Below are 922746 nucleotides of genomic sequence, written 5' to 3'. Positions count from 1 at the left end.
AAATGTTTAAAGACATTAAAGATATAATAGATAGTAGTAAAAAAATTGCTATAACATATCATGTTTCTCCAGATGGAGATGCCTTAGGTAGTGCTCTTGCACTACTTCAAGGCATCAGAATTTATGGAAAAGAAGCTTATGTTATCTCTAAAGATATAATTGGAGATAACCTAGGCTTTCTGCCGTATAGTTCAGAAATAACTGGAGAAATAACAAAACCGGTAGAAAAAACAGATTGTGTTATAGTGGTAGATTGTGGTAATTATGAAAGAATATCTGCTGATTTAGAAAGTTTTAAAGGTAATATCATTAATATAGACCATCATTTATCTAATGATAGATATGGAAACATAAATTTTATAAATGTAAAGGCAGCGGCTACAGCAGAAATAATATATGAATTTTTATTAAGTTTGAATGTAGAAATAAATAATGACATAGCTACATGCATATATACAGCTCTTATGACTGATACTGGATCTTATAGATACTCAAACACAACAAAGGTTACTCATTATATAGCTGGTGATTTAATAGAAAATGGATTAAATCATGAAGAAATTCATAAAAAGGTTTTTGATAATAAATCCTACGAAAAATTAAAGCTAATAGGATTAGTTTTAAATAAAATGGAGCTTGTATGTAATTCTAAAATAGCATTAATGCAAGTTACAGAAGAAATGATTGAAGAATCTAAAGTAAATATTAAAGATTCATCAGATATAATTTCTATGGGAAATCAAATAAAAGGAATAGAGGGTAGTGTTCTTTTAAAAGAGTCAGATATAGGAATAAAGGTAAGTTTAAGATCTAAAAATGATTTAGATGTAAGAAAAATTGCAGAGTCTTTAGGTGGAGGAGGTCATACAAAGGCATCTGGTGCCTTGATAAAAGATAAAACTATTAAAGAGGCTAAAGAAATAATAGTTAGACTTTTAGAGAAAGAGCTGATATAAAAATGAACGGTGTAATAAATATTATAAAAAATACAGGGATGACTTCATTTGACGTTGTAGCAAGGGTTAGAAAAATTACAAAAGAAAAAAAGGTTGGACATACTGGAACATTAGATCCAGAAGCATCTGGAGTTCTTCCAATATGTCTTGGAAAAGCTACAAAAATAATAGATTATATGATGGAGAATGAAAAGGCTTATAGGGTATCTTTTAAACTTGGAATAGTGACAGATACTTATGATTTAGAGGGTAAAATAATAAGAGAGAAAGATGCATCTAATGTAGATAAAGAAGAAATAATAAGAGTTATTTCAAATTTTATTGGTAATATAAAGCAAGTTCCTCCTATGTATTCAGCCTTAAAACAAAATGGAGTAAAGCTTTATGAATTAGCAAGAAAAGGGATAGAGGTAAAAAGAGAAGCAAGAGATATAACAATATATAAGATTGAAAATATAGATATACAAGATGAAATATGTATGGATGTCTATTGTTCTAAAGGGACATATATTAGAAGTCTTTGTTTTGATATTGGTGAAGAATTAGGTGTCGGTGCTACAATGACAAAGCTATGTCGTATAAAAAATGGGAACTTTACATTACAAAATGGATTAAATATAGACGATCTTAATGAGGAGAATGTAAAAGAAAGAATTATATCAATTGAAGAAGCTTTATGTAGATTCGATAAAATAGTTGTAAATAATAAATTTACTAAACTTTTAGTAAATGGAGTGCGAGTTTATGATAAAAGATTATGTAAAGACATTATAAAAAACAATAAATTATATAGAGTTTATGATGATTTAAATACATTTATAGGTCTTGGAAGAAAAGATGATAGTGGATTTAAAATAGAAAAGCTACTTATAGAAAAAAACAATTGAAGGAGAGACCTATGATTTTAATTGATGATAAATTAAATGAAAAAATTTCTGAAAATATATATGTTGCTCTAGGTAGTTTTGATGGAATGCATAAGGGACATTTACTTCTTATAGATAAAATTATTAATTTAGCTAACAAAAATAATGGAAAGAGTATGGTATATACGTTTAAAAATCATCCATTAACTATTATTAATAAAGATAAGGCTCCTAAGATATTACTTGATAATAAAAGAAAAGAAGAAGTTTTGGGAAATTTAGGAGTAGATATTTTATGTTTGAAAGAATTTGATGAGAAGTTAATGAAATTAAGTCCTGAAGCTTTTATAGAAAATCTAGTGCATGAATTTAATATAAAAGGTATAGTAGTTGGTTTTAATTATAGATTTGGATATAAGAATAAGGGAGATTTAGAACTTTTAAAAACTCTTAGTAAAAAGTTTGATTTTGAATTATATATAAAAGAAGCTTATACGATTGAAAATGAAATCGTGAGTTCAACAAGAATAAGAGAACTAATATCTTTAGGGGAAATTAAAAAAGCAAATGAAATGCTTGGAAGAGAATATGTTTTAAGAGGAGAAGTAGTAGGGGGGAGAAGACTAGGTAGAACTATAGGGTTTCCAACAGCTAATTTAAAACCTTTAACAAATATATTAATTCCTAAAATAGGTGTTTATTATACAAACGTAGAAGTTGAAGGAAAGATATATAAAGGAATTACATCAGTTGGAAATAATCCCACAGTAAATGGAAAAAATATTACAATAGAGACTAATATATTAGATTTTAATAAAGATATTTATAATAATAATATAAAGGTTTATTTTTTAGATAGAATAAGAGATGAAAAGAAATTTTCAAGTTTAGATGAACTTAAAATACAACTTGAAAAGGATAAGAAATTTGCTAAAAATCAAAGTGAAAAGATAATTTTATAAAACTTAGTTTACAACTAAAATCACTTTTGATATAATCATATAGAACCTAAATCTAAGATATGAGGGTGCCGGCTTATTTCTTGGATATAGGGGTTAAATTTTAGGAGGTATTAAAATGGATAAAACTAAAAAACAAGAGATTATAGCTAAATATGGAAGACATGAAGGAGATACTGGTTCTCCAGAAGTTCAAATAGCATTATTAACAGAGAGAATAAACTCTTTAACAGATCATTTAAGATTTCACAAAAAAGATCACCATTCAAGAAGAGGTCTTTTAATGATGGTTGGTCAAAGAAGAGGCTTATTAAATTATCTTTCTGACCAAGATATAGAAAGATATAGAGCTATAATCAAAGAATTAGGATTAAGAAGATAATTTATTAGAGCGGTTATGCCGCTCTATTATTTTAGAAATATTAATAAATGAAAAAACTTGTTAAATATCGAAAGGAGGTATTTAAATGAATAATGTACATGAAGTCAACATAGCTGGAAGAAATATGAAAGTTGAATTTGGAAAATTGGGTATGCTATCAAATGCATCTATATTAATGAGCTATGGAGATACTGTAATATTAACAAATGCCAATGCATCAGAGAACCCAAGAGAAGGAATAGATTTTTTCCCTTTATCTGTTGAGTATGAAGAAAGATTGTACTCTGTAGGAAAAATACCTGGAGGGTTTATAAAAAGGGAAGGTAGACCAACAGATAAAGCTATACTAAATGGAAGAGCTGTAGATAGACCAATAAGACCGTTATTTCCAAAGGGATATAGGAATGATGTTCAGGTTGTATGTACAGTAGTATCTGTGGAAAAGGATAATTTGCCAGAAATTTTAGCAATAAATGCGGCATCTATGGCACTTTGCTTGTCATCAATACCATTTACAACACCGGTTGCAGCAGTTCAAGTAGGATTAATAGATGGAAAATTTATATTAAATCCGACATCTAAAGAGAGAGAAGAAAGCACTATGCAATTAACTGTGTGTGCTACAAAAGAAAGAGTCATGATGATTGAGGCTGGTGGACATGAAATACCAGAACAAACAATGATAGATGCTATAGCTTTTGGTATGGAAAAATGTCAAGACATAGTTAAATTTCAAGAAGAAGCTATGAAGATGTTTGGAAAGGAAAAAGATGTTCCAGAATTATATAAGGTAGATGAAGTTATAGAAGAAGAAGTGAAATCTTTTGCATTTGATATGATAAAAGAAGCTATGAATATAACTGATAGAGACACAAGAAATGAAAGAATGGATGAAGTTAAAGTTAAGATAATGGATGAATTTTCTGAAAAATATCCAGAAAACATTTCTGATATAGGTGAAGTAGTATACACTCTTCAAAAGAAAATAGTAAGAAATATGCTTCTTAAGGAAAAGAAAAGAGTAGATGGAAGAGCGTTTGATGAGGTTAGAAATATATCTTGTGAAGTAGACATTCTTCCAAGGACTCATGGAACGGGGCTTTTTACTAGAGGACTTACACAAGTTATGACTGTGGCAACTTTAGGAGCTATTGGTGAAATACAAATTTTAGATGGTATAGGTGAAGAAGAATCCAAGGGATATATGCATCATTATAACTTCCCAGCATATTCAGTAGGAGAAGTTAAATCGCTTAGAGGACCAGGAAGAAGAGAGATAGGTCATGGTGCTTTAGCTGAAAGAGCGTTAGAGCCATTAATACCATCACAAGATGAATTCCCATATACTATAAGGCTTGTTTCAGAAGTTTTAAGTTCAAATGGATCAACTTCGCAAGCATCAGTATGTGGTAGTACATTAGCTTTATTAGATGCTGGTGTTCCTATAAAAAGACCAGCAGCAGGTATTGCGATGGGGCTTGTAACTTCAGAAGACTTAAGTGAAGAAGAAGTTCTAACAGATATACAAGGTTTAGAAGACTTCTTTGGGGATATGGATTTTAAAGTTGCAGGAACAGTTGAGGGTATTACATCTATTCAAGTTGATACAAAAATTGCTGGACTTTCACCAAAGGTTATAAGAGACGCTATAATGGGAGCTAGAAAAGCAAGACTTATGATTTTAGATAAAATAAAAGATTGTATACCAGAAGCTAGAAAAGAAGTTTCAAAATATGCTCCTAAAACATCAGTTATGCAAATAGATCCAGAAAAAATAAGGGATGTAATTGGTGCTGGAGGAAAAACAATAAATAAAATAATTGAAGACACTGGAGTTAAGATTGACATAAAAGAAGATGGGAAAGTTTTTGTATCTTCTTCGGAAGCTCAAGGTGTTAAGGATGCTATTAAGATAATAGAAGGATTAACTAAGGAAGTTAAGGTTGGAGAAGTATACTTAGGAAAAGTAGTAAAAATAACTACTTTCGGTGCTTTTGTTGAAATATTACCAGGTAAAGAAGGATTGGTTCATATTTCTAAATTAGATACATCAAGGGTGAACAAAGTTGAAGATGTTGTATCTGTAGGAGATGAAATTTTAACTAAGGTTGTAGAAATAGACGCTCAAGGAAGAATAAATCTTTCAAGAAAAGATGTTTTAGAAGCGGCTAATACTGAAAAAAAAGATAATTAAAATTAAAAAGCTAGATAATTTTAAGGCAATTTTTATTGCCTTTTTATTTTGTTAGTGAGTAATAAAATATCATTTATCATACAATATACTTTTTTTAAATATATTATAAAGATGATAGGGGGTATTTTGTATGGCAAATGTTAAGTATTTAAGTGAAATAGAAAAATATGAAATAATAAACATTAATGATGGAGAAAAATATAGTTCACTCTCTAATAATGATATAATAGTTGATGAAAATGGGGGGCTACGTTACTTAATAATTAATTTAGGTAGTGGTAAATTTAGTTTGTTTTCTCAAGGTGATGAGTATTTAGAAATTGCGTGGGAAAAAGTGAAAAGGATAGGTGCTAAAACTATAATATTAGACGTTGAACAAGATGAAATAAAGAAAACAAAATTATAGGAGCGTGAATTTTGTGAAGATAATTATACAAAAGTTTGGAGGAACTTCAGTATCTACAAAAGATAAAAGAGAAATGGTAGTTTCAAAGGTTAAAAAAGCGATAAGTGATGGATATTTTCCTGTGTTAGTTGTATCAGCTATGGGAAGACGTGGAGAGAGTTATGCAACTGATACATTGTTGTCACTTATAAGCGATAATTTTAAAGAAAACAATAAGCAAGGAACAGATTTGCTTATGAGTTGTGGAGAAATTATAAGCACTGTTGTCATGAGTGATTGTTTGTTTGAGCATGGGATAGATGCAGTACCTTTAACAGGGGGGCAAGCTGGAATTTTAACTGATAATAATTATTCAAAAGCTGATTTTTTAGATGTAACTCCCAAAAAAGTTTTGGAAATATTAAATAAAGGAAAGGTTCCTGTAGTTGCAGGATTTCAAGGTAGAGATATTGAAGGGTATTTTACAACTTTAGGAAGAGGTGGTAGTGATACATCAGCTGCTGCTTTGGGTGTTGCTCTTAAAGCTTGTGAAGTTGATATATATACAGATGTTGATGGTATAATGACGGCAGATCCAAGAATTGTATCAACTGCTGAGCTTATAGATAAAATAAGTTATAATGAAGTGTTTCAATTAGCAGATCATGGAGCAAAAGTAATTCACCCAAGAGCGGTTGAAGTTGCAATGCGTGGTAATGTTCCACTTGTAATTAAAAATACTATGTCTTCTAGCGAGGGAACAGTAATAGATAGTGTTGGGGATACTGAAGATACAAGATTTTTAACTGGAGTAACGCACACTTCAGGTAGAATACAAATTTCAATAAAGCTTAAAGATAACTTAAATAATGAAAAATATAAGAGTATTTTAGAAATATTAGCTCAAAATAAAATAAGTTTAGATTTAATAAATATTTTTCCGAAAGAAAAAGTCTTTACGATAAGTGAAGAAGTTCGAGATACATTTAGAAAAATAATGAAAGAAAATAAATTAAAGTATACTTATATAGATGAATTAAGTACAATAGCAGTTGTAGGTTCAAAAATGAAGGGTATTCCAGGAGTTATGGCTAAAATAATAAGTACTTTAGATAAATATAACATAGAAGTTTTGCAAACAGCAGATTCTCATATGACAATATGGTGTTTAGTAGAAACTAAAAATGTACGAGATGCTATTAATGCACTTCATAAAGTTTTTATTGAAAAATAGAATAAAAGGCAAATCTTTCGTATAAACTAAATGTAGTTTTAGGAGGAAATGCTAAATGAAAAATGAGAGTAAAGAAATAAAAAATGAAAATTTAGAAGAAATAAAAGAATTAGGTACAACTGTTCCAAAAGAAGACAATCATTCAAATATACAAGTTGTAACAATAATTGGTCAAATAGAAGGACATAATGTTCAACCACCACAAAATAAAACCACTAAATATGAACATATGATACCTGAAATAATTAATTTAGAACAAAATGACAATGTGGAAGGGATACTTTTTGTTTTAAATACAGTAGGTGGAGATGTAGAGGCAGGTCTTGCTATAGCTGAAATGATTAGAAGTTTGAGTAAGCCTACTGTATCTCTTGTAATTGGAGGGGGACATTCTATAGGGGTTCCATTGGCAACATCATCAGATTATTCGTTTATATGTCCATCTGCAACTATGATAATTCATCCTATCAGAATGAATGGCTTAATTATAGGTGTGCCTCAAACATTTGAATATTTTAATAAAATGCAAGAGCGAATAAATGATTTTGTAGTTAGGACATCAAATATAAAAAAAGAAAAATTAAATGAATTGATGTTACAGACAGATGCGCTTTTAAACGATATGGGAACTATATTAATAGGGGAAGAAGCTGTAAAGTGTGGCTTAATTAATGAAGTAGGTGGCGTAAAAGATGCATTAAATAAGCTAAATGAATTAATAGCAGATTCTAAAGAACAATTAAGACCATAGGATTTCCTATGGTTAAGTTTTTGCATATAAAAGGTTTTATGTATGTATCATAGAATTTATATAAAGTAAAACAAGTAAGAGGTGATAGGGTGGCTACAAAAAAGAAAAAAAGCAAGAAAAATGTTAGTATAATAGATAAGTATTTAAAAGAAATATACGGTGTTATTTGGATAGGGATAAGTATTATTTTAATGTTTAGCCTTTATACGAATTGGGCTGGATATTTAAGTGTAATATCTAAAGATATCTTTGTGAATCTTCTAGGGGTAGGAGCTTTTACATTACCTATATATATGATATATGTGATAATTAAATTAAATTTTCTAAAGGAAAAAAAAATACTAAATGCTAAGTTTGTGGGAGTTACGATAGTTGTTATAACTACAATGTTATTAATTCAATTGTTGGATATGAAAAGTATAGATACAAATAATTTTATGAATGCAATATCTAACATAATCAATTCTCAAAATGAGATAACTGGAGGAATAATAGGCTTTATAATAGTGTTTCCTATATATAAATTAGTTGGAAGTATAGGACTTTACATAATATTTATAATTGCATATTTTATTGCGTCAGTTCTTATTTTTGATTATAGTATAAATGATTTGAAAAAATTATTTAAGTTACTAATTAACAATAAAACTAATGTTAGAAATAGTGTTTCTAAAAAAGGTAGAAGTGATTCTAAAAAAATAAAAATTAAAGTAAATAATGAAGAGAGTGAAAAAGAAGAGTTTCTAAAAAATATAGAGAGTAAAATAAAAATACTAGATTTTATGAAGAATACTCCTAAAAGTTCTATTGAATTAGAAGAAAAAAGTGAGATAAAAATAAACACTGATTCTAGAGAAAATGCAGATATTAAAGTGCAACATCATAAATTAGATGATAAATTTAAAACTCAAAAAATAAAAAAAATAGAAGGAAATTCACCAATAAGAGGAAATGAAGATGTAATAAGTAAAACGCAAGAAATTCAAAGTAAAACGTATCAAAATAAGAAATATGTTAGACCAAATGCGGACCTTTTAAATATAAACACTAATTTAAAGCTAGATAAAAATGAAAAAAAAGAGCTTTTGGAAAATGCTGATAAATTAGAAAAAACTTTATTAAGCTTTGGAGTAGAGGCTAAAATTCTAGAGGTTACAAAAGGACCGTCAGTGACTAGATTTGAACTTCAACCTAAAGCTGGTATAAAGGTTAGTAAAATAGTTAACTTGTCAGATGATATAGCCCTTGGGCTTGCTGCTAAAGGAGTTAGAATAGAAGCTCCAATTCCAGGTAAATCAGCCATAGGAATAGAAGTTCCAAATAAAGAACAGACTCCGGTATTTTTTAGAGAAATCTTAGAATCTAATGAATTTAAAAACAATAATTATAAAGTTGCTTGTGCACTTGGAAAAGATATTACTGGTAAATGTATAGTAACAGATATTAGCAAGATGCCTCATGTTTTAATTGCAGGGGCGACAGGTTCAGGTAAAAGTGTTTGTATAAATACACTTATTGTAAGTATATTATATAAATATTCGCCAGAAGATGTTAAGCTTTTAATGGTAGATCCAAAGGTTGTTGAACTTAATGTATATAATGGAATTCCACATCTTTTAATTCCAGTAGTAACAGATCCTAAAAAGGCGGCTGCAGCTTTAAATTGGGCAGTAAATGAAATGACAAGGAGATATAAGCTTTTTGCAGATAATGGAGTTAGAAATGTAGATTCTTACAATGAATTGGTTAAAAAAGGAGTTGTAGAAGAAAAACTTCCTTATATAGTGATAATAATAGATGAACTTGCTGATCTTATGATGGCATGTCCAAGGGATGTAGAAGATTATATATGTAGGTTGGCTCAAATGGCAAGGGCAGCTGGTATGCATCTTGTAATTGCAACACAAAGACCATCAGTTGATGTTATAACAGGTCTTATAAAGGCAAATGTACCATCTAGAATATCATTTGCAGTATCTAGTCAAGTAGATTCAAGAACTATACTAGATTCAACAGGGGCAGAAAAACTTTTAGGTAAAGGGGATATGTTATTTTATCCAGTTGGAGAATCAAAACCTAAGAGAGTTCAAGGAGCATTTATATCAGAGGAAGAGGTTGAAAATGTTGTATCTTTTATAAAGGATATAAAATCTGATAGTAAATGTGAAAGTGAGATATTAGAGTATATAAATTTTGCTAGTGATACATCTATTAAGAGTAATGAAGATTGTGATGAACTTTTAGATGAGGCTATAAAAATAGTAGTAGAAACAGGACAAGTTTCAACATCATATCTTCAAAGGCGACTTAGAATAGGATTCAATAGGGCGGCAAGAATAGTAGAGGAACTTGAAAAAAATAGAATAATATCTGCTAGAGATGGAAATAAACCAAGACAGGTACTTATGTCTAAAGAGGAATTTGAAAATATAAAATAAGTTCTTGTTTAAATTATAAAAGAACTTTAAAATATAGAATGTATATTGAAACTTAGGAGGAGAGAGAGTTGACAAAATATAAAGTTGGAATGGTTAGCCTAGGCTGCGATAAAAATAGAGTTGATTCAGAAATTATGCTAGGGCAAGTAGAAAGGGAATATGAATTAACTAATAATCCTAAAGAGGCAGATATAATTATAGTAAACACTTGTGGATTTATAGAAAAGGCTAAACAAGAATCCATAAATACTATATTAGATATGGCAAAATATAAAATAAAATATAAATGTAAGCTTTTAATAGCTACAGGATGTTTAACTCAAAGATATGGAAAAGAGCTTTTAGATCTTATGCCAGAGCTTGATATAGTCTTAGGAGTTAATGATTATGAAAAAATAAATAAGGCTATTGAAGGATTTATAAAAGAGAATAAAAAGATTTCTTCAACAAACTTTACTAATGAAGGAATAAATGAAGGCAAAAGAATAATAACAACTAATAAGAGTAGTGCTTATTTAAGAATAGCAGAGGGTTGTAATAATTTTTGTACTTATTGTATAATTCCCAAAATAAGAGGAAAATTTAGGAGTAGAAAAATTGAAAATATAATAGAAGAAGGGAAAATTCTTGCAAATGCAGGTGTTAAAGAAATAATACTAATAGCACAAGATACAACCAATTATGGTATAGATTTATATAATGAGAAAAGGCTTCATATAGTTTTAAGAGAATTAAGTAAAATAGAAGGAATTGAATTTATAAGAGTTATGTATTGTTATCCTGAGGCTATTTATGGTGAATTAATAGAAGAGATAAGTAAAAATGATAAAGTGTGTAAATATTTAGATCTTCCAATTCAACATATAAGTAATGATATATTAAAGAGAATGGGTAGAAAGACAAGTAAAGAAGAAATTATAGATAAGATAAAAACATTGAGAGAGAATGTTTCTAATATTGTATTAAGAACATCATTAATAGTTGGATTTCCAGGGGAAACAGAGAAAGATTTTAATGAATTAAAAGAATTTTTAAAAGAAATGAAGTTAGATAAAGTAGGAGTATTTACATATTCACAAGAAGAAGATACACCAGCTGCACTAATGGAAAATCAAATAGATGAAAAAATTAAGCAACAAAGGGAAAAAGAGCTTATGGAGGTTCAAAAAGAAATATCTAAAGCAATCAATAAAAGTAAGGTCGGAAGAACTTACAAAGTATTAGTAGAAAGTGAAAATAGTGATTATTTTATAGGAAGAAGTTATGAAATGGCTCCAGATATTGATGGATTAATTTATATAAAAGAGAAAAATTTAAAAGCTAACAAATTCTATGATGTAAAGATAAAAGAAGCATTAGAGTATGATTTAATAGGGGTGGTTTTAAATGAATCTTGCAAATAAGCTTACACTTTTAAGAATATTTTTAGTACCAGTATTTTTAATATTTTTCTTAGTAGAAGGAATAGATTATGGAACAATAGTTGCAACCATAGTGTTTATTGTTGCTTCTATAACAGATCAATTAGATGGTCATATAGCAAGGTCTAGAAATCAAATAACAACGTTTGGAAAATTTATGGACCCATTAGCAGATAAACTTTTAGTTACAGCAGTCTTTGTATGTTTAGTTCAAATAGGTATGATTCCTGCTTGGGCAGTTATAATAATATTATCTAGAGAGTTTGCAGTATCAGGTTTAAGAAGTATTGCTGCTTCAAATGGATTAGTTATTGCAGCTAGTTGGTGGGGAAAAATAAAAACAGTAACTCAAATGCTAGCTATATTATTATTTTTATTAACTGTTAATATAATGACTATTGGAAATACTAATTTATTAGTTAATTTTTTCCCGGGTTTTCTTGTTGCATCTAATATAGTCTTTTATATATGTGTTGTAATAACAATAATATCAGGAATAGATTATTTTATAAAGAATAGAAAAGTTATAACTTTTGACAAATAATGGTTTATAAATAAAAAATATGGGAATAATAAAATATAAAGTGTTAATTATTTAATGCTTTATATTTTCTTTTATATTGACATTTTTAGGGGTATACTCTATAATCAATATAGAACTTATGTTCGTAGTAGGAGGATTTTATGGCTAAAATAGATGAAAATAAATTAAAAGCTATTGAGATGGCAATGGGTCAAATCGAAAAACAATTTGGAAAAGGTTCAGTTATGAAACTTGGGGAAGATGCTACAGCAAATATAGATGCAGTATCTACCGGGTGTTTAGATTTAGATATAGCTCTTGGAATCGGAGGAGTTCCAAGGGGAAGAATAATAGAAATTTATGGACCAGAAAGTTCTGGTAAAACAACTATTGCATTGCATGTTGTTGCAGAAGCTCAGAAATTAGGTGGAGCAGCAGCTTATATTGATGCAGAACATGCATTAGATCCAGGATATGCATCAAAGCTTGGTGTAGATATAGATAATTTAGTAGTATCACAGCCAGATACTGGAGAACAAGGTTTAGAAATTGCAGAAGCTTTAGTTAGATCAGGGGCTATAGATGTTTTAGTTGTAGATTCAGTGGCGGCTCTTGTTCCAAGAGCTGAAATAGAAGGTGAGATGGGAGACTCTCATGTAGGTCTTCAGGCAAGACTTATGTCGCAAGCTCTTAGAAAATTAGCAGGTAGTATAAATCAAACTAAATGTGTTGCAATATTTATAAATCAGTTAAGAGAAAAAGTTGGAATAATGTTTGGAAACCCTGAAGTTACGCCAGGTGGAAGAGCTTTAAAATTTTATGCATCAGTTAGAATGGATATTAGAAGAATAGATTCAATAAAGCAAGGCGATGCTATAATGGGAAATAGAACTAGGGTTAAAGTAATAAAAAATAAAGTTGCACCTCCGTTTAGACAAGCTGAATTTGATATAATGTATAATGAAGGAATATCTAAGACAGGAAATTTAGTAGATGTAGGTGTAAAAGAAGAAATAATTCAAAAGAGTGGAGCTTGGTTCTCTTATGGAGATATAAGACTTGGTCAAGGTAGAGAAAATGCAAAGCAGTACTTAAAAGACAATGAAGAGATAGCTTTAGAAATTGAAAGAAAAATAAGAGAAAAGCATAATCTTCCAATGTTAGAAGTAGCAGTTTCTAAAGAAGAAAAATAATTTTAAATGAATACGTGCTATATCAAAGTTTTCAAATAATAATGTAAAATATGTTAAATACAACATAATTATTTACATAAAGATTTCTTTGATATAGTTTTTTTATTTTATAAGATATTAATTTTTTAAGAAGATAGAATAAAAAGATAAAAAAGATTTATAATATAAGTAAAAATATACTAAACATAATATAAAGCTAGTTATGTAGCACCTTGACACAAAGATAAATTTACTATACAATAATAACAAATACTGGTTTATCATGTTCAATAAGAATTACAGTGAGAATATATTATGACACCTTTCTATAAATATTTAGTTTATAATATTAACAAGGAGGTGTTCATATGGATGATATAATTATAGCGATAATTATAGCAATTATTATATTAATAGTTATAGGATTTATTCAACGCGCTATGATAAATAAGGCTTCAAAAAATAGAATTGAAAGTTTACAAAAAGAAGCTGAAGGAGTCTTAGAAGATGCGAAGAAGGAGTCTGAAGCATTAAAAAAAGAGGTAATATTAGAGGCAAAAGAAGAAGCTCATAAATTAAGAAATGATTTGGAAAAAGAATCTAGAGAGAGAAGAAGTGAACTTCAAAGGTTAGAAAGAAGATTATTACAAAGGGAAGAATCTTTAGATAAAAAAAGTGATTTATTAGAAAAAAAAGAAGAAGGTCTTAATGATAGAGTTATTGAGATAGAGAATATTGAAAATGGTGTAAAATCTCTTTATGAAGAGCAAAGAAGCGAACTTGAAAGAATTTCAAATCTTACCACAGAAGAGGCTAGAAAAATTTTATTAGATCAAGTTAATAGAGAAGTAAAACACGAAGCAGCAATAATGATAAAGGATGTTGAATCTAAAGCAAAAGAAGAATCTGATAAAAGAGCTAGAGAAATAATAACAAACGCTATTCAAAGATGTGCAGCAGATCATGTATCAGAATCTACAGTGTATGTAGTAGCACTTCCTAACGATGAAATGAAGGGTAGAATAATAGGAAGAGAAGGTAGAAATATAAGAACTTTAGAAACGTTAACAGGAGTTGATCTTATAATAGATGATACGCCTGAAGCTGTTATTTTATCAAGTTTTGATCCTATAAGGAGAGAAGTTGCAAGAATAGCATTAGAAAAATTAATTGTAGATGGAAGAATACATCCAGCTAGAATTGAAGAAATGGTAGAGAGAGCTATGAAGGATGTAGAAAATGATATCAAAGAAGAGGGAGAACAAGCAACCTTTGAAACTGGTGTTCATGGTTTACATCCAGAGGTAATAAAACTTTTAGGAAGATTAAAATACAGAACTAGTTATGGACAAAATGTATTGAAACATTCTATTGAGGTTGCATATTTAGCAGGATTAATGGCATCAGAGTTAGGATTAGATGTTAATCTAGCTAGAAGAGCAGGACTTTTACATGATATTGGTAAAGGGGTTGACCAAGAATATGAAGGACCACATGCTTTAATAGGAGGAGATCTTGCAAAAAAGTATCATGAGTCTCCAGCAGTAGTAAATGCTATTTCGGCTCATCATGGTGATGTAGAAATGCAAACTTTAGAGGCCGTTCTTGTTCAAGCGGCAGATGCTATATCAGCAGCTAGACCAGGGGCTAGAAGAGAAACATTAGAAGCTTATATAAAAAGATTAGAGAAATTAGAAGAAATAGCTACTTCATATGAAGGTGTAGAAAAGTCATATGCAATTCAAGCTGGAAGAGAGATTAGAATTATGGTTAAACCAGATCAAGTTGATGATGCAGGTGCTGTTGAAATGGCAAGAAATATTGTTAAAAATATAGAAGAGCAATTGGAGTATCCTGGACAAATAAAGATAAATGTTATAAGAGAAACTCGTGCAGTAGATTATGCAAAATAGTTTATTATATTTTAAAATACATCTTTTATAAAGAGATGTATTTTTTATAATAATAAAAAATAAAGAAGGATTTTTCAATCTTTTGTAGAATATGTATGGTATACGTTTTATAAAATTTTTTGAAAACGTATGCTATAAAGAGTTAGCAGGAGGAAAATAAATGGAAGTATTAAAAGTATCAACGAAGTCAAATCCTAATTCGGTAGCGGGAGCTTTAGCTGCTATAATTAAGGAGAAGAACGTTGTTGAAATTCAAGCAGTAGGTGCAGGAGCAATTAATCAAGCTGTAAAAGCAATAGCAATAGCTAGAGGTTTTGTTGCACCTAGTGGAAAAGATATAGTTTGCATACCAGCTTTCACAGATATACAAATAGATGGTGAAAGTAGAACGGCAATAAAATTAATAGTTCAGCCTAGATGATTTGTAAATGTTTAAATGAGTGCCTCATGGATGATTTTTAAATTAATTTCATGAGGTAATTTATATTTTATTTATAAATATATAATTTACTTTAAAAATTAAAAGTGCTATATTAAATATTAGTTAAGTGAATTAAATAATTACTATTTAATTTACATTTATATTAATATTAAGTAGTAAAAGGGGGATTATTCTTATGAATTTATCTAAAAAGGCAATGAATATGGAACCATCTATGACATTAGCGCTTACTGCTAAAGCTGGGGAACTTAAAGCACAGGGGGTTGATGTTATAAGTTTTGGTGTGGGAGAGCCGGATTTTAATACTCCTCAAAATATAATAGATGCAGCTATTTTGGCTATGAATCAAGGAAAAACTAAATATACAGCTGTATCTGGAATAACAGAGCTTAAGGAAGCGATAGTTAAAAAATTTTATAATGATAATGGATTAAAGTATAAGAGTGAAAATGTTATTGTTTCAACTGGAGGAAAACAGTGTTTATTTAATGTATTTGCAGCTATTTTAAATGTGGGGGATGAAGTTTTGATACCTAAACCTTATTGGGTAAGTTATCCTGAACTTGTAAAGTTAAATGATGGTATTCCTGTTTTCGTAGAAACAAATGAACAAGATGATTTTAAAATAAATTTTAAAAATTTAGAAAAAAGTATAACTAATAAAACTAAGGCGATAGTTGTAAATTCACCTAATAATCCTACAGGGTCAATTTATAGTAAAAAAGAGTTAATGGAAATTGCTGATTTTGCTAAAAAGTATGATTTATATATAATATCTGATGAAATGTATGAGAAACTTACATACGGAGATAATAAGCATATAAGTATTGCAAGTTTAAATGAAGATGCATTTAATAGAACAATAGTTGTTAACGGCTTATCTAAAGCTTATGCTATGACAGGATGGAGAGTAGGTTATGCAGCTGGTAAAAAGGAAATAATAAAGCTTATGAATAATATTCAAAGTCATACAACATCTAATGTAAATTCAATAGCACAGTATGCATCTTTAGAAGCTTTAACAGGACAACAAGAAGAAATGAAAATTATGCAAAATGAATTTGATAGAAGAAGAAAAGTTATGATGAAATTATTAGATGATATTTCTGATGTATCATATATAGAGCCAAAAGGTGCTTTCTATATTTTAGTTAATATAGAGAAAATTCTTAAAAAGTTTAAAATAAGTGGGTCAAGTGAGTTTTGCGAAAAATTATTGGATAGAGAGAACGTAGTCGCTATCCCTGGAATAGCGTTTGGAGAAGATAATTATATAAGATTATCGTATGCAACTTCAATGGATAATATAGAAAGAGGTTTAAATAGAATTTCAAACTTTATTAAAAATTTAAATATTTCGACAATTTATTAAAAATTATTGAATTCCATGGAAAAAATGATATAATATTATGTATAGGAATCAATTACAATATATTATTTATTAAAAAAGTAAAGAATTTCTAATATAATAATTCCTAATTGTGTAAGAATATAATAAATATGAAAGTATGAGGTGTATTTAATGATATCTAAGGAAGTTTTAGTTAAAAATTCAACAGGTTTACACGCTAGACCAGCTACATTATTAGTAAAGAAGGCTTCTTCTTTTAAATCTGATATAAGTTTGGAATTCAATGGTAAAAAGGCTAACGTTAAAAGTTTAATAGGCGTTTTATCATTAGGAGTTTCAAAGGATGCAACTGTAAAGGTTACTGCTAGCGGAGATGATGAAACTTTAGCAGCAGAAGAAATAGCTAAATTAATAGAAACTTTAGAAGACTAATTTAATTTGCTAAAATAAAAAAAGGTTCTAATTATATACTTATAGTTAGAGCCTTTTTTATTGTTTGTAATTTTGGTGAAGTTTATTAATATTATTTTAAAAGTTAAAAAAATATGTTATAATACGAATTATAATTAAAAAAAATAAATATTTGTACGTTGGAGGTTATTTGATATATGAATAATTTATATAAAACACCGTTAAATTCTAGATATGCTTCAAAAGAAATGTCATATATATTTTCGGATGATATGAAATTTTCTACTTGGAGAAAATTATGGGTTGCTTTAGCAGAGAGTGAAAAGGAATTAGGATTAGATATAACAACTGAACAAATAAACGAATTGAAGAAAAATATTTATAATATAAATTATGATGACGCAATAAAAAAAGAAAAAGAGGTAAGACATGATGTAATGAGTCATGTTTATGCTTATGGTCTGTTATGTCCTGAAGCTAAAGGAATAATACATTTAGGAGCAACTAGTTGTTATGTTGGAGATAATACAGATATAATAATTATGAGAGACGCTCTTATATTAATAAAGAAAAAAATAGTTACAGTTTTGAATCATTTAAAAGAATTCGCTCTTAAATATAAAGATATGCCAACTTTAGGATTTACGCATTATCAACCAGCTCAGTTAACTACTGTTGGTAAAAGGGCTACTCTTTGGATGCAAGATTTAACAATGGATATAGAAAACATTGATTATTTATTAAGTAATTTTAAGTTAAGAGGTGCTAAAGGTACAACAGGAACACAAGCAAGTTTTATGGAACTTTTTAATGGAGATGAGGAAAAGGTAAAAACTTTAGATAAAATGATTGCAAATAAAATGGGCTTTAAAGCAAGTTTTGCAGTTACTGGTCAAACTTATCCAAGAAAATTTGATTCTATAGTATTAAACACTTTATCAGAGGTTGCACAAAGTGCTTATAAGTTTTCAAATGATTTAAGATTACTTCAAAGTATGAAAGAGATGGAAGAGCCTTTTGAGAAGAATCAAATAGGATCATCTGCCATGGCGTACAAAAGAAATCCTATGAGAAGTGAAAGAATAAGCGCTTTGTCTAGGTATGTTATAGTAGACTCTTTAAATCCAGCTATAACTGCTGCTACTCAATGGTTTGAAAGAACTTTAGATGATTCAGCTAATAAAAGAATAGCAGTTGCAGAAGCTTTTCTAGCTTTAGATGGTGTTCTTAATATATATATAAATGTAGTTGAAAATATGGTAGTGTATGATAAAGTAATTAAATCTCATGTAGAAAATGAATTGCCATTTATGGCTACTGAAAACATTCTTATGAAAGCTGTAAAAAAAGGAGGAGATAGGCAAGAACTTCATGAACGCATTAGAATTCATTCAATGGCTGCAGCTCAAAGAGTAAAGGGAGAAGGACTAAATAATGATCTTATCGAAAGGATAATAAATGATAGTTCGTTTGGACTTTCAAAAGAGGAGATATTAGAAGCAATAAATCCTTTGAAGTTTGTTGGAAGGGCTCCGGGACAAGTGTTAGAGTTTATAGAAGAGTGTGTAGAACCAATTTTAAGAGAAAATATTGATGCTTTAGATATAAAAGGTGAAGTTAATGTTTAGGAAGATAAGAAGTAATAAAAACCATAGAGTAAATCTATGGTTTTTATCTATTTAGATAACATATTTGAAAAGTAATTTCTTTTTATGTGACCTTGTTTGATTCCTTCGGTTACTGCTAAATATGCAGCAGCAGTATCAAATCGAGCATCATGATAATTTCCACTACCCATAAATAACTTATTAGCAGTTTCAGTAATTTTTTCTTTAGATACATTTAAAAAGTTAATGACTTCTTCAAGTTTAGGATTTTTAAAATCACCAGAAGATTTTAGGAGTTTACAGATATCTTTATAGTATTGCATAGTACAGAAGATATGCTGAGGAAAAAATTCTTCACCAATACCTAATAGTTCATGCTTTAAAAATTTAATATCAAATTGTACATTATGTCCTATTATAAAGTCAGCTTCTATAAAATCATTTAAAAATTCTTCAAAAGAATCCTCAAAGTACATTCCATTACTTAATTCATATAATTTTTCTAAAGAAAAACCATGTATTTTTTCAGCCTCTTCATTCATTTCATCAACAGCGAAGAAAAAATTTTTACCCATAGTAGTTTGAGGTTTAGTAGAAGTATCAATTAAAATATAGCTAAGTTGGCATATGCTACCTGGCTTTATTCCAGTTGTTTCAGTATCAAAGAATAATAATTTCATTAATAAATTCCTCCAAATTTTATGTATAAATATATAATAATATAAAAGTTAAACTCTAGCAATAAAGTTTAGTTTATATAATAGTAAATTAATGTATATTTTAGGAATTATAAAGATTGATTAAAAATATTATATATAAAGATTAAAAAATATAAATAATATGCATTCTAAAGGAGTGATTTTAATTTGAAGAAAACATATGTACTAGACACGAATGTATTACTATACTCACCAGGTGCTATTTTTACTTTTGATAATAGTAATATAGTAATTCCAGAGGTTGTATTAGAAGAGTTAGATAATTTTAAAAAAGTTAATAGCGACTTAGGAATGAATGCTAGAAATGTGGCTAGAATATTAGATAAATTAAGATTAAAGGGTAAATTAAGTCAAGGTGTGGATTTAGATAATAATTCAAATTTAAGAGTAGTATCGGCTTTTTATAATACTAAAATACCAGAATCTTGGAGTATAGAAAAAGCAGATAATAGAATAATTCAAGTTTGTAAAGCTTTAATAGAGCAAGGGGAAGACGTATGTTTAATTACAAAAGATATATTTGAAAGAATAAAAGCAGATACGGTAGATATACAAACAAAAGATTACTATGAAGAGGAAGTTCCAACTATGGAAGATCAGTATATGGGAAGGCGTGATGTATATGCATCTTCTTTAGATATAGATATGTTTTTTAAAAATAAATTTATTGAAGTTGATGTTTTAACTGAATATAACAAAAAATTAGGAACTTACAATAAACCAGACCTTGTAATAAATGAATTTTTAATAATTCATGCAAATAATAATGAGAGGCAAACAGCACTAGGGAGATATGATGGGAAGAGGGTAGTCCCACTTTTATATAAAAATAATACTAATATAATGGGAATAAGTCCAAGAAATGTAGGTCAAAAATTTATGCTTGAATGTTTATCAATAGATGCAGATAAAGCCCCTTTAGTAATAATAAAAGGTCCAGCTGGCACTGCAAAAACGTTATTTTCTTTAGCTGTAGGGTTAAAAAAAATATTAGATAGTGAAGATAAGGAATATAGACGTATCTTAGTTTGTAGACCAAATGTAACTATGGATGAGGATATAGGGCATTTACCAGGCACAGAGCAAGATAAAATAGCTCCATTTATGAGACCTATTTTTGATAATTTAGAAATATTAATAGATTCTAATGATGGTGGAAAATACTCTAATGAGAAAGAGTTAAATGATAAAATAGAGGAACTATTTGAGAAAAAGATAATAACTACAGAAGCTGTTGGGTTTTTAAGAGGTAGAAGTATAGTGAAGAATTGGATAGTAATAGATGAAGCTCAAAACCTTACACCAAAGCAAGTAAAAGCTATAGTAACAAGAGCTGGGGAAGGTTCTAAAATAATATTAATAGGAGATCCTGAACAAATAGATCAAGCATTTTTAGATTTAAGGAGTAATGGTCTTTGTTATGCATCAGAAAAAATGAAAGGAAGTCCTCTTTGTTATCAAGTATCTCTTTTATATGATGAATGTGAGAGAAGTAAACTTGCTTTTGAAGGTGCAAAAAGATTATAGATATAAAGTCATTTAGGTTATTTTAGTATAGTGTAAATTTTAATATTTAGACTATATTAATGATAGCCTTTTTAAGTTTTAATTAATGAAAATTAAAACTTACTATGATATAATGATTTAATAAAATATAGGAGGAAACTTAATGGCAGATAAACTTTTAGAAATTTTTCTAACCATACCAGCACTTTTAATAGCATTTAGCATTAAAGAATATGCTCGTGCAAGAGTTGCTGATATGTTAGGAGATAAGACCCCAAGATTACAAGGACGCTTGACATTAGATCCTTTTGCGCATATAGATATAATGGGGCTTATTTTTATGTTATTTCTTAGTTTTGGATGGAGTAAGGCTGTAGAAATAAATAGAAATGCTTTTAAAAATCCAAGACGTGATGCACTTAAAGTAAATTTTGCAGCTCTTTTTTCAAATTTATTTGTAGCATTTATTGCTTCATTATTTTATGTATTATTGATTGTATTATTTGGAGAGAGAAGTGATACAATGCAAATAATAAGTTTGGTTTTGTATTACATAATAATGATTAATGTTAATTTGTTTGTATTTAATATACTTCCTCTTCCGGGATTGGATGGATTTAGAATACTTGCAGATTTATTTCCAAGTTTATTTCATAAAATTGCAGGGACTATTTATAGATATTATGTAATTATTTTAATAGCTGTTTTGTTAATAGGTTCAAATTTATTAATATATCCATGTAGCTATATAATAAATGCTTTTATAAATATGTGGGCTATCATACTTTAAAGTTAAATTCATTTTGGTTATGAAAGATAGAAGTTTAGTTTTTCTATCTTTTATTTTTTTATTGTAGAAATGTTATGTGATAAAATCAAATATTTTAACATAATATTTATATTTATGTTAAAATATGTTAAAATATTATAAAAAGTAAAAAGGAGAATATTATGAGAGGAAAAAATAGAGTAGTTATTTTACTTTTTATTTCTATGGTAATCTTTATGATTAATATATTTGTAGAATATAATAAAAAAAATAATGTGATTGAAGCTTTAAATATAGATAATAAGAAAACTGTAAATGTAGTAGCTGTTGGAAATATATTAGTACATTATGATCAAATAATATCTGCATATAATAATGAAAGTTATGATTATGAATTTGATGAGAATTTTAAGTATATAAAAAAATATATTGAAGAAGCGGATTTGGCTTATTGTACAATAGAAGGATCTTTTGGAGGTAAGGAACTTGGTTACTCTGGGTATCCAAGATTTAATACTCCTGAAGCTATGTTAAATGCTTTAAAAAATACTGGATTTGATATAATAAATGCTGCAAATGATAATATTTTAGATTCATTAAATGTTGGATATTTTAATACTATAGAGAATTTAAAGAAATCAAACTTAAAATATACTGGTATAAGGCAAAAAAAAGATGATAAGACGTATGTGATAGAGAAAATAAAAGGAATAAAGATTGGATTTACGTCTTATACTTTTAGTGATTGTTTTGAAGGTAATGATGAGGATATTTTGGAGTTAATAAATAGCTATAGTTATGATGATTTAGATAATGATCTTTTAAAAATAGAAAAAGAGATAGAGGATATGAAAAATGACGGGGCAAAATTTATAGTTGTTGGAATGCATTGGGGAGATGAATATAGTACAGAGATAAATGAGAAACAAAAATATATTGCGCAAAAATTAAATTCTTATGATGTAGATGTAATTTTAGGTTCACACCCAAATGTTATAGAACCTATAGAAACTATAATTAGTAATGAAAATGGAAATTCTACTTTGGTGGTTTATTCGATGGGAAATTTTATTTCTAATCAGAGAAAAGAAACCATGGGAAATAAGTTATGCGAAGATAGTATTATTTTGAATTTAGAGTTACAAAAAAAGTTTAATGGGGATGTAAATTTAGTATCTTTTAATTATATACCAACTTGGACATTAAAGTATAAAACTGAAGATGGAGATAGCAAGTATTATATATTAGATAGTAATAATGTACTAGGTTATAAAAATAAAGAAGAAATTCCACAGAGTATATTAGATTCTTTAGAAGATTCAGTACAATCAATTAAAAGTATATTAAATGATTAGCTTGTTTCAAAAAATGTGTTTTTATATGTCTTGACAATATTCATAAACAATATATAATAAAACATATGTTAAATTTAAAATATAAATAAAATCATTGAAGAGGAGAGTAGTGTATTTTCATTTTCAAAGCGAGTGGGAGTATGGTGTAAGTTCCAAAAAATAAAATAGATGAAAAGAACCTTAGAGATGCTGCCAGAATCTTTGTATTTAAAGTAGTAGGGTATGATGCCGCAAAAGTTAATGCGTTAAAATAAAAAGTGGGTTTAAAGCCAATTAGAGTGGTACCGCGGAATACATCCGTCTCTTGAGTTTAAGAGACGGATTTTTTATTTTATTAATAAATTATTTTGGAGGAAAATAAGTATGGATTACAAAAAAATAGTAGCTACAAGATTAAAAGAAAATATCGATTTAGATTTAGACAAAATAGAAAGTCTTATAGAAATACCACCTAAAAGTGATATGGGTGATTTTGCATTTCCTTGTTTTCAATTAGCTAAGGTTATGAAAAAAGCCCCTAACATGATAGCTAAAGATATAGCGGATGTTATAAATAAGGATGGATTTGAAAAAGTTGAAAGTTTAGGACCTTATATTAACTTTTTTATGGATAAGGTTAAATTTAGTGAAAGTATAGTAAATGAAATATTGTCTGAAAAAGATTCTTATGGTTCTTCAAAAATTGGGGATGGAAAAAGATATTTAGTTGAATACTCTTCACCAAACATTGCAAAGCCATTTCATGTTGGGCATCTTTTTACAACAGCTATAGGAAATGCGTTATATAAAATGCTAAAATTTGAAGGTTATGATACTGTAAGAATAAACCATTTAGGTGATTGGGGTACTCAGTTTGGTAAACTTATTTCAGCATATAAAAGATGGGGAAATGAAGAGGCAATAGAAAAAAGCCCTATAACAGAACTTTTAAGAATATATGTAAAATTCCATGATGAGGCTGAAAAAAATCCTAGTTTAGAAGATGAAGGAAGGATGTATTTTAAAAAGCTAGAAGATGGAGATAACGAAGCAGTTGAGCTTTGGAAAAGATTTAAGGATTTATCATTAAAAGAATTTAATAATATATATAGCATATTAGGTGTTGATTTTGACTCATGGGCAGGGGAAAGTTTCTATAATGACAAGATGGATATAGTTGTTAAAGAACTTGAAGAGAAAAATGTGTTGACAGATAGTAATGGAGCGAAAGTTGTTATGCTTGATGAATACAACATGCCACCTTGTATAGTTGTAAAATCAGATGGAGCATCAATATATGCAACAAGAGATTTAGCTGCTGCAATGTATAGAAAAAAACATTACAACTTTGATAAATGTATTTATGTAGTTGGAAAAGATCAAATTTTACACTTTAAACAAGTGTTTAAGACATTAGAACTTGCAGGACATACTTGGGCGAAGGATTGTGTTCATATACCTTTTGGTCTTGTAAAATTTGCGGATAGAAAGCTTTCAACTAGAAAAGGAAATGTAGTTTTACTTGAAGAGTTATTAAAGGAAGCAGTTGCTAAAACTTTAGAAACAATAAATGTTAAAAATCCAGAACTTAAAGAAAAAGAGATTGTGGCTAAGGAAATTGGTATAGGTGCAGTTTTATTTACGTATTTAAAAAATTCAAGAGAAAAGGATATTGTATTTGATTGGGATGAGATGTTAAGCTTTGAAGGAGAAACAGGTCCATATGTTCAATATTCTTATGCAAGGGCAAAAAGTATATTAAGAAAATCAGAAGGAATAAATGGGGATGCTGATTTTTCTAAATTAACTTCTAAAGAGGAGTTTGAACTTACAAAAGTTTTAGAAGGATTTAATAAAGCAATACTTCTTGCTATAGATAGATTAGAGCCGTCTGTTGTAACAAGATATACAATAGAAGTAGCAAAAGCGTTTAATAAGTTCTATAATGCTCATAGTGTATTAAATTTAGAAGATACTGGTTTAAAAGTAGCAAGATTAAAGCTTATAGAAGCAACAGCTCAAGTTATAAAGAATTCTTTAAACTTAATAGGAATAAATGTTGTAGAGGAAATGTAATTAAAAACCACCTAATTTTTAGGTGGTTTTTTTTCTTGATTTTTATATTTAGAACATTTAGTTGAACAATTTGAACAATTGCATTTTCCATTAGATGAATTTTTAAAATTTTTATATAGTATATATAAAACTAAACTAAAGATTAAAATAGTTATTAAAATCTCCATAAAATTTTCCTCTAGATTATATAAAAAAAGATCCTATATTAAATATTAAAAATGCTCCTATCCAAGCTACTGTCAGTTGCATAAGTACTGAAAATATAGTAAATTTTCCTCCAAATTCTTTCTTTATAGTACCTATAGCACTCATACAAGGCGTATATAAAAGGACAAATACCATAAATGCAAAAGCAGAAAGTACAGTAAAATGGTATGGTAAAATAGATGCCAAATCTCCAGCATATATAACTTCCATTGTAGATATAACAGTTTCTTTTGCCATTATTCCTGTTAAAATAGAAACAGAGGCTTCCCAGCTTCCAAAACCTAAAGGTTTAAAGATTGGAGCTATAAATGAACCTATATTAAATAAAAAGCTATCCTCTATGTCAGAAACAAGACCAGTAAAATTAAAGTTTTGTAGAAACCAAATAAGTACGCTCATGGCAAATATTATAGTACCAGCTTTCTTTAAAAAACCTAATGTTTTTGAAGATAGTTCCTTAAATACTGATTTAGCATCAGGAATTTTATATTCAGGAAGTTCCATTATAAAAGGTTCTTCATCCTTTTTAAATAATGTATTTTTAAATATTAAACCAATTAAAAATGCCATTAAGATTCCTAAAATATAAAGAGATGCTATAACAAATGTCGCGTTATTTGGGAAAAATACTGCTGCAAAAATAACATAAACAGGAAGCTTAGCATTACATGACATAAAAGGAATTAATAGGGCAGTAAGTTTTCTATCTTTTTCACTTTCTAATGTTCTAGCAGCCATTATTCCTGGGACAGAGCATCCGAATCCTGTTATCATTGGTATAAAGGCTTTTCCTGATAATCCTATTTTTCTCATAAATGTATCCATTATAAATGCAACACGGGCCATATAACCACTATCTTCTAATATATTTAAACAGAAAAATAATGCAATAATTACAGGAAGTAATACCAAAATTCCACCGACCCCTGAGATTATTCCATCAACTATTAAAGATTGGAACCAAGGTGCTGTATTGCTTAAAAGATTAGATACAAAAGGCATTAAAGTATCTGCTACAAATCCATCTAAAAGGTCAGAAAGTGGTTGTCCAACCCAAGCAAAGGTAAATTGAAACATAAGTAACATTATTCCTATAAAAATTGGATAAGCAAAATATGGATTTAATACAACCTTATCTATTTTTTGTGATGTATTTAACTTGTCATTATTTTCATTTATTTTCATGCATTTTTTTAGCTTATTTCCTATGTAGTTATAAGCTTCTTTTTCATCGCTAAATGAATATTTTTCAGTGTCTAAAAAATCACTATAATCTTTTTTATCTAAAAACTGAAAAATACCATCTAATCCTTTTTCCTTAGAAGCTATTATAGGTATTACTTTAGCTTTAAATGATTTTTCTAGTGCGTTATAATCTATGTTAACCCCTTTTTTAGTAGCTACATCTATCATATTAACTAATATAACCATTGGCTTTTTAAATTCTTTAAGTTGCATGGTTAAATATAGATTTCTTTCAAGATTAGAACCATCCACTATGTTAACTATTAAATCAACTTCTTCTGTTTTAAGAAAGTTTTTTGAAATTTTTTCTTCGTTAGAAAATGTATCCATAGCATAAATTCCAGGCAAATCAACAATTTTTATATCATTGTAAGAACCTTCTTTTCTATCAACAGTAACTCCAGGCCAATTTCCAATTTTTTGGTTAGAACCAGTTAATGAATTGAAAAGTGTTGTTTTGCCTACATTTGGATTGCCAAGTAAGGCTATTGTTGTCATATATAGTCCCCCTATAGTAATTATTTTAATTCATTAAAAAAATATTTTTAGCATCTTTTTTGCGTATAGCCAGATCAAAACCTCTAAAGTTTATTATTAAAGGATCTCCTAAAGGCGCAACTCCTTTTACAGTAACTTCAGTTCCTTCAATACAACCTAGGGCTAATAACCTTTTTGCAAGTTTAGAATTACCAGTGACTTTTTGTATAATTCCACTTTGTCCAATTTTTAAATCATATAGACTTGTTAGAGTTTCTTTAGTGTTTTTAAACTTTTTATGTTTTTCTAATCTTAAGTCAAATAAACTCATAATACTTATACCTCCTAATGAAAATCATTATCAATTAATTTATATTACCATATTATTAATTAATACTAAAAAAGTCAACAGTAAAAGTAAAATTAACAAAAAATTAACAAAAAATATTTAAATATGGAAATTTATATGGTAAATTATAAATGGTTAATGTATACCTATCATTTGATATAATGATATAATATATATTGTTTAATAAAGTTTAACGGAAAAGAGTGATAAAGTGATAATAAAGGAGCATGAAATATCTATTTTTGATTTAGATGATAGTTTTGCCCTTTCTTTTGTAGAAGGTGATGAATTATATAAGCACTCAGTATATTTTGATTTAGAACATTATGTATATAAAAAGCCTAAGTGCATAGGAGTTTTTGGTGCAGGATATTTTAACTATGAGAAAAATAAATTTATAGTAACTCAATATATGATAGAGCATAAAGGTGAAGTTAAGGATATATTATATTTAGCTAAAAAATATTTTATAGATATATCGTCCAATAAAAAGAAAAAATACATAGTTACTTTTTCGGGGAATAATGACTTTACAGTTATAAATTATCTTTTTAATAAATATGGGATTAATTTTGAATTTGGAAATTATTTTAGATCTATAGATATACAAAAGGTTTATGAACATACTTTTAAACAAAGTATAGGACTTAAAACTTTAGAAAAAAAGTTTAATATAGAAAGAGAAGGTGAAGTTATGTCTGGGTCTAACCTAGCTAAAACATTCCATAAAGTTTTAAAGGATAGAGAATATTTTGAAAGAATGCCAAAGGAAAAAATTGAAAAGATTTTAGTTTATAATGAACAAGATGTTGTAAATTTATTTCATATTTTAGTTAAATGGAATTTAATCGTAGAAGCTAATGAAGAGAGTAAAGAGAATGAAGATAATTGAGTTAAAGTAAACAAACAGAAAAATAATATTTACAATAAAACTTTATGTAGTTATAATAAACCTATAAAAATAAAATATAATTTAGCTGTGAAGAAGAAGAGTATATAGAAATTTAGTTTTAAAGAGAGTTAAATATTTTGCTGAGAATTTAACATACTAAACTATAGAAGGAAGCTTTTGAGCTATAAGTTTAGCCTAAAACTAGGGCAAAAACTATGGGTTCTCCCATTAAAGAGAAAATAAGTGGATTAATTAGTTTTAATCAATTTAGGTGGTAACGCGGAATATAGTCTTTCGTCCTAAAGTTTATAGGATGGGGGACTTTTTAATTTTTTATAAAGGAGATGTGTAAAAAAATGAATTTTGAAAAACAATTAGAACTTGCAGATTTAATATTTCCAAATGTTAATGAAAGCATAGAAGATTATTTGACAAAATATCCAAAGAGAGATTTAAAGGACGGGGCAAAGGTTACAAGATATGCTCCAAGTCCTACTGGGTTTCAACATATAGGTGGGATATTTACAGCGTTAATAAATGAAAGATTAGCAAATCAAAGTGAAGGTGTTTTTTATTTAAGAATAGAGGATACAGATCAAAAGAGAGAAGTAGAAGGTGCTATAAGCCTTATAATAGATAGTATTAATAAATATGGAATGAACTTTTCAGAAGGAGTAACAGGAGAAGATTCTGAAAAAGGGAATTATGGTCCATATAAACAAAGCGAAAGAAAGAAAATATATAATGTATTTGCTAAAGATTTAATAAAAAAAGGATTAGCTTATCCATGTTTTGCAACACCAGAGGAATTAGCTGCTTTAAGAGAAAAACAAATAGCTGAGAAAATAACTCCAGGATATTACGGTGAATATGCAACATATAGAAATTTAGATGTGGAAGAGGCTATAAAAAAAATAAAATCAGGTGAAAATTATATATTGAGATTAAAGTCACCTGGAAATCCAGAAAAAAGAATAAAGTTTCATGATTTGATAAAGGGGGATGTATCATTCCCAGAAAATAATCAAGATATTGTTATTATAAAGGGTGATGGTCTTCCAACATATCATTTCGCACATATTGTAGATGACTCTTTAATGAGAACAACTCACGTTATAAGAGGAGAAGAATGGCTATCATCTCTTCCAATACATCTTCAATTATTTGATGTTTTAGGACTTGAAACTCCAAATTATGCCCATGTTCCAACCATAATGAAACTAGACGGAAATTCAAAGAGAAAACTATCAAAGAGAAAAGATGTTGAAAGTGCGGTAACTTATTATGATGAACAAGGATATCCAATAGAATCTGTTATAGAGTATCTTTTAAATATAATAAACTCTGCTTTTGAAGAATGGAGAATAGAAAATAAAGATGCAGATTATCATGATTATGTTGTAGAATTAGAAAAAATGAGTAAAAGTGGAGCACTATTTGATATAGTTAAGTTAGGGGACGTAAGTAAAGAGGTTATATGCAAAATGAATGCAGAAAAGGTATATAACCTTTATGAAAAGTGGTCAAATGAGTATAATAAAGAAATTCATGAACTTTTAGTTGCTAATGAAGATATGATAAAAAAAGTATTTAATATAGAGAAAAATGGTCCAAAGCCAAGAAAAGACTTTGCTAAATGGAATGAAGTAGAAGGAAAGATATTCTATTATTTTGATGAGTTATTTGCTAAAGAAACAATAAATGATGTAGAACTTCCAAAGACTTTAAACATAGAAGATGCAAAAGAAATAATAAAAAAATATAAAGAGGTTTATAACTTTAATACAGATAATTCAGTTTGGTTTGATGAATTAAAAGCATTAGCAGCATCTTTAGGATATGCAACAGATAGAAAAGCCTATAAGAAAAATCCAGAAAATTTTAAAGGAATGGTATCTGATGTGGCAGGAGCTGTTAGGGCAGCTATTACTCATAGAAGTAATACTCCAGATCTTTATACTATTATGCAAATAATGGGTGAAAATAAAGTTAGACAAAGATTTGAGGATTTTATAAATTTATAATAGAAAGATAACTTAATTTTAAACATAGGTATAATAAATACCTATGTTTATTTTTATTATAAAATTTTAATTAATATAAAGACTGTTTCCATCAGATTTAATAATAATTGTACCATCTTCATCAGTTCTGTAATATCTTATATTATATTTATCTAAAAGGTTTAATGTTTTAGTGCTAGGATGCTTATAGCTATTATTAATACCAACTGAGATTATTGAAAGCTTCGGGGATACAGCTGTTAAAAATTTTTCGCTTGTTGATGTAGAACTACCATGATGCCCAATTTTTAATACATCAGAAGAAAGATTTACATTAGAATTTAAAACTTCTTTTTCTAAATCATCTTCAGCATCACCAGTAAATAAAAAGGAAGTATTTTTATAAACTATTTTCATAATGGGAGAATAATTATTCAAATTATCATAGGTTTCTTTAATTGGTGAGAAAACTTCAACCGATGTGTTATTACCTAAGTCAATTGAAGAACCCATACCTTGTTTTAATACATTTATCTTTAATGATTTTTTATTAAGTTCATAAAGCATATCTAAAAAACTTTCGGTGTTATGAGAAACTTTTGGTGCAAAAAAATTTAATACATTAAATGATTTTATAATGGTTGCCATAGATCCTATATGATCTTCATGAGGATGGGTTGCGATTATATAGTCTAAAGTTTTTATATTTAAACTTTTTAAATAGTTAACAAGAGTATCTTTTGAATCATAAGGACCTGAATCTATTAAAATATTTTTGTTATTAACTTGTATAAGAGAGGCATCTCCTTGTCCTACATCTATATAATGAACTTTAAAAAAATTATTTTGTGTACTTTTAGGATAGTTTTTTATGAAAACAAACAGAAAGAAAAATATGATTGGAAATATAATAAATAGTTGTTTTTTTATTTTGATAAAATCATCTCCTAAATAGAATGTAATAAATATTAACTTAGATTAATATATTTTAAAAAGTTTTTATAAAATTTTAACTACAACAAAATAAATAGCTTATATAAATATTTATGAAATAATTAGTTATATTTAATTATTTACTAATATTATTAAATTTAAACTCTATATTTATAAAAAGGATGGTTGTATGAAAAGTGAATTTTATTTAAATAATGATAAAGTAACTATTGATTTTACTAAAAAATATTGTAATAGTTTTGAGACAATTTTAGATAGTTATGGATTTAGAAATTTAATAGAAGAATATTTAAAAAAATCTAAAAATAGAAATACAAATAATTTTAAATTTTTGGAAGCTTCTTTGAAAAGTAGCGATATAAAATATATAGTAGATAATATTACCAGTATATTTAAACTTTTAATTATGATGAATGTAGATGAAGCTATAAGTTATAATAATAATTTTAGGGATATTTTGAAAGATAATAAGTTATTTTTTAATGTTATAGAAGATATATATTCTTTTTGGAGAAAACTTGAAAGATATACATTAATTCATAATAATAAAATAAAAGACGGCATAGCTGCAGTTAGTTTTACTGATGCAAATGATAAATTTTCAAAGCTTATTTTAAAGTTTTATAGAAGGATTGAAAAAAATCTTTTAGGAGATACACCAAATGTATATAGACAGTTAGCAGCAGGTGGAAATGCATGTTTAATGCTTAGTAATGTTATATGGCCTATTCCTAATGAATATGAGGCTTTAGATGATATTTGTTTTATAGATAGTGTATCATTAGAAGCTCCATTTATAACTTATCCAAAGAAAAATAAAAGAGATGGAGTATTTAAAGAAATCTTTTATAATCCAATAAAAGAACTAAGTTTAAATAAAGATGAATGGTTTTGCTATCCTGCAAAGGTTGGAGAACTTTTGGCTTATGTATACTTTCATAGAGATTTTTTAAATCATGGGATAAGCCTTTGCAATTTGTTTGAACTAGCTAGAATAGATGAATGTAGAGGAAAAAGACCAGATATAATATATTTGTTTGGTGTTGAAGATGGAGAAACTGATTTAGAAACTTATTTTTATGATGATAAAAAAAATAATATTATGTTAGGTTATATAAATTATTGTGATAAAATGGATTATTTTGGTTATATGAAAAAAATGATCTTGACTCTTCATAATGTGATAATGATAAAAAATGGGTATTTACCTATTCATGGTGCCATGGTAAAGGTTGTATTAAAAGATGGAAAAGAAGCAAATATAGTTATAGTAGGGGATAGTGGAGTTGGAAAATCAGAAAGTTTAGAGGCTTTTAGATCTTTAGCTGAAGAGCATATAAGTGATATGACTATAGTTTTTGATGATATGGGAGTTTTAAAATTAGATGAGAATAATAATATTTTAGGATATGGTACGGAAATTGGAGCTTTTGTTAGACTGGATGATTTAGATCAAGGTTATGCATTTAAAGAAATAGATAGAAGTATATTTATGAATCCGGATAAAACAAATGCAAGATTAGTTATGCCAGTTAGTAATTATTTACAAATTATAAAAGGATATAAAGTAGATATTTTGTTGTATGCAAATAATTATTCTAAAATAGATGAAAATGGAAAAAATATAACGTATTTTAATAAATATATGGATGCTATTAAGGTATTTAAAGATGGATGTAGAATAGCCAAAGGAACAACCACAGAATTAGGTCTTGTAAAATCTTACTTTGCAAATCCTTTTGGACCAGAGCAAAGAAAAGAGAAAACTAATATACTAATAGAAAAATACTTTAGAATAGCATTTCAAAATAAAATAAAAGTTGGAGAAATAAAGACATGCTTAGCTATAGACGGATTGGAAAAAGAGGGACCAAGAAGGGCAGCACTTGAACTTTTTAAGGTAATTGAGCAATTATAAAACAGGCTCACTAAATACTTGGTAAGCCTATTTAATTTTCTTTTAGTCAATGTGCCTGTATCTGTCCTTAGCAAAGAAAGATATTGCATATAATCCACAAATTCCAACGATAGCATATATTATTCTAGAGAATACAGTGCCTACTCCAAATATTGTATCAATTAAATTAAATTGAAAAAATCCAATGAGTCCCCAATTTATAGCACCTATAATAACTAATAATAGAGTAATTATATTTAATGATCTCATATTTAACACTCCCTTTCTTTTCTTTGCAGTAATTATTTTTACCTTTAAGCAATATAATTATGCAAAAAAATAGTAGAATATTTTCTACTATCTCATGGGAGTTTAAAATTGAATATTTCTATCAACTGGTTGAGTTAATGATATAAAGGTATCTGTTTTGTTTACACCTTCAATAGTATTAACTTTATTCATTAATAAATCTTGTAAATCAGAAATGTTTCTGCATATGACCTTAGCGAAAATAGAATATCCACCTGTTATTAGGTGAAGTTCTACAACTTCTTTTATTTTTGATAATTCTTCAAAAACATGATTATAAGATTTAGTTCCAGCTACATGTATGCCAACAAAACATAAAACATCATATCCAAGTTTAGGTAAATCAAGTAAAATTCTTGTACCTTTAATAATCCCTAAATCCTCCATTTTTTTCATCCTAACATGAATAGTTCCGCCTGAAACATGACATATTCGAGCGATTTCTAAATAAGGAGTTCTACAATCTTTAATAAGTATATCTAAAATTTGAAGATCAAGCTCGTCCAACTGTAATTGAAAGTTTGATAGAGCCATAAAATCACCCTCTCCATATTTAATCTAATATTATATGTATTATTTTATCAAAGAAATAATAAAAATTCTATATAAATATTATAAAATATAAAATAAAACAAGAAATTTGTTATTTTACTTTAAGGATAAATTCAATATTTTCAAATAAATGAAATTAAGTGCACATTTCTAAAAAATTATTGAAAATATATTAAATTTAAATTAATATATTATTAGGGAAAATATTAATTATGGAGGAAGAAAAATGTCAAGTATTTTCAGCTTTCTTGGTTATACAATAGGAGCCATAGTTTTTGTTATTGTAGTGTTCATAACATTTTCTTTATTGGGTAGATATGTATTTAATAAGACTCGTGTGAATAAATGGATAATATTAGCTGCGGCAATAATAACATTCGCAGCAACTTTCTTTATTCCAGATTTTAATCCTATAGGTAGTATCGCAATACAAGCAGTATTGATGTATATATGTGTAATATCTATTCTTTGGTTTATAGATATTAATAAGAATGGATATCCTAGAATAAAGAAGGAAAAGAAAATAGTAATAAAATCCAAAGCTAAACCAAATAGAGCAAAAAAAAATAATTAACAAAAGGCCTCATTTTTATGAAGCCTTTTTATTTTACAAAAATAGGTGAACTTATTGCTGTTAAATTAGAATCAAGAAATACCTTTATAACATACCAAGTTTCTTTTGAAGAAAAATTTTTTTTGAATATATATTGAACTTTGTTTAAATTTATATTGTCTATTTTTTTTATTATAGTACCATTATTGCTTAGTATATAAATTTTATTTATTTTATGCTTGTAATCATGTAGATATACATATATATTTAAATCAGCAGATAAGTTTTTTTCAATAGATGATCCCATAAATATATCGTTTATAGCAAATAAGAGTTTTAATGTTTTAGATTCTGTAAAAAAGCAATGTTTCTTATTTAATGCAGAGATTAGATTTTTATTGTCTAACTTAGGAGAAATGATACATGTTAGTTTACTAAAATTGCTATAAGGAGGATATTTATAATTTTTTTGACCTACTGCACCTACTTTAAAATTGTTGTCTAAAAGTGAAAAATAATATTTTTCTTTATTAGAATAGATGCTTTTATCGCTTCTAACGTTTATGTCAAGGCTTGGAGATATTTCATTTAAAAACTCCTTGTATGGAAAATTTTCTACAGTTTTATTAGACGAATTTATAGTTATATGGAAATCTGTATTTTGAAGTAGCCATATAGCAAAATATTTAAAATTATTTACATCTCCTTTAAAAAAACTTTTAGTATTTAAAACACTTACTTTACCTAGAGATTTAATAAAAGCTTCAAATTCTAATAATACTAAAAAGTTATCATTCTTTTTGTTAAATCTATGAATAATTTTAGATAAATATTGCCAAGTTGATAAAGTAGTATTTTTTTTATTAAAAGTGTAATCTAAATCCTTATTTTCATGGCTTATTATGGCATAATCTAATCCTAAATCTTTAATTTCATTTAGAATAGTAAATTGTTCATCTCTTTTAAAAGAAGTTAGGCAGTCAGAGGATACGCCATAATAAAAATTTAAGTCTTTAAAATCTTGTTCCTTATACATAGTAACAGTTTCTTTTTCGGGCATAAAGTCACCTCTATATATTAATATTAAATATATATTAATTTTACGTGCTATTAATGTTATAAAGTTTGATATTAATAAGGTGAATTATATGGTACAATTATGATTGTTTCTTACAACAAAGCAAATCACAGTGAAATTTTATTAAAAAAATGAGATTAAAGTTTTACTTTTAATCTAAAAATGGAGGAATTATATGTTAAATATAGGTGATTTTAATGAATTAAAGGTAGTTAGAAAGGCTAGTTTTGGATATTATTTAGACAGAGGAACTAAAAAAAGTTCAGATGATATATTACTTCCAAATGCTAATACAGAAGGTAAGGAGATAAATATTGGAGATGTAGTTAATGCATTTATATATAGAGATTCAAGAGATCGTTTAATTGCTACATTAAAAACCCCTTTGGCTATTTTAGGGGATGTTGCGTATCTTGAAGTAACTCAAATAACTAATTTTGGAGCTTTTGTAAATTTTGGATTAGAAAGAGATATATTAATTCCACTTAGAGAACAAAAATATAAACTTGAAGAAGGTAGAAAATATTTAGTATATATATATTTAGATAAAACAGGAAGGCTTGCAGCAACAACAGATGTTGATAAATATTTAGATGAAATGGAAGATGTTAAATTAATGAGTGATGTAGAGGGAGTGGTTTATGGCTACCAAACAAATGGCTCATTAAGAGTTGCGGTAGATAATAAATATAGAGCAGTTGTGTTAAAAAATGAATATTTCACAAAGATATTTCCAGGGGATATTGTAAAAGGTAAAATAAAAAGGGTGTACGAAGATGGAATAATAGGACTTTCTTTAAGACAATATAAGCTTAAAGAAAAAGATGATTTAGAAAAGAGGATATTAGAATATTTAAAAGAAAATGGAGGTGAAATGATTTATAATGATAAGTCATCTCCAGATGATATAAAAAGACAATTTAAGACATCTAAAAATTATTTTAAAATGGCTTTAGGTGGACTTATGAAGAAAAATCTTATAGAACAAGGGAGCTTTGGAACGAAGTTAAAAGAATAGAAATAAGCTATGCCAAATATTGGTGTAGCTTATCTTTTTACTATTTAATATATATATAGTTCATGAAGTTTGATAAGTATATATATGAATTTAAATCTAAAGTGGATATATATTTAAGTCCTTTTGATGTAAATCTAATTTTACTACTTTTTTCTTTAACACAATCTATAAAATTATTTAAATCTTTTACTTGTATTTTTTTATTAAATATAAGAAGAATATTAAAATGAAGTAATTTGCAATAAATATATTTATTGTTGCTGTAATTAATAAAATTATCTAAATTGTCTGTGATAAAGTTTATATGATTTTCTATAGCGTTAAATATTTCATTTAATTTATCTCTATATATAAATGTAATAGAATTAATATCTAAGAAGCTTGTACAAATAACATTTAATAAGTCAGTTTTGATTTCTTCAACTTCTGCTTTTGAAAATTTGAGATATAAATTCAGATAAATAGGTCTATTAGAAAAAATATCTTCTAAATAATTTATAAAGTTTTTAAAATCTCCTGTATCATTTAAAGGTTCTATTTCAAAAAGTATTTTAAAAAATAAATTCCAATGAAAATCAGTGTTTATAGTTTGAGCTAACTTATTACCTATAATACTAGAAAAATCAGAATGAAATTTTAAATTTTCTTCAAGGCATATTTTTTCTTTAAACGATATAGGATTTTTAAGTATCTCATTTAGTCTTATGGAAGTATCTATAAATGTTTTATAATATTCTTCAGAAGATATGCAGTTATTTTTTTTAATTATATAATCTATTATTATGTCACAAGCATTTCTAAAATCTATAGAAACTCCAAGTTCATTTTTTACTTTATAAGAATAAATATCAAATATCATCTTTGATAATAATATCTCTAAGCCTTGCTTATTAACATTTGGTTGTGCAAGTTGTAAATTGTTAGAGGCTATATGATTATAAATAGTTAGAAGTTGATTGTCAATTAAGCAAAGATTACTTTTTATAGAATTTAATATGTTTTTATAAAAGGTATCTCCAAGAACCATATTATAATTTTTATAAATAACTTTATGTTCTATTTCGCCCCAAAATATGTTGACCATAGATTTTATTTGAAGTTCAAAATTAAATTTGTGATTTTCAGATATAATATATCCATCTATTCTGTATAGTTTAAATCCATTTTTCTGTTTCAAGGGTTGTTCATCTCTTAAATCTAAAAATATATTTTTATTAGATTTGTGAAAATAAAACCCTTCACAATTTTTGTTACAAAAAGATGATTTTAAAAATTTAAAAATTTTATCTTCATCTTCTATAAATCTACATTCAATTCTAATACCTATAAGGTCAGATAAATTATAGAAAAGTTCTTCTGGGGTTTTATATTTTAAATAATAGTTATTACGTATAATTTTTTCTTTAAGGCTAGACGATGACTTTACTCTAGTTGAAATATTAAAAAAACCATCACATGAATTGTTTAATAGATTAAAAAAGAAATCATCTAAAAAATCTGAAGCATGATTTAAATTGCTTTTTAACTTTTGTAAAATAAATAATGATTCATTAGTAAATTTAAATACCTCTAATTCCAAGCTGTTCTCCTCCTTTTAAGTTTAATCATGGGTATAAAATTTGTAAAAAATAATTATAATATATAGGTAATATAATTAATATGATATCAATTAATTTAAATAATAACAATGAGTATATGTATTTAAATAATTTAATTCAAGATAATTGAAAAAAAGATAAAAATATTTAATAAGATATTAACATTTTAGTTCTTTTATGTTAAAATATCTTCAATATAATTTTTAGATAGAGAGGATGATATTTGTGAATGCTGATAAAATGACACTAAGGGTTCAACAAAGTTTAAATGATGCATATGAAATAGCAGTAAAATATAATAATCAACAGCTAGATATAATACATTTATTCTCGGCTCTTATAAATCAAGAAGATGGATTAATTCCTAATATATTCGAGAAAATGGGAGTTGATATTAAATCACTTGAGAGAGAAACTAACTTAAAAATAGATAGTCTTCCAAAAGTTTTAGGAGAAGCTGCTAAATCAACAGGAGTTACAGCAACTAGGAGAATAAATGAAGTTCTTATAAAAGCTGAGCAACTATCTAAAGAATTTGGAGATTCTTATGTTAGCGTAGAGCATGTTATGTTAGCAATTATGGATATTGATTCAAAGGGCGTAGGGCTTATTTTAGATAAATTTTCTATTAGTAAAAAAGAATTTTTAGAAGTATTAAATAAAATTAGAGGAAGTCAAAAGGTAGATACACAAGATCCAGAAGGCACTTATGATGCTTTATCTAAATATGGTACAAATCTTATTGATTTGGCTAAAAAGCATAAATTAGATCCTGTGATTGGAAGAGATGAAGAAATAAGAAGAGCGGTTAGAATTCTATCAAGGAGAACAAAAAATAATCCTATACTTATAGGTGAACCTGGAGTTGGTAAAACCGCAATAGTTGAAGGTTTGGCAAATAGAATAGTAAAGGGAGATGTTCCTGAAGGATTAAAAAATAAAACGATATTCTCTTTAGATATGGGAGCATTAATTGCAGGAGCTAAGTATAGAGGTGAGTTTGAAGAAAGATTAAAAGCTGTTTTAAAAGAAGTTCAAAACTCAGATGGAAATATAATTTTATTTATAGATGAAATTCATACAATAGTTGGTGCTGGTAAAACAGATGGAGCTATGGATGCTGGTAATTTAATAAAACCGCTATTAGCAAGAGGGGAATTACACTGCATAGGTGCTACAACTTTTGATGAATATAGACAATATATAGAAAAAGATAAGGCCTTAGAGAGAAGATTCCAACCAGTTATAGTTAACGAACCGACAGTTGAAGATGCTATATCTATATTAAGGGGATTAAAAGAAAGGTTTGAAATTCATCATGGTATAAGAATTCATGATTCTGCAATAGTTGCAGCAGCAACACTTTCAGATAGATATATTCAAGATAGGTATCTACCAGATAAAGCGATAGATTTAATTGATGAAGCTGGTGCTATGGTAAGATCAGAAATAGATTCACTACCTACAGAACTTGATAGAATAAGAAGAAAACTTTTGACACTTGAAACAGAAAAAGAAGCATTGTCCATGGAAGATGATGAAGTTTCTAAGATTAAATTAGAGGATTTAGAGAAAGAGTTAGCAGTTCTTAAAGAAAAAAATAACGAGATGACTGCTAAATATGAAAAGGAAAAATCTCAAATAACTGAAATTAAAAATTTAAAATCTGAGCTTGACACTTTAAGAGGTATGGCAGAAGAATATGAAAGACAATATGATTTAAATAAGGTAGCAGAGATTAAATATGGTAGAATTCCAGAAATTGAAGCTAAAATAAAAGAAAAAGAAGCTGATATGGAACAAAATCACGATACTTCCATGCTTAAAGAAGAAATAACAGAAGAAGAAATTTCTCAAATAGTTTCTAAATGGACTGGAATTCCTGTAACTAGACTAGTTGAAGGTGAAAGAGAGAAACTTTTAAGACTTGAAGAAGAATTAAAAATGAGAGTAATAGGTCAAGAAGAGGCAACAGAAGCTGTAGCTAATGCTGTTATAAGGGCAAGGGCTGGACTTAAAGATGAAAATAAACCAATAGGTTCTTTTATATTCTTAGGACCTACAGGAGTTGGTAAAACAGAACTTGCCAAAACTTTAGCTAGAAATCTTTTTGATAGTGAGGATAATATAATAAGAATAGATATGTCAGAATATATGGAAAAACATGCTGTATCTAGACTTGTTGGACCTCCTCCAGGATATATTGGATATGAAGAAGGTGGTCAATTAACTGAAGCAGTTAGAAGACAACCATATTCTGTTATATTGTTTGATGAAATAGAAAAAGCTCATGAAGATGTATTTAATATGTTTTTACAAATATTAGATGATGGAAGACTTACTGATAATAAAGGTAAAACCGTGGATTTTAAAAATACAATAATAATTATGACATCAAATATTGGTAGTAACTATCTTCTAGAAAACAATGAAAATGGTGAAATATCTAAAGAGGCAAGAGATGCTGTAATGAATGAAATGAAATTAAGGTTTAAGCCTGAATTTTTAAATAGGGTTGATGACATTATAATGTTTAAGCCATTAAATCTTGAAGGAATTAAAAAGATAATTGATATATTCTTAAAAGATGTTAAAAAACGATTAAAACATAGAAATATTGACATGAATGTAACAGATTCTGCTAAAGAAATTTTAGCTAAGCAAGGGTATGACCCAGTTTATGGAGCAAGACCACTTAAAAGGTTTATAGGAAATGTTTTAGAAACAGATATTGCAAAAAAAATAATAGCTGGAGAGATAAAAGATAACTCTGTTATAATAGTAGATACAGATGGAAACAATATTGTTATAAAAAATAATTAAAAAATAATTAGGCACTTTAATGGTTTGAAATTAAATTAAGATATATTAAAGTGTCTTTTTAAAGAAATTTTATTTTATGAAAACGTAAATATTTTTTTGCTAAAATTTAATAAAACTTATTGAAAACATATAAATACTGTGCTAAAATAACAATAAAATAAATAAAGATTTTAATTAATTAATGAATTTCTCCATTTTAGAGAGTTTGTTAATAGTTATTTATCTTTCTAATTGGAGGAATAGAAAATGGCAGATAAAACAATCGTATGCAAAGACTGTGGAAAAGAATTTATATTCACAGAGGGAGAACAAGCATTTTACAAAGAAAAAGGATTTGATAATGATCCAGTAAGATGTCCAGAATGCAGAAGAGCAAGAAAGCAACAAAATAGAAGATAATTTGTTTTAACATATAAGAGCTATAATTTTTTATAGCTCTTATTTTTGTATAATGCAAAATAAACAAGATATATTTAATATTTTATCAAAAATATTAAATCAACTATAATTACTCTCCTTTATTTGGGAGTTTGCTTCGTATGATATGTTCAACTGTTTCTGGTAATTTTGTAATTTCTTCTTTAGAAAGTTTGTCTGTGTATATAGGCTTGTGAACATAGAAGTTTATATTACTAGGTTTAATTAGTATTTTGTTAGCTTCCATAACTCTATAAGTCCCATCAATTGTAAGAGGAACTATAGGAACTTTAGATTTAGTTGCTAATTTAAAGCTTCCAGATTTAAATTCCCCCATTTTATCGCCACGACTTCTAGTACCTTCAGGAAAAACTACTAGAGAGTGTCCATTTTTTAAAGTTTTAATACCTTCTAATATTCCTTCCATAGACTTTCTAGGGTTTTCTCTGTCTAAGTATATAGAACCTGCTAGGGTTATCCATTTATTTATTAAAGGTAATTTTTTTAATTCTTTTTTAGCAATAAAACCTTTAGGTTTGTCTATAAATCCACAAATTATAGCAATATCCATATTGCTTTGGTGATTAGAGACAAATAAGACAGGACCTTCAGGAATATTTTCAAGCCCATGAACATTTACAGTTGAATCGGAAAGTTTTATTAGTTTTTGTGATATAGTTCTTGTGCCTAGACAAACTATATTATTCATCTCATCTATTTTCCCTTCAGCAAGTAGTTTTTGAGCTTCCTTTTCTTTAGGAATAAAAGCAACTAACGTTCCTACGTATCCTAGTATATACCATTTAAATGATCTAAACATTATTAATCCGTTTTAAATCATATAAACTTTATTTTAAGTTTATATATTAACGGATTCACCTCCTTATAAGTAATATAATATTAAAATTTATAATAATTTAGATAATGACAATATAATTATAGCATATTATAAATGTCATGAAACAACAACTATATTAACTATTAAAAGTTCTATTTAATAAAGTTTTAGCATATAAATATAAATAAACTTATTTAAATTTTTTTAAAATTTAACAATTAAAGAATGATAAATAAAAATCAATTTAATATACTTATCAAGAGTGGTGGAGGGACTGGCCCTATGAAGCCCAGCAACCAATTTTATGGTGCTAAATCCTGCAGTTTTTACTGAAAGATAAGAGATATTTTATGTATATACTGTATTTGTATAAACGTCTAGGATATTTCTCTTAGGCGTTTTTATTTTAGGGGGGATTAGTAATTGAGAATTAGTGAAATTTTTAATAAAAAAGAGGTCGTAATATCTTTTGAAATATTTCCACCAAAACCTAATGGTGATGTGAACAAAATATATAATACATTAGATGAGTTAAAAATTTTAAATCCAGATTATATAAGTGTAACCTATGGTGCTGGAGGATCGTTTATTAATAATAAAACAATAGATTTAGCTAGTAAAGTAAAGAATGAGTATAATATAGAATCAGTTGCACATTTAACATGTATAAAATCAACTAAAAAAGATATAGATAAGATTTTAAAATTATTAAAAAATAACAATATTGAAAATATATTAGCTCTTAGGGGAGATGTTACAGGAAATTGTACTTGTGGTGATTTTAAATATGCAAGTGATTTAATTTCTTATGTGAAAATGTATAATGATTTTAATATTGCAGGTGCTTGTTATCCAGAAGGACATCCAGCGTGTATTACTTTAGATGAAGATATAAGAAATTTGAAATTGAAAGTTGATTGTGGAGTTAATAATTTAGTATCGCAATTATTTTTTGATAATAATATATTTTATAATTTTTTAGACAAGGTTTATAGTGCGAATATAGATGTTCCTATACAATCTGGTGTTATGCCTGTTGTAAATAAAAAACAGATAGAGAGGATAATTTCTTTATGTGGTGCTACTTTTCCTAAAAAATTTATGAAAATAGTAGATAAATATGAATATGATGCTATAGCATTAAGAGATGCTGGAATAGCCTATTCAGTGGAACAAATAATAGATTTAGTGTCTTCAGGAGTTAAAGGAGTTCATATATATACTATGAACAATCCAATAGTTGCTAAAAGTATAATAAAGAATATATCATCAATAGTAAGTTGCATAAATAAAAGGAGTATAGATGAATTTGGAAGAAATTAAAATAAATACAATTGAGATTTTAAGATATTTAGGATATGGTGGACAAATATTAGATGAACAAATAAAGGATGATATTAAGACAATAAAACAATTAGTAAAGAATTATATACATTTAAGATATGTAATTAAAAGATATAAAATAGTAAGGGTAGAAGAAGGAATATTATTAAAAGGGACGAATTTTATTTTAATGGGAAAAGACATAGAGAAACATTTAAGATTATGTGATGAATGTTTTTTAATAGCAACAACATTAGGAAATGATTTTGAAAAATTATTTAGACTTTATGAAAAGAAGTCTTTATCACAATCAATTATTATAGATTGTTGTGGAACAACTGCTATTGAAGAAGTTTGTGATTCATTAGAAGAAGCAATAAAAAATGATATGAAAAGAGAAAATAGATTTATAACAACAAGGTATAGTCCAGGTTATGGAGATTTACCAATAGAGATTCAAAGTAATTTTATAAATCTTTTAAATTGCCCAAAAGAAATAGGGCTTACATGTTCAGAAAATAATATTTTAATACCCAGAAAATCAGTTACAGCAATAATTGGGATATCAAAAGAGAATATAGAAAAACAAATACAAAAATGTGCTGTTTGCTTAAAAAATAAAGATTGTTTATACAAGAGAAAGGGTGATATCTGTGGAAATAATACTATTTGATGGTGCAATGGGAACTATGATTCAAAAAAAAGGTTTAAGCCTTGAAAATGGAGTAGAGTGCTTTAATATAAGTGAAAAAGATATAATTTGTGATATTCATAAAGAATATATAAATGCAGGGGCTAATATTATAACAACCAATACTTTTGGAGCAAATGAGCTTAAACTTAAAAAATATGGATACACAGTAGAGGAAATAATAGATAGTGCTGTAAATATTGCTAAAGAAGCGGTTGCAGACAGAAATGTAAAAATTGCATTAGATATAGGACCTATAGGGCAACTTTTAGAACCAATGGGAACATTAAGTTTTGATAGAGCATATGAGATATTTAAAAGGCAAATACTTCAAGGTGTGAAATCTGGTGCAGATATTATATTAATAGAAACCATGACGGATTTATATGAAGCAAAAGCGGCTGTTTTAGCAGCAAAAGAAAATAGTAATCTTCCCGTATTTTGTACAATGAGCTTTGAAGAAAACGAAAGGACATTTACAGGGTGTACTCCTGAGAGTATGGTTATAACTTTAGAAGGCTTAGGAGTAGATGCAATTGGTGTAAATTGTTCCTTAGGACCAAAAGAAATAAAGCCTATAATACAGAGAATATTAAAGGTTGCGAATAAAAAAGTTATAGTGCAGCCAAATGCTGGTCTTCCAAAAATGAATAGAGAGGTAGCAATTTATGATATAGATAAAAATGAATTTTCAAATTATATGGTTGAATTTTTAAGTTTAGGTGCGGATATTTTAGGAGGATGCTGTGGAACTACTCCAGAATATATTGCAACCGTTAGAGAAAAAATACAAGAGAAAAATATTAAAAAAAGAGAGAAAAGAAATATATGTGCTGTATGTACTCCTTCTAAATTTGTGGAAATAGATGGTGTTAAAGTAGTTGGTGAGAGAATAAATCCAACAGGTAAAAAATTGTTTAAGGAAGCTTTGAAAAACAATGATTTAAATTATATATTAAAACAAGCTATAGAACAAGTTGAGGGAGGGGCAGATATTTTAGATATCAATGTTGGGTTGCCTAATATAGATGAAGAAAAAGTTATGAAAAATGTTATTTTAGGTATACAAGAAATTCTAGATGTGCCTCTTCAGATAGATTCAACAGATAAAAATGTTATAGAGATGGCATTAAGATACTATAATGGAAAAGCTATAGTGAATTCTATAAATGGTGAAGATAAAGTATTAGATAATATATTGCCTATAGTTAAAAAGTATGGCGCATGTGTAGTTGGGCTTACTTTAGATGAAAAAGGGATACCAAGCACTTGTGAAGAAAGATTTAAAATAGCAAGAAAGATAATAAACAGGGCTCAAGAATATGGAATATGTAAAGAAAATATATTTATAGATTGTTTAGTTTTAACAGCTTCAGCTCAACAAAAAGAAGTTTTTGAAACATTAAAATCCATAACAATGATAAAAGAAAAGCTTGGAGTTAAAACCATTTTAGGAGTTTCAAATATATCTTTTGGTCTTCCAAACAGATTTCTTATAAATGAAACATTTTTAAGTTTAGCTTTAGGAAGAGGACTAGATTTACCTATTATGAATCCAAATTCTAAAGGGATGATGGATGTTATACGGGCATTTAATGTTTTAAGTAATTATGATAAAAATTCTAGTGAGTTTATAAAATATTATAATTTTAATAAAGACAGAAAAAATATAGAGGTAATTGAAGAATCTAAGAAGGATTTAAAATATATGATTATAAAAGGTTTAAAGGATGAAGTCAAAAATGAAACCATAAATCTTTTAAAAAAAAAGGAAGAATCAGATATAGTTAATGAATATTTAGTTCCAGCTCTAGATGAAGTTGGACTTTCTTTTGAAAAGGAAGAAATATTTTTGCCACAGCTTATAAATTCTGCAGAGGTTGTTCAAAAGGCTTTTGAAGTTTTAAAAGAGAGTTTATTAAAAAATGGTAAAGAGAAAATTAATGCAGGAAAAATAGTCTTGGCAACAGTCAAAGGCGATATTCATGACATAGGTAAAAATATTGTGAAAATAATGCTTGAAAATTATGGTTATGAAGTTATAGATTTAGGAAAAGATGTTGAAATAGAAAAAATAATAGAAGCATTAAAAGTATATAAAGTTAAATTAATAGGTTTAAGTGCACTTATGACAACAACATTAAAAAGTATGGAGGATACTATAAAGGAAATCAGAAGAAACAATATAGATGCAAAAGTTTTTGTTGGAGGTGCTGTATTAACTAAAGAATATGCTAAAAAAATTGGAGCTGATTTTTATGCAAAAGATGCAAAACAATCAGTAGAGATTGCTAAACAGGTATTGTGTTAACAAATAAAAAAAATGTATTTTGTAGAAAAACACTTGTATTTTATCGGGATACATGATATAGTGTATATAGAAATTTGGGGATTAAATAATAAAAAACATTAGATTTAAAAAAACAGCAATAAGCAATTAGGGGTTTTAATGTTATATATAATATATTATAATCTAATGTAGATAAAATTAAGTTATAAAGTCTTTATCTATTCATAATAGGTAAAGATTTTATAGCTTTTTTACAATACATAGAGGTGATAAATATATGAGTGAAAATTTATTAATAATAGATAAAAAAGTATTACCTGATGTTTTTGAAAAGGTTATAAATGTAAAAAAAATATTAAAAGAAGGAAAAGTAAAGGAAATAACAGAAGCTACTAAAATAGCTGGAATAAGCAGAAGTGTATATTATAAATATAAAGATTTTGTATTTGAATTTTCTGATATGGCGTCAAAGGGAACTAAAGTTATATTTAATATGTTAGTTATTCATCAAAAAGGAGTTTTATCTTCTATTTTAACTTTTCTTTCAGAAGCGGGAGGAAATATATTGATTATAAATCAAGGTATACCAATAAACGGTATAGCACACGTAACTGTAACTATAGACATTTCATCTATGCAAGATAATTTTAACAATGTATTAAAAGATATTAAAAAACTTTATGGTGTTAAGGAAGTAGAGCTTATTGCTATGGAGAAATAGGTGTGTTATGAAGGTTTATTCATAGATACCTATTTTCTTTTTGTGTTATATAAGTTAAAATAATAAACAGAATAAAATTAAGAAAGGATGGGAAGTATGGATATTTACTTTGACAATAGTGCAACTACTAAACCTTTAGATGAAGTTGTAGAGGTAATGAAAGATGCTATGATAAATTATTATGGCAATCCATCTTCTTTACATAGCTTAGGTTTAAAGTGTCATAATAAGCTTATGGAAGCTAAACAAGATATTGCTAGAAAAATAGGTGCAGTAAAAGAAGAGATTTTCTTTACGTCAGGTGGAAGTGAAAGTAATAATATGATTCTGAAAAATTTTGAAAAAGAGGGTAATCATATTATAACAACTAAATTTGAACATGCTAGTGTTTTGAATACTTTAAAATATTTAGAAACAAAAGGTGTTGAAGTCACTTATTTAAATGTTGATAAATTTGGATTTATTGATTTAGATGAATTAAAAAATTCTATAAAGAAAAATACTGTGCTTATATCTATAATGCAAGTTAATAATGAGATAGGTTCAATTCAAAACTTAGAAAAAATAGGGAATATAATAAAGAATACTAGTAATCGTGCAAGATTTCATGTTGATGGGGTTCAAGGATACGGAAAAATAAAAATAGATGTTAAAAAATGTAATATAGATTTTTATACTGCTTCAGCACATAAGATACATGGACCAAAGGGAATTGGTTTTTGTTATATAAGAAAAAGTCTTAATTTAAATCCTTTGATAGAAGGTGGCGGACAAGAATTTGGCGTGAGATCTGGAACAGAAAATTTACCAGGAATTTTATCTTTTGTTAAGGCTAGTGATGTAGCATTTGAATGTATGGATAAAAATTATGAAAAGATTTTAGAATTAAAAAAATATTTTATAAAAAAATTAGAAGAAATAAATGATGTAAAAATAAACAGCCCAATTGATAAAAATATAATACCATATATATTAAATGTATCATTTTTAGGCGTTAGAGCTGAAGTTCTTTTACATATGTTAGAAGAAAAAGGGATTTTTGTTTCAACTGGTTCAGCGTGTTCTTCAAAATCAGTACAAGCTAAAGGAAGTCATGTATTAAATGCTATAGGACTTACTAAAGAGTATATACAAGGAGCTATAAGATTTAGTTTTTCAAGGTACAACACTAAAGAGGAAATAGATTATACAATAGATAATTTAAAGGAATCACTAAAATTTTTAAGGAGAATAAAAATATGAATAAATTAGTATTAGTTAAATATGCACCTGAAATATTTTTAAAGGGATTAAATAGAAACAAATTTGAAAAAAAATTAAAAAATAATATAACTAAAAAATTAAAAGATGTAGAACATCAAATAGTATTAGATCAAGGAAGATGGTTTATAAAATCTAATGATTTGGATGAAGTTGTAGATAGAGTGAGGAGAGTTTTTGGTGTTCAAGAAGTTTCAATAGTTACAGAAATTGAAGGAACATTAGATAATATAAAAGAAGAGGCTTTAAGAAGAGTTAAAGAAAGTAATGCTAAAACTTTTAAAATAGAAACAAATAGAGCAAATAAAAATTTCCCTAAAAACTCTATGGAAATTTCAAGAGAAGTTGGTGGATATGTTTTAAGTAATTTAGGAGATAACGTATCTGTTGATATTCATAAGCCAGAATGCAAGGTTCAAGTTGAAATAAGAGAAGGAAGCACTTATGTGTTTACAAATGATGATAGAGTAAAAGGTGTTGGTGGTCTTCCATATGGAATGAATGGTAGTACGATGCTTATGTTATCTGGAGGGATAGATTCTCCAGTTGCTGGATATTTAATGGCAAAAAGAGGAGTAGAACTTAACTGCATATATTATCATTCTCATCCATATACTTCAGAAAGAGCTAAAGATAAGGTTAAGGATTTAGCTAAAATACTTGCTAAATACACAGAAAAGGTAAATTTATTTGTTGTTCCATTTACAGAAATACAGATGGAAATAATAGAAAAATGTAGAGAAGATGAGTTAACTATAATAATGAGAAGATTTATGATGAGGTGTGCGTGTTACCTTTCAGAAAAAAGAGGGATTCAATCAGTATCCACAGGAGAGAGTATAGGTCAGGTTGCATCTCAAACTATGGAGGGATTAGTAGTTAGTTCAGATGTTGCTGATAGACCAGTTTTTAGACCTTTAATATCTATGGATAAAGAAGATATTATAGATATAGCAAAAGATATAGATACTTTTGAAACATCAATACTTCCATATGAAGATTGTTGTACTATATTTGTGCCAAAACATCCAAAAACAAAGCCAAGAGTTTTAGAAATTAGAAAATCAGAAGAAGCTTTAGATATAGATACACTTGTTGAAAAGGCAATAAATGAAATGGAAGTTTATAAATTTTAAAATAGACATTGTGGTATAGCTTAAAAAATTTGCTATACCATTTATATTATAAAGGAGAATTTATGGAATTTTTAATAAAACATTTTAATGATTTAAATACAAATGAACTTTATGAAATTGTAAAATCGAGATTTGAAGTCTTTGTTATGGAGCAAAAGATAGTAGATGAACAGGATTTTGATGATAAAGATAAGCTTTGTTATCACGGATTTTTTGAAGATAATGGAAGGATTATAGCCTATGGAAGAATAGTTTTAAAAGGATTAAGTTATGATGAGTGTTCAATTGGTAGAGTTTTAGTATTAAAAAATTATAGAAAACAAGGATTGGCTAAAAAACTTTTAGAAAATTTAATAAAATATATACAAGAAGAACTTAAAGAAGAGCACATAACAATTTCCGCACAAGAATATGTTAAAGAGTTATATAAAAGTGTAGGCTTTAAAGAATTTGGAGATGTATATTATGAAGTTAATATACCACATATAAAGATGAAAATTTAAGGAGAATATAAATTATGATAGATTTAGAAAAGTCAAAAGGAAAGATATTTAGACATTTTAAAGGAGATTTATATTTAGTTGAGGATATAGTAATTCATTCAGAAACACAAGAAAAATTAGTTTTATATAGAGCTTTATATGGAGATTGTGGTAGATTTGTAAGACCATATAATATGTTTTTAGAAGAAGTGCCTAAAAATAAAAAAAACCCAACAGGACAGATTTATAGATTTGAAGAATATGAGGTTAAAAGTTTAAATAATCATTAAAAATTAAATGATAATTATAATATTTCTTTAATATAATTGTATAAAAGTATAAATTGGTAATTATTAAACATTATGGATTACAAGCTAGGAGGCACTATGGAATTTGATATAAAAAGTACAAAAAAGAATAAAATAAAAATAGAAAAACCTAAAAATTTCAAGGTACTTATGTATAATGATGATTTTACAACAATGGAGTTTGTGGTAGAGATTTTATCTACTATATTTAATAAAAGTATAGAAGATGCAAATAAAATAATGTTAGAGGTTCACAATAAAGGCATAGGAATAGCTGGAATATATCCTTATGATATAGCTTTAACAAAACTTACTGTAGCTATGAAAATGGCTTCTGAAAGTGGATTTCCTTTCAAACTTACAGTAGAGGAGGAATAAAATTTGAAAATAACTAAAACCGTGAATGATATTTTGGTAGAAGCTTATAAAATTGCAAATAATAAAAGGCATGAATATGTTACTCCAGAGCATTTGTTATTAGCTAGTTTAAAAAATAAAAGATTTTTAGAGGCTATAAAAGGTTGCGGGGGTGACGCTCAAAAGTTAACAGATAATTTAAATGATTATTTAGATAAATATGTTAGTAAAGTGGAAGGAAAAGATGCTAAGGAAAGCTTTGGGATGGAGAATATATTGTTTATAGCAACTCAACAGGCTGTATTTAGTGGCAAAAATAAAATAGATTTAGAACATATAATTTCTGCACTTTATGAGCTTGAAAATAGTTACGCTGTGTATTATCTAAATGAACAAGGAATAAATAAAAGAGATTTATTATTTGATCTTTGTCATAGAGAAAGTGAAATAATGTTTGAAAATTCAAATGATGAAATATTTCTAGACAATAATTTAAATGATGAATATGATGATGCAGAAAAGTTAGATAAGGAAACGATAATAAAAAAATATGCTAAAAATTTAACTCAAGAGGTTAATCAAATAAATAAAGATCCGTTAATTGGAAGGCAAGATATTTTAGATAGAACTATTCAAATACTTTGTAGAAGAACAAAAAATAATCCTATACATGTTGGTGAAGTTGGAGTTGGAAAAACAGCTATAACCTTAGGCCTTGCAAAACTTATAGTAGAGAAAAAGGTACCAGAAAAACTTAAAAATGCTGAAATATTTTCACTAGATGTAGGTTCTCTTCTTGCAGGAACTAGATATAGAGGCGACTTTGAAGAGCGAATGAAGGTTTTATTAGATGAAATTATGACAAGGGAAAATCCAATCGTATATATAGATGAGATTCACACTATTGTAGGGTCAGGTGCGTTAGAAGGTGGTTCTTTAGATGGAGCTAGTTTGATAAAAAGTTACCTTTTAGAAGGAAAAATAAAATTTATAGGTGCAACAACTTATGATGAATATAAAAAGTATTTTGAAAAAGATAAGGGATTGAGTAGAAGATTTCAAATAATTGATGTTAAGGAGCCATCGAAAGATGAAGCAGTTAAGATATTAGAGGGATTAAAGAAGAATTTTGAAGATTACCATAATGTTAAATATACAAATAGAGCGCTTGTAAGTGCTGTTAATTTAAGTTCAAAATATATAAATGATAGATATCTTCCAGATAAAGCTATAGATATAATAGATGAAGCTGGAGCGTATATGTCAATGGTTAGAAAAGATAGACGAACTAAAAAGATAGACGAGGGTATCATTGAAAAAATAATAGCTAAGATGTGTAATATTCCTAAAGAAACAGTAGAAGGAAATGAGGTTCAATCTTTAAAAAACTTAGAAGCAACAATGAAAAAAAATATTTTTGGTCAAGATACAGCTATAGAAAATGTTGTTAGATGTATAAAAATGTCAAGAGCAGGGCTTAATGATGAAAATAAGCCGGTAGCTTCTATGTTATTTGTTGGACCAACTGGCGTTGGTAAAACAGAGATTGCAAAGGTATTAGCCAATAGTTTAGGGATAGAATTTGTAAGATTTGATATGAGCGAATATGGAGAAAAGCATGCAGCTTCAAAACTTATAGGCTCTCCTCCAGGGTATGTAGGTTATGAAGAAGGTGGTCTTTTAACAGATACAATTAGAAAAAAGCCAAATTGTGTTCTTTTACTAGATGAGGTTGAAAAAGCACATAGAGATATATTAAATGTTCTTCTTCAAATAATGGATTATGCAACTCTTACAGATAATAAGGGAAGAAAGGCAGATTTTAAAAATGTAATTATTATAATGACATCAAATGCAGGTGCTAGGTATGTTGGTAAAAATCTTGTTGGATTTTTAGATAGAGAAGTTAAAAAGGATGTAATAAATGAAGAGGTTAAAAAATTTTTTAGCCCAGAGTTTAGAAATAGATTAGATAAAATTATAGTTTTTAATGATATAGATAAAGATATGTCAATAAATATAGTTAAAAAGCAATTGGCTATATTTAATGAAAGATTAAAAAATAAAAATATAAATGTAACATTTAGAGAAAGTGTCATAGAATATATAGCAGATACGGGAACTTCTAAAGAGTTTGGAGCTCGTGAAATTTTAAGAGTTATAAATACACAGTTAAAGCCGTTATTAGTTGATAAGATTCTTTTTGATGATTTAAGAGATGGTTTAAGATATGATATTGATTATGATATGGGCAAATTTAAGCTTAATAAAATAGAAAATGAATAGTAACAAAATTAACTTGAAATTAATAATATATTATTAAAAAAAATCTTAAAAACTCTTGAACAAATATTTAAGGTGTGATATTATTACTTTGTAATAAATGACTAATATTTCAAAGGTGAAATATTATAATATTCGTGTGATTTATAAATGAGGTAAGTTTATTTAAAAGAAAGCAACGGCGTTTTCTATATGTTGGCTTCTAAATTATAGGAGCTAATATATTAGAGGACGCTTTTTATATGTTTAAAAATTAGGAGGCAATGTTCATGGATAAATTAGGTGAAATATACGGATCAAACGTATTTAATGATAAGATTATGAGGGAAAGACTTCCAAAAGCTACTTATAAAGCTTTAAAAAATACAATAAATGAAAGAACACCATTAGATTCGGCGGTTGCTAACGTTGTTGCAAACGCTATGAAGGATTGGGCAATAGAAAAAGGTGCTACTCATTTTACTCATTGGTTTCAACCATTAACTGGAATAACAGCAGAAAAGCATGATGCTTTTATAAGCCCAACAGATGATGGTGGAGTTATCCTTGAGTTTTCAGGAAAAGAACTTATAAAGGGAGAACCAGATGCATCTTCTTTCCCATCAGGAGGGTTAAGAGCTACTTTTGAAGCAAGAGGTTATACAGCGTGGGATTGTACTTCACCTGCTTTTATAAAAGATAAAACTTTATGTATTCCAACAGCTTTTTGCTCATATAATGGTGAAGCATTAGATAAAAAAACACCACTTCTTCGCTCAATGGAAAGTATATCTAATGAAGCTATGAGAGTTTTAAGAGCACTTGGTAATACAACAGCTAGAAAAGTAATAACAACAGTAGGCGGAGAACAAGAATATTTTATAGTTGATAAAAAACTGTATGATAAACGTAAGGATCTTATATTAACAGGAAGAACATTATTTGGTGCAATGGCTCCAAAGGGACAAGAAATGGATGATCATTATTTTGGAACTATAAAAGAAAGAATAGCAAAGTATATGGCAGAAGTTGATTTAGAACTTTGGAAGCTTGGAGTATCAGCTAAAACTGAGCACAATGAAGTAGCTCCTGGACAACATGAATTAGCCCCTATATTTGCTACAACTAATATAGCTACAGATCATAATCAATTAGTTATGGAAATAATGAAAAAAGTAGCCTTAAGACATGATTTAGTTTGCCTTTTACATGAAAAACCTTTTGCTGGTGTAAATGGATCTGGAAAACACAACAACTGGTCTATGGCAACTGATGATGGACAAAATCTTTTAGAGCCTGGAAAAGAACCAGAGAAGAATAAACAATTTTTATTATTTTTAAGTGCTGTTATAGAAGCGGTTGATGAGTATCCAGAACTTTTAAGAGAATCAGCTGCAAATCCAGGAAATGATCATAGATTAGGTGCAAATGAAGCTCCACCTGCTATAATTTCTATGTTCTTAGGTGAGCAATTAACTGAAATATTAAAACAAATAGAAATTGGCGGAAAAGATAAGGTTAAAGGCATAACTAATATGTCAATAGGTGTATCTACACTTCCTATACTATTTAAAGATGCGACAGATAGAAATAGAACATCACCATTTGCTTTCACAGGAAATAAATTTGAGTTTAGAATGCCACCTTCATCAGGCTCAATTGCAGGACCAAATTTTATTATAAATACAATGGTTGCAGATGTATTAAGAAATTATGCAGATAGATTAGAAAAGGCTGAAAATGTAGATGAAGAAGTAAATACTATAATAGCTGATGTTGTTAAAAACCATGGAAAAATAATATTCAATGGAAATGGATATTCGGATGCTTGGGTTGAAGAGGCAAAAAGACGTGGTCTTCCTAATATTAAAACAACAGTAGAAGCTATAGAAGCATTAAATGCAGAAAAAAATAAAGCTCTCATGGAAAGACATCATGTTTTAAGTAGAGAAGAAATGGAAGCTCGTTATGAAATTTCTTTGGAAAACTATAGTAAAACTATAAATATAGAAGCATTAACTGCTATGGAAATAGTTAAAAAACAAATATTGCCTGCTAGTATTAAGTTTTCAACAAAAATAGCTGAATCTATAAATGCTATAAATGCTACTGGGCTTGGAATAGACATTTCTGCTCAAGGAAATCTATTAAAAGAAGTATCAAATTTGATATCTTCTATAGATGCTAAGGTTAAAATTCTTGAAGAGTCGGTTATAAAGGCAGAAAAAATGAATGATTCATATAATCAAGCACATAGTTATAGGTTTGATGTATTTGAGAATATGAATTCTTTAAGAGAAGACGTAGATAGTTTAGAGATGATTGTAGATGAAGATATATGGCCTCTACCAAGTTATACAGAACTATTGTTTAATATTTAAAAAATAATTAAGATTTTAAGAAGTGTTTACATTGATTTGTAAGCACTTCTATTTTATAATGTTAATAATTTATTGAAAATTAAAGTATATAGTATGTAGGAGGATAAAATGGGAAAGATTGCGGCTTTTTTTGATATAGATGGAACAATTTATAGAGAAGGTCTTATTACAGAAGTGTTTAAAAAAATTATAAAATATGAATTAGTAGATGAAGAAAAGTGGCAAAATGATGTAAGACCAGCTTATTTGAAATGGGACAGAAGACAAGGATTATATGATACATATTTATTGAAGATGGTTGACATATATATGGATGCTATACGTGGGTTAGATCAATATCATATAAATTATATAGCTAAAAAAGTTATAGAGCAAAAGGGAGATAGAGTTTATACATTCTCAAGAGATAGAATAAAGTGGCATAAGGAACAAGGTCATATAGTTATAGCTATTTCTGGATCACCTGAAGAACTTGTTAGAGAAATGTCTAAAAAATATAACATGGATGACTATAGGGGAACAATATATAAGTTAGATAATAATAATAAGTATAATGGTGAAATAGTTCCTATGTGGGATGGAGAAAGCAAACAAAAAGCTATAGAAGAGTTGAAAAATATATATGATATTGATTTAGACAAGAGTTATGCATATGGTGATACATCTGGAGATTATACTATGTTTAAAGCGGTAAGAAATCCTTTTGCAATAAATCCAACAAAAGAACTTATAACTAAAATATTAAATGATGAAAAAATTATGGATAAAATAAGAGTAATCGTTGAAAGAAAAGATGTGACATATAACTTAGATAAACATTCATTAAATATTTATATGGATTAAAAAAATAGCTATAGAAAAATTTATTTTAAATTTTTCTATAGCTATTTTTATGCAATTTTTATATTTTCTTTATGAAATACTAATTTTAAAAGAATAGGGGAGATTATCGTTGTTATAACAACCATAATTACTACAGGACCAAAAAATATAGAACTCATAAGTCCAAGGGCATTGCCTTTATTAGCCATGATTAAAGCAACCTCTCCTCTAGAAACCATACCAGTTCCTATTTGTAAAGCTTCTGAATTTGTATATTTGCAAAGTTTAGCACCAAGTCCACAACCTATTATTTTAGAAATTACTGCAATTATTATAAGTAATATTGAAAAAATAATTATTTCTTTAGACATTTTAGGAATTTCCACTTTGATCCCTATACTTGCGAAAAAGATAGGAGATAAAAGCATGTATGAACTGGTTTCAAACCTAGATAAAATATAGTGTTTGCGTTCAGTTCCAGATAATATAAGACCAGCTATGAAAGCTCCTGTAATATCTGCTACTCCAAAAAATTCTTCAGCTACATATGATAATAACAAGCAAAAGACAAAGGAAAATATAACAAAGCGTCTTAAGTCAGTATTATGAGTTTTCATTTCTTTATTCATAAGCCTAAAGACAACAATTCCAACCATAATAGATAATATAAAGAATAATAATATTTTGCCTATAACAATCCAAATATTTGTTGATGTATCGGAAGAAGCACAACTTGAAATAATAGTTAGGGCTATGATACCTAAAATATCATCTATTATCGCTGCTCCTAAAATTGCATTACCAGCATTTGAATTTAATTTGCCAAGTTCTCTTAAAGTTTCAACTGTAATACTAACAGATGTTGCGGTTAATATTACACCTATAAACATATGTTGTAAAAATAAACTGGAATCTAAAGAATTATTAGTGTTAAAAAAATTAGCAAGGATAAATCCTAAAATGAGAGGGACTATCATTCCTAAAATAGCAATTACAACTGAAGCTACACCACTTTTTTTTAATTCTTTAATATCGGTTTCTAATCCAGCAGTAAACATTAAAACTATAACTCCAAGTTCTGCAAGTTGTTGTATAAAATCAGTTTCATGCAATATATTTAAAACTGCTGGGCCAAGAACAAGACCAGCTAAAAGAGCACCAACTACTTGAGGGAGTTTAAATCGCTTAGTAACAAGTCCTAATGCTTTAGTACTAAGCAAAATAACTGCAATATCGAATAAAAATTTATAAGATAACATAAATCCTCCTAAAAATATATAATTTAGAAAATAATGTAATTAATAATAATTAATATTATATCAAAAATTAAAATATTATCAAATCAAAATATAAATATTTGAGATAATTTGTTTAATAAAAGATACTAAAAAATACACCTTAAAATATATAAGGTGTATTTGTTTTATTACATTAAATTTTTATCTTTCAATCTAGAATTAACTATTTTAGAGAGTATTGTATAAAATATTCCAAACAAAGGTATTCCAATAATCATTCCTAAAATTCCAAAAAGGTCAGCACCGATTAACATGGAAATTATTATCCAAATCCCACTAATTCCTAAAGAACCGCCTACAACTTTAGGATAAATAACATTTCCTTCTATTTGTTGTATTACTATTATAAGAATTATAAAATAAAATGCTGTAGCTGGACTTACAGTAAGTAAAATGAATATTGCAGGAACTATGCCGATAAATGCTCCAAAAATAGGTATAAGTGCTGTTACGCTTATTATAATACTTATAAGTATTGCGTAAGGCATAGAAAAAATAGTCATGCCTACAAAACACATAACTCCAATTATAATAGCTTCTATAAATTGACCTGTTATAAAAGCTGAAAACATTTTATCTGAGATATGAATAACTCGTAATATTTTATTAGCATATTTTAATGGTATAAAAGCATAAATTAATTTTTTGCATTGATGAAGAAGCTTTTCTTTACTGGCTAGCATATAAATTGATAAAATAAAAGCCATGAAAAAATTAATTATTGTTGTGGTTATGCCTATTGTTAAATTAACTATATTAGTAATTGCACTACCTGTTATACTAGTTATGGCAGTTAAAGTTTCATTCCAAATATTTGCAAAAGATGGCCATATTTTATTAAATAAATCAGTTGAATGTAATGAACTAGATAACGATTTTTCAATAGATGTTATGGATGATGGAAGGATATTTATAAGTGTTGATATACTATGAGATAGTTGTGGTACAACGAAAAAAAACAAGGTTAATATTATTCCAAATACCATAACCAATGTAATTAATATAGCAAGTGGTCTTTTTAAATTTCTGATGAATATTCTTTTGTTATTATCCAAAGATTTTAATACTTTCTTTTCAAAGAAGCTCATAGGAATATTGAGAATAAATGCTAGTGCTATACCTATCAATATCGGACTTAGTATAGAAAATATGTAAGTAAAGACAGTATATATATTTGAAATATTTAGCAATATATAAGCTAAAACAACAACATAAGTTGCTAATAAAAAATAATGTTTAATTTTAGGATTTTCTTTCAAAGTTTTAACTCCTTTTACTATAAAGTTATAAATTATGTAAATAAAACTATACTTACAAATTAATTTTATACTGAATTACTTTATAAGTATAGTATTAGTTTTACAATTAACTATATTTTTAAAATGAAACCAATAATTGCACCTAAAAAAATATATATAATTGGATGTTTTTTGTATTTTTTAATAAGAATAAATAGTATAAAAAAAACTATCAAAGATTTTATTTTTAAATATCCATCAGAAAGAAATGAATCCTTCATTAAAGTTATACAAGGAATTAAAATTAGAGATATTACCGCAGGTTTAATTCCATAAAATATTGATTTTATATAAAAATTTTCATTGAATTTTTTTAAAAACTTAGAAATTAAGATAATTATAATAAAAGCAGGAAGTACAAGAGAGAGAGAGGCAATTATTGCTCCTAAAATTCCATATACTTTAAAACCACAATAGGTTGCCATATTTATTCCAATAGGACCTGGAGTTGATTCAGATACAGCTATCATATTTGAAATTGTTGTTGAATCAATCCAATGGTATTTATCTGCAAGTGAATATAAAAAGGGTAGAGTAGCTAGTCCACCTCCGATTGAAAAGAGACCTATTTTAAAAAATTCTATAAACAATAAAAAAAGTATCATTTTTTTTCTCCTATAAGCTTAATTACTAATCCTAATAATGCAGCTATTATAACTCCAATTGTTGGAGATAAATTAAATAGCAATGATAAAATAATAATAACCAAAAATATACAAAAAGATATTATGTCCTTTATACTGCTTTTCCATATGTTTATAATTGCATTTAAAACGAGTGCAAGTACAACTAATTGAATACCATTAAATATATGAATAATTGCAGGATTTTCAGTTATATTGTCCAAAATTGAAGCTATAATGGTAATTATAATAAGAGATGGAGTAATGAGACCTAGAGTAGAAAAGATAGCACCTAAAACACCATAAAGTTTATATCCTATGAATGTAGAGACATTTACAGCAATAATTCCAGGGGTACATTGCCCTATGGCATAATAATCTAAAATCTCATCATTAGTCGCCCAGTTATTTTTTTCAACAATTTCTCTCTCTAGCATAGGAAGCATAGCATACCCTCCACCAAAGGTGCATATTCCTATTTTAAAAAATGTGTAGAAAAGTTTAATCATATTACCTCCATTACAAAATAAAGAAAAAATAAATTATATTACTATAATAGTATAATTATTTTTTTATTTCAATAAAAAAGAATCTAAGTAACGGGGGAGTATTAACTTAGATTCTATTAGAATTAAAAATATTATATATTATATAGTATTTTTAAATAATAAAAATGTTCATATAAAAAAATATAAATATTTAAAAATGAATAAAAAAATGATAAAATATGTTATTATAATAAACAATAACAAAATATAGGAGAAATGCTATTAATTATGAATTTGGAGAAAAATAAAAAAACGTATGACGAGAAAACTAAAAATCTAATTAAGTACATGTTTGTATTTACAATTATAATTTTAGTAACCTTATATATTTGCGGAAAATATATAGTAGTTTTAAATAGAATACAGGAGTTTAAGTTTTCTAGGTATATAGACGGGGCTAATTGCATATTAGCTTTAATATCCGTTCCTTGTTGTTTTTTATATTATAGAATATATAAAAATGAAGAATTTTTTATATTAATTTTAAGTTATGTTAGTATATTTATAGAATATATATTTATTAATTTATATTTTAAAGCAGATAATTTTTTGTATTATAGTATGGCAGCACCTTTTCTATTTAGGTGTCTATGTTTATTTTTAGCTATGAAAAACAAGAGTAAATTAAGCAAAATCATAGTAAAAGGAAGGTATATATCAATAATTATAGCTTTATTAGTTAATATAATAGGTCTTTATTGTGAATTTTGCTTAAGAAGTATATTAGGTATTTATTTTATTAGCAAATACTTTCCGATCTTTAATGCTATAATAATAATATTTTATTTTGTTTTACTTACGCTTTTATTTAGAAGATGTATGGCTAAAAATGAATTTATCTATATGGTATTTATAATAAGTATAAGTATTTTTACATTAAGAAGATTATTTTTTCAATATAATTATAGTATTTTATTTATAAAAAGTATGTATTATAATAAAATTTTATCTTTTTTAGGTTTTTTGGTTTTATTAGTTGGGCTTTATGTAGAAGTATTAAGGAGAATTGAAATAACAGAGAAATTAGATACGGAAGTTAAAAAAAATAAAAGAATGATAGAAAGTATTACTGAAAATATAGAAGATCTTATTTTTGCTACTGATTCTAGAGGGAAAATAATTTATGTAAGTAAATCAGTTATAGAGAAATTAGGATTTAAAAAAGAAGAGATAATAGGAATAAATTACAAGACTATAATAAAAGATGAATTTATAGAGGTTAAAGAAATTATAGATAAAAGTAGCGGAGAAAATATCGAATTTAGTAATTATCAATGGAAATGTAAGAGTGGACAAGTATTAAAAACAGAGGCTATAATGACAAGTATATTAGATGAAAGTAACAACATTTTAGGAAAAGTTATAGTCGCTAGAGATGATAATCTTATGAAAAAGATAGATAAAATTAATAGGAAATACAATGCAATAATAGAAACTGAAAATTTACGAAATCAATTTTTTGCTAATATATCTCATGAATTTAAAACACCTATAAATATACTGTATTCTTGTGTTCAATTACTAGATGTAAAGAAAGAAGAAGGTGCATTAGTTTTACTGGAATCTTATAATAAATATAGAAAAAATATAAAACAAAATTGTCATAGGATGTTAAGATTAATCAATAATTTAGTAGATATTACTAAGATAGATTCAGGATATATGAATTTAGAATTTTCTAATTACAATATAGTAGAATTAGTTGAAAATATAGTATTATCTGTTGTTCCATGCGTGGATAATAATAATATAAATATAATATTTGACACATATATAGAAGAACTTGAGATAAAATGTGATGCTGATAGTATAGAAAGAATAATTCTAAATCTTTTATCAAATGCTATAAAATTTACAGAAAATAATGGTGATATATTAGTTGAAATGGATAGTGATGATAAATGGGTAACTATAAAGGTTAGAGATAATGGTATTGGAATACCAGATAAATTTAAAGATTTAGTTTTTGATAGATTTGTACAAGGCGATAAGTCATTAAATAGAAAAAAAGAAGGAAGTGGGATAGGTCTTGCTCTTGTTAAATCATTAATAGAATTCCATAATGGAAGTATAGAAATAAATAAAGAATACAAGGATGGAACAGAATTTATATTAAAATTACCTAATATTAAAATTGAAGAAAAAGATTTAAAAATAAATAATGATATAGATGTTGATGATAAAAAAATAATTGAAAAAATAAATATTGAATTTTCGGATATATATGAGCTTAGAAATTAAAAAATAAAGATGCCTTATTTTTAGGTATCTTTATTTTTCTCTATACAGTTGTATTTTTGATTATTTAAATTAAGGTGTATTATTTATTAGATGATTTTTTTGTACTTGTAGTTAGCTTATTAAAATTATTAGTGTAAATTTTATATTTGTTCTTTAGAACTTTATTTTTCACAACTGAAAAACCGAATTTTCCAATAGCATTTTTGGACATAGGAAAGTATTCTCCATGGCAATAACACATAAGATTAGCTTTATCAAAATGGATTTTTCCCAATTTATCAATAATTGAATCGTCTATATGTGAACATAGAACTTCAGATATAAAAAGGTCATGGGTACCAAGTTCTATTATTTGTTTAACCTTGCATTCAAGAGATATTAAACATTCGTTTATGTAAGGTGCATTTATATTGGAACTATTTTTCATAGTAAAATTCATTTCTTTTATTTTGTCTACATCTCTTCCAGATTTGACTCCACAAAAGTCTGTTTCTTTTACTAGAGAATAGCTAGGAATATTTAAAGTAAATTCTTTAGTTTCATTTATATATTCATAAGATAGGCGATTTTTTCTAATAGATATAGATATCATAGGTGGATTTGTGCAAATGGTTCCGGTCCATGCAACGGTAAAGACATTACATAAACCACAAGCATTTTTAGAAGCTATTAATACAACAGGAACTGGGTTTAACATAGCACTTCCTTTAAATGTAGTTTTACTCATAAATAATTTTCCTTTCAATAATATATTATAAGTTTAAAGTATAGCATAAAAAGTAATAGATATAAATAACCTATAATAATAATTATAATATGAAAACATATTTTCATTTAAGAAAAGAATTAATTATGATAAAATTTATTGTAGTAATAAATAGAAATAATTAATTTATTTAAAAATGAGAATAATTTAAAGTATATTGATAAAATTGATTTTAGGGAGTGTGAAATATGGAGTTTAAAGAAAATAATAAATATAATGGGTTTAAGCTTTTAACAATAAAAAATATAAAAGATATAAATGCAGTAGCTTTGATATTTGAACATGAAAAAACTTGTGCAAAACTTATAAAGTTAGTTAATGATGACGATAATAAGGTGTTTTCAATAGGATTTAGGACTCCGCCTAAAAATAGCACAGGTGTTCCTCATATTTTAGAGCATTCAGTACTTTGTGGATCAAGAAAATTTGATACAAAAGAGCCATTTGTAGAACTTTTAAAGGGTTCATTAAATACATTTTTAAATGCTATGACATATCCAGATAAAACAGTATATCCAGTAGCTTCAAGAAACGAAAAAGATTTTTTTAATTTAATGGATGTTTATTTAGATGCTGTTTTATATCCTAATATATATAAATATAAAGAAATTTTTATGCAAGAAGGATGGCACTATGAAATTGATGAAGATGATAAAAAGATAAAAATAAATGGTGTTGTTTATAATGAAATGAAGGGCGCGTATTCCTCACCAGATTCTGTTCTTTTTAGAAAGATTCCAAATGTATTATATCCAGATACTTGTTATAGTTTGTCATCAGGAGGAGATCCTAATGAAATTCCAAATTTAACATATGAAGAGTTTTTAGATTTTCATAAAACATATTATCATCCTTCAAATTCATATATCTTTTTGTATGGAAATGGAGATACTGAAAAAGAATTAGAATTTATAAATAACTATTTAAAAAATTTCGACAAAAAGGATATAAATTCATCTATAAATGTACAAAAGCCTTTTGATGCTATGAAGGAAGAAAAAATAAGTTATGGTATAGCAAATAATGAGTCATTAGATAATAAAACATATTATAGTTTAAATTTTGCGATAGGAAGTGAACCAAATTTAGAAAATTATTTTGTTTTTGAAGTTTTATCATATCTTCTAGTAGGAAGTACAGCAGCCCCTATAAAAAAAGCATTAATAGAAAATAACATAGGAAAGGCAGTATCAGGAGATTTTTCATCAAGTATGAAGCAACCTATTTTTACTATATTAGTTAAAAATGCTAAGGAAGGTTTAGAAGAAAAATTTAAAGAAATAGTATTTAATATTTTAAAATCTTTAGTTGAAAATAAAATAGACAAAGAACTTATAGAGGCTGCAATAAATAGAGTAGAATTTGAGCTTAGGGAAGGTGACTATGGTTCATATCCAGAAGGGCTTATCCATTATTTAAAAATAATGGATAGTTGGCTTTATGATGGTGACCCTTTATTATATTTAGAATATGAAGGCATACTAGAAAAAATAAAGACTGCATTAACCACAGATTATTTTGAAAAAATAATACAAAAATATCTTTTAGATAATAGTCATAAAGCTTTAGTTTCGTTAAATCCAGTTAAAGGATTAAACGAAAAGAGAGAAGAGGAGAATTTAAACAAATTAAATGATTTAAGAAACAATCTTAGTGATAAAGAGCTTCACAATATAGCAGATGCAAGTAAAAGATTAAAGGAAAGACAAAATACACCAGATACTAAAGAGTCCTTAAAGTGTATACCAAGTTTATCATTGAGTGATATAAATAAAAATGTTGAAAAACTACCTCTAGAAGAAAAAGAAATTCAAGGGATAAAAACTCTTCATCATGAATTTCACACAAATAAAATAGCTTACGTTAGTATTTTATTTAATACAAAGGGTGTAGATAAGGAACTTATTCCATATATTGCACTTTTAGCTGATATAATAGGTAAGTGTAATACAAAAAACTATGATTATGGTAAACTTTCAAATAAAATAAATATAAATACTGGGGGAATAAGTTTTACTCCTTTAACAGTATCAAATGTAGAGGATATAAATAATTATAGTTGCTTTATGGAAGTTGGTTTTAAAGCTCTAGTAAGTAAGAGTAAGGAAGCATTATTCTTAATAAAAGAAATGATTTTAAATACTGACTTTAATAATGAAAATAGAATAAAACAAATAATATCAGAAAAGAAAGCTCGACTAGAAAATGCAATAATACAAAATGGGCATAGAATAGCTATAAAGAAAATTTTATCTTATTCTTATAGTAGAGGATTCTATGATGAGTTAATTTCAGGTTTAAGTTATTATGAATTTATTTCGAATTTAGAAAATAATTACGATATAAATGAAGTGAGAGAAAATCTTAAAAAAGTTAGAGATTTAATTTTTAACAAGAATAATATGATAATAAGTTATTCAGGTACACTAGAAGATTATAAAATATTTGAAAATAATATAAATGAGTTAGTAGATTATTTACCTTCAAATAATATTAAATTAAATCAATATTGTTTCGATATGTGTCAAAAAAATGAGGGAATACTAACTCAAAGTGACGTTCAATATGTTGCAAAGGGAGGAAATTATAAATTAAATGGATATGAGCATAGGGGAAGCATGTCTCTTTTAGAAACTATTTTGGGATTTGATTATTTGTGGAATAATGTAAGAGTAAAAGGTGGAGCTTATGGTGTATTTTCAAGTTTTAGAAGAGATGGTGGAACTTATATAGTATCTTATAGAGATCCTAATATAAAGGATACCATTAATGTTTATGATAATATTCCAAATTATTTAGCAAATTTTGAAGCTGATGATAAGGAAATGACTAAATATATAATAGGAACAATAAGAAATCAAGATCAGCCTTTAACAAATAGTACAAAAGGGTATATTGCAACATCTTATTATTTATCAGGATTGACTTATGATAAACTACAACAAGAAAGAGAAGATATTTTAAATTCAGATAAGTATACTATACGCTCCTTTGCAAATATGATTTCTGATGTTTTAAAACAAGATTGTGTTTGTGTTTTAGGGAATGAAAATAAAATAAAGGAACAAAAATGTATATTTAATAAATTAATAAAAATATCTAAGTAATGTGAATAAAAACATAATAATGTGGTAAATATAATAATGTAGTTAAGATATATATATTATTTCTTAACTAAAACCGTAGAAACTGCGGGGATAGCTTGGTAAATTTATTTTAAGTTAGTAAAATATTACCCAAGAATTTATAAGATTATAAAAGTTTCATTCAAGTATAATAATATAAGTTAACTTAAGTTTGCTATTTAAATATTTGTGCGTGACAACACTAAAGCATTTTAAGGATGATTACAAAATATCATACACCTATAAAAAGGATAGTTACAAAATACTATTAACCTAATTGTTAAGATGCTAAATTTAAAATTTATTTTTTAAGATTTAAATATGGTACCTTAATATAAATTTAAATTTTTTAAAATATAATAAATGATATTTATAGCAAAAAAACTATTATACAAAACAAACAAAAAGGATTATATCAATATATTGATATAATCCTTTTTAGCTTTATTTTATAAATAATATAAAATGTTTTACTTTAAGTGAGAAAATAGGTAAAATATTATTAAAAATTAACCTAAGGAGAAATGTTTTAATGGAAAAATTATTTACAATAAATAAAATTGATTTTTATAGAGAAGAGTTTTTAGACGATATAAATGAATTTAAAGATATAATAGATATAATACAAGATTTTCAAGAAAGTTTAAAAATAGAAAAAATTAATTGCGTAGAAATTAATGATTGTTGTAACCAAACAACTGAAAATTATATATCAGAACTTATAGGAGTATTAACAGAAGATGATGAATTTTATGCTTTAAATGAGGTAAGAAGTAGGCAAAAAGAATTTGAAAATCAAAGATTAGACCCATTTGGTATACAAATATATAAATGTACTAAATGCAATAAATGGATTATTAATATATTAGAATAAACAACTAGGGGGTAAAATGTTGAATTCTTTTAAAAATCTTTTTGAAAGTATTTCAAAAGAAAAAGAAAAATGTTTAAGCTATATAAATAATCAAAAGATAAAAAATATTATAGAAAAGTTTAAAAGTTTCATAATAAGTATTAAAAATAATAAATATATAAAGTTTTTGAATAAAAAAGTAATTATTGTTCCTGTAATTATGATGTTTGTATTTTTTTTAGGAAGTATTGTTGCAGATGTAACTCATAAAGAGGATGTTTTTATAAAAAAAGTAGAAAGGGCATTAGAAAAGGGAAGCACTACATCTATGTTAAACCTTATAAAAGTGGAGAAGGATATTCAATTAACTAAAAATGATATAAAACCATTAATTGAATTTTATAAGGAAGATACATCAAGAATAAAAGTTTTAATAGAATCTTTGAGAAAAGGGAGAACGATGAATTCTTTGACTTTATGTAAAAATGATAAAAATAGTAATTATTATTTGAATCTTGAGTTAAATGATATAGAAATAATATCTAATTTTCAAGGAAGTAGTGTATATATTAATGGTTTAAATAAGGGGCAGACAGATGAAGATGGAAAACTTAAAGTTAAAGATTTAGTTCCAGGTGTGTATGATATAGAGGTGGAAAAAAAATCTGATTATGGAAGTGTAAAAGAAAATGTGAATGTAGTATTAGTTGATAATAGCAATATAAATATACCATTAGATGCTAATTTTATTACTATAAATAGTAAGTTCCAAGATGGGTTAGTCTATATAAATGGAAAAAATTCTAATATAAAGGTTAAAGATTTCATAAATATTGGGCCTTTTAATAAAGATGAAACAACAACTCTTATGATAAAAGCACAAACACCTTGGGGGATTTTAAGCAGTAGCGAATGTGCCATAGGTGAACATCCAACAATAGAATTAAATATAGATTTAAAGGATAGTAAGGTTTTAGATGGAGTCAATGATGCAATAAATAGATTTTATTTTAGCGTGTTTAAAGCATTAAATTCTGAAGATAAAGACGATATAGTAAATGCAAGGGATGAAGTTAAAAATGATGTATATGCTATTTTAAATAGAAGGTATTTTTGGCTTAAAAATAGTTATGAGGTAAGCGACTTAGATATTAAGATAAAAAATAGTGAGATAGATTATAATGGGGATGATTATATAGGGAATATAGTTGTAACAATTAGTTATAAGATAAAAAAACAAATATTTGGAATAAATATAAAAAGTGAAGAATATAAAGAAAATTTCTTTACACAAATTAAATATGAAAATGATCAGTGGATAGTGTGTGATATCAATAATTTTTCGTTAGAAGGATTGGATAACGTTCAATAAATTTGAAAATATAAATATATATTGAAACTTATAAAATTAGGTATGTATATTTTTATATACATACCTAATAAATTAAAGTTGTATAGCAGTATCTAAAGCTACTTCCATCATCTTAGTAAATGTATTTTGACGTTCTTGAGCAGTTGTTTCTTCAGCACTAATTAAGTGATCACTAATAGTTAATAAAGTTAATGCATTAACTTTATACTTAGCAGCAAGTGTGTAAAGTGCTGCAGTTTCCATTTCAATAGCTAAAGCACCAAAGCTTGCCCATAATTTCCAGTGCTCTTTGTCATCATTATAAAAACTATCAGAAGTTAGTACACTTCCAACTTTTGGTTCAAAACCTTTTTCACACGCTACATTATAAGCTGTTTTTAAAAGGTTAAATGATGCTGTAGGAGCAAAATCTTTACCATTAAATCTTATTTTATTTATAGATGAATCTGTATGACAGCTCATAGCTATAACCAAATCTCTAACTTTTACATTTTCTTGGATACCACCTGCTGTCCCAACTCTTATAAGATTTTTAACACCATATTCATTTATAAGCTCATTTACATATATTGATATAGATGGAATTCCCATTCCTGTTCCTTGCACAGAAATTCTTTTACCTTTGTAAGTACCTGTAAAACCAAGCATTCCTCTTACATTATTGTAACAAATTACATCATCCAAAAATGTTTCAGCTATAAATTTAGCTCTTAAAGGATCTCCAGGAAGTAAAATGGTTTCAGCTATTTGTCCTTGTTTAGCTTCTATATGCACGCTCATGTAATTCCTCCTTAAATTTCAAATAGAACATAATAAAACAAATTTGAATTATGTCTATAAAATAGTATAATTATATTATATATAAAATAAAAGATTTTTAAATAACTTTATATAAATATTTGAAATTTCTTTAAACAAATTGTAACAATTAAATATATTAAGGAGAACAAATATGAGTTTTTACAAAATACTTAGTAAGTATTACGATGAAGTGTTTAAGTTACAGCAAGCGACGGTACATTTTTTAAGTGAAGAATTAAATGAAAAAGATGTTGTTTTAGATATGGCATGTAGTACATTTTCTTATGGATTAGAACTTACTAAAAAAGGAATAGAAGTTTTAGGAATAGATTTAAATAATCATATGATAGAAGAAGCAGAGCAAAAAAGTAAAAAATATAATGTGGAACTTTTTAATGAAGACATAAGGAATATTAATGTAATATTTAAAGATTTGAGATTTAAAGAAATATTTTGTATAGGAAATTCATTAGTTCATTTACCTTTTAAATCAGAAATTGAAGATGTTATAAAAAAGAGTTATAAAATACTTCAAAATGGTGGAGTTTTTATAATAAGCATAATAAATTATGATAGAATTATTGAAAAAAATATAAAAGAATTTCCTGAAATAATAAGCGAAGATGGGAAAATAGTGCTTAAGAGAAGTTATGAATACATAGAAAATTTTGAATATATAAATTTTAATCGAGAATTAATTATTAAAGATAGGGAAAATAGTGTAACTTATAATAAGAGTGTAAAATTATTACCTATTTTAAAAGATGAACTTGTAAAAATGTTTAAAAACATTGGATTTTCTAATATTGAAATATTTGGAGATTTTAAAAAAAGTGAATGGAGTAAAGAATCTTATAATACAGTTATAAAAGCTTGGAAATAAAATTAATGATGTAGGGGATTAAAATGAATAAAGATATAGAATATGAAAGTTTTGGGAAAAATATTTTTCCACTGGAATATTTAAGTGAAGACGAAAAAAAAGAACTTGGTATTTTAGAAGAGAGATGTTGTAGAAATACTAAAGTGTCTTGCTTAAGTTGTTCAAAAAATAAAGATAAAGGAAATAGATGTGACACTTGTTCAAAATATAGTGCATGCTGTAAAAAGAAATAGCAATTAGTTAGTAATTGCTATTTCTTTTATATTATCTTTTTCTTTTTTTCTTTTTATTTGCAACTTCAATGTTTACTTTTCTTCTATTTAATCTTTGACCAATACACCTTTTCATAACAACATTAAGTATTTCAGAATCAAGATTTATAAATGAAAAGTTTTCTTTTATATCAATATCTCCAATTTGTTTTGGATTAACTTTCGCTGTATTTTTTATAAAATTAACTAATGTTTTAGGAGTTACTCCATCACGTCTACCAACAGAAGCAAAAACTCTAGTCTCTTCCATAGAAGGAGATTCTATTTCATTGTTCTCATAATCAAAAGGAGCTTCCTTATCAAATAATAATTTCATTAGAGCAGCAGCTACATCAACTGGATTGTAATTTTCATCAAGTTGAGTTGCAAGTGGTAAAAATTTAGAAAAATTATTTTCCTCAACTGTATTTTTTACATCCTCAACTATTGAATTAAATTTAGTTTCAAGTATTTCATCAGCAGTTGGAACAGATTTTTTGTGTATTGTACTTTTAGTGTTTCTTTGTATTTGTTTAAGCATCATGTATTCTTTTGGAGTAACTAGAGAATAAGCAATACCTTCTCTATTGGCTCTTCCAGTTCTTCCTATTCTATGCACATAGCTTTCGCTGTCTTGTGGAAGATCATAGTTTATAACATGAGTTACACTTTCAACATCTATCCCTCTAGCTGCAACATCTGTAGCCACTAAAAAGTCTAAATTTCCTTCTTTAAATTTTTTTAAAGTTTGCATTCTAAAGTTTTGGCTCATATCTCCGTGCATACCTTCTACCATATAACCCCTAGATTGCATACCTTCTACAACTTCATCAACACCTTTTTTTGTTTTACAAAAAATTATAGCTGCATTTGGATTGTCAAAATCTATAACTCTACAAAGTGTTTCAAATCTATCTTTATGTTTTATTTCGAAATAATATTGTTCTATTTTTGAAACTGTTAAAGAATTTTTCTTTATAGATATGTGTTTAACATCAGGTTTCATATAGTTTTTAGCTAGACGTCTAATTTGATCAGGCATTGTTGCAGAAAATAAAAGAGTTTGTCTTTCGGACTTAAGAGATTTAACTATTTCTTCTAAATCATCAATAAATCCCATATTAAGCATTTCATCAGCTTCATCTAAAACTAAGAATTCTATATCATTTAATTTTAAGTGCCCTCTTCTCATAAGGTCTAAAATCCTTCCAGGAGTACCAACTACAACATCAACTCCACGCTTTAAAGCATGCATTTGTCTATCTATAGGTTGCCCACCGTAGATAGGTAATAAAACTGTATTGTTATATTTTGCAAGTCTTACAAGTTCATCATTAACCTGTATTGCAAGTTCACGAGTAGGTGCTAAAACAAGAGCTTTAGGTAATTTCTTTTTGTCAGAAATTTGTATTCTACTAAGAAGTGAGCAACCAAAGGCAGCAGTTTTTCCAGTACCAGTTTGCGCTTGCCCTATTATATCAAAGCCTTGTAAGGCTGTAGGAATGCTTTCTGCTTGAATTTGAGAAGGTTCCTCAAATCCCATATCCTTTATAGCTTTTAAAACAGTGTCTTTTAAAGCTAAATTTTCAAATTTTAAATTGTTCATTCTTTATCCTCTTTCTTTATATAAATTTAAACATCTCATATTTATAACAAAGGTAATAATAACATAGTATTAATATATTAGCAAACTTTACGCTATGTATATGTTCAATAGAATATGTAACCAAAAACAAAAATTATTTATTTCTTATTTAATGATTATTTACAAGAAATATTTGATAAAAAAAGATGTCATGTGGTATAATAGCTTAGTTAGTATAGTTATATAGTTATAATTTATAGTTTTAGTAAGTTATAATAGTTTTAGACACTTTTTAGGAGGAGTATATAACATGGAAGTTAAGATGAACAAAATAGAAAATAATGTTGTAGAATTAGAAGTTAAAGTTGAAAGCAAAAAATTTGATGCAGCTTTAAACAAGGCTTATAAGAAAAATGTTAATAAGTTTAATGTACAAGGATTTAGAAAAGGTAAAGTGCCAATGGCAATAGTTAAAAAATTCTATGGAGTTGAAGTATTATTTGATGATGCAATAAACTTCTGCATAGATGAAGCTTATCCAGTTGCATTAAATGAAAATAACGTAAAACCAGTTGATTATCCACAAATAGACGTAATTGAAGTTGGAGAAGGAAAAGATTTAGTATTCAAAGCTAAAGTTACAACTTATCCAGAAGTTAAACTTGGGGAATATAAAGGAGTAGAAGTTAGCTACACAAAACCTGAAGTTACAGATGAACAAATAGAAAACCAATTAAAAGATATTCAAGCTAAAAATGCTAGAATCGAAACAAAAACAGAAGGTAAAGTTGAAGATAAAAATATAGCTGTTATAGATTTTAAAGGATTCATAGATGAAACTCCATTTGAAGGGGGAGAAGGACATGACTATGATCTTGAAATAGGATCTGGTTCATTTATAGGAGACTTTGAACAACAATTAATAGGATTAGAAAAAGGTCAAAGCAAAGATGTAAATGTAACTTTCCCTGAGAATTATGGAAGAGAAGAATTAAATGGAAAAGAAGCTAAATTTGAAGTTACAGTTAAAGATATAAAGGTTAAAGAATTACCAGCATTAGATGATGAATTTGCTAAAGAAGTTTCTGAATTTGATACAATTGCAGAATATAAAGCAGATTTAAAAGTAAAAGCTGAAAAAGCTAATGAAGAGAGAGCTACAAGAGAACTTCAAGAAAAAGTTATAGGTCAAGTAGTTGATAATGCAACAATAGATCTTCCACAAGTTATGGTAGATAGAGAAGTTCAAAATATGATAAAAGATTTAGAACAAAGATTATCATATCAAGGATTAAGTCTTGATCAATATTTCCAATTCACTGGAAGCTCAGAAGAGCAAATGAAAGATTACATGAAAGAAAATGCTGAAAGAAAAGTTAGAACTGATTTAGTTTTAAATGCTATAACAGACAAGGAAAATTTAGAAGCAACTGAAGAAGAATTAAAAGCTAAGGCTGAAGAAGTTGTAAAAATGTATCAATCTAAGGATGTAGATCAAATGGTTGATATATTATTAAAATCTCAAGCAGAAGCTTTAAAAGCTGATGTAGTTAGAGAAAAAATAGTTAACATGCTAGTTGATAGTGCTAAAGTTAATAAATAATATTAACATTTAAAATTACATTTAAAAATTAATATGCTAAAAAATTGTTGCCAGAAATTATTTCTGGCAATTGTTTTAAATTTTTATTAACAAAACAAAAAAAATTATATATAATTAAATATAACAGTACTATTAATTAAATATTTTGGCAAAATTATAATTATTAGAATTTAGTTTTAGGAGGGAATTTAATGAGTAATTTAGTACCAATGGTCGTTGAACAAACAAGCAGAGGCGAAAGAAGTTACGATATATTTTCAAGATTATTAAAAGATAGAATAATTATGTTAAATGGAGAAGTAAATGATGCTAGTGCAAGTTTAATTGTAGCACAATTATTATTTTTAGAAAGTGAAGATCCAGATAAAGATATATATCTTTACATAAATTCGCCAGGAGGATCAATAACATCTGGTATGGCAATTTATGATACAATGAATTATATAAAACCAGACGTAGCAACAATATGTATGGGTATGGCAGCTTCTATGGGTTCATTTTTGTTATCTTCAGGAGCGAAGGGAAAAAGATATGCTCTTCCAAATGCAGAAATAATGATACATCAACCATTAGGTGGCTTCCAAGGTCAAGCAACTGATTTTGATATTCATGCTAAAAGAATTTTAAAAATAAAGGAAAATTTAAATAAAATATTGAGTAAAAATACTGGTAAGCCTTTAGATGAAATAAAGAAAGATGTTGAGAGAGATAATTTTATGGAAGCTAAAGAAGCATGCGAATATGGTTTAGTTGACAAGGTTATAGAAAGAAATCAACTAGATAAATAAAAATTAAATAGAAATAGAGGTGTAGTGCATGGCAAAATATGAAGACAAAAAGCAACTTAGATGTTCCTTTTGTGGCAAAAGTCAAGAGCAAGTAAAAAGACTTATAGCAGGTCCTGGTGTATATATTTGTGATGAATGTATAGAACTTTGCTCTGAAATAATAGAAGATGAATTTGAAGAAACCTCTACTGCTATGGAATCTCTAAATCTTCCAAGACCAGATGAGATAAAGGCATATTTAGATCAATATGTTGTAGGTCAAGATAAGGCTAAAAGATCTTTAGCGGTTGCTGTTTATAATCATTATAAAAGAATAAATGCAAATAAGTCAGAAGGAGATATTGAACTTCAAAAGAGTAATATATTATTGCTTGGGCCTACTGGTTCTGGTAAGACATTACTTGCCCAAACTCTTGCAAAGCAATTAAATGTTCCATTTGCAATTGCTGATGCTACAACTTTAACTGAAGCTGGATATGTTGGGGAAGATGTAGAAAATATCTTATTAAAACTTATCCAAAATGCAGATTATGATGTAGAACGAGCAGAAAAAGGAATAATATATATAGATGAAATAGATAAGATAGCGAGAAAGTCTGAAAATCCGTCTATTACAAGAGATGTATCTGGTGAAGGGGTGCAACAAGCTCTTTTAAAGATATTAGAAGGAACAGTAGCATCTGTACCTCCTCAAGGAGGAAGAAAACACCCACATCAAGAATTCATTCAATTAAATACATCTAACATATTATTTATATGTGGTGGAGCATTTGATGGGATTGATAAAATAATAGAACAAAGAGGACGTAAAAGCTCTATGGGATTTGGAGCTCAGATAGAATCAAAAACACAAAAAGATATAGGTAAGCTTCTAAAAGAAATAATGCCAGGAGATCTTTTAAAATTTGGATTAATTCCAGAGTTTGTTGGAAGGCTTCCTGTTTTAGTTACATTAGAATCTTTAGATACTGATGCTTTAGTTAGCATATTGAAAGAACCTAAAAATGCTATTGTTAAGCAATATAGAAGATTATTTGAGTTAGATAATGTTGAACTAGAATTTAAAGAAGATGCTTTAAAAGCAATAGCTGATGAGGCTATAAAGAGAAAAACTGGGGCTAGAGGATTAAGAGCCATAGTAGAAGAAACTATGATGGATATAATGTTTGAAATACCTTCAAGAGAAGATATAGTTAAAGTTATAATAACTAAAGATACTATAGAGAAAAAAGAGAAGCCAGAGATGGTTCTTTTAGAGGAAGGTGAAACAAGACCAGTTTTAAAGGCTAATAAAAAGATTAAAACTAAAAAATCTAGTATAGAAACTGCTTAAACAATAAAGAAGACTATCCTAAAATTTCAATATCTTTAGGATAGTCTTTGTGTTTTAATTTATGTAAAATATTTCTAAAAGCAAGTTAAATTATAAGAGTAGTTGAAAAAAACATATATTATGTTGTATACTTGTTTAAGACTGTAACTTTTTATAATGGATTGGAGGGAGAAAAGTTATGAAAGAAGATAAAGGTAGACTTCCTTTTATTCCTTTAAGGGGTATGACTATATTTCCTAATATGGTAATATATTTTGATGTAGGTAGAGAAAAATCAAGAAAAGCTCTTGAAAAAGCTATGATAGATGATCAGATTATTTTTTTATCTACTCAAAAAGATTCAGCAATTGAAGAACCAAAAGAAAATGATGTTAATGATATAGGAGTAATTTGTAAAGTAAAACAAATATTAAAACTTCCTAAAGATAATGTAAGAGTTCTTATAGAAGGTATGGATAGAGCTAAAATAATTAATTTTTTAGATAATGAAGAATTTTTAGAAGTTGAAGTTGAAAAAATAGATATAGATTATGATAAAGATGATATTGAGATTGAATCGCTTCTAAGGATGGTAAAAGATGAATTTTTAGAATTTTTAGATATGACATCTAATAATGGAGAGGAACTTTTTTATAATTTAGATGAAATGGATGATGCTGTTAAGGTTTGTGATATTATAACACCATATGTATTAGCTAAGGAATCAGATAAGCAAAAAGTTTTTGAAATATTAGATATCAAGGAAAAGCTTGAAAAACTTTTACTTTATATAAAAAAGGAAAGTGAAATTGCAAAGATTGAAAAGAAAATAAGTGGTAAAGTTAAAAAGAAGATGGATAAAAATCAAAAAGATTATTATCTAAGAGAGCAGATTAAAGTAATTCAAGAAGAACTAGGGGAAGATGACGAAAATAAAAAAGCTGTACGTGAATACGAAAAAAAAATAGCTGCTATAAAGTTTCCTAAGGATGTTAAAGAAAAAGCTTTATATGAAGTATCAAGGCTTAAAAATGCTCAATCATATTCTCAAGAAGGAGGATATATTAGAGCTTATTTAGATACTCTTTTAGATATACCTTGGAATGCTTATACTAAGGATGAAATAGATATAAAAAAGGCTTCTGCTCTTTTAAAGAAAGAACATTATGGGTTGAAAGATGTTAAGGAAAGAATTGTAGAATATCTAGCAGTTAAAAAAATGAATAATTCATTAAAAGGCGATATTTTATGTTTAGTTGGACCTCCTGGTGTTGGAAAAACGTCTATAGGTAAAAGTATAGCAGAGGCTTTAAATAGAAATTTTGTTAGAATGTCTTTAGGTGGAATAAGAGATGAAGCAGATATAAGAGGACATAGAAGAACTTATGTTGGAGCAATACCAGGAAGAATAGCAAATGGTTTAAAGCAAGCAAAATCATTAAATCCAGTATTTTTATTAGATGAAATTGATAAGCTTGGAACAGATATCAAAGGTAGCCCTGCAGATGCTCTTTTAGAAGTTTTAGATCCAGAGCAAAATAAAAACTTTAGAGATCATTACCTAGAAGTGCCTTTAGACTTATCTAAAGTTATGTTTATAACTACTGCTAATTCTTTAGATACAATACCAAGACCGCTTTTAGATAGGATGGAAATAATAGAAGTATCAGGATATACCTCAGAAGAAAAATTAAATATAGCTAAAAAATATTTAGTGCCTAAAAAAATAAATGAGTATAATGTGAAAAATAAAATAACTATCTCAGATAGTGTTTTAAAAGAAATTATAGAAGGATATACTAGGGAATCAGGAGTTAGAGGACTTGAAAGGGTTATATCTTCTGTTATAAGAAAAGGAATAAAAGAGTTAATAGAAAAGGATAAAGAAAAGATAGCTATAACAACAACAACTCTTACTAAATATTTAGGAAGCAAGATATTTACTTATGAAACAGTGGATAAGGAAGATAAAATAGGTGTTGTGACAGGAATGGCGTGGACAGCCTATGGTGGAGATACACTTCCAGTTGAAGTAGTTGTTATGGAAGGACGAGGAAAGTTAGAACTTACAGGGAAACTTGGAGATGTAATGCAAGAATCTGCAAAAGCAGCATACTCTTATGTAAGAGCTAATAGAGAAAAATTGGGCATTAAGACAGAGTTTTTCAAAGATAAGGATATCCATATTCATGTTCCAGAGGGGGCTGTGCCAAAGGATGGTCCATCAGCTGGTGTTACAATGATAACTGCATTAGTTTCAGCACTTGCAGAGAAAAGAGTTAGACATAATGTAGCAATGACAGGAGAAATAACTCTTACAGGAAATGTTTTGCCAATAGGTGGGCTTAAAGAAAAATGTTTAGCAGCGTATAGAGTAGGTATAGACACAGTTATAATACCTAAGGATAATGAAAAAGATTTGAAAAAGATACAAAAAGTAATAAATAATAAATTAAAGGTAGTTTTAGCAGAAAAAATAGATACTGTTCTAGAAAATGCTTTAGTTTAGAGAGGATAAAAAATGAGAATAAAGACTTCAGAATTTATAATATCTGCTGTAAAAAGAGAACAATATCCAAATGATGGATTTCCTGAAATAGCTTTTGTAGGAAGATCTAATGTTGGAAAGTCATCTATAATAAATTCATTAACTAACAGAAATAAATTAGCTAAAGTTAGTCAGACGCCGGGAAAAACAAGGCTTATAAATTTTTTCTTATTAAATAGTGAATTTTATCTAGTTGATCTTCCTGGATATGGTTATGCTAAGGTATCTAAAAAAGAAAAGGAAAGTTGGGGAACTTTTATTGAAAGATATCTGACAAATAGAGAACCTTTGAAAAAAGTAGTGCTTTTAGTGGATTGTAGACATAAGCCTACAGCAGATGATGTTCAAATGTATAATTGGATAAAACATTATGGTTATAATATTGTTGTTATAGCTACTAAAAGTGATAAAATTTCAAATAATGAACTTGCAAAGAGTAAAAAATTGATACGAGAAACTCTAGGATTAAAAAAAGAAGAACCATTATATTATTTTTCATCATTAAATAAAAAAGGTAGAGATGAACTTGTAGATATATTATTTGAAGATTTAAATGAAATATAAAGAATAAAAACATAGATTCAAGTGTGAATCTATGTTTTTTTGTTATTAGTATAAATATATTAATAAATATAGAAAAATATTACTAAAAATGTGTCAATTCTTAAGCAGAAGAATAATATATAGTATATCAGTTAACTGATGAAAAAACATTAAGGAGGAAACTTTAATGAATATAAACGATGTTCCTGGATGTGGAATTCCAGGTTGTGGAACTAATGATTGTGGATGCGGATATGGATCTTGTGGTGGATTTGGTTCTGGCTCAGCTATGGGCAATTGCAATTCAGGCTTTGGCGGAGGATGCTTTGGTGGAGGATTCTCTTTTATATGGATACTATTCTTATTGATTATATGGGGTGGTAATGGCTCTGGATTTGGCGGAGGATTCTGTGGATCAAATAACTGCTGTTGCTGCGATAGATGCACATGTAGATGCAAGAGACGTAGTAATGATTGTTGCTGCAATAATGGAAATGGCTGTAACATGATTATATGGATAATAATATTAGCTGTATTATGTGGCAATGGATTTGGTGGAAATGGTTGTGGATGTGGAGGAAACAACTACAATAATTGCTCACAATCAAATGGAAATTCATGCAAATGTTAAATCATTGAGTAGAGGTGAAAAAAATGAGTAGAAAACATCATAGAAAAGATAATTGTTGTTGTCAAAGTAGATATTCAGGATTTAACCCATGTTCAACACTACCAACACTATTAATATTATGTCAATCAGGTTTATTATGTAATGATAGAGCATATATATTAGTATTATTATTCTTAGCATGTGGTGGAATAGGAAATAATGGTTGTGGATGTGGATCTTCAAGCAACTGTTGTTGCTAAAATGTAGTATAAAAATACTATAATAAATTTTTATTCTTAAATTTAAAATACTAAAATTTTATATGATTGGTATTTATTTAAGGTAATCTTTTGGAGGGCTTTGAACCCTCCAAAAAATTAAAAATATTATATGATTATACATAAAAGAAATTTAAGGAGGTAAAGCTTTGTCAAAACATAGAAGTAAATCAAGAGAGGATAATAATACTTCAAATAATAATAATTTTATGGGTTTAAACCCGCAAATGTTACAGATGTTAGGTATAAACCCTAATGATGTTGAAAGAATAAGTAATATCATGAATTCAATGAATAGAGATGGATTTGATATAAATTCTTTAGGAAATCTTTTAAATCAAAATTCTAATCCTCAAGTTGCTCAAAATGATTTTAGCAATGTTACAAATAATATGAACAATAATTCAAATGAAAACAATATGGATTTTTCATATTTTTTAAATATGTTGAACAATATGAATAATGCCCAAAATTATAATAACAATGCACAAAATTGTAACAGTCAAACTTTCAACAACACAAATAATACAACAGACAATTTCACAAGTTCAAATGGTTTTAATAATAATTATCAAAATCAAGATGTCGAGTATGATGATATAGATGTTGAAATAATAGAACCAGAACTTGATGGAGATCCCAATTTATCAATGTTAAAAGCTGTTAGAAGTTTAGTGAATGATGATAGAAAAAGGTTTTTAAAACGAGTTATAGAAATGTATAAAAACGGAGAAATAATTTATTAGGATGAGCAATAATAATAAAAATATAAAGTTAGTTTTATGGTCGCATAAGCGACCTTTTATTTTATTGAAGTTATTAATAGTGTATCGTTGATTTTATCAATGCCAATATTTAATATAAACTTGTTATTTTCATATTCGTTATATTTTTTAAATGTTAAGGTATATAGTGAAGAATAAGAAGATGTAGATTCTAAAAAACAATTTTCAAGAAGATAAGAGTAGCCATCTGTTTTTAAATTTTGTAATAAAGAAATTTCTAAACTAGAGATATTATTGCTAAAAAGGTTTGAGATATTATCGTAAGTATTTTCACTAGATTCAATAAAAGAAATAATATTATTTATAATATTTAGGCTTTGCAATGATAAATTATTCATAGATATATTTTTTAGCATATTATTATCTAAAATGTAAGTGTTTAAGTTTTCAGATAGAGTATTTAATGATGATGAAATTAAAATGGGGGAAGCATAATTAGAAGAATTTAAAATTCCTAAAAAATTGTTTGTAGAACAAAAGATTTCTTTAAATTCATTATTATGAAGCATAAATATATGAGTAATAGATGTAGAGTTTAAAGAACTTTCTGTTATAATTTCTGGAATGTTATCATTGTTTAAATCTATCAATTTAACAGATAAAGGGTAAGATATATTATAAGTTCCTAAAGTATTTGGATTTTTAGTATTAAAAAAATATGTTTTATTGTTTATATGTGCTTCCATATAATAGATGTTATCTTTAGAACTTATATATATTAAATCATCTTTATTGTCTCCATTTAAATCACACTTTAAATATTCTTCAGCTTGGGGTTTAGTGGCGGTTGGGATACTAGTGAGATTATTTTGATAAAGTTTATTTGATAGTAAAAAACTAAATAAAATAATGATAGATAGACAGAATATAAAAATTAAAGATTTAATTTTTATAAAAATTACATTAAATTTCATTAAATCACCTCAATAAAATTATATGGTCATATTTATATATTTATTTATAAATAGACATAATAAGCATATAAAATAAAAAAAGAGAAAATAGGTGAGTTATTAGTGTATAAAAAAAGAATTTTTAATAATATAATTATTAGTTTCATTATTGTTTTTGTTTTAATTGCAATGCAGGGATGCCAAAATATAAATTCTACTCCTCAAAATAATAGTAAGAGTTTGAATATAGTTGTAGAGGCAAAAGATTTAGAAGGTTTTGAGTACATAGAAATGCTTCTAGAGAATTTCAAAAATACTCATAAAGATTATCAAGTAAATATATTTAATAGTAATGATTTAAAAAATATTAAAGATAATATAATTAATCAAAAATATGATGTAATTATATCATCTAGAGAAACCTTTTTAACGTTAAATGAGTATGGACTTATAAAAGACTTAACTAGTTACTTTAATCAAAATAAATCACAAAGTAAGTTTTATGATATAGTTTTTGCATATGGAAAGGTAGGAAATAAAAATTTAGGTATGGGCCTTCTACCAAGTAGTATAGAAATTTTATACAACAAAAATAAATTAAATAATCAATTTGCAGAAAATGATAAGATAGATTTTATAAAATCAATGATTAAAAATAAAGATTTAAAAATTCCATACGTACTACCTAAGGATTTGAATATAAATTTAGCTATAAGTTCTATAGTTTCTAATAGTATCATAAAAGAAAATAATTTAGTTAGTATATATAATGGGGATAAAAACAAATATTTAGATGTAGTTGATATACCTAATATGTTTAAAGAATTAAGTGAATTAAATAATAGTTATAAAATAAATGAAAAAAAATTCATACAATCTAATTTGGATGTATTAAATGATTTAAATGAAGGGGAAATTCCACTGGTAATAACAACTAGTGATGTTGCAAAAAATTTATCCTACGAAAATATAGAGTCTTTATCAAATTTAGGTATAAATAATTATAAGGCAACTCCGCCAATACTGTCTAGATATACAGTATATGCTACATCAAGTTCACAAAATATTACAGGAATAAATAGGTTTTTTGATTATTTGATAAGTGATAGTACTTATAATGATATAGCTCAAAAAGGAATTTTAACAGGAAATAAAAAAGCTGATTCCAATTTAATTGGATTAAATAAAGTATTTTTAACATCTATTGCAGAAGGAAATGAAAACAATATACCTTATTTTTTAAATCTTCCTAAAAAATTTATGAAACCCTTGAATGATAAGCTTATAGAAATTTTAGATTATGATAGATATAGCTCTAATTATTGGAAAGAAATTGTAGGGCAGGTATTTAAATAATTTTAGATTTTAATAAATAAAAAACCAAGCATTTAACTTGGTTTTTTATTTATTAAAACTTTCTCCTTGGCAATCCTCACATATTCCATAGAAGTATATCCTGTTTGAAACAATTTTATATTTTGAATTAATTTCTGCTTTTTCATTTAAACTCTTAGAATCCATTTCTTCTAAATCGTCAACTCTTCCGCAATGCAGACATTGTATGTGACAATGTTCACTTGAATTTCCATCATATCTGAAATTTCCTTCTCCTACGTTGATTTCTTGTATTAAATTAACCTCTACTAATGTCTTTAAAGCTTTATAAACAGTTGCTAAACTCATAGTAGGATAATCTTTTTGAAGAGCTTTATAGATAATTTCAGCTGATGGATGCTCCTTTGTTCCCATTAAATACTTGTAAACAGCAATTCGTTGAGGAGTAAGTTTTAATTTTTTTTCTCTAAATATAGAAGTTATATTATCCATACACATCATCCTTACAATCAAGATAGTATATATTATATAATAACAATTATTATATGTCAAATATTATTTGAAAATAAGGATTGGTAATTAATATATTTGTTGATAATATAAAAACTATTGTAAAATTAACATTAATATGGTAGAATTAAAATAATTATTAATATGTTAACAATTATTTTAATCTATGTTCATTTCATCTTAAGTTATTTATATTTATTTTTAGAACAGAAATACTGTTCTTTTTTATTTTGTAAGGATTTGCAAATACACTTATACTAGTATAACAAAAATAAATAGTTAATACAGTAAGATAATAAATAATAAACAAAAATTAACAACTGAAATAAAAATAAATATGTAAATAAATTCATTTATTATAAAAAACTTTATTTTTTTATAATAATAGTATATAATTATAAAGGGGTATGAAAATTTTACAGTTGGGGGGAGAAGAATGAGCATTTGTCCATTTTGGTCAAGCGGTAATAGAAAGTTTGAATGTTACTCTAAATGTCCAATGCATAAAGAAAATACTAATGAAGACTGTATTTTTTCTTTGTATTTGTCACAAGAGCATAAAAATAAAGGGAAAAAAGCTATAAATATAGACGATATAGATTCTTATATAGATTTTAAGGGGATTGAAGAGGAGATTTTAACTGATATTATATATATAAAGAAATACTAATTAATTAAAGCTATTAAAATAAAAATCTATTTTAATAGCTTTAATATTATTTATATATGTTAGAATATTTATGAAGTAGATTATGTTTTAAATTCCAAAGCCCATCTGATAAGTCTACATAATAAGTATGAGGATTTTCAAATCTTAAAGTTTCAGACCAAAGTTTTGTACTTTCTTCTAGTGCAAACTTTCTAATATCCATAACAGAAGGAGAGTTATACACAAGATTACCTTTATCAAATACTTGAATTAAAAGCTCTCTAGCATAATAATTTTTTATAGTTTTTCTTTTCCATACATGAATAGGATCAAACACTTCTAAATCTTCATTTAAATTGATATCTTCATCGGATAATGCTATTAAATCAACTAAAGCAGCATGTGAGTCTTTATCGAATAATCTATAAACTTTTTTAAAACCAGGATTAGTTATTTTTTCTTCATTTTCACTTATCTTAATTCTAGGAATTATATCTCCGCTGTTATCCTCAACAGCTACTAACTTATAAACTCCTCCAAATACAGGTTCAGATTTGGCAGTTATAAGTCTTTCACCAACACCGAAAGAATCTATTTCAGCACCTTGATTTAATACATCACGTATTATATATTCATCTAAAGAGTTTGAAACCAGTATTTTACAATCACAATATCCAGCTTCATCTAAAAGTTTTCTACATTTTTTGCTTAAGTACGTTATATCACCGCTATCTATTCTAATAGCAGTAGGTCTTATACCCTGAGGTTTTAATACTTCATTAAAGACTTTTATAGCATTTGGAACACCTGATTTTAAAACATTATAGGTATCAACTAAGAATGTGCAATTATTAGGGTATGCTTTTGCCCAAGCTTTAAATGCTTCATATTCATTTCCAAATAATTGTATCCAACTATGAGCCATTGTTCCAACAGCTGGAACATTAAATAGTTGTTCAGCTATAGTACAAGCAGTCGATGAACATCCGCCTATAATAGCTGCTCTAGCACCGTAAATTGCCCCATCATACCCTTGAGCACGTCTAGAACCAAATTCCATAACAGGTCGTCCATTAGCGGCTCTACAAATTCTATTTGCTTTTGTTGCAATTAATGTTTGGTGATTTATTGATAAAAGTATCATAGTTTCTATAAATTGGGCTTGAATAACAGGGCCTCTTACAGTCACTAGGGGTTCATTTGGAAAAACAGGAGTTCCTTCAGGAACTGCAAAAACATCACAACTAAATTTAAAATCTTTTAAAAAGTTTATAAATTCATCAGAAAATAAATTTTTAGATTTTAAATATTCTATATCTTCTTCATCGAATTTTAAATTTGATAAATAATCAATTAATTGGTCAAGGCCTGCCATTATACAATAACCTCCACCATCTGGAACTCTTCTAAAATACATATCAAAGTAAGCTATTTTATTTTCTAAACCGTTTTTAAAATAACCATTTCCCATAGTAAGTTCATAAAAATCAACTAACATGGTAAGGTTTCTAGCGTTTTTTACGTCAAAATTTTTCATAAATAAAGAATCTCCTTAATTTAATGTTATAATAAATATTTTAACCATAAGATTAATTTATTACAATATATTTAGAATTATTATTTGAAAAATGAATAAAATTGTAAAAATTATGGATATTTTATACTATATAAGTCTATAATTATTTTTAAAAAGATTAAATTAATTGTTTATTAAGGAGTAGATAATGAAATTAGATAAGTTTCAATCAATAGCAGTTAAAAAAGAAGGAAAGAGTATTTTAGTTGTTGCACCTCCAGGGTCTGGAAAAACAAGTGTTATTTTAAATAAGGTTAATCATTGTATTTCTAAAGAGGGGATAAATTACAAAAATATTATAGTTATAACATTTACTAAGGCTGCTGCTAAAAGTATGGAAAATAGATATAAGAAGAATTATTCAGACGAAAATATACCGTTTTTTGGAACATTTCACGGGCTTTTTTATAAAATTTTAGTAAGAATTTATAAAAATATATCCATAATAAATAGTAATACTGCATTTTTTATAATAAAGAAACAACTTGAAAGTTTTAATGAAGATATAAGTGATAATAAAGTAAAAGAAATGTTAAATTTAATATGTTTAAAAAAATCTAATATAGAATTAGATTTTTCAAATACTTCTGAAGATATATTTAATAGATGTTATGAAGCTTATGAGAAGTATAAAAGGAAAAATAATCTCTTAGATTTTAATGATCTTCAAAATATAACGTATAATATTTTAAAGAAAAACAAAAATACATTAAATTACTATAAAAGGAAATTTAAATATATTTTGGTTGATGAATTTCAAGATTGCGATATAACGCAAATAAATTTTTTAAAGCTTATAAATACAAATATATTCTGTGTTGGAGATGAAGATCAGTGTATCTATTCTTTTCGTGGATCATCACCCACATACATGGTGAATTTTGATAAAGAATTTGCAGACGCAAAAAAGATTTATTTAAAATATAATTATAGAAGTTCAAAAAGTGTAGTAGATTTATCTAAAAGTGTTATAAGAAGGAATAAAGAAAGAAATGATAAGGATGTTATAAATCATAAAGAAAATTTGGGGAAAACAAGTTTTTTTAGAATTGCAAATGAGAGGGAACAGGGAAAAAATATTGTTAAAATTATTGTTAGCAATAAAGATAAGAATTTTTTTAAGGATAATGCAGTGCTTTATAGGACTAATATTGAATCTAGAGCAATTATAGATAGTTTTATAAAATCAAAAATACCATTTAAAGTATTAGATTCAGAGTATAACTTTTATAATCATTTTATATGTAAAGATTTATTAAGTTATTTAAAACTTTCTATAAATATATGTGATAAAGAATCGTTTTTTAATATAGCAAATAAACCTTTTAGATATATATCTAAGAATCATCTTCAAAAAATTTCAAATAGTAAAGAAAGTGCAGATGTTTTTGATTTGTTAATTGATAATTGTGATATTCATCCATTTCAAGTAAAGAATCTTATGAATATTAGAAAAAATATAGTGGCTTTAAATAAAAAGACACCAGAGAGAGCTATAATTAGTATATTAAACGACCTGGATTATAAAGATTATATAAAATATTATTGCGATAGGTATAAGCAAGATGAGGAAGAAATTTTGAGTATAGTTGAAGAATTTAAAGATGGAGCTTTAGAGTTTGAAAATATTAAAGATTTTTTAAGCCATGTATATAGTGTAGAAGAGAGTTTAAAAGTAAATAGCCAAAAAGATGAAGATTGTGTAGTTTTAAGTACAATACATGGGGTTAAGGGAATGGAATTTAAAAATGTTTTTTTAATAAATGCAGTTGATGATTATATTCCTCATAAAAATTCAAATAATTTAGAAGAGGAGAGGAGAATTTTTTATGTTGGAATTACAAGAGCAATAGATAATTTATATATTTATAGTCCTAAATTTATTAATAAAATTTCTAAAAATACTACACCTTTTGTAGATGACTTATCTGTTTGAGAATTATTTATGTAAGGATTTTATGAAATGAAATAAGATTAATGGATAAATTATGTTCTAGAGGTAATTATGTATTTTAATAATTATAATAAACTAGTATAATATTATGAGTAGTTAAATTATACAAGTGAAAAATAAAATGGAGGAAAGACATAAAAAATGGCGGAAAAATCTTTAGACATAAAAACAATGGAAATAGTAAAAGAATTATCAGACAGAGGAGTTAGCAATGCTGATATTGGAAATATTTTAGGAGTAAGCGATAACGTAATAAACGACATAGCAGAGGGTAAATATGATGTTAAATTAAGAGAAATTAAAGAAGATTATGTAGAATTAAAATCTGATTATGAATCTTTAAAAATTTTATATGAAAGATTAGGGGAAAAGTTAAATTTAGTAGCTAATGAAGCTATGGAGAGTAAGAAGGCGTTAGTAGATAAGGAAAGGGAGTATTCAGAACTTCAAAGAGAAGTTTTATTTATGAGACAAGACAAAAAAAGAATAGAGTTTTATTGTAGTAAAGCAACTGATGAATCTAAAGAATTAAAAAATAAGGTTGATATATTAAACAAAGAAATTATAGAAGCAGTTAATACAAGCACTATTTTAGAAAACCAAGTATTTAATTTAGAAAGAGATAAAGTTGACTTAAAGCAAGAAGAAGTACAAAAATATAACAAGTTAAGAGATGAAAAAAGAGAATTAGAAAAAGAAATAATAGATATAAAAAGTGAGTTAAACATAAAAGACAACAAGATATTAGATGTTGAAAAAGAAAATATCAGATTAAATAGTAAAATTAAATCTCAATTAGAAGAATTAGAAATGAAAGATGAGAGAATAAAAGATTTAGAAGATGAATTAGAGGAAAGTAACGAGAATATTGCTGAAATAGAAGAACAAAACATAATGCTAGAGAAGCATATAAAGAAGATAAATGAGAAAAAGTTTATGGGTTTATTTAAAAAAAGAGAAAGAGATAAAGAGGAATAATATTTAAATTTAATTGGTTTAGTAAAAGTTAATTTTAATTAACTTTTAAATTATTTTCAAATGAGTTATTATAAATATGGTGTAGATACTTAGTAGCTATACCATATTTATTTTTATATATAAAATACAGAGGAGAAAGATTTTATGAATAAAGTTATGAATAGGAGTATTTTAACACCTATTTTAATTGCTTTACCTAGTTTGGGACTTGGGTTATCATGGAATATGAAAAGTACTGTTTTGACACTTTTAGTTAAATCAATTACTTCATCAGATTTCAAATTAGGCATTATAAGTGCAATAGGACCGGTAACTGGAATGATATTTCCTTATTTATCTGGGGTAATAAGTGATAGAAGTAATTTTAAAATAGGAAAACGAAAGCCATGGGTATTATTCGGAGGAATTTTAGGTTCAGTATTTTTACTTTTGTTTGGATTTTCTTCTAATTACATAGTATTATTTTTATTAACATTTGGTATATATGGAGCTTTAAATTTTTTACAAGGTTCATATTATTCATGGATGCCAGAAGCGGTGAAGAAAAATCAAATAGGTACAGTTAATGGACTTGGGAAACTTTTTTATTCATTAGGGGGAACTATATTGTTTCTTGTAGGGGTATATCTTTTTTATATAAATAAAGAATTACCATTCATACTAATTTTATGTTGTGTTATGATACCCGTTTTAATTGCATGTATTTTTGTTAGGGAAGATAATGCACACGTAAAACAAAAATCGAAATTGAGTTTTGACTTTATAAAAAATAAAAAAGCAATGAGAGTTTTTATGACTGCATTTTTCTTTTATATAGCTTATGGGCTTATCACTCCATTTTGGATTCCATATTATGCAACAGCTAATCACTTTACAGGTAGTGAAATAAGCCTAGCTTTAACATCATTTACGGTGATAGGATTGATTTTATCATTATTTGTAGGTATATGGTGTGATAAATGGAATAAACAGTACATATTTTTTATAGCATGCATTATATATATAGCAGGTTTTATAATAGGGTGGAATGTATCAAACCTTTATACACTTTGGATATTTGCTATACTTTTTGGGATTGGATTTGTAATAATGCAGGTGGTATTTTATGCGTTAATACCTGAAGTTGCACCTAAAGAAAAAATTGGAGAATATATGGGGATAAATAATATATTTTTATGTATCCCACAGATAATAGGTAGTATTTTAGGTGGTTATCTATTACAGGTAGGATATGGAGAATTGTTATTTCCAATATCTATAGCAGCACTTATTATTGCATGTGTGATAATAGGATATGGAAAATTAGAAGAAAATAAAAAATTAGCTTAGTTTATAAGATTACTGTATTAAAATAAGTTTTATTATTTTAATACAGTTTTTTATATTTAGTTTAATTTTATAAAAAGTGAATTAAATATAAAAATAAATATTATATTTAGTTTTATAAATAATAAAAAGTTCTATATAATATTATTATAATAGCATTAGGAGGATATATTATGAAAATTAATTTTAAGGATGAGGCTTTATTAATAAATAATGAACTTGTAAAGATGAGAAGAGACTTTCATGAACATCCAGAATTGGGGTTTGAGGAATATAGAACATCAAAAATAATAAAAGATTTCTTAAAAAATGAGAATATACCTTATTTAGAGGTAGCTAAGACAGGAGTTTGTGCAATTATAAAAGGAATGAAAAAGGAAGAGGATAAAGAAGAAAAGTGCATAGCTTTAAGAGCAGATATAGATGGGTTGCCTATGGTGGACAAGAAGGTTTGTTCATATTCATCTAAAGAAAAGGGAAAGATGCATGGTTGTGGACATGATGCTCATACAACAATTCTTTTAGGCGTTGCTAAAATTTTGAATAAACACAAGGATTCATTTAGTGGATGTGTTAAATTGTTTTTTGAACCAGCAGAAGAAACTACAGGTGGTGCACCACTTATGATTAATGAGGGGGTATTAGAAAATCCAAAAGTTGATAAAATAGTAGGGCTTCATGTAGAAGAAACGTTAGATGTAGGTAAGATAATGGTTAAAGAAGGGGTTGTAAATGCTGCATCAAATCCATTTTTTATAACAATAAAGGGAAGAGGAGGTCATGGTGCATATCCTCATATGGCAATAGATCCAGTGGTTATTTCATCTCATGTTGTTTTAGCCCTTCAAACAATAGTAAGTAGAGAAATAAAACCTGTAAATCCAGCAGTAGTTACAGTATCTACTATAAATGGAGGAACTGCTGAAAATATTATTCCAGATGAAGTGAAATTAAGTGGAACTATAAGAACTATGACCTTAGAAGATAGGGCTTATGCTGTTAAGAGAGTAAAAGAGATAGTATCATCAATATGTAGCGCTATGAGAGGTGATTATGAAATTAACATAAAGGAAAGTTATCCTTGTCTTTATAATGATAATGAAACAGTTAATTTAGTTAGAGAAAGTGCTAAGACTATCTTAGGAGAAGAAAATATTTTAGAGCAAGAAGCACCAAAGCTTGGGGTTGAGAGCTTTGCGTATTTTGCTCTTGAAAAACCGTCAGCTTTTTATTTTCTAGGAGTTAGAAATGAAGCAAAAAATATAATACATTCAGCGCACAATAGTCTTTTTGATATAGATGAGAGTGCTTTAGCTTTAGGAGTTGCACTTCAAAGTGAAATTGCTTTTAATTATTTGACAAATAGATAAAATAATAATAATCTATACTGTGAGTTAAATGAATAATTTTTAATAAAATTATTCATTTAACATTATTTTTCAAAAAAATTTAGGAGTGAGATAATATTGAAAATAGAAATAGGTTCTAATGAGGCAGGACAAAGATTAGACAAATTTTTAAGAAAATATTTAAAAGATGTACCTTTAAGTGCAATATTTAAAGCGCTTAGAAAAGGAGATATAAGAATAAACGGGGCAAAACAAAAGGAAAAATATATTTTAAATGAAGGAGATTTAATAGAGATAAAGTATTTACAAAGTAACATACAAAAAGAAAAGAAAAAGTTAAATTTTCAACAAGTAAATGCTAATTCTCTTCAAATAGCATATGAGGATGAAAATATATTATTAGTAGAGAAGTGGCCAGGAGTTTTGGTTCACTCTGATAGGAAAAATGGGCAGTTAACATTAAATGATTATGTATTATCATATCTAAATGCAAAAGGTGATTATATGCCAGAAAATGAAATTACATTTACTCCAGCACCATGCAATAGATTAGATAGAAATACTTCAGGGCTTGTATTTTTTGGGAAAAATTTTGAATCTTTAAAGATTTTAAATGAACTTATAAGGGATAGGAAGATTAGAAAATATTATTGTGCTTTAGTAAAAGGAAAAATAAATGAAGGTAGATACGAAGCATTTATCACAAAAGATGAAGAAAATAATGTATCTAAAGTATTTTATGATATGAAGCCAAATACTAAGAAGATAGCTATGGATGTTAAAATTATACAAACAAATGGAGCATACTCACTTTTGGAAATTGAACTTATAACTGGAAGAAGTCATCAATTAAGAGCACATTTAGCTTTTTTAGGAAATCCAATTATAGGAGATTTTAAATATGGAAATAAAGAATTAAATTCATTTTTTGATAATAAATATGGTTTAAATTATCAATTTCTTTATGCATATAAAGTAAACTTTAAGGAAGTGCCAGAGAAGTTTAATTATTTAAAAAACAAAACAATAGCTGAGGGCCTTCCACCTATATTTAAAAGAATAAAAAAGGATGTATTTAAATTTACAATTTAAAGACAGGAGAACTTAAGATGAAACGTGATTCAATGGGAAGAGGTTTTGCCATACTATCTATTGCAAGTATAGTATCTAAAGTATTATCTGTAATATATGTACCTATACTTACAAGAATAATTGGTGATTATGGTATGGGGATATATGGTAAAACATATGAAATATTTGTATTTGTATACGCACTTACTAATGTAGGGATACAGGTTGCAATATCAAAACATGTAGCAGAACTTGAAGCTGTAGGTAACTATAAGGACTCTATAAAAACATTTAAAATGAGTAGAACTATATTTCTTGTTATAGGAACTGTATTTACATTAGCATTAATGTTTGGTTCTCATTTTTTAGCCGAAATTAGTGGATCATCAGATCTTGTTTATCCATTGATATTTTTATCACCTACAGTACTAATAACTACAGTATTAGTTACATATAGGGGATATTTTCAAGGTAGAAATCAAGCAAAACCATTGGCTGTAACAACTGTTATAGAACAGGTTATAAATGTTGTTTTAAGTCTTGCATGTGCTTATGTTTTAATGAGATTTGGAGCAGTTTTTGGAGCAGCAGGAGGAACAATAGGTACATCTGTTGGAGCTTTAATTGCTTTAATTTATTTAGTTTACATATACAATATTTATGGTGGCGAAAGAGAAGCAAGAGATAAACAAAATCCAGATATTGAAAGGCAAAGCAATAAAGAAATATTTAGAACATTATTAAAATATGCAATACCAATTACATTATGTACTGGTCTTCAAAATCTAGGGAGTATAATAGATATGCTAGTTGTAAGTAATAGGCTTATTGTGGCAGGTTTTAGCCATAAGGAAGCAACAATTCTTTTTGGATTCTTATCAACTAGATATAAAAGCCTTTACAATGTACCAATGGTATTTATAACCTCTTTAGGATATATGGCTATGCCGACTATAGCTAGAGGATTTGCTTTAAAGGACAAAAAGCTAGTTAAAGATAAGATAAATTTTGCATTAAGAATGGCATACATAGTTTCAGTACCAGCAGCTTTTGGACTTGCTATCTTAGCACCAGATCTTTATAAATATTTATATGCCCAAACAGATGGTTCAGGACTTATGATGGTAGGATCAGCTATAATACCTTTAATGGGAATAGTTTTGATACAAGATGTAATACTTCAAAGTGTAAATCAATTTTATTATGTACTTATAGCTCTTGCAATTGGAGTGGGAGTCAAATTTTTATGTGATATGTATCTTGTAGCTATTCCAGCAATAAACATATATGGCGCAGTAATAGGTGGAGTTTTAGCCTTTTTAACTATTTTAATTTTGAATCATTTCAGAATGCAAAAAAGTTTAAAAATTAAAATTTCAATAATTAAGCTCTTAGCTAGACCACTTTTAGCTTCTATTTGCATGAGCATATTAATTATAGCTATAAAACAAGGACTAGGTCTTTTTGTTAACCTAGAGAGTTTAGATGCATTAATAGGTCTTGTACTTTTAATAGTAATAGTTGTCATTGCAAGCTTTGTTTACCTTTGTGTACTTGTATATACAGGTGGACTTAGAAGAGGAGATTTAGAAGATATTTCTCCTAAAATTGTAAGAAAACTTCCAGGATTTTTAAAGAGACGTTTAAGATAAAAATAAAAAAACCATGTAAATTCTGCATGGTTTTATTTTTTTGCATATTTATTTTTAGGAATTCTTTTTATCTTATTATCAAAAATTAAAAAAGAAAAAATTATAAAAAATATAACAAATGCAACAATTACTTCGATTCTATAATCTAAAGTTAAAAAATTTAATATAAAATTTTTAACAATAAGACAGGATAAAATAGATATTAATATATATATTAGCAACTTTCCTATTGATATTTCAAGATTTATATTCTTGTATACTTCATGAATATTTATAGATAAAGATACGATAGATGAAATAAGCATAGTAAGTATATACCCATATATATTTATTGATGGTATTCCTGTAAATATAAATAAGCAAATTATTTCTAAGATAGATATAAAAATATTATTTCTAAGAATTATGCTTTGTTTATCTAATCCATTTAATATACCATACATAGTAGATGATACGAAAGCAAGTGGCATAATAAGTGCTGATAGTCGTATCATTTTACCTAAATCATCTCTTCCGAAAAACATAATGCCTAAGGAGTCAGAAACACATTGAGAAAGTACAGCTGTAAACAATCCAATTAAAAATGAAATTTTTAATACCTGTTTAATTCTTAAAGTGGCTCCAGTATAATCTTTTTTGCTTAAAGTTTGGGATAAATTAGGAATAAGTAAAGTATTTATAGAATTTACTATAATCATGGGAAAGGTGATTATAGAAAGTGCCATACCACCAAATTTGCCAATAAGGGCTAAAGCTTGAGAATAACTAAGTCCTGTACTTATAAGACGTCTTGGAACCATTATAGTTGATATAGTGCTAAATATGTTAAGTAGAAATCCGTTTAGGCATAAAGGAAATGATATTATAAGCACATTAAATAAAAGTTGAAGACTATTCTCTTTTTTTACTATGTTTTTAGGATATTTTCTAATCGTAATTTTAAAATATCCAAATAAAAGTATAAGGCTTTGAAGCTCACCAAGACATAATGATACATAAGCTAATGTAACCAATCCCTCTAATGTTGTTACTTTAAACATAAAAATTAAGATGGCTAAAATAAAAACTCTTAAGGATTTTTCTAAAATATCAATAAATGATGGCATAATTATTTTAGAATCTCCATAAAAAAATCCTTTAAGGATATTTGAAAGGGCAATAAAAATCATAGCAGGACATGTAACCATTATAGCTTTTACAGTTCTAGGATCTTTAATCCAAAAATTGGCTATAGTGGGAGATAGAAAAAACACTAAAATTCCTATAAATAAGCACCATATAAAATTAAATATCGCTACAACTTTCATAGTTTGTATAATATCATGATAATTATTTTTGGAAGAGTAAACAGCTGTAATTTTAGATATAGCAGCTACTATTCCAGCAGTCATTATAGAAATAAAGAGATTATATATTGGCATAACAAGCCCATAAAGCCCCATTCCTTCCGGACCTAAAATTTTTGAAAGATATATAGAAAATATAAAACCCAAAACTCCTGTAGCAAGATTAGATAAAGTTAAAAGAAAGGAGTTTTTATAAAAATTATCTTTAACCATTTAAATAATACACCACCTTATAATGTTTATTTAATATTATTCTGTAAAGCTTAGATTTATGTTAGAAGTTTTAAATGCGTAAAATTTAAATTTTATTATGGAAAAAAATGTAAAAATATTATATAATTAAGTTAACGGTAAGGGGGGATACTATGAGTAACTTGGTTATAAATATGAAAGATGTGAAATTTGGTGGAAATACATTAGATGTTGGCAATGATAATTATGGAGTGATATATAATATATTAAAAGGAGAAGAGGACGAAATAAGTGTTGATTATTATTCAGAGGACTTAAGTAACCAATATAAAAATTTTTATGACAATGGGGTTACTTTTTTTTCATTAAGTCAACTGGCAACTAAAGGAGAGCGTGATATGGTATTAAAAGAAATCTGGCAAAATTTAAAGGTAGGCGGTAATTTATATATTTGGGATAGAGAAAAAAGGGTGAAAGAAATTATAAAAGATAATATAAATGTGTTAATGCCAGATGGCACAACAAAGGAGTTTAAATTTTCTAATATAAATCCATTAGCTGAATTTGGCTTTTTTAATTTTCAAAAAACTTTAGAAAAATATTTTGAAATACAAGAGGGAAGAATTTGTGATAAAATAATATACATTAAGGCTAAAAAGAGAGGAATTATAAATAATGAAGATACTATTAACGGGGATAAATTCAAAGTACATCCACAGCAATCTAGCAGTGAGATATTTAAGAGCATACACAAAGGATTTAAATTTTCAAGGAAAGATAAAAGAGTTTACGATAAATGATAGATTAGAGAACATATTAGAAGGAATTATGGAGGAGAAGCCAGATGTTGTGGCCTTCTCTTGTTACATATGGAACATGGAGTATGTAAAAAGGTTAGCTGAACATATAAAAATTATAGATGAAAACATAGAAATACTTTATGGAGGACCAGAAGTTTCCTATGAAGCACAAGTATTTTTAAAAGATAGTTTTTGCGATTATGTTATAGTTGGAGAGGGTGAGGCTACATTTAGAGATTTTGTTAAGTATAAATTAGGTGAGAAAGAGCTAAAAGATATAGAAGGATTGTATTATAAAAAAAATGATGATATTTTCTTTAATGGATTTAGAAAAGAATTAAATATGAATGATTTAGTATTTCCATATGATAAAGATGATGATTTAGATAATAAAATAGTTTATTATGAAGCGTCAAGAGGATGTCCGTTTAAATGCAAATATTGCTTGTCTTCTGTTATGAATGGAGTTAGGTTCTTAGATGTAGAAAGAGTAAAAAAAGAACTTAAGTTTTTTATAGATAAGGGTGTTGAACTTGTTAAATTTGTAGATAGAACTTTTAATTGCAATAAAAATTATAGTATAGAAATATGGGAATTTTTAAGTAAACAAGATACAAAAACTAGATTTCATTTTGAGGTTGCAGCTGATCTTTTAAGTGATGAAGAAATAGAGGTTTTAAATAAAGCGCCAAAGAATAGGTTTCAATTGGAGGTAGGCGTTCAGACAAGTAATCATAAAGTTTTAAAAAATATAAATAGAATAATTACTTTTGAAAATGTAGCAGAAAAAGTGTTGAAAGTAGCAAAAAATAAAAATGTTATTCAACATTTAGACTTAATTGCAGGGCTTCCACAAGAGGATTATAATTCTTTTAAGAAATCATTTAATGATGTTCATTCGTTAAATCCTAATGAAATACAGCTTGGTTTTTTAAAGCTTTTAAAAGGTTCTGCGATGAGAGATGAGGCAGAAAAATGGGGAATTGTATATTCACCTTATGCACCATATGAAATTCTTAAAAATAATGATTTATCTTATAATGATTTGTTGGAGCTTAAAAAGGTTGAAAAAATTGTTGATAAATATTATAATTCAGGGAAATTCAATAATGTATTACGTTTTTTCTTAAATGGATATGAAACCCCTTTTGAATTTTATTTTGAAATGGCAATGTACTTTGAAAAAATAGGGCATTTTAAAAGGAGTTTAGGAAATGTGGAATATTATAAAGTTCTTTTAGACTTTAATATAGAAAGATTTAATAGAGAAAATGAGAATGTGTTAAAAGAAATAATAAAGTATGATTATCTTTGTTTTAATAAGAAAAAATGGCTTCCTGATTTTTTAATAAGAGATATCTCTAAAGAAGAAGAAAGAAATATACGTTTAGAGCTTAAAAAGAAAGCGCCATATAATAAATCTCATATAGAAAAGTTTAATTTAGATATTTTAAATTATTTAGACAAAGGCGAAGTTGTATGGACAGATAATTATTTAATATTCAACGAAGAAGAATTTGGATATGAAAATAATATAAAATTTATTTAAGAGAACAAGTGAATCGGTATAAGTTATTTAATAACTTATACCGATTATTTTTTATAAATAGAAAATAAATATTGTTGAATTAGTAATATAAAAAATATATAATAAACCAATAAAATCAAAAATATACTATATTTTTAAAAGATAAAAATGGAATAATATAAAAAAATAAATAAATATATTAAAAATTTCAATGAAAACTATAAAACGTATTGTAATTTTTTGAGTTTTGTGTATAATTAAAGTATATTAAGTGTTAATTAATACTATATAAAGTATTAATATATATTATTATTTCTTTAATAAAGGTGGTGAAACTTTGGCACTAAAAGCAATAAATGAAATAAAAAAGGTCGAAGAGCAAGCTGAAGAGATGATTAAACAAGCTCATCATCAAAGCAAAGAGATAATTTCTAAAGCTACGCTACAAGCAGATGAAGAATACAAAAAAATTGTGGATGAGGGTAAAAAGAAAGCTTTTGAAATTATAAATGATGCCGTATTATCTGGTGAGAAAGAGGCTGCTATTTTATTGAAGGATGGAGTAAAAAAATGTGAAAATATTTATAATCTATCTGATGATAAAATCGATAAGGCCATTAAATTAGTGATTGAGAGGGTTGTGAATACAGATGGCAATAGTTAAAATGAATAAATTTACTTTGCTATCTTTTGAATCACAAAAAGAAAAGCTTATAGAAAGCATTCAAAGTTTTTCTCAAGTAGAATTTATAAATTTACAAGATGAAAATTTTCTAGAGAAAAATCAAGAATTTGAAAGCTTAGAAAGGGAAAAAAGTGATTCAAATCTTGCAAAGTGTGAGGAAAATTTATCAAAAGCTAAATCAGCTTTAGACTTTATTGAAACTTACTTACCAAAAAAATCAGGACTTCAATCATTAAAAAATCAAAAAGAAAGTTTAACTTTAAAAGCTCTTGAAAATAAAGTTAAAAGTAGTTCTTGGGAAAATTCTTATAAAATAATTAAAGAAAAAGAAGACAAGCTTTTAGCTTTAGAAACAAAAAAATCTTCAATAAAAGAGGAAATTGATGTTTTAACTCCTTGGAAAGACTTTGATGCATCTTTTAAAGAAGTTGAAAATTTAAAAAAAGTTAGTGTGTTTTTAGGAACAGTTCCAAAACAATATGAAGAAGTAATATTGGGACTGGAAAATGAGTTTAAACTAACAAATGTTGAAGTTATAAGTTCAAATAATCAAGAAATTTATATTTTTTCAATAAGTCATGAAGATGAAAAAGATGTTTTTTTAGAAAAATTAAAGGAATGTGGATTTAGTGCTTTTAATTCAAATTATGAAAAAATGCCTAAAGTTATATTAGAAGATTTTCAAAAAGAAATTTTATCTTTAGATAATAATATAAGTAACATAAGAGAAGAATTAAAAAATCTTACAACTGAAGAAAATGAACTTAAAATGGCATATGAATATTATGGAAATTTAAAAGAAAGATTAACAGTTACTAAAAATTTTTTAAAAACTAAAAAAACTGTAGTTATGCAAGGTTGGATTCCAGTAGATAAAAATGAAAAATTTAATGACGTTATAAAAAGTGCCATAAATGATGATTTTTATTTAACATTTGAAGAAGCTAAGGAAGAGGAATATGATAAAGTTCCTGTAAAACTTAAAAATGGTAAAATAGCTAAAGTTTTTGAATCTATAACTAATATGTATAGTGTTCCGAAATATGGAGATATAGATCCAACACCAGTAATGATGCCTTTTTATCTTTTATTTTTTGGAATGATGATAGCAGATGTAGGGTATGGATTAGTAATGTTAATAGCTTCATTGATTGCTATAAAATTTCTTGAAAATAATCAAAAGAGTACAGATTTTGCAAAGTTTTTTGCATATTTAAGTATTCCTAGTATATTGTTTGGTTTTGTATATGGAGCATTTTTTAATGATGCAATACCACTTCCTGTATTTATAAGTACAACAAAAGATGTTACAACAATTCTTATAATGTCAATTGGTTTTGGTGTTTTTCAAATATTCGTTGGGCTTGGAATAAAAGCTTATATGATGATTAAAAAAGGTGATATATTAGGTGCTTTTTATGATGTAGGTGCTTGGTATATGATTTTAATAGGGCTTGGTGTTATGTTAGGTGGGGGAATGATAGGTTTACCATCTATTACTAAAACCATAGCAACAATTGTAGTTATAATAGCTGCAATAATAATAATTTTAACAGGTGGTAGAGCTGAAAAGTCAGTAGGAGCAAAACTTGGACAAGGTGCTTATTCTTTATATAATATAACAGGTTATATTGGAGATTTAGTTTCTTATACAAGACTTATGGCAATAGGTCTTGCAGGAGGATCTATCGCAGGAGCATTAAATCTTCTTATAGGAATGCTTCCAGGGGGAATTATAGGAATAATAGTTGGAGCAGTAGCCTTTATAGCAGCACATACATTTAATTTAGCATTATCACTTTTAAGTGCATATGTTCATACAGCTAGATTACAATATGTTGAATATTTTTCAAAGTTTTACGATGGTGGTGGCAAGGAATTTGCACCTTTTAAAACTTTAAATAAATATGTAAATTTAATAGATTAATAAAATTTAGGGGGAATTATACAATGACAATTATGGATTTTTTATCAAATGCTACTAGTTATAGTGGATTTATATTTGGAGCTTTAGGAATAGCACTTGCTGTTGGATTATCAGGAATAGGATCAGCAAAGGGTGTTGGGATAGTTGGAGAAGCTGCAGCAGGCTTAGTTACTGAGGAACCTGAAAAATTTGGTAAGGCATTAGTTTTGGAACTTTTACCAGGTACACAAGGTCTTTATGGATTCGTTATAGGTTTCTTAATACTAAATAATTTAAGTACAACAACTACTTTATCACAAGGTTTATATTTATTTGCAGCAGCATTACCAATTGCTATAACAGGTTTATTATCAGCAATAGCACAAGGTAAGGTTGCAGCGTCTGGTATTCAAATATTAGCTAAAAACCCAGATCACAATACAAAAGGTATAATCCTTTCTGCAATGGTTGAAACTTATGCTTTATTAGGATTCGTTATATCATTCTTATTAGTTAACAATTTATTCTAAGAAAGATTGGATGTGGAAGCTGATGTCAAATTTAAACAACATAACTTCTAAAATTATAAAGGATGCAGAAGAAAAAAGAGATGAAATTTTAAATGCTGCACAAGTTGAAAGTGATAGTATAATAGCAAAGGAAACTAAAAAGGCTAAAAATTTAGAAGTTGAGTTAATAGAAAAAGCAAAGATAGAAGCTAAAGCAAGAGAAAATAGAGTTATATCAAATGCTAGGTTAAAGGTTAGAAATAATGAACTTAAGGCAAAGCAAGACATGATAAGCAAAGTATTTGAAAAAGCAGTTGAGAGGCTAAATAGCCTTTCAACTTTAGAATATAAAGAATATATTTTAAGAGCTTTAGATTCTCTTGATTTAGAAGGAACAGAAATTTTAATAATAAATAAAAAAGATGAAGATGTAATAAACAATAAATTTTTATTAGATTTAAATAATAAATTAATAAGTTTAGGGAAAAAAGGTAAAATCTCTATTTTAACTAATGGTAATTTTGATAGAGGGTTTATTTTAGATAGAAATGGAATACAAATAAATAATACTTTTGAATCTTTAGTTAAATCACTAAGAAGTGAATTAGAATTAGAGGTAACTAAGGTATTATTTAATTAAGGAGGGAGGAAGTAGATGGATTCAATGCAATTTCTCCAATTAATTCCTAGAATTAGAGTGTATGAAAAAAGACTTCTTGATAAATCAAAGATAGAAAGAATGATAGATGCAAATACATCAGAGGATGTGCTTAAAGTTTTACAAGAAACTGATTATGCAGCATTTATGAATGATATAAAAAGACCAGAAGAATATGAAGTACTTCTATCTAAGGAGTTAGTTAGGTTATATGAAACTATGTATAAGGCTTCTCCTGTAAAAGGTCTTATTGATGTTATGGCAATAAAATATGATTATCATAATATAAAGGTTTTAATAAAAGGAAAAATCTTAAAACAAGATTTTTCCAATATGTTAATACCAGTTGGAATGATAGATTCTTCTATTTTAAAAAATGCTATTTTAGGAGATTCTCTAAGAGGTTTACCTAAACATATAGAAAAATGTATTGAGGAGATAAATAATAGGTTTGAAGAAAATAAGGATCCTCAAATTATAGATATAATAGCAGATAAATATTTATACGCTCACATAAATGATATAAGAAAATCTAAAGAGTTAAATGATAAATATTTAGATAAATATATAAATAGTATTATAGATTTAAATAATATAAAGACTCTTTTAAGAGTTAAGAAGCAACAAAAGAATGTTAACTTTTTATTAGATAGTTTAGTTCCTGGAGGAACTATTGATGAGAAAAAATATAGAGCAATGTTTTTAGAAAATACAGAAAATATACCAAATCACGTATTAGGGCAATATAATTCAATTGTTAAAGAAGGAGTTATAAGTTTTATAAATACAGGTTCTGTTAGTTTATTTGAAAAGCTAATAGACAATTATTTAATGAAATTTATAAAAGAAGCCAAACTTATAACAAAAGGATTAGAGCCAGTTTTAGCTTATATGTACGCTAAAGAAAGTGAGATTAAACAGGTTAGAACTATTATGGTTGGAAAACTAAATAACATTAGCAAGGAAGTTATAAGAGAAAGGTTGCGTGATGGTTATGTATAAAAAAGTTGCTGTAGTTGGAGATAAAGATTCTATTTTAGCTTTTAAAGCTTTAGGAATAGAGGTATTTCCAGTTGTAGAAAGTGCTGAAGCAAAAAAAATCATTGATAAACTTGCACATAAAGATTATGCAATTATTTTTGTAACAGAGCATGTAGCTAAAGATATTGAAGAAACAATAGAGAGATACTCAAAACAAATCCTTCCTGCAATAATACTTATTCCAAGTAATCAAGGAAGTTTAAATATAGGAAAACAAAGAATTTCGGATAATGTTGAAAAAGCTGTAGGCGTTAATATATTATAGAAAGTAGGATGATAAGTTTGAAAACCGGAAGAATTGTAAAAGTTTCAGGACCATTAGTTGTAGCAGATTCTATGGATGAAGCTAATGTATTTGATGTTGTTAAAGTTGGGGAAAAGAAGCTTATTGGAGAAATAATTGAAATGAGAGGTGATAAGGCTTCAATTCAGGTTTATGAAGAAACATCTGGTATAGGACCTGGAGATCCAGTTATAACAACTGGAGAGCCTCTTTCAGTAGAACTTGGACCAGGACTTATGGAAGCTATGTTTGATGGAATACAAAGACCTCTTGACGCTTTTATGAAGGCTGCAAATAGTTCGTTTTTAACTAAGGGAGTTGAAGTTAAATCTTTAAATAGAGGAAAAAAATGGGATTTTAAACCCGTTGTTAAAATTGGAGATAAAGTAAGTGAAGGAGATGTAATTGGAACAGTTCAAGAAACTCCAGTTGTACTTCATAAGATAATGGTTCCATATAAAGTATCAGGAATAGTTAAAGAAATAAAATCAGGAAGTTTTACAGTAGAAGAGATAGTTTGTATTTTAGAAACTGAAGATGGATTGAAAGAATTAACAATGATGCAAAAGTGGCCTGTAAGAAAAGGTAGACCATATGCTAGAAAATTAAACCCAGTAGAACCAATGACTACAGGGCAAAGAGTAATAGATACATTCTTCCCAGTTGCAAAGGGAGGAGCTGCAGCAGTTCCAGGACCATTTGGTGCTGGGAAAACAGTTGTTCAACATCAAGTTGCTAAGTGGGGAGATACAGAAATAGTTGTTTATGTTGGATGTGGAGAACGTGGTAATGAGATGACTGACGTTTTAAATGAGTTCCCAGAACTTATTGACCCTAAAACTGGTGAAAGTTTAATGAAGAGAACAGTTTTAATAGCTAATACTTCAAATATGCCAGTTGCAGCGAGAGAGGCATCCATATATACAGGAATTACAATAGCAGAGTATTTTAGAGATATGGGATATTCTGTGGCTATAATGGCAGATTCAACTTCAAGATGGGCAGAGGCACTTAGAGAAATGTCAGGAAGGCTTGAAGAAATGCCAGGAGATGAAGGTTATCCAGCATATTTAGGTTCAAGACTTGCAGAATATTATGAAAGAGCAGGTAAGGTTGTAACTTTAGGAAAAGAGGAGAGAGAAGGGGCAATTACAGCAATTGGGGCAGTTTCTCCTCCGGGTGGAGATATATCAGAACCAGTAACTCAATCAACTTTAAGAATAGTTAAAGTTTTTTGGGGCTTAGATGCACAATTAGCTTATAGGAGACATTTCCCATCAATAAACTGGTTATCTTCATATTCATTATATTTAGATAAAATGGGAATGTGGATGGATGAAAATGTATCTTCTGATTGGTCAAGTCTTAGAACAGAAGCTATGGCGCTTCTTCAAGAAGAATCAAAACTTGAAGAAATAGTAAGACTAGTTGGTATTGATGCATTATCAGAAGGAGATCAATTAAAACTTGAAGTAGCAAAATCTATAAGAGAAGATTATTTACAACAAAATGCTTTCCATGAGGTTGATACGTATTCATCTCTTAAGAAGCAATATAAAATGTTAAAACTTGTACTTGCATTTATGCATGAGGGACAAAGAGCATTAGATGCAGGTGTTTATTTAGATAAAATATTAGAACTTGAAGTTAGAGATAGAATTGCTAGAAGTAAATATATTCCTGAAGAAGAATTAGTTAAAATGGATGATATATTAGTTGAGTTAAAAGAATCAATAGATAAATTAATTAACGAAGGAGGGGTTATATAGTGCTTAAAGAATATAAAACAGTGACAGAAGTTGTAGGACCTTTAATGGCTGTTGAAGGCGTGGAAGGTGTAAAATACGATGAGTTAGTTGAAATTGAAATGCAAACTGGTGAAATGAGACGTGGTAAGGTTTTAGAAGTTAACGGAGATAAAGCTATGGTTCAGCTTTTTGAAGGTTCTTCTGGAATAAATCTTAAAGATACAAAGGTTAGATTTTTAGGAAAACCATTGGAACTTGGTGTATCTGAAGATATGTTAGGTAGAGTATTTGATGGAATGGGAAGACCAAAAGATAATGGTCCAGAAATAATTCCAGATAAGAGAGTTGATATAAATGGTGAGGCTATAAATCCAGTTGCTAGAAATTTCCCATCAGAATTTATTCAAACAGGAATTTCTGCAATAGATCACTTAAATACTTTAGTTAGAGGACAAAAGCTTCCGGTATTCTCAGCAGCAGGTCTTCCTCATGCAGAACTTGCAGCACAGATAGCAAGACAAGCTAAAGTTTTAAATTCCGATTCAAAATTCGCTGTTGTATTTGCTGCAATTGGTATAACATTTGAAGAAGCAGAGTTTTTCGTTGAAGAATTTAATAGTACAGGTGCAATTGACAGATCTGTTTTATTTATGAATTTAGCATCAGACCCAGCGGTCGAAAGAATTGCAACTCCTAGAATGGCGCTTACTGCAGCTGAATATTTAGCTTATGAAAAGGGAATGCATGTTTTAGTTATAATGACAGATATAACAAACTATGCAGAAGCTTTAAGAGAAGTGTCAGCAGCTAGAAAAGAAGTTCCTGGAAGAAGGGGATATCCAGGATATTTATATACTGACCTTTCAACACTTTATGAAAGAGCAGGAAGAATAATCGGAAAAGAAGGTTCAATAACTCAAATTCCAATTCTTACAATGCCTGAGGAGGATAAAACTCATCCAATTCCTGACCTTACAGGATATATAACAGAAGGGCAAATAATGCTTTCAAGAGAGCTTTATAAAAAAGGAATTATGCCTCCAATAGATGTCCTACCATCTCTTTCAAGACTTAAAGATAAGGGAATTGGTAAAGGAAAAACTAGAGAAGATCATGCAGATACAATGAATCAATTATTCTCAGCTTATGCACAAGGTAAACAAGCTAAAGAACTTGCTGCAATTTTAGGTGAATCTGCACTATCAAATGCTGATAAAGCTTATGCTAAATTTGCTGAAGCTTTTGAAAAAGAATATGTTTCACAAGGATTTACAACAAATAGAAGTATAGAAGAAACATTAAAGCTTGGATGGAAACTACTTAAGATACTTCCAAAAACAGAGCTTAAGAGAATTAGAGATGAATACTTAGAAAAGTATATGCCAGGAGATGATGAGTAGAATATGGCTCAAAAATTAAACGTAAATCCTACAAGAATGGAACTATCAAAGCTAAAGAAAAGATTAGTTACATCTAAAAGAAGTCATAAGCTTTTAAAAGATAAACAAGATGAGCTTATGAGACAATTTATAAATCTTATTAAATATAATAATAAGATTAGAGCAGAGGTTGAAAAAGAACTTGGAGATTCTTTAAAAGATTTTGTTATGGCAAGAGCTGTTATGAGTTCAGAATTTTTAGAAGAAGCTATAGCTTATCCAAAAGAAAATATAAAGGTTGAGGTTGGAACTAAAAATGTAATGAGCGTTAATGTTCCTATAATGAACTTTAAAAGAGAATTAGAAGGAGATGAGGGAAGTATTTACCCTTATGGATTTATGAATACCTCAGCAGAATTAGATGATGCTATAGGAAAACTTTACAGAGTGCTTCCAAAGCTTTTAGAACTTGCAGAGGTTGAAAAATCAGGTCAACTTATGGCAGATGAGATAGAGAAAACAAGAAGAAGGGTTAATGCTCTTGAATATATGACAATTCCTCAATTAGAAGAAACTATAAAATATATAAGAATGAAGCTTGATGAAAATGAAAGAGGAGCTTTGACAAGACTTATGAAAGTTAAATCTATGATAGATCAAAGGGGATAAAAAATAGGTTTAGGGATAACTTCCTTAAACCTGTTTTTTTATAATAAAGAATAATATAAAACACAATAAATTCAAAAAAACAACATATATTAAATTATTTTACAAAATATAGTATAATGTTTTATTTAATAGGGGTGAGTTAATATACAACAAATTATTAAATTAATTATAATAGATGAAATAAAAGCTTATTTAGATCCATAGAAAATAGAGATAAAGAAGATTTCAACAGTAATTTAAACTTTGATGAAGTATATTTAAGAAAAGAAGAATTTTTAGTATTAAATAGTGAAATAAAAAACATAATAAGTAAGTATAAAGAAAAGAGAGAAAAAACAGATATATATCATATGTTTTCTATTTGTGCTAAAGGAAAAATAAAATAGCTTTAAAGAAACATATGTAACTTAAGGGTGAATTTTATGTTAACTTACTTGTTTATATTAATAAGTTCATTTTTAATAGTATGTATTTTAATGTTGCCTTTAATAAAACTATCTAATAAATATGGATTTACAGATAAACCTACCGGGAGAAAGAAGCATGATAATCCAATATCTTTAATAGGAGGAGTTCCTATGTTTATCTCATTTTTTTGCGTTTATCTGATTTTCATAAATAAGCTTGCAGATATAAAGGAATCTATAATAATTTTAATAGCCTCGACTATGGTTTTTATAATAGGATTATTAGATGATTATAATAAAACAAAATCTTTAGAATTTCATATAACACCTAGGCTAATTATTCAAATAATAGCAGCTATATTTATATATAAGTCAGGAATAGTTTTTATAGGTTTTGCAAATTCTTTTACAGGAAATTACATAATACTACATAAATTTTCACAATTAATACTTACAGTAATGTGGATATTTGGAGTAACAACAGTTATAAATTGGATAGACGGGATAGACGGGCTTGCTGGATCAATTGTATCAATTTCAGCTACTTCAATGTTTATAATTGCTTTGATTAAAGGAGAAAATGTTTCAGCATCAATATCTATAGCTTTAGTTGGGATGACTTTAGGTTTTTTAATATTTAATAAATATCCTGCTAAAGTTTTTATGGGAGATTCCGGAACGAATTTTTTAGGCTTTATTTTAGCTATTATTACGCTAGAAGGTGCTTTTAAACAAACAACAGCTCTTTCGATGTTAATACCAATACTTATTTTAGGTATACCAATTTTTGATAATGTATTTGTAATATTAAAAAGAATAAAAAGGAAAAAGCCAATATATAAGGCAGATAGAAGTCAAGTTCATTATAGGCTTTTAGAAAAAGGATTAAGTATTAATCAAACAGTTACATATTTGTGTGTTTTAAGTATATTTTTAAGTTTAATTTCAATATTAATATTTTTATTTAAATTATAACTAAAATATTTTTTATGATGAAAAAGTATGAAATTTGTGCTTTAATATATTTAAAGAGGTTAAGAAAAGGAGAAATTTAATATGTCAGTTAAAGAGATAGTTCAATTGGGTGCACCTTGCTTAAGGAAGGTATGTGATCCTATTTTAAATATAGAAGAGGCAAAATCTATTATAAATGATTTAAAGGATACATTAGCTACGGTAGATGGAATTGGTTTAGCTGCTCCGCAAATAGGAGTAACTAAGAGAGTTATTTATATAAATTTTGGTGATGGAGAAAATGAATATGTTCTTATAAATCCTAAAATTTTAGCAGTTTCTAAAGAGGTTCATGAAGATTATGAAGGATGTTTAAGTTATGTAATGCATGAAGGGTTAGTTGAAAGACCAATTGCAGTTAAAATAGAAACTCTAGATGAACATGGAGAGAAAAAAATATACGAAGCTCAAGATCTTTTAGCAAGATGTTTTATGCATGAAATAGATCATTTAGATGGGATAATGTATGTAGATAGGGCTAGTGAGATGTATGAATTAGTTGAAGAAGAATAGAAGATAATTTTAAAATTCTAAGGTAAATTAAATTTATCTTAGAATTTTTTATTTATTAATGATAATTATATTGACATAAATGGATATAAAATGTAATATAATAACATATAAAAATCATAGGTTTAATATGATAATGGGGGACGAAATGGGAAGTAATAAATTTTTATCAGAATTTCTTATGATAACAAACGTAAAAACAATATTATTTATTGGAATATTATTAGGTTTGTTTTATTTAATGAGAATGTTAGAAAAAAAGAAAATAAAATTTTCAAAAAGGATGTTTTTAGCGATACTGTTAGGATTCGTTATGGCATTTATTATACAATTAATTTCAGGATTTCCCAATAATCCGACAGAAATTACTTGGATAAATGAAACAACTGCATGGTTTGGTTTATTTGGTTATGGATTTATGGACTTATTAAAGATGATAACTGTGCCATTAATATTTTTCTCAATAATAAAAGTAATAATTGGAATGGAAGATGATGATAAATTAAGTAAAATCGTTACGACATCTATAGTAATGTTATTATTGACTACGTTATTAGCAAGTGTTGTAGCTATAATTGTAGGTAATTTATTTAGTTTAGGTATTAATACTCAAAGTGTTTTATCAGATACAACAGCAAGAGAGGTTACATCTGTTATATCTACTTTAAGAGAATTGCTTCCTAGTAATCCTTTTAAAGCAATGGTAGATGGAAATATAGTTGGAGTTGTTATATTTTCTAGTTTTATTGGTCTTGCTATGAGAAGACTTAAAAGAAAAGATATAAAAGTAATGGAGAGCATAGAAAATGTAGTTATAGGAAGCTATAAAATAACAATTAGTATAACAATGAGTGTTATAAAATTTATGCCTTATGCTGTAATTGCTCTTTTGGCTAATACTATTTCACAAAAAGGGATAACTGCAATAGCTAGTGTTTTTGATTTTATAATCGCTATATATTTGAGTATATTTATAATGTTTATTATTCATTTATTTATAATCTCTTTAAACGGGTTAAATCCTATAAAATATTTAAAAAATGTTATGGAACCTTTAATTTTAGCTTTTACTTCAAGGTCAAGTTTAAGTACTCTTCCAGTAACTATTGAAACATTAAGTAAGAATGTAGGAGTAGATGAGGGGATAGCAAGCTTTGTTGGAAGTTTAGGATCTAATGCAGGAATGAATGGATGCGCGGCAATATATCCAACCCTTATAGCTATCACTTTAGGAAACATGGCTGGAATAACAATGGACTTTAGCTTTTATGCTATGCTTTTAGTAATAGTTGTTATAAGTTCGCTTGGAATTGCAGGAGTTCCAGGTACTGCGACTATAGCAGTATCTGTTGTTATAAGCGGTATGGGAATGGGGGAATATTTACCTTTAGTAGGTGCTATAATTGCGATAGATCCAATTTTGGATATGGGAAGAACTATGTTAAATGTAAGTGGTACTATGGTAGTGACAGTTAGTGTAGCTAAAAGATTCAATAAAATAAAAAAGATAATAGATGGAGATAAGAAAGAAAAAGTTATTTTAGAATAAAAAAGAATTAAATATAATACAAAAAGATTATCTTTTTAAAAAGATAATCTTTTTGTATGTATTGACATTAAAAAATAAAGGTATATAATACATGTATACCACCCCACGGGGGAGTAGAGAATAAGGAGTTGATATTATGTGTTATGGATTTGGAGGTTCAGGAGGCTTTGGTTTTGGTTTTTTAGGCTTTTTAATCACTATAATTGTTATATGTGCTATAGTTTATTTTGCTTATAAAATTTTTAGAAATAACAATAATGAAAATAAATTTAATCTTTCTAATAAGTTAAATCTTTCTAAAAGCGATAATTTAAATAATAAGGCTTTAGAGATATTAAATGAAAGATATTCTAAAGGTGAGATTTCAGATGAGGAATATAATTTTAAAAAAAATCAAATACTAAGATAAATTTATTTTAAAATTTTAGTGTAATATTTTATTTTTATATTATATTAAATATTGACAAATATAAATAAAGGTATATAATAAAAATAAATCACCCCCCAAGGGTGGGGAGTATATGTAAAAGGAGAGATAATTATGAAAAAAATAATGATAGATGGAATGAGTTGTCAACATTGTGTTGCACATGTAAAAGAAGCTTTAGAAGAATTAGGAGCTACTTCAATTGAAGTAAATTTAGATGGAAAATATGCAAAGGCTGAAACTTCAAAGAATAATCAAGAAATAATTGATGCTATAGATGAAGCAGGATATGATGTTATAAATATTGAAGAAATATAATAAATACATATTTACATAGAAAAGATAAAAGAAACCACTAAGGACTTAAATAAAGTCTTTGGTGGTTCTTTCTTTTAATAAGATTTTTAATATAATAATAATAGAGATTAAGATACGTAATTTAAAAGGTAGGTAAATAGAAAATGAATAAAATGATAAGACCTGTATGGGCAGAAATTGATTTAGATGCAATAAAATATAATATAGATAGTATAAAAAGAAGAGTTGATACAAAAGAATTAATAGCAGTAGTTAAGGCAGATGCTTATGGTCATGGAGCTTTAGATGTGTCTAAAACATTAGTAGAAAATGGGGCTACAAAACTTGCAGTAGCAGTTATAACAGAGGCTATGGAACTTAGGCATGGAAATATTAATACCCCTATTATGATACTTGGATATACTCCTTTAGAATTTGCGGCCGATTTAATAAACTATGATATTGAGCAAACAATCTTTGATTTAGAGTATGCTAAAAAATTATCAGAAATAGCATTAAATTTAGGAAAAAAAGCTAAAGTTCATGTAGCGTTAGATACAGGAATGGGAAGAATAGGTTTTTTAATAAATGATAATAGTTTAAATGAAATTTTGAAAATTTCTTCTTTAAAAGGTTTAGAAGTGGTTGGAATATTTACTCATTTTGCTACCGCAGATGAAAGTGATAAAAATTATTCAAATAAGCAATATAAAAAATTTACTGATTTTAATGAAAAACTAATAAGTAAAGGAGTCAATATACCTTTAAAGCATGTATCAAATAGCGGTGCTATAATAGATATGCCTAATACGTACTTAGATGGAGTAAGAGCTGGAATAGTTCTTTATGGTTATTATCCATCAGAAGATGTATTAAAACAAAATTTAGATTTAAAAAAGGCTATAACTATAAAGACACAGGTGGCTCATGTTAAAATTTTGGATAAGGATGAGTATGTAAGTTATGGAAGGAAGTTTAAAACAGAAAGAAAGAGTATTATAGCAACACTTCCTATTGGATATGCAGATGGATATTCTAGGGCTTTAACTGGAAAGGCTAAAGTTATAATAAATGGAAAATTTGCTCCGGTAGTTGGAACTATATGTATGGATCAATGTATGATTGATGTAACTGATGTAGGGGATGTTCATGTAGGAGATGAAGTTATAGTTCTAGGTAAGGATAAAGATTTAAAATTTGATGCAGATGATATGGCTAAAGCTATGGGAACAATAAATTATGAGGTTTTATGTATGATAAAGCAAAGAATTCCAAGAGTTTATATAGAAGATGGAAAAGTTAAAAGTATACGTAACTATATTTAATTGCTTTTTTATATTATAATTAGGGAAGAATAAAGAATAAGTAGGTGAGATTTTGATTTTTTCATCCTTAAATATAAATAAAGAAGAAAAGATACACATTCAGATACAAAACCATATAAAAAAAGAGATAGATAAGGGTATATTAAAAAAGGGAAGTAAACTTCCATCAACTAGAGAAGTTAGTAAAGTTTTAGGTATTAGTAGGAATTCTGTAATATTAGCTTATGAAAATTTAGAAAACGAGGGAATTATAGAAACTTTTAGAGGAAAAGGAACTTTTGTAGCTATTGAAAAAGAGATAAAAAGTGATGATTTTAAAGTTAAATGGAATAATTTTACAGAGGATTACGGTAGACTATGTGAAGAGTTAGATGTGGTCAAAACGGAATTGCCGTGGAAGAGAGGAATGATTTCCTTTAAAAGTATAGCACCAGATGAGAGCTTTTTTGACTTAGAAGAGTTTAAAAGGGCTTTTTTAAATGTTTTTTCTATGGAGGGAGATAAACTTTTAAATTATGGATATGCAAAGGGATATAAACCATTAATAGAATATATAAAGGAATATATGAGGAAAAAAGGTGTACTTACAGATGGAAAGGATATTCTAATAACAAATGGCTTTACTGAAGCTTTTGATATACTTCTTAGTACTCTTACAAAACCAAATGATGTGATTGCTTGTGAGAATCCAACACATAATACTGCTATAAAAATAATGAAAGCTCATAAATTGAATATAAAACCCATAAAGATGGATGATGATGGAATAAACTTAGATAGTTTAGAAGAAACCTTAAAAAAGTATACTCCTAAGATTATATATTTGATTCCATCATACCATAATCCAACAGGTATAGTAATGGATGGTGAGAAGAGGCAAAATGTATATAATATCTGTAAAAAGTATAAAGTACCTATAATAGAGGATGGATTTAATGAAGAATTAGTATATTCAAGTTCCCATGTAGCGCCTCTTATAGCGTTAAGTAATATGGGAAATGGTGTTATTTATGCTGGGAGCTTTTCTAAAATATTATTTCCAGGGATAAGAATTGGTTGGATTTTTGCAGATGAAAAACTTATAAATGTTTTAGAGAGTGTAAAACGTGCTAGAAATATACACACATCTTTTATAGATCAAGGTATTTTTCACAAGTATATGGAAAGTGGTTCTTTTAAGAGGTATGTAAAAAAAATAAGAAAATATTATAAAGATAGATACGATTTCACTATAAAGACGATAGAAAAGTATATACCATATGATGAAGTTTTAGGTAATGGTGGACTTTATATATTTGTAAAAATTAATGGGCTAAATACTAGAGATATTTTAAGAGAATGTTATAAAAGGAATGTAGTATTTATGCCAGGGGATATATTTTTTATAAATAAAGAAGAAAAGAATTGGATGAGAATAGGATTTTCTAGGACTAGTGAAGAGGAAATTGAAGAAGGAATAAAAATAATTGGAGAAGTTATTTTTAGTTTGAAATCTAAAAATAACTAACACTTTAGATTGTAAATTTAATATTAATTATTTTAAGGATTAGTTTTTTTTATGGTTAGTAATATCTTATAATAGTTGAGTAACTGTATTTTAAGAGTTATAATAAATCGTACTGAATTTTAAGAAAGGAGTGTAAACTTTGGGTAATAAAACATCTAAAGTCTATGAAACTTTAAAAGGGTTAAAACTTAGGGTTATTCTAGAAAGTATCATAATAGGTGTAGGTGCTGGATTTGTAATATCATTATATAGACTTATATTAGATTATTTAGATGGATATACAAAAGCGGCATATGCATTTATGGATGCCAACAAAATATATATAATTCTAGGTATAATAGTTTTAGCAATAATGGGCTATATTGTTGGTAGACTTGTTGAAAATGATGGAATGATAAGTGGTAGCGGTATACCACAAGTTGAAGGTATACTTACAGGGTATTTTGAAGTTTCACCAGTTAGAATATTAATAACTAAATTTATAGGTGGAGTTATAGCTATTGGAGGAGGATTATCTCTTGGAATAGAAGGGCCTTCAATTCAATTAGGTGCAAGTGTTGGACAAATAATAAGTAAGTTGTTTAAAAGAATAAAATTAGAGGAGAGATTTCTTTTAACAAGTGGAGCAGGAGCAGGTCTTTCAGCAGCGTTTAATGCACCTTTAGCAGGTGCTATGTTTGCGATGGAAGAAGTACATAAAAATTTTTCTCCTATAATTTTATTATCTGCGATAGCAGCTGCTGTTAGTTCAGATTTAGTTACTTGGATATTTTTTGGATCTAAACCTATCCTAGATACCCATGCACTTTCAGTAATTCCTTTTGAAGATTATGCATTACTTATAGCTTTAGGAATTATATTAGGATTTGCAGGTGCATTTTATAATGTAGTACTGCTAAAAACTCAAGACCTTTATAAAAAAATAAAAGCTAAACTTAGATATAGAATGATGATTCCATTTATGTTTGCTTTAGTTTTTGGTTTGACTATGCCACAAATATTAGGTGGGGGAAATGATCTTATAAATAATATACTAGTTAATGGCATGGCAATTAAAGTAGCAATAATGCTTTTAGTATTTAAGTTTATATTTTCAATGATAAGTTTCTCATCTGATTCTCCAGGTGGAATATTGTTTCCACTTTTAACATTAGGGGCATTAGTTGGAGTTGCATTTGGAGATATATCAGTTACTTATTTTGGTCTTAGTCAAGGTTTATTAATGAATTTTATATTAATTGCAATGGCAGGAATGTTTTCATCAATAGTTAGAGCACCTTTAACAGGGCTTATATTAGTTTGTGAAATGAGTGGAAACTTCTCACAATTAGGTGCAGTTGCCGTAGTTTGTGGTGTAGCTTTTTTAGTTGCAGACTTAATCGGAAGTAAACCAATTTATGAATCATTATTAGAGAGAAGAATAAAAGCTAATACTGGTATGATAGTTGGTGATGGTTCAGAAAAAGTTTTAGTAAAATATATAGTTCATTTAGGAACACCAATAGTTGGAAAAAAATTAAAAGATATAAAACTTCCAGATGGTGCCTTAATGGTATCAGTTGAGAGAAGTGGTAGCGATATAATACCAAATGGAAATACAATGATTCGTGCAGGAGATTATGTGGTTGCAATAGTTTCTGAAGATAAAGAAGCAAATCTTAGAACCTATTTAGAAAAACTTTGTGAAAAAGAAGATGTAGATTAATTATATATATTTTTAAGGCTTAAAGGATACTCTTTAAGCCTTATTTAATTAATTCAAAGATAATTTTCTTTTTAACGAATTTTTTATACATTTTAATATATATCTTATGTTTTGAATTAAATTAAATTTAAAAATCGAGTTAGTTTTTTTGAAAATTAGTTCTTCTTCTATATCAATATCTTTAGATAGAACACCAAGTTTTAAAAGGTTACATTTTTCTATTGCATTTCCAACAGGTATTTTATTAAAATCACTATGAGAACATGTTATCAATTTATCTAAAGCATTATTTAATTTTTTGTTTTCAATATCTATTAAAGCATCATTATATAAATTCTTTAACTCTTTATAATTTTTTAAATTATCTAGACAAAATTTAGCAGATGTATTATTGTTTTCTGAAAAATTGCTCTCCCAGCAAACAATACTTTCTTCTAAATAACCATTTATATAAAAAATATAAGCTTTTACTTCTAAAATTTCTTCAAAATATGGATATCTGTTTAGTATTTTATCGCATATATTTAATGCTTCTTGGTAATTAAAATTATCATAATAAGACCATATTTTATTAATTTCTTTATCTATATTCATATATTCACCCCTATTTAATTTTAACATAATTTTACAAAAATGTAAAATTAAATATAAAAAATTTATAAGTAATAAAATATTGTATTTTTTTATATATTAGTGAAGAAGAATAAAATCATTTATCAAAATTAATAGTAATTTAGTCTGTATATTGCAAATTATCTAAAATGTTTTAAAATATAAAGTAGAGAAACTAAAGAAGAGGGGAATTTTCTATGGAACGTAAGTTATTTACAGAGTGGGCTATGGATATTGCAGAAGATAGCAAATTAAGAAGCACTTGTTTAAGTAGACAGGTTGGAGCTGTTATTATAAAAGATAGGCAAATAATTGCAACAGGATACAATGGTGCACCAACTGGAACTGTACATTGTTCTGATATTGGATATTGTGAAAGAAGAAAGAGAAATATTCCATCAGGACTTGGATTAGAGCTTTGTAGAGCGGGTCATGCAGAAGCTAATGCAATAAATCAATGTGCAAAACATGGAATTAGTTGCAATGGAGCAACGCTTTATGTAACAACTCAGCCGTGTGTATTTTGTTGCATTAACATTATACAATCAGGAATAAAGAAGGTTATTTTTAAAGGTGAGTACCCAACAGGGTTAGGATTACAACTTTTAAAAGAGGCAGAAATCGAATATGAAAAATATGAAACTGCTTTAAACAAAGAAAGAGAAGAGTATAAGATAAAACATATTAGAGAAATAGAAAGAGCAAAAAAGCTTTTAAAAGAAGTTGAATTATATTAAATGGAGGAAATAATTATGGATTTTAATGAAAAATTAAATTTATCTATGGAATATTTACACAAACAAGGCGCGTTTTTAACAGCTAAAGTTGATGATAAAGTGAATACTATGACTATAAGTTGGGGTTCTGTTGGATTTATGTGGGGAAAGCCAGTATTTATGGCTCTTATAAGACCGCAAAGATATACTAATGAATTTATAGAAAAGAGTAATTCTTTTACAGTAAGCATTCCTTTTAGCAGTGATTTAAAGCAAGCATTAGGTGTTTGCGGAAGCAAATCTGGAAGAAATGTGGATAAAGAAAACGAAGCAAAGATAAATTTTATAAGTGGTAAAGACGAAATGTTTGCAATTGTGGATAAGTGTGATGTTTATTATGAATGTAAAGTTTTATATAGCAATAAATTGAAGACAGAAGAGCTTCCTAATGATATAAAAGATAGTTTTTATAGTGCTGGAGATACTCATATTTTATATTTTGCAGAAATAGTTAATTGCTATAATGGAAAAGATATTTAGAGTAAATTGTTAGTACTAATTTTACGAATATGCTTCGATTATCGAAATATATTATAATAAAAATTTGTTTGTAAATTGAGGTATTAAGATTTCATTCTTTATCTAATATTTATTAAAACAAGATAAAAAAGTAAGAATTTGAGAGAACAAAAGAGAGGAATGAATGTATGACAGATAATAGGGGTGTGTTAAATAATCTTTTAGTTAAATTATTTAATGATATTTTAAGAATAGAAGAAAAATCTTTAAAAAAAAGCGAGGAATTATCAGATTTATCAGTAACTGAAATCCATACAATAGAGGCAATTGGTGAGAAGGAAGAGAGAACAATGTCAGAGATTGCAAATGATCTAAGTATAACCGTTGGCACACTTACAACTGCTATTAATAAACTTATAAAAAAGGGATATGTGGAAAGACGTAGGATAGAAGAAGATAGAAGAATAGTTTTGGTGAAATTAACTGAAAAAGGGAAAAACGCTAGCTATCTTCATAAGAAGTTTCATGATGAGATGATAAAAGCTACTATAGAGAAGTTGAATAAACAAGAAGAGGATGTTTTAATTAGTTCTTTAGAAAGTTTATCAAAGTTTTTTCATGACAAATATGAAAAATAAAATATTAATAAAAATAGACAATCTACTTTTTGATTGTCTATTTTTATTAGCTTTATTATAATATATAAATGTTATGTTAAAACGGATTTTAGAAAGGAATTTAATATTATGAATAGAGATAAAGATGTTTTAAATGAAGAAAAAGAAAAATTAGTTGAAATTAGAAAATGGATACATAATGAGATAAGTAGAATAAAGATAGATGAAAAAAACTTAAAGGATAAAATAAGTGATCTTGAAAAGGGGGCTAAGGGTGCGTATAATGAGGAACTTTTTATAAATAAAAAGCTTTTTAATATAGTTGAAAAAAATTTAGAAGTATATGAGGAGTCAAATTTAAAACCATATTTTGCAAGGATAGATTTTAGAGAGTTTAGAAAGGATATTGAGAGTTTCTACATAGGAAAAAATAGCTTAGGAGATGTTAGGGAGGGGGAGGAGAAAGTAATTGATTGGAGGGCACCAATTGCGGATTTATATTATAGTGGAACTCAAGGGGAGGCATATTATAAGGCACCAGCTGGAGTAATAAATGGGGAACTTAAATTAAAAAGAAAATTTTTATATGAAGATAATGAAATTGTAAAATGTTTTGATGAGGGATTAAATGAAATAATATTAAAAGCTAATCTAAATAATGAGGAAGGTGAAGCTTTAATTGATGAATTTCTTAGAATAAATTTAGAGAACGGGACAGGAAATAAATTAAAAGAAGTTGTTGCTACTATACAAAAAGAACAAAATGAAGTGATTAGAGCTGATAAAAATTTTCCTCTTATAATACAGGGGTCAGCAGGTTCTGGTAAGACAACCGTAGCGCTTCATAGGTTAGCATATCTTTTGTATAGATATAAAGAAGTTTTAGAGGCTAAAGATATTTTAGTTATCGCTCCTAATAAATTATTTTTAGACTATATATCAGAAGTGTTACCTGATTTAGGGGTTAATCATGTTAAGCAAAAAACTTTTGAGGATATAGCAAGTGAATTTTTGAATATAAAATCGAAAAGTAAAATAATAACAAAAGATAAGAAGTTTATAAGTTTTTTAGAGGACAAAAATGATGAAAAAATTAAGTTTCTTTTAAAGGAAAGTAGATTTAAGGGTTCTTGGCAATTTAAGAAAATATTAGATATTTATTTAAAAGTTTTAGAAACTAAAGATTCTAATATAGAGAATATAGTTATTAAGGGGTATACTCTTTTTGATAAAAAGGAGATAAAAAGGCTTTTTACAAAAGATTTAATAAAATACCCTATAAATAAGAGAAAAGATGAAATAAAAAGATACTTTTCTTTAAAGATTAAAGAAAAAGTATTAACAGTATTAGATAAGATAGATTTTAATTATGAATATAAAATAGCTAGACTAAAAAAACAAATGGAAGATTCTAAAGAAAGACGTGAAAGACTTATACTGTTATATGATGAAAGAGATAATTTTAAAAGAGAATTTCAGGGGGTTTTGAAGAAGGAGTTTAATGATTATTTTGAAAAATGGAAGGGATTAAACACATCTAGTATATATTTAGATATGTTTAAAGATCAAGAATTTTTTGAAAAAGTAATATGCAATGTAATACCGAAAGATTTAGGAGAATATATAAAAAATTCATTAGAAGAAAATTTGAAAAATGATATAGTGGATTCAGATGATTTAGCAGCTATGTTATATATTAAATTTAAGATAGAAGGTATTACAGAACATAACTTAGTAAAACATATAGTCGTAGATGAGGCACAGGATTATTCAATGTTACAAATGAAAGCTATATCTATGATGATACAAGGCAATTCATTAACTATTGTAGGAGATTTAGGGCAAGGAATATATTATTATAAGGGAATAAAGTCGTGGTCTGATGTAGTAGATAATATATTTGATGGAAAAAGCATATATAAAGTTTTAAAACAAAGTTATAGAAGCACAGTTGAAATTATAGAATTTGCAAATAAAGTTTTGCAAAAGCAAAAAAATTATGAAATTTCTGCAAAACCAATACTAAGACACGGAGATAAACCTGAAATTATAAAGTTTAATAATAATAAAGAGTTTTGTGAAATGGTAGATAAAATAGTTAAAAAAATAATAGAGGCTGGTAGAACTTCTATAGCCATAATAGGAAAAAATAAAAAAGAATGTAAAAAAATAAAAGATGCGATTAGAAAATACTCAAAATACCAGTTTACTTTAGTTAAAGAAGATAACAAAGAATTAAATTTAGATAAAATAATAATACCGTCGTATTTAACTAAAGGACTAGAGTTTGATTGTTCTATAGTTTATAATTTAGATGATGATGTGTATGCAGATAATGAAATGGATAAAAAATTATTATATGTTGTTTTAACTAGAGCTCTTCATTATGAATATGTGTTTTTTAAAAATAATATATCAGAGCTTGTGCAGTAAACAGGAAAGGAAGTTAATATGGAAGAAAATAAAGTAATGGCTTTTAGAGATGAAGATGGAAATAAAATAGAATTTGAAGTTGTAGCAAAAATATTTTTAAATGAGGATACAAAATATGAAAAGGAATATATAATATTATCGCCTCTTGAGGGAGAAAAAAATGAAGATGATGCATTTATATTTAGAGTAGATACTGTTTTAGAGAAAATAGAATATAACCTTGTAGAGGATGATAATGAATTTAATGAGGTTAGAAAAAAATATAAGGAACTATTATATAATGAATAAAAGTTAGGGAGATAATATTTATGGATAAAATAAAGATTTTAAATTATTTAAAAGATTCAGAATTAGAAATTATTAAAAATGTGAATTATGAAAATGCCTTAGTTGTTAAAGTAATTTATAAATTTGATGATGTGGAAATAAATGCAGCTAAATGTTATGCAAATGAAGAAACGGATTTTGAAGAAGATAGTATAGGATGGATTAATGAGGGCGTAATTCCTTATTTAAATGATATTGCACAAGACTCAGTAGAGGAAATAATGGAAGATTTGGTTTCAGATTTAGATGTGGAAGTTGAATTTGTTGCAAGAGAAATAGATGAAGACAATTATGGATATAGGGAGTTTTTATTAGCCATAGCTTGCGAGGATGATGATTTAGATATTGATAAAATAATGTATGATTTAAATATATAAAATTTATAAAAAAATTAAAAATTTATTGATTTTAAATTATATTGTGCTATAATTAAGTCATAAATTAATTATCCTAAGATGTACGCGAAGCCTATATTTTTAACCTACATTATATTTTCGGGATTTGCAAAAAATTCAAGCTAATAGGACTTCAACCTTTTGGTATTATCTTTTAGATAACAGAAGATTATTAGTAAAAGTTGAGTAAAACCCACCTGCGAGACGCAGGTATAAAGCTATAGGTGTGACGGCATAATGGGAGATTTGATATTTTGGTTTTAATAGACCTAGTTTTTACTAGGTCTATTTTTGTAAGGTTTTATGGCATAATTTTTATGTATAATATTAAATATAAGCATGAATAAATGTTTAATAATTATTGTTAAAAAGATGTATTTTTATAAATTATTTTAAAAGGAGATAAAATAAATGAATATAGATGAATTGGTAAGCAGAATCAATGAATTAAGTAAAAAAAGTAAGGAAATTGGTTTAACAGATGAAGAAAAAAAGGAACAGCAAGTTTTAAGAAGAGATTATATAGACAGATTTAAAAATAATTTAAGAGCTCAATTAGAGACAATAAAAATAAATAATAAAAAAGACAGTATTATAATCAAAAAATAACATTAGTTTAAAGGGTGATAAAATTGAGCGTAACTATAGAAAAGCTTATCAAAGATTTTAACTTAGAGGTTTTAATAAAAGGACAAGAGAATGTGCCTATTAGTGTAAATGATATAAATAGACCAGGACTTCAACTTGCTGGATTTTATAATTATTTTGCTCCAGAAAGAATTCAAGTAATTGGAAAAGCTGAATGGAGTTTTATAGAAGATATGGGTCAAGATATTAGAAAGAAAAGACTAAATAAGTTTTTTTCTTTTGATATATCATGTATGATAGTGACTAGGGATTTAGAAATACAAGAAGAAGTTTTAAAAGCTGTTAAAAAAAATAAAACATGGATTTTAAGAACAGATATGATAACTACTAAGTTTATAAGTAAGTTAACTATGTATTTAGCAGATCAAATGGCACCAGAAACTAGGCTTCATGGCGTTTTAGTTGATGTATATGGTATAGGTATGTTGATAACTGGGGAAAGTGGAATAGGGAAAAGTGAAACTGCTTTGGAACTTATAAAAAGGGGACATAGACTTGTTTCAGATGATGCGGTAGATATTAAAGAATTAGATGGAGAGCTTATGGGGACATCTCCTAGGATAACTTTTGGAATGTTAGAAGTTAGAGGTATGGGAATAATAGATGTAGCAGCTCTTTATGGTTTGAGTTCTATACTTGCTACTAAAGAAATTAAAATAGTAATACATTTCGAACATTGGAAAGATGATGGAGATTATGATAGATTAGGAATAAATAATGAATATCTAGAAATATTAGGTGTCAATATTAAAAAACTGAGAGTTCCAGTAAGACCAGGAAGAAACATAGCTGTTATTATAGAGGCAGCAGCTGCAAATTATAGATACAATTTAATGTCTAATACAACTCCTGTAGAAATTATAGAAAAAAGAATGATGGAACTTGAGGAAGAATAAAATTTGTTTAATATGAAAAAAATATGACCATATCAGAAGTTAGGTGATAAGATATGGTTATATTTAATATCGATGATGGATTTAAGATAGAAAATAATTGGAAAAAAAATACTTTTAAATGTTGGATTGTTGCAGAATCAGCAGAAATAAAAAATATTCCATATTCATTTAGTACAGAATGCATTAAAGAATGTTTAGATTATAATCAACAACAAAGAATAGATTATTATAATAATTATATATTTATATTAATAGGAATATTAGAACAACAAAATAGACAAATAAAATCAAAAGAGATGAATATATTTTTAGGAAAAGATTTTATAATAACAGTTTATAAAAGCCCTATAAAAATTTTAGAAGAGCTTATAAGAGATATAAAAGAGGATAAGAATTGTCATCTGTTAAAAGAAATAAGGGAGCCTTCTATAATACTTTACTATATTTTAGATAGAATTATAGTAAAAAATTATAATATAATATCAGAACTTGAAACTAGAGGGGATAAAATAGAACTTGATATTTTAAAAGAACCTCACAAGGAACAATTAAATGCATTGTTGTTTATTAGAAGGGAAACATATAAGCTTCGAAAACTTTTAAAACCATTAAGATATATAGGTGATGTTATTTTGCTTAATGAAAACGGTGTTATAAGCGAAGAAACAATAATATTTTTTAGAGTTATAAGCAAAAAATTAGAGAAGCTTATGATATCTTTAGATAATTTATCTCAAGAATTAGCTTTAGTTAGAGAGGCTTATGAATCTGAAATAGCTAATAAAACAAATGAACTTATGAAGGTCTTTACCATAATTACAGCAATATTTCTACCACTTGAGCTTATAACAGCTATTTTTTCTATGAATTTTAGTTATATGCCGTTTAAGGAATATGTAGCTGGGTTTTATGCAATAATATTATTGTTAACATGTGTAACAATAATATTATTAGTTATATTTAAGCATAAAAGAATACTTTGACAATATGATAGTTCTATTATAAAATTAATTTAATTAATACTGGGGAGGCTAAATGCATGTTAAAAGAAATAGAAAAAAGAATAGTTTGTGCATGGGAAAAATATTCAGATGCAGATAAAAAAGAAGTATTTGATTTTTCAAATAGATATAAAGATTTTATATCAAAAGCTAAAACAGAAAGAGAATGCGTTGTAAAACTTATAGAAATAGCTAAGTCTAATGGGTATAAAGATTTAGATGAAATAATAAAAAAAGGTGAAAAAATAAAAGTTGGAGATAGATTATATTCAACCAATAAAGGAAAAAGTCTAGCTATGTTTATAATAGGAAATGAACCTTTAGAAAATGGATTAAGGATAGTTGGATCACATATTGATGCTCCTAGAATAGATTTGAAAGCGAATCCATTATATGAAGATTCAAATCTTGCGATGATGGAAACTCATTATTATGGAGGTATTAAAAAATACCAATGGGTGGCTCTTCCACTAGCAATTCATGGAGTTATAATTAAAAAAGATGGTTCTTTAATAAATATCTCTATAGGAGAAGATGATGAAGATCCAGTTGTTGGAATATCAGACCTTTTAATTCACTTATCATCTGATCAATTAGGTAAAAAAGCTTCAGTAGTTATAGAAGGAGAAGATTTAAATCTTTTAGTTGGAAGTATTCCAGTTGATGATGAAGGTGCTAAAGAAAAGGTAAAGGAAAATATTTTAGCTCTTTTAAAAGAAAAATATGATATAGAGGAAGAGGATTTTGTATCATCAGAACTTGAAATAGTGCCAGCTGGAAAAGCTAGAGATTATGGTTTAGACAGAAGCATGGTTATGGGATATGGTCATGATGATAGAATATGTGCGTATACTTCTTTTGAAGCAATGCTAAGCGTTAAAAATACTAATAAGACTTGTGTAGGATTATTTGTAGATAAAGAAGAAATTGGTAGCGTAGGAGCTACTGGTATGACTTCAAGATATTTTGAAAATATTTTAGCGGAAGTTATGGATAGATTAGGAGATTATTCAGAACTTAAGCTAAGAAGAGCATTAGCTAATTCTAAATTTTTATCAGCTGATGTAACTGTTGCATATGATCCCAATTTCCCATCAGTAGTTGAAAAGAAAAATACTGCTTTTTTAGGAAATGGTGTTGTGTTTAGTAAATATACAGGAGCGAGAGGAAAGTCAGGATGCAATGACGCTAATCCAGAATTTATAGCACATTTAAGAAATATTATGGATAAAAATAATGTAACTTGGCAAACCGGAGAACTTGGAAAAGTTGATCAAGGAGGCGGTGGAACTATCGCTTACATCTTAGCTCAATATAATATGGAAGTTATAGATTGTGGTGTAGCTCTTCAAAATATGCATGCTCCATATGAAGTTGCTTCAAAAGCTGATATATATGAAACTATGAGATGTTATAAAGTATTTTATGAAGAAGCTTAAAAATAAAGAGTATTATCTTTTGATAATACTCTTTATTTTTGTTATAAAAGTAAAAAAATCATAAAAAAATAAATAAAAATATTAATATATTAATAATAAAAAATTAAAATAATGATAAAATATAAACTTAATAAATTTCTTATTGATTGTAAAATGATTTAGGTATAAGATAATATGTGAGTAAAAGGAGGGGATTTTATGAAATTTAAACCATCAGGAGTCTGTGCAAAAGAAATGAGTTTTGATATAATTGATAACAAGATTAAAAACTTGAATTTTATAAATGGATGTCCAGGAAATTTAATTGGTTTATCAAAGCTCATAGATGGCATGGACATAGATGAAGTAATTGAAAAATTAAGAGGCGTTGATTGTAGAGGAAAGGGAACATCCTGTCCAGATCAGTTGAGTAAAGCATTAGAAGAATGGAAAAAGGCTAACCTTTAGTAGTAAATGGTAAGTAATCAAAAGATTAAGTGCTATATGTTGGTTGTAAAATTACATTACAAATATATTTTATTATTAAGTAATAAAATAGTTTAAATAATATATAGAATATATTATTTAAATAATGTAAAATAAAGTAGAGTTAAGGGGGTGAGTTTAAATATAGCATTAAAATGAAAAAATAATAATAAATAGGGAAGGTTGAAAAAATGATATATTTTATTATAGCTGTTGTGCTTCTTTTAGTAAGTTTTGTATTAGCAAAAATAAAACCGGAATATAGAAGATTACTAATAATAATAAGTAGCGTAATAACTATTACTTATATAGTTTGGAGATTTACAACAGTTCCATCAAATTCAGTGTTAAATTTTGCATTGGGAGCGATATTATTAATTTCTGAGCTTATAGGTGTATCACAATTTTTTATATTTGAATACTTATTTACTAAAAATTACAAATTAAAACAAAGAACCTTATCTGATTTTGCAGAGGATAAGATTCCAGAAGTGGATGTTCTTATATGTACATATAATGAACCATTAAAATTAGTTGAAAAAACAATGTTAGCAGCTACTCAAATGAACTATGTTAAGGGTAAGCTTAATGTATATGTTTGTGATGATGGTAAACGAGATGAATTAAAAAGATTATGTGGTAAATATAACATAGGCTATATAACAAGAGAAGGTAATGAAGGTGCTAAGGCAGGAAATATCAATAATGCTTTAAAAGTTATAAAGGGTGATTTATTTGCAGTATTAGATGCAGATATGATTCCAACAAAGAATTTCTTAGAGAGAACTATTGGATATTTCTCAGAAGAAGATGTAGCATTTGTACAAACTCCTCAAGTTTATTATAACCAAGATATGTATCAATATAATCTTAAGAAAAAAGTTCCAAATGAACAAGATTTCTTTATGAGAGATATACAGTCTGCAAGAGCGTCTATAAATGCTGTTTTACATATAGGAACTAATGCAGTATTTAGAAAAAAATATGTTGATGAAATAGGGGGATATCCTACAACATCAATAACAGAAGATATGGCTGTTGGTATGCTTTTGCAAGATAGAGGGTACAAAACAGTATTTATAAATGAAGAACTTGTTTATGGATTAAGTGCTACAACTTTCGAGGATTTGGTAAAACAAAGAGATCGTTGGTGTAGAGGAAATCTTCAAGTAATGAAAGGTTTTAACCCTTTAGTTAGAAAAGGTCTTACAGCATCACAAAAATTAGCTTATTGGGATGGAGTTTTATACTGGTTCTCTAGTTTGCAAAAAATGGTATATATTATAGCTCCGATTTTATATTTGACTTTTGGAGTTTTAATTTTAAATACCACTTTAGAAACCTTATTGGAAATGTTTATTCCGTTTTTCCTTGGTCAAATATTAGTTTTTGCTGCATTATCTCCAAGAACAAGGAGTTTAAAATGGTCTCATATATATGAGGTATCAATGGCACCGCATATATCATTATCAGTAATTAGAGAAATGCTTAAGTTTAAAATAGGATTTAATGTTACACCAAAGGATGGTTTGAGCAAAAAACCATATTTTCAACTTGGAGTAGCTATGCCACATATAGTACTTGCAATATTATCAGTGATCTCTTGGTCAATTGGAACTTATTGTTTAGTAGAGAGATATATTGGAATAGGTCCTTACTTAATAAATATGGCTTGGAGTTTATATAATTTTATGGCTATTATAACTTGTATAAAGGTTGCTTATCAAAAGCCAATATTTAGAGTTTCAGAAAGAATAGCATTGAAAACACCTATGAAGACTGAATTTGGAATAAATGGTTGTGAACTTGGTCAATGTGAAGTTATAAATATATCAGATGAAGGCGTTGGCATAAGTCTAGCAACAAACAAATTAGTTAAAAAAGATAAAGTTAGTCTAAGAAAAACAAAATTAGAAATTGGACAAGATATATTTGTAAATTTACATGACGCTAACAATAAAGATTCTTTTGTAAAAGGTGTAATAACTAGAATAGATAAAGATTTAGTAGGTGTTAAATTTAAAGAATTAACATGTGATGAAAGAAAAAATATAGTAAGTATTTATGCAGATAATTTAAAAGCATATCATGATACTAGAAAAGTTCAAAAATATATAATAGAAAAGAAAACTATAGATATTCCTGAAATTGGGACAACTATATCTAAAGGATAAAAAATAAAAATTGCATTATAATAGTTTAATTCAATTATAAATAAAATATTTTATTTAAAAATGTTGGAATAAATTATTATAAATGCAGTTTTTTTTATGCGCATAATTGAAAAATAAAGCTACTATCATATTGTAATAGGGCTATAATCCTATTATAATATTAATTAAGCAATTAATATAATTGTTAAATATAAAGAAAGGAGAAATATCTAAATTAGAGGGGGAAATAAATGATATACTTTATTATATACTTTATTATTGCTATGTGTATCTTAACAGTAAGTTTCATATTAGCAAAAGTAAAACCTGACTTTAAAAAGGTGCTACTAATAGTCAGTATTATAGTATGCGTAACTTATATAGTTTGGAGATTTACAACTGTTCCTAATAATTCTATTTTAAGTTTTGTTTTAGGAATTATATTAATTATTGCAGAGATTATTGGAATGCTTCAATTTTTCAATTTCCAATATCTTTTCACTAAAAAATATGTTGTTGAAAGAAAAACATTGGCAGACTTTAAAGAAGGTGAAATACCAAATGTTGATGTTCTTATATGTACGTATAATGAACCTTTAAAATTAGTAGAAAAAACATTAATAGCAGCATTAAAAATGAACTATGTAAAAGGAAAATTAAAAGTTTATGTTTGTGATGATGGTAAGCGTGATAGTATGAAAGCGCTATGCCAAAGATATGGTGCTGGATATATTACAAGAGAAGGTAATGAAGGAGCTAAAGCTGGTAATATAAACAATGCTTTAAAAATAATAAAAGGTGATTTATTTGCAGTATTAGATGCAGATATGATTCCTAAGAAAAACTTCCTAGAGAGAACAGTTGGATATTTTTCAAAGGAAAAATTAGCTTTTGTTCAAATACCTCAGGTTTATTATAATCAAGATATGTATCAATATAACTTAGACAAGCATATACCAAATGAACAAGATTTCTTCATGAGGGATATACAAGCAGCAAGAGCTTCAATAAATGCAGTTTTACATATAGGAACTAATGCTATATTTAGAAAAAAATATGTAGACCAAATTGGAGGATATCCAACATGTTCTATAACTGAAGATATGGCTGTAGGAATGATGCTTCAAGAGGAAGGGTATGAAACCTTGTTTATAAATGAAGAACTTGTTTATGGATTAAGCGCTACAACATATGCAGATCTTGTAAAGCAAAGAGATCGTTGGTGCAGAGGAAATCTTCAAGTAATAAGAGAATTTAATCCGTTATTTAGAAAGAAATTAACTTTGCCTCAAAAAATAGCTTACATAGATGGAGTCATATATTGGTTTTCAAGTATTCAAAAAATGGTATATATGCTTTGGCCTATGGCGTATCTTATGTTTGGTGTACTTGTTTTAAGAGCGACTGTATTAAATCTTTTAACAGTATTTATTCCATTTTATTTAGGTCAGATATTAGTTTTTAAAATACTATCTCCTGGAAATAGAAGTATAAGATGGTCTCATATATATGAAGTTGCAATGGCACCTCATATATCATTATCTGTTATAAGAGAATTGTTTGGATTAAAAACTAAATTTAATGTAACTCCTAAAGATATATCAAATGATAAGGCATACTATCAATTAAAAGTTGCATTACCTCACATAGTACTTGTAATTCTTTCTGTTTTATCATGGTGTATAGGAACATATTACATACTACATGGTATGATAAACATCGAAGGATATGTTATAAATATTGCGTGGGGAATATATAATGTTTATGGTCTTTTAGTATGTATAAGAGTAGCATATCAAAAACCTGTATATAGAGCTACAGAACGTGTTGATTTAAAAGTACCTATGAAGTCAAGATTTAAAATACAAAATGATGGTTTTGTTGCATGTAGGATATTAAATATATCTGATGAAGGAGTTGGAATAGACCTTTATAAAGAAGATAATGCAAAAAACAAAACTATAGAAAAAGTAACAAATAGTATACTAAAAGTAGGCGAAAAATTAGAAATGAATATATCAGAATTTGGACATGATGTATTTATTAAAGGAACTGTTGCTCGAATAAAAAATGGAATAATTGGTGTAAAATTTGATGATTTAACACCAGAGGAGAAAATAAATATAATGAAAATTTATGTCGAAAATTTAAAGGCTTATCATACAGTTAATAGAAGACAAGCATATACTGATAAATTAACAGACACAGAAGCAGATGTTTTTATATACGGAGCTTAATATAATTTAATTATATTTATTTCTTAAATAAGAACCACTAAAGATAAAAAAAATTATAATAGTGGTTCTTATTTTTTTTTATTATATTAATTATAATCTTAATATATAAAAAATGTATTGTAATATCAAAACATATTTATTTAATTTTTTATGCTAATAATTGTATTTTATTGGAGGAATAGAAATGGAGAATTTAACAATTAGTAGCAATACTAAGATTATAATAGGGCGAGAGAGTGAACTTTTAGTTGGTGAAAAAATAAAAAAGTATAGTAATAAAATTCTTTTGCATTATGGCGGAGGAAGCATTAAAAAAATAGGACTTTATGAAAAAGTAGTAAAATCTTTAAAAATGAATAATATAGAGTTTATAGAGTTATCTGGAGTTATGCCTAATCCTAGGGTATCATTAGTTAGAGAAGGCATAAAAATATGTAAGGAGAATGATATAAGTTTTATTTTAGCAATAGGTGGAGGAAGTGTAATAGATTCAGCTAAAGCAATAGCGATAGGTGTAAATAATGATGAAGATATATGGGATATATTTAGAAATGGTAAAATAAAAAGAGATGGATTGCCTCTTGGAGTAATTTTAACAATTGCAGGTTCAGGGAGCGAAACGAGTGAAGCTCTTGTAATTAACAATGAAGAAAATAAGGAAAAGAGACTTCTTCGTCATAAATCAATAGCACCAAAGTTTTCTATTTTAAATCCAGAATTGACATTTACAGTACCAATGTATCAGACACAATGCGGTGTAGCTGATTTAATAGCTCATATATTAGAGATTTATTTTACTCCAAATGCACGAGCTGATCTTGCGGACAGGCTTTGTGAAAGCACAATAAAATCTCTTATAGATAATGGTGAAAAATTATTAGATGATAAAGAAAATTATGATGCTAGATTGGAGATTTTACTAGGAGGTATTGCAGCTCATAGTGAACTTTTAAGTGTAGGAAGAAAAGGAGATTTTGCTACACATACTATAGAACATGAGTTAAGTGGGCTGTATGATATAACCCATGGCGCAGGTATTAGCATAATGCTTCCAGCTTGGATGAAATATGTTTATAAAGCTGATATAAATAGATTTGTTCAATTAGGTAATAGGGTTTGGAATATAGATATAAATTACGACAATTTAGAAGAAACTGCATTAAGAGGAATAGAAGCATTAAAAGATTTTTATAAAAAAATTGGTCTTCCAACAAGTTTAAAAGAAGTTTATATAGATAGTTCTAACTTTGAATATATGGCAAAAAGAGCAACGAAGAATGGGTTATGTGGTAATTTTGTAAAATTAAATAAAAATGATATAATAAACATATATAATCTTGCATTATAAAAAAGCTATGAAAAATATTTTTCATAGCTTTTTTATTTATTTCTAAGATAATATTGTTTTTAATATTATGTAAATTTTAATTTCAATTTAGTAGGTAAAAATTATTAAATATAGTAAAAATTCATTAAAAATAAAAATTTACAAAATATTAATAAAAAAATAAAAACTAAATTTATTAATAAATTATGAATGCTTGAAACATAGATATAAAGGCGAAAGAGGGATATTATATTATGAAAAGGAAAAGTAAAAAATAGGTATTTTTTTATAAAAAAATATAAAAAAACATAAATTTATGGTGCGGATTATTTTACAAAAAAGAATTAAGATGGTAAAATTTATATATAATAAGTATTTAAGGAGGAAAATAAATGAAAAAAGGAATATTATGTAAGGTAGTTTTATCAGGGCTTCTGATAGGTCAAATGAACTTATTTAATACACAAGTTGCGTTTGCCTCGGAAGATACTACTAGTGAGATTGAAAGTACAAATAGTAATTCAAGATCAGTAACGGTGGCATATATAAAGACAAATGGTGCTAACTTAAATGTAAGAAAGAGTGCAAGTACTAATTCTAGTATATTAGGAAACTTGAAAAATGGGTCACAAGTTACAATAGTTGAAACATTAAATGGATGGTATAAAATAAATTATGGATCAAGTTATGGATATATAAGCAGTAGTTATGTGAGCTTTAATGGACAATCATCAGTTACAGTGGGCTATGTAAAAACAAGTGGCTCAAATTTAAATGTAAGAAAAAATGCAACAACTAATTCGGGTATTTTAGGAACATTATTAAATGGAGCACAAGTAGAGATTGTAGAGACACTAAGTGGATGGTATAAAATTAAATATGGTAATAGTTATGGATACGTAAGTAGTTCCTATATATCAATGACTCAAAGTTCTGGAAATAATGGTGTGATAGGCAATCAAACAGCATATATAAAAACAAATGGATCAAGTTTAAATGTAAGAAAAAGTGCGAGTACAAGTTCAACTATTTTAGGAAGTTTATCAAACGGATCTGAGATAAGCGTAGTAGAGACATTGAGTGGATGGTATAAAATTAAATATGGAAGTGGATATGGATATGTGAGTAGCTCTTATGTGACATTTACAAAACCTACAACATCGTCTGCAGACATTAATACATCAAAAGTTGGATATGTTTTAGCTGATTTTACACATAGTGCATATTATAATAATGGTAGTAGTTGGGGGCAATGCGTGTGGTATGTTAAAGGACGAGCCAAAGAAAAATTAGGACATAGCGTATGGTCAATAGCAGGAAATGCGAATCAATGGTATAGTGCAGCAGTAAGAAAAGGTGCCCCTACAAGTAGTAATGTAAACGATGTTAGAAGTAATTCTATACTTTGTAGAAATGGTGGAAGTACAGGATATGGACATTTAGTTTATATAGAACATGTAGATAATAGTTCACCAGAAAAATGGATTTATTATACTGAATCTAATGTAGGTGGAACAAATGGAGCACTTAAAAAATTATCCTTTAATGATTTTAAGAGCAAAGTTGCCACAGGAAATTTTCAAGGATATATATATTTACAATAATTACCCAAAAAGACTTTACAATAAAATTGTAAAGTCTTTTTTAGTGCCATATATTTGTCATGGAATTAAATTAAAATAATATATACGCAATAAAGTTTAAATTTATGAAAGGAAAATCTCGTTATGGGAAAAAAAGAAAAACCAAGGAATTTAAGGGTGGATAAAAAAATACAGAAAAATAATAAATTATTGTATATTATAGGTTTGATAATTGTTTGTATAGCATTGTTTTTTAGTGTAAATTATTATCTATCTAGAAATTATGTATATAATATTCCTTTTACCAATTTAGATGTTAATGGAAATAATCCTATAATAAATGCTAATTTAAATAATGTAGGAAATGTATACTATGTAAATAATAATAAGTTAGAAAAAATAGATGATAATAACAAGATAGAGGCTTTAAAAAATTCTATTACAGCACAATGTACTAGAGAGTATATATCATTATCTGGCGGATATCCTAGAATAGTTAGGAACTATATAATATATCCTTATAAATCCACGCAAAATAGTAATTTAACTAAAAACTCAAATGAAGATAGTTCAAATAATAATACGTCTGTAGTTTATAGTTTGGAAGGAAATGTGAATAACAATTCTTTTAAAGGAGAAGTTACGACATTAAATTCAAATACTGGGGAAGGACAAATAGAATATACCATATCACAAAATAATCAAAAAGATAATTATATAAATGTTTATATAAATAATAATGATATAACTTTAACTCCGTCAAATATTAAAGAGAGCAATGCTTCATTTAATGTTAATTTATCTCAAGGAACTTATAAAATAGATTATAATTTTGGCAATGTTGAAAATGCGGAGAAAGTATTAAATGGCATATATAATTATGTGATTTATGGTAATTTAAATAATCAATAAAATAATAGGAAGTAAATATTATTTACTTCCTTAAATATATTTAGTTTAACTGTATAGTTTTTTGATGAAGCGTTGAATTGTATAAATATAATTACCTATGTCATATTCCTAAAAACTTTTATCATATCTAAAATACCAAAGCCCCATTGGGGGTTTGGATAAACATCACCAGAACGTTTTCTAGTTCCTCCTGTCAAATAGTATTTTATACTTTGAGAATATATATTTGGGTCGTTTCCATTTATTATTCCCCATTCAAGCAAAAGTGCACAGGCACCAGCTACAACAGCTGCAGAAACACTCGTTCCATTTACTGTAGATATAGTAGTGCTATTAGCTCCTATGGTTTGAACATTAACTCCGCCGGCTGCTAAATCTAGTACGTTTATTATATTGTTTAATGAAGAAGTACCAGAACTTATTACAATATTATCATTATTTTGATTATAACAAGCCACTGTAATTATATATTTTGATGTGCCAGGGCTTGTAACTGTATTATAAGGAATTGGAGACAGAAATTGCGTGTTTCCTACAGTAATCCCTTCTTGTGGAATCCATGCGTTGAAAACTCCATTTAATGTATAATCAGCATTTAATTTAAAAGTCCATGTACCAGATTGAATATTATCTAAAAATACAGTGATAAGTTCATCGCCGCTTAATTGCTCTGGAATAGAATAGCTTATTTTAGCAGTGGTTTGTTCAAAGATAAATGTGTTAGTATCTTGGCTATTTAAAGTACTAGGAATAACTCCAGTGCTTTCGCCAGATGGAGAAAGAATACTTAAAGATAATTTATGGGGTTCGCTAATCCAAAATTCCAATAATAGATTTTTTTGTTCAGGAGAAATATATAGTTGAACATTATTAAAATCACCAGAATTAGATAGCATTCCTGATGTGTGATAACCTTTGTTAGCTTGATTTCCAGAACCTGTAACCATGACTATACCTCTATTTATAGATAAAGTATCAATAATATCTTCTAATATTCCTTCACCATTATGATTCCCTAAATTAGAACCTAGAGGAATATATACAACCATAGGAGTATTAATATTTAATGCATAATTAACTAGGTATGTTATTGCTGAGGATATAGATGTTAAGTCAAAAATAGGGAGATTTTCTCTTGTTTTCAAGGGAGGGTTTATATAAGGTGCAAGTTTAACTACTGCAAATTCACAATTAGGTGCAGCACCTTGTAAGTTTGGATTTACTCCAGTTGCGCCAATAACACCAGCCATGGATGTGCCATGTCCTATTGTATCTTTACTATTTACTATATCATAAGGATTTCCACCAGATTTACTAGCGTTTATAGCATCAGTTATTTGCTCTTTGGTATATTCTACTCCAAAAGGTACGTTCTGATTAGTTCTATCTGTTGGAAGTGTTTGATCCCATATTCTATGAATTCTTGTTTCACCATTTTTAAACATAAATTCAGGATTTAAATAATCAATGCCTGTGTCAACTAAGCCGACTAAAACTCCATTTCCAAATAAAGATAATGGATTGTCAAGGTGTAAAAGATTAATGTTAGCAGCAGTCATAACAGTGATAGTTTCGAGAGTGTAGATATAGCCTCTTTTTATAAAAACAATTGCAGGGAGATCTTTTTGTATAGTATCTATAGAATTATTAACGGGAATTGAAACTATAGCATATTTATCATCAATAATGGTTGCATAAATATAGGGATTTTTTATTGATTGCGAAATTATATCTCCTTGATATTGTGCAACATAGTGTTTATACAGAGGATTTATAAATAAATCGTTTGGTGCAGAAGGATCAGCTTTCATAAATATCATCTCCTAATTCTTTTGGAATTCTTATAAATAAATTTTTATTAAAATATTCTATATAATCAGAAAAGACAGCATATCCTCTGTTCCCACTTATAAAATTGAAAGTGCCTTCTAAATCGAGTTTTCCCCAACCCCATTCTTTATTAGGATAAGAATCTATGCTTCTTTTAGATGTTCCGTATAATAAATAACATTTAGCTTTAATAGCATTCATTGATATATCATTTTTATCAACTATTCCCCATTGGAAGAGTAGGGCTATAGATCCTGCAACAACAGCAGCAGCACAACTAGAACCAGATACAAAAACTGTTTTACCATCAGGAGATGTAGCTTTAAGATTAATTCCTGGTGCTGTTAAATCTGGTTTTATAATATTTTCTAGAGTAAAACCTTTTCCACTTTCAGAAACGATAGCATTTAAGGTTTGGTCATAATAAGATGTTGCTAAAGCATTTCTACTAGCTGAGGGAATGGTAAAAGTAACATAAGGATCTGGATTTAAAAACTGTGTTCCATCTGGTAAAGTTTCTTTTGGTGGTAACCATATATCATATCTAAAAGAGTCATCATGTTGTGATTTTAATTGAATTGTCCATATGCCAGGTTTTATATCAGAAAACTCTAATACTATCATTTGATTACCAGTAACAGCTTCTGGTGTAAAAATTGAAACATCTAAAGTAGTGTTTTCTTTTACGTATTTGATAGCCCTATATGCACGAATTTTAGGCATTATAAATTGTGAATTTTGACCAGATGGAGAAATAATGTTTATAGCAGCTTTACCGGGTTTACGACACCATACTCTAAACGTTAAGTGTTTCATTTCTCGAGGAATTGAAAGTTCAGAGGACTTGGTTTCTCCCATATTGTTTAAAATAGCAGAAGCATGTCCATTAGCTGAACCTTGATTTCCAAATCCACAGATAATAGCAGTCGACCTACTAGAAGCAAGAGTATTTAGATACCTTGTAAAGATAATATTGCCATCATGGCTTTCTTCAGTGCTACCAGTAGATATTATTATAACAACTGGTTTATTTTTAGAAATAGCTGTTCTTGATATAAACTCTATTCCAGCCATTATTTCTGATGGAGTGTATGTTAGTACGTTACTTATTCCATTTTCTAAATTTGTCTTAGTAAAATTAGGAGATGGGAATAATTTAACAATTACAAATTCACAGTCATTTGCTACACCTTCAATAGATTTGTCATAGCCTCTAGCACCAGCAATTGATGCTACATAAGTTCCATGACCAGTTTCATCTTTACTAGGAACAATAGAGTATGGGTCTCCTCCTTGTTTAGAAAGAACTATCGCTTTATTTATATCATCATTTGTATAAGTTGTACCAAGATATACACCTTTTTCAGGATCAGTAGGTAAAGTTTGATCCCAAATGGCTACAATTCTAGTTGTATCATCTTCTTTTATAAATTCCTTATTTAAATAATCAATACCAGTATCAACTATTCCAATTAAAACATCACGCCCTGTTAAAGAAAGATAAGGATTTATCTTTATATTAGATATATTTGAAGCATCTAAATAGGAAATTTGTTGCAAAACATGCATAGTTCTAAAATTTATAGATACTATAGCAGGGATATCTTTTCTAGCTCTTTCTAAATCAGATGGCTTAATTGCGATGATGGCATATTGTCTATTTAAAATAGCAGCACAAAGATATTCATATTTAGATACTTGTTCTAAAATATTTCCCCTATATTCAACCACAAAATGTTGATAATCAGGATTTTTATACATACTTGTACAATTTTTCTTTGGTATATCCTGGGTTGGAGACAACGGCACAGTAGATGGTATTTGTGTAGATAGTTCAGAGGTTTGGTGTGGTATTTTGGGAGAATCTTGTGTAATTTCGGACATAAAAAAACTCCTTTTAGTAATTCATATTTAATAATATGATAAAAGGAGTAAAGATATTTGATATTAATTAATATAGTTATTGTTAGATGGAATTATAAGAACTTAAAAATTTTTGAAAATCATCATATTCTAGAGTCATTGAGCCTAGGATTCCATGTTTTTTATCGTTAAAGCTGTGAAAATCTGATCCACAAGATATTAAAAGATTTTTGTATCTTGCGTAAGATACAAATTTATCGGTTTCATATTTAAAATTTTGAGAATAGATAGCTTCGATTCCATCAAAAGGAAATTTCAAAACATCATTAATTAAATTTTGCTTAATAAGTTTTGGATGTGCTAAAAAAACTAAAGCGTTATGTTTTTTTAAAAATTCTATACCAAAACTTAAGGATATTAATTTATTAGGTATATAAGCTGGACTAGAATCATTTAAAAATTTTTTAAATATATCATCTATTGTATAGTTATATCCGGAGTCGATAATAGCTTTTGCAATATGTGGTCTAGCAATAATACCTTTATTAGATGATAAAATTTTATTATAATCTATGGATATATTAAAATATTTTTCTAAATTAAATATAATTTGTTTTGCTCGTTGTATTCTGTGTTCCTTTAAATTTTTTAAAAAGTTTTGAAAATCTAAATTTTTATAAGATTGATCTTTAAAATACCCCAAAATATGTATACTAGAACCTCTATAGTTACAGCTAAGTTCGATTCCAGGAATAAATTTTAGGTTGATTTCTTTAGCGGCTTTACAAGCCTCTTCTATACCGTCAGTTGTATCGTGGTCAGTTAAACAAAGGAGTTCTAGATTTTTATTTTTAGCATTTAAAACAATATTTTGTGGTGAAAGAATTCCATCAGATGCTGTTGAGTGACAATGCATTTCTATATTTATATTAATAATAACCACTTCCTTTTTATAAATTTTTTATAAATATTTTATCATATAAATTGAACTTTTAAATTTTTTTAACAAATATTTATTAGATTTAATAATCTATATGTATACAAATTTTAAAAGGAATTAAATGTATGGATTATGGTTTTATGGTTATTTATATTTTAGATTTTAACACAGAAATGCCTATAAAAAGTGGAGAAATAACAGTATATGAACATAAAAGTTCCAATATAGTTTTTTACAAAATGATAGATAAAAATTTTTCTGGTAAAACTGATAGGATAAAGCTTAAAGCTCCTAGTAAACTTTTATCACAGTATCCTATACAAAACGCAATATTACCGTATAGTCTTTATGATATTAAGGTAAAAGCTAAGGGGTATGTTGATGATTTAATATTAGGAGTGCAAGTATTTCCTTATGAAATAGCAATTCAAAAAATTTTAATGATAAAACTTCCAATTGGGAGTAAACAAGGTGAAATAACTAATGTTATAATAATTCCACCTAATACGTTAGTTCAATAGGATATAATAATATACAAATATAAATAAAAATTTTGATAATAATATCTGTTTTTTTGTTATAATACTTATAATATAAAAAATAGAGGTGAATTAGTTGTTTTTAATAATTGATAATTATGATTCTTTTGTGTATAACCTAGTTAGATATTTAGAAGAACTTGATGAAGATGTCTTAATTAAGAGAAATGATAAAATAACTTTAGAAGAAATAGAAAATTTAAATTTAGATGGAATAATAATATCCCCAGGTCCAAAAGCACCTAAAGATGTACCATTTTGTCTTGAAGTAATAGAGAGATTTAAGGGTAAGATTCCAATATTGGGAATATGTCTGGGACACCAATGTATAGGATATTATTTTAAGTGTTCTATAGTAAGGGCAGAGTATCCTGTTCATGGGAAAATACATGAAATAGTTCATGATAATTTAGGAATTTTTAAAAATATAAAAAATCCATTAAATGTAACAAGATATCATTCTCTTAAAATAGATGAAAAAAGTATTCCTAAAGATATTGTAGTTACAGCTAGAACAAAGGAGGGAGTAATTATGGGGATAAGGCATAGATTTTATAATATAGAAGGAATTCAATTTCATCCAGAAGCTCATCTTACTGAATGTGGTCATGCTATGTTTAAGAATTTCATAAAAAAATGCAAAAAGGGTGATAAAGTTGAATTTTAAAATAAAAGAGATAAAAACAAATGTGAGTAGTTTAAATATTTATGAGGTGTTTAGTAATAAAAAGGAAACAATATTTTTAGATAGTTCTAAGGAAGATAGTAAATTTTCTAAATACTCTTTTATAGGAATAAATCCATTCATAAAATTTACAGCATATAAAAACGATATAGCTATATTAGATTATAAAAATAAAACAAAAAAATTTATAAAAGGAGATCCTTTTTTAGAACTTGAAAAACTTATATTAAAATATAAAGTAAATTATCCAAGTAAAATACCATTAGTTTCTGGAGCATTAGGATATTTTTCTTATGATATAGGCAGAGTAGTTGAAAATATTTTAGATACTGCTATAAATGATGTTAAAGTTCCTGATGCGTATTTTTTGTTTTATGATAATATAATAATATTTGATTTAGAGGAAAAAAGAACATATGTGACTTCTTTAGGCGTTTTGGATTCAGAAAGTGAGTCGATAGAAAAAATAGAAAGTTTAATAAAAGAAAAAGCTAAAACAGAACAAAAATATTTTAATGTAGATATAGAATCAAAAAATATATTTTATTCAAATTTTGAAAAGAGTACTTATATAGATGGCGTAAAGAAAGTTAAAGATTATATATTATCAGGTGATGTATATATAACAAATTTTACACAAAGAATGTGGTGCTATTCTAATGAAGATGCTTTTAGAATTTATTCAAAACTTAGACAAATAAATAAGGCACCTTTTTCAGCATTTTTGAATCTAGATGATTTTGAAATAATAAGTTCATCTCCAGAGAGATTTTTAAATACTGTAGATAAAATTGTTACAACAAGACCAATAAAAGGTACAAGACCTAGAGGTAAAGATAAATTAGAAGATGAAAAAAATAAATTAGAACTTTTAAATAGTGAAAAAGATAAAGCTGAACTTTTAATGGTTGTGGACTTAGAAAGAAATGATTTAAGCAAGGTTTGTGAAAAAAACACTGTAAAGGTAACAGAACTTTTTACATTAGAGAGTTATGCAACAGTTTTTCATTTAGTATCTGAGGTAACAGGAAAATTAAAGGAAAATATAACTTCTATAAAATGTATGAGAGAGTGTTTTCCAGGAGGCTCTATAACGGGAACTCCTAAAATACGTTCAATGGAAGTTATTGAGGAAATAGAAGGGATAAGAAGAAATATATATACAGGTAGTATTGGATATTTTGATTTTCGTGGAAATTGTGATTTTAATATAATTATAAGAACGATTTTAAAAAAAGGTAATAAGGCTTACTTTGGAGTAGGTGGTGGAATAACAATAGAGTCAGAAGAAGTAGCAGAATATGAAGAAAGCTTAGATAAAGCAAAAGCGCTTATGAGGGTTTTATAATGGATTATATAGATGGCAAAGAAGATAGAATAAAATTAGATAAGGGATTGTTTTTTGGAAAGGGTCTTTTTGAAACAATATTAGTTAAGGAAAGAGCTATTTTTTTAGAAGAACATATAAATAGAATAAATAACTCTTGTAAAATTTTAAATATAGAAAAATATGTAGAATATAATGATGTTTTAAATTTTATAGAAAAAAATAATATAAAAAACAAAGCTTTAAAAATAACTATAACAGATAAAAACATTATATATTCAACTAGAGATATTCAATATAAGAGTGAGGATTATAAAAGAGGTTTTTCCATTTGCTTAAGCTCTGTATTGAGAAATTCAACTTCTATGTTAGTTTATGTAAAATCTACTTGCTACATAGAGAATATTATGGAGAAAAATAAAGGAAAAAATTTAGGGTTTGATGAAATTATATTTTTAAATGAAAAAGGATATATAGCAGAGGGTGCAACCTCTAATATATTTTTTATAAAAAATAATAAAATTTTCACACCAAAAGTTAAGTGTGGAATATTAAACGGCATAGTTAGACAGTGGGTTGTAGATAATTTTATTGTGGAAGAGGGAGAGTATAAAATAGAGGATTTATTAATGTCAGATGCTATATTTATAACAAATAGTATAGTTGGGATTATGAAAGTTTGTGAGATTGAGGGAAAAAAATTTAATAGCCATGATAAAATAGAAGAAATAATAAATTGTTATAAAACGTATATAAAATAGATTTCTTAATTTATGTATGATTTAAAGATTGGGGATTTTAAATAAAATGGACAGGGTAAATAAAATACTTAACAATGAAAAATATAAAGATTATTTAAAGAAAAATAATTTTTATGAGAAAAATAGAGAGTTTTGTAAACATGATATGGAACATTTTTTAGCTGTGGCAAGAATAAGTTATATACTTTGCTTGGAAAAGGGATTAAATGTAAATAAAGATATTATATATGCAGTAGGACTTTTACATGATATAGGAAGATGGCTTCAATATGAAAAAAACATTCCACATAATATATCATCGGTTAATATTAGTGAAGAAATTTTAAAAGAATGTGACTTTTCGCAAGATGAAATAAAAATAATACTGGATGCTATATTAAATCATAGAAATAAGCAGTGTAGAGATTTAAATAAAATATTTTATAGGGCAGATAAATTGTCTAGACAATGTTTTGTTTGCAGTGCTAGTGATAAATGTTATTGGGGAGAAGATAAAAAAAATAAAGACATAATATACTAAAGGAGATTTTTATGAAGATAGGTGTAAAAAATTTTGATTTAGGAAAAAGAACAATAATAATGGGGATATTAAATTTAACCCCAGATTCATTTTCTGATGGAGGAGAATTTAATTCTATAGAAAACGCTTTAAGACAAGTTGAAAAATTAATAAAAGAAGGAGCAGATATAATAGATATTGGGGGGGAGTCTACAAGACCTAATCATACGCCTGTAATAGAAGAGGAAGAAATAAGAAGGGTAATTCCTATAATAAAGGCAATAAGGGAAAAATATGATATACCTTTATCTATTGATACTTATAAAGGGAAAGTAGCTGAAGAAGCAATAAAGGCTGGAGTTAATCTTATAAATGATGTTTGGGGTTTGAAAAAAGATTCATATATGGCAAAAGTTGCAGGGAAATATAATATTCCATGTTGTATAATGCATAATAGAGAAGATTCAAACTATAATGATGACATAATAAATGTTATGAAAAAAGATTTGAGGCAAAGTATAGATTTGGCTATTGAAAATGGTTTATCTAAAGAAAATATAATTTTAGATCCTGGAATTGGTTTTGCAAAAAGTTATGAAGATAATTTAGATGTTTTGAACAGATTAGAAGGACTTAGAGATTTAGGATATCCTATTTTGCTTGGAACATCTAGAAAATCTGTTATTGGAAATACATTAAATCTTCCACCAAAGGAAAGGTTAGAGGGAACATTAGCTACAACGGCTTTAGGAATAGTTAAGGGTTGTGATTTTATAAGGGTTCATGATGTTTTAGAAAATAAAAGAGTTGCAATTATGACAGATGCAATCGTAAGAAGGTAGGGATTTTTTTGAGTAATGACAAAATAGTTATAAGAGATTTAGAGATTTTTGCGTTTCATGGAGTTTTTGAAGGAGAAAAAAGTGTTGGACAAAAATTTTTAGTTTCTTTAGAACTTAGTTTAGATTTAAGCTTGGCTAGTAGAAATAATGATTTAACAAAAAGCGTTCATTATGGAGAGCTTTGTGAGAAGATAGAAGCAGAATTTAAGAAAGAAAGTTATGATTTAATAGAAACAGCGTGTGAAAAACTCTGTGAATTTGTACTGCTAGAGTATGATATAGTTAATGAGGTTAAGGTTATTGTAAAAAAACCATGGGCTCCTATTCATAAAAGTTTAGATACAGTATTTATAGAGATGACAAGGAGATGGAGTAAAGCTTATTTATCTTATGGGTCGAATATGGGGGATAAACGTGAGTATATAGAAAGAGCGTTAAAAATCTTGGATGATTCCAAATTTATAAAGTTGATAAAAAAATCAACCCTTATAGACACTAAACCTTGGGGATATACTGAACAAGATGATTTTTTAAATGGCGCTTGTATAATAAAAACAATTTTAAATCCTACATCTCTTATGGAATTTTTATTAGACGTTGAGAAAAAACTAGATAGAGAGAGAAAGATAAAATGGGGACCAAGAACAATAGATTTAGATATTATATTTTATGATGATTTAGTGACAGGTGATGATTTTATAACTCTTCCACATCCAAGAGCACATTTAAGGGAGTTTGTTTTAGAGCCTATAAATGAAATAGCTCCAAATAAAATACATCCACTCTATAGAAAAAGAGTATTTGAACTTTTAAATGAAATAAAATAAAAGCAAAAAGCCAATATATTATTGGCTTTTTGCTTTTTCAAAGATATATTCACAAAATTGTTCCATTTTAAAAGCATTGGGTATATCTTTAAGACTTAAATAATCCTTTTCGTATTTTCCATCCCAAGGGTATATTGAAATTAAATCATCTCCATAGACATCTAAAATCATCTTGTCTTTTTCAGTAGTTATAAAAAGTGTATAAATAGGCTTACTAGGTAAATCATTTGGTGTTTCTAAGAGATAGTTGCTATCTTTTATATTTTTTAAAAGGTCATCTAATATGGAAAGATCTTCATTAGTAACGTTAATATTTCTATATACATTTCTATCTAAAATATGGATTTCAAAAGAATTATCGGATATTAGATTGGATAATTCATAGGTATAGTAATTTGAATTTGGTTTTTCTCTATTAAAAATATTTTCTAAAGTGCAACCAGAAAGCAATGTTACTAAAATAATTAAAGTAAACATTTTGATATATCTAATCATGTAAGTATCACCTCACAATAATTTATGTAAATATTCTCTTTAATAGAACCTTTTAAGAAATGTATGAATAATATATAGTACAAAATTATGCATAATAAGATAAAATTAGGGGGGATATTTAATTGAAATATGCTATTGATATAGAAAATGAGGAGATTAAAAAGAATGTAATTAAAAATTTACAAAATAAAGGACATAATATTGTAGATTGTATACAAGATAAAAGTTTAAATATTGGAGAAAGTCATTATAAGAAAGCTCTGTTAACTAATATTACAAAGCCTGAAATATTTTTAAGATTTATATATGTAAAAAATAATGATGAAAGGTTAGAGATTTTTGCGGATGAAAATGTATTATCTAAGGTCATGTCCTTTAATTTTGAAGCTTTATTAGAAGAGTTTAATTTAAAACAGTTATTTATGAAAAATGGTAGAGAATTATACTTGATAAAGAATATAGAATGTGCGTCGATTATAATTAGAATGACAACAAGTAATATATATAATGAAGAAAAAATAGCTAAGTTTTTATGTGATTTACTAGAAATCATTTCTATTAAATCACATAAAATATAAGATTTGTATTTTGCTAAAATACTTTAGGGTGTTTTAGCAATTATTTTATGTGAAATTATAATATTAGAAACGTTAGTTGAATAGTATTTAGTATAAATAATTAATAAAGGGGAAGTTATGAATATAATAGCTACAATTGGGCCTAGAAATTGTAAGCCTTATGCAATAGATCAAATAATAAAGGGTGGATGTAATTTTGTAAGAATAAATCTTTCACATGGTAATTATGATGATATAGAAAATACAGTTTTATACATAAGGAAAAATTATAAAGATGTCAAAATTATTATGGATTTACAAGGAAATAAAATAAGAGTATCAAAATGTTTAAAAGATGTATTTAAAATAACGTTAGGAGAAATAGTTTATTTTTGTAGTGAAGATGATTATGAATGTGTTTTGAAAGAAAAAAGAACAAGTAATATTATACCTCTTAATATAAAAAAGCAAATGATTTTAGATAATAAAGGATATAAAAAAATTTATATGAAAGATGGAACTATGGAATTTGATGTGCTAGAGGTCTCAAAAAATTATATAAAAGCTATGACTAAAATAGGGGGAATTGTAAGGGCTGAAAAAGGGTGTAATCTTCCAGGAATAAATAGGACAAGTTGGAGTATGACTAAAAAAGATATACATGATATAAGTTTTGCATTGAGTAATGAAGCAGATGTAATATGTTATTCTTATTGTTCTTATTATAATCAATGTGTTGAGTTTAAAGAGGCGGTTTTTAAAAGTATAAAACAGTTTGGGAAAATACCTAAACTTTGGGGTAAAATAGAAACTAAAGAAGGTATAGAAAATATAAGACAAATAGCAAATGAATTAGATGGTATAGTAATAGCAAGAGGTGATTTGGTCCCAGAAACAGGACTTTTTAATATTCCTTTAATACAGGAAAAGATTATTTATACTCTAAAAAATACTAAAAAAGAAATAATAGTAGCAACTAGTGTATTAAGTTCCATGAAATATTCAGTAAGACCTACAATAAGTGAATTAACTGCTATTTATAACTTACTTAAGAGCGGTATAACAGGATTCATGTTAACAGGTGAAACGACTGTTGGAAAAAATAGCAGTGAAGTTGTAAAAACGTTAAGTGCTTCTATAAAATATTATGAAAGAATATTAAATAAGGGAACAAAGAAAACAAAAAGATTGTAAATTTTAATTTACAATCTTTTACTATGTCTTTTTACACTTAATGAGTTTTTGTGTTTAATAAACTTTAAATATAAGATTTTAGTTATTAAAAAACTAAAATATCCTAAGAAAATTCCGCATATAACATCGCTAGGATAATGAACTAATAGGTAAATTCTTGAAAATGATATAATAAAGGCTAATGAATAGAAATACCATTTGTATTTTTTGAAAAAATAACCAAACATAAACGCACAAGCAAATGCAGAAGATGTGTGTCCTGATGGAAAAGAAAAACTGCTTGGTTTTTCTATTATTATGTTAAGATTGGTTAATGTAATGAAAGGTCTGGGTCTTTGTATTAAATGTTTTAAAAGTATTTCACCAAAAAGAGTGTTTATAAATAAAACAGATAAAACTAAAAAACCGATTTTTCTATACTTACTTTTCATTATTAATATAATAGATATTAAAATCCATATGAAACCTGAATTGCCTAGTTTGGTAAAAAAAATAATAATAGGATTTACAAAATCATTTTGTACATGATTTTGTATAAAAAAAAGCGTATTATAATCTAAATATTTAATAAAATTCATAAAATATCCTTTCTAAACAATTAAAACAATAATATTATTAATTATTTTAACAGTTTAACAAAAAAATGTATATAGAAAATAAAGAAGAATTAGCATATACTGTATTAATATAAAAGTAAATGGGAAGTTTTATCATGAAGATTAAAACTAAAAGTGGAATAACCGAAAAATTAGATTTTGAACGTATAGTTAATCAACTTCAACAAATGGCTTTGGAAAAAGATTATTATTTCACAGAATTAGATATCAATTATTTGATTAAAAATATAAAAAATGAGATAGATAATTTTGTGAAAGATGGGGAAATACTATCAGTTTATGATTTACAGCATATAATAAGATTGGTTTTAATTAAAAGTAAGTTTAAATGGATATGTAGTGAATTTTATGTATAATGTAAGTTAACTTTAAAACTATGTTTTAATACGCCTTTGAATATATTTAGTTTTGAGAAAAAACGATATTTATTCATAAATCGCGTATAAAACATAGTTTTTTTATTAGAAAATTTGCTAAAAATATATGTCTAAAAGGAAGGAAAGTTGTTATTAAAGGAATTTAGAAATTATTAAAATGTAGATAAATATAAAAATTATTAAAATGTAATATTTATAATTAAATTAATGATATAAAATAAAATTATTATATAAATAAACTTGTTATATAAAATATTTATTAATTAAGGAGACTTTGAAATGACAAAACCATCAGAATACCATAGATTAGGTTACACATGTTCAGAAGCTATAATAAAATCATATAATGATGAATTTAAGACTGATATGCCAATATCATTAGCAAGTGGTATGGGTACAGGCTTTGCATCTGGGAGTTTATGTGGTGCTCTTGGAGGTGCAACCATAGTAATTGGATACTTAAGGGGTAGAAAAAGTAATGATGAAATTAATGAGGCAAGAGCTCTTACAAAAGAATTAATGGAGAAAATACAAATACAATATAATACAGAAATTTGTAAGGAATTAAAACAAAAAAGAATAAGTTGTGGTGAAATAATAGACTATACTTATGAGGTATTAAAGCAAATACTTAGATGTTAAATAAAATAAATTTATATTACCTATAGTAGATGATAATAAATCTATTATAGGTTTTTTTATAAAATTATTATTAAAGTATTTAAATTGATAAAATAATAAAATTATAAAAATATATTAATATTTTAGGAAAAATAAAAATAAAATCTATAAAATATAAAAAATGTTCAAAAAAATATTGATAAATATATTAAAATAATATATCATATAATAAAGATTTGTATGGTAAAAAAAAATAATTAATAAATAAAATGGATAAGGAGGAATTTAAATGGAGCAAGAAAGAGAGCAATGGGGAAGCAAAATGGGATTCATAATAGCAGCAGTTGGCTCGGCAGTTGGATTAGGAAATATATGGAGATTTCCATATTTGGTTTATTCAAATGGTGGAGGCGCATTTTTAATTCCGTATTTTTTTGCAATATTTACAGCAGGAATACCTCTTTTAATATTAGAATATGGAGTTGGTCATAAGTTTAGAGGCTCAACACCATTATCAATTGCAAAAGGAAATAAGAAATGGGAGTGGCTTGGGTGGTGGCCTAGCATAAATGCATTTATAATTCTTTGTTATTATTCTATGATTTTAAGTTGGGCAATAAATTATCTTAGATTTAGTTTTTTTAAATCTTGGGGAAGTGATCCTAATGGATTCTTTTATAATAATTTCTTAAATTTATCATCATCTCCTTTTCAACTTGGAGGAATTGTATTTGTAATACTATTTGGAATAGCATTACTTTGGGGAGTAAATTGGTTTATATGTTTTAGAGGTATAAAGTCTGGTATAGAAAAGGTTAATAAAGTGCTTTTACCAGTTCTAATATCAATAATGATTTTTATAGTAATAAAATCAGTTAACTTAGAAGGTGCTTCACTTGGATTAAACACATTATTTACGCCAGATTGGTCAATGGTTTTGAAACCAAAAGTTTGGGTTGCAGCTTATGGACAAGTATTTTTTTCGCTTAGTATAGCAATGGGGATAATGATGACTTATTCAAGTTATCTTCCAAAGAAAACCGACATAAACAATAGTGCTTTTATGACCGCCTTTGCTAATTGTGGATTTGAGTTTTTATGCTCTATTGGAGTTTTTAGTATTTTAGGGTATATGGCAACAATTCAAAATGTTTCAGTTGGAGAGGTTGCAACAAGTGGTATTGGTCTTGCATTTATAGTATTTCCACAAATATTTAGCACTATGGGGGTTATTGGAAATGTTATAGGAGCATTATTCTTCTTATGTTTAATATTTGCAGGAATAACATCTAGTGTGTCATTAACTGAAGCTGCAGCTGCTGCAATTATAGATAAGTTTGGATTTGAGCGTAAAAAAGTAATAACAATTATATGTATTGTAGGTTTTCTATTAAGTTCAATATTTGCTACTGGAGCAGGACTATATTTCTTAGATATAATAGATAATTTTATAAATAATTATGGAATAGTTGTAGTAGGATTATTAGAGGCTATATTTATAGGATATATAATAAAGCCGAAAACTATTAGAAAACATACAAATTCTATATCATATTTTAAAATAGGAAAATGGTGGGATTTAGCTATAAAATATATAACACCAGGAATGCTTTTATTTATGTTGATTCAAAGCTTTTTAACTGAACTTAAATCTCCATATGAAGGATATTCAGTTTGGGCACTGATATTATATGGATGGGGAGTAGTCGGATTTGGCATACTTGTTTCAATATTAATAAGTAAAAAACCTTGGGAAAAAAATAAATTAAGTAGCGAGGTATTAGATGCTTAAAAAAGAAAGGAGAGATATTTTATGACAGGGACAGCAATTGGATTTTTTATATTTGGTGCAACAGTTCTTTGGGGAGGGTTTGCATCGACTTTAGGAATAGCAATTAAAAATGAAAAAAATAATTAGTTATTAAAGAAGGTGGATTTTTATTTAAATCCACCTTCTTTTTTAGAAATTAGATATTGCTATTATTTTTAATAAATTTTATAATTTATTAAAAGATAAATTGATTGTTTAAATAACAATAATTGTAATATATAAGTTTTAGGAGGAGAATACTTTGAAATCATTTATAGATTTACACTGTCATACGATATCAAGTGGTCATGCATATAGTACTATATCGGAAAATATAGAGGAAGCTGTTAAATGTAAGTTGAAGTTTTTAGGTATGTCAGATCATGCGCCTAACATGCCAGGGGCTAGTCATTTATTTCACTTTTATAATTTAAAAGCTATACCAAAGGAAATAGAAAGTGTTAAAATTTTAAAAGGTGTAGAAGCAAATATTGTAGATTATGATGGAAATATTGACATTCCAGATGATTTAGGAGAAAAGCTAGATTATGTGATAGCAAGTATGCATCCACCTTGTGTAGCATTTGGTAGTATAGAAGAAAATACAAGGGCTGTTATAAAAGCTATGAATAATAAATATGTTAAAATAATTGGTCATCCTGATGACTCTAGATATCCTTTAGATTACGAAAAAATAGTAAAATATGCAAAAGAAAAAAATGTTTTATTAGAAGTAAATAATTCATCTTTAAATTCAGATGGATATAGAGCTGGAGCATTAGACAATTATAAAATAATGCTAAATTTGTGTAAAAAGTATAAGGTTAAAGTTATACTAGGAAGTGATGCACATATATCTTATGCAGTTGGGAAATTTCCTAATTGTGAAAAATTATTAAAAGAAATTAATTTTCCAGATGAGTTAGTTATAAATTACGATGAAGCATATATAATAGAATTTTTTAATATATAAATTAAGTTTTGAAAAATTTTATGTTAGTATGAAATAAAAAAGAAGGATTTAATTTAAATCCTTCTTTTTTTATATAATTATACAGATATATTATGCTTTTTAGTTGATTTTTTCCTTAGAATTTTAATTATTACAAACAAAAAGATAAATAAAATAATCGATAAACATATTAAATATATAACAATATTTTTCTTTATTAAATCTTTAGTAGTTATATTTGTATATATATTGAAAGTTTTAGTTGCATTTCTTTCTTGAATAGTAAGAGTACCTATTACAGAATCTTTAGATAAATTCCAAATATTAACATCAGCATTAAGGGATATTTTACTCTCTAAAGTATTTATATCATTAAAGTATTGATATACATCTTCTTTAAGTATAAATGGTATATTGTAAGTGATTTTAGGTCCAAAAAATTTAAAGAGTTTAAATTCTAAGTCTTCTGTATCTACAGTCTCACCATTTTTGTAAAGTATAGAGGGTTTTACTTCATAACTATAATCAATTATTTTTTCCATATCATTAAAGTAATCATCAGACGTGGAACCTAATATTACTCCTAAAATTTGTCTGCCATTTCTCTCATAAAGCGCTACTAAACATCTACCGGCTTTTGTGGTGAAACCAGTTTTTCCTGCTAAGCAACCATTTTTATTTAGATTTTTATTTCCATTAGTTAAAGTTATAGAGTTTTCATCATTTATATCTAGATTAGCAGTAGTAGTTGATGCAGCATTTAAAACCCAAGCATTTGAAAATGCATACTGTCCTAGAAGAGATAAATCATAAGCTGTTGTATAGTGCTGTTTTCCGTTTAAGGCCTCTTCGGTATCTAAACCACTAGGAGTTGAAAAATGTGTATTATGCATATTGAGTTCTATAGCTTTTTCATTCATAAGATTTGCAAAGTTATCTACATTTCCAGAAATAGCTTCAGCTATAATAGTTGCCATATCATTTCCAGAATGTAATAAAAGACCTTTCATAACATTATTGGCGGATATTAAATCTCCTGAGGAGAGATTTAAAGAATAATCCTTGTAAACAGAACTAGATGGTTGATTTAAGGCAGTATTTGTTATAGATAGCATATCTGATGAATTTTTATTTAAAGAAAGTAACGCTGCCGTCATAAGTTTTGTAGTAGATGCGGGTTGAGCTTTTTCATCAGCATTTTTAGCGTAAATTATTTCATTAGTTTGAATATCTATTGTAATTGCTTTATCAGCTGTTATTTCTATATTATTTAAATCTTGAGCGAAAGCATATCCTGTATTTAAATCACTTAAGATAAAAAAAATAATTAAAGTAAAAGTTAAGTAGCTAAATATTTTTTTCATAATTCTAATTCCCCTTTAATATAAGTTGAGTTTTGATTGTTTTTTTGTAATAAAAAATATAAAATTACATGGTATAATAATTTTAAAATAATAATGTTAATCTCTTTAAGTAAATTATAAATGATATTAAATAAAAAATGTATATAAAATGTAAAAAATAAATAAATTTTACTAATGTTAATTATAGTATTAGATTGGAAATATAAATTTATTAAAATTAAATTTGTTTTATTGAGAAAAATTATGTTTTTAAACTTAGTTTTAATAAAACATACTACTAATTTCCATAAATAGATTGACATTTAAAAAAAATAGTATTATTATTCTAATTAACTTTGACAATCAAAAATTTTGAATGAATATTGGGAAAATAAAAATTATTTTTAATATATTTTAACTAAATATTAGAGATTTTAAATTATTTAATACAGTTTATCATTATAAACTAGTTTTAATATTCTTATACATAAAATTAATCAATAGATTTGTCAGTAAGTTTTTTAAAATGAGAATTTATTAATAAACGTATAGATAAGGAGAAGAATTATGTCAGGAGCAAAAATTTTGGGATATGGAAGTTACTATCCAGAAAATATTGTAGATAATAATTATTTAGCAAAAATTGTAGATACATCTGATGAATGGATAACAAAACGTACAGGTATAAAAGAAAGAAGAATTTCATCTGGTGAAACTGTAGCACAAATGGCAGCAAAAGCTTGTCAAGAGGCTATGCAAAAGGCAAAATGTAAGCCAGAAGAAATAGATTTAATAATAGTTGCAACAATAACACCAGATAGTGTATGTCCATCAACTGCATGTATTGTTCAAGATATGTTAGGATGTAAAAATGCTACATGCTTTGACATTTCAGCTGCTTGTTCTGGATTTGTTTTTTCATTAATAACTGCTAATGCTCTTATAAAATCTGGAGAATATAAAAAAGCATTAGTTATAGGTGGAGAAGTTTTATCAAGAATTATGGATTGGCAAGATAGAAATACTTGTGTCTTATTTGGAGATGGAACAGGTGCTTGTGTTTTAGGGCTTTCAGAAGAAAACGGTGTTTTAGCAACATATACTGGTTCTGATGGAACGTTAGGTATTAAGAGTTTAACAGCTGGAAAAGTTGTACCATCTTCTAAAATATGCACTACCATAGAAGAAGTTAAAGTCGATCATATATGGATGGATGGACGAGGAGTATTTAAGTTTAGTGTTAGAATGTTGCCACAAGTGGTTTTAAAGCTTCTTGAAAAATCTGGATTATGTATAGATGATATAAAATATATTGTGCCACATCAAGCTAATTTAAGAATAGTTGAGGAAGCGGCAAGAAGATTAGAGTGTCCAATCGATAAATTCTTCACTAATTTAGACAAGGTTGGAAATACATCAGGAGGAAGCATTCCAATAGCACTTGCGGATATGGATAATAGAAATCTTTTGAAAAGAGGAGATAAAATTATAATAGTAGGATTTGGTGCTGGTTTAACTTGGGGTGGCGCTTTAATAGAGATGTAGAAAAAAATTTCTAAATACACTATAATTATAGAGGTGTTTAATTTTATTTTATGAATATGGAGTGGTGATTATGAAAGAGGACATATGTAAATTATTGAATATAAAATATCCAATACTGCAAGGTGCTATGGCTTGGATTTCAGATAGTTCTTTAGCAGCAGCTGTGTCTAACGCTGGAGGAATAGGTATAATAGCTGGGGGTAATGCACCAGCTGAATATATAAGAGAAGAAATAAAAAAATGCAAGAAGTTAACGGATAAACCTTTTGGACTTAACATAATGCTTTTATCAGAAGATGCACCTAAGCTTGCTAAGATAGCTGTGGAAGAAGGCGTTGAAGTTATAACAACAGGAGCGGGAAATCCAGGGAAGTATATGGATATGTGGAAAGAAGCAGGAATAAAAGTTATTCCGGTAGTTCCATCTGTAGCTTTGGCAAAAAGAATGGAAAGATTAGGTGCTGATGCTATTATAGCAGAGGGTTGTGAATCAGGAGGACATATAGGTAAATTAACAACAATGGCATTAGTTCCACAAATTGTTGATGCGGTTAATATACCAGTTTTAGCGGCAGGTGGTATTGCAGATAAAAGAGGTGTTGCTGCGGCATTTATGCTTGGTGCTAACGGGATACAGGTAGGAACGAGATTTTTAGTTTCTCATGAATGTACTATACATGAAAATTACAAAGAAGCAGTAATTAAAGCTAATGATATAGATACGGTAGTTACAGGAAGATCAACAGGACATCCAGTTCAAGTAATAAAAAATAAATTAGCTAGACAATTTATGAATTTAGAATCTAATAATGCACCAGTAGAAGAATTAGAGAAATTAGGAAGGGGAGCACTTCCTAAAGCTGCGAGAGATGGAGATGTAGAACTAGGTTCGGTTATGGCAGGACAAATTTCAGGACTTGTAAATAAGAGAGAAAGTGTTAAAGAAATAATAGAGGACTTATTCCAAGAGTATGATAAAGTAAAAAATTATTTTAATTAATAATTAATTTTAGGAGGAAGCATGAAAACAGCGTTTATATTTTCAGGGCAAGGTGCTCAATATATAGGTATGGGAAAAGAACTCTGTGAAAACATAGATGAATGTAGAGAAATTTTTAATAAGGCTAATAATGCATTAGGTTTTGATATAACAAACATGATATTAGAAGGTAATGCAGACGAACTTAATATAACAGAAAATACTCAACCAGCTATTTTAACAACATCGATAGCTATACTTAAAGCTTTAGAAAAAAATAATATAGCGCCTGATGTAGTTGCAGGACTTAGTTTAGGCGAATATTCAGCTTTAGTTTCAGCGGGAGCTATAGATTTTTTAGATGCTGTTTCTTTAGTTAAAAAAAGAGGTAAGTTTATGCAAGAAGCAGTTCCACTAGGTGTTGGAGCTATGGTAGCTGTTATAGGACTTTCAAGAGAAAAGGTTCAAGAAGCAGTAGAAAAAGCTAAGGAAAAAGGTATAGTTGAAATTGCAAATTACAATACGTCTAAACAAATTGTTATAGGTGGAGAACTTAAAGCAGTAGAGTATGCTAAGGAAATAGTTTTAGAATTAGGTGCAAGGAGAGCGATATCTTTAAAAGTTTCAGGACCATTTCATACATCAATGCTTCATGAGGCTGCATTAAAACTTGAAAAAGAACTTAAAAAAGTTGAATTTAAAGAATTAAATGTTCCACTAGTGTGCAATGTTGAGGGAAAGTTTGTACAAGATAAATCAGAAATTATTCCACTTCTTGTAAGACAAATAGAATCTTCAGTAAGATGGGAAGACTCTATAAAGTTAATGTTAGAAAATGGAGTAGATACGTTTATAGAAGTTGGACCTGGAAGAGTTTTAAGTGGTTTTGTTAGAGATATAAGTAAAACTTTAGAAAAAAGGGTTAATATATTTAATGTGGAAGATTTAAAGAGTTTGGAGAAAACTTTAGAAGGGATGAAAAGCATATGTTAAAAGGGAAAAATGCAATAATTACAGGAGCATCAAGAGGAATAGGACGTGAAATTGCATTAACTTTAGCTGAAAATGGTGCTAATATTGTTATAAATTATAGAAATTATAACAACGAAATAGAAGCTTTAGTTAAAGACATAGAAGCAAAAGGTGTAAAGATTGTTACTGTAAAATGTGATGTTAGTAATTTTGAAGAGGTTGAAAATTTAATATCAGAGGCAAAAGAAAAATTAGGGTCTATAGATATTTTAGTGAATAATGCTGGAATAACTAAAGATGGTCTTTTAATGAGAATGAAACAAGAAGATTTTGAAAGTGTTTTAGATGTTAATCTAAAAGGTGTGTTTAATACAACTAAACTTATTACACCTATAATGATGAAACAAAGAGCAGGTAAAATAATAAATATATCTTCTGTAGTTGGATTAGTTGGAAATGCAGGTCAATGTAATTATGCAGCATCTAAAGCTGGAGTTATAGGTTTTTCAAAATCTATAGCAAGAGAACTTGCACCAAGAGGAGTTAATATAAATGTTGTTGCACCAGGTTATATTGATACAGATATGACAAATGGATTGTCAGACAAGGTAAAAGAAAGTATACTTCAAACAATACCTATGAAAAAAATGGGGTCAACTAAGGATGTAGCAAATTTAGTTTTATTTTTATCATCAAGTTTATCAGATTATATAACAGGTCAAGTTATAAATGTTGATGGTGGAATGGTTATGATATAAAGGAGGATTTTAAAATATGACAAGAAGAGTTGTTATAACTGGATTGGGAGTAATATCTCCAGTTGGATGTGGAGTAGAGAAGTTTTGGAATTCATTAAAGGAAGGACAAAATGGAATAGACTTTATAACTCATTTTGATATAAGTGAATATAAAGCAAAACTTGCGGCTGAAGTTAAAGATTTTGAAGTTGAAAAATATATGGAAAAGAAAAAAGCTAAAAGATTAGATATGTATTCACAGTTTGCAATAGCTTCAACAAAAGAAGCTATTGAGGATAGCGGTCTTGATTTAGATAACATAGATAGAGAAAGAGTAGGAGTTATATTTGGAACTGGTGTCGGAGGTATTGGAACTGCTAAACAACAAGTTGAAACTTTAGCTTTTAAAGGACCTAGAAGAATATCTCCTTTTGCAGTGCCAATGTTAATTTGTAATATGGCAGCAGGAAATATAGCCATAGAATTTGGATTGAAAGGAAACTGCATAAGTATAGTAACAGCTTGTGCTACATCAACTAATTGTATAGGTGAAGCTTATAGATCAATAAAGCATGGTTATTCTGATATTGTGGTAGCAGGAGGATCAGAAAGTTCAATTGATGGATTCTCAATAGCTGGATTCCAATCATTAACAGCACTTAGCACGTCAGAGGATAAAAATAGAGCTTCTATACCATTTGATAGTGATAGAAGTGGGTTTGTTATGGGAGAAGGTTCAGGAACTGTTATATTAGAAGAACTTGAAAGTGCTTTAAAAAGAGGAGCAAAAATTTATGGAGAAGTAGTAGGATATGGAACAACTTGTGATGCATATCATATAACATCACCATCTCCAGATGGAGAAGGGGCTGCAAAGGCTATGAAAATGGCAATGGATGAGGCAGGAATAGATAAAAATGCATCTTTATATATAAATGCTCACGGAACTTCTACAAAAATAAATGATAAAATGGAAACATTAGCAATAAAAACTGTATTTGCTGAAAATGCTAAAAATATACCGGTAAGTTCTACAAAATCTATGACAGGACATCTTTTAGGAGCAGCTGGTGCAATTGAAGCAATAGCAGCAATAAAAGCCATGAAAGAGGGATTTTTGCCTCCAACTATAAATTTAAAAAATAAAGATGAAGATTGTGATTTAGATTACATCCCAAATGTAGGAAGAGAACAAGAAGTTGAATATGCAATGTCAAATTCATTTGGGTTTGGTGGCCATAATGGAAGTATTATTTTCAAAAAGTGGAGAGAGTAAAAGATATGTTAAATTACAATGAAATTAAAGAATTAATAGATATAATAGATAAATCATCTTTAAGATGTTTTGAACTTGAAGGTCAAGATATTAAAATTAAAATGAATAAAAATCTAGAGTTTTCTCAAAATTTTGAAGATGAAACTATAGTAAAAAATGTTGAGAATAGAAAGTCTAATAATGAAGTTTCAAAAACTGAATTATCTAATAGTACAGTTAGTAATAAAATTAAAGAAGAAGTTAAAGATGAAGCAAATGAAGAAGATGGCAATTTCAAAATAGTTAAATCACCTTTAGTTGGAACATTCTATTCTGCATCATCACCAGGAGAAGAACCTTATGCTAAAGTCGGAGATAGGGTGAAAAAGGGAGATGTTTTGTGCATTATTGAGGCTATGAAAATAATGAATGAGATAACATCAGAATATGATGGTGAAATAGTTGAGGTAATGTGTAAAGATGATGATATAATAGAATATGGGTTGCCACTATTTAAAATAAAATAGATAAGAATAAGGAAGAATTTGTTATGGATATTAAAGAAATAATGGAAATAATACCTCATAGATACCCATTTTTGTTGATAGATAAGGTTGAAAGTATTGAAGGAAATAAAATAGTTGCAAAAAAAAATGTTACAATGAATGAAAATTTTTTTCAAGGACATTTTCCTCAAGAACCTGTTATGCCAGGAGTTTTAATAATAGAGGCTTTAGCTCAAGCAGGGGCAGTATCTTTATTAGCTAAAGATGAATTTAAAGGTAAAATAGCATATTTTGGAGGTATAGATAAAGCTAAGTTTAGAAGAAAAGTTGTACCTGGAGATACATTAACTTTAGAAGTAGAGTTAATAAAAATGAGAAGTAAAGTTGGGGTTGCTAAAGGAGTTGCTTACGTGGAAGGCAAAAAAGCAGCAGAGGCTGAACTTACCTTTATAGTTGGATAAAGAGGTGATTTTTTATGATTAGAAAAATTCTAATAGCCAATAGAGGGGAAATAGCGGTTAGGATTATAAGAGCTTGCAAGGAACTTGGAATATCAACCGTTGCTGTTTATTCAGAGCAAGATAAAGATGCTATGCATACACAACTTGCAGATGAAGCTATTTGCATAGGAAGTGGAAAATCTAAAGAATCTTATCTAAATTCCACTAATATATTAAGTGCTGCTGTAGCTACTAAAAGTAACGCTATACACCCAGGTTTTGGATTTTTATCAGAAAATGCGACTTTTGCAGCTATGTGTGAGGCTTGTAACATAAAGTTTATAGGTCCTAGATCAGAAACCATAGATTTATTAGGAAATAAATCTATGGCTAGAGAAGTTATGACTAGGGCAAAAGTACCAGTTATACCTGGAAGTAAAGGAATAATTGAAACATTTGAGAAAGCTAAAAGTGAAGCTAAAAGAATTGGATACCCTATAATGATAAAGGCTTCATCAGGTGGAGGCGGAAAAGGTATAAGGCTTGTAAGAAAAGAAGATGAGCTTGAAAATGCTTTTTATACTGCTAAAAGTGAGGGATCTACAAATTTTGGGGATGATTCTGTATATATGGAGAAATTTATAGAGAATCCTAGACACATAGAATTTCAAATAATAGCAGATAATTATGGAAATGTTATACATTTAGGTGAAAGAGATTGTTCTATACAAAGACGTAATCAAAAAGTTTTGGAAGAAGCACCAGCTAAGGTTTTAACTGAAGAGCTTAGAGAAAAGATGGGTATTGCTGCTATAAATGGAGCTAAAGCAGCAGGATATGTTAATGCTGGAACAATGGAATTTCTTCTAGATAAGCATGGAAATTTTTATTTTATGGAAATGAACACTAGAATTCAAGTAGAGCATCCGGTAACTGAAATGATAACTTCTGTAGATATTGTAAAGGAACAAATAAATATTGCAAATAATAATAAATTATCATTTTCTCAAGATGATGTAGTGTTAAGAGGTCATGCAATAGAATGTAGAATAAATGCAGAGATGCCAGATAAAAATTTTGCTCCATGCCCTGGGAAAATAACATTTTTAAATATACCAGGAGGAAATGGTGTAAGGGTTGATACTGCAGTTTATTCAGGATATACTATTCCACCTCTTTACGATTCAATGATAGCAAAACTTATAGTCCATGGAAAAAATAGAGATGAAGCTATACATAAGATGATAAGGGCACTAGAAGAATTTGTGATAGAGGGAATAGAAAGCAATATAGATTTCCAATTTGATATATTAAATAATGATGTATTTAAATCAGGAAATTTTGATACTAGCTTTATAAATCAGGAATTTAATATGTGATGGTGATTTTATATGGGAATATTTAAAAAAAGGCAATATGCGACTGTTAATGTTGCCCAAAATGAAACAAATAGTCCAAATGTTCCAGATGGGTGTTGGACAAAATGTAATAAATGTGGGAAAATATTATATTCTAAAATATTAGAAGAAAATAATGGAATATGCTATCATTGTCATGGTTATTTTAGGTTAGGTGCTTATGAAAGAATAGATTCTATATGTGATTTAGATACATTTGAAGAATTTAATCAAGAAATTAAATCAAACAATATAAGAAACTTTCCAAATTATGATAAAAAGTTAAAAGATAGTAAAGAAAAAAGTGGCTTAAATGAAGGTGTTGTAACTGGATATTCAAAAATTGGTGGAATAAAAAACGTAATTTGCGTAATGGATTCAAACTTTATGATGGGAAGTATGGGAGCTGGAGTTGGAGAAAAAATAACTTTAGCTGTTGAAATAGCAACTAAAGAAAACTTACCTATTATAATATTTACAACATCTGGTGGTGCTAGAATGCAAGAAGGAATAATTTCACTTATGCAAATGGCAAAAATCAGTTCAGCTTTAGCTAGACATAATGAAAAGGGATTGTTATATATAACTGTTTTAACTGATCCAACAACAGGTGGAGTTACAGCAAGCTTTGCTATGTTAGGGGATATTATTTTATCAGAACCAAAAGCTCTTATTGGTTTTGCTGGCAGAAGAGTTATTGAAGGAACAATAAAAGAAAGTTTACCTGAAGATTTTCAAAGCGCTGAATTCCTTTTAGAAAAAGGTTTTGTAGATGCTATAGTTGAAAGAAAAGATTTAAGAATGACTCTTATAAGAATATTAAATATTCATTGTTCTAAGGAGGCATTAAGGTATGATAAATAAGAAGTTAACAGCATGGGAAAGATTATCTATAGCTAGAAGCCCTCAAAGACCAACATCACTAGATTATATAAAATTAATTTTTAAAGATTTTTTTGAGCTTCACGGTGACAGGAATTTTAGAGATGATAAGGCTTTAATTGGTGGTATTGCATTTTTAGGAGAAATGCCTGTTACTGTTATTGGCATACAAAAAGGAAAAAATTTAAAAGAAAATTTAGAAACCAATTTTGGTTCATTGCATCCAGAAGGGTATAGAAAAGCTCTTAGGCTTATGAAACAAGCAGAGAAGTTTAAAAGACCTGTAATTTGTTTTATAAATACTGCTGGTGCATATTGCGGCGTTGGAGCTGAAGAAAGAGGTCAAGGAGAAGCTATTGCTAAAAATCTTATAGAAATGTCTATGCTTAAAGTTCCTATAATTTCTATAATAATAGGAGAAGGAGGTAGTGGCGGAGCTATAGGTCTTGCAAATTCAGATAGGGTTTGGATGCTTGAAAACTCTGTTTATTCAGTGTTATCACCTGAAGGATTTGCATCAATATTATTTAAAGATCCATCAAAGTCAAAAGAGGTAGCGGAACTTATGGAAATAACTTCTTTTGACCTATTAGAAAAAGGTGTTATAGAGAAGATAATACCAGAGCCAAAGGGTGGAGCTGAAAAAGATGTAGTATCAGTTGCTAACAATATAAAAAAGGAACTTGTAGAAGAATTAAACATTCTTTTAAATATGAATATTGATGAGCTTTTAAATGCTAGGTATGCTAGATTTAGAAAGTTTGGTAAACTTGAAATAAGTTGAAAAAGAAAGTAGATAATTTTATCTACTTTCTTTTAGTTTAAATTATATTCTTAATGAAATTTCAGCAGAAGATATTTTTTTTATTATACCATTTAAATCTTTAACTAATATGAAACCATTTAAATCAAAATCTAATACTTGCACAACTTCTACAGTATTATTTTTTACTATATTAACTGTTTTATTTAGTATATATGAATTTTCTTTATAAATTTTAAAATATTCCAATGATGAATTATTTATCATTTGATTGTAGAATTTTTCTAAATAATTTAAAAATATTGCTAGAACATAACATCTATCAATTTCTTTATTTGCTTCTATTTTAAGGGATGTTGCTTTAGGTTTTAAATCATCATTAAAATCATCGTAAGATACATTTACATTTATGCCTACTCCAAGAATTATATAATTTACTACGTTTTCTTTGATGTTAGCTTCTGTTAAGATACCACAAACCTTTTTATTGTTTATAAGCATATCATTAGGCCATTTTATTTGCGAATTAATACCTAGTTTTTTGAAAGTTTCATAAAGAGCACAGGAAGTTATAAGGGTTATTTTAGATATATCAGTTGTAGTTATTTTAGGTTTTAATAAAATTGATATCCAAAGCCCAGAGCCTCTAGGGGAAGACCAAATTCTACCTTTAGTACCTCTGCCTTTTGTCTGTTCTTCTGAAATAACAATTGTACCTTCTGGATGATTTTTTTCTGCAAGGAATTTGCAGTATGTATTTGTAGAATCAAGTGTCGTAAAATATTTAAAATGACGGCCGATAGTTGTTGTTTTTAAGTGAGGTAAAATTTTATTTAAACTTATTTCTCTAAAGTCATTATTTAAGCTTGTTGTTTTCATTATTGATATCCTTTCATATAAGTTATTTTAACATATATTTTTTTTTATTAATTAAAGTTTACAAAATATTAATTTATATAAAAAATGAGTATATAAATTAAATAATCATTTATTTTATTAATAATTATAATCTAATAGTATTAAAAAATAAAATAATAATAATATTTAAAAGTAGATAATTTAAGAAAAAGGGAGAAAAAAAGAGTATATATTTAATATACAAGATTAATTTTTTAAAATAAAGAAAGTTTTACAATATTTTTTCATTTATATATCATAAAATTTATTGAAAAAAATTTAAATTTAAATTATATTATAAGAATGAATAATAATTTAACAAAAACCAAAGAAAATAATAAAAATCATTTTAAACTTTATTTACTACTAAGTTTTGTAATTCCTTTTATAATACTATTTTTAGCTTATACTTTAAACGGTATAGGTTTTTTAGGGAATAAAAGTGTTCTTGTTGGAGATTTAAGAGACCAATATGTAAATTTTTATTCTCAGTATCAAACTATATTAAGAAGCGGAGATTTCTCAAAACTTTTATATTCATGGAGTTTAGGTTTTGGTGGAAATTTTTTAGGACTATTTACTTATTATTTAGCAAGTCCTGTATCGCTTTTAGTATTATTATTTCCAAAAGATCAGCTTGCAGCAGCTATGGAATTTATGATACTTGTAAAAGTTTCATTAGCTTCTTTAACATTTTTTATTTACATAAAATATGTGTATAAAAGAGTAAGTTTAATGTCCGTACTATTTAGTACTATGTATGGTCTTATGAGTTATGCAGTAGTATTTTCTTTAGACCTTATGTGGTTAGATGGAATAATTTTTCTTCCTTTAATTTTGATAGGTGTTAGAAGGTTAGTTTTCCAACATAAAATAGGGATATTTATATTATTTTTGGCTATGATGTTCGTGGCTAACTATTACATAGCTTATCCTGTTGGCATATTTACTTTTTTATATTTTACAGCTATTTATTTTACAGAAAATAGTATAAAAGATATAAGAGGATACATAAAAAAATTTTTAATATTTGTATTAGGAGGAGTTATAGCAGCGGCATGTGCAGCGGTTATAATTATACCTACATATTTTTCATTAAAAAATGGAGGTGCAACTACTTTAGATAGTCAATTGTTAGTTAGCTCTACCTTTGGATCTACTATTGAAAAATTTTTTATGGGCACATTTAATTCTGTTTCTTATGGTTCACCTAATATATACTGTGGGCTATTACCATTACTGCTTATAGTTCCATACTTTTTCAATAAAAAAATTAGAGCTAAAGAAAAAATAATTGACTTAATATTTATAGCAATATTATTAGTAAGTTTTGCTTCGCCTTTTTTAACATGGGCATGGCAAGATTTTAATATACCTATATGGTATATGTTTAGATATTCTTTTGTATTTTCTTTTTTAGTCCTTATAATAGCATATAAGACTATAGAGAACTTAGATGATACCCCTATTATAGGAATAATAGTATCGGTGTTATTTTTAGGTTCTGGAATATATTATATTTTAGCGTATGGTATTGGAGAGAGTGTAAACAGAGCAGTATCTCCAACTCTTATAGAACATATAAATTTACTACCAGTAAATCGTATCCTTCTTTATGCTAATTTGATTTTTATAATTATTTATGCAGTTCTTATTATTATGTTAAGGCTTAAAGTAAAAAAGAAAAAATTCATAATGGGTGTAATATTTGTATTAATTTTTGGAGAAATGCTATTTGCAGCAACAACATATTTAAACAATGTGTATTCTCAGATAGGATACTTATCTAAGGGTGCATTTACTGATGTATTATCTGTTGAACCAGATGTGAAAGCAGTTCAAAGTAGTGATAAAAGTTTTTATAGGATGGAGCAATTAAATACAGTTGAAAGATTCAATGAAGGAATAGCTTTAAACTATAATAGCATATCAACATTTACGTCTTTAAATTATAGAAGTTTAGACAGTTTCCTAACTAACACATTTGGTGTTCAAGATGGTGGAACAGGAATTGCTTTATCTCTTCAATACAAAAGTACAACTGAGGTCTTAGATTCATTATTTGATATAAAATATATTCTATCTAAAGAACCTTTAGGAGGTTTTTATACTAATAATATTGAGGGAGTAAATAGATATATAAATAAAAATAAATATGCTCTACCAATAGGATATGTTGTAAATAATTATGCATTATCAAAAAATATAAAATATACAAATTCAGATTATTTTGCAAACACTAACATATTGTTAAATTCATTCTTAGGATATGCTAAAGATGGAAATGGGTATAAAGAATATTTAAAACCTATAGATTATACAACAACCCTTCAAAATATATCTGTATTAAAACAAACATCAGATTATGCTAAGCTAGCGCTTACAGATCCTGATTATTCAGGAATTGTTAGACTACATTTTACAAGTAATTCAAATCAACAAGTTTATTTAGATTTGAATAATGGAGACAGTAATCAATGTACAGTTTATGTAAATGGTAAGGAAATAGGAATTTATAGTGCATGGGATGAACCAGCTGTTATGGATTTAGGATATTTTACAGAAGGTGAAAGTGCAACTGTATCAATTAAATTTACAAATGAAAATGCAGAGCTTGGTGTTGTACAATTATACGGATTAAATCAAAATGAATTTAGTAGAGCTTATGAAACTTTAAATTCACAAAGCATGCAAAATATAAAGGTAACTAACACAAAAATATCTGGAACAGCATATGGAACTGAAAATAATAATGTTCTTTTCTTATCTGTACCTTATGATAAGGGATGGCATGCTTATATAAATGGTAAAAAAGTTTCAATAGAAAACTTTAATGGTTTTATGGCTATTAAGTTAAATCAAGGACAACAAACTGTAATGCTTAAGTTTAGCCCGCAAGGTTTTGATATAGGTGTTATTATATCAATTGTAAGTATTATACTTTTAGTTTATATATTTATTAGGGAAAGACGATATTAATAATTTAAGATATTAAAATAAAAAGTCATACTTTATGTATGGCTTTTTGTTTTAATATATGTTTTGTATTAAAGATATTATAATGTTATAATCATTAAATGAATTAGATATTAATTTTTATATAATAAATTAGCAAGAGATGAGAGTGATATTAAAAATGAGTGAGAATAAATTTTTACCTATTTGTAAAAAAGATATGGAGGAGAGAGGATGGGAAGTCTGTGATTTTATAATAGTTACAGGGGACGCGTATATTGACCACCATAGTTTTGGTACTGCTGTAATATCAAGAGTTTTAGAAAATGCGGGATATAAAGTTGGAATAATTTCTCAACCAAATTGGAATAACATAGATGATTTTAAAAAGTTAGGAAGACCAAGGTTGGCTTTTTTAGTTAATGCTGGTAATATGGACTCTATGGTAAATCACTATACTGTTAGCAAAAGAATTAGAGAAAAGGACTATTATTCTCCTGGTGGAAAGATGGGGTTAAGACCAGATAGAGCAACTATAGTTTATTGTAATAAAGTTCGTGAAGCCTTTAAAGATGTGGATATATTAATTGGAGGAGTAGAAGCTAGTCTTAGAAGGTTTGCTCATTATGATTATTGGAGTGATAAGGTTAGGCAGTCTATTTTAATAGATAGTGGGGCAGATCTTTTGGTTTATGGCATGAGTGAGAAACAAATAGTAGAGGTTGCAAATTATTTAAATGATGGTTTCCCAGCTAAGTATATAAGAAGTGTAGCGGGAACGTGTTACACAGTTGATAGTTTAGATGAACTTTATGAAGAGTATATAGAAATTCCAACATTCAAAGAGGTGGCAAGTGATATTGAAAAATATTGTGAAGCTTTTAGAATTCAATATGAAGAGCAAGATCCTTTTAGAGGTCATACTTTAGTTCAAAGAAATTTAGATAAGTATGTAGTTATAAATAAGCCTGAGAGACCTTTGGTTAGGGAAGAACTCGATATTGTTTATGGACTTCCATATCAAAAAGATTACCATCCGATATATGAAGAGCAAGGAGGAGTCCCTGCTATTGAGGAAATAAAATTTAGTATAGTAAGTTCTAGAGGATGTTCTGGTAACTGTTCATTTTGTGCTATTACATTTCATCAAGGAAGAATTGTTACAAGTAGAAGTCAAGATTCCATAGTTAAAGAAGCTAAGGATATAACAGAGTTTAAAGATTTTAAAGGCTATATTCATGATGTAGGAGGTCCTACTGCAAACTTTAGAAAGGCTTCTTGTGAGAAACAACTTATTTATGGTGCATGTAAGAAAAAACAATGTATGTCCCCGAGTATATGCAAAAATATGGAGGTAGATCATAGCGAATACCTAGAGCTTTTAAGAAAAGTTAGAAGTGTCAAAGGGGTAAAAAAGGTATTCGTTCGTTCAGGACTTAGATATGATTATATAATGGCAGATAAGAAGAGAGATAAATTTATAAAAGAACTTTCAGAATATCATGTAAGTGGTCAGTTAAAGGTTGCGCCTGAACATATATCAGAAAATGTTCTAAAATATATGGGAAAACCAGCTGGAAAAGTTTATGATGAATTTAGAGAAAAATTTTTTAGAATAAATAAAGAACTTGGAAAGAAGCAATATATAATTCCCTATCTTATGTCAAGCCATCCAGGAAGCACTTTAAAAGATGCCATAATTTTAGCAGAATATTTAAGAGATATAAAATATCAACCAGAACAAGTGCAAGATTTTTATCCAACGCCAGGAACACTATCTACAACAATGTTTTATACAGGACTTGATCCATTTACAATGAAGAAAGTGTATGTACCAAAAACGAAAGAAGAGAAGGCTATGCAAAGGGCTCTTTTACAGTTTAGTAAACCTAAAAACTATAATATAGTTTATGATGCTTTAATTAAGGCTGGAAGAGAAGATTTAATAGGAAATGGACCTAAATGTCTTATAAAATCTAAAGAACAAAGATATAAAGAAACGCATGGGTTAACTAGAAGAAAAAGTGATAAATTTGTAAAATCAAATAATAAAAAGAGTAGAAAAAGTGAAATGCATTTTAATCCAGGAAAAGATAAAATGAAGGATAAAAGAGGTAATAGCTTGAGAGGCAAAGGAATTAAAGTTTCTAGTAAGAGAAGATAATTTCTACAATATGTTAAAATTAAATAAACTCCTAAATAAAGTTTATATTATTTAGGAGTTTATTTTTATGTAGTTTTTTTCCATTCAGAAACAAAATCATTTAAAATCTTTTTAAGAGCTATACCAATTTCAATATAAGCCTCATCTTTAAGATTAGCCAAAGAAATTCTGATAGACCATTCAGGGGCTGAAAAACCACCACCACTTAATAATACGATAGAGGATTCTTTTGCAAGTCTGAATAAAACATCTACGGTTTTAAAATTAGATTTTAAGTAATTTGAGAATTCATTTCCATAATTTAAATTTGCCCATTCTAATAAATCAAATTCACAGTAATAGCAGGCATCAAGCTTATTCATTTTTAAAGGAAGTCCAAGACTTTGAAATAAAAGTTTTTTACGAACATGGCAAATTTCCATAGTAAGTTTTTTATAATTATTATTCTTATCTAAAATAGAAAATATAGAAAAGAATGCCATTTGAACCTGCTGTGGAGTAGAAAGCCCTGCAGTATGATTTAGAGCAACTTGTCTGCTATCTGCCACTAATCTGTCAATAAATTTAATATCTTCAGGTGTTGTTGATAAACCTTCATATCTTCTGTGTAATTCTTTCTTTTCATAAAAAGGAAGTTTTTTTAGTAAGTTATCAAATACATTGTTTTCGTGAATTGCCATAGTTCCAAGACGCCATCCTGTAACGCCAAAATACTTAGAATATGAATAAACACCTATGGTATTGTAAGGAAGCTTAGACATAAGTGATTGAAAACCATCAACAAATGTTCCATATACATCATCAGATATTATCATTATATCTTTATTATAATTTTTAATTATATTAACAAGTTCTTCAGTGCATTTAGGGCTTAAAGCGATAGAAGCAGGATTGCTTGGATTGACTATAAAAAGAGCTTTAACAGAAGGATCTTTTAACTTTTCAAGTTCAGATTTTGGATATTGCCAAGTATGTGCACCTTCTGGGGTTAATTCATTGGCAATTATAGGAACTATTTCTAAATCATAATTAGGAAGTATTGGTATCTCTAAGTATGGTGTAAAAATAGGTGTCATTAATGCTATTTTGTCACCTTTATGCAAAAGTTTATTTGCACTTAAAGAATTAAATAAATAACACATAGCTGAGGTAGCACCTTCTACAGCAAAAATATTGAATTTTCCATCTGGTTCATTATTAGAGCATAATTCTTGTATAAGGTAATCATGAACTACAACTTCAATTTTAGACAGCATTCTTTCAGGGAGTGGATAATCACATCCTATTATTCCGTTTACAAGTTCAAATACCCATTCATCTGGATTGAATTTTTTATCATTAATTCCATAATTAATAATATCTTTTAGAAGCTTAGTTCCTGGATAATTATGATTTTTTTCGATGTATTCAAAAAACCTATTTGCTATTCCATATTTTTGAGGAATTCCAGCTAAATCTTCATGACACCAAGATTGTTTAGCTTCTTGGGTCGCAAAATGACCAAAAGTAAAAAAAGCATCTCTAGGGGTAGAGGCAATCCAGTTTGGATTTCCACGTCCAGCATCTAAAAGCGCTCTTGTGCTTTTTTTTTGAGATGTTTCTGCCAAATCTATTAACTGATTTTTAAATTCAAAGGGACTTATTTTCCCATAAATTTTTTCTAGTTCTTTGCGTTCTAAATTAATATCCATGTAATTTTAGTACTCCTGTTGTATTTTATTAAAATTGATATGCTTTATATATTTGTTAGATTTTAAATTATAACATGAAGCTTAAAATTAATCCATTATCAATCAGATATAAATAAAATATTTAATAATAAGAACAATATAAAGATAATATTATTATGAAATTAATCAATATAGATTATTAAAAATAAATTTGTATTATATAATAATATGTAGTATAATAATTGAAGTTGATGTTTTTAATAATTTATTTTTAAATATTCAAGTAAGATATATATTTAATTAAATAAAATTATTTTGCGATTTTAGGAGGAATTATTAATGAAAAATGATTTACTAGAAAAAGGAGCAATAGTTCAAAGAGATAGAGAAAATTATGCTATTGCACCTCATTTAGTTGGTGGATTAGTTACACCAGATCAATTAAGAAAATTAGCAGATGTTGCTGAAAAATATAATGCACAAGCTGTAAAAGTAACTGCTGCACAACGTATTGCATTAGTTGGAATTGCAGAAGAAAATATAGATAACGCATGGGCTGATTTAGGAATGAAAGCAGGTGCAGCTGTTGGTCTTTGTGTAAGAAGTGTAAAAATTTGTCCAGGAACTAGTTTCTGTAAAAGAGGTCTTCAAGATTCAGTAGGAATTGGAGCTCAATTAGATGAATTATTCCATGGAAAATCTTTACCTAATAAACTAAAAATGGGTGTTAGTGGATGTCCAAATTCTTGCGGTGATAGCCATACTAGAGATATAGGAATCATAGGTGGCGGAAAAGGCTGGATGGTAGTCGTTGGAGGAAAAGGTGGAGCTAAGCCAAGACTTGGTGATAGAATTGCCTTATCAGTACCAAATGATAAAATCATATCATTTGTTGAAAAAATAGTAGATGTATATGAAAATAATGCAGAAAAGAAAGAAAGATTAGGGGATTACATAGATAGAGTAGGTCTTGAAGAATTTAAAACTCTAGTTAATGTTGAAGCATATCTTTAAAAATAATAAAAAAGCAAAGTTTTAACTTTGCTTTTTTATTAAATAAAATGTATATTTTATTTGAACATTATAATCAAATTTGATATAATTATTTAAGACAATAAAATATAAATTGTATTTTAGGAGGATAAGTCAAATGAGTGCTTTTTTAGGCCCTATACATTATTGGGTATATAATAAAATTTTAGTTGGAGAAAATATTCAAAAAGAGGTTTTAGAGTTTGCTAAAAACAGAGGAATTAATGTAGATTCAATAAAATCTAAAGCTTATGAAAAATATGGAGAACCAGATTATAGTAACTTAGAAGATGTAATTGATGAAGGAAATATTCATGGATGGTTACAAGGAAGAATAGATAGTTTAGAGTATAGATTAGCTTCAATCGTAACTGATATTTTAAAAGAAAATATCAAAATAGAAGAGATAAAAGAAGTATTTAAATCAAACGGAAAAGAAGTTTTTGAAAACATAGAAGATAAAAGTTTATCAGCTGATGGATTATTTAAGGTTATTTTTGATAATTTAGTTGAAGGAATGCCTTGTGATAGAGTAAATCTTGTAGAAGAGGAATCAGATGAGAAAGTGGTTTGGATTACTACAACTTGTGTACATAAAAGATTTTGGGATGCTGTAGGTGGAGATGTAAATAATTATTACATACTAAAAGATGGATGGATAGAAGGATTTGTATCTTCTTCACCTAAAAACTTTGTTTATGAAAGAGAAGATAATAAGAATTATATAAAAAAAGCGTAAAAAATAAAAAAACTACTAATTATAAAAAAGTTAGTAGTTTTTTTATTTTTTAAATTTATGTTAATAATACTTTAATCTTTGGGTATTAAAATAAATATAAGGTATTTATTTTTAGGAGGAATCATGGATGTAATAAATAATTTATTAATACAATATGGTTATATAATATTATTTATAGCTCCAATGCTTGAAACATTAGCTCTTCCAATTCCCGGAGAATTATTAATGATTTATTGTGGAGCATTAATTTATGCAGGAAAATTAAATTTATTTTTGAGTATATTTTTTGGTTTTTCAGGTGTTGCATTAGGGCTTAGTATCTCTTATATTATAGGTCATTTTATAGGATTAAAATTTTTAATGAAGTATGGAATATATTTTGGAATAAATGATAAAAAAGTAGAAAAAGTATCAAAATGGTTTAATAAATATGGTAGTAAAATTCTTTTAATTTCATGCTTTATACCAGGAGTTAGACATGTTACTGGATATTTCTCTGGAATAATTAAAATTAATTATAAAAAATTTATATTAAATTCATATATGGGAGCATTTTTTTGGATTTTAACATTCATATGTCTTGGAGATTTTCTGGGAGGAGATGTTAAAAATATAGAAAGATATCTAAGTAGATACATAATGATTATAATTTTTGTTATAGCATTTAGTATTATTGTGTATTGGATAATAAAAAAATATATAAAATATTTTATTTATAAGAAAATATCTAAAAATTCTAATTCTAAGATTATTATATTGGCAATAATATCTTGTTTATTATGTTTTGGAATTTTAATTTTAATCATTAATATTTTTTAAAATTTAGGCATTGCTAATTTTGATAAATTAAATATAAAGGGTTTGTATTTATCATGTTATATTGCAAATAGTGAAAGTATATGTTAATATTAAGTGTAAAATTTAATAAGACAGTTCGTAACCATCCTGTCTATAAATAAAACTAGGAGAAATATACATATACTTATATTAATTAAAAATTTTTTATTTAATAATAGGTTTACTTTTTGTGTTGTTTATCTCTAGTTTTTTTATTTATAAGGGCAGAAATGCTCTTTTTTTATTGTTTAAAATTTAAATACTTAATATTCAAAGATAGATTTTTAAAGCTAAGGAGAGGTAAGGAATGAGTTATTTTTTAGAAGGCGAGGAAAGTTTTGATTCTAGTCATTTTTTAATAGGACATAGTGGGAAATGTAAAAATTTACATGGCCATAGGTGGAAAATACAATATGGATTAAAGGCTGATGAGTTAATAGAGTCTGGAAGCTCAAAAGGAATGATTATAGATTTTACAGATATAAAAAATATAATAAAAAATTATTTTGACAAATATGACCATGCTTTGTTATTAACTGTCGATAGTCATGAAGTTTCAAGTGAAGAAAAATCATTTATAGATGCTTGTAATGCTATGAATTTTAAAATAATAAATCTTCCGTGTAGAACAACAGCTGAAAATATGTCTAAATTATTTTTTTATGAAATAAGTGCTTTGTTAGATGAAAAAGTAAAAAGTAATAATTTTTCACTTTGTTATATAACAGTATATGAAACACCTAATAATAAAGCAACTTATAAGGAGGATTAGGCTAATGAAGGTTGTTGAAATTTTTCAAAGTATAGACGGTGAAGCATTTAATGCAGGTAAAATAACCAATTTTATAAGACTTTCAGGGTGTAATTTAAGATGTAATTATTGTGATACTATTTATGGACAAAACTTATCAGATGGAGAGGAGATGTCCATAGACGACATCTTAAAGAAATTAGATAAGGGAATAAAAAACATTACTTTAACAGGTGGAGAACCTCTTTTAAATAAAGAGAATGCGTATAGTCTTTTAAACGCTTTAGTAAAAGAAAAGTACAATGTAAGTGTTGAGACAAATGGTTCAATCGATATGAAAGACTTTGTTAAAGATTTTCCAACAGTAGCTTTTATAGTTGACTACAAAAGTCCGTCAAGTGAAATGCAGGAAAAAATGTTAATAAACAATTTCAATATTTTAAGACCTATTGATTGTGTAAAGTTTGTAGTTGGAGATATATTAGATCTTAAAACAATGGAAAAAGTTTATAAAGAAACTGAACTTGTTAAGGGAAAGACTCCTATATTTGTAAGCCCAGTGTTTGGAAAAATAGAATTAGTTGAAATAGTTGAGTTTTTAAAAACAAGAAAATTAAATGATATAAGAATGCAAATACAGATGCATAAAATAATATGGAGTCCAGAAACTAAGGGGGTATAATATATGAATATTTGGGAATCAAGAGAAAAAGAAGAAAGAGCTATATCTTTAGTTAAAGAGTTTATAGAGCTTTTAGGAGAAGACCCAAACAGAGAAGGACTTAAAGATACACCTAAAAGATGTGTAAATATGATTAAGGAAGTTTTAGAGGGTGTAAGGTATACAAATGAAGAAATAGCTAAAATGTTTGATAAGTGTTTTACTGAGGATTATGAAAGTAAGGCAAGTGAAGGCATGGTTATAATGAGGGATATTCCGATATTTAGTTTTTGTGAACATCATTTAGCCCTTATGTATAATATGAATGTTACAGTAGCTTATATTCCAAGAAAAAAGGTTATAGGTCTTAGCAAAATAGCAAGAATTGCTGATATGGTAGGAAGAAGACTTCAACTTCAAGAGAAAATAGGAAATGATATAGCTGAAATCATGTGCATGATAACTGATAGTGAAGATGTTGCTGTTGTTATAGAAGGGGAGCATGCTTGTATGACAACTAGAGGAATAAAGAAAAATGGTTCAAAAACTAGAACAACAACTTTTAAAGGTGTATTTAAAGAGGATTCATCTTTAAGACAAGAGCTATTAATGAGCATATAAATATTTTTTTATATATTAATAATTTTTAAGAGGTGATTTTTTTGAATAAAGAAAAAGCAGTAGTAGTTTTTAGTGGTGGTCAAGATAGTACAACTTGTCTTTTTTGGGCTAAAAAAAGATACAAGGAAGTTATAGCTGTTTCTTTTGATTATGGACAAAAACATAGTTTAGAACTTGAATGTGCTAAGGACATATGTAAAAAATATGATGTAGAGCATCATATAATGGATTTAAATCTTTTAAATCAATTAGCTCCAAACTCATTAACTAGAGTTGACATAAAGGTTGATAAAAAAAAGGAAGAGGATAAACTTCCAAATAGCTTTGTTGATGGAAGAAATATGTTATTTTTAACTTTTGTTGCAGTATTTGCAAAGCAAAGAGGGATAAATACTATAATAACAGGAGTTTCTCAAAGTGATTTTAGTGGATATCCAGATTGTAGAGATGTGTTTATAAAATCATTAAATGTAACTTTAAATTTAGCTATGGATTATCAATTTGAAGTTTTAACTCCACTTATGTGGATTGATAAAGCTGAAACTTGGAAATTAGCGGACGATTTAGGTGTGTTAGATATAGTTAAAAATGAAACTCTAACTTGTTATAATGGTATAAAGGGCAATGGATGTGGTGAATGTCCAGCATGTACACTTAGAAAAAATGGATATTTAAAATTTAAGGAGCAATTTAAAAAGTAAGAAGTGAGGTAAGATTTATGGCATCAGGAAGACAAGGGAAAGAACTAGAGGGATTAAGCCTTTTAGGAAATCAAGGAACTAAGTATGATTATGCATATAAACCAGAAATATTAGAAAGATTTGTTAATAAACATCAAGGGAATGATTATTTTGTAAAATTTAATTGTCCAGAATTTACAAGTCTTTGTCCTATTACAGGACAACCAGATTTTGCAACTATATATATATCATATGTGCCAGATACATATATGGTAGAGAGTAAATCATTAAAACTGTATTTGTTTAGCTTTAGAAATCAAGGGGATTTTCATGAAGATTGTATGAACATAATAATGAAGGATTTAATTAAACTTATGGATCCTAAATATATTGAAGTTTGGGGCAAATTCACTCCAAGAGGAGGAATATCAATAGATCCTTATTGTAATTACGGAAAAAAAGGAACTAAGTGGGAAGAGGTTGCATTTAACAGACTAGTTAATCATGACTTATATCCAGAAAAAGTTGATAATAGATAAAACAGGTGTAAAAATTATAAAGAAAATCTAGTTTCAAAACATAGAAAACATATTTTTGTTTTCTATGTTTTTATTTTTAAGAAAAAATATCTTTTAAAAGATTTATAAGAAGTTTATTATCATTATGCTTTAAAACACATACTCTAAAGAAATAGTTATTTAAGCTATTAAAAGAAGAACAGTCTCTAATAATTACGTTGCTTTTTATAAGAGTTTCATATAAAGAAGAACTTGTTAGTTTTTTAGATGTAATTTCACATAAAATAAAATTACTGGAGCTTGGATAAACTTTTAAATCATCTATAGAGTTAAGTTCTTTCATGAGATATGAATGTTCATTTTGAATTTTTTCTAATGAAGAATATATATATTCTAAATCATTAAACATTACTTCACCCATTAAACTTGCAAAAATATTTATATTCCATAAATCTAAATTATCATTCATTTTTTTTAAGACTTCTTTATCTGAAGTTAAAGCATAGCCAAGCCTTATACCAGGGGCTGAAAAGAATTTAGATGTACTTCTTATAATAAATAAGTTAGAAAATCTATCAATTAAAGGAGTGGATGAAAATACATTAGTATCTATAAATTCTACATAAGTTTCATCAAGCATAATATAGGTACTACAATATTTTAAAATTTCTTTAATTTCTTCTTGAGTAAAAGCAAATCCAGTGGGATTATTAGGATTACATATAACAACCAAATCGTAAAGATCATCATTTATAGTGTGTATTAAATCCTCTACATCAATTTTAAAATCATCTTCTTTTTTGGCAAAATAGTAACTAATGTTGCAAGATGATTTTTTTAATTCCCTTTCGTATTCTGAATAGGTTGGAGATATAATAAGTGCATTTTTAGGCTTTATTATCTCTATAAATGTTGATATAAGTTCTGTTGAGCCAGACCCTAAAAGTATATGTTCAGTTTTGCATCTGCAATAATTAGAAATTGATGTTTTTAGTGATAAATAGTTTACATCAGGATAAATTGATACTTTATCTATATTTGAAATAACCGCTTCCTTAGCGTTAGGACAAGCTCCGAAAGGGTTTATATTAGAACTAAAATCTAAAAATTCATCTTCGTTAACATTAAGTTTATTAGATAAATCAAATAAATTTGCACCATGATTTATAACCATAAAAAAAGAACCTCCTAAATTTATAATATATATTACAATGTAATTATATACATAATAATACATAAAGTAAATTTAATTAATATATAATTTTATATAAGTAAATTTACTTAGCCTATATTATAAATTCAATAAAAGGTTCATTAATAATATATATGTAATTTTATAAATACAGAGTTATGGATAACAAATAATAAAAATTAGTTTATTGAACTTAAAGATAAGTTACTTTTTTGGAATACAGGCGATAAAACTTTTTGAGCATCTAAGTAACCTTGTCTAAATAGCTTAAGTTTAGCTTTTTCTTTGAAGTTAAGAACCCCACCTATAGTACCTTCATTAATTTCTTTTGGAATAATTTCTATTATTTTACTATTTGGATAAAGACTTTTGTCAATTGATATACCTTTATTTAAGTATACAACAATAATATAATCACACCCTTCCTTATAGGCAGGTTCAATTGGAGTGTTATCAACTAATCCACCATCTACATACTTTTTACCGTTAAATTCTGTGCTTTTAAAAATTGTAGGTAAAGTAGCTGAAGCCATTATTATTTTTGTTATTTCTTCTGGAGTATAGTCGTTAAGTTTAAAATATGTAGCTTTACATTCAGGCATTTCCGTACATGTTGCATAACATTTTATTTTTGAATTAATTATTTTTTCATAATCTAAGTATTTGTTTAAAACGGCCAATAATCCTTCAGTGGGGGCTTTGCCAGAGTCCCAGTATTTGTTTAAAAACCAGTCGCCTATTTTATCAAATTTAGACACTATTTTAGCACCAATTGAAAGTTGTATGCTCATAGAAAGTATTTTAAATTTTGATATAGGCATAACTATATCTGCAGATAAATCATTCCATAAGGCTGTTGATTTTGAAGGTTCATTTTGAGCAAAAAGGAGAGAGTTAAATGCTCCGATAGATGTTCCTGAAAAAACATGAACATGTTTGCTTAAACCCAACTCTCTCATATATCTCCAAACTCCAACTTCATAAGCTCCATTAGCTCCTCCGCCAGAAAGAACAAGTCCTATTTTCATAATATCTTCCTTTCTATAGTATAAATTAAGTAATATATTTTATATTTATTATAATACATTATTCGACAAAAAAACAATATTATATTTTTAATTTTGTTATTTATATGACAAAATATAATAAAAGTATATATGGTGTTAAGAAATAAAGAGATAAAAAGGAAATTTGTATTATTAAATACTTTTAAATTATACATAGAAATATTATTTGATATTATGTAAAGTTTATAAATGTTAATTCTTAGGTATATTTAAAATGTAGTTATTTTAGTTTTATTATTATATAGAAATTTATTATAAAGTTTTAAATTTTAATAAATAAATTTCTTAAAGATAGATATACTAAGCTTAATTATATATGTTATAGTTAAGTGTAAAATAGAAAAACATATAGAAATATTCATAAAAGTTATAAATAGAGCATCAAACTTATAAATAAAAAACATATGATTATAAATATTTATATTTAAAATATAAAAAACTATATTTAACAAAAACAAACATATAAAGATAGTTTTTATGCCTTTAACGCTAGATTTTAAATCAGCTATACTTAATGCTGTATGAGAGGAAATACTTATAGCTAGTAATAAAAATATCCAAAAGGTAATATTTTTAAAGTTTTGTAATGTAAATAAGCTTTTAAAAAGTGAAAAAGATAAAAATAGTTGATTTTGAAAAAAACGCAAGCTAAAGACATTATCATAAGATAAAATAACATTTAGTTGAGTTTGCACATTGTTAAAAGTATTAGGTAAAAATATTATAATGCATAGAACGAGTCCTAATATACCTCCTAAAATAGGAGCAAAACCAACAAAAAATAATCCTATTTTATGTAAAATATTTTTAGGATTATATGAATAATTAACATAACCTAAAACTCCATCCTTAGCTCCTTGCACTGGTCTAAAAAATTTAACATCTTTTATCTTAAATCCAAATAATTTAGCCATTAATAAATGACTTGTCTCATGTAAGCATACGCCTAAGCCTGTGATTAAAATACCTATATACCCAATTGAAGAATAGATGTTTTTCATAGATAATTTTTCAAGGTAGCCAATTATAAGTCCTTGAATAATTAAAAATCCTATGATTAAAAAAAATAAAATAAGGGTATTTAATGAGATATTGAAAATAATATTTAAAATTTCAATGAATAAGTTCATTAATTTTACTTCCTTTATATTTATATATAATTTAATATAATAATATAACAATAATGTTATGTAAATAAAAAAATGAAATAAAATTAATAATAATTTTATTAATAAATTATAGTTTGCATATTTAATAAACTTTATTATATAATAAAGAAGTTTTAGGAGGTGTTTTTCTTGTCTTTTGTAAAACTAGATAATAAAAATATAGATAACAATGAAAGAAGTTGTGTAATAGTATATAACTTTAATGATAAAGATAGAAAAATTATCAAAAATTATGGGAATATTTTTGGTGTACGGGATCAGATAAATATTTCATGGAAAAATGGAGAAACAGTAATTAGTGATTTAATAGATAATAGGTTAGATGAAAATTGTGAGGTTTCAAATAAAAAAAGAGCAATTATATTTAATAATGTGCCTAATGTTAAAGTGAATCTTTTTATAGATAGTTTAAAGAAGAGTAGAATGAATGATGTACTTTTCGCTATTGTAACTGAAACATCTAAAAATTGGACTGTTAATGTTTTAATTGAAAATTTAGTTCTCGAAAGAATTTCTATGAAAAAAGGAAAAGAGTTAAAACACTAAATTAAAAAAGTTTTTAGGGTAATTTACTCTAAAAACTTTTTTATTTTAGTAATTAAATGTTATTATAAATCAATATATAATTGATAAAAAGATAAAGGAAAGTGAGTATTGTTATGATTAAAATAGTAGTTGATAGCACTTGTGATTTAGATGATAGTTTTATTAAAAAATATAATATAGAAGTTTTACCGCTTAGGATATCAGTAAATAACGAGGAATTTTTAGATAAGGTAAATGTTAGCGTAGATTACATATATGAAAAAATGAGAGAAGGGATTGTTCCTAAAACATCCCAAGTAAATCCAATGGATGCTTATAGCGTCTTTGAAAAATTGTGCAATAATAATGATAATTTTATTTATTTATCATTTTCATCTCGTCTCTCTGGAACTTATAATGTATGCAAAAATATTTTAGATGAGTTTAAAGAAAAGCATAAAGATTTAAAGATTGAAATAATAGATTGTAAAACTGGTGCAGCTGCAATAGGGCTTATGGCAATGCAAGCTGCAAAAATGATTGAAGAGGGTTATAGTTTTGATAATATCATAGAAAGTATAAATGATATGGTTGAGAAAACGTGCTATATATTTAGCATAAGTGATTTAAAATGGCTTATAAAAGGAGGAAGGATAAGTAAGTTTAAAGGAACTATAGGTGGAATTTTAGATATTAAACCAATTTTACATGTTAATGAGGGGTACATGGAAGTTATAAAAATGGTAAGAGGACGAAAAAAGACATTAAGAACTGTTGTAGATTTAGTATGTGCTGAATCTAAAAGGTTTAGAGGACAGATAATTGGAATAAGTCATGCGGACGATATAGAAACAGCTGAAGAAATAATGAAAATGATAGATGAAAAAATAGGGAAACAGCAATATATGGTAAGTAAAATAGGGAGTGTACTTGGAACGCATTTAGGTATAGGAGGAGTTGGAATTACATTTTTTAAAGAAAAAATTAAGAATTATATAGAATAAAATTTAAGGGGCTAAAATTTTTTAGCTCCTTAAATTAATGGAGAAATATATGGCTTAAACTCATAACAATAATTCCTAAAAGAATTGAAAATAAATAAATGTTTTGAAATCCTAAATTAATAGCATTTGGTATAAGTTCATTAAAAGCTATATAAATCATAACACCACAAACAATGGCAAAGACTATTCCAAGGAGTAATTCGTTTATAAATGGTTGTAAAAATAGAAATGTAATTATAGCTCCTAAAGGTTCTGCTAATGCTGATAAAAATGTATATTTAAAAGCTTTTAATTTACTGTTGGTGGATGAATATATAGGAATAGCAATTGATATACCTTCAGGAATATTATGAAGCATTATGGCTAAAGTTATATATAAACCTAAAGAAGGATCCTCATAGCTAGAAATGAATGTCGCCATACCTTCAGGAAAATTATGTATCATAATAGCTAAGCAAGAAAATAAGCCGAGTTTATAAAGCTTGTTATCTTTTTTTTTATTTTTATCATATAAAGTATTGTTTTCTGGAATTAATTTATCTATAAAAAATGTTATAAAAAAACCTAATGATATAAATATTAAGGTATAGACAGTTGAAAAAGTCATATTATAGTGCTTTGAAAGAGAAGTTAAGGCATTTGGAAGAAGATCAGTAAAAGAAACTGTAATCATCACGCTAGATGAAAATCCTAAAGCAAATGTAATTATTTTTTTATTATCGGATTTAGAAAAAAAGACTATAAAGGCACCTAAAATTGTAGAAAAACCAGCTATGGAGCATAGAATAAAAGCTATCAAAGTATTACCATTCATAAAATTAACCTCATTTAATATTTTTATTAAATATATATTAATGTATATTCTAGAGTATGAATATTAAAAGAAATTATGTAAAAAATAAAAACCACATATTATTGTGGTTTTACTTTATAATACAAGTTTCTTTTTTGAATGAATTAAAATCCAATTATTAATATCTTCTAGAGAATGTAATATTTCATTGAGATGATAATTGTAAACAGAAGATAATTCTAAATTATTAGAAGGTGCATCTTCTAATGCCTTAAAGTTATTTGTAATTTCAGGTCCCAAAATTGAATTTAAATAATGTAAATTTTCTTTAGAAATAGTAAAATTACCTTTAAGTTTCTCTAAGCAATAAAGGTGTATTTTTATTTCCTTAAATTCCATGATTATTTTTTCAAATTCGAAATACTCCCCAATATTTTTGTCACTATAAAATTCTGCATCATGTTTATTAATAATTGAAATTAAGCTAGATAGTTTGTTTTCATAATCATCTAAATCTATATTTTTAGATAAAAGACTATTTCTAACTAAGTGAAAACTTAAATCTCTAAGGCGTTCTATATTAGATAAAATATCATTTAAAAGATTAGGCTTATAGATTGTGTAGTTTATTAAAACTCCTATAACGACACCCAGAGTTGTATCTAATGTTCTATGAAAAGAGTAACTAAATGGATTTTGCGTACTTATGGTGTAAGCAATAGAAGAATAGGTAATAGCACACACTAATATTGATGATTGTAATTTTAATATATTACACACATATATAGCAAGAACCAATCCAATAGAAGCTATTAAAATATTGTGGTCAAATATATAAACCATCAGAAATCCAAAGATACCTCCAAGTATAGTACCTTTTATTCTATTAAAACCAGCGTCATAAGAATCTTTTATAGTATTTTGCATAGAAACTACACAAGCACCTATTGCAAAAAAGGAATTATTTATAATTCCTGTATAACCTATTAGTGCACATATAAAAGCAGCAATGCCAGTTTTTATTGTCCTCATTCCTATTTTGGGTAAATTCAACAGTTTTAACCTCCTAAATATAAATAACTTAACATATTATAATTTTACATGAAAGTTATTATCTAAGCAAAAGGAAAAAGAATATTTTAATTTGCATTTTAAATATGTTGATAGAAACTAAGTAACTCTGTATAATAATTATGAAATACAAGATACGGAGTGGATAAAGTTATGAGACTTAGAAAAAAACCATGGGCAAGACCAGAACTTGAGGCATGTAATTTTTTTGTTCAAAACCCAAAAGAATATAAAGGAAAATGGAGTAGTTCATTTAAAAATGAAGGAATAATGTATTTAGAACTTGGATGTGGAAAGGGAAATTTTGTATCGGTTCATGGTGCTAGAAATAAAGATAAAAATTATATAGCGATAGATATAAAAGATGAAGTTTTAGTCTTGGCTAAAAGAAATATAGAAAGAGTTTATAAGGAAAATAATGAAATTTTAGATAATGTTAAACTTATGGCGCAAGAAATAGGCCTTATAAATGATATTTTAGGAGAAGAAGATAAAATAGATAGAATATATATAAATTTTTGTAATCCTTGGCCTAAGGAAAAGCATAAAAAGAGAAGGTTAACTCATACAAGACAACTTGAAAATTATAAGAAATTTTTAGTTAATAATGGTGAGATATGGTTTAAAACTGATGATGATAATCTTTTTGAAGAGTCTTTAGAATATTTTAAAGAAAGTGGATTTGATGTAATTTATAAAACATATGATTTACATAACAGTGAATATGACAAAGATAATATAAGAACTGAGCATGAAAATATGTTTACAGAAAAGGGAATAAAAATAAAATTTTTAATAGCTAAAAGAAAATAAAAATAAAGCTGTACCAAAAATATAATTAGATTTTGGTACAGCTTTATTTTTTAAGCTCTTTTGGCGAAAAAGTAGCTAGCTACAACAACTATTATAACTGATAGGATTATAGATATAAGTACAACAGTGTATGTAATACTACCACTTAAAAATAAAGAACTAATACATATAAGCAATCCAGTTAAAATGAATAAAATTCTACCTAATTTATGAGTTTTCTTCCAAGAAGTTTCTGAACTTAAAGTCCAAGGAGTTTTTATACCATAAAAGAAGTTACTTTTAGATTTTGGCATGTAGTTTCCTATAACTATAATAAGTATTCCCAGTGCAAATGGAATAATTGTATTTACAGGAACATTAAGTCCAAGGGAAACTAAAATAATTATTATTTGTAAAACAAAGAAAAATGTTAGTATAAGGCATAAAATTAAACCATAGCTTCTTGCAAATTTAGCATAGTGTGATTTTCTAGGGTCTATCTTAGGAAGATATAACATTCCAATCCAAATAAGTGCCATGATTAAAGGAAGAAAGAATGCTCCTATAGGTTTATTCATATAATTAGTGACGGTTCCTGTTGACATACTAAATTGGCAGGGGATAGCATAGGGAAGTTTACTATACAAAATTATAGGAATTAAAAATGCTATAATAGTTAAAATTAAATTATAAATATTACTTTTCTTTTTCATTATCAAAATCCTCTTTCTTATTTAGATGTTTTTCGAATTAACTAAATTGTAATTACAGTATACTACTTTTTCAATGGGTTATTAAAATAATTTTTAAATTGAACATTTGTAGAAAATATAGTAAAATTAATATAAAATGTAATAAAATAGGATAAATTAAGTTAAAAGGGGAATGTAGTGAAAGTAGTTTGTTGTAAAGATGTTAAAAAAAATTTTAAAGTAGGAAATGAGAAAGTAGAGATTTTAAAGGGAATAACGTTAGACATAAAAGAGGGTGAATTTGTTGCAATAATTGGAGAATCAGGTTCTGGAAAATCTACTTTTTTAAATATCTTAGGGGGACTTATGCCGTGTGAATGCGGAGAGATAACAATTAATGAAAATAGAATAGACAAGCTAAACGAAAACAAACTAGCTCTTTTTAGAAGGCATAATGTAGGATTTATATTTCAAGCATATAATCTTATGCCACAATTGAGTGCTATTGAAAATGTGGAAATGCCTCTAATATTTTCGGGAGTTTCTAAAAATAAGAGAAGAAAAAGGGCATTAGATATGTTAAAAAAAGTAGGGCTTGAAGATAGGGTAAATCATAAGCCGAGTGAATTGTCTGGTGGACAGCAACAAAGAGTATCAATTGCAAGAGCTTTAATGAATAATCCAAAAGTTATTTTAGCCGATGAACCAACGGGTAATTTAGATAGTAAAACAAGCGTCGAAATATTAGAACTTTTAAAAGAATTAAACGAAAAATATAAAACCACTTTTGTAGTTGTTACTCATTCAAAAGTAGTTTATAAATATGCAACTAGAATTATAAAGATGAAAGATGGATTATTAGTAAGTAATGGGGAGGAAATTTTATTATGAAGAAAAAAGGATTAGTAATATTAGTTACAGCTTTAGCACTTAGTAGTGTAAGTTTAGTAGGGAGAGAAAATTTAGTTTTAGCTACAAATATAAATGCCGATGTTTTAGATAACTTAGATAAAAATGAAAAAGGTAATGTTGGAGAGACTGAAAGTAAAAATAATATAGACACCCAAGTTAATAATATTCAACCTAAAAAAATATTAATAGAAAGTGTTAAGATTGATAAGGATAAGATAGAGCCAGGCGATGAATTTATACTGACGTATACACTAGTTAATAATACAAATGCTAAACTTCATAATACATCTTTAAAAATAGTAAGTATTGAGGGAAAGGGAACATTAGAAGGATTTGTTCCAATGGGAACTACAAATGAAATTTATTTAGGAACTATAAACGCAGGAAGTAAAAAGGAGGTATCAATAAGACTTTATAGTGATAAGAGTTTGAAGGCGGGGGCTTATAATTTTATAACTAGTGTAACATATAATGAAGATAGTAAAGAGCAAGAAGAGATAACTAAATTATCTGGAATAGTGTTAAAATCTAAGGCACAATTAGAACTTTCAGATGTTGATGTTTATGAAAATGGAGATGGATACAAACTTACAGGGAGTTTAACAAATGCTGGTGATACAAAAATCAAAAATGTAGATGTTAGGGTTAATCTAAATGGTAATGTTTATTCTTATCAAGCATCAAATATAAAAATGGAAGAAGAGGAAATGTTTGAAATAGACCTTCCAAATGTTTTAGAAGACACTGTGGCTTCAATATCTGTAAATTATGAGGATGATTCTAAAAACACATATGTAGCAGAAAGTAATTGTACAGTAAAGGCATTAGCAACAGAGAGTGTATCAGATGCAATAGAGAATGATACTAAAGAGAGTAGAGGGTTTTGGGGATTTATAAAAAATCTTTTTGGTTTTGGAGCATAGCAAATGAGATTTAAAGATTTAATAGGAATAATATGGAGAAATATGTGGAAGAGAAAAGCAAGAACTATATTCACAATGAGTGGAGTTATAATTGGATGTCTTGCAGTATTTATTATAGTATCTATAACAAATGGCTTTGAAAAATATTTAAATGAAAGCATGAATGGGCTTATGGATACATCTGTTATAACGGTACAACCTTTTTGGGCAGAAACAAATGAAGATAAAAATACAAAAACTATATTGGATGATAAATGTGTAGAGGAAATTAAAAAATTAGATTTTGTAGAAAATGTAACACCTAAAAGAATGACTTCAGCAGAGTTTAATATAGCAAATGCAATGAATTATTCAAGTATTATATCTAAAGATAGTTATGATGATATAGAAGCAGACTTAGTTGTAGGTAGAGTCCCAAGAAAAGATAGCAAAGAAATAGTTTTAGGAGTGGAAGTTGCCAATTCATTTTTAGGATATGACTGGGGAGAAAAGGTAGAGGATTTATCAGAATACAATGAATTAATTGGTAAAAAGGTTAAAATTGGGGGAGATAGTTATGTAGATGAAAATGGACAAGAAACTACATCTAAAGTTATATCGGGGAAAGTTGTTGGGATTGTTAATGGTTCAGGAGAGTATAAATATTCTAGTTTAGTAACTGGAAGATTGTATGATAATATAGTCCAATCTCAAATTTATTATGGAAAAGATGAAATTAATAGGCTTCTTAAAGAATATAATGAAATAGCAGTTAAGGTTTATAACAAAAATAATTTAGAAGAATATGAGAATATTTTGAAAGAAATGGGATATCAAACTTACTCTTTTAGAGAATTTGAAGAGGATACTAAAAAAATACTTATGGGAGTAAATATTATATTAGGTTCTTTAGCTGGAGTATCACTTTTAGTTGCAGCACTTGGAATAACTAATACAATGGATATGGCGATTTATGAAAGAAACAAAGAGATAGGTGTCATAAAGGTTATAGGTGGTGATCTTAATGATGTTAGAAAAATATTTGTTGGAGAAGCTTGTGTAATATCAGGTATAGGCGGGATTATATCAATTATTTTAGGGTTGTTAATAAGTGGTGTAATAAATTTGGTTGCGGAAAATATTACGCAGACACTAATTGACCAACCAATAAAATCTATTGCGATACCAAGTATATCACTTGTTTTAGGTATTTTAGTATTCTGTCTAATTATAGGGTTTATATCAGGCATACTTCCAGCTAATAAAGCAGCTAAAACAGATGTTATAACAGCTATAAGATAACTGAATAGATATTATGATTGTAAAAAATAATGTTATATATTTTTTTACTTTATAAGATAATAATATGAAAATCAAAATAAATTGAGGTAAAAAATGATATGGTTAAATGGATTTGAATTTATGTATATACTTGTGTTTTTAATTATTGTTGTGTCGATTATATCCCCAATTATTAGAGGAGTTGGTCAGTGGAATAAAAATAATCAATCTCCACGATTAACTGTTGATGCAACTATTATATATATAAATTTTCATAAATGTTTTGAATAGTATATTTATTAGAGAAATTATGGGAGAAAAAATTATGTGTAAAAAAGGAGATTTTCATATACATTCAACAGCATCTGATGGAAATTTATGCCCTTTAGAAATAATAAAATTAGCAAAGAAAAAGGGGCTAGATATAATATCTATTACAGATCATAATACTATGGGTTCGGTTTATGAGGCTATGAAGATTGGAAAAAAACTAGGTGTATGTGTAATTCCGGGAGTGGAAATATCATCTATGTATAATGGGGAACATATTCATATTCTATGTTATTTTAGGGATGATATAGTTAATAATAGGTTATTTTATGAGATTCTAAATCTTATTAAAAAAAAAGAAATAAAAGATATAAGAAAGTTTTTAAATTCTAATATAGATAGAAAGAAAGATAAATTTTTAACTCCTATGGAGGTTATAACGCTAATAAGTAGATTTGATGGGATTTGCGTGCTTGCGCATCCTGTTAGGATTAAAAGAAAAATTTTTGATATCATAAAGGATTTTGATTTCAAAGGAATAGAAGCTAAGTATATAGAAAATAAAAAAAGTGATGAGGAATTTTTTTTAAAGTTTGCAAAAGAAAAAGGCATTATATATACAGCTGGTTCAGATTTTCATACTTTTAGAAAAAAATACAATTCCTTAGGTGAAATAACATTAAATAGCGATGAAATAAAGAGTTTTTTAAATGTTTTATACGCATGAAATAAAAATATTGAAATATTAAATTAAAAACGCAAATTTATTTGCGTTTTTTTGCTGTTTAAGGTTAAAATAATAAAAGTATTATATTTATAAATTGGTAAAATATTTTTCTTAAAAAATGAGTCTATATTATTGACAAAGTTTCAAAGAAAGATATAATTAAAATATAAACACCCCCATGGGGTGGGGAGGTAGAAAAATGAATGAAGAAAAAAAGAAAGCATTACAATCTTTAAAGACTGCAAGAGGTCAAATAGAAGGAATAATAAAGATGATAGAAGATGAAAGATATTGCATTGATATATCAAATCAAATAACTGCATCACAATCTTTATTAAAAAGAGCTAATCTTCTTATTTTAAAACAGCATATACATCATTGTGTAAAAGAAGCTTGTAATGAAAATAAAGCAGATGAAAAAATGGAGGAAATAATTCAAGTATTGGAAAAAATAATGTCTAAATAAAACAACATGGATTGTTTCTTAAAAGTATAATATTAAACAAAAGAAGGTGGAATTAATGGAGAGTAAATCATTTAAAATTGATGGGATGACTTGCGCTGCATGCGCAAATAGAGTTGAAAGATTTACTAAAAAAGTAGATGGAGTGGAAAGTGCTACCGTAAATTTTGCCACAGAAACATTAACTGTAGAGTATGATAAAGAAAAAGTAAATTCAGATATTATTGAACAAACTGTTGATAAAGCTGGATATAAGGTTAGAAAAAATATTCAAAGTTATAATTTAAAGGTTGAAGGAATGACATGTGCTGCATGTTCTAGTAGAGTTGAGAGAGTTACAAGAAAGTTACCGGGAGTTATAGAATCTACCGTAAATCTTGCAACAGAAAGGCTTGCAATAACAATTAATGCAGATGAAGTAACTTATGGACAAATAAAAGCTGCGGTAGAAAAGTCAGGTTATAAGCTTGTTAAAGAAGAGGAGAAAAAGGAACAAACAAAATCTGTAGATAAAAGTAAGGTTATGTTTTATAGGTTTATATGGTCTTGTGTATTTACAGTGCCACTTTTTATAATAGCAATGGGGCACGATTTTGGAATGCCACTTCCAAGTATAATAAATCCGTCATTAAATCCTTTAAATTTTGCTATATTAGAATTAGTGTTAACAGTACCTGTTATGATAATAGGTTCTAAGTTTTATAAAGTTGGGCTTAAAAATTTATTTCACTTAAGTCCTAATATGGATTCTTTGATATCAGTTAGTACATTAGCAGCATTTATATATGGATTGTTTTGTATTGGAGAAATAATAGCTGGAAATGTTTCTTTTGTTGAACATCTTTATTTTGATTCAGCAGCTACAATATTAACACTTATAACTTTAGGTAAATATTTAGAAACTATTTCAAAAGGAAAAACATCACAAGCAATAAATAAACTTATGGGTTTAGCACCAAAAACAGCTACAGTAATTAGAAATAATACTGAGATAGTAATACCAATAGATGAGGTTATAGTAAATGATATAATAGTTGTAAAGCCAGGTGAAAAATTACCAGTTGATGGCGAGGTTATAGAGGGAATGACATCAACAGATGAATCTATGCTTACAGGAGAAAGTATTCCAGTTGAAAAAACAGTTGGTAGCATGGTAATAGGAGCTAGTATAAATAAAACGGGACTTATAAAATATAAAGCAACAAAGGTTGGAAAAGATACTGCTCTATCTCAAATAGTAAAACTTGTAGAGGATGCTCAAGGATCTAAAGCACCTATTGCAAGGCTTGCTGATGTTGTATCTGGTTATTTTGTGCCAGTTGTAATGTGTTTAGCACTTTTTGCAGGAATAGCATGGTATATATCAGGACAAGATTTAGTATTTGCGCTTACTATATTTATAGCAGTACTTGTAATTGCATGCCCATGTGCTCTAGGTTTAGCAACTCCAACAGCTATAATGGTAGGTACTGGAAAGGGCGCAGAAAATGGAGTTTTAATAAAAGGTGGAGAGGCATTAGAAAATACATATAAAGTAGATACAGTGGTATTTGATAAAACAGGTACTATAACAGAAGGAAAACCAAGAGTTACCGATATAATAACAGATTCTATGAGTGAAGATGAAATTTTAGTATTAGCTGCTAGTTGTGAAAAAGGTTCAGAGCATCCTTTAGGTGAAGCAATAGTAAATGGAGCTAAAGATAAAGGTTTAGAATTAAAACAAATAGAAAAATTTAATGCAATTCCAGGGCATGGTATTGAGGTGCTAATAGAGAATAAGACTATTTTACTTGGAAATAAAAAACTTATGGAAAGTAAAACTGTTAAGATAAATGATGCTATATTTAATAAGGCAGAAGGCTTAGCTGAAAAAGGAAAAACTCCTATGTATATGGCAATAGATGGAATGCTTCAAGGGGTTATCGCTGTTGCAGACACAGTTAAACCAAGTAGCAAGAAAGCTATAGAAACATTACACAGCATGGGAATAAATGTTGCAATGATAACAGGAGATAATAAGAAGACAGCAAAGGCCATAGCTGATGAAATAGGTATAGATATAGTTTTGGCAGAAGTTTTACCAGAAGATAAAGCTAATGAAGTTAAAAAGCTTCAAGGAGAAAATAGAAAGGTGGCTTTTGTTGGAGATGGTATAAATGATGCTCCTGCGCTTGTTCAAGCAGATATAGGAATAGCTATAGGTTCAGGAACAGATGTTGCTATAGAATCAGCTAGTATTGTATTAATGAGAAGCGACTTAATGGATGTTATAACAGCAATTAAATTAAGTAAAGCTACAATAAATAATATAAAATTGAGTTTGTTTTGGGCATTTGCATATAATGTTGTTGGTATTCCAATAGCTATGGGGCTTTTATACATATTTGGAGGTCCACTTTTAAATCCAATGATTGGTGCAGCAGCTATGAGTTGTAGTTCGGTATCAGTACTTTTAAATGCATTAAGGCTTAAAAAATTTAAAGCTTAGTTAAAATAAATATTTAATATAAGAAATCATAGAATTAAAAATTAAATTCTATGATTTCTTTTTTAAAATAATTATTGTATAAACATTTCAAAAAAGTTAATAATCAAAAAATATAAAAATAAAATCAAGAAACTAATTAAAAGTTAGGAATATAATATAATTAAAATAAAATTAAAAATATTTATAAAGAAATATGTGTATTAAGGGGTAATTTATATGAAAATAGGTTTAGTTTTAGCAGGCGGAGGCGGAAAAGGAGCATACGAACTTGGAGTTTGGAAGGCTTTAAAGGAATTGTCTATAGATAAATATATTGATGTTTTTTCTGGGACTTCTATAGGTGCTTTTAATGCTGCATTATTTGCACAAGATGATTTAGAAAAAGCAGTAGAACTTTGGGATAAGGTTACTATGGATTCTTTAGTGCCTATAAGCAAATTCAATTTAGTTAAAAAGGGGATTGCTTTATCAGTTGGAGCTAAAAATATGAATTTTGTAAAAAAGTATATGGTTAGTTCTTTAGAAAACGGAGCTGTTTCAAAAGATGGATTGGTGCAAATAATGGATAATTACATAAATATAAACAAAATAAAAAAGAGAAAAAAAATATGTTATGCAACATGTACTCAAATTCCTGATTTTAAAGTAAAGTATTTTAAGTTAAATGATTATAATGTAGCGGAGGCTAAAGAAATAATAATGGCATCAGCCTCATTGCCATTAATATATGAAAGTGCTCAGATAGAAGGGAAAAGATATCTAGATGGAGGACTTGTTGATAATCTTCCCATACAACCTGTATATGGAGAGGGTTGTGATACAATAATAGTTGTTTTACTATCAAAAGATGTAAAAGTTGATAGAAGTCTTTATCCTAACGCTCAAATAATAGAAATATACCCTAAGGAATTAGAGGAAAATGTAATAAATGGGGTTTTAAATTTAGATATTAATGCAAAGAAAAATAGAATTAATCATGGATATAATGATGCTAAAAATCTTCTAGAACCTATTATAAATTTAGGTATCAATATTTTAGAAAGTGAAAGAAAAAAAGAGGAACTTTCAACTAAGGATAAAATATCTTTTATTTTTAAGAAGAAAAAAGAGAAAAATAATAACTGTGATGCTGAGTGATAAAATATTTAATTATAAAACATAAAGGGAATAAAATATATATTTTTATTCCTTTTTATCATTTACGATTAAAGGCGATATAAAAAAATTAAGTAGACAAATTATATAAAATGATATAAGATGAATTTTGTGATATAAATAATTTTAATTTAAAATTAATGTTAATAGTTTAGATGTAATGTATAATTAAATATATAAATTGTAAAAAACTAAGGAGAAAAGAAAATATGTCACTAATATCTAGTTTTAACGATAATATCTTATTCTTTATTCAAGCTCATATTCAAAATCCTTTTTTAACTCCTATAATGAGTTTTTTTACCACTGTAGGGAAAGATGGGGCTATATGGCTTGTGATAGGAATTATACTTCTTATAACGAAGAAATATAGAAAGGTTGGTTTTCTAATTTATTTCGGATCTATAATAAATTATATAATAACAGAGGTAATAAAAAATACTGTAAAGGAACCAAGACCGTTTGATACTTTACATAGTTTACATTTACTTATTTCAACGCCTCCTGGATACTCATTTCCTTCAGGACATACGTCAGCAGCTTTTGTAGCAGCATTTATAATAGCTATTTATATAAGAAAAATGGCAGCACCATCGATTATAGGGGCTATATTAATAGCATGTTCTAGGTTATACTTTACCGTTCATTATCCAACAGATGTTCTAATGGGAGTAGTTATAGGCTTTATATCTTGTTTAATAGCTATTTTTCTTTATAATCGTTTTGTTTATAAAATTGCAAATCCCATACTTAGGATACCAATTAAGAAAAATAGAAGAAATGCAGCGTAAAAGATGAGGATTCAAATACTTTGAATCCTCATTTAAATTTAATTATTTAAATTTTCAATTCTTATTATATTCTCTAATTTATTAAGATTTTTATAGTTATTTATTTTTTCTTTAAAATTCTTTATTGATTTTTCTTTGCATTTTTGAGTTAAAAATATTAAATCAACTTGATGTTTTGTTTGTATATCTTGAGTAACTAAGGATATACTTATATTATTTTCTCCAAGAAGTGTTCCAATATCACCAATTATGCCAGGCTTATCTTTGACATTAAGCCTTATATAGTATTCACTTTCAATTTCATCACTAGGTAAAATATCGTATTTATTATTTAAATTTCTAGCTTGATTTATCCCACAATAGTTTAGGTTGTTTCTTAATATTGAAAGAAGATCAGACACTATTGCACTACCAGTTGGTAAATCACCAGCTCCTTTCCCATAGATTGTTAAATCACCAACAGCATTTCCTTTTAAGTAAACAGCATTAAATGAATCTTTAACACTTGCAAATGGATGATTTTTGGGAACAAACGCCGGATGCACTCTAACTTCAATAGAATTATTTTTAAGTGTTCCAATGGCTAAAAGTTTTATAACGTAGCCAAATTTTTTAGCATAATTTATATCTTTAATCCTTATATTACTTATTCCTTCTCTTAAAATATTATTTGGATGAACTGGTGCTTCAAAAGATAAAGAAGACATAATGGATAGTTTGTAAGCAGCATCAAAACCTTCTATATCGTCAGTTGGATCAAATTCGGCAAATCCATTTTCTTTAGCTAAACACAGTGCTTTATCGAAAGACATATTAGATTCAGTCATATTACTTAAAATATAATTTGTAGTTCCATTTACTATACCAACTATTTTTTCAATTTTATTTGCAGTAAGGCTTTCATTTATTTGTTTAATAATTGGAATTCCACCACCAACACTTGCTTCATAATATAAAAATACTTTTTCCTTTAAAGCAGTCTCAAACAATCTATCACCATGAAGAGCTATGCAAAGTTTATTAGCTGTAACTATATGTTTTTTCTTTTTCATAGCTTCTATCATATAGTCAAGGGCTGGGTATGCGCCCCCCATAACTTCTATTACAATTTCAATAGAGTCATCATTTAAAATGTCACAAAAATTATTTGTTAAAATACCATCTGGAATATCTAGATATCTTTTTTTATTTATATCATTAACTAAAATTTTTTTAATTTCTATTTCAAAACCGCAATGTTTAAATATTTCGGATTTGTTAAAATTTAATATTTTCCAAACTCCAGATCCAACGTTGCCAAGTCCTAAAAGTGCAATTTTAACTTGTTTCATAAAATCCCTCTTTCCTTTTTAATCAATATATTGTAGTGCCATTAGTACAAATAGATAACTCTTTGATTGTCCAATCATTTTCTAAGCTTTCAAAAAAAGAGTCCATAGAATTTTTAAAATCCAAATTATCTTGAGAAGTTATAGCCATAATAGTAGGCCCAGCACCGCTTAAATAAACTCCTAAAGCATTTAGTTCTAAAGCTTTATTTTTTATTTCTAAAAAATTTGGAATTAAATTTTCTCTAAAAGTTTCATGAATAACGTTTTTCATAGCGTGTTTTATATTCTTTAAATTATTATTAGCAATAGATGCAACTAAAAATGAACTAGCAGCTATATTTGACATAGCAAATTTAAAATCTAATTGTTTAGGTAAAACATTTCTTGATTTTTTAGTAGATAAATTAAAGTTTGGATACATGGCAAAAAATTTAATTTTAGATTCAAAAGGAATTTTTTCATAATAAGTTTTTTCACCATCAAAAAAAGAAACAATGAATCCACCTAAAAAACAAGGAATAACATTATCAGGGTGACCTTCCATTTTAGTTGCTAAGTTTATAAGGTCTTCTTTAGATAGCTTATTTCCAGATAAGTAATTTGCAGCAACCATGCCACCTATGATACAACTTGAGCTACTCCCTAGTCCTTTTGAAATTGGAATATCAGATTCGATTAAAATTTTTATTCCTGAAGGAGTATAATTTACTTTTTTAAATACAATTTCCATAGCTTTATATACTATATTATCTGCTGTTTGAAATTCTAAGGGACAACCATCTATTACAAGACCACTCTCTATTTCACATATTGAAAAAGTATTGTAAAGATTTAATGCAACACCAATAGAATCAAATCCAGGTCCAAAATTTGCAGATGAGCAGGGAACTTTAACTTTAATCAAGTAAATCACCTCCTATATGTGCAAAGTTTTCTATGGCTTGTAAAACTTTGTCTTTTGGACAAATATTATTATGAATAATCGGCTTTTTATCTAAATTTTTCAATGATGTTGGGATAGGCAAAGTAGTTTTTTTAGATAAAATATTAAGAGCTTCTATATCATTAATGTTTGAAGTATTAACATTTAATCCTTGTAAAATTGTTTTTGGAAATTTAAAAGGACTAGCAGTTGAGGCTATTATAGTTTGCGTTTTATCTTTAGTTTTTTCTTTATATTTTTCATAAACTGAATAAGCAACGGCAGTGTGTGGGTCTATAAGATAATTAAAGTTTTTATAAACCTTATTTATTGCATTTATTGATTCTTTTTCTGTAGCAAAATCACTATAAAAAATTTCATTTAATTTTTCTTTTAATGATTTAGGAATCTCATAAAAGCCTTGAGTTTCTAAGGAATTCATAAGATTTTTTATAAGAATTGAATCTTCATTGCTTAAATCATATAAAAGCCTTTCAAGGTTGCTAGATATTAAAATATCCATAGAAGGGGAATTAGTAACTTTTAGAATTCTTCGTCTATCATAAATCCCTGTATTTATAAAATCAAATAAAACATTATTTTCATTAGAAGCACAAATAAGTTTATTAATAGGAAGACCTAATTTTTTTGCATAGTAAGCAGAAAGAATATTTCCAAAATTCCCAGTTGGAACAACTATATTTATTTTTTCATTATGTTTTATAATATTTTTATTTAGAAGATTTCCATAAGCATAGAAGTAATAAACTATTTGAGGAAAAAGTCTACCAATATTTATAGAATTAGCTGATGATAATATAAAGCCATTATCATTAAATTCTTTTTTTATCTTAGAATCATTCAATATATTTTTTATGCAATTTTGTGCATCATCAAAATTTCCATTTAGGGAAATTACTAAAGAATTGTTACTTCTGTGGGTTATCATTTGAAGTTTTTGTATTAAACTTGTACCATCTTTAGGATAAAGAACTGCAATTTTTATTCTAGGAATATCAGAAAAACCCTCTAAAGCAGCTTTGCCTGTGTCACCTGATGTTGCAGTTAAAATAAGAATATTTTCCTTTTGTTTATTATTTATTAAAGCTTTGTTTAATAAATAAGGAAAAAGACATAGTGCCACGTCTTTAAATGCTAGAGTGGGACCATGATAAAGTTCTAAAAAGTGAGTATTTGAAATAGATTTTATTTGTAATATTTTATTATCTTCAAATTTTTTATCGTAGGCCTTGTAGATGCAATCTCTAAGATCATCATCACAAAAATCATCTAAAAACTCTTTAAGAATGCAAAAAGCTAATTCTTCATAAGGAAGTCCTGCTAAATACTCTAAAGAATTTTTTAATTTATGTATTTTAAAGGGAACATAAAGACCCTTATCTTCTGCAAGACCATTTATTATGGCATAGCTAGAACTTACTAGCTTTTCATAACCTCTAGTACTTTTATACAAAACAATCACTCCTTGAAAATGAATTAAATAATAGTAAACTTTTTAAATCATAATAAACTATATGATTATTAATTTATTAGTATACTAATAGAAATTTGGGATAAATAATTCAAATTTTTAATTAGGGGTTTTATAAGTTATTTAAATATTAGGGATTAATTTAAAATAACTTAATGATGTTTTATATTAAGATGTAATAAATTATAATCTGTATTTGATATTTTATCAATATTTTTTTGTAAGATATTATTAAAATTTTAAGAAGATTTTATGTTCTTTTCAAAGATATAGTTCTGCTATATAATAATTTAAGGTATAAAAATTGTTATTTATAAATTAAAGAAAAATTTATTCGGAAATTAGTGTTTTTAAACTGATATTTGACTAATTATATTAATTGTAAATAATTATTAATTAAAATTGTTTATAACAAATGAAAGGAATTGATTTTAAGTGTCATACAAATTTATTTTTAAAGGAAAAGAATATGAATTAAATGAAGAAAAAGCTATAGGATTTTTTAATGATGAAGAAAAACCTATAAAGGATATGGATATAAAAAAAATAATAAATATTTTTGAAAATAGCGATGAAGATGAAGTTGATTTTGATAAAGAATATTATGATGTTCGTTGTGAAAAATGTAAGGTAAATAAAGAAGATAAGGATTATTATGAGTATTTAGAATTTAATTTTTATATGTTTACAAAAGATTCCAAGTATATCATAAGTAATATATCAAAGGAATATGAAGGAGTAACATTTAACAAACTTTTAAGAGAAGGTATAGTAGATGATAGCTATATAGTAACAATTATAGTTTGTAAAAATTGTGGAGTATATTCAGTTGTGATTGAAGAGTTTGAAATATAAAAAATTTATTTCTATTATGAGATACTTCTATATGATAACCTAAAAAATATTGATATAAATAAATTTTATAAGTTTATTAGAATATTTATATTTAATATTAAAAAATTAAAAATATATATAAGTATAATTATTTAAATTTGAGGAGTGTTTTTATGGCTATAAAAATAGTTACAGATAGTACATCATATATACCTAAAAAGTATTTAGAAAAATATGATATTAGCGTTGTATCTTTAAATATATTATTGAAAAATACAAACAGAAGGGAAACTTCAATAAGTAATCAGACATTTTATAAGGAAATGGAAGAGGCGAAAGAGTTTGCGGTATCTTCTCAACCAACCCCAGAAGAATTTTATGATGTTTTTGATAAAATAGCTAAAAATGGTGATGACATAATTGGAATATTCATATCTTCAGAAATGAGTGGAACATATTCTACTGCTAATTTAGTTAAAAATATGATATTAGAAAAATATGATATAAATATAGAGATAATAGATTCAAGAACTAATTGTATGCAAATGGGTTTTATTGTTTTAGAAGCTGCAAAATATGCTAAGCTTGGAAAATCAATGAATGAGATTTTAGATATTACTAAGAATACTATAAAGAATAGTAGGTTTGTATTTTCTCCTAGTGTATTAGATTACTTAAAAAAAGGTGGAAGAATCGGGAGTGCTTCTGCATTGATTGGAAATTTATTTCAAATAAAACCTATATTAACTGTTAATAATGGAAAAACGGATGTATTGGCTAAAGTTAGGACTAAGAAAAAAGCTGTATCAACTATGATAGATATTTTGATGAACGATTTAAAAGAAAAAGAGCTAGGTGGTGTTATAGTACATCATATAAATTGTGAAGAAGATGGATTGACTCTAGCTAAGACTTTAGAAGAAAAATTAAATATGAAAGTAGATATTCAAGATATAGGTCCTGTAATAGGTTCTCATGTTGGACCTGGAAGTATTGGAATAGCTTATTTTTGGAAGTAGTTTTAAGTATTTAATTTGTGAATTTGAACAAACTATATATAGTATACAATATATATAGGGAGTGATTAAGTTATGGGGAAAAATTCAAAAAAACTCAAAATAAATGGGAAAATAATAGAAGATATTGCTAAAAATATTTCGAATGTTATAGTAAAAATGATAAAGAAATAAATAAAAAGGTATGAAAAATATTTTTCATACCTTTTTATTTATCTAGTCAAAAAGTTCTGAAGCTCTTTTGGTGATTATTGGAGTTTTTATTTTGTTATCTTTATTTGGGTCTTTATTAGAATTTGAAGTATTTGGATCATTATAATTATTTGGATTATTGTAATTGTTAGGATTTACAGAAACAGAATTACCCCAAAAAGGATTCATATAATTGTTTGGAATGTATGCATTATTATATCCATTGTTTGTTTGTTTTTGGTCTATGTTTGATAATGGTGTAAAAGGAATGGTATTTGAATTTACCATTGGAGGAAAGGGATACATTTCTAGTCCCATTCCACTCACAGGGTATCCCATTTGCCAAGGTCCATAATTTACATTTGACATTGATTGAGTTGAAACAGCCTGTGAATTATTAGCTGGCTGAATAATCAAAGGTCCAGGTCCACCTTGAGGTAACATAGGTGGAAGCGTCATAAATGGAGCCATATTTGGTGGATATGGCATAGGCATACATGTTACAGGAAAATTCATATAATTTTGACATATAGAAATTACATAAACAAGCGGAACCATAAGAGTATTACCATGGCATTTATGGCAATATACATATTCCCTTTTTTCTGGTTTCATAAGTACTACACAATGGCATTTAGGACATACTAGTAAGTCTTCTAATCTCATACATTCTAAATTTGAGTTACATTTGTTATGCTTATTATCATGTCTATATCTGTCGTCAGGATAAAATTCCATAAAATATCCTCCTAAAAATTTATCATTTCAAAATATTCTATGATTAATAATAGATAAAAATTACAAAAAATATATTTAAATATAAATTATTTATTATATTGTTAAAATACAAATGAATAATTTATATTTGTTTAATATATTATTAATAAAATAATTAAAAAATAGTAATTTAAACAAGAAATATAAAATTATAGTGAAAAAAACATAAATTTTTTTTATCTATTTTAAAATAGGAAAAAATTTGATATTCTTTTATAGGCATAAAAATATATGAAACAAGGAGAATAAATTGAAAAAAATGTTGTTAAAGAAAGAATTTATATTAGAATATTTAAAGGTTACAATAGGTGTTGCTTTTATAGCTTTTGGGCTTGAGAGTTTTTATATACCAAATGGTATTGCAGCTGGAGGACTTTCGGGTTTTGCTCTTGTATTAAATCATTATCTTTCGTTTTTATCCATTTCTAGCATTACTTTATTGTTTAATATAGGACTTTTAATTGGGGCTTTTAAAATAATAGATAAAGATTTTGGATTTAAAACTCTTTATGCAAGTATCATATTAAGTGTATTTATGAATTATTTTGATTGTTTATATAAAGGAATAGGGCTTACGAACAATCTAGTTTTATCAGTTATTTTGGGTGCTTTTGTTATGGCAATAGGTCTTTTTATATTAATAAAACATAATGCATCTACTGGTGGAACGGAAATATTAGCTAGAATTTTATCTAAGTTTTCAAACATGAATATACCTATAGCACTTTTATGTATAGATTTTTTTGTAACTTTGTTAGGTGGAATAACATTTGGGTTAGATAAAGGTATATTTGCAATATTAGCTGTATTATCGGTTGGGATGTTATTAAATTTGTTTATGAAAATAAAATCTATAATTTTGAATAAAAAATATCAAGGAGCTATGTGAAGAAAAGATAAAAGCTATATAAAAATATACATTTAAATATATTTTTATATAGTTTTTTATTTTATATAGAGATAAAAATTTTATTGTTTGAAGTAAAAAAATAAAATTATTCAAAAATGAAAAAATATACCTTATAATATTAGGTAGAATTAACTTCACATAATATAAGAATTTTTAGGGGGAAAATAAATGAAAAGAATAAATAAATTAAAGGCGTTAATGGGAATAATAATATGTTTTTCATTATTTAGTGTATCGTTGCTAGGGTGTTCAGGTGTGTCTGAGACGGGGAATTCTAATATTGCTGATAATGAGAAGGAGGTTAATAGGGCAATGGAATTGTCTGATGAAGATTTACCTATAGCGACAATAAATATTAAGGGATATGGCAGTATTAAGGCTGAACTATATCCTAATATTGCAGAAAATACAGTTAGAAATTTTATTTCTTTAGCAAATTCAGGATTTTATGATGGATTAACATTTCATAGAATTATAGATAATTTTATGATTCAAGGGGGAGATCCAAACGGAGATGGTACTGGTGGTACTGATTATTGCATAAAAGGTGAATTTAAAGCAAATGGAATTGAAAATACGTTAAAGCATGAAGACGGGGTATTATCTATGGCGAGAAGCAATTCATATAATAGTGCAGGAAGTCAATTTTTCATAATGAATAGTACAGCAACATATTTAGATGGCAATTATGCGGCATTTGGAAAGGTAATAGAGGGAATGGATATAGTATATAAAATATCAAAGGTAAGTACAGATGCTAATGATAAACCATTAGAAGATGTTATTATAGAATCAATAACGATAGATACTAAAGGTATAGAGTATGACGAACCTATTAAAATAAATTAATTTTAATAAATAATTTATATTGCATATTGTAACAAAAACATCATATAATATTAAGTAGTAAAAAGGCGTTTATGAATGAGTTAATAGCTTATTATATTTCGTCTTTTTTTTATGAGGTGAAGGGAGTAAAAATATGGGAAAATATTCTAAAGAAGATATTATAAGATTGGTTGAGGAAAACGATATAAAATTTATAAGACTTCAGTTTAGTGATATTTTTGGAAGTCTAAAAAATGTGTCTATAACGGATAGGCAATTAAATAGAATTTTAGAAAATGGTTGTATGTTTGATGGATCATCTATAGAAGGTTTTGTAAGAATTGAAGAATCAGATATGATTTTAAAACCTCAATTAGATAGCTTTAACATATTTCCATGGAGACCTCAACAAGGAAAAGTTGCTAGATTAATTTGTGATGTTTATAGACCTGATAATATTCCATTTGAGGGTGATCCAAGAAATGTTTTAAAAAAAGTGATAGATGAGGCAAAGAGTTTAGGGTATACAATGAATGTGGGACCAGAGTGTGAATTTTTCCTATTTCATACGGATGACAAAGGACAACCAACTACAATAGCTCAAGATAATGGTGGATATTTTGACTTAGCTCCAACTGACATGGGAGAAAATGCAAGGCGTGATATGACATTAGTTTTAGAGCAAATGGGTTTTGAAATTGAGACATCACATCATGAAGTAGCCCCAGGACAAAATGAAATAGATTTTAAATATGCAGATGCTTTAACTACCGCAGATAATATAATGACATTTAAGCTTATAGTTAAAACAATAGCTCAAAGACATGGTCTTTATGCAACATTTATGCCAAAACCTACATTTGCTGTTAGTGGTTCTGGTATGCATATAAATATATCTCTTTTTAAAGATGGAAAAAATGCTTTTGTAGATGAAAAAGATAAAAATGGCTTGAGTAAAATAGCATATAATTTTATAGGTGGAATAATGGAGAATATTTTAGGGATGATAGCTATTACTAACCCTTTAGTAAATTCTTATAAAAGATTAGTTTCAGGATATGAAGCACCTGTATACATAGCTTGGTCTAATAAAAATAGGAGTCCACTTATAAGAGTTCCAGCATCAAAAAATTATGAAAAAAGAATAGAGGTTAGATGTCCAGACCCAAGCGCAAATCCGTATCTTGTCTTAGCATGTCTTCTAAAGGCAGGTCTTAAAGGGATTAAAGAGAATATAGAAGCTCCCAAAAGTATAGAAAAGAATATTTTTGATATGTCTGCTAAAGATAGAGAACAAGAAAATATTAAGTGTCTTCCAAAGGATTTGAGAGAAGCTATTTCAGAAATGAAAAAGAGCAGTTTGGTTAGAGATGTGTTAGGTGAGCATATATTTAATAAATATATTGAAGCTAAGACTTTAGAATGGAATGAATATGTAAAACAGGTACACCAATGGGAAATAGATAAGTATTTGAAAAAATATTAGATTTAAGAAAAAAGGTGTATTAAAATGGAGATGCAAGGCGGAGTGATAGTAGCTACGGGAAAGGTTGAAGCTAGTGAAAAGATAAAAAGTATACTTATAGAAGGTGGATATGATGTTTTAGGTGTTTGTAAATCTGGAAATGAATTGATAATGAAAACAATTCAGTGTTCACCAGAGCTGGTTATATTAAGTTATAAACTACCAGATACTACGGTTATGGAAGTTTATGATGCTTTAGTTGGAGTATGCGATTTTTTAGTTTTAACAAATGAATCATATTTGTCCATAGTAAGTGAAAATATGGATGTTTATTATCTTCCCCATCCTTTTTCAAGGAGTGTGCTTTTAAATTCTGTAAGCATGATATTTCAAGGCAGAAAGCAAATGGCAAAGCTTCAAAAAAAGGTGAAGAATTTAGAAAATAAGATGGAAGAGAGAAAACTTATAGAAAAAGCTAAGAAAATTCTAATAAAAAATAAAGGAATAACAGAAAATGAAGCTTTTAGATTTATCCAAAAAAAAAGCATGAATACAGGTGAAAAAATGATAAAGATTGCTAAAGATATAATAAGCAAGCAAGAGTGAGTTAGCTTAAAAAGGTAAAATTAGAGAGATGTATGAGGAGATATAGAATAAAAAATTCTATATCTTTATTTTTGGATTAAAGATACAAGAAATAAATTAATATATACAATATAAAAATATGATATTGATAATAATGGGCTAAAGTATTATAATTTTATTAACAATTTGTTTACAAATGAGGAGGCAAAAAATAGTGGATAAACGAATGAAAGGAATTATCTTAATAATATTAGCCGCATTTAGTTGTGCTTGTATGAATGCATTTATTAAAGGTGCTAGTGGAATTCCTCTTGGAGAAAAGGTCTTTTATAGAAATATAATGCTTTTTGTAGTTTCACTTATAATGATTGCAAAAAATAAATCTTCATTATTTGGGCATAAAGGAAATAGAATAGCTTTAATAGGAAGAGGAGCCTTTGGAACCATAGGAATATTGTTAGGATATTACGCACTGTCTCATATGTTATTACCAAATGAAACAGTATTATCAGATTTAAATATCTTTTTTATAATAATATTCTCTTTTATATTCTTAAAAGAAAAAGTAAATATTATTCAAATAATAGCCATAGTAATTGCATTTATAGGTATATTATTTATTGTTCACCCAGGTGGAAGCGTTCCTATTATACCTGCAATAGTTACTATAATATCAGCAGCATTATCTGGTGGAGCCTATACTATAATAAGAGGTTTAAGAGCTAAAGAAAGTCCAGAAACAATTGTGTTTTTCTTAGCATTAGTATCACTAGCCTTTACCGTGCCATCTATGATATTTAATTATGTTACTCCAAACTTTCATCAAATGTTATGTTTGCTTGGAGCAGGATGTGGTATAGCTGGATTTGAAGTGTGTGGAACTATTGCGTATAAATATGCAGCTGGAAAAGAAATATCTATATTTGGATATACAGAAGTGTTATTTGCAGCAATTATATCACTTGCGGTGTGGGGAGAACTTCCACAAGTTGTAGCGTACATAGGATATGCTCTTATAATTGTTGGAGCGATTATAGTATTTTTATATGATAGATCATTATATAGAAAGAAAAAAACTACATAAAATTTATTTTAATAAAAAGATAAACTTTATATTATTTAAGGTTTATCTTTTTAATTTATTTTGTAAATAGTTGAATAAATTAAGAAGATAAAAGAAAAATAAATATTAAATAATACTAATCAGTATAAAAGTATTATAGAAAAAATACGAAATTTGAAGAAAATTAAAGGATAATTAATGTATATTGAAAAATACACCTATATTATTAAAAATATATTTTTTTATTTATGATATAAATATATGAGTACATAAATTATAAGGAGTGATAAAATGGCAAAAGGACTGTTTTTAATATTTCCAGGGCATGGACATGTTAACCCTACCATTGGATTGGTAACAGAATTAATAAATAAGGGTGATCAAATTACATATATAACAGCAGAAGAATTTAGAGATAAATTAGAAAAACTTGGTGTTGAATTTAAAGGATATGATGAAGAATATAGTGTAGATCCAAATAATAAAGAGGGTATGATAGCAGTTGTAAGAAAAGCTATTGGCATATATAGGAATTTAATAGAGCTTGCACTTAAGCAAGAGGGTACATTTGATTATTTAGTGTGCGACTCAATTGTAAATCCAGGTAAAAAATTGATTAGAAAATTAGGAATAAAAAAGACAATATCTTTATCAACAACTTTTGGGTTGAACGAGAAAGTAATAGAGGAGTCAAGAAAAACTAATAATTTTTCAGAACTTGAAAAATATAAAGATAAGTTGAAAGAGTTAGAAAAAGATATAAAAGACTTAGAAAAAGATTTTGAAATGGAAATTCCAGATGTAACAAAGATTTTTTTAGGCGCAAAGATGGATTTAAATTTAGTATTTACATCTAAATATTATCAACCTCTTGCAGAAACTTTTGATGAAAGTTATAAATTTATAGGGCCATCAATAGCTGATAGAAAGGAATTACAGGATTTTAAAATAGAAAATCCGCAAAATAAAAAAATTGTATTTATATCATTGGGAACTGTTGCAAATAAAAATTTAAGTTTCTATAAAAATTGTTTTGAAGCTTTAGGCTCAAGAGATGATTTAATAATTATAATGTCTATTGGAAAAAGAATAAATATAAAAGATTTAGGAGAAATACCTGAAAACTTTAAATTATACAATTATGTTCCACAACTTGAAGTGTTAAAACAAGTTGATCTTTTTATAACTCATGGTGGAATGAATAGTTCTAGTGAGGGATTATATAATAATATACCTTTAATTGTGGTTCCTCAATTTGGAGACCAGTTTATGGTTGCAGCTAGAGTAGTTCAATTAAGTGCAGGAGTATCTTTAATAAAGGATGTAGATTCAGATTCTATAAAGGAAGCTGTAAATAAAATATTAGAAAATGACTCATATAAAGAAAATGCAAGAAAAATAGGTGAATCTTTAAAAGAAGCAGGTGGATATAAAAGAGGGGCCAACTTATTGCATGAAATTCTATAAAAGTGGATTCAATTTTGAATCCACTTTTTTATAATTGAATTTAATTAAACAGATAGTATTTCATCTTGAAGTTCATTCATAAGTTCTTGAACAGAAACTAATTTGTTTACTTTGTAAGCATTGGAACCGCAAAATAAAAGTCCTTCATCAAGATTTCCTTGTACAGCGTTTATAAGAGCTTTGCTTATGCAATAAGGAGTATCTTTAGGATTGCAAGGTGTTAAGCAATTATAACAGTATGTTACAGGGATTTTTCCTGTTTTTGATGTTTTAGCAAATTTATTTAAAATAGCTCTCCCAGGCATACCAACAGGACTGCTAACTATGGCGATATCTTCTTCTTGACAGTTTATGTAGGAATTTTTGTATTCATCGCTAGCATCACATTCAAAAGTGCCTACAAATCGTGTTGCCATTTGAACTCCAGAGGCACCAAGCTTTAGATATTTAGCAATATCGAATCCATCGAAGACCCCTCCTGCTACGACAACTGGAATTTTTTTGTTGTATTTTTCTTCATATATTTTGACTTCATTAAGTATTTCAGGGATAGTGTTATCGAAATTTTTTATGTCATCTTCTAATTTATCTTTAGAAAAGCCTAAATGGCCTCCTGCTTTAGGACCTTCTATTACAAGCATATCAGGAGTTACATTATTATGTCTATCCCAAAGTTTTAATAAAACTTTAGCACCTTTTAAAGATGATATTATAGGTGCTAGTTTTACGTTAGAATCTTTAGCTTTAGCTATTTTAGGTAAAGAAGTTGGCATTCCGGCACCAGATATTATAATATCTGCACCACCTTCAATGGCAGCCTCAACATATTTATTATAATTAGTTAATGCAACCATTATATTAACTCCTATAATACCTCCTTTAGCTTTTTCTTTAGCAATTTTTATATGCTTCTTTAAAGCTCTTATATTGGCTTCTACAGTATTAGTTAAGAAGTCTTCTTCTAAAAACCCTATTTGTGCTGAAGAGATAACTCCAATGCCACCTGCAGCAGCTACGGCACCTGCTAAGTTAGATAAAGATACTCCAACCCCCATTCCACCTTGAACAATGGGTAATTTAGCAACCAGGTTGCCAATAACAAGCGGTTTAATGTTCATTACATATAACATCCTTTCATTATGTATTAATATTATAATTTATCTTAAAAAAAATTATCATTTTGTTTATTAAATGATGAAATCATATTCAAGTTAAGTTTAAATTAACTTATAAGTATTATTGTTTAATATAAGTTAAGTTTAACTTTATAGAAATATGACTATATTATAAATTAAATTTTAAAATCTAACAAGACAAAAATTTAAAAATTCCATTATTAGGGTTATATTGATAAATATTTAGCCAATAATTACTAATAATATTATCTTAAAGATGATTTTTTTATAAAATATATAATATAAATAAAAATGTAGAAAAAATAGTATTATTAGTATATAATGTTGTTATTTAAAAAATAATTTAATAATAATTGAATTAAGGGGGAATTTTAAAGAGTGAACAAAAATAAAATGCGAATAAATAAAGAAAAATCAAGCAAATTAAAACCAAACATATTAAATGTATTAATATGGATTATAGGTTCTTTTTTTATAGTTTTTTTAGGAGAAGCGCTTCAAAGAGGGAGTGTAAATGAAGCGATTAAATTTATAGTAAGTAGAAATATAGTGTTTTTTTCAAATTATATGATAGTTTTAGCAATTACATCTTTATCATTTTTGTTTAGAAGAATGAAATCGTCTTATATAGTTATATCAATATTGGTTATGAGTTTTTACATTGGAAATTATTTTATAGAAAAATTAAGAGGTACGCCTATCATGTGGGCTGATGTTTATTCTATAAAAGATGGAGCATCAATAGCTAATAATTATATAAATAAGAAAACTATAATCATTTCAGCAATAATAATTTTAGTAATTTTTACATTATTATTTTTTATAAGAAAAATAGAAAAGCCACAATATAGTAGGGGAAAATCGTTTATAAGAGGGGTTATTATAGTTATACCTACAGTTATTTTAACAAGTGGAGTATTATATTGTACAGACAATATAATGGGCAGATTTTATAGGTACAGATGGGATATGCCAAGCACCTATAAAAACAATGGCTATTTATTTTCATTTATAGATAGTGCAACTGGTTTTAAAGTGGAAAAGCCTCATTCTTATAGTAAAAATTTGTTAAATGAAATACAAAACAATATAGAATCAAATGAGGAAGTAAAGGATGTTTTTAGTGAAGTTAACACTTTAGAAAAGAAAGAAAATACAACTCCAAATATAATAGTAGTTCAATTAGAATCTTTTTTTGATATGAATTTAATTGATGGAATAAAACTTTTAAAAGATCCTATCCCAAACTTCAGAAATTTATATGAAAATTTTAGTAGTGGACTTGTAAAAGTTCCTACATTTGGTGGGGGAACTGTAAGAAGTGAATTTGAAATGTTGACAGGTCTTTCTATGGGATTTTTCCCTGTTGGTGAAATACCTAATAACAATGTGTTGAAAAGAATGCCAGTAGAAAGTTTAGCGTATATATTAAAGGATATTGGATACACAACAAGTGCTGTTCACAATCATACTGGGAATTTTTATAATAGAGATTTAATATATAAAAATTTAGGTTTTGAAAATTATGTGTCTAAAGAATATATGACAAAATTTAAAAACGATACAACTTATGCGCCAGATATATTAAATTTAGATACTATTAAAACATTGTTAGAAAGTGATGAACCACAGTTTATATATAATGTAACTGTTGAGAGTCATAGCCCATATAATCATGATTATACAAGAGATAATAGAATAGTTTCAGGGGATTTCTCAGAAGAAACTTTAAATCAATTAGAACATTATGCAAGTAAAGTAGAAGGGGTTGATGAATATATTGGCTCATTAATAGATTATTTAAGTTCAATAGATGAACCAACAATTGTATTAATGTTTAGTGATCATCTTCCACAATTAGATGCAATAACTGATGAAGATGAGGATTTTGTGGGAGATAATAAATACAATACTCAATATTTTATATGGGATAATATGGGGCTTGATGTGACAAAGGAAAATATGAATGCATATCAATTGGGTAGTGCAATGCTTAGTAAAATTAATATGGCATCTTTAGGGGTTATAACTTCTTTTCATGAAAATTGTAAAGGTAATGAAGATTATGAAGAAAAATTTGAAAACCTTCAATATGATATATTATTTGGAGATAAATATATATATAATGGAAAGAACCCATATAGCACGGTAAACACTAATATGGGAATTGAAGATATTGTTATAGATAATGTAATTATAGATAATGAAAAGATAACAATAGAGGGTGAAAATTTTACAAGGTTTAGCAAAGTATTTATTAATAATAAAGAAGTAGATACAGTTTTTGTTAGTAATAATGAGTTGGAAGTTTACAATATTCCTAAGAACATTGTAGATGTAAAAATTGGTCAAATTGGTTTATATAATAAAGCACTAAGCTATTCTAATGTATACAATATAAGTAAATTATATAACTAATCAGTCACTGCAATGTATTAATTATTTTGTTTAAAATACAAAATTTTAATAATACTTTACCCTCAATAGATGTCTTGTCAATAAGTCCGAAATATCGAGAATCACAACTAACATCTCTATTATCCCCTAAAACAAAATATTTGTTTTCGGGGATAATTACTTTTAAGTTAAAATACGAACTAGATAAGTTTTTAATATAAGGTTCTTCCAGTAATGTGCCATTTAAAAAAATTTGATTATTAATAATTTCTAGAATATCTCCAGGAACGCCTATAATTCTTTTAACTATAAATTTTTCTTCATTATTATCAACGTATTTTATGTTTACAATATCACTATAACTTGGGGTTTTATTATTATAAGAATTTAATGATACCAATAAAACATCGTCTGAATGAATAGTGTTTTCCATAGAAGTTCCGTATACTTTATACAATTTAAAATTAGAGGAAAAAATGTATAAAATAGTTACAGATATAACTATGGATAGTATTAAAGTTTTGTAATCATTTTTTGTTATATTTAAATTTTTAAAAACTTTCATATAAGATACCTCAAAATAATATATATATTTTTAAAATTCAAAAAATGTCTTAAAAAATAGTATAATAATAAATTATTGCCCAACATTAATAATTTATTACATTGAAACTGAAAGTAGAAGTGTATAAATAAAAGGAAACATTTATAGGTATTTAGAGTAAATTAATAGGGAGAAGTTATAAATCTTAGGATGTGAGCTTTATGGGGAATTTAATAAATTACTATGGAATGGGAAATACAGCTAAGGGAAGTGTGGATTTTTATCAATCAATATTCCAAGGTTTAAATACTATCTATGGTTTAAAAGGAGGGACAAGTTCTTTTAAGACTCAATTATTAAAAAAAATTTCTAATAACTATAGCAAACTTTATAAAGTGGATGTAATAAATAGTTCAATAGATATAAATAAAATAGAAGGTATCATAATAAATGAATTAAAATTTGCTATCGTAGATTTAACACCTATTCATGGGAAAAAGCCTGTAAATAGTGAGGTTGATTTAATAGAAATAGATTTAACAGAGGCTGAAAATAAGAACATACTAAAAATAAATAACTTAAATTTAAATGCTTTAAAAAAATCGTTTAGCGAAAATATAAAAAAAGCAACAAAAGAATATGAAAAAGCACTAGAAATACATGATATATGGGAAACATTTTATATAAGTAATATGGATTTTAAAAGAGCTAATAATCTTTCAAATGAAATAATAGATAAAATAGTGCCTAAGAAGAAAATAAATGAAAGCTTAGGGGTTATTTATGATAGGTATTTAGGAGCCGCAACACCTGTAGGTTCTAAAGATTATATAATAAATTTAACAGATGGATTAAAAAGATATTTTTTAAAGGGAAGACCTGGGACAGGTAAATCAACAATACTTAAAAAGATAGCAAACAAATTAATAGAGAAAGGGTACAATATAGAAGTATATCATTGTGGTTTTGATCCTAATAGCTTAGATATGGTTATTTGTAGAAATTTAAATTTAGCTATATTTGATAGCACATCTCCACATGAATATTTTCCTGATAAAGAGGATGATGAAGTTATAGATGTTTATAAAGAATGTGTAAAAGCAGGGACTGATGAAAAGTATAGTAAGGAATTAAATCAAATAATTAAAAGATATAAAGAAAAAGTAAAATTAGGAACAAGATATTTGGGCTTGGCAAAGGTCATATCAGATAAAATAGAAGCAGTTTATGCTAAAGCTTTTAAAGATGAAGAAGCACAACAAATAGTAGAAAAATATTTAAAGTTTTCTTAGATAACAAAGGAACTAAAAAGAATTTTATCTTTTTAGTCCCTTTATTTATGTATAAAATTAAATATGTTTTAAAGAAAAACAATCATTTATTATAGAATTTTTTATAGTATGTCTAATTTTATTTCTATAATGTATAGTCCAAAGAATAGTAAGACCTATAACTACATATGTTACAAGATTTGAAACAACTAAAAATACAGAAACTGATGTGTAAAAAACAAGAATAGTTTTTAGTGTTGCGTCAGTTAACATGGCTAATCCCCAAACTAAATTTATAAATTTTATAGAAAATCTAAAATAGTTTGTTTGCCAAAGTTGCTCAATTGTATTTTCATTAAATGTTTCTTTATCAGGTTCAAATTTAAGTATAAAATAATATACAAGAGGTTTTTTAAAAGTAGAGTAATTAAAAAAGTAAAGCCTAAAATATACGTTACAAAAGATTCTTTAAGCAATAAAAATTTCTCACTTCCACCTAAAAATACGCATCCAATTTCCATAGCAAAACTAGCTAACATAAGTATTCCAAACGCATCTACTTTTTTTTCTTTTAAAACTTCATAGATATTGTAAAAAATAGGAGCTGTAATTGCTATTATGAGTGAATTTAAACTTGAAAAATAAATCATAAAAAAATGATAAAGAACCAAAGGAAGAATTGAGTTTATTAAAACACTAGGTAAAACAAGTTTGATTAATGATTTAATAATCTCTTTTTTACTTTCCATATTGTCACCTTCATTACTAAGTAATTTAATATTTTTAATTATAATTATATAAAAAAATATTATATAGGTCTAATAATAAAAAAGAAAATATACAAAATAAAGGATATAAAAAAACTATATTAAAAGAATTAACGAAAATTTAATAATAAAAGGTAAAAAATAAGGGATAAAAGATATTATCCTTCTATCCCTATGATAAAATTATTTAATTTTATAAATCCATCCTTCAGGAGCTTTGACATCTCCAAATTGTATTCCAACCAAAGTATCATAAAGTTTTTTGGTTATAGGACCAACTTCTGTTTCACTATAAAATACATGAAGTGTGTTTTTATATTCGATTCCACCAATTGGAGTTATAACAGCTGCTGTTCCACAAGCCCCTGCTTCTTTAAAGATATCTAGATTATCTATATATACATCACCTTCAGATACCTTTAAACCAAGATATTCCTTAGCTATATGCATTAACGAATATTTTGTTATACTAGGTAGAATAGATGGTGAAAGAGGGGTGATGAATTCATCATTTTTAGTTATACCAAAAAAGTTTGCAGCTCCTACTTCCTCTATTTTTGTATTAGTTGCAGGGTCTAGATATATACAATCTGCAAATCCTCTTTTTAAAGCTATTTCATGAGCTTGCATACTAGCTGCATAATTTCCACCAACCTTTGCAGAGCCAGTTCCACGAGGGGCAGCTCTATCATAATCAGAAATCATAAAGTTTACAGGTTTTAACCCTTCTTTAAAATAAGCTCCAACTGGTACACAAAATATTCCAAATAAGTATTCAGGTGCTGGTTTTACACCTATATTATGACCAACTCCAATTACAAATGGTCTAAGATAAAGAGTAGCTCCAGTTCCATATGGAGGTACAAAACGTTCATTAGCTTTAACAACATCAATGCATGCATTGATGAACTTTTCCTCGGGAATTTCAGGCATTAAAAGTTTTTTTAGAGAATTGTTTATTCTTTTTGAATTTTCATTTGGTCTAAATAACTGAATAGAACCATCCTTAGTTCTATATGCTTTTAATCCCTCGAAGCATTGTTGTCCATAGTGAAGTGCAGTTGATGCTTCGCTTATTGAGAGCATATTATCTTCTGTAAGATGACCTTCGTCCCAAGCCCCATTTTTCCAAGTGGAAATATAACGAAAATCAGTTTTTATGTAGTTAAATCCAAGATTATTCCAATCAATATTTGTTTCTTGTTTCAAAAAAATCGCCCCTATCAAAAATAATTTACTAATTTTAAATCTTGAGTATTTAAACCCTTTAATATTTTATCATTAAATAGTTAACTGATAAAGAGGGATAATGAACAAAATGTAAATTTATTCAAAATTATTTGTGTAAACTATATGATTTAAAAACTGGATTAATAGTATAAAATATTATATAGTTATACGGTAACTAAGAGAAAAATTAAAATTTAAGGAGATAATATGGAAAATAAATTTAGAGATTTTAAACTGGATATAAATATACTAAAGGCAATAGAAAATTTAGGTTATGAAAAGCCTTCAAGTGTTCAAAAAGAAGTTATACCGAATCTTTTAGATAAACAAGATGTTATAGTTAAATCTAAAACAGGTAGTGGAAAAACTGCAAGTTTTGGTCTTCCTTTATGTCAAAGTATAGATGTGGAGAACAATAAGGTTCAAGCAATAATATTAGCTCCTACAAGAGAATTGGTTCTTCAAATAAAAGAGGATTTATCTAACATAGGAAGAATTAAAAAAGTTAGATGTGAAGCCATTTTTGGGAAACAATCAATGGAAGGGCAAATAAAAAAATTAAAACAAAGAACTCATATGGTGGCAGGAACACCAGGGAGAATTATAGATCATTTAGAGAAAAAAACATTAGATCTTAGTAGTGTAGAGTTTGTGATATTAGATGAAGCTGACAAGATGCTTAGTATGGGATTCATAGAGCAAATAGAAGATATATTAAAAAAAGTAAATAAAAATGCAACGGTAGGGCTTTTTTCAGCAACACTTCCAGAAAAAATAGAATATCTTTGCAAAGTTTATATGAAAAAACCTAAATTTATTGAGGTAAAGACTTTAGATTTAGAAAAAAAAATACAAGAAAATTATATAGCTTTAGATGTAAAAGAAAAGAAAAGAGCCTTATGGCAATTTTTATATGCAAAACATCCGAATCAATCTATAGTTTTTTGTAATACCAAAGACAGGGTTAATGAGGTTTTAAAGGAATTAAAATATGAAAATATTTTAGCTAAGAGTATTCACGGTGGTATGGAACAAAGAGATAGATTATCTGTTATGGAAAAATTTAAAAATAAGGAATTTAAGGTTTTAGTAGCTACTGATGTAGCGTCTAGAGGGATTCATATACATGATTTAAGTCTTGTAATAAATTATGAAGTTCCTATGGAAAATGAAAGTTATGTTCATAGAATAGGTAGAACGGGGAGAAATGGTAAAGAAGGAGTAGCTATATCTTTTGTGGCTGAATATGAAAAAAGATTTTTACAATCAATTAAAGAATATACTAAAAAAGATATAAAAGAGATTTTTTATCCAAGTAAAGAGGAGATATTAGACGGGAAAAAAATATTCAAAAAAGATCAAAGTGAAATATTAAAAAATTCAAAAGTAAAGGTAGCAAAAAAAGAAATTCATAAGGATATAATAAAAATTCATATAAATGCAGGTAAAAAGAAAAAAATAAGGGCTTTAGATATTTTAGGGTGTTTTAGTAATTTAAATGGATTAACTGGAGAAGATATAGGAATTATAGATATTTTAGATAATATATCATATGTCGATATTTTAAATGGAAAAGGAAATATAGTATTAAAGAATAACACAGTTAAAATAAAAGGAAAAAATGTAAAAATAGAAAAAGCTAGAAAATAATCACATATTAATACAAAATATTTCTAAAATAAAAGTTTTATGGTATAATTTATTCAGTCAAAAATCAAGTATAAAAGGGATATGAGATATTGTTAAAATATTTAGAAATTATTAAATTTTATTGTTTTTAATATTAAGGATAATTAAAATATGATTTATGAATATAATATAGATTAGTATTATGGAGATACCAATAAATGAAACAAAGTATGCTTTTGAAATTTTTAGGGATAATATTTGTTTTGCTATATTTTCCTAAAGGGGAAATGGTTGTGGCAACTGATTATACAGATGTACTTATAATTGAAAATAGTGCAGAAAATTATATTGTTACTGAAGCAATAAAAAATGTATTAGGAGTATATGGGGCAAAAGAAAGATGTATAAAAGATGTTGAATATAATTATGGAGAGTTATTTAATTATGATAAGGTTATAATTATTTCTAATGTTAATAATATATCAAATTCAGAATTAATACTTGATTTAGAAAACTTTAGCGGAGATATATTTTGGGTAGGGTCTGGAGTATCACAAATACTAAAAGATAATGTTAATGAAGAACACGGTACAGTGTGGAAGATGAATAATGTATGGAATATGGTTATAATTCCAAATGAATTTGAATCTTTTTTGACTCTAACAGAAGCATTTAATTTATTTTTTGAGAAAGAAAATGACGAATATTTAAGAATGTTTTTAAAGATAACAAATGTTAATACGTTATCAGATAGCACTAAGTTAAAGGAAATAGCAGATTATTTACATAGTGAAGGAGTACCTTTTATAATAGTGTTAGATGAAATACTAGATATAAAAAATTTAAGTATTAATGAAAATGATATAATTTATTATAATGTTAAAGAATTTTTTTCTACCATAAGATATATGATTGATAAAGGTGGTAGCGTAGTAATAAAAAATAATTTTATACATAAAGATTATTTAGCAAATGAAAATGATGAAAAAAATATATTAGAAAAATTTATTATAGAGTGTGTAAAAAATAATATTTATCCATTAGGGATAGAAATAACTAGTGAAAAAGATTTTGAAAAGTTAAAAAATAGTTTTAATACGTTTATGTATAGTGGTGAATTAAATAATGTTTTTAAATATCCCTTTATAATAACTGATTTTCAAAATAGTTACAATATAATAACGAATAATGTGGGAAAGATTGATAGTAATAATAAGAATTGGCTTCAAAATATAGAATATAATATAAAAAAATTATCAAAGGTAAGGGGAAGTGTAGGTACGGTATCTTACAATTCAATTTTAGACATAGAATATTTAAAGCAAATTGTGAAAAATTTGAATAAAGAAAATATAAAATACTTTGATTTAAGTTATATGAAAAACAAAATTGAATTAAATAAAATAGAAATAAGTTCATCTAATGGAGATATAAATTGTATCATAAAATCATATGATGATGAGAATATTTTAAATACGCAAAATGAAAACGCTGATTTAAAAAAGAATTTTTTTCATACCAAATTAAATTTTATATTCTTAGGAAGTATAGTGATATTAAGTATATTATTCATATTAATATACAATTATTGTAAAAATAACAATAACAAAATAGCATAAATGTTAAATGAATAATAAATAATAGATAAAAATATTAAATTATTAAAAAATACTTCTATCATTGAAAAAAATATAGTATAATATGTATAAAGTTAAAAATTTATATGTTGAAGGGGGAGTTTTCAAATGGACGCAAAAGTTTATGTAGAAAATCTATTATGTAGTTTAGAACAAAATAATAAAGGTGAAAAAGAATTCCTAGATGCTGCAACAGAAGTTTTAACATCTATTGTACCAGTTTTAGAAAAAGATAAAAGATATATAGAAGAAGGAGTTTTAGAAAGATTGGTAGAACCTGAAAGGGTTATTATGTTTAGAGTTCCTTGGATTGATGATAATGGAAATGTTAGAGTTAATAGAGGATATAGAGTTCAATTTAATAGTGCTATTGGACCTTATAAAGGTGGTTTAAGATTTCATCCTTCAGTAAATTTAAGTATTATAAAATTTTTAGGATTTGAACAAATATTTAAAAATTCTTTAACTTCACTTCCAATAGGAGGTGGAAAAGGAGGATCAAATTTTGATCCTAAAGGAAAATCAGATAGAGAAATAATGAGATTTTGTCAAAGTTTTATGACAGAGCTTTATAGACATATAGGAGAAAATGTGGATGTTCCAGCTGGAGATATTGGAGTTGGTGGTCGTGAAATTGGTTATATGTATGGTCAATATAAAAGAATAAGAGATTCTTTTGATGGAGTTTTAACTGGTAAAGGACTAAGCTATGGTGGTAGTTTAGCAAGAACTGAAGCTACAGGTTATGGACTTGTTTATTTAGTTGATGAAATGCTAAGAGATAATGGGAAAGACTTTAAAGATAAGACTGTTGTAATATCAGGATCAGGAAATGTTGCAATATATGCTACTGAAAAGGTTCAAGCATTGGGCGGAAAAGTTGTAGCACTTTCAGATTCATCTGGATATATTTATGATAAAGATGGAATAAATCTAGATGTAGTAAAGGAAATTAAGGAAGTTAAAAGAGGCAGAATAAAAGAGTATTTAAATTATAAAAAAGATGCAGTATATACAGAGGGTTGCAAAGGTATATGGAGCATAAAATGTGATATAGCCCTTCCTTGTGCGACTCAAAATGAAGTTGATGCTAAATCAGCTAAACTTTTAGTGTCAAATGGAGTTTTTGCACTTGGAGAAGGAGCTAATATGCCATTAACTTTAGAGGCACAAAAGGTGTTATTAGATAATAATGTTTTATTTGCACCAGCAAAGGCTGCAAATGCAGGTGGAGTTTTAACATCTGCATTAGAGATGAGCCAAAATAGCCAAAGACTTTCTTGGACATTTGAAGAAGTTGATAAGAAACTTAAGGAACTTATGGTTAATATATATTATAATGCGAAAAATGCTGCAAAAGAATATGGATATGAAGGAAATCTTGTAGTTGGAGCAAATATTGCAGGATTTTTGAAAGTTGCAGATGCGATGTTAGCTCAAGGCATAGTTTAAAAGTAATTCATAAAATAAAAAGTGGGATAAGAATTTTCTTATTCCTCTTTTTTTATTGTTTAATTATTATTAAATAATAATTTTTATTGCTAGATAATATTAATAATATTATAATAAATATAAATAATATTATTTGATATAATTAAACATACTAATAAATAAGAAAAGAGGTGTTTCTTAATTGATTAATACAAATGAAAAATTTATAGATATAAAAAAGAGTTTAAATAATAGATTAATAGGTCAAGATAAATTTATAGAAAAACTTTGTACATATTTTCAAAAAAAAATTGAAAGTGACCAAAGAGGAATAATTTTTATTAATGGAGAAAAAGATACAGGTAAAAAATTAAGCATAAAATGTCTTTTTGAAAAATTAAAAGAAAAAAATTTAATTAAAGTAGGAGTAGTAGAACAAATTGATTTAGGCTCATATAACTTTAATTATGGATATAATGCTTTTTTAACTGATATTTATGAAAAATTAAAAAGTGATTCAGAATGTTTAATTTTTAGAAATATAGAAAATGCAACAAAAGATATTTTAAAAACATTGTCTAAAATATCACCAAATAGTTGTATAAAGTTAAAGGATAATTATGTAATAAAAAATCAAATATTAGTCGAATCTAGTGAAAAAAGTTATGAAAACATAAAAGAGATTACATGTAATAACAAATTTTTGGTTTTTGTATCAGATGAAAAGAAAATAGATTTAAATAAATATTTTCCTAAAGATTATTCTAAGATGGTAGATGCAATTTTTTATACTAAATCTTTGGATGAGAATGAAAGAAGAAGTGTAGTTCATAGAGAAGTATTAAAAACAATAGAGAAAATAAAAAATGATTTAAAATTAGATGTTATATATGACATAAATGAAAATGATAATTTAGAAAAACAATATGGTATGTGCCATTATCTTCAAGAAACTTATGTGAAAAATGATAATTTTGGAATATCAGATTATGTTAAGTCAAGATTATATGATCCAATTAAAAATTTAATGATAAATGAACATATAGGGATTGAAGAAAGAGCATTAATATATGTAGAAAACAATACTATTTTATGTAAAACAGATAAAGAGGTATATGATTTAAACAATTATTCAATGCCAACATTAGAAGAGGTTAAATATAAATTAAACTCTATAATAGGAATGTCAAATTTAAAAGAATTTATAAATAGTATAGATAATAATTTTAAAGTGCAAAGAATAAGGAAAAGACTTGGTCTTAAAAATTCAAATATATCTTTAAATATGATATTTGAAGGTAATGCAGGGGTTGGAAAAACTAATGCTGCAAGAATAACTTATGAATATTTAAATGCTCTTGGAATATTGTCAACTGGAATATTTATAGAAGCTAGTAAGGCTGATTTTGTAACTGAAAATTTAAATGATACAGCTAAGAAGACTATGGAAGTTGTAAATTCTGCCTTAGGAGGAGTATTATTTATTGATGAGGCATATTCTTTGTGTGAGAGTGAAGATGATAAAATAGGAAAAGAGATAATAGAGGCATTACTTAAAGGGATTGAAGATAATAAAAATGATTTAATAGTTATTTTAGCTGGTTATGAAAGAGATATGGAAAATTTCTTATCTATTAACCAAGGGTTAAAATCAAGATTCCCAAATACTATTGCTTTTGAGGATTATAATCCTGTGGAAATGTATGAAATAGCTGTAAATATAGCAAAGTCAAAAGGATATAGAATAGACAAATCTGCTAAAGAAGGATTAATAGATTTGTTTACAAAAAATCAATTGATAGGTAAAAGTGATTTAGGAAATGCTAGATTTGTAAGAAATGTTGTAGAAAATGCTATAATGGATGCTTCTAAAAAATATTTAACTGATAATAAAAAGCAAATTGACCTTTTAGAAAAAGATAATTTCAATTTTAAAGTAAATGCAAAATTTAATTTAGAAGAAAAATTAAAAAGTATAATAGGATTAGATGAAGTTAAAACTCTTATAAGAAATCAATATAAACTTATAGCGGCGCATGAAAAGAGAAAAGCAGCTGGTGTTGAAACAAAACTTGAGCAAAATTTAAACATGGTTTTTGCTGGAAATCCTGGAACTGGAAAAACAAGTGTGGCAAGGCTTGTAGCTGAAATGTTAAATAGTATGGGACTTTTAAAAATAGGTCAACTTATAGAAACAGACAGATCAGGCTTTGTTGCAAATACTACAGAAGAAACTGCAAAAAAAACAGAGGATAAATTTAAAGAAGCAATTGGCGGAATATTATTTATAGATGAAGCTTATACTTTAGCTAATGATAAATTAGGTAGAGATGCGATAGAGGTTTTATTAAAACTTATTGAAGATTATTCAAATGAGGTTATAGTTATTTTAGCTGGATATGAAAAAGAAATGGAAAATTTCTTTGATGTAAATATAGGATTAAGGTCAAGATTTCCACTTTGGACGACATTCCAAGACTATAATCCTGATGAACTTTTACAAATGGCTATAAAACTTATAGAGAAAAATGGATTTAAATTATCAAAAAATGCATATATTTCTTTAAAAAATAGTTTGATAGATGTTTATGAAAACTCAGATGCACAATCTGGAAATGGTAGAATGGTTCGAAATTATGTTGAAAATCTTATAAGAAATCAAAGTATAAGAATTGCTGAAAATGATATAAGTGTGTATGAGATGAATCTTATAACAACAAGAGATATTGAAAAAATAAATGAGGCAGAACATATAAATACTTATGATTTAGAACAAAAGCTAAATGAAGTTATTATTGCTGAGAATTCAAAACAATTTATAAGAAATCAATATAATCTAACAAGGGTTAATAAAAAGAGACAACGTCTAGGGATGAGAACAGAAGTTAATAGGCTTATGAATATGGTATTTATAGGGGAAGATGGAACCGGTAAAAAAACAGCGTTAAAAATATTAAGTGAGATGTATTATAACTTAGGTATGGTTAAATCAAAGAATTTAATGGAATTGGCTGCAAGAGATATATTACTTATGCTAAAAGACGGAAATAAATTAAAAGATATTTTAGGAGAATCTTTAGGAAGAGTCTTATATATAAATGACTTTAATCTTTTAATGGAAGAGGATAATAATGAATATATTTTAGATGCATTATTAAAGTTTATAGATGAAAATAAAACAAAGGTTATAGTGGCATTGAGTGGAGATGGAGATAAACTAAGATGTCTTTATGCAGGTAACTCTGATTTTAGTGGAAGATTTCCACTTTGGTTGAATTTTTCACCGTATAATTTAGAACAGCTTATAGGGGTTGCAAGATATTCTTTAAAAGAAAAAGGATTTGTGCTTAGCAAAGGTACAGATGAGCTACTAAAAAGTATTATGGATGAGTTTTCAAACAATAAAAAATTATCAATAAAAAACGGAATAATGGTTAAAAAATTTATAGATACTTTAATTAGAGTTCAGAGCATAAGAGTTAGTACAGGTTCTTTATCAGCAAAAGAAATAAATACTATAATAGATAAAGATATTTTATTAACTAAAGAAAGATTTATTGAAAGAAATATTTTTGCATGTGAACTATGTAAAGATGGTGCTGGACTTGGAATTTTATGTAGAAGAAAGAATAATGATAGAATAATTGCAAATAGGAGAAATGTAAGGGCATTTACAATTGAAGATAAGAAAGATATTAAACCTTTGTTTGTAGAAGATATAGAAAAACACGAACTAACAGAAGAAAAAAGAATGAAAAAGAGTGAAGTGGAAAAAGAAAGAGAAATAATTGAACCACAAACTAAATTAAATTCTGAATTATTAAAGGAAGAACTTCTAAATATTAAAAATCTTTTTGATTTAAATGTTATAGACGAAAGTGAATTTAAAGTTCTAAAAGCAAAAATAATAAGTAAATATTAAAAGAATATATTAATATAAGTATTGACAATATGTTTTTAAAAATTTAATATAAAAGTGTAAGTTAATTTAAATTATTATTTTCATTATAATGAGATGTTCTTATTTTAATGTAATAGCAGTTAAAGTTTATTGTCTAACAGAAAAGAAATGCTAATCTGGAAGACTAACACATAATTATTTATAAAGTTTATTAATGCTAATGAAGGTTATAAATTATGTTTAGCCTATGTGAATAAATATAAACCTAGTTTTCTGTTTGAGAAAGCTAGGTTTATTGTTTTTTAGAGGAGGAGTTTTTATGGAAAAAATAGCTGTTATAAGTGCTATTTTAGAAGATCCTATAAAGAGTCAGGAAGAGTTTAATGATATCCTTATTAATTTTAGAGGCAAAATTAAAGGGAGAATGGGAATACCAATAAGAGAGGATATAACAGTTATATCTATAATACTTACAGGTAAGTTGGATGAAATAAATAGTCTTACAGGAAAGTTAGGAAAAATTCAAGGAGTAAGTATAAAAACTGCTATAGGTAAAAAAGAAATTTAAGGAGATGGGAATGAATACAATAAATATTATTGATAAGTTGTATAAAGAGAATATTGCAACTAGAGAAGAACTTTTATATCTTTTAGATAATATAGATAAGGATTCAATAAATTATTTAACTGAAAAAGCTAATGAAGTTAGAATGAAAACATATAAAGATAAGGTTTATATGAGAGGGCTTATAGAGTTTACAAACTACTGTGTAAGAGATTGTAAGTATTGTGGTATAAGGAAAAGTAATAAGGATGCAGATAGGTATAGATTAACTGTAGAGCAGATAGTAAATTGTGCTGTTTTAGGAGATAAATTAGGATATAAAACAGTTGTTTTACAAGGGGGAGAGGATCCTTTCTTTACAGATGAGATTATGGTTGAAATTATAACGAAGATAAAATCTATACTTCCTAATAACGCGATTACCTTATCAATAGGCGAAAGATCTTATGAAAGCTATAAAAAAATGTTTAAAGCAGGTGCTGATAGATATCTTTTGAGACATGAAACAGCAAACAAAACTCTTTATGAAAAGCTTCATCCAAACGCTAGTTTTGAAAATAGAAGAAAATGTTTAGAAGATTTAAGAGAGATAGGATATCAAATAGGCTCTGGGTTTATGATAGGGCTTCCTGAACAAGATAATAATAGTTTGGTAGATGATTTGATTTATACAAAACAATTAAAACCTCATATGTGTGGTATAGGACCTTTTATACCTCATAAAGATACTCCTTTAAATAATGAGGAAGGTGGAACATTAGAAAAAACAATTATAATGATTGCTATTTTAAGACTTCTTCTTCCAGACACATTGCTTCCGGCAACAACATCATTAGGGACTATAGACCCAACTGGTAGAGAAAAAGGAATAAAAGCAGGTGCAAATGTTGTTATGCCTAATTTATCACCAACTGATGTGCGTGAAAAATATTCTCTTTATGATGGAAAGATATGTACAGGAGATGAAGCTGCGGAGTGTAGAATGTGTATAGAGAGAAGAATGAATAATATAGGCTTTCAGATTGATATATCTAGAGGAGACAGTATTCTTTGGGAAAAAGAAAGTAAATAGAATTTATTTTAAGTTTTAATAAAACGTTAGGAGAATGTAAAATGGAAAATTTTATAAATCATGAATATATATATAAACTTTTAGAAGATGGGAAAAAGGCAACCAAAGAAGATATAATACAAATTTTAGAAAAAGCAAAGAATAAACAAGGGGTAAGCCACGAGGATGTTGCAGCACTTATACAGGTTGAAGATAAGGAACTACTAAAAAGGATATTTGAAGTTGCAGGGGAAATAAAAGAATCTATATATGGAAATAGGGTTGTTGTTTTTGCTCCTTTATATATAAGTGATTATTGTGTGAATAATTGTGTGTATTGTGGATATCATAAGTGTCATGATTTTAAGAGAAGAAGATTAACTCAAGAAGAAATTGCAGAAGAAGTAAAACTTTTAGAAAAAATGGGGCATAAAAGATTAGCTTTAGAAGTTGGAGAAGATCCAGTTCATGCACCAATTGAATATGTAATTGATAGTTTAAAAACTATATATAATACTCAAAATGAAAATGGAACTATAAGAAGGGTTAATGTAAATATAGCAGCAACAACTGTTGAAAATTATAAGAAATTAAAGGAGGCAAATATTGGGACTTATATATTATTCCAAGAATCATATCATAAACCAACTTATGAAAAGATGCATCCAAATTGTTTAAAAGGAGATTATAATTATCATTTAACAGCATTGCATAGAGCAATGGAGGGTGGAATAGATGATGTAGGAGCTGGAGTTTTATTTGGACTTGCAGATCCTAAATTTGAAGTTTTAGGACTTATGATTCATAATGAAGAAATGGAAAAGAAATTTGGTGTAGGATTCCACACAATATCAGTTCCAAGACTTAGACCATCAGGTGGAATAAATTTAGAAAAATTCCCGAATATAGTTGATGATGAGATGTTTAAAAAATTAGTTGCAGTAATAAGAATAGCTGTACCATTTACAGGAATAATAATGTCAACAAGAGAAACACCAGAGATGAGAAGGGATGCATTAAAATTTGGTGTAACCCAAGTAAGTTCAGGTTCAAGTACTGGTGTTGGTGGATATAAAGAAAGAGAAGAAAAAGGTAGTGGAGAGGCTCAATTTAAAACTTCAGATGAAAGGACACCATTAGAGGTTTTGAATAGTCTTTTAGATGATGGATATATTCCAAGCTATTGTACTGCTTGTTATAGAATGGGTAGAACTGGTGAGAAGTTTATGAAGCTTGCAAAAAGTGGTGAAATACAAAATATGTGTGAACCAAATGCAATGCTTACTCTTATGGAATATGTGTTAGATTATGGTGATGCAGAAACTTGTAAAAAAGCAGAAAAAGTAATCAAAGAAAGAACTGAAAAATTAAAATCAGAAAAAGTTAAAGAATTTATAATGGAAAGTTTAGAAAAACTTAAAGAAGGTGGAAGGGATTATTACATTTAAGGAGGAGTTTTATGAACAGTACACCAAATGCTAATAGAAAACATATAACAGTGTATGGAAAAACTAATACTGGAAAATCCTCATTAATAAATAAGATATTAAACCAAGAAGTATCTTTAGTATCAGATATTGCAGGAACTACGACAGATCCAGTTTTAAAAGCTATGGAACTCATTCCAGTGGGGCCTGTAGTATTTATAGATACAGCAGGTATTGATGATAAAAGCGAACTTGGAGATTTGAGGATTAAAAAAACTTTAGATGTATTAAAAAGAACTGATATAGCTCTTTATGTTATGGATGCAAATAATGTTGATAGAGATGAACTTGAAAAAGCTAAGATAAACTTTAAGAAATATAATATACCTTATTTGATTATAGTAAATAAAATAGATCAAGTATCAGAAGAAGTTTTAAGTAAATTAAAAAATGAATTTAAAAATGGTATTTTTATATCAGTTTTAAAAGATATAGGAGTGGCAAAAGTTAAAGATGCTCTTATAAAAAGTTTACAAAAAGAAGAGGAAGATGGACCAATACTTGGAGATTTAGTTCGTTATAATGGAACAGTTGTTTTGGTTGTACCAGTAGATTCAGAAGCTCCAAAAGGAAGGATAATTCTTCCGCAAGTTCAGTGTATAAGAGATTGTTTAGATCATGGAATAAAGAGTTATGTAGTTCGAGATACTGAACTTGAAAGTGCTTTAAAAGATTTAAAAAATGTTGATTTAGTGGTAACAGATTCTCAAGCTTTTAAAAAAGTTTCCAAAATAGTTTCAGAAGATACACCTTTAACTAGTTTTTCAATTCTTTTTGCAAGGCATAAGGGAGAGATTAGTGATTTTATAAAAGGAGCTAATGCTGTAAAAAATTTAAAAGAGGGATCAAAGATTTTAATATTAGAGAGTTGTACTCACAATGTGTCTCATGAAGATATAGGAAGAGTGAAAATTCCTAAACTTTTAACTAAATATGTAGGACAAAAATTAAATTTTGAATACAGAGTAGGACATGATTTTCCAGATAACATAAAAGAATATGATTTAATAATTCATTGTGGTGCTTGTATGATAAATAGAAAAACTGTAGTGAATCGAATAAATTACTGTAAAGGAGAGAATGTTCCTATAACTAATTATGGAATAATTTTAGCTTTCTTAAATGATATTTTAGATAGAAGTGTAAAATGCTTTAAAGATAACATTTAAGTGTAGAGCATGAGTTAATAGTAGATAATAAATTTATCTACTATTAATATTACTTTTGTATTTTTTAGTATAATAAAATAAAGATATTATTTTTTAATGGAGGTTGTAAAATGAAGTATACAAAGAGAGAAAATATTTATGTTGTTAGACTTGAGAAAGATGAAAACATAGTGGAAAGTTTAAAAAAATTTGCTAAAGAAAACAATATAAAAGCAGCTATGGTAAATGGAATAGGCGCAGTAACTGATACAAAGATAGGGATTTATGATATAGAAAGCAAAAAATATAATGAAACAATATTTAATGATAATTATGAGATAACAAGTCTTACAGGAAATATTACAACAAAAGATAATGAACCATATATGCATTTACATATAAATTTTAGTGGACAAGATTGTATATGTTATGGAGGGCATTTTATAGAGGGGAAAGTTACTATAACTGCTGAAATAATAGTAACAGAAATAGAGGGAAATTTAAATAGATATTTAGATGAAGTTGGAATAAATCTTATAGATGTATAATTTGCTATTTACAATAAAAAAATATAGGTATATAATAAAGGTAAAGTTAATATAATAAATTGTTGCTAGGGGTGCCAAATAATTGGCTGAGAGGAAAATCCAACCCTATGAACCTGATATGGTTAATACCAGCGTAGGAAAGCAAGTAAATTTAGCGATTTTTGTTTGTGAAGATATAATACAATTACAAATAAAGTTATAGATTTTTAAGACTTGCTATTTAAGCAAGTCTTTTTATTTTCTAAATAATTTATAAATATATAAAAATATTAAATAATTTTTAGGAGTGTATAGTAATGATAATAAACGGAAAAAAGTATGAATTTACAGAAAATTCAACTATTTCTGAAATATTAAAAAAATTAAATGTTAATGAAGAAAGAGTTGTTGTAGAAGTTAATTTAAACATAATACATAAGGAGGAATATGATAGTTTTATTGTTAAGGAAAATGATTCTTTAGAAGTTTTAAGTTTTGTGGGAGGTGGTTAAGATAAATATATACCTAAACGAATTAAAGATTAATATTAATAAAAATGCCTATATTTCCGATGTTAAAAAAAAATATAAAAATGATGCAGATGTCGTTATTTTAAATGGATTTCCTATTAATAGCAATATTAAATTGAATGAGAATGATAAAGTTACTTTGATAAAAAAAGGTGAGATACCTAAAGAAGATGAACTTGAATTTCTTATGATGGCAAGACATACTCCGGGTGTTTTTGAAAGATTAAAAAAAGCAAAAGTAGCAATAGTTGGATGTGGAGGTCTTGGCTCTAATATAGCAATATCTTTAGCTAGAGTTGGGATTGGGGATATTGTGATATGTGATTTTGATATAGTAGAGCCATCTAATTTAAATAGACAACAGTATTTTGTAAAAGATATTGGAAAATTTAAAGTAGATGCTTTGAAGGAGATTTTACTTAAAATAAATCCATTTATAAATGTTAAAACTAACAATGCATTTATAGATAAAGACAATATTGAATATTTGTTTAAAGATAGAGATATAATAATTGAAGCTTTTGATAAAGCTGAAAGTAAGGCTATTTTAGCTAATGTTGTTTTAACAAAAATGCCAGATAAATACTTAATAATGGGATCTGGTATGGCTGGATATTTTGATTCTAATATTATAAGAACGAGAAAGATAAATGAAAAATTTTTTGTTTGCGGTGATTTTATAAATGAAGCTAAGATGGGCTCAGGGCTTATGGCGCCTAGAGTAGGAATTGTAGCGAATCATATGGCAAACGAAGCTGTTAGAATTTTGTGCAAAACTATTTAATTATTTAAAGTTATAAAGTGAAAATTAGGAGGAAAAATACATGGATGATTTAATAATTGGAGGAATTAAATTAAGTTCAAGATTATTTGTAGGGACAGGTAAATATAGTTCAAATGAGTTAATTCCAGAGGTTTTAAAAGAAAGTGGTTCTAAAGTCATAACTTTAGCTGTAAGACGTATTGATTTTGATAATAAGGAAGAAAATCCACTAGAATATATTCCGAAGGATACTATACTTCTTCCAAATACATCAGGAGCGAGAAATGCTAGTGAAGCTATACGACTTGCAAGACTTGCAAGAGCTATGGGGTGTGGGAATTGGATTAAAATAGAGGTTATCTCTGACAATAAATATCTTATGCCAAATAATTTGGAAACTTTAAAGGCAACCGAGGCATTGGCTAATGAGGGTTTTGTAGTACTTCCTTATATGAGCCCTGATATATATTTTGGACATGCTATGAAGGAAGCGGGTGCTGCTGCTATTATGCCTTTAGCATCACCAATAGGAAGCAATAAGGGATTAAAAACTAAGGAACTTATAAGAATGATGATAGAAGAAATCGATGTGCCGATAGTGGTAGATGCTGGAATAGGGAGACCATCTCATGCAATGGAAGCAATGGAACTTGGAGCTTCAGCTTGCCTTGTAAACACTGCTATAGCTTCATCAAAGGACCCTAAAGTAATGGCTAGAGCATTTAAATTGGCTGTTGAGGGTGGAAGGCTTGGATATCTTGCAAAATTTGGTGAGATTTCAAGAAGAGCTAATGCATCATCACCACTTACTGGGTTTTTAAGATAGGGGATGGAGAATATGAGTTTTTATAAAGTTATAGAAAAATATAAAGATTTTGATTTTAACAACTATTTTAGGAATACTACTATACAAGATGTGAAAAAAAGCATACATAAAGAAAGATTAGACAGTGAAGATTTATTAAATCTTTTATCACCTAAAGCTATGGAATGTTTAGAAGAGATGGCTCAAAGGGCTAATGAATTATCAATTCAGTACTTTGGAAAAGTAGTAAATTTATACACTCCTTTATATCTTGCAAATTACTGTGAAAATCATTGCGCTTATTGTGGATATAATGTAGTTAATAAAATTCATAGGAAAAAGCTTACATTAGAAGAAGTTAAATTGGAAGGGGAAGCTATAAGTAAACAAGGTTTTAAACATCTTTTAATATTAACAGGGGAGAGTAAAACTAAAACACCAGTATCATATATAGCAGAGTGTGTTAGAGTGTTAAAACCAATGTTTCCATCTATTGGGATAGAAGTTTATGCTTTGACTGAAAATGAGTATAAGATTTTAGTAGATGCTGGAGTTGATGGGCTTACTATATATCAAGAAACTTACAATGAAGAAATTTATGATAAAGTTCACATAAGTGGTCCTAAGAAAGATTATATATTTAGATTAGATGCACCAGAGAGAGGAGCAAAATCTGGAATGAGAGATATTGGTCTTGGAGCGCTTTTAGGTCTTAGTGATTTTAGAGTGGACGCATTCTTTACAGCTCTTCATGGAGAATATATTGCTAAAAAATACAGAGAAGTAAATATTGCTTATGCACTTCCAAGGATAAGACCTCATGAAGGAGAATTTGATGATATAAATAAGGTAAATGATAAAAATTTTGTTCAAATGCTTTTGGCTTTTAAAATATTTAATCCTACAGCTTCAATTAATATATCTACAAGAGAGAGACCAGTGTTTAGAGAAAATTTAATTCCGCTTGGTGCTAATAAAATAAGTGCTGGGGTATCAACAAATGTAGGTGGACATGCTATAGAGGATGTTGGAGAAGAACAATTTGTAATAAATGATACAAGGAGTGCTAAAGAAATGAAGAATGTTATAAAATCGTTAGGATATCAAGCTATATTTAAAGATTGGGAGAGAATATAAAATGCTTTATTTGATAACAAATAGACATTTAGTAGACGCTGAAAAATATTACGAAGTTATAAAAACTTTATCTACCTTAGGATTAAAAAGAATAATTTTAAGGGAAAAGGACTTATCTTCAAATGAATTAGAAGATATTTATGTAAATATAAAAAATATAATTGAGGATGATACAAAAATAATAATAAATTCAGATATTTCCTTGGCAAGGCGTGTTAAAGCTTATGGGCTTCACCTCTCATTTAATGATTTTTTAAAATACAAAAAACAAAATTTGAATGATTCTTTTGTATTAGGTGTTTCTGTTCATTCTTTGGATGAAGCAATTTTAGTAGAAAAGCTAGGAGCAGATTATATTTTAGCTTCAAATATATATGAGACTAAATGTAAAGAAGGATTAAAAGGCAAAGGTGTAGTTTTTTTAAGAGAGATAAAGGAAAAGACAAGTATAAAAGTTATAGCACTAGGGGGAATAACCTCTAAAAATATAAATGAAGTTTTAGAGGAAAAAGTTGATGGTGTAGCTATTATGAGTGCTTTTATGGAGAGTCAAAATATTTATGAAGACTTTAAAAATTTTCAATCTATTATAGATGAATATAGCAAATAATTAAATATAAGAAAAAATTTATAGTTTTTAATGGAGGATTTTTTATGGATTATACAACTCAAATGGATGCAGCTAAAAAGGGAATTATAACAAAAGAAATGGAGACAGTAGCTTTAAAAGAGGGTATGACTTCTGAGGAAATAAGAAGAAAACTTGCAAAGGGAGTAATTGCAATCCCTGCTAACAAAAATCATAAATCGTTAAACGCAGAAGGGATAGGGGAAGGATTAAGAACAAAAATAAATGTTAATCTTGGAATATCTAAAGATTGTTATGATTATGAAAAGGAATTAGAAAAGGTAAGAGTAGCTTTAGATATGGGAGCCGAATCTATAATGGATTTATCGAATTATGGGAAAACAGAAGAAATGAGAAAAAGAATAATAGAAATGTCAAGTGCAATGGTTGGAACTGTTCCTATGTATGATGCCTTAGGGTTTCATGATAAAGATTTAAAGGATATTATAGTTGATGAATTTTTTGAAGTTGTTGAAAGACATGGACAAGATGGAGTTGATTTCATAACAGTTCATGCGGGATTAAATAGGGAGGCAGTAGAAACTGTAAAGAGAAATAAAAGACTTACAAATATAGCATCTAGGGGAGGTTCTCTTTTATTTGCTTGGATGGAACTTAATAATTGTGAAAATCCATTTTTTGAATATTATGATAGGCTTTTAGAAATATGTGCAAAGTATGATATGACTCTTTCTTTAGGAGATGCATTAAGACCAGGTTCAATTAGTGATGCAACAGATGCATCTCAAATAAAAGAACTTATAACATTAGGTGAACTTACAAAAAGAGCATGGGACAAAAATGTACAAGTTATAATTGAAGGACCTGGACATATGGCGATAAATGAAATTAAGTCCAATATGTTATTAGAAAAAAAGTTATGTCATGGAGCACCATTTTATGTTTTAGGACCATTAGTTACTGATATTGCTCCAGGATATGACCACATAACATCATCAATAGGAGGAGCTATTGCAGCAAGTTCTGGAGCTGATTTCTTATGTTATGTAACTCCAGCTGAACATTTAAGACTTCCAGATTTAAATGATATGAAAGAAGGCATTATAGCTTGTAAAATAGCAGCACACGCAGGAGATATATCTAAAAATGTAAAAGGCGCAAAAGAGTGGGATAAGAAAATGAGTATGGCAAGAGCTGATATTGATTGGGAAAAAATGTTTAATTTAGCAATAGACAGTAGTAAAGCTAGAGAATATAGAGAAAGTTCTAAGCCTCATGATGAAGAGAGTTGTACAATGTGCGGAAAAATGTGTTCCATGAGAACTATGAAAAAGATATTAAATGGAGAATATTTAGAGATAAATAATTAAAATAACTTATATAAAAAATTTAAATAATATGTTTTAGTAAGAATAATAAAATAGATAATTTAAAAGGAGAAAGTTATGATTAATGGACTTACAATTGCAGGATCAGATAGTTGTGGAGGGGCAGGTATTCAAGCTGATATTAAGACTATGTCTGCTAATGGAGTTTTTGCAATGAGTGTAATAACAGCAGTAACAGCACAAAGTACTCAAGGAGTTTTTAGTATAGAGGATATAAGCTCAAATATGATAAAAAAACAAATTAATGTTATTTTTGATGATATAGATGTAAATGTAATTAAAATAGGGATGGTTTCAAAAAAAGAATCAATAAATGCGATAGTTGAAAGTTTAAGAGAAATTAGAAATTTGCCACCTATTGTTATAGATCCTGTTATGGTGTCTAAAAATGGATTTAATCTTTTGTCAAAAGATGCAAAAGATGCTTTAATTACTAATCTAATACCTTTTGCAACGTTAATAACGCCTAATATATTAGAAGCTGAAGAAATAACAAATGAAAGAATTTTAACGTTAGATGATATGAAAAAAGCAGTAGAAGCTATTTTAAACCTTGGACCTAAAGCTGTTTTAATAAAAGGTGGACATTTAAAGGGTGATGCTATCGATGTTTTATATGATGGAATAGAATTTACTATTTTTGAAAAAGAAAGAATAGAAAATGATAATACTCATGGGACGGGCTGTACGTTATCTTCAGCAATAGCTGCTAATATGGCTAAGGGAATGTCCTTAAAGGAAAGTGTTGCTTTGGCAAAAGAATATGTCACAAATGCAATAAAGCATGGATTTACTCTAGGTAAAGGGATAGGACCAACACATCATTTTTATAAATTTTATAATAATCAAGGGGAATTTATTGTAAAAAAAGAAAAAAATAAATTTTATGATTTAATCGAAAATCATAAAAATAAAGATGAATTTGATTTAAAATCAAAAAAAATATACCTTATAACAGATTATAGATTAGATTTTGATATATTAGTTGAAAAAGTTAGAATAGCTTTAGAATGTGGAATAAAAATAGTTCAGTATAGGGCTAAAGAAAAATCAACAAAGGATATGTGTGCAGAAGCTAGAGTGCTAAAGCAACTTTGTCATGAGTATAATGCAATATTTATTGTAAATGATAGAGTGGATATAGCCCTTGTAGTTGATGCTCATGGAGTGCATTTAGGAAGGGAAGATATGAAAATAAGTGAAGCAAAAAAGATATTAGGAGAAGGAAAAATAATAGGGGCAACTGCACATAATGAAAAGGAAGCACTTGAGGCTATAAGTGAAGGAGCTACGTATTTAGGAGTAGGTGCTTTATATAAAAGCAAAAGTAAAAGCAATACTGTCAATTTATCTATAAAAACTCTTCAAAAAATAAAAAAAATCACGGATAATCCTATTTTTGGAATTGGAGGAATAACAGAAAATAATATAAATAGCTCTTTGAGAGAAAACATAGATGGAGTAGCTGTGATTTCTGCTATTTTTCAAACTAATAATATAAAAAATACTATAAAAGAGATTAATGAAAATTTAAAATAAAAGATTGATAAAAAATTAACTATAAAAATATATTCTTATAGTTAATAATAAAAAAATGTAAAATTTAGTGATTTGTATTAATGTATTTTTAAATGTATTTTTAAATGTATTTTTAAATATCATTAGAGTTTAAAAAAATACTAAGATATAAAAGTATTAAAAAATATAATTAAATTACATAAAAAATTACATTTTTTTTACCTTAATAATCCAAAACTTGCTTTTAAAAAAAATATAGTGTATAATGTATACAAAACGAGGGATATTATGACAAAAAATAAGGATAAAAATACATAAAAAATAAATTAATAAATAAAAACATAATATTCAAATAAGACGCAAATTTTTTATATTTATATAATTAGGGAAATTTATTTAGTACGATTTTTCTATGCAGAAAATTGTAGATTGTTAAAGGTAAGATTAATTTTATAAAAATGCCTAAATGTCGAATTTTAAACATAGCTAGATTGTTAAAAAAGTACTTAAAAAATTAAATTTAAAATTAAAGTTGAATTTTTAGATGGAATTTGTTAAAAAATTTTATTTACTAAGAATTATGAACCCAGTGTTAACTATTTCTGCGATAAATATAAGAAATTCTAAGCAAGTAGGAGGAATTTATAAGTGAAAAGTAATAAAATAAAAAATATGTTAGTGGTAGCATCAGTGGTAATAAGTACTACTCTTGTAGGAAGTACCTCAGCTTTTGCAGCTACACTACCATTAAGCAGTTCCGCATCTTTAAACTCTTCGTCGAAACAGAGTTTACAAAAAACTACAACTAAAAACCAATCAAAAACAACGGATAATAACGGTGAAAAAGCACTAACGGATAATACTAAAAACGAAAATATTTCAACGGTTTCTAATAAAGCATTTAATAGTATAAAAACTTCAGAAGTTTCAACTGCATCAAAAGATACAACTTTATGTGGTGAGATTCGATATGGTGAAGTTTCTAATCTTGGGAATGGTTACACATCATTAAATCTAAGACAAGGCCCTGGCACTAGTTATAATATAATCGGGGAACTTTCAAGTGGTACTAATGTTCAAATAATATCTCAATGTAATAGTAATTGGTATAAAGTACAATATAATGGAACAACAGGATATGTTTATGCACCATGTATATCTATTGTTAGCGGTAATTTAAGTAGTAGTTCAAAAACAGGAACAGTTATAAATCTTAGTGGAGATATACAATTAAATTTCAGATTAGGTCCAAGCACTAATGATACTGTAATAGGTGGCTTGTCAGAAGGTACAACGTTTACTATATTATCAGAAAGTAACGGATGGTACAAAATAAACTATGATGGAACAATTGGATATGTTTACGGTTACTATGTATCTGTAGGAAATAATTCATCAAGTTTATCAAATTCATCAAGTAATACTTCAAAATCTGGAGTTGTTAGTAATCTAAATAGCGGAGTGGATTTGAATTTTAGATCAGGTCCGAATACTGATTATAGCATAATAGGAGAATTATCAGAAGGGACAAGCGTTACTATATTATCAGAAAATAATGGATGGTATAAAATAAATCATGATGGAACGGTTGGATATGTTTATTCAAACTATATATCAACAGGAAACGCTTCATCAAATAATTCAACAAATGCTTTAAATAATTCAACTGCAACTGTTTCAAAAACAAGTGTTTCAAAAAGTAATTCATCAAAAAAATTAGGTGATTCAAATGTTTCTAATAATGAAACTACTAATTCATCAAATAATAATGTTGTAGGAACCAATTATGCAAATAAGGTTTCATATACAGCACCATCTGATTTAGTTGATTTTACAGCATCATATGAAGGATTTTCAGCAACACCTTATTGGAGCGGTGGTTGGACAGTAGGATTTGGACAAAATTACGGAAATACGTATCCAGACAATGTGACTTATCAAGAGGCTTTAAATACATTACAAGGTAGTTTAACTACATACATGAGTCAAGTTAAGAGCTTAACACAAGGATGTAATTTAAATCAAAATCAAATAAATGCTTTAACAGATTTTGCTTATAATTTAGGAATAGGTTCTTTAGAAAATAGTCAACTTCTTCAAGATGTAAAAAATGGAAATACAAATGCATCAACTATAATGACAGATTTTCAATCTTGGAGTTATATGGGAGGTTCATTCTCATCAGGACTATATGCAAGAAGAACAGCAGAGGCTCAAATGTTCCTTTATGGACAATATAATGATCATCAATAAGAGCATAAAAATATTTTAAATAATTTTTTAGATTGAAGTATAAAAAAGGCAATGGTAATTTATCATTGTCTTTTATTTTTGAAATTTAGTGTTTACGTATAAACACTTTTGATGTACAATATAAATGGTGTTTATATGTAAACATAATAAAATTTAAAGGAGAAAAATATGGGAAGTATATTAAAAAAAAATCAAATGTCTTCTGAGGAAATACATAAAAACAGATGGATAATACTTGCAATAGTTGTTTTATTGCCTCTTATGTCTTCTTTAGATAGCAACATTGTAAATATAGCTCTTCCGACAATTGAAGCAGATTTAAAGATAAATATGGCTTCAGCTGAGTGGGTTGTTAGTGCTTATCTTATAATAATATCAGCTACAATACTATTATTTGGTAGAATAGGAGATATGAAAAGTAAGGGATTAGTATTTATAAATGGTATTATAGTATTTACATTAGGATCGCTTCTTTGTGGAGTATCTATAAATATTTATTTTTTAGTCGCATCTAGAGTAGTACAAGCAATAGGAGCAGGACTTGTGATGTCAACAAATCAAGGAATAATAACTGCGGTTTTTCCCGTAACTGAAAGAGGAAAAGCACTTGGAATAACTGGTTCAGCTGTTGCACTTGGTGCTCTTATAGGACCTGCTCTTGGAGGAATTATAGTAACATATTTAACATGGCATTACATATTTTTAATAAATGTTCCAATAGGGATAGTTGCATATATTTTAGCTAGAAAATTTATACCAGTTAATATGTCAACAAAGAATGAAAAAATGGACGGAAAAGGTGCATCAACATTTTTTATTGCAATAGTATTTATATTTTCAGCTATAATGGTAGGTCAGCAAATAGGATTTAATGATATTTATATAATTTGTGCATTTATAGTTGGATTTATAGCTTTAGTTATATTTATATTTGTTGAGAGAAAAGAAAAAGCACCAATGCTTGATTTGTCGCTTTTTAGAAATTCTACCTTTTCAACAAATTTAATATGTGCATGTATATCTTTTATATCAATAAATACAATAAGTATAATAGAACCATTTTATCTTCAAGATGCATTAGGGTATAGTGCTTTTACATCAGCTATGATTATGATGTCTTATCCTATTGTTATGTTAGTTGTAGCACCTTTAAGTGGTCATATATCAGATAAGATAGGCAATGGAAAGTTAAATACAATTGGAATTTTAATAACAGGCATATCAATTATAATGTTATCTACATTGAATGTAGATTCTAGTATATTAAAAATAGTATTATTTTTATGTGTATTAGGTCTTGCAAATGGACTTTTCCAATCGCCAAATACAAGTGCTATAATGTCATCTGTCCCTAAAAATAAATTAGGAATAGCAGGCGGAACTAATGCACTTATAAGAAATGTTGGACTAGCTATTGGTGTTTCAGTATCAACAACTATTCTTTATGCAGACATGAGTAGACTTGCAGGACACAAAGTTTTAGGATATATACCAGGAAAACCAGATATATTTGTGTCAGCAATGAAAGATGTTTATTTAATGGTATCTGTTCTTTGTTTTATAGCTTTTGTACTTTTTATAATCAATATGATAAGGACAAAGGCAAAGAAAAAAGTTTTACTTTAATATAAAAAATTTAAATACAAGTATAAAAAAAAGATAATGATAAATAATATATCATTATCTTTTTTAGTTTTATTTTGATAAATGGGATTATATTAATAAGTAAAAAGGAGAAAGTATATGTTTAAAAGAAAACAAATGTCTTCTGAAGAAATACATAAAAACAGATGGATAATACTTGCAATAGTTGTTTTACTACCTTTTATGGCGTCCTTAGATAGTAATATTGTAAATATAGCTCTTCCAACAATTGAAACAGAATTAAGGATAAATATGGCTTCTGCGGAGTGGATTGTTAGCATCTACCTTATAATAATATCAGCAACCATATTGTTGTTTGGTAGAATAGGAGATATGAAGAGTAAGACTTTAGTATTTATAAATGGAATTTTAGTGTTTACAATAGGATCATTTCTTTGTGGGATATCAGGGAATATTTATCTATTAGTTGCCTCAAGGGTAGTTCAAGCAATAGGTGCAGCACTTGTAATGTCAACAAATCAAGGGATAATAACAGCTATTTTTTCTGCTGAAGAAAGAGGAAAAGCACTTGGAGTAACGGGAGCTGCTGTTGCACTTGGTGCTCTTATAGGTCCAGGGCTTGGAGGAATTATAATAACATATTTAACATGGCATTATATATTTTTGATAAATGTTCCGATAGGAGTAGTTGCATATATTTTAGCTAGAAAATATATACCAGTTGAAGTATTAAAAACTACTGAGAAAATAGATGGAAAAGGTGTTCTAACTTTTTTTATTTCGATAGTTTTTATATTTTCAGCGATGATGATAGGACAACAAATAGGATTTTCTGATATATACATAGTATGTGGATTTATAATTGGATTTTTTGCTTTTGCAGTATTTGTTTATATTGAAAAAAAAGCAAAATCACCAATGCTTGATTTATCTCTTTTTAAAAATTTAACTTTTACAATAAACTTAATAGGGGCATGTATATCATTTATAGCAATAAATACGGTTAGTATAATAGAGCCTTTTTATCTTCAAGATGCTTTGGGGTTTAGTGCTTTTTATACATCTATAATTATGATGTCTTCACCAATTATAATGCTTATAGTGGCGCCATTGAGTGGTCATTTATCAGATAAAATAGGAAATGAAATATTAAATATATTAGGAATTTTTATAATTGGAATAGCGCTGATACTATTATCCACATTAAATATTGAATCTAGTGTAGTAAGTATAGTATTATTTTTATCTACATTAGGTTTTGCAAATGGTTTATTTAAATCTCCAAATACAAATGCTATAATGTCATCTGTCCCTAAAAATAAATTAGGAATAGCAGGCGGAACAAATGCGCTTATAAGAAATGTAGGTCTTGCAATTGGTGTTTCGGTATCCACAACATTTCTTTATAAATATATGAGTAAGCTTGCAGGATATAAGGTTTTAGGTTTTATACCTGGAAAGCCACATATATTTATATTTGCAATGAGGGATGTTTATTTAATGGTATCTATACTTTGTTTTATAGCTTTTATACTTTTTATAATAAATATGATAAAAGTAAAGATAACAAGAAAAAAGGAGTTATAAATATAAAAGTTTTAATAATAGCTTATTTAGGGTATAATAAAATAAAAAAAGCTTATCATATTTTTCTATGGTAAGCTTTTAAATATTTAAATGAAATTTATTTAAGGAGAATTATATGACAACATTTAAAAGTTTAGGTCTTAGAGAAGATATAGTAAATTCATTAAAAAATTTAGAAATAGACAAACCAACTGAAATACAGGAAAAAGCAATTCCTATCGTATTAAATGAAAAAAATTTAATAGCTCAATCTGAAACTGGGACAGGAAAGACTTTAGCTTATATTTTGCCAATAATAGAAAAGATAGATGACACTAAAAAAGACATGCAATGTATAGTTGTGGCGCCCACATACGAACTTGCTATTCAAATAAATAATACTTTAAATGATTTAAAGAGAGGTATGAATAGAAAAATAACATCCTTAAGTCTAGTTGGAAGTGGAAATATTTCAAGACAAATTGAAAAACTTAAAGGAAAACCTCATATATTAGTAGGATCTAGTGGAAGAATATTGGAACTTATAAAAAAAAGAAAGATTTCAGCTCACACAATAAATTTTATAGTCATGGATGAAGGAGATAAACTTTTAGATTTTAATTATATAGAGGAAGTAAATGCTATAATAAAACCGTGTAAAAGAGATGTTCAAAAGCTTCTATTTTCAGCTACTCTAACGGAAAAAACTTTAGAAGTTGGAAAAAAAATTTTAAAAGATTGTGAAGTTTTAAGTATTAGAGGAAAAAATCAAGTAAATGAAAATATAATTCATGGATATTTTTTAGTTGAAGAAAGAGATAAAGTAGATTACTTAAGAAGAATAATTCATGCCACAAAAGCAGAAAAATTAATAGCATTTATAAATAATAATTATGATATAAATATAATGTTAGAAAAGTTAAGGTATCATAAGATAAAAGTAGAGTCATTACACGGAAATAATAAAAATAGACAAAGACAAGAGGCTTTGGAAAAATTTAGAAAAGGAGAAGTGCAAGTTTTAATAGCGTCAGATGTAGCTTCTAGAGGACTTGATATAAAAGGAGTCAGTCATATAGTAAATTTAGATATACCAAGAGATTATAAAGATTATCTTCATAGAGTAGGTAGAGTTGGGAGATGTGGAAATAAGGGAATAGCGTATTCTTTAGCAAACTATAAAGAAGAAAAGACTGTTTTATCATATGAAAAAAAATTAAAGATAAAAATTCCTAGGCTATATATATATGATGGACAAATATCAGATGTTAAGGTTGTGAAGCCCAAATTTAAGAAAAAAACTACTAAATTAAAGGTTAAAAGAAAAAACTAATTAAAAAATGATTGGATTTGAGGAGATTCATTATGAGAAATGAAGATTATTTAAACAGATATTCAAAAGAAGAGGAGTTAAAAGTTATAGAAAATGCTAGAAAGAAAAAGGGATTAACTTATGAGGAACTTGCAAGGAGAATAAATGTGAATAAGGTATGGCTTGCTAGTGCTTTTAAAGGTCAACAATGGGTTCCGGAGGAATACATTAAGCTATTAGAAAAAGAATTAGAATTAAATACAGAGATTTTTAATGTTCTTAGGGAACATCCATATAAGGCAGATACTGATCCTATTCTTTATAGATTGCATGAGGCATTAGATACATATGGACCTGCAATAAAAGAAATAATTCATGAGAAATCAGGGAATGCTATAATGAGTGCTATTGATTTTGGAATAGATGTTGAAATAGAAAAAGACTCTAAGGGAGATAGAGTTATTATAACAATGAATGGAAAATTATTACCATATAGTAAACAAGGAAAATATCCTTGGTAAAATAAAAAGGCTGTCTAGGAATTAGGCAGTCTTTTTGTGTGCTTAAATTACAATTTATCAGTAAAAAGCATAAAAATTATGTAAATTATTATTTTTTCTTTAAAACTTTTCTAGCAAATACTGCAAGAGATATTATAACTGCTATAGAAAAGCAAAAAGCAAATATAACTAGTATTTTAACTGCTAAAGGCATAAAAAGCACCTCCTAAAATAAACAATAATAAAATTTTACTCTAATTAAATAAACTTTTCAATAATTTAGATATTTATAATTTAATGGAATAAAATATGAAAATTTATAATATATATTTTACATAATATTTTAGGAGGGAATTTATGGAGAATAAAGTGGGTAAGAAGGCTAATTTAACTATAATATTTTTAGCGATATTAATTTTTTCAGTAACTATTTATTGTGCAAAGACAATAAATGAAGAAAATATAATAATATTATTAAGTTTGATATGTGTTGCTACATGGGTTTGTATAGGACTTAATTTTAGAAAAGGCAATATAAAATCTCGTGAAGTGTTAGGACGAGATATTAAAGAAAATTATATCATGGAGGGCACTTTGAAAAATGAAGACAATGTACTACAATCTATTTTTCAAGAGGATGAGTGTAGAGTCACTATGCTTAAGAAAGCTATGGAAGCTACTGTAATGCTACTTGATAAAGAAAATAGTATATTAGGTACTGCGGTGTTTATAAATAATGAAGGAAATCTTTTAGCAAATGGATATAAATTAAATAAAGATGGTAATTTAGTTCAATTTGAATGTGGAGATAGGTTATATTGTAAGTTTTATAATTCAGATAAAACAATAGAGGGGATAGTAGAAAAAGTTTTCAAAGATAAAGAAGGAAATTTATTTTCAATGATTTCTATAAGTTTAAATGATTATACAAAGTATTTATCCCTTGGTGATTCAAATGATTTAGGGATTGGAAATAAAGTATATGCAGTATGCCCTTTTGAAGAAAACAGAAATATAAATGTAGTGGAAGGGATAGTAGCTCAAATAAATCAAGAATATAAAATTGATTCTAATAATATATTTAAAAGCAACAATTGTATTTTATATAATGGTATATCAACTAAAGCATCACTTGGGGGTCCTCTTTTAAATGTGAGAGGAGAGATTGTTGGATTATTGCTTGGAAAATGCGAAGATTATGAGAGGTTAAGCTTTGCAATTTCAATAAATAATATAAAGGATATTATTAATAATGAAACTTCTGCTAGTGTTATAGATGAAGTTGCATTAGATAAAAGCATTGTATAAAGAGTTAATAATTAAGTTTTTAAAGGGGATAGATATATGGTAGATAAGAAAGAAAAATATATAAGTGATTTAACTAAAAAGCTTATAAATCAAGGCGTTCAAGTAATGGATGGAGTGTCTGGGAAAATGGGTAAAAGAGGATCTGGAGTTATAGTTGATAATGACGGACATATATTTACAACTTATGAGTTAGTAGGAGAATTAGAGAATTTAAGTCCTATAGTTACGTTAAATACAGGAGAAGAAATAATAGGGAAGGTAGTATATAAAAATAAAAATAATAATTTAGCAATAATAAAAATTAATAGAATTTTTGATGAAAGTTTAGTTGCAAATTTTGGAAATGAAAATGAAGCTTTCATAGGTAGTCACGTTATTGTAGTCAGACAAATATATAAAAAGGATGAAAACATAATAACTTTAGGCAATATTATAAATAGTATGAGGCAATATAAAACTTTAGATATACGTTATAATGCGAAAGTAAATGGTTATATAGAAGAAGAAAGCAAAACAGTTACTCCAAAAGGATTAATAGAAATTTTAGCAGAAACAGATAAGTATGCTTGTGGTGCAGGGGTTTTTGATGTAAAAGGAAATCTTATAGGTATGATTTCAAAACAATTAATAGATAAATGTACTAATAAGGAGTCAAATGTTATGTCTTTAGCAACTCCAGTTAGTATAATGAAAGAAATTTTTTCAGATTATAAAATTGAAAATTTGATGATAAACAATATGAGTATAAATGAGTATTTATAAACTTATTTTTCCTTTTGTAACTAAAAGGACATAAAAAAGTGATATAATATATCATATAAAGTAGATTATTATATGATTAATATAGAGTTAAGGTAGGGAGAAGGTTATGGAAGGAAAAATTTTTGAGTTAAAGTGCGGAACTATTGTAAATATAACTAGTAATAAAATAATAATAGAGAGAAAAAGTGCTAAAAGTAAGTTTAAAGGAATATATGCAAGTGAAGGCAAAGAGCAGGTAATGATAAAGTTATCAGCAATATCTAATATAATATTTGATGTTGATTTTTTGATACTTTGCGGTCTAGGTCTTCCGGTTCCTAGTGATTTTAGAGATTATAATAAACCTGATATAAAACAATATCCAAATTGTATTGTTGGAACATATGATGAATTAAAGCCAATTTATGATTATTTATTAAGCTTAACTTAAAAGCAAAAGAGACAAAATGATTATTTTGTCTCTTTTGCTTTTAAGAATTAAAGGAAGGTATACTATGGAATATAAATATAGAAGAACATCAAAAGAATAACCAAAATAACAATTATATGATATAATTATTAATAATTATTTCTTATTAATAATGTATATTAAATTTAGAGAATACTAAAGAAATGAAAGAGTTCTTATTTTATGATATAATATTCTTTATGTATTAAAGGATTAGGGGGTATAATGTGATATTACTTTTAGGAATTAAAAAAAACACGAGTTTAGATGTAAGAGCAGAATTTGCAATAGCACCTAGTAGACAAAAGATATTAGTAAAGAGATTAAAAGAAGATTTTAAAGAAGCTGTAATACTATCCACTTGCAATAGAACAGAGATATATATAAATGCAGATGATTCTTTAGAAGATAATTATATAGTACATAAAATATTTGAAGATTTGCAATGGGATTATAAAAAGTTATCACCTTTTGTATTTTTATTAAAACAAGATAATGCAGTATATCATCTTATGGAAGTTGTATGTGGTTTTCATTCAAGAATTTTAGGTGAAGATCAAATCTTAGGGCAAATAAAAGATAGCTATATATTAGCTAAAGAAGAAGGGGTTTTAGGTTACGAACTTCAAAAACTTTTTGAAGAAGCTTTATCATGTGGTAAAAAGTTTAGAACTGAATGTAAGATATTTGAAGTTCCAGTATCATCAGTTTCAATATCTATAACTAAAGCTCTTAGTATTAATGCAAAAAAGTTTATGGTATTAGGCTATGGTGAAATGGGAAAGCTTGCAGCTAAGTATATTTTAGGGCATAATATCGATAAGCTATATATAGTTGTAAGAAATAAGGATGTTGTTAATGATATAGAAGATGATAGATTATCTGTTATATCATTTGCGGAAAAAAATAAATTTTTAAATCAAGTTGATGCAGTTATAAGTTGCACTGCTGCAACACATACATTAATAAATAAAGAGGATATAGATGTAGAGGGAGATAGTATATGTATTTTTGACCTTGCTGTTCCGCGTGATGTAGATTCAAAGGTTTCTCAAATAGATAGGGTTAGGCTTTATGATTTAGATTACATAAGCTCTATAGATGATAGAAATAAAGCAGTTAGAAAAGAAAGAATGGAGAGTTACAGATATATAATAGATGAAAAAATAGGGGAATATAATGTTTGGCTAAATACTAGAAAACTAGGCCCTATAATAAAAATGCTTAAAATGTCTGGAGATGAAACTTATCTACAAAGAGCTAAAACTTTCGCAAATAAGAGCAAGGGTAAAGAAGATTTAAAGCTTGCTAAAACTCTTATAAAAAGCGCATCTCATACATATATAAATAAAGCCATAGATGTATTAAAGGAAGAATCTTTAAAGGGAAGGCAAAAGGAATGTTTAGATATAATAAGCAAAATATTTTTACAAGATTAAGAGAGAGGGATACATATGAGTATAGTAATTGCAACTAGAAAAAGTAAGTTAGCACAAGTGCAAACTGAAATAGTTATGAAAATTTTAAATGATAAGTTAAATTTAGATAGTGAAAAATTATTAATAGTTACAGAAGGAGACAAGAGGCTTGATGTAGCTTTGGATAAAATAGGGGGTAAAGGTCTTTTTGTAAAAGATATAGAACGTGCACTTTTAGAAGGTAGAGCACACTGTGCAGTTCATAGCATGAAAGATGTGCCATATCAATTAGAAGACAGTTTTTCTTTGATTTCTATGCCAGATAGAGATGATATAAGAGATGTTTTTGTATCTTCAAATGGGGTTCATTTTGCTGAACTAAGAAAGGGTGCCAAAATAGGAACAAGTAGTATAAGACGAGAAGCTCAAATAAAACTTCTAAGACCTGATTTAGAAATTGTCCCAATAAGAGGGAATGTTCAAACTAGACTTAAAAAGATGAAAGAAGAAGGAATGGATGGAATAATATTAGCAGCTGCAGGTCTTAAAAGGATGAATATGGAAAATATAATAACTGATTATTTTGATCCTAAAATGCTAATACCAGCTATTGGTCAAGGTGCAATTGGAATAGAAGTAGCTAAAACGTGTAAATATAATGAATATTTTAAGGAATTAGATAATAAACAAGTAAGAATTACTGTAGATGCTGAGAGAAGCTTTATGAAAGCTTTAAATGGAGATTGTCATAGTTTTATAGGGTGTTATACTAAAATAGAAGGATTAGACCTTTATATGATGGGAACTTTTATGGTAAATAATAAAATAATAAAAAAAGATATTTTAGGAAATAAAGAAGATAATATTTTACTTGGAGAAAAATTAGCTAAAAAAATATTAAGTGTGTAAATTTAAGAGGTGAAAAATATGGATAATAAAGTTTATATAATAGGAACAGGCCCAGGGGATGAAGAACTTTTAACATTAAAGGCAGTAAAGGCATTAAAAAAATGTACAGCTGTTTTGTATGATAGATTAGTTAGTAATAATGTTTTAAATTATTTAAGTGATGATTGCGAAATATATTATTGTGGAAAAGAACCAGGATGTCATTACAAAACTCAAGAAGAAATAAATTCTATGATAGTGTCATTAGCAAAAAAAGGTCATACTGTAGGTAGAATTAAAGGAGGCGACCCGTATGTATTTGGTCGTGGAGGAGAAGAAGTTCTAGCGTGTGTAGATGAAAATATTAAATTTGAAGTTGTGCCTGGTGTAACATCACCTATATCAGTTTTAAATTATGCAGGAATTCCTATAACTCAAAGAGCTATGGCTCAAGATTTTCATATAGTTACAGGAATGTCAGCTGGTACTTCTAAAATGAATTGGGAGGCTTTATCTAAAGAAAATGGAACGTTAGTATTTATGATGGGGCTTAATAATTTAGAACTTATTGTAAAAAATCTGATTCAAAATGGAAAAGACATAAGTACTCCATGTGCTGTTGTTATGCGTGGAACGTCTTCAAAACAGAAAAAAGTTATAGGGACTTTAGAAAATATAAAAATAATGGTAGAAGAAGCTAAGCTTAAATCTCCTTGTATTATAGTAATTGGAGAAGTTGTAACATTAAATGAAAAATTAGCTTGGTATGAGCATACTCCTTTATTTGGAAAAAATATTTGTGTCACAAGATCAAGAAATCAATCATCTAATTTAAAATCAAAATTAAGAGATTTAGGAGCTGAGGTTACAGAAATAAACTCTATAAAGATAGTAAAAACACCTAAAAACTTAGATAATTATTTAGAAAAAATAAGTTTTTATGATTATATAGTTTTGACATCAGTAAATGCTGTTGAAACATTTTTTGATTATATAGTTGATAAACAAATAGATGTAAGAAGTATAAAAGCAAAATTTGCTGTTATAGGAAAAGAAACTAAAAAATCTCTTATGAGACGTGGAATAATACCATTTGCAATGGCTAGAGAATTTTATGGAGAAAGTTTATTTGAAGCTTTAAAACCGCATTTAAATAAAGGAGACAAAGTATTAATGCCTTGTTCGTCATTAAGTAGAGATTATTTAAATGAGGAAATTTCAAAAGTTGGAGCAATAGTTGATAGAGTTCATATATATGACAACGTATGTGGAGAGGCTAAAAATCCCAAGGCTTTTGATGAAGTTGATGTAGTTTTGTATACAAGTCCAAGTACGTTTAATAATATGGTTGATATAGTTGGGTTAGATAAAATAAAAGAAAAGATAAACATAGCTATAGGACCTCAAACATTTAAAGCATTAAAGCAAAAAGAAGTTGATGGATTTATGTGCAAAGTTCATACAGAAGATGGGCTTTTAAAAGAAATACAAGATATATTAAGATAAATTTTTTAAAATAATTTCAATGCAAAGGAGATAAAAATGTTTAAAAGAGGTAGAAGATTAAGAATAAATAATGAAATTAGAGATTTAGTTAGAGAAAATACTTTATCTGCTAGTGATTTTATATATCCTTTATTTGTAGTTGAAGGAGAAAATATAAAAAATGAGATATCATCTCTTCCAGGAAACTATCATGTATCCATTGATAGATTAGATGAAGTGGTAAAAGAAATTTTAGAGGCTAAAGTAAAAGGAGTAATACTTTTTGGTATACCAGCACACAAGGATGCTTGTGGAACAGAAGCTTCAACAGAAGATGGAATAGTTCAAAAAGCTGTTAGAAAAATTAGAGAGCTAACAGATAAATTATTAGTTATAACAGATGTTTGTATGTGTGAATATACAGATCATGGACATTGTGGAATATTAAATGATAAAGATGTAGATAATGATAAAACATTAAAGCGTTTAGGAGAAATAGCATTATCACACGCAAAGGCAGGGGCACATGTTGTGGCTCCATCTGATATGATGGATGGAAGAGTTGAATATATTAGAGAAGTATTAGATAAAAATGGCTTCGAATATGTTTCTATAATGGGATATTCAGCTAAGTATTGTTCAGCTTTTTATGGGCCATTTAGAGAAGCGGCTGATTCAACTCCAAGTTTTGGAGATAGAAGAACATATCAAATGGATCCTGCAAACACTAGAGAGGCTTTAAAAGAAGTTCAATGGGATGTAGAAGAAGGGGTTGATATGGTTATTGTGAAACCAGCACTTTCTTATTTAGATATAATGCACCAAGTGAGAAGTAATTTTAATGTACCAGTTGTAGCATATAGTGTAAGTGGAGAATTTGCTATGGTGAAGGCTGCAGCTAAAATGGGATGGATAGATGAAAAGAAAATAGCGTTAGAAATGTTGTTATCTATGAAGAGAGCTGGAGCAGATATGATAATAACATATTATGCTTTAGAGGCTTCTAAGTGGCTAAAAGAAAATTAAAATAAAGTCAAATAAATGCTATATCTAGTTTGATATAGCATTTTTGTTTGATTTTGCTTTTATTAAATTCTTAGATATCATAGAATATAAAAACTGTCCATAAAATTTTTTAAACATATTAATTTTGCTATTTGGATAAAAATAAAGTTCATTCCAATTATTTTCTATCCAAAAGGCCTTGTCCAAAGAAAAAATATTCATGGCTAAAGCTTTTTGTACACTAAAGTAAGAAACATCTTTAAATGAAGGTGTATACTCAGTTTTATTACAAACGATGTTCATAAAAGTAGATAATTCATCAGAAGTTAGAGGTTTAGAATGTATCTTACTACCAATTCTAAGGGCATGGCCACAAGAAAATACTCCCCATTGTCTTAAAGATTCCTCAATAGATTTTAATGTGTTTTTGGCACCAGAACCTTGAGTGTTTATAATTAAAAAACTAGGTTTTCCAGCTATATCACTTCTATGAAACCATACACATGTTCTGTCAATAAAGGCTTTTAAAATTCCACTCATGTTATTTAAATATACTGGAGTGCCTATTATAAAGCCGTCACATTTCTTTAGTTTTTCCATTAAAATATTAACATCATCATTTAAAATACAATATCCTTTTAAAATACAACATTCACATCCAATACAAAAATTTATTTTATAATCATGCAAATTTATTATTTCTGTACTAAAATCATGTGTTTTTAAATTTTCTTGTGCTTGAAGCAAAAGATTATACGTATTTTTTTTGCGTTTGCTACAATTTATAAGTAAAATATTTTTCATTAAAATTGCTCCTTATTTCATTAAAATTAATTAACTATATTATACACTATTTATAATAATAATGTAATTTAAAATAGAGGATAGATAGAGCTATCTACAAACTCTATTTATCCTCTAAAGAATTATTTATAGTAATTTCTACTTTAACAATACGTTTCTTATTAACTTCTTTTATTTTAAATATTATATCCTTGTAATTAACAATACAGTCATCATCTTTTTTAGGAATATATCCTATAAGTTTTATTATAAATCCGCCTAAGGTATCATAATCATCAGACTCTGAGTCTAAATTTATATGAAGTTTTTCATTGAGTTCATTAATGGATATAAGACCGCTAGCTAAAAATGTATTTTTGTTTATATTCTTTAATAGGATTTCTTCATCATCAAATTCATCACCAATATCACCCATTACTTCTTCGATTAAATCTTCAATAGTTACAATTCCAGAAAAACCACCATATTCATCAATTAAAATAGCCATATGTTTTCTTGAAATTTGAAGTTCTTTAAATAATTCATCAATGTTTTTCATTTCAGGTACAAAGTAAGGTGCATGTAATATGTTTCTTAAGTTTACGTTATCAAAACCTACTTTGTATGCCTCACACAAAAAATCTTTCATATATAAAATCCCTATTATATTATCAATATTTCCTTGGAATATTGGAATTCTAGAATATTTTTCATTTAACAGACTATTTAAATAAGTATTAGCACAATCGTCAATATTAATCATATAGACATTGGTTCTAGGAGTCATGACTTCTTTTGCAAGCTTATCATCAAATTCAAATATGCTGTTTATCATATCTTTTTCTGTTTCATTTATAACTCCATGTTCCTGCCCAACATCAACTAAAGACTTAATCTCTTCTTTTGAAACCTTTTCTTCTAAATTGCTACTATTTACATTAAATAGTCTTATTAAAAAATTAGTTGAGATTGATAAAAGTTTTACAAAAGGTATTGTAATTTTTGATATAAGCATAATTGGTTTAACAGCATACATAGCTATTTTTTGAGAATTTTGAAGAGCCAATCTTTTAGGGAGCAGTTCTCCAAAAACCAAAGTAATATAAGATAAAATTACGGTAATTACAATTAAAGAAATTTCGTGAGCGTAAGGTATATTTAATGTTTCTAAAAAATTTCCAAATACATTTGATATGCCAGTTGCTGCTGATGCACTTGAAAAAAAACTAGCTAAGGTTATTCCAACTTGTACAGTAGATAAAAATTTAGTTGGTTCTTGCAAGAGCCTTTCTATAAGTATGGCATTTTTGTTTCCTTCCTCTGCTAAAACTTTTATTTTATTTTTATTTAAAGATACAATAGCCATTTCACTTGCGGAAAAAAAGGCGTTTATCAAAGTCAATATTAATATTAAAATAAATTGAAAAATAAGAGAATTAGCCTTAAAAGAACTATTCATAGGTATTCCTCCTAAAAGTGTAATTTAAGAATAATTATAGAATACCCAATATTTTTATTTATTAAACAGAGAAATATCTAATAAGATAAATAACATTTATGATAAAAATAACGAAAAACGTAGAAAAAGCTAGATATATTAAATTTTATTAATAAAAATAAAATAAATTAACTATATATTAAATACAATATATATTGACTGTATTTGTTGGTAGTATTACAATGAATACATAACAAAAGAAAAACTAATTTAATTAGGTGATATCCTTGGATAGATATGAGTTAGAATTGCAAGAGAAAATAAGAAAATTTGCAATAAAGGTTGTAAAATGCTATAAAGGCAAAGGACCTGATAATGTTAAAGTTAAAATTAATGGTGGCACTATAACTATAGAAGTTAGAGGAATATTATCTAAATTGTCTGATATCCTTGTAAAACAGGGAGCAAGAGATGTAGTTATGGATTATTGGAAGTATATTAAGCCGCATTTAGAAAAAGAATTTTTGCAAGAAGCCTGTGATATTATAGGTGGAGGATTTGACTACAGTTGGGAAGTTAAAAACTTGGAATTAGAAGATAATGAAAGAATTGTAATTATAGAAGTAAATAAACATTGATTGGATTAAAAAGAAAGATTATATCTTAGCTTTTAGATAAGTCAGTGCAAAACATTAAATCATTAAAAGTTTGTAAAAATAATTTTAATTTTTATAAGTTTATTTTTGATTTTATAGTATGTTTTTGTGCTGACTTTTTAATTTATATATGAAATACATAAAAAAATAATACTAAGGAGAGATGTGAAATGAGAACAAAAGTGTTAGAAACATGTCCATACTGTGCTAGTGGATGTCAATTATATCTAATAGTTGAAGATGGAAAAGTAATAAAAGCAGAACCAGCAGATGGTAGAACAAATGAAAAAACATTATGTCTTAAAGGACATTATGGATGGGATTACTTAAATGATCCTCAAATATTAACAAGGAGATTACAATCTCCAATGATAAGAAAAAATGGTGTATTAGAACCAGTATCTTGGGAAGAAGCTATAAAATATGTAGCTGATAATCTTTCAGCTATAAAGGAAAAGTATGGACCTGATTCAATTATGATGACAGGATGTGCAAGAGGCTCAGGGAATGAAGCCAATTATATAATGCAAAAATTTGCAAGAGCAACAATTGGAACTAATAATATAGACCACTGTGCAAGAGTGTGCCATGGTCCTACATTACCAGGTCTTGTTTATTGTTTAGGTGATGGTGCGATGTCAAACTCAATAGAAGAAATAGAAAATACTGATTTAATATTTGTTTTTGGATATAATGGTGCAGATAGTCATCCAATAGTTGCAAGAAGAATAGCTAAAGCTAAAGAAAAAGGAGCTAAAATAATAGTAGTTGATCCAAGACAAACTGAAACTTCAAAGTTTGCGGATCTTCAATTATATATAAAGGGTGCAACTAACATGGCTCTTGTTAATGCATTTGCACATGTTTTAATAGAAGAAAAATTATATAAAGAAGATTATGTTAAAAACTTTACAGAAGGATTTGAAGAATATAAGAAAATGGTAGAAAAGTATACTCCAGAGTATGCTGAAGCTATAACAGGAATTAAGGCGGATGAAATAAGACAAGCTATAAGAGAATATGCAAAAGCTAAGAATGCTACAATTCTTTATGGAATGGGTGTTTGTCAATTCTCACAAGCAGTTGATGTTGTACGTGGATTAGCTTCTTTAGGTCTTTTAACAGGAAATTATGGTAGAGCAAATGTTGGTATAGGACCTGTTCGTGGTCAAAATAATGTTCAAGGTGCTTGCGATATGGGAGCACTTCCAAGCTATCTTCCAGGTTATCAAAAATTTACTGATAAAAAGATAAGAGAAAAATTCGAAAAAGCTTGGGGAGTAAAAATTCCAACTGAAAAGGGTGAATCCTTAACTGAAGTACCAAAACTTGTTTTAAAGGATAAAAAGCTAAAGGCTTATTACATAATGGGTGAAGATCCAGTACAAAGTGATCCAAATGCTGCAGAAGTTAGAGAAGCTTTAGATGAATTAGAGTTTGTTATAGTTCAAGATATATTTATGAATAAAACAGCTCTTCATGCAGATGTTATATTACCTGCAACAGCTTGGGGAGAACATGATGGTGTGTACACATCAGCTGATAGAGGATTCCAAAGAATAAGAAAAGCTGTAGAGGCAAAAGGTGATGTAAAAACTGATTGGGAAATTATCTGTGAAATATCAACTGCTATGGGATATAAAATGGCTTACAAAAATACAGAAGAAATCTGGAATGAACTTATAGATCTTTGTCCTACATTCACTGGTGCAACTTATGAAAAGATGGAGAAATTAGGAGGAGTTCAATGGCCTTGTACAGATAAATCAGATGCTGACAAAGGAACTTCATATCTTTATAAGGATAATAAGTTCACAACTCCAAGTGGAAAAGGTGTATTATTTGCATGTGAGTGGAGAAAACCAGGTGAGGAAGTAGATGATGAATATCCTCTTAGCCTTTCAACTGTAAGAGAAGTTGGACATTATTCAGTTAGAACAATGACTGGTAATTGTAGAGCATTAAGAGCTTTAGAGGATGAACCAGGACGTATACAAATGAGTATAGAAGATACTAAAGAACTTGGAGTAAAAGATGGAGAATTAGTTAGAGTAACATCTAGAAGAGGTTCAGTTATAACTAGAGCATCAGTTTCAGAGAGAATAAGAAAGGGCTCAACATTTATGACATATCAATGGTGGGTTGGAGCTTGTAATGAATTAACAAATGATGCATTAGATCCAATTTCTAAAACACCAGAATTTAAGTATTGTGCTGTAAAAGTAGAAAAAATGGAAAATCAAGAAGAAGCCGAAAAAGAAGTAGAAAAAGAATATAACGAAATAAGAAGAAAAATGGGAATAAAAATAAGATAAGATTAATACTATATTTAACATTTTAGGAGGATTACAGATGGATAAAGTTTTAGAGTGTAAAGTTATAAAAATAGAGAATGAAAAAATTTTAAAAGATTTTAAGGAAGTTATAGTTAGGGAATATCCATTAACTATAATTTTAAATGGTAAGAAATTAGCAACACTTTTGTGTAGTCCTAAAAAGTTAAAAGAACTAGCTGTTGGGTTTTTAAGAACTGAAAGACTTATAGAGGATTTAAAGGATATAAAGACTATAAATCTTGACGAGGACTTAGGTGTTATTTATGTTGAAACCTTAAATAAAAACTTAAAGAGAGAGAGTTTTTATTCTAAAAAGATAGATTTAAATAGTATAGAGGATTTTGAAGATACATCTCTTGCAGCAAGTAATTTCTTAACTAGCGTAAATTGTGAAAGTGTAAGAAGTGACTTAAAGTTAAATATAAATAAAATATTTCAATTTATGAAAAAAAATCTTGATTATTCTAGTGTATTTAAAGAAACTGGAGGAGTGCATTGTGTAGCTCTTTGTGATAGAGAAAATATATTAGTTATAAATGAAGATGTTGCAAGACATAATGCTTTAGATAAGGTAATAGGTGAATCTTTAGAAAAGGAAATATATTTAAAGGATAAGATAGTAATTTTAAGTGGAAGAGTTTCTTTAGAAATGATTTTAAAATGTGCGAAACTTAATATTCCTATAATAATATCTAAGTCAGCTCCAACTAGTTTATCTGTAGCTTTAGCTAAAATGTTAAATATAACTTTAGTAGGATTTGTTCGTGGAAATAAAATGAACATATATTCAGGTGATGAAAGAATTGATTATTAATAAGGGGAAAAGATATGAAAAATAAAGTAAACTCATTTGTTATAGCAGATCATAATAAATGTGTAGGATGCAAATTATGTGAAGTTGCATGTTCGAATGTACACAGTAAAAATGAAGAAGCTAGAAAAACTATAAGTGCAAGAAAAGGTCCAATCATTCCAAGAATATTTGTGACTAAAATAGGAAAAGTAAAGATGCCAATTCAATGTAGACATTGTGAAGACATGCCTTGTGGAAAAGTATGTCCTGTAAATGCTATAAAGAAGGTTGATAATAAGGTGATTTTAGATGAAAGTATATGCATAGGATGTAAAACTTGTGCGGTTGCGTGTCCTTTTGGAGCTATTGAAATGACAACAATAGATAAGGATACCGAAAATGAAAGAACTATTGCGTTAAAATGTGATTTATGTGCAAATTCTGATAGTCCGGCTTGTGTTAAAGTTTGTCCTAAAAAAGCTTTGAGGCTTGTAAATCCTAAAGAAGAGGAAAATAGAAAAAGGGAAGAAGTTGTTAAAACTCTTAGAAACGTTGTACAAGGACTTTAAAATTTAATATAGATCTAGAAAGAAGGAAACTTAGTAATGGAAACAAGTGGAATAATTAATATTGATAAAGAATTGTGTGAAGGGTGTGGCAGATGTAAGGAAGTGTGTCCTGTTGATGCTATTTATGGAGAAGAGGGAGAAGCTTATACAATAGATCAAGATAAATGTGTTATGTGTGGACAATGCGTTCAAATTTGTAGTGCCTATGATACAGAATTTAATAAAGATATGAAAAAAGGCAGTAAAAGATTTAAAGAGCGTGGGATGATAGACGAGATTACAGAACCAATATTTGCAGCTTACAATAAGGGCACTATAAGGGAACTTAGAGAAGCTTTGAAAGATCCTAATTTATTTACAGTTGTTCAGTGTGCTCCTGCAATTAGAGTATCACTTGGAGAAGATTTTGGCTTAGATTATGGAACATTAGTTGTTGATAAGATACCAACAGCTCTTAGAAAACTTGGTTTTGATAGAGTTTATGATACTAACTTTGGTGCTGATGTAACTATTATGGAAGAGGGTACAGAGCTTATAGAAAGATTAAAAGAACATAAAAATCTTCCAATGTTTACGTCATGTTGTCCAGCTTGGGTTAAATTTATAGAACAGGATTATCCAGATCTTTTAAATCATTTATCAAGTTGTAAGTCACCTCAACAAATGGCAGGAGCTTTATTTAAAAGTTATGGGGCAAAAATAAGCGATATAGATCCTAAAAAAATATTTAGTGTTGCTATAATGCCTTGTACTTGTAAGCAATATGAAGCTGATAGAGAAGAAATGCAAAATAATGGTTATAAAGATGTTGACTTAGTTGTTACAACAAGACAACTTGCGGTACTTTTAAAAGCAGAAGGAATAGATTTAAAAGATTTAGAGCCACAAGGGTTTGATGTTCCACTTGGTGGATATTGTGGTGCAGGAGCAATATTTGGAGTTACAGGTGGAGTAATGGAAGCTGCCATAAGAACAGGATATGAGTTAGCTTCTAAAAAGCCTCTTGATAATTTTGAACTTAAATTTTTAAGAGGTGGAGAAGGAATAAGAGAAGCTAAGGTAGATTTAGGTGGACAAACTCTAAATGTTGCTATGGTAGCTGGTCTTAAAAATGTTAGAAGTGTTTTAGATAGTGTAAGGCAAGGAACATGTAATTATGATTTTGTAGAAGTTATGGCATGTCCAAATGGATGTATAAGTGGAGGAGGACAACCAAAGCTTGTACTACAATGGAAAAGAGAAGAAGCTTATAGCAAGAGAAGAGCTTCTATATATGCTCATGATAAATCAATGGAATTTAGAAAATCTCATGAAAATCCTAATGTTAAAAAGGTATATGAGGAATTTTTAGGAAATCCTTTAGGAGAAAAATCTCACCACTTGTTACATACTAAGTATAAAGATAGAAGCAAAAATTTTAATAAAGGAGAAAAATAATAATGAATAGTTTTGTAATAGCAAATCCTAATAAATGTTTAGGTTGTAGAACTTGTGAAATTGCATGTGTTGATGCTCATACTGAAAAGAATATATTTATAGGTGATAAAGATATAGAAAATTTTAATCCTCGTTTAACAGTTATAAAAATAGCAGGAATAAGTGCTCCAGTTCAATGTAGGCAATGTGAAGATGCAGCTTGTTTAAAGGCATGTCCAAATGGTTCTATAACTATGGAAGATGGATTAGTAAAAATAAATAGAACAACTTGTATTGGTTGTAAAACATGTGTAGTTGCGTGTCCATTTGGAGCAATGACTATGGCTGAAGAGGTTGTTAATAAAAAAGTAAAAATAGTGGCGAATAAATGTGATTTGTGTTTTGGAAGAGATGCAGGTCCAGCGTGTGTTGAAATTTGTCCAACAAAGACATTAACTTTTGTTAAAAGTGAAAGATTTCAAGAATCAGTAACTTCTAAAAGAGAAGAAAGTCTTAAACAATTGATGGATTTAAATTATTAATTATAAGCCACTTAATCTTTTGAGATTAAGTGGTGTTTTAAAATAATTTTAGATTGTTTAACTAAAAAATCATATGTATAAGATTTAAAATTATGTTACAATTAAAAATAAAGATTAGAAGTGGAGGTGTAAAGATATGTTAGATTCTTATGGAAGAAGCATAAATTATCTTAGAATATCCATAACAGATCTTTGCAATTTGCGATGTAGATATTGTATGACAGATAAAGGTGTTATAAAAAAAGAATTTGAAGAGATTTTAACTTTAGAAGAAATAGAAAAGATAACAAAAGAATTTGTAAAGCTTGGAATTAATAAAATAAGGATAACTGGAGGAGAACCTTTAGTAAGAAAGGGAATATTAAAACTTATAAGGGAAATAGGTTCTTTAAAAGAAGTTAAAGATTTTGCAATGACAACTAATGGAACAATGCTAAAGAAATATGCAAAAGAACTTAAAAATGCAGGATTAAATAGAGTTAATATAAGTTTAGATACATTAAATCCTAAGAAATACAGCCATATAACTCGAGGTGGAGATATAAAGGATGTTTTAGAAGGTATAGAAGAAGCAAAAAAGGTAGGACTTACACCTATAAAGCTTAATGTGGTTTTAATAAAAGGATTTAATGAAGATGAAATAGAAGATTTTGTGAATTTAACAAGAGATGAGAATATAGATGTAAGATTTATAGAACTTATGCCAATTGGGCAAGTTTGTCAATGGTCATTAAATAGATATTTGTCTAATAATACTGTTTTAGAAAAATGCAGTTATTTAGAAAGAATAGAATCTACAGATAAATCATCTCCTGCTGTTTATTATAAATTAAAGAATGGTAAAGGAAGAGTAGGGCTTATAAATCCAATATCATGCAAATTCTGCTCAAATTGCAATAGGATGAGACTTACAGCTGATGGGAAAATTAAGGCATGTTTGCATTCTGATGAAGAGATAGATATTATGAAATATTTAAGACAAGATATAGATATATCAGGAATTTTGAAAAATATTATAAAGGACAAGCCAAAAGAACATAATTTAGAAGATGGAAGTTACATAAAACGAAATATGATGGCCATAGGCGGTTAAAAAGGAGAATAATAATGGAAGGTAAAGTTATATCAGTTAACATAAGCGAAACAAAAGGGGTTGTAAAAAATCCAATAGAATCAGGTGAATTTAAAGAAAATCATGGTCTTGTAGGTGATGCTCATAGTGGAAATTGGCATAGACAAGTTAGTCTTTTAGCTTTAGAGAGCATAGAAAAGATGAATAAAGCAGGTGCTAAAGATTTAACTCCAGGAAAATTTGCAGAAAATTTAACAACAGAGGGGATTGTTTTATATGAATTACCTGTAGGCACTAAAGTGCAAATAGGAGAAACACTTCATGAAGTGACACAAATAGGAAAGGAATGTCATAAGGGGTGTGCTATAAAACAATTAGTTGGAGATTGTGTTATGCCAAGAGAAGGTATTTTTACTAAAGTTTTAAAAGGTGGAATTATAAAAGTTGGAGATAAAATTACGGTTCTTTAAAATGTATAGTTTTTTTAGCAGAAGCTTACAATAATCTTAGGAGATTATTGTAAGCTTTATTTGTTTTTATAATAAAATTATAAATTTTTTAATTTAAACTATATATGGAAAAATAAATTTAATAAATATATAATTATTATAATTAAAGAAGGTATATGTAAAATAGAATTATTTGTTTTTACTATATAATTTATAGAGTTAATTTGATTTTAAGAGAGGAAGATAAGTATATGTATAAACTTGTATGTATAGATATGGATGGGACATTATTAAATAAACGACATGAGGTTAGTTTAGAAAATAAGAAAGCTTTAAAAGAAGCTTTAGATAAAGGAGTAAGAATTGCAATATCAACAGGGCGTGTTTATCCAACTATTGAGATATATTCTAAGCTTTTAGGAATAAATGTTGATGTAATTTGTTCTAATGGTGCCTACATAAAAGAGAGAGATAGTGGAGATGTAGTTTTTCAGTCTACATTGAGTGAAAAATTATTTAATAAAATTTATGAATTAATAAAGAAGTATAATTTTTTAGCGTATTTTGATACTCTTGAAGGAATAATATCAGAAACTAAAATTCCTAGTAATGATAGCTATAGGCTTATGAATAGTTGGGTTAATGAAGAGAAAATAAAACTTTATGAAGTTTCTGATTTTAGAGAAGCTTTTAAAGATAAAAAGCATAGTATATTAAAAGTTATTTTAATACAAACACTAACAAGCAAGAGTTTTGAAGAGGCTAAAGATGATTTAATTGAAATTTCATGTACAGGAGATATAGTTCATTCTTGGAATGGAGCATTAGAGATTATGGAAAAAGGAACTACTAAAGGGAATGCTGTAAGAATGCTAGCTAAAAAACTTAACATAAAAAAAGAAGAGATAATGTGTATTGGAGATAGTGGAAATGATTTATCGATGTTAAATGAGGCAGGACTTGCAGTTGTTATGGGAAATGCTGAAGATGATATAAAAAAATATGCTGATTTTATAACTGATAGTAATGAAAATAGTGGTGTTGCAATGGCTATAAATAAGTTTATCTTAAATAAATAAGAGTTTTAAAATTGCATACACATTACTTTTTAAATATAGTGTAATGTTGTATAATAAATTTTGAGGTATTCCTTATACATAAAAATGAATGAAGTTAATTTGATTTATATATGATGAAAAATGTCTATAGAAAAATAAAACATATAATCAAAAATGTAGTAATATTATCACAAAATAAATTATTTTTATGTATAAGGAGGAAATATGGAAAATTTAATAGGGAACATAATAGGTTCGTTTATAAAACAAGGAGTAATAGGTTGGATTATTATTTTTATTATATTAATATTAGCTATTTTATCGTATAAATTTAGTAACATTTCTAAGAATAGTTATGAAAATTTATTAGATGGTTTTAATAATGCCTTGGAAATAGAAACCAGTATAGGTGAACACAAAAACCTGATGTTAAAAGTATTTAAACAAGATATATTAAAAAACATAGATGAGGAATTTAAAAAAAGTGCACAATTAGGAACAGACAATATAAATACAGAAGCTATTATTCAAAAAAATTTAGATAGAGAGATTTTAGGTAAAGAAGCTTTAGCAATGGTAATTCCAACATCTTGTATAGCTTTAGGACTTATAGGAACATTTCTAGGGCTTACAACTGCTATAACGAGTACCACAAGAGCTCTTTCTCTGGGAACTCAAAGTATAGCTGATTTTGCTAAAAGTATGGAAGAACTTTTATCTAGTATGTCTAGTGCTTTTTGGACAAGTATTTTTGGCGTGTTATCTTCTCTGGTATTAAACTTAGCTAATGTAAAAATGAAGGGCTCTAAAGAAAAATTATATGATGTTTTTGAAAGTTATTTAGATAATAAGGTTTTTGCACTTTATGCTAAAAATTCTAATAGCGAGTTTTGTGAATTTAATAAAATTATAAGAGAATCTATGATTTCATTAACAGATGAGATGAAAAATCTTTTTAAATATGGTGTAGATGAATTAGTTAAAAGGTAATAAAAATGATTTACACCTTCAAATACAAAATCTAAATTCAAGTTATATTACGTTTAAGGAAGGAATGAATGATTTTACATCTAGTTTAGATATCATACAAAGAGAAATTTCAAATGGAATTTCTAAAAGTTTTAAAATAGGAATGGATAATGTAGCTGACAAAAGAGAGTTACTTTATGATAAGATAGAGATGAAACTTAATAAAAATAATTTTGATGAAAGTATAATAAATTTTAATAGAGAAAAAGGGAAAATAGAAATAAATACAGAGACTTTTTTTGATAGTGGTGTGTCAATGTTGAAAGAAGATGGAATAGAAATGGCTAGTATTTTAAGTAAAATATTTTATGAGCTTTTATTAGAAGAAGATATAGCAAATGAAATACAATATATAGAAATAGTTGGTCATACTGATTTTGAAGGTAGCACAATAACAGGTAGAACATTATCCACTAATAGGGCTGTGGCTTTTTTAAATGAAATGGTAAAGGAAGATAGTATTTTAGAGAATAAATTTGGAGAAAAATTTAAGGCATCTGGTATGTCTGAATTTGAAAATTATAGTACAAAGGAAGAAAGAGATAGGGGATTAGATGAATATGATGTAGAGGCAACTAAAAATGATAGAAGAATTGAGGTTAGGATGGTATTTAACAATACCGATTTGGAAGAGGCTTTAATAGAAAGAGCTAATAATAAAAGTGATGAATAGGTGTGACATTTATGCAAGAAATAATCCATGAGTTATTTACCGAAGAAGAGTTAAAGATATTTGATGAAGAGAGGATAAATTTAAGTCTTAAGAAAATTATAGGAGATCTTGAGAATAGAAAAATAAATTTCTATTCTCTTGGAAATGATCAGCTTTATAGAGAGATATTGCCTAGATATTTTAAGTGGCAAGGATATGGATATTTAAGTAGTAGTAGTCTACATATATTAAAAGATTATATGTTAAAGGATAGAGATTTAGCGGATATAAATTTAGCGATTCTTCTTTTGGATACAGGAATAATTGATGAAATTCCAGTATCTGAAAAAAATCCTTTAGATACAGATAATGTTATAAAGTATAAAAGAAGTAAGGGACTTAAAGAAAAAATAACTATAAGTTATGATGTATTAGATAGATTTCCCTTTTATATAAAAGAAGTCCAATGTGGTCATAAAAATGTAATAAGTATTCAAGTTGATAACGAGGGAAGCAAGAAAAAAGTAACGTTAGATATAGATATACCTGCTAATGATCATGTGACTTATAATTTTACTGAAAGTTTAATAATATATACAGATTTTGAAATTAAAACGATAGATTTTTCTATTGTTTGTGACACTACATTGCCTAGTAATGTTACAAAATCGATAGATGATTTTGATAGTTTTTTAAAGCTTGTAAAAATAAATAGAAAATCTGCAAGAAGTATTTTTAGTAATGAAGATGGATTTAATGCATTTTTAGAGCAAAGTGGTGATATAGAACAAATTTTAAATTATAGAGATTGTAAGCAAATAAGCAAGGAAATAGAAATGTATCCTTTTTCACTTTTTTGTGATATAAATGAGATAAACAAGGATTTACTATTTAAAGAAACTTTTAATTCTAAGAAAATATTAGCTTTGCAACCTGATAATATTGAAGAGAAAAATATAGCTAAAGAGGAAGCTAATAAAGAGAAAGTTGTACAAGAGATAATTATATCAAATAAAACTAAGGTAAAAGAAAAAAATGAGGATTTAATCGTACAACAATCTAGTAATTCTAACGTGGAAAAAAATACAGATTCTAGTGCTAATAAAGAACAAAATATAAAAAAAGATATTATTAAAAATGATCTTATTAAAGAAAAAAATATAGAAGAGATTAAAGAGGAATTATCTGTTAATAAAAAAAATAAAAAAGATGATTCTTTGATAAAAGATAAATGTGTGTCTAAAGAGGATAAAGAAGAATCTTTAAATGAAGAATCAAATCAAATGTATATTCAAAAAGAAGATAGTAGAACTATTTCTTTAGAATATACAGGAAAAGTAGGAAGTGTTAAAGAAAATAAAATAAAATATAATAAAGAATTATTAGATAAATCTAAGAATAAAAAAGAAGAAAAAAGCAATATTGTGGATTATAATCAAATAAAAAATAAAAAAGAAGAAAAAAAATTAGTTGATTTTAATGATAAGTCTGAGTCTTTGGAAGATAGAAAAGAAAATGACTTAAATAAAGAAAATATTAAAAATCAAGTTAAAATAAAAAAAGCGGATGATAAACATTTAGAAAATGAAAGTTTAGAAGAGTTTAAGGTAAAGGAGCTTCAAAGGGATAGTAAATATAGGATAACAAGGAAAGAGGAGAAAGATGAAAATAAAAAAGATATGAATATTATATGGAAAATAAAACAAATGTTAAAAGGCTTTAAAAGAAGCTAGGAGGTGACTAGACGTTTTGGAAATTATTAAACTTCTTCAGAAGATACATGAGAATTTAGAATACAAGGATATTTTTTCAGACGATTATATAAATCTTAAGGAACGAAGTATTAAAAAATTAAAAATAGGAGAGCCTTTAGTAAGCTTTGATCAAAGGGGACGATATGAAGAAGATAATAGATGGTTTGCAATGGTAAATACGCTTATAGAAAATAACACATGTCTTCCTTTAGAGGCGTATCTTTTAATAGCTATAGAACTTAGATATGAATATTTAAGTGATATAAAAAGAAAATTTACTGTTAAAAAAAGAATTTATACTTATATTGAAAATCTTATTTTTGATGATATTCATTATAATATGGATGGTGGTACTTTAAGTAGTATAATAGATTCTTTAGAAAAAGAATATATTCATGAAAATAAATTAAAGCTTATAAAACTTAAGTTTGACAATTTAGATAAGATTTATATAGGCAAAGGAAAAACTTTATTTAAAAATGGAATAATAGGTTTTATTTTTGAAAAAACATCTAAAATAGAAATTAGTAATTATTACTTTAATTTAGACAACTATTATTTTATTCCAAGAGATAATGGATTAATATTAGACATTAAAAATTTAAAGGTTTTAAGTCAATTTTATAAGGATAAGCTTTTAGATTTTAAGGGTACAGCTTATGATTATTTAAATAACTATATAATAAAAGATGGAGAATTTAGCATCTATAATAAATATCTAAGAATATTATCTTATATAATTGTAGATGAAATAGCTAAGGGAAAACTTACGGCTGTAAATGAGAAAATAATTAAGATATTATCTAAGTCTGATAAATTATATAATGCTGAGGAAATGAAAGAAGTATATTCTTTTATAAAAAATACAAATTTAGATAGGTTGCTTAAGGAATTTAAGGAAAAACCAAATAAAACAATGTTTAATAAAGCACTAGGCAAAATACAAACTAGTGATGATTTGTATAGTTTTGTAAAATCAGCCCCTAAATTTATGGATGAACCCATAGATATTGAAACTTATATAGATATTGTGAAAATGTGTGCGAGTAGGCAAGAGTTTAATTTGAAAATTGCAATGCTTTGTGAGGAGATAATAAAAAAGAATCCAATAATTTTAGATGATATTTTAATATATTTAAAAAAGATGTATGAAAATAATATATTTACGAGAAATTCAAAACAAATTTTAGAATATATAAAACTTACTACAAAAGATGATGTTAGAGTTAATTATATGCTATTATCCTTAAAATCTGATGAAGGAAATTTTGATTTAGAATTTATGGATGATTTTTTAAAACTTTATAGTTTATCAGAGGATAAAGGTGATTTTGATAATATAATAAATAAAATAGTTAATAAATGTAAATATATATCTAAAAAGGAGCTTGTAGATATAATATATGATTTTTATTTAAGAAATAATGATATAAATTCTTTGAAAATATTAGTGAGAAATATTAATAATAAAGGCTTAGAGAGAATAAAAGAAATCTTTAAAAAAGAGGATGTATTAAAACTTTTTGAATTTTACAATAGAAAGATAACGATAGATGAATATATAGAAGGATTAGATCTTTTTCAAAATTATAAAGATGATTTAGAAATAATTCCTTTTGGAGTTAGTATTTTAGAGAAGCTATATAATAAAGCGAATACTAATGTTTTAAAGCAAATAAACAGAAAATATTTTAATATTATTAAAGAACTATCAAATAAAAGTATTATAATACTTTCAAATTATATAGATATAATTTTGCAAAATCTTCTTGATGGAAAGAATTTGAATGATGATGAATTAGAACTTTTAGATAAGGCAACATTAAAAAATGGTATATTGAGTGACTTTAATCAAAGGCTTAAGATATTAAAATCTCTTATGACGTATTATAGTGAATCAGATTATACTAAATTTAAGGTTTTAACTTCTAGATATATTAAGGATTTTAGTTTCGAAGATGAGAATAAAGTTTTTGTGGAATTTATTAAATTAAGTAAAGGCATACTAAAATCAATAGAACAAATAATGTTTCACGAGGATTATAATGATGAAAACACACAAGTTCTTTTTGATATATTAACTGAAAAAATATTAAAAGAAAATTATACAGATCTTTTACTGGATTTGATAAATTATTATACAAATCTAAATGTCTATAAGGAAAAATTAAGTCTTTTGATAGAGTATGTAAATAGAGAAGAAACAATAACTGAAAATGTATATAATAAAACTATATTTAAAATATTTGATAAATTAGATGATGTATATAAAGAGGAACTTTATAAAGAGTTAGTAAAAAGATACGATTTACCTCTTATGTTTAGAGAGGAGAATTTTGATTTATTACCTAGTGAACAGAATGAAAATTACTTAATAGAAGGATTTTTGGATAAAAGAATTCAAACAACATTTACAAAAGAATTAAGTGCAGAGAAATACTATGAAGATGATGAAACATTCTTATATGTAATAAACTTAGGAAGTAGTAATAAGCATACTATAAATTTAGTTTATAATAAAGTTAAAGAGAACTTTTTAGAGAACAAAGAATATTGTTTAAAACTTATAGATTCAGAAAAAGCTAATGATATAAGATTATTATATATAAAAGAATGTTTAGAACTTTATTTTGATACTAAATACTCAACAGATGATAGACAAATATTAGGCGAATATCGAGTAAAATCTTTTAGAGAAGGTACTGTATGCAGATTAGGTAAACTTATAAATATATTTAATGTAAAAGATATGGTAGATGCTGTTATATTTAAAAATTATGATGTTGGCAATGTTTTTCTAAGATATTTTTATGATATGGAAATAGATTTTAGAGAAATAGATAGAAATTGTTATGTGTTAAATCAACAAAGTAATGTTACAAATTTTTTAGAGGGAGATCTTAGGAATTTACTTTTAGAATTTAGAAAATTTACTACATTTTTAGATAGTTTATTGAATATGAATGTAGGTTTAGAAGGATATGATGAAAAATATCTTATATTAAATGAAGGTGTAATTCTTCCTAAAAACTTTGAAAGTATAAAATATGTAGATAATACAGAAAATCAGAAAATTGATATAACTAATAAAATAAAGATACTTATAAAATCATTTATAGACAAAAGAAGTGTATCTAAAGATGAAGAAGATTCTATACAAAGGGTAAAGAACTTAACCAATAAAGAAATATTTGAAAATGAATCAATTGATAACTTAGAGAAGTTAAGTCAAAGTTTAAATAACGTAGTTGAGGATTTGTCAAAAGAATTAAAAGAGATAAGTTTAAGAAGAATGCTTTTAAATTTTCATGATTTGCCTAAAGAAAAGCAAGCAGAGGTTATAGAAGAGGTTATAGAGAGCAAAAACACAATGGTTCTTGCTAAAGCTAGACTTTTAGCGTGGACAGAAGGAGTCTATAATAAGCAAGGGTATTTAAACTATATGTTAGAATGTTTTAATCACTCAAGAAGTGCTTTAGTTCGTGGAGATTTTAGAAAAATGTATGAAGAAGTTTTAAACCTCTTAAAAGAGAGAAATATGTTGCATCTTTATGTTGATAACTATGCTATAGAAGAGATGTTTATAAATGCTGTTTGGCTTACAGGTATGAGTAAGTATGAGATAGTAAATGATTTGGAAAAATTAAATTTCTTTAATAAAGAAGATTTGGATAGAGTTAAGAATTCCATAGAAAGATATAATAGCTAATAAAAATAAATCGTATTAAATAATTTAATACGATTTATTTTTATTGATTATTTAAATTCTCTATGAAGAATTTCTCCTTTTTGTGGATTATTGAAATCATCAATAGAATTAATACCTAGTGATTCAAGGATTTTTTCTGTTGTATCGCTATGAAGAGGCATCTTTATAGCAGAATCAAAAGCACAATTATCTACAAAGACTTTGCCTTGGTTTGCTGGAATTAAAGCTTTAGGACCTCCAACACATCCTCCAACACAACCCATGCCTTCTAAAAAGTTTGCATCCAATTTACCTTCTAAAGCATCTTGCAGAATTTTTTTACAATCTTTAATTCCATGAACTTGGGCAGTTTTTAAAAATTTAAATTTTTCTGGATATACTTCTTCAATAATATCTGAAATAGCCTTGGAAACACCACCAGTTCGTGCATAGAGTCTACCACCTCTAGATACATAATCTTTAGATGGAATTCCATTTAAAGTTTCTGGATGAATGTCTAAAGATTTAAATATTGTATTTAATTCTTCAAAAGTTAGTACGAAATCGACATCACCTATCAAGTCTTTTTCTTTAGCTTCAGCTTTTTTAGCAATGCATGGACCAATAAAAACGATTTTTGCATCCTTATTGATATTTTTTATTATTCTAGCAGCTGCTATCATAGGAGAAACAGATGGAGATAAATGTTTAACTAAGTCATGATAAACTTTCTTTAGCATTCCAACCCATATAGGACAACAACATGATGTTATCATTAAGTCGTGTTCAGGATCATTTACATGCTTATTAAATTCAAAAGCTTCTTTTATAGTTAAAATATCAGCGGCAAAAGCAACTTCAACCATGTCTGTAAAACCAATTTTTATAAAGGCCTCTCTTAACATATCTAATGTTACAGTAGGACCAAATTGCCCGATAATTGCAGGAGCTACGCATGCAATAACAGTTTTGTTGTTTTTTAAAAGATCAATGATTGGAAGTATTTCAACTTTATCAAGATATTTACCATCTTTACAAGCATCAATACATTTTCCGCAACTTTCACAAAGTGAGTCATTAATTTTTGTTATTTTTTCATTATTGTCATAAAAAATTGCATCAAAAGGGCAACAAATTTGACATTGAAATTTACCATTTTCGTCAGTTAAACAATCATCAGAGCATTTACTTTTTAGTTTTTCTACAATTTTTTTATTGGCTGTATATCTTGTTATAGCTTTTTTTAAGTTGTACTTATAATTATTATCAAATGGCACCGTAACACCACAAAGAGATGTTATTATCTCAAAAGTTTCTTGTGGAGATTTTTCATGACAAGTTATAAGATTATCTAAAGTTTTATCAAAAGTATCATTATAATAAGCCTTTATTAGGGTATTTAATAAATCGCTATATTTACTATTCATAATTTAATCCTCTCATATTTTTAATCTTATTTTTAATATGCAACAAAACAATAATTATTATACTGTTTTTTTAATTATAGGAAATCGATAATGTGAATATTTTTAAATAAAAGAAATTAATAGAAATAATTATAAAAAACAAATTACTCTAGATAATTTATCTAGAGTAATTTATTTTATTCATGTTCTATAGTATAGTTTTTCTTAACAACAAAGAAAGCTATAATTAAAGCTATTAAAGTAAAGATACCTGCAATAAAGAATGATGTATTCATACCATGAATTGTTGCATTTATAGGGTTTTTAATACCACTATGACTTGCAGAGAATGTCATAACAGCAACTAAAACAGCTGTTCCTATTGATGATATTATTTGTCTTAAAGTATTACTCACTGCAGCACCATGAGAGTACATACTTTTCTTTAATACATTTAAACTCATAGTTGTAAGCGGCATCATAAACATACCTATACCAAATAATCTTAAAGTGTACATTATAGTTACAAAGTATAATGGTGTAGTTGAAGTTAAAGTTGCAAGAGCAAATGTTCCAGCTGTTGTACAGATTAAACCAATTAGTGTTAATCCTCTACCACCATATTTATCAAATAACTTACCTGTGATAGGACTCATTATAGCAATTATTATAGCACCAGGCATAAGAGTAAGACCTGAATCAAAAGCAGAATATCCTCTAGCTTCTTGAATATATAAAGGTAAAATAGTTTCACTGGCTATAAATCCTATAAACACAATAAGAACTATTATAGTTGTTAAAGTAAATGTCTTATTTTTTAATACTGATAAATTTAAAAATGGCACTTCTGCTTTTAATTGTTTTATAGTAAAGTATATAAGTGCTATAGCTCCTATTAATAAAGGCACATAAACTTGCATATTAGTAATGCTATAAGTTCCGATATTACCAAATCCATATAAAAGACCACCAAATCCAATAGCAGATGTTATAGCTGATATTATATCAAGTTTAGCCTTTTGAGGACCTTTAACATTTTCAAGGATAAAAATTGCAAGTATTAAGTCTAAAATAGCTATTGGTAAAGATAAAAAGAAAATATCTCTCCATGCATAGTGAGCCACTATCCAACCTGCTAATGTTGGACCTATAGCTGGGGCAAATGAAATTACTATTCCTAAAATACCCATAGCAGAACCTCTCTCTTCAGGTTCAAATACATATAAAAGAACAACTTGTGTAAGTGGCATCATAATTCCTGCACCGATTGCTTGAATTACCCTAGCTAATAAAAGCATATTGAAGTTTATAGAAAAGGCTCCTACTATAGTTCCTATAGTAAAGCAACCCATTGCTATAAAGAAAAGCTGTCTAGTTGAAAACCTATCTATTAAAAATGCTGTCATAGGTATCATTATTCCAGATACTAGCATAAAGGATGTTGTTAGCCATTGTCCTTTATCTGCACTTATATGTAAGTCACGCATTATTGTTGCTAGTGCTGTAGTTAATGCTGTTTCGTTTAAAAAGGCTATTATTGACCCTAGTAAAAGAATTGATATTACAACCCATCTGTTTCTTTTAAGTTGTATACTCATTGAATTTCCTTCCATTAAAAATTCCTCCTATTTAATTTTGTCCAAATTATTTGTAAAATATTTATTTCAGAGCTTAAAAGCTCAACATTTCCTAAATAAAGAAAAAGAGCATTAATTAAAAAATCTCTAGAATTTTCTTTTTTATTAAATTCTTCATCTAAAAGTTCTAAGCTATTTAAAATATCTTCTTTATTATCTAAATCGTGAAGATGGATTATATTTTTTGATTTTAAAATAAAATTATTCCATTTATCAAATAATATATTTTCATCTCTTTTAAATTTATTGTTGGTTGATAAAAATTTCAAGCAATTTTCTTTGATAATAGGTTTTTCATTAATATGAAATTCATATATAGAAATTATAACATTTACTATAAATATACTAAGTTCATTAAAGTCATCAATTATTAATTTATCAAACATTGATGCTGTAAAAAACTCTCTAAGAATTCCATTTAAGACACACGTTAAATCTAAAATAATTGGGTTAACGCTATCACCAAAATATTCATATATAGAATTTTTAAGCCAACCATAAAATAATTTTTTACCATTATCAAAAGCATCTTCAACTATAGTATTTTTAAAAGATTTATCACTTTCTATTAAGCTCATTGCAAAATCTTTTTTATTGATAAAAGAAGTAAATAAAAGAAATACTTTTTTTTCAAATTTTTCTTTAGCATTTAAAGAATTATTCGAATTTATTTCATTTAATATATTTATTGTTTCTTCATGCAAATACTTAATAATATAAGCTAAAAGTTCTTCTTTTGATTTAAAAAACTTATAAATAGTTGCCTTAGATATATTACAATAGCTTGCTATATCTTGCATAGATGTTTCATTATATCCATTTAATGAAAATAGATGAAGTGAAGCATCTAAAATATGTTTTTTCTTTTCACTAAATGCTACCATATGTAAATCTCCTTAGTAATTAACAAAACTTATAAGTTTTAAAGAAAACTCATTAGTTTTATTAATTTAATTATATTGCTTATAAATTTAGAAGTCAATGTAAAGAAAAGTAAAAATTATTTTTAAAGAGTATTAATTTTTAATTATATTTTAGAAAAATTGGGATTAAATTAATTTCAATAGATATTAAAATATGATATTCTAAATTTAAAATATATAAAAATTATTAATAGTAAAATATAAGTAATGAAAATAACTTATTAATATGAACTCTAAATTGAAAGGATGTGATTATTTGTTAGAAACTATAAAGAGAGATTGGTTTTCTAATATAAGAGTTGATTTACTGTCAAGTTTTGTAGTAGGGCTTTCAATGATACCAGAAACAGCAGGGTTTGCAATTATGGTAGGTTTAAGTCCGATGGTAGCTTTTTATACAACATTTTGTATGTCAATAGTATTAGCTTTTTTTGGTGCTAGAAAAGCTATGATATCAGCCGCAGCAGGTTCTATGGCATTAGTTTTGGTTGTAATTGCTAAGAAATATGGAGTCGAATATATAGGTTTAGTGACTATAGCTACAGGAATAATACAAATATTATTTGGTATTTTTAAAATAGGAAATCTTTTAAGATTTGTACCCAAATCAGTAATGCATGGTTTTGTAAATTCTTTAGGAATAATGCTTTTTGTAGATCAGCTTCATTTTTTTAAAGGTCAATCATATATAATGTACATATTGGTTTTAATAGGACTTGCAGTTATATATCTTTTCCCTTTAATAACCAAAAAAATACCTCAAAATTTAATGGCTATAATTGTTGTTACGTTTATAGTTATTATATTTCATATAAATGTTCCCAATTTAGGGACATTAGGTAATATAAGTGCTACTTTACCCTCTTTTATCATTCCTGAAATTTCTATAAATTTTAAGACCTTATCAATAGTGATACCTTACGCTTTTTCTTTAGCTATTGTAGGGAGTGTGGAAAGTTTACTTACAGCTCAATCTCTTGATGAAATAATTGGAGATAAAAGCAATAAAAATAAGGAAGCTATGGCACAGGGAATTGGAAATGTGGTTACAGGATTTTTTAGTGGAATGGCAGGATGTGCACTTATAGGACAATCGACTATAAATAGTAAATCTGGTGCAAAAACAAGGCTTTCAACTCTTTTTGCTGGAGTAAGTCTTATGATTTTGGTATCAGTATTTAGTAGTTATGTATCTAAAATACCGATAGCTGCATTGGTTTCAGTTATGATAATGATATCTATAACAACATTTAGTATAGAATCAGTAAAAAAAATACATAAAACACCTATTATAGATACCATTGTTATGATAATTACAGTGATAACAGTTCTTATAACTCAAAATTTAGCTATTGGAGTAATTTTAGGTGTAATAATAAATGCACTAGTTTTTGTGTATAGGGTAGATAAGATAGATATAGAAAAAATAGAAAATGAAAAGGAAGTTTTATATAAAATATCTGGATATCTTTTTTTTGCTACATCTAAAAAGTTTTTAGATTCTTTTGATGAGGATGATTTACAAAAATCAATAGTTTTAGATATTAGCAGATTAAAGCTTATGGATAATGTAGCTAAAGAAACTATGTATGAAATAAAAAATAAATTTAAAAATATAATAATTAAAGAAGAACAAAATTAAAGTAGCAATATATTATAGGTAGATATATGTTAAACAATAATGTTATTTTCATAAAGTATAATAAATTATTGTTTGATAAAATTGATGTTTGATGTTAAAATAATGTAGGTGAAGTGGAAAGTAATTCCCACCTTACAGCAAAATAAGCTAGCTAAGGTAATTATATTGGAGGAAACTACTAAGCTTCGACTTGAATTAAGATATAATACTTAATTTAAGGTGATTTATTATAACTATTATAACTTTGGAGGTGGAAAGTATAAAAAAAGAATTTATAATCAACGAAAAGATAAGAGAAAAAGAAGTTAGAGTTATTGCTAATGATGGAAGTCAATTAGGAATAATGGCAACAAGAGAGGCTCAAAAAATAGCAGATGAGAATGAACTAGATTTAGTTATGATATCTCCAACTGCTAAACCACCAGTTTGTAAAATTATGAACTTAGGTAAATATATATACGAGCAATCTAAAAAAGAAAAAGAAGCTAAGAAAAATCAAAAAGTAACTGTGTTAAAAGAAATAAGATGCAGTCTTACTATTGAGGAAAATGATATTGCAATTAAAGCTAAAAACGCTAGAAAGTTCCTATTAGATGGAGATAAGGTTAAAATAACTGTAAGATTTAAAGGTAGAGAAGCACAATTAGGTCATATGGGATTAAAAATACTTGAAAATTTTGTTTCAAAACTAGAGGATGTTTGTGTGGTTGAAAAACCTGCAAAACAAGAAGGTAGAAACATGTACATGATAATAGGTCCTAAAAAGGCGTAACTTGAGAGGAGAATTTTATAATGCCAAAAATGAAAACTCATAGAGGTGCAGCAAAAAGATTTAAGAAAACTGGTTCAGGAAAGCTTAAAAGAGCTAAAGCTTTTAAAAGCCATATATTAACTAAAAAGAGCCAAAAAAGAAAAAGAAACTTAAGAAAAGCTGGATATGTTTCAGTTACTCAAGAAAAAACTATGAAAAAATTATTACCATATCTATAATATAAACCTAGGAGGAGAATTGAAACATGGCAAGAGTTAAAAGAGCTGTAAACAGTCGTAAAAATCATAAAAAAGTATTAAAACTTGCAAAAGGATATTACGGAGGAAAAAGTAAGTTATTTAAAACTGCTAATGAATCAGTAATAAGAGCATTAAGAAATGCTTATGTTGGAAGAAGATTAAAGAAAAGAGATTATAGAAGACTTTGGATAGCAAGAATAAATGCTGCTACAAGAATGAACGGTCTTTCATATTCAAAATTTATGCATGGCTTAAAGTTAGCAGGTGTTGATGTTAATAGAAAAATGTTATCAGAAATAGCTATACATGATGCGAAAGCTTTTACTGATTTAGTGGAAATAGCTAAATCAAAATTAGCTTAATAGTATAAACATATAAATCATGAGTTTTAGACTCATGATTTTTTATTTTAAAATAATTATAATAAATGAGTTAAAATAAAGTAAATATTACAAATAAATTCAAATTATTTTAGTATAAAGTATTTTAAAATAATCTATTAAAACGTTAGATTTAGTGAAAAATAAGTAATAAAAGAATAATTATATAAATTTTATTAATATAGATTGACAAAATTTAATGAAGATATATTATAAATATATAACACCCCCTATGTGAGGGGTGGGTAATTAAAACAAAAGATAAAGTATTAGGAGGAATTTTTTATGACTAGTATGACTCATTATATGATTATGATGTCTAAATGGGAGCCATGGGGAGTAATATTATTCATGGCTATACCAATAATTTTTGCAGAAACTCTTACAATTACAGAACTTTTAATAATTTTTAATAAGGTTGAAAAATCACGTGTAAGAACGGTGAATAAAATTACAGGCATTTTAGGAGGCTTTTATTTTTCTGTAATATCTATCTATGTTTTTTGCACAATAGTGATGCCTGTTGTAAAAACCGGAACATGGCATGGTTGGGTGGATATAGTTGCAATGATATCTTATGTTGGAGGAATAGTGTTTCTTCTTCCAGTTGCATTAATGGAAATTAAAGCAATATGTAGACATAAGACATTTGAGCAAAAATTAAAAATACGTTTTTACCTTCTTTCTGGGTATTTAATTGTATCTCATCTTGCTATGATATTTGGTATGATAAGTCCAAAGGTTGCATAAAATTTATATAAATAAAACTTGAATTATTGTACATAAAAGTTAAAAAATCATGACATTTTTTGATTTTAATTAACTATATGAAAAAAGACAAGCAATAAATGCTTGTCTTTTTATATATTAAATTTTATTAAGTTGATTTAAAATTATTATTTTACCATTAACTAGGATATGAAACTATATGAACTGTAACGTTTTGTCTACCAAAGTTTATGCACTCAGAATTACTATTCATATATAAATCAATTTTATTACCTTTAATAGCTCCACCAGTATCGGCAGCTATAGCATATCCGTATCCTTCAATATAAAGCTTAGTTCCAAGAGGTATAACATTTGGATCTACGGCAACAGTACTTACCCCATTAGAATTTCTTGTTGGCCAAACGCCAGTTGCAGTTTTACTACCAGTTTCACAATAGGCTGTTGCGTTCATTGTTAGTGTTTTTAAATAACTTTGGTTACTAGTTGTAGTGGTTGTAGTAGTTGTTGTACTAGTAGTGCTAGTAGTTGTAGTAGTTATTGTATTTAAATTACTATTAGAATTATTAGATGAAGTTATATAATCTTTACTAACATATCCAATTGAGCCGTTATAGTTAATTTTATACCAATTTCCATTCTCACCTGTGATAGTCACTTCTTGGTTGTTTGAAAGCTTTCCAATAACACTATAAGATTTTCCTGCTCCGCTTCTAACATTTAGATAAGTATTAACATCGTAAACCTTACCTACAGAATAAGAACTAGTAGAAGTTTGTGAGTTTGGTAAAGTAGCTGCAAAAGATGGTATTGTATTACCTGCACATACACCCGTAATTAAACTTATAGCTATCATTGTTTTTATCAAATTCTTCTTAATCATAAATAATGGCAAATAATAAATTAAAAGTCACATAAAATATAAACTTCAAATTTATTTTAATATAAAAATATTAATTTATTTGCCTAAATCTCCCTCCTTTATTAGTTAATATGTTATTAAAATGTAACATATATAACTTTTAAAAAATTTATATATTTAAATTAATATATAGTTAATGTAAATTTAAGAACTAATTTTTAAATAAAGATAATAAAAATATTTAATATCTTTATTTATCCGTCCTTGTAGGTAATATGTTACAATAAATAAATTTAATTGTAAAGGTGTAAAACTGTTAACAACAAGTAAAGAAGGATGAAATAAAATCCTTAAAATTGAATAAAATACAAAAAATTGAATATAAAAATGTATTTTTATTCAAAAATATAGAAAATAATGTATAAAAAATAAAAATAAAACATATAAAAAATAAAATTAGTAAATCACCTTATATAGCCGAATAATTAAAATTTATAAATTATTTTTTGATACTTTATATAACTTTTTATATAAAAAATATAAAATTTGTATAAATATAACTATTTGTTAACAAAAAATTAACATATTTATGATTAAAAATAAGTGTAATTTAGCAAAATAACATTTTATTTTATTAAAAATAATCCAGATAATTTTTTTATATTTATGTCATATCACTATTTTTATAAAAACAATTACATGTAAAAATTATACTATTTATCGTTTAAGTATAGTAAATCTTGAAAACAAATATATGTTGATAATTAACACTTTAATACTTTTATAATTAAAAAGATATAACTTGTTTAATCAAGTTATTATCTTTTTAATTAACTCTTTTTTTATTAGTAATTAATATGTTTTTCATGAAAAATATAATATAATATATTAGAAAAGTAGATTTAAAAGTTGTAGCGCTCTATAAATTTTTAGGATTTTAAACAAAAGATTAAGGAGAAGGATATGGAACAAGATCAAGGTCTTAAAAAAACTATGGGACTTTTTACAGCTCTATCAATTGTGGTTGGAATTGTTATAGGTGGAGGAGTATTTTTTAAACCAGAGGCAATATATACGGCAACAAATGGAGCTCCAGGTCTTGGAATAGTGGCTTGGATTATAGGTGGAATAATAACATTATGTGCTGGGCTTACTGTAGCTGAAGCAGCAGCTTCTATAACTGAAACTGGTGGCATGATGATATACATAAGAGAAATGTGGGGAGAAAAGCTTTCATTTTTAACTGGATGGATGCAAGTTGTTTTATATTATCCAGGGACTGTAGCGGCATTAGCTGTAATGTTTTCAGAACAGTTTTGTCAGATGATAGGTGATAATAGTTTAAGAGCTGTTATAGCTGTTATGATGATAGCAATTGTAACTATTTTGAACTTACTAGATGCTAAATTTGGAAGTTTAGTTCAAAGCATTTCAACAGCTTGTAAAGTAGTACCCATAGTTATATTAATAGTTTTTGGACTTATAAAAGGGACAGGAACAAATCCGATATTATCGCCAATGCTTGGAAATGGTGTTAGTTTTGGTGTAGCATTTGGTCAGGTACTTATAGCGACTTTATTTGTTTATGATGGTTGGATAAATATTGGATCAATAGCTGGAGAACTTAAAAATCCTGGAAAAGATTTGCCAAAGGCTATAATTGGTGGAATATCAATAGTTATGGCACTTTACATAGCAATAAATCTTGCTTATCTTTGGGTACTTCCAGCAAGTGAACTTGCTAAAGTTTCAGTACCAGCAGCTTTAGTTGCGGATAAGATATTTGGTTCTATGGGTGGAGAAATAATAAGTATTGGTATATTAATTGCAGCATTTGGATCTTTAAATGGATATCTTTTAACTGGTCCAAGGGTTGTGTTTGCGTTATCTAAAAAAGGATATTTGCCATTTAGTAAAAGTTTAAAAAAGATAAACCAAGGTGGATCTCCAATAAATGCAATAATATTAACAGCTGTGATTGGTGCTATTTATGCAGCAACTGGTGAATTTAATTTGATAAGTAATTTAGAGATATTTACGGTATGGATATTTTATGTTTTAACATTTATAGGAATATTTAAATTAAGATTCACAAGACCTAATATGGAAAGACCGTATAAAGTTTTAGGCTATCCAGTAATACCAGCTATAGCGATAGCAGGAGGAATTTTTGTATTAATTAATCAATTATTTATGGCAGGCTTAAATAGCTCCTTAATTGCAATTGGAGGAATTTTAATTACGCTTTTAGGTCTTCCTGTTCATAGATACATGGTTAAAAAAGAAAAAATTAAGAATGAACATAAAAATGTATCTTAAACAATAGAATAATAAAAAGGAACTATATCAAAAATTAGATGTAGTTCTTTTTTTATTAAAGCATAAAAAATAACATTATTGACAAAATAAATAATATAATATAATATATTTTTAACACCCCTCAGGGGAGGGGTGAAAAGGGGGATGGTTATGGAAGTTAAAACATTTAAAGTTTATGGAATGACATGTTCGGCTTGTGCAAGTAGGGTAGAGCGTGCAACAAGAAAATTAGAAGGGGTTAAAGATGCCAGTGTAAATTTTGCAACAGAAAAGCTAACAGTTACTGTAGAGAAAAACAAAATATCTTATGAGAAATTAAAGACGACCATAGATAAGGCTGGATATAAGTTAGTTGAGGAAACAAATTTAAAAACAGAAACTAAAGAAGTAAGTGAGAGTAGGAGATTATTTAACAGGTTTATAATTTCTTTAGTGTTTACTGTGCCACTTCTTATAATAAGTATGGGACATATGATAGGAATGCCACTTTTAAGCATAATAAATCCTAAAATAAATCCGTTAAATTTTGCTTTAGTGCAATTTGTATTAACTTTAATAGTTATGATAACAGGAAATAAATTTTATAAAATTGGAATAAAAAATTTATTTAAATTAGCTCCTAATATGGACTCTTTAATATCTGTTAGTACATTAGCGGCTTTTATTTATGGAATTTTTGCAATTTATAAAATAATAATAGGGGATAATCCACATGATTATGCAATGCATCTTTACTTTGAATCGATAGCTACTATTTTAACCCTTATAACTTTAGGCAAATATTTAGAGGCAGTATCGAAAGGAAAAACATCAGAAGCCATTAAGAAGCTTATGGGGCTTGCACCAAAAGTAGCAACTGTTATAAGAGACAATAAAGAAATGCAAGTATCTATAGAGGATGTTGAAATATCTGATATAGTTATAGTTAAACCTGGTGAAAAAATTCCTGTAGATGGAGAAGTAATAGAAGGAATAACTTCTGTTGATGAATCTATGCTTACAGGGGAGAGTATTCCCGTTGAAAAAGTAATTGGAAGTACTGTTATTGGAGCTAGTATAAATAAAAATGGATTTATAAAATATAAAGCGACAAAAGTTGGACAAGATACAGCATTAGCACAGATAATAAAATTAGTAGAAGATGCTCAAGGGTCTAAAGCTCAGATTGCAAAAATTGCAGATGTTATATCAGCTTATTTTGTACCTGTGGTAATATTATTAGCTATAATATCATCAGTAAGCTGGTTAATTGCAGGGGAAAGTTTCATATTTTCTTTGACAATATTTATTTCAGTGCTTGTAATTGCATGTCCATGCGCTTTAGGTTTAGCAACTCCAACAGCGATAATGGTAGGTACAGGGAAAGGTGCTGAGAATGGAATATTAATAAAGGGTGGTGAAGCTTTAGAGACTACTCACAAAATAGATACTATAGTTTTTGATAAGACAGGTACTATAACTGAAGGAAAACCTAAGGTTACAGATATAATAACCAATTCTATAAGTGAAAAGGAAATTTTAGTTTTAGCTGCAAGTTCAGAAAAGGGTTCAGAACATCCTTTAGGAGAAGCTATTTTAAATGAAGGAAGGAACAAAAATTTAAAATTAAAGAAAATAGATAAATTTAATGCAATTGCAGGTCAAGGTATTGATGTTGTTATTGAAAATAAAAATATTTTGCTAGGAAATAGAAAGTTAATGATAGACCAAAATATAGATATAACTATATTTAATGATAAAGTAGAGGATTTATCAAATCAAGGAAAAACACCAATGTATATTGCTATAAATAAAGAGCTTAAAGGGATAATTGCTGTTGCTGATGTAGTAAAGGTAAGCAGTAAAAAAGCTATAGAAACTCTTCATAAAATGGGGATAAAGACAGTTATGATAACTGGGGATAATGAAAATACTGCTAAGGCAATAGCAAAAGAGGTTGGAATAGATAATGTTTTAGCTGAGGTTTTACCAGGGAATAAGGCTAAAAGTATTAAAAAGTTTCAAGATGAAAATAAAAAAGTTGCTATGGTAGGTGATGGAATTAATGATGCACCTGCACTAGCTAAAGCAGATATTGGAATAGCTATAGGCTCAGGTAGTGATGTAGCAATAGAATCTGCTGACATAGTGTTAATAAGAAGCGATTTAATGGATGTATCTAAGGCAATAAAATTAAGTAAAGCAACAATTAGAAATATAAAGCAAAATTTATTTTGGGCTTTTGCTTATAATATTTTGGGAATACCTGTTGCTATGGGAGTTCTTCATATATTTGGAGGTCCACTTCTAAATCCTATGATTGCAGCAGCAGCTATGAGTTTAAGTTCAATATCAGTACTTTTAAATGCGTTAAGACTTAAAAATTTTAAAGCTTAAAATAATTAAAAAGAAGTATATTTTAGATATACTTCTTTTTAATATTATAATAAGATTTTTTTAATTAAATTAGCTGCTTCTTCATATCCATTAAGTTCCCTTAAGGATTTACCAATTTTTTGAGCATTTTCTTTGTATAAATTACAAGATAAAATTTTATCAACAGCTTTAGATATAGCAGATGGAGTTAAGTTTTCATCTCCGATTAAAGCAAGTCCAGCTTTAAGATTTGCTACTCTATTTGCAACTATTGGTTGGTCACCAAACTGAGGAACAACAATTAAAGGGACATCATTATATAGCCCTTCACTTGAACTATTCATTCCACCATGAGTTATAAATAAATCAACATGTTTTAAGACCTCAAGTTGTGGGACATAATTATAAACTTTAAAGTTTTTTGGTATTTCTCCTAAATCATTAATATTAATTCTCTTTCCAATAGACATTATAACATCTATATCATTTCTACTACCTAAAGCTTCAAAGCAGTTTTTATAAAATACTTGATTTTCATTTGCAACAGTTCCAAGAGAGGCTAAGATAAGTTTTTTATTGTTAGTTTTTTCTATTTTAAAATCTACTAACTCCTTTCTATCAAAAATAGATGGACCTACAAATTTAAAGGAATCATCAAACTCATCTCCGTAAGGTTGATAATATTTAGAGGTGAATACTATTTTTAAATCGCATTTCTTATTTAAAAAAGCTTCTCGTATGCCTGCCATATTTTCTTTAATATCTTGAGGAATCGTAGCACCACTTTTAGTAAGTGTAGACATCATTAAATTAAACATATCATCCATTAGTTTTTCATTCAAAGCAAATGTAGTTACAGAACTTATTATTTTTTTTATATTAAATTTACTTGCGAAAAGATCTGTATTTAATAAAAGAAAATGATCTATAACCAAATAATCAAATTCGCCAGTTAAAGTGAAAATAAGTTCCAATGTTTTTTTACTAGTTTCCATGAATTTTTCCATTAAAGTAGCAGAGTTATTAAGGTCTTGCATTGATTTATTAATTTCATTTGGGTTAAACTTTAAAGAACCATCTTCTAATTCATATCCTAAAAATTTAGCTCCAACTTTTTCTAGCTTGTCTCTAAATTCCTCGGCTGTAATATATATTATTTCATCACCTTTATTTACAAGTTCATTAACCAAGCCGATGGTAGGGTTAACATGACCGTGACCTGGTAAAATTAAAAATAATCCTCTTGACATAAAAATTTCTCCTTTTAATTATATTTATGTAAAATTAAATAAACACTGTGTTGATTTATTGTTTTTTTTATTATAAAATTATTTAAATTAAGTTTCAATCATCAATATTTTATAAAATTGTTATTAAACAAACAATTTAAATCTTTTTGTTGAATTAAAGGAGAAATATGGCTAATAAAAAAGATAATCAGAGAGTTAAAATTACAAAAAAAATTATAAAAAATACATTAGTAGATATGTTAGAAGATATGGATATAAACAAGATAACGGTATCATCTCTTTGCAAAAGAGCTGAAATTAATAGAAGTACCTTTTATAACTATTATGATAATATATATGATTTATTGAAAAAGATAGAAGATGAAATATTTAATGAAATAAAAGAAGATGTTAAAAAGCATGAATTAGATGAATGTGAAAGTTTTACAGACACCAAACATATATTAGAAAAAATAAAAGAGAATAAAAAGTTGTATTTAATTTTAGCTAAAAATTATAATGATAAAGAATTTTTTAAAAAGGTTAAGGACATTGGGAAAAGCATATGTATAAACAAATGGAAACGTATAAATCCAGAATTAGATGAAAAATATTTAGAAGCATTGTATATAGTTTACTCTAATGGACATTTTAATTTAATGCTTGAATGGTTAAATGGTAACTTAGATATTTCAGAGAAAGATATAATAGAACTTGAAAATAAAATGTTTAATATATTTCCTACCATATATGATAGAAATATTACTAAATAAAGTAGGAGTTGTATTTGATTTAACAATTTTAAAGCCAAGTACATATTATATATAAAATAATTCTACTGCTTATTAAGTTAATAATACAATTAACATAGGAGGAAATAATAATATGTACTTAAAAGATGGTTCCTTAATAAGTATTGACGTTGGAATATTATCAAAAGATATTACAGAGTATATGGTTAATTTAAAAAAGCAATTTTTGAATAAAATTGTTATATCTATAATTGGATATTTTAAGGAATGTGGATTTAATACAATGGATTGTACCCCATGGAAAAGAGAATTTTTATCTTTTGGAGATTGTATATTTTATAAGGTAAAAAATATTAATGAAATTTCATCTAATATTCACTTGTCTTTAGAATTTAACAATACTACTTATAAAGGGATTAAATGCTTTGTAGGTGAAAATTGTTTTAAAGAGGAAAAAATTTCTAAAAAAATAATAAATTCTATTACTAATTTAGGTTTTTTGGATTTAGGAGTTTGGTATTCCGATGTTTATAAGATAAAAAATACGATTATGCCCTGTATTATTGTGAGAATAAACCATGATATTTTAGATATAGAAAGAGATGAAAAATATTTAATACCATCTCTTTCTAAAAAAATAGTAGAGTCTATGATTGGCTTATAAATTATATAATTTATTTATTTTGATTTAATTTTGTATAGTTCTGGTGTGTCATGGGTTATAGTTTGAAATTCATAACCCTTTTCTTTATAAAATTTTATAACTAAAGGTAGGGCATCTGCACTATTTTTGTTAGCATATCCTGTGTGCATTAAAATCATAGCAACATCTTTATCACTTTTAGCCTTTTCTGCTATTTTGTAAGGTTCTAGTTTAGGATTCATCCCGTCTGTTGTATCAACATTCCAATCATAAATATTAATGTTATTTGAATGCAATTTATTTAGCATACTATTAGTTAAATGGTAGTATGAGTTATTACACCCAAAAGGAAATCTAAGTATATTAGATTCATACCCAGTTAAATCGTAAATTAGTTGCTTTGTTTTTAAATTTTCAGCTAAGAAAGCTTCTTCATTGTTATAAATACTTTTTTTATGGCTATATGTATGAAGACCAATACTGTGACCTTCTTCATACATTCTTTTTATTATGTCGGGATTTGTTTCAACAAGTTCACCAACTACAAAAAAGGTTGCTTTAACATTTTCTTTTTTTAATGTATCTAAAACTTGAGTTGTAACTTTTCCGCCAGGACCATCATCAAAAGTTAGGTACACTATCTTTTTATTGTCGCAATTAGATTCATTTTTATTATTATCAATATCTTGAGCTATACAAGTAGAAAACGGAATACATAGTAACATTATTATACACGTAAAAAATAATAAAAGCTTTTTCATAAAAATTTAAGCAAAATTAAATATTGTTTTGCTATAACCTCCTTAATTTATTGTTTAAATTTTATTAACTATATTTATTAATGTGTATTTTTTATAATAATTATTACTGATACTTTTTCTTTTCGTGTTTTACTGTTATAATAATAAAAAAGAATATATAAATTTTTTATAAATACAAAAAAGATTAAAAAATTACAATATTTATACTTAAAAGGATGATATGTTTATGGGAAGAGCTATAAGCTTAATTATTTCTATTATAATTTTAATTTTAATTTTTAAATTGGTATGGTTTATATTACCATATGCTATAATAGTTGGAGTTTGTTTGTTTATATATTTTAAATATGTAAAGCCATTATTAAATAAAAATAAAACAAAAAAGGATAATTTATATGGAACAAATTATTATAATGAAAGAAATTCAAAAGAAGATGAAAATTCTTTTAATGGTACTATTATAGATGTAGATTATAAAGACTTTGATAAAAATGAGGATGAAAATAATAACAAAAAAGAAATTTTATAGTTTTAAAGTATTAAAATTTATAGTTTTTTTATTATTTTTTTAGGACATGATATAAGTGTTTGGAGGTGTTAGTATGAAAAATAAAAAAATACGAAAAAAACACATAAATCATAATCCTATTGAAGAAAGCACAAAAGCAGTTTTTGGAGAACCTAAAGCAAAGGGAGATGAATTTATTCCTAAAACCTTTCATTAGGAATTATTTAAGTTATTAAAAATAAGTTTTATTGCTGTTTAAAAGGAGAATTAAATTTAATTCTCCTTTTTTATATATAATGTAAAATATTGAAAATAAAAGATAAATATGATAAATTATAATAAAATAAATTTTACCAATATATATAATTAATTGTTAAGAGGGGAACTATGGCATATAAAACTTATACTATAAAAAATATTATTGAAATGATAAATGAAAATAAAATATATTTACCTGCAATACAAAGAAAATTTGTGTGGAAGCCACATCAAATTGAAAAATTATTTGATTCTATAATGAGAGGCTATCCGATAGGAACATTTTTGTTTTGGGATTTAGAAGAGAATAACGTAAATAAATATACGTTTTATAAGTTTATACAAAATTATCATGAAAGAGATAATAATAAAAATGAAATAAGTCCAAGACCGGAACTTAGAAAAAATATAATAGGAGTTTTAGATGGGCAACAAAGAATTAGTTCAATGTATATAGCATTACAAGGAACCTATGCTTATAAAAAAGCTTATTTTAGCTGGAATAATGATAAGGCATTTCCGATTAGAAAATTATATCTTAATTTACTTGGAAGGACTAATAATGAAGATAATGAGTATGAATTTAAGTTTTTAACTATTGAGGAATCAAATTGTATCGATGTAAATGTACTATGGTTTGATGTGAGAAAGATACTAGAGTGGGGGAACGATCCTGAGATAGATGATTATTATGATGAACTTATAGAAAGCACAAATGATAATATTAAGATTATACTTAATGATAAAGATATAAAAAAACATATAAAAAAGACTATAAGAATACTTCATCAAAGGATTGTTCAAGATTATTTAATAAGCTATTTTGAGATAAAAGAACAAGAATTAGATAAGATACTTGATATATTTATAAGGGTTAATAGTGCTGGAACTATACTTTCAAGAAGTGATTTATTATTTTCTACAATAATAGCTCATTGGCAAGAGGGGAGAGATGAAATAGATAAATTAATTACAACATTAAATAAAAAAGGTGATGGATTTAAGGTTAATTCTGACTTTATTATGAGAGCATGTCTAGTGTTATGTGACCTACCAGTTATTTTTAAAGTTGAAGGATTTAAAGAATCAAATATTATAAAAATAAAAGATAATTGGGATAATATTAAAGATTCATTAGAAAAGACTTTTGAAATTATATCAGATTTTGGATTTAGCTATGAGAACTTAACATCTAATAATGCTGTAATTCCAATTGCATATTATTTAATAAACGGTGGTTGTTATGATGATACTAATAAACAAGAAATAAAAAGATATTTGATACATTCTTTAGTAAAAAAAATATACGGAGGTCAAAGTGATACTGTAATAAGCCATATTAGGGAGGCATTAAAAAATAGTCAGATAATAAAAAATAGAAAGTTTAATTTTGATGATTTAGCAAATGAATTTGAATTACGAAGTTTTAAGCAATTAAAAATAACGAAAGACGATCTTGATGAAATTTTAAATTATAAAAAAGGAGCATATTCTTTTATGATATTATCTTTATTATATCCACAACTTAGATATGGACAAGTTAAATTTCATCAAGATCACATTCATCCAGATAGCTTTTTTACTAATGCAAAGCTAAAGGAATTAAATTTATCTAAAGATGAGATTGTTACATGGAGAGATAAAAAGGATAGATTGCCTAATTTACAACTTTTAGAGGAAAGAGATAATCAAAGTAAAAATAAAACAGAATTTAAGACTTGGTTAGATATTGTTGAAAATAAGGGTGTAGATAAGCAAAAATATATAGCAGATAATTATATACCTTTGAATACATCATATGATATTAAAAACTTTAATGAATTTTATATGGAACGTAGAAAAATTTTAATGCAACAAATAATGAATAAGTTATGATATTAAATTTAGGCAAGCATATTGATATATTTATATGCTTGCCTTTTATTTTAGATAACTATTATATATTTTAATTAAAGAAAGGAAAAAGAATGTACAACACTTTTAAATTTTATTGAATTAATAGTAAAGTTTATGTTGAATCAACTTTATAATCATTTTTTAAATAATATTCAAGATGATGAACAAGTGTTGGTTTATGCTGTGGAATGGGTTTAGATAGCTTATATTTTGAAAATTTAAACTTATTAATATTTGTTTTTATATAATAAATAGATAATTATCTATTAAAATAAGAAAAATATCAGGAAAATAACTTATATACATAGAATATTATCTATATAAGTTATTTTTATTTATAATTTTAATTATAATATATAGTCTTATATAAAATACTCGTAAATGATAATAAAAAATAAAAATAACTTTAAATTAACAAAAAATTAACTTTTACATAACAAAATGTTTACAAAAATATACATGTTATTTATATAAAAACATGGACTAATGTGGTAAAATTTATATTATGAATACGCTATCTTAATTAAAAAGAGGGAAAGTAATATGAGTGAATTAAAAAGTAAAAGAGCAGAAGTGGTGAAATTTTTAACGATAATTATAGGAATTATTATTGTTATGGGAATTGTAGCAACAATAATCACAGCTACTCAACCTAAGATTAACTATATGAGTAGTTCACCAACTGCAACTATGAATAATAAAAGTTTATCTAATTCTAGTGTGTTATCTAGTGGAGTTTATGTTGCAGGACAAGATTTTAAAGGTGGAAAATATAATATTATAGCTGTAAGTGGTAACGGAAACATTTCATCATCTAATATGTATACAGGAGGAGTTGATGGTGAAATATCAAGCGATAATAATGGAGCATATAAGGAATATAGAGATATAAACCTTCCAAATGGAACTAAATTAACCATAAGTGGAGATGTAAGCATAAAGTTAGTTGAAAATAGTTAAATATAAATAAAAAAACACAGAATAAATATTCTGTGTTTTTTTATTTATATGAATTCAAAACACCTAAAATAAAACATGTTTGTATTGACATGTTTTATTTTGATATATATAATATATTTATCTTAATTAAATTTTAATATTATAAATAATGTTTATTTACTTGTGTTAAGATTATTAAGAATTTAGTAAATATTTTTTAGGAGGGTTTATGAATAAATATAGAAAATTATTTGAGCCGATAAAAATTGGTAATTGTGAGATAAAAAATCGTTTTGCTATGGCTCCTATGGGACCTCTTGGACTTGGAGATAGTGACGGTGGATTTAATCAAAGAGGAATTGATTATTATACTGAAAGAGCTAAAGGAGGAACTGGACTTATTATCACAGGAGTAACTTTTGTGGATAATGAAATTGAAAAACACGCCATGGCAAATTTACCATGTTCAACTCTTAATCCAATTCAATTTATTAGAACAGCAAGGGAAATGACAGAAAGAATACATGCATATAATGCAAAAGTGTTTCTTCAAATGTCAGGTGGTTTTGGTAGAGTTGCAATTCCAGAAGTTCTTGGTGATTTTCCACCAATTGCTCCATCAGAAGTTGAACATAGATGGCTAGATAAAACTTGTCGTGAACTTGAGATACATGAAATAAAGTCTATAGTTAAAAAATTTGGTGATGGAGCATTTAACGCTAAAAAGGCTGGATTTGATGGAGTGCAAATTCATGCTGTTCATGAAGGGTATTTAATAGATCAATTTGCAATTTCTTTTTTTAACAAAAGAACTGATGAATATGGTGGAAGTTTGGAAAATAGACTTAGATTTGCTCGTGAAATAGTTGAAGAAATTAAAAATAGATGTGGAAATGATTTCCCAGTAACTTTAAGATATTCACCAAAAAGCTTTATTAAAGATTTTAGAGATGGTGCTCTTCCAGATGAAGAATTTATTGAAAAAGGAAGAGATTTAGAAGAGGGTATAGAAGCTGCAAGACTTTTAGTATCTTATGGATATGATGCGTTAGATATAGATGTTGGTTCATATGATTCATGGTGGTGGAGCCATCCTCCTATGTATCAAGCAAAAGGACTTTATAGATCATTTGCAAAACTTATAAAAGAAATTGTAGATGTTCCAATTTTGTGTGCAGGAAGAATGGACAATCCAGATATGGCATTAAAATCTATAGAAGATGAAACTTGTGATATTATAAGTTTAGGAAGACCACTTCTTGCAGATCCTGACTATGTAAATAAACTTAGAGGAAATAAAGTTAAATCAATTAGACCATGTATTTCATGTCAAGAGGGATGTATGGGAAGAATTCAACATTATTCAATGCTTAATTGTGCAGTAAATCCTCAAGCGTGTAAAGAAAGGGCTAATGCATTAAACCCTGTATCAAGAAAGAAAAAAGTCCTAGTTGTTGGAGGGGGAGTTGCAGGATGTGAAGCTGCTAGAGTTTTAGCTCTTAGAGGACATGATGTTACTCTTTATGAAAAGGAAGATAGATTGGGTGGTAATTTAATTCCAGGTGGAGCTCCGGATTTTAAAGAAGATGATATTTTACTTGCTACTTGGTATACCGATACTTTAAAAGAATTAGGAGTAAAAGTTAATTTAAATTCAAAGATTACAAAAAATGAAATTTTAAATTTTAATGCAGATTCTGTGATAATAGCGACAGGATCAATACCAAGAGTATTTTCTTTAGGGGATGATGAGAAAGTATTTACCGCAGCTGATGTGTTAATGGATAAAAAAGATTGTAAAAGTAATACGGTTATAATTGGTGGAGGACTTGTAGGGTGTGAAACTGCATTATATTTAGCTAAAAAGGGTAAAAAGGTAACTATAATTGAGGCACTACATAAGCTTTTAGCTGTTAATGGACCTTTGTGTTCTGCAAATAAAGAAATGTTAGAAAAATTAATTCCTTTTAACAATATAGATGTTAAATTAAATTCTAAAGCTAAATTCTTTAAAGATGGAGTTTTAGAAATTGAAAATAAAAACGGAATAGAAAAAATTAATTGTGACTCAGTTATACTTTCTGTTGGATACAAGGAAGAAAATTCATTATATAAAGAGTTAGAATTTGAGTTTTCAGATATTTATCTTTTAGGTGATGCACGTAAAGTTTCAAATATAATGTATGCTATTTGGGATGCTTATGAAGTTGCAAATCATATATAATACATAAATATTAATAAAGCTGTATAATTTAATTATACAGCTTTATTTTGTTGTAATCATAGATATACAATCATCAATCCATTCTATATAAGTTTTTTCACGCATTATTGCACCTTTTAATACTATAAAGTCTCCAAAACCATGAGATGATGAATTTGATATATTTTTATCTTTAGATAATTCTTCCATGTAAATTTCTAAGTATTCTAATTTTTCTAAATGCTTAGATTTAGAACTATTAAATTGCTTTAAAAGAGTTTTAGTATCCATTTCATCAGAAAAATAAACTTTAAGTTTAAATATATCTTTAGGTGTCTGCTCTAATGGATCATCTTTTTCAAGCCATTTTTGTAGAGCTTTTCGTCCATTATCTGTTATTGTATAAAGTTTTTTTTCAAGCTTTTCACCTTGAATAATTATTTCATAAGAAATCAAACCTTCATCTGTTAATTTTTTTAATTCAGGATAAATTTGACTATGCTTAGCATACCAAAAATTAACTAATCCATTATTAAATTCTTTTGTTATATCATAACCTGTTAACGGTTTTCTATTTATTAATCCTAATATGGCGTATTTTAAAGTTCTCATAAAAGAGTAATTAAATCTCCTTTCTGTATAATCATTTATAATTGTATCATTTTTTTTTATAAAGTAAAGAATAGTATTAGATATTTGTTGACAATAGATAATAAATGATATAAAATTAAACATGTAAATACAAACATGTTTAATTTTATATAATAAGGAGAGATAAAGATGAAAGATTTTATAGGAATGCAATTTATTTATACATACGATAATGGATGGGAATATGAACTTTACGTAAAAAATGAAACTACAATAGATTATCGTATTCATAGTGGTATGGTAGCTGGTAGATGGGTAAAAGATCAAAAGGTTGATATAGTAAAATTAACTGATGGTGTTTATAAAATTTCTTGGACTGAACCAACAGGAACAGATGTATGTTTAGATTTTATGTTAAAGGAAGATAGAACTCATGGAACTATATTCTTCCCTAAATGGGTTCATGAACATCCAGAAATAACTGTTTGTTTCCAAAATGATTTTATCCCTGTAATGGAGGAGTCAAGATTAAAATATGATACATATCCAAAATATGTAGTACCTGAATTTTCAACTATCACATATAAAAAATACGTAGGAGAAAATGATGAATCTATAATTTCAGTTGCACCTTATGAAGGAATGACCGATGAAATAAGAGCAGGTAAATTTTATAAATAATATTATAGAGCCACATTAAAACTTCTTAATGTGGCTCTATCTTTTTATAGATTTAAATAAATAATTTATGATATTATAATTATAGATATTTTAATAAAATTTATAAAAGGAGAGCATATGGCTATATTGAAAAAACAATCTTTAGTGGATCAAATATATGATGAAATAAAAAAGCAAATCATAGAACTTATAATTCCACTTGGGAGCAAATTAAATGTTAGTGAGCTTCAGGATAAATTTGGAGTTAGTAGTACTCCAGTTAGAGAAGCTATAAATAGATTACAAAAAGATGGAATTGTAGAATATGAAAATAATATAGGGGCAAAAGTTATAGATATAACTGATAAAGATGTATATGAAATCCAAGAAGTTAGTTTTGCTCTTTTAACTGGTGCAGTTAGATATGCTATGCAAAAAGGAAATAATATAGAAATTTCAAAAGAAATTCAAATATATATAGATAAACTAATAAATTCAAATGATAAAGAACAGTTTGCAAGATATATTTTAGATATTTCTAATGTTTTTTATAAACATGCTAATAATTCAAGACTTATAGGAAGTGCCAATCTTATGTATGCTCAACAAGCTATTTTGAGGACTATTTTTGCAAAAGAATCTATAAATGAAGAGGAATTTAAAAGAGAGTATATTAAAGACTTTTTAGATTTATATCAAGCTGTTAAAGAAAATAATGAAATTGAAGCTATGAAGGCTTTTGAACGCAATAATTTTAGGGCAAGAAAGGTTATTATTCGTGGAATAAAAAATTTAAAAAAGTAGAAATAACTCGATTCGTTTTAAAAGATGAATCGAGTTATTTTAGTTAAAATGATATTGTTTTTTTATAAATATAAGTGATATAATAATATCATATATTATATATCTTGCAAGATATATAATATATGATATTGAATGTTGTTTTGGTTATGTTAATCTATGGATAGATAATAGGAGAAATGAAATATGAAAGTTTTGGGAATTAGTTGTGGAAGAAAATTAGGTAACACGGAAATTTTAGTAAAAGAAGCATTGATGGGAGCTGAAAATTTAGGAGCAGAAGTTGAACTTGTAAGATTAAATGATTTAAATCTTAAGCCTTGTACTGGGTGTAATGCTTGTGTAGTAAGTTTGCTTGAAAAATCAAGTTCTGGAGATTGTGTGATTAAAGATGATTTGAAATTTATTGAAGAAAAAATAATGGAATGTGATGGACTTATATTAGGTTCACCTATATATGAAAAAGGCCCAACTGGTCTTTTGAAAATTTTAGCAGATAGAATGGGACCATCTCATGATGTAGCATTTAGAATGATTTCTAAAAAAGTGAGAGAGGAAAAGGGGATAACTAGTGGGAAGCCAGTAGATGAAAGATCGTTTAAAACTAGATCAGCATCTCTTATTGCAGTTGGAGGAAGTGAATGGGATACATTAGCTCTTCCTATGATGCAATTATCAGTTATATCAACTCATATGGATATAGTGGACAAAATTTTAGTTAACTGGACTGGACTTCCTGGAAGTGTTTTATTTAGAGATGAAATAATAAAAAGAGCTAGAAAATCAGGGGAGCATGTAGTTAAAACGTTATTAAAGCAAGAGGACAGAAGGATTTCAGATGAAAAAGAAAGACCAGAATATATAGGGAAAAAAGGAATATGTCCTATTTGTCATTCAAAATTAATAGAAATAAGAAATGAAGATAAAAATTATCCAGCAATATGTGCTGTTTGTGGTGTTAAAGGAACTTTAAATGTTATAAATAATAAAGTTATATTTGAAGTTTCAAAAGAAGATAGTTATCATGCACATGTATATCTTTCAGGAAAATTTGAACATGGTGATGAACTTAAAAATATTGCTCTAAAACCAAATCCCAAAATTGAAGAATTACCTAAACTTATGGAAAAATATAAAAATTATTTATCTTATTCAAAGCCAGATAAAAAATAAAAATAAGACAGTCATATTTATATGACTGTCTTATTTTTATTTAAATTATTAAAGTAATTGACATAAAGATATTTTTATAATATTCTTAATTAATATACTCGTAAATGAAAAATAAATAATAAGGAGAAAATTTTAAATGTTAGGAAAAACTCATAGATTAGGTGGTATAATGATAGGCTCTGTAACACCTATTATTATACAAAAAACATTAAATACCCCAATAAACAATATAACAACATTTACTATTACAACCATAATAGGTGGTGCTATTGGAAGTCTTTTACCAGATTTAGATCATCCAAATAGCATAATATCAAAAAAAATAAAACCATTATCTAAAATAATAAGAGAATTTGCTCATCATAGAGGAATAACACATACCTTATTAGGATGGATAACTTTTGGAGTTATAAGCTTAATTGTAAGTTATTTATCTATTAATTATCTGATTGGAAATATAAATTATTATGAGAAAATATGTATGAGTATTATAGGGGGAGCAATAGCATCATCAACTATCGCTTTTATAGCAAATAGTTTTAATAAATACACGCATATTGTTAAAAAAAATAAAATTAAAAAAATATCTGCTCTTGGATTTTTGTTCGGATTTTTTTTAGTGTTATTTTTTGATAAAAAGGTTTTAGAATATGTTCCTATATATCTTTTAGCCATGTTCTTAGGATATGGTATTCATATTTTATATGATATGTTTACTGTAAGTGGAGTACCATTTTTATATCCTTTTAGCAAAAAGGTATTTAGATTTTCAAGGTTTAAAACAGGAGGAATAATTGAAGTAATAGCATCTGTAATTTCTATTATAATAACTATTTTAGCCCTTTATTTATTGTTTAAATATAATATAAAGTTAAAAATGTAGCAAGTTTGTTCTTGCTACATTTTTATTAATCATAAAATACAAAAAATACTATATTAATTCTTTCAGCTAAGTTTTTAGATATTTGGAATCTTGAATAAATTCTATATAAATTTATTAAAATTAATTTTCCCTCAAAACTTTCTACTTTATTAATTGTATTTTTGTTTATTGATTTTACTTTCCTTAAAAATATTTCTTCATCATAATTTATATAATATCTTGAATTTGTCTTATACATATGTTCAAGTTGTTTTTTAAACTTATTTATCGCTTTTTCATCAAAAGGAGTCTTATATAGCGAATAAAATAAAAAATATATGTTGTTCATTAAAATTCTTTGATTATATGCAAAATCTTTTACATATTTAATATTATTATTACTATTATTTAGCATTATTTTATCTTCATAAAGTTTTCCTTGCAACAATCTATTATTTAATTCTTTTAATAAGTTTTCATCTATATTTTTCTTAAAAGCATAAGTTATTGTTTCTTCGCTTAAGTTAATATAAGATTTTATAAAATTTTTTAATGAATCTATTGTATTATAAGGAAATAAATATTTTGTACCTAAATATCCAATTAAAATTCCTATTGCCATATATATAAATCTATAAAAAGTGGTTTGATAAGCATTATCTCCAAGCAGTACAAAAACCCCTAAAACTATTGGAGTAATACAAGCTACTTTACTATCATATTGATTTAAAAATAGGTATATGTAATATAGGGATAAATAAATAGCAACTCTTATTGGAAGATATGGTATAAAAAATGTTATTATCATAAATATTATTATGCCAATAATTGTACCTTTAAACCTTAATAAAAACCTTTGCTTAGAGTTTTCAGCATATGGTTGAATAACTGCAAATAAGGTAATTGTTATCCAGTATCCAAATGGTATATTTAAAAATTTTACTACAAAGTATGAACCTGCAATTAAAAATGATAATCTAAAAGCATAAGTAAATTTTAAAGATTTAAAATTTAAATTCAAATGCATAATATTTTTTAATTTTAGTGATTTTGGTAATGGTATATAATTACTTATTTTAAATTTACGATTTTTAGTTTCATTTTCAAAGTTAGATAAAGAAAATTTAAGCATAGCCATATTTTGAATAATTTCATAAATTGAATAATTTGAACTAAGAACATTTTGGTATTTTTCAGTAAATTCATCTATTTCAAGCATTAATAAAAAAATTGCGTCTTCTGTTTCAATAAATTTAATGATTTTATTCATGACTTTTTCTAAATCCTTTAAAAACTTTTTATATATTTTATCATTAGCAGGATGATATAATTCATCTAAAGAATAATTAAGTCTTTCTACGTAGAGAGCAAAATTAAGTCTTATATTATCTATATTTCCCATGTAGAAAAAATTATCCTTTCGTTCATTAATTATAGTTACAATATTATCTATATATTTTTCAACATTTACATAGTCATATCTAATATCTTTATTATTTATTAAAGCATCTATTTTTAAAGATATTTCTTTTACTAATCCTATTAAATTATTTCTTAAATCTTTTTCTGACCTGTTGTGGTTTAAAATAAATTGTGAAGCTATTAAAAAAAATGCTCCTATTGCTAAACCTAAAAGTCTTACAGGAAGGGCTGTGATAGATACTGGATCCTTTAATAAAATTAAATAGGATAATAAAAATGGGGGTAAAATAGTTGTTTTAAAATCATAAAATAATGTATAAACCATAAAAAATATAGTAAAAAAGTTTATAAAAAAACCAATATAGATGTTGTAAGCTGCTAAAAATGAAAATACACCTATAAATAAATATATAAGCAAAAACTTAATTATATTTTTAAATGGAGATGAAGTTAAATCTTTTTGAAAGAGCATTGCAGATACATTTACTATTAAAAAACCAACAATAGCATTACTAACACCAAAAAAGTGCCAATAACTAAAAAACATCACAATTCCTAAGACATATATTAAAGTTTTAGGAATTACATTATTAGTATCAATATTTAATTTATTTTTAATTATATTCATAAAATCATTATCCTTTGTTATATTTAAATAATTATATATATGATTTCCTTTAATTAAAATAATTATTTCATCTTAATGTAAATAAATTATTTTATTAATTAATTAATAAAATTTAAGACAGTAATTAAAATATTAACTTAAAAAGCAGCAAAGTTTATTCTTTACTGCTTTTTAAGTTAATTGTAAAATGTAAAAATTATTATTTTGATTCTTTCGCCTAAATCTTTTGAAATTTGGAGTCTTGAATAAATTCTATTTAAATTTATTAAAACTAATTTTCCTTGATAACTATCAATACTATTAAAATTATTTTTATTTTTTATTCTTATTTGTTTTAAAAATGTTTCTTCATCATATTCTATATAATCTCTTGAGTTCACTTTATAGATGTCATTGAGTTCTTTTTTAAACTGGTTTAATACAGAATCATCTATAGGAGTTTTATATAATGAATAAAATAGAAAATATATGTTGTTCATTAATATTCTCTGGTTATATGTAAAATCTTTTATATATTTAACATTGTTAGATCCGTTATTTAATAATATTTTATCTTCATAAAGTTTTCCCTTTATTAATCTATCATTTAATTCTTTAAACAATTCCTCATCTATTTTATTATTAAAAGCATAAGTTATGGTATCTTTACTTAAATTAAAATATGATTTTGTAAAGTTTTTTAAAGAATCTAAAGTATTATAAGGAAATAAATATTTAGTTCCTAAATATCCAATTAAGATTCCTATTGCCATATATATAAATCTATAAATGGTAGTTTCATAAGCATTATCACCAAGCAATGTAAATATTCCAAGAACTATAGGGGTTATGCATGCCATTTTATTATCATAATTTTTAAAGAATAAGTACATATAGTATAATAATAAATATATAACAATTTTTATAGAAAGAATAGGTACAAATAAAGTTATTATCATAAAGATGATTATTCCAATGATTGTTCCTCTAAATCTTAGTAAAAATCTTTGCCTAGAATTTTCTGTATAAGGTTGAATAACTGCAAATAAGGTAATTGTTATCCAATATCCAAATGGTATATTTAAAAATTTTACTACAAAATAAGAACCTGCAATTAAAAATGACAGTCTAAAAGCATAAGTAAATTTTAAAGATTTAAAGTTAAAATTTAATGTTAAAATATTTTTAAACATTGACATATCAGGTATTGGAATGAAATAACTTATTTTAGACTTACATTTGCAATTTTCTTTTTCTTTTGCAAAATTAGATAAAGAAAATTTAAGCATGGACATGTTTTGAATAAGTTCGTAAGCTGAATAATTGAAACTAAGAAAAGTTTCATATTTTTCAGTAAATTCATCTATTTCAAGTATTAATAGGTAAATAGCGTCCTCAGTTTCTATAAATCTAATTATTTTATCCATAAGTGTTGATAAATCTTTTAAAAATTTTTTATATATTTTATCGTTAGCAGGATGATATAATTCATCTAAAGAATAATTAAGCCTTTCCACATAAAGAGCAAAATTAAGTCTTATGCTATCTATATTTTCCATACAAAAACGGCTATCTTTTCTTTCATTAAGAATATTTACTATATTATCTATGTATTTTTCAACATTTACATAATCATATCTAATATCTTTATTATTTATTAACGCATCTATCTTTAAAGATATTTCTTTTACTAATCCTATTAAGTTAGCTCTTAAAGCTTTTTTTGACCTATTATGATTTATAATAAGTTGACTAACTACTATAAATAAAGATCCTATACCTAAACATAAAAGTCTTGTAGGTAACTCATTCATTGTAACAGGATGCCTTAATAAAATTAAATAACATAATAAAAATGGTGGTAAAATAGTGGTTTTAAAATCATAAAATAGAGTATAAACCATAAAGAATATACAAAAAAAGTTTACAAAAAAACCTAAATAAATATTGCAACTTGATATAAATGTACAAATTCCAATAAAAAAATATATAAAAAGAAATTTTAATACATTTCTTAATGGTTTAGTCGTTAAATCCTTATGAAATAACATTGTTGCGGCGTTTACGATTAAAAATCCAATAATAGCATTACTAACACCAAAAAATTTCCAATATCCAAAAAATATTATGATTCCTAAAATATAAATTAAAGTTTTAGCAAATATATTTTTATTATCAATATTAAATTTAGTCATTATTGCTTTCATAATATTTATTCCTTTGCGTATACATTATTAAATTTTCAAATAACAGTACTACTTAAATAATATATATATAATTTATATTTAAGTAAATAAGTTATTGTTATTAAATTGTAATAGTTTTTAATAAATAATGATTAAATCATTAATAAAAAAATAGTTAATGTAAAAGTTTATATAAAATATATGATTTATTATCTGTTTTATAAATTAACTAAAAATATAAAAAAAGAGGCATGAATAATTCATACCTCTTTTACTATTTCTAGTTATATTGTTTTATATATAGATGTTGAATTAGAACTAGCAGTTCTAAGGGATTGTCCAAGTTTAATTGCATTTTCTTTGTATGATGAATCATTTAATAATAAATTCATATCTTCTTGTAATTTAGCAACTGTAGCATCTTTTGCAGGAAGTAAAATTCCAGCTCCTAATTCAACAACTCTATTTCCAACTATAAACTGATCTCCAAATTGAGGTACTATAACTAAAGGTATGTTATTATATAAAGCTTCACTAGAACTATTCATTCCACCATGAGTTACAAAAACATCTGTTTTCTTTAAAACTTCAAGTTGAGGTACATAATTATAAACCTTGAAATTTTGAGGTATATCTCCTAAATCAGATATATTTGTCTTTTTACCAACTGATAAAACTACTTGTACATCTTTCATTGAGCCATATGCTTCAAATGTTTTTTTATAAAAATCTAAATTTTGATTATCTATAGTTCCAAGAGAAATATAAATAAGTTTCTTATCTTTATCTTTTTCTAATTTAAAATCAATTTGTTCTGTTCTTTCAGTTAAAGAAGGTCCAACAAAAATAAATTTATCATCAAATTCTTGTGCAAATGGTTGATAATATTTAGATGTAAATACCAAATTTAAATCTGCTTCACTATTTATCATAGTTTCAATCATATTTTTAACTTTGATATCATATTTTTTATTTATGTCTTGTGTTGCTTCTTCGAAAGACGCTAACATTTTTCTAAAATCTACGTTATTGTTAGAAGCATTAGTATTTTTTGCAAACATATTAACCATATCTTTAGAAAAGGCAAATGTAGTATAAAAACTTATGGTTTTTTCTATGTTTAATTTTTCAGCAATATTTTTTCCAACTGATAATACAGAATTATATATTAAGCAATCAAATTTTTGTGTTTCCTTTAAAACTTCTGATAAAACTGCATCTGCTAAATTCACCATATTACTTATAAGAGTTTTTTCATCGCCTCTGCCACCATCTTTTCCTTTGATTTCTTTATATTCATAAGATTTAAAAGTGGCTCCAGCACCTTCAATTTTTTCTCTAAAATCTTCAGTTGAGTAATATGTAACTTTATTTCCAAAGCTTATAAGATCTTTTACTAGCTTTATTGTTGGATTTACATGTCCATGAGCTGATATGTTTACTATTAATATATTTTTCATTAGTATCCTCCTATATATTATTGTTATTTCTTAATAGTTAATAATGACAAATAAAACGTATCGTTTATTTTTTATACTAATCATTATAACATATTTTTTTAAACTTGTATCTTTAATTTATATAATAATTTTAGTTAGATAAATCCTTATGAGATAAAATACTACTTATAAATATACTTATACAAATAACACTAGTTACTGCAATAAACATTGTAACTATTTTAGCTAATCCTGTAATAGGAATTATATCTCCATAACCTACAGTAGTAAATGTTATTAAGGTAAAATAAAATAAATCAAAATTAGTAGGTTTATTTGTAAAAGCATGTGGATTTCCACTATTTATAAGTACTACAGCCAAATATAAATTTAATATAATCATAATTATTAGTATGATAGATGCTATAATTATTCTTGTAAAACTAACATCATTTTGATTTTTGCTTTTAATATTTTTAGGGTTTTTCATAATCCTAATAAGAATTTTAATATTTAACGCATAACATATAAAACATCCTAAAAGACCAACTAAATAAATTTTAGAAATTTGTTTTGGAAATATTAAAATAGCTGTTGAATATGAACTGATTATAAAATAACTTAATAATAAATCAATTTTTAAGTTTTTATCTTCTACATTGTATAAAAACTTATTTATACTAGTTAATATATAGACTATATAACCGATGGAATAGTGCACTATAAGCATAAAAAATATTATTAAAAGCATTTTAATTGAAATATTAAAAAAAACATTACTTGATATAAAAAAATATCTCCAAATACTTGTACTCAAACTTATGAGTGCGCTAACTTCTGCAAATATTATAATAAATCCTTGAATAAGAGTAATTAGAAATGATTTATCTTTAAAAAAATCTAAATATGTTCTATTTACATTATTTATAGATAACTTTATAAGATTAAATAATAATAAATTTTTAGCTTTGTTTCTTAAAGAAATAATTAATACTACTATTGCTGTTGAAAATAGTATTATAAATAGCCCCATAATTATATAATCACCTCGAAATTTTAATAAATAATTAACATGTATGTTTTATCCAGAGATTATTATATCAAAATATGTAATATTTTCATATAATAATAAAAAATGATCTACTATATAGTAGATCATTTTTTATTATTTCTTTTTTGTTTTCTTTGATATAATACTGCAAGAATAAAACCTATAAAACCAAATATTAAAGGTCCAGCTGCAATCCATATACCTTCTTGAATATTACCTTGAAGGAAGGGTTGTACAATTGAAAAACCATTGGCACCTATTAAAGTTATAAGTGTTATTGTTCCCACTATGACACCTACTTTTTTGTTGAAAAACGTATATTCTTTTTTTATATTATCGTTTAATTTAAATTTTATGTATGCAAAAACTATAAAAGCCCAAGGAACAGATGTACCTACTGTAACCATAAATGTTAAATTATTGTATACTGTATTTGCTGTGTTTCCACCAAATCCTATCGCAAGCATACCACCAACTATAATAGCTGCTTGTATATATAAAGCATTAGCATTAAAACCATGTTTATTCTTTTTAGTTACAACCTTAGGAAGCATTCCTTCAGGCATTCCTTCAAATATTTGCTTTATTGGATAATAAAGAGTTAAAGGAAGATTCATCATAGCAATAAGGCTTATCCAGTTTGTAATTCTATTTACCCATTGTCCAAGAGCTATTGAAGCTGTATTAGACATTCCAAGGTGAGTTCCTAAAAGATAAAACTGTTGTTGTATCATATATATAGGATAGTTATATAAATTTACATTAGGGCTTCCAAAAGTATCTTTCCAATTTAAAACCATACCGCTTATAATTATAATAGCTATGTATAATATTCCCATAACTATTCCCATAAATATCATTGCTCTAGGAACAGTTTTTTTAGGATTTTTAACTTTATCAACAAGTCCACCTATACTTTCCATACCGCCTAAAATAAATATAGCAAAAACTAAAAATCCTAATGCTGAAAATACATTGTCGTAGCTTGGATTAGGTCCATAAAATAAAGATTTAATCCCATTAAAGGCAAACGATTGTTGGAAATGAAAACCACTTAAACAAAATACTAAAATTCCTCCACCTAGAATTAAAACATGCATTACTATTGTAATTAACATAGACATATTTGCAAGAAATGAAACTGATTTAACACCTTTACGACAAAAGAATACTACAGCTAAAAACCACACAACACCAATTAAAGAAGTTGTTGCAGTATTACTTAAACCAAATAGATGCCATGTTTCAGAAATATCTTTACCAAATATTGCAGTTGATATAGTAATGGCAACAGAACTTAAACTAAACCACCAAATAATAGCTGCTATATACCAAATAAAAGCTCCTGTTGTACTAAACTTTAATCCAACTGATTTTGTCATCCATGAAAAAATACCACCTTTTTCTTCACTAAAAGCAGAGCTCATTTCAGATACCATAAACATATAAGGTATAAAAAATAAAATAATACCTATAACGATATACGTTATTCCCGCATAACCCATTTGATAATAAATCTGTTGACCATTACCTAAACTATATACAGTCATAAAAATCATAGCAACAAATGACCAAAAACCTATTTTATAAACCTTAGTCTTGTTGTTATTGCTATCTAATAACTCTAAATCTGTATTATTTTCCATTAATATTTTCCTCTCTTTATAAATTATTAATAAAATAATATCATGTCATAAAAAGAAATTCAATACTTAATAATGAATATTTATTTAATATAACAGTAATAAATATTCAATTTTATTGAAGATTATTTAGTCAAATTATATTAGGAAAGTTAATATATACAGATTAAATCGAATGCATTATTATTAATTTTATTAAACAAATATTTGGGCAAAACCAAAATATTTTATATTTATACAATATTTTAACGATTTATCATAATAAATTATTTTTATTATATCATGTTATGATTAGGTATATTTTATATTTAAAATACTATTTGTTCAGGAAAAATAATACATATAACTTGATATTAAATTGTATTTTTTATATAATGATAAAATGTTTTAATAAATATAATTAAGTGTTATGTTTATAAAATATATTTTATGAATTATTAAAGAGAGTTGACAATTAGGAGGATACATATGACTTGGAAAGAAGTTGTTAAAACCGCTAAATATAAATGGGTTGTTATAGAAGTTATAAAAGCAAAATCAGAAAATGGAAAAAGGATTATAGAGGATATGAACCTTTTAGCAGAGTATGAAAGCGGTGGAGAAGCATTAAAAGATTATGTTAAAAGAAAAAAAGAAAATAAAGAAAAGGAATTTTATGTTCATGATTCAACGGTAGATTTTCTTGATATAGACGAAGTTAAATTAGATTAAAGACAAAAACACAGTATATCTTAATATACTGTGTTTTTATTTAAAAAATAATAATATATTTATACAAATAAGTATGGTATAATCGTGTAAATATAACTTTAGGAGGATTTATTATGGGATTATATGATAAATTAGTTGGAAATGCTACTTTAACTACTAAAACAGACTATATAGATGATTATCTCTTAGACAACGAAGATGTTATAATGGCATATCAATTTATAAGAGATTCGATAATATTAACTAATCTAGGCATATATATAATAGATGTTCAAGGAATAACAGGTAAAAAGGTTGAAGTTAAATTTTTTCCTGCTAAAACTATAAAAACTATTTCTTTTGAAACAGCAGGAAATTTTGATTTAGATGTGGATATAAAAATAGGAGTGGATGGGAATACTGTGGTAAATCAACAAGGAATCTATCACTCAGCCCCTATAAGTTTTAAAGTCCCAAGGTCACAAGCGAAGGAAGCTAAAGAAATAGTTAATTTAATTAAGAAATATTACCTTTGTTAAATAAAAAAATAAGGCTAAATTAGCCTTATTTTTTTATTTCCAAATAATATTTGCACCATTTCTAGGTACAGTTCTAAAGTATTTCACAGAAGGGTATCCTAAAATCATGCATGTTACTATTTTGTTAGAGTCTGAAATACCAAGAAATTCTCTAATTTCTTGACTATTTTTTGCAGCAAAAACTAAAAAACCACTATATAATGCACCAAGACCTAAAGAATTTGCCATAAGTTCCATATTTGAAGAAGCTAAGGATGCATTAACATCTGAATCAGAAAGTACAAATATTAAAGAGCTAGAGTTAAATAATAATTTATCACTATTTTCTTTATTAGATTTGAAATCATTATACATTTTCATCCACATTTTTGCATAAGCTTTATATTTTTTATGCTCAAGGTTATCACTCTTTAAAATATTTTCTCCAAGTTTATTTAATGTTTCAAGCGCAAGTCCTCTTAATTTTTGTATATTCTCTTTAACTACTATGTAAGAAACATTTTGCATATTGCTAGAAGTTGGAGCATATCGTCCAGCTTCAATTATTTTTTCAAATTTTTCAACTTCTACTTCTTTAGAAATATCAAATTGGCGAGTTGTTCTTCTAAATTTCATAAAGTTTAGAAGATTTTCAGAATTTATCTTAAAACTATCTTCAATATATTCCTTGACTTCCTCCATATCATATTCATCAGAATAAACAGCGTTTTTAGGACAAACAGCTATACAGTGACCACATTTAAAGCAAGTAAGATTGCGAATCTTAGCTTTATTTTCTTTAATTTTTATACAACCAAGCAAACAATCTTTAACACAAAGACCACAACCAACACATTTTTCTTCATTTACTAACATCATAATATTCAAAAATCTCCTAATCATTATTATATTTACTGTTCTTTTTAGAACATTTACAATTATACCATAATAATTTTAGTTTTTATAAGTTTAACATTTTAAATTCCATTTGATAACTACATTTTTCTAAAAAAATTAGTATTTATAAAATAAATAACTAAAAAACACTATAATAATTACATTCTGCATATTTATATGAAAAATTTGGTTCGACAAAATATTACACATATGATAAAATAAATTTATAAAATATTCATTTATTAAATAATAAGATATTTTAATTAATAAAATTAATTTTATTGAAAAAAAGTTATTTTATACAAAGGAAAATAAATTCATAAATAGCAAATAAAGGCGGGATAATATGAACTATAAAAAAATGAAAATTTTAGAAAATGAAAGAAAACTTGAAAAATTATATCAAAAAATAACTGAAGAACTAAAAATTGACTCATTTATAAAACCAGAACAAGATAACGAAATGAAATTAAAAACTAGAAAGCTTCATATTTGTGCATCACTTGCCATGCAAAAATTAGAAAGAGATAATCATTTATATTTATTACTTTCTATATTAGATAAATACTTCAATTATGGAATTGGAGATTACTTAAAAACTTTAAAAAATGATGAAATAGAGTATACTGATGTTATGAGATACAATCCATATAAAGATTTAACTATAAATACTAAAACTTTTAAAGAAGTATTTGGGTTAGAAAACTTCATGGAATATAGAGATAAAAATTATGTTTATAATAAAAAACCTATAGTAAAAATAGAAGAACTTGAACAAGGCTATATGAAAATATCTAATACAGAAGTATTTAATGATTTTATAAAATTTATCTGTGATGAATTTGGTTATAAAACAATTTAGTATAAAATAAAAGATTACATAGAATAATAAACACTAGTTAACTAGTGTTTATTTTTTTAAACTTTTGTTAACATGTTGAAAATATTATAATAAAAATGTTATTATATTAATATAAAATCATTATTTCCTAATAATAATTATTTATTTAATTTTTAATAATAGAAATATCAACATTCTTAAAGAAAAGAGAGGTGAAGGGCTTTTTGCCTTTTAAAATGATGAAATATTTAAGTGTAAAAAAAGATATATACTGGGTTGGAGCGTTAGACCATAATTTAAAAGTTTTTGACATAATAATGAAAACTCCATACGGAACTAGCTATAATTCTTATGTTATAAAAGGAAGTGAAAAAATAGCTATATTTGAGACTGTTAAGGAAGAATTTTTTGATGAATACATAGAAAGATTAAAAAGTTTACATATTGATATAAAAAAAGTTGATTATATAATAGTTAGCCATACTGAGCCAGATCATGCAGGTTCTATAGGGAAGATTTTAGAACTTGCTCCAAAGGCTAAAGTAATTGCATCTCCTATGGCTTTAAAATTTGTTAAAGGGATAGTAAATAAAGATTTTGAATCTATTCAAGTTTGTGATGGGGATTGTATATCTCTTGGAAATAAAACTTTAAAATTTTTCTCGGTTCCACAACTTCATTGGCCAGATACAATTTATACATATATTGAAGAAGATAAAACTCTTATAACATGTGATTCATTTGGTTCTCATTACTGTTTTGACAAAATGTTTGATGATTTAATAGTGGATAAAAGTAATTATATGGAGGCTCTTGAGCATTACTTCAATTGCATAATAGCACCATTTAAACCTTTTGTGTTAAAAGCTATTAATAAGATAGAAAATTTGGATATAGATGTGATTTGTCCAGGACACGGACCTATTTTAAGAGAAAATCCAAAAAAAATAATTGAAATATATAGAAAGTGGAGCACTCCAAAACCTAAAAATGATATGAAAAAGGCTACTGTTTTTTATGTTTCAGCTTATGGTTATACTAAAATGTTAGCAGAAGCTATAGTAGATGGTATAAAAGATGGTAATTTAGAAAAAATATATGTTAAGCTTTATGAAATAACAAGTGTTGAGCAAAACAAACTTTTAGATGAAATTGTTCAATCTGATGCTATTTTATTTGGATCTCCAACTATTTTAGCAGAACTTTTAGAACCAGTTAGAGAATTACTTGCAAGATTAAACCCTGTAATTCACGGTGGAAAAATAGCAGGTGCATTTGGTTCTTATGGTTGGAGTGGAGAAGCTGTTCCAAGAATAGAGTCTAGACTTAAAGAACTTAGAATGAAGATGCCTTTAGAATCCCTTAGTGTTAATTTTAAACCTTCAGAAGAAGAACTTAAAAAGGCATTTGAATATGGAAAAGGAATTGCAAGTTGTTTATTAAAATAAGGATAAGATAAGATTAAAGATGTTGCTTTTATATTAAAAGTAACATCTTTTTATTGTTTACTTATTTTTGTTTTGACTCATAACCCAAATATTCATTATAAAATCTTTAGGGAAAAATTTAGTTCCTACAAATTGACTTAAACTAAAAGCACCGTAAATAGATATTGATTTATTTTTTTTCATATCACGAAGCGCCTTTTTTACAACATCTTTTGCATCTGACATAAAGGCATAATTATTAACGGCATTAGGGTTTTTAGTTTTTTTAGCAGTCTCAAAAAAATTTGTTCTAACCCATCCAGGGCACACAGCAGTAACTAAAATTCTTCTTTCTCTTAATTCGTAATTTAATGCTCTAGAATAACTAAGTACAAATGCTTTAGTGGAAGCATACACATTAGCAAAAGGAAGTGGCTGAAAAGATGATGATGAGCATATTTGCAATATTTTAGAAAATTCATTCATAAATGGAAGAGTCTTTTCAGTCATAGAAACTAATGCTTTACAATTTAAATCTATCATTTTTAATGAATCCTCAAGAGGGATTTCTGAATAATTACCAAATTTACCGAAACCAGCACAATTTATAAGCAACTTTACATTAGGTTTTTCTTTTTTAAGTTCTTCTTCATAAATTTTGAAACTAGAATTTAATGATAAATCCAATGGAATGATTTTAAGGTTAGTATGTACAATATCTCTTAGAGCTTCTAATTTTTCTCTTTGCCTAGCAATAACCCATATTTCATCAAAGTTATAGGAGTCTATTTGTTTTAAAAATTCTTTTCCAAGTCCTGATGAGGCACCTGTTATAATAGCTATATTCATGTTAAATTACCTTCTCTTATATAAATTTTATTTTTTATGACATGTAATATATTTTTAATTTTTATAAATAACTTTTACTGTACTGTAATTATAAATAATAAAAAAAAACTTGGCAATAAGAAATATTATTACCAAATATATAAAATTAATAATACATTAATTAAAAGTATTATTTGTATTAGTGTCACTATTTTCATCTTTTGATAAATTATTAGTATCATCTGTTATTACTTCATCAGTGTTTTCTGATTCTTTTTTATCAATTGTATTTGTTGTTGAATTTTCATTAGATGATGACTCATCAGCTAAACCAAGAATATTTCCATTTACATCATATTTAACACCATCTTTTTCAACAACCACATTATCTGCACCAACTATTAATGCTTTTACCTTATTTGTTATAGAGCAAAAACTATCCCAAGAAACAGTAGCTAAACTTTTTATTTTATTCCAAGTTTTATTTATAAAACCACTTTCATTTAGTTCTTTGCCTGCCTTATTTAATGATTCTTGTATATTGGTTGTCATTTGTTTTAAATAACTCTTCATTTCACCATAATTAAAGTTTAAATCATTAATACTAGACATTAGTGTTACTATTTGACCTTTTTCTTGACTTGTTAAGTTTATGTTGTAATTATTAACTATATTTGTGACTATTCTATCTATAGCAATATCAGTTTTGGGAGAGTCTTTTATTACTTGTGTTTTTATTTCATTTATAATAAAAGCAGCTTCATCTTTTCCTAAAGTTTGTCCAGTTTCTGTCGTTGCATTACTTAGAGTATTTGTTACACTAATCTCTTCTTTGGCAACTTCTTTATGATTAAGAGATAATTCTTCACCTGTTGCATCTTCAAAACCTTTCAAAATACCAGCAAGTGCTGCAGTCCCTGTTACTGGAAATGGAGATGAAGCTTTAACATTAGCATCCGTTATTCCAGATGTTAAAAGTGCATTTTGTAACATAGAGCCAGTAACCTCTGTAAGATTATTAGTTGAAACTTTAATTCCATATCCAGATTTCTCTACTTTAACATAAGAGCTAGAATAAGAATTATTTTTTGAACTTTTGGATGTAGCAGGTCCAAGTCCCAATTGTTCTCTTATATCATCTACAGTAATATTTATAATTGTTACGTTATTGTCGTTTTTTGAAACACCAAATTCATTTAACATATCTTCTTTTTGAGATGAAGTTAAATCATTTCCTAAACTTACCGCAATATCTGTTGAAGCAAAAACAGGAATATTTAATACCCCAGCTAGACAAACTCCAAAAAGTCCAGTTGCTATTGATTTTTTTATATTTTTATGCTTCATAACTTTCCCCCTAATAATATAAATATAATATTCTAATTTTATCATATTTTTCTATTAAATTTATTATTTATATAAATTTAACAATTTATTAATATTATATATTTAAAACATAATAAAAATTAATAATACCTCTAAAAAGCCATTGATTTATTTTATACAACATATTAGCATTGTATTTGATAAAATATTTTGGAGGATAATATATGTTAAATATAGGATGTCATTTATCTACATCTAAAGGCTTTAAATCAATGGGAGATACTGCTCTTAGTATTGGAGCGAATACATTTCAATTTTTCACAAGAAATCCAAGAGGGGGTAAAGCAAAAGATATAGATAAAAAAGATATAGAAGAACTTTTAAAATTGATGAAGGAATATAATTTTGGGAAAATTTTAGCTCATGCCCCATATACCTTAAATCCTTGCTCTAAAGATGAAAGCATTAGGGAATTTGCTTATAAAATTATGGAAGATGATTTGAAGAGGATGGAATACTTACCTAATAACCTATACAATTTCCACCCTGGAAGTCACGTAAAACAAGGAGTAGATATCGGTATTAATTACATTATTGAATTATTAAACAAAGTTATTAAAAAAGACCAAACAACAAAAATTTTATTAGAAACAATGTCTGGAAAAGGTACTGAAATTGGACGAAATTTTAATGAAATAAAGGCTATAATCGATGGAGTTAACTTAAATGAGCATATAGGTGTATGCCTTGATACTTGTCATATTTTTGATGGCGGTTATGATATCGTAAATAATTTAGATAATGTCTTAGCTGAATTTGATGATGTGATAGGATTAGATAAATTATGTGCTATTCATTTAAATGATAGTAAAAATATCTTAGGAAGCCATAAAGATAGACATGAAAAAATTGGTCTAGGTAATATAGGTTTAGACGCTATAGGTAATATTATAAATCATGAAAAGCTTAAAAATTTACCTTTTTTCTTGGAAACTCCTAATGAATTAGATGGATATGCTAAAGAAATTTCTCTTTTAAAAAGTATTTATAGATGTTAATAATTTTAAATCATATAAAATCTAATAATAAAATACATATAAATATAAATATTTTTATGTTAAAGGATTGTATATGGGAAAGTATAAAATATGTGTATATGGTGTTTGTAAAAATGAAGAAAAATTCGCAAAAAGATGTATGGATAGCTTAAAAGATGCTGATTTAGTTGTTTTTGGTGATACAGGCTCCACTGATAATACTGTTGCCATTTTAAGAGATTGTGGAGCTAAAGTATATGAAATACCAGTAAAACCTTGGAGGTTTGATGTTGCTAGAAATGCGTGTTTAGAAAAAATACCTGAAGATATCGATATTTGCGTTTGTATTGACCTAGATGAGGTCTTAGAAGATGGGTGGAGAGAAGCATTAGAGAGTGTGTGGGAAAAGGATACGAATAGAGCTAATTACCTTTATATATGGAAGTTTAATCCTGATGGTTCGCCAGGGGTTTGGTATTATCATGAAAGAATTCATAGTAGACACAATTATAGATGGATTTATCCAACACATGAGGTTTTAGAATATCTAGGAGAGGGGAGAGAAAAGTGGTGTTTGGCAAAAGATTTAATTTTCAAACACTATCCAGATACCAATAAATCTAGAAGCTTTAACTTATCTCTTTTGGAACTTGCCGTAAATGAAAATCCTAATAATGCTCGAAATATTAATTATTTAGGCAGAGAGTATTACTTTATGGGTAAATGGGATAAAGCTATTGAAACATTAGAAAAATATTTATCTTTAAAAGATGCTACATGGAAAGAGGAGAGGAGCTTTGCGTTAAGATATATAGCTTGTTGCTATAAAGAAAAAGGGGAGTTAGATACCGCTAAATTATATCTTTTAAAAGCAATGTCAGAAGCGCCTAATATGCGAGAACCTTATGTTGAGATGGCTAGATTGGCTTATTTGGAAAAAGATTGGAATTTGATTTTAATAATGATTAAATTAGCTTTAGAAATAAAAGAAAATACAACAAATCATCACAATGAGCAATTTGCTTGGAATGAAACACCTTATGATTTAGCCTCTCTTGCATATTATTACACAGGAGATTATAATAAATCATTAAAATATGCACTAGAAGCACTTAAAATATCACCAAATGATGAACGAATAAAAAATAATTTTAACATAATAAAAAATTCAGTAAATAATGAATTTGTAATATAAATATAAAATTATATCATAGGACATAAAATTTGATTTTAATGAAATATGTCCTATGATTTGTATATATTATTTTATAAAAAGTTTTTAAGTATGATTATTTTTGAAATGAAAAGGTTATACTATATGAAGATAGAAAATTATACTGGAATGTAGAAGGGGAAATATGATAATATTTTAATGTTAGTAAATTTATATAGTTCAGGAGGAAAATTATGTAATATGTTGTTTTTATTATTAAAGATTTTAATTGGAATAATAATAGGATTATCAATTGGAGCTTTTTTCTTCATGAAATATTTTCCAAGTTTCGGAGCCAAGGCTCCTAAAAAAGGAACTACGGCATTTAAAGAAAGTGATCATTATAAAGATAATCAATTTTTTTACTCAATTACAGATATTGAAAAAAAACCGAAAAAACCGTATAAAGCTTTATCTAATGCTTTATGGTTTATTAAAAATAAAATTTTCAGAAATCCTAGATTGAGACCAGAAGGGGATTTACCATTTAAAAAATATGAATTCAAGGATTTAGATTCAAATGTAACATCTGTAACCTGGTTTGGACATTCATCTCTATTATTAGAAATAAGTGGTAAAAGATTGCTTTTAGATCCAATGTTTGGGAAAATACCATCTCCAGTACCTTATTTTGGAACAAGACGTTTCAATCAAGCACCCATAGATGTAGAAAAAATTCCATCAATAGATGCTGTGATTTTCTCTCATGACCATTATGATCATTTAGATTATTGGACAATAAAAAGAATAAAAGATAAAGTAAATCATTTTTTTGTGCCATTGGGTGTTGCAGGGCATCTTGAAAGATGGAACATTCCCAAAAATAAAATTACAGAAATTGATTGGTGGAACGAAGTTAACTTTGAAGGAATTAATTTAGTATGTACACCAACAAAACATTTTTCAGGAAGAAGTTTTGCAAATCATACATCTTTAAGTTGTTCTTGGGTAATATATAATAAGAAGAAAAAAATATTTTTTAGTGGTGATGGAGATTATGAAAAACACTTTAAAGAAATAGGAGAAAAATATGGACCTTTTGATTTAACTCTTATGGAGTGTGGTCAATATGATATCAGATGGCCTAATATTCATATGTTCCCAGAACAAAGTGTACAAGCTCATATAGATTTAAAAGGTAAGGTTATGATACCTATCCATTGGGCGACATTTGCATTAGCTTTTCACGATTGGGATGATTCTATAAACAGAGTTATAAAAGAGGGAGAGAAGAAAAATATACAAATATCTACACCTTTCATAGGAGAAAGGGTTATCTTAAATGATAATGCTGAATATCCAACTAAAAAATGGTGGAGCGAATTAGTACATAATAATAGTGAAAAAGATATTTATATATCTGAAGAAATTATTGATTCTCAAGAAAGTTATAAAGATGATTATATAAAAGATATAAAAAAGGCTAATTAAAAAAAATTCCTAAGTATAATAATGTGCATATGTAGTTTATTTGTTAAAAAAGTGTTAATATATAAATATGGACATTTTATACAAAAGGAGTGGATATTGATGGAAATAATGATTAATAGTAAAGATGAATTTTTAAACAGATGCATGATATATGAGATGATAGCACATTTAGATGATAAGCATGCTCAAAGAATAGCAGCATATATTTCATATAATGCAAAACTAGAAGATATAGAATATATACTTAGAAACTGTATAAACATTGAATCTATTTATGGTAGTAGTATAAATGACAACTATGTTTCCATTATAATTAGAAAAAATCTAAATGGTAATAAAGAAAAATTAAATTTTTCTTTTAAAGATGGTTTTATGCTTGATAAGTATGCATCTTATTATAATAATCAAATGCTTAAAAACTATTTAAAAAAGGTTAGTTTAGTAAATTTTTATCCTAAGCCTATAGAGAAATTGATAAATGAATTAAATAATCATACTTGTATAAAATGTATGCTATTAGCTAAAGGTGATTTCAAAGTAGTTATTGATGATAATAACATTGCAAAGTTTATTCATAATGAAACAGTATTTAAGACATATTTATTAGATGATAAACACACCAATGAAGAAATAGCTAAAATATTGAAAGGGATACATGAGAAAGAAAAATCAGCAAAAAACATCAGTAATCAACAAAAAAAAGTGGGAAAATCTTATGACAATTCAGATATAGTAAGATTGGCCAAACTTTTAAATAAATAAATAAAATGACTATCTATAAATAATATTTATAGATAGTCATTTTATCTTTAGGCAAAATGCTTTGAATAAATTTTGTTTTCGTTTATGTTTATAGAACAAATATTATTATTATATTTTTGTATGTGATAATTATACATATAGTTAAATGAAGTATAATCACTATCATCATTGCAATCGTTTATTAAAAACATAATTATAGTTTCTATAATTTCATTTGTAACATTAAGAGGAAGATTAAGATATGCAAAGCCATTATCTCTTAATTGTTTAAAATATGATTTTTTAATAAAAGATGATAAAAATAAAGTTTCTTTTTCCATTAATTCTAATGTTAATGCCATTATCTGTTCATGTTTTATAAAGTTATAATCTTTTTTATATTTTAAAAATAAACTTTCAGAATCATAAACTTCACCAAGTAATAAAGTCATAAAATAATGAAAATATATTAAATTTCCCATACTTAAATTACATTTATTTATAAAATAAGAATTTGATTTTATTTCAGTTCCAAAGAATTTGCAAAATCCATTATAACAATTTTGTAATAACTTTTCTTTGTTTTTATTTAAAACCTTTTCTATTAAATTTGCATGATAATCCAACTTAGTATTTAAAGGTTTATCAATGATTTGTATACTATCTATTTCTATACAATGTTGTTTTTCTTTTAAGAAATTTTCAAACCTTTCTATTGAATTATTATTTTCCAATCTTTTTAAATCTACCCTATAGTTTAATCCCCTCATTTGAAAATTAATAGTTTTTTCTACTTGTGTATAACCTACCATAAATTCTCACCTCTGACTATATTATACCATACATACTTATAAAAATCCATAATATAACAAAATATTTAAAATTATTATTTTTTACATTATCTTTCAACTTTCTTTTTAAATGTAATTAATTGTAATTTTTATGTTATGCTTTTTAAATTTAATTTCATAATATTTTTAATTAAATATGTAAGTGTAAATTTATTAAAAATATTAAAATCTTATTAAATAATAAAATAATTACTTAATAAGATTTTAATGTAGGTGCTTTTTTAAGAAATAATTATATTTTTTAATGCCAATTTAATAGAATCGACACAAATTTTATTATTATTTGCATCTTTTACGTTATATATATTCTCAAATATAATTATATTTAATGAATCTACCTTTTTTCCAATTTTTATTTCTTCAAATTCAAAATATATATCTGTTTTTTGTTTTAGCATTTGTTGAGTATATAATAAAACCTTTCTTTTAAAATCAGCGTATAATTTATATTCGTTATTTAAATGTAGAAGTTCTTTAAGCCTTTCAATCTTAATGTTATAAATTTTATTGGTTTTTGCTGGTTTTAAAATTTCATACATCTTTATTGAATTTTTACTATTTAGATTTAAAAGTTCTGTTGCATTTCCAAGTTCAAAAAGCTTTCTTAATTTTAGATAAAAAGGTTTTATATTTTCATAAAAAGCAACTTCTATGTAATTATCATCTATGTTAAAAAATACAGATGATAATATATTAAAACAAAGATAAGATTTATCGGAAATACTTTTCATCTCTATATATATTTGAAGTAAACTTTTAACTACTTTACAACACTTTTCTTTACTTAATCCTAAATAATTAGCTAGCTTATCTAATTTAAACTTATATGAAGTTTTGCTATCATCTTTATTTACAGATAAAATTAAAAGATTTAGAAATTCTTTTTGAATTTTATCTATTTTTATCGAATTACATATTGTAAAATCGCTTTTTAAAAATGAAAAAGATAAATCATATAAACTCAAAATCATCACTCCTTATAAACTGCAATTTCTATTTCATTTTCTGAATCTGCACTATTTCTATTTTTCATAATCAACTTAGGAAATGCTATAAATGCAATTATTGTAACTAAAATAGCAAGGGAAATTATAACGACGATTGCATACTTTGTATCTATTCCCCAAAGGAAACCAGTTATCGCACTTCCAAAAAAACCTCCGATATATGTAAAAGCATTAACAATACCATTTAAAGACCCTCTATATTCAGGTTTTACTATATGATTTGTCGCAGTAGGAATTAAATTAGTTAATATGAAATAAGCTGCAAAAGCTAATGCACTACCTATTATTAAAAATACTAATGAATTTGATGCAAATATTAAAATAATTCCTGAAAAAACAAAAAATAAACTAGCAATTATAGCTACTTGCTTAGAATATGATCTTTTAACAAATACAACTGATATTTTCATTGAAGCTATACCAATTAACATAGCTGGTGTATAAACCATCCAAAGGTTTACTTCTCCAACTAAATGCGTAGCATATTCAGGGATTATTATAAATGTAGACATATATACAAAAAGAGCTATAAATCCAACAAAACAAAAACCAATAAATTTCCAATTTTTTAATAACGAAATTGTATATTTAGAAGTTTCTTTAGATTTTATTGCCTGTTCTTCTTTGGATAATTTTAGTTCATTTTTATTCCTATCGTCTTTAAGAAAAAATAAAATAAGAAAAAATACTACAATAACTAAAATAGTTGCAATAGCATAAAGTTCTTGAACATTCCATATTAGAATAAGAAGAGGGCCTCCTCCTAAAGCAGCTACTATAAAAAAGGATATTATAAGAGAACAAAGCCCCATAGCATCCGCTCTTTTTTCATCTTCAATTTCTTTAGCAATCCATGCAAAGACTCCGGCAGTTATAGCACCTGTACCTTGTAAAAATCTAGACAAAATGTATATGTAAGCATTTTGGGAAAATGTTGATAATCCTAAACCACATATAAGAAGAGCTAATCCGAATAATACAATGCGCTTGTTACCAAATCTATCACAAAATCTTCCAAAAGGTACTTGGAAAAATGATTGTGTTAAACTGAATCCTCCTAAAGCTATACCACTTAAAGCTAATGTACCATATTTAAGTTCTAAAGTGTAATTAGAAATAAATGGAGCAACTAAACTCATACCAAGATTTCTTATTCCTAGTGCTAATCCTAAAATTATAATAAATTTGAGCTGATTATTAGATAATTTTTTTTTCATCTTTTCCTCCTATGTATTATTTTTTATAAATTAATTTTTAATAAGACAAATAAGTACATAAGTCATAATAAACTTTTATTTTTATTATGTCAATAAAGCTATATAGTCATAATAAAAATAAAATTGTTTAAAAAATTAACAAAAATTTAATATTTTTTATTATTATAAATATTATTGTAAATATTATATAAAAAGAGGTATAATAAGCAATAATTAATAATCTCACACAAACATAACAGAAAGGAGAAATGTTTTGAGTGAAAAAAATAGTTCAAAGGGATTAATAATATTAGCATTTACTAATATTTGCTCAAAAATTTTATCCCTTGTATATATACCACTTTTAATCATGAGTATAGGAAAATTTGGATATGGTGTTTATTATGCATCTTATAACGTCTATACTTTTGTATATATGGTTACAATCTCAGGAGTATCTACTGCTATACCTAAACTTATTTCTCAATATAATGAAACAGGGCATGAAAAAGATGCCATGGCGAGTTTTAAGTTAGGGTTATTAGTTCTCTTATCAATGGGAACTATTATGATGCTTATATTATTTGCATTTACAAAACCAATAACAAATTTTATAGGTTATTCAGATGCATATTTTGCAATTTTAACACTTTGTCCAAGTATACTACTTACAGCTATTGGAAGTGCTTATAGAGGATATTTTCAAGGAAGACACAATTTAACTCCAATTGGAATATCTCAATTTATAGAACAAATTTTAAATATAGTTTTTAGTATATTGTTTTCTTTTATACTTAAAAGATATGGCGTGGCTCTAGGAGTTGCTGGAGGAGCTGTAGGTACCGCTGTTGGAGCAGGGGGGTCTCTTGTATATTTATTATATAAATACAAAAAAGATAAAACCATTAAGAGAATTTCTAAACAAAGAATGCATACAAATCGTTATATATTAAATTATATAATTAGATATTCTATTCCTCTTTTATTATCAGCTGTATTTATTTATGCAGGAAGCAATTTAATAGATGTAGCCAATATAAATAATGGACTAGCGAAAGCTGGTTTTGATGAATATGTAAGAGGAGTTAAATATGGAGATTATGGTAACTATACACAAATAATTAATGTTCCTATGATACTTATAAGTTCTTTAGCAGTTTCAGTACTTCCTATTATATCTGGAGCAAATGTATTAAATGATAAAACAAAACTTAAAGTATCTATTGAAAAGCTTATAAAAACAGGATTTTTAATAGGCATTCCTTCAGCTATCGGATTATCTGTACTTAGTAAATCAGTATTTACAATGATATTTGGAGCTAGTAATTTAGGTGGAGCCTCAATTATGAAGTTTGGTGCATATGTATTTATTTTTTCATCTATTTATCAATTAAGTTACACAATGTTAAATAGTTTAGGAAAAGTTAAAGAAGGAGCTATTATATCATTTATTGGAGTAGTGATAAAAATTATTTGTAACTTTATACTAATACCAATCGCAAGTATAAATATATTTGGTGTTATAATAGGACTTCTAATATCTAATATAATAACTATGATCCTTAATATAAAGGTAATAGAAAAACATATAGGTGTTTTTGGAGTGCTTAAAGATAGTTGGCAAAAACCAGCTTTAAGTGGAATTGTTATGGGGATTATAATATTTATTTTAAATAAAGCTTTATATGCATTATTTGTAGTAGTTGTTCCTAGTTATATAGCTAATGTATTTAGTCTTCTAATAACAATTTATACTGGGGTATTAGTTTATATAAATATGATGCTAAGCATAAAAGGGATAGATGAAACCATTATGGACATGGTTCCTAGAAAATTTAAAAAAGTTTTACTACTAAAAAATATTTAAATAAAAAAGGGGCTAAAACTTTTAGCTCCTTTTTTAAATATATATACTAATAGGTATTACAAATAAAGTGTTCTCATCATAATTAATTTTAGGTGGATTAGGAATTGATATACCATTATTTCTCAATATATTTAAATATGGCTCGAGATTATTCAAAAAACCTTCATAATAATCATGATGTCCAGTTTTTCTAAGTAAACTTAAATTTTCATTTTTCGAACAATGCTTAAGAACTTTTCCAAATATAGTAAGACAACAATTAGACTTGTCAAATATGTGAGCCTTACTTTCTAAAAAATTATCATCAATAACAGTTAAAATGACAACTTTATCACCACAATTCACCACAATATCACCAGTATGTTGTTTTTCTAAAGTTGCTTTAAAGTGAATTAAAACTTTTAAGAGTGCATTGAATGTCCAAATTCCTGGATTATTATTAGCTATTAAATTATCTAATAGATTTACATTTTCTGAAGTATTAAAAGAATCTATAATAGTTATTAAATAGTCTAAATAACAAACTAATGATACACATGTTATTTCACCTTTAATCTCAATATAATCACCAGAATTAAATGATATGTTCATTATGTTATCTTTAGTAATATTGTTTTTTATAATATTATAATAATTCATATATTCGTACAATTCTCTGTGAAGAGAGAAATACGTATATATGGTTTCATTACTCTCTTGAAATCTTACATTTCTACGACCTTCTAAACTTTCATTTCGAAAATCTTCATCACAGCAATAATTTATATTATTTTTGCTTTTTATATGAGAATTGTTACTTTTAGGGGTTATCGATTGTTTGTTTACTTGTTTACTCTTACTATACTCATTATGATCATGGGTTTTTAATCCATCATCTATCCTTCCTGAAATATAATTATCTATAGTTTTAGTTATTGTTCTTTTTTGAATATATCCATTTAAAAATACAGAAGACAAGCCATTTATGAGTATAGAATCTAAATATATAAAGATATTTGTATAAGATGTAGTAGAATCATTTGAAAAAAAATTATCCAAAGGAATCCTCCTTAACTTAAACAGAGTTATATAATATGTTTAAGTTGTTCCTTTAGATAATATTCTTAAATTTAAACTAATTATTTTTTAAATATATTATTAATAACTTTTTTAAAAAAACTTTTTTTATTAAGTTCTTGTTTTTCAATTAATCTTTCTTTTAAATTAATAAGCTTATTATCAACTTCTCTGCAATGTTTTTCTAAAAGTTTTTCCTCCTCTAATTTTAATTGTTGTTCTTTAGTTAATTTTTTTTCTTCTTTTTCCTCGGTTTCAAAAATAGTTTTACCCTTAAAATCAATAGGTGCCACATAAATGTTTGTTTTATCATCATTTTTTATATTTTTCTTTTTCGTATTTTTTACTTCCTTTTTTTCTTGATTATTAGATGATATTGTCGTAACTTTTTTAGTAGAATCTTGAATAAAATTTTCTAAATTAACATCTTCTAAACTTTTATTTTCATATGATTTCGTGCTACTAGATGTAACTGCAACTTCTTCTAAAGAAATCCCCATTTCATCGGTAGTTACACTTAAAGTAGTTATTGTTTTATTAAAAACTTCTTCAATATATTTAATTCCTTCATTAGAAATAAAGGTTTTTCCATCAATTTTTATCATAGGTTTTATGATGTTCCTATTTTTTTTTAAAACTTTATATACTTGTGATTTAGATATTTTTAAAGCAGTAGAAACATCTTCTACTGATAACATTTCATTTTTTACAGTATTCATTTTAAATTGAGCCCTCCTAAAGCGTATAAAATAAACCAACATATTATATATTCTTACAAAAAATGTATATTCCTTCTAAATAATAAATATTTTGTAAAAAAACATTGTTAAATATAATTTAAAACATATATAATTATGTTTTAAATTATTATACATATTTTATATTAAAAGTATTTTTTAAAAAAATAAAGTTAATAAGTAAACAATATAATTAAATTTTTTTTAAAAATTCATGTATTTTTTTAAAACATTAAGTGGAATTAAAATAATCTTAAAAAAAAATAAAAAAATGTCTAAAAAGGTAATGTGAAATTTGTTGACTAATGGCAAAAACTATAATAATATAAAGTCATCAGATAAATATACTAACGAAGTTAAATTATCAATTAATTAACATAAAAGGGGGAATAAAGCATTGACAAAAACTAAAAAATTGGGGCTAATATCATTAATCCTTATGATATTTACATCAGTATTTGGATTTACTAATATACCTAGAGCCTTTTATCTTATGGGATACGGAGCTATACCATGGTATATATTTTCAGCGGTACTATTTTTTATACCATATGCTTTTATGATGGCAGAGTATGGAGCTGCTTTTAAAGACGAAAAAGGTGGTATCTATTCTTGGATGTCAAAATCGGTTGGCCCTAAGTTTGCATTTATAGGAACATTTATGTGGTATACTTCATATATAATTTGGATGGTTAGCGTATCATCATCAATATGGGTTCCATTTTCAAACTTATTGTTTGGTAGCGATACCACTTCAAGTTGGACAATATTTGGATTAACTGGATCAAAATTACTTGGAGTTTTAGGTATACTATTAATAATAGTAATAACTGCAGTATCATCTAGAGGTTTGAAAAACATATCAAAAATTGCATCAATTGGTGGTATATTTGTTATGTGTGCTAATGTAGTTTTATTACTTGGTGGAATAATTGTACTTTTCGGAAATGGATTCCATCCAGCACAAGAATTAACTTTATCAGCACTTACAACATCTCCTAATGCCTCATATCAATCACCACTTGGTATGCTTGGATTCGTAGTATTTGCAATTTTTGCTTATGGAGGTTTAGAAGCTGTTGGTGGACTTGTTGATCAAACAGAAAATGCATCAGTAGTATTTCCTAAAGCTATTAAAATAGCTGCAATTGTTATTGCAGTTGGATATTCTTTAGCAATATTATTTGTAGGATTTTTCACAAACTGGAATGCAGTATTAACAAATCCAGGTGTAAACATGGCGAATGTTGCTTATGTTATATTAAATAATTTAGGTGTGCAAATTGGTTCAGTATTTGGAATGAGCACAGCTTCTTCAGTATTTTTAGGTTCATTATTTGCAAGATTTATAGGACTTTCAATGCTTCTTGCTTTAACAGGTGGTTTCTTTACTTTAATTTATTCACCTATAAAACAACTTATTGAAGGTACTCCAAAAGAAATATGGCCTAAAAAATTAACTAAGCTTAATAAAGATGGAATGCCTGTTATAGCTATGTGGGTACAATGTGCTATAGTTGTAATAATAATAGCTTCTTCAGCATTTGCAGGTTCAGATGGAAGTAGTTTCTTAAATGATTTAATCCTTATGGGAAATGTATCAATGACAATTCCATACATGTTCTTAGCGATAGCATTTATATTCTTTAAAAAGAATACATCAATTGAAAAACCATTTGAAATGTATAAGTCTAAGAAAGTTGGTACTATATGGGCTATAATAGTTACATGTGTTGTAGGATTTGCTAATGTATTTACAATAATACAACCAGCAATTGAAAGTAATAATTATCGTTCAACTTTCATACAACTTGCAGGTCCTGTAATATTCTCAATAATCGCAATAATTCTTTATATGATATATGAAAAAAGATATTTGAAGAATAAAGATACTTTATAAAAATAAAAGCATTAGGAATTTTCCCTAATGCTTTTATTTTTTTATTTTACAAAGGCGTTATATATTGCGTTTGTAGCTTTTTCAAAGTCACTATTATCTATACCTATGAGTATATTCATTTCACTTGAACCTTGGTCTATCATTTTTATGTTTATATTAGCCTCATAAACAGCATTAAATATTTTAGCTGCTATTCCAGGGGTTTTAGCCATGCCTCGACCAACAGTTGCAATAACTGACATATTAGAATTTACTTCTATTGAGTCGGGATTACATTGCATTTTAATTTCATCTACTATTTCATTTAATTTATTATTAAGTTTACTACTATCTATAACAAGACATACAGTATCTATACCAGCTGGCATATTTTCGAATGAAACACCTTTATTTTCAAGGATAGATAGAACTTTTCTACAAAAACCAAGTTCTGAATTCATAAGAGCCTTATAAATTGATATAACAGTAAAATCTTTTCTACCAGCTATTCCTGTTACACTTAATGCTTTGGAATCTTTAGATAATTCATCTACGATAAGAGTTCCAGGGTCATTAGGTCTATTTGTATTTTTTATTCTAATTGGTATGTTTTTTTCTCTTACAGGGAAAATTGCCTCTTCATGAAGAACAGATGCTCCCATATATGAAAGTTCTCTAAGCTCTTTATAAGAAATTGTTTCAATAGTTTTAGGAGTTTCAACAATTCTAGGATCTGCCATTAGAAAACCTGAAACATCAGTCCAGTTTTCATAAAGATTAGCATTTATTCCTGAGGATATTATAGAACCTGTAATATCAGAACCTCCACGTGAAAATGTAATTATGTCACCTTCTTCATTTGCTCCATAAAATCCTGGAATAACTACATTTTCTTTGTTAGATAATAAGTTATTTATCTTCTCACGAGTCTTAGCTCTATTATAACTTCTGTCTTCATCAAAAACTATAATGTCAGCGGCATCAACAAAATCAAATCCAATGTATTTAGAAAGAATTAGCCCATTTAAATATTCTCCTCTGCTTGCAATATAGTCTGCAGATGCGCCAGATTCTATTTTTTCTTTGATAGTTTTTAAATATGGTTTTAGATTAATATCTATTTGTAATTCATCTATTATATTTAAATATCTTTCCTCAATAAGTTTAAAGATATCATCAAAAGGAACACCACTTTTTATATGAGCATAACAAAGATATAAAACATCTGTTATTTTATAATCTTTGCTATTTCGTTTCCCTGGTGCTGAAGGAACAACAAATTTTCTATTTGGATTTGCAAGAATTATATCTTTAACCTTTTTGAATTGTTGAGCAGATGCTAAAGAGCTTCCACCAAATTTTGTTACAATAATTTCATTCATATTTTTAGCCCCCAATAATATTTTATATATTTAAAAATTATATATATAAATCATACCAATAACTTACTTTAAATTCAATTAATTAAGGTTAATTTATTAATAAATAATCTTAATAAATATAACTTAATTTAAATTATGCTAGTTTTTGAATTAAATTTATTATATATTATTAATGTAATATAATTATTTAAGACATAAAAAGAAGGCAGGTTTATAAAATGAGTAATTTTTGGTGTGAAATAGATTTAAATGCTATAGAACATAATATAAATATAATAAAAAAACTAATTGGAGATAAAAAATTAATAGGTGTAATTAAAGGTGATGCATATGGACTTGGAATAAACACCATTTCTAAATATCTTGAAGATAAAGTAGATATTTTAGCAGTAGGAAATATAGAAGAAAGTAGACAGATAGATGTAAAAACTGATATATTACTTCTTTCACCTCTTTGTACAATAGAAGATTTTAAAGATGATAGAGAAAATCTTATATTTAGTATAGATAATGAGGAAATTATAAAGGAGCTACCTCAAAATACCAAAAAAAGAGTACACATTTATGTAGATACTGGTATGAATAGAATGGGAATAAAAATAAATAGGTTGGATAGTGTTATACAGGAGTTAAAATCAAATCATCCTAATATAGAAATTGAAGGATTATACACTCATTTACATAAATGTAAAGATGTTAGATATACAGTATCACAAGTTGGAAGATTTAAAAAGGTAGCTGAAAAATACAAAGAAGAAATACCGTTTATTCATTGTTTAGCATCAAGTGGAATTCTAGATAATGATATTAGGAAGGCAGCAGATTTTACAACTGCAGCTAGAGGAGGTAATATAATATATGGATATGCGGGATATAATAGAGGAATAAAAAAGACATTTACTTATTACGCAGTTCCAGTTAATGTATGCAAAGTAGCAAAAGGAGAACAAGTAGGATATGGCGGATTATTTACTGCTAAATCTGATATGACAGTTGGAGTTTTAGCTTGTGGAAATGTACATGGAATGGGAATAACAAGAGAAACTAAAAATAACCCTATATATGATATGTTTAAAATATTATATAGAAGCATAAAGAAAAGATATGTAATATTTAATGGTGGAAGACCTGTTGAGATATTAGGAAAACCTAATATGAACGTAACTCTTATAAATATGACTGGTTTAGATAAATATGCTAAACTAAAAATAGATTTATCTCCTGTAATATCCGAAAGTAGTGTAGAGAAAGTTTATATAGAGTAAAAGTAAGACAAGCAGTTTTTATTTGCAATAGACAATAAAGAAATATATAATAATGCATAGAGTCTAAAGTTGGATTGGAAAGGGAAGTAATAAAAAATGAATACTATAGCTGTAATAAAAGGAATACTTACATTAGGTCTTGTAATATTTATATGCTATATGATAATTAAAGCTAAAAAAGGTGTTAAAAGATATAAAAACACTAATAATAAAAAAATGACCAAAACTGTTTCAAAGAGTTCTAAAAGTAAATCTACATCTAAGAGAGCAAATATATCTAGAAAATCTAAATCAAGCAATAGAAATTCAAGATATGTTAAAACAAATACTTCATCAAGTCATAGATAAAAATTAAATACTAATAATCCCCCCTATTATAGGGGGGATTATTAGTATTTAAGCATTTTTATTAACATATCAATAACAGCTTTATTTTTTTCAAGCGCATCAATATAATTTGCTACATGAAGTTTATAATATTGCATTCCTTCATCTGTAATTGAATATATCTTTTTTGTTCTTTTATTTACAAAATCATCTCCAATCCATTTACTTTTTACATAACCTTTTTCTTCAAGATTGTAAAACGTGTCATATATTGTACTAGATGATACTGGAAATGGAAGAGGGGACGTAGAAAACTTATTTCTAAATTCCTCTAAAACTTTATTTCCGAATATTTCTTTACCTTTAGAAAGTTCTTTTAATATATAAAAAGTATATAATTGTTTGGTATTTACGGTATTTCTAGGTGCAACTAATCTTGTTCTACCTTTTTCATTATCACCCTTCATAAAATCACCTCTTATAATAAATTATATTATAATATAATTTATCAGTAAATAAATGGTTTTAATTTATTAACAAAAATCATCTATGTTACATATAATAAATTATGCCTAAGAAGTGAGGTGAGTTTTATGTGTAATTGTGGATGTAATTGCGGAAATAACTGTGGAAGAACAGGATGTAATAATTCAGGATGGAATAATAGTTGCGGATTTTATGGTTGCAACAACAGTTGTAGCAATAATTGTGGATTTGGATACAACGGAGGATATGGTTGTGGGAATAATTGCTGGATATTAATTTGGTTACTTTTCTTATGTGGAGGATTTTGGTGTTAAATATAAATACTAAATATTAGGATCAAAAAAAGAAGACTAATACGTAACGTGTTAGTCTTCTTTTTTTATTAATAAGAAAATATCATAAATTTTATGCTTATTCATACAACACCATCATAGAATGTGATTTCATAGCAGGAATATTTCCATTTTCAACACTTTTTATAATATCTACTCCAGAAGAAGAGCTATCTACAACCATATTCCACTTTCCGCTGTAAGATAGGGGACCAAATGAATTTATATCATAGTTATCAATAGTTGTAGAATTATAAATTATAAGTATATTACTCCATGAATCATTATTGGCATGGTTTCTTATATGGGATATTATAACTCCACTTTTATCATTATTTTGAGGGAAATACACATGTTGATTTCCACGTATATCTAAAGCATTTCTCATTCTAAATGCAGGATGTTCTTTTCTAAGCTTTATTAAACCTTTATAATAATTAAAAACATCCATAAATTTTATTTTATCAACCCATTTAATAGAATTTATTTCATCAGAGCTTTTATAACTATTGTGATCACCTTGTTTTGTGCGAAGCATTTCAAACCCTTCATGTAAAAATGGAATTCCTTGGGAAGTTAATATTATACTAATTGCTAGCATACATTGTCTTACGTTATAATTATCTATAGGTTTTTTAGAAATATTTTTTCTAAATTCGCCAATTTTCAAAGATGAATTTAATGATTTTTCTATTTGATCCCATAATGTATAATTATCGTGAGCTTCAACATAGTTTATACTTTCTTTAGGATTAGTTGTAAGACCATTTATTGAACCTTTAATTCCCTCAACTACATTCCAAGCTTTATTCATATTATGTTGATCTCCATTTACAAATCCCCAAGAAGGGCTATTATTTCCACGTATAGCATCTCTAAATGTATCATTAAAAATAGAAAAATTATTTCCTCTTTGACATCCCTTATAAGTTCCTGTAACTAATGGTGACCATTCTGCTTTCCAAGGCTCTCCGTATATAATGATACTGTTATCTATTTCATGAACTTTTTTAGTAATTTCTTTCATAGTAGTTAAATCAATAAGTTCCATAAGGTCAAAGCGTAAACCATCAATATGATAGTTTTTTATCCAATGTAAATTAGAATCCACTATTAGTTTTCTAACCATAGGTCTTTCGGTAGCTAACTCATTTCCACACCCTGAGCCATTTGTAAATTTCCCAATAGAATTTGTTCTAAAATAATAACCAGGTACTATTTTATTTAAATTTTCTTTAGCATAGACGTGATTATAAACCATATCCATAATAACTCTTATATTATTTTTATGAAATTTAGAAACCATACTTCTAAATTCTTTTATTCTTGCAGTAGGGTTAAAAGCATTAGTGGAGTAACTGCCTTCAGGAATGTTAAAATTTTTAGGATCATATCCCCAATTTCTACATTTGTCATTTTTAGATTCATCGACAGTTGCAAAATCAAAAACTGGCATTAAATGAACATGGGTTATTCCTAGTTCTTTTAAATGATCTATGCCAGTTTTAGCTCGCATCCCATTATAGCTTACAGTGGTATTTTCTTCTACTGCTCCTAAAAACTTTCCTCGTATATTTTCACTAACACCCGATGAACTATCTATTGTGAAATCACGAATATGCAATTCATACAAAATAGAATCTTCTATATATGATATATTGTTAGGTCTTTTATCTAAAACCCATTCTTTTGGTATAAGTCTTGAATCATTTATATCTATTAAAAATCCTTTATCCCCATTAATTCCAGAAGCTATGGCATAAGGGTCCATTGCATAATTAAATTTAGTAGTCATTAAATTATTATCATCTAAATCTTTAAAGTATAGTTTATATAAATAATATTTATATCTATTTTTAGTTTTTTCTATGCTTATACTATGAACACCCGTATACTCATCTAATGACATATCATATACAAAATTAGGTTTATCTTGTTTTTGAAAACAATCTCTATATACTGCTACTTGAACCTTATATGCAGTAGGAGCCCAAATCTTTAAATTTATACTATCTTTTAAAAATTTTACTCCTAGGTCATTTCCATCATAATTAAATTTATCAAGATATTCTCTCATAAAAACTTTAATTTTATTTATAGAATTTTTTTTACGAACCTCTAATAAATCGCTTGGTTTTATATTTTTAGGTAACTTTTTTATTAAAATTTCTCTATTATTATCTAGAGAAATTTTTAAAACATTTTTCTCTATTTTACCATTAACAAATAAATCATAATCATCAGCACAATGTATATTTTCATCTAAGTATAATTTAATGCAGTCATCACTATCCATTATTGCAGAATATATTTTATTATTACTGTTAACAAAATCATTTATTAAACTTCTATACATATATTATCTCCATAAAACAAATACTCTTTTAATTTATATTAAAGAATGTAGTTAACATAATATATTAAAAATATAAACAGTCATAAAATTTAATAATTATTTGATATAAATTAATTAATAATTTATATGATAAAAATAAAATAATATTCCTTGAAATTATAACCACCTATTTTATAGGTGGTTTCTTAATGTAAAAAATTATTTATTGTGGCTGTGACAAAGAAATAACTCCAATATATGCATTATCTAAATCGTGATCACTTACCTTACACTTTATTCCTGAAAATGTTTTACTAGCTTTTGAACCAAATTCTATATCATATTTTGGAGGAGTAAATGCTATCCCATCTTCTATTTTAAGTACTATTTTATATACATTAGAATCTAAATTATTAAAGTCAAAAAAACCATCAATGCTTAAAAATTTTTTAGTAGTGGTCTGTTTAATTAATTTATCCTCTTCATCTAAAAGTGAAATTTTTATTCCATTTATACCAATACTTCCTTTATCATAAGTACTTGATTGAGATTTATCTAAAAATACTACACCTTTTACGCTAAATGTTTTCTTTAATTTTATAGGTATATCTATGTTATTTTGGTTATTTATTTTTCTAGATATTAAAAGTTGTTTATTTATAAAGTTTTTATCATTTTCTTCTAATAACTCATAGTTATTGGGTAAATATAATTTTAAAATATAGTCATCTACATCTAAATTTTTAAATTCATAAAAACCTTGATTATCTGGTTTTACTTTATCTATTGGAGCATTAAGATTTTTATAGTTATACAATTCAATTTCTAAACCATCTACAGGTATATAATTGTCTTTTTCATAATCTTTATTGTTTATATTAACTAATACATTTCCAGATATAATTCCTAAAGTATCTTCTTCATTTTCTATTTTAGTGGTATCATTATTTTCATCTTCTAAAATAACGTCAATTATTTCTACCTGTTCATCTGAAGTACAACTTAATTCGTTAAAAATCATATATCCTCCTAAAAATAAAGCTTTAATTACATATCTAAAACTCTATTTGTTATAAATAATATATATTATTATATAAGTTTATTAATATATTGTTACTCGATTAATTAAAAATTAATAATTTACATGTATTAAATGAAACACTATATTACTATTACTCCATCCCAAATCATATGGAACTAATAACCTATCTGCATTATGGCATGTAACTAAAGGATAACCCTTAGAGTCTAACCCAGTAACAGTTGATATATGAGTTATTTTTCCCTTGTCTTCATAAGCTACAAAATCTCCAGGCCTAAGTTTAAATGCATCTTTATAAATATTCTCATATTTTCCTTTGCAAATATAATTTCCTCTTCCGCTATTTACCATATAATTTTTAAAAGCTTGAGCGTTTACCCATGCTTTTGTTCCGCTGCCTGCTGAATAATTCCAAATGCTATTTTTCTTAAATCCACCTTCATGTAATATTTGCGAAGCAAAATTTGCACAATCTCCCCCTTGTGAATTAAAGTCTTTATAATCAGAATTATATTTAAAATCACTTCCATTTAATGAAACACCACAATAGGAATGAGCATAATCCATTGCTTTTTCTAATCTCTCATTTAATATAAAATTAGGATATTTTTGAGCTAAAATAAATTCTTGTATATTATCTGCTTTAATCTTTTTTAAATCTAATGAATCAACTAATGGATCAGCATACCATTCTTTTAATATTGTTAAATTATCATTTTCTATTTTTAAATCTAAATAGTGAACAGATGCTAAACCAAAAGTATTTTCTGTTGAATCATTTAGATAATTATATGTAACATCAGTAGATATAGAACATATTATACTATACACATTATTTGCCTTACTCTTAACATTATTTATTTTTATATTTGACTTAATATTATTAAAATTTATTCCTTGTTTACTAGACCAATTATCTAAATAATTTATCTTTTGTACCTCAGTTTCATAGGCCCACCTAGAAATTTTATTATCTAAATTATAAAAAGATTCTAATCCTTCTAAATCTTTAGACAAAATACAATTATTTTTATTAGTAAAAAATTCCTCTAAAACAAATAAAATTTCTTCATCATTATTTATAGTAGCTAAAACATATCTGTTATAACTTATAAAAATAAACATAGTAATAATACAAAATACAATTAATAGGTTAATTTTATTGCTCTTTAGTTTTTTCATTAATCATTCCTCATTTAATCTTTTATTTATATACTTAAAATTTTTATATGGTTATTAAATCATTTTTAAATATATTTGCTGTAAATGTTATATTCATTAATAAATTGCATTCATCATATCCATAATCATTACCATTTTTTATTAATTTTTTCTTGATTTCTTGTTTAGAATTTGATATTTCTATGCTTAGTTTATTATAATCAGTTTTTTCATTTAACTCATGATGAACTTTATCTATATGTTTAATTGATGAAAATGGAGTATTTATTATATAACTATAGAATTTATTATTAGTCATTTCTACACAATCAATACATGTTTTTAAATATCCTTCTATAAAGATAGTTAATTTGTTATTTGAGCTCATTATAACTATTTTATCTTTTATTATTATTTTATTAGTTATATTGTCTATAAATTTTATTGGATTTGAGAAATATATTTGACCTTTAAAACTTTCTAATATATTTAAAGTTAATATAAGAACAGGGGCTTTTATTATTTTTTTATTGTTTTCATTTTTTTCTCTGTTAACAATATCATCAGTAGCTATTACATAATTGCTTTTTGTATTTTGTTTTAAAGTTGAAATCAATAGATTAGAAGTTTTTTTAACACTCTTTTTCTTAAACTGTTCTTTATATAATGCCATTGCCTTTTCTAGAGAAGTATTTATTCTTGATTTATGGTTATTTTTAATTTTCTGAATATATATTTTTTTATTATAGGTATCTTTTATCTTTTTTATATGGCCATCTTTATCTTTTTTATAAATTCTATTTATTTTATAAAATTTACTAGAATATAATTTTTGTTGATTCAATAATTTTAAAGATAACAAAGTCAACATTAAGCTATCTTCATAACCGCTATCTTTGTACAAAATAAGTATTATTATAAATAATCTATTTAAATAATCCATATAGCTCCTAATTTAATAATTGCTATATTAATTAATATTAAAAAATAATATTCTTATATCCTATATAGCCTTTATTTGTTTATAAAATATTTTTAAACTAAAATAATTTACTTTAAAGTATACAATATGATTATTAAATGTTATAATATTCATAAATTGTATTTATTTAGGAGAAAAAATATGAATTCGAGCAAAAATATTAATAAAAAAAGAATAAAAAATATTATAATATTTTTTATTACTTTATTATTTATTTTAGTTTTGAGAATAAGCTATATAACTATTATAAATGGAAAAGAATATGCAAGTATGGCTTTGGAACAATGGACAAGCGAAAAAAGTATTGATGAGAGTCGGGGAAATATATTAGATAGAAACGGGGAAATTCTTGTTCTAAATACTAATCTGTATAAAATAGATTTAAATTTAAATTTAATAAAAGAATATGCAAAAAATAATAATACATCCCTAGAAAATATAGCAAAATCAATATCTGAAATATTAGATTTAACACAAGAGTCTGTACTAAATAAGTTAAATAATTCAAATAATAATTTAATTGTACTATCAAAAAATGCTGAAAAAGAGCAAGCAACTAAAATAAAAGATTTAGGTATAGATGGAATTACTGTAACGACAAATACAAAAAGATATTATCCTAACAATAATTTTGCTTCTCATTTATTAGGCAACATAAATTCTGATGGAAATGGTATTAACGGTATAGAATCATATTATGAAAAAGTCTTAACAGGTGTCCCTGGAATATCAATACAGGAAACTAATGCTTATGGAGGGCAATTAGCTTATTCGGAATCACAACATACAGAGGCTGTAAATGGAAAAGATGTTACTTTAACTATTGATGAAAAAATTCAATTTTTTGCAGAAGAAGTAGCTAAAAAAGCTTATAAAGAACAAAATCCTGATTCTGTAACAATAGTTGTTATGAATCCCAATAACGGAGAAGTATTAGCTATGGTAAATAAACCCGATTTTAATCCTAACGATTCATTTAATAATTATTCTAATTTTGCAGGAGAAACAGATAATGATAAATTGCAAAATATGTGGAAAAATAGTGCTATTGCAAAGACTATCGAACCTGGATCTATATTTAAGGTTATAACTTCAGCTATTGCATTAGAAGAAAATATTGCGGGAAATAATGAAAAATATTATTGCTCAGGCTCATTAACAATTGACAATACTACCATAAAATGTTGGAAAGGGCCTGAAGAAGGTGGACATGGATTAATAACGCTTGATGAGGCATTAGAAAGCTCTTGTAACGTTGTTTTTATGGAGATAGCATCTAAATTAGGAAAAAATACTTTTAATGAATATATCGAAAAATTTGGATTAAATGAATTATCGGGTATAGATTTACCTGGAGAAATAAAAGGAATAACAAAATCAACAGAGGATATGACTCAAGTTGATTTAGCCACAATATCTTTTGGGCAAACTAACACTTTAAATATTATGCAATATATGAAAGCATTAAATTCAATAGCTAATGGTGGTAAATTAATACAACCTCATGTAATGAAAGATATATCTTATATAAATTCAAAGGGTGAGAAAATTACACTTGAATCTTTTGAAGCTACAAGTAGTGATGCTCCTGTGAGTGAAAATACCATCAATAAATTAAAAACTATGTTAGAAAATACCGTTAAAGTTGGCTCTAGTAATAGTGCATATATAGAGGGGTATTCTATATCTGGAAAAACCGGTACAGCAGAAAAAATTAATAAAAATACTGGAACATATGATGAAGAATCAGGATATGTTTCATCTTTTGCTGGTTTTGCACCTTCAAACAATCCAGATATATCTCTTATAATTGTAATAGATCACCCTAAAAGTGGTGAATATTTTGGTGGAATTGTTGCAGCACCTTATGCAAATATTCTGTTTGACAATATATTAAATTATATAAATAGTAATTAATAACAAAAAATCAATGTGGTATCTTGCTTACATTGATTTTTTTGTTATTAATATAATGTTATGAAAATTTTGTTTCTAAATCATGCAAAAAGTATTGAAAAATAAAATCTTTTTAATTAAAATATATATGAATTTAAATGTGGAGTGATGTATTTTGGAGGAAAGGTTGCAAAAATATATGGCAAGATGTGGAATTGCCTCTAGAAGAAAGTGTGAAAGCATTATAACTGATGGAAAAGTATCTGTAAACGGAAAAATAGTTTATACTTTAGGGAGTAAAATAGACCCAAATAAAGATAAAGTAACGGTTAATGGCAAGGTTATAAAGCCAGAAGATACTAAAAAATATATAATGCTTAACAAACCTCAAGGATATGTAACAACTAATAGTGACGAAAAGGGAAGAAAAACTGTCTTGGATTTAATTGATGTTAATGAAAGAATATATCCGATAGGAAGGCTTGATTACGATAGCTCTGGACTTTTACTTTTAACTAATGACGGTGATATCTATAATAAAATAATTCATCCTAGAGTAAAACTTAATAAAAAATATATAGTTAAGGTAAAAGGAATATTTACAACAGATGAAATTAAACACTTTGAATCTGGTGTAGATATTGGTGGATACATAACTGCAGATGCTAAAATAAATACTATAAGAAAGTTTAAGGATTCGTCTGAAGTTTGTGTTATAATTCATGAGGGGAAAAATAGACAGATAAGAAAAATGTGTTCAAAGCTTGGGCATGACGTAATAGCTTTAAAGAGAGTAGCTATCGGTAATTTAAAGCTTGGAAATCTAGAAAAAGGAAAATGGAGAGAATTAAGTTTAGAAGAACTTAACTATATAAATTCTCTTTAAGTGTATATATGTTTAAATATGTAGGAGATATTTCAACAATTTATCAGAATATAATAAATGACTTTATAGAAAAAAAGTTAATTGCAATAGATGCAACCTTAGGGAATGGTTATGATACTGATTTTTTATCAAAAATTTTTAACAAGGTTTATGCCTTTGATGTTCAAAAGGAAGCTATTTTAAATTATAAAGAGAAAAATATTGAGAATGTTTCTTTAATATTAGATTCTCATGAAAATTTTGATAAGTATATAAAAGAAAACGTTGATTGTATAGTATATAATTTAGGATATCTTCCTGGAAGCGATAAATCTATAACAACTAAGAAAGAATCTACATTAAAAAGTTTAGAAAGTGGACTAAATCTTTTAAAAGAAAATGGTCTTATGATTATAGCACTTTATAGTGGACATGAAGAGGGGAAAAAAGAAAAAAAAGCTGTTTTATCTTATTGCGAAAATTTATCAAAGAAAAAGTTTGGAGTAATTTATCAGCAATTTTTAAATAGAACAAATAATCCACCATCTTTGGTGATAATAGAGAAAAAATAAAGGTTTTAAAGTTAAGAAAGGTTTTTTTATTATGGAGATAGAACAAACTCAGGATCTTATGAAATTAATTCAAATAAAATTTCCAAGATTAAGTAAAGGACAAAAGCTTATAGCTGATTTTATATTAAAAAATTATGACAAGGCAGCATTTATGACTGCTGCAAAATTAGGAGAGAGTGTTGGAGTTAGTGAATCTACTGTTGTTAGATTTGCCATAGAACTTGGATTTAGTGGATATCCAAAGCTTCAAAAGGCTTTACAAGAACTTATAAAAAATAAATTAACATCAGTTCAGCGTTTAGAACTTTCTAATGACTATGCTTGTGAAGAAAATGTTCTAAGGGGCGTTTTAAAATCAGATATAGAGAATTTAAGAGCTACATTAGAAAAAATAAATCTAGAAAACTTTAATGCTGTTATAGATGAAATATTTAAAGCAAAGACAGTATATATTGTAGGACTTAGAAGTTCATCTGCTATTGCAGAATTTTTAGGATTTTATTTGCGACTTATCATCAAAGATGTAAGAGTTGTTGCTCATAATATAAGTAACATATTTGAACAAATGATTAATTGTGATGAAGGGGATTTAGTTATTGGCATAGGCTTTCCAAGATATGCGTTAAGAACAATAAATGGACTAGAATTTGCTAAGGAAAGAAAGGCAAAGGTTGTAGCTATAACAGATAGTAATGTATCGCCTCTAGCTACAGTTGCAGATTACGCATTAATAGCACAAAGTAATATGGCTTCATTTGTAGATTCATTAGTTGCTCCACTTAGTGTTATAAATGCTTTAATAGTGGCAGTAGGAGTTAGAGAAAAAGATAAGATAACATCAACTTTTTATGAATTAGAAGAACTTTGGAAAAATTATGATATATACTCCTATAATCAAAATAACATAGAAAGATAACTAATTTATAAAAAACTTTAGAAGGGTATGTATTATAACAGTACCCCTATAATGTTTTAAAGGAGTGATTGTATTTGAAAAAAATAGTAGTAATAGGCGGGGGACCTGCTGGAATGATGGCAGCTATTAGTTCTGCTAAAATGTCACATGATGTAGTATTGTTAGAAGGAAACGAAAAGCTTGGAAAAAAATTATATATAACAGGTAAGGGAAGATGTAACGTTACAAATGGACGTGATATAAGCGAATTTTTTGATTATATACCTGGAAATCCTCACTTTTTATATAGTGCATTATATACTTATACTAACAATGATGTTATAAACTTTTTTGAAGATTTAGGAGTTAAACTAAAGGTTGAGCGTGGAATGAGGGTTTTTCCTCAATCTGATAAGTCATCAGATATAATTTTTGCACTCTCTAAAGCACTTAGAGAAAAAGATGTAGATGTTAAATTAAATTGTAAGGTAATATCATGGCATACAGAAAATGATACTATAAAATATGTAAAACTTGAAGATGGAAGAAAAATTGAGGGAGATCATTTTATATTATGCACAGGCGGAAAGTCTTATCCACTTACTGGATCTACTGGAATTGGTCATGAATTATGCGAAAAGATAGGACATAGTATAATAGAACTTAAGCCATCTTTAGTTCCCATAGAACTTAAGGAGGAATGGGTAAAGGAATTACAAGGATTATCGCTTAAAAATGTTGAGTTAACTATTAAAGAAAAAAATGCAAAAAAGCCAGTTTATAAAGAATTTGGAGAAATGATTTTTACTCATTACGGAATTTCAGGGCCGTTAGTTTTAAGCGGTAGCAGATTTATAAAAGATGATAAAGAATTTAATGTTTATATAGATTTAAAACCTGCATTAGATGTAGTAGAATTAGATAAAAGAATTCAAAAAGATTTCCAAAAAAATCTAAATAAAGATTTTAAAAATTCTTTAGATGAATTACTTCCTAAGAAACTTATTCCTATTATAATTAAGCAATCTGGAATTGATGAAAATAAAAAAGTACATTCTATAACAAAAGAGGAAAGAAATCATTTGGTATCGCTTTTAAAAGGGTTGAAATTTAACATTAATGGATTAAGACCATTAAAGGAAGCAATAGTTACATCTGGAGGAATATCAACACGTGAAATAGATCCATCAACTATGAAATCAAGAGTAATAAATAATTTATCTTTTGCAGGAGAAATTATAGATGTTGATGCATTTACCGGCGGATTCAATGTACAGATAGCACTATCTACAGGATTTTTAGCAGGAAAAGAGATTTAAAAAAGGGAGAATTTTAATATGAAAATAGCAATTGCAATAGATGGGCCAGCAGGAGCAGGAAAAAGTACAATAGCAAAAATTGTAGCAAATAAATTTAATTTAATGTATATAAATACTGGATTTATGTATAGAGCAGTAACATTAAAAGCTCTTAGAAATAATATAAGTGCTAGCAATATAGATGAGATTTGTACTCTTATTCAAAATACTGATATATATTTTGAAGGAGACGACCTTATTTTAGATGGAGAAAATGTTTCACATTATTTAACTATGCCAAATATAAGTAAGAATGTTTCATCTTTTGCATCGATTAGTGAAATCAGAAAAAAATTAGTGAAAGAAATGCAAAAAATGGCTGAAAAGTATGATGTTATTATGGATGGGCGTGATATTGGAACAGTTGTTTTAAAAAATGCAAAATATAAATTTTTCTTGACAGCAACTGCAGAGGAAAGAGCTACAAGAAGATATGATGAATTATTAAAAAAAGGATTACAAGTTTCTTATGACGAAATATTAGAAGATATTAAAAAGAGAGATTATTTAGATACTAATCGAGATGTAGATCCTTTAAAAAAGGCGATAGATGCTATTGAAATAGATACTACTGGTCTTGGAATAGAAGATGTAGCAAATAAAATCTCACAATATATTGAAAGAAGGTAATTGACATAGATAATATAGTTATAGCAAAGAATGCTGGATTTTGCTATGGGGTAAAAAGGGCTGTTGATGAAGCAATAAAAGCTCAAAAAGATGCCAATAAAAGAATCTACACTTTAGGTTCTCTGATTCATAACAACGATGCAGTAAAGTATTTAGAAAAAAATAATATATTTTCTATAGATGAAAAAAATATAGACGTATTAAATGAGGATGACATAATAATAATTAGGTCACATGGCGTTAAAGAAAGTGTTATAAAAAATCTAGAAAATAGGAATTTAAAGATAATCGATTTAACCTGTCCTTATGTAAAGAGCATTCATTCTAAAGTTAAGGATTATTATGAAAAAGGTTATAAAATTATGATAATAGGAGACAAGACGCATCCAGAAGTTATAGGAATTACAGGATGGTGTAATGATGAGGCAATTGTTGTAAACAGAGCAGAAGAATTAGATAAAATCCCATCTAAAATTTGCGTAGTTGCTCAAACTACTGAAAAGAAAAAAACTTGGAATTCAATAATGGAAAAAGTAGTGAAAAACAGCAAACAAATAGTTGCTTTTAATACTATATGTTCTGCTACTGATATAAGACAAAAAAGTGCTTTTGAAATTTCAATGAACTGTGATGTAGTTATTGTAGTTGGTGGAAAAAATAGTTCTAATACAACAAAGCTTTATGAGATATGTAAAGCTAACTGCGAAAATTCATTTCATATAGAAAATGCGCAAGAACTTACAGATAATATTTTAAAGTTTAAAGGTAAAAAAATAGGAATAACAGCAGGTGCGTCTACTCCTCAATGGATTTTAGATGAAGTTATAAAGAAATTAAAACTTTAAGATAGTATATGTAACACGTATATTATTTTGGAGGACTTAAAATGGAAATAAGTAAAATATCTTTTTTTGAGCATTTTTTATTAAAAAAATTCCCAAAAGTCAAGGAACAGATATCTTTTGATTTTTTTAAATACAAGTATGTAAAAGTTAAGATAAATAATAAACTTTTAATGGTTTGGCAATTAGATAGATTTGATTTTGATGTAAGTTATATAAATAAAATATATTTTATAGATAAATTAAATCAAAAAGAAGAAACTATTTTTAAAAAGAATAATATAAATACATTAAAGTTTATTTATGAGGTTAAGGATAATAATATGAATAATTTAACTTCTTATGGCTTTTATAAAAAAGATGCTAATATTATAATGACACTTAATCTAAAAGACAAAAAATTTCCTCTTAAACATGATAATGTTTCTTTTAGACAATTTATTAAAGGAAAAGATGACAGATTAAGATGTGATATTCAAAATGAAGTATTTTATGAAACAGATAGAATTCCTCTTTCTCCAAGGGATATAGCATACGAATACAATAAAAATTTTTTTATTGAGGATATGGCAAAATTTATAACTTTAAATGGAGAAGATATAGGTTATGGTCAAGTGCTTATATTAGACGGAAACTATACAATAGCCAATCTTGGAATATTAAAAAAATATCAAGGAAAAGGATATGGAAAAGAACTTTTATCTTATATTTTAAATTTAGCTTGTGAAAATAATTTATCAGAAATATCAATAAGAGTTAAAGAAAGCAATGAAATAGCTTATAATATGTATAAAAAATTTGGATTTAAAGAAATTTCAAAAATAGATAGTTATGAAATTTTATAGTTTACATTTTATTGGCTTTAGATTTATTTATCTAAAGCCAATAAAAAAATATTTTATAATAAATAATCTGTAGATACATAAGAAGTTTTTGTGTTTAAAACACTTGCTGTAATACTGTTTTTATAATAATTTCTCTCATCAAATCTACTTGTCTTATTATTTTTTTCCTTTTGACCTCTTCTTGTTGAATCGTCTAATAAATCATACATAAAAATCACACTCCCTATTTATAAATAGTTTTTCCTAAATAAAAAATAATACTCCCCTCAATAAAACAAATTTAACATAGTAAATATTTTTAAAATATTAATTTTAAAAATAATAAATACTTTTAAAAAACATTTACATAAGATATGGAAAGTAATTAATACAAAATAATCATAGAAAAAAATAAGTAAATATGATAAATTAATTTTATACGTATGTATAGTTTTTAAAATTAGGAGGAAATAATGAAAGACATAAAAGAAAAATATTTCTTCATTCAAACTTATGGTTGCCAAATGAATGAAGAAGATTCTGAAAAATTATCTGGTATGCTAAAAAGAATAGGATATAAGAAAACTGAAATTAAAGAAGAGGCATCTATTATAATATTTAACACATGCTGTGTTAGAGAAAATGCCGAAAATAAGGTTTTCGGAAATCTTGGAATAATGAAAAATATGAAAGAAAAGAATCCAGATTTAATAATAGCTATCTGCGGATGCATGATGCAACAAGAGGGTATGGCAGATAAAGTCTTAAAAACTTTCCCATTCGTGGATATAATATTTGGTACCCATAATTCTTACAAATTCCCAGAATATTTGAATAGAGTGATTCAAGATGGAGTTCAAGTTAAGGAAATAATTAATAAAGAAGAAGGAATTGTTGAAGGACTTCCTATAGATAGAAAAAGTGCTATAAAAGCCTTTGTTACTATAATGTATGGCTGTAATAACTTCTGTACATATTGTATAGTTCCATATGTTAGAGGAAGAGAAAGAAGTAGAAAGCCTGAAGACATTGAAAAAGAAATAAAAGATTTGGTAAATAATGGATATAAGGAAATAACTCTTTTGGGACAAAATGTTAACTCTTATGGTAAAGGCTTAGAAGAGGATATAAATTTTGCTGGTCTTTTAAGAAGAATAAATAATATAGAAGGCTTAGAAAGATTAAGATTTATGACATCTCATCCTAAAGATTTAACAGATGAAGTTATAATGGCTATAAAAGAATGTGATAAGCTTTGTGAACAAATACATCTTCCTGTACAAAGTGGGTCAGATAAAATATTAAAAGAAATGAATAGGCATTATAATAAACAATATTATTTAGATATGGTTAAAAAGATAAAATCAAATATTCCTAATGTATCTATAACAACAGATATAATTATAGGATTTCCAGGAGAAACAGAAGAAGATTTCTTAGATACTTTAGATTTAGTCAATGAAGTAGAATATGATTCAGCATTTACTTTTATCTACTCAAGAAGAAATCATACACCAGCTGATAAAATGGATAATCAAATTCCAGATGATGTTAAACATGATAGGTTTAATAGATTAGTTGAGGCTGTTAATAAATCAGTTGCAAAGAAAAATAAAGAATGCGAAGGAAAAATTTTAGAAGTTTTAGTAGAAGGACCTTCAAAAAATGATGAAGCTAAATTAACAGGAAGAAGTAGAAATGGTAAACTTGTAAACTTTGCCGGTTCAACAGATTTAATAGGAAAATTAGTTTCAGTTAAAATTGTAAAAGCACAATCATTCTCTTTAATTGGAGAATTAGCATAATTTATTTTCAGGTAGCTAGATTTTTAGCTACCTGAAGTTTTAATTAAGTTAAAATAGAAGGAGGACAAATATATGTCTAATAAAGATAAGTTAAATATAGATACTTTATGTAAAGAAGCCCATAAAAATGCAAAAACTAAAGGTTTTTATGAAGATATTGAACTTATACAGTCTACATATGAAATTAACTCTGATGAATATAAAATGTTCTTAAATAATGCCTTAGCTACAAGACTTATGCTTATAAACTGTGAGGTAGCAGAGGCAGTTGAAGGTCTTAGAAAAAATGATATGGAAAACTTTAAAGAGGAACTAGCTGATATATTTATAAGACTTGGGGATTTATGTGGAAGTTTAAATATAAATATAGAAGAAGAAATAATCAAAAAAATGAAGAAAAATAAAGAAAGACCATATAAACATGGTAAAAATTTTTAAATTAACTTAAATATATTAATTTTTTATAAATATTCCTCGATATTATATTAAATATTTTAAGATAATATTATAATTTATACTAAACATAATAAAAATTTTTATTATTTTAAATTTAAAGGGGAAAATTTTATGAAAAATATAGAAAAGAGGTTAGTTTTAGCTATACTTAAAATAGTTTTTAATTAAAAACTAAAAAGTGCTATATTTTTTTATATAGCACTTTTTAGCAAATATTAATTAATTTAAAAGCTCATGAATACATTGAGCAGCTTTTTTATATCCACCACTCATTTTTAATGATTCACCTATTTTTTTAGCGTTTTCGCTATATGATGGATTTGACAATACTTCATTTACTGTTTTTTCTATTGATGATGGATTAACGTCATTAATCAATGGAAGTCCTGCACCAAGTTCTGTTACTCTTTCCGCAATTAAAAATTGATCGGCAAATTGAGGAACAACAATTAAAGGAAGTCCGTTATATAATCCTTCACTCGAACTATTCATACCACCATGAGTTATAAATAAATCTATTTGTTTTAAAACTTCAAGTTGTGGAACATAACTATAAATTCTAAAATTGCTAGGTATATCTCCTAATTCTTTTATATCAATTCTTTTTCCAATAGACATTACAACTATTAAATCATCCCTTGAACCTAGAGCTTTTAAACAATCTTTATAAAATTTTAAATTTTGATTGGCAACAGTTCCAAGAGATATAAATACAACCTTTTTATTATCTGGATTGTCTATTTCAAAGTTTTCTAATTCTTTTCTATCAAATATAGAAGGTCCAACAAAGGCAAATTTTTTATCATCAAATTTGTTAGTATATGGTTGATAATATTTAGATGTAAATGCTAAGTTTAAATCAACATTATATCCTAAAATAATTTCTTCCATAGAGTTTGGAAGTTCTATACCATAATCTTCTTTTAATTTTGCCATTTCCGGTTTCATTTTTTCAAAAAATGCTAAAAATTCTTGTTTATCTTCTTCATTTTTTGCTTGAACAAAGTATTTAACAATTTCATCACACATTGCAAATGTTGTAAGAGTTGATATAGTTTTCTTTATGTTTAATTTTTTCTTTAGTTTTTCACCAGCAAATATTATAGGGTCACAAACTAAATAATCATAGCTTGTTTCTTCTTTTAAAGCAAGCCCAACAATATCTTTGTTCATATTCATTATTTGTTCTAACATAGAACAAAGTATGTTTGTATTGTTTGGATTTATGCTAAAATCTTGATCATACCCCTTAAAAGTAGCCCCAACTTTTTCTATTTTATCTTTAAATTCATTTGCAGAAATATAAGTTATTTCATCACCCTTATCTATTAATTCTCTAACTAATCCTATAGTTGGATTGATATGTCCATGAGCTGGAAAAATTAAAAATAAACCTTTTGCCATAATAATCTACCTTCTTTCATTTTCATTTGCTTTAAATCATATAAAATATGTATGTATTATTTTCATTTTAAAATATTTTGATTTTCATATTATTTTATACTAAAGGGTTTAATTTTTACTTATATTAGTTATAACATATATTTTTAAATTTTTATACTAGATATTATAAATGAAAATTTGATTTAGAGAGAGTTGGGAACGATATCTTTAGTATTTTTTCTTGTATAATATTAAAAATTCACAAAATGTTAAAATTTAAATTATTTTTTATACAAAAGTAAAGCTTTATTAAAAAAAGTAACCTCTTTATAGTAAGAATTATTTTTTTATAGTATACTTAATATATACATTTTTTAAAAAAGGAGTGATTAATATGGCAAGAGGATTATTTTTAATTATACCAGGGCATGGACATGTAAACCCTACCATTGGTTTAGTTGAAGAGCTAATAAAAAAAGGTGATGAAATAGTTTATATCACTGCAGATATATTTAGAGACAAGCTTGAAAAAGTTGGAGCAAAATTTATTGGATATTCTGGAGATACTGTTTTAAGTTTTAATAGCACAGAAGGAAATGATAACCCTGTAAGCATGGCTAAAAAGTTTATCAAAATAAACAAATTGACAATAGATACAGCTATGCAACAAACAGGTGAATTTGATTATCTAGTTGTTGATAACTTTGTATATGTAGATACTCGTATTATAGAAAAGTTTAATGTGAAAAAAGTTATTGGAAGCATAACAACATTTGCTTTAAATAATCAATTAATAGCAGATTTATTTAATAACTTTCATTCAGATGTTAGTATAATAGATGCTTTTAAAGAACTTAAGGATGATTTAATAGAAATGAGAATAGATCCAACAAGTAATCCTATCTTCCATGTTATTAATAAGGATAGAGCAGATTTAAAAGTTGTATTTACATCAAAATATTATCAACCTTATGCAGATGAGTTTGATGAAACATTTAAATTTGTTGGCCCATCAGTAGCAAATAGACATGAACTTGAAGATTTTAAAATAGAGGATATGGATAACAAAAAGGTAATTTATGCTTCTCTTGGAACAGTTGCAAATGCAAATTTAGATTTTTATAAAAATTGTTTCGAGGCTTTAGGTTCTAGAGACGATATAATGGTTGTGATGTCAATTGGTAATAGAATTAACATAGAGGATTTAGGAACTATTCCTAAAAACTTTAAAGTATTTAACTATGTTCCACAACTTAAACTTTTAAAGAAAGTTGATCTTTTTATAACTCATGGTGGCATGAATAGCTCAAGTGAAGGATTATATAATGGAGTTCCTTTAATTGTTGTTCCTCAATTCGGAGACCAACCTTTAGTTGCAAGAAGAGTGGCAGAGCTTGGGGCTGGAATACCATTAATAGGAAGTGCAACTCCAAAAGATATAGAAAATGCAGTAAATCAAATATTATCTAACAAATCTTTTAAGGAAAATGCTGAAAAAATAGGTGAATCTTTAAAAAGTTGTGGTGGATATAAAAAAGCTGCTGACCTTATTCATGAAATGTTATAATACATATGTAATTAAAAAAAGAGCTTTATATAAAGCTCTTTTTTAGTTGGAATCAGATAATGTATTTAATTTTTCCATTAGGAAATATCTCTTCAATAGTAGTCTTAAAGAACTCTTTTAAATTATTAAGCTCTTCTTTAGGATAAACGTATTTACCATATCCAAATTGCCCATATTTAAAAGTTCTTTCCTCTTCAGTCATTGGTAAAGTATTATCAGGAAATATTTGATTTATAATATTCTTAGCTCTCATTGTATATCTATGAGATATTACCTCAAACGTTAAAGGATGTTTCAAATCACTAGGTAATTTATTTTTTAAATCAAGTAAAATTTGCTTATATTCATCTTTCCAGCCATCATAAATAAATACAGGAGCAATAATAAACCCAACTGGGTAATCTGATTTTATAGCTTTAATACTAGCATCTATCCTATCATTTATATTAGCAGTTCTTACTTCAAAATTATCTCTAACTTTTTGAGTATTTATAGTGAATCTAATTTCAGTTTTATCATTGTGCTCAATATTAAGCAAACTATCTATATCTGCAAATTTTGTAACAAATCTAAAACGCCCATGATCACTATTTGCAAAAAACTTAATAGATTTTTTTAAAAGATTACTATAAGGTTCAACAGGAAGAGGATCAGATGTACTGGAACCTTCAAAAATAGTTGAGGCTGGAATTCTTTCATCAATGTATCCTTGAGCTTTGCTTAAAATATCATCTATGTTTACATTAATTTTAACATAAGGCTTATCACTTAAATTAGTATTCAAATAGCAATATTGACAATGCCCTATACATCCAGATAATAAAGGTAATTGATAATGGGCTGATGGCTTACAAGTTTGAAATTTACTTGCTTTTTGAGTTCCAACAACTAAAGTGTTTTTACCATTTCTATAAAAATCATATATATTATCTCCTGGTATATGTTGCTTAATTCTATTAGAACTTAAATCAATTATTTCAATTTTTTTGTTATCTTTAAATTCATTATAAATATTTTGTGCAATATCATATCCCATAACATTTTTCTCAAATAAAATCCTTTGAGGAACAAACATAAAAATCACCTCTTTAATTTAGGTTTATCAAAGATAAGATTAAATATACTGTTTATAATCTAAATGATTTATTATGCGTACATATGTTTATATATTAAATTGAGAATATATATAATATTTTTAAATGGTATAATTTGAAAGAATGAGTTCCAAAAGTTTAGAAGACATATCACTAGAAAGTTTTAAGTGATTACAAAATGTTGTAAATGTTGCATTTAAGAAGTGCTTTGGTAATTTAGGTGAAAGTGAATCTAAAAAATTATAATCTACATCTATTGCATCTATATATTACATCTATAATTTGTTTTTTGCTAAAATCAATAATATTTATAATATCTTTTAATCCATTAAATCCCCATAAATTATTTGATGAATTTTAAAATTACAAAAATATGAATATAACTTACATGTAAGTCATATTCATATTTTTATTTAGTAAAGTATGTGTTTATATATAATTGGTCATTAGATGTTTTAGACATAATATACAATTGATACATTTTATCTATATCAATAATTTCAAAATCAATATTTTCATTATTTTTAAATTTTTCTGCGTATTTTGTAGCATTAGTATGTATTTTTCCACACGTAAAGACTTTCATTCTAGTAATACCATCAGCAGTAGCTGCTCCAACTAATTTTTGACAAATTTCTCTACCTACTGTGGATGTACCATAATGCTTACACTCAATATACACTTTACCATTGCTATCTTCTAGTATAACATCTTTACCTCCATCTGGCCCCTTTGGCATTACTTCTACTTTATAACCTAAACCTTTGTATAAATTAGCAGTAAATAATTCAAATTCATCGGGATGTTGCCTTTTAATTGCATTGCAAAAATTATCATAATTAATTTTATTATGGTTAATAATAGCAGAATTATTAATAGTAGGCTTGGTGTTTATTACAAAAGATATAAATATTTTTTTACACACTGTAAACAAAAAATGAAAAAATTTAATATGTAATATAATTATAGTATGAAAATATTTATTTCTTAACTTTTTTATATTATAATTTTTCTTCTTTTTTAATACTATTAATATTTGTAATATTAAAAATGGAATAAATAATATTAATTCAATAGTAAATATTGTCTTCATAAAAATTGAGTTACCATATAACCCCATCATAAGTACCACCTTATTAGAAAATATATATTATTATTCCTAAGTAATTCCTTAATTATTCATATTTTATGTATAATTTTTAGGTAAATATATTTCTAGAGTACTTTTTAATAAATTAGACATCCCTATAGGAAAGTTACTTCCTCTTCTACAATATTCATCTATCATAAGACTAATTAAGAAAGTAGGGGTTTTACCCCTTTTCTTTTTAAAAATTTTAATAGTTTCTCTAACAATTTCTGTATTAGCCAATGATAAAATTTTCTTAGCAAAGTTACTGTTATCAACGTTTGTAACAGCTCTAGCAAGGCTCACATTTATATGCGAGTCTATATTATTTTTGTTGTGATTATTCTCTATCTCATCACTTTTAGCATCTTTATCATTGCTTATATTATTAGTATCATTTTCTTTATTTTCATCATTAACTTTTTCATCTTTATAAGACACTTTATCTTTAAGTTTTTTTACTATTTCCTTTGTTTTTATAGCTTTTTTATTTATATTTACAATATGTTTTAGATTCTTATAAATATTAAAGTTTCCAGCAAGTCCTTTTCTTTTTTCAATTTTTATATATCCAAGTTCTTGAAGTCTTTTTATTGATTTTTTAACTGTTGATAAGCATATTCCTAAATTTTTTGAAATTGCTTCTAAAGAAGGATAACTACAATTTTTTTTCAGTATTATAAAGGCTTAGAAGGTATGTATAGATTCTAAACTCATTAGCTGTTATATTTTTATCTGTTATTAACTCATAAGATAATTTTAAAAATTGCATTTGGTTTTCCTCCTTTATATCTTAATATGTTTCATTATACTAAATTTCTTTCATTGATGCAACATCTAAGAAAGAATAAATTACACTAAAGAATGAAAAATGGATTACATAAAATGCTTATGATATAATTTAAACCAGTTAAAACAGGTAATTTAAATGGTTTAGGAGGAGTTATAATGGAGAAAAAACCTAATACTGCTAGAATACCTAAAGGAAAAAAGAGGATAATGATAACCCTTGAATTAGAGGTTATTGATAAAATAGAAGAAGTAGCTGAAAAAAACATGAGAACTGTTTCAAATGAAATAGCTATGTTAATTAAAGAAAAATATATGAGATAAAAAGAGTAAATTAAGTTTTACTCTTTTTTTATTTTTATAGGCTATTGTATTAGCTAATTATATATATTTATAAATAAATCTAGATAAGTAAATATAGATTGTAGTTATTCTTTAGCTTTTTAGAAATATATTTTTTATACTTTTAGGATTTAACTTAAAATTTTATTATTAATAGGTTAAAATTATATTATAGATGGAAAATTAATAAAAATTATGATTATAAAAAATGGGGTAGAATATGTTTTTATTTAGTGTAGAGAATAATAAATTAAAAGAACTTAAAGAAGTACCTTTTCTAAAAGAAATAGAATTACACAAACTATGTGAGGAAAATTTAGAAAATTTATTTGGATTGCAATATGTAAAAAGGGAATTTTCATTAAACAACTTTAGGATAGATACATTAGCTTTCGATAAAAGTACAAATTCTTTTGTAATAATTGAATATAAAAATAATAGAAATTTTAGCGTTATAGACCAAGGCCATGCATATCTGTAATTATTAGTTAACAATAAGGCTGATTTTATTTTAGAATATAATGAAAATTGTAAGGATACTATCAAAAGAGATGACGTAGATTGGTCTCAATCTAGAGTTGTGTTTATATCTCCAGAATTTAATAATTATCAAAAGGAATCTATAAATTTTAAAGATTTACCATTCGAATTATGGGAAGTGAAAAAATTTAGTAATAATACTGTTAGTTTTAATCCTATAAAAGCTTCAAAAAATACAGAATCTGTAAAAAATATAGTTACTACAAGTGAAATTGTTAAATCAGTAAATAAAGAAGTCACAGTTATAACAGAGGAATACCATTTGAAATAATCAACAGAGGAGTTTATAGAATTATATAATAAGCTAAAAGAATATATATTAGGTTTAGATAGCAATATAGGTATAAGATATACTAAAGCGTATATTGCTTTTACATTAAATAATAAAAATATGGTTGATATATTGCCAGGTAAGAGAAGAATAAAAATTTGGTTAAACTGTAAGTGGGGAATTTTAGATGATAATAAGAAAATTTTTAGAAACGTATCTAATATTGGACATTGGGGCAACGGTGATTATGAAACTTCATTGATAAATGATGAAGATATAGAATATATATTTAGTATTATTAAACAATTTTATAAGATAAGAAAATAGTTAAAAAATATATAAATATAAGTCATAGAGAAATCTGTGGCTTTTCTTGTATTGAAAAAAATTTTCGCCTAACTTGTTCTTTGTTATTATCGAATATATAATTAATTAGAGCATACTAATATATATTTAAAGGAGGAATTTTATGTCAAAAGGATTATTTATATCTTTACCCGCTCACGGTCATATTAACCCTACTATTGGTTTAGTTAGTGAATTGATTAAAAGGGGAGATGAAGTAGTTTATATTACTGCTGAAGAATTTAGAGATAAATTTGAAAAAGTAGGCTCTAAATTTATTGGGTATAATTTTGAAGGTGGCTCTGCAAGTTTAAATATAAAAGAAATTGCTAAAAATGCATCAGATTCTAATAATTTAATAAATGTTGTAAAAAAAGTTATGGAAGAATCTATGATTAAATATGGGATTGCAGGAAAAAAGACTATAGAGTTAGCTTTAGAGCAAAGTGAAGAATTTGATTACTTAGTTGTAGATGAAATTTTCCCACTAGACTTAAATGAGGTTATAGAGAAACTTAAAATAAAAAAAGTAATAAGCACTATAACAATGTTTGCATTAAATGACAAATTGAAAAGTAGTATGTTTACTACGTTTTTACCATCAATTATGAAAAATGAAAATGACATTTGCCATGGATTTGATAAACTCACAAGCGGTAAGAAAAAATCAAATAGAAAAATAGATTTAAATATGGTATTTACATCCGAATATTTTCAACCATATAGTGAAGAGTTTGATAGTTCATTTAAATTTGTAGGACCTTCTATATTTAATAGAAATGAGTTAACAGATTTTAAAATAGACAAGTCAAGCAATAAAAAACTATTACTTATATCTCTTGGAACAATGGCTAATGAAAATTTAGATTTTTATAAAAATTGTTTTGAAGCATTAGGCTTTAGAGATGATATAGATATTATAATGTGTATAGGAAAAAGAATAAACAGAAATGATTTAGGAGCTATACCTAAAAACTTCAAACTTTATGATTACATACCACAACTTGAAGTATTAAAGCAAGCAGATTTATTTATAACACATGGAGGAATGAATAGTACAAATGAAGCATTATATAATAATCTTCCCTTAATTATTGTTCCTCAATTTGGTGACCAAGCTACAGTAGCTAAAAGAGTTCAAGAGTTGGGGGCAGGTATTGCTTTAATAGGTACAGAGAATTATACATGTAATTGCATAAGAAGTGCTGTAGATGAGGTTTTATCTAATGAATCATATAAAATTAATGCAGAAAAAATAGGTAAATCTTTAAGAGATGCTGGAGGCTATGAAAAAGCTGCTGAAATTATAAAAAATATTTTATAAATTTTAATACATATTAGAACATTTAATACAAAAACACCTATAAATTTATTTTTTAGGTGTTTTTGTATTTACAAATTATTATCAAAAGTTTAAAATATTTGTATAAAGATGTTTTATTATATCGTTATGTAAGAGGTGATATATTGAAAAAAAAATACTATATAGAAACTAAAGTTATATGTTTTTTAAAACAAGACATAGCTAGAAAAGATGCCAATTATATTATAGGAAATAGTATTAATCAATCTATGTTTTTAGACGAAAATCTTAAAGAGTTGCATAAGAAATCTGGATTTAAATTTTATAGCTTTGATAGTTTCTATCCATTATCAGATAAAAATGGAATATATAATAAAGGTTCTATTTATATGTTCAGGTTAAGATCATTAAACGATAATTTTGCAAATTCTATAGCAAATATTTTAAAAAAATTTCAAAACGAATATTTTAATGTTATAGCAGTAGAAAAAAATATAAGAGCAAAAAGAACTATAGAAAGTTTAATAAGTTTAACACCTATAATTATTACTGAAAAAGGCAGCAGAGGAATTAAAAATGATATTACAACCTCTTGCACACCTGATGCTATATTAACTAATTTAATAAAAAAATATAATTCATTTAACGATACAAATATTTCTTTAGAAGATGTGGGGGAAATGTTTTTATTATCTCAGGTTACCTCTAAACCATTAGGAATGAATTATAAAGGTATAAAATTAATTGGACTTAAATATAACTTCCATATTGCTTCAAATAGCTTGGCTCAAGATTTAGCTTTTTTTGCAGAAGCAATTGGGCTTGGAGAAAAAACTTCTGCCATAGGGTCTGGTTTTTGCCATGCAGTATACTTATAGGAGGTGATAGTAAGTGATAGAGTCCATAACTTTAGAAATAGCAAAAGATAAAGAAAAGTACATTAAAAAAATATGTGACAGTACTAATTTAAAAGATGGTTTGCATATAAAAGTAAATATTGATAATGACTTTAATGAAGATAAAGTTCAGTATTATCTTACAGATGATAAAAATAGCAAAATGGACATACAAGAAGAAGAAAAACTTAAAGATTATTTTAAGTCTAGACAATTGTTATCTGGTCTTATGAATGATGATGCTAATAAAGCGTTGGATACTCCAAGAAAAAAATCATTAGGAACAGTATATATTTCTCTAGCTTTTAATAATGAATGTTCTCCTTATAATGAAAACACTGAAAATAAGAAAAAATTTCAATCTAGTGAAGAAATGATATCTCATTTTCAAGATATTGTATATAAAAAGTTAGAAAATATAGGTGATGAAATAGAAAAAAACTTTAAAATAGACATTTTACAAAGAACATTGGAAAAAGAAAAGCAAAAAATTATTAGAGAAGAAGAAAAACTTAAAAATTTAGATATTAAATTAAAAGATGGTGAAGAAAAACTTAATATACTTATAGAAAAAGATTCACCTAATGCGAAAATTATAAAACAAAAAGAAAGTATAAAAAAATTATTAGAAAAATATAATGTTCAAAAACAAAAATTTGAAATGATAAAAACTAATCTAGAGAATTTAAAAAATGAAGAATTAGCATATTGTGATATAAAAAATATAATAAATGATGCTAGAGAAGAAGAAAGAAAAAAGAAAGTCTGTCTTTGTTCAAAATATATAGAAGAAAACTTAAATAAAATACTTCTATTTGCAAAAGAAAAAATAGGAAATAAAAAATTTCTGATAAAAATTTATTTTTATTCAGAATCAAATAAATTAGATGATTCACTGGATGAATATAATAAAGAATATAATTTTTATTTAATGAATTATATTTTTAATAGTGGTACTACTCAAGTTATAAATGGCGAAATAAAAGGGGCTATATCGTATGGTTATAACAATAATGGAAGTAAGCCATTTTTAATAACTAAAACTTGTGGATTAACTAGTGTAAAAATGCATTCATTAGAAGAAGCTATAAATGTTAAACTTGCAAACGAATTACTAAAACTATTATCTGATAGCAACTCAGCACAAAGTTTTATATTAAACACCATAAATGAAGATGACATTACAATGGGAAGTGGTTATAGCGAGAAAAAAATTTATGATACAAGTGCAGGTAATGAAATATTAAAGCTTCATTTTAAGGATAAATATATTGAAGATTATGATATTAGATCTATTTATAACTTTAATATAATAACAATGTTTAAAAAGAAAATAGTTTGTAAAAATTTACTTAGAAAGGACAAGCAGTTTAAATTAATCAAAGATACTGATAAGAAAAATAATTTAGAGTATAGTGTACCATTTTTACTAAGTAAACTAATATTTGTTAAGGTTGAGTCTTTAAATAAATATAGCAAATATGAAATATCAGCACCATTTTTTAGAGAAAAAGGGGCAATAAATTATGAAAATAATGCAAGTATTATTTTTGAAAAATACAAATATAAAATACACGATTTCTTAAATGATGTTGATGTTAATGAAAATGATAAAAATTATATATTAGATAAATTTGCTGATGAGTGTATAGAAGCTTATGTAAATAATTTATACATGTCTGATAACTTTATATTTAATTTAGAAACACTTTTAAATATAAAATTAAATCTATTGATGGAATTTAGAAAGGAGAATTATATATTGAAAGCTTTAGAAGACATAGAATTTAAAAATGAAGAATTACTAAATAATAAAGATAACTTTAAGATAGAAAATGATGAGGAATTTTATTTTTATTTAGGTCAAGCAGCAAACTTTATAGAGAGTCAATCAAAGGCTAAAGCAAGTTCTAATCTTGATGTAGTAAAGTATTATACAGAAAAAATAAATCCAAAGGCTTTAAAAGATTATTTATTAGACAGATTTGAAGCGTATTCTTTTAGAATAAGCAATGCAAACTTAATATTTAAAAAAGTTTTTGGGGAAATTCTTTCATATGAGCCTAAGGAAAAAATAAATAAAAAGAAAATAGAATTTTACATTGGTGTTTGCCATGACAATGTATTTTTTAATAAAAAGAAAAATGAAGGAGAAGGAGCTTTAGAAGATGGAAAATAATACAATTAAAAATAACAGAGTATATGGAATTAGAGCAATTAGAGTTAAAAATGGAAATTTAAATTCAGGATTTGATAATAGACCTAAATCTTTAGCTGATGGAACATTCTATAATAGTGATGTTTCAACTAAATATTTAGATAGAGATTTTTTTAAAAAAACAGGAAACAATGTTTTAATAAAAAAATATTTAAAACTTGATAAGGATGGAAACATCTACTCAGCAACTCAACAAGAAATCATTGAAGATAAAGTTAAGGGTGATCTTCCAGATAAAATAGTTAACATAATAAATGAATTTCCTGATGTTCAAAACTATGGTGCAGCATTAACAGGAAATATAAACTTTGGAATAACTGGAGCAGTTCAATATGGTATAGGGGTAAATGTTTTAGAAGAAAGTAATGTTATAACTGGTGATATAATCTCTCCTTACGGAACTGGAAATAATAAAAAGAAAAAAAAGAAAGATGATAATGAAATAGAGGATAGTAAAAATTCTGCAACTAATATAGGAAAAAGCCTTTTTATTGATAATGCATTATATGTTCAAGATTTTAGAGTAGAACCATATAATATAAACTCATTAAAAGAAGTTTATGGTGATAGGCTTAATGGCTATACAAATGAAGCTTATGAATTATTTAAAAAAGCTGTTTTATTTTCAGCATCTCTTATAAATACAAGAACAAAAAAAGATTGTTATGATGAATTTGCTATATTTATAAATTTAAAAGAAGATAGTATATATTCAATAAATGATTTATTAGGTCTTTTGAAAATAAATGAAAATGATAAAAAATTTGTTATAGACTTAGAACAATTAAAAGTTTTAGATAAAATAAAAGATGTTGAAAGTATAGAACTTTATGACAGCAATAGTTGTAGCTTTGAAAATATTCCTGCGAAAGCTACAATAAAAGATAGATTTGAAGAACTTTATTAGAAATCTAAATAGAAGGATGCTAGACATATGAGTATATTAAAGTTTAATTTAAGCGGAAAGACAGCTTTTTTTAGAAGTAATGAAGTAAATGAAGGAGATTTGCAATTTACCTTTGGGCATATTCATAAAATTGCTCTTATGGGAATGTTGGGGGCTATCCTAGGAATGGATGGACATATGATGGGATATTTAAAGTCAAAAGATAAATATGTCCACCCTGAGTTTTATACAAAGTTAAAAGATATTAAGGTTTCTATAGTTCCTAAAGTAAGCAAAGGATATTTTAGAAGAAAAAAACATAATATGGTTAATACAGCTGGATACGCTAATGAAGCAGGTAAAAAAGCTGCTACTTTAATGTATACAGAACAATGGCTCGAGGATGTTAGTTGGGATATATATATAGATTTACAATCTCTAACAGTCAACGAACTTAGAGAAAAATTAATCGATTATATTTTAAATGGTAAGTCAAGGTTTATAACTTATTTAGGAAAAACAAATCATCCTGCAACTATTAAAAATGTAGAAATTCTAGAGAAAAAGAAAATAAGTAATGATAAGATAAATATAAACAGTTTATTTTTATCAGACAAAGCGGTAAAAGTTAAAAATAAAGGTTTTGGTAATAGCAACTTAAATGAATTTATATATAAAGAGGTACTTCCTGTTGCTTATACAGATAATAAGTCTTTATATGTATCAAAAAGTTTTACATTCAGCAATGCTAAATTTAACATTGGAAATAACGAGGAGTTTTTAGAAGTTAATGGATTAAATCTATTTTTCTTTTAAAAATTGTAACAGTTTGATTTACCAAGTGAACTTTTTATAAAAATGCCGTATAATATAGGCATATCAAACATTTATGTGTGATTATATTATATAATTTAATAAATTAGTTTTACTTGGTAAATATTTTTATAAATCTAGTTATATCAACAATTAGATGGATTTATAAAAATGTAAGAATGGCTTGTTTAAAGTGGTTAACTAAGAACATTAGATGTATTTAAATGCATTTACAGCCTCCTTAACAACCTCAACATTAGCGTTAACTAAGAACATTAGATGTATTTAAATGCAATTTTATCTGCTTGATGTTTGTAGTTTGGGTGAGTTAACTAAGAACATTAGATGTATTTAAATTTAATGAGTCTGCTGATAGAATTTTTGATAAGTATGGGTTAACTAAGAACATTAGATGTATTTAAATGATATTGTAAGACTTCTTGAAACTCCACTTAATAAGTTAACTAAGAACATTAGATGTATTTAAATGGGTTTGATGTAAGTAATAAAATAAAGGCTTTAGTGTTAACTAAGAACATTAGATGTATTTAAATCCCTCTAGCGTTTCTACTAGATAGTCCTTGATAAGTTAACTAAGAACATTAGATGTATTTAAATTGAGAAATAAGAAAGTGGAAAATATAGTAAAAGAGTTAACTAAGAACATTAGATGTATTTAAATTAAGTTTTACCATGATCCTGACAGAAAGGACAGTGGGTTAACTAAGAACATTAGATGTATTTAAATCTTAGCATCTGCTGTTATTAGAGGTTTTGTAAGTAATGTTAACTAAGAACATTAGATGTATTTAAATTCTTAATTCTATCCCCTTACATTTAATAAGTTAAGGGTTAACTAAGAACATTAGATGTATTTAAATGTAAATAGATTACCATGTGTATGATTTCTAAAGTGTTAACTAAGAACATTAGATGTATTTAAATAAAGAGAGGTTATGATTTTGAAATTGTATCACTAGCGTTAACTAAGAACATTAGATGTATTTAAATCCAATTTTATTACTTTCTATTAGCTGATCTAAATCGTTAACTAAGAACATTAGATGTATTTAAATTTAGTATGTAATTTAAATGATGCACTAACTTATATAGTGTTAACTAAGAACATTAGATGTATTTAAATCCATTTGATTTTTGCAAGAAGTATTTATTGTTAGCAGTTAACTAAGAACATTAGATGTATTTAAATGGAGTAGTTGTTCACAATTGTATAGACCCAACTGTTGTTAACTAAGAACATTAGATGTATTTAAATATAAAATAGTAGATTTTGTAAAGGGGAGATTTTAAGGTTAACTAAGAACATTAGATGTATTTAAATTCTAGTAGAACCTAGCTTTATATCGTCCTTTCCTAGTTAACTAAGAACATTAGATGTATTTAAATAGCTATGAATAACATGAATGAAAACTTTTCAAGTGGTTAACTAAGAACATTAGATGTATTTAAATACTTCAACAATTGTTGATATTAACTTTTTAGACTCGTTAACTAAGAACATTAGATGTATTTAAATTCTAGCTTTGGTATTATGTCTTATGGTACTACTATGGTTAACTAAGAACATTAGATGTATTTAAATACACTTTTGGAAAAAAATTTTTTAAATAATTTTTTCGTTAACTAAGAACATTAGATGTATTTAAATTTCTATTATAGCAATAAAAAAATTATATAAAAACCCGTTAACTAAGAACATTAGATGTATTTAAATCCTTAATATTAAGTTATCAAAGAACAATTTCATCTTGTTAACTAAGAACATTAGATGTATTTAAATATTTCTCTCTTTAACTTAACTTCCATATTTTTTATGTTAACTAAGAACATTAGATGTATTTAAATAACGACACAGTTGTAGGAATTATATCCGTCCATAAGTTAACTAAGAACATTAGATGTATTTAAATACAGTATCTTGAAATGTAAAAGTAAACGTTAAAGTTAACTAAGAACATTAGATGTATTTAAATAATGAAGTATGTAAAATATGTGGCAGTGATGTTTTTGCGTTAACTAAGAACATTAGATGTATTTAAATTATAATTAACTATTTATATTAATTCTCTGCAAAAAAGTTAACTAAGAACATTAGATGTATTTAAATTTGTGTAGAATAATTTTTTGTTACCATAGCATTATTGGTTAACTAAGAACATTAGATGTATTTAAATGTATTTTGTTTTTGTAGTTGTATATACCAATTTTCTGTTAACTAAGAACATTAGATGTATTTAAATACAATTTAGGGATAACCAAGGAAATGTTAGACTTCGTTAACTAAGAACATTAGATGTATTTAAATCGATATTAAGACAGCAGTGCAACAAATAGATACTGTGTTAACTAAGAACATTAGATGTATTTAAATAAAGGTTTCGCACTAGGAAATGGTATGCCTTGAATGGTTAACTAAGAACATTAGATGTATTTAAATTTATCAGAAACTAATGTATTAATGTTTGCTTTTACGTTAACTAAGAACATTAGATGTATTTAAATGACCCAGTTCCAGGAGTTCCACTATTGCTATTAAAGTTAACTAAGAACATTAGATGTATTTAAATAGTCTTGAAAGCTTTCACCCGAAACTTTTTTTAATGGTTAACTAAGAACATTAGATGTATTTAAATCCTTTATCTCCTTTATTACCTTTTAAACCTCTTTCTGTTAACTAAGAACATTAGATGTATTTAAATACATAACAAGAATCAACAATAGCACTATTTCTATTGTTAACTAAGAACATTAGATGTATTTAAATTATAGCTAGAGGTATTAACTTTCCCTAGACTTAACGTTAACTAAGAACATTAGATGTATTTAAATGTTATTATATTCCCAAAATATTCAATCAAGGCTGTTGTTAACTAAGAACATTAGATGTATTTAAATTACGCTCTCTGACAAGCCGAATTAATCGTATGATGGTTAACTAAGAACATTAGATGTATTTAAATTATCCATGTTCCTTAAAATCCTGTGGAATATACATAGTTAACTAAGAACATTAGATGTATTTAAATGCAAGCAATGAAAGGGAGTGCTAATTAATGGCTATGTTAACTAAGAACATTAGATGTATTTAAATAAAATAGGAACATTATACGATTTTGCAATCCTCAAGTTAACTAAGAACATTAGATGTATTTAAATAGAAAATGAAACTTTTGAAAATTTATCTATAAAAAGTTAACTAAGAACATTAGATGTATTTAAATTAAAATGCCTTATAAAAAAATATTTTACTGTAGTTTGTTAACTAAGAACATTAGATGTATTTAAATTAATATCTACCTACCTTTTTAAATTATTTTAAATAAGTTAACTAAGAACATTAGATGTATTTAAATTACAATTCTCTGCATCCTGCTTCTGTTTTTGTTAATTGTTAACTAAGAACATTAGATGTATTTAAATTCTCGTTAGCTGCTTTTGTTGTGAAAGTTAATACTGTTAACTAAGAACATTAGATGTATTTAAATAGGGGGTAAAGTATGGGTATAGCATTAATGAATACAGTTAACTAAGAACATTAGATGTATTTAAATAAAATTTTAACATTTTCCCTATCTATATGCCAAAAGTTAACTAAGAACATTAGATGTATTTAAATTTAAATCTACCTCCTTAATTGTTATACTATAATTATGTTAACTAAGAACATTAGATGTATTTAAATTTATATATATAAATAGAATACGTTTACATCATTAGTTAACTAAGAACATTAGATGTATTTAAACTTATAAAGTAAAAAGATGTTGATGTATTCTTTAATTCAAGGAAATAAAATGTAAAGAATTAAAAAAATATTAAATTCCCAGTATTCGAAGGTATCAAGTTAGATAAAAATAAAGAGAGTTATAATTAAAAAGGTGGTATTAAAATGTATTATTCAAAAAAGGATATAAAAATATTATTAGATAAGATTGACAACGAACAAGATAAATTCTTTATTCTTGCTATATATAATTGTATAAGAGGTCGTTCTTACGAAGATTTGGCTGAATTAAAGGTAACAGATATAAATTTTAATAAAAAAGAAATATATGTAAATGGAAGAACTGTAGAGATGGATGACTATTTTGTTGAAGTAACTAAAGAAGCTCTAAAACAACAAATATATCGTAAAAAAGGAGATAAAGCTAATCATAAGGAATATGAAATAAACACTAAAAGTGAATATGTGTTAAGACCGAAGCCTTGTGTACAAACAGCTAATGGCTTAGCACCATATTCCCCAAATGGTTTATCATTTAAGAAATTCAATTTAGAAAAATATATGGGTGAAAAATTTGATATGGCATCTTTATATAGGAGTGGATTAATAAATATTTTAATAAAATTGAACATGGATTTAGAAATAGGAAAATATAGATTCGATAGACTATTGAGAGAACTTAAATTAAAAGGCACATATAAGGATGTGATAGTAGAAATGAAAGAAGTTTTAGAATCAAAAAGATATTTAGAAGAATATATTTAGATTTAAGTAGTTAACTAAGAACATTGGATCATAAAATTAATTCTACAGTTATGGGGGAAAATAGTATATACTTAAATAATAAAGTAGGGGATGATAAAATGAAAAATGATTTACAAGAAAATTTTACGAAAGAAAATATTTATAATTTACTTATAGAAATTACAAATGATAAAATAAAAGATTTGAATTTATTGGAAGCTCATATACCTAAAGAAGCTGATATTAATAAAGAAAATGAAAAATTATTAAAGCATATGAGTTTAACGATAGAACAAATAGTTGATATAAATGATAAGAATTACTGTTTAATTCATATAAAAAATTTGATAAATGATTTAGTAGATAAATTTTCTTTGAATTATATAAATATAACAAAAAATATAAAAGAAAAATGTAAAGATGCTGTATTTAAAGCTTTTGTTAATGCAATATATCTTCATGATTTAGGCAAAATATCAGTAAAATATCAACTAGATGTTTTGAATAATAATAAGTTTACCGACATGATAAATGATGGTATGACATCAAATCATTCATTTTATTCGGCTATTTTATATATAAATGAAATGTGTTTAGAGTTTAAGGATAATTTATTTGAAGATATATATGAAATAGATTGTAATGAACTTTTAATATTTTTATTAAGAATTATTTATAATTTTTCTTTTGAAATATATAAACATCATTCTGGGTTAGACGATTTGAATGAATTTTATAAAGGAAAATTTTATTTTACAGAAAATGATCGCAACAAATCATATACTATAAAATTTTTCAAAGAACTTTGTTTATATAATAATAATGATATATTAGAGGATTTTGTTAAAACTTTATTATTGGATATAGATAATTTTAAATTAAGTGTTTTTAGTGGTATTGAAGCAGAAAATTATTTATTAAATAAATTGTTATATTCAATGATAGTGGTTGGCGATAGTTTAGCAACTTCTAAATATATGAATGATACACAATTTGAAATTAAGGATTTAAATATAAATGAAACTGTTAAGGCTTTTAATAATACTGAAACAATAAGATCTATAAAAGAACATTTTAAAACAGGAAAATTTAATGGGACTATAAATGAAGTTAGATGTAATATGTTTAAAGAAAGTGAAGAAATTTTAAATAAATCTATAAATAATAATATATTCTTTTTAGAAGCTCCAACAGGAGCTGGTAAAACCATAATGTCTACAAACATAAGCTTGAAAATTATGGAATTAACACAAGAAGATAAATTTCCTATAAAAAAGTATGTTTATACAGCACCGTTTAATTCTATTTGTAATCAAACAGCTGATAATTTAAATAAACTTTTTAAAGATTATAATCCTATTGATATTATAGAAATAAATTCAAACACATCTATAAATAAAGTATATAATGAAGAATATGATATAGATTATGATTTATCTCTTTTAGATTATCAAATGATAAATTATGGAATTACCTTAACAAGTCACGTAAAACTTTTTAAACTTCTATTTTCAAATCTAAGAAATAATAATTTATCTCTTATACATCTTTTTAATTCAGTCATAGTTTTAGATGAAATACAAGCTTATAGAGTAGATATTTGGGCTGAAATAATACGAATTTTAGATGTTTATGCTAAATATATGAATATAAAATTTGTTATAATGTCTGCTACTTTACCTGATTTAAGTAAGCTTCTAGATACAAATATAGCTAAATCATCTTATAAAAATTTAATTGAAAATACTGAAATTTATTTTAAAAATACATTTTTTAAAGATAGAATATCAGAGTATGATTATAGCCTTTTAGATAAATATAAAGATACAAATTATGAAGATAAAAAAATAAATATTTATAATGATATTTTATCTAAAATTAATGAACTCATAAAAGAAAATAAAAATGTTAAAATTTTAGTTGAATTTATAAAAAAACAAACTTGTAGAGATTTTTATGAATTTTTAAATAAAAACAAGGCAAATATATTGCAAAAAGATATGACAATTAGAGAAATAACTTCTGAAGATAATAAATATTATAGAGATTCTGTTATAGAAGAAGCTAAGATTTTAGAAAATATAATTATAGTATCAACTCAAACTATTGAAGCTGGTGTTGATATAGACATGGATTTTGGATTTAAAGATATAAGTTTTATTTATAATGAAGAACAATTTATAGGGAGAATAAATCGTTCTTCAACAAAGAAAAATTCTAAGGTTTTTTTCTTTAATTTAGATGATGCTGATAAAATTTATAAAAATGAAGACTATATAAAAGGGCTTAACGTATTAAATTTAACATATAGAAAATGCTTAGAAGATAAGAATTTTTCTAAAATGTTTGATGATATTATGAAAAGAATTAAAAAACAAAAAGAAAGTTCTAATATATATAAAAGTATAAATATATTTTTACAACATTTAGAAAATCTTGAATTTAAAAAAGTTGATAAAGATTTAACTTTAATTAAAGAAAAAGAAGAATTCATGCTATTTCTACCTTTAGACATGTCTATTAAAGAGAATATTAGTGATAGAATTATAGATAAAAACATAAAAGGTAAAGATATTTGGGCAAAATTAAAAAATATAGTAAAACAAAATTATGATTATTCAAAATTTAAAGTTGAGAAATCAGAGATATTATCAGAAATGAATTATTTTACTTATAAATATGAATATTATAATGGAAAAGATAACTTTGAAAGCTTTCTTATTTCCAAAGGTTTTAAAATAGACAATTTAAATAATATATATTTTTTGGATTTAAATGAAAATGAATTAAAAACATTAATAGATAAAGATTATAAATTTAATAAAAATGCATTTAACAATTTTATTAAAAAATAAATTATAGCTAATATATACTAAAAATAGAAATAATACTATTTATATTATAGTTAAATAATTTATTAAACAAGGTACATTTATTTAATAAATGTACCTTTTAAAACTTATTATATATAATAGGTTATTTTTTTGCTCTATTTTTTTTATATTCCTCATTAATAGCATCTATATCTACATCAAAGTTAGGATTTTCTATTATTGAATCTGCTAAATTACATAATTTGCTTGCTCCTGTAAAAAGCAATAATTTTTTTGTATCCATATTTGATTCTAATGGATTTGAATTAATAGCCATTTCTAATGATTTTTCTTCAGCCATTTTAAGTAAATCTCTCATTTTTTTAATATCATTTATATCCATTTTTATTCACTTCTTTCTAACAATTATACAAATCAATCATAACATATAATTACATTTATTTAAATTAAAAGATTAAAATTCAAGTTCCATCCATTTTGCTATTTCTCGTATGGTTTTTTCATTTCTTCTAAAATAGGTATATTGCCCAATACATTTTGATTCTACAAGTTTTGCTTCTTGTAATATTGATAAAAATTCAGATATAGTAGACTGACTTAATCCTGCTGTTTTTCTTATGGAGCTTACGCATACACCACCTTGAAAATCATCATCAACTGATAAATGTTGTGGATCGAATTTATTTTTGGGATCTTTTAACCATAATAATATATTTAATCGAGTTTTATTTCCTAAAGCTTTAAAAATTTTTATTTTATCCATTTTAAATTCCTTTCAGTTCATTTAATATCTGTATATTAACATTCTCATTAAACTAATTTTACACTAAAATTTTATATAAAAAAATAATTAGTTACATAAAATACCTTGACAATTATAAAAATAAGTAATAATATTTATTAAATCGGAATTTACCGATTTAATAAATATTTTGATTTATATATAATTAATAAAATCTTAGAAAAACTAATGATTAAATAGCCTATATGTAGGAAGGAGAAATTAATATGCATTATGAAGGTCCAATTTATAGACCACCAGTTGAAGCTGATACACTTTTATTACAAGTTACTGTAGGATGTGCACATAATAAATGTAGCTATTGTGCTATGTATAAGGATGTATGTTTCAAAATGGAACAACTAGAACAAATAGAAGAGGATTTAAAAGAAGCTAAAAGTATTTATGGAAGTATTGATAGAATATTTTTAGTAAATGGTGATGCTTTTGTTTTAAAGGCTGATTATCTAAAAGCGATAGCACTTAAAATAAAAGAATATTTTCCAGAATGTAAAACAATAACAATGTATGCTTCAATACAAAATATAAAAGCTAAAACAGATGAAGAATTAAAAGAATTAAGAGGATTGGGTATAAATGATTTATATATTGGAATAGAATCAGGAGTTGAGGAGGTTGTATCCCACATAAATAAAGGTCATAGTGTTGAAGAGGCAAAAAAACAACTAGCAAGATTAAATAAGTTTAATATAACTCATATGGCATTACTTATGTTAGGTGTAGCAGGAAAGGGAAATGGCGAAAAAAACGCTAGAGAAACTGCTAAATTCTTAAATGAAACTAAGCCAGGTCTTATATGGGTTGGAACTTTAGGAGTTTTTGAAGGGACAAAAATGCATGAAGAGGTTAAGGAAGGAACGTTTATAGAAGCTTCTGAAATGGAAAACTTAATGGAATTAAAAACATTAATTAATGATATTCAATTAGAAAATGTGCCTTTTTATTGTGTACATACTACTAATGTCATACCAGTATTAGGTATGTTGCCTAGAGATAAAGAAAAAATGCTAGAAAAGATAAATTCAGGTATTAAAAGTCTTGGAGAAGAAGCTTTATCTAAAACATTTAAAAGAACTAGTGAAATGAGTTAAATTAAAAATATTTGGTTAATATAAAAGTTATTTATAATTATAAGGAGTGTATAATTTACATGAAAAAAATTATGATTTTAAATGGTAGCCCTAGAAAAAATGGAAATACATCAACATTGGCATTTAAGCGGACAGCTTATGATAGCGATAAACCGTTTATTAGCTGTTATGAGAACAAATAAAGATTATCATATAGATAAAAAAGAATCAGTTCTTTTAATGGTTGCTGAAGGGAATGAATTTGAATTATCAGTAGATTATTATAATACACTATTATCATATATTGGATGGGAAAATAAAGGTATTATATGTGTTGGTGGTGTTAAAAATCCTAAAGATATTGATAATAATAAAAAATTAAATGATGCATATAATTTAGGTACATCTATATAACATAATATAAAAAATGTGATTAGTTAAAGTTAATCACATTTTTTATTTATATTTTGTTAATAAATTATAAATAAAACCTATTAAATTGTTAATTTTTTATAAACAAATTTTATAGATTTTGGACTAATATCATATTTACTACACTAAACAAATATGATAATATATTAGTAACATAATTGATAATAAATATCATTTAAGTTTAATTATCAGTATCAACAAGGAGGAATAATGAATATAAATGTTAGTAAAGTAAATAAGCCTAGGATGGGCAGTGGAAAACGATTTTTACTCATGTTATCTGCTATGGGACCAGGAATTGTGGTGATGTTAGCGGATACAGACGCAGGGTCTATAATAACTGCAGCACAAACAGGTGCTCAATGGGGATACAAATTAATAGGGCTTATGCTTATACTCATTCCTATATTATACATAGTACAAGAACTTACAACTAGAATAGGAATTGTAACTAAAAAAGGTCATGGAGAACTTATAGAAGAAACGTTTGGTAAGGGATGGGCATGGCTTTCAGTTTGTACATTATTCGTGTCAACAATAGGTGCTTTAATTACTGAATTTTCAGGAATAATGGGTGTTGGATTATTATTTGGAGTATCGAAATGGATTACAGTGCCACTTGCGGTTGCAGCACTTATATTATTAAGTGTTACTGGAAAATATAAGGTAGTTGAAAGAGTTGCCATTGTAGTTGGGGCTTTTGAACTTGTATTTATACCTGCTATGATATTTGCCAAACCAGATTATACATCTGTTATGATGAGTTTAGTTGGAAGCCAACCTTTAAATAGTTCAGCTTATTGGTTAATGATTTCTGCAAATGTAGGAGCAGTTATAATGCCTTGGATGGTATTTTATCAACAAGGTGCAGTAGTGGATAAAGGATTAACAGAAAAAAATCTTAAAGCAAGTAGAATAGATACTATTTTTGGTTCAATAATAACACAACTTATATGTTGTGTAGTAATTATAGCGGTTGCAGCGACAATAGGAATGAAAGACCCAAATGCATCACTTAATACAGTACAACAAATTAGTCAAGCTTTAACACCGTTTTTAGGCGAAGCTACAGGAAAAATACTATTTGCAGTTGGACTTACAGGTGCAGCACTAGTTGCAGCTATAGTTGTTACATTAGCCTCTTCATGGGGATTTGGAGAAATATTTAAAAAACCATCTAGCTTAAATTGCAAATGGAGCGAAGCACCTGCATTTTATATATTTTATAGTACGCTTTTAATAATAGCTGGAATTATAGTATTGTCAGGAATTCCATTAGTACCATTAACATTAGGTGTTGAAATTTTAAATACAGTTCTTCTTCCGATAGTTTTAGGCTTTTTGATAGCTTTAGCTTGGAAAGTTCTACCTAAAAAGCATGCTTTACATTTGTGGGAAAAAATAATTTTAATCATTATATATATCGTTATAACAGTGTTAGGAGTGCTTACCTTATATTTAACATTCTAAATATAAAGTTAATAGAAATAGACTACATTAAACTTTTATTTAAATGTAGTCTATTTTATTATTTAAAATAATCTGAATATTTTAAATAAGATGATAAGAGTGTATCTTATGAATAAACTATATTTTATGAATAAAATGATAGTATTGTAAAAAAAAGAAAATTTACGATAGACAGAGAAAATAAGATTTGTAAACGCTAAAAATTTAAAAATAACATTATATAAATCGTTTACATTAATTTTTACTAAAAGCTATTTAAAGGTGTATTATATATACATAGTTTATCTTATAAATAAAAAATGAATTGGAGGAATACATAATGAAAATAACAATTGCAGAATACTTATTAAAAAGATTAAAAGAAGTAAATGTAGAGCATATGTTTGGAGTTCCTGGAGATTATAACTTAGGATTTTTAGATTATGTTGAAGATTCTAAAGATATTGAATGGGTTGGAAGCTGTAATGAACTTAATGCAGGATATGCAGCAGATGGATATGCAAGACTTAGAGGATTTGGTGTAATACTTACAACTTATGGAGTTGGTTCACTTAGTGCAATAAATGCTACAACAGGTTCATTTGCAGAAAATGTTCCAGTATTACATATATCAGGTGTACCATCAGCTTTAGTTCAACAAAACAGAAAGCTAGTTCACCATTCAACTGCTAGAGGAGAATTCGACACTTTTGAAAGAATGTTTAGAGAAATAACAGAATTTCAATCAATCATAAGCGAATATAATGCAGCTGAAGAAATCGATAGAGTTATAGAATCAATATATAAATATCAATTACCAGGTTACATAGAATTACCAGTTGATATAGTTTCAAAAGAAATAGAAATCGACGAAATGAAACCTCTAAACTTAACTATGAGAAGCAACGAGAAAACTTTAGAGAAATTCGTAAATGATGTAAAAGAAATGGTTGCAAGCTCAAAAGGACAACATATTTTAGCTGATTATGAAGTATTAAGAGCTAAAGCTGAAAAAGAATTAGAAGGATTTATAAATGAAGCAAAAATCCCAGTAAACACTTTAAGTATAGGAAAGACAGCAGTATCAGAAAGTAATCCATACTTTGCTGGATTATTCTCAGGAGAAACTAGTTCAGATTTAGTTAAAGAACTTTGCAAAGCTTCTGATATAGTTTTACTGTTTGGAGTTAAATTCATAGATACTACAACAGCTGGATTTAGATATATAAATAAAGATGTTAAAATGATAGAAATTGGTTTAACTGATTGTAGAATTGGAGAAACTATTTATACTGGACTTTACATTAAAGATGTTATAAAAGCTTTAACAGATGCTAAAATAAAATTCCATAACGATGTAAAAGTAGAAAGAGAAGCAGTAGAAAAATTTGTTCCAACAGATGCTAAATTAACCCAAGATAGATATTTCAGACAAATGGAAGCGTTCTTAAAACCTAATGATGTATTAGTTGGTGAAACAGGAACATCATATAGTGGAGCATGTAATATGAGATTCCCAGAAGGAGCAAGCTTTGTAGGTCAAGGATCTTGGATGTCAATTGGATATGCTACTCCTGCAGTTTTAGGAACTCATTTAGCTGATAAGAGCAGAAGAAACATTCTTTTAAGTGGTGATGGTTCATTCCAATTAACAGTTCAAGAAGTTTCAACAATGATAAGACAAAAGTTAAATACAGTATTATTTGTAGTTAACAATGATGGATATACAATTGAAAGATTAATCCACGGACCTGAAAGAGAATATAACCATATTCAAATGTGGCAATATGCAGAACTTGTAAAAACATTAGCTACTGAAAGAGATATACAACCAACTTGTTTCAAAGTTACAACTGAAAAAGAATTAGCAGTTGCAATGGAAGAAATAAACAAAGGAACAGAAGGTATTGCTTTTGTTGAAGTAGTAATGGATAAAATGGATGCTCCAAAATCATTAAGACAAGAAGCAAGTTTATTTAGTTCTCAAAATAATTACTAATATAAATAAAAACTAAAAAGATTGTAAATTAAATTTAAAGGTGACTTCTATTAATAGAGGTCATCTTTTTATGCTTATAAGTTTAATTTTATAAAATACAATTAATAATTAAACACTTTATAAGAAAAAATTAATCTTTATTTGAAAAGTTAATTGTATAATTATAAAATAAGCTATTTTTATTTAATAATAAATGGGAGGAGTTCATATGCCTTATACATTATTAATTAACAAAGAAAAATTACGAAATTTTTTATATGACAATAAATCTATTTTAATAAATGGTATTTTACACCTAGATTATATACCAAACAAAAAACTTATAAATGCTACAAAGATATATGAAGTAGATAATGCTCATGTGATTGCTTTATATGATACAACATTTTTAAAATCTGGTAAGGATGGTTTACTAATTTGCGATAATTTTGTAGGAGTTAAACATACATTTTGTAGTGCTGATAAAATATCCTATGAAAATTTAATTATAAGTGGCATAGATGATGAGAAAAAAATAATAATAACAAATAATAAATCATTATATTTAAGTAAAGATGAATTTATTAAATTTTTTATAGTTCTAAAGAAATTTCTAATATCAGAAGAAAAAACATTAAGAAATATATATGAAAACTATGTAAATGATAAATTAAATGATATTAAATCTAAAATTAAGGAGAATATGTACACAAATCTTGAGCATAATTTCTTAATTTTAAATAAGGCAATTATAAAAAGATATAATATAAAAACAGATACAATGCTATATTATTTAGGTTGTTTAATTTTTCTTGAAAAATTTAATTTTCAAGAAGTTGATAAATATTTTTTAAAACTCAAAGAGTTAAATCAATTAAATGAAGATATTATGGCTAAATTAAAAGAAAATATAAAAATAAGAAAATTACAATATCAATTTAATTTATTAGCAGATAAAAAAAATAAACTTATCGAAAACCATGAATATGATCAAGCAGTAATAGTTGTAAACAAACAAAAATCATTAAATATAAAGCCTATTAAAGAATTAGAGAGAGAAATATCAAGAATTAAAACATTAAAGGAAGATTACATAGTATCTCTTGAAAAGAGAGTACAAGAAACATTGTTAAACGGAGAATATGATGAAACGTTTAACATTTTAAATACATTAAAAGAAATAAATCAAAAAAAATCTTATACTAAAGAATATATAATAGCTCAAATTGAATCTCTTGATTTTTTAGGTGCTATGATAAATATACAATCTATACCCAAAAGTAATTATGATTTGGCAAATGAATTAAAAAATAAATTACAAATAAAAAAAGAAAAAGCTAGTAAAACAATTAAAGAGGCTATAGAAAGTAAAAATTATAGTTTTTTTAAAGAAAATAATAATTTAAAATATCTTAAGGATAAATGGGGCATATCTCCACTTATGCATTTTGTTATCAAAGAAGATTTAGATGGAATTAAGTTATTAAAAGATACTTTTGATATAAACGATACAAATATAGTAGGTCATACAACTTTAAATCTAGTATCTTTATCAGATTCTTATAAATTTAAAAGTGAGGCTTTTAGAATTTTAGATAATAATTTAGATAAAATGTTTAAAATGCTTAAAACTAAAAACACAATAGGAAAATTTAAAAAGCTTGCTTTAAATGGAGGAGAATTATTAAATAATAATGCTATAATTCGATATGATATAGAAGAGGCTACTGCCTCTTATGAACGATCAATAAATAAATCGATAAAAGATATAGAGCAAGAAATAGACTCTTATTTAGATAATTTAATTTATGAAAATGAAAAGCAATTTAAAAGATTAATTATAAATTCTAAAAATTATATAGATGAAATTGATAATCTTAAAAAACTAAAAAATGATATTATAGATTCTATAAAAAGCATAGAAAATCATAAAGAAGATATTAAAAATTCTTTACAAAATAGGGTGAATGAGGCCGTAAATGAAAATTTAAATGAGTATATAATGGACGCTGTAACTTTAGAAATTGGAGAAAAAAATGAGTTTGAAAAAACTACGGATTATGAAAAACGCAAAAATTTTAAAATAGATGATATAACAAAGACATATAAAGAAAATAATTATATTAAAGAAAAAATAGCTGCTTTAAAAATTCAAATAACAGAGGAAATTGACAAAGATGTTAAAAAATTAGAATATACATTAAAAAATAAAAATGAAGAATTAATAAAATTAAAAAATAAAATTAAAGAATATTGTTTTTTGGTTGATTCAGGAGTGACTATTAACATTAATGATATATTTAATTATTATTACGAGAAGTATAAAAAGACTATTAATATAGGTGTATATAACGCTGATTTAGAAATTTTTAATGCAAAAGTGAATAATGAAGAGGTAAAAATCCCTGTTCCTTTGAGCATAGCTAAAGAATTTAAGGAAAATTTTACAATATTGAATACCAAATATGAAAAAATTGTTTCTCAAGAAAATGAAGAATATACGATAGAACATTTTTTTGTGTATGAATTTAAGGGAAAAAGGGTGAAAATACCTTTTCTTAAGTCATAATTTAATGAATAAATGAGGTGATTTTTTAATGAGTTTTTCGGCATGGTGTTTAAGAACCACATTCCGAATATTTGATGTAAAACATGGGGGTGGTAAATTTTTGATGAATGGTGGTGATTATAGTAATCCACCTGATAAGATGTTAAAGGGTTTACGTAAAGAATGCAGACAAGTAAATGGTCAAAATGTATTTACTCTTTATAAAAATAAAGATAACAAAAAAGCTATATTATATTTACATGGTGGCTCATATATTAATAGTTTTGCTAAAGCTCATTGGAAGTTTTTAATTAATATTGCTAATAAAACAAATAGAGATATAATAGCACCAGATTATCCTTTAGTGCCTCGTACATATAAAGAATCTTATGAAATGGTTATAGAAATTTATAATGATATGTTAAAAAAATATAATAATGATAATATTATAATTATGGGAGATTCCGCAGGAGGGGGATTTGCTCTTGGATTTTGCATGTATTTAAGAGATAACAATATACCTCTTCCCCAAAAAAATATTATGATTTCCCCATATCTTGATATGGCTGAAACAAATCCTGATATTGCTGCCATGGAAAAAAACGATCCTTGGCTTAGTTATGAACTTGCTGAAGAAACAACTAAATATGCAGGGGAAGATGATTTACATACTCCATACTTATCACCTATGTATGGAGAACTAGATAATTTAAATGATATGTACATATTTTTTGGAACGTATGATATGTTATATCCAGATGGAATAAAATTTAAAAAAATGTGTGAAGAAAAACAAATAAAACTTAAGTTTACTGAAAAGAAAAAGATGATGCATGTATATCCAATACTTCCAGTTAAGGAAGCAAAGGAAGCATTAAAAGATATTTTAGAAATTATTAACGAAAATTAAAAAATATTTTCTATCATATAATCAACAAATTGATAATTAAATTATAAAAAGTCTTTATTTTTAATAAATTTAAAAATAAAGACTTTAATATATTCTTATTATCTTACCAATCCATTGAATATCCAATTTAAAAAAGATAATAGAATTGAAGCTATAATAGCATTAAAAAATCCAACTAAACTAGCATTAGGTACTAGAAAAAAAGCAAGTTTTAGTATTATTGCATTAATAACTAAAGAAAATAAACCAAAAGTTAAAACAGTTATAGGGAATGAAAAAAACTTCATTATAGGTTTAACAGTAATGTTTAATGCACCTATAACTATTGACAATACAATTAATGTTCCTATCGAACCTATATACATTCCATTCATTAAATGAGAACAAATATATAAAGATAATGCACTAAAAAGTAAGCTTATAATCAATCTTTTCATAAAATCCCCCCGTATATTTCTAATGAAGTATAATTTATCATATATTAAATTTTATTTCAATAAGAATAAATAAATTTAATTTAATTTTAACCTTTTAAATAATAATATTGACATTGTTTCTATATTATATTATATTAAATTTAATGAAATTATATTTAATTTAATTTTTTTGGAAAGGACAGATAACTATGTACGATTATGTATTTGAATGGCTAAGGACAGCAACTAAAGAAGAACGTCACTGCAAAGAGATGGAATCATTTGCAAAGAAACATCCAATATTATTTATGAAATTTCATAAACCAATGAGAATTATAGTTAATAATGATGTTAATTCTCAAGAATACATAAAGGCTAAAGAAGATGTAACTAATTTATTTTCCAAAAATGAAAGTGCTTTCAAAGATTTTTTTGAAGCAGTAAGAAAAATGAGAGAGTAGGCAAATTTTATATACTTCTATATGAGGTTTGTTCATTTTTAGAAATAAAAATATTAAAATATTTGCAAAATAAATCCTATATCTTAAATTAAGATATAGGATTTATTTTTGTATTATTTAAGAGCAGATTTTATATCATCAACAATTAATTCTTTTGTTAAGTGATAACGAGTATATAATTCTTCAACTGGTACGCTATCTGTAAATTCTTTACTAGCACCAAAATTTAGAACTTTAACATCTTTATCTCCATAGAATCTAGCAATTTTTTCACCAAATCCACCATTTAATAATCCATCTTCAAGAGTTATAACTACCTCATGATCCTCTACAAGGCTATTTAACATATTTTCATCTAATCCTGTTATAAATCTTGGATTTATAAGTGTTGCATCTATTCCTGTTGTTTCTTTTAAATGCTTTTTAACTTCTTGTCCAAGTTTAAAGAAAGCTCCAAGTCCAATAATTGCAACTTTGTTTCCTTGAGCTACTTTTTTATAAGTGTTTAATTTGCTAAAATCAGGTTCAATTTTTTCTCCTGTTGAAACAACTTCAGCACTTGGAGTACGAACTACAACAGGTTGTTCTTGTTGATCTAATCCCCATTGAAGCATTGCAAGGTATTCTTCCTTACTAGTTGGAGCAAGATAAACTATGTTTGGTATATTAGATATTAAAGGTATATCGAATAATCCAAGGTGAGTTACATCAGCTCCGGATATTCCACCAGCATTAACAACTATAAGTGCAGGATTATTATTTATAGCAAGGTCTTGTGATAATTGGTCATATGTTCTTTGTATAAATGAACTCATAAATACAGCTACTGGTTTAGCTCCTTGAGACGCCATACCAGAAGCTAATGCTATAGCATGTTCTTCAGCTATTCCAACATCAATATATTGGTCTTTAAACTCTGGAGTTCTTAAACTATTAAGTCCCATAAATGATGGAGTTGCTGCAGTTATTCCTACAACTTTTTTATCACGTCTAGCATTTTCTTCTAAGAAATTACTTAAAATACTTATGTATGTTTCAGCTGAGAAATCTCCTAAAAGTTTTCCTGTTTCCAAGTCAAATGGCATTGTGTAGTGGAAAGGTTCTTTATTTTCTACAGCTTTATCATATCCTTTTCCTTTAATAGTATACATATGAACTACTATTGGATGGTCTATATCTTTAACCTTTGAAAAAGTTTCAATTAAGGCTTCTATATCATGACCATCTACAAATACATAGTCAAGACCTAAAGTTTTAAAGAAGTTATTTTCAGCTTGACCTTTAGTTTCACGAAGTAATTTTAAATTTTTATATAAACCACCGTGGTTTTCAGCAATAGACATATCATTGTCATTTACAACAATTATCATATTATTTCCTAACTCAGCAGCATTATTTAATCCTTCATAAGCTTCTCCACCACTTAAAGATCCATCACCAATAACAGCGATAACATTTCCTTTTTCACCTTTTACATCACGAGCTTTTGCAAGACCACAAGCTAAACTAACTGAAGTTGAAGTATGTCCTATTGTAAAAAAGTCGTGCTCACTTTCATGCTGAGAAGTATATCCTGTTACAGAATGATATTCTTCAGGATTTGTAAAAGCATTTTTTCTTCCTGTCAACATTTTGTGTGGATATGATTGATGAGATACATCATAAACTATTTTATCAACTGGTGAATTAAATACATAATGCATAGCTATAGTTGCTTCAACCATTCCAAGATTTGGTCCAAAATGTCCACCCTTAGTACTAACTTTTCTTAATAACGCTTCTCTTATATCTGAAGCTAATTCTTTTAATTCAGCTGTGTTAAGTTTTTTAACATCATCTGGTGTATTTATTTTATTTAAAATGTTAAAATCCATTTTTTCCTCCTAAATATGTACAATTGTTTTTTTATTATATTATTTTAGAATAATTATTAAAATAGTTATTTCCGCTATATTTATCATTATATACCCTAGAGTTAACTCTAAGTCAATAGTTACTTGCTAAAAAAATACTGATATAAACAATTTAAAATAAAAAATATAATTATATTACAAAAAATTACCACATAAAATATAAAATGTAACATTTTTCGACTATATTCAATATAATATATTAAGAAAGCAAAAGAAATAAGATTAAATTTATGAGGTGTATAAATAATGAATGATGAATGTGAAAGAGATATAGTTAATGATTATTGTACAGATAATGTACAAGTAGATACAAGAGTTTTCTCTTCTGGTCAAACACAAAACGCAACTGGTGGAAATAAAGTATTAGTTAGAGTTGGTAATATAACAATTAGTCAACCTGTAAGAGATGAAATTTATATAGAAGAAGGATTTTATGATATAAAGAAAATTGAAAGAAGAGTTGTATTAGATCAAGTTTTTGTATCTGGTAACTATATATTTGGTCAAGGTTATATGTTAAAAAATATCTCTTATGCAACACCAGTAGAAGGAACAACTGCTGATTGTCCTACAGGATGTTTAGCAATGACAAATACTCTTAATGATATAACTGCAAAAGTTAAATTTGATTTTGCAAACCCAATAACTCTTGCTGGTCAAGATGTTACTGCATCTCCTAATATGGTTGAAACAGCTTATTTAAATAACTGTACAGCTGTATGTGATAGAGGATCAGTTTCTCAAGCAGATTGCCAAAGATATTATACTCAAACTGTAACTATTAACGAACCTTATCAATATGAATTAGATTCTTATACTATTAATGAAACAGTATTTATGAGCAATAGATGCGACGAAACTAGTAATTTATATGATACAATTACAGAAAAATTATTATTAAATCTTACTATATCTGTATACCAATATCAAGTAGTTGGTGCTTAACAAAATAAAAAAAGGTATGGGATTTATCTCATGCCTTTTTTTATTTTATTGCTTTATAATATTTTATTGAGCTTCTACTACTTCAGTAGATGTTCCTTGAGATTCTAATTGTCTTTCAGCTATTAAATCTTCTAAAGTTTCTTTAGTTTCCATTAATTCAGGTAAAGACATATTACTAAAGTTAGCAGATTGAGAAGGAACATTTATACCTTGTTGTCTTAAAAAATCATCTACTTTATTTTGATTTTTTTTGTATATATAATATCCTACGGCACAAACACCTACACCCACTAAAGCTCCTGTTATATGATCTCTGTTTATTTTTCCATTTAAAAACATAATATTTCCTCCTAAAAATTATTATATATTTTTTATATTAATTTAGAGATTTAACTCTAAAAAATATTATCTTAATGCATTATTAAAAAGTTTTGTACTTTTTTCACCAATCACCATTAAAGATGGTCCTTTTTCAAAACCTGATAAAATTTTATCTTGTGATTTAACTAATTCATTACTAGTTAAAACAAAATTTTTCTTCATAGTGCTTCCTTGTCCTTCAATAAACTTTTCTAAAAACATTTTTAAAGTGTTAGTCCTTTTTTTTCTATCTAAATCTGGAACAACTAATAAATCATAATAAGATTCAAGAGTTGTTTGATTTTTTATCTCTCTAACATTAATCATAATTCTTCCATTTGAAGCATCAAAGAGATGTCTACCAAAGGTTGTAAGCCATGTTATAGCTGATGAACTTAGAAAGTTCCCTTTACTTATAGAATTTATTAAATACATAACAGAAACAATTTCAGGGTCAAAATAACCTCGCTCATTTATTTCATTATAAGCATGTTCACCTATAGCACCTAAAGTAGTTCCAACAGCAGCCCAGTTTAGAAAATCATGTATATTAGAATTTGTAGTTATATATTTACTAACACTACCTATAATTATTGTTGCTAAAGAGTAATAAGTCATTGGCGGTATTTTTTTGCTAGATAATTTATGAACAAATCTTATAGGTATAAGGTCAAAGTCTTTTGAATAAGCAACTACAAACCTCATTATTAGCTCATCTATTGGAACCTTATAATCACTATAATTAAAAACTATTGATTTTGTAATTTTATTATAAACTACATCATTTATGCCATCTCTTTTTAGAAGTTCGTTAACAACTTCTTTTTCATTTCTTAAAGGATGGGACATTTTTATTCTTATTCTATCTTTTATGTTATGTGCTATAATAATTGTTGGATTATTCATATTAAACTCCTCTTTCCATGTTAAAGAACATAAGCCTTATAGAGTTTGAAACAACAAATATTGTACTAGAATTATGAAGTATAGCACCCCATAAAACAGGTAATCTTCCAATAGCACTTAACATAAGACCTAAACTATTTATTCCAATTACAAGACCAAAGTTTTGTTTAACTACTTGCATAGTATTTTTTGATAAATCCATTATTGTCGGAATCATCATTGGGTTATCACCATTTATAGTAATATCTGAAGCTTCCATAGCTACATCAGTACTTCCTCCACCTAAAGCAATTCCAACATTTGCATAGGCTAGGGCAGGGGCGTCATTTATACCATCACCAACCATTACAACTTTAGCTCCTTTAGATTGATACTTTAAGACTTGTTCTGCTTTATCAGATGGTAAAAGTTCAGCTTTATATCCATCAACGCCCATTTTTAACGCAACTTCTTTAGCTTGTTCCTCTAAATCACCAGTTAAAAGAACTATATCATCAACGCCTTGATATCTAAGATTATTGATTGTTTTTTTCATATTTTCTCTCATCTTATCTTTTACAGAAATTAAGGCAATTAATTTTCCTTTAAAAGCAACGTATATAATATTTCCACCAGAGCTTTGAATTTTTTCTTCCTTTTTAGATATATTCCTTAAAGATATTTTGTTTTCTTCTAAGAATAATCTACTACCAACTAAAACTGTTTCACCATCTATTGTAGTTTCTATTCCTCTTGCAATATGCGTTATTACTTCTCCGTGTAAAGGAAGCTTTATATTTTCTTCTTTAACTTTATTAATTATTGCAACGGACATAGGGTGTGATGATGTTTCTTCAGCAGCACCAGCTATTTTTAAAATGTCTTCTTCAGTATAATCTTTATTTATAATCATTATATCTGTAACAGCTGGTTTTCCTTCAGTTAGAGTTCCTGTTTTATCAAGTATCATAGTGTCTGCACTAGCTAATGCCTCTAGATAATTTCCACCTTTTATCAAAACTCCATGCCTTACAGCATTGTTTATAGCAGCAGAAAAAGCCGTAGCTGTTGATAACTTTATTCCACAAGAATAATCTATTACCATCATATTTAAAGCTCTACTCATATTTCTAGTTAATAAATAAGTTAAGCCTGCAAATAAAAAGTTTGCTGGTACTAAATAAGTAGAAAATTTATCTGCATAATCTTGAATAGGTGCTTTTTTAGAAGCTGCATCTTCAACTAAGTGAACAATTCTAGACACAACAGTATCATCACCTGCTTTTTCAGTTTTTATTGTTATGCTTCCACTTTTTATAATTGTTCCTGCAAAAACTTTCCCACCAATTCCTCGAGTTACAGGCATATATTCTCCTGTTACAGAAGATTGGTCTATTATAGCTTCACCTTGAACAACTTCACCATCTACGCAAATTTTTTCACCTGTATAAGCTACAATTAAATCATCTCTTTTTATTTTATTAACAGGCATCTTTTTAACGCTACCATTATCCAATATTTTCCAAACCTCTTCTTCATTTACAGACAACATTTTTTTGATAGAATCTCTTGTTTTTTCCATTGTATAAATTGTCATAAGTTCTGCAATATCTGATAAAAGAGTTATTGTTAAAGCTGACTTATCATTTCCAAGTAAAAGGCTAGATACTATTGAAGTTAAAGTTAGTGTATCAGCATTAGGCTTTTTATCTCTTATAGCACCTCTAATACCATTATCTAAAAGTCCTTTATTTAAATAAAGAGAAACAAGAGCAGGTATTGTTAAAAATTTTCCAAAGACTCCAAATCTGTCAACATTATAAAAGTCTTTTAAATTTAATTTTTCTTTTACTAACACATAACCTAATGTTCCTGCATTTAATACAACTCTTTTTAAAATATCTTTAGATGTTTCGGTTTTTTCATTTTTTATTATTTGTTTAGTATTCACACGTTTTTCTGCTTTAACTTGAGAAATTGCTAATGAATATTTATTTAGAACCCTATGAACTATTTCTTGTATATCATCTTTATAAGCTAAAGGATTATATTCTATTAATATAGAACCTGTTATAGGATTTAGTGATGCTAATTTTATAACATCATTTTCATTTAAAGTTTTTTCAATAATCTCTTTATAATCCCCTAAATATTTAATGCTATTTGAAAATAGTCTTAATCGTCCTTTAATACTATGTTTAACAACGGTATTAATTACTGCATTACCTTTCATAGTTGCCTCCTTATTAAGACATTTTTAAAGTTTTTTAACAGCTTCATTTAATTGTTGATTTATAGTCTTTATAACAAAATCTAAATTACTTTCTCCGTATTTTTCAATTAACTCAAAGTTGTTAAGACCTATTTCTTTTAATTTTTCAATCCATCTTAGTATCTTTTTTTCATATGTAATATTAACATCATATATAACTAAGATACTTCCTGTTAAATTATTTATTTCAACTGAGGTTACACCGTCTAATTTTTTTAATGATTCATCTATAAACTTTTCATAAACTATATATTCTTTTGGAATAAGCTTTAAAGAACTAACCTTAAGTCTAAGTCTCCCTGGTAAGCTGTGAGAAACTTTAATTTTCATTAATTGTCCTATTATAAACTTTTTAAAATTCATACTTTTCTCCTATATTTATAATCTAGTTCCCCATCTTAATAGGGTATATCCATTAGGAAGTGACAGAGGATTTCTTCTAACTATTACAAATCCACTAACTATAAGTAAAATAGTTATTATAGATTTTATATCTAAAAGACCACTTGTCTTTTCGTAAACAGCCATGTTTACAGCTTCTTTCATATTTTTAAGTTCTCTAGTAACTAATGCTTCAGGTTTTTTAGTTAAGCTTTCTTCTAAACCCAAAAGCTTTGCTATAACTCCTATTAGTACTGCTGCATCGACTGCTTTTTCATCATAAACAACTAAAAGACTGTTTGTAATTGTATTTACCTCTACAACTTTAATTGCAGGGACTCTTGAGAGTTGTCCAATTAAAAGTTCCTTAGCCTCTTCATTGTTATTTAACATAGGAATATAAAATCTGATTCTTCCATTTATACTATGTTTTATTTCTAAAACACCTTTAAAGCTTGGCAAATTAGATTTATTCTTTTTAGTAAAGTCATTTTTACTCATTAAATCACCAATTATTTTCCCAGCTAAACTAAGTAGTATAAAATTAACAATCTTACTATTCATAAAATCACCTCTTTTCTACATTTTTTTATTTCCTTAATTGTAATATTATATCAAATTAAATTTTATTTCAATACTAATCAATGATATTTTCTACATTTATAAATTAGATATACTATAAATAATTATATTATATAAGAATAAGAAAAGTGTGAAAAGACTAAAAAAATATAATTATTATTTTTCAATGTATTATTATTTAAATTAATCAATAATTTTACAATATGTAAAATATAGAAAATAAGATAATACAAGAGATGAATATATAAAATATATTATTTTATCCTTAATATTATTTTTTTTCATATTGAAGTTAATTATGTTAATTGATATACTGATATCATTAATATATACAAAATTTAATTCTTTATATAAATGGAGGAATTATAAATGAAAAAAACTACAATAGCATTATTTTTATCTGGAATATTAACAATAGTTGGTCTAGGTACATTTTCAATAGTAAATGCATCTAATAACAATGACGTTGCTACACAAGAGGAAATAACCCTAGATGATATGGTTATTAATGATGGTGATGATGCTTTAAATAGATTAAAATTAGGAAACAAATTATATGTTAACGATATTAGCCAATCAATGGACATCTCTAGTTCAAAAAGAGCTTCTTTACAAAATAAACAAAATCCATTTGCCGTTGTTGTATCTTGTTCAGACTCAAGAGTTGTAACTAGTAATATCTTTAATACTGGACTTGGAGATATCTTCGATATAAAGCTAGCTGGAAATGTTGTTGATGATTTAGCATTAGGTTCTATTGAATATGCAGTAGAGCACTTAAACACTCCTTTATTAGTTGTGATGGGACATGAAAATTGTGGAGCAGTTACAGCGGCTTATAATAGTGTAAAAAATGATGAAAAAGTGAGTGGAAATATAAAGGATATAGTAGAGGAAATTGAACCGGCTGTAAAAAATGCAAGCTCAATAGACGAAGCATCACATAATAATGTTTATGATGTTATACAGCAAATAGAAAAAGATTCTGCAATAAAAAAATTAGTAGACGAAGGAAAGTTAAAAATTGTTGGAGCTTATTATGATTTAGATGGTGAAGTTCAATTTTTAGATAATGTATAATATCTAATTTCATTAAAATAGCCAGTATAATATTAATTTTACTGGCTTTAATTTTTTTATATTCAATTTGTAGTATATTTATTACTCTATACTTTGTATCAAAGTTTCTAAATTTAATATTTTAAAATTGTTTTTATTAAAATCTATTATTTTTTCATTTCTCATTTTGCAAAGTTCTCTTGATAGAGATGGGCGTGTTATATTAAAAAAATTAGCCAATTCTTCACGATTTAAAGATGAATTTATATATAAACTTTTAGTCTTATTATATTCAGACAGTATATATTTAGAAATTTTTCCTCTTATGCTTTTTATAGATAAATATTCTACCTTTTGATTTAGTATTTTAGCTTTATTTGATATCAATTTTATAGTATTACTTATTAATTTTTTATGAAATGTACAGCTACTAGAACACGGATTTAATATAAATTGGGGATTAAAAAATAGTATACTACAATCACTTTGTGCTGAAATGCTAGATGGCCAAGTTAAATCACCATTAAAAGCTGCAACTTCTCCAAAAGTATCACCAGATTTTAAAAGTGTCATAATACTTTTACTTCCATCTATATTTTCTCTTAAAACTGAAATTTCACCACTTATTATTAACCCTATTTCTTTTAAATTTTCTCCAGCAAAAACTATGTATTGACCATTCTTATAATGCTTTATATTACATTTAAAGCATCTTAATAATTTTCCAGTATCATTTTCGCTAATGCCATTAAATAAATTTGTATTTGCTATGTTTTTTATTATTTTTTCATCCATAAACAACCTCGTAATAATATTATAAATTTTTTATATAAAACTATTTATATAATTCAACAATTTCTCCATTTATATTTTTCCAACCAAATAAATCTTCAATTTCCTTTTTTTTGAATACTATATAACTGTTATTATCAGAATATTTTAATACAATAGGAATAATTTCATATTCATTTGTAAGGGTATTTGCTGAAGAATATATTTCTATATAATGCCTATTAGATTCATATATTCTAAGAGATACTTCCCCTAGTAACACTTCTAAACTATATTCTTTTGTACCTAAATATTCATTAAGTTCATTCATTAAATTTTGGGTATTAGCCCTTTCTATTACTATATCAGATTTGTATTCAAATATTTCACACTTCATTTTATGCACATCCTTTTTAAGTCTTTAACTTTAAATTAATATTTTACTATATTATAGTTTACGTTTTTTTGATATATCCCACATAATTCCTACAAAACCTATTAATAAAAATAAAAAAAGTATAACTATAACACCATCTGCTAAAAATTCCATGCTATCATCTCCAATTTATAATTTTTAAATGTTTAATTATATTATAAAATAAAAAATATATTAATGTATACTTTATTATGAATAATTCAATAAAATAACATATTATCATTTTTTTATATCTTAATTTTTACATAATAAAAAAAATTACCATCATTTTTTTACCAAGTTTGCATTAAAGGATATCATAAATGAAGAAAAGTGATATAATAACATATGCGAATGAAAAATAAATAGGAGTGTATGTATGTTATGGACGATAAATTTAAAATAGATACATCAGACATGGTAGATTTAGTTGAAGAGGAGAAAAAAGATAAAAAGTTTAAAAAAATGAACTTAATTTTAAAAATTGTAATTATTTTAGGTTTTATAATTATGATTTGCTTGTATATATTTTTATCTATGCAACCTAACGGGTTTAATTAATGTATGACAAATAATTTATAAATTACTTATTAAGGAGACAGAACATGATGAACAAAAAAGTAGCTAGTATTGCAATAAGTGCTTCATTAGTTGCAGGAGGTGTAAGTATACCAGTAACACTAGTATATGGACAGACTCTACCTAAAACGACTATAGAATACTCTGGTAAGTATGATATTACAGATGGTGAACAGGCACTAAATCAAAACACGCAAAATAAATTATTTAATATAAATGTTAAATACATATATAACAATAAAGTAGTAAAAAACGAAACACAAAAAGTAAATTATAATGGAAGTGTAAATATAAATATACCTAATGGATATAAAGAAATTAATGTAAGTGGAACGGATAATAACATACAAAGTGATGAAACAGTAGTTGTAAATATAACTCCTATAACTTATAAAATTAATTATTATATAAAATACAATGGTTCTTATTTAAAAGAAGAAAGTGTAGAGGCAACGCAAAAAGGTATTGGTAATCCTGTAAATTTGATTAAAAATAATATACCAGATGGTTATGAATTTTCTTCGGCAATAATGAATGGAAAAAGCATCTCTGAAAGTGATTTACAAAACGTGTATGCTTCAACTAATAGCAGTGTTGTTATAAATGTAAATAAAAAAACATATAACTTTAAATATGCCTTTAAAGATAGCAATGGTAGCGTAATAAAAGATGGAAACTTAACCTATCAAATAGGCAATAGCATAGTGAATTTGACTAATTTTGTTCCAAAAGGATATGAAATTGTAGGAAATAATAATTTTAATAATTATAATATGTTTGGCAATAGTAGTATAAATATAACTGTTGCTCCTATAACACATAATATTAATTGGAAATTAGTAAACTCTTTAACTCAAAAGGAAATAAATTCCGGAACAAAAAAGATAGATGAATTAAATGGAAATTTCAACGCAAGTAATCTTATTCCAAAGGGATATATTTATGTCGCTAGCAGATTAAATGGTATATACAGTACTTTAAATCAAATTCAAAATATAAGTAATAACAAAAATTCAGATGTAATTATAGCGGTTGAAGAGGAGAGTAATGTTGGATTAGTTACTACAAAAACAAATAATTCGGCTAGAACTGCAACTATAACTTATAATGATCCTAACGCAAAAAGTATAAGTTTAGTTGTTGGAAATCAATCTGTGAATTTAAGAAATAGTGGAAATGGAGTATGGTCAGTTACAGTACCTCTTCCTATAAAAGGTAATGAATTCTTATATAAATTTGTAGTTGATGGAAAAGATGCATTAGGACATGGGGTTCAATGTATAAATAATAATAATGTTTTCACATATACTCCATTATTAAATACTATAAATTACAATGTTACTTGCAATAATAATGAAGTTAATAAAGGGAAATTAAATGTAAATAATAGTAATAAAACTACAAATTTAACATTAGTTATACCAAGTGGTTATAAATTTGTATCTGCAACTTTAAATGGACAACCTGTATCCGAAACAGATATAACATCTATTCCTGATTCAAGTAATTATGATGTACATATATGTGTAGAGCCTGTTTATAATAAATTATCTTATAAAGTACAATGTGGCGACACTATTTTAGAAAATAACAGTATAGAAGTATATAATACAGATTATAAAAGTAATTTATCTAAATTAATACCAAATGGGTATAAATTTAGCTCAGCTACCGATAATGGGAAAAATATATCTGAAACTGATTTGCAAAATATAAGTAATTCAAGTGTAAATAATATTGTTATTAATGTAGACCCTATAGAATATAGCACTAATGTAAATTTTTATAACTCTGAAACAGGAACTTTATTAAAAACAGAAAAATTAAATTATACATACAATAAAAATCTAAATTTTAAGGATATAGGAAAGTTAGATGGATACACTTTTAAATATGTTGAAAATGATGGAGTTGTTTTAGGTGGAACTAATATAACTGAGTTTAGTGGTTCAAGAGTTGGAAATATAAACATTTATGAATCTCCAAATGAAAATACTTTATCTATAAAGATAGAAGATAGTAAAAAAGTATTTAGTACTAAAAGTATACAAATTGCAAATAATAATGGACATACAAACTTATCAGATATGATACCAAAGGGATATGAGATAGCTAATTTAAATATAAATGGAACATATGTAAATGTTGCTGAATTAAATTATATTCCTAATTCTACTTATGGGAATATAACTATAAAAATACAACCAAAGGAATATAAATTAATATTTATAGATTCTAGCACAGGTAATAAAGTATCTAGTGCATCAGTCTATGAAATTTCTGATAAAGGTAGCAATTTTTCCACATTAGTTCCTAGTGGATATAAAGTTTCAAGTATAGAAATAAATGGAGTTAAGAGTGATTATACTTTAAAAAATATACCAGTTGCTGCTGGAGATATTACAGCGTATGTAGAGAATCAAATGAGAACATTGAACGTAGAAATGTTAGATGGTCAAACCCCTATATATAATGCAAGTTCTCAAGTATCTAAAACAGGGTACACAAATGTCGCAAGTGAGATTCCTCAAGGATATGAACTTGTTAGTGCTACAAATAACGGAACATCAATATCTGCCAAAGATTTAAGTAAAATAAGTAATTCTAACAATAATAATATAGTGATAAATGTAAAGCCTGTTACTAGCACTTTAAAAGTTCCAGTATATAATAGTGAAAATGGTTGGTTAATAACTACAGAAACTTTAAATGTGAATGTAGATAAAAAAATAAACATAGAAGACATAGCTAAGGTTGATGGCTATAAGTTTGATTATGCAGAAGTAAACTACGCAAGATTAGATAAGGTTAAAACAATTACTGGAGTGGGTATGAAAAATTTAAAAGTATACCTAACACCAGAAAAAGATAGTTCTACATTAATCATAAAAACAGAAAATGGTCAAGTTTTAGCTAAAGATAGTCTAACAAACTATCCGTCTAAAAAAGATTTAACTAATCTAATACCTACTGGATATACATTAAATAAGTTAGTTAATGATAGTGGTGATACTATAGAAACTGAAAACAAACAACAGTTATTTAATAATAATTTAATAGGATATCCTTCTATAAAAAATTTATATAATATAATGTCTACCGAATACATATTAGATAATATTGATAGTGAAGTAATACCTAGTAGCGCAGTAAATTTAGATCTTTCAAATAACTTTACTGCATATGTTAGCAAAACACAGTATAATGTTAAGGTTAATTTTTATGATGAAACTACAGGTAAAGTAATTGATACTAAAACTCTAACCTATACCTATGGAGAACCTGTAAATATGACAGACTTTGTAAAAACAGATGGATATAAATTTGATTATTTAAATAGTAACGGAGTACATATTTTAGATGAAAATATGGATTCATTTAATGCTACTTGGTGGATACAAAATAATAATTTAAGTGTTTATATGTTACCAAATACATTATCTAAAAATATAAAATGGGTTAATTCTCAAAATGGAACAACCATTACAACATCAACTATTACAGGTGATTGTAATGAAGAGGTAGATTTAAATAAACTTTGTCCTACTGGATACACTATAAAGAATATTAATAATTACAATAAAATACCTAGTGATGATAAAATAGAATTATCTCAAATAGATAATATGGTAATTCAAATTAAGCCTGTTAGTAAAACTTTAAAAGTTAATTATGTTTATAACACAGATAATAATAAAACAATAAGTAAGACATACACAGGAAATATAAATCAAACAGAAGATTTAACTTCTAATATACCTAATGGATATTCAATAAAAAATGCTAATATTGATGGTAAAAGTATAGACATAGATACATTAAAGAAAATAAATTTAAGTGATAATACTGTTACTATTTATTTAGAAAAGAATCCAACAACAATAAATATAAAATGTATAGACAGTAATACAAATAAAGAAATTTCAAATAATAATTTAACTACAAGTGATTCATCAGTTGATTTAACAACTTATATACCAAAGGGGTATAAAGTTACTAGTGCCAAAATAGGTAATACAACAATTTTTGAATCCACACTAAAAAATATTAATCCTGACAAAGGAAATGTTGAGATATATGTACAACCTATAGATATTACAGGTACTGTAAACGCGAAATATAGTAATGGTAAATTAAATATATGCTTTACTAATGCAACAGCTACTGAAGTAGCTTTAAATATAAATGTAAATGGTTGGTCATTATATGATATGACTAATGAAGGTAATGGTGTTTGGGAAGCTACTGTTGATATACCTAGTGGTATAGATAGTGTAGAGTATAATTTTAAAGTGGATAATGCTAGTTGGACAACTGGAAAAAGTAATTCTACACAAAACAGCTATAATATATACAAGATAGCTCAAAATGACAAACAAGGTGATACTAAAGTTACAGAAATAGGAAATGGATATGTCAAGGTTGAATATACTAATGCAAATGCTAAAACAGTTAATATTCACTATTTATCTAATGACGTATGGGACACTAAACAAATGAATTATAATAATGGAGTGTTTAGTATTGATGTTCCAGTATCTGAAAATTCAACACAGTTAGAATTTAAATTTATAATTAATGGAAGTGATTGGGTTGTAGGAAATGGTACAAATACGCAGGGTAGTGGTGTATATGAAAATAATATATTTACTTATGGAAATGCTGCATTTACAACAACTCAGACATCTAAAACAAGTAAACCTAATAAGATAACTGAACTTGTAAAAAATATTTCAAATTGGATAAAGAGTTTGTAATACTTTTAAGTATAAAATAATATAGCATCTGATAAAAAAGTAAGTACTTGTATAAATATTACATATAAGTTAATATAAAAATAAATAATGTATTCATGGAGGAAATAGAATTATGTCAGTTAAAATGTTACACACTTGTATAAGGGTTATGAATTTAGAAAAATCATTAAAATTTTATAGAGATGCTTTAGGACTTATTGAAACTAGAAGAAAGGATTTTCCAGAATATAAGTTCACTTTAGTATATCTATCAGATAAAGTTGGCGGATATGAAATAGAATTAACTTACAACTATGATCCAGAAAAGCCATATGAACTTGGAAATGGATTTAGTCATACTGCAATTGGAGTTTCTGACCTAGAAGGAATGAGAGAAAAACATAAATCTTTAGGATATGAAGTTACAGATTTAAAAGGTCTACCAGGAGAAAAACCTAGATATTACTTTGTAACAGATCCTGATGGATATAAGGTTGAAGTTATAAGAAACTAAAATTAAAAAAATATTTTAATAGTATATTTAAACCTATATAAGATTTAAATATACTATTTTATTTATTTAAAATTTATTTTTTAAAAGATTTGTTATTTACAAAGTAGTTTATCTTTTATTACTTCTAAGACACCATTTTTATCATTAGATGGAGCTATAAATTTAGCCTCTGACTTTAATTCATCAACTGCGTTTTCCATTGCATAGGAATATTTTGCAGATTGTATCATTTCTAAATCATTAAGCCCATCACCAAATACCATTGTTTCTTCTGGACTTATATCAAAGTGATTTTGAAGTGCTTGTACACCAAATCCTTTACTTACTTCTTTATTTATTATATGTAGCCATTTAACTGTAGATACTGATATTTTAACCTTATCTGCAAATAACTCATTATAAATTTTAAATGTATTTTCCTTAGCTCCATTTGGATCAAATATAGTAAATTTAACTATCGGTTTGTTTATTTCTTTTAAATCATTAACAAAAGTAATATCATCATAATATTTTTTAAGTTCTGTTATAAATTCTTCATTTACATTTTCAATATATGTCATATCTTCAGTGCATAAAAGCATATTATATAAATTTTTTCTTCCAATATCTATAAATTTATGTACAAGAGCCTTATCTAATTGGCTTTTATATAAAGTTTTTCCTTTAAGTGAACCACAACTTCCATTTTCAAAAAGCATTATTAAATCGTCTTTTATTTCTCTAAATTTAATTTCAAGGTTTTTTCTTTGCCTTCCACTAGCAACAGCAAAGAGAATATTTTTTTCTTTTAATTTATTAAATATCTCAAAAAAATCTTCATGAAGTTCTTCATTTTTATTAAGTAAAGTTCCATCCATATCTGTTACAATAAGTTTTATCATTTGTGACCTCCTAAATCATTTTTCATTTGTATTTCTAAGAAATAATTATAACATAAAAATATTTTTTCAAAAGTGATTTTAAAAGTTTATTTTACTAGCTAGATTGCTACTATCTGGTTAATAAAATAATGTAACAAGAAAAAAGTAAATTCATATAAATAATAATATATTATTTATTAGGGGAATTCGTACGGTGGAAACAAATAGGATTTTAATAGATAAGAACTTTTTAAGAAAAACACTTACAGAAAAAGAAGATGTTTTAACATCTTTGTGTCAACTAATAGATAATTCAATTCAAGCTTATGATAAACTTACATACAAAAGAGATAATATATGTAATGTAAAAATAAAGATTAACAAAAATTATATAATAGTACAAGATAATAGTGGGGGAATAGAAAAGAAAGTAACTGATGAAGAAATATTTAAAATAGGAAATACCTCTTTAGATGAATTTAGAGGGGTTGGGTTGAAAAAGGCTATTTTAAAATTAGGAAATACCGTTATTATAAATTCAAATAGAGCTGACTTTTCTTGTAAGATACAAATGTCAATTAAAAACTGGAAGGCTTATGACTGGAGCTATACAGTAGAAGAGGAGGAATATAATAATCGATTAATAAGTGGCACTAGAATAGAAATTAAAGCATTAGAAGACATTGTAAAAAAAGAAATATGCAATGACGATTTTGAAACAAATTTGATTAAAAAACTAGGGAAAATTTATAAACAAAGATTAAAAAATAATAAATTAAATTTAATATTAAACAATATAAATGTTAATCCTGTTGTTGTTAAGGGTAGTATATTAACTTATAAAAAAGCAAATTTTTATAATGAGGATTTAAATTTTTCACTTTATATCAAATTATACAAAGCTTTTCAAAATGAAGCAAATGGAATGGATTTATATATAAATGATGATATAGTATTTAATAGAAATAATACTAAATTAGTAAAATGGAATTATTTAAAGGAACCTGGACATAGTTATAAAAATTGTGTAGTTGAAGTTATAATAAATAGTGAGGAACCTCGAAATAAAGTTATGACAAATATGCCTTATATACTTCAATGTGTGATAAAATTCATTAAACAAAATAATAATTATTTTGTTACAGATAAAATATCAATTCAATTTGAAAAAGACGCGAAAAAAATAGAAGCCTTAAAAGAATATTTTGGAGATGCAACAGCGAAAGAGGTTGGAAGTAGGGCATTTGATTATTTATATGTTAAATATCTAGATTATATAAGTAATGAATATAAAAATGTAAACTAAAACTATGAATTTTTTACTACTTATTATTAATAGTAATTTTCGTATTTAATTAAATACGAAAATTACTATTTATTTATATTTGCTAATGGATTAGATTTCACAGCATCTCTTAACCCATCATCATCTACATGCACATAAATTTGAGTTGTAGATATATTTTCATGTCCTAGTATTCCTTGTATGCTTCTAATATCAACTCCACCATGCTTATACATAAGGGTGGCTGCTGTATGCCTTAATTTATGAGGAGTATATTTTAAATTTGTAAGTCCAGAACTTTGCACATGTTTTTTGATTAACATTTCAACCGTTCTTTGATTTATTTTTCTATTTTTGGCTGATATAAACAAAAACTTTTTTTCCTCAAAAGAAACTTTAGAATCATCTCTTACACTTAAATAGTCATTTATAGCTTTTAAACATGCTTCATTTAGATAAACTATTCTTTCTTTATTTCCTTTACCGATAATTGTTAGTGTATCATTTTTTATTTTAGTCATATCGACGCTACAAAGTTCTGATAAACGCATACCAGTATTTAAAAATAAAGTTATTATACAATAGTCTCTATAATAATTCTTGCTATTTTTATTCATATTGTTAAGAAGTTGCATACTTTCATCTAGTGATAAATGTATAGGTAAATTCTTTCTGGTTTTAGGTATTTCCAATTCTAAAGTAGGGTTTTCTTTTATTATTTTAGCTTTTGTTTGTAAAAACTTAAAAAATGATTTTAAAGAAGCAACTTTTCTTGCTCTAGTTTTAGTCTGATTATTACGACTTTTTTCAGCAAAAGTTAAGAAAGCATAAATATCCATAAGAGTTATAGATTTCATAAAATCATCTGATATATTATTTATAGGAATTTCATCAAACTCTAGCTTAGAATCTGTAACTAATCCTTTGTAAATAGCTAAAAATCTAAAAAATATAATTAAATCTTTTTTATATTCATGTATTGTGTTAATTGATTTACCTTTTATAGTTTCTAAATAATTTAAAAAGCTGTTTAATATTTGTGGTGAATCAGAATTTTCTATATTTATTCCAAATTTATTTAATATCTGATTGTTAGTAATTATATTATTAATATTAGATTCTCCAAGAAAAAGATTCTTCTTTTCAGAAGTCTTTTTCGCTTCAATGCCTTCTTTTATACTTCTATTTAAATCAAGTTCTTTAAGCCACCTTAAAATCATGGTTTCGGATATTCCATATATAGAGCTTAGTTGTTTTGTTGTTAAATTATGCTTTCTAATTAATATATATATATCCTTTATAATATACGAATAATTTCGATACCCTTTAGAATCAAGAATATTGAATTCTATCTGATGTATAAGTTTTTTATCCATCTCTGTAAGAGGAATATTTAAAAGTTCTAAAACTTCAGCACTATATTTAAAATCTCTGTATTTGTATTTATTGGTCATTTAATCCTCCATTTTATTTTAAGTTAACATAGCTATATTATAGCTTAAATTTATAAATAAAAAAATATTATAAAAAGAGAGTAATTTTTCTTTATTCCAAGATAAATTTGGTATAATAGAATAAAAAAATAAGAAAGGGTGATAATTAATGGATAATATATTAGAATTAGATTTAAAAAAACCATTAGTTAATTTAACAACAGATATAGTATTTTCTCAATATACAAGGGGATATGCTAATGTTTGTTTAAAGATGGATATGTTAAAACCTCAAAGTGAAAAACCTTTACCAGCGTTAGTATTTATTCCTGGAGGCGGATTTGTAAGTTCTAATAAGGATGCTTATATTCAACAAAAATTAAAAATCGCAGAAAGTGGGTACATAGTTGTTAGCATAGAATATAGAACTGTTCCAGATGGAATATTTCCAGAACCTCTACAGGATGTAAAATCAGCTGTACGTTATTTAAGAGCACATGCTGAAAAATTTAACATAGATAAAGAAAATATAGCTGTAATGGGAAATTCAGCAGGAGGATATTTAGCTGCTTTAATGGGAGTTACAAATGGGCTTAAAGAGTTTGATAATGGTGATAATTTAAGTGAAAAGAGTGATATCAAAGCAACCGTAGATATTTATGGACTATCAGATTTAACATCAATATGTCATGGATTTTCTGAAATAATTCAAAAGGTTCATAAATCATCAGCAGCACCAGAAGCTCTATGGGTTCATGGTATGCCTATAAGAACTAAGCAATTAGGTCTTGGAATCAATGACGATTTAGAAAAAGCAAATAGAGCAAATCCAATAAATTATATAAGTAAAAATTCTACACCTTTTTTACTTATGCATGGTGATAAAGACAGTTTAGTCTCTTCATACCAAACAAAAATTCTTCATGAAGCATTACTTAAAGAGGGGATTGAATCAACTAGATATATAGTTAAAGAAGCAGAGCATGGTGGAATATATTGGGTTCAAACAGAGATTACAGATATAATAATAGAATTTTTAAATAAACATTTAAAATAATAAAAAGAACCTCTTATCTTTATCAAGAGGTTCTTTTTATTATTTTTATATAATTTTTTCAAAAAAATCTTCAAATTCTTTAAATTCAGCTACTTTTATATTTGAAAATATTTTCAATATAAGATACATAGATTTTAGTTGATGAATTTTATCATAAAAGCTAAATTTATCAGCATATTTTTCAAAAGGTAGACCAATAGGGGGAGCAGCTACTCCTATTTTATATATGTACCCATATGGATCATTTCGGTAATCATATCCATGAACTAAAATATCATAAATATCTTCAATTAAATATTCAGTCTCTTTCATATTTTTACTTAAAAAAAGTTGTTTTTCAATTAATTCAATTTTTTCATCCAGAATATTTTTAGTTACAGAATTAAAATTAGAACTTATTTTATACTTATGATTTATATTATTTTTTATGAATTCTAATTTGATTTTTAATTTATCACAATTTTTAGAATCGTTGTCTAAATAATATTTAATTAATGCATTTAATAAACTAAAGTGAAAAATTGGATTATCAATATCCTCTATTTTGTCAAAATTCTCTCCGATGTAATTTTCAAATAATCTTATCATAAAAACACCCCCTATTTATATTTTAAACGTTTTCTAACACAAATTCAAATAATTTTAATGAAATAGAATATTTACATCAATATTAGAATAAATTTACATATAAGATTATTGAAAACATTTACTAAATGTTATATAATAATATTATAATAAATAGGGGGATTGAATATGGGATTTACTTTTAAAGATATAAATGGGGAAATGTATGAACTGCCTTATGAAGCAAATGCAACTTACATTGAAACTTCATGTGAATACAATGAAAAAGAGGATAATTCTTTATATTATGTAATGATAGACGGTAAAGCTATAAATATAAACAAAGAAACATATACAGCTATCGAAATATATAAAAACGCATTAAGATAAAGAAAAACTCCATACTAAATATAAAATTTAGTATGGAGTTTTTCTTTATCCAACCCCCAACTTCGGAAAATATACATTTTCCGAAGTTGGGGGTTGGGTTTGTTTTTAAAATTTCTACACAAAAAAATTTTAAACTATCATCAAATGTATTTTTCTACTTTTTAAACCATAGTAAAAATTATTTTTTTCTATAAATCATCATTGATACTCTATTCTATTTCGATAATCTGATTTTAAAATAGAATAGACAGCTAAATCTACAAACCCTTTATTTTTTCCTCTTCTAAATTCCCTCAAAGTTCCTTCATATTTCATTTTACATTTAAGCATAACCTTACCTGAAGCTATATTATCTACATGGTGTTTCGCCTCTATTCTATTAAAATTTACTTTTGAGAATAAATAATTTATTACTTCTTCCAAAGCCTCACTCATAATCCCTTTTCCCCAATATTCTCTACTTAAACAATAACCTATTTCGCAAGATAAATTTTTTTCATTAAAATTTATTACTCCTATATTTCCGATTATATTACAAGTATCTTTTAATTCAATCCCCCAGTTGTATGTACTTGGAATTTTATAATTTAAAATCCAACTATCTAACAAATCTTTAGTTACATTTAAATTAGTATGAGGATTCCAAGTCAAATATTTCGTTACTTCTTCATCATTGGTCCAGTTTTTAAATACTTCCTCTGCATCAAATACATTAAATTTTCTGAGTAAAAGTCTATTTGTATATATTTTTTTAGTTCCCATGTGGGTTAACATTTTTATTCCCTCCTATGAAATATTTTCCTACTTATAGTATAACACTTATATAAAATATTTTTAATGGTAAGATTATATATTTTATAAAGTATAATATATAATTATGGTTAATTTTACAAAGTATATTATTGAAACATTTGGAATTAATAAATATATAAAAAAACACTTAATTTATTTTTATACTAATATATTGCATAAAAATAAATTAAGTGTATAATTATTTTGTATTGCAAAAAAATAATTTAAAAATAATATATAGATTTTTTAAGATATTTTATAAAATTAAAAATTTCAATACTAAGGAGGAAATTAATGGGGAATGAAAAAAAATTAGGTCTTATTGGTCTTATCGGTATTATAATTGGAGCAATGGTTGGCGGTGCTATATTTAGTCTACCTTCACAAGTTGTTCAAGGTGCTGGTGGATTTGCAATAATAATTGGATGGATAATAGCAGGCATTGGTGTTTTTTCATTAGCATTTGTTTATCAACTACTTTCAAACAAGAAATCAGAACTAACTGGAGGAATATATAGTTACGCTAAAGAAGGATTTGGAAAGTATATAGGGTTTAATTCCGCATGGATTTATTTTTTAAGCTCTATATTCGGTGATGTTGCTTATGTTTCATTATTATTTGGGGCGTTATCATACTTTTTTAATATATTCAATCCGAATGGAAACAACCTTCCATCAGTAATTTGCGGTTCTATAATTATATGGATTATAAATATGTTAATATTAAAAGGTGTTAAACAAGCAGTATTTGTAAATACAGTAGTTACAATTGCAAAATTAATTCCAATCATAGTATTTATAGTTGTTGCAATAATTTTATTCCACGCTAACAATTTTTCTTTTGAATTTTTTGGAAGTTCAAGTTTAGGTAGTATATTTACTCAAGTAAAAAGTACAATGCTTGCAACACTTTGGTCTTTTGTTGGTATTGAAGGAGCTGTAGTTGTATCTGGAAGAGCTAAAAAATTATCTGATGTTGGTAAGGCTACAATAATTGGGCTTTCAGGAACAATAATTTTATATATATTAATAACACTTTTATCCTTAGGTGTTATGAACAGAATGCACTTATCTCAACTTAACAATCCATCTATGGCATATATTCTTCAATTTGCTGTGGGTAAATGGGGAGCTATTATAATAAATGTAGGACTTGTAATATCTTTAATTGGTGCACTTTTAGGTTGGACTGTAATAACAGCAGAACTTCCATATGTTGCAGCTAAAGATGGAGTTATGCCTAAGTTTTTAGCTAAAGAAAATAAATTCAATGCACCATCTTCATCATTATGGTTTACAAGTATAATAACTCAAATACTTATATTATATTCCTATTTTTCTAATAGTGGATATGAAATACTTTATTCCATAGCATCAACTGCTATATTAATTCCTTATTTTTTAAGTGCATTATTTTCTTTAAAAACAACTATAAAGGGAGACATATATATAAAAAGCTCTAAAGGAAAAATTAAAGATATAATTGCATCTATAATGGCAGTAATATATACTATATGGCTTTTATACGCAGCAGGTCCTAAATATATATTATTAAATTGTATTCTTTTTGCAATAGGTCTTATACTATTTATATGGGCCAAAAAAGAATCTAATGAAAAGATATTTAATGCTTGGTACGAAATTTTAATAGCAATTATAATCATAATTGCTGCAGTTATAGCAATATATCTTATGGCTACTGGAGTTATATCAGCAACTTAATAGATTTATTAAATAATTTAAAGACACAAAAAGAAACTGTATCGTAAAGTTACAGTTTCTTTTTGTGTTATTTCTTTACTATAGAATTTGCTTTACTTATCTTAAAGCCTACTATAGCTAAACCTATAATACCTGTTATAGCAATTGATGATATTCCACTTGTAATAGCACACACTTGAGTTTTAGTCATAAATATTCCTCCCACTTTTCATATGCAAGTTTAAATTTTTATATTTTGTTATTTAAGGTATATTATATCATAAAAACAATTTACTTCATAAAAAATTTCTTAACTAAAACTAACCTGTTTTTATATGGTGGAAATACTAATTTAAGTTCAATTTTTGTACTCTTTTTAACAATAACCTTTTCATATGTAAAACAATCAAAACTGCTTTTTCCATGATATCGCCCCATACCTGATGTCCCTACTCCACCAAAAGGCAAGGATTTAGATGCAACATGAGATATCGTATCATTTATACACCCTCCTCCAAATGAAAACTTTTTTATTATATATTCTCCAAAACACATGTTTTCAGTAAATACATAAAGTGCTAATGGATTTTTTTGTGCTTTCAAATAAGGATAATTATATGGACCTATAATTAAAACCTTACCATAAGGACTTTTATAAATTAATGATTTTCCAATCCATTGAGCTACCTCACTTTTGACTTTTTTAATTTTATTCCATTTTCTTATATTTTTAATTACATATGAAATTGAACTATAAATAAATCCAACCTCTGTTGAATATGCTTCAAAGCTACATTTACCCAAATCCTTTTTCAAAGCAGTCATAATATCACTTTCATAATACTTTATAGCTCCTTTTAAAGATTTTAAAGCTTCAATCCTCTTATTTATAGAAATTAACCTTTTTTCTAAAAATTTATCTTGTTTATATAAAATATATTGAATATCCTTATAAAGTTGCTTATATTCATCTGAAAAATACATTTTATTACTCCTTAATAAAAATAAGTTTATATTTCAATTATAAAATATGAAAGAAAAAATTTATATAAAAATTCACAAAAAAGCTTAATTAAATAAATTAAAAAGACTACTAAAAATTCAATTTTAGCAGTCTTTTACACAATAATGTATTATATAAATTTTATTTTTCATTTTTAACCAATATATTAAAGATTTTTGTATCTGTTAAAGCTTCTAAACCATAATCAACATTTGCTTCTAAAGCTATAATTTGACCTTTCTCTAAAACAGTTTCATCATTTTTATTATATACAACCTTTATAGATCCTTCTATACAAACAAACAATGTTTCCATTTCATAATGTTCTTTATCTATACTTTCTCCTTTTGCAAAAGAAAAAAATCTTATCTCCATATTATTATCATCTATTAGCGCTTTACTGGCTATTTTACTTCCACTATGCTTTATCATATCAGCCATATTAATAGCTTCAAATGGAGTTATGTTTCTTAAATATTTCAAAATATTAACCCTCCTTAACCACTACTAAAAGCATTTTCATATCTTCTTTAGCTGTAACTTGATGTTGAATATTAGCAGGCATAACAACCATTTGTCCTTTATGAGCCTCCATCACTTCATCACCAATTTTTACTGTTGCCACACCTTCATGTATATATATTAAAGCATCTCCTTTAGCTGCATGAGGTCCAACACCTTCTCCTTTTCCAAAAGCTAGTGCAGTTAAACCAACACCTTTTTGTTGTGCCATTGTTACAGTCTCTACTTGCCCTTCATTACAACTTACTAAGCTATCAAAATCTACTGCCTTTGCTATATCTATATTTTTTATTAATTCTTTCATATCTATCTCCCCTTCTTAAAACATTTTAATTTTCTATATTATTTTAATTATTTACAACAACATTTATTTATGTAAGTATAACCTTTTATTTATTGGTATATGTAAATTATAATATAATTATAAAAATAATTATGTCTATTATTAGACACTTTGGAGGATTTTATGAATAATCTATACTTAAAATTAAAAAAATCTTACCTTTTTAAAGATATAGATTTAGAAATTTTAGAAAAAATATTAAAAACATTAAAATATAAAATAGTATATTTAGAGAAAAAAGAAATTTTGTTTGATGCATTTACTAATATAAACTACATAGCATTATTATTAGATGGAAAAATCTCAATTGAAAAATTATTACCATCTGGTAAATCAGTTATTATCCAAACTAAAAATCCTGGAGAAATTTTTGGTGAAGTAGCAGCCTTTTCTAACACAACTCAATATCCGTGCAATACAATAGCTAAGGAAAAATCAACTATAATATTATGGACAAGAGATTCATTCTTTCAACTTATTAAATCTAATGAAAATATTTTAAAAAATTTTTTAACATTAATTTCAAATAAAGCTTATTTTTTAAATTTAAAGGTTGAGTGTCTTTCCTTTTCTTTAGCTAAACAAAGAGTTGCATATTCTCTTATAAATGAATTTGAAATTAATAAAAATTCTTTAATAGTTTTACCATTTTCAAAAAGTACCTGGGCAGATAACTTAAACATTTCAAGAGCTTCTTTATATAAAGAATTAGAAGGGTTATTAAAAGATAGTATTATAGAAATAATAGACTCTAAAACAATAAAAATAATAGATTTTAATAAATTATATGAGATTATTAGATGATTTCATTTGTATTTTAATAAAGAGCAATTTAATTTCTTAAATTGCTCTTTACTTATGTTAATAGATGATTTCAAGAGGATTAATCTTATCTTTTTCTGTAATTTTTCTGATAACCCTACAAGGATTTCCAACAGCTATAACATTTTCTGGTATATCTTTAGTGACAACGCTACCAGCACCTATTACACTACCCCTTCCAATTGTTACTCCACCACAAACCACAGTATTTGCTCCAATCCAAACATCATCTTCTAAAGTTATTGGTTTAGATGTACATATTGCATCTTTAGTTCTTTGTTTAGAATCTATCGCATGACCAGAACATGCTAAACAAACTCCAGGTGCAATAAAAGCATTTGCTCCGATATGTACAGGTGATGTATCTAATATAGTACAATTATAATTTATAAGAGTAAACCCGTGTGTATGAATGTTAAATCCATAATCACAACGAAAAGTTGGCTCAATAGCTGTTGATGGATGACAAGTCCCAAATAACTCCTTTAAAATTTTACTACGTTTTTCATCTTCATTCGGTGAAGTTTGATTAAATTCCCAACAAAGATTTTTTGCTCTTTTTTGCACATCCAAAAATTCATCTGAATGTTTATATGCGAAACTTTTGTTTGTTTTCATCATTTCTAATATATTCATTTAATCCTCCATTTTTTAGTACATTTTATCTTATGTATTATTTTTTTAATTTTATTATACCATATATTCTTACTATATAAGATTTAACTTAAAAAAAGAGTACTCAAATATGAGTGCTCTTTTACTTTTATCACCAATAAATATTAAATATTATTTTGACATAGAACATTTAGTATTTTCTATTTCTTTTAAATATTCAGTACACACATTAACAGCCTCATCTAATGTATTATGAAGTATAATATCTCGAGCTTTAATATACTTTTGAAGAAAAATATTTTCTTCCCCTATTCCTTCCATAGCACTTGTTTCTTTAATTATATTGCTCATTCTACTATATATATCCTCACATGCATAAGCTATATCATCACCAAATAGATATTTATCTATTCTATTTAAATCTGTTAAAGCTTTTTGATAAGACCTACTCAATATATCCAATAATTTAATCTCATTACTAATCTTTACTTCTGTTGTTCTCATTATAAACTCCTCCTATTTATTGAATAATTAATAGATAAAAAATTTATTTTAGTTAATTTATAGAATTACTACTATTATTTTAAACCTAAAATTTTCTTAATTCAAGCTTATAATTATTTATTTTTTTATTCTAAAATCATAATATACACTTTATTCAAACAAACTACTTAGCTTATAATTAATATTACAAGCATATAATTAAAAATATGTAACTATACTGTAAAGGAGGATATTAAATGATTTATATTATTACTATATTTATATGTGTAATTTTCATATTATCTATAATGTTTTTTATTTGGGCTAATAGTACATATAAACCTACAATACTTGCAACCATATCTATGTTGAGTGACAATTTAGTAACCATAACTAAAGATAATAAATTTATTGTGTTTACTCCAAATAACACAACCCCTTCAAATGGTTTTATATTCTATCCTGGAGCTAAAATAAAACCAGAAGCCTATGCCCCTTTATGTAGAAAAATATGTATGGAAGGTTTTTTAGTTGTAATTGCTCCTATGACTTTAAATTTAGCAATATTTTCTCCAAATAAAGCTAAAGATATTATAAACAGATTTGACAATATAAATACATGGGCTATTGGTGGACACTCACTTGGTGGAGCTATGGCTAGCAATTATGCTTTAAAAGATTCCAAAATTAATAGCGTTGTATTTTATGCATCGTATCCAGCTAAAAATAAATTTAAAGATTATAATAAAGATGTTTTAAGTATATACGGAGATTTAGATGGCGTTGCAAAGCTAGAAAATATTAAAGGTCCAAATCTGCCTAAAAATTCTACGTTTATTGAAATTAAAGGTGGAAATCATGCTCAATTTGGAAGCTATGGAGAGCAATCAGGTGATAACAAAGCGACAATAAGTGATGAAAAACAGATAAATCTAGCTTCTAAATGTACTATAAATTTTCTAAACAATATTAATAACCCTATTGAAATGCAATATAAATTAAGTTGATTTTTTTATTAAAAAGCTAAATATACTATTTCGAAAATTACTTAAAAATCATATGATATAGTAAATGATTAAAGAGGAAATATTATGAAAGTTATAAAAAGAAATGGTTCTATATATGAGCTTAATGTAGATAAATTAAAAACAAGTATATTAAATTCAGCTAGTGATATAAATATTTTATTAACACAATCAGATATAAAACTGATAGTTAATCAAGTATTTCATATACTAAATACTATTGATAAAAATAATAAATCACGTATTACATCAACTTATGAGCTTAGAGGCATAATTCATTATGTTTTAGTTAAACATGGATTTAAAAATGTAGCTAGTTCTTATATGGATATTGATTTTAGAAAATAATTATTGGTAAGTAGTATTTAAAAGAAATCTTTTATTGCTATGAAATTATAACAATGTTATAATAACACTAATTTTTTATGCAATCGAAAGGAGTTATTATGACAGTTTCAGAAATAGTAAAAAAAATGATTGATTATTCTAAAGGAAATTTACATGATATAAATCATTTTATGAAAGTATACGCTTATGCCAAAGTTATTGGGGAGTGTGAAAATTTAGATAAAGAAACTCAAACTATATTAGAAGTCTCAGCAATAGTTCATGATATCGCTTGCCCTCTTTGCCGTGAAAAATATGGAAATACAAATGGCAAATATCAAGAAATTGAGGGCGAGATTTTAACAGCAGAATTTTTAAAAGATACAGGATATTCTGATGAGTTTATTAATCATGTAATTTTTTTAGTTGGTCATCATCATACCTTTAAAGATATTAAAGACATAGCACACCAAATTTTAATTGAAGCTGACTATATAGTTAATGCTGAAGAAAGTAAATATTCAAAATCCAATATTGAAAACACAATGAATAATATTTTCAAAACAACAACAGGTACTTCATTATTAAAATCTATTTATGGATAATAAAATAATTTTTACATTTTCTAATGGAGATGAAATAAATTATTTGGAATTAAATGATAATAAAATAAATGAATCTAATATTAATATATTAGGTAATAATAACAAAATAATTTTATTTGCCAAGTCAGAAGAGGATATTTTAAATATTTTATCAAATAAAGGATTATCTATATCAATTGTAGGTGATAATAATCTAGTTAAAATGGGTGATGTTACTTTTGGGTATAATGAAGCTTTAGGTATAAATGGTTTATCCTTGTCAATAGGTGGACCAGCAACTAATTGGATAGATCCACACGCATTAAGATATGCAAATAATTGTAAAGTTATATTAGGAAATAATATTTTAATTAATGGTGTTCGCATGTATCTTCAAGATAGCTCCTCTTCTATTACAGTTGGAGATAACTGCATGTTTAGTTGGGGAATTGATGTGTGGTGCACTGACGCTCATACCATTACAGACTTAGATGGTAATCCTCTTAATTATGGTAAAAGTATTGAAATTGGAAATCACGTATGGATTGGAAAAGATGTTAAGATTGGAAAGAATACAAAAATATCAGATGACAGCATTATTGGTTGGAACAGCTTAGTGACTAGAAAATTTGATGAATCTAATGTTATTATTGCAGGTAATCCAGCTAAAATAATTAAGAAAAACATTAATTGGAATGCTAGATGTTTAAACTGTTATGAAGATTATATGAATTTAAAATAACTAAAAAATGAAAAGGGGTTTAATCTCCTTCTCATTTTTGTTTTTATTCTTATACCATATAATAAAATAATAATATTATTACAATTATTGCTATGGCTATAAAAGCTACTGATATAACTCCATCTAATTTTTTAGGTTTTGGTACTATATTTTTCTTCATATCCATTTCATATTTATACTGTTGTGGATCTATCGTATTTTCTAGTGATTCTTGTAGCATTTTTTTAGAGTTAAATAAATTTTCTTTTTCACCATTTTTTTGTCCATGGCTTACTTTATACCTTTTTATATATCTTACATATCTAGATGGATCGTTTTTTATTAAATTTTCATTTAACATAAATTCTAAATAATTCTCTAATGTCATTGAATCATAATTAGTTTTATCTCTTGAATCATCAGAACCAAATAATATTCCATCTAAATATTTTAAACACATTTTCGTTTTAAACCATACCTCATGTGAATATCTATCTTCTTTCTTATGTTTACATAATAATCTAGTATAATTATCTAAATAATCTACCAAAGAATCTTTATCTAAAGGAGGAAATGCAGTTCTCATATATTCCATTCCTCTTATTAAATTATTTTCATATAACAGTTTAGGCTTTACTGAATCTTGATATATCTCATCTGTAACATTTATTCCTTTAGCTAAATTATACTCATATATAACATTTCTTAACTCATTTATAATATTAGAATAAATTTCTATACATTCTCTTTTTTCTTGTTCTGTGCTATATTTCTTTACATCTTTTTTTAATAAATTTTCTAATAAAGTTATTTTAATTCCTAGTTTCTCAATCGCCTCTTCATCGCTATTTAGTAAATTAACTACAAAAGCTTTATCTAAATATCTATATATTGTTTCTCCATTTCCCATCACAAGATTCCTCTCCCTCCTAAATAACTTAGACTACAAAAACAATTTCTTTTCCATCTTTTTAAATATTGCATCTGATTTTTTTAATAATTTTTTATAATCTTCAATAGATGAATCATATTTAAAATTTGTTAATCCAGCTACGATATCCTCATCTACTAAAGCCTTACCTCTTAATAATTCTCCTAATTTTTCTATATAATTTTTATTAACTTTATTATTTATTTGTGGTAATTTTAATTCTGAATATATATTTTCTGATAATACATCCATAAATCCATCATTTGCAGATGGAATAAACACTATTACATCAAATCCTATATTATGTAGGTAGCCTAAAAGTAATGCTTCATCTTTTTTTATAATTTCTTGATTTTCTTTAAACATTATTATCTTTGGTGGTATATTTGAAATTGTATAATTATTTATTTTATCTACTATACTTTGCTTTAATTTTCCTATTGATTTATATAATTCTATATATTCATATTTGTCTATATCTTTAACAATATCTTTACTCATGATATATCTGTTTAATTCTTCTACAAGGTATTTTCTAACTATTTTTGTGAATTTCCCTAAATTATCTATTATCCCATATTCTTTAACAAGTTCATCACTAGGGTTTAATATTTCATCAATATTAAACTCCTTAATTTCTTCATTAAATGGAACATAACCTTGAGTGTGTAAACTTAAAATTTTCATTAAGTTTTCATTAAGTTTTTCTTTATCTAAGCTTTTACCATTTAATTTATCTGCTATATCAATTCCATCTAATAAGCTTAAAGTAGTTTCGGCTTCATCTTCAAAAAGTTCTTTTATATTTTGTACATACATGCTATTAGAAGATGTTTTACAAAAATCTAACAATTTAGCATATCTATAAGGTTCCAAATGAACACCCTTTATTACTTCAAAAAACAATGGAATTTGCATATACTCTTTTTCACCATCATAACAAGGTCTAACTATTATAGCTTCATTTAATGCAGCTGTTATATCTTCTTCTATACACTCTAATGTAACTAGCTGTTTTTTCATATCTCTAAAATATCCTCTCTTGTAACCTAAACCTTCAGGTAAGACACATCCTTCTAAATCTTCTTGGATTTTTTTTGTTTGTGTTTTCATTTTCATCTTAAAATTCCACCTTTCTTTTTTGAAAATAAAAATTTATATAAATCGTGTGTTTTATTTCTAAAATCTTACTTTTTATTCTATTATAATATAATATCATTTTTTATCAGCCTTGTTAACTAAGAAATCAATTACAAGATTTTATTGTATGAATTTTATTTTTATGCTATAATATGTAATAATTTCAATTAACAAGGGGGATAATATGAAAGTAAGAAAAAGAAATGGTTTTATATATGATTTTGAAGTTAATAAAATAAAAACAAGCATCTTAAATTCAGCATTAAATGCAAATATTTCCTTAACAGATTCAGATATTAAATCTTTGATTAATGAAATACTGTATATAATAAATAATATTCATAAAAATAATCCAAGTCGTGTAACATCTGCTTATGAACTTAAAGGAATAGTTTATTGTGCTTTAGTTAACGAAGGTTTTAAAGATATAGCTACATCTTATATGGATACTAATTTTAGAAAATACTCTTAACCAAATTAAGAAAAAGAAGCCATAGGCATTCTATGGCTTTTTTATTCTCTAAAATTTATACTATTATTTTAGATAGTATATTACAAAAAAGTACGTTCTTGCTTTTAAGAAAATTACTGATAAAATAATATTATAATTAATTAACTTTTACATAGTATTAAAAATAATTTTGAATTAAAGGAGTAATAAAACATGATGAATGAAATTTTATGGCCAAAAAAATACTTACCAGGAACAACAGATAATTTCGTATCAAACGAAAAAATTATTAAAGATATGACTGCTGAAGAGGTATGGAAATATTTAAATAACACATCTATGTGGCCTAAATATTACAACAACTCTTCTGATATTCATTTTTATAATATATCAGGTCCCAATTTAGCTACTAATGCTAGGTTTAGGTTTAATACGTTTGGATTTAGAGTCGAAGCTGAGGTATTAGAATACATTCCACCTATAAATGGAAATCCAGCTAGAGTAGCATGGCATGGTTGGTCTGGAGAAACTGAAGACACCAAATTAGATGTATACCATGCTTGGCTTATTGAAAATATTTCCGAAGGGAGAGTTCGTATATTAACTCAAGAATCTCAAATTGGAAAACCTGCAAAAGAATTAGCTCAAACAAAACCTAATCCAATGATAAATGGACATCAAGATTGGTTGGATGGATTAGTCAATGCAACTAAAACTAATTTAAAATAAAAAAATAAGCTATGAATTTAATTCATAGCTTATTTTTTCTTTATCCTTCTAACTCCAGGATAAATTTCATCTGTCATTTCTTCTAAAATCAAATCATCATTTAAATCTATATCTTCAATATACTCAATATGCTCAAATGCATCTTCATATTCACTATCTAACTCTTTTAATTTTAACTCCCAGTCTATATCATCATCTAAAGATTCAACCTCATCATTCTCGTAAGATAATTCATCTTCTTCTATTATTGTTTCTTCTGATTCTAAATTATCATTCAATTCATATTTTTCTTCTACAATTTTTGATATTTCTTGAAGATTTATAGCTTTTGTATCTACACCTTCAAGTTCTAAACATTTACCACAATTATCACAAATTTTATCTAGTCCAATATCACAAAAATCATCATTAAAATTTTCCATCTTTTCACCTCTTATTTAAATTAAAACGTCCTAAATATGCCAACTAAAACTCCTAAAATAGAACAATCTTTAACTATTATAGGTTCCATTGAATTATTTTCTGGTTGAAGTCTTATATGATTCTTCTCTTTATAAAAAGTTTTAAGCGTAGCTTCATCATTTATAAGCGCCACAACAATTTTTCCATTATCTGCAAAATTGCATTGCTCAATTATTGCTAAATCTCCATCATTTATTCCAACATTTATCATACTGTGTCCTTGAACCTTTAATGCAAAAAGATTATTATCATGTTTTATGGAATTTAGTGAAATCTCAAAGGAGCCATCTATATTTTCAGTAGCCAAGATAGGCATACCTGCTGTTATATTTCCTACTATAGGTATTTTTAAAGTATTTATTGCATTATTATTTAATGATATTTCATTAATAACAATAGCTCTAGGTTTTGTTGGATCTCTATATATAAGACCCTTTTTTTCTAAACGCTTCAAATGCCCATGAACTGTGGATGTTGATTTTAAAGAAACTGCTTTACAGATTTCTCTCACAGATGGTGGGTATCCATTTGTTTTAGTAAATTCTAAAAGAAAATCATAAACTTCTTTTTGTTTTTCGTTAAGCTCCATCACTAATTTCACCTCCATTTTTTCCTTAATCTATAAGTATTTTAACACAGCGTAGTAAATGTGGCAAACTTACGTTCTATTTGGCAAGATTTTTAAGTTTTAATTCTAAAATACGCTTTTCTTCCTCTAAGATTTTTAAATTTAAAGCAAATGATTTTTTCTCAAGTTCTAATTCTTTATTAAAAGACTCTGTTAATTTTTTAGTTTCCTTTTCTATAATCTTATTATATTTCTTTTCTATAATTTCTATTTCGTTAGAATGCTCATTTTTAATAGCCGAAGCAAGCTCTTTATAAGATAAAACCTCTTTTTTTAGTTCATCTATTCTATTTTTTAAAAATTCAACTTCTCTATTTGTGATTTCAATTTCTGAAGCTTTGTTCTTATTTTCATTAATTTTTCTGTTTAATTCTTCTTTTAAGGAATGATTTTCTTTCTTTAAGTCTTCATTTTCAATTTTAAATTTTTTATATTCCTTAAGTCTTTCTATTTCACGTCTATTACTTTCTAATGTATCATGATTCCTAGACACTAATTGAGAAAGAGTTGATTTATCTTTTTCTAACTCCCCCTTAAAAAAAGTTAATTCTTTATTAGAAGTTTCAAGGAATTTTGTTTTTTCAAAAAGTTGTTTTTCTCTATTTTGAAGTCCCTCTATAGTTTTATTCTTTATATTAAGCTGTTTTATGTATTCATCCTTAAATCTAACTTCAGCATCTTTACTCATTTGAAGAGAAGTCAAAAATAATTGATTTATTTTATTTAAATAATCTTGAAATGATTCAATCTCAAGCTTTCTTTCAACTAAAGAAGCCTTTGAATTTTCAAGTTCGTAAAGATTTATAAGTGCTTCTAAACACTGTCCTTGACCTTTAAACTCACTAGAAGCTATATTTTTAAATTTTTCAAAAGTTTCTTCATCAACTCTAAAAGATTTTATTTTAAGTTCTTTATTTTTACTCTCCATACTTCTCCTATATGTATTACTTTATGTAATACTAAGTTTGTAATACTCATAAACAAAAGTATACATTATAATTTGTTATATTACAACACCTAATATTATTTATACAATTTATAAAAAAATCGAATACTAAGTTAATCTTAATATCCGATATTGTTTAATTATATTTTATCTGTCTACAAAACGCATTATTTCATCTATATCTTTTCTTGGTGTTGGAGATGGATGTCCATCTTCATATCCATATACAATAAGTGCAGCTACTGTTTCTTCTTGAGGTAAATTTATAATTTTAGAAATTGATTTTTCATCAATAACACCCATAATACAAGTTCCTATACCTTTTGCATGAGCTGCTAAACAAAATGTTTGACATGATATACCAGCATCAAACACTTCCCAAACATTTGCTTTTGATGTTGCATAATCATCCTTTTCTAAATCTAATTTTCCACTCTTGCCTTTAACAAAACTAAGAATTGCAACACCCTTGGCATTTTTTAAAGTATCAATATTATAAACAAATCCATTAACACCTTCAGTTGCAAGCTTTTTAATAATTTCTTCATCATCAACTAACGTATATCTTGCTATTTGATAATTTACCCAGGATGGTGCCCATCTGCTAATATCTACAATTTCCCTCATTATTTCTCTATCTACTTTTTTATCTTTAAATTTACGAATACTTCTTCTCTCTTTAATCATTTCAATTGCGTCCATTTTTTAACCTCTTTTCTTTGATTTGAGCTTTTATATTTATTTTTAGCTATTTTATTATTCATATATTTTATACTGTTGTAAAAATATTATTCATATATTTTATACTGTTGTAAAAATATTATTTATATATGTTATTTAAAGCAACTAAAACGCCTATTTTTGCATGATCAAAAGTAAGTCCTCCTTGAAGATATGCAATATAAGGTGGTCTAATTGGGGCATCAGCTGAAAGTTCTATTGAAGAACCTTGAATAAATGCACCTGCTGCCATTATTACCTTATCATTATATCCTGGCATATCCCATGGTTCACACTCAACAAATGAATCTATTGGAGAGGCTTTTTGTATACCCTTGCAAAATTTTATAAGTTTTTCCTCATCATTAAATTTAATAGCTTGGATTATATCACTTCTCTTTTCATTATATTTAGGTAATACTTCAAATCCTGAAAGTTCCATAACTCTCGCACAAAATACTGCACCTTTAACAGCCTCAATAGCTATGTGAGGAGCTAAGAATAATCCTTGAAACATTTGTCTCATAACTCCAAATGTTGAACCACATTCTCCACCTATTCCTGGTATAGTTAATCTATATGATGCTTGATCTACATATTTAGCTTTTCCAACTATATATCCACCAGTTGGGGCAATCCCTCCACCTATATTTTTAATTAAAGAACCTGCCATAAGGTCAGCACCTACATCTGTTGGCTCTTTAGTATCTATAAGTTCACCATAGCAGTTATCAACAAAAACTATGACATCATCTCTTATAGATTTTACCTCTTTTATAGCTTCTCCAAGTTCATCAACTAGAAATGAATTTCTCCAACCATATCCTGTTGATCTTTGCATATGAACAAGTTTTATAGATTTATCTTCTTTGAGAATCTCTTTAACTTTTTCAATATCTATTTTTCCATTAAGTAAGTCTACTTGCTTATAATTGACTCCATATTCCTTTAAAGAACCTATACTTTCATCACAGTTTATTCCTATTATATTGTGAAGTGTATCATAAGGAGTTCCTGTTATAGTTAACATTGTATCATTAGGTCTTAGATTTCCTATAAGAGCTGCCCCAATTGCATGAGTACCATTTACAAAGTGAGGTCTAACTAAAGCTTTTTCACAATTAAACACTTTTGCGTAAACTAAGTCTAAAGAATCACGTCCTATATCTCCATATCCATAGCCAGATGAATTTGTAAAATGACTATCTGATATCCTTTCTTCTTGGAAAGCTCTTAAAATTTTAAGTTGATTAAATTCACGTATCTTATCATACATCTTAAATTCTTCTTCTACATCTTTAATAGCTTTTTCATAAATATTTAAAGTTTCATCACTAAATCTATAAGTTTTTTTTAAAAGTTCTATAGTTTCTTTTAGCATATTTTTTTCTAATCCTCCGAGTAGTTTTATTATTCTTATATTATCATAGGCAAAAAAATTAGGCAAATTATAAAAATAATTTGCCTATTACTGTTATTAACTATTATTGTTCATTATTAAATAGTATTTGTTTAGCTGGTGATATAGTGCTTATTGCATGTTTATAAACTAATTGTTGTCTTCCTTCACTATCTAAAACAACCGTAAAACTATCAAATCCCTTTACATAACCTTTCAGTTGAACACCATTTACTAAAAATATAGAAACATGTATTTTATCTTTTCTAGCATTGTTTAAGAAAATATCTTGTAAATTGTTTACTGCTTTATTCATGAAATATAACCTCCAACTAATAATGTGTTATAACTATTATAAACCTAAGATTTTTTTATGTCACCAATAATTTTAGTAATTATTTCTTTATCATTCATAAAATCATCCTTATTTATAAAAATAGCTCTCGGGTCTTTTCTAAACCATGTTAATTGTCTTTTAGCATAATTTCTACTTCCTTGTTTAATCATTTCTATAGCTTCTTCAAATGATATTTTATTATCTAAATAATATAATAGTTCCTTATAACCAATGCCTTTCATAGATTGCATATCTGCTATAAGTCCCATATTTTTCAAAGATTTTACTTCTTCTAAAAGACCTTTTTCAAGCATCATATCAACCCTCTTGTTTATTCTACAATAAAGTTTTTCTCTATCCATATTAAGAACATAATAATATATATTATACGGACTTTCATAAATATTATTCTGGTCTTCTTTAAAAGAACTAAATGGCTTATTCGTTATTTTATAAACTTCTAAAGCTCTTATAACTCTTTTTAAATTATTAAAATGGATTGAATTAAAACTTTCTATATCAATATCATAAAGCATGTTATGAACATACTGATTTCCCTTTTCTTTAGCTAAATTATAAAGATATTCTCGATATTTTTCATCTTTTGAACTTTCTGTAAAATCCATATTGCATATTAAAGAATTTATATAAAGGCCTGTACCTCCAACTAATATTGGTAACTTGCCTCTTGATTGGATATCCTCTATTTTTGCTTTTGCTAAATCCTTAAACTCAGATACACTAAATTCTTCTTTAGGTTCTAAAAAATCTATTAGATAGTGAGGAATTCCTTGCATTTCTTCTTTTGTTATTTTAGCAGAACCAATATCCATGTATTTGTAAATTTGCATTGAATCTGTTGAAATTATCTCTCCATTTAATTCCTTTGCTAGAGAAACTGATATGTCACTTTTTCCAACAGATGTAGGACCTGCAATTATTAAAAGATTGTTATTTTTTATAGTCATTTTTAAGTTTCTCCTTACAGTATTCTTTTAAATTTTTTATCCAAATCGTAACTTGTAAATTTTATAATGGTAGGTCTTCCATGAGGACAGTTAAACGGATCATCTAAATATCGTAAATCATCTATGAGTTTTTCCATTTCTAATACATTTAAGACATCATTTGCTTTAACAGCCGCTTTGCATGCAAGTGATGCTATTTTGTTAAATTTAACTTCAGTTGTCTTCCCAGAACCTAAATTTCTTAAATTATTAATTATAGATAAAAATAATTCTTTTGCATTTAATTTTCCTAGAAAATATGGAACTTCACTAATTCTTACTGAATCATCACCAAATTCCTCTGCTTTAAAGCCAGCTTCTTTGAAGACTTCTTTATTTTCAATAAAGTATGCAAAATCATCTAATGTAAGTTCTAAAAGTATTGGAAGTACCAATGGCTGAATTTCCACCTTAGCTTCTTCAATACTTTTCTTATATTTTTCAAAATAAACTTTTTCATGAGCTGCATGTTGGTCTATTAAGTACATAACTGAATCATATTCTGCTATTATATAAGTTTTATTAAATTGTCCTATTACTTTAAGCTTTGGAAATTTTGCTTTTTTAGTGAATATTTTATCTTGTTTTGATTCTTTGAGTTCATAGCTATCTCTAGATTTTATATCATAAATTATGTTTTCTTTATCCTTATTAGTAGCATATAAACTAATTGGTGAATATTCTTCCAAAGCATTATCACTTAAAATAACATTTTCTAAATTTTCTTTTATTATATTTGAATTTTCAATGTTCTTTTCTAAATCTTGCTCAGCACTAAAATAATCATCTTTTTTTACTGAATTATAATAACTTAAATCATTTGGTTGTTTACTTGTTTTTTCATAATTCGATTTTGAGATAATTTCTTTTAATGAATTTAATTTATCTATTTCACTATCTAAAGATAATTGGTTTACTTCAAACTTATTTATTTTAAAAGGTGTTTCTTCCTCTTCAATATTAAATTCACCTTCTATACTTTTTCTTAAAGCTGTATGTATAGCATCAAACACAGTCTTAAAAACAAATCTTTCATCTTTAAAACGTATTTCCGATTTTGTAGGGTGAATATTTACATCAATAAGTTCTGGATAAATTTCTATAAACATTATATAGAAAGGAAACTTATTTGTTACATTAAAGGATTTAAAGGCATTTTCAACAGCCACATTTATTGCTTTATTTTTAATATATCTTTTATTTACAAACATTATCTCATTATTTCTAGAACCTCTAGCTAAAGTTTCATTTCCTATATATCCATAGACTGATATTGTATCTTTGTGTTCTTCAAAATATGTTACATTCTCTGATGTTTTTTTATCATAAACACTCCTTATAGTATCTAACAAGTTACCATTTCCGTAAGTATTTACTGACTTTTTGTTGTTATTGAATAATTTAAAAGAAACATCTGGATTTGCTAAAGCTAATTTATTTACTAAATCTACGATTAAACTTCCCTCTCTTGTAGTTGTTTTTAAAAATTTCAATCTAGCTGGAATATTAAAAAATAAATCTCGAACTTCCATTTGCGTTCCTTTTGAAATTGGGGAATCTAAAAAACTAACTTCCTCTCCTGTGTTTAAAATCAACTCTTTTCCAATATTACATTCTTTGTACTTACTCTTTATATTAACTTTAGAGACAGAAGCAATACTTGGTAATGCTTCACCTCTAAATCCTAATGTATTTATAGAAAATATATCATCAACACAACTTATCTTACTTGTTCCATGAGGTGTAAAAGCTTTTTTTAAATCTTCTATATGAATACCATATCCATCATCAATAACTCTTATAAGTTTTTGTCCACCTTCTTGTATTTCAATTGTTATATTTTTAGCCTCTGCATCTAATGAATTTTCTACAAGCTCTTTAACAACAGATACAGGTCTTTCAACAACTTCTCCTGCAGCAATTTTATTTGAGGTTTGTGCATCTAAAATATTTATTCTTGCCAAAATTTAAAACCTCCTTTTTAAATAAGTTTTTTAGCTTCCTTTATAAAATTATACAGTTTATTCATAGCTTCCATAGGATTTAAACTTAAAACATCAGTATCTGCAATTTCATTTAAAAAGCTATCTTTTGCAATAGAATTAAAATCTAATTGAAGTCCACCATCTATAAAATTATCTTTTCTTTTTTTATGTTTTATTTCATGTTCTTTAACATCTGATTGTTGTTTATCATATAAAATAGAATCCTTCTCACAAGAAACCTCTTTACTAATTTTATCTTCTATAATATCTGTTTTTAAATTATTTTTAGGAGAATTTGCTTCTAATGTTTTTAAAATCTCTTTTGCTCTATCTATAACAACATTTGGTATTCCAGCAAGTTTTGCAACTTCTATACCATAAGATTCATCAGCTCCACCTGCAACTATCTTTCTTAAAAATATTATGGAATTTTCAACTTCTTTTACTTGAACTGAGTAGTTTTTAACACCACTTATTTTTCCCTCAAGGCTTGTAAGTTCATGATAGTGAGTTGCAAAAAGTGTTTTACATTTTAAATCATTATTTGAACATATATACTCTATAACAGACCATGCTATACTAAGCCCATCATAAGTGCTAGTACCACGCCCTACTTCATCTAATAAAACTAAGCTATTTTTTGTAGCATTTTTCAAAATATTAGAAACTTCCCACATCTCAACCATAAATGTGCTTTTTCCACCTGCTAAATCATCAGATGCACCTATTCTTGTAAATATCTTATCAACAATACTTATATTACAACTAGAAGCTGGTACAAAACTTCCTATTTGACACATTAAAGTTATTATGGCAACTTGACGCATATAAGTTGATTTTCCTGCCATATTAGGTCCTGTTATTATTAAAAGTTGTTCATCATCTCTATTTATGAATGTATCATTTGAAACAAATTCGCCTTTTTCAATTACATTTTCAACAACAGGATGTCTTCCATCTTTAATTTCGATAAAACCTTTATCATTAAGATTTGGTTTAATATATCCATTTTCTAAAGCAACATACGCCAAATTACTTATACAATCTAAATTTGCTATAGTTTTAGCTGTTAATTTCAATCTATCTATTTGTTCTTCAACTCTATTTCTTATATCAACAAAAACATCATATTCAATAGAAACCAATTTTTCACTAGCACCTAATATTTTTTCTTCCATTTCTTTTAATTCTTGTGTTATATATCTCTCAGCATTAGATAATGTTTGTTTTCTTATATATCTTCCCTCAGGAATTAGGTTAAAATTCGCTTTGGATATTTCTATATAATATCCAAATACTTTATTATAACCAACTTTTAAAGACTTTATACCCGTAACTTCTCTTTCATTAGCCTCTAAAGTTGATATCCAATTTTTCCCGTTCGTTTTAGCCTCTCTAAGTTCATCTATAATTTCATTAAATCCATCCTTTATGATATCTCCATCTTTAATAGTTAAAGGAGGTTCATTTGAAATTGATTCCTCTAAAAGAGAGTAAATATCTCGAAGCTCATCTAAACTATTATAATATTCATTTAAAAGCTTAGAATTAGTATCTTTTAAAATTGACTTAATATTTGGTATTTTGTCAATGGATGATTTTAAAACAATCAAGTCTTTAGCATTCACATTTTTATTTGAAATTTTCCCCAATATTCTTTCTATATCATAAATATCATCTAAAGCTTCCCTTAAATTATCATTTAAATAAATATTACTAAAAAGTTCATAAACTCCGTCTAATCTTTCTTGAATTTTTTCTTTGTTTATAAGTGGTTCTTCAATCCATCTTCTTAAATTTCTACTCCCCATAGATGTCTTTGTTTTATCTAAAACCCATAAAAGAGAACCTTTTTTAGTATTTTCTCTTAAATTTTCTGTAAGTTCTAAATTACGCCTAGTATTTAAATCTATAGTCATATAATCCTTAATATTATAAACAGTTATTTTATTTATGTTACTTAAACTTATCTTTTGAGTATCTAAAATATACTTAACAAGTGCTAAAGATGCTTTATAGGTAAGAGGGGTTAACTTATCTTTGTCTTCTTTAAATTGCATATCCAAAATAGAATTTTCATCATCTTTAAAATATGTTATCCCCTTTTTAGTAACTAAAGCTGGAACAGTAAATTTTATATCACGAATTAATTCTTCTTTTAAAGTTTCACAGATTATTATTTCTTTAGGAGTAAATTTAGATATCTCATCTAAAATTAGAGAATCACTAGTTAAAAAAGTTTCTGTAGTTAAAAATTCTCCTGTTGAAATATCAGTGACTGCTATTGAAAAATTATTATTTTCTTCATCTAAATATATAGACATTATATAATTATTTTTACCATCATCAATAAAAGAATCATCTATATAAGTTCCTGGCGTTATAATCTTTATAACATCTCTTTTAACTATTCCCTTAACGCTTTTAGGATCCTCTACTTGTTCACAAATTGCAACCTTATATCCTTTAGAGATTAATCTTCCTATGTAAGAATTAGCTGCATGAAATGGAATCCCACACATAGGAGCCCTATTTTCTAATCCGCAATCCCTACCTGTTAAAACAAGTTCTAATTCTCTTGATGCAATTTCTGCATCTTCAAAAAACATTTCATAAAAATCTCCAAGTCTAAAAAATAAGATACAATCTTTATAGTTTTCCTTTATCTCAAAATATTGCTTCATCATTGGAGTTAAACCCAATTTAAACCACCATCCTTATATATAAACAGCCTACGCTAAGCTTTTAAAATTCTACTATTTAAAAATTATACTACATTTAGAGTTTAATAAAAAGTCATAGCATTTAATGTATTTTTTATCTTTTTATTTTTACTAAAAAAAACAAACACACTTAAGACTATGTAAGTGTGTTCTTTATATAAAAAAATAATCTATAAATTATCCTCTAGGTGCATACATTATAATAGCACTTCCAATCAAAGCAATTATTCCACCTAATATATCAAATTTGTCAGGAACTATTTTTTCAACCTTCCATCCCCATAAAATTGAAAGTACAATAAAAATTCCTCCATAGGCTGCATAAATTTTCCCAAAACTATCCGTTTTAGGTTGAAATGTTGGTATTATTCCGTACAATATTAAAATAATCCCTCCCAAGATTGCAAACCAAAATGTTTTACCTTCTCTAAGCCAAAGCCAAATAAGATATCCACCTCCTATCTCAAATATTCCAGCTATTATAAAATAAATAATAGACTTTATAATTCCCATATGTACTACTCCTTAAAATTTTATTAGATTAATATAAAGTGTAAAATATATGTACTTTAAAATCAAATATAAGATTTTAATTTTTAACTAGTGTTATTTTTTAACACTAGTGTGTTTTCTAATCAATTGTTTTTTCAAAAATCAAATCAAATTTCGTTGGTGATCCAAATGTCGGGTCAAATTTTGTTGGTATTGCACTTATAAATCTCCATCCTTCTTTACTATAAGATTCTATAATTTCTCTATGATTAGCTTGTTTTATCATATTTTTACTGTTAGCTTCAACACAAAGATACTTATACATTTTAAAAACCCCCTAATTTTAAAATATAAATTATACTACTTAAAACAATCTTATTTACAATTATTATAACAATAATATATATATTTATTGTAAATTTTTAATTAATTTACCATTAACATTTTTTTAAATAAAATTTTTTATGACCACATTATTTAATGATATAATATAAAATAATGTATATTAATGGAGGTAAATTTCATGAATAAAAAATTAACAGAAAAAAATTTAAAAAAATTAAGAGATGAATTAGATTACAGAATGACAGTAAAGAGAGCTGAAATAGCAAAAGAAAAATTAATCGCAGCGGCTCACGGTGACAGATCAGAAAATGCTGAATACAAGGCGGCTTGTGAAAATTATAGAGAAAATGACAACAGAATTCAGTACTTATTAAACATGATTTCAACTGCAATTATAGTTGATGATAATAGTTTAGATAAATCCTTTTTAGGCATAAACGGAAAAGCTAGAATTAAATTTATAGAAGATGATTTTGAAGATACCATCACTCTTGTAACTACCTTAGATGTAGATCTTGAAAACATGTGTATAAGTGTTGAATCTGATTTAGGTAAAGCTTTAAGTGGTAAGAAAGTTGGAGATATAGTTGAAGTTGATGCTCCAGGTGAAAAATATACTGTTGAAATCTTAGAAATACTATAATTTTTCACAGTAGTATACTAATAAAAAATTATAAATATTTACTTATATCCTCGTTAGTGATAAGATATATGTAAAGACATATATCTTATCACTAACGAGAGGAAATACAAATGAAATTTTTTAAAAACTTTTCACCATTTCAAAAAATATTTTTTTTATTTTTTTATATTTGCAGTATAATAACTTTTTTTCTTCCTGCCTTTATTCCAGGAGGTAATTTATCTAGCGTAATAACTATTATAGGACTAATAGGTTTAGTTTGTACTCTCTCTGGAGTTCTTGTATCCATATATACCGCCAAAGCTCACATTATAGGATATATTTGGTGGATGATAAATGCAGTAACAACAGGGATTATTGGTCTTTATAATGATTTATATGGACAATTTATATTAAATATATTTATAACATTACCTCTTCTTATCTATGGGTTCATAGCTTGGAAAAAAAATATGGCTTTAAACAAATCTAAGGATATTATCATTAGAAAATTCAATTTAAAACAACTAATAATTGCACTCATATGTTCTATTATTATATGGATTGTTTACGGATTGTTTTTAACTTTTCTTCCTCAAATAGCTTATAACATATTTAATATACATATTTCAAAAGACCCTCAAATAATACTAGATTCATTTACATGTGTAATGACAATAATGGCTACATATTTAACGGGAAAAAGATTTATTGAGCAATGGATTTTCTGGATTGTATTTAATTCAATTTCTATAATAATGTTTATAATACAAAGTATTGGAGTTAGTATAACTAATCCTTCAATGTTGGTAGCAGATTTTTCTGATATATTATCTCTTCTTCAATACATTATTGGAGTAACTTATGGATATATTTTATGGAGAAAAATGATGAAAAAAGAACATGAATTAAATCATTGTTTAAATAAAACCACTATATAACAAATAAAAAAATAGTTACTATACAAATTAATTATAGTAACTATTTTTTTATTTAATTTGACAAAATTGTTAAAATCATTTCTGGTCCATTAAGTATTCTAACTGGCATACTTGAATTTCCAAGTCCTCTATTAACTATCATTATAGAATTATTTTTTATATAAAATCCTTCTTTGTATTTAGGTAAAAATGAAATTTCAGGAGACAATAATCCTCCTACAAATGGTAATCTAATACCTCCACCATGAACATGTCCAGAAAATATCAAATCGCTTCCCCAATTCGCATAAGCTTCAAAATTAAGCGGATTATGTGCTAAAAGAACATTAAATTCCTTCAAATTAGGTTTTCCTATAAGATTTTCTATAAACTCACTTTTAAGTTCAATCTTTTCATCTCTATCACTATTAAATCTTCTTCTATAAAACATCATAGGAAGAGTTAAACCATAAATATTAATTTTTTCATTACCTCTGTCTATTGATACCATTTCATTATCCAACAAACAAACACCTAATTTTTTTATTTTTTTCAAATAATCTTCAATCCATATCCTGTCTGATAATTTAGATACTCTAAGAATGGTTTCATGATTTCCCAAAGAATAATATATCGGATATTTATTAACTAATTCATTACATAATTTATAAAATGATTCATTTACATCTAAACTTGTACTAAACATATCTCCAGTTGCAATTATTATATCAGGATTAATTTTATTAATTTTCTTTATAAGTCTAATATTGTTGTTTCCAAATTCTTTACAATGCAAATCAGATAATTGAAGTATTTTAAAATTCACAAAATTTTTCGGAACTTTATTTGATTTTACAACTATTTCACTTACCGATATTTGATAATTATCATAAGCTATGTATGTAGCAAGACCTAATGTTAACATACTAGTAAGCATTGAATAATTTTTAAGCTTCATATAAACTACATCCTCTCTATAATTATTCTATGATTAATCTTACTATATTATATTTTAAGACAAATTTCTATATTTAATTAATGTTAATTTTATTAAATATATATTTATTCAACCATTAATATTCAAGAAAGAAAAGATACACTTTCATTTTATTTATTTTTTCTCTCTAGTTCTAAAAGCTTTATCTTTATATCTAATCCTCCAGCATAACCAATTAATTTCCCATTGCTTCCTATAACTCTATGACATGGAATAAATATTGGCAATGGATTTTTATTATTCGCATTTCCAACTGCCCTTGAGGCGTTCTCATTTCCGATATTTTTGGCAATATCTTTATAACTACAAGTTTTTGCATAAGGAATATTTAAAAGAGCCTTCCATACTTTATTTTGAAAGCTAGTCCCATTTAATCTTAAGGCTAAATCAAATTTTTTTCGTTTTCCCTCAAAATATTCTTCTAATTGTTTTTTAGCCTTTTTTAATAATGGCGTTTCAAATTCCCTAACATCCTTAATATTTGTAATTTCTTGTTCTTTAAAACACAATTTTATAATAGTATTTTCCTCTTCTACTATTATAAGATTTCCAATAGGTGATTTATAATAAATCATATTTTTCATAATTAATTGCTCCTATAATTAAAATTTATTCAATAATAAATAAAGAACTATACCAAAAGGATTAAAGCAATTTAAATCAAAATGCATTTATATTGTATAGTTCTAAACTTATGTATATTATATTTTTATATTTATGTTTTATTTAAGTAAGAAATTTCCCATGAAAAACTGTATTATATATAAATAGTCCAAAAAATACAATTGCTAAACATATATAAAATACTATTAATATTTTTCTAACTGTTTTTCTGGTATCTACTCTTCTATTTAGAATAAGTAAGATAATCATCATTATACAAAATAAACATATTGCTAAATACCAAAGTCCCATTTGTTTTTTCCTTTCTTTATTATCACTGCTACAATTAACGTAAATATTCCAAATACCCACTATAATATTATATAATTAATCTTTATAAATTCAATATAATTATATAAATCTGTCTATTTTATATTAATAATGTAATTGAGCCAAAAGTTCTAATTTCTGTTTTTCAAATTCATCTTCACTTAAAGCCTTCATTTCATAAAGTTCATTTAATGCTCTTAGCTTTACAGCTACTACCTTTTCATTTTCTGTAAGTTCATTACTAACATTATTCTTATTTTTTATTTCTAATATAATTCTACTGATTTTACCATAAATGTTATTGGCCTCTGGCTTTGAAATAGCGATTTTTAATTTTTCATTAAAAGCTTCTATTGTTATTACACCATATATAAGTCCTATTTTAAGTGTAATATTGCTTAAATCTTCATATTTAAGTTCCTCAATCACTTTACTAACTAAATTTTTATGAGCCATAATTATTCTTTCATTCGTTAAAGCATATGTAAATCCACTATCATAATTTTTTAAGGGTTTATAATCATGAATTCCCATAAATGTAATTAATACATTTTCATTTTTATGCAACTGTTTTTCAATTATAGAAAAATTTTTTATTGCATTTGTTTTACTAATTCCACTTGAGAATCTATTATCTACACAGTATTTATACATTTCTTCAGCTGTTTTCATCTCGTCCTCCAAATAAATTTTTTAATTATAGTCAATACTTTTGAAACTTTTTATTATAATTATACTACCGATTTTATAAAAAACCATTACATATATATATTAATCACAATAAATTCTCTTTATTTAATCATATAACCTAATATTATTGAAACCATCTGTATAATTTTATAAAATATCTATAATTAATAAATAATTTTATATTTAAGGAGAATAAATAATGGATAATGCTTTTATTGAAGATATAAAAAATTATAAACCTTATAATATACAAGAAAAAAATGATAAAGAACTTATATTACTAGCTGTTAATAATTTTAATAATTTATTCACTAGAGAAAACCCCATACTGCATTTTACTTCATCTGGATATATAATTAACAAGACTCGTGATAAGGTCTTAATGATATATCATAAAATTTATAATTCTTGGGCATGGACAGGAGGTCACAATGATGGCGATACTAATTTTTTAAGAGTAGCTATAAAAGAAGCTCAAGAAGAAACAGGATTAAAAAATATAAACGCAATTTCTGATAATATATTTTCCATAGATGTATTAACTGTAAATGGTCATATAAAGAAAAATAAATTTGTCTCAGCACATCTTCATTTAAATATAACTTATCTTTTAGAAGCCTGTGAAAATGATGAACTTATCATAAATAAAGAAGAAACAAAAGGAGTTAAATGGATTTCCATTGCAGAACTAGACAAGTATTGTAGCGAAAAGCATATGATTGATAATGTTTATAGCAAACTTAATGATAAAATAAATAAACTTTAACAATGTAAATAATATGCTATGGGTAGAAGAGGAAGCATAAATTAGCTTCCTTATTTAAATTAATCCATCATCTTGCAATAAATTAAATAATGTCGGACTTAAATTAAAATTCTCCATTAATGATTTTACTTCATTTAAAGCTTTTTCTCTTTTTTCTTTCGATATTTTTGCCTTTGATGCTCTTATTAAAATATTTTTAGGTGAATGAGAAATATCAATAAATTCTAAAAGTTGAGTTTTATATCCTAGAACTTCTAAAAGATTAGCTCTAACTGAATCTGTCATAAGAGCAGCTACTCTCTCTTGTACTATTCCATATTTAGTTAATATAGATAATTTATCACTCTTTATTTGTTTATTAAATTCATGTTGACAGCAAGGAACTGAAAATATCATTTTAGTATCCCATTTAATAGCATTATATAAAGCATAATCTGTCGCTGTATCACAAGCATGAAGTGTTATGACCATATCAACTTTGTTATTAAATTTAAAACCATTTATATCTCCAAGCTCAAAATGAAGATTATTATAGTTATATCTCTTAGCTATCTCATTACATTTTTTAATAACATCTTCCTTAAGATCTAGTCCAATTATTTTAACATCTATATTTTTTATCTTAGTAAAATAATAATAAACTATAAAGGTTAAATAAGATTTACCACAACCAAAATCTAAAATTGTAAGTTTTTTTAAATCTTTATTTTTAACCTCATCATCTATAATTTCTATAAACCTATTTATCTGTTTGTATTTATCATATTTACTATTAATAACCTTTCCATCTTTAGTGAAAATACCTAAATCTATAAGCGGTTCTATAATCATTCCTTCCTTAAGAATATAATTTTTCTCCTTATTATGAGACTTTTTAACCAAAGATTCATTATCTGATTTTTTCTTATTTAAAAGAATTTTTCCTTTTTTAGATATCTTAATATCAAAAGTAAAATCTTCAGTCCAAACCCCTGCTTGTTTATAGTTTTCTTCTAAATAGAATAAAACTTGTTCTTTTAATTCATTAAATGTTATATTTTCATGAAAAACTTGTTTATCAGTATATTTTTCTATCTGATAAAATTCACCTTTTAAATTTTCCTTAAGAGAAAATTTTATTTTATTGTATTTAAAATCTTTATTTTTTTTATTACTTAAAACTATTTTTATAACTTTTGAAGAAGTTATTTCATCTATTATATTTTTTAATTCTTTCATTTATCTTTATCACCTTATCATTTATATTTTAACTATATTTATAATACATTAAATTATAAAAATAAACAAAACATCTTTATAAAATACCTTAAATGTTTTATCTAAACAAATGTAATATTAATATTACGCATTGTTAAATTTTTTTAACATTTATCTATTATAACGTTTTCAAAACCCTAAATGTTAACACAATCTTTAAAATTATTCCAAAAAATACTTATTAGGCTATAAATACATTTTATAGTTATTGATATGATTATTTTCTTAGGTTAAAATTAACTTGTCAGTTTTATTAAAAGATTTTTTAATTAAGGGAGAAAATAAATGGATTCGAAAAGTTTAGATAAACAGAAACTTAAGGAATTTTGTAAACATGAAATTGTATTAATAGTATCAGTAGTACTAGCTATAGCTTCTTCATTTATAAACGGACCAAATTTTGGTTCTATTAGCTATAAAGATTTAATGTTGTTATTTGATCTTATGATTGTTGTTACAGCGTTAAAAGAGTTTAAGGTATTAGATTACATAGGAACAAAACTTCTACATAAGGATAATAGTTCAAGAAGGATTTATATTATAATGGTAACTTTAACATTCTTCAGTTCAATGCTTATTACTGATGATGTTGCATTAATTACCTTTGTTCCACTTGCTTTAGTATTAGCTAAAAAAGCTAATTTTAATCCAGTAAAATTAGTAGTATTTCAAACAATGGCTGCAATTTTAGGATGTGCACTAACACCTATGGGAAGTTCGCAAAACCTTTACATTTTTACACATTTTGATTTGACTTCTGGAGAATTTTTTGCGGTTACACTACCAATGGCAATAGTAGCATTTATATTTTTGTTAGTTTTAGTATTGGTTCAAAAGAATAAAAAGTTAGATGTAGCTATTGAAGAAATTCATATAAAACATAAAAAGCTTACTATTTTATATTTTGTTTTATTTTTAGTTGTATTAGCTTCAGTATTTAAATTACTTAATTACGAATATGCTTTTATAATAATATTAGTAGTTACATTTTTTGTTAATAAAAAATTATTTAAGAGAGTTGATTATTCTTTACTAATAACATTTACTGGATTCTTTATATTTATAGGAAATGTTTCAGCAATACCTGCTGTTAAAACTTTAGTATCTGGTCTTTTAACAGATCCAATACATACATATTTTATATCACTAATACTTAGCCAATTTATTAGTAATGTTCCAGTTACACTACTTCTTTCACCATTTACACATGATTTTAAATCTATAGTATTAGGTGTAAATGCAGGAGGATTATTCTCATTAATAGGTTCTATGGCTAGTATAATTTCTTATAAATTTGTTATATCAGAAACAAAGACAAGTCCTATAACTTATATAAAAAAGTTTGCTTTTTATAGCTTAATTGCATTTTGTGTAATAATTCCAACAGCTATGGTTCTGATTATCTTTTTTTAGAATTTAAATATATAAAGAATGTGAATAGGAAGAAAATAAAATCTTTTCTTCCTATTTTTATAGTTTTTATTTACGAGTATTTTAAATAAAATACTAAATACAAAAACAAACCCAATAATTAAGTAACTTAATTATTGGGTTTAAATTTTTAATTTAATATATTTTCATTATAATACTTTCTATTTAAAACAATTTTATTAGTATCTTTATTTAAAAACATAAATATTATTATCCCTAAAGAGAAAAATATAGTTAAACAAATACATATTAAAAGAGCTTTTTCTGTTTTATTTTTCATAACTTCCCCTTATAATTATATAATAATCAACATTAAAATTATATTTAATATTAAATTTAAAAGTATTCCAAATAAAACATAGTTCTTTTCTTTTTTCTGTTCATTGCTTATTTTATTTAAACTTTCTTCTATTTTTGAAATTCTATCATTTATTTCATCTATGTTTTCTAAAACTTCTATATTATTTCTTCTCTTTGTTTCTTTAGTATTAATTTCTAATATTTTATAATAATCTGATCCCATTATTTCTTTTTCTAATCCTAATAAATAATCTTCTGATGTTAAAGCCATTATATCAACTCCCAGTTTATTAATTCCCTTTATTTACCATTATACATAATTATATAATCATCTACAATAAAATATTAAAATATTTCTAATTTACAAATTTTTTCATCTTTTTATAATAAAAATATCCAGAATATACACTAGGTATAATAATCAACAAACATGTTGTTAATGTAATGGCCTGATTCATATTAAAAAAATTTTTTCAGTATTAATATCAAAAATAAATAATATCAAAATAGCTATAAAACCTATTATACAAGAAATTTTATTGCTATCTTGTATATTAAATCCAAGAATAAATATAAAAGCCGAAAGCACTCCGAATATAATCCTTATTACTAAATCGAATTTTCTCATACATCATCCCCCTTACCTTTTGAAAATATATCAAGAAATCCTCCTAAAACTTGTTGTATTACAGATGTGTTAATTGAATAAATTATAAATTGTCCCTTTTTTTCCGCCGTTATAAGTTTAGCATTCTTTAATATATCTAAATGTTTTGATATTGCAGGTTTTGACATATTAAAATTATTTGCTATATCTCCCATAGACATATCACCCTTACTTAAAATCTTAAGAATTTCTCGTCTAGTTTCATCACTTAATGCCTTAAAAACTTTATTCATATCCTCCTGTCCTCTCTTTATATAAACATTTAACTAATTAGTTAAATATTTATATTTATTATATTATATATTTGTAAAAAAATAAATTATTTTACATTATATATTAACAATTAAATTTTTTTATCTTATTAATTTTTAAATTAAAAATAGTTAACATTATTAAAATTTTTCATTAATAAAACTGTATATATACGAATCATTATATTTTCCATGATGAAACCTATATTTTCTAAGAATACCCTCTTTCAAAAATCCTGCCTTTTCAAGTATTTTTTGAGCAGCTATATTCTTCACATCTGTATCAGCTTCTACCCTTACAATTGGATAATTGCTAAATAAATATTTAATTATCATTTTCAAAATAGTAGTTCCTTTTCCTCTATTACAACTATTAGGAGTCAATACCATTCCTATCTTAACAATCCCCTCTCTGTAAAAACTAAGATATACTAGTCCTATTTTATGCTCTTCTTCTTTAATCATTAACACTTGAAACTCATCTGAACAAAATCCACTTTTATTATAATCTTGCTCTAATTCATTTAATGATTGGAATTTAAATTCTTGAAAGTCCCCCCTTATTTCTTGTGAGTTCCATCTGTAAATAGTTTTTAAATCATCTCTTTCAATTGTTCTTATACTTATATTTCCTTCCATAATCATACACATAACCCTCTTTCTATTTATTATTCTAACATACATATTCAAAATTTATTTATATAGAAAATATATAAGTTTTTCAATATTTTCTCCTATCGAATATAAAACAAAAATTTAACATATATTATTATGAATTTTATATATCATAAGGAGTATAAATTGATTATCGATATTGTTTTAATATATGGAACTGGACATGGAGGAGTTGAAAATGCTATTACACAAGTAGTTAAAGGATTAAAAAATAGAGGACATAGGGTTAGGGTATTCCAAAGCTATAAACCATTTTATGAAGAATGGATTAAAACATTAGATGAAATTTATTATTATGGAAATTCTAATGAATTTTACAATATTAAAGATTTTTATAATTATGCAATTAATTATAAAAACTTATTATTTAAACTTGGAAAGCCAGACATTGTACTAGCTACGCATTCCACATTATCTAGTTACTTATGTCATCTTGCACTTAAAGACAATATAAATATAATTCCTATTATATCTTGGATACATGGACCTTCATGGGTTTATGGATGGGAATGCTTGCTAAACTACTGTGATGGTCATTTAGCTATAAGTTCCCTTGTAAAAAGAAGTATAGAAGATAATGTTAAAAATAATAATAACATTTTTTTAATAGGTAATCCTATTGAAAATAAAAATATATCAACCATTTCTAGATCATTAAATATTACTAAAATATTATATCTATCAAGATTAGATAAAGAAAAAGGTACTGATATTTTGTTTAAGGCATTAGCCAATGTAGATGCTCCTTTTGAATTAACTATTATAGGTGATGGAAGTTTGACCTTTGAGCTTAAAGAATTAGCTAATACTTTAGGTATTTCTAAAAAGATTAAATGGCTTGGTTGGCAAGAAAATCCTTGGTCAAAAGTTTCTGAAGCCTCTTTTACAATAGTAGCATCACCTTCAGAGGGGTTTTCGTTATCTACTGCAGAATCACTTATGAGAGGAATTCCTGTTATTTCAACGAGATGTGGAGGGCCTGAAGACATGATTATAGATGGTGTCAATGGCTATCTTTATGATGTTGATGATTATATAAATCTTTCAAAAATATTAAATAATATTATTAATAAGAAATATTCTCTTCCAAGTAGAGAAACATGCATTGAGTCTATACAAAAATATACTGTTGATAATGTTATTAATAATATCGAAAATATACTAAAAAAATATGTTGAAAATTTTAGTAGGTGATTTAAATGATTATAGATATTGTAACATATTATCTTGGTGGGAAAGGTGGTGCTGAAACTACCTTAATACTACTTAGTAATTCATTAAAAAAGAAAGGACATACTGTTAGAATTTTAATGGCATACCCTCCATTATTTAAAAAATGGTTAAATGCTTTAGACAATGTATATTATTATGGTTTAGGTGCAACAATTAATAATGGAAGTTATTTAGAATTTTCTATAAATTATAAAAAAATACTATCTTTAATTGGTAAGCCTGATATATGTATAGCTTTTTATGATTGTATTCAAAATTATATATGTTATTATGCTCTTGAAGAAAATAATATTCTTTCAGTTCCTTTAGTATCTTTTTTGCATGATTCCATAAAGAATTTTTATAGCAAAGAATCTTTAGGATTTTCATTAGCTCATTTTGCCCTAAATAAAGAAATACAATTAGATATTAAAAATCTACTGGGTAATAAACGAATTTACTTAATTCAAAACTTAATTAATACTGATAATATATCTAATATTAATCTTTCTGAAAAAAACTTAGAAATATTATATATAGGACGTTTAGAATCTGAAAAAAACATTTCCTATCTTTTAAATTCATTATCTAAATTAGATAATAATTTTTTGTTAAAAATAATTGGAGATGGTTCTCTTTTAGCTTCTCTAAAACAACAAGCTCTACACTTAAAAATTTCTGAAAAAATATCATGGACTAATTGGCAAGAAAATCCTTGGACTAAAGTTTCTAAAGCTTCTATTTTAATCCTTCCTTCAAATGAGGATAAATGCCCTTTAGTATTACTTGAATCTCTAGCACATGGAATCCCTGTAATATGTACAAATTCAAAAATAAAAAATAAATTTATTACTCACGGAAAAAATGGTTGGTTTATAGATAGTAATGATGAGAATTCCCTTGTAAATTTGCTAAAGGATATGATAAACAATAAAATATCCCTACCTAATAAAGAATACTGTAAAAAAACCGTAGAAGTTTTTAATTTGCAAAAAACAATATCTACAATAGAATCGGCTCTTTTAAGAGAAATAGATATTTTTAAAAGTAATAAAAACTAAAATTTCTTTAACTAAATATTTTACATGCAAAAGAAAAGCTAAAATAATTTTAGCTTTTCTTTTTTTATTTCTTTATGACTTTACTTAATTTATTTTTTCTTAATAACAACGTATATAATAAGTAAAATTAAAGTAATAATTGATATTACTAATGATATGTGTTGAAGTATACTGCCTCCATATTTTACGTATATAGTACCATTTGTATAATCACTTAAATCAACTTTAACTATATTATTTGAACCCTTCTCTACTATAAGATTATGTTCCTTTCCATTAACATCTAATGTAGCTTTATATCCTAAGTAATATATTAAAGGAAGTTCAAAGTAACTATCTTTAATGTTATTTCCATAAAACTGTATTTTTATATTAGTTCCATTCTTAATAAAAGAAAACTTAATATTTTTATTATTAGACGTTATAATATTTCCTCTTTCAGCAAGTTCTTTAATATTTGTATTAGCTGGTAAATATTCTCCGTTCCCAACAGAATAATTAACTTGGTAATTTTCAGATATCATTTTATGACTTGCAACTTTTGCTGTATAATCAGCATAAATATTTACTGTAGATGCAAATATCGATAAAATTAAAACTATAATTAATGCAATTTTTCTACTATTATTTTTTTTAAATAATGAAAAAGCTATAATCCCAGAACTTACTGATAAAAATGCAGTAGCTGGAAGTAAAAGCCTCCAAGCAAATTGAATGGCACCTATTTGCTTGCAAATATCAGTTATTGTATTCCATGGGAACCATCCTATAACAGCTAAAAGACATATAATCCCCATAACTAAACATATATCTGAATATATAAAATATGCATTTTTATTCTTTCTTACCTTGAATCTAAGAATCGGCATAACTAATATTGCAATTCCAACTCCTGAAATTGCAGGAATTAAAAATTTATTAAATCTAAATGAAAATATTGCTGGTAAAAATCCTTCCACAGTTTGAGAAAGAGTAAATTGAGTTATTGTTTTTGTTGTTAATATAAACTTTTGACTCAATATTTGTTGAACTAACGGAAAAGTAAAATATGAAGTCAAAAGACATGCTACAACCCCTGCTAAAATAAAGTATAAAATTCTTATTTTTTCTTTTCTCATGTGAAAAAGTCCTATTAAAAATATCAAAATCGTAAATCCAGAAACTACTATTGAACTTATTTCGTGAGATAAAAATATAGCCGCTATTCCAAGACTTAATATATACCATTGTTTATAATTATCATAGATTATTTTATACATTCCAAGTATTACTAGTGGTAAAAATACAAATGCTAAGGTTTCCCCAAGATCAGCCCTAGTATAAGCGTCAATAGCCCTATAACTTGCTAAGGTATAAACTATCATAGATATAGTTGCTGCATATCTAGATTTTGATATTCCTTTAACACATATGTACATAAACAAAGCCGCAAATATAGTGCATAAAAGCAATAATATTTTGTAAGCGGTAACAACCTTCATTCCAAAACACACTAAGATTGCTGGAATATATAAAAATAAATCGGGATAAAAAAGACCATTAGCATACCCATATCCATGAAAATATCCTGGATAAATTTTAACTGGAAAACTTCCAAGCTCAAGTCCATTTTTAATGCCAACTATACGTGACAGATGAAAGTATAAATCATCCCCTTTTGGTATACCAGGTATTAAGAGCCAAAATGTAAAATAGCCACATAAAAAAATAAAGAGTATTGCTATTATTATAGATACTCTTCTTTTTTTTTCTTTTTTATTCATATAATTTTTCCTTTCTTACACACATATAGTAATATAATTTTTATAGCTATTATATTTAACTAAAATTTATTGATTTTTTAACATTTTACTCCTTTTTTTTTATAAATTCAACAATAATTTAACAACTTGTTCATTTATTTAGACATTGCTTTAGCATATAATTAAACTTAAGCTATATCTAATAGATATAGCTTAAGAATATTAAAGTTATATTATAAAACATCTCTTACAGCTACAACTTCATAAATTGGTGATATTGTAACTCCATTTTGTGGATCCATAGCATCTAATATTTTTCCGTTTCCTATGTAAATTCCAACGTGATTTGGTCCTTCAGGACTTGGCATTTCAAATACTAAATCCCCTGGCTTAACATCACTTAATGATACTGGTGTACCACAATTTACTTGTTCAAATGTAGTTCTTGGAAGATCTATTCCAAAGTGAGCATATACATATTGTACAAATCCAGAACAATCAAATCCTGTTGATGGACTATCTCCTCCCCATACATATGGATATCCTTCAAATTGCATTGCATAATTTATTATATCTTGTGCTGTTACTGTTGAAGTTGAACTTGATGTTGATGTTGAATTAGTTACTGAACTACTAGATGTTGTAGAAGAAGTACTTGAAGAACCAGTTATACTTATAAATTCTCCATAAGCATATCCTACTACTCCATTATATTCTACATTATACCATCCATTAGATTCACCTAATATTTTAACTTGAGTTCCTTCCGCAAGTGAACCTATTATAGTTGATGATAAATTCGGAGCTGTTCTAAAATTTAAACTATATCCTAAATTCAAATTAGAAACTACTCCATATTCAGAACTAGAAGTTGTTGTAGATGTAGTTGAAGTAGATGTAGAGCTATTAGTATTATTTGATGAATATACAGTAGCTGCTTCAGTAATAAATTGTTTATATACATATCCTGTATATCCACCTGCTTCTACTTTATACCAGTCCCCTGAAACCCCTTCTATAGTTACATTAGCACCATAGTCTAACGCAGTTATAATATTTCCATTCATATTTGGCTCATTTAACATATATAAACCAATTGGACTATTTACTATTCCTGTTGAAGTTTCAACTTTTGTATATGTATCACTTGTTGTTTTCGTAGTTTTCGTTGTTTTTGTTGTTGTAGCCGTATTATTTGGAAGTGTCGAGGCAAAAGCTTGTGTACATCCTCCAAATAACACGTATGATGCAATTACTCCGCTTATAAACATTTTTTTCACAATAATCATCTCCTAAAATCAATAAATCAAGTTTTTATATATAAAAGAAAGTATGTTCATTAAATATTAATTAAATTTTTATTTATTAAATCACACTTATAATAACTTAATTTTTATTTATACACAAATAGATAAGCATATTTATATCGAAATTTCATGTTATTTTTCGCCTTTTTTCTTTAAAATCCTTCATTTTTCTTATATTTTTTATTATTTTTTTTGAAAATATTCGCCCATCATATATTAAAAGTAATTTTTTTAAAAAAAATATTATTTTTTTATTTTATGTATTTATTTTAAACTAAAATCTACATTGATTTAAGTTTGTATTTTTTTCTATTTTCTCTTTAAAATAGTTTCTTCAAAAAAGAAAGAGTGCCTATAAATTGACACTCTAACTCTACAATTATTAAACAATTTTATTATAAAACATTTCTTACAGCTACAACACTATATAATTTAGAAATTGTAACTCCTTGTCCAACACCAGCAGCATCTATCATTTGACCATTACCAATGTAAATTCCAACATGATTTGGACCTTCAGAACTACCAAATTCAAATACTAAATCTCCTGGTTTAATATTATTTAATGATACTGGTGTACCACAATTTACTTGTTCAAATGTAGTTCTTGGAAGATTTATTCCAAAATGAGCATATACATATTGTACAAATCCAGAACAGTCAAATCCTGTTGATGGGCTACTTCCACCCCATACATATGGATATCCTTCAAATTGATAAGCATATGCTAATACTTGTTGAGCAGTAACACCTGTTGAACTACTTGTATCTTTGTTTATTGTCTTATTAGTTGAATTATTTGTATCTTTATTTGTAATTTTATTGGTTGAATTGCTTGTATCTTTGTTTATTGTTTTACTTGCTGAGTTGCTTGTATCTTTATTTACTGTCTTATTAGTTGAATTACTTGTATCCTTATTTATTGTTTTATTTGCCGAATTGCTTGTATCTTTGTTTATTGTCTTACTTGTTGAATTACTTGCATCCTTGTTTACTGTCTTGCTTATTAAGCTACTCGCATAATTATTTATTGTTTTATTTGTTAAACTACTTGTATGTGTATCTTTATTTACTGTTTTATTTATAGATATGTATTCTTGGTATATATATCCTGTTATTCCATCAACCTGTACTTTATACCATTGTCCTTGTTTACCTATAACTTTAACATTTTTTCCATTATGAAGAGTTGTTAAAACATCAGTATTTAATCCAGCACCTTGTCTTACATTAACTGCATAAGAAACATTAACAATGCTTCCATCTTCATTTAAACTTGTTAAAGGACTATCAGGATAATTATGTATTTCTTGTACATCTGAAGATTTTAAATAACCTACATCACCTGTTTCATGAATTGTAACTTTATAATAACCATTATCAATATTTCCATTATTTATTGTTGCCATTTCACCAACTGAAACATTTGAAAATACACTTCCTAATTGAGGATTTAATAATTTTAAAGAGCCTTCTTTACTTATTACACCTTGATTAGTGGCAATTCCTTGAGCTTTTATATTATTAACTTGAGGAGTAGTTGCAGTTTGTGCTGTATCTGTACCACTAGCTAAAACTACATTACTTACTATGCCAGAAGAGTAATTTGCTCCTAATACTCCATATCCTCCAATTGTCATAGATGCAGCTAATATTATCGCTGTCATTTTAACTTTTTTCATTGATGCCCTCCTTAATATTTAACCATTAAATATGTTAATAGCCGCAATTTAAAATACTTGCACTTCTATAATAAATGAAATTTTATTTATATACAAATTGTGAATATGGTTTAATCTATCAAATTTTTTCATAAACTAGCTATTAACTTAATATTTTACTTGTCTTTCGATAATTTACCCTTTTTTCTTTAATATGCTTTATAATTCTTTGATTTAATTTTTTTAAATTGTAAATATTTTAAGTATTGTTAGTTTTTTTATCAGTATCATTTACGAGTATTTTATTTTAGAATATATAAAAATAAAAAAAAGAATTCAATTTTGAACTCTTTTTTTATTAAGAATTATTCTTCTTCTATTATTTCTTCTTTATCTGCTATAACTTCATCTTCGTCATTAGCTTCAACTACTTTATTTTTATTCATTTTATCATATACAATAGCTGCAACTAAAGCTGCTCCTGCAAGACCTACAAGTAAATTTCTCTTTATATGTTTTTTCTTTTTCATAAAAATCACGCCTCTCATATTTCTTTATATACTTATTATAACTTTTATTTCTAAAAAAAACTATACATTATATGTCTCTTCTATCCATTTTATTTTATCTATTTCCTCTAATACCTTATTTAAGCACATTTCAGGATGTATAGTCGCTTCATCTGCAATTGTTATAATAGACATAGCCATTGAAAATTTTACTATATCAACTTCATCTAATTTATTCATATAACCATGACCAATACCAGCTACAAAAGAATCTCCTGCACCTGTAACATTTTTAACTATAACGTCTAATGCTTTAACTTTTCCGCATTGTTTACCATTATTATAAAATATTCCTTCAGAATCTAAACTTATGTATACTTTTTTTATACCTAAACTTAAAAAATAATTACTAGCTCTTATTAAATCTTCTGTATCCTTTATAGGAAATCCAGCTAAAATTTCAGCCTCATGTCTATTTGGCTTTATCGTATGAAAATCCTTAATCATATCTTTTACCCAAGTAGCTTTTTCAGCTGATACTGGATCTAATATAAAATTTGTTTCCTTCGAAAAATTTTTTAATATATAAGAAAGTATTTTGGGATTATCAGAATCCACTACAACATACTTAGCATTTTTTATTAATTCTTTTTTGCTATCTATAAACTCTTCAGTCATGGCATTTAAACTTTTCATATCAGAAATAGCAGATACCATTTCTCCATTTTCATCTAATATGGCAAGATATGTTGGCGTTGATGCCCCTTTGATTATCATAGAGTCTTCCATGTTATATCCAATTTCTCTTGAATGTTCTAATATACTTTTTCCACATTCATCATCTCCTAAAACCGATAAAAATTTTGTATTTATTCCAATTCTAGCACTATTTTCAGCAATATTTCTACAAACTCCTCCAAAAGACATTTTTATCTTCCCTGGTGTAGAATTATATGCTCTATAATTAGATGTGCTAAATCCAAATATATCTATTATAGATGCTCCAAGAACTAATAAATAATCATTTTTCATTATAATATTTCCCCCTAAATTTTAAATTCCTATAAATTGATTATTTTCTTTATTATAAACATAATTAATTGATTTTAATCTTTCACTCAAACAATCCTTACTTATATCTAAATCATAACAAAGACTATCTAAATTTTCATAATAATCTCTTAATTTTAAATTTATTATGCTAAGTAATATAAAAGCATCCATAGTTTCATAATTTTCTAAATCCATTTTTTTATCTCCTTAATATTTTATTAAAATAATTATACAAAAAAATTACCAAAGGCACAAACTACCTGTTAATAAAATTTTCTATTTATTCGTCTATTAAAAATACCCTATGTAAAAATTTATTACATAGGGTATAAAAATGTATTTATTTTTTAGTTTCAGGAACTTCTTTTACTATATTTTTTTAGATGTCTTAAATCTTTTTGAATTCCATGATGATTGTTGATCCTTTTTCGCCATAATTCTTCTCTCTTTCTTATAGTAGAACATATTAAATTTTATTTAGTTTAATGATATTATGCGAAAATAATTTAATTCTTATTCTATTTAATTAATTTTCTTTATTTTACTAATTATTTTTTTTTCGACAAGTTCTGATTTTGAAAAACCTTTTCTAAAATATCTTATTTGCTTATAATCAACTCCATTCATAGAAAAATCCAAAATATCTATTCTGTCGCCACTGTATATAACAGGTTCCTTTTTTCCTTTTAAGTAGACTAAAACTTGCATAAAACTCCTCCATAATCTAAAATTCCGTAACATTTGTGCTTGTTTATATATTATGTAATATTATATCATTAAAACAGAAATAATAAAAAGCATCTATACGTGCTAAAATATAAATGATTAATAATTTTTTAATAAAAATTTTATATTATAATGAATAAATAACACTAAAATCAAATTGAAATATTGAAAAATATATATTTATGAGAAAGTGAGGTAGCTACTTTAAAATAAAAAGTAGTAAAAAAATAATGGCTAATTTACAAAAAATAAAAAATGGAAAAAGAACTTTTGCTATAACTCCTGATATTCCTGGAGGTTTTGTAACTCCTGAACAATTAGTAAGAATAGGAGAAGTAACTAAAAAATATAACGGTGCATTAAAAATAACATCAGGGCAAAGAATCTTAATAACCAACTTAAACATGGAAGATATACCTAAAATTTGGGAAGAACTTAATATGAAACCTGCTGTAATAAATCAAAATTCTATTAAAAATGTTGAAATGTGTCCAGCTGGATTTTGTAAAAGATCAAAATTTAATACAATAGGAACCGGCATGAAACTATATAATAAATATCAAAGAATGGATATGCCATGCAGAACAAAGATAGGAGTAGCTGGTTGTAAGGACGCTTGTGGAAGTGTTTATTGCAAAGATATTGGAGTTGTTGCAGATAAGACTGGATTTATAGTTTCTGTTGGTGGTTCTGGTGGATATAATCAAAGGCTTGCAGATATAATAGCTGAAAATCTAACAGAGGCTCAAGCATTAGCTCTTGTAGATAAAATTGTTGAATTTTATAAAGCGAGTGCTCAGCCAGGTGAAAAACTTGGATTTTTTATAGATAGAATAGGAATTGAAGAATTCAAAACAAATGTTTTATAAAAATATTAGCTGTATCAAATATTTGATACAGCTAATATTTTTATTCATTTTTTAAGTCTTTAACTTCTTTTAAAGTAAGTCCAGTTTTACTAGCTATTACTTCATCATCTAAAACGTCAAAAAGATTTCTTGCAATATTTTTCCTTTCAGCCATTATTTCATCTTTATTCAACCCATCTTGTTTTAACTTTCCTACAGATTGTAAAAGTGATTGTTCTTCATAAAAATCCAAATAAGAATAATGTTTTCCATCAATATCAAAACCAATTATTGAATCTATTGCTACATTTTCTGCTGCTCTAAATATTGATTTATCAACATCTTTGAAATTTTCTTTAAAATTTTCGATAAAATCCTTTATTTCAAAACGCTTATTTCCTATCTTTTTAGCAGCCACCATACAAGCACAGTTTAACGGCCATATTCCAGAATTTTGAATCCATCTTTTTATATATCTTTCTTCTACATAATAAAGAGGTCTTATAAGTTCCATATCTTTAAAATTATTTGATTTAAGTTTTGGAAGCATTGTTTTAAAATTTCCAGCATATAAAATATTTAGCATTGTAGTTTCTATTACATCATTAAAGTGATGTCCTAATGCTAACTTATTGCAACCAAGTTCTCTAGCCTTTGCATATAAAGATCCTCTTCTCATTCTTGCACACATATAACATGGATAATCTTTAGCTATCTTATCTACAACTTCAAATATTCCTGATTCATAAAGATGTATTGGTATATCTAAATAATTGCAATTATCTATTAAAAGCTCCTTTATATGTGGATGATATCCAGGATCCATAGCTATAAATTCTAATTCAAAATTTACTTGACCATGTTTTTTAAGCTCTTGAAAAAGTTTTGCCATAACTAAAGAATCTTTTCCTCCAGATATTGCAACCCCTATTTTGTCACCCTCTTTAACTAAGTTGTAGTTCTTAACAGCCTTTACAAATTTAGACCATATCTTTTTTCTATAAGTCTTAACTAAACTTCTTTCTATATCTAATAATGGCTTTCTTTCATTAAATGGTACTAATATTTCGCACCCTTCTCCTGCTATGCCACTCATTTACTATCACCTACCTCGTAAAATTACTCGTTTATTATATCAAGTTTATTTAAATTTGTCTTCACTTTACTTTTAATCATCTTAAGTCTATAATAGACATATGTATTTCATACAAATACATATATTAATTTGATATTATTTATTATTATTCGTAATATTTGTGTGAATATATTAATTTTTTTAAAATTTTATGGTATAATCTTATTCATTCAGACAAACTAAAACTATTAAGTATAAATTTTTAAGGAGGTTATATTTTATGAAAGCAATAATAACTGTAATAGGGAAAGATAGAGTCGGTATAATACATGATGTTTCTAAAATATTACTTGAAAAAAATATAAATATATTAGATATTTCTCAAACAATATTAAATGGCTGCTTTACAATGATGATGGTAGTTGAATTTACTGATAAAAATTCAGATTTATCTATTGTTAAAGAAAGTCTTGATGAATTAGCTAAAAAAACAGCTTTAGATATTAGAATACAACATGAAGACATTTTTAACGCAATGCATAGATTATAATTTTTAAGGAGAAATAAAAAAATGATAACACAAAATGAAGCATTAGAAACTATCAGCATGATAAAAGATCAAAATTTAGATGTTAGAACTATAACTTTAGGTTTATCACTTTTAGATTGCGCAAATTCTGACATAAAAACCTTAAGTAATAATATATATGACAAAATAACTAAAACTGCTGAAAACCTTGTTAAAACCGGTGAAGATATAGAAAAAACTTATGGAATTCCAATAATAAATAAAAGAATATCTGTAACTCCTATATCCCTTGTAGCAGCATCAACTAATGCATCTTCTTATGTTGAAATTGCAAAAGCTTTAGATAAAGCCGCTAAAACAGTTGGTGTAGATTTTATTGGAGGTTTTTCAGCTCTTGTACATAAGGGATTTACAAATAGTGATTTAACATTAATAAAATCTCTTCCTGAAGCATTAGCTACTACTGATATAGTTTGCTCATCTGTGAATATCGGTTCCACTAGATATGGAATAAACATGGACGCTGTAAAGATGCTAGGAGAAACTATAAAGACTACTGCTTCTATAACTCCTGAAGGATTTGGATGTGCAAAGCTTGTTGTATTTTGCAATGCAGTTGAAGATAATCCATTTATGGCAGGTGCATTCCATGGCGTTGGAGAAGCTGAAAAAGTTATAAATGTAGGAGTTAGTGGACCTGGAGTTGTTAAAAGAGCTTTAGAATCTGTAAGGGGGAAAAGCTTTGAAGAAGTTGCAGAAACTATAAAGAAAACTTCATTTAAAGTTACAAGAATGGGGCAACTAGTTGCCAAAGAAGCATCAAAAAGACTTGATATACCTTTTGGTATAGTTGATTTATCACTTGCACCAACTCCTGCTGTTGGCGACTCTGTTGGTAGAGTTTTAGAGGAAATTGGTCTTTCTCACTGTGGAACTCACGGAACAACAGCTGCACTTGCTCTTTTAAATGATGCTGTAAAAAAAGGAGGTCTTATGGCTTCATCTTATGTTGGTGGATTAAGTGGTGCGTTTATTCCTGTTTCTGAAGATGAATGTATGATACAACAAACAAAAAATGGGTTCTTAACTTTAGAAAAGCTAGAGGCTATGACCTGTGTATGTTCTGTTGGACTTGATATGATTGCAATTCCTGGTAAAACTTCAGCTTCAACAATCTCTGGAATAATAGCTGATGAAGCTGCAATTGGTATGATAAACAATAAAACAACTGCTGTTAGAATAATACCTGTTCCTGGAAAAGATGTTGGAGATATGGTTGAATTTGGAGGTCTTTTAGGAAGTGCTCCTATTATGAGAACATCTCCAGGAGATTGTATTAATTTTGTAAATAGAGGCGGAAGAATACCTGCTCCTTTACATTCATTAAAAAACTAATAAATCAATTAAAAAAATATAAAAAACACACTTTTATTAATTTTACAGTGTGTTTTTCTCTTATTTGCTTTAATATAAGCTATCTGTTATAATTCAGTAGTAAAAGTATATATAAAAAATACATATTTTTTTATATTTTTTATATTAAGTTTGCAATATAATCTCTGAAAGGAATTGATATAATAAAATGATAACAGTAAATAACGTAAGTTTAAGATATGGTTCTAGAAAACTATTTGAAGATGTTAACTTAAAATTTACTCCTGGAAACTGCTATGGAGTTATTGGTGCAAATGGTGCTGGTAAATCTACATTTTTAAAAATATTATCAGGAGATGTTGAACCAAACACAGGTGATGTTTCTTTAGCTCCAAACACAAGAATGTCAGTACTTAAACAAGACCATTTTGCTTATGACGATTGTGAAGTTTTAAAAACAGTTATAATGGGTAACCCAAGATTATTTCAAATCATGGAAGAAAAAGATGCCCTTTATGCTAAAGCAGACTTTACTGAAGAAGATGGGGTAAAGGCTGCTGAACTTGAGGGTGAATTTGCAGACCTTAATGGTTGGGAAGCTGAAGCTGAAGCTGCATCACTTCTTCAAGGTCTTGGAATTGGAACTGATCTTCAATACAAAACAGTTGGAGAACTTAAAGGTGATGAAAAGGTTAAAGTTTTATTAGCTCAAGCTTTATTTGGAAAACCTGGCGTTCTAATCCTAGATGAGCCTACAAACCACTTAGATGTTAAAGCTATTACTTGGCTCGAAAACTTCTTATCTACCTTTGAAGGAACAGTTATAGTTGTATCACATGATAGACATTTCTTAAATATGGTATGTACCCATATTTGTGATGTTGACTTTGGTAAAATCAAACTTTATGTTGGTAACTATGATTTCTGGTATGAATCAAGTCAATTAGCTCTTCAAATGGCTAAAGACCAAAATAAGAAAAAGGAAGAAAAAATTAAAGAACTTCAAAACTTTATCGCTAGATTCTCAGCTAATGCTTCTAAGTCTAAACAAGCTACTTCTCGTAAAAAGCTTTTAGATAAAATCACTTTAGATGATATTCAACCATCTAGCAGAAGATATCCATTCGTTGGATTTAAACCTGAAAGAGAGGTTGGAAATGATATATTAGAAGTTAATGACTTATCTAAAACTATAGATGGCGTTAAAGTTTTAGATAATATAACATTTAGAGTAAATAGAGATAATAAAATTGCTTTTGTTGGTGATGAAATATCAATAACTACTTTATTTAAAATATTAAATGGAGAACTAGAACCTGATTCTGGAAGTTACAAATGGGGAATAACTACATCACAAGCATACTTTCCTAAAGATAACACAGAGTTCTTTGAAGGATGCGAATATTCATTAGTAGATTGGCTAAGACAATTTGCTGACAAAAAACCTGAAACTCAGTCTGAAAGTTATTTAAGAGGATTTCTTGGAAGAATGTTATTCTCAGGAGATGAAGCCTTAAAGAAAGCATCTGTTTTATCAGGAGGAGAAAAGGTTAGATGTATGTTATCTAGAATGATGCTTAGCTCAGCTAATGTTCTTATGCTAGACCAACCTACAAACCATTTAGATTTAGAATCAATTACAGCTGTAAACAATGGTCTTATAGACTTTAAGAGCATTATATTATTTGCTTGTCACGACCATCAATTTGTTCAAACAATAGCAAACAGAGTTATTGAATTAACACCTGAAGGAGTTAAATTTGATAAAGAATGTAGCTATGATGAATACTTAGAAAGTAAATAAGTTTATATAATAAAATACGGGATGAAATTTTCCATCCCGTATTTTATTAATTTAAAAGATTTAATATATCTTTTTTAGTTAAATTATTTAAATTTTTCTTCATTATGCTTTCATCTAAAATACTATCTATAATACTATTTTTATTGTCTTGAAGATTTATTATCTTTTCTTCAATAGATTCTTTACAAATAAGCTTTAAAACCTCTACATCCTTTTCTTGTCCAATTCTATAAGCTCTATCTGTTGCTTGATTTTCAACTGATGGATTCCACCAAGGATCAAAATGAATTACTAAATTTGCAGATGTTAAATTTAACCCAGTCCCTCCTGCTTTTAAAGATATTAAAAAAACTTTAGTATTTTCTCCTTCATTAAACTCCTTAACCCTTTTTAGCCTTTCTTTTGATGATATTTTGCCATCTATATAATTATACTTTATATCTAAATTTTGCAAATGAATTTTTATTAAATCTAAAGCTTTTGTAAACTGTGAAAATATCAGAACCTTTTTGTGTGTCTTTATATTATCTTGAACAATTTGAATTAAAATATCTATTTTTGAACTTCCCCCATTATAATCATTTATAACAAGGCTTGGATCTAAACAAAGAAGCCTTAATTTAGTTAAATAACTAAATAAATTTCCCTTATTATTTTTTATAGCCTCTTTAATTGTTTTAACAAAAGAATTATAAATAAATTTCTGTTCACTTCCCATATTTATCATAATTCTCTTTTCTAATTTATCTGGAAGATCCTCTAAAACATTCTCTTTTTCACGTCTCAATATAAAAGGACTTATTAAATTTTTTAGTTCTCTTAAACTTTGTTCTTCTTTAAATTTTTTATCAAACTCTTCTTTTACATTTAAATAAGCAGGCATTAAAAAATCGAAAATTGACCATAAATCTATTAATGTATTTTCAATTGGAGTTCCAGTCAACGCAAATCTAATCTTACTATTTATTTTTTTTACACATTGAGTTATTTGAGCATTTGGATTTTTTATAGCTTGTGCCTCGTCTATAATGAAATAATCAAAATATTCTTTTTTATAAAACTCATAATCTATTTTTAATGTTCCATAAGTTGTTAATAATACATCATAATCTTCATGGCTACTTAGTACTTTTTCTCGCCCTTTTATATCTCCATAAGCTACTTTTACTTTTAAACTTGGAGCAAAGTTTTTTAATTCATCAATCCAATTATATATCAAAGAAGTTGGTACAACTATAAGCGATTTTCTTTTATATTCTTTTTCTAATAATAAAAAAGTTATTATTTGAATAGTTTTTCCAAGCCCCATGTCATCTGCTAAAATTCCTCCAAAGCCTAACTTAGCTATATTTTTAAGCCATTTAACCCCAAAAAGTTGATAAGGTCTAAGATTAGCATTTAACCCTTTAGGACTCTCTATATTATCTCTTTTTATAGATTCAAACTCATCATACAGCTTGTTTAATATATCTTTCCCTTCTATATCTATATCAAGTCCTTTTAATTTATTAAATAAATACATACTTTTATCTTTACTTATATATATTTGTCCTGTATTGTCATTATTTATATCAAGTATTGTAGACATATTAAAAAAATCTTTAATATTTTTATCTGTTAAGTCTATAAAAGTGTTATTTCTAGTCTTATAAAAAGATTCATTGTTTTTGTAAGACTTAAATAAGTTTTCAAATTCAATACTATCTAAAAATGGAAAATCATACTTGAATAAAATTCCATTATTTTTTAATGACAAACTTCCTTTAATATCCTTAGAATTATAAAGCTTTAATTTATCAAAATCATTCAAAAATTCTATTACTCCAAATTCACTCAATAAACGTGCTCCTTCTTTCAAAAAGTAATATAAATCATGCTCATTACCTATAAATAGAAACTTATCATCTTTTCTTATAAACTTTAATTTCTCTAAAGCCATAACAATTTTTCGCTCTTTTTCTTTATTTCTTAAGCAGTTATTACGTTCAAAAAAATCAAACGTTTCTTGCCCATAACAAAGGGTTACATAGCAATACAAATTATCCAAATCTTTTTTTATAGAAAATTTAGTTTTTAACATATCTCCTAACGCTTTATATAAACTCTCTCCTAAATTTATATTGTTTGATATTTCTTTTAACAACTTTATAAGAGATTGATATATTTTTAAATCTTTTTCAAAAAGTATTACACCATTATCTTTTAATATCGTATAAAATTCTTTATATATAGTCTGCTCTTTTACATTTAAAAGATAAATATTTCTATCGTACAAAAATACATTGAAATCCTCATTAAGAGGTAAGGGAAGAATTTTTTTACTAGTTACTAACAATAAATTATCTTTTTCCTTAATTGTAAAACTCAAAGGCAAACTTTTTTTCATAATTTTACTTTTATATGTAATAAGATTTTTTGTAAAACTTATATTTTTTTCATTTAAAAATTCCAAAAATCTATAAAGCATTGAAGGTAATAAATTTATATATTTTCCATTAAATAATTTAAACTCTCTACTTAGTATTCCATTTACTTTTTCGTCTAAATCTATAAACTCTTTAAGAAAATAAATAATATTGTAATCATTATTTGAAAATTCATGAATCTCAAAATTATATATTAAATTGCTATTTATTTTTAATTTTTTAAACTTTAAAATATGTTCTACAAATTCTTTTATATTGTTTATTGGGTATACACTTCTACCTTTTATTTTAAACTCAACTTGATAATAATTTGATTTTAAATTTTCTATTTCATTTATATAAACTTCTAAAGATAGCTTTTCTTTTTTCAAAAGAGCTTTTTCAAGTAAATTATTAAGATTTGTACTTTTATATAATAAACTTTTTTCTGCACTTTTAGTGGGAGAAGTTTTAATCTTTTTTTCTGCTAATTCACGAAATTTATAAGTTGTTGCGACTAAATGTTCGCATAAAAAATTTTTCTTATACTTATAATTTTCCTTAAATTCTTCACAACTACACCTATTTTCTAAAATTTTTCTTTCATTTATATTAAACTTTATATGTGTATTATATAATTTTTCATTATCTTTGATAGTTGCATATATATGATAAATATTTTCAATCTTTTTTCCTTTAACATCTTTTATAACATTTTTACTAAATATCCTTTTTCCTTTTTCTAAATTTAAAGAGGAACTTGAATTTAGTATGTATTCTATTAAATCTCTAATGTTCAAAATTACTTCTCCTTTCATTAACAATATTTTAAAACAAAAAAAAAGCAATGAAAATTCATTGCTTTTGGTGTACCTTTAGGGATTCGAACCCCAGGCCCACGCCTTAGAAGGGCGTTGCTCTATCCAGCTGAGCTAAAGATACATAACAAAATGGTGACCCGTAGGAGAATCGAACTCCTGATTCCACCGTGAGAGGGTGGCGTCTTAACCGCTTGACCAACAGGCCTTGTTGACTACGCTTATTATATTACTACTATAAACGCATTTTGTCAACATATTTTTTATTTTTTTAAACAATATTTAATAAATATTTGTGGGGCATACTCTGCTAGCTTAATTTTATAATAAATCTTTTTGCTATAACGAGGTGTTGTAGATTTACAGCTCTTAAAATAATCTTTAATTTTACTATCTTTTAAAAACCTAATAAGTTCTTGTCTATTGGTATTTTTAGCACATCCATATAATTGATACATTATGTGTTCAGGAATAAATTCATTTTTTATTATACATTCTAAAAAATCACTTAATGAATTCTTTTCTATAAACTCACAAAGATTCTCCATTGCATCTATAACAGTCATATTTTTCTTCATATCTCCATTATTAGTTAAAGAATTTTCTCTTTGATGATAAACTGATAACTGATTTTCTATACATTTTACTTTTTGCGCTTTATATAAACACTTAAATATAAAATTTAAATCTTCTGCTCCATAACAACCTACTAAATACTCTAAATTATTATTTAAAAGATAATTTCTATTGTAAACTATAGAGCCTGTCCAAAGTCTTAAATTATTATTCCTATAACAATGAAAAACATCTATACCATCTCTAATATCTTTATTAAAATCAAAATTTTGTTTTCTCATAACAATAGGAGTGTTATCTTTCCTTATCCTTTTATGATCAAAAATTATCATATCATAATTATCTTCTTTAGAGATGCCTTCAATAATTTCTACTAAATTATTCTCTATGTAATCATCAGAATCTAAAAATAAAATATATTTTCCCTTAGCCTCACTAATTCCTATATTTCTACAAAAACTTTGTCCTTTATGTGACGACTTAATAACCTTTCCCTTTAGTGTTTCTTTATCTAAATACTCTTTAGATATTTTACATGAATTATCATTTGAATCGTCATCTATTATAATAACCTCAAAGTCTTTAACACTTTGGTTTTTTAAAGACTCTAAACAAGACTTTATATATTTTTCACTATTATACATAGGAATTACTATACTTAAAAATATTTCATCATTATTTTCCATAATTTAAACTCCATTTCAATCCATAAGTAATAAAATAATAATTTTTAAACATTCATATATATTTTGTCATTTTTATACTTCAAAATATATAATATATTATAATTCATATATTATAATACTATAAAATTATAATATAACAAACATTTATAAACAAAAAATTTTATTTTAAGGAAGTGAAACCTTTGAAGGGTTTTAAAGATATAACAATAGAGGATAAAAATCTTTTATCTAGCTATTTTAATAAAACAACTTCTTTATCGTATGAATATTTATTTTCTTCCCTTTTCATGTGGAGAAATTCATTTAATATAAAATATTCTATAATAAACGGTGCTTTAATAATTTTAAGGGAAGAAGATAAAGGTAAGTACTTTATGCAACCTTTAGGATACACTAAAAATTCTATAAATTCTATTATAAAAAAATTAAAAAATTTATCATTAAAAGAAGATAACTTTAATTTTTTATTTGGCGATGTAGAAGAAAACTTTAAGAATTATCTACAATTTGAATTTAAAAATAAAATAGAAATTTTTGAGGATATAAATGATTTTGAATATATTTATAAAACAAAGGATTTGATAGAATTAAAAGGTTCTAAATATCATAAAAAAAGAAATCATTATAACACCTTTAAAAAATTATATAATTGCAAAATCAAAGAAATTTCTTCTGATAAAATAAAAGATGATTGCTTAAAACTTTTAGATATTTGGAACAAAAATGGGAATTATTCTTTTACAAACTTTGATTTAGAAAGAAAAGCTATTTTAGAATGTTTTCATAATATGAATCATCTTGATTTAAAATCAATTGCCATTTATGATAATAGTAGTATCGTTGGATTCTCTATAGGTGATATTTTAAATAATACTGGAATAATCCACATAGAAAAGGCTAATAATAATTATAATGGGATTTATTCCTTTTTAAATAGAGAATTCTTATTAAAAGATTTTTCAAAAACTACATTTATAAATAGACAAGAAGATTGTGGCAATTTAGGTCTTAGACAATCTAAAGAATCTTATTATCCTATAAAAAAATTAAAGAAATACTGGATAAAATTTAAATTTTAAGGAGTACAAATTTTGGCATCTGGGAAAACTCACGATAAAATAACTCTTATACTTTCACCATTAGTTGCAATAATATTTTTACTTTTAGACATAAGTTTTTTTGGTAAAAATGGAGCTATATTTTTAACTTTAATTGGCGTTGCCTCATATATATTTGGTGGATACATGTTTTCAGGAGATTTAGATATAAAAAGCAATGAATTTAAAAGATGGGGAAAAGTTAAATTTATTTGGATTCCCTATCAAAGATTTTTTAAACATCGAAGTATATTTAGCCATGGATTTATTTTAGGTCCTTTAATTAGAATACTGTATCTATATTCAATGTTTATTATAATTTTTTCACTGCTTTATTCATTTTCTATTATTAAAATTTCTCCTCCAAGCATAATAAGAGAAAATATTAAATTCATTTTAAGCAATGATAAAATATTTTTAAATATTTTTTTGGCTCTATTTATTGGATCTGGGCTTCATACAATAACAGATATAATTACAACATCTTTCAAAAAAAAGACATCATCTAAAAAGAAAAATTATAAAAAGAAAAAAACAATAAAAAAATAAGAGCATTAAATGCTCTTATTTTTGATTAAACATGTCCATAAGATTTGCAAAAGGATTATTTATATTCTCACTAGCCTCTTTCTTCATCTTTTGCATTATTTTATTGACTTCTCTTTTATTAACCTTATCATTATTTTCAAATCTCTTCTTAAACTGTGATTCCTTTTCTCTAAAATTACAATTAGTTCCGGTACATACATATATCTTCGAATTTCCATGTCCTCTAAGTTCTAACTTCTTTTTACACTCTGGACATCTAGCATTTGTAATGCGACTTACTACTTCTTTAAAACCGCAACTTCTATCTTGACATACATTCATTACCGTTCCATTTTTGCCCTTTACCTCTAATAAATATTTTCCGCAATTTGGACATTTATTCCCTGTCTTATTATCATGGATAAAATTTTCACTACTTTTTTTAATTTCTAAAACTAAATCCTTTGAATAATCTCTCATTGAATTTATAAATTCTTTAGAGCTTAATTTTCCTTTACTTATATCTTCTAAATCTTTTTCCCATTTAGCTGTTAAAAGAGGTGACTTTAAGTCTCTTGGAACAAGCTGTATAAGCTGTTTTCCTTTAGATGTTGGATATATTTCTCTGCCTTTCTTCTCTATAACATAAGAATTAAACAATTTATCTATTATATCTGCCCTTGTGGCAACAGTTCCAAGTCCACCTGTTTCACCTAATGTTTTAGCATACTCTCTACTATTAAGATTCATATATTTTTGAGGATTTTCCATAGCCTTTAATAAAGTTCCTTCATTAAATCTGCTTGGTGCTTTTGTTTTTAGACAATTTAATTGTATATCTAAAACAGATATTTTATCTCCTTTATTTAATTTAGGTAGAATTTGATTGTCATCCTCTAAAGAATCTTCTAAATCATTTTTATCATAAACGACTTTCCATCCTTTATTTTTGACAACTTTTCCACTAGCCTTAAATCTTTCTCCGTCTATATCAACTATTATATCTGTTTGTATATATTCAAAAGGTTTTAACATAACACTTAAAAACCTTTTAACAACTAAATCATAAATATGCCTTTCTTCAGTATTTAAGTTTAATACATTAGCTTTCTCCTCAGTAGGTATTATAGCATGATGGTCAGACACTTTTGAATCATCTACAAAATTTTTATTGGTATTTACTTTATTTTTCAATATTTCAGATGCTATAATTCTATAACTTCCTGTATTTATAGCTTGTAATCTATCCTTTAGAGTTTCTACTATATCTTTTGATATATATCTTGAATCCGTTCTTGGATATGTTAAAGCTTTATGATTTTCATATAATCTTTGCATTATTGATAATGTTTGCTTAGCAGAATATCCCCATATTCTATTAGCATCTTTTTGAAGCTCCGTTAAATCATAAAGAAGCGGTGAAAATGTTTTTTTATGAGTTTCCTTTATATCTACTATAATTCCATCTTTTTTGTAAATTTTATTTTTTATTTTATTAGCAAATTCTTCATTAAAGATACTTTTATTATTATCCTTATTAATCCAATCTAAATAAAATCCATTAGCTTTTACTTTAATAGTGTAATATGGCTTTGGTTTAAAAGAATTTATTTCCTCTTCTCGTGAAACTATCATTGCAAGTGTCGGTGATTGAACTCTTCCAGCTGACAATTGAGCATTATACTTACAAGTTAAAGCACGAGTTGCATTAAGACCAACTAACCAATCAGCCTCTGCTCTGCATAATGCAGCTTTATATAAATTATTATATCTTGAAGCATCTTTTAAATTTTTAAATCCTTCAATTATAGCCTTATCTGTTTGAGATGAAATCCAAAGTCTTTTCATTGGCTTTTTTACATTTGATTTTTCTATAATTAATCTTGCAACAAGTTCTCCCTCACGCCCTGCATCTGTAGCTATTACTATATCTGAAACCTTATCACTATTTAAAAGTTTTTTTACCTCATAAAATTGTTTAGATGTTTTTTTAAGAACAATAAACTTTGTAGTTTTAGGTATCATAGGAAGGTTTTCAAAACTCCAAGTTTTATATTTTTTATCATATTCCTCAGGATCTGCAAGACTTACTAAATGCCCTAAAGCCCAAGTTACTATATATCTCTCGCCCTCTATGTAAGACCCTTTATTATTTTTACATTTTAGTACCCTAGCTATCTCTCTAGCCACACTAGGTTTTTCAGCTAAAATTAACGTTTTATTCATATTATCTACTTTTGACAATTTTTTATTAAATGTCAAATTCCTTTCTAAAATTTAATAATATTATATTACCTTCTAATAGGTCTCCTATTACGCTTATTAGTTATTTTTAGTAAATACCTTAGATTATCAGTTATTTTATAATGCCTATCCCTTATATTGTTAATTCTATTAAAATTTTTAAGATATAATACAGAACCCAATGCATTTATAGCATCTAAATAACCAGCATTTATTCTCTTTCTTTTAGCTTCCAAATCTAAATTTAAAACTCCATCTATTACTCCTTCATTTAGTTTAGTTGGACTAATCTCTATTATTATCGCATTTGGAAACTTCTTTTTATCTATGTACACACTTTTAGACAATGGGACAACTATTATAATATCACACCCAGCATCATAAACTGGCTTTATTGGTACATTATCAACCATACCACCATCTAAGTATCTCTTTCCATCAATTACAGAACTCTTATAGATAAGTGGAAGAGATGCAGAACCTAATATTATATTTTTAGCTACACTATCTTCATAATTATTTATTTTAAAATATTTAACATTAAAATCTGGCATTTCTGTACACGAAGCGTAACATGTAACCCCTCTAGCTTTAATCTTGTTAATATCTATATACTTATCTAAAAATTTCATAAATCCATCTGTTGAAACATCTCCATTTTCTATAACTCTACCCATGTTATATTTTTTTATATATTTCAACCCTTTAGCTCCTATGGCAAGCTGTATACCTTTTTTTATAAGTTCCATTTTATTTAAAGGGATTAATGTTTCCATGTCTACTTCATTCCACATTGCTTCAGCTTTTCTCAAGTCGTTTTGAGCAAAAAGAACTGCATTTATAGCACCTACTGAAGTTCCAGAAAAAATTTTTATATATTTATCTATACCAAATTGCTTTAGCGCTTTCCAAACTCCTAATTGATAAGCTCCCTTTCCTCCACCACCTGCTAATACTAACCCTACTTTCATCTATTTACAACCCCCAAATCTTATCTTAAGTATACTTATATTATACATTAAATTTACCCCTTAATCTTATAAATTTTTTAATGATTATAATAAAAATAATTAAATCTTCATTGGTATAAAACTAAACTTATTAATAATACTTATACTTTATAAATATTAATTAAATTTTTCTAAAACAAAACTATTTTTTAATAGATTGTAAATAGATGAATCTAAATTTTTAACTGACTTAATATCTTGTCTTTTTTGTGAATAATATTTAAATTTAATATTACAAATATTTTTTCTTCTTTGGAATGGATTTGCAATCGACCATATCTCTTCTGTACTACTTTTTCTTATATATAATTTTGTTCTACCAAAACCTTTATAACTTATATAAAACAATGTATCACTTACGCCAACTTCATTATTTTTTAAAACCAAAAACCTATTTAATACAACTATTGGTATAATTATTGAAACTAATATAAGATCATTAGAATACAAAAATGCTATAACCGATATTAAACTTGCAATAAAAACTGGCATATTGAAAAATCTCATTATATTTTTTTTGTCTGTCCTATATATATTCCCTTGAAAATAAAATTCAGGAATTATATGAATTAATATGTCATTTAAAAGATCCTCCCCACACATAGGAAATATAACCTCATCCTCTTTAACCTCGTCTCCATATCCAACTACAGAACATTTTATAGTATATAAATTAAAAATTTGACATAATATATTTTGTTCCACTTTCAATGCATGGATATTTTCAGTTGGAATAGAGTAATTTTTTCTATTAAAAAGACCATATTCAACTCTTAAATAATTTTTTTTTCTAAATATTATAAATTTATAATATTTGATTAAAGTTGCTAAAATTGAAAATACTAAAACCACTAAAAGCAATATTGTTATAACAAATAAAATAGATAATAATATAGCAAGGTATGTTCCTTTTAAATCTATATTTTCAGTTAAAAAGTCTATTAATATTTGTTTTATTTCACCTTGTATTTGCTTATTTATTTTACCAATCAAGTTTATAAAAGATATTAAAACACCAATTCCAAGTATTATATTACTCCTAAGCATTGACAATAAAATTAAATGCATTGCTGAAATTTTATATCCTAAATATTTATTTATATTTAAGCTATCTTTACTTATAATATTTTTTATTCTGAAACTTAAGTTATTGTACAAATAATTCAGTTCCTTAACCTTTAATATCATATATATTTGATTGCCTTTACTTGAAGATAAATTATCAACTTTAAATTTTCTAAGCTTTAATATTTTATAAAACCAATTTCTCTCAAGTTCTATTAAAGATATATTCTGAATTGGAATTATTATTTCATTTTTAAAAAAAGTCCCTTCTTTATAAATAAGATCACTATTTGTAATGACTATTTTCGTATTTATCCATCGTAAAAAACTAAAAAAAAGCAATGTAAGCAATATAATTATTAACGTTATTATCATATATCCTTCAAATTGCAACGTAATAAATATAATATATGGCCATACTTTCTTTAATATAGAAAAATATGTTATAAAAATCATAAACCAGTGATTTTTTTGCAAACACATATGCTACCTCATAAAACTATTATTCCTCGCCAAATTCCATATTTTTGTACATTCTTTATAATTTATAGATGGAATCGTTAATTTTCCTCTTGCTGTATATATCCTTATAGTCTTTATTCTTAAAATTCTTGAAATTGGATCTTGAATAAGATCAATATATTTTATTCTATTTATCGGAACACATACTATTTTTCTATAAATAACCCCATATCTTAATTCTATAAAATTTTCATCTGTATAATATGACCAGCTTAAATATTTAACTACTGGTAAGATAAAAACATAAATAACATAAAAAATACTGTATATAAAAAATATATTAATTTTTTTTAAAAATAAAGTTTTATGAATATTTAAAATATCAAAAAATATTATATATAAAGCTATAAACAATAACGTTCTTAAAAACATCCATCTTAAAATAGATGTTTTGCTAAGTTGATATTTTTTCATAAAATTCCTTTCTATAAATTATACTTAATAAATTGTTAAATAATATAATAATTAGTTTATAATGACATAATAAAATTGTCAATTAAATAAATGCATAAAAAAACACAATATATTTATATTTTAAGTTTTCTTATATTACAATATATTGTGATAAAAATTTATTTATAATTATTTAATATTTATTTTAAAACTATCTTATTTTAAATTATATTTCTAAATAAGTTTATATATTAACGCTTCATAAGGTCTTAATACTATTTCATTTGGAATATTATTAGAATCTTTATAATTGCTTAAAATCAATTGGCATTTATCATAATGTATATTTTGTGGAAGAATAAATTTTTCAATTTTATCATAAAAGTTTGCCACAACTAAGAATTTAATACCATTTAATTCCCTAACATATGAATATATAGCTTTATGATTTATATCTATACAGTTATAAGTTCCATAAATTATTACATCATTTTCTTTTCTTAAATTTATTAAAGCTTTATAATGATAAAAAACAGAATCTTTGTCCCTTAATGCCTCATCCACATTTATATCCTTATAATTTTCATTTACTCTAATCCATGGAATACCTTTAGTGAATCCTCCATTTTGTTCCTTAGACCATTGCATAGGGGTTCTCGCATTATCTCTACTCTTTACATAGATTGAATTCATTATATCATTTCTGTCATACCCCTTATCTATTCTTTCCTTATACATATTTAAAGTTTCTATATCTTTATAGTCCTCTATAGAATCAAATTTTACATTAGTCATACCTATTTCTTCACCTTGATATATATATGGAGTTCCTTTTTGCATATGAAGAATTGTAGCCAACATTTTAGCAGACAACTTTCTATATTCTCCTTTATCATTCCCCCATCTTGAAACTATACGTGGAAGGTCATGATTATTCCAAAACAAACTATTCCATCCACACCCTTCAAGTTCTGCTTGCCATTTAGAAAAAACTTTTTTTAATTCTACAAAATCTAAGTTAGCTAAATCCCATTTACTTTTTCCTTTTATCTCATCTAATCCTATATGTTCAAATTGAAACACCATGCTAAGTTCATCTCCATTAGGATTACTATACAGTTTAGCAATATCAGGAGTTACTCCCCATGTTTCTCCTACTGTTAATAAATTTTTATCTCCAAATGTTTCTCTATTCATTTCTTTTATAAGAGTGTGAAGCTTTGGTCCATTTGCTGTTATTTCTTTATCTATATCTTTTCCAATAAGGTCAATAACATCCATCCTAAAACCAACAATCCCTTTGTTTATCCAAAAATTCATCATGTTATAAATTTCTTTTCTCATATTTGGGTTTTCCCAATTTAAATCAGGCTGCTTTTTGCTAAATAGATGTAAATAATATTCATTACTTGTCTCATCCATTTCCCAAGCACTACCTCCAAAACATGACTCTAATCCATTTGGAACATCTCCATCTAAAGGTTTTCTAAATATATAATAATCTCTATATTTGCTATCTTTATTTTTTATAGCTTCTTTAAACCATTTGTGCTCTGATGAAGTATGATTTACAACTAAATCCATAAGTATTTTGATATTTCTATTATTAGCTTCTTTTAATAGTCTATCCATATCTTCCATTGTTCCAAACTCATCCATAATATCGTAATAATCACTTATATCATATCCGTTATCATCATTAGGTGATTTATAAACAGGAGACAACCATATAACATCTATACCTAAATTTTTTAAATAATCTAATTTAGATATTATTCCATTTAAATCTCCTATGCCATCATTATTGCTATCACAAAAACTTTTAGGATATATTTGATATACAACCGAATTGTGCCACCACTTTTTTTTCACTACTTTTATACCACCTTTTATCATTTTATGTATATTATAACATAATTTACTTTTAATTAGCTATCTTTTAACCCACTATTAATTTAAATATAAAGGAAATACTAGTTTATTATATTAAATTAATAAATTAAAACAAAAAAAATAAAAGGTAAATTTATTTTACCTTTTATTTTAAATAAAATATTTAAATACATTACTTCGTCCAGCTTAATATTCCTGTAATTCCCAAATCTTGTTTCTGTGGTTTTTCTTCTTGTCTTGATTCAACATTTAATGGAGTTACAACAAAAACCCCTTTTTCTATTTCTTGAAAATCACCTTCTAATGCATAACATGTACCGCTTACAAAATCTATTAATCTTTGAGCAATCTTAGTTGACAAACTTTTTGTGTTTATTAATACTATTTGTTTATTTTTAAGGGCATCGCATATTTCTGCAGCATCTTCATATGATGAAGGCTTTGCTATTTTTATTTTCATTTTACTATCAGAGTTATGAATATTTATCAAATTTGCAGAATGCTCTTCTTTATTTTTTTCTTCTTCTAATTTCTTTAACTCTTGTTTTATATCATAAGAATAATCTTCATGTCTTGTATGCTCTAAATCCATTCTTGAATCTTCTCCTATAATCTCTACATCGTCTTCATATTCTTCTTCAAAATTATCAAATCCCAAAAGTTCTTTCATCTTTACAAGCATAGCCATAAAATTTCCTCCTAAAGTTTATTATCACTTTAACTAACTTAACTCTATTATATAAATCTTACATTAAAATTCTTAAATTTTCATTAAATTATTTTCCATTAATAATATTTTTATATTTGATTAAATTGTACAATAAATTTTATATAAAATCCATATTTTTTATATATTTATTTAAATATTATTCATAAAGCAGAAAGTTTCCGCTAACACAATAATTAATTTATATTTCTTTAATATTATACAATACTATGAATTTTCATTCAATAAAATTAACCAATACTAAAACTCATTGAGTTTATCTATTAACTTACACTCTATATAATCTTCCATTTCACTCATATATTGTTTATTTTCTAAAGCATTTTTTATAACATCAAAGTCATCTAAAATAGTAGATAAAACTACATTAGCCCAATTTTTTATAATTTCTCCTTTTGTATTATCTTTATTATAATTAATTTCAATTGTTTTATCATCATAATAAAAAATTACATTTTCTATATTCTTATTTAGCATTAAAGCCTTAATTATTAAAAATTCATAATCTTTATTTTGGTTCAATATTTCTAAAAGTTTAGAATTTTTTAAAACCAATTTTCCCTCTTCATCTTTAACAATTTTTAAATTTATAATTTGATTTATTATATAATTTTTTAAATTAAACATATTAATCCTTTAATTATTTTATATTATTGATTGTAATAAAAGTATATAATAATTTTGTTAAGATAATTACTATTTTTTATATATTTAAAATATATTTTCACAAATAAATTAATTTAAATTTATAATAAAAAATAATGAATTTTTATAGTAATTATTAGATTAATTTTAAAATTTTATAAAAAAATATAGAAAAAAATTTAAATTCTAATTTAATTTTTAATTTTTTTATTCAGTTTAACCAGTTTATTGAATATATGTATTTTAATTCATTTTAATTTTTAGGAAATTATGTTACAATTTTTTTAATATTAAATAAAAAATATTATTATGTTAAATTAAAGTTACTAAATTAAGGTGCATAAAAAAGTAATATATATTAGGGGGATTATGTCAAAATGAGTAATATTTCAAAATGTTCTATAATAATATATGATGATTTTAATAACATTCTTATTTGTAAAAAAGGTAAATTAAAAAATGAACACAACATTCCTTGGATTTTATTTGGAAAAGAATTAAAAGGTAAAGAAACCGAAGAAAAATGTATAACTAAAGCTGTTGATAAAGATTTAAAATGTAACATATTTAATTTACAGCCTTTTAACCAATACGAACTAGAAAACGGAACTATTTTACAATCTTATACAGGACATATAAAAGAACAACTAACCTGTCATAAAGATGTTATAAGAACTGAATGGATTTCAAAATCAGATGTAGAAGATTTGCAAATAGATTCACTTGATAAAAAAATTATAATTGATTTCTTTAACAAAATCTAAAAATTAATGCTAGCTAAAATTTAGCTAGCATTAATTTTATTCAACCTGAGTTAAAAGTCTATTCATAATATCTTTAAGTTTTCTTTCTCCTAATTCTTCATGACAAACCGCCATTATTAAATTTATAGCATTTAGTGATTCATCTAACTTATATGCTCTAATATCAAAATACGAATCATCTGGCATAAATTTTTTCAAATCTGCTCCAATTTCATCTGCCAAACACCATAATTCATCTATAACTTCTTCTGTATTTAAATCTTCAAAATCGTTTTTTAGCATTTCTTTTAAGATATCAACATCTATTTTTAAATTAAAAGCTATTATATCTTCTCTTTTTGACCCTTTACTCATATCTTTTATAACTTTAAATTGAGAATTCATTTCTATTATTTCTTTAAAATCTTTACTATCTAAAACCCTATTTCCAAAAGCAATATACATAAAAAACCTCCAAAATAATTTTAGGGAAATCTAAAAGCAGACTTCCCTAAAACTTTAACCTAAAATACTCTTAACTATTGGGTTAACCTTTGATCTATCAAACTGTCCTGCTATTTTAGGCATTATTTCTTTCATTATTTTGCCCATATCACTCTTTGTATAGTTACCATTTGCTATGATTTCTTTTATCATAGAAGTAACCTCTTCTTCACTAAGCTGTGCTGGAAGATATGGTGTTAAAACTTCAATACCAAATTTACATTCTGCAATTTTCTCTTCATCATTTAATTGTTCAGCATAAGATAAAGCTTCTTTTAATTGTTTTATGTTTTTTTCTATTATCTTTATAGCCTCTGAATCTGGTATATCTTGTCTTTCATTTACTTCAAATGCCTTAACATCAGCATTTACTAACCTTAATATTGATACTTTAGCTTTATCTCTAGCCTTCATAGCCGCTATTTCATCTTTTTTTAATATTTCCTTTAACATGTTAAAGCCCTCTTTCTTATAATTAAAATCATGATATTTTAATTATAACAATAATATTTAATATAGTGAACATTATATAAAAAATTTTTAATTATTTAAAAAGACTAAGTATTTTTATGGAAATATAAATGAAGCTAATATACTAGATAGAAGAAGTATTAATATTACAAGAATTGATGTAACAACTGATATTTCTATTCCAAAATATAGTATACTCAACTTTATTCCAGTAAATATTAATATTAAAATTACACCAAATTTCATATACTTAAATCTTTTGCTCAGTCTAGATAACATAAAATACATGCTTCTTAAACATATTATTGCACATATATTTGATACATATACAGTAAACGGGTCTGTTGTTATGGAAAATATAGCCGGAATTGAATCTATTGCAAAAAATATATCAGATACCTCTATTATTATTAATACAGCTAAAAGAGGTGTTGCCATAATTTTTTTTCCTCTTCTTACAAAAAACTTATTACCTTGAAAGTTATCAGTAAATGGAATTATTTTTCCAAGCATTCTTATAAATAGATTACTTTTTAAATCTTTAGGTTTTTCTTTATTAAATAACATTTTTATCGCGCTAATTATTAATATAATTCCAAAAACATATAAAACACCATGAAATTTATTAACTATTGTAACACCTAAAAATATAAAAATCATTCTAAGAATCATAGCTACAAATATTCCATAGTCTAGCACTTTCATTTCAGCTTCTTCGTCTACGTTAAAACTTGAAAAAATCATTAGAAAAAGAAATAAATTATCCACACTTAAACTTAGCTCTATTAAATATCCACCTAAAAACTTTAAAGCTAAATCCGTTCCCCTTAAATAATAAGTAAGTATATTAAAGATTATAGCTATAGATATCCAAAATATACAATTAATTGTTGCTTTTTTAGTTTTCATCTACTACTCCTAATATTATTTACATATTATTATATGTATATGACATTATATACTTTACTTATTAAACAAAATGAAAAAATAGAGATTAAAATTTTTAATCTCTATTTTTTACTAAAACTTAAATGCTAATATAAATACGCCTATTACTATAACAATAGAGCCAATTATAGACCTTATTGTTAAAGGTTCTTTCAATATCCAATATCCTAAAAACAAAGATATTATATAACACATACTCTGCATAGGATAGACTTTATTGAAATCATTTGCTTCCAATATATAAAACCAAAATACTGTAGCTGCTACATATATAAGCATCCCAGCTATTATGTATTTATTTAAAATTACCTTTATAAAATCGCTAACATTAAAGCCATTTAAAGGTTGCTGAGTTAATCCTATTTTCCACCAAACCTCTCCTAAAACAAGCATTATACAATTTATAAATACTAAAATAAACGCTTTAATTTTAGCCACCTCCTATATTATTAAATATTAAATTTTTTATGTTATTTTATTAGTTTTGTATTTACACCTAAATAATTATACAACAGTATTATTATTTTATCACCATAATTAAAAAATTAATAAAATTTTTAAGGATAACTTTCTTTACCAAATCCATATAATATAAAGTTTTATTCAAAGAAAATTATCCCATTTTTTTCTAATAATTAAAATACTGCAAAACCATCATTATATTTCACATAACCACTTTTAGTTTTTTCTCCTTTATCAGTATCATATACAACATGCAAAACTCCATTTTCTCTATAAAGTGGTGTCGCTTTTTCATATGGGTCAATGCTTCCAATAGAATTACTACAACTTGATGTCTCATATACGATTTCTGTAGTTGATCCATTTTTCCATTGCTTAGAATAATCATATATTATACAATTAGTAGCATTTGTCACATAAGCACTATTTATCTTGTTATTAGATATATATTGAATTAAAGCTAATTGTTTACTGTACGATACATCTAAAACCCTAATTTTAGTGCCTACTGCAATTTGACCACTTAATATATTTCCATTAGAATCTCTTATATACAACCAATCATTTTTAACTGTCGCATTAGTTACTAAAGATACACTATTACTTTCTGTATTAGAATTATCTTCATTACTATTATTAGACGAACTATTTACACTAACATCCACTCCAGTTACTGCTTTAACTATTGCATTCGCCATAGAATTACCATTGTATCTTTCCATATCCTCCTTAGAATCTATAAAAGCACATTCTATAAGCACACAACTCATAGTAGTATATTTAGGAACATATAAATTAGAAACTTTAACCCCTCTATTTGTATATCCTAAATTAGATATTTCCTTACAAATATTCTTAGCATAAGTTTCAGCTTTGCCACCTCTACCTACTATATAGCACTCAACACCGTGACCACCTCCAGCATTAAAATGAATACAAAGGTGCAAATTAGAATTACTTGCATTAGCTCTATTAACCCTATATGATAGTGATTGAGTCACAGTTGAAAAAGTTTTATTATAAGGTGTACAATCCACAGTTTCAATTCCAATAGATTTTAATTTTGATTGAACCAATGTCCATACTTCTTTAGTTAAAACATCTTCTTTTTTGTACCCAACAGCCCCAGTATCAGGGGAACAATTATGACCAGCATCTCCACTTATTTTCATATAAAAACCTCCATATTTATCATCATAATATATTATATTTTCATAATAAATATTGTGTTAATTTTATATTAATTGTTATTATATCTGAAAATTAAGAGATTATTTTTGTTTTGGGAAAAGTTTGTTATAAAAATTATCAAATCCACCATCTTCTAAAATAACTTTATAATCATCATTTACATAAAACTTACTCATCGTTTGCACTATCAAATCAAACTTTTGCAAATTATTTTCTTCTAAAAGAATAGTATAAAGGTAAGCTAAATGATTTTCCATATATATTTGAATATTTTTAACATCCTCTTGTGATACCTTTTTATTATCTAAAAGTTCTTTTATAGGGCCATTTCTAAATACAAAATAACTTGATGCCTTAGTAATTTTTTCTATATATTCTTTAGGTAATTTATTTTCCATCTTATTTCTCCTTAAAATAAATTTAAAAATAAAAGAAGTTACTCAAAACTTAGAGCAACTTCTTTAAATATTTTGGTCGGGGTGACAGGGATCGAACCTGCGACCTCATGGTCCCAAACCACGCGCGCTCCCATCTGCGCCACACCCCGAAAACAACAATATAATTATATTATAATACTAAATGCTTGTCAATATTTTATTTTTCTTTCATTACTGCAATTTAATAAAAGCTAATTGAATTTTTTTTATTTAATATTTATAATTTACATAATTAAATATAAAAAGTAATGAGGTAAGCAAATGAGACCATTAGCAGATAAAATAAGACCTAAAACATTAGATAATGTAGTTGGGCAAAAACATTTAATCGGAAGTAATAAGATTTTAAGACGTATCATAGAAAAAAAAGAAATACCTAATATGATTTTCTTTGGTCCATCAGGAGTTGGTAAAACAACAATCTCTAACATTATAGTAAATCAAACTGACAAAAAACTCTTCAAATTAAACGCAACCACAGCGTCATTAAAAGATATTGAAGATATAACTAAAAATTTAGACAATCTTTATGGTTATAATGGTGTTGTTTTATATTTAGATGAAATTCAAAATTTTAACAAACGCCAACAACAAAGCCTTCTAAGTTATATAGAAAATGGACAAATAACTTTAATTGCAAGCACAACTGAAAATCCATATTTTTCTGTATATAGTGCACTAATTAGCAGATGTTTAATATTTGAGTTTAAGCCTCTAAATTCTGATGACATTTTTTTTGGTTTAAAAAATACTATAAATTCTTTAAACGAACAAGAAAGTTTAAATATAAGTTATGATATAGACGCACTAAAAAAAATCTCTATCTTATCAAAAGGAGATTTAAGAAAAGCTATAAATATTTTAGATGTTTTAATTAAATCTAATCTTAAACACAACATTCATATAGATTTAACTTCTGTTTTAGAACTAAACACAGAAAGCTTTTTCATGGATGAATCAAAATATTATGATTATATAAGTATGCTTCAAAAATCTATAAGAGGTAGTGATACGGATGCATCTATTTTAGCTTTAAGCGTTTTATTAAAAACTGGACATTTTGAAGATATAATAAGGAGGCTTTTGGTTATAGCATCAGAAGATTGTGGTCTTGCCATGGGAAATATGTACTCTAGTTTTTTTTCTTTAATAAATGCAGCTAAAATGGTAGGTATGCCAGAAGCTAAAATTATCTTAGCCCATGCCGTAATCTTACTTAGCACAAGCCCAAAATCAAATAGTGCTTATGTTGCAATTTCTAAAGCATTTAACGATATTGAAAAAAAAGATATAGGGCCTGTATTAAATCACCTAAGAGATTGTCACTATGAAGAATCTAAAAAACTTGGAATTACAGGATATAAATATCCCCATGATTATCCAAATCATTATGTAAAACAAGATTATATGCCAAATAATTTAAAAGGAACTATTTATTATACCCCGTGCGATAATAAATACGAAAACTCTTTAAAAGAATACTGGAGCAAAATCAAATAGATTTATATTTTATCTTACAAAAATAATCCAAAAGAGAGTATCTTCTCCTTTGGATTATTTTTTTATTCAGCCTTAAATATTTTATCATCTAAAAGCATTTCTTTACAAAGATCATGAGCTTCTTTTATTTCGTCTTCAAACATTCTACCTTTTTCAGTTAACAAAAGTTCTTTACATGATGCTTCTAAATTTTCTAAAACTCGTTCTCTATTTTGTAAAATAGTGTTTTTAAAGTAATCATACTTCTCCACTACCTTTATGTACAATTCATCTCTCATAATTGATGTTTCACGAAACTCTTTTATGATTTTTCCAACAGTTTCATCAATACTTGACCACTTTAAATCATTATCTGTAACTTTTATTTGTTTTCTTAAAGACTTATCAAACTTTTTAATAGCAAGTCTAATATCTATATCGTTATCAGAGAACCTAACATCTTCTTTAAAATGCATAAGTATAACTTTATAATGAGCCATTACTTCTATTCTTCTCTCATTAAATCTTCTTATATATGTATCTAGCATTATATCTAATATTTTTTCTGTAAGACCTTTATCATTCTCAATTTCTGTTCTATTTTTATGTCTTTCTTCCATCTCTAAAATACTATCCACAACAGTGTCAGTTGTAAAACTATTAACCCCAAATCTCTTCATATTTATGCCCTCCTATATGAAATTATTTTTATTATAACATTTTTTTAAGATATTGTACACGCTAATTAATAATATTTATTAATTAATAAGAGATTGTATATAAATATTAAAATAAACATAAAGATTAAAATCTCTACCTATCTTAAATATTTTACAATCTCTTACAAGTAAATTTATTTCCCTATATCTAATCTGCAATATTTGCCACTAAAATTAACCTTATCTAAAATATCGTAAGCATTTTTTATAGCTTCATATCTATCTAATCCATATCCTAATAAAGACAGTACTCTTCCTCCTGATGTTACCAAAACATCGTCTTTTAAAGTAGCCCCTGCAATTATTACTTTATCTTTAACATTGGAGTTTATTGTTATTTCATATCCTTTTTCATAAACTCCTGGATATCCTTTAGATGCTAACACCACATTACACACATATCCATTTTTCCATGAAAGATTAAAGTCACTTAAACTTCCATCTAATGTACTTTCTAAAAGTTCTAAAAAGTCATTTTCCATAAGAGGTAAAACTGATTGCGTTTCAGGATCACCAAACCTTACATTGTATTCTAAAAGATATGTCCCCTTTTTAGTTATCATTATTCCAAAGAATATAACCCCTTTAAAATCAAAGCCTTCTTCTTGAATACCTAAAAGTGTTTTATTCATTATTGTTTCCTTAAACTCTTTTAAAACATCTTCTGTAACATAAGGATTTGGGGCTAAAACTCCCATACCTCCTGTATTTGGTCCTTTTCCACCATCAAATACTTGCTTATGATCCTTTGCAGATATAAATGGTTTTATTGTTTTTCCATCCGTTACAGACAAAATAGATGCCTCAACACCATCTAAAAACTCTTCAATCACAATGCTACTTCCTGCACCTTTAAATATATCATTAACCATTATATCTTTTAGTGCCTCTTCCCCTTGTTCTAAATTTTCACATATATAAACACCTTTACCTAATGCTAATCCATCCGCTTTTATAACTATCGGAAATTCCTGCTCTTTTAAATATTCTAAAGCTTTATCATATTCAGTAAAATTTTCGTATTTAGCAGTCTTAACACCATATTTTTTCATAAAATCTTTAGAAAAACACTTACTTCCTTCAAGCATGGCACCAAATCTTTTAGGACCAAATATTTTTAAACCTTCCTCCGTAAATCTATCTGATATTCCATTTATTAAAGGATCTTCTGGTCCTACTATTGTTAAATCAATATTATTTTCCTTCGCAAAATTTAATAATCCTTCTATATCACTAACTAAAAAATTTATATTTTCACATTTATCTTCTAGTGCTGTTCCACCATTTCCAGGAACGCAGAATATTTTTTTCACTCTCTTGTTTTCTTTAAGTTTTTTAGCTATACAATGCTCTCTTCCACCTGAACCTATTAATAATATTTTCAAATTCATTTCCCCTTTTCTCATATACAATATATAAAGCGGCTAAAATAATCTAACCGCTTTTAAATTTTTAAATTAATATTTCTTGTTTTAGTGCTTAAAATGTCTAATTCCAGTCATAACCATTCCTATATTATGCTTGTCACACTCTTGTATTGACTCATCATCACGAATAGAACCACCTGGTTGAATTATTGCCTTTATATTATATTTAGCACATTCTTCTACAACATCTCTAAATGGGAAAAATGCATCTGATGCTAAAACTGTTGCTCCTTTTCCTCTCTCTAGCGCTTCACAAGCTGCCCATATTCTATTAACTTGTCCACCGCCTATTCCAATTGCCATATTATCCTTTGCAACAACTATAGCATTTGATTTTACATATTTTACAACTTTCATAGCAAACAACATATCTTTTATTTCGTCATCTGTCGGTTTCTTCTTAGTTACAACATTTAATTCATCAATTAATTTTTTATCCTCTTCTTGAACTAATATTCCTCCATCTACTGACACCATATAATTTTTATTTGATGGCTTAACTTTGCATTCTAAAACCCTCAAATTCTTTTTAGATTTTAAAATTTCTAAAGCTTCTTCAGTATAATTGGGCGCAATTATAACTTCTAAGAATATTTTGCTCATTTCCTTAGCAGTATCTTCGTCAATTGTTCTATTTACTGCAACTATTCCACCAAAAATTGATACACTATCACATTCATAAGCTTTCTTATATGCGTCTAAAACAGTATCACCTATGGCTACTCCACAAGGAGTATTATGTTTTAATGCACAACATGCTATTTCATCATCAAACTCACAAGCAACTTTCCAAGCTATGTCAACATCTTTTATGTTATTATAAGATAATTCTTTGCCATTTAAAACTTTAAAGCTATTCATAGCACCTTTAGTTTCACAAGAACCATAATAAACAGCACTTTGATGTGGATTTTCACCATATCTTAAAGATTGTAATTTTTTATAAGATACTGATAAATATTCTGGATATTCTTCTTCCTCTTGTAATAAAAAGTTTGATATGGCTGCATCATAAGCACTCATAAGATTAAATACTTTTCCTGCTAAAACTTTTCTTGTTTTTAATGAAACATCTTGATTTTCCTCTATTTCATTTATAACCCTTTTATAATCTAAAACATTGCTTAAAACCACAACATCCTTAAAATTTTTAGCCGCAGCCCTTAACATTGTTGGCCCACCTATATCTATAAATTCAACTTTTTCTTCAAAAGATAAATCCTCTTTAACTTTTTCAAAAAATGGATAAAGATTAACAACCACCATATCAATAGTTTCTATGTTTCTCTCTCTTAAAGTCTCCATATGTTCTTTGTTATCTCTCATAGCTAAAATTCCACCATGAATAATTGGATGAAGCGTTTTAACTCTTCCATCTAACATCTCACATGAACCTGTAATTTCACTTATTTCTGTAACTTCAATATTGTTTTCTTTAAGATATTTAAATGTTCCACCAGTTGATATTATTTCAACATTATTCTTTCTTAAAAATTTAACAAGTTCTAATATTCCACTTTTATCATAAACACTTATTAAAGCTCTTTTTATCATAGCAAAATCTTCACCTTTCCATTTTCTAATTTTATCTTATTTAAACTAAATGCTTTTATAACTTCAGGAAGTATCTTATGTTCCTCTATCAAAATCCTCTCTTGTAAAGTTTTCGCAGTATCCTCAAAATACACAGGTACTAAAGCCTGATTTATAATGGCCCCACCATCAACCTCTTCATTTACAAAGTGTACTGTACACCCAGAAAACTTAACACCCTTCTTAATTGCAGCCTCATGAACCTTTATACCATACATACCATTCCCTGAAAAACTAGGTATTAATGATGGATGAATATTTATTATTTTATTTTTAAACTCCTTTAATATTTCTCCATCTAATATTGAAAGATATCCTGCAAGAACTATTAAATCCACCTTTTCCCTTAAAAGTTCTAATATTTTTTCAGATGTTTTAGTTCCATACTTTTTTTTACTTATAACAAATGTATCAATACCTTTTTCCTTTGCTTTTAATAATCCTTTAGCCGACTCCCTATCACTTATAACACAATGTATTTTTGCATTTATATTTCCTTCTTCTATTTGATTTATTATAGATAATAAATTGCTTCCACCACCTGATATAAGAACTGCTATTTTAAACAAACTCCTTCACCTCCAGATATTACATGTCCTAATAATACTGGTTCTTCTCCTAAGGATTTTAATTTTTCCATAGTTTTTTGTGCGTCCTCTTTAGATACTGCAATAACAAATCCTATCCCCATATTAAAAGTATTATACATATGATCTTCTTCTACACCTTTTTCCATTATTCTCTTAAATATATTTGGAATTTCATAAGAAGATTTATCAATTACTGCCGTAAAACTTCTTCCACCAAACATTCTTGGTATATTCTCTATAAATCCACCACCTGTTATATGTGCCATAGCTTTTATATCAACATCCTTCATAAGAGATAAAATTGGCTTTACATATATTCTAGTTGGTGTTAAAAGTGTTTTCCAAACGGCATCTCCATAAAAATCTTCCTCTAAATCAGTAAATATTTTTCTCACTAAAGAATATCCATTTGAATGTATTCCTGAAGATTTAAGTCCTATAAGTATATTTCCATCTTCAACTTTGCTTCCATCTATAATATTTTCCTTATCAACAATCCCAAGAGCAAATCCTGCTATATCATACTCTCCATCCTTATAAAACCCTGGCATTTCAGCAGTTTCTCCACCAACTAAGGCACAATTAGATTCTAAACACCCATCTGAAACACCCTTAACTAAATCCGAAGATACATTAGCTTCTAATTTCCCACAAGCTATATAATCTAAGAAAAATAATGGCTTTGCACCATGACATAATATATCATTAACACACATTGCCACGCAGTCAATGCCTACTGTGTCATACTTTTTTGTCTTAAACGCTATTTCAAGTTTTGTTCCAACTCCATCTGTTCCTGAAACTAAAACTGGTTTTTTATACCCTTCTGGTATTTCAATCATAGAACCAAAGCTTCCTATACCTCCAAGCACATAACTATTTAAAGTCCTCTTTGCATATTCCTTAATAAGTTCAACTGATCTATATCCTTCCTCTATATTAACTCCTGCGTCTTTATAAGTTATAGCCATAATTTTTTCCTACCTTTCTAAGTGATTTTTGTCTGTTTCAATTGGTGTTGACACTGGATATACTCCATTGAAGCAACCTAGACAAAACCCTTTATCTTCCCCCAAAGCTTTAAGTAAATTCTCCATAGATAAATAATCTAAAGAATCTGCCCCAATCATTTCTCTTATATCTTCTTGCGAATTATTAGCTCCAATAAGTTCACTCCTATAAGATGTATCTATTCCAAAGTAACATGGATTTTTAACAGCTGGCGAAGCTACTCTAAAATGTACTTCTTTAGCTCCAGCTCGTCTTAATGATTCAACTAAATGCTTTGATGTAGTTCCACGAACTATTGAATCGTCAATTAAAATAACTCTTTTTCCCTTAACATTTGCTTTTAAAGGATTTAACTTAACAGATACTGCTCTTTCTCTCATTTCTTGATTAGGCGTTATAAATGTTCTACCTACATATCTATTTTTAACAAATCCTGGATCAAAAGGTATTCCTGAAACATTTGAATAACCTATTGCACAAGCAAGACCTGAATCTGGAACTCCAACCACAATATCGGCTTCAACCGGACTTTGTTTATAAAGCATTTCTCCAGATTTTACTCTAAATTCATGAACATTTATTCCATCCATTACACTATCTGGTCTTGCAAAATAAATATACTCAAAGGAACAGGTTTCACATTGTGTTTTTTCAGAATATTTAATGCTGTCTATTCCATTTTCATCTATTACAACTATTTCACCTGGCTCTATATCACGTATAAATTCAGCCCCTATTGTGTCTAATGCACAGCTTTCCGAAGCTAAAATATAATTTCCATCAATGTGTCCTAAACAAAGTGGTCTTATACCGTGTGGATCTCTAATTCCAATTAGTTTTCCTTCCGCCATTATAACCAAAGCAAAAGAACCTCTTATAGCCTGAGTTGCATTAAATACTGCAGTTTTAATGCCTTTTTTAGCATTTCTAGCTATTAAATTTATTATAACTTCTGAATCTATCGTAGTATGAAATACAGATCCTGAATCTTCTAAAAGTTCTCTTATAATATCAGCATTTACTAAATTTCCGTTATGGGCTATGGCTATTGAACCAAGCTTTGATCTACTAACTAACGGCTGACAATTTTCGATTTTAGTTGAACCTGTTGTGGAATATCTAACATGACCTATACTTATATTTCCTAATACTTCTGTATCTTGTTTTTCTAATTCTTCATGAGATACTCTAAGACTCTCTTTTAATTTATTTAAATCATCTTTGCAAAAAGCCTCTGTTAATAAACCAAGATTTTTGTGAGTTTCCATTATAAACCCATTAGAAACCGTAATACCTGCACTTTCTTGTCCTCTATGTTGAAGAGCATAAAGTCCATAATATGTGTAACTTGCAACATCTAATGTTTTATCCTTTGAATAAATACCAAACACTCCACATTCCTCTTTAAGCTTGTCATTTATAGCATCATACATAACCTTATCTACCTCTACAATCTAAATTTTTATCTAATTTCCTCTAAATTTCAATACCCATTTTGTTTTTTAAAATTTTATCTTGAGCTCATTCTACTTAATATCTCTTGATAAGCCCCTCTAACATTTCCTAAATCTCTTCTAAATCTATCTTTATCTAGTTTTTCATTAGTTGTTGCGTCCCAGAATCTGCAAGTATCTGGTGATATTTCATCTGCTAAAACTATTTTTCCATCATCTGTTTTACCGAATTCTATTTTAAAATCTATAAGATTTATATTAACACTTGCAAAGAATTTCTTTAATAATTCATTTATTTTATCTGTCATTGCATAAATTTCTTGAAGTTCTTCAAAAGTTGTAGCTCCAATTGCTACTGCATGATAATCATTTATTAACGGATCTCCTAATTCATCATTTTTATAAGATATTTCAAATACTGTAGTCTTAAGAGGAGTTCCTTCTTCTATTCCTAATCTTTTTGCCATACTTCCAGCTGCTACATTTCTAACTATTACTTCAAGTGGAACTATAGAAACCTTTTTGCAAAGTTGCTCTCTATCGTTTAATTTTTCAATAAAGTGAGTTTTAATTCCATTTTCCTCTAACATTTTAAATATTATTGATGTTATATCGTTATTAAACTGTCCTTTATCTTCTATTGAACCTTTTTTTTCTCCATTAAATGCTGTTGCATCATCTTTATAATAAACTATAACCTCATTTTCTTTATCTGTTGCATATATTTTTTTTGCTTTTCCTTCATATAACATTTCTTTTTTCATATCTTATACACTCCTTATTATATACCTTTAATTCTCATTCTTCTTTATTAATTAAAAATAAATTCATCATTTTCTTGTATAAATTTTTTCTTCATATCTTCTCTGTATTTTATAAGCTTTTCTTTAATTTGGGGATACTTTATAGAAAGAATTTCCACAGCAAGCATACCAGCATTATAGCTATTATTTATTCCAACAGTTGCAACTGGAACTGATTTTGGCATTTGAACTATTGAATATAGTGCATCTATTCCTCCTATTGCTCCATTACATGGAACACCAACAACTGGTATTGTTACTTGCGATGCGATTACTCCTGGTAGATGTGCTGCAAGACCTGCTCCCGCTATTATTACTTCACATCCATTTTCACAAACTTCTTTTAAAACTTCTGAAAGCCTTTCAGGAACCCTGTGTGCTGATAAAACGTAAGCTTTAAAATCTATATCAAATTCTTTTAAAGCACTAGCTGCTCCTTTCATTATTTCAGTATCTGATTTACTTCCAAAAAATATAGCAACTTTCATTTTTAACCCTCTTTCTTATAAACTAATATAAACGTTAAAATTTATTTAAAGTATTTAACACCAGACTCAAATATTTTTTGATCAAAATTTCCTGGAATGTTTTTATAAAGATTTTCACCAATTCTTTCTGAGTGACCCATTTTACCTAAAATTCTTCCATCTAAGCTTGTTATACCTTCTATTGCCATCATTGAACCATTTGGATTATATGGCATATTCATTGATGCATTTCCTTCAAAATCAACATACTGAGTAGCTATTTGTCCATTCTTAAACAGTGATTTTATAACTTCTTGAGAAGCTACAAATCTACCTTCTCCATGAGAAATTGCAACATTTTGTATATCCCCAACATTTACTTCACTAAACCATGGAGAAAGATTTGATGTTATTTTAGTTCTAACTATAGAACTCATGTGTCTTCCTATATTGTTATAAGTTAAAGTTGGCATATCCTCTGTTATATCTCTAATTTCACCAAAAGGAACAAGCCCCAGTTTTATAAGTGCTTGGAAGCCATTGCAAATTCCAAGTATTAATCCATCCCTATTATTTAAAAGATCCATTACAGCATCCTTAATTCTTTCATTTCTAAATACTGTAGCTATAAATTTACCAGATCCATCTGGTTCATCTCCAGCTGAGAATCCACCTGGAATCATTATTATTTGACTACTTCTTATTTCTTTCTCAAGATTTATTATAGATTCATTTAACATTGCATTATTTAAATTTCTAAACACTTCTATTTTAGTTTTAGCACCAGCATCATTAAACGCCCTTGCACTATCATATTCACAATTAGTTCCAGGGAATGTTGGTATTATAACTTTAGGTTTTGTAATCTTTATTTTTGGCGAAATCTTAGACTCATAGTTAAATAATTTAGTTTCTACACTTTCATTTAAATCTTTAGTTTTTTCTTTAAACACTTTAGATAAGCCATCTTTAAATGAAAGTAAAAGACTTTCAAGTTCAAAGACTTCATTCATGATTTCTAAAGATTTTGTATCTTTTGTTATACCTATCTCTAAATAATTTGCTTTTTCAAATGCATCTTCTAAATCTATATTTTCCTTAACTTCTAAAACCAAAGATCCATAACTAGCATCAAATAACTCTTCTTTAGTTAGGTTATATATCTTAGCACCTATCATATTTCCAAAAGCCATTTTACTTATAGCTTCAAATACTCCACCAAATCTTACTGCAAAAGCACTTATAACTTGTCCTTCCTCTATAAGTTTTGATACAACTTTCATATTGTTTTTAAATTCTTCTATATCAATAATTTCCTCATCATTTCTTCTTGCTTTAACAAGAACTATTCTAGAATTTACATTTTTAAATTCTGGTGAAATTACATTAGAAGCCTTAGTTGTTGTCACTGCAAAAGATACTAAACTTGGCGGTACATCTAATTCTCCAAAACTTCCAGACATTGAATCTTTTCCACCAATTGCTGGAATATTTAAATCCTTTTGCGCTCTATATGCCCCAAGCAATGCACTAAACGGCTTACCCCATCTTTCTGGATTTTTATATAATTTTTCAAAATACTCTTGAAGGGTTAATCTAATATCATCTATCTTTCCACCCATAGCAACTATTTTAGTAACTGATTCTATTACGCTATAGTATGCACCATGATATGGACTCCAAGAAGCTAAATATGGATTAAAGCCATTTGTCATTAAACTTGCAGTTTTTGATACACCATTTAATACTGGTGTTTTACAAGCCATACCTTCAGCTGGTGTTAACTGGTATTTACCACCAAAAGGCATAAGAACTGTATTACTTCCTATAGTTGAATCAAAGCTCTCAACTAACCCTTTTTGACTAGTTATATTTAAATTTCTTAAAGCACTTTCAAAGCTTTCTTTCAATGATTTTTTAATCATATTCTTTCTATGATTTTCAAAAAAATTCTCATTTTCTTTTGGTGCTTTTACTAAAACCTTTGAATATTGTTTAGCACCATTAGTATTTAAAAATGTTCTCTTTAAATCTACTATTTTATTTCCTTGCCAGTACATTCTCATATATCCTGTATCAGTTACTTTTGCAACTATTGTAGCTTCTAAATTTTCAGCATTTGCTAATTCAATAAAATGTTTAGCATCATCTTCTTTAACAACAACTGCCATTCTTTCTTGGGATTCTGATATTGCAAGTTCTGTTCCATCTAAGCCTTCATATTTTTTAGGAACCAAATCTAAATTTATATCTAAGGAGTCGCAAAGTTCTCCAATTGCAACAGATACTCCACCTGCTCCAAAATCATTACATCTTTTTATAAGGGTTGAAACTTCTTTATTTCTAAATAATCTTTGAATTTTTCTTTCTGTTGGTGGATTTCCTTTTTGAACCTCTGCTCCGCAATTTTCTATTGATTCTTCTGTATGTTCTTTTGATGAACCTGTTGCACCACCACAACCATCTCTACCTGTTTTTCCACCAAGTAAGATTATTACATCTCCAACACACGGAACTTCTCTAACTACATTTTCCTTAGGTGCAGCACCTAAAACTGCTCCAATTTCCATTCTTTTTGCAACATATCCTGGATGATAGATTTCTCTAACCTCTCCAGTTGCAAGACCTATTTGATTTCCATAAGAACTATAACCATGAGCTGCCCCTAAAGTTATTTTTCTTTGTGGAAGTTTTCCCTTTAAAGTATCCTCAATTGAAATTGTAGGATCAGCACTTCCTGTAACTCTCATGGCTTGATATACATATGTCCTACCAGATAACGGATCTCTTATTGCTCCACCTAAGCAAGTTGCAGCTCCACCAAAAGGTTCTATTTCAGTTGGATGATTATGAGTTTCATTTTTAAACATCAAAAGATAATCTTTAAATCCATCATCAGTATCTATTTTTACATTTATAGAACAGGCATTTATTTCATCAGATAAATCTAAATCGTCTAATGCTCCTCTTTTTCTCATCTCTTTCATAGAAATTACTGCAATATCCATTAAAGTAATTGCTCTATCTTGTCCTTCATAAACAAACTCTCTAGAACCTTCGTAAAGTTTAAATGTTTCTTTTAATGAATTGTTGAAAATTCCATCTTCTATATCAATTTTTGTAATATTTGTTTCAAACGTCGTATGTCTACAATGATCTGACCAATAAGTATCAATTACCTTTATTTCAGTGACACTTGGATTTCTCTCTTCATTTTTAAAATAATCTTTAATTACTAAAAGATCTTCTACCGTCATTGCAAGTTTAAAAGATTTATGAAAATTCTTTAAATCTTCTTCTGACATATTTATAAAATTATTTATTATATCAACTTTATCTGGTGAACTAAAATTTAGGTTAACATCTAAACTTTTTGGATTAACTTCTCTAGAATCTACTGGATTTATGTAATACTTCTTAATAGCCATTACATTTTGAACAGAAAGTTTCCCCTTTAAGATTATTATTTTTGCACATTTAACATTTACATGATTATCATTTAAAATAGAATAACATTCTCTAGCCGATTCTGCCCTTTGATCATATTGACCTGGTAAAAACTCTACTCCAAAAGCTATTTCATCTTCTGCTAAGTTAAAATCATTATTTATATAATCTACTGTTTCTTCATGAAGTATATTAGACATACCTAAAACATCTAATTCTTTATCCGAAACAACTATATACTTATTTATTACTCTAACATTTTCTAAAGATGTTATTGATAAATTTTCTTTAAAATCTATCAATAAATTTTTAGCTTCTACGTTAAAGCCTTCTTTTTTTTCAACATAAAATACGTTAACCATAAACTTCCTCCAGAAAACATCTATAAGATTATTTACGAATTATTTTTGATAATTTAAAAAAATAATTCGTATTTTGTTTATATAATAACATTTTATATATAAAAAGTCAAATTAAATCATATCTTTTTCATCGTATAGTTCGTGTTTTATTAAGCTATTTTTTTATGTAATATATATTTTAAATACTTACAGATTGACATGTTATTTTTATAAGATAGTATTTTATGTTAAAATTAAATATACACTTTTTATAAAGGAGGAATATTACATTGTTTAAAAAGCCCATCTTTAAAGGTTTATTACTAATTATAATAGGAATTATATTTTTAGCTTTAACTTTAACTGATAGTACATATGAAATAATCTTTATAATCATTGGATTTATTATAGTTTTAATAGGTTCATTTTTTCTTGGAAAAGATATCGGAAAAATTCGTCATAAAAGAAGAAGAGAAAAATATAACAAATAATTAAAAATCTCTACGATAAATTTATATCGTAGAGATTTTTAATTATTTGTTATTTCTTTTCATTTGGGTTTTGCTTAGATTGAGCATTTTTCTTAGTCAAATTATTATTATCTTGAATTTTTTTACCCTTTACTACTTTCATAATACTAATCACTTTCTCAAATATTATTATTTTTCATCATGATTTTTCTTACATTGTGAAGATGCACTTGCTTTACAACTTGACCATTGATTATTTGTTGACGTTTTTTTATTTTTTTTATCCTTCATTCCTATTACTCCTTTTAAAAATTTTACACATTAAGCTATTTACTTTTAGTAAAATACCTTTATATGCATAAAAATATTTTGTCCACATTTACTTTAATTATGAAATATTTTTATTCCTAAAAAGGAGTATCTTTTAAAATTAAACATATTTTATATCATTTTTTAAAGATTTTAGATGAGTTGTATCATTTAATTTCATTAAAACTGGTTTTAAATCATCTGTAAAAATTATTTCAGTAATAGATGTATTACCTAAAACAGTTTTATGGTACATTGTCATATCCCAATCAAATAGCCCAATTAAACTAGCTTTTATTATTCCTCCATGAGCAACAACAGCTATAGTTTGTCCTCTATGTTTGTTAACTATATCTAATATGCACTTAGTACCTCTAATTGAAGCATTCTTTAAACTAAATTCTCCCCCAACTATCTTTCCTTCTTGTGCATCTATCTTCCACTTATTAAATTCATCATTATATTTTTCACGTATCTCTTTTATGGTAAGCCCTTCCCAACTTCCAAAATTAATCTCTTTCATATTTTCCACTATGTTTAAATCCTTATTAGAAGAGTCAGTTAAAATTTCTGCGGTTTCTCTTGCCCTTTTTAAAGGGCTTGTATATATGTAATCAAATTTATTTTTAAGTCTTTTACTTAAAAGAATAGCTTGGTTTTTCCCCTCTTCTGTTAACTCTATATCTATTGTTCCTTGAAATCTCCCCATTTTATTCCAATTAGTTTCTCCATGTCTTATTAATAATAATCTTGTTTTCATAAAAATCCCTTCCATTTTTCCGTAATTTTTAATTTATTATTCATAAAATAAATAGTTTCATTCTAAATAACACATTGTTTCATAATAATTAATTATAAACCTTATTTTTAATATAAGCTATCCTCATAAAAAATTTAATGTCCTTTTTTATCATTTTATCATAATATAAATTATACTTTATTTACGGATGTGAATATCCTTGAAAACACATTGTATACTTTTATTTTCATCATTTTTACTTGCATTTCTATTTTGGTCTATTTATTGCGTCAATACAAATAAAAAACATAAAGGAATAAAATAAAAGAGGATACATTATCCTCTTTTGTTTTTTTGTTTCTTTGCAAATGGCTTTACTTCCGAAATAATAATTGCTATAAAAATAATTACACATCCTATTATAACTTTAATTGTTAAAGCTTGATTTAGCAATATTATAGCAAATATAGTTCCAAAAACAGATTCTGTTGACATTATAATAGCAGCTCTCGTTTCAGTAGTGCTCTTTTGTCCTAAAACCTGAAGAAAAAGTCCTATAGCAGTACTAAATACAGCTAAATAAATAACCCCACCCCCACTATTAAATGTTATATTAAAAGATAAATCTCCTCGTATAAGCATTGTTATTAGGGAAAATAAAAAACACATAGTAATCTGTACTATTGTAAAAACTGTAACATCTTCTTCCTTTGCAAACATATCTACTAAAAGTATTTGAATAGCATAAAACATAGCACCTAAAATAGTTAATACATCTCCAATATTTATCGAAGCTAAACCACCATTTATTGTTAAAAACGCAATACCAATAACAGTAAGAATTGTTCCAATTATTCCATATCTATCAATTTTTCTCCCTAAAAATATCCCTATAATTGGCACAAATATAACTGCAATGGCCGATAAAAACGCATTATTTGAAACAGTTGTATACTTAAGTCCTACAGTTTGAAATACAAATCCTACAAACAAAAAAAATCCAGCTAAAGTTCCTTTTTTTAATGTAGATTTACTTATTTGTTTTAATTGATTAAAAAATACCGAACATAAAATAATAGTAGCTATTAAAAATCTAATCGTCATAACTTGAAGTGGTGTCATGGAACCTAAAGAAAATTCAGTCGCTATAAATCCTCCTCCCCACATTATAGAAGTTAATAATAAAATTATTTCACCTTTATATCTTTTCATAAATATTTGCTGTGAAACTTTATGTACAGCACTTCCTCCTAAATACTTAATTTATTTTAAAATAATATAATGATACCTAAAACGCTTCATTTTATATGCTTTTATTATATCCTTCATTTTATATTATATATTATATTTTATTATATTTTTATCATCTCTTATTAAAATTTTTAATATATAAAATGCCTTATATATATCTACAAATAAAAAACTATCTTTAATAATTAAAGACAGTTTTTCATCTAATATTTTAAATTTATACGCTTTATACGCTCATTTTGTCTATTTCTTTTAATTTATCTATAACCTTTAAATACCTTATTTTATTTGCATTTAATGTTCTTTTTAATTCAATATCTTCTACGCTCTCAGAATCTAAAATTATATTTTGATAATATACCCCTAAATAAAACCAATCTAGCATTTCTTTTATTAGCTTTTTAGGTTCATATGTTAATATAGCAGAAAAAATCCTTCTAAAAATATCATAATTTTTATTAAATCCATAAAAATATATAGAGAATCTATTTATCATGTATTCCTTTAAAATTTTATTACTATTTTTATCTTCATATTTCTCAACAGATTCTAAACAGGCTTCTATATCAACTTTCGATTCATATTCTATAAAATAAGCAAGCTGACCAATAAAAAAATAATACTGAAAATCATTATCTATAATAAAAGTAATATTATCCTTTATTATATTTATTTTTTCTTTTATCCTCTGTATATCTTCCATATTTTATCTCATCCCCATTATCACTTTTTTTAAATTTATATATCTTTAAGCTTATTATGTATATTTTCACTTTTTATTTATAATACTATAATCTAATATAAATATTATAACATTTTAAAATTAATTTCTTTATAGTAATTTTTTAATATTTTATTAAATTTTATATTTAACAATAAAATATTCAGATAAATGTTATTTTTAATAAACATACAAAATATATACTTTAAATGAAAAAGAATATAAGAATAGGAGATAGTTTATGAATATTACAGATGTGTTAAGACAAGAAAAAAATTGGGTTATTATTGGTGATACATCTAATCCGGAAAAATATGCAAATAAAATATATAATGAGTTTAAAAGGTTGGGTTATAATATAATTTCTATAAATCCATATGATAAAGATTGTAAATTTAAAAACCTTTCAAATATTCCAAAAGAAATTACAGCCATAGATTTTTGTGTAAATGTAACAAAAGGATTAGATATTTTAAAACAATACAAAAATGAAAATATAAAATACCTTCTAGCTCAACCAGGAGCTAGAAGCTTACAACTTGAACAATATTGTATTGAAAATAACATTTTGTATTTAGAGGATTGTGCACTAGTACAATTAAAAAATTTATAATTAAAAATAAGGATATTGTATTTAATTATACAGTATCTTTATTTTTTAGCATTTTATAATTTATATTTTAATTTTTATATTATTCTTGAAATTAATGCTTATATTAGATAAAATTACTTTAGAAGACTTAAGAAATGGAGGAAACCGTTTTTTAATTTTATTTATAAAATATTTTCTAATGCTAATTTATGACGGTTAATTGACAAATGTTTGAGTATAATAATTTCTTAGATTTTAATGATATGACAAAATTAAAAAAATATATATTAAAAAGTAGTTATTATAAAGGTTCGCTTAATGATAAACTAAATAAAGCTTTAATTATAAAAACTTCATTATATATATCGCTACTTTTTTTCCTGTTATTGCTTTTTAAAATTCACTTATTTTTTATAGAAATTCATCAAATTCTATATTTTAATACTGCAGTATTAAATTTAGCTGTTTTTATAGAATTATTTTTCAAAGCATTTATTATTTTTATTTTATCTTTTTTTATTTTTACATATTTAAATAAAATAAATAATTCTCATTTAATATTACATGAAATTGAAAAACTAAATTTATTTATTGGTGAAAATAAATTTTATTTATTAAATAAAGATATAAAAATAGTAAATAATAAATTAGAATTATTAATTAATTTTAGTGATATTGATACTATTTTCTTATATGACGAATATATAATTTTTACTAGCAATAAAAAATTGCTTTGTGTTATAAAATGCAATGATAAAGTTATTAAAAGAACTCTAGGGATAAAATTACAAGAAAATTTTAAGAAACAAATTTTAATAAAGGAGATTTAAAATGCTCTATAAATTCGACGTAAAAAGACAATCTATTTGCAATTATAATAATAAATTTCTACAAAAAATAAATAATCGAAAAAATAAAATTATTATCATTAACTTTTCCCTACTGATTTTTTTTCTATTTTTCATAATTAATTTTCTATCAATTACACCTACATTGATTTTTTTATGCAATAAAAGTAATTCTTTATTTAAAATTTCTCTAATACTTTCTATAATCTTAATCTATATAATTATAAAAAATTTTTTTAAGCGTTTAAACTATATGCAAATACTATCACAAAATTTATTGGTTAATGATTTTTTTAAAGATGGATATAACATAATTTTAAATGATACGTCTAAATACCTTCAAATCCAAAATTCTTGTATTAAAATTACATTTAATCTATCAAAAGATTTTAAAAAAAATAATATTAATATATTTAAAGATTTCATATCTATAACATTCAATAACAATACAATATTTTTACCCAAAGAAGATTCTATTTTGTATATATTAAAAAGTTATAATCTCATATAAAAAATATCTCATCAAAAATTGATGAGATATTTTTTTAATTTAAAGCAACAAGTATTCCACCTAATGCTATCAAAATAACTCCTAAAATTCCTTTTATAGATAAAGTTTCTTTAAATAAAAGCATTGCTATAACAACTGACATAACAACCGACATTTTATCAATTGGTGCTACTTGTGTAACATTTCCATATTTTAATGCCATATTCATAAATACCCATGATAAGGCTCCACAAATTCCTGTAAGGACTAAGAATAACAAATCTTTTTTATAATCAAAAATACTGGCATTTCCAACTGTAAAATCTTGACGCATAAAAGATACTCCTATTAAAAATATAGCCATTATTATTCCTTTTATAGTAGCTGCTAAACTAGGACTTAAATTGCTAACACCTATCTTTGTAAATATCGTAGTCATGCTTGCTGTAAAAGCCCCTAAAAGAGCATAAATTAACCAAAGTTGCATAATCTATTTCTCCTATCAATCCATATATTAATTTCTATTCTCAAACAATTTAATATATTATACTTAAATAAATAAAAAAGCAAATCTGATAATTGCTTAAAAGATCTGCTTTTACCATACTATAAGCTTATAATGTCTAAATCATCAGGAACATATATGTTTCCATTAAAAACTTCTTGTCCCTCTTTAATATAGGCTTCTTTTCTTGTTTCTAAAGATTTATCTTCAGTATGATATAATATTACATTTTTAACATCTAGTTCTTTAGCATTTTTACAGGCATCTTTTGCAGTAGCATGATGTTTTTCATAAGGCTTAAATATTTCTCTATCCTCATAAAGACAAAACGCTTCATGAAATAAATAATCAACCTTATAACAATATTTTTTAATCTCTTCTTTGCAAGGTTCATCCCCTAAAAAAGTTAATGTCTTTTTATTTAAAAGATTCATTTTAAATCCATATTGAAGAAGCTTTGTGCTGTGTATATCAAAAAACACCATTTCTCTATCTAATATATTAGTTTTATATCCATCTGTAACTTGATGAAATAATATTCTCTCTTCAAACATTTTTGTAAATTTACTTTGAAGAGTTAAAAAACTAATTGTTTTTATAGCTTCTATTACATCTTTATGACCATAAATATTAAAATTTCCTTCATATTTATTATTTAATATTCCTTGAGCTACTGCCCTTATAATCCAAACACTACCTAAAATATGATCATTATGTGTATGGGATATAAACATATTATGTATTTTACTTATTGGTATATTAGATTTCTCCAAATTAGTTAGTATGGTATTTCCACCACCTGCATCAACTAAAAAATATTCTTGCTCATCTGATATTGTAAAACATGTATTATAGCATTTAGTTGCCATTGCAAAGCCAGTTCCTAATATATTTAATTTTTCCATCAAAAAACCTCCTTAAACTAATTTATATTAATATTATAAACTATATATAGTTGCTTTTAAATATATATAAATATCTTTATATAAGTCTTTTCTGGAATATATTGTTAATTTTAAAGACTAAAAACTTGATTTTCGCATAGCTTATCATCCCAATTTTTTTCTAAAATTTTATTAGTTATTTTATTATTAAAGATTATTAATTTATTATAATCATTTAATTTTTCCCAGATAGGAAATCCATCCTTATTTGGATCACCAATTTTTATAAAGTTTTTCCAATATCCATTTATAGTATCCGAAAGTGGCATATCCTCTTCTTTTAAATTAAATAAAGCAATTGGTTCACCTTTAATTACTTTAAAAACAAATGGCAATTCTTGTGCATGACAAGCTCCTATATTCCCACTCCAATCAAATCTATACAAATAAACATCTTTTCCTAAAGAAGCTAACTTACTAGCTAATCTATAACTATGTATCTTGTATAAATAATCTGTTAATACAGTTTGCCAAGCATCATGTTCATTCTTAATTTTATTATATGACTTTAAAATATTTTTATAATTTTTACCAAACAACTCTTTTATACAATTTTCCTCTTTATCTCTTAACTCTTTGCTAAATGCTAACTGTAAATTACTTTCTTTAAGATTAGTTCCTATAATGCAAGGAACTAATGAACCAACATCCTTGTTAATTGACTCTAAACCACTATATAAAATACATTCTCCATCTATAACAGGTCCAAACACTTGTAACATCCCTATATCAGAATCAGATATTTTATTTTGAGCGTTTAGAATTTGATTATAATCTAAAGTCAATAAGTTATGTATGTTGTCTTTATTTATATTTAAGCTATTTAAAAATCTTTTAGTAATTTCTTTTGAAGTCGTCTTATCTCTAATAGCTTGCAAAGCACCACTTTCTAAAATAGCCTTATTAAATAAACCTTTTGCTAATGGACTAATTAAAAGAGCTCCTATACATTTAGCTCCTGCTGACTCTCCCATAACTGTTACATTATTTTTGTCTCCACCAAAAAATTCTATATTTTCTTTTATCCATTTTAAAGCTTCTATAATATCTAATATTCCATTATTTCCAGAACTTTTATACTCATCTCCTAATACATCCTCTAAGTCTAAAAAACCAAATACTCCAAGCCTATAACAAATACTCCAAGCCTATAATTTAAAGAAACAAATACTATATCATCATCTGCAAAATTTACACCACTATATTGACTGCCAGATCCTCTAGTAAATCCTCCTCCATGAACCCATAAAACTACAGCTTTATTAGGTTCTTTTATAGATTTAGTCCATATATTTAACGTTAGAGAATCTTCTGATACTAAATTTTTCATATTATCCTCTACATTTTGTACACATATTGTTCCAAAACTTTTACACTTTAAAACTCCATTCCATGGTTTTTTAGGCTGTGGCTTTTTAAATCTTAAACTTCCAACTGGACTTTCTGCATATGGAATTCCCTTAAACACATATTGTTTCTCCTCAAAAACTCCCTCTATTTCTCCACACTTTGTTTTTATAATCATGTCATTGTCTCCTTTCGAATTAAGTCATCAATTTATATAATTAATCATTCATATATACATTAATTATATATTAAAGTTAAATTTTCTAAATTAAATATTTCTTATAATTAAAAAGAGCTATTATTTTAAAATAATTTTGTCTTATACAAAACTAATATTAAAATATAGCTCTTTAATTTAAAATTAAATTAATATTTAACCATAAGATAAGCTGTACTTAAAACTATAGATATAATCATTAGAGGAAATCCAATCTTTAAATATTGTAAAAACGATATCTTATAACCATTTTTCTCCGAAATTTTAGATAATATTACATTAGCCGAAGCCCCTATAATACTTCCATTTCCTCCAAGACATGCACCTAATGATACTGCCCACCAAAGTGGAATAGTATTAATTCCACTATCACCTAAAGTTATTATTAATGGAATTATAGTTGCTACAAAAGGTATATTATCTAAAAATGCTGATACAATTGCTGATATCCATAAAAGCATTAACATTATTAAAATAATATTTCCATGTCCATAAGTTAATACAAAATTAGCTAACATTTTTATTATTCCAGTTTCCTCTAATCCTCCAACTAAAATAAAAAGCCCAAAGAAAAATAGTATAGTTGTCCATTCCACATCATTTATAACTTTACTCATTTTCTTTTTTGATACTATAAGCAAAATACAGGCTCCAATAATTGCTATAATTCCTGATTCTATTCCTAATTGTTTTTCGAATATAAAACCTAAAATAACTATAATTAGAATTATTAGTCCCTTTATTAAAAGTGGTTTATCTGTAATAAACTCTTTAGGGTTTAATTTCATAATTTCTTGTACATCTTCTTCTTTTACATTAAGCTTTTTTTTGTAATTTAAATATATAAGCAACATTGTCACTATAAGTATAATAACTACAATTGGTAGTTGATTTTGTATGAAACTTAAAAAATCTAGACCTGATGCACTTCCTATCATAATATTAGGTGGATCTCCAATCAATGTTGCTGTCCCTCCTATATTAGATGAAAATATCTCTATCATAATAAAAGGTATAGGATTTACCTTTAATTTTTTAGTTACATAAAAAGTTACCGGTCCCATAAGTAAAACTGTTGTTACATTATCTAAAATAGCTGAAAATATTGCAGTTATAATTCCTAAACAAATAAGTATTTTAAATGTATTACCTCTACACGCTTTAGCCGTAAAAGTAGCCATAAATTCAAATATCCCAGTTTCTTTAAGAACTACAACTATAAGCATCATTCCAACTAAAACTTCTAAAGTATTAAAACTCACATATCCCATCACATTATCAATAGGAATTACTTTAAAAAATATCATAGCAGCGGCACCTAACAAAGCTAAAACAGTTGTATCAAAAATATCTAATATTATAGCAATTATTGTTATGCCAAAAATTATTAAAGCTAAAATTTGTTGTTGATCCATATTTTCTCCTAACGTAAATTTAATTAAAATTAAGCTTATTTTTTATATTACTAAAATATTTACTATATGTCTAGCATTTGTAACAATAGTATTTTTATTTAAAAAAAATTAAAAATATAATTTTAATTTTGTTAAAAAATAAAGCAAGTAATTTACTTGCTTTATTTTATCCCACTGTTTTTATTTTGTTATAATATTTTTCATATAAATTATTTATGATAATTCTTTGATTTTTGGTAAACTCTTTTAATTCCTTTAATTTTTCGCCAGTGTTTAAAGACACTAATTTCTCCTCAAAAAATGCAGGTAATACATATAATAGTTTTATTCCATCCTCTACTTGACTAGTATTAATATCTTTCTTCAATTGAAATCTTAATTTATTGTAATTTTTTATTATATATTGATTTGTATTTTCTATGTTATAAGGAATTATATATTTACTTCCTATTAACGCTATAATTACACCAATTACAACAAAAAATAATCTTTCTCCTCCAAGTATTACAGTAATATTTTCTGTAATCGCTAGAGATGCTACCGCTGAAAATGTAATACATATTACCATATTTCTGTATCTTTGTGCATATGGATTTAAATAGCCCATAAAAAGAATACTAAGCATTCTAACTTGTGTATTTTTAAATATCATAAATACTACTATAACTAATAAAACACCTATAATTGTTCCTTGTATCCTATCTTTAGACTTCCTTATTGTAACCTCTTTATATGGTTGAATCAATGCAAAAATAGTATATACCATCCATCTTCCTTCAGTAAGATTGAAGAATTTAGTTAAAAAGAGAGTAAATGCACCTAGAATAGCTAATCTTAAAGCATATGACACCCTTAATGAATCTATCTTAAAATCCTTTTTAGCTATTTCTAATTTATTAAAATGTTTAGGTACTTTAATATGAAAATCATGTTTTTTCATATTTTCTATTTTCATTAGTTGGTTTATATTTATAACTAAATCATCAATAGTCTTTTTTACCTCTAACATATCTTCATCTAAATTTCCATAAAATTCTTTATAATTTATACTATATTTTTTATTTTCTATACTAAATTTAATTTCTGATAAATAACTTTTAAGATATTTATTAAATTCCTGATTTTTATAAATACAGTCTTTATGCAAATTTAATGATATTCTCTCTAAAATCCAAACTATATCTACAACTTCTTTTGTTCCTCTGTTTAAATAAAACCCCTTTTTTCTTTTGTCATAAATTATTTTCTTTAAGTTATCTATATTTTTAAAAAGAACATTTCCTGTATCTTCATCATCTCTTAAAGTATCAATTAATCTACCCATTACATAAGGAGATGGTTCTAAAAGATATTCTGGTAAACTTATTGTTTCTATTAAAGAATCTATTATATTTATAATAGATGGATTAAAAGTTTTTTCTAGCTTTTTCTTATTTACTACAAATTGTATAGCCATAACAAAAAAAGCACCAAAGACTAAAGCTATCATTCTTTTTTCAAAATCTATCCCGTATACCGGTTCAGAAATCATAAAAAGATATTGAAGCCCAAAAGGTATAACTACTAAACCTTTTATATTGGAACTAAAAGTATATGCTATAACAAATAACGCTATTAAATTTAAAGGTATGCCTATCCAAAGATTATTAACTGCGATATACGAAAAGACCCCTGTCATTACATTTACAAGTAACAATGTAAGAAAATTTTTTATAGGTTCTGCGGTTAAATCTCTTTGAGTTAACATTAAAACTGCTGTTATTACTGTTATTCCAACTAAGCTATTAGCTCCACCAAATACACTTCTAAAAATGCCAAGATAAATCATTATAATTATAAATATAAGTGTATTACCTATTATTTTGTTTTTGTTCATGCAATTCCCCATTTCAATTATTAATCGTAAATAAATTTAATATTTACCCCTTAAACTTGACTTTCGAATAACATGGTTTATTTTCATTAGTTACCATTTAATTAATAATACTACATATTTTATACTATTGCTTATTTGTATTTCTCATTCAATAATGATTATGTTCAATTCTTTTATATTATCTTTAATTATCTCTAATTATCTTTAAAAACTATTTTAAATTTGAACTTTTTTAAACTAATAACATTTCTCACATCTTAAATAGAATAATTAACCTTTATGGTTTTAAGTACAATACATTGTTCTATATTTTTTATTTAACTAAAGTTCTTTTTTTCATATTTATAGCTTTTACATTTAATTTTTCATTAATCAAAATTCACTTCTAATAAAAAAGAAATCTATTAATAGATTTCTTTTTAACTTTCAATTATAATTGGTATAATCATAGGATTTCTTTTTGTTTTATTATATATTAAAGAATTAACCTCATTTCTTATTTCACTTTTTATTTGAGACCATTGATATATTTTATGATTTATACATTTTTCCATAGTCTTAGCTGATACTCTCTTTATATCATTTAAGATACATCCAGATTCTCTAATATAAACAAATCCTCTAGTAACAACATCTGGTCCTGATATAATTTGCTTGCTTTCTTTGTCCATGACAATAATTATATTAACAATTCCATCTTGCGACAAATGCTTTCTATCCTTTATTACTATATTACCAACATCACCAATACCAAGACCATCTATTAAAACATTTCCTGATGGAACCTTCTCTGTAACTCTTGAATATCTTCTTGTTAAAGTTAAAACATTTCCATTTTCTAAAATAAATATATTTTCCTTCTTAACTCCAATTTCTTCAGCGATTTTACTATGCATTATTAAATGCTTATCTTCTCCATGAACGGGAACAAAATACCTAGGTTTTAACAAAGAATGTATAAGCTTTAATTCTTCTTGACACGCATGACCAGAAACATGAATATCTTCTATGGATTTATATATAACATTAGCTCCTTTTTCTATAAGTTCATCTACAACTTTTGATACAGACCTTTCATTTCCTGGTATTGGGGTTGCTGAAATTATAATAGTGTCTCCTTTTTCAATTGTTATATGTCTATGATTTGAATTAGCTATCCTAGTTAATGCAGACATTGGTTCACCTTGGCTTCCTGTCGTAACTATAGTTATTTGATTGCTTTTATATAAACCTATATCCTCTAAACTTATTAAAAGTCCATCTGGAATATTTAAATAACCAAGTTCTTTAGCAACCTCTGATATCTTTTCCATACTTCTGCCACTAAAAGCTACTTTCCTTCCATATTTAACTGAAGAATTTATAATTTGTTGTAATCTATGAATATTAGACGCAAATGTTGCAACTATAATTCTACCACTTGCTTTTGAAAACAAATTATTTAATGTTTCACCAACAATACTCTCTGACATTGTATAACCTTTATTTAATGCATTTGTACTATCTGCCATAAGAAGTAAAACTCCTCGTCTTCCAAGTTGTGCATATTTAGCTAAATTTATAACATCTTTATCAATAGGAGTTAAATCAACTTTAAAATCTCCTGTATGAACTATAATTCCAGCTGGCGAATAAATAGCAATAGATGCACTATCTGCAATACTATGATTTGTTTTAATAAATTCAACCTTTAATTTCTCTAATTCTATTACATCATCATACTTTACAACATTTAAATTGCATATATCTAAAATTTTATGTTCTTCAAGTTTACTCTTTATAAGAGCAATAGTAAGCTTTGTAGCATATACAGGTACGTTTATTTTTTGCAAAACATAAGGTAAACCACCTATATGGTCTTCATGTCCATGAGTTATAAAAAATCCTTTTACTTTTTCCTTATTATTTATCAAATATGTTATATCCGGAATAACAACATCCACCCCATACATTTCTGAATCTGGAAATGTCATTCCACAGTCTATGATTATTATTTCATCTTCAAATTCTATTGCTGTAATATTTTTTCCAATTTCTCCAAGCCCACCTAATGGTATAACTTTTATACTACTTTTATTTTTCATTTATCCTCCATATGAACAGTTAATTTATTTTAACTATATAAAAATTTATTACTTCTAAAATCTAAAAAAAGTTAAATATATATATTAACAGTTTTACAATTTAATATACACATTTAACTTTTTTTATCATTAATAATGATTATACACAACATCAAAAAGATAATCAACTTACCTCTAATTCTCAAACGATTTAAAAATATAATTAATTATAAAAAAGTAGCTAATCTATATTAATTAATTTTTGGTGATTTTTTGAATTCAAGATTATAAAATTAAATATTTTTTAATTTTTTATCTATTTATTGATTACTAAATGGCAATTGTAAGTTATAATAATAATATATAAGATAATATATTTATTTTATAAAATAAATACATAGGAAAAAGGAGACTAAAAATGGATAATAAATTAATAGAAAATCAAAGAAAATTTAAAGAAGAATATTCTATTGGATACACAACTAAAATTTTAGAAAATATAATAACTAAATTTAATCTATATGATTTTGGTCATTCCACAACTAAAGATTCAGAAGAAGTTAAAAACTTAGTAATCAATTTAGATAAATATAACAACAATAAATTAAATGTAAAAATAGTAACAATAGTAAAAGCTCAAATGATGAGAATAATAAATAATGAGTTAGATGCTAAAGAAGTAGAAATAACTAAAGGATTTACTTTATGCTCTAAAGAATCTAAAGAATTAGAAGATTTAATAGTTGCTATAATAAAAGCTGAAATGGATGAAAACAATGATCCAACTATTTTAAATAGACTGGAAAGTAAACTTCCAACTATAAAGGACATTGTTGTATTCCAAATAACTATTTCATTAAAGAACCTAATCCATGCTTTTTCTGTTCACGAAGCAAAGGTTAGCAACAATAAAAATAAATTAGATTATATAATATCTAATTTAGAAGAAAATTTAATGAAAAACATGTAAACAATAACTTATAAAAATTATTATTTATCTTAACGTTAAACGTTATAAAAAATAATTTTTTTAAAGCAGAAAAGTTAATAACTTTTCTGTTTTTTTATTATTTCTAAGATTATGTATTTTGGTTTTTAAATTATTTTTTAAGAATTAGTATTAATTTTATTTATCATTTAAGAGTATTTTATACAAGAATAAATTTAAATAAACTAAAGAGGTAATAAAAGCTTACCTCTTTTTGAATTTTTATTTTCTTTTTTTATGTAAAAGATAAATTGTAGCAGCACACATAGTAGTACAACCGATTAAATCTATTAAAAACATTTTTTTAAGCTTTCTATCTTCTTTTATAAGCTTATCAACCGAATTATTTAATTCTTTGCTAATCTCATTATTATTAGCCATAGTTAAAACTTCCTCATTTATTTGGGCTTTTTCATGATTTTTTATACTATCATAACTTATTTCTTCTCTAACTTTTCCTGCAACCTCTTGTGTAATATTCTTTAAATCATCATAAAGTTCCTTATTAATTTCACTTTTTAGCTCTTCTTTTAATTTTAAATTTTCTTCCATTTCACTCACTTCCTTATTTATATCTTAAAAATTATATGTCATACTTATATTATAAACTTTAAAATACTAAATTAAAACGATAAAAATTTAATTCTTAATTAAATCTACCTCTTTGATATAATTTTTATATACATAAAAAGAAAGAATATTACCAACCAATTAGCAATTTAAATACATCTAATGTTATTCTTCAATACTATTTTTTAGTAGACTCTAAAAATAAAGATATATTTAAATACATCTAATGTTATTCTTCAATCCATGCACTGCTATGTATATAACTTTCGTAAATTTCATTTAAATACATCTAATGTTATTCTTCAATATAATAAAGGAAAATTTTGATTTTACAGCTTTAGAAATTTAAATACATCTAATGTTATTCTTCAATGATAAAGCTAACTGGACTTATAAATTCTTTTTCAAATTTAAATACATCTAATGTTATTCTTCAATTCATAGGAGAACTGCATAGAAAGTAGCGTTTTTATGATTTAAATACATCTAATGTTATTCTTCAATGGTACTAGGGTAACGGTAGAAGGTTTAAGGTTTAAATTTAAATACATCTAATGTTATTCTTCAATGCATGTGGAGGATAGTTTATTACAAGCATATAAAAAATTTAAATACATCTAATGTTATTCTTCAATACAATAGTGGAGATTTAAAGTTATATACAACGGATTTAAATACATCTAATGTTATTCTTCAATTATTAAATTCAAAAAAAGGAGATGATTAAATAATGTATTTAAATACATCTAATGTTATTCTTCAATTTATACGATTTAACAGATAGATATAAAAACTTACTATTTAAATACATCTAATGTTATTCTTCAATTGCCAAAGATTATGGAATGGCAGCTAAAAAGTTTAAATTTAAATACATCTAATGTTATTCTTCAATAAAATAATAAACAAACAAAGGTAAAGCTTAGCACCATTTAAATACATCTAATGTTATTCTTCAATGTAAACGGGTGCAAGTTACTTAAAAGGCAAGAAATACAATTTAAATACATCTAATGTTATTCTTCAATGTAGAAGATAGAATAATAATAAATAGCAAGGAGTGATTTAAATACATCTAATGTTATTCTTCAATCCGACAAAAGCCTTTACATTAGCCTGTGCGTCTGTATTTAAATACATCTAATGTTATTCTTCAATGATATAGATTTAGATATCCATCAACTTCATTATTTTATTTAAATACATCTAATGTTATTCTTCAATATAAAATATTCCATATGGAACATTTTGTTCTATATATTTAAATACATCTAATGTTATTCTTCAATTCTTCATTAAAAAATTTTTAAATTATTTTTATTAGAATTTAAATACATCTAATGTTATTCTTCAATTTTATTATTACATAATTATTAACATTTATATATAATCATTTAAATACATCTAATGTTATTCTTCAATAACTAAGATTATTGTATTAACCAAATATCCAATTTATTTAAATACATCTAATGTTATTCTTCAATCAAGTCTTTAATAGATTCTTTACTATTTAAAGCCAAATTTAAATACATCTAATGTTATTCTTCAATCAGTTTTTGAAGAAGAAATAGAAAAAGTTATAAAATTTAAATACATCTAATGTTATTCTTCAATCCATACCTTTATAATTGGGACCTGGGGAGAAACGTATTTAAATACATCTAATGTTATTCTTCAATCGACCAAGCCAGCATAATAAAAGAATTTAGATACAAATTTAAATACATCTAATGTTATTCTTCAATGTAAAATCTATTAAGATATTATAGGGTACATCCTTAATTTAAATACATCTAATGTTATTCTTCAATAGAGTATGTTTTAGAATAGGAGATAGTGCTACATCTAATTTAAATACATCTAATGTTATTCTTCAATTCTTTCTTATGAGCATTTCGGGAATGAGCTGGATAAATTTAAATACATCTAATGTTATTCTTCAATAAAGATTTAGATATCGAAGGCATTAAAAAGAGCGTATTTAAATACATCTAATGTTATTCTTCAATAAGTGTAGTGGGTGGTGGGTTTTATAAAGTTAACAAATTTAAATACATCTAATGTTATTCTTCAATATTACTGGAGCTTCGCCATATATTTCTTTAAACTTAGTATTTAAATACATCTAATGTTATTCTTCAATGAGATAAGTATAGAAAATGCTTATATAAATTTAATATTTAAATACATCTAATGTTATTCTTCAATATGCATTAAAAAATATAATAAATTATTTTATTATATTTAAATACATCTAATGTTATTCTTCAATTGTAAGATACTTTTTTATAATACTAAATTTGGCTAATTTAAATACATCTAATGTTATTCTTCAATACAACCAAAGCAATAAAAAAAATTCTTATTAACATATTTAAATACATCTAATGTTATTCTTCAATCCCCTCCGATAGCGTAAATTTTATCACCAACAGCTTCATTTAAATACATCTAATGTTATTCTTCAATGGACTACTGCAACCATGGCTCTGATGTCTATACAGAATTTAAATACATCTAATGTTATTCTTCAATAAACCATACTGTAACTATTAAAAGTATATATATAAAATTTAAATACATCTAATGTTATTCTTCAATACTTTGGCTTTAACTTTAAAGTATCAAAACGCTCTTATTTAAATACATCTAATGTTATTCTTCAATAAATTCTATAGTTGGCATAATTCCTTTACATTTCAATTTAAATACATCTAATGTTATTCTTCAATCCTCCATTCATGGAAACTCTTTCTCCAGCTAGAGTTAATTTAAATACATCTAATGTTATTCTTCAATAAGAAGTGGGTAAATTAGTATTGGAAGAAGCTAAATTTAAATACATCTAATGTTATTCTTCAATGCTAATGGGTTGGTTGTAGAATAAACTTGTATATTCCATTTAAATACATCTAATGTTATTCTTCAATAATAGGAATGTTAACAGTTTTGGAAAGGATAAAAAAATTTAAATACATCTAATGTTATTCTTCAATTTAAATTAGAATATAATAGAAGGAAGGCATTAAGGATTTAAATACATCTAATGTTATTCTTCAATCTAGTAGAGAAGGTTTAAATATAGAGGGGTTAAGATTTAAATACATCTAATGTTATTCTTCAATGCTGATTGATGAATTAGATACAGATTTATTTTTCAAATTTAAATACATCTAATGTTATTCTTCAATGAATTTGTTCTTGTGCTTCTTCAACTGTCATTTTTTATTTAAATACATCTAATGTTATTCTTCAATTATCATACATTAAGCACAGTATGTTTGGAGTTGCTATTTAAATACATCTAATGTTATTCTTCAATGCTTTGATAAGTGGTCACTAATATTCCGCTATTTATATTTAAATACATCTAATGTTATTCTTCAATGATAAAAGGAGAAAAAGGAGAGCAAGGACCGAAGGGATTTAAATACATCTAATGTTATTCTTCAATTGATTCTCTTTCTAAAACTAGTAAAAAATTTGAATTTAAATACATCTAATGTTATTCTTCAATTTCAAATATAGCAAAACTAGAAGCTCAATTAGAGAATTTAAATACATCTAATGTTATTCTTCAATAGTATCATACAATACCCAATTAAGAGCAGCTAGTATATTTAAATACATCTAATGTTATTCTTCAATATGTTCTGTAGATGAAATGCCAATTACGTTATACTTATTTAAATACATCTAATGTTATTCTTCAATAATAAGTTAAGGTGGTTGTATATCATGTCTATTTAAATTTAAATACATCTAATGTTATTCTTCAATACAATTCTTTAATAATAATTTATAGAGAGTTTTGCAATTTAAATACATCTAATGTTATTCTTCAATACATAATACACAAAATAATATAACAAAAAATTTAATATTTAAATACATCTAATGTTATTCTTCAATTTTAATGCTATATTCTGATAATAAATATCTTTTAAGATTTAAATACATCTAATGTTATTCTTCAATATCTCTTGTCCTATCTTTTTTATTTTTTGTTTACCATTTAAATACATCTAATGTTATTCTTCAATTTAACAGATTTAGATGATTTAGCTCGTCTCCTAGCTATTTAAATACATCTAATGTTATTCTTCAATATAAAGGAGGGTACGATGAGTAAAAGATATTTTTAATTTAAATACATCTAATGTTATTCTTCAATGCGTTTATAAGGTTGAAATTTAAAGAAAGAGAGCGGATTTAAATACATCTAATGTTATTCTTCAATTTAGAGTTCACACAAACTCCTAGTACTAATGAACGATTTAAATACATCTAATGTTATTCTTCAATGCAAAGTAGGAATACTGGTCTACTTTGTGACTCCAATTTAAATACATCTAATGTTATTCTTCAATCGGCTGCATGGAGTTCTCTTGTTGCTTGGTCTTTAGCATTTAAATACATCTAATGTTATTCTTCAATATAAAGGTTACACCTTAACTGAAGACTTGCTAAAATTTAAATACATCTAATGTTATTCTTCAATTTTTGTTCTCTCAATTGGATGTTCAAAAGTTAAATTTTATTTAAATACATCTAATGTTATTCTTCAATCTTTAGTCGTGGGAGGTTCAGAATGTTATGATGTTATTTAAATACATCTAATGTTATTCTTCAATTTGTATTTAGTTCTTGTTGGGTAGGCACTACCAAATATTTAAATACATCTAATGTTATTCTTCAATCTAATATACCATATATAACTAAAGTAATTAATAAAATATTTAAATACATCTAATGTTATTCTTCAATATTTCGTGGATATCAGGCGTTAGTAGTAGTCTAATATTTAAATACATCTAATGTTATTCTTCAATCGTGTTGAGGTTGTACAACGGTTTCTGCATAGCAAATATTTAAATACATCTAATGTTATTCTTCAATAGTATACATTGTTGAAAAAGATAGGTTTGTAGGTGGATTTAAATACATCTAATGTTATTCTTCAATTTTTATAGCAATAGTTTCATAAAAAATATTTTTTAATTTAAATACATCTAATGTTATTCTTCAATGATAATACGTTAGGCATAATGACATCAAATATAAGATTTAAATACATCTAATGTTATTCTTCAATTAAGGTATAGTACCTGGTATCCCAAAATCAAATCCAATTTAAATACATCTAATGTTATTCTTCAATTGAAGCACTACTTATCTATCTTAATGCCATACATATTTAAATACATCTAATGTTATTCTTCAATACATATCCTAGACCTCCTCGCCACCTATCATTTCCAATTTAAATACATCTAATGTTATTCTTCAATTTAATTCGCCAGGAGGAAGTGTTTTTGCTGCATCATTTAAATACATCTAATGTTATTCTTCAATCACTGTAAAAAAGCCATTTTTAAAATAGTTAATTCCCTGTTAAGCCTTTACTTATCACTTTCTAATAATATTTTACCAAGTAATCAAAAAAATTTCTATAAACTTTTAAAAATAATCTTAAAGCCTTTAATAATCATGCTTTTAAAAAATTAAAATTGTTTTTACCTGGTAAATATATTATAAAAATAAATCTTCTCCTGTTTTATTAGCTACTCCTATTATTTCTTCTCCAAACATTCCATCATTTAATAATTTTATTATGCAAATAAAATCTTCTGTTTCATCAATTACATTTTTTATATCTTTTCTTAATTTTATTAAATTTGAAGGGGTTATTTCTCCTCTAAAAACTGATTTTTGATAATGACTTAAATACTTTTTACATATTTTAAAAACCTTATTTACCCTATTTTCTTTAACATCATAAAATAAAAATGCATAATTATAGTTTATCTTTTTTTTCATTTCTACATTTTCTCCTTAATGTTAAACATTTTAAGTTCTTTGTCCTCTAATATACATTTTATCAATTTATAGCAATCAAGCTTCATAGAAGTTTTGTAACTTACTTTTCTTTTAAGTTTACTATGCATAAACACACTTTCTAATCTTTCTTCAAAGGCAGCTATAAATATTTTTCTTCCTTCTTCATTTAAAACACAGTAATTTAATTTCTTTTCAAAATGCTTTGCCACTTGTAGTTTTTTATTATTTACTAAATCAAATATGGTTTTAAAAACTAATATTGGCTTAAATGTTTCGCTTATATCTAAACTTAAAGAAAATCTTCCTTCTGATGGTTCATGAAGAAAACTTATTCTTTGATCAAGATGAGTTTTATATATTGTAGAAACAGTCTTAGCATATAATAAACTATTTCCAAAAGATATTAATGCATTTATTGGATTGTCAGGTGGTCTTTTAACCCTCTTGTTTAATACAAAATCCTCAGGTAATATATATTTAAAATCTCCATAAAATCTTTGCCAAAGCTCACCTTCAACTTGCATAAGTTGTTTTATATCATTAACTTCATCAATTTTTTTCTTGAATTCTTTTCTTATCCAGTCAATTGTTTCTTTAACATCCTTTTTATTATGTTTATAGTAGTGATATAATGTATCATCTATATTTTCAGCTATACCACAAACAAAGGCTTTAGCTATCTCCATTCTTTTATTCTCATAAGCTTTTACTTGGGCTATTAAAAGCCTACCACTTACAAGATTATCTTTTGGATAAAAACTTCCACTATACCCTTCATAATAATTAAAAAAATGCACCACTATATTATTCCTAGCTAAAAAATCTAAAAGTTTACTATTTAATGAAACCTCTGATAAACAATAAATCTCACTAACATTTTCAACTGGAATATACGCATTTTTATTATTAACCCTAAAACATATAGAATTATCTTTTCTACTTAGCTCTCCCATTGATGTTAAATATTTTGTACTTCCCATATACCTCTCTCCTTAAATATAACAATACTCGTAATAAGCACACTTCTTGCATTTATTATCAAACTTCACTTCGGGTGGGTATTTACTATCAAGTAAAGCTTTAATTTCACTTTCAATTTCTCCTAATTTCTTTTCCTTTTCATCATCTAATTCTTCATAAAATATCTTATTCTTTTTCTTTTCAACAAACTCTATCTTTCCTTTCCTATTTAATCCCTTAGATTTTAAAACCTTCAAATAAAATAAAATTTGCCATTTAACAGCTTCATAATCTGAATCAGATTTCTTAATTTCTACAAGATATTCTTTTGTTATTTTATCTATCTTTATATTTTCAATAGATATCTCTGTATTGCTACCCTCTTCTTCTTTAATTTCATGAATAGCCTTTCCAATTTTAACATCTTCACTATTAGATTCTAAATTAATTCTATTTCCATGAAGATAACATTGCCTTTTGCAGTGAAAATAATAATTTATAAGTGTACCATTAACCTTCAAAACACCATCTCCTATAAAAACTCAATACTATCGAAACCATCAACAGCACTCGGGTTAAACTTACCATTAGTAAAGAATTTTTCTCCATCTTCTACATAAGTTAAATCACCAATAGAATCATTGTATGAAAAATTTATTTTGGACACTGTATATATAAAATACTCCATTTTTTCTTTTACTTCTGATAATTTAACCTGTTTTTCTGCATAATTCATATCTTTATCTTTTATTAATTTTTTATATTCATTCCAAATTTCTTCTCCATTGATACATTCTCCACTCAAGTCATAAATTTCTCTATTTAAAAACACACTGAATTGATTTCTTTCATCTATAAGCTTCATTCTATCATATACATTTATATAATTTAGTTTTTTTATTGAGATTTCTCTAAAATCATTAATATTTTCAGCATCTAATCTTTGGTTTTGTTTAGTCAAATAATCCATTACCTTTTTATAAAACAAGCTAAAATCTTTATTTTTTAATATTTCCCTTATCTCTTTATTTTCAATAGTCAATTCTTTAATTTTTCTTAAATCATTTTTATAAATACTACTTGCATCATCAATATTAAAAAAATACACCTTTGCGTTTTTCTTTTTACAACTTCTATTAATACGTCCTAAAAATTGCTCTTCGCTATCTAAAATCGATATATCCTTAAATCCATAATCCATATCAATATCTACCCCAGCTTCAATAACCTGAGTTGCAACTAAAATTATGTTATTGTTAGGATATTCAATTTTATTACCTTCTCTATCCAATCCTTTAACTTTATTTATAATTCTTTTTCTCTCTGCTCTATTATCGTCACCTGTAATTAAAAGAACTTCTTTTCCAAGTTCATCTTCTACATTTTTTAATATTTCGTAAAACTCTAATGCACTTTTCTTTTTTATAAACTCTATTACTATCTTTTTATTATTCTCTTCTAAAACAGACCTTATATTTTCTAAAAGACCTTGTAAATCCAAGTTTTTATCTAATAATGAATAATCAACTTCTACTCTATTTTTAAATAATGGATTTTGAAAATATTTCTCTCTATTATTAATTAACATCTTAAATCCACATTTTTCATTACTAAGTTTCCTTAAATCTGGAAGTGTTGCTGACATTATTATAAATTTTATATTCAATAACTTTGAATATTTTTTCAAAAATATTATAATTTCAGTCCATATAGAATTTTTATAACTCTGTACCTCATCAATAATAACTACACTATTTGCAAGTTGGGTTAATGGAAATACAGAATCTCTATTAAGTCCAAACAAATAATTAAATAAATTTACATGAGTACTTAAAGTAATTGGATAATGTAAAAATTGCCTTGCAAGTAGTGTTTTTTCATAATCTACTTTTGTATCTTCATCTTTAAATTTTTCTTTCATAGCTGTTATTGAATTTACTACTGATATTTTCTCCTTTAAACCTTTACCTTCAAAAATTTCATCTAATGAATTTTTCGTTTGTTCTACTAAGGTATTAAAAGGGAATATATAAAACAACTTATTTAAACTTTTATCTTTTTCTAAGGCTTTAAGAGCTAAATTTATTGAACTATTAGTCTTGCCAGAACCTGTTGGTGCTTCTAAGAAAAATATATCTATTTTTTCTTTAAGTCCTTCTAATAAATTTTCTTCACTTTCTAAAAATATTTCACTTCTTAAAAGATTAATATCATTTTCTTTAAACGGACATTTATCTATTAATCCTGTTTTAAAATTTCTATATTCTTTTATACTTTCAGAAACTTTTGTTTTATTAAAACTTTCTTCAAATTCTTCTACGTTACCCAAGAGACCTAAATCATATACCTTTTCTCCTGTTTCATACTCTGATGTAGCATAAAAATCTGAACTAACTATAAGTGAAAAAACAAATCTACTATAAATATATAAATCTACACTTTTCCAAGCTTCTTTTTTTTCTAAAATATTAAACAACTCATTTTTTCTATCAAGCTTTTGTAAATTATTAATTAACTTTAACCTCTTAAATTCACCTTTATAATTTACATAAAAATTATTTTCTTGAATTTTAGAAATTTCTTTAGCTTCTCTATAAGCTTTTGGGAATCTTTCTTCATAAAATTCAAAAAAATCTTTTAAGTAACCATGATGCCTAGCTATTGCATAACTATTAATCATTAAAATTAAAAGGAGAAGATTTCTCTCTTCCCCCTCTACATTATCAACGATCTTTCCACAATAACTATTAAAATACATAATAGAAGAAAATAGAGAATGCTCTGTTTTTTTATTATCTAAAGACTGAAAACTTTCATTATTTTTCATTTTATAATACTGAAAATTAGGATTACTCTTTCCAACATCATGCATATAAATAGCATTTACCAAGAGTTCTTTAAATAGATGTCTAACTATATTTGAATAGCCTTTTAGAAGTTCATCTTCAAAATTTTTTATTATATTTTCTAATTTTTTATCTTTAACTATTTTGTAAAAATACTTTAAAGTTGACTCTAAATGCTCTTTTAGTGTTTCATTATCATTTTTTTCATCTTTTTCATCTTTTTCATTTTCTTTAAAATGAGCCTGTATTTTATCTAAATTGTTAAAGTTTTCCTCTAATTTATATATATTAATATCTTTTATTGTCACAAAATCATCTCCTAAAAGAAAAATATATTTAATCCATTGATTTTATATATTTCTTTATAATCATTGACACATTTAACATTAAGGCTAGTTGCTCTGAATTTTTCCTTTTGATATTGATTGATACTTTCTGTTAAAGATACAGGTAAAAATTCTTCAAAAACCCATTCTATCTTGTTATAATCATTATCCTCGTCATCGTCTTCACCATCATCACAATCAATATTATTATTTATTTCAAAATAATTGCTTTTAAACAATCCATAGATAGATTTTACATCACTTGAATTTATTAATTCCCCATCATTTATAATTGAAACTTCTTCAATATTTGCATAGTGATCATTTTTTCCTAAATAAGGCATATAGGTAAAACTATAATTCATAAATCTTTTAGCTAATTCCTCACTTATCTTACTATCCACTTTAAGATAAATCTCCCATACAGGATTTTCAAGCCATTGCTCTTTTACTATGAGATTCCCCCCTACTTCATATGATGCATAGCCTACCGAGTTATTAAAGGTTTGAATCTTTTTATTTACATAACCATCAAAAGTTATGTAACCCTTTCCCTGCTTTAAATCTTTATTATTAGTTGGAACTATAGCAACTTTTAACTCTTTTAATTTTTCATAAAACTCAGGATATTTGAAATCTTCCTTTATTTTTTTTATTTCTCGATTATTATTTCTCTCATTATATCCACCAAGACCTAAAATTGCTCCAAACATTCCAAGAAGTGCAACCTTATGAATTGAAGTGTAGGTAAAATAATAATAAGTGTTTACATCTGGTTTCTTAAAAAAAGCTGTCTTTCCACTAAGTTTAAATCTTAAAAACTTCATACTATTTTACCTCTTCTCTAGTAAATATATTAAAGTATTTATACTTTTCTCCTTCTATTTTATTTTCAAACTCAGTATCATAAGGATTATAATATATTTCTACATTATTAATTCTTTGGTCTAAAGCTTCCAATAAGTCTTTAAATTTAAATGTAAATATTCCTTTGTCATTTTCCTTCCTAAACTCTATAAACCTAGCTAAATTGGGAAGATATAGATCCTCTTCTGTTTCAATAAAAATAGAAATTTCATTTTCACATCCTGTTTTAGAATTAGTATTAAAAGCAGTTGCAGAAATCAATGCAGCTTCTTTAAATTTTTTGTAATCTTCCTCTGTATACCCGTCAGTTACTTTCATCTCTACATAGTTATTATATGCTTTTGGATTTACAACAAAAGGATATATATAATGAGCTTCACTACTTACTATTTTAGTTCCAAGAGTGGACGCATCTGCCTCATCTTTTGTTCCATCTCTAAATGGAGAAAGAATTTGTTGTTCTTCTACGCTATGCCCTTCATATATATTAAATCCTTGATTAATTTGAACTGCTCCTGTTATAGAAATGTTATTTTTAGCCTCTGCAAATGTTGCCCCAAACTGTTTAACATCTGTTGCTAAAAATAAATTTTTCACAACATTTCTACTATCTTTCTCAGTTGCCAAATCAGAAACTTCAAATATTTTTTCATATCTCTCTTTTAATGACCTTGGTCTTAACTTTACTTCATCTTTCTTTTTACTATCATCATCAATCTTATATGACTTTATATAAAGTACCTTTTCACCACTATCATCCCACATCTTTTTCATAGGATATTTAAGTGCTTTATCACTTCCAAAAACCTCTCCATCTGATGTTGATTTTGGATATCCACTAAAATCTGCATTCCAATTTGACATTATTGATTTTATTCCTATTACTCCATAAACTCTTTTCTTCATAATAAAAATTCCTCCTATTTTTCGTCTTTCTTATTATTTTCTTTATTATCCTTACTCTCTTCATAAATTAAACTACTATAAAGATACCCAGCTATTAAAATATCGGTTTTTACTTTACTTTCTTTAGGAATATAGCCTATGATCATTCTATTTAAACTACTAGCCCTACCGTAATTTCCTTCAATAGCATGATTATATTTTTTATAAAGTCTTTCCAATAACTCTTTTAATTTCTTATCACTTTTACAGTTTAAAAAAGGATTTATTAGAGATTGTTTTTTAGTATTGGCTTTACTTAAAGAAAATAAATAACTTATAAATTGACCTACTGCAAAATAATACTCTTCATCACTTTCAATAACTCCTTGAGTCACTCTATTTTCTCTTATATCTTTCTCTTTAATATTTATCTTTTGCCTTAATTTATCATTAATAGGTTTTATAAAATCTCCCATTCTCCTACCTCCATCTATATTACTAACTTTTCTATCCTTATTTAATTCAAAATAATCAAGAATAGCTTCTCTTAATACAAATTGTTCAAAAGCTTTCACAACATAACCATTAGCTATTGAATTTTTTATAAGTTCCATGGAACTTTTTTTAAACATAGATTTTATTTGATTAACATTGCCTTTATATATAAAAGAAAACCAAGCATCTTTAGTTAGTGCCATTTGTTCTAGCACTTTGGAATCGTTAATTTTTAAATCTTTTATAGGTGTAAAATAGTTATTCACAAGAAATTTATTAAAATAAATTCTATCAACTAGTTTCTCTAAAGAATATATAGATGTAACCTTTTTGCCTCCATTTTCTAACAATTTAGATTTAACTCTTATATTTTCATTAACTATTTCTTCTTTTATCTCTAAAGCAGTAATTTCAGTATTATAATTAGTTATAATATCAAAATCGTGGATTTCTACTTCTTTTCCCTTTTGTATTCTTAAGTAATAAGCTCTCAATCCCTTTTCAACTTTTTCTTTATGTCTTTTCGTTTCCTCATCTTTATATAAAGGTTTAATTATTTTATTAGTTATATCAAAATATACATTGTTAACTCCATTATTAACTAAATTATATAAATAATCATAGAATTTTTTTTGAATTAATACATCCTCTTTATTAATAAGATACGGCATATTATTTTTTCTAGTTTTATTAGCTAAATATGGTTTTTTGGAATTCATCCCCATATTATTGTTAGGAAGCCCTAATATTTCTCCATTAAATTCTGTATTATAATCATTAGAGTTATATATATTAGGAATAATATAACGATTACTTTCTTTTTCGTATTCTTCTATGGGGAAATCAAAAAATATTTTTAAATACCCCTTATAATCTTTTAAATTTTCTCCTATTTGAAATATATTTTCCTTTATCCAATTTCTACAATAATTAACTTTTTCAACATTAGATAAACCTAATTGTTCTTCTATTTCTTTATAAAGTTTTAAAGCTTCTTTCTTCTTGCTATACTTATTTTTTGGATTTTCTAAAACATTAAAATAATCATCTATACATTCTAATATAAATTCTTTAATATTAGCTTTTTTCTTTTTTTTAGCAAATTCCTCTAAATTTAAAGTTTCTTTTTTGATAAAAAAGCTCATGTAATTATTACTGTGAATAAGCTTAGATTTTTCTATTGACTTATTAGATTCTAAATATTTTGATAAATAATCACGAGTTATAAATTCTTCAAATTCTATTATTTGATTAACTTTTTTATCAAATTCTTTTTGATATTTTATATTGCCATCAGTATTTACCATTATATAAGTGCCATCAGCTAAAGTATAATTATCTGTTATTAGCTTTTCACCTTTAGCATTATATTGAACATTAAATATATCAATAAGGTCTTTATTCAAAAAAACACCTCCTTAAATCCATTTATAATTACAGTAACTCATTCCACGAGAACCCATTTCTCCGACCGAACATCCAATAGCAATATATGCTAACTTCTGAGCGACTTCATTTTCAGCAAACTCTATTGTAACTTTATCTCCTAAAAGCAAAATATCCTTATATTTAACTGGTATAGGTTTTTGATTTTCTAATTTTATATACTTAAATATTTCTACATTTTCATCTATTTTTTCATTAAAAAAGCTATTATATTTTTTAATTAAATTTTCTTTTAGGCGTTTTTCAAAAACAATTGCACTATTATTAGTTTTCCAATATCCATCCTCAAATTTTAAAATAACTGGTGTTATGCTATACACTTTATCAATAAATTTTTGTGGAATTTCTCTACATTTAATAATTAATCCTTTCATAGAATCTGTATACTCATTTGCCAAATATCTTTTAAAATAATTAGACAGATTAATATCTATAGTTCTAATAATTAAATTATATATGTGCCCTCCTTTATAAACTTTATCTTTTTCTAATGGATATAAACTATTAAAACAATAAAATTTATAGTTATTGCTTTCATGAAATTTCTTCATTTTTTCATCATGAATAAAACTTTTATCTATTAATTTATTAATTTCACCATTTAAATTACTAAAATCAATCCTTTTTAGTAAATAAATAGATAAATTAAGTTCATATACCTTTATGTCAATCACCTCTTTTTAACCTTATTATAAATATTATAACATATTTATTTAAAATATGTTATAATATTACATTTTAATACTTTTTATTGTTTATAAATGTATTAAAAGCTTTATAATCACTCCAATACATATTAATATTTTTATCAATTATTTCTTCAAAATATTTTTTAACCGATTTTCCTTCTAAAAAAGCAGTTTTTATTATATTGTTTGCAATATAATTTTTATGATATTGTTTCAATGTCATTTTAAATTTAGCCTTAAATAATCTATTTATTGTTTTTATAGAATATTGTAAGTCACACTCTAATCTTTCTTCATTCAATCTTTCATATTCGTTATTATGTAATTCTTTTTTTATTATATCTGCAATTTCCATATTTTTAACCTTCTTTTTATTAATTAATATTAACTTGATTTGATTATATGATACTATTATTTAAAGTTCAATCCTTATTTTAAGACATTAATCAAATAAAATATACTCCTTGTTTATTCACATCACATGTTATTTTTCATCATAATTGAAATTAAATAATAATAACTATTTAAATACATCTAAGTTAATCTTCAATCAATTAATAATATCATTTCTTGCCCTATAAGTAAATGCTTTTACTAATAATACCCGTCACTCTCTTCTTACTTTGATTGCTCTATGTTTTATTCTATATAATATCTTCTATTTTATCTCAATCCTAATTAAAATACTTTATTTTACATTTTTCTATTGTGTTATAATTATTATATAAAAACTATATTATTTAATAGAAGGGATTTTATTATGACATATTATTTAGAAAACGATAATCTTAAATTAAAATTTAGAGAATTAGGCGGAGAACTTCAAAGTATCTTTAGTAAAAAATATAACACAGAATTTTTATGGAATGGTGATGAATCTTATTGGAAATATCACGCTCCCATTCTTTTTCCTATCGTAGGTAAAGTTTTAAATGGTGAATACAGAGTAAATGGTTCTTTCTATAATCTTCCACAACATGGTCTAGCTAGGGTTTCTAATTTTAATGTTTTAGAAAAGACAAGTAATACTATTTCATTTGAACTTAAATCATCATCAGAAACACTTAAAGTCTATCCTTATAAATTTTCATTAATCATAAAATATACTTTAAATGATAGCAGCATAACTACTGAATATATTGTTAAAAATACTAATGAAGAAAATATGTATTTTTCTATTGGAGCACACCCTGCATTTATGTGTCCATTTTCTAAGGATGAATCATTAAATGATTATTATTTTGAATTTAATGAAAATGAAACAGCATCTATAATGCCATTAAACAAAGATGGCTATGCTAAAAGGGAGAAAAAAGCTTTTTTAAATGATGAAAATAAAATAAATCTTTCAAAAGAACTTTTCAAATATGATGCTTTAATTTTTAGCAATCTAAATTCTAATAAAATAACATTAAAATCTAAAAATAATAATAAAGCTTTAGAATTTAATTTTGCAGATTTTCCATACCTTGCATTATGGTCAAAGTCAACAGGTGCTCCTTTTGTATGTATAGAACCTTGGTTTGGTCATGCAGATTTTGAAGATTTTAAAGATGATTTTTCTAAAAAAGAAGGAATTCTATCTTTAGAACCTGAAAAAACATTTAACTGCTCTTATTGTGTAACAATTAAATAATATTTATAATTAATTATAATTTTAATAATATTTTTAAATTTAGCTATGTTTTAATACAATACTAATTTTACATAAAAACTTTTTATTAGTATCTGCTGTTTAAAACATAGCATTTAATATAATGTATTATATATTACTTTTCTGAGCAACTTTCAACTAAAATATTTTGTAACACTTCTTACAGCATGTTGACATTTTTTTTAATTGATATATAATAACAATTGTTCTAAGAAACTTATTTCTAAAGTTTCTTTAAAAGCAAGTCTAATTTTTATTTCAAATCTATTTAATAATAAATTTCCAAAAATTAAAAAATTAAATATTTAGGAGTGATTTATCATGTCAATTAATACAAAAATTAATTTTAATCTTGTAGCAGGAGAATCAATTGGAATACAACCTCTCTATCAGTGGAATGCTAAAGTTACAGGTAGCTTAATCCAACTTTATAATTCAAAAGGACAAGCTCTTCCTAACAATTACACATCTTTAGGCGATTGTATTACAATTCTTGGTATTTCTTCTGAAACTAATTTAGCACTTATACAATTTCCTTATAATGATAAAAACTGTTATGTTCAAGGATACATAAAAATTAGCGATTTTAATCTTTTAAAATTAAGATTTGACAATTCATGGATTAATTCTGTAAACAATCAAGAAGTCCTCTTATTCAATGGTGATTTGTCTAGTAACACTCTATCTTTAAATGAAACCTCAACTTATTTATATAGCACTGACGCTTATGCTTGCATTATATATAAAGATTTTAATAATAAATTGCAATCTGGATATGTTCCTTTATGTTCTGGAAACCTTAATATTATTCAAACAAATATTCCGTACTATTTAGCTTCTGGTACATCTGTTGGTAAAAATCCAACTTATCCAACTAACGCTATTAACTTTTTAGGTAACATAAACATTGTGGATATTAATAACATATCAATTCCTAACACTTACACATCTCTTGGTGATGAAATTACTATATTAGAAATTTATCCTGATGAAAAAGTAGTTTTAATAGAATTTCCTGATTCATTCAATAATACATATATTATAGGATATATTCCCTTAGATAATTTAACTAATAATAGTATAATAATCAGAAATAATCATACAACTTTTAATACAAACTGTAATTATCGCGCTTTATTTAACATAAATAAAACTCAAATCTATTCTATTGAATCGACTGAAAGTTTTAATTATCTTTTCCAAACAGGAAATTACGCTTGCATTTTATTTAATAACACTAATTTACCTAACAATCCCATAGAAACAGCTTTTATTTCCCTAGACTATGGTACTTTCAATTTTAATTCATTTAATACCTCTAACATACCATTAATTGAACAGACAGCTTTGTATATAGCCTGTAATGAAGGTTTTAGTTCATCTCCTTATTATTATGGTACTGGAATATATGGAAACTCTATAGGTTATGGAAGTTATTACACCAAAATAAACTTTCCAAATACACCAATCTCAAAAATTTATGCTTTTGAATATCTCATAAATTATTTAAAACAAAACATTCCTGTTTGGAATAATACTATCTCAAAATATTTAAAGTTAGATACTTTAACAGACTATCAAAAAGTTGCTCTATACGATTTTGCATATAATATTCCAGCCTATCTAGGAGATATATCATGCAAACTAGCATCTAATCCTTCTTGGAGCAATACTTTTGCAAATTTTTTAATTCCTAAAGAAATATATACTAGAAGACTTCGTGAATGGTTAACCTTTACCAAAAATAACTATTTCATGGGAGGAGCAATATCCAACCTTCCATCAACATCTTATATATCCCTTGCTAATTCAATGAACTATTTAACTTAAAAATAAAAGCACCCACAAATTTTAGGTGCTTAAAAATTAATAATTATATTAGTATAAGTTAATTCTCTTTAATATCTTTTATATAATTTATACACTTTTCTAAAAATACCATAAACTTTTTACTATCTTTATCTAAGGCAGTACAGTCTATCTTTTTATCATTTATATATATCCTTGGTGCCCAATGTCTTTCTTTAAATTCTATATTTTCTATATCATCTAAATTTATTCTCCAAGGATGTTCTCTTTTATTTTGACAATGTATTGCTTTATTTGTAAGTATCATTCCATCTTTTGCTGATTTAAAAACTGTATTATCAAAACAGTAAAATACCTCTTCATCTTCATCTAAATCAGCATAATTTCTTATAGCATTTCCAACTAAATTATATTCATCATCTTCTTCTGACAAATATATAACATCTTGTATTTTAGAATCTAAACTATTATACTCTCTCTTTATCATCTCTTTAGCCCTTTTATAAAAATCTTTTTTAGGCAATGCACGATATCTAACATCATCACCTAAAATTTCATCATCGAACTTTGTAAGAGCATTTTTATAATCCTTTTTTATCTTCTTATTTGTCGTAGCTTTTTTAATTTTTAAAACCTTATATAAATCCATGTTATTACTCCCCCTTAACTATAAATTTTATACTAAATAACTAATTAAAGTAAAATTAAAATTTTATAAACATTTTAAACGCTATGATTTTGTAATCTTAATAATTTACACACCACATACATAACCCCTTCGCTGGAGCTTTTTCTCCAGCTTCAGCTCTTTTTTTAGCATTTAATATAACTAAAACATCACTAGGTTCAATTTCCCCCATTCCAACCTTTACAAGAGTTCCTGTAAGTATTCTTACCATATTTAACAAAAACCCATTTCCATTAAATTCAATCTTAATCAAATTATCTTTCTCTTCTATATTTATATAATTTATTTTTCTTACAGTTGATTTTCCATTCTTAGCTTTAAGACTTGTAAAACTTTGAAAATCATGAGTACCTAAAAGAAACTTTGATGCTTCTCTCATTTTCTTAATGTCAAGTTTTTTCTCAATATGCCATGCAAATTTTCTCACAAATACATCTTGATACTCATTATTATCTATTGTATAAATATAGGTTTTAGATAAAATATTAAGCCTTGCATGAAATCTCTCGCTTGCATTTTTCATATCTCTTATAACAATATCCTCTGGCAAATACTTTTTACAATATTGCATCATCTCCTCTATTGATAAGATAGTATTCGTTTTAAAATTAGCTATATAATTTTTAGCATGAACACCTGAATCTGTTCTGCCACAACCAATGAGTTGAATTTTTTCACCTGTCATTTTTTCTAGTAATATTTCTAATTTATCTTGTATCGTATTTATTGAAGTGCCCTTTATATTTTGTTTTTGCCATCCTTTATATCTTGTACCATCATACTCAATTGTCATTTTTATATTTCTCATATGTTTGTTTTCTCCTATAAATATTTAAAATTTTTTATAACTATTATTACATATTAGATTTTCATATAATAATCCTAATCACTAATTACTATATATTATAAAATATAAAAAGCCATGTTTAAATAATAAGTAAAATTATTTATAAAAACAAGAAAAGTAAAATTTCAATTTTTAAAATAAAAACGTTAAAATAAATCCAGTAGAAATCGAAAATTGCATTAATATTCCAGTAGTTATCACTATTTTATAATCAATAGAACTATAAAGTTTCATTAAGATTAATCCTATACCTATTACCATTAATTGCAATAAAATTGTTAAGTTCCAAAAAATAATCAATATAATACCCCTTACTTTCTTATAATTTATTTTTAATTTCAATAAATAATTGTTTTTCGCTATTGTTTTACAAAGTTTTTATTATTTTCACTAATCATCCATTTTATTATATTATACATTAATTCTATTTTTTTATAAATATGTGATAAATATTAAAATATTATTGCAAATTTTATTAATTATTGACTATATAAAAAATAAAAAACATTCTACAAAACTGTAGAATGTTTTTGCTTGTACGATTTACTATTTTTAAGGTTATTAACGACACATTTATTATTTCTTAAATTTAAAATATTATACTGAGTATTTGCTTCCTAAATTTGATAATTTTTCTATTTCTTCGTCAGTTGGCTCTCCGTTTGATATTATACTATCTTCAACTAAAACTCCACCACATTTTGTTATTCTCTCTTCCCAATCTTTCATCCATTGGCCATCACCCCAGCCATAAGAACCAAATAAAGCTATTTTCTTTCCTTTTATAGATCCTTCAATACTTTCCATAAAAGGTTCCATCTCAGACTCTTCTAAAACTTCATCCCCCATAGCTGCACAGCCTAAGAATAAAACATCAGCTTCTTCCGCATCTTTAACTGTTGCTTTATCAACACTTAATATTTTGGAATTCTCTTTATTACAAGCATTATATATATGATTTGCCATAGCTTCCGTATTTCCTGTACCACTCCAATATATTATATTTATCTTACTCATTATTAAAACTCTCCTCTCATTTATGTTTTATTTGTTATTTAATATATTCTTATAATATCATAATGATTACTATTTGTAAATGAAAATGATAATTAATATCATTAAAATATTTTAATTTTTTGTAAATACTACTTATAATAAAAAAGATCTGAAATTTCAGACCTTTTTTTTGCTTATTCTAAATTTAATTTTTTATTTAAAATCCAACTAGTTCCTACAAAAAGAATTAATATTATCACTATACTTACTATAATATTTACAACTTCATATAAATTAAATGCTGATAAAAGTGAATATATATCCTGAATTTTATAAGCATTACTTATAAATATTACTTGAATAACACTTTGAACAATTCCTATTATAATATTTATTATAAAAAATGTTATAATTCCAAATAAAGTTCTATTTTTATTAAATTTAGGTAAATGACCTATTGATAAAGATATATAAACATTAAATATAAATATTGTATAAACCAAGAATCCACTTATTATCATAATAACAACAGGAAAAATGATATCTTTTTGTGATAATCCTTGATTTATAACACTCCAAAATTCATGGTTTAAAAATGCACTTATATCTAAATTTCCTCCAAATAATAATATAAATACAAACGATAATATAGCTATTATTGTACTTAAAATTATATAAATAAGAGATGTTAAATATTTAGATAATATAAGGTTTTTAATAGATACTGGAAGTGTAAACATTAAGTATCCTTCATCCTCTAACAAACTCTTTTTAAATCTTTGTATTATAAGAACAATTGTTACTACCATTAATCCTATAAAAAGTGCCATAAGTATAAAAATTAATATTGAAGCTACTTGAAAGCTTTCTGTATTTGAAAATACTCCAATTATTGCTGCCACAACCAAAATAGCTACATATAATGGAATAAATATTCTTCCACATGCTTTTAGTTCGTATTTCATCAACTTCCCTAACATTTAAATTCCTCCCTAAATAACGCATCTATAGATTTTCCTTTTTCTTCTCTAATTTCATCAACATTACCTTGAAGAACTATGTTTCCATTAGATATAAATATCACTTCATCACATATATTCTCAATTTCACTAATTAAATGTGTTGCAATCAAAAGCGTACTATCTTCTAAATAATTAGTCATAATTGTTTTTAATATATAACTTCTAGCTGCTGGGTCTACCCCACCTATTGGTTCATCTAATATATAAAGTTCTGCTTTTCTTGACATAACTAAAATTAATTGTACTTTTTCTTTTGTACCTTTAGACATTGTTTTTAATTTTTCATTTTTATCTATATTTAAGCTTTTTAACATTTCTTCTGCTTTTTCCATATCAAAATCGCTATAAAAATCTTTAAAAAATTCTAATATATCTTTAACCTTCATCCAATCATTAAGATACGTCCTCTCTGGAAGATATGATACTATTTTTTTAGTTTCCTTTGATGGCTTTAATCCATTTATTAAAATTATTCCACTATCTTTACTTAAAAGTCCATTCATAAGTTTTATCATAGTAGATTTTCCACTTCCATTGGGTCCTAAAAGCCCTACTATTTTTCCTTTTGGTATATTTAAATTTATACCATTTAACACTTGTTTTTTTCCATAACCTTTATAAACATCTTTAAACTCTACAATACTTTCCATCTATATTTCCCCTTTTATATTATTTATTATAAGATTTACAATTTCCTCTTCGCTATATCCTAACTCCTTTAATATAAGCTTTAAATTTTCTATTTCTCTATTAGCAACCTCTTCCCTCATTCTTTTTATTCTCTCCTCATTATCAGTTACAAATCTTCCGCTAGTCCTTTTACTATATACTAACTCTTCTCGCTCAAGTGCAACTAATGCTTTTTGCATAGTATTTGGATTAACCTCTGCATCTTCTGCTAGATTCCTTACAGATTCAAGTTTTGCCCCTGGAGGTATCTCTCCTGAAATAATTTTCGATTTTAACTTATCTACAAGCTGAATATAAATCGGCTTATTATTATCTATATTCCAATCCACTTTTACACCTCCTTATTGTATTTATATATAAATTATATTAATGCAATAATACAATAATACAATAATTTTTTCAATATCTTTTTTTATTTTATAAAAAAAGATCAAAATATTGTATTATATTTTGATCTAAACACTTCTTATTTATTATTTTTAGAATTATTATTTTCTAACATTTTATCTAAAATATTAGGAATAAAATTTATGCTATATCCACATATTATTATAACTAAATCTAAGGTATATTTATTCACAATATTATCCAAATTCGGAAATACTATATCCGCCTTTATCGCTACAAATCCAATAACACCAACAACTATAGTTATAACAACTCTCTTTAAAGCTTCTAAAATTATTGCATAAATTGCTACAGTATAATCTATATTTACAGTATCCTGTTTATAGAGAATTGCTAAAATTCCTCCTAAACTACTACAAATTAAAGTATAACTCACATCCCCTAATATATTCCTTAGAAAAAAACATCCCATAATTAACACAAGAAACACTAAAACTACAGTAAATACATATTGCAACCTTCTTTTTAGTTTCAATCCTTGTTCTAAATTATTTTCTAAACTTTCTATATTTCTAATAGCTAAATCTTCATCTACATTAACTAAAGAACCTAAATCTTCAATGCTTCGAACATACACATATCTCTCTTTTTTAGACATTTCCACATTATTTAACTTACTTACTATATCACTTAATTTTAACAACGCCTTATTATTTGATCTACACAAATTTTTAATTACTATTTTCCCATTACAATCACATTTTAATATGCATCCATCATCTTCCAAAAGAACCTTTTCCTGTATTTTTTTATTATAATTCTTCATAAATTCCCCTTGAAAACTCAAAAATTAATTATAATTTTCAATCAACAATCCGTCTAATGTTTATGTACTTAAAAATATTATTTATTGATTAAAAATCCTATTTATGGTATTATATACAAAAAGAAGGAGATATTCTACTTGATGATAAAAAGAAAACTTTTTTTGCCTTATATTTTTCATTTAATATTATATTTATACTTTATAATGTTTGCATTTATAATAGACACACCTACTAATATTTTAAATGGAATGATAAATATAGTATTATCTCCAGATATTTTAATAACTGATTACATGGTGATCGGAGGTATAGGAGCAACTCTTGTAAACGTTGCAATAACAAGTAGCGCTTGTGTTTTCTTGCTTATTCTAAATGGAATAAAACCAAATGGAGCAACTTTAATGTCTCTATGGCTTATTAGTGGTTTTTCTTTTTTTGGAAAAAATATAATAAATATTTGGCCTATAATGTTTGGAGTTTTTCTTTATTCTAAATACCAAAAAGAACCGTTTTTAAATTATACTTTAGTTACACTTCTTGCAACTACTTTATCACCAACTATAAATCAAATTAGATATATTTCAAACCTCAATCCCTTTATATCAACAACTCTTGGTTTTTTAATTTCAGTTTTTATGGGATTTATATTGCCACCAATCTCATCTCATTGTATGAGGGCTCATAAAGGTTACAATCTTTATAATATAGGTTTTGCAGGCGGTCTTATAGCTATGTTTCTAATGTCTTTTTTAAGAGCAAAAGGCTTAGAATTTGAAAACACTCTATATTGGTATACTGGAAATGATACTATTTTGGTTATTTTTATGTTCATAGTATCTATATATTTTATAGCTCTTGCATTTATTTATGGAGATAATCCCGTACAAAAGCTAAAACTTATAAATAAACAAAGTGGTATTTTAGTTAGCGATTTTTTCATAATGTATAAAGAATCAACTTATTTAAATGTTGGAATTTTATCATTATTATCTACTATTTTACTTTTAATTCTTGGTGCTGATTTTAATGGTCCAACAATTGGAAGTATATTTACTATAATAGGATTTGGTTTTTTCGGGAAGCATTTTAAAAATGTGTGGCCAATTATTTTAGGTGCTATATTAGGTTCATTTGTATACTCAAAGCCAATTACAAATCCTAGTATAATAATTTCTGTTTTACTCTCCACAGGTCTTGCACCTATTGCTGGAATGTTTGGTCCTTTATGGGGAATAATCTCTGGATTTCTTCATATAATGCTAGTTACAAATCTTGTTTATTTACATGGTGGTCTTAATTTATATAATAACGGCTTATCTTGTGGTTTTGTTGCTATGATAATAATTCCAATTATAACAATTTTTAAAAAGGAGTAACTAAAGTTATGAAATTTAAAACAGAAAAAAACTTAAGAATTATGAATGAACTAGTTGCATTTTTTTTAAATATAGGTTGCACAGACATTCATATAGATTTATCCATTAATAATAATACTTCACACTTTTTGCTTACTGGTAATATCTCTAATTTAAAAGATAAGAATTTCAATATTTTAAAAGATTCTTTATGCGTTCCAAGACAACATGAAATAGAAGAATACTATTGGAATTTAATAGGAGAGAATGAAACTGGCTCTCAAATTTCTTTAGTAGGAATGATGATTGATAAATGTAATATTTCTTTCGAAAAAAACATTTTAAGATTGGAAATCTATAGAAATGATAATGATTAAAGTAATTTTAAATTCATCTAAAATTTTACTCCCATTATATATGGGAGTTCTTATATTATTTACAATTTATTCAAACAGCATTAACATTGAATGAGATTTAATTTTAGGAATATTATTTTCATCCACAGTATCTATTATATTTTCTTCTGCATATTTATTATTTACTACTATATTCCATTTTCCACTATGACTTTTAGGTATCTTATAATTGACATCATAATCGTCTATTGAAGTTGCGTTATATATAACTAATATATTTTTCCATTTATCATCTGAATTATTGTATAAATGAGATATTATAACTCCGCTATTTTCATCATTATTAATAAAAAATATATTTTGATTATTTCTAATATCCAAATCTGAACTTTTTCTAAAAGCCTTATGTCCCTTTCTAATTTTTATAAGACCTTTTATAAAACTAAACACTTCATAATATTTAATTTTATCTGCCCAATTTATTTTATTTATATTATCTAAACTCCTATAGCTATTATGATCTCCTTGTTTACTCCTTAAAAACTCTACCCCACTATGCAAAAATGGAATGCCTTGAGCTGTTAAAATAATTCCAACTCCTAACACCAACTGACGAACTTTGTAATTTTCAAAAATATTTTTATCTTTTATATTTTGATACCGTCCATTTTCTATATTACAATCCATTGATTTTTCTATTTGATCCCATAATGTATAATTATCATGAGCTGACACATAATTAATAGATTCCCTTGGTAATTTTGTAATTGTATATATAGAACCTTTTAAACCCTCTATAACGCTCCAAGCCTTATCTCTATTATGTGCATCACAATTTATATATCCCCATGATGGAGAATTATCCCCTCTTATAGCATCTCTAAAAGCATCATTAAATATTGAAAAATCTTTTCCCTTTTGACTTCCTTTATAAGTTCCATTTTTAAGAGGGGAATAATCAGCCTTCCACGGTTCTCCATATATTATAATATTCTTGTCTATTTCTTTAACCTTTAAAACTATTTCATCAATTGTTTCTTTGTCTATAAGTTCCATTAAATCGAATCTAAAACCATCTATATTATAATTTTTTACCCAATGAATTATAGAATCTACAATAAATTTTCTAACCATAGGTCTTTCTGTCGCAAGCTCATTTCCACACCCTGATCCATTTGTTAAGTCGCAAAAATCATTAGTTCTAAAGTAATAATAAGGGACTATATTTTCTAAATTTTCTGTGCTTGCCATATGATTATAAACAACATCCATAACCACTCTTATACCATTTGCATGAAATCTTTTAATCATTTCCCTAAATTCTATAATTCTCACATTAGGTTTATATGGATTTGTAGCATAGCTTCCCTCTGGAACGTTATAATTTTTAGGATCATACCCCCAATTTCTGTTGCTTTTATCATTTATCTTTTTTTCATCTACTGAATCAAAATCAAAACATGGCATTATATGTGCATGAGTTATTCCAAGTTCTTTTAAATGATCTATTCCTGTTTTACATTTTTTTTTACTCTGTTTATCTATATAAAAAGTTCCTTCTTGAACTGCTCCTAAAAATTTACCTCTTATTCTTTGAGAAACTCCACTATTCTCATCTATAGTAAAATCTCTTATATGCATCTCATATAAAATTGTATCTTCCATATTTTCAATAAAAGGTCTTTTATCATTTTCCCAATATTTAGGTTTTAATTCTTTATCATTAATGTCTAATAAAACCCCCTTTTCACCATTAACACTAACTGCCTTAGCGTATGGATCAATAGCATATTTCACCTTTAAGTCCATTTCTTTATCATTTCTATATTTAAAATAGAGTTTAAATAAATAATATCTATTTTTATTTATTTTATTCAACTCCACATCATAAACTCCGCTATCACTATTAAAAGACATTTCATATACTTCACAAGGTCTATCTATATGTTCATTATAATAATTATAAAGACAGATTTGAATCCTGTATGCTGTAGGTGCCCATATTTTTATTCTTATCCTGTTTTTATCAAATGTAACGCCTAAGTCATCTTTATCATAATAAAATTTATTTAAAAAATTCCTAAGTATAACCTTATAATATTTATCATTAATCTTAATCTCTAATATATCACTAGCAATTATATTTGGAATGTCTTTTATTATAATGGTTTTTCTATCTTCTAGTACATCCATACTAAAATTTTCTATTTCTTTATTATTTATAAAAAAACTATATGTATCACTATTTAAATAATTGTCATTTAAAAAAATTTTTATTTCATTATCTAAATCCATAACGGCACATCTTATTTTACAATTTACTTTATTCATACCTACCTCCATTTCATATTATTTTCATTTTTTATATTTTTATACAAATAAAATTTTTCGCAGTCAACGAATACTAAAGCATAGTGTAGTATAATTTATATAAGTATCTGTAAATCTAATAAATCCAATATATACATATTTGATTCGAGTAGCATTTAAGATAAAATATTTATTAAAGAAGAAATAAATATAATTATGATATATTTTTTGATAACTAAACTAACACTTAATCTATAAAGGAGCAAATAAAATGAATAAAAAAATTAAATTAATAATTTGTGCATTAATATCTGCAGTAATTTTATTTTTCGTTGGATTAATAATTGGATTTGCTGCCTACAACATATTCTCAGTTAATAATACTCAAAATACCACTGATAGCGCATCAACTAATAGTATTTCAAGCACACAACAAACAACTACTGTAAGTAACATAAGCAATAGCGATACTGATAATAATGATGTAAATACTCCATCAAAAAATATTGTTTCTAATAAAACATATAACCCTAATGCAACTATAAATTCTAATAACGCAAATTTATATTATAAACCAGATTCTAATAGCGAAATAATACCTGGTGGACAATATTTAGGTCATGGAAGACAAATAGAAGTACTTAAACAAAATGTTGATGGTACAAATTATGATGAAGTTATTGTTACTATAAGTAGTGTGCCTTATAAAGGATATGTTAATAGTCAATGGATAACTATGGGGATAAACAATTAAACTATATAATTTAAATTGAATGGAGATTTGATGTGTTGGATAAAATAGACAAAAATATTTTAAATGAATTAAGCAAAAATAGTAGAATAACAATGAAAGAATTGGGCGAGAAAATACATATGACTGGACAAGCAACATCTATTAGAGTTGCTAAATTAGAAGATAAAGGGTTAATAGAAGGCTATACTATTAAATTAAATAATGAAAAATTAGGTTACCCTATACATGCACTAATTACAGTCACCCATACAAATTTACAAAATCATAATACTTACATGAAATTTATATCAACTCAAAAAAACTTTATAATACACCACTATAAAATTAGTGGAGATGGATGCTATATTCTTGAATGTAAATTTTCATCAAATAAAGAATTAGACGAATTTGTAGTAAAATTAAATCAATTTGTAAATTATAAAGTTACACTAATTATTAATGAAATACTGTAATGATTTTTATCATTACAGTATTTCATTGTTTATAATATTAGAAGCTATCCCAATAAGAACTAAATTTAAATTCTTTTTTCTTTGTTTAAGTACATACCATTACTTAGTAAATTTAAAATTAAAGTTCATAATTTTCACCATCTTTTGGAATTAAAACTTTATTTGAAAATCCTTTCTCTTTAGTAAATTCTCTTAATTCTTTTCTTGATAAAGTCCAATGATTTACAGCTTCCATATGTGTAATTAAAAGCTTTGAATTAGGTAAACACTTATGAACTTCATATATATCATTTTTTCCCATGATTAATGAGCCACTATCGAAAAATTGATTATCTCCACCATTTATAATAATTACTTCGGGTCTATGTATACTAAGAGTTTTTTCAACTTCTTCATACCAAACAGTATCACCCGCTAAATATAAAGTTTTTTCATTGTCATTTTTAAAAATCACTCCACAAACGTTTCCGGCAAATTCTAATATCTTTCCCCTTCCATGCTGACCTAATGTTTTTATTAACTTTATATTATGAAATTGTGTATTTTTATTTAATATTTCAATATTATTAAATCCACATTCTCTCATTTCATTATAATCGTCTTTGTTTTGAACAAATATTTTTATGTCTTTTGGCAAACTTTCTTTTGCAACGTCATCGATATGATCTAAATGAGTATGTGTAACAATTATAGCATCTACATCTATAAGTTCTTTTATAGTAATTGGTAAATCAACTAACGGATTATTTTTATCTTGTCTAAGTGAATTGGGAAAAGGTGGGTAAGTTCCCTTATCAGCAAATACTGGATCTATTAAAAATTTTTTACCTGCATATTCAATTATTAATGTAGCATTTCTAATTTGTTTTATGTTCATAAATTATCTCCTTTGTTGAACTTTTATAAATATTATGATATTATTCTATTCTTTTTGTTTTTGAAAATACATAGGATAAATCACTTATTTTGCTCATTTAAGTTGATTAATGAAAATTTTTTTAATTAACATATTTATAATTTAAAATTAATAAATACACATATAATCATAAATAACTTTAAAAAAATACCCTAATTATACTAATAAAATATATAATAAATTTTGATAAGCTAAAATCAATAGATAATTTCAATATATTTTGTGGATGTAGCTATTTAATTCATAATAATAACATAACTTTTATATTGTATTTAGCAATCGATACAAGCATTCGTTCAAAAGGTTATGGAACAAAAATTTTATTTTAAAAATGGATTTGTTGATACAAAATACAAATTAGTGGATTCTGGAAATATTTGTGATGTTTTGTATAAAGGAAATAATTTTTCAAAATCTGAATATGAAAAATTACTCAAAACTTTTTCATTTGGTTTTATAAAAAAACATTGCCTTTATTCACCTAATAACTTATCTTAACAAAAACACCTAAGTTAATAAAATTAAATGTTAATTAACTTAGGTGTTATTATACATACTTTATTCATTTATTAGTTTAAAGTTAAATTGTTTTTACATTATTATATTTCTTTATAAATTATTTATTACTTTCTAATAAATAAGGTGATAATTCTTTTTTAATTGTTGAATAAACAATATCAGCTAATTTTTCAGGAGTTTCCTTCATCCCGCGAGAAAACCATAACTTATAATTACTGTAAATTCCTCCAATATGATAATATAATTCATATAGCATTTCCAAATTCGTTTCAGCCAAATTATATATTTTATTAAAATAGTTGTTCAATACATTTAAAAATATGTAAGTTAAATTATTTTTATCTATTAATAAAAGTTCACTTTTATAATTATAAAAATGTTTAAATAAAGTATATAAATAAGTTTTAATAGAGTTATTTTTCATACATTTATATTCTTCTAAATAATCATCCATAATTTTATTGAAAAAAGTTTCTATAATATTCTCCTTACAACTAAAATTACGGTAATACGTAGAACGATTGACTCCTGCTTTATTGGTTATATCTTGAATTGTAATATCAGAATAATCCTTAGTTTTCATAAGAATAAATAAGCTTTGAATAATATATTCTTTTGTTAATTGTTTTTTTGACATAATGCAACACACTCCCTATTTATGTTGCAATTGATGATTTTTCATTGAAACATAAATGAAAAAGTATTATTCTATATTTGCAACAAATGTTGTATAAATTTTAACACAAAAATTATTTTAGCTAAAGGAGAAAAATAATGAAAATATATAATGATTTATATCAATTCACACAAAATCTTTCTTTTATGAATTTTACTATTCATCAATATTTACTTTTAACTGAAGACCCTGTTTTAATATGTACTGGCACATATCAACAAGCTGAGCTAATATTACCTGAAATAAAAAAAATATTAGGTGATAAAAGATTAAAATATATTTTAATACCACACATTGAATCAGATGAATGTGGTGGCTTAGTAGTGTTTGTAAAAGAATTCCCAGATGCAATTATAGTATGTTCTCAAATCGGTGCACGAGAATTACCTGGATTTGGATATAAATGTAGAGTAATTTCTAAAGAACATGGTGATATAATTAAAGGCAACAATTTCTCTATTAAATGCATTGATTATCCTTCAGAAGTACACTTACAAAATGGTCTTGTATTTTATGAAGAAAAACGTAATATATTTTTTAGTAGCGATTTAATGTTAAGCTTTGGAGATGCTGCTGGAAAAGTTATTGATAGTTTATGGAAAACAGAGATTAATAATATTGGGTTACAAAATATTCCTAATAAAGAGAAACTTGATGCTTTTAAAAAACGTTTAAATGATATCAATCCAAAATTTATCGCAACAATGCATGGTTTTTGTATAAATTGTGAATAGTTCTAATACTAGATTTCTCTTAATAATTATATGCTAATAAAAACACCTTCATTAATCAATATTAATTAAATATCAATTAACAAAGGTGTTATTATTCATATCTTTTTATCCTATACTTCCACGAACTTTCCCCATTCTAACAATCCATTCATTAAGAATTTTAAGCTCTTCTGTCTTGCTAGATATGACATCTTGTTCAAGTCCCATAAGATGCATTATTATAGGACGAGTTGTTTTTAATAGTGTGTGATAAAAATCATTTTCTTCAAGATATTTATAATCTATGCCTAGGTTTAATATCTCATTTACAAGAATCATATCTTCTTTATACTCTTGCCTTGCAATTTCATCTATTATTTTTTTGGACACTCCAACATTTGCAAATTTAGCCGCAAACTTTAAATCCTCTGTAAGCATAGGGTACACATCTAAAAGCTTGTCAATTCCCTCTTGCCCATATTTTTCTTTTATTTCTTTTAAAGCCCTTCCCATTCCTAATATTTCAGGCGGCATACCTAAAGTATACATTGCACCAGTAAAAGAAATCGCTCTTGGAACAGCATAATCTTTTGAATTATCTATTGATAATATTTCTTTTTTAAGTTTTTCATCTTTAACAAGATTAGCTATGTTATCTAAATTTGCAACTTCTCTATTATATTCTAAACCTGTTTTTGCTTTTGTAAGTCTATCTCTATTTTTAGGAATAAAATCTGAAACAAAGGATACAGTATTTATAATCTTTAAAAATGTTGTTAAATAATGTTTTGAACATATTCCAATAAATTCTTTTAATAAATTAATGTCTTCCTCTGATAGATTTTTATGAATTGATAAATGAATTTTTTCATCTAATTCTTTAGCAGCTAATCTCGTTTTTTCTGCTCCGTAATCATATCTTAATGCTGATTGAAAAGTAAAAGTTTTTATTCCACTATAAGTATCTATCATTTTATCTATGTTTTCCCCATTAAAATGACCTCTAAATGGAAGCGATCCACAACCCAATATAGGATTTATTGATACACCTACTTTTTCTCCCCATTTATATGCTTTATCAACAGCCATGATAACTGATAAAACACCAGATATTAATCCATAAGACATAGCGGTATCAGATCTTGCTATCATAATTCTTAAGGATTTTATATCATCACCTTTTTCTTTTTGAATACAATAAAAATCATTTAATATTTTATCAATATTAACTAATGATGGTACATCTTCAACTAAAGGAATTATTCTAACACTATTCTTTTTAAATTGAACGGGATAATTTTTATTTCCCATCTCTATCACAGAATTTACTCTTTCTTGAAATTCAGCTATCTCTTCACCACTTTCAATCATTGGAACTACAACCTCTGAAATAGCTTGAGTCTTTGTAAGACCATATGCCTGACTATTAGTTTCTACAATTGACATAATGCTCATAAGCTGCCTAAATATAGATTCTTTATTAGAGTTAGGTATTCTAGGAGTTATTCTTACATCTTTTCCTGGAATAACGCCATTACTTATAAGTCCTAAAGCTACTTGAGAAGTTTGATGATATGGTGTTAATTTACCTTCAAAATCTATCATTATTTCTTGTATGCCAAGTCCGCCTTTCTCAACTGAAGATAATCCTTCAATAGCTTCTGCTGGTTCTTGTTGTATTGATACATATGTTTCAACATTATCCGGATGTTGTGTCATCATAGAACTAGGAATTTTCAATATAATCACGACTCCTTTTTTATTTTGCTTATTTATTTTTTATTATATTGCATTTTTTATTAAATTTCAATATTTTTTATATTTTTTTGCAAGTTTTTATACAATCAACTTGCATTAAAATTTATTATTTTATTATATTGAATTATTTGTTTGATATTTTTCCGAATTATTTGTGTATTTTTTTAAATTATTATATGTGTCAAAGTTTATTTTTCATTTATAACAATCACAAATAAAGAGATATGAATTTTACTCATATCTCTTATATATTTATATATTAAAAATTAAGCTAATTTTATAATCAAAATACTTGATGAAAATTTTGTATACCCTTTATTTCTAGTTGCCTCTTGTGTTATAGCGTATGGTGTATCATTAATCAATGAATATATACCAGGCTTTTTAGCTACAAACAATGCTTGACCAGATATTACGCCTCTGCTTGTATCACTATTTGCAGGTAAGCCAGAGTTTGCTATCCTACGTTCTATTTTGTTAGTATCATTATCATCATTCTCAACAAAGGTTAAGACCATATCACGAGACCTCTTATTAGAAATTAACACACTCCAATACACAGCATAAGTTCCAGGATTCAATATCTTAATAATATTTTTTCTTTCACTTTCTATATACTCACTTTCTATGTCATCTCCAACTGGTGTTGCAACATCATTAAATAATATTGTTTTTAATGGCTCTATACATTCTGAGCAATGTAATTTTTGACAATGTAATCCTGACTTTGAACACTCACAAGCACCAGTTGCACCTGTTGGACCTGTAACTCCTATTCCTGTTGGACCAGTAGCCCCTCTTAATCCAGTAGGTCCAGTTGCTCCCATTGGACCTGTAACTCCGGTTATTCCGCTTGCTGGTCCTGTTGGTCCTGTTGGTCCTATCGGCCCTATTATACCTAATCCTGTTGGCCCAGTTGGACCTACTGCTCCTGTTACTCCCGTTGGTCCTGCTATTCCTGTTTCTCCCCTAGGTCCTGTTGCACCTTGTATTCCCGTTACACCTGTTGGACCTATCTCTCCTGTTACTCCGGTTGGACCTGTTATTCCCGCTTCTCCTCTAGGTCCTGTTGCTCCTGTTGCACCTTGTATTCCTGTTGCACCTGTTGGTCCTGTCACTCCAGTCACACCTTGTATTCCTGTTGCGCCTGTTGGACCTACTGCCCCTGTTACTCCAGTTGGTCCTGTTATTCCTGTTTCTCCCCTAGGTCCTGTTGCTCCTGTTATTCCACTTGCTGGTCCTGTTGGTCCTATCGCTCCTGTTGGACCTGTAACTCCTATTCCTGTTGGTCCAGTAGCACCTCTTAGTCCAGTAGCACCAGTTGCTCCAGTTGGACCTATTACTCCAGTTGCTCCCCTAGGTCCTGTTGCTCCTGTTATTCCACTTGCTGGTCCTGTTGGTCCTATCGCTCCTGTTGGTCCCGTTACTCCTATTCCCGTTGGTCCTGTTGGTCCTATTGCCCCTGTCGCTCCAGTTGGACCAACTACCCCTGTTGCTCCTCTTTGTCCAGTTACTCCAGTTACCCCTTTAGGTCCTGTTGTACCTCTACAACCAGTTGGACCTTTAAGTCCTCTTGGCCCTTGGATTCCTTGAACACCCCTTTCTCCTCTATCTCCCTTTTCTCCTCTAATTCCTCTACACCCAGTTGGCCCTGTTGGTCCCCTTAATCCTTGAGAGCCTTTTTCTCCTCTGTCTCCTTTTAAACCTCTTAAACCTCTCGCCCCAGTAGGTCCTTTAGGTCCTGTTGGTCCTCTTTCGCCTGTTGGTCCCTTACACTCATCTGGACAATCACAACAAATATTTCTTGAATCATCATCAATGTTTTTTTTACTAGATTTTCCTTTATCCATTAACTAACTCCCCATATTGATTAATACATTCATGGAAATACCATTATTTGTATACATTAAATTATATTCAGTAATTTAAAAATAATTAAAAAATAATTAAAACTACTTTAAATTTAAAATTTAAAGTAGTTTTAATTTATATATAATACATTATTTCATTTTTCTTTTCTTTATAATCCTTAACTAAATTCTCTAATTTTATAGAATTAAAATACTTATAAAATATAGAATTGACATTTTCCCACAAATTATCACATAGAAAACTTTCCATATCATTGGTTTTTTCTTCTATATTTACAACTTCCAAATTTCCTTCTAATATTTTTAATATATCATATATTGTAAATTCATATGACTCTTCATCTAAATAATATCCTCCTTGAGGACCTTTTTTAGCTTTTACAATTCCACCTTTTTTTAAAGCTGAAAATATTTGCTCTAAATATCTTTCTGATATATTTTGTCTTTCTGATATACTTTTTAGGGTTACTATATCTGATTTAGAAAATATAGCCATATCCATTATAGCTATTAACCCATACCTTCCTTTTGTTGAAATTTTCATATATAATCTCTCCCAATTCCTATTCTGTATTATTTTTTCACTTAACATTATTACAATAATCTTTTTAAATATATTATGCCATGAGTTTTTATGAAAATTCAACTATAACTAAAGTTAATATCTATTATAAATTTTAATTCGCATAATCTTCAGTAGATACTGGTAACCCTTTTTGCCTTAACTTCTCCTCGACTATTTCTTTAATTATAGAATAAATAACAGCAAATAATGGCACTCCTATTACCATGCCTATTATTCCCATGAATTTACCCATAACTAATATAGAAAATAAAATCCAAAATGGAGATATTCCTATAGAATCACCTAATATTTTAGGTCCTATTATATTTCCATCTATTTGTTGTATTATAAAAATTATTATTAAAAACCATAAAGCTTTTATAGGTGATACAAAAAGTATTATTATAGTAGATGGAACTGCACCTATAAACGGTCCAAAAAAAGGTATTATATTAGTTATTCCTATTATTACTGATATTAAAGGTGCATAAGGCATTTTAAAGATTATTAAAATCATAAAAGTTAATATACCTATTATAAAAGAATCTGTTATCTTACCAACTATAAATTTTCCAAAAGTATCATTTACTTTTTCTGCAATTTTAATTATCATATTAGCTCTTCTTTTAGAGAAAATCCCATAGCTTACCTTTTTAGAAAGAGCATAAAATTTTTCTTTATCGATAAGTATATATATAGAAATAATTATACCTAAAACTATATTCCATATGCTTGAAGTAATACTCATTAATAAATTTCCTAAAATAGGAATCATATCTGTGGCAATCTTTATAACATAATCTATTACCATATTTACCTTATCAGTTACTGTACTTAAAATCTCAGATTGCAACGTAGCATTTTCTACATTACTTTGAAAAAAAGATGACAAATTATTTACATAAGTTGGAATGCTATTTGCAAGACCTAATAAGCTTTCAAACAATTGTGGAATAACAAATTTAATAAAAAGAAATATGAATAAGAAAAATGTTATATATGTTAATAAAAGGGCTAAACTTCTTTTACCCTTTTTATTTATGTTAATTTCAAAAACTCTACCTAATAAATTAATCTCATAAAACTTTAAAATAAAATTTAAAAGATAAGCTATTACACCTCCTATAATAAAAGGCTGAAAAATAGCCATTATCTCTTGAAATTTATTTATAAATATTCCACTTTTAGACACTATTAAATAAAACACTATGCTACAACAAATAACTAATAATGAATAAATAGCTATTGTATTGTATTTTCTTCCCCAGTTTATTTTCATTTAATCCCTCCTATTTTATATTTTTCTTTATTTTGTAAAATCAGTATATCATCTGTAATATTCATTTTCAACAAATTTGTTTTATTATATTCCAATTTATAATTTTTGATTTGTTTGCCTTCGATGAATAAAATAGTTTTTTTAGCAAATAATAAAAATGAATTTTTAAAGGAGGTATTTTTAGATGAAAAAATTTGTATGTACAATTTGTGGGTATATTCATGAAGGAGATGCTCCACCAAAAGAATGTCCAATTTGTAAAGCTAGTGCTGATAAATTTCAAGAATTAACTGAAAAACTTATATGGGCTGATGAACATAGAATAGGTATCGCAAAAGATTCTATTCCAGAAATCATAGATGATTTAAGAGCTAATTTTATGGGTGAATGCACTGAAGTTGGTATGTATATTGCAATGAGCCGTCAAGCTGATAGAGAAGGATATCCTGAGATTGGAGAGGCTTATAAAAGAATTGCCTTTGAAGAAGCTGAACATGCTGCAAAATTTGCTGAAATTTTAGGTGAGGTTGTAAAAGCAGATACTAAGGCTAATCTTCAAGCCAGAGTAGAAGCTGAATACGGCGCTTGCGATGGTAAAAAGAAACTTGCAACTTTAGCTAAGAAAAATAATCTTGATGCTGTTCACGATACAGTTCACGAAATGTGCAAAGATGAAGCTAGACACGGTAGAGCTTTTAAAGGATTACTAGATAGATATTTTAACTAAAGGAGAGATTAAAATGATTAAATGTACTGTAAGCAACTGTTCTCATAATAAATCTGAAGTTTGCTATGCTGATAGAATAAATATTGGTGGAACTTGTTCAAAAAAATGTAATGACACATGCTGTGGCTCATTCTTAGATAAGCATCTTTATAGTGATTTAACAAATTCAGCATGCTCAAATTCTTCAGCAGAAGGTTCTTCACCTTGTGATTGTATTGTATGTTCCGTGGAAACATGTAAATTTAATTCTCAATCACTTTGCTCATTAGGTTCTATTGACGTTAGTTCAGATACTGAGGTTCAGTTGTATACACAAGCTAACTGCAAAAGCTTTGAAAATAATTAGATATTATTTTGCCATATATTTAACTATATTAATTATTTTTAATTAAGTTAAGGTAAGCTATATAAAGGTTAATTAATAAAATTTTATTAATTATTTTATATAGCTTTCTTTAATTTTTCAAATATTAATTCTTAGTATGTTAATTTACAAATTACACTTCAAAAGTCTAATTTTTTCCTCTTAAATTATAATTATTTTATTGTAATTAAACATTTTATATATAGCTAAAAAAGATTAATTGAAAGCTCTAAAAAAGTATGGTATATTCTTTATGGTAATAAGCAACTAAGAAAGGAGACAGTATATTTATGAAAACGTCATTAAAAGCAGATACATCGCTTTTAATAATAACTATCTTCTGGGGATCATCTTATTTACTTATGAAAATAGGCCTTGGTGGATTAGGAACTTTTGATTTAATTGCTTTAAGATTTTCGATTGCTTTTATAATATTAGCTGCTATATTCTTTAAAAAATTAAAGACAACAATTAGCAAAAAATTGATGAAATCTAGTGCAATTTTAGGCGGTCTGCTATTTGTAGGTTTTGTATTTATGGTACTAGGACTTAAATACACCTCAACAGATGATGCTAGTTTTTTAACTTGTTTATCTGGAATATTTATTCCTATAATAAGTTTTATATGCTTTAAACAAAAATTAAAACTTAAAGTTATTATTAGCATAATAATTGTATTTATCGGTGTATATTTATTAACAATGACAGGAGGTACACTATCTCTTAATTTAGGAGATATATTATGTTTAATTTCCTGTGCTATATTATCTTTTCAAGTAATTATAACTAATAAATTAAATAAAGATGTAGATGCTCTTTCACTTGGAATTTTTCAAATAGGCTTTTCTGCTTTATTTTCTGTAATATTCACAGCATTATTTGGAGCATTACAACTACCTCCAACAGGTACATCTTGGTTTGTCATAATTACATTAAGTATTTTATGTACTGCTATACCATATGTGGTTCAAACAATTTCTTTAAAATACAGTTCACCTGTACACGCTGGAATAATTTATTCACTTCAACCTGTTTTTTCAGCTATATTTGTACTTATATTTACAGGAGTTGGACTTACTACCCAAGGATATATCGGCGCATTACTTATGGTTATTAGTATAATAATAGTAGAATTAGACTTTCAAGCAGTTATACGAAAACTTAAAACAAAATAATACATAATAAATTAAAACAAAAACATCAATAACCTTGATGTTTTTTCTTATAACTAAAATAAAAAAAAACTTATGCTAATTAGCATAAGTTTTTTTTTAATTAAAATGTTAAGTATAAAGTAAGTACTCCAAGTCCACAAACAACTATATAAATTATAATTAAAGCTATTTTTTCCCACAAACGTAACGCATGTCTCTTAGGTAATACCTTCCAAGCTAATGCTATTAAAAATCCTAAAACTATTGGAAGAAGAATTGTATTTAAAACTTCTACCCCAAGTGTTAATGGAACTAATGGAATTCCTGATAATACTATAATTCCAGCTATTATCAAAAGTGCACTATAAAATATATAAAATGCAGGTGCTTCACTCCATTTGTAATTTAAACTAGCTGGTTTTTTAAATATCTCTCCAAATCCCCAAGAAGATGCTAATGTAACAACTATAGCTGCAACTAAAGCTGCTCCTGAAAGTCCTACTGCAAATAATATTTTACCTACAGTTGGTCCTAAAAATGGTGTTAAAGCTTGACTAATTTGTTGTACTGTGTTAAGAGATGCATTAGGATTTGTCATTCCTATTGTTGCTGCAACCGCTATAATTACAACACAACATATAAGTTGAGTTATTATTGATCCAAATATAGTATCTATTCTACTTGATTTAAGATGATTTTCTGTTAATCCCTTATCAACCACAGCTCCTTGTTGATAAAATACCATCCAAGGCATTATAACTGCTCCAACATTTGCAGCAATTAACATCCAATATCCAGAATTGTTAAGTGGTTGACTTCCAACTAAACTCATCATAACAGACGCATAGTCTGGTTTTGCAAATATCATAGCAGGTATAAATACAAGTTCAAAAGCTCCAACTACAATAGCAACTCTTTCAACAAATTTATATTTTCCTGTTAAACTTAAAAGTATCAAAGCTAAGACCGCAAGAGGTACCATAATCCACTTAGAAACTCCAAAAAGTAAACCAACACCCATAATTCCTGAAAATTCAGTAATTAAAGCACCAATTGTTGACACAAACAGTGTACAAACTGAAAGCCATGCCCATCCTTTTCCAAAAGTTTCTTCTATAAGTTCTCCATGACCTTTTCTAGTAACTATACCTATTCTAGTTGTAAGTTCTTGAACTATATACAATATAGGTATTAATATAAGTTGAAGTAAAATTAATTTATATCCCCATTCCGCTCCTGATTGAGCAGCTGTTATTATAGAACCCGCGTCTGTATCCGCTAACATAACGGTAATCCCAGGCCCCATAGCAGCAAGCATTAATAAAAACTTCTTACCACTACTTAACCTTGGTTTATTTTCTTTACTAATATATGTACTCATTATTCCTCCTTAGAATGCTTGTAAATAATAATTAACATTAAATGAAAATTAATATCAATTAATTACTCAATTATAGTATCACATTTGTTTATCATAGTAAATAGCATATTGAGATTAAATATCATTTTTATAATTTTATCAATTTAAACATTTACTTATTAATATTTTTTTAACATAATGTTAATAATTTATTAATATTGATTTTGATATAAATAAAAAATGAAGCTAAGATTAACTTAACTTCATTTATATATTATATCCATTGGCAAATATTCTTATTCCAACCATATTTTCCATTTCGTTATTAGTTAAAGTAGTGAATGATATTTTAGCATGTTTATTAGCTACTATTCTTAAAAGTTCTACTAAATCATTTAAATTTTCAAAAAGTACGTCTTTTTGTGCATCTTCTTTAGATATATCTATCGTAAGCATTATATTTTTCCCCACACTAAAATGTTCTCTACTTGGAAAATCATTTATAGCATCTATTAATGCCTTTTGCCATCTCTTTTTTCCTCTTCCTTCTCCAACACTAGTATATCCAACTGACTTATCATTTATATATTCTCTAAACTCATCTAAAACATAGGTTCCTTCTTTATTCCTATTTAAATCACAAATACAATTTATAGTATCTATAATACTTTCTGTATCTGTAAATATTAATGTATTTATTTTTTTGTGCATCTGTTTTATTACACTATAATCTTTAATCTCTTGACGATTTATTCCAAGATAAACACATGTCAAATGATTATCATTTGATATTTTCATGCTCTTATCTATAAATTTTTTATAATCTTCATCTCTAAAATCTATTATAAAAAAACATAAATCAGCCTTTTTTACAGTTCGTCTAACTCCTAATTCATTAAGTATTCCTTTGCTATTAATTTTTAATACTGAAATAAATAACATTTCATCTAAAGTGTATAATAGCTTATTATAAGCTATATCTGAATTAGTAACTATCGATATTTTTTTAATATTATTAGATGCTTTTCTGTTTTTGTATATCATACAATCACCTTTTCTAGTAAAGTTTAAGCACTTGTGACAAATTTCCCTTACAAATACATCTTCAATTTAATCTATAACCTTTTATAAAATACATTTTACATTAATTTAAATAATTTTTCTACTTTTTTTATCTAAATTAAATATACACTAAAAACTATCTATTGTTATTTAATATGTATTTTTTTTCATTAGTATGTTTTATTGATTTTAAAGCTATATTTTCAAGCCAATTATTCAAATCATCATATATTTCTTCCCTACCTAACTCATTAAACAATTCGTGTTTTTTCCCATTATAAATTTTTAATGATACATTCTCTATACATAACCCCTTATAATAAGCCTCTAACTCTTTAACTGCCTCTCCATAATTGCCAACAGGGTCTTCCTTTCCTGCTATTAAAAGTATAGGAATATCTTTTCTTATATTTCTATTTTTCTCACTCTTATATAATGTTTTAAATCCCTTAAACATATAGTAATAAAAATTTACCTTTAATGTATGATTACAAAATTTATCATTTCTAAGCTTTTCAATTTCCTCTTCATCAGATGTAAGCCAAAGATCAACATCAGCATTTTTATTATTACTCTTATCATTAATTTTTTTATTAAATAAATTTCCTGTAACTCTTGCAATAAAATATGCATGTTTTTTCCCCAATCCAAATAACATTTGAGTTGTAGATACTATTCTTCCAATTACAGGACCTAATCCTTTTTGTAACGCAGAACCACACAAGATAATTCCATCTATATCATTAGAATATCTATTTAAATATTCTTGTGAAATAAAAGAACCAAAACTATGACCACATATAAAATGAGGTAAATTAGGGTATTTTCTTTTTATCATATCAGTTATATATTTCTCATCTTCTACTATTTTATTAAATCCATCTCTACCTATATCCCCAATTTTATCTATATTTTCTGCAGTTTTCCCATGCCCTCTATGATCATCTCCATAAACTATAAATCCTTTACTATTTAAATAATTAGCTACATTCTCATATCGACCTATATGTTCTCCCATTCCATGTACCATTTGTATAACCGCTTTAGGATTTTCTACCTCATCCCAAACACCTATAAATATCTTCTTTCCATCATGACTTTTTATAAAGTAGCTCTTCATAATTTAACCTCTCCTATTTTACACTTGTTATTTTTCATAATAAAATCTTAAAATATTTTTAATGTATAAGTATAAAAAAAGTATCTAAAATCAATAAATGCATTATATATTTAAGCCAAATATTTCTTATTATATCATATTAATTATGTTTTTTATACTAGCTAGTTTGAATTATTTTCTCTTAAAATTAAGTTATCATCTAAAAAATAAAAACTCAATAAAAACTTAAAAGCTCTTATTGAGAATTTATTAATATATTTACTAATTTCCCTTGCTAAGTACAGATTCCATTTGTTCTTTAGTTATATATCCATACTGCAACATAGCATCTAAAACCTCTTGTTGCCTAGCTTTAGCTTTATTTAAATGCTTTTTGGGATTATAGCTATTAGGTGCTTGCAAAAGTCCTGCTAAAAGGCTACCTTGATTTAAAGTTAAATTCTTTGGAGCCGAATTAAAATATCCATAAGATGCATTATTTATTCCATAATAACCATTTCCATAATAAACAATATTAGCATATAATTCTAATATTTTTTCTTTCGAATACAGTTTTTCTAGCTTTCTTGCAATTACTATTTCACGAATTTTTCTAGATACATCTTGATTTCCATTTAAAAATAAATTTTTAGCCAACTGCTGAGTTATAGTGCTTCCTCCTTGCACCACACTTTTAGCCCTTACATTAGCCACTACAGACCTTATTATTGCTTTAAAATCTATTCCCCCATGCTTATAAAATCTATTATCTTCGACAGCAACCAAAGCATCTAAAAAATTAGATGATATCTCATCTGCAACTACATACCCTTCACTACTTTTTACTTTATCAACTTTTTCTTCTATATATGCATTACTTATAAATATACCATAATCATTACTTTTTAAACCATTTTCTATAGTACAACCAAATAATCCTATGCAAAAAAACATTATAAGTATAGCCAAAACTGATTTCTTGTAACTAAACCTTGCACTCTCCATAAAGCACTCCTTTTTTTATAATTTTATATAATATACTATTTTCTTTAAATTTATTCAACATAAAAAGGGTAAATTTCTTACTAAAACTAAGAAATTTACCCTTTTCTATATTTATCTAATTTAACAATGCATCTTTTTTTAATTATAAATATAAAATTTCACTAACTGTCCTAAGGGTTAATAGTATCTTTATATTTTCTTTAGCTCTTTTAAACTGATTATATTTTATATCAGATAAAAGACTATCACCATAAACTCTCCAACCATTTATTTTAGTTAATTTTAATGATGGATACCCCATAAAACCCAAAACATCTTTTAAAGGATAACCTAAAAATATGCCTATTTCATCAGGAATATTTCCATTTGTTATTTTTTCTGACAAAAATTCTAAATACCCATATAAACCATAATTAGAAGGATACCCTATTTGCTTTAGAAATTTTAGATTATTTTTATCTGTTAAAGTCCTATCTAACTCATCCTCCCTATAAAATAAAACCTTTTTTCCCTCACTTTTATAATCTATTATTTTATATTTAATTTCCTTACATCCACTAAAAACTTCTTCTATCTTTTCTAAATTTTCTTTATAACCTTTATGAAGCTTTGAGAAACTTAAAATTTCACTAGGTTTTACCTTTAAGATTACAGGACCTAATATCCCCATAAGTCTTAAAATAAATTCATCATCTGAATATTTACATTTATTACATTCTTCCCTTGGACAATTAAAACCCATACATCTTTCCTCCTAATCCAAATTTATTATATTATCTGAAGATTTTATTATATTCTCTCATTGATTTTTCATATTAATTGATATTGATTATCATAATCATATAATAAATTATTAAGTTTTTATTGTCAATAAATTCTTTATAAAAATCTTTTTAATTTCTATACAAAACAAAAAAGAGATGTAAATTAATTTACATCTCTTTTTTTTCATTAGCTTTCTTTGTTTTCTTTTAATATATCTGCAATAGCTGCAATATTCCCTAATGAAGATAGCATTTCATTTGGTAATATAAGTTTATTTGCTGGATTATTAGCCATTTCTTTTAAAGCTTCTACTTGTTTTAGTGCTATTACTGTTTCATTAGTACCTGACTCTATAATTGCTTCATTTACCTTTCTTATAGCTTCTGATTCTGCTATTGCAATTTGTTCTATTGCTTTTGCTTTACCTTCCGCCTCTAAAAGCTGAGATTCTCTAAGCCCTTCAGCACGTCTTATATTAGCCTCTTTCTCAGCTTCTGCTCTTAAAATTTGTGATTGTTTTTCTCCTTCTGCTTTTGCAATCTCACTTTGCTTTAATCCCTCTGCTTGAAGAATTGTAGCTCTCTTATCTCTTTCTGCCTTCATCTGCTTTTCCATAGCTATTTGTATTTCCTCTGGAGGAATAATATTTTTAATTTCTACTGATAATATTTTTATTCCATAAGCATCTGTTATTTCATCAATTATTTTTAAAAGTTCTATATTTATTTCATCTCTGCCTGATAAGACCTCATCAAGAGTCATATTACCAACAATATTTCTCATATTAGTAACAGTTGAATAAATTATACCAGATTTATAATCTTCAATATTGTATACAGCATCTTTAGCATTTAAAACCTTATAAAAGATGACATTATCTATCTGAATTTTAACATTATCTTTTGTTATAACAGCTTGAGGTTGTATATCTAATATTTGTTGTTTTGTTGAAATTTTTTTCCTTACAAAATCAACAAAAGGAATTAGAATATGCCATCCAGGTTCCAACACTCTACTAAATTGTCCAAACCTTTCAGTAACACATACATAACCAGTATTTACAACTCTTATAGATGAAAATATTATAAGTACAATTATAACTATAAGTACAATTGCCACTATTATTCCAGCCACAATAATCACTCCTTATTTATCTTTTATTATCAATAACTTATTTCCTTCAATCCCTATTATTTTTACTCGTTCCCCCTCTTCTATAACACCACTTTCACTTTTAAATGTCCAAAATATTCCTTCATATTTTATAAGAGCAGTATTTTCAATTCTTTTAGGCAATATAAATGCTTTTCCTATATAATTTTGCTCCATAGTATTAGTTCCCAAATGGCTTTCCTTTATATTTTTTCTTACTTTAGGAAAAATGAATATAAAAAACAAGCTACTAACAACTGCAAAAGCAACAAACTGAAGTAATATCGGCAATTTAAAAACATTGATTATTAAAGCAGCTAAAGCTCCAATAGAAAAACCAACAAATAAAAATGATGAATTTAAAAGATCAATTAATACTCCAATCACCACAACCAAAAGCCAAGCCCAAATCATCAAACCTCCTCCTTATATTTTCTTTTTAAATATTCCATTTATGTAAATATTACTTTAAATAAAGTTATATTATAATATATTATTTTTTTAAATATTTTAGAAATATTTAATTATATAATATAATAATTTCCATTAAAAAACAAATAGATATTTCATCAAAATAATTTTTTCTTTTTTAATACTTTCATATTTAACTATTTGTAATAATTTTTATAATCTTGATTTTAAGTAAATTTACCTTTAATATTTAATTATGTTAGTAAATCTTTCTAAACTAATAAAAATCAAATTAATAGTAATACTATATAATACTTTATATTTACTAGTAATGCTAGATTTAAAATACAATAATTTACTGAATGGAGATGAACAATTTGGATTTTATAAAGGTTGCATCAGCTTGCCCAAAGATTAAAGTAGGTGATGTTAAATACAATATTGAACAAATTAAAAGTCTAATAGATAAAGCACTAGAACAAGAGGTTAAAGTTTTAGTATTTCCAGAGCTTAGCATTCCATCTTATACATGTGGAGATTTATTTACAAATAATACTCTTCTAAAAGAATGTGAAAAAGCAATATTAAATTTAGTCGACTTTTCAAGAAATAAAGATATTTTAATAAGTATTGGAAGTCCACTTTTATATAACTATAATCTTTACAATTGTGCATATATAATATTAAACGGTAAAATTCTTGGTATAGTTCCAAAGAGCTATATTCCAAATTACTCTGAGTTTTACGAAAAAAGATGGTTTACTGAAGGTCTTAATTTAACTAATGCTACTGTTAATATATCATCTTATGAAAAAGATATTCCTTTAGGAACAGATTTAATATTTAGTTATGACAATTTAAAAATAGGCTTTGAGATTTGTGAAGACTTATGGGTTGCAATACCACCTAGTTCTTATTTAGCTTTAAATGGTGCTAATTTAATATGTAATTTATCAGCATCAAATGAATTAGTTTCAAAAAGTGTTTATAGACGAGACCTTATAAAAAATCAAAGTGCAAGACTTATGGCTTCATATATTTATGCTTCCTCTGGAGTTCATGAATCAACAACAGACCTTTTATTTAGTGGTCATATGTTAATTTGTGAAAATGGTACTATCTTAAACGAGAATAAAAGATTCAATAGAGAAAATGAACTTATGACAAGTATTATAGACTTATTTAAGCTTAATGCTGAAAGAATGAAAAATATTAGTTTTAGAAACTCAATAAATAAGGAAACTCCAAAAGTTAGAACTGTAAACTTTCAATTTAAAGATACAAAAATCAAACATTTTAATAGATTTATAGATAAACATCCATTTGTACCTAGCAATAAAAGTTTAAGAGATGAAAACTCTTTAGATATATTAAACATACAATCTGCTGCCCTTGCTAAACGTTTGGAACATACAAATCTTAAAAAAGCTGTCATAGGAATTTCTGGTGGTTTAGATTCAACCTTAGCTCTTTTAATTGTCATAAAAACTTTTGATATGTTAAAAATACCAAGAGAAAACATATTGACAATAACCATGCCAGGCTTTGGAACTACTGATAGAACCTATAATAATGCCATTTCCCTATGCAAAGAACTTGGCTGTTCTTTAAGAGAAATAAACATAGTTGATGCTGCACTTTTGCATTTTAAAGATATAGGGCACGATAAAGACATTCATGATGTTACTTATGAAAATGTTCAAGCTCGAGAAAGAACACAAATACTTATGGATATCGCAAATAAGGAAGGTGGTCTTTTAATAGGTACAGGTGATCTTTCAGAGTTAGCCTTAGGTTGGTGTACATACAATGGAGACCATATGTCTATGTACTCTGTGAACTGTTCTATTCCTAAAACATTAGTTAGATATTTAGTTAGATATTTCGCAGATAATAATACATCTAAAGAAGTATCTGATACACTTTTAGATATTTTAGATACACCAGTTAGTCCAGAACTTTTACCAAAATCTAAAGAAGGCAAAATATCTCAAAAAACTGAAGATATAGTAGGGCCTTATGAACTTCATGATTTCTTTTTATATCACTTTATAAAGCATGGTTCATCTAAAGATAGAATATTATTTTTAGCGTGTATAGCCTTTAGGGATGATTATGATAAAGAAACCATTGAAAAATGGCTAAATAAATTTATTACTAGATTCTTCACTCAACAATTTAAGCGTTCTGCACTTCCCGATGGACCAAAGGTTGGAACAATTTCTTTATCTCCTCGTGGAGATTGGAGAATGCCATCTGATGCAAGTTATAACAGCTTTATATAATTTGTGTAATCCTTATTTAAATCTTATGATAAAAAAGTCTAAAGTTATAAATCATAACTTTAGACTTTTATCTTCTAACTCTTCTTTTTACTTCTTTTCTCTTTTAATAATTCTCTAAAATAAATAAGTTGTTCATTATAAATTTTATGCTTCATCCCTGGAAATGCTTTTAAAAATCTCTTTTCTTGAAAAGATTTATTTCTAAGCTTTTTATGAATAAAATTCATATTTTCCTTAATTGCAAAATTTTTATTTTTTCCTCTTAATCCATTTGATTCTAATATTGATGTCTTTATTTTAGCATTTAAATTTTTAAAATCAATATTTATACTACTTAATAACTTTAGTTTTCCTTGAAGGCTTATAAGACCCTTTAATGTAAAAATCATATCTATCCAAAAAATAATTCCTACGATATATACAAACATAACCTTATAACTAACTTGTATACTTTCTATTAAGTTTACTATACATGGATGCACAACATGTACTAAAATTACTGAGAGTAAACCAAAAAGTGTTGAATTCAAAAGACATACCCTACCATTTATATTAAACTTATTATTCGAATAATCCCACCATTTAGTATTAAATAATTTTTCTAAAATAACTGATGTTATATATTCTAAAATTGATGTTAATAACATTGCTAATAAAAAAAGTTCTACTATATTATCTTTAAAAGATGATAAAAAACTTATTATAAAAACCGCCCCAAATCCATAAATGGGACATATAGGTCCATTTAAAAACCCTCTATTTACAAATAACCCTCTAGGTATTGAACAATAAATTACTTCGCATGTCCACCCTATAAAACTATATATTAAAAAATATATAACTAAATCTATTCTGCTCAAAATTATAATTTCACTCCTTTTATTAATACAAATTTACTATAAGTTTATGTTTATAAAAGGTAGTAAATTATAAATTTAATATCGTTATTTAATATCGTTATTTAATATCGTTATTTAATATACACTTTATTTTTTTTATGTACAAATCTAGTATTTCATCATACTCACCTAAAGATTTTAAACTTACTTCTACATTAAAACCTTCAGATTTAAATACATTTTTCCACGATTTTTCATTTTCATCTCCATTTATATCTTTTACCACATGTGACCCGCAAACGATTAAAAAAGGCGCTATATAAATATCATTTAATCCTAACCCCTTTAATTCTTTAGCTAACTGTATATTAGACTTACCATATTCTAATGTTGCAACATACACATTATCTATATTGTTTTCTCTAAAATTATCTTCTAGCATTTTGTAAAACTTATTATACTCATCTTTAGTTCCATGCCCTACTAAAACAATTCCTTTATCTTTAGGCAAATGACTTTTAATAGCCAATATTACATCTTGAAACTCATTCTTTTCTCCATTTAAAAGAGGCTTGGCTATTTTTATACTATCAAACTTTTCTTTATAACAATGTAGTACCTTTTTAACTCCTTCATATTGCCCACCTGGTAATATGTAAAGTGGTAAGATAGTAATATCCTCTATTTTTTCATCATACATATTATCTAAAGCTTCACTAAAACTTAAAACTGATATATTAGATTTTTCCTTAAGTTTATTTATAACAAAATTTGATGTAAAAGCATTTAAAATTTTATATTCTTCTTTAAACTCTTTCTTAAATTTATTCTCTATATTTTCTATGTTTTGTCTTAACCCTAAAACTTCTGAAGTTCCAAAACTAACAATTATTATTCCTTTTTTCATAAAAACTCCTAATTAAAAAATATTAAAACATTAATAGTTTTACTATCTAAATATAATTTAAAGGGAGTAGAATTCCCCTTAAATTATATTAATTTTTAAACCTCAAAATCTCTAAATGCATTTAAGAATTTCTCTACATGTTCTTTTGTATGTTCTGTACTTAAAAATACTGCTTCATACTGAGATGGTGCCAAATTGAACCCACTATTTAACATGTGAATAAAATATTTATTAAATAATTCTATATTACATGTCTTTACATCATCATAACAATTTACTTCTTTTAAATCAGTAAAGAATATTGTAAACATTCCTCCTTGCCTATTTATAACAAGATTTATGTTTTTCTCTTTTGCAATTTCCTTTACTCCATCTTCTAATAATCTACCCATTTCCTCTATATGTTCATAATGACTTGGATTATTATAAAGTTCCTTTAAAGTTTCAAGCCCAGCTGCCATAACTATAGGATTTCCTGACATTGTTCCTGCTTGATAAACTCCTCCTAAAGGTGATAGATTTTCCATTATTTCTTTTCTACCAGCATAAGCACCACATGGAAGTCCTCCACCCATTATTTTAGCATAAGTTACTATATCAGCTTTTTCATTAAATAAGCTTTGAGCCCCCTTATAAGCTACCCTAAATCCACTCATAACCTCATCAAATATTAAAAGTGAACCATATAAATCACAAAGTTCTCTTAATTTTTTAACAAAAGAATCATTAGCTTTTATAACCCCCATATTTCCTGCAACTGGCTCTAAAATAATTGCTGCAATGTCATCTCCATACTTCTCAAATAAACCTTCAACTTGTTTTTCATCATTATAAACGCCAATTAAAGTATTTTTAACAATATCATTTGGAATCCCTAAGCTTCCTGGAATACCTTCTGTTAAAACCCCAGAACCTGCTTCGATTAAGAATCCATCAAAATGTCCATGATAGCATCCTGCAAATTTTATTATTTTATTTTTTTTAGTATATCCTCTAGCAAGCTTTATAGCACTCATAGTAGCTTCTGTTCCTGAATTAACCATTCTAACCATTTCTATATTATCATCTAATGTTTCACATAAGAACTTAGCCATATCAAGTTCTACTTTGGTTGGTGCTCCAAAAGCTATACTTTCTCTCGCTGTTTTTTCAATAGCTGATACCACCTTTTCATTTGAATGCCCAAGTATCATAGGCCCCCAAGCTAAAACAAAATCTATGTACTCTTTTCCATCCTCATCTTTTACAATAACACCTTTTCCTGATTTTATAATTGGTGGATTCATAGGCATATTCCTATAAGCTCTAACAGGGCTATTAACTCCCCCTGGCATATATTTCTTTGATTCTTCAAATATTTTATTATTATTCATTTTTTCTCCTTTCAAACAAAATATACTTTTAAATTAGCTATTTAAAAATGCATATTAACTCTAATTTTTTAAATATAATTAACTATTTTATATCGTATATATTTTGTGTAATACATTCATCAAAAAACATAGAAAAAACTTTTCTATCTTTTCCTTTTTCATAAAAAAACTTAAAATCTTCTGTGCATATAAAATCAACAATCTCTTTTTTTAGCTTTTCTTTTTTTGCATTTTCTCTTAATCTTGATACATAAAAAGTAAATTCATCATACTCCTTTAATAAATTTTCCATCTTATCTCCTAAAAGTTTAGATATTTTAGGCACTCCAACCTTTGTGCTTACTGAAAAACTTAAATTTTTAAGATTCCTCTGCGATGGTATAACCGCCATGCCATTTTTAAATTCTGTACAATCTATAAATATTTTATTTAGATTTTCACAATCTCCCACTATAGATTCACGCAATTTTTTATCATCTATGGCAATTAAAACAATATGAGCATCTATTATAAAATTTTTATAATATTCTCCCTTTATGTATCTAACATTATAATTTTTCAAGTTCAAAATATCTTCTGAAAAATTTTTCGATAAAATTTCCACAGCACACCCATTTGTACAAAAGGTTTTTGCTTTTATAAACGCTCCTTTTCCTCCCCCAATTATTTTTACTTTTAATTTATGAGAAAAAAAGTTTAAAGCAATGTATTTATCATTATCCATAGTCTATATCCTTAATACCAATTTATTATCCTTAAAATAAACTCTAATAGAAATCCATAACAAAATTATTTTAAACTAATATTTGTTATTAAATAGTTTCATATAAATATTTTATAATTAAATAAATAAAAAATAAAGGCTGTTTAATAAATTTTACTAAACAACCTTTATTTTTTATTTATTCTTATCTATTATATCTTGTATATCATCTTTACAACCGCCACAAACTGAACCTGCTCCTGTTGCCTCTTCTACAGCTTCAACGGTAGTCGCTCCATCTTTTATAGCTTTTTTTATATCATCTTCTGATATCCCTAAACAAGTACAAACTTCTCTACTCATTCTCTTGCCTCCTAGTTTTAATTTGTTACAAGTATAGTTTGCATTTATATAACCTAATTTATACAATATACTTGTAAATATATTTAAAATTTCTAAAAGGACATTGGTTTATCTAAACAATAACTCCTGACAGACAATTTAAAAACATATATAAAAATTAATAAATTATCTTATAAAATGAGTAAGTACTTTATTTTGAGCTTCTGGTTCTTTAACAGTTCTTTTTCCATTTTCAACAAGTTTCATAAGCCATGCCATATTTTGTCCAAGGACTGACATTACTTGTTTCCCTTCTCCATCTTGTGAGACTTCCCCTGGAACTGTTCCATGTATAACATTCCAATAGTTTGATGTTGGCATTAACATTTCAGAGTAATTTATAAAGTTATTTAATTGTTCAAATGTTGGAACCCCACCTGAACGTCTAACAGCTACAACTGCTGCTCCTACTTTATGTCTATACATTCCTCCATTACTGCTTCCAACATAAAATGCTCTATCTAAGAATGATTTCATAGTTCCACCTATTGCTGAAAAATGAACTGGAGAACCTAAAATTATCCCATCTGCTTCATCCATTTTTGCTATCCACTCATTTACATCATCATTTGACATAACACATTTTTTATCTTGATTCCTAGCACAACCATTACATGCCATACAACCTCTTATAGTTTTATTACCAACATGAACTATTTCTACTTCTATACCTTCTTTTTCAAGTTCATCTGTTACCATTTTTATAGCTTGATATGTATTTCCCTCTTTTTTAGGGCTACCATTAAATGCAACTACTTTCATAAGTTTTTACTCCTCTGTATAAATATCTATGTTTTCATTCATTCTAATATGAACAATTTTATTGTAACATATTATTAAATTTATATCAATTTATTTTAAAATCCTTATTTATTTTTTACAAAATTTATCACAATACCTTAAATTACATTTAAGGTATTGTGACTTTTTTGACTGTTTATTAACTTTTTATAGTAAAATTAATATCTAACTCCACTCCAATAAACATTATCCTTTACTACAGCTTTAGGTCCTAAGTTAACATCTTTCATAGCCCATTTTTTAAATTCCATAAATCCTGTTCTATCAACAATGTATCCTATATGCTCTTTTCCACCTGGAGCTGTTCTATCTATATATTGCTCAACATAATCATATGTGTTTTCTATCATTTTAACTATGCTATCTTCATCAATCCAAATAGCAAAATCTTCAGCAAGTCTTGGATTTTTCTTTCCTGTTCTTCCCATTATAACTAATCTATAATACTTTTCTTCACTTCTAGTCCATGCACTAGTTGGACATGCCATTACACATTCTCCACAACCTATACATTTATCAGTATTTCTAACCACTTTATAGTTTTCAAATTTTAAAACATCTGCTGATTTTCTCTTACAAGCATTTATACATGCCCCACAAGCTACACATCTATCTTTATCATATTGAGGTTCTGTCATACCTATAATACCAAAATCATGCATTCTAGCCTTTATACAGTCATTTGGACAACCAGTTAAAGCTATCTTTACATGTAAATCACTTGGGAATATAACTTTTTCTACTCTTTTTGCAAACTCTGTAGTGTTATAATTTCCATAAGGACAATATTTATTACCAACACAAGAAGTTACGTTTCTAGTACCTGAAGCATCATATCCTGTTCCTGGAGTTTCTTGATTTATTTTAAGTTCTGATATAATTGGTTGTAGTAACTCATTAACCTTTGGTATATCTTCCATTTTTATTCCTGGAAGTTCAAATCCTTGTCTTGCAGTTAATTGAACATTTCCATTACCAAATTTCTCAGCAATTTCTTGAATTCTAGCAAGGTGTTCTGCTTTTAGATATCCTCCTGGAACTCTCACTCTTGAAGCTGTCATTCCTCTTTGTTTAACAACTCTAAATGCATTTTTCTTAAGTTTTTTAGTATTTATATCTAATGACATATTATGCTCCCCCTAGTCTTTTAAAAGTTTTCCTTTTGTATAATTAAATACTGGTCCATCTAGACAGATATAAGTTTCTCCCATTCTACAATGTCCACATTTTCCAAGTCCACAGCACATTTTTCTTTCTTGAGATATCCAAATATTTTCTTCTTTTATTCCAAGTTTTAAAAATTCTTGAACACTAAATTTCATCATCATTGGAGGACCAACAACTATTATTTGAACATTTTCCATATCATTTATTTTAAGTTCTGGAATATATTTAGTTACAAGTCCAACATTTCCATCATATCCTTCTTCAGCTGAATCAACAGTAATTACTACATCAATAGTTTCATTCCAACTCTTTATATCATCCTTAAATAACATATCCTTAGGAGATTTAAATCCTGCAATTAAAGTTGTACCTTTATTTTCTGAAGGATTCTTAGCAAAATAATCAACTACTCCTCTAACAGGTGAAAGTCCAGTTCCTCCAGCTACAACTACAAGTTCTTTTCCTTTATAGTTATCAAGAATAAATCCATTTCCATAAGGTCCTCTCATAAATAGAGAGTCTCCTTCATATCTTTCAAAAATTTCATTAGTTACAAGTCCAACTCTTCTTATAGTAAGATCTACATAATTTTCACCAATACCACTTACTGAAATTGGAGCTTCACCAAACTTTGGTATAGATACTTCAAAGAATTGTCCAGGTTGAACATCTCCTATGTACTCCATTCTAAAAGTGTATTCTATCTCAGTATGTTTTATTACTTTTAATATTTTTGACATAAAAGGAATGTATTCATTTTTCATATTATTTCACCTCGTCCATAGCATCATTAAGTTTATTTACACAATTTGAAAAAGATATATATTCAGGGCATATATCATCACATCTACCACAACCTACGCACATATTATAACCAAATCTTTGCTTGTGATCGTAAACTTTATGCATAACCTTAAATCTCATTCTTTGACCTTTTTCTTGTCTAAATGAGTGACCACCAGCCATAGTTGTATATCCTTCAACCTCACATGATGCCCAAACTCTTCTTCTTTCTCCTGTCTTTTCATTATCCTTATAGAAGATATCTTGCATTGTAAAACATGTACATGTTGGACATACAAAATTACATCTACCACAAGCTATACATCTTTGAGAATATTCTTTCCACATATCAGAATCCATAACTTTAGGATCTAAATTACTTGGAATATTAACTCTTACATTATTTTCTTCAACAAATTCAGGAACTACATCTAAAGATTCAGTCTCTAATTCACCAAATATTCCACTTAAATACTCATCTTTAACATCTAGATAAACCTCTCCATCTTTAAATCCTATGTATGCATCATAACTATCTGTTTTATTACTTTTCATATCTACGCAAAAGCAATTTTCAAAACTTTCGCTACATCCTATAACTATAAATTTTGCACCTTCTCTTACTCTTTTATAATACATATCTTCAAAACCGTTATTTAAATACATATCATCAATTCTCTTTAAAGAGTGCATATCACAGCTTCTTAAAAAGATTATTGCATCTTTCACTTCTTTCTTTGGTTCACTAAAACTATCTTCTGTGAAATAGAAAAGAGTTTGAGTTATTGGAAGTAACACTTCTTTGTAAGAAAAATCAGATTTTTTATTAAATTCTATTTCTTCTATAGTGTTTACTTGGCCATATCTTACCATATCAGTTTCTGAACTTCTGCCTTTTCCTACAAAAACTTTAGGAGCATATATATTGTAATTTTGTGACAATTTTTCTAATGCATTATTAAAGTTTTTAGCATTTAATTTGAATCCCATTATAACACCTCTTTGATTTATCTTATCGCTTTATTATAGATTAAATTATTTAAATTGTATTGTTAAAATATTCACTCTATTTGCGTCATTAACTTGATTTTTTCTAACTATTTTAAATTATATGATTAATATAAAAAAAATAATGTGATAAAAATCACATTATCCTACTGTTTTGTTTTTAAAATATTATAATATTTTAAATTTTAACTTTTAAAATACTCAGCTAATTTTTTACGATTTAATACTATTATCTGTTTATTTCTCATTTTTATAAATCCATTTTCTTGAAGTATTTTCATAGACCTTGAGATAGTTTCTCTAGTTGCTCCAAACATATCTGCAATATATGTCATAGTTATATTTAAATTTATTAAAACTCCATCTCTATCTTTAACACCATAATCTTTAGATAATTTCCAAAGCTTTGCAGCTAACCTCTTTTCAATTTTTATAGGTGTTGCATTTTTAAGCTGTCTATAAAGCCTTCTAGTCTTATTAGATATTTCCAATATAACATTAGTTGTTAACTCAAAATCATCTTTCATAATATCTATAAAACCTCTTCTATCAAAGCATAACACTTGTGCGTCTTCAAAACATTCGCAACTAATAGAAGCTGATAGATCATCTAATATAACTTCATTTAAAATTTTATCTTTTCCTAAAATAAATATAACCCTCTTTTGCGCATGTTCATTCATCTTATACATTGAAACCTTGCCTCTATACATAACATATATCCTTTTTTCTACTTCTTTATCCCTAAATATATGTTCTCCCTTTTTATAAGACCTTTTTATACATATTTCACATAATCTATTCACAGTTTCTTCTTTCAATTGATTAAACAATGTAAGTTCCATCAATTCTGAAAATTTCACATTCTCCATAGTACATTATATAAAAGACTTTCGCCTAACTTAGCTCCTTTCTAAATTTAATAAATTAAAATCTTTTATAAGATTTAATTTATTATTTCTTGTAAGATGTTTTATAACATATTCTCTTTTTTGTGCATCTCTTTTTTCTATAAATTCTTCAAAATAAACCAATTTCACCGGAAGTCTACCTCTTGTATATTTTGCTCCTTTTCCTTTATTATGACAATTTATTCTCTTTTCTAAATTATTTGTCCACCCAGTATAAAAACTTCCGTCACTACATTCTAAAATATAAGTATAATTCATACAACTATCCTTTATTTATTGTATATTTATAATAATATTATCTGTTATTATAACACATTAATTCTTTTTAAGTTGTTAATTAAAAATTTATCAAACAGTAAAAAATGAGATTATATTTTAAAAGATAAAAATCATCTTCCAAAATATAATCTCATTTAAAATTTATTTATTTTTAGCTATATAATAAAGTGGAAAACCTACTAAAAATGTACCCCCTATGAAATTTCCAAGTGATACAAAAAATATATTATAAAAAGCCCCTCCTAATGTTACAGTAGTATTTGGAAGAAAATAAGCTATTGAAAATAAAGTCATATTTGCAATACTATGCTCAAATCCTGCTGTTATAAAGGTAAAAAGACACCAAAATATCATTATAAGTTTCCCCGATTCGCTTTTTAATTTATAAGAAAACCATGCAGCTAAACAAACTAAAACATTACAAAGCATTCCTTTTAATATTAAATCAAACATTGGCGTATCTATTTTACTTTGAGCCATATTTATCATAAATTCTTGAACATAGCTTGTACCTGCATGGGAATAAGCATATATTATTCCCCCGATTATTGATCCAAAAAGATTTCCAATCCAACTTACAAGTAATATCTTAAAAAAATCTAACCAAGTCACCTTTTTATATAAAGCACCAATTAGCATTACTAAAGAATTACTTGTAAAAAGATCTACTCCTGCCATAATTACAAAACTTAAAGCACATCCAAAAGATATTCCCATTATTATTTTTGTTACACCAGAACCCGAATGATCTACTATTCCTCCTACTGTATAAAGAAGCATTACCGCAAGTCCCACAAAGAAACCACCTAAAGCTGCAATCATTAAATACTTCATGATACCATTATTAAATATTTTCACTTTTTTCTTTGACGATAAACAAACAGCATCCATCTCTTCTGAAAATATGTTTATTTCATCTTTAGGTAATGCATTCTTTTCTAAGCTCCTATTTAACATTATATATTCCTTTCTTGTAAATTATTTTATTTTTTTAAAATACATTTACAATTTTAGCATAATTAATAATAAAATCAATATATTTAATATTTTTTTAACAACACTAATTTTATTAATTTTCTATTGTAAGATATAATAATAATAAATAACTTTAAAGAAGGTGAATTTTTGAGAAAAGAATATATAACTTATCAAGATAACATGCCTATTTCTGTTTCATTTTTATCTATAGAAAACTATCCTATTCATTGGCATAATAGCATAGAAATTATATATATTTTAGAAGGTAGTTTAAATATCGATATTAATTTATCATCTTCTAAAATATTTAAAAATAATATAGAAATAATAAATATAGATGAGGCTCATAGACTATATTCAAATGATTATAATAAAGTCCTCATATTTCACATAGATCCTTATTTTTTTGAAAAATACTACACCGACATAGAGAATATGTTTTTTTACACAGATACAAGCAATGAAAACTCCCAAAATACAGATGTTTATGATGAATTCAAAACCTTTTTATCTATCATAGTTTGTGAAATTGTTCAAAAAAGTTTAGATTATAATGAAGAAATCGAAAAAAATTTAATAAGTCTTTTATTCCATCTTATAAATAATTTTCATTATTTAACTTATGATAATGAAGAAATTAAAGAAAATGAAAACTTACTTGAGAGATATCATCGAATTGCTAAGTATATTTTTAATAACTACAATAATAATATAACTTTAAAAGATATAGCAAATAAAGAATTTTTAAGTACTCATTATTTATCTCATGAAATAAAATATGCAACTGGTTTAAGTTTTACTGACCTTGTAAATTTAACTCGTGTTGAGGAATCTATAAAATTTCTTTTAGATAGTGATAAAACAATATCTGATATATGTGAAGAAATTGGATTTTCTCATACTAGATATTTTAATAAACACTTTAAAAACTATTATGGTTTAACCCCTCTTCAGTATAGAAAAAAGTTTAAGGTTAATGAAACTACATATAAAAAAGAAAAAAAGTTAACTAGATATCCTCTTGATTTTTCTTTAAAATATCTATCTTACTATATTGACGATTATGATAGATTTAACTATGAAAATAAAATTAATAAAATTACTTTGGATATGAATGAAGATTTAGGTATATTTAATAAAGAGTTTAAAGAAATTATAAATGTAGGTGATGCCTTTGATTTGCTAATTGAAGATAATAAAGACATATTAGAACAACTTCAAGAGGAAATAGGTTTTAACTACGTTCGAATGATTAATATATTTTCTCCTGATATGGGTATTTTCCCTGGTTCAAAATTTTTTAATTGGACTCGAGCTTATGATATTTTTGAATATGTGGAAAGTCTTAATTTAAAACCACTTATAATATTAAATTTCAAAAATTTTTCTGACTATGAAATTTTAGCAACATTAACTTCTTTCTTAGAATACTTTAATGATGTAGAAGGCCTAAACTTTAAAAATTTTAAATTCCAATTTGATACTAAAATTAAAAAAGATTTATCTCATGAAATAAAAATAATTTTAGAAGATCAATACAATCTAGAGGTTTTAGATAATTGTTATCATTTATTTGATTATACAAATTCTATATATGATACAGCTTATATGCTACCATATATTATTCATAATAGTATATATAACTTGTCATCTTTATATTATATAAAAGCTTTTGACACCTTAGATAAACAGGTTAACTTAACTAATGAGGTATTCTTTGGTTATCCAGGTCTTGTAAACAGCAAAGGGATTAAAAAACCATCTTATTATGCATACTATTTATTAAATATGCTTGGCAATACTTTAGTTTCAATAGATAAAGGGTTTATAGTTACAAAAAGTCATTCTGAATATCAAATACTATTATATAGTTTTAATGAAAGTTTTAATAATTTATTAAACTTTAAGAATGTAGACAAAATAAAGAAAACTCAAAATGTAACAAACAAACTATCTATAAATATTTTAAATATAAAATCTAATACAAGAATTATAGAATATGATATAAATGAAAAATCTGGATCTTCATTTGATTACTGGATTTCTATGGGGAAACCTAAAAGATTAAAAAAAGAGGAGAAGGAAATTCTCCATAAATCATCATTTCCTAAAATTAATTTTAGATATTCAAAAAAAAGTACCGTATTAAATATTCAAGCTACATTAAAAGGTTATAGTGCTAAACTTATAATACTAAAAGAAACTTAAAAGGTATTGCTAAATTTTAGCAATACCTTTTCTACTAATATAACTCTTTTTCTGATTCTGCTGCCATAGTTAAATATTTAAGTGCTTCACGAGTTTCTCCAATTACATGATACATATTTGCCATCTCTAAATACCTATCATTTTTTTGAGAATAACTACCGAATTTCAAAAGTAAATCTATAGCTAAATTCATATACATTTCCCATTGAATAAAACTTCCTTGATATTTAGCTATTTTTCCTTTAAGATAATAACTATTTTCTATAAAAACTATATTATCCAATTCAATTGCTACCTGCAATGCTTTATCTGTATAATCTGTTGCCTTTTCATAATTTTTGTCATCTATTAAAATTTCACTTAACATAAGAAGAGTATCAACATATTTAGATAAATTCTCTTTAGTTATATTATTTTCCAAATCATCTATATGTTGTTTAGCCTCCTCCTTAGACCCCTTACTAATTAAAAGTTTTACTATAATCATTTTTAATTTATTATAATAATAGTCTTCCTTAGCTCCATTCTCATCTAATACTTTTAAGTATTCCTGATAATTTTCATCATATTCTAAAGCTAAAATAGCTAATATACCATTTACAATTGAAAATAACACTTCATTATCTCTAGATTTACTTAAAGCATAAAATGGTGTTATTATCTTTTCAGCCGTTTTTAAATCTCCAGTTTTATAATAACAATATGCCTTGGAAATTCCAATTTCTATTTTTTCATCAATGTTTTTATCCTCTTTAGAATACTCCTCTAACTTTTCAAGCCAAGTTATAGCATCCTTATAATGCTCAGTTATTATAAAATATTTTGATAAATCTTTATAATAAATCTTTGAACAACTCTCATTATGTTCATGTATTGCATCATAATCATTTAAAACTTTATGCATTCTGTAAAATTTTCTATTATTTATATAAAACTCAAAAAGTATATGAATAAGCTCAACACCTAAATCATAATACCCTTTAGATACAGCATATTTTATATTATCTGTAATCTCTATGCATTCACTTTCTCTAAGTTTATCATTTTTTAGGCTATACTTTTTTATATTTCTTTTTATTTCACTTACATCATCACAAAGAAGATAATCAAGGTCTAAGTTTAATCTTTTAGCTACTAATTCTAACACCCATCTATCTGGAACAACTTTTCCATTTTCTATACAACTCATTCTTGAAATTGAAATATCTTTTTGGCAAAGCTCTTTTAAAGTTATCCCTCTATATATTCTAGCCCTTTTTATTTTTTCTCCTGTTGATAAAAAATTCATCTTAATCACCTATTCTATGCTATTTTTTTATTATTTCAGCCTTTTTAAGAGTATTTATTCCATAATCTAAATATTTAGCTGCTTCATAATCTCTCTTATATTCTAAATAAAATTTTCCAAGCTTTATAGCTATATCAGCTTCCTTTTTATAAAGCTTATTTTCATTAGCTAAATTTAAAGCATCTAATAATATAATTTCAGCTTCCTCAACATTATCTTGAAGCACATGAATTCTAAAATGTAATATGTTATACTCTATGATTTTTTCAATATTATCCACAGATAAATTGCTCTTTATAATTTTTAGAATCTCTATGCATTTAGTTATATTTTTTACCTTAATATAATTTTCGCATATATTTATTAATGTATCTAATATCTCTATATCTTTAGAATCTTCTCTTATCTTTCTTGCTCTCTCATAATGCTCTAAAGATTCTTCATTATTATCAAACTCATAGAATAGTTTTCCTAAAGAGTTTTCTATATTTCCCATTTTTTCTAATTGAGTGATTTCTTTATAAATATCTATACTTTTCTTAGAATAAAGTATAGCATTTTTCATGTCACCAACATTGCTATATTCATCAGCTAAATCTCCTAAACTTTTAGCATAGCTACGTCTATCATACAATTTCTCAAATTCATTTTTTGAAAGTGCTGTAAATCTTTTTGATTTTTCCATATCTTCTAAAAAGTAATGATTTTTAGCTAAAAGATAATATATCTCTCCTAAAATGATATCTTGACTTAATTTATTCTCTAAATATATTTTTTCTGCTTCCTTTAAATAAGAATTAGCAGAATAATACGCCTTAGCTTCTATACTTATCTTGCTTATATTTAAATATGTGTTTACAATATCTATATGGCTTCCAGTTTTTATAAAAAGTGAATTAGCAGACATAAAATATTGCTGAGCCTTTATAAACACTTTATCATTTAAATATATTAATCCTTTTAAATATAAACATTTAGCTTTTCTATATTCTAATTTGTATTTTTTTGCGTAATTTAATGCATTTTCTATATACTCCTCTGCTTTTTTAGTATCTCCTGATAATATAGCACCTTCTGCTACTTGCTCAAAGTATAAAGAAATTTTTTCAGCTTGAGTTTTTTCAGTTTCCATTAAATATTCTACAGAAGTACTTAATGAAAAAGCTAAATATTCTAAAAGATCCATGGAAGGGTTAGACCTCCCTGATTCCACCAAACTAATTTGACCAGGAGTTATTCTATCTCCTGCTAAATCTTTTAAAGTCATATTTAATTCTTTTCTTCTCTTTTTTATTTTTTCTCCTAATGATAATATTTCCATGCTTAATCTTCCTTTTAATAATTTGTAATACACATTTCTAAATATATATATTATATCATAAAATTCGCCATTTTTTATTATTATTTTTAAATTGTATTAAAAATAATAAGAACTGATAATAAGAAAGTTATCTTTTTATCAGTTCTTGACAATTTTGGGTATAAAACTCAAATTACATCCAATTCATGGGCTCCCCTGCCATATTCATAACTCTTCTTCCAACTCTTTTAAAAGTTCTTTGTGTTCTTTTATCTAGATTTGGAACAACCATCATTCCAAGGGCAGTACCTACCACAATTCCTGCTGTTAAACTTGTTAACTTACCCATAATAACACCTCTTTTATAATATACTACATTAATATATTTTGCAATTTAATATTTATTATAAGTGGAAATTTACTAGTTAATTTTATATTTTTTCCATTAAATTTTTCTTAATACTTTTGCCGGATTTCCTGCAACTAATACATTCTCAGAAACACTTGCTGTTACAACTGAACCTGCTGCAATAATTGAATTATCTCCTATAGTTACTCCTGGAAGTATTGTTGAATTACCCCCAATCCAAACATTATTTCCTATTGTTATTTTAATTGCATAACCACTTTTATTTCTATCTTTAGGCTCAATATTATGTCCTGATGTATATATATTTACATTTGGACCTATCATACAGTCATCACCAATTTTAACTTCTGCCATATCAAGAACAGTAAAATTATATCCAGCATAAAAATTATTTCCTATATAAATATTGTAACCCAAATCACAATGAAAATTATGTTCTATGATAGGATTTTTTCCCACTTTCCCAAACAATTCTCTAATAATGCCTTCTCTTTCCTCAAAAGCTTCCACATTGCTATCATTAAACTTTTTAACAAGGCTATGAGCAAAAAGATTTTTTTCCTTAAGCTCCTTTGAATCTCTATCATAATAAATTTTATTTTTATCTTTTTTTTCTTTTATATTTAAATCTGTGCTTTTCTCTAGAAGTTCATCTGCTTTTCCTTCTCTTATATTATCTATATCCTTTACTATAATATTTTCTGCTTTTCCATTGGATAATTTTAAAATTTCTTCTTTTAAATCATTGTTTATTACATATATTTTGTTTTTAGATAACCATTTTGAAACAATTTTATCTGACTCAATCCCTAAAGCCTCTTTACATTTTTCATCAACTAATTCATTATAAAGATCTCCTGTATGACTATCAACTTTAACAAAAGTAACTTCCATTCCATCTTCAAAAAACTTATTCATCTTTTCATAATATTCCTCAGATGATTTATCATTTCTACTCCAACTCCCTGTTGCATGATGAAAAATCCCTTCATAATCATGAAATAATACGATATGTTTTTCTCCAATACTTTTTGCATATTCTAAAGCTTTAACAGCACCTTGAAGTTCTCCTGCAATTTGCCTAATATTCCCTTTAGCTTTATACGCTCCTCCCTCTATGTACTCAATTACATTGCCTCTTACTGAAACCAATCCATAAGAATACTTTTCCGTAGAAATACTATAACTACCGTCCACATAGATATGTAAAAGATCTTTTGGATATTCATCAAAACCTTTTTTTAGAAGCTTCTTAGTATCATTTAAATAAGTTTTTGCTTCCTCTAGGCTTTCAAAGCTTTTATATTTAGCCCCTTTAACTCCTTTTACGCACTTTAAACATTCGTTCCATGTATTTACTATAATATTTTCAATTTTTTTATTTTTCTCAAAATCAAACCCTTCTTTTATAGCATAAACCTTCTTAGCCATATTAAACTTCTCCTTAAAACTTTTTTAGAATTATAACATAATTTATTTTTTATAAAAAGTTTTATCTTAAATCATAGAATCTACAACCTCATATATAGCCTCTAAATTTTTAGCACTTGTAAATCCTGATAAAAAGTCTAATCCTCGTTTTAACACCAAAACAAACGAATTTTTTCCTTGCCAATTTTCAAGAATTATTTCAATCGGAACATCTCTAAGAGTTGTATTTAAAGCAAAAAATATTAAAGTTAATTCATCTAAACTTCCTATTATAGGTAATTTATCAGGTAATATATCAATTGGAAGTACAGAGTATCCCAATGCTGATGCTAAAATAAGTTTGTTTTTCATAGGTACTCTTTTATCTTTAAATAATCTAAATATAAGAGCCACCAAATCTGGAATTATCATTATATAATCCTTATATTCTTTAACACCTTCAGGAATATGTTCAACTGCTACTTCACGTCCCCTAGTATATGAATCTTCGACTTTATTTACATCTATGTGCATTATATAATCTTCATCTTTAACTTGTCCTTCTACTTTATGCTCAACAGCTACTTCAATTGGTTGTTCTTGCATTTTTGATAATGAAAGATTTATCTCTTTAACCTTAACCTTTATAGTTTCATCCTCTATGTATACATCATCTAATGTTAAATCAACAAACGGTACTTTTTCCAATATTTTATTTATATCTACTATTATTTCATCATCTTTTACAGTTATGCCCTGCTCTTTAAAACCTTTAAGTCCAACTTTTAATGCCAATTTTCTAAAAGGTTTTATAATTCCTAAACTCATAAGACTTGCACTAAATAATTTTATTCTTAACTTATTTTCAGAAACTCCAGTTATAGTACATGTAGCCTTAAATCCTATAGCTAACCCCTTTTTAAACTCACCATTTATTGTAAGACCTTTTTTTATATCTAATTTAGTTATACTTAAGCCTTCTACTTTGACGAACTCTTCTATCATACTTAAAATATCATTTGATTTTAATTCCACATTAACAGCAGATATTCTCATAACTTTGCTCTCCTCACCTTAAGATAATTTTTCATTATTTAGTATATCTTATTTAATAATACTTTTAAAGTTAATTTATTTATTTGTTCCATATAATCCACAACTTACATTGGAAAAATCTATGATTTTTATTAGACTTTAATTTTAAATAAGATATAATTTATATCACATCAAAGCATTTTAGGAGGTATTGAATGCAAATATTAAAAAACAAAAAAGTACTTGCTTTGGGAGTTTTAGCTATAATCTCTCTTTGCTTTATGATTTACTTTAAATTTACAACTCCAAAAGCTTCTCTTATAAATTACGAAACATTTTTAAATAATTTAAATAATAACGAAATTAAAATTGTCAATATAATCTCAGACAACGAAATAGGTGTTACCCTTAAAAATAATTCATCTTATATTACAAGTAATCCTGATAGCCCAAATTTTAAAGAAAATTTATTAAATAAAGGAATAAGTGTTACTCAAAATAATAATGTTCCATTAAAAACTACAATCCCTGCATCAGTTTTAGTTGTAGCTATCTCTTTAATGTTTTTAACTTTAGCAAACAAAAATTCAAGTTTTAACCCTGTTTCTAAATTAAATTTAAAAAGTATTAACGAAAATACTGATTTTAAATTTAACTTTTCTTCTGTGGCTGGTAATGAAGAAGCTAAGGAAAGCGTTAAAGATATAATAGATTTTTTAAAAAACCCTGAAAAATATAAAAAATATGGAGCTAGAATGCCAAAAGGTATTATTTTATATGGGGAACCTGGAACTGGTAAAACACTTTTAGCTAAAGCAGTAGCTGGTGAAGCAAATGTACCTTTTTTTGCAATGTCTGGATCTGATTTCGTACAAATGTACGTAGGAGTCGGAGCTTCTAGGGTTCGTGATTTATTCAAAAAGGCTAAGGCTAGAGGAAAAGCCGTTATCTTTATAGATGAAATAGATGCTATTGGTAAAAAAAGAGCTAGTGGAAAAAACGCTAGTGGTAATGACGAAAGAGACCAAACACTAAATGCACTTTTAACTGAAATGTCAGGTTTCTCTGAAAAAGAAGGTATAGTAGTTATGGCAGCTACAAATAGGTTAGATACCTTAGATTCTGCACTTTTACGACCTGGAAGATTTGATAGACATGTTGAAGTATCTCTGCCTGATATTAATGCTAGAGAAGCAATTATAAATCTATACCTTAAAAATAAACCTAATAAAGATATAAATATACGAAACTTAGCAGAAAAAACTGTTTACTTTTCTGGTGCTAAAATTGAAAGTTTAATAAATGAAGCAGCCATTCTAGCAGCAAAAGAGGACAGTACTTTCATATATGAAAAACATTTAAATATAGCTTTTTCTATAATTACTGCTGGATACGAAAAAAATGATACAAGTTATATAAAAAAAGAGGATAGAAAAATTACTGCTTTTCACGAAGCTGGACATGCTCTTTTATCTATGATTCTACTTCCTGAAGACAAGGTATCAAAAATAACTATAATTCCAACTACTAAGGGTGCTGGAGGATATACATTAACTATTCCAGAGGACAAATCATACCATACATCTTTGTATTTAAAAAGACGTATAATGGTATTACTAGCTGGAAGGGCTTCAGAAGAGCTTATCTTTGGAAAAGATAAAATAACTACAGGTGCTCACAATGATATTGCTAAATGTACATCTATGATAAAAAGCATGATTACAGAATATGGAATGGGTGACTCTTTAGGGCTTTTAAGTTTAAATAGCTTGGAAAATCTTCAAAATGGCTTTAGTTCAAACTTACTAGAAGAATTTAAATCTTTATCAGAAAATTTATATGAAAATTGTAAATATATTTTGAAAGAAAATATAGATATATTAAAAGAATTGTCAACAGAATTACTAGAAAAAGAAACTTTAGAATATATGGATTTGGAAAAGTATATTTCAAAATTAAAAAATAAATAAAAGTAAAAACTGCTTTAGCTTAAACTAAGGCAGTTTTATTTATTGTATATAAGCTAAAAATTGTAAAAATGACTTTTTAAAAGATTTGCTTTATAAAGTATCACTCCAATTAAAAATCCTATACTTAAGTCAATACACTGCGTTGTATAATAATTACATAAGCTTGGTATTCCTACTACAATATATATACATATTAATATTATTACATTTACCATCAACCACTTGCCTAGCGTCTTTCTCTCCTTAACAGCTAAAAACAATGTTAAACCCAAAACACCTAGTATAGCCCCTGCTATTGAAATTGTTAATGACATATATGGTATAAAAAACAAATTAAATAATCCAGCTAAAAAAGCAACAATTAAATACATGATTATGAGCTTGTTTTTATCTTCAAAAGAATCTATTACCCCTATCAATAAATATAATACATATAAATCAACTATTAAGCTTATTATTCCATCTTTAAACAAAACATCTTTTATTATCTCAAATGTTCTACCTGAACCAATCAAAAATATATTTCCACTCATTGTTTCTTTAAATAAATCAGGACCTGTATTGAAAAACATAACCACATGTTCTTTTTCTACAAGCATTACAACTAAAAAAGTTATGGTAGCGGCTACCATCAAAATAAAAATTATATATTTAGTAAACTCATTTATTCCTATTGTTTTATAATATTTATCTTTTCCAATGTATTTATTTTCAAATATACTGTTTATTATTTCATTTAAAAATATCCCATTTTTTTCATCATATCCATATATCTTCTCACTATGTAAATCTACTAAAACTTCATTTGATTCCTTAAATTTCACAAATTTATCTTGAATTTTTTTATTAAAAACTATTATATTTGAGAGAGAGAATTCTCCCCCTCTTTGTTTTAAATAATTATAAGCTCTTTTATTATTTTTTTCTTTATTATTTTTATCAGAAATTATTATAGAATAAGTTAAACCACTATCTAAAGTTTTAGTAGCAATCCATATAGAAGCGTTAGCATCTCCTATCTCCTCTATAAAAAAACCTTTTGTTTCTACTAAAATATCAAAAAATTCCCTTTGAAATTCATCAATTTTAATCATCTATAAGTTCCTCTAACATATCCAAAAGCTCATTAAATCTTTTTATAGTATCTTTTAACGGCTTATCAGTAGTCATATCAACCTTTGCTTTTTTAAGAGTATCTACAGGATATAACGAAGCACCAGCCTTTAAAAATTCTTTATAAGTTTCAACAGCATTATCCTCTTTATTTAAAATTGAAGTTGCAAAAGAAGATGCTGCAGCATATCCTGTTGCATATTGATAAACATAAAAATGACTATAAAAATGTGGAATTCTAGCCCATTCTATTTCTATATCTTTATCAATTATTATTTCATCACCAAAATATTTTTTATTTAAATCAAGCCATATTTTATTTAAATCTTTACTTGTTAAATCTTCACCCTCTTCAAGTGTTTTATGAGTTACAAGTTCAAATTCTGCAAACATAAGTTGCCTATATACAGTTGTTCTTATTTGCTCTAATTCTTGATTTATAAGATACAATTTCTTGTTTAAATTAGTTTCTTTATTTATAAGATAATTTATTAAAAGAATTTCATTAGTAGTTGAAGCTACCTCTGCACAAAACAATGTGTAATTTCCATAAACGTATGGTTGATTATTCCTTGTATAATACGAATGTATTGAATGTCCCATTTCATGAGCTAAAGTTGACACATCATGCAAATCAAAATTATAATTTAAAAGAACATATGGCATTGTATCATAGCTTCCCCAAGAATATGCCCCACTTCTTTTTCCTTTATTCTCAAAAACATCTACCCATCCATTTTTAATTCCTTCATCAAATATACCTAAATATTCTTCACCAAGAGGTTTTAAAGCCTCCTCAACTATTTTTACTGCATCTTCATATTCAATATGCTCCTTTGGCATATCTATAACTGGAACATAAAGATCGTACATATGAATCTCATCTAACTTTAAAAGTTTTTTCTTTAAAGAAACATATCTGTGAAGAGAGTTTAAATTTTCATCTATAGTATTTATCGCATTTGTGTATACATTAACTGGTATATCATTAGGATTTAATGATGCCTCTAAAGTTGATTTATATTTTCTTGTCTTAGATAAAAATATAGCACTTCTTATTGAACTTGTAAGAGTTTTAGCTATAGTATTTTCATATTTTTTATAAGTGCCAAATAAAAGTTCAAAAGCCGATTTTCTAACATCTTTATTTTTACTCTTTATAAAATTTGAATAATTTCCTTCTGAAAGTTCTATTAAATTTCCCTCTTCATCTTTTATAGTTCCAAAAGACATATCTGCATTTGTAAGTATTGAAAATATACTTTCTGACGAACCTAAACAATTAGATACAGATGCTATAACTTCTTCAACTTCTTTAGATAATATGTGAGGCTTTTCTTTAAATATTGTTTTAAAAAAAGTATTATATAATTTTAAATCTTGATCATTATCTATCATGCAAAAAAACTCATTTTCATCTAAAGATAAAATCTCTGGAACAAAAAATGCTGTGTAACTTGAAAACTCAGCCATAAAAACATCTATCTTGCTTGCAAGACTTTGAAATTTAGCATTTTGAGTATCTTCATGACTTTTCATATGTGCAAAAACATAAAGTTTTTCTAATGTTCTTGATAGTTCTTCATCTAAAGACAAATATGCTTTTAAGTTTTCTTTATCTTTTAAAGTACCTTGGAAATTCAAAAGACTTTTTGACTTTCCTTTAAGATTTTCAAATTCTTCTTCCCATTGTGTAGAATCTTTATAAATTTTTTCGATATTCCATTTATAGCTACTTGGAATATCCTCCCTTAATCTTAGCTTTTTAACTTCACTCATTAATTTTCACCTCTCCATTATATATTTAATATAATTTTATCTATTCTGTATATTCTTTTTCTTTTCCTTTTATATCCTCAAATACTTTCTTCATTTTTTCATCTATAAGATTACATATTTCATTTAGTACATCTCTTGTTTTCTCATGTTCTTCATTAAATTCAAAATAAACAACCCAAGTTGGATTATATTCATCATCAATTTCTTCTATAACATAATTTAAACTTTCAAACGCTTCCTTATCAAAAAAATCAAATATAGCTGAATATTCCCATTCTTCTACATCTTTATTTGTATCAAAATAAAGACTTACCTTATTATCTGTGCATTTTAGTTTTTTAACAAAACTTGCTCCTTCTCCTACTGTATAACTTCCAAGTTGCCCTTTAAACATTCCCGTATTTTTATCTGTTTCCATTATTACTAATGATGAAAAATCCATAATATCATCCTCTCTTTCATATTCCTTAGTACAATTATAAGTTATATTAAAAAATATTTTCAACACTATAATGTAAATAAATTTTATATATTCTAAAAATATGAGCTATTCCCTTTAATTTTTTGTTAAATTTTGGTAATATATTAAATATAAACAATTGTTAAAGGAGTGATACTATTAAAACTAAATTTATTAAAAATAAAAAAAGAGTTAAATGTGCATTAATATTATTTATTTTTTTTCTATCATTTATGTGTAATAAAATTTATACAAACAATAAATGCAAAGATTTGTATTTTGCAACAGAATATTTTTTAACTAAAGGAAGTTCTAATAGACTCCTTAGAGTACAAAACTTTGAACTTGTCTTTTTAGATAATAATGTGGCAATAATTGAAGCTTTTGGGCTCAACAAAGAATCTCCTCACGAAGAAGTTACTCTTAGAGCCACCTTTAAAAAAAATAATAACATTTGGAAATTATATAAAAATAGTGTTCATAGAAGTTGATTTTTTAACAAAAAGTCTATATAGCTAGAGCTTTAATTTGAAATAAATATAAAAAAGTTTAATGCTTTGTTTAATTAAAACCAATAATAAGCAAGGCATTTTTCTAAGTAAACATCATTTTTAATCCCAAGAGTATTAATACTCCTCCTCCTAGATATCCTGTATACCTCTCTGAATTTTTCACCTTAGTAACACTCTTTCCTATAAAAAAAGCTATAGATGTTAAAATATAGTTTATTATTCCTCCTAGAAAAGAATTAAAAAGTATAATTTTTTTAGTACTTACATAACTTAAAGCTGTAAAACCAACTACAACTGCATCTATATTCACAGATATACCAAGAATTATATACATAAGCAAATTATCTAATATGCACTTATCACTATCGTTATTCTCTATAGATTCTTTAATCATCATAACTCCAACAAAAGCTATTATAAATCCACTTATAACATTTGGTATTTTAGCCACATACGCTTTAAAATACATTCCAAAGCATATCCCCATAAAAGTTAGAACTATTTGAAAGAATGCAAAAGATATTTTAAAACCCCGTTTACCTTTTTTGGATATGTTAGGTTTTGTAGCTATACAAAGACTTAAAGCAAATGCATCTAAAGCCAAAACTAATTCTATTAAAAAGACTTCAATAAAAGTCATATAAAAATCCCCCTAAACTTCACTTATTTTTCAATTTTAAACTTTATATATTTTATTAAAATCTTTGTCCCTATTATTCTATGTTTAAATTATGTTAATATTATTAATTTTACAAAAAAAATGTTTTCAAAATAATATTTCAATATAACTCATATTTTTATCTTCTTTCACTTTATTTTTATATTATTTTATTGTATATTATTAATTAGAGTATGTTATTAATTAAATAGTATATTATATATAGTTTATATATTAAATTTTAAGGAGCGATATTAAAAATGAATTGTATTATAGCACAGTCTGGTGGACCAACTTCTGTTATTAACTCTAGCGTATATGGTTTAGTAAAAGCTAATAAAGAATTTAAAATATATGATAATGTTTTTGCTGGATTAAACGGTATAGAAGGTATTCTAAACAAAAAAATAATAAACCTTTCTGATATGGATAATGAAAAACTAGAAACTTTCAGAAATTCTCCATCTTCTGGTCTTGGTTCTTGTAGATACAAACTTAAAGATTATAAAGATGATTCTAAGGAATATGAAAATTTATTTGAAATATTAAATTCTTTAAATATTAAAGCTTTCTTCTACGTTGGTGGAAATGATTCAATGGATACTATATCTAAACTTAGCAGTTTCGCTAAAGAAAACAATATAGATATAACATTTATTGGTATTCCAAAAACTATTGACAATGATTTAATGTATACAGATCATACACCTGGATTTGGTAGTGCCTCAAAATTCATAGCAACATCAACTTTAGAAACATATTTAGATTCTAAAGTTTATACTGAAAATGGTATATTTATAATTGAGACTATGGGGAGAGATACTGGATGGCTTGCCGCATCTGGAGCTCTTGCTACAGTTAACGGACAACCTTGTGCTGATTTAGTTTATCTTCCTGAAGTAGCTTTTTCAGTAAGTAAATTTTTAAATGATACAAGAAAATTGTTTGAAAAAAATAATCATGTTTATATAGTTGCTTCTGAAGGATTAAGAGATGAAAATAAAAATTTTATAACATCAGTTAAAGCACAAGGACATGATAATTTTGGGCATTCTCAACTTGGCGGAGTTGGACAATACTTAAAAGAATTGATAATTCAATCTGGAATAACAAAAAGAGTAAAAGCATTGGAACTTGGTGTTTCTCAAAGATGTTCAATGCACTGTGCATCTTCTATAGATTTAGATGAAGCTGTTATGGTTGGATTTGATGCTTTAAAATATTCAAAAGACAAAACTTCTTCTGGGTTTATGGTTGCTATAAAAAGAGAAAGCAATAACCCATATAAAAGTTCTTCATTTTTAGTAGAAGCTAATAAAGTTGCAAATAATGTTAAATACTTCCCTAAAGAATGGATAAATGAGGAAGGCAATAATATAACAGAAGAAGGCTTAAATTATTTAAGACCTTTAATAGACCTTGACCATGAATTAAACAATGAAAATAACTTACCTATTTATCATAGTTTTGTTATTTAGTTTAAAATTTAAGAGTTCCCACAGCAATTTGTGGGAACTTCTTTATTTACTTATAATATATTCTAAAGTGTTTAAAAATTCATCTACCTCATAAATATTATTATACAATCCTAAGCTAATCCTAACCATTCCTGGTCTTACCTTATCAGAATACATAAGATATTCACAAGGTCTGCCTTGAATTTCTCCTAAGAGCCTCTTTGCATAAGGATGAGCACAAAAACACCCAGACCTTACAAATATTCCTCTAATTCTTGACAAACTTTCTGCAACTTCTTCATGACATATTCCTTTAACATTAAAACTTATAACTCCAATTTTATTCTTTTCATTCATATCTCCATAAATCTTAATACTAGGTATATTTTTCAAATTTTTCATTAAATGATCTCTCAAATAATCTTCATGTCTTTCTATATTTTCCATTCCTATTTTAGCTAAAACATCTAATGAAGTTTTAAGTGCTACTACGCCTAAAAAATTAGGAGATCCTGCTTCAAATCTCATAGGTACATCTTCCCAATACACCCTGTCATCTAAAACAGTATCTACAATTCCTCCTCCTTTTAAAAGAGGACTTTTATCCTTTAATTCTTCTTTTAATCCTACAATAACTCCACTACCAAAGGGTGCGTATATTTTATGACCTGAAAATACTAAAAAATCTATATTATCGTTATTTCCTGTACCTTTCATATTTATTTTTTTATGACCAACAAGCTGTGCACCATCTACTATTATTTTTGCTCCATATCTATGTGCTATTTTAGCAATATCATTTATGGGATTTAAATAACCTGTAACATTTGATGCTCCAGTTATAGCTAAATATTTTATACTTCCTTTCTCAGCTATAAACTTTGCCTCTATATCATCTAAATTTATTTTTCCTAAAGCGTCAACTTCAACATATTTAACATTTGACGTAAATCTCCATGGTAAATCATTTGCATGATGTTCCATTCTAGTTGTTAATACTTTTTCGCTTTTATCTTTAATTAATATATTAGCTAAAAAGTTTAATCCCTCAGTAGTATTTTTAACATATATTACTGTATAATCCTCACTTACATCCTTTAGGTTAAAAAACTCTTTTACTTTTTCCCTTGAATTTTCATAAAAATCAGTACAAATTTTTGAATACTGCCCAGCACCTCTGCCTATTGATCCATAAGTTAGCATAAATTCTTCAACATTTTCACATACTTCTTTTAAAGGAGGAGTAGTTGCTCCATTATCAAAATTAATAGGAATAACTTTTTTACCATTTTCTAGAATTATTTTTTTGTCAACATTATACATATATTTTCTGTAATCTTCTAAAATTCCCATAAAATTACCTCCAAGTATACATTATTATATTCACAATTTATTTGTATTGTTCTACCCCCTCCTATTATTCCTATTAAAATTGCTCAAATATATGTTTCCTAGTATAATTGTAATATAAAAAAACGTAAAATTTGTAGAATAGGAGTTTTATTAATAATGATAGTTTTAAGCTGTAGAAATATAAAAAAGAGCTTTGGTATAGATGAAATATTAAAAAATATTACATTTAATATAAATGAAGGAGATAAAGTTGGTTTAATTGGAGCAAATGGTGAAGGTAAATCAACACTTTTTAAAATTTTAACTAAAGCATTAGACAGTGATTCTGGTGAACTTTTTATAGATAAAAGTAAAAATTTAGGATATCTTTCGCAAAATCTTTCATTAGATAGCGAAAGCACTATTTATGATGAGATGCTAAAAGTTTTCGCTTCCCTTGTTAATTTAGAAAAAAAATTAAAAAATTTAGAGTTAAAAATGAATGAACCTTATGACTCATCTAATGAGGAATATTACAACAAACTAATTAGAGATTACACATTAAATAATGAACTTTATGAAAATAGAGGTGGTTATACTTTTAGAGGAGAAATATCTAGAGTTTTAAAAGGACTTGGCTTTCTAGAAAATGATTTTAATAAGGTAATTAAAAATTTAAGTGGTGGTCAAAAAACAAGAGTTGCTCTTTGTAAGCTTCTTTTAACTAAACCTGATATACTTCTTTTAGATGAACCTACTAACCATCTTGATTTAGATGCCATAGAGTGGCTTGAAAATTATTTAAAGGTTTATAAGGGTACTGTGCTTGTAATATCTCATGATAGATTTTTTCTAGACTCTGTAACAAATAAAACTTTTGAACTTATGGGTGGAAAAATAAATTGTTATAATGCAAGTTATACAAAATTTTTAGATTTACGTGAAAAAGATTTAGAAGCTAAGCAAAAAGCATATGCCCTTCAACAAGCTGAAATTAAAAGACAAGAAGAAATCATAGAAAAATTTCGTTCTTTTAACAGAGAAAAAAGCATAAAAGCTGCTGAAAGTCGTGAAAAAGCTTTATCAAAGATAGACAGAATAGAGGCTCCTGAAACTCAAAAAGAAGCTTCAAAAATAAAATTTGAAACACAAATAACAAGTGGTAACGATGTACTACATGGAGAAAATTTATCAAAAAGCTATGCAGATAAACTTTTATTTAAAAATATAGGATTTGATTTAAAAAGAGGTGAGAAAATAGCTCTTATAGGGGAAAATGGTCGTGGAAAAACTACTCTTTTTAAAATTATTTTAAATAAAATAAAAGCTGATTCAGGTTCTATAAGCTTAGGGAAAAATGTTTTTTTAGGGTATTATGATCAAGAACAATCAAACCTTGATTTAAATAAAACCATAATTGATGAGGTATGGGACGATTTTCCTAAGCTAACTACCACACAAATAAGAAATGCTTTAGCTTCCTTTCTTTTTACTGGAGATGATGTATTTAAAGAAATATCTCTTTTAAGTGGGGGGGAAAAATGTAGAATTAACCTTTTAAAACTTATGTTATCTAAATCAAATTTACTTTTATTAGATGAACCTACAAACCACTTAGATATTATGTCTAGAGAAGCTTTAGAAAGAGCCATTCTAAGCTATAATGGTACTTTGATTGTAATATCACATGATAGATATTTCTTAAATAAAGTTATAAATAAAATCTGGGAACTTGAACAAGATAAATTAAATATATATCTTGGAAACTATAGTTATTACTCGGATAAGAAAAAAAATCCTCATAGATATGAAGGCATTGAGGAAAATAACATAGGCAAAACTAAAACTCAAATAAAAGATGAAAAGAAGAAAAAGAGAGAGCGTGAAAAAGAAATTAAACAAAAAACTCTAAAAATTAAAAACATAGAAAAAGAAATTTCTATTGTTGAAGAATCCTTAGATAGGCTTCAAGAAGAACTTTGCAAAGAAGAAGTCTACTCAAATCCTAATGAAAGCGTAAGAGTTAATAAAGAAATATCTACTACCCAAAACAAATTAGATTCTCTTTATGAAGAATGGGAAGAACTTTCCTCTTCATTATAACAATTTATGTTTCATAAAAAATCTTATACTTAAAAAAGAAGATTCAAATTTGAATCTTCTTTTTATGCTCTAAGCTAAAATATTATGATTTTTATTATTTTAGCTTCTAAAAACACCTTATAACTCTATATTCCTTAAATTGTTTTATTTGAATATAATTTCAACTTCGTGTAATATGTATACTATAAAAAGGGGGAATTAATATGAAGCGAAAAAGTAAAGCAATTATCACAATTATAATAGCTTTATGTGTAATTATTGGAGGTACATTTATTTATTTAAACATTCAACAAAATAAAAATACCCCATTAACTTTATCACAAGAACAAATAACTACTGATACTAATATATTAAATGAATTTATGACAAGCATTAATCAAAATGATTTAAACTCATATGAATCATTAACAACTACCGACATGAATACAAATGGTACTTTTGAAAATGTCGTTAAAGCTACTAAAGATACTTTTGGTGAATTTAAATCTGCAACATTTAAAGAAGCTGTAAAATCAGGTAAATATGATGTTTTAATATTTAATGGATTGTTTACTAAAGGAGATAATGTGCAAATAACTTTATCATTTGATACTAATAATAAAGTCGCTGGAATATATCTTAAATAATTTAAAATAGAGGTTTTATAAATGAGTATAATTATATTTTTTATTATAGCATTGATTCTTCCAATTGCACTGAGTATCTATATTTATTCTAAAACAAAATTAAACTTTAGTACTTTTATAATTGGATTTTTAACTTTCTTTATACCACAAGTTTTAATTAGACTTCCTATACTTTATTACCTAACATCTATCGGGATATCTTATAGCAATACCTTTCCTAAGCAAATACTTTTAGCTTTATCAGCTGGTTTAGTCGAAGTAGGAGCAGATTATATTGCATTTAGATTTGTATTAAAGAAAAATACATTAGGAAATGGGCTTATAATTGGATTATCTCATGGATTTTGTGAAAACTTAATAATAGTATCATTACCAATTATATTATCAATACTTAATGGAAACTTTATATCAATATCATATATGGCAAGCTTTGAAAGACTTTTTGCCCTAGTTGCTCACATATCTTTTGCTTTATTTGCGTTTTACGCAGTTAAACATAAGAATTTAATTTATTTAATACTTGGCATACTTTTACATGGTCTTTCAGATTCGTTAATATTTATTTTGTCAAACATTTATATAATGGAATCAGCTTTTGCCTTAATTTCCATAGCATCATTTATAGCAATAATTTATATAATATCAAAAGATAAAAATGTTAGCAAATATGATGATATAAAACTTTTTATCTAACTGCTGAAAAAAGAGGATTAAAATTTTAATCCTCTTTTTTATAACATCTTTAAACAATTAATATAAACTTCTTACATTAATTTTTTATACAATTATAAGATTTTAACAAAATATTTCCATACATGTATTCATCTCTAAACTTATAAACAAAAGTAAGTCCTAAAATTAAAGTTAAAATTTCTGAGAAAGGAACTACAATCCAAACTCCATTTACTCCTAAAAAAGCTGGGAATACACTAATTCCTATTAAAAACAATACCAATGTTCTCATAAGTGATATTACAGCCGATATTTTTCCATTAGAAAAGGCAGTAAACATACCTATGGTAAACATGTTAAATCCACTTATTAAGAAACTAAATGAAAAAATATCAAATCCATTTAAAGATATATTATATACATCTGTCCCCTTAACTGCAAAAGCTCCTATTAAAATTTCTGAACCTAATCTAGAAACTATAAATGAAATTAATGAAAATAAAAATATATAAATATAGCTATATTTTATTATTTTCTTTAACTGCTTCGCATTTTTGCTTCCAAAATTATAACTTATCCAAGGTGCTATGCCTGATGTAAATCCTAAATAAACAGCTATTAATAGAAAATTAACATAAAGTATAATTGTTATAGAAGCTACCCCATCTGCACCTAAAAAATTAATCATAACTATATTATATACAAAAGTAGTTACAGCTGATGATAATTGTGTAACCATCTCTGAAATACCATTTGTACAACTATTTTTTATAGTATTAAAATCAAATTTAAATTTTACAAAATAAAGTGTATTTTTTTTGTCTAAGAAATAAATTATTCCGATAATTGAAGGTATAGCATATCCTATGCTTGTTGCAAAAGCCGCTCCTGATACGCCCATTTTAAAAATTACAATAAACACATAATCTAATACTACATTAATAATTCCACCTAATATGGAAGTTACAAGTCCTAGTCTTGCCTTACCTGCTGTAACAAAAAAATAGTCAAAATACATTTTCAAAATTAGAAAAGGAGTAAATATTATCATTATCAAAAGGTAATAATAACAATTGTTATATAGATTATCGATAGAACCAAGAAACATAATTATAGGTTTTATAAATAAAATACATAAAACTGCAACAATAATTCCAAAAAATATTGAACAAACCGTTATAAGAGTAAATTTTTCTCTCGCTTCTTCTAATCTTTTTTCTCCCATTGTTTTAGCTACAATAGCACTACCCCCCGTTGCAAACATAACTGCTATTGCAGTTAATAAACTTATAACAGGATAAACTATATTTACTGACGATAATGCATCTGCTCCTACAAATCTAGATATAAAAACACCATCTATAATAGTATACATTGAGAAAAACACCATCATTATAACAGTTGGAATTGTAAACTTTATAATTGATAAAAATGTGATTTCTCTATCAAATAAATTTTTCATAAAACCTCCTCAGTAAAATATAAAATTCATGTATAATATATACTAAAGTATCCCGTAAGGTTATAGTCAAGAGAGGTAATTAAAAATGTCAGAATTAAAAAAAATTTATTTCCCAACAGGAAAATTTGCTAAACTATTTGGTATAAGTAAAAAAACCCTTTTTTATTATGATGAAATAGGGCTCTTCAAACCTGAAAAAATTCTCCCTAATGGATATAGACTTTACTCAAATACTCAAATTGAGTTACTAAATGCAATATATACATTAAAAGATGTTGGTATGAATCTTAAAGAAATTAAGAAATTTATAGATAAAAGAAATCCTAAAGATATTATAAACATCTTAAACTTTGAAATTGATGAATTAGAAAAGGAAATTACACGCCTTGAGCTAAAAAAACAAAGCCTTTTAAATAAAGTTAAGATTATAAATGAAGGTGAAAATTTCAATAATGATATTTATATAGAAATTCAAAAAGAAGAATATTTAATTTTTAGCAACAAACTTAATAATAATGCCGAAGATTTTTTTGACCTTCAAGAATACCTTTGTCACCTAACATACTGTTTTGATAATAATCTAAATATAGGTTACCCTGTGGGAATAACTATTTCAAAGGAAAATTTAGAGAAAGGTAATTTTACAGAGTATGAAAGGTATTTTACAAAGGTAAACAAAAACTTTTCTATACAAAATATTAAAATCAAAAAAGAAGGAACATATGTTGTGGGCTACTCAAAAGGATATTATGATAAAACTTACATTGCATATAAAAAAATTTTAAATTTTATAAACAAAAATAAACTCACCATATCAGGATGTTCTTATGAACAAGTTTTAATAGATGAATTTGTTACCCCAAACATAGACGATTATATAATAAAAATATCTATACCAGTAAAAAGCGAAATTTAATTGTTTATTTAAAATAAAGAGTTGATTTTAGATAAAATCTAAGTTTTTCTAGCATATCTAAAATCCAACTTTTTAATAATATATGTTTTAATATAATTTTATTTTATTCCTGTACTTCCAAATCCACCACGATCAGCATTTCCAAAGTGTTCAACCTCTTCAAATTCAATCTGTGGCATGACCTCCATTATCCTAAATTGTCCAATTTTATCGCCTTTTTTAATCCAAGTACCAACTTTCTCTTTTCCATCTTCTAAAATAATATCTTTTCCCTTAAGGCAAAATATTGGCATATGCCATTGGTCATTATCCCCTATATAAGTATCGTCAACTACCCCTACTGAATTTGTTTGTATTATTCCCCATGTTTTAAATGTTGAACTTCTTGGAGCTAAATGTCCTTCCCATCCAGTTGGAAGCTCTAGTGCAAACCCTAAAGGAATCATAGCCCTATCCCCCTCTTCCACAAATACATCTTTATTTGCATATACATCAATCCAATTACCTTTTGATATTTTCTTTAATTTAACAGCATTTTCAAAATATTTTATTCTAATCTTCATAATATGTATCCATCCTTTCATGTCTTTCTTACCTTTTAGCAATTAATTATATCATAAAAAAATATATAACCTCTAACAAATTGTTAAAGGTTATATACTTTAAAACTTTTATATTTTCTAACAATTGCATTGATGTTTATGATGTTTGCGTGGTGGCAAATTTATTACTGTTATCCTACCTTCTGGATTATTATCAGTTAATTCTATTCTAAAATCTCTATCATACTTTGGAATTAAACAGTTATCAGGAACTACTTCTCTAATTGCATAACTACCACTATTTAAACACCTAAAAACAACTTTTCCTTCTTTATCTGTAGATTTACAATCTATAAGCTTAAATCCAGGCGCCTTACAATCATTAATTAAATATAATTCTATTTCAACATCTTCTAATGGTTCACCATCTTCACAGCATAAAACGCTTGTAACTATTATTCTGCCCATTCCAGATTGAGGTGGATCCCATTGATCACATTCTCCCAAGTCATCATAATTACATATATTGCATGGATCATATTCATCTTGTAAATATTTAACAAATTCATCTAGGTTAATATTTTTATCCAAAATGTAAACCTCCTAAACATTATCTTAATACAATATATGAGTTTTATTTATTCATTGTGATAATTTTTTTATGTTTAGTTGATATAACTTTCTTTTACGACATTGTTAAAATAAATCATCTACAATTTTTTCACAAAGCCGTTTATACATATTTGCCTTTGCAGCTAAATATGTTAAAAGAAGTAATTTTTCTTCCTCTGCATTTAAATTTTCTAATTCTTTTGTTATATTTAAAATTTCTTCTTTAATATCATCATCATTTTTACTTATCATTTTTAAATGCTTTTTATAAAGATTTTCTAAATCAATTTTATCTGCACTATTTTCATCATAACTTTTAACTATATTATTAAACGCAACCTTTATATCTGGAATAGATATAACACTTTTAAGTTCATAAATTAATATTATTAAAATTATATGATTTTTGCTATACTTTTTATTCTTTATGTCCATAAAAAGATTTCCCTTAGAATAATTATTTATCATGGTCTTGGTTAATATTTTATCTTCTTCATTTCTTTTTAAATATCCTAATTTATTTTCAAAAAGTTGAATTACTTGATCCATATAAAGGTCTATATCTGGTATATCTTCTAAGGTAATAAAGTTATTGATTTTTACATCCTCTACTAAAGAATTTATATCTTTCACAATCCTACTCTCCTATCATACGGTTTTAAAAACTATATATCACTTTTCCTATATATTTTATTATCTTTTCTTAATAAAATCAATATTATTGTACTAGTTTAAAAATTATATTTTTTATTATTAACATTTATCAGTATATATCATATTATTATAATATTATGATATATAGTTTTTAAAACTATATATTGTTTTTATTATATTTATATAGTATTATATTAACATTATATCCCAGGAGGTTAATATGGAAAAATATTTAAGAGAACCTTTAAACAGTTTAACTCACTTAATTGGAGCATTTTTATCTTTAATAGCCTTAATACTTATGTTAGAAAAAGCTTTAGCATTAAATAGCTCTACTTTATCTTTAGTATCTGTCACTATTTTCGGAGTAAGTTTAATTTTATTATATTCCACATCTTCTATTTATCATTTAATTATAGGAAATCCTAAAGTTATAGCTTTTTTTAGAAGACTTGACCATTCAATGATCTTTATTTTAATTTGTGGAAGTTATATGCCTTTTTATTTAATTCTTTTACAAGGAAAAGCCAGAATAATCCTAACTACAATAATAATTACCCTAACCATTGCTGGAATTTTATTTAAAATGTTTTGGTTTAATTGCCCAAGGTGGCTTTCAACAGCACTTTATATAGGAATGGGTTGGATTGCTTTATTTAGTTTTCCCCTATATAAAGTAATAAGCTTATATGCTTTTTTATGGTTACTTTTAGGTGGTATATTTTATACAATAGGAGGTATAATTTACGGATTAAAACCTAAAACATTAAAATTAGGTCGCTTTGGACATCATGAAATTTTTCATATCTTTATAATAGTGGGAAGCCTTTGTCATTTTATTTCAGTATTTTATTATGTACTTATTTAAAAAATAACTAAAAACTATTAGTGTTTTATATAAAATATCAATTAAATTTGTATATGCATATTTATAATAAAAAACTCTTTATTTTCTAATTTAAAATTTTATATTTATGTAAAATTTATTTATTTTTAATATTAAATGATATATAATGTTGGGGTATGATTTAATCTAACTTAAGTAGATAATTTCTACAAAAGGAGAAATACTTTGAAATGTCCTAATTGTTGTACCAGATTTACTTTGCTTCAACGCTTAAATACAAATATTACAACTTCAAAAGAAATACAATGTTTGAATGTAAAACCAAATATAAAAAAATAACTTCTTTTAACTGCTTGTGTGTCGTTCTTTCATATTTTACATCTATTTTCATTGCCGAAATACTTATAAAATTTTCTACAATAAATGAATTTTTATTAATACTTATACTTATTAATATTCTATCTATCATATTTTATATTATATACATTTTATTATGTGGTAATTTTGTAAAATACGAAATAGTAACTGATTTATATAATAATTAATTTAAATCTATTTTTTGAAAGTAAATAAGAGACTGAATAATTCAGTCTCTTATTTTATTAATTAAACTCCTCCACTATTTGAGGATTCTTTGAAATTTTTAACTTTTCTTGTTTTTTAGCATAAGCTCCAACTTTTTTACGTGAATATACAAAGTAAAATATAAGTATTACAGCTAAAAATATTCCAAATTCAATCCATACAGTTAATGATAAGCTAACTATTAAAAAACCACAACATAATATAGATAGAATTGGGACAATAGGTACAAATGGAGTTTTAAATCCTCTTTTAAATTCTGGATTTGTTTTTCTAAAAACTATAACAGATACTGATACTAATAAATATACTAAAAGCAATGACATAGTAGATAAATCTGCTAACTGATTAAGATTTGCAAATCCTCCTAAAATAGCACCTATTCCTCCAACTACCCATAAAGAAATTATTGGTACATTTTTAGAATTTTTTTTCTCTAATACTCTTGGTATAAGCCTATCTTTACTAAGTGCTGAAAGTATTCTAGATGTTCCAAAACAATTAGCAAATATTATTGATAAAAGTCCAATTACAGCCCCTATTGACAGTATACCAGCTGCTAAATGTTGTCCAACAAATTCAAGTGCATAAGCTAATGCATCTGATTTATCAAGTTCTCCAAACGGAATCATCCCTGTTACAATCAAAGACACTATTATATAAATTACTGCACATATAACTATTGATGATATTAACGCTATAGGCAAAGTTTTTTGAGGATTTTTACTTTCCTCCGCTGCTGAAACTGTAATATCAAACCCTGTATAAGCTAAAAATAAAGTTGATGCACCACTAAATATTCCAGTAAAACCAAAAGGCATAAATACAGCCCAGTTGTTAGTGTTAACATAGAAAAAGCCTACACAAATAAATATTATAACTACAGCTATCTTTATTAAAACAACAATATTATTAAACCTCTTACTCTCTTGAGTTCCTAAAGATAATATATACACTATAAAAAGAGTAACTAAAACTGCTGGTAAATTTATAAAACCACCATTTGCAATGCTTAATGACAAATAGCTTGGAAGATGTATGTTAAAATTTGCAAGTAATCCTTGAAAATAAGCTGACCATCCACTAGCTGCTAAACCTAACGATAAAATATATCCAAAAACCACAGATAAACCTGAAACATATGCAAAAATTTCACCTAATGCTACATATATATATGTATAAGAACCTCCAGCACTATGAATTGATGATCCAAATTCAGCATAACATAAAACAACAAATATAGATGCTATTCCAGCTATTATAAATGATATAATCTCTGCAGGTCCTGCCGTTGTGGCAGCTACAACCCCAGGTAAAACTAACACTCCTGTACCTATAACAGCACCAATACTCATAAGAGTTAAATCCATAACTCCAAGCCCATGCTTGTTTTCCCTCTTTCTTTCGCCTCTAAACATATGAGGGTCTTGCCTTCTTATTAAACTCATTCAATCAACCTCCAATGTCTAACACTTTTTTGAATAATCATTATATTATATAATTCATATGAATTTTAAATTTATTATTTATTCATATATGTCTTTTTATTATCACAATTGCTTTTATATCATCCGCATAAATACTACATTTTTATGTTGGAATTATATAATATTAATTTTATTTTTAATATATCCATCACTTCCTTATGCATAATTTTATATCATTCTTGCATTTATTTCAATAAGAAAAAATTTACTTTTTAAAAAATTTACATATTAACTGCATAAAAAATTATTAATTTAATAATTAAAATCCACTTTTATTGAATTAAAAAATATTTATGATATTTTTTAAAACTCATTATTCATTTATAATGAAATTCTATAAAGCCAATTATTAAAAATTACTTACTTTAAACAAATTAAAAGAAGATTATCTTATAACATGATTAAAGTTATAAGATAACCTTCTTTTAATTATTTTTATTTAATTTAGAATTCCTACTTGAGTAAACAAAATAAAATATTATAGCTATTAATAAAAATATTATAAAATAAATCCAAATTATTAGCGAAATATTTATCATTAAAAATACACAGCATGCAGCTGCTAATATTGGTATAATAGGCACAAACGGAGTTTTGAAGCCTCTTTTAAATTCTGGATTTGTTTTTCTAAAAACTATAAGAGATATTGATACCATTGAATAAACAAAAAGTAACGCTATTGTCCAAAGATGAGCTAATGCTTCTAAATTTACAAATCCACCCAAAAAAGCTCCCACAAATCCTACTATTAATAATGCTGTAATCGGAACATTTTTAGAATTACTTTTATTTAAAAATTTAGGCAACAAATTATCTCTACTAAGTGCTGAAAGTATTCTAGATGTTCCAAAACAATTAGCAAATATTATTGATAAAAGTCCAAATACTGCCCCACAAGATAAAATAGTAGCTGGTATTGGTTGACCTACAAATGTTAAAGCATAAGCTAAAGCATCACTTTTATTTAATTCATTATACGGAATTATTCCTGTAACTATAAGTGATACTACTATATAAATAATCCCACAAATAACTATTGAAGATATAAGAGCTATAGGAAGTGTTTTTTGTGGATTTTTAGTTTCTTCTGCTGCTGATGCTGTAATATCAAAACCTGTATACGCTGAAAACAATGTTGATGCTCCTGTAAATACCCCTCCAATTCCAAATGGCATAAATACTGCCCAATTTCCTGGTTTTACATAAAATACTCCAACTATTATGAATATAGCAATTGCACTTATCTTTACCAAAACTACTATGTTGTTAAACTTTTTACTTTCCCTAGTTCCTAAAGACAATATGTAAATTATAAGAAGTGTAATCAATATAGCTGGTAAATTTACTACACCACCATTTGCAGGTATAGTAGAGATTGCTTTAGGCAAGACCACTCCAAATGTTTGTAAAATATTATTCAAATACGATGACCATCCATTAGCAATTACACCTATTGCTAAAACATATCCAAAGACTACAGCCAAACCGCATACATATGCAAATATTTCTCCTAAAGAAACATATATATATGTATAAGACCCTCCTTCACTTGGAACAGATGAAGCAAACTCTGCATAACATAAGACAACTAATATAGACGCTATCCCAGCAATTATAAAAGAAATTATTTCAGAAGGCCCTGCCATAGTTGCAGCTACTACTCCTGGTAAAACTAGCACACCTGTTCCTATAATAGTCCCTATGCTCATTAATGTTAAATCAAAAACTCCTAAATGACGTTTCTTTTCTTTTTTATCTCCCGTTTTAAATATATAGGGATCTTGCTTTTTTAATATATTCAACTAACTCTTCCTTTCTTTAAATAAATTTAAATATATATGCCAATTTGCCAAATCATTTATGAATGTTTTTTTTAAAAAATTTCATATTTTTTATATTTTTTTTACAAATATAATTCTCATTATTTATATTTACCTTTTTAAACATCATATATGAAACTTTTTTTTTATATAATTCACAATTTATTAAAATTTCATTTGATTTTCAATTTTAAATTACTATTTTAAGCTATTTAATAGCTATATATTGCGTGAATCTTTTTTTTTAAAACTTGCATATGAATTATTTTATATTATTCTTGCATTTTAATCAATGTTTATTTTTCCCATATTATTATTTGAAATTTATATTTTAACTTTTTTAACAATAAAAATGGATCATTAAAAAATATTTTTTAATGATCCATTTTTATTATTTATTTAATTTAGAATGCTTTCTTGAATAAGCAAAATAAAATAATATAGCGAATATTAAAAATGCTATAAAATAAACCCATGTCATCAATGAAAGATTTATCATTAGAAATAAACAACATATTATTGCAATTATAGGTATAACAGGCCCAAAAGGAACTTTAAATTCTCTTTTAAATTCACTATTAGTTTTTCTAAATACCAATACTGATAATGCTACCATAAGATATACAAATAATAAAGCCATGCTTGCAGAGTTCGCTAAACTATTTAAATTTATAAATCCTCCCAAAATAGCTCCTATTATTCCTATACTCCATAAAGATACTGTTGGTACACCTTGCTTATTTTCTCTTGCAAAGACTTTAGGTATAAGCCTATCTTTTCCTATATTAGCAAACATACGAGAAGTTCCAAAACCTACCGCAAAGATTATGGCTAATATTCCAAGTATTGCTCCAACAGATAAAAAACCTGAAACAACATTTTGTCCAACTTTAATTAAAGCATAAGCTAACGCATCCCCTTGATTAAGCTCTTTATAAGGTATCATTCCTGTCAAAACAAAACTTACTAAACAATAGATTATAATACATGAAACTATAGATAATATAAGGGCTTTAGGTAAGGTTTTTTGAGGATTTTTAGTTTCTTCTGCTGCAGATGCTGTAATATCAAATCCAGAATAAGCTAAAAATAAAGTTGAAGCTCCACTAGCTACTCCTGCTATTCCCATAGGTAAAAAGGGAGTCCAATTTTCAGGTTTTATGTAAAATACACCTACTACTATAAATAAAAGTATTACTAAAATTTTAATCACAACAACTATATTATTAAAACTCTTACTCTCTTCCCCCCCAAAAGATAAAATAAATATTATAAAAAGTGTAACTAATATGGCTGGCAAATTTACAATTCCCCCTTGACCTGGAACTTTACTTATTACATCAGGAATACTTATGTTAAACACTTCTAAAAATGAATTTAAATATGAAGCCCATCCACTAGATACGATACCTAATGACAAAACATATCCAAACATTACAGCCATACCAACAATATAAGCAAGAAACTCTCCTAATGCAACATAAACATATGTATAAGACCCACCCGCACTTGGAATTGATGATGAAAACTCAGAATAACATAAAACTATAAATATAGATGCAATTCCTGCTATTATAAATGATAAAATTTCTCCAGGCCCAGCAGTAGTTGCCGCTACCACCCCTGGTAAAACCAACACACCAGTACCTATAACAGCTCCAATACTCATAAGAATTAAATCTAGCGTTCCTAACGTTCGCATCTTATTACTATTTTTAGATTTTAAAACTATATCATTAACATTTTGTTTTCTAAACAAATTCATCCATTATTTCCTCCTCATCATCTTCTTTAGTTAGTTTTATAATTTAACAGTAAAATATGTATTCAAACGATAAATATTTTATTATACATATAGCAAAAATATTATATAATATTTGTTTTAATATTATTTTAATATTTTATTATTAATATTTTTATTAATTAATTATATATTTATAGATTTTTAATGTCAATTTATTAATTGTTAATATAGTTTTAAATATCGTTTTCATAAAATAGATTAATAAAAAATTTACATCTTACCAAATTATTTCATCATATAATAAACAAAAAATGTAAAATAGATTTTTCTAAATTCATCTATTTTACACTATTTTTAATCTTATATTTATTTATAATTTATATTGAAATCAATCAAAAATTTCCTTCTGCATTTTTTTAAGTTTTTCCTTATCCATAGGTTCTACTCCTTCTAATCTATACTTCATTTTCATTACTTCATACTTATTACTTCCTAAAACATGATAAGGTAAAAGCTCCACTCTCTCAACATTTTTTAAAGTATCAATAAATTTTTTAATATTAATTAAATGCTCTCTACTATCTGTAATTCCTGGAACTACAACATGACGAATCCACATTTTTTTATCCTTTTCTTGAACGACTTTTAAAAAATTTAATGATTCATTTATAGAGTGTTTAACTAAATTTTCATATTTTTCACTATCTATATGTTTTATATCAAATAAAACAAGATCAGTATATTTTAAAATTTCTTCATACATTCCATCGCCAACGCCAGCAGTATCTATGGTTGTATGAATTCCGGCCTCCTTACAAAGTTTTAACGTTTGAATTAAAAATTCTTTTTGAAGAAGAGGTTCTCCCCCAGAAAAAGTTACACCACCACCTGATGATTCAAAATAAGTTCTATATTTTTTTATCTTCTCCACAAGCTCATATGGTGTATATTCCATTCCCCCATTTTTATCCCAAGTATCTGGATTATGACAATATGCACATCTTATATTACATCCTTGCATAAATACAACAACCCTTATACCAGGTCCATCAACAAGTCCCATACTTTCAATTGAATGAATTTTTCCTTTTACCACGTTTTTCTCTCCCTTAGTTATAAAAATTTATTTAAATATTTGATTCTTTTAAAATTACTATTTACATTTTATAAATTAAGGGCTGTATAAATCATAAATAATCTTTAAAATTACTTTTACATAAATTTAAATATCATTTAAGCTTTTAACACAGCCCTCTTATTTTTATATCAATCTATTATACTCTATAAATTAAACTATCTTGAAGTATGGAATGTTCTGCTTATAACCTCTAATTGTTGATTTCTAGTAAGTCTTGTAAAATTAACTGCATATCCTGAAACTCTAATTGTTAAAGTTGGATATTTTTCTGGATTTTCCATAGCATCTATTAATGTTTCTCTGTTAAATACATTAACATTTAAATGATGTGCGCCTTGTTTAAAATACCCATCTAAAAGTGCTGAAAGATTATTAACCCTTTCTTCTTCACTTTTTCCTAAAGCATCTGGAACTATTGAAAATGTATTAGATACACCATCTTCACAAACTTCACAATATGGTATTTTAGCAACTGAATTCAAACTAGCTAATGCTCCACTATTATCTCTTCCATGCATAGGATTAGCTCCTGGTGCAAAAGCTTCACCCGCTTTTCTTCCGTCTGGAGTTGAACCTGTCTTCTTACCATAAACAACATTTGAAGTTATAGTCAACACTGATAATGTGTGCTTAGCATTTCTATATAGTGGATGCTTCTTAAGCTCACTTGAGAACTTCTTAACAACATCAACAGCTATATCATCAACTCTATCATCATCATTTCCGTATTTAGGGAAATCTCCTTCTATTTCAAAATCAACAGCTATACCATTTTCATTTCTAATCGGTTTAACTTTAGCATACTTTACTGCACTTAATGAGTCAGCAACAACTGAAAGCCCTGCGATTCCAAACGCCATAAGTCTTCCAACCTTTGTATCATGAAGAGCCATTTGACCAGCTTCATAAGCATACTTATCATGCATAAAATGAATTACATTCATTGTATCCACATAAAGATTTGCAACATACTCTAAAACTTTATAATAATTCTCTTTTAATGATTTATAATCTAGAACTTCATCAGTTATTGGCTTTAATCCTTTTATTACAACTTTTCCTAATTTTTCATCTATTCCACCATTTATAGTGTATAAAAGTGCTTTTGCAAGATTTGTTCTAGCTCCAAAGAATTGCATTTGTTTTCCAACTTGCATTGCAGAAACACAACATGCTATTGCATAATCATCTCCATACATAGGTCTCATAACTTCATCATTTTCATATTGAATAGAATCAGTTTTTATTGATATCTCTGAGCAGAAATCTTTAAAGCCTTTTGGCAATCTATCAGACCATAAAACAGTAAGGTTTGGTTCTGGTGCTGGACTTAAATTTACTAATGTTTGAAGATATCTAAATGAATTTTTAGTAACTAATGGTTTTCCATTTACACCCATACCACCGATTGATTCAGTTACCCAAGTTGGATCTCCTGCAAATAATTCATTATATTCTGGAGTTCTTAAATGTCTTACAAGTCTTAACTTTATTATTAATTGATCTACAAGCTCTTGTGCTTCACTCTCAGTTAAAACTCCATTTTTTAAATCTCTTTCTATATATATATCTAAGAAAGTAGAAGTTCTACCAAATGACATTGCTGCACCATTATTTTCTTTTACTGCAGCTAAATATCCAAAATATAACCATTGAACTGCTTCTCTAGCATTTGTAGCAGGGCTTGATATATCATATCCATATCTATTTGCCATTGATTTTATAGCATTTAAAGCCTCTATTTGCATGCTAACTTCTTCTCTTGACCTTATAGTTTCTTCTACTGTTGTAGCTTCTATATTATCATAATCTTTTTGTTTTTCATTTATTAAATAATCTATACCATAAAGAGCTATTCTTCTATAATCGCCTATTATTCTACCTCTACCATATGCATCTGGAAGACCTGTTAAAAGCCCAGCAGATCTTGCAGCTCTTGTTTCCTTAGTATAGGCATGGAAAACACCTTGATTATGAGTTTTTCTATATGAATTGAAATGACTTCTTATTTCATCATCCATTTTAAATCCATACTCTTTTAAAGATGTTTCAACCATTCTCATTCCGCCAAATGGATTTACAATTCTCTTAAGAGGTGCATCAGTTTGTAAACCTACTATAATTTCATTATCTTTATCTATATAACCAGCATCATAGTTATCTATTCCTGAAACTCTATCAGTTGAAACATCTATAATACCTTTTTTTATTTCTTCAACTATCAAAGCTTGTACCTTATCAAAAACTTTTTGAGTTTTTTCAGTAGGTCCTACTAAGAAACTTTTATCACCTTCATAAGCTGTATAATTTTTTTGTATAAAATTTCTTACGTCTATTCCTTCTGACCAAGCGCCTTTATTAAAGCCTTCCCATTGTTTAAACATTAAAAAATCCTCCCCTAAGACAAATTATAAATACTAATATTTGTCATAATTTTAACGAAATTTATTAATTTAAAAAGAATAATTTCATTACGATACTATGATATTATCATAATATACTATTTTTGTAAAGATATCTATTTTTTTATATTAATAATATATTTTATAAATATTTTAGATTTTAATATTTATTTTTTATTAATGTGCATTTAATTTGCACCTTTGTGAAAAGTATAATTTATTATTATTTTTTAATCAATATATTTAAAAATTAATTAATACTTTGTTAAATTATTATTTAATTTTTTTATATATATTTACATACTCAATAATATTTATATATAAAAAGACATAGATTAGAACCTTTATTACTCCTTAATCTATGTCTATACTATTACTAAATACACACTCTAATGTAATTTTAAAAATTATTTTATATTTCTACTACCTGGTTTTACGTAAGGTATTTTCCCTTCTTTGCATAAAGGACAATCTTCTGGGTCATAGCTTTCTATATCAAGCTTTATTGCACTAAACATTGGAAAATCAGTAACTTTTCCTGATGTTCTATCAACTATACAAATTACTGCTACAACAACTCCGCCCTGCTCCTCTATAACCTTAGCAGCCTCTTTAAAACTTTTTCCTGTTGTTACAACATCCTCAGTAATTATAACTCTTTGTCCTTTCTTTATTTCAAACCCTCTTCTTAGAGTCATTTCCCCATCTACTCTTTCAGTAAATATTGCAGTTTTTCCAAGTTGCCTTCCAAGTTCGTAAGCAACTACAACTCCTCCCATTGCAGGCCCTACAACTAAATCACACTCTATGTTATTTTCTCTTATCTTATCAGCTACAACTTCTAAAACCTTAGCAGCTTTGTCTGGATGTTGAAGTAATTTTGCACATTGACAATATCTATTTGAATGTCTTCCTGATGATAGTAAAAAATGCCCTTCAAGTAATGCTCCAACTTCTTTTAATGTTTCTATAACCATTTTTATGTCCTCCTAAATATCTTTTTATCATTTATTTTCTATATTATATATCTTATTTAATGCATCCTATAATTTCATTTATGCTCTTTAATCCTTCTCTTTTACAGTAATCTTCTAATCCTTTTACAATTTCAACTCCAGCTCTAGGATTTACAAAATTCACTGTTCCGATTTGAACTCCAGTTGCACCTACCATTAAAAATTCCAATGCATCTTGCCAAGTCATTATTCCTCCAAGACCCACTACTGGTATATCAACAGATTTTACAACTTCGTAGACCATTCTAAGAGCTACAGGTTTTATAGCTGGACCTGAAAGCCCTGCTGTTATATTATTAAATACTGCTTTTTTAGAGTTTACATCTACCGCCATAGCTTTTAATGTATTTATAAGCGATATCGAATCAGCTCCAGCTCTTTCACAATCCTTTGCCATAGATGTTATATCTTCTGCATTTGGAGATAATTTTACCATTAATGGCTTTGTTGTAACTTTTCTAACCTTTGATACAACTTCGTATGCTACGTCACTTTTTATTCCAAAAGCCATTCCTCCTGATTTTACATTAGGACATGATATGTTAAGTTCTATCATATCCACATCTGTTTTATCTATTTTAGACACGGACTTTTCATAATCTTCAATTGTAGCACCACCAATATTGGCAATTACCACATTCCCAAATTTCCTCATCTTAGGAAGTTCACTTTCAATAAATGCATCTATTCCTGGATTTTGAAGACCTACTGAGTTCATTATTCCTTGTGGGGTTTCAAATATCCTAATCCCATCATTGCCTTGTTTCTCTAAAAGAGTAAGACCTTTTGAACTTATCCCACCTAAAATTCCTACATCATAAAATTCGTTATATTCACTTCCAAATCCAAATGTACCTGAAGCTGCAATGACTGGATTCTTAAAATCTACACCACTTATATTAACTTTTAACATATGTCTATCCTCCAAATTTAAAACTCAACATCAAATCCGTTAAATACCGGACCATCTTTGCAAGTTCTTTTATTTCCTGATTTTGTTTTACATGTACAAACTAAACAAGCGCCAACACCACAAGCCATATGTTTTTCCATAGATACATAAACATTAATTCCTTTTTCCTTGCACATTGAAACTACTTTTTCCATCATTACAGACGGTCCACAACACAAAACTGTATCATACTTTGAAAGCTCTAATATATCTGTTATAAATCCTTTATGCCCATATTTTCCTGAGTTAGTTGAAAGTCTTATCTCATCTACATACTTTAATAAAACATCTTGTAGATAAACATCATCTCTATAACCCCCATAAAAATCCATTTTTATATCTTCATTATTTTTTCTAAGAACCTTAGAAAGTTCAACAAGTGGTGCAATACCTATTCCGCCACCAACTAATGCTACCTTTCCATAATCTTTGCTTGTATCAAATCCATTTCCAAGAGGTCCTACAATCTCTATAATATCTCCATTTCTTAAAGTTTTAAATTCTTCTGTTCCCTTTCCAACTACTGCATATACAAAAGTTATTTCATTTCCATTAACTTCACACACACTAATTGGTCTTCCTAAAAAAGCTGTTTTAGGCTTTAACATGTAAAATTGCCCCGGCTTAACAATAGTATCATGAATAACTTTTAATGAATAAATTCCGTTACATATTTCCACATTTTCTTTAACTTCAGACTTTAAGTAATCCATTTTCATATTCTTTAGCTCCCTTTATTCTTCGTTATTTTAATTCTAAAATTGCATTTTTTATAGCATCTCTCATAACTACTGCTTCTTTTCTTGAACACTCTGCGAAATGTTTAGAGTCTTCCATTGCTTTATGGGCTAAAAGAATCTTTCTTGATGAATTTACAACTCCACCATTTCCATTTTTTAAATACATAACAACATCAGATGCTGTTCCACCTTGTGCGCCATAACCTGGTATTAAAAACATCATTGTATTTAACTTTTCTCTCATTTTTATTGCTTCCTCAACATGTGTACACCCCATAACTCCACCAATTGAGCTATAACCATGTTTCCCTAAAAATTTTTTTCCTATTTCATGCACTTTTTCGCCAACAACTTCATACACTCTATTCTTATCTTTTGTTTCTATATATTCTATATCTTTAGCACCATCATTTGAAGTTCTAACTAAAACAAACAATCCTTTATTGTTCTTTTCAACATAAGGAAGATATGGCTCTATACTATCCATTCCCATATATGGATTAAGAGTTATAAAATCACTCTCAAAATCTCCCTCAAAATGAGCCTTAGCATACATTGAAGCTGTAGCAGCTATATCCCCTCTTTTTATATCAGCTATTATAATGGCATCTTTCTCTCTTAAATATTTCAATGTTTTTTTATAAGCCGTAAGACCTTTAATACCCAATGCTTCATAATAAGCTATTTGAACTTTAAAACAAGCTGAAACATCTAATGTTGCATCAATTATTTCTTTATTGAAGTTAAAAATCATATCCTCTTCATTTGTAAATTTAGATTTAAATTCTTCTGGTATATAAGATAAATTAGTATCTAATCCTACACAAACTACTCCATTTTTTTCAACTCTATCATATAACTTATCAGCTATCATTTTATAATCCTCCTAAAATTCACCTTTATATACTATTTTTCCGCCCTTTATAGTTAAAACTACATTTCCATAAACATCTTCTCCATGAAACGGCGTGTTTTTACTCTTTGATACTAGTTTTTCTCTATCTATTTTTATCTTTTTATTTAAATCTACTAAGACTAAATCTCCATTAAATCCTATTTCAAGTTTTCCTGTATTTAAACCTAAAATCTTTCCTGGATTATAACTCATAATCCTACTTAAATCATTTAAACTTAATCCATTGTTTTTAACTAATACCGTATAACATATCTGAAATGCAAGTTCTATTCCAGTCATTCCTGGAGAACCTTTATCCTTTTCTTCATCAGTATGAGGAGCGTGATCTGTTCCTATACAATCAACATATCCAAGTTTTATAGTATCTATTAAAAATCTTACATCTTCTTTATCTCTTATAGGAGGATTTACTCTATAATTACTTTTTGTATTATCTAATCCTATGTGATGAGGAGTAACTTCACAAGTTATGTTAGCTCCTGATTTTTTTCCTTCTATTATATATTTCATAGCTTCTATCGTGCTAACATGAGCCATATGAAGTCTACATCCTGTGTACTTTGCAAGCTCCACATCCCTTGAAGTCATCATATTTTCAGCAAGTCTCATATCTATCTTAGAAAACTCCTCACTTTCAGCATGCGACATAACTATCCATTTATTTTTTTTTGCTATATTCATAGCCTCTAACATAACTTTAGAATTATTAACGCCTCTTCCATCATCTGAAATTGCTTTAACGTTTTTATTTCCAATGAAACTTTCTAGATGACTTAAATCTTCTCCATTTAAATCTTTAGTTATAGTCACAACTGGATATGCATCTACAAGTCCTATCTCTTTTGTCTTCTCTATTACATAATTAAATGTTTCTAAAGAACTACAAGTTGGCTTTGTATTTGGCATTAAAACAACTGTTGTATATCCACCTCTAACTGCTGCTTTTGAACCTGTTTCAATATCCTCTTTGTGAGTAAAACCAGGATCTCTAAAATGAACATGAGTATCTATAAATGAAGGCATTAAAGTTAATCCTTTAGCATCTATTATTTCACAATTTTTTTCTAAATCTTTCCCTATTTCTTTTATTAAACCATCTTCTATATATAAATCGCCATAAAAATTATGACTTAAATCTATTATATTAGCATTTTTAATAAGTAAATTCATCTTACTTACCTCCTAAAAGTTTAACAATTAATGCCATTCTTACATACATCCCAAAACGTGCTTGTTTAAAGTAACATGCTCTATTATCTTCATCTACCTTAACATCAATTTCATTTACTCTTGGAAGTGGATGCATAACTATTGTATCCATTTTTGCTAATTTCATTTTTTCTTCATTTAGAATATAAACATCTTTAAGCCTTTCATATTCATCTTGATTTTCAAATCTTTCCTTTTGAATTCTTGTCATATATAATATATCAGAATTTTTTATTCCTTCTTCTAGACTTTCTATCTCTATATACTCTATATTATTTTTATCTAAAACGTCTTTTTTTATATAATCTGGTAATTTTAGTTCTTTAGGTGATATTAAAATAAATCTATTGTTTTCATATCTTGATAAAGCCTTTATAAGTGAATGCACGGTTCTTCCAAATTTTAAATCGCCACACAATGCTATTGTATTTCCATGTAATTTACCTTTTAAATTTTTTATAGTTAAAAGATCTGTTAATGTTTGAGTTGGATGTTGATGTCCTCCATCCCCTGCATTTATAACTGGAACACTAGACGCAATTGAAGCTTCTTTTGCTGAACCTTCTTTTGGATGTCTTATTGCAATAATATCTGAATAACCACTTACTATTTGAATAGTATCACTTAAACTTTCTCCTTTTGAAACAGAACTTGAATTTGGCTCTGAAAAACCAATTACTTGACCACCAAGTCTTAACATAGCAGCTTCAAATGAAAGCCTTGTTCTTGTACTTGGTTCATAGAAAAGAGTAGCCAAAATTTTACCTTTGCATAAATCTTGGTACTTACTTGGATTTGCTATTATTTTATTTGCTAAATCTAAAATTTCTTCTAGTTCTTCCACTTTAAAATCTTGTGGATCTATTAAATGTCTTCCTTTTAACATATTGTTCACTCCTTTTTAACCTCTCTGTGTTAAATTTAAAGAAGAAAAGTTATACAAAAACGTCTTCCTACCTTAAGGAAGACGTTATAACCTCTACATCTATGTAATCTACGGCATAATCTCAATTATATAACTTCCTTATCGATCTCTCTGAATCTACTTAAAGGTATGTTTTTATTGGATTCATACTATCATAGTTTTTTTCTTTTGTCAAACAGCTAATATTAATTAATTTAAATATCAACAACTGTAACAACTACATTGTGCAATGCATCTAATTTTTCGTAAAGTTCTTTTATACTTTCTTCTTTATCTGCTTCTAATCTTAATATTATAAGTCCTTTACTCTCATTACCATCATTTTGATGAAGTCCAAGTCTTGTTTCTATTATAGTCCCATAATCAGTTAAAATCTCTTGTACTTTTGGAGCATTCTCCTCTCTTCCTCCAACCTTTATTAACATAATTTTGAACATATAAAAATTCCTCCTTTAAAACTTATGTAAAATAACTATATAAAAATATATAATTATTTTGTTTTATATTTTAACATTTATTATAATTTTTAGCAATCGCTATCATGATTTTGAAAGAAAAATTTCATTTTGCATAATTTTTTTGACTATATTTCATTCATTTTTTATTTTAAAATATTATTGCCTAGTTTAAGATAAATTTAATGTTTTTATTTATATTTTTTTCATATTTTTAACTTTTAATATAATTAAATGAATTTTTAATAATTATTACTTGCATTTTATTGATATTTATAATACAATTAAGTCAGTTATAACTTTAATTTCATTATAAAGGAAGAGAGGGTTTAAAATGGATTTATTGACTAACATAGTTACAAATGTTAACGACTTTATTTGGACATACATTCTAATAGCACTTTTACTTATAGTTGGAATTTATTTTTCTTTTAAAACTAAATTCGTTCAATTTCGGTATATAAAAGAGATGTTTAGACTTTTAGGAGATAATAGCAATAAAAAAGAAGGTAGTATTTCATCCTTCCAAGCTTTTTGTATAAGTACCGCTTCTAGGGTTGGAACAGGTAATATTGCTGGTGTTGCAATAGCTATTGCCCTTGGAGGTCCTGGTGCAGTATTTTGGATGTGGCTTATAGCTTTAATAGGTTCTGCCTCTAGCTTTATAGAAAGTACTTTAGCTCAAATTTATAAAGTAAAAGATAAAGATTCTTTTAGAGGTGGCCCTGCTTACTATATGGAAAAGGGATTAAAAAAGAGGTGGCTTGGCGTAGCCTTTGCTATTCTTATAACAATATGTTTTGGGCTTATATTTAATGCAGTTCAATCAAATACAATATCAGTAGCTTTTAATAATGCTTTTGGCTTTAATAAATTATTCATTGGAATAATTATAGCAATTTTAACATCTTTAATTATATTTGGTGGAGTTAAAAGGATAGCAAAAGTTTCTGAAATTATAGTTCCAATACTTGCAACAGCTTATATATTAGTTGCATTTTGGGTTATACTTACTAATATTTCTCAACTTCCATCTGTCTTTAAACTTATCTTTGAAAATGCTTTTGGATTTAAGCAAGTAACAGCAGGAGGTTTTGGTGCAACTGTTTTATATGGAGTAAAAAGAGGACTATTTTCAAATGAAGCCGGTATGGGTAGTGCTCCAAATGCTGCAGCTACAGCTGATGTCTCTCATCCAGCTAAACAAGGTTTAATACAAACTTTAGGAGTTTTCACAGATACTTTAGTGATTTGTTCCTGTACAGCATTTATAATACTTCTATCTGGTTCTTATGCAAATAGCAATCTAACTGGAATTGAGCTTACACAAAATGCTCTAGCTTCTCACTTAGGTATATTTGGAACTTATTTTATAGCACTTTGCATTCTTTTATTTGCTTTTAGTTCCATAGTAGGTAATTTTTATTATGGACAATCCAATATAGAGTTTATAAAAGATAACAAATCATTTTTAAACATATATAGAATTTTAGTAATTGTAATGATTTTATTCGGTTCTGTTACAAGTGTAGAGATTGTTTGGACTCTTGCAGACATATTTATGGGATTTATGGCAATTTTAAATTTAATAGCTATAACTCTTTTGAGCAAATTTGCTTTTGCAGCTTTAAAAGATTATACCTCACAAAAAAAACAAGGCATAAAAGACCCAATATTTGACCCATCTACTATTCCTGGTTTAGAAGGAGCAGAATGTTGGGAAATAGATACCGATTTTAAAGAAATTGTTTAGAAATAAAAAAACATTGATAATTAAATTATCAATGTTTTTTTATTTCTTCTTAATCTAACAACGTTATCGCTAATGTAATATTTTAAATTTTACAACACTATAAAGTATTAATATTTTGTTTATAAATTATTTAATTTTTCTAATACCTCTTCTACATTTAATCCATGAACACTACATGCTTGTTCTAATGACTCTACTCTTGCTGATGGACATCCTAAACATCCCATACCAAGTCCCATTAAAAAATCTACTGCTTTAGAATTGTTTTCTATAATTTCCCCTATTATCATATCTTTATTTATCATAATTTTTACACTCCTTACTTAAATCCTTTATTATTTATACTTTTTTTCTAACTCTTCTAATAATGATATATATTTTTCTTTTACATCTTTATTTTTTTCTTCAAAGTCTATACATTCTTTATTTATCAAATCTAATACACTCTTGTCTAATTCTCTTTCTGCATATTTATAAACCACATTATTTTCTTTATCTATATGCCTTTCTAAAAGATGTGTATAAGAAATTGCATTTGCTAATACATCTAATTTTGCTTCTTCATCACCATTTTTAACATTCTCTAATGCTTCTTTCAATTGTGTTATATGTAATCTTCCTAAATCATGTTCTACTAACATACCGTTTTGAACAAGCTTCTGTGCAACTGTTCCTAAATGCTCTACCATTTTATTAAAAAGAGTAACTTCTTCTTTTTTATGATGATGCTTATCAGCATATTCAGTTATAAATTTTACTATTTTGTAAAAATCATCATAATTTATTTTTTCACCTTTTAAAACCTCATAGCAACATGCCCTTACAACCTTAAGCATACGTGTAATATTTTTATGTTCATCATTCATTATTTCTATCGCATTCATAGCTTAATATCTCCTTTCGCATTTTTATAAATTTATTATCTATTGCTGTGCAATTAATTTTTACTACTGATTACATATACTATGTTATCTTAATTTTATTTAAAGTTCCGTACCAATTGTTACGAAAATAGAAAAATGTATATTTTATTTGCACATTTATTTGAGCTTTATATTATTAATGTTATTCATTATATAAATATAATGAATAACAAGATTTATTAATTTTAAAATCTAATAACTATTAAATTTTAAAATCTCATTAATGTTTTTTCTTACTTTTTTTCTGTTTTTTTCATTTTGTACATACCCTAAAGAAATTACCAACTTTATTTCTTTACCCTTAGGTATATTTAAAGCTTCCTTTATATGTTTTTCCTTAAACCAACCCATCATACATGTTCCAAGGCCAAGTTCTGTTGCTGCTAGACAAATATGTTCAGAAGCAATACCTATATCAATTGATGTATAATCAACCCCTTTAACAATCCCTCCAATACCTGATGTTAAATTTCTTTTTTCTGCAACAATTGCTATAAACACAGGAGCTGTCAAAGCAAACTTATTTATTCCAATTAATGGATTGTATACACTTTTAGCAATCTTTTCACAGATATCTTTATCATCAACTACAACAAAAGTCCATGGTTGCGAATTACACGCAGATGGTGCAACTCTTGCACATTCTATTATTTTTTTTATATCATCCCTACTTACTGATTTATCTATATAACCTCTATCACTTTGCCTTTTATTAACAAGTTCAAAAAAATTCATGTCTTTTTCCTCTCTAAAAATAATATTTATATATTAATTATATCATTTATTATAAATATTTTAGTTTACTGTTAAAATATCTTTATTTATTATTAATTTTGTGTTTTAATATAATTGATAATAATTATTATTATCAATTATTGATGAAAGGATTTATTTTATGACTAATAATTTTGAAAATATTTTATATAAATCTTTAGATACTTTTTCTTCAATTACTAAAATACCTATAGTAGCTTTAAATTCTAATAAAGAATTCGTTAAATCTATTGGAGTATGCAATGAATTTTTATTATCATGTGAATTTAAAAACTTAACTAAAAACATAAACTCCTTAAAAGGTGATTCTTTAGAATTCTCAACATTACAATTAAATTCTGAGGAAAAGATTGCATTTAAAAGCAAACTGTTAAATAATTCTTTATATTATTTTTTAATAGGTCCATTTAAATATTCTAATTATAGTACAATTGACACTTGTTATAATGATTTAGCTTTTAGAAGTGAACTATCAATTCATTATATTTGCAAAATACTAGATATGATTATTGAAGATAATACTTTGAAAAAGAATCACTGTTTAAGTCTTCCAACTAGACGTGCTATCGAATACATGCATAAATCTTATAAACAAAACATAACTTTAACATCAATTGCAAAGCATCTTGGACTTAACAAGTGTTATTTTTGCAATATATTTAAAAAAGAAACAAATATGACATTTAGTCAATTTTTAAATAATTTAAGAATTGAAAAAAGTAAAGTTTTACTCAAAAATACAGAATTATCTCTTCTTGATATAGCGGTTGAAGTTGGCTTTAATAATCAAAGCTATTTTACCATGGCTTTTAAAAAACTTAATGATGATAAAACACCTTTAGAATACAGAAGAAATCTATATTTAACTTAAAAATAAGACTATATCGTTTATCTTTTAAACTTTATAGTCTTACATCAATTAATTTTTTGCTTTATAATATTCTATTTTCATTCTCCCAAAAATCTGAAATCCAATTATCATACTTATAAGAACAACTATTATATTTTCTCCACTATGTGTTAATAAAGTATATGCCATACTTATTATAACAACTAGTATTAAAACATATAAATATAATAATGCTTCTGATAAAATAGTTGGCTTTAGTTCCATATAATTTTTAGGTATTTGTATATATTCCCCATCCTTACTTGTAATATATTCATTCTTAAAAATTCTAAATCTATTTTTATATACCTTACACTTAACCATCTTTTTCCCTATTTTTCTTCTTTCAAAAGAAACCTTTAAAAATGGGTCTAGCCTAAGTTGAAATGGTCTAACTCTTCCTTTAGCTATAAACTTTTCTTCCCCATTTCTTCTTACAATTATACCATCCAAAATTAAAACCTACTTTCTTAACTAAAATAAAATACGTAATTTAATCATTGTTTTTATATGATACATGGAAAAGTTCATGGGCGATTTCTCCCCCTACCTTCCCTATATAATCTTCATACATTTTTATAAGCGATTTATTCTTATGAGATTTTCTATAAGGGAGAAGATTAGCATCTTGATTATATAACACGGATGCTCTAAGTTTTCTAAAGTTTATTTCATCTCTTATCTTTGAAGATACTTGAGGTTGTCCACCACCATTTACACAACCACCAACACACGCCATAACTTCTATAAAGTGATATTGTTTTGAATTTATAATCCCTTCATTCATAAATTTAAAAAAGTTTGCTGCACCATTTATTACAGCTATATTATATTCTCTTCCTCCAAGTTCTACTGTAGCTTCTTTTATTCCTTCTAAACCTCTAACTTCTTTGTATTCAACATTTTCTAAAGATACACCATCTGCTAAATCTTTAGCAGTCCTTAAAGCAGCTTCCATAACTCCACCTGTAGCTCCAAATATTGTTCCAGCACCAGTATAATCTCCCATGGCCAAATCTACTTCTCCATTACTCAAGTTCTTAAAGTCTATTTGATTTTCTTTTATAAGATTTACAAGTTCTCTAGTTGTTAAAGATGCATCTATATTTTTTTCTTCCCTATTTACCATTTCTGGTCTATCAATTTCATATTTTTTAGCAACGCAAGGCATTATTGACACAGTAAATACATCTTTAGGGCTTATTTTTGATATAAAAGGATAATAAGTCTTAGACGCCGCACCAAACATTTGATTTGGAGATTTAGCAGAAGATATATTATCTAAAAACTCTGGATAATAATTCTCTACAAGCCTTATCCAACCCGGGCAACATGATGTAAACATAGGAAATGGACCATTGTTTTTTATTCTTTCTAATAGTTCTGTTCCCTCTTCCATAATTGTCATATCAGCTCCAAAATTAGTATCAAATATTTTATCAAATCCAAGCATTCTTAAAGCTGTATAAGCCTTTCCTGTAACATCTGTTCCAATTTTTTCACCCAAAAGTTCACCCAATGCTGTTCTAACAGATGGAGCCATAGCAACCAAAACATGTTTGTTCTTATCGTTTAAAGCATCCTTAACTCTTTCTAAATGAGACTTTTCTGACAAAGCATCAACAGGACAAACAGACACGCATTGTCCACACAATATACATCCTGTATCATCAAAACATTTTAATCCTACAGCTCCTACAAATAGTTCTCCGTCTATTTCCCTAAACTTAATAGTTTCTGTTCCAGACATTTTTTTGCATTCTTCTATACATCTACCACACCTTAAGCATTTTGACTTATCATAAATTATAGACTTACTTCTTAAATCTACAGCATTTATAACATTAGTTTTTTTATGCTTTTTAGCACCAACTCTTATTACAAGTTCAAAAAATTCACAGTTTCCAAGTCTTTTACAATGTCCACAATCATAATTATGTTCGTCTAAAAGTTCTGAAACTCTTTGTCTTACTTTTTTTTGAACCCTTTCACTTTTAGTTTTTATAACCATTCCATCCTTAACTTTAGTAGAACAAGCTCTAACTAGTTCACTTTCGCCCTCAACCTCTACTAAACATACTCCACAAACATCACCATGTCCACATTCTTTTAAATAACATAATGTAGCAATATCTATGTTATTTTTTTTCGCAACTTCTAAGATTGTTTTGTTTTCGCTAACATTAATTCTTTTTCCATTTATAATTATCTTTAACATAACACTCCTCCTATTTAGACATTTACTTTATACATGCTTAACATTAATATTGGCTTTATATTCTTGTGGAGCCCAGTTCAATCTTTCTGCAACTTTCGCCTCTTTATTTAAAGGAACATCTTTAAGCATTAATTCTTTAAACATTTTATAACCCGCTCTATCCATCAAATGTCCACCATGAAGGTAAATCGGTGTATCTCCCAACACTTTTCTTGAAAATATTTTCCAATTATTAAACATTGCCAATAAAGCTTCTTCATCTACATATTCTAAAAATATTTTTCCAAGTCTTGGATCTTTTTTACTTGTCCTTCCTCCAATCGAAACTCTATATAAAGGTTTCTTAAATCTTGTAAATGCCCTTGTTGGACATACATCTGTACATGCCCCGCAACCTATACATAAGTCTCTGCTAATTTCAATTCTTCCATTCACTTCTTTTAAAGCACCTGTTGATTGCTTCTCACAAGCTCTAACACACCCACCACAAACAACGCATCTTTCATAATTATATTGTGGAAGAGTAACACCAAATATCCCAAAATCACTTAATGATGCCTTTATACAATCATTTGGACATCCAGTTATATTCACTTTTATATTGTAATCACTTGGATATAATATTTTTTCTATTTTTTTAGCAAGCCCTGCAGTTTTAATATTAGCTTTTACACAACTATCTCCACCCATGCAAGCAGTTATATTTCTTACTCCAATAGCTGGATATCCACCTTTATTCTCCTTAAGTTCTTTTACACCACATTCGCCAAATTCAATTAATTTTATATATTCATCTACTAACTCATTTACCTTATCTATATTTTCATATTTTATCTTAGGCACATTAAGAGTTTGCCTAGGTCCTATATGTAATTCTCCATCCCCATATTTTTCAGCTATTTCTTTAACTATGTCTACACATTTAGTAGATATAACAGCACCTGGTGCTCTTAACTGAAGCATAAATTCTCCAGGTATCTTTGATTGACGATAACAATTAGAGCGTAATTCATCTACATTTATATCTTTATTCATTTCATTCACCTCTTATCTCTTTTACTTTAATCCCTCTTCTACATATATTTTATCTAACTCTTGACTAAATCTATTTACAGTTGTTGAAAAACTTATAAGCCTTGGACAATTATCCGTGCAACGCCCACACCCAACACATATTTGTTCATTAGAAGTTTTTAATTTTGGCATATAAAATTTATCAAAAACTCTCTGACTTATCCTCTTTGGAACTATATCAGAAATTTTTTTCCCATCTTTAAAAGATGCAGATTTAACAAGCTGACATCCACTCCATATCCTTCTAATTTCAGTTACACCTGTATTTTCATTTTTAATTTCATTAGTTGTTAAACAAGTACATGTTGGACAACTCATATTACAACTTCCACAACCTATACAACGCTTTTTATATTCATCCCATAAGCTTAATGATTTCGCTTTCAATAAAGTTTCTCTATCCCATTCTTTTATATCTGGAATATTTACATTTGTTTCATTTTCCTTTACAAAATTCATATCAAATTTATATTTTGGGATATCATCATCAAAATACTTATTAAAATCATCATCCTTATTTTTTATTAAAATTCCATCATCTAAAAATCTTATTCCTAAAGAATAATCTTCTGTCTGATTTGTTCCCATAGTTACACAAAAACATGTGTCAAAAGATTTTGAACATTCCATAACCATAAATTTTATATTTTCACGTCTTGCCCTATAATACTCATCATTCAAAAATTTATTATCTATTCTCTTTAATGCATGAATATCACATGAACGAAGAACTATTAATCTTTTTTTACTATCATTGTTAATTTTCATAGACTGTCCATTATATTTAACTTCAGTTATATGATTTATAGGTAACAATACCTCTTTTACTGAATAATGAGATTTCCTTTCAAATTCAATTTCCTCAAAAGAACTTACTTCCCCATATCTTATACTATCTAAATCACTATATCTTCCCTCACCTTTAAAAACTTTTGGCGCGAGAATCAAATAATCTTTTTTAAGTTTAAAAAAAAGCTCATCTGATTGAATTTTAGACAATTTATAATCCATAATATACCTCCTAATTCCACATATTAAATTTAACATTTATTGCACAAATTAATATTATTTTAATACTCATTTTTTTCCTTTGCAATATTAGGGAAAAATATATGAATTATTTTCCTTAAAATATTTTTAAAACAAGAAATAAAAAAACCATATATAACTCATTTAACATCATATATGGTATAAAACATAGTTTTCACTAATCTAAGCAAGTTTTATTTTTAACAAATACATTTCTATTTAAAATTTACGCCCGAAATCTTTCCATCAGTATTTAAAGATAACATTATTTTAACATTACTCTTGTTAGTAAAATCCGAATTAAATAATAATACTTCATAATCACCAGACCTTATTGCCTTTTCATAAGTTGCCGATTTAAATTCTCCAAAATTATCTTTACAACCTTCAACAATATTTTTAAATGTATTATTTAAATTCATTTCATTAGTTGTTAAAGTACTATATGCCTCTTCATTATTATTATTAACAGACGTCATAAATTCATTTAAAATAGTACTATCTGTATCTATTTGCTCCTTACATAGGGTTAAAGCACTTATTTTGCTTTCTTCATATCTCACATAAAAATATCCAAATCCCATAACAATACAAATAACAACTATAATACTAATGATTATTTTTGTTCTTTTTTTTAATTTTCCTTTGTATTTCATCTCATTTTCTCCTTTTAGTTAGCTTCCAAAATGATTTTAACATGTTTTTATCATATTATCTAATTCAACTCCACTTATTCATTATATTATCCCAAATCATTTTTCCTGTTTTAGCTAATGTTATAGTTCCGTAAACCGAATTAGGAATATCAGATGACATTACTGTAAATGTAAAATCCCCTTTATTTGTGTGTATTAAAGCAGTATCATTTTCTACACCTTTTTTATCCCCAGTTTTACTAGATATTTCATACTTATAATCATCTGTAATATATAAAGCTAATTTATTTTTTATTTGCTGCCTTGCTAGAATATCTATTAACATTTGAGAGTTATTTTCATTTAAATAAGTTTTATTATATAAGTTTTTCCACAATATACATAAATCTTTTGCAGACGTATAATTCTCTATACCCGAAATGTAATTTCTTTCATCTGCAGTTTTTCTATTTAATTTAGTATTAATCATTCCTAATTCCTTTATAGTTTCATTTATCTTGTCCATAGACACCATATCAATTATCTTATTTGCAGCTGTATTATCACTTTGAATTAGCATAGCCACCAAAAGTTCAAAAACTGTATACTCTTTTTCGCCAAATTCATGTATAATTCCAGTTCCATAAACTTTATCACTACTATTTACCCTTATTTTTTGTAAATAATCTATATTTCCCTCTTCTTCACATTTCATAAGAGCTACTGCTATTGGTAATTTCATACATCCAGCCGAAATTAATTTAACGTTTTCATTATATCCATAAGAATAACCACTATATAAATCCTCAAAGAAAAATCCATACTTTCCTGTCCTAGATTTTAAATATTTTTCTACTTCTTTCACAAACATTCACCAACCTTTTTCTTTTTATATTCTAACATTAATCAGTATATTTCTTATTTTTATAAAGGGTCTGTATCGTTAAATACAAAACCCCTAACATTTTTCAACAAAATCATACTTTTTTAATCACCTAGACATATTCCAATGTTTTTTGCAACTTCCACCAATTCACCACTTGGATTTACACCTTTAATTTTTCCTATAACATTCTCAAGGCTTTCATAAGATATTTCATTTCCTTTTAAGCAAACCATATTACCATATAAATTTTTTTCTATAAGTTCGACTGCCTTACTTCCATACCTTGCAGAAAGAATCCTATCATAAGTAGATGTAATTCCCCCTCGTTGTACATGTCCTAAAACAGTACTTCTAATCTCATGATTTTTTATAAGCTTTTCTAAATCTTCTGCTAATTTATTTCCAATTCCACCAAGTCTTATAGGGTCTGGGCTATCTGGTACTATCTTTGATATAACAACTTCTCCATCTTTAGGTTTTGCTCCCTCTGCTACTACTATTATAGTAAATGGCTTACCCCTTTCATCTCTTTCTCTAATTTTATTAACAATTTTATTTATATCATATGAAATTTCTGGGATTAATATAACATCCGCTGAACCTGCAATTCCTGCTTCTAACGCAATCCACCCAGAATTCCTTCCCATTACCTCTAAAATCATAACTCTATGATGAGATTCTGCAGTTGTGTGAAGTCTATCTAAAGCTTCTGTAGCAATAGATACAGCACTATTAAAGCCAAAGGTTATATCTGTTGCAAAAAGATCATTATCTATTGTTTTTGGAACACCTACAACATTTATTCCTTTTCTAGCAAAATCTCTAGCTGATGTTAGTGTTCCATCTCCTCCTATTATAACTAAAGCATCAACACCTTCTTTTTTTAAATTAGCTATTGCGATATCAGAAACATCTTTTCTTATTATTTCTCCATTTTCTTCTATAAGATAATCAAACAAATTATCTTTGTTAGAGCTATAAAGAATAGTCCCACCCTTATGTTGTATTCCTGATACTGATTCTAAAGTTAAATCGACAAAATCATTTTTATAAAGACCTCTATATCCAAATTTATATCCTATAACTTTATAATTATATTTTAAAATAGCTGTTTTAGTTACTGCATTTATAACTGCATTTAATCCTGAGCAATCTCCACCACCTGTTAATAACGCTATTTTTTTAACTTTATTTGTCAACATAACTCCTCCTTATTTTAGTTAGAATTAATTTTATGCTTTCTAAAAATACATATAGTATTTCAAATTTATTCATGTCATTATATTTATTAGAATAACTCCACCTTTATCTTTTAAAATAAAAATTTATTTCTATATTAAAAGTATTATGTTCTTTTAAACTTAATTATTACAAATAAATATTTATAAAATTTAACATTTATAATAGCTTATTAACAATTCTATAGCATTTGATTTTACTTACTTTCTATGCTATACTTTTGCTGTGCTATAATGGTTATTTAAGGATTAATTTTCCCCACATAATGGCATGATAAAAATAAGGAATATATTGTTAATGATATAGATAATAAGGTGGTGTTTAAAATATATATAAAATCATTTCTTAGCATTATTTCTTCTAAAATAACCAAATATTTATCTAAAAATCTTTTAAAAGGCGGAACAAATTTTCCAGGTAAGGTTGCATTAAAATTTGACAAAAATATATTAAAAATAGTAGCAAATAATTATAAAGTCATTTTAATAACAGGAACTAATGGAAAAACTACTACAACGTCAATGGTATATAATGTATTAAAAGAAAATGGATTTGACGTTATTACAAATGCAACAGGAGCTAATATGTTACCTGGTATAGTTAGTACATTTGTTGAAAATTACAGCTTTTTTAATAAAAAAGAAAGATATGCTGTAATTGAAGTTGATGAAGCTAATGTCAAATTTATCACAAAGCATATAACACCTGAGAGCATAACTATAACTAATTTATTTAGAGACCAACTAGATAGATATGGTGAAGTTTATACAACTTTAAATAAAATTTTAGAGGGAGTTGTTAATGTTCCAACTACCAAACTTATATTAAACGGAGATGAATCGCTTCTTGGACGTTTAGATATAAAAAATCCAGCAATTTACTATGGTTTCAATGTTAGCCCAAACAAGAGTACAACTGTTGACATGAATTCAGATGCTAAGTTTTGTAAAATATGTAAACATCCTTACTCATATAATTTTATAACTTATAATCATTTAGGTGATTTTTATTGTCCTAATTGCGGCTTTAAAAGAGAAAAGTTAACCTATTCTATGGATGAAATAATAGATCTTAATGCTAATGGTTCTAAAGTTAAGTTTAACGATAGTATATTTTCTATAACTCAACCTGGAATATATAACATATATAATGCTCTTTGCGCTTATTCTATTGCAAAAGAGTTAAATATTAAAGATGAAGTCATTGAAGCATCATTCTTAACTCAAACATCTAGTTTTGGTAGACAAGAAACTATAAATATAAATGGAAAAGACGTAAAAATAATTCTTGTTAAAAATCCAGCTGGATATAATCAAGCTTTAGATACTCTTATTTTAAATAAAAATGAAAGCTTCTCTGCTGCATTTTTACTAAACGACAATTATGCTGATGGAAAAGATGTTTCTTGGATATGGGATGTAGACTTTGAAAAGTTACATAACCTTAACATACGAGAAGTATTTATATCAGGTATGAGAGCTTACGATATGGCAGTTAGACTAAAGGTTTGTGGACTTAATCCGTCTACATTTATAGTAAATGATACATTTGAAGAACTAACAAATTCTATAGAAAATGCCAAAGAAAATAAAATTTATGTTCTTGCTACTTATACAGCCATGATTAATTTTAGAAAATATCTTAATACAAAAGGTTATATAAAGAAACTTTGGTAATTAAGTTTTAAAGGAGAATTGATATGGAACTTAACATATGTCATCTTTACCCAGATTTATTGAATGTATATGGTGATATGGGTAATATTTTAGTGCTAAAACATAGAGCTGAACTTCGTGGAATAAAGGTTAATATAATAAACGTTTCATTAAAAGATCCATTTATTCCAAACGAGTATGATATTGTATTTTTTGGTGGCGGCCAAGATTATGAACAAGAAATAGTTTCTGATGATTTAATAGCTAATAAACAAGAATCATTAAAAGAATATGTTGAAAATAACGGAGTTTTATTAGCTATTTGTGGTGGTTATCAATTGCTTGGAAAATATTATACAACATCTTCTGGTGAAAAATTACCAGGCTTAAATATTCTAGACATATATACTGAAGCTGGTGATACTAGATTTATAGGAAATACTGTAATATTTAACGAAAAGTTTAATGAAACTTATGTAGGCTTTGAAAATCATTCTGGTAGAACACATATAGGAAATTTAACTCCTCTTGGAAAGTGTGTTCATGGATATGGAAATAATGGTCAATCAGGTTATGAAGGATGTGTTTATAAAAATACTTTTTGCACATACTTCCATGGTTCTCTACTTTCAAAAAATCCAGAACTTGCAGATAGACTTTTAAAATTAGCTTTAGACAAAAAATATTCTGAGGAAATAGCTTTAACATCTTTAGATGACTCTTTTGAACTTAAAGCTAAAGAAATTATGATAAATAGATTGAATAATAAACAATAATCTTTTAATTAAAGTTACATTAAATTTATGATTTTATGTAACTTTTTTCATTTAAAAATATCTCCTCTTTCGTCTCTTTTTATTTATTCTTTTTCTATTACTATTTTTAAAAAACATTATAATACAATAGATAAATGTTATTATAACAAAAATCCCAATCGCCATGAAAACTGCTTTAATATTTTCTATAAGCATGCTATAATTAATCCCTTCTCTTTCCATAGAACTTTTTAAATATTCAACTAATTTTAAACTTCCCCAAACTCCACTTATTATTATAATTCCAGTTATAGATGCCATAATTCCTACTTTAAATTCTTTAAAAACACATATTACACCTATTATCACTAAAGTTATTACTATATATATATATTTTAGATTTATTAAATCAAATACCTCTAACATCACTAAATTTTATCTTCCTAAATTAAATAATTTATATAATTAAATATTACTTAATATTTACCTTTATTATAACTAAGAAAATATCAAACATATAATAATATGTATGTTTTTATTAATAAAATATATGCATTATAATTTTATAAAGATATTTTTACTATTTTATGTTAGAATAATATAAGATTTACATAACTTATTTAGAAAGGATGGTGCAGTGGTTTCTTATCATGATTTTTCATGATTTCTATGCCACAAATTGAATGAATAGAAAAGTAATTTTATACATAACAGCTAGTTTAGATGGTTACATAGCAAGGAAAGATGGTTCTATAGACTGGTTATCTGGCGATGGAAGTGACCCCAATATTGACAATGGATATTCTGCATTTTGCAAAACTGTAGATACAATAGTTATGGGGAGCAAAACTTATGAACAAATAATCCATGAACTTAGCCCTAATATGTGGATTTACGATGGAATGCAATGTTTTGTTGCAACTACAAGAAACCTTGATGAAGATTCTAATGTAAAATTTGTTAAAGGTGATTTATGTGCGTTAGTTTCTACATTAAAACAACAAAAAGGAAAAAATATCTGGATTATTGGTGGTGCTGAAATTATTGAAGAACTCTTAAAAGAAAATTTAATAGATGAATATATAATATCAGTAATACCAACAATTCTTGGTGATGGTATTCCATTATTTAAAACAGGAGTACCCGAAACTAAACTAAAACTTAAAAATCTTAGACCTTTAGATGGTGTTGTTGAACTAACATATACAAAACGATAATTTTATTAGGTATAATATAATTTTATTATATTAACCATTATAAGTTAAGATGCTTATTATATAGTATATTAATAATTACGTGGTGATATTATGATTTATATATTTATTTGTAATTTAATATTATCTTTTGCTTTTTTATACCTATCATATGAAATTACATCAAGTAATAAATCAAATTCACTTAAATATGATAAAGTATCTAATAAACATTCTTTAAGCATTTCATTTCTTTTAATAGGACTTGTAATGTTTATTTTAAGTATTATTTTTTTAAATTCTAATAATCTTTTGTTACTTTGTACAGGAAATATAATATTACTTTTTTCTTTAATTTTTTTAACTATTAAATATAAGTAATTTAGTCAACTAAAATATTTGTATAAATTTTAAAATTTATGATTTAAAGAATTTATATATATAAAAAGACTTATATTATTAAAAATAATATAAGTCTTTTTAGTTTATAATTAATTATTTAAGTTCTTTTATTTTTTCTTCTACAAAACTAATATAAGTTAATTCCATATATGGCATTGTCCAAAGATATCCTATTCCACAAGTTATTATTGATAAAATATTCCAGCCTATAAAACTTAATATAATATATAATATTTCTCCTGAATTTCTCCATCCTATTTTCACAGATGTTTTAATAAGTTGTACAAACGTATATTCTGGATTTAATACCACAACATATGTCAATGGGAAAAATAATATCTCCATTGCTACTAATACTAAAACTAACGCTATTAAAATTACTGATGTTAATATAACAACGGTCTTTGATGTAAACAATGATACTAATATAAGACTAGATGCTGAAGTTACTATTATTATTGCTATTATTCCTAAGATAATAGTAATAAGTAAATATTTCAAAAATGGTTTTAACCCTACAAAACATTCAGAAAATTTAACATTAGTTTTTGTATTTTTTATTTTTTTACAATAATTAACAAAGCATAAAACAAGATAAATAGAAGCTATTGATAATACAAAAGTTATTATTCCGCTAGCTACTGGTGATTCAATTAAAGCTATAGATAAAATATATGCTACTATTTGTATTAACCCTAAAAATAAAAATGTTGCAACTGTAGCATTCCCCCATCTTTTGCTAAGTAATGATTTTGATTGTTTTTTTAATTCTGCACTTGTCATGAGAATATCTCCTATATATATTATATACATAGGTATTATATTCATTATTATTTAAATTTGTTAAATATATTATATTTTTATGTTTTTAATATCTACCCGTTAATAAAACAAAGTGGCTTAACAAACATCTTTAAAATTTATGCTATAATATTATATATTTTACGTATTTTAAGGAGACACTGATGAATAAAAATTTAAAAAATATTGATTTCACTGATTATTTTTATATTGTTAATTACAATAAAAATGAAAAAGACCTTTGTGTAATGGAAATAAACTCTTTATTATCTCAAATATTATTAGATGAAAATAAATATATCTTTTCAGATAAATACATAAACCCGTCAAGAAGTCCATTTATAAAACATTGCATATCTATAATATATAAAGAAAAATCTCTTAACACTATTATAGAAAAAATCAAATCTGCTAATCTATCCTTTGATGATTTTAAAGTTTGCTATATAAAATCAGAAGATTTAGATGTTTCCTATAATGAACGTTTAAAAAGCGTACATGATATTGGTTTTGTAATTACTGGTTTTCCAAACATACACAACCCTAAAATAACTTTAGGAATATCAAAAGTTCATGACACTTGGATATTTGGAATATACGAGAAAAACAATTATTTATGGCACAACCATGATAAAAAACCAAATTCTTACTCAAATGCTCTTAACCTAAAAACCTCTCGTGCTTTAGTTAATATTGCAATGAAAAATGATTTTGATTTAAACCTAGTAGATCCCTGCTGTGGAGTTGGAACAGTAGTTATAGAAGCACTTGATTTAGGATTTAATGTTAAAGGATTTGAACTTAGCAAACCCATTGCAAAAAATGCTAGAGATAATATAGAATTCTTTGGATATAAAAGAGATATAATTAGGAACTTTAACATGCATGATATAAAAGAAACATTTGACGTTTGCATCTTAGATATTCCATATGGATTGTTCTCACCTATAACAAGAGAAGAACAAATAAATATTATAAAAACAGCTAGAAGAATAACTACTAAAAGATTAGTGATAATAACTTTTGAAAATATGGATACAATTATTGAAAATGTTGGATTTAAAATAATTGATAAATGCTCAGTTTCTAAAAATAATTTTAAAAGATATATAAGCATATGTATATAATTTAAGAAAGCTAGATTAAAAAATTTAAAATCTAGCTTTTCTTAAATTATTCTTCTACAAATTCTATTATCCCTTCCCCAAGCTTGGATATCCTAGCTAAAGAATATATGTTGTATCCCTTATCTTCTAATATTTTTCTTCCAGGTTGAAATGATTTTTCTATTACAATTCCAATGCCTAAAACATTTGCTCCTGCTTGTTCTATTACAGATATAGCACCAAGTGCTGCCTCCCCATAAGCTAAAAAGTCATCTATTATAAGAACTTTATCATCTTTACATATATATTTTTTTGATAAAGTTAATTCGTAATCTAAATTTTTAGTAAAAGAATGAACTGTTTCTTGGTATACCTCTCCACTTAATATCTTTGATTTTTGCTTTTTTAAAATTACCATAGGTGTATTCATCTGTATTGCTGTCATTACAGCTGGAGCAATTCCAGAGCTTTCAATTGTAACCACTTTTGTTATACCACAATTTCCAAAACAATCTTTAAAAGCTTTTCCCATTTCATACATAAGCTTTGGATCTACTTGATGATTTAGAAAAGAGTCTACCTTTAATACATTTTGATTTAATGCAATTCCCTCTTGTAAAATACGCCTCTTTAATAAATTCATAATTATGTCCCCTTCTTTCTTCATTTTAGAATTTTTTTCTAAACTAAAATCAAATTTAATACAATATGCGTTGATATTTAACCTAAAAAAGCATCCCAAAAAATTTGAGATGCTAATACATTTACTATAATTATATTACGCAATTCTTGTAGTCTGCATATTTAAGGTTAGCAGGTAGAAACTTTCGAACCATATTATCGATTATATACGAATTTTTGCATTATATTAATATTATATCATGCGTATGTATTTTTTCAACACCTTAAAACAATCAATAAAACAAAACCATCAATATTAAACTTCATATCGATGGTTTTACTATTCTTCATTATCTTTAAGAACTTTTAATACATTAAACATATCTTTTAATTCTTCCTTTGTTATAGAATCAAAATCATCTAATCTAATTTTAATGTTATCAATAATATCATTTTTATATGTATTTTTTTGCTTTTTACTATTTGTTAGAAAAAAAGTTGCTATTGTTGCTGTTAATAATCCTACAAAACCAATCCCTACTATCATTAAAAAAATAGCTATTATTCTACCTCCTAAAGTTTTAGGAATTACATCTCCATACCCAACCGTTGTGGCAGTTACAAAACTCCACCATAATGCATTGCTAAAACTAATATCTTCCATTAACGATATACCTATAGAGCCTAAAATAATTATAATAGCTACAAAATAAACTCCATATGCAAAATTATTTGTTCTTAAAAATTCTCTAGTTCTATACTGAAATTTACTAATTAAAACTAACATTCTAGTTCCTTTAAAAATATTTATTATTCTCGTAAATTTGACTAATCTCGCTATCCTTAGCGTCTTAAACAGAGAATTAAGTGGAATTATTGATAACAAATCAATAATATTATTTTTTATAAACTTTATCTTATCTTTGCTTATCAATAATCTTATAAAATAGTCTATACAAAATATAATCCATATTACTGTATCTATTATTTCAAATATTCTTAATATTTTATCTGGTATTGATATTAACATTCCACTTATAATTAAAACAACAACTATTATAGCTAAAGTCCCCATAAACATGTCATATTTCATTCGTAACTTTTTTATATTATCTAAAATTTTCTATCTCTCCTAACCTTTACTTTTTTATTTATTATACCCCCTTTGAAATATATTATTATATGCTAAAATTTCTATAAATTAAATATAGATTTTACTAATGAAAATATAAAGGACAAGATATTTATATCTTGTCCTTTATATTTTCAATCAAATAAAATTTAATTTTATTTACATTTCTAAAATTTTATTAATTTAAAGTTCCTTGCCCTTGGTTTGAACCTGTTGTAGTTGTATATGATAAATTATCAAATGAACTAGTAGGAGCATTTTCAATAACCATAAATTTATATCCTGCATCTTTAAGATCCTTTATAAGAGAAGGAAGAGCTTCAACTGTATCTTTTTTAGTTGAAGAATCATGCATTATTATTACTGGTTGATTCATGTTCTTTATATGATCCATAACATTATCTACTAAAGCTTGAGTTGACATTTGTCCACTAGTTGTAGCATCTCCTGTTTCAGCATCCCAATCTATAGATGTTATATGTTCCTCATCAAGAGCCTTATTAAGTGCAGTTAAGTTAGGATCTTTATAATAACTTCTAGACATATAACCACCTGGAAGCCTTAAAACTCTTGCATCAAAATTTGCACCTAAAACACTTTGTAAAACCTTATTAGTTTCATTTATTTCATTCATTGTATTAGAAACACTTAAAACATTATGCGGATATAATATTTTATAATCATGAGTATAAGAATGATTTGCTATAGCATTTCCTTGATAAAGTTCATCCTTAACTACTTGTTGCATTTGAGGATTATTAGCTATTTGATTTCCTATAAGGAAAAATGTAGCATGTACATCATTTTCTTTTAATATTTTTAATATTTCTTCTGAATTTTTACTTGGGCCATCATCAAAAGTTAAAAATACTTCTTTTGTTTTAAGATTTGAATGACCTGCCAATATTTCTGCAACTTCATTTGCAGGAACTGCATAACTTTTAGCAGATTCTATTATATTATCTCCTGGAACTATTTGATTTCCATTAGTAGTAGTGCTTGTACTATTTGTGTTTGTCGTACTACTTGAGCTTGTTGTGTTACTGCTAACATTTTTTGATAAATTTTTTGATGAATGTGCAAAACTATAAATTAAAGATGCTATTATAATAATTATTATTATTAAAATTATTCCAAAAAACAATCTACGCATCATAAATTTTTTCTTTCCATCCATTTTTATCCCTCCTAATTATGTAAAATAATAAAGCCATTAAAATTATATTATATACAATTGAATACATCTACATAATATATTAATTTTAATATTTATTTAACATTTTATTAACATAAAGTTAATATTTAAAATTGCTTATTTTTTGTATTTAATATAAAAAAGACTATATACACAGTGTATATAGTCTTTACAAAAACATATTTTTAAATTTCTATGTTTTTCAATAATTATTATTTATTAGAAGCTTCTTCAACAGCAACAGCAACAGCAACAGTAGCTCCTACCATTGGGTTGTTACCCATTCCAATAAGACCCATCATTTCAACGTGAGCTGGAACTGATGATGAACCTGCGAATTGTGCATCTGAGTGCATTCTTCCCATAGTATCTGTCATACCATAAGAAGCTGGACCTGCAGCCATGTTATCTGGGTGAAGAGTTCTTCCTGTACCACCACCTGATGCAACTGAGAAGTATTTCTTACCTTGTTCAACACATTCTTTTTTGTATGTTCCAGCAACTGGATGTTGGAATCTAGTTGGGTTAGTTGAGTTACCAGTAATTGATACGTCAACTCCTTCATGATGCATTATAGCAACACCTTCTCTAACGTCATCAGCACCATAGCATTTAACCTTAGCTCTTGGTCCGTTTGAGTATGGAGTTTCTTTAACTATTTTAAGTTCTCCAGTGTAGTAATCAAATTTAGTTTGAACATAAGTGAATCCGTTAATTCTTGAGATTATAAATGCAGCATCTTTTCCAAGACCGTTTAATATAACTCTTAATGGTTCTTTTCTTACTTTGTTAGCAGCTTCAGCTATTTTGATAGCTCCTTCAGCAGCAGCGAAAGATTCGTGTCCTGCTAAGAATGCGAAACATTTAGTTTCTTCTCTTAAAAGCATAGCTCCAAGATTTCCGTGTCCTAAACCAACTTTTCTATCATCTGCAACTGATCCTGGAATACAGAAAGCTTGTAATCCTTCTCCGATTGCTTCAGCAGCATCAGCAGCCTTTTTGCAACCTTTCTTTATTGCTATAGCAGCACCTAAAGTGTAAGCCCATCCAGCGTTTTCAAATGCTATTGGTTGAGTTTCCTTAACTATTTTGTAAGGATCTATTCCTATAGATGCACAAACTTCTTTAGCATCTTCTATTTTTTCCATTCCGTATTTATTTAATACTGGAGTGATTTGGTCAATTCTTCTTTCATAACTTTCAAATAATGCCATAATAAAATTTCCTCCTTTACAAACTAATTATTTAAGTCTTGGATTTATTAATTCTTTAGCGTCAGCAACTCTTCCGTATTGTCCTTTAGCTGCTTCTAATGCTTCATTAGCATCCATTCCTTTAGTGATGTTTTCCATCATTTTTCCAATATTTACGAATTTGTATCCGATTATTTGCTTATCTTCATCTAAAGCAACGTCAGTAACATATCCTTCAGTCATTTCTAAGTATCTAGGTCCTTTTTCAAGTGTTCCGTACATAGTACCAACCATTGATCTTAGACCTTTTCCTAAATCTTCAAGACCTGCTCCTATAGGTAGTCCACCTTCTGAGAAAGCAGTTTGAGTTCTTCCATAAACTATTTGAAGGAATAATTCCCTCATTGCAGTATTTATAGCATCACAAACTAAGTCTGTGTTTAACGCTTCTAATATTGTTTTTCCTGGTAGTATTTCTGAAGCCATTGCAGCTGAGTGTGTCATTCCTGAGCAACCTATAGTTTCAACTAATGCTTCTTGTATTAATCCATCTTTAACATTTAAAGTTAATTTACAAGCTCCTTGTTGTGGTGCACACCATCCTATACCATGAGTTAAGCCTGATATATCTTTAACTTCTTTAGCTTGTACCCATTTTCCTTCTGCAGGGATTGGTGCCGGGCCATGATTTGGTCCTTTAGCAACTACACACATTTCTTGAACTTCGCTTGAATACATCATATTGTTTTCTCCTCCCTAAAAAATAAATTATAACCACAATTTATTTTAGTAGCTACAGTATTTTCTTTTAAACAGGGACTATTTTAGTCCCTGTGGGTAATTTATTGAACACCCACCTCTATATTCTAACAAAATAACACCAAAGTAACAACATCTTTTCGTTGAATTTTCAAAAAAATTTTATAATTTAATCTTATATGTCTAAAATTTATCATTTTTCTCAAAAAAAATTTATAATTTGATATAAATATTTCCTTGCATTATTTATTTAAGTATGTTAAAATATATTTGTAATGCCGAAGTGGCGGAATGGCAGACGCAGCGGACTCAAAATCCGCCGACCACAAATCGTATGGGTTCGACTCCCATCTTCGGCACCAATTAAAAACAATGACTTTAAAGGATATAACAATTTTGTTATATCCTTTTTTTAAAATATCAATGACAAATTAGTATTATAGAATAAATACAATGCTATTAATAATTATATATTAATATTCTAAAATAATAATAAAGAAAGACTAAGCAATATATTAACTTAGTCTTTTTTAATCATTAATTTAATTGATATTACTCATTCTTATTTTTTTAATAATTCTTGTGAAATTTCTTTAAATTTTTCATCACTTATTCCAAGTTTCTTTTTAAAAATGTCATCATCCATTCTTGCAACAATTATTTTATCAGGAGATATTTGTTTAATTACCTCTTTCAATTTTTTAACTGATTCTTCATCATCATTATATCCCTTAATAATAGTAACTTCAAATATAAATCTACCTTTATATTGTTTATTAAAAGAAATCATATTGTTAATATATTTTTCTAAAGTATACCCATCAATAGGTCGTTGGATTTTTTGAAAATCCTCCTCTGTTATTACCTTTATCTCTCCAACAATTTCATCACATTTATTTGCAATTTTTATAAACTCCTCTCTTCCTAATAAATATCCATTAGAAAGAAGTCTTACACAGACTCCTTTATTTTTTATAAAATCAATAATATCTAAAATTTTATCATTTATAAAAGCTTCACCTTTTGAATTTATAAAAACTAATTCCGCCTTTGTTTCATCAATTTTCTTATTTAATTCTGCTAAAGAAATGTCAATTTCATCAAATGATTTTTGTGTATCTACTTTATTTTTAGATCTTCCAATAGGACAAAATATACAATCAAAATTACAATGTTTTTCTGGAAGTATATTAACCTCTAACACCTTTTTTCCTTCTTCTATATAAACATCTTTATATGTAAAATTATTCATTTTCTCCTCCTAACCCTACTCTATTTCAGTACTTTTATTGTTAATATCTAAAATTTCTATTTTATATGTTCCACCTAAATTATCTTTAATTCTCCCTCCTAATTCTTCTAAAGCATTTTTCAAATCTTTTATTCTTTCATTATCTACCAATTCCATACATAAAATTGCATTTTTTGTGTTTTCAGTTAACATAGTTCTTACTGATTCTCTCCAATTTAAACATCTGCATATCGCTCCTTTATCATCTTTATAAACTATTTCTCCTTCATAAGGCTGTGCGTTTTCATTGCTTCCAAGTGTAATAAAATTTTCATTTCCAACAGCTTTAGTTAATCTTATATCTCCAACAAATTTATCTATATCTTCTCCTCCACAAGGAAGAGCATAACTTAATGATATAGAATTATAAATATCAACTAAAGGATTTATTGTTCCTAAATGATTTCCATTATATATTCTCTTTAATAACGCTTCTATTGATGCTCTTGCACCTTTTTTTGTTTTAAATTTTTTAAACGCATCTCTCCAAACCTTTATTACTTCATTATCACTAAAATTCGCATTTTCAAGATAATTCATAGCTTCTTTCTCTGCATTTAAAATCATATTTTCATATTTTTTGTCATCCTGTATAAAATTATTTATACCGCGACATACTACAATCCCTATTTTCACTTCAGGAAATATATCCCAAAAATCATTTTCTATAATTATTTTTTTCATAAAAATTCTCCTTTTTTTAATTTTTATACATTGCATTTTAGTTTGAAGATAGCATTTTCAAACCAATAATACCAGCTACGATTAATATAATACAAAATATTTGCATTATATTAACTGTTTCTTTAAACAAAATTATGCTAAATATTACAGTTCCTACTGTTCCTATACCAGTCCATATAGCATATGCACTACCAAGTGGCAAACTTTTTATTGATATTGATAAAAAATAAAAACTTGCAATTAATCCTATAATCGTTAATATACTAGGTATTAAATTTGTAAATCCTTTAGAATATTTAAGTTCAATAGCCCACATCATCCAAAAAGACCAGCAATTATTAAAATAACCATTTCATATATTCCTCCACAAATGAAAATTTAAAATTATTTTAATAATATTTCCTACATTAAAACTATAAAAAAAAGCCATAGGAAATATTATTAAAATATCTCCCAGGCTTTTCTCCCTCCGTGTACACATAAATGTGCGTTTCCTCTCGGACCTGTCCAAAGATTCATCTTTGCGGAACCCTAGAAAACTTAAATATATTTAAAACATAATTTACAAATCTTTTAAAATATGTGCTAATTCTATCACAACTTTAACATAAAATCAATCATAAATTTACAATTTTCGAAATAAAATTTCATTTTTACTTTTACTTTGTTTAAATTTATTATATAATTAATTTATTATTAGTTTTTTATTCTATAAAATATATTTTATAGAAAGAAAGGATTTATTATGAAAAATATAAAATTATTTTTTTTAATAGCAAGTGTTTCCTTATTATCCTTTAGTGCAATGACAAAAGAAAATACTGAAACATATACTTTATTTTCAGATTCTAATTTTATTTCTGATGCCTCTACTGAAAATACAAAATCAAGAATTACTGGGCAAATCCAAAGCATTAGCGATGAAACCTATAATAAAATCTTGTATAAACTTCAAAAACAAGGCTATTCATCTGACTTTTATGCTTTCAATGTAATTTGTGGTGATTCTACATCTTCTAATAATATAAAAATTACCATAAATTATCTGCAAAATAAATATGCAAATAAAATATTAAAAGCCTATAGCTATAATGAATCCACTAATACATTTAAATGTTTAGGAAATATAGAATCTAACTCTAATTCTGTAAGTTTTAATACTGATGCTCCTGGAATACACTTTATAGCTTTAAATAATGCACCTGTCTATGATCATGATAATAAAACAGTAGTTTACAACGAAAATTTTAACTATACTGGTCTTCCTGACAGTAATAAATGGTCTTACGATACTGGAAACTGGGGATTTGGAAATGATGAACTACAATATTATACAGCTTATGATTTAGATAATGCTAATGTATCTAACGGGAATTTAAATATTACAGCTTTAAGAGAAGATTATCAAGGAAGCAAATATACATCAGCAAGACTTGTTAGCAAAAATAGTTATCTTTATGGGAAATTTGAAATACGAGCTAAATTGCCTTCCGGTGCTGGAACTTGGCCTGCTATTTGGCTTTTACCTACTAACAACGAGTATGGAGAATGGCCAAACAGTGGTGAAATCGATATTATGGAACATGTTGGTAAAGATCCTGGAATAATTCACGGATCTCTTCACACAGCTCTTAATAACTTTAAAGCAGGAACTGAAATAACTTCTTCTACTCCTGTTAATGATTGTACAAGCACTTATCACACTTATGGCTTAGAATGGACACCAGAATATATAAATATCTCCGTAGATGATAACGTTTATTTTAAACTTAATAGGAATTCTTATAATTATAAAGACTCTTATAAAACTTGGCCTTTTGATAAAAAATTTAATCTCATTTTAAATCTTGCTATCGGAGGAAACTGGGGTGGATATGTAGATGACTCTATCTTTCCTCAAACTATGAGTATAGATTATATTAAAATTTATGATTTGGGATTAGACAAATATTCTCTAAATAAAACCACTACCCCTTATGAAATGGAATCTGAAATTTTTGAATCTAAATTTAATGATTTATCAGGATTTTCTTCATTTGTTCAAAATAATGCAGCTAAATGCGACATATATTCAAGATGGGGTTTAGGCGTTTTTGATATAGCTCGTAGTGGCAATGATGATTGGGATATTCAACTTATTAAAGACAATTTAACTTTAGAAGAAGGTAAAACTTATAAATATTCCTTTAAAATAAAATCTACACTTTATAGAAAACTTTCTTTTGGTTTTCAACAAAATCAAGGTGATTACGGAAGATATCACACAGAATCCGTCTCTGTTGGTAATGAATTTACAACAATTTCTGGGGTATATACTCATACATCTAAAACAGATACTAATGCTTCATTTGTATTTCATTTAGGTGGATATTCTCTTCCCTGGCATCAAATCCAAGTAGATGATTTTAAACTAACTAAAGTAAATTATTAAAAAATATATTACTTTAGTAACTATTCACTTAATCTCTTAACATATATAATTTTTGTATATTATATTTTGTTAGGAGATTTTTTATGAATTCATCAGGTTTAATAATAATTTTAATCATATTATTTATATTTTTTAGGCAATATAAAAAAAATATTTCTGATAGAGGGCGCAAGATTACAGTAACCTCTCAGCTTATCATTCCAATTATATACATATTTATTTTTAAAAATACCTTTGAGTATATTTTTTCTACATCTGGATTATTAAATATAATTTTTATAGCAATTGCAGTCATTTTAGGATGTATTGTAGGTTTTGCAAGATCTAAATTTAATAAACTTACAGTAGAAAAAAAAACTCATGCTGTATATTGCAAAGCTTCTAAAATAGATTTAATTATACTTATAGCTTTAATTTACCTAAAATTTGGAGCTGAAATATTTTTATCTAGACTTATTCACGGAAATACTTTATTAATGATTACTAACTATTTATTACTATTTAGTATAAGTGCTATAATAAGTAAAAGAATAATTATTCTTTTCAAATACTTAAAAATAGTATCTAAAATTAATACTATTTAAATTCAGGAGAAAAAATGAATAGATTAAATCACACTTTTATATTAAGGGCTATACTACTTTTAGTTATAGCTCTAAATGTTTATTCAAAATTAAATAAAAATAATTTTTTCTTTTACCTCTTCATTATATTTATTCTAATTCTAAATGAATTTTTTAGATATTCATTAATAAATAAAAAAAGTATAATGAAATCAAAAAATAATATTAACAAAATAACTATATTTGTTTCATTAATATTATCTTTAGTTATTTTAAGTTATTTATCTTATTATCATTTAAGTATAACATTTTATATATTCTTTATTTTATTTGAAAGCTTTTATTTTAAAGGCGTTTTAAAAATTATATTATTTATAATAAACTATTTAAGCTATATCACACCTTTAGCATTGTCTAACACATATATAGATAATAGTTTTCTTTTTAATATTTATAACAAAACTATTAGTAGAGGTTTTATTATAAATATAGTTGAAAGTAGCATAAGTTACTTTAGTTATTTTATAATAGTAATGCTAATTAAAAAAGTTAGAAAAAACAAAAAAAATATTTACATATTAAATCAAGAACTTAAAGAGCAAAATTTAAAACTTAAAGAATATTCAAAGAAAATAGAAGAACTTACTATATCAAAGGAACGAAATAGAGTTGCTCAAGAACTTCATGACTCTTTAGGTCATTATCTTATGGCTATATCTATGCACATTGATGTTTTAGATAAAACCTTAGATATATCGCCTGAAAAATCAAAAAATATTTTATCTAAAACTAAAATAATAGTAGATAATAGCATTGATGAACTTAGAAGCACCGTTTATTCTTTAAAGAAAAATAATATAAATATTATAAGTTCTGTTAACTCTTTAACTGAAAATTTATCAATATCAAATAATATTTCTTTTAATGTTAATATCTCAAACGATATAGAAAATGTTTCTCTTTTAATTAAAGATGCATTATATAAAACTATAAAAGAATCTATAACTAATGGGGTAAAACACGGAAAAGCCTCACAGTTTATTATTGATTTATTTATTAAAGACAATATAATTTATTTATCTATATTAAACAATGGAATAAAACCTGATAATATAATAAAATCTAACGGTTTAAATGGAATGGAGGATAGATTAAGAGTATTAAATGGCAAACTTAATGTTGAAAATACTTTAGATGGATTTAAAGTTTCATGTACCATACCTCTTATAAAATAAATTTTTATATATTATAAGAAAGGACTTATGACAATGATTAACGTTTTTATAATAGATGATCAAGAAATAATACGCGAAGGATTAAAAATGATGCTCTCTCTTTATGATACAGAAATACGTATCATAGGAGAAGCTAAAAATGGTAAAGAAGGGTTAAACTTAATCAGCTCTATAAAAGATAGTATTGATATTGTTCTTACAGATATTAGAATGCCAGTATTAGATGGAGTTGAATTTACTAAAATAGCAAAAGAACTTTTTCCACAAATTAAAGTGATTGTTTTAACAACATTTAATGAAGATGAATATATTTTAAATTCCCTTAAAAATGGAGCTTATGGTTTCTTGTTAAAAGATTCAAAAAGTGATGAACTTGTAAGTGCAATTAAATCTGTTAATAAAGGAAATCTTCTTTTAACAGGAAATGTGGCTAATAAACTTCCAACACTTCTTCTACATAGCAAAAAAACAGATAACAAAGTTATCCTAAATCAAGATAACTTAATTGATAAACTTACAAACCGCGAAGTAGATATTGCTAGTTTAGTCTCTAGGGGACTTAGCAACAAAGAAATCTCATCACAATTATTTTTGACCGAAGGTACTGTTAAAAATTATGTAACTAAAATTTTGGATAAATTAAATTTAAAAAGCAGAGTTGAACTCACACTTTTCTTTCAAGAAAATAAGAACTTCTAAAATTCTAAGAAGTTCTTATTTTTCAAATTTTATTTACACTTCTGGAAACCACAGGGATATTTCTCTTTTAGCCGCTTCTAAGCTATCTGATGCATGGACTAAATTTTTAGTTCTGCTATTTGCATACATACCTCTTATTGTCGCACAATCTGCTTTTAATGGGTCCTTATCCCCGTTTTCTTTCCTTACAATAGATATAGCGCTTTCACCCTCTATTATCATAGCAACTAATTTACCACTTACCAAATAATCAACAAGTTCTTTAAAAAATGGCTTATCTTTATGCTCTTCATAATGTTTCTTAGCTAAATTTTCATCTGCTTGAATAAGCTTCATTTTGCATATTCTAAGACATTTTCTCTCATACACGCTTAATATTTGACCAACTAATCCTCTCTCTACTCCATCTGGTTTTATAAGAACTAAAGTCTTTTCCATAAATATCCCTCCCAAAACAAATTCAAGTTATATTATATGTAAATATTTTCTTTATAAATAATTATATCATAATTTTTTTCTTAATATTCTTTTTAATCAAAATATTATAAACTTTCTTCCCTATAAAATTTTACAAGAAGAGATAAAGAACTTAAAATCTCTCCTCCCCAAAACATATACCATTTATTATCTTTTGCCCAAGTTCCTGATAATTTATTTGTCCCTATAATGGTCTTTTTATTAAAATTATAATTCAAGCTTAAAACGCATTTATTTATTAATCGCATTGACAATTCTTTATCGACAACACCACTTTTTAAAGCATACAAAGATGCACGAAGAACAAGAGCAACATCATGTGAACTATAATACTCTTTTAAAAGTTGACCACTTTCCCTAAAATCAGTTATCAAGTTGTCCTTATAGCTTTTCCAAACCCTATCTATATCTGTTAAAAAATCTTCTACTATTTCCCTCGCTAAAATTAAAGTATTATCATTATATAGTGTTTTGGCTACACATTCTATCGTTCTATATTGATATCCGCCCCATGTTGCATTTGGATCTGGTCCATTAAATGCAAATGTATTTTTTTCCCCATAGTCTTCTCTATTCCATACATCCCATAAAAATACTGGTGCAAAAAAATTATTACTACTTTTGGTTATTTTCTTATAAGCGTTTCTAGAATCATTAATAAATTTTAAAGACTCTAAAACTCCAGTTTCATCGTTTAATTCTTGCCATAACCAAGGTGCTTGATATCCAACATAAGGCATACCCATCTGTCCATTTAGTTTATTATTTATTGTATTTATTGTAAAAGGTAAAACCCATGGTGCATATGGATAATTAGTAAGAGGTAATGTTCTTAAATAAAAAATTTTTATTTCTTGATAATTTGTATCTTCTGTACTTATTATCATGGTCTTTAAATTTATGTTTTGGGGAAGCTTTTTCTCATTATTAGCACTATTAACAAAATCATCTTGATACAATAAAAATTCTTCTATTATATTATTCCCTTTTGTCTCTATTATCTTTTCCCATCTTCTATCCTTTTTATATCCATTTTTATCAGTCAAAATAACTTTTATTTTTCCTTTAACCAATGTTGAAATTTTAAGTTTATAAAATCTATCTAAAGGAATCACCTCGTTTATTCCGCTTTTTCCAAATTGAACTTCTCCATTTCCTTTAGGTATTTTTATTAAAATAGCTCCATCATAACTATCTCTAAAAAAAACAACTTCTCCCTCTCTATTATCATAAGTATAAGTTCCTTTTTGAGAAAAAGGATTGCCACTTTCAAAATCTTCTGTTATATAATCATTAGAATTTTCTACTTTACATATAAATCTTATAAGCCCCTTCATATTTTCTAATATTTTTTTATATTTTAAATCTCCTAATATTTCATATAACTTTTTAAAACATTGATAGCTCCACCAAATACTATCAACTGCACAAGAGGTTTCTCCTTTTAATAATTTTCTCCAGACAGGATATGCTTCATAATTTTCAGAAGGCTGAATCTTATCTCCTCCTAAATCAGAATAAACTACTAATAATTTACCAGAATAATTTTCTAAAAGTTTTATAACTATTTTATTATCCTTAATCATTTTCTCTGAAATTTCATATTCTTTGCCCACAATTTTAGAAAAAGGATTTTCCCACTCTAGCTTTCCTGTCATTTCCCTAACCGAAAAAACCCTTTTAGCTTTATATTTTGTGTTTATACTTCCAACCCCATTAACAAAATTAACTTCTTTATTATAATAAATAATTTCACTTGAAAATTCATCATTACTAGCATTAAAAAGCCAATGTGGTGAATATATATATTCCTCATTAAACTCTTCATTTGGAATTTCATTATTTCCATATAAATGAACCAATGTTGATTGTGCTATATTTTTAGCAAGATTTAAAATCTCTTTGTCTTTTGTAATTTCATAAACATCTAAAAGTCCTAAAAGCGTTAAAAATTGACCTTCACTAGTTCCACTTTCTGGTGCAAAATATCCTCCTCTACCTTCTTCTTTATGATAATGAGCCTTAACTAAATATTCTTTTGATATAGTTATAGGCACTTTATCTTTTTTATTATTATTTAACCATTTTATATAACTGTTAATATTACTTTCTACATCTTTTATTTTAATTTCTAAATTATTATTCAATATCTTATTTTCCATAATTTTCAAGCCATTTATCTAAATTTAGATAAATGGCTATATCCCCTTTCTTTTAGTAAAACTTTAGCTTACATCATTAGGTGTTACTTCATATAATGTATCCCTTCTATCATTTTTAAATACATTATATAAAATATTATTCGCAACTGTTATATTTGTATCTTGCCATTGACTATTTGGAATAACTTTTCCAACATTTTTAACCCAATTCATAATACTAGCGTTATTAAAACTATTTGTTTCATTTCCTACTAAAACATACTTTACCTTTCCCTCTCTAACTAACTGCTTAAAAGCAAAAAGAGTTAATATATCATCATTTCCAGTTCTTCCTCCTAAAGCCATAACTTTATCACCAGTATCTAATATAATATTTTGTGCATAAACACTAGCAGATGGAGTAACTAATAAATATTCTTGATTTTCCCCCTTATTTTCATTTAAGAAATTTGTAAATTTACTTAAATCTTCACTACCACCAAATTCTACACCATAATTTTTCATATAATTATTTACATTTTGTTGAGTTTTACTTTCAAATAATTGAAGACCTGCTCCTTTAAATACTCCATCTGTTTTATACACTAAAGAAGCACTTGAGCCTATTAACGGTATTATTAAGCATCCAATTATAGATATTACTATTAATCCATTTTTAAGATTATTGTTTGTAAATTCCTTGTTTCTAATTTTAAATAAAGTAAAGACTGCAATTATTGATATACCTAAATCTAAATAAAATAAATGTATAAGTAAATACGATAAATTTTCTCTATAATAAATAACAATAATATATTGAACAATAATAGTTAACCCTAAAGATAAAGAAATCCACATACTTTTATTTTTTCTATAACTTTGTATCATTTTTTTAATACCTATACCACATAATGCAGCAGTTGGTACAGCTAAAGTAGCTAAATCGTAAATATTGCTATATACAAAACTAAAATATAAAAATTCAGTTACAAACCATATAGAAAAAAACATTATTATTATATTCTTAGTACTTTTAAGGGCAATAATTTTCCTTCTATTTATTATAGACACTATAAGACTTATTATAGCTAAAGGTAAAAACCATGCTATCTGATCTGACAAATTATTATCTTGAAATAGTCTAAATATACCAAATTGAGTTTTGTTATCTTTATGAATTGTATTCCATTCATTATAATTTTTAATAAACTCATTTTCATTTAATGTGTTATAACTTAAGGTATTGTCACCATCATAATTTAAGTTAATATTTGAATTTATCTTATTACTAACTTGATTATGTTGATTTAATACAAGCTCTATCTCACTATTTGTTGTGCTATCTCCAACATATGGTCTAGCATTTACAGGAACCAAATCTACTAAAAAAGACCAACTTAATGAAACCACTAAAAGAACTATCGTTGCTAAAATCAAACATTTTATTTTAGCTTTTAAAGACACCTTTTCTCTCTCTTGAGTAATAAAAGTAATTCCACACACATACCTTTCTATTACTCTTTTTTCTCCTTCTGATTCTGAAAATATGTACGTTAAATATATAGCTGGTATAATTATAAAACTTTCTAATCTATTTGTATTAAAAGCTATTCCAACTATTATAACACTTACTATTAAATATTTTATATTCCCTGTTTTCGCAGCCTTTATAGCCGGCATAATTGATAATAACATAAATAAAATTAATATTGTTTGAAAATCATTTGTCCTACTAACAGCAACATATATAGGTGTTATAGCAAGTATAAGTGCTGCCATAATACCAGCTATAAAACCAAAATAACGTTTTATTAAAATGTATAATATAAAAACGCATAAGGTTCCTGCTAAAGCCTCTGGCAATATTAAAGCAAAATCACTTACTCCAAAAAAATTACCAAATATACCCTGTATCCATAAACCAATAGGAGGCTTATTTAGACTTACAAATCCCGATGGATCAAAGGATAAAAAGAAAAAGTTTTTAAAACTAGTTAACATACTTTTTATTCCTGCTGCATAATATTCGTTACCATATCCTTGTATCTTTAAATTAGACATATTTAAAATAAAAGATAAAATAAGTATAAAAATTATGGGTAGCTTATCTTTATTAAATTTTTTTATCATCTCATGCTCCCTTGTATAGACTATTGCAATTAAATAGCTTTATTAAATTTTCTCTACATTTAATATTAACTTTTCAACCCAAATATTGCAATATTAATATCAATATATTATATTTATTTTTTAGTTCTAATTACTATATTATAAAAAAATAAAAGACTATATTAAAATAAATTAAAATTATTTTAATATAGTCTTTTATATCTATCTTTATTTACTATTTTAGTGAATTTATTAATACTATTATGTGTTATTGTGTGTTAATGTTATATATATCTTATGAAAATTAAATTGAATAATTAATATTTTTGTTTGTATTTTTAACAAGCATCCTTAAAGCCGCTAACTTTAAAGATATTTTCTAAAAAATTTTTAAGTTCTATTATTTAATATTTTGTAGTTCTTCGTAAGTTAATACATTATTATCATTTTCACCTATCATTTTAACAATTTTCTTTGATCTTCTATCAAAATTCATTGTTAAATTCTTATTACCATAATGTCCTGCTGGATCTATGTAATATTTATATTCAGGTAATTTATCTAAATCTACTTCTGCATAAGCTATTCCTTCTTCACCTTCTGGAACTAAATCACACATTGGTTCTCCATCTGGTGCATAAATGCAAGTGTGACCTGGTACAAATGTATCAAATACTCTTCTTGCCTCATCATTTAAACACATCATATCTCCCATTTCTTTTGTTATTAATGATGCACACATTACAACATATGTTTGAGTTGATACTCCATAATATCTGCTTGATAATTCATCTGCAAAAAATCCTGGCCATGATGCTACGTGAATTTGTTCATTTTGTCCATTCATTGCACAAAGATCTAGTGGTACTTGGTGTTCCCAACACATAAGTCCTCCTAAGTTACCAATCTCAGTTTCATGAACTTGCATCATGCTGCCATCTCCATCGCCCCATACAAGTCTTTCTGCACTTGTTACTCTCATCTTTCTATGTTTTCCTATTATATCTCCATTTGAATTAAACCAAAGTTGAGTTAAATATAATGAACCTCCGTCTAATTCACTCATAGATGCACATACATGTATTCTATTTCTTCTTGCAGCTTCACTTATTCTTTGTACTGAGTAACTTGGTATTTTTACTGCATTTTTATATAATTGAACATAGAATTGTTTTGCATATTCTGGTCCTTGTAAAAATGCAAAGAATGGATATCCTGGTATAAATCCTTCTGGAAATGCTACTAATTTTGCTCCATTTTGTCCTGCTTCATCTATAAATTTTACTACTTTATCTACTGTTTTTTCTAAATCTAAATATACTGGTGCTGCTTGTACTGCTGCTACTTTAAATTTTGAATATTTTCTTTCCATAATGAAATCCCTCCTATTTAATTAATCTATTCTTCAAATTTATTTATTTCTTCATATGATATAGTTAAATCTTCTTGTTCACCTATTTTTTTAAGTACTCTCTTTGAAGTTATATCCATATTCATTGATAAACAAGGATTTGAATAATGTCCTGCTGGATCTATGTAATATTTATACTCTATTATTTTATCTAAATCGATTTCTGCATAAGCTATTCCTTCTTCACCTTCTGGAACTAAATCACACATTGGCTCTCCATCTGGTGCATAAATGCAAGTGTGTCCTGGTACAAATGTATCAAATATTGCATGAGCCTCTTTATTTAAGCAAATTATATTTCTCATTTCTTCTGTTATTAATGATGCACACATTACAACATATGTTTGAGTTGATACTCCATAATATCTGCTTGATAATTCATCTGCAAAAAATCCTGGCCATGATGCTACGTGAATTTGTTCATTTTGATAATTCATAGCACAAAGATCTAGTGGTACTTGGTGTTCCCAACACATAAGTCCTCCTAAGTTACCAATCTCAGTTTCATGAACTTGCATCATACTTGCATCTCCATCACCCCATACAAGTCTTTCTCCACTTGTTACTCTCATCTTTCTATGTTTTCCTATTATATCTCCATTTGAGTTAAACCAAAGTTGAGTTAAGTATAATGAACCTCCATCTAATTCACTCATAGATGCACATACATGTATCTTATTTCTTCTTGCAGCTTCGCTTATTCTTTGTACTGAATAACTTGGTATTTTTACTGCATTTTTATATAATTGAACATAGAATTGTTTTGCATATTCTGGTCCACCTACAAATGCAAAGAATGGATACCCTGGTATAAATCCTTCTGGGAATGCTACTAATTTTGCTCCATTTTGTCCTGCTTCATCTATGAATTTTACTACTTTATCTACTGTTTTTTCTAAATCTAAATATACTGGTGCTGCTTGTACTGCTGCTACTTTAAATTTTGAATATTTTCTTTTCATATTAACTCCTCCTAATGTTTATAATTGAATTTTATAAGTCTTAAACAATATTAAATATCATATGTATATTTTTAATTATTGGAAATACAGTGATCATATATTGCTTTTACTTTAATTATTTATTTAGATATTAATATTGTTCCTTGACTACAAATTTATTTTATCATTTCATTTTTATTTTTTCCATGTATTTTATTCTATATTTGTATTTTTATATATTTTTTTGTAAGATTATTTTTTATCATTTATTTATTTTTTAATTTTTTTATATAAAAATTTACTTTTATTGGATTTTATAAAATACAAACATTATTTACAAATAATTATCAAACTATTTAATAATATTTAAAATAATTATTGGAAAATATTATTAATTAATGTTGTTTTCTTATATTTTACTTTATTTTATTTAATATTTAAATTTATAATTTAATTAAAATAAATCATAATTTTTATTAATAATAAAATATCCATATTTTTATTTATATTTAATTTTTTTCTATAATAATTGCATAAATTTGTTGAACTTTATACTTTTTTATATTAAAATATCTTTATTATTAAAATTCTTAATAATTTATTTACATTTTTTAATTTAATTATTTAAATATAAAAAGTTTATATGCTTTTTATAAAAATATTAAAGTACAAAGGGGGAATATTTCTATGTTAGGAGTTGTTCTTTTATATGTTGCAATTGTACTTATAAGTAATGGTATTGCAAGAGTTTGCAAAATTGATTCCAAATCTCAATCAATAATGAACTTATTTACAGGTGGTTTATCTGTTATCTGTAATGTTATTGTTATAGTATTTGGAGAAATTTCAGGTAGCACATCAGAATTCTATGCTGCTGCAACAGGATTATTATTTGGTTTTACTTATCTTTATATTGCGCTAAATGGAATATTTAATTTAGATCAAAGATTATATGGTTGGTATAGTTTATTTGTAGCAGTTAACTCTATTCCAGCTGGTATATTATGCTTTTTAGATGGAGGATTCTTTAACATATCCATGGCTATTATTTGGTGGTTGTGGGGTGTTTTATGGCTTACAGGTTGGATTGAAACTGTAGCTAAAAAGAATTTAGGTAAATTTGTTGGCTACCTTTCAGTATTTGAAGGTATAGTTACAGCTTGGATTCCTGGTTTTATGATGATAGCTGGATGGTGGCATTAATATAAGTAATAAAAAAAGATACAGAGAATAGCTTCAATTTCTCTGTATCTTTTTATTAGTTTTAAAAATTCACTTTTAAATTACATAAAAAAAGTCATGACTTTCATCACGACTTTTTTTTACAAATTATTCTTCTACTGAAAATACTTCATGCAAAAGAACTTTATCTAATCCAATTTCTTGAGTTTCTTTACTTACTCTTATAGTTCCTGTTGCATCTGCAATCTTTAATACTATAAGTGTTACTACAAATGAGTAAATTGCAACTAAAACAGCACCAAATAATTGAATTAAGAATTGATGTATTCCAGCTTGTACACCATTAACTGCTGAACTTGCAAATATTCCAATTAAAAGTGTTCCTGTAAATCCACCCATTCCGTGAACTCCCCAAACATCTAATGCATCGTCCCATTTCATCTTCTTTACAAATGCTACACATAAGTAACATACTATTGCAGCTATTATACCAATAGCAACTGAACCTTGAGGTGTAACATAACCTGCACATGGTGTTATAGTTGCACATCCTGCAACAGCTCCAACTAAAACTTCTAACAAAGAGAAATGTTTTTCTTTAACATAACATATAATTACCCAAACAACTGTTGCAAATCCTGCTGCTATTCCAGTGTTTGTAAATGCTATAGCTGCTGTTTGTCCACTAGCTAAAGCTCCACCTGAGTTAAATCCAAACCATCCAAATAGTAAGATTGCACCTCCAAGAGATACTAAACCTATGTTTCCAGGACCTTTTTTAGGTTTAACAGCTCTCTTTCCTAAGAAAAATACTGCAGCTAATGCTCCAAATCCTGCTGTTATATGTATTACTGTTCCTCCGGCATAATCAACAAATCCCATTTTTTCTAGGAATCCGTTACCCCATACCCAGTGAGCTACTGGGAAATAAATTAATATCATCCAAATAATTAATACTTTTATCCATCCACCTATATTCATTCTGTTTGCAAAAGCTCCAGTCATAAGTGGCGCAGTTATAATTGCGAACATTAATTGGTACATAAAGAACATTAAAAATGGTATATGTGCACCATAGGTAGCGTTAACAGAGAAATCTACTCCATTTAACATGAAATATTGAAGTGGATTTCCTATAACTCCTCCAATATCATTACCAAATACTAGAGAGAATCCTCCAAACACCCACATTACTGTTACTACTCCTATTGCAATAAATGAATACATCATCATTGTTAAGGAATTTTTCTTTTCTACAAGACCACCGTAGAAAAATGCTAACCCTGGTGTCATAACAAATACTAGCACTGTGGCTATGACCATAAATGCTACGTCGCCGTTGTTTATCGCTGTCATTTCTTTTTTCTCCTTTTTATTTATTTTTTATAATATGTAATTCCTAACCCATTATACTTGGTATCTAAAAGTTAATCAACATCTATACTAAATTTAAAGACTATATAATATAATTACTTTAAGGTATCTTAAATTGATTAATTATTTACTAATAAAATATTATCTTACTACTTAAGATACCTTTTAAGATTTTTGTATAAATTACTCATATTTTTTTAATTTATAGATAGTCTATGATTAACTTATTTTGTAGTCTTTTTAATGATACTTTAGGAAATAAATTATAACTTTCTAATTGTTAAATTTTGTGAATTTAATATCTTTCTTCTTATGTAATTATGGCAAAGCCCTACTACTTCTTCTAAATCTTGCGTTAAATTTCCTATAACTCTCAAAACAAAACCATTTACTTCTAGCCCTGTTATTCCAAAATTTATATCTAAATTTAACTTTAATATTTCTTCTCTTAAATGTTCTATAATATTTTTATCTATTCTATCATCTAAAATTATTAAAGTTGCAAAATTTTTATATCCTTCCATAAATCCTAAACCATCTATATCATCTTCTCTAGGATTTATTAACATATTATCTAATAATACAGGAACTCCATCCATATATATATTAGTTTTAAGCTTTGCTTTTTCATATTGGAACCTTTTTTTATCAGGAGACCATCCTGATGTTATCCCATCTGTATAAATAAGAGTAGAACTCTTTGTCATATATATATTATTCTCTTGTCTATAAACTGCATCTTTATAAAGAATAACTGGATCTGTTATATATTCTAAAATACTATTTTCTTCAAGTTTTAGAGTAGTTTCTTGAAAAGATTCATAACTATTTTCGCATTTATAAACTTTACTAGCAGCTTGAGTAGTTACTATAGCACGAACATTCTCTTTTAGCTCTACGTTTATATTGTATCTTTCTCCTTCAACTATTCCTCCACCTAATTGCATTAAAAAATATGCAGGTATTCTTTCAACATCTAATTCCATTTTAGGAGATAACTTAAACACTCCATTAAAATACTTTCTAGGAGATACAACAACATCTCCTTGTTTTTCTAAAACCAAGTCAATTAAACCTGCATATTTATTATCATTTAAGTTACTCATTTTATGATATTCCTTCTAAAAGACAATTTTTCTTAATCCAGTTTAATACTTCTAAAACACCAGAATCATTTTTAAGATTTGTAAATATAAAATCTTTTTGCCCTCTAAATGCTAAAGTATCTTGTCTCATTACTTCTAAATCTGCCCCTACATATGGTGCTAAATCTATTTTATTTATGATAAATAAATCACTTTTTATCATACCTTGTCCAGCTTTTCTTGGTATCTTTTCACCTTGTGCAACGTCTATTATGTAGATAGAAAAATCAACCAAATCTGGACTAAATGTAGCCGCTAAATTATCTCCACCACTTTCTAAGAAGATTATATCTAAATCTGGAAATCTTGATTTCATTTCTTCTATTGCTGCAAAATTCATTGAAGCATCTTCTCTAATTGCAGTATGTGGACATCCTCCTGTCTCTACACCCATTATTCTTTCTTCTGGTAATATAGAATTTTTCACCATAAATTTTGCATCTTCTTTAGTATAAATATCATTTGTTATAACTGCACAACTATATTTATCGTTTATCATTCTTGTTAGTCTTTCAGTTAAAAGTGTTTTTCCGCTTCCAACTGGTCCACCAACACCTATTACTACTGGTCTTGCCATAAATTTTTCCTTCTTTCTATATGTATTAATAGCAGTCTTATCTCAATAAACACTATAAAATATTTTATACAAATTAAAATACTATGACATAAACAATCTAAATATTAACGTCTCATGATTTATTTGAGATAACTCAATCCCTGGAACATTAAGTCCAAAGTAATCTAAATCGGCATTTTCTATTTTTTCAAAAAGAATTTCTGTATCTTCACAAAATTCTTTTAATAAAATTTGCCCATCTTTTTGTCCAAGAGGTATGGTTCTTACTGCATTTTGAATCAAAGTAGAAATTGTACTATATATATGATAACAAATCGCTTCTTTTACATTTAACCCCAAACTATAAAGAGCTAAGGCAAACACTATTGCTGGGTGTCCAAAAGCTTCTTTTTCTTTTATTTTTTTATCATATTCCTTTAGTATTTCAAAATCATAAAGGTCTATAAACATTCTTATCATTCTTCCTGCTATAAGCTTTGCTCCATCTCTACTCTCTTTTGCTATACTCTGAACTGTTATTTTTCTATCAAGTTCTATTATTTCTTTTGTTATTTCTAATTTTCCATGTTCTTTTAATATATCATATAATATTCTTATACAAAGACCATCTGAATATATAAATTGTTTATTTAAATATATTTTTAACCAATTTCTAAATGTTTCTGTATTTTTAATTTTATCTTTTCTTAGGTAAGTTTCCATTCCATAAGAGTGGTTAAATGAGCCTACTGGGAAATTCGAATCACATAACTGTATTATTTTTAAAACCTTTAATATCTTAGTGTCTGTGCTCAAATTCAACATGCCTAAACGCCTTTTCTAATACTCTTTCTTCTCTTACATAATCTATTTTATCGTGTTTTAGTTTATCTTCAACTAGACTATCATATTCTATAATCATAGTATCATCTTCAAATTGCGCTTGCAGATGTCTATTTCCAAGTTCGTGAGCTATTTTTCCCATTTCATTTATACTCTTTGGTTTTATTACTAATATATCATTGCTTTCAAATTGAACCATAACCACATTATGTCCATCATTAAATAAAATATCTCCATTACTTAAAGTTTTACCTTTTTCTAAAGATATTCCATATTCATGTCCATGGTCTGATGTTACTCTCATGATTCTTTTTAATAAGTCATCTTTTTTAATTATTACTTTTTCTATATGAAATTTTTCTTTATTTTGTAATTCTTTAACATTCCCCAATATTTCTTGAAATATCATAACCATTCTCCTTTCAAATAAATACCTAATTTTTAATAATAGATAGAGAAACAAATTCTCTATCTATCTAAATAAAATTTATTCTAAAAATAAATAATTAAATCCTAGAATAAGAAGTATCTTTGAGTCATTGGAAGTTCTTCTGCAGCTTCACATTTTATTACTTCACCATTAACTTTAACGTCATAAGTTTGAGGATCTACTTCTAATGATTCTGGAATTACATCATTTAACTTCATATCTTTTTTAGTTAAATTTCTTATATTCTTAACAGGTAAAACTATGTTTTCTAAACCTAATTTTTCTTTAATTCCATGTTCATAAGCGTATTTAGAAACAAAAGTTACACAAGTGTTTCCTTTAGCTTTTCCGTAAGCTCCAAACATATTTCTCATAAGTACTGGTTGGCAAGTTGGAATTGATGCATTAGCTTCTCCCATTGCTGATAGACTAACTACTCCGCCCTTTATTACCATTTTAGGTTTAGCACCAAAGAATGCTGGATCCCAAACAACTAAATCAGCCATTTTACCTACTTCAACTGAACCTATATATTCATCTACTCCGTGTGCTATAGCTGGATTTATAGTATATTTAGCAACATATCTTTTAACTCTGTTGTTATCGCTAAACTCTGAATCACCTTTTAATGGTCCTCTTTGAACTTTCATTTTTGATGCATTTTGCCATGTTCTAGTTACAACTTCACCAATTCTTCCCATAGCCATTGTATCAGAACTCATGATACTGAATATTCCCATATCATGTAATATATCTTCTGCTGCAATTGTTTGTTTTCTAATTCTTGAATCAGCAAAAGCTATATCTTCTGGAACTTTTGGATCTAAGTGGTGACAAACCATAAGCATATCTAAATGTTCTGCTATAGTGTTTACTGTATATGGCATTGTTGGGTTTGTTGATGCTGGTAATATATTTAATTGTCCTGCCATCTTCATTATATCAGGAGCATGTCCACCACCAGCTCCTTCTGTATGGAATGTATGCATTGTTCTTCCACCAATTGCTTCTATTGTATGTTCAACGAATCCACCTTCATTTAATGTATCTGTATGAATTGCAACTTGAACATCATATTTATCAGCTGCTTGAAGTGAATAATCTATCGCAGATCTAGTTGCACCCCAGTCTTCATGAATTTTAAGACCACAAGCACCAGCCTCTATTTGCTCTGCATTAACTTCTAAGTTAGCTCCACTACCTTTTCCTAAGAATCCCATGTTTATTGGAAGCCCTTCAGCAGCTTCTATCATTCTTTCTATGTTCCAAGCTCCTGGAGTTGCAGTTGTAGCATTTGTTCCATCATTTGGACCAGTTCCTCCACCTATAACTGTTGTTATTCCTCCATGAAGTGCTGTTTCAACTAAATCTGGACTTATGTAATGAACGTGAGTATCAAGACCTCCAGCTGTTACTATTAATCCTTCAGCTGCAAAAGCTTCTGTACTAACACCAACTATAAAGTCAACATCATCCATACCATCTGGATTTCCGCCTTTTCCTATATAAGCTATTTTTCCATCTTTTATACCAATATCAGCTTTATATATTCCTGTGTAGTCAACAATTGTTGCACCAGTTAATATAAGGTCTACAACTTTTGGATTATTTCTAGTTTCAATAGAGTTTTGACCCATACCATCTCTTAAAGTCTTTCCTCCACCAAATTTACTTTCATCTCCATAAACTGTGAAGTCTTTTTCTATTTCTATAAATAATTCAGAATCTCCAAGTCTTATTTTATCTCCTGTAGTTGGTCCAAAAAGATCTGAATAACGTTTTCTATCTATTTCAAAACTCATTATTTTCTGCCCCCTTTATCTAAAAATCCATCAACTTTATTGTTTAAACCAAAAACTCTTCTAGTTCCAGCTATATCTATAATCTTAACTATTTTATCATCTCCTGGTTCAAATCTAACAGCTGTACCTGATGGAATATCTAATCTCTTTCCAAAAGCTTTTTCTCTATCAAATTCTAAACCTTCATTTACTTCATAGAAATGAAAATGTGAGCCAACTTGAATTGGTCTATCTCCATTATTTACCACTCTAAGTTCTATGGCTTCTCTACCTTCATTATATTTAATTGGTTCTTTTGCTAAAATGTATTCTCCTGGTATCATAACTTAAATCTCCCTTCTCTATTATTGTATTGGATCATGAACAGTCACAAGTTTAGTTCCATCTGGGAATGTACATTCAACTTGAACAGTGTGTACCATTTCTGGAACCCCTTCCATAACTTGATCTCTAGTTAAAATATTTCTGCATTCATCCATAAGAGTATGTACAGTTTTACCTTCTCTAGCACCTTCCATTATTTCATCTGTTATAATTGCAACAGCTTCTGGATAATTAAGTTTTAATCCCTTTTTAAGTCTTCTTCTAGCAACTTCTGCCGCTACAACAATCATAAGCTTTTCTTGCTCTCTCATTGTTAATCTCATTTATTTATTCCTCCTTTTTAAATAATTTATATAAAACTTTACTATATTTTTAACTAAAGCCTTATATATCTTTATAATATTTCGTATATAAAATATAACAACTTTAAAGACAATATTATACAAAAAATATGATTTCTACCCTTAAATAAAATATTATCTTTAAAACTTCTAGGCAAATTTTATTTTTTGTCGAAGCTAGTCGTATTTATTAATAATAATATCATGTTATAATTTAATTTTCAAACAATTTTAAAAAAATTTTTACATTTTTCTTTATTTGAATACGTTTCATTTTAAAAATATGCTACTTGACATTAAAATTTATAATAAAATAACACTTTTTTACCTATTTTTTTATACTTTTTAAAATTAAATTAAATTAAAATTCTACTTTATTGTTTACAAAAAATATATATATTGATATTATATATACATGCATATTTTTATTAAATTAAATTATAAAATAAAAAACAATTAAAAACAAAGGAGGAAACACAATATGCTAGGAGTAGTTCTTTTATACGTAGCAATTGTACTTATTAGTAATGGTATTGCAAGATTATCTCATGTAGATCCAAAATCACAAGCAATAATGAACTTATTTACAGGCGGTCTATCAGTTGTTTGTAATGTTATAGTAATAATATGTGGAGAAGTTCTTGGTAGCAGAACAGATTTTTACGCTGCCGCTACAGGATTATTATTCGGTTTTACATATCTTTATGTTGCATTAAACGGAATTTTCAATTTAGACCAAAGATTATATGGTTGGTATAGTTTATTCGTTGCAATTACAGCCATCCCAGCTGGTATGTTATCTTGGGCAGATGGCGGAATATACAACATAGCTATGGCTATAATCTGGTGGTTATGGGCAGCTTTATGGTTTACTGGATGGGTTGAAACAGTTTTAAAGATAAACTTAGGAAGAAGCGTTGGAGCTTTAGCAATCTTTGAAGGTATAGTTACAGCTTGGATTCCAGGCTTTATGATGATAGCTGGATGGTGGCACTAAGATTTAATTAGTAGCTAAAATTAATTACATATTTTGTAAATGGCTAAAGAAATTATCATTAATTTTTTTAGCCATTTATTTATTAATTTATATATTGCATTTTACATAAAGCTATGATACAATTCATTTTGAATTTTGTTTAGAGTATACTTATGAGTTTTAAATAATAAAAAACATCTTTAAAACCGCTAATTTTAAAGATATTTTCTAAAGAATTTTTAGATTTTGTTATTTATGTAATTTTGTAGTTCTTCGTAAGATTATACTCTATTTTTTATATAAATATCTTTTGTTTAAAATTACTTTTATATAAATAAAAAGGAAGGTTATTAAACCTTCCTTTCATTTATATAATCGCTTTATCAGCATCCTTCATAGCTTCTTCTTGTTTATTAAAGATAACCTTTCTTATCATATCAAACGGTATTATAGTTAAAGCCATTATTATAACTGTAATCCATTGTTCCAAATTAAGAGGCGTACATGAGAAGAATTCTCCTCCAACGAATGTTAATATCACTTGAACTACAATTATAGCTCCCATAACTTTTAAAAACCCTTTATTTTCATTTATGTTTTGAAGTATATTTATTCCCTCACTTCTAACATTAAATCCATTAAATACTGCTGTAAACACAAAGAATGAGAAGTATCCTGTTAATAATACATCTAAATTATTATTAAATATATTTGTAAACAATGGTGTTTTCAAAAAGATAAAGCTTATTAAAGCAACCCAACCACCTGCACAAAGGATTTGAGTAAACATTTTTCTAGATACAATACTTTGAGTTCTTGACTTTGGCTTTTCATTCATATAATCTTTAAGCGCAGGTTCTGCACCAAGAGCCATGGCACCCAATCCATCCATTATAAGATTTATCCAAAGTATATGAGTTATTGTAAGAGGTTGTTCTATTCCAAATAAAGGTGCTATTGCACACACTGTAACAGCTGCAACATTTATTGTTAACTGGAATTTTATAAATTTTAATATATTATTGTAGATTGTTCTTCCATAAAGTATAGCACTTTCAATAGATTTAAAATTATCATCTAAAATTACTATATCTCCTACCTCTTTTGCCACATCAGTTCCAGACCCCATTGCAAATCCAACATCTGCTCTTTTTAATGCAGGTGCATCATTTACTCCATCACCTGTCATACCACAAACCAAATTAAGTTCTTGAGTAATTCTTACCATTCTTGATTTATCTGTTGGAAGGGCTCTTGCTATCACTCTAAGATTTGGAAGTATTGCTTTAACTTCATCATCACTTAATTTATTAAGTTCTTCAGATGTTAAAGCAATATGTGTATCTTTTGTGATAAGATAACTATCTTTAGCTATTGCTACTGCTGTTTCTTTTCTATCACCAGTTATCATTATAACTTGAACCCCAGCATTTTGAACTTCTTTTATAGCCTGTCTAGCTTCTGGTCTTACATCATCCCTAATTCCAACAAAACCTACTATAATTAAATCATCTGGAAGTGTATCCGAAACCAAAGGTTTTTCACTTATTGCAAAAGCCAAAACTCTCATAGCCTTATCAGCTAATAAATCTATTTTTTTATTAATTTTACTCTTATCTATACTAACAATATTTCCATTTCTATCTATGCATTTCTTAGCATTTACTAAAAGTCTTTCAGGAGCTCCCTTATAAACTGTTTTTCCATTTAATTGGGCTGCTGAATATTTGTTAGTAGAATTAAACATTTGAGATTTTTTAACTACTATGTCTGAATATTTATCCATTTCTTTTTTAGTTAAAAAATTAAGTAAAGCTTTATCAGTAAGGTTTCCACCTATAACATTACCTTTTTCATCAAACATTGCACCTGTATTTTTTCCTATGCAAAGTCCCATAAACTCTTTTATTACTTTACTTTCGTTGCAACTATCTTCTATATTTCCATCAAAAAATTCAACTACTTCTAATTTTCCCTTTGTTATAGTTCCTGTTTTATCACTAAATAACACATTTAATGAACCAGCTGTTTCTATCCCTATTGGCTTTCTAACTAAAACATTATTTTGAAGCATTTTTGATGTATTTCTCATTAAAACTATTGCTATCATAAGAGGAAGCCCCTCAGGCACCGCCATAACAATAATTGTAACTGATAACATAAGAGTCTCTAATAAGTCTTTTATTATATATATAGTTCCTAAATCAAAATATGCATTAATTCCACCTGCTGTTATTACTCTTTGAGATATTAATATTACAGCAATAACCACTGCCCCAATATAGCCAAATTTAGATATTTTTCCGGCTAAATCTTTAAGTTTTACTTTCAATGGGCTATCAACCTCTTTTGATGTCATATCTTTCGCCATAGAACCCATAACAGTATTCATACCTATTTTTTTAACCCTCATTAAACCATATCCGCTATAAACTACTGCTCCTCTAAACAATGATGATTTATCTACAAATGTATCTCCAGTTATCGCAACTTCTTGCTCACACATAATATTATTATCTATTGAAGCTGTTTTTCTGCATTCTTCAGCTTCTCCATTTAATGCAGAATTATCAACCTTTAATTCACCATCAACCAATATACCGTCAGCTGGTATTTTATCCCCAGATTCTAAAATTATACAATCTCCGACAACTATATCATCTACTATTATTTCTATAGCTTGATCATTTCTATAAACTTTACACTTTTCTTTTTCTGCACTATTTTTTAATTTTCTATATTCATTATCAGATGCAACTTCAGTTTTCGCTGAAATAAATGTAACTATTAAAATAGATATCCCAATTCCAACAAGTTCTGACCATGAAGCATGTCCTATTGCTGCCATTCCACCTAGTATTGCTGCTATTACTATTAAAAGCATTATCATTGGATCTTTAAAGGCATCTAAAAACTTATTTAAAAATGTTTCCGGCTTTGCTTCTTCTATTATATTTTGTCCATATTTTATTCTGCTTTTTTCAACTTCTTTATCATTTAGACCTCTTTTCAAATTTTTTCTCTCCTTTAACCTTTATAAGAATTGTATAAACTTCTTATAGAGCTTTGCTTTAATTCACCTAAAGCCGAAAAATTCCATTCTTCCCCTTCTCTATAAAGGTCTGCAAATATTATTGCTGTATTGTTTTTACCATCTTCTGATAAATTATATCTACAAATCTCTTTTTCATTATTGTTTGCATCTAATAACCTTACATAGCATCTCTTTATCATTTTAAAACTTTGTCTTCTCTCATGCCCTTGATATATTACTACTGCAAATACTATTCTTTTACATTCTGGAACTATCTCTGATAAATTAACAAATATTTTTTCATCATCGCCTTCTCCCTCACCTGTTAAATTATCTCCATTTAAAAATATCCCTTTTGCCTTTTTAGATCCATAATAAACGATATTTTTATCTGATTTTACTAACTTTCCATTACTATCTAATAAAAAAGCTATTAAATCTAAATCGATATTAGCTCCTATTCTACTAGAATCCCATCCTGCACCTAATACTAAATTGTTTAAACTTGGATTTCTTTTAGTTAAATCTAAAACATCATTTTTCTTTAAATTTAAGACTCCAGTACAATCATTTCCACTTTGATTAGATGGATTCGTCCTTAAATCACTATATTTAATATTTTCTTCTTGAGAGTCAACCCCTATAAGCTTTTTAAAAAAATTAAATGCCATATACTCCACTCCCTTTACTAACACATAGAGTTAACTTTACATATATAAACTTAATATTCCATTTAAATCTGCAATCTTACCATCACCTAAAGCCTTAAAATGCCACTCATTGTTTTCTTTAAAAAGCTCCGCAAATACCACAGCTGTAGCTGTTGAGCCATTTTCCTTTAGATTAAATCTACAAATTTCTTTTTCACCATTTTTCTCATCTAAAAGTCTTATATATGAATTATCTATCATGCCAAAAGTTTGTCTTTTCTCTCTAGCCTCAAATATTGTAACCACAAAAATAATTTTTGACACACTCTCTTTTATTTGTCTTAAATCTATCTCTATTCTTTCATCATCACCTTCTCCAACTCCAGTTCTATTATCTCCACATAACTTTATCCCTTGGCTATTCATATTATTAAAATAGATAACATCTTCATTTACATTATTCACCTTTGCATTTTGCCCTAATAAAAAAGCTGATATATCTAAATCGAAAGTACTTCCATTTAAAGATATATCCCATCCTGCACCTAATACAACTTTTTCTAATCCTGGCTCTTTTTTAGTTAAATTTAAAATATCATTTTTCTTTAAATTCAATACTCCTGATTGATTATTACTTGAAAATCCACTTCCCAAATTTATAGCCATAATTTAGCCCTCCTTTTTTAATAAAAAATCTTTTAATATCTTATGAATCATTCTCTAAACAATATAATTCTTAATTTAATAAAAATACTAAAATTACAGTATTAATTTATGTTAAATTTTCATATTATGATATTAGCATAATTGTAACACATTAATGCCTTGTGTCAACATATAGTATATTGATTAATATAAGCATAATATGAAAATTTTTATTATTTTATCTTTTAAATATATTTATTTATAATTTGTTCAATTATATAACTATCTTACCTTTTAAATCTTTCTTTATATTCTCTAATCTTCCTATATTTTCATTCCTTTGAATCCTGTTAGCCTCTTCTATGGCTTTTGTTTCTTCTATTCCTTTTAATATAGTATTGTAAGTTTTTTCTAAAGTTTCTATATTTATAGAACTTGATGATGCCATTTTAGCTATTCTTACTGATTGTGCTGCTGTATTAGCTGCGTTTCTTTGAAGAAGTTCATTTGTTTTATCATCTAATTGTTTAATTGATTTAGCTTGAATCTCTTGTCTTTTAAGAATTATTGCTTGAGCTAGACATTGTTTAAAAATAGGAAGAGTTATTATAAATGATGAATTTATCTTTCTCATTAAATTAAAATTTGACATTTGAATATTTTGTATTGCAGGAACAGCTTGTATAGCAACATTTTCAGCAACTCTCAAATCATAAACTCTTTGTGATAACATCTCTTTAGATAGTTCTAATCGTTGCATCATCATACGTTTTTCTTCTTCATTTATATTATTTGCCAAATTATACTGATTTATATAATTATCAATCTCTTCAATCGCAAGTTCTCCAGCTACAATATACTTTTCTAAAAGCTTATAATATTCTACATTGCCATCAAATAATCTTTTAAGTCTATTATTTGATTCTCGTATTTCTCCTTCATATTTCCTAAGAATTACATACACTTTTTCAACTTCTATACCCATAGTATCATATTTTTGGAAAAGGTCTGCTACTGATGTTTGAACTTTTTTAAACATTTTACCAAAGAAAGATATTTTCCCTTCTTTTCCATCTTGGTTTTGAAGTTCCTTAACATCAAACTTATCCATTATTCTTGTTAAACTACTAAGCATCTCTGTTGCTTCCTCAGTTTTTACAGCTTTCATTGAATTTAATAGTTCGTCTGATACTTTAGATATTCCTTCACTTGCTCTTTGACCAAATTGAAGTATTGAGTTTGGGTTTTCTACATTAACTTCACTAGTTAAGTCTTGAACTTCTTTTAAAGACCTTAAATGCGTTTTATATTCATCCATTTGATTAAATATTGAATCGTCACTTACCATGCTATTATTATCCATATTATTTTGCATATTATTCATATTCATCAAATTTCCATTTGTTTGATTTTGATTCATATTGAAATTTGAATAATTATTGTTGTTTATATACTGAGTATTTTGCATATTACCTTGGTTATAATTTTGTCCACTTCCATAATTTATATTGTTTCCTTGATTATTCATATTGAAATCATTATTATTATTTTTATCATTAAATCCATTATTATTTTCTAAATTAAACATATCATTTTCATTCATAAATCTATTAATCTCCTTATTATTAATTATTATTTTTGATATTATATTATATAATAATCATTACTTAAATTGTATTCTAAGCACTAAAATTTAAAAAATTTAGATATAGCACCTACTTTTCCTTTTATATTTTTTGTTAACATAAGTTTTTTATATTTTGATTCATATTCCATTTTTTCAAGCCTTATATAATTAAATCTATCATTTCTTATTATTTTACCTAAATTGCTAAGACCTGATGGATTAAATATAATTATATCCAAACCTATTTTGTGAATATATGCCAAAATCATAACCATAGAATCTGAAATTACATTTTCATCATCTAAATATATAACTATTTTAGGAACATTAGATGTAAAATCAAAGTTATCTATGTGCCTTACTATAAGGTCATTTAATGACAATACTAAGGATAATAATTTTAAAATTTCTGTATCCTTTAACGGTTTAGTAAACAAACTCTTATCTAAAATAGTTTCATTAAATTTTTTTAATAAAAAATTTTGAGTTTCTTCACTATATTTTGAAAATTTATATATAGGAAGTTTTTTTATTACATCTATATCAAAAGTCCCGTCTCCTAATCTTAAAAACATTAATTTATACATATCATCATTAAAATTTTCATCCTTTGATATATATCCTGTATTAAAAAAAAGTGTATCTGAATTTTCAACACAATATTTTACAAGTTTTTGATAATTCAATATATCCTTATATTCTCCATCTATCTTATAAAAAAAGCAAGGTATTTTTACAGTATTTATATTTTTATCTACTTTAAATCCCTCTCTTAATTTTGCTGGTTCACTAAAGTAAGTATATATATCCTCTAAAATAGTATCTAAAAGTATTGACTTTGTATATCCGCCTCTAAATTGCCATGCCTTAAATATATCAATATCAGAAAAGAGCGTATCTTGTATATCTTTTTGTATTTGTTTTGTTATAGTCTGAGTTTTTTCTATATCTTCTCCCTTTGATGCTCTATAATCAAAAGATTCTACACTTAATATATTTAAATACTTTATGCATTTGCTTAAATTATCTCTATCTATTTCATTAAAAAATTCTTCTTTTAAAGGATTTATATAAATCACATCAAATCCCATCAAATAAAGCAATATTAAAAAGTAAATACTATGTCTTTCGATATCACCGTAATAAATACACTTAGGGTTTATCTCTTTATCAAAATTAATATTTCTTAAATAACTATATCCCCATACTATAAGTTTTGTTATAAAATTATTTCTTACACTTTCACTAAAGAAATTTTCATTATTTATAGATAAATTACAAACATATTCTAAAGCCTTTAAAAACTTATTATTTATTTCTATATTGTTTAAAATATTTATCTGCTCTTTAGAAATATTATATACATCCATACTTTCTATTTCTTTATATATATATTCTATAAGCTCCATTTCTCCAAGCAAATCAATAGAATTATCAAATACAATCGTTACATCAATATTTTCATTAACCTTTTTTTGAATCTTTTTTAAAATATTATTGTAATTATTAGTATCTTCTACTCCTATAAATCTATAAAATACATTTTCAAATTCTCCACTAAATGCATTTTCTCTATTATATTTACTTGTATATACTTTAGAAATTATATCCTCTAAGTCCACATTCAAGCATTCTTCACCCCACTTTAACAATAAATATTATTAAATTTTATTATTTCTTCTTTAATTAAAATATTTATTATATAACTTTTATCCTTCCCTACAATTTTTATAAATTTATCATAATTTATATGATTTATATCACCTGTATATATTTTAATGGAAGGTACAAAATTCTCTATTATTATCATAGATTTTAAATTATTTATAGCTATAAATATTATCTGTCTAACTCTTTCTCTTGTTATTCCATATTTATTTGCTATATCTTGCAAAGTTTTATACTTATGATATCTTAAAAATAAAATATTCTTCGTTCTATCATCTAATGACATTTGAAAATTTTCTATTATAGTATTTGGAGATTTCAATAAATTTATCTTTTTTAACAATTTTTTCAGATTATCTTTATTTATATTCTTTATATCCTCTAAATTTTTTCCTTGTATATCTTTAATTAGAACATTGTTTTCATTGTTTTCTATTTCAAAGATATTACATAAATTTGCAAGCGATAAATCCTTTACAAATGGATATATATCTTTAACATCAAACACTTCATAATTTCCATTAACATTATCCATAGCATAACATTCTAAAATAGAAACTATATCTCTAACCTTCCCTTCTCCAACTCCTTTTATATTTTTAAACTTAAATAACAAATTATTATCTATTTGTCCTATATATTTTATTGAATTTTCCTTGCAAAATTCTTTAAATTTATTGTACTTATCTTGCCAAAATACATAAATTATTTCTTGATTAGCATTAGAAATATTTACATGATTAAAATGATAGAACTTATTTAATACATATTCTCTATCTGAATAAATTTCCTTTAATTTAGATAAAATAGCATCTATCTTTCCTACCCCAATACCTTTGGTAGATTCAAATTGCTTAATAACATCTCTATTTAAATCACCTAACACTTTATATTTATTAATCCTACAAAATCTCCTAAAATTATAAAACTTATCATCTACAAAAATATCATCAATAAAAAACATATCTTCTTTTTTATTGATTTCCTTATTAATTTTATTTTCAGAGTTATTTTTTTTAGAAAGAGGTACCTCTAAAGCTTTGTTATAACTTTCTTTATTATAAATAGTCTTCATATATTCTCCTCCTCTTAATCATAAGTTTGTCTTAAGAAAATTTTATCATAATAGAATGAAATTTTAAATAAAAATCCATTAGTTTTACACTAATGGATTTTTAAGTTAATATTAATATATGTATTCGCTTAAAAGTGCATCAAATTCTCTTATTTCTTGCCAATTATAATAATTTATATTGTCTTTTGAATGATAATTTTTAAATTTATTTATTGATATTTTATACTTATCTTTATAATTTAATTCTATTTTTAAAAATTCATCATCCAAAAGAACTATATTAGTAACCTCTGAAAATTCTATACTAGGATCTTGATAATAAAATTTTACTCCACTAGCAAGTAAATTTTTAAATATATTTTCCATAATTACGTTTACCTTTCTAAAGATTATATTATTTTAACAATATTAATTAATAATAAGATTAAAATATATAATATTCTATGCATCTTTCTCTTAATATGAATATTAATGCTTAAAAATAATAAAATTATACTAATAATTATAGAAAATATCAATAACATTTATAGTCTTTTAAATATGTTAAAAGGTATGAAATAGACTTATTTCATACCTTTATAAATTGATATTTATTATTTACCATGTTCAGCTTTATCAAGTTTCTTCCACACAATAACACCATATATGGCATTTGTTAAGAATTGTATCCACATCATAGCTCCTGATAAAGAACTGATTGAAAATGATGTTTGAGTAAATAAAGATGTGAAATAAAGAATTGCTCCTACACCATCTGATAGTATCCAAAAGTACCAAGTTTCTCTAAATCTTTTTGTTGAAACTATAACTGCAAATATTGTTACAGTTGCTGTAAATGAATCTATATAAAATAGATGGTCAGCAGGTATTCTAAAACCTAATACTGGTTGTAATATATTTGGAAGGTTATATATAAATAACGCATATAATCCCCAAAGTATTAACACTCCTGGCACTATAAGTCCCATTTGTTTTTTACTTAAACTTCTAACCTCTATTGTTGATTCAGTTGTATTATCATGTTTTGTTTGTCTTGCACTTTTTCTCCATGCAAAATATCCATATATGTTCATCGGTAACATATATATAACATAAAGTATTACTTCAGCATACATATGATTTGTAATTGAAATGAATATGTAAAAACAACTGTTTACTATTCCCCATGCATAAGCTGCAACTTCTGCCCTTGCTGTATAAATTCCTGCAAAAAGTCCTGATATAGTGGATATAATTGATGCTATCGAAACAATAAGTATCGTTGCACTTAATGATTTTTCATTATATAGTCCCAAACCAAATGTGAATATATTGAAAAAAAAGAATACTATAAAGTATATTTTATGAAAAGTAGAATATTTTTTGAAAAAATTCATGATCTCTGCCACTCCTTAATTTTTTTCTTCCTTTACTATAATACGTATATATATATTAAATGTAAAGTATTTTTTTTATTTTTTTAATAACAAATAAAATTCATTAACTTTTTTCAAAAAATGTATTTTATCAATTCAGTTTTATTATTTTTTATAATTTAATTAAACTTACACTTAAAATGTAAATTTAATCAAATTATACTTTTTGTATTATTCTTTATAGTAATAAATCATTTCATCTAATATTTTAGATATAATTATTAAACAAATATTATAAGAATATTTCAAATCTCTTTTGTAAGTATCTAAATATTCATCTTTTTTATAATCTTCATAAATAGCACTTAAAAAGTCTTTTACATCGTCGAAAGAATTTAAATTTATATCTATATTTTTTTCAAAACTATACTTCCTTGCTATAAAGTTTAGTTTTTTTTCATAAGCAATATGAATAAACATGCTATGCTTAAATTCCCATCTCTCATCATGCGGTACACAAAAAAAATCACATATAAAATGACAAATAACTCCAAGTTCTTGACTAAAGTTACAAAAATATTTTTTTTTCTGTATTTCATCTAAGCTATTTATTTTTGATAATTTTTCTATTTTTTCTAATATTACTTCATAAGACTCTTTTCTATAATGTTTCCTTAATTTATATTTTGAAACCAAATCAGGCTTTATATTTCCATATATAAAATTTTTTTTCTTAATAATAGATTTTTTTTGTGGATCTAATGCATTATATATTTTTTTGGCAATTATAACATGTGTTCTTGGATCCATAAAATCACCTCCCTATAACTATCACTAGGCTTTGTATTACTTTAATTATACATCAAATAATTGCCTCTAAATTTTATTTTTAACTATGTTAAGTTATAATACTTATATAAATTTTATTCTTATTATCCCTTCTATTACTTATTTCAATTCATGAAAAAAGGTATTAAAAATAATAATATTATTATTTTTAATACCTCTGCAATAAAAATTTTCAATTTTACTTATATAAGGTTTAAAAGTTTCAAAACTTCTTTTGCTATATTCCTCTCTGTTCCCTTGTAAGGATATGAATGTATATGAATTGCTGGATTAAAATTAATCTCAATTATAGCATAAGGAGAATCCTCGCTTTTATAATCCTCTAGCATCATATCTACGCCACAAATCTTTGCTTTTGCAGCTCTTGCAGCTTTTATAGCTATTTCTTTAAACTTCTCTGGAATTAAATCAGTATAGTCTATACTATCTCCTCCAGTACTTATATTAGAGTTTTCCCTTAGATAAACAACCTCATCTTTTTTCGGAATATAGTCAAAATCCAATCCTCTTTGTTTTAAAAATAGTTTAGCATTATCATCTAAAGCTATCTTTTCTAATGGCTTTTTATAACCTTTACCTCTTAGAGAACTTTGATTTTTTATATCTATTAATTCTCTTATGCTCTTTTTCCCATCTCCAATACAATTAGCAGGAACTCTATGGAGTATACCACAAACTTTATCATCAATAACTAAAAATCTATACTCTTTTCCCTTTATAAATTCTTCTACCAAAACGGTATTATCGTTATTAAAAGCAAGTTTTAATCCTTCATGCAAATCATTTTTAGAAGCTCCATCTGGGAATATACTTATCCCTAAACCAAAATTTGTAGATTTTGGCTTAATAACAGAAGGTTTTCCTATAAAATCATCTATATTTAATTTTGCTTCTTCTATATTAGTAAACTCTTTGCCATTTGGCACTTTTATATTATTTTCAGCTAAAACTTTTTTAGTTACTACTTTATTTTCCATAATCAAAACTGTTATATAACTATCCTTAGAAGTTTTAGTTGCTTGTTTTACATATTCCTTTTTACCTCCTCTTTCCAGAGATATAAAATTATCATTTCTATCTACTACCGTTGTCTTTATTCCTCTTTTTATAGCTTCTTTCATAAGTATTTGAGTTGAAAGTTCTAAGTCCTCAAATCCCTGAAGTCTAAATCTGTTATTATATGCTTCTTTTTTATATTTTTTTGAAAGATTTAAGTTAAAATTCATAAACCCTTGCTTGCTTACTTCATCTTTTATTTTGTAAGCATAAGTTTTTCTATAATCATTAACCATTTCTTTTTTTTCTTCTATTATTTCATCTAAATTTAAGTTAAAATCACTATTTATGATAGACATTTTCTCTAGTATATAATGAGCCCATTGTCTTTTAGAAATACTTTCTCCATTCCTTAAAAGATTTACATCTGCCAAACCTAAAATACTTATATCTAATTGATTTTTTAAAGCTTCTTCTTGCCATAACTTATATGAGTTTTCCTCTTCATTAAGCAAAAATAATGTAAATAAATGTACAAATTTTAAATCATTTAAACTTATTCCCACTCTTTCCAAAGGATTAATGTCTATGCTTCTTATTTCTAAATAATTTATACCATCTTTTAAAAGAGATTCTTTAATGTTACTATTATCCTTAGCTTTTAATCTTATTTGACTATAAAACTCCTTATAATTTGATATATAATTATTATAAACAAAGCTATCTAAGCTCTCTATATACCCTCTAACACTATCATAATCAGCATATAAATTTGTGCTATTTTTATAACCTAATTTACTATTTCTATAAGATATAGCTTCCTTATCTCCATATATATCACAATTAATTTTATTAATTTTATTTAAGTCATCTTTTTCATAACTTTCATGTATTATTGGAGATGCACCTAATAAGTACACAATAAACCATCTATATCTTAAATAATTCCTTGTAACCTTTAAATATATCGAATCTTTAAAATCTCTATAAGATACATTTTTATCTTCTCTTTTTTCATACAATTTCTTTATAACAGTCTCATTAAATGAAAAGTTATAATGTATTCCTGAAATAAGTTGCTTTTTCACCCCATATTTCTTAGCTAATCCTTCTCTATAACTTCTAGCTTCGTTCCCCTTCTTATTTGAAGAATATTTGGCTATATTTATGTTTTCGCCTATAATGCTTGGCATAGATTCTGGCCATAAATACTCTTTTCCAATTTCTAGCGAAACTATATCATACAAAACATTTAAAGCATCAAAAACTTCTTTAGAGGTTTTCATAACAGGTGTTATCATCTCAACTTGACTTTCAGAAAAATCTGTTGTTATATATGGATTCTCTAATTTATCACCAAAAACATCTGGATGTTCTTTTGAAGATAAAATCCCATCTTTATCTATCCTTAAAGATTCTAGCTCTATTCCAAATCCTCCCTTTAAAAGTTCGCCTGAACTTACAAATCCTTTTATTGTATTTAACATAATCATCCTCCTAAAATTATTTTATCTTCGATTTTATATTATAAACATTAGAAACAATTCTCCTTTATACTATCATTAGTATCTGTAATTATATTCATTAAAAACAAAACTAACTTGTTCCCATTTGTAATATTTAAACTATAATAACTCCATACACCATCTTTCCTACAAACAACTAATTTGCATTCCATAAGAACATTCATATGGTGTGATAATGTTGGTTGAGTAAAATTAAATTCTCTTAATATAGAGCATGCACACATTTCTCCTTGAGATAACATATTAATTATTTTTAATCTACTAGAATTTCCAAGTGCTTTAAAAATTTTAGCATTTATCTCATATGTATTTTCCATTTCTTCTCCTTATATAGATATTTTTCTATATTAAGTATATAATCTATATATTATCCTTGTCAATTTTTATATTATAATATTGGCTTATAAATATATAGCTAATACATTATTTTTTATACATATAGATAATTATCAATTAAAGCTTGAATTTCAATTTATAAAAAACACCTTAAAAGAGTATCTTTTAAGGCATCTTATGTACAAAATAAATTTTCTATATTTTTTGTCTATCCACTTTTTTATTATAAAAATAACTTACTCCTGCAGCTGCAATAACTATTATATAACCTATTATACTATTTTCTCCCGGTATCTGACTAAATACCAAAACTGAAAATATTGTAGCAAATATAACTTGGCTATACCCAAATATAGATATATCTTTAGCAGCTGCATATTTATATGCAAGGGTTGTACCAAATTGTCCAAAAATTGTGCAAATACCTGCACATAATAAATATATTGTTTGAATTGTAGTCATTGGTGCGTAATCAAATATCATATATATACCACCAACTGATATCGATACTATAGCAAACCAAAATACTATTGTTTGAATACTTTCTTTCCCACCTAAATATCTTACACACGTAAACGCAATACCTATTGAAACAGCTCCTAAAATTGCCATAACGGCTGGAAATATAGGCATAGTAGACCCAGGTCCAAGTATTATAACAACACCAATAAATGCCATTGACAAAGCTCCAATTTGAAATCTTTTTATTTTTTCTTTTAAAAACAAAAAGCTAAATATTATTATAAAAAACGGACCTAACTGATTTAGCATAGTTGCATTAGGAAGCATAAGTTTATCTACAGCATAAAAGTTAGCTAAAGCTCCTAGTGTTCCAATACAACCTCTTAGAAGTAATATCTTTCTATTTCCTCTATGCCCCAAAACAGATTCTTTATTTTTAACTAAAAGAAATATAGCTAAAAACAGACATGGAAGATTTCTAAAAAAAACCTTTTGAATTACAGGAATATCTCCAGATAACTTTATAAACATCCCCATTCCAGCATATCCTAAAGCACTTATAATAAGAAGAATAGTCCCTTTTGTTATATTATTATTCATTACAATTTATAAAAAACTTAACCCCAGTTTCTTATATACTCCCTCCTTTATATTGTTCTAAATTCAAATACAAAACTATTCTAACATTTACAATAAGTAAATTCTACAATGAAAATACCCCTGTTTTACTAAATAAAATTGTTCACATTTAAATACCTTGTTTTTTTTAGACTTCTCTTTTATTCTCATTAATTATTTATAAAATCAAATAGAAATTCTTTAAAATAAAAAGCTATAACAATAACAATTGTTATAGCTTGTCTTAAATCTTATTTAACTAAATATCCTTCTAAATCTTTTTCTGTCGGAATAGAATCTATTGCTCCATAATTAGTACAAGTTATAGCCCCTACTCTATTAGCATAAGCTATTATTTCCTTCCATTTTTCAAAACTTATTTCATCTTTATTATCTATCTCATTAACCTTTTTTAAAACAGCTCCTACAAAAGCATCTCCAGCTCCTGTTGAATCTACCTGCTTTATTTCTATTGATGGAATTATTGCTGAGTTTAGACCATTACTTATCAATGTTCCTTGACTACCTAAAGTTATAGCAACTACTTTTGCTCCTATTTTATGAAGTTCTGAAACCCCTTCATTTAAATCTTCTTTTTTAGTTATTATTTTTATTTCTTCATCACTTAATTTTATAAAATCTGCTTTTTCAATGAAATTTTTACAATCAAGCACAAATTGTTCTAATCTATCTTCTAATATTAACGCATCCCTATAATTAGGATCAAAAGATACAAAAGCTTTTTTATCTAAAGCATGATTTAATAATTTATAATATGTGTTTTTAAGCTCACCATCTAAAAAACCTGTTGCAGAACCAAAATGAATAATATCTTTATTCTTTATTATATTAGTATTTATACTTGAAAAAGAGTATTCTCCATCTCCCCCTCTTATAAACTCAAAGTTTCTTTCACCATTTTCATCTATTGCAACAAAAGCTAAAGTTGTATGTCCTTCCATAACTGTCATATCAGTGTTTATATTAACTTCTTTAAGCATTTTAACTAAATATCTTCCGAAAGAATCATTTCCTACTTGACCTAAAAAGTAAGACTCTCCTCCAAGTTTTGATACAGCAGCTGCAACATTTGCAGGAGCTCCTCCTGCTTTTTTCTCAAAATTGTTTCCCTTTTCTAATCCTTTTCCTATATCTTTACCTATAAAATCTATTAAAAGTTCACCAATACAAAATACTTTATTCATTATAATTTACTCCCTTCAATGTCCAAATTTCTAGCTTATTTATATTAAGTTTTTCACCTAATCCATTTAATTTTAATCCTGTGCTATTCATTTTCACAAAAACTCTAGATGATAAAACATATTCTCCATCATTTATATAAATTTCAACAGCAGATTTATCAATAAATCCATGTAATTTTAAATTATTGCTTTTATTTAATATAAATTTTCTAATTCCATGAGGTCCCTGCAATATATTTTCTCTACTTATTACACAAATCCCATCATTAAAATATAAATCAAAATGTTCTTCTTCACCTTTAAACATTTCTATTTTAAAATTTAAATTCCTACTATCTTTTAACTCTAAAATAAACTCATAAGAATTTTTATTTATATTAGAAAATTCTAAAGATTCCTCAATAAAGTTATCTCTACAAAAAAACATTTTTTCTCTTAATTGTTTTATCTCATCTATTGGATTTTGATATATTTTATTGTTTTTCAAAGTTAATTTTCTTGGAATAGTTAAACAATGTATCCAATTTTCCTTTAAACTTATATGCTTGTCCTCATCTTGTTCTGGTACACCCATCCATCCAATCATTAAAATCCTATTTTTATCATCTTCAAAAATTTGAGGTGCATAAAAATCAAATCCCATATCTAATTCACAGAACTCATCATGATTAAACTTTAAAGTATCATAATTTAATTTTCCTATAATATACCCTGATTGATATATGTTTTGATACTTAAATTCCTCTTTCTTTAATCCTTGGGGAGAAAAGATTAAAACATCCTTATCTTTTAAAGTTACTATATTAGAACACTCCCACATATATCCAAAATTTTCTAAATGAGTCTTGACTTCTCCCTCTAGACTCCATTTTCTCATATCTAATGAAGAATATAATAAAACCCTACCCTTTAATTTGTCTGTTTGAGCCCCTATTATAAAATAATATTTTCCATTTTTAAAATATACTTTAGGGTCTCTAAAATGAGAAGTATATCCCTTAGGAACAGAATCTAATACCGCACCTAATTTTTTTACATCTCCATCTTTATTCATGATAGCTGCACATTGATAAGATAATCTATTACCATTCTCGTCTTTAACATTTCCTGTATATAAAAGTTCTAATACTCCATTTCTTTCGATTGCACTTCCTGAATAACATCCATTTTTATCATAATAATCCACCGGTGCTAAAACTACTTTAGGAATAGTATAATTTATAAAATCTTTAGTTTTAATAAGCCCCCAATGTTTAAATTTATGCTCGCAAGTAAATGGATTCCATTGAAAAAATATATTATATTCACCATTAAAAAAACTTAATCCATTAGGATCATTTATAAGACCAAATGGTGGTTGAAAATGATAATTATTTCTAAAATTTTCATTATTTTTTTCTTTTTTATAAAATTCTTTTGAATCTTTATTTATATCTAAAATACCCTTAAATTTCATAATATTTTACACCCTTATATTTTTTATTTTACCACTTATTATAATTTCCGTACACTATCCCTCTTTACTAATTGAATTGGCACATCTCTTAATTCCTTAAAACTTTTTTCCTCTATAAATGAAACCATTCTATCTGCTGCTTCAAAACCTAAAAATTCATAATCAAAACTTACTGTTGTAAGCGATGGATGAATAGCAGTTCCTATGTCATAACCACCAAAACCCGCAATCGAAATAGTTTCTGGGACTTTTATTTGTTTCTCCATAAGATATCTATTTACACCAATTGCAATATTATCTGTGGCACAAACTATAATGCTTGGATTAAAATAAACTGCCTTATGTGAATTTTCATAAGCACTTTTAAAACTAAAATCTGTTTCCACATAATTTATAGTAAAATCACTATTAAAAGCATCAAAAAAACCCTTTTTTCTATTTATTCCAACAGCTATATCATTTTCATTTACCCCCATATAAACTATATTTTTATGCCCTTGTTCTCTAACAAAGTCCCCCATAATATTCCCAGCTTTATAATCATCTATGCTTATACAATTTACACCATACTTTTCTTGTCCAGTAAATATAACTGGAATAGGCAACTTATTTACAAGCTTCACATGTTCTTGTGAAATAGCAAATGACATACCTATTATTCCATCCATTCCTTCTAAATATAATTTGTTTATACAATTTAATTCCTTTTCCTTATCTAAATCACTAGTTAAAATTATAGGTTGATACCCCTCCTTTTCTATCTTTTCAACTATCCCCTTTAATATTTTGCTCGCTGTAAAAGAATCTATTCTGGGCATTATTATTCCAATAAGACCACTCTTTTTACTTTTTAATCTTTTAGCAAAAAAATTAGTTTGATAGCCTGTCTTTTTTATAACTTTGGCTATTTTTTTTGTATTTTCTACGCTTACATAACCCCCATTTAAATATCTAGATACAGTACTTTTAGATACTCCAGTCATATTTGCTATATCTTGAATAGTTACCTTCATTTTCTTCCTCCTGTATGCTATAAAAAACCACCTCTTAATAAAGTAATTAAAGAATAAGTTAACCACATTTAGTTAACTTATTCTTTAAATTAATTCATCACTTCTTCTCCCTCTAAAGCACTAAGATTACTTTTATTTTCTTTATTAGGATTAAATAAGAAATAAGTTAAGCAAAAAGCTATTAAAAATCCTATTGCGTTTGCTATTAAATAAGTTCCTATTTTTCCAGTTCCTATATAAAGTAATGAACCTGGAACCGCTGTAACTCCCATACCATCTGCTGCAAGTTTCATAAATGCTGCAAATCCACCAGATGCTGCACCACCTATTAAAGCATAAACAAATGGTTTGAATAATATTAAATTAACTCCAAATATAGCAGGTTCTGTTATACCGAAAAAGGCTGGTATTGATGCTGATAAATAGAAAGAACGTTTTTTCTTATTTCTAGTTCTTAAAGCTACTGCTAAAGCTGCAGCACCTTGTGCCATAATTGTTCCTGTGATTATTCCATTAAATGCATCTACTCCTGTGTTTGAAATCAAGTTAATCTCAAAAGCATTAAACATTTGATGAAGACCAGTTACAACTATACCTTGATAAGTTCCACCTATTATAAAACCACCTATTCCAAATGGAAGTGCTATTAAACCTTCAAATAACATTAATAAGCCATTTTCAACTATATGCATTATAGGCCCTACAATTAGTAAACCTACCGTTACAGTAATCAATAAAGTTATAAATGGCGTTACTATTAAGTCTATAACATCTGGAACTACTTTTCTTATATTTTTTTCTAATTTAGCTGCTATAATTCCTAAACATAAAGCCGGAAGCACTGAACCTTGATATCCTGTTATTGGGATATTAATTCCTAATAAACTTAAATGTAACGGCTCCACTATCCCTGACGCAACAGAATATGCATTTGGAAGTTGTGGTGCAACAAGCATAAGCCCTATAATTATTCCTATAACAGGTGTTCCTCCAAATTTTTTACATGCTGACCACGCAATTAAAGCAGGTAAAAAAGCAAAAGCTGTATCTGTTAATACTTCCGTTAATGTATACAATGTCCCACCACTTTGCATTATACCAGCAGTAGTTAACATGCCTCTTATCCCCATAAATAACCCTGTCGCAACCAAAACTGGTATTATAGGCAAAAATATATCTCCAAAAGTTCTAGAAATCTTCTGAAGTACTGACATATCACTATATACATCTGCTTTTACATCACCTTTTTCTACACCATCTTGCATTAAAACATCGTAAACTTTATTTACAAATCCAGTTCCAAGTATTATTTGAAACTGGGCTGCTTTAAAAAAATGCCCTCTCACACCATCAATGTTTTCAATTGCTTTTTCATTGATTAAATTCTTATCATTAAGTATCAATCTTAACCTTGTTGCACAATGTTCTATAGATTTTATGTTTTCCTTCCCCCCTATATTTTTTAAAATTTCTCTAGCTACTCTTTGTTCTTTTTTTTCGCCCACTACAACTCCCCCTTATATGGTATTAATTCCATATATTATTAAAAATTTAATTATTAATAATTAATTATATTTATTATTACTTTTTACAATTAATATGATATCAATTCCATATTTTTTTGTCAATATTTTCATTGGAAATTTTAATTATTTTTTATATTAAATATAAATTTACTTTCTTTTACTGATATTAAGTCCTATTTATTCATAAATAAAAAACTGTATTCTTTAATAAATTAATATCAAAGAACACAGTTTTTTCATTTTCTCATTAACCCCATTGTCCTGCAATGCTTGCATCTTTATGATATTCATTAAAATCTGAGGAATTAAAGAAATTTCCTGCATCATAAAAAGTACAATCAACGTTAATCCATTTATTTTGTGATGGAATATATACTTGATTCCAAGCATGGCTAACCCATTGGGTTCCATCAAATCCTTCACCTGTAATAAGCCTTACTTTAAGTCCCGCATCTCTTGCCATTGCTACATAAAGAGAAGCATAATCAAAACAAACTCCTTCTCTTGTGTCAAAAGCTGCTATAGCACCTGATTTGAGATTTACATCACCTTCTTCAAGTTCTTGAGCCTTTTTATTATCATAGGTTATATTTTGTCCAACCCATTGATATATTGCATAAGCTTTAGCTTCATCCGTTCTTTTTCCAGCAATTATTTCTTGAGTTTTTGCATCTATTGCAGGAGATGATTTTACTGCTTGTGCTAATGTTACCCCATTATAATACGTAATAGCACCATTTGAATTATTATCGGATAATTCTCCATTATTTCCATTTTCTATTTTCAAAGAATTATTTAATAGTTTAGGAAAATTTTTAACTAAACTGCTATCTGTAATTTGCTCTACTATATTTGTATTTAAATAATTATAAATATTACTATTATCTATTTGATTTATTATATAAGTTGGTAAAGGTAAAAGTAATAAAGCTTTTATTATAAAAGCTGCAATTATTATATTTATTATTGAATTTGGAATAGCAAATATTACACCGCAAATTCTAGTAAAACCAGTACCTAAAGATTGCCCTAATCTATCTATTAGTTTTAATAATGGGTCAAATATAATTAGATTTATAAGCCTTATAAAAAGCATTATGATGTTATATAAAATTATAAGAAGAATTATAAATCCTATAATATAATAAATTCTATATGCTAAACCATTTAAATTATTTAAAAAAACTATATTACTTTTTATGTAATTTAAAATATTTAATATTATATTACTATTTATAGCACCTAATACTATAGTTACTAAAACAACAATATCCTTTTCTAAATTAAAAAGCTCATATTTACCACTCCTATAATTAAAACCCTTTATAAATCCTAAAAATATCGGAATCACAAATATTAAAACTAAAATTATACTTACTATATTAAAATTCATAAAATTAACCACATCCTAAGTTTATAAAATATAAATTAAATTTTTATATACACTATACTAGCATAATTATATGTATTTATTATGTCATAAATAAATTTCTGGTTTTAACTTAATTATTCTCAGATTATTATAAGTATTTATTATAGTATAAAAAGCATATTCTTGTAAAACAATTAAGCAAAAAATATTTTTAAACTCTTCATTTATGAATCTTTTCATTCATTTTTAATTTCATATTTTTTCCTTATTTTATGCTTGAAAATATTTCATTTTATTTGTTATAATCCCAAAAAAACTTTATAAATTTTAATTAATTTTAAAAAAAATTTATTATTTATCATTTTTTATTTTTATTTTAAATATATTAGAGTAATATTATCCTATAATAACCCTTCAAATCCGCTTTATATCTTATTTTTATGGTAAAGTATATTTTTTTCAAATTTAAATAATTATTGAATAAATTCTTCTGATTTTCTTCCTTTTTTTTCAATTTTTTTCTTAAATATTTTCGTATAATTTGCGTTAATTCCTTTTTTATATTATAATGAGAAAAAAGGCCTTGGAAAAATGAATAATTTATTTCTTTTTATAAGAGTCGGGAGGTATATATTTGAACAAAAAATTAATATCTGTACTAGTTGCATCTGGAATTTTATTCAACACTAGTACTTTAGTTATGGCAGCACCGTTAAGTAGTGCTACTAATACTACAACTACACAAGCAAGTTCAATTTCTAGCTCAAACTTAAACGATAATAAAGCAAAATATCAAGAGTTAGATAGCAAAATAAAGTCTTTAAGTTCAAACATAGATAATTTAAATACAGAAATTCAACAATTAAATGAAACACTAAAACAAAATACAATCGATATCGAAAATGTAAAAGCTGAAATATCAACAGCTCAAAGCAATATCAATACATTAAAAGAGCAAATTGCTAAAGACCAAGAGGTATTAGGCCAAAGAATCAGAGGTCTTTACATGCTAGATAGTTCTCAAAATGCTCTTACATACCTAATTACGTCAAAAAATTTTGGTGAATTTTTATCTAGAATGAATGCAGTAGTTAATATATATTCAGCTGATAAACAACTTATAAATGAGTTAAATGCTAAACAAGAACAATTAAATAGTAATTTAACAACCTTACAAAATAAAGAAAATTCATTAAATCAATTAAATAACTCAACAAAATCAAGTATAGAAGAACTTAACACTAAACAAAGTGAATATCAAAATCAAATAAATGAATTAAATGAACAAAAACAACAAGTTGCTTCAACAATTGCTTCAAACGAAGAAGAATTAATATCAAATTCTATTTCAACAATAAACACAAGTGATTCAATAAGCCAAATACAAGATGCTGTAAACTCATTAAAGCAATTAGTTACTCAACTTAGCACAAACTCTGTTATTACTAAAGCTAACAATGCTATAAATGAAGGTGAAAACAAAATACAATCTCTATCTTCTCAAACATCAAATAGTAGTACAAGCTCTAGTAATAATACTGCTACGGAATCTAATTCCACTAGCGTAGCATCAAGTAGTTCAAATTCATCATCTAATAATAATGCTGAAAATTCCACAATCTCTTCATCAAGTTCGGTTGGTTCTTATATAGCAGAATACTCTATGGTTGCTACAGCATATACTGGTGGTGGTTTAACAGCTATGGGACTTAAACCTGTTAGAAATCCTGATGGTATTAGCACTATAGCAGTAGATCCAAATGTTATACCTTTAGGATCAAAAGTTTATATTCCTGGCTATGGATATGCAATAGCCTCTGATACAGGTGGAGCTATAAAAGGAAATAAAATAGATTTATACATGAATTCTGAAAATGCGTGCTTAAATTTTGGAAGACAGACCGTTAAATTATATCTTGTAGCTTATCCTGGTAAATGGTAAACATTTATTAAAAATAAAGAAGTTATATATTAAATAATATATAACTTCTTTATTTTTATTTCATATTAATTATATACATCTTTAGATAATACTTCTGATTTTATTAAAACTCCACTTTCATAAGTATTTTTATAAGTTATAGATGATTTATTTCCTGTTTTAACAGCATTTATCTCTATAGATTTTTCAGGATTTTCATTTATTCCCCATATAGTAGTTTTTATTGTACAATTATCTGTTACATAAGCTTGTACAACAATTGGATTACTATAATTGTTTTTAAATTTAAAATCCACTACTCCTTTCGCTAAAGTAGCATCTCTTCCTAAAGAAACATAACTTACAGGAAGTGAATGAGGTGCTCTTTCCACAATTTCTAAATCTGAATATAAGACTGAATTGTAAAGAGTCGTAACCACTTGACAAATCCCTCCTGCAACTATTGGCACAACTTCATTATTTATAAACCCCGGAGCTGCAGTATAACCATCACTTATTTCCCTACTTCCACCTTGTTCATCAACAGATAAAACTTCTCCAGGCATTAAAACCACTTCATTTAATTTACTTGAAAATAATCTTATATTTTGAGTCCTACCACTTGTTAAATCTGGAAGAGTAGTTTCATAAGTGCCTAAAACATTCATATTATTAAAAACATCTTCATCAATCTCAACATCTACAACATTAACTGGTACTTCTACTATCTCATCAAAAGTTTCATTATTCAAATTTTCTATTATAAGCCTTTTTAATTCTTCTTTCTCAACGATAAGACCTTCTCTAGAATTTGATATTATCATTTCATCACCATTAAAAGAAACTCTAGCATCTTCTTTTTCTATATCTATTAAAGATGACAAATTATCAATATATTCATCTAAAATCTTATCATTACAAACTTCGTCAAAAGAAATAACCTTTTTATTTATTTTGATATAAATTCTATCCAATGTATTTTTAATTAAATTGCCTTCTTTTCCTATATTAATTATTTCATCAGCTATATTTTTTACATCATAGCTTAATCCAACATCTGAGGCATTAATTTTTTCATTTATTACATCTTGATAAACTATATTTATAGTATTTTCTTGTAATTTTTCATGACAATATTCATTTAAAACATCTATTAATTCATCCTTAGTTAAATTCCCTAGATTTTTATCTTCTAGATATACGCCATCATAAACCACTTCTTCTTCTACCCTTGTTTGATTAGTCGTAGATACTGCACCAGTTGTTAAAGCCCCTATAAAAACAAACATGAACAAAGCTACTATTTTTTTCTTTTTCCCCAATTTACAATTTTTTTCTTCCATATTCCCCTCACAATAAAATAACTTTAAATTCTTTATTTACCATAATTATACATTATATTTTTACCTTTTTCTATATATTCATAGATTTTATTTCACTTAAAACAAATTAAATATTTTTTATATAATCATTTATGTTTTTAAAGTAGAACCCAACATCTTTTGATTCATGTGAATCTGAACCTAATACCATAGGAATTTGATTATCCAATAAAAGTTTCATAAATACCCCAGATGGATAAACTTCTTTGCATTTTTCTTTTCTAAGTCCAGATGTGTTTAAATCTATCTCCAATTTATTTTCTTTTAGTAATTTTATTATTTCTGTTAGAATATTTATATTGTAAGAACATTGTGGGAAACTCTCCTTATATTTTCTAATCAAAGTAGGATGACCTATTCTTCTAGGTTTGTACTCTCCTAAATCACATGTTATAGATTTTAACATAGTTTTATAATATAAATTATAAAATTCATCAATTCCTCCAACTACATCAATTAATTTTCTTAATTCCTCCACACCAGAGCCAATAGGATAATATTTTCCCTTATATCTTAAAGTATGAACGGATAATATTGAATCATCTATGTATTTTCCATATTGATTTAATAATTTTTTTATGTTTTCCTCCTCCCCTTCTATATAATCAACCTCTACACCAACATTTATTTTTATTTTATTTTTATATTTATCTTTTATCTCTTTTACAGCTTTTAAATATTTTATTAAAGTTTCCTCATCCATAGCGCTATTATTCCTAGGTGATGGATCTTTTTTTAATGTTAAAGGCATATGTTCTGTAAATGTTATTTCACTAATCCCATTAAGTAAAGCCCTTTCTATATACATATCAAATGTATCTAAAGATCCATGTGGGCAATAAGGGCTATGCACATGCCCATCTCTTTTTAAATTTAATTCCATAGAATTTTCCTCCTAAGTTTTTTAATATCAAAACCATTATACTAAAACAAATATATTTTTTTAATATTATACTTTGATTAATATTCATTATTTTTATCAAAATAATATTAATAATCTTGCTTTAAAACATAAAAAATCATAATATATAAAATAAATTTATATATTATGATTTTTAAATTATCCTTCAAAATATTCATTTATACATAGATTAAAATTAGAATCTAAAACTTTTCTTTCTTCCTCACATTTAACTATTGGTAAACTAAAAGTAAACTCACTTCCTTCACCTAATTTACTTTTGCATTTTATAGTTCCATTTTGTATTTTTATCAAAGATTTTACAAGAAATAAACCAACACCACTTCCTTTAGATTTTTTCAAAAGATGACTATGATTGTTTCCTTGATAAAATCTATCAAAAATCATATCCAAATTTTTTTCATCTATACCTATACCATTATCTCTTACGGTTAATTGAAAACTTTTTTCAAACACCTCTAAAAAAACTTGAATTTTTCCACCTTCATTAGTATACTTTATAGCATTTGATAAAAGATTTAATAAAATAAGTTCTATTTTTTCTATATCGCACAAAACATACTTTTCTTCAACATTTGTATCAAATATTATCTCTATTTTTTTAGACTCGCCATATCTTATAACCGATTGAACTATATCTTCAACAGCACTAACAATCTCACATTTTTCACTATTTACCTTATAATAACCTTCTTCTATTTTGTTAATATCCATTATAGTATTTACTAAATTTAAAATTTTAAATGAATTCTTTTTTATTGAATCTAAATAACTTACAATATTTGTATTTTCATTATAAGTTATATTTCCATCATCTATATTTTTCTTTAAAAGTTGTATTGTCGATAAAATTATATTTATAGGCGTCTTCAATTCATGCGACATATCCATCATAAACATCTTTTTTTCTTTTTTACCAAGTATCATATAATATTCTTTACCCTCTGAATATTTTTTTAATACTCTTATATTATTCAAACAAAGTTTAGTACTTCCTAACATTATATATATGTTAGATATTACTTCGTTTTTTATCCTTAAAAAATCCTTCTCTCTAAATGAAGATATTTCAAAAAAGTTATTTTTACTTATATTGTCTAAATCACACTCTAACTCCTTTAAAACAATATTATTAACATAATAAATTTGTCCACTACTATCTAACACAAAAATATAATCATCTAATAGCTCCATAAACGATCTATCATAAAAATCAAACTCATATTCTCTCAAAACATCCATACTTCTCTCACCATATTTTTACTTATTATTTTGTTATTTTACATTTTTATATTCTATGTATACTTAAAAAATACCTTTTATATTAATTCTTTATTTTCATATTTCTTTAATATAACTAATGTATAATAATATATAATATTAAATATTTGTAAATATTAATATTAAATATTTGTAAAATACCTTGTATCATAAATTTATTTTTTATGTTAGAATAAATTATCATGTCAATAATAAATTTAAATAAATAAGTACTCTTATTTTTATGTACCTAAAAGAGGAGGATCAGTCATGAACGTACTTATATTATCAGCTTCTACAGGGGCAGGGCATATGAGAGCATCTAATGCTTTAAAATCTTATATTGCCAAAACTGAAAAAGATATAAATGTAGAAGTTGTAGATGTATTTAAATATATAAATCCACTACTCAATAAAACGGTTTGCAAGGGATATTTATACCTTGCTACAAAGACACCTAGGTTTTATGGTAAAATATATGCATCGACTAATAAAGATTCTAAAATACCATCAAAACTAACAAAACCAATAGTTCTTTTTAATAGAAAGCTTATGAGGCTTATAAACTATTTTAAACCTGATGTGATAGTAACTACACATCCATTTGTTACTGAAATGGTATCTAGACTTAAAAACCAAGAAAAAATAAATATCCCACTAGTTTGTATAATGACAGATTATGCACCTCATAAAACATGGATACATAAACATGTTGATGCATATATAGTAGCTAATGATGATATGCCTTCTGAAATGATTAAACTAGGCGTTCCTAAAGAAATTATTCACAGCTTTGGAATTCCCATAGATGAAGTATTTTTTAATCAGAAAGATAAAAAAGATTTAAGAAAAAATCTAAAATTAAACGAAGAGCTACCTACAATTCTTATTATGGCTGGAAGCTTTGGTGTTAAAAATATTTTAGATATATATAACGGTATAATAAAAATACCAACTGAATTTCAAATAATAGTTATAACGGGAAGAAATGAAAAACTTTATTCTGCTTTTAAAGAAATACTTCCAAACAGTTCTAAGCCTACTGAACTTATATTCTTTACACATGAAGTAGATAAATACATGCATTCTTCTGATATTATAATAACTAAACCAGGCGGACTTACAATTTCAGAGGCACTAGCTTGTAATATACCTATGGTTCTTTTTGACGCAATTCCTGGGCAAGAACAAGAAAACGCTCAGTTTTTAGTTAATCATAATATGGCTATACTTCTTGAAAAGGATAAAGACTGTTCTTATGTTATACAAAACTTGCTAGATGATAAAGCTAGATTAGAACTTATGCAAAATTCTTGCAAAGTATTTGATAAATCAGAATCATGCAAAAACATATTAAATTTAATAAAAAATTTATACAAAACAAGTTAAAGAAAGGATGGGCATGAAATTTATATAAACTAAATTTTATGCCCATCTTATCCTTTCAAAGATTTATTTGCAAACCATCCTAAGATAATCACTCCTATTGTTGATTCAAGACCTATAAGCATCCTTGTCGTATTTGTAAGTGGAACTATATCTCCAAAACCTAATGTTGTTATTGTTACCATACTTAAATAAAACATTCTAGGGAAATTAAATTTTATATAATAAAAAAAACTATTTTTATTCAAACTAGGATTTCCATCATTATTTATTATATACTGATTAAATTTTTCATTTATTTTTTCATCTATTATAATTCCAACATCTAAAACCTTATCTAAACATTTCACTCTAAATATTTTTTCTATATCTAATCCATCTAAAATCTTATTACTACTCTTTGTACTTATCTTACATTGCTTATATATATTATCTTCATGCTTTATTGACAATTCTTCTAATATTTTAAGTGTTATTACAGCATTGTATTCTAAATTATTTCTACTATTTTTTAATACTATAAATATATCACTCTCTAAATATTTATTATTTATTCTTGTTTCCTTTATTTTTAAATCATTTACATCAAATAAAAAATCTTCAGAGCAGTTATTAAAAAAAACTAAATAATTTGAATTATAATAATTTCTAAAATTGCTTTTAATACTATTTTCTAAATAATTTTCTATATAAGAATAATTTTTATCAAAAATAATTTCTTTATTTGAAAATGAATAATAAAAATCATTAGAAAAATATGTGTATAAAACTGCAAAAAATATTACTATAAAAAAATAAAAAATTATAAACTTAATAATAATTTTTTTATATATTTTCATACTATATTCCTTCAACATAATTATTAATAATACTATTGCTATTAATATAAAAATATTATTATGATTAATTATTAAAATTATCCTTTATAAAAAAATAGAGGCATGAGTTTTTCTCATACCTCTATTTCTTTTTTTTATGATTTATAAGATAAGTAAATTCATTAACATATTTTAAATCTGATTTTATAAGACCTAATATTATATTTAATCTTTTATTAAATCTCACTCCACCCATAACAAAATCAAAGGGTATATATCCTATGATTATAATTGCTACAATTAATCCTAAAGATATAATATTTATTGAATTGTAACTATAATTCAAAGTAGCAAGCAAAATCATTGCCATTACTATACTTATAGTTGCAGCTATAAGTATAATGAAGTTATTATATTTTTTTATGCTACAAATTTCCCTTATTATAAGGTCTCTTTTTGCCTTTAAGTTAATATTATCTTTATCAAAATTCATCTAACCACCCCTAAAATAAAATGGTTTAATATTTATATCAATAATGTAATTCTAACATTTTATTATTAATATTACTAGTGTTTATATTTGTCCATTTTCATAAAAATAAATATTAATTCACATTAACTTTAAGCATAATTTCCTATTTTTTAATGATTTAACAAAATCCTCAATTCTTTTTAATGCTTCCATAATATCTTCCATAGATGTTGCATAAGAACATCTTATAAACCCTTGTCCACATGAACCAAAAGCATCACCTGGAACTGTTAACACTTTTTTCTCCATTAAAAGTCTTTGACAAAACTCATCTGATGTAATATTTGTAGATTTTATATTCGGAAAAACATATAAAGCTCCCATTGGTTCAAAGCACTCAAGCCCCATTTTTCTAAATCCTTGAACAACAACCCTTCTTCTTCTATTATATTCTCTTGCCATAGCTTCTACATCTTTATCACTATTTTTCAAAGCCTCAATAGCCGCAAATTGTGCAGTAGTTGGGGCACACATTATAGCATATTGATGTATTTTTTTCATGGCATCTATTAACACTTTATGACCACAAGCATATCCAAGTCTCCACCCTGTCATGGCATATGCTTTTGAAAACCCATTTATAACTATAACCTTATCTTTTATTTCTGGAAAAGAAGCAATAGATTCATGTTTTTTACCATAAGATAACTCTGAATAAATTTCATCTGATAATATAATAATATCTTTATCCTTTAAAAACTCAACAATAGGTTTAAGTTCATCTCTAGTCATTATAGCTCCAGTTGGATTATTAGGAAAAGGTAACACTAAGACCTTTGTTTTAGGAGTTATAACTTTTTCTAAAGCTTCTTTTGTAAGTTTAAAATCATCCTCTTCTTTAAGGTCTATTATCTTAACAGTTCCTCCAGCAAAAGCAGCACATCCTTTATATGCCACAAAACTCGGTTCTGGAATTATAATTTCATCTCCAGGTCCAATTAAAGCCCTTATTGCAAGGTCTATACCTTCACTCCCTCCAACAGTTACAATTATTTCTTCTTTGGGATTATATTCTAAATTACATCTTCTCTTTAAATATTTAGAAATTTCATCTCTAAGCTCAATAAACCCAGCGTTAGATGAATAATGAGTATGTCCTTTTTCTAATGAATATATACCAGCTTCTCTAACATTCCAAGGAGTTACAAAATCAGGCTCTCCAACTCCTAATGATATGACATCCTCCATTTCATTTACTAAATCAAAATACTTTCTAATACCAGATGGAGGCATATCTTTAATATTTTTTAATATCATATCTTCTAATATCATATAATAAGAACCTCCCTATCATCCTTTAATCCTTTTTCCTTAAAAATAGTTCCATGCTCTTTATACTTTTTCAAAACAAAATGAGTCGCTATTCCATTTACATATTCTTGAATTGCAAGTTTATCAGATACAAACATAGAAACTTCTTTCATTGTTTTTCCCTCAACTATTACTGTTAAATCAAAACCACCAGATGACATTAAATAACATGCTTTAACCTCTTTAAAGTTATATATCCTCTCTGCAACCTTATCAAATCCAACTCCTCTTTGCGGTATAATTTTAACTTGAATTAATGCAGTTACTATCTCTGAATTTGTATTTTCCCAATTCACAAGAGTTGTATATCCTGCAATTACCCCACTATTTTCATAATCTTTTATAGCTTGTTCTACTTCTTCCCTAGTTTTTCCAGTCATAATAGCTATTTCTTCTACTGAATATCTACTATCTTTCTCTAACACTTCTAGTATTTCTTCCAAAACATTTGCCTCCATATATTTATTTTTCTATAGCTTCTAATAAAAATTTTACAACAGCATCGTCATTATTATTTCCTATAACAGCAGTTGATATTTCTTTAAGTCTTTTATCTGCATTTTCCATAGCATAACATCTATCTGATATTAAAAACATAGGAATATCATTTAAATTATCTCCAAAGGTTATTAAATTTTGAGATTTTAAATAATTAGATATAAATTCTATACCTTTAGCTTTAGATGCTGTTGAATTATAAATCTCCATAAAATACCATGAAGGATTATAAATATCCTCATAATAATTTACCGTTATATTTCCTATGCCATCTAATTCATTATTTATTTTATCTATTGATTCTTCTTTATCCATAACAACAATATTTATTATTTTAGAATTTTTTATAGACTTTCTATAATCATCAGTTTTAACAAAGGTTTTTAACTTTCTATCTTTTCTACCATTATAAAAATCAATTTCAGCTTCATTAAAAAACTCTTTATAATAAACATACATATGGTTTTGATTTATAGCATATACCAGATAATTTTTACACCCTTTGTCTAAAACATCTAATACCTTAAAGACTGTTTGATTATCAATTTCCTTTATATCTATATATTCTTCTCTACCCTTATCATAAATAATAACACCATTCATAAGAATCAATGGTAATTTAATATTGAGACTACTTATTATATCAACTACAGTAGCAGGTGTTCTAGCAGTTGCTATGGTGAAATTCAATCCACTATCTATCAATTTATTTAAATTATCACTTGAAAATAAAGTTATCTCTTGTCTATTATTTAAAAGAGTTCCATCTAAATCTGAAACATATAAATTTTCCAAAATTCCTCTCCTTTATCAATTAAAAATCCTTCAGATATTTTAGTATCTAAAAATAATTATATAAGTTAAACTTAACAATAACAATAACTTATACCTTTATTTTATTCTTTTTATAAAACATTACAGCACTTAAAATAACTAATATGCAAATAAACGCATAAACAAAGAATAAACTATTTCCAATACTTCCAAATAAAATTATAAGAGAACCAACTATTGCAAGGCATGGATTTATAAAGCCTTTAAATATACCCTTTACTTCCTTTGAAATCCCCATTCTTATAACCTTTATATAAAACACAATGTATAACACATAATTTATAGTTATTGATATCTCTGATATATCAGAATTTTGAAGCATATTAAATTTAACAGTTATATAATGAACTATCATCCAAAATAAAGATATTGCCATTACCAAAAATACTGATAAAATCGGCATTTTATATTTATCATTTATTTTAGATAAACTTTTAGCTTTAGGAAACATGTGTCTAATAGCCAATGAATACGGCATTCTAATGTATCCCATAATAAGTCCGTTCACAGTTCCCATAATTGATATTATGATAAATATTAATATAAGCTTTGCCCCATAAACCCCAAAAATGCTATTAGCAGCAACATTTACATGAGAATCTCCTAGAGCCATTACATTTTCAACACCTACATAAGTACTTATCCCAACAAAATATAAAACATAAATAATAAGTATAAATATTGGTGCTATAATTAAAGCCTTTGGAAGATTTTTTTTAGAATCTTTTATTTCATGACCAATCGATGTTGAAACTATCCATCCATCAAAAGAAAAAGCAATTGGTGCTATTGCACTAATCCATTTAGTTTGAGTAAAAGCATTAACATGTTCACCTGTAATACTTTGAGGATTTCCAAAAAACAATCCTACAATGGCAATTATAATAAGAGGTATAATCTTAATCACAGTTGCTGCATTCTGAAAATATCCAGAAAGTCTAAATGACAATATATTAAATAAAAATATTAAACTCATAATAATTGTTCCAATAAGTATCTGAACTTCTAAACTTTCTTCTAAACCAAAAAGCATACACCCATATATTCCAGTAACCCAAGAAACAACGACTATTATTGTTGGATAGTATAAAAATGTATGAAACCATCCAAATGCACAGGCAAACTCTTTATTCAAAGAATATTCAGCATAAGTTATAACCCCTCCAACTTCGGAATTTCTTGAAGCTAACTCTGCAATACTTAAACTTCCAAAAATAATTCCAAGTGCAGCAACTATAAATACTAATATTCCAAGTTTTATACTCCCATTTGTAGCTATTAAGATATTATCACTTTTAAAAAATATACCAGAACCAATTACAATGCCAACTATCATTGCTATAGCGGTAGGTAACCCATATCGATTTTCTTGCATAATTCCCCCAACTTTCATTTTTATATTTTATTAAATATATCATATATTTTTACATTTTTAAATGTTTTTTGAAAAAATAAAGGTTTTTATATTAAATTAAATATAAAAACCTCTAAAAAGATTATAAATTATTTAAAATGTATACAAGAATCCATATTATTACTTAATGTTCTAAATTCATAATTTTCACTAAGAAGATACTCTATCACTTCTGGCAAAGCTTCTACTGTAGATAATTTAGGATTAAGGTCATGAAAAAGTATCACCGCATTATTATTATTTTTACATCCATTTATTACGTTTTTAACAATTTCTTCCTTGCTCAAAGATTGTTTTGATGCATCTCCAGATGTAACATTCCAATCATAATACTTATATCCCTCTTCACTCATAACTTGAACTAATTCGTCCATAATAATTTTCCCACCGTACTTTTCACTTACTGTATTATTAGAACCACCAGGAAACCTAAGCATATAATTAGGTTTAATACCATATTCTATTAAAAGCCTGTTAAGTTTATTAACATCACTTTTAAAATCTTCAACCGATGTATATATTTCATTATACTCATGACAGTATGTATGATTTCCTATTTTATGTCCCTCTTTGTTCATTCTTATATACATGTCTTTATATATAGGTTTACCATTTACAAAAAAGGTAGCCTTTACATTGTATTTTTTTAATATGTTCAATATTTTAGAAGTGTTTTTAGATGGTCCATCATCAAATGTTAAATATGCAATTTTTTTAACTTTCTCTCCTTTTTCTAATGCCTCTCCATCTGTTTCAATATAATCTTTATCACTTCTATTATCTTGAAAAATCTCATTCTCCTCGCTATCATTCATAGTTTTTCCACTAGTAATATGTACAGGTATCGTAAATGATATTAATACTGCGATTACTCCTAAAAAATAAAAAACTATCCCTATCTTTTTCTTCATCTAAAATCACCACACCTATCCTAAATATTAGACCACTGTCTGTACTAGATATAGTATATGCAGTTTTTTATATATTTTTCGATGTAAATATTGGTATTTGAATATAAAAAACTATACAGACTAAAATTTAATATTTTTTAATCTGTATAGTTTTTAAATAATTATAAAGCTATTCTATATGCTCATGATTTCTTATGTGATTTATACAATAACATCTATGATCTTTGCATTTAGAACAATATCTAAATTCCATTTTAGGATCATCTTCATCTGTGATTCCACATACACTGCAAATATGTCTTGGTCTAACTACCTTTAAATGAGACGCATGCCTTCTCTTTCTTGATTTGCTTTTTACATTCCTTTTACCCTTACTAAAAATATATGGCCCAAAGAATATAAGAAAACTAATTACAGGTGCTATAACAAGCAATCTTTCACCCATGCTAGAAGCTGTTACAAACTCCCAAGCTATTAAAATTCCATTTAAATAACCTAAATATTTTACCTTTACAGGCAGTATAAAAAATAATAAAAATTCAACATCTGGATACACCATAGCAAAAGCTAAAAATAAAGAACTATTTAAATACCATGCACCAGCTGGCATTTTAGTTAAAAATGATACTATTATAGTCACTAACATTCCTAAAAAATAATAAACATTAAATTTAAAACTTCCCCAAGCCCTTTCAAGCCCTGAACCTATAACATAATATAAATAAATAGCAAATACCATCCATATAAAACCTGTGCTAGGAGGTACTATAATAAAGGATATAAGACGCCAAATCTCCCCTTGTGTTACCAACTGAGGTATTAAATATAATTTTGTTATTATTCGACTTCCATCTATTATAGATAAAACATAAACAAAAGCGGTTAATATTGTTATATAATACATTAAATTTTTAATACAAAACTTTCCAAATCTTTTCTCAAGTTTATCTATCCAAGTTATCCTATTTAGCATTAATACATACTCCTCCTTGTACTAATCTTTTAGCTGTAATTGATTTTCTTTTTATTTAATATTGATTTTTTTTAACATATATTTCTAAGTATAATTATAATATATTTTATATTAATAAGCTAGAAAAAAAATCCATAAACAATTATATTATTCAAATTTTCTATCCCATAAAAAATGCATCTCAAACTACAAAATAGTTTGAGATGCATTTTTTAATATTAAACTAAATAATTACTTGTCATAATTTGAAATTTTTCTTGATTTGCAATAAACCAAGGTTCAAATTCCATATTTTCTTTTTTAAGCTTTTTTGCTATTTCCATTAAATATTCTGGAATTCTAGCTTGTAATATATCGCCTACATAAGTTCCAAACTTAGTTTGACCTATTGCAAATTTTCCTCTAATATGAAGTTCAAAGGTATTTTGCATAGTTCCATTTACTCTTTTAAATTTTCCTGCAAAACCAATTGGTGCAAGTTCATGAATTGAACAAGAATTTGGACATCCTGATATAGCAAGTCGTGGAAGTAAATCGTCTGTTATATTATTCTCTCTAAAATATGTTATTATCTCATTTAATAATGTTTGAGATGGCATAACCCCCATTTGACATACAGGTACACCTATGCATGATATTGAATCTTCAAGTCTTGTCTTTCCTGTCATACTCTCAGTTAGTTCTAACATCTTCTCTGCTTCTTTTCCATTTAGGTTTATAATATAATACCCTTCTGTACTAGTTAGTCTTAATTCTACATCTTCCATCTCTTTAATAGCTTTTAATATCTTTTCAATATCGCAAGTTTTAAATTGTCCACCTATTGGTTTTACATAGACACTATATAGTCCTTCTTGCTTTTGTTCTGTTAATCTAAATGATTTTATATCTGTTTTTATTCCAGCTTTTAAGATTTCTTTTATAGTAGGATAAACCTTTAAAGAATCTCCAAACTTTTCAAAAGCTTCACTAAGATGTTTCATATAACATTTTGTAAATGCCTCTTCACCCATTCTTTCTACTATATACCTTATACGAGCCTTTCCATGATTATTATAATCTCCTTCAGCCATGAAAAGATTAGTTATCGCCTCTAAATGATATACAACATCTTCAGGATTTATAAGTTTTTCAAGTTCTACAGCAACTCTTGGATTTCTTCCAATTCCTCCTCCTATAAATACCTTAAATTTATTCTTCTCACCATCTTTAACAGCTAAGAATCCTAAATCAACAGCTGTTACATGTACCCTATCTTTAGTATCGTTTGATAAGTTTATTTTTAATTTTCTTGGTAAATTATAACTTGTTACTTGTCTTTTAATATTATCATCTATAGCAAATACATAAGGTACTATATCAAAAGCTTCTCCAACCTTTACTCCAGATAAAGCTGACATTGCAATATTACCAGGATTATCTCCTCCAACACCTCTTGTACAAATTCCAAATTCTATAGCTTCCTTTAAAATTTCACAAGCGTCATCTATATTTACTCCATGAAGCTGTATAGCTTGACGTGTTGTTATATGTATTTTATGTAAATCATATTTTTTAGCTAAGTTATGTATAAATTCTAGCTTTTTAACAGGAATTACACCTGCTGTTGTCCTTAATCTAACCATGAAACTTTTACCATCTCTATGTGAATATACTCCCATCTTTCCAGACGCTTTTTTAAATTGAGCTCTATTTATTTCACCACTTAAAAATTTATAAGCAATTTCTTTAAATTCATCTATTTCATTGATTAAAGTTTTTTTTAATTCACTATTCATACCTTCGACCTCCTAATATGATAAACATAGTATTTTCATTTAATTTATAATTATTTTAATATTTTATGTTTAAATTTAAACTATTATTAAAAAAGTTAATAATCAACTATATAATAATTAACTTTGCTATTTTATATTCTTTTTAATTAATTTTCTGTGATAAATATCATGGAAATTGAAAATTCACAAATTATTTAAATTTAATATTTATTTAAGTTTAATATATTTATTATTTTTAAATAGTTGACAACAATACTTTAATGTCTTAATATATTACTTGTTTATTATAATCTTACATAGAGTTTAGTTAAACTAAACTCTATGTAAGATTATAATACGTTTTTTACTTATTATAAGTTTAGATTTAGCCAAAACTACATCTAAATAGAGTCGCAAACTTAGAATTACTTCTATATTTTTAAATCAAGACTTTAATAATTTTAATTTGGAGGAATCATAAATATGAACATTAACATGATTGGCGTTCCATTATTTTATGGATGCGATAACCCAGGTGTTGAAAAAGGCCCTGATACTTTAAGAGAGAACAACATTATAGATATATTTAAAAACAATAATAACAAGATTTATGATTTGGGAAATTTATATGTAAAACATATAAATTCTTGTGATAAATTTGCCGATAATAAAAATATGAAGTACTTATCCTCTGTTATAGATGTAAATGAAAATTTAGCCCAAGTTATTTATAATAGCTTAAATGCTAATAACTTTCCTCTAGTAATTGGAGGAGATCATTCGTTAGGACTTGGCTCTTTAGCGGGTGTATCTAAACATTTTAATGGAGATTTTGGAGTTATTTGGGTAGATGCCCACGGTGATATAAATACTGATTTGACATCTCCAAGTGGTAACATACATGGAATGCCACTTGCCGCTTCTATGGGCGTTGGAAATAAATCTCTTCAAGATATTTACTTCAAAGGAAGAAAAGTTGATTCCAAAAAAGTATTTATTCTTTGTGCTAGAGATTTAGATGAAGGTGAACTTAAACTTATAAACTCTCTAAAGTTAAATGTTTGGACATCTAAATCAATTAAAGAAAAAGGAATAGAAAGGTGTATTGAAGAACTCTTAAATAGAGTTTACGATTTAAATATAAAAAACATTCATTTAAGCTTTGATATAGATTGTGCAAATCCTGACTTGGTTCCAGGTACCGGAACTCCTGTGAAAGATGGTATATCTATGAACGAAGCTAAATATATAATAGATTCATTATTTAAAACTAAAATGATTAAATCTATGGATTTTGTTGAATTTAATCCTGATATAGAATATACTACCACTTTAAACAATTGTTTAGATTTATTAAAATGTGTTGCTAAAAGCATGCAATAATAATTATATTTGCCATAATTTATTAACATGATTCAATCATAAAATAAATTATGGTTTTATTTTTAAACTTTATCATATAGTTATAAAAACTACATGTTGCATTTATTCATTTTTGTATTTATAATATTATTATGTATTTATTGATAAATAAAGTAAATTACTTTTATTAACCTTAAGGAGGCACTTATGGAAAAAATAGCTCTAATTACAGATAGTTCTTGTGGACTTTTTGAAGATTACTTAAATGAATATGATATACATTTATTAAGACTTAAAATTATATATAAAGATAGAGAATATACTGAGGGCATTGATATAACTTCTGAAGATGTTTATAAAAATTTAGAAAATGAACTTCCTACAACATCTATGCCTTCTGTTTCCGATACAAATAATCTTTTAAATGAACTTTTGAAAAAAGGATACACACACGTCATAGCTTTGCCTATATCATCTGGTCTTTCTGGAACTATAAATAGCATTAGACTTGCTTGTGAAAGTTTTGAAGGAAAGCTTGAATCTTTTATATTTGATACAAAATTAGTGTCTATGGCAAATGGTCTTTTTGTTATAGAGGTTGCTAAACTTATTAAAGAAGGCAAAAGTTTTGTAGAGATTTGTAATCTCATTCCAAAAATTCGTGAAAAAACAAATATATATTTTACAGTAGATACTTTAGAATACTTAATTAAAGGTGGAAGAATAGGAAGACTAAGTGGAAATATCGGAGAGCTTTTAAATTTAAAACCTATAATAGTTATGAATGATGAAGGTAAATATTCCTCTATTTCAAAGGTTCGCGGTACAAAACAAGCTATAAAAAAATTAATTAATATCGGTGAAAAAGCATTATCTAAAGGAAAATGTTCAATTACAGTCTCTTGCGGAACTATGCTAGATGAAGCTAAAATGCTTCAAGAAGCATTTTCTAAAAATCCAAATGCAAATATGATTCATTCAAAAACTATAAGTTCCGTAATTGGAATACATTCAGGACCTAAAGCGTTTGGTTTTGCCATAATCGAAGAATACTAAATAAAAAACGTATCAAAATAAAGCTTTGATACGTTTTGTTTCATTATCATTAAATTAGGTGTATTTATACCTGTATTTTTTTATTATTTTTTACTATGCTCATTTCACTATTTACCAAAAATATTCCTATACAAACTAGAATAAGAGCTATAATAGTTTTGCTGTTAAATATGTTTTCATTTAGAAATATTGCTGATAATATCGAACCAAATACAGGTGTTAAAAAATTAAAAACAGCTATTTTGCCAACTTTATTATATTTTAAAAGTAACGTCCAAAGACAAAAAGCTATTGCTGATAATAATCCCATGTAAATTAAAAGAGATATTGACTGTAAATTAAAGTTAGTCAAACTTCCTCCAAGGCTAAATCCACAAACTGTTAACACTACTCCTCCTATAAAAAGTTGATAACCAGTTATTATAAATGTGTCTTGTTTTTGAGATAAATTTTTACCATATATTGTTGCAGCTGACGATATAAATGTTGAAAGTATTATAAGCCCATCACCTTTAAAAGTAAATCCACTACCTAAAGAATTTCCTGTAACATTTACTAAAACAACACCAATAAATCCAATTATACATCCAATAATTTTATTAATACTAATTTTATCATTTTTGTATAAAAAATGTGCTATTATTATGCTAAAGAATGTTCCTGTTCCGTTTAAAATTGCTCCTCTAACTCCTGTTGTATAAGATAGTCCTATGTAAAAAAAAGCATACTGAAGAGATGTTTGAGTCAATCCCAAAATAACTAAACTTAACAATTGTTTTTTATTCATTTTAAATATTGATTTTTTTAAAAACATAGCTAAAGTTAAAACCATTAATCCAGCTAAAACAAATCTATATCCTGCAAAAAGTATTTTAGATTCTATATTACTAGTTTCTATTTGAAATATATCATATCCAATTTTTATAGCAGGATACGCACTTCCCCATAAAATGCAACTTATTAATGCAAAAAATAATATAATTTTTCTATTTTCAAAGAATTCTTTATACATTAATCCCCCTTAAAATAATTGATCTAGTTTATTTATAATTTCATTAGTGTTATCATCAAGTGGAACATCTAAATACCATGGCTTTTCTAAACTTTTTGTATTCTCACCAAAATATCTTGCTTTTAGTATTATTTCTGGTCTATATTCAAAATGTAATATATCAAATTTTGCCCATTTTCCTCCCCAAACAAATCCATTATCTTCAAAAGCTTTAACAAGTTCCTTTGGATATGATGCAATTCTTTTTGTTGCATCTTCTTTCTTTGCCCATTTCCAGTAATCACTATTACTTTTATTTAAATCAATGGCAATTCCAAAAGAATGTGGACTCAATCTTCCTGTGCCTTGAATATACCTATAATTAAAAGTTCCCATAATAGGTAAAACAAATTGTATTATCTTTGAATTTTGTTCTTTTTCATAAGATTTTGCTGTCTCTAAAGCACTTTTTAAAGCTCTAGCTGCTCCATTTTGTCCATTAAAAGAAATAGGACCGTACGGAGTTAAAATAGTTTCTAAATTGTTTTCAACATTTATCTCACTATAACCATAAACCTCATTTAAAAGAGAATATACCCGTATTCTTCCTGGATTTTTTCCATCCTCAACTACACAATCTATACTTTCTAACGAATAAACATCCTCTAACATATCCTGAAGATCTGGACTATTTAGCTTTTCTTCATCACTTTTCACATTTTTATCATCATATAATATTTTCCTATTAGACCTAGTCACAAGATAAATAAATCCATGTTCATCCTTGTAAACATCTTTTATATAATCACTATAAGCAATCATAAGACATAAAAGATCTTGCTTAACCATTATATCATAATCATCAGAATTATTTTTACCAAAAACTGAAATATTTGTGAATAAAACCATGATAATAGTAAATATTATTACTTTGAATATTTTTTTCATCAAACCTCACCTCAAAGCGTTTTTATTTAGCTTTACCAGAGTTTAATTTTTAATTCTAAAATTCAAAGGTGGCATCAATAATTTTATTTTGATACCACCTATTACTACGATTTAAATTTACTTTCCACTATATTTTTAATGTCGTACGAATCAAATTCATCTTCCCAAAGTTTCCTTGACAAATTAGATTTATTTTTCCATATACTCTTTTCTGTAAGATATAATATGAATTTTTCAAAATCACTTTCCTCTTTTGCCAAATAACCATTATTATTTTTTATAAAATCTTCAGCTATACTATTTTGAGATACAACTATCGGAAGACCAACCCCTATATATTGAATTAGATTAATATATATTTTTTCATTTAACTCGTACAAATTATCTAGGCAAACTATTGCTATATGAGATTTTAACATTTCATTAAGAACACTTTTTGGGGTAAATTTTATATTTTCTATAATTAAAGAATCTACACCAACTTCTAACTTTTCATCACATATAACCTTTAAGATTAACTTTTGATATTTAAGTTTTTTCGCTAACAAATCTAGATTAGGTAATATTTTTTTTAAATTATTTAATTCATTACGTTCACCAATCCATAGAAGAATAATTTTATTATTATAATAAGAAAGCCGTTCTTTATTAATTTCATAAAGATTAATATATTCTAATATTTTATTACTAGTTATTGTTTTAGTTTCATACTCCCTATCCATATCATCTATATATTGAACCTTTTTATAAGAAGATAAATACTTATACTTTTTATTTGCAATATAAATTGATATTTTCATTTTATCCCTTCTTTAATAATTAATATTTAATTATTTATATCAATACAATCCCTATTTAACCTTACTTCTATGAACTTAGCTTTCTATGTTAATAATGACTATTCTTTTTAACTAAAGTTAATTTTCTCTACCAAATAAAATAACATCTTTAATTTCATTTAATATATGCCCATACTCTGTAAATGTTTCTGGCATATCTAAAATTATATAATCGTAAAATTCTTTCAAATAAACTACAATACTTTTTAATTTATTAGCTATTAACAAATCTACCAAATTTAATCTCTTAGTTCCAAATGTTAAAATATCTAAATTATTATCAATATTTACTATAATATCCTCTACATTTATATCTTCTACTAAAACTTCATACAAACCAAAATTATTTGATATATCAAATTGTTTATAAGTATTTAAATTTCTAAAATTACAATCAATGATTAAAATTTTATTTTCTTTTAATGCCAAAGTATTTGCAATATTAATTGTAATTTCCTCCTCTTCAATATTTGATAATAATTCTGGAATTACAACTAAGGGTCTTTTATCTGAGCATAAATTTTCTATATTTTCTACTAACTTTTTATAATCACTATAATTTTTTATTTTTAAATATTCAATATTTCCCATTTATCTTAATCCCCTTCATTATAATTTAATAAATAATTGTTTAAACTAATTTTTAGTACATTATATATATTAAATATTAATTTTAAATATTACATAACACCTTATCTATCCTATTATAAAAATAAAGGAGCTAAGTCTAAAATTTAGACTTAGCTCCTTTATTTTTATCCTATAATATTATTTTCTTTTTCTTTTTTTTCTATAGATTTTTCTTCTATACTGTCTAAATCATTGCTTTTTTCTTGTCTTTTATTAAGATTTTTAAAAGCAGTAGATAACATAAGTTTTATTCTATTTAATTGGTTTACTTCACTAGAACCTGGGTCATAATCAACTGCAACAATATTTGCATTGCTATTTTGTCTTTTTATTTCTTTCATAACACCTTTTCCAGTAACATGATTTGGAAGACAACCAAATGGTTGCATACAAACTATATTTTCAACCCCATTTTCTATAAGTTCCATCATTTCACCCGTTAAAAGCCATCCTTCACCAGATTGATTTCCAAGATCAACCACCTTAGAAGCTTCATGAGCTAATCCTTTTATTGAACCCAATCTTATAAATTTACTATTTTTAACCGCATTTCTGTAAGGTGTTCTATAAAGCTCTACTAAAGATATAAAAACATTTCCAAATATTTTCTGTTTCTTACTTCCTGCTAAATATCTATTTGCATAAGTACTACCATAAATTGAATATAAGAAAAAGTCTAAAAGGTCTGGAACAACTGCTTCTGCTCCCTCTTTTTCTATAATACTTACAATGTCATTATTTGCTATTGGATTAAATTTAACTAATATTTCTCCAACAACTCCAACCTTTGGTTTTATATCATTTGTAACTTCTAAAGCTTCAAATTCACGAACTATCCTCTTTATATTTTCTCTGTAAACTAATATATTAGGTTTCTTTAAAGATTCTTTACATTTTTCCATCCACTTATCATAAAGAACATTAGCTGAACCTTTAATTTTTTCATATGGTCTTACAGCATATAAAACTTTCATAAGCAAGTCTCCATAAATAATTCCCATTATACATTTATGAAGCATAGGCAATGTTAAGCTAAATCCACTATTTTCCTCCATACCTTTTGCATTTAAAGATATAATTGGAATATCTGAAAATCCTGCGTCTTCCATAGCCTTTCTTAAATAACCTATATAATTAGTTGCCCTACAAGCTCCCCCTGTTTGACTTATAATCACAGAAGTAGTTTTTAAATCATATTTTCCTGATTTTAATGCACTTATTATTTGACCTACCACTATAATTGCAGGATAACACGCATCATTATTTACATATTTTAAACCTTCATCCACAACTTTTTTATCATTTGCAGGTAAAACTACAATATTATATCCAGACAATCTAAATGCTTCTTCTAAAAGCTCAAAATGTATAGGGGACATTTGTGGAGCTAATATTGTATGTGTTTTTCTCATTTCTTCTGTGAACTCTTTTTTGTTAACATAAGTAACATTTTGTGCTTTTTGAGCAGAATTTTTAATATTTTTTCTCTCTTCAATAGCAGCCTTTAAAGATCTAAGCCTTATTTTTGCTGCACCTAAATTATTTCCTTCATCTATTTTTATAGTTGTATAAATTTTTGAATGCTTATTTAATATTTCTTGAACCTGTTCTGTAGTTATTGAATCTATTCCACATCCAAATGAATTTAATTGAACTATTTCTAAATCATCATTTTTAGCAACATAAGTAGCGGCTGAATACAATCTTGAATGATATGCCCATTGATTAACCACTCTAAGAGGAGTATCTATACTGCCTAAATGTGCGACAGAATCCTCTGTTAACACTGCCATTCCTAAAGAATTTATAAGCTCAGCCATACCATGATTTATTTCTGGGTCAATATGATATGGTCTTCCACTTAAAACTATTCCTTTTACGCCATTATCCTTAACATACTTTATTATTTCCTCACCTTTTTGCCTTATGTCAGCTTTAAAACTCTCTTGCTCACTCCATGCTTTATCAACAGCATCATTTATTTCTTTCTTAGAAACATTAAAGCTACTTAATTCCTCAAAAAGCCTTTCTTTAAGCCTTTTTTTATCATGAAGTGGCAAAAATGGCTTCATAAAGTTTATATTTTCTTCTCTTATTCTATCTACATTATTTTTTATAACCTCAGGATAAGATATTACTATTGGACAATTAAAATGATTATCTACATTCTCATTTTCTTTTTTCTCATGAATTATACTTGGATAAAAAATATTTTTTATATTTTTATCTATAAGATTTATTATATGCCCATGTACTAATTTTCCTGGATAACAAACTGATTCTGATGGAATAGTATCAATTCCTTGTTCATAGACCTTTTTAGACGACTTATCAGAAATCTGTACTCTAAATCCAAGATTTGTAAAGAAAGTGAACCAAAATGGATAATTTTCATATATATTTAAAACTCTTGGTATTCCAATTACACCTCTTTTTGCTTCTTCTTCTTCTAATGGTTCATAGCTAAATAATTTATCATATTTATATTTATAAAGATTTGGAATGTGGTTATGTCTTATTGGCTTTCCTGCGCCCCTTTCACATCTGTTCCCTGATATATGACGCTCTCCATTGCTAAATTTATTTATAGTTAAAAGACAATGGTTTGAACATATATTACATCTAGTCATTGATGATTTCACATTAAAATCTTCTAATTCTTTTTCACCTAAAAGTTTTGTTACATATCCTTCTTCATATCTTTCCTTAGCTATAAGTGCAGCACCAAAAGCTCCCATAATTCCCGCTATGTCTGGTCTTATAACTTCTCTTCCTGATAAAAGTTCAAAACTTCTTAAAACTGCATTATTATAAAATGTTCCACCTTGAACAACTATTTTTTCCCCAAGTTCTTTAGGATTCCTAACCTTAATAACTTTAAATAGCGCATTTTTAACTACTGAATATGAAAGTCCTGCAGATATATCACTAACGTCGGCTCCTTCCTTCTGAGCTTGTTTAACTCTAGAATTCATAAATACCGTACACTTAGAACCTAAATCAACTGGTCTTTTTGATAAAAGAGCTTTTTGTGCAAAATCCTTTATATTCATATCTAATGATTTAGCAAAAGTTTCTAAAAATGAACCACATCCAGCAGAACATGCTTCATTTAACACAATGCTATCTATAACACCATCTTTTATCTTTATACATTTCATATCTTGTCCACCAATATCTAATATGAAATCTACACCTGGTTGAAAATGTGCCGCTGCTTTATAGTGAGCTACTGTTTCTATCTCACCTATATCTACCTTTAATCCAGATTTTAAAAGTTCTTCACCATAACCTGTTACTGCTGAATTAACTATTTTAACTCCTTTAGGTAAAATACTATATAATTCTTTTAAAACAGCCATTGATGAATTTAATGGACTACCACCATTACTTCCATAATGAGTAAATACTATGTTAGAGTTTTCATCTATTAATGTAACCTTAGTTGTTGTAGATCCTGCATCTATCCCTAAAAATACATTCCCTTTAAGTTCACTTATTTCTTTTCTATGTACTGAATTTTTCTCGTGTCTTTGTATGAATTTCCTTAGTTCTTCTTCATTTTCAAATAGTGGCTTAAGAGTTTCAGATTCACTTAAAGATGAAACATCAACATTCTTTATCTTATTTCTAAGCTCTAAAAATTGAAGAGGAGTTTCCTCTATTGAGTATAAAGAAGCACCAAGAGCTATAAAAACTTCTGAATTATTTGGAAATATTATTTCTTCATCTTTAAGTTCTAGGGTTTCTATAAATCTATTTCTAAGTTCTGATAAAAAGTGAAGTGGTCCACCTAAAAATGCAACATTTCCTTTTATAGGTCTTCCACATGCAAGTCCACTTATTGTTTGTATTACAACCGCTTGAAGCACAGAGGCTGCAATGTCTTCTTTAGCAGCTCCTTGATTTAAAAGAGGTTGTACATCTGTTTTTGCAAAAACCCCACATCTAGCTGCTATTGGATATATTGTTTTATGATTTTTAGCTAAATTATTTAGTCCCGTAGCATCAGTTTGTAAAAGGGCAGCCATTTGATCTATGAATGAACCAGTACCTCCTGCGCATGTTCCATTCATTCTTTGTTCTATTCCACCTTGAAAATAAGTTATTTTAGCATCCTCTCCGCCAAGTTCTATAGCTACATCTGTTTCTGGTAAAAATACTTCTATTGCCTTTGTACCTGCTATCACCTCTTGAACAAATTTTATTCCAAGTGAACTTGCAATTGCCATTCCACCTGATCCTGTAATAGATACAGTAACTCTTGCAAATTTAAACTCATCATAATAAGAATCTAAAATTTTAGCTACTGTTTTTCTAATGTCTGAGTAATGCCTTTCATATCTACTATGAATAATATTTTTATTTGTATCTAAAATTACAAATTTAACAGTAGTAGACCCTATATCTATTCCAATATGAAATAAATTATCCATTATTTAAAAACCTCCGATATTTATACATTATTTAATATTTTAAAGTAAAATTAAAATTCCGTCAGTTAACTGCATCCTATAAAATACATTGTTATATACTTTAATTCTTTGTTAATTTTAAAATTTAGTAATATATTATATGTGCATATGTGCTTTAAAATATCTTATATGATACATTCTTAACTCTTCAAAACAAATCCATATTATTATATTAATTATTTTGTTGATTTTTGTCAAAGCAACTTTATGGTTAGACTACAAAAAGTTACAAAGAAATACACATTAAATTTTTACCATTTTTTTTATTTATAGTAATTAGCTAATCATATCTCTAAAAATTTATTATTTTTATGAATTTTTAATAAAATAAATTAGAACCAATTACTTAGTAATCATTTGACATTATACCATATGATTAATATAATGTTTATAAAACCTTTATATAAGCTTAATAATATGGTTTAAGCGTTTCTACCACATCACCGTAAATGGTGTGATTATTTAGGATATTTCCATAAGATTAATTTATATTTTAAAGGTAGGTTTTTTATGAATAAGGAAAATTTTGTAAAATCAATTAAAGCTTCTGCTAAAAAAATTCCATGCGATTTAGTAATTAAAAATATTAATATTGTAGATGTCTTTCAAAGTTCTACATTCATTTCAGATGTAGCTATACTTAATGGATATATAGTTGGAATTGGTGAATATAGCGGAAAATTAGAACTTGATGGAACAGGAAAATATATCTGTCCAAGTCTTATAGATGCTCACGCTCATATAGAATCTTCTCTTTTAACCCCTGATCAATATTATCAAACAGCACTAATTCATGGAGTGACATCTATGATAGTAGATCCTCATGAAATAGCCAATGTACTTGGTACAAAAGGAATAGATTTTATGTTATCAAAAAGTTCAAATCTCCCTTTTGATTTTTATTTTATGTTACCCTCTTGTGTACCAGCTACATCTTTTGAAAATTCAGGAGCTGTCTTAAATAGCACAGATTTAAGTCCCTATTATTGCAACAATAAAGTTTTAGGATTAGCTGAAGTTATGAATTTCCCTTCTGTTTTAAATTGCGAAAAAGATATGATAGAAAAGCTTTGGGATGCTAGAGAAAATAATAAAACAATTGATGGGCACGCAGCTGGCTTTTCTATAGATTTAATAAATACTTATGCAACTGCTAACATACTAACAGATCATGAAAGCCATACAAGTGAAGAACTTATAGATAAAGTAAGACGTGGAATGTATGTTCTTATAAGAGAGGGTACGGTTGCTAAAAACTTAAATGAACTTGTAAAAAGTGTATCTGCATTAAACAGTAGAAGATTATGTCTTTGTACAGATGATAAACATATTGATGATATTATAAAAAATGGAACAATAAATAATTCTATTAAAATGTGTATAAACCATGGTATTATGCCTGAAACAGCGATACAAATGGCAACATTAAATACTTGTGAATGCTATAATATAAAATATAAAGGGGCTATAGCTCCAGGATATATTGCGGATTTTTTAATTTTAGATGATTTAAATACATTTTCTATAAATTCAGTTTATAAAAATGGTCGTCTTGTAGTTAAGGATAACAAATTAGTTAATATAGATTCATACAAACCATCAAATTCTAATCTTCCTTGTACTATGAATTTTAGCAAGTTAACCGTAAATGATTTTAAAATAAATATTAAAAATAAAAATATTTTAAATGTTATCGAAATAATACCAAACAAATTAGAAAGTAATCATTTAAAACTAAATATTAAAGATTTAAACCTAGGAGATGAATTTATACCATCCATCCATAATGATTTATTAAAAATTGCAGTTATAGAAAGGCATAAAAATACTGGAAACATTGGACTTGGAATTATAAATGGATTAAAAATAGAATCTGGTGCAATAGCAACTACAATAGCTCATGATTCTCATAATCTTATAGTTTGTGGAACTAATGATTTGGATATGTTAAAAGCTATAGAAAATCTTAAAAATATACAGGGTGGAATTTCTATTTGTAAAGATGGTAAAATTTTAGCATCTCTTTCTTTAGAAGTAGGTGGGCTTATAACAGAACGTCCTGTTGATGAAGTTTTAAAGGATTTAGAAAATCTGCACAATGCAATAGATATAATAGCACCTAAAATAAACTTTAATCCTTTTTTAACTCTATCATTTTTATCCCTTCCTGTAATCCCATCTTTAAAAATTACTGATAAAGGCTTATTTAATGTTGATAAATTTTCCTTTATAGACGTTGCAGAATAAATTTAAAATATTTAAATAAGGAAGCTTTAAAGCTTCCTTATTTATTTCCATCAACTATAACTTCAAGTTCACCAGTTGAAGAATCTATAACAAGTCCATGAACTCTTACATCTTTAGGTATAAGTGGATGTTTTCTTACAACTTCCACACTATCCTTTACTGACTCCTCAACTGAGTCAAATCCATGAAGCCACTTTTTTATATTTATTCCTGAATTATATACAGTATCTATTATTTCTTCAGACACTCCTCTATTTATAATTGTTTTAATAAATAATGATGTATCTAAATTAGACATTCCACATCCTTTATGTGCAACTATAAAAACATCTTCAGCATTAAACTCATAAATTGCAACTATGATACTTCTCATAGCACTACCAAAAGGGTGTGCTATCGTTGCACCTGCATTTTTTATTATTTTAGCGTCACCATTTTTTATATTCATAGCTTTTGGAAGCAAATCTGTAAGTCTAGCATCCATACAAGTTAAAATAACCATCTTTTTATCTGGATGTTTTGATGTTATATATTTTTCGTATCCTTTTTGTTCTACAAATTTCTTATTATATTCTAAAACTTCTTGTAATCTATTCATACTCTTTCGCTATAAAGCATTTAACTTTATTAACGATTTCACCTCTCTTTTTAAAATTTTCCTATAACAAATTATTTAATTTAAATAAAAAAACAATTAATATTTAAGGCAAAATTATTAATTATTTAAAGCATATAGCTAAACTCGCAATAATTTTCGCTATATTTTTAATTATATCATATTTTTTTAATATTTTATTAAAATTAAATTAATTTTATAGAAATATATTGTAAGTTTTATAACTTTTACAGTATTTTGTATTCAATTTAAACAATAAATAGATTATGATATTTTAGACACAGCATTATATAAAATTAATATATTAACTGGAATCAAATTTATAAGAAGCGAAATTCCATACTTATAAAATGAGGAAAATAAAAATATGTTTGAATATATAAACGGTATAAGTGCTATTAATAAATAATATATACCTATGATTATTAAATATTTTTTTTTATGTTTGGTCTTATAGAACCATTTTGTAGCTATAAATACTGCCATAGCAGATACTATTATTATAAAAATATCTTCTTTATATAATTTATAAGCCAGAGAAATATTAGATAACTTATATATTATTATGTTACATACAAATAAACTTATAATAGTTAGTCCACCTGATACTAAACATTCCTTTTTATTTTTATCATGTGATTTTGGCATAGCAACTAAAAATGAAAAAATAATTGTCTCTAACGCTACCTCTAAAATTCCCTTTATTTTAAAGCCTACAGAAATATTATTGTAAAAGCTATCTAATGTATAAAAAGAAAATTTTTTAATGTTTATAATTCCTAAAACCATTATAACTAAAAAAATTCTAATATATCCATAATCTTTACCTATATATGAATCTTTAATAATAAATAATACCCCTCCATATATTATTCCTTTTAATAAATTTTTTAAAATACTTAAAAACTCATCATAACTTATGTTACCCAAATTATCCAAAGTAAATATATCATAATAAGACTTAGAAAAAATAAATGAACAAAATATAGCTACAAACATGTAAATTATAGCAATCTTTAATATAAATTTAATATTATTCTTCATAATTTCTCTCCAAATAATAGATATTTAAATTAATTTTACCATATTTTTACATATTTATAAATCAAATATTTTTTATATTTGTAAAATAAAATATTAAAAAAGCTTGAATTTAATCAAGCTTTTTTAATTATTTATATTTTATTAAAAGCACTAGCTAACATAAGTTTTATTCTGTTTATTTGATTTACTTCACTAGAACCTGGATCATACTCTATTGGAACTATATTTAAATTTTTATATTTATCTTTTAAAGCTTTTATAGTTCCCCTTGCATTTGAATGAGCTGGTAAACATCCAAATGGTTGAACACATATTATATTATTAACTCCCCAATCAGCAAGCTCTATTATCTCTCCTGGAAGCCTCCAACCTTCTCCTGATTGATTACCTAAAGAAATTATACTGCTCGCTTTTTTAGCAAGTTCACCTATTTTTTCAGATGGATAGAATAATTTACTATTTTTTAATGCATCTAAATATACCTTTTGATATCTTTCAATGAATTTAATAGTAAAACCACCTTTTAAACTATCTATAAATTTTCCATCTAATTTTTTGTAATTAAATATCTTATTATAACTAGAAGATAACATTATAGATAAAAGATCATTAGATACAACTTCTACTCCTTCACTTTCTAACATATTTACTATTCTATTATTAGCAACAGGATTTAACTTAACTAAAAGCTCACCAACTACCCCAACTTTTGGCTTTTCAATATTAATTCTTGGAATAGCCTCAAAATCTTTTATTATTCCACTTATAATATGCTTATACTGTGATTTTATTGGATGTTTAAAAGATTCTTTACAAATGTTCATCCATTTATCATAAGCTTTTTGTGTACTTCCTTTTATCTTCTCATAAGGTCTAACCCTATATAATACTTTTGTTAAAAGGTCACCATATATCATACCCGCTAAGGATTTTGTAAGAAATTCTAAATTTAATCCTTCTAAAGCATATTCTTTCTTGGCTCCTGCCATATTAAAAGATAGTATAGGAATATCATTAAACCCAGCATCTTTTAATCCTCTCTCTAAAAGTTTTATATAATTTGTAAATCTACATTGGCCTTCTGTTTGAGCTAAGAGTATTGTAACATTATTAACATCATATTTACCTGATTTTAAGGCATCTAATATTTGACCAATAACAACTATTGCAGGATAACAAACATCATTATTTAAATGCTTTAACCCTTCATTTATTGCATTTTTAGATTCATCAAGAACAACTATATCATAACCATAATTGCCCATAAGTCCTTTCATAAGTTCAAAATGAATAGGTGAAAATTGAGGGATTAATATTGTTCTATTTTTCCCTGGATTTACAAATTTCTTTTTAGGTTCTTTTTCCTTTTCATGTCTTATAAAATTTGTTCTCTCTCTTTCATCCATAGCAGCTTTTAATGACCTAAGCCTTATTCTAGCCGCTCCTAAATTGCTTCCTTCATCAATTTTTATATTAGTATAAATCTTATCTTTATCAGTTAATATATCATTTACTTGATCTGTTGTTATTGAATCTAAACCACAACCAAAAGAAGTCAATTGCACAAGTTCTATATCATCTCTATTAGAAATAAATGTTGAAGATGTGTAAAGTCTTGAATGATACGCCCATTGATCTACTACTTGAAGCTTATCTTGAACCTTTCCTAAGTGTGATACAGAATCTTCCGTAAATACTGCCATTCCTAAGCTATTTATTATTTTTGGTATACCGTGATTTATTTCTGGGTCTATATGGTATGGTCTTCCACCTAATAAAATTCCCTTAATATTATTATCTTCAATATATTTTAACGCCTCTTCACCTTTTTTTCTTATGTCTAACTTACATTTTTGTAGCTCATTCCAAGCTTTATCTACAGCCTTAGACACTTCTCCTTTAGATAAATCAAACATTTTAAGTTCTGAAACTAATCTCTTTTTAAGTTTATCCTTATTTCTAAAAGGTAAAAATGGATTTATAAAATTCACATCATGTTCTTTTAATGATTCCATATTATTTTTTATAGCTTCACCATAAGATGTTACAACAGGACAATTAAAACAATTATCTGCATTTTCTATTTCCTTAATCTCATGAATTATGCAAGGCAAGAATATATTTTTAATACCTTTTTCTATTAAATTTTCTACATGACCATGAACAAGCTTTGCAGGATAACATGCACTCTCTGACGCTATAGAATCTAATCCTTTTTCATAAAGAGCCTTAGATGAATTATCAGATATTATAACCCTAAAGCCTAAATCATCAAAGAATGTAAACCAAAATGGGTAATTTTCATACATATTTAAAACCCTCGGTATTCCAATAATTCCTCTTTTAGCTTTATCTTTCTCTAAAGGTTTATAGGAAAATAATTTTTCATATTTATACTCATAAAGATTTGGTATATCTTTATTGTGCTCCTTGTTTCCTAAAGGTCTTTCACACCTATTTCCTGATATAAATCTCTTATTATTATTAAATTTATTTATTGTTAATTGGCAATTATTTGAACAAAGCCCACACCTAGTCATATTAGTGTTTAAAGTTATATTCCTTACATCTTCATTAGATAAAAGAGTAGTTTTATATCCATCCTCAAATCTTTCTCTAGCTAAAAGAGCTGCACCATATGCTCCCATAAGTCCTGAAATATTAGGTCTTGTAACATTTCTTCCTGATAAGATTTCAAAACTTCTTAAAACAGCCTCATTATAAAATGTTCCACCTTGAACAACTATATTTTTGCCTAAATCTTCGGGATTTCTAAGTTTTATTACTTTATATAAGGTATTTTTAACTACAGAATAAGCAAGACCTGCAGATATATCCTCTACACTATAACCTTCCCTTTGTGCTTGCTTTACTTTTGAATTCATAAATACTGTGCACTTAGAACCTAAATCAACAGGTTCTTTTGCAAACAATGCTTTATTTGCAAAGTCTTCTATTTCATATCCTAAAGATTTAGAAAATGCTTGTAAAAATGAACCACATCCAGCTGAGCACGCTTCATTTAAAGTTATGCTTTGAATTACTCCATCCTTAATTTTTAAGCATTTCATATCTTGCCCACCAATATCTAATATAAAATCCACGTCATCTAAGAAGAATTTAGCTGCTTTATAGTGAGCTACCGTCTCAATTTCTCCAATATCTATACAAAAAGCTTCTTTTAATAACGCTTCTCCATACCCTGTGACCGCACTATTTACTATTTTGGCTTTATCAGGCAAGTTTTTATATATGTCTAACAATATATTTTTTGAAGTATTTACAGGGTTACCTTCATTACCACCATAGTATGAATAAAGAATTTCCCCATTTTCATTTATTAATGCTGCTTTGGTTGTAGTTGAACCTGCATCTATCCCTAAATAACAGTTTCCATTTGCTGCTTTTATATCTAACTTCTTTATATTATTTTTTTCATGCCTTTCCTTAAATTCTCTATATTCCTCTTCATTTTTAAATAAAGCATCTAAAGTATTTGTTTTTTCACTTTGAAATTCTCCTATATTATTTAACTTATATATTATATCTTCATAAATAAAACTAATTTCAGATTCACAACTTAATGCTGCACCTAAAGCCACATAAAGCTCTGAATTTCTTGGAAAAATAACATCTTCCTCTTTAAGATTTAAAACTTCTATAAATCTATTTCTAAGCTCTGATAAAAATGTTAAAGGCCCTCCTAAAAATGCAACCTTTCCTTTTATAGGTCTTCCACAAGCTAATACGCTTATAGTTTGAACAACTACTGCATGAAATATTGACATTGCAATATCTGCCTTATCTGCACCTTCATTTATTAAGGGTTGTACATCTGTTTTAGCGAAAACTCCACATCTAGCAGCAATTGGATATATATGTGAATAAGCTTTAGCTATTTCATTAAGTTTTGTAGCATCCATATTTAAAAGTGTTGCCATTTGGTCTATGAATGCTCCCGTACCACCTGCACAAGTACCATTCATTCTTTGTTCTACTCCACCTTGTAAATATGTTATCTTAGCATCTTCGCCACCAAGCTCTATTACAACATCAGCATCAGGATTATTATCTTTAATAGCTTTAGTACTAGCTATTACTTCTTGAATAAATTCTATTCCTAAATCATTTGCTAATGTCATACCACCTGAACCAGCTATTGTACATTTTATATTACTATCTTTTATAAAATCCTTAGCATCATTTAAACATTCTAAAAAAGCATTTCTTATATTAGCCATATGCCTTCTATATGTCTTATAAATTAGCTTATTATCTTCATCTAGAACTACCATTTTTATAGTTGTAGAACCAATATCTACTCCTACCCTCACTATTTTATCCATGATTTTTAATCCCAACCCCTTTCGGAAATTATCATACGTGTTTTAAGTTTAATAATACTACTTTAATATATAAAATTCTACTAAAATTTATCTTTTAAAAGATGTTGCATTTTTGCTAAGCTCTTCTTTAAATGCCGCTACAGCATTTGAATATTTTATCTTTTTAGGTAATATATAAGAAAAATATCTTTTGTATATATCATCTAATTCTACAATACTTATATTATTATCAAATTCCACTTCATGTTTAACAACAAAGTCAGATATTAATGTTATTCCTAAATCATTTTTGACAGCTTCTTTTACAGCAAAGCTACTTCCTAAAGTTATTATTCCCTTAGGAACTATTTTATTTGCATTTAAAAACATATTTAAAGATTCACGAGTTGCAGAGCCAACTTCTCTTGTTACCCAATTTAAATTTTGAAGACATGAATAATCTTTAGTTGCCCTTATATGTTCATATTCATTAGGTAGCATCAAAACCAAATTATCCCTTAAAAAATGTTCTTGTTCAAATTCAAAGGATGTTGGATTTCCCTCTATAAGCCCTATATCTACTTTAAAATGTTTTACTTTTTCACATATTTTTCTAGTGTTATCTATAATAAGTTCTATTTTAACATCAGGATATTTTTTTACAAAATACCCTAAGAAAGCTGGTAGAAAATATTCTCCTATAGTATAACTAGCCCCGATTCTAAGATGTCCATTGACAACATTTGAAATATTTTCAACTTCATTTTTTGTATCTTCTAATATCTTTATTATTTCCTTTGCTCTTTTATAAAGAACTCTCCCACTTTCTGTTATAACTATGTTTTTTTGCTTTACAGACCTACTTATAAGATCTGTATTAAATTGTTTTTCTAAATTTTTAATATGCACACTTACACTTGGTTGAGATAAATGTAAAATTTCACCTGCCTTTGTGAAATTTTCATATTCTACTACCGCTATAAAAGTCCTTAATTCTTCTATCATACTATCCTACCTTAATCTTATTTTCTCTTTTGCTTTCTCGCTTATTATTAATCTTTCAAATCATATTATATATCAATAAATGTGATAATACTAATTTTATATGTATTTTTATATAACATTAAAGTTAAATTTATTTATTATTTATAGCATATTCTATAAAATTCTTCATATTTTTAGTAAGTAATTTATCTTTATGGACAATAAGATAGAGTTTTCTTTTTATAGCACCATTTTTTAGTCTTAATATCTTTATTCTTTCTCCAAAATTAGTATTTTCTATACACTTTAAAGAAATACATCCAATTCCCAAACCATTTTTAACCGTCCTTATAATAGCTTCTGAATTTCCAAGTTCCATAAATATATTATGGGTTATGTGATTATTAATTAAATAATTATCCACAGTTTCACGCAAACCACTTCCCTTTTCTCTTATTATAAGCTTCTCTTTTCTAATCTCATTGCTATCTATAAAATCTAAATTGGAAAGCCTGTGTTTATTATTACATATAAAAACAATTTCATCTTCCCACATAATTGTTTTTATAATTTCATTACTTTTTAAATTTCCCTCTATAAATCCAAAATCCACTTCATTATTTAAAACCAAACTCTCAATACTCTCAGTATTTCCTATTTTTAATGATATATCTATATTTTTATAATCATTGCAATAATTATTCATTATCTCTGGAAGTATATAAGTCCCTATAGTAGAACTTGCCCCTAAATAAATTTTCCCCCTCTCACCATCATTGATTTCACTTAAAATTTTATTACTTTCCTCATATAAATTTAATATTCTTCTTGTATAAATTAAAAATATCTCACCTTCATGAGTTAAATATAATTTTTTTCCTATCCTATCAAAAAGCTTCGAATTAATCTCCTCTTCTAATTCTTTAATAGCTTGGCTTACCGATGGTTGAGTTATATATAATTTTTTACTTGCTTCTGTCATACTTAAATTTTTAGCAGTTTCATAAAATATTTCTAGTCTTCTAAAATTCATAATTGCACCAAACTCTCAATATTAATTATATAATAAAAATTCTTATATAATATATTTTAAAAATAATATTTTATTTATTCAACAAATAATTATGATTTTTTTATTTTACCCATAATAAAAAGAGATAAATTTTAAACAAAAATGTATAAAATCTATCCCTATTTATCTTTTCCGCTCTTTAATGTAACTAAAACTTTTTTTATTTAAATAAAAGCTAATTTAACATTTATCCGATCTAGTGTAACTAAAACTAATTTAAACCCCTACAAAATAAAAAATATTACATTTTTTTATAATTAATGATTAAATTTCTTTTATTTCTACATATTTATAATACATCTTTTTAAATTATAAGTAAAATAAATATTTTTTATATATAACATAGTAATTTACCTATGAAAATAAGTTCTATTTACATATTTTTAGCATTTAATAAAAACTTATAACTTTTTATTATAAATCTTATTGTATTTGACTACTTTTTAGTACATAATAAATATAAATTAATTATAACCTAGTAATATACTAATAAATATTACTTAGCAATTATAAACTAGGAGGTAAATATTGTCTGACTTTTCTATTAAGGATGTTTTATACTTAAGTAGCGAATATTGTTCTGAAAAAACTATAAACCACCACATTAGAGTTTGTAAATTTTCTTTGTTGCTATTTAATTCACTAAAAGATCCTTATTCTTTAACTGAAGATGAAAAATTAATTCTTATAGGTTCTAGTCTTCTTCATGATATAGGAAAATATATAGATGACAAAGACCATCACAAATATTCAAAAAATATAATTTTAGGAGATAAAAGATTTTATTATCTTTTTAAAGATTTGACAATGCCTATATCAATAGTGGCTTGTAGTCATAGAAAATTTATTTCTAACGATGCAAAAATTTCAAAAGACTTTAGTTATGATTCTTTGCTAAAGATTATATCTATTTTAAGAGTTTGCGATTCTATTGATTATTACAAGGATGATTCATTTGAAATTAATGATATATGTATTAATCCATATGAAATAGTTCTAAATGTTAATTTTAGGTGCAATAAAGAGTTCTTAAAAAATTTTCATATGAAAAAAATATTATTTGAAAATACATTTAGAAAAGTTTTAACTGTTTGTTAAGTAAAAAATTAAGGCTGCAAAAAATTTTACAGTCTTAATTTTACTATCTATCTTATAAATCATTTAAAATAGCTTCTAATTTTTTATCTAATTCTAAATCATCCATAAAATCTATCTTTTCATCGTCTTTAGCTATATTTTCTGTTACCTCTTCTATAACTTCTTCTTCATTTACATTTTCATTATTTCTATTTAAGAATTCATTTAAGTCAGTATAGCTACTCTTTGCAAATTCTAGGAACACATCTTCATCAACTTCAGCAAATTGTCTAGTATTTACAACAACTAAATCTCTAATCATAAGTTTTACATCTATTTTACCAACAACCTTGACCATATTTACTTTAGCAAATGCATTTAATATTCCTGCACATTCTTTATCATTATATATTATAGCATTATTAGTCTTTGGTAGTGTTTGTCTAGAATCAAGAGTAGCTACTAAATAAAATTCCCCTTCTTCATCATATAATTCTAATGCAAGGTTATTAGTATTTAAATATCTTTCCATTGCACAAGTTAAATTTAAGCCATCCCAAGAAATTTTTTTATTAAATATTTTTACAGTAGCCATAACTTAAGCCTTCTTTCTTTTTTAAATTTAATACTTATTTATGTATTATAATATTATCACATTTTAAACAATTATATTAATCTTACATATATATTATATATAAAATTTTAACTTAGTAAATAATAAAGAATTTTTTGTTCAAAAAAATATATTTTTATATAAAAAATAACAGACCACGCCAAAACATTATATATTTAACAAATTTTAGCATAGTCTATTATTAAAATTCTTAACTAATTACTTTTTTTTAACTTTTCTAAATAAGAAACTGCACTTAAAGCTGCAACTAATCCTTCACCAGCACCCTTTATATATTGATATGGTTTTCCAACTATATCTCCTGCTGCAAAACACCCTTTAATATTTGTAGCCATTGTTCTATCAACCTTTATATGACCACCCTCTACTTCAAGACCTGGCATTAATTGATTTGGTGCTATACTATCTTTTAAAAAGAATACCCCATCAACCTTCACTTCTTTATCCTTGAAAATAAGCCTATTAACTAAATTTTCACCTGCAACTTCTATTGGTTTTTCCTTTATTATTTCTATATTATCATTTAAATCTTTCTCTCCATTATACATAGGAACAAAATAAACTTTCGATGCAAGTTCACTTACATAATTTGCTTCTTCTGCTGCTTCATGATTATAACCAACCACAGCCACTATTTTATTTTTATAAAGAGGTGCATCACAAGTTGCACAGTATCCAACTCCTCTTCCTAAAAATTGCTCTTCTCCTTTTATAGGTCTTGTAAATTCAACTCCAGTAGCAAGAATTACTGTTGATGCTTCGTACATTTTTTCATTAACCATTAGAGCAAAATAATCACCCATAGCATAAATATTATTAATTCTCTCTTCTGTTATTGTTATACCCATCTTTTCTATATGCTCAGTAAAATGTTCTTTAAGAGCCTTACCGTCTAAGCCCGGAAGCCCAAGATAATTATTAATCTTTGGTGCTTTATTTACTTTTCCACTTAACTCCTTTGTTCCAAAAACTATTATATTTTTATTTCTAATTTTTCCATTTATAGCTGCTGAAAGTCCTGCTGGGCCACTTCCAACTATTGCAATATCATATCTCATTTATTATTCCTCCTATAACTTTAATTATTAATTTTATTTTGTCATTTTTTATATATAACTATTATTAAATTTAATATTTATTTCAAGTTAAACTTTATTCACAATATTTTTCTATTTTCTCTAATTTATTTAAAAAATCATTAAATTCTTTCATATAATGAATATACTCTTCATTTGAAAGATTTAAAGAACAAGCTATTTTATCTGGAATGCTTATCGCTTCCCCTTTAAGAGCTTCTCCTAAATCAGTTATAACAATATTTATTTTTCTATCATCTGCCTCATCCTTTACTCTTTTTATATAACCACTCTCCTCTAGCTTACTTATTATTGGAGTCAATGTACCTGTCTTCATTCTAAGAATACAACTTAAATTTTTAAAGCATATAGATTTATTTTCCCAAATTACAAGCATTACTAAATATTGAGGATAAGTTAAATTTAACTTTTTTAATAATGGATTGTAAAATCTTATTATACTTTTTGATGCTGAATAAACTTTAAAACACAATTGACTATCTATTTTTAAAATATCCATTCTTATTACCTTTCTATTAATCTTATACGATTAATCTTATACGATTATTTTACTACTATTATTATATGTAGTCAATACTAATTTGATACACGTTATGAAATTTATCTTATACTAAATTTATGATTAACAAAATAAAAACACACCTTAAAATTTAAGGTGTGTTTTTTTATATGTACTACATTCTTTCTTTAACCATTGCAAAAAATTCTTCTTCACTATTTGCTTGAACTAATTCATCATTTATAAATGCTGTAAACTCATCTCCGCATTGTGCAATGCAGTTATCATCTACATTATTTTCTCCAACTAAAGCTTTTAATTTTTCCATATCAACTCCTGAACAAGCAGGACATATTCTTATTTCCATTGTTATTCCTCCTAAAACTAATATTTTATGACTATTATAAATTAAAAAATAATTATTATCAAGTAATTATTTTTTAATTTAACTATTTACTAGAAAATAATTAAATTTTATTTTATAATTATTATCCTCTCTGTCTTTTATTATACATCTTTCTCCAAAGATAGAATCCATAAATTGCTCCAACCCCGTATTGTACCCAATTTATCATTCCTGAAAAATCACTAACTATTATAGATGCTGTAATATTACTTGTCTCAAATAAACTTTGTATAAACAATACAACTCCTATATTACAAATAATCCAAAAATACCATTGTTCTATGTATCTTAAAGAAGTTAAAATCATAGCCATTACTGTTAAAACTGTTGTTAATGAATCCATAACAGGTGATGCATCTGGTGAGATAGTAACACCAAATACTGCTGATGCTATGTTTGGCAAATTAACTAATAAAAGATAATAAAGTCCCCAACAAATAAATAGTGCTATTATAGTTATTATCCATTTTTTGGCTGTAAATTTTTTTATTTGAATTTCTTTATTTTTTGATTTTGCTAAATTTCTCTTCCAAGCAATAAGCCCTGCAATTTGTATTGGAAGAAGTAATATTATATTTTGAATTACTTGCCCATATAAAGCATTTTCCCATGACACCCATCCATATGTAATAGTGTTAGTTAATAAAAAAGCATAAAGTATAATTTCTGCCCTAGCTTGATATATAGATGCTATTACTCCACTTATTGAACATATAAAACCAATTATCCCCAAAAGAGTAAAAACCGAGTTCCATCCTTGTCCCATAAGTACTGGACTAATAAAAGAAAAAACACTTGCTACCCCAAATATAACTAAAAACCATTTTTGAAATGTTGATAGCGTTGTCCAAAAGTTCGTGCTTTTTACGTTATAGTTATTATTTTCCATAATAAACTCCTTATATTTATTAATTCTTTTTACAAACATGAACAATTATATTATATTTTTATAAAATATTCAATATTGTTATTTATAAATACCACATTTTATTTATCATTTTCTCTCTAATGTTCGTTATACTATAAATTTTTCATATATCTTTTAATAAAGTATAAAAATATAGTAACTCCTAAAATATCTGCACTTCCCCCAGGGCTTATATTTTTACTTATAAAATCATCATTTAATTTACTTATCATTTTTTTCCCAAAATCAGTCTTCATTCCACCTAAATTCATAATTTCTTTTGATACATTTTTTACATAGTTTAATCCTTCTATTCCAGTCCTATGTATAACAGTTGAATCATCACAAAATTGCATTATTCCAATGAGAGTATGTACAAGTCTTTCATTTTCCTCTAAATATAAACTATTTTCGTATAAATCTAGTCCATAGTTAAAAGCTAATGGAATTCCATCTTCTACCTCTCCTCTTATCCCAGTTATTCCATATTGTAAGTACAATTTTTCTCCATGAGTTATTTTTTTCTTTTTTTCTAGATTTTTAAAATCATTTTTAACTATTCCTTTACACATACTTTTTATTATATTTTGAATATCATAAAAATCTTTTTTATGGTATATTGCATAACTAGACGCCGCTATACAAATCCCTATTAAAAATATCATTCCTTTATGAGTATTTACATTTTTCGTAGAATTAAACATAGCTTTCTCGGCTTTAATACCTATTTTTTTTATATTTAAAAATATTTTAGATAATTCTTCTTCCTTCATTCCTTCATTCGCAAAAAGAGCCAAATATTTAGTTATTGCAAATGTACTATCTATAAATGTATAGTAATTCATATCATCATGAGAACCTGAAGATACTGGTGATACAAGACCTGGAGATGGAAAACAAGACACTTCATATAAAATAGCTTTTGCAGCTAAAGATGCTATATCTAAACAAATTTCATTTAAACTTAATACATTATCCATATTCTTCTCCTTAATAATAATTTTTTACAACTATTTAAAAGTATACATTAATTTTAAAATAATATTTATATTTTTGACTTATATATTTTATTTATATATCTGATAAAAACATATATTATACATATGTATTATTTAGTTTTATACTATATTTATGTGTTTACTAATAAACTATTTAAAATTAACTTATTTAAGAAAGGAATAGATTTAATTATATGGAAATATGGAAAAGAAATTTATTTGTATGTTGGTTTGGAGCTTTTATAACTGCAATTGGTCTAAGTCAAATAGCTCCTTTTTTACCTGTATATATAAAAGATTTAGGAGTAGAAAATGCTCATAACGTTGATATACTCTCTGGAATCTGTTTTGGTATTACTTTTTTGATATCTGCAATTGTATCCCCTATGTGGGCTAAAATGTCTGATAAGCATGGAAGAAAACCAATGCTTTTAAGGGCAAGTATCGGAATGGCAATTGTAATATTTTTGATGGGATTTTCCCAAAATGTATATGAGCTAACTATATTAAGAGCTCTTCAAGGTGCAGTTTCTGGTTATACTACAGCATGCATAACTTTAGTAGCCACTCAAACTAATAAAAATCATGTTGGTTGGGCTCTTGGAGTTTTATCAACAGCCACAGTATCTGGATCTCTTGTTGGACCTTTAGTTGGTGGATATTTAGCTGATACTATCGGAATTAGAAATGTTTTTTTTGTTATAGGTATTTTATTATTTATAACTTTTATTGCTACAATTATCTTTGTTAAAGAAAAATTTGAAGTTATTAAAACAAGCAATTTAAAATTTAAAGAGGTATGGAAAATGGTTCCTGAACCTGCTCTTATAATTTCACTATTTACAACAAGTTTTATATTAAGAACAGCTCTATACTCTATAGAACCTATGATGACACAATATATATCAACCCTTACCACTAATACATACAATGTAGTTTTAATATCTGGAATAGCATTTTCTGCAACAGGTCTTGGAAGCATCTTAGCAGCACCTGCCCTTGGAAAACTCTCAGATAGAATTGGTACAAAAAAAATAATTTTAGTATCTCTTATATTCTCTGCTATTATATATTTACCTCAAGCTTTTGTTAGCAATGCTTTTGAATTAACAATTCTTCGTATTATATTAGGTTTTGCAACAGCTGGAATAGTTCCTGGTATTAATTCAATGATAAAAAGGGCAACTAAAAAAGAAGTAACAGCTAGAGTCTTAGGAGTTAATATGTCCTTTCAATATTTAGGTACATTTTTAGGTGCAATTTTAGGTGGACAAATCGGAGCGTATTTTGGAATAAGATACATATTCTTTATAACAACTGGATTACTTTTAATAAATGCACTAATTATATATTTTAAAGTATATAAAACTTCTATAACTATTTAAAAAACGACTTCGAAATTTATAGTATTTTTAAACATATTATTTAAATGTTGAAAGCTAAAAAAAAATAATTTATAATTTAATTACATTTGTAAGGCAAAAACACAAATGATTTCAATATTAATTTTTTATTATTTAATATTGACTGTGAAAGGAATTTTTTATGATAGAAAATTATGAAAAGATGAATAAAACAGAACAATTATCCTTTTTAGCTGAAATATCTAATATGTATTATAATTTAGGAATGACTCAAAGTGAAATTGCAAATAAAGTTTCTAGTACACGCTTTAAAATAGCTAAATATCTCCAAGAAGCTAGAGAAAAACAAGTCGTTGAAATTTCTATAAATTATCCTAGGAAAAGAATGCTTGATCTTGAAGAAACATTTAAGAAAAAATTCGATTTAAAAAATATATTTATTCTAAATACCACTATAATTCCTTATGATGAAATAATACCATCTCTTGGTAAAATAGGTGCTAAGTATTTAGATTCTATAATAGAAAATAATTATATAATCGGAGTGTTATGGGGAAAAACTTTAGCTAATATGATTAAATATTTAAATCCTAAAGAAAAAAAATCAATAACTGTTTTACAACTTGTAGGTTCTGCAGCTAAAGATGATCCTTTAATTGATTCACCTGAACTTATAAGAAAAGTAGCAAATAGTTATGGTGGGGGGTATAAATATTTACATACTCCACTTTATGTAGATAATGAATATGCTAGAGCTTATCTTCTGCAAGAGCCTGTGATTCATGATACACTTTTTCTAGCAAATAAATCTGACATAATTTTATCTGGAATTGGAACAACAGAAGCTGCATTTGCTTCTAGCCTTTGGTCAAAATATCTAGTCCATGACTTAAAACCACAAAACGCTGTTGGTTGTATATATGGTCATGCATATGACATTAATGGAAAACTAATTAACTCCGATATAAATAAAAAAGTTATAGGAGTTGACTTAAAAACTATATTAAATATTAAATATAGAATAGCCATAGCTTCTGGAAAATTAAAAGCCGAAGCAATACTTGGAGCGCTAAAAGGTAAATTTGTAAATGTATTAATAACAGATGAAGATACAGCATTAAAAATTTTATCACTTTGTGATTAATAATTAATTTTAATAGCTATCAATGATTTTTGATAGCTATTTTTTATTTTATCTTATAAATCTTTATAGTTATTATTTAAATATATAAAATTAACAAAATTAATTTTTTCACATGAAATATTTTATCACATTTTTTAATAAAAAATTTAAATCTTTAAACATTTTAAAAAACGTTATATTTAATCTCTTTTTTCTAATTTCTTTTATTTTCAATGATTTTAGTACTAATTTGTTCATATCAAATGAAATATTTTTATAAATTATTTTACGTTTATTTTTAACAATTGATATTTTATTTAACATTTGTTGACTTTTAAATTACACCTTGTTATAATTATTCATATAGTTAATGTAAATGTTTTACTTAAACACTACAAAGTAATAAGTGATAAAAATATTTTAATTTTTATCACTTATCTTAAATATTAATATATCTTTAAACAATAAACTTAATTGTTAGAATATTTAAATATTTAAAAATGATTGGAGATGTCATTATGAAAAAATATACTGGTTTTATTTTTATATTCTTAGCAGCACTTTGCTTTAGTACCCAAGAAATATCCGGTAGTTACTTAAGTAATATGAATCTTAATTCAATGCAAATTAATTCTATTAGTTATTTTATAGGTGCTTTAATACTTTTACCTTTTGCTATAAAAGACATAAGCAAATTACATCTAAAATTAAACAAAAAAGATATATTTTATTTTGGATTTTTAGGCATAATACAAGTTTCCATTGGTATGTCTTTAGCACAACAAGCATTAGTTTATGCAAATCCCGCCATAGTAGCTGTCATAATCTGCTCCAATGCCATTATAACAGTACCACTTGCTCAAATTATATTAAAAGAAAAAATGAATCCCAAAGCTTGGATATCAATAACCTTAGCTATAATCGGTATAATAATAATTTCAAACCCATTTTCACAAACAAATTCTCATCCAAATCAAATTTTAGGAATATTTTGTGCAGTAGGTGCTGCTATATGCATAGCTTTATTTAATGTATTTGCTACAAAATATGTACATAAATATGGTAAATCAGTAACAAATACTATTTCATTTCTTTGGGGTGCAATTTTACTATTTGTTTTTATGGGAATAACAGGTGTACCAATAATACATGGAATAACTTTAACTAGTTTACCTCTTTTAATTTATGTTGGTATTGTCGTAAAAGGATTAGGATTTTTCTTCTTTGTCGGAGCTATGAAAGAAACCTCAGCCATTACAGCAACCGCTACCTTTTATATAAAACCAATAATAGTACCTATATTGGTATTTTTAATAATGGGAACAATAATATCTCCAAGCACTATAATAGGAACTATTATAATAGTTATTGCATCAATAATTATATTTTTTATAAAAAAAGCAACCGCAAAACAAAAATTAACTGTTGCAAAAAATCATTAAATAAGCAAATCCTTTACTTTTATATATGTATTATTTTTCTATGAATAAAAATTAATAAATTTCACATAATAACAGCATCAAGTAACAAATAGTTAGTTGATTAATTAATAAAGAGGAGTGATTTAAAATGAAACATAATGAAAGTATAGGATGTACAGTAAACGAATGTAAATACCATTGTCATGAAGACAACTATTGCACTTTAAACAAAATAATGGTTACTAAAAACAAACCAGAAGCTAGAACAGCTGAAACAACTGATTGTGGTTCTTTTGAATGTAACTGTTAATTAAATTATAAAAGGTTTAACATTTTTGTTAGACCTTTTTATTTAATAAGATATTATCTACTTTTATCTAATCATAATAAAAATATTTTAAATTTATATATGATTAAATCTTTTATCATCTAATAATTCACTCTTACATAGATTATGAGCTTTTATTATATAATCTTTAAATTCTTTTCCCTTTTCAGTCTGAAGTAATTTAGAAAATTCTTCATCTATATGATTGCAAACTTTATTTCTATTTTCTAATATTTTTGCTTTAAAATAATATCTTTTTTCCATCACCATATCATATAATTTATCTACCATATTTCTTGTTTCATAAAACTCTTTTACAATTTCTTCTACATCAGTCATCAAGCTAACCAACGTTAAATCGTTATCAGTAACTTTAATCTGCTTTTTTAACGATTTATCATATCTTTCAATAGCTCTTTTTATATTTTTTTCATCCTCAGCATATTTAATATCCTCTTTAAAATGCATCATCATAACTTTAAAGTGAGCCATTATCTGAACCCTTCTAGCATCGAATTTATTTATATATGAATCAAGCATTACCTCTAAAATACTATTTACAAATTCAGTATCGTTTTTTTCTTCTTTTCTTAAATTATGCCTTTCCTCTATATCTAAAATAGCCTCACTCAACTCACCATCTTCATATTCAAAATTGCTTGTTCCCATAACCTTCATAATTAGTACCTCTCTATCAATTTATTTATCTTTTCTAAAACCTCTTCTATCGAATGAGTTTTATTTCTAGTGCATACAACAGCATCTTTATTACATATTAAACATTTTCTTTTTTCATATCCTAAATCAGACCTACTTAATTGATTTTGCTTTTCATCAAAAACATCTAAATCAAAAAGTCTACCTAATTTATTATTTTCTTCTATAAAAATTGTGATTTTCTTTGCAATTTCTAAATTACAATCTACAACAAAGAATGTTTCATATCCAGCTTTGCTTATATTTTCTCTCTTATGAATTACTCTTATACCATTATTATATAATTCTTTTTCTAAAGCTACAACTTCTATTATATGAGCTTTTTTATACAATTTATTTAGCTTATAAATGCCAGGTATATTAAGGGTACATGATATTAAAACTTTTTTATACTTATCTAAAAGTTCTCTCTGAATTAAAGATCTTTTTTCTTTTCCATCCAAAATTTCATTTAACAATATTATTTCTTCTTTATTCATATATCCTCCACTCTTCTAGTTATATATTCTTAAATGATATGAATAATTAAAATTAGGCTTTTACATTTTGCAAAAGCCTAATTTTAATTATTTAACTTGTTTTATAACATCAATTATTGTTCCATCCCTATATTCAACTAAACCAACTACTCTATCGGTAAATTCTATTTTTTCAGGTTTTCCTGTTATACTTTCTGCTTTATTTTTTAACTCTTCTATGGTAAATATAGGAATATTGGTATTAGATAGTTTTTGAATAATATCTTGCCTTAAAGGATTTACAGCAACTCCTCTATCAGTAACTACAACATCAATAGTTTCACCCGGTGTTATAACTGTTGTTACTTTATCAACGATTGTTGGTATTCTTCCTCTTATAAGTGGACAAACTATCATAGACATTTTAGCACCAGCTGCAGTATCACAATGACCTCCAGATGCTCCTCTTATAACTCCATCAGAACCAGTTATAACATTAACATTAAAATCTGTATCAACTTCTAGTGCACTTAATATTACAAAATCTAATAAATTTACAACACTTCCTCTATTAAATGGATTAGCATACAGTGATGCATCTATTTCACAGTGTCCTAAATTATCTTTTATTGATTTAGCAGCCCTTAAATCAAAACTTTGAACATCTAATATTTTATCGACTAATCCTTCCTCATACATCTCTACTAATTGACCAGTTACTCCACCTAATACAAAACTTGCTTTTATATTTTTTTCTATCATTGATTGCTTTATAAACCTTGCAACAGCTAAAGCTGCTCCTCCACTACCTGTTTGCATAGAAAATCCATCAACTAGATATCCAGAAGCTTCTATAACTTTTGCTGCATATTTAGCTATTAAAAGTTCTTTTGGATTTTTAGTGTATCTTGTAGCACCAGATACTATGCCTTGTGGATTTCCTATAGCTTCTACTTGAACTATGTAATCTACGTCTGTTTGACTAATACTTGCAGGAACATTTGGATACGGTACTAAATTATCTGTAATTAAAACTACATTTTCAGCATATTTTGCATCAATTTTAGCATATCCTAAAGAACCACAAAATGATTTTCCATTATATCCATTAGCATTTCCGTAATTATCACAACTTGGAACGCCTAAAAATGCAACATCCATCTTTATATCTCCACATTCAATAGCCCTTGCTCTACCGCCATGAGACCTTATTATAACTGGATTTTCCATAAGTCCATTTGATATTTCATCAGCTAATGTTCCTCTTAAACCACTTGTTGTTATACTAGTTATAACACCATCTTTTATATATTTAACTAATGACGCATGAACATTATTTAATGAGCTAGATGCTAATGTTAAATTCTTTATTCCCATTTTAGCTATAGCATCTATAACCATATTTAAAATATAGTCGCCTTCTCTAAAATGATGGTGAAATGATATTGTCATTCCATCTTTAAGACCTGTCTTTTTTATAGCCTCCTCTATACTTTCCAACATCTTACTATCATTTGGTTTAACTCTTTTAACTTTTCTTCCATACACATTTCCCATTTTAACTTCTGCAAAAGGTCCATTATATGGCTTAATTTCTCCAAACCCTTGCACTTTATTTGGTATTTCTCTTCCTATTTTATTTAACATCATCTTCACCTCCAAAATTAATATCTAAACCAGCTGCCTTTGCCAAAGATAACGCTCTTTCCGCTCTTTCTATTATTGGCTTATCTATCATTTTTCCGTTTAATGATACAACCCCTGAACCTCTTTTCTTAGCATCTTGTGCAGCTTTTATTACTCTAATTGATTTTTCTATTTCTTTTTGAGTTGGTGTATATATTTCATGAACTGGTTCTACTTGTCTTGGATTAATCACTGATTTTCCATCAAAACCCAATTGTTTTATAAGCTCTGTTTCTTTTCTAAATCCCTCTTCATCATTTACATCTGAAAAAACTGTATCAAAAGCATAAATTCCAGCAGCTCTTGCAGCTAACAAAATTTGACCTCTTGCAGTTAAAAGTTCTATTCCTTCCATAGAACGAGTAGTTTTCATATTAGTTACAAAATCCTCTGCCCCTATTGCAATTCCCATAAGCCTATCACTAGCCTTTGCAATTTCATATGCATTTACAACTCCTAAAGCGCTTTCAATAGCTGCCATTATCATAGTCTTACCAACTGGAATTCCAGCTTCTCTTTCTATTCTAGCTATTTCCCTCTCCACATCAATTATATCTTGAGCAGTTTCAGTCTTAGGAAGTCTTATAACATCAGGTTGTGCTCTAACTATTGCTTCTAAATCCTCAATTCCAAGTTCTGAATCCAAAGCATTTATTCTAACAACAGTTTCTACTCCCTGATAATCTATTGTCTTAAGTGCATTATAAACTAAAAATCTAGCACTATCTTTTTCATTTATTGACACGGAATCCTCTAAGTCAAACATTATTGAATCTGCTCCATATATATGAGCTTCTTTAATCATCCCTGGATTATTTCCTGGAACATACATCATTGTTCTTCTTAATTTCATTAGTTTGCACCCCCCCAATTAAACTTTTCCCCTGTGGCTCTAATTACAGCCGTTTGAACTCTTGCTTTTATTACACAGTCTAATGCTCCTTTATCATTTGCAGTAACCAAAGCATTTTTAACTCCTAACTCTTTTAAAGTTTCTTCTATAACCCTTCTTATTTGTTTTCCAAATTGCTTTTCCACTGAACTTTTTAAATTTATTTCTATTCCATTATCATTTGCCTCTATTGTTATAGAGATATCACTTGATTCTAAAGTTCCTGCCATTGCAGTATTTTTTATTTCCATTTTATTTCCCTCCTTAATATTTTTATTTATATAAAATATTATACTAATATACATTACTTAAATTAAATAAATAATCATATGTTGATTTAGGTACAAAATTTTTAATTTCATCTAAACAACGCTGTTTAAAAAGTTCTCTCACCTTTGAAGCACTAATTGCTACATTTTCAAATTCTTTTCTTTTTATTTCTATAAGATTTAACCCATATTCTTTTAATACTCTCTTCATGATTTTATTATATTCATTAGTGCTTTTAGAAAAAGGCTCTTCTCCAACATATCTTTTTGTTATATTTAATGATTTTGCAATATAACTTGAAAAAATTTTACTATCTAAAATAGCTTGCATTTTTAAAACTTCATTTTTTTCTCTTATAAAATAAGATGGAAATGTAGCATTTGATATTATATAATCATTAGCTTTATGTAAAACAACATTTTCTAAATCTGCAATTCCTTTTTCAACCATATTATATCTATCTACATTTGAAAAAAAAGATTTGTTTTCCCAAAGAACAAATACATGTACCAAATCATTTTCTCTACTCGCCTTTTCTATCAAGTATCTATGACCTAATGTAAAAGGATTTGCATTAATTACAACAGATGCTATATTTTCAAAATATATTTTAGGAGTTTCTTTTATCAATTTATTGCAATAATCTTTAATTCCATTTTTCTTGTTCTCAAGAAGAATTACTTTATCTTCAACGCTTTCTATATCATAAAAACCAAAATCTCTAAAAATCAAACTATTTTTAGGCTTAGTATATACAAAAATATGAGTGTATCCCCTTCTATATTGTTCATTTATAAGATTTGATATTATCTTATTAGATACTCCAAATCCCTTAAACTCATCTGAAACAGCTATACATTTTAATATGTTTTCTTCAAATGATCCTGTACCTATTATTTTATCATTATCATACAAAACCAAAGTATAATCTAAATCTTTATCTAAATCCAATTCATATTCATTTAAAAATTTTTCTACATATTTTAAAGTAAAATCATCTTTGTTTTCAATAATAACCTCTTCAAAATTGCAATACTCCAAAAACTTTCCTCCTTTCAACATTGTATATATATTTTTTACTTATCCTTAAATTTTATAACAGCCTGTGATACTGCTTGCACAACTTCCCTATTAAATACATTTGGAAGTATATAATCTTCATTTAATTCATCATCTTTAACTAAAGAAGCAATAGCTTTTGCAACTTCTAATTTCATATCGTCATTAATATTTTTTATTCTACCCTCTAATAGTCCTTTAAAAAGCCCTGGAAAAACTAAAAGATTATTCATTTGATTTTTAAAATCCCCTCTTCCTGTCGCTGTTATTCTAGCTCCTCCAAGTTTTGCATACTTAGGTAATATCTCTGGAATAGGATTTGCAAGCGCAAACACCATAGAATCTTTATTCATTGTTTTTATCATTTCTGTTGTCACTACATTTCCAACACAAACCCCTATAAATACATCCTTTCCTTTTATTAAATCCTCAATATAACCTATTTCAAAGTTTCTATTTGTTAATTTAGCTATTTTTTCTTGAGCTTTATTTAAAGATTTATCACCTTCTATTAATGCTCCATTTATATCACATAAAACTATATCTTTAACACCTGCTGAAAGCAAAAGATTTGCTATTGCAATCCCTGAGGCACCAGCTCCATCTATTACAACCTTTATATCTTCTATATTTTTATTAACTATTCTCAAACCATTATAAAGCCCTGCTAAAACCGATATAGCTGTTCCATGCTGATCATCATGGTAAACTGGTATATCTAATACTTCTTTTAATTTATCTTCTATATAAAAACACTCAGGAGCCTTTATATCCTCTAAATGAATTCCTGCAAAACCTGGCGATATAGCTTTTATTACATTTACAATTTCATCCTTATCTGTAGCATCTATAGCTATTGGATATGCGTCTGTTCCTGCAAAAGATTTATGTAATAATGCCTTTCCCTCAATTACTGGTAGACTTCCAAAAGCTCCAATATCTCCAAGCCCTAAAACAGCTGTACCGTTAGATATAACAGCAACACTTCTACCTTTTAATGTATAATCATAAGCCTTTTCCTTATTTTTAGCTATTTCTAAACAAGGTGCTGCAACCCCAGGCGTATACGCTAGAGAAAGTTCCTCCTTATTAGTAACTGGAATAATTGCCTCTACTTTTATTTCACCCTTATACTCTTTATGTAAATCTAAAGACATTTGTTTCACATCAATTTTCATTTGTAAACTCCTCCTCGTTTATAATAAGCTATTTCTTGTATTAATAGTATCAAAATTCTCAACTTCAGTCAACACATATGTTTTAAAAATTAACAAATGTTAAATAGATTTATATATTATTAATTTTTTTATATAAATAGATTTATATATTATTAATTTTTTTATAAATAAAATTATAAAAAAACAAGGCAATATATTGCCTTGTTTTTTTATTTATATTATTAATTATTCATTTCTTTCGCAATTTTATCAATAACTGCTTTTCTCTCTTCTCCTAAAGCACTAATTAATTTAACTGGCATAAACCCATCTTTATAAATACTATCCTTATTAGCCTTTATCATTTTTTCCACAGTTTCTTTTAATTTTTCATATGTAATTAAATCATCAAAATATAAATCAACTACATCTTTTAATTTTGTAGCAAGTTCTTTTGGATTTTTATATACTGCTCTCATATTTAGCTCCTTATACTAGTTTTATTTTAATTATAACATTTACATAGTAAATATAACAACATTTTTAAGCATATTATAGCATCTTAAAGTAGTTAGTACAAGTTTGTAAATTTCCCATCTAAACTCTCATAAAAGATAAATATTTATGGATATTTATCTTTTACTAAACATAAAATTTTTATATGAAACTATAATCAATTCTAGGAGATTTATATAATATGAAAAGAAGCTTATTTATAATTTCAACTTTATTTTTAGTATTTATAACAGGTTATTTTGTTTTTACAACTGACAATCTATACAATTCTGCCTTGTCTGTTAATTCTACCGTTTACGATAGTTCCACCTCCCAATCAGCACAAGAAGTAACAGATGGCCCTTCTTTTGATGACTCTGCTAATTCTACACTTACAAACTTTTTTAATTCTTATAAGGATTATTTTATAGCCACTCAAAACACCTTAGTTTATAACGGTTATGCAGAATATGGACATACTCTAAGCAATATGAAAATTGATAAAAGTAACTTAGTTATTAAATATTCTGGAAAAATGGCAGATGGATATGGAGAAGATTCTAGAGGAGAACGAACATTTTCCTTAAACTACATTTTTAAATTAGATGAAGCTGGTACACCTATGGTTTATGAACGAGTTTATAATAATGACTATATGTCCTCTAACACAGATTCATTAAATTCTATAATAAAAAACTATATAGTTATGTGGGGAGACCCTAAAGAAAATGACACTTGGAGTCAAAAAGTTATCTATAATGGAAAAGAATATACAGCTAAAACAGTTATGACAGATGTATCCTATACTAAATACAATTTAGAAACAACGATAACTGATATAGATGGATTTTATAATGATACCTATATAGAAAAAAGAACTTATGATAGAGGATATGGTTTAATATCCTTTGAAAACACACCTGCTATTGATGATAATGAAACATCTATGAATCTAATTTTTGGATATACACTTTCAAAATAATATATTTAATATTGATTTTAAATAAAGCTAAAAAATATAATATAAAGTATTTTTTAGCTTTTTAAAATCAATATTCTCTATGTCTAAAATTAATTATTAATTTAAAATATTAATGTTTTCTTCTTAAAATAAGCTTTTCTATTTCCATTATTATCATAGCTAATATAGATAAACCTAAACATATAAAAAACATTTCTATATTAAACTCATATGGTATAGATAATATACTTCTAACTCCTGGAAGTAATATTAATAAATATATTATAAATGTAATCCCCATTGCTCCAAATACATATTTATTTGAAAAAAAACCAAGTTCTATTGAAGTATAATGATCAGATCTTGCGGCTATTGTTTGAAAAATTCTAGCCAGTAAAATAGTTGAAAATGCCATAGCAGTTCCAAGCTCTGACGAAACTTTAAGCCCTATATACTGTGCTATAATTGTAACTACTCCAATTATAACTCCTCTTAAGATTACAATTCTCCCAATACCACCTGACAATATACCATCATTAATATTTCTAGGTTTATTATTCATAATATTTTTTTCAGGTGGTTCAAGACCCAAAGCAATAGCTGGTAATGAATCATTTATTAAATTTATAAACAAAAGTTGTATTGCAGTAAATGGGTTTGGTAAGTTTACAAATACAGCAAATAATATTGAAATTATAGCACCTAAATTCCCTGCAAAAAGATATGTTATAGATTTTTTTATATTGCTAAAAACAGCCCTACCTATCTCAACAGCTTTAACAATAGTTGCAAAGTTATCATCAACTAAAATCATAGACGCTGCATCTTTTGCAACATCAGTCCCACTTCCCATACCAATTCCTATGTCTGCTTGCTTTAAAGCTGGTGCATCATTTACACCATCTCCGGTCATAGCAGTGATTTTTTCTCTTTCTTGCCATGCTTTTACTATACGTATTTTGTTTTCAGGTGAAACTCTAGCATACACAGATATATTTTCTAATTTATTTTTAAGTTCTATATCATTCATAGAGTCTAACTCTTGACCTGTTAAAGCTATATCATTATTATCCATAAGTCCAATTTCTTTACCAATCGCAGCTGCTGTTGTTTTATGATCTCCTGTTATCATTATTGTTTTTATTCCAGCATTTTTAGCTATTTTTATAGCATCATAAACTGATTCCCTAGGTGGGTCTATCATAGCTGTTAATCCTATCAATGTTAAATCAAATTCATCATCTAGCGCAGGAACAAAACTTTCGTTATTAATCTCTTTCATTGCAAAAGCTAAAACCCTTAAAGCTCTATTTGAAAATTTTTCATTTTTAGCTTTATATTCATTTAAGATATTTTCATTTAAATCAACAACTTCCCCATTTACTAAAGCATATTTACATCTACTTAAAATAATATCTGGTGCACCTTTAGAAAACATTATAGTTTTTCCATCCACTTCATTAACTGTTGACATTATCTTTCTATCTGAATCAAAAGGAATTTCTCCTTTTCTTCTATATTCATCTCTTATTTTCTTAAAATCTATACTATTATTTTTAGCAAAGTTTATAAGACCAACTTCCGTTGGATCTCCTGTCTCTTTCCCTTCTTCATTAATATCTGAATCGTTACAAAGAATACTTGCTAACAAGAAATACTTTTCATTTTTAGGTGCTTTTTCTATATTAATTTCAAAACTATATTCTCCATCTTTACTTATATAGTTATCTACAACAGTCATTTTATTTTGAGTTAAAGTTCCTGTCTTATCCGTACATATTATACTCGTTGCTCCTAAAGTTTCAACAGCTGGAAGCTTTCTAATAATAGCTTTTCTTTTTGCCATAGTATTTGTTCCTGATGCCAAAACAATAGTTACTATAGATGATAAAGCCTCTGGAATTGCAGCTACTGCAACCGATATAGAAAACATAAAAGCATTTACTATAAGTTCTCCTGTAAATCCTACTCTATCAAAAAATACAGCACGCCCAACCTCTAAACCAAAAATAATAATAGCAAGTATCATAATTATAATCCCAAGTCTCTTACTAAATTGATCTAACTTTTTTTGAAGAGGAGTTTCTTTAGATTCTGCTTTTTCTAGGAGATTAGCTATTTTCCCAACTTCTGTATTCATACCTGTTGCTGTCACTATAAACATACCACGCCCATAAACAATTGTTGATCCACTAAACACCATATTTTTTTGATCTCCTAATGAAGATTCCTCATGTATAACATCAGTTACCTTTAAAACTGGTTCTGACTCACCTGTAAGCATTCCCTCTACGCTTTTTAGAGATTGAGATTCTATAACACGCCCATCTGCTGGTACATAATCCCCAGACTCTAAACAAACAATATCTCCATTTACAATTTCTCTAGCTGGAATAACTATTTTTTCTCCATCTCTTAAAACTTTAGCACTTGGCGAAGATAATTTTTTTAAGCTATTTAAAGACCCTTCGGCTTTTTTAGTTTGTGTCACACCTAAAATAGCATTTAAAATTACAACAGCTATTATTATGATTGCTTCAACAGCTTCTTTTAAAAACATTTGAACTATCGCTGCAATTATAAGAATTATTACCAATGGGTCTTTAAATTGATTTAATATAAGCTTTAAAGTTGATTCTCCCTCTTTACCCTTTAGTTCATTAAACCCATTTTGCTCTAGTCTTTTTTTAGCTTCGGCATTGCTTAAACCACTCTTCTCTGATTTAAATTCACTAATAACATCTTTATACTCTTTTTTATATATCAAAAAAAGACCTCCTCTCTAAAAAATAATATGCTGTAAAAATCCTATTTTATTTTTCCTTAATAATTAAAAATATATACACTTAAAACCTTTCTCTATATTTTTCTTTTTACCTACTAGTTTTAATGATATAATTATGTTACATTTTATATGTTATTTTTAATAATCTATCTATACTTATTTTTTTTAGATTTAATAACTTTAAATTATAATTACGGAGGATTTAAAATGAAAAAATTTAGTCATGGGTGTACCCTAGATTGTTTTGATTGCTGTAAATTTAATGTTTATAATGATAATGGAACCTTAAAAATAGAAGGTGATAAAAATCACCCTTATACAAATGGTTTTATATGCGAAAAAGGACTATCTCATTTAAAGAGATTAAATCATAAAGATAGAATCTACACACCCCTTTTAAAAATAAATGGTAAATTTAAAGAAATTTCTTTTGAAAGAGCACTAAATATAATGGCTGAAAGGCTTACATACTATAAAAAAAATTTTTCTTCAAAATCTATTCTACATTATGATCAGTTTGGTAGTGGATCTTCTCTAAAATCAATAGCAAATATATTCTTTAACTTCTATGGAGGAGTTAATAAAGCAGATGGTGGTCCTTGTTGGAGTGCTGGTATGCGAGCTACTAAATATGATTTTGGTGATGCAAAAAGCCATAGTCTTTCTGATATGTTAAATAGCAAGTCAATATTTTTATGGGGCAAAAATCCTGCAAACACATCAATTCATACACTAAATATAATAAAAAAAGCCAAAGAAAAAAATATACCAATTATAGTTATTGATCCAATCTTTAGTGAAACTGCTAAAATCGCTGATAAATACATAAAAATTATTCCAGGAACAGACGGTGCTTTAGCCCTTGCCATGGCTAAAATAATTATAAAAAACAATGCTTATAATAAAGATTTTATAGAAAAACACGTTATTGGCTTTAACGAATTTAAAAATTACTTAAACACATTAAGCCTTGATTATTTATGTGAAGAATGCGGGGTTTCTTTAGAAGAAATCATAAATATTACAAATATTTATATTAATAAATTTTCTACGATTCTAATAGGATATGGTGTTCAAAAATATATAAATGGTGGAAATTCAATAAGATGTATAAACGCATTAGCAGCTATAACTGGTCAAATCGGTAAAAGTGGTGGTGGAATAAATTATGCTAATAAAGTCTTTACAAGGATTTTAAACTTAGACCCATACAACAGTGAACATTTTGCAACAAATAATTTTTTCCAAGTTTCTAAAATATCTAATTTTATAAACAAATGTAATAGCTTAAACCTTAAAGAAGAAGGTATTTTTGAAGCACAAACTGTTGTTCATGATTCAATTGCCAATGAAAATAATTTGTATAAAACCCCAATTAAAATGGCTGTTATAACAAAAAGTAACCTATTAAATCAACTTCCTGATATAAACAGCTTGAAAAAAGCTTTTAAAACCATAGAATTTAAAGTGTGTTTTGATATGTTCTTAACTGATACAGCCTCTATATGTGACTTGTTTATTCCATGTACTAATACCTTAGAAAGCGAAGATATTTTATTTAGCTCAATGAGCAATCCCTACATTATATATAATGAAAAGGTAACTGAACCTAAACATCGTCTTATGGATGAATATAACTTTTTTATGGAACTTGCAAAAATTATGAACATTAAAACTTATCCTAAAGTTTCAAAAAAAGAATATTTAAAAAAGATAATAGAACCATTAACACATTCTAATAAAGATATAACATTAGATTATTTGAAAGATAACTGTTTTACTCTTCATAAAGATGTGGCTTGGGAAGATTTGAGCTTTAAAACTCCATCTAAAAAATATGAGTTATTTTCATCTTTAGCTAAAGATGAGTGTGGTCACCCTCTTCCAACGTATTTAAAAAGCAAAAATCACCCTAAAAACTTATTAAGACTTATCACAGTCCATGGAAAAGATAGTTTATCTAGTCAACACTTTATTGACAAGGGAGGCATATGCGAGTTTTTTATTAATGAAAATACTTGCAAAGAATTTAATATAACAAATAAAGAAATTGTAATACTAAAAACTAAAAATGGAAAAATTAAAGCCAAAGCACTAATAGATAATGGAATTCCTAATAACGTTATAAAAATATATGTAGGTTGGTGGGAAAAACATGGTAATCCAAATATTCTAACATCATCAAATATATCAGATATTGGTGGACAAATAACATATAACGATAGTTTTGTAGAAATAAAAAAAGAATAGGCAATTTGCCTATTCTTTAATTTTTAATATTCATAATCTACAACCGCACGCTTTGAAACAGCATCTCTAACCTTAGCTGCAACCTTTAAATGTTCTTCACTGACTTGGTATTTATTTAAATCTTCCTTAGTTTCAAAATCAGAATTTAAAACAATATCATAAGCGCTATCAGTTGTATTGAAATTTATTCCAACCTCTATAAATTTTATGTAAGGTAATTTTTCTTTTAATCCTTCTAAAGAATTTTTTATCTCTAATGCTGTATCATTGTTCTTCTCTTTTAAAGTCCACATTACAAGATGTTTTACCATTTTATCTCACACTCCTAATTAGTTTTTATCTTAATAAGAAATCAAATATACAATCATTATACAACAAATTTAATCATTTAATTAACTATTTTGCACTTTATTTCTTTTATTTTTTATAAGTATCATTATTTCTATGATAAAAGCTAAAATAATTCCAACAACTAAACCATTACTTAAAAGAATTGTAACAGAGCTTGGCATATTTGCAAAAGCTGTTTTAGGAAGTCCCATTATTCCTATACCAGCGAATATAGGTATGCCGACAGAAAAATACATATCTTTTTTATTTTTAACATTTTCAAGCTCTTTTATAGCTGTTCCAAACATAGCACTAAATATAGTAAAAATAGCTGCATATGCTACTGGTGTTGGAAGTGTTGTAAAAAATGCCATTATAGGTGTTATTAAGCTTACTATTATAACTAAAATATTACCTATTAAAAATGTATTTTTTTTAGTAGATTTTGTTTGGTCTATAAATGATGATATTGATATTGCAGTTATTCCTGCTGTTGATAAAAATATACCACTTAAAACTTGGTTAAGCCCCATAATAACACCTGAACGTTTTATACTAACATCATAAGTTGTTTTATTATGTTTTTCTAAAATTGCCTTTATTACCTTTATTGAAGCAAGCATAGTACTTATTAAAATAAATACTGCAACTATTATAGAAGGTATCATACTAAGATTTGCTATTGGCATTCCAAATGGGAAAGGCGTTGGTAATTGAAAAAATGTATCTACTTTTGCCATAGGCTTAGTTAAGCCTAACACATAAAATAATGCCCAACCAACTATTATAACTACCATAAATGAATATGGAGCAATTTTTTTAATTTTTCTAAGTATAAGAGATAAAATTACTAACGATACTGAACATGTTAAAACAGGAATTGATATAGTATTTCCTAAATATCCAATTCCACATAAACCTTTTACAAAGTCCATAGAAAGTTCTGCTACTAAAAGTATCATAAATGTCGCAAGCACTCTTGGACTAAATAAAACCAAAAGCTTATCCATAAGTCCAAATACGCTTATAAGCATAATAATAACTCCAGCGGCTATTATAGAAAATGTTATAACTCTTAAAGTGTCAACATTACTTCCAAAAATAGATTGACCTATTCCAGCATAAATTAAAAATATTCCAAACCAAAGTCCTGATGGAACTTCACTTATGTACAATTTATGTCCAAAAAATAGCTGAATTATAGCTGCTACCCCTAACATAAATATAGTTCTTTGAATAAACATCATAGTATCATGTGAGGTTAAATTAAAACCTTGTCCAACCGCTAAAGGATACACAACATTAGCTAATACTATAAATGCCATCCATTGAACTGACTGTAAAACCTTTTTCATTTTTTATAAGACCTCTTCTCATATTTAATTATTTGTTAACAATTTTATATTATAGCACAATAATTTTATAAGTATAACTAAAGATTTTATGTTTAAAATTACATGTTTTTGTTAATAATAACTTAGTAAAATATTTTTTAAGGAATGTAACATTTTATATAGAAGATGGTGCAAAAGGTCCTATGGCTGTAAATGTTCAAAAAATATAATATAATAAATCCTCGAAAACCTTGAATTTTCGAGGATTTATTAAGCTTTAAAAGTTATTTTTTATTTTAATAACACTTTTCTAAAATTTCTAAAACTTCTTGTGCAGTAAGTTTTTTATATCCACTATCTAATAATATTGTAGAATTTGCGATAAGTGGCAACATTTCTTTTGTCGCTCCAAGTTCTCTAAGAGAAGTAACCATACCGCATTCCTTAATAAATGCTTCTAAGCATGAAAGTCCCTCTTGTGCAATTTCATCTTTAGTTTTTCCTTCAGTTTGTACATTCCATACTTCTTTTGCAAATCTAACAAATTTATCTAAACCATAAGAATAGATATGACGATAGTAAGGAATTGATATTGTTGCAAGTCCCATACCATGAGCACAATCTGTATAAGCTCCTACTTGATGTTCTATCATATGAACTTCCCAGTCTTCTGTTTTTGATAATCCAGCCATTGTATTAAGAGCTAGTGTTGCACTCCACATAATGTTACTTCTTGCTTCATAATCCGTTGGATTTTTAAGTGCAACTCTTGCATTATCAATTACAGAACGAAGAAGTCCTTCAATTACATAATCTGTTGTATTATTATCAGTTCCTGAAAAATATTGTTCCATTAAATGAGACATAATATCAAAAACACCACTAATCATTTGATATTCTGGAACTGAGAATGTATATTCTGGGTTTAATATAGAGAATTTAGGATATACTTCCGCTGGGAAAACTCTACCATTTTTAAGTTTTAATTCTTCATGTGTTATAACAGATCCACCATTCATTTCTGAACCTGTACCAACCATTGTTAAAACTGATCCTACCGGTACAATTTTATTGCTAACCTCTTCAAAATTTATCCAATACTTTTTGAATGCATCTTCTTTACAGTAAGCTGAAACTGAAATTGCTTTAGCACAGTCTATTACAGATCCACCACCAACTGCTAAAATAAGATCAACATTATTATCACGAACAAGTTTTGCTCCTTCTAATACCTTGTTATAAGTTGGATTTGACATAACTCCAGGTAACTCTACAACTTTTTTTCCGCTTTCATTTAAAATATTTATAAGATTATCATATAAACCAATTTTTTTAATAGAATTTCTTCCATAAGTTAAAAGAACAGTTTCCCCATAATTTTTAAGCTCATCTTTTAACATATCTAAAGAATTTTTTCCAAAATGTATTTTGGTTGGATTGTAATAAGTAAAATCTAATAACATATATTCCCTCCTACAAATTAAAATAAATTATTTTTATATATTCAAATTGATAGTTAATTGTGTTTATTTAAAAGAAGTAAAACTTCTCTAATAAAAGAATACACCCTAAAGTTAACTCTATGTCAATACTTAATATTATAATTATTTTCATCATTTTTAATACATCTGATTAAGTGATAAAATAATAACTAAAATATTAAATTATTTATTATAGATTAGGAGATTTTATTTATGAAAATATTTTATTTTACAGCAACAGGAAATAGTTTATATGTAGCTAAAAAAGTTGGTGGAGAACTTATATCTATTCCTCAAGCTCTAAAGAATAATACTCTTACCTTTGAAGATGAAAAGATAGGAATTATATTTCCATGCTATGGACTATCTACCCCTAAAATTGTTCGTGAATTTATAGAAAAAGTAACTCTTAAAAGTCCTTATATTTTTACTATCTTAACTTACGGAAATACAATTGCAAATGCCTGTGCTCACTTCTCTAAATATGCAAAAAAACACAATATAAATATAGTCTATGCCAATAGTCTTTTAATGGTTGATAATTATTTACCTATATTTGATATTGAAAAACAAAAACTAAGAGAAAAAAATATAGATTATAATTTAAATAAACTAATAAGTGATATAAATAACAACACTAAAAAAATACACTCAGGAACATCATTAGACGCATTGTTAACAAATAGTGGCTCTAAATTACTTCCTCTTTTTACTTCTCCAAAAAAATTTTTAGTTACTGATGATTGTATTTTTTGCAAAACATGTGTAAAGGTGTGTCCAAGACAAAATATATCAATTGACAAAGAAAAAGGCATAAAGCCTAACTATGGTTCAAACTGTGAATTTTGCTTATCCTGTATAAATCTTTGCCCTAAAAAAGCAATAAAATTAAAAAAAGAAAAAAATCCAGAAGCTAGATTTAAAAATGAACATATAACAGTTAAAGAAATTGTTGATTCTAATATACAGTATTAAAATTTAATTTTCATTTTTATATATAATTATGCAATAATAAAACTGTTAAAATATAATTTGGAGATGATTTTATGGATAATAAAATAGAACAATTAGCTAAAATCTTAAGAGAAAGCGAAAATATAGTTTTCTTTGGTGGAGCTGGAATGAGTACAGAATCTGGAATACCTGACTTTAGAAGCTCAAACGGTTTATTTAATGAAAAACTTAATATGACCTTTACCCCTGAGCAACTAGTATCTCACTCATTTTATATTAGATATCCAAAAGAATTTTTTAATTTTTATAAAGAAAAATTAATTTACCCTGAAGCTAAACCAAATAAAGGACATATTGCCCTTGCTAAGCTTGAAAGTTTAGGAAAACTTAAAGCCATAGTTACTCAAAATATTGATGGACTTCATCAAAAAGCTGGTTCTAAAAATGTTTTTGAACTTCATGGCTCAGTCCTTAGAAATTATTGTGTAAAATGTCATGCTTTTTATGATGAAAAATTTATTCTAGAATCAAAGGATATTCCTACTTGTACTAAGTGTGGTGGAAGTGTTAAACCTGACGTTGTTTTATATGAAGAAGGACTAGATGATAATATAATAAGAGGAGCCATAGATGCTATAAAAAAAGCTGATACTTTAATAATTGGAGGTACTTCTCTTGTTGTCTACCCTGCTGCTGGACTTATTGATTATTTTAGAGGTAAGAATCTTGTTTTAATTAACAAAAGCTCAACTTCTGCTGACTCTAAAGCAACTTTAATTATTAATGACTCCATTGGAAAAGTTTTGGATAAAGGTGTAAACTTAATATAGGTTTTAAATAAAACAAAAGAAGAGCTAAGGAGGAAATATTATGAGTAACAATGTATTTTTACCAAGTTATAGCATAGGAGATAATGTTTATAATGAAATAGATGCTATTTGTAAATCTTATGGTAAAAAAGCAATAGTAATCGGTGGAGAAACTGCCATAGAAAAATCTAAAAATCTTTTATTAGATGGACTTAAAAATTCAAATATAGAAATATTAGATTTTTTATGGTTTGGTAGTGATGCCACATATGAAAATGTTGAAAGACTTAAAAATAATAAAAAAGTAAATGAAGCTGATATGATATTTGCAGTTGGTGGTGGAAGAAGCATTGATACAAATAAAGTTTTAAGTGATAAACTAAATAAACCACTTTTTACTTTTCCCACAATAGCATCAAACTGTGCTCCTATAACAAAAATTTCTGTAATGTATAGTGAAGATCATACCTTTAAAGATTATTATTTTCCAAAAAGGTCTCCTCTTCACTGCTTTATAAACACAAAAATAATAAGTGAAGCACCAACTAAATTTATTTGGGCTGGTATTGGAGACGCTTTATCTAAAGAATTCGAATGCACTTTTTCTTCTAAGGGTGATGTTCTTACCCATTCTAATGTTTTAGGAGTAAGTATTGCTAAAAATTGCTGTGAACCACTTTTAAAATATGGTCAAAAAGCTTTTAATGATGCTAAGGAAAATAGGGTTTCAAAAGAATTAGAAGAGGTTATATTAAATATAATAATAACTACTGGATTAGTATCAGTTCTCGTTGATCCTGACTATAATAGTTGCCTTGCCCACTCTATATATTATGGATATACAACCATACATGAAATAGAAAAAAATCATCTTCATGGTGAAGTAGTTTCTTATGGCGTTTTGGTCATGCTTACATGTATTAAAGATTATAAAAACCGAGATAAGATATACAAATTTAACAAAAGCATAGGTCTTCCAACATGCCTAAAAGATATTGAAGTTAAAAATTGTGATATTCCTAAAATTTTGGACAAGGCTATTGAAACAGAAGATATAAAACACGTTCCTTATGAATTAACAAAAGATATGATTTATAATGCCATACTAGATTTGGAAAAATTATCTTCATAGTTTACATAACAATAATAAAAAAACAGATTTCCATTTTAATATGAAAATCTGTTTTTTTGTTTATTATAAATATTACAAAGTTTGTTTAACTTCAGTTAGAGTTATTTCTAAAACCCTAGTTAAGAATGGAAATTTTTCTTTCATCATATCATATTCTTCACCTGAAGATATGAATTTTACAGTCCCTTCAAGTCTAAAACCAGCACCTTGAGTGAAATGTCCTTGAACTTCTTTACTTCCTAAAGTCATTTTAACTTTATTGTTTTCTTTAATATTAGCTTCTGTTTTTACCATTCCAGCTGCTGGAATTAATATTTTATTATCTTTTGTTAGTGTAAGATATGAATTCCAAGTATTTACCACATGTGGTTCTCCTTTGCCCCAAGAAATAATAGATACAACACCCTCATGGCTTATAACTTCAAGAAATTTTTCTGTTAACATATTTTCAATCTCTCCTTATATACTAAAATTTTCATTAACGAACTAATTAAAGATACTATTTATCGTAGATAATATTTGTCTTTAATTAGTTTATTACATATTTTTAATATTGTCAAATTTTAATTTAATATAACAAATTAACTTTACCCCACATTCTTGCAATGTTATATTTAATATAATAAAAATTAAAAGAAAGAGAGATGAACATATGAAACTTTCAATAGGAATAGAATATGCTCTTCATTGCTTATTATATATGGTTGATATTAAAGAAAATGAAACGGTAGGAATTAAAGATTTAGCTACATTTCAAGGCGTATCAGAATCATATCTTGCAAAAGTTTTTGCAAAACTTAGCAAAGCTCAAATAGTAAAGTCAGTTCCTGGCGTTAAAGGTGGCTACACTTTATGTAAAACTCCTGAAAATATAACTTTTTTAGATGTAGTTGAAGCTATTGAGGGGAAAGAACCCATATTTAAATGTGCAGAAATAAGACAAAATACTTTACTTTTAGATAAAAACAACTTACCTAAAATCTATACTGATTGCCCTTGCACAATAAAAATAGTTATGCTCGAAGCAGAAGAAAAAATGAAAAATTATCTTAATACTAAAACTTTAGCATGGCTACACAGTCACGTTGATACTATTTTACCAAAAGAGCAAAAAGAAAAAACAATAGATTGGTTTGAAAATAGAAAAAAATAATTCTAATAAAGGGTAAATATGAAAACTTTGATATTTACTCTTTTAAGCTTTTATTAAATATCTTGCCTTTCAAAATTTTAATGGTGATAATTTCATAATAAGCATTATATACTAAAGTATAACAATATTTTTATATTATATTTTAAATATACTAAAAAATTATTATAATATAAATTTATAGAAAGGACTTAAAATTTATAATTTTTTAATTTTAAGCAATGGTGTTAGCAAATGAAGAAAAAAATTATTGGAATATCATCTCATGTTGTAATAAATGACCTAGGTGCCCTTAAAGGTTTTAAACAATTAAGACTGTTTCATGAATATATTCAATCAGTGATTGATGCTGGCGCTTCTCCTATAGTCCTTCCAAACACAGATAATTTATCAATTATTGATTCTCAAATAGATATTATAGATGGATTAATTCTAACTGGGGGGTATGATATAAATCCTTTAAATTTTAATGAAGAGCCTAAAGAAAAGCTTGGATATGTATGCAACGAAAGAGATTTATATGAGTTTTACCTTCTTAAAAAAGCCATGAAAAAGCAAATCCCTATTTTAGGAATATGTAGAGGTATACAAGTTATTAATGTCTTTAATGGTGGAACCCTTTATCAAGACTTATCCTATATAAACAATTCATATGTAAAACATGAGCAAGACTGTGAACCAACCTTTCCATCTCATTCTATATCTATTTTTAAAAACAGCATTCTTTATGAAATTTTAGGAGACAAGGCTTTAGTAAATTCTTATCACCATTTAGCAATTAAAGATTTAGCCCCAAACTTTAAAGTATCAGCACTATCTAAAGACGGAATTATAGAGGCTATTGAAAGTACAACAGATGAACTTATAATAGGAGTTCAATGGCATCCTGAGCTTTTGACTAAAAACTATGAAAAAATGCTAAACTTATTTAAATATTTTGTTGAAAAGTGTTAAAAAAATAGTATATTAATAAATCTCTTTATTAATATACTATTTTTATTTAAATAAAATCTAACTTTAAAACTATGATGGAGAATATGTTAACATTCCATCCTTGCTCTTATATCCACTATTTTTAAAATCATTTGCTATACTTTGCTTAGTTTTTAAGAATCCATTGTAACCAAATATATATCCTTCTGAAGATAACTTATTGCTATTCATTGCATTATATATATCTTCAGCAGTATAAACTGTTCCTGATGCACTCACAAAAGTTACTTCATACTTATCTGTTCCTATATCATTTATATTTTGATATTTAACAATATACGCAGGTTCCCCATCAACTGTTATTGTCGTTTTTTGAACACTATTTTCATTTCCTGCATTGTATCCAACAATGTAATCAGTTGCTCCGCTATAATCAGTTTGTAAGTTACTCTTTATTTGATCTTGAAGATCTGCATTTCCTTTTGCGTTGTTAATAGCTGCTAATTGTGCATCTGTAAGTATTACGATTTTTGTATTTTTTGCACTATTTGTAAAATAGTGATTTAAAGTATTAGTTAAGTCTTCTGGTGTCATTGTAGATATAGTATATCCTGAACTTGTTGAACTTATTGAACCTATTACATCTTGTAATTGTTGCTCAATCTTAGCTTTTTCATTTGTAAGATTTTCATTTTCTATTTGAGTCATAAGTGTTGTAAGATTACTTGTACACTTTGCTAATTCTTGCTGTATATTTGTAGGCAAATCTTTGCCCTCTAGTTCCTTTATTAAACTTGTTGCTTTATCTGTATCTTTATTTGCTATAGCATTATTAATTTCTTCAATATCTTGTGCATAATTTTGAGCATCTTGTATATTTTTAGTTAAAGTTTGAACCTCTCCTTTAACAAACGGCCCTCCTAAATTCTCAAGAGCTTGTAAATCTGTATTAGCCTTTGTTAAGTTACCACTATTAATATCGCTATTTACTTTTGATATTTGAGTGTCTATTTTTTTTGTATAATTTATAACACCATAACTTCCCCCTGCTATAATAGCTATAATTATTATAATTATTATTGCCCTTTTCTTCTTTTTAGATTTTTTTCCTTTATTAAGAGGTAAATCTTCTTTATTATTTTCCTCATTACTTTTACTTAATAGGATTTGTCTTAAAACCTCTTCACTATCTAATTCTCCTGTAATTTCATTTGGAGATGTTTTTTGATCTTTAGTTTCAAATTTAGCACCACATTTTGGACAAAAATTTGAACCATTTTCTACTTCATTTCCACAATTATCACAAAACATATTTTTCACTCCTATATTTAATCCTAAGTATATAAAACTCAAGTATGTCTGAGATTTAAATAAAATAGTATAAAATAATTAAAAATCATAAAATATTACACATTATATTTAATTATAATACATTATTTTTTTTGGTTTTGTAAAGTAATTAAGGTATTATCTATTAAATATATACTAATAATTTAAATATCTTAAAATTGCGTGAATAATTCTTATTTACGTATTGACATACTTGTATAAAGTTATTATATTCTTACTTAGTGGACATACATTTGACTAAAGTTGCTTGAATAGGAGATAGATTATGAAAAAAATATTAATAGAAGTTATGATAGGAGTATTAGTAGCAGTCATTGTTGCTATATTACATTTTGGATTTGATGTATTTTCAACTAAAGCGACAAGTGCTAATAATACAACAACTGTAAGTAGTTCGATAGATTCTTCAACTGTTAATAATTCAACAGCTACTAACTCAGGAGCTACTAGCTCAGAAACTACAAATACTACCAATACAAACAAAAGTGCAAACATTTCTAGCCCAACTGGAAATACAGAAAATACAACAAGTAATGCTGATAATACGTCTAAAAATGTTAGCAATTCTGCAAATACATCTAATAACGATTCATCTGCACAAAACACTAATAGTACTAAAAGCGCTAACACAAATAACAATACTGCAACAACTAAATCCACTACAAGTAATGATAGCGCAAGTTCAGATACTTCAAAATCTGACACCTCAAGTACAGTAGCTACAAATAAGCAAGCTAGTTCTAATACTGCATCAACTAGCAATACTAGTGATAAATCAGCTAATACAACAACTACTGCTACAAATGCTACTAAAACAGATTCAACACCTACTACTAAATAAAAAAGTTATATTTTACATAACCCTCTAATATAATAAATTAAAATATTTTTTAGAGGCTACTTATGAAAAAAACATTTTACCTCTTGCTAGGAATAGTCTTATTAATAATTATTATTATATTTTTATTACCTAAAAATAATCTTAATCAATTGATAGATCTAAAAAACAATATAATTTTTAGTCGATGGTGGAGATAATGTAAAAGTAATGTAAAAGACAATTCTAGAATATAGAATTGTCTTTTTTATATGTTATAATAAAAAAAAACTTAAAATTTATAAGGAGAACATATTATATGTCTAAAAAGAAATTTAAACGGAAAATATTGATTATCCCTATAATAATAATTGTCATCATACTAGGAGGATTATTTTTTACTTACGAAAGCTATTTTGCTCCTAAAGTTCCTGTAACTAGTGTTAATACATCAGTAAATTTAAATAGTTCAGTTTTAAACTTTGTTCCTAGCAAATCTAGTTTTTCATTATCTCAAGTAATTTTAAACTCAGATGGGGAAATTTCAGATACTAATTTAACAGATATGATAATCTTAATTTTACAAAATGTTTCAAACTCGACTTTAAAAGAAATAACTGGTGTACAAGTTAAAATTGTTGATAATGAAATTAATGTTTACGCTACATTTGATTATCTAGACATTCCATTTGAAGTTCATTTTGTGTTTACTCCACAAATAGAAAATGGTCAAGCTGTTGTTCATTATGTTAGAGGAAACATAGGCTTTATACAAATACCTAAAGATTTAGTATTTAAATACTTAAGTGATAAATCATTTATGTCCGTTGATAGTTCTAAAGCTAATATTATTTTAAAGTTTGGTAACTTAACTAACATAAAAGTAAACACTTTTGAAACTGATGGTTCTTCATTAAAAATTAATTTTTCAACAATGCTAAACTTAAATCAGTTAGCAGCAACTAAAATAGTAAGCGTGCCTTCTATTTAAACTGTATTCTTAAATTTTAAATTAAATCTCTTTAAATTTGTAACATAGTAAAAAACTCTCTAATATACTTATAGTATATTTTATAAGGAGAGTTTTTTTATGTTTTGCAGAAATTGTGGTAAAGAAATGCAAGATAAATCTTCTGTATGTATATATTGTGGTGTCAAAAAAAATCATGGAAATAAATATTGTCCAAACTGTGGGTGTGAAACTGAAGAGTTAGCTGATTTTTGTACAAATTGTGGTATTAAGCTACCAAAATTATACCCCTCTGTTCAAGGGAAATCTAAAATATTAGCAGGGCTTCTTGGTATATTTTTAGGTGGATTTGGTATTCATAGATTTTACTTAGGATATTTCGGAATTGGTCTTTTGCAACTTTTACTTAGCATTTGTTCTCTAGGTCTTACATCTATCTGGGGGTTTATAGAAGGCATACTTATTCTTTGTGATTCCATTATTACAACAGATCATGATGGAAATCCATTAGTTTAATATATATGATATTTCTGTACAAACAAAACTAAAAATTAATAATAATTAAATATTTTAAATAAATTAAAAGATAGTATTCAAATAACATATATAACTATTATTTAATACTATCTATTATTTTTATATATCTAATTTAACATTATATTCATTAAGCCATGTATCTAATTGTATCAAATATGCCATAACCTGTGGTCCTGTCATAAGTTGTCCAAACCAAGGTTTTGTGAAACTACTTCCATTTGTGTTTATTATTTTTTCTATAGCATCTTTATCTATAAGCTCTAATATTCTAGCATTTTTATTTTTTATTATACTATTTAACATATTTTTTACTGTTTCTGTATAAAGAGGATGATGAGTTTTTGGATATGGACTCTTTTTTCTATCTACTATTTCATCTGGCAAAAGAGTTCTAGTAGCTTCTCTTAAAAGCCCCTTTTCTCGTCCATTTAAAAGCTTCATAGCAGCTGGTATGTTATAAGAATATTGAACAAGCCTTTTATCTGCAAAAGGAACTCTAACTTCTAAACTATTTGACATAGTCATTCTATCTTTCCTATTCAAAAGTGTTATCATAAACCATTTTATATTTAAATAAAATAGTTCTCTCATTTTTTCATCCTTTTTAGATTCCCCTTTTAACTTAGGAACCTTAGCTAAACTATCACTACAAACTTGTTTTACATAATCCTCTATTGGCAAATCCTTTATTGATTTTGCCAAAATATTTTTTCTATGAGCAACTGAATCAGCCCAAGGAAAAATATCTATATTTTCGTAATCTCTTGTATACCAGGGATAACCACAAAATACCTCATCTGCACATTCTCCTGAAAGACCAACCGTTGCTGTCTTTTTAATTTCCTTTGCAAAAAGATAAAGAGACGAATCCACATCTGCCATTAAAGGCAAATCACTAGCTATCGTAGCTTCTTTTAAAGCCTTTGCAAGCTCTACATTGTCCAAGATTATTCCATGATGATTACTTTTTATATAATCCTTCATCTTTATAACCCAATATGGATCTGAATTTGGTTGAAACAAATTCGCTTTAAAATATTTCTCATTATCCACATAATCTATTGAAAATGTATCTAGCGGAGCTTTTCCTTGCCTTTTAAAAGTATTAGCAGCAACATAAGATATGAAACTTGAATCTAATCCACCTGATAAAAATGTACATACAGGAACATCACTTACTAATTGCCTTTCTATAGCATCTACTAATAAATCTCTAAGCTTTTTTATTGTAGTTTTTTCATCATCTTTATGCTCTTTAGCTTCTAAAACCCAATATTCTTTAAGGTGTGCTCCTTTGTTGTTATAAGTCATATAAAAAGCTGGTGGAACTTCTTTTATATCTTTAAATATACCACTTCCTAAGTTTCTTTGTGGACTAAGAGCCATAAGCTCTAAAATTCCCTGTTTATCAACAACTGAATCTATCATAGGATGTGCTAAAAGTGCCTTTATCTCTGACGCAAATAAAATTGAATCATTTTTTATAGAATAAAATAACGGCTTTACTCCAAGAGGATCCCTTGCTAAAAACAATTCCTTGTTTTGTTCATCCCAAATACCAAAAGCAAAAATTCCATTTATATAATCAACACATTTCTCTCTATATTCTATAAACGCAGTTAGTAAAACTTCTGTATCTGAATAACTTGAAAATGTATATCCTTTTGACACCAAATCACTTCTTACCTCTTCAGTATTATAAAGTTCTCCGTTGTAAACAATTGTATATTCTTTATTGTTTACATTTTTAACCATAGGCTGAAGTCCCCCTTTTAGGTCAACTATAGCAAGTCTTCTATGTCCTAAAACAGCATTATTAGTTGCTTTTATTCCATAAGAATCTGGTCCTCTTGGAGTTAACGTATCCCTCATTTTTTCAACCATATATTGTTTAGTCTTTATATTATTATTTAAATCTACCCATCCTACTATTCCACACATATAATCACCTCCTAATTTATATATGAATTTTTTAATCAATTTGTTAATATCAATTTTAAATTCACTAATACTTAAGAAAAATTTTTCAAAAGTTTAAGATTTATTTAAGCTTTAGATTTTATAATAAAAATATCAAATAAATGGTTTGGAGGTAAACAAATGGTTTTAAATTCTTTTAAACGTTATGAAAAAAAATTTATATTAAATAAAGAACAATACGATAAATTAATTCCACGCCTTCTTAAGTATATGGAACTTGATGGATTTTGCAAAAAAGGGGATTACAATATTTACAATATATATTTTGATACGGAAACTGATGATGTAATAAGACATTCTATAAATAAACCTTATTACAAAGAAAAATTAAGACTTAGAAGTTATAACTCATCTATCAATCTAGACGATACAGTGTTTTTAGAACTTAAAAAGAAAATAAACAGTATTGTAACTAAAAGACGTGCATCTTTAACCCTTAAACAAGCCTATGATTTTCTATACCTTAACAAAAAACCACAGAGCACTAATTATGTAAACAATCAGGTAATAAATGAAATACACTACTATTTAAGCAAAAATAATGTTTCTCCTAGAGTTTACATATCTTACACTAGAAATGCTTTTTTTGCTAAGGATAATAGAGATTTTAGATTGACTTTTGATTATGAAATACTAACAAGACGTAATGATTTATCTTTAGAATCTCAATGCTATGGAAACAATATACTAGGTGAAAATAAATATTTAATGGAAGTTAAAATCCTCGGAGCTATGCCCATTTGGTTTACTAAAATTTTATCTGACCTTAAAATTTATAATACTCATTTTTCAAAATATGGTAATGAATATATGGATTATTGCTTAAATAAAGAAAATCTTTATACATTAAGGGGTGCTAATTAAATATGTTAGAAACAATAATTTCAACAACAACTGGTGAATCATTTACTCTACAAAACTCACTAATAGTTATTTTATCTTCTATCTTTTTAGGTTTTATAATTAGCTTTTTATATATGAAAACCCATAAAAAAACTGGTTACAATCAAGGGTTCACATTAACTTTAGTAATGCTTCCTGTAATAATTGCAATCATTATTCTTCTAATTGGAAACAACGTTGCAAGAGCATTTAGCTTAGCTGGAGCATTTTCAATAATTCGATTCAGAAGTGCACCAGGCGAACCTAAAGATATATCTTATATACTGTTTACCTTAGCAGTTGGTTTGACCTGTGGTATGGGATATATAGGTTATGCTATTATGTTTACTATTATTCTTTGCGCTTTAATCATAGGTCTTGATATGATAAATTTTGCAAAACCTAAGAACAAAGCTATGTTGCTTAGAATTATTATCCCTGAAAATTTAAATTATGAAGATACTTTTGATGAAATATTAGATGAATATACTGATTCTTGGACTCTTAACAAAATAAAAACTAGAGACTTTGGTGCTTTATTTGAACTTGATTATTCCATAACCATAAAAACTTACGTTAACCAAAAAAAATTTATTGATGAATTAAGATGTAGAAATGGTAACTTAAAAATATCTCTTACTTTAAATATTGAAGAAAAAACTTATATTTAAAAATAACAAACTTTAAGAAAGGTAACAAATTATGAAAAATAAAAAAATTAAATATGCATTAATTTCTTCTGCCACAATTTTAATGCTAATCATTTTATTTTTATATAGCAACAATTTAAAATTAGATGTAAAAAAAACAACTTCAAAGGTCGATACATTAAATTCAGACATAGAAAGCTCTGAATCTGAATTTGAGTATATGAATAAAATATTTAATAAAGAAGCAGTTCTATCTATTAATCTTGAAATATCCCAAGAGGATTGGAATGATTTATTAGAAAATGCAGAAGATAAAGAATATCATAAAGCTACTATTTATATAAACGGCGAACAGTTTACAGATATCGGAATAAGAGCTAAAGGTAATTCTTCCCTATCTACTATTGCATCTGATGATACAACAGACAGATATAGCTTTAAAATAAAAACAGATAAATATGTAGATGGTAAAAATATTTACGGCTTAACAGAATTTGTTTTAAATAGCAACATTGGTGATGCTACTTCTATGAAAGAATATTTATCCTATGATATCCTAAATTCTATGCAAATTAAAACCCCTGGTTATTCTTATGCTAATATAAGTATTAATGATGAAACTTTAGGACTTTATTTAGCTGTTGAATCCATTGAAAAAGAATTTATAGAAAGAACTTTCGGAAATTCAAATGGAAACTTATATAAAGTTGAGAGCATGAGCATAGGTAATAAAAACAACGTTGCTCCTATGCCAAATGATAAAGCTTCTGAGGATCTTGATTTATCCAATAATGAAACTCCAGAAAGCTTAGAACCTCCTAGTAAAAACTCCGCCCCCGAAAGAATTCCCCAAACAGAAGATATGAAGAAAACCATGGGAAGCACAGTATCTGGAGCTAACCTTATTTATACTGATGATGAATTTTCTAGTTATTCAGATATTCTTGATAATGCTGTTTTTAAAGATACAAATGAGGAGGATTATATTACTTTAATTAACATAATAAAAAATTTAAATGAAGGTACTGATCTTGAAAAATATATAGATATAGATGAGGTCTTAAGATATTTTGCTGTTAATACCTTTATAGTGAATTTAGATAGCTATGTTGGACAATTTAAACATAATTATTATATATATGAAAATAATAGTCAAATGTCAATCCTTCCATGGGATTATAATTTATCCTTTGCAGCATTTAATATATCTAGTGCAGAAAAAGCTGTAAACTTTCCTATTGATAATCCTGTAACTGATTCTTTAGAAAATAATCCACTATTATCTAAGCTTCTTGAAGTTTCAGAATATAAAGAAAAATATCACAACTATTTAAAAGAAATTGCTGATAATTATTTTAATAACAACTATTTTGAAGAAACAATAAATAAATTAGATACCCTTATTGAAAACTATATAAAAAATGATCCTACAGCATTTTATTCTTATAGTGAATATAAAACTGCCATTGAAAACTTGATTTTATTTGGAAATGATAGAACTACAAGTGTTCTAGCCCAATTAGATGGAACTCAAAGTTCTACTGAATATGGAACTATAGAAACAAACGTTAATTTAAAAGCCATGGGAACACAAAAAGCTGGAAAAATGAATAAATCCAATTAATGTTTAATACACCTTTTGTGATAATATCACTAAAAGGTGTATTTTTTACAAATTAATATTAAATTGTCATTTTAACATGATAAAATTTATATCATAAATCTAACTTTAAGGAGGAAAAAATGAAAATATTATTAGTTGAAGATGAAAAACAACTTTCAGAAGCTCTATATGAAATACTTTTAAAAAACAAATATTCAGTTGATGCTGTGTTAGATGGAGAAAATGGATTAAATTATGGGCTTACTGATATTTATGATGTAATTATTTTAGATATAATGCTTCCTAAAATGAATGGTCTTGACGTTTTAAAAAGCTTAAGGAAAAATGGTATATCAAAACCTGTAATATTGCTTACAGCTAAAGGAACTATTGAAGATAAAATTATAGGCTTAGATGCAGGTGCTGATGATTATCTAGCAAAGCCTTTTTCTCCTGAAGAACTTCTTGCAAGACTCCGTGCTCTTACAAGACGCAATGGAGACTTTATAAACGATAATATATTAGAATTTGGCGACATTAAACTTAACCTTTTAACTTACGAAATGGTAGTTTGGGACACCTCTATAACTTTAACTCTTAAAGAATTTAAAATTCTAAAATACTTTATGCAAAGACCAAAAATAGTAGTGAGTAAGGATGACTTAATAACTAAACTTTGGGGATTTGATTCTGAAATTGAATACAACAATATAGAAGTTTATATATCTTTTTTAAGAAAAAAACTATCATATGTTGATTCACATGTAAAAATAACAACCATAAGAAGAGTTGGATATAGATTGGAGGAATAGCATTTGTTTAAAAAGCTTAGGTTTAAGTTATTATTAATAAATATGAGTTTATTGACAACTGTTTTTATAGCTATATTTGGAACCATATTTGTAATCTCCTCCATTAATATGAATAGAGAAATATCAACGACATTATATTCTCTAATCTATAATGCTCCAAAAGTTAATCCAAGCACTACTTTTATAGCTTTAGAAATTGATCAAAATGGCAATATAATGAAACAAACTCAATCATTTAATACTGAAGTTGATAAAACTATTCTTAAAAATGTAGCCCATGCAGTTTTAAATAACAAAGTTAATTCAGGAATTGTAACTATTTCTGACTCTAGTTATTCATATTTAAAATCTATTAATTTAAACACTAAAATTACTAGAATTGTATTTGTAGATAGATCAAATTATCAAAATTTCCTATATCAATTGCTTAAAAGCTTTTTATTAGTTGGATTGTTGAGTTTAGTCATTCTATTTATAATAAGTGTGTACCTAACTAATAAAACCATACAACCTATAAAACAAGCCTTTGATAAACAAAAACAATTTATTGCAGATGCCTCTCATGAACTTAAAACTCCACTTACAATAATAAAAACTAATACATCTTTAATCCTTAGTAATCCTGATGACAGTGTTAAATATCAAGCTAAATGGATTAATTATATTAATTCTCAAATAGATAGAATGTCAAAGCTTATAGACGAGATGCTATCTTTAGCAAAACTAGATGCTCAAGAAAGCAATATAATTTTGCTTCCCGTAAATATTAGCAAAATAATTGAAAGTATGATACTTATGTTTGATGCTATAATATATGAAAATAATTTAAACTTAGAATCTGATATTAAAAAAGATGTTTTTGTACATGGTGATAAAGAAAATCTTAAAAGATTATTTAGTATTCTCATGGATAATGCTATAAAACATACAAATAAAAATGGAACATTATCTATAAAATTATTCGTCGATAGAAATAAAGTTAAAATCATTGTAAAAAACACTGGTCAGGGAATTGCTAAAGAAAATTTAGAAAAAATATTTGATAGATATTATAGAGCAGATAACTCTAGAGACCGAAAAACAGGTGGCTATGGCTTAGGATTAGCCATTGCTAAATCTATCGTTTTAAAACATAAGGGTAAAATCTATGTACAAAGCACAGTAAATAAAAATACAAGCTTTATAATTGAACTTCCTAAATAATATAATAACCAGAGCTAACTTATTTATTATCTTTTAAAAAATATATAATAAAAAATAATTAGGATTATATCCTAATTATCTTTTATTTATAATACAGCTTTTTATTTTAAGTTTAATCTACTGTTATAGCTGCAACAGGACAACTTTCTTGAGCTTCTGTTGCTGCATTTTCCATATTACTTGGTACTTTTTCCACCTTTACATAAGCCTTTCCATCATCATTTAAGTCAAATACTTCAGAACAAATTTGAGGACATAATCCACAGCCTATACAAGTATCTTGATCAACATGTGCTTTCATAATAAATTTTTGCTACTTTATAAAGCATTTATAAGGTAGCTCTCCTTTCTCAAGTAAATTAACACACATAAAATAATTTAATTTCATGTCTTTAAATATTATGAACATGTTGTTCTTTATTTATTCACTAAAACGCTTAAAAATATATCGTAAATATACACAAATTTAATATTATTTAAAAAATAATCCTCCTTCTTCATACTGTATTTTTTTCTTACAAGAATCAGCTGATTTTTTTATATGCTCTAATACAATATTGTCTACACTATTTATATCTTTATTTTTTATTGTTGTTAGATATTTAGTATGCTCGCTAATTATTTTATTTTTATCTTGGCTTATTTCATTTAACAATCTCATTCTATTATAATGAGTGCTTATTTTTCCTATTGCTTCCCAAATATTTTTTTTATTTACTCCCTCAAACAATAATCTATGAAATTCATTGTCTAAATGATGAAATTCTAATTCATTATTTTCTTTATCTGCTATAAGTTGTTGTGCAAAAAGACATTTTTCCATATCAATTAAATTATTTTCATTAAAATTAATACAGGCTTCTTTAAGAACTTCTTTTTCTAAAAAATATCTCATAAAAATAGCTTCATCTATTAAATTCCAATCTATTTTAGCCACATAAGTTCCTGATTGAGGTTTTACTTCAATCAGATATTCTGACTTTAATTTCATTATAACCTCTCTTATAGGAGTTCTAGATAAATTAAGAACTTTAGACAATTCTGTTTCACTTAATAAATCTCCTGGCTTTAATTCTAAAGACATTATATTATCTTTCAATACTCTATAAGCATACTCTTTGCTAGTTTCCTTATTTAATTTTTCATAAAGTATCAATCCTATTTCCTCCTAGTAATTTACAAATTAAAATACTAATATACTAATACATTTTATTATACTATACAATCTAGAAATTATATAGAATATAATTTATTAGGAAAAGGGACTTATTAAATAAATTTATTTAATAAGTCCCATACCTAATATTTATAACACAATTTTAATTTTAAAATACTATTCCAACTATCATAGCACTTAATATACTAACTGCAAATCCACCAATCATTGATTTAAAAGCTAATTTTGCAAGAGTATTTTTCTTTTCAGGACAAAGTGCCGCAATACCTGATATACATATTCCGATACTTGATATATTAGCAAAACCTGCAAGAGCAATTGAAAGCACCATTTGAGTTCTCTCTCCTAAAGTTGCAAATATTGAGCCTAATTGCTGAAATGCAACAAATTCATTCAATACCAATTTGCTTCCTAAAAGCTGTCCCGCTGTAAGAATCTCATTGCTATCTACACCCATTAAAAATCCAAGAGGTGCAAATATATAAGAGAATATTTGTTCTAAGCTCAAATTGAATATACCTAAAAATCCATTAACCAAAGCAACTAATCCAATTATTGCAATTAGTGATGCTCCAATAGCTAAAACTGTTTGTAATCCACTCATAGCACCATCTGCTATAGCTCCTAAAAGATTAGAATTAGAATCTTTTTCTATACTAACACTAACCTCTTCAAGAGATTTTACCATATCCTTTTCTGATTCAGGTAATAATATTTTAGCAATTGCAATACTTCCAATTGGCACTAGTGCACTTGCTATTAATAAATATTTCATTGGTATTCCAAGTGCAGTATACCCTCCAATTATTGTAGCTGACATACTTCCCATTCCAGATACTAACACAACTACAATTTCACTGTTAGTCATTCTACCTAAATACTTACTAACCAATACTGGACTTTCTGTTTGTCCTAAAAACATATTAGCAACAGCAACAAAACTTTCAACTTCAGTTGTACCTAATATTTTACCTACAACTTTTCCTATAATTTTAACTATAAATCCTATTACACCTAAATAATATAACGCTGAAACCAAAGCTGATACAAATATTATATTTCCAAGTGTTTGTATTCCAAATATAAATCCAGTAGGCATTGACGCATCAGAAAGACCACCAAATACAAAATTTAATCCTTCATTACCATAACTTAAAATTTGTGTTACTACGTCTGAAATTTTCTCAACTATTACTTGTCCAATTGGAAATCTAATAAGTAAAAAAGCAATAATAAACTGAATTACAAGTGCTTTTATTATAGTCTTGTAAGGAATATTTTTTCTATCAGAGGACAATAAATACATTATTCCTAATAATACAACTATTCCTAGCAGACTTATGATTATTTGCATGTTTTTCCCTCACTTTATCTTATTTTTGTATGTTTTGTCAATATGAATACCATTGACCTTTTAATGTAATTTCACCCATATATGCTATGATATATTTACACATATTGTTTGTCAATAATAATTTGTTATATTTTATAAAAATATTTGCTTTTTAGTATTTTTTTATAAAAAATAAGATAAAATATAAAAGAAAATCATTATTTTTTATAATAATTTACAAACCATTTAATAGTATTTTTGTAAATTATTCGTCATATGATTGTAATAAAAACACCATTAAAAATCTAAATAAGTTGTATTTTCAGGAATTCCTGATATATTTTCATCTCTATTTAAAAGGTCTATCTTTTCAATATCTTCATTAGATATTTGAAAATCAAATATATTAAAATTAGCTTTAATTCTTTCTATATTAGATGATTTAGGAATAGGTATTATACCATTTTGAATATGCCATTTTAAAGTTATTTGAGCCTCATTTTTATTATATTTTTTTGCTAACTCATTAAGTAGAGGAATTTCAAATATTTTTCCCCTCATTATAGGCCCCCATGCTACAAGCTGAATATTATTTTCTTTACAATATTTAACCATGTCTTTTTGTGACCTTCCTGGATGTATCTCTATTTGATTTACCATAGGCATTATTTTTGCAGTTTTTTTAAGTTCTTCTAAATGTCCTTGTTTAAAATTACAAACACCAATCGCCTTTACTTTTCCTTGCATATAAAGTTCCTCAAATGCTCTCCATGTATCACTGTTTAATTTATTAGGCCAATGTATTAAATAAAGATCTAGATAATCAACTCCTAAATTCTTTAGTGATCTATTAAAAGCCTTCATAACATTTTCATAACCATGCTCATCATTCCAAAGCTTACTTACTAAAAATATCTCTTCCCTTTGAATTCCACTTTCCTTTATTCCTCTTCCCACTATATCTTCGTTTTTATAAAAATAAGCCGCATCAATTTGTCTATACCCTATTTTTATTGCTTCTTTTATACAATTTACAGTTTCTACTTTATCTATTAATTTATAAGTTCCAAAACCAATAGACGGCATTTTAACTCCATTTGCTAATATTTTATACATATCATTATTCATAACTTTTACCTACTTTCTATATTTTAAAAATAATTTATTTTATTATTTTTTACAATTATAACCTTTTTCATTAAATAAATCTAATCCCTCTACTTAACTAATTAAAAAAAATAAATTTATGAGCACCAAATTACTTTCAATGCTCATAAATCTATTATTAACCAATCTCTTCTACATTTACTTTATTCATTAAATCAAGAACTATCTCTTCCTTCACAAAACCAGTTTCCTTCTCAAGAGAGTTAGCAGTTCCACAAGCTGAAGCTAATTTTAATAGTTTTTTGATATCATAACCTCTATTTAAAGCAATAGCTACTCCTGCAACATAAGAGTCACCTGAACCCACAGTATTTACTGCATTAACCTTTTGAAAAGTTGTCTTATAAAATTTTCCATCATATCCTGCTATTGAACCTTCAGCACCTAATGATATTACAACCAACTTTATTCCAATCTCCTGAAATCTTCTAATTTCCGAAATTACATCCTCATCCGACTTTATACTTCTGCCTGTAAAAGACTCTATCTCATCTTTATTTGGCTTTATAAAATATGGTTTCTCTTCTATTCCTTTTTTCAATAATTCTCCACTTGTATCTAATAAAAATTTTTTTCCCTTAGCGTTTGCTATTTTTATTAACTCTTTATAAAAACTATCTTCTATATTTCTAGGTACACTACCTGATGCTACAACTATTGTACTCTTATCTATAAGAGAATTATACTTATTAAAAAAACTTTCCCTCTCATCTTCAGTTACATTAGGCCCTGGCTCTAAAATTTCAGTTTGAATTAAATCATCTGTTGTAAAAGCCAAACATTCTCTAGTATCCTCTTTTATATCCACAAAGTCATTCTTTATGTTGTAACATTTAAGCTTATCTTTTATAAATTCTCCAGTTTTTCCCCCTAAAAATCCTGTAACTAAGCAATCTTCTTGCAATATAGTAGCAACATTAGCTACATGTATACCTTTCCCCCCTGGTGTGTTTTCTATAGTTTTAGCCCTCATTACAGTACCTTTTTTTATATCTTGAAGTTCATACCTTTTGTCAACTGATGCATTAAGATTTATTATTAATATCATTCTTTCCCACCTTTTCATATACCAAAAGCCACTTTACTCAATGTTAGCAAAGTGGCTTATTCTATTAATACCTATTATTACTTCCACAAACCATTATTTTATTTTGTACTATTTTTTTCATAGCAATTTTACCTGGTGTCATATATTTTCTTGGATCATTTTCAGTCGGATTTTTTTTAAAAAATTCCTTTACAGCATCAGCAAAAGGGATTTTTAAATCTGTTGCTACATTTACTTTACATATCCCAAGACTTATAGCCTCTTTTACTAAATCATCAGGCACATCTGATGCACCATGCAAAACCAATGGAACATTTACCCTCTCCCTAATTTCTTTTAGTCTTTCAAAATCTAATTTAGGCTCACCTTTATACAATCCATGAGCTGTTCCTATTGCTACAGCTAAAGAATCTACATTTGTTCTTCTTACAAATTCTTCTGCATCATCAGGGTTTGTGTACATTGTATCTTTATCATCAACAATTAAATCATCTTCTCTTCCACCTAATTTCCCAAGTTCAGCCTCAACCACAGTATCAAACCTATGAGCATAATCTACAACACTTTTTACAATTTCAATATTTTTTTCAAAATCATACTTTGAAGCATCTATCATACATGACCTAAAACCTAAATCAATATCCCTTTTTATAGCTTCAACATCTTCAAAGTGATCTAAATGAATTGCTATTGGAATATTATATTTATTTGATGCAACCTCTGCAATAGCCTTAATATAATCTGCTCCTGCATAATTTTCAATAGTCGATGGGGTTCCTGCAATTATCACAGGCGATTTTAACTCCATAGCTGTTTCTGCAACAACTTGTAAAGTTTCTAAATTGTGAATATTAAAAGCAGGTACTGCATACTTCTCCTTTTGAGCTTTCAAAAGCATCTCTCTCGTAGATAATATCATTTTTAATTCCTCCTAATATTCTATCTCTTCTCCATCACATAATATCTTAGTATCAGACATCTTTTTAAACCAATACGCACTTTTCTTTGGATATCTTTCTTGACTATCAAAATCTACATAAAATAAACCATATCTTTTATTAAAACCATTACTCCAAGATAAAACATCCATAAGAGACCATACAAAATATCCCTTAACATTAACCCCAGCATCTTTAGCCTTTAAAACAGCTTCTAAATGTCTTTTTATATAATCAATACGAGGAGCATCATCTATTTTTCCATCAACAAAATCATCTTTATATCCCATACCATTTTCAGTAATATAAACCTTTTTATAATTTGGATAATCATTTTTTATTCTAAGTAACATATCATAAAGTCCTTTAGGATAGATTGGCCAATCCCAATCAGTTGTTTCAACTTCTGGATTGTTTACTCTCTCACCTATTCCCTTTAAAGCAAAAATACTTGTACCCTTTTCACCTGTACCATTATGATAGATATTACTTTCTCCATCATAAGCTTTTAAGAAATGACTAGAATAATAATTCATACCTAAAAAATCTATGTTTTTAGAAGCTTTTTCTATAACATCCATATCGCCTTCATAAATTATTAATTCCCCATTATTTTTATCAAGGATATGCTTTATAATGTTTAAAGTATCATCATCATATTTTCCTTTAAAACAAGCATCTAACATAAATTTATTTGAAATTGTATAGTCTATTTTTGCAGCTAACTTATCCTCCTCAGATTCTGTTATTGGATATTTTCCTTCAAGTGTATGAACTATTCCTATTTCACCCTTTAAATTCATAGATTTATAAAGTTCAACTACCTTTGAGTGAGCCACCATCATATTATGCATAGATTGTATTGCTTTTTCTACATCATATTTTATACTAGGTGGAAAATTTCCAGCTATATATCCATTTTGAGCAACAGCCCAAGCCTCATTGAAAGTTATCCACTTTGTAACTCTATCTCCAAAATTATCAAAACAAATCTTTGCAAATTTTACAAAATGATTTATGTTATCTCTATCTAGCCAATCACCATTTTTAAAAAGATTAAGAGGTGTATCAAAATGATGAAGAGTTACAAAAGGCTCTACCCCGTTTTTTAAACATTCATCTATAAGATTATTATAAAACTCTATTCCCTTTTCATTTACTTTACCCACACCATCTGGAATAATTCTACTCCATGAAATAGATATTCTAATTCCATTTAATCCAAATTCTTTTGATAAACTCAAATCTTTTCCATATTTGTGGTAAAAATCACTTGCTATATCTCCATTAAATTTACTTTCAGGTCTATTTAAATACTCATCCCATATACAAGGTCCTCGTCCTTCTTCCATTGCTGCTCCCTCTGCTTGATATGCTGCTGTTGCTCCTCCAAAAATAAAATCATTGTCAAATTTATACATACTGACTCCCTCTCTTTTTTACCTCAAATTTTAAATATTTTTTAGTTTAACTTTTAACCCCATATTAATTTAAAAATATTACCAAAATACTATTTTTAACTATTTATAATATCTAGTGCAAAATTTAAAGCTCCTATTGAATCTCTTGTTAATTTTACATATTGAACCCCAGATGTTGTAGCTGATTTAGTACCCTTTGATTCACAATCTTTTTGAAGTTCACCATACATAGATGCCATTTGAGGAGCTAGAATTATTAAATCAAAGTCAGAAATTATTTCTTTATGTTGTCCATAAGCCATTGCTGTAGATTCTAATTTAATATTATTTTCTTTAGCGCCTTTAGATATTGCATTTGCAAGCATACTGCTTGTAGCTCCACTTGCACAAAGAACTAAAACATTTAAATTTTTATCATTATTTTCTGGACTTAATTTAATTTCCTTAACAGCTGCTACTTCCTCTACCTTTTCTTCTACAACTGAATTATTATTTTTTCTCTCTTCTTCAACCAATTGAGCATCGTAAACTTTAAAAAATGGATAATACATCACAAAATCTACTGCAAGTAGCAATGGAGCTAACACAAAAGAAAGTGTTGCAAATCCTGTTCCTAATATTAAACCAATAGGCGCAGGTGTCGTCCATGGAAGAGTATATACAAATCCATTCATCCCTAAGTTCTCAATAAAAAATTTAAATATCCATACATTTGCTATTGGAGTTAATATAAATGGAACAAAAAATATCGGATTTAATACTATAGGTGCTCCAAATAATATTGGTTCATTTACAGCACAAGCAACAGGAATAATAGATGTCTTTCCTAAAGCTTTTAATTGCTTAGACTTAGCCATAAAAGCAAACATGACAGTTAACATTAGTGTTGCACCAGTTCCTCCAATTGTTGCAACGAAATAAGATGTTCCATGTGTCAATACATTTGTAGCATGTTGACCGTTTTGAAATAATAATAAATTAGCTTCAACATTTGCTATATATATAGCAGTTACTGCTGGCTCAACAATTGATGGTCCATGAATTCCAACAAACCAAAACATTGCCATAGAACCATAAATTATAGCAAGTCCTATATAACCATCAGCTGCTGTAAATAAAGGTTTTAATACTTCAAGTATCCATGCACTAAAACACATTCCTGAGAATTTAACAAATATAAGATCAAATAACCAGAAAAATAGAACTGACATTGCAAGTGGAATTAAGTCTGCAAATGTTTGAGAAATATTTTTAGGAACTTCATCTGGCATTTTTATAGTTATATCATTTTTTACACAAAATTTATATATATTAGGAACTATAAATGCTACTATAAACCCAGCTAAAAGTCCTTTTGTACCCATATAAGTGCTTGAAAATCCACCATCTATAGATTCAACACTTATTAATAAGAAGGAAATTATTGATACAATCATTACAGATACAATATTTATCTGTCTTATCTTTGGCAATTTTGCATTAAAATTTTCAGCTAAACTTTTTGCAATCGTTGCAACCATTAAAATTGCTAATATTCCCATAGAGTAGTTATAAGCTTTCCACAAAGCTGCATCAACATTTGCTGGCCAATAATATCCAAATATATTAGGAACGCAAGCAACCAATATAAAAATACTTGAGAATAACACAACAGGAATACAACTTACAAATCCATCTCTTATTCCTCTTAAATATGGATTTTTTGAAACCTTTTCAAAAAATGGTTTCATCTTCTCAACTATCTGAATTAACTTCTCCACCTAATAATCCCCCTTTTTTATTTGAGGATGAATAAATAATCCATCCTCATTTTCTAAGCTAATTTATTTTTTATTATTAATTCACTTTTTTATATAGATTTATAAAATTTTGAACCATATCTCTTAAAAGCATAACAGTCATTAAATGATCTTGAGCATGTACTGTTAAAAAACTCATTGGTATTTTTTCTCCTGCTGCCTCCATTTGAATCATCTTTGTTTGAGTTTTATGTGCCTCATCTATAAACTCAGAAGCTTCCTTAATTAAATTTTGAGCTTCATCAAATTTCCCTTCATTTGCAAAATTTAAAGCTTGTATATATTTTGATCTTGCATCACCTGCATAAGCTACTATTTCTAATGTTGTAAATTCTAATTCTTCAATTGTCATTGTCATTTTTAATTCCCCCTATTTCAAACTTACTTTATATATTTAAAACCACAATTATAACATCCCATAAACATTAATCATGGTATTCTCCCTTATCCCATTTTTCTAAAAATTCATCAAAAAAGTGTTCATTTTTAAATTGATCTTCTCTTGTAACTGCAATTGAATCTAATTTCTTAATAACTTCTAAATCCTCGTTTGTAGGCTCAAATTTAGTATCTAAAAATGTCTCTACCATATTTTCCATTAAACCAACGCCAGTAATTCTTCCACCAAATCCTAATATATTAGCATTTAAATGTTTTCTAGCATAAGCCACAGTTGAAATATCCCTAGCTAAAACTGTTCTTGTTCCAGCAACTTTTGTAGCAGATGCTGTTATTCCAACACCTGTTCCACAAAGAACAATACCTAAATCAGCTTCTTTTGAAACAACCTTTTCTGCTGCTTTTTTTCCATAAATAGCATAGTGCGTTCTTTCCTTATCATAAGTTCCACAATCTATAACTTCATATCCCTTTTCTTTTAAATAGTTCACTAGATAATTTTTTCTATCTGTAACAATATGGTCACAAGCAACTGCTATCTTCATAACCTTCCCCCTATAACATTTTGTTTAACATATCAACTCTTATTTGGTGTCTGCCCCCTGCATATTCAGATTCTAAATATGAATCTACTATATTTTCTGCAAGAGTTTGACCTAATATCTTAGAACCTAAAGTTATCACAGATGTATTATTATGGTTTCTTGTCATAAACGCTGAATGCTCATCTGAAACTTGAGCACAAATAATACCTTTATGTTTATTTGCAGCTATAAATGACCCTACACCATAAGCATCTATAAGTATTGCTCTATCCCCCTCATTTCCAAGTATTCCTTTACATACTCTGTCTGCTGAGTCTACAAAATCAACAGAGTCTTCTGTTTTATCTACAACTTGATAACCTTTACTTAAAAGATATGATTTTAAATGTTCTTTTAAATCAACTCCATATTTATCAGAACCTATTAATATTTTCATAAATTACTCCCCTCTTACACTATTAATTATTTTGCAATATTTTGAATACTTATATTTTAAATCACTATCTAAATCAAATTCTGTAACAATTGCTGTTATATCATCTAATTTATATAATGTATAAAAATCTTCTTTCTCAAATTTGGTATAATCACAAACTAAATATCTCTCTATTGAGTTGTTTAACATTATCCTTTGACTTTCTCCTTCTTCCTCATTAGATGTCATAATATTATTATTTAATATTCCATTAGCTCCTATAAACGTACTTTGCACTCTTATTTTATTTAAAATTTCATTAGCAAAGCTTCCTACAAAAGTATTAGTTTTGTGCCTTAACCTACCTCCAACTAATATAACCTCAAATTGCTCATTATCTTTACATTTTTCAAATATACTTAGACAATTAGTAATTATTTTTACATTATTTGATTTAATATAGTCAGGTATATACTCTGTGGTTGTTCCTGGTCCTATATAAATATTATCATTATTTTTTACTAAACTTGCTGCAATTTTAGCAACTTCAATTTTATTATCAATATTTATATTCCTTTTTTCATTTGGTGAAAGTTCCTCAAATTTAGCTCCCTCTAAACTTCTAGCTCCTCCATGAATTCTAATTAACAGACCTTTTTCTTCTAAAAATCTTAAATCTCTTCTTATTGTCATTTCAGTTGTCTTAAGCTTTTCTGTTAAATCTGTCACTTTTATTATTCCAAATTTGTCTAAAGCCTGTAATATAATTTCATGTCGTTGCTCCCTTAGCATGTCTTATCACCTCTATACTTTAATATATTTTTGTTTAGTAAATTTTATGTTTATTTTTTATCTTTTTTTTTCGCTTTTGTTTATATTTATATTATACATATTCAAATATATTGTTTTCAATTTCCATTTTTATCAATTTTAAACTTTTTATCTCCATATTTTGAAACTATATTGATTTTTCATTAATTATCTTTATTTTTCTATTTTTTACTAATAATTGTATTTTTATCATTATTTTTTATATGTTTAAAATTAACAAAAATTAACATGTATTTTATTTACATTTATTTATTTTATTGTTATAATCTTTCTGTAATATATTTTAGACGCATTTTGTTTTACATATGATAACTTAGCTTTAAAAAAGCTAAAATATATTGATTTTTTTATATTTAAATTTTATTTTAGGGGGAAATTTATGATTAAAAGAATTTCTAAGCCATTTATCTTATCTTTATTATCCTGTCTTTTGGTGTCTAATATAGGCATTGATAAAACCTCTGTCGTAGCAAATGCTGCGAATACATCTAATACTTATTCTTCTTCTAATATTGCTAAGGGTGCAGATATTGGATGGGTCAGCCAATTAGAAGACATAGGAATAAAATGGGTTAATGATAATGGCAATACAGAAGATCCATTAAAAATTCTTAAAGATAAAGGAATTGATTCTGTCAGATTAAGAGTCTTTGTTGATCCACCATCTAATTATACTTGGACTAAAAGAGATGGAACTGTATGCTACTTGGGATATTCTGACAAAGATAGTGTTGTAGCTATGGCTAAACGAGCAAAAGAACTTGATATGAAAATTATGATTGATTTTCATTACAGCGACCATTTCGCTGATCCAGCTTATCAAGACAAGCCAAAAGCTTGGGAAAACCATACCTTTAATAAGCTTAAAGAAGACGTATACAATCATACAACTGAAGTTATGACAGCATTAGCTAATGAAGGGATTTATCCTGAATGGGTTCAAGTAGGAAATGAAACTAACTCTGGAATGTTATGGGATGATGGATACATTTGGGATGGATCTAGTACCCCTAATGTCACTTCATGGTCACAACTTATAAACGAAGGTTATAGTGCAGTGAAAAATATTAGTCCATCTTCAAAAGTTATTCTACATTTAGCTCATGGTTATGACAATTCTCTATTTAGAAATATTTTTGATGCTTTAAAAGATGCTGGTACTAATTATGATGTAATTGGTATGTCTTATTATCCTTATTGGGAAGGTTCTGAATATACTGATAGTATTAATGATATAATATACAACCTAAATGATATGTCTAGTCGTTATAATAAAGATGTTATGATTTGTGAAATTGGAGGTCTTGAAGATGAAGCTACTGAAACTTATAATTTAATAAAAGCAGCTATAAAAGCTGTTTCAGATGTTCCAAATGGACGTGGATTAGGTGTATTCTATTGGGAACCTGCTGTAAGTTCTTCTGTTCTTCCTGATGAATATCCTTTAGGGGCTTGTACAGAAATTTCTAAAAACACTCTTAAATTTACTACTGCTCTAGATGCTTTTAAAGACTCTGCATTTAATGATTTAAACACAAATAGTACTTATAAAATAGTCAATAGAATTAGTGGTAAAGCCTTAAATGTGTCTGGAGGCTCTCATGAGAGTGGAGCAACTATTGAACAATACACTTATTACGGTTGGAATAGTCAAAAATGGAAATTGATATCATCTGGAAATGGATATTATAAAATAATGAATGTGGGCAGCGGAAAAGTTCTTGACATTTCTGAATCTTCTTTACAAAATGGTGCTTCTAATATTCAATCTAATAATAATAATGGACTTAATCAACAATGGAAACTTATTAAAACAGAAGATAACTACTACAAGATACAAAATAGAAACAGTTCTAAAGTTTTAGACATTAAAGCTTCTTCTAAGGACGAGTGTGCATCTAGCATACAATGGGAAGATAATGGTGGTTGGAACCAAATGTGGATATTAGTCGAGGTAGACTAATATTAAAATCAATATAAACAATTAAAAATAAAAGATTGTATAAAAATTTTTTATACAATCTTTTATAATATTTAATTTAAATTAACATTTACCATAAGCTATTAATGGCTCATCTTTTTCTATTGATAAAGAAACTGTCATATAAAGAATAACCCCATTCATCTTTGCATAATATTTTGCTATTATATTTCCAAAAAAATCTTTAACTTCCCCTAAAAGTTCACCTTCTTTTATCTTTTGCCCTGCCTCTACTTTAGGATACCAACACCCATCACAAGTAGATTCTAAATAAACAGCCTCCGTTATATCTATAGGCTTGTTAATTTGTTTAATCTGTCCATCTAATACATTAAAATGCTTTAAAATTGTAAATATATCATTTTTATAATCATATATTTCTTGATTATTCCACAGTCCTCTTCCACCTTTTTCAATAAGAATACTTGGTATTCCATTAATCGCTGCATAATTATAAGATCCTGTTTTTGCATTTGATTTTACCATATAATTTACATTCAAAAGAGCTGCAATTCTCTTTGACTCTTCAATAACATTATTATTTCCAATTCCAGGATAATAAACAAAGTTTGTTGCCATTTCATAAAGATCTCCACCGTGTAAATCTATGTAAAAATCACATTGAATATGACATTCATTCTCAATAAAATGTGCTAACTTTTCAGTTATTGTTCCTTCTATATTCCCAGGAAACTCTCTATTTAAATTTTTATTATCATCCGGAACAACTGCACTTATCTTCTTTTTAAATGCTCTAACATTTACAGGATGTATTATTATTATTTTACCGCTTATATTTTTAGGATTTATTTCCTTTGCAAGTTCAATAGCTGTTTCAATAGCTGTATACTCACAGCCATGAACTCCACTTGTTATCAGTATAGTTTTTCCTGAAAATTCTCCATTAATAAGTGTTACAGGCATACGGTAATCTGTATCATAAATTTGTACAAACCCTTCTTTTTTCATTCCTCTATCTGCTACTAAATCCCCTAATTTTAACATAAAATTCCTCCCAAATAACTAATTAATTTTTTTATATATTTTTATGTAACATATATTTATTACAACGTAAATTTTAAATATTAATAGCTTTTTTATAATCAAAAAAATCTATATCATCTACCGAATCTAACAATGCTTTGGAATACTCGCTTTTTACATACTTTAAATCTTTTATATCATCTATTTTTTCTATAATTTCTCCGTTTTTTAAAAACATAACCTTATCACATATATAAGTTACTGCTGATAAATCATGAGTTATAAAAAGATATGATAAATTATATTTCTCCTTTAATTCTATTAATAAATCCAAAACCTGTACTTGTACTGAAACATCTAAAGAACTTATAGCCTCATCTAATAAAATAAATTTAGGTTTTTGTGAAATGGCTCTCGCAATACATACTCTTTGAAGTTGTCCCCCACTTAGTTCGTGCGGATATCTATATAAATAATCTTTATTTAAGCCCACTTGTTCTAAAAGTTCTATAACCTTTTTTTCTAATTCTTCTCTATTTAATTTTTTTTCTAACAAAGTTTCTTTTATTATATCTATAACTTTAAATCTTGGATTTACTGAAGTGGTATAATCTTGAAACACTACATTTAGTTCTTTTTGCCAAATATCCCTATTTAAAACACCATTAAAAGTTATAGTTCCTTTTTGTTGCTTTTCCAATCCCAATATTATACGTCCTAGAGTACTCTTTCCACTCCCAGATTCCCCTATTAATCCTAAGCATTCTCCTTCATTTAAACTAAAGGAAACATTCTTAAGTATGTTAGCATTATTTCTCTTTAATTTTCTTCTACCATAACTAAATTCTATATTCTTAACCTCTAATAACATGAACTCTCTCCTTTAATTAACTATTTGTTTAAATTTTCTAAGAAGTTTAAGCCTAGTATCAACTAAAAATTTGGTATGTTCATTTTGTGGATTTAAAATTATCTCTTCTTTACTGCCATATTCTATTATTTCGCCCTTATTCATAACTATAATATCATCTGCAACCTTACTTAAAACACCTAAATCATGAGTTATAAAAATCATTGAAGTATTTAATTCTCTTTTCATTTTTAAAAATTCCTCTATAATTTCCCGTTGATTCAAACTATCAACAGCCGTTGTTGGTTCATCTGCAATTATTAAATATGGTTTTAAGAAAATAGTTATACCTATTATTATTCTTTGAAGCATTCCTCCACTTAGTTCATGTGGATATTTTTTTAATATTTCCTTTGAATTTTTTAAATTCATTTTTTCAAAAGATTTTATAGCTAAATCTCTAGCTTCTTTTTTACTTATTCTCATATTCTCTATAAATGTTTCAATAACTTGATTTCCAACCGTATATAAAGGATTAAATGCTGTCATAGGATTTTGAACTATCATAGCTATCTCATTTCCTCTTAATTTTCTTTTTTCATTTTCACTTAACGTTAATATATCCTGCCCTTTAAATATAGCTTCACCTTTAATTTCAAAATCTTTATTTAAAAGCCCCAAAATAGCTTTACAAGTAATACTTTTACCGCTACCTGATTCACCCAATATCCCTAAGCATCTCTTTTCCTTAACATTAAAAGATATATTATTTATAATTTTATTTGATTCTTGTCCATTTTTAATGAAAACTTCCAAATTATTAACTTTTAACATCTAAACTTTCCCCTTTAATATCTAACAAATCCCTAAAGCAATCTCCCAAAAGATTAAATGTAGCCACAACCACAAAAATCAATACAGCCGGTGCAATCATTTGCTCAGGTCTAGTTGAAATAACATTTTTAGCATCACTTAACATTAAGCCCCACTCAGGTGTTGGTGCTTGTACTCCAAGCCCTAAAAATGATAGTGTTGAAATATTTAATATCACCCATCCCATATCTAGTGTTGCTAAAACAGCAATTTCTGATAATATATTAGGAATTATATGTTTAAATATAATATAACTTCTTTTACTCTTTATTACTTGTGAATAATACATATAATTTTTGTGCCTATGTTCTAATACAAAACCTCTTATCATACGTGCATACCATGTCCACTTTACAATAATATAAGCAAAAACTACATTATTAATTCCAACACCTAAAATTCCAACTATAGCTAAAATCATAACCTGACTTGGAAAAGACATCATTATATCACAAAATCTCATTAAAATTTCATCTATAATTCCTCCAAAGAAACCTGAAATAATTCCAACTAAACTTCCAACAAAAATAGTTCCAATCATTGTTAAAAAAGCTATAAAAAGTGTTGTTCGTATCCCATAGATTAATCTAGATAAAATGCATCTGCCAAGTGCATCTGTCCCTAGAGGATATTGTATGGAACTACCTGCATATCTATGCCCAATATTTTGGATATATGGATCATTTGGAGCTATTTGTTTTGCAAAAATCCCTAAAATAATAACAAAAGTTATAATTAAAACGCACATAATTGCCACTTTATCTTTTAAAAACTTTTTTACCATTTACTTTATAAGCCCCCTTTTCATTCTCGGGTCAATAAACGCTTGAATTATATCAACTATAAGATTGCAAAAAACAAACATTACTCCCATAAGAAGAATATAAGCTTGAATTATAGGATAATCCCTATTAAAAATAGCTGATACACCAAGTCTTCCAATTCCAGGAATTGCAAATAAATTTTCTATTATAAAAGCTCCTGCCACAAGATACGCTATACTCATTCCAAATGCATTCATATATGACTTTAATGAATTTTTAAATACATGCTTAAATAATATGGATTTATTTTTCAATCCTCGAACCTTTCCATAAAAAACATAATTTTCATTTAAATTATCTAAAACACTGCTCCTTATTAACCTAGCATAGGTTGAAATCTCCGATAAACTTAATGCAATTGCGGGTAATACAAAGTGCCTAAAACTTCTAGCTCCACTTGTCGGAAACATTTTGAATTTTACTCCCAAAAAATAAATAAGCATTATGCCTACCAAATAACTTGGCATTGAACTTCCCATAAAAATTAATACACGAACAATCTTATCAAAAATACTATTTTTATAAATAGCACTAAAAATTCCAATTGGTATACTTACGCATACTACTATAATTAAAGCTAACACAGAAAGTTTTATTGTATAAGGAAGGCACCTTGTTATTTCACTTAGAACAGTTCTAGTTGTGTTTGCATAAGATACCCCAAAATCTAAATGTAAACAATTATTAAGCCAATTAAAATATCTAATAAAAAAAGGCTTATCAAGTCCTAACTCCACTCTCATAGATGCAATAGCTTCATCTGTTGGTACTATTTCATTAATTCTAAGGGCAACCTCAGCTGGGTCAGATGGCATAAAATTTATTAATAAAAATGCTATAAAGGATATTACAAAAAGCATCGGAATAACTAATAACAACCTTTTAATTATATATTTTTTCATTTAAACCTCCTTATTACATAATTAATAAACCAGTTTAAAAATTCTAAGCCGGTTTATTATTATTAAAATTATTCACCCATTGTCATATCCGCAAAAGTTACTTCATATTGAGATTGACCAAATGTAACATTTTTTATTTTATTACTATATATTGCACGATTCGTTTCGTAAGTTAATGGAATATATACTGCTTCTTCGTGAAGAGTTTCTAAAACATAAGTATAATATTCTTGTCTTTCTTCTTCAGTTGTAGCCTCTAATGCATTTAAAATCGCCTCATCTATCTGTTCTTTTTCTTTTAATCCCTTTTGTGCCTCATAATCTCCATGAACTGACGATTCTCTCATACTAGCTAAAAATGATTGTGGATCATAAGGTTTTCCCCATGATTCATTAAATATAATATCAAAATTTCCACTTTTCGCCCTATCAGTATAAGCTTGAGCTTCCTCTCCAATTATCTCTAAATTTATTCCTATTTTAGCAAGTTCACCTTTATAAAATTCTGCTATCGTTTTATCAGTGACATTATCACTAGAATAATGAAGAGTAAATGCTAATTCTCGTCCATCTTTCTGCCTATAACTTTGTCCATTAACTTCTACCCAACCTGCTTCATTTAAAAGCTCTTTAGCCTTTTCTAAATTATATTCATAAGGTGTTAATCCAATATCTGCATAAGGAACTTCGCTTGAAAATAGAGTATAAGCTGGATCTTCTATTCCTAAAAATATAGATTTTGATATTGTTTCTCTATCAGTTGCATATTGTAATGCTTTCCTAAGTCTAACATCTCCTAATATTTCATCTTGTGTATTTATCATCATAACTCTAGATGAAATTGGCTCTGATACTTTTGTTTTAAATTCTGATAAGTTTAGAAATTTAGTATAAGTTTCTGAATCTATCATATTAGCTCCATAAATCAAATCAATTTCCCCACTTTCAAGAGCCATAACACGACTTTGACTATCAGGAATAACTTTTACAATTATCTCTTCGATATCTGGAACATCTCCCCAATATTTTTCATTCACTTTAAAAATAGCATATTCATCAGTAACGTGTTCAGATAAATAATATGAGCCAGTACCTATATAATCTGTAACACCATTTTTAGTAGTTCCATCTATAAAACAATTTGGTGAAATAAACCTCAAAGGTCTTATTACTCCAAGTTCTACTAAAAATGGATAATATGATTTTGATAAATGAATTGTTAATTCATATTCTCCAGTTACCTCTACACTTTCTTTTCCAGAATTTTCAACTTCTTTCATCAAACTAACAGATTCTATCCAAGAATGTCTTTCATAATTATCTAAAATCGCATCAAAATTTAATTTAGCAGCCTCAGCATTAAACTTAGCACCATCTGTAAAATATACATCTTCTCTTAATTTAAACACATAAGTTTTTCCGTCTTCAGACACTTCATAACTTTCTGCTAACCATGGTGAAATGCTTCCATCGTCTTTAATTTTTACTAAAGATTCATATAAAAGATTTTGTGCAAACATTTCTCCATTATATAAGTGTGGGTTTAAGTCTCTTATATCTCTATAATTTGCATAAACTATCTTTTCATCACCGTCATCTACCATGCTTGAGCTTTCAGCACTTCCACATCCAACTAAAAGCATATTAGCTGTAATAAACGCTGAAATAATCCCTATTAATTTTTTATTTTTTAAAACCACCCTATCCCCCCTAAACTATTAAAATTAATATAAAAATAGTTTACTTTATTTATAATTATTTCATATTATATCATTTATTTTATTTTATTAGTAATATTAAATTTGACTATATTGTTATTCCATTTTGATATAACTAAACTATTTACATATCTCACTTTTTAAAATTTTTATGAAATTTATAGCTTTATTGGATAATGATTCGTTTTTTCTAGTAACATATCCTATACACACCTCATCACTACAATCTATAATATCAATAGCTTTAATATTTAATGTTTCATAATCTTTATTTTTAAAATTAAAACCAAATTTACAAATATCAGTATTTTCAATAAGGGAATTCATTATATAATTGCTATTGGTTGTTATTATATTGCTGAACGATTTTTTATTAATATTTTTATATATATCAAAATTTTCTAAATATTGCTCTAAAGAAAAAAAATCTCTAGTTAATTGAACAAACTTCAAATTTAAAATCTCTTTAATAGTAATACTCTCTTTATTATAAAGAGGGTTATTTTTTCCTACATATATACAAAGTTTTTGGGTATCTAAAATATGAAATTCTAAATTTTTATGATTTAAATTATGAGTAAAACAACATTTTTGATTGCTCAAAATATAAACTATTCCAAATTCAGAAACATAATTTTTAACATTATCTATTATTTGCTCTACATTCTCTTCCAAAAAATGTATTTTAATATTTTCTTCCTTATATTGTTCATAATAATCACATAAAACTTTTGAAATCACATAATTTTGATGACATGAAACATTTAACTTCTTACTTGATTTTTCGTAAGATATAGATTCTATAATATCAACATTTTCCAAAACTCTTTTGGCATAATCATATATTTCATACCCCTTATCAGTTAATCTTACCCCTTTACTATTCCTATTAAAAAGTTCTACATTAGCTTTCTTTTCAAAAGCCTTTATAACTTTACTAACATTAGATTGAGATGTAAAAAGCTTTTCTGCTGCTTTATTAATACTGCCACAATCAGCTACCGTTATAAAATATCTAAGTTGCTTTAATTGCATCTACTTTCCTCCACATTTATAATTATCTTGATAATATCAACTTTGTATATTATTGTCAAATATAACCTTAATAAACAAAAAAGTTGCATCAAAAAATAAAAAGACAAAATTTCAGTATAAAATAAATACTTTTATTGAAACTTGCATTTTATTTTAGATACAACTTTTTATTTATATGGTTTAATAGATTTAAAAAGGCTATATAAAAGTATAAGCCCTAAAACTAGAGCTATCATAAAGCCTAAGACTCCCAAAGCTGGTATATCAAAAAGTTTAGGTGTCATCCCTGTTGTACAAATTAAACTAGATGATATCAAAAGCCCTGTTATTATAATTCCCATAACAAGCTTATTTACCATCTTGTCTATCAATCCTAAAGGTTCTTCAGCATCTGCAAAATCTAAATTTAACTTTAAATGCCCTTTTGATGTTATTTTTAAAACTTCTGATAATTGTTGAGGTAATTTTATAAGTTTTGTAGCTGAAGCATAAGCTGTTCTTCCACCATTTCTAACTTCTTTTTCTAAATCAAACTCTTTAAATACTTCACTTGCAACATGATTTGAAACTATGTCTATAATATTTATTTGAGGTGCTAAAATAGATACAACCCCCTGTATAGTTATAAGTCCACGCCCAAGCATCGTAATACCCTTTGGAATACCAATATTATGTCTATTTGCAATACTTAAAAATTCTTCTAATATAATTCCTAAATCAATATCAGACATCTCAACTTCGCTATATTTATTCATAAAGATATCTATATCTTCATAAAGTTTTGAATGATTTATTCTTCTATTAACCTCACCTAATGTAAGTACAACATCTTTAAGCTTTCCTATATCATTTGTTGCAACAGCCATAATAGCATTTTTTATAAGCCCTCTATCACGATTAGAAAGTTTGCCAACCATACCAAGATCAATCCATACAATTTCTCCACCCTTTATTTTTATATTTCCAGGATGCGGATCTGCATGAAAAAATGCATCATCTACTATTTGCTTTATGTAATTTTCGCAAAATTTATTAGCAATATCTGTTAAATCATATCCTAAATTTATAAGTTCATTAGTCTTGTCTATTTGTACACCATCTATATATTCCATAACAAGAACTTTTGATGTTGTGTATTTAGTATAAATTTTAGGACATGTAGCATAAACAATATCTTTATTTAACTTGTAAAACTCCTTAGCATTTTTAGCTTCAATTAAAAAATCCATCTCCTCTTGAGATACATTCCACATTTCATTTAAAATTTCATTAAAATCTAATACGCTTCCATTTTTTATAGCAATTTTAAGCATTGCACTTGCTTTTCTTAAAAGTATAATATCTCTAGACATTATATCGCGTATATTAGGTCTTTGAATTTTAAAAACTACAGGAGAGCCATCCTTTAAAACAGCATAATGAGCTTGTGCTATGGATGCTGACCCTAAAGGTTTTTCTCTAAACTCTAAACATAAACTCTCAATTTCACAATCATATTCTTCGCGTATTACATGTCTAACCTCATCCATAGTCATAGGCTTAACCTCTGCTCTTAACTTTGTAAGTTCCTTGCAATAAGCCTCTGGTAGCATATCAGACCTCATAGACATTACTTGACCAAGTTTTACAAATGTAGGACCTAAATCCTCAATTATTAACCTTAATTTTTCAGGAGTCATTCCTTTGACAATTTTATGTCTAGAAAGGACTCCTAAAATTTCTCTTAATCTATCCTTATTATTTCCTAAGTTACTCACTTTTCTCTTCCTGCATTTTCATTATCTTAGCCTTTAAAATAGCTAATTCATCCTTTTCTAATTTGTCTATGTTATTAAATATATAATCTTTCATATTGCTATCTTTATTTATATCATTATTTTGTTTATCTCTATTAAAATTTTCTTTTGCATTGTTTAAATTTCTTTTTAATTCTTCATTTAAAACTTTTCCTTGCTCTACTGTTAATTCTCCCTTTTCTACTAGAGAATCTACCATTTCTTTTGATTTTTCAGCTGTTGTTGCAACTGCACCTATTCCCATTAATAATATTTTCTTTAAATCATCATTTAAATTAAAAATCATTTTTTCTCCTCCTTAACATACATAAACACTTCTTATTATTTAAAAATTCTTAACATTTCCTAAAGTTTTACTTTAAGCTCTACTTTATTATTTACCGCTATCTAATTTTAATGTAAATTAAAAGTTAATAAAGTTTCTTTTAAACTATTATATTATATTTAAAAGCTATATTCTACCACAATTCATTATATTTGTATTAAATTACTCTTAATAATTATAAAATATATGTTGTAATATAAAAAAATTTTACATAAAATACACTTTAAATTTATAAACTTAAATAGTAGAAGTATGAAAAGTAGCCATGATGTAAAACTATAAATCAACTACACTGTTTACGATTATCGTAAAAATAATATTTAAGAGGTCAAAATATGGAAATAAAAGAACGTATAAAAAACTATTGGAATAAAAGATGTGAAGATTTTACCAATTTAAGAATATCTGAATTAAATAGCGAACAAAGAGATTTATGGCTTAATATTATTTCATCTAAACTCGATAATACAAAAAAATTAAATATCTTAGATATAGGAACGGGGAGTGGCTTTTTAGCTATTTTAATGGCATCTTTAGGCCATAATGTAACCGGAATTGACTTAAGTCCACATATGATAGATAGTGCTAAAAATTTATCAAAAAATTTAGGATATAATATAAACTTTAAAACAATGGATGCTGAAAATTTAGATTTCCCAAATGAATCTTTTGATGTAATATTATCTAGGAACTTAACTTGGACTCTTCCAAACGTAGAAAATGCTTATACGCAATGGTATAGAGTCCTTAGACCTAATGGAATACTTATGAATTTTGATGCTAATTATGGAAATACCTCTTTTTACGAAGAAACAAAAAAAATAAATAAGGATAATGCACACAAAAATGTAGATTCTAAACTTTTAAAAGAATGTGATAATATAAAAAATGATTTATTAATAAGTTTTAAAAATCGTCCATTTTGGGATATAGAATTCTTAACATCTTTAGGCTTTGAATGTTCTTGTGATTATACAACAATTAATGATAAACTCCATGGCTCTAAAGATAAGTTTTGTAATCCTACTAAAATGTTTGCTCTATATTGTATAAAATAAACATTTAAAACTACTTATAAAAATAGATACAAATTAATATAAATAAAAAATGGATTACTGTAATTTATAGTAATCCATTTTTTAACTTTTAATCTATAAAAACAATTATTTTAATTTATCTAATACAGATTCACCAATTGTATTTTTAGGCATTTCAACCCCAAAATTATCAGTTACAGTAGCACCAATTGTTGCAAATGAATTACTTGTTTCCAATAAACCATGATTTTTCATAGATGGTGAATATGCTAAAAATGGCACATATTCTCTTGTATGATCAGTTCCTGTATAAGTTGGATCATTTCCGTGATCTGCTGTTACTATTAATAAATCATTCTCATTTAATTTATCTAAAACTTTACCTAAATTAACATCAAACATTTCAAGTTCTTTTGCATAACCTTTTGGATTTCTTCTATGTCCCCAAAGAGCATCAAAATCAACTAAGTTTACAAAACATAATCCATTAAAATCTTTATCCATAATTTCTAAAGTTTGCTCCATTCCATGAACTGAACTTTTTGATTTATAACTTTGAGTAATACCTTCTCCATCAAATATATCCTTTATCTTTCCAACAGATATAACATCAAAATTTTTATCTTTCAATGCATTTAAAGCAGTTTCTCCGTAAGGTTTTAAAGCATAATCATGTCTATTACTTGTTCTTTTAAAATTCCCTTTTTTATCTCCTATATATGGTCTTGCAATTACCCTTCCAACTTTCCATTCATCTTTAAGTGTTATCTCTCTTGCAATCTCACAACATCTATATAATTCATCTAAACCAAATGTTTCCTCATGACCACATATTTGAAGAACTGAATCTGCTGATGTATAAACTATCATATCTCCCGTTTTCATTTGATGTTCACCAAGTTCATCTAATATTTCAGTTCCACTTGCACTTTTATTTCCAACTATTTTATGACCAGTTTTTGCACTCAATTCATCTAGTAAGTCCTGAGGGAATCCAGTTTCTGTGAATGTTTTGAAAGGTTTAGTAATATGAAGCCCCATCATTTCCCAATGACCAGTCATAGTATCTTTTCCAACACTTGCTTCTCTCATTTTCATTTGATATCCTAAAGGATTTTCTATTTTTTCCACATGAGCTATTTTATGAAGATTAGAAATCCCCATTTTTCTCATATTAGGTATGTTAAAAGTTTCAACTGATTTTGCAATATGACCCAAAGTATCTACATCTATATCCCCATATTCTTTTGAATCTGGCATTTCACCAATTCCTAATGAATCAATTACAATAACAAAAACTCTTTTGTATTTATTCATATCCAATCACCTCTTTATTTTTATTACACTCTATTTTACTATGCCAATTACTATGCTACAAGATTCATGTTTTCATATCAATAATATTGATTTAAAACAAAGTTTAACTTAAATACTGAATAATTTATAAATTATAGAAAAAACTATGTTTAAGGAGGTATTTTTATGCTTAATTTAAATGATAAAGAAAGAATGTTGTTACAAGATGAAAAGGCGGGAGAAGAACTTTGCATAGAGAAATATAAAAAATATTCAGAAGAAGCTTCAGATCCAGAACTTAAAAACCTTTTTAAAGAACTTATGTCAAAAGAAGAAGATCATCTAAAAACTCTCAACCAAATGCTAACTGGAACTGTTCCAACTTTAAACACTCAACAAAACCAACAAAATTCAAATACTAATGTAAGTTCTGCAAACGTTGATAATAAAAATCAAATTAACTTTAAACAAGACAAAATAATCTGCCAAGATTCCTTAGCTGGTGAAAAATACGTATCTTCAACTTATAATATCACTATTTTTGAAATGCGTGATACTAATGCAAGGCAAGTTTTAAATCATATTCAAAAAGAAGAACAAGAACATGAAGAAAAAATCTATAATTATATGCAGTCACATAACATGTACAACTAAAAATCAACTAACTTTTAATGCTTATTTTAAGAGGTACTGAAAATGTAGTACCTCTTAATCTTTTATTCTAAATTTAAAATAAGTTTAACTATTCTCTCTATCTTCTTTAATTAAATTCCTAATTGCTTCAATTGCAACCTCTATAGCACCTTCAGTATCATGGACTTGTTTATTTTCTAATCCTGCTTTTTCTCTTTCTTGATTTGCAACAACTAAAAAAACTGAACCTACTCTAACTCTTAAATAACTTCCAACTATAAATAAAGATGCACTTTCCATCTCTGATGCTAAACATCCACACTTAATCCAAGCATCCCATTTATTTATCAAATCATAACCAATTGGCATTTTTTCTGGTGAATGTTGTCCATAAAAAGAATCTTTACTTTGAACCACTCCTGTATGATAACTTTTCTTTAAAGTTTTGCTTGCTTTTACAAGAGCATTTATAACGTCTAAATTTGCCACTGCTGGAAATTCTATTGGAACATATTCTCTAGTAGTTCCCTCCATTCTTATAGAACCTGTGGCAACAACAACATCTCCTCCCTTTATATTTATATCCATACCTCCACAAGTACCAACTCTTATAAATGTATTAGCTCCACAATTAACCAATTCTTCTAACGCAATAGAAGCTGATGGGCCACCTATTCCTGTTGATGTTACACTCACCATTTCTCCATCTAAATATCCTGTATAAGTTACAAATTCCCTATTATCTGCAACTAACTTTGCATTTTCTAAATGTTTAGCTATCTTCTCACATCTTTTTGGATCTCCTGGCATAATCACATATTTACCAACTTCCCCTGGTGCTACTGCTATATGATATTGTCTATCAGAACCTTGTGTATAAATCATTTCAATTCTCCTAACTTTAAACTATAATTTATTAATTATCTGTATATCTAATAATAACATAATTACAATCTTCGAACAATCGTTTACATTTTTATTATTTATATACAAAAAAATATTATAATAAATATTTACTCATTCAGTCAATATCTATAAAAATATTAAAAAAATTTTAACATTTATTGTGTAGAAATTATATTTTTTTAAGCCTAAAATAAAAAGAGTTTATTTATAAAAATAATCTTATCAAAGAAAGGTTAAACTTATATTATGAACAAGAAACTTGAATTACCAAAAGTAGGAGCAAGAATTCAAAAAACAGCTCTTTCAGTATTTATATGCATGATAATACCTCATCTATTAAATATGGAATATCCTTTTTATGCTTGTATAGCTGCTGTTATTTGTTTAAAAGATTCTCATGAAAACACTGTAAAAATGGGAGTAAATAGGATGATAGGAACCTTAATTGGTGGATGTGCTGGTATTTTATCAACGTTTTTATTTCTTAAATTTAATAACTACTATTTTGAATGCATAGTTACTTCTCTTTTATGCATAGTTGTAATTTACATATGTAAAGTTTTAAAAAAACCTGGCTCTGTTACAATAGCTTGTGTAGTTTTACTTGCAAATACTCTTTTAATCAAACAAGAACCAAACTATATATATACCATAAATAGAATTATTGAAACATTTATAGGAATTATTGTAGCTACATTAGTAAATAGATTTATATTTCCTTATAAAAAGGATGAAAAGTAAATTTTAAATTAATCCTTCTAAGATTTATCTTAGAAGGATTTTATGATTTAAATTTTAAATCCAAATTACATATAGATATTTTTAAAAACCTTTAGCAACTAAATTTAACTTAAAATTTCATTTTAAAAGTACCAAAATTTATCACTTTTCATACTATAATAATATAATTTATTTTACAATATTTCAAAAAACTTATATTGCTTAACAAAAATCAATTAAAAAAGGAGACTTTTCTTATGGCATGTGATAATACAGTTCGAGTTCTTAAAGGCTCAATACTAACATTTGAATCTGAAGTTCAAATTTGTAATCCAACAACTCAATTAAACAGCTTGCAATTTGAAGATACCTTACAAAGTGGGTTAAAAGTAGTTAACAATGGTGATACTGGAAAAGCTGATGTAGAGGTATTAGTGGGAACACTTATTACTGTTTCTATAGAAGGTGCTATTACTACTGATATTAACACCAATATTGATACTTTAACAGTTGATATACCTAAAGATAATCTTAACACTGATTATCCAGTAACCGTAAAAGTTAAATTTCAAGCTACAGTAGATGATTTAGATAAGCTTTTAGAAAACGCTGACGATCCTACTAATGCTGGTAAATTAACTAATACAGGTACTTTTACTGCACTTGATAATGCTGGTGCATCTATAGGTAAACCTGCTACTGTTACATTAGCTGACACAAATGTAGAAGAATATTCTCCAGAAGTATCTGGATATTCTATAACAGTTTGCCCATCAGAAAATGATGGTAAATTTGAAGCTAAATTATGTCTAAATACTATATGCGGAGATTATACTGATGGTAAATATGTTTTAGATGTTACAGCTCCAGATGGAATTAGTTTCTATGAAGATGCTACATCTACACCTCCAGCAGCTGTTGAATCTTACACAGGATGTTGTTGCAAATCCACTAAAATTGAAATGGCTACCTCTCCTGTAATTAGTGCTGACAATAAAACAGTTACTATAACTATTACACATGATGAAGTTGATGTAGCATTAGAAAATGACACTGATGATTCATGCAATAACAATATATCAGTATATATTCCTTGTAAATTTGATAATGCTGCTTCTGCTTGCACAAACGAACCTCTTATTATTAATGGTTCTATGAAATTTACAGATAATACTGATAACACCTTAGCTGAACTTAAAAACTTTGCTTTATATGTTAACGTTGATTGTGGAAATCTTGTAGGCGTAAGTAAAACTATTCTTTGCTAATTCTATTAAATATTCTTTATAAAGCACTATAAATATAATTTATAGTGCTTTATGATTTTTAATGAAAATCACAAAGCTATAATCTAGCATAATATATAACATATAAATTTTTGTTTAAAAAGGAGGCTTATTTATGGATTGTGATACACTTCAAGTAGTTGACGGTTCAGTTTTAACCTTTGAAGCCATAACTAGACTTTGTGAATCACCTATACCTCCATCAAATATAACAGCAAATTATACATTTGAATTTAATAATTATTTATCCGATAGATTAAAAATAAATAATAGTAATGCTGTAGAAGTATATTTTTCTAAAGATAATATTAATTATAAAAAAATTACAAATTTCAATAAAATTATTATTCTATATCCTGAAATTGGATCTAACTTAGGATATTATTTAGGTGTTACTACTCCTATTAACGAGATAAAATTTTATTCTATATTTATAAAAAAGCTTTTTATAGCTTGCCAAATAGATTTTTTCTTTGTTTTTTCACTATCTTGTTCTTTCATTTCTTCTTTTTCTTTAATTTCATTACCATCATCTATATTTTCTAAACTTTCGCTATAGCCACTTTCTTTATTTATCTCTATTATATTTTCCTCTATAGCAGAATTTTCTTCATCCTGCATAACTTCTTCTAAGTTTTCTGTATCTTTTATTGTTTCACTTTTTCTATATTCTATATCTAAATTATCACCTTCTTTATTCACTATTTCTTCCATTTCTATTTTTTCCTCTTGTTCTTTATTTTGTAACTTTTCTATATCTTTTAGTAATTTTTCAGTTTCATTTTCTTTCTCTATCAATTCTATATCATCACCTAAATATTTTTTTATTAATTCACCATTTTTTCCATTATAATTTATATCATTTACATTTCCGCCTCTTCCACCTATTCCTTCAACAATATTTATATTATCTACTTTTACTTTAACCTTTCCATTAGAATTTACTATACTACCACTATTCCCACCATCAAATCCTCTTATAGCTTTTCTATCTATAAAACTTCCTGAATCTCCTCCACTACCTAAAATAACCTTTATGTTATCACCCATTGTAATACTTGATACTACAGCTGTTTCTTTTTCTATTAACGAAATTATATTTCCTGCATTTCCTCCCTTTACCATACTAAATTCATATTTATCTTGGACACCACCACCATTTCCAGCTTTCAAAATAGTATTATTATCTATATTAATTATTCCAGCTCCCATACATATAGCACAGCCACCATTTCCACAAACTCCACTACTGTAATTTCCTATACAACTACCACCATCACCAGCATTTATCTCTAGTATTCCATTTCCTTTTTTCTCAATTTTTCCATTATTTTTGATGTATATACCATTTTCACCTACATCTGCTAGTCTGTCTTCAGATATACTTTCGATGTTTTTTCCATTTTCTCCAGTTATCTTTACATTAATATCATCTAATATTGTAATAGATGATATATCTTCTACATCTGTATTATAAAACCCTATACCGCATCCACTACCTAATATGTTTTCGTTTTTATATCTATAATCATTTTTACCACTTATAATCTCAACAAAACCTTGTCCAGAAAATATAAGATTTCCAGCTCCCTCTGTATAAAAACTACTTCCAATAGTAGGTATTCCACATCCTCCACTTAATTTTAAAAATCCATCTTCCTTCCCTTTAATTTCTAAGGTTTGATTATTAGTTACACATATTGAAATATTTCCTCCACTGCTTATACTGTTTGTTCCAGAAAATACTAAATAATTTTTATAATCATGCTTTTCTCCAGATGCAAAATTTATTGCTATATCCTCTTTAGAATCTAATACTAAATCATTTATGTTTATTACTAAATCTGAATTTCTTTTCTTAATAAATATCTTAAAATTACACATTTCACCATTACTGGTTAATGTAATTTCATTAATATTTTCATTGATTGTTATAGTTTTGTTATATAAATCATCACACACACACGTGTTTAAATTTATTACATCACCATTTTTTATACTCATAAATTCCTCCTAATTTGCTAGTTATATAATTAATCATATGATGCCATTTGTGTTTCATATTCAAAAAGTACACATTTATTTTTTTTAAACATAATATAAATAATAATAATTTTTAAGGGAAGAGTTATGATTAATATAAAGAAAGAAATATTTTTAAAACCAAACTCCTTAAACAAAGATAAGGAAATAGAATTTTGTATTTTTGATTGTTCTATTAATAATAAAAAAAGTGATATATACACCGATACAGAATATATAAAAATAAAAAACAAAGATATCATTTTAACTGATTTAATTATAAAAAATACCTTAAACACTAAATTAACAGATGTTAAATTTAAAATCTGTAATACTGATTTTTTTAAATTTATTCCTTCATCACTAAGGAACACCTATACAAGAGAGGTCTATACATCTGAAAGTATAACTTGTAATATATTTTATTTAGGTACTTTACAACCTAATGAAGTATTAAATCTTAAATTTAACATGTTATTTAATCTAGATTCTTTAAATTCTTCATCTAATAATTCCTTAAAATTTTTAAATGAATTAGATGCAGAATTAAAAAATATGAAACTTACAATAGATCAAGCAGTGCTAAGAGTAGTTACAAGACCTAAAGAAGATAAAATTGAAATTGAAAATATAGGATCTAAAGAATTAAAAAACATAATTTATAACTATGAGATTCCTGAAGGTTATATAATTGATACTAAATCTATTAAATACAATCTTAATGGAGCGTTATGTAATATTTTCTTTAAAACTATAAAGAATAATATTGTTTTTAAATTTAGCAATATACCAGGAAATACTTATGATAATAAAAAAATTATTATTTCTTTAAAGCATATTGATACAAATACACTTCTAGGTCCATCATCCATGATTCTTAATTAATAAAATTTATTAATAATTTAATAGCCACCTTAAAATTGGTGGCTATCCTACTTTAACTTATTTATTTCTTTTAATAATTTATGAAATTCTTTCAAACTGACTATTATAAAGTTCTGAATAAAAACCACCTTTAGATAAAAGTTCTTCATGATTTCCACTTTCTATAATGTCCCCATCTTTCATTACAAGAATTAAATCCGCATTTCTTATAGTAGATAACCTGTGTGCTATAACAAAAGATGTTCTTCCTACTGTTAATTTATCCATAGCTCTTTGAATGAGTTCCTCAGTACGAGTATCGACAGAGCTTGTAGCTTCATCTAGTATAAGAAGAGGTGCTTTTTCTACCATTGCCCTTGCAATTGTTATAAGTTGTTTTTGTCCTGTTGAAAGATTGACTTTATCATTTAAAACAGTATCATACCCCATCGGAAGTGATTCTATAAAGTGGTGAATTCCAACTGCTTTGCAAGCATTTATTACTTCATCATCACTTATCCCCTCTTTGCTATACACTATATTCTCTTTTACACTGCCCTCAAATAGCCAAGTATCTTGTAAAACCATACAAAAAAAATCATGTACATTTTCTCTTGTTAATTTCTTCGTGCTAATTCCATCTATTTTTATTTCCCCACTATTAACTTCATAAAACCTCATAAGAAGATTTACTATAGTTGTTTTTCCAGCACCAGTTGGTCCAACTATTGCTATTTTTTGACCTGGTAATACATGAACTGAAAAATCATTTATTATAATTTTTTCAGGAGTATATCCAAATTTCACATTTTTAAACTCTACATCACCTTTTGAACTTGTCAAAATCTCAGTTTTATAACTTTCATCTTCAAGTTCTGTCTCATCTAAAAATTCAAATACTCTCTCACTTGCCGCTGCTGTTGACTGCATATTAGTAAACGCCTGTGCTATTTGAGATAATGGCCTTGTAAACAATCTTACATATATCATAAATGCTACAATAACACCAAAGGTAATTTTATTATCAAGAGCCATCGTTCCACCTACAACACACACAGTTACATAAGCAAAATTCCCTATAAACCCCATTAAAGGCATCATAAGTCCAGACAAAAATTGAGATTTCCAAGCACTTTCATATAACTTCTCATTTATTTTATCAAAAGTTTTTTTTGCTTTTTCCTCACCATTATAAACTTTTACAATAACATGCCCACTATAAATTTCCTCTATATGTCCATTTATCTTTCCTAAATATTTTTGTTGTCCCAAAAAATATTTTTGCGATTTTGAAATAATTAATATCATAAATAAAAAACCTATTATTGTTGCAATAACAGCAGAAAAAGTCATAATTAAATTAGTTTTTAACATCATAAATAAAGATCCTAAAAATAATGTGACCTCACTAACTAATACACCAATACTTTGATTCATGGTTTGCCCTATAGTATCAACATCATTTGTCACCCTACTTAAAACATCTCCGTAACTCATTGAATCAAAGTACTTAAGAGGCAATCTATTTATCTTTTCTGAAATATCAGTCCTTAAACTTTTTGAAAGCCTCTGTGTTACAGTTGCCATTATAAATCCTTGAATATAATTAAACACAAAACCTAAACCATAAAGTATAGAAAGAAAAACTGCTATTTTCTGAACTTTTTCTAAATCAATTCCACTTATTAATCCGTCTGTTATTAAATCTGTTATTTGACTTAACTTATTGGGACCTACTATAGTAAAAATAGTACCTATAATTGCAAAAATAAAGGCAACTATTATTTGAGGTATACAGAATTTACAATACAAAACTAATTTTTTCCAGCTCTTTAAGAAGTTTTCTGGTTTTTCAAAATTATTAATGCCTCTTTTCGAAGGACCACCTACCATTTTGTGATTTCTTCCCTTAAAAATCTCATTACTCATCCTCAAGCTCCTCCTTAGACAATTGCGAATACGCTATTTCTCTATACACTTTACATGTCTTTAAAAGTTCTTTATGAGTACCCATTCCAACTATTTCTCCCTCATCTAAAACAATTATTTTATCAGCATTTTTAATGGTTCCAATTCTTTGTGCAACAATTATATTAGTTGCATCTACTGTTTGTTTTTTAAGCTCTAAACGAAGATTTCTATCTGTCTTATAATCAAGAGCTGAAAACGAATCATCAAATATATAAATCTCAGGATTTTTATAAATAGCTCTTGCAATATTAAGCCTTTGCTTTTGCCCACCAGATACATTAGTTCCACCTTCTGCAATATTCCCATTGTAAGTATTTTTCATATTTTCAATGAAATCTGTCCCCTGAGCAACACTTATAGATTTTTTCACTTTTTCTAAAATTTCATCACCAGTTTCATCTATTCCATAAGCTACATTAGATAAGACTGTCCCACTAAACAAAATAGCTCTTTGTGGCACATAACCTAATTTATTATTAAGATCTTTTTTCCTATATTCTTTAACATTTATTCCATCAACTAAAACTTCCCCACTCGTTGCATCATAAAGTCTTGGGATAAGATTTATAAGAGTACTTTTCCCACTCCCTGTCGACCCAATAAAAGCAACAATTTCACCTTTGTGCGCTGTAAAGCTTATGTTTTTTAAAGCATACTCTTTAGCATCTTTATATTTAAAGCTAACATTTTTAAATTCGATTTCACCTCTTAATGAAATATCTGAAACATTTTTTTGTCCATCTAATATACTAAGTTTTGTATCTAATACCTCATTAATTCGTTTTGCACAAACTGTAGCTCTTGGAAGTATTATGAAAATAATTGTTAACATCATAAATGCCATAACAACTTGTACTGCATAAGCTGAAAAAACTACCATATCACTAAATAAAGACAATTTATCTTGCATACTTGCTCTTTGTATTAAATAAGCCCCAATCCAATAGACAGCAAGATTTAAGCCATTCATAACAAGTCCCATGCTAGGATTCATAATTGCCATTATCCTATTTGCAAAAAGATTATTAGATGTTAAATCATTGTTAGCATTTTCAAATTTTTTCTCTTGATAACTTTCTGCATTATATGCCCTTATTACTCTAAGTCCTGTTAAATTTTCACGTGTGATATTATTTAAATTATCTGTCAAACCTTGAATTTTTTTGAATTTAGGAATTGCAAAAGTTATAATAATAATATTTATAACTAAAAGAAATATAACTGCTCCAGCTGTTGTTGTTGTCCACTGCCAATTTTTATCTGATATTTTTATAATTGCCCAAATTGCCAGAATTGGAGCTTTAATAATCACTTGAAGTCCCATAGCTATAAACATTTGAATTTGAGTTATGTCGTTTGTTGAACGAGTAATTAAACTTGCTGTGGAAAAATTATTAATTTCATCCATAGAAAAAGATTCTACTTTATTAAAAACTTTACTACGAATCCTCATAGAAAAAGCTGCTGCAACTTTTGATGCAAAAAAGGCTACAATAGCACAAGAAATTAAACTTCCAAACGCACATAGCATCATGTGCCCTCCTGATATCAAAATATCTTCCATAGTACTACCCTCTAGTTGTACAAGCGTTGTAATTTCAGACATATAGTCTGGAAGCTTTAAATCAAGCCATACTTGAACTAATATAAATATTACACTAAAAAATACAAATAACCATTCCTTAGATTTTAAATATTTAAATATTTTTAGCAAAAGTGTTAATCCTCCTATATTTTTTAATTTAAAATAAAGCCGCCAAAATTGGCGACTTTAAAATTTAAGCTACACATTATATATATATTTAAAATCAATTTTATTTTATGACAGTTATTTATCTCTAAAAAAATTACTATCTACAAATTACAAACATTATTTAAAATTAATAAATTCTATAATTATTTTTTATTTTAATTCATTATATATTCTAGTGGCTACTTTATTTCTTAATTTTAAATGTACAGTTATTGGCTTTTCTCCTTCATGATAAACAGTATCTACCATTCCCATATAAATATATGGCTCAATTATTCCATCAATTTGTCTGTGTTTTCTAACAAATAAGTGCATATTTATGTTTTTTTCAACATTATTTATAAGCTTTTGACCAATTTCCGATTCTAAAGTTGTTGAACTTGAACTTTGCCAAACAAAAATATCTCTTCCTATAAATTCATTTTCATGATTTATACCCTCTTTTATTCCTTCTTCTTTTTCCATCCCTACAAACATATACCAATTATTGCCATTAGTCTTTAAACCGCCCATGCCGTACCCACCAAATTTTTTAGTAGCATTAGACATTCTAACAACATCATCTCTTGTATATCTACTATAAAGTTTTAAAAATGGCATACCATAGTTTTTCCTTCCAAACTCTCTTTCATAAGCTAATAACCCATAATTTATACAATCATTTATATACAACTTAAACTTCTCATTCTGTATAACTTCTTTAATTTCAGATGCTAAAATTATTTTATTCCCATAATCTTCTATGAAATTAAAATTACTTTCCTTTTTACTATGATAATCTCCTCTTAAACACTCTATTGTATAATTAAAAGTTTTATCATCTATAAAATCTATATACTTTTCTATATCATTTTTAAGTTGATTTCTTGTAGATACACCATTTTTTATAAGATATCTTAAAATTAAAAATTCAAAAGGTCTTTTCAATGGTAACTTCCCTGTTATATCTTTTAAAACAAATTTAAATTTTTCATTTTTTAATAGCTTTGTATCTTCAAAATTTTTTTCCACCTTTTCTAAAAATCCAAGATAACTCTTACTAGGAACAGCTCCTATAAATTTCAAAGGATTAGGGGCTCCTTCAAATAAGAAATAATCAGCTAAAAAATTTACAACTTTTCCACCATTAATCTTTTTAAATTCATTATACTCTTCTTTTAAATACTTCATATTATTAAAGTTTTCACTATTTATCTGAGAAAATATTCTTTCCTTAGCTATTTCATCCATTTCAATATTTGTGCACCCTGCTATATTAGAAAAGTTGCTTTTTATAGAAGCCTTTAAACTTTCCTTGTCATAATACTTTGCACCATTTAAAGCTATAGCAATTTGAAATGCCTTATTATAATTACCTATAAAATCTAACACAGTTAAGAATTCTTTTTCTTTGTACTTTCTAAGACCTCTACCTAATTGTTGTATGAAAATTATAGATGATTGAGTTGGTCTTAACATTAAAATTAAATTTATAGATGGAATATCAATACCCTCATTAAATAAATCTACAGTAAAAATAACTTCTAATCCATTATTATCATCTTCTAATTTTTTAATTTCATCTTGCCTTTTATTAACTGAATCACCCCCTGTTAATGCTATACTTTTTATACCCCTTTTATTAAATTGATTGGCCATAAATTTTGCATGTTCAACACTTGCGCAAAATCCAACAGCCTTTCTCTTATATCCATCAAAGCCATAAAAATTCATTTTTTCTATTATAAAATCTACTCTTTCATTAATTTCAAGAAGTTTTGAAAGCCTTTGTATATCATTAATATCTATCCCTGTGTAATCTATCAAATCTATATCAGTTATCCCAAAATAGTGGAATGGAACTACTAATTTCTTTTCTAAAGCTTCATTCAATCTAACTTCTAAAGAAATATTATTATCAAAAATGGAAAATATATCTTTCCCTTCTGTCCTCTCAGGGGTTGCTGTAATTCCTAATAAAAATTTAGGCTTAAAGTAATCTATAACTTTCTTATAAGTTTCTGAAGCACTATGATGGGCTTCATCTATAACTATATAATCAAATTCATCTTCTTTAAAATCATTGTAATAAGTTGACATACTTTGAATAGTGGCAAAAAGATATTCTTTTCCATTTTCTTTTATATTTCCTGTAAATAACCCAAATTCTTTATATGGCATTATTTTTTTATAATCTAAAATAGCTTTTCTTAAGATATCCTCTCTATGTACAATAAAAAGCATTTTTCTAGGATTAAATTCCTGTACATCAAATGCTGACATATACGTTTTTCCCGTACCCGTCGCTGCTATAACAAGACTTTTATTCCCTCCATGCTCTCTTAATCTTCTTAAATTCTCTAAAGCTTCCTTCTGCATAACATTAGGTGTTATCTTTTCATATTTTAATAAAAATTTTTTTGTACTCTCCTCTATATTAGTCTTTTTTATATCCTTTAAAAAAGTATCATAATCATTTATAAAATTATCATTGACTTCATAGCATTCATTATAAAGTTTATAATAAGCATCCATTACATCCTTTGAAAATCCATAATCTTTTTTGCTTATTATTTTTACATTCCATTCTTCATTACTCTTTAAAGCACTTTGAGTTAGGTTAGATGAACCAATATATATTTTATAATTTTTTTCATATTCAAATATGTAAGCCTTAGTATGAAAACCTCTTAATTTTTCATCAGTAACAAATATTCTTAAATCTATATTATTAAACTCCTTTAACTTTTTTAAAGCACCAACTTGCGTAAAATTTAAATAAGTTGAAGTTATTATTGTACCCTTAATGTTGTTTTCTGCTAAATTTTTTAAGTCATCTAAAATTAATTGTAATCCTGAAAAATTAATAAAAGCTACACTAAAATAAAAGCCCTTGCAAGTTTTAAAAGCTTCTTTTAATTCTAATAAAAAGTTTTCACCTTCACCATTTGTTATAAGCTTATGTTCTAAAAAATCCTCACTATACTCTCTTACCTCTTCTTCTATATTATCCAACCTTGTTAAATCTAACTTTGTTTGTATATACATAAAATTTCCTTTCTACTTTAATTTACCCCACAAATTATTTGATTATGTTCTATAAATTAGTTAAGTATTGTAACTATAATTTCATCACTATCAAATATGTCTCTAGTTTCAAACACCTCTTGCAATGCTTCTATATTTTCATCAGAATGCTCTACATCTTTAGAATACATATGCACTATATCAACTAAATCTTCTTCTATAAAGTTACCTTTCTCTATCCATCTTACAATAGATAATTCCTTAATCATCAACATACTTATTATAGCTAATTTTATTTTTGCAGACACATCATAATCAAATATTGCTTTCATAAAATATCTAAATATAAAATAAACTAAAATATTTTCAAATTTAAACAAACTTTTTTTATAATAATCATCAAATTCTTTATGTTTATATGTAAGTAAATTCTTATTTTCTTTAAAATATTTTAATGCATTGTTTAAACATAGTGGATCATTTTCATTTATATGTCTAATATCTTTATAAACTTTGAAATATTCATATATATTTTTATATTTATCACCATATTTTTGCTTATAAGTAGATAAACTTTTTATTATTTTATCTAAAAACTTCTCATTGTTATATTCTTCTATGACATCTAATATTTCCGCCATATCTCCTAAATCTATTTTATCTTGAATCTCCTTAACAAATTTAAGTATTATACAAATTCTAATATCTAAGCCTAAATGTTTTTTTTGTAAAATACTAAAAATAACACTTCTACAATTTAAAAGATTCAAAAAAACATCTTTATCAATATCACCCTCTAAAATATTTTCTGTTGTACTCTCACTTAATTTAAAATTAAAATTTTCTTCTGATTTTAATATTATTCTTGCAGATTCAGGGCAAGATAAAGAAATTCCAACTTCCTTTAAGTCAAAAAATTCTTCAGTATATCTTGGATATTCCTTGCATGTATGACATAGATAATCCTCTCCAAGGTTAGAGTAAATATCACATAGATTATGTTTATTTAAAAATGAACAATTTCCATTATCTAAAAGAAAAACTACATCTCCGTCCTCATCTTTAATTATTTTACTTTTTAAAACTTCTCCAAATTCATTATTTACATTTTTATAACGCTCATTTGTTATCTCATCAATAACTATTCCCCATCCTGCACAGCATGTATCTTCACACTTTTGTGCTATACACTTAAAATCATCAAAATAACTTGGTACTCTTACTTTCATCTTATAAACTTCCTTTTTATTATAATTAAAATCTTACCTTTTATTATAATAATTTATAACTTTAAGTTTCAATAATAATAAAATATAAAAAAAGCTAAGGATCTTCCTTAGCTTTTAATTTATTTTAAGCTGCTACAACTTTATCTTCTTCTTTATTTGAACCAACTATTAAATCAACAACTTTTTTACCATGAGGCAAACAAAATTGTATAAATGGTCCCATAGCAAGCATTGCAATTATTGTTCCAACTCCAACTGTTCCTCCAATTAAAAATCCAACTATTAAAAATGTTGCATCTAAAGCAATTCTTATATATTTATATTGTACTTTAGTTTTATCTTGAATTATAAATGGAACTATATCATTTGGAGCAACTCCAACATCACTTCCAGAAACTAATGAAAATCCTGCTGCTATTATAAATACTCCAAGCACAACGATTAACATTTTAACAAAGAAGTTTGCAGATGCTATTGGAAATATTGATACAATTTTTGAAGATAAATCTATTATTGGACCAACCCCAACAACACAGATTAAAGTTCCTATTTTTATACGTTTTCTTTCTATAAAAAGTATTGCAACAATTAATACAATTAATATTATTCTATTAGCTTGTCCAGGTGTTTTACCAAGTGTATTTGCTAACCCTTGTGTAAAAACTGTAAATGGATCTGAACCTATATTAGTTTCTAAAAACATAGCTACCCCAAACTGTATAACACTCATACCTATAAAAAATAAAATTACTCTTTTTATAAAATTCATTGTCTTATTCATTAAGCCTCACCCCTACTATGATTAATTTTACATTTAATCTGCGAATCGTTTGCATTTCCTACTGCTTGTATTTATTTTATAATACATTTTTTACATTGTCAATGTTTTCATTCAAAAAAAGTCAAAAACATTTATTTTTAAGAAAAAAAAGTTTTTAATATATTATTTTAATAATAATTTAATATATGTAAAATTATAGTATAAAAACTATATTAAAATAGAACAACTATTTTAATATAGTTTTTGTTAAAATAATATTCATACTATTTTTTTATATTTTTCTTTTTATTTCTCAAGAATATTACTGCTAACCCTCCTAATATTCCAGTTGTTATCATTGTTGTTAATGTTGATATTATAATAGTTTTAAAGGCACTTGTTCCATTGTCATTGCTAGGTGTATTTAGTGAAGCTAAAGTTTGAATTGCTGATTCATCTTCTTCTGCTTCATTTTTAGCTACCTCACCCTCTTCTACTAATGTCATAGTATCTTCTAAAAGCGATACTCCAAATTCTATTGTTTTGTTTATTGGCACTATAAGCATAGACATTTTTATTTCATCATTTACACTACCTATTTCAAACTTAAAAGTGCTTGTACCTTTATCCTCATCACTAATATTTTTCATAGAATATTCTACTTCTTTACCATTAACCATTATTTTTATATTGTCCATAGCACTAGTACCTACAAAAGTTAGAGTTAAGTAATATTTTCCATCAATCTCCTCTAAAGTACTTGTACTATTTAAATATTTTTTAACCATCATTTTTCCAACAGCACTATCACTTACAACTTCATTTTCTATTGTATACTTTTTAAAATATTCTGTTGCTTCTATTTCTTCTAATTCACTATTACTCTCCGTTTTGCTTTTGCTAGTTTTATCTCCTGTTGTAGATGATTTAGAATTTGAATCGTTATTTGATGAATTTCCACTAGTACTACTAGTATTATTATTATTTTTTGAAGAATTAGTTGATGTTACTGCTAAAGTACTAGCTGTTCCCAAAGATTTATTAACCTCTGTCTTGCTTATTTGTTGCATAGTATTTTCTAAAATATCCACACCAAATGATATATTCATATCTGACATAGTTATATAGGCTGAAAGAGTTATCTTTGAATTTACACTACCTACTTTAAATCTTATGTCTTTAGTATTATTTGAGCTATTACTTCTAACAGTTTCATAATTTACATTAGTACCATCAACAGAAACTTTTACATTAGTCATAACGTCAAGCTGTGACAATCCTAAAGTCACATACGTTACACCATCTATAACCTCTATATAAGAAGTGCTACTTACAGCAGCCCTAGCTGCACTATATCCAATCGGACTATTTGACAATATTCCATTTTGGACTTTATAAATAACAGTATTTGTATTTTGTGTTGCTGTTGGAGCTTGTATACTACTTGAATTATTATTTGCCCCTGTATTACCTGCTCCATTTCCCAATGTATTACTGTTTTGTCCTATATCATTTCCACTACTAGGTTTATTACTGTTATTATTAGGCTTATTATTGCTACTATTATCATTATTAGGTGGGGTAGTATTATTTTGATTATTATTTTGATCATTATCCTTGTTATTTTCTATATTTTCATTATTATTTTCATCATTTGGAGTGTTATTAGGATTATTATCTGGAGTTTCAGTGCTATCATCTGGTGTGTTTTCAGAATCTTGTTCATTATCCCCTATATTTTCATTATTATCATCTGGTGCTATATCTATATTTGCAGTATCTAATAACACTCTAAACGAAACATCCATTACATGAAAACCTAAATTTATCACAGTTGCAACTTCAATATTATCTTCTAAAGAATTTAAGTTAAACTCTACCTCAATTGATTTATCCCCAGTTTCTGTTTGTGAATAAGAAACCTCTTCTCCATTTACTTTAATTCTAATATTAGTCATTATGTTTTTCTCAGTAAACTCTAAACTAGCTTTAATACCATCTTCTGATATAGTAATTTTACTTTCTTCTGTTACGTATTTTCTAGCTGATGACTGAGCATCTGAATCAACTCTTAAAGTACTATTAGATACATTATAAACCCCATGCGCATATTTTTTATTTTCGCTACTAAAACTCTCTATCTCATTATTTTCCGTGGCAAAAACTTCTACCGGCATATACCCTGCCATAAGAGATGCTGCTATCATTAATGCTATTATATTTTTTTTCATTTTAAAAATCCCCCTCTTTAACTGGTTTTATAGTTTTTATTTTAAATATAAAATAATAAAATTTAAAAAATATTAATGCTACTAAAAGTATTTTTACATGCAAGTTATCTAATAAAATAAGCGGAAAAGCCATCATAAAATCTGCAAAAGCAAGAATTGTAATCTTCTGTTTTAATGTCATGGCTTTTTCTTTAACAAAACTTTCTAGATGCTTTTTATAAATCTTACTTTCAGTAAACCATTTATGAAACCTTTCAGAGCCTTTAGCAAAACAAAAAGAAGCCAAAAGTAAAAAAGGTGTAGTAGGTAAAACAGGTAGTATTACTCCTATTGCCCCTAATAAAAATGCAATTAATCCTACTGCTATATAAATATATTTTTTAATTTTATTCATATAAAAAACTCCTTACACTAATTTAAACTTTATCTTTAATTATCTTTTATCAAATAAACTAAAAATTTATATATCTAACATATGCCTAACAAGCTCTATTGGATTATATATAATAAGTCTAATTCCTGAAAATCTCATAACCTCTTTAATCTTTGCTCGCATATCTTTTTTATAGCAATGTATTGTACATTTTCCACAAGTTGATTTATTATCTCCAAACTTACAAAAATCTAATCTTTTATGAGCATACTCTAAAAGTTCATTACATTCATCACAAAATTCATCCTTTTTACTCTTATGCTTTTTTCTACAATAAATATTTATCATAAGTTTGATAATCTTTTTTTCTCTTTGAATCCTTCCCATACAAACTCCTCTTTAATTTATATAATTAATTATGATTATTATTATCATTTGAAAAATATAATTATCCATATATCTATACTTTTTAATAAAGTATTTTCTTTAAATAATTACTAAATTTCCATCTTCTAATTTATAAGTTTTATCACATATTGCTGTAGTTGATTTTCTATGAGATATTAAAACTATTGTTTTATCTTTGCAATTTTCCTTTATAGATTTTAATATTTCACCTTCGTTTAACGTATCTAAATTGCTAGTTGGCTCATCTAAAATTAAAACTTCACTATTTCTTAAAAATGCTCTAGCAAGTCCTATTCTTTGTCTTTCTCCTGCTGATAAATTCCCACCAAGTTCTGATACCCTAGTTTCATAACCATTAGGCAAAGTTTCTATAAAGCTATGAATAGAAGCTTTTTTAGCCGCTTCAATAACCTCTTCCTTAGTAGCATTTTTATTTCCAAGTTTTATATTATCTAGTATAGATTCATTAAAAAGATAAGTTTCTTGACTAACTAAAGTTTGAGAATTTCTTAAAGAACTTGTGTTAATATTTTTAATACTCTTATTATTAATTTTTATATCACCATTATTTACATCCCAAAATCTCATAAGAAGTTTAACAAATGTACTCTTACCTATCCCACTTTCTCCAATTAAAGCAATTTTATCACCTTTTTTTATCTCTATGGAAGCCTTATTAAATACTCTCTTATCTCTATTTTCATAAGAAAATTCAACATTTTTATAACTAATTGAATCACAAGCAATTTCTTCTCCTTTAAATACTTCTACAACTTGTGGTTCTTCATCCATTAAATCAAAAAGTCTTTGGGCTGATGCAAATGTTTGAAGCAGTGTATTTGATAAATTGCTAAGAGCCACAACAGGACCAAATGATGACGCAATGATTACTGTTACTAAAATCATTGATGTAAAACTTATATTATTTAATGAATATTGATAAAAAGAAACTCCTATAAAAGTTAATATTGCACTCATTATAGTTAAATCTGTAATAGACCTAACTAAACCTTCATGTTTTTTTATTTTATCTAAACTTTCGTTCATTGTTTTAGAAGAATTATTAATTTCTTTTAATCTCTCTTCACCATTTTTAAATTGCAAAACTTCTTTTAATCCTCTTAAAGAATCTAAAACGTAGTTATTACAATCCCCAACAACTTGTCTATATTTAACCCCTGCATCCTTGCCTAAATTAGATGAAAAATAAGGAATAACAAATCCTACTATTAAAAAGAATATCAAAGCTAAAATCCCAAACAACGGATTTATACTATATAAAACTATCGAAATTATACTGTTTGTAATTAAAGCTATAGCAATTGGAGCTATTGTATGAGCATAAAATACCTCTAAAAGTTCAATATCAGATGTTATAAGTGATATAAGTTTTCCCTTTTCTTTTCCTTCAAGCTTTGCTGGAGCTAATTTTCTAAGTTTTAAAAATATTTTATCTCTTAATATATAAAGGATTTTAAATGCTATGTAATGCCCTGAAAGTTGTTCAGCATATCTTAATAACCCTCTTAAAACAGCACAAATCACCATAATAGCTATCGCACCTTTAAATGTTATAAATGTTACATCTCCCAAAACTGTACCAAGAGCTATTACACCAAAACTTGCTATAGATATTGCAGCTAAATATCCTAAAATCCCCATAGTTATAGTTATTAACATGATTGAAACTAATGGTTTAAGTTCTAGTATAAGTCTTTTCATAATTTGAAGACCAGACTTTCTTTTCATTTTTAGCACACCTCCCTTATACTCTCTAACTCTTCCTGTTTATTTACCATATCAAAATAATATGATTTGTTTTGCATAAGACTATCATGACTTCCTTCTTCAACTAGTTTTCCTTTATTAAGTACATATATTTTTTTAGCATCTTTTACGTTTGCTAATCTATGAGATATTACAAGAATTGTTTTTTTCTTTGAAAGATCATAAATAGCCTTCCATATATTTTCCTCACTTTCCACATCTATATTTGATGTAGCTTCGTCAAATATAATCATTTCTCTATTAGACAAGATAGCTCTAGCTAAAGCAAGCCTTTGCTTTTGTCCTCCTGATAAATTGCTTCCACTTTGTCCTACATAAGTTAATAAGCCATCCTTTAAAGAATTTACAAAGTCATACAGCCTAGCTGTTTTTAATGCTTTTACTATCTCTTTTTCTGAAGCACTTTTATTAGCTACCATTAAATTGTCTAAAATGGTTCCATTAAATATATAACTATTAGTCGAAACTATTGCTATATTATCATATATCTTATCCATTGATATTTCCTCTAAATCCACATTGTTTAGCAAAATATTACCTTGTGTTACCCTGTACTCATTTAATATTAAAGATGCAATAGTACTTTTTCCTGAACCACTTTCACCAACAATTGCAGTTAAACCTTTATCTTCTATATTTAAATTTATATTGCTTATTACCTCTCTCTCTCCATCATAACTAAATGAAACATTCTTCAAACTAACACTCATATTTTCATTGTTCCAAACTATATCATCATTGATATTTTTTTCTCTCTCTTTAACATCTAAAATTTTAAAAATTCTATCACTAGCAGCCATGCCATTCATTGCTATATGAAAATATGAACCTAAAAGTCTAAGTGGTATAAAAAATTCTGATGATAAAATAATTATTATAAATAAACTTCCTGGCATTATCTGCCCATTTTTAAACTGTATTAAGGCAACTATTGTACCTAGCGCTGCTCCCCCAAAAGCTACCAAATCCATTATAGTAATAGAATTAAGTTGCATACTTAAAACTTTCATAGTAATTTTTCTAAAATTTTCAGCTTCTTCATTCATTTTTTTATGTCTATCTTCATCAACATCAAATACTTTTAAAGTTGTTAACCCTTGAAGATTTTCTAAAAATGTTCCACCAAGATCCGAATAAGATTTCCAATAATCCTTTAAAATTCTTTTTGCTATTTTCATGATTGCTATAATTGATATTGGAATTAAAGGAACGCACAAAATGAAAACTAAAGCAGCTTTTATTGATATAAAACTCATAAAAATAAACAAAGTTATAGGAACTAAAAGAGAATAAAAAAACTGAGGTAAATATTTTCCAAAATAAATTTCTAATTGTTCAATCCCCTCAACTGCTAATTGAACTATCCCAGATGTGCTTTCATGAGATGTATAAGAATGTCCAAGTTTTAAAAGTTTCTTGTATAAACTATCTCTTAAAATTATTCTTGCGTTAGATGACGCTAAATTTGAAAATTTAGTATATAAGCTATTGCAAATGCATCTAATTATTATAAGTACACTTACCATAATACTTCCATTAAGCAGCGAAATATCACTAGTTATATTAAAATATTTAAAACTTTCTATAATACTGCTATTAGAAAAATTTAAAGTGTTACCTAGATACACATTATTAATAAAACCACCTATTAAAAATACTATGCCTATATTACACAATACAGAAATCCAATTTGCTAAAACAGTAAATCCTATATACTTTTTTGAATTATTGCAAAGATTTATTAACCTTTTATTTATCATCATAAGTAATCCCCCCTATCTTGTTGATAATAATTATCATTATTATTTTCACTATACAAATATACCCCAATTAATAATAATTTTCAATAACTTTTCAAATTTTTCTAAAAATTTATAGAATTAAAAAACTATATCAAGGTTAATTTCATTATTTTTTATAATATGTTGTTATAATACAAAAAACTAATAACCGTACATACTATTAATAATTTAACCTTTGATATAGTCTCTTAAATAATATTCTTTACTTCAAAATCACTTTACTATACTATTTTTTTATATAGTTTAATAATTTGCTCTTTAGTAAATCCTACTGGATTTCCTTGAGCGCAAATATCCTTCATGGCATTTTCAGCTAAAAGATCAAAATCAACATCATTAACCCCAAGTTCACCTAAAGTAGCCGGAATTCCAACTTTCTTAGCTAATTCTTTCATTTCTTTTACAACAAAAGCTGCACATTCTTGAACTGATTTACCTTCAACATCATATCCAAGTACATTCGCAATTGAAACAAACCTTTCTGGTACATACTTTGCATTCTCCTCCTCAACATATGGAAGTAACATAGCATTACATACTCCATGAGGAAGATTATAAATTCCACCTAATTGGTGAGCCATAGCATGTACATTTCCAAGGCCTGCATTACTAAATGCAATTCCACCTAGGAATACTGCATAAACCATTTGCTCTCTAGCTTCAATATCATGTCCATTTTCAACTGCTCTTGGTAAATAATCAAATATTATTTTTACTGCTGCTAATGCTGTTGCATCAGATACTGGATAAGCTCCTGGCGTAACTATTGTTTCAATAACATGTGTTAAGGCATCCATTCCTGTTGCTGCTGTAAGTGATGCTGGTTTTTCAACCATAAGCTCTGGGTCATTAACAGTTACTGTAGCTAATGAATTTTTATCTACCATAACCATTTTTACGTGTCTTTCTTCATCAGTTACAACATAGTTTATAGTAACTTCACTTGAAGTACCAGCAGTAGTATTAACAGCTACTATTGGCATAGATTTATTCTTAGAAACATTAACTCCTTCATAGAATTTAATCTCTCCATCATTAGTTGCTAAAATACCTATAGCTTTAGCTGTATCTTGTGGAGAACCTCCTCCAATTGAAACTAGGAAATCACAATCAGTTCCTTTTAATCTATTTAATCCATCATGAACATTTTTACAAGTTGGATTTGGAACTACTTCTGAGTATACTTCATAACCTATTCCATACTCCTCTAAAACATTTAATACTTTATTTGCTACTCCATTACTCATTAAAAAATTATCTGTAACAACAAAAGCTTTCTTAAATCCTAAATCATTAACTGTTTCTCCTAAATCATTTAAGCATCCAGCTCCCATTAAATTAATCGATGGTACATAATATATTGCCATAATATCCTCTCCTACTCTAATTTTTTCTATATAATTTATGCATTATTCATATATTTTTTAATAATTATTTACTTTAAATATTCTTCTGAAATAGTAACATTAAAATCTCTTGCTAAATCTCTAAAATTATCTGAGCTTATAGTTTGTCTCTTTCCACCCATTGATAGAACTTTTACAAGTATTTCAGCCGACTTCTCAACTGTATCCATAAGCCCAAATGTCAAATCTAAATCCTCACCTGAACAAAACACTCCATGATATGCCCAAATAACTACGTCATGTTTTTTCATTAATTCACTTGTTGCTTCAGCAATTTCAGCTCCACCTGGAACCATCCAAGGAACTATTCCTACTCCTGATGGGAATACTACTGGACACTCGGTTGCCATTTCCCACAATTCTCTTGTAAATACAGCTCCATCAAGAGGTAATACAAATGTTAAAGCAATTAAATTTGTCGCATGTGAATGCATTATTACTCTATGATTACCGTTAGTTGCTTCGAATTTAACAGAGTGACTCATTAAATGAGATGGTAATTCGCTAGTAGGTTTAGCACCATTAACTAATCCCCAAACAACTTTATAGTTTTCACCTTTTTCATCAATTTTAACTATTCCTACATTAGCCTCTAAATCAACAGCTACATTTCTTATAAACTTTCCACTTCCAGTTACTAAGAAATATTCATTAGCTAAATTTTTAACTGTAACCCCTATTGGTGAATAATCTCTATTTTCATCAATAATATTCTTAATTGATTCTACATTTTCAGAAGTTAATCTATAAGAAATATTTCCACCATTTCTTTCATGCCATCCTTTAAGCCAAGCATCATTAGTCATTTTCATAAAGTTTTGTACAAATTTCATATCTTGCATACTCATTTTCATTACCTCTTATTCAATAAATTTTGTATATTAGATATCAAAACTCTATTATGGTATTATTTTGATATCTAATATAAATTCTTCTTTTATTATTACTTATAATTAATTTCTCTTTGATAACACTTCTTCTTCATATCTTTTAACATCTTCTATCCAAGATTCACCTACTGGTACATTATTCTTTTCACAGTAGTAATTCCATATATCTCCCATTGGATATGTTTTAAATTCTTCCATTAAGGCTAATCTTTCAGTAAAGTTACCTTCATCTTGAAGCTTTCTTAACAATTCATTTGGAGTTAACATTGCATTTAATAATGCCTTAATCATATTTCTTGTACCAATTGTCCAAGCTGCTATTCTATTAATACTTGCATCAAAGAAATCAAGTCCAATAATTACTCTATCTAATGCATCATTTCTTACTATTTCTTTAGCAATTTCCTTTAGTTCATCATCATAAATAACTACATGGTCACTATCCCATCTAACAGGTCTACTTACATGAAGGGCAATTTTTTCATTAAACAATAACATTGAAGATATTTTATCAGAAACAACTTCTGTTGGGTGATAATGTCCCGTATCCATTAATGACATAATTCCATTTCTTGCTGCAAAATTTAGATAAAACTCATTTGATCCTACTGTATAACTTTCTGCACCTATACCAAATACCTTTGATTCAACACAATCTAAGTTGTACTTTTTATCAGTTTTAACTGCATATATTTGCTCTAAAGAATCTTTAAGTCTTGCTCTCGGCCCTAATCTATCACTTGGGATATCCTTATATCCATCTGGAATCCAAAGATTAGTTAAGCAAGTTTGCCCCAATTCTTTTCCAAAGTATTCACCAACTTTTCTAGATGCAATAGCATGTCTTATCCAGAAATCTCTTATTTCTTTATCTGGATGTGATAATGTTAATCCATCAGCTGCTTTTGGATGTGAGAATATCGTTGGATTAAAATCTAATCCTAGGTCTCTTTCTTTTGCCCAATTAACCCACTTTGCAAAATGTTCTGGTTTTATTTCATCTCTTTCAACAAACTCTCCATTACTTTCTAAATAAATCGCATGTAAATTTACTTTATGCTTACCAGGAATTAAACTTAATGCTTTATCTAAATCAGCTCTTAACTCTTCAGCACTTGTTGCTGCTCCAGGATAATTTCCATTACATTGAATTCCTCCAGATAAAGCATTTTGAACTACTTCAAATCCTTTAATATCATCGCCTTGCCAACAATGAACTGAAATTTTCACTTTATTAAGTTCTTCTAAAACTTTATCTACATTTATTCCCCATTTTTCATATTTCTCTTTAGCTAATTCATATCTTTCTTTAACATTCATCTTAAACTTCTCCTTTATTTGGTTTAAATATATTTATATCAAATGATTCTTTTATTACTTGCCTAGCTTGTCCTAAATCCTTTAACTCACCAACACTTATTAATTGAGCTACAAGATTTCCTATTGCAGTTGCCTCTACTGGTCCTACTAAAACTTCTTTTCCAGTAACATCAGCAACTACTTGATTTAATAAATTATTTTGGCATCCTCCTCCAAATATATTTATTTTCTTAAATTCTTTTTCAAATATATCCTCAAGATTTGCGACTGCACCTTTGTAACTATGTCCTAGACTATTAAATACACAAACTGCTATTTCTCCGACTTTTGTTGGAATATCTTGATTAGTTTCTTTACAATAGTTTTGAATTTCTTCAATCATATTGTCTGGTTTTAAAAATCTATCATCATCAACATTAATTATTGATTTAAAATAATTGTGCTCTTCAGCTAGTACTACCAAGTTAGCAAAAGAAAACTCATTATTTAAATTTCTTCTTACCTCTTGTATTACCCAAAGCCCCATAATATTTTTTAAAAATCTAAATCTATAATCAATTCCACCTTCATTTGTAAAGTTATAATCCATAGCTTGTGGTACACAAATCGGGAATCTATTCTCTACGCCAATTAATGACCATGTACCAGAACTTACATAAATACTATCTGAATCATTACATACTGAAGATATAAATGCTGATCCAGTATCATGAGTTGCTGGAAGTATAACCTCCATATCAAATCCAAATTCATTAACTAATTCTTTTCTTAACTTTCCTAAACTTGTCTTTGGCATTTTTATTTCTTGGAACATTTCCTCATTGATTCCATATTCCTTTAAAATATTTTTATCCCAAGTTCTATCAAAAGAATTTACTAACTGTGTAGATGTTGCATTTGTATATTCATTAGCTTTTTTACCTGTAAGTAAAAAATTTAAATAATCAGGAATCATTAAAAATGTTTTTGCCTTTTTTAAGTATTCTGGATTTTTATCCTTAATTGCTAATAGCTGATATAATGTATTAAATCTTTGGAATTGTATTCCTGTGTATAAATACAACATATCTTGCGGAATAACTTGAAATGCTTTTTCCATATATCCCTCAGTCCTATCATCTCTATAGGCAACGGCATTTCCTAGCATCTCATCATTTTCATCTAATAAAACAAAATCTACTGCCCACGTATCTATGCCTATGGTTTTTGGCACTTTTCCAATATCTTTGCACTTTTTAATACCTTTCTTTATTTCATTAAAGAGTCCTTGAATATCCCAACAATATTCATCTCCTATTTTGCTAATTCCATTTTCAAATCTATATATTTCTTCTAACTTTATCTTTCCATCTTCTATACTTCCTAATATATGCCTCCCACTAGAAGCCCCTATATCAATGGCTAAATAATAGCTCATCATTTCCCCTCCCTCGCAAAACGTTTACTATGATTAAATTATAAACAAAAACAACCTTGGTTTTAATAACCAAAGTTGTCTATTTTATTAACTTTATTTGCAGATGTATTTTGTCTAAGTTGAGAATACATATCACTAAAAACACTATATTATTCCAATTTATGATTTTCTGAAATCTTTTGGAGTATAGCCATACTTTTCTTTAAATATCTTATAGAAATACGTAAAATTTTCATAACCAACTAGTGATATTATTTCTACAATAGAAAAATCTGTTTCATTCAATAGTTGTTTTGCTTTATTAAGCCTTTTTTCTTGTAATAATTCTTTAAATGTCATATTAGTATGCTTTTTTACTAACTTACTTATTTTATAATGTGGTTGATTCACTATTTCAGATATCTCAAATAGAGTTGCAGTAGCATAATTATTATCTATATATTTTAAAACTTCAATTATAATTAAATTATCATAAGTATCTTCTGAATAAACTTCTATATTATTAGGCTTTTTAATTAATTCTACTATTAATAGTCCAACTAATAATTTTATAGTTGTGCTACTCATCATAGTTGGCTCATAAATTTCTATAATTATTTTATCTAAAATTTCTTGTATGTCTTTTTCATTAGAAACTTTAAAGTAAAGGTACTCCCCCTTATTATTTCTATTTAAATATAACGACTTTAATAAAAAACTAAAAATTATATTATCACTTTCTGATAAATTAAGAATAAAATCAAAAAATTCAGGTTTAATTATAAAGTTAATTATTATATCTTCCTCAAAACTTTTTTCTATTGCATGGGTTATATCTTTGTTTAAAAAAATTATTTCCCCTTCTTGAAGTTCTATTTTTTTATTATGTATTACTTCTGTAAGTTTACCTTTATAGACATAGTTAAATTCAATATAGTTATGCTTATGCGCTGGAAACTCTATGAATCTTGTATGTTTTCTTATATTTATAAGTTGTCCATCTGCTAATATTTTTTTACTATCTATAATAAACTGTTTATCATCTGTATATATACTTTGATCAATGCTATGTTCTCCTTCTAATATTTTCTTTTCTTCTTCTGTTAATTCCATCAACTTATCTATTATATCTTTTCTCATACCCACTAATCTCCTTATGATTTAATTATAATGTTAATTTAATAATTTGGACATATCTTTTACCTATTTGATTTACTACAATTCTAGTCTGAACTTATATTTATCTAATTAAACTGTTATAATATATATCATTGGAGGGTATTTTTATGGAGAATTTAATTGATTTACACACACACTCATACATCTCAGATGGAAGTGATAGTCCAACAGAAGTTATAAAAGCAGCAAAGAAAAATAAACTAAAAGCAATTGCATTAACTGATCATGATAGTATTGCAGGTTTAAAAGAAGCTAAAGTTGCAGCAAAAAATAATAATATTGAATTAATTAATGGTATTGAAATTAGTTCATTATATAAGGCTGGTAGAATACTTCATATACTTGGATTAAACATTAACTTAGATAATGATTACTTCTTAACTGCTTATAATAAAATGAAAAACGCTAGAGAAAAAGGAATTCCTAAAATCCTTGAACATATAAAAAATACTACTGGCTTATATATAGATATTAATGATTTACACAAAGCGAAATACGATGAATATTTATCTAGATATGATATTTACAGATATATTATAGAAAACAATATTTGTACTGAATCTCAAAGGGTTTGGAATATATACTTAGATCCAATTCCTTATGATAAAGGTGAATTAATTCCAGTAGATGAAGCCATTAAAATGATTCATAAAGCTGATGGAAAAACTTATTTAGCTCATTTTAATAAAAGAATTGGATTAGGTGGATTAAGTTTTGAAGACATTGAAGATAATATTAAGTATTTAGTTTATTTAGGTTTAGATGGAATTGAAAGGTATTATCCTTCTTATATCGATGATGATAGAAAGTTTTTAGATTATTTAATATGGAAGTATCAATTGTATTCTAGTGGTGGAACTGATTATCATGGGACTAATAGAGGTAATATTGAAATTGGATTTGGAGAAGGGAATCTTAAAATTCCTTATTCTTTGATTGATAGTTTAAAAAGATAATAATAAACAAAGTAAAATTTATGAGTAATAACTAGCAATGTATAAAAGTATTTTACATTGCTAGTTATTTTTAATATCAAGTTGTTATTAAATCTATATTATACAAAAGTATTATTTTTCTTCTATTCTTAGATAATTGTATAATGCTCCAATTAAATTAGCATCATTTCTAAATTTACATCTAACAACTTTAACTCTTGGAATATCAAAGGGAACTTTATCAAATATCTTTTCAATATTTTTCTGAATATATTCTATTAATATATCTTGCTCACTAATCCCCCCACCTATAGCTATAACTTCAGTATCTAAAACACAATGTAAATTGTATAGTTGGACTGCCAATTGATATGTAAATTTATCTAACACATCTATAGCAGCCTTATCTCTAGAATTAACAAGTTCAAAAACTTTAAACCCATCAACTTCTTCCTTAGGTAAATTTTTAGCCATTGCAACTGCTCCATTTAAAGCTGCTGCACCATTAACATATCCCCACATGTTATCAGTACCATCTATCGCAAATGTAGTATCTGTCCATATATAACTAAATTCACCTGCAAAGAAGTGCTTTCCATTAAGTATTTTTCTATCTTTTACTATTGCTCCTCCCACTCCTGTGCCTAAAACTACTACAATTCCATCATTATACTCTTTCAAACTTCCTTTCCATACCTCAGCTAAAGCTGCTGATTTTGCATCATTTTGAATTGTAATCTTAGTTGGACATCTCTCTTGTAATATCTTAACTACATGTTTATCATCATTGTATCTAAGCCATCCCCCTGTTTTTGCATAACCATTTTTACTATCTATTAAACCAGGCATGCTAATTGCCATTCCCTCTATATCATCTTTATATTTATCATACAAATTTCCAATAACGTTTACAAAATTTTCGATAGAATCTTGTGGTGTTGCAATCTTACCTTTCTCTAAGAACTCAATTTCTTCAATCATTAATGCATATTTAATTGAAGTTCCACCAATATCTAAAACCAAATATTTATTATCCATGATTCCTTCCCCCTCTCACTCTACTTTAAAAGTTTATACTTATATTTTAACTTATATTTAATTAATTTCCAATTGTTATTATTATTCAAAATAATTGATCTTTTTTAATTTTTAATACCCTTTCTATGCTGAGTTGGGGACACTCCAAAATTTTTTTTAAAAGTTCTAATAAAATGTTCCTTATTATCGTACCCTACCATATATGATATGTCAGTTACAGTAAAATTAGTATTTAACAAAAGAGTACTTGCCTTATCCATCTTTATTTTTTGTACTATTTCACTAAAAGTTTTTCCTGTATACAACTTAATTATTTTACTTAAGTATTGAATTGTAAAGTGAAACTCATTAGCTAATTTACTCAATGTTATTGAAGCATAGTTATCTTGGATATAATTTATAATCTCTATTATCTTGTCTGTTTCATGATTTATTTCATTAGGTGTCTCTATATCGTTTTCATGATATCTTAAAATATATGCAAAAAATATCATCAACATATTATTTAAAATTTTTTCATTATATCTTTCATTTTCTATAAATTCTTTGTACATATTTAGCACTGTTTCTTTTATTACATGATCTTCACCAGTATGAAATATTATATAATTATTATACTTTTTACTATTTAATATTTTAACAAAAAATGATGATAAAACATTATTACTTCTTAATATCTCAAAAAAAGTATCATTAAAAGTACTCTTTTTTATTAATATATTTATTATTACACTATCATCAAAAACACCTAAACTATGTTCTACTTCCGGTGAAACCATACATATATCACCTTGCTTTAGATTGACAGATTCACCGTTAATCTTTTGAGTAATCTCCCCTGAATAAACATATAATATTTCGAAAAATGAATGTTTATGATAAAAAGCTGGAGTATATCTATAATGCTTATACATAATAATATCTCCAATGCTATTTTCCTCAAAAAATAAGCTTTCATTCATTTCTGTTGGAAAGTTTATATACTCCTTTAGTTCATCAATTAATATATTCTTATCTATAACAAAATTCAAATCAATATTTTTTAAAAATTGCCTTAACTTATCTTTATTGTCTTTAGATTTATAGTATTCCTTATAACACTTTTCATCTTCAGTATAAGAAAATAAAAGTTCTTCTACCTCTTTTATATTCATCCACTCCATCCCCCTTATAAAAATCTTAACAATATAAACAATACATTACAGTTTAAAATATATCAACTTTTTTGAATAAATTTCTCAATCCTTTTTTGAAAACATTTACTATATTATAAATTTATAAACAATTTAATTTTATATATAGAGGGGAAATTTATTTATGAAAATTGGAATTTGGCGACAAAGAATTGGGTATGGAATTTCAGATTTAGCCTGTAATCTAATATGGCAAATGATTAGTTTGTACCTTATGTTCTTCTATACTGACGTAATGGGCTTAAATGCTTTAGCTGTAAGTGCCATGTTTGTTGTTACAAGAGTAATTGATGGAGTAACAGACTTACTAGTTGGTTATTGTATAGATAAAACAAATACCAAATGGGGAAAATCAAGACCTTACTTATTGTTTGGTGCAGTACCATTTGCAGTTTGTGCATACTTAGCCTTTAGCGTTCCTGACTTATCTGCTAATGGAAAATTAATTTATGCATATATTACTTATTTCTTATTATCACTCTGCTACACTATCGTAAATATCCCAATGGCATCTATATTGCCAAGTTTAACTTCTGATACACAAGAAAGAACAGCCTTAGCTTCTTCTAGAATGTTCTTTTCATTTGTTGGATCAACTGCTGTTTCTTCATTTGCATTAGTTTTAGTTGCTTTCTTTGGTAAAGGAAATCAGGCTTTAGGTTTTAAGAGTACAATGCTTTTATTCGGTATTATAAGCTCTATAATTTTCTTTATATCTTTCTTTAATACAAGAGAAACAGTACAAGTAGTTCAAAAAAAAGTCACATTAAAGAAAGCTTTAAAATCACTAAGCACAAATACCCCTTGGCAACTATTTGCCTTAAATATAATATTTATGTTTGGTGCAATATTCATACAATCTGGTGCACTAGTTTATTACTTTGCTTACTATGTTGGAAATTCATCTTTAGGCGCAGTAGTAGCAACAATTTCTTCATTAGTTCCATTAGCTACAAATTTCTTAGTTCCTTATCTCAGTAAAAAGTTAGGAAAAACAAAATTATTCCTAATTGGTTCTGGAATTCATATTGTTGGTATGATTATAATACTTATTGCTAGAACACTAACTCCAATTATAATTGCTGGTGCATTTATTAGTGCTTTTGGTTTAGGTTTAAAGCAAACTATTTACTTCTCAATGCAAGCTGATCCAGTTGATTATGGTGAATGGAAAACAGGAATTAACGCTGCTGGTACATTATCTGCTGTTAATGGATTTGTGGGAAAATGTGCTCAAGCTATTGCCGGTGGTTTGTCTGGAGCTTTATTGGCCGCTGGTGGATATGTTGCAAATGCATCTCAAACATCTGAAGCTATATTAGCTATTAAATCATTATATTTAATAATTCCTATTGTATTAACAGTTTGTTCAATGATAACAATGAAATTCTATAAATTGGATAAAATATACCCACAAATAAAAGAAGAATTAGATTCTCGCAATGCTGCTGCAGTTTCAACTACTAATGAATAGTAAAAATTTAATTTCAGGAGGAATATAAAATGAATAATTCATATTTTTTAGATATCGCAGAAAACTTAAAACCAAATTTAATTGAATCAACGGTATACCCGATTTCAGAAGTTGAAATAATTTCTGATAAAAATAGTTTACATGGTTGGAAAGTGAACAAAATTGGAGAAATTAAAAGTTTAAATAAACGCTCTTTTGATACTAATGAAAGTTTCATTGTAGATTTTGGTGACCATAACGTTGGATATTTAAATTTAAAAATTAACTCTACAGGTAGTCCACAAGATGCCCCTTTAAGATTAAAATTAACACTTGGTGAAGTTCCATGTGAAATTGCAGAACCTCATGAAAATTATAATGGTTGGATTAGTCGCTCTTGGTTACAAGAAGAAATAATAAATATTGATATTCTACCATGTAACTTAACTTTACCTAGAAGATATGCTTTTAGATACTTAAAAATAGAAGTTATTGCAACTTCTCAAAAGTATAACGTTCAATTTGAAGAAATCAGTTGTACTACTGTTACTTCTGCTAACACATGTAACATTACGCCTCTACCAGAATCTTTAGATAAAGATTTAATTAAAATGGATAAAGTAGCAATTAAAACATTACAAGATTGCATGCATTTAGTGTTTGAAGATGGCCCTAAAAGAGATAGAAGACTTTGGATTGGAGATTTACGACTTCAAGCTCTTGCAAATTATTATAGTATAAAAAACTATGATCTTGTTAAAAGATGCCTTTATTTATTTGCTGGCTTACCAGAAGATAATGGACAAATTGGTGCTTGTTTATTCTTAGAACCTAAACTTTTAGTTGATGATACTGTTTTATTCGATTATTCTCTATTCTTTGTATCAATTTTACATGATTACTATTTAGAAACAAAGGATGAGTCTACACTAAATGATTTATGGCCAATGGCATTGAAGCAAATTGAGCTTGCACTATCTAGAGTTGATGAAACTGGAATTGTTAAAGATGCTGAAGGTTGGTGGAACTTTACTGATTGGCATCCAGATTTAAATAAGCAAACTCCTGCCCAAGCAGTTTTAATATATACAATGAAACAAGGAAAAGTTTTATCTGAAATATTAAATGATGAATCTTCTACTAAATACTTAGAAGAAAATATTAAATTTATCTCTAATGCTGCTTTAGAATATTTATTTGATGAAGAAAAAGGGGTATTTACTAGTGGTAAAGAAAAGCAAATTTCATGGGCATCTCAAGCCTGGATGGTTCTAGCTGAAGTATTTACTAAAGAAGAAAACTCTAAATTATTAGATAGATTATTTAAGATTAATCCTAAAATTAATATGATAACACCTTATATGTATCATCATTTAATAGAAGCACTTATAATAAGTGATAAAAAAGAAAAAGCTTTAGAGCTTATTAGATCATATTGGGGTGAAATGTTAAAAGATGGAGCTGATTGTTTTTGGGAATTATATAATCCTCAGAACAAATTTGAATCTCCATATGGTTCTAACTTAATAAATAGTTATTGCCATGCTTGGAGTTGTACGCCAACTTACTTTATTAGAAAATACTTTATATAATCATTTATTAAATCAAGGGAAATTATACCATATAAATTAGTATAATTCTTCCCTTTCTATTCAACAAAAACTTACTAAACCACTAATCAAGACTTATTTAAACTGCCTCCATTAGTAGCAATTACTTCTTTATACCAATTAAAACTCTTCTTCTTATATCTTTCCAAAGTCCCAGTTCCATCATCATTTCTATCAACATAAATAAATCCATATCTTTTTTTAAGCTCAGCTGTTGATGCAGATACTAAGTCTATACATCCCCATGTAGTATATCCCATAAGTTCAACTCCATCTTCAATCGCTTCAGCAACTTGAACTAAATGATCATTTAAGTAGTTAATTCTATAATCATCATTTACAGTCTTATTTCCATTTTCATCAGTAATTAGCTTATCTACTGCCCCAAGCCCATTTTCAACTATAAATAATGGTTTTTGATATCTATCATAATAAAAATTAAGAATATATCTTAATCCTTGAGGATCTATTTGCCAACCCCATTCTGAAGATTTTAAATACGGATTTGGTACCCCTGAAATAAGATTTCCTTTTCCAACTCTATTTTTTTCTGGATCAGCTGTTGCACATGAACTCATATAATAACTAAATGAAACAAAGTCTACTGTATTCTTAAGTATTTGAGTATCTTCTTCCTCCATTTTAATTTCTATGTTATTTTCCTTAAAATACCTATTCATATATTTAGGGTATTTTCCTCTAGCATGTACATCCCCAAAAAACAATGTTCCCCTATCTTGTTCCATTGCTTTAATTACATCACTTGGATTTGCAGTTAAAGGATAATTAGGAACACCTAAAATCATGCAACCAATTTTAAATTCTGGATTAATTTCATGCCCAATTTTAACAGCTAATGCACTTGCAACTAATTCATGATGCATCGCTTGATATAAATCTTGTTTTGATAATTGTTCCTTTGGAGTTAATATTCCTGCACTCATTAGTGGAAAATGTAGAGCTGAATTAATCTCATTGAAAGTTAACCAATATTTAACCTTATCTTTATATCTTGTAAATACAGTTCTAGCATACCTTTCAAAAAAACCTATAAGTCTTCTATCAGTCCATCCATTATAATTCCTTGCCAATGCTAACGGAGTTTCATAATGCGATAATGTGACTAATGGCTCTATTCCATATTTAGCTAACTCATCAAAAACATTATCATAAAATTCCAACCCTTTTTCATTTGGTTCAATATCATCTCCATTAGGAAATATCCTTGACCACGCAATTGACATCCTAAATGTTTTAAATCCCATTTCAGCAAATAGCTTTATGTCTTCTTTATATCTATGATAAAAATCAATTCCTATTAATTTCATATTATCTTCTGTAGGGATTTCGGTTATAGGACCAGTTATTCCTTTTGGCATTATATCTTGTATTGATAATCCTTTACCATCCTCATTATACGCTCCTTCAAATTGGTTTGCAGCAGTAGCTCCTCCCCATAAAAAATTTTTTGGAAACTTAACATTATTCATAAATAACCCCTCCCATTTATTCACTAATTAATTTATCCATTTTCTTCATCTTTATTTTATTTATTTTTTGAACTTTTGTCAACAAATAATCCATTTACAATTCAAATAAAGAATTTTTATGTCTTGATTATATAAAAAAACTGCATAGAAAATTCCTTCTACACAGCTTTTCTTATTTATATACTTCTAATCATTAGCAACTATTCAATATATAATTTTCGCTCTCCCGTCTTCAAACTCTATTTTAGAATCAGTTATGATTGTTGCTTCATTAAATTCACCATAAGTATAAAACCTTCTCACATTAAATTTTGATTTATCCGCAAGAATATAACACTTCTCTGAAGACTTTATAACCGCTTTTTTAACTTCTCCATCTTCAAGCATCATTGTTGTAAAGCCACTTCTTGCATCTATTCCCATGGTACCTAAAAAAACTTTATCAAAATTCATAACCCTTATTTTATTTATTATATCCTCACCCATAATTAAATTTTTCTCTGGCTTTGCATAACCACCTAAAATATAAGTATTTATACCTTTTGACATTAACTTTTGTATATGCACTATTCCATTTGTCACCACAGTAATGCCCTTAGATTCTATATGGTCTATCATATAAAAGCATGTTGAACCAGAATCTATAAATATTACATCATTATCTTCTATCAACTTCGCTGCTTTTTTTGCAATTTTAATTTTTGCCTCTTTATTAGTATTAAAAATATTTTCACAATCCACTATTGTAAGTGGAACTTCATCTTCTATTACTTCAGCTCCGCCCCGTACTCTTTTTAATAAATTTCTCTCTTCCATAGCTATTAAAGTTCTTCTTACTGTTGACCTTGATAACTGAAATTTTTGCATTAATTCTTCCATAGAAGCATACTTTTTTTCTTTTAAATATTCTGAAATATCTATCCATCTATCTACAAGTATCATATTTAACTCACCTTATTTATTTTTGTTCAAACTGTTCATTATATGAACAAAATAATAGCATTCTTTTATTTAGATGTCAACATATATTATTCTCCACATTTTATAACTATAAACCCTCTTTTATCTGCCTACCGCTATAATAAATAATTTAAAATTATTCACTTTTTTTAATCATTAATTGATACATATAAGCACTTATTATCAAAAAGTAACACATAAATATTAACAAACAAAACTTTAAAAATATAAGAACTTAGGTAGAAAAATAACGTCTTTGTGAGAATATTGCTTAGAATCTTAAAATTTCAAAACTTCTATATCTTGTGTGTACTCAAAAATAATAGTACAATATCCTGTGTCTTTAAAAAATATTAGTTTAATATTTAAATATTATTTTTAATATATAAAATTCAAATAAATATAAAGTCTAGGAGTGGTTTTGTGGAAGTTATTAAAAGGGACGGAAGTACAGTAGAATTTAATAAGGAGAAAATTAAAGAAGCTATATCAAAAGCTATGAAAAATGGTAGTGGAATTTACGTATTAAACATAGCAGAACTTATAGCAAATGATGCAGAAAAATATTTTAATGAACAAAAAGAAACATGTACAATTTATAATATTGAAAGTTATGTATATGATAGACTTGTTCATTATGGTCAAGTAGAAACCGCTAGGGCTTATGAAGGTTATAGAGCTGTTCAAGAATTTAAGAGAAATACTAATACTACTGATGAAAGTATATTAAATTTACTAAATAAACAAAATGAAGATGTAATGAATGAAAATTCTAATAAAAACCCAGTAGTTTCAGCAACTCAAAGAGATTTAATTGCAGGTGAGGTGTCTAAAGACATTTCAAGAAGAAAATTAATTCCTGCATATATAGTGCAAGCTCATGATGAAGGAGCTATTCACTGGCATGATATGGATTATAGTTTATCTCCTATGTTTAACTGTTGCCTAGTTAATTTAGAAGATATGTTTTTAAACGGAACTGTTATTAATGAAAAATTAGTAGAAGAACCTAAATCTTTTGGAACTGCATGTACCGTGGCAACTCAAATCATAGCACAAGTTTCATCTAATCAATATGGTGGACAAAGTATTACTATTAAACATTTAGCTAAATATCTTAAAGTTACAGAAGAAAAAGCTTTCAATCACTATTTAGAATTATTAGGTGATGAAAATTTAGCTAAAAAATTATCTTTAGATGCTAAAATGAAAGAACTTAAAGATGGAATACAAACTATAAGATATCAATTATCAACCTTACAAACAACAAATGGTCAAGCCCCATTTTCTACAATTTATTTAGAAATTGAACAAGGACATCCATACGAAGAGGAAATGGCGTTAATTTGTGAGGAAATGATAAAACAAAGATTGGAAGGAATGAAAAATTATAAAGGTCAAGAAATAGGTGAAGCATTCCCAAAACTTGTATATCTTTTAGATAGCCACAATTGTCTTGAAGGTGGAAAATATGATTATATAACTAAACTTGCTGCAAAATGTACTGTTAAAAGATTAGTTCCTGATTATCAAAGTGCTAAAATGATGAGAAAAAATTATGAAGGGAATACTTTCCCACCAATGGGATGTAGAAGCCATCTTTCACCTTGGAAAGATAATAATGGGGATTATAAATGGTATGGTAGATTTAACCAAGGAGTTATTAGTCTAAATTTACCTCAAATCGGAATACTTGCTAAATGCGATATGGATTTATTTTGGAAAATATTTGACGAAAGATTACAGTTATGTAAAGAGGCACTTTTAACTAGACATAAAATGCTTCTTGGAATAACTTCTGATGCAAGTCCTATACATTGGCAATATGGAGCCATAGCTAGACTTGAAAAAGGACAAAGAATAGATGAATTGCTTAAAAATGGTTACTCTACTTTATCTCTTGGATATGTTGGAATATGCGAGTTAACTTATGCAATGCTTGGGGTTAGTCATACAACAAGAGATGGAGAAAAGTTTGCCATAAAGGTAATGAAATACATGACAGATAAATGCAATGAATGGAAAGATGAAACAGGACTTGGATTTAGTCTTTATGGAACTCCTGCTGAAAGTCTAATATATAGATTTTGCAAAATAGATACAGCAAGATTTGGTAAAATAAAAAATGTAACTGATAGACTATACTATACAAATTCTTATCATGTACATGTATGTGAAGAAATTGATGCATTTACAAAATTAAAATTCGAATCTCAATTCCATGATATATCACTAGGGGGATGCATTTCATATATAGAAGTACCCGACATGAGTAAAAATGTTGAAGCTGTTGAAAGCATAATAAACTTTATATATCATAATGTACAATATGCTGAAATTAATACAAAACCAGATATATGTTATAAATGTGGTTATACTGGTGAAATTCAATTAGATAAAGAAGATTTAACTTGGCATTGCCCATCTTGTGGTAATAGCGACCAAGATGAAATGCAAGTTATGAGAAGAACTTGTGGGTTAACAATATAGGCTCACGTTAAATTGCTTAAACTGCTGGAACACCCTTAGAGCTGTATAAACTACAACATAATTGGAAACAATAAGTGTGAATGTTTGAAAATTATACAGATTGGGCAATCAGCATCCAAGCTCCTTTAAAATGGAGAAGGTTCAGAGACTATAATAGCAACACATTCAATGTGAAGGTATAGTCCACTCCCTATTTAAATATCGGGAAACCGAGGGTATGGAAGGATATAGGAACAAATTTCTGGAATAAAGGAAGAACAGCTGAAATAGGTGATAGAGTATTACACCTTTAGCCCTTTAAGGAGAACTAAGTTGAAAAACTACTATGTTTATGAATGGATAAGATTAGATACTAATGAACCGTTCTATGTAGGAAAAGGAAAAAATGATAGATGTTTTACCATTAGAAAAAGAAATAAACATTTTTGCGATATATTAAAATATTGCGAGGAAAATTCAATAGGAATTGCTATTAATATATTAAATAGTAATCTTACAGATAAAGAAGCTTTACAAATAGAATGCTGGTATATTGATTTATATATATTTCAATATGGTTATAAATTAACCAACCAAACTTGGGGTGGTGATGGTGGAGATATCGTATCTATGATGTCTCCAGAACAAAAGATTTTATACTCTTCTAAAATGAGATTAAGTTGTTTAGGTAAAAATAAAGGTCACTTTCATTCAGAAGAATCGAAGAAAAAAATGAGTGAATCTAAAAAAGGAATGTATAAAGGTAAAAATAATCCCATGTATGGTAAAAACGTTAAAGATTATATGACAGAAGAACAAATATTACAATGGAATAAAAAGAAAAGCGAAGCTATGCTAGGAAAAACGCACCTAAAAGAAACCAAAGAAAAAATTTCTTCTCAAGTATCTAGAAAAGTTAAAGGCTTTCTAAATGGTAAGGAACTCTCTTTTGATTCTGTACTTTTATGTAAGGAATATTTTGAACTACACTATGGAGTTAGCCATAAGTTTATACAAAAAATTATTAATTCTGAAACTCCATATATTTCAACAAGAGAAAAGACTAAAGTTTTACATGGTTTAGTTTTAGAAAAATATAAAGGGTGATAAAATGAATTACGCACAAATTAGAAAATTAGATGTTACTAATGGACCTGATATTAGGACTACTCTTTTTGTAAGTGGTTGTACCCATAATTGTGAAGGTTGTTTTAATAAAGACCAACAAAATTTTAGTTATGGCAATGAATTTACTAAAGAAAAAGAAGATGAATTTATTTCATATACATTAAATCCACATGTTAAAGGTGTTAATATTTTAGGCGGAGAACCTATGCAACAAATTAAAGATGGTACTTTATTAAATCTATTAAGAAGAATAAAAAAAGAAACTAATAAACCTATATGGCTTTGGTCTGGATATACTTTTGAAGAAATAATAAATAACCCTAAAAGATTGGAATTATTAAATGAAGTAGATGTTTTAATAGACGGTAAATTTCAAATTGCTAATAGAAATATCATGTTAAAATATAGAGGTTCTTCTAATCAAAGAGTAATAGATGCCTCTAAATCTTTAAAAGAAAATAAAGTAATTGAGCTTAAATAAAATTTATTAAATTAAAAAGGAAATTAATTATAACTTTTAACTAGATAATTAATTTCCTTTTATAATAATTAAATTAACTTTATAAACTATTTTATAACTTTTTCTTTTCCATAGACTATTACTTTGACAAAGTTTTAATATGCCTAATTTGCAATAATTGATTCTACTTTATTGTAGTAATATTCTACCCTATCTAAAATATCATTGTTATTAGGTAACTTTGCAATTTCTGCTAAAGTATTCTTTATTCCCTTCTCTTTAATTAATTCTTGAAGTTCTACACTTTGTTTATCTTCTTTATTATTATAGTGAAGTGCAGCACCTACACCTAAAAGTAAATTATCTGTATCTATATTAAATCCTCTAGCTGTCATTAATGGTTTTATCAATCTATCATTTTCATTTAATTTTCTCAACGGTTCTCTACCAACTCTTGAAACATCATCCCTTAAATATGGATTTTTAAATCTTCCAATTATTTTATCAATATATTTTAAATGTTCCTCTTCATTAAAGTTATGCTTTGTTATAAGCCCTTTACCGCTTTCTATCATAGCTTTTCTAACAAAATTATATATTTTTTCATCATTTATACTTTCATCAATTGTACTAAGACCTTTAAGATATCCAAAATAAGCTGTTATTGCATGTCCAGTATTTAATGTAAATAACTTTCTTTCTATATAAGCCATTAAATTATTTGCTAAGTTCATGCCATCTATTTTAGGAATTTCTCCTTTAAAAGCTGCTTCCTCAACATTCCATTCATAAAATCTCTCAACTACAACATCTAATATATTTTCACTTTTTACTGGTGGGACTATTCTGTCAACAGAACAATTGGGGAATCCTACAAATTTTTCTAAATACTTCAATTCTTCTTCATTTAAATATTTCTTAACTTCTTCTTTTAATTGAGAACTTGCATTTATTGCATTTTCACAAGCTATTATATTTAAATAAGATTCCATTTTTTCTTCTTTTCTTAATCGTATTCCCTTAGCTAATGTTTGTGCTATTTTAGGAAGTACAGCTGGTCCTACTGCTGTAGTTATTATTTCGGCAGTTTTTATTTCATTAAATATACTATCCTCTATTGATAAAACTCCACTAATGTTTTCTATCCTTTCCTCACTACATTCTACATCCATTACATGTATTGTATAACTTTTATCTTCGTTTATTTTATTAATTATTTCTCTATTTACATCTGCAAAAACTACATGATATCCTGCTTTTGAAAGTAACGCCCCAATAAATCCTCTTCCTATATTCCCTGCTCCAAATTGTATTGCTTTTTTCATAACACTATTCCCCCTCATTTTTTAAAATACACTTAATATATCCTGTTTATTTTTAGTACTATTTAATTTTTCAACTAAATCTGGATTTTCTAATGATGTCGCAATATTTGAAAGTATTTCTAAATGTTCATCACCAGCTCCAGCTATACCTATTACCAAATAAGCTAATTCATCTCCAAACTTAACTCCATTAGGGTACTGAAGAACAACTACACCTGATTTTTCTATTTGTTTTTTAGCCTCGCCAATGCCATGAGGTATTGCAACTCCCATTCCAATGTATGTTGTAACAACTTTCTCTCTCTCATGCATAGCATCAATATAACCTTCTTTAACATACCCACCTTTAACTAAAAGTCTACCTGCACGAGTTATTGCATCTTCTTTTGATTCACTTTCTAATCCTAAAAGTATATTGTTTTCAGTCAATATTGATGATTTATCAGTAGTTGCAACTTCCTTTTCAACAACTTGAACTTCTTCAATTTCTTTTTCCTCTAAACCTTTACTATTTGCCCTAGCTTCTAATATTAAATACAACTCATCTAATTTAGAATCTTGCAAAAAGTTTTCTATAAATACATGATCAGCTTGAGGTGAACTTGCTTTTGCTCTTTCTATCAATTTCATATGACTTACAACTATATCTGTATCCTTTGGTATATCATCAACTGATGAATTTGTAACTGTTATGCCTAATCCTAAAGATTTTATTTTATTTCTAAACTTAGTAGCTCCCATAGCACTAGATCCCATACCAGCATCACATGCGAAAACTATCTTTTTAACCGTATCTTTACTTACACTTATAGTAGTATTATTTTTCATGTTTTTCATTTTATTCTTTGCTTCCTCTAAATTCTCTGCTCCTCCATTTTTAGCTGCTCTTTTAACAAATGGTGCTGCAACTATAAATGATACTGCTGTTGCAACTAAAACTCCTACCAATATTCCAAAAACTCCTCCTTTTGGAGCTAAAGCCATAAGTGCAAATATACTTCCCGGTGATGCTGTTGCAACTAATCCAGCTCCAAATATTGAAAATGTTAATACTCCTGCTGCTCCTCCTAAAATAGCTGCTATTATTAAAATTGGATTCATTAACACATAAGGAAAATAAATTTCATGAATTCCTCCAAAAAAGTGTATTATTGCAGCTCCTGGAGCTGATTGTTTAACACTTCCTTTACTATACATCCAGTATGCTAATATTATTCCAAGACCGGGTCCTGGATTTGCTTCAAGTAAAAACATTATTGATTTTCCTGCTTGTTGCGCTTGTTCTATCCCTATCGGTCCTAAAACACCATGATTTATTGCATTATTTAAAAATAATACCTTAGCTGGTTCTATAAATATTGATACTAAAGGTAATAATCCTTTTGAAACTATTATTGATACTCCTGCTGCTAGAAAGCCTGTTGCCATTACTACTAATGGTCCTACTGCATAAAAGCCTAGTATCGCCATTAACATTCCAAGTATACCTATTGAAAAGTTATTTACTAGCATTTCAAACCCTGCTGGAACCTTGCCTTGAACAACTCTATCAAATTGTTTTATTACAAACCCTGCTAATGGTCCCATTATCATTGCTCCTATAAACATTGGTATATCGGCTCCAATAATAACACCCATTGTAGCTATAGCTCCCATCACACCCCCTCTTACATCTCCAATCATTTTTCCACCTGTATATGCTATTAATAGAGGTAATAAAAATTTAACCATAGGGTCAACTAATCCATTTAGCTTTTCATTAGGTGCCCATCCTGTTGATATAAATAATGCTGTTATTAGTCCCCATGCTATAAATGCACCTATGTTTGGCATTACCATACCACTTAAGAATTTACCAAATTTTTGCATGCCATCTTTTGCATTTATTTTCGTAGTATTCATATTTCCCCCTCCTCATATGATATTCATTTCTTTATTGTAAACTTTTTCTTTATGAGTTAATTATAAAATTTCAATACTTATTTTTCAATTTTAAGAAGTCTTATCCTTGTCACTATTATTAGTGACAACAATATAATAAATATCATTAAAGCAAAGGTATTTTTAACGTAAATACAAAAAAACTATATAAATAAAGTATCTTATAAATCTCTATTTATATAGCTTCCACCTTAAACCATCTCTTTATTAAACAAACGTAACAACTCATCTTTGTCACTTATTGTATCTAATCTATTTATTAATTCTTCATTTTCTAACATTTCCGCAATATGAGCCATTATTTTTAAATGTTCTTCCCCAGTACTTGCAATACCTATCAGTATATATACAATACCTTGACCAAAATTAACTCCTTTAGGATACTGAAGTATTACTACTCCTGATTTTTTAATTCTTTCTTTTCCTTCACTTGTTCCATGAGGAATAGCTACCCCTCTACCTATGTAGGTAGAATAAGCCATCTCTCTCTCTTTCATAGAAGCAATATATTCTTCTGTTACAAATCCTCTATCCACTAATAATCTTCCTGCACGTGTTATAGCCTCTTCTTTTGCCTCACTATCCAAGCCTAATATAATATTTTCATTAATCAGCATTGAACTTTCTTCGTCAATAAACCTTAATTCACTCTTACCTTTTTTATTTTCTTTCTCATGTGCTTCATTTATAGATTTATTCTTTAATATTTCATATAACATATCTAATTTATCATCATCAAAAAAATTATCTATAAATACACATTTAGACTCTGGGTAGCTTTTTTTGCATCTTTCCTTTAAGTTAGAATGACTTATAACTAAATCTGTGCCTGCTACAACATCATCAACAGAACAATTTTCAACTATAATATTTAAATTTAAGTTTCTAATTTTTCTTCTAAAACTAGCAGCTCCCATTGCACTAGAACCAATACCTGCATCACAAACAAATACTATTTTTTTAATTTCTTCACTCATTAATTGATCTAACTTTACCATATCATTTACTTCTTTCACTCTATTTAAACTACTGTTTTTATGTAATATTTTAAGTAATACTACACTAACAATAAATGACACTATTGTAGCACTAGCTACACAAATTACTGTTTTTAATATTTCATCCTTAGGAGATAGTGCAATTAGTGTAAATATACTACCAGGAGATGCTGATGATACCAAACCAACTTTCAAAATAGATGCTGTTGAAATCCCAGCCATTCCACCTAAAATAGTTCCTATTATAAGCATTGGTTCTTTTATAATATAAGGAAAATAAATTTCGTGAATTCCCCCAAAAAAATTAATAATTGCAGCACCCCAAGCCACCTTTTTTCCATCATCTCCACTAAATAAACAATAAGCTAATAACATTCCAAATCCTGGTCCTGGATTTGCTTCAAGTAAAAACATTATTGATTTATTAGATTGCTGTATCTGTTCAATTCCAAGAGGACCTAAAATTCCATGATTAATCGCATTATTTAAAAATAATACTTTGGCAGGTTCAATAAATATAGATGTTAAAGGTAATAATCCTCTAGCTATTATCATATTCATTCCAATCATTGTTATTTGTGTTAACATAACTACAAAAGGCCCTACAATATAATATCCTACTATAAGCATTATTACAGCTATTACTCCCATTGAAAAATTATCTACTAACATCTCAAAACCTATCGGTACCTTATTAGCAACAACCTTATCAAACCTTTTTATTACTAAGCCTGACAATGGACCTATTATCATAGCCCCAAGAATCATAGGTATATTAGATGATGCAATAACTCCCATAGTAGCTACCATTGAAATTATTCCTCCTCTTATTCCTCCTGTTAACTTTCCACCAGAACTTCCTATTACAATTGGTAAAATAAATATAGACATACTGTGTACAATTTTAGCTAATCTATCATTAGGTATCCATCCAAATGGCATAAAAAGTGTAGCCATTATTCCCCAAGCCATAAAAACACCTATATTAGGCATAATCATGCTACTAAGAAACTTTCCACACTTTTGCACATTTTCTCTAACTACCATTATTTAAATCCCCTCAAAACTTTTATCTATTTTTCTTTTATATAATTCAACTAATATCTCCTCCACTTTATCTATAACATCACTTTCACTTTTTTGTTTTAATATTCTTATGAATTCTTCTTTTTCAATCAAGCTTTCATTTATTTCACTCATAATTTCAGTATGAACATTTTTAAAGCCCTCAGCTACTAATTCAACAATTGCACCTTCAATAAGCTTGTCCTCTTCTCTTAAAATCTTTTTTAATCTTATATATCCAAACCTTATATTGTTTATGGATGAAATTCTACAATGTAACAACATAATATTTAGTTTGGATAAATACGTACTAGCAATTAACTCCCTCTCTACAAGCTTTTCTTCTATCTCCTTTACATTATTCTCACTATATGAAAATAAAATACTTGCTTCGTGTATTAATTCTCTTATAGAACTAACTTTACTTATTTGTTTAACAGATATACTTTCAAGCAAAGAATTAATATTATCACCTAACCTTGATATCTCATCTATGTCTTTTCTACTTATTCTAATCTTGTTTTTAACATTCCTCACATCGTGTTTTTCTGTGATTTTTTCATATTTCTTTTTCTTTAAAACTCTTCTAATATTATCTTCAATAAGCATTTTATCTTGTTCTGTAATTATTGTATTTACTCTAATATATTTATAATCTACTTTTAATCCCACAGTAGAAATTATAAAATCAATTCCTTCTTCTTTTAATTTTTCAGTATCTATATTTATAGAAGATATTGTTTTTTTAACCTCTATGCTCTTAAATTCCTTTCCTATAATAGACATCAATAACCTAGATGTTCCAATCCCTGTATGACAAGCTATTACAACTTTTACTTTTTCATCTGACATATTTTTTTCCAAAGCTGCTGCAATATGCATAGTTATATATGCAACCTCTGATTCTGGTATTTCTGATAATCCTGTTATATCTTTTAAAATACTACACGCCTTTGAACATATCTCAAATTCTCTAAAATAATTTTCTTTTATATTTTCTAATAATGGATTTCTTATGTTAAGTTTCATTTTCAATCTACTTATAGCAGGAACCAGATGATTAGTTAAATCTACTATTAAGCGTCCATCTTCCCTTAAATAAACACCAAACTCTTTTTCAGCTATACATATAATATTATAAGCTACTTGCTTTACATCTAAATTGGATAAATTAAAATCCTCTGCCGTGCTATTTAACCTTAATTTAGCACCTTTTAAATGCATAGTTATATATCCGACCTCATCTTTTGGAATATCTATATCAAACTCCTCTTCTATTACTGTTATAATTTTTTCTGCCATTAAAAACTCTGGAAGGCTTGATAATTGCTTTAATGTCTCTTCATCCATAGAAATTTTTTCATTATTTCTTATTCTTTGTATTGCCAGTGCTAAATGCACTACTAATCCTATGTATGCACTATCTGCTAATTTAATATTTAATGCATCTTCTAAAGTACTTACTGTATTTTCAACAGATTTTATTATAGCTTTATCTATAAATTTAAGCAGCCTATTTTCTACTGAAACCTCTAATATCTCTTCATCTCTTTTAGAGGCTTTAGATTCTTCAACAGCATCTATTAATTCGTTTTCATTTATACTATCATAGAGCAAATTTACCAAAGCTTTTCTAAAATTAGTTTCCTCACCTCGAACATATATACCAAGCCCTGGCTTTCTTATTAATTTTATATCAAATTTTATAAGCCATTTATTTATATCATCTAAATCCCCACTTAATGTTCCCTCTGATACCTTAAGTTGTGAAGTAAAGTAAAATAATTTTAAAGGCTCCTTTGCAGTTAACAACTCTCCTACTATTATTTTTTTTCGTTCTTCCTTACTAAATTCTTTCTTTATTTTTTCAATTTCTAATAATTCTAATATTAATTCTTGGTTTTCTAAATTTTCATCAATAATCAAACCAACTCCTGGTTTCTTTATAAAATTAAATTCATTTTCATCTAACCATTCCTCGATTTTAGGCATTTCTCTTAATACAGTTCTAGCACTTAAAGATAATTCTTTTGCAATCATAGACGTAGTAATTGGACTATCAACCTTAGACTTTGTTAATATTTTTATTATTTCTTTTTGTCTAGAATTCAATTTATTCTTTTTCATTCTATTCTCTCCATATAGTCATTAATATTATTGCTTTATACTTTAACTTTTGAACTAAAATCTTCAAAGCAATAATATTATACCATTATAATTATTAAAGATAGTAATTCGTTATTAATCGAATTACTATTTTATACTTCTTTACACTTTAAATATCTATATCTTTTATCCTATCTATTGCTTTTTTAAAAGCCTCATCCTCTTCATCTTCATACCCTCTAAAAATGATTTTATCCACATCTTTATTATTAAAAATAAATTTATATTCTTCCCCTATATCTCCTTCAGGATAAAGACAACCCAAATAATCATAAAATTCTTTATTTTCACCTTGAACTATTTTTCTACCTATAATCATTAACTTTTTAAATCCACCTTTTAAAATAACTATAGATCCAAGCGGCAACAATTCCATACAATCACTTCCTTTAATAATATTTTTAGTAAATTATAAATATAATTATACTGAATTTATACGCATTATTAAAGGAATTTTGATAATACTAGCCTAATCTAAAAAAGTGGATTCAAATGAATCCACTTTTAAATATTATTCAACCGTAACTGATTTTGCCAAATTTCTTGGTTTATCTACATCTAAACCTCTTGCTTTAGAAACATAGTACGCAAATAATTGCAATGGTACAACACTTAATACTGGTGTTAATATATCTAACGTATCTGGAATTATTATTTTTGATTCTATCAACTCTTTATTATACGAATCTTTTTCACACATAACACCTAAAACTTCAGCACCCCTTGTTAAAACCTCTTGTATATTGCTAACCATTTTATCTACTAATTTTTCTTGTGTAAATAAAGCTACAACTACAATACCTTTTTCAATTAATGCTATCGTTCCATGTTTTAATTCACCACCTGCATAAGCTTCTGAATGAATATAACTTATTTCTTTAAGTTTAAGAGCAGCCTCCATTGCAACACCATAATCCATTCCTCTTCCTAAAAAATACATATCCTTTTCATTATAATGTTTAGATGCAAATTTTTGTATTTCTTCCTTGTTATCTAATATTCTTTGAACCTTATCAGGCAATAATAACATCTCTGTCTTTATTTTTTCAATTTCTTCATTAGAAATCGTTTCTCTCAAATCAGCAAGATGTAATGCTATAGAATACAAAATAATTAATTGTGTTACATAAGCTTTTGTTGATGCAACAGCTATTTCTGGTCCCGCCCAAGTATACAATACATTATGTGCTTCTCTAGCTATAGAACTTCCAACAACATTAGTAACAGCTATAGTTCTTGCCCCTTTAGCCTTTGAATCTCTAAGCACCGCTAAAGTATCTGCTGTTTCTCCTGACTGACTTAATACAATAACTAATGTATCTTTAGTTATTATAGGATCTTTATATCTAAACTCTGATGCTATATCTGTTTCAACAGAGATTCTTGCAAGCTTTTCTATAACATTTTTACCAATAATTCCAGCATTATATGCAGTACCGCAAGCTACAATATAAATTCTATCTATTTTATCCAAATCCTCTTTGGTTAATTTAATATCATCTAAATTAATTGGATTATTTAAAACTATTCTTGATTTCATAGTATTTCTTATGGCCTTTGGTTGCTCATGTATTTCCTTTAACATAAAATCTTCATAACCATCTTTTTCAGCTGCATCAACACTCCAAGTTATATGTGATATATCTTTATTAATAACTTCTCTATCCTCGCTATAAATACTTACACCTTTTTTATCTAATACTACAAACTCTTTATCATTTAGATAATAAACATCTCTAGTATAGTTTAATATAGCTGGAATATCTGATGCTATAAAATATTCATCTTTTCCAACACCTACTATTAATGGACTATCCTTTCTAACTGCTACTACCTTATCTGGTTCGTTGTTGCACATTACCCCTATTGCATAAGAACCTTCAAGTTTGCTAGTAACTTTTATAACAGCATCTAGTAAATCCCCAGCGTAATAATAATCTAAAAGATTTGGAATAACTTCCGTATCTGTTTCTGAAGAAAATTTATACCCTTTATTTTTAAGCCATTGTTTTAATTGAGCATAATTTTCTATTATTCCATTATGAACTACACTAATTGTAATTGTTTCATTACTATGTGGGTGTGAATTTATATCTGATGGTTCTCCATGAGTTGCCCATCTTGTATGTCCTATCCCTATATTTCCTGTTAAAGGTTTTTCCTTTAATTTTGTTTCAAGATTTTTAAGTCTTCCTTTACATTTTTTAACTTTAATTTGTTTATACTCAATTACTGCAACTCCTGCTGAATCGTAACCTCTATATTCTAATTTAGATAAACCATTAACTAAAACTTCTATTGCTTCTCTTTCTCCTACATATCCAACTATTCCACACATACTTTTCATTCCCCCATTTAATTATTTACTAAATTAAATAAGAAACTTAAGGTTAATTTTACACTCAATTGGTTTTGTCCTTAAAATTACTTTTAAGTTTTGTCCAATTTTTTTCGATAGTGTAAAGTACCGTAGGGTATCCGCCGAAATTTCGATATTCCCTATCCTCGTCAACTTAAATAAAATTTTAATCTACTTAAGCTCTGGCGCTTTTTATAATTTGATTATTATCCTTAAAAATCCTATTTAACATTTTTATAATATAATTATATTTTATTACCATTATATTTCAATTTTTACAAACCTAAGTTTTGTCATCAACATTCATGACAAAAATACATTAAGTAATTCTTTACAATTCATTTTTGACTACCTTTATGCTATTATTTAATTACAGCTACGTGTAAAATTTTAATAGTGTTATTGCTTTTTATAAGGGGGATTTCAATAATGAAGAAAATATGTATTAAATGCAAAAAGGAAATTAAACAAAATTCTAAAATATACTACACCTTAGATAATAATCTCTTACCTAAACCTTTTTGCTCATTCCAATGTGCTAAGTCATTTAAAGATGATACTATTTTAAAACTTGAAAAAATAATAGATTATATTAAAGAAGAAGATATTATAGAAAGATTTTATTAACACCTATTTTAAAATAATATAAAACAACAAGATAATAGCAGTTTCCAACTCAATAGAAACTGCTATTTAGACAATTTTATTTAATAAAAATATTACATTATAATAGATAAAATCCTCTATTTTAATACAGGAATCCCTATATATTTTTCTATACCCAAAGCTACTCCATCATTTGCTACTGTATCTGTTATTTCCTTAGCATAACTTTTAACTCTATCTGATGCATTTCCCATAGCTATTCCACAACCAACTGTTTCAAGCATTTCCACATCATTATCGCCATCTCCAAATGCATAACTATTTTCAAGAGGAATTTCTAAATATTCTAATGCTTTTAATATTCCATTAGCTTTATGATTTTTCTTTAAATAAATTTCAAAAAATCTTTCATCTATACTATTAAAATATCCATAGTCCAAATTAGCATTAACCAAATCCATACATACACTTCTATCATTTTTATCACAACAAAAAGCTTCTATTTTATAAACATTAGTATTTTCTATATCACAACAATCATTCAAAATCAAATTGCTCTCAATTCCAATACTCTTGTAAAAATTAATAAAATCATCATTATTTTCACTTATATATGAATAAGGTTGTCCCTCTAAAATATATTGAATATTATTCTCTTTAAATTTTGTTGTCATTTTTCTTAAAAACTCTTTATCAATTTCTTCACTATAAATAACTTCATCCTTTACTTTTACATAAGCACCATTGCATAAAACAAAGCCATCAAATCCAAAATCTAATATAGTTTTGTTTAAAAAAGCATAAGGTCTCCCTGAGGCAATAAAAACATAATCCCCATTTTCTTGAAGATCTCTAATAGCCTTCTTAACCTTTGGCGATATATCTATTAAACCATTAATACAATCTAAAAGTGTTCCATCTATATCAAAAAATACAGCTCTCCTCATAACAATCCCCCTAATTACTATTTATTATTATTTTATTATTTTTATTATCATTTTATTATTTTTATTATCATTTGTCAATTGTATTTTAATTTATTTCAAATTATATATTATAATGAGAATAAACAATAATTATTAAGGAGAATATGGATGTTTATAGAGGAACGTTACAAATATATTTTAGATCTTCTTGAAAAAAACGGAAAAGTTCTAGTAAAAGATTTAAGCAAAGAATTTAATATAAGTGAAAGCATGATTAGAAAGGATTTGCAATTTTTAGAAAAAGAAAATTTATTACAACGTACATATGGCGGAGCAATAAACATAAAAAATACGATAAGTAGCTGTGAAAGTTTTAATAAACGTGTCGAAAAAAATATTGATTTAAAAGAGATAGTTGCGAAAAAAGCATTTAAAGAAATAAAAGATAATGAAACTATATTTTTAGATTCTTCTACTATATCTTACATGATTGCAAAATTAATAGTAAAAAATAATAAAAAAATAACTTTAATAACGAATATGTACGAAATATCATCATTAATCCCTGTGGATTCAAAAGCTAAATTTATATTTATAGGTGGAGATTACAACCCCTTTGTAGGTGGGAGCATTGGTTCGTATGCCATTTCTCAAATCAAAAAATATCGCTGTGATAAAGCTTTTATTGGTTGCACAGGATTTGACCTTAGAGATGGGAGTATAAGTACTAATTTATCAGAAGATGCATCAACAAAAAGAACCATTATAAGTATTTCTAAAGAATTATTTTTAGTAATGCTAAATGATAAATTTGAAACAAGTTCTAGTTTTATTTTTTCAAATATAGTTGATTTTAATGGGATTATTACAGAAACTTTACCTAATAAATCTATAAAAAATTTACTTAAAGATTATTATGTTAATTTAATATAACATATAAAATAATTTTTTTGTTTCAAATTTGCTGTAGAATTTAATAACGTTTGTTTAAATCTTTATATAAAAAGAATCCTAAACTAAGTTTAGGATTCTTTTTTATTTATAAATAATTTCTTTTTCTTAATGTATTTAATATATTTCTACCTTCTTGTACACCTTCTATTATTCTTCTTGCACGAACACTATCTCCGATATTTACTATTTCAACTTTAGAAGAATCAAAATTTTCTCTTAAACTCTCTAAAACTGGTGCATTTGCTCTCATTCCAAGGCATACAAAACCATAATCAAATTCTAATTCTTCTTCCTTACCATCACGTCTTACAATAAACGAATTATCTTTAACTTCTAAAAGTGCTGTATTAGTTAACTCTAAAACATCATGCTTTTCTATTAATGTAGAAGTTTGAACCTTAGTCACAGGATCTAAATCCTTACCTATAACTGGTTGCATTTCAACTATACTAATTTTAGCATTTCTAGGTGCAAAGAACTCAACTACATCTAATCCAACTGCTCCTCCACCTATTACCACAACTTTTTTACCAATCATATCTTCTGGATAATTAGGAATATTTTCAATCATCTCTTTTATTGATGCAACCTTTGAATTTTCTTTCTCCATAGCTTCCTTTAACCCTTTTATCGGAGGTAGTAAAGGATTTGAACCTGTTGCATTTACTATTATATTAGGCTTTAAACTATCTATAAATTTAATATCAGCTTCTCTATTTTTAAATACAAAAAGATTATTTAATTTACTCGCTCTATTTATTAAGTAGTTTGGAAAATCCGCTAAACGATTTTTATCTGGTATTTTTGATATTTCATGAGCTAACCCTCCTAAAACATCTTTCTTCTCAATCAAGAATGTTGTACATCCAACTTCTGCAGCAGTACAAGCTGCTTCAAGACCAGCTGTTCCCCCACCTATTACTACTACATTACAAGAATTCTTAATTTTTTCCTTTTTATATCCTTCTCCAATATTTATAGCTGGGTTTATTGTACAACGTATCGGTCTATTTATTCCTATACGATGTCCTGCACATCCTATATTACAAGATATACATTTACGAAGTTCATCTTCTCTTCCTGATTCCACCTTATTTACCCATTCTGGTTCAGCTATAAGTCCACGTCCCATTCCAATTAAATCGGCATCACCATCTTCTAATATTTTCTCTGCAATTTTAGGATTTCTTATATTTCCTGTTGTTATAACTGGTTTATTAAACTTTTCTTTAACAGCCTTAGCCATAAACGATCTCCATCCATCTTTTAGATAGTTGGCATCTATCTGATACTGTATTGAACCGGTAAGACCAGCTGAAACGTCTATTATATCAGCTTCCTCTGCAAAATATTCTAAAAGTTCTAAAGTATCTTCTAAAGTATTTCCACCTTCAACAAGTTCATCAGCACTTATACGAATCATTATTGGAAACATTGGTCCAACTTGACTTCTAACTTCATCCATAACCATTTTTGCAAAACGTGCTCTATTCTCTTTACTTCCACCAAACTCATCTGTTCTATTATTAGTAGTTGGGGATAAAAATTGGCTTATTAAATATGAATGTCCTGCATGGATTTCAACCGCATCAAAACCAGCTACTTGGGCTCTTTTAGCCGCTTCACCATATTTTTTTACAATAGCTGTTATCTCCTCTTTTTGTAAAGGTCTTGGAATTTCTCCACCTTTTTTTGAAGGCAAGTTAGATGCTGAAACAGGTTGCATATTTATCCTTGATGAAAGAGCTGATGCCCCAGCATGGTTTATTTGAACTGCAATACATGCTCCATGACTATGAACTGTTTCACATAATTTAAACAATCTTGGAATGTAATTATCATGGTCAATTCTAAGTTGAGTTGTTCCATTTGAACCTTGTGGTGAATCAATACTTGCATTTTCAACTATTATTAAACCAACGCCACCTTTTGCACGTTGCTCATAATAATCCATATGAAGAAAACTCATTTCACCATTTTGCTCACCATAATTAGTTCCCATAGGTGTCATCACTATTCTATTTTTAATAGTCATATTTTTTACTGTTAATGGATTAAAAATATTTTGATACTTTTTCATTACAAAAATTCCCCCATAAAATTATCGTTTAGTTTAATTTATTGATTCAATACTGATTAAAAATAAAATTTTAATTTCATTATTTTTTCTTTAATCTTGATAATTGATTGTATCTTATATTAACCACTATAGAAAGTAAAACTCCAACTGCTGTTACTATAGCTGCTAATAAAAGAGTATACTCAGTTCCCATAGTTTGAGTAACAAATCCAGCAATAGCTGTAACACTAAATGTTGCTATACTAGATGCCATCATTACCATACTTGTTATTTTCCCTTTAGATACAGGAAATAAATCTGACATTGTTGATACTGCAAGTTGAAGTACCCCTCCAGCTGCTGAAAATCCTATTATAAATCCTCCTATAATACAAATTGTTTCTGTTCTTAACATAAACATTGCAATTAAAGTTACTAATGATATAAGTGGGTATATAAATAAAAATCTAGCTGGTTTTATTAACTTTTTAACAAGTACTGCTGTTAAAAGCACCGCACATATTGATCCTAATGCATAGTTAGATTGAATTTTACCTGCTGCAACTTCACTCATTCCAACCACATCTATACCAAATGTTTTGTTAACATTTAAGAAAATTTGAAATGTTGCAGTTGATGTAAATCCTATCGCAATTAACGCTATACCTTCTATAAAGAAATTTGATTTTACAGTTTCCTCAACTTGGACATCTTTTTTATCCGAAGATTTCTTTACATTTTCTATTTGTGGAAATGGCATTTTTAATAAAAATAATGAATTTACAATTAATATTGCTATACATAAAATAAATGAATATCCAAAATACATATTGTTTCCCACTAAAAATCCAATTATTAATGGAAGAGTATATTGTCCAACTGATATAAATAATTTTGTTAAAATACTAGCTAACCCTGTTGATTCAGTTAATATTTCCATCACAGCTGGAATACATCCAGAATCTAAAAATGAATTTGCTATTCCTGCAAGCAATGCTACTGCAAAAGCTATTTGCACATTAGGTGTAACTAATATTCCACCAAAGAAAGCAATATAAAATGCTATACCTATTAAAATAGTTTTCTTTCTACCTAATTTATCTGATATTACTCCTGAAAAAGGAAGGGCTATAAACCTCCCAATTCCAAGAGCTGATATTACATAAAGTACAGCAGCTGCATCTGTATGCCATAAAGATTGTAATGAACTTGAATTTTGTGCAAGTATAGAAGCACCCATACCATGAACAAAATAATTTATATACACACAAAAGGCAGTTAAATAAAAGTACTTACTTGTGCTTTTTTTTGTATTTACTGTTGTATTCATAACTTACCCCTAATTTTTAGATATTTTTTAATATTTAATATCTAATTTTTCTTTCATATATTCTATTGGCATTTCTTTTCCTGTCCAAAGTTCAAAAGCTGCCGCACCTTGGAATAACATCATGCCTAACCCATTTAATGTTTTACAACCAACTTCTTTAGCCATTTTTAAAAGTGCAGTTTCTCTTGGAGAATATACAACATCTGACACTATTAAATCAGGTCTTAAAAAACTTGAATCTGGTATATATGTTTGTCCTTCTAATGGCTTCATTCCTACACCTGTAGCATTTGTGAATATATGACTTGTAGCTATTTCTTCTTTTAGCTTATCTAAATCTGCTAAGTCATAAAGAGTTGCTTTGCAAGATGTTTTTTCATTTATATCTCTTACTGTTTGCTCTGCTCTCTTATAAAAATCATCTTTTATATTAAAGATAGAAATCTCTTTAACACCATCTAATGCTGCTTGAATTTCTATTGCAGTTGCAGCTCCGCCTGCTCCTACTATAGTCATTTTCTTTCCAATTACATCAACACCGGCATCTTTTAACGCCCTCATGTATCCAATCCCATCTGTTATATGCCCAGTTAAAACTCCATTATCATTTACTACTGTATTTACAGCACCACAAAGTTCTGCAGCCTTTGATAATCCATCTAAATATTTATGAACAACTGTCTTATTAGGCATAGACACATTGCACCCTCTAACTTTCATTGCTCTAAATCCTTTGATAGTATCCTCCAACTCTTCATTACCAACCTCAAATGCTAAATAAGCATAATCTAAACCTAACTTTGCAAAAGCCTCATTATGCATTGCTGGTGAACTTGAATGCCTTATTGGTGTTGCTATTAATCCTATAAGTTCTGTATGTCCTGTTATTCTTTCTGCCATTTTTTATTTCCCCCTTAAATTAATCTTTTTTAATTATTTACTTTCATGAAGAAGATTTAATACTTTATATAATTCATCAACAGCAACTTGTCCTGGTGCTGATGCTTGTTTTGCTGCTCCAAAAGTTAAAGCTGAACCAAAAGTTTCTCCAGCTAGACGACTTATAACCCCAAGACCTGCCATAGACATTGTTATTATCGGAGTTTTCGCATATTTAGTTGCCATTTCATCTGTTGCACATAAAAGAGTAAGTACATCTGTTGTACTTTGAGGCATAACAGCTATTTTAGGTAAATCTGCTCCTAAGTCTTGCATTTTGCATAATCTATTAACTATCTCTTCTTTTTCTGGAGTCTTAAAGAAATCATGATTTGACATTACAACTTTTACCCCATTACTATGCGCAAATTCAACTATTTCCTTTACTACTTCATCTCCTGTAAATAACTCTACATCTATTAAATCAACATTTTTAGTTAATGAAATTTCTTTGTTTAATTTAGCATAAAAATCAGTAGATATTTCCTTTTCTCCACCTTCTTTTAAACTTCTAAATGTAAATAAGATTGGTGTATTATCTAAAATTTCTCTAAGTTCTACTAAAGTTTCTTTAACTTTTTCTATATCTAAAACATCTACATAATGGTCAACACGCCACTCTACTAAATCTAAATTAACACTTTGTAAATCTCTTGCACCATTTATAATATCTTCTCTAGTCTTTCCTACAAGTGGTACACATACTTTAGGGATTCCTTCACCTAATATTAAATCTCTAACTACAACAGTTTTTTTCATCATTTTATCTCCTTATCCATTTAGATAATATTCTTGATGTTAATTTTTTAACATTTTTTACAATATAATATTACTAATCTTTTCTATAGCTAGATTATATAACTATTTTTTAAATAAATATAATACTTATTTTTATTAATTTTGATAGATATATCTTATCATTTATAGTATAATAAGTAAAAATATCATAAATATTAAAAATATGTTCTTAGGAGGTAATGACGTAAATGAATTTAAATCAACTTTATTATTTTAAAACCATAGCTAAACTTGAGCACTTTAGAAATGCAGCCAAAGAACTTCACATTTCTCAACCTAGCCTTAGTTATTCAATATCTGCTCTTGAAGATGAATTAGGTACAAAATTATTTGAAAAACAAGGTAGATGTATTAAATTAACTAAATATGGAAAAATATTTTTAAATTATGTAGAAAAATCTTTAGATACTCTAGAATTAGGTGAAGAAAAGCTTAAAAAGTTTACAAGTAATACAAAAGGAAATATTGATATAGCTTATGTTGCGCCACTATCTTCATATTACATTCCAAAAGCAGTTAGAAATTTTTTAGAAAAAGATGAAAATAAAGATGTTACATTTACTTTCAAACAAGAATTAACAACTGAAGTTGTGGAAGGTTTAAAATCATCAAAATACGATATAGGTTTTTGTTCTTTTGTGAAGGAGGAACCTTCGATTATTTTTGAACCAATATTAAAGCAAGAACTTGTTTTAATTGTCCCAAATAATCATAAATTATCTAAATTAAAATCTATTAATATTGAAGAGGTTCAAAATTATCCTTTGGTTACCTACAACAAAAATAGTGGGCTTGGGAAATTTACATCAAAGCTATTTAAAGATTGTAATGTAAACCCTAAAATCATTTTTGAGTGTGAAGATGAAAATGCCATTGCCGGATTAGTAGCTGAAAACTTTGGAATAGCCGTAGTTGCAAAAATTCCTCAACTTAATAACTTTAATGTGAAACAAATTTCTATAAATAATATAAAACAAAATAGATATATTTATTTAGCTTATCTAAAAGATAGATATTTTCCTCACGCTATTAACACATTTATTAAACATGTAAAAAATTTGGAACTATCTATTTAAAATAGCTTATCTTGACATTGAATATTTTGTAATATATTATAAATTTACTGTAAAATTTTAATATATATTGTAAAATAATATATTAAACCATATTTTTATAATTAAAGTGTATTTCTGATTTAAGGAGGTAATTATGAATATAGCTTTTAAATCCAAAACTTCAAGAGAAAAAACTACAAGTTTAAGCTTTAAAATGACTATTTCTCTTCTACTTGGAGTAGTTGTTGGCATATTAATTCTTATTTTAAAAAGCAATTTAATATCTAGCGGTAACAATAATGTTTGGAATATAATAAATAGTATATTTTTTCAAGATATAAGCGTAGATGAAGGTAAAAATGCTATTGGACTATTTTACATAATAGGACAATTGTTTTTAAATTCATTACAACTAATAATAGTTCCTATGATTTTCTCATCAATAGCACTTTCCATGTGCCATATAAGTGATACTAAAAAGTTAGGTAGAATATCTAAAAAAACTCTATTAAACTTTCTTACCACTTCAATTCTTGCATTAATTGTAGCCATAATATTTGGTTACATAGCAAATACTTTAGGATTATTTACTGTAAATATCGGTGGAAATGTAGCATCAGCTCAAACTGCTAGTTCATCTAATCCACTTCTTGTGCTAATAGATGCTGTTCCAAGTAATATTACAGCTATATTTTCAACCAATTCAAGAGTTTTGGCTGTAGTCGTTTTAGCTATTTGTACAGGACTTTGTATAAATTGTTTAGGAGATAAAATATTAGTTTTAAAAAAACTGCTTGAAGATATTAATAGCATAATAACTGTTTTTTTGAACTTTATAATAACTAAATTTAGCCCTATTGCAGTTTTTGTTCTTATATCAAGAACCTTTGCAGTATATGGTTTAGACCACTTAAGCTCTGCATTATCATATATGCTAGTTGTAGCGATCGCATCCATTTTATTTTTACTTATTGGATATCCATTATTCATATATGTAAAAACAGGCTTAAACCCTTTTATATTTATGAGAAAAATGTCTAAAGTTGCACTACTTGGATTTTCAGCTGCATCATCTGCTGCTGCACTATCTCTAAATCAAAAAACTTCTGTTGAAGAACTTGGTATTAGTGAAGATATATCATCATTTACTCTTCCACTTGGCATGACAATAAACATGAATGGAACAGCCATAATGCAAGTTATAGCTACTGTATTTATAGCATCTAGTTCAGGCTATAATATTACACTTCAAAATATGATTGTAATATCAGCTCTTGCACTTATTGCATCAATTGGTACGCCATCTGCTCCTGGCTCTTCATCAATTATATTATTTTCAATATTAACAGGAATGGGATATAATAATCCATCTACATTAATAGCATACTCACTTATTTTAGCTATTAATAGACCAATAGATATGCTAATAACTTCTTTAAACGTTATAGGAGATGCCGCAACAGCTTTGGTAGTTGCAAAATCTGAAAACTGCTTAAATGAAGATATTTATAACTCATAAACAAAAAGTCATGAGCAATTCATGACTTTTTAATTTTAACAATAAAAATTTTAATTAAATGACATATAAAATTCACTATTTTTATTTATAATTTTATTTAATTGTGTAAAAGGTATTTTAAAAGTAACAAATCCAGCTGAATATGGGGCTATATCATACGGCTTAAAATAAATATATAGATTATCTTCATCAATATAAAAATTTTGATTGTTATCTATTCCTGTAAAAGAGTCTTTAAATACATAATTATATTCTTTATCAAAATTTATCATAGATTTAATTAATGTATTTAAATATTCTTTCCATGGAGAATTTTTTATAAATAAATCTTCTAAAATATAAAATTTTCCCGTTATTAAATTTATATTTTCTGCTTTTCTAACAGGCATTGGATGTGCTGAACCCAAAACATAGTAACTACCATTAAGCTCTATACTTATAAAATTTTTCTTAAAAAATTTTATATCAAAAGTCCCATAATAATTATATTCTAAAATAGTATCTTTGGTTATTTCTTGATTTTTATTTTCACTGTAAGGGCTAAAATAAGAATCCTCTTCTAATCTTTTATTTATCTTTCCTAACTTTCTACTCTCATGTTCCAAAATATTGGGTACATAAATTAAATAATTAATATTGGGCTTATATTTTTTCATAAAAACAGAATAATTATTATCTAACTTTATAATATCATTTGGTTTGTATACTACTTCATTATACTTCCCTATATAATAAGGCATATAGTCAATATCTGCATAGATTAAATTTTCCTTTTTTAAAAGTTGACCACTACCTTTAACCTTTGGATAATTTTTATTTCTCTCTCCACTTAAATTTATAAAAAAACTATACTCTTCATCACTTGCACAAGCTAATCCATCCTTATAAATTCCAACATATAAATATAAAAAATTAGTAAGAATTTTTCCATCTGTACTCGCTATGGCATAAATATTTCTATTGATAAAAGTATCTTCTCCCATAGGTAAGCCTAAAGCCACTCTCCCCTCACCCAAACTTAATATACTACTAAATATAGGCTCAAAAACATATTTTCCTTCTAAATCAATTACCCCATAACGTTTTTCATAATTTTTATCATAACTTACAATTGCAACACCATCATTAAAAGCTGATGCTTCACTATATTTTGCTTTAATTATTTCTTTCCCTTTGTTATCTATATATCCATAAGGTCCTTGAAAATTATCAGCATAAACCATAACCCCTACATTATATCCATAAAGAAATATATGTTTATATGTTTTTAAAATCTCTCCATTTTCATTAATAAGTGCATAATTTGTATAATCTAATTTTACTAAAGCTATTCTATCTTTAAATGGATAAGCCATTATAAATTTGGGCGAAATTACTTCTTCTCCTTTTAAATTAATATAACCATATCTATAATCCCCATTTTTATAGCTTTTTGCAATAAGAGCTAATCCATCGTTAAATTCACCTATAAAATCATATTTTTTTTCAGTTATAACATTACCTTTATCATCTATAACTCCTACATTACCATTTAGATTAAATACAGCCCTTCCTTCCTTAAACTCTCCTATACTATCATAAACTGGTTTTACAAGATATTCTCCATTAGTATTAATAACTCCAAACTTATTATTTTCTAAAACTACTGCTGCATCATATTTAAAATCATAAGCTATTTGAAATCTAGGTTTAATAACAAACAATCCTTTATTATTAATATACCCATAAACTTTTCCATTTATAGTATTTTTCATTGCTGGATATAATATTATATTCTCTTTTGTACTTTCCTCAGCTACTATATTTTTTCTACTTAAATTCACTTAATAACGCTCCACAAATATTACTTATTAATATTCTATGTATATAGCAATAAAATTTTATCTAAACCATTTTATTTTTCTATTATTAAATGTATTATTTATATTTTTTAATTACAAATTCTTTAAAATTCTTCACAATGGCTACTTCACTTTTATGTTTATTCCATCCCATATAAATAGTTTTATATCCTATATCTTCTTTTATGTTTAATATAGATATTTTATCTACATTAATCATCTGTGTATTAGGAAGTATTGTAATACCTGCTCCTGCTGCAACTAGTACTAATACTCCTATAACCCCTGCTTCTTTTGGCTGTACTAATATTTTAGGAATATATCCTATCTTTTCATGATATTTTACAATCTTATTTTTATACTCATCAACCATAATAAAAAACTCATCTTTCAAATCCTTTAATGAAACTTCATGCTTGCTTGCAAGATGATGATTTTTAGGCACAACCAATACATACTTTTCTTTTTTTATTTTTTCAAATTCTACTTCTCTAAAATCTTCTATATTTTCAATAGACTCAAAAAAACCTATATCTATTTTATTATTATTTAAATTATGTAATATATTTTTTGTAGACTCATTGCTAAACTGAAACTTCGTACCATTATAAAGATTTAAAAAATCACTTATTACAAAATGTATAAAACTTGCACTTATACAAGGAGTCGATGAAATATAAATATTATTTTCATTCTTCTTTTTTAAATCTTCTATCTCCTTTATTCCCTCATTAATACTACTTAAAGCAGATTTCCCATGTTTTAAAAATATTTCTCCAAACTCTGTAAGATTTATATCTCGTCCATCTCTTTTAATTAAAGTAACTCCCAATTCCTCTTCTAATTTAGATATTGCTTTACTTAAAGCTGGCTGCGTTACATGAGCATATTCAGCTGCTAAAGTAAAACTTTTCGTTTCAGCTATCCCTTTTAAATATTCTAACTGCTGTAAATTCACAAATATAATCTCCCTTTTTTAATAACATTTTCTTTCTATAACTTTTGGTTATAATTCTATGAATAATATAAATTAGACTTTTCATTTCTATTATAAGTATAATTAAATTATAAATATATATAATAACTTAAATAAATTTATAAAAAAATTAAGATTGGAGATATTTAATCATGTTTAACGTAAATAGAGAAAAATGTGTTGCATGTACTCAATGTATAAAAGATTGTCCAGTTAGTGACATATTATTAAAAGATAGTAAAGCTTATATAAAAAATGAATCTTGTATAAAATGCGGTCACTGCATTGCTATATGCCCAACAAAGGCAGTTTCAACAAATGATTACAACATGGACGATGTAATTGAATACAATAAAGAAAATTTTTCAGTAGATGCTGATAACTTATTAAACTTTATAAAATTTAGAAGAAGTGTTAGAAGGTTTAAAAATAAAGAAATAGAAAAAGAAAAACTACATAAAATTATCGAAGCTGGTAGAGTTACAGAAACTGCAACTAATAGTCAAGATGTTTCTTTTACTATAGTAACTAACAAACTTAACGAACTTAGAGATTTAACTTACGAAGCTTTAAATAAAAAAGGTGAATATATACTAGCTAATTTAACACCTGAAACTAAATATTTAGAAAAATATGCTAAACTATGGATTAACTCCTATAAGCTATATAAAGAAGATCCTATAAAAAATGATAGAATCTTGTTTAATGCTCCTGCCGTTATAATAATTACAGCTAATACTGAAATAAATGGCGCTTTAGCTTCATCTAACATGGAACTTATGACTAATGCCTTAAACCTTGGAACTTTCTTTAGTGGATTTATCCAACTTGCAGCTAAAGACAATAAAGAAATATTAGAACTTCTTAAAATTAAAGATAAAAAAATAATTGCATGTTTAGTACTTGGATACCCTGATGTAACATATAAAAGAACTACTCCAAGAAAAGATGCGGATATAACTTGGATATAAACTTAAATTTAGAAACAATATAATTTAAACTTGGCAAAAAACACTTATGATTAACATAAGTGTTTCTTTAATTACTTCTTTATATTTTAAATATCACCTTATATATTTTCTCCATCTGAATCAATAACTTCTTTATACCATAGATATGAATCTTTACATAGTCTCTCCATACTACCGTTACCTTCATTATCACGATCTACGTAAATCATACCATATCTTTTTTTCATTTCTCCAGTTGTGAAAGATACTAAGTCTATAATTCCCCATGGAGTATATCCCATTAATTCTACACCGTCATAATTTACAGCCTTTTTTATTTCTTCTATATGCTTTGCTAAATAATCTATACGATATGAATCATGAATTTTCCCATCTTCTTCGATTTTATCAATTGCTCCAAATCCATTTTCCACTATAAACATAGGAAGCTCATATCTTTCATATAAACGGTTTAAAGTATATCTTAAACCAACTGGATCTATTGGCCATCCCCAATCACTAGCTTTTATATAAGGATTTTCTACTGAATTTTGCAATGCTCCATTTACAACATCACCAGTATTATCATTTTTAACATCTGCTTTTACAACAGTAGACATATAATAACTAAATCCTATATAATCTACAGTTCCAGCCTTTAATATTTCTAAATCGCCTTCTTCTATACCAATATCATAGCCTTGGCGTTCAAATTCTTTTAACGCATATTTTGGATAATGTCCACGCACATGGACATCTGGGAAGAAGAATCTTTGACGCATTGCTTCTTCTGCCGCCATTATATCATCTGGATTACATGAATATGGATATATAGGTACATGTGAAATCATACATCCTATTTTAAATTCTGGATTTATTTCATGACCTTTTATAACAGCTTTTGCACTAGCTAATAATTCATTATGTGCAACCTTATATAAAACAGCTTTTTTGTCTTCTCCTTCTTTTACAGTTACACCTGAGTTTGTCCAGAAAAATAGTGGATTTTCAGTATCCATTTGGTTATTTATTTCATTAAAAGTCATCCAATACTTAACTTTATTTTTATATCTTTTAAAACATACTTCTGCAAATCTTTCAAAAAAGTCTACTACTTTACGATTCCTAAAGCCACCATATTCTCTAGCTAAATGCAATGGCAATTCAAAATGAGATAATGTAATAACTGGCTCTATGTTATACTTTAATAATTCATCAAATAAATCATCATAGAATTTAAGTCCTTCTTCATTAGGAACTAGTTCATCACCCTTTGGAAATATTCTAGACCATGCTATTGAAGTTCTTAAACATTTAATTTCCATTCCAGCAAGCAATTTTATATCTTCTTTATATCTATGATAAAAATCTATAGCTTCATGATTTGGATAAAATTTATCTTCCATAACACTTTCAGTAATTTCTCTTGGCACTCCATGAGCTCCTGCTGTCATTACATCTACGACACTTGGTCCTTTACCTCCAGCATTCCAGCCCCCTTCAAATTGGTGAGCGGCAAATGCTCCACCCCATAAAAAATCTTTTGGTAACTTACTCATAATTTTCCCCCTTATGTTTTTATATACTTAAACTTAATTCTCTTAAATCAATTATTGTTTTACCATTGTCCACATTCATATCTATAGCTACTAAACTTTGATTATACATATCACTATTTGTAATTATAACTGGAGTAACTGTTTGATACCCTTCTTTCTCTATAGCTTTTATATCAAATTCTAGTAAAAGTTCTCCTTGTTTTACCCTTGAATTTACTGCTGTTTTCACATCAAATCCTTTTCCATTCATTTTAACAGTATCCATTCCTACATGAATTAATATTTCTATCCCATCATCTGAAATTAATCCTATTGCATGTTTAGTATCTGCAATAAACTGAACTGTTCCATTAAATGGTGCATACACCTTATTATCACTTGGTTTTATTGCTACTCCATTTCCCATTGCCCCTGACGAAAATACTGGGTCATCAACTTTTGATAATTCTATTACTTTTCCAGCAATAGGGCTTTTTATTTCTTTTTTTCCACCAATTATACTGCTTTGTGACACTTCAATAGTTTCTTTTTTATTTTCTTTGATTTCATTTATATTTTCTCCACTTCCTATTATTTGAACTAGTATAATCGCACCAAATAATGATATTGCACCACCTAACAACATTCCTATAATTGAACTTGGATTTTCTGGATTAATAGCATTTACTACTGTTAAAGCTCCTGGAAGACCAGCATATGCATAATAAGCTACATTAAAAAATGATGCTACTATCGCTCCAATACCACCTGCTATACATCCGCATATAAATGGTTTTTTTAGTTTTAAGTTTACTCCATATATTGCTGGTTCTGTTATACCAAAAAATCCAGTAATTCCAGAAGAAAGAGCTACGCTTTTAGTTTCTCTATTTCTAGCCTTTATAAACACACCAATTACTGCACCTGTTTGTGCTATAACAGCCATTGTTTGGAAAGCTTGAAACGTATCCATACCATACATATCATAATTAGCTAAACACATTGGTGTAACACCCCAATGCACCCCAAATATAACTACAATTTGCCATAGCCCACCTATAACTGCCGCTGCAACTGCAGGTGCAAAACTATATAAAGCATTATATCCATTTGCTATCGCTGTAGCTACCCCGTCTGATACTGGTCCTATTAAAACTATTGTAAAAGGAACCATAATTAACATACATATTAGAGGTGTAAATAACGATTTAACTACGTCTGGTAATTTTTTCTCAACAAATCTTTCAACATATGATAATATCCATACTAAAAATAATGGAGGTAACACTGATGATGTGTATGTTGTTTCTGATAATTTAATACCTAAAAATTTAACTGCTTCTCCCCCAGCTATTCTTGTTGCAATTTCTCCCCAAGTTGGACTTACAAGTGCACAACAACAAGCTACTGCAATAAAAGTATTACATTTAAAATGCTTAGATGCAGTAATAGCTATGAATATTGGTAAAAAAGTAAATGGAGCCCACGATATAAAACTTAAAACTTCATATGTCCCAGTAGTTTGAAATGTAGGATTTATCATATTAATTAATATTAAACCACCTTGCAATATCCCAGCAGCGGCTAGAATATAAATAAATGGAGCAAATACTGCCGACATTGTTGCAATTACTCTATTTAAAATACTAGACTTTGGAGCATCATTATCTTCTATATCTTCCAAGTTTAACTCACTTGCTACCTTATCAAAAACCTTACCCACATGAGTTCCTATAACAACCTGAAATTGACCTCCATTTTCAACTACTGTTATTACTCCAGTGAGAGCTGAAACCCTTTTATTAGCATCATTTGGTGTGTCTTTTAATACTAATCTAAGCCTAGTTGCACATCTTGATGCCTTAACAATATTTTTTTCTCCTCCAACCGCCTCTATTATATCCACCGCTAATTTATCATAATCACGAATTGCTTTTGACATAACTGTCCCCCTTAAATATATTAGTATAATTATATTGTATATTTATATAATAATTATACCAGTATAATTTGTCAATATATTTTTGAAAACAATTTCTAAAGTTGGATTTAGTTATTATTTATGCTATACTAAAAAACAAATATCTTAAACTAAAAGGGAGTAAAAATGCTTAAATATCAGCAAATAGCAAAAGAAATAGAAAATTATATATACAGCAATTCCTTGCCTCAAGGAACAAAATTACCAACAGTAGAAAACTTTGCTTTTGACTATAAGGTCAGTAAAAGTACTATAGTTAAGGCATTAGAATCCTTGGTTTTAAAAGGAATTATTTATCAAGTTCAAGGAAGTGGAATCTTTGTTAGAAGAAGAAACCGTACTGGATATATAGATTTTAATATACTAGCAGGATTTACTAGTAGCTTAAAAGAATTTAAAATAACATCAAAAGTATTAGATTTTGATATTATAAAAGCAGATAACAAAATAGCTCAATTACTTGAATGTAATCTTAATGATGAAATATACAAAATTAAAAGAATTAGATATATAAATAATGAAATTATGTGCTATGAAGAATCCTATTATAAAAAAAGTGTTGTTCCATACTTAACTAAAGAAATCGCAAAAGAATCTATTTTTGAATATTTAAACAGTGCTTTAAACTTAAATATGGGGTTTTCTGATAGATATTTTAATATAATTAAACTTGATAAGCATATAGCAAATTTACTTGAATTAAATCCTAATGACCCAGCCATGAGTGTTTTAGAACAAATTTACTTATCCTCAGGTATAATGTTTAACTTTTCAAAAATAATCTATCATTATAAACATACTCAGTTTTACTCACAATCTACTTCTATAAAATAATACAATCTGAAATAACTTATTAATAAAAGAACTAGAAATAAAATATACCTTATTTCTAGTTTTTAATTTACTTCTAAACAAACCTATCAATTTATAACATTTCCATAAGCCTTACTATATTTTCAGAAGTTCTTTCAATATTTTCTTTTCCATTTTTCAAAGCTTCATCAATAGATGTTACCCCTCTCATAATTCCAAATATTGAATCTATGCCTTTTTCATACAAAATATCTATATCATCTCCAACTCTTCCCGCCAAAGCCACAACTGGCTTATTGTATTTTTTAGCAACCGTAGCAACTCCTAAAGGTGTTTTGCCATACTGAGTTTGGAAATCTATACTCCCCTCACCAGTCCAAACCATATCACAATTTTTAACCTTTTTTTCAAGTCCAGAATATTCAATTACTATTTCAATACCTTTTTTTAAATTACCATTCAAAAATACCATAAGTCCTGCACCAAGTCCTCCTGCTGCTCCAGCTCCTGCAATTTCTAAAACATCTTTACCAAACTGTTCTTTGATAACTTTTGCATAATGCTTTAAATTATTATCTAAAATTTTAATCATTTCAACGCTTGCTCCTTTTTGGGGGCCAAATATATAAGAAGCTCCATTTTCTCCGCAAAGAGGGTTACTAACATCGCAAGCTACCTCTATTACAACATCTTTTAACCGTCTATCAAAATTAGTTAAATCTATCCTATCTAACTTTTCTAATTCTCCACCACCAAAACCTAGTTCATTACCCTCCTTATCTAACAACCTTCCGCCAAGAGCCTGTATAACTCCGACTCCCCCATCATTTGTAGCACTTCCACCTATACCTATTAATAATTTTTTAACTCCTCTATCTAAACAAGCTTTTATAAGTTCACCTGTTCCATAAGTAGTAGTTATTAGAGGGTTTCTTTCTCCAAGCGATACCAAATGTATGCCACTTGCACTAGCCATCTCTAATACTCCAATTTCTCCATTACCCAAAATCCCATACTCTGCTTTAACTTTATTTCCAAGTGGTCCAACAACTTCTAAAGAATACACTTCTCCACCTGTTGCATCTACTAAAGATTGCATAGTTCCTTCTCCGCCATCTGCCATAGGAACATGAATACATTGAATATTAGAATTTACCTTTTTTATTCCTCTTTCCATAGCTACACAAACTTCCTTTGCTGTCATACTCTCCTTAAAAGAATCTGGTGCAAGTACAATAACTAAATCCTTTTTCATTCTAATTCTCCTTATTTATCTTAAATTTTATTATTTTTATTTAAATTCATTCACTTATCAAATACTATATCTATAAAACTTTCATTTCAATTAATAGTATATATCATTTTATTTAAGATTTATATTATATGCTCTATAAGCTTATGGATTTTTCTTATCACAATTTTTATTCGTAATATTTATAATTTATATAAATATTAGCGTTTGATATTTAATATATATTTATTGATTACTTCTTTTAATTAATTTTTCGTTTCAATTGAAAATGATTCTTGATTATTTGATATTTATATAGTATACTTTTATAAGTATTAATTTCCAATTATTTATTTTTATTGTATATAAACCTAAATAGGTTAAAAATATATATTTAAGGGGTTTTTTAAAATTATGAAAAAAAGAAGTAAATTATTTTTATCTACAATAATGACAGTAGCTTTAATGTCATCATTTGTTGCATGTGGGACTACAGATAATGCTAAAGATGATAATAGTTCAAATGTATCAACTAATTCTTCAATCGATGAAAATGTAACATATGTATACGGATATGCACCTTTAAGCTATGCACAATATTGGGCTGGAGAACTAGATAAATCTGTTGAAGAACTAAGTAAATCATCAGATAAAACAGATAGCGAAGGAGTAAATGATGCAGGCATGTTTGATGCTGTTACTCGTGCAACAACAAAACATGGTATATATAGACAACAATTTCAATATATAGTTGAAGTGACTGGAGAAAAAGTTATAAGCAGCGAAGTTGTTGAAGAAAATGGAAAAGAAACTACAAAGTATACCACTGACTCTAATGATACACAAACTGTAACTGTACAAGCTTCCCTTGATGGAGTTGATTCAGAGGGTACAATAACAACTGCACCTGTAGACGATAATGTTGTATTTGAAGATGTGTCTTCGGTATTTGCTATTGGCGAAGGTGATTCAGCTACTCAATATAAGGTCACAGAGTATAAAGTTTTAGGCTTTAATAATATTCCTGTTGCAATACCATCTGATATGGTAGACTCAGCTAAAGAAAATGGCTTTGTTGAAGATAGCAATGTTTCATCTGATACTTATGGATTAAAAACTATGAATTCTGACGGTACTTATAGAGCTAGAAAAACATCTGGTAGTGTAACTTCTAAAATTACAGTTGTCGCTGATACTGATAAAACAGATTACGCTTATAATACTAAATATGGTTCTGATGCTGAAGCTTATGTTTATCTAAAAAATAAAAATGGTGAAGAATTATCAGATTCTGAGTTTTTAGAATACTGCGCTAATTTTATCACTGCAAAATATGAATATTACGGCAATGATGAAACTTATACTAATTTAGTTGCTACTTATGGAAGCAAACATTCATCTGATTCTTGGTGGAGTACAAACCACGGACATCGTATAGATTGTGGTATAAATTATGATTTTGATCGTTTTGAAGGTTCTGGCAGTGGATACTATAAAATTACTTTAATTGCAAATGGTTATGAAGATATTGAAGCATTAGTTTGCTTTAAAAATCCCTACCCAAATGAAACAACAGCAACTATAAAAGATAATACAATAACTATTAATGGAATAGAGCAAGATGAACTTAAGGATTCTAAAATCACTATAACTTCTGGCTCTGGTCGAAATACAGTAACTGTTGTTGATGGTGATGATTTAACTGGATTAACATATACAAGTTCTAATACCCTTGAAAAAGGAACAGAATATAATATTTCAATAACTCTTAACAATTATCAACCACTAACATTTACAACAATGGCTGAATAAAACTTAATAAGTATAATATCACAAATATTTATTTTATTTGTGATATTATACTTTAATTAATAAGGAGGAAAATATGTCATTTTTAATTTCTTTATGTGTCGTCTTATTTTTAATTTCTATCGGACGCAATTTTATTAAAAAACATTCAAATTTTTGCTATATAATAACATTTTTAATATCTATATCATTGATTGTTCTTACATACTCTGGAATCATATCTAATGCACCTTCGTGGCTTAAAAATTATATATTGCCCTTATTTTCAAAAAGTAGTCTAGCAACATCATTTTTTGTTGTGGTAATGTATACTGGAGCCCTTAAAAATGGTAGTAAAGCTATTAAATTTTTAATGCCAATTAGAGCCCAACTATCCATTATTGGATGTATTTTGGCACTAACTCATAATATTATTTATGGAAGAACACATTTTGTCACACTTTTTACAAATCCAAAATCTATGTCAACTAATATGATTATAGCTTCAATTATAAGTATTTTACTTATTTTAATTATGCTTCCTCTTATGATTACTTCTTTCCCTAAAGTTAGAAAAAAGATGAAAGCTAAATCATGGAAAAAACTTCAGCAACTAGCTTATCCTTTTTATGGACTTATTTATTTACATGTAATGATTATAGCAATTCCTTTAGCTAAAAAAGGGATTACTCAATATATTATCAACGTTTTAGCTTATAGTATAGTATTTTTAATATATGCTTCAATGCGTATTAGAAAAGCACTTTTAAAAAATAAAGTTTCAAAAAAGAAAGCATCTTCACCAATTTTTGCATCTATTATAGTTTTTGCTTTAGTTTGCGTATCTATTTTTTATACACCAAAAATAGATAAAGATATACAAAGCTCTACTTCACTATCACAGAAAGACTCCTCTACTGAAGATAAAATCTTAAATAAAGATAGTGAAAATGTTGATGCTGAAGTTGCAACAGAAATTCCTTCTTCTCAATCTGTTACTTATGTTGATGGAACTTATACAGGAACAGCCTCTGGATATAATGGAAATATTAGCGTTGAAGTTACTGTTTCTAATAACACTATTTCTGACATAAAAATTACAAAATACGTAGATGATGAACCTTTTATAGATGAAGCAATTTCAGGTGTTACAGAAAATATTATAAATTCTCAAAACACAGATGTAGATACAGTTTCTGGCGCAACATTTAGTTCTAAAGGAATAATAAACGCAGTAAAGGCAGCTCTTATAAATGCTAAAGGCTAACTTTAAAAAAATAACTGTATTTTTTATCTTACTAATTTTATTGCTTATAACTATTTATAAAAGTATTACACCATTTTTAACAACTACATCTGCTTCAAAAGATATAAAAAAACTATCTACTCAAGTATTTGCAATGGATACAGTTATGAGTATTACTATTTATAATTCTAATGAAGAAATTCTTAATTTATGTAAAGAACGAATTTTAGAACTTGAAAATCTTTTTTCAGTAACAGATATAAATAGTGAGATTTCAACTCTAAATACAAACAAAGAATTAACTCCATCTAAGGATACTTCATTGCTTATAAAAAAAGCTATAGAAATATCTAACGAAACTAATGGTGCTTTAGATATTTCTATTTACCCTATTTTAAAGGCTTGGGGGTTTACCACAGGAAACTATAATGTTTTAAATAGCAATGAAATTAATGATTTACTAAATACAGTAGATTATACAAAAATTAATTTTGATGAAAATAAAATAACAATACCTAACAATATGGAAATAGATTTAGGTAGTGTTGCTAAAGGTTATACAAGCAGTGAAATCATTAAAATTTTAAAAGAAAACAATGTAAAATCTGCCTTAATTAATTTAGGAGGAAATGTTCATACTTTAGGCTCTAAACTGAACAACACTCCTTGGAAAGTAGCTGTTAAAAGCCCAACAAATAACTCAAATATACTATCTATTAATGTTATAGATAAAGCAGTTATAACATCTGGTGCTTATGAGAGATATTTTACAGATGACTTAGGTAACGTATATGGTCATATAATCGATCCTAAAACCGGAAAACCAACTGAAAGTGACCTTTTATCTGTTACAATAATTGGTGATGATAGTGTTTTATGCGATGCCTTATCTACATCTCTTTTTATTCTAGGTTTAGATAAAGCTATTGATTTTTATAAAACTCATAATAATTTTGAAGCTGTCTTTATAACTAAGGATAATAAATTATATATTACGGAAGGGATAAAGGATGATATTGCTCTTTTAGATGGTTATAGTGATATGTGTCCTAATATAATAAATAGATGAAAAAATCAAAAATTTGGATATTTATAATAGGGATTGTTTTTTTAATTTCATTAATATCAAGTATCTTAATATTCAAAGCACCTGCTAAAGGTACTATTGCAAATATTTATGAAGATGGGAACTGTATAAAATCAATTAATTTATCAAATGTCATAGAACCTTATGAATTTACTATAAAAACTGAGCATGGAACAAACGTAATTTCTGTAGAAAATGGTAGAATATCTATCAGTTTTGCTGATTGCTCTGACCAAATTTGTGTAAATCAAGGTTGGATTTCAAACTCCGTAACTCCTATAGTATGTTTACCACATAAAATTACAATAAAGCTTGAAAATACAGCCAAAGACTCACAAATGTTTGATGCATTGTCACAATAAAAAGGGGGGATTTTTTTGAATACTAAACGTCTAACAACAATGTCTCTTTTAACTAGTATGGCTCTTATAATATTTATTGTAGAAGCGAATCTTCCATCACTAACCCCCATACCTGGCATAAAACTTGGTCTTTCAAACATCATAACTGTTTATGCTATATTTACCCTTGGTCCATTGGATACTTTTCTTATACTTCTTTGTAGGATTATTCTTGGAAGTATATTCTCTGGTAATATGTCTACTCTTTTATACAGTTTTTCAGGAGGACTATTTTGTTATACATCCATGTTGATTATTAGAAATTTTCTAACATTAAAACAAATTTGGATTTGCAGCGTTATTTCGGCAATATTTCATAACATCGGGCAAATAACTGTTGCTATTTTAATTACAAATACGATATCTTTAATATATTATTTCCCTATCCTTACAGTGTCTGCAATAATTTCTGGCACATTTACAGGACTTTGCTCACAGTATCTTATTAACAGATTAAATGCTTTAGAATTAAAATAACATTTATAAAAACAAAACATCTTATTATAGATGTTTTGTTTTTATGTTTGAGTCAAAATTTATTACATTTAATTTAATTGTTTTTTATAAATACAACAAAATATACTTTTAAAACTTTATAGAGCATTCATTTAAAATATTTAATATATCTTTATTATTAATTATCACTCTTGGAATTTTAATTTGATTTTTTGATACACCCTTTTTAAATAAAGATTCACTTACAAGCTTAAAAGTATCATTTTTTAAAACTATTATTTTAATTTCTCCTAGTTTTTTATTGTTCCTAGCTCTATCATAAGCTAAATTTGACTTTCTAAGTTCTTTATCTAACTTTTTCTCTAATAAATTAACCTCTTCTTTAGACAATTTTTCTTTAAACTCGCAGTAAAAAACATACCTACCAGGTGTAATTGAATTATCAGGAATTGTTGTATAATCCATTAAATTGAATTTTTTCATAGAATTCTTTATGGCAGTTGTTAATTGTTCCTCATTAGTTTTTTCAGACACCATATTTAATACTTGATTTTTTCTACATACAAATTCAATTTCCGGAGAATCGTTATAATAACTAACAACATTAACTATATCTCCTAATCTATATCTATATAACCCTGCATAATTAGTAATAACTATCTCATATTTCTCTCCAACTTTTAATTCATTTATCAACAAAGTTTTTGGATTGTCATTATCTATTTCTTCAAAAGGAATAAATTCATAAAACACCGTATCTGGAATTATAATATATCTTATCTTCTTGATATATGGATTAATACCAATTGTTCCTTCTGTCGCAGCATAAACTGGTGAATAAATAGGAAGATTATCTGTGTAATAATTTACTTTATCATCATAAATTGAAAAATTTCCTCCTGTAACTGTTGCAATATACATAATATTAGGCCATATATTTCTTATTACTCCCTTGAAACCTTTTTTAAACTCTATACTAAGTTCGTCAGCTCTTGTTGCATTAGGTTCTAAATAACCGTTTAAAATTTTTCTAACCTCTTCATCTAAATTAATTTTTTTATTTATTCTTCCTTTTTTAATATCATTTACTAAATCATTATAATTATCTTCAAGTATCCTAAATAAATCTAAAATATTAGAAATAAATGCTGCACTTATGTATGCTAAATTTTTTTCTTTAAGTGCAAATAATAAATGAAGATAATTAGCACTATCTTTATCTTTTATTTCCATAACCTCAATAGGTGATGTATAAAAATATCTTATTATATTTTTTATTCCTTTCATACCGCCAGATGTTGCAGAACATATAGGAATCCCCCCATTGGTATAAGTGGTAGTAACTATATCAGATACTGCAAGTCCTCTTTCGTAATTCCAGTTATTTTTGAAGTTATCATATGCAAATCTATTTAACAGTATACCCATATATTTTGAAGCAATAAGTCTGCTTTTTTTAGTTGTTGGAATTAATTTTTGTTTTCCAGTTGTTCCTGATGTATGTCCAAAATATTCAATTTTTCCACTAAATAATATATTCTCTTTTCCATTTACCATCTTCTCAATATAATCTTCATAAAAATCATAGTTAGTTATAGGAAAATTTTCCTTAAAATCTTTAATGCATTTAATATCTTTAAAATTATATTTAATTCCTATTTCACTTTTACAATTCAACTTTAAAATTTTAAGGAGAACTCTGCCATTTACTTTATAAGATTTTTCAGTATCTTTATTAAACTTTATCTTAATTAATAACCCTGCTTTTAAATTTAATTTTAATAACTCTTTACTTATAATACTCATAAACTTTCCCTATTAAAATTTTTCTATTAATATATTATGAAGATAAATGCTATTGTGTATTTAACAAGTTAACTCTGTCATATTTTATTGCAAAAATATATTAATCACTACCCAATTTCTCTTTTAATAAATCATTTATTAATTCAACTGCTTTATTCTCTCCACCAGCTTGTCTTACCTTTGTTCTCATTTTCATCATATTATCTTTATACCTATCATTATTTAAAATTTCATTAGCATAATTTCTTATTATATTAGATGAAATATTATTTTTATTTATAACCCTTCCAAGTTCTAAATCTTCAATTCTCTTTTCCACAATTGGTTGATTAGCAACTTGAGGTACAACTATTAAGGGTACTCCAAAATACATAGCTTCACTTGTGCTATTCATACCTCCGTGGGTTATAAATAAATCTGTCCTTTTTAAAACTTCTATTTGCGGTACAAAGTTGTATACATAAAAGTTATTAGGTATTTTCCCTAATTGTTCCTTTTTTAATGTTTTCCCTATAGATATTATCACAGTAACATCAGTATTTTTAAGTGCCTCTATGCAATTTTAAAAAATTTTAGAGAATTATTAAATATAGTTCCTAAAGATACATAAATAATTTTATTTTTATTTCATTAAAGCTTAAGCTTAAATCCACAATTATTAAATACTTGTTGTGATATTTCCTTGTTCCACGCAAAACATGAATATAAACGATTTGTAGTTTATATTGTTTATGTATATTATTCAATAATCAAAAACTTATAATATATAGATAAATTACATTTTTATAAATTATGTATTTTTTCTACACTTGTAGTTTTACTCTTTTTAACTAATAATATATTATAAGAATAAATTTATAACTTATTATTTTAAAAAAGGAGTATTTTATGAAGATAACTTAAGAAATCATGCTACAATAATTATACTTAATATTGACATATATTTTTTTATTATAGATATTAGTAAAATTTATGAATGAGGGGACTATATATGAAAAAAAAAGATATATTAGAATTAAAAAAAAGACTTAAAAAAGATAAGTGTACATTTACTAAAGTATGTGGTTGTTATGTAAATGGTGAAAAAAATATTATCTTAAATTTTAATGAAACATTTTTAAATTTAGAGGAAGATGAATTCTTTAAATACCTAGAAATCGCCAAAAAAACTTTATCTGGGACAATAGGAAATAATATTTTAGAATTAGATTTTTCTAACGAAGAAAATACAAACAGTAAACAACAGTTTTTATTAAAACTAAGAAATAGCAAATTAAAAGATGAACTTATTCTGAATGATTTTTATAAATCAATTATAGATAACTATAACTATGAAGGCAATTTTTTAATATTACTTTTTCATGATGCTTATGATGTTATTACTAAAACTTCTGACAATTTAAAACTTGATGAATCAGAGGAAGTATATGAATATATATTGTGTGCTGTATGTCCTGTATCACTTTCAAAACCAGGTCTTGGCTACTTTGAAAAAGACAATAAAATTGCAGCAATTGATAGAGATTGGGTTGTTGAAGCTCCAAGCCTTGGATTTATATACCCTGCATTTATAGATCGTAGTTCAGATGTTAATTCTGTTATGTACTATACAAAAAATGTAAAGAATCCTCAAACTGAAATAATGAATTATGTTCTTGGATGCAATTCTAAACAAACTGCCACAGAACAAAAAGAAACCTTTACTAATATTATTCATAATGCTGTTGGAGCTAATGAAAAAGAATCAGAGCGTATATTTATGGAAATACAAGAAACTCTTAATAATTTAATAGATGAACATAATATTATAAACGATAATAATGCAGAATCTATAATTTTAACTAAAGAAGTGGTACAAGATATCTTATCTGAAAATGAGATAGCTGAAGACATCGCTGCTAAAATTGAAGAATCTTACACTGAAAGCTTTGATGATGCTCCTCCTTTAGCAGAACATCTAATTGACACAAAAGCACTACAAATTAATGCTCAAAGAAAAAAAGAGGAAAAACTTGAAAAACAAGTTCAAACACTACAAGATGAACTAGAGAAAGTCAGACAAGATAGTTCTTTAAATCTAGAAGATAATAATGATTTTTCAAATTATGATATCCTTCTACAAGTAAAACCTGAAAAAGTAGCAGAAATTAAAAGTCAAATAATTGATGGAAAAAAATATATCATTATACCAGTTGAAGATAACGAACAAACTAATGTAAATGGTGTAAATAAACTAATTTAAAGAAAAATAATCTATTGCAATTAAAAATATTAATCGTGCAATAGATTATTTATTTTCTATTATGTATTTGATATAAAAATCTAGTTTTGATATAATATTTCTAAAAACTTAGGAGGAATATAAATGTTTGAAAACGATACATATAAAGAAAATATAAAATCATTTAAAAAGGTTCTTTCTTCAGAAGCAGATAAATTATTATCTAATGAAAACTTAGCTACCGTATATATTGGTAGAGAAACATGTCCATTTTGCCGTAAATTTGCTAAAACATTAGGAAGCTTAACTGACAAACTTAATACAACTATTTATTACGTAGATAGTGCAGATTTTTCAGATGACGAGATAAATTCATTTAGATTAAAATACAATGTTGTAACAGTTCCAGGATTTATCGTTAGTAAAAACGGACAAATAGACGTTCGCTGCGATTCTTCAACTCCAGAAAATGAAATATTAAATATGTTAAAATAATGTAGATATCAAAAACATTAATTACATATAAAAAAACTGTATCGGATTTTCAATTACTAATAAATTCTGATACAGTTTATATTTTATCTTTATACTTAGAATTCTAATTTTACACTTTTTATTAAGCAAACTTTAAATCTAAACTTTTCTTATTAATAACAGATGAAACTGTGTTTCTTTTTACTCTGTATAAATATCTATTAATTTTTTTGTAACTTTTCCTATTTCAAATAATTCTTTGCTTTTTTTATATATTTCATATATATCTTTATCATAATTTCTTTTATCTAAATAATATTTTTTCATGTCATTATACAGATATATCGCATCATTTTTTACTTTAAAATCATGATCTCCAAAATAAGTTTGCCATGCCTCATTAAAATTTTCACTAGTTATTAATCCAAAATACCCAGAATTTCCTCCAGCAATAACTTTTTTAGATGCAGCCATTGCTTCAATTGCAACCCTGCCTGTTCCAAGCACACAATCACTACCTACATAATATTTATTTACATCTATTTGATTTCCAGTAAAATGAATTACTTCTTCTTTTAATTCTTTATTAATTTCATCCCCTAAAGCTTTTAATTCTTTATACCCAGGTCCATCCCCAACTATTACCGCTTCATATTTTATATTTTCATTTATTCTTAAATCTCTAACTACTGTAATTAAATTTTTACAAACATTTATCTTCTCCCAAGCCATCCTACTACAGTAAGTTATACACATAGTATCCCTTGATATATTGTATTTTCTTCTTAAAAGTTGACTTGTATTATTAGCATAATTCTTATAAGCTATTCCATTTGGAACAACTATAGAGTTTATTCCAAATTTTAATAACCACTTATATACTGGAATACTAACACTAATAACACTATCTGCTATCTTCAATGTATTACCTAATATATCATAATAATACATTCCATGAATTGTAAATACACTCTTTATATTCATTTTTTTTGCAGCTTCCACTACAAGATTGCCAGATGATGACTGGTGTGCATGAACTACGCTAATTTTCTCTAATTCAAATATATTGTATATCTCATTTAAAAAATTGTTTCTTTTTGTACTATCCATTTCTATTGATACTGGAAAATCTATATTATAAATTTTACAATTTAATTTTTCAAACTCTTGTGCTAATGGTCCATCGCTAGCTACCACCGTTACCTTTATACCATCTTTTATTAATTGCTTTGTAAGTGTTAGTACATGAGTTTCTGTTCCTCCGATATTAAATTTATCTAACACCAATAATACACTTAATTCCTTTTTCTTTATCTTATCTTTTTCTGCACTACAATTAGAATAATATATCCTTGATCTTTGTCCTTCATGAGACCTATAAAAATACAATGCTTTTTCTATATTATCTATTCCATTAATAACAGATTTTTGTATAAATTCATAATCCTCTGCTCCTGCCAATTTTCTTGTTAATCCGCCAATTTCATCAAATATACTTCCCTTAAAAAGTATAGTCCCAAAACAAACAGGGCTTCTCCCCTGTGCAAAATCTTCTAAAATTTTATTTTTTCCATATACAACAAAATTAGATTCAACTCTAGCCTTATTTATATCATCTTCAAAAACATAATAGTTTGAGCCAACCATCATTATATCTTGATTTTCTTCTAAATATTTAACTTGAAGTTTTATTCTATCCTTATGTGAAACATCATCACTATCTTGCATAGCTATATATTCTCCTTGTGCCAGATACATTCCAACAGTAACAGCACCAGAAAATCCTATATTTTTAGGCATTTTCAAAAATTTTATTCTGTTCTTCTCACGACTACTACGTCTATTTATCCATGCTTGTATAAATTTCACACTATTATCTGTCGAACAATCATCTACTATGATTATTTCTATATTTTTATATGACTGATTTATTAATGAATTCAAACATTGTTCAGCATATTTTCCATTATTATAATTAGAAACAACGATACTTACTAGACCCTTTATTCTGTTATTTCCCATCAACTCAGCCTCCAAACATTCGTTATTAATATACATAATATGCTAAATATATATTTTTTGTTTGGTTCTTTTAACATTTTTTTTAAAAAATCATATATTGAATATGTAAAAAAATAACCCAAATTTAATCTATAAAGGAGACTTCCAAATGCAAAGAACTTATAATACAAAGATTATAAACCGCTCTAAAAATAGTAATGCTTTATATATTAAGCTTATAAATCCATGCCCTAATCCCAATACAATTGCACTAGTTATATATGATTATACAAATTGTACTCCCCAAATTGCCTACAACACCACTTTGTACCTAAATGCAAAATCAATTAAAGCATTAACTTTTCCATTAGTATCTCAAAATTATGATGATTGCTTAAATATTAAAATATACAGGATATCATATACTACTCCAAATCATTTTATTCAATTATCATATAAAGAACTATTTATTAATTAATAACATGAATAAGCTAAGTATAATTTTAATTCATAATTGTAACAATATCGATAATTCTTTAAATAATATATTTAATCAAACTTTTATTAACTTTGAAGTTTTTATAATAACATATACAAAAAATTTAAAATTACCTAAATTAACTGAAAACAAAATTCATATAATAGAGCCTTATAATAACTTCTCTATATTTAATGAATTAATTTCACTATCTGCATCACTTTCTGGGGATTTTATTACTTTTATGAACAGCTCTGATATAAATGCCTTTGAAAGATTTGAAAAACAAATACTATTTATGAATTTAAATAATTTAAATATTTGCTCTTGTTTAGAAATGCCACTTCATAACAATATACAACAAAAACAAGCTTTAATTGAATCTAATAACTTTATAACTAGTGATGATATTAATTCTGTTATTTCAGCTTCCTATCTACCATTAGATTTGTATACATTTGTGTTTAGAAAAAGCTTTTTTATTAAAATATTATATTACTCAAGTTATTATTTTTTCACATCTGAAATTGACTTAATACTATATTTCCTGCGTTTCGAAAACATAAGTAAAATACCTGAGGTACTTTATTATGTAGATAACCCTAAACTCCCCTATGATGAATGCTTAAACTATTATTTAGGTCCAAATACAACCAACAAACTAGCAATATTTAATGAAAATAAAACACTAGATAACCAATATTATTTTAATGAAATAATAAACTCAAGGAAAAAAACTACGAAATACAGTAAAAAATATAAATACACTATTGTTTCTATCTTAAACTACTTTAACATTGGTGGTACTGAAAGCTATATTATAAATTTGGCAAAAAAATTAAAAAAAGAAAATATTAATTTATGTATACTAACAAACAAGTGCTTTAATAAAGAAGTATTTGCTTTTTATAATATAGAATTTCACGTGTTAAATTTATATAATAAGAAGGAATTAACAACTACTATTTCAAGCATTAATAATATAAAAGTCATTCAAATTCACATGAATGAAGATATTAACTTATGTAAAGTAATTAAATCTATAATAAATGTTCCTTTAGTACTAACAATACATGGTATATATTATTCTCAAAAATTACTTAGTAATTATCTATCTTATATAGATAAAGTTGTTTTTGTAAGTGATTATTCAAAAAAATATTATAGCCAACTAATGACACAATTGTCTTTTAAAGAAAATGTAACTATTCCCAATGGTATAGAAAACTCCATTAAAAATATTAATTGTAAAAATATACTAAGAAATACACTTAAAATCCAAAAAAACTCAATAATTATACTATACTGTAGTAGGCTATCATATAATAAATCAAATTTAGCCATGCTTTTTTTAGAAAGCTTCAAAAACATAGCAAAAAAAAATAAAAAAATTTTTGCCGTTATTATAGGACATGGAAATTACTATAAACAAATTAATGATTTAAGTTATAATATAAATTTAGAATTAAAAGAAAACAAAATATTTACTTTAGCAAATAGATTTAATATTTTTGATTATTATAATGACAGCGATTTAATTATAGGTACTGGAAGAGTAGCACTTGAAGCTATGAGCATAGGCAAACCTGTTATTTCATTTGGCTCAAATGGAGAGGTAAATATTATAAATAAAAATACCATTGAAAAAATGATTAATTCAAATTTTGGAGATCATTCATCTTCTTCTCCAAAGTTTGATAATAAATTAATTATTGAGAAACTTAGTACATCAATTAATCTACTAATTAACTCTAAGGAAAAATCAAAAAAACTAGGAAATTGGAATAAATTTTATGTAGAAAAACATCTTTCTTTAGATACTATAAGCAAATTTTACATCAAATTATGCGAAAACGAAAATTTTAATGAATAATATAAAAATTATAAAACACTAATAAAAGAGTAGAAAGTAACTAAACTTCTTTTACTATTATTTTCTACTCTTATCTAAGCATAATTAAATTTATTTACAATTAAAAACTTAATACAATAAATCTAAAATTAATATGTCAAATTTTCAATTATATAAGGCAACCTTTCAACAATATGAGATGCATTGACACAAAACATATCTTTTGACAATATATCTCCAACATAACCATGAATAAATGCACTTAATATTGTAGCCTTTAATGGCTCATAACCCTGCCCAATAAAAGATGCAATAATTCCTGTAAGAATATCTCCCATTCCACCTGATGCCATCTTACTATTCCCTGTTGAATTTATATAAACTTCTTCTCCATTAGTTATTATTGTATTATATCCCTTTAATAATACAATTATTCCATATTTCTTAGAAAAATCTCTTGCAATATCTATTCTATTTTTAATTATATTTTTACTATCAATTCCTGTAAGCCTACCCATTTCTCCTATATGTGGAGTTATTACTATTTTTCTTTTACTATTTTTTAATAAATCTAAATTATGCTGAAGTACATTTAATGCATCAGCATCAAGTACTAGCGGACAACCATCCTTAGATAAAATATCTTTTATAATATTAAAAGTATTTTCATTATTGCCCATCCCAGGCCCTATTGCAATGCTATCACTATTTAATATAAGTTCTTTGAAATCATTATTTTCATAAGACATAATCATAGTTTCTATCGTTTTACTTTGTAAAATTTCAACTACTGACTTTTCAGTACATAAAGTAACAAGTCCAGCACCACTTCTTACAGCACCTTGAGATGTAAGATAGGCAGCACCAGTATATTTTTTAGATCCAGCTATAACACTTACTCTTCCAAAATCACCTTTATACGAATATTTCTCTCTCTTTTTTATAATACTTTTTATCTCTTTTTTCTGTACTAAGTATTCCTTTAAATGAAATTTATTAACTACATATTCTGGAATTCCAATACTTTCAACAACTATTTCTCCAGTATATTTGTCACTTTCATAATCTAAAAAACCTTTCTTATAAACCTCAAATGAAACAGTTTTATTTGCTTTAACACAACTACCTAAAATTCCAAAACTATCACATAACATTCCAGATGGCACATCTATGGAAAGTATGTACATACCACTCTTATTTATAGACTTAATTACCTCTTTATAAATTCCATCTATATTTCTTGCTAAACCACTTCCAAAAATCCCATCAATAATCATGTCATTTTTATTTAATATATCATTTAACAATTGAATATCTTGTGTTTTTACAATCTGCTTTATAGGAACACCCATATTTTTTAAAATATTATAATTTATCAAACAATCCTTGCTCATAGAATGTTCCCCTATAATAAATATATCAACTTTCATGTTCATACTAAAAAGTTGACGAGCAACAGCTAGAGCATCACCACCATTATTTCCTGTCCCACAAATTATAGTAAAGGAATTGAATTTCTCAAAATTTATATTCTTAACAACTTTTAATGCGGCATTTTCCATAAGAACTGTTGAAGGAATATCTAAATCATTTATACAATAATTATCTATATTTTTTATCAACTGCGAATTTCCTATTTTCATTATACTTTTCCACCTTTCTATCCCATTATTTTTTAGCACCTAAAAACTTCCTAACCTTTAACTCTCTATTATTAATTATAACCTATTTATATTTACTTATTGCGCTTTAAAAACTTTAATCTCATATTGCATAATAAATTATTCTTTATTATTATTAAAATATAAGTTGCAAAAACAATATATAATCTTATTGAAAAATAAAACTACATATATTGTTATTTTAATCATGCAACAACATTATAAAAAGAAAGAAGGGAATTAATTTGAAAAGTAGAGCAGCTGTTGCTTTTAAACCAGGAGAACCATTAAAAATTGTAGAAATTGATGTAGCTGAACCAAAAGCAAAAGAAGTATTAGTAAAAATTCTATATACATCAGTTTGCCACACAGATGCATTCACTTTATCAGGAAAGGATTCTGAAGGAGTTTTTCCAGTAGTTTTAGGGCATGAAGGAGCAGGAATTGTTGTTGCTGTAGGTGAAGGTGTTACCTCAGTAAAACCTGGAGATCATGTTATTCCATTATATAATGCCGAATGTGGAGAATGTGAATTCTGCCGTTCTGGTAAAACAAACCTTTGTAGTGCAGTAAGAGAAACTCAAGGAAAAGGTTTAATGCCTGATGGAACAACTCGTTTCTCTTATAATGGAAAACCCGTTTATCATTACATGGGAACAAGTACATTTAGTGAATATACAGTAGTTGCAGAAGTATCACTTGTAAAAATACAACCAGAAGCACCATTAGATAAAGTTTGCTTATTTGGATGTGGAGTTACTACTGGAATTGGTGCAGTACATAACACAGCTAAAGTTGAAGAAGGAGCCGTAACTGCAGTATTTGGTTTAGGAGCTATTGGATTAGCTGCTATTCAAGGACTAGCACAAGCAAAGGCTAGTAGAATTATCGCTATAGATATAAATGAAGATAAATTTGAATTAGCTAAAAAAATGGGTGCTACAGATTTTATAAACCCAACTAAATTTAACAAACCAATACAAGACGTAATAATTGAAATGACTAACGGCGGGGTAGATTATAGTTTTGAATGTATAGGAAATGTTGAAGTTATGAAGTCTGCTCTTGAATGTTGTCACAAGGGCTGGGGTGAAAGTATCATAATTGGCGTTGCAGGTGCTGGTGAAGAAATCCATACTCGTCCATTCCAGCTAGTAACAGGTAGAGTTTGGCGTGGTTCTGCCTTTGGCGGAGTTAAAGGAAAAACTCAGCTTCCAGGAATGATTGAAGATTATATGGAAGGTAAAATAGATTTAGATTCATTTATTACACATCATTTAGATTTTAAGGATATTAATGAAGCATTTGACCTACTTCATAAGGGCGAATCAATCCGTACAATTTTAACATATGGAGATTCTAATGATGAAGCTTAAAGAAATTGAAAGACATTCTTCATTTAATGGTGAACAATATAAATATAGTCACTATTCAAAAATTCTTGATTGTACTATGACATTTAGTCTTTACCTACCATCTAATAAACAAAATGAAAAAATTTCTCTTATTTGGTGGTTATCAGGTTTAACTTGCACAGATGATATCTTTACTCAAAAAAGTGGTTTTCAAAGGTTAGCTAATAAATATCAAGTAGCTGTAATTATACCAGACACTTCGCCTCGTGGAGAACATATTCCTGATGATAAAGATTGGGATCTAGGTCAAGGTGCAGGGTTTTATTTAAATGCTACAAGAGAGCCTTGGGCAAAAAATTATAAAATGTATAGTTATATCACAGAAGAATTAACTGATATTGTAAAAAGTTTAATTCCTAATTTCTCTGGGAAAGAAAGCATAATGGGACACTCAATGGGAGGTCATGGTGCTTTAGTTCTTGGTATGAAGAATTCTACAAGATTCAAAGCAATCTCTGCCTTTGCTCCTATTTTAAATCCTAGCAATGTACCTTGGGGTATAAAAGCTTTTTCAACTTATTTAGGGGAAAATAAAAATTCTTGGCAAGAATGGGACGCTACTGAATTAATTAAAATAACTAATGTTCCACCTATTCTAATTACTCAAGGAACTAAAGATAACTTTTATAAAGAACAACTAAATGAAACTCTATTCTTAAAAAATGCTAAAGAAAATAATCAAATAGTAAATTATAACCAAGTTGAAGGCTATGACCATAGCTATTTCTTTATTGCTACTTTTTTAGAAGAACATTTTGAGTTTCATATGAGATATTTAAAATAAAAAATTCAGTATAAAGCTTAAAAGCTTTATACTGAACTAACCTAATCTACATCTCTTTGATTTTCAAGTTATTCTAATAAAGTAATCCCATATGTAGCACTTGTAGCTGGATATAAATTTATTTCTTTAATACTGGAAGTTGAAGATATGATGCTTTATCTCCACCAGTATGGATTATTTGCCATCCTTTATTGTTAGGAGTACATCCAGGTGTACCTGGCATCATTCCATTGCCATATTCTTCTTTTGGAGATATAATCACTCTGATAGATTCACCTTTATAGAATTTTAATCCAATTGGACTCATCACGATATCAGCCTCAACAACTTGACCCTTTTCTAATTTTTCCACACGATCAAAACTATATGCTGGAACTTCATCTGTAGATTCCTTCTCATCAAGATGTCTCATAGAAAGACGTAACCTCCCCCATGAACCCTTATAACGAATGATTGATGCACCGTCATCAACAAAATCATAAATAGATGCACTATGGTTAGGAACTGTAATTTCCGCAAGCATATTACCATTCTTATCTAATTTTTGCATCCATACAAAAACATCTGCATCATCTGTTCCCTCTACTTCTGCGTAAAGATGAAGCTTTGGATATCCTACAAGATTTGTTTCTTCGTCAAAAGTTGTCATAAAACTAATACGTCCTGGGAGTCCTTGTGTATCATATTTTGCAATAACTTCTTCTGTTGAAGCCACTTTACTTAACTCACGCAGCTTTCCATCAAGATAAAACTTAATGTACTCTACATTTTCTCCATACCCAAATTCTTCTGCTGGAATATTAAGTTGATCTCCACCTTCCATATCTAAAAGGCTGTAACGCACATGTGGTGTTTCCTTCCATCCATTATCAATTCCTTTAAGATAATAATCAAAAAATTTCTGGCGATCTTCTTGTCCTGCATCACTATAGTAATCTGGCCACTCTTGTGTATTATGAATTCTAAGCCACTTATCTTGTGTTCTAATCTTTCTCCACTGGCGGAACGTTCCCATTGTATGTAAAGTATTGCTGTAACTTGCAACGCAGTACACTGGAATAGTAATATTGCTGATATCTGCTTTTTTATCAAGCCATAGAGGTGCATCTGCTAATGGATATTCTTTCATTTCATCTATCATATCTTCACGCATTGTACTTGATACTGCACTCACATGGTTTACTTGCAAACGCTCTATAAAGTTTTTATCTGGAATACCACCATTACATACAAGATCACGATAAGCATCTGAAAGTCCTTCGTGTGGATTGATACAAGTAAGATGTGGTGGCTGTGTTGCAGCAATAAACCATTGAGAAAAAGCCAGATAACTAGTTCCTGTTAATGCTGTCTTCTCATTGCTCCATTCCTGCTTTGCAATCCATTCAATTAAATCATAGCAGTCCTCTGCTTCTTGAGAACCCATTAATGTAATATTACCTTCACTATGAACGATTCCACGTGGATCTGGATTACACACTGCATATCCTCTTTGACACCAATAATCAGGATCCGCTCCTTCAAACTTTGTTAAACCAGAATTCCATGAATTCCCCATCCCAATCATGTTAAACAAATTAGTATAACGTGGAGCGCTACCAGCACTCTTTCCATATGGACTCCATAGAATTAATGTAGGGAATTTAGTTTCTTTACTATTAGCTGGCATATAGATATCTGTATAGATTGTTACTCCATCTCTCATCTTTACTGCCACATCCTTAAGCATACGAATATCTTTTGAAAGAGGTTTAAATTCTGGTGCAATCTGTGTTCCTCCTTTTAAGATACGTTCTCCTGGTTCAAAAGGACTTAGCACACCATGAATATGTCCATCATCTATATAATCAAGTGCTGGTTTAAAAATCATTTCATTTAATATTTTATTTGCCATATTATTACTCCTCCTTATTCTAAAAAATCTTACTTTATTGCATATGCTTATTTACTTTTTAAACGTAAAGCTAGAATGATACCATTAAACTACCTTAAATTATAAATTATTTCAGTAAATAACTGATAATATTTTACAATCTTTTTTAATGATTAATAACTGTTATTGTTGTCCTTTATTTGAATATGGATAAATACATATCTTTTCCTTCATCAGTAAGATACATGAAAATCATACTCCATAGACAACTTATAATAGAATCAATATTATCTTGCTTATTAAGATCTTTTGTTTTTATAGGTTTATATATTATCACAGTTAATATGCATTTAATAAGATTATCTATCTGACTTTTTGGCTCAACCTTTTGAACTAAGTTCTTTCTTTGTAATTCTTCAAAACATTCTTTTAAGATTTTTTCAATTTTATTAAGTGTAGCTAATTGAATTTCATATATCTTAGAACTTATTTCAGCTAATTCATCAAAATGTTTAAAATAGTATATATTTTCATTTTGAGTATTTAGCATATCTAAAAATAAATTATTTAAATCATCAAGGGATTTTGGTAATAAAATCCCCTTATATTTTCTGTGTTTATACATTACAACTTCTTCAATTAAATCCTCTTTTTTCTTAAAATAATAAGTTAAATTTCCTACACTAATATTTAATTTTTTAGCTATATCTCTCATTGAAATATTCTTATATCCATATTCATTAAATAACTCACGAGCTGTAATCAATATATCTTCCTTAGTTTGCCCTGCCATTTTAAAGCCTCCTATAAAATTTATGAAACTATATTTGACAGTTTAGTACACTCGTACTATAATGTCAAATATAGTACGAGTGTACTAAACTGTCAAAATTATTATTTCTTAATTAATCTCTTTCTGTTTTCAGCATTAGTAAGTATCAACATAGCTACTGATTCTTAAATTTTGAAAAATAGATAAGTAAAAAAGTTTTTAAATAATTAATATTTAGGAGATGATATTATGAACTATAAAAATGCTAATTTAGAACTTTATAAGATTGGATTAGGCTGCGGAGGTATGACTAATCTTAATAATAAAGAAGAAAATATTAAAACTATACATAAAGCACTAGATAATGGAGTAAATATGTTAAATACAGCAGATTTTTATGGATCTGGTCAAAGTGAAATGATAATCGGTGAAGCTCTTAAAGGCAGAAAAAGAGACGATGTTTTTATTTCTGTAAAAACTGGTGCATTAGTTAGTCCAAATGGTCAAATGTATGGACTTGATGTTAATCCATTTAACATAAAAAGCCACTTAGCTCAAACTCTAAAAAGATTAAACGTAGATTATATTGATCTTTATCAACCTGCTAGAATAGATTTAGCAATACCTGTTGAAGAAACTATTGGGGCTATATCTGATTTAGTCAAAGAAGGTTATGTAAAACATATCGGCATTACACAAGTAGATGCAGAAACCTTAAAAAAAGCTCATAAAACACATCCTATCACTTTTATAGAATCTGAGTATTCTTTATTTAATAGAAATATAGAAAAAGATATAATACCTACAGCAAAAGAATTAGGAATAGGCGTTATAGCTTTCGGTGCACTCGCTCATGGTCTTTTAAGCGGAAACTTCTCAAAAGATAGTGCAAATAAATATAACTCAAGGATACCACTATTCCATAAAGAAAATATAAATAAGAATTTACAATTAGTTGAAAGATTGAAAATAATAGCTACTGAAAAAAACATTACTATACCTCAACTGTCACTTGCTTGGTTATTATCTAAAGGTAATGATATTTTACCTTTAATTGGTTCATCTAGAAGAAGTACCCTATCAAATTCACTAAAATCTATCGACATAGTTTTAAATTCTCAAGATATAGAAAGAATAGAAAATGCTATACCCCAAAATGAAATAGCCGGTAGTAGTTTTCCTAGTCCTAAATTTAAAAATGGTAAAGTCGTTTGGTGATATAATTACTTTCATTTAATAATGCACTTTTCATAAGATAATTAAATTTAAAAAGAGGTAGAATAATAGCATTTGTATCTACTATTTTACCTCCTTTATTGAAATAAACATATACTGCTAATTAATAAATTCTATTATTTATATTTTATTTTACACGTAAGAATAGTAGCAGATAAAATAAATGTTATAGTATTAGCTATAATTAATGCAATATCATTAATCCTTATACCATGAATCGCCCATAATAGTAATCCTATAACTGACATAGTATACATTCCTAATGAAATTCCTGATGTATCCTTTGTTTTAATTACTTTCATTGCCTGTGGCACAAATGCTAATGTCGTAAAGAATGCTGCTATACTTCCTATCATAATTTATTATCTCCTCTAATATTTATATAAAACATTTTTTAAATATCTATTGCTAACTCATCATCAAAATTTTTTGTCCCATTTTGTTTTTCTTCCTTAACTAATTTAGCATCATAAATTTTAACAAATGGAAGATAAATCAAAAATGCTAATACACCATTTAACAATGCTAAAAGTAATGCTCTATAATCTCCGGCAGTTCCAATAAATGCACCTATTCCAATTGGTGATGGCCATGGTACCTGTGCTATAATAGGATTAACTAAATGTAATTTAATTGCCCAATATCCTGTTGATGCACATACCATTGGTGCTAAAAAAAATGGAATAGCTAAGTATGGATTATATATAATCGGAAGCCCAAATACCATAGGCTCATTAATATTAAAAATTGATGGCACAATTCCTGCACGACCTAGAACTTTAAGTTGTTCTGATTTAGCTAGAAAAGCTATAAATATAGTAAGCCCTAATGTAGCTCCTGATCCACCCATAATAACAAACGAATTTTGAAATTCACCCGCAAACGGAATATTTGTCCCTTGCATATTTAATTGCATATTAGCTAAAACAATCGGTGTTAAAAATGCTCCAATAATATTAGCTCCATGAATACCAACAATCCACAAAGCCGAAATTAAAAAATAAATTACTAAAATACCTAGCCAACTATTAGTTAAATTGCTTACGAAGCTAAATGGTATCGCTATTACTTTGAATATATCAGTTCCTAACGCAATAAATACACCATTAATAACTAATACAATAATTGCTACAAGAAACGCTGGAATTAATGCAGTAAATGAACGTGATACCCCTTCTGGTACAGCTTCAGGCATTTTAATAATCAAATTATATTTAACGCATAAGCGGTAAATCTGAACAGCTATAATAGCCATAATAATTGCAGTAAATATACCAGTAGTACCTAATCTAAAAACACCATCTGCCCCAACATTCCACCCATTTATTATCTTAGAACTATCATTAATCTCATTAATTAAATTTATTCTTCCATCTGATAATACTAATTCTGGAATAGTCATAAAAAAAGCAAAAATAGAAAGTAAAGCTCCATTTAATGGATTAAGATTTAACCCTTCTTCATCCACAAATATTTTTGTGTATTCATATCCAATAACGATACAAAAATAAAGAGCTAAAATTCCCATTGTGCATTTATTTGCTAGCATATATAAATCACTTATACGAAAAAATGTATTATTAAAAATTCCCTCTAGAAATGTCATTGTTTGTGGCAATATATTTAATACAAGAAACATAGAACCTACTATTGTAAAAGGAATAGATGCCATTCCAGCTGCCATGACCGCACGCACAATTCTAAATTGAGATATTTTTCCCATTGGTCCCATAAGATATTTTTCTAAAAATTCAAATGCTTTATTTGAACCTTCCATAAATATTTTCCCCCTTTTAATTAAATTTCTTTTCTAACTGTTTTACGTACATATATTGTTTATCTGTACAATCTCTTATCATTTTTAATTTTCTTAAAGAAATCCCACTAAGAACTATCCCAACAAAAACTACTCCTAAAATTAACATATGTGATTTTATATTATTATTTAAAAAAGGAAATAATTTATTAAAAATTGGAGTTATTAAAGTTATTATAATAAATATATTAATGCCCATAATAATCTTATATGCAATAACTGTATTTTTTGCATCATTAATAGGTGAACTATACATTTTACACTGTTCCCATACAGCTAACACCATAAACACTAAATTTATTCCAGGAATTAATAAATATATTGAATTACTCATGATAAGACAACACACCCAATATATATTGGTAAAGAAAAAAAACGCCATAATATATCTAATAAACAAAAATCTATTAAAATACATAGTTTTTAAACTGGTTTCCCTTCTTGCCTGTTCAATTCTTTTTTTTTCAAATTTGTTCATTGTATACCAATCCAGCCTTTTTTAATTTATCAAATTGTTTATACATTTCTAAAAATTCTATTGCCATTTCCCTAAGTGTCATTGTTGTCATTAAATGATCTTGTGCATGCACCATAATAATTTCCATTATTATTTCTTGCCCATTTGCATAATTTTGAAGTAAACTAGTTTGTGATTTATGAGCCTCAATTAATTCATTATTTGCATCTTCTAACTTTTTCTCTGCCTCTTTAAAATTCCTTTTACGCATTAAATCAAATCCTTCATGTATTGTACTTCTTGCATTTCCACTATGAAGAATTATTTCAAAAGCTACTACTTGTAAATCATCTCTAGTCATAAAACATCCAACCCCTTCATTTTTAAATTAACTCTATAAATACCTCTTTAAATTCATTAAAATTATTGCATTTCAATAACTTATTTTTAATCTTATCGTTTTCAATCAAAGAAACAATAGCCTCTGTGATTTTTATTAAATCATAATTCTCTGTTTTAGATGGAGATACTAAAAATATATACTTTATATTTTTAAACCTATCATCCCATCGCACACCTTGCTTTACAATTGCTACAGCTACTTGAGTTTTTTTACCTACTGATTTTGCTGGATGCGGTACTGCTATATCTTCACTAAATACAACACAACTCATACGTTCACGCTGCTTAATCTGATTAATCATTACATCATAATAACATTCATCTTCACGCTTCTGAAGTAAAGTAAGCAAAGTATTTATTATATTTTGTTTTGAATCAACTTTATTTAAAGTTATAAAGCACTCCTCAAAAAAAAATTCTTCAAACAATCTTATTTTTTCTGATAGTAATTTCCGCTTACTATTTTCGTTCTCTTCAAAACGTCTTAACATATTACTTTCAATAAATAATTTTATCTTATTAACTTCAAAATCATTTAAAAAAACACTTACATTAATTATAGGTATATTAAACACAATGCTATATAAATCAATTGATGAGATAATAAAATCAATCCCTTCAAGTTTTTGATCTGTAATCTCATAATATCCAATTATATCTACAATATTTATATGTTTTCCAAATTCTTTTTTTAATCTTATGCTTAACATTTGACTGCTTCCATAGCCAGTAGCGCAAATTACAAGAACATTAAATTTTTTATTATCCTTACACCTTTCTATTGCAGCCATAAAATGTAAATATATATAAGCCCATTCACTATCTGATATATTGTACCCTTTTAATATAGGCATATTTGAAAAGTAATTTTTAGTTTTAGAAAATGTTTTCACATGTGTTTCTTTTATTTCATTAAGCAATGGGTTTTCTAGCTTAATACCATTTTTAAGTCTCATTCTTAGTTTATAAAAATGTACTAAAAAACTATTAATAAATTGTTGATCATCCTTTATAAAATATCCAGTATCATTCTCAATTTCATCTAATATATTTATAAGTTCTCTACGTATTTTTTCTTTATCTGTAAAATCAAAATTATTATTTACAAATTCAGATGAATTCTTTGATTTTAAATTCAATGCTATATAATAAATTTCTTCTTTTGAGAATTTTATATCGTTAATTTCTGATATACATTTTAATATGTTATATGCAACTATAAATTCTTTTTTATTTTCTATAGATTTGTCTACTTCTATCGAAGTCAAAGTAAAACCATTTTTTATACGATTAACCATTAATGCAAAATATAATACTAAGTTCTGAATTACATAATCTGAAAGTTTAAAATCTTCTTTTCGACATTCATTCAGTATAATTTCCATTATTTTATCTAAATTTATATTATTTGAAAATAATATATTATCAACATATTTATTTATTGAATTACTTAAATTACTTTCAAAAAAATAACTTATTATAAAGTTTCTTTTTTCCGTTTCATCTCCCTCCACATATAATCCTTTTTTTACTTTATACTTTATAGATAAGTTATATAAACTAAGATTTTTTTTTATTTGTAAAAAATCATTTGATAGCGTTGAACGGCATATAAAAAGTTCTTCACATAAATCATCAATTAAAATATATTTATTTTCTATTAATAATTTCTTTAATATATAATACTCCCTATCCTTTTGATCATTAATTATAAAATTTTGTTTGTTTATTAAATTATTTTTATACTGTTGAAGAAAGGTGTTAAACTTAAATTCTTGATTAATTTTAAAGATATAACCTTGACCTGACTTTGCAATAATTTCAGCTCCATTTTTTAATAATATTTTCTGCAACCTTTTTATATAACTTCGTACAGTACGATCTGATAATTTTAAATTATTTGCAATTGCTTTACTGGTTACAATATTTCCCGTATTTTTTTTTAACATTTCTAAAATTTCCTTTTCTTTATTGCTTAACACCTAACACCTCTCCTTAAATAATTAATCTTATTCTAAATTTTCAAGAATAAGTTTTGCCATCTTCTGTATCCCTATAGGAACGGGAATATATGCTTGTGGTGGTATATTTACAACTAACTTGTCTACTTTATTTCCAATTTCAAGAAATTTAGAATAATACATTTTTGTTTGTGGACTTACTAAAAATAAATCAAAATCGCTTGATTCTATCATTCTACTTCCCTCTGTTGCAGATACTGCATCAACTAAAATATCTTTACCCTTACTTTTTAAAAACTCTGTTGTTTTTTTTGCCATTAAGGACGATGACATTCCTGCTGCACAAATTATTAAAACTTTTTTCATATTAAACACTCCATTCTTAATTATATACTTATTTTTTAATTTATTCAATTATTTTACATATATTTCTTTAACTATCCATTGTATACATTTACATTAAACGCATTTTTTTACAATAGATTTATTATTAAGGACTTTGATTATGGTCGTTTTATGTTACACCCCCTTTTTTAATAAATGTTTAAATATAATTTTTTAGCACCGCCTATAAACATTTAATATTCACTTATAATTCAATGCTAAGACCATTATATTTAAACATTTTTCCAAATCAATAATTGGTATTATTGTCTTATACTATATATTACATAAAATTAGTATGATTTAAAATACTATTTTTTTCCTTATATATAAGGAAAAAATATACATAATTAAATTAAGCAAATAAAATTTATATTTCTGGCTTTAATGGTCCATAATAGTAAGATGATGTAGCACCACCATCAATTAAAAACGTAGATCCTGTAATAAATGCACCTTTATCACTCATTAAAAGTTCTGCTACATTAGCCACCTCATCTGCAGTACCTGGACGACCTGCTGGACACTTAGCAAACATATTTTTATAAAAATCTCCTCGTGGTCCATTAAACTCATCTATAGCAAGAGGTGTTACTATGATTCCTGGTGCAATATCATTAATCCTTGCACCCCTTTCACCCCATTTTACAGCTTCAGCCATTACACGTTTTTCATTACAACGTTTTGCCATTTGATAAGCATGCAATGTATCTTTTATATTTTTTTCATTTAATATTTCAAGATTTAATAAATCTTCTGTTGGAGTTGTAGCAAGCAAAAAATCTTCCTCTTGTGTAAGTTGCGGTATTCTCCAACCTGACTGGCTAGAAATAGTAACTCCTACCCCACCTTTTGCAATTACTTTTCCTACTTCCTCTAATAAAACTGCAGTACCATAAAGATCTACTTTAAGAATTGTTTCTATGGAGGCTTGACTTGGCGATACACCAGCTGCATTAACTAACATAGTAATATCCCCATATTCTTTCGCTTTTGCAATAATATTTAAAATTGATTCTCTTGAGGATAAATCCATTTCCATTGCATATACATCATATCCAGCATCATTCATAATCTTTGCAATATCATTTGCATTTTCTATCTTTTTATCTCCAATAACAATTTTCTTTCCATATCCTACTCTTCTTGCAATTGCCATACCTATTTGTCCAGCACCTACTAAAATCATTACATCTTTTTTATCCATACCCGCTACACCTTCTTTTTATATTTTATATTATTAATTATAAAAAGACCTTACAATATTAATGTTGTAAGGTCTTTACTATATGGTGGAGACGAGGGGTCTATGGCGTCCAGTGTTTCCACATTGATATTTTATTATAAAATTAATTAAATATTTTATCAATATTCTGGCTATGACTATATCTTGACATTTATATAAAATAAATGTCCTTGGCGTATTATAGAAGCTTAGTATAGTTTTTATCTTCTATCCTAGTATTCCATAGCTTAAAAACTTTAGGAACCTATAAGTCGATACAAGGCTGTTAGATTTCTCTACATACCTCTCGGTATTGCCGGTGGCATAATCCACTACGGTTTCACCGATAAAGCCAAGTTTTCACTTATGAATCACTTCATAAGGCGACCATCTTTCAAAAATCGAACCCCTGTCCGAAAGTAGACCAGTCTGACTTTCTACGAGTGTAGTCTACATATTACATTCGCTCATTATGCCGCCTATAGACGGGCACATAATTTGCTAGCTTCATAAATACCCCCTTAGCTCAAAGCTTTGCTAAGATTCGTGTCCCACTCATTTGACACCCGTAATCCAAGCCGTAGGCAACCTGGGCGGATGAGTAGCTTATATTAAGCTGCTAATGCAAAATTATTATTATCTGCGTTTATATTTAATGCATATTTGATTTAGGAGGGAACATGCTTACCTCCACTCGCTTACCAAACCCATCATTACCCCCGTCGAAGCCAAAACGTCCCCATGTAGTGCGATAACAATATTGATTTGACACTATAATTATATACTGTATTAAGATTTTAGTCAACATTTCATTATAAATTAAAATTATAATTAATATTGTAAATTTTGATTTTAATTTCAAATTTTCCATTTTAAAATATAATACAATAAAATTAGTTTTTTTGATTAATTATTTATTCTAAATCCAAAGAAAAAATTGCTAAATAAATTTTATTTAGCAAAATAAACTTTTCCATTTTCTATTTTTTCTATAGATACTAAAGATTCGACTCTTATTCCTTTATTTTCTAAGTTTTCTCTTCCTTTTTGAAATGCTTTTTCTATAACTATTCCAACGCCAACAACTTCAGCTCCTGCTTGCTTTACTATATCCATAAGAGCAAATGCACCCGATGCATTTGCTAAAAAATCATCTATTATTAGTATTTTTTCACCTTTTTTTATAAGATTATCTTTAACAACTACATTATATAATGTATTTTTAGTAAAAGAATATACTTCTGATTTATAAATGCCTAAAGCATCTCTTGACACTCTATCCATCTTTTTTCCAAAGACCACAGGAACACAATCAAAATATTGTGATGTTATCGCACTTATTCCGATACCTGCTGATTCTACTGTAAGAATTTTGTCTATCTTTTCATTTTTAAATCTTTCTTTAAATTCTTTTCCTATTTCATTAAAAAGTTTTACATCCATTTGATAATTTATAAATGAATCTACATGAAGTATATTATCTTCTGTTATAGTTCCTTTATTTCTTATTGTTTCTTTTAATATTTCCATTTTTCTCCTTTCTAGAGTAGAAGAATTTATTATATTCTTACCATAAATGTTTGAAACATATATATAGTAGCTTGACTACATAATAATCCAAGTGCTATTCCAGCAATAATATCTGTTGGGTAATGAACATATAAATACATTCTAGAAAATGCAATTAAACTAGCTATTATTAAAAATGCTATACCAACTCCAGCAAAACAAGTAAGCAATACATTAGCTACTGCAAAAGATGATGCTGTATGTCCTGATGGGAAAGAATAAGTATTTGGTTTTCTAACTACAAGATCTTGTTGAGTCATATCTTTGCAAGGTCTTGAACGCTTAACCAAATTTTTAATTACTCCTTCTCCCATTATTGTAGTAAATATAAGAGCTGCTATAACCATAAGTCCAATTATTCTATATTTACTTTCAATTACTAAAGCTATCCCTAAAAGAGACCAAACAGCACCAAATTCACCTAACATGGTGAACATGACCATAATCTTATCTAATATAGGATTACTTAATTTAGATCTTATTTGCTTTAATATAAATATATCAAACTTTTCTCTTTTAGATATATGATTCATTTATTTAGCCCCCTTTATAAATTTTATTTTGTGATTAATACCTATTTTTTTCCTTCATCTGTCTTTCTATATCTCTTTTATGGGCTTTTTCAAGCATTGCATCTCTCTTATCATAATTTTTCTTACCCTTGCAAATACCAAGATTTATCTTTACTCTACCATTTTTTAAATACATTGATAATGGAATTAATGTTAATCCTTGCTGATTTAACATGCCTTCAATTCTTCTTATTTCTGCTTTATGAAGTAATAATTTTTTAGGTCTTAATGGATCGACATTAAATATATTACCTTCCTCATAAGGACTTATATGCATACCATATATTATAATTTCACCGTTAACAACTTGTGCATATGCCTCCTTAATATTTGCTCTTCCTTTTCTTATTGATTTTACTTCCGTTCCTACTAAAGCAATTCCTGCTTCCATTGCTTCTTCTACAAAATAATCATGTCTTGCTTTTCTATTTTCAACTAATGTTTTATTATTATTAGCTCTAGCCATTATCTTACACCTCTTAAACAAATTACAATATAATAATTTAAGCTATATTATTTAATTTTATCATATTTCTTATGTAAATGTAAAATATTAAGAACTATTATCAATTACATTCTAGCATATTATACATAAAAAATTAAAATATTTTATTAAAATTAAATTAAATATTAATTTATCTATTATTTAAAATTTGGCTATGTTTTAAATATAATATTTAACCTTATTATATTAATAAAATTAAAAATATTTTAAACAAAGCCAAAATCTAAAATTAATTTATTGTTTTATTTTAAGACAAATTTTTTATCAAATAATTTTATATATTATCTTCTTTTAAGCTTTCACTATTTAATTCTCTTTTTATATTCTCAAGCTTTTCTTCTTGTATTTTTTTAGCTCTTTCTTTTTCTTCTAAAATATATTTATCTTCAACTATTTCAAAATAGACCTCTCTACTTAAAATATCTACCTTTGAACACAAAACTTTAAGTTTATCGCCTAATCTATATATTTTCTTATTTCTTTCTCCAATCAAAATTAATCTATCTTCATCATAAATATAATAATCATCTCTAAAGCTTGTTATATGAACTAAACCTTCTATAGTGTTTGGAAGCTCCACAAATGCACCAAAACCTGTCACAGATGATATCATTCCTTCAAATATTTCACCTATTCTATCCTTCATATACTCAGCCTTTTTTAGGTCATCAACTTCACGTTCTGCCTCTTGTGCAACTCTCTCCATTTCTGATGATTGTTTAGCTGCACTATCTACTATTGAAACCAACTTTTTGCTTCTATTCTCAGTTAACTCTTTATTTAAATACTCTTTTATTATTCTATGAATTTGAAGATCTGGATATCTCCTAATTGGCGATGTAAAATGGCAATAATAATCTGCTGCTAATCCAAAGTGCCCTGCACATTCTGGTGAATATCTAGCTTGCATCATACTTCTAAGTAAAAGTGTACTAATTATTGTTTCTTCATTTTCACCCTTAAATTTATCCAACACCCTTTGAAGTGCTTTAGGATTTACTTCTTCTCCCCATGTTATATCATTATATCCTAGATTGTAAATAAAAGCTTTAAACTTTTCAAGCTTTTCTGCATCAGGATTTTCATGAATCCTATATACAAATGGAACTTTAAGTTTTTCCATATGCTCTGCAACTGTTTCATTTGCTAAAAGCATAAATTCCTCTATCATTCTATTTGCAATAGCTCTTTCATAAGGTTTTATATCTATTGGCTTTCCCTTTTCATCTAAAATTATTTTACATTCTTCAAAATCAAAATCAATAGCTCCCCTATCTAACCTCTTCTTTCTTAGGATTTTACAAAGTTCTTCCATAGCCTTAAAATCATCAACTAAATCTTTATATCTTTTAATTAATTCTACATCATTATCTCTCAAAATCTTGGTTACATCAGTATAAGTCATTCTCTCATTAGTTTTTATAACAGATTGAGCTATTGTATGATTAACAACCTTGCCTTGTCTATTTACCTCCATAATACAACTTAAAGTTAATCTATCAACTTTAGGATTTAATGAACATATTCCATTTGATAACTTTTTAGGAAGCATAGGAATAACCCTATCTATAAGATATACAGATGTTGCTCTTTTAAAAGCTTCCTTATCTATAACACTTCTCTCTTTAACGTAATGAGTTACATCTGCTATATGAACTCCAAGCTTAAAATTTCCATTTTCCAATCTTTCAATAGATACAGCATCATCTAAATCCTTAGCATCTTCTCCATCTATTGTTACCATTTTTGTATTTCTAAGATCTAACCTTCCTTTTATTTCATCTTCAGTTATAAAATCTTCTATATCTAAAGCACTATTTAAAACACTTGGTGGAAAATCCTCAGGCAGATTATACTTCCTTATTATAATATCTATATCAATCCCTTTATCTCCTGGCCTTCCTAAAATTTCAACAACCTTTCCCTCAGGATTTTTTCTCTTTCCATCTGGCCACCTTGTTATTTCTACCATAACTATTTGACCTTTTTTAGCCCCATTTCTATCTTTTTTAGATATAAATATATCATTTTGAATTCTTTTATCTTCCGGAAGCACAAATCCAAAACTTTTATTATCTTCATAAATCCCTACAATATTTTTATTTACTCTTTCAACTATATTAATTATGATACCTTCAGTTCTTTTTCCATTTCTGCCTTCTTTTATTATCTTAGCAACTACTCTATCACCATTCATAGCACCCATTAAATTAGTTTTTGCTATAAATAAATCTTTAATTCCTTCAATATCAGGAATTAAAAATCCAAATCCTCTGTCATGAATTTCTATTTTCCCTGTAATGACTCCCATCCTTTGTGCTAAACCTAACTTATCGCTTTCATCTCTTGCAAGTAAGCCTTCTTTTTCCATAGTTTTTATGGCTTTTTTAAAAGACTTATATTCATTCTTATTTATATTAAATATTTTAGCTATTTCGGGAATTTCCATTGGTTTATAAGCTTCTTCTTTCATAAAATTTAGTATAACTTCCTTAAGTCCCATATTGCCTCCAACATATATTTTAATTATTAATTTCTAAAATTCTTACCTTATCCTAACACAATAACAAATAATGTTCAAATAATTACTTCATTATATTATATATTATTATAATATGTAGTAGTTTAAATTTTTAACCTAGGTTTTTATTATTTAAAACTCTATTGTATATTCAAATAAAAAACCACCTAAGGTTAAAAATCATTTAAACCCTAAGTGGTGTTTTCATATTATGAAAATATATTTAAATTTAATAATATTGTGCATATTGCAAATAATATTGATGTAACTATTGTAAGTTTTACTAGTCTAGCTTCTTTTGTTCTACCTTTATTTTTAGCAAAAAATGTATCACCATTTCCAGGAACAAATCCACTTAATGCGTCAGATTTACTTGGTTGAACAAGTATAGATATCATTATAATAACAGCTAATATAGCTTCAATAACTATTAAAATATCTCTCATAGAAACTCCTCCTATACACATATTTAACAAATTATATAATAGCATAGTGAGAAGTTATTTACAATAATACTTAAATTTAATTGGTAAATTTATTAAATTATTTATTTTCCTTACATTCACAATTTTGATTGTCGCAACATTGTTTTATATTAAAAAATGCTTTAATTCCTCTATATTCTGATACATCCTCAAGTTCTTCATCTATTCTTATAAGTTGATTATATTTTGAAACTCTCTCTGATCTTGCTGGTGCTCCAGTTTTTATTTGACCTGAATTTGTTGCAACTACTAAATCAGCTATTGTTGTATCTTCAGTTTCTCCTGATCTATGAGATACAACTGCAGTATATCCTGCTCTATTTGCCATCTCTATAGCATTTAAAGTTTCTGTTAATGTTCCTATTTGATTTAGTTTTATTAAAATAGAGTTTGCAACTCCTCTTTTAATACCATAACTTAGTCTTTCTGTATTAGTTACAAAAAGATCATCTCCTACTAACTGAACTTTTTCACCTAACCTCTCAGTTAATAGCTTCCATCCTTCCCAATCTTCTTCTGCCATACCGTCTTCTATTGATATTATAGGATACTTATTAACCCAATCCTCTAAAAAATCAACCATTTCTTCTGCTGTTAATGTCTTGCCTTCATGCTCTAAAACATATTTACCATCTTTATAGTATTCAGAAGAGGCTGCATCTATTGCTATAAATATATCTTTACCTGCTGTGTATCCAGCTTTTTGTATCGCTTCTAAAATAACTTCTATCGCCTCTGCATTTGATTTTAAATTAGGTGCAAAGCCACCTTCATCACCAACGCCTGTTGAATATCCTTTTTCATTTAATGTTTTCTTTAACGCATGATAAACTTCAGCACAAGCTTGAATAGCCTTGTTAAAACAGTCAAATCCAGCTGGCATAATCATAAATTCTTGAAGATCCACAGAATTATCTGCATGGCTTCCTCCATTTATTATGTTCATCATAGGCACTGGTAAAACCTTAGCATTTACTCCACCTATATATTGATATAGTGGAATTCCTAAATAATTTGTTGCAGCTTTAGCAACAGCTAATGAAACACCTAAAATTGCATTAGCACCTAATTTTTCTTTATTTTGTGTTCCATCTAATTTAATTAATTCTTTATCTATCGCCACTTGATCAAAAACATTCATTCCTATCACAGCTTCTGCAATAGTTTCATTGACATTATTAACTGCTATTTCAACACCCTTTCCCATAAATTTATTTTTATCATTATCTCTAAGTTCCACAGCCTCATATATTCCAGTAGATGCACCTGATGGAACTGCTGCACGCCCTACTGTTCCGTCTTCTAAAACAACCTCAACTTCCACTGTTGGAAAAGCTCTAGAATCTAATATTTGCCTTGCTACTATATCTACTATTTCAACATATTGTTTCATGTAAAATCCTCCTCAATATAATTATTTATATACTTTTATATTGTTCCTTATTTCCTAAATATTATTATAATTTTCATTATTATTTAAAAATTATTTTAAAATTTCAATATATTTGTTTTTTTTACTTTTTGTGTTAAAATATATATAAATAATTTTATGGATGTGATTTCAGTGATTAATTTAAAAAAATCATTAAGTATAGTATTTTTATGTATTTGTACACCTTCTCTTTTAGGGTGTGGTACTGCTTATATATCCACTAAAGCTAACTTACTTCAAAGCAATAATAATCAATCTGATACTAATTCATTTTCTTTATCAGATAACAATATTACTTACAATAACTCAAATGAATCAGATATTCCAATTATAAATTCTAAATTCTCAATTCTTGTTAATAAAAACAATAATTTAGACAAAGATTATATACCCGATACAAAAACTCCTAATATTCCTTATAAAACAAACTCTTCTGTTAGATATGATATTGTTGATTCAGTTGAAAACTTGTTTAAAGATGCAAAAGAAAAAGGCTTTGATTTAATGCTTGTAAGTGGGTATCGCTCTTACGATTTACAATCTTCTATATATAATAATAATATAAAAAACAAAGGAGAAGCTTGGACAAGTCAATTTTCTGCTAAACCTGGACAAAGTGAACATCAAACAGGATTAGCTATTGATATATCATCTGTATCTCAAGGAGGAGGACTTTATCAATCTTTTGGTGATACAGAAGAAGGAAAATGGCTTAAAGAAAATTGTGCAAACTATGGGTTTATATTAAGATTCTTAAAGGATAAAGAAGACATTACAGGTTATACTTATGAACCTTGGCATTTTAGATATGTTGGAGTTGATGTTGCAAAATATATAATGAAAAACAACTTAACTTTTGAGGAATATTTAAAACTTATCAATAATTAGTACTAAAAATAGCAAGGATATTTTCTCCTTTAATATATCCTTGCTAAATATAACGAATTAAAAAAGATATCATTCTATACTATCTTTATATAGTATTAAAATATTTTAAATAATAAAACTATCTTAGAACATCTTTAATAACTCTTGTAACATTTTTTTCCCAAAGCTTTTCTATAAAATCATCACTAAATTTATCTTTTTTTAATGCATGTAAAAGTTTATTCATTTCTCCTACATTCGCCATCTCTAAAGTACTATCTACTCCATCAAAATCTCCACCTAGAGATAAAACATCATCTCCACCTATGTTTCTTATATACTTTATATGATTTACTATATCTGATACATAACTTATATTATCATCTCTATTGCTTAAAAATCTTCCAAAATAATTTATACCTATTGTTCCGCCAGCATTTGCAATTGCTTTTATCATATCATCTGTTAAATTTCTTGGATGACTAGCTAATGCTCTTGCATTTGAATGAGATGCTACAAATGGTTTCTTAGAATGTTTCACCACATCCCAAAATCCACCATCTGATAAATGAGATACATCAACTAACATTCCAAGTTCATTCATTCTTTCAATTGTTTCAATTCCTTTTTTCTTAAGCCCTTTATTCATAAACTTAGCAACTGCATTAGGATATCCCAATTCATTTTCATGATTCCAAGTTATTGTTATAAGCCTAACCCCTTTATTGTAAACCTCTTCTATTCTTTCTAATTTTCCTTCTATTGCACCACCCTCTTCAATTGTTAAAAATGCAGATATTTTATTTTCGTTAAAATTTTTTTCCATTTCATCATAATTTCTTGCAATTGCAATACTATCTTTATTTTCATCTAAGTTTTTCATTAAAGTTTCATACATTAAATTAAAGTAATTATACGGTGTTTCTTTTATCTTTTTCAAATAATCATATTCAACAAATAAAGCAAAAAATTGAGCCTTAGCATTGGCTAATCTTAATTTTTCTAAATCCACATGTAAATCATTCTTTTTTAAATTCATTTTTTCTTCTATCACATTTTCATAACTACTGTTAGTTGTTCCATCTTTTTGAAATGAATGACCTTTACTATTTGTGTGTATAAGACTTATTGTATCACAGTGCATATCTATAAGATTCATATAAAATTCCCCCATTAATAAATTTGATTTTTTGCTATATTTTTACGGATTTATTTTACTATCTAATTATACAACTAAATCCTATAATTTACATGACTTTTGGAATTATTAATTATTAAACCTTTTAGCATTAAATAATTTTATTATTTTTAATTTTTTTAATATTTATCTTTTAATTGTTTAATACTATTATTAAATCATAACCTTTAATTTACTATATTCAAAGGAGGTTTTTATGACCATTTTCAAAAAAACTTTAAATGTTTTAGGTGCTGTTATAGGAATTCCACTACTTCTTTATTCCTTATTATACATAGCTAATTTTATTATTTTATATTTTTTTATTACAGTTGAGAAAATTTCTAATATTTCATATCTAAACGAAGTTTTAATTAATACTGCTTATATAGGAACATTGATTGGTGAAGGACTCACAGTTTTTATATTATTTATAATTTTTATATTTATTCCTAAAAATTTAATTAAAAGATGCAATTTCAAAGAAATAAATAGTAAAAAACTACCTGTGATAATTTGTTTAACAATAGGGCTTAGTTTATTTTCAATGCTCTTTGTAATTTTAGGTCAAAACTTTTTTCCAAGCTATCAAACTGTAGAAAATGCTATGAATGCAGCTAAAAATTCGTATATTGAAATGCTAGTTGTGCTTTTAATTGGACCTATTTTTGAAGAAATTATATTTAGAGGTGCTATATTCTCTATTTTAAGAAAAAACATTCCTCTTGTACCTGCAATTATAATTCAAGCAATATTATTTGGTCTTCTACACGGAAATCCACTTCAAGGAATTTATGCATTCTTTTTAGGCATTGTTTTATGCTTAATTTACCTTTATACAGGAAGCATTCTAGGAAATATGCTTTGTCATATAATATTTAATATCTTAGGAAGTGTTATCTTACCTATAGTTTTTGCTATTTTCCCAAATATTTTAATAATTACTATTTTAGGAATTATATTTTTATTTCTTGCCTATCATTTTTATAAAAAAGAACATCTATATAAAATACAATAAAATTTCATAAAAAAAACACATAGGATTTTTTCCTAAGTGTTTTTTTATTTAAAACTATTTTATTAAATTTTCACCTGTCATTTCAGAAGGTACTTCAAGTCCCATAACTGTAAGCATTGTTGGTGCTATGTCAGCTAATTTTCCTTTAGATTTTAACTCTTTTCCTTCTGAATCTTTTGAAATCCAAAGGAAAGGAACTTCATCAGTTGTATGAGCTGTCATAGGATTTCCTGTTGAATAATCTATCATAACTTCAGCATTACCATGGTCTGCAGTTACAAATACTGTTCCATCTTTTTCAAGAACTTTTTCAACTACTTTTCCAAGACAAGTATCTACTGTCTCTATTGCTTTAACAGCAGCTTCCATAACTCCTGTATGTCCCACCATATCAGGGTTTGCAAAGTTTAATATAATTATATCATATTTATCTTGATCTAATCTACTTATTAATTCTTCAGTAACTTCATTTGCACTCATTTCTGGTTTTAAATCATAAGTTGCAACCTTTGGAGATGCAATTAATGCTCTATCTTCATTAGCATTTGGAGTTTCAACTCCTCCATTAAAGAAGAAAGTTACATGTGCATACTTTTCAGTTTCTGCTATTCTTAATTGATTTAATCCATTTTTAGACACATATTCCCCTAAAGTATTAGTTAACTTTTCAGCTCTATATGCAACATCAACATTTTGTAATGTTTTATCATATTGAGTCATTGTTACAAATACTAAATTAAGATTTTGTCTTTCAAATCCATCAAACTCTTTTTCAGTTATAGCTCTTGTCATTTCTCTAGCTCTATCTGGTCTAAAGTTGAAGAATATAACAGAATCTCCACTCTTAATTCTAGCTACTGGCTCTCCATTTTTTTCTATAACACATGGTAAAACAAATTCATCTGATTTATTATCATGATATGAATTTTCCATACATTCTACGGCTGAAGATGCTTTTTGTCCTTCTCCTAAAACCATAGCATTATATGCTAATTGAACTCTTTCCCATCTGTTATCTCTGTCCATTGCATAATATCTACCACTTATAGTAGCTATTTCACCTACTCCAATTTCCTTCATATAGCTTTCTAATTCCTTAACGAAATCTACACCTGAACCTGGAGCAACATCTCTTCCATCCATAAAACAATGAACATAAACTCTAGTTAACCCTTTTTGTTTAGCTAAATCTAAAAGTCCTTTTAAGTGATCTATATGTGAATGAACTCCTCCATTTGATAAAAGTCCCATTAAATGTAATGCAGTATCATTTTCCTCTACATTTTTAACTGCCTTACATAATGATTCATTTTTAAAGAAATTACCTTCTTTTATTTCTTTAGTTATTCTAGTTAATTCTTGATATACTATTCTTCCTGAACCTATATTTAAATGCCCAACTTCTGAATTTCCCATTTGACCTTCTGGTAGTCCAACTTCTAAACCTGAAGCTTCTAATTTAGTATGTGGGTATTTAGCAAAATATTTATCATAATTTGGTTTTTTAGCCATTTCCACAGCATTTCCGTCTTCTTTTGGAGCTATTCCAAATCCATCTAATATCATTAATAATACTGGTTTTTTAGTCATTTTAATCCTCCAAGCTTTTCTATTTAATTATCGAAATTAAAATAAATTTTCTATCTATAAATATTAAAATATAAAAACATTTTTTATTCTTTTTATATGCTTGTTTAACAAATTTATTATACTATATTTTAAAAATTCAAACAACTGATAAATATTATTAAACATTTTACAAAAACTATCCATACTTAATTATTAAAACAATTACTATATAAAAATTAAAAAAGCTATATCAAAATAGACTTTTTAACTTATTTTTATAAGTCATAAATTTATCTTTTTGATATAGCCCTTAGTTATATTTTATTAGAAATTAACTATTTGTGAGAAGTCTGAAGCTTTTAAGCTAGCTCCACCAACTAAAGCACCATCAATATCAGACATAGCCATTTGATTCTTTATAGTGTTTGGTTTAACTGATCCACCGTATTGTATTCTTACTTTATCAGCAACTTCTTTTCCAAACATTTCAGCAACAACGCCTCTTATAGCCATTATTGTTTCATTAGCTTGTTCATCTGTAGCAGTTTTACCAGTTCCTATAGCCCAAATTGGTTCGTAAGCTATAACAACTTTTTCAACTAATTCCTTTGATAATCCTTCTAAGTCAGCTTTTATTTGAGCTCCAACAACTTGATTAGTTGTTCCATTTTCTCTTTGTTCTAAAGTTTCTCCACAGCAAAGTATTGGAGTTATGTTATGTGCAAATGCAGCCTTAACTTTTTTATTTAAAGCTTCATCTGTTTCATTGAAATATTCTCTTCTTTCACTATGTCCTAAAATAACATACTCTATTCCCATAGCTTCAAGCATTACTGGTGAAACTTCCCCAGTGAAGGCTCCACTATTTTCAAAATGCATATTTTGTGCAGCTATTTTAACATTTGAACCTTTTGCAGCTTCTAAAGCAGCACTTAAGCATACAAATGTTGGGCATATAACAACATCACACTTAGCATCTTTAACTAATGGTTTTAATTCATTTATCATTTCTACTGCTTCTGCAGGAGTTTTATTCATTTTCCAGTTTCCAGCGATTATTGGAGTTCTCATATCTTTCACCTCATAATTTTTTAATATTTTAAAAAGGCGTAGATATTATCTTTTAAGATAATATCTACTTTATAATTTCTTCAATCTATCAATCTTATATTATCTATATTTTAAATTATTTATCGTTTAAAGCAGCTATTCCTGGTAAAGTTTTTCCTTCTAAGAATTCAAGTGAAGCTCCACCACCAGTTGAAATGTGTGTCATTTTATCACCAAATCCTAATGTATTAACAGCAGCAGCTGAATCTCCTCCACCAATTACTGTTGTAGCATCTGCATCTGCCATAGCCTTAGCAACAGCTATTGTTCCTTTGTTGAAGTTTTCAAATTCGAATACTCCCATAGGTCCATTCCATATAACTGTTTTAGCATCTTTTATAGCTTCTGCATAAATAGCTTCTGTTTTAGGTCCTATATCTAATCCCATAAATCCATCTTGGATATTTTGATCTTCAGTAATAACAGGAGCAACATCTTTAAATTCAGCAGCAACTCTGTGATCTACTGGTAATAAGAATCTAACTCCTTTAGCTTCAGCATCAGCTATCATTTTTTTAGCGTAGTCTAATCTATCTTCTTCAACTAAAGAATTTCCAACGCTATATCCTTGAGCTTTTAAGAATGTGTAAGCCATTCCTCCACCTATTATTAAAGTGTTAACCTTATCTAATAAGTTTTCTATAACTGCTATTTTATCTGAAACCTTAGCTCCACCTAATATAGCAACAAATGGTCTTACTGGATTGTTAACTGCTTCTCCTAAAAATTTTAATTCTTTTTGAATTAAATATCCGCATACTGCAGTATCAACGAATTTAGTTACACCTTCAGTTGAAGAGTGAGCTCTATGAGCTGTACCAAATGCATCATTTACATAAATATCACAAAGGCTAGCTAATTCTTTTGATAATTCTTCACCATTTTTAGTTTCTTCTTTTCTGCATCTTGTGTTTTCTAATAAAACAACATCTCCGTCTTTCATGTCAGCAACTGCTTTTCTAGCATTTTCTCCAACAACTTCTTGGTCAGCAGCAAAAACTACAGTTTTTCCTAACATTTCGCTTAATCTTACAGCAACTGGTGCTAAAGATTTTGAAGCATCTTTTCCTAAGTGTGAACAAAGGATAACTTTTGCTCCGTTTTCTATTAAATATTTTATAGTAGGAAGAGCCCCTTTTAATCTATTTTCATCTGTTATAACTCCGTCTTTTAATGGTACGTTAAAGTCGCATCTTACTAAAACTTTTTTTCCGTTTACTTGGATATCTTCAATAGTTTTTTTATTGTAACTCATGAAATTCACCTCTAAATTTTATTTATATTTAAAATGGTCCGGTCCTAAAGTGTACGCCTTAAAGACCGGACCCATCATAGGATCATATAAGACCTATAAAAATCTTATATCCTTATTTATTAAAATACTAAAATTAAGCTAATTCAGCAAAGTATTTAATTGTTCTAACCATTTGGCTAGTGTATGAATTTTCGTTATCATACCATGCAACAACTTGAACTTGGTATAATCCTTCTCCGATTTCAGATACCATTGTTTGAGTTGCATCGAATAATGAACCATAAGTGATTCCTACGATATCAGAAGAAACTAATTGTTCTTCAGTGTAACCGAATGATTCATTTGAAGCAGCTTTCATAGCAGCGTTTATAGCTTCTTTAGTTATGTTTTCACCTTTAACTACAGCTGTTAAGATTGTAGTTGATCCAGTTGGAACTGGAACTCTTTGTGCAGATCCTATTAATTTTCCGTTTAATTCTGGAATAACTAATCCTATAGCTTTAGCAGCACCAGTTGAGTTTGGTACTATGTTAACAGCAGCAGCTCTAGCTCTTCTGAAGTCACCTTTTCTATGTGGTCCATCTAAAACCATTTGATCTCCAGTATAAGCATGAATTGTTGACATTATACCTGATTGAATTGTTGCAAAATCATTTAAAGCTTTAGCCATTGGAGCTAAGCAGTTTGTAGTACAAGATGCAGCAGATATTATTTTATCTTCAGCTGTTAATACATTTTGGTTTACGTTGAATACAACTGTTGGAAGGTCGTTTCCAGCAGGAGCTGATATAACAACTTTTTTAGCACCAGCATCTATATGAGCTTGTGATTTAGCTTTTGATACATAGAATCCTGTACATTCTAAAACTACGTCTACTCCGATTTCTCCCCATGGTAATTTAGAAGCATCAGCTTCAGCATAGATTCTGATTTCTTTTCCATCAACTGTAATAGAATCTTCTCCAGCTACAACTTTATCACATAAAGCGTATCTTCCTTGAGCTGAATCATATTTTAATAAATGAGCTAACATTTTTGGGCTAGTTAAGTCGTTTATAGCAACTATTTCATACCCTTCTGCTCCAAACATTTGTCTAAATGCAAGACGTCCAATACGTCCAAATCCGTTAATAGCAACTTTTACCATTGTGAATTCCTCCTAAATATAAATAGATATATATAAAATATTTTTAAATATTTTAAACGATTTAATTATTTTGTTGAAATTTTTTAATAATTTCTTTAGCTGCACCTTCATCTAATACTAAAACAACATTTTCATTATTTGATACAGCAGACATTATTGCTTCTGCTTTATATCTGCCTCCAGCTACAGCAACTTGATTTTTTACATTTTTTATTTTATTTATATCAATACCTAAATTAGGCATAACTGATACCACTTTTGCATTTTTGTCAAAATAAAATCCTAATGCCTCCCCAATAGCTCCTAAGTCTAATAAATCATTTATTAACTCATCTGAAACTCCTCTTTTAAATGCCATTTTTTCTGCATCTCCTATACCATATAAAAGTATATCTGCATTGTTTATATAATTTATAATTTCTTTGACATCTTTTTGTTTACTCAAGGTTTCAACTACTTCTGCTACAGCATTAGCCGGAATATGAAGCATTTTATAACTTCCATTCACTTTTTTAGCCAACTCTCCTGCTAAAGTATTAGCTTGTGTTTCTACATTTTTCCCCATTCCACCTCTAGCTGGAACAATCAAAATATCATGTAAATTCTGAATTTTAGGAAAATGATCTACCACTTCTCTTATTGTACTACCACCTGTAAGAGCAAGAACATAATCATCTTTCAATATAGATTTTATATAATTTGCTGCTGCTTTTCCAAGTTCTTTATAAACATCAATTTCTTCATCTAAACTTCCAGGAACAATTATTACATCCTTTAAGTTTAAAAGTTCTTTTAAACTTGATTCTACATAAGATAATCCTTTTATCTCATGAATAAACTCCTTAAGCATTTCTAATATGTTTTCTCCTTCTTTGGTTACATACATACCAGGCGTAGTAATTTGAATCAAATTTTGAGTTTTAAGAAAGTTAATTTCTGTTCTAACTATTCTTTCTCCTAAACCCAAATTACTTGCTAATACTCGTCTACCTATTGGTTCGTTGTAATGGATTGTTCTTAGAATATTATATCTTTTTTCTAAGAGTTCCACCATTTCTGGAACTATTACTTTTTGCAACTTTAATGTATCTTGCAAACCAAACAACTCCTTTGGTCATTTAGCGTCCCACTTAAAACTTAAATGTCCCACAACAATTATTATAAAACAAAAGTGTACATTTTAAAAGTATTTTTTTAAATTTTTCAGAAAATTTTTATTTAATTGGCGTAATTATACCTATCATCCATTTAAAATCTTTTTCTTTTACTAGAGGATTTTATACCTATCTCTTCTCTGTATTTTGCCACTGTCCTTCTAGATATATTCATACCATTTTTATTTAATTTTTCACAAATTATCTGATCTGATAATGGTTTTACCTTATCCTCTTCATTTACCATCTTCTCTATGATTTTTTTAATATTCACAACTGAAATATCCTCTATTTTGTTACTATTTTTACCACTTGTTTGTATTCCATTTGTAAATAAATCTTTAATTTTTATTGTACCAAAAGATGTTAATATATATTTTTCCCTAATTGCCCTTGATACAGTTGATTCATGCATATCTATCTCTTCTGCAACCTCTTTTAATGTCATAGGAATTAATGCACTTTCACCTTTTTCAAAATAACCTCGTTGCTTTTTAACAATTTTCTCTAAAACTTTATGCAATGTTGTTTTTCTATGATCTATACTTTTAACTAAAAATAATGCTTTATCTATTTTTTCTTCTATATATTTTACCGCATCCTTATCATCATTATCTCTAAGTATTTCATTATACATAGAATTTATCGATAACTTAGGCAAAACTTTATCATTCATCACAATAAAAAATTCATTTCCTATTTTTTTTATTTCAGCATCAGGAATTATAAATTTCATATTTTCTCCAGTATAAAAACCTCTTGACGGTTTTGGTTCCAATGTTTTTATTAAATCACCAAAGCTTTGTGCTTCTTTTGCTGTTATTTTTAAGGCTTTACCGATAAGTTGATATTTATTATCTGCCAAGTCTTCTAAATGATTATTTATAATTTTTTCTAACATTTCGTTATCTTTTCCAAGCCTTTTTAATTGAAGTATTAGACATTCCTTTATATCTCTTGCCCCAATGCCTGCTGGCTCTAAATTATGAAGAAGTATTAAAGCTCTTTTTACATTTTCTTTTCCACATCCTAATTCCTCTTCTATTTCTTCAGTACTTACATCTAAATATCCTCTATTATCTAAAGATTCAATCATATAACTGCAAATACTTCTTAGATAATCATCAATTGGTATATCTATAATTTGTTCTAACAAATGTTCCTTTAATGATTTTGGATTACTTATAAACGTAAATGGAGAAACACTATCTTCACTGTAATCACTATAGCTTTGAGAACCATAATTATCTGATTCAAAATATTTTATAAGTTCTTTATATTCTAATCTATCTTGTTCTTTTGTTTTATTTTCTAAACTTTCATATTGAACTTCTAAAACTGGATTTTCTAAAAACTCTTTTTCTATATATTCCCTTAAATCATTAGTCGACATTTGTAATAATTTAATTGATAGTTGCATTTGTTGTGTCATTATAAGTTTTTGTTCTTGTGTTAAATTTAAATTAAAATTCATTTCCATTTTTAAACACCTATCCTTATTTAAACATATATCTTCGTTTAAATATCTATCATAAAACATACAAATATTAAGTTTCATTTTTAATTATCTTATAAATAACATTTTTTTTCAATATCAAACAACTTTAATAAAATTATTAACTCCCCATTATCTCATTGCTAGTTTTAGGTATCGTTAACTCTCCATTTATTATTAAACCTTTATAATATTTTACTATATCTAAAACTTCTGAAGGAACAATATTTTTTGTACTACTTGCTATATCTATTGCACCTTCCTTTAAACCAAGCCTTAAGATGTTATCTTTTCCCGCCTTAAATGTTCCCTTTGTAAATTCTTCAATTGAATTATAAACTGCTAAATCTGTTTTCTTAATCATAGAAGATAATATACACTTTGAATATTCTTTAAGCTTTTCACCCTGATCCTCATCTATTCCTATAGCATATTTACCCTCTTCCTTTGCAGCTTTAAAAACACCAAGACCACTTTTTCCAGCAGCATGAAATATTATATCTACACCATTATTATATAATTCCTTTGCGACCATATATCCTTTTTCTTCATCATTAAAATCCATAGTGTATCTAATATTTTTTTGATTTATCAAATCTTTTGCAGCATCTTTATTAACAACCTGAATACCATAGGCAAATCCTGCTCCTATTTCCTCAATTATTGGAGCTTCTACCCCTCCTATGAAACCTATTTTATTTGTCTTAGTCATATTAGCGGCTATAATCCCCATTAAAAAAGCCCCTTCTTCATTTTTAAACATTATAGATTTTATATTAGCTAAATTTGACGTATTGTCTATTAAAACAAAATTTTTATTACTATTATTTTTAGCTACATTTTCCATACTATCTTTCATTCTAAAACCAACTCCAAAAATCAAAGAACTTTTTTTAGCTAAATTTCTTATATTTTTTTCATATTCAGATATTTCTTTGCTTTCTAAAGTAGCATATTTTACATTAAATTCATCCCCCGCCTTAACTAGACCCTCATAAGCAAAATTATTAAATCCAAAATCATTAATTCCAGCAGTATCTGCATTTAATCCTATATTTGGAGTTTTGGATATAGAGATTTCTCCCACATCTAAACTCCCATTTTCACAACCAATTAACACAAAAAGAAATACTATTATTATTCCTAATTTAAATATCTTCCTCATAAATACACAACTCCTAAACTTTTAATATAAACTATCTATTATCCTTATTTATATCTTTCTCAAAGTCATATGTATCTTATGTATTTAATCAATAAATTTATTTTATTCAAATATTATCACACATTTAGATTGCTAAAATGTTCAATACTATACCCATTTCATTCAAATTAAAATTGCTTTATTAAAGATACAATTTTAATAAAGCAATTTTTTTAATTAATTTAATTGTTCAATCATTTTTAACATAACTTTTGCTTAAATAAAATATATACTAATAATTTTTAACAAAAAATAAACCGCAAGCTTTAATTCCTGAATGTATTCCAACAGCACATCCAACTCTTTGATGTATATATTCTATATTATTACTTTCCAAATATTCCCTAATAGTAGTACAAACTTCAGGATTTTCAACTTCTAATAATATTACAGGTTCACCTTGTTTTCTATCTGCACTATTAAATTTTTCTACAACTTCTTTTATAGCTTTTTTAGTACCACGAACCTTACTGTAAACATTCATTTCACCATTTTCTACATTTAATAATAGTTTTATACCTAATGCTCCCACTAACATAGCCTTCCCCTTTGAAAGTCTTCCACCCCTTACAAGGTTATCTAAACTTTCAAATACAAGCCCTGCATCTATAGCTTCTCTATACTTTAATATTTCCTCTTCAATTTCATTTAAAGTAAAACCATCTTCTATCATTGTAGCTGCTTTTAAAACTATAAGACCAAGACCTGATGTTACATTTAACGTATCTATAACCTTTATATCTTCGCTACCAACTTCCATTTTAGCTATTGTAGCTGATTGATATGTTCCACTCATCTTTGATGACAACGGTAAAACTATTATTTTATATCCTTCATCAAGCCACTTTTTATAAGATTCAACAAATCTACTAGGTGTAACTTGAGATGTAGTTGGAAGCACATTTTCTCTCTCAATTCTTTCTTGCATTGCGTTAAAGTCTATATCTATTCCATCTAAATAACTCTCTTCTCCAAAATTAATTAAAAGAGGTAAGACCTCTATTTTATATTTTTCTATTAAATTTTTTGAAAGATCGCACGAACTATCTGTAATTATTTTTATTTTTTCCAAATTAAATCCCCCCTATTTCATATTTGGAAAACCAATACCCTTTAATGCTTCATAAGTAACAATGGCTACAGTATTTGATAAATTTAAGCTTCTAGTTGTGGTATTAATCATAGGAACTCTTATCTCTATATGATTTTTATGAACCTCTTCAGGAACACCTGATGATTCTCTTCCAAACATTATGAAATCCCCTTCTTTATAACTTACATCACTATATAATCTATCAGTATGAGTTGATGATAAGTAAATTGTTTTATCACCATGCTTTTTCATAAAATCTTCATAACTTTCATATATTTCTAAATTTAATTGTTTCCAATAATCTAATCCTGCACGCCTTACATGTTTTTCATCTAAACTAAATCCCATAGGCTTTATTATGTGTAGTTTAGAATTAGTTAAAACACATGTTCGTGCAATATTCCCTGTATTTTGTGGTATCTCTGGTTGATACAATACTATATTTAAATTCACTTGATTTTCCTCCGAATAACCTATTATACTTGGTTTAATATATTCAAGTTATATCATATTACCTAATTATATAAAATGCAAGAAATTATTTGGTTAAAATATACTTATATCACTTCTTTTATTTTTCACACAAAGTTTTTATAAAATAATGTAAACTAAAAGACTGCATCATTTAACCGATTCAGTCTTTCACTTTATTATTCACTTATTTCAGTTTATCCTGTTCCTATTCCACCAGTTCCTACCTTTAACACTCCATCTACTTTAGAATAATTATATGTTCCAAGTAGCTTTCTAGAAACTTCTTTTCCATTTTCATAAGTAACCACATAAGAACTTGATTTATATCCATCAACAGGCTTAGTTTGCCAAACTTCTTGACCTTTAGATAAACTTGCATCATTTACCCTTGTAACTGTGGCTTTTGATGTAACTTCAGTATTTGTTGCTAATAACTCGTAACTTTTATCTCCTTTAGCTTGTGTATTTCCATAAATATTAATTGTCATAACCTTAGAACCATTAGTTGTAGCCTCTATATATATAGGCACATTGTAGGTATTAGTAAACTTGTAGTCTAAATATCCCCAAGCAACAGCACTATCTAGACCATAATCTGAGTAAGATGTTTTAAGTGAATGGTTATGTCTCTCTGTTGGAACTAATCCTGCCCTTATTACCGCTCTGTTTAATGCAGTAGATACCTGACATATTCCTCCTCCTAATCCATCAACAACCTGATTTGATACAAAAGTAGCAGCATTTTTATATCCTCTTGCCTCAGTTCTTTCACCTACTATATTATTAAAACTAAAAGTTTCTCCTGGCATTATCAATGTCCCATTAATAGATTTTAAAGCTAATGCTATATTAGTAGCCCTTGCATCAGTTGATGATGAATAATCAGATGTAAAACTTCCTATAACCCCATTTATACTCTCTAATTCTGCTGTTGTAACACTTGGTGTAGTTTCTGTAACTGGAATATCAACTACAATCGTTTTATCATTTAAATCCTCACTAATATCATTATTTATTGCATTTTTTACAAGAGTATCTACATCATTAATATCTATATCTCTTCCATTAGAGCTAGAACTTACTACTAATTTTCCATTCACCATAGATATTGTTGCATTCTTTGCTACTATATCTACCTTTTTTTCTAATTCTTCTTCATATTTTTTTAGCTCATCTTCATTATAATCAACAGTTAAATCTAAATTTTCGCTAATTCCTTCATGTATATATTTTTGTTTTTCAAATATATTTTTATTTTTTCCTATCTCCATAGCTTTTGCAACAACATCATCTATATCATACTGAGGTGATAAATCAGAAAAATTTATATCTATCTCTTCATCATCAGCCTTTATAATTATCTCCTTGTTTTCAGCAACTTTTCCGTATTTACTTTTTAATGTTTCTTCAGCTTGATTTTTTGTCATTCCACCTAAATCAATTCCTTCAACAGTAATTCCTGGATATATTTTATTTGACCATTCATCCACAACTCTTTTTGCATTATCATAATAAATTCCACTTGCAGTTGCGCCAATAGCCATTGCAACTGATGTACTTATTAGGATTTTCTTTATTTTCCCCATTTATTTTATCCCCTTTTTGAAACTCGTTTAATAATTATTTTAATAATACATTATTTATGAATCATAGTCAAAATATATAATAAAATTATAAAAATGTTGTATCTTTATATTTAAATTATTTGACACAACACTTTTAATTTTAATATATTAACTTAATATATATTTACTTCTTTCTAATGAAAAATCTCCTGCATAATCAAAAGCCTCTATACTTATTTCTATGTCTTGATTTTTAGGCAAATTAAACTTACTCTTATTTATATTAAACTTAGTCGTTTTAGAGGATACTGTTCCTGCATAAAGAGAATTTATAAATATATTATACCCTGATATATCTGCTTCAGTATTAGCTTTCCAATAAACTGTAATAATGCTTCCATTTTGCACTGCATAAAGCCCTACAACAGGTGCTGGTGGCGTTAAGTATGCTATATCTATCGGACCCCAATTTAAATCTACTGGATTATCTATTCCTGACAGCTTCCCTTCATCAGTATATTGCCAAAGAGTCCATTTACTCCACCCTCCAATATTAGGTGGATATTTAGGATTTGATAAAATTCTAGGATACATAGCTATCCAAAGAGGTATATTACTCAATGGATATCCTTTTCCTTGAATATTAAAATTATCATATAATTCTATAAAAAAAAGCCCTGTATAATACATAATTTTTCTTCTAGTCTTTTGTTCAAACCTAATTTTAAATCTTTGTATCCAATTTATTAGTCCTGTAGTTGATATAGAGCCATCAATAGGTTCCTCCACATCTAAAACAGGAAATAAATCACCATAGTTTCCCTGTCCAAACCCTAATTGTAATGTATTTATGAAATTATCACATTGACTATCTGCTGTTGTTAAATCATAAGATGGAATTCCATAATGATATGCACCGCATGGAATACCTCTTCTTAAACATTGTTTTGCAAAATTTACAAACTGTCTATCAACATTAAATGTTCCTGTGCTTGAACTAGATGCTCTAAGATATACGAAATCAGAATTATTAGCTAATAAATCAAAATTTACATTTTGAGTATATTGATTTATATCTGGTCCAAAAGTATTATTAGAACTTTTATCTTGCATGAAATTACTCTCTTATAAAATTACTATATACTATATAATTTATAATTTTTCATTTCAACATGTTACTATTATTTTATCTTTTTTCTTTCAAAGAATATTCTATAATTAAATCCAAAAGAGTTGAAAAATCTATATTTATACTATTACAACTTTTAGGAAATAAACTGTTTTTAGTCATTCCAGGCAACGTATTAACTTCCAATACATAACTTTCCCCATCTTTAATTATCATATCTACTCTAGCATAGACACTACATCTTAGAGAATCATAAGCATTTAAAGCTATAGTTTCTATTTTTTTTTGCATATTTTCATTAAAATTAACAACATACTCATAAGCTTCACTGTCAGTATATTTAGATTTTAAGTCAAAGAATTTCCCCTTCGGTTTTATAGCCAATATAGGTAAAACTTTGCCATTTAATATAGGACAGGTTATTTCATCACCCTTTATATATTCCTCTATTATTGCTATTTTGTCATATAAAAGTACAGTTTCTACTGCTTTTTTTACATTTTCTTTCTTTTCAACTAAAAATGTAGCAACTGAAGAACCACCACTATTAGGCTTTATAAATACGGGATATTTCATTTTTTCTATATAATCATAATCTATATCATTTACAGATTTTATAGAAATCCATTGAGGTGTTTTTATGCTTTGTGACACCATTATTTTTTTTGCAATATCTTTATCCATACATATAGAACTGCTTAACGCATTACATCCTGAATAAGGTATATTTAATACTTCTAAAATTTTTTGTACACTACCATCTTCACCAAATTTCCCATGAAGTGCTAAGAATGCAAAATCTATATTTGTACACTTAACTAAAACATCTTCTTTTTTATCTATTATTATAGGTACAACTTCATATTTTTTTTTATTTATATTATTGACTATTGCTTTACCTGTCTCAAGTGATATATTCCTCTCAGTTGAAATACCACCCATTAATACTCCTATCCTCATTACTTTTTCCTCCAAAAACATACTCTATATATAGTACAAAAGGATTTCTTCTTTTGTTATATATTTTTTGTTTATAATCAACCTTAATTTATCTTACAAATATTTAAAAATAAAAAGGTTAAGATAAGCTTATCTTAACCTTTTATTTCTAAATATATAATCTTAATATTTAAAAATTATTTTGCTATTTGATTTCTCTTAACTTTTAAAGATCCTTCAATTATTAAATCTAAAAGTTTTGGTATATCTATACCAGCTGCAGCTGCTCCTAATGGGAAAAGACTGTTTTTAGTCATTCCAGGTAATGTATTAACTTCTAATACATAAGGAACTCCATCTTTTATTAACATATCTATTCTTGTATATACACTTGATTTTAAAAGTTTATATGTCTTTTCTGCCATTTTTTTAACCTCAGCATGTACTTCTGCTGGTAATTCAACAACATATTGATCCGCTCCACCATCACAGTGTTTTGATTCTTTATTATAGAAGAAACCATTGTTTGGTTTTATAGCAACTACTGGTAACATTTCACCATTTAATACTGGACAAGTTATTTCATCACCCTTTATATATTCTTCTATCATAACTTCAGTATCGTATTGTAAAGCTTCTTCTACAGCCTTAGCTATATCTTCTTTTCTTTCAACGAAAGTTGTAGCTACTGATGAACCTCCGTTATTTGGTTTAACAAATACTGGGTAAGTAACCTTTTCTATAGCATCATAATCTATATTTTCTACTGAATCAACCATTGTCCATTTAGCAGTTCTAACTCCACCCCAGTCTAAAATTCTTTTTGTCATATCTTTATCTATTCCAATAGCTCCACTTAAAGGACCACATCCTGAATAAGGTATGTCCAAAACTTCTAAAACAGATTGAACTGTTCCATCTTCACCAAATTGACCATGTAATGCTAAAAGTGCAAAATCTAATCCTTGATCTTTAACTTTTGTTATTACATCTTCTTTTTCTTTTAAAACTATTGGAACTACTTCATATTTATTTTTATCTAAGTTTTCAACCATTACATTTCCGCTCATTATAGATATTTCTTTTTCTGTAGAAATACCACCCATTAAAACTCCAACTTTCATTTCAAAATCCTCCAAACACTTTGTTTAATTTAGACACATACACAAGTGCCTTCATCTAAGTAATATTATATAAATTTTTTCATAAAAAAAAAGAACCACTAATCCTTTTATTTAACCTGTTAGTGGTTCTTAGTGGTATAAAAATTTATTTTTATAAAGATGAAAACTAGAAATTTTAATTTAATTCATATATATCTGCAAATTCTATAGAAATTCTATCTACTGACGATTTATATCTACTTTCTTTTTCTTTTATAACAATATTCTCCTCAATCACGTTAGGCAATAAAACTATAAAATTACATCCTTTTTCAGCATCATCTTTAAGATACACACGACCTCCATGGAGTTCTACTAATGACTTAACCAAAGCTAGTCCGATTCCACTTCCTTCTTTATTTCTATTATAAGATTTATCAACTTGAATAAATCTTTCAAAAATAAATTTTCTCATATGCTTAGGAATTCCTATACCATCATCTTTGACACTTATTTCAACCCATTTATTATCATCTACCAAAACTATATTTACATCTATATTTCCTCCGATTTCAGTAAATTTAACAGCATTTGATAAAAGATTTAAAACAACTCTCTCTATTTTATCAGGATCACATCTTATTTCTAATTCTTCCACCTCTGTATCAAAAATTATATCTATTTGCTTCTCCTCTACATACGGAACTATGGACATAGTAATATCTTCTACTAAATTCACTATATCATAATTTGTAAAATCCATTTTTAAAAATCCTGAATCAATTTTTGTTATATCTATTAAATTATTTACAAGTCTTAACATCCTAAAGCAATTTTGTTGCATGCTCTTATAATATTTATCATAATATTCTATAAATCCAGCTTGATCACTATTTTTCTTTTTATAATCTAAAAGTTGAATACATGAGTATATTATATTTATAGGTGTTCTAAGTTCATGAGATAAATTTGCAAAAAATTCATTTCTTATTTGTTCATACTGTTTTACTTCTCTATATTTTTTTTGAAGAGATCTTATAGCATTTCTATGTTGTAATCCTCTAGATACAATAACTTTTCCTATTGGTTCTTCATAATAATCTCTAATAGTACTTATGACTGATTCCACAGCTACCAACTTATCATTTTTACCTACAAGTTTATGCTCAATAAAGGTGCTAACATCTCCTTCTTCAATCATTATACTTAATGATTCACTATCTGTATTATTTACGATATCTAAATAATTTTTTCCTATTAATTCTTTCTCATCATATCCCAACATAGCACTTACTGTAGTATTCACATAGTTTATAACTCCATTCATATCAACAGTAAATATTAAGTCTTTTATATTTTTGCTTATAAGACGTAATCGCTCTTCGTTAACTTTAAGTTCATGACTTACATTGTAATCATCCGTTATATCTCTAGTTGTTAAGACATTATATATACATCCATACTCATCACTTAATCTTTGTAGGCTACCTCTTATAACCCTACCATCATTTGTGAAAAAGTTTCCGTTCCATCCTGACTTATTATTTTTTACATATTCATAAGCCGACAATCTTTGATCTACACTTATAACATTTAAAAGATTATGGTTAAGTTTCTCATATCCTTTTTCGGTTCTGTCAACGCCCCATTGTTTTCTAACTTTTTTATTAGCATATACTATTTTATCATCTCTATCCCTAACTACTATATCATTATATCTATCTTCTTCAGATATTGCATAAAACACCAATAATTTTTGATGCAATTCTCTACTTTCCTTTACTTTGAGAACAAATTCTATAAATATTCCAACTATTAATATTATGTATCCACCCATACTAAATATATTAGAGTACTCGTTAATTATGGGCCTATAACCCCAAGCATAAAGATTTGCGTATACACTTTTAATTATAAAGAGATCTAAACTTATAGATATTATAGTGTATATAAATTCATTAGTTTTCAAACTCTTCCTTATAATCATAATTATAATTATAAAATGATATATTGACAGTATGATATTTGAAACAAATAATGATATCCACAAAGGTTCATTATGCCCAAAAGATTCTAACATTTTTAAACTGCCTATAGATAAAAGTGCTGTTACTATAACTGTAATTAATGTAAATAATATTTTTCTTTTAATTATTAGTTTAGCAAGCTTATTTTCCGGCACAACAACTAGTGTTACAAACAATGCTCTAAACAAGTATGTAAAAATAATAAGTGAAGTAGCTACGACACTTAATCCTCCTAAGTTTTTAGAATACAAACTGGCACAAACATATTCACAAGCTAAACTTACAAATACTAAAGACATAAGATATAAATCATCTTTTTTATATGTATAATAGTATAACCAACAACTTATAATTGCTAACGCCGGTATTCCAAAACTAGCTTCTCTAGATATTATATAATCTAAAATAGTATTTTTTACTTGATATATATGAATAGTATTTAAAAGTGCAACAGCTGTAAAAATAGCTGCAATTATTATTACTAACTTTATAGCTCTATTTATTTTAATTTTATGATTATTTGTATAATTTATATCTATTATCATAGTCACCTCTATAAAGAACATTCAGACGTTACATTATTATCTTTGATGTTAATATAAAACATTTTTTAATAAATAAATTTTTATTTTTCAGTCATTTCTTTATAATATTTACAGTATTGGTTAATTATACAATTATTGCATTTAGGAGATTTGGCACTACAGCATCTCCTTCCATGGAATATTATTAAGTGATGTGCTAATGACCACATATCCTTTGATATTTCTTTTTGAAGTTGTTTTTCAACATCTAAAACATTTTTTCCATCTGCAAGACCTATTCTATTTGAAACTCTAAACACATGAGTATCAACTGCAATTGCTGGAATATTAAAAGCATTTGATATAACAACATTAGCAGTCTTTCTTCCAGCACCAGCTAAAGAACTTATTTCTTCTATAGTTTTTGGAACCTCTCCATTAAAATTTTCCTTTAACTGCTTGCACATCATAAGTAAATTTTTAGTTTTATTTCTATATAGACCTATTACTCTGATTCTATTTTCTAATTCTTCTTGAGTAATTTTACTAAATGATTCAACGTCTGGATAATCATTAAACAAAGTTTTAGTTACTTCATTTACCTTTTTATCAGTTGTTTGTGCTGATAAAATAGTAGCTACTAAAAGTTGAAATGGTGTTTTGTAATTTAATTCACATTTAGCATCTGGATACTCTTCTTTTAATAGTTCTAAAATTTCTTTTGTTCTTTGTTTCATATCATTATACCTCTTAAAACTAATTTAATCCTTATATACTCCCTTATAACTATCTGGTAATAAATTAGCTACGCTTTTCATAATATATGTCAAAGCTCTATCATCATACTCATGCTTATCTTCGCCCTTTTCTTTTGTTGGCAAAGTGATTGGCTTTCCAAAAACAACATCTACTTTAGCATTTTCAAAATGTTCAGCCCCCATATCTGTATCATTTATAGGCATAAGTTTTTCTGTCCCTATAAGCCCAAAAGGAACTATCTTAGCTTTAGTCAATCTTGCTATTAATAAAACTCCTTTTTTAGCTTCAATCATAGATGCCGTTCTACTTCTTGTTCCCTCTGGAAACATGACTATATTTTGACCACTTTTAACCTCTTTAACTATCTTATTTAGTGATTCTTTATCTGCTGTGTTTGGCACAATATTAATTGTCTTTAACAATCTAGCCCCTAAATAAGTTAGAGCTTTATCATCTAATTTAACCCCAGCTATATAATATGGATCATATATATTTCTTATAATTCTATCAACTATAAGACCATCTGCATTGCTTAAATGGTTCCCTATAAAAATAAATGGCCCTTCTTCATTTTTTATTTCTTCTAAACCGTGTACATGAAGGTCTGCATACTTATCTAATATACTATTTACAACTTTACTTGCAAGTGGTACAAATAGAAAATCTGGCATTTTTACTATTATGCCCATACCAAAACGCTTTAACATCTAAATTATCCTTTCCATTCTTACAAAAATTCTTAACTTTAGCTCTAAATATTATACCTTATTTAGCAGTAAAAGTCTATTTTTATACTCCTCTAGATATGGTGATTCAAAGCTATAATCTTCTATATTTTTATTTTCTATTAAGTACATTTTTATAAGTGAATTTCTTATAAGTATATTTTTTCCTCTCCATCCGCAAGATGTTGTTTTAAATGTTTCTTTAAACTTTGAGTTAGTTAAAGATAGTATGCTTTCAGTACATATATTATCGTTCATAAAATCTAATGGTTTAAATTCATTTATGCCAGAATAAGCTATATCTTTATTACATGGACAGCTATTTTGACATGTATCACACCCAAATATTCTTCCCTTCATAAGATATAAATATTTATCATTAATTTCTTTTTTTTGGGTAATATACGACATACATATATTACAATTTTTCTTTTTATCATTTATAGAATTGGTTGGACATGCAGTATAACATCTATTACATTCTTTACATGGTGTATTATCTAATTGCTTAATATCCCTTGTATCAATATCTAAATCAGTTATTATTTCTCCTAAAAATACAAAAGACCCATATTTTTTAGTTATAAGCATATTATTTTTTCCAATAAATCCAATGCCACTTAGGTAAGCAATATATCTTTCTGGAAGAGTATTGCTGTCTACAAATGACATTGCTTTTCCTCCAATCTTTTCTATAAATTCACATATCTTATCTAAATAACTTTTAACCACTCTATGATAATCTAATCCTCTTGTGTAAAGCGAAAAACCGTTGCTATTATAAACACCATCATGCAGATAAGGGAAAGCTATAGATATTATAGTTTTCCCTTCTTGCATATAATGATTGGGATTTATCCTTTTTTCTATATCCACTTCCTCAAATTCATTTTCTAATCCCTCATCTTTTCTATAATTATAAAATTTTCTAAGCTCACTAAATTCTCTACATGGAGTAAATCCTATCAAATCTAAACCTAAGTCTGCGCAATATTTAATTATCTGTCCTTTAATATCCACTTCTTAACCCCTTTATTATATAGTCATATTATTATATATTTTTCTTATATTACCATTAATATCTATTATCTCTATAATCTCTTCTTTCCCTTTAATTTTATTAACAGCTGGAATCCCAACTGTTGTACTATCATCTGGTACATCTTTTAAAACTACTGAATTAGCTCCTATTTTAACATTATTTCCAATATTTATTGGTCCTAAAACTTTAGCACCACATCCAATTACAACATTATTTCCTACCGTTGGATGCCTTTTACCTGTATCTTTTCCTGTTCCACCTAAAGTTACTCCATGATATATTAAAACATCATCTCCAATCTCAGCTGTTTCACCTATAACAACACCCATTCCATGGTCTATAAAAAGTCCTTTTCCAATTGTAGCTCCTGGATGTATTTCTATACCAGTAAAAAATCTAGATATTTGAGATAACAATCTTGCTAAAAAAAAATGTTTTTTCTTATATAATTTATGAGCTATTCTATGATTTATCAAAGCGTGTATTGATGGATAAAGTAAAAGAACCTCAAAAGCACTTCTTGCAGCAGGGTCATTTTTTAAAACAATTTGGATATCATATTTCAGATTTTTAAACACTTTAATCACATCCTAAGTTTAGTCATATAACCCTGATGAGAAATATTTTTCTCCTCCATCTGGAGATATAACAACTATTTTTTTATCTCTACCTAATTTCTTAGCTATCTCTATACCAGCGTAAAGAGCTGCTCCTGAAGAAATACCTATTAAAACACCTTCCTTAGTTGCAAATTCTTTAGCCACTTTATAAGAATCTTCATCTGAAACCTCAAAAATTTCATCAACAATATCTTTTGAATACACTCCTGGAACAAATCCTGCACCTATACCTTGTATCTTATGAGCTCCAGGATTTCCACCTGAAAGCACTGGAGATTTTTCTGGCTCTACTGCAACTACCTTTACATCTGGTTTTAATTCTTTTAATTTTCTTCCAACTCCTACTATTGTTCCACCACTACCAACTCCAGCAACAAAAACATCAATATCTGGAATGTCTCTTAAAATTTCTTCTGCTGTTGTTTCATAATGCTTTTGAGGATTTGCCTTATTCTCAAATTGCTGTGGCATGAAATATCCTTTTTCCTTAACTAATTTTTCTGCCATTTCTATGGCACCTTTCATTCCTTTTTTTCCTTCAGTTAAAACCAATTCTGCACCATAAGCTTTTATCATATCACGTCTCTCTTTACTCATAGTCTCAGGCATTACTATAACTACTTTATAACCTTTTAATTTACCAACCAAAGCAATTCCAATTCCTGTATTTCCACTTGTTGGCTCTACAATAACGCTACCACTTTTTAATATACCGTCTTTTTCAGCCTTCTCTATCATTCCTAAAGCAGCTCTATCTTTAATACTTAAACCTGGGTTAAACTTTTCAAGCTTTATAAAAACCTCACCATCATTTTCATCTGTCATATTATTAACTCTCAACACAGGAGTATTTCCTATTAATTCCAATGCGCTATTTACTAACATAATTATAACTTCCTTTCTAAAAAAATTTATTTTCTAATGATATATCTTATATATTTACCTAATCACTAATTCCATTTATAAAACATTTTTAATCATATTTTATATACATAAAATTAATATTTTTCTTTTAAATCAAGAAATTTCTTACAAATCATAAAAAACTTCGACTCTATAAATATAGAGACGAAGTATAAATTCGTGGTTCCACTCTAGTTTAGGTTATAAAAACCCCTCTTTATGGCAAAGCCTCTTACTATAACGGGTAAGCACCGAATTCTCCTACTACCTTAAGTTTCAGATTACTGCTCCAAAGCGCACTTCTTATAAAACATTAATGAAAGTTCTCAGCTTAATCTTTCTCTCTGTAATCTAGTTTTATAATACTCTACTTTATCATTGCATTTATTCCGAGTATTTTGATATGATTTCCTTATAGTTAAATTATATTCAAAAATTTTCAAAAGTCAACTATTATTAATTTGCTTTTTTAAATTTCTTTTTCCAACTATGTGGTAGTAATTCATCTAAAATATCATGTATTAACACAATCCCCACAAGCTTCTCCTCATAATCCACAACAGGTATAGATATAAGATCGTACTTTATAGCTATTTCCGCTGCTTCTCCTATATTATTATCTATTTTTACGTTTATACCTAACGTATGCATTATATTGGTTATTTTTTCTTTTTCTTGATTTAAAATCAAATCTCTAAGTGTTACAACACCTTTTAATCTATCATTGTTATCTGTTATATAAACATAGTTCATAACTTCCTCATCTGCATTAAGTTCCCTCAAAAGCTCTAAGGTTTCACCTACGCTTAACTCTATATTAAAAGATATAAAATCTTTATTCATAATGCTACCTACAGATTCATCCTCATAAGACAAAAGTTCCTTAATCTCTTCAGCATCATCAGTTTCAAGTGACATTAACACCTTTTCTCGCTCTTCTTCATTAAGGTCGTCTAAAATATCTGCAATTTCATCATTTGGTATATTTTCAAAAAGTTCTGCTGTCTTAGATTGAGAAAGTTCTCTTATTATACTGCCTTGAAACTCTGGATCAATTTCTTCCAATGTATCTGCTGCTAAATCTTCATTTAAATTTTCTAAAACTTTTGTTCTACTCTTTGAATCTAACTCCTCTAAAATATCAGCTAAATCAGCTGGATGAAGCTTTTCTAATTTTTTATATGAAATAGATAACTTTAAATTATTATCATTGCACATTTCAAGAGATGCTACATCATCCCAAACGACTACTTTTTCTTCAAATTTGCCTTTAAATATATTGCTTAAAAATTTTGCTAAAGATTCTAAACCATATCTTCTAAATCTTACTATTTTACCACTTTCAACAGCTACAATTCTATACTCTCCAGCCAATTCTACTATTCTTAAATCATCTACTCGTATAACTTTTTTTCCATTTATATCTACAATTTTTTTATTTAACAAATTTTCAGATAAAAGATAGGAGTAGCTTCTAGCTAATATCTCTTTACTGCCCTTAATTTTTATAATTATCTTTCCATTATCCCTAGATAAAAATTCTATATTCCTAAATTCATAATTACAAATTCCACTTTCAGTTTTTACCTTATATCCTATAAATTTAGGATATCCATCATCAGTCGTTACATATATATCCTTTAAAATCCCTAAAACTTCATTAAATTCATCATATATCTTTTTATTTAATATATTTCTGTAAAGAAAAACAGTTAACTTTTCCATATTTTCCCTCCTTAGCTCATTTTAAAAGAGAAGGAAAAGTTATACTATCTAATAATTACATTTTAGATGTTTCCCTTCTCTAAATATTATATTAAATTTATACTTAATGTCCACAGGGACACCCTCCATGTAAATTCACCACCTTAAAACAATTTTCTTACTTATATTTTATGCTATATTGTAAAATTTTTGTATAATTTTTAAAAAATTATCATAATGTAATTTTATTATTTTTGTATTTATTTTTCTAGTAATTTTGAAATATTTAATCTAGTTTTCAAATATTTTTATTGCTAATTTATATAAAATGAAAAATATAACTTCAAGCTTTAGTGAAGTTATATTTAAAAAGCACTATAATTTATTTACACCAAGAACTTCTATGCCATCTTTTATACAACTAACTCTTAACGGAAAATCTGGTCCCTTCTCACCATCTATATCAGTTACTATGCCTTCTGTTGATTCAATTAATAACTCTTTTGTCTTCACATACTCAACTCGAGGATCATCCATATGCTCACCCATCATAAATTTTAAAAATACATGTATAAATTCTGCAATATGACAAGATTTTAATATGAAAACATCTAAAAGACCATCATCCACCTTAGCGTCTAATGCTATTTTAAATCCACCAGCTGTTTGCCCATTAAAAACAAGTATTAAATACATAGGAGTATGATAAATCTTCCCATTGGCAGTTATTTTTATATCTAAACTTCTAAATTTAGGTAATTGTTCAATTCCTTTTATATAATAAGCAAGTTTACCTAAAGTATTCTTTAAATTTGTATCTGTCTTTTGTGACACATCAGTGAAAAGCCCAGTTGATAACACATTTACAAAATATTTATCATTAACATGACCAATATCTATCTTCATAGGTTCTGAGTTTAATATTTTCTCTATATCATTATCTATATTATTTGTCATTCCTAAAAATCTAGCAAAATCATTAGCTGTTCCTACTGGCAAAATTCCTATAGGTAATTCTATGCCTTCTTGTTTCATAGCATTTACCACACTATCTATTGTTCCATCTCCACCAGCTATTAAAATGTATTTATAAAATTCATCAATATCTTTAAAGGCCTCTTTGATATCTACACCTCTTTCAATTCTATAAGGTATAATCATATATCCTTTTTTTTGATGCATATTTATTATTTTATCTATTTCCTTTAAAATAGCTCCTTCTCCCGAGCACGGATTATAAATAAATTTAACTTTATTCATTTTTATCCCCCTTTACATATATAATAAAAGCAAATTATAAGCATAATACTATTTAACTTATATTTGAAATTTTAATTTAATACTCATATTTTTATATTATATATTAAATATAGAATAATAAGACATATATTTGTATACAATTTTATAAATTAATCTGCTCAAAAATTATAGCATTTTAAAAAAACATTGTCGACTTTAACAAAAAAAGTCTGTATCCATTAATTGAACACAGACCTTTTTATTATATTTTATTAATATTATTTTTCTTTTACGGACTCTTTTGTACAACTATCTTCTTTAAAAAAAGATTGTGGATATTTACATAATGGACATTTTTCTGGTGCTTCCTCACCTTCATGTATATAACCACAATTTAAGCAAATCCATTTTGTAGATTTTTTACTTTCAAACATCTTTCCATTCTTTACTTTTTCATAAAGCTTTAAAAATCTTTTTTGATGTTCTTCTTCAACTTCTCTTAATTCTTTAAAAAAATGTGCAATCTCTTTAAAACCTTCTTTTCTTGCAGTTTCCTCATATCCTTTATATATGTCTTTAAACTCTTCAGTTTCACCTATGGCAGCTGCCATAAGATTTTCCTCAGTATCTTTAATACATTCTAAGTACCTTTTATAAGCCTCTCTAGCATGGGCATATTCATTTTCAGCTGTAATATTAAATATTTCTGAAACCCACATGTATCCTTCTTCTTTTGCTTTTTCTGAAAACAAATTATATTTAGTCCTAGCTCTACATTCTCCTGCAAAAGTTTTATACAAATTTTTCTCTGTTTCGCTACCTTTTAAAGTTTTCATTTGTTACTCCTGTAAAAATTACTTTTGCTATTATAATATTCATTAAATTCATTTTGGCTACTTAATACCTTATATAAATATATATAATATTTATATAAGGTATTGTTATTCTCATTTAATATTAATATATATAATTTCATTTAAGTGTTATTTTCATTTGACAAACAGCTCGTATTAGTATACATTTATATTAAATGTATGTATTCTGGTATGTGGTTTAGCTATAATAAATCATATTCCTCTTAACTCATAAAAGAGCATTGTAATTAATCCAATGCTCTTTTATTCTTATTTAAAATTATAATATCAATTAATATATTATTATCAATTAAAAATACAATAAATTAATATCAAAATTAAATTTACTTCTCATCACAAGTTAAGACAATATCTGTACCATCTTTACTCTTAGTTGTTAAAGTAACTTTTCTTTTCCATAAATTATTTATATATTTCAAAGTCTTTTTAGCGTAAACACTTTCAAGTTCTCTACCATCAAAAACATGTTCTAAGTGAAGAGAATAATCACGTGGATCAAGTTCTACAACTCTTATATATGGTATGGAACCTACTCCACAATCATCTGCTATATTATTTCTGATTTCTCTCCAGCCTTGTTCATCTGCAACTTCTTCAACAACATAATCAAATCCACGTTTTCCATACTTAAAAAGATTAAGTTCTGCACAAAGTTCTTCTGTTAAATACTTCCTTATAAAAGAATTATCTCTTTCTAACGCTCTAACCTCAAAGATTTTATCTCTGCCATATCTTTTTTCAATATCTTGAAAAATTCTAAATCCTACATAATATGGATTTAGTCCATACGGAATTGGAGCAACCACATCATTATGTCTTTTCAAAAATTCTAAATGAAGTCCGGTTGGAAGATTTAATTCCTTTAAAATATTATAGTGCCAAAAACTTGCCCAACCTTCATTCATTATTTTTGTTTCAATTTGAGGAAGAAAATATAAGCTCTCCCTTCTAACTATTTGAAGTATTGTTCTTTCCCAATCCTGTAAATTTCCAAACTCAATTATAAATTGCATAACATCATCATCTGGACTTAATGGAACCTTAGATATATTAGGCATAGGAATTTCTTTATTTTCATCTAAAATAGTTCTAGCATCTCTTAACCTATTATATTCTTCTATGGCCTTTTTTCTTTGTTCTCCTTGAGAAACTCTTATATCATTAACTATTCTAGGTGTTTGAAACCTTATTGCATGAGCTGCGTCTAAAACTCTTTCAACCTCGCAATACCCAATACTTGGATCATTTATATAACTTCTTATTGTATCTGCTCCACGTTTAAACATCTCTACTGTACTATCTGCATCTGTTCCCTCTTTAAATAATCTATTATTTTTAAAGAAATCATTATGCCCATAAACATGTGCCATTGTTAATATTTGAAGAAGAAGTGTATTATCTTTCATTAAATAAGCTAAACATGGGTTTGAATTTATTACCATTTCGTAAGGAAGACCTGTCATATTTAATTGATACAAAGTTTTGTTTTTTTCATATGACTTACCATAACTCCAATGTGGATATCTAGATGGCATACCCACATAAGATTCATAAGCTAGCATATCATTATACCCTACAATTTCATATTCTTGTGGGTAATAATCAAGCCCCACTTTATTTACTATTTTTTCAATTTTCTCATGCCACTGCATTAAATCTTTTAAATTGTAATCTATACTCATTTAAGTCTCACCTACCCTTCATCTTCAAGTTCTTTAGATAGCATAAATTTTATGGCATTCCAAAGATCCTTTTTCTCTTTAACCACTACCGATGCAAATTTCTTTTGTTTTATTTCTTTAGAAAATCTATAATACATAGTAGTTGAATAAGTGGATGGTAAAAGTTCTATATAACCAAATAAATTGCTAATTTCGGATAATTCATTAACTGCTTTAATTGCTTTTTCATTATCTTCGCTCCAGTTATCACCATCAGAAGCATAAAAAGGATATATATTCCACATATCTGGATTATACTTTTTCTTTATTAACTCTAAAGCTACATTAAGCCCTGAAGAAATATAAGTTCCTCCAGATTCTCCCTTATGGAAAAATTCATATTCATTTACGACTTTTGCAGAGGTTGTATGAGATATAAATTCAAAAGCAATATTATTATATTTTTTTCTTAAAAATTTAGATAAAACAAAGAAAAATGATCTAGCTAAATATTTTTTAGTAGTATCCATAGAACCTGAAACGTCCATTATAAATATCATAACTGCATTACTTTCTTTTCTTGGTTTTTTCTTAACTCTATGATACCTTAAATCTTCATCTCTAAATGGAAATCTTTGAATTTCACTTTCATTCAATCCACTTTCTAAAAGAGCTCGCTTTTTTCCTTGCTTTCTAGCTATTTTAGCCATTACTGTTTTCTTTTTAGCAAGTCTAGGTCTTATACCATACTTTTGATACCCTCTTTTGCGTCCTGCAGATTCCACTATTATTTCTGAATATTTCTTTTTATCTAAATTAGGAAGATTTAAATCTTCTACAATATAATCTAAAAGTTCTTCTAAAGTTATTTCAGTTTCATATATGTCAGACCCTTCTTGATTTCCTGCCTGACCTTTTCCTTGCCCCTTTTGAGATTTACCATTAGATGAACCTATTTTATCCCCTCTCTTTTCACTACCATCACCTGTTGTTACCCCTTTGTTACTTTCTCCGTATATAAACTGATACTCCTTTAAACCCCTTATAGGAATTTTAAATTTTTTATTTTTAGCTTCACCTATTATACTTTCTTCTGATAAAATATCACCTAGATTTTCTTTTATGGATTTTTCAACTAACTGCCTATGTCGTCTTCTATCTTCCATTGCTCTATCATATTCAATTTGGTTTTCACCCTTATCTCTGAATATAGCCATAGAACTAATCCTTCCACAAGTTATTAGCAGCGTATTTTAAAATTACATCACAGCAATGTGGACAGTATCCATTTTCAGTTAATTGTTCTACCATAGCATTATATTTTTCATCTTGTTCTTTATCCCTAACTCTTGATTTAGTTATTATTCTAGAAAGGTCTTTAACAGACGCTGTTAATTTCTTTTCTATTGCTTCTTTTAATGGCTCATAGGAAGTATAATCTAATTTTCCACCATTTCTAATTACATAGAACATATAAGATGTAACATCTGCTCTAAAACCTTTAGCTGAAGATTCTGAAATTCCTATTTGTTCTTCTATACTTCTCATAAAATCTTCATCAGGATTTAATTCTTCCCCTGTTGAATCATCTTTTATTTTATTTTTATTTGTATAAGCTTCCGCATTGTCTAAATAATTATTAAATAAGCTTTCAGCTTGTTCTCTAAACGAATGAATAAATGCCTTAGTTATCTCTTTTTCAAGAATCTTGTTATACTCTTTTCTTATCGTATCTTGAATATAAACTAGATATTTCTTCTTATCATCTTGAGATATATCTAAATCTTTAACTGATTTTATTATGCTTTCCATCATGCTTAAAGGGTTTATGCAATTATGCTCAGAATTAGATAATGCATTATCTATTGCCTTAACTATAAATCTTGTAGATATACCCTTCATACCCTCCATAGGTCCTGCTTCTTCTCTAAGCTCTCCTATGTCTATTTTTTTAGTTGAACCCTTTTCAACTATATCTTCACCATTATATATTCTAAGTTTTGTAACTGGATCTACCTTCATTGATGGTGCAAGCCTTGAAAGCGTTGCAAACATAGCTGCAATTTCTATAGTATGAGGTGCTATATGAGCGTTAAAATTTGATTTTTTAAGTATTTTTTCATAAATCTTTTGCTCTGCACTTGACTCTAAACAATAAGGAACTTCTATCTTTACGATTCTATCTAAGATAGCTTCATTTGTATGGTCTGATTTAAATTTATTCCACTCAGCTTCATTTGAATGAGCTATTATAAGACCATCAAAATAAATCATTGAACCCTTTCCAGGAGATGGAATTGATTTTTCTTGGGTTGCAGTAATTATTGTATGCAAGTATTCAACATCATTTTTAAATACCTCTATAAACTCAACAAGTCCTCTATTACCAACATTAAATGCCCCATTTAAAGAGAATATTCTAGGGTCATCCTCTGGATACATATCCATTTTTGATATATCAATAGATCCAGTTAAAATTGAAGTATCTTGATTGTTTGGATCAACTGGTGGGACAACACCTACACCTTTCCTTGAACGAATAGAAAAATCTGTAGACACAACTGGCATTTCTTCATATCTTCCATCATACTCATGAAGTAATCTATACTTACATACAGGACATAAATCCCCTTCTATTTGAACACCTAAATTGTCTTCAAATTTCTTTCTTAAATGTTTAGGTATTAAATGAAGTGGCTCTTCATGCATAGGACAACCTTTTATTGCATATATAGGTGGTGCTACCTCTAGTAATTTTTTAATAGATTCAACTAAAGATGACTTACCAGCACCAACTGGTCCAACTAAATATAGAACCTGTCTTGCCTCTTCACCTTTCATAGATGCTGAATACATATAATTCATAAGTTTCATTATAACTTTATCTATTCCAAAAAAATCATCTTTAAAGAAATTATATCTTTTTATTTTTTCATTCCCATATATTTTTTTTATTTTAGGATTATCTTCAGGCTTTAATACTTCAACTCCCTGTTCAATTATCATGTCATATATTCTTTTATGGGCAAGTTTAACTATATCAGGATTTTTTCTTACAAGCTCTAAATAATCTAAAAAAGTTCCCTCAAATTTCTCACTATTATGATTTTCTCTATCATTCTCTATAAACTCTTTAAAATTCATTATTATCCCTCCCTTTACCCTTAATATATTCACATATATTATAAATATATGACAAAAAATAATGCTTTTACTAAGTTTATCAAATTAGTAAAAGCATTATTTTCTCCTCTCTATAATAACTATTAATTTTTTTCTTTTAAATTATTGTAATAAGAATTAATAAGATTTATTATAGCTTCCCCATATTTAAAAATTTTCTTTTCTCCAAGCCCTTTAACACTAAATAATTCATCAATTGTTCTAGGTGAAATTTTTATAATATCCATAATAGTTGTGTCTGAAAATACCATATATGGTCTTACGCTTTCCTTATTAGATAAATTTTTTCTTAAAATTTTAAACCTTCTAAACAATTCCTCATCTAAAGGAGTATAATCTAACGGATTTAATTTAACTAAAGCTTTTTCTTTTCCCTTTAAAATATTTATAGATTTCTTATTTAATTTCACCATCGAATAAGTTCCCTTTTTTCTATCTATGTATCCAGTATCTATTAATGATTTTATAATTTCTTTTATTATCTTATTTGAAGATCCCTTCATTATTCCAAAAGTTGTAAGATTATAAAATCCCTTTTCTTCAATTTTAGGACCTCTAATTCCTTTTAAAATATCTATTAAAACACTTTCTCCAACTAATTCTTTAGTTCTATAAACACAAGATAATATTTTTTGTGCCTCTATTGTTATATCTAAAAGTTCTTCATTGTTTAAACAGTTGCTACAATTATTACAATAAGGAGTTATATCTTTTTCATTAAAGTAATTTAAAATATATTCTCTATAACATTTATCATACTCGCAAAATTTTATCATATCATTTAATTTTTTTATATTTATTTCCTTACGATTAAATTCATAATTTAAATTAACTATATAATCTAGCCTTTTAATATCATCTCTAGAATATAAAAGATGACATACTGCTTTTTCTCCATCCCTTCCGCCTCTTCCAATTTCTTGATAATAACTTTCTATATTTTTAGGAAACGTAAAATGTATAATAAATCTTATATTTTCTTTATCAATTCCCATACCAAAAGCATTTGTTGCTATCATAATATCCTTATTATCATTAAAAAAACTCTTTTGATAATATTCCTTTTCTGAATCTGATAACCCTGCATGATATTTTAGAACTGAAAAATTCAAATCATTTAAGTAATCATATAAAGCTTCAACTTCTTTTCTAGTTAAACAGTATATTATACCTGACTTTTCTTCATTCTCCTTTAAAAAATCCCTAATAAATTCTAATTTATCAATTTCCTTATGAACATTAATCTCTAAATTTTCTCTATCAAAACTACCTTTATATATATAAGGATTATTTAAATTTAAAAGCTTTATAGAATCTTCTAAAACCTCTTTAGTTGCAGTTGCTGTAAAAGCACTCACAACAGGTCTATTTCTAAAAATCCTAACAAATCCCTCTATATCTCTATAACTTTTTCTAAAATCATGTCCCCACATAGATATGCAATGAGCCTCATCTATTGCTATTTGAGATATATTAAGTGTCTTTATTGCATTTATAAAATAATTATTTTTAAGCCTTTCAGGAGATATGTATAAAAGTTTAACCTGCCCTAAATAACACATATCTATAATTTCTTTTACTTCATCTAAAGTATTGGTACTATTTATATATTTAGCTTTTATCCCTATATTATTTATATTATCAACTTGATCCTTCATAAGAGCTATAAGTGGAGAAATTACAATAGTTATTCCATCAAAAATAAATGCTGGAATTTGATAACAAATAGACTTTCCTCCACCTGTTGGCATTATACAAAAACTATCTCTTTTTTTTAAAATATTATTTATTATCTCAAATTGTCCATTTCTAAATTCTTTATATCCAAAAAGTCTATTTAAAACTTTTATTGGTCTCTCCATTATTCTATTCTCTCCTAAATTTTAATATTATTCATCTTTATTAGAGTATATTTTAGCACATTACTGCTTTAAAATATATTATTAATAATTTTAACCATCATCTAAATCTTATATCATTATATAAAAACACATTATCCCATTGTTTGAGATAATGTGTTTTTATTAATTGCTTACTAAGTCAAATTCTACACGATCATTATTTTTAATTTCAATATTATTTATTGGAGTTTTAGTCACATTTCCATTTATCGAAAGTTCCCATGTTTGTCCGTTATTATCAGCTTCAAGCCCATTTACACTAGTTACTGTATAATTGTTTCCACTCTCAACTCCAGATATTATACCTAATGGTTTTAAAGCATCTAATAAAGTATCTTTACTTGTCTTTATAGTGTATGTTTTATCTACATTTTTAGTATTATCAACAACTGTTATAGTTATTGTTTTTTGATCAATTTCTTTTATTGCTTTTGGAAGGCTTATATATATATTTAAGCCAAATACAATTACTAAAAGTGCAATAAGACCTGCTATAATTAGTTTTCTATTTTTCATAAAATTCTCCTGAAAAAGTTTAATCTTTATGTTTATTATAACCTGTTAAATCAATTTAGGCTATTATTTAAAATAATACTAAATAAAAAATGATATTAGATGTATCTTTATCTAATATCATTTTTATTATCCTTATATAATTTTTTAACTTACACTGTCAAATTGACTGTTATATAAAGATGAATAGAATCCCCCCTTAGCCATTAACTCATCATGATTTCCTTGTTCTATAATATCTCCATCTTTCATAACTAATATAAGATCTGCATCTTGTATTGTTGATAATCTGTGAGCTATTATAAAACTTGTTCTTCCCTTCATTAAGTTATCCATAGCCTTTTGTATTAAAACTTCAGTACGAGTATCAACTGAACTTGTAGCTTCATCCAATATAAGAATTTTAGGGTCTGCTAAAATAGCACGTGCTATTGTTAAAAGTTGCTTTTGACCTTGTGATATATTAGATGCTTCTTCATTTAGTTCCATATTATATCCATCAGGAAGTGCTTCTATAAAGTGATTTGCATGAGCAGCTTTTATAGCTTCTATAACATCTTCATCACTAGCTGTTAATTTTCCATATCTTATATTTTCCATTATACTTCCATTATATAACCATGTTTCTTGAAGTACCATACCAAATAAATCTCTTAAATCATTACGATTGAAATCTCTAATATCATGACCATCAATCATAATTGAGCCCTTATTTATATCATAAAAACGCATAAGAAGTTTTACAATTGTAGTTTTACCAGCTCCTGTTGGACCAACTATTGCAACTCTTTGTCCAGCCTTAATATTAGCTGTAAAATCATTTATTATTATTTTATCTTCATTATATCCAAAGCTAACATCTTTAAATGCAACATCTCCTTTGATATTAACATCTCTAACTGGATTTTCAATAACTTGAACTTCCTCTTCTTCATCTAGGAATTCAAATACTCTTTCACAAGCTGCTGCTGTTGTTTGCATAAGATTAGCCACTTGAGTTAATTGTGCTATAGGTTGTGTAAATGATCTTATATATTGGATAAATGCTAATATATCACCTACTTGTATTGCACCTAAAATAGTAAGGTATCCTCCAACTATTGACATTAAAACATATCCAAAATTTCCTATAAAATTCATTATAGGCATCATAAGACCTGATAAAAATTGAGACTTCCATGCTGAAGAATATAAAGTTTTATTTAACTTTTCAAAGGATTCATAAGCACTATCTTCTCCATTAAATGCCTTTACTACATTATGTCCTCCGTATATTTCTTCTACTTCACCATTTACTTTTCCTAAATACTTTTGTTGTTCTGTAAAATACTTTTGAGATTTTTTAACTATAGAACCCATAAGTAATCCTGAAACTGGTAGAATTATTATTGCAATTAACGTCATAATCCAACTTATAGAGAACATCATTATAAGCACACCAATTAGTGTAACTATTGATGTTATAACTTGTGTTAAACTTTGATTTAAGTTTTCACTTATCATTCCTACATCATTAGTTAATATAGATAAAACATCACCCTTACTTCTTTTATCAAAATATTTAAGAGGCATACGGTTCATTTTTTCTGATATTTGTTTTCTAAAACTATAGGACATTTTTTGCACTATCCCAGCAACTATATAAGATTGTATATATGAAAAACCTGCACTTAGCAAATATAATACTAAAAGCACCAAAAGTATTTTTCCTATGGCTATAAAATTAATTCCAGCCGAATTGGTTCCAAGTATTTTTCCCATTATACCGCTATATATTTCAGTTGTTGCATTTCCTAAAATTTTAGGCCCAACAATTGAAAATATTGAACTTAATATAGCAAAAATCACTACTACAACCAATGATAATCTATATGGTTTTAAATAACTTAAAAGTTTTCCCATAGCTTTCTTAAAATCTTTAGCTTTTTGAGGCGAACCTTGTTGTTTTTGTCCACGTCCCATCCCCATACCACTGCTTTGAGGGTTACTCTTACTTTTATTACTCATTATATAACTCCTCCTTTGAAAGTTGTGATAAGGCTATTTGTTTGTAAACATCACAGGTATCTAAAAGTTCTCTATGTGTTCCCATACCAACTATTTTACCTTCATCTATAACTAATATTTTATTAGCTTTTAATATTGTACTAACTCTTTGGGCTACTAAAATAACAGTACTATCTCCTGTATTTTCCTTTAATGCTTTACGAAGTTTAGAATCAGTTTTAAAATCTAAAGCTGAAAAACTATCATCAAATATATATATATCTGGTCTTTTAGCAATAGCTCTTGCAATAGATAGTCTTTGTTTTTGCCCACCAGATACATTTGCTCCTCCTTGAGATATTCTAGACTCCAATCCATCTGGTTTTTGTTCTATAAATTCCTTAGATTGAGAAATATCTACCGCAAATTTTACATCATCATCATTTATCTTATCATTGTTATATTTTATATTACTATCAATAGTACCTGAGAATAGTACTCCTTTTTGAGGAACGTATCCTATTTTTTCTCTTAAATCATGTTGTGATACATCTTTTACATTAACCCCATCTACTAAAACTTCACCTTCTGTTGCATCATAAAATCTTGGTATTAAGTTAATGATTGTTGACTTTCCACTACCTGTACTACCTATAATAGCCGTAGTTTCTCCTGGCTTTGCTGTAAATGTTATGTTAGTTAAAACATTTTGTTCTGCTGATGGATATTTAAATGATACATTTCTAAATTCAACTAATCCTTTTTTATTTTCATCAAAAGACTTAATTTCTTTAGGATCTTTTATACTTGGTTCAGTTTCTAAAATTTCATCTATACGTTGAGCTGAAACTGCAGCACGAGGTAACATTATAGATAACATTGTTACCATTACAAACGCCATTATTATAAGCATAACATATTGTATAAACGCCATCATGTCTCCAACTTGCATTGTACCGTTGTTAATTTTATATGCTCCAACCCATACTATCGCAATTGTTGACACATTCATAATAAGTATAACAAGTGGCATCATAACTGATGTTACACGTGTTACAAAAAGAGTTGTTTTAGTTAAATCTTTATTTACATCATCAAATCTTTCTTCCTCATGTTTTTGAGTTGTAAAAGCTCTTATTACAAGCATACCTGTTAAATTTTCACGTATTACTAAATTAACTTTATCTACAAGTTTTTGTACCTTTTTATACTTAGGTACTGCAATAGCAAATATTACAACCACACACCCTATGATAACTAAAATTATAACTCCTATAAGCCAAGACATAGAAGCGTTAGTATATAAAACTTCTATAAAGCCTCCAATTCCTAAAATTGGTGCATAAAACACTAATCTTAAAAACATAACCATAAGATTTTGAACCTGCTGAACATCGTTAGCACTTCTTGTAATTAACGAAGCCGTAGAAAATTTATCAAGTTCTGAATTTGAAAAACTCATAACTTTTTTAAATATTTTTCCTCTAAGATTCATACCAATTTTAGCTGCTACCTTTGAAGCTATAAAAGTTACAACGATAGACGCTATCATACTTATAAGAGCAATTACAACCATAATTATACCCACTTTCCAGATATAATTACTTTGAAGTTTATTTACGTTAACACCAATTGCCTCATATTGAGTTTTAATATATGTAACAGCTGTTTGAGTTACTAAACTCTCTGGCATATTGTTTATCTTAGCATCTATTTCACTTACAATTTGGTCTAATTGATCTTTAGGAAGCGTTTGAAGCACAGTAAATATTCCTGCATTTTCATACTTAACAGCCTCACTTGCTGGAAGATTACTTAATAAAGCTGCTTTAAGTTCATTTCCCTTTGATCCCTTCTCTAACATTTGAACCAAAAGTATTGGTTTTCCTAAAATATTATTTAGTGTAGTTAATTGACTGCTATTTGTATTGTCCAATACATAAAGAGCTTCATTTGCTAAAGCTGGATATTTTTTTACATAAGAATCATATTGTTCTTTAGATAAATTCCCTTTATCTATAAGCTTATAATCTTGTTCTACCGTCTGTTTATCATTACTTGACATAAACAATAGTATTTTGTCTAATTCTGATTCTTGTATAACACTTGGTACTGAGTTTTCTATACCGTTTTGTTGAATACCAATATCTACAATATTAGATGTGTAGTTTGGTAAAGCTAAGTTTGCCATAGCTTGTATTGCTAGAAATATCACTATTACAATAACTGCAAAAACTGAGCCCTTTAGGTATCTCATTAGTTTAACCATTTATACTATTTTCCCCTCTCCGATGTTTATTTTTTTAAATTTATCTAATATTAGTATATAAAGATTATAAATTTATAACTATTATAAGTCAATAATTTTTATATTTGTATAAACTTTTTTATTAGTTTATAATTTAATATATAATTGCTAATTTATTTTAAAAAATTTTTCATAGAGGAGCTTTTTATGGATAATATCGATTTAAATAAGGTATCTAGTACCTTACTTCATTTATCTTTTTCACTTAATAAAATAATATTCAATAATACAGAACTTACTAAAGGATTATCTATTCCAATATCTCATGTGAGAGTTTTGTTTTGCCTCCAAAAAAATGGTTCTATGTCCATAAGTGAAATTGCTAAAAGACTTGGTATGTATAAACCTAATATGACACCTATTTTAGACAAATTAATTCAAGAGGGATTTATTATAAGAAGTGAAGATCCAAAAGATAGACGAATTTTAAGAATACAACATACAAAAAAAGCTGATGATTTTTTAAATGAGCAAATGAAAAAACTTGAACAAATATTTGCAAATAAAATGTTTATTTTATCAAAAGATGATTTAATTACTTTAATAAATTCATCAGCAGAACTTAATAATATTTTGTTAAAACTAGAATAAAATATATGTATAAATAGTGTTGATTTTAAATAAAAATTATCTTAATTTTAAATCAACACTATATAAATAATAAATAAAAACAAATACATCTTTCATATAATAAATTAATTTTTTATCATTCACATTTTAAATTTACTTCTGTTACATAAGGTGATACTCTAAGAGGCTTCTTCTGTGGATTTTTTATATAAGCTAAATTACTAAAATCAATAAGCACACTTGTTATAAATACACATACTAAGGCATTGATAAAAATATTTTTTTTCATATCTATCACCATCCTTATAATCAAAAATATATAATTTTATAAATTGTATATTTTAACTACCTAATAATTTTATCTAAAGTTATTTGTTATAATTGTTTAAGTTATCAAGAAAGAACATCTATATTTAATTTACTTGCTATTAATATTGTAAGTAATAAATCATTTATTATTAACTTTATTTCTGTATTTTATGTATTTATTTATATTAACTATCTATTTTATTATTTTTATGGCTTTAATTTAATAACTTATCCATTATATAATTCATATAATGTAAAAAAATATATTAGGTGATTTTATGTACGCAGATATAGTATGTGAAGGTGGTGGAGTTAAAGGCATTTCTTTAGTTGGGTCTATAAATTGTTTAGAAGACCATGGATATGAATTTAAAAAAATGGCTGGAGTATCTGCTGGTGCAATTATTACTTCTTTGCTTGCTGTTGGTTACAATAGAGATGAATTAAAAAATTTAGTTTTAAATTTAAATTATAATAAATTAATTTTTAATACTAGATTAAATCAGATATTTTATACATTAAAAGGTGGTATAAATCTTTTTTTAAAAAAAGGAATATATTCTACCAAAAACATTGAAAATTATCTTTACAATCTTTATCTTGCAAAAGGAAAAACTAAATTTAAAGATATTTCAATAAATAACGAAAGTCCCCTTAAAGTGTTAGCATCTGATATTACGAATAAAAAACTTATAATTCTTCCTGATGATTTACCAAATTATGAAATAGACCCTATGGAATTTGAAATATCTAAAGCTGTTGTTATGAGTATGAGTATTCCTTTTTATTTTTTTCCTTTTATTTTTAAAACTCCCTCTGAAAAAAATCTTATAGTTGATGGCGGACTTATTAGTAATTTTCCAATTTGGATATTTGATTCTAAAAAAGTCCCTCGTTGGCCAACATTTGGATTAAAATTAAAAGAAGATGATATACTACATTTAGAAAGAAGCCACCCACTTTTTTCCTATATATCAGACATAATTCAGACAGCTCTTACACATAATGAAAATATTCATTTAGAAAACAAAGATGCTATTAGAACAATAGAGCTTCCAACTTTAAGTATTAAAACTACTGATTTTAATTTAAATAAAAGTAAAGTTTTAAGTCTTTATAAGTCTGGATACAAGGCTACTGAAAATTTTATAAATTCATGGTCTTTTCAAAGATATGTAAATGATTATAGAAATTAAAATTTTCAAACAAAAAAGCTACATGATAATTGCCTTTCACGTAGCTTTTTGTTTCATATTTTATATATTTATATTATATAACTGGTTCTAAATCATTTGATCTTTTAGCTTCTAATTTTTCTAACATATCATCATGATATTTTCCGTTAATTTTATAGAATTTTTTATATATTACATAGCTTAAAACACTAACTATAGCCGGTATAATTACCATTATTACTCTCATACCTAAAATAGTTTGAGCTGTTTGTTGAGCATTTGCTACATATCCAACTATTGTTAAACCAACTCCAACTAACCATCCACTAACAGCAGATGCAGATTTAACCAATAGTGTTTGGCATGAAAATACTATACTTTCATTTCTTGAGCCTAATTTAACTTCACCATAATCAACAATATCTGCAAGCATTACTGTAGAAGAAGCTAAAGTTAATCCTGAACCAAATTTTAATATTATTCCTGATATAGCTACAAATACTGCATTTTGAGGAAGTATAAATCCTGCACCCAACAACATGAATAATCCTATAACTGGAAGAAATGCTGCTATTTTAAATACCCTTGGTCTACCAAGCTTTTTAGTTAACATTGGGAATAATACTAAAGCACTCATTTCTGCAATACCAGAAAAAGCTGTATATACTGGGAATAGGTTTTCATTGCCTACAACATATTTAAAATAATAAATAGCCATTCCACCTGATAATTGCATAACCAAATTATAAGCTAATACTATTCCTATAAAAACTACAAGTTGATCATTACTTGCTATTATTTTAAAAGATTCTTTCAATGTTACCTTTTTAGCTTTTTTATTATTTACCACTGTTGCTGATGAATCTTTAACATTTATGCAAGTTATAGTTATAGTTGCTACAAACACTATTGCTACTACTATTCCAAAACCAAAGAAACCCTTTACTTGATCTCCCCCACCTAATTTAGATACTATAATAAGACCAAAAGTTGATACTGTAAGTCCACCTAAACTTGCAAATATTCTAGGAATAACTGATATTTTTTCTCTTTCTTCCTTATCTTGAGCAAGAGATGGTATCATTGACCAATAAGGGATATCCATTATTGTATAAGTCATACCCCAAAGTATATACATAGCTGCATAATACGCCATTAATCCTGTTGGAGATAAATTTGGTTTAAAAAATAAAAATACTATTACTATTGCATTTATTATTGTTCCAATAAAAATCCAAGGTCTAAATTTACCCCATTTTGTTCTCGTATTATCAACTATCATTCCCATAGCCGGATCATTAAAAGCATCCCAAATTCTTGCAACTAAAAATAACGTCCCTGCAAAAGTAGGTGATAAACCTATTACATCAGTAAAATAAAACATTAAATATGTTCCAACAATACCGTAAGCTAAGTCTTTACCCAAAGCACCTAAACCATAAGAATATTTTTCCTTAAAAGTTAGTTTCATTTTTCTCCCCCTTTTCAATTCTATAAATAAAACGTATTCATTTATTTTACAATTAAATGTTAACATAGAGGTAAATAAATTTCAATAAATTTACTGTAATTTTTATTTATTTTTTACTATATTTTTAATTTATATTTATTTTTTCTATTTTATTATTTGCTAACGTTATCTTTTATTAAATCAATTATTTCTAGTTTAAAGTTAGATATTTTACTCAATTTATATTGTTTACATATAAAAAAATATATAATCCGTTTATTTATATAAATATTTCTAAACAAAAATAGCAGTTATTTAAATAACTGCCATTTTTAACGTCATACTTATTAGTTTAAAGTATTTTGCTTATATTAAACTTATTCTTTATATTAAAGTTCTAAATATTTCTTTGATAATTTAATCACATATTTTACTATAATTTTATTAAAATTTTCAAAAAATATATAAGAACTTATTTTAATAAAATACTATATAATTAAAGTTTTTTACAACTTTCTCTTTTTATAAGTTTGGTAGGAAGGACTATTTTTCTCCCTAAATCTCTCTTTTGCTTTATTCTATCTAATAAAGTTTCAACAGCCACTTCGCCCATAGTATCTTTATAAACTCTAACAGTTGTTAAAGAAGGTGCTAAAAATTGCGTTGTATATATATCATCAAAACCTATTATACTAATATCATCTGGAATTTTTAAACCTGCTTCAAATACAGCTTTATAAGCTCCTATTGCCATAGGATCACTGGCAACAAAAAAAGCTGTTGGTCTTTCTTTATTATTTAAAGCTTTTTTCATAAGATTATAACCATCTCCTGGTAAAAACCTACCTGTTAATATCCATTCCTCTTTATAACAACCAATCGATTCCATAAACTCTTTATAAGTTTTTTCACGATAGTTTGTAAAAATAGATTTTTCATTTCTTGAATAGCATAATCCACCAATATATCCTATATCCCTATGTCCTAAACTATATAAATATTCCATAGATTCTTTGACAGCATTTTTAAAATCTACAACTATGCTATCATAAATTTTTTCATTAGGTGAAGAATCAACAAAAACTAAATTTTTTGATATTTTTTTCATCTTTTCTATATCTGTATTATCAAAAATTCCTATGGCGATTATTCCATCTAAATTATTGTAATCATTAAAATTCCCATTTAAAACCCTTTGGAAATCAATATTTCTAAAATTCACTTCTTCTTCACTACATTTTCTCTCTACAGCCATTCTTATAGATAAAAAATATGGATCATTTATCTCTTGAATATCAGTATACCAATATACTATTCCCACATTATAAGTTTTTCCTTTGTTTTTTCTTTCTTTTATAGTTATATAATTAAGCTCTTCAGCTACCTCTAATACTCTTTTTCTAGTTTCATCAGAAACATTTAAGGTTTCATCTAAATTTAAAACTCTAGATACAGTAGCAATAGAAACCCCAACAATACTTGCTATGTCTTTAATTGTTGCCATCATTGTCTCCTATTTATTATTTTATATAAAATTTATATATGGTCTCGTTATCGTAAACTTCCCCATTTCTTAATATTATATCATTTATAAAACAATCATCATAGCCTACTGGAAGACTTTGAGCTTCAAAACATATTGCATCGTGTTTTTTTCCAACTCGTCCACATTCCATAATTAAATCATCTGTAAAATTCATTGAATAACAAACTATTGCTTTTTGATTAGTTTTTATTTCTAAACACCTTCCAGATTCCTTGTGATAAAACATTACATCATTTTCTTTTTTCTTATTTAAAATCCAAGGATGATCATATCCAGAGCCATATTTTAACTGAATGTTTTCTTCATTTATATCCTTGCCTACTTCTTTAACATTATTAAAATCAAAAGGAGTATTTTTAACTTCTATATTCTTACCAGTTGGAATTAGATATTCATCTACCTCCCCTATATAATCACTATTTATAACAAGTTTTTGTCCTAATACACTACTTTTTGCATTTCCTGATAAATTAAAATAAGAATGATTGGTCATATTTACTATTGTATCTTTGTCTGATTTTCCAGTATAATGTATTTTTAATTCGTTTTCATTATTTAAAGTATAATACACAGATAAATCTAAATTTCCAGGATATCCATTTTCTAAATCTTTGCTCATGTATGATAATTTTAATCCTACATAATCATTATTTCTTATAGTTTCAACATTCCATATTTTCTTTGAAAAAGAATTATTTCCTCCATGAAGACAATTCCCATTATTATTTTTATCAAGATTGTATTCTACTCCATTTAACGAAAACTTAGCTCCTCCAATCCTTCCTGCTGTTCTTCCAATCATGGCACCAAAACATGATGGATTTTCATAATAATCTTCCAAATTTTTATAAGATAATACTACATTTTCTAAAAATCCATTTCTATCTTCAGTTATAATTTTTGTAATAACTCCACCTAAACTTAGTACCTCAACTAACATATTATTATCATTTATTAATTGATATCTTTTAAATCCATTTTCATTAAATTCTTTTATTTGCATAATAATTCCTCCACCTTATTATTTTACTTATTTTTACTTAATACTAATTCTACAAATGTTGTTTTCAAACTTCACATTTTAAAATAATCTAAACTTCATAATAATCATTTATGTATTAAATAGATTAATATTTCATTTAATAGAATTAATTTTAATTTGTAAAGCAATACATTTATACTGATATTATAAAAAATATAAATAAAATTTACAATATTTTTTATACAATAGTAAAATTTTTTAGTAAAAATATTGATTTTATTTTACTTAAATATTATAATTAATTTATTAAAACAATTACATGGTACAAATTAGGAGGTTATTTTATGTTAGTAAACGATATAAAAATTAAATTTAATGAGGTTTTTAATAAAATATTTAATGACTCTTACGATAAAATGTTTTTCTCTCCTGGAAGAATAAATCTTATAGGCGAACATACAGACTATAACGGTGGTTTTGTTTTCCCATGTCCAATAACTTTAGGAACTTATGCTGCAATTAATAAGCGTCCTGATAACATTTTCAAAGTTTATTCATTAAATTTTGAAAACAAAGGAGTTATAGAATTTTCTCTAGACAACTTAGAATATAGAAAAGAAGATGATTGGGCTAATTATATAAAAGGTGTAGTTAAATTCTTATTAGAACAAGGATTTAAAATAAACCATGGATTCAATATGGCTATATACGGAAATCTACCAAACGGAGCTGGTCTTTCATCATCAGCCTCTTTAGAGATGTTATGTGCTAAAATATTTAGAGAAGAGTTTAACCTTGATATGGACGATGTACAAGCTGCTTTACTTGGTAAAACTGTAGAAAATAAATATATTGGTGTAAATAGTGGAATAATGGATCAATTTGCTATATCTCTTGGCAAAAAAGATACTGCTATCCAACTAGATTGCAATACTTTAAACTACGAATATGTACCTGTTAAATTAGGAGATAAAACCATAGTTATAATGAATACTAATAAAAGACGTGAACTTGCTGACTCAAAATATAATGAAAGAAGAGCTGAATGTGATAGTTCTTTAGAAAAGCTAAAAGAAGCTTGTAATATAGAGGCTCTTTGTGAATTAACACCTGAAGAATTTGAAAAACACGCTCATCTTATAAATGATGAAACAAAAATTAAAAGATGTAGACATGCTATATATGAAAATGCTAGAGTTAAGAAAGCCGTTGAAGCATTAAAAGAAAATGATATTATAACATTTGGTAAACTTATGAATGACTCTCATATATCTTTAAGAGATGACTATGAAGTTACAGGTAAAGAATTAGATACACTAGCTGAAGTTTCATGGAAGCAACCTGGTGTTTTAGGTGCTCGTATGACTGGTGCTGGCTTTGGAGGATGTGCTATTGCTATTGTTAATAATGATAGTGTAGAAAACTTTATTGCAAATGTAGGTCAAGCCTATAAAGATGCCATAGGTTATGAAGCATCATTTTATATAGCATCAATTGGTGATGGTCCAACTGTTATTGAAATATAAATTTAATACAAAATATTTTGGGGGTAAAGATGAACATTTACGCATTAATAGACAGACTTATTTATATATCTATAAAAAACAATTTAATAGATGAGATGGATACAATCTACACAAGAAATAGACTGTTATCTCTTTTTAAAGAAGATAGCTATATGAAAAATGAAGATATAAATTTAAATTTTCATGAAACTTTAAATGGTTTATTAGATATTGCTGTAAATAAAAAATTAATAGGCAATACCCTTTATGAAAAAGATATATTTTCTAGCGACATCATGAACACTTTTGTTCCTGCACCCTCTTTAATAAACAAAGAATTTTTCATAAGGTATCATAATGAACCTAAAGAAGCTACTGATTATTTTTATAATCTTAGCAAAGCTTCTAACTATATAAAAACAGATAGAATTGCTAAAAATATAAACTTTACATCAAAATCTCCTTATGGAGACATGGAAATTACTATAAATCTATCTAAACCTGAAAAAGATCCTAAGCAAATAGCATTAGAGAGAAATTCAAAGAAAAATAATTATCCAAAGTGCCTTTTATGCATTGAAAATGAAGGCTACGAAGGAACTGTAACTCACCCAGATAGAGCAAATCATAGAACTATTCGACTTAATTTTAATAACAAAAACTGGATGATGCAATATTCCCCATACCTTTATTACAATGAGCATTGCATAGTTCTATGTACTGAGCATATTCCTATGAGTATTAACAAAGATACGTTTACTAACCTTCTTGAATTTGTTGATATATTCCCTCATTATTTTATAGGTTCTAATGCTGACTTGCCTATAGTTGGAGGCTCTATTTTAGCTCATGAACATTATCAAGGAGGAAGGCATACATTTCCTATGAACAACGCCAAAAATTTATTTGATTTTAAATTAGATAAATTTAAAGATGTTGAAGCATCTGTTGTACATTGGCCTTTATCTACAATAAGATTAAAAAGCGAAAACATAAAATCTCTTGTTAATTGCTCTAACCTTATATTAGAGGCTTGGAGAAATTATGATGATGAAAGCCTTGATATTTTAAGCTATTCACAAAATGGTGAACCCCACAACACCATAACTCCAATTGCAAGATTTGAAAACAATAAATTTGTTATTGATTTAGTCCTTAGAAATAATCGAACATCTAATGAACATCCATTAGGAATCTTCCATCCTCATAGTGATGTTCACCATATAAAAAAAGAAAATATAGGTTTAATAGAAGTTATGGGACTTGCCGTACTTCCTGGAAGACTTTTAAATGAATTAAATGATATAAAAAGCTTCTTAAATAATTCTTTAAGCATAGAAGAGATAAAGGAATACCATAAACCTTGGGCATCTTACCTTAAAGATAAAATTAAAGAAGAAAACTTATCTATTGATGAGTTTATTAATAAAGAAGTTGGAAATAAATTCGTAAAAGTCTTAGAAGATTGTGGCGTATTTAAACTCACTCCTCAAGGTATAGACGGATTTAAAAAATTTATAAATTCTATAAATAGTATATAAATTTAATCATAACCATATAAATGATATATAAATGTAAAATAAAGCTGTTATAATATATAAACAGCTTTATTTTTGTTTGTAAACAAATTATTACAATTCAAATAAATTTTTAATATTATATTTTCTTATATATAATCTTTATTATAATAATATTGAATAAATAATTTATTTTATTAATACCGTATTTATTTATAAAATACTTTAATATAATATTTAAAAATAATATTTATATTTTTTAAAAATTGGAGGACAACATTATGAGTTTATTAGGGAAAGGAGTAAATAAGCTTTTTACTTCATTAGGCTCTTTATTAAAAAAAATAGTTGAATTATTATTTGATTTACTTGGCTTTATTAAATTTAAAATTTCAAAAAAAGGTTACAATGTAAGAGAAGAAAGCTCTAAAAATGGTAAAATAGTTGGAAGAAGACTTAAAAATAATATGGACAAGTTTGCAATTAAAGCTCAAGTCGAAACTGATAAGGGCATGATATTTTTAGGTAAATTTTTAAGGCTTTTTACATTCAATATTTTAAAATTATTTAATACTGTATCAAGAAATTTATACAAAGCTTCTGAAAAATCAAAGGATAAATTTACAACATATAATATATCTCAAGATGAAAAAAACAAAGAAAAATTTATTGAATTTGATAATTTAATTGCTAAATGCAATGATATAGAAAATTATGCTGAAGCCGCTATATCTAAAAATGTTGATGATTCATATAAAGATTTAGATAAAACTTTATTTGAATTTCCAAATACATATCATAATTCAAATAACAATAATATTGAAAAATATGAGAAAAACTCTGCTACTGATTTGGATAAAACATTATATGAAGATTTAGATTCCTTTAATAATTTAAATAAAAATGATGATTCTGATTTAGATAAAACTTTATTTGAAAATGATGATGATATGTTTAATTCTATAAAATCAGAAGTTTTTTCTAAAACTTTAAAAGATATTAATTCAGCTACCAATATTAATGAAAACAAGTATAGCAAAAATGAAGAAATCTGTGACTTAGAAAACCATACAAACACAACTGAGGAAGATGAAGAAATCTATAACTCAGAAGATGATATAGACACAATTGAGGAAAACGAAGATGTCTTTGAAGAAAATACACAGAAAAAGCATATGTTTGATTTTTTAAAGAAAAAAGAACAAAATTCTTCTCTTGATGAAACATTCCACGGAGAAAATTATGAATTTAATTCTTCTATAAAATTGGCTAATGAAAATTATTCTAAAAACAAAAATAAGAGCATAACTAATAAAAGTATATCTAATGATAATTTTTCAAAAAAACAAGAAAACTCTATGGATAAAACTCAACTAGTTGATTTAGAATCTTTAAAGGAAAATGAATCTGATAAAACACGAATGGTTAATATAGATGATTTTAGAGAGGCAGTAAACTCTAGACTTAACTCTTCTAATAATACGGACAACAAAATAAAAAATTCCTATCGATATTCTCTAGATGATGATGATGAATCTATAAGAAAATTTTTAAATGACGATTAAAAAATTTATTTAAAATAGTTTGTATATATTATTTATACAAGCTATTTTTATTTTTCCCTTGAATTTCTAAAATAACTGTACTATAATTTAGTTAAGTAATTACTTAACTAAATCGTGGAGGTCATTTATGGAAGCTTACATAAATATTTTTAAAGCTCTTAGCGATGAAACTAGACTAAAAATTTTATTATTAATGTCTAAAAAAAGCATATGTGCAAAAGGCATTGCAAAACATTTAAATATAAGTGAAGCTGCTGTATCTCAGCAAATCAAAATTTTAAAAAAAGTTAATCTTATAATAGGCTACAAAATAGGATATCATATCATTTATGACCTTAATTATGATACTTTAAAAAAACCTACGCTTTTTATAGAAAATTTAATCAACAAAGATACATATGATTATATATTCTCAGATAGCCAATACAATACAGAATGTTTAAAAAAATGTGCACATAAAAAATGTTTCAATGAAAATAAATTTAAGGAGGAATTATCAATGAAAGTTTGTTTCCCTGTAAAATCAAATGAAGGATTACAAAGTGTAACTTATAATCATTTTGGAAATGCCCCTCATTTTATAATTTGTGACTTAGAAAACAATGAAATCAAATCTGTAAATAATGGTGATTTAAATCATGAACACGGAAAATGTCAACCAATTAAAGCTTTATCTGGTGAGGTTGTTGATGCTGTAATAGTTGGAGGAATAGGCGCAGGTGCTATATTAAAACTTAATTCTATGGGAATTAAAGTATATAAAGCTTGCCAAGGTACTATTGAAGAAAACATAAAACTATTTAAAGAAAATAAATTACCTCAATTTGATGCAAACAACTCTTGCACAAGTCATAACTGTCATTAGTAATTTATATACTTTAAATTTTATTCTAAACTTTTAATACTTTTATCATATTTATATAAATAGACTGTATCAAAGATAAAAAATATATTCTGCACACTTATATTTGATACAGCCTTTTTGTATATTATCTAGTATTCATAAAAACAACTTCCACCTATAAATTCTCTTAAAATAGAGTTTTCAGGAACTTTTTCTTTTTCTATATCCTCAAAAAAATTAATTATATTCATAAGCCTTTTAGCCTCATAGTATACATAACTATCTTTTTTATTATTTATCTTTTTAAGCTCTTCTAATGCATATTTTTTTAAAACAGCCATTTCATACACCAAAGTTGAATTAAATAAAACATCTGCCTCTTCTTGATACTTAAAAATATTTTTCTCTTCTCCCCTTTTTATAGATGGCCACATTTCTAAAGTTTCAGCTCCCCCGTATCCTCTTGACAAAAAATCTCTAACTATTCTTCTAATCTTTCTTATATCTGTTGTTGATATTCTATTGTGATTATCTAAATTTAACTGAGTTAATGCTGATATATATATTTTAAATTTATTCTCATCTGCTATTTTATAAATAAGTTTAGGATTAAGACCATGTATTCCCTCTATTACTATTATCCCATTTTGTGAAAGTTCAATATTCTCTTTAGTTTCCTCTCTTTTTCCAGTTTTAAAATTATATTTAGGTAATTTTACAGCTTTATTTGATAATAAATCTTTTAACTGATTATTAAAAAATTCTAAATCTAAAGCATTAATTGATTCAAAATCTGGTTTTCCATTTTCGTCTAAAGGTGTTTTATCCCTATCTATATAATAATCATCTAATGATATTAAAAGAGGTTTATATCCATTTACCCTAAGCTGAATTGCTAGTCTTTTTGAAAAAGTCGTTTTTCCTGAAGATGAAGGACCAGCTATTAAAACTATTTTTGTATTTTCTTTATTCAATATCATATCGGCTATCTGTGCAATTTTTTTTTCATGAAGAGCTTCAGATACTCTTATTATATCTTCTTTTTCATGACTCCTTATCTTTTCGTTTAAAGATGAAACATCTGCTACATCTAAAATGCTTATCCATCTTTTAGTTTCTTTAAACACCTTAGAAAGTTGTGGAATATCAACAAATTTGCATACCTTTGTTGGTTCTTTTACTTTAGGAAAATTTAAAACAAATCCTGGGTCATAATATTCTAAATCAAAATATTTTAAAATCCCTGTTGAATAAACCATGTTTCCATAAAAATAGTCGTATCTATCATCTATTTTATAAAGTTTAACATTATCATTTTTTAAAGATGATAAAAGTCTTACTTTATCATTCATTTTATAGGTTTTAAATATATTTATTGCATCTTTTGTTTTTACTTCACATTTTTCTATTACTATATCCTTATTTATTATCTCCATCATTCTATTTTTAATAAGTTTTATATCCTCTTCATTTAGTGCTACATCCTTATGCACTTCCCCATAAAGCCCATTCCTTATTGAATGTTGAATTGTTATACTGCACTCATTAAATAAATCTAATGTTGCCTTTATAAATACAAATTGCAAAGCTCGTCTATATGCCTTTATAGCGATTGCATTATCTAACCTAATCCATACCAAATCACCATTTTCCTTTATTTCATCTGTAAGTTCTAAATATATATTATTAAATTTAGCTAATATGATTGGATAAATGTCTTCTTTATAATTTTTATCTAAAAGTTGATAAAATTTTGTTCCTTTATCCACACTAATATACTTATCATCAATTTTAATTTTTAATTTTTCCAATAGCACTCACACCCTAACAATAGTAATTGTATTATTTAAGATTTCAATTTTTTAACCAAAACGCAAATCAACATCTTAAACAAACTTAATGTCCTATAGTTATATTTATGAAAAAACATTGAAAGTAAGAATAAATTAACTGTATTTTCACATTATATAATTGTAAGGAGTGATAATATATGTACATAGTATTTATTAGAACTGCTCTTTTATATTTTTTAGTAATCTTTGTTGTAAGGCTCATGGGAAAAAGGCAAATAGGTGAACTTCAACCATATGAACTTGTAATAACTATTATGATTTCAGACCTTGCCTCCCTTCCTATGCAAGACTCAAGACTTCCCTTAATACTTGGTATAATACCTATTGTAACTCTTTTAATAATAAATATAATTATCACAGAAATTCAACAACACAGCGTAACATTTAGAAAACTCATAGATGGTACTCCCTGTGTTTTAGTAAGCAATGGAAAATTAAATCTAAGTATGATAAAAAAACAACGCCTTACTGTTGATGATATACTAGAAGAAATACGAAGTGGTGGCTATTTAGATATAGAAGAAATTCAATACGCCATTCTTGAAAATAATGGAAAAGTATCAATAATTCCAAAATCATCTTGCGATACTGTTACAAAACATGATTTAAACATAAATGTAAAAGACCCTAAAATGCCAATACTATTATATGTTGATGGCAAGATTAATAAACGAGCTTTACATATATTAAAAAAAGATGTATCTTGGCTAGATAAAAAACTAAAAGAAATCAAAGCCCCCAAAAAAGAAGACTTATTTCTAATCATGATTGATTCTAATGAAGAAATATTTTATCAAGAACTATATAGTGATGATATTTCTGATGAACTTTCACTATAAAGGGGTGATTTTATGAAAAATACCCTAATATCATTTGCAACACTTTTTATTTTATTATTTTTTGTATTTATAGGTGATACTAATTTAAACTCTTTATGTGATAACTCTTTAAAAGTAAGTCAAGAAATACAAATAGCATTAGATAATAATAATTGGGATGATGCTTTAGAAAAATCCGTACAACTTAAAAAAATTATGTCTAATGGCTTTAAAAAAGTATCTATATATGTAAATCATCAAGATATCGATACTTTAAATACTGAAACTGTTAAACTAATTGACTTTATTAAAGTTCGTGATTTATCTAATAGCTTATCTTCTTTAGATAGTATAAAATGTCTTGCTGAATACATAAAAGAACTACAACAAATAAATCTAACCAATATATTATAGTATATTTTTCCTTAATATTTAGCATTTTCTATCTTAATGTCAACATAATATAAAATTTGTTTTAAGTATAGAATTTTCTAAAATTTTAGTTTATAATTATAATATAAGGGTTAGTCCCAGAGGGACAAATTTAGTCCCTTAAAATAATTTTTTCGATAATGAAAGGCGGTATTATCATGGCATTAGTTAGTGCAAAAGAAATGTTAAATAAAGCTAAAGAAGGTAAATACGCTGTTGGTCAATTCAACATAAACAACTTAGAATGGACAAAAGCTATATTACTTACTGCTCAAGAAAATAATTCACCAGTTATCTTAGGAGTATCTGAAGGTGCTGGAAAATATATGTGCGGATATAAAACAATAGTTGGAATGGTTAATGGAATGTTAGAAGAATTAAAAATAACAGTTCCTGTTGCTCTACATTTAGACCATGGTAGCTTTGAAGGAGCTAAAGCTTGCATAGAAGCTGGTTTCTCTTCAGTAATGTTTGATGGATCTCACTATGCAATAGAAGAAAACATCCAAAAAACTAAAGAAATAATAGAAATTGCTTCTTCTAAAGGAATATCTGTTGAAGCTGAAGTTGGTTCAATAGGTGGAGAAGAAGATGGAGTTATAGGTGCTGGTGAAGTTGCTGATCCTGCTGAATGTAAACAAATAGCTGATTTAGGAGTTACTATGTTAGCTGCTGGAATAGGTAACATTCATGGTGTATACCCTGAAAACTGGGCTGGATTAAGCTTTGAAACTTTAGAAAAAATAGATAATTCTGTTGGAACTATGCCATTAGTTTTACACGGTGGTACTGGAATTCCTGCTGATATGATAAAAAAAGCTATCTCTTTAGGAGTATCTAAAATAAATGTTAATACTGAATGTCAATTAGCTTTTGCTGCTGCTACTAGAAAGTATGTTGAAGAAGGAAAAGACCTTCAAGGCAAAGGATTTGACCCAAGAAAATTATTAGCTCCAGGATTTGAAGCTATAAAAGCAACTGTTAAAGAAAAAATGGAATTATTCGGATCAATAAACAGAGCTTAATTAATAAAAAAAGATTGCAAAATTGCAATCTTTTTTTATTATTATAAACTAGCTGAATAAACACTTCCCTCATCGTTCATTACCGCTATACTACCACTATTTATTATTATTTTTGATTGTGTTTCATATTTATAAATTGTACTTGTTGTTACTCTCACATTACTAGGCACTGCAATTATAAATCTAATAATTCCATTTGATGCACCTACATTTCCTGTCCAACCTTCACTTCCAAAATATGATAATGCATTAGTTGATATTATGTAATAATTAGGATTTTCTATAACAGTTCCATCAAAAGAATATAATGATTTAGTTAATATTAAAGTTTTACCTGAAGGGTTTGAACCAAATGTTCCATCAGTAACCATAGGAGAACCTATTTTACTTCCAACTGTCCATGTTCCATAATATGCTGAAACTTGAGAGTTATTATTAAATAGCACAGGTTGTCCATCTATAATATTACTATTACTAGAATTAGCACTGTTATCGCTCTCAACTTTATTGCTATTATTCTCTATTGTATTTTTATCCTTACTATTTATTACTTTTGTTCCTGAACTTTGAGTTGTGTCAGATGTATTACTTGGTTGCATTTGTGTTGAACTATTTGTACTACTTGCAGTTTCATCTTTCTTAGCGCTTTGGCTAACTTTAGTGCTTGAATTTTCTGCTACACTTTTTCCTTCACTACTACTTGTTGTATCCTTTGATATGACTTTCGCTTTTACACTTGCTGATGAATCTTTTGTGTTTATTGTTTTGCTACTACTAATTGTGTTGCTAGCTTTCGTTGTACTACTTGCCGTATCATTAGACTCTTGAGCATTGGTTTTAGATGCTGCTGACACACTTGATGTGCTATTTGAAATAGAATTAGAATTATTAACTGATGATACAGATGATGTTGTTGTACTCTTTGCAGATGCAACCTCGTAAATCGTACAGCCAACAACAGCCGCAACTATTACTACAATAACACCTATCATTACTTTTTTCATTTTTATCACCCCTTTTTACATGATTCCAAACTAATAATATACTTTATTTATTATACGACTCAACATTTAAAAAAACAACGCATATTAACAAATTTTATTTATTAATGCTTATTTTTTCTATATAATGTTAATTTTAATATTTTTCAAAATAAAAAAATCAAGTCGCAGTAATAGTTAGCAACTTGATTTTCATTAATATATTTAGCTTCTACAATAATTCATTAAGCTTCTTTCTTTCACTAGATTTTAATAACGGCTTTATTCCCCTATATAAAATCTCACATTTAATCCCTAAAAGCCTTGCATAAAAATATAACATGGGACTTCTAAGACGCCCCCTAGAACATACAAGTACTAAAGCTTTCTTTCTATTTCTAGATATCATAAGAAGTCTTGTTTTTATGAATCTTCTTCTTTTTAATATTCCCTTCAAAATTATATAAAAAGCCATAGGATAAAATTTTTTTATTTTTAAATATTCCTCTATTTCTATTATTGGAATACTATACTTTGTAAAAGGAGTCAGTTCATGTTCGAGGGTAGTTCTAACATCAACTACTTTCTCATCTTTAATATCCTCATACCTGATAAACATAATATCACCTTATCCTTAAATGATAAGCCAAAAAGTGCTATATTAAATAATACTATGTTTAAAGTCTTATATTGATGTTATATTTTATTATACAAAGGTATTTTTATATAAGCCTTAGTACCCATTCCCACATCACTTTCTAAATTAACTTTACCGTTATAATGATTTATTATTATCGCTGCAATAGATAATCCTAAACCACTTCCTCCAAGCTCTCTACTTCTCCCCTTATCCACTCTATAAAATCTTTCAAATACTTTTTCTATATCCTTTTTAGGGATTCCTATGCCATTATCTTCTATCAATATCTCAGCATAATCATTTTTTACATTAGCAGATATTTTTACAATTCCATGCTCATTATCAGTATATTTTACAGAATTATCTATAAATATTCTTAAAAGTTGCTTTATCATATCCCTATCAGCTTTAATTATTATATTTCTACAATTTCCTTCAATTTTTCTTAATATGTTATTGGGATTTATAATATCATAACTGTGTATAACTTCATTAATTAATATATTTAATTCTAATTCTTCATCATTAGTTTCCATAAGTCCACTATCCTTCTTGGCTAGAAATAATAATCTGTCAATTAGAACTTTCATATGATCGCTTTCCTTTTTTATAGCAGTTATCGACTCTTCTAAAACCTCTCTATCGTCTTTTCCCCATCTATCTAGCATATCAGCATAACCTTTTATTACAGCTATTGGTGTTTTAAGCTCATGAGATGCATCTCCTACAAATCTGTTTTGCATCTCAAAAGTTTCCTCAATTCTGTCCATCATATTATTTATCGTTCCTGCTAATTTTCCTATTTCATCATCTGGCTTTTTGATAATTATTCTATCTTTTAAATTGTTACCATTTATTTTTTCAGCAGTTTCTCTCATTATAGTCATTGGTCTTAAGCTTCTTTTAGTAATTATTTTTCCAGCAATTAAAGCTATTATTACTCCTAAAAATGTAGTCAGCATCATAACAACAGCTAGAAGTTCTATATAATATGAATCTGACGTTTTATCTTTTATTAAAAATACATAATATTTTTGCCCACTTTGTTGTACAGGTACAACCATATACAAAACATGTTTTCCATTCATTGCTGTTTTTCTTATTCTTCCAGCTGCTTTAGCTAAATAACTTGGTATGCTTATATTTTCATTTGTCTTATATACAGAATTTCCCTTTGAATCAAAAACAAGACCATATAAATCATCTCCAAAACCTATATTTTCAACTGAATTTATTAATCCTCTTCCCTCTTCTAGTTCATTTTGCAATGTTATTTTTGCATTGTTCAAAACATCGATATTATCCATATTCAACGCTATGGTTACAAACCAGTAAACCCCTAAATTTAAAAATATTAAAATCAAAGCTATAAGTATTCCATTATTTATAGCAAGAGAAGACGATAATTCTCGATGACTCTTTCTTTTATTATTTATCCATTTTAATAACAATTTTAATCTTCTATTTACTTTAATCTTCATTTTTTATAACATACCCAACTCCCCTTACTGTTTGTATTTTTTTATCTAATCCATATTGCTCAAGCTTTTCTCTCAAATGTCTTATGTAAACATCAACTATATTTTCATCCCCAAAATAATCATAGCCCCAAACTTTATTTAATATATTTTGTCTATCCATGACAATTTCTTTATTTTTAAGTAAAAATTTCAATAAATCAAACTCAGTTTTAGTAAACTTTATCTCTTTCCCTAAGCATTCAACTCTTCTTTTATCAACATTCATTTTTAATTCACCTATAAATAAAGTTTCAAATTTATCATTAGCTTTTCTTTCATAAACCCTTATTCTAGCTAAAAGTTCCTCAATTTCGAAAGGCTTTGTAATATAATCATCTGCCCCTTCATCAAGACCGGCTATCTTATCACTAAGCTGTGATTTTGCAGTTAACATTATAATAGGAATACTACTAAAAGCCCTTATTCTTTTACAAGTTTCTATTCCATCTATACCATTCATCATAACATCTAACAATATTAAATCAATAGAATTACTTTTTACTAGTTCTATTGCATCATATCCATTATTAGCTATAAATACATGATACCCTTCATGCTCTAACTCCAACTGCAAAAATCTACATATATCTTTTTGATCATCAACAATTAAAATATTAAAGTTTTTCACATAACTCACTCCCATTGTTACAATTAATTAGACACTTATATAAATATATTATCATTTTAATATTGTAAAAATAATAACTAAAACTCATATTAAAATACCTAATCTTATATATAAAATTCCCTTAATCTATTATAATATAGTAATGAATAAATATTAAGGAGAAAAATAATGAAAGAATTAGAAACAAAAATTATCGATATTGATTTAGATAGTTTAAGAAAAAAACTAAAAGAATTAAATTTTGAAAATGTAAAAAAAGAAAATCAAATAAATAATATATTTGACTTTAAAGATGGAAGACTTTTAAAAGATAAAGGCTATGCTAGAATCAGAACTGTTCATGATTTAATAAATAACAAAACTGTATATTTTATCACAACAAAAAAAATGTTAAGTCAAGATACTTTTAAAGTTATGGAAGAGAATGAAACTGTCATAGAAAACGGTGTTATTGGAGAAAATATATTTAAATCTTTAGGTTTAGAACTTACAAAATCTATAAAAAAATATAGGGAAAGTTATAAGTACAAAAACACTTTAATAGAGATTGATATAAATGACCCAAGTTTTTGTCCATTCCCATATGTAGAAATTGAAACATCATCAGAAGAAGAACTTAACGAAGTACTAAATCTTCTTGGATACTCTATGAAAGATACTACATCTAAAACCATTTATGATATACTTAAAGAAAAAGGAATAAAATAAATCCCTAAAGTTAAGGAGTTGACAATTAATGAAAAATCCCTTTAAAAATTCTAAAGAATCTAACGTTGGAAACTCTCCTAAAGTGGAAAAAGATTCTAAAAATTCTAGGGGTAAACCTAAAAAAAATTCAATAATTTATTTTTTTAAGTCTGCATATGAGTATGGCATATTTAGTAATGTAACTAATTTTATACTATTTATTTTAATCTTACTTAGTGGTTTATTTTTAATTGTGTCTGCTTTATATCCTCCACTTTTAGAGAGATTCTTAATAGTATCTCAAATATTGCCACGACCTTTGTTGCAGTTATCCCACAAAATTTCTTTTTTAATAGGGCTTATGCTTATTATGATATCTAAAGAAATTTTTTGCAAAGTCAAAAGAGCTTATTATATAACAATAGCCCTTTTAATATTAGGAGGAATATTTACTTTTATAAAAGGTTTGAGCTACGAGGAGGCTATAGCTTTATTAATAGTTTCTATAATATTAAGATTATCTAGAAAAAGCTTTCATAGAAAAAGCATTCCTATAAAACTTTCAAATTATACAGTAAGTTCCGTAATAGTAATTGCTGTAACAATATTTTTAATAGAACATGCTAAAACCTTTATACATAACAATTTAATAAATCATCGTTATGTTCATGATTATTACTGGAGAATATTCCAACTGAAAAAATACGACATATTTGTTGATATTCTAACATACGGGATTTTTATACTATTTTTAATTTTCCTTTATATTACAAGAGAAAAAATTGAAGATGATCCTCTATATGCTGAAAAAGTAGATATGAATAAAGTTAAAGATTTTTTATCTAAAAGCACTAATGGAAACTCTCTAACCCATCTTGTCTACTTAGGAGATAAAAAAATTTTTTGGGCTTTAAATGGTACTGCCATGATTCCTTACACTAAGTTCAATGATAAAATAATAGTTTTAAGTGACCCTGTTGTCCCTAGAGAAAATTTATCTGACTGTATACAAGAATTTCAAAAATATTTAGATACGTATGGATATAAGGCGTCTTTCTTGCAAGTTGCAGAAGAAAATTTAAGTATTTATCATGATAATGGATATTACTTCTTTAAACTCGGAGAAGAGGCAGTAGTGAATTTAGAAACTTTTAATCTTATAGGTTCTAAGAAAAGTTCATTTAGAAACTTATTAAGGAGATTTGAAAAAGATGGTTATTCTTTTTCAGTAATGGAAGCTCCTCATACTGAAGAATTTATAGAAAAAATCAAAAGTATTTCTGATGAATGGCTTGGAGGAAGAAAAGAAAAGAGTTTTTCCATGGGATGGTTTAACGAAGCATACCTTCAAAAAGGACCTATTGCTATTTTAAGGGATAACAATAAAAATGAAATAATCGCGTTCGTTTCACTTATGTATTGTTATGATAACAAATCAATGGCTATTGATTTAATGAGATTTAGAAAAAAAGTTCCAAATTCTACTATGGAATTTTTACTTTTAAGTATAATTCTTTATTGTCAAGAAAAAGGATTTAAAAAGTTCAACCTAGGAGAAGCTCCACTCTCTAACGTTGGTTTAACTCCAGGATCTCATCTTTTAGAGAAATTTGCTAGATTGATTTATAATTATGGTCAAGTATTTTATAGTTTTTCAGGACTTCGACGATTCAAACAAAAATTTGCTCCTACATGGGAAGCTAAATATTTAGCATATTCTAGTTTTTTATCCCTTCCAGATATACTAATAGATTCATCTGTTATGACATCAAGGGTGCCAAAATATATAGAAAACACTATACTAGATGATGATTTAGATGCAGAAAAGCTCGAGTTAAAAAGACAAGCAAAAACTCAAAATATAGAACATACATTAGAAAACAAACTCTCTAGTGACACAAAAGTAGATTCGCAAACTTTAAAAGATTCTAAACATATAGATAAAGAATCCAAAATAAATTCTTTAAACAATGAAAACTAATAATCTTAGTTTTCATTGTTTTTATTTATACTAATTTTGAACAAATTTTCTTCCATAGATATTTTGCCAAATATTCTTATCTAAATCATACCCATCTAAACAAGCTTTTCTAGCAATCAAATATGTTATTTTAGCTCTTTCTATAAAATCATCCTTTTTATACACCTTATTTAAACTTCCAGGAACTATCCAGTATTCTTGTTCTGGATTTTGCTCAGATAAATATTTAAAGAAATCTCTACTTATCCAATCATAACACATATAATCCTTATTTTTATGCTCATAATGAAGCATAAAATTATAACATAAAACGTCTATAAGGAGTTCATCCATATTCAAATTCATAA

General features: G+C 26.6%; 832 protein-coding genes, 4 tRNA genes, 1 other RNA gene, 5 pseudogenes, 2 CRISPR repeat arrays, 5 riboswitches and 3 other annotated features (2 of these 852 running past the window's edge). Of the genes and pseudogenes, 392 read left to right on the top strand and 450 right to left on the bottom strand.

What is annotated here, in order from left to right:
• The 18 genes from rbfA to purB all read left to right on the top strand — a co-directional run.
• Position 1, top strand: a 1-nt sliver of a protein-coding gene (gene rbfA, locus HH195_RS06720; RefSeq protein ID WP_055257153.1) for a 30S ribosome-binding factor RbfA. Its footprint begins 350 nt before the window's first position; a 1-nt sliver of its 351-nt coding sequence is all that appears in the window; its start codon lies off the left edge, out of view; its stop codon straddles the left edge of the window (only 1 of its three bases is visible, at position 1).
• Position 2: 1 nt separating this feature from the next.
• The gene (locus tag HH195_RS06715; protein WP_112365661.1) at positions 3-956 is read left to right on the top strand and encodes a DHH family phosphoesterase; all 954 of its coding nucleotides are present in this window, start codon (positions 3-5) and stop codon (positions 954-956) included.
• A 2-nt stretch (positions 957-958) separates the two neighbouring features.
• The gene (gene truB / locus HH195_RS06710) at positions 959-1843 is read left to right on the top strand and encodes a tRNA pseudouridine(55) synthase TruB (protein ID WP_196370378.1); all 885 of its coding nucleotides are present in this window, start codon (positions 959-961) and stop codon (positions 1841-1843) included.
• 11 nt (positions 1844-1854) lie between these two features.
• The gene (locus HH195_RS06705; RefSeq protein WP_196370376.1) at positions 1855-2784 is read left to right on the top strand and encodes a bifunctional riboflavin kinase/FAD synthetase; all 930 of its coding nucleotides are present in this window, start codon (positions 1855-1857) and stop codon (positions 2782-2784) included.
• Between the two features lie 115 nt (positions 2785-2899).
• Entirely contained in the window at positions 2900-3163 is a 264-nt protein-coding gene (gene rpsO / locus HH195_RS06700; RefSeq protein WP_082412286.1) for a 30S ribosomal protein S15, read from the top strand.
• Between the two features lie 85 nt (positions 3164-3248).
• Positions 3249-5357, top strand: a complete 2109-nt coding sequence (locus HH195_RS06695; protein ID WP_196370374.1) for a polyribonucleotide nucleotidyltransferase — start codon at positions 3249-3251, stop codon at positions 5355-5357.
• 130 nt (positions 5358-5487) lie between these two features.
• Entirely contained in the window at positions 5488-5763 is a 276-nt protein-coding gene (locus HH195_RS06690; protein WP_196370372.1) for a YlmC/YmxH family sporulation protein, read from the top strand.
• A 13-nt stretch (positions 5764-5776) separates the two neighbouring features.
• Positions 5777-6976, top strand: a complete 1200-nt coding sequence (gene dapG / locus HH195_RS06685; RefSeq protein WP_196370370.1) for an aspartate kinase — start codon at positions 5777-5779, stop codon at positions 6974-6976.
• 55 nt (positions 6977-7031) lie between these two features.
• Positions 7032-7727 (top strand): ClpP family protease, encoded by a 696-nt coding sequence (locus HH195_RS06680; RefSeq protein ID WP_196370368.1) that lies wholly within the window; start codon positions 7032-7034, stop codon positions 7725-7727.
• Positions 7728-7918: 191 nt separating this feature from the next.
• Entirely contained in the window at positions 7919-10165 is a 2247-nt protein-coding gene (locus HH195_RS06675; RefSeq protein ID WP_196371915.1) for a DNA translocase FtsK, read from the top strand.
• A 68-nt stretch (positions 10166-10233) separates the two neighbouring features.
• Positions 10234-11568, top strand: a complete 1335-nt coding sequence (gene rimO, locus HH195_RS06670; protein WP_196370366.1) for a 30S ribosomal protein S12 methylthiotransferase RimO — start codon at positions 10234-10236, stop codon at positions 11566-11568.
• Positions 11552-12130 (top strand): CDP-diacylglycerol--glycerol-3-phosphate 3-phosphatidyltransferase, encoded by a 579-nt coding sequence (gene pgsA, locus HH195_RS06665; RefSeq protein WP_055257142.1) that lies wholly within the window; start codon positions 11552-11554, stop codon positions 12128-12130. The genes rimO and pgsA overlap by 17 nt, the downstream gene beginning before the upstream one ends.
• Positions 12131-12270: 140 nt before the next feature.
• Complete coding sequence (recA, locus tag HH195_RS06660) at positions 12271-13302, top strand: recombinase RecA (RefSeq protein ID WP_055257141.1); 1032 nt, start codon at positions 12271-12273, stop codon at positions 13300-13302.
• A gap of 347 nt (positions 13303-13649) precedes the next feature.
• A complete protein-coding gene (gene rny / locus HH195_RS06655; protein ID WP_055257140.1) occupies positions 13650-15194 on the top strand; it encodes a ribonuclease Y in 1545 nt (514 codons plus the stop codon).
• Between the two features lie 160 nt (positions 15195-15354).
• Complete coding sequence (locus HH195_RS06650) at positions 15355-15615, top strand: stage V sporulation protein S (protein ID WP_055257139.1); 261 nt, start codon at positions 15355-15357, stop codon at positions 15613-15615.
• 196 nt (positions 15616-15811) lie between these two features.
• Entirely contained in the window at positions 15812-17008 is a 1197-nt protein-coding gene (locus tag HH195_RS06645) for a pyridoxal phosphate-dependent aminotransferase (RefSeq protein ID WP_196370364.1), read from the top strand.
• 150 nt (positions 17009-17158) lie between these two features.
• Positions 17159-17419: an HPr family phosphocarrier protein gene (locus tag HH195_RS06640; RefSeq protein WP_055257137.1), complete on the top strand. Its 261-nt coding sequence runs from the start codon at positions 17159-17161 to the stop codon at positions 17417-17419.
• Positions 17420-17595: 176 nt separating this feature from the next.
• Positions 17596-19026, top strand: a complete 1431-nt coding sequence (gene purB / locus HH195_RS06635) for an adenylosuccinate lyase (RefSeq protein WP_196370362.1) — start codon at positions 17596-17598, stop codon at positions 19024-19026.
• Positions 19027-19073: 47 nt separating this feature from the next.
• Here purB and HH195_RS06630 read toward each other — a convergent pair whose 3' ends face one another.
• The gene (locus HH195_RS06630; protein ID WP_196370360.1) at positions 19074-19685 is read right to left on the bottom strand and encodes a 3'-5' exonuclease; all 612 of its coding nucleotides are present in this window, start codon (positions 19683-19685) and stop codon (positions 19074-19076) included.
• Positions 19686-19871: 186 nt separating this feature from the next.
• Between HH195_RS06630 and HH195_RS06625 the strand changes: the two genes are divergently transcribed.
• The 4 genes from HH195_RS06625 to argS all read left to right on the top strand — a co-directional run bounded on the left by HH195_RS06625 (position 19872) and on the right by argS (position 25409).
• A complete protein-coding gene (locus HH195_RS06625) occupies positions 19872-21251 on the top strand; it encodes a PhoH family protein (protein ID WP_196370358.1) in 1380 nt (459 codons plus the stop codon).
• A 142-nt stretch (positions 21252-21393) separates the two neighbouring features.
• Positions 21394-22020: a site-2 protease family protein gene (locus HH195_RS06620; RefSeq protein WP_196370356.1), complete on the top strand. Its 627-nt coding sequence runs from the start codon at positions 21394-21396 to the stop codon at positions 22018-22020.
• A 161-nt stretch (positions 22021-22181) separates the two neighbouring features.
• Entirely contained in the window at positions 22182-23354 is a 1173-nt protein-coding gene (locus HH195_RS06615) for a CapA family protein (RefSeq protein WP_196370354.1), read from the top strand.
• Between the two features lie 85 nt (positions 23355-23439).
• Positions 23440-23662, top strand: a binding site (T-box leader).
• A 55-nt stretch (positions 23663-23717) separates the two neighbouring features.
• Positions 23718-25409 carry an arginine--tRNA ligase gene (argS, locus tag HH195_RS06610; protein ID WP_196370352.1) on the top strand — a complete coding sequence of 564 codons (1692 nt, stop codon included), beginning with the start codon at positions 23718-23720 and terminating at the stop codon, positions 25407-25409.
• Between the two features lie 11 nt (positions 25410-25420).
• Here the strand turns inward: argS and HH195_RS06605 are convergent, their stop codons facing one another.
• The 3 genes and pseudogenes from HH195_RS06605 to HH195_RS06595 form a co-directional block, all read right to left on the bottom strand.
• The gene (locus HH195_RS06605; RefSeq protein WP_082412285.1) at positions 25421-25576 is read right to left on the bottom strand and encodes a FeoB-associated Cys-rich membrane protein; all 156 of its coding nucleotides are present in this window, start codon (positions 25574-25576) and stop codon (positions 25421-25423) included.
• Positions 25577-25592: 16 nt separating this feature from the next.
• Entirely contained in the window at positions 25593-27359 is a 1767-nt protein-coding gene (gene feoB, locus HH195_RS06600) for a ferrous iron transport protein B (protein WP_196370350.1), read from the bottom strand.
• Positions 27360-27384: 25 nt separating this feature from the next.
• Positions 27385-27603 (bottom strand): annotated as a pseudogene (locus tag HH195_RS06595) (FeoA family protein); the annotation flags it as partial.
• 295 nt (positions 27604-27898) lie between these two features.
• Here HH195_RS06595 and HH195_RS06590 point away from each other — a divergent pair.
• Entirely contained in the window at positions 27899-28579 is a 681-nt protein-coding gene (locus tag HH195_RS06590; protein ID WP_055257129.1) for a ribonuclease H-like domain-containing protein, read from the top strand.
• 78 nt (positions 28580-28657) lie between these two features.
• Positions 28658-28884, top strand: a binding site (T-box leader).
• Positions 28885-28935: 51 nt separating this feature from the next.
• Positions 28936-30603: a glutamate--tRNA ligase gene (gene gltX, locus HH195_RS06585; protein ID WP_196370346.1), complete on the top strand. Its 1668-nt coding sequence runs from the start codon at positions 28936-28938 to the stop codon at positions 30601-30603.
• Between the two features lie 66 nt (positions 30604-30669).
• Here the strand turns inward: gltX and HH195_RS06580 are convergent, their stop codons facing one another.
• The gene (locus HH195_RS06580; protein WP_196371914.1) at positions 30670-31518 is read right to left on the bottom strand and encodes a ComEC/Rec2 family competence protein; all 849 of its coding nucleotides are present in this window, start codon (positions 31516-31518) and stop codon (positions 30670-30672) included.
• Positions 31519-31705: 187 nt separating this feature from the next.
• Here HH195_RS06580 and HH195_RS06575 point away from each other — a divergent pair, with 187 nt between their 5' ends.
• Positions 31706-33454 carry a phosphoenolpyruvate carboxykinase gene (locus HH195_RS06575; protein WP_196370344.1) on the top strand — a complete coding sequence of 583 codons (1749 nt, stop codon included), beginning with the start codon at positions 31706-31708 and terminating at the stop codon, positions 33452-33454.
• A gap of 42 nt (positions 33455-33496) precedes the next feature.
• Here HH195_RS06575 and HH195_RS06570 read toward each other — a convergent pair whose 3' ends face one another.
• Both HH195_RS06570 and HH195_RS06565 read right to left on the bottom strand, forming a co-directional pair.
• Positions 33497-33703 carry a DUF378 domain-containing protein gene (locus HH195_RS06570; protein WP_196370342.1) on the bottom strand — a complete coding sequence of 69 codons (207 nt, stop codon included), beginning with the start codon at positions 33701-33703 and terminating at the stop codon, positions 33497-33499.
• A gap of 102 nt (positions 33704-33805) precedes the next feature.
• On the bottom strand, positions 33806-34276 hold the full coding sequence (locus HH195_RS06565) for an Lrp/AsnC ligand binding domain-containing protein (protein WP_196370340.1): 471 nt from the start codon (positions 34274-34276) through the stop codon (positions 33806-33808).
• 244 nt (positions 34277-34520) lie between these two features.
• Here HH195_RS06565 and HH195_RS06560 point away from each other — a divergent pair, with 244 nt between their 5' ends.
• Complete coding sequence (locus tag HH195_RS06560; RefSeq protein ID WP_196370338.1) at positions 34521-34868, top strand: hypothetical protein; 348 nt, start codon at positions 34521-34523, stop codon at positions 34866-34868.
• A 28-nt stretch (positions 34869-34896) separates the two neighbouring features.
• On the opposite strand, the gene HH195_RS06555 is transcribed toward HH195_RS06560, so the two are convergent.
• Complete coding sequence (locus tag HH195_RS06555; protein WP_196370336.1) at positions 34897-35907, bottom strand: hypothetical protein; 1011 nt, start codon at positions 35905-35907, stop codon at positions 34897-34899.
• A 193-nt stretch (positions 35908-36100) separates the two neighbouring features.
• Here HH195_RS06555 and HH195_RS06550 point away from each other — a divergent pair, with 193 nt between their 5' ends.
• Complete coding sequence (locus HH195_RS06550) at positions 36101-36943, top strand: CvfB family protein (protein WP_196370334.1); 843 nt, start codon at positions 36101-36103, stop codon at positions 36941-36943.
• Between the two features lie 40 nt (positions 36944-36983).
• Here the strand turns inward: HH195_RS06550 and HH195_RS06545 are convergent, their stop codons facing one another.
• Entirely contained in the window at positions 36984-38522 is a 1539-nt protein-coding gene (locus HH195_RS06545) for a GTP pyrophosphokinase (RefSeq protein ID WP_058991911.1), read from the bottom strand.
• A gap of 244 nt (positions 38523-38766) precedes the next feature.
• Here HH195_RS06545 and clpB point away from each other — a divergent pair, with 244 nt between their 5' ends.
• The gene (gene clpB / locus HH195_RS06540) at positions 38767-41364 is read left to right on the top strand and encodes an ATP-dependent chaperone ClpB (RefSeq protein WP_196370332.1); all 2598 of its coding nucleotides are present in this window, start codon (positions 38767-38769) and stop codon (positions 41362-41364) included.
• Positions 41365-41610: 246 nt separating this feature from the next.
• Entirely contained in the window at positions 41611-41763 is a 153-nt protein-coding gene (locus HH195_RS06535) for a zinc-ribbon domain-containing protein (RefSeq protein WP_055257118.1), read from the top strand.
• Between the two features lie 109 nt (positions 41764-41872).
• On the opposite strand, the gene HH195_RS06530 is transcribed toward HH195_RS06535, so the two are convergent.
• Positions 41873-42601 (bottom strand): lysophospholipid acyltransferase family protein, encoded by a 729-nt coding sequence (locus tag HH195_RS06530; RefSeq protein WP_055257117.1) that lies wholly within the window; start codon positions 42599-42601, stop codon positions 41873-41875.
• A 268-nt stretch (positions 42602-42869) separates the two neighbouring features.
• Positions 42870-42962, top strand: a riboswitch (SAM riboswitch).
• Between the two features lie 80 nt (positions 42963-43042).
• On the opposite strand from HH195_RS06530, the gene metF reads away from it, so the two are divergent.
• From metF to HH195_RS06470, 12 genes are all read left to right on the top strand, one after another.
• Positions 43043-43942 (top strand): methylenetetrahydrofolate reductase [NAD(P)H], encoded by a 900-nt coding sequence (metF, locus tag HH195_RS06525; protein ID WP_196370330.1) that lies wholly within the window; start codon positions 43043-43045, stop codon positions 43940-43942.
• On the top strand, positions 43923-44615 hold the full coding sequence (locus HH195_RS06520; protein WP_196370328.1) for a vitamin B12 dependent-methionine synthase activation domain-containing protein: 693 nt from the start codon (positions 43923-43925) through the stop codon (positions 44613-44615). Before metF ends, HH195_RS06520 begins: the two co-directional genes overlap by 20 nt.
• Before the next feature lie 7 nt (positions 44616-44622).
• On the top strand, positions 44623-46944 hold the full coding sequence (locus HH195_RS06515) for a homocysteine S-methyltransferase family protein (protein WP_196371913.1): 2322 nt from the start codon (positions 44623-44625) through the stop codon (positions 46942-46944).
• Between the two features lie 256 nt (positions 46945-47200).
• A complete protein-coding gene (locus tag HH195_RS06510; RefSeq protein ID WP_196370326.1) occupies positions 47201-47644 on the top strand; it encodes an ACT domain-containing protein in 444 nt (147 codons plus the stop codon).
• A gap of 96 nt (positions 47645-47740) precedes the next feature.
• Complete coding sequence (locus tag HH195_RS06505; RefSeq protein ID WP_196370324.1) at positions 47741-48886, top strand: cysteine desulfurase family protein; 1146 nt, start codon at positions 47741-47743, stop codon at positions 48884-48886.
• Complete coding sequence (gene thiI, locus HH195_RS06500) at positions 48883-50040, top strand: tRNA uracil 4-sulfurtransferase ThiI (protein ID WP_196370322.1); 1158 nt, start codon at positions 48883-48885, stop codon at positions 50038-50040. The genes HH195_RS06505 and thiI overlap by 4 nt, the downstream gene beginning before the upstream one ends.
• 62 nt (positions 50041-50102) lie before the next feature.
• Complete coding sequence (locus tag HH195_RS06495; protein ID WP_055257111.1) at positions 50103-50543, top strand: GNAT family N-acetyltransferase; 441 nt, start codon at positions 50103-50105, stop codon at positions 50541-50543.
• A 14-nt stretch (positions 50544-50557) separates the two neighbouring features.
• Complete coding sequence (locus HH195_RS06490; RefSeq protein WP_055257110.1) at positions 50558-50812, top strand: DUF1653 domain-containing protein; 255 nt, start codon at positions 50558-50560, stop codon at positions 50810-50812.
• 96 nt (positions 50813-50908) lie between these two features.
• Entirely contained in the window at positions 50909-51208 is a 300-nt protein-coding gene (locus HH195_RS06485; protein ID WP_055257109.1) for an ATP-dependent Clp protease adaptor ClpS, read from the top strand.
• A gap of 3 nt (positions 51209-51211) precedes the next feature.
• A complete protein-coding gene (locus HH195_RS06480) occupies positions 51212-53473 on the top strand; it encodes an AAA family ATPase (protein WP_196370313.1) in 2262 nt (753 codons plus the stop codon).
• A 266-nt stretch (positions 53474-53739) separates the two neighbouring features.
• A complete protein-coding gene (locus HH195_RS06475) occupies positions 53740-55830 on the top strand; it encodes a glutamine synthetase III family protein (RefSeq protein WP_196370311.1) in 2091 nt (696 codons plus the stop codon).
• A 108-nt stretch (positions 55831-55938) separates the two neighbouring features.
• Positions 55939-56673, top strand: a complete 735-nt coding sequence (locus tag HH195_RS06470) for an HAD-IB family hydrolase (protein WP_196370309.1) — start codon at positions 55939-55941, stop codon at positions 56671-56673.
• Between the two features lie 47 nt (positions 56674-56720).
• Here HH195_RS06470 and HH195_RS06465 read toward each other — a convergent pair whose 3' ends face one another.
• The 4 genes from HH195_RS06465 to HH195_RS06450 form a co-directional block, all read right to left on the bottom strand.
• Entirely contained in the window at positions 56721-57911 is a 1191-nt protein-coding gene (locus HH195_RS06465; RefSeq protein WP_196370306.1) for a cation:proton antiporter, read from the bottom strand.
• A 167-nt stretch (positions 57912-58078) separates the two neighbouring features.
• Positions 58079-59209: an AI-2E family transporter gene (locus tag HH195_RS06460; protein WP_196370304.1), complete on the bottom strand. Its 1131-nt coding sequence runs from the start codon at positions 59207-59209 to the stop codon at positions 58079-58081.
• A gap of 110 nt (positions 59210-59319) precedes the next feature.
• Positions 59320-59853, bottom strand: coding sequence for a chromate transporter (locus tag HH195_RS06455; protein WP_196370302.1), 534 nt, complete (start codon positions 59851-59853; stop codon positions 59320-59322).
• Positions 59850-60380: a chromate transporter gene (locus tag HH195_RS06450; protein WP_196370300.1), complete on the bottom strand. Its 531-nt coding sequence runs from the start codon at positions 60378-60380 to the stop codon at positions 59850-59852. The genes HH195_RS06455 and HH195_RS06450 overlap by 4 nt, the downstream gene beginning before the upstream one ends.
• Positions 60381-60647: 267 nt before the next feature.
• On the opposite strand from HH195_RS06450, the gene HH195_RS06445 reads away from it, so the two are divergent.
• On the top strand, positions 60648-62660 hold the full coding sequence (locus HH195_RS06445; RefSeq protein WP_196370298.1) for a PAS domain-containing sensor histidine kinase: 2013 nt from the start codon (positions 60648-60650) through the stop codon (positions 62658-62660).
• A gap of 79 nt (positions 62661-62739) precedes the next feature.
• On the opposite strand, the gene HH195_RS06440 is transcribed toward HH195_RS06445, so the two are convergent.
• Positions 62740-63387: a flavin reductase family protein gene (locus HH195_RS06440; RefSeq protein WP_196370296.1), complete on the bottom strand. Its 648-nt coding sequence runs from the start codon at positions 63385-63387 to the stop codon at positions 62740-62742.
• Between the two features lie 227 nt (positions 63388-63614).
• On the opposite strand from HH195_RS06440, the gene HH195_RS06435 reads away from it, so the two are divergent.
• From HH195_RS06435 to HH195_RS06425, 3 genes are all read left to right on the top strand, one after another.
• Positions 63615-66533, top strand: a complete 2919-nt coding sequence (locus HH195_RS06435; RefSeq protein WP_196370294.1) for an insulinase family protein — start codon at positions 63615-63617, stop codon at positions 66531-66533.
• 550 nt (positions 66534-67083) lie between these two features.
• A complete protein-coding gene (locus HH195_RS06430) occupies positions 67084-67425 on the top strand; it encodes a hypothetical protein (RefSeq protein WP_195925130.1) in 342 nt (113 codons plus the stop codon).
• A 16-nt stretch (positions 67426-67441) separates the two neighbouring features.
• Positions 67442-68776 (top strand): TcaA 3rd/4th domain-containing protein, encoded by a 1335-nt coding sequence (locus HH195_RS06425; protein ID WP_196370292.1) that lies wholly within the window; start codon positions 67442-67444, stop codon positions 68774-68776.
• Between the two features lie 72 nt (positions 68777-68848).
• Here the strand turns inward: HH195_RS06425 and deoD are convergent, their stop codons facing one another.
• Positions 68849-69556: a purine-nucleoside phosphorylase gene (gene deoD / locus HH195_RS06420; RefSeq protein WP_055257096.1), complete on the bottom strand. Its 708-nt coding sequence runs from the start codon at positions 69554-69556 to the stop codon at positions 68849-68851.
• A 172-nt stretch (positions 69557-69728) separates the two neighbouring features.
• Between deoD and HH195_RS06415 the strand changes: the two genes are divergently transcribed.
• Together HH195_RS06415 and HH195_RS06410 are read left to right on the top strand one after the other, a co-directional pair.
• Positions 69729-70460 (top strand): class I SAM-dependent methyltransferase, encoded by a 732-nt coding sequence (locus tag HH195_RS06415; RefSeq protein ID WP_196370290.1) that lies wholly within the window; start codon positions 69729-69731, stop codon positions 70458-70460.
• Between the two features lie 23 nt (positions 70461-70483).
• Positions 70484-70693 carry a hypothetical protein gene (locus tag HH195_RS06410; RefSeq protein WP_196370288.1) on the top strand — a complete coding sequence of 70 codons (210 nt, stop codon included), beginning with the start codon at positions 70484-70486 and terminating at the stop codon, positions 70691-70693.
• A 31-nt stretch (positions 70694-70724) separates the two neighbouring features.
• Here the strand turns inward: HH195_RS06410 and HH195_RS06405 are convergent, their stop codons facing one another.
• Positions 70725-72317 carry a DEAD/DEAH box helicase gene (locus HH195_RS06405; protein WP_058991880.1) on the bottom strand — a complete coding sequence of 531 codons (1593 nt, stop codon included), beginning with the start codon at positions 72315-72317 and terminating at the stop codon, positions 70725-70727.
• Positions 72318-72606: 289 nt separating this feature from the next.
• On the opposite strand from HH195_RS06405, the gene tig reads away from it, so the two are divergent.
• From tig to HH195_RS06365, 8 genes are all read left to right on the top strand, one after another.
• A complete protein-coding gene (gene tig / locus HH195_RS06400; protein WP_196370287.1) occupies positions 72607-73899 on the top strand; it encodes a trigger factor in 1293 nt (430 codons plus the stop codon).
• Positions 73900-74090: 191 nt separating this feature from the next.
• Complete coding sequence (clpP, locus tag HH195_RS06395; RefSeq protein WP_196370285.1) at positions 74091-74687, top strand: ATP-dependent Clp endopeptidase proteolytic subunit ClpP; 597 nt, start codon at positions 74091-74093, stop codon at positions 74685-74687.
• A gap of 28 nt (positions 74688-74715) precedes the next feature.
• A complete protein-coding gene (clpX, locus tag HH195_RS06390; protein ID WP_055257090.1) occupies positions 74716-76020 on the top strand; it encodes an ATP-dependent Clp protease ATP-binding subunit ClpX in 1305 nt (434 codons plus the stop codon).
• 178 nt (positions 76021-76198) lie between these two features.
• Positions 76199-78508, top strand: coding sequence for an endopeptidase La (gene lon / locus HH195_RS06385; protein WP_196370283.1), 2310 nt, complete (start codon positions 76199-76201; stop codon positions 78506-78508).
• A 12-nt stretch (positions 78509-78520) separates the two neighbouring features.
• Positions 78521-79111, top strand: coding sequence for a ribosome biogenesis GTP-binding protein YihA/YsxC (gene yihA / locus HH195_RS06380; RefSeq protein ID WP_055257088.1), 591 nt, complete (start codon positions 78521-78523; stop codon positions 79109-79111).
• Between the two features lie 166 nt (positions 79112-79277).
• Positions 79278-79721 (top strand): hypothetical protein, encoded by a 444-nt coding sequence (locus tag HH195_RS06375; RefSeq protein ID WP_055257087.1) that lies wholly within the window; start codon positions 79278-79280, stop codon positions 79719-79721.
• Positions 79722-79744: 23 nt separating this feature from the next.
• Complete coding sequence (locus HH195_RS06370; protein ID WP_055257086.1) at positions 79745-79960, top strand: hypothetical protein; 216 nt, start codon at positions 79745-79747, stop codon at positions 79958-79960.
• Positions 79961-80127: 167 nt separating this feature from the next.
• Positions 80128-80724 carry a hypothetical protein gene (locus HH195_RS06365; RefSeq protein WP_196370281.1) on the top strand — a complete coding sequence of 199 codons (597 nt, stop codon included), beginning with the start codon at positions 80128-80130 and terminating at the stop codon, positions 80722-80724.
• A gap of 56 nt (positions 80725-80780) precedes the next feature.
• Here HH195_RS06365 and HH195_RS06360 read toward each other — a convergent pair whose 3' ends face one another.
• A complete protein-coding gene (locus tag HH195_RS06360) occupies positions 80781-81677 on the bottom strand; it encodes an FG-GAP-like repeat-containing protein (protein ID WP_196370279.1) in 897 nt (298 codons plus the stop codon).
• Between the two features lie 102 nt (positions 81678-81779).
• Here HH195_RS06360 and HH195_RS06355 point away from each other — a divergent pair, with 102 nt between their 5' ends.
• Positions 81780-83012 carry a type 2 periplasmic-binding domain-containing protein gene (locus tag HH195_RS06355; RefSeq protein ID WP_196370277.1) on the top strand — a complete coding sequence of 411 codons (1233 nt, stop codon included), beginning with the start codon at positions 81780-81782 and terminating at the stop codon, positions 83010-83012.
• Positions 83013-83057: 45 nt separating this feature from the next.
• Here HH195_RS06355 and perR read toward each other — a convergent pair whose 3' ends face one another.
• Positions 83058-83483, bottom strand: coding sequence for a transcriptional regulator PerR (gene perR / locus HH195_RS06350; RefSeq protein WP_196370275.1), 426 nt, complete (start codon positions 83481-83483; stop codon positions 83058-83060).
• Between the two features lie 454 nt (positions 83484-83937).
• Here perR and HH195_RS06345 point away from each other — a divergent pair, with 454 nt between their 5' ends.
• Positions 83938-84171, top strand: coding sequence for a hypothetical protein (locus tag HH195_RS06345; protein ID WP_196370273.1), 234 nt, complete (start codon positions 83938-83940; stop codon positions 84169-84171).
• 46 nt (positions 84172-84217) lie between these two features.
• Here the strand turns inward: HH195_RS06345 and HH195_RS06340 are convergent, their stop codons facing one another.
• Positions 84218-85687, bottom strand: a complete 1470-nt coding sequence (locus HH195_RS06340) for a nicotinate phosphoribosyltransferase (RefSeq protein WP_196370270.1) — start codon at positions 85685-85687, stop codon at positions 84218-84220.
• A gap of 187 nt (positions 85688-85874) precedes the next feature.
• On the opposite strand from HH195_RS06340, the gene HH195_RS06335 reads away from it, so the two are divergent.
• The 6 genes from HH195_RS06335 to HH195_RS06310 all read left to right on the top strand — a co-directional run bounded on the left by HH195_RS06335 (position 85875) and on the right by HH195_RS06310 (position 94056).
• Complete coding sequence (locus HH195_RS06335; RefSeq protein ID WP_196370268.1) at positions 85875-87662, top strand: ATP-dependent helicase; 1788 nt, start codon at positions 85875-85877, stop codon at positions 87660-87662.
• Positions 87663-87821: 159 nt separating this feature from the next.
• On the top strand, positions 87822-88658 hold the full coding sequence (locus tag HH195_RS06330) for a hypothetical protein (RefSeq protein ID WP_196370266.1): 837 nt from the start codon (positions 87822-87824) through the stop codon (positions 88656-88658).
• Between the two features lie 144 nt (positions 88659-88802).
• Positions 88803-89987, top strand: a complete 1185-nt coding sequence (locus HH195_RS06325) for an MFS transporter (protein ID WP_196370264.1) — start codon at positions 88803-88805, stop codon at positions 89985-89987.
• Between the two features lie 170 nt (positions 89988-90157).
• A complete protein-coding gene (locus tag HH195_RS06320; protein WP_055257076.1) occupies positions 90158-91354 on the top strand; it encodes a M20 metallopeptidase family protein in 1197 nt (398 codons plus the stop codon).
• Between the two features lie 96 nt (positions 91355-91450).
• Entirely contained in the window at positions 91451-92425 is a 975-nt protein-coding gene (locus tag HH195_RS06315; RefSeq protein ID WP_055257075.1) for an RluA family pseudouridine synthase, read from the top strand.
• Positions 92426-92442: 17 nt separating this feature from the next.
• Positions 92443-94056, top strand: coding sequence for a putative polysaccharide biosynthesis protein (locus HH195_RS06310; protein WP_196370262.1), 1614 nt, complete (start codon positions 92443-92445; stop codon positions 94054-94056).
• Between the two features lie 32 nt (positions 94057-94088).
• Here the strand turns inward: HH195_RS06310 and spoVB are convergent, their stop codons facing one another.
• Positions 94089-95615, bottom strand: a complete 1527-nt coding sequence (spoVB, locus tag HH195_RS06305) for a stage V sporulation protein B (RefSeq protein ID WP_058991861.1) — start codon at positions 95613-95615, stop codon at positions 94089-94091.
• A 152-nt stretch (positions 95616-95767) separates the two neighbouring features.
• Between spoVB and HH195_RS06300 the strand changes: the two genes are divergently transcribed.
• The 19 genes from HH195_RS06300 (at position 95768) to HH195_RS06210 (ending at position 115541) form a co-directional block, all read left to right on the top strand.
• Entirely contained in the window at positions 95768-96394 is a 627-nt protein-coding gene (locus HH195_RS06300; protein WP_235804548.1) for a hypothetical protein, read from the top strand.
• Positions 96324-97943 carry a B12-binding domain-containing radical SAM protein gene (locus HH195_RS06295; RefSeq protein WP_243278490.1) on the top strand — a complete coding sequence of 540 codons (1620 nt, stop codon included), beginning with the start codon at positions 96324-96326 and terminating at the stop codon, positions 97941-97943. The genes HH195_RS06300 and HH195_RS06295 overlap by 71 nt, the downstream gene beginning before the upstream one ends.
• Before the next feature lie 316 nt (positions 97944-98259).
• Positions 98260-98586: a hypothetical protein gene (locus tag HH195_RS06290; protein ID WP_055257071.1), complete on the top strand. Its 327-nt coding sequence runs from the start codon at positions 98260-98262 to the stop codon at positions 98584-98586.
• A 1-nt stretch (position 98587) separates the two neighbouring features.
• On the top strand, positions 98588-100534 hold the full coding sequence (locus HH195_RS06285) for a V-type ATP synthase subunit I (protein ID WP_243278488.1): 1947 nt from the start codon (positions 98588-98590) through the stop codon (positions 100532-100534).
• Positions 100535-100557: 23 nt separating this feature from the next.
• Positions 100558-101043, top strand: coding sequence for a V-type ATP synthase subunit K (locus HH195_RS06280; protein WP_055257069.1), 486 nt, complete (start codon positions 100558-100560; stop codon positions 101041-101043).
• Between the two features lie 22 nt (positions 101044-101065).
• Positions 101066-101662 (top strand): V-type ATP synthase subunit E, encoded by a 597-nt coding sequence (locus HH195_RS06275; protein WP_055257068.1) that lies wholly within the window; start codon positions 101066-101068, stop codon positions 101660-101662.
• A 15-nt stretch (positions 101663-101677) separates the two neighbouring features.
• Positions 101678-102682, top strand: a complete 1005-nt coding sequence (locus HH195_RS06270; protein ID WP_196370256.1) for a V-type ATP synthase subunit C — start codon at positions 101678-101680, stop codon at positions 102680-102682.
• On the top strand, positions 102669-102986 hold the full coding sequence (locus tag HH195_RS06265) for a V-type ATP synthase subunit F (RefSeq protein WP_196371912.1): 318 nt from the start codon (positions 102669-102671) through the stop codon (positions 102984-102986). The genes HH195_RS06270 and HH195_RS06265 overlap by 14 nt, the downstream gene beginning before the upstream one ends.
• A gap of 17 nt (positions 102987-103003) precedes the next feature.
• Positions 103004-104773 (top strand): V-type ATP synthase subunit A, encoded by a 1770-nt coding sequence (locus HH195_RS06260; protein ID WP_196371911.1) that lies wholly within the window; start codon positions 103004-103006, stop codon positions 104771-104773.
• Positions 104773-106152 (top strand): V-type ATP synthase subunit B, encoded by a 1380-nt coding sequence (locus tag HH195_RS06255; protein ID WP_055257065.1) that lies wholly within the window; start codon positions 104773-104775, stop codon positions 106150-106152. Before HH195_RS06260 ends, HH195_RS06255 begins: the two co-directional genes overlap by 1 nt.
• Positions 106153-106155: 3 nt before the next feature.
• A complete protein-coding gene (locus HH195_RS06250) occupies positions 106156-106800 on the top strand; it encodes a V-type ATP synthase subunit D (protein WP_055257064.1) in 645 nt (214 codons plus the stop codon).
• A 422-nt stretch (positions 106801-107222) separates the two neighbouring features.
• On the top strand, positions 107223-108182 hold the full coding sequence (locus tag HH195_RS06245; RefSeq protein ID WP_196370254.1) for an MraY family glycosyltransferase: 960 nt from the start codon (positions 107223-107225) through the stop codon (positions 108180-108182).
• 81 nt (positions 108183-108263) lie between these two features.
• Positions 108264-108734 (top strand): peptide deformylase, encoded by a 471-nt coding sequence (gene def, locus HH195_RS06240; protein WP_058991850.1) that lies wholly within the window; start codon positions 108264-108266, stop codon positions 108732-108734.
• Positions 108735-108879: 145 nt separating this feature from the next.
• Positions 108880-110280, top strand: a complete 1401-nt coding sequence (locus HH195_RS06235; protein WP_243278487.1) for a cation:dicarboxylate symporter family transporter — start codon at positions 108880-108882, stop codon at positions 110278-110280.
• A gap of 136 nt (positions 110281-110416) precedes the next feature.
• On the top strand, positions 110417-110689 hold the full coding sequence (locus HH195_RS06230; protein ID WP_055257060.1) for an SHOCT domain-containing protein: 273 nt from the start codon (positions 110417-110419) through the stop codon (positions 110687-110689).
• 129 nt (positions 110690-110818) lie between these two features.
• Complete coding sequence (locus tag HH195_RS06225; RefSeq protein WP_196371909.1) at positions 110819-111025, top strand: heavy-metal-associated domain-containing protein; 207 nt, start codon at positions 110819-110821, stop codon at positions 111023-111025.
• 143 nt (positions 111026-111168) lie between these two features.
• Positions 111169-112329, top strand: a complete 1161-nt coding sequence (alr, locus tag HH195_RS06220) for an alanine racemase (RefSeq protein ID WP_196370252.1) — start codon at positions 111169-111171, stop codon at positions 112327-112329.
• A 52-nt stretch (positions 112330-112381) separates the two neighbouring features.
• Complete coding sequence (pdxR, locus tag HH195_RS06215) at positions 112382-113836, top strand: MocR-like pyridoxine biosynthesis transcription factor PdxR (protein ID WP_196370250.1); 1455 nt, start codon at positions 112382-112384, stop codon at positions 113834-113836.
• A 139-nt stretch (positions 113837-113975) separates the two neighbouring features.
• Positions 113976-115541, top strand: a complete 1566-nt coding sequence (locus tag HH195_RS06210; protein WP_196370248.1) for a ClC family H(+)/Cl(-) exchange transporter — start codon at positions 113976-113978, stop codon at positions 115539-115541.
• A 48-nt stretch (positions 115542-115589) separates the two neighbouring features.
• Here the strand turns inward: HH195_RS06210 and HH195_RS06205 are convergent, their stop codons facing one another.
• Entirely contained in the window at positions 115590-116135 is a 546-nt protein-coding gene (locus HH195_RS06205) for a tetratricopeptide repeat protein (protein WP_055257055.1), read from the bottom strand.
• A 215-nt stretch (positions 116136-116350) separates the two neighbouring features.
• On the opposite strand from HH195_RS06205, the gene HH195_RS06200 reads away from it, so the two are divergent.
• The 16 genes from HH195_RS06200 (at position 116351) to HH195_RS06125 (ending at position 133821) form a co-directional block, all read left to right on the top strand.
• A complete protein-coding gene (locus HH195_RS06200) occupies positions 116351-116890 on the top strand; it encodes a deoxycytidylate deaminase (RefSeq protein ID WP_196370246.1) in 540 nt (179 codons plus the stop codon).
• A gap of 15 nt (positions 116891-116905) precedes the next feature.
• The gene (locus HH195_RS06195; RefSeq protein WP_243278486.1) at positions 116906-117409 is read left to right on the top strand and encodes a flavin reductase family protein; all 504 of its coding nucleotides are present in this window, start codon (positions 116906-116908) and stop codon (positions 117407-117409) included.
• A gap of 167 nt (positions 117410-117576) precedes the next feature.
• Positions 117577-118026 (top strand): MarR family winged helix-turn-helix transcriptional regulator, encoded by a 450-nt coding sequence (locus HH195_RS06190; protein WP_055257053.1) that lies wholly within the window; start codon positions 117577-117579, stop codon positions 118024-118026.
• Between the two features lie 108 nt (positions 118027-118134).
• Positions 118135-120438, top strand: a complete 2304-nt coding sequence (gene helD, locus HH195_RS06185) for an RNA polymerase recycling motor HelD (protein WP_196370242.1) — start codon at positions 118135-118137, stop codon at positions 120436-120438.
• A gap of 18 nt (positions 120439-120456) precedes the next feature.
• Positions 120457-120726 carry a DUF1292 domain-containing protein gene (locus HH195_RS06180; RefSeq protein WP_112365812.1) on the top strand — a complete coding sequence of 90 codons (270 nt, stop codon included), beginning with the start codon at positions 120457-120459 and terminating at the stop codon, positions 120724-120726.
• Between the two features lie 20 nt (positions 120727-120746).
• Positions 120747-121142 (top strand): hypothetical protein, encoded by a 396-nt coding sequence (locus HH195_RS06175; RefSeq protein ID WP_055257050.1) that lies wholly within the window; start codon positions 120747-120749, stop codon positions 121140-121142.
• A 429-nt stretch (positions 121143-121571) separates the two neighbouring features.
• Positions 121572-121769 carry a DUF896 domain-containing protein gene (locus HH195_RS06170; protein WP_196370240.1) on the top strand — a complete coding sequence of 66 codons (198 nt, stop codon included), beginning with the start codon at positions 121572-121574 and terminating at the stop codon, positions 121767-121769.
• Positions 121770-121792: 23 nt separating this feature from the next.
• Positions 121793-122704 (top strand): HPr(Ser) kinase/phosphatase, encoded by a 912-nt coding sequence (hprK, locus tag HH195_RS06165; RefSeq protein WP_055257048.1) that lies wholly within the window; start codon positions 121793-121795, stop codon positions 122702-122704.
• A gap of 53 nt (positions 122705-122757) precedes the next feature.
• Positions 122758-123687 (top strand): magnesium transporter CorA family protein, encoded by a 930-nt coding sequence (locus HH195_RS06160; protein WP_196370238.1) that lies wholly within the window; start codon positions 122758-122760, stop codon positions 123685-123687.
• A 56-nt stretch (positions 123688-123743) separates the two neighbouring features.
• On the top strand, positions 123744-125144 hold the full coding sequence (locus tag HH195_RS06155; RefSeq protein ID WP_196370237.1) for an aminopeptidase: 1401 nt from the start codon (positions 123744-123746) through the stop codon (positions 125142-125144).
• A 198-nt stretch (positions 125145-125342) separates the two neighbouring features.
• Entirely contained in the window at positions 125343-125591 is a 249-nt protein-coding gene (locus HH195_RS06150) for a TIGR03905 family TSCPD domain-containing protein (protein ID WP_196370235.1), read from the top strand.
• A 209-nt stretch (positions 125592-125800) separates the two neighbouring features.
• Positions 125801-127783 (top strand): glycosyltransferase family 2 protein, encoded by a 1983-nt coding sequence (locus HH195_RS06145; RefSeq protein ID WP_196370233.1) that lies wholly within the window; start codon positions 125801-125803, stop codon positions 127781-127783.
• Positions 127784-128013: 230 nt separating this feature from the next.
• Positions 128014-129999 (top strand): glycosyltransferase, encoded by a 1986-nt coding sequence (locus HH195_RS06140; protein WP_055257043.1) that lies wholly within the window; start codon positions 128014-128016, stop codon positions 129997-129999.
• Between the two features lie 184 nt (positions 130000-130183).
• Positions 130184-131347 carry an iron-containing alcohol dehydrogenase gene (locus HH195_RS06135; protein ID WP_196370231.1) on the top strand — a complete coding sequence of 388 codons (1164 nt, stop codon included), beginning with the start codon at positions 130184-130186 and terminating at the stop codon, positions 131345-131347.
• Positions 131348-131718: 371 nt separating this feature from the next.
• Positions 131719-132930 carry an SH3 domain-containing protein gene (locus HH195_RS06130; protein ID WP_196370229.1) on the top strand — a complete coding sequence of 404 codons (1212 nt, stop codon included), beginning with the start codon at positions 131719-131721 and terminating at the stop codon, positions 132928-132930.
• Positions 132931-133053: 123 nt separating this feature from the next.
• Positions 133054-133821, top strand: a complete 768-nt coding sequence (locus HH195_RS06125) for a hypothetical protein (RefSeq protein WP_196370227.1) — start codon at positions 133054-133056, stop codon at positions 133819-133821.
• A gap of 95 nt (positions 133822-133916) precedes the next feature.
• On the opposite strand, the gene HH195_RS06120 is transcribed toward HH195_RS06125, so the two are convergent.
• From HH195_RS06120 to HH195_RS06110, 3 genes are all read right to left on the bottom strand, one after another.
• Complete coding sequence (locus HH195_RS06120; protein ID WP_196370225.1) at positions 133917-135632, bottom strand: S8 family peptidase; 1716 nt, start codon at positions 135630-135632, stop codon at positions 133917-133919.
• Entirely contained in the window at positions 135622-137535 is a 1914-nt protein-coding gene (locus HH195_RS06115) for a S8 family peptidase (RefSeq protein WP_196370223.1), read from the bottom strand. The genes HH195_RS06120 and HH195_RS06115 overlap by 11 nt, the downstream gene beginning before the upstream one ends.
• Positions 137536-137617: 82 nt before the next feature.
• The gene (locus HH195_RS06110; RefSeq protein WP_196370221.1) at positions 137618-138430 is read right to left on the bottom strand and encodes a PHP domain-containing protein; all 813 of its coding nucleotides are present in this window, start codon (positions 138428-138430) and stop codon (positions 137618-137620) included.
• A gap of 149 nt (positions 138431-138579) precedes the next feature.
• Here HH195_RS06110 and HH195_RS06105 point away from each other — a divergent pair, with 149 nt between their 5' ends.
• The 7 genes from HH195_RS06105 (at position 138580) to folK (ending at position 143934) form a co-directional block, all read left to right on the top strand.
• On the top strand, positions 138580-138975 hold the full coding sequence (locus tag HH195_RS06105; protein WP_196370219.1) for a hypothetical protein: 396 nt from the start codon (positions 138580-138582) through the stop codon (positions 138973-138975).
• A gap of 94 nt (positions 138976-139069) precedes the next feature.
• Entirely contained in the window at positions 139070-139660 is a 591-nt protein-coding gene (locus HH195_RS06100; RefSeq protein ID WP_196370217.1) for an anthranilate synthase component II, read from the top strand.
• On the top strand, positions 139650-141026 hold the full coding sequence (gene pabB, locus HH195_RS06095) for an aminodeoxychorismate synthase component I (RefSeq protein ID WP_196370215.1): 1377 nt from the start codon (positions 139650-139652) through the stop codon (positions 141024-141026). Before HH195_RS06100 ends, pabB begins: the two co-directional genes overlap by 11 nt.
• Entirely contained in the window at positions 141026-141766 is a 741-nt protein-coding gene (locus HH195_RS06090) for an aminotransferase class IV (protein WP_055257035.1), read from the top strand. The genes pabB and HH195_RS06090 overlap by 1 nt, the downstream gene beginning before the upstream one ends.
• Positions 141767-141812: 46 nt before the next feature.
• The gene (locus HH195_RS06085) at positions 141813-142286 is read left to right on the top strand and encodes an HD domain-containing protein (RefSeq protein ID WP_055257034.1); all 474 of its coding nucleotides are present in this window, start codon (positions 141813-141815) and stop codon (positions 142284-142286) included.
• 11 nt (positions 142287-142297) lie between these two features.
• Positions 142298-143107 (top strand): dihydropteroate synthase, encoded by an 810-nt coding sequence (gene folP, locus HH195_RS06080; RefSeq protein WP_196370213.1) that lies wholly within the window; start codon positions 142298-142300, stop codon positions 143105-143107.
• Between the two features lie 8 nt (positions 143108-143115).
• Positions 143116-143934 carry a 2-amino-4-hydroxy-6-hydroxymethyldihydropteridine diphosphokinase gene (folK, locus tag HH195_RS06075; protein WP_196370211.1) on the top strand — a complete coding sequence of 273 codons (819 nt, stop codon included), beginning with the start codon at positions 143116-143118 and terminating at the stop codon, positions 143932-143934.
• Positions 143935-143952: 18 nt separating this feature from the next.
• Here the strand turns inward: folK and HH195_RS06070 are convergent, their stop codons facing one another.
• Complete coding sequence (locus HH195_RS06070; RefSeq protein ID WP_196370209.1) at positions 143953-144429, bottom strand: DUF4883 family protein; 477 nt, start codon at positions 144427-144429, stop codon at positions 143953-143955.
• Positions 144430-144551: 122 nt separating this feature from the next.
• On the opposite strand from HH195_RS06070, the gene HH195_RS06065 reads away from it, so the two are divergent.
• On the top strand, positions 144552-145007 hold the full coding sequence (locus tag HH195_RS06065; protein WP_196370207.1) for a hypothetical protein: 456 nt from the start codon (positions 144552-144554) through the stop codon (positions 145005-145007).
• Between the two features lie 117 nt (positions 145008-145124).
• The gene (locus HH195_RS06060) at positions 145125-146180 is read left to right on the top strand and encodes a pyruvate kinase (protein WP_196370205.1); all 1056 of its coding nucleotides are present in this window, start codon (positions 145125-145127) and stop codon (positions 146178-146180) included.
• An 8-nt stretch (positions 146181-146188) separates the two neighbouring features.
• Here the strand turns inward: HH195_RS06060 and HH195_RS06055 are convergent, their stop codons facing one another.
• On the bottom strand, positions 146189-146611 hold the full coding sequence (locus HH195_RS06055) for a phosphatase PAP2 family protein (RefSeq protein ID WP_235865686.1): 423 nt from the start codon (positions 146609-146611) through the stop codon (positions 146189-146191).
• 281 nt (positions 146612-146892) lie between these two features.
• Here HH195_RS06055 and HH195_RS06050 point away from each other — a divergent pair, with 281 nt between their 5' ends.
• From HH195_RS06050 to HH195_RS06030, 5 genes are all read left to right on the top strand, one after another.
• A complete protein-coding gene (locus HH195_RS06050) occupies positions 146893-147153 on the top strand; it encodes a hypothetical protein (RefSeq protein ID WP_196370201.1) in 261 nt (86 codons plus the stop codon).
• A gap of 300 nt (positions 147154-147453) precedes the next feature.
• Positions 147454-147816, top strand: coding sequence for a C-GCAxxG-C-C family (seleno)protein (locus tag HH195_RS06045; protein WP_196370199.1), 363 nt, complete (start codon positions 147454-147456; stop codon positions 147814-147816).
• Positions 147817-148084: 268 nt separating this feature from the next.
• Positions 148085-149587, top strand: a complete 1503-nt coding sequence (locus HH195_RS06040) for a sodium-dependent transporter (RefSeq protein ID WP_196370197.1) — start codon at positions 148085-148087, stop codon at positions 149585-149587.
• Positions 149588-149608: 21 nt separating this feature from the next.
• Positions 149609-149713, top strand: a complete 105-nt coding sequence (locus HH195_RS06035) for a MetS family NSS transporter small subunit (protein ID WP_112365828.1) — start codon at positions 149609-149611, stop codon at positions 149711-149713.
• Positions 149714-149867: 154 nt separating this feature from the next.
• On the top strand, positions 149868-150578 hold the full coding sequence (locus tag HH195_RS06030; protein WP_196370196.1) for a phosphatase: 711 nt from the start codon (positions 149868-149870) through the stop codon (positions 150576-150578).
• Between the two features lie 77 nt (positions 150579-150655).
• Here HH195_RS06030 and HH195_RS06025 read toward each other — a convergent pair whose 3' ends face one another.
• The gene (locus HH195_RS06025) at positions 150656-151921 is read right to left on the bottom strand and encodes a D-alanyl-D-alanine carboxypeptidase family protein (RefSeq protein ID WP_196370194.1); all 1266 of its coding nucleotides are present in this window, start codon (positions 151919-151921) and stop codon (positions 150656-150658) included.
• 546 nt (positions 151922-152467) lie between these two features.
• Here HH195_RS06025 and HH195_RS06020 point away from each other — a divergent pair.
• The 10 genes from HH195_RS06020 to HH195_RS05975 all read left to right on the top strand — a co-directional run bounded on the left by HH195_RS06020 (position 152468) and on the right by HH195_RS05975 (position 161397).
• Positions 152468-153445 carry a beta-ketoacyl-ACP synthase III gene (locus HH195_RS06020; protein ID WP_196370192.1) on the top strand — a complete coding sequence of 326 codons (978 nt, stop codon included), beginning with the start codon at positions 152468-152470 and terminating at the stop codon, positions 153443-153445.
• A gap of 70 nt (positions 153446-153515) precedes the next feature.
• Positions 153516-154445, top strand: coding sequence for an enoyl-[acyl-carrier-protein] reductase FabK (gene fabK / locus HH195_RS06015; protein WP_196370190.1), 930 nt, complete (start codon positions 153516-153518; stop codon positions 154443-154445).
• A 21-nt stretch (positions 154446-154466) separates the two neighbouring features.
• A complete protein-coding gene (fabD, locus tag HH195_RS06010) occupies positions 154467-155417 on the top strand; it encodes an ACP S-malonyltransferase (RefSeq protein WP_196370180.1) in 951 nt (316 codons plus the stop codon).
• Entirely contained in the window at positions 155411-156154 is a 744-nt protein-coding gene (gene fabG / locus HH195_RS06005) for a 3-oxoacyl-[acyl-carrier-protein] reductase (RefSeq protein WP_196370178.1), read from the top strand. Before fabD ends, fabG begins: the two co-directional genes overlap by 7 nt.
• A 16-nt stretch (positions 156155-156170) precedes the next feature.
• Entirely contained in the window at positions 156171-157409 is a 1239-nt protein-coding gene (gene fabF / locus HH195_RS06000) for a beta-ketoacyl-ACP synthase II (protein WP_055257020.1), read from the top strand.
• Complete coding sequence (gene accB, locus HH195_RS05995) at positions 157397-157915, top strand: acetyl-CoA carboxylase biotin carboxyl carrier protein (protein ID WP_243278485.1); 519 nt, start codon at positions 157397-157399, stop codon at positions 157913-157915. The genes fabF and accB overlap by 13 nt, the downstream gene beginning before the upstream one ends.
• A gap of 23 nt (positions 157916-157938) precedes the next feature.
• On the top strand, positions 157939-158355 hold the full coding sequence (gene fabZ / locus HH195_RS05990; protein WP_055257018.1) for a 3-hydroxyacyl-ACP dehydratase FabZ: 417 nt from the start codon (positions 157939-157941) through the stop codon (positions 158353-158355).
• A gap of 14 nt (positions 158356-158369) precedes the next feature.
• A complete protein-coding gene (locus tag HH195_RS05985; protein WP_196370176.1) occupies positions 158370-159713 on the top strand; it encodes an acetyl-CoA carboxylase biotin carboxylase subunit in 1344 nt (447 codons plus the stop codon).
• Between the two features lie 12 nt (positions 159714-159725).
• The gene (gene accD, locus HH195_RS05980; protein WP_055257016.1) at positions 159726-160595 is read left to right on the top strand and encodes an acetyl-CoA carboxylase, carboxyltransferase subunit beta; all 870 of its coding nucleotides are present in this window, start codon (positions 159726-159728) and stop codon (positions 160593-160595) included.
• Entirely contained in the window at positions 160585-161397 is an 813-nt protein-coding gene (locus HH195_RS05975) for an acetyl-CoA carboxylase carboxyltransferase subunit alpha (RefSeq protein WP_055257015.1), read from the top strand. The genes accD and HH195_RS05975 overlap by 11 nt, the downstream gene beginning before the upstream one ends.
• A 42-nt stretch (positions 161398-161439) precedes the next feature.
• Here the strand turns inward: HH195_RS05975 and HH195_RS05970 are convergent, their stop codons facing one another.
• Entirely contained in the window at positions 161440-162255 is an 816-nt protein-coding gene (locus HH195_RS05970) for a biotin--[acetyl-CoA-carboxylase] ligase (protein WP_196370174.1), read from the bottom strand.
• Positions 162256-162576: 321 nt separating this feature from the next.
• On the opposite strand from HH195_RS05970, the gene HH195_RS05965 reads away from it, so the two are divergent.
• Together HH195_RS05965 and HH195_RS05960 are read left to right on the top strand one after the other, a co-directional pair.
• Positions 162577-165252: a YfhO family protein gene (locus tag HH195_RS05965; protein ID WP_196370172.1), complete on the top strand. Its 2676-nt coding sequence runs from the start codon at positions 162577-162579 to the stop codon at positions 165250-165252.
• A gap of 157 nt (positions 165253-165409) precedes the next feature.
• On the top strand, positions 165410-167392 hold the full coding sequence (locus HH195_RS05960) for a YgiQ family radical SAM protein (RefSeq protein WP_196371907.1): 1983 nt from the start codon (positions 165410-165412) through the stop codon (positions 167390-167392).
• A 65-nt stretch (positions 167393-167457) separates the two neighbouring features.
• On the opposite strand, the gene aspD is transcribed toward HH195_RS05960, so the two are convergent.
• Complete coding sequence (gene aspD / locus HH195_RS05955) at positions 167458-169083, bottom strand: aspartate 4-decarboxylase (RefSeq protein WP_058993737.1); 1626 nt, start codon at positions 169081-169083, stop codon at positions 167458-167460.
• 318 nt (positions 169084-169401) lie between these two features.
• Between aspD and HH195_RS05950 the strand changes: the two genes are divergently transcribed.
• The 8 genes from HH195_RS05950 (at position 169402) to queF (ending at position 174922) form a co-directional block, all read left to right on the top strand.
• Positions 169402-170076 carry a nitrite/sulfite reductase domain-containing protein gene (locus tag HH195_RS05950; RefSeq protein WP_055257011.1) on the top strand — a complete coding sequence of 225 codons (675 nt, stop codon included), beginning with the start codon at positions 169402-169404 and terminating at the stop codon, positions 170074-170076.
• Positions 170077-170212: 136 nt separating this feature from the next.
• Entirely contained in the window at positions 170213-170833 is a 621-nt protein-coding gene (locus tag HH195_RS05945; protein ID WP_055257010.1) for a hypothetical protein, read from the top strand.
• Between the two features lie 123 nt (positions 170834-170956).
• Entirely contained in the window at positions 170957-171652 is a 696-nt protein-coding gene (locus HH195_RS05940; RefSeq protein WP_196370170.1) for a DedA family protein, read from the top strand.
• 325 nt (positions 171653-171977) lie between these two features.
• Entirely contained in the window at positions 171978-172442 is a 465-nt protein-coding gene (locus HH195_RS05935; RefSeq protein ID WP_055257008.1) for a 6-pyruvoyl trahydropterin synthase family protein, read from the top strand.
• 4 nt (positions 172443-172446) lie between these two features.
• On the top strand, positions 172447-173103 hold the full coding sequence (queE, locus tag HH195_RS05930) for a putative 7-carboxy-7-deazaguanine synthase QueE (RefSeq protein ID WP_055257007.1): 657 nt from the start codon (positions 172447-172449) through the stop codon (positions 173101-173103).
• Between the two features lie 3 nt (positions 173104-173106).
• Positions 173107-173703: a GTP cyclohydrolase I FolE gene (gene folE, locus HH195_RS05925; RefSeq protein ID WP_196370169.1), complete on the top strand. Its 597-nt coding sequence runs from the start codon at positions 173107-173109 to the stop codon at positions 173701-173703.
• 41 nt (positions 173704-173744) lie between these two features.
• Positions 173745-174404 carry a 7-cyano-7-deazaguanine synthase QueC gene (gene queC / locus HH195_RS05920; RefSeq protein WP_055257005.1) on the top strand — a complete coding sequence of 220 codons (660 nt, stop codon included), beginning with the start codon at positions 173745-173747 and terminating at the stop codon, positions 174402-174404.
• Between the two features lie 17 nt (positions 174405-174421).
• Entirely contained in the window at positions 174422-174922 is a 501-nt protein-coding gene (queF, locus tag HH195_RS05915; RefSeq protein WP_055257004.1) for a preQ(1) synthase, read from the top strand.
• A gap of 76 nt (positions 174923-174998) precedes the next feature.
• Here queF and HH195_RS05910 read toward each other — a convergent pair whose 3' ends face one another.
• The 3 genes from HH195_RS05910 to HH195_RS05900 form a co-directional block, all read right to left on the bottom strand.
• Positions 174999-176075: a pyridoxal phosphate-dependent aminotransferase gene (locus HH195_RS05910; RefSeq protein ID WP_196370168.1), complete on the bottom strand. Its 1077-nt coding sequence runs from the start codon at positions 176073-176075 to the stop codon at positions 174999-175001.
• 197 nt (positions 176076-176272) lie between these two features.
• Positions 176273-177121 (bottom strand): patatin-like phospholipase family protein, encoded by an 849-nt coding sequence (locus tag HH195_RS05905; protein ID WP_055257002.1) that lies wholly within the window; start codon positions 177119-177121, stop codon positions 176273-176275.
• 308 nt (positions 177122-177429) lie between these two features.
• Complete coding sequence (locus HH195_RS05900; RefSeq protein ID WP_055257001.1) at positions 177430-178290, bottom strand: hypothetical protein; 861 nt, start codon at positions 178288-178290, stop codon at positions 177430-177432.
• A 168-nt stretch (positions 178291-178458) separates the two neighbouring features.
• Between HH195_RS05900 and HH195_RS05895 the strand changes: the two genes are divergently transcribed.
• Both HH195_RS05895 and HH195_RS05890 read left to right on the top strand, forming a co-directional pair.
• Complete coding sequence (locus HH195_RS05895; protein ID WP_058993732.1) at positions 178459-178875, top strand: DUF3783 domain-containing protein; 417 nt, start codon at positions 178459-178461, stop codon at positions 178873-178875.
• A gap of 113 nt (positions 178876-178988) precedes the next feature.
• Entirely contained in the window at positions 178989-179858 is an 870-nt protein-coding gene (locus HH195_RS05890) for a DegV family protein (RefSeq protein WP_196370167.1), read from the top strand.
• A 34-nt stretch (positions 179859-179892) separates the two neighbouring features.
• Here the strand turns inward: HH195_RS05890 and zupT are convergent, their stop codons facing one another.
• Positions 179893-180672, bottom strand: coding sequence for a zinc transporter ZupT (gene zupT, locus HH195_RS05885; protein WP_055256998.1), 780 nt, complete (start codon positions 180670-180672; stop codon positions 179893-179895).
• 114 nt (positions 180673-180786) lie between these two features.
• Positions 180787-181704, bottom strand: coding sequence for an FUSC family protein (locus HH195_RS05880; protein ID WP_196370166.1), 918 nt, complete (start codon positions 181702-181704; stop codon positions 180787-180789).
• Between the two features lie 171 nt (positions 181705-181875).
• Between HH195_RS05880 and trmB the strand changes: the two genes are divergently transcribed.
• Positions 181876-182535: a tRNA (guanosine(46)-N7)-methyltransferase TrmB gene (gene trmB, locus HH195_RS05875; RefSeq protein ID WP_055256996.1), complete on the top strand. Its 660-nt coding sequence runs from the start codon at positions 181876-181878 to the stop codon at positions 182533-182535.
• Between the two features lie 50 nt (positions 182536-182585).
• Here the strand turns inward: trmB and HH195_RS05870 are convergent, their stop codons facing one another.
• Positions 182586-183227, bottom strand: a complete 642-nt coding sequence (locus HH195_RS05870) for an SdpI family protein (RefSeq protein ID WP_196370165.1) — start codon at positions 183225-183227, stop codon at positions 182586-182588.
• A 177-nt stretch (positions 183228-183404) separates the two neighbouring features.
• Here HH195_RS05870 and HH195_RS05865 point away from each other — a divergent pair, with 177 nt between their 5' ends.
• From HH195_RS05865 to HH195_RS05825, 9 genes are all read left to right on the top strand, one after another.
• Positions 183405-184097 (top strand): ABC transporter ATP-binding protein, encoded by a 693-nt coding sequence (locus tag HH195_RS05865; RefSeq protein WP_055256994.1) that lies wholly within the window; start codon positions 183405-183407, stop codon positions 184095-184097.
• Positions 184094-185041 (top strand): COG1361 family protein, encoded by a 948-nt coding sequence (locus HH195_RS05860; RefSeq protein WP_196370164.1) that lies wholly within the window; start codon positions 184094-184096, stop codon positions 185039-185041. The genes HH195_RS05865 and HH195_RS05860 overlap by 4 nt, the downstream gene beginning before the upstream one ends.
• Before the next feature lie 3 nt (positions 185042-185044).
• Positions 185045-186322 (top strand): ABC transporter permease, encoded by a 1278-nt coding sequence (locus HH195_RS05855; RefSeq protein ID WP_196370163.1) that lies wholly within the window; start codon positions 185045-185047, stop codon positions 186320-186322.
• 93 nt (positions 186323-186415) lie between these two features.
• Positions 186416-186592 carry a DUF2500 domain-containing protein gene (locus HH195_RS05850; protein ID WP_196370161.1) on the top strand — a complete coding sequence of 59 codons (177 nt, stop codon included), beginning with the start codon at positions 186416-186418 and terminating at the stop codon, positions 186590-186592.
• A 34-nt stretch (positions 186593-186626) separates the two neighbouring features.
• A complete protein-coding gene (locus HH195_RS05845; RefSeq protein ID WP_058992408.1) occupies positions 186627-187298 on the top strand; it encodes a PHP domain-containing protein in 672 nt (223 codons plus the stop codon).
• Positions 187299-187497: 199 nt separating this feature from the next.
• Complete coding sequence (locus HH195_RS05840) at positions 187498-187764, top strand: metal-sensing transcriptional repressor (RefSeq protein WP_055256989.1); 267 nt, start codon at positions 187498-187500, stop codon at positions 187762-187764.
• Between the two features lie 55 nt (positions 187765-187819).
• Positions 187820-190252, top strand: a complete 2433-nt coding sequence (locus HH195_RS05835) for a heavy metal translocating P-type ATPase (protein ID WP_196370159.1) — start codon at positions 187820-187822, stop codon at positions 190250-190252.
• Positions 190253-190468: 216 nt separating this feature from the next.
• Positions 190469-191389 carry a patatin-like phospholipase family protein gene (locus HH195_RS05830; protein WP_196370157.1) on the top strand — a complete coding sequence of 307 codons (921 nt, stop codon included), beginning with the start codon at positions 190469-190471 and terminating at the stop codon, positions 191387-191389.
• A 227-nt stretch (positions 191390-191616) separates the two neighbouring features.
• Positions 191617-192198, top strand: a complete 582-nt coding sequence (locus tag HH195_RS05825) for a phosphatase PAP2 family protein (protein WP_196370155.1) — start codon at positions 191617-191619, stop codon at positions 192196-192198.
• A gap of 38 nt (positions 192199-192236) precedes the next feature.
• On the opposite strand, the gene HH195_RS05820 is transcribed toward HH195_RS05825, so the two are convergent.
• Genes HH195_RS05820 through thrC form a run of 3 tightly spaced genes read right to left on the bottom strand, consistent with a single transcriptional unit; the run spans position 192237 to position 195931 of the window.
• Positions 192237-193529 carry a homoserine dehydrogenase gene (locus HH195_RS05820; RefSeq protein WP_196370153.1) on the bottom strand — a complete coding sequence of 431 codons (1293 nt, stop codon included), beginning with the start codon at positions 193527-193529 and terminating at the stop codon, positions 192237-192239.
• Positions 193530-193551: 22 nt separating this feature from the next.
• The gene (gene thrB / locus HH195_RS05815) at positions 193552-194433 is read right to left on the bottom strand and encodes a homoserine kinase (RefSeq protein ID WP_196370151.1); all 882 of its coding nucleotides are present in this window, start codon (positions 194431-194433) and stop codon (positions 193552-193554) included.
• The gene (gene thrC, locus HH195_RS05810) at positions 194426-195931 is read right to left on the bottom strand and encodes a threonine synthase (RefSeq protein WP_207750890.1); all 1506 of its coding nucleotides are present in this window, start codon (positions 195929-195931) and stop codon (positions 194426-194428) included. The genes thrB and thrC overlap by 8 nt, the downstream gene beginning before the upstream one ends.
• 447 nt (positions 195932-196378) lie before the next feature.
• Between thrC and HH195_RS05805 the strand changes: the two genes are divergently transcribed.
• A complete protein-coding gene (locus HH195_RS05805; protein WP_055256982.1) occupies positions 196379-196798 on the top strand; it encodes a DUF3785 family protein in 420 nt (139 codons plus the stop codon).
• A 152-nt stretch (positions 196799-196950) separates the two neighbouring features.
• A complete protein-coding gene (locus HH195_RS05800) occupies positions 196951-197796 on the top strand; it encodes a DegV family protein (protein WP_196370147.1) in 846 nt (281 codons plus the stop codon).
• Between the two features lie 213 nt (positions 197797-198009).
• Here HH195_RS05800 and HH195_RS05795 read toward each other — a convergent pair whose 3' ends face one another.
• Positions 198010-198723: a hypothetical protein gene (locus tag HH195_RS05795; protein ID WP_196370145.1), complete on the bottom strand. Its 714-nt coding sequence runs from the start codon at positions 198721-198723 to the stop codon at positions 198010-198012.
• Between the two features lie 298 nt (positions 198724-199021).
• Here HH195_RS05795 and HH195_RS05790 point away from each other — a divergent pair, with 298 nt between their 5' ends.
• From HH195_RS05790 to HH195_RS05765, 6 genes are all read left to right on the top strand, one after another.
• A complete protein-coding gene (locus HH195_RS05790) occupies positions 199022-199651 on the top strand; it encodes a YitT family protein (protein ID WP_055257351.1) in 630 nt (209 codons plus the stop codon).
• 333 nt (positions 199652-199984) lie between these two features.
• The gene (locus HH195_RS05785) at positions 199985-200521 is read left to right on the top strand and encodes a peptidylprolyl isomerase (protein ID WP_371811687.1); all 537 of its coding nucleotides are present in this window, start codon (positions 199985-199987) and stop codon (positions 200519-200521) included.
• Between the two features lie 133 nt (positions 200522-200654).
• Positions 200655-201986, top strand: coding sequence for a type I glutamate--ammonia ligase (gene glnA, locus HH195_RS05780; protein ID WP_055256978.1), 1332 nt, complete (start codon positions 200655-200657; stop codon positions 201984-201986).
• Positions 201987-202010: 24 nt separating this feature from the next.
• Entirely contained in the window at positions 202011-202571 is a 561-nt protein-coding gene (locus tag HH195_RS05775) for an ANTAR domain-containing response regulator (RefSeq protein WP_055256977.1), read from the top strand.
• A gap of 193 nt (positions 202572-202764) precedes the next feature.
• Complete coding sequence (locus HH195_RS05770) at positions 202765-203634, top strand: DMT family transporter (protein WP_196370143.1); 870 nt, start codon at positions 202765-202767, stop codon at positions 203632-203634.
• A 270-nt stretch (positions 203635-203904) separates the two neighbouring features.
• Entirely contained in the window at positions 203905-205080 is a 1176-nt protein-coding gene (locus HH195_RS05765) for a macrolide family glycosyltransferase (RefSeq protein ID WP_196370141.1), read from the top strand.
• A 44-nt stretch (positions 205081-205124) separates the two neighbouring features.
• On the opposite strand, the gene HH195_RS05760 is transcribed toward HH195_RS05765, so the two are convergent.
• Entirely contained in the window at positions 205125-206198 is a 1074-nt protein-coding gene (locus HH195_RS05760) for an NAD(P)H-dependent flavin oxidoreductase (RefSeq protein WP_196370139.1), read from the bottom strand.
• Positions 206199-206594: 396 nt separating this feature from the next.
• Here HH195_RS05760 and HH195_RS05755 point away from each other — a divergent pair, with 396 nt between their 5' ends.
• Complete coding sequence (locus HH195_RS05755) at positions 206595-208634, top strand: LTA synthase family protein (protein WP_196370137.1); 2040 nt, start codon at positions 206595-206597, stop codon at positions 208632-208634.
• Between the two features lie 4 nt (positions 208635-208638).
• Here the strand turns inward: HH195_RS05755 and lepB are convergent, their stop codons facing one another.
• Positions 208639-209178, bottom strand: coding sequence for a signal peptidase I (gene lepB / locus HH195_RS05750; RefSeq protein WP_196370135.1), 540 nt, complete (start codon positions 209176-209178; stop codon positions 208639-208641).
• Between the two features lie 200 nt (positions 209179-209378).
• On the opposite strand from lepB, the gene HH195_RS05745 reads away from it, so the two are divergent.
• A complete protein-coding gene (locus HH195_RS05745) occupies positions 209379-210449 on the top strand; it encodes a hypothetical protein (RefSeq protein ID WP_196370133.1) in 1071 nt (356 codons plus the stop codon).
• Positions 210450-210506: 57 nt separating this feature from the next.
• Here HH195_RS05745 and HH195_RS05740 read toward each other — a convergent pair whose 3' ends face one another.
• From HH195_RS05740 to HH195_RS05730, 3 genes are all read right to left on the bottom strand, one after another.
• Complete coding sequence (locus tag HH195_RS05740) at positions 210507-210701, bottom strand: hypothetical protein (protein WP_195924953.1); 195 nt, start codon at positions 210699-210701, stop codon at positions 210507-210509.
• A gap of 29 nt (positions 210702-210730) precedes the next feature.
• Positions 210731-211177: a VC0807 family protein gene (locus tag HH195_RS05735; protein ID WP_196370132.1), complete on the bottom strand. Its 447-nt coding sequence runs from the start codon at positions 211175-211177 to the stop codon at positions 210731-210733.
• 201 nt (positions 211178-211378) lie between these two features.
• Complete coding sequence (locus HH195_RS05730; protein WP_196370131.1) at positions 211379-212404, bottom strand: branched-chain amino acid aminotransferase; 1026 nt, start codon at positions 212402-212404, stop codon at positions 211379-211381.
• A 228-nt stretch (positions 212405-212632) separates the two neighbouring features.
• Between HH195_RS05730 and HH195_RS05725 the strand changes: the two genes are divergently transcribed.
• The 29 genes and pseudogenes from HH195_RS05725 to hemB all read left to right on the top strand — a co-directional run bounded on the left by HH195_RS05725 (position 212633) and on the right by hemB (position 247102).
• Entirely contained in the window at positions 212633-214075 is a 1443-nt protein-coding gene (locus tag HH195_RS05725; RefSeq protein WP_196370130.1) for a DEAD/DEAH box helicase, read from the top strand.
• A 197-nt stretch (positions 214076-214272) separates the two neighbouring features.
• Positions 214273-215673 (top strand): DUF2334 domain-containing protein, encoded by a 1401-nt coding sequence (locus HH195_RS05720; protein ID WP_196370129.1) that lies wholly within the window; start codon positions 214273-214275, stop codon positions 215671-215673.
• Positions 215674-215799: 126 nt separating this feature from the next.
• Entirely contained in the window at positions 215800-217143 is a 1344-nt protein-coding gene (gdhA, locus tag HH195_RS05715; RefSeq protein WP_196370128.1) for an NADP-specific glutamate dehydrogenase, read from the top strand.
• Positions 217144-217327: 184 nt separating this feature from the next.
• Positions 217328-221044: an AAA family ATPase gene (locus HH195_RS05710; RefSeq protein WP_196371906.1), complete on the top strand. Its 3717-nt coding sequence runs from the start codon at positions 217328-217330 to the stop codon at positions 221042-221044.
• Between the two features lie 298 nt (positions 221045-221342).
• Entirely contained in the window at positions 221343-221591 is a 249-nt protein-coding gene (locus HH195_RS05705) for a TM1266 family iron-only hydrogenase system putative regulator (RefSeq protein WP_055256965.1), read from the top strand.
• 10 nt (positions 221592-221601) lie between these two features.
• The gene (hydE, locus tag HH195_RS05700; protein WP_196370127.1) at positions 221602-222660 is read left to right on the top strand and encodes a [FeFe] hydrogenase H-cluster radical SAM maturase HydE; all 1059 of its coding nucleotides are present in this window, start codon (positions 221602-221604) and stop codon (positions 222658-222660) included.
• A 41-nt stretch (positions 222661-222701) separates the two neighbouring features.
• Positions 222702-224087: a [FeFe] hydrogenase H-cluster radical SAM maturase HydG gene (gene hydG, locus HH195_RS05695; protein ID WP_196370126.1), complete on the top strand. Its 1386-nt coding sequence runs from the start codon at positions 222702-222704 to the stop codon at positions 224085-224087.
• An 11-nt stretch (positions 224088-224098) separates the two neighbouring features.
• Complete coding sequence (hydF, locus tag HH195_RS05690) at positions 224099-225295, top strand: [FeFe] hydrogenase H-cluster maturation GTPase HydF (RefSeq protein ID WP_196370125.1); 1197 nt, start codon at positions 224099-224101, stop codon at positions 225293-225295.
• A gap of 110 nt (positions 225296-225405) precedes the next feature.
• Positions 225406-225822: a PPC domain-containing DNA-binding protein gene (locus tag HH195_RS05685; RefSeq protein WP_055256961.1), complete on the top strand. Its 417-nt coding sequence runs from the start codon at positions 225406-225408 to the stop codon at positions 225820-225822.
• Positions 225823-225879: 57 nt separating this feature from the next.
• A riboswitch (TPP riboswitch) is annotated at positions 225880-225979 on the top strand.
• Between the two features lie 139 nt (positions 225980-226118).
• Entirely contained in the window at positions 226119-226313 is a 195-nt protein-coding gene (gene thiS, locus HH195_RS05680) for a sulfur carrier protein ThiS (protein WP_070101116.1), read from the top strand.
• Position 226314: 1 nt separating this feature from the next.
• A complete protein-coding gene (thiF, locus tag HH195_RS05675; protein ID WP_371811686.1) occupies positions 226315-227115 on the top strand; it encodes a sulfur carrier protein ThiS adenylyltransferase ThiF in 801 nt (266 codons plus the stop codon).
• 40 nt (positions 227116-227155) lie between these two features.
• Positions 227156-227920: a thiazole synthase gene (locus tag HH195_RS05670; protein WP_196370123.1), complete on the top strand. Its 765-nt coding sequence runs from the start codon at positions 227156-227158 to the stop codon at positions 227918-227920.
• A gap of 12 nt (positions 227921-227932) precedes the next feature.
• Positions 227933-229036, top strand: a complete 1104-nt coding sequence (thiH, locus tag HH195_RS05665) for a 2-iminoacetate synthase ThiH (RefSeq protein WP_196370122.1) — start codon at positions 227933-227935, stop codon at positions 229034-229036.
• Between the two features lies 1 nt (position 229037).
• Positions 229038-229646 carry a thiamine phosphate synthase gene (locus HH195_RS05660; protein WP_196370120.1) on the top strand — a complete coding sequence of 203 codons (609 nt, stop codon included), beginning with the start codon at positions 229038-229040 and terminating at the stop codon, positions 229644-229646.
• Between the two features lie 44 nt (positions 229647-229690).
• Entirely contained in the window at positions 229691-230995 is a 1305-nt protein-coding gene (thiC, locus tag HH195_RS05655) for a phosphomethylpyrimidine synthase ThiC (RefSeq protein WP_196370118.1), read from the top strand.
• A 75-nt stretch (positions 230996-231070) separates the two neighbouring features.
• A pseudogene (gene thiD / locus HH195_RS12585) lies at positions 231071-231853 on the top strand (bifunctional hydroxymethylpyrimidine kinase/phosphomethylpyrimidine kinase); the annotation flags it as partial.
• Positions 231854-231871: 18 nt separating this feature from the next.
• Positions 231872-232552, top strand: a complete 681-nt coding sequence (thiE, locus tag HH195_RS12580; RefSeq protein WP_243278564.1) for a thiamine phosphate synthase — start codon at positions 231872-231874, stop codon at positions 232550-232552.
• Between the two features lie 627 nt (positions 232553-233179).
• On the top strand, positions 233180-234784 hold the full coding sequence (locus tag HH195_RS05645; protein ID WP_196370114.1) for an SH3 domain-containing protein: 1605 nt from the start codon (positions 233180-233182) through the stop codon (positions 234782-234784).
• A gap of 168 nt (positions 234785-234952) precedes the next feature.
• Positions 234953-236410 carry an MFS transporter gene (locus HH195_RS05640; protein ID WP_196370112.1) on the top strand — a complete coding sequence of 486 codons (1458 nt, stop codon included), beginning with the start codon at positions 234953-234955 and terminating at the stop codon, positions 236408-236410.
• Positions 236411-236527: 117 nt separating this feature from the next.
• On the top strand, positions 236528-237976 hold the full coding sequence (locus HH195_RS05635; protein WP_243278483.1) for an MFS transporter: 1449 nt from the start codon (positions 236528-236530) through the stop codon (positions 237974-237976).
• Between the two features lie 115 nt (positions 237977-238091).
• Positions 238092-239288 (top strand): DEAD/DEAH box helicase, encoded by a 1197-nt coding sequence (locus HH195_RS05630; protein ID WP_196370110.1) that lies wholly within the window; start codon positions 238092-238094, stop codon positions 239286-239288.
• 32 nt (positions 239289-239320) lie between these two features.
• Positions 239321-239788 (top strand): cyanase, encoded by a 468-nt coding sequence (cynS, locus tag HH195_RS05625; RefSeq protein ID WP_196370108.1) that lies wholly within the window; start codon positions 239321-239323, stop codon positions 239786-239788.
• 336 nt (positions 239789-240124) lie between these two features.
• The gene (locus HH195_RS05620) at positions 240125-241075 is read left to right on the top strand and encodes a S1 family peptidase (RefSeq protein ID WP_196370106.1); all 951 of its coding nucleotides are present in this window, start codon (positions 240125-240127) and stop codon (positions 241073-241075) included.
• Between the two features lie 36 nt (positions 241076-241111).
• Positions 241112-241837: a S1 family peptidase gene (locus HH195_RS05615; protein ID WP_196370104.1), complete on the top strand. Its 726-nt coding sequence runs from the start codon at positions 241112-241114 to the stop codon at positions 241835-241837.
• Positions 241838-241943: 106 nt separating this feature from the next.
• Entirely contained in the window at positions 241944-242267 is a 324-nt protein-coding gene (locus HH195_RS05610) for a hypothetical protein (RefSeq protein WP_055256947.1), read from the top strand.
• A 245-nt stretch (positions 242268-242512) separates the two neighbouring features.
• Positions 242513-243724: a glutamyl-tRNA reductase gene (hemA, locus tag HH195_RS05605; protein ID WP_196370102.1), complete on the top strand. Its 1212-nt coding sequence runs from the start codon at positions 242513-242515 to the stop codon at positions 243722-243724.
• A 15-nt stretch (positions 243725-243739) separates the two neighbouring features.
• Entirely contained in the window at positions 243740-244612 is an 873-nt protein-coding gene (hemC, locus tag HH195_RS05600; protein WP_196370100.1) for a hydroxymethylbilane synthase, read from the top strand.
• An 18-nt stretch (positions 244613-244630) separates the two neighbouring features.
• Positions 244631-246097, top strand: coding sequence for a uroporphyrinogen-III C-methyltransferase (cobA, locus tag HH195_RS05595; RefSeq protein ID WP_196370098.1), 1467 nt, complete (start codon positions 244631-244633; stop codon positions 246095-246097).
• Positions 246098-246133: 36 nt separating this feature from the next.
• Complete coding sequence (gene hemB, locus HH195_RS05590) at positions 246134-247102, top strand: porphobilinogen synthase (RefSeq protein ID WP_196370097.1); 969 nt, start codon at positions 246134-246136, stop codon at positions 247100-247102.
• Positions 247103-247126: 24 nt separating this feature from the next.
• Here hemB and HH195_RS05585 read toward each other — a convergent pair whose 3' ends face one another.
• Positions 247127-247885: a flavodoxin family protein gene (locus HH195_RS05585; RefSeq protein WP_196370095.1), complete on the bottom strand. Its 759-nt coding sequence runs from the start codon at positions 247883-247885 to the stop codon at positions 247127-247129.
• 103 nt (positions 247886-247988) lie between these two features.
• Positions 247989-249323, bottom strand: a complete 1335-nt coding sequence (locus HH195_RS05580) for a hemolysin family protein (RefSeq protein WP_196370093.1) — start codon at positions 249321-249323, stop codon at positions 247989-247991.
• A gap of 266 nt (positions 249324-249589) precedes the next feature.
• Here HH195_RS05580 and HH195_RS05575 point away from each other — a divergent pair, with 266 nt between their 5' ends.
• The 13 genes from HH195_RS05575 (at position 249590) to HH195_RS05515 (ending at position 265337) form a co-directional block, all read left to right on the top strand.
• Complete coding sequence (locus HH195_RS05575; RefSeq protein ID WP_196370091.1) at positions 249590-249940, top strand: Na-translocating system protein MpsC family protein; 351 nt, start codon at positions 249590-249592, stop codon at positions 249938-249940.
• Positions 249941-250128: 188 nt separating this feature from the next.
• Positions 250129-252273 (top strand): formate dehydrogenase subunit alpha, encoded by a 2145-nt coding sequence (gene fdhF, locus HH195_RS05570; protein WP_196370089.1) that lies wholly within the window; start codon positions 250129-250131, stop codon positions 252271-252273.
• 37 nt (positions 252274-252310) lie between these two features.
• Positions 252311-253108: a formate dehydrogenase accessory sulfurtransferase FdhD gene (gene fdhD, locus HH195_RS05565; RefSeq protein WP_196370087.1), complete on the top strand. Its 798-nt coding sequence runs from the start codon at positions 252311-252313 to the stop codon at positions 253106-253108.
• A 14-nt stretch (positions 253109-253122) separates the two neighbouring features.
• Positions 253123-253656 carry a 4Fe-4S dicluster domain-containing protein gene (locus HH195_RS05560; RefSeq protein WP_055256924.1) on the top strand — a complete coding sequence of 178 codons (534 nt, stop codon included), beginning with the start codon at positions 253123-253125 and terminating at the stop codon, positions 253654-253656.
• 36 nt (positions 253657-253692) lie between these two features.
• Complete coding sequence (locus tag HH195_RS05555) at positions 253693-255093, top strand: [FeFe] hydrogenase, group A (RefSeq protein ID WP_196370085.1); 1401 nt, start codon at positions 253693-253695, stop codon at positions 255091-255093.
• A gap of 2 nt (positions 255094-255095) precedes the next feature.
• Positions 255096-255614: a 4Fe-4S dicluster domain-containing protein gene (locus HH195_RS05550; protein ID WP_055256921.1), complete on the top strand. Its 519-nt coding sequence runs from the start codon at positions 255096-255098 to the stop codon at positions 255612-255614.
• Between the two features lie 136 nt (positions 255615-255750).
• Positions 255751-256707 carry a GTP 3',8-cyclase MoaA gene (gene moaA, locus HH195_RS05545; RefSeq protein WP_196370083.1) on the top strand — a complete coding sequence of 319 codons (957 nt, stop codon included), beginning with the start codon at positions 255751-255753 and terminating at the stop codon, positions 256705-256707.
• Between the two features lie 14 nt (positions 256708-256721).
• On the top strand, positions 256722-257156 hold the full coding sequence (locus HH195_RS05540) for an MOSC domain-containing protein (protein ID WP_055256917.1): 435 nt from the start codon (positions 256722-256724) through the stop codon (positions 257154-257156).
• A gap of 230 nt (positions 257157-257386) precedes the next feature.
• Positions 257387-258214 carry a Cof-type HAD-IIB family hydrolase gene (locus HH195_RS05535; RefSeq protein WP_196370081.1) on the top strand — a complete coding sequence of 276 codons (828 nt, stop codon included), beginning with the start codon at positions 257387-257389 and terminating at the stop codon, positions 258212-258214.
• Positions 258215-258418: 204 nt separating this feature from the next.
• Positions 258419-259183, top strand: coding sequence for a hypothetical protein (locus tag HH195_RS05530; protein ID WP_196370080.1), 765 nt, complete (start codon positions 258419-258421; stop codon positions 259181-259183).
• Between the two features lie 64 nt (positions 259184-259247).
• Entirely contained in the window at positions 259248-259895 is a 648-nt protein-coding gene (locus tag HH195_RS05525; RefSeq protein WP_196370078.1) for an OmpA family protein, read from the top strand.
• 11 nt (positions 259896-259906) lie between these two features.
• Positions 259907-261607, top strand: coding sequence for a hypothetical protein (locus tag HH195_RS05520; RefSeq protein ID WP_196370076.1), 1701 nt, complete (start codon positions 259907-259909; stop codon positions 261605-261607).
• 16 nt (positions 261608-261623) lie between these two features.
• Positions 261624-265337 (top strand): hypothetical protein, encoded by a 3714-nt coding sequence (locus tag HH195_RS05515; protein ID WP_196370074.1) that lies wholly within the window; start codon positions 261624-261626, stop codon positions 265335-265337.
• Between the two features lie 47 nt (positions 265338-265384).
• Here HH195_RS05515 and HH195_RS05510 read toward each other — a convergent pair whose 3' ends face one another.
• From HH195_RS05510 to HH195_RS05500, 3 genes are all read right to left on the bottom strand, one after another.
• A complete protein-coding gene (locus HH195_RS05510) occupies positions 265385-266743 on the bottom strand; it encodes a [Fe-Fe] hydrogenase large subunit C-terminal domain-containing protein (protein ID WP_196370072.1) in 1359 nt (452 codons plus the stop codon).
• Between the two features lie 176 nt (positions 266744-266919).
• Entirely contained in the window at positions 266920-268335 is a 1416-nt protein-coding gene (locus HH195_RS05505; protein WP_196370070.1) for an MDR family MFS transporter, read from the bottom strand.
• Positions 268335-269243 carry a TetR/AcrR family transcriptional regulator gene (locus HH195_RS05500; RefSeq protein ID WP_058992494.1) on the bottom strand — a complete coding sequence of 303 codons (909 nt, stop codon included), beginning with the start codon at positions 269241-269243 and terminating at the stop codon, positions 268335-268337. Before HH195_RS05500 ends, HH195_RS05505 begins: the two co-directional genes overlap by 1 nt.
• Positions 269244-269538: 295 nt before the next feature.
• Between HH195_RS05500 and HH195_RS05495 the strand changes: the two genes are divergently transcribed.
• The 5 genes from HH195_RS05495 (at position 269539) to HH195_RS05475 (ending at position 273065) form a co-directional block, all read left to right on the top strand.
• Positions 269539-270924: a SulP family inorganic anion transporter gene (locus HH195_RS05495; protein ID WP_196370068.1), complete on the top strand. Its 1386-nt coding sequence runs from the start codon at positions 269539-269541 to the stop codon at positions 270922-270924.
• 250 nt (positions 270925-271174) lie between these two features.
• On the top strand, positions 271175-271696 hold the full coding sequence (gene infC, locus HH195_RS05490; protein WP_055256898.1) for a translation initiation factor IF-3: 522 nt from the start codon (positions 271175-271177) through the stop codon (positions 271694-271696).
• Positions 271697-271716: 20 nt separating this feature from the next.
• The gene (gene rpmI / locus HH195_RS05485; RefSeq protein ID WP_055256897.1) at positions 271717-271914 is read left to right on the top strand and encodes a 50S ribosomal protein L35; all 198 of its coding nucleotides are present in this window, start codon (positions 271717-271719) and stop codon (positions 271912-271914) included.
• A 26-nt stretch (positions 271915-271940) separates the two neighbouring features.
• Positions 271941-272297, top strand: coding sequence for a 50S ribosomal protein L20 (rplT, locus tag HH195_RS05480; RefSeq protein WP_055256895.1), 357 nt, complete (start codon positions 271941-271943; stop codon positions 272295-272297).
• A gap of 303 nt (positions 272298-272600) precedes the next feature.
• Positions 272601-273065, top strand: a complete 465-nt coding sequence (locus HH195_RS05475; protein WP_196370066.1) for a DUF6803 family protein — start codon at positions 272601-272603, stop codon at positions 273063-273065.
• A 157-nt stretch (positions 273066-273222) separates the two neighbouring features.
• Here HH195_RS05475 and HH195_RS12715 read toward each other — a convergent pair whose 3' ends face one another.
• Entirely contained in the window at positions 273223-273927 is a 705-nt protein-coding gene (locus HH195_RS12715; protein ID WP_196370064.1) for a 3D domain-containing protein, read from the bottom strand.
• A gap of 942 nt (positions 273928-274869) precedes the next feature.
• Between HH195_RS12715 and HH195_RS05465 the strand changes: the two genes are divergently transcribed.
• Both HH195_RS05465 and HH195_RS05460 read left to right on the top strand, forming a co-directional pair.
• The gene (locus HH195_RS05465; protein ID WP_196370062.1) at positions 274870-276225 is read left to right on the top strand and encodes an APC family permease; all 1356 of its coding nucleotides are present in this window, start codon (positions 274870-274872) and stop codon (positions 276223-276225) included.
• Between the two features lie 150 nt (positions 276226-276375).
• Positions 276376-278601 carry a heavy metal translocating P-type ATPase gene (locus tag HH195_RS05460; protein ID WP_243278482.1) on the top strand — a complete coding sequence of 742 codons (2226 nt, stop codon included), beginning with the start codon at positions 276376-276378 and terminating at the stop codon, positions 278599-278601.
• Positions 278602-278645: 44 nt separating this feature from the next.
• On the opposite strand, the gene HH195_RS05455 is transcribed toward HH195_RS05460, so the two are convergent.
• Positions 278646-279830 carry a macrolide family glycosyltransferase gene (locus HH195_RS05455; protein WP_196370058.1) on the bottom strand — a complete coding sequence of 395 codons (1185 nt, stop codon included), beginning with the start codon at positions 279828-279830 and terminating at the stop codon, positions 278646-278648.
• A gap of 167 nt (positions 279831-279997) precedes the next feature.
• Between HH195_RS05455 and HH195_RS05450 the strand changes: the two genes are divergently transcribed.
• Together HH195_RS05450 and HH195_RS05445 are read left to right on the top strand one after the other, a co-directional pair.
• Entirely contained in the window at positions 279998-280582 is a 585-nt protein-coding gene (locus HH195_RS05450; RefSeq protein ID WP_196370056.1) for a TetR/AcrR family transcriptional regulator, read from the top strand.
• A 112-nt stretch (positions 280583-280694) separates the two neighbouring features.
• Complete coding sequence (locus HH195_RS05445) at positions 280695-281225, top strand: hypothetical protein (protein WP_196370054.1); 531 nt, start codon at positions 280695-280697, stop codon at positions 281223-281225.
• Positions 281226-281239: 14 nt separating this feature from the next.
• On the opposite strand, the gene HH195_RS05440 is transcribed toward HH195_RS05445, so the two are convergent.
• Positions 281240-281965, bottom strand: a complete 726-nt coding sequence (locus HH195_RS05440; protein ID WP_055257375.1) for a polysaccharide deacetylase family protein — start codon at positions 281963-281965, stop codon at positions 281240-281242.
• Positions 281966-282191: 226 nt separating this feature from the next.
• Between HH195_RS05440 and HH195_RS05435 the strand changes: the two genes are divergently transcribed.
• From HH195_RS05435 to HH195_RS05420, 5 genes are all read left to right on the top strand, one after another.
• Positions 282192-282494, top strand: a complete 303-nt coding sequence (locus HH195_RS05435) for a hypothetical protein (RefSeq protein WP_196371859.1) — start codon at positions 282192-282194, stop codon at positions 282492-282494.
• A gap of 73 nt (positions 282495-282567) precedes the next feature.
• Entirely contained in the window at positions 282568-282690 is a 123-nt protein-coding gene (locus HH195_RS12655) for a CPC_1213 family protein (protein WP_256437750.1), read from the top strand.
• A gap of 170 nt (positions 282691-282860) precedes the next feature.
• Complete coding sequence (locus HH195_RS05430; RefSeq protein ID WP_196371858.1) at positions 282861-284606, top strand: DUF262 domain-containing protein; 1746 nt, start codon at positions 282861-282863, stop codon at positions 284604-284606.
• Positions 284607-285170: 564 nt separating this feature from the next.
• Positions 285171-285587: a hypothetical protein gene (locus tag HH195_RS05425; protein ID WP_196371857.1), complete on the top strand. Its 417-nt coding sequence runs from the start codon at positions 285171-285173 to the stop codon at positions 285585-285587.
• A gap of 208 nt (positions 285588-285795) precedes the next feature.
• Positions 285796-287790 (top strand): FAD-dependent oxidoreductase, encoded by a 1995-nt coding sequence (locus HH195_RS05420; protein WP_196371856.1) that lies wholly within the window; start codon positions 285796-285798, stop codon positions 287788-287790.
• Between the two features lie 42 nt (positions 287791-287832).
• On the opposite strand, the gene HH195_RS05415 is transcribed toward HH195_RS05420, so the two are convergent.
• A complete protein-coding gene (locus HH195_RS05415; RefSeq protein WP_055257379.1) occupies positions 287833-288381 on the bottom strand; it encodes a PadR family transcriptional regulator in 549 nt (182 codons plus the stop codon).
• Between the two features lie 168 nt (positions 288382-288549).
• Between HH195_RS05415 and HH195_RS05410 the strand changes: the two genes are divergently transcribed.
• From HH195_RS05410 to HH195_RS05395, 4 genes are all read left to right on the top strand, one after another.
• A complete protein-coding gene (locus HH195_RS05410) occupies positions 288550-289041 on the top strand; it encodes a phenolic acid decarboxylase (RefSeq protein WP_196371855.1) in 492 nt (163 codons plus the stop codon).
• A 117-nt stretch (positions 289042-289158) separates the two neighbouring features.
• Positions 289159-289824, top strand: a complete 666-nt coding sequence (locus HH195_RS05405; RefSeq protein ID WP_196371854.1) for a GntR family transcriptional regulator — start codon at positions 289159-289161, stop codon at positions 289822-289824.
• Positions 289825-290007: 183 nt separating this feature from the next.
• A complete protein-coding gene (locus HH195_RS05400; protein WP_196371853.1) occupies positions 290008-290994 on the top strand; it encodes a flavodoxin family protein in 987 nt (328 codons plus the stop codon).
• Between the two features lie 136 nt (positions 290995-291130).
• Positions 291131-291877, top strand: a complete 747-nt coding sequence (locus HH195_RS05395; RefSeq protein WP_196371852.1) for a metal-dependent hydrolase — start codon at positions 291131-291133, stop codon at positions 291875-291877.
• 25 nt (positions 291878-291902) lie between these two features.
• On the opposite strand, the gene HH195_RS05390 is transcribed toward HH195_RS05395, so the two are convergent.
• The 5 genes from HH195_RS05390 to yjeM (HH195_RS05370) form a co-directional block, all read right to left on the bottom strand.
• A complete protein-coding gene (locus HH195_RS05390) occupies positions 291903-293906 on the bottom strand; it encodes an FUSC family protein (protein ID WP_196371851.1) in 2004 nt (667 codons plus the stop codon).
• 176 nt (positions 293907-294082) lie between these two features.
• Positions 294083-296092 carry an FUSC family protein gene (locus tag HH195_RS05385; RefSeq protein ID WP_196371850.1) on the bottom strand — a complete coding sequence of 670 codons (2010 nt, stop codon included), beginning with the start codon at positions 296090-296092 and terminating at the stop codon, positions 294083-294085.
• Between the two features lie 263 nt (positions 296093-296355).
• Entirely contained in the window at positions 296356-297531 is a 1176-nt protein-coding gene (locus HH195_RS05380; RefSeq protein WP_055257387.1) for a macrolide family glycosyltransferase, read from the bottom strand.
• A 130-nt stretch (positions 297532-297661) separates the two neighbouring features.
• The gene (locus HH195_RS05375; protein WP_058992528.1) at positions 297662-298543 is read right to left on the bottom strand and encodes a potassium channel family protein; all 882 of its coding nucleotides are present in this window, start codon (positions 298541-298543) and stop codon (positions 297662-297664) included.
• Positions 298544-298665: 122 nt separating this feature from the next.
• Entirely contained in the window at positions 298666-300207 is a 1542-nt protein-coding gene (gene yjeM, locus HH195_RS05370) for a glutamate/gamma-aminobutyrate family transporter YjeM (protein WP_196371849.1), read from the bottom strand.
• Between the two features lie 465 nt (positions 300208-300672).
• Between yjeM (HH195_RS05370) and HH195_RS05365 the strand changes: the two genes are divergently transcribed.
• Positions 300673-300915 (top strand): hypothetical protein, encoded by a 243-nt coding sequence (locus HH195_RS05365; RefSeq protein ID WP_196371848.1) that lies wholly within the window; start codon positions 300673-300675, stop codon positions 300913-300915.
• Positions 300916-301028: 113 nt separating this feature from the next.
• Positions 301029-301433, top strand: a complete 405-nt coding sequence (locus tag HH195_RS05360) for a PH domain-containing protein (protein ID WP_055257391.1) — start codon at positions 301029-301031, stop codon at positions 301431-301433.
• 33 nt (positions 301434-301466) lie between these two features.
• Here the strand turns inward: HH195_RS05360 and HH195_RS05355 are convergent, their stop codons facing one another.
• A complete protein-coding gene (locus tag HH195_RS05355) occupies positions 301467-302291 on the bottom strand; it encodes a nitroreductase family protein (RefSeq protein ID WP_196371847.1) in 825 nt (274 codons plus the stop codon).
• 364 nt (positions 302292-302655) lie between these two features.
• Between HH195_RS05355 and HH195_RS05350 the strand changes: the two genes are divergently transcribed.
• Positions 302656-303171, top strand: a complete 516-nt coding sequence (locus tag HH195_RS05350; protein ID WP_196371846.1) for a hypothetical protein — start codon at positions 302656-302658, stop codon at positions 303169-303171.
• A 215-nt stretch (positions 303172-303386) separates the two neighbouring features.
• On the top strand, positions 303387-304598 hold the full coding sequence (locus HH195_RS05345; protein ID WP_243278550.1) for an FprA family A-type flavoprotein: 1212 nt from the start codon (positions 303387-303389) through the stop codon (positions 304596-304598).
• A gap of 57 nt (positions 304599-304655) precedes the next feature.
• Here the strand turns inward: HH195_RS05345 and HH195_RS05340 are convergent, their stop codons facing one another.
• Both HH195_RS05340 and HH195_RS05335 read right to left on the bottom strand, forming a co-directional pair.
• Positions 304656-305426: an SDR family NAD(P)-dependent oxidoreductase gene (locus HH195_RS05340; RefSeq protein WP_196371845.1), complete on the bottom strand. Its 771-nt coding sequence runs from the start codon at positions 305424-305426 to the stop codon at positions 304656-304658.
• 156 nt (positions 305427-305582) lie between these two features.
• Positions 305583-306752 (bottom strand): DUF1002 domain-containing protein, encoded by a 1170-nt coding sequence (locus tag HH195_RS05335; protein WP_196371844.1) that lies wholly within the window; start codon positions 306750-306752, stop codon positions 305583-305585.
• A gap of 203 nt (positions 306753-306955) precedes the next feature.
• Here HH195_RS05335 and HH195_RS05330 point away from each other — a divergent pair, with 203 nt between their 5' ends.
• The 4 genes from HH195_RS05330 (at position 306956) to HH195_RS05315 (ending at position 311174) form a co-directional block, all read left to right on the top strand.
• On the top strand, positions 306956-307789 hold the full coding sequence (locus tag HH195_RS05330) for a deoxyribonuclease IV (protein WP_196371843.1): 834 nt from the start codon (positions 306956-306958) through the stop codon (positions 307787-307789).
• Positions 307790-307862: 73 nt separating this feature from the next.
• On the top strand, positions 307863-308963 hold the full coding sequence (locus HH195_RS05325; protein WP_112365320.1) for a tetratricopeptide repeat-containing glycosyltransferase: 1101 nt from the start codon (positions 307863-307865) through the stop codon (positions 308961-308963).
• A gap of 219 nt (positions 308964-309182) precedes the next feature.
• On the top strand, positions 309183-310412 hold the full coding sequence (locus tag HH195_RS05320) for an MBL fold metallo-hydrolase (RefSeq protein WP_082663311.1): 1230 nt from the start codon (positions 309183-309185) through the stop codon (positions 310410-310412).
• Between the two features lie 99 nt (positions 310413-310511).
• A complete protein-coding gene (locus HH195_RS05315) occupies positions 310512-311174 on the top strand; it encodes a hypothetical protein (RefSeq protein WP_196371842.1) in 663 nt (220 codons plus the stop codon).
• Positions 311175-311221: 47 nt separating this feature from the next.
• On the opposite strand, the gene HH195_RS05310 is transcribed toward HH195_RS05315, so the two are convergent.
• From HH195_RS05310 to HH195_RS05300, 3 genes are all read right to left on the bottom strand, one after another.
• A complete protein-coding gene (locus HH195_RS05310; RefSeq protein ID WP_196371841.1) occupies positions 311222-311965 on the bottom strand; it encodes a hypothetical protein in 744 nt (247 codons plus the stop codon).
• Between the two features lie 260 nt (positions 311966-312225).
• The gene (locus tag HH195_RS05305) at positions 312226-312969 is read right to left on the bottom strand and encodes a replication initiation protein (protein WP_058992549.1); all 744 of its coding nucleotides are present in this window, start codon (positions 312967-312969) and stop codon (positions 312226-312228) included.
• Between the two features lie 5 nt (positions 312970-312974).
• Positions 312975-314228 carry an MFS transporter gene (locus HH195_RS05300; RefSeq protein WP_196371840.1) on the bottom strand — a complete coding sequence of 418 codons (1254 nt, stop codon included), beginning with the start codon at positions 314226-314228 and terminating at the stop codon, positions 312975-312977.
• Between the two features lie 253 nt (positions 314229-314481).
• Here HH195_RS05300 and HH195_RS05295 point away from each other — a divergent pair, with 253 nt between their 5' ends.
• Complete coding sequence (locus tag HH195_RS05295; protein WP_055257401.1) at positions 314482-316074, top strand: putative polysaccharide biosynthesis protein; 1593 nt, start codon at positions 314482-314484, stop codon at positions 316072-316074.
• 33 nt (positions 316075-316107) lie between these two features.
• On the opposite strand, the gene HH195_RS05290 is transcribed toward HH195_RS05295, so the two are convergent.
• The gene (locus HH195_RS05290; protein ID WP_196371839.1) at positions 316108-317112 is read right to left on the bottom strand and encodes a hypothetical protein; all 1005 of its coding nucleotides are present in this window, start codon (positions 317110-317112) and stop codon (positions 316108-316110) included.
• An 80-nt stretch (positions 317113-317192) separates the two neighbouring features.
• Positions 317193-317849 carry a hypothetical protein gene (locus HH195_RS05285; protein ID WP_196371838.1) on the bottom strand — a complete coding sequence of 219 codons (657 nt, stop codon included), beginning with the start codon at positions 317847-317849 and terminating at the stop codon, positions 317193-317195.
• 415 nt (positions 317850-318264) lie between these two features.
• On the opposite strand from HH195_RS05285, the gene yjeM (HH195_RS05280) reads away from it, so the two are divergent.
• Complete coding sequence (yjeM, locus tag HH195_RS05280; RefSeq protein WP_256437749.1) at positions 318265-319767, top strand: glutamate/gamma-aminobutyrate family transporter YjeM; 1503 nt, start codon at positions 318265-318267, stop codon at positions 319765-319767.
• Positions 319768-319808: 41 nt separating this feature from the next.
• On the opposite strand, the gene HH195_RS05275 is transcribed toward yjeM (HH195_RS05280), so the two are convergent.
• Positions 319809-321128, bottom strand: a complete 1320-nt coding sequence (locus HH195_RS05275) for an aspartate kinase (RefSeq protein ID WP_196371837.1) — start codon at positions 321126-321128, stop codon at positions 319809-319811.
• Between the two features lie 218 nt (positions 321129-321346).
• On the opposite strand from HH195_RS05275, the gene HH195_RS05270 reads away from it, so the two are divergent.
• Together HH195_RS05270 and HH195_RS05265 are read left to right on the top strand one after the other, a co-directional pair.
• Positions 321347-322393: an alanine racemase gene (locus HH195_RS05270; protein WP_058991786.1), complete on the top strand. Its 1047-nt coding sequence runs from the start codon at positions 321347-321349 to the stop codon at positions 322391-322393.
• A gap of 96 nt (positions 322394-322489) precedes the next feature.
• A complete protein-coding gene (locus tag HH195_RS05265) occupies positions 322490-322741 on the top strand; it encodes a hypothetical protein (protein WP_196371836.1) in 252 nt (83 codons plus the stop codon).
• Positions 322742-322782: 41 nt separating this feature from the next.
• Here the strand turns inward: HH195_RS05265 and HH195_RS05260 are convergent, their stop codons facing one another.
• Entirely contained in the window at positions 322783-323187 is a 405-nt protein-coding gene (locus tag HH195_RS05260) for a PadR family transcriptional regulator (RefSeq protein ID WP_196371835.1), read from the bottom strand.
• A 136-nt stretch (positions 323188-323323) separates the two neighbouring features.
• On the opposite strand from HH195_RS05260, the gene HH195_RS05255 reads away from it, so the two are divergent.
• Entirely contained in the window at positions 323324-323482 is a 159-nt protein-coding gene (locus HH195_RS05255; protein WP_196371834.1) for a hypothetical protein, read from the top strand.
• Positions 323483-323617: 135 nt separating this feature from the next.
• On the opposite strand, the gene pulA (HH195_RS05250) is transcribed toward HH195_RS05255, so the two are convergent.
• The 4 genes from pulA (HH195_RS05250) to HH195_RS05235 all read right to left on the bottom strand — a co-directional run bounded on the left by pulA (HH195_RS05250) (position 323618) and on the right by HH195_RS05235 (position 329019).
• Positions 323618-325894 (bottom strand): type I pullulanase, encoded by a 2277-nt coding sequence (gene pulA / locus HH195_RS05250; protein WP_196371833.1) that lies wholly within the window; start codon positions 325892-325894, stop codon positions 323618-323620.
• Between the two features lie 202 nt (positions 325895-326096).
• On the bottom strand, positions 326097-326894 hold the full coding sequence (locus HH195_RS05245) for an SdrD B-like domain-containing protein (protein ID WP_196371832.1): 798 nt from the start codon (positions 326892-326894) through the stop codon (positions 326097-326099).
• A 111-nt stretch (positions 326895-327005) separates the two neighbouring features.
• Positions 327006-328097, bottom strand: coding sequence for an amidase domain-containing protein (locus tag HH195_RS05240; protein WP_196371831.1), 1092 nt, complete (start codon positions 328095-328097; stop codon positions 327006-327008).
• A 43-nt stretch (positions 328098-328140) separates the two neighbouring features.
• Positions 328141-329019 carry a hypothetical protein gene (locus tag HH195_RS05235; RefSeq protein WP_196371830.1) on the bottom strand — a complete coding sequence of 293 codons (879 nt, stop codon included), beginning with the start codon at positions 329017-329019 and terminating at the stop codon, positions 328141-328143.
• A 180-nt stretch (positions 329020-329199) separates the two neighbouring features.
• On the opposite strand from HH195_RS05235, the gene HH195_RS05230 reads away from it, so the two are divergent.
• From HH195_RS05230 to HH195_RS05195, 8 genes are all read left to right on the top strand, one after another.
• Positions 329200-330975: a penicillin-binding transpeptidase domain-containing protein gene (locus tag HH195_RS05230; protein WP_196371829.1), complete on the top strand. Its 1776-nt coding sequence runs from the start codon at positions 329200-329202 to the stop codon at positions 330973-330975.
• Positions 330976-331129: 154 nt separating this feature from the next.
• Positions 331130-331840: a pseudouridine synthase gene (locus tag HH195_RS05225; RefSeq protein ID WP_196371828.1), complete on the top strand. Its 711-nt coding sequence runs from the start codon at positions 331130-331132 to the stop codon at positions 331838-331840.
• A gap of 8 nt (positions 331841-331848) precedes the next feature.
• A complete protein-coding gene (mnmM, locus tag HH195_RS05220) occupies positions 331849-332391 on the top strand; it encodes a tRNA 5-(aminomethyl)-2-thiouridylate-methyltransferase MnmM (RefSeq protein WP_058991775.1) in 543 nt (180 codons plus the stop codon).
• Positions 332392-332422: 31 nt separating this feature from the next.
• On the top strand, positions 332423-333307 hold the full coding sequence (locus HH195_RS05215) for a MurR/RpiR family transcriptional regulator (protein ID WP_196371827.1): 885 nt from the start codon (positions 332423-332425) through the stop codon (positions 333305-333307).
• Between the two features lie 74 nt (positions 333308-333381).
• Positions 333382-334605, top strand: a complete 1224-nt coding sequence (locus tag HH195_RS05210) for a BaiN/RdsA family NAD(P)/FAD-dependent oxidoreductase (RefSeq protein WP_196371826.1) — start codon at positions 333382-333384, stop codon at positions 334603-334605.
• Between the two features lie 18 nt (positions 334606-334623).
• Complete coding sequence (cmk, locus tag HH195_RS05205; protein ID WP_196371825.1) at positions 334624-335274, top strand: (d)CMP kinase; 651 nt, start codon at positions 334624-334626, stop codon at positions 335272-335274.
• 5 nt (positions 335275-335279) lie between these two features.
• Entirely contained in the window at positions 335280-336119 is an 840-nt protein-coding gene (locus HH195_RS05200) for a 4-hydroxy-3-methylbut-2-enyl diphosphate reductase (RefSeq protein WP_196371902.1), read from the top strand.
• A 41-nt stretch (positions 336120-336160) separates the two neighbouring features.
• Entirely contained in the window at positions 336161-336961 is an 801-nt protein-coding gene (locus HH195_RS05195; RefSeq protein ID WP_196371824.1) for a GNAT family N-acetyltransferase, read from the top strand.
• Positions 336962-337014: 53 nt separating this feature from the next.
• Here the strand turns inward: HH195_RS05195 and HH195_RS05190 are convergent, their stop codons facing one another.
• On the bottom strand, positions 337015-337170 hold the full coding sequence (locus tag HH195_RS05190) for a hypothetical protein (RefSeq protein ID WP_156304283.1): 156 nt from the start codon (positions 337168-337170) through the stop codon (positions 337015-337017).
• A gap of 243 nt (positions 337171-337413) precedes the next feature.
• Between HH195_RS05190 and miaB the strand changes: the two genes are divergently transcribed.
• Complete coding sequence (gene miaB, locus HH195_RS05185) at positions 337414-338745, top strand: tRNA (N6-isopentenyl adenosine(37)-C2)-methylthiotransferase MiaB (protein ID WP_196371823.1); 1332 nt, start codon at positions 337414-337416, stop codon at positions 338743-338745.
• 72 nt (positions 338746-338817) lie between these two features.
• Positions 338818-339183 carry a MazG-like family protein gene (locus HH195_RS05180; protein ID WP_058991767.1) on the top strand — a complete coding sequence of 122 codons (366 nt, stop codon included), beginning with the start codon at positions 338818-338820 and terminating at the stop codon, positions 339181-339183.
• Between the two features lie 237 nt (positions 339184-339420).
• Here the strand turns inward: HH195_RS05180 and HH195_RS05175 are convergent, their stop codons facing one another.
• On the bottom strand, positions 339421-340605 hold the full coding sequence (locus HH195_RS05175) for a macrolide family glycosyltransferase (protein ID WP_196371822.1): 1185 nt from the start codon (positions 340603-340605) through the stop codon (positions 339421-339423).
• A gap of 373 nt (positions 340606-340978) precedes the next feature.
• Between HH195_RS05175 and HH195_RS05170 the strand changes: the two genes are divergently transcribed.
• The gene (locus HH195_RS05170) at positions 340979-342151 is read left to right on the top strand and encodes a macrolide family glycosyltransferase (RefSeq protein WP_058991763.1); all 1173 of its coding nucleotides are present in this window, start codon (positions 340979-340981) and stop codon (positions 342149-342151) included.
• Between the two features lie 52 nt (positions 342152-342203).
• Here HH195_RS05170 and splB read toward each other — a convergent pair whose 3' ends face one another.
• The 3 genes from splB to HH195_RS12565 form a co-directional block, all read right to left on the bottom strand.
• Positions 342204-343226 carry a spore photoproduct lyase gene (gene splB / locus HH195_RS05165; RefSeq protein WP_196371821.1) on the bottom strand — a complete coding sequence of 341 codons (1023 nt, stop codon included), beginning with the start codon at positions 343224-343226 and terminating at the stop codon, positions 342204-342206.
• A gap of 428 nt (positions 343227-343654) precedes the next feature.
• Positions 343655-344338 (bottom strand): restriction endonuclease, encoded by a 684-nt coding sequence (locus tag HH195_RS05160; protein ID WP_196371820.1) that lies wholly within the window; start codon positions 344336-344338, stop codon positions 343655-343657.
• Positions 344339-344431: 93 nt separating this feature from the next.
• The gene (locus tag HH195_RS12565; protein ID WP_243278549.1) at positions 344432-344815 is read right to left on the bottom strand and encodes a hypothetical protein; all 384 of its coding nucleotides are present in this window, start codon (positions 344813-344815) and stop codon (positions 344432-344434) included.
• 507 nt (positions 344816-345322) lie between these two features.
• Here HH195_RS12565 and HH195_RS05150 point away from each other — a divergent pair.
• From HH195_RS05150 to cas3 (HH195_RS05110), 11 genes are all read left to right on the top strand, one after another.
• On the top strand, positions 345323-345487 hold the full coding sequence (locus HH195_RS05150) for a ribbon-helix-helix domain-containing protein (RefSeq protein WP_160110475.1): 165 nt from the start codon (positions 345323-345325) through the stop codon (positions 345485-345487).
• A gap of 238 nt (positions 345488-345725) precedes the next feature.
• A complete protein-coding gene (locus tag HH195_RS12560; RefSeq protein WP_243278548.1) occupies positions 345726-345986 on the top strand; it encodes a PDDEXK family nuclease in 261 nt (86 codons plus the stop codon).
• A gap of 99 nt (positions 345987-346085) precedes the next feature.
• The gene (locus HH195_RS12555) at positions 346086-346316 is read left to right on the top strand and encodes a hypothetical protein (protein ID WP_243278547.1); all 231 of its coding nucleotides are present in this window, start codon (positions 346086-346088) and stop codon (positions 346314-346316) included.
• Positions 346317-346331: 15 nt separating this feature from the next.
• Positions 346332-346643 (top strand): DUF5655 domain-containing protein, encoded by a 312-nt coding sequence (locus HH195_RS12550; RefSeq protein ID WP_256437756.1) that lies wholly within the window; start codon positions 346332-346334, stop codon positions 346641-346643.
• A 142-nt stretch (positions 346644-346785) separates the two neighbouring features.
• Positions 346786-347985 (top strand): macrolide family glycosyltransferase, encoded by a 1200-nt coding sequence (locus HH195_RS05140; RefSeq protein WP_196371819.1) that lies wholly within the window; start codon positions 346786-346788, stop codon positions 347983-347985.
• A gap of 143 nt (positions 347986-348128) precedes the next feature.
• A complete protein-coding gene (cas6, locus tag HH195_RS05135) occupies positions 348129-348842 on the top strand; it encodes a CRISPR-associated endoribonuclease Cas6 (RefSeq protein ID WP_196371818.1) in 714 nt (237 codons plus the stop codon).
• Positions 348843-348855: 13 nt separating this feature from the next.
• Positions 348856-351039: a V-type ATP synthase subunit I domain-containing protein gene (locus tag HH195_RS05130; protein WP_196371817.1), complete on the top strand. Its 2184-nt coding sequence runs from the start codon at positions 348856-348858 to the stop codon at positions 351037-351039.
• Positions 351029-351985 (top strand): type I CRISPR-associated protein Cas7, encoded by a 957-nt coding sequence (locus HH195_RS05125; RefSeq protein WP_196371816.1) that lies wholly within the window; start codon positions 351029-351031, stop codon positions 351983-351985. The genes HH195_RS05130 and HH195_RS05125 overlap by 11 nt, the downstream gene beginning before the upstream one ends.
• 27 nt (positions 351986-352012) lie before the next feature.
• A complete protein-coding gene (cas5b, locus tag HH195_RS05120) occupies positions 352013-352780 on the top strand; it encodes a type I-B CRISPR-associated protein Cas5b (protein WP_196371815.1) in 768 nt (255 codons plus the stop codon).
• A 193-nt stretch (positions 352781-352973) separates the two neighbouring features.
• Positions 352974-356544: direct repeats of the CRISPR family, unit length 30 nt; unit sequence GTTAACTAAGAACATTAGATGTATTTAAAT.
• 143 nt (positions 356545-356687) lie between these two features.
• Positions 356688-357287: a site-specific integrase gene (locus tag HH195_RS05115; protein WP_196371814.1), complete on the top strand. Its 600-nt coding sequence runs from the start codon at positions 356688-356690 to the stop codon at positions 357285-357287.
• A 98-nt stretch (positions 357288-357385) separates the two neighbouring features.
• Positions 357386-360121 carry a CRISPR-associated helicase Cas3' gene (gene cas3, locus HH195_RS05110; RefSeq protein ID WP_196371813.1) on the top strand — a complete coding sequence of 912 codons (2736 nt, stop codon included), beginning with the start codon at positions 357386-357388 and terminating at the stop codon, positions 360119-360121.
• A 121-nt stretch (positions 360122-360242) separates the two neighbouring features.
• Here the strand turns inward: cas3 (HH195_RS05110) and HH195_RS05105 are convergent, their stop codons facing one another.
• A complete protein-coding gene (locus tag HH195_RS05105; RefSeq protein ID WP_196371812.1) occupies positions 360243-360482 on the bottom strand; it encodes a hypothetical protein in 240 nt (79 codons plus the stop codon).
• 72 nt (positions 360483-360554) lie between these two features.
• Positions 360555-360863: an ArsR/SmtB family transcription factor gene (locus HH195_RS05100; protein WP_055257437.1), complete on the bottom strand. Its 309-nt coding sequence runs from the start codon at positions 360861-360863 to the stop codon at positions 360555-360557.
• A gap of 245 nt (positions 360864-361108) precedes the next feature.
• Between HH195_RS05100 and HH195_RS05095 the strand changes: the two genes are divergently transcribed.
• From HH195_RS05095 to HH195_RS05070, 6 genes are all read left to right on the top strand, one after another.
• Positions 361109-361993, top strand: a complete 885-nt coding sequence (locus HH195_RS05095) for a radical SAM protein (protein WP_196371811.1) — start codon at positions 361109-361111, stop codon at positions 361991-361993.
• 81 nt (positions 361994-362074) lie between these two features.
• Positions 362075-362386: a hypothetical protein gene (locus HH195_RS05090; RefSeq protein WP_207750880.1), complete on the top strand. Its 312-nt coding sequence runs from the start codon at positions 362075-362077 to the stop codon at positions 362384-362386.
• A 228-nt stretch (positions 362387-362614) separates the two neighbouring features.
• On the top strand, positions 362615-363874 hold the full coding sequence (locus tag HH195_RS05085; RefSeq protein WP_055257440.1) for an NRAMP family divalent metal transporter: 1260 nt from the start codon (positions 362615-362617) through the stop codon (positions 363872-363874).
• A 319-nt stretch (positions 363875-364193) separates the two neighbouring features.
• Positions 364194-365852, top strand: a complete 1659-nt coding sequence (locus tag HH195_RS05080; protein WP_196371810.1) for an alpha-keto acid decarboxylase family protein — start codon at positions 364194-364196, stop codon at positions 365850-365852.
• Between the two features lie 208 nt (positions 365853-366060).
• On the top strand, positions 366061-368400 hold the full coding sequence (locus tag HH195_RS05075) for a ligand-binding sensor domain-containing protein (RefSeq protein ID WP_196371809.1): 2340 nt from the start codon (positions 366061-366063) through the stop codon (positions 368398-368400).
• 28 nt (positions 368401-368428) lie between these two features.
• Complete coding sequence (locus HH195_RS05070; RefSeq protein WP_196371808.1) at positions 368429-369289, top strand: alpha/beta hydrolase fold domain-containing protein; 861 nt, start codon at positions 368429-368431, stop codon at positions 369287-369289.
• Positions 369290-369387: 98 nt separating this feature from the next.
• Here HH195_RS05070 and HH195_RS05065 read toward each other — a convergent pair whose 3' ends face one another.
• Positions 369388-369726, bottom strand: a complete 339-nt coding sequence (locus HH195_RS05065; protein ID WP_196371807.1) for a phage holin family protein — start codon at positions 369724-369726, stop codon at positions 369388-369390.
• A 188-nt stretch (positions 369727-369914) separates the two neighbouring features.
• Here HH195_RS05065 and HH195_RS05060 point away from each other — a divergent pair, with 188 nt between their 5' ends.
• Entirely contained in the window at positions 369915-370166 is a 252-nt protein-coding gene (locus tag HH195_RS05060; protein ID WP_058991734.1) for a hypothetical protein, read from the top strand.
• Between the two features lie 113 nt (positions 370167-370279).
• Here HH195_RS05060 and HH195_RS05055 read toward each other — a convergent pair whose 3' ends face one another.
• Positions 370280-372040 carry a 1-deoxy-D-xylulose-5-phosphate synthase gene (locus tag HH195_RS05055; RefSeq protein ID WP_196371806.1) on the bottom strand — a complete coding sequence of 587 codons (1761 nt, stop codon included), beginning with the start codon at positions 372038-372040 and terminating at the stop codon, positions 370280-370282.
• A 285-nt stretch (positions 372041-372325) separates the two neighbouring features.
• Between HH195_RS05055 and HH195_RS05050 the strand changes: the two genes are divergently transcribed.
• Entirely contained in the window at positions 372326-373024 is a 699-nt protein-coding gene (locus HH195_RS05050) for a hypothetical protein (protein WP_058991730.1), read from the top strand.
• A gap of 63 nt (positions 373025-373087) precedes the next feature.
• Here the strand turns inward: HH195_RS05050 and HH195_RS05045 are convergent, their stop codons facing one another.
• The 5 genes from HH195_RS05045 to HH195_RS05025 form a co-directional block, all read right to left on the bottom strand.
• Positions 373088-373363 carry a hypothetical protein gene (locus HH195_RS05045; RefSeq protein WP_055257448.1) on the bottom strand — a complete coding sequence of 92 codons (276 nt, stop codon included), beginning with the start codon at positions 373361-373363 and terminating at the stop codon, positions 373088-373090.
• A gap of 66 nt (positions 373364-373429) precedes the next feature.
• Complete coding sequence (locus HH195_RS05040) at positions 373430-374290, bottom strand: hypothetical protein (RefSeq protein WP_196371805.1); 861 nt, start codon at positions 374288-374290, stop codon at positions 373430-373432.
• A gap of 1 nt (position 374291) precedes the next feature.
• Positions 374292-376502: a heavy metal translocating P-type ATPase gene (locus tag HH195_RS05035; protein ID WP_196371804.1), complete on the bottom strand. Its 2211-nt coding sequence runs from the start codon at positions 376500-376502 to the stop codon at positions 374292-374294.
• A gap of 24 nt (positions 376503-376526) precedes the next feature.
• Entirely contained in the window at positions 376527-376904 is a 378-nt protein-coding gene (locus HH195_RS05030) for an HMA2 domain-containing protein (RefSeq protein ID WP_055257451.1), read from the bottom strand.
• Positions 376905-376919: 15 nt separating this feature from the next.
• Entirely contained in the window at positions 376920-377486 is a 567-nt protein-coding gene (locus HH195_RS05025) for an HMA2 domain-containing protein (protein ID WP_196371803.1), read from the bottom strand.
• Between the two features lie 387 nt (positions 377487-377873).
• Here HH195_RS05025 and HH195_RS05020 point away from each other — a divergent pair, with 387 nt between their 5' ends.
• Complete coding sequence (locus HH195_RS05020) at positions 377874-378584, top strand: carbonic anhydrase (RefSeq protein WP_196371802.1); 711 nt, start codon at positions 377874-377876, stop codon at positions 378582-378584.
• 81 nt (positions 378585-378665) lie between these two features.
• On the opposite strand, the gene HH195_RS05015 is transcribed toward HH195_RS05020, so the two are convergent.
• Together HH195_RS05015 and HH195_RS05010 are read right to left on the bottom strand one after the other, a co-directional pair.
• Positions 378666-379358: a Crp/Fnr family transcriptional regulator gene (locus HH195_RS05015; protein WP_196371801.1), complete on the bottom strand. Its 693-nt coding sequence runs from the start codon at positions 379356-379358 to the stop codon at positions 378666-378668.
• 40 nt (positions 379359-379398) lie between these two features.
• Positions 379399-379731 (bottom strand): hypothetical protein, encoded by a 333-nt coding sequence (locus HH195_RS05010; RefSeq protein WP_196371800.1) that lies wholly within the window; start codon positions 379729-379731, stop codon positions 379399-379401.
• 402 nt (positions 379732-380133) lie between these two features.
• Here HH195_RS05010 and HH195_RS05005 point away from each other — a divergent pair, with 402 nt between their 5' ends.
• The 3 genes from HH195_RS05005 (at position 380134) to gloA (ending at position 385578) form a co-directional block, all read left to right on the top strand.
• A complete protein-coding gene (locus HH195_RS05005; RefSeq protein ID WP_156304284.1) occupies positions 380134-380310 on the top strand; it encodes a hypothetical protein in 177 nt (58 codons plus the stop codon).
• Between the two features lie 44 nt (positions 380311-380354).
• Positions 380355-385085: an early set domain-containing protein gene (locus tag HH195_RS05000; protein WP_196371799.1), complete on the top strand. Its 4731-nt coding sequence runs from the start codon at positions 380355-380357 to the stop codon at positions 385083-385085.
• A gap of 112 nt (positions 385086-385197) precedes the next feature.
• The gene (gene gloA / locus HH195_RS04995) at positions 385198-385578 is read left to right on the top strand and encodes a lactoylglutathione lyase (RefSeq protein WP_055257457.1); all 381 of its coding nucleotides are present in this window, start codon (positions 385198-385200) and stop codon (positions 385576-385578) included.
• A gap of 92 nt (positions 385579-385670) precedes the next feature.
• Here the strand turns inward: gloA and HH195_RS04990 are convergent, their stop codons facing one another.
• A complete protein-coding gene (locus HH195_RS04990) occupies positions 385671-386459 on the bottom strand; it encodes an HAD family hydrolase (protein WP_196371798.1) in 789 nt (262 codons plus the stop codon).
• Between the two features lie 193 nt (positions 386460-386652).
• On the opposite strand from HH195_RS04990, the gene HH195_RS04985 reads away from it, so the two are divergent.
• Positions 386653-387744 (top strand): ATP-binding protein, encoded by a 1092-nt coding sequence (locus HH195_RS04985; protein WP_196371797.1) that lies wholly within the window; start codon positions 386653-386655, stop codon positions 387742-387744.
• Positions 387745-387809: 65 nt separating this feature from the next.
• Here the strand turns inward: HH195_RS04985 and HH195_RS04980 are convergent, their stop codons facing one another.
• On the bottom strand, positions 387810-388790 hold the full coding sequence (locus HH195_RS04980) for a tyrosine recombinase XerC (protein WP_371811685.1): 981 nt from the start codon (positions 388788-388790) through the stop codon (positions 387810-387812).
• Positions 388791-389325: 535 nt separating this feature from the next.
• Here HH195_RS04980 and HH195_RS04975 point away from each other — a divergent pair.
• Positions 389326-390213 carry an alpha/beta hydrolase gene (locus HH195_RS04975; RefSeq protein ID WP_196371795.1) on the top strand — a complete coding sequence of 296 codons (888 nt, stop codon included), beginning with the start codon at positions 389326-389328 and terminating at the stop codon, positions 390211-390213.
• A gap of 45 nt (positions 390214-390258) precedes the next feature.
• Here HH195_RS04975 and HH195_RS04970 read toward each other — a convergent pair whose 3' ends face one another.
• On the bottom strand, positions 390259-390801 hold the full coding sequence (locus tag HH195_RS04970; protein WP_196371794.1) for a hypothetical protein: 543 nt from the start codon (positions 390799-390801) through the stop codon (positions 390259-390261).
• A 165-nt stretch (positions 390802-390966) separates the two neighbouring features.
• Here HH195_RS04970 and HH195_RS04965 point away from each other — a divergent pair, with 165 nt between their 5' ends.
• The gene (locus HH195_RS04965; protein WP_196371793.1) at positions 390967-391167 is read left to right on the top strand and encodes a hypothetical protein; all 201 of its coding nucleotides are present in this window, start codon (positions 390967-390969) and stop codon (positions 391165-391167) included.
• 198 nt (positions 391168-391365) lie between these two features.
• Here the strand turns inward: HH195_RS04965 and HH195_RS04960 are convergent, their stop codons facing one another.
• The gene (locus HH195_RS04960; RefSeq protein ID WP_196371792.1) at positions 391366-391941 is read right to left on the bottom strand and encodes a GNAT family N-acetyltransferase; all 576 of its coding nucleotides are present in this window, start codon (positions 391939-391941) and stop codon (positions 391366-391368) included.
• Between the two features lie 312 nt (positions 391942-392253).
• On the opposite strand from HH195_RS04960, the gene HH195_RS04955 reads away from it, so the two are divergent.
• A complete protein-coding gene (locus HH195_RS04955) occupies positions 392254-393681 on the top strand; it encodes a basic amino acid/polyamine antiporter (protein WP_196371791.1) in 1428 nt (475 codons plus the stop codon).
• Positions 393682-393748: 67 nt separating this feature from the next.
• Here the strand turns inward: HH195_RS04955 and HH195_RS12650 are convergent, their stop codons facing one another.
• From HH195_RS12650 to HH195_RS04940, 4 genes are all read right to left on the bottom strand, one after another.
• Complete coding sequence (locus HH195_RS12650) at positions 393749-393871, bottom strand: hypothetical protein (RefSeq protein WP_256437748.1); 123 nt, start codon at positions 393869-393871, stop codon at positions 393749-393751.
• 80 nt (positions 393872-393951) lie between these two features.
• Complete coding sequence (locus HH195_RS04950) at positions 393952-394644, bottom strand: aldehyde dehydrogenase family protein (protein WP_196371790.1); 693 nt, start codon at positions 394642-394644, stop codon at positions 393952-393954.
• Between the two features lie 160 nt (positions 394645-394804).
• Positions 394805-395146, bottom strand: a complete 342-nt coding sequence (locus HH195_RS04945; RefSeq protein WP_196371789.1) for a cupin domain-containing protein — start codon at positions 395144-395146, stop codon at positions 394805-394807.
• 4 nt (positions 395147-395150) lie between these two features.
• A complete protein-coding gene (locus tag HH195_RS04940) occupies positions 395151-395489 on the bottom strand; it encodes a cupin domain-containing protein (protein WP_055257472.1) in 339 nt (112 codons plus the stop codon).
• 162 nt (positions 395490-395651) lie between these two features.
• On the opposite strand from HH195_RS04940, the gene HH195_RS04935 reads away from it, so the two are divergent.
• On the top strand, positions 395652-396332 hold the full coding sequence (locus HH195_RS04935; RefSeq protein ID WP_196371788.1) for a Crp/Fnr family transcriptional regulator: 681 nt from the start codon (positions 395652-395654) through the stop codon (positions 396330-396332).
• 57 nt (positions 396333-396389) lie between these two features.
• On the opposite strand, the gene HH195_RS04930 is transcribed toward HH195_RS04935, so the two are convergent.
• Positions 396390-396986 (bottom strand): sugar O-acetyltransferase, encoded by a 597-nt coding sequence (locus tag HH195_RS04930; RefSeq protein ID WP_196371787.1) that lies wholly within the window; start codon positions 396984-396986, stop codon positions 396390-396392.
• 150 nt (positions 396987-397136) lie between these two features.
• Positions 397137-397469, bottom strand: a complete 333-nt coding sequence (locus HH195_RS04925) for a hypothetical protein (protein ID WP_196371786.1) — start codon at positions 397467-397469, stop codon at positions 397137-397139.
• 236 nt (positions 397470-397705) lie between these two features.
• On the opposite strand from HH195_RS04925, the gene HH195_RS04920 reads away from it, so the two are divergent.
• The 4 genes from HH195_RS04920 to HH195_RS04905 all read left to right on the top strand — a co-directional run bounded on the left by HH195_RS04920 (position 397706) and on the right by HH195_RS04905 (position 400126).
• Entirely contained in the window at positions 397706-398455 is a 750-nt protein-coding gene (locus tag HH195_RS04920) for an alpha/beta family hydrolase (RefSeq protein WP_196371785.1), read from the top strand.
• An 84-nt stretch (positions 398456-398539) separates the two neighbouring features.
• A complete protein-coding gene (locus HH195_RS04915) occupies positions 398540-398821 on the top strand; it encodes an ATP cone domain-containing protein (protein WP_058991702.1) in 282 nt (93 codons plus the stop codon).
• A gap of 98 nt (positions 398822-398919) precedes the next feature.
• Positions 398920-399405 (top strand): HD domain-containing protein, encoded by a 486-nt coding sequence (locus tag HH195_RS04910; RefSeq protein ID WP_055257481.1) that lies wholly within the window; start codon positions 398920-398922, stop codon positions 399403-399405.
• A complete protein-coding gene (locus HH195_RS04905) occupies positions 399398-400126 on the top strand; it encodes an acyltransferase (protein WP_196371784.1) in 729 nt (242 codons plus the stop codon). Before HH195_RS04910 ends, HH195_RS04905 begins: the two co-directional genes overlap by 8 nt.
• A 49-nt stretch (positions 400127-400175) precedes the next feature.
• Here HH195_RS04905 and HH195_RS04900 read toward each other — a convergent pair whose 3' ends face one another.
• Positions 400176-401018 (bottom strand): hypothetical protein, encoded by an 843-nt coding sequence (locus tag HH195_RS04900; RefSeq protein ID WP_196371783.1) that lies wholly within the window; start codon positions 401016-401018, stop codon positions 400176-400178.
• A 30-nt stretch (positions 401019-401048) separates the two neighbouring features.
• Positions 401049-402155: a YceG family protein gene (locus tag HH195_RS04895; protein WP_196371782.1), complete on the bottom strand. Its 1107-nt coding sequence runs from the start codon at positions 402153-402155 to the stop codon at positions 401049-401051.
• A 205-nt stretch (positions 402156-402360) separates the two neighbouring features.
• Here HH195_RS04895 and HH195_RS04890 point away from each other — a divergent pair, with 205 nt between their 5' ends.
• Both HH195_RS04890 and HH195_RS04885 read left to right on the top strand, forming a co-directional pair.
• Complete coding sequence (locus HH195_RS04890; RefSeq protein ID WP_112365954.1) at positions 402361-402648, top strand: ATP cone domain-containing protein; 288 nt, start codon at positions 402361-402363, stop codon at positions 402646-402648.
• A 192-nt stretch (positions 402649-402840) separates the two neighbouring features.
• On the top strand, positions 402841-403356 hold the full coding sequence (locus HH195_RS04885) for an SRPBCC family protein (protein ID WP_235973289.1): 516 nt from the start codon (positions 402841-402843) through the stop codon (positions 403354-403356).
• Between the two features lie 29 nt (positions 403357-403385).
• Here the strand turns inward: HH195_RS04885 and HH195_RS04880 are convergent, their stop codons facing one another.
• The 11 genes from HH195_RS04880 to HH195_RS04830 form a co-directional block, all read right to left on the bottom strand.
• Positions 403386-403778 (bottom strand): hypothetical protein, encoded by a 393-nt coding sequence (locus HH195_RS04880; RefSeq protein ID WP_196371781.1) that lies wholly within the window; start codon positions 403776-403778, stop codon positions 403386-403388.
• Positions 403779-403798: 20 nt separating this feature from the next.
• On the bottom strand, positions 403799-404425 hold the full coding sequence (gene lexA / locus HH195_RS04875) for a transcriptional repressor LexA (protein ID WP_243278546.1): 627 nt from the start codon (positions 404423-404425) through the stop codon (positions 403799-403801).
• A gap of 58 nt (positions 404426-404483) precedes the next feature.
• On the bottom strand, positions 404484-405374 hold the full coding sequence (locus HH195_RS04870; RefSeq protein WP_196371779.1) for a hypothetical protein: 891 nt from the start codon (positions 405372-405374) through the stop codon (positions 404484-404486).
• Positions 405375-405539: 165 nt separating this feature from the next.
• Complete coding sequence (locus tag HH195_RS04865) at positions 405540-406094, bottom strand: nitroreductase family protein (RefSeq protein ID WP_196371778.1); 555 nt, start codon at positions 406092-406094, stop codon at positions 405540-405542.
• 118 nt (positions 406095-406212) lie between these two features.
• Positions 406213-407493, bottom strand: coding sequence for a methionine gamma-lyase family protein (locus tag HH195_RS04860; RefSeq protein ID WP_196371777.1), 1281 nt, complete (start codon positions 407491-407493; stop codon positions 406213-406215).
• 103 nt (positions 407494-407596) lie between these two features.
• Complete coding sequence (hfq, locus tag HH195_RS04855; protein WP_055257504.1) at positions 407597-407827, bottom strand: RNA chaperone Hfq; 231 nt, start codon at positions 407825-407827, stop codon at positions 407597-407599.
• Positions 407828-407871: 44 nt separating this feature from the next.
• The gene (miaA, locus tag HH195_RS04850; protein ID WP_196371776.1) at positions 407872-408816 is read right to left on the bottom strand and encodes a tRNA (adenosine(37)-N6)-dimethylallyltransferase MiaA; all 945 of its coding nucleotides are present in this window, start codon (positions 408814-408816) and stop codon (positions 407872-407874) included.
• A 14-nt stretch (positions 408817-408830) separates the two neighbouring features.
• Positions 408831-410819, bottom strand: coding sequence for a DNA mismatch repair endonuclease MutL (gene mutL / locus HH195_RS04845; protein WP_196371775.1), 1989 nt, complete (start codon positions 410817-410819; stop codon positions 408831-408833).
• A 17-nt stretch (positions 410820-410836) separates the two neighbouring features.
• Complete coding sequence (mutS, locus tag HH195_RS04840; protein WP_196371774.1) at positions 410837-413542, bottom strand: DNA mismatch repair protein MutS; 2706 nt, start codon at positions 413540-413542, stop codon at positions 410837-410839.
• 198 nt (positions 413543-413740) lie between these two features.
• Positions 413741-414076 (bottom strand): YnfA family protein, encoded by a 336-nt coding sequence (locus HH195_RS04835; RefSeq protein WP_055257511.1) that lies wholly within the window; start codon positions 414074-414076, stop codon positions 413741-413743.
• A gap of 118 nt (positions 414077-414194) precedes the next feature.
• A complete protein-coding gene (locus HH195_RS04830; protein ID WP_055257513.1) occupies positions 414195-414380 on the bottom strand; it encodes a DUF4177 domain-containing protein in 186 nt (61 codons plus the stop codon).
• 198 nt (positions 414381-414578) lie between these two features.
• Between HH195_RS04830 and HH195_RS04825 the strand changes: the two genes are divergently transcribed.
• Positions 414579-415043 (top strand): GreA/GreB family elongation factor, encoded by a 465-nt coding sequence (locus HH195_RS04825; RefSeq protein ID WP_196371773.1) that lies wholly within the window; start codon positions 414579-414581, stop codon positions 415041-415043.
• 110 nt (positions 415044-415153) lie between these two features.
• Positions 415154-415963 (top strand): nicotinamide riboside transporter PnuC, encoded by an 810-nt coding sequence (pnuC, locus tag HH195_RS04820; protein ID WP_196371772.1) that lies wholly within the window; start codon positions 415154-415156, stop codon positions 415961-415963.
• A gap of 52 nt (positions 415964-416015) precedes the next feature.
• Here the strand turns inward: pnuC (HH195_RS04820) and HH195_RS04815 are convergent, their stop codons facing one another.
• The 3 genes from HH195_RS04815 to HH195_RS04805 all read right to left on the bottom strand — a co-directional run bounded on the left by HH195_RS04815 (position 416016) and on the right by HH195_RS04805 (position 418544).
• On the bottom strand, positions 416016-416900 hold the full coding sequence (locus HH195_RS04815) for a metallophosphoesterase (protein WP_196371771.1): 885 nt from the start codon (positions 416898-416900) through the stop codon (positions 416016-416018).
• Positions 416901-417049: 149 nt separating this feature from the next.
• Complete coding sequence (locus HH195_RS04810; protein ID WP_305847103.1) at positions 417050-417523, bottom strand: methylated-DNA--[protein]-cysteine S-methyltransferase; 474 nt, start codon at positions 417521-417523, stop codon at positions 417050-417052.
• Between the two features lie 454 nt (positions 417524-417977).
• A complete protein-coding gene (locus HH195_RS04805) occupies positions 417978-418544 on the bottom strand; it encodes a PH domain-containing protein (protein WP_055257525.1) in 567 nt (188 codons plus the stop codon).
• A gap of 217 nt (positions 418545-418761) precedes the next feature.
• Here HH195_RS04805 and HH195_RS04800 point away from each other — a divergent pair, with 217 nt between their 5' ends.
• The gene (locus HH195_RS04800; protein ID WP_196371770.1) at positions 418762-419328 is read left to right on the top strand and encodes an NUDIX hydrolase; all 567 of its coding nucleotides are present in this window, start codon (positions 418762-418764) and stop codon (positions 419326-419328) included.
• 54 nt (positions 419329-419382) lie between these two features.
• Here the strand turns inward: HH195_RS04800 and HH195_RS04795 are convergent, their stop codons facing one another.
• A complete protein-coding gene (locus HH195_RS04795; RefSeq protein ID WP_196371769.1) occupies positions 419383-420546 on the bottom strand; it encodes a class I SAM-dependent methyltransferase in 1164 nt (387 codons plus the stop codon).
• Positions 420547-420870: 324 nt separating this feature from the next.
• On the opposite strand from HH195_RS04795, the gene HH195_RS04790 reads away from it, so the two are divergent.
• The gene (locus tag HH195_RS04790) at positions 420871-421998 is read left to right on the top strand and encodes an SLC13 family permease (protein ID WP_055257531.1); all 1128 of its coding nucleotides are present in this window, start codon (positions 420871-420873) and stop codon (positions 421996-421998) included.
• Between the two features lie 148 nt (positions 421999-422146).
• On the opposite strand, the gene HH195_RS04785 is transcribed toward HH195_RS04790, so the two are convergent.
• The 5 genes from HH195_RS04785 to HH195_RS04765 all read right to left on the bottom strand — a co-directional run bounded on the left by HH195_RS04785 (position 422147) and on the right by HH195_RS04765 (position 423879).
• A complete protein-coding gene (locus HH195_RS04785) occupies positions 422147-422296 on the bottom strand; it encodes a hypothetical protein (protein ID WP_156304285.1) in 150 nt (49 codons plus the stop codon).
• Positions 422297-422311: 15 nt separating this feature from the next.
• The gene (locus HH195_RS04780; protein ID WP_196371768.1) at positions 422312-422587 is read right to left on the bottom strand and encodes a hypothetical protein; all 276 of its coding nucleotides are present in this window, start codon (positions 422585-422587) and stop codon (positions 422312-422314) included.
• A gap of 183 nt (positions 422588-422770) precedes the next feature.
• On the bottom strand, positions 422771-422944 hold the full coding sequence (locus tag HH195_RS04775; RefSeq protein WP_196371767.1) for a hypothetical protein: 174 nt from the start codon (positions 422942-422944) through the stop codon (positions 422771-422773).
• The gene (locus HH195_RS04770; protein ID WP_055257536.1) at positions 422941-423216 is read right to left on the bottom strand and encodes an autorepressor SdpR family transcription factor; all 276 of its coding nucleotides are present in this window, start codon (positions 423214-423216) and stop codon (positions 422941-422943) included. The genes HH195_RS04775 and HH195_RS04770 overlap by 4 nt, the downstream gene beginning before the upstream one ends.
• 159 nt (positions 423217-423375) lie before the next feature.
• Positions 423376-423879, bottom strand: coding sequence for a GNAT family N-acetyltransferase (locus HH195_RS04765; protein WP_112365944.1), 504 nt, complete (start codon positions 423877-423879; stop codon positions 423376-423378).
• A gap of 156 nt (positions 423880-424035) precedes the next feature.
• On the opposite strand from HH195_RS04765, the gene HH195_RS04760 reads away from it, so the two are divergent.
• Together HH195_RS04760 and HH195_RS04755 are read left to right on the top strand one after the other, a co-directional pair.
• Positions 424036-425103 (top strand): glycosyltransferase, encoded by a 1068-nt coding sequence (locus tag HH195_RS04760; protein WP_196371766.1) that lies wholly within the window; start codon positions 424036-424038, stop codon positions 425101-425103.
• A 5-nt stretch (positions 425104-425108) separates the two neighbouring features.
• Positions 425109-426182 (top strand): glycosyltransferase, encoded by a 1074-nt coding sequence (locus tag HH195_RS04755; RefSeq protein ID WP_196371765.1) that lies wholly within the window; start codon positions 425109-425111, stop codon positions 426180-426182.
• A gap of 89 nt (positions 426183-426271) precedes the next feature.
• On the opposite strand, the gene HH195_RS04750 is transcribed toward HH195_RS04755, so the two are convergent.
• From HH195_RS04750 to HH195_RS04720, 7 genes are all read right to left on the bottom strand, one after another.
• On the bottom strand, positions 426272-427945 hold the full coding sequence (locus HH195_RS04750) for a hypothetical protein (RefSeq protein ID WP_196371764.1): 1674 nt from the start codon (positions 427943-427945) through the stop codon (positions 426272-426274).
• A gap of 212 nt (positions 427946-428157) precedes the next feature.
• Entirely contained in the window at positions 428158-429195 is a 1038-nt protein-coding gene (locus tag HH195_RS04745; RefSeq protein ID WP_243278561.1) for a C40 family peptidase, read from the bottom strand.
• Between the two features lie 431 nt (positions 429196-429626).
• The gene (locus HH195_RS12645; RefSeq protein ID WP_196371762.1) at positions 429627-430913 is read right to left on the bottom strand and encodes a C40 family peptidase; all 1287 of its coding nucleotides are present in this window, start codon (positions 430911-430913) and stop codon (positions 429627-429629) included.
• 344 nt (positions 430914-431257) lie between these two features.
• Positions 431258-431422 (bottom strand): hypothetical protein, encoded by a 165-nt coding sequence (locus HH195_RS04735; RefSeq protein WP_156304286.1) that lies wholly within the window; start codon positions 431420-431422, stop codon positions 431258-431260.
• A 60-nt stretch (positions 431423-431482) separates the two neighbouring features.
• A complete protein-coding gene (locus HH195_RS04730; protein ID WP_196371761.1) occupies positions 431483-432433 on the bottom strand; it encodes a carbohydrate kinase family protein in 951 nt (316 codons plus the stop codon).
• A 21-nt stretch (positions 432434-432454) separates the two neighbouring features.
• A complete protein-coding gene (locus HH195_RS04725) occupies positions 432455-432649 on the bottom strand; it encodes a DUF4250 domain-containing protein (RefSeq protein ID WP_055257552.1) in 195 nt (64 codons plus the stop codon).
• A 327-nt stretch (positions 432650-432976) separates the two neighbouring features.
• Positions 432977-433162: a hypothetical protein gene (locus tag HH195_RS04720; protein WP_196371760.1), complete on the bottom strand. Its 186-nt coding sequence runs from the start codon at positions 433160-433162 to the stop codon at positions 432977-432979.
• Positions 433163-433410: 248 nt separating this feature from the next.
• Between HH195_RS04720 and HH195_RS04715 the strand changes: the two genes are divergently transcribed.
• A complete protein-coding gene (locus HH195_RS04715) occupies positions 433411-434049 on the top strand; it encodes a nitrite/sulfite reductase domain-containing protein (protein ID WP_196371759.1) in 639 nt (212 codons plus the stop codon).
• A gap of 214 nt (positions 434050-434263) precedes the next feature.
• On the opposite strand, the pseudogene HH195_RS04710 reads toward HH195_RS04715, so the two are convergent.
• Positions 434264-435124 (bottom strand): annotated as a pseudogene (locus HH195_RS04710) (tRNA 2-thiocytidine biosynthesis TtcA family protein); the annotation flags it as partial.
• Between the two features lie 259 nt (positions 435125-435383).
• Between HH195_RS04710 and HH195_RS04705 the strand changes: the two are divergent.
• The 3 genes from HH195_RS04705 (at position 435384) to HH195_RS04695 (ending at position 438810) form a co-directional block, all read left to right on the top strand.
• Positions 435384-435653: an ACT domain-containing protein gene (locus HH195_RS04705; protein ID WP_196371757.1), complete on the top strand. Its 270-nt coding sequence runs from the start codon at positions 435384-435386 to the stop codon at positions 435651-435653.
• 21 nt (positions 435654-435674) lie between these two features.
• The gene (locus HH195_RS04700; protein ID WP_196371756.1) at positions 435675-437027 is read left to right on the top strand and encodes a PFL family protein; all 1353 of its coding nucleotides are present in this window, start codon (positions 435675-435677) and stop codon (positions 437025-437027) included.
• 187 nt (positions 437028-437214) lie between these two features.
• Positions 437215-438810, top strand: a complete 1596-nt coding sequence (locus HH195_RS04695) for an ABC-F family ATP-binding cassette domain-containing protein (protein WP_196371755.1) — start codon at positions 437215-437217, stop codon at positions 438808-438810.
• 46 nt (positions 438811-438856) lie between these two features.
• On the opposite strand, the gene HH195_RS04690 is transcribed toward HH195_RS04695, so the two are convergent.
• From HH195_RS04690 to HH195_RS04675, 4 genes are all read right to left on the bottom strand, one after another.
• Positions 438857-442015, bottom strand: coding sequence for a DEAD/DEAH box helicase (locus HH195_RS04690; protein WP_196371754.1), 3159 nt, complete (start codon positions 442013-442015; stop codon positions 438857-438859).
• Positions 442016-442080: 65 nt separating this feature from the next.
• A tRNA-Arg gene (locus tag HH195_RS04685) sits at positions 442081-442157 on the bottom strand.
• 9 nt (positions 442158-442166) lie between these two features.
• Positions 442167-442241, bottom strand: a tRNA-Glu gene (locus tag HH195_RS04680).
• A gap of 55 nt (positions 442242-442296) precedes the next feature.
• A complete protein-coding gene (locus HH195_RS04675) occupies positions 442297-443295 on the bottom strand; it encodes a glycosyltransferase family 2 protein (RefSeq protein ID WP_196371753.1) in 999 nt (332 codons plus the stop codon).
• Positions 443296-443477: 182 nt separating this feature from the next.
• On the opposite strand from HH195_RS04675, the gene HH195_RS04670 reads away from it, so the two are divergent.
• Positions 443478-444374: a DUF2156 domain-containing protein gene (locus HH195_RS04670; protein WP_196371752.1), complete on the top strand. Its 897-nt coding sequence runs from the start codon at positions 443478-443480 to the stop codon at positions 444372-444374.
• A gap of 12 nt (positions 444375-444386) precedes the next feature.
• On the top strand, positions 444387-444941 hold the full coding sequence (locus tag HH195_RS04665) for a metal-binding protein (protein WP_196371751.1): 555 nt from the start codon (positions 444387-444389) through the stop codon (positions 444939-444941).
• A gap of 15 nt (positions 444942-444956) precedes the next feature.
• Here the strand turns inward: HH195_RS04665 and HH195_RS04660 are convergent, their stop codons facing one another.
• The 7 genes from HH195_RS04660 to HH195_RS04630 all read right to left on the bottom strand — a co-directional run bounded on the left by HH195_RS04660 (position 444957) and on the right by HH195_RS04630 (position 453401).
• Positions 444957-447146 carry a DNA topoisomerase III gene (locus tag HH195_RS04660; RefSeq protein ID WP_196371750.1) on the bottom strand — a complete coding sequence of 730 codons (2190 nt, stop codon included), beginning with the start codon at positions 447144-447146 and terminating at the stop codon, positions 444957-444959.
• 65 nt (positions 447147-447211) lie between these two features.
• Positions 447212-448135 carry a patatin-like phospholipase family protein gene (locus HH195_RS04655; protein WP_195924645.1) on the bottom strand — a complete coding sequence of 308 codons (924 nt, stop codon included), beginning with the start codon at positions 448133-448135 and terminating at the stop codon, positions 447212-447214.
• A 156-nt stretch (positions 448136-448291) separates the two neighbouring features.
• On the bottom strand, positions 448292-449695 hold the full coding sequence (locus tag HH195_RS04650) for a PH domain-containing protein (RefSeq protein ID WP_243278544.1): 1404 nt from the start codon (positions 449693-449695) through the stop codon (positions 448292-448294).
• A gap of 30 nt (positions 449696-449725) precedes the next feature.
• Complete coding sequence (locus tag HH195_RS04645; protein WP_196371748.1) at positions 449726-450175, bottom strand: PH domain-containing protein; 450 nt, start codon at positions 450173-450175, stop codon at positions 449726-449728.
• 213 nt (positions 450176-450388) lie between these two features.
• Complete coding sequence (locus tag HH195_RS04640; protein WP_196371747.1) at positions 450389-452026, bottom strand: glycoside hydrolase family 13 protein; 1638 nt, start codon at positions 452024-452026, stop codon at positions 450389-450391.
• A gap of 193 nt (positions 452027-452219) precedes the next feature.
• Positions 452220-452735: a cell division protein SepF gene (locus HH195_RS04635; RefSeq protein ID WP_196371746.1), complete on the bottom strand. Its 516-nt coding sequence runs from the start codon at positions 452733-452735 to the stop codon at positions 452220-452222.
• Positions 452736-453014: 279 nt separating this feature from the next.
• Positions 453015-453401 (bottom strand): hypothetical protein, encoded by a 387-nt coding sequence (locus HH195_RS04630; protein WP_196371745.1) that lies wholly within the window; start codon positions 453399-453401, stop codon positions 453015-453017.
• Positions 453402-453796: 395 nt separating this feature from the next.
• Between HH195_RS04630 and HH195_RS04625 the strand changes: the two genes are divergently transcribed.
• The gene (locus tag HH195_RS04625) at positions 453797-454183 is read left to right on the top strand and encodes a DNA mismatch repair protein MutT (RefSeq protein WP_196371744.1); all 387 of its coding nucleotides are present in this window, start codon (positions 453797-453799) and stop codon (positions 454181-454183) included.
• 36 nt (positions 454184-454219) lie between these two features.
• Here HH195_RS04625 and HH195_RS04620 read toward each other — a convergent pair whose 3' ends face one another.
• From HH195_RS04620 to HH195_RS04590, 7 genes are all read right to left on the bottom strand, one after another.
• Positions 454220-454627 carry a hypothetical protein gene (locus HH195_RS04620; protein ID WP_196371743.1) on the bottom strand — a complete coding sequence of 136 codons (408 nt, stop codon included), beginning with the start codon at positions 454625-454627 and terminating at the stop codon, positions 454220-454222.
• Between the two features lie 54 nt (positions 454628-454681).
• On the bottom strand, positions 454682-455119 hold the full coding sequence (locus HH195_RS04615; protein WP_112365928.1) for a GatB/YqeY domain-containing protein: 438 nt from the start codon (positions 455117-455119) through the stop codon (positions 454682-454684).
• Between the two features lie 114 nt (positions 455120-455233).
• The gene (locus HH195_RS04610) at positions 455234-456046 is read right to left on the bottom strand and encodes a TerC/Alx family metal homeostasis membrane protein (protein ID WP_196371742.1); all 813 of its coding nucleotides are present in this window, start codon (positions 456044-456046) and stop codon (positions 455234-455236) included.
• Positions 456047-456157: 111 nt separating this feature from the next.
• Positions 456158-456523: an EamA family transporter gene (locus HH195_RS04605; protein ID WP_055257597.1), complete on the bottom strand. Its 366-nt coding sequence runs from the start codon at positions 456521-456523 to the stop codon at positions 456158-456160.
• A 197-nt stretch (positions 456524-456720) separates the two neighbouring features.
• A complete protein-coding gene (locus HH195_RS04600; RefSeq protein ID WP_196371741.1) occupies positions 456721-457719 on the bottom strand; it encodes an N-acetylmuramoyl-L-alanine amidase in 999 nt (332 codons plus the stop codon).
• 99 nt (positions 457720-457818) lie between these two features.
• Positions 457819-458136 carry a hypothetical protein gene (locus tag HH195_RS04595; RefSeq protein ID WP_196371740.1) on the bottom strand — a complete coding sequence of 106 codons (318 nt, stop codon included), beginning with the start codon at positions 458134-458136 and terminating at the stop codon, positions 457819-457821.
• Between the two features lie 73 nt (positions 458137-458209).
• A tRNA-Pro gene (locus tag HH195_RS04590) sits at positions 458210-458285 on the bottom strand.
• Between the two features lie 151 nt (positions 458286-458436).
• Here HH195_RS04590 and HH195_RS04585 point away from each other — a divergent pair.
• Positions 458437-459675 (top strand): replication-associated recombination protein A, encoded by a 1239-nt coding sequence (locus HH195_RS04585; protein ID WP_196371739.1) that lies wholly within the window; start codon positions 458437-458439, stop codon positions 459673-459675.
• Positions 459676-459737: 62 nt separating this feature from the next.
• Here the strand turns inward: HH195_RS04585 and HH195_RS04580 are convergent, their stop codons facing one another.
• From HH195_RS04580 to HH195_RS04540, 9 genes are all read right to left on the bottom strand, one after another.
• Positions 459738-460334 carry a hypothetical protein gene (locus HH195_RS04580; RefSeq protein ID WP_195924633.1) on the bottom strand — a complete coding sequence of 199 codons (597 nt, stop codon included), beginning with the start codon at positions 460332-460334 and terminating at the stop codon, positions 459738-459740.
• 173 nt (positions 460335-460507) lie between these two features.
• Positions 460508-461758, bottom strand: a complete 1251-nt coding sequence (gene purD / locus HH195_RS04575) for a phosphoribosylamine--glycine ligase (protein WP_196371738.1) — start codon at positions 461756-461758, stop codon at positions 460508-460510.
• Positions 461759-461845: 87 nt separating this feature from the next.
• A complete protein-coding gene (gene purH / locus HH195_RS04570) occupies positions 461846-463354 on the bottom strand; it encodes a bifunctional phosphoribosylaminoimidazolecarboxamide formyltransferase/IMP cyclohydrolase (protein WP_196371737.1) in 1509 nt (502 codons plus the stop codon).
• A complete protein-coding gene (purN, locus tag HH195_RS04565; protein WP_055257611.1) occupies positions 463351-463962 on the bottom strand; it encodes a phosphoribosylglycinamide formyltransferase in 612 nt (203 codons plus the stop codon). The genes purH and purN overlap by 4 nt, the downstream gene beginning before the upstream one ends.
• Entirely contained in the window at positions 463950-464954 is a 1005-nt protein-coding gene (purM, locus tag HH195_RS04560; RefSeq protein WP_196371736.1) for a phosphoribosylformylglycinamidine cyclo-ligase, read from the bottom strand. Before purM ends, purN begins: the two co-directional genes overlap by 13 nt.
• Positions 464955-464963: 9 nt before the next feature.
• A complete protein-coding gene (purF, locus tag HH195_RS04555) occupies positions 464964-466427 on the bottom strand; it encodes an amidophosphoribosyltransferase (protein WP_082663295.1) in 1464 nt (487 codons plus the stop codon).
• A gap of 77 nt (positions 466428-466504) precedes the next feature.
• Positions 466505-467212 (bottom strand): phosphoribosylaminoimidazolesuccinocarboxamide synthase, encoded by a 708-nt coding sequence (gene purC, locus HH195_RS04550; RefSeq protein ID WP_055257617.1) that lies wholly within the window; start codon positions 467210-467212, stop codon positions 466505-466507.
• Between the two features lie 47 nt (positions 467213-467259).
• Entirely contained in the window at positions 467260-467739 is a 480-nt protein-coding gene (purE, locus tag HH195_RS04545) for a 5-(carboxyamino)imidazole ribonucleotide mutase (protein WP_196371735.1), read from the bottom strand.
• A 41-nt stretch (positions 467740-467780) separates the two neighbouring features.
• Entirely contained in the window at positions 467781-471527 is a 3747-nt protein-coding gene (locus HH195_RS04540) for a phosphoribosylformylglycinamidine synthase (RefSeq protein ID WP_196371734.1), read from the bottom strand.
• A 269-nt stretch (positions 471528-471796) separates the two neighbouring features.
• Between HH195_RS04540 and HH195_RS04535 the strand changes: the two genes are divergently transcribed.
• The gene (locus HH195_RS04535; RefSeq protein WP_055257623.1) at positions 471797-471997 is read left to right on the top strand and encodes a hypothetical protein; all 201 of its coding nucleotides are present in this window, start codon (positions 471797-471799) and stop codon (positions 471995-471997) included.
• Between the two features lie 409 nt (positions 471998-472406).
• On the opposite strand, the gene HH195_RS04530 is transcribed toward HH195_RS04535, so the two are convergent.
• The 3 genes from HH195_RS04530 to HH195_RS04520 form a co-directional block, all read right to left on the bottom strand.
• Positions 472407-473045, bottom strand: a complete 639-nt coding sequence (locus tag HH195_RS04530; RefSeq protein WP_055257625.1) for a histidine phosphatase family protein — start codon at positions 473043-473045, stop codon at positions 472407-472409.
• A 315-nt stretch (positions 473046-473360) separates the two neighbouring features.
• Positions 473361-474236 carry a DMT family transporter gene (locus HH195_RS04525; protein WP_196371733.1) on the bottom strand — a complete coding sequence of 292 codons (876 nt, stop codon included), beginning with the start codon at positions 474234-474236 and terminating at the stop codon, positions 473361-473363.
• A gap of 265 nt (positions 474237-474501) precedes the next feature.
• On the bottom strand, positions 474502-474978 hold the full coding sequence (locus HH195_RS04520; protein WP_196371732.1) for a hypothetical protein: 477 nt from the start codon (positions 474976-474978) through the stop codon (positions 474502-474504).
• 259 nt (positions 474979-475237) lie between these two features.
• Here HH195_RS04520 and HH195_RS04515 point away from each other — a divergent pair, with 259 nt between their 5' ends.
• Together HH195_RS04515 and HH195_RS04510 are read left to right on the top strand one after the other, a co-directional pair.
• Positions 475238-475609 carry a CoA-binding protein gene (locus HH195_RS04515; RefSeq protein ID WP_196371731.1) on the top strand — a complete coding sequence of 124 codons (372 nt, stop codon included), beginning with the start codon at positions 475238-475240 and terminating at the stop codon, positions 475607-475609.
• A 206-nt stretch (positions 475610-475815) separates the two neighbouring features.
• The gene (locus HH195_RS04510) at positions 475816-476418 is read left to right on the top strand and encodes a hypothetical protein (protein ID WP_196371730.1); all 603 of its coding nucleotides are present in this window, start codon (positions 475816-475818) and stop codon (positions 476416-476418) included.
• Between the two features lie 563 nt (positions 476419-476981).
• On the opposite strand, the gene HH195_RS04505 is transcribed toward HH195_RS04510, so the two are convergent.
• The 7 genes from HH195_RS04505 to HH195_RS04475 all read right to left on the bottom strand — a co-directional run bounded on the left by HH195_RS04505 (position 476982) and on the right by HH195_RS04475 (position 485314).
• A complete protein-coding gene (locus HH195_RS04505; RefSeq protein WP_055257638.1) occupies positions 476982-477413 on the bottom strand; it encodes an EamA family transporter in 432 nt (143 codons plus the stop codon).
• A gap of 119 nt (positions 477414-477532) precedes the next feature.
• The gene (locus HH195_RS04500) at positions 477533-478336 is read right to left on the bottom strand and encodes an MBL fold metallo-hydrolase (protein WP_195924619.1); all 804 of its coding nucleotides are present in this window, start codon (positions 478334-478336) and stop codon (positions 477533-477535) included.
• 110 nt (positions 478337-478446) lie between these two features.
• Positions 478447-479514 (bottom strand): carboxylesterase family protein, encoded by a 1068-nt coding sequence (locus HH195_RS04495; RefSeq protein WP_196371899.1) that lies wholly within the window; start codon positions 479512-479514, stop codon positions 478447-478449.
• Positions 479481-479900: a carboxylesterase family protein gene (locus HH195_RS12640; RefSeq protein WP_196371729.1), complete on the bottom strand. Its 420-nt coding sequence runs from the start codon at positions 479898-479900 to the stop codon at positions 479481-479483. The genes HH195_RS04495 and HH195_RS12640 overlap by 34 nt, the downstream gene beginning before the upstream one ends.
• A 188-nt stretch (positions 479901-480088) precedes the next feature.
• The gene (locus HH195_RS04485) at positions 480089-481354 is read right to left on the bottom strand and encodes an ArsB/NhaD family transporter (RefSeq protein WP_196371728.1); all 1266 of its coding nucleotides are present in this window, start codon (positions 481352-481354) and stop codon (positions 480089-480091) included.
• Positions 481355-481520: 166 nt separating this feature from the next.
• Positions 481521-483230 carry an FUSC family protein gene (locus HH195_RS04480; RefSeq protein ID WP_196371727.1) on the bottom strand — a complete coding sequence of 570 codons (1710 nt, stop codon included), beginning with the start codon at positions 483228-483230 and terminating at the stop codon, positions 481521-481523.
• 419 nt (positions 483231-483649) lie between these two features.
• Complete coding sequence (locus HH195_RS04475; protein WP_055257654.1) at positions 483650-485314, bottom strand: ribonuclease J; 1665 nt, start codon at positions 485312-485314, stop codon at positions 483650-483652.
• Positions 485315-485711: 397 nt separating this feature from the next.
• Between HH195_RS04475 and HH195_RS04470 the strand changes: the two genes are divergently transcribed.
• A complete protein-coding gene (locus HH195_RS04470; RefSeq protein WP_055257655.1) occupies positions 485712-486263 on the top strand; it encodes a hypothetical protein in 552 nt (183 codons plus the stop codon).
• Positions 486264-486503: 240 nt separating this feature from the next.
• Here the strand turns inward: HH195_RS04470 and HH195_RS04465 are convergent, their stop codons facing one another.
• From HH195_RS04465 to HH195_RS04420, 10 genes are all read right to left on the bottom strand, one after another.
• Complete coding sequence (locus HH195_RS04465; RefSeq protein WP_196371726.1) at positions 486504-486833, bottom strand: hypothetical protein; 330 nt, start codon at positions 486831-486833, stop codon at positions 486504-486506.
• 165 nt (positions 486834-486998) lie between these two features.
• Positions 486999-492209: direct repeats of the CRISPR family, unit length 30 nt; unit sequence ATTTAAATACATCTAATGTTATTCTTCAAT.
• Positions 492210-492386: 177 nt separating this feature from the next.
• Positions 492387-492674 carry a CRISPR-associated endonuclease Cas2 gene (gene cas2, locus HH195_RS04460; protein ID WP_058991589.1) on the bottom strand — a complete coding sequence of 96 codons (288 nt, stop codon included), beginning with the start codon at positions 492672-492674 and terminating at the stop codon, positions 492387-492389.
• Between the two features lie 2 nt (positions 492675-492676).
• Positions 492677-493675: a type I-B CRISPR-associated endonuclease Cas1b gene (gene cas1b, locus HH195_RS04455; RefSeq protein ID WP_196371725.1), complete on the bottom strand. Its 999-nt coding sequence runs from the start codon at positions 493673-493675 to the stop codon at positions 492677-492679.
• A gap of 12 nt (positions 493676-493687) precedes the next feature.
• Positions 493688-494176, bottom strand: coding sequence for a CRISPR-associated protein Cas4 (locus HH195_RS04450; protein ID WP_196371724.1), 489 nt, complete (start codon positions 494174-494176; stop codon positions 493688-493690).
• 11 nt (positions 494177-494187) lie between these two features.
• Positions 494188-496809 carry a CRISPR-associated helicase Cas3' gene (gene cas3, locus HH195_RS04445; protein WP_196371723.1) on the bottom strand — a complete coding sequence of 874 codons (2622 nt, stop codon included), beginning with the start codon at positions 496807-496809 and terminating at the stop codon, positions 494188-494190.
• An 11-nt stretch (positions 496810-496820) separates the two neighbouring features.
• Positions 496821-497654: a type I-B CRISPR-associated protein Cas5b gene (cas5b, locus tag HH195_RS04440; RefSeq protein WP_196371722.1), complete on the bottom strand. Its 834-nt coding sequence runs from the start codon at positions 497652-497654 to the stop codon at positions 496821-496823.
• Between the two features lies 1 nt (position 497655).
• On the bottom strand, positions 497656-498600 hold the full coding sequence (locus HH195_RS04435; protein ID WP_196371721.1) for a type I CRISPR-associated protein Cas7: 945 nt from the start codon (positions 498598-498600) through the stop codon (positions 497656-497658).
• A gap of 14 nt (positions 498601-498614) precedes the next feature.
• The gene (locus HH195_RS04430; protein WP_196371720.1) at positions 498615-500480 is read right to left on the bottom strand and encodes a type I-B CRISPR-associated protein Cas8b/Csh1; all 1866 of its coding nucleotides are present in this window, start codon (positions 500478-500480) and stop codon (positions 498615-498617) included.
• 12 nt (positions 500481-500492) lie between these two features.
• Entirely contained in the window at positions 500493-501194 is a 702-nt protein-coding gene (cas6, locus tag HH195_RS04425) for a CRISPR-associated endoribonuclease Cas6 (protein ID WP_243278543.1), read from the bottom strand.
• A 64-nt stretch (positions 501195-501258) separates the two neighbouring features.
• Positions 501259-501564 (bottom strand): hypothetical protein, encoded by a 306-nt coding sequence (locus HH195_RS04420; RefSeq protein WP_196371719.1) that lies wholly within the window; start codon positions 501562-501564, stop codon positions 501259-501261.
• Positions 501565-501969: 405 nt separating this feature from the next.
• Between HH195_RS04420 and HH195_RS04415 the strand changes: the two genes are divergently transcribed.
• Both HH195_RS04415 and HH195_RS04410 read left to right on the top strand, forming a co-directional pair.
• The gene (locus HH195_RS04415; protein WP_196371718.1) at positions 501970-502845 is read left to right on the top strand and encodes an aldose 1-epimerase family protein; all 876 of its coding nucleotides are present in this window, start codon (positions 501970-501972) and stop codon (positions 502843-502845) included.
• A 339-nt stretch (positions 502846-503184) separates the two neighbouring features.
• Positions 503185-504693 (top strand): glycoside hydrolase family protein, encoded by a 1509-nt coding sequence (locus HH195_RS04410; RefSeq protein ID WP_196371717.1) that lies wholly within the window; start codon positions 503185-503187, stop codon positions 504691-504693.
• 58 nt (positions 504694-504751) lie between these two features.
• Here the strand turns inward: HH195_RS04410 and HH195_RS04405 are convergent, their stop codons facing one another.
• The 8 genes from HH195_RS04405 to HH195_RS04370 form a co-directional block, all read right to left on the bottom strand.
• On the bottom strand, positions 504752-505321 hold the full coding sequence (locus tag HH195_RS04405) for a hypothetical protein (RefSeq protein ID WP_196371716.1): 570 nt from the start codon (positions 505319-505321) through the stop codon (positions 504752-504754).
• A gap of 97 nt (positions 505322-505418) precedes the next feature.
• Entirely contained in the window at positions 505419-506168 is a 750-nt protein-coding gene (gene truA / locus HH195_RS04400; protein WP_196371715.1) for a tRNA pseudouridine(38-40) synthase TruA, read from the bottom strand.
• Positions 506169-506339: 171 nt separating this feature from the next.
• A complete protein-coding gene (locus tag HH195_RS04395) occupies positions 506340-506507 on the bottom strand; it encodes a hypothetical protein (protein WP_196371714.1) in 168 nt (55 codons plus the stop codon).
• A 297-nt stretch (positions 506508-506804) separates the two neighbouring features.
• Entirely contained in the window at positions 506805-507224 is a 420-nt protein-coding gene (locus tag HH195_RS04390; RefSeq protein WP_196371713.1) for a flavodoxin, read from the bottom strand.
• A 173-nt stretch (positions 507225-507397) separates the two neighbouring features.
• Positions 507398-508183, bottom strand: a complete 786-nt coding sequence (locus HH195_RS04385; protein WP_196371712.1) for an ABC transporter permease — start codon at positions 508181-508183, stop codon at positions 507398-507400.
• Complete coding sequence (locus HH195_RS04380; protein ID WP_055257686.1) at positions 508177-508875, bottom strand: ABC transporter ATP-binding protein; 699 nt, start codon at positions 508873-508875, stop codon at positions 508177-508179. The genes HH195_RS04385 and HH195_RS04380 overlap by 7 nt, the downstream gene beginning before the upstream one ends.
• A complete protein-coding gene (locus tag HH195_RS04375) occupies positions 508876-509244 on the bottom strand; it encodes a GntR family transcriptional regulator (RefSeq protein WP_196371711.1) in 369 nt (122 codons plus the stop codon).
• Between the two features lie 137 nt (positions 509245-509381).
• A complete protein-coding gene (locus HH195_RS04370) occupies positions 509382-510089 on the bottom strand; it encodes a hypothetical protein (protein ID WP_196371710.1) in 708 nt (235 codons plus the stop codon).
• 141 nt (positions 510090-510230) lie between these two features.
• Here HH195_RS04370 and HH195_RS04365 point away from each other — a divergent pair, with 141 nt between their 5' ends.
• Positions 510231-511466, top strand: a complete 1236-nt coding sequence (locus HH195_RS04365; RefSeq protein ID WP_196371897.1) for a DUF1576 domain-containing protein — start codon at positions 510231-510233, stop codon at positions 511464-511466.
• A gap of 8 nt (positions 511467-511474) precedes the next feature.
• On the top strand, positions 511475-511822 hold the full coding sequence (locus tag HH195_RS04360) for a hypothetical protein (RefSeq protein WP_196371709.1): 348 nt from the start codon (positions 511475-511477) through the stop codon (positions 511820-511822).
• Positions 511823-511888: 66 nt separating this feature from the next.
• On the opposite strand, the gene pulA (HH195_RS04355) is transcribed toward HH195_RS04360, so the two are convergent.
• Entirely contained in the window at positions 511889-514132 is a 2244-nt protein-coding gene (gene pulA / locus HH195_RS04355) for a type I pullulanase (RefSeq protein ID WP_196371708.1), read from the bottom strand.
• A gap of 250 nt (positions 514133-514382) precedes the next feature.
• Here pulA (HH195_RS04355) and HH195_RS04350 point away from each other — a divergent pair, with 250 nt between their 5' ends.
• Together HH195_RS04350 and HH195_RS04345 are read left to right on the top strand one after the other, a co-directional pair.
• Entirely contained in the window at positions 514383-514865 is a 483-nt protein-coding gene (locus HH195_RS04350) for a hypothetical protein (protein ID WP_196371707.1), read from the top strand.
• 32 nt (positions 514866-514897) lie between these two features.
• Positions 514898-515317: an Lrp/AsnC family transcriptional regulator gene (locus HH195_RS04345; RefSeq protein ID WP_196371706.1), complete on the top strand. Its 420-nt coding sequence runs from the start codon at positions 514898-514900 to the stop codon at positions 515315-515317.
• Between the two features lie 118 nt (positions 515318-515435).
• Here the strand turns inward: HH195_RS04345 and HH195_RS04340 are convergent, their stop codons facing one another.
• Positions 515436-516194 carry an MBL fold metallo-hydrolase gene (locus HH195_RS04340; protein ID WP_196371705.1) on the bottom strand — a complete coding sequence of 253 codons (759 nt, stop codon included), beginning with the start codon at positions 516192-516194 and terminating at the stop codon, positions 515436-515438.
• A 345-nt stretch (positions 516195-516539) separates the two neighbouring features.
• Between HH195_RS04340 and HH195_RS04335 the strand changes: the two genes are divergently transcribed.
• Positions 516540-516731, top strand: a complete 192-nt coding sequence (locus HH195_RS04335; protein ID WP_196371704.1) for a hypothetical protein — start codon at positions 516540-516542, stop codon at positions 516729-516731.
• A gap of 118 nt (positions 516732-516849) precedes the next feature.
• Here HH195_RS04335 and HH195_RS04330 read toward each other — a convergent pair whose 3' ends face one another.
• Positions 516850-517389: a TetR/AcrR family transcriptional regulator gene (locus HH195_RS04330; RefSeq protein ID WP_196371703.1), complete on the bottom strand. Its 540-nt coding sequence runs from the start codon at positions 517387-517389 to the stop codon at positions 516850-516852.
• Between the two features lie 137 nt (positions 517390-517526).
• Here HH195_RS04330 and HH195_RS04325 point away from each other — a divergent pair, with 137 nt between their 5' ends.
• Positions 517527-518162 (top strand): oxygen-binding di-iron domain-containing protein, encoded by a 636-nt coding sequence (locus HH195_RS04325; RefSeq protein ID WP_243278542.1) that lies wholly within the window; start codon positions 517527-517529, stop codon positions 518160-518162.
• Positions 518163-518267: 105 nt separating this feature from the next.
• Here the strand turns inward: HH195_RS04325 and ppcA are convergent, their stop codons facing one another.
• From ppcA to HH195_RS04305, 4 genes are all read right to left on the bottom strand, one after another.
• Positions 518268-519881, bottom strand: coding sequence for a phosphoenolpyruvate carboxylase (ppcA, locus tag HH195_RS04320; protein ID WP_196371702.1), 1614 nt, complete (start codon positions 519879-519881; stop codon positions 518268-518270).
• 284 nt (positions 519882-520165) lie between these two features.
• Positions 520166-521749: a collagen-like domain-containing protein gene (locus HH195_RS04315; protein ID WP_196371701.1), complete on the bottom strand. Its 1584-nt coding sequence runs from the start codon at positions 521747-521749 to the stop codon at positions 520166-520168.
• Positions 521750-521885: 136 nt separating this feature from the next.
• Positions 521886-522314 (bottom strand): RrF2 family transcriptional regulator, encoded by a 429-nt coding sequence (locus HH195_RS04310; RefSeq protein WP_055257714.1) that lies wholly within the window; start codon positions 522312-522314, stop codon positions 521886-521888.
• A gap of 133 nt (positions 522315-522447) precedes the next feature.
• Positions 522448-523614 (bottom strand): AI-2E family transporter, encoded by a 1167-nt coding sequence (locus HH195_RS04305; protein WP_055257716.1) that lies wholly within the window; start codon positions 523612-523614, stop codon positions 522448-522450.
• A 184-nt stretch (positions 523615-523798) separates the two neighbouring features.
• On the opposite strand from HH195_RS04305, the gene HH195_RS04300 reads away from it, so the two are divergent.
• The 3 genes from HH195_RS04300 to HH195_RS04290 all read left to right on the top strand — a co-directional run bounded on the left by HH195_RS04300 (position 523799) and on the right by HH195_RS04290 (position 525880).
• A complete protein-coding gene (locus HH195_RS04300; RefSeq protein ID WP_055257718.1) occupies positions 523799-524341 on the top strand; it encodes an NADH peroxidase in 543 nt (180 codons plus the stop codon).
• A 13-nt stretch (positions 524342-524354) separates the two neighbouring features.
• Positions 524355-524687 carry a DUF1540 domain-containing protein gene (locus tag HH195_RS04295; RefSeq protein ID WP_371811681.1) on the top strand — a complete coding sequence of 111 codons (333 nt, stop codon included), beginning with the start codon at positions 524355-524357 and terminating at the stop codon, positions 524685-524687.
• Positions 524688-524995: 308 nt separating this feature from the next.
• Positions 524996-525880 carry a DMT family transporter gene (locus HH195_RS04290; RefSeq protein WP_055257723.1) on the top strand — a complete coding sequence of 295 codons (885 nt, stop codon included), beginning with the start codon at positions 524996-524998 and terminating at the stop codon, positions 525878-525880.
• A gap of 100 nt (positions 525881-525980) precedes the next feature.
• Here the strand turns inward: HH195_RS04290 and HH195_RS04285 are convergent, their stop codons facing one another.
• From HH195_RS04285 to HH195_RS04255, 7 genes are all read right to left on the bottom strand, one after another.
• Positions 525981-527240, bottom strand: a complete 1260-nt coding sequence (locus HH195_RS04285) for an NRAMP family divalent metal transporter (RefSeq protein ID WP_058993277.1) — start codon at positions 527238-527240, stop codon at positions 525981-525983.
• Positions 527241-527486: 246 nt separating this feature from the next.
• Positions 527487-528263 (bottom strand): FtsZ/tubulin family protein, encoded by a 777-nt coding sequence (locus HH195_RS04280; RefSeq protein ID WP_196371700.1) that lies wholly within the window; start codon positions 528261-528263, stop codon positions 527487-527489.
• A gap of 154 nt (positions 528264-528417) precedes the next feature.
• A complete protein-coding gene (locus HH195_RS04275; protein WP_195924564.1) occupies positions 528418-529401 on the bottom strand; it encodes an alpha/beta hydrolase in 984 nt (327 codons plus the stop codon).
• A 261-nt stretch (positions 529402-529662) separates the two neighbouring features.
• Complete coding sequence (locus HH195_RS04270) at positions 529663-530385, bottom strand: transglycosylase domain-containing protein (RefSeq protein WP_196371699.1); 723 nt, start codon at positions 530383-530385, stop codon at positions 529663-529665.
• A gap of 142 nt (positions 530386-530527) precedes the next feature.
• The gene (locus tag HH195_RS04265; protein ID WP_055257735.1) at positions 530528-531127 is read right to left on the bottom strand and encodes a DUF3793 family protein; all 600 of its coding nucleotides are present in this window, start codon (positions 531125-531127) and stop codon (positions 530528-530530) included.
• 209 nt (positions 531128-531336) lie between these two features.
• Positions 531337-532284 (bottom strand): SPFH domain-containing protein, encoded by a 948-nt coding sequence (locus HH195_RS04260; RefSeq protein ID WP_371811680.1) that lies wholly within the window; start codon positions 532282-532284, stop codon positions 531337-531339.
• A gap of 12 nt (positions 532285-532296) precedes the next feature.
• On the bottom strand, positions 532297-532716 hold the full coding sequence (locus HH195_RS04255; protein WP_112364905.1) for an NfeD family protein: 420 nt from the start codon (positions 532714-532716) through the stop codon (positions 532297-532299).
• A 374-nt stretch (positions 532717-533090) separates the two neighbouring features.
• On the opposite strand from HH195_RS04255, the gene HH195_RS04250 reads away from it, so the two are divergent.
• On the top strand, positions 533091-534998 hold the full coding sequence (locus tag HH195_RS04250) for an NAD(+) synthase (RefSeq protein WP_196371698.1): 1908 nt from the start codon (positions 533091-533093) through the stop codon (positions 534996-534998).
• Between the two features lie 74 nt (positions 534999-535072).
• Here the strand turns inward: HH195_RS04250 and HH195_RS04245 are convergent, their stop codons facing one another.
• The 12 genes from HH195_RS04245 to HH195_RS04190 all read right to left on the bottom strand — a co-directional run bounded on the left by HH195_RS04245 (position 535073) and on the right by HH195_RS04190 (position 545128).
• Positions 535073-535858 (bottom strand): putative ABC transporter permease, encoded by a 786-nt coding sequence (locus HH195_RS04245; protein ID WP_196371697.1) that lies wholly within the window; start codon positions 535856-535858, stop codon positions 535073-535075.
• 97 nt (positions 535859-535955) lie between these two features.
• Complete coding sequence (locus HH195_RS04240) at positions 535956-536744, bottom strand: sirohydrochlorin cobaltochelatase (RefSeq protein ID WP_196371696.1); 789 nt, start codon at positions 536742-536744, stop codon at positions 535956-535958.
• Positions 536745-536839: 95 nt separating this feature from the next.
• Complete coding sequence (gene hemL, locus HH195_RS04235) at positions 536840-538117, bottom strand: glutamate-1-semialdehyde 2,1-aminomutase (protein WP_196371695.1); 1278 nt, start codon at positions 538115-538117, stop codon at positions 536840-536842.
• 82 nt (positions 538118-538199) lie between these two features.
• Entirely contained in the window at positions 538200-538841 is a 642-nt protein-coding gene (locus tag HH195_RS04230; RefSeq protein WP_196371694.1) for an NAD(P)-dependent oxidoreductase, read from the bottom strand.
• A gap of 174 nt (positions 538842-539015) precedes the next feature.
• Positions 539016-539183, bottom strand: coding sequence for a (2Fe-2S)-binding protein (locus HH195_RS04225; protein WP_055257749.1), 168 nt, complete (start codon positions 539181-539183; stop codon positions 539016-539018).
• 165 nt (positions 539184-539348) lie between these two features.
• Positions 539349-539984, bottom strand: a complete 636-nt coding sequence (locus HH195_RS04220) for a flavodoxin family protein (protein ID WP_196371693.1) — start codon at positions 539982-539984, stop codon at positions 539349-539351.
• A 197-nt stretch (positions 539985-540181) separates the two neighbouring features.
• Positions 540182-541150 carry a sulfite reductase subunit C gene (asrC, locus tag HH195_RS04215; RefSeq protein ID WP_055257752.1) on the bottom strand — a complete coding sequence of 323 codons (969 nt, stop codon included), beginning with the start codon at positions 541148-541150 and terminating at the stop codon, positions 540182-540184.
• A gap of 12 nt (positions 541151-541162) precedes the next feature.
• On the bottom strand, positions 541163-541954 hold the full coding sequence (gene asrB, locus HH195_RS04210) for an anaerobic sulfite reductase subunit AsrB (protein ID WP_055257754.1): 792 nt from the start codon (positions 541952-541954) through the stop codon (positions 541163-541165).
• Position 541955: 1 nt separating this feature from the next.
• Positions 541956-542963, bottom strand: a complete 1008-nt coding sequence (gene asrA / locus HH195_RS04205) for an anaerobic sulfite reductase subunit AsrA (RefSeq protein ID WP_196371692.1) — start codon at positions 542961-542963, stop codon at positions 541956-541958.
• A 203-nt stretch (positions 542964-543166) separates the two neighbouring features.
• The gene (locus tag HH195_RS04200) at positions 543167-543853 is read right to left on the bottom strand and encodes a Crp/Fnr family transcriptional regulator (RefSeq protein WP_055257758.1); all 687 of its coding nucleotides are present in this window, start codon (positions 543851-543853) and stop codon (positions 543167-543169) included.
• Between the two features lie 30 nt (positions 543854-543883).
• Positions 543884-544150 (bottom strand): GIY-YIG nuclease family protein, encoded by a 267-nt coding sequence (locus tag HH195_RS04195; protein WP_196371691.1) that lies wholly within the window; start codon positions 544148-544150, stop codon positions 543884-543886.
• 162 nt (positions 544151-544312) lie between these two features.
• Complete coding sequence (locus HH195_RS04190) at positions 544313-545128, bottom strand: formate/nitrite transporter family protein (RefSeq protein WP_196371690.1); 816 nt, start codon at positions 545126-545128, stop codon at positions 544313-544315.
• A 168-nt stretch (positions 545129-545296) separates the two neighbouring features.
• Here HH195_RS04190 and HH195_RS04185 point away from each other — a divergent pair, with 168 nt between their 5' ends.
• Positions 545297-547357, top strand: a complete 2061-nt coding sequence (locus tag HH195_RS04185; RefSeq protein WP_196371689.1) for a helix-turn-helix domain-containing protein — start codon at positions 545297-545299, stop codon at positions 547355-547357.
• Between the two features lie 34 nt (positions 547358-547391).
• Here the strand turns inward: HH195_RS04185 and HH195_RS04180 are convergent, their stop codons facing one another.
• From HH195_RS04180 to HH195_RS04160, 6 genes and pseudogenes are all read right to left on the bottom strand, one after another.
• Positions 547392-548645: a helix-turn-helix domain-containing protein gene (locus tag HH195_RS04180; RefSeq protein ID WP_196371688.1), complete on the bottom strand. Its 1254-nt coding sequence runs from the start codon at positions 548643-548645 to the stop codon at positions 547392-547394.
• Between the two features lie 19 nt (positions 548646-548664).
• Complete coding sequence (locus tag HH195_RS04175; protein ID WP_196371687.1) at positions 548665-549966, bottom strand: helix-turn-helix transcriptional regulator; 1302 nt, start codon at positions 549964-549966, stop codon at positions 548665-548667.
• 172 nt (positions 549967-550138) lie between these two features.
• Positions 550139-550294 carry a hypothetical protein gene (locus HH195_RS04170; RefSeq protein ID WP_195924534.1) on the bottom strand — a complete coding sequence of 52 codons (156 nt, stop codon included), beginning with the start codon at positions 550292-550294 and terminating at the stop codon, positions 550139-550141.
• Between the two features lie 96 nt (positions 550295-550390).
• Positions 550391-550639, bottom strand: coding sequence for a DapH/DapD/GlmU-related protein (locus HH195_RS12535; protein WP_243278560.1), 249 nt, complete (start codon positions 550637-550639; stop codon positions 550391-550393).
• Positions 550640-550780: 141 nt separating this feature from the next.
• Positions 550781-551746 (bottom strand): annotated as a pseudogene (locus HH195_RS04165) (ribonuclease H1 domain-containing protein); the annotation flags it as partial.
• 66 nt (positions 551747-551812) lie between these two features.
• Positions 551813-552781, bottom strand: coding sequence for a YkvA family protein (locus tag HH195_RS04160; protein WP_055257769.1), 969 nt, complete (start codon positions 552779-552781; stop codon positions 551813-551815).
• A gap of 194 nt (positions 552782-552975) precedes the next feature.
• Here HH195_RS04160 and HH195_RS04155 point away from each other — a divergent pair, with 194 nt between their 5' ends.
• Entirely contained in the window at positions 552976-554730 is a 1755-nt protein-coding gene (locus HH195_RS04155; RefSeq protein WP_196371685.1) for an ATP-dependent metallopeptidase FtsH/Yme1/Tma family protein, read from the top strand.
• A gap of 53 nt (positions 554731-554783) precedes the next feature.
• On the opposite strand, the gene HH195_RS04150 is transcribed toward HH195_RS04155, so the two are convergent.
• From HH195_RS04150 to HH195_RS04140, 3 genes are read right to left on the bottom strand one after another with little or no spacing between them, the layout of a single operon-like run.
• The gene (locus HH195_RS04150; RefSeq protein ID WP_196371684.1) at positions 554784-555824 is read right to left on the bottom strand and encodes a rhomboid family intramembrane serine protease; all 1041 of its coding nucleotides are present in this window, start codon (positions 555822-555824) and stop codon (positions 554784-554786) included.
• Positions 555817-557622: an oligoendopeptidase F gene (gene pepF / locus HH195_RS04145; protein WP_196371683.1), complete on the bottom strand. Its 1806-nt coding sequence runs from the start codon at positions 557620-557622 to the stop codon at positions 555817-555819. The genes HH195_RS04150 and pepF overlap by 8 nt, the downstream gene beginning before the upstream one ends.
• A gap of 40 nt (positions 557623-557662) precedes the next feature.
• The gene (locus HH195_RS04140; RefSeq protein ID WP_058993245.1) at positions 557663-558064 is read right to left on the bottom strand and encodes a DUF6762 family protein; all 402 of its coding nucleotides are present in this window, start codon (positions 558062-558064) and stop codon (positions 557663-557665) included.
• Positions 558065-558315: 251 nt separating this feature from the next.
• Between HH195_RS04140 and HH195_RS04135 the strand changes: the two genes are divergently transcribed.
• The gene (locus HH195_RS04135) at positions 558316-558573 is read left to right on the top strand and encodes a hypothetical protein (RefSeq protein WP_112364918.1); all 258 of its coding nucleotides are present in this window, start codon (positions 558316-558318) and stop codon (positions 558571-558573) included.
• Positions 558574-558676: 103 nt separating this feature from the next.
• Here the strand turns inward: HH195_RS04135 and HH195_RS04130 are convergent, their stop codons facing one another.
• Entirely contained in the window at positions 558677-559234 is a 558-nt protein-coding gene (locus tag HH195_RS04130) for a manganese efflux pump MntP (RefSeq protein WP_196371682.1), read from the bottom strand.
• A gap of 278 nt (positions 559235-559512) precedes the next feature.
• Here HH195_RS04130 and HH195_RS04125 point away from each other — a divergent pair, with 278 nt between their 5' ends.
• Positions 559513-560730 carry a 6-phosphofructokinase gene (locus HH195_RS04125; RefSeq protein ID WP_055257782.1) on the top strand — a complete coding sequence of 406 codons (1218 nt, stop codon included), beginning with the start codon at positions 559513-559515 and terminating at the stop codon, positions 560728-560730.
• A 42-nt stretch (positions 560731-560772) separates the two neighbouring features.
• Here the strand turns inward: HH195_RS04125 and HH195_RS04120 are convergent, their stop codons facing one another.
• Positions 560773-562062 (bottom strand): aminotransferase class V-fold PLP-dependent enzyme, encoded by a 1290-nt coding sequence (locus HH195_RS04120; protein WP_371811679.1) that lies wholly within the window; start codon positions 562060-562062, stop codon positions 560773-560775.
• A 156-nt stretch (positions 562063-562218) separates the two neighbouring features.
• Here HH195_RS04120 and HH195_RS04115 point away from each other — a divergent pair, with 156 nt between their 5' ends.
• The 3 genes from HH195_RS04115 to HH195_RS04105 all read left to right on the top strand — a co-directional run bounded on the left by HH195_RS04115 (position 562219) and on the right by HH195_RS04105 (position 565463).
• Complete coding sequence (locus HH195_RS04115; RefSeq protein WP_196371681.1) at positions 562219-564144, top strand: ABC-F family ATP-binding cassette domain-containing protein; 1926 nt, start codon at positions 562219-562221, stop codon at positions 564142-564144.
• 203 nt (positions 564145-564347) lie between these two features.
• Positions 564348-564770, top strand: coding sequence for a DUF3887 domain-containing protein (locus HH195_RS04110; protein ID WP_055257788.1), 423 nt, complete (start codon positions 564348-564350; stop codon positions 564768-564770).
• A gap of 21 nt (positions 564771-564791) precedes the next feature.
• Positions 564792-565463 (top strand): YhfC family glutamic-type intramembrane protease, encoded by a 672-nt coding sequence (locus HH195_RS04105; RefSeq protein WP_055257790.1) that lies wholly within the window; start codon positions 564792-564794, stop codon positions 565461-565463.
• Positions 565464-565539: 76 nt separating this feature from the next.
• On the opposite strand, the gene HH195_RS04100 is transcribed toward HH195_RS04105, so the two are convergent.
• Entirely contained in the window at positions 565540-566904 is a 1365-nt protein-coding gene (locus HH195_RS04100; protein WP_196371680.1) for an MATE family efflux transporter, read from the bottom strand.
• A gap of 85 nt (positions 566905-566989) precedes the next feature.
• On the opposite strand from HH195_RS04100, the gene HH195_RS04095 reads away from it, so the two are divergent.
• Complete coding sequence (locus HH195_RS04095) at positions 566990-567820, top strand: MerR family transcriptional regulator (protein WP_058993232.1); 831 nt, start codon at positions 566990-566992, stop codon at positions 567818-567820.
• 98 nt (positions 567821-567918) lie between these two features.
• Here HH195_RS04095 and HH195_RS04090 read toward each other — a convergent pair whose 3' ends face one another.
• From HH195_RS04090 to HH195_RS04080, 3 genes are all read right to left on the bottom strand, one after another.
• Positions 567919-568383, bottom strand: coding sequence for a dUTP diphosphatase (locus tag HH195_RS04090; protein WP_058993230.1), 465 nt, complete (start codon positions 568381-568383; stop codon positions 567919-567921).
• 117 nt (positions 568384-568500) lie between these two features.
• A complete protein-coding gene (locus HH195_RS04085; RefSeq protein ID WP_055257797.1) occupies positions 568501-568953 on the bottom strand; it encodes a prealbumin-like fold domain-containing protein in 453 nt (150 codons plus the stop codon).
• Between the two features lie 105 nt (positions 568954-569058).
• Entirely contained in the window at positions 569059-569607 is a 549-nt protein-coding gene (locus HH195_RS04080) for a DUF1836 domain-containing protein (RefSeq protein WP_195924511.1), read from the bottom strand.
• Positions 569608-569848: 241 nt separating this feature from the next.
• Here HH195_RS04080 and trhA point away from each other — a divergent pair, with 241 nt between their 5' ends.
• The gene (gene trhA, locus HH195_RS04075) at positions 569849-570496 is read left to right on the top strand and encodes a PAQR family membrane homeostasis protein TrhA (protein ID WP_196371679.1); all 648 of its coding nucleotides are present in this window, start codon (positions 569849-569851) and stop codon (positions 570494-570496) included.
• 581 nt (positions 570497-571077) lie between these two features.
• Here trhA and HH195_RS04070 read toward each other — a convergent pair.
• The 12 genes from HH195_RS04070 to HH195_RS04015 all read right to left on the bottom strand — a co-directional run bounded on the left by HH195_RS04070 (position 571078) and on the right by HH195_RS04015 (position 585843).
• Positions 571078-572505 (bottom strand): amino acid permease, encoded by a 1428-nt coding sequence (locus HH195_RS04070; protein WP_196371678.1) that lies wholly within the window; start codon positions 572503-572505, stop codon positions 571078-571080.
• Between the two features lie 464 nt (positions 572506-572969).
• A complete protein-coding gene (locus HH195_RS04065; protein WP_196371677.1) occupies positions 572970-574346 on the bottom strand; it encodes an amino acid permease in 1377 nt (458 codons plus the stop codon).
• A 409-nt stretch (positions 574347-574755) separates the two neighbouring features.
• Positions 574756-576129 carry an amino acid permease gene (locus HH195_RS04060; RefSeq protein WP_196371676.1) on the bottom strand — a complete coding sequence of 458 codons (1374 nt, stop codon included), beginning with the start codon at positions 576127-576129 and terminating at the stop codon, positions 574756-574758.
• Between the two features lie 367 nt (positions 576130-576496).
• On the bottom strand, positions 576497-577204 hold the full coding sequence (pflA, locus tag HH195_RS04055; RefSeq protein WP_196371675.1) for a pyruvate formate-lyase-activating protein: 708 nt from the start codon (positions 577202-577204) through the stop codon (positions 576497-576499).
• A 197-nt stretch (positions 577205-577401) separates the two neighbouring features.
• Entirely contained in the window at positions 577402-579630 is a 2229-nt protein-coding gene (gene pflB, locus HH195_RS04050; RefSeq protein ID WP_196371674.1) for a formate C-acetyltransferase, read from the bottom strand.
• A 425-nt stretch (positions 579631-580055) separates the two neighbouring features.
• Positions 580056-580625: an orotate phosphoribosyltransferase gene (gene pyrE / locus HH195_RS04045; RefSeq protein WP_058993215.1), complete on the bottom strand. Its 570-nt coding sequence runs from the start codon at positions 580623-580625 to the stop codon at positions 580056-580058.
• A gap of 52 nt (positions 580626-580677) precedes the next feature.
• Positions 580678-581577 (bottom strand): dihydroorotate dehydrogenase, encoded by a 900-nt coding sequence (locus HH195_RS04040; protein WP_196371673.1) that lies wholly within the window; start codon positions 581575-581577, stop codon positions 580678-580680.
• Positions 581578-581594: 17 nt separating this feature from the next.
• Entirely contained in the window at positions 581595-582335 is a 741-nt protein-coding gene (locus HH195_RS04035; RefSeq protein WP_196371672.1) for a dihydroorotate dehydrogenase electron transfer subunit, read from the bottom strand.
• Between the two features lie 25 nt (positions 582336-582360).
• On the bottom strand, positions 582361-583230 hold the full coding sequence (gene pyrF, locus HH195_RS04030) for an orotidine-5'-phosphate decarboxylase (RefSeq protein WP_196371671.1): 870 nt from the start codon (positions 583228-583230) through the stop codon (positions 582361-582363).
• Positions 583231-583242: 12 nt separating this feature from the next.
• Positions 583243-584442 carry a dihydroorotase gene (locus tag HH195_RS04025; protein WP_196371670.1) on the bottom strand — a complete coding sequence of 400 codons (1200 nt, stop codon included), beginning with the start codon at positions 584440-584442 and terminating at the stop codon, positions 583243-583245.
• Between the two features lies 1 nt (position 584443).
• On the bottom strand, positions 584444-585367 hold the full coding sequence (pyrB, locus tag HH195_RS04020) for an aspartate carbamoyltransferase (protein WP_055257822.1): 924 nt from the start codon (positions 585365-585367) through the stop codon (positions 584444-584446).
• Between the two features lie 233 nt (positions 585368-585600).
• Positions 585601-585843 carry a hypothetical protein gene (locus HH195_RS04015; RefSeq protein ID WP_055257824.1) on the bottom strand — a complete coding sequence of 81 codons (243 nt, stop codon included), beginning with the start codon at positions 585841-585843 and terminating at the stop codon, positions 585601-585603.
• A 352-nt stretch (positions 585844-586195) separates the two neighbouring features.
• Here HH195_RS04015 and HH195_RS04010 point away from each other — a divergent pair, with 352 nt between their 5' ends.
• Complete coding sequence (locus HH195_RS04010) at positions 586196-587614, top strand: alanine/glycine:cation symporter family protein (protein WP_196371669.1); 1419 nt, start codon at positions 586196-586198, stop codon at positions 587612-587614.
• Positions 587615-587733: 119 nt separating this feature from the next.
• Here HH195_RS04010 and HH195_RS04005 read toward each other — a convergent pair whose 3' ends face one another.
• From HH195_RS04005 to HH195_RS03995, 3 genes are all read right to left on the bottom strand, one after another.
• Positions 587734-587919 (bottom strand): DUF1858 domain-containing protein, encoded by a 186-nt coding sequence (locus HH195_RS04005; RefSeq protein WP_196371668.1) that lies wholly within the window; start codon positions 587917-587919, stop codon positions 587734-587736.
• A 30-nt stretch (positions 587920-587949) separates the two neighbouring features.
• A complete protein-coding gene (locus tag HH195_RS04000) occupies positions 587950-588498 on the bottom strand; it encodes a hemerythrin domain-containing protein (protein ID WP_196371667.1) in 549 nt (182 codons plus the stop codon).
• 231 nt (positions 588499-588729) lie between these two features.
• Entirely contained in the window at positions 588730-589272 is a 543-nt protein-coding gene (locus HH195_RS03995) for a nitroreductase family protein (protein ID WP_196371666.1), read from the bottom strand.
• Between the two features lie 160 nt (positions 589273-589432).
• Between HH195_RS03995 and HH195_RS03990 the strand changes: the two genes are divergently transcribed.
• Entirely contained in the window at positions 589433-590182 is a 750-nt protein-coding gene (locus HH195_RS03990) for a helix-turn-helix domain-containing protein (RefSeq protein ID WP_196371665.1), read from the top strand.
• A 48-nt stretch (positions 590183-590230) separates the two neighbouring features.
• Here the strand turns inward: HH195_RS03990 and HH195_RS03985 are convergent, their stop codons facing one another.
• The 7 genes from HH195_RS03985 to HH195_RS03955 all read right to left on the bottom strand — a co-directional run bounded on the left by HH195_RS03985 (position 590231) and on the right by HH195_RS03955 (position 597244).
• Complete coding sequence (locus HH195_RS03985) at positions 590231-590653, bottom strand: hypothetical protein (protein ID WP_196371664.1); 423 nt, start codon at positions 590651-590653, stop codon at positions 590231-590233.
• Between the two features lie 40 nt (positions 590654-590693).
• Positions 590694-592418 carry a ferredoxin hydrogenase gene (locus tag HH195_RS03980; protein WP_196371663.1) on the bottom strand — a complete coding sequence of 575 codons (1725 nt, stop codon included), beginning with the start codon at positions 592416-592418 and terminating at the stop codon, positions 590694-590696.
• A gap of 27 nt (positions 592419-592445) precedes the next feature.
• Complete coding sequence (asrC, locus tag HH195_RS03975) at positions 592446-593453, bottom strand: sulfite reductase subunit C (protein WP_196371662.1); 1008 nt, start codon at positions 593451-593453, stop codon at positions 592446-592448.
• A 21-nt stretch (positions 593454-593474) separates the two neighbouring features.
• Positions 593475-594503, bottom strand: a complete 1029-nt coding sequence (locus HH195_RS03970) for a 4Fe-4S dicluster domain-containing protein (protein ID WP_196371661.1) — start codon at positions 594501-594503, stop codon at positions 593475-593477.
• Between the two features lie 233 nt (positions 594504-594736).
• Positions 594737-595177 (bottom strand): hypothetical protein, encoded by a 441-nt coding sequence (locus tag HH195_RS03965; protein ID WP_196371660.1) that lies wholly within the window; start codon positions 595175-595177, stop codon positions 594737-594739.
• A 64-nt stretch (positions 595178-595241) separates the two neighbouring features.
• Complete coding sequence (locus tag HH195_RS03960) at positions 595242-596021, bottom strand: serine hydrolase (protein WP_055257848.1); 780 nt, start codon at positions 596019-596021, stop codon at positions 595242-595244.
• Positions 596022-596143: 122 nt separating this feature from the next.
• The gene (locus HH195_RS03955) at positions 596144-597244 is read right to left on the bottom strand and encodes a 6-phosphofructokinase (protein WP_371811678.1); all 1101 of its coding nucleotides are present in this window, start codon (positions 597242-597244) and stop codon (positions 596144-596146) included.
• 354 nt (positions 597245-597598) lie between these two features.
• Here HH195_RS03955 and HH195_RS03950 point away from each other — a divergent pair, with 354 nt between their 5' ends.
• Positions 597599-598957, top strand: a complete 1359-nt coding sequence (locus tag HH195_RS03950; protein WP_196371659.1) for a Mur ligase family protein — start codon at positions 597599-597601, stop codon at positions 598955-598957.
• Between the two features lie 23 nt (positions 598958-598980).
• Complete coding sequence (locus HH195_RS03945; protein WP_196371658.1) at positions 598981-599712, top strand: type 1 glutamine amidotransferase; 732 nt, start codon at positions 598981-598983, stop codon at positions 599710-599712.
• A 51-nt stretch (positions 599713-599763) separates the two neighbouring features.
• On the opposite strand, the gene HH195_RS03940 is transcribed toward HH195_RS03945, so the two are convergent.
• A complete protein-coding gene (locus tag HH195_RS03940) occupies positions 599764-600120 on the bottom strand; it encodes a hypothetical protein (protein ID WP_196371657.1) in 357 nt (118 codons plus the stop codon).
• Positions 600121-600374: 254 nt separating this feature from the next.
• On the opposite strand from HH195_RS03940, the gene HH195_RS03935 reads away from it, so the two are divergent.
• Positions 600375-600908 carry a dihydrofolate reductase family protein gene (locus HH195_RS03935; RefSeq protein WP_196371656.1) on the top strand — a complete coding sequence of 178 codons (534 nt, stop codon included), beginning with the start codon at positions 600375-600377 and terminating at the stop codon, positions 600906-600908.
• A 95-nt stretch (positions 600909-601003) separates the two neighbouring features.
• Here HH195_RS03935 and HH195_RS12635 read toward each other — a convergent pair whose 3' ends face one another.
• A complete protein-coding gene (locus tag HH195_RS12635) occupies positions 601004-601129 on the bottom strand; it encodes a hypothetical protein (RefSeq protein ID WP_256437747.1) in 126 nt (41 codons plus the stop codon).
• 250 nt (positions 601130-601379) lie between these two features.
• Positions 601380-602069 carry a DUF975 family protein gene (locus tag HH195_RS03930; RefSeq protein ID WP_196371655.1) on the bottom strand — a complete coding sequence of 230 codons (690 nt, stop codon included), beginning with the start codon at positions 602067-602069 and terminating at the stop codon, positions 601380-601382.
• 182 nt (positions 602070-602251) lie between these two features.
• On the opposite strand from HH195_RS03930, the gene HH195_RS03925 reads away from it, so the two are divergent.
• Positions 602252-603214, top strand: a complete 963-nt coding sequence (locus tag HH195_RS03925; protein WP_196371654.1) for a TRM11 family SAM-dependent methyltransferase — start codon at positions 602252-602254, stop codon at positions 603212-603214.
• 46 nt (positions 603215-603260) lie between these two features.
• Here the strand turns inward: HH195_RS03925 and HH195_RS03920 are convergent, their stop codons facing one another.
• The 5 genes from HH195_RS03920 to HH195_RS03900 all read right to left on the bottom strand — a co-directional run bounded on the left by HH195_RS03920 (position 603261) and on the right by HH195_RS03900 (position 608075).
• Positions 603261-603836, bottom strand: coding sequence for a xanthine phosphoribosyltransferase (locus tag HH195_RS03920; protein WP_196371653.1), 576 nt, complete (start codon positions 603834-603836; stop codon positions 603261-603263).
• A 127-nt stretch (positions 603837-603963) separates the two neighbouring features.
• A riboswitch (purine riboswitch) is annotated at positions 603964-604067 on the bottom strand.
• Between the two features lie 87 nt (positions 604068-604154).
• Entirely contained in the window at positions 604155-604907 is a 753-nt protein-coding gene (locus tag HH195_RS03915) for a potassium channel family protein (RefSeq protein WP_196371652.1), read from the bottom strand.
• 217 nt (positions 604908-605124) lie between these two features.
• Entirely contained in the window at positions 605125-606123 is a 999-nt protein-coding gene (locus HH195_RS03910) for a polysaccharide deacetylase family protein (protein ID WP_196371651.1), read from the bottom strand.
• Positions 606124-606353: 230 nt separating this feature from the next.
• Positions 606354-607355: a GGGtGRT protein gene (locus tag HH195_RS03905; protein ID WP_055257868.1), complete on the bottom strand. Its 1002-nt coding sequence runs from the start codon at positions 607353-607355 to the stop codon at positions 606354-606356.
• A 27-nt stretch (positions 607356-607382) separates the two neighbouring features.
• Complete coding sequence (locus tag HH195_RS03900; RefSeq protein WP_055257870.1) at positions 607383-608075, bottom strand: iron-sulfur cluster assembly scaffold protein; 693 nt, start codon at positions 608073-608075, stop codon at positions 607383-607385.
• 295 nt (positions 608076-608370) lie between these two features.
• Between HH195_RS03900 and HH195_RS03895 the strand changes: the two genes are divergently transcribed.
• A tRNA-Leu gene (locus HH195_RS03895) sits at positions 608371-608455 on the top strand.
• Positions 608456-608655: 200 nt separating this feature from the next.
• On the opposite strand, the gene HH195_RS03890 is transcribed toward HH195_RS03895, so the two are convergent.
• The 3 genes and pseudogenes from HH195_RS03890 to HH195_RS03880 all read right to left on the bottom strand — a co-directional run bounded on the left by HH195_RS03890 (position 608656) and on the right by HH195_RS03880 (position 610419).
• Positions 608656-609345, bottom strand: a complete 690-nt coding sequence (locus HH195_RS03890; protein ID WP_196371650.1) for a radical SAM protein — start codon at positions 609343-609345, stop codon at positions 608656-608658.
• 15 nt (positions 609346-609360) lie between these two features.
• Positions 609361-610068, bottom strand: coding sequence for a B3/B4 domain-containing protein (locus HH195_RS03885; protein WP_196371649.1), 708 nt, complete (start codon positions 610066-610068; stop codon positions 609361-609363).
• A gap of 37 nt (positions 610069-610105) precedes the next feature.
• Positions 610106-610419 (bottom strand): annotated as a pseudogene (locus HH195_RS03880) (DMT family transporter).
• Positions 610420-610516: 97 nt separating this feature from the next.
• Positions 610517-610614, bottom strand: a riboswitch (guanidine-I (ykkC/yxkD leader).
• 199 nt (positions 610615-610813) lie between these two features.
• Here HH195_RS03880 and HH195_RS03875 point away from each other — a divergent pair.
• From HH195_RS03875 to HH195_RS03860, 4 genes are all read left to right on the top strand, one after another.
• Positions 610814-612499 (top strand): family 16 glycosylhydrolase, encoded by a 1686-nt coding sequence (locus HH195_RS03875; RefSeq protein ID WP_196371647.1) that lies wholly within the window; start codon positions 610814-610816, stop codon positions 612497-612499.
• A gap of 83 nt (positions 612500-612582) precedes the next feature.
• Entirely contained in the window at positions 612583-613083 is a 501-nt protein-coding gene (locus HH195_RS03870; RefSeq protein WP_196371646.1) for a CcdC protein domain-containing protein, read from the top strand.
• A gap of 185 nt (positions 613084-613268) precedes the next feature.
• Complete coding sequence (locus tag HH195_RS03865) at positions 613269-614297, top strand: sensor histidine kinase (RefSeq protein WP_196371645.1); 1029 nt, start codon at positions 613269-613271, stop codon at positions 614295-614297.
• A 33-nt stretch (positions 614298-614330) separates the two neighbouring features.
• On the top strand, positions 614331-614996 hold the full coding sequence (locus HH195_RS03860) for a response regulator (protein WP_196371644.1): 666 nt from the start codon (positions 614331-614333) through the stop codon (positions 614994-614996).
• 33 nt (positions 614997-615029) lie between these two features.
• Here HH195_RS03860 and ndk read toward each other — a convergent pair whose 3' ends face one another.
• The 5 genes from ndk to HH195_RS03835 all read right to left on the bottom strand — a co-directional run bounded on the left by ndk (position 615030) and on the right by HH195_RS03835 (position 622096).
• On the bottom strand, positions 615030-615434 hold the full coding sequence (gene ndk, locus HH195_RS03855) for a nucleoside-diphosphate kinase (protein WP_055257884.1): 405 nt from the start codon (positions 615432-615434) through the stop codon (positions 615030-615032).
• Positions 615435-615538: 104 nt separating this feature from the next.
• Positions 615539-617644: a hypothetical protein gene (locus HH195_RS03850; RefSeq protein WP_196371643.1), complete on the bottom strand. Its 2106-nt coding sequence runs from the start codon at positions 617642-617644 to the stop codon at positions 615539-615541.
• A 54-nt stretch (positions 617645-617698) separates the two neighbouring features.
• On the bottom strand, positions 617699-619744 hold the full coding sequence (locus HH195_RS03845; RefSeq protein ID WP_196371642.1) for a glycosyltransferase family 39 protein: 2046 nt from the start codon (positions 619742-619744) through the stop codon (positions 617699-617701).
• A gap of 379 nt (positions 619745-620123) precedes the next feature.
• On the bottom strand, positions 620124-621095 hold the full coding sequence (locus tag HH195_RS03840; protein ID WP_055257891.1) for a carbon-nitrogen hydrolase family protein: 972 nt from the start codon (positions 621093-621095) through the stop codon (positions 620124-620126).
• A gap of 26 nt (positions 621096-621121) precedes the next feature.
• On the bottom strand, positions 621122-622096 hold the full coding sequence (locus tag HH195_RS03835; RefSeq protein ID WP_196371641.1) for a carbon-nitrogen hydrolase family protein: 975 nt from the start codon (positions 622094-622096) through the stop codon (positions 621122-621124).
• A 666-nt stretch (positions 622097-622762) separates the two neighbouring features.
• On the opposite strand from HH195_RS03835, the gene HH195_RS03830 reads away from it, so the two are divergent.
• Positions 622763-623278, top strand: a complete 516-nt coding sequence (locus HH195_RS03830; protein WP_196371640.1) for an AmiS/UreI family transporter — start codon at positions 622763-622765, stop codon at positions 623276-623278.
• Between the two features lie 126 nt (positions 623279-623404).
• Here HH195_RS03830 and HH195_RS03825 read toward each other — a convergent pair whose 3' ends face one another.
• The 8 genes from HH195_RS03825 to HH195_RS03790 form a co-directional block, all read right to left on the bottom strand.
• Positions 623405-624613 (bottom strand): ammonium transporter, encoded by a 1209-nt coding sequence (locus HH195_RS03825; protein WP_207750879.1) that lies wholly within the window; start codon positions 624611-624613, stop codon positions 623405-623407.
• A gap of 281 nt (positions 624614-624894) precedes the next feature.
• Positions 624895-625737, bottom strand: coding sequence for an urease accessory protein UreD (locus HH195_RS03820; RefSeq protein ID WP_196371639.1), 843 nt, complete (start codon positions 625735-625737; stop codon positions 624895-624897).
• Position 625738: 1 nt separating this feature from the next.
• The gene (ureG, locus tag HH195_RS03815) at positions 625739-626353 is read right to left on the bottom strand and encodes an urease accessory protein UreG (RefSeq protein ID WP_055257900.1); all 615 of its coding nucleotides are present in this window, start codon (positions 626351-626353) and stop codon (positions 625739-625741) included.
• A gap of 81 nt (positions 626354-626434) precedes the next feature.
• The gene (locus tag HH195_RS03810) at positions 626435-627157 is read right to left on the bottom strand and encodes an urease accessory protein UreF (RefSeq protein WP_196371638.1); all 723 of its coding nucleotides are present in this window, start codon (positions 627155-627157) and stop codon (positions 626435-626437) included.
• Positions 627132-627584 carry an urease accessory protein UreE gene (locus HH195_RS03805; protein ID WP_196371637.1) on the bottom strand — a complete coding sequence of 151 codons (453 nt, stop codon included), beginning with the start codon at positions 627582-627584 and terminating at the stop codon, positions 627132-627134. The genes HH195_RS03810 and HH195_RS03805 overlap by 26 nt, the downstream gene beginning before the upstream one ends.
• A 104-nt stretch (positions 627585-627688) precedes the next feature.
• Positions 627689-629407, bottom strand: a complete 1719-nt coding sequence (gene ureC / locus HH195_RS03800) for an urease subunit alpha (protein WP_055257906.1) — start codon at positions 629405-629407, stop codon at positions 627689-627691.
• Positions 629407-629730 carry an urease subunit beta gene (gene ureB, locus HH195_RS03795; RefSeq protein WP_055257908.1) on the bottom strand — a complete coding sequence of 108 codons (324 nt, stop codon included), beginning with the start codon at positions 629728-629730 and terminating at the stop codon, positions 629407-629409. The genes ureC and ureB overlap by 1 nt, the downstream gene beginning before the upstream one ends.
• Positions 629731-629751: 21 nt before the next feature.
• A complete protein-coding gene (locus tag HH195_RS03790; protein ID WP_055257910.1) occupies positions 629752-630054 on the bottom strand; it encodes an urease subunit gamma in 303 nt (100 codons plus the stop codon).
• A 499-nt stretch (positions 630055-630553) separates the two neighbouring features.
• On the opposite strand from HH195_RS03790, the gene HH195_RS03785 reads away from it, so the two are divergent.
• A complete protein-coding gene (locus tag HH195_RS03785) occupies positions 630554-631069 on the top strand; it encodes an AmiS/UreI family transporter (protein WP_058993159.1) in 516 nt (171 codons plus the stop codon).
• 346 nt (positions 631070-631415) lie between these two features.
• Here HH195_RS03785 and HH195_RS03780 read toward each other — a convergent pair whose 3' ends face one another.
• The 17 genes from HH195_RS03780 to HH195_RS03700 all read right to left on the bottom strand — a co-directional run bounded on the left by HH195_RS03780 (position 631416) and on the right by HH195_RS03700 (position 652482).
• Positions 631416-634061 (bottom strand): calcium-translocating P-type ATPase, PMCA-type, encoded by a 2646-nt coding sequence (locus tag HH195_RS03780; protein WP_196371636.1) that lies wholly within the window; start codon positions 634059-634061, stop codon positions 631416-631418.
• Between the two features lie 14 nt (positions 634062-634075).
• Positions 634076-634753 carry a TerD family protein gene (locus HH195_RS03775; protein WP_196371635.1) on the bottom strand — a complete coding sequence of 226 codons (678 nt, stop codon included), beginning with the start codon at positions 634751-634753 and terminating at the stop codon, positions 634076-634078.
• Between the two features lie 36 nt (positions 634754-634789).
• A complete protein-coding gene (locus HH195_RS03770) occupies positions 634790-635398 on the bottom strand; it encodes a TerD family protein (protein ID WP_196371634.1) in 609 nt (202 codons plus the stop codon).
• 253 nt (positions 635399-635651) lie between these two features.
• Complete coding sequence (locus HH195_RS03765; RefSeq protein WP_207750878.1) at positions 635652-636980, bottom strand: toxic anion resistance protein; 1329 nt, start codon at positions 636978-636980, stop codon at positions 635652-635654.
• An 83-nt stretch (positions 636981-637063) separates the two neighbouring features.
• Complete coding sequence (locus tag HH195_RS03760; RefSeq protein WP_243278559.1) at positions 637064-638626, bottom strand: YceG family protein; 1563 nt, start codon at positions 638624-638626, stop codon at positions 637064-637066.
• A gap of 23 nt (positions 638627-638649) precedes the next feature.
• Entirely contained in the window at positions 638650-639747 is a 1098-nt protein-coding gene (locus HH195_RS03755) for a sigma factor-like helix-turn-helix DNA-binding protein (RefSeq protein ID WP_196371632.1), read from the bottom strand.
• Positions 639748-639858: 111 nt separating this feature from the next.
• On the bottom strand, positions 639859-640113 hold the full coding sequence (locus tag HH195_RS03750; protein WP_055257924.1) for a hypothetical protein: 255 nt from the start codon (positions 640111-640113) through the stop codon (positions 639859-639861).
• 227 nt (positions 640114-640340) lie between these two features.
• Positions 640341-641123: a nicotinamide riboside transporter PnuC gene (pnuC, locus tag HH195_RS03745; protein WP_243278540.1), complete on the bottom strand. Its 783-nt coding sequence runs from the start codon at positions 641121-641123 to the stop codon at positions 640341-640343.
• 210 nt (positions 641124-641333) lie between these two features.
• A complete protein-coding gene (locus HH195_RS03740; protein ID WP_196371631.1) occupies positions 641334-641912 on the bottom strand; it encodes a zinc dependent phospholipase C family protein in 579 nt (192 codons plus the stop codon).
• A 221-nt stretch (positions 641913-642133) separates the two neighbouring features.
• The gene (gene gshAB, locus HH195_RS03735; protein ID WP_196371630.1) at positions 642134-644434 is read right to left on the bottom strand and encodes a bifunctional glutamate--cysteine ligase GshA/glutathione synthetase GshB; all 2301 of its coding nucleotides are present in this window, start codon (positions 644432-644434) and stop codon (positions 642134-642136) included.
• 47 nt (positions 644435-644481) lie between these two features.
• The gene (locus tag HH195_RS03730; protein WP_055257934.1) at positions 644482-644790 is read right to left on the bottom strand and encodes an ArsR/SmtB family transcription factor; all 309 of its coding nucleotides are present in this window, start codon (positions 644788-644790) and stop codon (positions 644482-644484) included.
• Positions 644791-645004: 214 nt separating this feature from the next.
• Positions 645005-645871 carry a DMT family transporter gene (locus tag HH195_RS03725; protein WP_196371629.1) on the bottom strand — a complete coding sequence of 289 codons (867 nt, stop codon included), beginning with the start codon at positions 645869-645871 and terminating at the stop codon, positions 645005-645007.
• A 269-nt stretch (positions 645872-646140) separates the two neighbouring features.
• Positions 646141-647094, bottom strand: a complete 954-nt coding sequence (locus HH195_RS03720; protein WP_196371628.1) for a carbohydrate kinase family protein — start codon at positions 647092-647094, stop codon at positions 646141-646143.
• Positions 647087-648550 carry a glycoside hydrolase family 32 protein gene (locus HH195_RS03715; protein ID WP_196371627.1) on the bottom strand — a complete coding sequence of 488 codons (1464 nt, stop codon included), beginning with the start codon at positions 648548-648550 and terminating at the stop codon, positions 647087-647089. The genes HH195_RS03720 and HH195_RS03715 overlap by 8 nt, the downstream gene beginning before the upstream one ends.
• Before the next feature lie 38 nt (positions 648551-648588).
• Positions 648589-649584: a LacI family DNA-binding transcriptional regulator gene (locus HH195_RS03710; protein ID WP_256437754.1), complete on the bottom strand. Its 996-nt coding sequence runs from the start codon at positions 649582-649584 to the stop codon at positions 648589-648591.
• A gap of 68 nt (positions 649585-649652) precedes the next feature.
• Positions 649653-651068, bottom strand: coding sequence for a PTS transporter subunit EIIC (locus tag HH195_RS03705; RefSeq protein WP_196371625.1), 1416 nt, complete (start codon positions 651066-651068; stop codon positions 649653-649655).
• A 268-nt stretch (positions 651069-651336) separates the two neighbouring features.
• Positions 651337-652482 (bottom strand): transglutaminase-like domain-containing protein, encoded by a 1146-nt coding sequence (locus tag HH195_RS03700; protein WP_196371624.1) that lies wholly within the window; start codon positions 652480-652482, stop codon positions 651337-651339.
• Between the two features lie 613 nt (positions 652483-653095).
• On the opposite strand from HH195_RS03700, the gene HH195_RS03695 reads away from it, so the two are divergent.
• Positions 653096-654403, top strand: coding sequence for a 3D domain-containing protein (locus tag HH195_RS03695; protein WP_196371623.1), 1308 nt, complete (start codon positions 653096-653098; stop codon positions 654401-654403).
• 65 nt (positions 654404-654468) lie between these two features.
• On the opposite strand, the gene HH195_RS03690 is transcribed toward HH195_RS03695, so the two are convergent.
• The 3 genes from HH195_RS03690 to HH195_RS03680 all read right to left on the bottom strand — a co-directional run bounded on the left by HH195_RS03690 (position 654469) and on the right by HH195_RS03680 (position 657928).
• The gene (locus HH195_RS03690) at positions 654469-655725 is read right to left on the bottom strand and encodes a VanW family protein (RefSeq protein ID WP_196371622.1); all 1257 of its coding nucleotides are present in this window, start codon (positions 655723-655725) and stop codon (positions 654469-654471) included.
• 106 nt (positions 655726-655831) lie between these two features.
• Entirely contained in the window at positions 655832-656647 is an 816-nt protein-coding gene (gene hisJ / locus HH195_RS03685; protein WP_196371621.1) for a histidinol-phosphatase HisJ, read from the bottom strand.
• A 177-nt stretch (positions 656648-656824) separates the two neighbouring features.
• On the bottom strand, positions 656825-657928 hold the full coding sequence (locus HH195_RS03680) for a sensor histidine kinase (RefSeq protein WP_196371620.1): 1104 nt from the start codon (positions 657926-657928) through the stop codon (positions 656825-656827).
• Between the two features lie 288 nt (positions 657929-658216).
• Between HH195_RS03680 and HH195_RS03675 the strand changes: the two genes are divergently transcribed.
• Positions 658217-659335: an MGDG synthase family glycosyltransferase gene (locus tag HH195_RS03675; RefSeq protein WP_196371619.1), complete on the top strand. Its 1119-nt coding sequence runs from the start codon at positions 658217-658219 to the stop codon at positions 659333-659335.
• Between the two features lie 47 nt (positions 659336-659382).
• Here HH195_RS03675 and HH195_RS03670 read toward each other — a convergent pair whose 3' ends face one another.
• The 9 genes from HH195_RS03670 to HH195_RS03630 all read right to left on the bottom strand — a co-directional run bounded on the left by HH195_RS03670 (position 659383) and on the right by HH195_RS03630 (position 668401).
• Positions 659383-660171: a potassium channel family protein gene (locus HH195_RS03670; RefSeq protein WP_196371618.1), complete on the bottom strand. Its 789-nt coding sequence runs from the start codon at positions 660169-660171 to the stop codon at positions 659383-659385.
• A 121-nt stretch (positions 660172-660292) separates the two neighbouring features.
• The gene (locus HH195_RS03665) at positions 660293-660643 is read right to left on the bottom strand and encodes a hypothetical protein (RefSeq protein ID WP_196371617.1); all 351 of its coding nucleotides are present in this window, start codon (positions 660641-660643) and stop codon (positions 660293-660295) included.
• Positions 660644-660760: 117 nt separating this feature from the next.
• A complete protein-coding gene (locus HH195_RS03660) occupies positions 660761-661954 on the bottom strand; it encodes a pyridoxal phosphate-dependent aminotransferase (protein WP_196371616.1) in 1194 nt (397 codons plus the stop codon).
• Positions 661951-662436 (bottom strand): Lrp/AsnC family transcriptional regulator, encoded by a 486-nt coding sequence (locus HH195_RS03655; protein ID WP_055257964.1) that lies wholly within the window; start codon positions 662434-662436, stop codon positions 661951-661953. Before HH195_RS03655 ends, HH195_RS03660 begins: the two co-directional genes overlap by 4 nt.
• 19 nt (positions 662437-662455) lie before the next feature.
• Positions 662456-663286 (bottom strand): HAD family hydrolase, encoded by an 831-nt coding sequence (locus HH195_RS03650; RefSeq protein WP_196371615.1) that lies wholly within the window; start codon positions 663284-663286, stop codon positions 662456-662458.
• Between the two features lie 88 nt (positions 663287-663374).
• The gene (locus HH195_RS03645) at positions 663375-664700 is read right to left on the bottom strand and encodes an APC family permease (RefSeq protein ID WP_196371614.1); all 1326 of its coding nucleotides are present in this window, start codon (positions 664698-664700) and stop codon (positions 663375-663377) included.
• 128 nt (positions 664701-664828) lie between these two features.
• A complete protein-coding gene (locus HH195_RS03640; RefSeq protein ID WP_055257970.1) occupies positions 664829-665650 on the bottom strand; it encodes a polysaccharide deacetylase family protein in 822 nt (273 codons plus the stop codon).
• A gap of 169 nt (positions 665651-665819) precedes the next feature.
• The gene (locus HH195_RS03635) at positions 665820-666623 is read right to left on the bottom strand and encodes a rhomboid family intramembrane serine protease (protein ID WP_058993118.1); all 804 of its coding nucleotides are present in this window, start codon (positions 666621-666623) and stop codon (positions 665820-665822) included.
• A gap of 218 nt (positions 666624-666841) precedes the next feature.
• Positions 666842-668401, bottom strand: a complete 1560-nt coding sequence (locus HH195_RS03630; protein WP_196371613.1) for a nitrite/sulfite reductase — start codon at positions 668399-668401, stop codon at positions 666842-666844.
• Between the two features lie 462 nt (positions 668402-668863).
• Here HH195_RS03630 and rocF point away from each other — a divergent pair, with 462 nt between their 5' ends.
• Complete coding sequence (gene rocF / locus HH195_RS03625; protein WP_196371612.1) at positions 668864-669763, top strand: arginase; 900 nt, start codon at positions 668864-668866, stop codon at positions 669761-669763.
• A 186-nt stretch (positions 669764-669949) separates the two neighbouring features.
• Positions 669950-670798 carry a DegV family protein gene (locus HH195_RS03620; RefSeq protein ID WP_196371611.1) on the top strand — a complete coding sequence of 283 codons (849 nt, stop codon included), beginning with the start codon at positions 669950-669952 and terminating at the stop codon, positions 670796-670798.
• 64 nt (positions 670799-670862) lie between these two features.
• Here the strand turns inward: HH195_RS03620 and HH195_RS03615 are convergent, their stop codons facing one another.
• The 5 genes from HH195_RS03615 to HH195_RS03595 all read right to left on the bottom strand — a co-directional run bounded on the left by HH195_RS03615 (position 670863) and on the right by HH195_RS03595 (position 678642).
• A complete protein-coding gene (locus HH195_RS03615; RefSeq protein WP_196371610.1) occupies positions 670863-671810 on the bottom strand; it encodes a DMT family transporter in 948 nt (315 codons plus the stop codon).
• Between the two features lie 9 nt (positions 671811-671819).
• Positions 671820-672737, bottom strand: a complete 918-nt coding sequence (locus tag HH195_RS03610; protein WP_196371609.1) for a M15 family metallopeptidase — start codon at positions 672735-672737, stop codon at positions 671820-671822.
• A gap of 104 nt (positions 672738-672841) precedes the next feature.
• Complete coding sequence (locus HH195_RS03605; protein ID WP_196371608.1) at positions 672842-673537, bottom strand: hypothetical protein; 696 nt, start codon at positions 673535-673537, stop codon at positions 672842-672844.
• A 117-nt stretch (positions 673538-673654) separates the two neighbouring features.
• Positions 673655-674167, bottom strand: coding sequence for a tyrosine-protein kinase family protein (locus tag HH195_RS03600; RefSeq protein ID WP_196371607.1), 513 nt, complete (start codon positions 674165-674167; stop codon positions 673655-673657).
• 164 nt (positions 674168-674331) lie between these two features.
• On the bottom strand, positions 674332-678642 hold the full coding sequence (locus tag HH195_RS03595) for a 2-hydroxyacyl-CoA dehydratase (protein ID WP_196371606.1): 4311 nt from the start codon (positions 678640-678642) through the stop codon (positions 674332-674334).
• Between the two features lie 418 nt (positions 678643-679060).
• A riboswitch (purine riboswitch) is annotated at positions 679061-679162 on the top strand.
• Between the two features lie 29 nt (positions 679163-679191).
• Between HH195_RS03595 and ade the strand changes: the two genes are divergently transcribed.
• Positions 679192-680928 carry an adenine deaminase gene (gene ade / locus HH195_RS03590; RefSeq protein ID WP_196371605.1) on the top strand — a complete coding sequence of 579 codons (1737 nt, stop codon included), beginning with the start codon at positions 679192-679194 and terminating at the stop codon, positions 680926-680928.
• A 37-nt stretch (positions 680929-680965) separates the two neighbouring features.
• Here ade and HH195_RS03585 read toward each other — a convergent pair whose 3' ends face one another.
• From HH195_RS03585 to HH195_RS03565, 5 genes are all read right to left on the bottom strand, one after another.
• Complete coding sequence (locus HH195_RS03585) at positions 680966-681526, bottom strand: beta-class carbonic anhydrase (protein WP_055257991.1); 561 nt, start codon at positions 681524-681526, stop codon at positions 680966-680968.
• 282 nt (positions 681527-681808) lie between these two features.
• Complete coding sequence (locus tag HH195_RS03580; protein WP_058993105.1) at positions 681809-682588, bottom strand: hypothetical protein; 780 nt, start codon at positions 682586-682588, stop codon at positions 681809-681811.
• Positions 682589-682719: 131 nt separating this feature from the next.
• Positions 682720-686934, bottom strand: a complete 4215-nt coding sequence (locus HH195_RS03575; RefSeq protein ID WP_196371604.1) for an acyl-CoA dehydratase activase-related protein — start codon at positions 686932-686934, stop codon at positions 682720-682722.
• Between the two features lie 87 nt (positions 686935-687021).
• A complete protein-coding gene (locus HH195_RS03570) occupies positions 687022-687918 on the bottom strand; it encodes a LysR substrate-binding domain-containing protein (protein ID WP_196371603.1) in 897 nt (298 codons plus the stop codon).
• Positions 687919-688048: 130 nt separating this feature from the next.
• On the bottom strand, positions 688049-688930 hold the full coding sequence (locus tag HH195_RS03565; RefSeq protein WP_196371602.1) for a LysR family transcriptional regulator: 882 nt from the start codon (positions 688928-688930) through the stop codon (positions 688049-688051).
• Positions 688931-689497: 567 nt separating this feature from the next.
• Here HH195_RS03565 and HH195_RS03560 point away from each other — a divergent pair.
• Positions 689498-690067: an HD domain-containing protein gene (locus tag HH195_RS03560; protein WP_058993099.1), complete on the top strand. Its 570-nt coding sequence runs from the start codon at positions 689498-689500 to the stop codon at positions 690065-690067.
• Positions 690068-690119: 52 nt separating this feature from the next.
• Here the strand turns inward: HH195_RS03560 and HH195_RS03555 are convergent, their stop codons facing one another.
• The 6 genes from HH195_RS03555 to citG all read right to left on the bottom strand — a co-directional run bounded on the left by HH195_RS03555 (position 690120) and on the right by citG (position 694569).
• Entirely contained in the window at positions 690120-690641 is a 522-nt protein-coding gene (locus HH195_RS03555) for a hypothetical protein (RefSeq protein ID WP_196371601.1), read from the bottom strand.
• 233 nt (positions 690642-690874) lie between these two features.
• The gene (locus HH195_RS03550) at positions 690875-691738 is read right to left on the bottom strand and encodes an NAD(P)/FAD-dependent oxidoreductase (protein WP_055258003.1); all 864 of its coding nucleotides are present in this window, start codon (positions 691736-691738) and stop codon (positions 690875-690877) included.
• Positions 691739-691832: 94 nt separating this feature from the next.
• Positions 691833-692276: a MarR family winged helix-turn-helix transcriptional regulator gene (locus tag HH195_RS03545; RefSeq protein ID WP_058993097.1), complete on the bottom strand. Its 444-nt coding sequence runs from the start codon at positions 692274-692276 to the stop codon at positions 691833-691835.
• Positions 692277-692451: 175 nt separating this feature from the next.
• On the bottom strand, positions 692452-692643 hold the full coding sequence (locus tag HH195_RS03540; protein ID WP_055258007.1) for a hypothetical protein: 192 nt from the start codon (positions 692641-692643) through the stop codon (positions 692452-692454).
• Positions 692644-692764: 121 nt separating this feature from the next.
• Positions 692765-693571 carry a nicotinamide riboside transporter PnuC gene (gene pnuC / locus HH195_RS03535; RefSeq protein WP_196371600.1) on the bottom strand — a complete coding sequence of 269 codons (807 nt, stop codon included), beginning with the start codon at positions 693569-693571 and terminating at the stop codon, positions 692765-692767.
• 131 nt (positions 693572-693702) lie between these two features.
• The gene (gene citG / locus HH195_RS03530; RefSeq protein ID WP_196371599.1) at positions 693703-694569 is read right to left on the bottom strand and encodes a triphosphoribosyl-dephospho-CoA synthase CitG; all 867 of its coding nucleotides are present in this window, start codon (positions 694567-694569) and stop codon (positions 693703-693705) included.
• 212 nt (positions 694570-694781) lie between these two features.
• On the opposite strand from citG, the gene HH195_RS03525 reads away from it, so the two are divergent.
• The 4 genes from HH195_RS03525 to HH195_RS03510 all read left to right on the top strand — a co-directional run bounded on the left by HH195_RS03525 (position 694782) and on the right by HH195_RS03510 (position 698805).
• Positions 694782-695972: a multidrug efflux MFS transporter gene (locus HH195_RS03525; protein WP_196371598.1), complete on the top strand. Its 1191-nt coding sequence runs from the start codon at positions 694782-694784 to the stop codon at positions 695970-695972.
• Between the two features lie 160 nt (positions 695973-696132).
• Complete coding sequence (locus HH195_RS03520; protein ID WP_243278538.1) at positions 696133-697095, top strand: sugar-binding transcriptional regulator; 963 nt, start codon at positions 696133-696135, stop codon at positions 697093-697095.
• A gap of 497 nt (positions 697096-697592) precedes the next feature.
• Complete coding sequence (locus HH195_RS03515; RefSeq protein ID WP_196371597.1) at positions 697593-698516, top strand: DMT family transporter; 924 nt, start codon at positions 697593-697595, stop codon at positions 698514-698516.
• A gap of 127 nt (positions 698517-698643) precedes the next feature.
• Positions 698644-698805, top strand: a complete 162-nt coding sequence (locus HH195_RS03510; protein WP_196371596.1) for a DUF1540 domain-containing protein — start codon at positions 698644-698646, stop codon at positions 698803-698805.
• A 93-nt stretch (positions 698806-698898) separates the two neighbouring features.
• On the opposite strand, the gene HH195_RS03505 is transcribed toward HH195_RS03510, so the two are convergent.
• The 8 genes from HH195_RS03505 to HH195_RS03470 all read right to left on the bottom strand — a co-directional run bounded on the left by HH195_RS03505 (position 698899) and on the right by HH195_RS03470 (position 705541).
• Entirely contained in the window at positions 698899-699501 is a 603-nt protein-coding gene (locus tag HH195_RS03505) for a hypothetical protein (RefSeq protein WP_196371595.1), read from the bottom strand.
• A 2-nt stretch (positions 699502-699503) separates the two neighbouring features.
• Complete coding sequence (citX, locus tag HH195_RS03500) at positions 699504-700019, bottom strand: citrate lyase holo-[acyl-carrier protein] synthase (protein ID WP_196371594.1); 516 nt, start codon at positions 700017-700019, stop codon at positions 699504-699506.
• A gap of 87 nt (positions 700020-700106) precedes the next feature.
• A complete protein-coding gene (gene citF / locus HH195_RS03495) occupies positions 700107-701648 on the bottom strand; it encodes a citrate lyase subunit alpha (RefSeq protein ID WP_196371593.1) in 1542 nt (513 codons plus the stop codon).
• Positions 701635-702537: a citrate (pro-3S)-lyase subunit beta gene (citE, locus tag HH195_RS03490; protein WP_196371592.1), complete on the bottom strand. Its 903-nt coding sequence runs from the start codon at positions 702535-702537 to the stop codon at positions 701635-701637. The genes citF and citE overlap by 14 nt, the downstream gene beginning before the upstream one ends.
• Positions 702537-702827, bottom strand: a complete 291-nt coding sequence (gene citD / locus HH195_RS03485; protein ID WP_055258028.1) for a citrate lyase acyl carrier protein — start codon at positions 702825-702827, stop codon at positions 702537-702539. Before citD ends, citE begins: the two co-directional genes overlap by 1 nt.
• A 43-nt stretch (positions 702828-702870) precedes the next feature.
• Complete coding sequence (citC, locus tag HH195_RS03480) at positions 702871-703887, bottom strand: [citrate (pro-3S)-lyase] ligase (protein ID WP_196371591.1); 1017 nt, start codon at positions 703885-703887, stop codon at positions 702871-702873.
• A gap of 35 nt (positions 703888-703922) precedes the next feature.
• Complete coding sequence (locus tag HH195_RS03475) at positions 703923-705077, bottom strand: NAD(P)-dependent malic enzyme (RefSeq protein WP_207750886.1); 1155 nt, start codon at positions 705075-705077, stop codon at positions 703923-703925.
• Positions 705078-705304: 227 nt separating this feature from the next.
• Positions 705305-705541 (bottom strand): TIGR04540 family protein, encoded by a 237-nt coding sequence (locus HH195_RS03470; protein WP_055258031.1) that lies wholly within the window; start codon positions 705539-705541, stop codon positions 705305-705307.
• 218 nt (positions 705542-705759) lie between these two features.
• Here HH195_RS03470 and HH195_RS03465 point away from each other — a divergent pair, with 218 nt between their 5' ends.
• Entirely contained in the window at positions 705760-706539 is a 780-nt protein-coding gene (locus HH195_RS03465) for a hypothetical protein (RefSeq protein WP_196371589.1), read from the top strand.
• A gap of 109 nt (positions 706540-706648) precedes the next feature.
• Here the strand turns inward: HH195_RS03465 and HH195_RS03460 are convergent, their stop codons facing one another.
• Positions 706649-709285, bottom strand: coding sequence for a cation-translocating P-type ATPase (locus tag HH195_RS03460; RefSeq protein WP_196371588.1), 2637 nt, complete (start codon positions 709283-709285; stop codon positions 706649-706651).
• Positions 709286-709510: 225 nt separating this feature from the next.
• On the opposite strand from HH195_RS03460, the gene HH195_RS03455 reads away from it, so the two are divergent.
• Positions 709511-711553 carry a molybdopterin-dependent oxidoreductase gene (locus tag HH195_RS03455; RefSeq protein WP_196371587.1) on the top strand — a complete coding sequence of 681 codons (2043 nt, stop codon included), beginning with the start codon at positions 709511-709513 and terminating at the stop codon, positions 711551-711553.
• Between the two features lie 23 nt (positions 711554-711576).
• Here HH195_RS03455 and HH195_RS03450 read toward each other — a convergent pair whose 3' ends face one another.
• The 3 genes from HH195_RS03450 to HH195_RS03440 form a co-directional block, all read right to left on the bottom strand.
• Complete coding sequence (locus HH195_RS03450) at positions 711577-711864, bottom strand: Dabb family protein (RefSeq protein WP_055258039.1); 288 nt, start codon at positions 711862-711864, stop codon at positions 711577-711579.
• An 81-nt stretch (positions 711865-711945) separates the two neighbouring features.
• On the bottom strand, positions 711946-713238 hold the full coding sequence (locus HH195_RS03445; RefSeq protein ID WP_196371586.1) for a purine/pyrimidine permease: 1293 nt from the start codon (positions 713236-713238) through the stop codon (positions 711946-711948).
• 275 nt (positions 713239-713513) lie between these two features.
• The gene (locus HH195_RS03440) at positions 713514-714680 is read right to left on the bottom strand and encodes an iron-containing alcohol dehydrogenase (protein WP_196371585.1); all 1167 of its coding nucleotides are present in this window, start codon (positions 714678-714680) and stop codon (positions 713514-713516) included.
• Between the two features lie 231 nt (positions 714681-714911).
• On the opposite strand from HH195_RS03440, the gene HH195_RS03435 reads away from it, so the two are divergent.
• From HH195_RS03435 to HH195_RS03425, 3 genes are all read left to right on the top strand, one after another.
• On the top strand, positions 714912-715673 hold the full coding sequence (locus tag HH195_RS03435; RefSeq protein ID WP_196371584.1) for an EFR1 family ferrodoxin: 762 nt from the start codon (positions 714912-714914) through the stop codon (positions 715671-715673).
• A gap of 71 nt (positions 715674-715744) precedes the next feature.
• Positions 715745-716482, top strand: coding sequence for an NAD-dependent protein deacylase (locus tag HH195_RS03430; protein ID WP_058993069.1), 738 nt, complete (start codon positions 715745-715747; stop codon positions 716480-716482).
• Positions 716483-716522: 40 nt separating this feature from the next.
• Complete coding sequence (locus HH195_RS03425; RefSeq protein ID WP_371811675.1) at positions 716523-717593, top strand: iron-containing alcohol dehydrogenase family protein; 1071 nt, start codon at positions 716523-716525, stop codon at positions 717591-717593.
• A 72-nt stretch (positions 717594-717665) separates the two neighbouring features.
• Here the strand turns inward: HH195_RS03425 and HH195_RS03420 are convergent, their stop codons facing one another.
• Complete coding sequence (locus HH195_RS03420) at positions 717666-718037, bottom strand: pyridoxamine 5'-phosphate oxidase family protein (RefSeq protein WP_196371583.1); 372 nt, start codon at positions 718035-718037, stop codon at positions 717666-717668.
• 208 nt (positions 718038-718245) lie between these two features.
• Between HH195_RS03420 and HH195_RS03415 the strand changes: the two genes are divergently transcribed.
• Both HH195_RS03415 and HH195_RS03410 read left to right on the top strand, forming a co-directional pair.
• Entirely contained in the window at positions 718246-718746 is a 501-nt protein-coding gene (locus HH195_RS03415; protein ID WP_196371582.1) for an RrF2 family transcriptional regulator, read from the top strand.
• Positions 718747-718977: 231 nt separating this feature from the next.
• Positions 718978-719697 carry a gamma-glutamyl-gamma-aminobutyrate hydrolase family protein gene (locus tag HH195_RS03410; protein ID WP_055258065.1) on the top strand — a complete coding sequence of 240 codons (720 nt, stop codon included), beginning with the start codon at positions 718978-718980 and terminating at the stop codon, positions 719695-719697.
• A 69-nt stretch (positions 719698-719766) separates the two neighbouring features.
• Here HH195_RS03410 and HH195_RS03405 read toward each other — a convergent pair whose 3' ends face one another.
• The gene (locus HH195_RS03405) at positions 719767-720987 is read right to left on the bottom strand and encodes a zinc ribbon domain-containing protein (protein ID WP_196371581.1); all 1221 of its coding nucleotides are present in this window, start codon (positions 720985-720987) and stop codon (positions 719767-719769) included.
• 304 nt (positions 720988-721291) lie between these two features.
• Here HH195_RS03405 and HH195_RS03400 point away from each other — a divergent pair, with 304 nt between their 5' ends.
• The 3 genes from HH195_RS03400 (at position 721292) to HH195_RS03390 (ending at position 723329) form a co-directional block, all read left to right on the top strand.
• Entirely contained in the window at positions 721292-721867 is a 576-nt protein-coding gene (locus tag HH195_RS03400; protein WP_196371580.1) for a hypothetical protein, read from the top strand.
• A gap of 295 nt (positions 721868-722162) precedes the next feature.
• Positions 722163-722834, top strand: coding sequence for a hypothetical protein (locus tag HH195_RS03395; protein WP_196371579.1), 672 nt, complete (start codon positions 722163-722165; stop codon positions 722832-722834).
• A 99-nt stretch (positions 722835-722933) separates the two neighbouring features.
• Positions 722934-723329 carry a TM2 domain-containing protein gene (locus tag HH195_RS03390; protein WP_196371578.1) on the top strand — a complete coding sequence of 132 codons (396 nt, stop codon included), beginning with the start codon at positions 722934-722936 and terminating at the stop codon, positions 723327-723329.
• 120 nt (positions 723330-723449) lie between these two features.
• On the opposite strand, the gene asnB is transcribed toward HH195_RS03390, so the two are convergent.
• Positions 723450-725291, bottom strand: coding sequence for an asparagine synthase (glutamine-hydrolyzing) (gene asnB / locus HH195_RS03385; protein WP_196371577.1), 1842 nt, complete (start codon positions 725289-725291; stop codon positions 723450-723452).
• 159 nt (positions 725292-725450) lie between these two features.
• Here asnB and HH195_RS03380 point away from each other — a divergent pair, with 159 nt between their 5' ends.
• The 5 genes from HH195_RS03380 to HH195_RS03360 all read left to right on the top strand — a co-directional run bounded on the left by HH195_RS03380 (position 725451) and on the right by HH195_RS03360 (position 730480).
• A complete protein-coding gene (locus tag HH195_RS03380; RefSeq protein WP_196371576.1) occupies positions 725451-726194 on the top strand; it encodes a polyphosphate polymerase domain-containing protein in 744 nt (247 codons plus the stop codon).
• A 2-nt stretch (positions 726195-726196) separates the two neighbouring features.
• Positions 726197-726883: a DUF4956 domain-containing protein gene (locus HH195_RS03375; RefSeq protein ID WP_196371575.1), complete on the top strand. Its 687-nt coding sequence runs from the start codon at positions 726197-726199 to the stop codon at positions 726881-726883.
• Between the two features lie 31 nt (positions 726884-726914).
• On the top strand, positions 726915-728486 hold the full coding sequence (locus tag HH195_RS03370; protein WP_196371574.1) for a CotH kinase family protein: 1572 nt from the start codon (positions 726915-726917) through the stop codon (positions 728484-728486).
• 119 nt (positions 728487-728605) lie between these two features.
• On the top strand, positions 728606-729277 hold the full coding sequence (locus tag HH195_RS03365; protein WP_196371573.1) for a response regulator transcription factor: 672 nt from the start codon (positions 728606-728608) through the stop codon (positions 729275-729277).
• A gap of 108 nt (positions 729278-729385) precedes the next feature.
• Positions 729386-730480 carry a sensor histidine kinase gene (locus HH195_RS03360; RefSeq protein WP_243278537.1) on the top strand — a complete coding sequence of 365 codons (1095 nt, stop codon included), beginning with the start codon at positions 729386-729388 and terminating at the stop codon, positions 730478-730480.
• Positions 730481-730592: 112 nt separating this feature from the next.
• Here the strand turns inward: HH195_RS03360 and HH195_RS03355 are convergent, their stop codons facing one another.
• The 12 genes from HH195_RS03355 to HH195_RS03300 all read right to left on the bottom strand — a co-directional run bounded on the left by HH195_RS03355 (position 730593) and on the right by HH195_RS03300 (position 741514).
• Positions 730593-730781 (bottom strand): ferredoxin, encoded by a 189-nt coding sequence (locus tag HH195_RS03355; protein WP_196371571.1) that lies wholly within the window; start codon positions 730779-730781, stop codon positions 730593-730595.
• A gap of 171 nt (positions 730782-730952) precedes the next feature.
• On the bottom strand, positions 730953-731636 hold the full coding sequence (locus HH195_RS03350; protein WP_055258078.1) for a GntR family transcriptional regulator: 684 nt from the start codon (positions 731634-731636) through the stop codon (positions 730953-730955).
• A gap of 169 nt (positions 731637-731805) precedes the next feature.
• Positions 731806-733011: a NupC/NupG family nucleoside CNT transporter gene (locus HH195_RS03345; RefSeq protein WP_196371570.1), complete on the bottom strand. Its 1206-nt coding sequence runs from the start codon at positions 733009-733011 to the stop codon at positions 731806-731808.
• Between the two features lie 276 nt (positions 733012-733287).
• Positions 733288-734118 carry an aldo/keto reductase gene (locus tag HH195_RS03340; protein WP_196371569.1) on the bottom strand — a complete coding sequence of 277 codons (831 nt, stop codon included), beginning with the start codon at positions 734116-734118 and terminating at the stop codon, positions 733288-733290.
• 157 nt (positions 734119-734275) lie between these two features.
• The gene (locus HH195_RS03335) at positions 734276-735205 is read right to left on the bottom strand and encodes a 1-phosphofructokinase family hexose kinase (protein ID WP_196371568.1); all 930 of its coding nucleotides are present in this window, start codon (positions 735203-735205) and stop codon (positions 734276-734278) included.
• A 64-nt stretch (positions 735206-735269) separates the two neighbouring features.
• Entirely contained in the window at positions 735270-736124 is an 855-nt protein-coding gene (locus tag HH195_RS03330) for a tagatose bisphosphate family class II aldolase (protein ID WP_196371567.1), read from the bottom strand.
• A gap of 12 nt (positions 736125-736136) precedes the next feature.
• Complete coding sequence (gene lacG, locus HH195_RS03325; protein WP_196371566.1) at positions 736137-737564, bottom strand: 6-phospho-beta-galactosidase; 1428 nt, start codon at positions 737562-737564, stop codon at positions 736137-736139.
• 95 nt (positions 737565-737659) lie between these two features.
• A complete protein-coding gene (locus HH195_RS03320) occupies positions 737660-739324 on the bottom strand; it encodes a PTS lactose transporter subunit IIBC (protein ID WP_112365003.1) in 1665 nt (554 codons plus the stop codon).
• A gap of 76 nt (positions 739325-739400) precedes the next feature.
• Entirely contained in the window at positions 739401-739721 is a 321-nt protein-coding gene (locus HH195_RS03315) for a PTS lactose/cellobiose transporter subunit IIA (protein ID WP_305847102.1), read from the bottom strand.
• Positions 739722-739788: 67 nt separating this feature from the next.
• Positions 739789-740307, bottom strand: a complete 519-nt coding sequence (gene lacB, locus HH195_RS03310; RefSeq protein ID WP_196371565.1) for a galactose-6-phosphate isomerase subunit LacB — start codon at positions 740305-740307, stop codon at positions 739789-739791.
• Positions 740308-740317: 10 nt separating this feature from the next.
• The gene (lacA, locus tag HH195_RS03305) at positions 740318-740743 is read right to left on the bottom strand and encodes a galactose-6-phosphate isomerase subunit LacA (protein ID WP_196371564.1); all 426 of its coding nucleotides are present in this window, start codon (positions 740741-740743) and stop codon (positions 740318-740320) included.
• Between the two features lie 3 nt (positions 740744-740746).
• Positions 740747-741514 (bottom strand): DeoR/GlpR family DNA-binding transcription regulator, encoded by a 768-nt coding sequence (locus HH195_RS03300; protein WP_196371563.1) that lies wholly within the window; start codon positions 741512-741514, stop codon positions 740747-740749.
• 418 nt (positions 741515-741932) lie between these two features.
• Between HH195_RS03300 and HH195_RS03295 the strand changes: the two genes are divergently transcribed.
• A complete protein-coding gene (locus HH195_RS03295) occupies positions 741933-743516 on the top strand; it encodes a glycosyl hydrolase 53 family protein (protein ID WP_196371562.1) in 1584 nt (527 codons plus the stop codon).
• An 81-nt stretch (positions 743517-743597) separates the two neighbouring features.
• On the opposite strand, the gene HH195_RS03290 is transcribed toward HH195_RS03295, so the two are convergent.
• From HH195_RS03290 to HH195_RS03250, 9 genes are all read right to left on the bottom strand, one after another.
• The gene (locus HH195_RS03290; RefSeq protein ID WP_196371561.1) at positions 743598-744539 is read right to left on the bottom strand and encodes a M14 family metallopeptidase; all 942 of its coding nucleotides are present in this window, start codon (positions 744537-744539) and stop codon (positions 743598-743600) included.
• A 73-nt stretch (positions 744540-744612) separates the two neighbouring features.
• Positions 744613-745389, bottom strand: a complete 777-nt coding sequence (locus HH195_RS03285) for an ABC transporter ATP-binding protein (RefSeq protein ID WP_196371560.1) — start codon at positions 745387-745389, stop codon at positions 744613-744615.
• A 12-nt stretch (positions 745390-745401) separates the two neighbouring features.
• Positions 745402-746202 (bottom strand): ABC transporter ATP-binding protein, encoded by an 801-nt coding sequence (locus HH195_RS03280; RefSeq protein WP_195924299.1) that lies wholly within the window; start codon positions 746200-746202, stop codon positions 745402-745404.
• Complete coding sequence (gene opp1C / locus HH195_RS03275) at positions 746189-747025, bottom strand: nickel/cobalt ABC transporter permease (RefSeq protein ID WP_196371559.1); 837 nt, start codon at positions 747023-747025, stop codon at positions 746189-746191. Before opp1C ends, HH195_RS03280 begins: the two co-directional genes overlap by 14 nt.
• Positions 747026-747967, bottom strand: a complete 942-nt coding sequence (gene opp1B / locus HH195_RS03270; RefSeq protein WP_196371558.1) for a nickel/cobalt ABC transporter permease — start codon at positions 747965-747967, stop codon at positions 747026-747028. It lies immediately after the preceding gene.
• Between the two features lie 68 nt (positions 747968-748035).
• A complete protein-coding gene (gene nikA / locus HH195_RS03265; RefSeq protein ID WP_207750877.1) occupies positions 748036-749667 on the bottom strand; it encodes a nickel ABC transporter substrate-binding protein in 1632 nt (543 codons plus the stop codon).
• Between the two features lie 138 nt (positions 749668-749805).
• Complete coding sequence (locus HH195_RS03260; protein WP_196371557.1) at positions 749806-750720, bottom strand: LysR family transcriptional regulator; 915 nt, start codon at positions 750718-750720, stop codon at positions 749806-749808.
• Between the two features lie 167 nt (positions 750721-750887).
• Complete coding sequence (locus HH195_RS03255; protein ID WP_243278536.1) at positions 750888-752477, bottom strand: ABC1 kinase family protein; 1590 nt, start codon at positions 752475-752477, stop codon at positions 750888-750890.
• Complete coding sequence (locus HH195_RS03250) at positions 752470-752802, bottom strand: phasin family protein (protein ID WP_196371556.1); 333 nt, start codon at positions 752800-752802, stop codon at positions 752470-752472. Before HH195_RS03250 ends, HH195_RS03255 begins: the two co-directional genes overlap by 8 nt.
• A gap of 374 nt (positions 752803-753176) precedes the next feature.
• Here HH195_RS03250 and HH195_RS03245 point away from each other — a divergent pair, with 374 nt between their 5' ends.
• A complete protein-coding gene (locus HH195_RS03245; protein WP_196371555.1) occupies positions 753177-753899 on the top strand; it encodes a class I SAM-dependent methyltransferase in 723 nt (240 codons plus the stop codon).
• Between the two features lie 105 nt (positions 753900-754004).
• Here the strand turns inward: HH195_RS03245 and HH195_RS03240 are convergent, their stop codons facing one another.
• Positions 754005-755195, bottom strand: coding sequence for a phosphopentomutase (locus HH195_RS03240; RefSeq protein WP_196371554.1), 1191 nt, complete (start codon positions 755193-755195; stop codon positions 754005-754007).
• A gap of 165 nt (positions 755196-755360) precedes the next feature.
• Between HH195_RS03240 and HH195_RS03235 the strand changes: the two genes are divergently transcribed.
• Positions 755361-755828 carry a spore coat protein gene (locus HH195_RS03235; RefSeq protein WP_196371553.1) on the top strand — a complete coding sequence of 156 codons (468 nt, stop codon included), beginning with the start codon at positions 755361-755363 and terminating at the stop codon, positions 755826-755828.
• An 84-nt stretch (positions 755829-755912) separates the two neighbouring features.
• Here the strand turns inward: HH195_RS03235 and udp are convergent, their stop codons facing one another.
• Positions 755913-756692, bottom strand: coding sequence for a uridine phosphorylase (gene udp / locus HH195_RS03230; protein ID WP_196371552.1), 780 nt, complete (start codon positions 756690-756692; stop codon positions 755913-755915).
• A gap of 267 nt (positions 756693-756959) precedes the next feature.
• Here udp and HH195_RS03225 point away from each other — a divergent pair, with 267 nt between their 5' ends.
• Complete coding sequence (locus tag HH195_RS03225) at positions 756960-757454, top strand: FUSC family protein (protein WP_196371551.1); 495 nt, start codon at positions 756960-756962, stop codon at positions 757452-757454.
• A 236-nt stretch (positions 757455-757690) separates the two neighbouring features.
• Positions 757691-758701 carry a hypothetical protein gene (locus tag HH195_RS03220; protein WP_196371550.1) on the top strand — a complete coding sequence of 337 codons (1011 nt, stop codon included), beginning with the start codon at positions 757691-757693 and terminating at the stop codon, positions 758699-758701.
• Positions 758702-759139: 438 nt separating this feature from the next.
• Here HH195_RS03220 and HH195_RS03215 read toward each other — a convergent pair whose 3' ends face one another.
• Complete coding sequence (locus HH195_RS03215; protein ID WP_196371549.1) at positions 759140-760723, bottom strand: hypothetical protein; 1584 nt, start codon at positions 760721-760723, stop codon at positions 759140-759142.
• A gap of 126 nt (positions 760724-760849) precedes the next feature.
• Between HH195_RS03215 and HH195_RS03210 the strand changes: the two genes are divergently transcribed.
• Positions 760850-761626 (top strand): hypothetical protein, encoded by a 777-nt coding sequence (locus tag HH195_RS03210; RefSeq protein ID WP_196371548.1) that lies wholly within the window; start codon positions 760850-760852, stop codon positions 761624-761626.
• Between the two features lie 78 nt (positions 761627-761704).
• Here HH195_RS03210 and HH195_RS03205 read toward each other — a convergent pair whose 3' ends face one another.
• The 15 genes from HH195_RS03205 to HH195_RS03135 form a co-directional block, all read right to left on the bottom strand.
• On the bottom strand, positions 761705-763534 hold the full coding sequence (locus HH195_RS03205) for an ABC transporter ATP-binding protein (RefSeq protein WP_196371547.1): 1830 nt from the start codon (positions 763532-763534) through the stop codon (positions 761705-761707).
• A complete protein-coding gene (locus HH195_RS03200; RefSeq protein WP_196371546.1) occupies positions 763527-765290 on the bottom strand; it encodes an ABC transporter ATP-binding protein in 1764 nt (587 codons plus the stop codon). The genes HH195_RS03205 and HH195_RS03200 overlap by 8 nt, the downstream gene beginning before the upstream one ends.
• A 189-nt stretch (positions 765291-765479) precedes the next feature.
• Positions 765480-768356 carry a DUF3427 domain-containing protein gene (locus tag HH195_RS03195; protein ID WP_196371545.1) on the bottom strand — a complete coding sequence of 959 codons (2877 nt, stop codon included), beginning with the start codon at positions 768354-768356 and terminating at the stop codon, positions 765480-765482.
• Between the two features lie 56 nt (positions 768357-768412).
• Positions 768413-769564 (bottom strand): flagellin lysine-N-methylase, encoded by a 1152-nt coding sequence (gene fliB / locus HH195_RS03190; protein WP_196371544.1) that lies wholly within the window; start codon positions 769562-769564, stop codon positions 768413-768415.
• A 124-nt stretch (positions 769565-769688) separates the two neighbouring features.
• The gene (locus tag HH195_RS03185) at positions 769689-770345 is read right to left on the bottom strand and encodes a YczE/YyaS/YitT family protein (RefSeq protein ID WP_196371543.1); all 657 of its coding nucleotides are present in this window, start codon (positions 770343-770345) and stop codon (positions 769689-769691) included.
• A gap of 263 nt (positions 770346-770608) precedes the next feature.
• Complete coding sequence (locus HH195_RS03180; RefSeq protein WP_196371542.1) at positions 770609-772555, bottom strand: NEAT domain-containing protein; 1947 nt, start codon at positions 772553-772555, stop codon at positions 770609-770611.
• Between the two features lies 1 nt (position 772556).
• Positions 772557-772949: a YbaN family protein gene (locus HH195_RS03175; protein WP_055258573.1), complete on the bottom strand. Its 393-nt coding sequence runs from the start codon at positions 772947-772949 to the stop codon at positions 772557-772559.
• 66 nt (positions 772950-773015) lie between these two features.
• Positions 773016-773315: a nitrous oxide-stimulated promoter family protein gene (locus tag HH195_RS03170; protein ID WP_055258572.1), complete on the bottom strand. Its 300-nt coding sequence runs from the start codon at positions 773313-773315 to the stop codon at positions 773016-773018.
• Between the two features lie 99 nt (positions 773316-773414).
• Positions 773415-775085 carry an amino acid ABC transporter ATP-binding/permease protein gene (locus HH195_RS03165; RefSeq protein ID WP_196371541.1) on the bottom strand — a complete coding sequence of 557 codons (1671 nt, stop codon included), beginning with the start codon at positions 775083-775085 and terminating at the stop codon, positions 773415-773417.
• Positions 775086-775087: 2 nt separating this feature from the next.
• A complete protein-coding gene (locus HH195_RS03160; protein WP_196371540.1) occupies positions 775088-776887 on the bottom strand; it encodes an ABC transporter ATP-binding protein/permease in 1800 nt (599 codons plus the stop codon).
• A gap of 260 nt (positions 776888-777147) precedes the next feature.
• On the bottom strand, positions 777148-778293 hold the full coding sequence (locus HH195_RS03155; protein WP_196371539.1) for an iron-containing alcohol dehydrogenase: 1146 nt from the start codon (positions 778291-778293) through the stop codon (positions 777148-777150).
• Between the two features lie 68 nt (positions 778294-778361).
• The gene (gene rhaD / locus HH195_RS03150) at positions 778362-779180 is read right to left on the bottom strand and encodes a rhamnulose-1-phosphate aldolase (protein ID WP_196371538.1); all 819 of its coding nucleotides are present in this window, start codon (positions 779178-779180) and stop codon (positions 778362-778364) included.
• A 105-nt stretch (positions 779181-779285) separates the two neighbouring features.
• Complete coding sequence (gene rhaA / locus HH195_RS03145; protein ID WP_196371537.1) at positions 779286-780542, bottom strand: L-rhamnose isomerase; 1257 nt, start codon at positions 780540-780542, stop codon at positions 779286-779288.
• 1 nt (position 780543) lies between these two features.
• Entirely contained in the window at positions 780544-781959 is a 1416-nt protein-coding gene (gene rhaB / locus HH195_RS03140) for a rhamnulokinase (RefSeq protein WP_196371536.1), read from the bottom strand.
• A 159-nt stretch (positions 781960-782118) separates the two neighbouring features.
• The gene (locus tag HH195_RS03135; RefSeq protein ID WP_196371535.1) at positions 782119-783078 is read right to left on the bottom strand and encodes an AraC family transcriptional regulator; all 960 of its coding nucleotides are present in this window, start codon (positions 783076-783078) and stop codon (positions 782119-782121) included.
• Between the two features lie 146 nt (positions 783079-783224).
• Here HH195_RS03135 and HH195_RS03130 point away from each other — a divergent pair, with 146 nt between their 5' ends.
• Positions 783225-784073 (top strand): PHP domain-containing protein, encoded by an 849-nt coding sequence (locus HH195_RS03130; RefSeq protein ID WP_196371534.1) that lies wholly within the window; start codon positions 783225-783227, stop codon positions 784071-784073.
• Between the two features lie 111 nt (positions 784074-784184).
• Here the strand turns inward: HH195_RS03130 and HH195_RS03125 are convergent, their stop codons facing one another.
• Positions 784185-785090: an ROK family protein gene (locus HH195_RS03125; protein ID WP_196371533.1), complete on the bottom strand. Its 906-nt coding sequence runs from the start codon at positions 785088-785090 to the stop codon at positions 784185-784187.
• 104 nt (positions 785091-785194) lie between these two features.
• Positions 785195-786244 (bottom strand): AraC family transcriptional regulator, encoded by a 1050-nt coding sequence (locus tag HH195_RS03120; protein WP_196371532.1) that lies wholly within the window; start codon positions 786242-786244, stop codon positions 785195-785197.
• 163 nt (positions 786245-786407) lie between these two features.
• Here HH195_RS03120 and HH195_RS03115 point away from each other — a divergent pair, with 163 nt between their 5' ends.
• On the top strand, positions 786408-787757 hold the full coding sequence (locus HH195_RS03115; RefSeq protein ID WP_196371531.1) for a glycoside-pentoside-hexuronide (GPH):cation symporter: 1350 nt from the start codon (positions 786408-786410) through the stop codon (positions 787755-787757).
• Between the two features lie 29 nt (positions 787758-787786).
• Complete coding sequence (locus HH195_RS03110) at positions 787787-789328, top strand: alpha-L-rhamnosidase-related protein (RefSeq protein WP_196371530.1); 1542 nt, start codon at positions 787787-787789, stop codon at positions 789326-789328.
• Between the two features lie 86 nt (positions 789329-789414).
• Here HH195_RS03110 and HH195_RS03105 read toward each other — a convergent pair whose 3' ends face one another.
• Both HH195_RS03105 and HH195_RS03100 read right to left on the bottom strand, forming a co-directional pair.
• On the bottom strand, positions 789415-790836 hold the full coding sequence (locus HH195_RS03105; protein ID WP_196371529.1) for a glycoside hydrolase family 1 protein: 1422 nt from the start codon (positions 790834-790836) through the stop codon (positions 789415-789417).
• A 204-nt stretch (positions 790837-791040) separates the two neighbouring features.
• The gene (locus HH195_RS03100; protein WP_058993003.1) at positions 791041-791778 is read right to left on the bottom strand and encodes a DeoR/GlpR family DNA-binding transcription regulator; all 738 of its coding nucleotides are present in this window, start codon (positions 791776-791778) and stop codon (positions 791041-791043) included.
• Positions 791779-792219: 441 nt separating this feature from the next.
• On the opposite strand from HH195_RS03100, the gene nrdD reads away from it, so the two are divergent.
• The 3 genes from nrdD to nrdG all read left to right on the top strand — a co-directional run bounded on the left by nrdD (position 792220) and on the right by nrdG (position 795874).
• Positions 792220-794286 (top strand): anaerobic ribonucleoside-triphosphate reductase, encoded by a 2067-nt coding sequence (gene nrdD / locus HH195_RS03095; protein ID WP_196371528.1) that lies wholly within the window; start codon positions 792220-792222, stop codon positions 794284-794286.
• Between the two features lie 312 nt (positions 794287-794598).
• Positions 794599-795372: an NUMOD3 domain-containing DNA-binding protein gene (locus tag HH195_RS03090; RefSeq protein ID WP_196371527.1), complete on the top strand. Its 774-nt coding sequence runs from the start codon at positions 794599-794601 to the stop codon at positions 795370-795372.
• A 4-nt stretch (positions 795373-795376) separates the two neighbouring features.
• Positions 795377-795874, top strand: a complete 498-nt coding sequence (nrdG, locus tag HH195_RS03085; RefSeq protein WP_058992997.1) for an anaerobic ribonucleoside-triphosphate reductase activating protein — start codon at positions 795377-795379, stop codon at positions 795872-795874.
• Positions 795875-796017: 143 nt separating this feature from the next.
• On the opposite strand, the gene HH195_RS03080 is transcribed toward nrdG, so the two are convergent.
• The 6 genes from HH195_RS03080 to glmS form a co-directional block, all read right to left on the bottom strand.
• On the bottom strand, positions 796018-797178 hold the full coding sequence (locus tag HH195_RS03080) for a mannitol-1-phosphate 5-dehydrogenase (protein WP_196371526.1): 1161 nt from the start codon (positions 797176-797178) through the stop codon (positions 796018-796020).
• 21 nt (positions 797179-797199) lie between these two features.
• A complete protein-coding gene (locus HH195_RS03075; RefSeq protein WP_196371525.1) occupies positions 797200-799080 on the bottom strand; it encodes a PTS mannitol transporter subunit IICBA in 1881 nt (626 codons plus the stop codon).
• A gap of 230 nt (positions 799081-799310) precedes the next feature.
• Positions 799311-801164, bottom strand: a complete 1854-nt coding sequence (locus HH195_RS03070; RefSeq protein WP_196371524.1) for a PTS mannitol transporter subunit IICBA — start codon at positions 801162-801164, stop codon at positions 799311-799313.
• A 3-nt stretch (positions 801165-801167) separates the two neighbouring features.
• Positions 801168-803309, bottom strand: a complete 2142-nt coding sequence (locus tag HH195_RS03065; protein WP_196371523.1) for a BglG family transcription antiterminator — start codon at positions 803307-803309, stop codon at positions 801168-801170.
• A gap of 148 nt (positions 803310-803457) precedes the next feature.
• Positions 803458-803724 carry a DUF4176 domain-containing protein gene (locus HH195_RS03060; protein WP_196371522.1) on the bottom strand — a complete coding sequence of 89 codons (267 nt, stop codon included), beginning with the start codon at positions 803722-803724 and terminating at the stop codon, positions 803458-803460.
• Positions 803725-803859: 135 nt separating this feature from the next.
• Positions 803860-805686, bottom strand: coding sequence for a glutamine--fructose-6-phosphate transaminase (isomerizing) (gene glmS / locus HH195_RS03055; protein ID WP_196371884.1), 1827 nt, complete (start codon positions 805684-805686; stop codon positions 803860-803862).
• A gap of 450 nt (positions 805687-806136) precedes the next feature.
• Between glmS and HH195_RS03050 the strand changes: the two genes are divergently transcribed.
• Positions 806137-806334, top strand: coding sequence for a hypothetical protein (locus tag HH195_RS03050; RefSeq protein ID WP_196371521.1), 198 nt, complete (start codon positions 806137-806139; stop codon positions 806332-806334).
• Between the two features lie 116 nt (positions 806335-806450).
• On the opposite strand, the gene HH195_RS03045 is transcribed toward HH195_RS03050, so the two are convergent.
• A complete protein-coding gene (locus HH195_RS03045; RefSeq protein ID WP_196371520.1) occupies positions 806451-807260 on the bottom strand; it encodes an HAD family hydrolase in 810 nt (269 codons plus the stop codon).
• Between the two features lie 147 nt (positions 807261-807407).
• Between HH195_RS03045 and HH195_RS03040 the strand changes: the two genes are divergently transcribed.
• Complete coding sequence (locus HH195_RS03040) at positions 807408-808172, top strand: DeoR/GlpR family DNA-binding transcription regulator (RefSeq protein ID WP_055258544.1); 765 nt, start codon at positions 807408-807410, stop codon at positions 808170-808172.
• 106 nt (positions 808173-808278) lie between these two features.
• Here the strand turns inward: HH195_RS03040 and HH195_RS03035 are convergent, their stop codons facing one another.
• The 4 genes from HH195_RS03035 to aroD form a co-directional block, all read right to left on the bottom strand.
• Positions 808279-810273, bottom strand: coding sequence for an oxidoreductase (locus tag HH195_RS03035; protein ID WP_196371519.1), 1995 nt, complete (start codon positions 810271-810273; stop codon positions 808279-808281).
• Positions 810274-810352: 79 nt separating this feature from the next.
• A complete protein-coding gene (locus HH195_RS03030) occupies positions 810353-811582 on the bottom strand; it encodes an MFS transporter (RefSeq protein WP_196371518.1) in 1230 nt (409 codons plus the stop codon).
• 27 nt (positions 811583-811609) lie between these two features.
• Positions 811610-812482 carry a shikimate dehydrogenase gene (locus tag HH195_RS03025; RefSeq protein WP_196371517.1) on the bottom strand — a complete coding sequence of 291 codons (873 nt, stop codon included), beginning with the start codon at positions 812480-812482 and terminating at the stop codon, positions 811610-811612.
• Between the two features lie 33 nt (positions 812483-812515).
• On the bottom strand, positions 812516-813280 hold the full coding sequence (gene aroD, locus HH195_RS03020; RefSeq protein WP_195925660.1) for a type I 3-dehydroquinate dehydratase: 765 nt from the start codon (positions 813278-813280) through the stop codon (positions 812516-812518).
• A gap of 227 nt (positions 813281-813507) precedes the next feature.
• On the opposite strand from aroD, the gene HH195_RS03015 reads away from it, so the two are divergent.
• Both HH195_RS03015 and HH195_RS03010 read left to right on the top strand, forming a co-directional pair.
• Positions 813508-814395, top strand: a complete 888-nt coding sequence (locus tag HH195_RS03015) for a LysR family transcriptional regulator (protein WP_196371516.1) — start codon at positions 813508-813510, stop codon at positions 814393-814395.
• Between the two features lie 133 nt (positions 814396-814528).
• Positions 814529-815893 (top strand): dicarboxylate/amino acid:cation symporter, encoded by a 1365-nt coding sequence (locus tag HH195_RS03010; protein ID WP_235973280.1) that lies wholly within the window; start codon positions 814529-814531, stop codon positions 815891-815893.
• 50 nt (positions 815894-815943) lie between these two features.
• Here the strand turns inward: HH195_RS03010 and HH195_RS03005 are convergent, their stop codons facing one another.
• Complete coding sequence (locus HH195_RS03005) at positions 815944-817716, bottom strand: WG repeat-containing protein (protein WP_243278535.1); 1773 nt, start codon at positions 817714-817716, stop codon at positions 815944-815946.
• Positions 817717-817810: 94 nt separating this feature from the next.
• A complete protein-coding gene (locus HH195_RS03000) occupies positions 817811-818692 on the bottom strand; it encodes a LysR family transcriptional regulator (protein WP_196371515.1) in 882 nt (293 codons plus the stop codon).
• A gap of 170 nt (positions 818693-818862) precedes the next feature.
• Between HH195_RS03000 and HH195_RS02995 the strand changes: the two genes are divergently transcribed.
• A complete protein-coding gene (locus HH195_RS02995) occupies positions 818863-819681 on the top strand; it encodes a nitroreductase family protein (protein ID WP_055258531.1) in 819 nt (272 codons plus the stop codon).
• A gap of 98 nt (positions 819682-819779) precedes the next feature.
• Here the strand turns inward: HH195_RS02995 and HH195_RS02990 are convergent, their stop codons facing one another.
• Both HH195_RS02990 and HH195_RS02985 read right to left on the bottom strand, forming a co-directional pair.
• Positions 819780-821219, bottom strand: coding sequence for a 6-phospho-beta-glucosidase (locus tag HH195_RS02990; RefSeq protein ID WP_196371514.1), 1440 nt, complete (start codon positions 821217-821219; stop codon positions 819780-819782).
• Between the two features lie 19 nt (positions 821220-821238).
• On the bottom strand, positions 821239-823140 hold the full coding sequence (locus HH195_RS02985) for a beta-glucoside-specific PTS transporter subunit IIABC (RefSeq protein WP_196371513.1): 1902 nt from the start codon (positions 823138-823140) through the stop codon (positions 821239-821241).
• Between the two features lie 165 nt (positions 823141-823305).
• Between HH195_RS02985 and HH195_RS02980 the strand changes: the two genes are divergently transcribed.
• The gene (locus tag HH195_RS02980) at positions 823306-824013 is read left to right on the top strand and encodes a GntR family transcriptional regulator (RefSeq protein WP_196371512.1); all 708 of its coding nucleotides are present in this window, start codon (positions 823306-823308) and stop codon (positions 824011-824013) included.
• A gap of 91 nt (positions 824014-824104) precedes the next feature.
• On the opposite strand, the gene HH195_RS02975 is transcribed toward HH195_RS02980, so the two are convergent.
• A complete protein-coding gene (locus tag HH195_RS02975) occupies positions 824105-825247 on the bottom strand; it encodes a glycerate kinase family protein (RefSeq protein WP_196371511.1) in 1143 nt (380 codons plus the stop codon).
• 390 nt (positions 825248-825637) lie between these two features.
• Between HH195_RS02975 and HH195_RS02970 the strand changes: the two genes are divergently transcribed.
• The 5 genes from HH195_RS02970 to HH195_RS02950 all read left to right on the top strand — a co-directional run bounded on the left by HH195_RS02970 (position 825638) and on the right by HH195_RS02950 (position 830222).
• Positions 825638-827035, top strand: coding sequence for a penicillin-binding Tp47 domain A-containing protein (locus HH195_RS02970; protein ID WP_196371510.1), 1398 nt, complete (start codon positions 825638-825640; stop codon positions 827033-827035).
• A gap of 73 nt (positions 827036-827108) precedes the next feature.
• The gene (locus HH195_RS02965; RefSeq protein ID WP_196371509.1) at positions 827109-828278 is read left to right on the top strand and encodes an FMN-binding protein; all 1170 of its coding nucleotides are present in this window, start codon (positions 827109-827111) and stop codon (positions 828276-828278) included.
• Positions 828265-829326 (top strand): FAD:protein FMN transferase, encoded by a 1062-nt coding sequence (locus tag HH195_RS02960; RefSeq protein WP_243278534.1) that lies wholly within the window; start codon positions 828265-828267, stop codon positions 829324-829326. Before HH195_RS02965 ends, HH195_RS02960 begins: the two co-directional genes overlap by 14 nt.
• Complete coding sequence (locus HH195_RS02955) at positions 829323-829706, top strand: NusG domain II-containing protein (protein ID WP_196371508.1); 384 nt, start codon at positions 829323-829325, stop codon at positions 829704-829706. The genes HH195_RS02960 and HH195_RS02955 overlap by 4 nt, the downstream gene beginning before the upstream one ends.
• Positions 829707-829721: 15 nt before the next feature.
• A complete protein-coding gene (locus HH195_RS02950; protein ID WP_195924223.1) occupies positions 829722-830222 on the top strand; it encodes a Gx transporter family protein in 501 nt (166 codons plus the stop codon).
• Between the two features lie 108 nt (positions 830223-830330).
• On the opposite strand, the gene HH195_RS02945 is transcribed toward HH195_RS02950, so the two are convergent.
• Positions 830331-832007 carry a GH3 auxin-responsive promoter family protein gene (locus tag HH195_RS02945; RefSeq protein WP_196371507.1) on the bottom strand — a complete coding sequence of 559 codons (1677 nt, stop codon included), beginning with the start codon at positions 832005-832007 and terminating at the stop codon, positions 830331-830333.
• A 100-nt stretch (positions 832008-832107) separates the two neighbouring features.
• A complete protein-coding gene (locus HH195_RS02940; protein WP_256437753.1) occupies positions 832108-832563 on the bottom strand; it encodes a nucleotide disphospho-sugar-binding domain-containing protein in 456 nt (151 codons plus the stop codon).
• A gap of 435 nt (positions 832564-832998) precedes the next feature.
• Here HH195_RS02940 and HH195_RS02935 point away from each other — a divergent pair, with 435 nt between their 5' ends.
• Positions 832999-834249, top strand: a complete 1251-nt coding sequence (locus tag HH195_RS02935; protein ID WP_196371505.1) for a DUF4317 domain-containing protein — start codon at positions 832999-833001, stop codon at positions 834247-834249.
• 123 nt (positions 834250-834372) lie between these two features.
• Positions 834373-834723 (top strand): DUF6568 family protein, encoded by a 351-nt coding sequence (locus HH195_RS02930; protein WP_196371504.1) that lies wholly within the window; start codon positions 834373-834375, stop codon positions 834721-834723.
• 180 nt (positions 834724-834903) lie between these two features.
• Here HH195_RS02930 and HH195_RS02925 read toward each other — a convergent pair whose 3' ends face one another.
• Complete coding sequence (locus tag HH195_RS02925) at positions 834904-836724, bottom strand: glycosyltransferase (protein WP_196371503.1); 1821 nt, start codon at positions 836722-836724, stop codon at positions 834904-834906.
• A gap of 148 nt (positions 836725-836872) precedes the next feature.
• On the opposite strand from HH195_RS02925, the gene HH195_RS02920 reads away from it, so the two are divergent.
• A complete protein-coding gene (locus HH195_RS02920) occupies positions 836873-837181 on the top strand; it encodes a hypothetical protein (RefSeq protein ID WP_196371502.1) in 309 nt (102 codons plus the stop codon).
• Between the two features lie 4 nt (positions 837182-837185).
• Entirely contained in the window at positions 837186-839054 is a 1869-nt protein-coding gene (locus HH195_RS02915) for a glycosyltransferase (RefSeq protein ID WP_196371501.1), read from the top strand.
• Between the two features lie 128 nt (positions 839055-839182).
• Here HH195_RS02915 and HH195_RS02910 read toward each other — a convergent pair whose 3' ends face one another.
• Positions 839183-840676: an NAD(P)H-hydrate dehydratase gene (locus HH195_RS02910; RefSeq protein WP_196371500.1), complete on the bottom strand. Its 1494-nt coding sequence runs from the start codon at positions 840674-840676 to the stop codon at positions 839183-839185.
• 263 nt (positions 840677-840939) lie between these two features.
• Here HH195_RS02910 and HH195_RS02905 point away from each other — a divergent pair, with 263 nt between their 5' ends.
• Positions 840940-842070 carry an S-(hydroxymethyl)glutathione dehydrogenase/class III alcohol dehydrogenase gene (locus tag HH195_RS02905; RefSeq protein WP_055258511.1) on the top strand — a complete coding sequence of 377 codons (1131 nt, stop codon included), beginning with the start codon at positions 840940-840942 and terminating at the stop codon, positions 842068-842070.
• Complete coding sequence (fghA, locus tag HH195_RS02900; protein WP_196371499.1) at positions 842060-842893, top strand: S-formylglutathione hydrolase; 834 nt, start codon at positions 842060-842062, stop codon at positions 842891-842893. Before HH195_RS02905 ends, fghA begins: the two co-directional genes overlap by 11 nt.
• A 118-nt stretch (positions 842894-843011) precedes the next feature.
• On the opposite strand, the gene HH195_RS12530 is transcribed toward fghA, so the two are convergent.
• Positions 843012-844787, bottom strand: a complete 1776-nt coding sequence (locus HH195_RS12530; RefSeq protein WP_196371498.1) for a CocE/NonD family hydrolase — start codon at positions 844785-844787, stop codon at positions 843012-843014.
• 175 nt (positions 844788-844962) lie between these two features.
• On the bottom strand, positions 844963-845559 hold the full coding sequence (locus tag HH195_RS02890; protein ID WP_058992946.1) for a TetR/AcrR family transcriptional regulator: 597 nt from the start codon (positions 845557-845559) through the stop codon (positions 844963-844965).
• Positions 845560-845787: 228 nt separating this feature from the next.
• Here HH195_RS02890 and HH195_RS02885 point away from each other — a divergent pair, with 228 nt between their 5' ends.
• Positions 845788-846756 carry an aldo/keto reductase gene (locus HH195_RS02885; RefSeq protein WP_196371497.1) on the top strand — a complete coding sequence of 323 codons (969 nt, stop codon included), beginning with the start codon at positions 845788-845790 and terminating at the stop codon, positions 846754-846756.
• 134 nt (positions 846757-846890) lie between these two features.
• On the opposite strand, the gene HH195_RS02880 is transcribed toward HH195_RS02885, so the two are convergent.
• From HH195_RS02880 to eno, 14 genes are all read right to left on the bottom strand, one after another.
• Positions 846891-847130: a SemiSWEET transporter gene (locus HH195_RS02880; RefSeq protein WP_196371496.1), complete on the bottom strand. Its 240-nt coding sequence runs from the start codon at positions 847128-847130 to the stop codon at positions 846891-846893.
• Positions 847131-847168: 38 nt separating this feature from the next.
• A complete protein-coding gene (gene celB / locus HH195_RS02875; protein ID WP_196371495.1) occupies positions 847169-848551 on the bottom strand; it encodes a PTS cellobiose transporter subunit IIC in 1383 nt (460 codons plus the stop codon).
• A gap of 16 nt (positions 848552-848567) precedes the next feature.
• On the bottom strand, positions 848568-848924 hold the full coding sequence (locus HH195_RS02870) for a hypothetical protein (RefSeq protein ID WP_196371494.1): 357 nt from the start codon (positions 848922-848924) through the stop codon (positions 848568-848570).
• A gap of 130 nt (positions 848925-849054) precedes the next feature.
• Positions 849055-849408, bottom strand: a complete 354-nt coding sequence (locus tag HH195_RS02865; RefSeq protein WP_196371493.1) for a PTS cellobiose transporter subunit IIA — start codon at positions 849406-849408, stop codon at positions 849055-849057.
• Positions 849409-849430: 22 nt separating this feature from the next.
• Positions 849431-851431: a BglG family transcription antiterminator gene (locus HH195_RS02860; protein WP_196371492.1), complete on the bottom strand. Its 2001-nt coding sequence runs from the start codon at positions 851429-851431 to the stop codon at positions 849431-849433.
• Positions 851432-851458: 27 nt separating this feature from the next.
• Entirely contained in the window at positions 851459-851776 is a 318-nt protein-coding gene (locus HH195_RS02855; RefSeq protein WP_196371491.1) for a PTS cellobiose transporter subunit IIB, read from the bottom strand.
• Positions 851777-852164: 388 nt separating this feature from the next.
• Positions 852165-853001 carry an SDR family oxidoreductase gene (locus tag HH195_RS02850; protein ID WP_196371490.1) on the bottom strand — a complete coding sequence of 279 codons (837 nt, stop codon included), beginning with the start codon at positions 852999-853001 and terminating at the stop codon, positions 852165-852167.
• 415 nt (positions 853002-853416) lie between these two features.
• Positions 853417-853752, bottom strand: a transfer-messenger RNA (tmRNA) gene (ssrA, locus tag HH195_RS02845).
• Positions 853753-853970: 218 nt separating this feature from the next.
• Positions 853971-854549, bottom strand: coding sequence for a xanthine phosphoribosyltransferase (locus HH195_RS02840; protein WP_055258499.1), 579 nt, complete (start codon positions 854547-854549; stop codon positions 853971-853973).
• Positions 854550-854578: 29 nt separating this feature from the next.
• On the bottom strand, positions 854579-855121 hold the full coding sequence (locus tag HH195_RS02835; protein ID WP_196371489.1) for a phosphatase PAP2 family protein: 543 nt from the start codon (positions 855119-855121) through the stop codon (positions 854579-854581).
• Positions 855122-855155: 34 nt separating this feature from the next.
• The gene (gene smpB / locus HH195_RS02830) at positions 855156-855626 is read right to left on the bottom strand and encodes an SsrA-binding protein SmpB (RefSeq protein WP_055258495.1); all 471 of its coding nucleotides are present in this window, start codon (positions 855624-855626) and stop codon (positions 855156-855158) included.
• A gap of 313 nt (positions 855627-855939) precedes the next feature.
• Complete coding sequence (rnr, locus tag HH195_RS02825) at positions 855940-858168, bottom strand: ribonuclease R (protein ID WP_196371488.1); 2229 nt, start codon at positions 858166-858168, stop codon at positions 855940-855942.
• Positions 858169-858395: 227 nt separating this feature from the next.
• The gene (secG, locus tag HH195_RS02820) at positions 858396-858632 is read right to left on the bottom strand and encodes a preprotein translocase subunit SecG (RefSeq protein ID WP_055258491.1); all 237 of its coding nucleotides are present in this window, start codon (positions 858630-858632) and stop codon (positions 858396-858398) included.
• A 97-nt stretch (positions 858633-858729) separates the two neighbouring features.
• The gene (eno, locus tag HH195_RS02815) at positions 858730-860064 is read right to left on the bottom strand and encodes a phosphopyruvate hydratase (protein WP_196371487.1); all 1335 of its coding nucleotides are present in this window, start codon (positions 860062-860064) and stop codon (positions 858730-858732) included.
• Between the two features lie 171 nt (positions 860065-860235).
• Here eno and HH195_RS02810 point away from each other — a divergent pair, with 171 nt between their 5' ends.
• Positions 860236-860991 (top strand): M15 family metallopeptidase, encoded by a 756-nt coding sequence (locus HH195_RS02810; RefSeq protein WP_055258487.1) that lies wholly within the window; start codon positions 860236-860238, stop codon positions 860989-860991.
• A gap of 118 nt (positions 860992-861109) precedes the next feature.
• On the opposite strand, the gene HH195_RS02805 is transcribed toward HH195_RS02810, so the two are convergent.
• On the bottom strand, positions 861110-862129 hold the full coding sequence (locus HH195_RS02805; RefSeq protein WP_196371486.1) for a dipeptidase: 1020 nt from the start codon (positions 862127-862129) through the stop codon (positions 861110-861112).
• Positions 862130-862364: 235 nt separating this feature from the next.
• On the opposite strand from HH195_RS02805, the gene HH195_RS02800 reads away from it, so the two are divergent.
• Positions 862365-863165, top strand: a complete 801-nt coding sequence (locus tag HH195_RS02800) for a CPBP family intramembrane glutamic endopeptidase (RefSeq protein ID WP_196371485.1) — start codon at positions 862365-862367, stop codon at positions 863163-863165.
• 54 nt (positions 863166-863219) lie between these two features.
• Here the strand turns inward: HH195_RS02800 and gpmI are convergent, their stop codons facing one another.
• The 29 genes from gpmI to HH195_RS02655 form a co-directional block, all read right to left on the bottom strand.
• Complete coding sequence (gpmI, locus tag HH195_RS02795) at positions 863220-864755, bottom strand: 2,3-bisphosphoglycerate-independent phosphoglycerate mutase (protein ID WP_196371484.1); 1536 nt, start codon at positions 864753-864755, stop codon at positions 863220-863222.
• 303 nt (positions 864756-865058) lie between these two features.
• Positions 865059-865805 carry a triose-phosphate isomerase gene (tpiA, locus tag HH195_RS02790; protein ID WP_055258479.1) on the bottom strand — a complete coding sequence of 249 codons (747 nt, stop codon included), beginning with the start codon at positions 865803-865805 and terminating at the stop codon, positions 865059-865061.
• 115 nt (positions 865806-865920) lie between these two features.
• Positions 865921-867099, bottom strand: coding sequence for a phosphoglycerate kinase (locus HH195_RS02785; protein ID WP_055258477.1), 1179 nt, complete (start codon positions 867097-867099; stop codon positions 865921-865923).
• 133 nt (positions 867100-867232) lie between these two features.
• Positions 867233-868246: a type I glyceraldehyde-3-phosphate dehydrogenase gene (gene gap / locus HH195_RS02780; RefSeq protein ID WP_055258475.1), complete on the bottom strand. Its 1014-nt coding sequence runs from the start codon at positions 868244-868246 to the stop codon at positions 867233-867235.
• A gap of 61 nt (positions 868247-868307) precedes the next feature.
• Positions 868308-869342: a sugar-binding transcriptional regulator gene (locus HH195_RS02775; protein WP_055258473.1), complete on the bottom strand. Its 1035-nt coding sequence runs from the start codon at positions 869340-869342 to the stop codon at positions 868308-868310.
• A gap of 152 nt (positions 869343-869494) precedes the next feature.
• Positions 869495-870874, bottom strand: coding sequence for an RNA polymerase factor sigma-54 (gene rpoN, locus HH195_RS02770; RefSeq protein ID WP_196371881.1), 1380 nt, complete (start codon positions 870872-870874; stop codon positions 869495-869497).
• 142 nt (positions 870875-871016) lie between these two features.
• Positions 871017-872060 carry a BMP family lipoprotein gene (locus tag HH195_RS02765; protein WP_196371483.1) on the bottom strand — a complete coding sequence of 348 codons (1044 nt, stop codon included), beginning with the start codon at positions 872058-872060 and terminating at the stop codon, positions 871017-871019.
• 271 nt (positions 872061-872331) lie between these two features.
• On the bottom strand, positions 872332-873171 hold the full coding sequence (locus tag HH195_RS02760) for a DegV family protein (protein WP_196371482.1): 840 nt from the start codon (positions 873169-873171) through the stop codon (positions 872332-872334).
• Between the two features lie 12 nt (positions 873172-873183).
• Entirely contained in the window at positions 873184-873645 is a 462-nt protein-coding gene (locus HH195_RS02755; protein WP_055258466.1) for a tRNA (cytidine(34)-2'-O)-methyltransferase, read from the bottom strand.
• 215 nt (positions 873646-873860) lie between these two features.
• Positions 873861-875252: a VanW family protein gene (locus tag HH195_RS02750; RefSeq protein ID WP_196371481.1), complete on the bottom strand. Its 1392-nt coding sequence runs from the start codon at positions 875250-875252 to the stop codon at positions 873861-873863.
• 147 nt (positions 875253-875399) lie between these two features.
• A complete protein-coding gene (locus tag HH195_RS02745) occupies positions 875400-876344 on the bottom strand; it encodes a glycoside hydrolase family 25 protein (RefSeq protein WP_196371480.1) in 945 nt (314 codons plus the stop codon).
• A gap of 73 nt (positions 876345-876417) precedes the next feature.
• Positions 876418-877320, bottom strand: a complete 903-nt coding sequence (locus HH195_RS02740) for a D-alanine--D-alanine ligase (RefSeq protein ID WP_196371479.1) — start codon at positions 877318-877320, stop codon at positions 876418-876420.
• Between the two features lie 176 nt (positions 877321-877496).
• The gene (locus HH195_RS02735) at positions 877497-878423 is read right to left on the bottom strand and encodes a D-alanine--D-alanine ligase (protein WP_055258461.1); all 927 of its coding nucleotides are present in this window, start codon (positions 878421-878423) and stop codon (positions 877497-877499) included.
• Between the two features lie 175 nt (positions 878424-878598).
• Complete coding sequence (locus HH195_RS02730) at positions 878599-880974, bottom strand: sensor histidine kinase (protein ID WP_196371478.1); 2376 nt, start codon at positions 880972-880974, stop codon at positions 878599-878601.
• Between the two features lie 80 nt (positions 880975-881054).
• Complete coding sequence (gene nth, locus HH195_RS02725; protein ID WP_055258457.1) at positions 881055-881690, bottom strand: endonuclease III; 636 nt, start codon at positions 881688-881690, stop codon at positions 881055-881057.
• A gap of 24 nt (positions 881691-881714) precedes the next feature.
• On the bottom strand, positions 881715-882419 hold the full coding sequence (locus HH195_RS02720; RefSeq protein ID WP_055258455.1) for a lysophospholipid acyltransferase family protein: 705 nt from the start codon (positions 882417-882419) through the stop codon (positions 881715-881717).
• 51 nt (positions 882420-882470) lie between these two features.
• A complete protein-coding gene (gene queG, locus HH195_RS02715; RefSeq protein WP_196371477.1) occupies positions 882471-883457 on the bottom strand; it encodes a tRNA epoxyqueuosine(34) reductase QueG in 987 nt (328 codons plus the stop codon).
• Positions 883458-883472: 15 nt separating this feature from the next.
• Positions 883473-884057, bottom strand: a complete 585-nt coding sequence (epsC, locus tag HH195_RS02710; protein WP_055258451.1) for a serine O-acetyltransferase EpsC — start codon at positions 884055-884057, stop codon at positions 883473-883475.
• A gap of 18 nt (positions 884058-884075) precedes the next feature.
• Positions 884076-884984, bottom strand: coding sequence for a cysteine synthase A (cysK, locus tag HH195_RS02705; protein WP_055258449.1), 909 nt, complete (start codon positions 884982-884984; stop codon positions 884076-884078).
• Positions 884985-885160: 176 nt separating this feature from the next.
• Positions 885161-885390: a binding site (T-box leader), on the bottom strand.
• A 68-nt stretch (positions 885391-885458) separates the two neighbouring features.
• Positions 885459-886727 (bottom strand): magnesium transporter, encoded by a 1269-nt coding sequence (locus HH195_RS02700; RefSeq protein ID WP_055258447.1) that lies wholly within the window; start codon positions 886725-886727, stop codon positions 885459-885461.
• A gap of 354 nt (positions 886728-887081) precedes the next feature.
• Positions 887082-887966, bottom strand: coding sequence for a YegS/Rv2252/BmrU family lipid kinase (locus HH195_RS02695; protein WP_196371476.1), 885 nt, complete (start codon positions 887964-887966; stop codon positions 887082-887084).
• A gap of 257 nt (positions 887967-888223) precedes the next feature.
• Positions 888224-888781 carry a rubrerythrin family protein gene (locus tag HH195_RS02690; protein WP_055258443.1) on the bottom strand — a complete coding sequence of 186 codons (558 nt, stop codon included), beginning with the start codon at positions 888779-888781 and terminating at the stop codon, positions 888224-888226.
• A 362-nt stretch (positions 888782-889143) separates the two neighbouring features.
• Positions 889144-890496, bottom strand: a complete 1353-nt coding sequence (locus tag HH195_RS02685; RefSeq protein ID WP_055258650.1) for a SpoVR family protein — start codon at positions 890494-890496, stop codon at positions 889144-889146.
• A 17-nt stretch (positions 890497-890513) separates the two neighbouring features.
• Complete coding sequence (gene yhbH / locus HH195_RS02680; protein WP_055258441.1) at positions 890514-891698, bottom strand: sporulation protein YhbH; 1185 nt, start codon at positions 891696-891698, stop codon at positions 890514-890516.
• A 4-nt stretch (positions 891699-891702) separates the two neighbouring features.
• Positions 891703-893625 carry a PrkA family serine protein kinase gene (locus tag HH195_RS02675; RefSeq protein ID WP_055258439.1) on the bottom strand — a complete coding sequence of 641 codons (1923 nt, stop codon included), beginning with the start codon at positions 893623-893625 and terminating at the stop codon, positions 891703-891705.
• 122 nt (positions 893626-893747) lie between these two features.
• On the bottom strand, positions 893748-895526 hold the full coding sequence (recQ, locus tag HH195_RS02670; RefSeq protein ID WP_196371475.1) for a DNA helicase RecQ: 1779 nt from the start codon (positions 895524-895526) through the stop codon (positions 893748-893750).
• Positions 895527-895688: 162 nt separating this feature from the next.
• Entirely contained in the window at positions 895689-896081 is a 393-nt protein-coding gene (locus tag HH195_RS02665; protein ID WP_055258435.1) for a DUF4430 domain-containing protein, read from the bottom strand.
• A gap of 144 nt (positions 896082-896225) precedes the next feature.
• Positions 896226-898085 carry an ABC transporter ATP-binding protein gene (locus HH195_RS02660; protein ID WP_055258433.1) on the bottom strand — a complete coding sequence of 620 codons (1860 nt, stop codon included), beginning with the start codon at positions 898083-898085 and terminating at the stop codon, positions 896226-896228.
• Positions 898078-900333 carry an ABC transporter ATP-binding protein gene (locus HH195_RS02655; protein ID WP_196371474.1) on the bottom strand — a complete coding sequence of 752 codons (2256 nt, stop codon included), beginning with the start codon at positions 900331-900333 and terminating at the stop codon, positions 898078-898080. The genes HH195_RS02660 and HH195_RS02655 overlap by 8 nt, the downstream gene beginning before the upstream one ends.
• 186 nt (positions 900334-900519) lie before the next feature.
• On the opposite strand from HH195_RS02655, the gene HH195_RS02650 reads away from it, so the two are divergent.
• Entirely contained in the window at positions 900520-900963 is a 444-nt protein-coding gene (locus tag HH195_RS02650) for a MarR family winged helix-turn-helix transcriptional regulator (protein ID WP_058992907.1), read from the top strand.
• Positions 900964-901078: 115 nt separating this feature from the next.
• Here the strand turns inward: HH195_RS02650 and HH195_RS02645 are convergent, their stop codons facing one another.
• Positions 901079-901231 carry a hypothetical protein gene (locus HH195_RS02645; protein ID WP_156304290.1) on the bottom strand — a complete coding sequence of 51 codons (153 nt, stop codon included), beginning with the start codon at positions 901229-901231 and terminating at the stop codon, positions 901079-901081.
• Positions 901232-901529: 298 nt separating this feature from the next.
• Here HH195_RS02645 and HH195_RS02640 point away from each other — a divergent pair, with 298 nt between their 5' ends.
• On the top strand, positions 901530-902447 hold the full coding sequence (locus HH195_RS02640; protein ID WP_196371473.1) for a patatin-like phospholipase family protein: 918 nt from the start codon (positions 901530-901532) through the stop codon (positions 902445-902447).
• A 73-nt stretch (positions 902448-902520) separates the two neighbouring features.
• Here the strand turns inward: HH195_RS02640 and melB are convergent, their stop codons facing one another.
• The 3 genes from melB to HH195_RS02625 form a co-directional block, all read right to left on the bottom strand.
• Positions 902521-903897 (bottom strand): melibiose:sodium transporter MelB, encoded by a 1377-nt coding sequence (gene melB, locus HH195_RS02635; protein WP_196371472.1) that lies wholly within the window; start codon positions 903895-903897, stop codon positions 902521-902523.
• A 475-nt stretch (positions 903898-904372) separates the two neighbouring features.
• A complete protein-coding gene (locus HH195_RS02630) occupies positions 904373-905380 on the bottom strand; it encodes a LacI family DNA-binding transcriptional regulator (RefSeq protein ID WP_196371471.1) in 1008 nt (335 codons plus the stop codon).
• Between the two features lie 16 nt (positions 905381-905396).
• Positions 905397-906425: an aldose epimerase family protein gene (locus HH195_RS02625; RefSeq protein ID WP_055258420.1), complete on the bottom strand. Its 1029-nt coding sequence runs from the start codon at positions 906423-906425 to the stop codon at positions 905397-905399.
• Positions 906426-906748: 323 nt separating this feature from the next.
• On the opposite strand from HH195_RS02625, the gene HH195_RS02620 reads away from it, so the two are divergent.
• From HH195_RS02620 to HH195_RS12710, 4 genes are all read left to right on the top strand, one after another.
• Positions 906749-907930 (top strand): galactokinase, encoded by a 1182-nt coding sequence (locus HH195_RS02620; protein ID WP_055258418.1) that lies wholly within the window; start codon positions 906749-906751, stop codon positions 907928-907930.
• Positions 907931-907959: 29 nt separating this feature from the next.
• Positions 907960-909450, top strand: a complete 1491-nt coding sequence (galT, locus tag HH195_RS02615) for a UDP-glucose--hexose-1-phosphate uridylyltransferase (RefSeq protein WP_055258416.1) — start codon at positions 907960-907962, stop codon at positions 909448-909450.
• A gap of 257 nt (positions 909451-909707) precedes the next feature.
• Complete coding sequence (locus HH195_RS02610; protein ID WP_196371470.1) at positions 909708-910991, top strand: hypothetical protein; 1284 nt, start codon at positions 909708-909710, stop codon at positions 910989-910991.
• A 127-nt stretch (positions 910992-911118) separates the two neighbouring features.
• Entirely contained in the window at positions 911119-911856 is a 738-nt protein-coding gene (locus tag HH195_RS12710) for a metalloregulator ArsR/SmtB family transcription factor (RefSeq protein ID WP_082412324.1), read from the top strand.
• A 128-nt stretch (positions 911857-911984) separates the two neighbouring features.
• On the opposite strand, the gene HH195_RS02600 is transcribed toward HH195_RS12710, so the two are convergent.
• Positions 911985-913646 (bottom strand): nucleoside kinase, encoded by a 1662-nt coding sequence (locus HH195_RS02600; RefSeq protein ID WP_055258413.1) that lies wholly within the window; start codon positions 913644-913646, stop codon positions 911985-911987.
• Positions 913647-913825: 179 nt separating this feature from the next.
• Here HH195_RS02600 and HH195_RS02595 point away from each other — a divergent pair, with 179 nt between their 5' ends.
• The 3 genes from HH195_RS02595 to fba all read left to right on the top strand — a co-directional run bounded on the left by HH195_RS02595 (position 913826) and on the right by fba (position 915963).
• Positions 913826-914527 (top strand): DUF421 domain-containing protein, encoded by a 702-nt coding sequence (locus HH195_RS02595; protein ID WP_055258411.1) that lies wholly within the window; start codon positions 913826-913828, stop codon positions 914525-914527.
• Between the two features lie 12 nt (positions 914528-914539).
• The gene (locus HH195_RS02590; protein ID WP_196371469.1) at positions 914540-914920 is read left to right on the top strand and encodes a DUF4363 family protein; all 381 of its coding nucleotides are present in this window, start codon (positions 914540-914542) and stop codon (positions 914918-914920) included.
• A gap of 176 nt (positions 914921-915096) precedes the next feature.
• Positions 915097-915963, top strand: coding sequence for a class II fructose-1,6-bisphosphate aldolase (fba, locus tag HH195_RS02585; RefSeq protein WP_055258407.1), 867 nt, complete (start codon positions 915097-915099; stop codon positions 915961-915963).
• Between the two features lie 41 nt (positions 915964-916004).
• Here fba and HH195_RS02580 read toward each other — a convergent pair whose 3' ends face one another.
• The 4 genes from HH195_RS02580 to HH195_RS02565 all read right to left on the bottom strand — a co-directional run bounded on the left by HH195_RS02580 (position 916005) and on the right by HH195_RS02565 (position 919731).
• Positions 916005-916967 carry a hypothetical protein gene (locus HH195_RS02580; protein ID WP_055258404.1) on the bottom strand — a complete coding sequence of 321 codons (963 nt, stop codon included), beginning with the start codon at positions 916965-916967 and terminating at the stop codon, positions 916005-916007.
• 208 nt (positions 916968-917175) lie between these two features.
• Positions 917176-917562 (bottom strand): hypothetical protein, encoded by a 387-nt coding sequence (locus HH195_RS02575; RefSeq protein ID WP_055258402.1) that lies wholly within the window; start codon positions 917560-917562, stop codon positions 917176-917178.
• 77 nt (positions 917563-917639) lie between these two features.
• Positions 917640-919064 carry a sensor histidine kinase gene (locus HH195_RS02570; RefSeq protein WP_196371468.1) on the bottom strand — a complete coding sequence of 475 codons (1425 nt, stop codon included), beginning with the start codon at positions 919062-919064 and terminating at the stop codon, positions 917640-917642.
• Positions 919054-919731 carry a response regulator transcription factor gene (locus HH195_RS02565; RefSeq protein ID WP_305847101.1) on the bottom strand — a complete coding sequence of 226 codons (678 nt, stop codon included), beginning with the start codon at positions 919729-919731 and terminating at the stop codon, positions 919054-919056. The genes HH195_RS02570 and HH195_RS02565 overlap by 11 nt, the downstream gene beginning before the upstream one ends.
• Before the next feature lie 168 nt (positions 919732-919899).
• On the opposite strand from HH195_RS02565, the gene HH195_RS02560 reads away from it, so the two are divergent.
• Both HH195_RS02560 and HH195_RS02555 read left to right on the top strand, forming a co-directional pair.
• A complete protein-coding gene (locus HH195_RS02560) occupies positions 919900-920439 on the top strand; it encodes a class IV adenylate cyclase (RefSeq protein ID WP_196371466.1) in 540 nt (179 codons plus the stop codon).
• A 28-nt stretch (positions 920440-920467) separates the two neighbouring features.
• Positions 920468-922399: a phosphatidylglycerol lysyltransferase domain-containing protein gene (locus tag HH195_RS02555; RefSeq protein WP_196371465.1), complete on the top strand. Its 1932-nt coding sequence runs from the start codon at positions 920468-920470 to the stop codon at positions 922397-922399.
• A 30-nt stretch (positions 922400-922429) separates the two neighbouring features.
• Here HH195_RS02555 and HH195_RS02550 read toward each other — a convergent pair whose 3' ends face one another.
• A protein-coding gene (locus HH195_RS02550; RefSeq protein WP_055258389.1) for an SMODS domain-containing nucleotidyltransferase crosses the window boundary here: on the bottom strand, positions 922430-922746 show its end. Its footprint extends 556 nt past the window's final position; 317 of the gene's 873 nt are visible here — the last part of the coding sequence; the start codon falls outside the window, past its right edge; its stop codon occupies positions 922430-922432.

This window comes from Candidatus Sarcina troglodytae (assembly GCF_015708635.1).
GTDB classification, from domain to species: domain Bacteria; phylum Bacillota; class Clostridia; order Clostridiales; family Clostridiaceae; genus Sarcina; species Sarcina ventriculi.
This window is presented reverse-complemented; position numbering and strand designations above follow the sequence as displayed.

Excerpts from the sequence above, each read along its gene's own strand:
- HH195_RS06715 (WP_112365661.1), top strand. The coding sequence starts at position 3 with ATGTTTAAAGACATTAAAGATATAATAGATAGTAGTAAAAAAATTGCT.
- truB (WP_196370378.1), top strand. The coding sequence starts at position 959 with ATGAACGGTGTAATAAATATTATAAAAAATACAGGGATGACTTCATTT.
- HH195_RS06705 (WP_196370376.1), top strand. The coding sequence starts at position 1,855 with ATGATTTTAATTGATGATAAATTAAATGAAAAAATTTCTGAAAATATA.
- rpsO (WP_082412286.1), top strand. The coding sequence starts at position 2,900 with ATGGATAAAACTAAAAAACAAGAGATTATAGCTAAATATGGAAGACAT.
- HH195_RS06695 (WP_196370374.1), top strand. The coding sequence starts at position 3,249 with ATGAATAATGTACATGAAGTCAACATAGCTGGAAGAAATATGAAAGTT.
- HH195_RS06690 (WP_196370372.1), top strand. The coding sequence starts at position 5,488 with ATGGCAAATGTTAAGTATTTAAGTGAAATAGAAAAATATGAAATAATA.
- HH195_RS06680 (WP_196370368.1), top strand. The coding sequence starts at position 7,032 with ATGAAAAATGAGAGTAAAGAAATAAAAAATGAAAATTTAGAAGAAATA.
- HH195_RS06675 (WP_196371915.1), top strand. The coding sequence starts at position 7,919 with ATGTTTAGCCTTTATACGAATTGGGCTGGATATTTAAGTGTAATATCT.
- pgsA (WP_055257142.1), top strand. The coding sequence starts at position 11,552 with ATGAATCTTGCAAATAAGCTTACACTTTTAAGAATATTTTTAGTACCA.
- recA (WP_055257141.1), top strand. The coding sequence starts at position 12,271 with ATGGCTAAAATAGATGAAAATAAATTAAAAGCTATTGAGATGGCAATG.
- rny (WP_055257140.1), top strand. The coding sequence starts at position 13,650 with ATGGATGATATAATTATAGCGATAATTATAGCAATTATTATATTAATA.
- HH195_RS06650 (WP_055257139.1), top strand. The coding sequence starts at position 15,355 with ATGGAAGTATTAAAAGTATCAACGAAGTCAAATCCTAATTCGGTAGCG.
- HH195_RS06645 (WP_196370364.1), top strand. The coding sequence starts at position 15,812 with ATGAATTTATCTAAAAAGGCAATGAATATGGAACCATCTATGACATTA.
- HH195_RS06640 (WP_055257137.1), top strand. The coding sequence starts at position 17,159 with ATGATATCTAAGGAAGTTTTAGTTAAAAATTCAACAGGTTTACACGCT.
- purB (WP_196370362.1), top strand. The coding sequence starts at position 17,596 with ATGAATAATTTATATAAAACACCGTTAAATTCTAGATATGCTTCAAAA.
- HH195_RS06630 (WP_196370360.1), bottom strand. The coding sequence starts at position 19,685 with ATGAAATTATTATTCTTTGATACTGAAACAACTGGAATAAAGCCAGGT.
- HH195_RS06620 (WP_196370356.1), top strand. The coding sequence starts at position 21,394 with ATGGCAGATAAACTTTTAGAAATTTTTCTAACCATACCAGCACTTTTA.
- HH195_RS06615 (WP_196370354.1), top strand. The coding sequence starts at position 22,182 with ATGAGAGGAAAAAATAGAGTAGTTATTTTACTTTTTATTTCTATGGTA.
- argS (WP_196370352.1), top strand. The coding sequence starts at position 23,718 with ATGGATTACAAAAAAATAGTAGCTACAAGATTAAAAGAAAATATCGAT.
- HH195_RS06605 (WP_082412285.1), bottom strand. The coding sequence starts at position 25,576 with ATGGAGATTTTAATAACTATTTTAATCTTTAGTTTAGTTTTATATATA.
- feoB (WP_196370350.1), bottom strand. The coding sequence starts at position 27,359 with ATGACAACAATAGCCTTACTTGGCAATCCAAATGTAGGCAAAACAACA.
- gltX (WP_196370346.1), top strand. The coding sequence starts at position 28,936 with ATGAATTTTGAAAAACAATTAGAACTTGCAGATTTAATATTTCCAAAT.
- HH195_RS06575 (WP_196370344.1), top strand. The coding sequence starts at position 31,706 with ATGAAAAGTGAATTTTATTTAAATAATGATAAAGTAACTATTGATTTT.
- HH195_RS06570 (WP_196370342.1), bottom strand. The coding sequence starts at position 33,703 with ATGAGATCATTAAATATAATTACTCTATTATTAGTTATTATAGGTGCT.
- HH195_RS06565 (WP_196370340.1), bottom strand. The coding sequence starts at position 34,276 with ATGGCTCTATCAAACTTTCAATTACAGTTGGACGAGCTTGATCTTCAA.
- HH195_RS06560 (WP_196370338.1), top strand. The coding sequence starts at position 34,521 with ATGTCAAGTATTTTCAGCTTTCTTGGTTATACAATAGGAGCCATAGTT.
- HH195_RS06555 (WP_196370336.1), bottom strand. The coding sequence starts at position 35,907 with ATGCCCGAAAAAGAAACTGTTACTATGTATAAGGAACAAGATTTTAAA.
- HH195_RS06550 (WP_196370334.1), top strand. The coding sequence starts at position 36,101 with ATGTTAAATATAGGTGATTTTAATGAATTAAAGGTAGTTAGAAAGGCT.
- HH195_RS06535 (WP_055257118.1), top strand. The coding sequence starts at position 41,611 with ATGGCAGATAAAACAATCGTATGCAAAGACTGTGGAAAAGAATTTATA.
- HH195_RS06530 (WP_055257117.1), bottom strand. The coding sequence starts at position 42,601 with ATGTTTAGATCATTTAAATGGTATATACTAGGATACGTAGGAACGTTA.
- HH195_RS06520 (WP_196370328.1), top strand. The coding sequence starts at position 43,923 with ATGAATTTGGAAGAAATTAAAATAAATACAATTGAGATTTTAAGATAT.
- HH195_RS06515 (WP_196371913.1), top strand. The coding sequence starts at position 44,623 with ATGGGAACTATGATTCAAAAAAAAGGTTTAAGCCTTGAAAATGGAGTA.
- HH195_RS06510 (WP_196370326.1), top strand. The coding sequence starts at position 47,201 with ATGAGTGAAAATTTATTAATAATAGATAAAAAAGTATTACCTGATGTT.
- HH195_RS06505 (WP_196370324.1), top strand. The coding sequence starts at position 47,741 with ATGGATATTTACTTTGACAATAGTGCAACTACTAAACCTTTAGATGAA.
- thiI (WP_196370322.1), top strand. The coding sequence starts at position 48,883 with ATGAATAAATTAGTATTAGTTAAATATGCACCTGAAATATTTTTAAAG.
- HH195_RS06495 (WP_055257111.1), top strand. The coding sequence starts at position 50,103 with ATGGAATTTTTAATAAAACATTTTAATGATTTAAATACAAATGAACTT.
- HH195_RS06490 (WP_055257110.1), top strand. The coding sequence starts at position 50,558 with ATGATAGATTTAGAAAAGTCAAAAGGAAAGATATTTAGACATTTTAAA.
- HH195_RS06485 (WP_055257109.1), top strand. The coding sequence starts at position 50,909 with ATGGAATTTGATATAAAAAGTACAAAAAAGAATAAAATAAAAATAGAA.
- HH195_RS06475 (WP_196370311.1), top strand. The coding sequence starts at position 53,740 with ATGGATAAATTAGGTGAAATATACGGATCAAACGTATTTAATGATAAG.
- HH195_RS06470 (WP_196370309.1), top strand. The coding sequence starts at position 55,939 with ATGGGAAAGATTGCGGCTTTTTTTGATATAGATGGAACAATTTATAGA.
- HH195_RS06465 (WP_196370306.1), bottom strand. The coding sequence starts at position 57,911 with ATGTTATCTTATAAATTTTTATTCGATATTGCAGTTATTTTGCTTAGT.
- HH195_RS06455 (WP_196370302.1), bottom strand. The coding sequence starts at position 59,853 with ATGATACTTTTTTTATTGTTTATAGAATTTTTTAAAATAGGTCTCTTT.
- HH195_RS06450 (WP_196370300.1), bottom strand. The coding sequence starts at position 60,380 with ATGATTAAACTTTTCTACACATTTTTTAAAATAGGAATATGCACCTTT.
- HH195_RS06445 (WP_196370298.1), top strand. The coding sequence starts at position 60,648 with ATGAATTTGGAGAAAAATAAAAAAACGTATGACGAGAAAACTAAAAAT.
- HH195_RS06440 (WP_196370296.1), bottom strand. The coding sequence starts at position 63,387 with ATGAGTAAAACTACATTTAAAGGAAGTGCTATGTTAAACCCAGTTCCT.
- HH195_RS06435 (WP_196370294.1), top strand. The coding sequence starts at position 63,615 with ATGGAGTTTAAAGAAAATAATAAATATAATGGGTTTAAGCTTTTAACA.
- HH195_RS06430 (WP_195925130.1), top strand. The coding sequence starts at position 67,084 with ATGGAAAAATTATTTACAATAAATAAAATTGATTTTTATAGAGAAGAG.
- HH195_RS06425 (WP_196370292.1), top strand. The coding sequence starts at position 67,442 with ATGTTGAATTCTTTTAAAAATCTTTTTGAAAGTATTTCAAAAGAAAAA.
- deoD (WP_055257096.1), bottom strand. The coding sequence starts at position 69,556 with ATGAGCGTGCATATAGAAGCTAAACAAGGACAAATAGCTGAAACCATT.
- HH195_RS06415 (WP_196370290.1), top strand. The coding sequence starts at position 69,729 with ATGAGTTTTTACAAAATACTTAGTAAGTATTACGATGAAGTGTTTAAG.
- HH195_RS06410 (WP_196370288.1), top strand. The coding sequence starts at position 70,484 with ATGAATAAAGATATAGAATATGAAAGTTTTGGGAAAAATATTTTTCCA.
- HH195_RS06405 (WP_058991880.1), bottom strand. The coding sequence starts at position 72,317 with ATGAACAATTTAAAATTTGAAAATTTAGCTTTAAAAGACACTGTTTTA.
- tig (WP_196370287.1), top strand. The coding sequence starts at position 72,607 with ATGGAAGTTAAGATGAACAAAATAGAAAATAATGTTGTAGAATTAGAA.
- clpP (WP_196370285.1), top strand. The coding sequence starts at position 74,091 with ATGAGTAATTTAGTACCAATGGTCGTTGAACAAACAAGCAGAGGCGAA.
- clpX (WP_055257090.1), top strand. The coding sequence starts at position 74,716 with ATGGCAAAATATGAAGACAAAAAGCAACTTAGATGTTCCTTTTGTGGC.
- lon (WP_196370283.1), top strand. The coding sequence starts at position 76,199 with ATGAAAGAAGATAAAGGTAGACTTCCTTTTATTCCTTTAAGGGGTATG.
- yihA (WP_055257088.1), top strand. The coding sequence starts at position 78,521 with ATGAGAATAAAGACTTCAGAATTTATAATATCTGCTGTAAAAAGAGAA.
- HH195_RS06375 (WP_055257087.1), top strand. The coding sequence starts at position 79,278 with ATGAATATAAACGATGTTCCTGGATGTGGAATTCCAGGTTGTGGAACT.
- HH195_RS06370 (WP_055257086.1), top strand. The coding sequence starts at position 79,745 with ATGAGTAGAAAACATCATAGAAAAGATAATTGTTGTTGTCAAAGTAGA.
- HH195_RS06360 (WP_196370279.1), bottom strand. The coding sequence starts at position 81,677 with ATGAAATTTAATGTAATTTTTATAAAAATTAAATCTTTAATTTTTATA.
- perR (WP_196370275.1), bottom strand. The coding sequence starts at position 83,483 with ATGGATAATATAACTTCTATATTTAGAGAAAAAAAATTAAAACTTACT.
- HH195_RS06345 (WP_196370273.1), top strand. The coding sequence starts at position 83,938 with ATGAGCATTTGTCCATTTTGGTCAAGCGGTAATAGAAAGTTTGAATGT.
- HH195_RS06340 (WP_196370270.1), bottom strand. The coding sequence starts at position 85,687 with ATGAAAAATTTTGACGTAAAAAACGCTAGAAACCTTACCATGTTAGTT.
- HH195_RS06335 (WP_196370268.1), top strand. The coding sequence starts at position 85,875 with ATGAAATTAGATAAGTTTCAATCAATAGCAGTTAAAAAAGAAGGAAAG.
- HH195_RS06330 (WP_196370266.1), top strand. The coding sequence starts at position 87,822 with ATGGCGGAAAAATCTTTAGACATAAAAACAATGGAAATAGTAAAAGAA.
- HH195_RS06325 (WP_196370264.1), top strand. The coding sequence starts at position 88,803 with ATGAATAAAGTTATGAATAGGAGTATTTTAACACCTATTTTAATTGCT.
- HH195_RS06320 (WP_055257076.1), top strand. The coding sequence starts at position 90,158 with ATGAAAATTAATTTTAAGGATGAGGCTTTATTAATAAATAATGAACTT.
- HH195_RS06310 (WP_196370262.1), top strand. The coding sequence starts at position 92,443 with ATGAAACGTGATTCAATGGGAAGAGGTTTTGCCATACTATCTATTGCA.
- spoVB (WP_058991861.1), bottom strand. The coding sequence starts at position 95,615 with ATGGTTAAAGATAATTTTTATAAAAACTCCTTTCTTTTAACTTTATCT.
- HH195_RS06300 (WP_235804548.1), top strand. The coding sequence starts at position 95,768 with ATGAGTAACTTGGTTATAAATATGAAAGATGTGAAATTTGGTGGAAAT.
- HH195_RS06285 (WP_243278488.1), top strand. The coding sequence starts at position 98,588 with ATGAATAAATTTACTTTGCTATCTTTTGAATCACAAAAAGAAAAGCTT.
- HH195_RS06280 (WP_055257069.1), top strand. The coding sequence starts at position 100,558 with ATGACAATTATGGATTTTTTATCAAATGCTACTAGTTATAGTGGATTT.
- HH195_RS06275 (WP_055257068.1), top strand. The coding sequence starts at position 101,066 with ATGTCAAATTTAAACAACATAACTTCTAAAATTATAAAGGATGCAGAA.
- HH195_RS06270 (WP_196370256.1), top strand. The coding sequence starts at position 101,678 with ATGGATTCAATGCAATTTCTCCAATTAATTCCTAGAATTAGAGTGTAT.
- HH195_RS06265 (WP_196371912.1), top strand. The coding sequence starts at position 102,669 with ATGGTTATGTATAAAAAAGTTGCTGTAGTTGGAGATAAAGATTCTATT.
- HH195_RS06250 (WP_055257064.1), top strand. The coding sequence starts at position 106,156 with ATGGCTCAAAAATTAAACGTAAATCCTACAAGAATGGAACTATCAAAG.
- HH195_RS06245 (WP_196370254.1), top strand. The coding sequence starts at position 107,223 with ATGTTAACTTACTTGTTTATATTAATAAGTTCATTTTTAATAGTATGT.
- def (WP_058991850.1), top strand. The coding sequence starts at position 108,264 with ATGTCAGTTAAAGAGATAGTTCAATTGGGTGCACCTTGCTTAAGGAAG.
- HH195_RS06235 (WP_243278487.1), top strand. The coding sequence starts at position 108,880 with ATGGGAAGTAATAAATTTTTATCAGAATTTCTTATGATAACAAACGTA.
- HH195_RS06230 (WP_055257060.1), top strand. The coding sequence starts at position 110,417 with ATGTGTTATGGATTTGGAGGTTCAGGAGGCTTTGGTTTTGGTTTTTTA.
- alr (WP_196370252.1), top strand. The coding sequence starts at position 111,169 with ATGAATAAAATGATAAGACCTGTATGGGCAGAAATTGATTTAGATGCA.
- HH195_RS06205 (WP_055257055.1), bottom strand. The coding sequence starts at position 116,135 with ATGAATATAGATAAAGAAATTAATAAAATATGGTCTTATTATGATAAT.
- HH195_RS06200 (WP_196370246.1), top strand. The coding sequence starts at position 116,351 with ATGGAACGTAAGTTATTTACAGAGTGGGCTATGGATATTGCAGAAGAT.
- HH195_RS06195 (WP_243278486.1), top strand. The coding sequence starts at position 116,906 with ATGGATTTTAATGAAAAATTAAATTTATCTATGGAATATTTACACAAA.
- HH195_RS06190 (WP_055257053.1), top strand. The coding sequence starts at position 117,577 with ATGACAGATAATAGGGGTGTGTTAAATAATCTTTTAGTTAAATTATTT.
- helD (WP_196370242.1), top strand. The coding sequence starts at position 118,135 with ATGAATAGAGATAAAGATGTTTTAAATGAAGAAAAAGAAAAATTAGTT.
- HH195_RS06180 (WP_112365812.1), top strand. The coding sequence starts at position 120,457 with ATGGAAGAAAATAAAGTAATGGCTTTTAGAGATGAAGATGGAAATAAA.
- HH195_RS06175 (WP_055257050.1), top strand. The coding sequence starts at position 120,747 with ATGGATAAAATAAAGATTTTAAATTATTTAAAAGATTCAGAATTAGAA.
- HH195_RS06170 (WP_196370240.1), top strand. The coding sequence starts at position 121,572 with ATGAATATAGATGAATTGGTAAGCAGAATCAATGAATTAAGTAAAAAA.
- HH195_RS06160 (WP_196370238.1), top strand. The coding sequence starts at position 122,758 with ATGGTTATATTTAATATCGATGATGGATTTAAGATAGAAAATAATTGG.
- HH195_RS06155 (WP_196370237.1), top strand. The coding sequence starts at position 123,744 with ATGTTAAAAGAAATAGAAAAAAGAATAGTTTGTGCATGGGAAAAATAT.
- HH195_RS06150 (WP_196370235.1), top strand. The coding sequence starts at position 125,343 with ATGAAATTTAAACCATCAGGAGTCTGTGCAAAAGAAATGAGTTTTGAT.
- HH195_RS06145 (WP_196370233.1), top strand. The coding sequence starts at position 125,801 with ATGATATATTTTATTATAGCTGTTGTGCTTCTTTTAGTAAGTTTTGTA.
- HH195_RS06140 (WP_055257043.1), top strand. The coding sequence starts at position 128,014 with ATGATATACTTTATTATATACTTTATTATTGCTATGTGTATCTTAACA.
- HH195_RS06135 (WP_196370231.1), top strand. The coding sequence starts at position 130,184 with ATGGAGAATTTAACAATTAGTAGCAATACTAAGATTATAATAGGGCGA.
- HH195_RS06130 (WP_196370229.1), top strand. The coding sequence starts at position 131,719 with ATGAAAAAAGGAATATTATGTAAGGTAGTTTTATCAGGGCTTCTGATA.
- HH195_RS06125 (WP_196370227.1), top strand. The coding sequence starts at position 133,054 with ATGGGAAAAAAAGAAAAACCAAGGAATTTAAGGGTGGATAAAAAAATA.
- HH195_RS06120 (WP_196370225.1), bottom strand. The coding sequence starts at position 135,632 with ATGAAAGCTGATCCTTCTGCACCAAACGATTTATTTATAAATCCTCTG.
- HH195_RS06115 (WP_196370223.1), bottom strand. The coding sequence starts at position 137,535 with ATGTCCGAAATTACACAAGATTCTCCCAAAATACCACACCAAACCTCT.
- HH195_RS06110 (WP_196370221.1), bottom strand. The coding sequence starts at position 138,430 with ATGCATTGTCACTCAACAGCATCTGATGGAATTCTTTCACCACAAAAT.
- HH195_RS06105 (WP_196370219.1), top strand. The coding sequence starts at position 138,580 with ATGGATTATGGTTTTATGGTTATTTATATTTTAGATTTTAACACAGAA.
- HH195_RS06090 (WP_055257035.1), top strand. The coding sequence starts at position 141,026 with ATGGATTATATAGATGGCAAAGAAGATAGAATAAAATTAGATAAGGGA.
- HH195_RS06085 (WP_055257034.1), top strand. The coding sequence starts at position 141,813 with ATGGACAGGGTAAATAAAATACTTAACAATGAAAAATATAAAGATTAT.
- folP (WP_196370213.1), top strand. The coding sequence starts at position 142,298 with ATGAAGATAGGTGTAAAAAATTTTGATTTAGGAAAAAGAACAATAATA.
- HH195_RS06070 (WP_196370209.1), bottom strand. The coding sequence starts at position 144,429 with ATGATTAGATATATCAAAATGTTTACTTTAATTATTTTAGTAACATTG.
- HH195_RS06060 (WP_196370205.1), top strand. The coding sequence starts at position 145,125 with ATGAATATAATAGCTACAATTGGGCCTAGAAATTGTAAGCCTTATGCA.
- HH195_RS06055 (WP_235865686.1), bottom strand. The coding sequence starts at position 146,611 with ATGAAAAGTAAGTATAGAAAAATCGGTTTTTTAGTTTTATCTGTTTTA.
- HH195_RS06050 (WP_196370201.1), top strand. The coding sequence starts at position 146,893 with ATGAAGATTAAAACTAAAAGTGGAATAACCGAAAAATTAGATTTTGAA.
- HH195_RS06045 (WP_196370199.1), top strand. The coding sequence starts at position 147,454 with ATGACAAAACCATCAGAATACCATAGATTAGGTTACACATGTTCAGAA.
- HH195_RS06040 (WP_196370197.1), top strand. The coding sequence starts at position 148,085 with ATGGAGCAAGAAAGAGAGCAATGGGGAAGCAAAATGGGATTCATAATA.
- HH195_RS06035 (WP_112365828.1), top strand. The coding sequence starts at position 149,609 with ATGACAGGGACAGCAATTGGATTTTTTATATTTGGTGCAACAGTTCTT.
- HH195_RS06025 (WP_196370194.1), bottom strand. The coding sequence starts at position 151,921 with ATGAAAAAAATATTTAGCTACTTAACTTTTACTTTAATTATTTTTTTT.
- HH195_RS06020 (WP_196370192.1), top strand. The coding sequence starts at position 152,468 with ATGTCAGGAGCAAAAATTTTGGGATATGGAAGTTACTATCCAGAAAAT.
- fabK (WP_196370190.1), top strand. The coding sequence starts at position 153,516 with ATGAAAGAGGACATATGTAAATTATTGAATATAAAATATCCAATACTG.
- fabD (WP_196370180.1), top strand. The coding sequence starts at position 154,467 with ATGAAAACAGCGTTTATATTTTCAGGGCAAGGTGCTCAATATATAGGT.
- fabG (WP_196370178.1), top strand. The coding sequence starts at position 155,411 with ATGTTAAAAGGGAAAAATGCAATAATTACAGGAGCATCAAGAGGAATA.
- fabF (WP_055257020.1), top strand. The coding sequence starts at position 156,171 with ATGACAAGAAGAGTTGTTATAACTGGATTGGGAGTAATATCTCCAGTT.
- fabZ (WP_055257018.1), top strand. The coding sequence starts at position 157,939 with ATGGATATTAAAGAAATAATGGAAATAATACCTCATAGATACCCATTT.
- HH195_RS05985 (WP_196370176.1), top strand. The coding sequence starts at position 158,370 with ATGATTAGAAAAATTCTAATAGCCAATAGAGGGGAAATAGCGGTTAGG.
- accD (WP_055257016.1), top strand. The coding sequence starts at position 159,726 with ATGGGAATATTTAAAAAAAGGCAATATGCGACTGTTAATGTTGCCCAA.
- HH195_RS05975 (WP_055257015.1), top strand. The coding sequence starts at position 160,585 with ATGATAAATAAGAAGTTAACAGCATGGGAAAGATTATCTATAGCTAGA.
- HH195_RS05970 (WP_196370174.1), bottom strand. The coding sequence starts at position 162,255 with ATGAAAACAACAAGCTTAAATAATGACTTTAGAGAAATAAGTTTAAAT.
- HH195_RS05965 (WP_196370172.1), top strand. The coding sequence starts at position 162,577 with ATGAATAATAATTTAACAAAAACCAAAGAAAATAATAAAAATCATTTT.
- HH195_RS05960 (WP_196371907.1), top strand. The coding sequence starts at position 165,410 with ATGAGTGAGAATAAATTTTTACCTATTTGTAAAAAAGATATGGAGGAG.
- aspD (WP_058993737.1), bottom strand. The coding sequence starts at position 169,083 with ATGGATATTAATTTAGAACGCAAAGAACTAGAAAAAATTTATGGGAAA.
- HH195_RS05950 (WP_055257011.1), top strand. The coding sequence starts at position 169,402 with ATGAAAAATGATTTACTAGAAAAAGGAGCAATAGTTCAAAGAGATAGA.
- HH195_RS05945 (WP_055257010.1), top strand. The coding sequence starts at position 170,213 with ATGAGTGCTTTTTTAGGCCCTATACATTATTGGGTATATAATAAAATT.
- HH195_RS05940 (WP_196370170.1), top strand. The coding sequence starts at position 170,957 with ATGGATGTAATAAATAATTTATTAATACAATATGGTTATATAATATTA.
- HH195_RS05935 (WP_055257008.1), top strand. The coding sequence starts at position 171,978 with ATGAGTTATTTTTTAGAAGGCGAGGAAAGTTTTGATTCTAGTCATTTT.
- queE (WP_055257007.1), top strand. The coding sequence starts at position 172,447 with ATGAAGGTTGTTGAAATTTTTCAAAGTATAGACGGTGAAGCATTTAAT.
- folE (WP_196370169.1), top strand. The coding sequence starts at position 173,107 with ATGAATATTTGGGAATCAAGAGAAAAAGAAGAAAGAGCTATATCTTTA.
- queF (WP_055257004.1), top strand. The coding sequence starts at position 174,422 with ATGGCATCAGGAAGACAAGGGAAAGAACTAGAGGGATTAAGCCTTTTA.
- HH195_RS05910 (WP_196370168.1), bottom strand. The coding sequence starts at position 176,075 with ATGGTTATAAATCATGGTGCAAATTTATTTGATTTATCTAATAAACTT.
- HH195_RS05905 (WP_055257002.1), bottom strand. The coding sequence starts at position 177,121 with ATGAAAATAGGACTTGTTCTTTCTGGCGGAGGAGCTAATGGAGCTTAT.
- HH195_RS05900 (WP_055257001.1), bottom strand. The coding sequence starts at position 178,290 with ATGAACTTATTCATTGAAATTTTAAATATTATTTTCAATATCTCATTA.
- HH195_RS05890 (WP_196370167.1), top strand. The coding sequence starts at position 178,989 with ATGATTAAAATAGTAGTTGATAGCACTTGTGATTTAGATGATAGTTTT.
- zupT (WP_055256998.1), bottom strand. The coding sequence starts at position 180,672 with ATGAATGGTAATACTTTGATAGCTTTTATTCTATGCTCCATAGCTGGT.
- trmB (WP_055256996.1), top strand. The coding sequence starts at position 181,876 with ATGAGACTTAGAAAAAAACCATGGGCAAGACCAGAACTTGAGGCATGT.
- HH195_RS05870 (WP_196370165.1), bottom strand. The coding sequence starts at position 183,227 with ATGAAAAAGAAAAGTAATATTTATAATTTAATTTTAACTATTATAGCA.
- HH195_RS05860 (WP_196370164.1), top strand. The coding sequence starts at position 184,094 with ATGAAGAAAAAAGGATTAGTAATATTAGTTACAGCTTTAGCACTTAGT.
- HH195_RS05855 (WP_196370163.1), top strand. The coding sequence starts at position 185,045 with ATGAGATTTAAAGATTTAATAGGAATAATATGGAGAAATATGTGGAAG.
- HH195_RS05850 (WP_196370161.1), top strand. The coding sequence starts at position 186,416 with ATGATATGGTTAAATGGATTTGAATTTATGTATATACTTGTGTTTTTA.
- HH195_RS05845 (WP_058992408.1), top strand. The coding sequence starts at position 186,627 with ATGTGTAAAAAAGGAGATTTTCATATACATTCAACAGCATCTGATGGA.
- HH195_RS05840 (WP_055256989.1), top strand. The coding sequence starts at position 187,498 with ATGAATGAAGAAAAAAAGAAAGCATTACAATCTTTAAAGACTGCAAGA.
- HH195_RS05835 (WP_196370159.1), top strand. The coding sequence starts at position 187,820 with ATGGAGAGTAAATCATTTAAAATTGATGGGATGACTTGCGCTGCATGC.
- HH195_RS05830 (WP_196370157.1), top strand. The coding sequence starts at position 190,469 with ATGAAAATAGGTTTAGTTTTAGCAGGCGGAGGCGGAAAAGGAGCATAC.
- HH195_RS05825 (WP_196370155.1), top strand. The coding sequence starts at position 191,617 with ATGTCACTAATATCTAGTTTTAACGATAATATCTTATTCTTTATTCAA.
- HH195_RS05820 (WP_196370153.1), bottom strand. The coding sequence starts at position 193,529 with ATGAAACAAGTTAAAATTGCACTTTTAGGACTTGGCAACGTTGGATCT.
- HH195_RS05800 (WP_196370147.1), top strand. The coding sequence starts at position 196,951 with ATGGCTATAAAAATAGTTACAGATAGTACATCATATATACCTAAAAAG.
- HH195_RS05795 (WP_196370145.1), bottom strand. The coding sequence starts at position 198,723 with ATGGAATTTTATCCTGACGACAGATATAGACATGATAATAAGCATAAC.
- HH195_RS05790 (WP_055257351.1), top strand. The coding sequence starts at position 199,022 with ATGTTGTTAAAGAAAGAATTTATATTAGAATATTTAAAGGTTACAATA.
- HH195_RS05785 (WP_371811687.1), top strand. The coding sequence starts at position 199,985 with ATGGAATTGTCTGATGAAGATTTACCTATAGCGACAATAAATATTAAG.
- glnA (WP_055256978.1), top strand. The coding sequence starts at position 200,655 with ATGGGAAAATATTCTAAAGAAGATATTATAAGATTGGTTGAGGAAAAC.
- HH195_RS05775 (WP_055256977.1), top strand. The coding sequence starts at position 202,011 with ATGGAGATGCAAGGCGGAGTGATAGTAGCTACGGGAAAGGTTGAAGCT.
- HH195_RS05765 (WP_196370141.1), top strand. The coding sequence starts at position 203,905 with ATGGCAAAAGGACTGTTTTTAATATTTCCAGGGCATGGACATGTTAAC.
- HH195_RS05760 (WP_196370139.1), bottom strand. The coding sequence starts at position 206,198 with ATGAACATTAAACCGCTTGTTATTGGCAACCTGGTTGCTAAATTACCC.
- lepB (WP_196370135.1), bottom strand. The coding sequence starts at position 209,178 with ATGAAAGTTTTTAAAAATTTAAATATAACAAAAAATGATTACAAAACT.
- HH195_RS05745 (WP_196370133.1), top strand. The coding sequence starts at position 209,379 with ATGGGGAATTTAATAAATTACTATGGAATGGGAAATACAGCTAAGGGA.
- HH195_RS05740 (WP_195924953.1), bottom strand. The coding sequence starts at position 210,701 with ATGTTAACTGACGCAACACTAAAAACTATTCTTGTTTTTTACACATCA.
- HH195_RS05735 (WP_196370132.1), bottom strand. The coding sequence starts at position 211,177 with ATGGAAAGTAAAAAAGAGATTATTAAATCATTAATCAAACTTGTTTTA.
- HH195_RS05725 (WP_196370130.1), top strand. The coding sequence starts at position 212,633 with ATGGAAAATAAATTTAGAGATTTTAAACTGGATATAAATATACTAAAG.
- HH195_RS05720 (WP_196370129.1), top strand. The coding sequence starts at position 214,273 with ATGAAACAAAGTATGCTTTTGAAATTTTTAGGGATAATATTTGTTTTG.
- gdhA (WP_196370128.1), top strand. The coding sequence starts at position 215,800 with ATGGACGCAAAAGTTTATGTAGAAAATCTATTATGTAGTTTAGAACAA.
- HH195_RS05705 (WP_055256965.1), top strand. The coding sequence starts at position 221,343 with ATGGAAAAAATAGCTGTTATAAGTGCTATTTTAGAAGATCCTATAAAG.
- hydE (WP_196370127.1), top strand. The coding sequence starts at position 221,602 with ATGAATACAATAAATATTATTGATAAGTTGTATAAAGAGAATATTGCA.
- hydG (WP_196370126.1), top strand. The coding sequence starts at position 222,702 with ATGGAAAATTTTATAAATCATGAATATATATATAAACTTTTAGAAGAT.
- hydF (WP_196370125.1), top strand. The coding sequence starts at position 224,099 with ATGAACAGTACACCAAATGCTAATAGAAAACATATAACAGTGTATGGA.
- HH195_RS05685 (WP_055256961.1), top strand. The coding sequence starts at position 225,406 with ATGAAGTATACAAAGAGAGAAAATATTTATGTTGTTAGACTTGAGAAA.
- thiS (WP_070101116.1), top strand. The coding sequence starts at position 226,119 with ATGATAATAAACGGAAAAAAGTATGAATTTACAGAAAATTCAACTATT.
- HH195_RS05670 (WP_196370123.1), top strand. The coding sequence starts at position 227,156 with ATGGATGATTTAATAATTGGAGGAATTAAATTAAGTTCAAGATTATTT.
- thiH (WP_196370122.1), top strand. The coding sequence starts at position 227,933 with ATGAGTTTTTATAAAGTTATAGAAAAATATAAAGATTTTGATTTTAAC.
- HH195_RS05660 (WP_196370120.1), top strand. The coding sequence starts at position 229,038 with ATGCTTTATTTGATAACAAATAGACATTTAGTAGACGCTGAAAAATAT.
- thiC (WP_196370118.1), top strand. The coding sequence starts at position 229,691 with ATGGATTATACAACTCAAATGGATGCAGCTAAAAAGGGAATTATAACA.
- HH195_RS05640 (WP_196370112.1), top strand. The coding sequence starts at position 234,953 with ATGGGAAGTATATTAAAAAAAAATCAAATGTCTTCTGAGGAAATACAT.
- HH195_RS05635 (WP_243278483.1), top strand. The coding sequence starts at position 236,528 with ATGTTTAAAAGAAAACAAATGTCTTCTGAAGAAATACATAAAAACAGA.
- HH195_RS05630 (WP_196370110.1), top strand. The coding sequence starts at position 238,092 with ATGACAACATTTAAAAGTTTAGGTCTTAGAGAAGATATAGTAAATTCA.
- cynS (WP_196370108.1), top strand. The coding sequence starts at position 239,321 with ATGAGAAATGAAGATTATTTAAACAGATATTCAAAAGAAGAGGAGTTA.
- HH195_RS05620 (WP_196370106.1), top strand. The coding sequence starts at position 240,125 with ATGGAGAATAAAGTGGGTAAGAAGGCTAATTTAACTATAATATTTTTA.
- HH195_RS05615 (WP_196370104.1), top strand. The coding sequence starts at position 241,112 with ATGGTAGATAAGAAAGAAAAATATATAAGTGATTTAACTAAAAAGCTT.
- HH195_RS05610 (WP_055256947.1), top strand. The coding sequence starts at position 241,944 with ATGGAAGGAAAAATTTTTGAGTTAAAGTGCGGAACTATTGTAAATATA.
- hemC (WP_196370100.1), top strand. The coding sequence starts at position 243,740 with ATGAGTATAGTAATTGCAACTAGAAAAAGTAAGTTAGCACAAGTGCAA.
- cobA (WP_196370098.1), top strand. The coding sequence starts at position 244,631 with ATGGATAATAAAGTTTATATAATAGGAACAGGCCCAGGGGATGAAGAA.
- hemB (WP_196370097.1), top strand. The coding sequence starts at position 246,134 with ATGTTTAAAAGAGGTAGAAGATTAAGAATAAATAATGAAATTAGAGAT.
- HH195_RS05585 (WP_196370095.1), bottom strand. The coding sequence starts at position 247,885 with ATGAAAAATATTTTACTTATAAATTGTAGCAAACGCAAAAAAAATACG.
- HH195_RS05580 (WP_196370093.1), bottom strand. The coding sequence starts at position 249,323 with ATGAATAGTTCTTTTAAGGCTAATTCTCTTATTTTTCAATTTATTTTA.
- fdhF (WP_196370089.1), top strand. The coding sequence starts at position 250,129 with ATGAGAACAAAAGTGTTAGAAACATGTCCATACTGTGCTAGTGGATGT.
- fdhD (WP_196370087.1), top strand. The coding sequence starts at position 252,311 with ATGGATAAAGTTTTAGAGTGTAAAGTTATAAAAATAGAGAATGAAAAA.
- HH195_RS05560 (WP_055256924.1), top strand. The coding sequence starts at position 253,123 with ATGAAAAATAAAGTAAACTCATTTGTTATAGCAGATCATAATAAATGT.
- HH195_RS05555 (WP_196370085.1), top strand. The coding sequence starts at position 253,693 with ATGGAAACAAGTGGAATAATTAATATTGATAAAGAATTGTGTGAAGGG.
- HH195_RS05550 (WP_055256921.1), top strand. The coding sequence starts at position 255,096 with ATGAATAGTTTTGTAATAGCAAATCCTAATAAATGTTTAGGTTGTAGA.
- moaA (WP_196370083.1), top strand. The coding sequence starts at position 255,751 with ATGTTAGATTCTTATGGAAGAAGCATAAATTATCTTAGAATATCCATA.
- HH195_RS05540 (WP_055256917.1), top strand. The coding sequence starts at position 256,722 with ATGGAAGGTAAAGTTATATCAGTTAACATAAGCGAAACAAAAGGGGTT.
- HH195_RS05535 (WP_196370081.1), top strand. The coding sequence starts at position 257,387 with ATGTATAAACTTGTATGTATAGATATGGATGGGACATTATTAAATAAA.
- HH195_RS05530 (WP_196370080.1), top strand. The coding sequence starts at position 258,419 with ATGGAAAATTTAATAGGGAACATAATAGGTTCGTTTATAAAACAAGGA.
- HH195_RS05525 (WP_196370078.1), top strand. The coding sequence starts at position 259,248 with ATGAATGATTTTACATCTAGTTTAGATATCATACAAAGAGAAATTTCA.
- HH195_RS05520 (WP_196370076.1), top strand. The coding sequence starts at position 259,907 with ATGCAAGAAATAATCCATGAGTTATTTACCGAAGAAGAGTTAAAGATA.
- HH195_RS05510 (WP_196370072.1), bottom strand. The coding sequence starts at position 266,743 with ATGAATAGTAAATATAGCGATTTATTAAATACCCTAATAAAGGCTTAT.
- HH195_RS05505 (WP_196370070.1), bottom strand. The coding sequence starts at position 268,335 with ATGGAAGGAAATTCAATGAGTATACAACTTAAAAGAAACAGATGGGTT.
- HH195_RS05500 (WP_058992494.1), bottom strand. The coding sequence starts at position 269,243 with ATGGTAGCATTTAGTGAAAAGAAAAAACATATTTTAGATGCTTCACTT.
- rpmI (WP_055256897.1), top strand. The coding sequence starts at position 271,717 with ATGCCAAAAATGAAAACTCATAGAGGTGCAGCAAAAAGATTTAAGAAA.
- rplT (WP_055256895.1), top strand. The coding sequence starts at position 271,941 with ATGGCAAGAGTTAAAAGAGCTGTAAACAGTCGTAAAAATCATAAAAAA.
- HH195_RS05475 (WP_196370066.1), top strand. The coding sequence starts at position 272,601 with ATGACTAGTATGACTCATTATATGATTATGATGTCTAAATGGGAGCCA.
- HH195_RS12715 (WP_196370064.1), bottom strand. The coding sequence starts at position 273,927 with ATGATTAAGAAGAATTTGATAAAAACAATGATAGCTATAAGTTTAATT.
- HH195_RS05465 (WP_196370062.1), top strand. The coding sequence starts at position 274,870 with ATGGAACAAGATCAAGGTCTTAAAAAAACTATGGGACTTTTTACAGCT.
- HH195_RS05460 (WP_243278482.1), top strand. The coding sequence starts at position 276,376 with ATGGAAGTTAAAACATTTAAAGTTTATGGAATGACATGTTCGGCTTGT.
- HH195_RS05455 (WP_196370058.1), bottom strand. The coding sequence starts at position 279,830 with ATGTCAAGAGGATTATTTTTAATTTTACCAGGTCACGGTCATGTTAAC.
- HH195_RS05450 (WP_196370056.1), top strand. The coding sequence starts at position 279,998 with ATGGCTAATAAAAAAGATAATCAGAGAGTTAAAATTACAAAAAAAATT.
- HH195_RS05445 (WP_196370054.1), top strand. The coding sequence starts at position 280,695 with ATGTACTTAAAAGATGGTTCCTTAATAAGTATTGACGTTGGAATATTA.
- HH195_RS05440 (WP_055257375.1), bottom strand. The coding sequence starts at position 281,965 with ATGAAAAAGCTTTTATTATTTTTTACGTGTATAATAATGTTACTATGT.
- HH195_RS05435 (WP_196371859.1), top strand. The coding sequence starts at position 282,192 with ATGGGAAGAGCTATAAGCTTAATTATTTCTATTATAATTTTAATTTTA.
- HH195_RS12655 (WP_256437750.1), top strand. The coding sequence starts at position 282,568 with ATGAAAAATAAAAAAATACGAAAAAAACACATAAATCATAATCCTATT.
- HH195_RS05430 (WP_196371858.1), top strand. The coding sequence starts at position 282,861 with ATGGCATATAAAACTTATACTATAAAAAATATTATTGAAATGATAAAT.
- HH195_RS05425 (WP_196371857.1), top strand. The coding sequence starts at position 285,171 with ATGAGTGAATTAAAAAGTAAAAGAGCAGAAGTGGTGAAATTTTTAACG.
- HH195_RS05420 (WP_196371856.1), top strand. The coding sequence starts at position 285,796 with ATGAATAAATATAGAAAATTATTTGAGCCGATAAAAATTGGTAATTGT.
- HH195_RS05415 (WP_055257379.1), bottom strand. The coding sequence starts at position 288,381 with ATGAGAACTTTAAAATACGCCATATTAGGATTAATAAATAGAAAACCG.
- HH195_RS05410 (WP_196371855.1), top strand. The coding sequence starts at position 288,550 with ATGAAAGATTTTATAGGAATGCAATTTATTTATACATACGATAATGGA.
- HH195_RS05405 (WP_196371854.1), top strand. The coding sequence starts at position 289,159 with ATGGCTATATTGAAAAAACAATCTTTAGTGGATCAAATATATGATGAA.
- HH195_RS05400 (WP_196371853.1), top strand. The coding sequence starts at position 290,008 with ATGAAAGTTTTGGGAATTAGTTGTGGAAGAAAATTAGGTAACACGGAA.
- HH195_RS05395 (WP_196371852.1), top strand. The coding sequence starts at position 291,131 with ATGTTAGGAAAAACTCATAGATTAGGTGGTATAATGATAGGCTCTGTA.
- HH195_RS05390 (WP_196371851.1), bottom strand. The coding sequence starts at position 293,906 with ATGAATATAATTAAAAATAAATTAAATATTGATACTAATAATGTAATT.
- HH195_RS05385 (WP_196371850.1), bottom strand. The coding sequence starts at position 296,092 with ATGAAAGCAATAATGACTAAATTTAATATTGATAATAAAAATATATTT.
- HH195_RS05380 (WP_055257387.1), bottom strand. The coding sequence starts at position 297,531 with ATGAAAAATATATTAATAGTAAACATATCAGCTCATGGACATGTAAAT.
- HH195_RS05375 (WP_058992528.1), bottom strand. The coding sequence starts at position 298,543 with ATGGGGCTATTTATAATACTATTTTCAACAGCAATAGTAGTATTAATT.
- yjeM (WP_196371849.1), bottom strand. The coding sequence starts at position 300,207 with ATGGAAAATAATACAGATTTAGAGTTATTAGATAGCAATAACAACAAG.
- HH195_RS05365 (WP_196371848.1), top strand. The coding sequence starts at position 300,673 with ATGACTTGGAAAGAAGTTGTTAAAACCGCTAAATATAAATGGGTTGTT.
- HH195_RS05360 (WP_055257391.1), top strand. The coding sequence starts at position 301,029 with ATGGGATTATATGATAAATTAGTTGGAAATGCTACTTTAACTACTAAA.
- HH195_RS05355 (WP_196371847.1), bottom strand. The coding sequence starts at position 302,291 with ATGATGTTAGTAAATGAAGAAAAATGTGTTGGTTGTGGTCTTTGTGTT.
- HH195_RS05350 (WP_196371846.1), top strand. The coding sequence starts at position 302,656 with ATGAACTATAAAAAAATGAAAATTTTAGAAAATGAAAGAAAACTTGAA.
- HH195_RS05345 (WP_243278550.1), top strand. The coding sequence starts at position 303,387 with ATGATGAAATATTTAAGTGTAAAAAAAGATATATACTGGGTTGGAGCG.
- HH195_RS05340 (WP_196371845.1), bottom strand. The coding sequence starts at position 305,426 with ATGAATATAGCTATTATAACAGGTGCCTCATCAGGACTTGGAAAAGAA.
- HH195_RS05335 (WP_196371844.1), bottom strand. The coding sequence starts at position 306,752 with ATGAAGCATAAAAATATAAAAAAATCAATAGCAACTGGACTTTTTGGA.
- HH195_RS05330 (WP_196371843.1), top strand. The coding sequence starts at position 306,956 with ATGTTAAATATAGGATGTCATTTATCTACATCTAAAGGCTTTAAATCA.
- HH195_RS05325 (WP_112365320.1), top strand. The coding sequence starts at position 307,863 with ATGGGAAAGTATAAAATATGTGTATATGGTGTTTGTAAAAATGAAGAA.
- HH195_RS05320 (WP_082663311.1), top strand. The coding sequence starts at position 309,183 with ATGTTGTTTTTATTATTAAAGATTTTAATTGGAATAATAATAGGATTA.
- HH195_RS05315 (WP_196371842.1), top strand. The coding sequence starts at position 310,512 with ATGGAAATAATGATTAATAGTAAAGATGAATTTTTAAACAGATGCATG.
- HH195_RS05310 (WP_196371841.1), bottom strand. The coding sequence starts at position 311,965 with ATGGTAGGTTATACACAAGTAGAAAAAACTATTAATTTTCAAATGAGG.
- HH195_RS05300 (WP_196371840.1), bottom strand. The coding sequence starts at position 314,228 with ATGAAAAAAAAATTATCTAATAATCAGCTCAAATTTATTATAATTTTA.
- HH195_RS05285 (WP_196371838.1), bottom strand. The coding sequence starts at position 317,849 with ATGAATACTGTAAAAAATGAAATGTTATCAGTAGAAGATGTTTCTACT.
- HH195_RS05275 (WP_196371837.1), bottom strand. The coding sequence starts at position 321,128 with ATGAATGAAATTATTGTAACAAAATTTGGTGGAAGCTCTTTAGCATCT.
- HH195_RS05270 (WP_058991786.1), top strand. The coding sequence starts at position 321,347 with ATGAGTAATTTTTGGTGTGAAATAGATTTAAATGCTATAGAACATAAT.
- HH195_RS05265 (WP_196371836.1), top strand. The coding sequence starts at position 322,490 with ATGAATACTATAGCTGTAATAAAAGGAATACTTACATTAGGTCTTGTA.
- HH195_RS05260 (WP_196371835.1), bottom strand. The coding sequence starts at position 323,187 with ATGAAGGGTGATAATGAAAAAGGTAGAACAAGATTAGTTGCACCTAGA.
- pulA (WP_196371833.1), bottom strand. The coding sequence starts at position 325,894 with ATGTATAGAAGTTTAATAAATGATTTTGTTAACAGTAATAATAAAATA.
- HH195_RS05245 (WP_196371832.1), bottom strand. The coding sequence starts at position 326,894 with ATGATTTTTAACGAATTAAGTTGTACTTCAGATGAACAGGTAGAAATA.
- HH195_RS05240 (WP_196371831.1), bottom strand. The coding sequence starts at position 328,097 with ATGAAAAAACTAAAGAGCAATAAAATTAACCTATTAATTGTATTTTGT.
- HH195_RS05235 (WP_196371830.1), bottom strand. The coding sequence starts at position 329,019 with ATGGATTATTTAAATAGATTATTTATAATAATACTTATTTTGTACAAA.
- HH195_RS05230 (WP_196371829.1), top strand. The coding sequence starts at position 329,200 with ATGAATTCGAGCAAAAATATTAATAAAAAAAGAATAAAAAATATTATA.
- mnmM (WP_058991775.1), top strand. The coding sequence starts at position 331,849 with ATGTTTAAATATGTAGGAGATATTTCAACAATTTATCAGAATATAATA.
- HH195_RS05215 (WP_196371827.1), top strand. The coding sequence starts at position 332,423 with ATGGAGATAGAACAAACTCAGGATCTTATGAAATTAATTCAAATAAAA.
- cmk (WP_196371825.1), top strand. The coding sequence starts at position 334,624 with ATGAAAATAGCAATTGCAATAGATGGGCCAGCAGGAGCAGGAAAAAGT.
- HH195_RS05195 (WP_196371824.1), top strand. The coding sequence starts at position 336,161 with ATGGAAATAAGTAAAATATCTTTTTTTGAGCATTTTTTATTAAAAAAA.
- HH195_RS05190 (WP_156304283.1), bottom strand. The coding sequence starts at position 337,170 with ATGTATGATTTATTAGACGATTCAACAAGAAGAGGTCAAAAGGAAAAA.
- miaB (WP_196371823.1), top strand. The coding sequence starts at position 337,414 with ATGAAAGACATAAAAGAAAAATATTTCTTCATTCAAACTTATGGTTGC.
- HH195_RS05180 (WP_058991767.1), top strand. The coding sequence starts at position 338,818 with ATGTCTAATAAAGATAAGTTAAATATAGATACTTTATGTAAAGAAGCC.
- HH195_RS05175 (WP_196371822.1), bottom strand. The coding sequence starts at position 340,605 with ATGGCAAAAGGTTTATTTTTAATTTTTCCAGCTCATGGACATATCAAT.
- HH195_RS05170 (WP_058991763.1), top strand. The coding sequence starts at position 340,979 with ATGGCAAGAGGATTATTTTTAATTATACCAGGGCATGGACATGTAAAC.
- splB (WP_196371821.1), bottom strand. The coding sequence starts at position 343,226 with ATGTTTGTTCCTCAAAGGATTTTATTTGAGAAAAATGTTATGGGATAT.
- HH195_RS05160 (WP_196371820.1), bottom strand. The coding sequence starts at position 344,338 with ATGAAGACAATATTTACTATTGAATTAATATTATTTATTCCATTTTTA.
- HH195_RS05150 (WP_160110475.1), top strand. The coding sequence starts at position 345,323 with ATGGAGAAAAAACCTAATACTGCTAGAATACCTAAAGGAAAAAAGAGG.
- HH195_RS12560 (WP_243278548.1), top strand. The coding sequence starts at position 345,726 with ATGTTTTTATTTAGTGTAGAGAATAATAAATTAAAAGAACTTAAAGAA.
- HH195_RS05140 (WP_196371819.1), top strand. The coding sequence starts at position 346,786 with ATGTCAAAAGGATTATTTATATCTTTACCCGCTCACGGTCATATTAAC.
- HH195_RS05125 (WP_196371816.1), top strand. The coding sequence starts at position 351,029 with ATGGAAAATAATACAATTAAAAATAACAGAGTATATGGAATTAGAGCA.
- cas5b (WP_196371815.1), top strand. The coding sequence starts at position 352,013 with ATGAGTATATTAAAGTTTAATTTAAGCGGAAAGACAGCTTTTTTTAGA.
- HH195_RS05115 (WP_196371814.1), top strand. The coding sequence starts at position 356,688 with ATGTATTATTCAAAAAAGGATATAAAAATATTATTAGATAAGATTGAC.
- cas3 (WP_196371813.1), top strand. The coding sequence starts at position 357,386 with ATGAAAAATGATTTACAAGAAAATTTTACGAAAGAAAATATTTATAAT.
- HH195_RS05105 (WP_196371812.1), bottom strand. The coding sequence starts at position 360,482 with ATGGATATAAATGATATTAAAAAAATGAGAGATTTACTTAAAATGGCT.
- HH195_RS05100 (WP_055257437.1), bottom strand. The coding sequence starts at position 360,863 with ATGGATAAAATAAAAATTTTTAAAGCTTTAGGAAATAAAACTCGATTA.
- HH195_RS05095 (WP_196371811.1), top strand. The coding sequence starts at position 361,109 with ATGCATTATGAAGGTCCAATTTATAGACCACCAGTTGAAGCTGATACA.
- HH195_RS05090 (WP_207750880.1), top strand. The coding sequence starts at position 362,075 with ATGGTAGCCCTAGAAAAAATGGAAATACATCAACATTGGCATTTAAGC.
- HH195_RS05085 (WP_055257440.1), top strand. The coding sequence starts at position 362,615 with ATGAATATAAATGTTAGTAAAGTAAATAAGCCTAGGATGGGCAGTGGA.
- HH195_RS05080 (WP_196371810.1), top strand. The coding sequence starts at position 364,194 with ATGAAAATAACAATTGCAGAATACTTATTAAAAAGATTAAAAGAAGTA.
- HH195_RS05075 (WP_196371809.1), top strand. The coding sequence starts at position 366,061 with ATGCCTTATACATTATTAATTAACAAAGAAAAATTACGAAATTTTTTA.
- HH195_RS05070 (WP_196371808.1), top strand. The coding sequence starts at position 368,429 with ATGAGTTTTTCGGCATGGTGTTTAAGAACCACATTCCGAATATTTGAT.
- HH195_RS05065 (WP_196371807.1), bottom strand. The coding sequence starts at position 369,726 with ATGAAAAGATTGATTATAAGCTTACTTTTTAGTGCATTATCTTTATAT.
- HH195_RS05060 (WP_058991734.1), top strand. The coding sequence starts at position 369,915 with ATGTACGATTATGTATTTGAATGGCTAAGGACAGCAACTAAAGAAGAA.
- HH195_RS05055 (WP_196371806.1), bottom strand. The coding sequence starts at position 372,040 with ATGGATTTTAACATTTTAAATAAAATAAATACACCAGATGATGTTAAA.
- HH195_RS05050 (WP_058991730.1), top strand. The coding sequence starts at position 372,326 with ATGAATGATGAATGTGAAAGAGATATAGTTAATGATTATTGTACAGAT.
- HH195_RS05045 (WP_055257448.1), bottom strand. The coding sequence starts at position 373,363 with ATGTTTTTAAATGGAAAAATAAACAGAGATCATATAACAGGAGCTTTA.
- HH195_RS05040 (WP_196371805.1), bottom strand. The coding sequence starts at position 374,290 with ATGAATAATCCAACAATTATTATAGCACATAACATAAAAGATAGAATA.
- HH195_RS05035 (WP_196371804.1), bottom strand. The coding sequence starts at position 376,502 with ATGAAAGGTAATGCAGTAATTAATACCGTTGTTAAACATAGTATTAAA.
- HH195_RS05030 (WP_055257451.1), bottom strand. The coding sequence starts at position 376,904 with ATGAATTTTAAAAAGTTTATAATAGGACAATTAATGAAAATTAAAGTT.
- HH195_RS05025 (WP_196371803.1), bottom strand. The coding sequence starts at position 377,486 with ATGAATAGTAAGATTGTTAATTTTATACTACTTAGTTTAGCTGGGAAA.
- HH195_RS05020 (WP_196371802.1), top strand. The coding sequence starts at position 377,874 with ATGAAAAAAACTACAATAGCATTATTTTTATCTGGAATATTAACAATA.
- HH195_RS05015 (WP_196371801.1), bottom strand. The coding sequence starts at position 379,358 with ATGGATGAAAAAATAATAAAAAACATAGCAAATACAAATTTATTTAAT.
- HH195_RS05010 (WP_196371800.1), bottom strand. The coding sequence starts at position 379,731 with ATGAAGTGTGAAATATTTGAATACAAATCTGATATAGTAATAGAAAGG.
- HH195_RS05005 (WP_156304284.1), top strand. The coding sequence starts at position 380,134 with ATGGACGATAAATTTAAAATAGATACATCAGACATGGTAGATTTAGTT.
- HH195_RS05000 (WP_196371799.1), top strand. The coding sequence starts at position 380,355 with ATGATGAACAAAAAAGTAGCTAGTATTGCAATAAGTGCTTCATTAGTT.
- gloA (WP_055257457.1), top strand. The coding sequence starts at position 385,198 with ATGTCAGTTAAAATGTTACACACTTGTATAAGGGTTATGAATTTAGAA.
- HH195_RS04990 (WP_196371798.1), bottom strand. The coding sequence starts at position 386,459 with ATGATAAAACTTATTGTAACAGATATGGATGGAACTTTACTTAATAAA.
- HH195_RS04975 (WP_196371795.1), top strand. The coding sequence starts at position 389,326 with ATGGATAATATATTAGAATTAGATTTAAAAAAACCATTAGTTAATTTA.
- HH195_RS04970 (WP_196371794.1), bottom strand. The coding sequence starts at position 390,801 with ATGATAAGATTATTTGAAAATTACATCGGAGAGAATTTTGACAAAATA.
- HH195_RS04965 (WP_196371793.1), top strand. The coding sequence starts at position 390,967 with ATGGGATTTACTTTTAAAGATATAAATGGGGAAATGTATGAACTGCCT.
- HH195_RS04960 (WP_196371792.1), bottom strand. The coding sequence starts at position 391,941 with ATGTTAACCCACATGGGAACTAAAAAAATATATACAAATAGACTTTTA.
- HH195_RS04955 (WP_196371791.1), top strand. The coding sequence starts at position 392,254 with ATGGGGAATGAAAAAAAATTAGGTCTTATTGGTCTTATCGGTATTATA.
- HH195_RS12650 (WP_256437748.1), bottom strand. The coding sequence starts at position 393,871 with ATGACTAAAACTCAAGTGTGTGCTATTACAAGTGGAATATCATCAATT.
- HH195_RS04950 (WP_196371790.1), bottom strand. The coding sequence starts at position 394,644 with ATGTATTTTTCAGATGAATATAAGCAACTTTATAAGGATATTCAATAT.
- HH195_RS04940 (WP_055257472.1), bottom strand. The coding sequence starts at position 395,489 with ATGAAAGAATTAATAAAAAATATAGATATAGCAAAGGCAGTAGATTTT.
- HH195_RS04935 (WP_196371788.1), top strand. The coding sequence starts at position 395,652 with ATGAATAATCTATACTTAAAATTAAAAAAATCTTACCTTTTTAAAGAT.
- HH195_RS04930 (WP_196371787.1), bottom strand. The coding sequence starts at position 396,986 with ATGAATATATTAGAAATGATGAAAACAAACAAAAGTTTCGCATATAAA.
- HH195_RS04925 (WP_196371786.1), bottom strand. The coding sequence starts at position 397,469 with ATGAGAACAACAGAAGTAAAGATTAGTAATGAGATTAAATTATTGGAT.
- HH195_RS04920 (WP_196371785.1), top strand. The coding sequence starts at position 397,706 with ATGATTTATATTATTACTATATTTATATGTGTAATTTTCATATTATCT.
- HH195_RS04915 (WP_058991702.1), top strand. The coding sequence starts at position 398,540 with ATGAAAGTTATAAAAAGAAATGGTTCTATATATGAGCTTAATGTAGAT.
- HH195_RS04910 (WP_055257481.1), top strand. The coding sequence starts at position 398,920 with ATGACAGTTTCAGAAATAGTAAAAAAAATGATTGATTATTCTAAAGGA.
- HH195_RS04905 (WP_196371784.1), top strand. The coding sequence starts at position 399,398 with ATGGATAATAAAATAATTTTTACATTTTCTAATGGAGATGAAATAAAT.
- HH195_RS04895 (WP_196371782.1), bottom strand. The coding sequence starts at position 402,155 with ATGAAAATGAAAACACAAACAAAAAAAATCCAAGAAGATTTAGAAGGA.
- HH195_RS04890 (WP_112365954.1), top strand. The coding sequence starts at position 402,361 with ATGAAAGTAAGAAAAAGAAATGGTTTTATATATGATTTTGAAGTTAAT.
- HH195_RS04885 (WP_235973289.1), top strand. The coding sequence starts at position 402,841 with ATGATGAATGAAATTTTATGGCCAAAAAAATACTTACCAGGAACAACA.
- HH195_RS04880 (WP_196371781.1), bottom strand. The coding sequence starts at position 403,778 with ATGGAAAATTTTAATGATGATTTTTGTGATATTGGACTAGATAAAATT.
- lexA (WP_243278546.1), bottom strand. The coding sequence starts at position 404,425 with ATGGAGGTGAAATTAGTGATGGAGCTTAACGAAAAACAAAAAGAAGTT.
- HH195_RS04870 (WP_196371779.1), bottom strand. The coding sequence starts at position 405,374 with ATGGAGAGTAAAAATAAAGAACTTAAAATAAAATCTTTTAGAGTTGAT.
- HH195_RS04865 (WP_196371778.1), bottom strand. The coding sequence starts at position 406,094 with ATGGACGCAATTGAAATGATTAAAGAGAGAAGAAGTATTCGTAAATTT.
- HH195_RS04860 (WP_196371777.1), bottom strand. The coding sequence starts at position 407,493 with ATGCTAAAAGAAACTATAGAACTTTTAAAAAAAACTTATAGATTTAGT.
- hfq (WP_055257504.1), bottom strand. The coding sequence starts at position 407,827 with ATGAATAAAGCAGTAAACAATTTACAAGATATTTTCTTAAACAATGCT.
- miaA (WP_196371776.1), bottom strand. The coding sequence starts at position 408,816 with ATGACTATAAAAAATAACAATCTTTTAATAATTGCAGGTCCTACATCT.
- HH195_RS04835 (WP_055257511.1), bottom strand. The coding sequence starts at position 414,076 with ATGGGAATTATAAAGTCTATTATTTATTTTATAATAGCTGGAATATTT.
- HH195_RS04830 (WP_055257513.1), bottom strand. The coding sequence starts at position 414,380 with ATGTATAAGTATCTTTGTGTTGAAGCTAACAGTAAAAATATGATAAAA.
- HH195_RS04825 (WP_196371773.1), top strand. The coding sequence starts at position 414,579 with ATGAATAAAAAATTAACAGAAAAAAATTTAAAAAAATTAAGAGATGAA.
- pnuC (WP_196371772.1), top strand. The coding sequence starts at position 415,154 with ATGAAATTTTTTAAAAACTTTTCACCATTTCAAAAAATATTTTTTTTA.
- HH195_RS04815 (WP_196371771.1), bottom strand. The coding sequence starts at position 416,900 with ATGAAGCTTAAAAATTATTCAATGCTTACTAGTATGTTAACATTAGGT.
- HH195_RS04810 (WP_305847103.1), bottom strand. The coding sequence starts at position 417,523 with ATGAAAAATATGATTTATTATAAATCACCTATTGGAAATCTTATAATA.
- HH195_RS04805 (WP_055257525.1), bottom strand. The coding sequence starts at position 418,544 with ATGAAAACAGCTGAAGAAATGTATAAATACTGTGTAGATAATAGATTC.
- HH195_RS04800 (WP_196371770.1), top strand. The coding sequence starts at position 418,762 with ATGGATAATGCTTTTATTGAAGATATAAAAAATTATAAACCTTATAAT.
- HH195_RS04795 (WP_196371769.1), bottom strand. The coding sequence starts at position 420,546 with ATGAAAGAATTAAAAAATATAATAGATGAAATAACTTCTTCAAAAGTT.
- HH195_RS04790 (WP_055257531.1), top strand. The coding sequence starts at position 420,871 with ATGGATTCGAAAAGTTTAGATAAACAGAAACTTAAGGAATTTTGTAAA.
- HH195_RS04785 (WP_156304285.1), bottom strand. The coding sequence starts at position 422,296 with ATGAAAAATAAAACAGAAAAAGCTCTTTTAATATGTATTTGTTTAACT.
- HH195_RS04780 (WP_196371768.1), bottom strand. The coding sequence starts at position 422,587 with ATGGCTTTAACATCAGAAGATTATTTATTAGGATTAGAAAAAGAAATA.
- HH195_RS04775 (WP_196371767.1), bottom strand. The coding sequence starts at position 422,944 with ATGAGAAAATTCGATTTAGTAATAAGGATTATATTCGGAGTGCTTTCG.
- HH195_RS04770 (WP_055257536.1), bottom strand. The coding sequence starts at position 423,216 with ATGAATAAAGTTTTTAAGGCATTAAGTGATGAAACTAGACGAGAAATT.
- HH195_RS04765 (WP_112365944.1), bottom strand. The coding sequence starts at position 423,879 with ATGATTATGGAAGGAAATATAAGTATAAGAACAATTGAAAGAGATGAT.
- HH195_RS04755 (WP_196371765.1), top strand. The coding sequence starts at position 425,109 with ATGATTATAGATATTGTAACATATTATCTTGGTGGGAAAGGTGGTGCT.
- HH195_RS04750 (WP_196371764.1), bottom strand. The coding sequence starts at position 427,945 with ATGAATAAAAAAGAAAAAAAAAGAAGAGTATCTATAATAATAGCAATA.
- HH195_RS04745 (WP_243278561.1), bottom strand. The coding sequence starts at position 429,195 with ATGTTTATAAGCGGAGTAATTGCATCATACGTGTTATTTGGAGGATGT.
- HH195_RS12645 (WP_196371762.1), bottom strand. The coding sequence starts at position 430,913 with ATGAAAAAAGTTAAAATGACAGCGATAATATTAGCTGCATCTATGACA.
- HH195_RS04735 (WP_156304286.1), bottom strand. The coding sequence starts at position 431,422 with ATGAAAAAGAAAAAACATATAAAGAGAAATTTACTTGTAGGTCTTGCA.
- HH195_RS04730 (WP_196371761.1), bottom strand. The coding sequence starts at position 432,433 with ATGAAAAATGATTATTTATTAGTTCTTGGAGCATCTATAATAGATATA.
- HH195_RS04725 (WP_055257552.1), bottom strand. The coding sequence starts at position 432,649 with ATGGATTTAGAAAATTATGAAACTATGGATGCTTTTATATTACTTAGC.
- HH195_RS04720 (WP_196371760.1), bottom strand. The coding sequence starts at position 433,162 with ATGCAAGTTTTAGTCTACTTAAAAGGAAAAAAGGAACCTGTTATATAC.
- HH195_RS04715 (WP_196371759.1), top strand. The coding sequence starts at position 433,411 with ATGGCTAATTTACAAAAAATAAAAAATGGAAAAAGAACTTTTGCTATA.
- HH195_RS04705 (WP_196371757.1), top strand. The coding sequence starts at position 435,384 with ATGAAAGCAATAATAACTGTAATAGGGAAAGATAGAGTCGGTATAATA.
- HH195_RS04700 (WP_196371756.1), top strand. The coding sequence starts at position 435,675 with ATGATAACACAAAATGAAGCATTAGAAACTATCAGCATGATAAAAGAT.
- HH195_RS04695 (WP_196371755.1), top strand. The coding sequence starts at position 437,215 with ATGATAACAGTAAATAACGTAAGTTTAAGATATGGTTCTAGAAAACTA.
- HH195_RS04675 (WP_196371753.1), bottom strand. The coding sequence starts at position 443,295 with ATGGAAAATAATGATGAAATATTTTTAAGTATAGTAATTCCTATGTAT.
- HH195_RS04660 (WP_196371750.1), bottom strand. The coding sequence starts at position 447,146 with ATGAATAAAACGTTAATTTTAGCTGAAAAACCTAGTGTGGCTAGAGAG.
- HH195_RS04655 (WP_195924645.1), bottom strand. The coding sequence starts at position 448,135 with ATGAAAGTAGGGTTAGTATTAGCAGGTGGTGGAGGAAAGGGAGCTTAT.
- HH195_RS04650 (WP_243278544.1), bottom strand. The coding sequence starts at position 449,695 with ATGATTTTTATAACATATTTTTCTATATTAAAGAAAGTATGGCCATAT.
- HH195_RS04645 (WP_196371748.1), bottom strand. The coding sequence starts at position 450,175 with ATGAAAAAATATCAACTTAGCAAAACATCTATTTTAAGATGGATGTTT.
- HH195_RS04635 (WP_196371746.1), bottom strand. The coding sequence starts at position 452,735 with ATGGCTATGCTTGTAAAGATGAAAGAACTTTTGGGATTTGATAATTTT.
- HH195_RS04630 (WP_196371745.1), bottom strand. The coding sequence starts at position 453,401 with ATGTTTAATTTAAAAAATTATATAATAAATCAAATTATAAATTTAAAA.
- HH195_RS04625 (WP_196371744.1), top strand. The coding sequence starts at position 453,797 with ATGAGTAATATTTCAAAATGTTCTATAATAATATATGATGATTTTAAT.
- HH195_RS04620 (WP_196371743.1), bottom strand. The coding sequence starts at position 454,627 with ATGTATATTGCTTTTGGAAATAGGGTTTTAGATAGTAAAGATTTTAAA.
- HH195_RS04615 (WP_112365928.1), bottom strand. The coding sequence starts at position 455,119 with ATGTTAAAGGAAATATTAAAAAAAGATGAAATAGCGGCTATGAAGGCT.
- HH195_RS04610 (WP_196371742.1), bottom strand. The coding sequence starts at position 456,046 with ATGAAAACTAAAAAAGCAACAATTAATTGTATATTTTGGATATCTATA.
- HH195_RS04600 (WP_196371741.1), bottom strand. The coding sequence starts at position 457,719 with ATGAAAATAAGTGGAGATGCTGGTCATAATTGTTCCCCTGATACTGGG.
- HH195_RS04595 (WP_196371740.1), bottom strand. The coding sequence starts at position 458,136 with ATGGAAAATAAATTACCTAAAGAATATATAGAAAAAATTACTAAGGCA.
- HH195_RS04585 (WP_196371739.1), top strand. The coding sequence starts at position 458,437 with ATGAGACCATTAGCAGATAAAATAAGACCTAAAACATTAGATAATGTA.
- HH195_RS04580 (WP_195924633.1), bottom strand. The coding sequence starts at position 460,334 with ATGAAGAGATTTGGGGTTAATAGTTTTACAACTGACACTGTTGTGGAT.
- purH (WP_196371737.1), bottom strand. The coding sequence starts at position 463,354 with ATGATAAAAAGAGCTTTAATAAGTGTTTATGATAAAAGTGGAATATTA.
- purM (WP_196371736.1), bottom strand. The coding sequence starts at position 464,954 with ATGGCTATAACTTATAAAGACGCAGGAGTTAATATAGAGGAAGGATAT.
- purF (WP_082663295.1), bottom strand. The coding sequence starts at position 466,427 with ATGTATGATGCTATAAATGACAAGCTTAAAGAGGAATGTGGAGTGTTT.
- purC (WP_055257617.1), bottom strand. The coding sequence starts at position 467,212 with ATGAAAAAAGAAATGTTATATGAAGGAAAAGCAAAAAAAATATATGCA.
- purE (WP_196371735.1), bottom strand. The coding sequence starts at position 467,739 with ATGAAAGTTGCTATATTTTTTGGAAGTAAATCAGATACTGAAATAATG.
- HH195_RS04540 (WP_196371734.1), bottom strand. The coding sequence starts at position 471,527 with ATGGTTAACGTATTTTATGTTGAAAAAAAAGAAGGCTTTAACGTAGAA.
- HH195_RS04530 (WP_055257625.1), bottom strand. The coding sequence starts at position 473,045 with ATGAAAACAAGATTATTATTAATAAGACATGGAGAAACTAATTGGAAT.
- HH195_RS04525 (WP_196371733.1), bottom strand. The coding sequence starts at position 474,236 with ATGAAAAGATATAAAGGTGAAATAATTTTATTATTAACTTCTATAATG.
- HH195_RS04520 (WP_196371732.1), bottom strand. The coding sequence starts at position 474,978 with ATGGAAGATATACAGAGGATAAAAGAAAAAATAAATATAATAAAGGAT.
- HH195_RS04515 (WP_196371731.1), top strand. The coding sequence starts at position 475,238 with ATGAATATTACAGATGTGTTAAGACAAGAAAAAAATTGGGTTATTATT.
- HH195_RS04510 (WP_196371730.1), top strand. The coding sequence starts at position 475,816 with ATGTTTGAGTATAATAATTTCTTAGATTTTAATGATATGACAAAATTA.
- HH195_RS04505 (WP_055257638.1), bottom strand. The coding sequence starts at position 477,413 with ATGCAACTTTGGTTAATTTATGCTCTTTTAGGGGCTTTTACAGCAAGC.
- HH195_RS04500 (WP_195924619.1), bottom strand. The coding sequence starts at position 478,336 with ATGGAAAAATTAAATATATTAGGAACTGGCTTTGCAATGGCAACTAAA.
- HH195_RS12640 (WP_196371729.1), bottom strand. The coding sequence starts at position 479,900 with ATGATTATAAAAACAAAGTGTGGAGAAATAGAGGGAGTTTTTGAGGAG.
- HH195_RS04485 (WP_196371728.1), bottom strand. The coding sequence starts at position 481,354 with ATGGATCAACAACAAATTTTAGCTTTAATAATTTTTGGCATAACAATA.
- HH195_RS04480 (WP_196371727.1), bottom strand. The coding sequence starts at position 483,230 with ATGAACAAAAACAAAATAATAGGTAATACACTTATATTTATAATTATA.
- HH195_RS04475 (WP_055257654.1), bottom strand. The coding sequence starts at position 485,314 with ATGAAAAATAAAAGTAGTATAAAAGTTATACCATTAGGTGGGCTTGGA.
- HH195_RS04470 (WP_055257655.1), top strand. The coding sequence starts at position 485,712 with ATGGATAATAAATTAATAGAAAATCAAAGAAAATTTAAAGAAGAATAT.
- HH195_RS04465 (WP_196371726.1), bottom strand. The coding sequence starts at position 486,833 with ATGGAAGAAAATTTAAAATTAAAAGAAGAGCTAAAAAGTGAAATTAAT.
- cas2 (WP_058991589.1), bottom strand. The coding sequence starts at position 492,674 with ATGAAAAAAAAGATAAACTATAATTATGCATTTTTATTTTATGATGTT.
- cas1b (WP_196371725.1), bottom strand. The coding sequence starts at position 493,675 with ATGGGAAGTACAAAATATTTAACATCAATGGGAGAGCTAAGTAGAAAA.
- cas5b (WP_196371722.1), bottom strand. The coding sequence starts at position 497,654 with ATGAAGTTTTTAAGATTTAAACTTAGTGGAAAGACAGCTTTTTTTAAG.
- HH195_RS04435 (WP_196371721.1), bottom strand. The coding sequence starts at position 498,600 with ATGAAGAAAAGAGTTTATGGAGTAATAGGAATAAAATCAATAATGTCA.
- HH195_RS04420 (WP_196371719.1), bottom strand. The coding sequence starts at position 501,564 with ATGGAAATTGCAGATATAATAAAAAAAGAATTACATAATAACGAATAT.
- HH195_RS04415 (WP_196371718.1), top strand. The coding sequence starts at position 501,970 with ATGACATATTATTTAGAAAACGATAATCTTAAATTAAAATTTAGAGAA.
- HH195_RS04410 (WP_196371717.1), top strand. The coding sequence starts at position 503,185 with ATGTCAATTAATACAAAAATTAATTTTAATCTTGTAGCAGGAGAATCA.
- HH195_RS04405 (WP_196371716.1), bottom strand. The coding sequence starts at position 505,321 with ATGGATTTATATAAGGTTTTAAAAATTAAAAAAGCTACGACAAATAAG.
- truA (WP_196371715.1), bottom strand. The coding sequence starts at position 506,168 with ATGAGAAATATAAAAATGACAATTGAGTATGATGGTACAAGATATAAA.
- HH195_RS04390 (WP_196371713.1), bottom strand. The coding sequence starts at position 507,224 with ATGAGTAAGATAAATATAATATATTGGAGTGGTACAGGAAATACGGAA.
- HH195_RS04385 (WP_196371712.1), bottom strand. The coding sequence starts at position 508,183 with ATGTTAGGGAAGTTGATGAAATACGAACTAAAAGCATGTGGAAGAATA.
- HH195_RS04380 (WP_055257686.1), bottom strand. The coding sequence starts at position 508,875 with ATGGAAAGTATTGTAGAGTTTAAAGATGTTTATAAAGGTTATGGAAAA.
- HH195_RS04370 (WP_196371710.1), bottom strand. The coding sequence starts at position 510,089 with ATGAAGAATTATAATAAAAAAATACAGGAAAAGGTTCTTTTGGAAGAT.
- HH195_RS04365 (WP_196371897.1), top strand. The coding sequence starts at position 510,231 with ATGATAAAAAGAAAACTTTTTTTGCCTTATATTTTTCATTTAATATTA.
- HH195_RS04360 (WP_196371709.1), top strand. The coding sequence starts at position 511,475 with ATGAAATTTAAAACAGAAAAAAACTTAAGAATTATGAATGAACTAGTT.
- pulA (WP_196371708.1), bottom strand. The coding sequence starts at position 514,132 with ATGAATAAAGTAAATTGTAAAATAAGATGTGCCGTTATGGATTTAGAT.
- HH195_RS04350 (WP_196371707.1), top strand. The coding sequence starts at position 514,383 with ATGAATAAAAAAATTAAATTAATAATTTGTGCATTAATATCTGCAGTA.
- HH195_RS04340 (WP_196371705.1), bottom strand. The coding sequence starts at position 516,194 with ATGAACATAAAACAAATTAGAAATGCTACATTAATAATTGAATATGCA.
- HH195_RS04335 (WP_196371704.1), top strand. The coding sequence starts at position 516,540 with ATGGAACAAAAATTTTATTTTAAAAATGGATTTGTTGATACAAAATAC.
- HH195_RS04330 (WP_196371703.1), bottom strand. The coding sequence starts at position 517,389 with ATGTCAAAAAAACAATTAACAAAAGAATATATTATTCAAAGCTTATTT.
- HH195_RS04325 (WP_243278542.1), top strand. The coding sequence starts at position 517,527 with ATGAAAATATATAATGATTTATATCAATTCACACAAAATCTTTCTTTT.
- HH195_RS04315 (WP_196371701.1), bottom strand. The coding sequence starts at position 521,749 with ATGGATAAAGGAAAATCTAGTAAAAAAAACATTGATGATGATTCAAGA.
- HH195_RS04310 (WP_055257714.1), bottom strand. The coding sequence starts at position 522,314 with ATGAAAATTTCAACAAAAGGAAGGTATGGGTTAATAGCTATAATGGAT.
- HH195_RS04305 (WP_055257716.1), bottom strand. The coding sequence starts at position 523,614 with ATGAAAATAAACTGGGGAAGAAAATACAATACAATAGCTATTTATTCA.
- HH195_RS04300 (WP_055257718.1), top strand. The coding sequence starts at position 523,799 with ATGAAAAAATTTGTATGTACAATTTGTGGGTATATTCATGAAGGAGAT.
- HH195_RS04295 (WP_371811681.1), top strand. The coding sequence starts at position 524,355 with ATGATTAAATGTACTGTAAGCAACTGTTCTCATAATAAATCTGAAGTT.
- HH195_RS04290 (WP_055257723.1), top strand. The coding sequence starts at position 524,996 with ATGAAAACGTCATTAAAAGCAGATACATCGCTTTTAATAATAACTATC.
- HH195_RS04285 (WP_058993277.1), bottom strand. The coding sequence starts at position 527,240 with ATGAGTACATATATTAGTAAAGAAAATAAACCAAGGTTAAGTAGTGGT.
- HH195_RS04280 (WP_196371700.1), bottom strand. The coding sequence starts at position 528,263 with ATGATATACAAAAACAGAAAAGCATCTAATAATATTAAAAAAATATCG.
- HH195_RS04275 (WP_195924564.1), bottom strand. The coding sequence starts at position 529,401 with ATGAAGAGCTACTTTATAAAAAGTCATGATGGAAAGAAGATATTTATA.
- HH195_RS04270 (WP_196371699.1), bottom strand. The coding sequence starts at position 530,385 with ATGGAGAGTGCAAGGTTTAGTTACAAGAAATCAGTTTTGGCTATACTT.
- HH195_RS04265 (WP_055257735.1), bottom strand. The coding sequence starts at position 531,127 with ATGGGTTTTAATTGTCCAAGGGAAGAATGTAATAAATGTAAATATTCA.
- HH195_RS04255 (WP_112364905.1), bottom strand. The coding sequence starts at position 532,716 with ATGATTTGGGCTTGGCTTTTGGTTGTGGTGATTGGAGTATTAATTGAT.
- HH195_RS04240 (WP_196371696.1), bottom strand. The coding sequence starts at position 536,744 with ATGAAAAAAGGAATAATAATTGTTAGTTTTGGAACTTCAGAAGTTTTA.
- hemL (WP_196371695.1), bottom strand. The coding sequence starts at position 538,117 with ATGAATAATAATAAAATATTTGAAGAATCAAAGAAATATATGCCAGGG.
- HH195_RS04230 (WP_196371694.1), bottom strand. The coding sequence starts at position 538,841 with ATGGATAATGATAAATACATTGCTTTAAACTTTTTTTCTCATAAATTA.
- HH195_RS04225 (WP_055257749.1), bottom strand. The coding sequence starts at position 539,183 with ATGAGTAGAGAAGTTTGTACTTGTTTAGGGATATCAGAAGATGATATA.
- HH195_RS04220 (WP_196371693.1), bottom strand. The coding sequence starts at position 539,984 with ATGAAAGTAGTTGCATTTAATGGTAGCCCTAAAAAAGAGGGAAATACA.
- asrC (WP_055257752.1), bottom strand. The coding sequence starts at position 541,150 with ATGTCATTAGATATAAATACTAAAAAACTTAAGAAAAATGCATTTAGA.
- asrB (WP_055257754.1), bottom strand. The coding sequence starts at position 541,954 with ATGAAAAATGAATACATTCCTTTTATGTCAAAAATATTAAAAGTAATA.
- asrA (WP_196371692.1), bottom strand. The coding sequence starts at position 542,963 with ATGGGATTCAAATTAAATGCTAAAAACTTTAATAATGCATTAGAAAAA.
- HH195_RS04200 (WP_055257758.1), bottom strand. The coding sequence starts at position 543,853 with ATGGAGAATGTGAAATTTTCAGAATTGATGGAACTTACATTGTTTAAT.
- HH195_RS04195 (WP_196371691.1), bottom strand. The coding sequence starts at position 544,150 with ATGAATTATACTTATATTTTAGAATGTAGTGACGGAAGTTTTTATACT.
- HH195_RS04190 (WP_196371690.1), bottom strand. The coding sequence starts at position 545,128 with ATGTTAAATAGGAGCTTAGAAAAGAATGCATTACCTAAAGATGAAATA.
- HH195_RS04180 (WP_196371688.1), bottom strand. The coding sequence starts at position 548,645 with ATGAATTTTTTATCAACAGGAGAAAAAATAAAAAGGGCTAGAATATAT.
- HH195_RS04175 (WP_196371687.1), bottom strand. The coding sequence starts at position 549,966 with ATGGAAATATTATCATTAGGAGAAAAAATAAAAAAGAGAAGAAAAGAA.
- HH195_RS04170 (WP_195924534.1), bottom strand. The coding sequence starts at position 550,294 with ATGGGTAAGTTAACAAGTTTAACAGCAGGAATTGTGGTAGGTACTGCC.
- HH195_RS12535 (WP_243278560.1), bottom strand. The coding sequence starts at position 550,639 with ATGATAGGTCCAAATGTAAATATATATACATCAGGACATAATATTGAG.
- HH195_RS04160 (WP_055257769.1), bottom strand. The coding sequence starts at position 552,781 with ATGAGAATATCTGCTGTTAATGTGGAATTAAAATCAAATGATATTTTA.
- HH195_RS04155 (WP_196371685.1), top strand. The coding sequence starts at position 552,976 with ATGCAAATATTAAAAAACAAAAAAGTACTTGCTTTGGGAGTTTTAGCT.
- HH195_RS04150 (WP_196371684.1), bottom strand. The coding sequence starts at position 555,824 with ATGATTAAAATTGATGAATTTCAAAGGGAATTTTTTGATATTTTAGTA.
- pepF (WP_196371683.1), bottom strand. The coding sequence starts at position 557,622 with ATGAGTGAAGTTAAAAAGCTAAGATTAAGGGAGGATATTCCAAGTAGC.
- HH195_RS04140 (WP_058993245.1), bottom strand. The coding sequence starts at position 558,064 with ATGGATTTTTCATCATTAGTAATAATGGAAACAGATAAAAATACGGGA.
- HH195_RS04135 (WP_112364918.1), top strand. The coding sequence starts at position 558,316 with ATGTGTAATAAAATTTATACAAACAATAAATGCAAAGATTTGTATTTT.
- HH195_RS04130 (WP_196371682.1), bottom strand. The coding sequence starts at position 559,234 with ATGACTTTTATTGAAGTCTTTTTAATAGAATTAGTTTTGGCTTTAGAT.
- HH195_RS04125 (WP_055257782.1), top strand. The coding sequence starts at position 559,513 with ATGAATTGTATTATAGCACAGTCTGGTGGACCAACTTCTGTTATTAAC.
- HH195_RS04120 (WP_371811679.1), bottom strand. The coding sequence starts at position 562,062 with ATGGGAATTTTAGAAGATTACAGAAAATATATGTATAATGTTGACAAA.
- HH195_RS04115 (WP_196371681.1), top strand. The coding sequence starts at position 562,219 with ATGATAGTTTTAAGCTGTAGAAATATAAAAAAGAGCTTTGGTATAGAT.
- HH195_RS04110 (WP_055257788.1), top strand. The coding sequence starts at position 564,348 with ATGAAGCGAAAAAGTAAAGCAATTATCACAATTATAATAGCTTTATGT.
- HH195_RS04105 (WP_055257790.1), top strand. The coding sequence starts at position 564,792 with ATGAGTATAATTATATTTTTTATTATAGCATTGATTCTTCCAATTGCA.
- HH195_RS04100 (WP_196371680.1), bottom strand. The coding sequence starts at position 566,904 with ATGAAAAATTTATTTGATAGAGAAATCACATTTTTATCAATTATAAAG.
- HH195_RS04095 (WP_058993232.1), top strand. The coding sequence starts at position 566,990 with ATGTCAGAATTAAAAAAAATTTATTTCCCAACAGGAAAATTTGCTAAA.
- HH195_RS04090 (WP_058993230.1), bottom strand. The coding sequence starts at position 568,383 with ATGAAGATTAGAATAAAATATTTTGAAAATGCTGTTAAATTAAAGAAA.
- trhA (WP_196371679.1), top strand. The coding sequence starts at position 569,849 with ATGGAAAAATATTTAAGAGAACCTTTAAACAGTTTAACTCACTTAATT.
- HH195_RS04070 (WP_196371678.1), bottom strand. The coding sequence starts at position 572,505 with ATGAGTTTAATAAGAAGGCAAGACCCTCATATGTTTAGAGGCGAAAGA.
- HH195_RS04060 (WP_196371676.1), bottom strand. The coding sequence starts at position 576,129 with ATGAATTTGTTTAGAAAACAAAATGTTAATGATATAGTTTTAAAATCT.
- pflB (WP_196371674.1), bottom strand. The coding sequence starts at position 579,630 with ATGTTTAAACAATGGGAAGGCTTTAATAAAGGCGCTTGGTCAGAAGGA.
- pyrE (WP_058993215.1), bottom strand. The coding sequence starts at position 580,625 with ATGGTTATAGAAACATTAAAAGAAGTTGGAGCATTACTTGAAGGGCAT.
- HH195_RS04040 (WP_196371673.1), bottom strand. The coding sequence starts at position 581,577 with ATGTTAAAAGTTAATATAAGTGGTGTAGATTTTAAGAATCCAGTCATT.
- HH195_RS04035 (WP_196371672.1), bottom strand. The coding sequence starts at position 582,335 with ATGAAAATGGATTACTTAAAGTCTGAAGTTAAAGAAAATGTGGAAATA.
- pyrF (WP_196371671.1), bottom strand. The coding sequence starts at position 583,230 with ATGATAGCTGATAAGTTATATGATAGAGTTGAAAAAAATGGAGTAGTT.
- HH195_RS04025 (WP_196371670.1), bottom strand. The coding sequence starts at position 584,442 with ATGAATTTACTTATTAAAAATGCTAATATAATAGATTTAAGTCATAAT.
- pyrB (WP_055257822.1), bottom strand. The coding sequence starts at position 585,367 with ATGTTAAAAGGAAGACATTTAATAGATCCACAAGATTTTAAAGTGGAA.
- HH195_RS04015 (WP_055257824.1), bottom strand. The coding sequence starts at position 585,843 with ATGTTCAAAATTATGTTAATAAAGGTTGGAGGAAGAGAGGAGAATGCT.
- HH195_RS04010 (WP_196371669.1), top strand. The coding sequence starts at position 586,196 with ATGGATTTATTGACTAACATAGTTACAAATGTTAACGACTTTATTTGG.
- HH195_RS04005 (WP_196371668.1), bottom strand. The coding sequence starts at position 587,919 with ATGATAAATAAAGATATGATAATAGGGGAAATTATAGAAAACAATTCT.
- HH195_RS04000 (WP_196371667.1), bottom strand. The coding sequence starts at position 588,498 with ATGAATGCGATAGAAATAATGAATGATGAACATAAAAATATTACACGT.
- HH195_RS03995 (WP_196371666.1), bottom strand. The coding sequence starts at position 589,272 with ATGAATTTTTTTGAACTTGTTAATAAAAGGCAAAGTGATAGAGGTTAT.
- HH195_RS03990 (WP_196371665.1), top strand. The coding sequence starts at position 589,433 with ATGACTAATAATTTTGAAAATATTTTATATAAATCTTTAGATACTTTT.
- HH195_RS03980 (WP_196371663.1), bottom strand. The coding sequence starts at position 592,418 with ATGTTAAAGATAATTATAAATGGAAAAAGAATTAATGTTAGCGAAAAC.
- asrC (WP_196371662.1), bottom strand. The coding sequence starts at position 593,453 with ATGAATAAAGATATAAATGTAGATGAATTACGCTCTAATTGTTATCGT.
- HH195_RS03970 (WP_196371661.1), bottom strand. The coding sequence starts at position 594,503 with ATGGATTATAAATTGTCTAAAATTCAATCAGATGAGCTTTTTTTTAAA.
- HH195_RS03965 (WP_196371660.1), bottom strand. The coding sequence starts at position 595,177 with ATGAAATACAAAGGAAAATTAAAAAAAAGAACAAAAATAATCATTAGT.
- HH195_RS03955 (WP_371811678.1), bottom strand. The coding sequence starts at position 597,244 with ATGTTGACAAATAAAGTTAAAAAAATAGCGTTATTAACAGGTGGTGGA.
- HH195_RS03945 (WP_196371658.1), top strand. The coding sequence starts at position 598,981 with ATGGAACTTAACATATGTCATCTTTACCCAGATTTATTGAATGTATAT.
- HH195_RS03935 (WP_196371656.1), top strand. The coding sequence starts at position 600,375 with ATGAATAGAAAAGTAATTTTATACATAACAGCTAGTTTAGATGGTTAC.
- HH195_RS12635 (WP_256437747.1), bottom strand. The coding sequence starts at position 601,129 with ATGCTTAAAGAATGTTTATTAGATACTTTATCATATTTAAGTGAATTT.
- HH195_RS03930 (WP_196371655.1), bottom strand. The coding sequence starts at position 602,069 with ATGACAAGTGCAGAATTAAAAAAACAATCAAAATCATTACTTAGCAAA.
- HH195_RS03925 (WP_196371654.1), top strand. The coding sequence starts at position 602,252 with ATGAATAAAAATTTAAAAAATATTGATTTCACTGATTATTTTTATATT.
- HH195_RS03920 (WP_196371653.1), bottom strand. The coding sequence starts at position 603,836 with ATGAATTTATTAAAGAGGCGTATTTTACAAGAGGGAATTGCATTAAAT.
- HH195_RS03915 (WP_196371652.1), bottom strand. The coding sequence starts at position 604,907 with ATGAAATATGACATGTTTATGGGGACTTTAGCTATAATAGTTGTTGTT.
- HH195_RS03910 (WP_196371651.1), bottom strand. The coding sequence starts at position 606,123 with ATGGATGGAAAGAAAAAATTTATGATGCGTAGATTGTTTTTTGGAATA.
- HH195_RS03905 (WP_055257868.1), bottom strand. The coding sequence starts at position 607,355 with ATGGCATTATTTGAAAGTTATGAAAGAAGAATTGACCAAATCACTCCA.
- HH195_RS03900 (WP_055257870.1), bottom strand. The coding sequence starts at position 608,075 with ATGATGTATTCAAGCGAAGTTCAAGAAATGTGTGTAGTTGCTAAAGGA.
- HH195_RS03890 (WP_196371650.1), bottom strand. The coding sequence starts at position 609,345 with ATGAATAATTTTACATATAAAGATGTTTATATAGAAGAAGGAAAAAAG.
- HH195_RS03885 (WP_196371649.1), bottom strand. The coding sequence starts at position 610,068 with ATGAAAAAAATAATTATAGAAAATGATTTTTGGGATATATTTCCTGAA.
- HH195_RS03875 (WP_196371647.1), top strand. The coding sequence starts at position 610,814 with ATGAAAAATATAAAATTATTTTTTTTAATAGCAAGTGTTTCCTTATTA.
- HH195_RS03870 (WP_196371646.1), top strand. The coding sequence starts at position 612,583 with ATGAATTCATCAGGTTTAATAATAATTTTAATCATATTATTTATATTT.
- HH195_RS03865 (WP_196371645.1), top strand. The coding sequence starts at position 613,269 with ATGAAATCAAAAAATAATATTAACAAAATAACTATATTTGTTTCATTA.
- HH195_RS03860 (WP_196371644.1), top strand. The coding sequence starts at position 614,331 with ATGATTAACGTTTTTATAATAGATGATCAAGAAATAATACGCGAAGGA.
- ndk (WP_055257884.1), bottom strand. The coding sequence starts at position 615,434 with ATGGAAAAGACTTTAGTTCTTATAAAACCAGATGGAGTAGAGAGAGGA.
- HH195_RS03845 (WP_196371642.1), bottom strand. The coding sequence starts at position 619,744 with ATGATAAAAAAATTTAATAAAGATAAGCTACCCATAATTTTTATACTT.
- HH195_RS03840 (WP_055257891.1), bottom strand. The coding sequence starts at position 621,095 with ATGGAAAGAAAATATTCAAAATTTAAAGTAGCAGCAGTACAAGCAGCA.
- HH195_RS03835 (WP_196371641.1), bottom strand. The coding sequence starts at position 622,096 with ATGAAAAGAAAATATTCAAAATTTAAAGTAGCAGCAGTACAAGCAGCA.
- HH195_RS03830 (WP_196371640.1), top strand. The coding sequence starts at position 622,763 with ATGTTAGGAGTTGTTCTTTTATATGTTGCAATTGTACTTATAAGTAAT.
- HH195_RS03825 (WP_207750879.1), bottom strand. The coding sequence starts at position 624,613 with ATGACAGCGATAAACAACGGCGACGTAGCATTTATGGTCATAGCCACA.
- HH195_RS03820 (WP_196371639.1), bottom strand. The coding sequence starts at position 625,737 with ATGAGTAACTTAAATGATAATAAATATGCAGGTTTAATTGACTTGGTT.
- ureG (WP_055257900.1), bottom strand. The coding sequence starts at position 626,353 with ATGGCAAGACCAGTAGTAATAGGTGTTGGTGGACCAGTTGGAAGCGGA.
- HH195_RS03810 (WP_196371638.1), bottom strand. The coding sequence starts at position 627,157 with ATGTTGAATTTGAGCACAGACACTAAGATATTAAAGGTTTTAAAAATA.
- HH195_RS03805 (WP_196371637.1), bottom strand. The coding sequence starts at position 627,584 with ATGATATTTCAAGAAATATTGGGGAATGTTAAAGAATTACAAAATAAA.
- ureC (WP_055257906.1), bottom strand. The coding sequence starts at position 629,407 with ATGAGTTTTGAAATAGATAGAAAACGTTATTCAGATCTTTTTGGACCA.
- ureB (WP_055257908.1), bottom strand. The coding sequence starts at position 629,730 with ATGATACCAGGAGAATACATTTTAGCAAAAGAACCAATTAAATATAAT.
- HH195_RS03790 (WP_055257910.1), bottom strand. The coding sequence starts at position 630,054 with ATGAGATTAACAATGAGAGAGCAAGAAAAGCTTATGATTGTTGTAGCG.
- HH195_RS03785 (WP_058993159.1), top strand. The coding sequence starts at position 630,554 with ATGCTAGGAGTAGTTCTTTTATACGTAGCAATTGTACTTATTAGTAAT.
- HH195_RS03775 (WP_196371635.1), bottom strand. The coding sequence starts at position 634,753 with ATGGCATTTAATTTTTTTAAAAAGCTTATAGGGGTTGACTCTCAAGAA.
- HH195_RS03770 (WP_196371634.1), bottom strand. The coding sequence starts at position 635,398 with ATGGCTATAAATTTGGGAAGTGGATTTTCAAGTAATAATCAATCAGGA.
- HH195_RS03765 (WP_207750878.1), bottom strand. The coding sequence starts at position 636,980 with ATGAATGAAAATGATATGTTTAATTTAGAAAATAATAATGGATTTAAT.
- HH195_RS03755 (WP_196371632.1), bottom strand. The coding sequence starts at position 639,747 with ATGAAGACTATTTATAATAAAGAAAGTTATAACAAAGCTTTAGAGGTA.
- HH195_RS03750 (WP_055257924.1), bottom strand. The coding sequence starts at position 640,113 with ATGGAAAATATATTTAAAAATTTACTTGCTAGTGGAGTAAAATTTTAT.
- pnuC (WP_243278540.1), bottom strand. The coding sequence starts at position 641,123 with ATGAATTTTTTCAAAAAATATTCTACTTTTCATAAAATATACTTTATA.
- HH195_RS03740 (WP_196371631.1), bottom strand. The coding sequence starts at position 641,912 with ATGGATCCAAGAACACATGTTATAATTGCCAAAAAAATATATAATGCA.
- gshAB (WP_196371630.1), bottom strand. The coding sequence starts at position 644,434 with ATGTTAAATACAATAAAAGGATTTGTAAGTTCAGGCGAACTTTTAAAG.
- HH195_RS03730 (WP_055257934.1), bottom strand. The coding sequence starts at position 644,790 with ATGGAAAATACATATGAGATAAATGCTAAAATTTTTAAAGCACTTGGA.
- HH195_RS03725 (WP_196371629.1), bottom strand. The coding sequence starts at position 645,871 with ATGAATAATAATATAACAAAAGGGACTATTCTTCTTATTATAAGTGCT.
- HH195_RS03720 (WP_196371628.1), bottom strand. The coding sequence starts at position 647,094 with ATGAATAAAGTATTTTGTATTGGTGAACTTTTAATAGATTTTATAGGT.
- HH195_RS03715 (WP_196371627.1), bottom strand. The coding sequence starts at position 648,550 with ATGAAATTTAAGGGTATTTTAGATATAAATAAAGATTCAAAAGAATTT.
- HH195_RS03700 (WP_196371624.1), bottom strand. The coding sequence starts at position 652,482 with ATGAATTTTAATATAGTAAGTATAATTTTAGTTTTAATATTTGTGATT.
- HH195_RS03690 (WP_196371622.1), bottom strand. The coding sequence starts at position 655,725 with ATGGAAGAAAAAAATTGTAAATTGGGGAAAAAGAAAAAAATAGTAGCT.
- hisJ (WP_196371621.1), bottom strand. The coding sequence starts at position 656,647 with ATGGAATTAAATTTAAAAAGAGATGGGCATGTGCATAGCCCTTATTGC.
- HH195_RS03680 (WP_196371620.1), bottom strand. The coding sequence starts at position 657,928 with ATGGATGTTTTGAGAGAATATGAGTTTGATTTTTATGATAGATCGTTT.
- HH195_RS03675 (WP_196371619.1), top strand. The coding sequence starts at position 658,217 with ATGAACGTACTTATATTATCAGCTTCTACAGGGGCAGGGCATATGAGA.
- HH195_RS03670 (WP_196371618.1), bottom strand. The coding sequence starts at position 660,171 with ATGAAAATATATAAAAAAATTATTATTAAGTTTATAATTTTTTATTTT.
- HH195_RS03665 (WP_196371617.1), bottom strand. The coding sequence starts at position 660,643 with ATGAATTTTGATAAAGATAATATTAACTTAAAGGCAAAAAGAGACCTT.
- HH195_RS03660 (WP_196371616.1), bottom strand. The coding sequence starts at position 661,954 with ATGATATTAGAAGATATGATATTAAAAAATATTAAAGATATGCCTCCA.
- HH195_RS03645 (WP_196371614.1), bottom strand. The coding sequence starts at position 664,700 with ATGCAAGAAAATCGATATGGGTTACCTACCGCTATAGCAATGATAGTT.
- HH195_RS03640 (WP_055257970.1), bottom strand. The coding sequence starts at position 665,650 with ATGAAGAAAAAGATAGGGATAGTTTTTTATTTTTTAGGAGTAATCGCA.
- HH195_RS03635 (WP_058993118.1), bottom strand. The coding sequence starts at position 666,623 with ATGCTAAATAGGATAACTTGGATAGATAAACTTGAGAAAAGATTTGGA.
- HH195_RS03630 (WP_196371613.1), bottom strand. The coding sequence starts at position 668,401 with ATGAATAGTGAATTAAAAAAAACTTTAATCAATGAAATAGATGAATTT.
- rocF (WP_196371612.1), top strand. The coding sequence starts at position 668,864 with ATGAACATTAACATGATTGGCGTTCCATTATTTTATGGATGCGATAAC.
- HH195_RS03620 (WP_196371611.1), top strand. The coding sequence starts at position 669,950 with ATGGAAAAAATAGCTCTAATTACAGATAGTTCTTGTGGACTTTTTGAA.
- HH195_RS03615 (WP_196371610.1), bottom strand. The coding sequence starts at position 671,810 with ATGTATAAAGAATTCTTTGAAAATAGAAAAATTATATTATTTTTTGCA.
- HH195_RS03610 (WP_196371609.1), bottom strand. The coding sequence starts at position 672,737 with ATGAAAAAAATATTCAAAGTAATAATATTTACTATTATCATGGTTTTA.
- HH195_RS03605 (WP_196371608.1), bottom strand. The coding sequence starts at position 673,537 with ATGAAAATATCAATTTATATTGCAAATAAAAAGTATAAGTATTTATCT.
- HH195_RS03600 (WP_196371607.1), bottom strand. The coding sequence starts at position 674,167 with ATGGGAAATATTGAATATTTAAAAATAAAAAATTATAGTGATTATAAA.
- HH195_RS03595 (WP_196371606.1), bottom strand. The coding sequence starts at position 678,642 with ATGGATAATTTATTTCATATTGGAATAGATATAGGGTCTACTACTGTT.
- ade (WP_196371605.1), top strand. The coding sequence starts at position 679,192 with ATGAATAAGGAAAATTTTGTAAAATCAATTAAAGCTTCTGCTAAAAAA.
- HH195_RS03585 (WP_055257991.1), bottom strand. The coding sequence starts at position 681,526 with ATGAATAGATTACAAGAAGTTTTAGAATATAATAAGAAATTTGTAGAA.
- HH195_RS03580 (WP_058993105.1), bottom strand. The coding sequence starts at position 682,588 with ATGAAGAATAATATTAAATTTATATTAAAGATTGCTATAATTTACATG.
- HH195_RS03575 (WP_196371604.1), bottom strand. The coding sequence starts at position 686,934 with ATGGATAAAATAGTGAGGGTAGGAGTAGATATTGGTTCTACAACTATA.
- HH195_RS03570 (WP_196371603.1), bottom strand. The coding sequence starts at position 687,918 with ATGATAGAAGAATTAAGGACTTTTATAGCGGTAGTAGAATATGAAAAT.
- HH195_RS03565 (WP_196371602.1), bottom strand. The coding sequence starts at position 688,930 with ATGAATTTTAGAAGACTAGAAATATTTTATGAAACTGCTAAAAATTTA.
- HH195_RS03555 (WP_196371601.1), bottom strand. The coding sequence starts at position 690,641 with ATGGCTACTGTAAAAATATTTAATAAAAAAATTTCTTGGGATGGCTTA.
- HH195_RS03550 (WP_055258003.1), bottom strand. The coding sequence starts at position 691,738 with ATGAGATATGATATTGCAATAGTTGGAAGTGGCCCAGCAGGACTTTCA.
- HH195_RS03545 (WP_058993097.1), bottom strand. The coding sequence starts at position 692,276 with ATGGATATTTTAAAAATAGATAGTCAATTGTGTTTTAAAGTTTATTCA.
- HH195_RS03540 (WP_055258007.1), bottom strand. The coding sequence starts at position 692,643 with ATGGAAATAAGAATATGTCCTGCTTGTTCAGGAGTTGATATGGAAAAA.
- pnuC (WP_196371600.1), bottom strand. The coding sequence starts at position 693,571 with ATGGAAAATAATAACTATAACGTAAAAAGCACGAACTTTTGGACAACG.
- citG (WP_196371599.1), bottom strand. The coding sequence starts at position 694,569 with ATGGATAATGTATTAAGTTTAAATGAAATTTGTTTAGATATAGCATCT.
- HH195_RS03525 (WP_196371598.1), top strand. The coding sequence starts at position 694,782 with ATGGAAATATGGAAAAGAAATTTATTTGTATGTTGGTTTGGAGCTTTT.
- HH195_RS03520 (WP_243278538.1), top strand. The coding sequence starts at position 696,133 with ATGATAGAAAATTATGAAAAGATGAATAAAACAGAACAATTATCCTTT.
- HH195_RS03515 (WP_196371597.1), top strand. The coding sequence starts at position 697,593 with ATGAAAAAATATACTGGTTTTATTTTTATATTCTTAGCAGCACTTTGC.
- HH195_RS03510 (WP_196371596.1), top strand. The coding sequence starts at position 698,644 with ATGAAACATAATGAAAGTATAGGATGTACAGTAAACGAATGTAAATAC.
- HH195_RS03505 (WP_196371595.1), bottom strand. The coding sequence starts at position 699,501 with ATGAAGGTTATGGGAACAAGCAATTTTGAATATGAAGATGGTGAGTTG.
- citX (WP_196371594.1), bottom strand. The coding sequence starts at position 700,019 with ATGAATAAAGAAGAAATAATATTGTTAAATGAAATTTTGGATGGAAAA.
- citF (WP_196371593.1), bottom strand. The coding sequence starts at position 701,648 with ATGATGTTAAATAAAATAGGAAGAGAAATACCAAATAAAGTGCAAGGG.
- citE (WP_196371592.1), bottom strand. The coding sequence starts at position 702,537 with ATGAAATTAAGAAGAACAATGATGTATGTTCCAGGAAATAATCCAGGG.
- citD (WP_055258028.1), bottom strand. The coding sequence starts at position 702,827 with ATGGAAATAAAAAATACTGCAATGGCAGGAACTTTAGAATCAAGTGAT.
- HH195_RS03470 (WP_055258031.1), bottom strand. The coding sequence starts at position 705,541 with ATGAGAGCAGTATATAAAAATCCAAAAGAACTTGCTACAAAATTAAAA.
- HH195_RS03465 (WP_196371589.1), top strand. The coding sequence starts at position 705,760 with ATGAAAAGAAGCTTATTTATAATTTCAACTTTATTTTTAGTATTTATA.
- HH195_RS03455 (WP_196371587.1), top strand. The coding sequence starts at position 709,511 with ATGAAAAAATTTAGTCATGGGTGTACCCTAGATTGTTTTGATTGCTGT.
- HH195_RS03450 (WP_055258039.1), bottom strand. The coding sequence starts at position 711,864 with ATGGTAAAACATCTTGTAATGTGGACTTTAAAAGAGAAGAACAATGAT.
- HH195_RS03445 (WP_196371586.1), bottom strand. The coding sequence starts at position 713,238 with ATGAAAAAGGTTTTACAGTCAGTTCAATGGATGGCATTTATAGTATTA.
- HH195_RS03440 (WP_196371585.1), bottom strand. The coding sequence starts at position 714,680 with ATGTTATTAGATTTTACTTATTACAATCCAACCAAAATACATTTTGGA.
- HH195_RS03435 (WP_196371584.1), top strand. The coding sequence starts at position 714,912 with ATGAAAATATTTTATTTTACAGCAACAGGAAATAGTTTATATGTAGCT.
- HH195_RS03430 (WP_058993069.1), top strand. The coding sequence starts at position 715,745 with ATGGATAATAAAATAGAACAATTAGCTAAAATCTTAAGAGAAAGCGAA.
- HH195_RS03425 (WP_371811675.1), top strand. The coding sequence starts at position 716,523 with ATGAGTAACAATGTATTTTTACCAAGTTATAGCATAGGAGATAATGTT.
- HH195_RS03420 (WP_196371583.1), bottom strand. The coding sequence starts at position 718,037 with ATGTTAACAGAAAAATTTCTTGAAGTTATAAGCCATGAGGGTGTTGTA.
- HH195_RS03415 (WP_196371582.1), top strand. The coding sequence starts at position 718,246 with ATGAAACTTTCAATAGGAATAGAATATGCTCTTCATTGCTTATTATAT.
- HH195_RS03410 (WP_055258065.1), top strand. The coding sequence starts at position 718,978 with ATGAAGAAAAAAATTATTGGAATATCATCTCATGTTGTAATAAATGAC.
- HH195_RS03405 (WP_196371581.1), bottom strand. The coding sequence starts at position 720,987 with ATGTTTTGTGATAATTGTGGAAATGAAGTAGAAAATGGTTCAAATTTT.
- HH195_RS03400 (WP_196371580.1), top strand. The coding sequence starts at position 721,292 with ATGAAAAAAATATTAATAGAAGTTATGATAGGAGTATTAGTAGCAGTC.
- HH195_RS03395 (WP_196371579.1), top strand. The coding sequence starts at position 722,163 with ATGTCTAAAAAGAAATTTAAACGGAAAATATTGATTATCCCTATAATA.
- HH195_RS03390 (WP_196371578.1), top strand. The coding sequence starts at position 722,934 with ATGTTTTGCAGAAATTGTGGTAAAGAAATGCAAGATAAATCTTCTGTA.
- asnB (WP_196371577.1), bottom strand. The coding sequence starts at position 725,291 with ATGTGTGGAATAGTAGGATGGGTAGATTTAAATAATAATATAAAGACT.
- HH195_RS03380 (WP_196371576.1), top strand. The coding sequence starts at position 725,451 with ATGGTTTTAAATTCTTTTAAACGTTATGAAAAAAAATTTATATTAAAT.
- HH195_RS03375 (WP_196371575.1), top strand. The coding sequence starts at position 726,197 with ATGTTAGAAACAATAATTTCAACAACAACTGGTGAATCATTTACTCTA.
- HH195_RS03370 (WP_196371574.1), top strand. The coding sequence starts at position 726,915 with ATGAAAAATAAAAAAATTAAATATGCATTAATTTCTTCTGCCACAATT.
- HH195_RS03365 (WP_196371573.1), top strand. The coding sequence starts at position 728,606 with ATGAAAATATTATTAGTTGAAGATGAAAAACAACTTTCAGAAGCTCTA.
- HH195_RS03360 (WP_243278537.1), top strand. The coding sequence starts at position 729,386 with ATGAATAGAGAAATATCAACGACATTATATTCTCTAATCTATAATGCT.
- HH195_RS03355 (WP_196371571.1), bottom strand. The coding sequence starts at position 730,781 with ATGAAAGCACATGTTGATCAAGATACTTGTATAGGCTGTGGATTATGT.
- HH195_RS03345 (WP_196371570.1), bottom strand. The coding sequence starts at position 733,011 with ATGCAAATAATCATAAGTCTGCTAGGAATAGTTGTATTATTAGGAATA.
- HH195_RS03340 (WP_196371569.1), bottom strand. The coding sequence starts at position 734,118 with ATGAATAATGATATGTATAAAATATTAGCAAATGGAGTTAAAATGCCG.
- HH195_RS03335 (WP_196371568.1), bottom strand. The coding sequence starts at position 735,205 with ATGATATTAATAATAAATCTTAATGCATCAGTTGACAAAAGGTATGAA.
- HH195_RS03330 (WP_196371567.1), bottom strand. The coding sequence starts at position 736,124 with ATGATATTATCTACGAGAGAGATGCTTTTGAAAGCTCAAAAGGAGAAG.
- lacG (WP_196371566.1), bottom strand. The coding sequence starts at position 737,564 with ATGTATAAATTTGACAATGATTTTATTTTTGGAGGAGCAACAGCAGCA.
- HH195_RS03315 (WP_305847102.1), bottom strand. The coding sequence starts at position 739,721 with ATGACAATGACAATTGAAGAATTAGAATTTACAACATTAGAAATAGTA.
- lacB (WP_196371565.1), bottom strand. The coding sequence starts at position 740,307 with ATGAAGATAGCAGTTGCTTGTGACCATATTGTTACAGATAGAAAAAAT.
- lacA (WP_196371564.1), bottom strand. The coding sequence starts at position 740,743 with ATGAAAATATTAATAGGTTCTGATAAATATGGAGTTGATTTAAAAGAA.
- HH195_RS03300 (WP_196371563.1), bottom strand. The coding sequence starts at position 741,514 with ATGCTAAGGGAGCAACGACATGAAATTATATTACAGGCTTTAGACAAA.
- HH195_RS03295 (WP_196371562.1), top strand. The coding sequence starts at position 741,933 with ATGATTAAAAGAATTTCTAAGCCATTTATCTTATCTTTATTATCCTGT.
- HH195_RS03290 (WP_196371561.1), bottom strand. The coding sequence starts at position 744,539 with ATGTTAAAATTAGGGGATTTAGTAGCAGATAGAGGAATGAAAAAAGAA.
- HH195_RS03285 (WP_196371560.1), bottom strand. The coding sequence starts at position 745,389 with ATGTTATTAGAGGTTAAGAATATAGAATTTAGTTATGGTAGAAGAAAA.
- HH195_RS03280 (WP_195924299.1), bottom strand. The coding sequence starts at position 746,202 with ATGTTAAAAGTTAATAATTTGGAAGTTTTCATTAAAAATGGACAAGAA.
- opp1C (WP_196371559.1), bottom strand. The coding sequence starts at position 747,025 with ATGGTAAAAAAGTTTTTAAAAGATAAAGTGGCAATTATGTGCGTTTTA.
- opp1B (WP_196371558.1), bottom strand. The coding sequence starts at position 747,967 with ATGAAAAAATATATAATTAAAAGGTTGTTATTAGTTATTCCGATGCTT.
- HH195_RS03260 (WP_196371557.1), bottom strand. The coding sequence starts at position 750,720 with ATGCAATTAAAGCAACTTAGATATTTTATAACGGTAGCTGATTGTGGC.
- HH195_RS03250 (WP_196371556.1), bottom strand. The coding sequence starts at position 752,802 with ATGATTTTTAATTTAAATGATGATTTAAAGAAAATATTATTAATGGGA.
- HH195_RS03245 (WP_196371555.1), top strand. The coding sequence starts at position 753,177 with ATGGAAATAAAAGAACGTATAAAAAACTATTGGAATAAAAGATGTGAA.
- HH195_RS03240 (WP_196371554.1), bottom strand. The coding sequence starts at position 755,195 with ATGAATAAATACAAAAGAGTTTTTGTTATTGTAATTGATTCATTAGGA.
- HH195_RS03235 (WP_196371553.1), top strand. The coding sequence starts at position 755,361 with ATGCTTAATTTAAATGATAAAGAAAGAATGTTGTTACAAGATGAAAAG.
- udp (WP_196371552.1), bottom strand. The coding sequence starts at position 756,692 with ATGATTTATACACAAGGTTCTGATAGACAATATCATATAGCAGTAGCA.
- HH195_RS03225 (WP_196371551.1), top strand. The coding sequence starts at position 756,960 with ATGAACAAGAAACTTGAATTACCAAAAGTAGGAGCAAGAATTCAAAAA.
- HH195_RS03220 (WP_196371550.1), top strand. The coding sequence starts at position 757,691 with ATGGCATGTGATAATACAGTTCGAGTTCTTAAAGGCTCAATACTAACA.
- HH195_RS03215 (WP_196371549.1), bottom strand. The coding sequence starts at position 760,723 with ATGAGTATAAAAAATGGTGATGTAATAAATTTAAACACGTGTGTGTGT.
- HH195_RS03210 (WP_196371548.1), top strand. The coding sequence starts at position 760,850 with ATGATTAATATAAAGAAAGAAATATTTTTAAAACCAAACTCCTTAAAC.
- HH195_RS03205 (WP_196371547.1), bottom strand. The coding sequence starts at position 763,534 with ATGAGTAATGAGATTTTTAAGGGAAGAAATCACAAAATGGTAGGTGGT.
- HH195_RS03195 (WP_196371545.1), bottom strand. The coding sequence starts at position 768,356 with ATGTATATACAAACAAAGTTAGATTTAACAAGGTTGGATAATATAGAA.
- fliB (WP_196371544.1), bottom strand. The coding sequence starts at position 769,564 with ATGAAAGTAAGAGTACCAAGTTATTTTGATGATTTTAAGTGTATAGCA.
- HH195_RS03185 (WP_196371543.1), bottom strand. The coding sequence starts at position 770,345 with ATGAATAAGACAATGAATTTTATAAAAAGAGTAATTTTATTTTTTATA.
- HH195_RS03180 (WP_196371542.1), bottom strand. The coding sequence starts at position 772,555 with ATGAAAAAAAATATAATAGCATTAATGATAGCAGCATCTCTTATGGCA.
- HH195_RS03175 (WP_055258573.1), bottom strand. The coding sequence starts at position 772,949 with ATGAATAAAATTAAAAAATATATTTATATAGCAGTAGGATTAATTGCA.
- HH195_RS03170 (WP_055258572.1), bottom strand. The coding sequence starts at position 773,315 with ATGGGAAGGATTCAAAGAGAAAAAAAGATTATCAAACTTATGATAAAT.
- HH195_RS03165 (WP_196371541.1), bottom strand. The coding sequence starts at position 775,085 with ATGAAAAGAAAGTCTGGTCTTCAAATTATGAAAAGACTTATACTAGAA.
- HH195_RS03160 (WP_196371540.1), bottom strand. The coding sequence starts at position 776,887 with ATGATGATAAATAAAAGGTTAATAAATCTTTGCAATAATTCAAAAAAG.
- HH195_RS03155 (WP_196371539.1), bottom strand. The coding sequence starts at position 778,293 with ATGGCAATATATTATGTACCATCGATTAATTTAATGGGAGCTGGATGC.
- rhaD (WP_196371538.1), bottom strand. The coding sequence starts at position 779,180 with ATGAGTATGCAAGATATGAAATTTGTACAAAACTTTATGAAAATGACT.
- rhaA (WP_196371537.1), bottom strand. The coding sequence starts at position 780,542 with ATGAATGTTAAAGAAAGATATGAATTAGCTAAAGAGAAATATGAAAAA.
- rhaB (WP_196371536.1), bottom strand. The coding sequence starts at position 781,959 with ATGAGCTATTATTTAGCCATTGATATAGGGGCTTCTAGTGGGAGGCAT.
- HH195_RS03135 (WP_196371535.1), bottom strand. The coding sequence starts at position 783,078 with ATGAGAAAAGATATAATAGATAAGTTGATGGAATTAACAGAAGAAGAA.
- HH195_RS03130 (WP_196371534.1), top strand. The coding sequence starts at position 783,225 with ATGGAGAATTTAATTGATTTACACACACACTCATACATCTCAGATGGA.
- HH195_RS03125 (WP_196371533.1), bottom strand. The coding sequence starts at position 785,090 with ATGGATAATAAATATTTGGTTTTAGATATTGGTGGAACTTCAATTAAA.
- HH195_RS03120 (WP_196371532.1), bottom strand. The coding sequence starts at position 786,244 with ATGAATATAAAAGAGGTAGAAGAACTTTTATTTTCTTATACTGAAGAT.
- HH195_RS03115 (WP_196371531.1), top strand. The coding sequence starts at position 786,408 with ATGAAAATTGGAATTTGGCGACAAAGAATTGGGTATGGAATTTCAGAT.
- HH195_RS03110 (WP_196371530.1), top strand. The coding sequence starts at position 787,787 with ATGAATAATTCATATTTTTTAGATATCGCAGAAAACTTAAAACCAAAT.
- HH195_RS03105 (WP_196371529.1), bottom strand. The coding sequence starts at position 790,836 with ATGAATAATGTTAAGTTTCCAAAAAATTTTTTATGGGGAGGAGCTACT.
- HH195_RS03100 (WP_058993003.1), bottom strand. The coding sequence starts at position 791,778 with ATGATACTTGTAGATAGATGGATAGATATTTCAGAATATTTAAAAGAA.
- nrdG (WP_058992997.1), top strand. The coding sequence starts at position 795,377 with ATGAATTACGCACAAATTAGAAAATTAGATGTTACTAATGGACCTGAT.
- HH195_RS03080 (WP_196371526.1), bottom strand. The coding sequence starts at position 797,178 with ATGAAAAAAGCAATACAATTTGGAGCAGGGAATATAGGAAGAGGATTT.
- HH195_RS03075 (WP_196371525.1), bottom strand. The coding sequence starts at position 799,080 with ATGAATACTACGAAAATAAATGCAAAAGATGGCATGCAAAAATTTGGT.
- HH195_RS03070 (WP_196371524.1), bottom strand. The coding sequence starts at position 801,164 with ATGGTAGTTAGAGAAAATGTGCAAAAGTGTGGAAAGTTTCTTAGTAGC.
- HH195_RS03065 (WP_196371523.1), bottom strand. The coding sequence starts at position 803,309 with ATGAAAAAGAATAAATTGAATTCTAGACAAAAAGAAATAATAAAAATA.
- HH195_RS03060 (WP_196371522.1), bottom strand. The coding sequence starts at position 803,724 with ATGGAATTGTTGCCGCTTGGATCTATAGTTATTTTAAAAGGTGGATTT.
- glmS (WP_196371884.1), bottom strand. The coding sequence starts at position 805,686 with ATGTGTGGAATAGTTGGATATGTAGGAGAAAGAGAAGCAATAGAAGTT.
- HH195_RS03050 (WP_196371521.1), top strand. The coding sequence starts at position 806,137 with ATGAAGAAAATATGTATTAAATGCAAAAAGGAAATTAAACAAAATTCT.
- HH195_RS03045 (WP_196371520.1), bottom strand. The coding sequence starts at position 807,260 with ATGAGGAGAGCTGTATTTTTTGATATAGATGGAACACTTTTAGATTGT.
- HH195_RS03040 (WP_055258544.1), top strand. The coding sequence starts at position 807,408 with ATGTTTATAGAGGAACGTTACAAATATATTTTAGATCTTCTTGAAAAA.
- HH195_RS03035 (WP_196371519.1), bottom strand. The coding sequence starts at position 810,273 with ATGAAAAAGTATCAAAATATTTTTAATCCATTAACAGTAAAAAATATG.
- HH195_RS03030 (WP_196371518.1), bottom strand. The coding sequence starts at position 811,582 with ATGAATACAACAGTAAATACAAAAAAAAGCACAAGTAAGTACTTTTAT.
- HH195_RS03025 (WP_196371517.1), bottom strand. The coding sequence starts at position 812,482 with ATGGCAGAAAGAATAACAGGACATACAGAACTTATAGGATTAATAGCA.
- aroD (WP_195925660.1), bottom strand. The coding sequence starts at position 813,280 with ATGAAAAAAACTGTTGTAGTTAGAGATTTAATATTAGGTGAAGGAATC.
- HH195_RS03015 (WP_196371516.1), top strand. The coding sequence starts at position 813,508 with ATGAATTTAAATCAACTTTATTATTTTAAAACCATAGCTAAACTTGAG.
- HH195_RS03010 (WP_235973280.1), top strand. The coding sequence starts at position 814,529 with ATGAATATAGCTTTTAAATCCAAAACTTCAAGAGAAAAAACTACAAGT.
- HH195_RS02995 (WP_055258531.1), top strand. The coding sequence starts at position 818,863 with ATGTTTAACGTAAATAGAGAAAAATGTGTTGCATGTACTCAATGTATA.
- HH195_RS02990 (WP_196371514.1), bottom strand. The coding sequence starts at position 821,219 with ATGAGTAAGTTACCAAAAGATTTTTTATGGGGTGGAGCATTTGCCGCT.
- HH195_RS02985 (WP_196371513.1), bottom strand. The coding sequence starts at position 823,140 with ATGTCAAAAGCAATTCGTGATTATGATAAATTAGCGGTGGATATAATA.
- HH195_RS02980 (WP_196371512.1), top strand. The coding sequence starts at position 823,306 with ATGCTTAAATATCAGCAAATAGCAAAAGAAATAGAAAATTATATATAC.
- HH195_RS02975 (WP_196371511.1), bottom strand. The coding sequence starts at position 825,247 with ATGAAAAAGGATTTAGTTATTGTACTTGCACCAGATTCTTTTAAGGAG.
- HH195_RS02970 (WP_196371510.1), top strand. The coding sequence starts at position 825,638 with ATGAAAAAAAGAAGTAAATTATTTTTATCTACAATAATGACAGTAGCT.
- HH195_RS02965 (WP_196371509.1), top strand. The coding sequence starts at position 827,109 with ATGTCATTTTTAATTTCTTTATGTGTCGTCTTATTTTTAATTTCTATC.
- HH195_RS02960 (WP_243278534.1), top strand. The coding sequence starts at position 828,265 with ATGCTAAAGGCTAACTTTAAAAAAATAACTGTATTTTTTATCTTACTA.
- HH195_RS02955 (WP_196371508.1), top strand. The coding sequence starts at position 829,323 with ATGAAAAAATCAAAAATTTGGATATTTATAATAGGGATTGTTTTTTTA.
- HH195_RS02945 (WP_196371507.1), bottom strand. The coding sequence starts at position 832,007 with ATGAGTATTATAAGTAAAGAGTTATTAAAATTAAATTTAAAAGCAGGG.
- HH195_RS02935 (WP_196371505.1), top strand. The coding sequence starts at position 832,999 with ATGAAAAAAAAAGATATATTAGAATTAAAAAAAAGACTTAAAAAAGAT.
- HH195_RS02930 (WP_196371504.1), top strand. The coding sequence starts at position 834,373 with ATGTTTGAAAACGATACATATAAAGAAAATATAAAATCATTTAAAAAG.
- HH195_RS02925 (WP_196371503.1), bottom strand. The coding sequence starts at position 836,724 with ATGGGAAATAACAGAATAAAGGGTCTAGTAAGTATCGTTGTTTCTAAT.
- HH195_RS02920 (WP_196371502.1), top strand. The coding sequence starts at position 836,873 with ATGCAAAGAACTTATAATACAAAGATTATAAACCGCTCTAAAAATAGT.
- HH195_RS02915 (WP_196371501.1), top strand. The coding sequence starts at position 837,186 with ATGAATAAGCTAAGTATAATTTTAATTCATAATTGTAACAATATCGAT.
- HH195_RS02910 (WP_196371500.1), bottom strand. The coding sequence starts at position 840,676 with ATGAAAATAGGAAATTCGCAGTTGATAAAAAATATAGATAATTATTGT.
- fghA (WP_196371499.1), top strand. The coding sequence starts at position 842,060 with ATGAAGCTTAAAGAAATTGAAAGACATTCTTCATTTAATGGTGAACAA.
- HH195_RS12530 (WP_196371498.1), bottom strand. The coding sequence starts at position 844,787 with ATGGCAAATAAAATATTAAATGAAATGATTTTTAAACCAGCACTTGAT.
- HH195_RS02890 (WP_058992946.1), bottom strand. The coding sequence starts at position 845,559 with ATGGCAGGGCAAACTAAGGAAGATATATTGATTACAGCTCGTGAGTTA.
- HH195_RS02885 (WP_196371497.1), top strand. The coding sequence starts at position 845,788 with ATGAACTATAAAAATGCTAATTTAGAACTTTATAAGATTGGATTAGGC.
- HH195_RS02880 (WP_196371496.1), bottom strand. The coding sequence starts at position 847,130 with ATGATAGGAAGTATAGCAGCATTCTTTACGACATTAGCATTTGTGCCA.
- celB (WP_196371495.1), bottom strand. The coding sequence starts at position 848,551 with ATGGAAGGTTCAAATAAAGCATTTGAATTTTTAGAAAAATATCTTATG.
- HH195_RS02870 (WP_196371494.1), bottom strand. The coding sequence starts at position 848,924 with ATGAGTAATTCAATATATTTATTAATTCCTGGAATAAATTTAGTGTTT.
- HH195_RS02865 (WP_196371493.1), bottom strand. The coding sequence starts at position 849,408 with ATGACTAGAGATGATTTACAAGTAGTAGCTTTTGAAATAATTCTTCAT.
- HH195_RS02855 (WP_196371491.1), bottom strand. The coding sequence starts at position 851,776 with ATGAAAAAAGTTTTAATAATTTGTGCAGCAGGAATGTCATCGTCCTTA.
- HH195_RS02850 (WP_196371490.1), bottom strand. The coding sequence starts at position 853,001 with ATGGATAAAAAAGATGTAATGATTTTAGTAGGTGCTGGACAAATAGGT.
- HH195_RS02840 (WP_055258499.1), bottom strand. The coding sequence starts at position 854,549 with ATGGAAATATTAAAAGAAACAATAAGAAATAAAGGAACTATAACAGAA.
- HH195_RS02835 (WP_196371489.1), bottom strand. The coding sequence starts at position 855,121 with ATGAATCATATATCTAAAAGAGAAAAGTTTGATATATTTATATTAAAG.
- smpB (WP_055258495.1), bottom strand. The coding sequence starts at position 855,626 with ATGGCTAGAGCTAATAATAATAAAACATTAGTTGAAAATAGAAAAGCA.
- rnr (WP_196371488.1), bottom strand. The coding sequence starts at position 858,168 with ATGGGACTTAAGGAAGTTATACTAAATTTTATGAAAGAAGAAGCTTAT.
- secG (WP_055258491.1), bottom strand. The coding sequence starts at position 858,632 with ATGAGAGATATTTTAATAGTTATTGAAGCTATATTAGCTGTTATTATA.
- eno (WP_196371487.1), bottom strand. The coding sequence starts at position 860,064 with ATGAAACAATATGTTGAAATAGTAGATATAGTAGCAAGGCAAATATTA.
- HH195_RS02805 (WP_196371486.1), bottom strand. The coding sequence starts at position 862,129 with ATGAATCTTATAGATATGCACTGTGATACAATAAGTCTTATACACACA.
- HH195_RS02800 (WP_196371485.1), top strand. The coding sequence starts at position 862,365 with ATGACCATTTTCAAAAAAACTTTAAATGTTTTAGGTGCTGTTATAGGA.
- gpmI (WP_196371484.1), bottom strand. The coding sequence starts at position 864,755 with ATGACTAAAAAACCAGTATTATTAATGATATTAGATGGATTTGGAATA.
- tpiA (WP_055258479.1), bottom strand. The coding sequence starts at position 865,805 with ATGAGAACTCCAATAATCGCTGGAAACTGGAAAATGAATAAAACTCCT.
- HH195_RS02785 (WP_055258477.1), bottom strand. The coding sequence starts at position 867,099 with ATGAGTTACAATAAAAAAACTATTGAAGATATCCAAGTAAACGGAAAA.
- gap (WP_055258475.1), bottom strand. The coding sequence starts at position 868,246 with ATGGTAAAAGTTGCTATTAACGGATTTGGACGTATTGGACGTCTTGCA.
- rpoN (WP_196371881.1), bottom strand. The coding sequence starts at position 870,874 with ATGAATTTTAATTTAAATTTAACACAAGAACAAAAACTTATAATGACA.
- HH195_RS02765 (WP_196371483.1), bottom strand. The coding sequence starts at position 872,060 with ATGAGGAAGATATTTAAATTAGGAATAATAATAGTATTTCTTTTTGTG.
- HH195_RS02750 (WP_196371481.1), bottom strand. The coding sequence starts at position 875,252 with ATGGGGAAAATAAAGAAAATCCTAATAAGTACATCAGTTGCAATGGCT.
- HH195_RS02745 (WP_196371480.1), bottom strand. The coding sequence starts at position 876,344 with ATGCAAGATAAAAGTTCTAATAATACTTTTGGACCAGATATAAATCAA.
- HH195_RS02740 (WP_196371479.1), bottom strand. The coding sequence starts at position 877,320 with ATGAGGATAGGAGTATTAATGGGTGGTATTTCAACTGAGAGGAATATA.
- HH195_RS02735 (WP_055258461.1), bottom strand. The coding sequence starts at position 878,423 with ATGAAAGTTGGAGTTTTAATGGGTGGTATTTCTACAGAAAAAGAAATA.
- HH195_RS02730 (WP_196371478.1), bottom strand. The coding sequence starts at position 880,974 with ATGATAATAGATATAAATTATACAAATAATCATAAAATTAAAATAAAT.
- nth (WP_055258457.1), bottom strand. The coding sequence starts at position 881,690 with ATGAAACAAAGAACAAAAGAAATTTTAGAACTATTAAAAGAAGAGTAT.
- HH195_RS02720 (WP_055258455.1), bottom strand. The coding sequence starts at position 882,419 with ATGTTAAAGCGTTTTGGTATGGGCATAATAGTAAAAATGCCAGATTTT.
- cysK (WP_055258449.1), bottom strand. The coding sequence starts at position 884,984 with ATGTTAGTAAATAGCGCATTGGAATTAATAGGAAATACTCCTGTGTTG.
- HH195_RS02700 (WP_055258447.1), bottom strand. The coding sequence starts at position 886,727 with ATGGAAAAGTTAACTGTTTTTCTTTACAGAAATATATTAAATAAAAAG.
- HH195_RS02695 (WP_196371476.1), bottom strand. The coding sequence starts at position 887,966 with ATGAATAAAGTTAAATTTATTTATAATCCGTGCTCGGGAGAAGGAGCT.
- HH195_RS02690 (WP_055258443.1), bottom strand. The coding sequence starts at position 888,781 with ATGAAAACTTTAAAAGGTAGCGAAACAGAGAAAAATTTGTATAAAACT.
- yhbH (WP_055258441.1), bottom strand. The coding sequence starts at position 891,698 with ATGGCTATATTCAGAGATAAGGGTGAAAACCAAATTGAATATGATAGA.
- HH195_RS02675 (WP_055258439.1), bottom strand. The coding sequence starts at position 893,625 with ATGAATTTTAAAGAGTTTATAGAGAATGATAGAGAAAATCATAATAGT.
- recQ (WP_196371475.1), bottom strand. The coding sequence starts at position 895,526 with ATGGAGAGACCAATAAAAGTTTTAAATAGACTTTTTGGATATAAAGAA.
- HH195_RS02665 (WP_055258435.1), bottom strand. The coding sequence starts at position 896,081 with ATGAAAAATAGAAAACTAATTATAGCAGGTCTTATTGCACTTTTAGTA.
- HH195_RS02660 (WP_055258433.1), bottom strand. The coding sequence starts at position 898,085 with ATGAGTAATAAAAGTAAGAGTAACCCTCAAAGCAGTGGTATGGGGATG.
- HH195_RS02655 (WP_196371474.1), bottom strand. The coding sequence starts at position 900,333 with ATGGTTAAACTAATGAGATACCTAAAGGGCTCAGTTTTTGCAGTTATT.
- HH195_RS02650 (WP_058992907.1), top strand. The coding sequence starts at position 900,520 with ATGGATAATATCGATTTAAATAAGGTATCTAGTACCTTACTTCATTTA.
- HH195_RS02645 (WP_156304290.1), bottom strand. The coding sequence starts at position 901,231 with ATGAAAAAAAATATTTTTATCAATGCCTTAGTATGTGTATTTATAACA.
- HH195_RS02640 (WP_196371473.1), top strand. The coding sequence starts at position 901,530 with ATGTACGCAGATATAGTATGTGAAGGTGGTGGAGTTAAAGGCATTTCT.
- melB (WP_196371472.1), bottom strand. The coding sequence starts at position 903,897 with ATGAAACTAACTTTTAAGGAAAAATATTCTTATGGTTTAGGTGCTTTG.
- HH195_RS02630 (WP_196371471.1), bottom strand. The coding sequence starts at position 905,380 with ATGGCAACAATTAAAGACATAGCAAGTATTGTTGGGGTTTCTATTGCT.
- HH195_RS02625 (WP_055258420.1), bottom strand. The coding sequence starts at position 906,425 with ATGCAAATAAAAGAATTTAATGAAAATGGATTTAAAAGATATCAATTA.
- HH195_RS02620 (WP_055258418.1), top strand. The coding sequence starts at position 906,749 with ATGTTAGTAAACGATATAAAAATTAAATTTAATGAGGTTTTTAATAAA.
- galT (WP_055258416.1), top strand. The coding sequence starts at position 907,960 with ATGAACATTTACGCATTAATAGACAGACTTATTTATATATCTATAAAA.
- HH195_RS02610 (WP_196371470.1), top strand. The coding sequence starts at position 909,708 with ATGAGTTTATTAGGGAAAGGAGTAAATAAGCTTTTTACTTCATTAGGC.
- HH195_RS12710 (WP_082412324.1), top strand. The coding sequence starts at position 911,119 with ATGGAAGCTTACATAAATATTTTTAAAGCTCTTAGCGATGAAACTAGA.
- HH195_RS02595 (WP_055258411.1), top strand. The coding sequence starts at position 913,826 with ATGTACATAGTATTTATTAGAACTGCTCTTTTATATTTTTTAGTAATC.
- HH195_RS02590 (WP_196371469.1), top strand. The coding sequence starts at position 914,540 with ATGAAAAATACCCTAATATCATTTGCAACACTTTTTATTTTATTATTT.
- fba (WP_055258407.1), top strand. The coding sequence starts at position 915,097 with ATGGCATTAGTTAGTGCAAAAGAAATGTTAAATAAAGCTAAAGAAGGT.
- HH195_RS02580 (WP_055258404.1), bottom strand. The coding sequence starts at position 916,967 with ATGAAAAAAGTAATGATAGGTGTTATTGTAGTAATAGTTGCGGCTGTT.
- HH195_RS02575 (WP_055258402.1), bottom strand. The coding sequence starts at position 917,562 with ATGTTTATCAGGTATGAGGATATTAAAGATGAGAAAGTAGTTGATGTT.
- HH195_RS02570 (WP_196371468.1), bottom strand. The coding sequence starts at position 919,064 with ATGAAGATTAAAGTAAATAGAAGATTAAAATTGTTATTAAAATGGATA.
- HH195_RS02560 (WP_196371466.1), top strand. The coding sequence starts at position 919,900 with ATGAAAGAATTAGAAACAAAAATTATCGATATTGATTTAGATAGTTTA.
- HH195_RS02555 (WP_196371465.1), top strand. The coding sequence starts at position 920,468 with ATGAAAAATCCCTTTAAAAATTCTAAAGAATCTAACGTTGGAAACTCT.